Below are 922746 nucleotides of genomic sequence, written 5' to 3'. Positions count from 1 at the left end.
TAATATTACGTCCTCTCCAATCTTTTTAATTTCTCCCCACCTTACCTCTAAGTCCTCTTCCTTACTAAATAAACCAAAGGGCTTATCCTCTCTTGGAACTATTATAGCAGTTATTTTCCCTTTCTTTAAGTCTACCTCTAAATCCGCTATTAGCCCTAATCTTCTGCCATCACTAATATTAATAACTTCCTTTTGAGTTAAATCTGATGCCTTTATCATATAATAATCAGCCTCCTGATATTTTTTATTGAGACAAACCTTTATATATTTATAGTTTTTAATCTTATTATTTATTACTTAAACAATAAAAAAAGAAGTAATCTATTTTAAGACTACTTCTTACATATTTGCTAAATATATTTTTTCATATGTCTTACAGCTGTTTTTTCTAATCTAGACACTTGTGCCTGTGATATACCTATTTCTTCTGCCACTTCCATCTGAGTTCTTCCTTCAAAGAATCTTAAATTTAAAATTAACTTTTCCCTATCATTTAATCTCCTCATTGCTTCTCTTAGAGCTATGCCATCAATCCAGCACTCATCCTCGCTCTTTTTATCACTTACTTGATCCATAACAAATATAGTATCTCCGCTATCATGATATATAGGCTCAAATAGTGACACCGGGTCCTGAATTGCATCTAGGGCAAAGATAACTTCTTCTCTTGGTAATTCAAGCTTGCTAGCTATTTCTGATATTGTTGGTTCCTTGGAATTAAGGTTAATTAACTGATCTCTTACTTGTAACGCTTTATATGCGGTATCCCTTAAGGATCTACTTACTCTAATTGAATTATTATCCCTTAAATATCTTCTTATTTCACCAATAATCATAGGTACAGCATATGTAGAAAACTTAACATTATGACTTAAATCAAAGTTATCAATGGCCTTAATTAAACCAATACACCCAACCTGAAATAAATCATCCACATGCTCTCCTCTATTGTTAAATCTTTGAATGACACTCAGTACCAGTCTTAAGTTTCCTTGAATAAATTTTTCTCTAGCCTCATTATCCCCATTCTTTATTAGATCAAAGAGGCCCCTCATCTCTTTGTTTGTCAACACTGGTAATTCTGATGTGTTTACTCCGCAGATTTCTACTTTGTTTATATGCATATTATTCCGTCCTTTCACTTTGAATTACCCCTTTAATATTTAGATTATTAACCTATAAATTATTTTTATACGATTATATGACTTTAAAAATCATAAAAAAAATCATCCGCATTTACAAATACAGATGAATAGTCACTTTTATATTAGTCTATTGATTTCTTTTTTTAATCTTATTATTATCCTCTTTTCTAATCTAGAAATATATGATTGAGAAATCCCTAATAAATCAGCCACTTCTTTTTGAGTTCTCTCTTTTCCAGTTGGTAATCCAAATCTTAACTCCATAATTTTCTTTTCCCTATTATTTAGCTTATTTAATGCATCCTTTAAAAGGGTTTTGTCTACTTCATCCTCCAGTAACTTAGACGTTATATCATTCTCAGTACCGAGTATATCTGATAAAAGTAATTCATTACCATCCCAATCAATATTCAGTGGTTCATCAAATGAAACTTCCATCCTCACCTTATTATTTCTTCTTAAATACATTAAAATCTCATTTTCAATACATCTAGATGCATATGTAGCAAGTTTTATATTTTTCTCTGGGTTAAAGGTGTTTACCGCCTTTATTAATCCGATCGTTCCAATAGATATTAAGTCTTCAACCCCTATACCAGTATTTTCAAACTTTCTTGCTATATAAACGACCAAACGAAGGTTACGCTCAATTAATATTGATCGAGCAGTACTTCGATCATCCTTTAGTTTCTCAATTAAATAATTCTCCTCATCATTTGATAAGGGTGGCGGTAAAGTTTCGCTACCGCCTATATAATATATTGTATCTTCCAAATAAAAACCTAATTTATTTAATATTTTTATTATATTATAGTGTAAAGAAATTCTTAATCTACTTAAATATCCTGCCATTCGTTCTACCCCCTGTTAAATTATAATAAGTCTGGATGAAGTAAAGCTCTATATTCTCCTTCTTTAGATAGTTCATTGTTATATATAGCTATTATTATATTCGTTACATTTTTTACATCCTTATCATTTTCGATTAGAACAAGATCCGGTTTAATTCCAACTAGCATTCCGTTTTCAGTTCCTAAGGCTTTATATGGAATCATCCTGATTCTCTTCACCCAATCAAGGTTACTGTAAATGTTTGACAGTTGATCTAGGTTTGGGGATTTGGCGTGACTGAATACATTAGAAATTTCTGCTGGCAATAAACATTTTAATGTTCCATATTCTACTATTATAACCGGATAATTAGTTAGTGGATCCTTAAGTGCATTGCCTGTATCAACTAATCCAATACACTCTACAATTTCATCATGAATTTGTATTTTTACTTTTAAAAATACTTTATCCTTAGACATTTGTCTTTGAATATATCCCCAGCTAAAGTTTATAAGAATATATGCTCCACCACATGCAATAAATATATTTTTTAGCGAAACATCTGTTGTATAGAAAATCCCATTACTTATAATTCCATTAAAACTTGTAAAATAAAACATAGCAAAGCCTGCACCGCCAAATATTAGAGTTATTAAGTAAAAGGTACCTAATAGTCTAAAGAAATCCTTGAACTTATATGGGGTGTATGCTATTACAATTATTAACATAGAACATGCAAATTTCATAATCATTGAAAATAGAAAATGTAAAGATGGAAAAAAGATAACGAATGCATATAGAGCACTTATTGCTGCTGCCAAACAAAGCTTGCGTTTACTTGTTTCCCTCTTAGTAAACTTACTAGTTAAGTGCAATATTATATAATTCATTATAAAGTTTTCTAGAAATACGTATTCTGCATAAACAATCATTTTTTACCCACCCCATGTCATACGGGACAATTCTATTATTATAAGAAATATTCATATAAACTCTAACTTATGTATATTATATTAAAAATTTACCAACTTTTTTGTCAATTCGTGAAGTCGAAATATAACTCCTATTGCTTATCCACATATAATTATGTAATCTATATCTTGCAAACATTAAAAAACCAACATTTATTTATTTTACATATAATTATGAACTATATAATTCAAGTGGCTCCTAGAACTTGTTTTTGAGTATAAAAAAAAGTGCTAAAGATTTTAATAATCTCTAGCACTCTGTTATTTATATTATTGAGCAACTACTTCTTGAGTAGCTTTTGGATAGATGCTTACTTGCTTTTTGTCTTTACCTTTTCTTTCGAACTTAACGATTCCATCTACTAAAGCAAATAGAGTATCATCTCCACCAATTCCTACGTTAGTTCCAGGGTGGAATTTAGTTCCTCTTTGTCTTACTAAAATGTTTCCAGCTGTTACGAATTGACCATCAGCTCTTTTAACTCCAAGTCTTTTTGCAATACTGTCACGGCCGTTTTTAGTAGAACCTACTCCTTTTTTACTTGCGAATAACTGTAAATTAATTCTTAATAACATGACTTACACCTCCTTGTCATGAATAGCAATATATTCTGAGTAACTTTCATATATATTCTTAATACCCATAATCATTGTTTCAAGTAATAGATTGGCTTTTTGCCTTTTATCATTTGACAAATTAACAGGTAATTTACATTCCAAATTTCCATCTTGGACTTTAAAGTCTATTTCGATTTTTGCTATGTCATGTAATCCAAGTAGAGTTGTTTGGCTTAAAACTGATACTGCAGCACATACGATATCTTTACCGTATTCATCTGCATTAGCATGACCATTAATCGAAAATGATTGTATTTCGCCATTTCTACTTCTTTTAATTTGAACTTTAATCATATCATTTACATCCTAAGCATTGATTTTTTCAATCACTAATTTAGTAAATGGTTGACGATGTCCTTGCTTTCTTCTATAGTCTTTTTTAGACTTATACTTGAAGATAACAACTTTTTTACCTTTACCTTGCTTCTCAACTTTAGCTTGAACCTTTGCTCCTGCTACTATAGGGCTACCGATTACTAAGCTACCGTCTTTAGAAACAGCTAAAACGTTTTCTAGTGTTACAACTTCACCTTCAGCAACATCTAATTTTTCAACAAATACTGTGTCGCCTTCTTGCACTTTGTATTGTTTTCCACCAGTTTCAATAATTGCGTACATTTACTACACCTCCTCAAACCCAGTCTCGCCGAATACAGGTACTTTACGTTTTAAAACCTTACTCGTGCGGCTACTTACAGAAATATATATTATCATACATGCTGTTAAGTGTCAAGTTTTCTAATTGTTTTCTTCTATTATTGACAATATTTTATCTAATTTACCCATAGCATGAACTTTAAAATTATTATGGTGCATTTTATCGTCAGCAATGAAGAATAATTTGATACCTTCCTTATCTTCTATTTCCTCAATAACAAGCTTTTCCTTCTCTATAACTTCTAGTGTATCCTGATTTACTGAGATTAAAACTGCTTCTGAATTTGTATGTATAGACAAACGATGAATTTCCTTCTCAATTTTTTGTAGAATTGTATATGAACAAAGTATTCTACCTGATCCATCGCAATAAGGGCACTTTTTATGTATTAAAGACTCTATTCTTTGACGAACTTTTTTTCTTGTAATTTCAACTAAACCGAGATTAGTCATACCTAATATTTTAGTTTTTGTTTTATCTTTACTTAATGCAATCTCTAACTCTTTCAACACCTTATTTTCATCTGATTCCTTAATCATATCTATAAAATCTACTATTATAATTCCACCTATGTCCCTTAATCTAAGTTGCTTCCCTATTTCCTTAGCTGCCTCTAAATTAGTTTTTAATATAGTGTCTTCCAAATCCGTAGTTCCAACATATTTACCAGTATTCACATCTATAACCGTCAATGCCTCAGTTGAATCAATTACTAAATAACCGCCACTTTGTAGCCATATTTTTCGGTTTGTATTCTTATTAATTTGAGAATCCACTTTATATGATTGAAATAGTTCAACATCTTCATTATAATATTTAACTCTATCCTTAAGCTTTGGTGATAATAGTTCAACAAGCTCTATGGCACTATCATATTGCTCCTTATCATTAATTACTAATTGATTAATTTCATGGCTTAATTGATCCCTAATAGTTTTACTAATTAAGTCAAAATCCTTATATATTATTCTTGGGGCGTAACCTATTATCTTTTCCTTTTCAATCTTATGCCAAAGCTTTAGAAGAAACTTAATATCATCATTAAAGCTTTCCTTAGATTTTCCTAAAGCTACTGTTCTAACTATTACTCCCATATTTTTAGGTTTAATTTGTTCTATTTCTGATCTTAGCCTATTTCGTTCATCTTCATTCATTATTCTTCTAGATACTCCGATATAATCGATATTAGGCATTAAAACTAAATATCTGCCTGGTAGAGTTATATGAGTAGTAACCCTAGCCCCTTTTGTACCTATAGGCTCTTTAATAACTTGTACAACAATTTCTTGTCCTGGCTTAAGTAAATCCTTAATTTGAATCTTTTCAGAATTTAATTCTTCCTCTGACATAAATTGAGGTGCCGCGTCTTTTACATATAGAAAGCTATTTTTCTCTAGCCCAATATCTACAAATGCCGCTTGCATGCCTGGCAATACATTTATTACTCTACCCTTATAAATATTTCCTACTATTCTTCTGTTATTTTTTCTCTCGATATAAAATTCAACCAGTTCACCATCTTCAAGAAAAGCCAATTGTGTTTCATTTACACCCACATCAACTAAAATTTCATTCATATTTGCACCTAACTTTCTTGCTAAATAGCTTTTAATTTTACTTCATTAAATCTTCTTCAGCTTCATTTAGTAGGTTAATTCGATGAATTCTTAAAGAATCTTTATTATAGTTTATATTTTCATGATTTGCTAGCTCTTCCACTACAATCTCAGGTTTAATGTTACCAACCTCACCAGCGGTTAGCTTCATCCTCACTAATACTTCTTTTCCATCAATATTTGCTAATTCAATAGTTTTAATAGATTCTCTAATATTAACTTCTTGTACATTGTTAATCCATCTATTCCCTTTTCTTTTTCTTTTCTCTTTCTTTATTATAATTGTATCTAAATTTTCAAAATCCTTCAATTTTTCTTCAAAAATGTTTTTATTTATTTCATCTTCTATTAAAAATCGAACTAAATACGACGAACTTTTGACAATTGACATTAAAGAAGCCTCTTTTAATGGAACTTCTTTACTGTCAACTAATTTCAATCCTTCAGGTAACACTTTATTTAACTTTTCTTTAAATACTTGTTCATCCATATTTTCATAAAGTGTTAAATCTATATATTCCGCATCACTAGAAATACCAATACTTAAGGCTGTAGCAAAGGCCATTATTGGATGTGGATTAAAACCCTGTGAATATGCTATAGGAATTTGGGCCCTTCTCATTGCTCTCTCAAAGAGCCTTAATAAATCTAAGTGAGAAATAAAAACCATATCTCCTTTTTTATAAAACTTAGAGCGTATTTTAAACATTAACATATACCCCCTATAAAGTTTTGAGTAATCCCACAGGCAGAACAGTTTTCGCGACAGTTAGCTGTTACCTCTGCATTCTTAGATCTTTCATTTTCTCTTATTAAAAAGTCTTTAGTTACTCCTACGTTAATATGATCCCAAGGTAGTAATTCATCATACTCTCTTTTTCTAGTATAGAAATCCGGATCAATTCCTGTTTCTTTAAATGCATCCATCCATTTATCAAAGTTAAAAAACTCATACCATCCATCAAATTTACAACCGCTTCTAAAAGCTGCCTCTAATACCTTAGATAATCTTCTATCTCCTCTTGCAAATACAGCCTCTAATAAGCTAGTTTTTGATTCATGGTAGTTATAAGTAAGATTTTTTCTTTTTAACTGTTCGATTAATATGGCTTGTTTTCTTTTAATCTCCTCTAATGAAATCTGAGGCTCCCATTGGAAAGGTGTAAATGGCTTTGGAACAAATGTAGAAGTACTAACTGTAACATTAATACTATTTGCTCTATCTTCCTTTGGTGTATTATAGAATACATGTAAAACCTTTACTGCCATATCTTTTATTCCAAGTAAATCTTCATCAGTTTCCGTAGGTAATCCTAGCATAAAGTAAAGCTTTACATTACTCCAGCCTGAAGCAAAGGCCTTTTCTACAGCATTTGTTAAATCTCTCTCTGTAAGCCCTTTATTTATAACGTCTCTAAGTCTTTGACTACCAGCCTCTGGTGCAAAGGTTAATCCAGTTTTTCTTACCTTTTGTATTTCTTTTATTAATTCTAATGAAAAATTGTCTAGTCTAAGAGACGGTAAAGATAATCCAATCTTATCCTTACTATATTTATCTATTAAATGCCTTACAACCTTGTGAAGTTCAGTATAATCACTTGTACTAAGGGAAGCTAAGGATATTTCTTCATATCCTGTGGACGTAACTAATTTTTCTGCTAAATCTGCTAGTCTATCCACAGATTTTTCCCTTACTGGCCTATAGATCATACCCGCTTGACAGAACCTGCATCCCCGCATGCACCCTCTAAATATTTCTAGCATAACCCTATCATGTACTACATTTAAATAAGGTACAATTACTTGCTCTGGGTAAAATACCTCATCTAAATTTTTAATTATTCTCTTTTGAATTTTACTAGGAATATTAGACTTTATTGGTTCAAAGGATTTAATTCTCCCATCTTCCATATATGTTACTTCAAATAAGCTAGGTACATATATTCCTTGAATTTGAGCTGCCCTTTCAAGATATTCTGACTTTTTGTAGCCCTTCTTTTTCTCTTCCTCGTATAGCTCTAAAAGTTCAATTAAAACTTCTTCTCCTTCACCTAAAACAACTATATCTACAAAGTCTGCAATTGGCTCAGGGTTATATGCACAGGGTCCCCCTACCATTACAATTGGATGTTTTTCTGTCCTATCCTTACTATATAGAGGTATATTTGCTAAATCCAACATATTTAATATATTTGAATAGCTAAGCTCATATTGTAATGTAAAACCTACAAAATCAAAGTTATTTAATGCTTGTCTACTTTCAAGACCAAATAGAGGTACTCCATTTTCCCTCATTTCCTTTTCCATGTCCGCGGCTGGAGCAAAAACTCTCTCACAGAATATATTTTTTTTATCATTTAATAGATGATAAATAATTTGCATACCTAAGTGACTCATACCTATTTCATATACGTCAGGAAAACAAAAGGCATATCGAATTGTATCATCATTTATATCCTTATGTACACTGTTAAGCTCATTACCTAAATACCTAGCAGGCTTTTCTACTTTATATAGTAGGTCATGAATATCAACCTTTTCCATAATAAACCTCCGTTCAAATCTTCTTTTGTGTTTTTTAACTACTTAATAAGTATATGCTAAGTTGACAATTTTGAAAATATTTTATTATTTGTATTATCTTCTCAAATATTTTGCATCTTTGTTATTTAATAATTCCCCCAAAGTTGTTAAGCTATCATATTTAATTACAGCATCTAATATTTCTCCCTCTGTTAGTTCCCCAATAAATTTTCCTCTATTATTTAAAACCCTAATAATACAATAATACCCTATTGATAGATCCTTTAATATATCCTTTAAACTACTTTCTTTATAAGCGATGATATATTTGACTTTTACATTTATTTTTTCATTTAACCCTTTAGGTTTTGAAAAAACCTTCTGAATATGCTGTAATGATACTATTTCTTTTTCCTTCTCATTTTTAAAATAAAGATATACTGCAAAAACAATTAATGTGATTCCTCTTATAGATTCAATTGTTAATATAATTCCAATTACAAATATTATCATGCATAATACTTTTCCAACAAAGACTGTTGTATATGTTGCCCTCTTTATATCCATAGAATTACATAGATATGCTCTTAATATTCTTCCACCATCTAGTGGTATTATTGGCATTAGATTGAATAGACCTAAGCTTAAATTAGCATAATTAAAAAAATCTAATAGTGGCATTTCTAAAAGTAATATATTTTTAGTTATTATCCCCAAAAAGAAAAATAAAAAATTAAGTAATGGCCCTGAAATAGAAATATTAATTACTTCTTTTGGATGTATAAAGCTTATTTCTTCGGATCTAACTACACCACCTAAGGCAAATAATTCAATAGTCTTAGCCTCGTATCCATAAAAATTAGATACGAGGCTATGGGCTAATTCATGTAAGGTTACAATAGTAAATACAATTGCAAACTCCTTAATGAATCCAAAAAAAATCCCCAATATTATAATGGGTATAAGTGAATAATTTATTTCTAGCTCAATATTAAAGATTTTAATTAATTTTATCATCTAATCAAACCTAACTTATTTATTTTAAATCTAAATATCTAAGAGGATCTACGGGACTATTTCTATCCCACATTTCAAATTGTAATTTATTAGTCGCTAGACCAATTACATCTCCTTGCTTTACTGCTTGATTATTTTTAACTAAACTCTCTTCTAAGTACTTATATATAGTTAACATATTGCCCTTATGCTTTATAATTACATAGTTCCCTATATTATCAGTAAACCCAGTTTCCATAACAGTTCCATCGTGAGAAGCAGATATTTTATCATTTTTTTCTGTACTTATAATAATCCCTTTAGTATTTGTTTGTGCACTAGTTGTAGATTGATCAAAGAAACTAACAATCTCTCCTTGTACAGGCATTACAAATTGCATTGTATTAAAAGTTGGTATATTGATAACCTCAGCTGCTTTTTGCCCTTGTTTGAATACATACTGGGGGAACCCATTAACTTTAGTCCAATAGTAACCGTATTCAAATTTTGAGTTAACCTGTGTATTTATAAAATTTAAAACATGATTAGTTCCACTTCTATTTATTACTTTCATACTAAATAAAACAGCTAGAATTACTGCACAAATAATACTTTTATAGAAGAGCTTTTTAGCAATTGACTTAGGGTCTAAATCAAATTCAAAAAAATTCTTTTCATTAGACGTTTGGAATCCTCTAAATTTCTGATTTCTAGTGTAGTTCATAATCTTTCCTCCATTTCATAGTTTAGTATAAATATATTTATATCTAAATTGAATTATTACAATAGAGCTAAAAGAATAAAGTATGTTATAAAAGAAAAAAGAACTTATTAACAAGTTCTTCTAAGCTTTCCTAAGTCAGGCAGTATTTATTTTTCATAATATTAGTTGTTCCACGACCAACTACATTTCGTACATTTATCCATATTACCTTTAATAACATCTCCACACTCTAAACATTCTGTTTCAGATTCAGTGAAAAGTTTTTTTTCAATTAATTCAGTTAATCCCTCTTTATTTTTTAGATATTTAGTATTAATATCAACTATTTTTGAGTCCAGATAAAAAGTTATTGCTGATTTTCCAAAATTATAACTATTTACTTCCTTCCAATATACCTCTTTGTTCTTTAGTGGTGATTGAATTATTATTTTTTCTTCTGTACAAATCACCTTAATTTTATTATCTATCTCATCTGCAATTAAGAAAACTCCGATTATAATATTATAGTAAAAGATTAAACTAAAGTTTTTTAGCATTAAATTATTTATACTTGTCCCAATAATAATAATAAAATAAATTATATAGATGTATGTTATCTTCCTTTTCCTACGGGAAGTACTTAACCATATCTTTTCATCATTTGAATTCAAAATAATCATCTCCATATATAACAATATAGTTTCTTAATAAGTATACCTTCACATATAGATTTAGTACAACTTTATTTATTGGAAAAAAAAACCCTTATACAAATATGTATAAGAGGTTTAGTGTAGTTTTTATTTTAGTCAACTAAGCTTCTATCTTTCATTTTTTTTATTGGTATGTTTGCTACTAATGCAGGTATTGTAGCATCATCATAATCTCTCTTAGTTTTAGTAAGTTTAATTTCTAGGCCAGCCTCATCAATTTCCATATAGTCAGATATTACCTTTAGAATATCATCCTTAACCATATCTAGAAAGTGAGGAGAACAATTAGTTCTGTCGTGTACTAAAACTAGTTTTAACCTTTCCTTTGCTACATTACTTGTTCCACTTCCACTTGATTTAGGTGATGAAAATAGTTTAAAAATATCCACGTCATTCTCCTCCCTCTTTATTTACTGAAACTAAACATTTTCTTTAGCTTTGACATAAATCCATCTGCACTTTCCATATCTAAAAATGGAACCTCTTCCCCAGTAATACGTCTTGTAATATTTCTATAGGCTTGTCCAGCTAAAGAATTATTTAATGTAACAGCTGGCTCTCCCTTATTAGTAGAAATTACGATTGTCTCGTCATCAGGTATTACCCCTATAAGGTCAATGGCTAAGATATCTATCATATCATCAATATTCATCATATCTCCCTTTTTAACCATATCCACTCTTATTCTGTTAATTATTAATTTAGGCTCTGTTAACTCTGCTGCTTCTAATAATCCTATTATTCTATCAGCATCACGAACTGCAGATATTTCAGGAGTTGTTACAACAATTGCTTTATCTGCACCAGCAATAGCATTTTTAAAGCCTTGCTCTATACCCGCTGGACAATCAATAAGTACGTAATCAAAGGATTCTTTTAACTCATTAGTTAAATTTTGCATTTGCTCCGGATTAATCGCATTTTTATCCCTTGTTTGTGCTGCAGGAAGTAGATATAGCCCCTCAAACCTTTTATCCTTAATTAAAGCCTGTTTCAATCTACAAACACCTTCAACAACGTCAACAATATCATATACAATTCTGTTTTCTAATCCCATTACAACGTCAAGATTTCTAAGCCCAATATCTGCATCAACAACTGCTACCTTATAGCCTAATTTAGTTAAACCAGTACCCAGGTTTGCTGTTGTTGTTGTTTTACCTACTCCACCTTTTCCCGATGTAATAACTATTACTTCTCCCACTATAATACCTCCTATTCATCTTTTACTTTATTTTTTATTAAGTAAGGCTCTATATGAATTGAATTGTTTTTAACTCTCGCTAGCTCTGGAATACTAGGTTTTTCATAATCACCATCAGGAGGTCTAGCTATACAATCTGCTATTCTCAATTGTGTAGGATCTAGGTGAATAGCTGCAACTATAGCATCCCTATTACCATTAGCACCTGCATGGGCAATTCCCCTAAGACTCCCCATAACAACAATATTGCCAAAGGCAATCACCTGTGCACCAGGGTTAACATCCCCTAGTACTAGTAAATTTCCAGGATAATTAATTCTTTGACCTGATCTAACCGTTCCTTTAATAAATTTTGTTTTTCCTTCTTCTATACCACTAAACACTTTACTTGGCTGCTCTTTGTCTAAATACATCCCACTTGACTCTACATTCATATTGAATCTATTTACCATTAGTTCTTTTAATTCCTTTTTCTCTTCCTCACTAATGGATTCGCATTTAATATCAAATATCTTTGCCCCATAAAAAAAGCGTCTAGTCTTCTCTAACTTCTCAATTAACTCTTTCTTTATTTTATCAAAGCTATCCTTAGATTTAATATGAATATATAGGCCCTTTTTTGTTCCTTTAAACTCAATTATGCTTTTTTCTGTCATTTTACTATTCCTCCAGAAACATGACTAGACATTATTTAATCTAGTTCAATTATAATTCTCCATTTATAGTATAATTCCTTCTATAATTTAAGAAAAATATAGAATTACTACTAACGGATTATTATTTCATCGAGTAGGAGGTAGATAATTATTTTATCTACCGACCTCTCACACCACCAAGCATACCGTTCGGTACTTGGCGGTTCATTAGGATCTAATGTATTAACTGATAGCGCTTACTAATACTTTTATAACCTAGCTTTTCTAGGCGAGTATTGGTAAGCGTTCTTTGTAGAATTGGGCTTTTGGATATTCTCCAATAACCTTTTCTTGTGTTTGCATATTCCCAAGATTTTTGTTTATCAACACCCAACTTCTTTAGGTTTATAAACTTCGTTTTAATCTTTTTCCATTGTTTCCATATACATGCCTTCAATCGTCGTCTTATCCATTCTTCAAGACTTCTAATTCTTGCCTTCGCTTTCGCGATACTGAAATAGTTAATCCAACCGACTGTGATTTCATTTAGTCTTTTAAGGCGATACTCCATACTTATACCTTTATTACGATTCGTTATTTCTCGAATCTTCTCCTTAAATCTCCTATATGATTTTTCATGTATTCTTACTTGGACTCCATTTCTATTGAAGTAAATGTAAATTACAATGCAATTTTGTATAAAAATTATAATCTCAAAATGTTCAAAAAATATAAATGAAAATATTAGCCATTGACATTGAGCCTCTGCATATGTAGTTCTAAAGCCTTACACTCAAGCCTTACAACGAAGGCAATGCCTATATTTGAGGCTACTACATATGTCTCTCAATGTAAATGGTTCACTTCGTCTAATATTTTAGATTGTAATATTTGTACATTTTTTTAAAAAGCATTAAAAATACAATAATTGTACATTTTTAAATTATAATTTACAGTAAAATGAAAACCATAGAAATTTTCTTCTAGTTACTAAGTCTACCTTGCTCTTTTCTCTGTTGACTTTTAGCTTTAGCTTTCCTTCTAGCAATCTTGTCATACTCTCCATGACCCTAATTCCTGCCTTTTTGCTTTTAACATAGATATTACAATCATCCGCGAAGCGGCAGAATCTGTGTCCTCGACCTTCTAATTCTTTATCTATTTCATCAAGCATTATATTTGAAAGTAGTGGACTAAGGGGTCCACCTTGAGGTGTGCCTTCTTCGCTACTTACTTTTAAACCTTCTATCATATAGAACGGCATTTTATGTGCAACTCAATTGACAAAATCTATTTGAAATAAATAAAGGATAAACATCAAGTAGTTGACTAAATTCTTGTCAACCTATTTAATGGTTATCCTTTTTATGTTATTATTACAGTCTATATTTATTTAGAAAGAAAGACAGAAGTCTCCTCTACCACAATTCAACTTCTGTCCCCATAAAACAATATTATGATAACTCTAATTACAGATAAAATCAATACATTTAATCAAATTTCATATAATAAATTTCTTGATACTATAAACCTCTACCAATTATCTTGCTCCTGTACCTTGTCTGGCTGCCTTATTAAACATGGTTACTATAACCGTTCTATTAAGACACCCGAAGGTTTCATTACACTGTCCATTTTGCGCATGAAATGTAAACGCCGTGGGCAAGACGCATGCCATATTCCCTAAGTTTATCGTTCCTTACTCCCAAATACTTCTTAATGACCATATATCAATTATAAGAGCATATATTTCCAATGATTCATTTGAATCCATTATGACTACCAATGAATATATAGATGAAAGTAACATCAGATATGTTATCAGTATGTATTTAAGGTACTGGAAGGAAGCTCTTGCTTTTTCGGATTTTCTATTGCCGATGATATCGTATCCATCATAAGACACTGTCTTTCTACATTCAAACGGCAGTTTATGCAGATTAAATGCATACCAAATATTATATTTACATAAAACCACATAAGCCTGTTTTACCATTTGTTTTTTATATTCTAAACTCTAAATATACTTTAAATAGAAGGAGGATTTTAAAGATGAATGATGAAGCAAGAAGAAATATTGCGCTTTTTAGATACGGGATCATCGCTCCAATAGTAAGTAACCTACGATGAAGATAAAAGTATAAAAGAGTTTTTTTCTGATACGGCTAAAAAAACCTATACCAATCCAAGAGGTGAAGATACAAAAATTTCTGCCTCAACTCTTGAACGGTGGTACTACAGTTATAGGCAAAGTGGCTTTGATGCCCTTATTCCACAACGAAGGCGTGACACCGGACACCCAGAAAAATTGACGAAGATATAATGGAGCAGGTTCGCTTTCTAAAAAGGAATACCCACGAATACCTGCAACTTTAATACATCAGAAGTTAATTGATAATGGCATATAAATAAAGGTGATATATCTCTCTCCAATCAATAGATTTGTAAATCAAATTAAAATTGAAAATAAATATACAGGTAACAAAGATATGAGGCGATATGAAAGAGCCCACATAAATGAAGTATGGTGTGGCGACAGTAGTGTTGGTCCTTATATTAAAATAGATGGAACAAAAAAACGCACCTATATCATTGCACTACTTGATGATGCTTCAAGATATATTGTTGGAATTGATATCTTTTTTAATGATACCTTCATAAATCTTATGTCTATCATGAAAACAGCTGTCACAAGATTTGGAAGACCAAAGATTTTAAATTTTGATAATGGATCATGCTATAAAAATAAACAGATGGAACTTCTAGTTGCAAGGATAGGTTCAACCATAAATTACTGTGCTCCATACACTCCAACCAGTAAAGCGAAAGTAGAAAGGTGGTTTAAAACATTGAAAGATCAATGGATGTCTCAGCTAAACATGAGTGATTACTCATCTATTGCTGAACTTCGTGAAGCCTTACTAAACTATGTTAATCATTATAATCAGAGCATACATAGTTCTCTTAACGGGTTGTGCCCCCAAGATAGGTTCTTTAATGAATCATATCTTATAAAAAGATTACCTGAAGAGTTGATTGAAACAACATTTCTTCTTGAGTACGAGAGGCGTGTATCTGCTGATAACGTAGTAATGATAGATGAAATTGAGTATGAGGTGCCTTATCGTTATTCAAAACAGAAAGTTACCTTAAGGTATTCACCTGACCTTAGTAAAATCTATGTAGTTGACAAGCATACCGGTGAACTTACAGCTATAAAACTGTTAAATAAGCAGGAAAATTCACTGATAAAAAGAGAAAAAGTAAAATTTACGGGAGGCAAATATTAAAATGATCGATTACATTAGCAGATATGGGCTTGACTTTAACCCATTCATAAAGAACACAAAAGATATCGTAGTGGAGACATCTGAATACAATGAAATAATCTACAGGCTTAATTATCTTTTAAACAATAAAGGTTTCGGAGTAATTACAGGTGGTCCAGGACGGGGTAAGACTACAAAGCAATTAGGAGTCAAGTTAATGGGCTTAATAACTCTTTATACAAGGTTATATATACTTCACTGTCAACACTTACAGTGAGTGAGTTCTACAAACATCTGTCATCAGAACTAGGCCTTGAGCCAATGCATAAAAAAACAGACAACTTTAAAAATATACAAGCAGAAATAAACAGGTATTCCATTGAGAAACGTATAACCCCAGTAATAATAATAGATGAAGCTAACTACATCAACAATGCTGTACTTAATGACCTTAAAATGCTTTTTAATTTTGATATGGATTCAAAAGATAGAGCCGTAGTTATTCTTGTAGGCTTGCCTCAGCTTAATAATACTTTAAGATTAGTTGCTAATGAACCATTAAGACAAAGAGTTACTATGAACTATAATCTCGATAGTCTCAGCAGAGAAGAATCACTTTCTTATATAAAAGGAAAACTTTCGGGTGCAAAATCTACTTTGGAAATCTTTAACGCCAATGCACTAGAAGCTATAATAAATGCATCAAATGGTATACCAAGACTTATTAATAAGATATGCAATTCAAGTCTTATTATTGCTAATAGCAAAAATGCCAATATAGTAGATTCTGACATAGTAATGCTTGCAGTAAATGAAATTGAATTAGGATAATAATAAATCCATGGATGTCTTTAAAGATGTTCATGGATTTAAGCGAAATAACATATAACTTAACCTTATTTATTGTGATTATGTTCCATTAAGTACGTTGAATAATGTAAAGATTGGTCTTAAAGTAAACATTAAATAAAACGAAGAAGTTAACCGCATTTAATTTGAAGAACAACACTATCATAATGCCACTCTCTAGATATTTCCTTATTAGTCTAATGACTCTCTTATCTTTGATTCTTCTTGACAGGCGTTCCATAAGTATGTCATGATTAACTTTATGGTTGGTAGAAGGCAGCCTTGGCTAAACCTTGAACTGCCAGCCCCAAGCAGAACCCGGCGTGCAGTTTTCCCGCACCGGGCTCCCCAGAATAGTTCACAATTATTTTCCTAAACACTAAATGTCTGCATGAATTAACTCCGGATATGGTAACTTAAACCATTCACTTTTCTTTAAATACGACCAATACATCCTATGCCTTTGACTTCTCCTTCTCAGGCTTCTTATCCATTGGTTCACAACTTCAGACCGGATATATGAAAGCTTGTTGCCACAGTGGTGGAGTGAGAAATATTGATAGAAACCTCTTAGCATGCTTGTAAGCTGTCTCTGTTGGTCTCTTCTTTTCCAGTGACTATGCGCTTTCAACCATTTGTGCGTCTTGTCGAGGAACTTCCTACAACTTTTAGTCGTGGGCTTTCTAATTAGAGCAAATTGCCCATTGTTACCCACGCCACATATATGTTTGAAACCCAGAAAGTCAAATGCCTCTGGTTTCTCATCATACATTGCTTTCCTTTCCCTAGCATACCTACCAAACAACATTAATCTCGTCTTTTCATCCGCTAGTTGCAGTCCAAACTTATTTATCCTGTACTTAGAGTATTTTTCAAATTTCTCTGCATCCCTCTTGTATTGAAAGCAAGCTACATAGTCATCCGCAAATCTTACCAGATATACTTCACCTTGGGCATATGTCTTAAACTTCTTTTGATACCATAAGTCCAACACATAATGTAGGTAGATATTCGCAAGAATTGGGCTGATAGGCCCACCTTGTGGCGTCCCTTCCCCGTTTATGATTACTATGCCGTTTATCATGACTCCCGCTCTTAGCCATTTTCCTATCATATTCAATATTACAGGATCTTTGACTTTTAGTCTTAGCATTTTCATGAGCCATGCATGGTTAATATGATTGAAGTATCCCTTGATATCTGCCTCGTATACAAATCTTACTTTCTTCTTCACAATGCAGTTCCTTAGTTCTCTAAGCGCTTGATGAGGGTTCCTTTTTGGTCTAAAACCATATGAGAAATCCATAAATTCTGGTTCATATATCGCTTCGAGAATTCTCGCCACTGCTCGTTGTACAAGTCTATCTCCAACCGTAGGGATACCCAATGGTCTAGTCTTGCCATCACCCTTCGGTATATCAACTCTTTTAACTGGTGGCGCTTTGTATCTATTCTCTTTCATACGAGTACATACGTCCTGAACCCTTTCATCAAGTTTACTTTCGAATTCCTTAGTTGTCTCTCCATCTATACCCCTCGCTCCCTTCCTATTCATCATTTTCCATGTTTCTTTGAGAAAGTCCGGAGTGATGATATGAGCAAGTGATGTAAATACTGCTTTCTTGTCGTGTTTAGCTTTAATTGCTATCCCATCCAGTTTCGTTGACATACTTCCCTACCTCTGTTTGTGTAGTTTATGTTTCCCTGTTGGGAATTCATTCTGTCCTACCGCTTCCCCATGTACATGGCTTTCCCATGCTCTGAGTACTACCAGTAAGTCCGACTCCCGACACAGCATCCGCTCGCTTGTGGATGGTCCTTTCGGCTTACGTACTCTGCTTTCCGCAAAGACCGTATCGGGTCTCCCAGGTTCCGTGACAATCCCTTTTCAATCATGCCATGCTCTCAGACCCCGCCGGAGTCTCCACTTTCCTTGCCATTAGCGGAAAGTTACTATAGCCTTCCAAGTTTTCGACCTTGTCGGCCTCCGGATGTTTTAACGAGGCTCAATCGCTTCACTTACGTTACGGCCTAATTTCGCTCTGTCTACGCTTAGCGTGGGTCGTTACCTTCCCACCCCCAAGACTCGATTCTAGGTGAGGCGGCTTCACCCCTTGCCTAGATTGGAATTTCACCAATTGGAATTGCCCAGTTTTCCTGGCGCACCGAAAAACTTCTCCAAGTCCATATCTACGACCCAACGATTCCCTTCGTTAATGTATTCTTTTGCCTTTGAGATAGCCATATGTGCATGTCGGAATCCATAGCTACGCTCTGAGAAGGTTGGTTCGTAGATTTTGTTAAGCTCTCGTGCTATCGCCTGTTGTATCATTCGGTCTAGCACCGTAGGTATCCCTAGTAATCTTGTTCCTCCATCAGGTTTCGGTATTTCTACTCTCCTAACGGGGGAGGGAATATACTTTCCTTCTAGTAACCTTGTCTTTATATTCAGCCAATGATTGACGACAAATCCACGAAGTTCATCGTATCTCATGCCGTCAACACCATGACTTCCTTTATTGGCAATTACTCGTTTCATAGCCATTAACATATTATCTCTGGCTAGAATTCTATCGAGTAGGTCACTAGTATCAACTAATCCATCGTTTTCTCTTTCTCTCTTTGAGTTTCCAAGGACATCACTCAGCGCCCCTTGATTACCTCGAAGTTCCACTTCTACTTGCTCAAGGCGACCTAAATATTTAGTTGTCTGCTTTCTCTGTGATTGTTCTAAGTCTTTCAAAGTTGAAAACCTCCTAACGTTCAGTCCTTCACTTAAAGGTTCATGACCTTTAGCTAATATGACCTCTGCTGACTTCTCATGATAAATCTTGTTTCAACCATGTTTCGAATTTCATCTTCACATGTCCATGAGACCTCCCCAGGTAAGAGCGTGCACTTTCACACCATGTAACCGCCACATTTACTCTTCAAGTTTCGGGTAGTTATTGGACTTTGGTTTGTTGCGCAACCTCATCCACTCGAATGAGCCTCGAATGTGATTCGTGTACCTCGGTTCGGTGCTTTGCCTCCAGCTTCCTTCAGATTCCACCTCACGATGGACACCCTTGCTCTTGGCTAACGGTTGGCACTACCAGCCCCCGTACTGGACTTTCACCAGCAAGTTCACGCCCATGCTGGGCGCACACACACACACACACAAAAAAAAAAAAACAGATTAGCTATCTAACTAATCTGTTTTCTAATCCAAATTCCTCTTTACTTGTAGAGTTTAATCCCATGTATTCAGCAACAATTTCTCTAAATATTGGGGATGCAAATCCCCCAGAACCACCTTGAAAGATTAAAACTGATATTGCTATTTGTGGGTCATCATATGGAGCAAAGCCTGTAAACCATGCATAGTTATCATAATCTTTTTTGAACTGATCCAGTGTATTATTATTTACTTTAGGATTTAAGATTTTAATTGCTTCTCTCATTGCATTGCCTCTATCTTGATACTTAACATTGTCTCTATTTTCAATCATTAATTGTAAAGTTAAATCTTCCACATCACTCAATCTAACTCCAAAGGAACCCATATGCCTTTTAAGATACTCTACTTCATCCGTTGGAGGTATCTTGCCAGAACGCTGAGCTGTACCAGTTTTACCTGCTACTTTAACAGGAAGATTTCTAAAATATGTTTGGGCTGTTCCCGTAGTAGTAGTAAGGTGCATACCGTAGTTTATTTCATCAAGGTTTTTTGGGTTTTTCAGTTCAATCTTTTCGGCTAGTATAGGTTCAAATACCGTAACAGACTTATCTTCAAATTTTTGTACTTTTCTTACTAAACTTAGATTATATCGATTCCCACCATTTGCAAGAGTAGCCATATAGTTTACCATTTGAAGGGACGTATAAGCATGCTCCCCTTGACCAATGGCAAAGTTCATAGTGTCAGCAGTTGACCACCTAGCCTGAGCAAAATAGCTATATTTAATAATGTCCGTAAATATATTTGCCCTATCTTCTTTTACTCCTAGGTTTACTAATCTTCTATTTATTTCTCCTCTAGCTGGGTTTTCATCTGTCCAACTTACGATTTCTTTAATAATGCCTAGTCTAACCTCATCAGATACTTCAATCTTTTCTTTATCTAAATCTGATTGCTTTAAGTGTGCTGTAAGGTGACTTCTTAACATACCCCTAACCACTTCTGTCTTCTTTTGAATATTTGGTATTCCAGGGTTTCTTTCCCTTGGAGTGTCTATTTCAATTCCAGTCATATCATTAAGTCCAAATTTCCTAGAATATTCAACTAAAATATCCATATTCATTCTTATTGGTAAAGGTCTCCCTACACCATAATCGTATCCATTAGCAACAGAGTAAAAATAGTAGTTATTAGAGTCTGCTATAGCCTGATGTATACCTTGATAACCCATAGTTTCTCGTCTTTGATTCCATAGCCAGTTACCAAAGGAGTGTCCACCAACTTGAATAAACCCTCTATCTAGTATTTTATATTCAGGACTTAGGCCTTGCTCAAGTCCTGCAAGTCCAACAATCATTTTATATATAGAACCTGGCTGTATAGCAGTACTAAGGGCAATATTTGTTAAAGGCCTAGGTGCTAAGGGATCTCTCTGATTTTCTGGGATCAATTTATTCCAATCCTCTAAACTAATTCCTGTAGCAAATAAGTTTGGATCATAAGCAGGGTAATTTGCTAGAGCTAGTACCTCGCCTGTTTTTACATCAGTAACAACTACTGAACCAGAAGTTGCGTTAACCATAGGTCCACTTGTACCTTGTAATCTATTTGTCCCCCATTGGGTTTGATAAGTTCCACCAACCTGTATTGTTTTTAATACATCCTCTAGGGTCTGTTCTGCTACCCTCTGTAAATTTGCATCAAGTGTTAAATATAAGGTTCCTCCAGGAATAGCATCGACATTTTCAATAAGATTTACAAGCCTTCCCCTAGAGTCAACTATTACTTTTCTATAACCATCTGTTCCTTTTAATTCTTCCTCAAATCTCTGTTCAACACCAGTTTTACCAATGATATCTGTCGGTAGATATCCTAATTCCCGGACATAACGATCTATTTCTTTTTGATCTGAAATTTTACCTAAGTTACCAAGAACATGAGCCCCTAGTTTACCCTCCGGATAATATCTAACTGGTTCAATTTCTATATTTACCCCTGGTAGCTTTATTATGTTTTCTTCAATCTGTGTTACAGACTCCTCAGATATATCTTGAGCTATTTTAACAGGTCTATATTGTAAGTATCCAGACCTTCTTAATTGATCCCTAACTACCATGACTTTTCTTGCCTCTGCATCACTATAGTCAGCAGGTATTTTAAATGTCTTATTTCTCGCTATTTGAAAGGCTTCGTAGGCATCTATATCTAAATCAGTTATTCTATAATTTTGAAGCCATTGTTCTTTTCTCATTTGTTCAGTAAATTTCCATGTCAGTCTAGAAATAGGAATGCTTAACTCAGGAATAGCAATAAGCTGTTGCTGAACTTCAATAGCCAGTTCAGAGTTATTAACTATATCTTCCATAGTTAAATCTAGACGAATTCCATACCTCTTTCTTAAAATATCAAAGGCCTCAATTGCTGTGTACTCTTCCTGAATGTTATAAGTGTCCTTCCACTCCTGAATTTTAACATCAAAAGTAAAAACATAATCACCCTTTTCAGACATAACAATTGGGAAATCGTCAATAAATCTATCACCATTTTTTTCTAAAATGCTAATTACATTTAATGCTACTTCATTAATCTTTTCATCTATTATTTCATTTTTCATTATATGGACAGCAAAACTAGGCCTATTACCTGCTAATAATCGGCCATATCTATCCTTTATTTCAAACCGCGGTGCACTTGTTGGAATTGTTTTAAAAATACTATTTTCAGCCTGAATTCTATATTCTTCTCCTCTAACTATCATAATTGACATTAATCTAAGAAGAATTATTATACATATTATCCCAAATACAAGTATTGCTACGTTATAACGGTCCTCTAGTTTTTTAAATATCATAATATATCACCGTTTCTATTTCTAGAATTTTAAAATCCTTTTTTTATACAATTTAAATACATATAAATAGACAAATATAGAAATAATAGAGTTATAAAGAACTTGAATAATAATAGATAAAATTGGTAAATCTGATAATGCTATATCATGTCTTAACACATATATTAGAGTAATGTTTACCAATATATAAAAGAATGTAGCTATGGCCGTAATAAAGAAAGATATAATTAGGTTATCCTTAAACACCTTTCGATTTATTAAGCCAATAAAATATCCAGTTAGCATATAAATTAAGGCATAGACACCTAAGGCCTGTCCATATAACATATCATGCATTATACCAATCACAAAGCCATATATTGCACCTTTATTTTTATCGGAAAAAAGAGCAAAGCAAACTATAATAACTAAAGTAGTATTTGGTACTACTCCGAATATGCTAAAATACTGAAAAAGAGTGCCTTGTAATATGAAATTTAGCAAAACGATAAGCCAAGCCAAAATAGTCCCCATTATTTTCCCCTTTTAACACCAATTAATTTAATGGAATATATACTAAAACTTTGTTTAATCTTTTAAAATTAACAGATGGTTCAACTGTTATAGTCTTTAACAGTTGGTCTGTTGTTCTAGATACCTCTATAACTTCACCAATCAAAATGCCCGATGGATATATACCTAATCCAGAGGTCAAAAGCTTGTCCCCAACAATTACTTCCGCCAGTGGATCAAACAGATATCCTGATAACTCGTAATTTACACTTCCGGTAATTATCCCTTTAAAATTTTTATTTCTCATTATTTGAAAGCTCACTGAACTATTATTATCTATTATAGATATTACCTTCGACCAGTTTCCCCCAACTTCGAAAACTCTACCCACTAGTCCATTAGAGGAAACAACAACAGAATCAAGTTTAACTCCATTTTCTTCACCAATATCAATAACAAATGTATCAAACCAGTTCCCAGGATTTTTACTAACTATATTGGCAGCAATATGCCTATAGTTTTCCTCCTTAGGAACGTAGTTTAATGCATAGGATAAGCTTCTTAATTCCTCAAGTTCATCTCTTTCTAGTCTAGCCTTAATGATTTGTTCTCTTAAATCTTCAACTTCTGATCTAAGCCCATCATTTTCACGCTTAATTCTGGAATAGTTTACAACTGGATTTACTGCATCTCTCACAAAATTTATACCAGTTGTCGTAGATTTTTGAATTGGAGTTATAACATTTCCTAACCACTTCTCAATAAAGTGTAAATTTTCCCTTTGGTTTGAAGTAATTCCTACAACTATTATAAGAGCAATAACGACAGATGTCACTATTATGGCCGACCTATTCTTTTTATTATCTTTAGCCATTTCATATCACCAACTTCTACTTAAGTCTTTTCGGTATCAAAACCCTTTTCATTGTATCTATTGCTTCAATTGCCTTTCCTGTCCCTAAAACAACGCAATCTAATGGCTCTTCTGCTATTTGAACTGGCATACCAGTCTCTTTTCTAACTAGTCTATCTAAACCATCAAGTAAAGCTCCACCACCAGTTAATACTATACCCATCTCCATAATATCAGCTGCAAGCTCAGGAGGAGTTTTTTCTAAAGTATATTTAATTGCGTCAACTATGTGGCTCACTGGCTCTTTTAAAGCCTCCATAATTTCTTTAGAAGTAATTTCTAAGGTTTTAGGTAGTCCTGAAACCAAATCTCTACCCCTAATAATCATCTTTTGTTCAACAGATTTAGGGTATGCAGAACCAACTGTTATCTTTACCTCTTCAGCAGTTCTTTCACCAATCATTAAATTATATGCTTTTTTAATATATTGTACAATAGCTTCGTCTAACTCGTCCCCACCAATTCTTATTGATCTAGCTGTAACAATACCACCTAAGGAAATAATTGCTACCTCAGTTGTACCACCACCTATATCAACAACCATGCTACCCGTAGGCTCCTCTACTGGAAGTCCTGCTCCGATTGCAGCAGCCATAGGTTCTTCTATAAGATAGCACTCTCTAGCTCCAGCTTGAAGCGCAGCATCTTCAACTGCCTTTTTTTCCACCTCTGTAACTCCAGAAGGAACACAAACAACAACTCTAGGCTGAATAATGGTTCTTCTTGGATATGCTTTTCTAATAAAATATTTTAACATACTTTGGGTTACGTCAAAATCTGCAATAACTCCATCTTTCATCGGTCTTATAGCTACTATATTTCCAGGTGTTCTACCAATCATTTTTTTAGCTTCTTCACCTACAGCCAAAACAGTCTTAGTATCATTTTGAATAGCAACTACAGAAGGCTCTCTTAATACGATACCTTTTCCTCTTTTATAAACTAAAGTGTTAGCTGTTCCTAAGTCTATTCCCATATCACGAGATAAAAATTTAAAAAAACCCATGTTGTATTTCCTCCTCTATTATTACATCAATTGTCTTTCTTTTAAGCTACAATAGTTATTATCCCCCATAATTACATGATCCAACACTTCAATACCAATTATTTTTCCAGATTCAACTAATCTTTTAGTAATTAGAATATCCTCCTTACTAGGCTGTGGATCTCCACTAGGGTGGTTATGGGCAAGAATAATTGAAGCACTGCTTCTTTTTATTGCTCTTAAAAATACCTCCCTAGGGTGAACGATAGATGCATTCAAACTACCAATAGATATATTTTCCACTGATATTACTTCATTTTTTGTACTAAGCAATATAATGTTAAAATGCTCCTGTTTTAAATGTCTCATTTCCTCCATTAGTAGATTTGAAACATCCTCAGGTCCTTTTATTCTATAATTATTGACTCTTGTTGATAAGGATATACGCTTTCCTAACTCAATAGCAGCAATTATTTGTGAGGATTTTGCTAGACCAATTCCTTTTAACGAACTAAGCTCTTCTATTGAGCAGTTTGCTAAAAATCCTATCCCTTCATTTGAAAAGCAAAGAATACTCCTAGCCAAGTCTATTGCAGTTTTATCCTTTGTACCTGTAGATAAGATAATTGCAATAAGCTCAGCATTTGATAAGGACCTAGGTCCATACTTCATCATCTTTTCTCGGGGTCTCTCATATCTAGGCATTTCTTTTATTGTTGTAATATACTTTTCATTCTCCATCCTAAAATCTCCTTAATCTTTTTTTAAAAGAGATGAAGGTTAAAATGCTTATGCAACAATTCTCCTAGTATATAGATTGGTAGCCCAACCACATTATTATAATCACCTTCGATTTTCTTTACAAATAAGGCTGCCTTACCTTGAATAGCATAAGCTCCAGCCTTATCGATATGCTCTCTAGTTTTAATATATCCATCTATTTCATTCATTGATAATTCTTTAAAGAATACTTTTGTTATTTCACAATGGGTAACTCTATAGTCATTTACATTATCAATAATAGATACACCTGTCATAACTCTATGAGTCTTCCCAGAAAGTGATTTTAGCATTGATTTTGCATCTTCGTCATCTCTAGGTTTACCTAATATATTATCACCTACTACTATAGTGTCTGCGCCAATTATAATAGCAGGTGCTTTTATCTTATCCATAACTGCAAAAGCCTTTCTATGTGCTAATTCCTTAACAATTGATTCTGGATCACTATGATCCTTTATTGTTTCATCAACATCACTTACAATTACATCAAAGCTTATGCCCATAGTTTCTAATAATTGCTTACGTCTAGGAGAGGCAGAAGCAAGAACAATTTTCATTTATTATCACCTACAGTCTTTTAAATATTCCTATTGCCAATAGTAAGCCTATCAAACTCGCAACATTAATATCAAATAAAAGAGTGAAGTTTAAATGTATTATGCCTAGATTAGCATTAAAATTACTGATACCTAAAGGTCCTGGACCATAAGATAGTACTGGTAACATATTTCCTAGGAAAGAGCCAATAAGACTACCTAAAATAACTCCAGTAACGATAAATACCACTAATACTAAAGAGCTTTTTTGCTTACTCAATTTATTTTCCCCCTAATATGCTTAAATAATTAATTAAATTTTTACTATATAATTAGTTTTTGTAACAGTGTAATTTGCTGTAATACCTATAAAGACACCAGTGAATATACTTGTAAGAGTCATTATAGGTAAATAGACAAATATTTTTGGATTATTTATAATAGTAGCCGCAACAAAAAGCTGTGCAATATTATGTCCTAATGCTCCAAATACACTAACACCAACTAAACTAAAGTACTTACTATAATATTTATAAATTAACCACATTAGAGTTGTACTAACAAGTGCTCCTGAAACGCTATAAAACATAGATGTAATTGCGCCAGTAGCTAAACCTCCTATTACGCATCTAAGCAAATTTACTGTAAGGGCACATTTAAATCCAAAAATAGTTAAGGTTATTAGACCAATAATATTAGCTAGTCCTAGTTTTGCCCCAGGTGCAATACCAATGAAAGGATTTGGCATTTGAGCCTCTAAAATATGCAATGCTAAACCGATTGAAGTTAATAAAGCTAAATATACAATTTTTCTTGTCTTCATTTTGCATCTCACACTTTCTTATGATATACAATAGTTTATCATTTTTATTATTTACAATATGCTATGCAAGCACACATATACATCATTAAAAGTTTAACACTAAAATTTTGAAGTTACAAGTGGTAAATAATTTTAATGTAAACGTAATAAAAGCGACCTAAGTCGCTTTTATTATACTTTTAAATATTAATTTTCTTTGTTCTCATCTTGAGCATCTTTGTTCTCTAGAGTAATCTCTTTATCTTCTTCTCTTAATCTACCTTCAATTGCTTTTGTAGGACATTTTTGTACACACACATAGCAATTAGTACATTTTTCATAGTTTATAAATGCTAGGTTATCTTTAAAGTCAATTGCTTCGAAAGGACATGCTTTTACGCACATTTTACAAGCAATACATGCAACACTACATTTTGGTCTAACGACTTTACCAGTCTCTTTATTGTTACAAGAAATAATTACTGCCTGCTCAAATGGTACCATATCAATTACACTTTTTGGACAAGCTTCAATACATTTATTACAAGCAGTACATTTTTCTGGTATAATTCTTGCGATTCTACCATCTGCAATTTCGATAGCGTCGAACTGACAGGCTCTTACACAAGTTCCTAATCCAACACAACCATAATCACATGTCTTGCTTCCGCCTGCTAATAAAGATGCAGCAACACAGTCCTCAACACCTTGATATTCATACTTCTCTTTACATTTATGAGTAGTTCCGTTACAAATTACTTTTGCTACTTTTCTTTCTGTAGCATCCACAACTACTCCCATAATTTCAGCTACTGCCTTTGCACAGTCTGGACCCCCAACAGGACATCCATCAACTGGACAAGTACCTTCAACAACAGCTTTTGCGAAACCATCACAACCTGGAACCCCGCAACCACCGCAGTTTGCTCCTGGTAATACATCACGGATTGCAGTAACTCTAGGGTCTACCTCAACAGCAAATTTTTGAGAAGCATATGCTAAGCCAGCCCCAAATAGTAAACCTAATCCACCTAAACTTACAACTGGATATATAATATTTTCTATATTCATATAATCACCCCTCTACACAAGTCCAGCGAAACCTAGAAAAGCTAGTGACATTAAACTTGCAGTAATTAATGCAACTGGAAATCCTTTATAAACTTCAGGTACTCCTGCTGTTTCAAGTCTCTCTCTAATAGCTGCAAATAAAACGATTGCTAAAGAGAAACCTACTGCAGCACCAATAGCATGAACTATTGTATAAAATAAATTGTACTCTAATTGGATATTTAAAATTGTTAAACCTAGAACCGCACAGTTTGTAGTAATTAGAGGAAGGAAAACCCCTAATGACTGATATAAAACAGGGCTAGTTTTTTGAATAACCATCTCAACGAACTGTACAAGTGATGCAATAATTAGAATGAATGCAATTGTTTGCATATATTCTAAACCTAGATTATCTAAAATTGTTCTTTGAACAATCCAAGTCATAATTGAAGCTAAAGTCATAACGAATGTTACGGCCATACCCATACCAACAGCAGTTTCAACTTGTTTAGAAACTCCTAGGAACGGACAAATACCTAAGAAACGAGATAATATAAAGTTATTAACTAAAATAGCACTTACTAATATTATAAATATAGTTTGTATAGACAATTCGACACCTCCTATAGCTCATTAACGTTTTTAGCCATTATTTTGTTAAATAGTGCCAATAATAATCCTAGCACTAGAAAGGCCCCTGGTGGCATAGCTATTATTGTTGCAGGTTGGAACGATTCTCCAAATAAAGAGTTTCCGAAGATTGAACCATAACCTATAATTTCTCTAACAACTCCTAATATAACTAATGCTATTGTAAAACCAAGACCCATACCTAATCCATCTACTAAAGAGCCAATAGCTGTGTTTTTAGATGCAAATGACTCTGCTCTTGCTAAGATTAGACAGTTAACAACTATAAGTGGGATAAAAATTCCTAAGCTAGAATATAAAGCAGGTACAAATGCATTTAATACCATACCTATCATTGTAACGAAAGTAGCTATAACTACTACGAACACAGGTATTCTTATATTAGCTGGAACAACTTTTCTTAATAAAGAAATAGCTACGTTTGATCCTAATAGAACTGCTGTTGTAGCAAGTCCCATACCTAATGCATTTTCTGCTGTATTAGTAACAGCTAGAGTAGGACACATACCTAACATTTGTATAAAAACAGGGTTATCAAATAAAATCCCCTTAGAAAAAATTCTACCAAATTTCAAAATAGTCACCTCCAAATTAACGAGTTTTTAAAACCTCTACAAACACACTTCTTGCAACGTTTACTCCATCTGCAACTGCATTAGTAGACACCGTAGCTCCAGTTATAGCATTGATATACTGATCTCCAGTTTCTCCACCTTTAGTAGCAATAAAGTTTTCTTCTGTTCCTCTACCAACAAATTGGTTTAAAAATACAGGTTCAGTAATCTTTGTTCCAAGACCAGGAGTCTCTGATTGAGTACCAATTTTTACTCCAGTAATACTACCTTCAATACTAATACCTGTTAATACTTCTACTCTTCCACCATAACCGTTAGGGTTAGTTTTAACAGTGTATCCAACAACTTCTCCAGCAGTAGAACCTTCATAAATTTCTACAATCAAATTTCTATCTTGATGCACTTCTGAATCTACAAGTTCAAACTCCTCTGCCTCTGGTAATAAAGCAGCAATGGCAGCAATATTTTCTGCATGAAGTCTTTCTTTAATTATTCCTTCTGTAGCACTATTAGTTACTCCTAATACTGTAGCTGAAACAGCAGTAAAAACTAATAGTATAAGTCCCATTTTAATCATATCTTTCATTGCTATTTCACCTCCCCAAATACTCTAGGGCTTGTATATCTATCGATTAATGGTGCAGCAACGTTCATTAGTAGAATTGAGAACCCTACTCCCTCTGGGTAAGCACCAAATATTCTTATAAGGGATGTTATAAGCCCGCATCCAAACGCAAAAATAATTCTACCCTTTGGTGTAATCGAACCTGAAGCATAATCAGTAGCCATATAAATTGATCCAATCATTAATCCACCAGAGAATACATGATAAGCCATGAAGTAAAAATCAAATCCACTATACACTAGCATTATTGCAGCAACTGTGCCTACATAAATTAGTGGTACTTTTGGAGAAATTATTCCTCTATAAACTAAATAAATTCCACCTAAAATTAAAAGAATTGCTGAAGTTTCACCTAAGCTTCCACCAATACTACCAAAGAACGCATTCATTAGAGAAGGTGCTCCTGCTGGAACTGATGTAAGATTTTTAACGAAACTTAAAGGCGTTGCAGTTGAAAGTGCATCTACACCAGGTGCTCTCCAATCTGTCATATTCCCTGTCCAAGAAATTGTTAACATAATTCTAGCAGCGAGGGCTGGGTTCATAAAGTTTCTACCTAAACCACCGAATACTTGTTTAACAATGGCAATTGCAAATACAGAACCTATTACAGGTATCCACCATGGTACTGATGGTGCTAAGTTAAGACCTAGTAATAATCCAGTAAGTGCAGCACTGTAATCATTTATTGTAACAGGTTTACCCATTAGTTTTTGAACAACCGCTTCTGTAGCTACAGCTGTAAGTACAGCAAGGGCTAATACCATTGCAGCGCTAGCTCCGAAGAAGTATATACCAGCAACTGTTGCTGGAAGTAATGCAATAATTACATCTAACATTATTTTTTGTACTGTACTATCATCCCTAAAATGGGGTGACGAAGTAACAATTAGTTTACTCTCCATTTATTTCCCTCCATGCACTAATTTTTTTGCTTTCGTTTTTTAGCTACGATTGCATTTTTAGCTACTCTTATTGAATGAAGCAAAGGAAGTTTAGAAGGACAAATATATGAGCAAGATCCACATTCAATACAATCTAGTGCTCGATATTTTTCTGCATGCTCCATCATGTTGTGTTTTGAGTATTCAGCAATTTGAACTGGTCTTAAAAACGCAGGACAAATCGAAACACATCTACCACATCTGATACAATTAGATGGTTCAGGCATTCTTGCTTCAGCTTCATCGAATACAATTACACCCGAAGATCCTTTTGTAATAGATATTTCATCTGTATATTGAGCTAGTCCCATCATCGGTCCACCCATAATTAGTTTTTTAGGCTCAACCGCATATCCTCCACATTGCTCAATAACTTCTTTTACTGATACTCCTACTTTTACAAGTAAGTTTTGTGGATTTGTAATCCCTTTACCTGCAACTGTAGTTATTCTTTCTATTAAAGGCATACCAGTTTTGATTGTATTAGCAACTGCAGCAGCTGTAGCAACGTTGTTAACAATTACTCCTACATCCATTGGTAGTCCACCTGAAGGAACTTCTTTTTTAGTAACTGAATAAATAAGTTGTTTTTCAGCTCCTTGAGGGTATTTAGTTTCTAATGCTGCAACCTTAATGCCTGGTTCATCTTTAACAGCATCAAGCATCACTTGGATTGCATCCATTTTGTTATTTTCAATACCAATTACTGCGTTTTCAACATTACAGGCTTTCATCATTGCTTTAAGACCAAATACGATATCTTGAGGTTGTTCAAGCATTAATCTATGGTCAGATGTTAAATAAGGCTCACACTCTGCACCATTTAAAATGATTAATTCAATTTTTTTCTCAGGAGGTGGTGAAAGTTTAACATGAGTTGGGAATGTAGCTCCACCCATACCAACGATACCTGCATCCTTAATAATGTCAATTATTTCTTTTGAACTTAGAGACTCTAAGCTTCCTTTTGGTTGAATGCTCTCATGAACTTCATTTAATCCATCAGATTCAATCACCACACAAACAACTTCTCCACCAGTAATTGATGGTTTAACTGCTATTTCTTTTACTTGTCCACTAACACTTGAGTGAACAGGTGAAGAAACAAAACCTTGCGGCTCACCAATTCTTTGCCCTACCTTTACTGTGTCGCCTGCTTTAACTAAAGGCTCACAGGGTGCACCGATGTGTTGCTGCAATGGTATTATAACAGTTTTTGGCTCCACGGCTTTTACAACCTTCAGATGCTCTGTTGCTTCTTTACGCTCTGGCGGATGAATACCGAGTTTAAAAGTTAAAAATTCCATTATTTGTTTCACCCCTAATTCTATAGATTTTGTTGAATAATTTAGCCTTTTTTTACCGATAATACTAATACTTCCTTTTATTAGTACAAAGGTAAATATATACCATCACTTTTTCTATGTGTTAGGTAGAAAAAGGCTTTGTTAATTTTGTAGCATTCTGCAATGTATCGATATACACATAATAATATAATAATACATTATTTAAGTTTTAACAAGTACACATAAACTTTCTTTAATATATTCCTTTAACCAATTAATAACCGATAAGTCTGTAATTGGCAATTCTTCAATCTTTTCCTTAACTTCCCTAGTATTAAAAATAAATTTATTATTTTTGAAATAATGTTCGTAAAAATAATCTATACTGCTATTTGCCATAATACACGTAATTATTGTATCAGCCATATTTCCTAGGGGTGGTCTGTCTATATGTGAGTGCCTAAACATCGCTCTCACAAAAGTACCAGTTCCTAGCTTTGACCTAATTTCAAAGCTACCATCACATTGTATTGCACTGGCTTGAAATAAAGGTAGGCCTAGGCCTACCTTTCTTGTTGTTCGAGTAGTTACGAATGGATCTAACACTTTTTTTAGAAGTTCTTCATCCATCCCAATTCCATCGTCCTCAATTTCAATACAGTAGGTATCATTAACTAAATCCTCAATTATTTTTATTTTAATAAAAGAGGATTTAGCAGTAATCGAATTTTGAATTATATCTAATATATGCAGAGACAGTTCCTTCATTGTACTCTTCCTTATCATTTATTTGACTTTTCCAATGCATTAATTATGCACTTTATTGATTGTCTTTCCACTTCAACAAAAAATTCTCTTTCTAAAATTTGTCCAAGACTATGAGCATCCGAACTATATATTTTATTATAACTTTCAAAGTTCGGGCAAAGTTTTTCAACTGATTTCAAATCACCATAACCACATATTTCAATTGCATTAATTTTAAGTTCAGGATTAATAAATCCTAAATTTGATATTATACTAAATCTATTTCTATTAATATGAGCCGGGATAGGTATGCCATTTAATTTTCTAATTTCATCTATTATTTCTTCTAATGATAACCCTATAGATCTAGATAATAGCATTTGCTCTTCCCCTATGATATTATCGTTTTCATCATAAATTAGCTGATTTCCAAACATCTCTTTATTATTTTTATCTCGCGGTAGATGCATGTCTATTATCCTTTGAAATTCTCTAACGGATTCTATAGTTTCAAAGTATCCGAGCACATGCACTTCCTCTTTAGTTGTTATTTCCACACCAGGTATACAAATAATATCATTTTTATTAGCTACCTTTAGAAATACTTCTATATTCTTTAATGAATTATGGTCAGTAATAGCAATAGCATCTAGTCCCTTAAGTTTTGCCATATTAATAATATTGTTTGGAGTCATTGTAAATTCAGCACAAGGAGATAGTCCACTATGTATGTGTAAATCAACGGCTAGCTTCATTTTTTATCAACAAGCCTACTAATTTTACATGCTAATTCATAGGCCGTTAGGTTACTTCTGAAAATAGGGATATCTTGCTCTTCGGATTTTTGTATTGTACTTTCATCAATCTCAGCATTCTCTGGAATAATTATGCAAGACGCATCCCCTAAAGCAGCAACTGCTACAATATTAACATGAGTTTGAATAGTTATCCACGCATCTCCAGGTTTTATATTTCCCATTACCCAACTTAATAAATCACCGATATATACGCCAGACATATTCATATCAGTTATATCAATGTTTTTACTCACGATTTCTAGTTGCAAATTTTCAATGAGCTTTTCGATTTTATACATAGCATAACCCTTCTTCCAAGTGAATTAGAAATATATTTGAACATCTAACTCCGTATATTTTCCTAGCACTGACTTAATTTTAAATTCATCAGAACAGCTTTTTATATTTGGCAGACCCATCCCAGCACCAAAACCTAATTCTCTTACTTTATCAGTTGCTGTTGTATAACCCTCCTGCATAGCTAATTCTATATTTTTTATACCTGGTCCTCGATCCTTTGCTTTAATACTTATTGCTTGCTCCTCTATATTAACTTCAATATATCCTCCCTGTGAGTGGATTACTATATTCATCTCTGCCTCATATGTTGAAATAGCCACTTTCCTAGTTGTTTCCGACGGTACTCCAAGTTGTTTTAATTTTTTCTTTATATCACTAGAGGCTTGTCCTGCTTTTACAAAATCTTGTTTTTCTACTTCATATACAAGCTTTATTACAGTCACTTCCTTCCTATAGTTTATCTTTGTGTAATATTTGAACCTTTTAGTCCATTATTATATAAAATTCCACAACTTGTATATAAAATATTTTTGGTGGACATTATAACTATCTCATTATCCTTAGCAAGGGTGATAGCATCATCATCGGGGTATTTGCCACGAACAAAAACAATTGCTCCTATATCCATCATTTCTGCTGTTCTAACTGTGTGTGTATTTACAAGACCTGTAAGTAAAATCGCCTTATCTTTTACAAAAGCCAGTACATCGCTCATTAAATCACAAGCAAATGCAGAATTAACCTCCCTATCTAAAAACTCAGATCCACATATTATCTCAGCATCAAGTAGGTCCTTAATTTCTCTTAAGTTCATAACAATCCCCCTGCTATCCTTTATTTAGTAAATTCAACAACTCTAAACAAGCTATCAAGATATAGACTATGTATCCTATGATTATTTTCCTTACTTTCTAAAAGCTCTTTAGATGAATTAATATTATTCTTCTGATATATTACTGCTTTTTCAAAAGCACTTTTATTAAAATATCTTCCCGAAAATTTATCGTCAGTAATTTTAATATTTAAATTATCTAGTAATTCCTCGTGCTTATTAAGAAGCTCTACGTATGTGCTCGATCCACCATAATTATACCATTCTTCAGATTGTTTATCTATTAATTCTATAATATTATTGATATCCCCTATAATCTCTGCAACTATACTATCTTTTTCATCATATTTAACAACCTTTTTCGGAAGAAACATTTCACTAATAAATGCATCAGGATAATGTCCCTTAACTTCATCTATTTTACCCTCTACGTCAGCTCGCTTTGTAGACCCATGTGTAAATATTTTAAATTTGTTATCAACACTATAAATCAAATGTGGTAGGCCCTTATTATTTAGCTCACCAATCAACTTGTCAATATTGCTTCGGTCAGCAATACTTGCTATCTGTATAGCGTAAACAGCCAACGGCTTGATTTCTCCAACCTCAGTTAGGTTGCTTTCTACCTCTTTCTCTTCCTGCTTTTCTTCTTGCCCAGGCAATAAAATTTCCTGCGTATTATCACCTAATAATTCACTTGAGTCAAATACGGGAACTATCCAATTCTCAGTAATCTTAAGGCCAATATATATGGCTCCTACTGGAAGCAATATACAAAAAATAATTCCGAAAATTATTCCCTTCCTTAAACCACTATGCTGTGTTCTCTGTCTAAACTTTCTTCTTCTCATTTTAACACCCCATTTAATAGAATTATTAATCATTAAACATGCCTATCCTATTATATATATAATAGAATAAGGTCAAATTATTCCACTAAATGAAAACAAAAAAGAAGCCCGATTTTCTCAAGCTTCTCTATATTCTTACTGCCTTTGCATATGTTCTCGTATACACTGCTTCATTTAAAGATGAAATTACTATTCCTCGCCTACCACTAGTGGCAGAATGAATAAACTTTCCATCACCAATATATATGCCCACATGACTTATTGTTCTAGAACTACCATTATTAAAGAAAACTAAGTCACCTGTCCCTAAATCTGATTTAGAAACAAACATACCTATAGTAGCCATGTCCCTAGAGCTTCTCGGGAGTCTTACTTGCTTTTCTTTAAGATAATCACTGTAGTATTGGTTAAAAATATATGTTACAAAACCTGAGCAATCAAAGGAATTAGGCCCTGTACTACCATATCTATAGGGTGTACCAATGTATTTAGATGCTACAGTACCTATATTACTCAAATCTAGACTACGTTTACCTGAACGATTAACAGAATTTATTGTAATTCCTTCTATTTCAACAGAACTGGCATCAACCCATCCTTCTACATCATTAAAAAGTATATTAAACCAGCCCCCATTATAGTCCTTTATATATACCTTAGTACCTTCTTCAGCACTTACAAGAGTTTTACTTTGTGCATCTAGACTAGTTTTAACCTCTGCCTTAGAAACCACTTTACCTGATGGATAGCTGTTAGTCTCACTGATTTCTACAAAATCCCCATGAATCCAACCCTTTACGCCATTCTTTAAAAACACTTGATACCAAATATCATTTATTCCAATAATAGTTACTTCTTCACCTATACTAAGACTAGAAATTGTATTAGTATCTGTTGAAGGGCCACTTCTTACATTTAAGACATTTGTCGTGATTTTCCCAATCTTTACAATTTCTTTGTTATAATCACTAACAACTGAATCTCTATAGATCCATCCAGTTGAATTTTGTAAATCATCTATAAAATCTATTTTATACCAATTATCTTTTACTTCAGTAATAAATAGTTGTTCACCTAATGTAATAACCTTCTTTATTTCACTTTCGAAGTTTGGTTCTTGCCTAACTAGTCCTTCTTTAGCAATGTTTGTACCATTTTTGCCATATACAATTGTAGTGCTACTAAATAAAGTCAAAGCTATGAATAATGCTACAAAATAACTCTTGTTTTTTTTCATATATGCACCGCCTTGTTTTGGACTTGTTACTTCACACTATATAATTCTATATTTAATTTTTAATTCCTGCATAATTATATAATTTTTGTCAAAAAAATATCATGTAGTTTTCACTACATGATATGCGTTAATTATTATTTGTATACTTTAATTAATTTTTCAACTATATCCTTTGCATATTCTTTTGCCCCAAACAATGACATATCTCTATAATTACCACATTGTATTGGATTGGCGGCAGGAACATCGCTACAATCAATTACTTTTTGTAAGGAATTTATTAAAGCTTTAGCAATTTCTTCTTCCGTTGACTCTCCTAGCTTTATTAAATAAAATCCAGTTCTACAACCCATTGGAGAAATATCAACAACATCCTCTAACTCTTCTCTTAAATACCCAGCTAATAGATGTTCAATAGCGTGTATAACGCCAGTTGGCATGCTTTCAGCATTCGGCTGTGTGAACCTCAAATCAAATTTCGTTATTACATCACCTTTAGGTGTAGTTATATGGCCACACTTTCTTACAAATGGTGCAGTAACCTTTGTATGGTCCATAGTGAAACTCTCTACAACAACTTTCAAAATATAACCTCCTTAAGGAAACTCTAGTTTATATATTACCAAAACAGATGAAAACTTATGTTTTAGCATTTTGTATTTGCTAGCTCTAATCCGTTTTTTATATAGAATTTTAAAATATCTCTCCTAGTAATAATTCCACATACCTTTGAATTATTAAGTACTGGAATTGTTTTGATTTTTTTATTTATCATTATATCAATGGCACTTTCTAGTGTTGAATCCTCTCGAAGAGTTGTAAGCGTTTTAGACATTACATCCCCAATTTTAATATCCTTCATATGACTTATGTCTCTCTCCAATATTCTTTTATTTACGGGTACATTAAGTTCTGAATATGCATAATGATTGGATGGATTTAACTTTCTATCCACATAAACTAAATCAGTTTCTGTTACCATTCCAATTAGATGCCCTTCCTCATCTACAACTGGCAAACAATTTATTTTATAGGTTAATAGCTTTTCAATAGCCTCATAAACACTGTTATCCTTTGTAACAGTTATAACCTTTTTTGTCATGATGTCTCTAGCAAATAAATCCATAATCCCCCAACCTCTCTCTTTTTAGTTTTTATGAAATATAAATCTTATATATTATATATCCCAATATTTATCAATTCTATCTATTTTAAAAAATAATTCTTAAATTAGTATTTTTTTATTTGTCGTTTGTCAAATTTCCATTACCTGAGACTGGAATAGATTCACCTAAATAAGTTGGTTTAGGTTTGATAACTACTTTTAAGAAATCCTTAGTTCTTGCTAAAATTTCTCTAAAATCTCTAACTTCCTGTCCCATATAGGACCTTCTATTAGATGCAACACCATAGGCCTCTAACCCCAATTTTTCTGCAATGTATATAGCACGATATAAATGATATTCCTGAGTAACAATTATTATTCGTTTCGCTTCAAATATATCTCTAGCACGATACATACTTTCATAAGTAGAAAAACCTGCATGATCCATAAAAATATGTTCTGAGTCTATACCATGATTAATAGCAAATTGCTTCATCACATTAACCTCATCATAATCTATTCTACCATTATCTCCACTCATTAGTAGTCTTTCCGAAGCCCCACTTTTATATAGTTCTATCCCCATTAGGAGCCTATCCTCCAGCATATAGCTTGGCCTACCGCCTTCCCAAACCCCAGCCCCAAGTACTAGTATACAATCTACATCTAAAGCTATAGCTTCTTCTAATGTATATATCTTACTTTCTGTGGATAGCTTAACATAGCTATTAATAATCAAAACCGAAGCTATAACTAATAAAAAAGTTGAGAACAGAATAATAATACCTGAAAACAATATATTTTTTCTATTAACCCTAGTAATTTTATTCATTAGTTTCATTCATCCCTATCATCTACATTAATAAGTAATATTTTCTTACTGAAACCGCCTCTTTCATGCTTCTTACCATTTCGAATTTTTTCAAATTCCTCAATACTGATACCTTTATGTTCTAGTATAGCATAAACAACTTCTACTAGATCCGCAAGCTCCTCAACACTATCACTATTGTAGTATTCATCCAATTCCTCTTGCAGCTTCAAATTGATAGATTTAATATAATCATCATCATTTAATATACTAATATTAAAATGTTTACCACTCTCTTTAATTATATCAGGTATCTTATCCCTAACTAATTTATTATATACTTTCACTAAAATTATCCTCTCTATTTCAACGCCATATTAAATATTAATTATATACTAACATACTGAACCTTTTATATAAACTATAAAAATCGAACTATACTTAAGAACAAAGAAACACCCTTCTAGTACTAGACCAGGAGGGTGTCTATCATTTAAATCACTAAATTTCATTTGCTAATGTAGAAGATTATTAAAGGAGTCTATTGCATTTTTTAATACAAGCTTAAACTCATTTTCTTCCATATCCTTAATCTTAATCCAGCCCTTATGCTTTTCTGTTCCTTCCAAATATATTCCATTAATGTATCCATTACCAGTAGTCCTACTGAGCTGCAAAACTAATATTTTTCCTTTATATCTGTAATTCCACCTATCCTTACATACCTTGCATTTTTCAAGCTCCATAAACGAATCTAAAATCTCCTCTTTGTTTCTATTGGATAAATTCATATAAATCCCCCTCAAAGTTTCAATATTTTGTATTTATGGATAACCTTTATTCACTTTTTTAAATATATTGCGCACTTTACTCTTTAGAACTAGTATAATACTCTCCTTCAAACACAATTAATACTAAGTCTTTACCATTAATTAATTCTACATAAATATAAGAATTCCTTTCCTATATAGATATAAAATTTAAAGGTTTAAATAGCGTAAAGTATATGATGAATTAAAAAGACCATACAAATCAGGTGACTTATTATGGCCTAATGAATTTATTCACTAATACGGTATAGCTCTATTATATTCGATTTCAACAACCTCAAAATTGAACCAATTAAAGTCTCCATCAGCTAATTTCCAAGTAACTTCCCCTTTTGTCGGAATCCTTATTCCTTCAAACTCTTTATAATTACTCACTGGAATCGACCATGTCTCTAGACTAAACACTCCATTAAATTCCCCATATCGTTCAGCTTCGAATTTAATAGCCTCGCCCTCTTCATTAAATGTGAATATTCCTGATGCAGTTATATCTCCATAAGTCATAGTTGCCTTAGAATGATCTTCATCTATTTCTTCCCATGTTATATATTCCTCTAAAACTGCAGATGGAAACCACATGGTCTCGGCGAGATACCTTAACAAAGTTGCTTGATCGATTTCTTTTCCCTTTGCATCAGCAACGGTGAGTAATGAAAGGGGTTTAATAAGCATGTTACCTTCACCAGCATGATATTTGTCTCTTCCTGCAATGTTAATTAGTGGAGCGACTTTAATATTTGCCCTCCAAATGAATCCAGGCTCTTCTGAGGTAAAATATTGTTCTGCTTCGACTGGCATCCATGAATTATCTTCTCCCAATCTCATAGATGCCCTTTGTTTCAAACGAACTGACACTATTTTTTCCCTTCCAATAACCCCGCTATATTTAAGCCACCTTTGAACATTTCCGGGCAAGCCTTCTATATCATCCTCAGTAACAATTTCACCTTTGTTTTCTACCTTACTAAAAAGTATTTGAACTTCCTGTCCTACATTGCGTTTAAATATAACACTTGCTATGGTTGAAGCAGCTATAAATATAACCACAAGTACCACAATAATAGTTAAAACAAATTTTATTCTATACATACTTTTCCCCCAATAAATTTACTCGCTACTATAAATCTCATTATTTACATCTTAATCTATTCAAGTATTTTATTCATTATTCCTGCCCATTCATCAAGGTTTTAGGTATTATCTTAATAAATTTTTGATCGCAGACTAAACTATAACCTAGTTTAAGCACTTATCTAAGTCTAAATTCCTTAATTTACTATATATCCGGACTTAAATATATTATTCATTATACTCACTTATTTAGAACTACAAAATTTTTAGAAAATTTAGTTAAAAATCAGGTAGCTATCACTTCCGATAAAAAAGTAGCTTATGAGCTACTTTTTTATAGAAATGCTTATTCATAATAATTTTTCAATCATGTTTAATTTCGTGTAAGCAATATATTGTCACTTAAAATTTATCACACTTTTTATAAATTACTTTCAATCAAATAAAAGTTATCCGCTTTTTTCCTTAGTTATTCAGATTAGTACCCCACCTAAAAATTAAGCTTTAGCTAGAACGATTAAAAAACTATTTCCCTGACATTCCACCATCTATACGGTAAGAAGCTCCTGTTATGTATGAAGATTTGTCAGAGGCTAGAAATAGCACCACCTGTGCAATTTCTTCAGGCTCAGCGTATCTATTCATTGGAACCATTTGCGCAAATAGTTTTTTAGCATCTTCTGGATTATCAGGATTTATTGTGGCTTCAATAGAACGCATCATTCTTGTATTAACTGGTGCTGGACATATTGCATTAACACGTACACCTCTTTCTGCACACTCTAGTGCTGCAGTCTTCGTAATTCCCAAAACTGCATGTTTAGAAGCTACGTAAGGAGCCATACCTGGTGAGCCAATAAAGCCAGCTACAGAAGCGGTATTTATAATACTACCACTTTTTTGCTTCATCATGATAGGCATAACATACTTTAGTCCATAATATACACCTTTTAAGTTAACATCTAATACTTCATCTAAGTTGTCAGCAGTGGTATCACTAATCATTTGAAATTTCCCCTCAATACCTGCATTATTAAAGAAAACATCTATAGTACCAAATCTATTTACAGTTTCTTCTACAAGCTTTGCTATCTCTACTTCCTTTGCTACATTAGTTGAAATTATCATATAATTATCTGGTTCTAAATTTAATTCTTTTGCGACCGTTTCCAACTTTTCTTTACTTGTCCCTGTCAAAACCAGTTTAGCACCTTCCTGAGCAAAAAGCTTTGTAGTAGCTTTGCCAATACCACCAGACGCACCTGTAATTAAAACTACCTTTCCTTGAAACTCCATAATATTAACTCCTCCCTTTATTTTTTATAATTATTTGTTGGATACCCATAGCAATTCAAAAATAATCTAAAAAATTATAATAAATAAATTTTTTTAAAATGCTTTTTTTTAATTGATCAAGTATATAGACATAAATTAATAGATGTAATATCGAATATAATTAAACTTTCGTTTATCATTCATTACAAAAATAAGTTTATTGGTTAAGTTAAAAAACGTTTTTACACTTCTAGTTTTATATACTATCTCCTGTATAGACTAAAACTTTATTAAATAAAAAACACCCTCTTAAATGAATATTTATCATCCATAAACATTCATATAAGAAGGTGGTCAATTCGTATTCTTAACTTAACCGAATTTTATATATGTTATATATTTTAGGTACTGCATCTAAATGATATTCTTTCTTTTTTTATCAAATACATATATATTTCTAGTTTATTCTTGAAATGATAATAAAACGTGACTTTGCTCTTATGTCCTAGGTACCCTATTGCAAATAAAACCACCATAAGCGGGAAGTTTTTTATTGGGCCTAGAATTTTAAACTCTATCAAAAACATAAGTAGAACACTTTCTAAATTAGATAATAACTATCTAAATAAATATGAGTTTTGCTTAAGATAAAAATCCGTTTTATTGACCCTTTTAATTAAACTGCATTATTATTTACTTGTACTAGTTCCTTCTATAGCTATCACTTCTGCATTTTTATTAAAAATAGGGAACTCTGTTATTTCAGCCATGCATTTTGAATTATCTTTCTTAAGTAGCTCTAGTTTATATTTCGGTTGTTGGATTCCCTTTATTGAAAATTCAGTATGTTCTATTCCTTGCTTATTTATAGGATTATCAGTAAGGAAGTTTTCGAAATTTGCCATGAATTCTTCAACAGTATAACCTAGTACATCTTTTACAGATTCAGTTACATATTCAAAAACGCCTTCAGTATTATGTTTATAGGAAATATAGCCCTATTCTCCGCTGGAACTAGCTATGTTTCTCATTTGACTTACTATATGTTTTGCTGCTTCGTTAGATTGTCTAAACAAGCGAACAGCATTATTTGAAACTGCCTTACTATTATCCAAGGTTTTTAATGACATTTCATCAATACTTTCAGAAGACGCCAATATTTCTTGTGTTCCTGCTAATTATTCTTCTGTAATACTAGCAATATCATGTGTAAATTCGTTAGCAGATTTTATTTCATTTACAATTAAATTGATTTGCTCTTGAGCCTGATTTATTGATGCTATCAACTCTTCGAATACTTTATCTGTTTCTTTAACTGAAACTTCAACATTACCCATGCTTTGTTTATTGGATTTCGTATCATCTATTGCTTTTTGTGTTATAGTTTCTACATTAAATATTAACCTTTCGATATTTTGAGTTGAATTTGTAACATCTTCAGCTAAGTTTCTTATTTCTTGTGCCACTACTGCAAAACCTTTTCCATGTTCCCCTGCTCTTGCCGCTTCAATAGACGCGTTTAAAGCAAGTAAATTTGTTTTATTTGCAATACTTTCTATTACCTGTATTATACTTCTAATCTCTGAAGTAGAATTACCTACTTCTATCATTGTGTCTGATAATTGAGATATTGATTCCATTACAGTACCAACATTATCATCCGTTTTTTTCATAGATTTTTTTCCTTGCTGTGATATGTTTACCATATGATTTGTTTTACTACCAACATCTTCACTTTTTTGTGAAATGCTAGCTATTATATTTGAAAGTTTCATAATGCTGCTTGTAATTTCTTCAGTGCCTTTTGAAAACTCCTTTATTGATGTGACTAATTCTGCTATAGCCAAAGACTGACTTCTAGCAGTCAATTCCATCTCTCCTGTAGACTCATTTGTAGAACTTACTATTTGATTAATTTATACTATAATTTGTGTCATTTGATCCAATAACTCTTTAATCCTCTGATTCTTTTTCATAATTATTATATTTTTTTCACTACTTTTCTGGATAAATTTAAACATAGTCTACCTCTTTTCTCTTTAGTTGATGTCCTAAATTTTATCATAATTTTGTTAAATTTTCTCACAATTTATTTGTTATAAATACATGCGTTTATTAATTCTTTGAATATAGTCTTATAATCCTTAGTTGCACTCCTATTTCATTTTTACTTTTTAACAATTAAATATTTTTATGGAAATACTAAAGTTACCCTCTCGACTAACTAGTTGCTTTATATACAATCTCTACACATTTTCTATAGCTATCAACATTCAAATTATTCATACTAACAGACAATCTTCGCCTAAATTGAGGTGAAAAGTATAGTGAGCAATATAAAAACCAAATATGATTACAAAAAACACCTATTTATTGAATATTTTTCGATAAACATTCAAATAAAAGGTGTTCTAATTATAGTTTATTAAGATTTTTATGTAACAGTCTAATAGCCTGAAACACTATTCAACTTGATTCCAGTTGTGGTGCACAGCTTGAATATCATCATTATCCTCAAGCATATCAATTAGCTTATTCATCTTCTTTATATCTTCCCCATGTAGTTCAGCTTGAGTTTGAGGTATAAATAAAATATCTGCGTTTACAAATTCATAGCCTCCGTTAGCTAAAGCATCTTTTACTGCAATAAAATCTTCTTGTGATGTAATTATTTCATATGCATCTTCCTCAGAAACAAAGTCCTCAGCCCCTGCATCTAATGCTTGCATCATTAATGTTTCTTCATCTATACTATCTTTCTTTTCAACAATTATTTGACCCTTTTTATCAAACATAAAAGAAACACAGCCTGATGTTCCTAAGTTTCCACCATTTTTATCAAATGCGTGTCTAACATCTCCAGCTGTTCTATTTCTATTATCAGTTAAAACCTCTACAATTACAGCTACACCATTTGGACCATAACCTTCATAAGTTATATTTTCAAAACTGTTTCCTGATAAATCACCAGCAGCCTTTTTAACCGCTCTAGCAATATTATCGTTTGGCATATTTTGTGCTTTTGCTTTATCAATGGCATTTTTTAAATTTGCGTTATACTCAGGATCAATTCCGCCTTCTTTAGCTGCTACTGTAATTAATCTTGCAAGCTTAGTATAAATTTTAGCTCTTTTAGAATCTTGCTTAGCCTTTCTATCAATAATGTTACCTATTCTTCCCATGCTCACATCTCCTCAACAATTATGTATATTCTATTCAACGAAATTTAATTTATTAGCATATAGATTTTAGCATATTTAATAGCCCTAATCAATTCTATAAATTTGGAGACGGCGGCATTTGTCTCTTATGTTCTGATTGTCTATGCATTCTCTCAATTATTTCTTTATCTTTATCTGGTATTTCAATTCCTGATAAATAATCATCTATATATTTATACGTAGTGCCCATTTCAGTTTCATCAGTTTGACCCTCCCAAAGTCCCGCTGATGGCGCTCTATCTAAAATTTGTTGTGGTACACCTAATTCTCTAGCCCATTCATATACTTCACTCTTTTTCAATGAAGAAATTGGAAGCAAATCAACCCCGCCATCACCATACTTAGTAAAGTAGCCTGTTAATACCTCTGCTGCGTTATCTGTACCTACAACCATATAATTTAAATTATTTGCTACTGTATATAGTGAACTCATTCTTAGTCTAGCTCTTAAGTTAGCGTCTGTTAATTTTACATTTTTTTCTTTATATAATTCAGTATTCTTTAATTCTTTCATTGCTTTATCAAAAATTCTAGTGTGTTCATCGCTTAAATCTATTTGTATATGCTGAATTCCACATGCATTAATTAAAGCTTTTGCATCCTCTATATCTTTTGCAGCGCTTTTAATTGGCAATATTACTCCTAATGAATTATTAGGAAAAGCCTTTTTTATTAGGTTAGCAACAACCGCGGAATCAATTCCACCTGAAATACCTACTACTAGCCCCTCAGTATTTGAGTTTTTCACTTGCTCCCTTAACCATTCTACTACTTTTTCAATTTTAAGCTTAATTTCACTTCCCATTTTAAAACCTCCTTCTAAAATTTTCTGAATATTTTGATGTGTGTATTATAACTCCAAATAGACAATCCGTCAACAAGTACACTTGTGAATAAGAAACACATAAATGGTTAAATTAATTAAAGTCCTATTAATATCCACTGGAGATAGTAATTATGAAAAATATACATTATTGGATTAAAATATTAATCATAGGTTTCAGTGCTGGCCTAATAAATGGTATTTTTGGTGCAGGTGGTGGTATGATTGTTGTTCCTGCCCTTACCTGTTTCTTTAATGTAGAACAGCACAAGGCTCAAGCTACTGCTATTTCAATAATACTCCCTTTTGCTATTATTAGCAGTTATGTATATTATATTAAGGGTTTTGTTGATATAGGTACTACTTTTCAAGTAGCTATTGGAGGCATTATAGGAAGCTATATAGGATCTAAAGCCTTAACTCGCTTTTCTGATACTGCCTTAAGAAAAATATTTGGTGTTTTTATAATCTTAGCAGCTATAAGGATGTTGGTATAAATGGTACTTTTTTTTCTTGGCCTCTTTGCAGGCATTATCGGGGGTATGGGAATAGGTGGGGGAATAATTTTAATTCCTGGTCTAATTTTTTTTACTGCACTTAAGCAGCAGACTATTCAAAGTATTAATCTTTTATCCTTTATCCCCTTATCGTTAATTGCTTTATTCATACATATAAAGAACAAAAATGTATTATTAAAGCTAAGCGTCCCAATAATTGTTTTCGGCCTATTTGGAGCCTATTTAGGCTCAAAAATTGCAGCAAATATCCCTTCGGAAACTCTACAAAAAATGTTTGGAATTTTTATTTTACTTATTGGTTTTTACGAAATATTCGGAAGAAAAAAACTAAGCAAAAAAAAATAGGATAAGGGTTTCCTTATCCTAATTCTACTAATACACAAGCATAGTTTTTATAAACTATTTTTAGATTAAGTGATTCTGCTTTTTCTATTACTGCAGTATCAAAAGTTCCTGGCTGAAACCAAACGTACTCAATTCCATTTTCCTTAATTTCATCTAAGAATTTTTCAGATATTCTAGGACTTACAACCATATCTATACACTCTGGTTTTTCAGGTAATTCAGCTATACTCCTATAGATTTTTTCCCCTTCTACCTCAGTATAATTTGGATTTACTCCATATACAGTATACCCATGATTTTTAAGTCTTTTATAAATCTTATATCCGAACTTTGAAGTATCAGGTGTGGCACCAATTACAGCCCAAACCTTTTTATCTAGCATAGTTTTCTTTAAATCCATACATAATCACCTCTTATCATTTATTTTTATCTCTTTAAGGAATTATTTTGCCATCAAGTTCAGATAAATATTCTTCTTCACAATCAATTATATTACATCTAGCATTAGTCCATTCTATTGCTTTAGCTTTAAATATATCTTTTTCTTTATATGGTATATAAATAAATATATCTACAGTTTCTGTATAAAGTATTTCCTTAATTAAATACCCACTTTGTATAATGTCATTTTGTATTTTACCCAAAAGATTATAGTCAATTTTTATTTTTATAGTTTGATAATACTTTTTAACAATTATTTTTCCAGCCTCAATCCCTATTTTAGCGCCAGTAGTATAAGCCCTAACTAATCCACCAGTACCTAGCTTTACACCACCAAAATATCTGGTTACTACAATGGCTACATTTCGTAAATCCTCTTTCTTTATTACTTCTAGCACTGGTATTCCAGCAGTGCCTGAAGGTTCTCCATCATCACTATATCTCTGTATCTCGTTATTTAACCCCACAACGTATGCAGGCACATTATGTGTTGCATCCTTATGTTTAGCTTTTATTTTCTCAACAAATTGTATAGCCTCTTCCTCTGTATTTATTGGCATAGAGTAAGAGATAAATTTAGATTTTTCAATAATAATTTCATTTTCTCCATAGTTATGTAATGTTTTATATTCATATATCATAAGTACACCTTCTTTTACAGCACTTTTATTTTATATTATAACAGAAGAAAGAAGCAGCTTGGCTGCTTCTTCCATATTTTATTATAGTATTACACTGCAACTTTTTCTTTCATGTACTGCTTATACTTCTTATACGACAATTTCACTAAGGATTTATCCTGACTATAGGTAATTAATTCTAAAGCATCATCAATAGAGAAAAATCCTCCATCTTTAAAGCCCATCTCTTTGTTAACCTGAAATTCCTTTGAGGTTGATTTCATTATATACCACGTTATTGAATTGCACACCGGCTGTCTTCTTGAAAGTGAAAAAAATTCGTAACAAGTGCCACCAGCAGTTGATATTATTTCAGCATTAATTCCACACTCTAATTTAGTGCGATTTAACGCAGTATCACTGGAAAGCTCTTCATTACGAATTTTTCCTTTAGGTAAAACCCATTCATTTTTCTCATTTTTCAAAAGAAACACCTGATTTGCGTAAAAAACAACTCCACCAGCACAATTTCTTAATATCATTGGAAAAACCTCCTTCCATTGTCTTAACATAATAATACACTAATTTAACTAAATTTACAATAATTTTCCGGAATATTAACTAAAATAGTCTTGACATACTATTTCAGTTTTTTATGTCAAGACTATTATATACAGATTTAGAAATTATATACATAAATTCTATAAGTCATTTAAGTTATATGGAGTTTCCTGATAAACGTAGTAGTTTAACCAGTTAGAATAGAATATATTAGCGTGGCCTCTCCATCTAACAAGAGGCACTTTTGTTGGATCATCTTGTTCAAAATAGTTTTTCGGCATAGAAATATCCAAGCCCTTATCTAAATCCCTATCGTATTCGGCTTTAAGTGTTAAGGGATCATACTCAGGATGACCAGTCACAAAAATATTACGTTGGTCTTTTGATATTACCATATACACTCCAGCTTCCTTTGATTCACACAGAATTTCTAAGTCAGGATGGTTTTCAACATCCTCTCTTTTCACTGTCGTATGTCTAGAGTGAGGAACATAGAACATATCATCGAATCCTCTTAATAATTTAACATTTTTCTTCTTAATACTATGAGGAAATACTCCAAACATTTTTTCTGGTAGAGTATATTTTGGAATACCGTAATTGTAGTATAAACCTGCCTGAGCTCCCCAGCAAATATATAGTCTAGAGAATACATTTTTCTTGCTCCATTCCATAATCTCTTTGAGCTCATCCCAGTATGTTACTTGCTCAAAATCTAATTGCTCAATAGGTGCACCAGTAATAATCATTCCATCAAATTTTTGATTTTTTATTTCATCAAAGGTATGATAAAACTCTAAAAGATGTTCCTTAGGTGTATTTTTAGATTCATGATTTCTTGGGTGGATAAATACTATATCTACCTGTAATGGAGTATTTCCTAGTAGTCTTAGTAGTTGCGTCTCTGTTACAACCTTTGTCGGCATAAGATTCATAATTACAATTTTAAGTGGTCTTATATCCTGATGAAATGCTCGATTTTCAGTCATTACAAAGATATTCTCGTTATTTAGAACTTCCGTTGCTGGTAAATTATCAGGAATTTTTATTGGCATTTATCCTTCTCCTTCCAAATGTTTGTCTATTTTTTTTCGAATTCCTTATACTTATAATGGATGTCCTTATCTATCTGTACTTCACAAACAATACCTTGTTCAGCATACTCAGTAGATATAACTATTGCATCCTTATGTAGTTGTGACAATACATTCCCTTTATCATATGGAATTGTTAAATTAGTTTTTATGGTTTCGACACCTAACTCAGTTCGAACTAATTCTAATAACTTGTCTAAATTTGTGCCATTTTTAGCTGATACACATAATGACTTTTCATCTAAATTTAAGCTTATAATATCCTCCATTTTATCAATTTTATTGTAAACGTCAACAATTTTTTTATCATTTATTCCTAATTCTTTTAAAACAGTCTTCGTAGTTTCTTTTTGCAGCTTATAATCACTGTTTGATGCATCTATAATATGTAGTAATAAATCCGCATACTTAACTTCCTCTAAAGTAGCTTTAAAAGCATTAACTAATCCATGAGGTAGTTTACTAACAAAGCCTACGGTATCTGTTAGTAAAAATTCAAACTTATCCTCTAAGGAAATTTTTCTTAAGGATACATCAAGTGTTGCAAATAGCTTGTCCTCTGCGTAAACATATTTTTTTTCATCATTACTAACGCTCATATTAAGCAAGGAATTCATTAGAGTTGATTTTCCTGCGTTAGTATACCCTACTAAAGCGACAATAGGCAACTCAGATTTTATCCTTTGAGATCTTTGAGTTTCCCTATTTTTTTTCACATCATCTAGTTGCTCTTTAATGTCATCAATTCTTCTTAATATATGTCTTCTGTCTGTTTCAAGCTTCTTTTCACCAGGCCCTCTAGTACCAATACCGCTACCTAATCTAGATAATTGGTTACCTAGACCCGTTAACCTAGGCAATCTATACTTTAGCTGAGCAAGTTCAACCTGAAGCTTCCCTTCCTTAGATTGCGCTCGTTGAGCAAAAATATCTAGTATTAGTGCTGTTCTATCTATAACATCTATACCTATAGCTTCTTCTAAATTACGTATTTGGGAGCCTGATAATTCATCATTAAATATAACCACATTGGCGTCGTTATCTAAGGAAAACTGTTTTATCTCTTCAACCTTACCTTTTCCAATATAATATTTAGCGTCAATAGAAGCTTTATTTTGAATAATTCTTGCCAATACTTCAGCACCAGCTGTTTTAGCTAATTCCTCTAGTTCGTCCATTGATGACTCTATTTCTATGTTTTCTATTTTACTTGTATTATTAAATCCCACTAAAACAGCCCTTTGTACTTCTTTTTCCATTATTTCATTTGTTTCCATAATTTTCACCTCTTAATGTTTATGTTTTTTTTATAACATATTATATGCTTTTTATCAATTACTATATAAAGGAGTTAGTAATAAATTGTCCTGTGGGATGTTAAAATAGCTTTGTGGTATTTTTCCAACTATAACAGACTCTACTAAAGGTACATATGACGGTACACTAACTTTGCCTGAGCTGAATGGAACAATTACTTGAACTTCAGTTTTTACTGTTAGAAGTATTCTATGTCTTGTTTGGTTAATACCAGACTGATCAAACTCTGATGCAAAGTTTACATCAACTACCCCAACTGGCATTATTCCAAGCTTTAGTTTAGGCCCATATTGTGCTAGTAGTTGACTGCCTAAGGCTCCCCCTAAGGGTATATAATTATCTGATGACTTTAATTGATTCAGACTTTCCTGTATACCTACTGCTATATCCGACTGGATTCTATTTAAAAGTATCGTATTCGCCTGCATTAGAGTAATATTTCCTTCTTTATCCTCTTTTATTATAATCATATCGTCGTATTTATAACCAGATTCTAATACCTTCGTCACTTCATTACTAACTATGATCGTTATAATTTCTTGTGCCTTTAGTTCTCCCAATGCTTGTACTGTGGGGGCTATGTTTTTATCTATATATATAAATAAACCAAAAAAAGTTATGGTTAACAGCATCACTATTGAAACAATTTTATACTTTAGATACTTTCTTCTTTTATAATTATTGTACAAGGAAAGCACCCCCTTCTAATTATTATATGAAGTTTATTATAATCTGTGATAATTTAACTAATATTAAATAGATATAACCTGAGTTTATAGGTTCAAAAACTAAAAAGATAAAAAAACACTTGAATTTCAGGTGTTTTTTTATTGGAAATTTTGGAAATAATTGTTGTGTACTTCGATGTACTGTGATATAATAAAAGAGGGTGATTTTATGTTTATTAGAGTGACTAAGAGTCCTACAGCTAAGTATAAAAAAGTATATCTTGTTGAAGGCTACCGTGACGAAAATGGTAAATCTAAACAAAGAATTATTAAATGCTATGGCAATCTTGAAGAATTAGAGGCTAATGATCCGGATATTCTACAAAAGCTAAAAGATTCTGCTAAATTGATAACTAAAAACCAAGTAAATCTAACATTGAACCTTAGTGATAGTAACGATGATATGGAAATTGATAAGAACTATGGCTACTTTTTTCTTGAAAGACTCTATAATGAGCTTAGTTTACCTCAGTTTTTTAAATCACAAATGCGTAAAAGAAAGCATGTTTTTGACTTGAATGAAGTTTTTCAATTGCTTCTATATGGAAGAATTCTGAAACCTGCTAGTAAAAAATCAACATTTGAAAATAAAGATGAGTATTTCGAATCTTTTAAAGTAACTATAAATTCTATTTACGAGTCTCTCTCTCTAATGAAGGATATTAAAGAAGACCTACAACAACATCTTCATCAACAAGTTTCACAGATCCACGGTAGAGATACTTCACTTGTTTTCTTTGATGTAACTAACTATTACTTTGAATCAGACTTAGAAAATAATCTTAAAAAGTTGGTATCTCTAAACAAAAAAGAACAACGCCAATCGTACAAATGAGTCTAGCAATTGATAGAGCAGGCCTACCTGTTGGGTATGATCTTTTTTCTGGTAATACCCATGATAGTACAATGCTTATTCCTGCCTTAAAGAATATGAAAAATAGATATGCTCTTGAGAGAGTAATTCTAACAGCAGACAAAGCTCTAAATAGTGGTAAAAACCTAGCTTTTCTTGTAGAAAACAATGATGGTTACATAGTTTCACAAAAGGTAAGAGGTCTTGCTAAGACATTTATAAAAGAAATTCTTAAAGATGAAGGCTACGTTTATAACTCTACTAAAACTTTTAAGATTAAATCTTTCTTCAGGGAAAGAAAAACTAATAACGAAAATGGTGAGGAAATTACACTCAAAGAAAAAGTTGTATCTTTCTGGGCTGCTGATTATGATGCTAGAGAAAAACACAAAAGAGAAAAATTAGAAGAAAAAATTCAAGAGTATCTTGAAAATCCTTCGAAATATAAAGCTTCTAATCGTTATGGTGTAAAAAAGTATTTAAAAGAAATAGAGATAGATACTTTTACAGGTGAAGTGGAAGATAAAAAAACGCTCTTAGAGTTTGAAGCTGCTAAGTACGAAAGAGATGTGGCCTTAGATGGGTATTATGCTCTTGTTACCAGTGAGCTTGAAATGCCTGATGAAGAAATAATTGAAAGGTATAGAGGTCTTTGGAAGATAGAAGAATCTTTTAAAGTTTTAAAGTCAGATTTAGAAGGTCGTCCTGTCTATGTTCGAAGAGAGGATAGAATAGAAGGACATTTTTATTATTTGTTTCGTAGCATTATTAATTTCGAGAATTTTAGAGAATAAACTCAAAAACAAATACTCTATTAAACGAATACAAGAGTCTCTTAGAAATGCAACGTGTAGATTTATTACCAATGGAATCTACTCACTTAATAAACAAGATGAAATTTATAGAGATATCGAAAAATTATTTGGTGTTTCTCTAAATTACAGAAATATAAGAATCGAGCAAATTCGTTCTTATAGGAAAGAAATAGTTCACAACATAAAAAAATAAAAACAAATCAGCTATGACCTAGTATTTTTAAGGTGTTTAGCTGATTTTTTGTTCTTGCAACCTATAAACTCAGGAATTTTATACTTTAGATACTTTCTTCTTTTATAATTATTGTACAAGGAAAGCACCCCCTTCTAATTATTATATGAAGTTTATTATAATCTGTGATAATTTAACTAATATTAAATAGATATAAATATGAATCTTACGTATTTAACACTATCTCTATATTATTAATAAGGTTTAGTATATAATGATTAAATATTACATTGTATACAAATCGACATAAAAGTGGTAAATCTGTCGATATATTACATGCTGTTTAACTATATATACTTTTTATGATATAATCTATATGTTAAGTTAGATTATATTAAAACTATCACTATATATTTACATTTTCATTTAGATGGAGGAATAAACGATGACTCAGAAAAATCAACCAGAGAAATCAAACGACACTACAAATAAAAAAAGAAAAAAAAATAAGTTTAAAATATTAAGAACAATTATTCTCTTTACAGTAATTCTAGGAGTCATTACTTCTACTATAGCGGGAGCATTAGTTATTAAAATAATTAAGACTGCGGACCCTATAGACGCCGCTAACATCTATGAATTATTGGATGAGAGTTCCTTAGTACTTGATTCTAGCGGTCAAGTTCTAGAAAGAATTCAACGAGAAGGCTATAGAGATATTGTTAATTACTCACGTATGCCTGAGCATTTAAGAGAGGCCTTTGTAGCTATTGAGGACGAACGTTTTTGGTCTCATAATGGCCTTGATTTTAAGCGTATTTTTGGTGCATTATGGACAAATTTACGTACTGGCTCTAAGCAAGGGGCAAGTACAATTAATCAGCAGTTAGCTAAAAACCTATTTTTAGAATTTGATCAAACCTATGAAAGAAAAATTAAGGATATGTATTATGGAGTTTTATTAGACCGTCAGTTGTCAAAACCTCAAATACTTGAAGCCTATTTAAATACCATAAATCTAGGTAGCGGTGCCTACGGTGTTCAAGCTGCTGCGCAAATCTATTTTTCAAAAGATGTTGAGGAACTAACATTAGCGGAGTCAGCAATGCTTGCTGGTATTACCCGTAATCCGGCCAGCTATCCTCCATTCTTAACCTTGACTAAAGATAAAGTTAAAGAAGATCATTATATTTTAGATGACAGTGATCCAACATATACAATTGTTTTTAGAGAAAGTGCACTTAATCGTCAAAAACTTGTTCTTAAACAGATGAGAAAGTTAAATAACATTAATGAAGCAGAGTATCAAGAAGCCTTGGCTCAAGATATTAAAGCCTCATTAAAACCTAATAGAATGATTTCATCAGAGGTATCATCATATTTTGGCGATTTAGTTAAAAGTGATGTTATAGAAGTTTTAAAAACCCTTGGTTACTCTAATGAAGATGCAACTAATATGCTATTTTCAGGGGGATTAAGGATCTCTAGTACAGTTGATAAAAGAATACAAATGATTTTAGAAGAAGAATATTCTAAACCAGAGAATTTTCCTACTATTACAGCTCAAGCTGTCGCTTCAAATCGAAACTTAGTTAAAGGTGAAGATGGAATAATTAGAGACCTTAAGGATGTTATCCAACCACAATCAGCAATGGTAATTATCGATTATAATAACGGAGAAATTAAAGGACTTATAGGTGGTAGAGAAGTTACTGGAAAAAAGATTTTTAACAGAGCAACAGATGCGAGACAACCTGGTTCTTCAATTAAACCAATTGCAATTTATGCCCCTGCAATAGAAAGAGGCTTTACAGCTGCTTCGGTTGTGGACGACGTTAGAGTTGATGTTAATGGTTATCGACCACATAACTTTGATAGAAGATATAGAGGACTTGTACCTTTAAGAACCTCTCTAAATTGGTCAAGTAACGTTGTTGCTGTAAGACTTGGTAGTATGCTAAGTCATAACAACAGAGCTTCTATATTAACTATGCATGAATATATTGAGAAATTTGGTGTAACATCCCTAGTTTCTGCTACTAACCCTGTTATTATAGGCGGCCAAAAATATAATGATGAGAATCTTTCTTTGGCTTTAGGAGGTATGACAAGAGGTATTTCTCCACTGGAGCTTACTGCTGCCTATGGAACAATTGCAAACGAAGGGGTTTATATTAAACCAGTTACTTTTACTCAAATTACTGATAAATACGGTAATATTATTTATGAGAACAAACCAAATAGAAATAGAGTGATAACACCACAAACATCGTATTTATTAACTAGTATGTTACAAAGTGTTGTAACAAATGGAACTGGTGGACCTGGAAAAATACCAGGCTTCCAGGTCGCTGGTAAAACTGGTACAACTAATGATAAATTTGATGTTTGGTTTGCTGGATATACGCCACATTATTCAGCAGCACTTTGGATAGGTAGTGATAATAATGCAACCCTTACTGGAAACAGCAGTAATGCAGCTAGACTATGGCAACAGGTTATGGCAAGAGTTCATCAGGGCCTACCACAAAAGAATTTCCCTGTTCCTGATGGAATTATTCATGTAGACGTATGTAGTAGATCCGGTAAATTACCAACAGAGCTATGCTCTAGGGCACCAGGCGGTAGTACAATAATTACAGAAGCCTTCGTAAAAGGAGCTGAACCTACAGAATATTGTGATGTTCATGTATTAGCAGATATTCATGTTCCTTCTGGAAAACTGGCTACTGAGTTTACTCCACCTTGGGAGATTGAGCAAAGAGTATTTATTAAAAGGCCAGTACCTTTTAACCCTGCAGAGTTTGAAGGCTATGCTCCAGACGACGCTAAATATGAACTACCAAAATCTTACTATGATCCTTTTGATTCCATCTGGAACGGTAATAATGGTGTGTACGATTCTGATAATAATAACAACCAAGAAAATGGTAATGGCATAGGCAATGGCCATGGTAACGGAAATGGAAATGGAAATGGTAATGGCCGAGGAAATAATGAAGATGATGGTTATATAATTGATTCACTGAATAACTAACTAAAGGTAGCGAAATCGCTACCTTTTCTTTATTAATGCAAAAGTTTAGAGTCTTTTTCCTTATGTCTATTTATAATTTCTTTTAGAGCTTTTGTTACTATAGGTGCACCTTTACAAATATCATCTTTACCCTTCATTTTCCCAATATCGCCGATTCCTACAACTAGTGGAAACTTGCATTCATCTACTATATCAACCGTATCACCAAAAAGTATTTTCCCTTTAATTGGGTCCCCTTCTTTATCTACTGCATTTCTAACTATATTACCAGATGCATCAACTGAGAAATCAACATGTACACCCTTTACATACGGTGTATTTGATGCGACTACTAGTACCCCTATAATATCAATGTCTGGATGACTATACAAATCGTATATTATCTTTTCACCAATTCCATAGTTTTGATTTCCCTCGTCGTCTACCATAACTACTACAGGGTCATACTTTGCGCTTTTTATTAGTTTAATCATTTGAGATGAATTAATAGGCGTTGGATTTCCACCTGATTTAGAAATACATCTACCACCAATTTGTTGCACTGCCTTTTCAATTGCTTTTTTAGCACATACATCCCCATCAGTTACTAGTATTATTTCTCTTTTTTCGTCCATAATAATCTCCTTTATGCGTGACTGTCTGTTTTTTATAGGATTATTATATACACTCATGTATAATGTTTTTTCTTATCCTAATTTACGTTAAAATTTCTTATCTTATGCTATTTAACAATTTATTATAGCTCAGTCTATCTATATTAATGTCTAAGGTCTTTTTTTCATATTCATGTATTTTATTCTTTTCATTTATTGTTTCAAATAATAAAGGACTAATCTCTTGACACTCATAGTAGCTACTTTCATTTTCACTCATAGTTATCACCTACCTAATTTTTGGTAAAAATATCCAGTGAATTAATGATCCAATTACTTTTCCTAATACTAATGAATATAAAATATATATAACATAGCCATCTATTTTAAATCTTCTAACTATAACTGGTATTACATTCATAACCTCTGCAAGGGCAGAAGCTAACATTCCAATAAAGAAACCATTAAAGAAACCGATAATTACAACTAAAACAAACCCTAAATGTAGAGAAAGTCTAGTTAAGGATAAAAAGGCAGCTATAGTACTCCCAATTATTAAAATATACTCATATTCTCTAATATATCTATAGGTCTTTGTTAATTGAGCTAATCTGGGTACTATATCTAATAAAGTTATTAAAGCAACTATTCCACTTCCAACAATTATTCCATTTGCTAAACCAATTATAGGTACTAAAATATATTGCATACTAATCCCTTCATTACTTATTATTTTTACTATTATCTTTAATATACTCATCCATATTCTGTTGGTATAAATACATTTCAACTTCTAATGGACTAGGTTCATTATTAATTCTTTTCTTAAACACATGATTGAAAAATACTGACATACCAACGCCTATTCCAATAGAGTAAGGTATCTGCAACAAATATGGTGTATCACTTTCCACCCCTGTAACTACTTTATATATAGTTTTATGTGCTTCGCTCATATTCACATCAGAGTGAAAATTAATAATAGCTGTTATAGCTCCGATAAAGAGTATAAATGAAATCAACGCAACTCTTAACCCAACATATTTCGTATGATTCTGTAAATGCTTATCTTTAAAATTTAGAACAACTTCTGAATCGCCAATTACTATTATTGTAGTATCTTGAAATTTACTTTTTATTAAATTTACTATAGTAATTAGACTTATAATATAGGTATTATTCATATTTAAGTCTTCTATTATATATACTATGTTCTCTATCTCTTCCTTTAAATTGTTCTTAGCATATATATCAACTATTTCTTTAAGTTGTATTCTATTTTTTGGTGCTATAATAGCTTTACCCTTAGATTGTACATATACTTCTTTATAATCCTGCATCTCTTCACCTCTGAATATCTATATAGACTAAGTCAGCTCTTTCTGGCTCTTTACTTGGTGACTTGTTTGTATAATAGTACCATGTACCAATTCCAATAATCATTACGAAGCATATAACTAATATTTTTCGTATGTTACTTACTAAATATTCCATTTTGTCAGCCTCCTTTAAGTCTATTATTTACTTAAAAATAAATTTAATTCGTTACGTATTTTTAAATGCCTTTAGTAAAAAAGACTTAATTGGATTTAAAATCCACTTAAGTCTTCCTCATTAAATCTTTCATTACATTTAATACTTTCTTTTCAATTCTCGATACTTGTACTTGTGAAATACCTAGTATTTCAGCTATTTGAGTCTGTGTCTTATCTTTAAAATATCTCATTATTATTATTTGCCTTTCCCTTTGATCTAGCTTTGCTAGTATATCCTGAAGAACAAGCCTATCAATTAATTCCGTATCTTCCTCTACCTTACTTTCACTTACTTTATCAATCAAATGTATTGGTGATCCATCATCATGGTGAATAACATCATACAAGTATTCTGGTTGTACATTTGATTCTAAAGCCATAACAATTTCCTCTTTTGTTAGTTCTAGATCATTAGCAATTTCATTTAAGGTTGGTTCTCGACCTAACTCTTGAAATAGTTTTTCTTTCGAAATTCTCACTTTATTAGCTACTTGCTTTAAAGACCTTGACACTTTTATTATACCGTCATCCCTTAAAAACCTTTTAATTTCTCCAATTATCATAGGAACCGCATAAGTAGAGAATCTAACATCATAGCTTATATCAAATTTTTTAATTGCTTTAATTAGTCCAATGCAGCCTAATTGGAATAAATCCTCCTTTTCATATCCCCTATTTCCAAACCTATTTATTATACTTCGAACTAGACCTAAATTATTACTAACCAATATTTCCTGAGCTCTGACATCTCCCTTTTGTGCCCTTATTATAAGGTCCATCGTATCTTTATGTTCTAAAATTTCGTTACTCTCCCCTGATAAGGCTGGAATATTCATTATATCTACCCCTTACTCTTCTTTAAGGCTATTAAATTTCTTTATCATCCTTACCCTAGTACCTTTTCCTATTTCAGAGATAACTTCTACTTCATCCATAAAAGTCTCCATAACAGTAAATCCCATGCCAGAACGTTCTAACTCAGGTTTAGAAGTAAACAAAGGTTCTCTAGCTTGTTGGATATCCTCTATACCTTTCCCATTATCTTCTATAATTATTTCTAAAATATCATCATTTATACTACATTCTAATAAAACACTTCCCATATGATCCTCATACCCATGAATAATAGCATTTGTAACTGCCTCAGATACCGCAGTTTTAATATCAGCTATTTCTTCAATTGTTGGATCTAATTGAGCTGCAAAAGCTGCGGCAACAACTCTGGCAAATGCTTCATTTTGAGACTTACTGTCAAACTGTAATTTCATATGATTTTTATATGCCATCACTCTAACACTCCTTTATAAACTATTCAATGCATCATTTTGAGTTTTGTACTTATTTATAATTCGGTAAAGACCAGCTAAGTTAAATATTTTGTCTACTTTATCTGACACTTGCACTACTGCAACCTTTCCACCAAATTGAGAGATTTTTTTATATCTCCCAATGATTACACCTATACCGGAACTATCCATAAACCTCATATCGCTTAAATTAAAAATTAGATTTTTGCATCTATTTTTAATTATGCTATCATCCAAATCCGCTCTTATTCGTTCTGCAACATGATGATCTAACTCCCCTTTAAGTTTTACTATTAGTGTATTACCAACTATTTCATAATCTAAGTTCACAGAATTTACCTCCTATCCATATTGTTTATTAGATATATTATCTACTTGAGTATTTCAGATTTTCAGTTTGCTCTTTTACTTTATTAAAAGAATTTGACTGTCTTTTCTGATACTCTATTATTTCTATAGTAAATAAATAAGTCCTTCAGTGAAAAAACACTACTTTTGTCCATTTTTCTGTTTTAATGTCAAAAATAAAAATAAGTACATTATTTTGTACTTATTTTTATTTCATATCTATTTATTTTAGGTTATTTATCATCTAGTTTTCTACTGATTTCATTTATTCTAATTTGTACTTCATGAATGTTTAACTTTAATATATCGATTTTTTCTTCTATACTCTTTATTTGATTTGGTATTTGGAAAGCTACTATATAAAATATATACACAGCTACAAGTAATGCTAAAAATATTTCAGCCACTCAATTTCCCCCTCATTAAACTAGCCTTCATATAAGTAATCTCCAGATTTTCCTCCGGTCTTTTTAATCATTCTTATATCAGAAATCTTCATTGTTTTATCTAAGGATTTACACATATCATATATTGTTAAAGCTGTAACAGAAACCGCTGTTAAAGCTTCCATTCCTGCACCGGTTTTCCCAGTTGTACTTATTATCGCTGTTATATCAATCTTATTGTTTTTATCATCTAAATAAAATTCAATGTTAGCGGCATTTATATTAACATTATGACACATCGGAACTAATTGGCCTGTTCTCTTTGCTGCCATTATTCCTGCAACTTGAGAAACAGATAATACATCTCCTTTTTTTACGTCTCCGTCCTTAATTTTTTGTAAAGTTTCGTTATTCATATATACACTACCTTTAGCAATAGCCTCTCTTTTCGTATTCAGCTTATTACTAACATCAACCATTATTGCTCTACCCTCATTATTAAATCGAGTTGAATAGCTCATTAGTTAATCCCCTTTCAGCTATATTTCATCTAAGTAAATATCCTCAACCACAATGTTGTCCATAGCTTCATTTATTAACCTTTCTTCATCAAGCAATTGTTCAGAAGCTAAAATCTTATCTAGTCTAGGTTTTGTTACAGGTCTCTTTGGTAAAAATACTGTACAACAGTCCTCAAAAGGTAAAATTGAAGTTTCATATGTATCTAGTTTTTTAGCAAGGTCTACTATCTCCATTTTATCCATGGTAATCAAAGGCCTAAATACTGGAATTTGTACAGCGCTATTAGTTACATTTAAGCTTTGTATAGTCTGACTTGCTACCTGTCCAATATTTTCCCCAGTTACTAGTGCTTCACAGCCTCTATTTATAGCAACTCTTTCAGCGATTTTCATCATAAACCTTCTAGCTAATATTGTCATTTCCTCCTCAGGACATTTTTCATTTATTTCTTTTTGTATAGGTAGAAGATTTATAGAGTGTAATCTAAATTTACCAAAATACCTTGAAAGTATTTTAGCTAGCTCAACAACTTTTTCCTTTGCTCTATCGCTTGTAAAAGGATAGCTATGAAAATGAATGGCTTCAATTTGTACCCCTCTTTTTCCAACTAGCCAGCCAGCCACAGGACTGTCTATACCACCAGAAAGTAACAGCATTGCTTTTCCATTTGTTCCTAATGGTAGTCCACCGAATCCATATATTTTTTCACTATATACAAATGCGCTATTTCTTATTTCTACAGTAACTAAAATATCTGGATTATGTACATCAACCTGTATATCTTCAAACTCGTCTAAAATGTATGCCCCTAACTCTCTGTTTATCTCAAGGGAATCCATAGGGAAATTTTTATCCGCTCTTTTTGTTTCAATTTTAAAGGTCTTAGTATTTCTTTTTTCTATTGCCACTTCAATTTCATTTTTTACATATTCCTTTATTGTGTCCATATTAACTTCAAACCTATTAGCTATACTTATAGATACAATTCCAAAGATCTTTCTAATTCGTTCAACAATTTCAACCTCATTACCATTTTGTGCTTCTACATATATTCTACTATGCTCTTTGTATACTCTAGGTTTACCTAAGTCACTAACTGCAATTCGAACATGCTTTAAAAGCTTATCCTCAAAAAATCTGCGATTTAATCCTTTTAAACTAATTTCTCCATACCTTACAATAACTACTTTACCCAATTATGTCACCTCTTAATTATTTTTCTTAAATCATTTAAATGCTTATTAATTTTATCAACTGCATAGTCAATCTCTTCTCTTGTATTAGTATAACTTATACTTATTCTTATAGCACTATCAATTATATCTTCTTTTAACCCCATAGCCTTTAAGACATGACTAAAATCCTTTTTCCTAGAGGTGCAGGCAGAACCTGATGATACATATACCCCATCCTGCTCCAAGCTATGAAGCATTATTTCGCTTCTAATGCCTTTAAATGAGACATTTATAATATGGGGAGTAAAATTATCATTTATCCCATTATTAAAATGTATATCATCAATACACTCATGTAAGCTCTTAACTAAATATGCTTTTAAGCCCCTCATATATTCAATATTTTCTTCACTAATTAAACTAGCTGCTTTAGCCAGACCAACAATACCTGGCACATTTTCTGTCCCTGCTCTTAAATTATTTTCTTGGCTGCCACCTAATAAATTTGGTTGAATTTTAACTCCAGATTTAATATATAGGGCACCTATACCTTTTGGCCCATGAATTTTATGGCCACTTAGTGCATATGTATCCACATTAGCCTGTTTTACGTTAAACTTTATTTTTCCAAAACCTTGAATTCCATCTACATGGAATAAAGTATTTCTATTTATCTTTTTTATAATTTCTCCAATTTCCATAATTGGTTGTATAGTCCCGGTTTCGTTATTTGCATGCATTATACTTACTAAAAGCGTATCCGGTCTCATAGACTCTTTTAACCTCTCTAAAGATATAAAGCCCTCTCTATCAACGTCTAAATAGGTTACTTCAAAGCCATTACTACTTAGATGTTCAAAAGTATTTAGAACAGATTTATGCTCTGTTTTGGTTGTAATAATATGATTTCCTGATCTTCTATTAGCCATAATCAAACCATTAATTGCTAAGCTATTTGACTCAGTTCCACCAGAGGTAAAAACCACTTCCTTATCACTACAGCCTAGTGCTCTAGCTACTACTTTTCTACATTCTTTTATTTCCTTTTCAACCTCCAAGCCCTTTCTATGTAGAGAAGATGGGTTTGCATATAAATTTTTAAGAGCCCAAGAAATAGCCTCTATAACCTCATCCTTAGGTCTTGTGGTAGCCGCATTGTCTAAATAAACTTCCATTATTCTTCCTCCAAATTTTCAAATACTGCCTCTATATTATTATTATTTCCTTAAAAAAATTTTAAAAACCTAATTCCTGGTCTACAAAATAAATATTAAGGTCAATGTTCTTTGGCTTTCTATTAATTATTGTAGTCACATTACACATTCTCTCTTCAGAATCACAGTCTTTACATATTCCTTCTATGGCACATGGTGTTTCTAGTCCAAGTCTTTTAGCATTTTGTGGACAGGAAATATTTTTAATTCTAGAAATTGCTGATGATTGATTCTTGCAAATTTTATTTTTACCGCAAACAATAATCACCTTCTTAGGCCCATAATACATTGCACTTATTCTATTTCCCACTCCATCTATATTTACTAATTCACCTTGCTCAGTTATAGCATTTGTACTTGTTAAAAATATGTCTGAAGTAAATGAGGCCTTTCTTCTAACTTCATCTCTTTCCTCTGGCCTAACCATCCAATGCCAATAAACTTTAGCTTGTTTTGACTGTAAATCCCTATATATTTCAAGTTCTTTAATAGTCATAGAGCCCCCTATACCAACAACCATATCTGGATTAATTTCTGTTGTTATCTCTTTTTTAACTTCTTCTTTTGTTCTAAAATATTTTGTCTTTATTCCTCTTTCCTCAAGTTTAGAAATTAATTCTCTTACTTTTTCGTCCATATGACTTCCCCCCTAATATATTTCCTGGGAATAATTATATAACATAATTAACCTATTTACAAAATTTTAAATAACTTAAATAAATAATAAAAAAATTTGTCAAATTGTTGCGTATTTTGTCGAATTTTGTTATAATATTTTTATGGTTATCCCCCTGATAACCTAGAAATATAATCTCTATTCCCAATACCCCTTTTAAACAAACCACATTATCCAATGTGGCCGGGCCTTGCCCGGTATTTTTTTTATCTTTTATTCTGCTATTTTTTCCCTTATAATTAAATTATTTAGTGTTATAATATATCTTAAATAGGAGGTTTTTATATGAATAAACCTAAGGTTGCTATAATATTTACGGGTGGCACCATATCTATGTCTGTTGATCCGAGAATTGGTGCTGCAATCCCATCTTTATCGAATGAACAAATTCTAGCATTAGTTACAAATATAGATAGATATGCTGAAATTGAAACTATAGATTTTTCAAATATTCCTGGACCACATATGGACCCAGATATGATGATGAAACTAAGAGAACTAGTAATTCAAAATCTGGATAGAGCTGATATTTGTGGGGTTATTATAACCCATGGTACAGATACTTTAGAAGAAACAGCATACCTACTTGATTTATCTATTGATTCTACTAAACCTATAGTTATGGTAGGTGCCATGAGAAATAGTTCTGAGCTAGGATATGACGGGCCTAGTAATTTAGCTGCAGCAGTATGTACTGCTATATCCCCTCAAAGTCATAATAAAGGTACTCTAGTTGTTATGAATAACGATGTTAATGCTGCCAGTGAGGTCACTAAAACAAATACACTTAGTCTAGATACATTCAAATCCTTAGAGTTTGGTGCCTTAGGTATAGTAGACGGTGATGATGTGATTTTCCATCGAAAAGTTGTTAATAGGCAGCATATAATAACTGAGAAAATAGACACTAACGTTGAACTAATTAAATGTGTAGCAGGAATGGATTCAAATCTAATAAACCATTGTGTTAACTCTGGAGTAAGCGGTCTTGTTATTGAAGGTCTAGGAAGGGGAAATGTACCCCCTAAAATGCTATCCGGTATTAAAAATGCTATAGATAAAGGCATAGCTGTTGTTTTAATATCTAGATGTCCTACAGGAAGAGTGATGCACAATTATGGATATGAGGGTGGGGGTAATGATCTTCGTAAAATGGGTGTTATTTTCGGCGGGGATTTACCAGGACAAAAAGCTAGAATTAAACTAATGTTGGCCTTAGGTAAAACAAAGGATCTACATACAGTTAGAGAGTTAATAGAGAATTATCAATATAGATAGTTGTTATATATAATTGAAATGAACCGTAGCAACCTACGGTTCCATTAATAGCTGTTTTTTAAATGATGTATAATTAGAGTCTAGCTCATCACTATACATACTAAACTGCCTATTTTCACGTAATTCTGAAATTATATCTTCTAAGTACTCTAAAGCTCTACTTTTACCAGAGGCTTTGTATTCAAGATACGTTTTATTTAAAGCTAAGTGAGTTTCAAGTCTAATATCTAAATTATCAGTATTTAATAAATTGGTATGTATTTCCTTAGCTTCCTTAATATTATTTAGCTTATAGTGGATTATGGACAATAGTACTCCACTATAAATTTTTTCTTGTGTATGTGAAGCTGTATAAAACTTTTCTATTGCATTCTTTAATAAATCTATATTAACATATTCTATATTTTCGTAAGCGTATAATAGTAAATTATATATACCATCTACAAAACTCTCATCCACACTAACATAATATGATAATGTCTCTTCTAAAATATCAGCTTTATTAACATCATTTATAGAATTGTCATATTTTAAAATGTAGTAATTAACACCTAATAAATTTTTATATTTTTTCTGTTTTAATTCCCATAAGGTTTTTATTGGAGTTAAATCATACAAATGTTGCTCTTCAAAAGGTATAAAACCTATAAACTCTTTATACTCTAAGGAAGTTATTGCATCAATAAATAATCTATCCTCTATACTAAGCTGCCCACCATTTAAATTTATTGAAAATAAAGGGTAGTTTTTATTAATCTTTTCTTCTATTGGTAGTACTGTTAATATATTATTACTTACATAATCTAGATCATTATAAATACGTTTTATAATTGTTGCTGATTCAGCTCTAGTCACATAATCATATGGTCTAAATTTATTATTGAAGCCTAGTATTATTCCATTGTTTACTAACTCACTTAATTCATTAAAAAACCTAATGTTAACCGGAATATCATCGAATTTATTGCTCTGAATGTAAATAGGAGGTGTTGTAATGGCTCTTGTTAAAATAGCAGCTTCAAATCTAGATATCTTTCTATTAGGATATAGTCTATTACCAATAAAGATGTCCTCTAAGGAAATATTTGCAAATCCTAAGGAATCAATAGCACTTGAAAAATGCTCTATTTCTTTATATGCCCAGTGAGTATTATCAATGTCTATGTAACTTAGAATTGTGTCAGCGTTATTATTCGTATAGCCATTTTTACTTTCTAAAATCCTATTTAATAATGCTATATATTGTGCTCTTGTTATATGCTCTTCTGGTCTAAAAGTTCCGTCTGGATACCCCTTAAATATTTTTACATCATTAGTAGCCCAATAAACACTATCAGCACTCCAATGGTTGTCTATGTCTAAATACTGGGCATAACTTAAACATAAACTGAAAAACAGAATTATAACTAAAAGAATCGTTGCTTTTTTTAACATATTTACACCCCCTCTCGATATATTATGTTATTACCACAATTTTCAGGTGTACAAACACCAATTTCGATAAATGTTTACATATTGCATGTAAATCTGATAGTATATTTGTATATTAAAATCAGGAGGAAGGTATGAAGGAATTTAGCTACTTACTGGAAGAAATTTATGAGTTTCCTCAAATAATACATGAATTAATTGAAAATAGAAATGTTTGTATTTTTGATATAGAGACTACGGGTCTTAATAGAAATAAAGATAAAGTTATACTTATTGGTTATCTCTTTTTTGACAATAAAAAACCTGTAATAAAGCAATTATTTGCAGAGAAACAGGATGAAGAACTAAATATTTTACAACGTTTTAACCAAGAGATCAATGATTTTGACCTATTGATAACTTTTAATGGCAAAAACTTTGATATTCCTTTTCTACAAGCTAGATTTGATAAACATACAATTGGTCATTCACTTCAATTAATAGACCATATAGATATTTTTAAGCATTTAAAGATATATTCTGATATGCTAAATCTTAAGGATTATAAATTGAAAAGTATTGAGAAATTTCTAAGAATTGATAGAAAGGATACCATTAGTGGAAAAGATAGTGTGCTTTTGTATAATGAATATACTAAGTGTAATGATGAAGAACTATTAAACAAGATTATGCTTCATAACTATGAGGACATATATCACTTAGGTAAGATACTAAATATATATAAGCATATACCTGTTCATAAAAATGAGTTTGCTACAATAATTATAGATAAAAACTTTAATGATGAGCCTATAGATTTAAATTATTTTGTTATAGACATTGCTCTAAAAGATAGAACTTTGGTTCTACGAGGTAGAAGTAAAGTTCTAAATCACATAGTTGATCAAGTTCATCATCATACGGCCTTTAGATTCAAATGGGTACCTAAGGAAGGCTTCTTTGAACTGTCCTACTACTTAAATAAATTTAATATAAATGAAACGAAACACTTCTATGCCATTAATATAAATTCTTTGGATTTCCTAAATAACAATATAAATATTTATAAGGACCAAATTGTAAATGACAACTTAATTATAAGTATTGGTAATAGAATAAAGATAGACTCAGCTACTCAGCTTATTAATGATACTATCCTTTATTTACTGTAAACACCCTTATATCATATAATGATATAATCGGTATAGCTAACAGAGCTATACCGATTATATTTTATTATCTATTGTTTTATTTATTTAGTTGTTATTAGTAGTGTCTATTAAATTGAAATCAATCTCTTTCTGCATTAGATCTACTCTAGCAACCTGGATCGTTACTTCATCACCTATTCTATAGGTTTTCTTTGTTCTTTCCCCAGTAAGAGAGTGGTGTTCGCTATTATAAATATAATAATCATCAACTAATGAGCTTAATCTTACCATACCTTCAATTGTATTTCCTAACTCTACAAACATACCAAAGGATGTTATACCTGATACAATTCCTTCGAATACTTCTCCAATACGTTCTTGCATATATTCTGCTTTCTTTAAATCTACTGTATCTCTTTCAGCATCATCAGCAATTCTTTCTCTAGCTGAAGATTGATCAGAAATATACGCCACTGTTGCCTTAAGTTTTTCACTTCGTTTACCAGTTAGCTTACCTTGCAGATGCTCCTTAATTATTCTATGAATCATTAAGTCTGGATACCTTCTAATAGGTGATGTAAAGTGCGAATAATACTTCGCTGCTAATCCAAAGTGTCCTAAATTATTTGGGGCATATCTAGCCTTTCTTAAAGATCTTAACATTAAAGTATTTATAACTGCTTCTTCTTTTTTACCCTCAATTTTTTTTAATAAATCTTGAAGTGTCTTTGGATGAATCTCTTCTGTTAAACCCTTTAAATGATATCCAAAATTATGAATAAACTTATTGAATTCCTCAATTCTCTCTAAACTTGGTTCCTCATGAACACGATAAACAAATGGAGCATTTAGCCAGTGATAATGCTCAGACACTGTTTCATTACACACTAACATGAATTCTTCGATTATTCTATTAGCAGTTCTTCTCTCGTATCTTTTAATTTCAATAGGTTTACCCTTGTCGTCTAGGATAACTTTCGACTCAGGGAAATCAAAATCTATAGCTCCCCTATCGTCTCTTCGTTTATTTAAGATTTTATATAACTCTTCCATAGTTTTAAAATCTTCTAATAGATCTTTATATCTTTCCTTCAAAACTGGATCATCTTTTTCTAATATATTAGAAACATCCTCATAAATCATTCTTTCATTTATTTTGATTACACTTTCCATTATTTCATGATTTACAACTTTACCTTTACTATCAATTTCCATAAAACATGTTAGAGTTAATCTATCTATATGTGGATTCAAACTACAAACCCCATTTGATAATTTTTTAGGTAACATTGGAATAACTCTATCCACTAGATAAACACTAGTAGCCCTTTTTACTGCTTCCTTATCTAATTCTGTATTTTCTCTTACATAATGTGCTACATCAGCAATATGAACACCCAACTTATAATTTCCGTTGCCTAGTTTTTCAACAGAAACTGCATCGTCTAAATCCTTTGCATCTGCCCCGTCGATTGTGACCATTTTTATATGTCTTAAATCAACTCTTCTTTTAATTTCATCCTCAGGTATTTCCTCTGGAATAGAATTAACTTCATCCATTACTTCCTCAGGAAAATCTGGATCTAACTTATACTGTCTCATTATTGCTAAAATATCAGTTCCAACATCGTCCTTATCGCCTAATACCTCGATTATTCTTCCTTCCGGGTTTCTTCTGGCCTCAGGCCATTTTGTAATTTCACATACTACCTTGCTTCCAGTTTTAGCTCCATTTCGCTCACCTTTCGGTATAAATACATCCATCGATAGTTTATTATCATCTGGAACAACAAATCCAAAATTTCTACTATCCTCATAAGTACCAACAATTTCTGAATTGGCTCTTTCAAGAATCCTTATTATTTCGCCTTCACATTTTTTTGAATCACTACCCATATTGTTAATTCTAGCAATAACCTTGTCTCTATGCATACCACCATTCATAAAGTTTGACGGTATAAATACATCCCTTACTTCTTCTAACTCAGAAACAACAAATCCGTAACCTCTCGAATGGCTTTCAAGCCTACCTACGATTAGTCCCATTCTCTCAGGAACACCATATCTTTTCTTTCTAGTTTTAATTATTAAACCTTCTTGTTCCATCTCGCTTAAAAGTTTACCAAATACCTTTTTTTCTTTACCTTCAATTTCTAAAGCATTTATTAGTTCTTCTTCAAGCATTGGACTATAAGCGGACTCTCTCATAAATTCCACTATTTTCTCTTTTATAGACATTCTATACCTCCTAATACTGCGGTGTGTTTACTCTGATAAAATATATTATGCACCAAAGTTATATTTTTAGTCTTTTTGACATATTACAACACTTTTCCTGGGAAATAGGTTCTTTTAAACAAATCTGTTTATAATTATGTAGAACACTATAATGTTTATCAAATAAAATATCGGTACTCCAATATAAAACTTTTGCTTATTTGTCTTATGTCTAAATGCAACCATACCTATTAATACCCCAATAGATCCTCCGACAAACGAAAGAACGATAAATGTTGATTCTTTAATTCTCCACTGATCCCTTTTAGCCTTGTACTTATCAATAAACATTAGTGCAAATGAAAAAATGTTTACAGCTATTAAATATATGATAAAAATAAAAAGTATTCTAGAATAGCCATATAATATCTGAACTAAGCTATTCATTTTTCATCCCCCATTTATTATTTATATTTTCGAGTCAAAAAAACCCTTAATTTTTTTTATTAAGGGTTTTTAATGTATATTCTATTCAAAGAATCTTAATAATAATCCACCAAATTGAGCAAATAAAGGAGCAAATACTACTGATACAATTGTCATTAACTTAATTAAGATGTTAATTGAAGGTCCAGAAGTATCTTTGAATGGATCCCCTACTGTATCTCCTACAACCGCAGCTTTATGAGGTTCACTACCTTTTCCACCATGGTTTCCTTCTTCGATATATTTTTTAGCATTATCCCATGCTCCACCTGCATTCGCCATCATAATAGCTAAAAGAACTCCTGCTACTAATGAACCTGCTAATAAACCACCAACTGCATCTGCTCCTAAAAGAACTCCAGTAGCAATTGGCGCAACAACTGCTAATACACCAGGGATAATCATTTCTCTTAAAGCTGCTGCAGTACTGATATCTACACATTTAGCATACTCAGGTTTTCCTGTACCTTCCATAATTCCTGGAATTTCTCTAAATTGTCTTCTAACTTCTTCAATCATTTGGAATGCAGCTTTACCTACTGCTTCCATCGTCATAGCAGAGAATAGGAACGGAAGCATTCCACCAATTAACATACCCGCAATAACCGCTGGGCTTGTTAAGTCAATCATATTTAATCCAACAGCCGCAGTGTAAGTAGCAAATAAAGCTAAGGCAGTTAAGGCAGCTGAACCAATTGCAAAACCTTTACCAATTGCAGCTGTAGTGTTTCCTACTGCATCTAGTTTATCTGTAATTTTTCTTACATCCTTTGGTAATTCACACATTTCAGCAATACCACCAGCATTATCTGCTATAGGACCGTAAGCATCTACTGCTATAGTCATACCAGCTGTTGCTAACATACCAACTGCTGCTAAGGCGATTCCGTATAATCCAGCAACACCAAAAGCAATTAAAATACCTACTGCTATAATTAAAATTGGCCAAGCAGTTGACATCATTCCTACTGCTAATCCACTAATAATAGTTGTAGCGGGACCTGTCTCAGATTGTTGAGCAATCTTTTTAACACTTGCATACTCACCTGATGTATATCTCTCAGTGATATTAGCTATTAATAAACCTACAATAAGTCCTGTTACTATAGCTAAAAATCCTCTAATATCTCCTAATAACCTTGTACTTAAGAAAAACGCAATACCAACTGTAATTGCACCACTTACATATGTTCCCATATGAAGTGCTCTAGAAGGATCTGAGTTTTCATCTCCTTTAACGAAGAACGTTCCAATAATAGATGCAATAATTCCAGTTGCAGATAATAATAATGGGAATAAAGCTCCATTTAATCCATATTGTCCATTATTAGCAATTAAACCTAAAGCAATTGCAGCGATAATAGATCCAACATATGACTCAAATAAGTCAGCACCCATACCAGCAACGTCACCTACGTTATCTCCAACGTTATCTGCTATAACCGCTGGGTTTCTTGGATCATCTTCAGGAATCCCTGCTTCAACTTTACCAACTAAGTCAGCACCAACGTCCGCAGCTTTAGTATAGATTCCACCACCAACACGTCCAAATAAAGCTATTGAAGATGCACCTAAAGCAAATCCTGTTATAATTTCAGCCGCTTGAGCTGAATCACCAGTTAAATTATTTAATATTATAAATAGTCCACCAACACCTAGTAATCCTAATCCTACAACTGACATACCCATAACAGCTCCACCAGAAAAGGCAACACTTAAAGCTTTGTTCATTCCACCTTCTTTAGCTCCATTTGCTGTTCTAACATTTGCCTTAGTAGCAACTCTCATTCCAAAGAATCCCGCTAAACCTGAGAAAAGTGCCCCTACCAAGAAACAAATTGCCGTAAGCCAACTTTTTAAACCTATACCTAAAACAAAAAACAGTACAATTGCAAAGATTACGAGGGTTTTATATTCTCTAGTTAAGAAAGCCATTGAACCCTCTTCTATGTAAGATGCAATCTCTCGCATTCTCTCATTTCCTGGGTCAACACTATTGATTCTGTTCGTTAAAATATATGCAAATATTAGTGCGATAACACCAGTGATTGGTGCTAAAATCATCCAGTTACTCATTATCTTTTGTTCCTCCTTATACTATTCAGTTAAATTATTATTGTATTGTAACAAGCGCTAAAGCAACTATTATAAATACTGCAGCTGAAACAGCTGTTAATTTACTTAGCATTGCTTCGTAACCCCTTGCTTTACCTCCATACATTTGCTCAGATCCACCTGCAATTGATCCAGATAAACCAGCACTTTTGCCTGATTGTAATAAAATAGTAACTATTAAAATAATTGACACAATTAATTGTACAACCATTAATACTGTTCGCATTCATTTCCACCTCCCAGCACGCAATTAACATTCATATTTTAACATAGTGACTATTCAAAGGTCAACCAAAATAATTTTGTCTATTTAAGGTTATAGAACACATCTTCCCCTAAATACTGTGCTGTCAGATCTAGATAATCTTCAATTCTAAGTAACTGGTTATATTTTGCAACACGATCAGTTCTTGCTGGTGCCCCAGTTTTTATTTGTCCTGCATTTACTGCAACTGCAATATCTGCTATCATTGAATCCTCTGTTTCTCCAGATCTGTGAGATATAACTGCTGTATATCCAGCTCTCTTTGCCATTTCAATAGCATCTAATGTTTCAGTTATAGTTCCTATTTGATTTAATTTTATTAAGATAGAATTTGCAGTTTTCGTTTTAATTCCTTTTGTTAATCTTTCTGTATTAGTAACGAAAAGGTCATCACCAACTATTTGTATCCTACTTCCAAGTTTTTCAGTCATTAATTTCCATCCGTCCCAATCTTCTTCGCTTAATCCATCTTCAATTGAAATAATTGGATACTTACTTATCAACTCTGCATAATACTCAACCATTTCTCCAGCTGTTTTTACTACTCCTTCACCGGCTAACTTATATACTTTATCTTGTTCATCATATAATTCAGTTGCCGCTACGTCTAATGCAAGCTTGATATCGTCATTTGGCCTATATCCAGATTTTTGTATAGCTTCTATAATCACTTGAAGTGCTTCTTCGTTAGAAGATAAATTAGGCGCAAACCCACCTTCATCACCTACTCCAGTCATAAGACCTTTGCTTTTTAACACTGATTTAAGATTGTGATAAACTTCAACACACATTCTTAAACCTTCTTTATAGCTTTTTGCACCAACTGGCATGATCATAAACTCTTGAATATCAACATTGTTATCTGCATGGGCTCCACCGTTAAGTATGTTCATCATCGGAACTGGTAGTTGTTTAGCATTAACTCCACCTAAATACTGAAATAATGGGATTTCTAGATCTTCTGCAGCTGCTTTTGCAACAGCCATAGAAACTCCTAAAATTGCATTTGCTCCCAAATTACTTTTATTTAATGTGCCGTCTAATTCTCTTAAAACACTATCAATAGCTACCTGATCAATAGCACTCATTCCAATTATTTCTGGTGCTATTTCTTCATTTACATTTTTAACAGCATTTAATACGCCCTTACCTAAATATCTTGAACTATCTCCATCTCTCAATTCTACTGCCTCGAATGCTCCTGTAGAAGCACCTGATGGAACAATAGCACTTGCCATTACGCCACTTTCTAAGTATACCTCAACCTCAATTGTTGGGTTACCCCTAGAGTCTAATACCTCTCTTGCATATACATCACTAATTACTGTCATACTCAATTCTCCTCTCAATAAATAATTTTTTATCTAGTTTAATTAAATTTTTAGTAAGCTTTTACCTGTCATTTCCCTTGGTTGTTCTAATCCTAATAATTCTAGTAAGGTAGGAGCGATATCACATAATTTTCCATCCATTCTAAGATCATTAACATTTCCATTAATTACTATACATGGCACTAAATTAGTTGTGTGGGCAGTAATAGGCGTACCATTTTCTAAATTAATCATCTCTTCAGCATTTCCATGGTCTGAAGTTACAATTGCTTTACCATGCTTCTGCTCTATTTTATCAATTACTTGACCAAGGCATCTATCAACTACCTCTAAAGCTTTAATAACAGCACTTATATCTCCTGTATGTCCTACCATGTCTGGATTTGCATAGTTTAAAACGATAAAATCGTATTTATCTTCGTCTAGTGCATTAATTACCTCTTTAGTAACTTCAATAGCACTCATTTCAGGCTTTAAATCATATGTTGCTACCTCTGGTGATTTAATAAGCTTTCTATCCTCATTGTCATAGGACTTCTCGATTCCACCATTAAAGAAATATGTAACATGAGCATATTTTTCTGTCTCTGCTATTCTTAATTGACTATATCCTGAATTACTTAAATATTCACCTAAAGTATTATTAATATTTTGAGGCTTATAAGCTATTTCAACATCCTCTATTGTTTTATCATATAGTGTCATAGTTACAAAATTTAAAGGAATGTATCCAGTTTCCCTTTGGAAACCATCAAACTCTTTCTCTACTAAGGCTTTAGTTATTTGTCTAGCTCTGTCTGGTCTAAAATTGAAGAATATTACACCATCTCCTTCGCTTATACAATCATTAGTAAAATTAGTATCATTAGTAATAACTGTAGGTGTAACAAATTCATCGTTTTCTCCTAATACATATGCATTAGTAACAGCCTCCAGGGCAGTTTTAGCTTTTCTACCTTTCCCTTGCACAAGGGCATCATATGCTAATACAGTTCTTTCCCATCTTCTATCTCTATCCATAGAATAATACCTACCACTTACTGTAGAAATTCTTCCTATGCCTATATTATCAACCTTTTCTTGAAGCTGAGTTATGTATTCAGTAGCACTTTTAGGTGGTGTATCTCTTCCATCTAAAAAACAGTGAATTACTAAATCCTTTAGGTTATTCTCTTTAGCCATATCGATTAGGGCAAATAAATGCTCAATATGACTATGTACCCCTCCATCTGATAGTAATCCCATCAGATGGAGTTTTTTGTTATTGTTATTAACATACTTCATAATACGTAACAGTGTTTCATTTTTAAAGAATTTTCCAATTTTGACTTCTCTAGATATGCGTGTTAGTTCTTGATATACAATTCTGCCAGCACCTATATTAAGATGACCAACTTCAGAATTACCCATCTGCCCCTCTGGCAATCCAACAGCTAAACCACTTGCTTGAATTTTTGTATGGGGATATCTATTAATTAGTTTATTGTAGTTTGGCAAATGTGCTTTTTTAACGGCATTACCTATATTTTCATCACTTAGTCCAAATCCATCTAAAATAATCAAGGCAACTGGTTTTTTCATACAACAACCTTCCTCTCTAATTTTAAAAGTTTACAATCTCGATAAACTCATCAACCTTTAAGCTAGCTCCACCAACCAAAGCTCCATCTATATCCTCCTCATTAAGGAACTCAGAGGCATTTGAACCATTAACACTTCCACCATATAATATTCTAATTTCTTCCGATACCTCTTCTCCAAGCTCTTTAGAGATTGTATTTCTAATATATGATATAACCTCATTTGCTTCCTGTGGAGTTGGAGTTTTACCAGTACCTATAGCCCAGATTGGCTCATATGCAATAGTAATGTTATTTAAGTTGTCAACACCTCTTAAAGCCTTTAATACCTGTTCACTTACTTTGCTATTTGTTTTACCTGCATTCTTTTCCTCTAATGTCTCACCAACACAGAGTATAGGCTTTAGTCCAGACTCAATCGCATTTAATACCTTCTTATTGACTATTTCATTAGTTTCATTAAAGTATTCTCTTCGTTCTGAGTGACCAATAATAACATATGATACATTATGCTCCAATAACATTTGAGCACTTATTTCCCCTGTAAATGCTCCTTTTTCTTCCCAGTGTAGATTTTGTGCACCTAGCTTTAAGTTAGACTCTTTACATAAATCTTCGCCAAGAGACAGAAGAGTAAAAGGACAGCAAACAACTATTTCAACATCAGTTTTTAAGCTTTCTTCCTTTAGTTCTAAAATAAGCTTTGATGCTAATTCTTTATTCCCGTTCATTTTCCAATTTCCAGCAATTAAAGGTCTGCGCATTATATACATTTCCTCCTAGTATCTACTTATCTTCTATTGCATTTATTCCCGGTAAGGTTTTACCTTCTAAAAGTTCTAAGGATGCTCCACCACCTGTTAAAATATAGCTCATTTTATCTGCATAACCTAATTCCTCAACAGCTGCAGCACTGTCTCCGCCACCAATTACTGTAGTAGCATTACTTTCTGCCATAGCTTCCGCGACCTGTTTAGTTCCCTTTGCAAAGGCAGGCATTTCGAAAACTCCCATTGGGCCATTCCATACTACAGTTGATGCAGACAAAATTTTCTCTGCAAATAATTTATTAGTCTTTTCACCTATATCTAGCCCGATCATGTTAGAAGGTATTTCTTCAATTGTTACTGTTTTATGCTCAGAATTAGCATCAAACTCGTAGGCAGCAACAACATCTACAGGTAAAATAAATTCTACACCCTTTTCCTTGGCTTTTTTCATTAAATCTTTAGCAAGTTCAACCTTGTCTTGCTCCAATAAGGAATTACCAATTTCGAAGCCTAGGGCTTTTATGAAGGTGTACGACATGCCTCCACCAATTAAAATGGTGTCAACAACATTTAGGAGATTTTCAATTACACCGATTTTATCCGAAACCTTGGCCCCCCCTAAAATAGAAACAAAAGGCTTTTTAGGGTTGTTTAACAAATCATCTATTACTTTAGCTTCCTTAGCAATTAAATATCCCATAGCAGAAGGAAGATAATCTGCAACTCCAGTTGTTGAACTATGTGCCCTATGAGCAGTACCAAAAGCATCATTTACATAAATTTCTCCTAACTCAGCCAAACTCTTTGAAAAAGCCTCATCATTCTTTTCTTCTTCACTTCTATATCTAACATTTTGAAGAAGCATAATTTGTCCTGGTTGTAAATCCTTTGCCAATTCTTTAGTTTTTGATCCTACAACCTCATCGTCATTAGAAAAAACAACTGTTTTATCAAGTAATTGAGACAATCTTTCGGCTATTGGTTCCAAAGAATATTTAGGGTTAGCTTCTCCATTTGGTCTACCTAAATGAGACATTAGTATTATAGCAGCTCCATTATTTAATAAATATTCGATAGTTGGTATCGCAGCTCGAATTCTTCTATCGTCCGTAATGTTATTAGTTTTTTTATCCATGGGTACATTAAAATCACATCTAACTAAAACTTTCTTATTATGTATATTTATATCCTCAATTGTCTTCTTCTTTAAATTAATCATTTAAATGTTCCCTCCTTATCTTATATACATATCAAAAAGCCCGATCCCATAGTTAAACTATAAAATCGGACCTAATTACTATAACCCTTTACTAGCTATAAGGTCTACTAAATCTACTACCCTTGTTGAATAACCCCATTCGTTGTCATACCAAGCTACAATTTTCACCATGTTATTATCCATTACAGTAGTCGATAAACCATCTACTATCGATGAGTGAGGGTCTTGCTTATAGTCAACGGATACTAAAGGCTCCTCAGAATATTTTAATATTCCTTTTAGAGAACCGTTAGCTGCTTCACTAAAGGCCGTATTAATTTCTTCTTTTGTTACATCTTTATTTAATTCACAAACTAAATCAACTACAGATACAGTTGGAGTTGGAACCCTCATAGCCATACCACTTAATTTACCCTTAAGTTCAGGTAATACTAAAGCTACAGCTTCAGCTGCTCCAGTAGTAGTTGGTATAATTGATTGACCAGCTGCTCTCGCTCTTCTTAAATCTTCATGAGGTAAATCTAAAATTCTTTGGTCATTTGTATATGCATGAATTGTAGTCATTAATCCTCTTTTTAATCCATACTTATCGTTTAGCACCTTTGCAAATGGCGCTAGACAATTTGTAGTACAGGATGCGTTTGAAATAATATTGTGCTCTGCTGGATTATATTTATCATCATTAACTCCGATTACAATAGTTATATCCTCTTTTTTAGCAGGAGCAGTTATTATTACCTTTTTTGCACCAGCGTTAACATGCTTCATAGCTTGGTCTTTAGTTCTAAAGATTCCTGTCGCTTCAATAACTATATCTACACCCATTGTTCCCCAAGGTAATTTCTCTGGGTCTCTTTCAGCCACTACTTTTATTTCTTTGCCATTCACTATTAATGTGTCACCTTTAGCTTCTACGGTACCGTTAAACTTACCGTATAAGCTGTCATATTTTAATAGATGTGCTAATGTTTCTGCGTCTGTTAAATCATTTATAGCTACGATTTCCCACTCTCTTTTTTCTTCTAAGGCGATTTTAAAAGCATTTCTACCAATTCTACCAAACCCATTAATTGCCACTTTAATACTCAAATGAACAACCTCCTCATACCTCTAATATATTATTAATATCTCCTTCTTTTTGATGAAGGGGGGATATTTAAATCATCTCTATATTTTGCTACAGTTCTTCTAGAAATATTTATTCCTTTTATAGCAAGCTGACTTGCAATTTTGTCATCACTCATAGGCTTTAGCGAATCCTCAGAGTCGATTATTTCTCTAATATAGTTTTTAATACTTTCTGCTGCAAATTCCTCACCAGATGAAAATCCTTCTACTCCACTGGAGAAAAAATATTTAAGCTCGAACACACCAATAGGTGTTTCAACATATTTTCCAGTAGTAGCTCTACTAACTGTAGATTCATGTACATTTACTTCATCTGCAACTTCCTTAAGAGTCATAGGTCTTAAATGTTTTTTTCCTTTTTCAAAAAACGCCCTCTGCTTTTTAACTATTGTATTTACAACCTTGTATATGGTTTGTCTCCTTTGTTCAATACTTCTAATTAACCACATTGCAGAGTTAAGCTTATCACTTAAAAACTTAGCAGCCTCTTCATTCTCACTATCATTTAAAATAAGTCCTTTATAATCCTCTCTAATTATTAAACGAGGAACTTTACTATCATTTACTTGTACAATATATTCGTCGCCTATTTTTTTTACTACTACATCTGGGACTACATAATTATTATTTATTGAAGAGAATTTTCTACCAGGTTTCGGCTCTAGAGTTTTTATAAAATCACATATCTCTTGAACCTCTTGAACCTTTAACCCTAACTGCTTAGCAATATAGGGATATTTTTTTGCCCCAACCTCTTGTAAATAGTTTTCAACAATAACATATATATTGTCATCTTTAATATCTAATGCAATTAATTGTAAAAGTAAGCATTCTTTTAAACTTCTTGCTGCAATTCCTGGAGGGTCAAAGGTTTGTATGATCTTTAGAATATTTTCTACAATACTAATATCTTTATTTAGGTCTTTAGAAATCTCCTCAATAGATAAAGATAGATACCCATTTTCATCTAAACTATTGATAATATACTCCCCAATTTCCTTATATTTATAATCTAGTAAAGTAAGATGGTATTGAAATAGTAAATGCTCTTGCAAGGTCGTTTCATTAGACGTTATACATTCAAAGCTAAAATCATTATCTTCATTATGGTTTTGCCCAGTATTAGAATAGTTATTTTCCTCGTTTCGTACATATTCCTTCCAATCTACATTTTTATACTTGTCCTCATTGTCCGCATCAGAATACTTATTATCTTCTCGAGACTCTACTTCCAGTACTGGATTTACTTCCAATTCTTGCTCAATAAAATTTTCCAGCTCCATAGAAGTAAATTGAAGAATCTGTATAGCCTGCTTTAATTGAGGTGTCATTACAAGTTTTTGGGATTGCTCTAGATGTAAGTCGTACCTAACCTTCATTTATATCACCCTTCTAAAGACATTTACCTATATTTGTTATTATATCACTTTATGCATAATTAATAAACACTCTAGAAGTAAATCTGGCATATAAATTGCATGAAATTACTTCTTTAATAATTACTTATCACTTTTTTCATATGGTAATCCAACAGATGCAGGTGCAACGGCCTTACCAACAAAACCAACTAGAACAACTAATGTAATTACATATGGAAGCATGGATAATAAATTTTGAGAAACATCTAACCCAACAGCGGAACCACCTAGATATATTCTTAAGCCAGTTGCAAGTCCGAAAAGTAAACATGCAGCTAATGCACCCTGGGGCTTCCACTTACCAAAAATTACTGCCGCTAATGCTATAAAACCTTGTCCCGATACTAAAGTAGCTCTAAAAGTCGATACAATGGCTAAGCTTAAGGATGCCCCGCCTAGTCCTGCTAAAACACCAGAAGCGATAACACAAAAATATCTTAAACCGTACACATTAACACCTAAAGTATCAGCAGCCTTTGGATGCTCTCCTACTGCTCTTATCCTTAAACCAAATTTTGTTTTATACAGCAAAAACCAAAGAATTGCTACAAGTATAAAGGCTATGTATACTGTTACATATTGATTAAATATTAAATCAACTATAGAATTCCTAGCAAAAACATTCCCAAATCTACCTTGATTATGTAATGATCTAAATATATTACTAAATGGTAATGGCATTTTATTTTCTAATGGTATTAAAGGAGTCATTGTTGCTCCATTAAATATTCTTCTACTTATAAAAAGGGCTAAACCCGGTGCTAAAAAGTTTATTGCTATTCCAGAAACCACTTGATTTGCATGGAAAGTTACTGAGGCAATAGCATGTAATAGTCCGAATATACCACCAGATAATCCTGCTACAAGAAAGGCCAACCAGGGGTTGCCAGTTAAAGCACCAGTTGCTGCCCCAGCAAAAGCACCAATTGTCATCATGCCTTCTAACCCAATGTTTACAACTCCAGATTTTTCAGAAATGACACCACCTAAAGCCGCATATATAAGTGGAGTAGAATACATTAAAGTAATACTAATGATAAGAGCAATATTATTTAACATGTAAATTACCCCCTTTGCCACTTTTTCTACTAGCCTTTCTTAAAATTATTTGTAGCAATTTATAGCTAGCTATGTAAAATATTATTGAGCCAATTACAATATTTATTATTTCTGTCGGTACTCCTATATTTTGCATATTTCTTCCACCATAGTTTATTCCGCCAAATAATATAGCAGAAAACACAACCCCTATAGGAGAATTATTTCCAATCAATGAAACTGCTATTCCATTAAATCCAAAGCCTTCCATAGCGGCTAAAACACTTACCTGCCTTGATACACCCATTACATGGACTGCTCCAGCAGCTCCACTTAACATTCCCGCAATCCCCATAGAAACAATAATATTTCTGTTTACATTAATTCCCCCATATTCTGAGGCATCTCTGTTATATCCTACAGCTCTAAGCTGAAAACCTAGTGTTGTATTAAATAAGATGTAGTGTACAATTATTGCAATTACTAAGGCAATAACTATACCCCAATTAACCTTAACAGCTGGCCCAACTATATCTCTAAGCCATGTAATTGCAATTGAAGCTGTTTCTTGAATTCGATGTGAAGATTCACTAGATGGTCGTCTAAATGCATTGAACTCTAAAGCATAATTGTTTAAATACAGAGCGATCCAATTTAGCATTATTGTTGCAATTACTTCGTGTACTCCGAATTTAGCCTTTAAGTATCCTGCGAAGGATGCCCACAATCCTGCTGCAATCATACCAATTAAAAGTGCAACTGGTATATGAATTATTGCTGGTAGTCTTAAAAAATATCCAGCTAATGTAGTTGCTAGTGCACCTATAATAAACTGTCCCTCAACACCTATATTAAAAAGCCCAGTTCGAAAAGCAAACGCTACAGATAGTCCGGTCAAAATAAGAGGTGTTGATTGTACTATCGTCCAAGCAATTCCCCTAGGAGAACCTAGCATTCCTACAATCATAAGCCTATAAGCCTCAATAGGATTGAATCCTGCTATTGCTAGAATAACTGCCCCTGAGAGTAAACCTAAAATTATTGAAAAAAGGGTTAGCTTAAGGTTTTCATTTAGTATATAATCTATCATCCTAGCTTTAAAATCATTAAATTTTGTCATCTAGTTTTCCCCCTGCCATCATTAATCCTAATTTATTCTCGTCAGCATTTTTAGCATCAACTATACCTACAATCCTACCTTCATATATTATGGCTATACGGTCCGAAACACTAATAACTTCGTCTAATTCTAATGAAACTAATAAAACAGCTTTTCCCTTATCCCTTTGTTCAACTAATGACTTGTGTACAAATTCTATTGCCCCTACGTCCAATCCTCTTGTTGGCTGTGCAGCTATCAATAAATCTGGGTCATTTGTCACTTCCCTAGCAATGATAACCTTTTGTTGATTTCCCCCGGACAGAGCCTTCACCTGTAATTCTTCATTCGTGGGCCTAACATCAAATTTGTTTATTAACTTCTTAGCAAAACTCTTTATTGAATCCTTATTAAGTATATATTTTTTTGAAAATGGCTCTTTTTCAAAATTCTGTAATATTAAATTCTCTGCAATTGTAAAATCTAATACTAATCCTCGCCTTTGTCTATCTTCAGGTATATTAGAAATACCCAAGCTCATAATTTCCTTTGGGGTTTTGTTTCTAATACTTTTACTATTTAACTCTATATCCCCACTTAATACAGGACGTAAACCTGTTAGTACCTCAACTAATTCAGATTGACCATTACCATCTACCCCTGCAATCCCAAGTATTTCTCCGGCTCGGACCTCTAAACTAAGTTCATTTAATGCCCTTAGACCTCTATTATCAGCTGCTACTAAATCTTTAACCTTTAACACTATGTCTCCTACAGTTGTATCTCCCTTTTCAACTACAAAGTTAACTTCTCGACCTACCATCATTGACGCCAAATCGTCTGTAGTTACCTTTTGAACATCTACAGTGTCGATCTGTTTACCCCTTCTAATGACAGTACAAAAATCCGCTGACTCTTTAATTTCTTTTAGCTTATGTGTAATTAGAATTATTGATTTTCCTTGGGAAGTCAGATTTTTCATAATTTGAATTAACTCTTTAATTTCTTGTGGAGTTAATACAGCTGTAGGTTCATCTAAAATTAAAATCTCTGCACCTCTATATAAGGCTTTTAAAATTTCAACCCTCTGCTGCATCCCAACACTTATATCCTGTATTTTAGCTAATGGGTCAACTGTTAAACCATACTTTTCAGAAATTTCCTCTACCTCTTTAATAGCCTTCTTTATGTCAACTTGATTTAGTCCAAAAGTTGGCTCCATACCTAATATAATATTTTCCGTTACTGTAAATGTTGGTATTAGCATAAAGTGTTGATGAACCATTCCAACTCCTTTGGCAATAGCTAGAGCTGGGCTATTTTCTTTTATATGTTCACCTTTTATGTATATTTCCCCATGAGTAGGCTGGTATAATCCGTAGAGCACATTCATTAAGGTTGATTTTCCAGCACCATTTTCTCCAAGAAGTGCGTGTATTTCTCCCTGGTGCAATGTTAGACTTATGGTATCATTAGCAGTAAAATTTCCAAACATCTTTGTTATGTTTTTCATTTCTATAACCTTATTAGAAAAATCAATATTGTTTTTATAATTATCCAATTTAAAACCCCCTAATGCTTAGACTTGTACATATAACTAAATTATACTAAACTGGTAAATATTTAACAACTGAATTTACAACCTTTATTAGGAAAAATAAATGATCTAATTATCTCTTAATAGGATATGGAAATGTTCAAAAAAAATCCCAGCTTTTACACTGGGATATTTGATAGATTTCTATCTTGCATCATATTCTTCTTTATTAGCAGGTATAACTATTTCTCCACTAATAATTTTTTGTTTTTGTTCTTCAACGAAATCTAAAATTTCCTGTGGTACATGTTTGTTTGAAGTTGGTGCGATATCTACTCCACCTTCAGCTAATCCATATACTAAAGTTCTTCCACCTTTGAATGTTCCGTTTTTAAGTTCTTGTGCTATTTCATATACAGCTAAATCTACACCCTTCATTGCTGAAGTAATAACATTATCTGGAGCTAGGTAGTTTTGATCTCTATCAACACCAATAGCCCATTTGTTTTGCTCTCTTGCAGCTTCTATCATACCTGTTCCTGTATCACCAGCAGCGTGGAAAATAATGTCTGCTCCTTGTTGATACATTTGTAGAGCGATAGACTTACCTGCTGCTTGATCATCAAAAGCATTAGCATTTTGATATAAAATTTCAACATCTGGATTTGCATCCTTTAAACCAGCATAAAATCCATACTGGAATCTATGTATTACGTCGATATCCATACCTGCAATAAAACCAACTTTATTAGTTTGAGTCATTTTACCTGCAATTAACCCTACTAAGTAGCTAGCCTCTTGCTCTTTAAATACAACTCCAACAACATTTTCTGGGGTATCGTCACCATAAGCAAAATCAATTACACCAAAAATGTTTTCAGGATAGTTTTCTGAAGCCTCTTTGATAGCTGTCGCCATTTTGAAGCCTACTCCCCAAATAAACTCATAGCCTGCGTCTACTAAATCGTCAATATTTGGCTCATAATCTGCCTCTTGATTTGACTCTCTAAATCCAACTTCAATACCAAGATCAGTATTAGCTTTTTGTAAACCTTCCCATGCAGCTTGATTAAATGATTGATCCTCTACGCCACCTACATCTGTTACCATAGCCACTCTTATTGGTTGTTCCTCTGGTGGTTTTTGTCCTTGATCCTTAGTCTGTCCACCACCACATGCTGCTAATAGGCTTGTTACCATTAATAATGCAATAATTAACGCTAAACTTTTTTTAGACATTGTAATGCCTCCCTTTTTGTTTTATCCCCATAAATCATTTTTATTGTACATAAATCTAGGTAAATTTTCAAGCCATATTTTAGAAATAGTACCTATAAACGCCGTTTTCAAAATTGTTATAATATTCAATAAATTGTAAGCTTATAATTTTTTTTGTTAAAAAGTCCTCTATTATATTTTATTATAAATTAGATAGAATTAATTAAATTTATTTTCAATGTATTTCTCTGCTTGAGTTGCCGCTATAGCACCATCTCCAACAGCCGTAACTACTTGTCTTAAACTTTTAACTCTACAATCCCCTGCGGCAAAAACACCTTCTATGTTAGTTTTCATATTTTCATCAGTTATAATATAATTCGATTCATCCATATTTACAACACCCTTAAACAATTGGGTTTCTGGTAAATACCCAACGAAAACAAATATTCCGAAAGTACCATCGTTCTCATCCGCCTTATACTCAGTTACTTCTCCTGTTTTAAGGTTTTTAAGCTTAATTGATTGAACAAAACCTTCTCCTTTAATTTCTTCCACAGCTGAATCCCAGATGAAGTTAATTTTAGGGTTATTGAAAGCCTTATCCTGGATAGATTTAGCTGCTCTTAATTCATCTCTTCTATGTACAATGGTTACTTTTCTTCCAAATTTAGTAAGATGAATTGCCTCTTCAACAGCAGAGTCTCCACCACCAATAACAAGGATTTCTAAATCAGTAAAAAAGTCTGCATCACAAGTAGCACAATAGGAAACCCCTCTACCAGTAAAATCTTTCTCCCCAGGACAATTTAATAATCTAGGAGATGCTCCAGTTGCAATAATCACACTTTTAGCTTTATATGTTTGTTGTTCACCAACAATTTCTTTAATATCTCCATCTAGTTTAGCTTCTACTACATTGTCTCTTTGAATTTTAACTCCAAACTCCTTGCATTGTTCAACCATCCTATTTGATAATGAATTTCCAGTAGCATTTTCTATAGAACCAGGATAGTTGGCTACTTCCTGAGTATTAGTAATTTGTCCACCTTCTTTTTCCTTTTCTATTACTAAAGTTGTCATTTTAGCTCTTGCAGAATAAAGAGCTGCGCTCAATCCTGCTGGCCCCCCACCAATGATTATTACATCATACATGTTATCCATAATTAATCCTCCTCCATAGTATAAGCTAGTTATATATAAGTGAATTTTCAAAATTCAGGACAATATCTTAAGGAAATTGACCCTATTAACACAATTTTTAGAATTTGTTTTTATAAAAAAGAGCTAAAGTTCCTTTTCCACAATGTGTTCCTATGGTACAACCGATTTCTGCCACAATTATTTCTCTAGGTTTTAATTCATCCATTACACTTTGCTTTAGTTCCTTAAGTCTTTCTGGATTATCTGCATGAGCTATGCAAATAGTATTTTCTTTAAAATCCGCTCCTCTTTCCTTTGCTATTTCTATCATTTTGCTAATAACCTTTTTACTTCCCCTTACCTTATCTAATGGTTCAACTAAGCCATCAACTACAGTTAAAATTGGCTTTATATTTAACATAGTAGCGATAGAAGCTTTCATTGGATTAATTCTTCCGCCCTTTTTAAGGTTTTCCATTGTATCAACTGTAAAGATATGATCAATGCTTTTCTTTAGCTCCTCAAGCCTTTTGCTTATAGTTTGTCTATCAATTCCTTGCTCTACGAGCCTTGCTGCCTCATATACTAACATTCCAGCTCCAAAACAAAGCCCAAGGGAATCAACTAAAGATATTTTATCAGATTCTAACTCATTCTTTGCTATAATTGCTGATTGATGTGTCCCACTAGCCCTTGATGATCCATTAATACAAATAATTTCTTTGCCTTGTCCTAAAACTTCTTTAAATACTTCAGCAAACGTACTTGGTGGTACTTGAGATGTCTTTGGAAGCTCCGGTAAATTACTTATTTTCTCGTAAAATTCTTTAGGTGATATATCTATACTATCCCTGAACTCTTCCCCTCCAAAATTAATTGTTAATGGAGCTACTTTAATATTATATTTCTCTATTATGTCCCTAGGCACATCTGTCATACTATCCGTTATAATTTGAATATTTGACATTGTTTTTTCCCCCTTTTAAAAACATAAATCTATTATATTAAAATATTCAATTGTCACTAATTCATTCCAGGAAAATCCCATTGTCTTAAAACTTCATATACCACTATTGCTACAGAATTTGATAAATTCAAAGAACGGGCCTTCTCTATTTTTAACATAGGTATTCTTATACAAGTCTCTTTATTTTCACCTAAAATTGTTTTCGGTATCCCGGTTGTTTCCTTACCGAACATAATGAAATCATTATCACTATAACTTACATCTGTATATTTATTTTCTACTCTTGTTTCTGCATAGTATATATTTGCTTTAGGATTTTTGGTTAAAAATTCCTCGTAACTATCATAATATGTAAAATCTAATAAGTCCCAATAATCAAGTCCTGCTCTTTTTACCTGTTTTTCATCCAATGAAAAGCCCATAGGACCTATAATATGTAGAGCTGTATTTGTTATAACACATGTTCTAGCAATATTTCCTGTATTTTGTGGAATCTCTGGCTCAAAGAGCACGATATTTAATTTCATATTTCGGTTAAACCTCCTGATTTGCTTATTCCCTAGTATGGATACTTAGAAACAAATATTTTTAATCCCTTCTCCACAACCTCATACTCAACAGGTAATGCCCCACCATATTCACCGTCTATATCTACAACCGCAGAAGAATTTGAAGAAATTCTTATTTTTTTAGTTTTAAAATATTCGATATTTTGACAGCTAGTATGCTGAGCCGTTGAAAAGGCTTTTAAAATAGTTATCATGGATTCAAGAGTTGTATCTCTAATAATAAGACAGTCTAAATAACCATCGTCAAATCTAGCTTCAGGCATAAAGTTTTTAAAACCCCCTATTGAATTTCCATTTGATAAAATAAACAATTGTATATTTTCATTTAAATTTAACTCTTCACTAATAACTTCCGTATGAATTGGATTCATTAATTCCTTAGGTAAAATTTTAATGCCTTCAATAAAGTATGCTAGCCTACCTAAGATAGCCTTATATTCTTTTTTTGTTTCATGGGCCACACTACTTAATAGTCCAAAAGCAGATACATTTACAAAATACTTATCATTTGCCCTTCCCAAATCTATATCCATAGTTAACTCATTCATAATCATATTACAGAAATCTCTAGGTGTTTTGGGTATGTTTAAGGATTTTGCAAAATCATTAACAGTTCCTGTCCCTAGAATTGCGACTGGGATTTTTCGTCCTCCAAGCATAATTCCATTTGCTACTTCATTTAATGTACCATCACCGCCGCAGGCGATAATTGCATCCCAATCTTCGTGGCAGCATTGAATAACCCTATCTCTAGCATCATTCTTCTTTTGTGTAATGAACTTTCCTAAAATATACCCATTATCTAATAATATACTAGTTATATTTTTTACCTTTTCATCAAAAGCCTGCTTACCAGAAGAAGGGTTATAAATAACCATAATCTTCTTCATATAAAATGCACCTTCCATACTTTAATATAAGTCCAAAAAATATTATATTTAAAATTAATACCCATATATTTCTATTATTATACAGTATTTTACCGTTGAAATAAAGAAGTGGAATAGGCATATAATAAACCGTAAAAAAAGGAGTTAATCACTCCTTAAATTTTTTTAACTTATTGTCTAAATTTTATTATACTCTATATTAATTTATTTAGGCTTAAAATTTTTATTTCCTCTCGCAGGAATTTCAGGGGGTTCTATAGATGAAGAAGGAGGGCCTGCTAAAGGATGTCTTGGGGCATGAACAACAGTTATACTATTTAATATAATTTCTTTCTCAATTAACTCACCTTGCTCATTATATCTTTCTCTTATTTCTGCCCTAGGAACTACAACTGTTACTTCATGAGGTATACCAGGATCTGTAATTCTTTTCATTTCAATATATAGGTCTTCAAGTTTTACTTGAATGTAATCTGATTGAGGTACAGCATTTTTCAATAAATTGGTAATAAATGATTTAACAGACATACCGCGCTCTCCTTTCACTAAAGTTTATTCATAGAAATATACAATTGTGACAGGATTGCAAAATAATAATTGAATTTTAAAAGAGCCATAATAAGGCTCTACAATTGATTCCAAACATTTATTGTCTTTACGTCAATTAATTCTATAGGTATAGACCATATATCCCCTTTTTTATTTTTTAAATGACTATGGGAAACTCTTATTAAAAGAAAATATGAGTCATTGTTACCATTTTTTAAGCCTAAGAAATAACCTTGAGTAAAGCCATGGGTTTTTGAACTAAAAGATATTTTGTCATTAAAATTTATTTTAAATATATTATCTATTTCCCAAAATAGTTTATCAGGCTTAATATGCTCAAGCATTTTCTTATTGATTAATTTTTCAATCTCATAATCTGATACATGCCCTCTGCTTCCCTCAATTTTTTCATATATTAGTTTCTTAGCCTTCTCCTGCTTACTAATATTTATATAATTGTATAATACTATACAACTTAAGCCAGTAAAAAATAAAATTATCCATTCATAAATTTTTAGCTTAGCTAGTTCAGTAATAATACTATTCATTAAATACACCCTTTAATTTTATTTTTTAAATTAATTTACAACATTATTATAATATTAAAATTATGAAAAAAAGTAAACATTTTGATATAATTATATTTAACTAAGATTCCAATACAATTGAAAGGTGATTGAAAAAAATGTGTATAGTTCTTTTTTCATACAAGATACATCCAAAATATAAACTTATTATTACATCAAACAGAGATGAATTTTATAAACGCCCTACTATGCAAGCTGAATTTTGGGAGGACAACCCAAATATTCTAGCAGGTAGAGATCTTGAAAAAGGTGGTACATGGTTAGGTATAACAAAGGAAGGGAGGTTCGCAACACTCACTAATTATAGGGACCCTTCTAGTATGAATAAAAATGGCAACTCTAGGGGGCATCTGGTTAGTACTTATCTTGAAAGTAATATCCCCCCCAGAGATTACCTAGAGCAAATACAAAGCTCAAATATATCATATAATGGTTTTAATCTTTTAGTAGGTGATCAATCCGAATTATTTTATTATTCACGACAAAATAATGAAATAACCAAAATAGAACCTGGAATACACGGTTTAAGTAATCATTCACTAAATACCCCTTGGCCTAAAGTTATACTAGGTACTACTATGCTTAAAGACGCAGTGGCAAATAAATTTAGTCATCATAAGCTGTTTAACATTTTAAAAAATAATTCTATAGCTAAAGATGAAGACTTACCGGACACAAAGGTTGGTATCGAACTTGAGCGTTTACTATCTCCTATTTTTATTGATAGCCCACAGTATGGTACTAGATCAATGACAGTAATAACTGTAGACTATAATGATGAAGTAACTTTTATTGAAAAAGCCCTAGATACTGAAACTAAACAATGGAATGAATCCTTCTTTTGTTTTAAAGTGCAAAAGGCCCTATAGTCTAGCCAAAAGTTTCATTAGAATTGGACGATGTATTTCAACCGCCTTAACAGGACATAGTTCCTGACAGCAAAAACATCTAATACATTCGTCTAGTTTTGCCTCTGGCCTGTTATTCTTCATAGATATTATTGCAGGTGGGCAGCTTTCAGCACAATCCCTACAGCCTATACATCTATTATGTATAAATACAGGTTTAGGTTGAAGTAATTCATTTATTATATCTCTAATGAATTTTGGTAGCTTACCCTCTAATAGATCTAAGCTCCTTATTTCAGGGACAATATAATTATTAATTACAAAGCTGTTATAATCATCTCCTAGCAACTCTATATCTTCAAATGTTCCTCCACAAAGATTTCTTTCAACACACCTTTGAATAGTTGGAACTTTTGATGCATTTATTCCTATAATAGAACTAGCAACAACATCTAGGTGATACGGACTTGAAGATGCTATCACAACTCCAACCGCTCTAGGATTCCCGGCACTAGGTCCTGCTCCTTCCATGCCTACTATTCCATCCATGAAGGATAATATAGGATTAGCAGCTATGCATATATCCACTAATGCATTGGAAAAATCAACATTGTTAGGCATTCTTACATGGTATTCTGCCTTTTCTAGTCCTGCAACAATTCCAAACATGTTTTTAACTGCCCCAGTAAACAACATCATGCCATGGGTTTTCAATTTAGAGACTGAAATAACTTTGTCAACCTTATTAATAAGCTCTATGGCAGTAATTTTCTTTAATATTAGTCCATTCTCGTTTTTAATTTCAACTGTATTAGTGTTATAATTTAGGGTAGCACCTACTTCCATTGCAATTTCTTCTATACCGCATGCTTTATATACCCCTCTTAAAATATTTTCATTAAAAGGGCCACCGGGACTATCCCCAATAATAACTTCTGCACCATATTCTATTAATACCTCAGCTAAGGCTTTTGTAAACACCGGATGAGTAGTAGTTGCATCTTCAGGCTTCTTTTTCATTAAAAGATTTAATTTAAGTAAAACTCTATCACCTGATGAAATATATTTATTTATTCCACCTAGGTTTTCGAATGAATTTAAAATTGCTTTCTTAACCATTTTATAATCATATTCATTGCATCTAATTAGAGAAACTCTTTCTTTTTTCATATGTACTTCCTTTCTAAATTCAAACTTTTTCCATTATTGTTTTAATAATAGTATTTACATTTTTATGGAAAGCTTATATAATGGACGTAACTAGTTTGTTAAAATTTTATTCAACGTTGTTAAATATTTGTTAAGGGTGTTTATATTATGAGTTGTGTAGTCACTACCTTAAAATCGAAAAAATGTAAAATCACTCCTCAACGATTGGCCATTTATAACATTATAAAAAAGAGTCAGGATCATTTAAATGCAGAATCTATATATAGAATGTTAATTGAAGACTATCCATCTATTAGTTTAGCTACTGTGTATAAGTCATTAGAGTTATTCTCCGAAATAGGATTAATTCAAGTAATTAATATTGGCGAAAATAGCTTTAGATACGACTCCAATCCAGTAAGTCACCCACATCTGGTATGCACTAGCTGCCTGACTGTCGTAGATTTAAATGAAGATCTATTTCCTAAATTAACTAGCCTCATAGAACAAAGCACACATTATATTATAACAAAACAACAATTGTGCTTTTACGGCATTTGTCCTGAATGTATTTCCTAGAACACTTGTATTTCAAGTGTTTTATTTTTGCTTATTAAAGTGCCATATTCTTTTTCTAGGCTATCTGTAATTACTAGGACATTTACTTCTTCTAAATCTAATTCTTTTATTTCAATGATATATTCACCTTTTGGTATTCCCTTTAAAATAAGCCATCTATATTTAGGCTCAAATCTCTCATATATATGTTCGTATTTCGTATACACAGTATCACTAACAATTCTTAATAGGACCTCATTACTTTTTTTGTTTTTTATTTGAATATTTGCATTACCTTCTAATAGAAAATGTATATGATTATACTCATCCACTTCTATAAAACTATCTCTAGTTATATTATCCTTAATATTATATATACCCATTATTGGACTTAAGGAAGCTTCAACAATTTGGTGATGATTTTTGTTCAATGAATAATAACTTATACCATCAAGCTGTGCACTATAGCTAGTAACAGTACCATCCCCTTCATTTGTATAAACAATATCTGTAATTTCTTCTTTTTTTGAGTTTACAAAGCTTTCTTGCTTTAATAATAGATATTGTTCTGTTTCAAATCCATCTCCGACAATACAATATGTATTGTTCGTCCCATATTTCAATAGGTAACTCCAGTAGTTTAACCTATCTAGTAAGTTGTTTTTATATTTCGAATACATTGTTGGAACCGTAATAAGCTCATTTTCCTTAAAAAAGCACATACAAGGACCATAATCATATGAGGGTATTAATTCCTTTACAGAAGGAAACATTCTATGTATTTTCTTTAAATTATCTACTCCCAATGAAAAATTCATCATCTTTTGTAATAACCAAAGATAACCTTTAGATAATATTTGTTGAACTCCTCTTTTTTTATCTTTACTTCCAATAAAATCTCCATTGCTCCAAAAATAATATGCTGAAATAGCTCCTTTATTAGGTGTACCAATCATTATTAATTTATCAATGTCTTTTCTATAGTAATAGTTTTGTATGTACGTTCTCGCCACTATTCCACCCATACTATGACAAATAATATCTATTTTTTTACTAATATTCCTCTGCTTAATTTGATCTATAAGAGGTATCAAATATTTTCTAGCTGAATCTACATTAGATTTTCTCCAGTCGTAGTAGCATATAAACAAATCCTTACCTAGTTCATACCCAATTTTCTGCAACCCCTTAATAAAAGGACTATAAATTAATTGGGCAACTCCAAATCCCCATCTGCCCGTACCAGGTATTATTTCATCACCCATAGATCCCATTATACCGGGGATAAAAATTATTGGATTCCTTTCAATTGTTTTCAAACTAAAACCCCCTATTCAAATAAACGTCTTATAAATATTTATGCGTTTATTTAAGGAGGCATACAATTTAAATAATTAATTTAAATTTTTATTTTATCATTTAAGCACCTTATGCCCTCAATGGCCAATAATTGTTTTTTTATCTCGATACCTCCAGCATACCCTACAAGGGCACCGTTTGAACCAATAATTCTATGACATGGAACTACAATCGGCAGTCTATTTTTATTATTTGCCATACCTACAGCTCTAGTTGCCTTTTCATTTTCTATCCTAAGAGCTATATCTTTATATGTAGCAATTTGTCCAAATGGGACCTTCATTAATTCAGCCCATACTTTTTTCTGAAAATCAGTGCCTTTGAGTATAACTGGGAATGAAAATTCTTTTCTTCTGCCCATAAAATATTCCTCAAGCTGTATAGCCACCTCTTTATTTGCTAAAGAATCTTCCTTAAGCGTATACTCCCTAAAATGCTTATTAGAATCTTTAATAAAATCTTCCTTTTTTTCATTTAACCCTATAGAAATAACCCCTTCACTACAAGAGGCTAACCATAAGTTCATATTCGAAATGTTTAAATTACTATAGTAAATGTTAGGCATTTTGTTTCATTTCCTTATGTGATTTATATTGTTCCCTTGCTAAGCTCCATTGCTCCCTAGCCCTAATCTGTAGAAGTCTATGTCTTCTAATATCAGGGTTATCTAAAGCCTTAGAATACCAAACAACAGATTTTTTTGGGTCTCCCAACCTTCTACTCAGTTCTCCTATTAGATAGGCTAGATTAACTTCATCTAAGCTCGCAATCGGGAATCGTTCATTTTGATAAGCATCTTCCAAAAGGTCTAAGGCATATTTTAAAAATGCAAATTCTCTTTTATCATTTTGCTCTCTATAAATCCAAGCTAGCTTTAAACACAACCCCCCTATATATCCCTTTGGTTTTTTCATTAGCTGTCCATTGAGTATAGCTAGCTTGTACACTTCTTCAGCCTCCCTATGTCCTCTAATTCCACCAAAGTCCCTTTTACTCCACTTGCCTCTAATACTTTTTTCCAATATTTCTTTCCCTATTTTACTTAAATTATTAAATTCACTCTCTGAGGAGCTATAGCCACACTCTGGACAAGTAAAAATATGATAGTATATTGGATTAATATCCTTATATGTAACACAAAAGTCATCATCTCTTTTAACGACTTTCAAAAACCTTGTCCTAACTTTTTTCGTTTTAAATTTATTCCTACACAATGGACATTGGACATCCTTGTCATATAAAAAATGCTCCATGGCTCTCCTCCTCTTTTATTATTTAATAACATTATACCAAAAATGCATAAAATTAACTATATGTAAATAGGCCATAGATCTAATAATCTATGACCTCTGACTCATTTATATTTACTTGTTCTATATCCTGTTCGTTATTTTTAACATCTACTGGTCTTGCCCCTTCTATTATTTCCCCATGTATTGGATTATAATAATCTCTGGAAATATGCTCTCGCCTAACCTGTACTCCTGACTCATAGTAAACCTTATATGTATCTACTCTATATCCATTTTTAGCCTCTTGAATAACTTTCTTTTCCCCTATATTCATATTAGGGTCCTTTTTAACTTCAATCCTTGGACTTATTACCTCTGTTATTTGTGAATGAAGATCTATTGATGTATTGGTACTACCTTTCTTCTGTCCATATATCCCCACAAACAGGGAGTCCCCCTGTACTTTACTTTCTATGTATATAGGATAGGTTTTATTGTTTTGAAATTTGAAATCTATATAATTATCCGTGACTGTTGCATCATGACCAAGAGGAACATAGACAACAGGTAGAGAATGATTTCTTCTTTCAACTATAGCTAAATCACTTCTGATTACAGCATTATATAAAGTAGTAGAAACTTGGCAAACACCTCCACCTACTCCCGGTACAAATTTTCCATTTGAAATTATTGGGGCTTCATGGTATCCGCCTGCTTTACTTCTTGATCCAGTAATATTATTAAATGAAAAAACTTCCATAGGCATTAATAATGTTCCATTTACTCTATTTGCAGCCACTTCAATATTTCTTACTCTACCAACAATTTGTGGATTAAAAGATGTTTTATATTCACTTACTAAATGATCTATAGCTCTAAGCTGCTCCTTAGTTATATTTGGCATAACATTATCTATACTTATCTCTACATCTAAACCATCTAAACCCTCAAAGCCAATTAAAATATTTTCCTTTGTTTTCCCTTTATTTACAATAACTCCTGATATCTCTTCGACTATTGCAAAACCATTGCTATTTTTTTGTATACTAGCGTTAACTGGCTCTCGATTTATTTCAGAACTGATTCTTTCAATTAATTCATTTAGCCTCATTTCATTATATGTCGATTTTAGTGGCACTACTATAGGCTCTGTTCTTAAGGAAAAAATCTCTTTTATGCTTTCAATAACACTAATATTTCGTCCAATTTTATGTGCTTCTTTGATAGATTCTTTATATTTATATGTATAATCTATATTTTCAGCTTTTATAAGCAATTTGTAGTTTTCATGAACTAAATTTAATTTCATAGTTTCTAACTTGTTTTTATAAATGCTAGTTAATTTTTCTTCCGCATCTTTAACTGTTAACCCACTAACATCCACATCATTAATGTATATATTTGAATATATCGTGTCCTTTGATAATAATGCTGAGGTAAATATAATGAAAATAGCAGCTATTAAGCAAAGGATACTAATAGTTGTTATTATTTTCTTTTTGTTCATTCTGATTAATTCCATGGTGTACCCCCTACTATTTTAATGGATTAATATATTTTTCCAATAATTATAAAACTTATTAATGTTTATTATTACTTTTAAAATTTTATGACCTCAATTTAGATTTTGGATTAAAATTATAAAACAAAAAATACAAAGGTATTTACTTTTTATTTAAGTAAATACCTTTCAGATATTGTGTTGATTTTATTAGTGTTTATCTCGGAGAATAATTTATATTAACCCATACTGCTAATTTCATTTGTTATTAGGGATTTTGAAATATGCATAGCCTTAATAATATTCTTAAAGCGACTATGATGAGATGTACCCTCAGCAAATTTCAGCTGCCCTTTTTCACATTTACTAATTATCGAAGATATAGGGCGCAAAGCTTCTACTAATTCTTCTTTTGTATATTTGCCCAAAATCGGTCAACACTTAATTTAAAACATAGCTAATTTTGGATTGTTTTTACTAGCTTACCTAGTTCATATCTATAGAATTCAGATTTATCATTATTACCCGTTTCTATTATCCAGCTTCCATCCTGTATACTTTTATGTTCAGAAGTTACCTGGTTATTATATAAATTTGCATAAATATTATTTGTCGATTCAGTAACGCTAGCTTTTACAAAGAATTCTCCATTCCATCTATATATATCAACAAAGCCTGGCATACTTCCAGTGGAAACACCAATATACTCATTTACTCCATCTCCATCTAAATCAACTATATAAGGGGTTCCCATTGTAAGTAGATTAATCCATTGTTCATCATTTGCATCGTAAGAAATTATTTTAAGTTCCGCATAGGTTGAACCTAAACTTCCTATTAACTGTAGTTCATTTCTGCCATCCTTAGTTACATCAACTAAATTAATATTTTGATCCTCAACTCCATAGGCTGATATAACATTAACCTCATAAAACTTGTTATTGTGTTCTATAAACCCATACACTTCTCCACTTTCTGTTTCATCATTTTTTGCGTATACATGTAGACTTCCATTAAAGCATTTTAATTCTATTGTATCTACATACTTGAATTCATCAGTTATTTCTACCTCTTTTAATGGTTCTATTTCAACTGGTTTAAACACTAAATCTATCGTTTGTTTACTGTTGTCACTACTAATTACTGAACTATCTTTTCTAGAATTTACCAACATAACAGTTGACACTAAAAGTACAATTAGTACTAATGAAACTATCGATAAGTAATTCCTTTTAGACGTATTCATAATTATACTCTCCTTTAATGTAGTAATAGATTATATAATGCCATTTCACCACTAAAAATTAAAGAAATAATTAATACTACTGTGCCTTTTCCCAATAAACTTCTATATAATCTCCGTCTTCTAACTTATCTGTATAATTAGCATATCTTCCATTATGTCTTAATATTAGTTTTCCTTGAACCTTTGATCTGTCAAAATCTATAAAGTTAAAAATATCAACAAAATAAATTTCATCTTTCACACAAGGAATTTTAACATGATCTCCATTACAATTAATGATTATATGCTCACTATAATCGTTGCTATCTTTAGTTAGTTCTAATTTTTGATCTTTATTAATAACAACTACACGATCATTTTTGTTTATTTCCGTATTTTTATCTACTATCTTACCATTTATATAGATATTATATACATTTAGATCAATTTCTCTTGAATCACACAGTTCTTCTACGTTTCTTATTTTATTATATTCAATTTTATCACCATCTGATAAAACTTGTTTTTCATTTATCCCCTTCCCATTTAAAGTTATATTATATACAAAATCTATATATTGACCATTTAAAATAAAACCATCTTCTTTTTTAATAACATTTTCTAATCTTTGTGAAGGCGGTTTTCCTGGCTGAGCAGGAATAATATTAATATTGTCTCTATCTTTTATTACTGTGTCAAGGCTACTCACCTGTTCATTTACATATATTTTTGCAGGCTCACCATACTCACCATAAAAAATTTCTTTTTGTCCGTTTATATAAACAGTAATTGCTTGTCCTTTTTTTGGAATTAAATCCCTTGGATTAAATCCAGCGATTATTAAAGCATCGCTTACTTTTAATTTTTTAGATTGAAATAGTTTAATTTGGTTTTTATTTACTTTTATTGTAATAAAATCTGTCATTCTATTTTTAATAGCTTTAACTAATATTCCTACAGGGGTAATCCCTTCTGGCCCTATTAATGTAGAGCTATCATGTATTAGGTTTTGAATTGTCTCTATGCCTCTTACTGCAACCCGCTCTTTAAGAATACCTAAATGCCCAGATATTATCTCTGGTAACCTAGGAATTTGGCTTCCACCACCTATTAAAAACACAGCACTAGGAGGCTTACCATTTTGCTTTAAAATACTATCTGCTATTTCTTTACCTACAAGTTCAATGGATTCTTCTACAGTATCTAATATCTCATTAGATTCTACTTCTCTAGTAAAACCTAAAATGTCAGTTAAATTTTGTATTTTTTCTTTATTTAAATTACACTTTAGTACTTCAGCAGAGTCAAAATCCATTAAATATCCCTTAGCTATTGCTTCAGTTATTTCGTCTCCAGCAGTTGATGTCATAGCATATCCAATTATTGTTCCGTCTTTTGTTATAGCTATATCCGATGTCCCTGCTCCTATATCTACTAAAGCGATATTTAGTAATCTTACATTCTGTGGTACTGCAACCTCAATAGCCGCTATTGGCTCTAGGGTAATAAAGGATATTTCTAGCCCTACTTTAGACATTACTGAATGTAATCCATCCACAACTATTTGTGGTAAAAAAGTAGCAATAATATCTGCCCTAAGGATTTCACCCCTATGACCTAATGGATTAGTAATCAATGCATCATTTAGAAAATAATTCTTTATTGTGTAACCTACGCATAAATAATCCTTATCATTAACTTCCGTATCTTTAATTGAATTCTGTGCTTTTTGTAGGCCCTCTATTTCTAATGTATTTATTAGATGTCTGTCAATCTCTCTATTTAAATCTATATTTTTCTCGATTGTAACGTGACATGTTTTTAACGATCTTCCAGCTGCTGCTACAGCAACCTCATCAAGCCTAAAACCTGACTGATTCTCTAAATTGTCTTTTACGGTTTTAACAATTTTAGAAACCCCATCAATATCGTGTATTTGACCATCATACATTACTCTGTCTCGATGGAATTCCATTGCGGAGTAATGTACGATTATTCTATTATCTTCAATAGTCCCTAGTAACCCTACTATACTTCTAGTGCCAATATCTAATGCAAAAACCATAGACCCATTATTTAAATTTTCCATAAGAAAAATAACATCCTTTCAAAAACAACAAATTACATATACATTTATACATTTCTTCAGAAACATCCTATTTCCTTCTTTTTATTTTGAGTTTTTGAAGTGCAAACAATCTATTGATAAAGGACACTCCTCACATTGTGGTTTTCTAGCCTTACAAATTCTTCTCCCATGATATATTAGCCAATGATGGGCCTCAGACCATTTTCTTTTTGGTATATTTTTCATAAGCTGTTCTTCAGTAGTCAAAACATTATCACTACTAGCAAGCCCTAACCGATTAGATACCCTAAACACATGAGTATCGACAGGTATAGCATCTTGGCCAAATACATTACTTATTACTACATTAGCAGTTTTTCTTCCAACACCAGGTAATGTAGTTAGCTCCTCTAATGTGCTTGGTACCTCTCCATTATATTTTTCGACTAATATTCTACAGGTAGCTAAAATATTTTGACTTTTATTTTTATAGAAACCACAGCTTTTTACCATTTTTTCAAGCTCCACTTGACTTAGGGTTAAAAAATCCTCAGGACTTTTATATTCTTTATATATCTCCTTTGTCACTTCATTTACTCTTTTATCAGTACATTGGGCTGCTAGTATTGTAGCTATTAATAACTCGAAGGCATTAGAATAGTTTAATTCACTTTCAGCCCCTGCGTACATTTCCTCTAAAATCCTTAAAACATTCTTTATTTTAGCTTTCGAAAGCATTTTTTCCCCCATACATATTTTCCTTTCAGTATATATCTATTTCACAGCTTGTAATGTCAAATCTACCGTCTCGCTCAATAAAATTAATAACAGATTGAATAACCTCATCTGCATGTCTTCTACTATTACTTATGCAACAAAAACCGATCTCGGACAACTGCCATTTGTCAAGCTCTCCTATTTCTGCAATTGACACATTAAATCTTGATTTTATTCTTTCTATAACACTTTTAATAATATGTCTTTTAGCTTTTAATGAATCCGTATCATACATTACTAATTTCATAGAACATACCCCAACTAACATTTTGCATTTCCCCTCTTTATTTAATAATGTCATTATTTTTCCTTAAAACCTTAACTTTTAAATCATCCAATAGTAGATAAATTACTGGCATTGCAATTAAGGTTAAGACGGTTGATAATATTAGACCCCCAATAACAACTGTGGCTAATGGTGCCTGTACTTCTGCCCCCTCACCTATACCTAGGGCTAACGGAAACAGGCCTAATACAGTCGTTAATGTAGTCATCATAATTGGTCTTAATCTAGTTGGACCTGCCTGTAAAATTGCTTCTACTCTGTCCTTTCCGTTATATCTTAAGGTATTAATATAGTCTATTAATACTATACCATTATTTACTACTATTCCTGCCAAGACTATTGCACCTATTACTGCTGGAACACTAATAGGCCTTCTGCTAATAAATAGTCCTAATACTCCACCAGAAAAGGCTAAGGGAACTGATAGTATTATTATAAACGGATATAGGAAGGATTGAAATTGAGCAGCTAAGATCATATAGACTAATAATATAGCTAATATTACTGCTAAAATTAGACTATTCATTGCCTCTTCATACTGTTCTCTCTGACCTCTAAATTGATAGCTATATCCCGCTGGTAGATTATAGTCTTCAAGTCTATTCTCTATATCACCTACTACACTATTTAAATCTCGGTTAAATAAAGTGGCGCTTACAGTTACAGTCCTTACTTGATCTGATCTTCTAATTACACTTGGGCCAATGGCATTATTAATTTGAGCTATCTGTTCCAAAGGAACATTAACACCTAAAACTGTAGTTATAGGCATAAGCATAAAATTTGAAAGATCATGCTTAAAATGCTTTTCACCTCTCATTATAACATCTAGTTCTTTTCCCATTAATCTAAATTTTGTTACGGATGTGCCATTTAAAATATTTCTAACTGTTGTAGCAACCTGAGCTGCCTGAAGACCGTACTGAGATGCAATATCACGATTTAACTTAATTTCCATTTGAGGCCGGCCTTCCATATAATTAGAAGTAACTTCTCTAGTTCCTCTAACATTATCAACTATATCTATGAAATCCTCAGAAATTATTTTTAGCATCTCTAAATCATCGCCTTTTATTTCTATTTCAATTGAAGTACCACCCATACCCATTCCCATAAATGAAGATATACCAGAAATAGAAATATCTGCCCCGGCAATTCTATTCAAATCTCTTCTAATACTATCTATTATTTCAGCCGTTGTCATTTTCCGCTCACTAGCCGGTACTAATCTAGCATTTATTACTGCCATATGAGATCTTCCGCTATGAGAATCAAAGAAAACATCCCCACCACCTATATTAGTAAAAACTGTCTTAACATCTTTATAATCATAAAGTATGTTTTCAATATTTTCAGCAATATTTGTAGTTTCACTAATATTTGCACCATGGGGTAATCGAATATTAATCATAAACATTCCGTCATCAAAGTCTGGGAAGTATTCTGAACCAGTAAATAAAGATAGACTGATTGTAATAATAAACAATATAGCTATTAACAAAATTACTGTCTTTCTATGATACATACTCCAACTAAGCATCCTAGCGTATTTATCACTCAGACTATCAAATAGCTTATTAAATAAACCGTGAACACCTGAGCAAACAAAGCTGTTATGTTTTTTACTTAACATTTGAGAACAAAGCATTGGTACTAGTGTTAAGGAAACAACCAGAGATGCAAGAAGAGAAAACGTAACTGTTAATGCTAATTCTCTAAATATCTCCGCCGTAACTCCCTCCACAAAGGCAATAGGTAAGAAAACAGCCACCGTTGTCAAGGTTGATGCGGTTACAGCCATTGATACTTCACTAGCACCATTTATTGAAGCCTCTTTTGGCTCATACCCTTCCTCCCTATATCTAAATATATTTTCTAAAACTACAATTGCATTGTCAACTAGCATACCTACACCTAAAGCAAAACCTCCTAATGATAGTAGGTTTAAAGTAATACCTGAAAAATACATTAGTGTAAAAGTAGCTATTATAGAAATTGGTATTGATAGTGCAATTACTAATGTTACTCTAATATTTTTCATAAATAAGTATAAAATTAAAATCGCAAGTATACCACCAATTAAAGCCGTTGCTCCAACGTTATATACTGATCTTCTTATAAAGATTGACTGATCTATAACTGGATCAATTGATATGTCATCTAAACTCTTCGTAAGTTCATCTATCTCCCTATGTATAATATTTGTTACCGTAACTGTATTAGAATTTGCTTGTTTTTGAATAGCCATTCTAATTGCTTTTTCTCCATTAATTTTAACAATTTGTATTGCATCGCTCTGAGTTAGATTAATTTCTACTATTTCTTCAAGTGGTACACTCCCCCCTGTAGGAAGTGGTATTGGCAAATTTCTTATCTCCTCTAAATTTCCAAACTCTCCGACAGTTCTAATGAGTACATTTCTATTCCCCATCGCAACTTCACCACCGGGTAAATTAACATTTTCCGTTCTTAGTAAATTCATCAATTGCATAGCTGTAATATTATATGAAGATAAAACATCCGGATTAAACACTATCTCTATAATATCTTCTGTACCACCAGTTATTGAGACAGAAGCTACTCCGTCTAACCTTTCTAATCTAGGCTTTATATGTTTTTCTGCAATAATTTGAAGCCTACTTAAATCATTACTTCCACCTAAGGCCAATATCATAATTGGTAGCTGATTTGGATCTACTTTAAGAACCATTGGAGTAAGGGCATCCTCTGGAAGAAAATCCTTAATTAAATCAATTCTTTCTCTCATTTGTAATGTAGCAAAATCCATATCAGTACCCTGATTAAATTCTATAGTAACTGTGGATACACCTTCTGCGGATGAGGATGAAAGTTTTTTTACATTATGTACTGTAGCTAATACCTCTTCTAAAGGTCTTGTTATCATATTTTCTATTTCAAATGGCCCCGCTCCAGGATATCTAACTGTAACCATAGCCACTGGTATATTCATTTGGGGTAATAAATCCATTGGTAATCTAAATATGGATACAGCACCTAACAATAAAACTATAGCTATAAGCATAAAAACAGATACGGGTTTTTTTACTGCCCAATTAGATATTTTCATGATTACCACCTCTGACTACCTGAACCTTCATTTTATCCTTTAAATATTGTTGTCCTTTTATTACCACTTTTTCTCCTGTTTCCACTCCACTCACTATTTCCACATTATCATCTTGTTCGATTCCAAGTTCTATTCTTCTTTTAAACACCCGTTCCTCAGCTTCAATAAAAACATAAGTATCCTTACCTTCAAAAAGTATTGCATCCTTTGAAATAACAACTACATTTTCTTTCTTTGCCCGCTGAAATCTAACTTTATTAAAATATCCTATTTTTAAAGCGTTGTCTTCGTTATCAATAATAACCTCTACTAAATATAGATTTGATCTGGGGTCTGCAACAGTATTTACTAAGGAAACAATACCCTTTCTTATATCATTATCTATATCAACATATACCTCTTCATTTATCCTTATTTCGTCTAATAGTTTTTCTGAAACATGAATATTCGACTTTAAAATTTTAGTATTTGTAATTACTAAAGCAGGTTGTTGATTTAGAGCTATTTGATTTTCAAAAACATTAAGCTGTGAAATCACTCCATCAATTGGAGAATAATAGTCTAGCTCAGTTAATTGTCTTAATGTATTGGCATATGCCATTTTTGATTGATCTACCTGTGCCTTTGCAGCCAAAAGTGAAGCTTCAACATTTCCAATTACACCACTAACATTTAAGGTAGAATTGCCTTGTACAAACTTGTTTAATCCTCTATTGGTTGATAAAACTGCTATATCTTCCATAGCCTTCTGTTGATTTTCTAATAGCTCTCTTTGTTTATTATAATTATCCTTTGCCATGTCATAATTTAGCTTAGCATGCTCCACCTGCTGTCTAAGGATGCTTTTATCTAATTCAAATAACAAATCCCCTTCTTTAACTGAATCACCAACTTTAAAATTTACATTAGTCACATTTAGACCTGGTGTTTTAGCAAATATCATTACATTTTCCACTGGTTTTAACTGAGAAGTGAGTGTTACCCACTGGGTTATGTTTCCTCTTTGTGCTTCAGAAACTTCAATAGCCGTTAGCCTTTCTTCCTCGGAATCATTATTTGAACATCCATTTATATTAACTGTTATGATCAAACACATAACAATATAAAAAGATAAAACTAAAAAACTTTTACCACGCAAATTTACCCCTCCAATATACTAGCGTCACTTTTTAAAATGTCCAATTTGCACCCATAATAAACTATCACACAGTGAAGTCAACATTAAGTAGCTCAAACTATTTTTACCAATTTAACTTCCATCATATACTATATTAAACAAATGTTGTAACAATACATTCACGCTATTAAGCTAATAGGTTTACATATGTTTATTATACATAACATGCGGAGTGTGTGGTCGTGATAGAGAAGAAGAATTTATTCTTAGGCATGGGTGTTGCAAATAAATAATATACTTTCTCTTTCAATTTCATATTATTCTGAAAAAGTACATATAACTTTATTGTAACCCATCTTTACATTGTTAAGATTTTGAGGTATAATCTTAATGATGTTAACATATTGGAGGTTATAGGAAATGTCAACTAAATCATATCACCATGGAGATCTAAGAAACTCACTAATAGAAGCGGGTATTGAACTCATTAACCAAGAGGGTGCAAAACAATTTTCATTACGAAAAGTATCTAGATTGTGCGGGGTAAGTCAAGCAGCACCCTATAGTCACTTTCAAAGTAAAGAGGATCTATTGGAAGCAATGCAGGCCCATGTTGTGAAACAGTTTATGGAGATACTGGAGAATGCAATAAAATCTTGCGCTAATCCAAATGACCCAAGTACTCTTGTTCAAATTGGTAAGAGTTATGTTATGTTTTTTATTAATAACCCCCAATATTTCTATTTTCCCAGCCGTGTATGGAGGTGAATCTTTCCTTAGATGGTGATGGAAGCTCGAACTTTCCACCTTTTGAGCTTTTTAAAACCGTTGCTTTGCCTATTTTCAGAGGGATGGGAATGTCTAAGCATAAAATGGAAGATGCAATCATCTCCTTATGGGCGACGGTGCATGGCCTTGCTTCCATTGCAACAATGAAAAATGTGCATTATGACAAGGCTTGGGAAGATAAAATCGAAGATATTATTTGGAATAAATAAATTTACTAGCCATTGGCTATACAAATAAGGAGTAAAGATGAAAGATAAATCAATGAATCGATTTTCAATTAAGTCATTTCGGAGGGGGATTGGAAGAGTAATGTTTATTGTCCTTTCTATTTTACTTGTGAGTACTTTTATTTTTGCAGGTGTATTATTAGCGTGGAGTCCCGGAAAACCAATCCCTTTCATAGATGAAAATGGAAGGCCGTTGGTAGGCAGCATTTCAGAAAAAATCCATGTGAATATCAATGGAGTAGAACAGGGGATGTTTATTAAGGGTAGGGATAAAGCGAAGCCAGTACTGCTTTTCCTGCATGGAGGTCCAGGTCTACCTACGTATTGGCTTACTAGTAAATATCCTACAGGTCTTGAGGATTATTTTACGGTCTGCTATTGGGAAACACGAGGTACTGGACTTTCCTATAATTCGGAGGTTCCCCCTAAGACTGTTACATGGGAGCAGTTGATATCCGACACAATAGAGGTATCAAACTACCTTCGCAAGCGCTTTGGACAGGAAAAGATTTACCTAATGGGACATTCGGGAGGATCTTTTCTTGGGATTCAGGTTGCTGCACGGGCACCAGAGCTGTACAACGCCTATATCGGCGTGGCTCAGATGTCACGACAGTTCGAATCTGAAAAACTAGCATACAAATATATGATAGAACAGTATACGAAGGCCAGGGATATAAGAATGGTCCAAAAGCTTGAGAAGTTTCCTATACCTGAAATGAATGCTGTGCCAAAGGCATATCGTAATCTACGTGACGTAGCGATGCATAGGCTTGGCATAGGTACGATGCACAATATGAAGTCGGTAATCACGGGTGTCTTTTTCACAAGCTTTCAGAGTAGGGAGTATACCCTTAGTGAAAAGATAAATTTATGGCGTGGTAAAAACTCGAGCCAATATCAGAAGATGTGGGATGAGATGATGGAAACGGATTTGACTAAGATAGTACAGAAGTTGAACATTCCCGTCTATTTCTTTGAAGGTGTACACGATTATACATGCAACTATACTTTAACAAAGGAGTACTTTGAGAAACTGCAGGCACCAGTGAAAGGATTCTATACCTTTATAAATTCAGCCCACAGTCCGATATTTGAAGAGCCTGAAAAAGTTAAACAAATTTTGGAAAAGGATGTGTTGTCAGGAAAAAATAACCTTGCAGATATAAAATGATGTAAATGCTATTAGATGTAGGATGACAAGGAAACTTATGAAAATTTTATGAAATTCCCTGAGCTCTATAGACGAATAAGAATAGATACAATTCAACAGATGAAGAATCAATCTGAGCTATTTACGAAAAGGCTGGAAAAATTTATAAAGAATACTAAGCAAGGCAAGATGTATGGCTCTCATGGATTGATAATGGCCGCCTCAGTGAATATTAACTGGGTATAACGACATAGCCATTAGAAGATGCCAAGATGATGCCAGGCTCTCTCGGCTTTTTTGTACACTCAACGCACGTAAATCTGTCTATATAAAATCTCCTTGCTAAATTTATATTTTTTCAAATTTAGTAAGGAGATTCTTTTTTCACTTAATACAAAGTATTATTTTTAAAGTTAATAGTCAAATATTTTTTTTAATATTAACATTGATTCAATTTCTTCTACAGGAAGCGGCTTACTAAGTAAATATCCTTGAGCAAAATCACATCCATAGCTTTTTAGTTTATTATATTGCTCTAATGTTTCTATACCTTCAGCAGTAACAACACAACTCATACTGTGTGCAATGCTAATAATTAATTTAGCAATAAATTGTTCATTTGAGTCCTTTGTAATATTTTTAATAAATTCTCTATCAATTTTAATAATATCAATAGGTAATTTCTGAAGATAACTTAATGAAGAATAACCTGTCCCAAAATCATCTAATGCAATTTTTATATTCATACTCTTTAACATCTTTAAAACATTTATAGTATGTTTTAAGTCGTAAATCCCAATATTTTCAGTAATTTCAAAGATGATGTTTTCACCATTTATGCCCATTTCCTCTGTCAAATCAATTATTCTATTTATGAAGTTATGTTGTTTTATTTGTATTGCAGATAAATTAATTGAAACTTTCATATTATATATGCCTAATTCGTACCATTTCCTTAGTTGCTTATATACTTTTACTATTACTTCTTCTCCTATTTCAACAACTAACCCAGTTTTTTCTGCAAAAGGTATAAATTCCACTGGTGAAATCAGCCCCATTTCTGGATGCATCCACCTTATCAACGCTTCTAACCCAACTATTTCTCCAGTAATAAAATCTATAATTGGTTGGTAATAAACTATAAACTCATCCTTTAATAAGGCATTTCTTAAATCTTTCTCCATCGATAAAGCTTTAAGCGTCTTATCATGCATTTTTGAAGTATACATAGCATAACAATTTTTTGAATTTTCCTTTGCTTCATACATTGCAGTATCAGCGTTTTTAAGTAAAGTTTGTAAATCTGTACCATGGTCTGGATAAATAGTTATTCCTACGCTACTTGTAATATAGAATTCATTTCCTTCAACATTCCAGGCTTTATTTACTAACTCCATTATATTAGAAATATTGCCAAACAAATCATCAGTATCCATGACATTTGTTATTATTATTGCAAATTCATCGCCACTTAATCGAGCTAAGTTTTCGTTTTCAACAATTGTCTTGAGTGCACTTGCAACTTTTTTTAATAAAACATCTCCATATGAATGTCCATATATATCATTTATTCTCTTGAAATCATCTAAGTCTAGGTATAGTAATGCAAACTTTTCCCCCGTATCCTTTGCTATATCAATTCGTTCATTTAACATAATCTCAAAATTTTGTCGATTTGGTAATCCAGTTAACTGATCATAATAGGCTAAATTATAAAGCTCCTTTTCCATGCTTTTATAATCAGTTATATCAGCTCCAACTCCAATTGCCCCTATTACATTACCATGCCTATCGTGGATAGTACTGTTATTCCATAAAATATCTCTTATTCTACCATCCTTTGTAATAATTTTATTTTCTTGATTTATAAGTTTTTCACCATTTAATATTCTTGTGATGACTGATTTGGTATATTTTTTACTTTCGTAGGGTATGAATAAATCAGACCAATTTGCACCCATAACTTCTTCTTTATTGTAACCAGTTAATTTTTCTGCGTAGGGACTAAATTCAATGACTTTTTCATCCTTATCAACACCTAAAATAAATACAGCCGCTCCATTCACTATATTTCTATATAGTTCTTCCTTTTTATAAAAACTATCTTGTAGTTCAACATAATCAGTAATATCTGTATGTGAACCTGCAAGTTTTACGGGATTTCCTTTTTCGTCCCAAATGCCTTTTCCTTTACATAATACCCAACGGTATTCTCCACCTTTACATCTCAGTCTAAATGTATTTTCTAAAATTCCTAATCTTGATACTATATAATCATTTATGTCCTTTTCTACACTCTCCCTATCTTCCTTGTGAACTAGCTTTAACCATGAATCGTAAGTTCTAGGAACTTCTTCATCAGTATATCCAAATATACTTATCCATTTTAATGAAGAGAAATATACGCCACTTTCAATATCCCATTCCCAAATACCATCATTTGCTCCTTCTACTGCTAAATTATAACGCTGTTCACTCTTTTCTAACAATTTTATTGTGTTCTCTAGTTCATTAAACTGTTGACTTAGTTCTTCATCCATAGCTAATAATTCTTCATAGGTTGAACTCAATTCTTCATAACCTTTAAAAACTGTATCTGTCGATATTTTATATAAATAAATTCTTCTATATATAATTAAATAAAAAACTATCCCAGTAATAAATACATAAAGCCAACCTTTGTATGTTTGCATAGTGATTAACATGTCAATATCTTTTACAATAGAAGATAATAAGCGGTCTGATAACATTATCCATACTAAACCTATAAATATATATATTGCTATTATTTTTAAAGTTGCATTGTGCGGTCTAATTGCTTTACCATCATTTATATAATCCGAGAAAGAAGATTGAATTTTTCCTATTTTTTCATTGAACCATTGACTATCTTTTTTGTTCATAAGTTCTCCCCCTCTAATCTTTTTATCTGTTTTATGATTTTGAATAAACAAAGTAAATTGTTTTATTTGTTAAATCATAGCTATTTTCTAAAAAAATATCCATTCTAACATTAGTAAGTTATCTTTCGACTTGAATAAAGAACTTAAATGAAGTACTACTTCTGAAATAGTGTGCTACTATCCTAAATCACACAACTTTATATGGATATATTAATGAGATTTCCTACCATTCATATTAGCCGGTAGCAGTTTTATCTCATTTCGTGTACAACTATGTAATCTAGAGCGCTAGCCATAATACATTTACATTTAAATAACACCCATTATTCGATGTACAACTTCCCTCACTTTTCAGTGAATACATTTATTCTAGCATAATAATTTTATAGCATGTGTCGAATTATGTAATTATTTGCATTAGATGTCGAATTTCTGTAAATTATGATCCATTTTCTAAATAGTAGCTAAATCCTTACATATGTACAGTACAATTTATTTTGAATCTAAAATTTTGATAGTTATAATTGTCTTTTTATAAGAAAAGAAGATACCTTTTAAAGTAACTTCTGCTCTTTAGAATATTTACTTTTTGTTACTAACCCACCTTTGATGTGTCTTATGCTTTTATTTTATTCAAGTAGTTCCTCTTCTTTTGCGAAAATCAACCTTTAAAATCTAACTGATGATACTTATCACTTAAATGCATTATAAACTCTCCACTTCCCCCTATATAGGGTATAAGCCATAACAGTATCACTACCAATACTGTCACAATACTAATTAATATAAATATTACCTTTTTACTCAACGAAAATCCCCCCAATTTTGAGCAAATAAATTGCACTATAATATGTATCTGCGTTCCTTATAATAGGCCTATTACCCTTAAGAAGCCAATTGGCTTCTCAAAAGTTTTGCTTATAAAATAACATTATCAATAGTATATCTTTCGTAAACTTAAAATAAATTCGGCAAGATGTTTCATGCCGAATTATTTCTTCATATATTATATTACACTCATCTCTTTTCCTACTTTTTCAAATATTTCTAGGGCACGGTCTAATTGTTCCTTAGTATGATTTGCTGTAACCATACATCTTACCCTTCCAGTACCTAGAGGTACTGTTGGGAATACTATACCTGAAACAAAAAGTCCTTCCTCTAATAATCTTCTACTAAATTTCATTGTTTTATCTTCTCCACCAATAATTACAGGTGTAATTGGGGTTTGACTATTTCCAATATTATATCCTAATTCTTTCATTTTTGCTTTAAAGTAGTTCGCATTATTCCACAGTCTATCTGTATACTCTGATGTAGACATTAAAATCTTAACAGCTTCTATTACTGCTCCAGCAACAGCCGGCGGTAAGTAAGTACTAAATAGTAATGGTCTACCCCTATGACTCAGCCAATCTCTCATAGTATTACTTCCTGCAACATATCCACCTATGGCCCCAATAGCCTTTGATAATGTTCCAATAGTAAAATCTACTCTCCCATGCAAATCATAATGATCAATAGTACCTCTTCCATTTGTACCAAGTACTCCTGAGCCATGGGCATCATCAACATATGTCATAGCATTATATATTTCAGCTACTTCAACGATATCTGGAAGTGGAGCTAGGTCTCCATCCATACTAAATACCCCATCTGTTATTATTAATATATTTCTATACTTATCTCTATTCTCTTTTAAAACTGTTTCTAAATGATTTACGTCTGCATGCTTAAAAACTGTTTTTTTAGCTCTACTCAATCTTGCACCGTCAATTATACTAGCATGATTTAGTTCATCTGATATTATTAAATCCTCTTCATCAGTTACACTTTGTATTGTTCCCGCATTACAGTTAAAACCTGATTGAAAAACCATAACTGCTTCTTCTTTCTTAAATTCTGCTAGTACCCTTTCCATTTCCTCATGAATATCCATATTTCCAATTATAGTTCTAACAGCACCAACACCCACACCATACTTCTCTATTGCCTTTATAGAGGCCTCCTTTAATCTTGGATGATTAGCAAAACCTAAATAATTATTAGAAGATAGATTTATAACTTTTTTTCCATTTAAAATGATTTCTGCTTCATTTGGTCCTTCTAATATTGGTAGTGTTCGATAGACACCATCTTTTTTTAAATCCTCAATTTTTTCTTTTAAGTAGCTTAATTCATGAATACTCATTAGAACCTTCCTCTCTAGTTTTGAAATTTTTATTTATTTAAATATAAATTTAGGTTGTTTTCTACTAGCTCATACACTTTCTTATGATCCAATCCTGTCATTAGTTCGATTCCTTCATTAACATGCTTTACTGTATATACATGGAATTGACCTTCTTTTACCGCCTCTACAACTTCATCCTTTAACATAAGATTATCTATGTTTTGATACGGTATAATTACGCCTTGTTTACCCGTAAATCCTCTTTTTTTACATAAATCATAGAATCCTTCTACTTTTTCGGTTATACCCCCAACAGGCTGGATATACCCTTTTTGATTTACTGAACCAGTCACTGCAATATATTGTTTCAATGGTATTTTACCTAGACTTGAAAGTAATGCATAAAGCTCTGCACTAGAAGCACTGTCACCGTCGACTCCACCATAAGATTGTTCAAAACAAATGCTGGCAGTAAAACTAATATTTTTACGTTGAGCAAATTTCTCTTGAATAAACCCCGAAAGAATCATTACTCCCTTATCATAAATATCTCCACTTAAATTAACTTCTCTTTCTATATTAATAATACCTTCCTTACCCATACTCGTTGTCACTGTAATTACACTTGGCTTTCCAAAACTAAATTCACCTATACTTAAAACTGAAAGCCCATTTACTACTCCAATTTTATTGCCCTTTATGTCAATCAATACCTTTTCATTATCAAACATTTCTTGAACTTTATTTTGATATTTATTAACTCTATCTAATTTCTTAGCAATGGCTTTATCCACATCTATGGCTGTTACAATATTTCTATTATGGATTTTAGCCCATTCGTTAGACTCAATAATAACTTCAATAATTTTATTAAATTTTAGAGATAATTTATTTTGATTACCAGTTAACCGGGAACTATGTTCAACTATCCTACCGACAGCAGGGGCATCAAAAGGAAGCATATTTTCTTCATTAGTATAACTTTTAATAAACCGAGCAATTTTTAGCTCACTTTCATCATCTCTGTCCATTTCATAATCAAAACTAACTAAAATTTTGAAATACTTTTGAAAATCTTCATCATAGTTATATAACAAGTGATAAATCATCTCACTACCTATCATAATTATCTTTAACTTTATTGGTATTGCCTCTAATTTTAAGGCTGCTGCCTCTGATATGCCTAATTGACTTCCTAAGCTTTCTACGGCTATTTCTTTTGTCTGCAGAATTCTCTTTAAGGACTCCCATGCATAGGGGTTTGTTAATAACTGCTTTGCTTCTACTATTAAATATCCGCCATTGGCCAACTGAATTGATCCTGGTTTTACCATTAAAAAGTCAGTTTTCGTAACACCATTGACATTTTCATACTCCATAGCCCCGGTTAATCTAATTAGACTTGGATTATACTCAAATACAACTGGTGCTCCATTTGTTTTACTATTATCTATAAATAGATTTACTCTATACCTTTTTAAGAAAGGATCACTTAAAAGCTTTTTGGAATCTGTAGCCCCTTCTTCACCTTCATCTGGTATAAAGTAATATATATTTTCTACTATATCTTTTTCAGCATTTTTAAGATACTCAATAACCTTTTTATGCTCTTTATATTTTAAGATTAATTCATCTATTAATGGCTTTACAACAAAAAGCGCGCAATCATTTTCTTGTTTTAAAAGCTGGTTTTTAGCTTGTATTTCTAAGTTTTTTATTTTTAACATAACATTTAATGCTTCTTCATGAATTTCTTCAAGATCTTTTTCAAGATCCTCCTGTATATAACCCTCTTCCCCTTCTTTTTCTTTTATTGGTGTAAAAACAAACCCAGAACTAGTACTTTTTAAGGAATATCGTCTTTCTTTCGAAAACTCTGTTAAGTACTGTAGTAAAGTATTTTTTTGTTCCTGATATTGTTTAACTACTTCATTTTTTTGTCTTTCATAGTCGTCACTATTAAAAGCTTCCGGGACGTTAACTATAAGATCCTCGAGAAGATTATCCATATCTTTTTGAAAAAGTCTACCTTTGCCAGCTGGCAAATTTAGTGCTATAGCATTTCGAGGAGTATCAAAGCAATAAACATAGCACCAATCATCAGGTACTGCTTTTTCCTTACTAATCTCTTTAATAATTTGTTTTGTGTAATTAGTCTTACCAGTCCCCTTTTCACCGCTTAAATAAATATTGTAACTAGAGTGATCGATTTTAAGGCCAAATTGCATAGCCTCTTCACCTGACTTCTGGCCTAAAATACTATTTAACTGAGGAAGCTCATCTGTAGATTTAAATGAAAATTTATTTAGTTTACTGTACCTTCGTAAATGTTCATGTGAAAGTGAATTATACTTTTCCATATAATATCCCCCCTAACGATAGAAGTCTAATAATATCCTATTCATTAGCAAGAGATAATTGCACTTTTTTAAAAAATAACTTTGTAAGCAAAAATTCCTACCATCAAACATACAACGAACACCTTAATAATAACAGTTAAGACAAAACCTAGGAAGGATAAACCACCCTTTTTTATAGACTTTATCCAGTCCTCCCCAGATAATAATTCAAAAACCACAATCCCTATAGCCTGACCAATAACTAAACCAACAACATTCAAAACTAAAAAACCAATTAGTCCTGATAAAAGCATTCCAGCAATATTTTTATTGGAAATATTATATTTTTTTGCGATTACTATAGTTGTTAAATAATCAAAGAACATAGTTATAATAGTTAAAATACTAAATATAATTATAAGTTGTATAGAAATTACGGTGAAATTTGTTATATACGAATATATAAAAATTCCTGCTAATACCAATATAACACTTGGTAAAGCTAGCACAAAAATTCCAACAAGTCCTAATACTATTAATATAATTGATAAACCCATATATAGATTTTCCACAATACCACCCTTAACTTTGTCCGTTTTATATTATAGTATATTTATATTACTAAATTTTTATTAAAAAAATAATTAAGCGTGGTTAATAACCACGCCTATATTTTTGAACTATTTTCCAATAAACTCTCTCATAATTGAATTTCTCGGTATTTCCTCTTCATTTTCTAATGCTACAAAATAATTTAAAAACTTTAATAGCCTTTTTGCCTCCACATAGTATGGACTTTCTGTTTCAACCTGTCTTAATAATGGCTCAGCGTATTTCTTTAATACACTTAATTCATAAAACAGCGCAGAGTTAAACATTGCATCAGCCTCTTCTTGAAAAGGAAAAATATTTTTTTCTTCTCCCCTTCTTACGGACGGCCATAGGGACAGTGTTCTTAGTGCATCATTAGATCTAAATTTACTATCTCTTACTATACGTCTGATGAGTCTAGTATCAGTTGTTGGAATTCGATTATGCTCATCAATATTTAACTGTGTCAATGCACTTATATATATTTTAAATTTATTAGCTTTTGATATAGATCTTGTTAATTCATCGTTTAAAGCATGAATACCCTCAAGGATTATAGGCTGGTCTTCAGAGATTTTTACCCTGTGTCCTGCAAATTCTCTAGCTCCCTTATGGAAATTGAAAGTCGGTATTTCTACCTCTTCACCTTTTAATAGTTTCTGAAGATGTTCATTAAATAATTTTATATCTATTGCATACAAGGATTCGAAATCATATTCTCCAAACTCATCTAATGGAGTATCTTCTCTATTTACAAAATAATCATCTAAAGAAATGGCTACAGGTTTAATCCCATTTACCTTTAATTGAATCATTAATCTATTAGCAAAGGTTGTTTTACCTGATGATGTAGGGCCTGCTATTAGTATTACTCGCTTTTCATGTATATCTTTAGTTATTGTATCAGCTATTTCAGCTATTTTTTTCTCGTGAAGTGCCTCTGCAATTCTTATAAATTCCGTTTCTTTTCTGGAAACAATTATGTCATTTAAAGAAGCAACATAATCTATTTCAAGTATTTCACCCCATTTTTCTGACTCCCTAAACACTTTAAACAGTTTAGGATGTTCCTCAAATTCAGGTATTGTTCCTCCATCTTCAATTCTAGGAAATTGTAATACTATACCAGGAGAATAATATTGTACTTTAAAGTCTTTAATATATCCTGTTGAAGGCACCATGTATCCGTAAAAGTAATTTTTAAGCCATCCACATTGATAAATATTTATATATGGCTTTTCCCTGTACTTCAATAAATTTACCTTACCAACATGGCAGTATTCTCTAAAAATATCCCTAGCTTCATTCACTGGAATTCTACTTTTTATAAATGGTGCATCTTCTGAAATTATTTCTCGCATTCTTCCTTCTATTCTTTCAACATCATCTTTATCTATAGCCCTCTTGTAATGTATTTCGCAATAAAGGCCTTTACTAATTGAATGTTCTACTGTAACTTTGCAACCGGATAATAACTCCATACTTGCCCTTACGAAAATGAAGGTTAAACTTCTTTGATATATACGAGAACCTATAGTAGTAGATAAGTCTATGAATTTCACATCGCAATCTGAATCTAATATGTAATTAAGTTCTTTTAATTCTCCATCTACTAAAGCTGCAACAATCAAATCATTAAACTCTTCCTGCAGATTTTTAGCTATTTCCTCTAAAGCTACTCCTTTTTCATATTGTAATGATTTAGAATTATTTATAGTAATTGTAATTATACCCTTAGTCATAAGAAAAGGTCCCCCTATAATATTTGATCTCATTAAGTATAATATTAATTTTTAAGAATAATATACCACCTTATAATTTTCTATATTAATATAAAAGTTCCTGCTTTTAACAGGAACTTTTAATATCATTATTTCATAGGTCTACTTGGAGTCGATATGTCACTTAAAGCCTTTCCTGCATCATCTACATATATATTTCTTACAGCTAAGTCACCAATTGCAATCATACCCACAATTTGTCCATTTTCTACTACAGGCAGTCTTCTTACTTGATTTTCAGCCATTAGTCTTGCAGCTTCGTGGGCATGGGCATCAGGACTTATCCAAATAAGCTCTTTAGACATTACCTTGTCAACACTTGAGGAAGAGTCTAAATTTTCAACAATACCTCTTACAACAATATCTCTATCTGTAACTATACCCACTGGATTATTTCTATTATCACAAACCGGAATTGACCCAACATTTAAATCTCTCATTTGCTTTGCAACTTCATTTAAGGAGCTTCGTGAATCTACAGCGAACACATGCTTCGTCATAATATCTTTTACTTTCATTAGTAAATCCTCCTTCACAAAATATTTTTTCTCCTTTATATAATTTGCTAATAATAAATTTTTATTACTATTTTATTTACTAATTTTTGCACAAAAAAAACCTATCTTTATGATAGGATTCTTCTTCAATATAAATAGCCAAGTTTATTAAATGGATATAGTCTTAAAAATGCTTTACCTATTATTTGTTCATTATCCACTAAGCCTAAAGCGGAGTCTCTACTATCTAAACTATTTCCGCGATTATCTCCCATAGCAAATAATTTATTTTTTGGTACAACTAAATCAATTTGTCCTGAAGTAAAAACATCTTGTAAATACTCTTCTTCTAGTAGATTATCATTTATATACACTAAACCATCATGTATAGTAATTTTTTCTCCAGGTAGTGCTATAACTCTTTTTATAAGTAATTTATCTCTTCCAGAATCAGTCTTTATATTAGATCTAAAAACTATTATATCTCCTCTTTCAGGTGTTCCTCTAGTATATAGCAATCTATTAATTAGTAAAAAATCATTATTATTTAAAGTAGGACTCATTGAATATTGTTTTACAATTGTTGGCTTAACAAATATTGTAATAATAAATGCTATAATACAAGATATGGCAATAACCTTAATCCACTCAATAATTTCTTTCTTCATCTTTATCCCCCTGTCAGAAAACCTAATATATATTTTAGCACTATAACTGATCTAAATCAATATACGGTTTTTATGACAGGACTACATGCTGCTACCTAAACAAAACTTTCTTTTAAATTAGACCATAACAAATTCATTTACAACCTCTAGAATGTTATCAAAAACTATATTAGAACCTTTATCGTCCCATGCAACTTCTCCATCAATTAATAAAATTAACTGAGGTACTGAATCACTAATATCTAACATTTCTTCAATGGCATCTGAAACTTCCGAATCTTCACGAACATTTACAAAGGTAAATAATATATCCTCTTCATTGTCTTCTATAAAGCTTAAATACTCAGTATATGCCTCCTGACTCTCTGGTATGGTCTCTTCATGTTTAAAAATGAATACAGGTTTCTTTTTTGACCCACGTATTATTTTCTCTAAACTTTCGACTGTACCAATCTTTTTTACTTTTGTAGCCACTTAATTCTACCTCCCCTAATATTTCATATTTTTCGATTTAAACACCATTTACTAATTGTATATTATATTTTTACTGATATTATAACTTCAAAAATCAATTATATGTAATTTCTTTTTATTAATTATCAGCCCTTCCTTATATTTCTTTGTTTATCTGTTGGATTTATAATTTTATTTATGTTATTCTATTAATAGATAATTACACACAAGAAAGGGAATATATAATGGAAAAACTAAAAGATTTCATTCACGACTATACGGATATTATTTTGGCTGTAGTTATTGCTATTTCAATGTTTTTTGTAGTTAATTGGCATTTAGGTTCATGGCTTCCAACTAGTAATACTGTCATAGCAGCTAATACCAATAATTACAATCAATCAAATTCAACTAAGGAAAATGAAAAAGTTGACAATGAAAAAGAAATAGTTGAGGAAGAAAAGGAAGAAATAGAAGAAAAGAAAGAAGAAGTCACTGTACCAGAGCCTACAACTCCAACAACACCAACTCCGCCAGCTGATAATGGGATTATAGTTGTGGACAATATTAAAATTACAATTCCGGATGGATCAACAGGTCAAGCTATTGGAAGACTTTTAAAAGAACATGGTTTAATTGAAGAGGTAAGTCATTTTATTGTAGAGGCTGAAAGACTAAAATTAACCTCTAGACTACGTTCAGGAACATTTCAAATCCCTGAAAATGCAAGTATTGAACTAATAGTCAAAATTATTGCTAATCAAAGATAAATAATTACTATAAAATAAGGACGATTATTCGTCCTTATCTTTTTCTTCTATAATTTCATTATCTTCTTTACTATATCTAGTGTATTTATTTAATCTAATAAGATTAACTCTCCATAGATAAATAACAAATGGTATGAAAAATAACATTAATAAAGGTACCCTAGCCATTAGTATGAAATTAAATATTCCATGAAATATCATTGGAACTAAAAGTGAACGTCTAAAATATCTTTTCTTTAAGCTCTCATCTTTGGTAAATTTTGCTAATGACAAATAGTACCCCATTGTTACTCCAAATAATACATGGGCTGGTACAGATAAGATTCCTCTCATAATCCCCACATAATAATTTCCCGAGAATCTAAATACTACATACATAATATTTTCTATCGTAGCAAAACCTAAGGCTGAAAATACACAGTAAACTATACCATCTAGTTTTTCATTAAAATGCTCGCTATTATATGCTCCGAATAATACTACAGCTCTTTTAAAGTATTCTTCAGTAAAACCTGCTACAATAAAAGCCATATATGCTACTCCTAAAATGCCCGGTAGTATATTAATACCTATTAAAAATCTTTCTACTATTGCAACTGGAATTACTGACAATGCACCTAAGGCGAATACTTTAAATAGTAATGCAGGTGGTTCTCTATCATACCTATCAGTTAAATATATAGCTGTACCAATTGCTATAGTGGGTGTTATTGCAACTATAAAAAGTCTCGTAAACATAGCATTAGTCCTTTCAAATAAATTGTCTTAAGTATAGTATTATTTTTTACAAAATTATATATCCATATATTTTGATATACCTTTAATTTACAATACAGAAAACTCAAAAATGCTTAATTTTAATTTTTTACACACGCATCTTATAAAAATTTTTGATATCTTCTACTTCTACGATTGTTATCATCTTCATTTTTTTCCATGTCATTTTAATTATAGCAGTATCTTATAATATAAAAGAAAGCAGTTGGGTTAAACTATTTAAGAATCACATTTTACAAAGCATGGAGGTAATATCCGTGGTTTTTCTATATTTATTAATAGTGACAGTTTTAATTCTTATGGTTCTTTTGTTTATTGTAGCTTCAAATATTATTTTTCACTTCGACTCAACTTCTTCAGATGTAAATGTAACATTGTTATGGCTTTACCCTATTTTAAAATCAGTGGTATCCTTGGAAAACAACAGTTTAACTCTAAGTATATTTATATTTAGCAAAAAAATTTTTAAGAAACAGATGTCAAGTCATAATTCCGAAAGTAGAAATAAAAATGTACTAAAGAAAATTAATCCTACTGATGTTCGTATAAATGCTCAGTATGGGTTTAAAGACCCTTATTTTACAGGCTTAACTTTTGCTGCACTCAACATGATTCCAAGTTTATTAAAATTGGAATCTCTATACCAAAAACCAGACTTTTTAGTTACCAATGATTTTATAAATATCAATGCCACCGCAAAATTAAACCTTGGCCGTTTTTTATTGGCTCTCGTATAAAAACATTGTAGAATAAATTCAAGGAGGAATTAACATGGATATAAATAATACAATGGAACAAAATGTTAGAACTCTATTTTCAAATATTGAAAGCTTTACTAACGAGGATGGTACCCTTGGCAAACCGCTATCAGTTGAAGATAAGACTATAATTCCTGTTATTTCAGTTTCTATAGGATATGGAGGTGGAAACTCTTCAGGCAAGCTCACTCAAGGAATGACATCTACATCCCAAGGCTCTGCAAATACCGGAATGGACGCTATAGGATTAGGTGCAAAAATAACAACTGATGCTGTATTGGTTATAGAACAAGGTAATGTATCAGTCATATCTATAAACTCTCCAACTAGTGGAGCAGTAAGCCAACTCGTTAATAAGTTACCTCAAATGATGGGCATTGGGCAAAATTCTCAACAACAAGGGCAAAGTCAAGGACAAGAACAGCAAGGTCAACTACAAAGTCAACAGCAAAATAAATAATCCTTTTTTTAGTTAACCTATAATGGGGCTGTCGGGAAATAGATAGATAAAAAAACAAAAAAAATTATAATTCAAAAAGGAAATCCTCCTGCAAATGTCGAATATACATTGTAGGAGGATTTTTGCACGAAAAAAAGATGGTATCTGACCCCCATCTTAATTTCGATTTGCTATTGCAACATTCGTGCAAAACAAAAAAACATGTATAATTATTATAACAAATTTTTTGAATTTGGGTAACTCCGAATTAATTATAATTTATACCAAATTGGTGTTCCATTAGATGATCCTGTACACGTAGTGAAACGTGTTATGAAAGAGCTAGTTTTCTCTAGTTTGTTAAATCAGTACAACAGGTTGGGACGAAAAGGTTATAACCCCATCATGTTATTTTCTGTATTAGTCTATTCTGCTCTTAGAAGTGTACGAGCAGTAGATAGAATTGTAGAGTTATGTGCTAGAGACATTGCCTACATTTGGCTTGCTCAAGGCGAAAGGCCACAGCGCGATGCTTTCTATGATTTCATCAATAACAAACTATCGAAGGAGATTTTTAAGGATTTACATCATCAGTTCATGAGACGTCTCCAAAAGGAAGTGTTTGTCTCTCTTGAAGCTCTTTTTATAGATGGCACCAAAATCGAAGCAAATGCTAATCGTTACACTTTTGTTTGGCGTGGTAGTCTAAATTACCACCTTGTAGGGCTACTAGATGCTATTGAGAATGGCTATAATGATTACAATAACCTGATTATATGAAATGCTTATGGATGTAAAGTACACGCTTTCCACTATGAACATGTTCATTATAGAAGGCATGGAAAAAGTGGGAGAAGTCATCCAAAAGAACCGGTCAAGAAAAGTGAACAATAAGAAAAAGTTATCAAATAATGTAGTCATTGAAATCGACAACATGTCTACCCTAGAAATGATTAAAATACAAGCCAAACTTATGGTGATTGCTAAAGGTGAAGGCATTGCAAGGGCATTCTAAACAGGCAAATCCGTTCCATTCAAACAGAAGGTTTCTTTGGTGATATGAAAGCAAACGACGGCTTTAGATGTAAATTATATAATTAAATTAGCCAGTTTAACCATCGTTCACAGGATAAGGTGCTAAAAGAGTTTATACTATTCGCTTTTGGTAAAAACATAGATAAGCATCATAAATTTATAACGGGTAAAATCAAAAGATTTGAAGGAAAAATTGAAGAAGCCGCATAATTTGGATTAAGACACCCGCCTCTGAATAAGACATGTTTTTGTTGCGCTCAAAATACAGGCGTAATTGAGACAGGAATAAAATATCGAGAAAACTGCTAGAAAGGGCTCAAAGCAAGCCTCAATTTCTAACAATTTTTATGTTTATTGCTATTTAGTGGTCAATTCGGTATTTTCCCGATTACCCCTAATATCTTCAATATTAAATTTTAAAATATTTTTCAGCTTGTTTATATTCTTGAACAATTCTTAAAGCCTCACTAAGATTTTAAAGTATCTTTTACACCTAGATAATCAGTTTAATCTATTAAATGCTATAGGTATCGTGTTTTTTGTTTTCCCGACATATCTTCATTAAATCAGTAATCGGGTACCGTAATGTTGAATATATGGCAACCTCCATACATTGAATCCACTCCTAACTCCCCAATAGATTTAAAAGAAGACTTTTGCAGTTTTCCACTATCTTTCCTGGTTATATATTAGTTACATTAATATATTAGTTACATTTCCTCAGGTTTGCAAAGTCTTTTATCTTTGCGAGCTACCCGACCACATTTTCGACAAACATACTTGGCCTCTTTTACTATTTCTTTATATTTATCGAACTCATCCTTTATATAATCCTCTATAACAAGCTTGCATAATTTTTTATCCTTTTTTCCCATTTTTTCAACTCCTCTCCCAACTAGTACACTTTTATGTCTATTTTGAATACTTAATAAAATGTATCCATTTACGGCACCTAATGTTACCAAAAATCCATCAACCTACAGCAATCAAACTGGTTCAAGCTACTCTGAAGGGCTTTTCAACATTGCCTTTTGTCAATGCACAGATTTTGTGTTACTTACATAACTGCTTGAACTTGTGGTGGTTTTTGTACTATTTTTTATTATCTTGAATTAATTCATAATTCTAAGAAATTCAATTCATTATATATAATTTTCATTAACAAGTACTTCCTAGGTGATTGGTCAATAAAAGATTGCAGATAGATTGGTGCTCACTTTTTCTGTCATCTTATCTATTGAAAATGACATCTATATTATCAGTTATTCTTATATTTCCTGCAACATACATTGTAGTTTAATAAATCTCTAATCAACAAGGACTATAAGGAAGTCTTTATTCAATTTTTCTTATACAAGTTTGAACTTTAAGCCAGATTAGTATTTGAACTTATATAAATATCAGAAAACTCTATCTTAATTTTTTCTATATCTGAAAAATTTTTATCATTTCCATGTGGGCATTCTACTTCTATAAATCATACGGGAAGCTCTATTATAAACTCTCTTCCATTATTTACCTCACTTCTGTCAGGTATATTTCCTTCATGCAGCTCTACTAAGTACTTTACTAATGAAAGACCCAATTCCTAAGCCTCCAGCTCTCCTGCTTAAAGTACTATCTACCTGAACAAAACGGTGAAATATACTCTCCAATTTTTCTTCTGGCACTCCTATTTCGTTGTCTTTTACTGAAATAGCAATTCTATCGTTTTGATCATAAACAGTTGCTTCAATCTTTCCTCCAGATCCAGTAACCTTTATAGCACTAGATAAAAGGTTTAATAAGATTCTTTCTATCAAGTCATGATCAAAGGCTGTTATTTTCTCTTATACTTCTGTATAAATATAAGCTCAATATCCTTAAACGCTGCATACTCCACTACAGATAAGGAAATGTCTTCTACAACCTTTACAATATATCATTAACAAAACAGTTTTTTAATTTTTCTACATCTGCTTTATTAATATCTATCAGATTATTTATCAATCTTAACAGGCGGAAACTGTTTTGTTTGAGCTTATTTAAATATTTTCTGAAGTATTCTGTCCAAGCTGGATAATTAGTGAAATCTTCCTTTCCATTATCTGAACAGAACCTAGTATAATATTTAAAGGAGTTTTGAGCTCATGGGACACGTGGAAAGAAATTGTGGTTAGTAATTTCATTTTCTTATTTCAATTTTTTTCTTCAAACATACACTTTCTTTCTCCATCTACTTCTATTCAGTAATCTATTCAGAGATTGACAATAATCTAGCTTATTTCAATTATATATTTTTTCTCATATATAATATCTAAAGTAGGTGGTTGAAGAAAAAAATAGCTAGTTGGGTTCGATCTCGTAATTCTAGTTTTTCTAGAATTACGCTTATGTAATTTCTTATGGTTCCCTCACTTAAATACAATTCTTTTGCTATTTCTTTATTTGATAGACCTTTTGAAACCAATGAAATAATTTCAAATTCCTTTTCTGAAATCCCAAATGATTGGTAATCTTTATTATTTTCTTTATTAGTCATAACTGATGGAAGCTTGGTGATAATTTCCTCGCCAAATACACTCTGTCCACAATAAACTGCATTAAGTGCTGGTACGATACTGTTATAATGTTGTTTTAATATGTAACCCTTAGCCCCAATCTTCAATGCTTTAATAATATATTCATCATCTGCGAAAGTGGTTAAGAAAAGAACTTTTGCATCAGGAAATGTATTTAATATTTCTGCAGCTGCTTCTAGCCCATTAATTTTGCCCATTCTTATATCCATTAAAAGTATTTCAGGATGATGCTCTTTATATAGTTTTATAGCGTCTTCTCCACTATTTGCTACTGCCAACACTTCAAATCCATCATTAGACTCTATGATAGTTTTTAAAGATGAAGAAACAAGAATATCATCGTCCACAATTATTATTTTCATGGTACCTCCCATTAATATATATATAAGTTTAGTTGCATGCACCTCATAAGTCTTTATTTCATAAAAGAAATAAATATTTTAAACCCTTTTGATTGTTCGAAATTCACTATCCCATTTAGTGATGCAACCCGTTGCTTTATACTTTCAAGACCCATTCCTTTGAAATTATCAGGGTCCATTTTTTTATTCCCATTGTCATATATAATGAGTTGAAAAAGCTTCGGGTGTTCATATAAACTTATAGAAACCTGATCACCGTTGGAGTGTTTCATAACATTTGATAGTGCCTCTTTAATAATTGCTATAATGGCGTATTTAGCCTTGGCAGGCATATCTCCAATTATTTCATAATTTAATTTTATTTTACAAAAAGTAAAAGTTTTAATTAGTTTATTTATCTCACCATAAAGGTCAATAGAATGGTCATGTAAGTTGTGTACACTTTCTCTTATGGAGTTCATACCTTCATTCAATGTATCCCTAACCACTTCAAGATTTTTTACAGTATTCTCATCTTTACTTATAGCTATAACGGCTCCAATTTGTAAAATTGAGCTCGAAAGAAGATGCCCCACATTATCGTGTATTTCTCGCGCAATCCTATTTCTCTCATTTAATGTAGCAAGATTAACCTCTACATCTTGCTTACTAACTAACTCATTTATCTTTTCTTCTAGTGAAATTGAAAGTTCTGTTAGATAATCCCTTTGATTTATATAATCCTCTCTTAGTTTCCTTTCTTTAATTTCTCTTACTTTTAAGAAATAGACAATTGCAGAAATAACAATTAATCCCCCCATAATTGCACCTGAATTAAATTTATTAAGATGCAATACATATGGAAAAAGTGCCAATAGTGTTAGCATTTGGTTTTTTGATATTAGTAGGTCATAACTTATTAAGGGTATGAAAAATACAAATTGAACGTAAAATCCTGATAATATTAGTAAACCAATAAATAACCATTTAGCTAATCTCTCATTACTGAAATATTCTAATAGTCCACTTATAGCAATAGCTAGTGCTATGGCGATAATACCTTCATGGGGAGTAAATTCAAAAAAAAGAAGTACACAGGTTCCCACAAAAATAATCAACTTATTTAATATATTACCCATGATTCACCTCCCTGGATTAATTTTACTTTAATTATAGCACAGCAAAGCTTATCAATAATAAGTAAATATTACAATTGTCATATGAATCTAATGACAAATTACACTGCAGTATTCTAGATATTTTTATTACAATAGGATTATAAAAAAAAGGAAAGGGATGATATTTATGATAGTGAAAATTGAAAATCTAGTAAAAAGATATGGAGATCTAATAGCTCTTGACCATTTAAACATTGAGATCAAGGAAGGTGAAATTTTTGGACTATTAGGACCTAATGGTTCAGGTAAAACAACAGCTATAAATTGTCTACTATCTTTACTAAAATTTGATAAGGGTAATATCAAAATCTTTGGCAAAGAGATGAAGCCAGCTGCATATGACATAAAACGCGATATAGGAATTGTTATGCAAAACGTAGCAGTTTTCGAAGAACTTAATGTTTACGAAAACATTGATTACTTTTGCGGTCTTTATGTAACCGATAAGAAAAAACGTAAAGAACTGGTGGAACAGGCAATTGAATTTGTAGCTTTAAAAGACTTTGTGAAGTTTTATCCAAAAGGATTAAGTGGTGGCCTTTTAAGAAGACTTAACATTGCCTGCGGGATTGCCCATAATCCAAAACTAATAATTTTAGATGAACCAACAGTGGCTGTTGATCCTCAAAGCAGAAATAATATTTTAGAAGGTATTAAGAGACTAAATGAAGAGGGAGCAACCATTATATATACATCCCATTACATGGAAGAAATCGAACAGCTTTGCTCTAGGCTTGCAATTTTGGATAAAGGTAAAGTAATTGCCTCAGGGACTAAGGAAGAAGTTAAAGGTATGATCTCACTTGGTGAAAAAATCGTCGTTGAAACATTTAATATCAATGAAGATCATTTAAAAAGAATGCGTGAAATACCTAATGTTATTGATATAGATTTAAAAGAAAATACCTTAACCATTAAACAAAGAAATGGGGCAAGTAATCTTGTTAATATAATAAGCTTCATTGCGGAAAATGATATAAGCTACGGTAAAATATATTCTGAACTACCAACTCTTAATGATGTTTTCCTTGAAATAACAGGAAAAGAATTAAGAGATTAGGAGGTATACTATGTCATTTCATATTTTTAAATATAGCTTTAAATCACTAATAAAAGATAAGATGTCCTTATTCTGGATGCTTTGCTTTCCTCTTATTTTAGCAACATTTTTTAATTTAGCCTTTGCAAACGTTATGTCTAATGAAGTCTTTAACCCGGTTAAAATCGCAATAGTTACAGATCATACAATGCCCTTAGGACTTGAGAAAGCGATGAATGAAAGTAATCTTTTCAATATATCACACACAACTGAAGCAGAGGCAAAAGATCTTTTATCAAATAGAGCAATTACAGGTTATATAAAGAATACAGATGGGCTTGAGCTTGTGATATTCCGTTCTGGTCTTAACCAGTCCATTTCAAAAGTCTTTCTCGATAATTTTGTTCAAATTTCTGCAACGATCTATAATATTATAGATGGTAATCCTCAACTCATTCAAATGGGTTTCTTAGAAGATATTAGTTTTAATGAAAGCTTTATAGAGGAAGTCCCTTTAAGTAGCGCAATGAACATAATTGTTGTTTACTATTTTGCTCTTCTTGCAATGACCTGCCTTTTCTCTGCAGTTGCAGGAAGCTATGCTATATCAATAATTCAAGCTAATCAATCTCCACTTGCAGCAAGGTTAAATGTTGCACCTACACATAAACTAAAGGCATTTTTGTCGGTGATCTCTGCCACTATATGTTTTCAATTTATGTCAGTAATAATTGCAATCACCTATATATCAAAATTTCTTAATGTAGACTTTGGCGATAGAATCATACATATAGGGGTTCTATGTTTAGTAGGATGTTTTACTGGGACCATGTTTGGTTCTTTGTTCGGCTTACTAACAAAGTTTAAATCAGAAATTAAAGATATGTTAGTTTCTAATATCGTTATGGTTATGTGTTTTTTATCTGGTTTAATGGTTATCCAGGTGAAATATTTCATCCAAGAAAAAGCTCCTATCATTGCCTATATTAATCCTGCAAACCTAATTACCGATGGTCTTTACGCCCTATATTATTACGATACTTTTGATAGATATTTTCTCAATCTTGGCCTATTAGCCAGCTTAGGTGTAATCTTCTGCACCTCTACAATTCTGATTTTAAGGAGGCAAAAGTATGCAAGCATCTAAACTTTTTTGTAAAATAATACCCCGAAAATTTCTAACTGTATTTTTAATATATACCATTATTTTCGTTGGCCTCTCAATCTTATTCTCAGACAGGGGATTAACCCAGATGGAAGATGTATTTGAACTTTCTAAAGTTAAGATTTCTGTTATAAATGACGATAATACACAACTGTCAAATGGGCTAGAAAGTTACATTAAAAGCATTTCAAGACCAGTAGAAATTAAAAGAGATGAGGAAAGCATTAAAGATGCACTATTCTTCCGACAAACAGAGTTTATTGTAACAATTCCTAAAGGGTTCCAAAATGATTTTATTTCAGCAGATCAACCAAAGGTTAAAACGATGTATGTTCCAGATTCAGTAAGCTCACAATACGCAATTAGACTTATAGATAACTATTTAAATACTGCAAGACTATATATTCTGGCACACCCCGAAATGTCTCTAGAAGAGGTGCATGAGAAAGTTATTACTGATATTTCAACAGAAGTAAATGTATCTTTTATAAATAGATTCAATGCACATGATACTAGTTTGTCTAACCTAAAAGGATACTTTAACTTTTTATCCTATATATTAATAGCTATGCTTATATCCATGGTAGGTAGAATAATGCTGATATTTAATAATAAAGACATTAAAATGCGTAACTATTGTGCACCTATTAGTATTAAAAGCTATAATATCCAGCTTATTCTCAGTAATTTGTCAATGGCCCTTATTATTTGGCTGATATTTGTTGTTTTAGCTTTTGTCATTAATAAGAATACTTTTAACCAGACTGGTGCATTATTATTTATAGTTAATTCATTTGTTTTGACGGTACTTTGTTTAAGTATAAGCTTTTTAGTTGCTACCTTTGCAACTAAAAATTCAATTGATCCTATAGGAAACTGTCTATCCCTGGGATTATCATTTTTAGGTGGTTCCTTTGTACCTCAAGCCCTTTTGAGTGATACACTACGAACTCTAGGAACCTTTAACCCGATATTCTGGTATATAAAGGTCAATGATACTATAGCAGATCTTACTAGCATTACCCAAGCTACCCTACAACCGATAATCCATGGTATACTAGTCCAGTTAGCTTTTGCTATAGCCTTATTTGCCATTGCATTAGTGATAATTAAACAAAAGAGGTATGCTCATAAATAAAATTATTTTCTCTATTTTTAGAATAAAGAAGGTGCGTCTCTAAATAGAAAAATTAATCTAAAGCTGAGACGACCCTTTTATGCAAAAAAGAATAGGCAAACTCAAAATAGCCAACCTTTTTAGAATAATGCAATTACTACAAAGGCATTTATATTAAGGAGAGTATACTATGGCTATGAGAGGGTCTCAAGTAATTTTGCCAAAAACACGTATATATGATACTAGAGGATGATCTGGTACGAGAACTTAATGATGTTTTAGATTTGCTAGATTTCTCAAAGCTGTATGATCTCTATTCAACAAAAGGAAGACCGCCAACTCCCCGAGATTACTATTAAAAATTTTGGCCTATGCGTATACGAATAATATTACTCTTCAAGAAAAATTGAGAAGGCTTGCAAAAGAGACAGTAATTTCATGTGGTTAATAGAAGGAGAAAAGTCTCCAGATCACAATAAAATAAGTAGTTTTAGAAATGGTAATCTGTCAAAAGTAATTTAAAATTTATTCTATCAGCTTGTTACTTTAGTGGGTAAAAAAGGTGAAGGATAAAATCAATAAATTATAGATGAAATAAATGAAGTGTATGAGGAAAAGTTTGATATATCAGTAACTTTAAATATAACCCAAGAAATAGTAAATTTCTTAGAAAATAAACTTTTTCTTCTATATGTGCGCTAAAATTATTCTAAAAACCCGTTCTTTTTATATCTATTAATTTATTTGAGCCCCTAGGAAAGCTTTTAAGCTACTCGGTATCCCAATACTTTTTTCTCAAAGATAGTTATTGGTTTTAGTAAGTTAAAATATTAGTAGAGATTGGTTAATGTAAAATTTGTTTGCATCTAGGTTTTAAAAACAACATAATTGTTCTTGGTTTACTTTTAGCACTTCCTGCCGTTTTTAACCATAGGGCCAAAGTAGTTAGTTTGGTTTGGGGTGGGGCATAGACCAAAGCCTGCTCCAAGATAAGATTAAACTTTAATTAAAAATTCACAAAGCTAAAAAGGGTGTAGTTCCTATAATTTTTTACACCCTCTTTTATATATTATAAGCTAAAAGTATTTTTTAGCTTGTTGGTATTCTTGAACGATTCTCAAAGCTTCACCAAATCTTTGGAAGTGAACTACTTCTCTTTCGCGTAAGAACCTTAAAGTATCCTTCATACCTGGGTCATCTGTCATATTAAGTAGATTTTCATATACCGTTCTAGCTTTTTGTTCCGCAGCCATATCTTCATGTAAATCTGCAATTGGGTCTGCATGGGCTTGAAAATATGTTGCTGTCCAAGGCACACCATTAGCATCCGCTGGGAAAAGTGCTCTATTTCTAATTGCATAGTTTCCACCTAACCCAGCTGCTTCTAATTGTTCTACAGTAGCATCTTCAGTCAGCTGATAAATCATAGTTGCAATCATTTCAACATGTGCTAGTTCCTCAGTTCCGATATCCGTAAGTAATGCTTTTGCTTCATTTGTCGGAATAGTGTATCTTTGATTTAAATATCTTATAGCAGCAGATAGTTCACCATCCGGACCTCCATATTGAGTATACAAATATTTTGCCATTCTAAGGTCACATTTTTCTATTCTAACTGGATGCTGAAGTTTCTTTTCATAAATCCACATAAACTTGCCTCCTCCTATCTATTAGTATTGACGTTCCCAAGGCCATGGCCCTTCAAGCCACTTAAAAGGGAATTGACTTGGTGAAAACCCGAAGTTCAAAAGTGGCCCATAAGCCATTTCATATTGCTGTTTCAACATTTGCAATTGACTTGCAAGTTGATTATACTGCATTAAAGCATTTTGATCTAATGGATGAGTATCCAAATATAGATTTAATTCTAAGGCAGCAAACTCAACTTCCTGTAATCTTTGTAAAAGGGCAACTCTATCGTGTTTCATTAACATCCCCCCCATTTCTTATCCTCAGGAACATAAGGAAAATATAATTCTGGGAATAACGTCCCTTTATCTAAAGCCTCTGGCAATGGATATGCCATCATATAGGTTTGGTATGGTACATATGCATGGGCTAATAATGGATCGACTGGCATAAATGGAATTGGGTAAATTTGATAATGCATGATCGGTGGATGAATTGGTCTGCACTCATAATTCATTTTTTTTCCTCCTTTTTTGTAATACAAGAACTTGTGATATTATACTATTCTTCTTAATACACAATGGTGAAACTTTGTCAAAAATTAATCATAAAATTATAGGTGCACCACTTTAACTTTAAATAACTTAGGAGTATAATTAATATGCTACTTGGTATTTTCAGTTAAGGGGGTTAATTTTTGGAAAATATTATACAATTAAACAATGTAAAAAAAATATATAGAATGGGCGATGAGAAAATATATGCCCTTAAAAATGTTGACCTATCAATTAAACAGGGGGAATTTATTTGCCTTCTAGGCACCTCTGGCTCAGGCAAAAGTACCCTATTAAACCTGATGGCCGGATTAGAAAAACCTACTAAAGGTGAGATAATTATTAAGAACAAATCTATTGAAAAGATGAATGAAAAACAGTTAGCTAAATTCAGACAAGAAAATATAGGCTTCGTATTTCAATCCTATAACCTGTTACCTATGCTTACAGCAATAGAAAACGTAAGTCTTCCATTAATATTTAGAGGCGTCTCTAAAAAGAATCGTATTAAAGCAGCAGCGAAAATGCTCCAATCCGTTGGCCTCGGTGATCGATTAAACCACAAACCCTCAGAGATGAGTGGCGGCCAGCAGCAACGGGTTAGTATTGCGAGAGCATTTATTTCTAAACCATCGATAGTTTTTGCTGATGAGCCTACAGGAAACTTAGATACAAAAACTACATTAGATATTATGGAACTAATTACCAACTTTGCTCGTCAAAGTAACCAGACTTTAATAATAGTTACTCATGATATAGAAATAAGTCACTATGCAGACAAGGTTGTCTATATTAAGGATGGAGAAATTGAAAGAATAGAAGAGCAGAATCAAAGGGGGATAATATAATTGAAAAGGATATTGACTATACTAATTGTTTTTACTTTATTATTTAATATTAATTCATCTCTATATACATACTCTACTGAAACTGGAAGTCTAACAGATATATATATATCAGAGCACAATGGCCTTTCATCCTCAGTATATGAAGGAGACCCCTTTGATTTAACTCTTAAACTTCTGAATAGATCTGGGGAAACACTAAAAAACATCTATGTCACGGTTTTAGATAATGGGTCTTTTTATCCTGATAATAGAGGTTCTAATATTTTTGTTGCTGATGAACTAACTAATGGCATAGATACTTCAATATCTGACAGTCCTATTCGTATTATTTATACTGGTGGCTCAAATCAAAGGCTTACTGTTAAAATAACCTATACTAAAAATGATGAAGTACTCACGGTTACTGATTATATTGGAATTAGAACAGCAAAACTCCCAGAGCCTAAGAAGGAGCCTGAGGTAGATACAACTAAAAATGTTCCTAGACTAGCCGCCTCAACTCCTAGTAACTTTACAATAGAAGCTGGTAAAAATGTATCTTTACCAATTACTATTAAAAATAGTAGTAATCACTCTGCTCAAAATATTGTAATAACTCCATCCTTTGATGGACAAGTTGTCCCTATTGAATTTACTGAATCAACATCTAATTCAATATCATCGATTAGTGCGAATGGCTCAAGAGAGTACAAATTAGATTTTTTTGTTAATCCTACTGCAGAAGAAAAAACATACCAACTTAAGCTAAGCTATAAGTTTACAAATTCTCATGGGAACCCTTTTGATTCTTCAGAGACACTATTTATCAAAATTGTTAATAGAAATACATTTCCAAAATTCTCGATTCAAGAGATTAATTTATCTCCTTCAACTACACAAGCCGGAGAAACTGTAACCTTAGGATTTACATTACAGAATATTGGAAGTTTAGGGGCAAAGGATGTAAAGATAACCCTAAATGGATTAAAAACTAATGGTTTAACTATTTTAAATTCTTCAAATGTAAAGCATATTACTCGAATTTTAGGTGGTAATCAAAACTATATTTCATATGTTCTACATGCTTCAGATAAAATTGAATCTGGACTTCATGATATTGACATCCACTTAGAATATAGAGACGATAGCAATACTAAACACGAAGAAACTCATAAAGTCTTTATACCAGTTAATAATTCTAAAATAAGCGGTAGCAAATCTATCCCAAAGCTTATTATTGATCAATATGTCTCTAGTCCAACTATGGTAAAGGCAGGACAAAATTATAATTTAAATTTATCCTTCTTTAATACCCATAGTGAAAAGGCAGTTCAAAATATAAAAATATATCTTACAGTTGACGAAAAAACTGAAACAAGTGGAAATGTATTTACTCCTGTGAACAGTAGTAATACTTTCTTTATAGATTATATAGAGCCAAAATCTGTTGTTGATAGAAATATTCAACTTTACACTGTACCTGATGCAAAACAAAAAACTTATACTATCTTAGCTAACTTTGAATATGAGGACTTGGAGGGAAATGAATATAAGGCATCGGAATTAATAGGAATCCCAGTTATACAACCAACTAGACTTGAGACTAGTGAATTATCAATTCCACCTTTTGAAGCATATGTTGGACAGCCCTTTCCGGTTTCTCTAGAGTTTTATAATATGGGTAAGGTTACCCTATATAATTTAATGGTTAAAACAGAAGGAAACTTCAGTGTTGAAAATGGTAATTACTTTGTAGGTAATTTTGAATCTGGTAATAACGATTACTACGAAGCATATGTAACTCCTACATCTCCTGGACAACTTGAGGGAAGCATTGTATTCACCTATGATGATCCAGCTGGCGAAAAAATTGAGATAAGAAAAGATTTCTCTGTGAATGTATTAGAAATGCATTTTGAAGAAATGCCACCGGATTTTCAAGAAAAGTTTCCACCTGAAAGTAATAGTAAAAAAACTTTAATTTGGGCTAGTTCAGGAGTTTCATTACTTCTTGCTATGGCAGTAGCAATATTTCTAATTAGAAAGAGAAAAAACAAAGAGAAGGGTATGTTCCTAGATGAATAGTGTAGAGCTTTTTAGAATGGGCATTAAAAACCTTTGGAGAAGAAAATTACGTACATTTTTGACAATACTTGGAGTAATTATCGGCACAGCATCTATTATAACTATGGTTTCTTTAGGTTTTGGAATGAATGAAGGTTTTAAACAGGAATTAAGCCGAATGGGAAGCCTAAACATAATTAATGTAAATCCACCCTATGATATGTACCACGATGGTGGAAAGCCCTCAGGCCCACAACAGAAAAAATTAGTTTTGGATGATTCTGCCGTAAGGAAATTTTCCGAAATAGCAGGTGTTGAAGCAGTTACACCGATTTTGGAGTCACACGTCAAAATAATCTCAGGTAAATTTGAAGCATATGTTTCTATAAAAGGAATTAATCCTGATGTTATGGAACAATTTGAATTTAAATTAAATGACGGTAGACTTCTAGAGTTTGGGGATACATTAAATGTTGTATTCGGGGCACATGTTAGTCAACAGTTTTATAACCCTAAAGCAAGAATGCGTTATGGCCCACCCCCACAATCTAATGTTAATGTTATGAAAGATAAGCTAGAACTAACCTTCGATATGGGATATAGTGAAAATCAAGGAAAACCTAAACATTACAAAATCAATGGAGTAGGAATATTACAGGAAGGGGATTGGGAGAAGGATTACTCAGCCTTTATGCCTATTACCCAACTAAAGAAAAAGGTAGACGAACATAATAAGTCTCAGAATAATAGAAACAATAATAGGTCTCAGTCCCATAGTGGATATAATAGGGTTATGGTAAAAGTAGGAAATATAAAAGAAGTACAGAAAATACAGCAGCAGATTAAAGACATGGGCTTTAATGCCTATAGTTTATCGGATTATTTAGACTCACTACAAAAAACTTCTTCTGTTCTACAGGCTGTACTGGGTGGGATAGGTGCCATATCACTATTAGTTGCAGCTTTAGGTATTACTAATACAATGGTTATGTCGATATATGAACGCACTAGAGAAATAGGTATTATGAAAGTAATAGGAGCATCATTAAAAGATATAAGAAGACTATTTTTATTTGAAGCAGGCATGATTGGTTTTATCGGTGGACTTCTGGGAGTAATACTCAGTAAAATAGCGTCCTACATATTAAACTCTGTTGGCTTTAGATTTATAAATTTCTTTGGGCCTGGTGGTGGAAATACAAAAATATCTATAATTCCACTATGGTTAATACTTGCAACATTAGTATTTACTACTATAGTTGGCTTGGTTTCTGGATTCTATCCTGCCAGACGCGCTATGAAGCTTAGTGCCCTCGAGGCTATCCGAACTGAATAAAATGAGTGAACCACCTAAATCCCTAGGTGGTTTTTTACTAGTTAAAATTTATATTTATTAATACTACTTCAGAATTAGTACCAATTCTAATAGGTGGTCCCCATGTACCAGCTCCTGATGTAACTATTAGATGATAGCTGCTTTCCTTATATAAACCCCAATCCACATCAAAAATTCTCTTTGTAAAAAATCTTCCGGGTAAAATTTGACCTCTATGTGTATGACCTGAAACCTGTAAATCAACACCTTCATCTCTAGCCATAACTATATCTATTGGTTGGTGATCTAGCATAAATATAGGATTCAATCGGTCTATTTCTAGCATAATATCCGACAATTCTCTTCGGTGTATATTTGTAAACCTCTCACTAGCCTTATCCTCTCTTCCAATAATATAAAAACTATCAGCTACTTTTAAAGCCTCATCCCTTAAAACATTAATATTTACACTATTTAAATACTCTTCTATTTCATCTGCTTGACCCCCAATAAACTCATGATTGCCCAATGAAGCATAGACACCATAGGTTGAGTTCAAATCCTTTAATATATCTCCTATCTTTACCTGTATATTTTCATGTAGATTATCATCAATAATGTCACCTGGTATTAGAATTAAATCAGGCTCCAAAGAGTTTACTATATTAACTATATTTCTTAAAAATCTGTTACCTACAATTTGCCCAATATGTAAATCGGAGATCAGAACTACTTTCATTTGATCAATATTTTCTACTTTTTTGTTAATATCAATGGAATATTCAACAATCCGTGGCCGCTTAGCATTAATAGCTCCGTAAGCAACAAGTATTACAGACAATATAATTATTGTAAGATTAATAAGCTTTTTGTTTTCTTCTATTATATTGTGTCTTCCAAATATAGTACGTACGAATAAATTTACAATATCTTTTGCAATAAATAAAATCCACAAATATACAATTAATCCTATCCAATAGGCTCCTATAACGGTAAGTAAAGTGCTTATATTCCATGGTATATACTCATTTCCTATCCTACCTAAAAAAAAGGAAAACCCTAAGAAATAGATAAAAAACCAATATATATTTTTTGAACATTTGTTAAAATTCAGAATACTCAAACCTTTTTTACCTATGTAATAATGTAGTAAAAAATATATACTAATAATCAATAGAAAAAATATTATTATCCATCTACCCACAAATTCACCCCTAACTAGCTAGATTTTAATCCGGCTCCACATAATGGTATTATTACGTTCTGATTAGAAATTTCGTTATTCTCCTTAATATATTCCAGATAAGCTGCTAGAGTTGCAGCAGTTGTCACTTCAACATATAGGCCTTTTTTTGCTAATAGCTTTTGTGCTTCCAGAATTTTTTCTTCCTTAGCTGTTATAATAGTTCCATTTGTTTTACTTATAGCTTCTAATATTTGTTTTCCCCTCTTGGGGTCTGCAATTGCAATCCCTTCTGCTTTTGTCCCATAATTTTCAACAGGGTCAACAACTTCTTTTCCGTCAACAAAAGCCCTAAATATTGGAGCACAGTTTTCTGCCTGTACACCTATAATTTTAGGTAATTTTGATATAAGACCATACTCTAAAAGTTCTAATAATCCTATGTACACTCCTAAAAGTAATGTGCCATTCCCTACAGGTATTACAAAGCTATGAGGTAAACATCCATTTAGTTGTTCATATACTTCATAAACATAGGTTTTAGTTCCTTCATAAAAGATCGGGTTATATACATGACTAGCATAAAAACCATCACCTTTATTCACAGCTTTAAGTGCTTCCTTTGCAGTATCTTCTCTAGTACCAGAAATAATATGAACTTTTGCTCCATGGGCCTCAATTTGTTTTACTTTCTTTTCTGAAGTACCCTCCGGAACATATATATCACAACTAATACCTACTCTAGAAGCATAGGCAGCAACGGAATTTCCTGCATTACCACTGCTATCCTGTATGACCTTAGTTATACCCAATTCCTTAGCTTTAGCAATAAGTACTACTGCTCCTCTATCTTTAAAGGATAAGGTGGGCATTAAATAATCCATTTTCAATAATATATTTTTATACTTATCATCAAATGGAATGATTGGAGTTAATCCCTCACCCATACTAACCTTTCTCCAGCTATGTTCATTTCTGTTAAAAGGTAGCACCTTTAAGTATCTAAATAAACTGAATTCTCTTTTATTAATATCTTCATCAGTAAAATCCAGTATATCTTTTTCTAAGTTTAACATTCCACCACAATTACATAATATTTTAGAATCATTTATAGGGTACTTTGATTTACAATCATTACAAATATAATTCATTTGCTAATCCCCTTTTCTTTTAACTAAAAACCCACCAAAAACAGGTGGGATTTTAGTTAGATTTATATTTTCTCTTTTACAGTCTTGTCAATTATTCCGCCACCTAAACAAACTTCTCCATCATACAGTACCACAGCTTGACCTGGGGTTACAGCTTTTTGTGGTTTATGGAATATAATTTTACATGTATCCTTACCTGTCATCTCAACAGTTACATGTTGATCTGGCTGACGGTATCTAAATTTGGCAGTACAATCAAATTTTTGACCAGGCTCTCTTTCACTTACCCAATGAATATCAGTAGCATAAAGGGCATATGAGAATAGAGCAGGGTTTTCTTCACCTTGAACGACAATTAATGTATTGGTTACTAAATCTTTATCTGCAACAAACCATGGCTCTCCTGAACCTGATCCTCCAATACCTAAACCTTTTCTTTGACCTAAGGTATAAAACATCAATCCATCATGTTTTCCTTTAAATTGGCCATCCGGAGTTTTTATTTCACCGGGAGTTGCAGGAAGATAATGACTTAAAAAGTCTTTAAAATCTCTTTCTCCTATAAAGCAAATACCAGTACTATCCTTCTTTTTAGCTGTTACAAAACCTTGCTCTTCTGCAATTTCTCTAACCCTTTTCTTAGGTAAATCTCCAATTGGAAACATAGCCTTTGATAACTCATATTGGCCTAAAGTATTTAGGAAATATGTTTGATCCTTATTGGAATCAACTCCTCTTAACAGACGATATTCTTCACCAACTTTGTCTATTCTAGCATAGTGACCAGTGGCTAAATAATCAGCACCTAGCTTTAGGGCATGCTCTAGAAACTCCTTAAACTTTATTTCCTTATTACACATTACATCCGGGTTAGGAGTTCTCCCCTTCTTATACTCGTCTAAGAAATATACAAAGACCCTATCCCAATATTCTTTTTCAAAATTTACTGTATAGTAGGGTATACGAATTTGTTCACATACACGCCTTACATCTTCAAAGTCTTCTGCAGCAGTACAGTATCCAAACTCATCGCTTTCATCCCAATTTTTCATGAATATACCTGTTACTCTATAACCCTGTTCTTTTAAGACATAGGCTGCTACTGAAGAATCAACTCCACCTGACATACCAACTACTACATGTATATTACTATTATCTTTCATAAACTAAACCTCACTTTGCTTTTGTTAACATTTCCTTTGCCCAATCCTTTGCCTGAGTAACTGATATTTCCTTATTAGATTTTAAAGGTGCAAAGAAATCAATTTCACCTAAAAATATATTGTTTTTTAACTTATCTTTAAAATGACTAAAGGTTTTACCATTTTGGCCTTCGTGACAACTAAATAAAGCTATTTTCTTATTACTAATATTACTATTCTCTAAAAAAGTTCTAATTGGTGGTGCATATGTCCAGGCCCAAATTGGTGTACCTATAAAAATAATATCATAATCTTCAGCATTTTTGTTTAATGGAAATAACTCAGGACTTTTTTTCATCATGACCTGACTTCCACCCCATAAATATTTCATAAATCCTTTTGACTCTATTTCCTTCTTAGGCTTTAATTCCTCTATATCTGCATCTATTGTATTAGAAATGGTCTGTGCAATTAATTTAGTATTTCCTTCAAAAGAATAATAAACTACTATAGCTTTCATATTATTAACCTCGCTTCGGTAAATTCATTACAAAATTATAAAAATCTTGGTAGCTCCCTTTATGATCTACATTAGAAAGATTGTTTCCTCTCTTTATTATATTATCCTCTATAAGGAATGTTTGAACACCTATTTCTTTAGCGACCATATCTTCCTCTACATCATTGCCCACCATTATACATTCCTTTGGATTTTTTCCTATGTAATCTAAAATCTCTTTATAGTACTCTCTATTTGGCTTACAGAAATGCATATTTTCAAAGCTTGTTATAAAAGAAAAGTCTTCTTCATTAAAACCAGCCCATTCTATTCTATTAGTTATTGCCTTTCTTGGAAAAACAGGGTTTGTTGCAACTACTAGTTCATAACCTTTATCCCTTAACACTCTAACTGATTCCTGTATAGATTTGTTCTCATTTGTTAATCCCTTTAGTTTAAGAAAGTCATTTTTGTAAAAATCTTCAAATATTGGGGTTAATACTTCCTGTGCATTTGTAGTTTTAGTATAAAAATTTTCGAAAAAAACTTCTGAATTCGTTTTATCTTTGTCCGTACTTAATATCATCTTTTTTGTACATTCAAGCACTAGTTTTGAAAGCTCATTTGGCTCAAAATAGTCTTTAAACTTTGTATTTAGCCCTTTAAGATATTCTTTAATAAAGATATTCATATCTACTGGTAACAGTGTACCATCTAAGTCAAATAAAATAGTTGTAATCATTTGTTCCCTCCTAGCTACATATTATCTCGTAGATATTGGTAGATATGGAAATAGCTCTCCGGCCATACTTTGTATTGGCATTGTTTGAATCCAAACCTTTCCAGGACCCTTTAGTTTGGTTAAAAATAGTCCTTCACCACCAAAGAGTACATTTTTCATACCCTTTACCATCTCAATATTCATGTCTACTGTAGATTCAAACATTGCTACTGAACCCGTATCTACTTTAATTGTTTGGCCTCTTTCTAAATCTATTTCAATTGATTCCCCATCAATTTCAACAAAGGCTATTCCCGTTCCCTTTAGTTCTTGCATAACAAAGCCCTCACCACCAAAGAAACCAGTTCCTAATCTTTTTTGAAATACAATATTTAATTCTACCCCAACTGTAGAACATAAAAAAGTCCTTTTTTGACAAATTATTGATCTTTTGCTTACATCTATTGCTATTATATTCCCAGGAAATGTATGACCAAAGGCTATCCGATCACCATCTTTAGTTGCTTTAAAGAAATTTATAAAGCCACTTTCTCCCATAACCTTTCTTTTAATAAATCCACCTAGCCCTCCATCCATATTAGTATCCATATCAACTGTGTCATCCATCCATTTCATTGCACCTGCCTGACACTTAATAACCTCTCCTCTATTAAGTGTTATTTGAATTAAAGGCATTGTTGAACCTATTATTTTATATTCCATAAATACGCCCCCCTTATTTTTATATTCTCTATAAATTTATAACAACCTATTAATCGTCCTTAAGTGGAATAGAGAAAATAGGAATATATACCAATTTACCATTTTTCCTTGTACTCCCCATTAATGAAACTTTGTTAATTGAAACCAATTCATTAAAGTTTATTACTTGTTCTATATTAACAGAGTCTTCCTTTAATATTACTTCTCTACCTATAGTAATATGCGGAGTATATGCTCTCTCTTCCCTTTCATAACCTAAATCATATAACTCCTGACCTAATGATTGAAAAAGCCTATTTAAATGTTCATTGTTATTTACTCCAAACCATAAAATTTTTTTATTACCTCTTCGAAAATTTCCTATGCCCTTTATATTTATATTAAATTTCGAATGGTTTTCTATTGCTTTTATTAAGGCAGCTTTAAGTTTTTCAACCTCATTTTCTTTAATCTCACCAATAAATTCTAAAGTTAAATGAAAGTTTTCCTCTGCTGTAAAATTACCTTTTAGGCTATTTTCTACAATTATTTGTTGAACTCTTTTCATTTTACTCTTTAGTACAGAATCAAATTCTAACGCGAAAAATACTCTCATTTTATCACCGTTCTTTAGATTTTATAGGGCTTACAAATAATTTCATGAATTTCTGTTTCTAATATTCTGCTAGCGTGTGCGGGTGTAATTATAATTGCGGTGTCAGCTCCTTCTGCGGCTCCACCTATTGCTATTATGGGCTCATTATATGGTATTAAACCTGCATCTAACGCCATCACTGCAATTTCTACTCCTACTTTAACGCCCTGTCCAAGCATCCTTAAAGTATGAGCCATAATTTCAATTGGATAAATTCCTCCAAATCTATTGCTTAAACCTCTCTCTGCACCACTAAGAACGTGTGTAGTAGTTAATACTATAATTCCACTTTGTTGTAATTCTGTTCTTGCATCATCTGTCATTTCATTTTGACCTGGCTTTTCGAATCCATTGGCATGGGTAACACATACTATATTTATGTCATTGCATTTAAGTTTTAGTTTTAAAGCTGTTTCACCTGAGCAGGAAGCAACTACTATATGCTTAATTAACCTATTTTTTGAAGCCTCAATAGCTAATCCCAATGTTTCATCCGTGTTTTCTTTACCTGAATTTTTAAAAACCATTTTATCACCTCTTTAAAAATTGTTCTAGATTTTCTACGTGCTTTAACTCTTCAACCAATAATTCATCTAACACTTTATAAATTAATGTATTTTCCTTATCAAGACTCGTTATTAGAATATCTCTAATTCTTATTATTAAAGCGACATTTTCTTTTTCTATTTGCAACATAAATTCAAGTATCTCATTTAAGTTATTTATATTTGGTTTATGTATTTTACATTTATAATCATTTATAACCTTTGAAGCCTTATCATAAAGGTCAAAATCTATTTCAATATCATTATCATGGCGTATTCTTTCCTTAATACTTGTATATGTTTCAGCATGTCTTTTTTCTTCAAGTGCAAATATGTTAGCTACAGTACGTAGATTAACGCCAATATTTTCAGATTTTCCAAGTTCAACATATATTTTATGAATGAGTTCCTCAATTATTATAATTTTATCTAGTATATCAATTATTGTGTATGACATTTTTCCACCCCTTAACAAATCTATATATTTTCTTAAAAATGTACGGGTAATCTTTTATTTATTTTGACCTCATTTAAACTTACATTACATCCATATGCAATTATCTCTACCCCTAATTCCCTCGCTTTAATTAATTTATTTGCAAAGGCAATATCCATCTCTTGATTAGGAGAAAAACCATTAATTCCAGGGTGCTGTATTAAAAAGATTATTACCCCTCTATAACCTTCTTCAACGGCCAATATCATTTCATCAATATGCTTTCTGCCTCTATCTGTAGGAGCATCAGGGAAGTAACCCCAGCCGTCTCTCTCTAAAGTTACACCTTTCACTTCAACAAAGCATATATCATCACCAGTTAGTTTAAAGTCAAATCTACTTTTTCCGTAAAAGGACTCTCTAGCTATTTCTTTGTAGCCCTCTAGTTCATCAATAAGCCCCAAGATAATCCCCTCTTCAACTATTTTATTAGGCAGTTGAGAGTCAACGGAAACCCATATCCCTTCTTTCTTAACCATACGGAGGTCATAGGCAGTCTTTCTTATTTCTGAAGGCTCAACTGAAAGCATAACTTCAGCACCTTCTACAAGCAACTCACCCAACCTACCAGTATTCATAACATGTACCTGGGTAACTTCTCCATTTATATCTACGAAAGCTATAAACCGATTAACCCTTTTTATAAACTTTGCAAAAACCATGTTGTAATTTAGCTTCATACTTATTCCCTTCTAAATATCTAACTTTATTTCTACAGAATTTAGTTTTTGTTCCATAGTTCCTACTTTATCTCTTCTATCATCTATTTTTATTGTAGTTGCTACTCTCATAGCACCATTTGAAAATGGTACTTCATGCATTTGTTTTATTATATCTAATACATCACTTAGTTCACCTTCTATGACAGTTCCCATTGGAGTTAATAGATATTTTATTTTATCACTATCCTTCAATACCCTATGACAATCGGCTACATATTCACTAATGCTAGTAGATTCAGTTCCAATAGGTATTATAGTAACTTCAATTATGGCCAATTTAAAAAGCCCCTTTCACTTAATTAATTATATATTTTACCATATTATTTTAATAAAATCTTGTTTGAAAAAGTATCTTATATATATTCTTTTCAATATTGTTCATTTTAATTTTAGTTTTTAATTTTTATTACCATTTTGGAAACTATATATATTATTAAATTAAATAAATGAGGTGGTAAAAATAAAGCCTTTTATAGTTAATGAATATGATCCAATAGAGTATTGTATTATGGCCTATCCAAATAATTTACAAATAACTGATCAATATATTAATTCCGTTAAAAGTATTGATCTAAAGCTTGCTTTACAGCAATACGAAAACTTAGTAAATACCCTGAAATCCCATGGCGTTACCATTGAATTCTTAAACCTAACAGGAGAACCATCACAGGTTTTTACTAGAGATATAGGTTTTGTTGTGGAAGATGTTTTATTTATTTCTAAAATGACAGAAAACATAAGGAAAACAGAAACCATGAATATATTGGATTTTTCTAAAAGAAATAATCTTAATACATACATCATGGAAAACGAAATTGAAGGTGGAGATGTGTTAGTTCATAAAAACCATGTAATTATTGGTATAGGTGATCGTTCAACAGGGAGAGCAGTAGAAGAATTAGAAGCTTTTATGAAAAATAGTAATCTTAATTATGAAATTGTGCCTCTTACTTTTGATAAGTCTAAAATTCATTTAGACTGCGTATTTAATATACTTGATGAAGAAACATGCATAAAATCCAAAGGTCTATATAATCCAGAAGCTGTATTAAATAAATTTTCAAAAGTTATTGAAGTTCCCGATAATGAGCTAGACTCTTTAGCACCTAATATAGTTTGTCTAGGTAATAAAAATATACTTACTAGCAATGAAAGATTTGCAAAAATATTAAGTGAAAAGGGTTATAACTCAATATTTATTGATTTTACAGAAATTATTAAAGCTCAAGGAAGTATAGGCTGTGTTATCCTACCCCTAACAAGAATGAGTAAATAAAAACTATAAAGATGAGAGGTGTATATATATGCATACGGTTTGGAAAGGTAGTATTAGTTTTGGACTAGTAAATATTCCAGTTAAGTTACACGCTGCAACGGAAGATAAAGATATAAAACTAAGGCAGCTTCATAAAAAATGTAACAATCCTATAAAATATAAGAAGACTTGTGAGCATTGTAATGAGGAAGTTCAACCGGAAGATATTATTATGGCCTATGAATATACCACAAATAAATTTATAGAGCTTGATAAATATGAATTAGAAAAACTAAAAAAGGACCAAGAGGCTAAGGCAGTAGATATTATTAATTTTGTTAAGTTAGAAGAAATAGATCCAATATATTTTGATCGTTCATATTATTTAAGTCCAGGAGATGGTGGTGGCAAGGCATATTCTCTTCTTAGAGATTCCTTAGCCAACTCCGGTAAAATAGGAGTTGCAAAAATTATGATTCGTTCTAAGGAAAAGCTTGCTGTTGTGAGACCCTTTAATAATGCACTAATTATGGAGACCCTTCATTTCCCAGATGAAGTAAGAGCAATTTCTGATGTTCCTAATATCCCTGAAAATATTGAGCTATCTAAAAAAGAAATGGATACAGCTACTTTATTAATAGACCAATTAACTGAACCTTTTGAACCAGAAAAGTTTACAGATGATTACCGCACTGCTTTAATGGAGCTTATTAAAGAAAAACTTGAAAACGAAAAAGGTGTAGAAGCAAAACAACTGGATAATAATGTTGTTGATATTATGAAGGCTTTAGAAGAGAGTATTAAAAAGACTAAGGCTAAAAAGACTACTCGTAAAAAGACAGAAGAGAGAAAGAAGGCGTAAATTTTAATGTTTTATCCTCTTATGCTACTAGACACCTTCCCAGACCCTTTTTCTGATTCAAATTTTATTTTTGAACCCAAGTATGACGGCATTAGACTTGAATTTTCGAATATTGTTAGTCCGAAACTGTATTCAAGAAATGGTACACAATTAAATATACAATTCCCTGAGATACTTGAAGGTATAAACAAGAAAGTAGTTATTGATGGCGAACTCATTGGATTAACTAAAGAAGGTAACGAAGATTTTGAAGGTATAATGAAAAGATTTCGAATGAAAAAAGAAGATAAGATAAAACAACACATTATTATTAGTCCTGTATGCTACAAAGTCTTTGATATTTTGTATTTCAATGGCAAGGATTTAAGAAATAAACCCTTATATGAACGTAAAGCTATACTAGATGAAGTAATTACAGATAATGAAATAATTAATAAGGTTCCATATATTAAAGAGGATGGAATTAGCTTTTTTACTCAAGTAAAAGAGAATAATCTTGAGGGTATGGTTGCTAAAAAGCTATCTTCCTCTTATATAGGAAAGCGGTCATCCTCCTGGTTAAAAATAATTAATTGGCTTAATGTTAATGCAGTTATTACTGGTTACAGGAAAAAAGATAATGCCCTTTTGTGTAGCCATGAAGATGGAAGGCCTTTAGGACTAGTTCTTTACGGCATAAGTCCAGCCCACCGTGAAGCATTCTTCCAAATAGCAAATAAGATTAAAGATAGTGAGGATTCTCAATTTTATTACTTAGAACCACTTATTAAGTGTAGACTAAAAGGTAGAGGCTTTTTATTAAATGGTATTTTAAGGTCTCCAATTTTTATTGAGTTTATTATTTAAATGCGGAGGAAATTCTATGCCTAAAACCTTAGATAGACATAAAATTTTAATTGAAGGACACGAGCTTCAAATAACAAGCCCTGATAAACCTCTGTGGCCTTCAAAAGACATTACAAAGCTAAAATATCTTCAATACTTAATTGAAATATCACCATATATGCTACCTTTTTTAAAAAATAGAATATTGACAGTAATTAGATACCCCCATGGTGTTGGTGGTGAATTATTTTATCAAAAAAACTGTCCTGACTATGCACCGGATTTTATACAAACATTTAAAACTGAAAATATTAACTATATAGTATGTTCCGAATTACCTACCTTAATTTGGCTTGGAAATCAAATTGCTATAGACTTTCATACTCCATTTAATTTAATTGACTCTGAGAAACCTTCTGAAATAGTTTTAGACTTAGATCCACCATCTAGAAATGAATTTAATCTAGCTGTGGAGGCAGCTTTAATGCTAAAAGAGGTATTAGATAACTTGAAGTTAAAATCATTTATTAAAACCTCAGGAAATAAAGGTCTACAAATATATATTCCTTTACCTGAAAATGAATTTACCTATGATGAGACACGACTTTTTACTGAATTTTTAGCAAATTATTTAGTAAAAAAAGAGCCGAATTTATTTACTATAGAACGATTAAAGAAGAACCGCGGAAACCGCCTTTATGTAGATTATCTACAACATGCCTTTGGCAAAACAATCATTGCCCCCTATTCCGTAAGGGGCAATGATGAAGCACTTGTTGCAACACCTTTATTTTGGGAAGAGGTTAATCAGTCCCTATCTCCTACCCATTTTCCATTAGATGCAATTATAGAAAGACTATTATCTAAAGGTTGTCCATTTAAAGAATTTGAAAAGAGTAAAAAAGCTCAAAGGTTTAATGACGTATTAAATAATTTAAAGTTAATGATATAGAATGACTGAGAAACAAAAGCAAAGCTTAGGACCTATATATATCTTAAGCTTTGCTTGTTCGAATATTTATTGTTATTTATTTTTTTAATCGTTCCTTATATTTATGTAATTTATATGCTAAAAAAGGGACAAATGAAAATATAAAGATAAAATCTTTTGAAATATAGCTTACTTCTCCATTTATACCAAAATGTCTTGGAACTGTGCTAGGTAAAAAAGGATAAAGTACCACTGATACTAATAATGGAACGATTATTAATAAGAATTCACTCGTTCTAAGTTTTGGCAAAATAATCTCCTCCATTTCCAATCATTTAAACAGTTATTTTACTATATAGCTTTACCCCTAAAGTCATTAAAATTTTATATAAGGCAAAGTTTAAGATTCCATAAACAAATAATAAACTAGTAATAGTTACTAACAGTCCTAAATTAGATTTGAATACAAAGAAAAAAGTAACTCCAGCAAAAATACTTCCAATTAACGTATGAAATAAAACATTTAGATTTTGTTTTACTGCCCTTTGTTCACTATCCCAGATAAGTTTAGGGTTATATAAGTCTATTAAAATGCCTATCATTGCCGCAAATGTTGTTCCTAACATAGAAATTATTAATGTGATTAATACTAAATATATATTTATATTTAATACTATTACTGCTATTATACACAACATAGTTGTCCCTATCAAACCCATAATTACTCCAGACATAACTTTCGATACAATTTGAATCTCGTATTTAACAGGTATATATTTACTAAAATAATAATTGAGTCCTTCTCTAGATATAGATGTGGATGTAATAGCATTAGTTGATGTTATAACTATAGCAAGTGCGAAACCTAAAACTACTACATAACTTTGGGGTCTTTCGTTTATTAAATTCAATAGAGAATTTAATCCATCCTGTTGAGTTAATACAGGTAAAAGTAGAATAAATGGAAAAATAAAACTTATTAGTATGCAATTTAAAAAGTATATAGGCGTTCTAAATAATATTCTCAATTCCTTAGAAGTGTATGATAATATTACCGAACTTCTAACTGCACCTTTCTCCAACTGTTTCTTGCTTAATTCTTTCTTTTTGGAACCAACCTCCGATATTCCCGCTACTCCCTTAAAATATATTTTCTCGGCAATAAACAGAAATATAGTATATAGAACGATAGTTATTGCAATAAAAATAATAAAATTAAAAATACCGTTATATGTTGAACTATTCAGTAAGCCTTCAACTAAAAATTTAAGACCTGGAAATACGCTACTATAAAGTTGTATTAAAGAGTTATTACCTTCTATTATTAAATTTTGTAATGCTTCTGGATCTGCAAATACATTATTCATAAATCTTTGAATCAAAATATTTACTCCAAATGCTATAACTAATGCAGTTATTCCACCTACTAACTTGAATAGATCTTTATTTTTTGCAACATTTGAAAATCTCATAACAACCATTACTATTATTGACCCCAAAGTTAAAGGTACTATCGGAAATAAAAGTAGAGTTATTATTGATAAAATATAGTAAGTAATACCTGCACCACTATTGATTCCATATATACCTAAAGATGGCACTAAAATAACTAGTGCTGTTATATACTCATATAGTAGAACTATTAAAAACTTTGCACTAATTATTTCATATGGCTTTAGTGGTAAAGGTAGCAAAGTTTCAATATCATTTGAAAAGTAGAAAGTACTAATAATATAAAATAGTCCGAGAAAAAAAACTAGTAGACCAGTAATAACTATTCCTAGGCTTATTAATACACCTTCCTGCCCTATTACTACTAATACATCATATGTATAATTTAAAAACCTTATAAGATTTATTACTATTGGTAAAAAACTTAATATTATTAGACCCACTATTGCTATTGTCTTAATATTTAGTTTGTTGTTTTTGTAAGCTGAATTAATAATATTCTTAATAAAAACCCTAGATAAAGCAATAAAATTATTCATTTTCTGTCATCTCCAAAAATATCTTTTCTAATGATTCGTCACTTTTAAAATGATTTCTCATCTCATCTAATTTTCCTGTAAACAATATTTTTCCTTTATTTATTATTGCTACCCTATCACAAACCTTTTCAGCCACATCTAGTACATGAGTTGAAAAAAATACAGTTTTATTATTTGCAGTATGTTCTTTCATCATTTCCTTTAACACATAGGCAGACTTTGGATCTAATCCAGTTAAAGGTTCATCAAGTATCCATACGGGTGGCTCATGTACTAAAGCACCCATCACCATTATTTTTTGTCTCATACCATGAGAGTAACTTTGTATTTGATCACCAAGGGCATTTGCCATATCAAAACGCCTCGACATTTCCTCTATCCTATTCAGCCTCTGTTCTGTCGAAACACCATAAATATCAGCCATAAAATTTAAATACTCGATTCCTTTAAGTCTCAAAAATAAATTAGGATTATCAGGTACAAAACCAAATTGTTTTTTTGCCTCTATACTATTTTTGTTTATATCATATCCATTAATACTTATAGTACCTTCATCACACTCTAAAATACCTGTAATCATTTTAATTGTAGTTGTTTTACCTGCTCCATTTGGGCCTAAAAATCCTATTATTTCTCCATCAGGTATCGCAAGACTTATGTTTTCAACTACCTTTTTTGCTCCATTATAGGTCTTTGACACATTTTTTAATTCTATCACAGTAATCCTCCATTCAATACTTTATACGCACTTATTGAATTTAATATATAACAGTATTTACCAACAATCAACCCTCTAATATTTTTAAATAAAAATTAAAAATATTTGGAAAAATAATAAATTTGTCACATTTTTAGGTATTATACAATAATGTGTATTACTCCATACTTTTTAGTTGTATAATTAATATAGATAATATTATTTCTACTTTAGTATAAAAAATTAACGTTCTATTTATTTTAAATTTTAAATTTTTAATAAAATCTTCATATCATTTTAAGTGTCGCTATCTATAATGTATTAACATCAGAAAATAAGAAATGGAGAGATTTATATGGTTACTAAACGACTAGCATTTGCTATTATTATATTATTCGGATTATTTTTTACTTTAATGCCTGAAACCTACGGAGAGCTTTTTAAATCAGTGCCCACTACTAATGTACCCGAAACTGATAATGAAATAGAAAATCCTGAACCTATAGATATAATCGATGAAGAGAATATTATTACTGAAGAGGAAGAAATAAATGAAAATGAAGAGATAGAGGTTCAGCCTGTTCCTGTTGTTGACTCTAGAAAAAAGGTTTTTTTAACCTTTGATGATGGCCCTACTCGTTTAACTCCTAAAGTATTAGATATTCTTAGGGAGCATGATGTAAAGGCGACATTTTTTACTTTAGGAATAATGATGGAAAAACATCCTGAAATCCTACAAAATACTTATAACGAAGGACATATGGTAATACCCCATTCCCATACACACAATTTTGCAATATATAGTACTTTTGATACCTTTTATGAAGATTTTTATATGGTTGAATCGGTGTATAAAAACATATTAGGGTTTGATGCACCGCCATATTTTAGATTCCCAGGAGGGTCTTCTAATCATAGCTCATTTAAATATGGTGGTAGACAGTTCATGCCTCTACTTACTGAGGATATAAAAGAGAAAGGATACTATTATATTGATTGGAACGTAAGCGCAGGTGATACGACACCTGATTATACTAATGGGGCTAAGATGTTGGATAATATTTTTAAGGATGTTAAGAAAAATGATTTTGCAGTTATACTTATGCATGACTTAGAAAAAAATACAAAACTACTTGAAATTTTACCTGAAGTCATAGAACGATTAAAAGAACAAGGCTATACTTTTAGAACCTTTAGAGATATAACTCAAGATGAGCTGGATACTATGGTTAAATTAAGACTAGCAAATAAACCTATAGTTAGGTAGTGAGTAAAACCAATAATTTCATAAAATTATACTCTACTATTAAAATATTGCCCCTATCAAATAGATAAGGGCAATATTTTAGATTAAAAATTTTTAATTTTCATTATTATTTTCTCAAAATCTTATCCATAGATTTCCCCTTTGCTAACTCATCAATTAGCTTATCCAAATAACGAATTTCCTTCATTATTGGTTCTTCCACGTCTTCAACTCGTACGCCACAAACCACACCTTTAATTAAAGTCCGCAAAGGATTCATTTGGGGAGCTTCTGCAAAGAAGGTCTCAAAGTCTGTCTGCTTTTCAAGTTGCACTCCTAACTCTTCCTGACTATATCCTGTTAACCAACAAATTATTTCATCAACTTCTGTTTTAGTCCGTCCTTTTTTCTCCCCCTTTGTAACATAATGGGGATAAACTTTTGAAAAACTCATTGTATAAATATGCTGTTTCGCCATAATACGTCCTCACTTATATTTTATTTTTATTATATAACGTAAAATAACACCTTACAAATATATTTATTTTTTGATTTTACTATTGATTTATTAGAGTTTTTAACCTAATGCTATAAAGCCACCCTATTATAATAAAAATAAACACTTTGGAAATAACAATCTTTTTATGTTAATGTTCAGAGAATCACTGTAACTGCAGTTTTATATTGAGAAAAATACATAATCCGTTGCAAACCATACCTCCGACTCCTCTAGATTACATCATTATTTAATACTAAAGTTTTTTATTATAATTCCAATAATTCAAAAAACAAGTAAATTTAAGGAGGTTTTTATGAGAATAACTAATAATCCTAACCATAATTTTCCTTTAAGCCAAACAGAGATGTCAAAGAGTAGTATAGTCCAAAAAGATACTCAAAATCCTAATATAATACAGGATAAATACACTCCATCTCAAAACAACATTGAAAAAGCAACCTATGGTAAGCCTAACACAAAAGTAGACGAAAAAACTGTCGAAAAGTTAAAACAAGAAAGCGAAAGAACCTATCATCATCTGAAGGAATTGGTAAAGCAGCTTCTTGAAAGACAGGGTCTAACATTTCAAGATATTGAGAATATGGATGCAACTGTAGAAATAGATGAAGAGACTCGTGTTGAAGCTCTAAAAATGATCAGTGATGGAGGACCTTTAAGTCCTGAGGCTGTCAGTGACCGTATTGTAGAGTTTGCTAAAGCTATATCCGGTGGAGATAAGGAAAAGTATGAAACACTGAAGGATGCTATAATATAAAGGTTTTAAAGAAGCAGAAAAAATACTAGGAGGTATGCTTCCAGAAATTTTACAAATAAACTATAATATGGTAATTAAAAAACTTAAAAGATGGATAAAAGAAGAATAGAAAGTAGTAGCTGTTAATTTGCTACTACTTTCTATATATAACTATTGTATCTTTACCTTAAACCTCTACAGAATAGAATATTATGGATTGTAATTGAACTACTTAGACTTTAAACTATCTAACCTTCCTCTCATATTCTAATATTAGAAGGCCCGTCCCTACTTAACTAAGAAAATATTAATAGAATATAAAAAATGTTCTCATACAGAAAATATATTTGAAATATTTAATCACAGGAGAGAAAGTTTTAAAATGAACAACGGTTTCCTTTGTGATTGCCCAGACAATTCACAATGGATACGTTAAAACTATGGAGTTTTGCTCTTGATAACATTTTAGCATTTGATATATTTTTGCCCTTATTTTAAGTTTACTATGGCGTTTCTGCTCTTTATTCTTTATCTAAATGCTAGCTTATCATGAATTGTCCTTTTTACTCAGATTAACCTTTGCTATTTTTTACTAAAATCCCGTCTTTGACAGTTAAAAGAAAAAAACAACCTCCCATGTGTTAATTTAATCTTCTAGCCTTCATCCACGTTACATCTGTGTCTCCAATATACCATTCAACACAGTGGACATTAGTGTCTATGCCAGGATATGGGGTTAGTTTTTTAAATGCTATCCCAATAGCTTGTGGGTCCTCCATATAGTTCGATATAATAATACTTATGTATTATCCTTTTTTAATTATAAATGATTCAAAATCATATTCTTCTGACTCATTTTCTAATTCTTCGGCAGATGCTTTGTATACAATAACATTCCTTTCAGGACGTGAAATTCCAAAGTACCTTCTATCTGCTGAAAAGGTTATTGTTTTATGAATCCTCTCATGCGCATCTAAAATACCGTCTGGGAAAGATGTTGCTGTTACACAAAAAACCTTAATGTCCTCATTGATATTAATTATTTCCATCTCCTTTTCACAGATTTTAGTATTAGGCAAATTCTTTTTTATATTGGCTTTGATACCATATTTAAGAAACTCAAATGTGAAATCCTGATTTTAATAAATATATCATAGCACGTACTTTATCTTATATCTAGATTGACCATAGGTATTGCTTAGATTTTATTTCAACAAACCACATCTATAACTACACCACATATATACTCCCGATCAATAACATACCCTAATGAATAAACTTATTTTATGATTATTAATATCTAAATCCCCAAAAAGCTTCCTAAACAATTTTATTCATTATACTAAAAATTAACAAAAGAGTTTAACAAAATGATTTTAATTTCAAAATCTTAAGAATAACGAGAATAAATGGAAGATAAATTTACGAAAGACCAGATCCTCAAAATCCAAATATATTAGTTATTATAACAACTATCGTTACTAATGTTGCCTAAGACAAATTTTTTCCAAATCAGTATTCTAATTACCTAAAGACAGGTTATATACGATTACAGTATAGAAAATACCCTCACATCACTTTATAATATGAGGGTATCCTTAAGTCTCTTTTTAAAAAATATCCTTGACAGCGTTATCAATTTTATCGCTTCTAAGGCTCGTTTTCAGTAATAGATTAATCTGACCACTTCAAGCATTCTAAAAATCCAGAGTCTAGATAAATATTACTTTTTTTTATTTCCTATTATTTCTTTTACTGTTAGAATTGTTGTTAGAGTTGTCTGTTATACTATTCACAACATTAGTTGTTCCATCAACAACATTCATCGCAATATTTTCTGTTGTTTCTAAAGCACTATGGACTGTCTGAAATGCAGCCCCTGCTGTATTTTTCAAGCTGTCAGATACACTTCTTTGTTGATTATTTTTATTGCTTCTATTCCCGTTGTTTTGGTTATTGTTAGACATTCTACTTCACCTCCTAATGTAGGTTGTGTATTATATCATTAATTATACCTACCTATAGTCCTTTACAAGTGCAGTGCTCCGTTAGAACTCACTTAATCCTATAAAATATAGGATTATTAAAGCTTGATTTTTTTACATCTAATCCAATCTGAGACATCAAGTTCATAGGTTTTCAAATAGTAATCTGTTAGGCTTATACTAATGATAAATATCTGATTTCCTTGTCATTACATAATCTATATTTCCTGTGACATATAAGTTATCTATAAACTTATTATCACTTGATTTTGATAGTCCTAATAATTATTTTAAGCCCAGCCTTTTATCTTTCGAGGTTCTACTATATTTAGTTTTTGATAATTATTATATCCTGACTTCAGAACATAAATTAATAACAAATAATGAGTAAATGTCTAATTTTTAACATTTCTCATTATTTTTTTATTTATTAACACTCACGACTTGTCGTGGTGTAGAATATGATGTATAATATAGTTAGAGGGTTTTTGTGGAGGTGTAGCATGTATATTAGTAAATCTAAAAGACCAAATGGTAAATATTTTATATCAATCGCTAAGGGGATTAGAGATCCCAAAACTAAGAAATCAAAAAAAATTCAGATTAAAGGTTTTGGTACTCATGATTTAGATTCTAAATCAGGTAAGGAAGCTCTTGCTCAAGCTGAAGCAGATCTAAAAGAAATGATTAGACTGGATGAAGCTTCTCAAGGATTTGAAAACTTTGAAGATTTCATTGAATCATTGTCAAAAGATAAGCTTTCTCTTAATCATAAAAACTTAGGTTATCTTCCATACCTAAAAATCTTTAACCAATTGAAATTACCTAACTTTTTACTAAAATGGTGAAAGATTCTAAACTAGATTATTCCTTTAGTAACTTAATGTTCTATCAGGTACTTGGTAGATTATTTAATCCTTCAAGCAAGCTTGAAGTGGCTTCTAGAAAAGATGATTTCCTATATGATTTCAGTTTTGTGAATAGCGATAACATTTATTCTTCCCTAGATGTTTTTTCTGGATTTAATAAACATAAATCTAAAGCACTAACAGATGGAGTTCAGCTCATAAAAAACATGGAAATCCTCTTAGATACCGTTGATTCAGAGGCTAAAAAAATATTAGAATATAACATTAAAAACACTTCTGATGAATTGGAACAAAATATAGCTACCTATGATAAAAATTTTGAAATGAATGAAAATAAACTTTTCAAACATTTAAATGATCATATAGGAAAGATTATTCCAGATAGAAATATGTCATTAGCATTTTATGACTGTACAACCTATTACTTTGAGTCTTTTGATGAAGACGGATTTAGAGAAAGAGGTATGAGTAAGGATAATAAAAGAAATGAAACACAAGTTGTTATGGGCTTACTAATAGACACCAATGGGATACCTATTTCTTATAGGCTTTTTAAAGGCAACAAACATGAATTACATACCATGGAAGAAGTCATTGACGATATATTAAATAATTACACCATAAAAGAAATCATAATAGTGGCTGATAGGGGCTTAAATTCAAGGGCTAACTTAGAGATGATTCGAGGTAAAGGGCTTAGTTACATTGTAGGTTCTAAGGGCAGTGCAGTTCCTAAAGATTTAAAAGAGAAGAAATTTAATTCATCTTGGAACATAACTTCTAATGCAGAAGCTAAATACAAAAGCGGATATATAACCAGTAAAAGAAAGGTGAGTCAGAATGATGAAACCTATGACGAATTAATCATAAAAAAATATTCAGATGTCTACAAAGAACGTGAGATGTTTAAACAAGAGAAAATGATTGAAAGAGCTAAAAAGAATATAAAGGATTTTACAATCAATTCAACAACTAAATCCAAAAGCAAGTATTATAAAGCAGTAGAAAACCCTAAAGAAAAAATAAACATTGAAATTGATGAGGAAATAATTAAACAAGAGCAAGAAAATTTCGGATATTTTTACATTGTTACAAATAAAGTGGATATGAACCCAAAGAGATATAATGGTAGCTTATAAATCTCTATATAAAATTGAAGAATCCTTTAGAATATTAAAAACAAATTTAAAAACAAGACCAGTATATCACTTTAAAGAACGAAGAATTAGGTCGCATTTTTTAATTTGTTATTTAGCCTTAGTAATGCAAAGAATATTAGAGTATAAGTTAGCAGTGAATAAAGTTGAATTATCTACCTATGAAATAATCAATGGACTAGAAGGATTTATAATAGATGAAATTGATTACAAAGTAGACAAATTATATATAATGTCAGACAAATTACTTAATAGTAAAATAAACAAAGACATATTTAAGATTGAAAAGAATGTTCTGCTAAGTAATGAAATCCCCAATATAATTAAAAAGATGTAGTGAACGTAAAACAACAATAAAAAGTGCTGAAACTTCTATAGACAGACGATTACAGCACTTTTTCTTATGAATGATGTTCCAAAGTCAGGTTATATCTGAGGAATTTTTCTCATAAAAAACTACAAGTTTCAACTAAGGCCTCTGTGACTTCAGGAAACATAGGTATTGAACTATTCAATCCCGTATGATCTATTCCTAACAATTAATCTGTTTTATTTTAGTGAATAAATATATATGCTGTAGCTAGATATTGGGCTAACATTGAAACTAAAACAACAACAGAAGAGGCAATAAACCCTAAACCAATTGGTTTTATTCCAGACTTAATCATCTTTTTTAAGTTAGTTTTTAATCCAACAGCAGCTAGTGCCATAGTCATTAGAAACTTGCTCAAAAAGCTTAAGGTAGTACTTATTTCAGATGGTATTAAGCCTAAGGAGTTTATTATTGAACTTAGTAAGAATAATAGAATAAACCAAGGAAAAACATTACTAATTTTGTGAGACTCCTTGTTTTCCTTATCACCTTTATACATTACTATAGCAGAATAAATCAATGTTATAGGAATAATGGCTGTTGTTCTAGTTAATTTAACTATTGTGGCATAATCTCCTGCTGCATTACTAAATGCATAGCCAGCAGCTACCACTGAAGAAGTATCATTAATGCCTGTACCTGCCCACAAACCATAGGATAAGTCTGACATATTAAGTAGTATACCGATTAAAGGAAAAGTAACAATCATTAGTACATCGAATAAAAATACAGAGGAAATAGCATAGGCTATATCATTTTCATCTGCGTCAATTATAGGAGACAAAGCAAGTATTGCTGACCCTCCACATATTGCAGTTCCTGTGCCAACAAGGGCTCTTAGCTTTTGGTTTATATTAAGAATATTACCAAATGAATATGCTGATAAATATGCTGCAGAAACTGTAAAAATCATAACAAATAAGGCGAATCTTCCGACCGTGAAAACTTGATTTATATTTAATCTTGTACCCATTAGTATAATTGCAAATTGTAATACCCTTTTTGATACAAATTTAGCACCCTCATCTATACCAGTGTTTGAGTTTATAAAATAGTTTAGTGCCATTCCTAATACTAAAGAAATTATACTACTTCCTATAATACTAGGTGTAATTCTAGCTACAAAAGTTGCAGTAATAGCTATTGTTAATGATACGAAAAACCCTTTAGAATATTTATTGATACTAGAATTTGTCATAATATATCAGTCCTTTACTTTACAATTTAGCACTTAATTATATTAGACTTAAAGTAACCTGTAAACAAGTAGGAAAAAACATATTAAATATATAAAAATAGGACATCTCAGTCCTATTTTATCATTTTTTTCTATTTTTATTTAATTTCCTATTTATAGTTGAGGCATCTATATCCAGATGCTTTGCAGCCTCTTTAATTGAACCATATTTTTTTATTGAATGGCTTATTAACTTTGCTTCAAAGTTTTGAGTAGCCATCTTTAAGGACATACCCTCATAACCTTCCTTATAGCTTGAATATTCGCCGCCATCTTCCTGGGTTTTTATATCTTTTTTTATAATATACTCAGGTATTATATCTTCATTTATTTGCTTCTCACTAGAAATGACGACAATTCTTTCAATTAAATTTCTAAGTTCCCTCACATTTCCTGGCCAATTATAGTCTAAAAATTTATTTAATACACTAGGGGCTAGCTTTTTATCCATATTATATTTCCTATTAAAATCATTTAAAAACTTAATGCTTAAAGGTATTATATCGTCCTTTCTCTCTTTTAAGGCATATATATATATTGGAACTACATTTAGACGATAATATAAATCATCTCTAAATTTTCCTTTTTCAACCATTTCTTTAATATTTTTATTAGTCGCAGCAATTATACGGACATCTATCGGCATAGATTTATTTCCGCCTAATCTAATAACCCTCTTATCTTCGATAATCTTTAATAATTTAACTTGCAAATCTAGTGACAACTCAGATATTTCATCGAGAAAAATTGTACCATTATTAGCTAGTTCAAAAAGCCCTATCTTACCTTTACTGCTTGCTCCAGTAAATGCACCTTTCTCATAACCAAATAACTCTGACTCAATAAGATTTTGGGGTATAGCACCACAATTTACCTCTACAAAACACCCTTTTGATCTAGGGCTATTTTTATGTATAAATTTTGATAGTTCTCCCTTTCCTACACCTGTTTCTCCATTTAATAGCACTGTTGTATCGACCCTTGCTACCCTTAAAGACATTTCTATAACCTTGTACATATTTCTATCCCTGACTACTATTTCTGGCGTATCTATAAGTTTGCTTTTTATATATTCTAATTCAGTTAAATATCTTTCATTTAAGGCTTTTGTATCCATAAGCTCTATCTTTAAATCCACTAATTCAGAAATATCCCTAACATTTGTTACAACATGTGTAATTGTATTCTTAAAAAATACAGGTGTACTAGTTACTAAAACCTCTTTAGACTGCTTTATAAGCTGCCTTATTGTTACCTGCCTTCTTTCCTGAATTGCTAATAATGAACTAGACTGACTGAAAAGACCCTCTTTTACTAAGTCGTTCATATTCCTTCCTAATACTTCTTCAGCTTTAATTCCGGTAATTCTCTCGTAGGCACTATTTATCATAAGAGTATTGGCTTGACCATCAGTTACGTATATACCATCATAGGAAGAATGAATTATACATTCCAGGGTTTTATTAAGCTCCTTATATTTATCGATTTGATCAACTATATTTTTATATTTTGAAATATCTTGCAGAATATATGCTTTTCCACTATATCCCATTAAATTATCTATTAATAGTGTACTCACACTTAATGTTTTATTTTTATAATGAAGCTTATCAAACTCATCAATACCTTGCCTCTCAAGTTTGTCTAATTCCTCTAACAAAAAAAATTCATATAAGTGATGATTTTCATATGAATCCACTAGCTCAAGAATCTCTTTAGCTCTTTTATTCATATACTTTATACTAAAATCATTTTCTACGATTACAACACCATTTATAGAATTGTTTAAAACATACTCAAGTAGTTTATAATTCATTTTCATATTCATCCCACCTTAGAACTGTGAATATATTTATTTTCTAGAAGTTAATAAGGTCTTATATAAATATATTAGCTTGTACTACTTTTTATTCGATATTAATATTTAGAAAACCTTTTTCTATCACTATTTTAAATCTACTTATTATTTGTATAAAAAAATCCCCTGACGGGGACTGTGTTTAAAAAGGAATACACTCATCATCTTCTTCTAGGTATGAGTGTTTTTCTTCTTTTTGTTCACCAAAATAATAAAAATCCTCATTACAATTAGGGCATACCATAATCGGCATACCTTTTCTATTTTTATTTTGTTCTTCGTCGTACTCTTCGTCACAGTAGGTATCCAAATCTGCAAACTCATCCACAATATCTGCGGGAGCCCACTCCAAATACTTACACTTCAAACAATGATATTTGTACAACTTTTCTTTGTAATGGCGCTCTACTAATGGGCTCATATAATATTTCCTCCATATCCCTAGATTCTCTTATATCATATATCACCCCATAGTCTTTATGCCATATTCTCCATAAAATTTTTTCAGTGGTACATTTTACACATAAAAGTGGATTTCTTCCGAAATTCTCTATAATCCTCTCTTTCCAGGTCTTTTTCTTTTCAAAACTTTTTCTCTTATCCCTAAGCAATTTTTCTATAGACTTTTCCTTCATAAAATTATATAGATGCACTATATCCTTGGATATCTTATTTCTTCTCCTTGAATACAGTCCATATCTTCTTACTGTCTTGAATCCTTTAGGTACTATATGTTGTGTTATTTTTCCTATAAATTCTAACACATCCATAGTTATCTTTACTTTTTTTCCATCGTTATGATCTTCATACCAAAACGTAACCTTTTCTCCATCATATTCCTCTATTCTATATTCTGCTATAGCTGCTCTAGCAAGATATCTTCCTATGTACTTTACTGCTTGTCTTGTATCATTCAGTTTTCTCTTTGCATTAACATAAAACCCATTTGGATATCTTTTATACATCTCACTTATTAGCTGCCTGGTTTCATAACTATTAAAATATTTCTTAATTATTTCTAGTAGCACCTTCTGCCATGCTTTCTTCAAAAATGGATATGGTATATATTCAACACTCTTCCACCAATTATTATTTCTATCTATTGCTCCCTCTGTTACTAATGCATGTATATGTGGGTTCCATTTCAAATCTCTTCCAAAGGTGTGCACTACAGCTATTATACCTACTTCATAATCACATTTCCTATTATTTTTATACCAATATGAAATTACGTTGTATACTGCATCCTGCAATTCTTTTAATAATTCTCTCCTTGCATAAAAGAAGTTTCTCAGTTCCTTAGGCATTGTAAATACACTATGTCTATGCCCTACCCTTAACATGTTCTGTTGTTTGCTTTTTTCCCATTTTAGTGTATATACTCTTCCGCATTTATTGCAAAACTTGCTTTTACATGTAAATGGTACTTTCGTTACACTAAAACAATCCTCACATATATATTCGGCATATCCATTTTTAACATCGCTACAATTTATAGCCTTATTTACTAGATCATCTATATGTTCTCTCATAACCTTAGGAACTCTAGACCAGTATGTGTTTTTAAAGTCCTCATATCTATCTACCAATATCTCTTTAACTGTTATCTTTTTTCTATTCATATCTCAATCATACCATATGTTATCCACAGATTTTTAATTTTATAATTTCCTATAGAATTAAAAAACTGCTTAATAGACTATATAAAATCTATTAAGCAGTAGGCATAAAATTATTTAATTATCCTATCTAACATATTTATTCAACTGTCTCAGTCTTTTTTTGCTTTTTTAGTTTACTAATATCTGATAACACAAAGAATAATACGATACCAACAACAAATCCCCAGGCTGCTCCCCTAGTGGCTAGTACAGCACCCATTACACCTGCAATCCCTCTATCTGCATCATTTTCACAAATATTCATAGCTAATCTTGCGCAAACATAGCCTTGAACTAATAATGTTAATGATAGGGCAACTGGTAGTACTGGCTGTACTAATGAAACTATTGGAACCAACGCAACTGCAACAAGTGTAGTTAATCTAAAGGTACCAACTCCGCTAAAGATTGAATCCATGGCTTCTCTGCCCTCTTGGTATCTTTGTGAAACCGCAGCTGTTACTGCAGCCCAAAGGGGACCTGCTAAAGTAACATAAGGAGCTATTAGTGCTAGAATAATATTTCTAAAACCACTTACTAGATTAGATCTATTTGAGTTAAAATCTATTACTTCATCTGGCCTTGCTTCATCAGCCTCTTTTATAAGAGCTTCCCCAGTTGCAAAATCGCCAAATGCTATAATATATGCAATAAAGGCCATCGGAATAGCTTGAATAAACAAGTTTACTGCTGGAAAACCAATTCCAAAAGGACTTACATTTTTAAATAATTCTCCTACCTGTGGAATTTTTATAACAGACCCTATCTCTATTTGTGGCATAGGCAACTCACTAAATAATGGGCCAACAATAATCGCAACAATTATTGCAGGTAGCATTCCATACTTTCCAAGTAAGTTTGCAGCTTGAGAACTCTTCCTCAAATTTTTAAATCCATCTGAGAAAAGAATATAGTAAGCAATTAAAGCACCAATTAAAATTGCCATAGGGTATGATCCAAATCTTCCACCCAATTTAAATTCACCTGTTACTGCTGCTATGGCAGCCCCTAGTAAAATCCCAGCTTTCAAAGAACTAGGTACTATTCTTATCAATTTACCAGCAACCCCAGTTATGCCCATAATAATAAACATTAGTCCTACTAGAATTTGTAATGCTATTAGCGCCTGTATCCTTTCTATACCAAGAGCATACTCATTTAAAAATGCAATTGTTAAAGGTATAGAAGGTGTTATCCATCCCGGAACTACTGGATCACCTAAAAGAGAATGAAGACTATATAAAATTCCGTTAATAATAACCATTGACCATGCTAATTCAAAAGATATACCAAGGGTTCCTGTTAAAATAGGTATTGCCCCTAGACATGTAGCACACATTAATAAGCCCTGTAAGCATTCGGACCATTCCCATCTATAGTGTATAAATGGAAGCCTTATTTTGAATATACCTGCTGCAAAATATGGTTGTTCTCCACCATAACTTCTTTTCATAAATTAACCTCCTCATTAAATTAATCTATCTACTATCTCATAGAAAATCTTTTGTAGATTTCATAAACTTTTATCAGAAGTTAATTTTCATGTTATAAGCTCTTATACTTTAAAATAGCCTTTTCTGTCAGTATTTCTCTAAAGCTAGGATGTGCTATTTTTATTAGTTCTTTAGCCCTCTCTCTTAAGGTTTTTCCCTTTAAATTTGCAATACCGTATTCGGTAACAATATAGTGAACGTCATTTCTGGATGTTGTAACAGCTGCTCCTTCGTCAAGAATAGGTGTAATTCTAGAGATTTTCCCTCCCGAGGCCACCGATGGTAATGCAATAATTGATTTTCCATCTTGGGCTAAGGAAGTACCCCTAACAAAATCTACCTGGCCACCAGTACCACTAAACTGCTTATATCCGATAGTTTCTGCTGCAACCTGACCCATTAAATCCACTTGTATTGCTGAGTTTACTGAAACCATCTTATAATTTTGTGCTATAACAGCAGGGTGATTAACATAATCTACAGGATACATTAATACACTAGGATTATCGTTTACGAAATCATATAATTTTTTGCTTCCCATAAGGAAAGTGGCAATAAATCTATCCTTGTGTAGGGTTTTCAACTTGTTTGTGACGTTACCATTCATAACTAATTCTAGTACCCCATCCGAAAACATTTCGGAATGAATTCCTAGGTCACTTTTTTCCTTAAGAAATGACAGTACTGCATCAGGTATTCCACCTATGCCTAACTGAAGAGTTGAGCCGTCCTCGATTAAACTAGCACAATATTCTCCTATTTTTCTTTCGACTTCGCCAATTTTAGGGGTTGGCAGCTCTAAAATTGGTTGGGAAGATTCTACAATATAGTCAATCTCACTAATATGAATAAAGCTTTCTCCATGTGTTCTAGGCATCTGATCATTCACTTGAGCAATAACTAATTTTGCTTTCTCAGTAGCGCTCTTTGTATAATCTACAGAAACCCCGAAACTACAATAGCCCTGAATATCTGGTTTAGAGACTTGAATTAATGCTACATCTACTGGCAAAATATCCTTTTTAAAAAGTCTTGGTATTTCAAAGAAAAAGCTTGGAGTATAGTCACCTCTACCTTCAGCTATGGCACCTCTTGTTTTCCCTCCTAAGAAAAGTCCATTATGTCTAAAATGTTTTTCCATTCCTGGACTCATATATTCTCCTTTTCCTAGAGGAACCATATGAACTACCTCTACCCCAGTATAACTCTCATAGTTTTTTACCATAGCCTCCGTAATAATTTGTGGCTCTGCAGCAGCATGAGCAACAACTACTCTATCACCAGACTTTATGTTTTTCACAGCCTTTTCTGGAGTAACAACCTTGCTTTTATATACCATCTGCCAGTCTTTCATTATGCTCTCCCCTCTCATTGATAAAATAAACTTGAACGCACTACACCCTACTATTCTTTAATATCAAACAGGTCTATTACTATTTGTTACTTCATCCCTAAGTTAGATTGATTTTGATATCACACTTTTTGAGCTTGAGTCGAGTCAGTAGATTACTACCCTTCCAACAAGAAGGTATACTTCTTGATTTAACTTACGTAAGTTTTCATACTTACTTGCAGTTTTCAGAGTCATTTAATCACTCATCCATAACATCTGCATTTATATATTGCATATATTGTGCCAAGTTGTTATTGTAAGTTTTAAAAATATAATCTAGTAATTTCAATAGTTGTACATTTTTAAATCAATTTAAAATAAAGAAACAATGTGTTTTTGCAACAGAATACAATTTGGACTAGTGCATTTTTACACTGTATTGCGAGTTTGCATTATAAAATAAAAAGACTGAGTAAATTATTACCCAATCTTTTTATTGATTTTTTACTTATTCAATTAATAATGAGGGGGACTCATTGTTAATTAGACCTAATTTAAATACTTATCTATGCTGATTTCGCCTCTTTTTCTACCTTTGGGGCTACCATATCTCTTACACCTATTACTAAGTGAAGAATAACACCTACAGCTAATCCCCATGATGCTCCCCTAAAGGCTAGGAATATTGCCATAATACCTGCAACCCCACGTTCTTCTTTAGTCTTAAGCATTTCCATGGCTATATATGCGCAAGCAAAACCTTGAACTATTAATGTTAAAGATAATCCCGCTGGAAGAGCTGGACGAAGTAGTGATATTACTGGAGTAAAGAATGCAGCAATTGCCATTGCGATAATATACGAACCCATTCCACCAAAAATACTATCCATTGACTTTCTACCGTGTTTGTATCTTTCTACAGCTGCTATTGTTCCACCTGCCCATAGTGGTCCATTTAATGGGGCGTATGGAGCAAATAATCCCATAATTAAGTTTCTAAAGCCTGAAATCATATTAGATCTATTTGCGTTAAAGTCAATAATTTCGTCTTTTCTAACTTCATCCGCATCTTTAGTAACTACCTCTGCAAGAACGAAGTCTCCGAAGGCAATAATATATGCAGCAAATACTAATGGAATAGCCTTAACAAAATACTCAAGTGGTGGGAATCCCGGAGCACCAAATACAGTATATCCACTTATTAACTCACCAAATCTTAAGCTTGAAAAACCCATTTGAATTTGAGGCATTGGTAGTTCTTTAAATAGTGGACCAAGAATTAGCGCCACTATAAATCCTGGTAGCATACCAAACTTAGATAATTGATTTAAGAAGGTATTTTTGTCCTTTGCAACATAGAATCTCCAAGAGAATAATACTAGATAACAAATTACAGCCCCTGCCATAATTGTAATTTCCATACCCTTCATTCTACCGTTTGGATTAACAACACTATGAACTGCTGCTATCCCAGCCCCTAGAATAATACCCCCTCTTAAGGAGACTGGTACTTTACTTACAATCTTTTTAGCCCATCCGGTAACTCCCATTAGAGTGAATACGACGGCCATCGAGAGCTGCAAAGCAATGATGGAATGTATTCTGTCTACCCCTGGCTCAAAACCGGCTGCATATCCTAATACTAATGGTATTGCTGGTGTAATCCATCCTGGGAATAATGGATCACCGAAAGTTGGATGTAAAATATATAAAATTCCGTTTAGTATCATCATAGTAAGGGCTACTTCAAATGATACTCCTAATGTTTCTTGCAAAACTGGTATTGCTCCCATAGGCACTGCTACCAGTAACGCTCCTTGAATTGCCTCTGGCCACTCCCACCTAAAATGTACGAACGGGATTCTTAGCTTAAATGGTCCAAATGGTACATAAGGTTGCTCTTTTCCGTTTTCTCTTACAATCGCCATAATTTACCCTCCTAGAATTTTATTTTAAACCTTAAGATTGCACTAGAAGTATTTTTATTTGTTACCTCTCCCAGAAGGGAGAGATAACAAATTATATTAAACTTTAAATCAAAACTTTTAATACACTTACATATAGTCAGGCGATTTGCTATTATTAATTTTTATTTCTTTTTAGGTTCTACGATTTCCCCGGTAATTCCTGCAATTCTTTTTGCATCAGCAGCATAATCTTCCCACTTAGTTAAAGCCTTAACTACCATCTTAGCGCCATCTGGTGAACCACCACCATGCATACATCCAGGAATACCTGCGCCTACAGTTAACCATTCTGCTAAACGAGCAGCTCTAGTTCTTGATTCTCCATCGGTTGCAGCTTCTAATGCTTTATATAGATGCTCTCCATATAACTCAGATTGGAAATCTTTATATGATGGAATACATCCGGTTTCAGCAATACCACCACTAATATCTTGAGTAATAACTTTTGTTTCATAAGGAAGTTTAGCTACTTGAGTTTTATTAACATGAGCTAATAAAGCATCAGGTATATAAAGTCCAGACTCATGCTGTTTTCCTGCTAACATAGCGCCTAAACCAGTTCCATAGTTAATTTCATTATTAATGGCCATTTGAGTTAATTTATCTTGAAATACCTTTTGAGATAAACCATTTGCTCTAGCCATATTTATTGCTGCCCCTATCATAACATCCCCTTGACCAGCAACACATGCGCCAATTGCTGCTCTATAAATTGCTGCGAAGTATCCAATTATTTTACCACTGTATTTATACTCACCAGCCATAAATACACGCTCATTTGGTACAAATACATCATCAAATATTAAGTATGCTTGTGTAATTGTTCCGACTTTTGGAGCATCCCAGCCCTCTTCTTCTTCACGAGTATCACTTGGTTTTCGTGTAATTACGCATGTAAGTCCTTCAACATCTCTTGGTACTGCTACTGCTAGACAGAAATCCTTTTCTGATTCCCCGTAACCACCACCAGGAACAACTATAATCTCATTAGCTCCAACTATACCACAAATTTGAGTTTTGTATCCTCTTATAACGATTCCATCTTCTCTTACTTCTTTAATGTGTACATGTGAATCTTTATTTTTTTGTTGAGATGGTTTAAGAGATCTATCACCTTTTGCATCTGTAATAGCCCCTGCTAGGGCTAGTGCATTATCTTCTACGTATTTAAAATAGTTTTTAAGGCGCTCATGATAGTTAGTACCATATTCTTTATCCATTTCCTGTGTAACAGCCCAAAGCACTGTCATTCCAGTCCAACCAGCACAGGTTGCTCCTTTACATGTTCCAGAATGTCTATATTGATGTCTTTTCATTCTTGCATTGTGCATTTGATCTTCAGCAGTTTGTGGTAATGTATTCCATCTGTGTGCTATTTCCCCTGTTAAGTGAGATTTTGCTGTATAAATATATGCATCTTTCTCATCAAAGCTCATATCATAAGAATGTGCTACTGAAGCAACGTGCCCTCTTGTTACTGGATCTGTTGTTATATCTTCAATCAATCTATCCCACTTGTACACGTTTGGTCTCATTTTTCTTAAGCTTTCCTTATATTGTTCACCTGTTTTTAATGCCATTATAAATTCCTCCCTTTTTTGGTTGATAATTTTTATTAAACTAAAATAATGTACTTATTATTTCTAAAGTCTACTCCCACTCCCTCTCATCATTTTTGTGTATTTTTTAATTCATTGGCTGTGTTATTAAAGTTACTTATTTATTTATGGAATAAGATGCATTTTTCGTGCAGCTTGTGTTAACTCTTCTCTAAAGGCTGGGTGTGCTATTGCTATTAACGTCTTTGCTCTTTCGGATGCAGTCTTTCCTCTAAGTCTTGCAGCCCCAAACTCTGTTACTATATAGTCCACATCATTTTTTGTACATGTAACGTGAGACCCCTCAGTAAGTGTAGGCTTAATTTTTGATATTGTATCCTTTTTAGCTGTTGCATAGGTGGTTATAAATGACATTCCACCCTTTGAATAGCTAGCCCCTCTAACAAAATCTGCCTGACCACCGGTTCCACTAAATTGGCGGGGTCCTATAGACTCTGAAGCTACCTGACCCAGTAGGTCTACCTCTAAAGTTGCATTAATAGACACAAACTTCTCATGGGAAGCAATTACATTTAAATCATTAACATAATCTATAGAATGGAATTCAACACCCGGATTATCATCTAGAAAGTCATACATTCTTCTACTGCCTGCAGCAAATCCAGCAATTGTTTTATTATTGTTAATATTTTTCTTTCTATTTGTAACTACTCCAGCCTCAATTAAGTCCACCATTCCTTCTGTGAACATTTCACTGTGTATACCTAAATCTCTTTTATTTTTTAATGCTTGTGCTACCGCATTTGGAATCCCACCAATTCCTAATTGAATAGTCGCTTCATTTGGAATTAAATCAGCTATTATATTTCCAACAATAGCATCTTTTTCAGTTATTGGTGCATCCCCAAGTTCAACTAGAGGTAAATCGTTTTCACATATAGCATCAACTTCTGAGATATGAACAAAACCAGTTCCATGAGTTCTTGGCATATATTTGTTTACTTCTAGAAATACCTTCTTCGCTCTAGATAGCTGAGCTCTCGCATTACTTACAGAGACTCCAAAGCTAAACCAACCATGCTGATCCATCGGCGATACTGTAGCGTAGAAAACATCAGCCTCAACAAATTCTCTCCACAATCTTGGTGCATCCTTGTAATAACATGGCATAAAATCTGCTCTTCCTTCTTGAACAGCCTTTCTTGCAAATCCACTTGTAAACCATGCAACGTGTTGTAACCTATCCGACACTGAAGGAGATAAATACGCATTATTTCTTAAAGTTAATAGCATATGGTGCTTTATTCCTGTTAACTGCTCTTCTTTTACTCTCGTAGCTAAAGCTTCAACCAGCCCGATTGGTTCTCCTAAAGCACAAGTACTTGCACAAACATCACCGGATTTTATAGCTTTAACTATCTCTTTTGGAGAAGCTAATTTGCTTATATACATTTCTTGCCATCTATTCATTTTATCGCTCCTTCCTATTTAATTTGTTACTACATTAACAAAGCAACAAGCATGCCAACATTATTTATATAAATGTTATTAATGAAAAATAATTTTGAATTCTTGCAATTTCAATATGTTCAACAGTTGCAAAAAAATAAAAAATCCATTTAGCCCTAGACCAAATGGATTTTCTATTATATCATTTTTAATTTATTAAATTATATGATTTGCTCATGCATCAGTGATAAGTTGCAATCATAAGTTGTTGTATATGCACTATTTAATTTTCAACAGATGCGTATTCACATCTGCATGATGCTATGATGCATCGTGCTTCTCTATACTATATTGCTTTATTTTTCTTACTACTGTTGACTGGTTAACGCCTAACATTTTAGCCACTTTCCTAGTAGTTACATATTTATCTAAGGCCTTTCTTATTAGTTGTTGCTCTACCTCTTCTATAGCATCCTTAAGAGGAATAATGCTATTTAAAGTTACCAACTTACTAGCTGACAATTCCTCTTGTAAAAAGACCGGCAAATGCCTTATTTGAATCTGTTCTTCATCTGTCAATACAACTAATCTTTCAATCATATTCTCCATCTCTCTTATATTTCCTGGCCAGTTATAGCTAAGTAATCTTTCCACTACAGGGGCAGCCAGTTTTTTATTAAGCCCATAATTTTGATTATGCTTATTTAGCATAAAACCTAGTAAATACTCCATATCCTCTTTCCGTTCTCTTAGGGGCGGTATTTGAATATTTACTACATTGAGCCTGTAAAATAAATCTTCTCTAAAGGTTCCTTCTCTAATCATTAGCTCCAGATTTTTATTAGTAGCTGAGATCAATCTTACATCTACTTTGATAGTTTTAACTCCGCCTACTCTAACTATTTCTTTTTCTTGAATTGCCCTTAATAGCTTAACTTGAAGGCATAGGGGCAAATCTCCGACTTCATCTAAAAACAATGTTCCACCAGAAGCTAACTCAAACATCCCTAGTTTACCCTCTTTTTTAGCACCTGTAAAGGCTCCGCCTTCATATCCGAATAGCTCTGATTCAAGAAGATGTTCTGGTATAGCACCACAATTTATTTTAATATATGATTTATCTTTTCGCTTACTTAAATAGTGAATTTTCTTTGCTATAACATCCTTCCCAACCCCTGACTCTCCTGTTATTATTACAGTTGAGTCTACCTTTGAAACTCTAATTGCTAGCTCCATTATCCGCTGCATTTCAGGACTACGAACAACTATATCTTCCATCTTCTTGGCCTGCAAACGAATTTCCTCTAATTCAGTCGCATATCTTTTACTCAACTCCATAGTTTCAACCAATTGGGTTTTTAAATGCTCTAAATATGTAATATCTCTTACATTAACTACTACTAAATCTAATTCTCCATTCTTATCGAAAATAGGTGTTCCAGTTGCCATTATTATTTGGCCCTTTTTAGGACCTGAGGTTATTTCTAACATAGTTGTTGATACTTCTTTATTTTTCAAAGTTAAAAGTGCGGCTGAATTATCATACCATCCGTCTTTAATTAGCTCCTGTGCAGTTTTTCCAATTGTATATTCTCTAGATAGACCACATATTTTTTCCCAGGATGAGTTTACTCTTATTACTCGTCCTTCCTTATCACAAATGTATAGTCCATCATATGAAGCTTCTAGTATATCATTTAATTCCTTTGATAGTTTCTTATAGGATTCTAATTCATAGCTAACTTTCTCGATATCCGACCTATCTACGAATACCCCTACTGCACCAATACATCTTCCTTCGTATATTAGAGGACTTCGATTTGAAAGTATATCATAACCATTAATTACCCGCTTAACATTTACGGAAACCTCCTGAGTCTTCAATGTATCTAGCAGTGCTTTATCAGGATCTACATATGAAATGTGCTTACCAAATACCTTATCCTTTGGTTTCCCCATAATTCGTTCAGCTGCAGTGTTATATACTATAATGTTGCCTTCCGAATTAATTGCCAAAATTCCATTATACGAGGAGTTTATAACTTGATTAAGTTCATGGACTAGCTCCCTATGCTTTTCATATTTTAGGGTTACAATCTCCTCTTTAATATAAAAGCCTTCAAATTCCATATTCTCTGTTTTTATCACTGGCACAATATCGATTGTATCCATTTCATCAAATTCAACATTTAATGGATTTGCTTCTGCAAGAATAGGCTCATGCCAAATTATTAAATCCTTCATCAAAATATTTTCTTCCTTAAGTAGGTGTTTTACTAAATCCTTTAATACTATAAGACCTAAATATTGTCCTTCTTCACTAACAATCGGGAGTGTGTTGCTTTTTGTTTTCATAAATAGCTTAATTCCATCTTTAATCCTTTGATTTGATTTGAGAAAAAAACAATCAAGAAAAGTCAAAACCATAATTCATCCCCCTCCTACTACACTTACTTACAATATTATGACATAACTTATATGTACTAGAGACTTGTCTCTAATTATAAGGCTAGTATCTGATTAACTGTTAGATTAGGAATAGCTATAAATTGATGAACAACCTTATATTTTAATTATATTCTATTTTTGTAACTTATTTTGTAAAAATTTAAAGTATTTTTAATAAATTTATGTAATATTTTGAATAATCAGAGTTAAAAACATATTATTAGCTAATTTATTACTTCTCTATATTAAAAGGGCATCTATTACTTATTCATAGATACCCTTTTGTGCTATATTTGGATTTTTCCAACCATACCTTTATTTGATGTAAACTTTAAACTACGATCATTAAAATACACAAAAACATCTTTTTCATTAATTTCAATGTTAATTGACATATTATTATCTCTATTTTTTAATATATTTGCCAAGGAGATAGCCTTTTCAATTCCATCTCCTCGTTGAAAATTCCAAACTTCATCTGGTTGGGATACTCTTGTACCATCATATATAGATTCATTCGTCATATTGTGTAATTTTTCGATAATTACATCTAAATCATAGCTTTTTAATGCATCTATAATTACAGGGTTTCTTTCAATAGATGCCTTTATAAAAGGCTCTAGATCCGTTTTTGAAAAGTCTCTAAAGGCATAAAAGGCCAAATCTGCCGTTATATTATTCTCTCTAATAGACTCTAGGTAGGAGATAATATCTTCTCTTTCCATATCATTAGCTATTTTAATAGCTTGTGAATCAATAAAGTTTTTATCTTTTCCCGGAAGTTTAGGATTTAAGTAACAGAATTCAAACAGTGATTTTAAAATTTCCTCTTTTCTAATATGCATACAATCAAATTCCCTAGAAAATTCTTCACAGCTACCCTTATCCCTAAAATCAATCTTATGAGATTTAAAGTACTCATTAAACTTATTAAGACATATTCTATCTTCCAAAGGTTCTAAGAAAAACTCATACTCATCTATTTCAGAAAAAAGCTTATCTCTAGTACTGTCGTTTATCCTATGAGAGCTTGTATGTTCATAAGCATATGCCTTCTCAGCACCAATATATCTATATTTACCATTAAATAATTCTTTAACTTGAAAACATTTCTGAAATTGACTTTCTTGTCTTAAAAAGTTGTATATAATATCTGAGTCTACATCTGTTATAAGGAATTTCTTTAATTTTTTTTCAAATTTCTCATAAGCTTTTTTATCTAAAGTTGCATCTGGATAGATTACATGTATATATCCAGTGTTGTGAGAAATTATTGTTACCTGCTCATTTCTTAAAGCCCTTTGTGCCTTTAATGTCAGCTCTGTTCCATTAAACCACATATTTTTAGTAACTAACCTTCTATTATTTGTCATCAATCCTTCATTTATATCAACAAAGTTTTGAGAATGAAGAGGTGTAGCTAGTAAGTAAATATCCTCTAAGGGTATTTTACAAATAATAAATAGAGCTGCTGCATATAGGGTAGATAAAGATACACATTCTCCAGCCCCTTTATGGTACCCTTCTTTATACTTGAAGGCTTCCATCGCTTCTATTGTTTCTGTTTTCCAATATGGTATAACATTTGAATCATATTTATCTAGTCTAAAGTGTTTTCTTATGTCAACCTTAAAATAATATTTATCTCCCTCATAGCCAAACAATGCATTACTTTTACTTAATATTTCTTCATCCATAAATGGATTAAACCTATGTATTTCTGTTTCCTTTGTTGTAAGCCCCCATGTTTCAAGATCTAAGTTGAAATCATACTTATCCATTATAAATTGCTTAAGTCTTAAAATTTTTCTATACGGAGACATTTTTTCAATTTTGTCAAACCAAGGATCTTTTTTCCATTCCCATACTACAGGAGACATTATATTAGCTAGTAATAGGCTATATAATAGCTCTGGAAATATAAAAATCTCCATATCAGATAATGTTATTGCCGATGAATACTTTTCTAAATCCCTTTGCTTCATTATTTAAATGCACTTCCTTCATTTTAGTTTATGCAACTATACTATAATAAATTATCGTTATAGTTTTTGCTACTATTTTTTGTTATTTTAATCTTTTCATTATTTTCAAACCAAAACCTATTAATTTCATTTCATCAATAGTTAATATTTTACCTTCCTCAGGTCTAACATTAAGCTTTAATACGATTGCATCCTGCCCAACTTCCTGCTTAAATTGTATTCTATTCATCGGTATATTTATACCCAATATTTCTGACATTATTAGCGCTGTAGCTTCATGTCCTATAGCAGAAACAAAACCTTTTTCCTTAATTAACTCTATGGCTGTTTCAACATCAACATCCTCTATTTCATAAATACCATTCGTAGTCGCTACAACTCCATTAAATAATACAACAGGTAATTTCAATTTCAGCTCCCCTTTTTAATGTTATGGTTGTTCTACATCACTCCGTATATTATAATAATTATATCAAAAAATAATTATTTAATAAATAAAAGGAGTTAATGAGCAAATGTCACAACACAATGATGATTTAAATTCAACAGAGGTTAAAAAAGTGAGCCTAGCAGAACTTATGAAGAAAAAGCTTGAAAGTCAAAAACAAAACCAACAAAATAATCGTTCTTTCTCTAATTCAAATGGTTCTAATAATAAAGTAAAAAGTCAGCAAAGTAAAAAGTCAACAATGCACAGAAGAACAGGGGAGTAACATGAAAGGTGATGTAATTTTTGTCTATAGAAAACGTCTAGGACTAAAGCCTTTTACTACACGTAAATCAGCTCACTCAACAAAAATAGATGAACTAATTTGTCGTGCCTGTACTTATAAACACTATGGTATAGAAGTTGAAGATGGAAATGTAATTCATTTTATTTGTGATAGTATATTTCTAACAAAATACGGTATGATTAAAAAAGTGACTATGGATGAATTTATTAAGGATGGTAAAAAAGAAGTAGATACTACCATTAATTATAAGTATTCTAGGAAGCATATAGTTAAAAGAGCCTATAGTAAAATAGACACTACTTTTGGTGGATACCATCCATTTAAAAATAATTGTGAGCATTTCACCGCATGGTGTGCAAATGGTTTTAAGTCATCAAATCAGTCTGATTTTACTAAAAAAGCATATACTTTAATTAAATTACCAAGAAGAGCAACAAAGAGAGTTGTAGTATCAGCAATAACCCTATTCAGTATTTTGAAATTATAATAAATATTTCAGGACAGAAATCACTAGATTTCTGTCCTTTTATATATACCTATGTATCCATTTACTTATTACTATTTTATAAATAAAAAATCCTATTAACCCACCAATGTATTTAAAATAAGGTCATCTACATTAGTAGTCCGAACTATAAAAACTAAACCGAAAAAAGAAAAGACTGCCTGATAAATCTCAATATTTAATGACGCCAAAAATGTAATAATTAAAACTTTCTTCCCATCTTTAACATTAAAAATAACTGGCAAATAAATTCCTAGAGGTAATAATAATAAAACATTTAGGGCAGATAATTTAACAGAGTTCCAAAAAAACCAGCTAAAACCTCTTATTCAATATTCCCTGGTCCAATCTATAATAAACGAAAAGGGTATAAGTTGAAAATCTACTGCACTATATTTAGAAGGTGGAATCGAAATTCCACCGGTAGTTACCCTAAAAACATTTATTAAATAAAGTATAAAACTATAGAAGAGGACTCTTTTAATAAAACTTTTTCTTCTAATCTTAATTAAATCTATTATTACATATATAATTAAACCTATTACTCCAAATGGAAGTATATCTATTCTATACATTTTTTAATTCTTCCTTTTCTATATATTTCTGAATGGAAATATCATCCTTTTTTACAAGGTCCTTTATTCTATATATTCCCAAAAACAATCCTAATAGCACCATATTAGTCACAACATTTGAACCCCCATAGGATACTAATGGTAGGCCTAAACCCACATACGGAAAAAGACCAAAATTCATTAGTATGTTTATTGCACTCTGTACAGTAAATACCGTAAGGATAGATACTGATAAATAGCTACCATAGGGTGTATGTATGGATTTTGTTGCTTTAAACATTCTTACAATAATCAAACCTAGTATTATAATTACTGATAACCCCATAATCCAACCAAAGGCTGATACTATATATGTCAAAACAAAGTCTGTATTTGCCTCAGGTAGCCCTATTACAACATTATTTATGCCACTACCGTTAACATATAGTCCATCACCCTTGCCAAATAGTCTTGCCCCTGCCTTTAGCTTATCCGCCATATAATAAGCGTATCCACTACCTAATGGGTACTCTTTATATTTTAAAAAATTTATTCTTGCAAGCTGATAATCAGTAGCTACCAAATACAATAGTATTGTAGAAAGCATTCCACCACCATAAAGTACTGATAAAAATACCTTTCTACTTCCTATAAAATTTTTAGACATAATTGCTTTTGTAATAACCACTAAGAAAACTGATGCTAAAAGCATTGCCTTAGCAAAGGATGGCTGAATCATACATACGATAGTAGCACCTACAGCTATCCCAAATAGTTTTAACATTCCTTTCAAATCACCTTTACCCCGTTTAATAACAAGGCCTGAAAAAGACACTGTAAAAGTAACAATCGCATAGGAAACTGGTGCAAATCTAAAGGACCCTATCATAAAGGTCGATAATCCGTTTATTGTATTATGAGAACGGGATGATAATATTAATATAATTAAAGAGATAACATATATCCTCAAAGAAAACTTTTCTAGCTTTGTATAATCTGTTAAATAAAAAATAGCAAAACCTATAAGCCCTAAAGTGCCATATATAGAGTATGATTTGAGAAAATCTGTTTAATTAAGACTCCAAAATGCGGGATCTTTTGCTAGAGAAAATAAAGAAATCAATCAGATTATTATAGTGACACCTACGAGAACCAATATAGACCACTCTATTTTTGGCCTATGTGTTTTATGTAATTCCTTACCTATATCCGTTGCATTACCCATCTGCAAAACCGCTTTTATTGTGGTCTCTTCTTCAGTCATACCCCTATCCACGTAATTATCCACTAGCTCATAAATATGACTACTTAGTTCATTTGTTATTTGAGAGTGTGCTTTCTTGTATTTTACCTGTGCGCAAACCTCTTCCAAATAATTTTCAATAACCTTATGCAAGACCTGCACCCCCAATAACCTTATTTACAGCATTGCTATATATTTCCCATTCCTTCTCTTTTTCAGCTAATAGCTTTTTACCGTTATTAGTTATTTTATAATACTTCCTTTTTCGAGCCGACTCCGTATCTTCCCAATAGGATTCTATCATGCCATCACTTTCAAGCAAGTTCAAAATAGGATATAAAGTCCCTTCCTTCAAGGTAAATGTATTATCTGATTGCTCCTCTAATTCTCTTATCATTTGATAACCATACATATCGCCTCTACTTAACAACTTAAGAATAAACATTGTAGTACTTCCCTTTATAAGCTCTTTATTTATTTTCATATTTACCCTCCTATCACAATGCATTGTATATCTATGTATTGTATATCTATATATTAAGATATTTAAATCCGTCCTGTCAATAAAAAAAGAGTCCAATAAAATTTATTGAATTTAATATGGACTCTTAACTATTACTCTCTATAAATTTTTCCTAACCATACTATAATTAAAAAATATATTAAGTGAACTATCGCTGCCATTGTTACTGAATAAGCTTTATTTCCATCTATTATTAATCTAGTAATCCAATAAAAAGGTGTTATTGAAGCGATATATATTATAAAATCATTATTTATAAGATCCGCCATAGCTAATACCGTGAATATGCTCATTCCCTTTGAATAGGTTAAACCCTTAACCTTGTCATCAGCTATTTTGTACAATATTAGGCCTACTAGTATTCCCTGTAGTCCTAATAATACAGCTATATAGCCTAGTATTACAAAACTGATTTTATATATATTTAATAGGTAATAGGAATATAATGTGTATATAATACTACCGAAAAACGGTATAATCAGTCTGTTCATTACATAACCTGAATAACCTATTGGAGTAATGCCTATTAATTCATTAATTTTCACATCTCTTTCATCTATCATTAGAAATCCAGTTACAGTACCTAGCATACTAGGAGTTATTAAAAACACACCGGTTAATATGTACCCATAATAATTTTCTAAAACAATTCCGGTAAAAGTATACACATATACTTCACCGAAGTTTATTAGGGCTTTAAAAATTAAAGCTATAAGCAAAGGCAAAAGTATAAATAAAAGTAATATAGGCTCACGAAGAATAATTTTCATATCTGCCTTAAAGGAAGTTCTACTCATATTCAAATCTCCCCCTTATAAGCTAATCTTCGTTCGAAAAAGTTTTCAACCAATTTAAATAGTATTAGGTTAACTACTATTAAATAAATCGTGTAAATTCCAACGGTTAAAATACCAATACCATGGAAACATCCAAATATTAATTTAAGGCCAGTAACACTGGGAAATAAATCTAACCAAATTGAATATGGGTACTTTATTAATAGCAAACAAGGGATAATTATGACTAGCATATATGGCACCATTTTTACAAAGTATTGATTTATCGTATTACAGCCAGCAGCTACTATAAATCCGTATAATGTGAAAATTGAAGAGGTTAATAATATTGCTATAAAAAGTAATAAAATATTAAATCTACCTTCATAAGTTGCAAATACAATTGCAAATCCGGCAAATTCCGATAATACTGCTAATGATATTACTTTAGATAGTAAGTATTCCTTTGTGCGTAGTGGAGTTACTACAATATATTGTAAAATTCCTTGAACTTTTTCGAGCATAATTATTCCGCCTATAAAAAAGAATCCTACAACAGACGGATCACTAAACACAACTAAAGGGACTGCTATTCTTCCCATTGCTGTTGGCAGTTGTCCTATAACTATCATATAAGCAATTGTTAGAGCTATATAAACAAAGTAAAATCCTTGTTTAAACTGAAACATAATATCAGCTTTCAAAGCTTTAAGTATTCTCATATAAGCTCCCTCCCCGTAAGCCTAATGAAAATATCTTCTAAGGTTGTTTCCTGACTATGAATTGTTTTAATTTTTTTGTTTTTAAGTACATCAAAGAATCTTTCATTTTTATTAATATTTTCTAATTTAAATACCTCTGATTGCTCAACATTATTATTATAAAATTCAACTTTAACAGTTTGATCCCCATATTTTATTTTTAGCTCATTAGGAGAATTGATTATTGGTATCCTTCCATCCACAATAAAAGCCACTCTATCACATAATTGCTCAGCTACGATCATATTGTGTGTAGTAAGAAAAATAGTTTTGCCTTCCTTTTTTAAATCAATAATTAGGTCTTTAATAATTTTAGCATTTACCGGGTCTAATCCTGATGTGGGCTCGTCAAGAAAAATTATCTCTGGATTATGCATTATTGATCTAACAAAGTTTAGTCTCATTTTCATACCTTTTGAGAAATTCTCTACCTTCTTATCTCTATCTGGGAGTAGCCCAACCTTATCTAATAAATTGTTAATATCCTTTTTATTTCCTATATAATAAGAGGCTATTAACTCTAAGTTCTCCTTTGCTGTGAGCTTTAAATATAAATTTGGAAAATCAAAAGCTACACCAATCTTCTCGTAAAAATCTTTGCCCCACTTTGTTCTTTCCTTACCCATAATTTCAATACTGCCTTTATAACCCCTCAATAATCCAATAAGTATTCTTTGTGTTGTTGTTTTTCCAGCTCCACTAGGCCCTAAAAATCCAAAAATACTTCCCTTCTCTATAGTAAAATTAATGCCATCTATTGCGTTTTTGTTTGAACTTTCATAGCTGAATTGTAGATTTGTAACTTTAATAATATCCATCTTAAACCCCCTAAAAAGATCGCCTGTTCTTTTTTAGTATAAAAAAATATACTAACATAACGACATAACTCCAATAATATAAAACATTAGGTGTTCCACTATAAGTTTTTTTCTTACATCTACATCTTTATGCTTTTTAATAATATAAATAATACCATTTAAACACTGTTCCGCAACCAAGTCAGCAAATGCAATATTTAAATACTTTAGTCCTTTATCTAACATATGTTCAATAAAATGCTCTTTAAGTATTTTTACAATTTCCTGTCTTATATTTTCAAATTTAGTACCCTTACTGCTTTCAAAAAGTAAAACAAAGGAATTAGACAATCTAGGTATCATCTCATAAAGAGTAGAAGCTAAAATGGTTTTCCATTGGTCTTCTTTAAGAATATCATTGAAATTCGGTGCCTCAACCCCATTATGATTTTTTAGAAAATAAATTAAGTTCGTGTATTCTTCCTTAACAAGTTCTTCAAATAATTCTTCCTTATTTTCAAAGTAATTATAGAAGTTGCCAATAGACGTACCAGCTTTTTTAACAATTTTCCTAAGTGAGGCCCCATCAAAACCTTTTTCTAAAAATTCCTTTTCTGCCTCTAATAATATTTTTAATCTAATCTCATCTTTTTTGTACTGCATACAAAATCACCTGCTCTTTATTAAATTCTATCAAAATTATTTTTCCATGTCAATTTTTTACTGTATCCTTAGCCATTATGTTTTCTAATCTTTTAACATTTATTCTTGTAGCTATACCTTTATTGTGCCAGTGATTTTTACAACCACAATAATCTAGTATTACGCATTGAGATGCTATATTCATTTGACTAAGTAGTCCACCACCTGAAACAAGGTTAAGTACACACGCTACTCCTACAACCCCAGTTTTAACACTTATTAAATCACTTTTTATATTCATAGATGAAATTGATGATTCATGAGGAATTACAATTACTTTAAAGCCCCACTCTTCACCTAAACCTGTTAACATATTGATCTGGCATGTATTCGAACATCTATAACATTTGAAATTGTTTCCAAATTCTTTAGACATACATTTTTTATTTTTTGGATTTGTCATACATACTGGCAATAATAGAACCTTATTTTCTGTTTCAAGGAAATCTCTTCTGAATAAACTATTCATAATTTGTGAACAAACCATATTTAAATGGTACAAATTTCTATCTTTTGTGCAAAATATTTTATCTTCTTTGAATTTCTTCACTTTCTCAGAATTATATAAGTATATGTTAACATTCTTAGTATATAGCCCAAGTACCCTATTACTTTTATGTTCAAACCAATTTCCGATTATAGTAGTTTTATTAAATAAACTTTCCATTTCTTTTTCTGAAAGCATACTTATATATTTTGTGAATCTTTTAATTCTCCTGGTCTCTTCCTTAAACTCTCCTGTTGCTTCTAACCAACTAATTAATCTATTGACATCCTCTAAATTCCTAATTTTATATGTTCTTTCCTTACGAATGTGTGAAAGAAATGCCTGTGAAAGAATACCCTTTAATAAATCTGCAATGGGTTTTACAAATCTGTACTTTCCCCTTATGCTAGATAACCCTGAAAGAGTTATATATACAGATCTATTAACATTTTTTATTTTTCCGTTATACGAGTAAGATAGGCACGATAAAAATAGAATATCTAATATTATTTCTTCGTTAGTTGAGATTGGACTATTTAGTTCATTAATCAAATATACTCTATAGTTCTCCATTACATCATTTAGAGTATGTTCAACTTTATTCATAACTTCCTTAGAGAATAGGTCTAAAACCTTATAAAAGTCGTTAGAATTACACTTATTTTCTAAAAGTGAATATGTTATTATATCCATTGAACATCCTCCAAATAGAACACTATTAATAAATATATTAATATATATTGTGAATATATACCAATAAAAGTTTCAAAAACCTTTTTGTATGGAATTTACTATGGGCATGGTAAAACTCCCCTCATAATAAACAGTGGATTTAGCTGTCTTCATAAGGGGAGCATATTCATTTAAGAGTATTTTTATATTAGTATACTATCATTGCCTGTCTGTCCAAACTAAAATATCCCTCAAATAAAGTATTACTATCATAAAGCACTTGACCCTTTAAAGGATCCATTACATGGAGCTTATCTCCAACAAAACCATTTAAAACTACAGCATGTAGATTAGTAGCTGCTTTAAATAATTCATCGCTGTCACTGTCATGTAAATACCATGAGTAGTTAAATCTTATAGGTTGTTGATCTATAGAAGTCCAAATCACGATAGGGTTTCCATTATTAAGATAATCATATATCTCTTCAATACTACTACCACTAATGTCTTTTGCTCTAAGATTTGATTGTACTTCTTTTAAATACATATCCCCAGCTTCAACAATTGGTGGTGCATAAACAAACCATCCATGTGGATCCCTAGGATCCCCAGAAAATGCAACATATGGGTTAGCCCCATATAGTTTACCATTTTTTCTTATAAAGCCTTCTTTTCTTAAATACCTATCAGACATTTCTAGCTTTGTTACATTATTTCCATAGTAGTTTAATATAGCAGTAAGAGAGGTGATCTCACAGCCATTTGGCAACTCAGGATTTTGCATTAATGTAGGCACATTAATATATACTTCTTTGACTTTAATGTTTCCATCCTCAGTTCTTTCAATATTTTTTATATGCTCATATAAGCTGCTTTTAGTAACAATCTCATAATTTTCTTCGTTCAGTTCGAATCTGACTTCGGCTTCGTTATTAAGCTTATATGGAAAAGGTACCTTTGTCTGCTCCACCAAGTATTCTTTTTTATAATTAAGAAGTAGAGAAACTGCCACACCATTCTCATCAGTAACTAATACTTCTATGATATTATCTGCCTCATAATCTATTACTGTAAATTCAGAGTTTTTTATAGGCAACCCAGTTTTAGCATCTAAACTAACTACCGTTACTGTACCCTGAGGAATAGTAAAATATTTTTTAAAAATGTAGTTCTTTAATTTTGCACCACCAGTGAAAACAATTATTGAAAGTACAAGTACAAAAATAATGAATCTTACAAATCTAAATGATCTTTTCATTTTTTCCCCCTTATCATCTATTAACCACGCTTATTTATTTTTTTCCTAAACTCTTGAACTTTTGGAACCAAAGTAGTAAATGCATAATATATCGAAGGCTTATATACTTTATCTATTTCACCAATAAATTCTGTAACCCCATCCTTATTACAGAATCCTTCTTTGAATCTAAATAAACCATCCTCATTATTTAATTCAAAAACACCACCAAAGTCATATTTATTTGCGCCTACTTCCTTAGCCCATTTAATCATTTCCCATTGCATAATATAGTTTGGCATTAGGTTTCGCTTTACATTTGAGCTTGCCCCATAAATATACCAAACCTTATCGGCATAATTTATTGAAATTGCAGCAGATAAATAATCGCCCTCATGTTCCGTAATATAAATTCTTAATCTTTCACCAAACGCATTAAGCATATTTTCAAAATAACTATATGGTCTCATTCCAATTTTATTTCTACCAGCTGTAATCTCATATAATTCATAGAATATTTTTAATGCTTCTTCACTATCATAGTAATTTACTTTTACACCTTTACGACTTGCTAGGCGAATATTATATCTAGTCTTACTATTAAAACTTTCTAATAGTTCATCTTCTGTATATTTGTCCATGTATAAAATCATATTATATCTAGGTTGTATTAATGAATTCTGATCGAATCCAATGTTTCTAACCTTGTAACCAAGCTTAAAGTATTTATTCTCTAAGTCCTTATCATAAATAGCTTCTGGATCAAAACGTAGCATAAACGCATTATATTTTTTTGCAATTATGTCTACCTCTGATATTAAATTTTGGACTGTCTCTAAATCATTTATATCACAAACAGGGCCTTTAGGAGCATAGAGCATTGAAAAACCCCCTAAGCCTTTTCTAATAAGTAGTGACATAGCCCCAACTATTTCACCATCTTTTTCAATATAAATCTGCTCATTTTCCCAATCCTTTTTTACTGATGACCAAGAAATGTCTTGTGTGACATTAGAAAATTTGGAATTTCTTACAAAGTTATTATATCGCTCTATATCTGCTTTATTTGTTTTATCTAGAATTGGCATGCTTATCCTCCCAATACTTTTAAATACAGCCTAATCTATTTTTTTAAAGTACTTATTATATCTTCCATAGTAATCAAAATAATATCTAAAGTTTTTTATAAGCCTTTTAAAATTCAAATCTTTTTTATATTGTAAGGTATAACTATATTTACCTTCATTTATTAGTTTTCTAGCACTATTCCTTAGCTTGTCATCTTCCGTATATTTTAGTACAATACCCTTTGGTACTCCAAGCCATAAGTGCTCGCCCTTAGCTAATACTAGTTCATTGCTTCGATTATATATACAGTCCTCAACCAGGTATTTTGCTAAATTATATCCACTTCCTGTAACAAAATAGCTACTTCTACCTTGTCTTAGGTTTATCTCAAAAACTTTAAATTTTCCATCTCTTATATCATATTTCATATCAAAATTTGCAAAGCCTACATATCCTATATCCTCTAAAAATCTTCTATATTTATCAAAAATGTCCACATTATAGTCATTAATAATTGCCGTATAATTACCTATCAATGATGGGGTATAATCCTCTAAAAGTGGTCTACCTAAACACATCATTTTTACCTTTCCATCAATACCTGAATAGCAGTTTAAAACCCTCATCTGTGTGTCATCACCAGGTATATATTCCTGTATTATTAAATTCTTGTTATATGCGGATGAATAAATCCTATTAATTATATCTGTGAATTCCTCTTTAGTTTGCACAACATACGCTTTTTTCTTACCCTCAAAAGAACATTCAAAGTATAATAGACTGTCCGATGGCTTAATAACTACAGGATACTCAAAAGGAAGAGCTATGCTATCTTTATTATCAATCGTACAAATAAAGGTATTAGGATAATCAAGATTATATTTTTCACAAGTTTTATAAAAATTTTCCTTGAAAATTAGATCATTCATCAAATCTTCATCGATAAATGGAATAACATAATACTTATTTAGTACTGATTTGTTTCTTATTATTAACTCCGCATATGCATCACTACTTGCAACCAAAATAAGTTTTTCAGCTTTACTCTTTAATTCCTCTGCAACACTTATTAACTTATCAATAAAAATGTCAGCATGATTAAAATTATCACATACATCTACTGTAATTATCTTTGAATTATCAGTGGTAAAAAGTCTTTGCCGTGCAATTGCATAGCTTTTTATTCCATATTGTTCATGAAAAGACCTAGCCATTCCATAAGCATTAACATCACTACCTAATATTATTGGAAGAAAATCATACTTTTTCATTTGTAACTCAACTCCACTACATTTCTATAAAAAACTTTTGGTACCAAACTAAGAAAACGTAAACAGTCCATATATATCTAGCATAATTACTTTTTTTAGTGTAATGTTCATCTAAATATCTAATAAGTTCATCTGTATTGAAAAACTCTTTAGCCATATCTGATTGGAACATTTCTTTAATTAAATCATAATATTTTTTCTCTCTCATCCAATATCTGATTGGTACTGGGAAACCTAACTTTGGCCTCTTAGCCCATTCATCAGGTAATGTTTCATTAGCAGCTACTCTTAGAGCATATTTAGTATCTATATTATTTACTCTTATTTCGCTAGGAAGCTTCGAAGCTAATGCCATTACCTCCTTATCTAAAAAAGGTACTCTAAGTTCTAAAGAGTGAGCCATACTCATTTTGTCTGCCTTTAAAAGAATATCTCCCGGCAACCAAAGATTCAAATCAAGGTATTGCATCTTAGTAACATCATCTTTATTTTTAACTTTATCATAAACCTTCTTCGTTACACTTCCAACAGAAGGACCTTTTCTATATTCTTCTTTTAAAACTTTATACGCATCTTCTTCTTCAAAGACCTTAGCCTCTCCAATAAACTTCTCTTCGACCCTTTGTCCACCTTTTATTAAAAAATTAGTTATTTTATTACGTGGTAACATCTTAGCAACATTAGAAATTGAACGTCTGAATGCAAATGGCACTTTTTCATATTTTTCCATTGAAGGGGATTGTTGATACCAAGGGTATCCACCGAAAATCTCATCTGCTCCCTCTCCAGAAAGAACAACTGTAACATGTTCTCTAGCTAGTCCAGCTAAAAAATATAAAGGTACTGATGACGGATTAGATTGAGGTTCATCCATATGGTATTGTATTGTTGGAAGCATCTCAAAGCATTCATCTGCACTTATTATTTTTCTTTCATTTTGTATATTTAAGATATCGGATAAATCCTTTGCCATATCAGTTTCATCAAAAATTGCTTCATATACTTCAAAACCAACAGAAAAGGTTTTATTCGGCATAAGCAAAGAAGTAATATAACTAGAATCTACACCTCCAGATAAAAAGGAACCTACCTTAACATCACTTATTTGATGGTATGCAACGGACTCTTTCATAGTCTCTTTTATTTTTTCCACATAGTACTCAAGACTATTTTCCTTTTCATCAAATTTAGGGTCCCAATACTGTTTTGTTTCAATTTGGCCATCCTTATATATCATATAATGGCCTGGCTTTAGTTTATATACCCCTTTGAAAAAGGTCTCTTCCAAAACTGAGTATTGAAATGTAAGATATGGTTTTAAAGCATCTTTATTAAGTTCTTTTTTAAATCCTGGATGTTTTAAAAATGATTTTATTTCTGAACCGAAAATGAAAGAATTATCTTCAGTGTTTTGAGTGTAATATAAAGGCTTAATACCAAAGAAGTCCCTAGCTATAAATAAACTTTCATTTTTGGTATCCCAAATAGCGAAGGCAAACATGCCCCTTAATTTTTTTAGTAGTTCAACACCATACTCTTCATAACCATGAATAAGGACTTCACTATCAGTATGACTTTTGAATATATGACCCTTTTCTTCAAGTTCTTTTCTTAATTCTTGGAAATTATATATTTCTCCATTAAAAATTAATACACAAGTCTTGTCCTCATTATACATAGGCTGACTAGCATCTTCTGATAGGTCAATTATTTTAAGTCTTCTGAACCCTAAAGTAACCTTGTCATCTGAATATACTCCAGCACTGTCCGGTCCCCTATGAACAATCATATCCATCATATCATTTATTACTGTTTCTTTATTAAAACGTAAAGTAGTATTTGCAAATCCGATAAAACCACACATATATATCACCTTTCGCTATAAATTTATATATACTTTTATTATTTACTCATTATTAAAAGTACCATAGCTTAACAACGGTACTTTTTATTTTAATTATATCTAGCAAAATTATATACTTATTGTGCGCTTTATTTTAAAGGCTTACACAATTATTTTACTTTGCTAATGATTTATTTTAATAACATTTTCTTAAACTCTCTAAAAAAAATAGGAAAACTACGTTTTTCCATTGATTTTAGTATACTTTAAACACATCTATCTGTCAAATTATTATTGCCTTCTATCCTATTCAGTATGTCGATATGTATATCATTATTAATTAGTTTAACCTTATAAAATGACATTTTTACTATTTTTTTATTAAACAAAAAGGATTTAAGAAACTTACGTCGAATTAGTATAGTAATATGCCGATTTGAAAGGAAGTGTGCTATACTGTGCTAATTCTAGACTATCCCAATTGGGAACAACTAACATTGATTGCTGAATTTCTCCCTAAGTCTCTTTTTGAGTTAACACCTGAGCTTGCTGAAATTGATAAGCTTTTAAATAATCCTGTTTTTGAAGAGCCAATTATTTATAGATTTAACACCATGAGAAGTAGACTACTGTTCCTGTTAGGGTTTTTATACGCATGATGGTTCTAAAGTTTTACCTATGTATTAGCTTTGAAGATCTTTCTATTGTTGTTTCCAAAACACCCATGTATAAACAATTCTGTCATATACCGCTAGATCAAGATGCCCCAACTGATACCGCAATGATGAAAATTACAAAAAAATATGGTTTAGAGATTATTCAACAATTAAAATTAAATGACAACTTCATTCGAGAGCTTAGAAAACAGAAGATTATCAAAGGTAGAAAGCTTCGTGTAGACACTACAGTGATTGAATCCAATATTGCTTATCCTACAGATGCAGAACTACTATTTAAAGGTGTCCAAAAACTCGAAACAACAATGACAACTATTAAAGAGAAATGTGGTCAAAATGTTAGAAAGTACGCTAAAAAAAACGAAAGAAATGAAGCAAAGACTTCTTAACATTAATAAAATTGTTCGTCGTAGAACAGAAGAAACCCTTAAGGAAGTTAGAAATATCTCTGGTAGTATGGCTGAACTTGCAAAAGAAGTCATCAAACAAGCCAAATCAATGACTAAAAAATTAATTCCCGAAAACAGAAAAGATGAAACTCTTAACTTAGTTTGCTAGAAACTATTCAAACTGTTGAAAACATCATCAGACAAACAGAACTCGTAAATAGTGGCGGTAAACCGTAAGATAGAATCGTCAGTATAGTAGATACAGATGCAAGACCTATCTCTAAAGGGAAATTGGGCAAACGTGTTGAATTTGGTCACGTACTTAAAATACAAGAAATTTCTCAAGGAATTGTAACTGGCTATAGTGTCCATAAAGGAAATCCTTCAGATAAAACGTTATTGGTTAATGCAATCAAGCAACATAAGCAGCTCTTTGAAAAGGCACCAAGAGAAGTAGCAGCAGATCGTGGTTATTACTCAAAACCCAATGAAGATTCCCTTGAAGAATTAGGAGTAAAACACAACAGTATTCCTAAACCCGGTAAGAAGTCCAAAAAAAGATCTGAAGTTGAAAATACAAAAAAGTTCAAAAAGCTTCAGAAGTTTAGAGCAGGTGTTGCAGGACGAATCAGTTGTCTAAAACGGTCTTTTGGAATGCGGCGTAGCTACATAAGAGGTTTGAAAGGAACCTCTATTTGGTGTGGGTATTTAATCTTCTCTCACAACCTCAGAAAAGCCGCTCGGCTGATTATGGGCTAAAAAGTTCATAGTCAGGGAAAAATCCACAAATCAATACCAAAATATCAGTAAAATCGATTTGATACCTGCCATCCCAGTAAAAAATCTTTTTTTTATGGTAATTTATCAGGTCAATCTAATTAGTTAGTATATTATGTTTTTAATAGTATAACCTTATGGTATAATTAGTAACGATATCCATTAAGAGACATTACTATATGAGGGAGGATTATTATGTCTATTTTAGTTTTTGGACACAAAAACCCAGACACTGATTCTGTAGCATCAGCTATAGCACTTTCACATTTACTAAATCAACGTAAACTTGATACTATCCCCTGTGTTCTTGGTAATATACCTAGAGAAACGCAATTTGTATTAGATAAATTTCAAATTCCTGCCCCTAAGTTTGTTCCAGATGTAAAAATACAAGTTAAAGACTTGCAGTATGACTTCGCAAAAGGTTTATCTCCGGATAAATCTATTTTACATACATATAATACAATGAAATCTGAGAATTTAGAAACTGTAGGTATAGTAGATAATAACAATCAACTCTTAGGTATAATTAGTATGAAAGATATTGCAAAAGGAGTAATAGATGGTAATTTGTATCATTTAGAAACTTCTTTAGATAATCTATTGAGAGATTTAAATGGACAAGTGTTAACTATGAGCAGAGAGCATATAAACGGAAAACTAATGGTGCTAGCATTTTATTTTAAAACTATCCAGGGCCTTTTGAGCGAAGAAGATATTATTATTACTGGTGATAGATATGACATTATTGAGTACGCTATTTCCTGTAAAGTCCAACTTATTATAGTGACAGGTGGTAATAAACTCCCAGGTAAATATTTAGGACTAGCTAAAGAAAATAATGTAACAATAATTTCAGTGCCTATGGATACATATACAATTTCTAAGAACATACATATGTGTAATTATAGCAGTAGTATTATGCGTACAAATAATTTAATAAGATTCAACGAATTCGAATATTTAGAGGATGTAAAAGAGGAGTTAAGTCACAGCCACTTTAGAAACTATCCTATTGTTGACAGTCGTAACAATTTCTTAGGGTTTATAAATAGAAAACATATTATGAATCCTTCTAAAAAACAGGTAATACTTGTGGATCATAATGAATATGGACAAAGTGCCGATGGTTTACAGGAAGCTGAAATCGTAGCTATTGTTGATCATCACAAGATTGGGGACATATCCACTTCTATGCCCATTAATTTTAGAAATACACCTGTAGGTAGTACTTGTACCATAGTATATTTAATGTATCAAGAGTATGGAATAGAAATCCCCTGTAACATTGCTGGAATTCTAATATCAGGAATTTTATCTGATACTCTACTTTTAAAATCCCCTACGACTACTAACATTGATAAAAAAGCTGTAGATTCTTTAAATGAAATTTTAAAGCTTGATATCAACGAATACGGTATGGATATGTTTAAATTCGGAACATCCTTAGAAGGTCAAAGTATTGATGAGGTGTTTCAGAAGGACTTTAAAGAGTTTCAATTAGATACATTTAAGACAGGGATTAGTCAAGTGTTTACCTTAGATATCGATAGTATTTTCAACAATAAAGAAGACTACTTAGATTACATTAAGGATATCCATAAAAAAATGAAAAATGACATAACCCTTCTATTAATTACGGATATTTTAAATGAAGGCTCTTATTTACTCTACCAAAGCAGGCATAATAGTATTATTCCTTCAGCCTTCGATATACCAAATGAACAAGGGGCCTTTGCTAAAGGAATTGTTTCTAGAAAAAAACAAGTAATTCCTAAATTATTAGACTCAATCTTAATAAATAAATAACTTTAAGGCAGTTATCAATAAACATAACTGCCTTTTTCTATCACTATCACTTAATTTAAAAACTTATTTCTTTAACAATTTTGTTTTAGGTACTAAAATAAGGCTTCCTAATAATAACATAGCTGCTAAACCAAATTTTAATAGGGATTTCTGAGAAGTATCTGCAGCTAGACCTGTAGTCGCTGCAATATCAACTTCAACATTATCATTTCCATCAGCAAAAGTTAATAATTCAGCTAGCTGACCTTCAACTACTTTAATTTCATCATTACCTAATTTACCATATAAGTAATTTGCGTTTTCATCATTAAATGGTGTTATACCTACTTCAACATAATCAGTGGTTGCTACTGTATGGGTAATTGTAAAGCCTTTATTTTCTATTTCCAACTTATAATCTTCGAATAAATATTTATCAATTTCACTCTGTCTTTTAATCATTGCTTCATCAATAATAACTGGTTCCCTATTACCTAAATTAGCTCTATTGTCTGGAGCTATTAAAGGCATTATGCTAGCCTCCACACCTTCAACAACCTTTATTCCATCTTTTCCAAGCATAGTATAAAGATACTCTACATTTTCTTTGCTGTAAGGAGCAATAGCCACTTCGATGTAGTTGTCCATTGGGCCAGTATACACTACTTTGAACCCTTTTTTATTTATCTCTGCTTCATATTTCGAAAATAGCTTGTCATCTATTTCCCTATGTTTTTTCTCTAGCTCACTGTTCGGTTCCCTATAATCCCTAGCCACACTTGAAATTGGCCTATCTAACCCAGAATCAACAGTCCCACCATCTCTATCAATAGTCATAGTAGGTTGTGTTGGCGAAATTGATGAGGGCTGACTCCCTCCCCCTGTAAAACCAAAGGCTATACCACTTGAAAAAACAGTAATGCAACTACTTATAATAATTGTTTTGACAAATCTTGATTTAATCATTTAAAACCCTCCTATTCCAATTTTTTATATTAAGTAATCGATTTTCTTCTAATTTAGGCACTATTTTTTTACCTCCTTTTGTTTTACTTACTAATTAAGACGATAATAGACATATTATGTTCCCTAAAAAAACTTAGAAATAAATAGAAAAAAAGCTAAATATCACTTCAAGACACATACAATTTTAATAATCTCTAGCTTCCTATTTAAAAATTCTTAAATTATGTCCGACAAATATAAAAATATAGGTCTTATTCAACCTATACTTCTTATTTTTCCTAATCTTATTTCTATTTAAAATATTGTAGTTGCATTGATTCAATTAAGAGTTTAATCTTCAAACCCATGGAAACTATCTCTAGTTATAAACCTACCAATGTTTGCATCATCGTATTCATAGCTTGCTTGAATACGATGATGGCCGTTGATAGGTAGTAATAGGTTTCTCCTGAACTAGTCATAGTTCCTAGGTTACCCATTGGGTCATTGTGTATCAGCTACTATAGCATTACTGCTCTTTGTTTCATAAACTACCTTATCTCCATCATAGTGGTTCTCTTAAATGGTTTTCTGTTAGATTTGGATTCTATACATCCCAGTAATCACGATTACCTGTTCATATTCTTTTATGGCACAGCCTGTCCGTTATATATCCGCAAAAAGTTAAAGGAATTGAAGCTAAATCCAATTCCCTTATATATGCCTTTAGTTGATTTCCAAATAGTCTTTTAAGTATCTTGGTCCTGCTAATATATCCTTATCTATATATAAAATACCATTGTCTTTAGCTTTAGTACTCCATTTTACTAAGGATATTTTTCCTTGTGCTATTTGTATTCCTGTTATTCCCCTTGGATGTACACAACTGCCATCGTTAAAACATGGTGGCTCTCCAACTTCTGGAAATCTTGGCCTATGATTATGTCCACCAATAAGCATATGTTTTTCTTTTGCAACCCAGACATTAAGCTTTATTGCAACAGCCTCTTTCTTTTTATAGTTCTTCGCTGTTCTAGTAGGATCATTTATTCCAAAGGCCTCTAAAGGGCGCCATAGATATTTAACAATAAATCTAGTTAATCTCCATAATTCATAGTTTATAAAGTCAACTTGATGGCCATGCACTAGAAAAATTCTGTAATTACTATTCCTATGCCTGAGAACCAAGCCCTCATGAACCTTTATATTTTCGAACATAGATATATTTCTGCCTTCACGTTCACTAAAATAATGGTAGTAATTTTTTTCTAAAAACGATTTATCTCTTTTTGCAATATCATGATTACCGTATAGTAAATGAAGTCTTTCATTAGCCAAAATGAATCGAAATGTTCCCTCATAATATCGCACATTTTACTATTTTGCCACAGCTCATCCCCATCCCCTAGCTCTATATAAATATAGTTTTCTTTGTAATAATGGTTAAGTGCAACAAAGAAAATATTTTGATTTTTAGCAAAGGTATCAGCCCAATCCCCAGTACCTCTATGACAATCACTCATTAAAATAAAACGTGATGAATCATCAAATAGAATTTCTTCGGATGAATGAAAAACCCTAGATAATCTTTCTAATTTATTCTTATCAACCTCCAAATTTCCCATTATTATTTTAGATATTTTTGAATTGTATTGAACATCTTAAATACTTCTTAGTTTTACCAATATTTAGAACATCCATTAACATTTCAGGTGCACTTTCTTGAATAGCATTTATTTTATCCCATGAATTATCATAATCCTTAGTTAAAAGATTAAATTTATCACATCGTAATTTATTTTTTCGTTGAGTAATACCATCTGTGAGCTCAGTTCTTGTAATAGGCTGTCGATTACGAGGTTTATCGAATAATACCCCAACAGAATTGCCACTGATAATAAGCTCATCCTTAGAATACCCAGCCTCAATTAAACCACCTATAAATGCATTGCGCATTATTTCATTCTTTAATGTAATAAAAATATTCATAGTGAGCTCCGAAGGCTCAGAAAACTCTCCTAGCTTAAATCCTGTTAACCACCAATGAGGCCTTGTTCTTTTAAATAATGTCTTTCCTAATTTTTTTAATGTAATTGACATCGATCGTAGGTCATCGTCATCAACACAGTAATAAAATGTACCATCAAATATACCAGGAATATTCAAACCAGGACCCTTTGTATTATAAACTCCAACTTCTCCACCTGTAGTCATACCATACTGACCTTTCCAAAACTCTATAAGCCACTTTTTATTGCATATTTAAAATAAATGGGTTCACAATCAATAGTCATACTTAATGGTGCTGCTGCTTTGTCGTATAGTCTACAATATCCCATATTCCTTTGCCAGGCATATAGATTTGAATAAAAAATGTCTTGGTCAATTTCATATGAATAACCCGTACTTTCCATTATTTCAACAATTAAATCATCTTTTTGTTTATTTTTTATTTTAAACCTACTGAGCTTATTTTTTAATAAAACTGTTATATAGGAAAACCACTGATAAACAATAAGGTATAAATTTGGCAGATTTTTTTTAATAGAAATATGGATATATAAAATTACTATTGGAATTAATATATATAGTAAAAAAATAAGCAGATTTTGAGTATCTAATTGTTTGCTATTAATCATAGTACTAAAAAAAAACCTAGAACCACCCTCAATAATTATATTTATACTATAATATTCTTTAAGCTTAGTTCTGTTAATAAATACTTTTTAAAAATCTATACTTATGTTATGATTATATAGGGGAGAAAAATTTAGAAAAACCATATAGTTGTAAAGCTATTGTAAATATACACTTCTGTATATTTACGGGAAAAATGATTAAATAAACCAATTGAAATGGTTTAATTTTTTTAAAAAATAAATTGACAAAAAAACTACTAATGGTTTAAAATGGTTTTATATAAAACCATATTTCTGAGTTTTATCTTATAAGTATGTGTAAAAAAATATTCTCTTTTAAAGAGATATTACTAAAATATATTAAGGGATTTTTGAACTGGATACAAAAGCAAACATCCCTCATATATATAAATAAACTAAATCTAAGGAGGCTATATCTATGGATTTTAATTTATCTAAAACCCAAGAAATGACTGTTAAAATGGTTGCAGAATTCGCTGAGAAAGAACTTGCACCAAGTATCGCAGAAAGAGACGAGCATGAAATTTTTGATTTAGACATAATGGCAAAACTAGGTCAAGTTGGACTTATGGGAGTTCCATATCCTAAAGAGTACGGTGGAGCTGGAGCTGGAGATGTTGCTTATGCATTATCAGTAGCAGAACTAGCTAAAGTTGATCCTTCAACTGCAATTGGTGTATCAGTACATACTTCTCTTGCTACATGGCCAATATTTAAGTATGGTAATGCAGAGCAAAAAGCAAAATACTTACCAAGATTAACTACTGGACAATCTATGGGTTCTTTTGGTTTAACTGAGCCAAATGCAGGAACTGACGTAAGTGGAGCTCAAACTACAGCTGTTCTTGATGGAGATCACTATGTACTTAATGGTACTAAAATCTTTATCACAAATGCTGGTGATTCAGAAATCTATGTAGTATTTGGTTTAACTGATAAATCTAAAGGACCAAAAGGAATGAGTGCTTTCATCGTAGAAAAAGGTACTCCAGGATTTACTTTTGGTAAACCAGAAGTTAAAATGGGTATCCGTGCATCTGTTCAAAGAGAATTAAGCTTTGAAAACTGCCGTGTACCAAAAGAAAATCTTCTTGGTAAAGAAGGAGATGGATTTAAAATTGCAATGACTACTCTTGACGGTGGACGTATTGGGGTTGCTGCTCAATCATTAGGTATCGCAGAAGGTGCGTACAACCTAGCACTTCAATATTCAAAAGAGCGTAAACAATTTGGTAAACCAATCTCTGCTCAACAATGGGTAAACTTTACTTTAGCTGATATGAAAATGAGAATTGAAGCTGCTAGACATTTAGTTATGAAAGCTGCTTGGACTAAAGAAAGTGGTAAACCTTACTCAGAAGAAGCTGCTATTGCAAAATGTTTCGCTTCTGACGTAGCTATGTGGGTAACTACAAATGCAGTTCAAATCCACGGTGGATACGGATACACTCGTGAGTACTCTGCAGAGAGATTCATGCGTGATGCTAAGATCTGTCAAATCTACGAAGGAACTAACCAAGCAATGCGTATGATTGTTGCTGGATCAATTCTTCGTTAATTAATTAATTAACAATTCTTTATATAGATAAAACACCCTGCGGGGTGTTTTATTTGTTTTATCTATCATGAAATTGAAATATCCTAGTCCTTAAACCTTTTATAAATACCTTTTTAGCATAGTTTCCTTCATTTTAGTCCCCTATGACCATCTGACCATCAAAGACTCTTATTTAAGCGTTTACGCCTTTGAAATCCTTCTATTAAATGTAAATCTAAAGCTTTGTTTATTATCCATATTTATATAATATCTATAAAAAGTCCTAGTGCCACTTTTTCTATCCTTGACCACATTACCTGTACCAATCTTATCAAATTCAAGTGTATGTAAAATCTCTTCATCTGATTTATAGTATTCAACATCTAATATATCATTTCTACCCTCATCACCCTCAATATATGTCAAAGAAAACGATTTTATTTGAGCTTTAATAATATTATTTGAATTATCAACAATCTCAATAGGTAGGTTTTTTTGAATGGTATAAACCATTGCCCTTATAAAAGTCCCATAATCAGTTGCTGTTATATTAGTTATATCTGCATATTTAAGACATTTTTCGAGTTCTTCACTACTCATTTTTTTCATTATTATACCCCTAACCCTTTAGTTAAAATTTTAATTTCTCATTCCATTCTATAAAATCCGCTTGGTTACCACTTACATCCTTAAACTTTATTGTCTTTTTCGTTCTATTTAGTGTCTCTTTGACTATTCTCGCCATCTTTAATACATCTCTATTTTTAGTTGTTGACGTACCTCTAATCTGCTCAAATAGAGCAGCATCATTTATGATGATTAATATATCATTCTCATCTAATTTCTCCAAATCCCTCATTAGAGTTAATAATGCAGTATGGCTCACAATTAAAGGCTTACTATAATCCATTAAAAGGTCTTTTTCAAGTATTATACTTTCATCTTTTAATACACGATAACGAACGGTTATATCCTCATTTTCATAAGGTGTTCCTATTCCAACTAAGTAGGCTTTTATCATATACTTCCCTCCCAAAATCTTTATAATTATTTTTATATATTTTATATATCTTTTTACTCATTAAAATTGTATTACACCGCTATTTGTTATATTTTCCAGTATTCACTTAAATATTACCCTATTGATCTATTAATAATATATTTATAGATTCTTAACAGCAAATAAACAACTTTCGGGGGATATTATGCCAATATTTTATAGAAATGATACAATGCTATTTTATGAGGTTACTGGAGAAGGTCATCCAATAATATTTACTCATGGGGCATCCTGGGACCATAAACAATGGGTTAAGCAGGTAAACTTCTTTAAGAAGGATTACAAGGTTGTATCCTGGGATGTTCGTGGTCATGGCCAATCTTCATTGCCTAAGGGTCCAATAAACCCTGATGATTTCATATTAGATTTAATAGCCCTTATGAATCACCTTAGTATAAAAAAAGCCATATTATGTGGTCTATCAATGGGTGGACATATATCACTAAGGACTGCTATTGAAATACCCTATAGAGTTAAAGGGCTTATTCTAATAGGTACTCCATGTAGTAACTCCATTAGTTTAAACCAAAAGTTATTTATACAGATTAATAGTTTATCTAGCAAATTTCTACCTATGAAAACAAATGCTTTTATACTAGCTAAAATGTTATCGAAACAAAATCCTTCTACCTTTGCATATGTATATAATACTTTTTCTAAAATGCCTAAAGAAAATTGGCATAGAATTTGGTCTGCGGTTACTCGCATGGAAAGTAAGGATGAGCTACATAAAGTAAAATGTCCAACCCTTTTATTAATAGGTGACCATGATATAATAACTAATTTTCAGCAGCCCCTATTATATACAAAAATCTCTAATACGGAATTAAGGATTATTCTAAATGCGCATCATTGTACTAATCTAGATAATCCTAATGCAGTAAATCAATTCACTCTGGAATTCATTGATTCTTTAAAAGTATAAACTCCTTTCTTTAATGATTATTGAAAGGAGTTTCCAAACCTATCCCGCTTGCTTTTTTAAGCTTATTTGTAAAGCAGTAGCTAATTGATCTGGACAAGAAGTATTACGACTACCACATTTGATACCCTGTAGCTTATTAATTGCTTCTTCCACTTTCATTCCCTCTACTAAACGACTAACTCCTATAAGATTTCCAGAGCATCCGCCATTAAAGGATACCTTATCAATTATTCCGTCTTCAATTGAAAAAATTATTTGTTTTGCACATACTCCAGTAGTGAAAAACGAAAACATATTTTATCACCTACCTATCCTTCTTAAAAAACTCAACCATTAAAATATAATGAATAATGTATTATTTGTCAATGAAAAAAGAAGTAGAGAGAACTACTTCTTCCTCATAATCTTTTATATACTAATCTTAACTTATTCTATCACTATTACTGCTCCATTTCTCACATTCATCCAATTGTATAAAAACTCTGCATGGCTAGTAAAATTTCTGACACACATATTAGATCTGGGAAATGTACCTATCGTATGCAGATACTCAATAAAGCCTGGGTCTACCATCTCTCCTTCTACTTCTTCGTAAGCAACTGGTACACCATGAATATATGCCCCACCAGTAAATCTGATTGCAAAGGGTGCATATCCTGCAATTTCCTGAGTTCCACTTTTTAAATACTCAAATCGATCTCTTTTTTGAATTGCTTTATAGCTTCCTAGCGTTGTCTCATAGGAAAATTCCCCTGGTATACCTGTTGTTGAAAATGTGTATGACACTAGATTTAAACCATTATCCTCAACTTCAAAGGCTCCTTGATTTTGCTGACTTCTATCGATTACTACCACATGAGTCAGTTCTCTTAAAGTCACATTAGGATCTATATACTGTTTTGGAACATAATAACCCCTTCCAAAAGTAGGCGCATCTATATGGTAAAAATCACCTGTTTCATCAAGAATTCTAACTAGCATTCCATCAGGTATATACCTATAGTTACTTTCAGTGTTAGCTTCATCATATGCGGGGGCACTGTGATAAACTCTGTAACCAAATTCATCTATTGCTGCATCACCTCGTTGAGGTGGAGTACCGTTTTCATTTTTATAGTTACTAATAAAATGCAATGGACCTTGACCTAGTTGTTCATTTAATTCATCTATTGCTTGCTTCATACTATCAAATCTAAAATTTCTAGGGGTTCCCATTGAAGAGTGTATATATCCCTCATTAACACTCCCTTGATTTTCAAAGGCTACTCTATACCATATATTTGAACCTTCTAATTCTTCTCCTTCTACCCTGTGTAGTAGGGAAACTTTTTCTAAACTCTCCTTTGCTGTTACTGCAGCTGATTCATCAGTAGGTGTTTCTCTAATTGTGGAACCTTCCTCCGCAGTAATTAGAAAGTAGTCAAAAGAAATATTATATTTAAAGTAATCTATTGCATTATTTATTCCCACAGGTAGAGATGACCTAAACTCCTCTAATATTGTGTTATTCTCCTTTGGTCCTAGGCCATTAATAAGCTCATCCTTCTGTTCTTGATTGATATAAGATATTTCAGATCCTTCTTCTCTTGTTATCTTTAAATCGTCTTGAAGATTATACCCATTAATATTTTCCTCAACTGCTTCTTGATCTGATTTAGCCAAACGATCTTCCCTTTGTTGTTCAACCCGTTGTCCTGGAGACTGCTCTCGTGGCATTTCCCGTCTATTTGCACATCCGTATGTAGTTAATGTAATTATAAATATTAAGATGAGTATACTTTTCTTGTACATAAATCCACCTCTTGAATTTTTTTATTTACTATATATCTTTCTCAGAAAGTTGTCATATTATGTAATGTAGGCAATTTAAAATGACACTATTAGACACTTACTCTAATCATTGCTTATCTAAAGGATTTATTAACTTTAATAATTAAAAAATGCTCTTTATTAACAGTAATCTAACATCTGTTTAAATAAGGAGCATAGTTATTATTGTTTTAGTATTTCATTTTGTTTTAGTATTTCATTTTGTTTTTGATTTTATATATAGCATACCCGAGTACAATGCTTGCTAGAACATTTAATATTGTTACATTTTGTATTCCATCATGCTTAAATAAGTAATTAAATATAAACACAGATGAAGGCACTATATTTATTAGTAAGGCTCCATATAACATCTTTATAATAGATTTATTTCTATCTATTTTTGATTGATTATCCGTATATATCTCTTCAGTTTCAGAAGCTTTAGCATGTTTTCTAAAATAACGCCAAATAAACATTTTATCTATATACTCCCATCCTGCGTTTTCAAATATGTCGATATAATCTTCTGTGTCAGACACATATACAAAATCAAGTTTATAATTATAATTCTCAGGATCTCCCTTTACAAAATGATATTTAATTAGTGAACTTATTCCAACCAGATGCCATCCTGATAGTGACATGTTTCTAAGCCACTTCTCCTCTAAATCATCCTGCCACACACAAAGAAAACTTTCCAAATTGATTTATAATTTTTATTAATCATTGAAATCCTCCTGTATACTTGTAAAAATTAGTTCACCATTTAATAAAAGCTCTTTTAATCTTTCAATCTCATAATAAAGTATTTTTTTCCCTTGTTTGCTTAATTCATAGCTTTTTCTCTTATCATCATCTAATACCATAACTATTAGCTCTTCCTTTTCCATTTTAGATAATGCTCCATATAATGTCCCTGGTCCAATTTTCACCCGTCCATTACTAATACGTTCCACATACTGCATAATTCCATAACCATGACGAGTTTCGACTAAGGAAAGTAATATGTAGTACCAAGCTTCTGTTAATGGCAAATACTTTTTCACGGATTTATTCCCAAACATGATTAAAACCTCACTTCTATTTATTAGTATATTTAACTATTATATTAGTACAGCTCCCGATATATCGCTTCGCGATATATCGTTTAATGATATTGTATTCCCATTTCAAAAATTTATCAACTCTTAGAGACAATTATTTATCTTTAAAATAAAAAAAAGCCCTGTAAATACATTATTTTGTATTTTCCAAGGCTTCTAGACATAATTTTATACTTGTTCGTATACACCTATACTTCTAAGTTTTTTGTATCTTCTATCTAATAACTCATTATGAGTTAATTTTCTAAGTTCTTTTAATTCACCTAGAATGTATTGCTTCATATTATTTGCAGTTATATCTAAATCCTTATGGGCTCCACCTAAAGGCTCCTTAATTATAGTATCTATAACTTTTAAAGACATTAGGTCTTGTGCTGTAAGTTTCATTATATCCGCTGCAACTGGTGCAAGATTTGAATCTTTCCATAGAATACTTGAAAGGCCTTCTGGTGATATTACAGAGTATATTGAATTTTCAAGCATACACACTCTATCTGCCACGCCTAAAGCTAAAGCACCACCACTTCCACCTTCACCTATAACAACAGAAATAATAGGAGTTTTTAATCTACTCATCGTCATAAGATTTACGGCAATAGCCTCTCCTTGACCTCTTTCCTCTGCGCCTAAACCAGGATACGCCCCTGGAGTATCAACGAAAGTAATTATCGGTCTATTGAACTTTGCAGCCTGTTCCATAAGTCTTAGGGCTTTTCTATAACCTTCTGGATGAGGCATTCCAAAGTTTCTTCTAATGTTTTCATCTAAATCTTTCCCTTTTTGTTGCCCAATAACAGTTACAGGAATACCCTCAAACATACCAATACCAGCTATTATGGCTCTATCATTACCAAAATATCTATCACCATGTAATTGAGTAAAATCAGTTATAAGCTTTTTAATATAATCAAGGGAAGTTGGTCTTTCTTGTAGACGAGCTAGCTTAACTTTTTGCCAAGGGCTTAGATTTTCATAAACTTCTCGTTTCATATTTTCTAGCTTATTAGATAATATATCTATTTCATGAGTTAAATCTAAGCTATTATCCTTTGCAAACCCTTTAAGCTCATTTATTTTATTTTCTAGTTCTCTAATTGGTTTCTCAAATTCTAAATTGCTATTCATTTATTTCACCACCCGGACTGTGGATTTTTAATATTTTAGATAATATTTTTTTCATTTCATTTCTAGGAACAATTTTGTCTACAAATCCCTTTTCCTTTAAAAATTCAGCCCTTTGGAAGCCTTCCGGAAGTTTTTGTCTAATTGTTTGTTCGATTACCCTTGGTCCAGCAAATCCAATAAGGGCACCTGGTTCCGCAATGATTATGTCTCCTAACATAGCAAAACTAGCAATAACTCCTCCAGTTGTAGGGTCAGTTAAAACAGAAACATATAGTAACCCTTCTTCTGATAGTCTTGCTATAGCAGCAGAGGTTTTAGCCATTTGCATTAAAGATATTATACCCTCTTGCATTCTAGCCCCACCGGATGCTGAAAAAATAATAACAGGGAACCTTTTTTCGATTGCTTTTTCTACTGCTCTTGTAATTTTTTCACCAACAACTGAACCCATACTTCCCATCATAAAGTTTGGATCCATAACACATATAACACAATTATAACCGTTTATTTTACCTTCTCCTGTTATTACAGCCTCTGACTCGTTAGAATACTCAGTGGCAGTAGCAACTTTTTCAGCATACTCTGGAAAGTCTAATGGATTAGCCGTTTTCAAATCTAAATCATACTCATTAAAAGTGTTTTGATCGATTATCTCATTGATTCTATCCCTAGCCCCAAGCCTTTTAGCCTTTTCTTCTTGAGGTGTTTTAGCAATTGTTTGTTTATAGCTTTCACTCGGTAAAATTGTTCTCTGCTTTTCGGGTAAATTTATTGTTACATATTGTTTTTTACTAAAGAGATCCTTTAGCATATACACACTCCCTTACTTAACCTTTTAGAATTTCTTTTTCTATAAAAGAAGTATCTATTTTATTTTCAACAAATTTTTCATTGCTTAATATTTCTCTTTGAAACTCAATATTTGTGTCTACCCCTGTTATTACAAGCTCGCTAAGAGCTCTCTTCATCCTGTCAATAGCCTCAGTCCTATCTTTTCCCCAAACTATTAGCTTACCTATCATTGAATCATATGTAGGCGGAATAACATAACCACTATATATATGACTATCTATCCTTACACCATAACCACCTGGTGGAAAATACACTTCAATTAAACCAGGAGACGGCCTAAAGTTTTCTGATGGGTCTTCTGCATTTATCCTACATTCAATTGAGTGTCCATTAATTGTTAATTCCTCGCTGGTTACACTCAATCTTTCCCCATATGCTACTTTTATTTGCTCTTTTATTAAATCTATTCCTGTAGTCATTTCAGTAACTGGATGCTCTACTTGTATTCTTGTATTCATTTCAATGAAATAGAAATTATTATGTTTATCTAATAAAAACTCAATCGTTCCAGCATTAACATAATTAACTGCTTTTGCTGCACGAACTGCCATTTCACCCATTTTATTTCGAAGTTCTTGACTCATTATTGTACATGGAGCTTCTTCTAAAACCTTTTGATTTTTTCTTTGAATTGAACAGTCTCTTTCACCTAAATGAATTACATTGCCATATTCATCTGCTAATATTTGAAATTCTATATGTCTAGGCTCCTCTACAAACTTCTCTACATACATAGAGTCGTCATTAAATGCGACAGCGGACTCTGACTTAGCCATATTGAATTTTTCAATAAACTCATTTTCTAAATAGACGATTCTCATACCTCTACCGCCACCACCACTGGCAGCTTTGATTATAACTGGGAATCCAATCTCCTTAGCTACTTCAAAGGCTTCTTCAGCATTATTTGTAGAGCCAGGGGAACCTGGCACAACTGGTACTCCTGCTTCTATCATCGTTCTCCTAGCTTCAGATTTATTCCCCATTTTCTCCATATGATGAGCTGATGGTCCAATAAATTTTATATCATTTGCTATACACGCTTCTACAAATTTCGAATTCTCTGATAGGAAACCATAGCCAGGATGTATTGCTTCACACTTCGTAACTAACGCAGCAGTAATTATACTATCTATATTTAAGTAACTTTTTTTAGAAGGCCCTGGTCCTATACAAATAGATTCATCAGCGAAATGAACATGAACTGAATCTTCGTCTATTTCTGAATATACAGCAACCGTATGGATACCCATATCCTTACACGCTCTAATAATTCTAAGGGCTATTTCCCCTCTATTTGCAATGAGTACTTTTTTGAACATTCTTTACTACCTCCTGATTCTCATTAGGGGTTGCCCATATTCAACTATATCCTCAGCCTCCGCTAATATTTCAACGATCTCACCAGCTATATCACTTTTTATTTCATTCATCATCTTCATTGCTTCAACAATACATAAAGTCTGACCCTTTTCTACCTTGTCTCCTACCTTTACAAAAGGTGCTGAGTCAGGACTTGGAGCTCCATAAAATGTACCTACCATAGGTGATTTTATGATATGAAGGTCTTCAATTTCTTGTATGTATTTTGCATTATCTTCGTTGCCTACTTCTAACTCTCTATTAACTTCTTTAACCTTATCTAAGGTAATGGCTTCATTTATCTTCTGTGTAGTATTACTTTCAATTTTTGATTTTTTGCTTACTCTAATTACAAAATCACCTTTTTCGATTTCTACGCTTTCAACACTTGTTTTATCTATTGTTAAAATCAAGTCTTTTATATCCTTTACATCCATTAATAATGCCTCCCTAATTTAATAATTAGCACATATATTTATAAGTTTTGTTAATTTGTTAACTAGTTTTATTACTTGGTACTAATATTTGATATTATACCATATGAATAGATTTAATTCAATATGATATCAAATCTCATTAATTAATTATGTACATAAAATAGTCCTATTGTTTTAACACCAATAGGACTATCATATTTCAAGGTATATTTTATCCATTAACTCTAGTATTATTAAATTTCTACAACTTCATACAATTTTTCTACAACTAACTTTTTGGTTTTTCATTATTTGACGAATATAATTACCTAGTGATAAGGCTTAAACCTACGTAATCTTAAGGCATTACTTACAACAGATACTGAGCTTAATGCCATAGCCCCAGCTGCAAACATTGGATTTAACAAGGGCCCACCGAGTACATGGAGTAACCCTGCTGCCAAAGGTATCCCTGCTGTATTATATGCAAATGCCCAAAACAGGTTTTGCTTTATATTATTTATGGTTTTCTTACTTAATTGTATAGCTGTAACTACGTCCATTAAATCACTTCTCATTAAAACAATATCTGCTGACTCCATTGCCACGTCTGTTCCAGACCCAATTGCCATACCCACATCAGCTTGAGCAAGAGCAGGTGCATCATTTATTCCGTCACCTACCATCGCAACCTTTTTACCTGATTCTTGTAACTTCTTAACTTCCATTGCCTTATCCTCAGGAAGTACTTCAGCTAAAACAATATCTATGCCAACTTGTCTTGCAATTGCTTCAGCAGTCCTTCTATTATCTCCAGTTATCATTGCTACTTCAATGCCAATTTCATGTAGCTTCTTAATTGCCCTTATGCTACTTTCTTTTACTACATCGGCTACTGCAATTATTCCAACTAACCTACCGTTTATTGATATATACATCGGTGTTTTTCCTTCACTTGCCAACCTATCAGACTCTTGTTGTAAATCTATTTCAATATTTCTTTCATTCATTAATTTTTTATTTCCCAGGAGCACCAACTTATTATCAATACTTACCTCAATTCCATGTCCCGGTATTGCTTTAAAACTATCTACTTTTTTATGTTCTAAATTTCTTTCCTGGGCAGCTTTAACAATTGCTTCACCCAATGGATGCTCAGAGCCTTTTTCTGCCGAAGCTGAAAGTATGAGAATTTCTTCTTCAGTTATTTCATCTTTAACAATTATATCTGTAACCTTGGGTTTTCCCTCTGTTATAGTTCCAGTTTTATCAAACACTATCGTTTCAATTTTATGGGCAGTCTCAAGTGATTCTCCACCTTTAATCAATACTCCGTTTTCCGCACCTTTACCTGTACCTACCATTATAGCTGTAGGTGTAGCTAAGCCTAATGCACAAGGACATGCGATTACTAATACAGAAATAAATATTGTTAGAGCAAAAGTTATGGAATGCCCTGTTAATAGCCATAATAATGTTGAAATCACCGCGATTCCAATAACAATGGGTACAAAGTAACCTGAAATAATATCTACCATTTTAGCTATTGGTGCCTTTGATCCTTGAGCATCCTCTACAAGTTTAATTATTTGAGATAGAGCAGTGTCTTTTCCCACTTTAGTTGCTTCAAAATTTACTGAACCATTTTTATTTATGCTGCCCCCAATTATTTTATCACCTGGTTTCTTCTCTACGGGGATACTTTCACCGGTCAGCATTGATTCATCAACTGAAGTATAGCCTTCAATTACAACACCATCAACAGGAATTCTTTCTCCAGGTTTAGCCACAAGTATATCACCAACTTCTACTTCTTCTATTGGTAATATAATTTCCTTGCCATCTTGAATAACTATTGCTGTTTTAGGTTGAAGTCCCATAAGCTGTTTTATTGCCTCTGATGTTTTTCCCTTTGATACTGTTTCCAGGTATTTGCCAAGTAAAATTAGTGTAATAATCACTGCAGCTGTTTCAAAATATAGCTCCATAACCATGGAGTGATTGCCACCAATAATTTCAATTAATGCATAAACCCCGTATATGAAAGCTGCACTAGTTCCTATGGCAATTAAAGAGTCCATATTAGGGGAACCTTTGAATAGGTTTGTAAAACCAACTGTATAGAAACGGTATCCTACTAACATAACTGGTATAGTTAAAATTAGTTGAGCTAATGCAAAGTTAATATCATTAATATGAGGGTCAAAAAAACTAGGAAGTGGTGCTCCGAGCATATGACCCATTGATATATAAAATAGAGGGCTTGTGAATATCAATGAAATAATGAATTTTGTCCAAAGAGATTTTATCTCCTTTTCTCTTCTCTCCTTTTCCTTATCAATACTAATTTCCGTTTCTATTTCTAAGGGCTTGTAACCGGCCTTTTCAATTACCTGCTTTATTTTAGATATTCGTACAATGCTACTATCGTAATTTATAAATACTTTTTCTGTTGCAAAATTCACCGAAGAGCTTTCAATACCATTCAACTTATTTAATGCTTTTTCGACGGCAATTGCACAAGCTGAACAAGTCATACCAGATATAGGTATAGTTATTTCCCTTAGTGAATCTTCCTCTTGTAAGCTATATCCTAATTTTTCTACTCGTTTAAATATATCTTCTTTAGTAACTATATCTTCATCAAATGAGATCGTAAGTTTTTCAGTTGCAAAATTAACGTTTGCGTATTCTACTCCATCAAGTTTATTAAGGTTTCTTTCTACAGCATTAGCGCAAGCTGTACAAGTCATCCCATTTACTTGTAGCGTTTTAGTAGTATTTTTCATATTATCAACTCCCTCACCTATAATATACCATACCCCCCTATGGTATTCAATATGTTTTTTATTTATAGTTCAAAAACTTAAAACCCCTCACAAATATTATTAATGTAAGGGGCTAATTATACTTATTATATATTACTGACTTTTTTTCTATTTTGTGCATCTAATAATCTTAAATACATGGTTCCATATTTTTCAACAATTTTTTCAGTTGCATTGACATCAAACTCCGAACAATAATCTTTATCTCTCAAGGATATTAGATAATCGTTTATATATCGAACCAGCTTATCATTAATAATTGTATAATAAAGTGGATTTGAGGAATGTGACATTGATTTGAAGTTTTTCTTAAGGAAAATCTTTTTATTGTTTACATAGACAGATAGTTTAAATAGGTTAGCCTTATAATTCAATAGTTCATCATCCAAAATAGTAAACTTAATATCATTATTGTTTCTCATACATTCTATTACATTTTGAGCATGTATTTTTCTTTGTTCAGGGGAAAGGTTATAGCTTACCTCAGCATAGAAAATTTCCCCATCCTCAATATATTTCATAAGAGCTGATTTTAATATAATAAAATTAATCTTACTTTTTTCAAAAACCTCTTCCCAAGTAATTTGAATCTTTCTTATTAATAAATCCATATCCTCATTAAAACCTTGCCTATGGGCTTCATTAATTATTTCGGTTATTATATCTGAAGGTAGTAAGAATTCAAACCCTCTTGTTGAAAGAAATTGAAATTCATCATTTGAGTAGAACTCTGTTCTGTACCCACCCTTATCCATTCCTAAAAATTCTGCGGATTTTACTAATATATTTTCCGTTTTAAATTTGGCATTAGTATGATCATAAATACCATTAACTGTATCTATATCTGTTACAATAGTTGCTACTTCAATCATCCCATCTATATCTAAAGAACATAAAACAGCAAACTTGTCTCTTATTGCTATAATATTTAATTTATCAATTTCTTTATTATCATATAGGTCGAAATCAATATTTAAAAATTCATTTAGTAAAAAATATACTCTTGGTATATAGTAATCCGTCTTACTTTCAAACTCATTCATATCAAAGCCAACCTTAGCATTAATACGAATATCGTTAGATTTAAATTCCTCAATAATATCAAGATCTAACTGATGCGCAATTTTACATATATCCAATGTCGAAATGAAATCAATACATTGTGTCGAATTTTGAATTGTATTTTTTATTAATTCAGTTAAACAAAAAATAACATTCTTGTTACCAACGACTACCTTATTGTCTTCTAAATTTTTCTCACTTTTTTGACATAAATCTGATTTAGAGTTTTTATATCCATTTTCTAGTATGCTATATATCTGTTCATACAAAAGATCTTTATTCGATTCATCTAAGGGGTCTGATATTTCAAATAGCTTATATATTTCACCAGTTTTACCTTGTTTTATGATTTCATCAGAGAAAAACAAAGATAGCTTTGCATTAACAGTTTCAATGTTTTTAGTGGAAGGAATTTTAATATTGTTACACCATTTACTGATGTATGATATATCATAACCTACTGCTTTGGCTAAAACTGTAAATTTTGTATCAGTTACTTCTAGTAACTCTTTTATTATTAGTCCATAGCTTTTTGTACTTTTCATTTAATCCCCCCAGTATAGACCTTTTACAAAGTCTAATAGCACTTATAAAAACTATAAAAATAAATATAAAAACTATAAACCAAATTATAGTACTTAAACCGCACCAAAGTTTTAACTTTAATGCGGTTTAAATTTTTAATTATATCTAGTCAATTCCTTAGGTCTTAATAACTATTCCATCTCAGCAAAACTTTGTACTCTTGTTTTAATTTGCTCAAATGAAGTTGCTTCCATATCTACTTCTAGATATAAGCTCTTAACTCCTGCTTCTTCAAACTGCATATAGTAGATTGGGTAATCGAACTCTTCTGGATCACAGAATTTCATCATACATACTACTACTGCATCTGCATCATATTTTTTAACCATATCCATTAACATTGGTCCTCTTGTTTTGTGAACATCTGTTGCTAATGAACATCCTTCAAGATCTTGCCACCATTTTGCTAATCTTAGCATTGGGTCGTCACCTTCTGGAACGTCATGTCTAAATTGTCTTGACTCTTGTGCTAAATCGTCTGCTACTACAGTGAAGCCGTTCTCTTTGAAGATTTCTAAGATTCCGTATGGCTCAGCTACGATACCTGTTAAAACAACTTTTTTACCTGTGATTTCTTCTGTTGGTTGTTGTTTTAATTCTGCCATTAATTCTTTAACTAATGCAGTGTGCTTAGATTTTTCCATAAACCATCTTGATTTAATTACTGCATGACGTGTTACTGGGTCTAATGTTTTAGGGTAGCTATTTACTAAGTCTGAGAATTCTCTCATTGCACGACGGTTTTCGTTGTACACTTCTATACTGTTTGTTAATGCTTCGTTAGTAATTTCTGTTCCTAATATTTTCTCTAACTTCTCTTTTACTATTTGGTATTCTGTAACTAAGAATTTGTTAGCAGATTCTAATCCTCTATTTTGTGGATGTGTAAATACGATGGTTTCTGAAGTTCCTTTCCATTTTTGGCTTAGACACTTTAATGTATCACATGGAACTGAGAATAATACTGCTTGTAAATCATCGTATACACCTTCTATTTGCATTTCCATTACGATTTGCATGATTGAACAGGCAAATGCTGGTAAATATGCTCTAGCTTTAGATACGCTTCTTTTTCCACCCCAGATACCGATAGGTAGGAATCCAGCTGCATAAATTAATTCCTCTGGAGCGTATACAGGCATTACACCTACTGCGCCTTTTCCAGTTTCTGCTTTAAAATCTTCCATTGCTTTTTTAGGGTTACTAGCAATACTCATTAATTCATTTAAAATAGCCTCTACTCTACTCATATTATTTACCCTCCTCATCCATCATTTCTGCTAATGCTTGAACACGTGTATCGAACTGTGCCGGAGCGAAGTTACGAGGATCTGTTTGGTCTCCATCAAAGCTTACGTATGGTAGTCCATTTTGTTGTTGTAATCTTTCTCCTGTTTCTACGTTTAAGAAACTCATTAACTTACAACTTCTATTTAAGTGGTATACTATTCCATCACATTGTCCTTTATCGATAATATCGCTAAGAACTTTAACTTTATTATCTATACAAGTATTAATGTAGATTCTTGTATATGCTTCAGCCATAGAACTCATGTCGCCTACTTCATAAGATAGGTTCCATAGTCCTGGATAAGCTGAACCTGTCATGATTGAACCTTGGTTTTTTAATGTTTTGAAAGTATGTCCTAAATGTGGCCATACTGCAATACCTTCCCAAGTTACACGAGTCTTTTCATCGCCTTTAAATGCATATACTCCGTTTGCTAAGTTTTCTTCTAACTCATCAGCAAATTTTTTGAAAGTCTCTTCTGCATAGCTTCTACTTCTTGCACAAACGATTAATGCCATGAAGCTGAATAAGTCAAAACCGTTTAATGGAGATGGCTTATGAGTTAACATTGATGCAAGTCTGTTCCATTGAGCTACTGATCTTTGAGTTTGCTCTTGAACTTCTCTAAATTTATCATAATCAAATGGTTTCCCAGTTATATCTTCTAACATAGCAATTGCTTCTCTAAATTGATCTGCTATATAGTCTTTTGCATATTGAGGAATTGGCATTGTATGGTTAAATGGTACGTCTATCACGATACATGGGATGTTTAACTCTACTGCAATGTTTTCATACCATTTTAATAATGTGTTACAAATGTTGTTACAAGTAATTACTAGATCTGGAAGTGGTACTCTAGCTGCTGGAGATTTTGCTAGTACGTCTGGAGTTTCTCCTAATAAAGCTTCTTGCTTTAATAATTCCATGAATCCAAGGTTTACTCTTGCATATGAACAGATGTCTAGGTTGTATCCTTTTCTATCTGCTACGTCTAACATGTCTAGTGCACCTTTTCTTGCACCAATACCAGCTGCATGTGTCTCTGGGTATACCATAGCGATATCCATAGTTACACAAAACTCTGGTGGAGCTACTGACGCTGACCAACAAACAAGTTTACCTTCTTTCTTGGCTTGTCTTGCTTCTTCGTCTAACTTTTCCTGATAATACGCTAACATTTGTTTTGCATTCATATTTTCAGTCATTTCATAATCCCCCTTTTTTTATATTAATTGACTATTGACTTTCTTTAATCAATTGTTCATAAGCAAATAGTGCAGCTCCAAGAGCCCCTGTTATTTGTGGGTTTGGCGCTATAGTTACAGGTTTTTTAAGCTCTCTACTGATAGCTCTAACTACCCCTGCATTTTTTGCAACTCCACCACACATAACTATATCTTCTTCTAGTCCTGTTCTATATGCTAGACCACAGGCCTTTGCTGCTACGGATTGATGAACCCCAGCTATTATATTTTCTTTTGCTACATTCTTAGATAATTGTGATATTACCTCAGATTCTGCAAATACAGTACAAGTACTACTTACAGTAGCTACTTCTGTAGCTCTAGCATCATAATCTTGCATTTCTTCAAGCTCTACTTCTAGTACCCTAGCCATTACATCTAAGAAACGTCCAGTTCCAGCTGCACACTTATCATTCATAAAGAACTGCTTAACGCCACCATTACTATCAAGTCTAATGGCCTTTGCATCTTGTCCACCTATGTCGATGATTGTTCTAGCAGTTGGCACTAAAAACGCTATTCCCTTAGCGTGACAACTAATCTCACTTATTTGTTTATGAGCTTCTTCAATTGCAAATCTTCCATAGCCAGTCGCTACAATTCTGTCCATATCTTCAATAGTTAATCCTGCACTTTCAAGTGCTTGACTAATTACTCTCTTTGGTCCTGATGATCCAGTTCCAATTTGTATAACTTCTGCAGCAATAATTTTTACACCATCTTCTAATATAACTACTTTAGAAGATGCAGAACCAATATCGATTCCCATCGTAAGCATAAACTTTGATCTCCTTCCTAGCATACTATATAGACCCACCCCTGTAGTGGACAGGCGGTCTGTCCAATAACTACAGAAATTCATCGATCTTCTTACTTTTAAATCACATATTAATGATATTATAACACTTATATTTCCATTGTACAATAATGTACAAATTTTACAGAAAATAAAGAAGGTTTTAAATTTTTACGCTTATTACTTAATGACATACTAATAGCATTGTCATTTAATACTCTCATAATTGATTTTATACTATATTTTATAAATATGAAAGATAAAAATAATTGAATTTGGTGAAAATTTTAACTGAAAGTGATTATTTTTGAATTTTATAAAATATATGGCTCAAGATAGTATTATCTTAAGCCATATATTTATTCATATTTTTTATATTAGTTAGTTACTAAACCCATTTCAGCAAAACTTTGTACTCTTGTTTTAATTTGCTCAAATGAAGTTGCTTCCATATCTATTTCTAGATATAAGCTCTTAACTCCTGCTTCTTCAAACTGCATATAGTAGATTGGGTAATCGAACTCTTCTGGATCACAGAATTTCATCATACATACTACTACTGCATCTGCATCATATTTTTTAACCATATCCATTAACATTGGTCCTCTTGTTTTGTGAACATCTGTTGCTAATGAACATCCTTCAAGATCTTGCCACCATTTTGCTAATCTTAGCATTGGGTCGTCACCTTCTGGAACGTCATGTCTAAATTGTCTTGACTCTTGTGCTAAATCGTCTGCTACTACAGTGAATCCGTTCTCTTTGAAGATTTCTAAGATTCCATTTGGCTCTGCTAAGATACCTGTTAAAACAACTTTTTTACCTGTGATTTCTTCTGTTGGTTGTTGTTTTAATTCTGCCATTAATTCTTTAACTAATGCAGTGTGCTTAGATTTTTCCATAAACCATCTTGCTTTTACTACTGCATGACGTTTTACTGGGTCTAATGTTTGAGGATAGCTAGATACTAGGTCTGAGAATTCTCTCATTGCACGACGGTTTTCGTTGTACACTTCTATACTGTTTGTTAATGCTTCGTTAGTAATTTCTGTTCCTAATATTTTCTCTAACTTCTCTTTTACTATTTGGTATTCTGTAACTAAGAATTTGTTAGCAGATTCTAATCCTCTATTTTGTGGATGTGTAAATACGATGGTTTCTGAAGTTCCTTTCCATTTTTGGCTTAGACACTTTAATGTATCACATGGAACTGAGAATAATACTGCTTGTAAATCATCGTATACACCTTCTATTTGCATTTCCATTACGATTTGCATGATTGAACAGGCAAATGCTGGTAAATATGCTCTAGCTTTAGATACGCTTCTTTTTCCACCCCAGATACCGATAGGTAGGAATCCAGCTGCATGAATTAATTCCTCTGGAGCGTATACAGGCATTACACCTACTGCGCCTTTTCCAGTTTCTGCTTTAAAATCTTCCATTGCTTTTTTAGGGTTACTAGCAATACTCATTAATTCATTTAAAATAGCCTCTACTCTACTCATATTATTTACCCTCCTCATCCATCATTTCTGCTAATGCTTGAACACGTGTATCGAACTGTGCCGGAGCGAAGTTACGAGGATCTGTTTGGTCTCCATCAAAGCTTACGTATGGTAGTCCATTTTGTTGTTGTAATCTTTCTCCTGTTTCTACGTTTAAGAAACTCATTAACTTACAACTTCTATTTAAGTGGTATACTATTCCATCACATTGTCCTTTATCGATAATATCGCTAAGAACTTTAACTTTATTATCTATACAAGTATTAATATAGATTCTTGTATATGCTTCAGCCATAGAACTCATGTCGCCTACTTCATAAGATAGGTTCCATAGTCCTGGATAAGCTGAACCTGTCATGATTGAACCTTGGTTTTTTAATGTTTTGAAAGTATGTCCTAAATGTGGCCATACTGCAATACCTTCCCAAGTTACACGAGTCTTTTCATCGCCTTTAAATGCATATACTCCGTTTGCTAAGTTTTCTTCTAACTCATCGGCAAATTTTTGAAAGTCTCTTCTGCATAGCTTCTACTTCTTGCACAAACGATTAATGCCATGAAGCCAATAAGTCAAAACCGTTTAATGGAGATGGCTTATGAGTTAACATTGATGCAAGTCTGTTCCATTGAGCTACTGATCTTTGAGTTTGCTCTTGAACTTCTCTAAATTTATCATAATCAAATGGTTTCCCAGTTATATCTTCTAACATAGCAATTGCTTCTCTAAATTGATCTGCTATATAGTCTTTTGCATATTGAGGAATTGGCATTGTATGGTTAAATGGTACGTCTATCACGATACATGGGATGTTTAACTCTACTGCAATGTTTTCATACCATTTTAATAATGTGTTACAAATGTTGTTACAAGTAATTACTAGATCTGGAAGTGGTACTCTAGCTGCTGGAGATTTTGCTAGTACGTCTGGAGTTTCTCCTAATAAAGCTTCTTGCTTTAATAATTCCATGAATCCAAGGTTTACTCTTGCATATGAACAGATGTCTAGGTTGTATCCTTTTCTATCTGCTACGTCTAACATGTCTAGTGCACCTTTTCTTGCACCAATACCAGCTGCATGTGTCTCTGGGTATACCATAGCGATATCCATAGTTACACAAAACTCTGGTGGAGCTACTGACGCTGACCAACAAACAAGTTTCCCTTCTTTCTTGGCTTGTCTTGCTTCTTCATCTAACTTTTCCTGATAATACGCTAACATCTGTTTTGCATTCATATTTTCAGTCATTTATTAAGCCCCCCTCTTATTTTTTAAGGTGATATCACCCTACTTGCTTCTTGATTTCGGAACTGACGTATTTATAATAAGCAAATAATGCGGTTCCAAGAGCCCCAACTATATGGGTTTTGTTCAATAATTACTTGATGCTTCAAACTACCTTAGGATTTATCCAACAGTTTGTATGTATTTACAAGTATTGCTTTTATTAACAGACATTCTTGTGAATTTTTTATCACACTAAGCCAATCGGATAGGGTTAACATTATTTCTGTTAACCCTTTTATCCATTTCTTAATGATAAAAACAAACCTTAATCTCTTTGAATTGGAGCAACAGTTTGTACGTATTCAACTAGTATTCCTTGAGTATATTTAGGTCTTACGAAGTTTACTATAATATCACTTGTTCCCGGAACAGCACTACCTTCAAGCATTTCAATGCCTCTACTTTCGAAATCTTGACGTATAGCTTCAACATCTTCACACTCAAAAGCGATATGAGCAATACCACCTTTTCCATTATTGAAGTTTTTAAGTACGCTACCTTCTCTAGGAATAATTAACTCTACTGGACTTTCATTCTCAGTATACTTTGTAAATATTAAATCCGCTTGATAAGCCTCAACGAATCCTTTATAATCTACTTCTAAATCGAAAGTCTCTAACCATTTATAAGCAGCTTCTAATGTAGGTAGTATAATCCCAACGTGATGCATTCTCATAGGTTTCATTTTAATTTCCCCCTCACATCTTGTTTATTTAAAATTTACATATATAGTCGGTTGGGATTAACAGTATTGTTAATCCCTTCCAATTATAGTTATATTATATACTTATTTTCCTTATTTTGCTAGACCCATTTTTTCTTCTCTGAATAATCTTGGATCCATTTCTTTTAGATTTTCAGAAATTTCTGGTTTAAATTTCATTAAATCTAAAATTTGTGTTTGAATATCGATTCCAGGAGCTACTTCAATTAAACATAGTCCTTTTTCAGTTAATTCAAATACACATCTTTCAGTTATATATAGTACAGGTTGTTTGTTTTTATTAGCACGTTTTCCACTGAATGTAACTTGTTCAACCTGTTCAATAAACTTAATTTCTCTACCTTCTTGGTTTATTACTAATTTCCCATCTGCGATACTAGTTTTTAGTCCGCCAGCAGTAAATGTTCCTAAGAAGAATACTTTTCCAGCATTTTGAGTAATACTTATGAATCCACCACAACCTGCTAATCTAGGTCCAAATCTACTTACGTTAATGTTACCAAATTGGTCACATTGAGCTAATCCTAAATAAGCTTGATCTAATCCACCACCATCATAGAAGTCGAATTGATATCCTTGATCTATAATTGCATCTGGGTTTAATGCTGATCCAAATCTAGATCCACCTTGTGGTATTCCACCGATAGTACCAGACTCAACTGTTAAAGTCATGTAATCTGAAATACCCTCTTCACCAGCAACTGCTGCAATACCTTCAGGCGCACCTACTCCTAAGTTTACAACTGTGCCTTCTCTTAATTCCATAGCTGCTCTTCTTGCTAGAATTTTTTTGGCGCTTAATGGCATTGGAGCTGTCTCGCCTACAACCATTCTTTGCTCTCCAGATATTCCTGGGTTATATGGATGTCCTAATGCTTGCTCGTGGTCCTCTGGACTAGCAACTACAACTGCAGTTACATAAGCTCCAGGTATTTTAACTAGTTTTGGGTTTATTGTTCCAGCCTTTACTATTCCTTCTACTTGAACAATTACAGTTCCTTTATTGTTATATACTGCTTGAGCTATTGAAAGTACTTCAGTAGTAGCAGCCTCTTTATCTAATGAGACATTACCAAACTCGTCCGCATAAGTTCCTCTAATAAAGCAAATATTTACAGGGAAAGTTCTATAGAAAAGTTTTTCTTCTCCATCTACTTCAATTAACTGGATTGGATTCCATCCAGAGTCAATAGCTTTTTGGTTTACTTTTCCACCAGTATTTCTTGGGTCAACAAATGTATCTAGTCCTACGTGAGTAATAGTTCCAGGTCTTTTTCCAGCCATATCTCTAATCATAAATACTGTGCCACCTTGAGGTATGTTGAAGGCTTCCATCTTATTCTCAACGGCCATTTTACCTAAGCTAGGAGCTGTACCATAGTGAGCTAAAACAGCTCTTTTAAGCATACCCTCATGAGCATAGTGATCTCCACCTCTTGTACCACTTCTATCTCCTTGAGATGAGATGTAGAAAAGAGTTAAATCCCTAGGATGTCCAGTTTCTAAGAATTTTTTCTCAATTGTTTTGCTTAATAATTCAGGGTTACAGTTACCTACAAATCCACTTGTGACAAGGGTGTCACCATCTTTTACCAAATCTACAGCCTCTTGAGCTGTTAAAACTTTGACTTTTTTCATTTTGAATCCCCCTCATTCTTTATACTATTGCTTGAATTCTAATTAACTTCCCAAAACCATTTTATTATTTTTGCAAGAGTAAATAAATCGAACGAGCTTGACTGTTCTTGATTGGATTTTGTCAAATTTGAATTCAAAAATTCAAGTCAATTCAAAACACCCTCAATTATACAAATCTGCAACATTTTAATTTTAGAATAAATCATTTATTAAAATTCTTCAGCATTCTTTAAAATATTTATTCTACGTATTATTTTAGTCTAAAAACAGCAAAATAATTAATATTTTGTTGTCTCAGTATTTCCACAACCATTACACATCCCTTCTTAAATGCATATAATGTATCAATATTATTTAATGGAGGGATTGTAATGTTTCAACATATTCATAACAATTTAAATTATTTAGCTCCAATTATACTATCATCAGCTATCGGGGATGTAAATGGTGATCGAGTACCAGATAAGGTATATTTAACTGGAGTAAAAACTATGGATAGTTTATTTATTCAAAAGATAACCCTTGTAATTCAAGATGGTCAAACGGGAATAGTAAATTATGTACCCCTTAAATCTGACTCCGGATACAATCCTACACTTTTCCTAGGTGATTTTACTGGAAATAAAGTGGATGACATTTTTATTAGCATAGCTTCTGGTGGTAGTGGTGGAATAATGTATTATTATATCTATTCCTATTTACACAATAAACCTAATTTGTTATTTGATTATAATATATTTAACGATTTATATAAGTATAAAGTAACCTACGAGAACTATTACAAAATTAGAGTTACTAACACCACTTTAGGCACGGAATTTATAATAGATATTTCAAATAGGGATAAAAGCTACTTAGAAGAAATTTATGATCCAAGTGGTAAGCTAAAAGCTCCAATCGAAGGTTTTGTTAGCCCACTTAGCGGTTTATATCCTGTGGACTACGATTCCGATAGAGTATATGAACTTCTTGCATACCAAAGAATCTCTGGCCAATACGCAGCTGATGCCCTTGGATATGTGCAAACAATTATGAAATGGAATCATCTACACTTTACACTAGTTGATCAGTTTGTAGCTATACTAGGTAATAAAGTGACAGTAATATATTAAAAGTAAAAATAAAAGCTAAATACAAAAACTCCCCTTTGGGAGTTTTTAAGTTAATTTATTTTTTTTTACTAAAGTTTCATAAACCTTTTTATGAAAAATCTTGCTGGTTTATAATAAAAGCCTTCCATTGATTTTGTTACTTTAGACAATTCTTCTCTTATAGATATTTTTTGTGGACAATGTTTCTCACATATTCCACACTTGGAACAAAGAGATGCGTTATTAGCTTTAGTTTTTAAACTAGTATTCATTATATATTTCCCAACTGCCATTATTTTTCCCTCAATAATTCTATCGTTATAGCAGGAAAAGCAAGTAGGTATGTCAACCCCCTTTGGACATGGCAAGCAATAATTACAGCCCGTGCATGGGATTTGAATTTTTTCATTCAAAATTTGCCGAACTTTTTTAAATAGTTCAAAATCCTGTTCTGTAAATGAATTTGCTCGAACTTCTGAAGCTGCTTTAATATTTTCTTCTATCATTTCTTGTGAGTTCATACCGGATAAAACAGTTGTTACCTCAGGATGATTCCATATCCATCGTAGTGCCCATTCCGCAGGTGATCTTTTTGCATGTGCATTTTCAAAGACTTGGTATACCTCCTTTGGTAGACTTGTAACTAACCTTCCACCTCTTAAAGGCTCCATAATCATTACCGGAAGTCCCTTTGAAGTTGCATATTCCAAACCATTTTTACCAGCCTGGTTATTCTCATCTAGGTAATTGTACTGTATCATACAAAATTCCCAATCATATATGTCTATTAACTTGATAAACTCTTCTCTTCCCCCGTGATATGAAAACCCAATATTAATTATTTGGCCTTTTTTCTTTTTTTCATCTATCCATTTTAATATGCCTATCTCGACTAACCTACTCCAAATATTTATATCTGTTAACATATGTATGAAATAGTAATCAATATAGTCTGTTTGAAGTCTCCGTAATTCTTCATTAAAGACTTTATCTAAATCTTCATAAGTTTTTATAAAATAGGGTGGCATTTTAGTAGCTACTTTTACTCGCTCTCTGTACCCTTTAGCAAGAACCCTACCTAATATAACTTCGCTATTTGGATATATATATGCAGTATCAAAATAATTAACTCCATTTTCTATTGCATATATTATCTGTTTTTCCACTTCTTTTTCATCTTTTGCAAAACGCATACATCCAAAACCAAGTATCGAAAGTTTATCATTATTTCTAGGATTCACCCTATAATTCATATGGTCACTACCTTTCAAAAATCGCTAAATAACTTATAATACAATATTTTCAGATAAAATCAATTACTATATACCATTATAGCCTTTTATTTTAAACCTGGCACTATTAAGCGAGTAAATTTCATATTTCACAATAATTGAATTTTCTAAATTGTAGCTAAAGCAAAAAGGGGTTTCACCCCAACATGTCGAATTAATTAAGTGCAACCAAAATCATCCGAAAAGGAGTAAAACTCACTTAATGTATATTCGACAAATGTGTCTAATTTCCTTTGAGCAAATCATGGAATATCAGCAAGAAACAAAATTAGAAATGATATTATCCCAAATTAATGTTTCAAAGATAGCTAGTTCTATGAGAAAATGTTTTGGTACTAAAGGTCCAAAAGGTAACGATCCTTTTAGCTTTATATATGCTTTAATAGCTATGCAGGTAGAAAAATACAAACTATTAAATACTTAGTTTTAAGCTTAAAGAGAAACCCAGTATTAAGATACTGCTGTGGATTTGATGTTCTTGGGGTGGTACCATCCGAATCTACATTTAGTAGATTTTTGGATAAAATAACTCAAAATTCTGAGTTAGAATCCTTATTCCATCAATTAGTTTTAAAAGCAAAAGGTCTAAGCATTATCAATGGAGAGCATATTTCTATTGATTCAACAAACTAGATTCTATTAAGCACCAAAACCTAAAAAACATATTATTGATGACGGTACTAACCCTAACTGGAGGATGAAAAGAGATACTAATGGTAAGAAAATCAAATGGTGTGGCTGGAAACTGCACATAGTATGTGATTCTAAAAGTGAATTGCCACTAGATATTCTTATAACTCCTGCTAGTGTCTATGATGGTACAGTCACTATAAAACTAATACAAAAATTCCTTAATAACTATAGGGATGTTTTTGCTCCAAACTATTATGCTATGGATTCGGGATATGATTTTGAATATATCTACGAAGCTATAACTAATGATTTTAATGCTACTCCCTATACTGCATATAATCATAGGGGAAGTTATGCTCCACCAGAAGGATTAGATGAGGATTTTGATCCCATTTGTTCAGGTAGATACAAATTAGTTTACTGGGGCAAAGATAAAAACTTTCTTAAATTTAGGTGTCCACATGCAGTAGGAAGATGTAATTGCCCCACGGCATGAACTGGTGCTCTTCATCTAACTATGGCTACACTTTGAAGGTAAACTATAAAGCTAACCCAAGGAAGTATGGGTACCCGCTACGCTCATCTACTGAATGGAAGATTCAATATAATAAGAGGACTTCCGTAGAACGCTTAAATAGTAGACTTAATGAGAGTCTTAATGTTGACAATATTAGATCTAAAGGAATTAAGAAAGCAAAAATACATGTGCTATTAAACTGTATATCTTTAATTGCAGGGACTATAGCATTAAATTCTAGTAAAAAACTAAAAAATGTTGCTTAATAAATTTATAAAGAGAGGGAAATTGATCATTAAACAAAATTTTAAACCTAATAATATCTCACATTCAAATTAGCACTTTGTGATTTTAGATTAATACTTTTTGTTTTTTTGAAGTAATAATTTTAATTATGCAATTTCCTCAAGCAACAAAATTAACAATTCTATCATTATAATAAACAAATAAAAATGCCAGAGTTAACTAACTCATGGCACTTAATATTTAAAATTCAACTTTAAGCGAGTAACACCAAACTAATAGCCATAATAATCATGCCTATCACAGTACCGTATACAGACAGATGATGATCTCCATAATCTCTGGCTGCTGGTAATAGTTGATCTAGTGAAATAAATACCATTATTCCACCTACCGCTGCAAATATAATTCCAAAAATTGTTTCACTCATAAATGGAGCTAATATTAAATATCCCACTAACGCCCCTATAGGCTCTGCTATACCTGAAAGAAAAGAGTACTTAAAGGCTTTGAGCTTATCACCTGTTGCATAATATATCGGTATAGATACGGCAATCCCCTCCGGAATATTATGAATAGCTATTGCTATAGCTATACTAATCCCCAGAGTTGGATCTTGAAGGGCTGAAATCAACGTGGCGAAACCCTCCGGAAAGTTATGAATTGCTACAGCTAATGCGGTGAAAACACCCATTCTCATTAATCTGCTTTTATCTTCAGCAACTTCTTCAGCAACAGTAATACTCTCTGAGTTTTTTTCTTCTGGTGTCCCTTCAAAACCGGGTATAAATTTGTCTATTAAGGCAATGAAGAGCATTCCACCGAAAAATGATATGATAGTAACCCAAGAACCCAGTACAGTACCCAACTCAGAAGTTAGTGATTCCTGGGCCTTAAAAAAGATCTCAATCATAGATACATATATCATTACCCCAGCAGATAAACCTAAAGATAAAGAAAGAAATTTTTTGTTTGTTTTTTTTGTAAATAGTGCTATAGCGCTACCAAGCCCGGTAGACAATCCCGCTAATAATGTTAAGCTAAATGCAAATAATAGCCCCCCACCTTCCATAATATAACCTCCTACTATAAATATTAAGTGACACCTTAATACCAAAGTATGAGTAATATTGAATAATTGTTACAATCTATCTTAATAATAACTATAACTAATTTTTTTATCTTAGCAGGTACTAATTCAAATTAATCTACTTAATCTTTGGGAAAAGAATAAAAATTGCTAGTCTCTAAGATGTACAACAGACTCAGCTATAGATTGACTAGTCGCTGTTATAATATTGTCTAGCATCATGATCACAAACATTTATACAAAGTCCAAGTCTATGCATTTTTCGGGCTCAATATTAATTATATTCAACCCATTTGAAAATTCGCTACATTTTCACCTATAACCGGATATCCATCAATACATTTATTGCACCCAATGCAATTTTCTTTAACTGTAAATATTAATTGCTCTTTAATCATATATTCTGCCCCTCGAATTGTAGATTTACTAATTTAAAAACATATTTCCCAAATATATACATCTCTCTATTCTACTAAGACATATAATCATTTGAAAACATTAATGCTAAATTATAGCAAGTTTTTAAACTAAATAAAAAAGAGAGGTTCAATAAACCCCTCTAAATGCTACTTTCACAGCTACTCATCACTTTTATTTATTTTTTTATACTTATTTTGTACATATTCATGGATTACTTCACTTACTTGCTTCGATAATTTAGCAGCCTCAACTACAGTTCTAGCTCCAGTTACTACGTCTCCAGAAGCAAATACGCCTTCACGGGTAGTTCTACCAAACTCATCTGTAACGATTAGTCCATTTTTATTTATCTCAATTCCCTGGGTCGTTGAGACAATATTAGTTCTAGGTCCTTGACTAACTGCAATAATTATAGAATCACATTTAAATAGTTCTTGCTTAGGCTCTTCATCAGATAATTCACCTTTTAATATAGCTTCATTATCTCTATATATAACACCCTCATTAGTTAACTCAATTGGTTCTTTGTATAATTCAAATTTGACACCGTCCATTTTAGCACATTGAACTTCATGTTCACTAGCAGATATATTTTCAAAACCTTTTCTATACATTATATACGCTTCTCTAATCCCTTTTCTTAGAACCGTACGGGCCACATCCATCGCTACATTCCCTGCACCAATTATACAAACTTTTTCACCTAAATCAAATGCTTCTGGATTCTTAAGATAGTCTATAGCGTAATGAACATGACCAAGACTTTCACCTTTTATGTTTATTTTATTGGGTTTCCAAACACCAGTTCCAATAAATAAAGCGTCATACCCATCTCTAAATAAATCCTCTATTGTTAATACTGGTCCAATAAGTGTATTTGGTCTAATCTTAACCCCTAGCTTAAGCAATTGGGATTTTAGCCTTTCTAATATACTTGGAGGTAATCTAAATTCTGGTATTCCATATCTTAAAACTCCACCTATCTTATCATGTGCTTCAAATATAGTTATATTATAACCTTTAAGGGCTAGCATAAATGCAATAGTAATACCTGCTGGTCCAGAGCCAATTATCCCTATATTTCCCTCTAATTTCTCCGAAGGCTTCAAATTCAATGTATCTAATCTGTAATCTGAGATGTAATTTTCTATGGCCCCTATTTGAATAGGATTTGATTTTCTGGCCAAAACGCAATGGCCTTCACATTGGTTTTCATGATGACAAACTAGAGAACAAATAACAGATAAAGGATTATTCTTAAATAAATTCTCACCAGCTTCTTGGATATTCCCATCAAGTAATAGCCTAATCATCTCTGGTATATCTGTATTTATCGGGCAACCATCCCGACAAGTAGGCCTTTTACATTGAAGACATCTTTTAGCCTCATCAAGTACTAATTTTCCCATGATTGTTCATCCCTTCGTATTTCAACTAAGAAACAAAAACTTGCAATTTATATAAGTATACTTTATATAGATATGCTTTTACAAGGCTTTGCTTTCTATAATAATATCTACTATGTAGTATATCCAATAAATTAAACCACTAATTTTAGTGGCTTAATTATTCTTATAAATCTAATTTTAACCACGCTTCATTTAGTGTTCTTTTAGCATTTGCCATTACCATTTCTGAATCCTCATCTTTCCACGGTTTAACTTCAAACTCACTACTTTTGGGTCTTTAGTATTCAAATAATCTATATTTTTTAGCTCATTTAAAAAAGTTACTAATTCATCTACATCATTTTCACTGTTGGGAAACCCAAATCTTATATGTTCATCCCCATATCCCGGTACTTCTTTATTACAAATAACAGTATTACCTATATGTACGTCAACTACCCACCACTTTCGCTTACTCTTAGAAGTGGGGGCTTGTAACTCTACAGTGGACAAGTGCCGTTCGGCTCATTTAGCTACTTTTTCTCTGCCATCTTTATCTTTAATCCAGCTAATCTCTATGGCATCGAAATACTCATACTTATCTATTTTCTTTACAGTCTCAATAATAGGCCCTTCGCCTCTAATAATTTCTGGAAAAGTCATGAAATGTACGATTCCTACCTTCATATACTTTTTCAAATTCGTCATGAACAGCCCCCTCCTTACCTTTAAGAGTTAACAACATTAACTGGTTCACCGGATAAAAATTTTTCTAGATTAGTAACTGCAATATCCAACAATCGTATTCTTGATTCCTTAGGAGCCCATGCTATATGAGGTGTTATTATAATATTTTTAGCAGTTAAAAGTGGATTGTCTTCCTTAATCGGTTCTGAAGATACAACATCAACGGCTGCCCCAGAGATTCTACCCGTATTCAATGCTTCTGCTAAATCTTCTTCATTAATTAATGGGCCTCTAGATGTGTTTATTATAATAGCACTTTCTTTCATTTTATTAATTGTTTCCTTATTTATTATCCCTTTTGTATTTTCGAATAATGGACAATGAAGGCTAATTACGTCTGACTCAGATAAAAGTTCTTCTAATTTTACATATTTTAGTTTATCGCTTTCTAAGTGGAGAATTGGGTTTTCATCATAGGCTAGCACATTCATACCAAAGGCCTGTGCTATTCGACCAACCGCCTGTCCGATTCTTCCAAAACCAATAATACCAATATGCTTACCCGCTAATTCTATTAGTGGATATTTCCAAAAACACCAATCTACATTGTTTGTCCAAATCCCATTTTTAACATCTTCACTATGGGCCCATACGTAATGACACATTTCCAGCAGTAAAGCAAATGTCATTTGTGCTACTGCCATAGTACCATAAGTTGGAATATTTGTTACGGCTATACCTTTTTCCTTTGCAGCTTCCACATCTACAACATTATAGCCCGTTGCTAAAACTCCTATGTACTTTAGATTAGGCATTTCTTCTAGCATTTCTCTAGTTAAAGGCGTCTTATTAGTAAAAATAATTTCAGCATCACCTACTCTTTCAACAATTGTTTCTTTATCTTCAGAGTTATAAGAAGTCCGATTATAGACCTTCAACTCCCCTAATTTTTCTAAGTCTTCCCAAGTCAAGTCCCCTGGATTTAATGTATAACCATCTAACACTACAATTTTCACACTACCCCTCCATTCTTAATACAATAATTATTACATAATTATATTTAATAAAAATTAAAAACCTCTACCGAACTAAGTTCAGTAGAGATTTTAATAAACTTACGTTTGGATTAAAAATTTACGTAACTTTAATTTCCTCTAGTAGCTTTTCTAATGTTTCACTGGCATCACCTAATAATATACTTATACCCTCAGTTCTTTTATACAGAGGATTCTCTACCCCTGCATAACCTGGGGATAAGCTACTATTACAAAATATTATATGTTTTGCTTCATCTACATTTAATATAGGCATCCCATATATAGGGGTTCCCTCTGCCTCTCTTGCCGCTGGATTCAGTACGTCATTTGCTCCTACAACTATACAAACATCGCAGTCCTTGAACTCTTCATTTATATCTTCCATTTCATATAGCTGTTCATATGATACATCCGCTTCTGCTAACAATACATTCATATGTCCAGGCATTCTTCCTGCCACTGGATGTATCGCATATTTAACCTCACATCCGTTACCCTCTAAAATGTCTGCCAATTGTTTTACTAAATGCTGGGCTTGAGCTATTGCCATTCCATAGCCAGGCACTATTATAGCCCTTTTCGCACCACCAAGTAATTCCACAACAGAAGAATCCGTTGTCTTTACTTCTTCTTTTTCCTGCTTATTCGTTTTAATATCTTTAATGATATTTGCTAATGTTTCACTGGCATCACCTAATAATATACTTGTACCCTCAGTTCTTTTATACAGAGGATTCTCTACCCCTGCATAACCTGGGGATAAGCTACTATTACAAAATATTATATGTTTTGCTTCATCTACATTTAATATAGGCATTCCATATATAGGGGTTCCCTCTGCCTCTCTTGCCGCTGGATTCAGTACGTCATTTGCTCCTACAACTATACAAACATCGCAGTCCTTGAACTCTTCATTTATATCTTCCATTTCATATAGCTGTTCATACGATACATCCGCTTCTGCTAACAATACATTCATATGTCCAGGCATTCTTCCTGCCACTGGATGTATCGCATATTTAACCTCACATCCATTACACTCCAAAATGTCTGCCAATTGTTTTACTAAATGCTGGGCTTGAGCTATTGCCATTCCATAGCCAGGCACTATTATAGCCCTTTTCGCACCACCAAGTAATTCCACAACAGAAGAATCCGTTGTCTTTACTTCTTCTTTTTCCTGCTTATTCGTTTTAATATCTTTAATGATATTTGCTAATGTTTCACTGGCATCACCTAATAATATACTTGTACCCTCAGTTCTTTTATACAGAGGATTCTCTACCCCTGCATAACCTGGGGATAAGCTACTATTACAAAATATTATATGTTTTGCTTCATCTACATTTAATATAGGCATTCCATATATAGGGGTTCCCTCTGCCTCTCTTGCCGCTGGATTCAGTACGTCATTTGCTCCTACAACTATACAAACATCGCAGTCCTTGAACTCTTCATTTATATCTTCCATTTCATATAGCTGTTCATATGATACATCCGCTTCTGCTAACAATACATTCATATGTCCAGGCATTCTTCCTGCCACTGGATGTATCGCATATTTAACCTCACATCCATTACACTCCAAAATGTCTGCCAATTGTTTTACTAAATGCTGGGCTTGAGCTATTGCCATTCCATAGCCAGGCACTATAATGGCTTTTTTAGCTGACCTAAGGATTTCTTCTACTGGGACTTCTTTAGACTTCTCATTTACATGCCCAACATCCTCTGCTTTCTTTTCCTCGTTGTGTACTACTTTAGAAACACTAGTTTTTCCCTGTAATATTTTAGATAGACTACTATTCATTGATTTACACATAATTTGAGTTAAAAGCAACCCACTAGATCCAACTATTCCACCTATAGATACAAGCAAAATATCATTAATGGCCAAGCCTGCAATTGCTGCTGCTACTCCACTAAAGGAATTTAAAAGTGAAATAGTTATTGGCATATCTGCCCCACCAACTCTTATAGCTATCCCAATACCTAAAAAGGCGCTCATAAAGATAGCAACTATAGTTGTAAGCAACATAGGCGGGTTAAAAAATAAAAATGCAATTAATATAAATAATAATAGACTAATAGATGTAGACATTAAAGCCGTATGCCCCTTCCAAACTACCGGCCTACCATCTATAATATTTGCCAACTTGCCCGCAGCAATTAAACTACCCGTAAAAGTTAGTGTACCTACAAAAAGAGCTAGTGTAGCAGTAGCTAACTCAAAAGTTGCATTAGCTGAAAAAATTGCAGCACCTCCTACAAGTGCAGATGCGGCACCTCCAACTCCATTTAGAGTAGCAACTAATTGAGGCATTTGAATCATTTTAACTTTCTGAGCTAATATTAATCCAATAATACTCCCTACAAATAGACAAACAAAAATTGTATAAATTGTCCACTTATCCGACAGAATCCCAAAATACAATAGGGTAACTATTATTGCTATCAACGTAGCTACAGAGCTAAGTATATTACCAATTATAGCGGTTTTAACTTTACTCATAAGTGCTATACCTATTAGAACAGTTATTGATAAGAAGGCGCAGATAATATAATATACTAAGGGCTCCATTATCATACCCCCTTCTTATCAAACATGCGTAACATTCTATGGGTTACTGTAAACCCACCTACAACATTTATCATAGCTAAAATTATAGCTAAGCCACCTATAATGCCACCTAAATAAGGATTGTATTTGTAACGTATAACAGATACAGTAGTTAAGGCGCCTATTATTGTTATACCACTAAGTGCATTCATTCCTGACATAAGTGGCGTATGAAGTAAGCTAGGAACATTCTTAATTAGTTTATAACCTACAGTTGAAGATATTACAAAAATAATAACTAATACCAAAGACGACATGGTTCTCCTCCGTAATTAATTATTTTATTTTTTTACTTATGCAATTCCCATGGCTTCTTTAGTTCCCTGATGCAGTATTTTTTCTCCATCAGTAACAATCGTTGACGCCACTATTTCATCATTCATATCTAAAACTATTGATCCATCTTTAGTTAAATAGTTAATTATATGGTAAACGTTATTAGCAAACATCCAAGTTGAAGTAGTAGGAAGCTGACCTGGAATATTTTTTATTCCTTGAATACTTACGGAATGTTTAGTTACCACTTCACCAGGTGAAGTAATCTCACAATTTCCACCCTGATCAATAGATACGTCTACTATTACTGAACCTGGACTCATTTCTTTAACCATATCTTCTGTGACAATTATTGGAGCTACCTTTCCTGGTATAAGAGCACTTAAAAAAACGATATCCATTTTTACAATTGTATCTCTTAGACTCTCTCTTTCTTTAATAATCCATTTTTCAGGAAGTCTATTTGCATATCCACCTTTTCCTACAGCAATTTCAGCAGGTACTCCACAGTCAATTACCTTAGCGCCTAAGCTTTTAGCCTGCTCACAGGCTTCAGGACGAATATCAGCAGCATAAACCACAGCTCCAAGTCTTTTAGCTGTTGCAATTGCCTGTAACCCTGCAACTCCTGAACCTATAACCATTACATTTGCAGGTTTCAGCATACCTACGGCAGTAAAAAGCTGAGGAACAAATTTTGATAAAGTATCAGCTGCCATTATCATTCCTTTGTAGCCAGCACATGTACTCATAGATGTCAGTGCATCCATCCTCTGGGCTCTAGAAATACGAGGAATCCCATCTAAGGTTAGCCCTATAATACCATTCGTTGCCATCTTCCTAACCATTTCATGGTTATAGCTATTGGCGGGATGAAGAAAGGAAATTAAATATTGTCCTCTATTCATCATATCTATCTCATGCATATTTTTTTCTACATTAAATATAGGTTCTTTTACCTTCAAAATAACATCTGATTGTTTATAAATTTCAGCAACATCATCAATAATAGTAGCGCCAGCCTGACGATATTCATCATCCATAAAGTTAGCACCTAATCCGCAACCTCTTTGAACTAAAATTGTTGCCCCATCATTTACAAATTTCTTCACAGTATCAGGAGTTACAGCTACACGCTTTTCATCCTTCATAATTTCTTTAGGAACACCTATGATCATTATACATTCCCCCATTCTTTCCTTTGCATATTTATTAATTGTAATAAAAATTAATTGCTAAGAAGTAAAATAGAATGTTTACTATCACTAAATCCCTCTACTATATTTAGTTTTTATATCATATCTCCTAAATCTCCAACTATTTCATTAATTCTCTCACTATGAAAAATAACTTCATCTTTATCTAGCTCTTTCTTTTTCTTTTCTTCGTTTGAATCTACATCTAAATCCCTATTGTGTAAAGATAAATCTTCCGCAAAACACGTATTCTTTTTATTTTCCACAATAATTCCCCCTAATTTTAGTTTAGTTGTTTACGTCTTAACATACACTTTCAAATTTAATTAAGAGATATCCTAACCTCTTATTTCCAGTATATGTTAATAAATTAACTTTTGCAATGTCCAACGTGATATAAATTTCATACTTATGAGTTATTTATAGCACAAATGTACACAGTAGAGGTTTAATTAGTCTAAATATAAATAGCTATTTATTTATTACCCAATATAGCTTAATTCAAAGGTCCTTTATAAAAGATTTTATAAACATTTATGTATTACTGTCTAGCTATGTTACATAGTCAAGCTTGTATACTTTTAAAACTTTAACTACGCAGTTACCTATCCATGTAATTCCTCCCTTAACCCTATTATTAATCAATCAAATTATCATTATATCTTATTCGTAAGCCATTCATATTAGACTAGTCCTTTAATATTCAGAATCTATCTACAACTTCATTTGTCGATATTTTCTACTATATTATATATTCAATAAATTACTCTTTTCTCCTGCAAAATTGAATAGATATTGCCCTCAACTATTCTACTTATAAAAGCACACTTCAAACAAAAAAAGCTACTTTTAAATAGCTTTCTTTGTAAATGTAATATTATATTTTTAAAAGTCTTCTAATGTACTACAGATTTCGAAAATTTTCAAGGCACTTTTTTTATCTATTTCTAATAATGATTTTTTGTATTCCTCCCAATTATCCATACGCTCAATACTTCTCTTAAACAAAATAGTCTCTAACTTTTTTCTAATTTCATGGATATTTTTAAACTCATTACTATTAGGTTCATCTTTTAATAATGATATGGTTAAAGATAAACTATCTAGAACTTGCTCTTTGTTGTAGTGCTTTTTATAAGTATCTTCTATTGGAAGAAATTCATTTTTTAATAACTCATGTTTTTCAAGTCCATTTTTAATTAGAGTTTTTGTAAAACCTACTAAACAACTGTTACCATGACAATCTCCACAAGTATCTTTTCCTAAACATATTTTATCTATATTTTGTCCAATTTCGTTATAGTAATTAAATAATTCTCTGGATTTTTTCTTAAAAGCAGACTCTTCTCCAAGTTTTATACTAGTAATGAATGGTTTAAGCATAATGTATATCAAAATAAATATTACTGAGAAAAATATACCTAAATTCTGTAATCTTAAATACTCAACTGGCACAGCCTGATATAGAGTTGCAAATCCAAAAAACATAAAAACAGACGCTGCAACTAATTTTATAGCAACTTCGGGTATTTTATCTCCAAGCTTTTTACCAATAATAATTCCAATTCCTCCAGTAACAGTCATTCCTAACACTGTTCCAGTTAAGATAGCTAGAGGATTAACATTAGTAGTTGCTAATGTTATAGCTGTAAGCTGTGTTTTGTCTCCCAACTCACCAACAAAAAATGCCAAGGCAACAGTTAACACCGGTCCAAGCATATTTTTCTTCTCTACATTTTCCTCATCATCATCATCTTCTTCATCTAACTTTAATGTCCAAAAAGAGAAGCCGATAAAGGCTAATCCAGCAACAATTTGAATAGTATTAATCGGAATAAAATCTGAAATATAATTACCTAAAATAACTGCTAATCCATGATTAAAAAATGATCCTAGAAATATACCAAATAAAACCTTCTTTACAGGAAACTTAGTAGCAAATGCCATTGCTAGTATTTGAGTTTTGTCTCCCATTTCTGCAATAAAAATAAATATAAATGCCTTTAGTAATTCTTGCAAGTTATCCCACCTCAACTATATTATTATTTATTATTAAACAGTTAGCAGTATTCAATCCAAAGTTTTATTTGTATATTTTTACAAAATAAAAACGAGACAAATAGATTAATACACCATATGCAATGGTCTATTAATCTAAAAGTCTCGCTCCTTTAATTCAAAATTAAAGTAAATAAAACCAGGATTTCTCCAGTATGTTGATTTTATTTTGGCCTAAGCCATAGCTACTCCCTCTTAGAACTTGTTTTATTTTAATATAAAAATTTACACTTGTCAATAAAAAACCTTCTCCATTAAATTTTACTCTTCATTTTCTTTATTTTGTTTTCTTTTTATTATCGCTGTTATGCTAGAGATTAATATACCTATTGCTGCAGTTATAAACAAAATAGGTGCTGTCCCTTCATCTATATGCTGACTATCAATAGTATTTATATTTTTTAGAAAAATTATAATTATTATTGAAGAAAAGGTCCCAATCACCATATTTAGCAATACTTTCAGAACCGGTCTTTCTTTCTTATTAGATGGACCTATGTAGGCATTTGCACTTATTAATCTAACTACATAAATACCTGAACAAAACGAAATTATAAGCATAATATTGGCAGGGTAGTTAATCCATTTAAAACCAAATCCAAATAACCCTGCATCTAATAGCAGCAGATACATTAAAAGCAAAAACGTTTGACTCCCTATTTTATTCTTAATCATAATTTGCATTTCATCTAATCCATTTTTATTCATTAACTTCATCCTCCCAAAAAATATCATTTAATGTTTTACCTAATACTCTACATATTGATATACATAATTTTATAGTTGGATTATAATCACCGTTTTCTATTGCATTTATAGTTTGTCTTGTTACCCCTACTGCGTCAGCTAAACCTTTTTGAGACATATCTTTTAATGCCCTTGCAGCCTTCAATCTTAAATTTTTACTCAATTTACCACCCACTCTTTATTACTATATACTAATGATATAATATATGCTCCATAATGTCAAATATATTATACACAAAGGCTGTAATACTCCAAATAAAACTCTAAAGAGACTCAAAATAATAATTTTTTCAATACATAAATTTACATATAGTTATTCAAATGTTAATATATTTTTAAATAGATTTATATATTTTGTTTACCTTTTCTATATTATAATCATAATATTAAGAGGATTTAATAAGTTGGCATTCTATATCTTTACATAAGGGTGATAATATGAGAAAAAAAAGGTATTTTCAGCATCTATACAAATACGATGAATTGTCAAATACATATTTAATAGAAGTTTCTTTAGATAGCTATGATGACGTTTACGACGATTGGGACGCCTCTCCTTTTAAAAAAAGGGATATTGAAGATGAGTTTAATGATTTTGTTGTTAATTCTTCACAGGATATACCCTTTAACCATGACATAAAGATAGTACTATATTTGCCTGAATCAAAAAAAGATGAGCAGAAAGAGGCAACATTAATTTCTGCCTATAAAAATTACTACGCCTATGCTTTAGATAGACTCGATAAACGTAAAAGTATCCTCTATGAAAAAACAATATTCTATCTCCTTTTCTCTGTATTTATGCTTAGTATCGGATATTTCTTTTTTAGGGGTACGATGACAATCTTTAGCAACATACTTCATGAGGGTATTTTTATTGGCGGTTGGGTATTTCTATGGGAGTTTTTCACTAGTATCTTTATTACTAGGCGGGAACTACATGAGGAATATAAAATATTTAAAAGACTATATAAAGCTAATATAATTTTCATATATATAAATGAGCTTTAATTAACAATTATTCTCTATAATGTGTAGTACAACTAATATAAAATAGTACCTCCAAACAACCATGAGGTACTATTTTACAATTATCTTCTTTTATTCTTTTCCTTTATCAGTTTTCGTGCATTTTTCATGCCCCCAACCTCTTTAAACATTGTTGATATTTTTTCTTTTTCTATTTCCTTACTATTTAAACCAGTATATTTCGCTTCTTTTTCTAATTTTAAGTAGCTTAAGAGTCTTTCCTCACTTAATAAACCGCTAAGGATAGCTTTTTGCACCTCACATCCCGGCTCATTAATATGAGTACAATCACTAAACCTACATTTCATTGTCAATTCATCTATATCCATAAACGCTTTAGATAAATCAATTCTATCAATACCGAGTTCTCGCATTCCAGGAGTATCTATTACAACACCCCCAAATGGCGTAAGAAAAATTTCTCTCCTAGTTGTTGTATGTCTTCCTTTATCATCATCTCCTATTTCTCTAGTTTCAAGGGTATCTACGCCTAGTAGCTTGTTAATTAAAGTGGATTTTCCTACACCAGATGAACCTATAAATGCAACAGTTTTTCCATATCCTAGATAATCTTTAATTGCTAAATAACCTTCTTTATCCATACTAGAAGTTATTACAATATCAACCCCATAAGCAATTTTACTGAGTTCGGAAGTTTTATTAGCAATATCCTTACACAAATCTGATTTTGTTAATACTATCACTGGATTAGCTCCACTATCCCAAGAAATTCCTAAATACCGTTCAACTCTACGAAGATTAAAATCATTATTTAGTGACATACAAATAAAAACCGTATCTATATTTGACGCTACAATCTGTTCATCATGGGATGTACCCGCTGCCCTTCTAATAAAAGCACTTTTTCTAGATAATACTTTTTGTATTATAGCATTCCCATTGGTATCAGTATTTCTGTCAAGCATAACAAAATCACCAACAGCAGGATAATCTGTTATAGCTTTCACATCGAATCTAAATTTCCCTGAGATTTCAGCTGTCATTTCGCCATTTTCAGTTACAACCCTATATAGATTTCTGTACTGAGAAATTATTCGTCCTATATAAAGATCGGTATATAAAGTAGCTTCGTTTAAAAATCCCTCACTGAGACCTAATTCTTTCATATCTATTTTGCTCATTTTTACCCTCCTAAGATTATATATAAACCTAACCTATGGGAGTCAATACATAGCTTAAATTGTATTTACCTCCCAAACAAATACAATCTCAGCTAATAATCTATTAATTAACATAAAATCATCATTCTCCTTTTTTAAACAAATATATTTTTCTTCACTTAAATTATAGATCTAAGACATTAATTTGTCAAAAGCTAACTAATCTTGTTAGTATTATAAGTTTCATTAATTATATATATGAAAAAACTCACTGTAGTTGTACTTTAATACTAAGTACAACTAACAGTGAGCCTATATTCTACTCAATAGTACAGTACCGACTAAACCAGACAGACTAATAATATCTAATGGTACTGTTCCAAATATTGAATTTAATAGTGGAATGTATAGTATCCCAATTAGGGAAAGTAGAGATATTCCAGCCATTATATTCATATATTTACTAGGTTTTCTATCTTTACTAAATCTACTGTCATATACGTTGATTAATTGACACAATATAAAGTTACTAAATGCAAGGGTCTTTGCTTTTGCCAAACTAGCCCCAAATAATATGGAGCCTTTAAATATTGCAAATGTACTTAATCCAATACTTAAACCTCTTCTAAATATTTTATTTCTAAGTTGCTTATCAAATAAAGAATCTTTATTTATTATACTAGTATTAAGCAAAATATTATCAGATGGAGACTCCACAGCCAGTGAAGAACCAAGTAATGTCTCAGAAATTAAGTTAATCCAAATCATTTGTACTGCCAAAAATGGTGCAGGTAAACCTAAAACAAAAGCAAAGAAAATAGTAAGCATTTCCCCTATGGCCCCAGCGAACAAGTACTTTAATGTACTCCTAATATTTTGTATAACGCTTCTACCCTCTTCAATAGCAGCTACAATTGTCGAAAAATCATCGTCTACTAAGGTGATACATGCCGCATCCCTAGCAACATCACTACCATTCATTCCCATTGCAATACCTATATGTGCTTCCTTTATTGCTGGAGCGTCATTTACACCATCACCTGTCATAGCAACTGTATGTCCTAATCTTTTTAATGCCTTAACAATTCTGTATTTTTGCTCTGGATTTGTTCTTGCAAAAACCTGAACATCATTAATAGTTCTTTCAAGTTCCCCATCACTCATTCGCTCTAAGTCATTACCCGTAATTACTAATCCGTTTGTCAATATATTTAAATTTTTTCCAATGGCTCTAGCTGTTTCTATATGGTCACCAGTAATCATAATTACCTTTATTCCAGCTTTAGAACATTTTTTTATAGACTCTTTTACACCTTCTCTTGGGGGGTCTTCCATACCGACGAAACCTAGGAAAACGAAATCTTTAGTTGTATCATCTTCTTGATGCTGTAATTTTTTACACGAAAAAGATAAAGTTCTAAGTCCTTTACTTGCCATCTCATTACAATGATTTACGATTTTTTCCTTATCGACTTTAGTAAGTAATCTCTCTAAGCCATTTTCATAAATAAAACTACACTTTTCTAAAACCTTATCGATTGAGCCTTTGCAATATACCCTGTAATCATCATCTTCTTTATTGTGTACTACGGATAGCATATACATTCTTTTACTCTCAAAGGGTACTTCCTTAACACAATCAAAATTATTCTTTAATAACTCCGTTGAAATATTCCTTTTACCAGCAACTGTTAACAGTGCCCCTTCAGTTGGATCCCCCTCTATTTCCCATTTATCTTTCTTCTTTACTAAAGTAGCATTGTTACACAGCACTCCAGTTTTAAGTAGTTCATCTAGTCCAACCCAATCTTTGTCTACTTCCTCAATAGGTTCTATATTTCCAATTGGACTGTACCCACTACCCGTTACTTTATATACACATCCATTAGTATAAATCTCTCTAACAGTCATTTCATTTAATGTTAGGGTACCGGTTTTATCACAGCAAATAACATTAGCTTTACCTAGATTTTCAACAGCACTCATTCGTCTAACTATTGCATTTTTCTTAGCCATACGCCGTACACTTAATACCATACATGTAGTCACGGTAACAGGGAGTCCTTCAGGAATGGCCCCTAGGAAAAATGTTACGCCCATCATTAAAACCTGCGCAAAACCTCTACCGGATAATAAGGCAATGCTACTAAATATACCAAAAAATATTAAATATGCTTTTATTAGCTTAGTAATAAAGCTTTCAGCCATATTTTCTAACTGAGTTGATTCTTCGGTAATTGTATCTAACATATTTGCAATTTTTCCTATTTCAGTACTTCTTCCAGTACTAACAACCACAGCTCTTACTACACCTGATAAAACTGTAGTCCCCATATACAACATGTTATGTCTACTACCGACATCAGTATCTAATTTACAACTCTTATTATTTTTATAAACTCCTACAGATTCTCCTGTCAAGGAGGATTCGTTTATCTTTAGATCCTGACATGATAATATTCTTGCATCTGCTGGTACTTTATCCCCTGATTTTAGTTGTATTATATCTCCAGGCACTAGATATTTCGCATCAATTTCTTGTTTTATTCCATTTCTAATTACTGTAGACTTCTGCACTAACATATTTTGTAGTGCATCTAAAGATATTTCAGACTTTGATTTTTGAACTGCCCCAAGACCAACCTGAAAAAGTACAATACTACCTAGGGCTACAGCTTCAAGAAATTGACCTAAAAAAAGTGAGACTACACTAGAGGCTAGTAAAACCTTCACACAGATATCTTTTAATCCCTCACGTAAATAAGAGAAAAAGCCATTTTTCTTTTCTTTTGTTATTTCATTTAAACCATACTTTCTATACTTTTCTTCGATGAATTTAGATGATAAACCCTTCTTAAAATCTGTTTTTAATATCTTCTCTATATGGGCTGCATTCATAGCGTGAAATGGATATGAGGAATTAATTGAGCTAACATTTCTATTAATGTCCTTATTACCAGAAACATTTGTAAGCCTTTTTAGCAAAGGTTCTTTTTGTTTTCTGTTTTCACCATTAATAAAATTATCAATCTCATCCTCTATAGTTTCTTCGAGTATATGTTTTTCATCAAATATAACCAGAATTCTTCCAGTTGCAGGATTTCCCTTAGCCATCTCAACACCATGTAAAGATGAAATATAATTAGACATGAGTTATGCAGTTGACTCCATATACTGGGAATTTTGCACAGTAAACCAACCTAACAATAAATTCTTCGGCCAAAATTTATCAATAAGTCTTGCAAATTGCCTAACTTCTGTGTCAAAATGTACTTGTATAGTTTGAAAGCATTGCTGTGCTTTTATAACGATACGGTATGTGGCGTTGAAAAAGTTTCGGACCATTTCGCCGTGGGTGAAGCCTTCTTCAGCGCCTTTATTATTGAGTTCCCATCTTGCATAGACAAGTAAAGTTTCTGCTGTAAAAATGAGCTCAATATGGGCGTAATGATGACTTTCCGACGTTGAGTGGCAAGAATTCAACCCCAGTTCTTGTTTTGCAGTTCTAAAAAAAACCTCAATGCTCCAACGCTTAATATATGCATCTAAAGCTTCTTCAGGATTATCGACCCTATTACTAATCAAAAGGTAAGCCCCACGATATGTAGCCGCAACCTCTTTGTTTTTCTCAAATTCATCCTTCATCATTTCAGTATCTTCTTTGAGTCTTGTAGCTACAACTGCTTTTGCAATAGGCGTATAACGATACTTAGTTACTACTTTACCCTGCTTTCCAACTAAACGGTAGGGTAACTTGATATAAATATTAGGTATGGATATAGCACTTACTTTATCTTTGGCACTACTAATAAGAAGTTTGAAAAAAACTTCTTTAATAAGCATTGAAGGCTTTACAGGGATAAAGCGTTCTCGGCCTGTAATATTCTCAATTTCTTTTCGATAAAGTGCTGTATTACGTTTTGCCTTAGTAACCCAATCATATTGATGATCTGTGAGCCAATTAAAAAGTCTTTGCATAAAAACCGGGTCCATGGCAACCCATAGTACCCCTGTGTAAATCCGGCGAATATCCATTAGCATTTCTTTTGAAAGATCTATTTTTGTCTGTTTTTCATCGCTATTTTCTACCTTACGCCAAATACGCCAAAACAATGGATATTTAAGTCCGTTCTTTAATACAACAGTTGTAGCAACTATATTCATACACCAGATATTTATTTTAATGGAGCTATCATATAACCAACAAAGGAAAGGGATTTTCTTTCCATGGGCATGAGCCACCTTTGTATCATCAAGTACAATAACATCTCTTTCAGTAAATGCAGTTTCTTCTTCTTGTTGTAGTCTTTGTACTCTTTTAAAACTAAATAAACCCCAATTATAATCAGTTGTAAAAAAGCGGCTAAAGGTATATTGAGCCATTTTAAGATTCCGAAACATCGGTTGTAATAAGCTATCCTTAGTAGCATAATCAGAAATACGTGAGACAGAATTTTTATTAGCAATAAGTCCTACCACATAAGCAAAAGCAATAAGCCAAGTGGGTACACCATTACGTTTTACAATACCCGATTGCGTAAGCAGAAGTGAAAAATCAAATTTATCCCAAATTGCTTTTAAAACTGGCGTTCCGCCCCCATTTCCTTGTTGTAAATTTCTATATTTCGGTTTCCCAAGAGTCATATTTATCACCCATTCATCAAGAGTAATGGCTATTAATACCATTCACTTTGATTATTGGGGCGGGTTTAAAAAGTCAAGTCTTTTTTGCTATTTCAAGACATATAAAACAAAAATATTTTTTAGTATATTATAATATACGATACATCAGTCTTATTTACATTTATTTACACGAACTGCATAACTCATGAATTAGATAGTTTAATGGAAAAAATTTCATCCTTATATATTTTTTCAACTGATATTCTAGTTCTCTTATAAGTTAATGTTTCTTCTCCCTTTTGCACAACATCCTTTAAAGCTTGAAGCATTTAAATTTCACCCATCCCTACTATTTTAAAATAAATACTGCATTAGTTATTTGCTTAAAATTCAAATTATATTCCATTTTCATGTGATAATCTTTACAATAATTTAACGAAATTTTAATTTTACAATTAGATTAATTATGGTATAATAATGATAATTGTTATCAAGATTAGGGGGCACTTATATGGTTAACAAATATGGACACATTTTAAATGAAGATAACTATATAGAAAAAAAATGTATTGCTATTATCGATGAGCATCTAGAAATGTTCTTTTCTGGTTGTTCTAAGGCTGCCTACGGGTACTCAGTAATGATATCTAAGGATAGCAGAAATTTTAATTTAAATACCTTTGAAAGCATGATAATTTCTAAGGATGAAATAGAACACAATATTAATAATATAGTTATTAAAGTGAATACAGAAATTGCAAAATACTTAGGCTGCTATATTACAGATGATAATATGTTTACTTATGACTATTCTGGTCAACAAATTTGCCAATGTCTAAATGATACCTTAGAAATATATAAGGTTACTCAAAACATAACGAAGGCTTGTGAAAGAACTTTAAAAACTATTTTTAATAAGGCTTTTAAAAATATATGTCCATATAAACCAGCTCATCTGCTAATGAAAAAAATAAACATTTCTGATAAAATATTGGGAAATAATAGCTATAAAAATCAAGTCGATGTTCATCAAGAAAAGCTATTTCATCAGCTACAAGGTCTATTAATAAATTTAAAGACTGATTTAAGAAATCATATAGTAGAAAAAACTATTGAGAACATTTTATATATTCAACATAATATACCAAAATCTAACAACTATTTTATTGCATAATTTTTAAATTTTTTTTATCTTATAGGAATAAATATGTTAAATTTCGAAAAAAATATAATATTGAAACTCTAAAACAAGGCTTATGATCCTTGTTTTTTTACGTGAAATATTATAGTAATTAGAGCATTAAGTTCCTATTTACAATTGAATAATATACTTTAAATTAGTTAAAAATACTAAATAAGAAATAGAAAAGGAGACTTTATTATGGATGAAACTAAAAATAACTCTACTTTAGAACAACAAAAAATAGAAAAAGAATTACAAGAGCTTAAAAATCAATATTCTAGTCTGATGAAAGAATTTAAAAGCTTGAAAGAAAAGGACGATCAATTAAATAAATTAAAAGATAGTATGATGTCTTCACAAAGAGAATTTACAGAAATGAATAAAAGCTTACAGGAAATTACAAGTAAATTAAATATGATGTCAGAACGTGAAAGAAAATCTATGAAAAATAGAGGAAATATTCTAAGAAGAACTGCCATTAAAACAGTAGGTTCTGTTTTAATGGTAACTGATGCAGCAATTAAACATGTTTCTATGGCAAAAGAAGGTATTGAAGATATAGTTGCAGAGGCTCAATATGAAAATAATAGAAGAAGACGACATGATCCCGAGTATAGTGAATAGTTATGATAAATTGTGCTATAGATAAAATAGAAGTTATTTCTTCGATACCAGGCAGAATTAGACTTAATACAAATAAATTATGTAATCAAAATATATTTGAAAACTCTATACTAATTATATTTCAAAAAGTTAAAGGTATAAAAAACGTTATCTATAATAAGCATACGGGCAACACTTTAATTTATTATGAGGAAGAGTTCTTAACTGAAGATGAAGTTATTAAACATCTAATGAAATCTTCAAAGGAAGAATTCACTAATAACATTAGAAATTTTGAAACAAATAAGCTATTAAAAGAGATCTTACCGGCTTTTAATCCTTTAAATCTAATAAAGAGGAAATACTCAGAGCAAATGTATTCAAATGAATATAATCTATCTAAATCTTTACTTAGATTAGGATTGACTGCGGGCATTATTGGTTTAGCAATAAATACTGTTCCAGTAAGTTTACTATCTCTTAGTATTTTAAGTTACCCTGGAATTTTCTTTGCAATAACATCAATAGGCTATTCCTATGTCTCCGCTTTAGCTAAAGGATTGAATATTTATGTAGATAATCTTAAGACGATCAAATTATTAGCTAGAACAAATAAAGTTTTAATTGAAGATAAAGTTTTACTTGATGAAATAAATAGCTCTTTAGATTTCAGTAATACAACTTCTCAGGAAGATTATAGTTTCATAAAAATAAAATATCGAGTTAATTTTAATGGTAAAGACTTTATTAAGGATTTTAGAAAATATGGAGTTTTGAAATTTGGTATTTTAACTAAGCAGAAGAACCATGAAGTAGAGATCCTATCTGATTATTTAACAATAAATAATATTTATGAGGAAAGTAACAACGTAATCCATACTATAGGTAAATCTAAAGAAAATATTACTGCCATAGGATATATAAATACCCTTGGGAATTTTAAGAAGCTTAATCAAAACATAAGTATAAATATATTAAATAAAGAAAATTCCCAAAATTCCAGCACTAATATTTCGATACTAGAAGAGGATTTGAATCAAATTCCTAAACTTTTTAGATTAAGTCAGATTGGTGAAGAGTTGATAAATCGTTCCCATACTATAGCACTCACAATTAATTCAATTGCTTTATTGATGATTCCATTTATTCAATTGCACCCTATTACAGCCCTGATGATATATGGACTAAATCTTCTTATTCAAATATATTTATTACAAAATTATACTGATAATTATAAAGGAGTACTTTTTAATGACTTATGAAACAAATAACTCTATAGCAAATATTAAGGCAAATTTAAGTAAAGCTGAAGACATTATTAAGGAGACAATAGATCTAAGCATAAAATCCTTAAATGAAAGACCAGAGTTAGAAGAGGAATTAATTGAATTATTATTCTACCATGGAAAGCAAATAAGTGATTATTTCTTCAAAGAAGCGGAATCAACCGGAAATGATAAATTAGCTAAAAACCTGATTAAACATTTTATGTTTAAAAGATTTTAATTGTTTTGTTTTCCTATTGAAAGTGAGGCAACAAAATAAAATGAAAAAAAGAACTATCCTTTTACTTGGCTTAGTGGCAGTATTTTTTGTGGTACACCAGGAGCACAGAAAAAACAATAATGAAGAAGTTGAGAAATGTGAATATGATGAAATTCATCAAAAAATAATTCATCTACGTAATAAAGCAAAGGAATTACAACATAAAGTTGATAATTATAGTAAAAATTTAAATATCTAATAGAGGTGTTTATTTTGCAAGAAATTAGTACCCTACCAGGAAGAGTTAGATATAGGCTTCCTGAAATTTTGAATAAAGAAATAGCTAATTATATCCATGTTTCACTAGAGAAGCTGGTGGGGGTAAAATATACTAAGGTTAATCATCATACCTCATCAGTTCTTATAATTTATGACTCTAATAAATTAAGCAAACAAAATCTTGAGTATCGAATAAGGGATATTGTTAAATTAAAAAATAAAAAGACAAATCTCCTACAATACGAGGAGTCTTATTTGACTGCAATAAATAATTTAAAGAAGTCAAAAAATAGACTCTTCTTTTATGGTGTTCTTTATTTACTATTTAAATTGAAGACTTCCATATTTGGTAGGTTTTCTATTAGTAGAAATGTACGATTATTAATAGCTGCCTCTGCTATTACTACAATTGAAGGTTATCCCCTACTAAGAAGGCTTTTTAAAGGTATTTCTTCTAAAACTCCTGTGTTTTCAGACATTTTATTAAAGGTTACTGCTATGGCACTAATCTTCCTAAGAGAAGATGGTACTGGCTGCTTATTACTATGTCTTAAATATATGAACGATTATTTGAGATACTCAACTGAAGTAGAATATCTCAAATTAATAAACCAAACTATACTAGATAATTCATATATGGTTAGAACAACAACTAAAGAGGGATTGGAACTATTTATTCCTACTAGCTCCTTAAGAATTGGAGACATTATTTATTTAAATGAGGGAGAATTCATTCCAGCGGATGGCGTTATTTTAGAAGGCGCCGCAGCTATTGACGAAGTCTTTGGTACTGGACAAATTATTGTTAGAAATAAAGAGTACAATCATAAGGTCTTTGAAGGTGAAAAAATAATTAGTGGTAGTATTCGATTAGAAGTTATGGAGCTTCCTATTAATATTGACAACTTAAATAAATCATTTGAGCCCCTACATCTGCAAGAAAGGGTGGTTAGATATCAAGAAACTATAGGCCCGATCTCTATTGTATTAGCCATGTTTAAATATTTAACAACAGGTGATTTTTTAAGTGCACTATCTATTATGCTTTTACTCTGTCCAACTGCTTCAGAACTAGCAGTCAATGCAGGTATGAATAGCTATTTACATTTACTAGGTAAAAATAGAATATTTTTACGGAATCCAAATGTAATTGAGAAGGTAGCAAATATTGAGCATATGGCCTTTGATAAAACTGGAACGCTCACACAAATAGGATGTAAAACTTTAAGTAGTGAGCTTAAGCTTCCTAAAGATACTGTTAGAGCAGAAGCTAAAGCATTAATTAGTTCGTTAAAAAGCCTAGGAATCGGCAACCTCTCGCTTTTAACAGGCGATAACTTTAATAGAGCTACGGAAATCGCTAAAGAACTAGATATTAAAAATATTTATAGTAATTGTAGCCGATATGATAAAGGTAACGTGATTCAAAAGATAAAAGGTTATGATACTGTTATGATGGTAGGTGATGGAGTAAATGACTTAGAAGCCATGAAGAATGCTGATGTAAGTGTAGGTATAATGCATGAATGCTCTGATAAAGTTAAGTTATACTCTGATTGTGTTCTATTTGATGATGACCTACTTAAACTACGGGATTTTATAATTCTTTCAAATAAATCTGAAATGGCAATAAATAGTCATTTTAAATTTTCCAAATCATATAACATTGGATTTGGCTTATTAGCAATTTTTATCCCATTCAATCCCTACTATGCAAAGACATTAAATACACTTAATTCAATGTTAGTTATGTTATTAAGTAAAAGAATTGAATACTTAAAACCAACAAATTTTCAAAATGCAATAAATTATAATAGAACTCAAGTCTACTAATAATAGTCTTGAGTCCTATTTATATTAATTAAGATTAACTTTTCATAATAATTATACTAACTAATAAACATAAGAATAGCTACAGTACAAATACCAACTATTACAGACAACAGCATATTTTTTGAAAAATATGCTGTTATTACAGTTATTACAGAAGCAATTATATAATTGTTGGTTAAAGATATGTCGATATTTCCTTCTCTTATAAAAATGGCTGGAATAATTAAAGATGTTAGAACTGCAGGTGCAATGAAGCTCATAAACTTTTTTAACCCAGGATTAATTTCACCTTTACTTGTAGCTAAAATTAGTGGAAACCTTGTACAGTACGTTACAAATCCAGCCCCTAATATTATAATTAGCATTTTAATGCTCACAATCAATACCTCCTTTAATTACCCTATTTGCCTCTACCTTTGATTTAAGTTCTGATACAATGTATCCTGCTGTACTTGCTAGTAAGGCAGCTATAATTATATACCATTTTCCTGTAATTAATTGACTCCCAGTTATTGAAACAACTGCTGATGTAACTACAGTAGCGACAGTCGGAAAATCTTTAATCATAGGTACTATCATCCCTATAAATGCCGCTACAAAAGCAAAATCAAAAATATAATTTAACTGAGGTGAAATGATATTTCCAAAAAAGAAACCTATTACGCCCGCTGAGCCCCATAATATATATATATTTATACCACTACCTAAAAAATATATGCTTGAGGGCTTATTTGTCTGAAAGTGACTATATGTTACAGCATAACTTTCATCTGTCATTAAAAAAGCATTGATCATCTTCATCTTTTTTGATACATCTTTTAAGTAAGGTGATATTGAAGCAGCAAGTAATAAATGTCTTAAATTTATAATAAGTACAGTTATTATTATTGAAATTGGACTACTTCCAATGGCAATCATCTGAACAGCTGTCATTTGGGATGCTCCAACAAATATAAAAGCGGACATTCCTATAGTTTCAAATATGCTAAGTCCTGCTTTACTTGCCATCACTCCGTATACAACACCATATATTAATGTACTTATCCCTAAGGGCATTGTATCAATAAAACCTTTTAGAAATATTCTATAGTCTTTTTCGTCTTTCACAGTCCACCCGTCCTTTAAAGTAAATTCTTGTAATAACTCCACTTTCAAAAAATACACTCTCATACAATATATATATTAAAGCAAATTTTATCATTGAATTTGTATGGTTTCAATGCTAAAATTGTATGCAATACAATTTAGGAGGTTATTTATGCCAGTAAACTCTTTTGAAAACTATCCAATGACCTGGAGACCAAGCAAAACTCAACTAAAATCACCATTATACATGTCAATTGCTAATCTATTAGAATATGATATTGTTAATGGTTATCTTGCCCCAAATACAAAACTTCCTCCTCAACGAGAGCTTGCAGATTATTTAGATATAAATTTAAGTACTATAACTAGGGCATTTAAAATATGTGAATTAAAAGGATTAATATATGCTCAAACTGGAAAGGGTACTTTTGTTTCCCCGAATTTTGGATTAGAGATCTCAATTGTAGATAGTACAATAGAAAATCAAAATTATATTGATATGGGTCTAATTAAACCTTTTGATGATTTTAATCTAGTTACAGCAGAAGCTATTAAAAAACTTTCGGATAAAGGCTGTCTAGAAAATTTATTAAACTACAGCTATCCCATAGGATCCCCTTATCATAAAATGACTGCAATGAAATGGTTAAAAAACTTCAATTTAAGTGTAAAGGCTGATAATGTTGCAATAACTTCAGGCTCCCAAAATTCAGTTACGCTAACCTTAATATCTTTATTCGGGGCTGGTGACAAAATTGCTGTTGATATGTATACTTATCCAAATTTTATCGAGCTGGCTAATATGTTAAATATTAAACTAATCCCTATAAAAGGTGATGCATTTGGAATGAATCCTGAAGATTTAGATGTACAATGTAAATTAAATAGTATACAAGGTATATATCTAACCCCTTCTTGTAATAACCCATCAGCAATATTAATGAACATGCAACGAAAAGAAGAAATTGCACGAATTATAAAGAAGAATAAACTGATTTTGATAGAAGATGATATTTTTTCTTTTATAGCTCCAAGACATTACCTTCCTATTTCTTATTTTGTGCCTGAGCAATCTATTTACATTTGTAGTGTATCAAAATCCCTGTGCTCAGGTATTCGAGTCGCTTTTCTGTATTTTGCCGATAAATTTTCAGCAAATATTATACGTGGAATTCACACTACTACAATAAAGACGCCGGCTTTGAATGTGGAAGTAGTCGCGGAATTAATTAACACTGGTCTTGCGGAAAAAATAGTGTCAGACAAGTTGATAATAGCTAAAGAAAGAAACGAAATTTATAAAAAGTATTTTAAAATAAACAACGAGAATGAAAACCCTCTCAGTTTTTACCGATGGCTTCCTTTAGACCAAAAATATGATGCCAATGAATTTGAGAAACTTGCACTGAAGCATGGAATTAGAATTTATCACTCCAACCGCTTTTTGGTTGCTAATTTGGAAGAAAAACAGTTTTTACGAGTATCACTTTCATCATGTTTAGACTCTAATGAGTTAGAAAAAGGTTTAAAAATACTAAAAGATATTTTATACGATACAACTTATTATAAAAATAATAATTCACTGATCATTTAGATTTAATTACTTTTTGTTTTATTGATACGACTATAAATAATAATATTCTATAAATATCCAGTTTAGCTCACTATATACTTATGCTAAAATTAGATAGGAAGGAGTGATATTATGTCAACTCATATAATTAGTATTATTATTACATTATTAATAACACCACTTTTAATAACATATTTACTATCTTTACGTACAAAAGTTTTTGATAAGTACTTTAAATTAAATTTAGAAGAAAGCTATAATTTAGCTGACTTATTTCCAATTAAAATCAAAGGACAAATAACCTGTAAAGTTAATTATTTAGATATTCCTTATGAAGACTTATCAATAGAAATTAATACTAAGGTAATTCGTGGTACAATAAAAAATAATATAGTCTCTATTGAACTTATTAAATTAAGTGATAGAAGAAAAGCCCTATTTTTGGTTAAGAAAGATTATTTAAAAACTGTAAACTCCTATATAAATGAAACTGTTAATAAGAAAAAGCATTATATTGAGCTAATTAATTTATCAGATAAAGAAAAACAAACTATTCAAAAAGTCGCTTGTAATGCTTGTATGAATAAAATACAGTGTCAAATTGATTTTAATAGTTGTAATTACAAGAAACTAAATAAGGATCTTTTATTAAATAAAGGTTTAAAAGTAAATAGTAATAAAAATTATGAGCTAAATAATACTCTCAACTAAATACTACACATATTCCTTACTGGAATACGTGCTTATTCTTTTGTAAATTTATACATCTTTCCCTCAGAATTAATTGAACTAACTCACAAGTACTGAAAATACAATAAGATTATTGACTAATAATTTTTCATTTACCTATTTTATATAGTATATTTAGGGACAAATTTATGTTAAAATAAAGTTGTATATTTTAAGAAGGGGTGAACTTATTCATGGATATTTCAAACATATTTACTGTTGGATCTATATTAGTTGCAACTGTTGGAATAGGCGCTATTTATTATTACTATAAAAAGCGTAATCTGGAGAAATTTTTTAATCAAGTTTATGAAGAGACAAGAAAAGTGCCAAAACAAAAGAGAAATAGCTTTATATTACTAATGTTCAAAGAATCACTTACTGCATCTGTAAATAAATCAAAAAATCCTAACTTTACAAGCAAATTTCAAAATCCTAAGTATTTAGAAATTCAATTAGTTCAAATGTCACATATACTTAAAGATAGTTCTAAAGTTAAAGATAAAGTAATGAAAAGGTCTTTAGGTCTACTTAACAATTATTATGTATGGGAAAAAGCTAAATTTGATAAGGAAAAGAAAGAAATTCAAAGTAAGGCTTCCTAGAAGACAAGTTCATTTTTAAAAAAGCAAAAGGTCGTTAAGGAGTATCCTCTTTACGGCCTTTCTTGATTCATATTTATTTATTTAATTCGACTGTATTACTTTTATAAGTTCTAAATTTGAAATTTCTATGAGTTCATTAATTGTCACAAATCTATATCCCTCTTTAGTGAGTTCTGGTAATATTCTTTTTAGAGCTTCGACAGTATGGCTATTCTTCTCCGGAATATAGTCGTGTAACAAAATTATATTTCCATTTTCAATGTTAGATAGCACATGTTTAACTATGGAATCTATCCCTGGACTTCTCCAATCATTGGGGTCTTGGTTAGGAGACCATAGAATTATTCTACTTCCACCCTCTTGTACAATATGTAAAGCTGCATTGTTTATAAAACCAAAGGGTGGGCGAAATATATTCGGCTTTGAACCTGTAACACTATATATAATGTTCTGAGTATCCTCAAATTCCTTTTTTATTTTCCAATAAGAAGATTTTGTTACGTCAATATGTGTATAAGTATGATTCCCAACTTCATGACCCTCAATTTTAATTCGCTCCACTACCTCCGGATATACTTTTACATGTTTCCCTAGAACAAAAAATGTTCCTTTTGCATCATATTCTTTCAACAAATCTAATATTTGTGGTGTAAATCTAGGGTGTGGCCCATCGTCAAATGTTAAGGCAATAATTTTTTGATTTTCATCTCCGTTTCTTACTATGTTTAAATCACTATAGTTGATTTGATTAACTTCCTTCATTAGTCTTTGTTCAATTTGAACATAATAAGTAATTACTAGTATTGATAGCACAACCATACTAATGAAGACTTTATTCTTATATATTTGTAGAATAAGCTTTCCCATTTTAAATCACCCTTCTCTTATGTGTGCCTATAGCACACATAAGTATCACTTGTCAAAATACTCTACAATACTATTTTTAATTAATATAGTAATCTCTTTCTGATGCTTTTCCTCTAACAATAGCTCCCTATCTACTTCATTTGAAATAAAACCAGTCTCAATTATTACTCCTGGAGGCAAAGTATTTTTTAAAATATAATAGCTACCCTCAACAGGTCTGCGATTCAAGCCAATTTCTTTATAAGCTGAAAGACCGTTTAAATGTGTCTGAACATTCTCTGCTAACACTTTACTTTTTTCACTATATAAATAGTAGAATACAATAGGCCCCTGTCTTTTAATATTTTTAGTATAGTTCACATGAATACTAATAAATAGATCAGCATTGCTATTATTAATGATTCTAACTCTTTCTCTTAAATCCTCAGCATGGCGATTTCCATTATTTATATGGTCATCAAGAGAATCATCAGTTTCTCTTGTCATTACAACTGTAGCCCCTCTTTTTTGTAATTCTTTTTTAAGCTTTAGACTTATAGATAGATTTATATTTTTTTCTAGGATATCATTACCATGGCAAGTTCCTCCATCTATTCCACCGTGTCCAGGATCTATTACAATAATTTTACCCCATAATGTTTCATTGTTCATTTTCATAACATCCCTAATTGCTGTAAATTTTAATAAATTTATTGAGATTATTATAATAAACATACATAAAAATAATACTAGTTTATTTTTGGATATAAGCAAAATCATAAAAAATCCCCCTAAATATATTCCTTTTATAATTATATTCAGTGGGATATAATATAAAACATTCAATTTTTGTTCAATCTTTTTACTTGAAAATTAGCTACAAAATTTTTTATTACAGCAAATCTATAGTGAGGAATGAGTATCTCCAACAGGAACTATATCCTACACCGAATTTCATATTTTTGTTAAGTTCATCAATTATCTTTTCTCCAATTACAACCCAATGCTCATTTACGTCTCGATCCAAACGTAGCTTCCTCTCTCTATACAGTACCTCTATATAGTCTTGATAATCCATTATATTACCACAGTCCTTTCTTTATAATGTAATTTTTATCCATTAGAATATATTCAATAAGTTATAAATCTATGACCTAACTTTAATACATTAGTTTAATTTTTTTTATAGTAGTAGCTCATACTACCCTATTTTTGTTTCCAAAAAAAATAGTTACCTCACTCTTATTTAATAAAGTGAGGTAATATAAATTCTAAATTTTTATTTATTCAGACTCATTACCATTTACAAATTCATAATATGCTTTTAATGTACCCATTAGATTTGATTTCTGTTTATTCACCAATTCGTCGCTATTTTGAATTGCCCTAAGTAGATTTTTTGTTGCATTACTATCTTTTGTAATTGAATCTAAATCTACACCAAATACCCTTTCAATACTTTTTCCCCACTTAATTAGATCATGTATTGCATTTAGACCAAGTGCTTTACCACTAGTATAATACATGCCTATACCTAATCCTTTATTTTTTAAGAAATCTTTAAAATCTCCGTCTCTCATTTGAACTCACTCCTAACTATTTATTATAAACAATCTAAAATATTATATGATTCTACTGAATGCTTCGTGATTACTTATTAATTACGCTGAATTCAGCTTAGAGTGTACCTTACTATTAATAGAATTCATATAATATTACAAATAAAGAATTAAAGGAATGAGTACTTTTTATAATAGCTATAGACCATATCTGTACCATATTGTTATAACCTGAGTTTATAGGTTCAAAAACTAAAAAGATAATAAAACACTTGAATTTCAGGTGTTTTTTTATTGGAAATTTTGGAAATAATCGTTGTGTACTTCGATGTACTGTGACATAATAAAAGAGGGTGATTTTATGTTTATTAGAGTGACTAAGAGTCCTACAGCTAAGTATAAAAAAGTATATCTTGTTGAAGGCTACCGTGACGAAAATGGTAAATCTAAACAAAGAATTATTAAATGCTATGGCAATCTTGAAGAATTAGAGGCTAATGATCCGGATATTCTACAAAAGCTAAAAGATTCTGCTAAATTGATAACTAAAAACCAAGTAAATCTAACATTGAACCTTAGTGATAGTAACGATGATATGGAAATTGATAAGAACTATGGCTACTTTTTTCTTGAAAGACTCTATAATGAGCTTAGTTTACCTCAGTTTTTTAAATCACAAATGCGTAAAAGAAAGCATGTTTTTGACTTGAATGAAGTTTTTCAATTGCTTCTATATGGAAGAATTCTGAAACCTGCTAGTAAAAAATCAACATTTGAAAATAAAGATGAGTATTTCGAATCTTTTAAAGTAACTATAAATTCTATTTACGAGTCTCTCTCTCTAATGAAGGATATTAAAGAAGACCTACAACAACATCTTCATGAACAAGTTTCACAGATCCACGGTAGAGATACTTCACTTGTTTTCTTTGATGTAACTAACTATTACTTTGAATCAGACTTAGAAAATAATCTTAAAAAGTTGGTATCTCTAAACAAAAAAGAACAACGCCAATCGTACAAATGAGTCTAGCAATTGATAGAGCAGGCCTACCTGTTGGGTATGATCTTTTTCTGGTAATACCCATGATAGTACAATGCTTATTCCTGCCTTAAAGAATATGAAAAATAGATATGCTCTTGAGAGAGTAATTCTAACAAAGAGACAAAGCTCTAAATAGTGGTAAAAACCTAGCTTTTCTTGTAGAAAACAATGATGGTTACATAGTTTCACAAAAGGTAAGATCTTATCTCTAAGACATTTATAAAAGAAATTCTTAAAGATGAAGGCTACGTTTATAACTCTACTAAAACTTTTAAGATTAAATCTTTCTTCAGGGAAAGAAAAACTAATAACGAAAATGGTGAGGAAATTACACTCAAAGAAAAAGTTGTATCTTTCTGGGCCGCCGATTATGATGCTAGAGAAAAACACAAAAGAGAAAAATTAGAAGAAAAAAATTCAAGAGTATCTTGAAAATCCTTCGAAATATAAAGCTTCTAATCGTTATGGTGTAAAAAAGTATTTAAAAGAAATAGAGATAGATACTTTTACAGGTGAAGTGGAAGATAAAAAAACGCTCTTAGAGTTTGAAGTCTAAGTACGAAAGAGATGTGGCCTTAGATGGGTATTATGCTCTTGTTACCAGTGAGCTTGAAATGCCTGATGAAGAAATAATTGAAAGGTATAGAGGTCTTTGGAAGATAGAAGAATCTTTTAAAGTTTTAAAGTCAGATTTAGAAGGTCGTCCTGTCTATGTTCGAAGAGAGGATAGAATAGAAGGACATTTTCTTATTTGTTTCGTAGCATTATTAATTTCGAGAATTTTAGAGAATAAACTCAAAAACAAATACTCTATTAAACGAATACAAGAGTCTCTTAGAAATGCGACGTGTAGATTTATTACCAATGGAATCTACTCACTTAATAAACAAGATGAAATTTATAGAGATATCGAAAAATTATTTGGTGTTTCTCTAAATTACAGAAATATAAGAATCGAGCAAATTCGTTCTTATAGGAAAGAAATAGTTCACAACATAAAAAAATAAAAACAAATCAGCTATGACCTAGTATTTTTAAGGTGTTTAGCTGATTTTTTGTTCTTGCAACCTATAAACTCAGGAATTAAAGGAATGAGTACTTTTTATAATAGCTATAGACCATATCTGTACCATATTGTTATAACTTACCTTCATACTATCCTGGATTTTACAGACCTATGCCTATATTAAAAGAATATGGACCTGATCCCTTTGTAATTAATATTGAAGAAGCCACTAAGATAAATAATGCTTTTCGTTTAGCCTTATGTACAGGGAAGTATTTACAACTAACCTTAGTGAGTATTAATGTTAGTGATGACATTGGTTTAGAAGTTCATTATGACCATGATCAATTCATGCGTATTGAAGAGGGTGAGGATTTTGTTATGATGGGTGATTCAAAAGACAAGTTAGATTTTTAAGCTAAAGTTTATGATAACTATGCTATTTTCGTTTCTGCTGCAAAATGGCATAATTTTGTAAATACAGGGCATAGACCATTAAAACTATATTTTATATACGCACCACCAGAACATCCCCATGGTACTATTCATCAAACTAAAATAAATGCTGAAAAATGCTAAAAATTATTTATAAATGTTTATACTGTATTTTATAAACATTCATACAAAGAAAAGAGAAAAAATGCTATGTTGCAATAACATAGCATTTTTGTTTATAATAACTAATTACTTTATTACTAATTGAAGATCAACAGGAATTGAGCTTTCAATAGCTTCTCCTGAAATTACCTTAACTGCATTTTCAACACCTAAAGAACCTATTTTCTCAGGTTGTTGCGCTACAGTTGCAGACATTTCACCATCTTCTACAGCTTTTACAGCATCATCAGTTGCATCAAAGCCTACTACCATAATTGATCTACCTGATGCTTTAATTGCTTGTAATGCACCTAAAGCCATTTCATCATTATGAGCAAAAATTGCATCTATTTCTGGTTGTGCTTGAAGAATATTCTCCATTACAGATAGTCCTTTTGTTCTATCAAAGTCAGCAGTTTGCTTAGCAACAACTTCTATGCTAGAACCATTAATTGCTTCATTAAAACCTTGCCCTCTATCTCTAGCAGCTGAAGTACCAGCTATACCCTCTAATTCTACTACCTTACCATTGCCACCAAGTTGTGCGATGATGTATTCTCCTGCCATTTTTCCTCCAGCAACGTTATCAGATGCTATATGTGCAACAACTTCCCCTGAATTAGCACCACGGTCTAATGTTATTACTGGTATACTCTTTGCGTTTGCAGCTTTTACAGCGTTTCCAACTGCATCAGAGTCAGTCGGATTAATAAGTATAACAGCTACGTTTTTAGTTATTAAATCTTCTACATTTGACATTTCTTTTGCTGGGTCATTTTGAGAATCTAATACTACAAGCTCATACCCTAGTTCTTGAGCTTTTGCCTCTGCTCCATCCTTTAAGGTAACAAAAAATGGATTGTTTAAGGTTGAAATAACTAAACCGATTTTTTTAACCTCTTCTTTTTGCGGTGTTTGTGTAGTGCTTGTTTTTGTACAGCCCACTAGTAAACTCCCTATCATGATTACTACTAGCGTGATAACTAATAACTTCTTCATAAATATCCCCTCCATAATTAAATTATAATTTATGTGTCCAAAATAGGACACAATAAATCCATCCCTTTTACTTCTGTTTACGATCTAATAAGACCGCCACAAGTATTACAAGACCCTTCAAAAGCAACTGATAATAAGATGATACATTCATTAGATTTAATGAGTTATTTAGTACACCTATGATTAATGCTCCAATTATAGTACCAGTTATGCCACCAATTCCTCCTGCTAGGCTAGTACCTCCTAATACAACAGCTGCAATCGCATCTAGCTCATAACCTGTACCCGCCTGTGGCTGTGCTGATGATAACCTTGCTGTTATAATTATCCCGCCTAGGGCTGCTAAGAAGCCTGATATGGTATACACCAAAATTTTTATTCTATCTGTATTGATACCAGAATAAATTGTTGCTTCCTCATTGCATCCTAAAGCATAGACATATCGGCCGACTCTGTTGTATCTTAAAACTATATAAGCAATAAGGAACACTATAATCATAATATATATTGGCAATGGAATTTTCAGAAAGTACCCCGAACCTATATTAGAGAAAGCGGTTGAATTAATCGTGTTTCCAGTGCTAATAGGTCGTCCGTCAGTAAATACAAGTGTCAACCCCCTAATTAGAGTCATCACACCTAAAGTTGCAATAAATGGTTGTAGCTTTCCTTTACTAATAAGTAGACCATTTAGGGCACCTATACCAACTCCAATAGCTAATGCAATTATAACTGCCAAATATACGTAAGTTCCTTGAGAAATTAAAGATGCAGCTATTGCTCCTGATAATGCTAATGTTGATCCAACAGATAGATCAATCCCCCCCGTTAGTATTACAAAGGTCATGCCTGTAGCAATGACGGAATTAATCGATGTTTGCCTTAAAATATTTAATATGTTACTAACTGTCAAGAATCTTGGATTAATGAAAGCAATTATAAAGCAAAACACCAATAATACAATTAAGGACTTGTTCTTCTTTAAGAATTCTTTAAGACTTTCCATCACAGTATCACCTCCGTATTACCAACTGCGAGACGCATTATACTCTCCTGATTTGCCTTCTCACGCTCTAAACAGCCTGTAATTCTTCCCTCATGCATTACTAACACTCTATCACTCATGCCTAAAATTTCAGGTATCTCTGAAGATATCATCAAAATACCTATTCCTGATTGTTTAAACTTATTTATAATATCATATATTTCTCTTTTAGCTCCTACATCTACTCCTCGAGTAGGCTCATCTAATATTAAAACTTTAGGACTAGTCATCAAGCTTTTAGATAAAGATACTTTCTGCTGATTGCCTCCACTTAAGTTTTTTACAAGTTGATTAATACCTGATGCTTTAATTGACATTGCTTCTATTGACTTTATGGCTACCTCTTCTTCTTTGTTTCTTAGTATAGAACCGAAAATACCAGACAACTTTTGTAAGATAGATAAGCTAATATTTTCTTTAATATTTAGTCCAAGTACAACACCATTTTTTTTACGATCCTCTGAGACATATGCTACTCCATGTTTGATAGCCTGACCTGGATTCTTTATTTGAACTTTCTTTCCCTGAACTTCTACCTCTCCACTTTCAATATCTAACACTCCATAAATTGTTCTTGCTAGTTCAGTTCTTCCAGAACCCATCAAACCTGCTAGACCAACAATTTCACCGCCTCTAAGGTTAAAGCTTATATTATGGATATATGGGTTATTTAAATTCTTTACTTGTAATTGTATATCCCCAACTTCACTAGTTATATATGGATACTGTTCATTTAATTTCCTGCCTACCATTAACTCAATCATCATATCTTCATTCATTTCTTTAACAGGATACTCTGCAATAAATTGACCATCTCGCATTATTGTAACGTCATCACAAATTTCAAATATTTCTTTTAATCTATGTGATATATATACAATGCTCCTTCCTTCAGCCCTTAGTTCCTTAATCACTTTAAACAAACTCTCTGTTTCCTTATCTGTTAATGCCCCAGTTGGCTCATCCATCACTATCACTTGGGCATTTAGTGAAAGGGCTTTTGCTATTTCAACCATCTGTTGCTTGCCTATGCTGAGTTCACCTACTAGGGTTTCTGGTTTTTCAACTATTCCTAACCTGTCCATAATCGTCTTTGCATCGCCAAATAATCGGTTCCACTCTATTAATCCTAGACTGTTAACAGGTTCTCTTCCTAGAAAAATATTTTCTCCTATTGATAGGTTTGGTAGTAGGTTTAATTCCTGGTGAATAATAGTGATTCCCATACGTTGGGCTTCTTTAGTATTCTTTATATGTACTTTTTCCCCATTGAAATAGACTTCTCCAGATGTTTTCTCGTATACTCCTGTTAGAATCTTCATTAATGTTGATTTTCCAGCACCATTCTCACCTAGTAGAGCCATTATTTTACCTTGATATATATTAAAATCTACCTCTTTTAAAGCTTTTACACCAGAGAAATCCTTTGAAATACCTCTCATCTTAACTATTTGTTCACTCACAGCATCACTCCTTAAAATACAACACCAGATATTAATAGAATATTTGCAAAGGGTGTACATTCCCCAGTGCGAATAACTGCCTTAGAGTCTTTACTTAGTTGTTTAAATTCATCGTGGTTGTTAACCTCAGTTATTTTAATCTTATAATTATCCGCCTTCTCAATTTTTGCGATTCTATCAAGGATACTTTGATATATAGAGGGGTTTACTTCCCTTGTCTCTCTTGCTATTACAACCTCTTCTATCCTTTGCTCTGTGAATATTGCATCTAGTACATCTACAAAACTAGGTATTCCTTTACTTACTGCTAAATCAATTCTTAAACAGCTACTTGGAATAGGCAACCCGCTATCTCCGATAACAATACTATCCCTATGCCCTAATTTTGCAATTGTATAGGATATTTCTGAGTTAAGTAAAACTCCTTTTTTCATAGCAGTGACCACCTTATAAATTATTTTTAATCAAAATACATTCTTTCGAGTAAAAGCCTCTACCTCACTTCTAAGGGGCATAGAGCTCTGTGCCCCCTCCTTTGTTACAGTAAGTGCACCTACTGCTGTAGCAAAAGGTATTACCTGTTCATATGACATTCCCTCACTAAGTCCTACGGCTATGGCCCCTATGAAGCTATCTCCTGCAGCTGTAGTGTCTATTGCTTGGACTTTATATGCTGGGTATACTCTTGTTCCAGAGTTATTTATATGTACACAACCCTTACTTCCTAAGGTTACTATTAAATCTCTTACCCCTTTATTTAAAAGCACCTGTGTAGCGTGGTATAGGTCATTATCATCACTCACTTGCAAACCACTCAGTAACTCAAGTTCTGTTTTATTTGGAATTAAAATATCAACATATGAGAGAAGATCGTCATCTAGTTCAGCAGCTGGGGCAGGGTTTAGTATTGTTATTTTCCCCTTGAGCTTTGCGCTCTTAATTACATACTTTACTGTTTCAATTGGAACCTCTAGCTGTGCAACTACAATATCAGAATCTTGAATTGCCTGCTCGTATTCTTTAATATCTTCAATTGAAAGCATATTATTAGCACCAGGTACAACTATAATACTATTGTTTGCCGAAGAATCTACGGTAATTGAAGCAATCCCTGTAGCGACTCCTTTAACTCGCTTTACCATTGAGATATCAACACCATCTTTGTATAAGGATTCCAGAAGTGTCTCACCCATAACATCTTCTCCAACACAGCCAATCATTCTTACAGTGGATCCAAGTTTAGCTATAGCATCAGCTTGATTAGCTCCTTTACCCCCAGGTATCTGTTTAAAACTCTTACCTATAATGGTTTCTCCGATTACAGGCATCCTATTTGTATATGTTACTAAATCCATATTTAAACTTCCAACTACAACAATCATTTAATCCCCCCTTATACGAATTGTGTATTCCTAGTTAGTTAAACGTTTAAACAAAGTGTAAAAAAACTTCTATTTATGTTGAACTTCTAACTATAAGTTCAGTTTCTAAAATTACAGATCTTTGTTCAATCAACAGCTCTGGCTTCTCTAAAGTATCTATTAGCATCTCAACTGCTATATACCCCATTTCATAATTTGGTTGTTTAATTGTTGTTAGGCCTGGCTCTATAACACTTGCCATATAAATATCATCGAACCCTACTACGGAAATATCCTTAGGAATGGAATATCCTCTACTTTTTAGGACTTTTAGTACACTAATTGCGATTAAGTCATTTCCACAAAAAACTGCATCAAAAGGTAAGCCTTCGTCTAATATCTGATTTGTAGCTATTATACCCCAATCACTTCTAAACTCACCTGCTTTAACATATTTTTCATTATATTTAATTGCATTATCTTTCAAAGCCTTCTTATAGCCCTCATGTCTATCTTTGGCTGTAGTGGAAGTAAGTGCTCCAGTTATAAACACTATATTTTTTCGTCCTCTCCGAATAAGGTGACTAACTGCTTTATAGGCAGCTTCTAAGTTATCAATTAATACTCTGCCTTTTATATTTTTACTTTCTAAATCCCTATCTATTAATATAACTGGTATGCATCCCCTATCTACTGGAGAAAGACCGCCTGTACGTTTAGCAGAATTTGTGAATACTATACCATCAACCATCTTTTCTGATAACATATTTATATATTTTTCTTCTTTCTCTAGATCATCATCAGTATTGCAATATATTATGCTATATCCTGCTTCATTTGCTTTATCTTCAGCACCTCTTGCTAATTCAGGAAAGAAAGGGTTAGCTATATCCGGTATTACCAATCCAATAGTTTTAGTCTTACGTGTAACAAGACTTCTTGCCATAGTATTCGGTATATAGTTATTTTCCTTTGCTACTCTCATAACCTTTTCCCTAGTAGCACTGCTAATATTATTTCCTTTATTATTTAATATCATGGATACTGTAGCTGTAGAAACTTCTGCAATTCGTGCTATATCTTTAATCGTAATTTTCATTAAACCAACCTCGAATTGTTTATTATAATTTAATTAAAACGTTTAACTAAATAGTACCATAAATTATTTATATTCTCAAGACAAAAAAAAGATGTTCAGAATATTTTCCTGAACACCTTTGTTATTTTAATCAAATACTACTTAACACCCATCCATCCAGAGATTACCATCATTTGAACTTCAGAAGTACCTTCATAGATTTCTGTGATTTTTGCATCACGCATCATTCTTTCGATTGGATAATCACTTGTAAATCCATATCCACCGAATAATTGTAAACAACGTCTAGTTACATCACTAGCATTTCCAGAAGCAACTAATTTAGCCATAGCAGCTAGATGAGAGAATCTCTCACCATTATCCATAGCACGTGCAGCTTGGTATACTAATAATCTTGCAGCTTCTGTGTTTGCACGCATTTTAGCTAATTCAAATTGAGTATTTTGGAATGCTGATATAGGACGACCAAATTGAACACGCTCAGTAGTATATTTTACTGTTTCGTCGATTGCTCCTTGAGCGATACCAACCGCTTGTGCTGCAACCCCTATACGACCTCCATCAAGTGTTGACATTGCGATAGCAAATCCTTTACCTTCTTGACCTAAAAGATTTTCTTTAGGTATTCTACAGTTATCGAATACTAACTCAGAAGTAGCTGAAGCACGGATTCCCATTTTTAATTCATGTGTTCCGATAGTGAAACCAGGAGTATCTTTTTCTACTAAGAAAGCAGACATACCTTTAGTTCCTTTTGACTTATCAGTTAAAGCAATAATAATATATACGTCTGCATGGCCTGCATTAGTAATAAAGATTTTGCTTCCATTTAATACATAATGATCTCCATCCAGTACAGCTGTAGTTTTTCCCATAGCTGCATCAGTTCCTGCAGAAGGCTCTGTTAATGCGAAAGCACCTAACATTTCACCTGAAGCAAGTCCTTTTAAGTATTTTTGTTTTTGCTCTTCTGTACCATAGTTGAAGATTGGTTGAGCACAAAGACTTGTATGCACTGAAACAATAATACCGTGTGAAGCACAACATTTAGATAATTCTTCGATACATTGTGCGTAACTTAATTGGTCCATTCCAGCTCCACCATACTCTTCTGGGAAAGGAATTCCAAATAATCCCATTTCAGCCATTTTCGCTACATTTTCTTCTGGAAAACGCATAGTTTCGTCGATTTCTTTTGCAATTGGCTTTACTTCGTTTTGAGCGAACTCACGATACATTTCTTGTAATTGTTGATGATTTTCACTTAATCTAAAATCCATATCAGTTTCATACCTCTCTTTTTCTTAATTTTTTTCTATATTGTATTTAAATTGTGTTCTTAGTATTATTCATTTACTGAATAACATACTTTACCTGGATTCATTATTAAATTCGGGTCAAACACTTTTTTAATACCTCTCATTAAGTTCATGTTTAATTCTCCAATACTATCTGCCAAGTAGCTTACTTTTCCACTACCAACACCATGCTCTCCTGAAACATTTCCACCAACTCTAATTGCTTCTGGATAAATGATGTCAAAGAACTTCTCTACTCTATGTTTAAATTCATCTTCTTCTAAATCATTACTTGTTTGATAGATGTGAAGATTTCCATCACCAGCATGACCAAAGCTCTTAATTTCAACTCCACACTCTTCAGCAGCTTTTGCACAAAACTCAAGATAAGGAGCAATTTGATTAACAGGAACTACAACGTCACACTCATCTAATAATTTTGTTTCTGCTAAGATTGCCTCTAAGAAGCTAGAACGAGCAGCCCAAGCATCTTTCATTTTCGCAGGTGTATCAGCTACAAGAACATCGATTGCTCCTGATTCTAATAAAACTTCACTTGCTTGCTCGATTAAATTATTTAATTCATCTTCACTACCTGCATCTAAAGTAACAAGTAAATAAGCATTTGCAGTTATTCCATCTACTACTTGTGGGAATACACTTCTACCAATGAATCTTTCACTTGCAAGAACAATTTCTCTCTCCATAAATTCTAAAGCCTGTGCATTAATATGCGCCATTTTAAATTTAGGAACTGTAGAAATACAATCATGTAAGTTTTCAAAAGGAGCAATTAAACTAGCTACTTGCTTTGGTGCTGGGATAAGTTTTAAAGTAAGTTCTGTAATAACTCCAAGTGTTCCTTCAGAACCAATCATTAAATCTAAAAGATCATATCCTGAGCTTGTTTTTGATACTTTCGCTCCAAAGTTAGTAATTTCTCCTGATGGAAGAACAACTGTCATTTCAGCTACATAATCACGTGTTGTACCATATTTTACAGCTCTCATACCACCCGCATTTGTAGCAACGTTTCCTGCTAGACATGCAAATTTTTCCCCTGGATCTGGAGCGTATAATAAACCTTGTTTTAAAGCATCTTCTGCTAAGTCATTTAATAAAACACCAGCTTGAACACGAACTACGAAATTTTCTAAATCATATGAAAGAATTTTATTCATCTTTGTAATATCAATTAGAACACCGCCTAAAAGTGGAACACATCCACCTACAAGACCTGAACCGGATCCTCTTGGAGTTACTGGTATTAAGTTTTCGTTACATATTTTTACTACTGCAGCGATTTCTTCTGTAGAATGTGCCATAAGAACCGCTTCTGGAGCTCTTGTTCCGTAAATAGGCATTTCATCATGAGAATAATCTTCTTTGATGTCAGCACCTGTTAAGATATGTCCTGGAGCTGCCTCTTTTAATTTTGAAATTAATTCTTCTGTCAATTGATTATAGTTTGCCATAATAATCATTCCTCCTAAATTTTTTATTTACTAAGGATCAGAAAAACTTTACTCAGCTTTAACTTTCTTCATTTCTTCAATCATACCTTTAAGAATCTCAGTTACATCTCCAACGATAGCTAAGTTAGCAATTTCAAAAATTGGCGCATCTTCATCTTTATTAATTGCCACAATATAATCTGAACCAGAGATTCCTGATGTATGTTGTGTTGCTCCGGAAATACCACATGCAATATAAAGTTTTGGTGCTACTACTTTTCCTGATTGTCCAACTTGGTGTGCACGAGAAATCCATCCGTCTTCAATCGGTGGTCTTGTTGCTCCAACAACACCCCCAAGTACACGTGCTAACTCTTTAACAAGTTCAAAATTCTCTGCACTACCCATTCCACGTCCACCAGCTACAATAACTTGGGCTTCTTCTAAGTTAACTGATTCTGAAATCTCTTTTACAACATCAACGATTTTTGCTTTAATAGCATTAGCTGGAATTTGAACATTTTTCTCAGTAATTTCTGCATTTGCAGCAGCCTCAGGTTTAGAGAAGCTTCCACCTCTAACTGTAACTACAGATGCACCCTCTACTTCAATACGTTCAAAAATTGTTCCACCATAAGCTGGTCTTGTATACATTACTTTACCGTCGTTTTTGCTCATTCCAATTACGTCACTTACACATCCAAAATTCATACGTGCTGCAATTCTTGGTGCAACATCTTTAGATAATGCTGTATTAGCAAATAAAAGCATATCTGGATTCTCGCCTTTAACTATTTCAAATAATACTTCTGTTAAAGTATCATTGTCTGTAGCAACAGAATCTGTATAAATAACTGGAATTCCGAAAGAAGCTACTGTACCTGCAGCAACTTTATTACCTATTACAAGAGCTGTTCCTTCTGCATCTATTGCTTTCACTGCACTTATTAACTCAACGCTTCCGCCTAAAACTTTATCTCCACTTGTTTCAATATATAATAATGCCTTCATACTCTCGTTATCCTCCTTAATTAGATTGCCTTATCTTTTTTCATCTGCTCTATAGCAGCACTTACTGCTAATACAGCATCTTTCTCTTGAATTTTGATGCCAGCCTCTCTCTTAGGAGGTTCAACATATTCAACTAAACGAACGATTGCTTGTTTTACCTCTCCAATTTCTGCTGCTGAAAAAGTTGGAATTACTGCCTTACGGCTTGCCATCTTAGTTTTAATAGTAGGATAACGTGGATCGTACTCTGGTTTGCTTACTGTTACTACAGCTGGAGATATTACAGAAACAACGTTATATCCTTCTTCAGTTTCCTGATTAACTTGTAGATCACCATCTTTTACATTAAATGCTATCGCTCTACTAACAAAACCTGTTTCTAACTTTTCAGCTAGCATTGCTCCTACTTGACCTGTAATTTCATCTGTTGATTCTAATCCACAAAGAATTAAATCAAATTTTTGACCTTTGTCATTTTCGATTTTTCTAATAGCATTTGCTAAAGCATCTGCTGCTCCTAAAGCATCTAAGTTCACGAATGAATCATCTTGCACAAAATATGCTTCTTTAGCTCCTACAGCAAGACAATTTTTTAATGTGTTTGTAGAATCTTCTGCTCCAACATTTAATACACTAACATTTCCACCATTAGCTTCCATAAAACGAACAGCCATTTCTAATGCATAGGTATCGAATGCATTTGCTACCATACTTACCCCATTTAAATTAGGCATTTTCGTTTTATTATCCAGACGAATTTCAATAGAATCATCTGGAACCTGTTTTACACATATCAGAATCTGCATACCTTTTCCTCTCTCCTTTACGCTTTTACATTTAAAATTGTATAATTTTTATTAAAAGTATTTGGACACAAAGTCCTAAATATTTTAAAAAATACATTTAAGTTATAATCTCATAACTTAACATAAAATTTACTCAGAATTTACTTGAAACTCTTGATAAGTTCTCAACTATAAAATAGTTTTATATAAAACTATTATAAAATGCAGTTAGTTTGATGTCAAACTTTTTTTAGATTATATGGCAAAATACTTAATTAGACAGTGTTCATATTATTCACATTTAGTCTACTTACTATTCTAATTACTATTAGATATAAACTTCAACACCTTATTTTCATTGTGTCTTATGATAGTAATTTCAATGAAAAACACGCAGAAAATTGTCGAAAAAAATCTTAATTTTAATACGTTTATTTAAAACCTTATGCGAAATTATCGTTCCGAATTTAAATAGTCCAGCCAATTGTATATGTATACGAAAAATATTATAAAAAACCATTATGTAAAAATTAATAAATACTTTGAATTTACAAAACATATTTCTACTTTCTACAAAAAAGCATCTTTTACTGGACTTACCAGTTTACAATTAAAATTCTAGCATAGTGCAATAACAATTTCAATCATACTGAATATTAAATATTTTTTTAACAATATAATTATTTTTTTAACAATATAAAGTTATATAATACGCCCCAACAAACACTTATATTTCTCAATCAACTTCTTTTATAAGGTGGGCTCAATCTTCGCACTATCTACAGTATTTATCTGATCTTATAGAATATTTTTTTCTCAAGTTCAATTCTACTTACAGCCATATTAGCATGCCTTCTATTTAGAACTTCACATATTAATCTATTCATTTTGATAGGATGATTAAATCTTTCATTATATTTTACTTGTTTTATGCTTTTAATCTCTCCTAAATGAAGCGCTAATGTAACAAGAAGCTTGTGAATTTAACCATCATAATGACATTACGGATTATAGCAATCCTAGACGTTCTAATTATTCTAACGGTGCTTAATATCATCAGCAAAAAATTTCTCTAGATGACGCCTTTAAGCTATATTTCAGCAAATTGTATACCATTTTGCTTCAATGTAAAAAACCCCTATCCCCTTGTAAAAGGGAGAAAGAGGATTTTCTCATTTTCTCTTAAGATACACCTATATTTACTATTACAAGACTAATAACACACTTCTACCGTAGCTAATAAATATACTACTTCTAGACAAAATAATAATAATTTTATACCCACATTATAGATTAGTAATGCCGTATTATAAACTATATCTTAATTTATGGCATAGGGAGAAAAGTTCAAAAATTCTTTTACGGTTCAAATATAAAACTCCCCTAAGGTAACACAATCTTACCTCAAGAGGAGTATATAACAATCTATTAAATTTATATTTATAGTATCCCAAGCTTTATACTACAGTGAAATCTAAATCTTTTCTATATTCATTACTCTCATTGCATTTAATACAGCTATAACTGCTACGCCAACATCAGCAAAAACTGCTTCCCATAGTGAAGCTACACCTAAAGCCCCAAGTGCGAGGAAGATAAATTTAATACCCATAGCAAGTATAATATTTTGCCAAACAATTTTCCTAGTTCTTTTAGCTATTTTTATAGCAGTAACAATTTTCGAAGGCTCATCCGTCATTATTACTATATCTGCCGCCTCTATTGCTGCATCCGAACCTAACCCCCCCATAGCTATTCCTATATCTGCTCTAGCCAACACAGGTGCATCGTTTATCCCATCACCTACAAAAACAAGCTTTCCTCTCGGTGATTTTTGTAACTCGAGTAATTCTAATTTTTCTACTTTATCAATAGGTAATAGTTCTGAATATACATCATCTAATCCCAACTGTTTACCTACTTTTTCACCAACAGTTTTTGAATCACCAGTAAGCATAACTGTCTTTTTTACTCCTATGGATTTAAGTGAACTTATTGCGGACTCAGAGTCTTCTTTAACTTCATCTGCAATCACAATATAACCACAATATTCCCTGTTTGTAGAAACATACACTATTGTACCTACAGATTCAACTTTATCATACGCAATATTTTCTCTGTCCATTAATTTAGCATTACCTACTAGTATATCCGTTCCATCAATTCTAACCTTAGTACCATGTCCTGGCACTTCCTCATAACTTTCAATTTTGTTTTTGTCTACAACTTTCCCGTATGCCTTTAAAATGGATGTTGCAATTGGGTGGTTTGAATAACTCTCAGCGTAAGCAGCGTATTCAAGTATTCCTTCATTTGTATACTTAATCTGTGGCTTTATCTCTACAACATTGAATACACCTTTTGTTAATGTACCAGTTTTATCAAATATAACTGTATCAACATTGTTTAACGCTTCAAGATAGTTGCTTCCTTTAATAAGTATCCCGCTTTTAGAAGCTCCGCCGATACCCCCAAAGAATCCTAGTGGGATAGATACTACCAAAGCACATGGGCATGATATCACTAAGAACACTAAAGACCTATATACCCAATCTGAGAATTTTGCACCTTCATGAATTAAGGGTGGTAAAATCCCTAGCACTGCAGCAACCACAACAACAACAGGAGTATAGTATCTGGCAAACTTTGTTATAAAATTTTCCGTTGGGGCCTTTCTATTACTCGCATTTTGAACTAAATCCAAAATTTTTGAGACTGTTGATTCTTGAAATTCTTTTGTAACCTCTATTGTTAAAACACCATTTTTATTAATGAAACCACTTAAAACATCATCATCCTTCATAACCTCTCTTGGCACAGATTCACCAGTTAAGGCTGAGGTATCTAGCATAGAAGTTCCTTCTATAACTATACCATCTAACGGAATCTTCTCACCCGGTTTTACAATAATAATATCTCCTATACTTACTTCCTCTGGAGACACCTTTCTTATACCGTCAACTGCCTTAAGATTCGCAAAATCAGGTCGAATATCCATTAAATTGCTAATTGATTTTCTTGATCTATTAACAGCTAAATCCTGAAAATATTCACCAACTTTATAAAATAGCATTACAGCTACACCCTCTGGATACTCTCCAATAAGAAATGCGCCTATTGTAGCGATACTCATTAGAAAATTTTCATCAAACACTTGCCCTTTTGTAATATTTTTTACTGCTCTAAATAAAATTTCTCCACCTACTATAAAATAGCTAATTAAAAATACAGTTAATCTTGCAACCTCTGATAGGTTTAAGGCTAATCCAAAAGCAAATAGTGCACCACCAATGCCAAGCCTAATTAATTCATTTTTGCTTGAGTGGTCTGATATTATTTCACTATAATTTGTATTCTCCACTAAAGTGTCACTTTCACATACCACCTTTACACCCGGCTCGATTCTTTCTACAATACTTTTTATTTCTTCATTTAACTTTCTAAAATTAGCAACGTTATTAGTCTCTATAGTAAGCTTTCTTGAAACAAAATCACCAGAGGCTATTTCTACCCCTTCTAATTTCATTACTTCTGCTTCGATCTTTAAAATACAGTTAGCACATCCAAGCCCCTTTAGTACATAGACTATTGTATTTTTCTCTCTATTTTTTTTCTCTTCATCCACTACTCTTACACCAGGTTCAATTTTATTCACTATTACTGTAGCCTCATCAACTATTCTTTTTAAATCATATCTACTACTAGCTTCAATGATAAGTTTACTAGAAACAAAATCTACATTTGCATTCCTAACACCCGATAGATTTCTAATTTGTGATTCCATTTTAATAGCACAATTAGCGCATCCTAAACCAACTAATAAAAAGGATTTCTTTATGCCTTTGTTAATCATTTTTTCCCTCACAATAACATGGGGTTCATGTTTATTGACAATATCAGTTATCTTTACTAAAATATTATCAATATTTTGCTCATTCTCTATTTCTAGAGTAAGTGTCTTCGTCATAAAGTTCACATAAGCACTAACGCCTTCTATTTGATTTGCTTCATGTTCTATTTTAGAAGAACAATTTGCACAATCTAGGCCTTCTAAAATCAGTTCTTTACTAACTATTGATAACATCTCTCTTCTACCCCTTATATTTTATTTAGTTCCGTATTAATACATATATTTATCACACAAACATATGAATAACTATTCATATGTTTGTGTATATTCTATTCTATTAGTTTCTCATTGTCAATAATTTCATATGAACAATTGCACATATTATAACTTATATTATAAAAAAGTAAAAGAAACCGGTAAGGACAACGTTTAATCGTCCAAACCGGTATACAATTGGTTATTTAATTTTTCATACTCCGAGTGGTTATTTCTTTCATTGTTAATCATTCCTATTATGAGCATTAATAATTATAGATTTAGTTGCATCGGCTACTATTCTTGCGGAGCTTCATTACATTTGAATCCTCTACCTAGTCCACCTCTACGACCTAACATTGGCATTCTATTAGCTTCACGCACCTTTACTCTGCTTTCTTCTAAACGTTCTTTAATCTGTGATGCCATTTCTCCATCTATAACTTTCCATTCTGAATACTTGTCTATAATTCGACCTTCTATTTTAGTAATTTCATCCTTCAACAAATATATTTCTTCCTTTTGCTCATCAGTAAGTGTTGCCCATTTTTCTTGTGCTACAACCATTTTGCTTCTTCGTAATTCCATCGCTTCTCTCTGTTCATCTGTCAACTCAGCTGGCTTCCTCTTTTCTATTCTACTTCTGACATTTGAGACACTACTTTCTGAAGAACTGTTACTAGAACCTGCAAACACCGCAGTTACTCCTACAGTTGTCATTAAAAGTGCCACCATAAATCCTACAAAACCTTTGTTTAAATTCATTTTTATCAACCTCCTTATTTTATTTATTTTGCAAACAAGTCTTTCTCTTGCCTAAATATTTATCACTCCTCTCTTGACTATAGTTTATCCAGCTTGTGTGAAGGTTGTCTGAAGAACTAATGAAAATTAAAAGAAATTTTAGATATATATTTGTTTAAATATGTCTTATTGTATTCTAGGTTGTTTTATTTCATTAAAGCCTTCACGCGGAAGTTGTTGACCTTTCTATTTGTCCATTTATATAACTATATTTCCTTTTCCAAGATATATCCCGTTAGAGTACTGATTTATATTGATTTTCATTTAACAAATATTTATTTTCATATCTTAAAAATGTCTTAATATAATCATTCTCACCTCTTTCCATGTAATGATCTTATTGTACACATGATTTCTGATGACATAATGTTTTATTTGTGAAGTGAATAGTCAAAAACACATTTCAAATAGTTATCTCATTCCCATTTTTTAAAATAATCAAAAAAGAGATGTTTTTGACATCCCCTGAGTTTATAGGTTGCAAGAACAAAAAATCAGCTAAACACCTTAAAAATACTAGGTCATAGCTGATTTGTTTTTATTTTTTTATGTTGTGAACTATTTCTTTCCTATAAGAACGAATTTGCTCGATTCTTATATTTCTGTAATTTAGAGAAACACCAAATAATTTTTCGATATCTCTATAAATTTCATCTTGTTTATTAAGTGAGTAGATTCCATTGGTAATAAATCTACACGTCGCATTTCTAAGAGACTCTTGTATTCGTTTAATAGAGTATTTGTTTTTGAGTTTATTCTCTAAAATTCTCGAAATTAATAATGCTACGAAACAAATAAGAAAATGTCCTTCTATTCTATCCTCTCTTCGAACATAGACAGGACGACCTTCTAAATCTGACTTTAAAACTTTAAAAGATTCTTCTATCTTCCAAAGACCTCTATACCTTTCAATTATTTCTTCATCAGGCATTTCAAGCTCACTGGTAACAAGAGCATAATACCCATCTAAGGCCACATCTCTTTCGTACTTAGCAGCTTCAAACTCTAAGAGCGTTTTTTTATCTTCCACTTCACCTGTAAAAGTATCTATCTCTATTTCTTTTAAATACTTTTTTACACCATAACGATTAGAAGCTTTATATTTCGAAGGATTTTCAAGATACTCTTGAATTTTTTTCTTCTAATTTTTCTCTTTTGTGTTTTTCTCTAGCATCATAATCGGCCCAGCCCCAGAAAGATACAACTTTTTCTTTGAGTGTAATTTCCTCACCATTTTCGTTATTAGTTTTTCTTTCCCTGAAGAAAGATTTAATCTTAAAAGTTTTAGTAGAGTTATAAACGTAGCCTTCATCTTTAAGAATTTCTTTTATAAATGTCTTAGAGGCACCTCTTACCTTTTGTGAAACTATGTAACCATCATTGTTTTCTACAAGAAAAGCTAGGTTTTTACCACTATTTAGAGCTTTGTCTGCTGTTAGAATTACTCTCTCAAGAGCATATCTATTTTTCATATTCTTTAAGGCAGGAATAAGCATTGTACTATCATGGGTATTACCAGAAAAAAGATCATACCCAACAGGTAGGCCTGCTCTATCAATTGCTAGACTCATTTGTACGATTGGCGTTGTTCTTTTTTGTTTAGAGATACCAACTTTTTTAAGATTATTTTCTAAGTCTGATTCAAAGTAATAGTTAGTTACATCAAAGAAAACAAGTGAAGTATCTCTACCGTGGATCTGTGAAACTTGTTCATGAAGATGTTGTTGTAGGTCTTCTTTAATATCCTTCATTAGAGAGAGAGACTCGTAAATAGAATTTATAGTTACTTTAAAAGATTCGAAATACTCATCTTTATTTTCAAATGTTGATTTTTTACTAGCAGGTTTCAGAATTCTTCCATATAGAAGCAATTGAAAAACTTCATTCAAGTCAAAAACATGCTTTCTTTTACGCATTTGTGATTTAAAAAACTGAGGTAAACTAAGCTCATTATAGAGTCTTTCAAGAAAAAAAGTAGCCATAGTTCTTATCAATTTCCATATCATCGTTACTATCACTAAGGTTCAATGTTAGATTTACTTGGTTTTTAGTTATCAATTTAGCAGAATCTTTTAGCTTTTGTAGAATATCCGGATCATTAGCCTCTAATTCTTCAAGATTGCCATAGCATTTAATAATTCTTTGTTTAGATTTACCATTTTCGTCACGGTAGCCTTCAACAAGATATACTTTTTTATACTTAGCTGTAGGACTCTTAGTCACTCTAATAAACATAAAATCACCCTCTTTTATTATATCACAGTACATCGAAGTACACAACAATTATTTCCAAAATTTCCAATAAAAAAACACCTGAAATTCAAGTGTTTTATTATCTTTTTAGTTTTTGAACCTATAAACTCAGGGTACACATGATTTCTGATGACATAATGTTTTATTTGTGAAGTGAATAGTCAAAAACACATTTCAAATAGTTATCTCATTCCCATTTTTTAAAATAATCAAAAAAGAGATGTTTTTGACATCCCTTATTGATTATCATTTTAAAGTTTTAGAACAAACCAAAATATACTGCCTTGACCGTGGGTAGATGTTACCCCATACTCCCCTTCATGTAATTCTATAACAGATTTAACTATAGACAGTCCAAGCCCAGTGCCAGTAATAGCTCTTCTGTGGGTTTGATTTGCTTTATAATATCTGTCCCAAATATACGGAAGATGCTCTGCCTCAATACCTTCTCCAGAATCAATAACCTCAATTTTCACATCTTCATTCATTACAGTTTGCTTAACAATAATTGTTTTGTCCTTACCTGTATAATTTATTGCATTTATTAGTAAATTGTAAATTGCTTGAGAAATTTTAATCTCATCTGCTCTAATGATAACTTCTTTATCGTAAATATATTCAATTATATATCCATCTTTTTTTATTAGTTCATTCAGCCTATTAATAGTTTTATTTATGCTTTGTGTCATATTAAACTGGGATTTTTCTATCTCATAATTACCCGATTCTATCTTGGAGATATCTAGAACATCATTTACTAAGGAAGTGAGCCTTTTGGTTTCATCCACAATAATTTGTGCATTTTCCTTAGTCATTTCATTAGGTAAATCACACATCACTTCTGCATATCCACTAATAAGAGTTAGTGGAGTTCTCAGATCATGAGAGATATTAGCTATAAGCTCTTTTCGCAGATGATCCACCTTCGACAATTCCTTGGCCGCATTGTTTAGCGTATCAGAAAGTTCATTAATTTCTTTATAACCATTTCCAGAGAAAAAGATATTATAATTACCCATAGCCAATACTTTAGCACTTTCATTTATTTTTTCTATTGGTGTTGCTACTTTTTTTGAAATAATAAGTGCTAGGAACACAGAGAAAAGGAGCATAAAACCAGTTATATAGTAAAGTTGTGTTCGGAGAGTTTTAACTGTTGCATCAACGGGGGAAATAACTGAATTTATAAGCAAAACTACTGTTTTACCATCTATGTCCGTCATAATTTTTGAATATATAATCGATTGCTGCACTCCTCTAAAAGAACGAGGTTCCCTACCAATCATTCGATCGCCTAAAATATTATTTTCGCGAAAATTATTTCGATTATAATATTGTAGAAGTTCCCCACCATTTTTTTGTGTGTTAATTAATAGCTTCATCTTTTCCCGTATAGACATTCTATAGATTACACAATCCCCAATTCTATCTGAAGTATAAACCTCTCTTCCATTTTCTAGAATTATCTCAATACATACAGCATTATTTCTTGCAATTTGATCAACAAGCTCTCCTAGATTTTCACTATTTATATTTTTAACGATTGTTGAAGCACTATTTTTTATTTCGCTTATTTTAATACTTTCATAAAAATCATTTAAGAACATTACTTGAAATAGCCACAAAATCAGTAATAAAAGTGCACAAAAACCTATAAGAAACGAGAATATTTTCCACTTTAAACTTATACTCTTCATCTTTCACCTCGAATAGAAGCATTTTTAATTATTTTTTAGCCTTCAAATCTATATCCTACTCCTCGCAATGTAGTAATTAGCTTTGCGTACTTACCTAGGGACTTACGAAGAAGCTTTATATGAGTATCTAAAGTTCTTCCATCACCGCAGAAATCATATCCCCAGACTTCTAAGATTAGCTTTTCTCGAGTTAGAGCAATATTCTTATTCTTTATCAAATAAAATATTAGGTCAAATTCCTTTGGGGACATGTCTATATTCTCACCATCAATTATAATTTTTCGAGCAGTGAAATCTGCAATTAATCCATCTTTCATATAAATATCATGTGATATACGCTCCGTCTTCTTAGTTCGCTTTATAATTGCCTCTAGGCGTAACATAAGCTCTTTTGGAGAAAAGGGTTTTACTACATAATCATCAACCCCAAGCTCAAATCCATGAATCTTATCATATTCCTCACCACGGGCAGATAACATTAATACAGGAGTATCCTGGTTTTTCCTAATTTCTCTAAGTGCAGAGAACCCATCTAGTTCTGGCATCATAACATCCATAATTATTATATCAAACTGATCATTTTTACACCGTTCTACTGCTTCCATTCCAGTTGCAGCTTCAAATACAGTATGTCCCTCAAAAGCTGCATACTTCTTTATGAGGGCCCTAATTTTTTCCTCATCATCAGTTACAAGTATTTTTAGCATATATTTCACCTCTATAATTCACCGTAATATCATCTTATTATAATAATAGTTTGTGAATTCTATTTGAACAACAGAAATAAATTATAAAATATAATTAAAGGAGTGGCATCTACCACCCCTAAATTATATAAAAAATATTTGATCTTCTATTTATTTTCAAATTTTAGTTCAATTCTATTAATTCATATTCCATAGTACCCAGTCCAATTTTTTCAGCATGTATAAGTGAAGGTCTTCCTGTTTCAAAGAGTTTTTCTCCACTATTTCTCTGAATTAAATCTAAGCACGCAGTATCAAGAGCAACTGGATCTTTTCCAGCCAAAATACCAATATTATCTGTAATTGGTTTCATCGAAACTCCCATACAATCACAGTCCTTTGTAATGTTATGAACAAAGGTTATGTAAATAATATCTTTATCCTTAGATGCACCATATGCATATTCTGAAAGCTTTTCTAGAAAATTAGACGCCCCCCAGGTGTTTCTAATTGCCCCTTCAGGACAAACTGCAATACATCCAGCACAACCAATGCACTTATTAGAATCAATCACAGCTGTATCAGTTCTATATATTGCATCAAAGTCACACTTAGTAACACAAAGATCACAACCAATACATTTAGAAGCTTTTACGTTGGGTGATATTCCTGAATGCTGTGCCAATTTTCCACCTCTTGAGGCAAATCCCATACTTAGTTGTTTTAGTGCTCCACCAAACCCCGCTTCTATATGTCCTTTAAAATGACTCATAACAATAAACTGTTTGAACTTACCAAAGCCCTTACCAATTTTGCACTTATCTATATAATCTTTATTTATTTCTATCTCATCATAATCTGTCCCCACTTCCCCATCTGCAATAATAGTAGGAATCTGGGTGAATCCATGATTTTTTGCTGTTTCTATATGACTATCTGATGTAGTTCTAGATCCTCTATACAATACATTGGTTTCAATATATGAAGGGTTTACTCCATTTTGCTTAAGATAATTTATAGTATCGTCATAGCACTTTGCTGGAATGAATGTTGTGTTTCCTTTTTCACCAAAATGTACTTTTAAAGGCACCTCTTTATCAAATCTATGACCAGTTTCAGATACTACTCTTTCTAATAGTTTCGAAGCATCCCTTCCTAGTTCTGCATAATCCGTCCCTGAATTTCTGATAAAATATACTTTACTCAAAATATCCTCTCCCCTGATTTGTTTGTAATATATATGACTATTTTACCCTACTTTAAATTAATTTAAAATGTTCTAAGATATAGTTAATAAAAAAATTCTGCATCTTGTAAACATAAGAAGATCCGCAAAGTTAACATTAACTAATTTTAATTCTTTATAACCTCTCACAGGGGTATGAGCAGCAGACTAAATAGTAATTACTTTAACTTTATTAGCTTACTTATATTATCAAAAACCCTAACATCGCAATCACTACATATTGACACTGATAGAACATCATATAACTTTTCTAACTGTTTAATTGTTTGATCTATCCGATTATCATTTTTAATTAACAAATACATTTTACTAGTGTTTGTATTCTCGGCTCTACCACATAGAATACCTTCAAGGTTAAAAGCCCTCCTAGCAAAAAGCCCTGTAATGTTATACATTACACCCGGATGATTGTTTACTGTTAGCTCCATAATAACATGTTCTGTTTTAGTCATTTTACTCACTTCCAATCATTTCATGATTTCCTGCTCCTGGTGGTACAATAGGCATTACCATTTCTTTAGAATCAACAGGAATATTTATAACACAAGGCCCTGATTCTGATAAAATTCTTTTCAAAGTATTCGATGGGTTTTTATCATCTTTCAAATCGTAACCCTTTAAACCAAAGGATTTTGCAATAGAAGTAAAATCAGGCTTACACTCAAATTTTGTTGCAATATAGTTTTCATCAAAGAATAGTTCTTGAAGTTGTCTCACCATCCCTAATCCCCCGTTGTTTATAACAATAACTGTAATATTCAAATTGTGATCAGCTAAGGTTGCTAATTCTTGAATATTCATCAGAATTGATCCATCCCCACTAATACAAACAACTTTTTTGCTAGGGTTAGCTAATGCAGCTCCAATGGCAACTGGTAGACCAAAACCCATAGTTCCTAAACCCCCAGAGGTTAACAGTGTTCTAGGGTGCTGAAAAGGATAGGCTTGAGCTACCCACATTTGGTGTTGCCCCACATCCGTAGTTATTATGGTGTCTGGAGTAAGTAAACTTCCTATTTGCCTTATAAGGTTAATTGGTTGATAGAAATTATAATAATCAGTAACTGGTAATGGGTTTGATTTTTTAATAGTTGCTACTTCTTTACTCCATTCTTCACGGCCATCCTCTTTAATTAATGGAATTAGTTCCTTAAGTACTATCTGAATATCTGCAGCTACAGAGAATTTCGTTAACTTGTTTTTATCAAGTTCTGCAGGATCAATATCTACGTGTATAATAGATGCTTTTGGGCAAAATTCACTAATATTTCCTGTTGCCCTATCATCAAATCGAACACCGAAGGCTATCAATAAATCAGTTTCTCTTAAAATAAGATTTGTATATGGGGCACCATGCATTCCTAACATCCCTAGACTGAGTTTATCGTCAGAAGGAAAACACCCTAGACCCATTAGGGTAGAGGCTACTGGTATATTGCTTTTTTTAGCAAATTCCCGTAAGTAGTTAGATGAATTCGAATGTAAAATTCCACCCCCTATATATAACAATGGTTTTTTAGACTCATTTATCATTTGTGCAATTTTTTTTATATCATTTATATCAATCGAGTTATTCTTTAATAAATTGCTATCACTTTTAGTAACATGTGCAGGCCAATTATCAATCTCTAATTCCTCTAATTGAACATCCTTTGGGATATCAACAATAACAGGTCCTGGACGCCCTTCCTCTGCAACCCTAAAGGCTTCTGGAATAATATGAAATAAATCTTTGGCTGAAGATACATAAAAGTTGTGTTTCGTAATAGGTATTGCTAATCCAAATGTATCAACCTCTTGAAATGCATCGGTTCCTAGGAGAAAAGATGGTATTTGGCCAGTTATTGCAACAATAGGTATAGAATCTAATTTAGCATCAGCAATGGCAGTAAGTAAATTTGTTACTCCTGGCCCAGAGGTAGCAAAACAGACAGCAGCTTTACCTGTTGTTCTAGCCATACCCTGAGCAATAAATCCCGCACCCTGTTCATGTCTAGCAAGAATATGCTGAATCTTTCTGCTTTTTGATAGGGCATTATATAGAGGAAGGTTGCACCCCCCAGGAATACCTGCTAACTTTTGTATATCTTGCTCCTCTAATAATTTTATTACTATTTCAGCTCCATTACATTTCATTACTTTCTCCTCCTCTACCTTTTTTACAAAAAACTAAAAAAACCTTCATCCTATTAAAAGGACGAAGGCTACTCTCCGCGTTACCACCTAATTTTGTACAAAAGTACACAACTTAATATAGTACAGGATCTCTCCGATACCACTTCCCCTATAACGGTGGGACTCCGTTGAAGTCTACTCTTTTACAATTTCGGTCCACAGCTCAAAGGCTAGCTTCCAAATATCCATCAGGGAAAATTTCCACCACCATTTCCTCTCTATACTTCCGAATAAATGTACTCCTCCTCATCAAAGCCTTTAATATAAAGTTTTAGTTTATTAGAAAAAATTTTATTACTTCTTAACATATTTGTCAATAGTTATTTTTGAAATATTTAGTTAATTCTTAATATTTAGAACAGATTCACTTAATTTAAATACTAATTAAAAGAGGAACCATTTATTGTGATCCCTCTTGATTACTATAATCTATTTTACAATAAGTACACTGGTATTGGCCTGTTGTAGAACAGCATTACTAACGCTTCCTAAGAATAATTTTTTTAATCCATTGATTCCTCTTCTACCTATTACAATAAGATCGAAGCCTTCCTGTTCAGCGATTTCCGAAATTACCTCAGCAGCGGGTCCTTCTTTAAGAATTGCATTAACTTTTATATTCTTTTCTTTAAAGATTTCTTCAGCCTCTAACAAGCTCTTTTTGCTTTTTTCCTTAGCCACTTCCCGTGCCTTCTTAAACATTTCAATATCGGCGTCAGTAGTATGATGTGTATAACCGAATGTCCCCGTAGGTATATCTACCTTACCTTCATATACATTTATTACTGAGACTTCATGCACCTCACAACCAGCAGCTATTTTGCATGCTTTTTCTATCGCCCTTAAACTTTCCTTGGATCCATCAGTACAAACTAAAATTTTCATAAAGTATCCTCCCTTAATTAGTATTATATTTAAGGCTTTGCTTGTAAGGTGCCTTCTGACCTTCTTTCGTTTAGATATTTAATTAGTTACCCTTTCTTAATTCTAAATAAACATACATATTGTAAAAATGAACTTAATATAATTAATACTATGAAACATCGTGAGATAGTATTATATTTAGCTTAATAACAAGCTTTTTTGTTATTATTAATTAGGAGAACAAAAAAATCTTTCCTAACTAATCTAGTTACGGAAAGATTATATAATCAAAGATATAGCTATACTGGAGTATCTGAATAGACTAGATACTCTATTAGTAAGTCTAATATAATTATTTTTAGCCTTAATAAGAACAGTAAAGAACCTTTATTTTCTTAGTCTTTTTCAGCCAAACATGGTTTTTCAGTTTCTTTTAACCAACCTTTTTTCTTCAACAAATTCACTAAAAAATCAGAAATCAAAATAAAAAATCCCATTGTAATTGAACTACCAATAGCACTGTTTAGGTCATAGTTTAGCTGACAGTTTAACTTGATTAATAGCCACTCTAAGACAAAATTAATTAATATAATAATAGGAAAAAGTGTTATTATAAATATAAAAGCTCTTATTGCTATTTCTGTTTTAGTCATTTTTATCTTAACCTTTTGAGCTTTAGGCAGGGGTTTTACATATTCTATGGTTTCTCCTGTTATTAAGTCCGTACTCCCTAAAGCTAAGCTATAATGCAGTTTATCCCCTACCATCCTGCTATAGATACAACATTCAGAATTATTTATACAAAAGAAATAATCAACACCTTCTTCTCCTCTGTTAATCCTTACTAGCTTTGATAAATGGTCATTTATATAAATTTTCATCTTCCTAATTAATCCTATATTATACTCTAGCTGTACTCTAAAGTTTTTACCGTCAATAGCAATATCCCAGTTCCAAAACTTTTTCACATTTTTTCCTCACTTCTAATGATATTTATTGTTTAATCGAACAAATCATTAATATTATATTGTAATTATATGAGGTTGTACCTCTTATAGATAGTGACAATATTTTCAACATTTTTAACTACATAATAAAAATCTCCCTTATTTATAAGCCAAAAGGGAGATTTATGATGTTCTGTTAATAAGTATATGTATTATTTATAAGCATAACAATACTCTCTAGTAAAAGCGAGTCATGTATGTATTGTTATACAATCATCTTAATACTCCACGTTTGACCATTGCTTTACTATAGAAATAAAGTCCAAATGTCATAAGAAGTATAGCTACATCAAAAATGGATATCCATGGCCCTAGGACATTCCAACGATTCATAAATGTAAATGTAATAAGTTCTAGGCACAATATAGATATAGATGAAATAAAGCAACCAGAACCGCCCAGCGGGACCGGAATAGAAGTAGCACTGGTGCAATTAAACCACTACCAACATTAATTGTCCAGAATACTAAAGGCAGGATAGGATAATCTGTAAAGTATTCAAATACATCTAATCCATAGCCTTGAGAATTATAGTATGCTTCATTATGACTAAGCATCATAAAGTAATCGTAGAACCCATTAGCGTAGATAAATATATAAAAAATAGTGCAACGAACCAAAGATGCCATGGTACTCTAAAACTATTTTTCATACTTAAATCTCCCTTAACTGCTTTTATTCATTTGCAAATCTATAGCCTACCCCAACCTCTGTCAAAATAAACCGTGGAACAGCACGATCCTTCTCAATCTTTCGTCTGAGATTTGCCACAAAAACACGAATAGACTTTGGATCACCGGTTTCGCCGTAACCCCACACTTCCTTCAAAATATAGTTATGAGTAAGGACTTTACCTTTATTTGCTACTAAAAGTAATAATATTTTATATTCAATAGGTGTTAAATGCACTTCATTTTGATCAACTAAAACCATCCTCTTTTCATAGTCAATTACAAGGTAATCCATATGAAATTTTTCAATATTTTCGAACTGTATTGCCTTTTTTAGTTTTCTTTGAATAACACGAATACGTGCCATTAATTCTCCCATATGAAATGGTTTTGTAATATAATCATCTGCCCCCTCATCTAGTGCAGCTATCTTTTCAGTCTCCTGACCTCTAGCAGACACTACCAAAATCGGCACATCTGAAATCATACGAATTGATTTAATGATGTCGATACCATCTATATCTGGTAATCCTAAATCAAGTAATATGATATCTGGGTGATTGCTATAGAATAGTGAAATCCCATCTAAACCTGTCTTTGCAGTTTCAAAAACATATCCACTTGTTTTTAAGGAAAGAGATATGAAATTTCGTATATATTTGTCGTCTTCAATGATTAATATTTTTAAATTATCCTCCATTATTATCCTCTCCTACCAGTGGTATTTTAAATGTAAATAAGGCCCCACCTTCAGCAGCCTCTCCCACATATATGGTACCGTCATGAGCTTCCACAATGGCTTTGCATATTGATAGGCCAAGACCAATTCCCCTTTTATCATCTATAATCTTACTAGAAAGAGTGACAAAGCTATCAAATAGTGATGTTTGAATACTCTCATCTACTCCATTTCCATCATCTGCCACTTCGAAAATTGCCATATCACCCTCTGTATATACTCGAATAAATATCCTACAATCCTCCTGTGTATGTTTTATAGCATTATCTAATAGATTAATGAGTACTTGTACAATTAGCTTTCCATCTATTAAAAGAGTCACTATTTCATCAGGCATTGATACAGATATGCTTCTTGTCTTCGATATGTTATTGATATGCCTAATTGCCTCATAAATAATATCATCAACCACCTCATAATTCTTTTCTATTATAAGCTTACCTTCATTAATTCGGGTCATATTTAGAATGTTTTCTACAAGCTATTTAGCCAAATTGCCTCTTCATTAATATCAGAAACAAGGTTCTCTATACTAGATTTCTCTAACTGATTTAAATTCTCAAGTATTACCCCACTAGCACCAACGATACCTGTTAATGGTGTTCTTAGATCATGGGATATAGCCCTTAGTATGTTACTGTGCATCTTCTCACGTTCCATGGCAATACGAATATTTTCACGTTCATTATATATAAACTCTCTATCGAGTGACAAACCCATTTGTGTCACAACAGTCTTAATTAGAAGTTCACGCTCAAAGGTAAAAGTTTCTTTAGAGTAGATGATCTGCATGACACCCAGCTTCTTCGTTAACCCTCTAATTGGTATTTCCATCATTTCCATATTACCTATTACAAATTCTCTGCTCTCATAAATATTCATTTTATCAGACTCTACTAATAATACTCTACTATTGTAGCCAGTGTTATCATAAATACAATCAATGCCCTTGATAATAATTTGTCTTTGTCCAGTAATATTTAAGAAGCTCTCTGTAATTCTATATAGCAGTCTTGCAGTGTGCTCATTTTGTTGGGAAATTTGTAATTGTTGTTGAAATCTTTTTGTCATTGTTCCGGATATCAGTGATACCCCTAGAAATGATACCATTAGTATAACATCATTGCTGTAATAAGTGATAAGAGTATAAGTTGGCGCTGTAAAGTAGTAGTTGAACATAAGCACACTGACGATTGCTGCGAATATACCATAAAAATAACCCTTTGTGGTGACAGTTACAATCAAAACACCAACTAAAAACACCATAATTATACTTTCTTTACCTATACCAAAACTACCTAAAGTTAGAGATAAGATTGTGGATATGGCTGTAATTAATAGAAGCTTGAGGATGTAATTTGTGTGAATTTGTTTTTTCTTGTTAATAATGCTCACCTCCACTAATCTATTGTATCACATTACTTTAGCTAGAATTTCTTTAATAGGCTCAATATATCTGCTTTATTTCCTGCATTAATTAAATGTTTTTCTTTTTTAGACATATGCTTTAACAGGTCAAAGAGATTGCCTTTTCATCATATTACGCTGTGGTCATATTAATTTTATTAATTATATTCTTTTTTTAACTCTAACAGCTATCTGGTCAATAGTTTTATTACTCTAAATTAGTCATTTGCAAAATTAAGTCCCTGCTTGTATGATAGTTTTTCATAAGTTAAATCAAATCTTGACTTTTGTCTTTGGCCGCATCTTCTAGCCATCCCTTTATTGTATTAAAAAGCATGGTTATATTATCATTATAAAGTAGTACCTCATCAAATCTAAATTCATTATATATCTTTAAGTAACTCTGATTGTTACATAATGCAATTATATTAGGGATAGAATAAACTTTAAATGCAACAGAGCTAATCATTAAATTATCTACATCATTATAAGATAGCGCAAACAAACATCTATAATTTGACACAGTGCTTATGCAATTGATATCAGTTATGGATTCATATATATATTTTTGAGAATAACAATAAGCTTCTACTAATTTAGTTAGCTCATTGTTTCCATATATTAAAACCACTTTTTCTTTTATCTCTTTGCTATCTGCACCTACATAAAAACAATTTTCATAATCAGCGTAGCTTTCTAAGAACTTATCTACTTGATCCATTAAATAGTATCCGATAAGTAAAATAACTATTACAATTAAAACTACTATAAAAGTCAAATTACTCTCCTCCTTTTGATAGTAGTTTACTGCTATAGTTATAAAGATTGTATTAATATTTATTTATAGATGTTAATATCGTATTAATATTTATATGGCTTTATTGCAATAGAGAGTTTATTATATTACATTGTTTATTGTATAGCATATATTTATAATAAACTCTTACCTAGTAATTTATATATTTTTCTATCCTAATTAAGAACACTAGTTTAGAATCCAAAGAGTTAGAAAGGTTGTCAATATGAAAGATTTTCTCATAATAGGTTGTGGTCGTTTTGGTAGAAGCGTTGCCGATGCACTAGTGAAAATGGACAAATATGTAGCTATTATGGATATCGATGTAAAACTGGTACAGGAATTAAGTGATAAAGTTTCGTATTCAGTTCAGGGTAATTCTACAAACCCGGACAATTTAGCATCGCTGGGAATAGAAAATTTCGATGCTATTGTTATAGGTATTGGAAATAATGTAGAGGCTTCTATTATGACAATTGTAAACCTAAAAGATCTAGGAGCTAAACGTATTGTGGTAAAAGCATTAAACAATATTCATGCAAAAATCTTAGAGTCTGTTGGTGCTGATCGGGTCATTTTTCCTGAAAGAGATATGGGTATTAGAATAGCACATAATTTAATCGCTACAAATTTATTAGATTATATTGAATTATCACCTGATTATAGTATTGTAGAGGTTATTGCATTACCTGAATGGGAAGAAAAGAGTCTCGCTGAATTAAATTTTAGACTTACATATAATGCAAATGTTGTTGCAATAAAAAGTGGTGATGAAATTAAATTATCGCTTTCTAGTGACGATATAATCAAGAAAAACGATGTATTAGTTGTTATTAGTCATAAGATGTACCTAAATAAACTCTAAAATTAACCTATGCATTTACTGGAAGCAGCTAGTTGGTTCTTACATTCATCTAATTGCTTTTTTATTACTTATTCTCTTCCTTATATCTTCCATATTCATCCCCACTAGTTAAGTGATTTCGTGACACATATACAGAAAGTCTGTTACTGTTACCAATTATTTCTTATTCCACCACATAAGTTTAAATTTTTATTCTTCTATCATTATTTTTATAATTTGAAAACAAAAAAACTTACACATAACTATAGTATATTGTGTAAGTTCTTTATTTACCCTATTTTTCATCCCTTATTACTTTTAAACTCTTCTTACTCAGTTATATCTTTTATTTGGTAAGTAACTTGATTATTTAATATATTGAAAAGTACATACTTGGAAGACCTTCCAGTAGTATTGTTATACATACCAGTGGAAATATATCTTACACCATCTAGTAACTCAGGTTGAACACTTTGTCCCCCATTCTGAAGAACAAAAACGTTCTTATCTTTCTCAGCAGCATCTGTTAAAGTTTGTCGCAATAGCTTTGCCTCCAGTTGATCTGTAAACCCACTAATAGGTCCTGGTAATATAACAAAAACATTTTTCTTGTTATTAGTTTTTAATAGATTCATCAACCATGGCCACTGGCTAAAATCAGTATTTCGAAGACCTCCAGATCTGCTGTCTAAGTAAATAATTAGATTATCTTCATATTCTCTCATTTCGTATCCTCGAGAAGCAATAACTGTTGGTTTATTTAATCCACTAACAATGTCACTTTTTAGATTGTCCGTAAATATGGCTACATCGTAATTATTATTAATCGCAGTCTTCAATTTTTCCGTAGTTTCAGCATTTATTTGACTCATAGCTTCGCTATAGATAACTCCGCTATGTACAAAAAACTGTGTTCCTTTAGCTTCGTATGGAACATTCAAATAATCCTCTAGTCCCCTTTGCTCAATAACTGCAGTTGATTGAGTTCCATAAGTAACATCAAGACCATCAAATAAAAGTTTACCCCCAACCTTATTATTACTGTCCGTCTCAACTACGTAAATTCTCTCTAACTCAACCGTTGATAAAATGTTTTGCGGTAGGTTTGCCTCTAAGTATTGCCAACCAATCCAATCGATACCTCTTTTAAAATCAATAGTATATCTTGTTCCACTTGCGTCCTTAACATTTCCCCTAATCCATCCAGGAGTATTTTCATAAGAGAATACCCATAGACCTATTTTCGTAGGGTTAGAAGGTAAAATCACATTTCCCCCTTCAAATTCAATATATGCGGCCCTTGTTCCATCTGTTTGAGTAAAGTCATACTCTAATTTCAAGGAATGCTGTCCAACCTTTGTGTTAGTGTCCTTTGAAACACTTCCAGTCACAGTTGCTGGGAAAGAAGTAAATTTATAGTTATATTTGTCTAATCCACCTAATGAAATTTTATTAGATGCTATTACAACAGGTACAGTAGCAGTCTGATTCTTAAATGTAGCGATCAATGTAGTCGTACCACTTTTTTCCCCTGCCGTATACACCCCATTTATAAAGGTACCTAGCCCTTTTTCATCTTTCCAGCTTAAGTCCCCTGTAGAAATAGTAGCACTATATCCATTCTTATCAACACCAATTACCTTTGGTGTAGCATTTCCACCGGGGCTCAATGCAATACTTCCTGGAGATATCTGCAATAATCTTACTTCTTCAAGCACTTTCAATTTAACTTCTGATTTTTTTCCTAAGTAATCTACCTCTATTATCGTTTCCCCAGCCCTTGTAGGTATAAAACGGTTACCCTGAAAGAAGCCTTCACCCTTCTTTATCAAAAACCTTAATTCTTTTTGATTCACTGCTAGGGGATTATAATTTGTATCAAAGGCTTTAACCAAAATCTCTCTTGAGGTTCCGACAAATCCTTTGTCTTCACTAATTGCTGTAGTAATACCATTTAACTCAGTTTGAATACTTTGAGAAACAACTGCTAATCCATTTACAATTCTTCTTTCCCCTCCGTCGGAAGGAATATTTACTAATTCTGCATGGGAGTTCCCTAAGCCTCTAGCCATCATAGTGGTAGAACCTCCACCATCCATTAGTATAGCTTCATGACTACCTAACTCTATCATTAAATCAGCTAATCGCTTACCATCTACTCCAACAAAAGAACTATGTCTTCCATCCACTGTTACCATAATTAATTTTTTTCTATCCTTTGTTATACCTACTGCTGTTCTAGGATGGTTTCCAGTTATGCTTTGCGTAAAAGTGAAAGGCTGTCCGTTTTTTACCAATACAGTACCCCCACCTATAGCTAGCTTTATATCTTCTAGCACAAATGGAGAAATATTTGTATTTACTTTTAAATTATCTCCTACTTTTATATTATCAAATAAGACCCTTGCATTATCTTGTGATGAAAGCAAAACATAACCATTTTGTGGAATTAATGTTGAAGGTTGTTGTCGCCTTACCTCTGTAACAGTATCCCCAATAACAACTATCTCTACCATATCATAATGCTTTGGATTATAACCTGGAGTACTAGCACCCCAATTACTATCTATCAACATAATCCCTTGGTATTCATGGGTATATTTATTAATCGTAGTTACTGGTATACTATTTCCCTTATCAGTTGACACATAAATTTCACACTTCAAATAATCTGCATAAGCCTCATTATTTTTATTAATCGATAGGGTTGCAAAGTTTTCTACAAAAATAGGACTACTGATCATTTCTCCATCTTTAATCATAGCCCCCATCGGAGAGTCTGGGGTCGTTAAATAAAAAAAATCAGCATTGATAGCTGCTACTACATTTTGATTTCTGTTTACCATAGTAGATAGGGTTTCTTTTGTTGTTATTCCATTAGCACTTTGTAATATATCTAGATTCATAGAAGGATTATCTAAGTCAATATATACAACATTGGCATTGAGCCATCCATCCTTGCCAAATCTTAAAACATGTTTATGGGTTACACCGCTAGAAATCATCTGTCTACTTTGTTTTTCATAAACAACACTTTCAATTGCAAAAACACTGGAAATAGAACTGGTCACTATTATAGAAACTATTCCTATCGTAGCTAGGGCTTTTTTAAATCTTCTCATAGAGCATCTCCTCCTAAGTCATTTACTAAATTTATACTATATTTCCAATATAATTATATACCACTCTTGCAACAATTAAATTACATTTGTATTACATTTTTATGCCAAAACTACTTGTACATCAAGGTCTCTATTAGTGGACATTATGGAAGCCAAGATAGTTTTCATTTTGTAATAAGTAATTTATAAAATAAAAAATCACGTTCCAACTAGCAATCATTTTTCCTCAAGGAACGTAATTTTCTTTGTTTTGTTTTTATATCGTCTATTTTTCAACCTTAATGTTTAACTTAAGATTAATATACGTGTTAAGATACTCAAGTTTTTGTAATTCATTTTGTTCCAAATGACTAGTTGTACTTTATGACCAAGAAACGCATCTGCTAGTTATATGAGATTATTTTCAGCAGCCACTAATTCTAAGTCTACTTATTTCTCACTAGTACTTACTTATAATCCATAGGAGTACCCCAGTACTCAAACCGATTATAGCTATAATCTGTAGAATCAAAATATATCCATATAGGAGCGTAATATAATTGTGGATGTACTGTGAAAAATTTATTGTCCCCATAAACAATAGCTTCAAGTGCCAATGGTAGTTCACGCCTAAAGATAGTATTTCTTATGGCGTTCATTGTCGATCCAAAATTACCTACATAAACGTATACATAAAGAAATAAACCCGAATTAGAACTTCTCCATTCTGCCAAAACCTCATCCCTCATTGTAGTGATTTTATCATGTGCAAATTCTAAGCCTATAGTCAGAAATAACTCAGCTGTTATATCAGAGTGTGTCAATGTATATTTTCGTCCTAATATTGGTTCAGTTGTTGTTACCCCCGGTCTGAATTCCACAGAAAGCTTTTCAGGATCCAATCTTTCCATATACTTTCCCCCACAACATTTATAATTTTGCTATTCTTATAACAGTAATAAATGTAGAATATACCTTCTAAACAATAATAACCCTTATGCAATTCATTATATTCTCTTAAAGCATAGAGGTTAACGAATTATTCAAAGTTTTTTATAGGATATTCTAAGCTAAGTTAGATATAGTTTAAACTAATAAGCAAAAGGACAGGTATATTTATTGACTCTCAATTTACCTGTCCTTCTTATTTCGTTATCTAACTCAAGGATTACAGCACTAAGGAGAAAAATTCAAAACAACATGTTTCCTAAAACAGCTACGTGTATTTACCAGGAAGTGCTACAGAAGCAATTTTCATATTGCTAGCTATTTACTTTTACGGTTTCCAATTCTATTTCTACTAGTTGAGTCTCCCTATTCAACATAGTAATTCCAACAATTGTGAGTAAAGGTTTAACTTCAAAAAATGATTCAGTATACGCTTTTGCTATTTCCTGAGCATAGGACATCTCAGTTGTGTAGCATTTTACTTTTATAACATCTTCAATAGTAGCCCCAGCCCCCTCTAATAAATGAATGAGTTTTTGTAATATATATTTTGTCTGTTCGTATGGACTATCTATCCCAAATACGCTTCCATCTGGTTGTACAGAAGTTGTTCCTCCGATATGGATGAAGGGTCCAATGGATACCATTCTTGAAAATCCAACCTTTTCTTCTAATGCACTTCCTGAATAGTAATTTTTTCTTTCCATTTTCATTGCTGCACTACCTTTCATCATTGTATTTTTGCCTTAAAACGATTATATCGAAAAGGACTAATATCTAAAGTTGTCTCTTTATCCAAAGCCAATTCAGAAAGTAGTATTCCTACTGCTGGTGAAATACCAAATCCGTGGCCTGAAAAAGCACAGGCAATGATCAAACCAGGAACTTCTTCAACATTACTAATGACTGGTATATGATCAACACAATCATCAATGTAGCCTGACCATGTCCTTATAATCTTTAGTTCTTTTAAATTAGGAAAGTATTTAATTATTCCACGACAAATATATGGTGCAGTAATACTCATAGTCCGATTATTTTCAGGTTCTAAAGCAAAAGCATCCAATCTCGATGTCCCCCCAAAAACAAAGGACCCATGAGTACTTTGATGCCCATAAAAATCAGCCTCTGCTGTTCCAAGCTTATGATAAAACATTTCAGGTAGAGGTTCTGTAACAAATACTTCTAATAGAACAGGATTCATTGGCACATCTATCCCTATAGTTCTAACTATTTGACGAGTATTTAGACCGGCCGCAATAATAATTTTATCCCCTTCATAGATATTGTTCTCAGTCACTACTTTTCGTGCCCTACCCTTAATCTTTCTAACTTCTATAACTTCCTCACCAGTTATGAATCGTACGCCCAACTCTCTACCTTTCATGTAGTAAGCAAGTGTTACTAACAAAGGATTAGCATGCCCATCAGTGTGACACCAACTAGCTCCAATAGCTTCATCTGAAAGATACGGATTAATATTTCTTGCCTCATCCCCATCTATCATTCTTACATCCAAACCCAATGTTTTTGATCGTTCCGTAAGCTCTTTTAAAATTTTGAGGTGCTCCTGTGTTTTACCTAATCTCAAGTTTCCTTCTTGATAATACTCAACATCTATACCAAGTTCCTCTGAAAGTTTCGGTCATAGGTTTTGTACGCTATACATAGCAAGTGGCAATTCAGCAGGATGTCTACCTGACTGCCTAACCCCACCCCCATTTCTAGTTGAACCACCATCACCAATGTGGTCACTTATTTCTAATACTATTACATACTTTCCCTCTTTTGCTAAATAGTAGGCTGCATCATTTCCGATTACTCCACTCCCAACAATGACAACATCTGCATGATTTTCCATACGATCAGCCCTCCTTTCTTTCATTGGCCAGTACCTGCATTTCAATAGGACGCATCGGAGCACGGCCAGTTGATGATTCTAGTTCATTAGGTGATATATTAAGTTCTCGCGCAATAATAGCTTTTACTAACTTCCCACAGGTCTGCCCCTGACACAGACCCATACCTGTACGCAAAAACTTTCTTACTTCCTGAAGTGTAAACATGCCAGCATGTATCGCTCTCCGTATTTCACCCTTTGTAACCTCTTCACATCTACATATAATTATTTCGTCGTCCGCCATTTCCATAAAAACTCCTAAATTCCTAGATCTGTCATTAATCTTTCTCATTTTTAGTGTACCTCCTTCAGTTGTCTAAAGAATCGAGTACTTGTACCCATCTCTTCTGGTACACGAAAGGTTACTAGGTGAGGCAAATCATAGGCCTTTATTGACTTAATTTCTATAACTTTTGCCTCACAAACCACTGTACCACTTCTGTCTAAGGCCTGACCTTTGGAGGTTACCTCCGGAAGGGGTAGAAACTCATATGGTATAGTTACGTAACTATATCCATCTTCTCTATCGTTATCAATTAAAAATATTGCCTGCCCCGAGCAAGAAGCTACACACATTCCACACCCAATACAAAGTGTAGATTCATCAAAAACCGATAGTGCAGTTATATCATCACCTATCAGAATACAATTTTTAGGACAAGAGTCCTGACAAGGATTACATGGTATGTTTTGAGAGCGTATTTATTCGATATAGGATTTAAACTTTATAACTATGTATTTATTATAAGTCGCAAGGCGTACGATTCGTATTATAAAAAACAGATAATGTTCGTGTTTTTTAAATGTTATTTGATTTTTCTGAAAATTTAATGTTAAATTTAACGTTTTATATTGAAAGTTTTAAGTTATTTAAGTATAACCATATTTCGTATTATCAGCTAAGAAATATTACAAAGTTATCATGAATAATTATGGCATTTCACATTTTTATACTTTCAAAAGGGATGTATTGGAATCAGAGGATATGATAGCAGTTCCAGACGCATGCTTCGACCTTCTCTTTACTTGTAATGACACGTCACCCAATGCTGAAATCTGCGCTACAGTTTTACAACCTAAAAAAGTGTTATCTAATCCTTCAAGTTTTTATTTTGGTGTTAGATTTTATCCTGGTGAGTACTTAATAAATAAGGATATCCATATTAAAGAAATTATTGGTAACACTATTTCATTAAAAGATATTCTTGAGACTAGAGATATTATGAAAAAATTGTAACTAGTATGGATTTTATGACCCAGGTATCCTACTTCATGGAATTTTACACAAAACAAATAGAAAAAACTAAATCCACATCAAGCCCTCTGCTTCTAAAAAATCATATGATAAAAAGAGTTATTGAGTCTAAAGGACAAATAAAAATAAAGGATTTAGCCTATGAAATTGGATATTCAGAAAGACATACAAATCTCAAATTTACTGAGTATTTCGGAATGTCTCCAAAACTATTAAGTAAAATCATACGATTTCAGTATGTATTGAACAAACTGAATAAATATATTGCTAATCCTAATCAATCCAGCCTCATTCTAATAGCCCAAGAAGCAGGTTACTATGGCCAATCCCACATGTACAAGGATTTTAGCGAGTTCTCTAGTTGTTCTCCTGGTCAATATTTAGACCTCTTAAGACAAAAAAATTATTACAATCGTCTTGTAGTAGTTAATAGTCTAGTTGATAAATAGGTAGCTTCCTTTTTGTAAGTCTTAATAATCACTATCCACTATTCTCTTTCTTATTTTTATAATGTTCTTAATATTATAATCCCTCATGACGAACGCGCTTTAAACTCACTCAAAACTACGCACGTGTTTCTACTGAAATTTACTTCAAGAATTTGAGCACCTTTAATTTATGTGCATATAATGAAGCGAGATATAGAAGGTAATACCTTTATATCTTAGAAGTTAACTAAGTAGCTTATAAATTTCAGATAGGTAAGGAGGAAACATTGCAAATGTATGATCACGTATATTATAATCAGCCCCCATACGGAAGATCTCCCTTTGGTCCTCCACAAGTTTACTACAGCCACCCGTAAGTCCTCCACCACCATCAGGAGATTTCCAACAGCCCTACCCAGTAGATCCTGGAGCAATTAGATTCTGTTTATTTAAATTTACCTTTGTAGAATTAATTAACGGAAGAAGCTTTGTATTCTATCCAATATTCGTTGGCCCTACCTCTGTTGCAAGTTGGCAACACACAAGAAGGGGCTGGAGTTTTATCGGTATAGATTTAAGAGAAATTAGATTTTTTAGATGTTAATGGCTCTAAAATGTTATTTGGTTCATAAAAAAAGGGCAGGTATTTTGGTTAAAAAAGCAATCTACCCGTCCTTTTTATGTAATTATAAAATAACCCACCACCTATAGATATAACTCACATATACTAAGTATTAAGGATTTCTCCTCCTTAAACTTAGATTACGATTTACAAATTACACTTAATTATTATTCATCTTACCAATTCCTCAATTTTTATGCAGAAGATTAATAGGCACCTCTTATTTCCATACACGCTTTAGAAAGAAAACTTCCTGCATATATCCAAGTATCGAGATTGGACTCATGAGCATTTGATAGAACAAAACGTATACAATAAAGCCAAATCTATTTTTTCTAATGCTTAAGCCTAAATTTTTAAAAACATATTGCTGATATCTATATAATACAAAGTTCTGAATCATCGAAAGTGGTAATACAAATATCGTCACAGGTCCTACAATGTGGTATTTCCCATACAGTGCAATAATCAAACCTGGTATCAATACGAATGTGTAGATAATATCAAGATATGGCATAATTAGATTTATACTAGTAAGATATTTAATATATCCCAAGGGTTGCTTCCAAGGCTTCACAGCCTTAAGAGCCTCTATCATTCCTCTCGCCCACCTACTTCTCTGCCTTGCTAAATGTTTAAGTGAAATTGGCACATCAGTAAAAGCCACAGCTAGAGGCTCATAGAAAACTCTCCATTTATTTTCAAAAAATTTCCATGTTAGAACTATATCTTCTCCAATAGCATCAGGCCAACCCCCTACATACTTCAATACTTCTGTTTTGTATAAAGAAAATGCTCCTTGAGCAACTAACGTCCCTTGATATAATCCTTGCATTCTTTTAATGCTTGCTATACCTAAGAAGTAATCCCATTCTTGAAGTTTAGCAATAAAACTGGTCCTACTATTTCTTACAAGAACAGATCCTGCCACAGCACAAACATCTGATGGGGCCGATATCATTCTAGATACAATATATCTAACAGATGACTTATGTAGCAAAGTATCTGCATCAAGAGTAGCTACAAATTCAGTATCCACATATTTTAAAGCCCTATTTAGAGCATTGTATTTTCCTGGTATGTTCTCATTAATTACAGTAATGTTTAGTTTTAGGTTTTCTCCAGCCCTCTTGGACTCTTCATAAGTTCCATCAGTAGAAGCGTTATCCACTACTATTACTTTTATTTCCCCTTCATAATCCTGCTTTGCTATATATCCTAATGTTTCCCCTATAGCATTCTCTTCATTTCTGCAGGCAATGATTATTGTAATGTCTTCTTCAGGACTTACGGTCACAAACTTAGGTTGCTTATCGCTCAGAAGACTCATAACAGTAAAAGCATTAATATATCCAGGAATGTAAGCTATCCCCGTGATAATTATAATGGCAAATGGCACTGAAACAATAGTACCTAGCTCCCCTACCCATCTTAATGACAAAACGATAGAAACTCCTACCCACAGAAGTGCACCAAAGTGGGCAATAAGAAACTTAATCCACACTTTTATATATATCCCTTTTCGTTCTAGCCGATCGCTTTCGATAATCTTTCCATCAGTCACCATAACACCACCCAAAAGCTCCCCTTATACTTAAAAGTTGCAGTAAGTTTACATAACGCATAACACCATTATATATATAATTAGGAGTAATTAGTATGGAAAAGCATGGTATGTCTTAAACCTTCTCAGTCTAATGTTTTCAATCCTTTTAACCCACTTCAAATTTTTAAATTGTATATCAGTATTCAAAAATAACCTTATTAGCTCCCTTCTCTCAAGAAATAGATTAAATTATAAAACAACCAAAATTTCGATAATAAAAAAAGCCTTAGAAGACATTTTCTACAGACAACTTATCGTCAGTAAAAACCTTCTCCTAAAGCAATTACGTACTATTGACATTTATACTAAGTACATACATTGATATATTCAAGAATAAATATTAGATATTCCAGTATTTTTCAAGTATATGTATAACGATTAAAGCTTTCATAATTCAATACTACGAGGTCACGAGTGTACTAGCTTCATAGCAATACAATATACCATAAAGTATCTAGTGTTTACATTCCTTCTTTAAACTCCATATAGCCACCCTTCATAGGAGATACAGCCAACCTAGTATAAATCCCAAGGGCACCTTTTGTATATTTAGGCTTTGGTTTTATCCACTTGGCTTTTCTTTCTATAAGAATTTTTTCTATTTCCTCTTTAGACCTTTCTTCACCTTTTACACCAATAATGTCAATGCTTCTATTCGGAATATCTAGTGAAATCAAGTCACCTTCCTCCACTAATGCAATAGGTCCCCCTTCACTGGCTTCCGGAGAAATATGCCCTATAGCCGGGCCTCTAGTAGCTCCAGAGAATCTTCCATCAGTAATTAATGCTGTAGTTGAAACCAACTCAGGATCAGAAGCAATGGCTTCTGTTGTATAAAACATCTCAGGCATACCAGAACCCTTAGGCCCTTCATATCGTATAATAACGGCATCTCCCGGACTAATTTCTTTAGTCAATACGGCCTCCATAGCTTCTTCTTCACTATCAAAGGTTCTTGCAACTAAAGTAGCTTGTAGCATTTCTTTTGCTATAGCTGAATGTTTTACAACAGCCCCTTCAGGAGCTAGATTACCCTTTAAAATAGCTATTGCACCTTGAGCTTGAATTGGGTTTTTAGTTGTTTTTAAAATATCTTCTTTGCGCACGCCTTTCTCAACTAAATGTCGATAGCATACATCATAATAGCCGTTCATTTTCAACTCATCTAAGTTTTCACCTAAAGTTTTTCCTGTTACAGTAATAACATCTAGGTGTAAATACTCTCTAATTTCTTCCATAACCCCCGGAACCCCTCCAGCATACCAAAAATACTCACCCGGATAAAATCCACTTGGACGTATATTTAGGATAAATGGAATTTTCCTATGAATTTCATCAAACATCTGTGGAGCTATTTCAATTCCTAACTCATGGGCAATTGTTGGAATATGCAACAAAGAGTTTGACGAACCTGCAATAGCTGCATGTACCATAATTGCATTTTCGAAAGCTTTTTTTGTTAGTATTTGCGATGGTCTTATATCCATTTCCACAAGCTTAACAGCATGTTCTCCAACTTTTCTTGCAAGTCCCTTTAGCTCCTCTGCTGTAGCTGGCATAAAGGCTGTACCTGGCAAGGCTAAACCTAATGCTTCTGCCATAATCTGCATTGTAGCAGCTGTACCCATAAAAGAGCAAGCACCACAAGAAGGACAAGCATTATGCTTAAAATCAGTAAACTCCTGTTCAGTAATTTCCTTCCTTTGATATTTAGCATTATATGTGCCTATCTGTTCTAATGTCAGCATATTAGGACCAGCCTTCATAGTACCTCCAGTTAAAACTACCGACGGGATATCCATTCTAGCAATTGCCTGTAGATGCGCTGGCATTCCCTTGTCACAGCTAGCAATAAATACACCTGCATCATAAGGTGTAGCACCCATATGGATTTCTATCATATTAGCGATGTACTCTCTTGACGCTAAAGAGTAGTTCATACCATCATGACCCTGAGCTTGACCATCGCAAATATCTGTGGCAAAGAATTTAGATGGTTTTCCTCCATTTGAAACTACTCCTTGGTAAGCCTCCTCTACCAAAACATCCAAGTGGGCACTCCCAGGATGACTGTGACCAAAGGTACTCTCAATAATTATTTGAGGTTTAGACAATTCCTCCACCGACCATCCCATCCCTATCCGTAAGGAGTCCATTTCTGGGGCTTTTTTTCTTATTTCTTGACTTTTAAGCATCTATGTACCTCCCGAAATTTCAATCTGACAACTAACTATACACATACTATCTCAGTGCATTATTCGGTATCCAAAGAACCAACTGTGGAAATATTATAATTATTAGTAGTATCGCAACTTGTGTTACTAGAAAAGGCATCATAGCCTTTACAATTCGTTCCAATGAAATTTTTGCAATTCCACAGGAAATATATAATATTGTACCTACAGGAGGTGTTACCAGTCCTATACCTAAGTTTATTACCATCATTACACCAAAGAAAACAGGGTCAATGCCTACTTCTCTAGCTACGGGTAATAATACTGGGCCTAGAATTAATAGAGCTGGTGTTAAATCCATAACGCTTCCAACCAACAATAAGAAGAAATTTATAATCAACAGGACCACAAATGGATTTTCCGAAATGGATAGAATTGTTGTTGCGATAGTTTGTGGTATTCTCACAACAGTAAGTAGCCATGCAACTACCATAGCAGTTCCCGCAACTAACATTACAATACCTGTGGTTTTTCCAGTATCAATCAATACTTTTGGTAAATCTTTTATTGTCATTTCCTTATATATTAATAGCGAAACAATTAAAGCATATACAACTGATACAACGGCTGCTTCCGTAGGTGTAAAGTATCCAGAGATAATACCTCCTATAATAATAACAGGTAAAAGCACTGCCCATATTGATTCCTTAAGGGCTTTAAATACCCTAATTAAAGAAAACTTATCTCCTTTCGGGTAATTTCTCTTTTTAGAAATAAAATAGGTCAGAAACAGTAGAGAAAATCCAATAAGAATACCTGGAATAATTCCTCCTAAGAACATTTTAACTACAGAAACACCACTAATTAGTCCAAATAAAATCATAGGAATACTCGGGGGTATAACAATACCCATAGTAGAGGATGACGCTGTTACAGCAGCAGAAAAATCTGCATCATACCCATCTTCTTTCATGGCAGGAATTAACAATCCCCCTATAGCTGCAGTATCAGCAACCGAGGACCCAGAAATTCCCCCAAAGAACATACTAGCAACAATATTTACTAAACCTAATCCTCCAGTAATATGTCCAACAAGTGCGTTTGAAAGATTAATGATTCTTTTAGCTATACCACCTGTGTTCATAATTTCCCCTGCAAGCATAAAAAAAGGTACAGCTAAAAGGGGGAAGCTGTCAATACCACCAACCATTTTCTGCACTAATACGTCATAGCCAAAGTTCTGCATACCCATCATTACAAGGGCAGCCAAACCTAAACAAAACGCTACGGGTACACCAATTAACAAAAATCCAAATAGTGAAACTATAAATATTATTAGCATATCCATTGCCTATTCCCCCCTCCCATTATTATCGACAAATTGTTTTACCAGCTTAATAATACTATGAAATAAACTTTCGATACTAATTAAAACCATAGCATATCCAGCCAATAGTACCGGCCAATACTTCAAAGTTGTAGGCAGACCTAATGCAGGTGTTCTCGCATTTTTAATTGTCGTTACAATTCTATCTCCACCATAAATCATCGCTCTTGTTACAACTATAATTAATATCCATGAAATAATTTCAAAAACTAACTGTTGTTTAGGTTTAAAACGTTCGACCAACAGCGTCAACCCTAAGTGATCTCTATAATATAGTCCTAAAACCGCACCACTAAATACTAGCCATATAAATAAGATTCTAGATAATTCTTCTGCCCAGGCAATAGAGGCATTAAGGAAGTTACGGCTTATAACAGCATAAAATACAATACCAACCATCGTTAGCAAATTTAAAGAGATAGCCCCCTTAACTATATAGCTAATCCATTTATTCACTATCCCTAAAACCTTAGGTATATAGCTTAACTTTTCAATCATCGCTTGCCTCCTTCTAATCAAAAAGGAGTTTAATATAATTTAAACTCCTTTTCAATTGTGTTCTCCCATATACAGTTGTTAATCTATTCTTTGTTATTTATTATTTTAATTAGATAAACGCTCGATTTCTGCTAAAATTTTATTTACAGTTTCTGCTCCAATTTCATTTCTGAACTTTTCAACCGTAGAGCTCGTAGCTGTTTGGAAAGCCAGTTGTTGTTCAGGTGTTAACTCAATTACAGTCATACCTTTTTCTCTTAATCCGTCTGCCAGCTCTTCCGTATATGCACGATTAATAGCTCTCTGCTCATCTCTAGCTACAATCGCCCCTTCTCTAACTACTTCTTGTAAATCTGTTGGCAATCCATCATAGAATATCTTACTCATCATTAATACAAATGGACTGTACACATGACCAGTTAAGGTTGTATATTTTTGTACTTCATTAAAGTTTTGTAGATAAATTGTTGGAACAGGGTTTTCTTGACCATCTACTACTCCTTGTTGCATAGCTGTAAATAACTCACCAAAAGGCATTGGAGTAGGTTGAGCACCTAAAGCTCTAAAGAAATCTAAGTGAACCTGGTTTTCCATTGTTCTAATTTTTAACCCCGTCATATCTGCAGGCGAAGATACAGCTACTTTATTGTTTGTTAAATGACGGTATCCATTTTCCCAATAAGCTAATCCCACTAAACCACTCTCTTGTAATCCATCAAGTAACTCTTGTCCGATTGGACCATCCAAAATAGCATCTGCTATTTGAGGACTTGGGAATAAGAACGGAAGGTCAAAAGCCATAAATCTTTTGTCAATAGATGTAATTGGTGCAGTTGAAGGACATGTCATCTCTTGACTTCCTAACTGAAGTGCTTCCATCATTTGTATATCATCACCTAATTGACTGCTATGGAATAGTTGAACTTCGATTCTACCTTCACTTTCTCTTTCAACATATTCTTTAAACACTTCTAAACCTTTGAACTGTGGATGTTGATCGTTAAGACCGATTCCCGCACGAATAACAAACTTCTCTTGCTCAGCGCTTGTTCCTGGCCCTGTGTTTCCTCCAGTTGATTTACTAGTACAACCTACTAATACTAGTGAAAATGCCAACATTAAAGCAACAATTTTTTTCATGTTTCTCATGAATGCATCCCCTTTGCATGGTTTTTTATAATGTCTTTGTATCATAGTAAAATATAATACAAAGAAACACTAACAATAGTTTGTGCTAACCTTTTAATGCCTCTAGCTTCTGCATTGCTTCAAATAACATGTCTTTAGTTACAATATAAGGTACCTTTTTCATATCCGGAGCATTTATTGCCTTCTCCAATACACCATCCAAATAAGCCCTATCATTCTTAACACCCAAATCCTTCAAACTAATCGGTAGCTTTATTTCCTTATAGAAAGCAATTAATCGTTCTAATTCTTCTTCCTGTTTATCGATAGCTAATAGAAGTAGTACCCCATAGGCTACAACCTCACCATGAAGATGGTGCTTCTCTATTTCTTCTAATAACGTAAATCCATAGAAGGTACCATGAGCAATAGCACCGTTATTTTCATCCCCCACAAGCATAGAAACAATACCAGTACTAATTATGTTATTTAAGATAACCTGTTCTAGTTCGTAGGAGGCTATTTTATTATCACTATCCTCTAAGGCCTTCCTTCCATATTCCAATAAGGGTTCAAGACACATGACACTTAGCTCTTTAGCCATAGCTGGACTATGAGACAGCTTTTTTCCTCTAGTAGTTAGTCTTACTTCATAATACTTTGCAATGGTATCACCTATACCCGCCCATAAGTATTTTGTAGGAGCATCTGCTATTATAATACTATCCATAAAAATGTGAACAGGTGGTGAACTTAAATGAAGTAAGGCTTCAAAGTCACCTTTTTCTGTATATATAATAGATAACGGCGTAGTAGCTGCACATGTAGCAGCAGTAGTTGGTATTGTAACAGATGGAATACCAGCCCCCTCTGCAGCGGCTTTTGACGTATCCAGGGCCTTTCCTCCCCCCACTCCTACTATTATATCTACACTTTCATTCTTCGCCTTTTCGACAATCTTATCTATGTTAGAATATGTACACTCTCCTCCATACCACATAAAATCAACTATCTCTAATTTATTTTCATCCAAGGATTTTCTTAGTTTTTCTTGTGCTTTTTCTAAAGCAATTTTTCCACCCACTATCAGTACCCTCTGACCATAGGATTTTATAACACCTCCAACAGTCAATAGAGCATCTTCCTGAATCGTATAGCTAGGAAATTTTACTGTTGCTCTTATCATGCCGTCACCTCTTTAACTATAATTTCTTTTTCTTTTTCCTTAATCTTAAGAATTTCATTATAGGTTCTTCGAATATGCCTTTGCATAAAGAGAGCAGCTAATTGTGGATCCCTTGATTTTATTGCATCCAATATTTTCTTATGCTCTTGAACCCCTCCGGAAGGTCCTAGACAACGATTTATTTCCTCCTGCTGTAATTTCCAAATATCCGTTAATATGGTGTTTACTTTGGCAACTAAAGAGTTTTTAGACCCTTTAGCTATTTCCATATGAAATTGATAGTCAGCATTTGCAAATTCAGGTGATTTATTGTTATTATCACACATCACTTGATAACATCTTTCCAACGCTTCAATAGTTTCTTCATCACAACGCTCTGCACAAAGTCTAGCACTGTCTACCTCTATTACTTCTCTAAACTCTAATACATCCAACAAGTCGTCATGATCAAGTATAATCATTGGTATTAGGCCATTAAGATAGATTGAGGGGGATAGCTCATTAACAAAGGTTCCTCCACCATGCTTTTTTGTAAGTATATTTAAGGCCACCATTTTCTCAATGGCTTCTCTTACCGACATTCTACTGACACCCAATTCTTGAGATAATTGATTTTCAGAAGCTATCTTCATGCCTGGTGTCCACTCTTTATTAAAGATTTTTTCTTCAATAGCCTTATAAACGATTTCACTAATATTTATTTTCTTCTGGTCCATCCTATCACTTCCCCACGCTTGACTCGTCATACAACTTTTAACTTAATTATATTACATTATGGTAAATAGTGTCAATATTTATTGAGTAATTTAACAATACTCTCCCAAAACAAAACTGCATAACCCAAGAATGAATTGGTTTTTACAGGAATTTAAATATTATTCTTAGTTTTGTATACTTATCCATATTTGTAATACAACTCCATTAAGTTTAAATCCTTTAATCAAGTTGTAATACAACTTAACCAGTGTTTTTCACATTTACTAAAACTAATAGTGAATAGATTGAGTGATTTGGATACGTTGTTGTTGCTCAAAAGTATATTTATACAAATATTTAATAAAGCCAAATAATCCAGTTTTATCTCTTAACCTTTCAATGACAACTCATACCCTCTAAATAAAGGCCTATAATATACATTGGTAAATTAAAGCCTTTAAAGTTGTTATTTTAAAATTTTTTCTTTTATGTCCACCATTAGTGGATATATCATTAGGATAACTAAGCTAAACAATTGTTCCTTTGTAAAAGCTTCTTAGATAAAATACTAACAAGCTTCGTTATAGCAGTATGTGTTGTTAGAATATGTAAAAAACTGTATAATATATTAAAGATGAATCTATTTGTTCCGCTAAGAAAGAAGAAAATTACAAAAATGATATAGACTTTTAGTTGAATTTGAAGACTGGAGAACTTATTTGATTTTATTTAATAGGTTAAAACATGATTTAGATTACTCATTAGATAGAGAAGTAAATGTATTTATAAAGAAATCAGCATATCCATTGATTAAAGAGCAAGTTATGACTGAGCGTGGAGATGTGAAATTAATAGAAAAACGTAAAAATAATGATATTCTTTTTTGTCCATCATCTAACATGTATTCACACAGGACTGCTAGCTACAGGTTTTTTTAAAGGTAGCGATAAGTTAGCCTATTCAAGGATGTTCCAAACACGGAAGCATTATGAAGTAAACATAAAAAACTTTTAGGGAAGGGTGAAACGATGTTTAATAGAAGTCGTGATATTTTACGTGGTCCAGAATGGGCAAATGTAAGGGCTCTTTATAAATCAAGTGGTTTTAGTAATGCAGAGCTTGAAAAACCTATTATTGGTATAGTAAATTCTTTCAATTCAATTTGTCCAGGGCATATGAACTTAAAACAGCTGACACAAAAAGTAAAAGAAGGAATATATGCTTCAGGTGGAACCCCAGTAGAATTCGGCACCATTGGAGCTTGTGATGGGATCGCTATGGGGCATAGGGGAATGAGATATGTGCTACCCACTAGAGAAATGATTGCTAATGATATTGAAGCTATGATTGAAGCCCATAGGCTAGACGGCTTAGTTCTTCTAGGTTCCTGTGACAAAATCGTCCCAGGAATGCTTATGGGGGCAATGCGAGTAAATGTGCCTACCGTATTTGTAAATGGAGGTCCAACTCTACCGGGTAGAATGAAGGAAGGAAATCCCTATGGAGGAGAATATATCGACCATTCTATTATCCAACAATCCGAGGGAGCACTAAAGTCAGGTGCTATAGACCAAGAAAAATTCAATTGGATAGAAGATCATGCGGTACCTACAATTGGTTCCTGTGCAATGCTTGGAACAGCCAATACTATGTGTTGTCTAGCTGAGGCTATAGGACTTGCCCTTCCAGGTAGTGCTGCAGTGCCTGCTGTTTATAGTAGAAGGCTAAGCATTGCCTTTGATAGTGGCAGGACAATAATGAACCTAGTACATAAAGAAATATTAGCAAAGGATATTATAACGAAAGATGCAATTATAAACGCTATTAAAGTAAACTCTGCCATAGGGGGTTCTACAAATGCTGTATTGCATTTATTAGCTTTAGCCCACGAGGCTGAAATATCATTAGATATCTTTGAGTTTGGAGAAATTAGTAAATCCATACCTCATTTAGTCCCTATGATTCCGGCAGGTCAATATACTTTGCTGGATTTTTATGAAGCAGGTGGAGTTCCAGCAATTATGAAGGAGCTTAGAAGTCAGCTGTCTTTAGACTGCATGACCTGCACCTCAAAAACAATAGAGGAAAATCTTCAGATGTTTAAAAACTATAATAATGATGTAATTAGAAGTCTAGATAAACCCGTTCACACCCGTGGTGGTATTGCAATCTTAAAAGGTAATCTTGCTCCAGATGGTGCAGTAACAAAGCCCTCTGCCATTCCTATAGAAGCCCTTTATTTTCAAGGTCCTGCAAGGATTTACGAAAGCGAGCAAGAAGCATTGAATGGTATTCGGGGTAATCAAGTACAGCCCGGGGATGTAATTGTTATTAGAAACGAAGGTCCTAAAGGGGGACCTGGTATGCCAGAAATGTATAAGGCTATGAAGTTATTAGTGGGGATGAATCTAGGCAGCAAGGTTTGTGTTATAACCGATGGAAGATTTTCTGGTTCTAACAACGGATGTTTTGTTGGTCATATTTGTCCAGAGGCAATTGACGATGGACCTATTGCCTATTTAAAGAACGGAGATATGATCACTGTTGATGTAATGCGAGACAGTATTGATGCACCAAATGTTGATTTTGAACAACGAAGAAAAGAAGGTAGAAAAGTATCCTATCAAAGTGTTAAGGGATATTTATATCAATATAGAAAAAACGTTAAAGCTGCATCCGAGGGGGCGGTTATACCTTCTCGATGATAAAAAAAATTATCAATAAGTATCCCCTTCCGACTTTATCTAGAAGGGGATGCTTTTTATTTATTAAAAAATCATTATTGTTTATCGATAGTAAATATTTGGTCTCGTAGATAAAACACTATTGATATGAATAGTATCATAAGGTATTTCATCGATGTGTTCTAAAAATTCTTCTGCCGTTCCATATACAAGCACTCCGTAGGTCTTAACTCCGTGTTCATCAATGTACTTAATGGCATCATCATAAAAGTCTATCTTATAAAAATTATAGTCAAAGATTTCTACAAATTCTTTACGATTTCTTAAGTATTTCAAACGTGATCGAAAATGGGTTCCATAGGCCTCAGGAAAATCCTTTTCTGATAAAGTGCGTTCATCCCACATATCAACTAGATTAAAAAGTGGGTATTTTTCCGAATCAGGTCGGCGATTCGAGGATGGTTCATCATTGAAATTCGGGTTAAATCCTACTAAATGCATTGGTTGCGTTTCACTCCATTGGGTACCTGGATCCGTGGTACGAACCCCTACCCATTTAAAGTCAAGTGCCGAATACTCTCTCCTCATGTGATAAAACTCTTCCATAGTAAGATCTTCATCAAAAACAATACTCATAGATATAAAGGAAAGGGGATTAAGCTCGTTTAAATAACGAAGAGTTACTTCATTTTTTCGTTGAGCATCTTCATCTCTTAGTATTATAGCATCTTTTGATGCATATTCAGGAAAAGGATACAGTATCTTTTCAAAACCTTGCCATTTACTGAATCGGTTTTGTGTGCTGAAGATTCCATCAATAGCGTGAGTAATTCTTCCCCTTGAAAGGTCAATAAAATGTCGTTGATCATTTTTTGTAAAGAGATCCCACAAAGAATAGCTTAGTTCATAAGTCCCAAACCCTTTCGGTTTCTGGAAGGTAAAAGAGTAAATAGAATGCCCTGGCATATTCAAGCTAATATAAGCTTGCATGTCATAAGAAAAATCAGATGATTTAAATTGCTGTTCTTCTGACTGAGTAATCGCTGTAGGATCATAGTACATTTTATCTACTACACTGGAAACTCCGTAAAAAAATCCAATGTAAAGTACTATCACAATAAATACAGATGTGATTACAACTTTAACTAACCTATGATTAACAACCTTTTGAATATTTCTTATCTCATCTCCATTGATCGGAAGGGTCTCTCCATCAAATTTATCTGTTTTGAAAAACTGATCAGATATACTCTCAGCAAAATATCCTTCTAAAGATTCATATTTTTCCAGTTCTTCCTCAATAATCTTTACCTCTTCGTCTGTTGCAGTTCCTTCTTTATACCGCTTCAATAAGTCTTTAAAATTCATAGGAATCCTCCTTTAATTCTTTTCCCAATTTTTTTCGAGCTCTATATAGAGTGGTTTTTGTATGGCTTTCCGACCGATCAATAGTAATAGAAATATCTCTGATACTCATTTCTCCATAATAATACAGATAGAGAACCTCCCTGTAGTTTTCTGGCTCTAGTCTAATTAGAAGCTGGTAGATGCGTTGATCCCTTTCCTTTTGAAGAACACTCTTTGCCGGCCCCTTTTCAGAGATGTGCGATAGAGCATACTTGTAATAATCTAATGTTAAGCATTCGTGATCCTTGCGTTTTAGGTCAATAAAGTGATTCTTTAAAATCCTAAAAAGCCAATACTTAAATGATCCCTCTGGTACATTCGAAGTGATAAAGGCTTTATAGAAGGTTTCACTGACTAAATCCTTCGCCATATCTTCCTGCCGGCAGAGACTTAGGGCGTAAAGGTAAAGCTCTTTATAATATTTTCTATAGGCTCTGTCCATGGCATCAGACTTCATCGAAAACCCCCTTTCACTATATAAACGGCTTACCTTAAAGAAGGTTACACTGTTTTTGAATTTATTTCTATTCTTTTTCTAAATATTAAAATCCTATGTTTTCAATCTATTCTAACTTCACTTACATTCTATATTCGCTACAGGACCTCAAAATACTCAAATATATCATTTATATAATATCTCTATACCCTACAATCTTATCTCCATACTTTTTTCGCAAGTATCTAAGTTAGACTCCCTTAAATTAAAATTCCCTCAACTTGTAGTCTGAGGGAAAATAACAACACACTTTATTATATAATTTGTTTGAGGTAGGATATAGTTGTTTTATTATAGAAGTGGAAGTATCCTTAAAACAAGGCTGAAATTTGAAAACGACTCACTTACTGAACTTTAAAATTAATACTTGCTATGCGTACGTCATATCTACATTTAATTCGGCCTCGATACTAACATGCTAATGGTTTTGAAAAAGAAACCTGTGAAAGCGTACTCCTTATAATATTCAGGATATACACTTCCCATCTCAATTTATTATGTACCCCTAATTTTGCAATACTATTCTTCACCATTCTCAATTCTCTACTAAGTTTATAGTCCTCCCTATATTGTGTGTCCGCAAGAACATTTATTTTTGCTATCATTATACTACTAAAAACATTACGTTTATTTAACCACAAGATGTAACTTTTTTGTTACTGCTTAAATATATTCCAATAAAAGCCACTCCAACTACAAGATATAGAATAGAAATAATCGCGAAAAAATAAGCGTCTCCTGCAAAGAAGCTTAATGAGAAGTTAAAACAGAAGTGAATCCAGAAGGCTATAAATAAATTATCACATTTTTTCATAAATACGGCCATAATAATTGTTAAAGCCATCATAACGACTATATTTGATACGATATAAATTAATGAATTCAATCCAACAAAATCAGAATCGACAAACCAAAGGGGCGTATGCCAAAATGCCCAAACCACACCTAGAATAATATTTCCTCTAACGAAACCATATCTTGCTTCCATTTCTGGACGTAAATAACCACGCCATCCAGACTCTTCCCCTGATGGTCCCTGTAAAATCGTAAACAGAATGGTACTTAATATAGTAGATGGAACAAATATAAGCTGCGCTATAATAGGTGTTTGTTCTATTGTAGACAAAATCCATACTGACAGCAAGAAAATCCCAATTATTATGATTGGTATAATCAAAATCAGATCAATTTTCAGTTTTTCATTAAATGCTTTCTTATAGAATTTCTTAATACTCATACCGGACTTTAAATTTTTTAGCATAACTAGAAGTACAATAGTTGGTGACCAGCTACACAATACCGCTACCCATTTCATTACAAAAGTTGGGGCATGGAACACCATAGACGCAAAACCACCGATTCCTAAAATCATTATCCAAAACAATATGTATGTGTTCAACACATACTTCCACATAAAATCAAATTTCTTCTCTTTCATCTATCCTTCACCCTTTTTTTAAAAAATCCTTTTTTAAAATTTACTACAATTTATTTTAAAATATACTAAGTATAAAAACCCTTTTGTTTTCCTACCCTGAAGCTATAATAACATTATATAAAATAGTTATTTAGATCTCCTTTGAATTTCATTTTTCTTTAATATGCTAATCTTCCATTTTATCAGACATACTCATATAATTGATTTTGCCTTATATTTTATCAGCCAAATTAGTTGCTCCTGCCAACACATCCTTTTCCAATATTTCTTTGACTTTTTCAGATTCTTCAAAAATTGGGCTATGGGCTGAATTTGTAAAGGTATAGAATCCTTTCATCTGTGCCTGTAGTTTCTCAAAATACTCTTTAGTTAAAGTATAATTGCATGTATAATCGTGTATACCTTCAAAGAAATAGACGGGAATGTTCAACTTCTGTACTATCTTAGTCAAATCCGTTTCCATCATCTCATCCCACATCTTCTGATATTGGCTAGAGTTTTTACCACGCCATAAATTTATCTTTTCACTAAGGGTATACTCCCTACTCTGAAAGCTTGTGAAAAAGACACCCGTGATTACCGACTTCATATTGTGCATCGTACCTATGCCAAGCCTATGCATCGCTTCGTCACGTAGATTACGATATGCCTTTGGCACAGCATTCATTTCAGGTATAGGAAACTTCTCAAGCTTTTGGACCATTCTTATATTCCTGACCTTCGTATACTGTTCTATCATATATTTGTATGCTAGTTTTTCAGATTCGAACTGTCGTGACATCTGAGCCACGCCGATATAGGCGTTGTACAGCTCTGGTGCCCGTGCAGCAACCTGAATCCCAAGAAAAGATCCTCCCGAATGTCCCATTAGGTAAATCTTTTCCTGTCCAAAGCGCTTGCGAAGGTAGTTTGATACCTCTATTGTGTCGGATATCAACTGCTCCCATGTAACAGTCTTAGGGGGAACCTCCGAATTATAGGAAAGTCCAGTACCTCGTGTTTCCCAATAGCAGACCGTAAAATAATCCTCAAGACCTGTAGGATATTTACTAGTAAGCCAATACGTAGGTAGACCTGGACCTCCATGCAGGAAAAGCAGTACTGGCTTCGCTTTATCCCTACCCTTAATAAACATCCCCTGTTACTCCTTATTTGTATAGCCAATGGCTAGTAAATTTATTTATTCCAAATAATATCTTCGATTTTTTCTTCCCAAGCCTTGTCATAATGCACATTTTTCATTGTTGCAATGGAAGCAAGGCCATGCACGGTCGCCCATAAGGAGATGATTGCATCTTCCATTTTAAGCTTTGTCATTCCCATCCCTCTGAAAATAGGCAAAGCAACGGTTTTTAAAAACTCAAAAGGTGGAAAGTTCGAGCTTCCATCACCATCTAAGGAAAGATTCACCTCCATACACGGCTGAGAAAATAGAAAATAGAAATATTGGGGGTTATTAATAAAAAACATAACATAACTCTTACCAATTTGAACAAGAGTACTTGGGTCATTTGGATTAGCGCAAGATTTTATTGCATTCTCCAGTATCTCCATAAACTGTTTCACAACATGGGCCTGCATTGCTTCCAATAGATCCTCTTTACTTTGAAAGTGACTATACGGGGCTGCTTGACTTACACCACATAGTCTAGATACTTTTCGTAATGAAAATTGTTTTGCACCCTCTTGGTTAATTAGCTCAATACCAGCTTCTATTAGTGAATTTCGTAGATCTCCATGGTGATATGGTTTACTTGTCATTTCCTATAACCTCCAGTATGTTAACATCGTTAAGGTTATTATACTTTTGTATCTTAACAGTGTCAATATTTAATATGAACATAAAATTATCTAACTAAAACTTTTATTGCCATAACAAAATCCACCAATATATCATGGATGAATGCAGTCTGTATTATGTTTGCGAAGGAATTACAAAAGCTAACTCAATTAGTCAAGGCTGACCTTATACAGTCTACGCCTGGAGTAAATGGGGGTTCTTAGGAAGACTAAAACTGAAATTAGCTTTTACGACGTCATTCAAGCTATAGAAGGTAGTGGCGGCTTTTCACTTGTGAAATGAATGAGAATCATGCTTGTAATATAGAGAAGATTATGAGGGACGCCGAAGATAAGATGGTTAACCACCTTAAAAAAAAACGTATTTATGATATTATTTGAAAAAGAGTTAGAAATATAAGCAGTTAGAACTACTCATTTTGCAAATATAGATAATTACATTCTGTATTATATTTTATGGAAGTTATATTATGAATCACATGTATAATCACAATCAACTAGATCAAAAGCTTTTAAATAAAATTGCTTTTTTAGATAACAATCAAAGAGAGAAACTCATACCACCGGAGGTACTTATTAGCCAAATGCCTATCCAAAAAATCATACTTTACTCGATGTCGGTGCTGTTTCAGGTTTTTTTACCATTCCTATGGCAGAAAGCATATCTCCTAATGCCAATAAATATAAGTAAAAATATTTGTACATTTTTTAAAAGCATAAAAAATATAATAATTGTACATTTTCGAATTATAATTTACATCTGGTACTTTACATTGATTAGTTCCCCTCATTTAGCTCTTTTACCCCAGACCATCATTTATCTAATTACTGGTTTAAAAACAACAATTAAATAGTACCATTCTTTGTTAAGATTAATGTTAATTCAATCTAAAATTTAACAAAAATTTAACATTTTTGAGCTTTAAGACATCATTCCCCTGAAATATAATATAAAATATTTACTAAAATTACCTGGGGGAATCGTCATGAATAAAAGTAAAAAGCCCTTAACAATTGCTGGTATAAGCGTAGGCTCCCATGCCTTAAAAATAAAGATCGTTGAGGTAACAGAAAAACAAGAAATTATAACACTAGAAAAGGTTAGTAAGAAAACCTCATTGGGAAGAGATACATTTTCAAAAGGTAAAGTAAGCTATGAAGTTGTTGATGAAGTTTGTCAGATTCTTAAAGGTTTCAAAAGATTGATGAATACTTACAAGGTACAAACTTATCAGGCTTTTGCTACCACCGGCATCAGAGAAGCAGAAAATAGAGATTATATTTTAGATCAGATTAAATCAAAAACAGGATTAAATGTTGAACTTATAAATAGTTCTCTTAAAAGATTTCTTACATATAAGGCTGTTAGAGAAAAGCTCCCTAATTATCAACAACGTAGAAGTGAAGGATCTATGTTTTTAGATATTGGTTCAGGTAGTATCGAACTTTCTATCTATAGTAATGGAAATTTAACCTTTAGCCAAGATTTAAAGCTAGGTTCCCTTAGGCTGAAGGAGCTTTTAGTGAGTCTAGAAGATAAGACCCTGAACTTCCCTAAAGTTTTAGAGGATTATATCAGAAGTAATACTGATATACTATGGAAAACTTTTGATTTTCATGGGCCAATTAAGCACTTTGTTTTAGTTGGTGACATCATCAAGGATATATGCAGCATTTGTAATTGCACTGATTATTTGATTGATAAAACTCGGTTTTTAACTATATATCAGGAACTTCTTAAAAACCCCCACCATAAAGCAATATATCGTCACAACATTTCCCAAGAAGGGGCCTATATACTCCTTCCTACTATGATGCTTACAAAAATATTTTTGGACACGACCTCCTCTGCCAAGATCTACACCCCTTTGGTATCCTTAGAGGATGGCATTGTTTCTAATATTATAGATGAGAAATTCAATACTAATAGAAAGCAAGAATTTCTCCAAGATACTTATTCACTTGTTAAAACAATAGCAGAAAAATATCGTTGTGATCAAAATCATGCACATGAAGTAGAGAAGAAATCTTTGATTCTATTTGATGCTTTAAAAAAATTCCATGGTTTAGGTGACCAAGAAAGATTATTACTATCATTGGCAGCAGTACTACATGACATAGGAAAATTTATTAATATGAATAAGCACTATAAACACTCCTACGACATTATTATAGCTTCTAATATTATGGGGATTTCCCAACAACAGTTGGAGATTATAGCTAACATCGCAAAATATCATAGTGACTTGACCCCTACTATGGCCCATAAAAATTTTAATCAGTTGAGCTTCCAGGATAGAGTTGTTGTTGCCAAGCTAGTATCAATCATCAGAATTGCTGATGCCCTTGACAGAAGTCACCAACAAAAAATTAAGGATATTAGAGTAAAGTTTCAAGAAAAAAAAATGATTATTAAAGCTATTGCTAAAGCCGATACTCTACTGGAAGAGTGGACCTTCCATAATAAATCCTTCTTTTTTGAGGAGGTCTTTGGCATTACACCTATTCTAAGTATAGAAAGAGAGGCATAAGGATGGTAGAAGTAAATTTAAATAAAAGGGAATACTATATTAACAGAGAACTTAGTTGGTTGGAATTTAACTATAGAGTTTTACAAGAGGCCAAAAATAGTAAAAATCCATTACTTGAACGTTTAAAATTTTTATCCATTGTTAGTTCAAATCTTGATGAGTTCTTTATGATTCGAGTAGCCTCCTTAAAGAATCAGGTTCTTGCTGGTTATAATAAACTTGATCCCTCTGGTCTCTCACCTAAAAAACAGCTTAATGCTATTTCTTTAGAGACACATAAAATGATTTCTCAACAGTATCAGCTTTTCAATAATTCTATTGTACCTAGTTTAAAAAAGCAAAGCATATTTCTTTTATCGAAGGATGATTTACATAAAGACGAAATACTTTTTTTAGAAGACTATTTTAAGAATGTTGTTTACCCTGTTTTGACTCCCATGGCAGTGGATTCCAGTAGACCTTTCCCATTAATTTTGAACAAAAGCCTAAATATTGCTGTTCTAATTGAAGATAAGTCTGCAGAGGGTGAATTTGTTTTTGCAACGGTCCAAGTTCCCTCTCTACTTCCTCGTTTCAAAGAGTTACCTTGCAGCAAAGGTCACTCTAAGCGTTTTATCCTTTTAGAAGAAATAATTACCCTATTTATTGAAGAATTATTCCTGGGGCATCCAGTTGTTTGTTCTTTTCCTTATCGCATCACTAGGGACACAGATTTAACGATCGAAGAGGAAGACGCAGAAGATTTACTTGTTGAAATAGAGCGATCTTTGAGAAATAGAAGACGAGGATCAGCTATTCGGTTAGAAATTCATAAATCTATAGATACAAGACTAATCCATATACTAAAAACTGCTTTGGAGATTCACGAAGGGGAAATTTATTATATTGATGGGCCTCTAGATTTAACTTTTCTCTTGAAAATATATAACCTAGAGGGTTATGATTTCTTGAAATATCCCCATCATACCCCTCAAATACCTAAGGATCTGATCGATAGTGATGACATATTAGATGCTATTGCAAAAAAGGACATCCTTCTCCATCACCCCTACGAAAGCTTTGACCCTGTTATTGACTTCGTAAAAAAAGCTTCGATTGATCCACAAGTACTAGCCATCAAGCAAACCCTATACAGGGTAAGTGGGGATTCCCCTATTGTACAGGCCTTGATAGAAGCTGCAGAAAGAGGAAAACAGGTTACGGTCTTATTAGAGGTTAAGGCTCGTTTTGATGAAGAAAATAATATTCAATGGGCAAAAAAACTTGAAAAAGCAGGTTGTCATGTAATTTATGGTTTAGTAGGACTTAAAACCCACTGTAAAATTACTCTTGTTGTCCGGATAGAGGAAAATAGAATAAAAAGATATGTTCACTTAGGTACTGGGAACTATAATGATATTACAGCAAAGTTTTATACGGATATTGGTCTTTTTACCTGTAAGGAGACTTTTGGCGCAGATGTCTCTGCAATCTTTAATATGTTATCTGGTTACTCAGACCCCCCTGACTTGTATAAACTAGAAGTAGCACCTCTTAACCTAAGGGGAAAATTTATGGAGTTAATTAAAGCTGAGATCCAACATGCCCAACAAGGAAAAAAAGCAAAAATTATTGCAAAAATGAACTCCCTAGTAGATATAGACATTATTAAGGCTTTGTACCGTGCATCTATAGCTGGAGTTAAGGTTGATTTAATTATAAGAGGTATCTGTTGTCTAAAACCAGGCATTCCTCATATTAGCGAAAACATTCGTGTTATTAGTATAGTAGGTAGGTTTTTAGAACATAGCCGAATCTACTACTTTCATAACGATGGTTCTGAAGATATATATCTTTCTAGCAGTGATTGGATGCCAAGAAATTTAGACAGAAGAATAGAGACGCTTTTTCCTATTGAAGATATTATTGCTAAAGAGCGAATCATAGAATTGCTTGAAATTTCTCTATTAGATACTGTAAAAGCTAACCGGTTGAATTCGGAAGGGAAATATTTAAAAATTGACAAGAGGGGTAAAAAGACTCTGGATTCTCAAATCTTTTTCTATAAACTTGCTATGAAAGAAGTCAAAAAACATAAGAACCAAAACTCCAACCCTGTTTTTGAGCCTGTTACCTCTAATGACAGCATTAACGCGGTTGAGAATATTATAATTGAGCCAAAAACCAGTTAATTAACAGGAGGGAGACCAATGGATAAAAAAATTGCTATTATAGATTTAGGCTCTAACTCTCTAAGAATGATTATTATGAGAATTTATGATGATGATTCCTATAAATTGATGGATCAAGTGAAGGATATGGTTCGATTAAGCGAAGGTATGGGAAGCGATATGATTCTCAAGCCTCAACCTATGGAAAGGACATTAAATGCTCTTAAACTATTTAAGAGGTTAATCAAAATTCATCGTGTAGAAGAAGTTTATCCCATTGCCACTGCTGCCATTAGAAATGCAAAAAATCAACAGGCTTTTCTAGATTTGGTTAAAGATGAGACAGGACTTCAATTTCAGATTATTTCTGGAGAAAAGGAGGCCTATTACGGTTATCTAGGTATCATTAATACTTTAGATTTAACTGAAGGCTTGACCATTGACGTCGGAGGTGGTAGCACTGAGATAGGATGGATTAAAAACAGAAGACTTAAGCGTTCTGTAAGTATTCCTTATGGTTCTATGACCCTAACAGAGATTTTCTTACATAAAGAAGTTATCGAAGAGCAGGCTATAAAATCATTAGAAAATTTTATTAGAAATCAATTCAAACAAATTGATTGGCTCAAAGAAACTAGAAAACTGCCAGTTATTGGTTTAGGAGGTACTGCAAGAACTTTAGCAAAAATCAATATGCACGACATTAGGTTCCCCTTAGAAATTCTACACAATTATCAAATGACGTACAATGAGGTCCTATCTGTTTATGAAAAGGTAAATCATGGACCTAAGGCTAATCTAAAGGATGTTGGAGGTATATCAAAGAACCGTATTGATATTATTACCGCTGGAATAGTTCCTATCACGGCATTGATGGAATATACGAACTCTCAAACACTTACTATAAGTGGTAATGGCTTGAGAGAAGGTGTATTTTATGAGAATTATCTACAAAAAACGCACCAGAGAGAAATTTTGGAGGATGTTCTCTTTCATAGTATTACAAATATCATTAAAAATTATGATATGAACTTAGAGCATTGCCATCAAGTAAAAAATTTGGCTTTAACTCTATTCGATGAGACTCATAAGCTACATGGCTTAAGTGATCAGGAAAGAAAACTATTAGCGGTTTCTGCCCTAATTCATGACATAGGAATTCACTTAGATTATTACAATCATCATAAACATGGATTTTATTTAACGTTATCTGTTCCATTAAATGGCTTGAGCAACAAAGAGAGAGTTATTTGTGCCTTTTTAGTAGCAATGCATCGTGAAAATAGTTTTAAGGGAAATTGGAAAAATTTTAACATGCTCATCAATCATAATGACTACAAAATTATAAAAAAATTAAGTATTTTTTTAAAAATTGCAGAAAAGCTAGATAGAGGGGAATCCAGTAGCATAGAAAAACTTCGCTGTAATATTACTAAAGATACCGTTACCCTGTTAATACACTCCTCACTCCCAGTCGCCCTTGAGGTATCAGGTGCTATGGAATTTGAAAACCTTTTTAGGAAAAATTTCAAGAAAAATCTCTGCATTAAAGTCCTTTAACTACTTTATGTCTTTTTTTCGGTGTTCCAGGGAACCTAATATATTTGGTTCCCCTTTTTCCTTCAGTTAATTGACATAGTAAGCACCTGTGCACCCATGTTTGTATTATTCTTATAACGGCATAGCTTTTAACTTCTATCTCCTTTAAGTTTAAACTTAGATTTCCTCTTTATTCCAATCTAATTATACAAACTTACCAAAAGCAGTCTCAACCTCTAAAGTTTGTTTCGCCAACTGTTCATATTCTTCCAAACTAGATGTGATAGCAAATTCCGCAATATCAACTGGGTAGGCGGCAACTAATTCAATGATATGATCTTTCATCTTTGGCCAATGGTATCCTCCAGCCTCTTTATAAGCAATGATAAGAGATTCAAGTCCTTCTTCACCAAAAGCCTTATACTGGAATACAAAATCATTTGATACATCTGCCACCTTTGCTTCTGTCCAATCAATTAAGCCAGTTACATTAGCATTATTATCAATTAAAGTATGTCCTGCATGAATATCTCCATGAATAAAACCTGTTTCTTTTGGCCACAATTTATCGTTATTTAACCACATTTGCCATCTATTCCACAACGCTTCACCGACTCCAAATTTTGCCTTTACTGTTTCCATTCTTTTTTTCATTAACTGTCTTACTTCTTCTGGTGTGTAAACCACTAGTCCAGCTTCTTTTGCCTCTTCCCTTGGAATACTATGCAACTTTGCTAATACCCTCCCTAATGTCTGATGAAAGGAATGTGGAACATTATTAATATCAATTTTCCAAATATAGTTCTGTATTTCATGGTCTATTGTTCCTGCCGGATAACCATTTAACCTCTTATATGCTATCAGCTCTCCTGTATAGATAGACCAATTCGGTGCTTCAAATGTTGTAATATATCGATTCACCAAATCTAATGCCTTTTTCTCCATTATTGTCTTTGACATAACATCCTCACGCCTTGGAAAACGTAGTACCCATTCGTTTCCTTCTAAATCAATGGCAAATACCACCTGGAAGTCAAGTCCTGACTCATTGAATTTCAAAATATCCTCTTTTATCTTTAAGCCATGCTTTTTTGCTATTTCAACAACTTCTTCTTTTGTTCTACTCATCCAAATCACTCCTTAGCATTATTAATTCAATTTAAAATTATTCTTTTTCGCCTTACATACTCTCATTGGACTCTTTTAAATCTCTAGTTTCCCTTAATAGGAATACAACAATCCCTATGAACGTTGCTATCATTATTAAGGTAATGGAAAACATCGTACTGTGCAATGAAATTCGCTCAAGGACAAATCCATAAATCAAAGCTCCTAAGGGGATACCCCCTCGTGACAGCAAACCCATCATAGAAAATACCCTAGACATATATTGTGTTGGTGTCTCCTTTTGAATGTGTGCCTGAATTGGAATAATGATAAATGCACTCGCTGTACTTAACAAACATAGTGCTCCTGCAATCGAAACAAATAATAAAACAATATCTTTTCCCAACAAAAATATACTGCCAGGCAATATCAAAACTACACAAAAAATCATTGCAACCGTTACAAACCAGTTCCCCACACCAATGGTTTTCTTAACTCTCCATCCTTTTCAAATAATATTCCAACGAAAATACTTCCTATTAATCCTCCCAAAATAACAATCACTTGTATATAACCGTACCATATATGGGAAAAATTCAAACTAGTTTTAAATAGTAAAGGTAAAATAACACTAAAAATTGGTTGGAGTATCATATAATTTGCTAAATAAAATAAGAAAAGTAAACCTATTATTCTATTTGACCGAATAAATTCTATACCTTCTAATATGTCCTTAAAGACGCCTACGATGCCTGATTTTGACTTTACTGTCATGTACTTGTACTCTCATCATTTCACTGATTGCTGACAACAAGAAAGAAGCTTCATTAACCAGAAATACTATAACCATACCAAACTTCGCATATAAGGCTGCGCCAATCACTGGTCCTACCACAATTGATGCAGCTCTCATAGTGGATACCATGGGCATTGCTACGTGTCACTTCTTCCTTATACACAAGTTGTGGTAGCATCCCTCGTGTTGCCGGTTCAAATAGTCCATTCATCAGAATTATTATTACTTGCGCCACTAGAAGAATTCCTATACTTGACATATCCCAATAAGCCAGTATGACCAACATTAAGATTACTCCTGCACTAATTAAATCTGTTACTACCATAATAGTTTTTCTATTCAACCTATCGCCAAACACTCCTGCAAAGGGGTAAATAATAAGTGTAGGTAAAAATGACAGAAATAAAAAAATTCCTATTGTTGCAGCTGTGCCGCCAATATCAAAAATATATAGGTGCATAATAATCATCTGAATAGTTGATCCTGTATCTGATACCATCCTACCAATTTTTATTCATTATTGTCTTTTCAGATTTCATTGACGTATCACCTCAATTTCAACTTCTCTTGAGACATTGAGAGCTCAACCTTACCCTCTTAATCTTATATAAAAAAATTACCTCTCATTGAGACCCCTCCTAAAATTTGCAATATAATGTATCTTCAAATCCAATTTTGATTAGAGGATTATTTCGTAAGTTCATTAGCTATAGCATTAAATAGAATTTCTTGTACTTTAGGATAAGTATCCTCCTCAACATCCTTTTTATGAATAATCATTGCTAAAGCTGATCGAATAACACCAGCAATAACCTCTACATCCTCATCGATTAATTTCTTTGACTCCTTATTCTTCATGATAAATTCCTTAAGGGGAACAATACTTCTTAGAGTCTTTGTTGCTACATATTGAGGATTTACCTTTCGAGCTACCATTTTGTATTCTTCTATGTCAGTTATTAACCTTTGTGTTAATATGTTCGATTCCAACTCCAAAGCCATTGCATATAGATATGTCTTAATTGCATCACGTACATCCTTGGCTTGCTCAACCTTAGGCCAAACCTTTTTTTCAATCTCTTGCCCTTCAAGGGCTAATAGTTCGAGATAAAGTACCTCTTTTGATTCAAAGAAAACATAAAAACTACTCTTTGCTATCGACACAGAAGAAGTTATATCTTCAATAGATGTATTTTTTAACCCCTTTGCTATAAAACTCTTATGTGCAGCCTGCATCATTTCTAACTTGATTCTTTCTTTTTCTATTTCTGTAAATTTCGGCATAGCATCTCACCTCAAGTTTATATTTTGTATAATTATAAAAACATTTTGTTTATATGTTTTTATTGTAGTGTAATACTATTATCCTGTCAATCAGGATAATTAATTACGCAAAAACAAAACATTAACACAAATATCCTTCGTTCTGCACAAAAAGTTAGGCCCCATATATATAAAAAATCCCCCCACCTTAGTATGAGGGAACATATGAATACTCTATTTCTGCTTTATTAACATAACACACTCAACGTGTTGATAGCATTGATGTCAGAGGGTAATTTGACACCGATGTATGTGGTAACATTTCAATAGCTTTTTCACTGTTTTTTGAGAAATGGTCGTATGCCGGAACATGTCTAGGAACATTATTTCTGAAATTCATATAAGTAATTTCTGATTTCTAATCAAACCTCTAAGAAAAATATTACAAACAATCCAATGCCCCTTATAGGTAAATTTCGAAGATTTAATAACTATGATCTACCTCTTTAGCTAAGCTTCTGAACACTAATAATTTGATCTTATGAAATCACGCTCTTCGGTTTCATATGCTATAGTGGCAAGTGACTCGTTACTCCATCTTCCATCAACCTGTGAATAAGAATAAACAGTCTATCCCTTGAAAGAGTCATTTCTTTTATAAACCAATAACTCATAATGCCAATCATAGCAGTAAGTGTATATTCCAGAATATAATCTATTTCTCTTAAATCAATGTCAGGCTTATCTTCAAGCACTTTCATAATTGTCGGTTTAATGGAATTCTTTAACTTTCTCGCAAAAGCCGGATCACCTTTATCTCCAAGCAATACCGAATAGTACTTAGCATTTTGTTCCCATACATTAAAAAATACATCTAATGGCATCCCAATTGTTCCTGTTGGTGTTGAAAACGGGGGCAACTCATCAAGAGAAGGGATTAGTGAGTTTTCAATTTCATCCAGTACATTATAAACATCTGTGAAGTACTCATAGAAAGTTCCCCTATTATATCCCGCTTTATTTGCGATTTCTTTAACAGTAATTTTTTCAATTCTTTTTTCACAATATAAATCCCAAAAGGCATCCATAAGATTTTGTTTTGTCTGCGCAGTAATTTCCGTTCTTTTATTCATGATTAAATTACCCCTTTTCAAATCCGACAAATAACACAATATTGTTGGTTGATGATTTTTATCTAAGATTTTATAATTATATCATACAACATGATGTTGGATTGTTCAAGGAGGTTAATATATGATTACTATTCTATGCTCAGGTTCACGAGGAGATTTCCAGCCCTATATAGCACTTGCACAGGAGCTTAAGAAAATGGGAAAGGATGTACGCATCACAGCAAGTAAGAGCTTTAAGGGCTTTATTCAAAATTATGGAATAGATATTTACCCAATTGAGGCTGATATTGAAACCCTTAATGTGGATCCGAAGCTTCTTGAGGCAGCAGGATCATCAGATAATCCCCTAAAGATGCTTTTGACTTTTAACAAAATGAAGGAATATGGAGTCCATATGGTAAACGACTACTACTCAGCTTGTGAGGGAAGTGAGTTGATTATCTATCACCCCGGGTGTTCAATTGGATATTTTGCAGCACAAAAATTTGCAATCCCATCTGTCTTAGCATCGCCATTTCCTATGCACAAAACAAGTGAGTACTTGTCAGTTGTTATGTATGGAAAATCACCTTCAAATCCTATAACTAAATCAATTAGTTACTCTATGCTTCAAGGAATGTTATGGATGGCATCTAAAGATTCTGTAAAAGGCTTCTGGAAAGAAAAATTCGGAAAACTACCAGAAAGTTTTGGTTGTCCTTTTGAAAAACACAGTGATTTAATGCATCCAGCTATAGTATCATGCAGTAACTTTGTGTTTGAGCGACCTAACGACTGGAATAAAAATATACATCAATATGGCTATTGGTTTGTCGAGGAACCGAGTGAGTATATACCTGATACTAAGCTAGCTAAGTTCCTGGACAAAGGTGAGAAACCTGTTTATATTGGTTTTGGTAGCATGACATCATTAGGAAAACATAAAGATTTAGCTGAGCTTGCAGTAGATGCAATCAACAAAACTGGTAAGCGAGGAATTATCTGCGGAATGGGTACTCCTCCAAACATAACTGATAACATATTAGCTATAGATAGCATCCCTCATTCATGGTTATTTGATAAAGTATCAGCTGTATGTCATCATGGTGGGGCAGGTACTACTGCAGCTGGCTTCAAAGCAGGAGTTCCTAGCGTGATAATACCCTTTTCAAATGATCAATTTGCTTGGGCCCATCGTGCATACGATCTTGGTGTTGCTGCAAAACCACTTCCTAAAAAATCAGTTACATCTAATATTCTTGCCAATGCAATTCAGTATGCACTGAGTGATGATATTGTAAAGAATTCAGTAAACCTTGGAAGTAAGATTGCATCCGAAAATGGTGCAAGTGATTGCGCCAATGTCATAATGGAATGTCTTCGGAGGTAATTATATGAATCAGTTAAATACCTGGAAGAAGTCATTCTTTGCATTATATTTTGGTCAATCATTTTCACTATTAAGTTCTTGTGCCGTTCAGTTTTCGATTATTTGGTGGATTACTATTGAAACTGGATCTGCGCTTGCACTTACTATTGCAAGTGTAGCGGGGTTATTACCACAAGCAATTATAGGCCTATTCGCTGGAGTTTGGATTGATAGGTTTAACCGAAAAAAAATAATTATCCTTGCTGATGGTATTGTAGCCGCATCTAGTTTACTTTTAGGTATTTTATTTTTTTTAGGTATACGTTCATTAACGCTAGTGTATTTAGTTCTATTTGTAAGAGCTTTGGGGGAAACATTCCATAAGCCTGCATTACAAGCAATTATTCCACAAATCGTGCCTCAGGATGAGTTGACTAAAGCAGGAGGCTTTGGGCAGATGATAAATACTGCATGTACAATGCTAGGACCAATGCTTGGTGCACTATTAATGAGCATCACAAATCTTCAGTGGATAATGCTGCTAGATGTTCTCGGTGCTTTCTTAGCAATTGTTACACTCACAATTATAAAAACCCCACAGTTAAACTCAAATCGAACAGGTAAAATTTATGTCTTTCAAGATATGAAACAAGGAATACTTGCAATCAAATCAAACAAAGCATTATTGAGGCTTTCAATTCCAATGCTTATATCTACCATTGTTTTTGTCCCATTAGGAATTCTGCTTCCTTTGATGGTTCGTAATTATTTTTTCGGAAGCGCATGGCATAATGGTTTGGTTCAAACGTTATTTTCATTAGGTATGCTGGTTGCTGCAATGTTAATTAGTGTCTTCGGAGGATTAAAAAAACAATTTCTAATGATATCTCTTTTTACAGGCTTACTCGGCCTTACATCCATAATTGCTGGTCTAATACCTGCAAACTTATTTTGGGTATTTTGCATCTTAGTTTTTTTAATGGGTTCTACAGGTTCAGGGTTCAACATTCCATTTACAGCATATATTCAGAGATCTGTACCTCCAGAAAATTTAGGAAAAGTCCTATCACTTATTACAAGCGTTATGAGTTTTGCAGCTCCAATTGGAATGTTTATTGCAGGTCCAATAGCTGAAACCATAGGAGTTAATAATTGGATGGTAATAGTTGGAATTATAATGATTGTTGTTGGAATAACAAGCTATATTTCAACAAAAGAATTTGATATCAAGCAGCTGGTTTAATAGAACAACCTAATACGATAGTAGTAATAGTATTAGAAGAAAGCTTTTCTGATTCAATAATTGAAAGAATTCAGTTCTTCCTTAATGAAAATGAGATCAAAAAGGCAACAGGTAGAAGTAACCAGCAAAAGAAGAAAATTGATATTTATGAATGCCTAATAGAAGAAGGTTATGGTAATAAGCTATCCTACTGTCTGTAACTACATTAGAGATGCTCTATCTTAGATGCTCATGTTAAATTCTTAAATCGAATTGGTGGAGTCTATCAAACCGTAGTATATGACAATATGAAGGTAGCCGTCAAAAAGTTTGTTAGTAAAAGCGAGAAGTACCCTTCGGATGATTTGCTAAAGCTCTCTCTGTATTATGGTTTTAAATATCGATTTTGTAATGTTTGCAACCTCATCCATTTGATTGAGCCTCGAATGTGATTCGTGTGTACCTCAGTTCTGTGCTTTGCCTCCAGCTTCCTTCAGATTATCTTAGATCTAAGATAATCTGAATCATCCTCCGAGAGAAATGATTATCCTAGAAGAAATACAAAACCTCTGAATATACAAGAATGTATAATTTTTTATACGGATAATATAAATGACATCCCTTGATATAACTCGCCATGCAGCTTCTTAAGCTGAAAAACTAGGTACATATGATGAGCTTCTTAACAAGTTAAACGGGGAAGACCCTATTGAATGGGCTAAGAAATATATCGATGAACTTAATAAAAAAGAAAAAGAAGAAAATAGTACAATCATGGTTCAATACTCGCCTACAAACTTATTGGTAAAGATAAGCAACTGTCTTTTAATGGAGGCTATCTATTTCTTCAAAAGATTTATCATGATCTAGGGATTCACAAAATCTGTAAAGAGATTTCCTATCGCCATAAATTCACTTTTAATCTTGACTCCATACTATCTAGACTTTTATATGGTAGAATTATCTTTCCTGGTTCTAAGCTTTCAACCTATAACCTATCTACTAGATTTTTAGAAAAACCTGATTTTGATATTCAACATATTTATAGAGCACTTGAAGTTATTTCTAAGGAAACTGATTATATTCAATCAGAGCTTTATAAAAATAGTTATAAACTTTCTAAGCGTAATTCAGGAATTCTTTATTATGACTGTACGAATTACTTCTTTGAGATTGAGCAAGAGCAAGGCTTAAAACAGTATGGGTATTCAAAGGAACACAAACCTAATCCTATCGTACAAATGGGTCTTTTTATGGATGGGGATGGTATTCCACTAGAATTTAGCATTACTAAAGGTAATACTAATGAACAGCTCACTTTAAAGCCTTTAGAACAGAAGATACTTAATGATTTCAAACTCTCAAAGTTTGTCGTATGCACAGATGCTGGACTAGCGTCAAATGACAATAGGAAATTTAATGATCAAGGTGGACGTGCTTTTATAACCACTCAGTCAATCAAAAAACTTAAAAAACATCTTAAAGAATGGGCACTTTCTAGCGAAGGATGGAGTTTAAGTGGTAGTAGTAAGGTTTTCGATATCTCTGATATTGAAGAAGACAATTTTGCAGATATTACTTTTTATAAAGAGCGATGGATTAAAGAAAATGGTTTGGAACAAAAGCTAATTGTAACTTATTCAATTAAATATAGAGACTATCAAAGAAAAATTCGAAATAAACAAATTGAGCGTCTTTGTTAAGGTAATAGAAAACAATCCATCAAAAACTCAACAAGTGTAATCAGAACGATTACAAAAGATTTATAGGAAAAACAAGCGTTACATCAGATGGTGAGGTGGCAGAAAAGGACCTCTATCGACTGGATTCAGATATTATATCAAAAGAAGAGGCATATGATGGTTTTTATGCTGTATGCACAAATTTAGAAGATGAAGCTTCTGAAATTATTAAAGTTAATCATAAACGTTGGGAGATTGAAGAATGCTTTAGAATTATGAAAAGTGAATTTAAGGCAAGATCAGTGTACTTAACAAGAGATGATCGTATAGAAGCACACTTTACAACTTGTTTCTTGGCAATGGTGCTTTATAGATATCTTGAAAAACACTTAGATAACAAGTTCACCTGTACTGAAATCATACGAGAGTTAAGGGGTATGAATTTTTATGAAATCCTTGGCGATGGCTATATTCCAACTTACACACGCACAGATTTTACAGATGCACTTCATGAGGCTTTTGGCTTCAGAACGGATCATCAAATAATAAAACCTGACTTCAGAACATAAATTAATAACAAATAATGAGTAAATGTCTAATTTTTAACATTTCTCATTATTTTTTTATTTATTAACGCTCACGACTTGTCGTGGTGTAGAATATGATGTATAATATAGTTAGAGGGTTTTTGTGGAGGTGTAGCATGTATATTAGTAAATCTAAAAGACCAAATGGTAAATATTTTATATCAATCGCTAAGGGGATTAGAGATCCCAAAACTAAGAAATCAAAAAAAATTCAGATTAAAGGTTTTGGTACTCATGATTTAGATTCTAAATCAGGTAAGGAAGCTCTTGCTCAAGCTGAAGCAGATCTAAAAGAAATGATTAGACTGGATGAAGCTTCTCAAGGATTTGAAAACTTTGAAGATTTCATTGAATCATTGTCAAAAGATAAGCTTTCTCTTAATCATAAAAACTTAGGTTATCTTCCATACCTAAAAATCTTTAACCAATTGAAATTACCTAACTTTTTTACTAAAATGGTGAAAGATTCTAAACTAGATTATTCCTTTAGTAACTTAATGTTCTATCAGGTACTTGGTAGATTATTTAATCCTTCAAGCAAGCTTGAAGTGGCTTCTAGAAAAGATGATTTCCTATATGATTTCAGTTTTGTGAATAGCGATAACATTTATTCTTCCCTAGATGTTTTTTCTGGATTTAATAAACATAAATCTAAAGCACTAACAGATGGAGTTCAGCTCATAAAAAACATGGAAATCCTCTTAGATACCGTTGATTCAGAGGCTAAAAAAATATTAGAATATAACATTAAAAACACTTCTGATGAATTGGAACAAAATATAGCTACCTATGATAAAAATTTTGAAATGAATGAAAATAAACTTTTCAAACATTTAAATGATCATATAGGAAAGATTATTCCAGATAGAAATATGTCATTAGCATTTTATGACTGTACAACCTATTACTTTGAGTCTTTTGATGAAGACGGATTTAGAGAAAGAGGTATGAGTAAGGATAATAAAAGAAATGAAACACAAGTTGTTATGGGCTTACTAATAGACACCAATGGGATACCTATTTCTTATAGGCTTTTTAAAGGCAACAAACATGAATTACATACCATGGAAGAAGTCATTGACGATATATTAAATAATTACACCATAAAAGAAATCATAATAGTGGCCGATAGGGGCTTAAATTCAAGGGCTAACTTAGAGATGATTCGAGGTAAAGGGCTTAGTTACATTGTAGGTTCTAAGGGCAGTGCAGTTCCTAAAGATTTAAAAGAGAAGAAATTTAATTCATCTTGGAACATAACTTCTAATGCAGAAGCTAAATACAAAAGCGGATATATAACCAGTAAAAGAAAGGTGAGTCAGAATGATGAAACCTATGACGAATTAATCATAAAAAAATATTCAGATGTCTACAAAGAACGTGAGATGTTTAAACAAGAGAAAATGATTGAAAGAGCTAAAAAGAATATAAAGGATTTTACAATCAACTCAACAACTAAATCCAAAAGCAAGTATTATAAAGCAGTAGAAAACCCTAAAGAAAAAATAAACATTGAAATTGATGAGGAAATAATTAAACAAGAGCAAGAAAATTTCGGATATTTTTACATTGTTACAAATAAAGTGGATATGAACCCAAAGAGATATAATGGTAGCTTATAAATCTCTATATAAAATTGAAGAATCCTTTAGAATATTAAAAACAAATTTAAAAACAAGACCAGTATATCACTTTAAAGAACGAAGAATTAGGTCGCATTTTTTAATTTGTTATTTAGCCTTAGTAATGCAAAGAATATTAGAGTATAAGTTAGCAGTGAATAAAGTTGAATTATCTACCTATGAAATAATCAATGGACTAGAAGGATTTATAATAGATGAAATTGATTACAAAGTAGACAAATTATATATAATGTCAGACAAATTACTTAATAGTAAAATAAACAAAGACATATTTAAGATTGAAAAGAATGTTCTGCTAAGTAATGAAATCCCCAATATAATTAAAAAGATGTAGTGAACGTAAAACAACAATAAAAAGTGCTGAAACTTCTATAGACAGACGATTACAGCACTTTTTCTTATGAATGATGTTCCAAAGTCAGGAGATGCACTTCATGAGGCTTTTGGCTTCAGAACGGATCATCAAATAATAAAAAACACACATATGAAAAATATTTTTAAAGATACGAAAAGATAAAAAAATTACGCACTTTTTGGACAAATATATAAAGCTTGTAACCTTCTATTTATAACAGGTTACAAGCTTTTTTTCTTTATTAACTGTCAAAGATGGGATTTTATAATCTATTCAGCGGAATATGAGATCTATTAATATTTTTTTATGGTTATAATAGCTGTAATCGTTGCGATACGTGTACAAACACATCTAACACTTCTCATCAACCTATGTAAAAATGCCCGTTATCTGATCTGTCGTGTCAACTAAACCCTCTCTCAATTAATGAGGTCGACCTGTTCATACGCAAAATAAAAATAGAGCTTTCCAGTCAATTTGCCGGCAGCTATTTTTACAACATTAAGCAGCAAACGCTGGAAAGCCCTTTATTACTGGGGTTCTTGCCTATAATTTTTTTGCCTTTGACATCAAGACAACACACTCCACGTGGGGTGTATGCGGAAACATATCCATACATTTAACTTTTTTTATTTCGTATCCTTTATTTCCTAATTCTACCAAATCTCTTACGAGTGTTTTAGGATTACATGAAACATAAACTATTTGTGGTGCATTAAAGGCTATAATATCTTGAAGAGCTTGGGGATGAATTCCTGCTCTTGGTGGATCTAATATAATAATATCTGGCTTATCTTTTAATTCTTTTATTTTTTCTTTAACATCTCCTGATATAAATGTACAATTGTTTAAATTGTTTAGTTTAGCGTTATTATTAGCTGCTTCTACTGCATCTTCGATCAGTTCTATTCCAATTACTTTTTTCGCATTTTGCGCTACAATTTGACCGATAGTACCAGTTCCACAATAAAGATCAAATACCATTTGGTTATCAGAATTTCCAACAAAGTCCCTAACTATAGAGTAAAGTTTTTCTGCACCAGGGCTATTTGTTTGAAAAAATGAAAACGCAGATATTTTAAATTTTAGACCTAAAAGCTCTTCCATTACAAAATCTTGTCCATAAAGAATTTCAGTTTTATCACTTTGTACAGTGTCAGCTAAATTATCATTAAATGTGTGTAGTAAACCTACTAATTTCCCTTGGAAGTTTGTATTAATAATTATGTCTCTTATTTCATTCATATCATGCTCTAACTGTGTAGTTGTGACTAAATTAATTAGTATTTCTTTCGTAAAATATGCTTTTCTTACTACTAAATGTCTTAAATAGCCTATATGACTCCTACTGTTATAATAAGGAACATTTTTTTCTTTAAAATAATCTAAAATCGTAGTAAGAATCTTTCTAAAATCCTCGTCCATGATTAAGCACTCGTCAACTGTTACTATATCATAATGCCTTCCTTTTTTGTGCATACCTAAAGTTAGAGGTCCACCCTTTTCTTCATCACCAAAGGAAAATTCCATCTTATTTCTATAAGTATAGGGAAGTGGACTCCCTTCAATACCCATCCATTCTTTGTATTCTATGTTAAGTTCTTGAAACAATTTTTTTACTTGATTTTCTTTCATCGCCAGTTGATTTTCGTAAGAAACTGTCTGTTTAAAACAACCACCACATACCCCAAAGTGAAGACAGTTCTCCTCCTGCTCTAATGCTGACCTTTCTAAAACTTCCATAACCTTAGCTTCAGCCTTATTATTTCTTACCTTCGAAATTATTGCCTTAACTTTCTGACCTTTAATTGCATTCTTGACAGATATTTTTGTATTATCTATGTAACCGTAGGCTTTTCCACCAAATTCATTTTCATCTATTATAAATTCTACTATTTCCTTCTTCTTAGGCATATTGATCTCACTCCTATGTAATAACTACTATTAGAATTTGTTCATTATAGTATTTGTTATTTTTTAATATATAATAAAAATAGTGACCCGTTTTTCAAGTCACTATATTATACCCTAAATTTCTATTATTCGCCAACATTTAGAAACTATTTTTTAGCTTTTATAATATATGCTGGTGCTGAAAACTCTTCAGTTCCTTCAAATTTCTTTACAAGTTCTTCTGTCAACTGAACGAAGCCCTTCGTTACATTATCATTATCTAAATCATTTGAACCTTTTATCAAAGTTTGTTTCTTTTTATCTAAAAACTTAGTAGCCAGTTCAGCATCTATTTTCTCCTTAAATTGCTGACATTCTATATTCCTAAATCCAACTATTTTTAAGGATTCCTCTAAATCATTTGGATATATTTCATTAAAATGAGGCATAGCTTTCAACACACTTATACTTTTTATAATCCTAGATCTTTTAGACCAATAACAAAACTCTGTATTGTCAATAGACCATAAGGGCATCTCCTCAGTTATAAGTAGTTGTCCGTCTTTTTTTAATACTCTATACAATTCCTTAAGTGCTTTAAGTACTCTTAAAGGGAACTGATTAACTGAAGACATTGTATAATTACATATAACAACATCAATGGATTCATCCTCAATAAAGTCGAGATTACTTAAATCACCTTTCATTAATTGTAACTGATTGTAGCTTTGTCTCAACTCATCTTCAATTTCATTAAAATGACTATCATCAATATCTACAGATATTAACTTAGTATTCCAATTGTTTTCTAGAATTTTATTAACTATAATCCTAGTTGTATTTCCCCAGCTAGTGCCCCCTTCCAGCACTACTTTATTGTTTAAATCAATCCCCTCCCAAAAAAATCTTTCTGCAGTTACTATTTTATACATAAGATCCCTCCTTTAATGGATTGCTTTTAGATATATATTAATAAATAATTAATACCCCTGATTTACAATTTTTAAATTTTAATTTGAAATAACTCTTCTAATTCTTCATCCGTTAATTCCCTATATTCACCAAGCTGTAAATCCTCATCTAGTTGTAACGGGCCCATAGATAATCTTTTTAAATATTCAACCTTCTTATCTACAGCTTCAAACATTCTTTTTACTTGATGAAATTTTCCTTCGTAAATAGTTAGTTCTATTTCTGATATTTCATCTGATTTTAATATAACTAATTCCGCTGGTAATGTAGTATACTCCTCTTCTATTTTAACTCCTATTTCGAATTTCTTTATATCCTCATCCGTAACTTTTCCTATTACTTTAGCATAGTAGGTTTTTGGTACATGTTTTTTAGGCGAAAGTAACTGGTGGGCAAGTTTCCCATCGTTAGTTAGTAGTAGTAGTCCCTCCGTATCTTTATCTAGTCTCCCCACTGGAAATGGCTCAAATATTCTATGCTCTTCATCTAACAAATCAATAACTGTTTGATGTATTGAATCTTCTGTTGCAGAGATTACTCCATCAGGTTTATTCATCATTAAATATACAAACTCTTTATATTCAATTATTTCGTCTCCAATTTTAATTTCACTTTCATATGGATCAACATGCTTTGAGCTATCTTTTACAACCTTGTTGTCAACAATAACCAAACCTTGTTTACATATTTTCCTTATATCTTTTCTACTTCCATATCCTAAGTTCGCCAATATCTTATCTAATCTTAAGGTTTTTCCCATAATACCCTCCAAAGTGTATAATCCTTAATACTTTTCATTTATATAATTGTCAATTAGTGACCTTCTTACTCCTTCTTTAAATACCATTTCTTCTCTCAATCTATTTACAAGCCATTGGTTCCTAGAGTGTAAAATAATTTTTGGATAGTCTTTAAAAGTCACCTCAAAAAGTTGTTTCTTTAGGTTTTCAGAAGAAACTTTGATGTAGTATGCCTCTACATTAGAAAAATCCAACAATTCAATTGCCTTTAAAGTACTATCATCTTTCTTTCTATAATTATAATTAACCTTATCCATTAAGTCTTTGGTTAGATCCGTATGCTTATCATTTTTTCTCATCTGCTTAGCTTGCAGAAAACAATACTTTGCCATCATATTATAGTATTGGTAGTTAAATATTGCCTTATCAAAGTTATCAATATTTTTAAATGGTTTTATGTCCATTCTCTGTATAAAACTATAATTTTGCTCGATAAACTCCTTCTTAGAAATATCTCCCTTTTTAAATTGTTCTATTAAAGCCTCCCTATGATTAGAAAACTTTTCAAAGAGGTTTTCGCCATGTATGTATCTCAATTTCAACACCCTTTACTGTAAGCAAAAGACCCCATATAGGAGCCTTTATGTAGTCATATTCTATTAACGCTTCTTTAATTTTATTCTTTTACTTATCATACAATATGATAGTAAGATAACAATTGAACTAACAACGTATGCATTTGAACTATAATTTATAGAATATAGAGTCATAAGAGCAACAATACCACCACACATAGTAATCGGTATTCCCATATATACTCCATCAAATTCCATAATATTGTATCGTGCTAAACGGTATGCCCCACAAACTGCAAATAAAAGTATAGCTCCTAGTCCAAAGAAACCTAATTCACCTAATTGAAAACTCCATATTAAAACCGATGGCGCAACACCAAAGGATATTAAATCACACAGGGAATCTAGCTCTTTCCCAAACTCACTTTCAACATCAAATTTTCTCGCTAAACTTCCATCAAAACGGTCCATAAAAGCAGCTAGTAATATTAATAAAGAAGCTGCAACATAGTCCTCCTGTAAAATATTAATAATTGATAAAACTCCAAGTATTAAATTAAAGAAAGTAAACATATTTGGTATATGAGCTTTTACTCGCACAATAATCACCTCAATTCCTTAATATATTTTATCATACTTACGGTTAAAATATTAATGTATTTTGCAAAAACCATCATTACTTTTTATATAAATATAATTGGACATATTAATTATATTTTACTGTATAATGCCAAAAATTCATAGTATTAACTATTAAAAAGTGATATAATTTTCAATGAAAAATCATACCATATTTTTATAAATATAACATTAGGAGGTTTTTTATGCCATTAGTTACTAGTAAAGAATTATTTACAAAGGCATATGCGAATAAATATGCCGTAGGTGCATTTAACGTTAATAATATGGAAATCATCCAAGGTATCGTATCAGCGGCAAAAACGGAGAATGCTCCGTTAATCCTACAAGTTTCAGCAGGCGCTAGAAAATATGCTAGCCCGATTTACTTAAGAAAACTAGTTGAAGCCGCTGTTGAAGATTCAAACTTACCTATAGTTCTTCATTTAGATCATGGTGAAAGTTTTGACATATGTAAACAGTGTATTGATGATGGATTCACTTCAGTGATGATTGACGCTTCCCACCACTCCTTTGAAGAAAATATTTCAATTACTAAAAAAGTAGTTGAATATGCTCATAGTAAAGGGGTAGTAGTAGAGGCTGAGCTGGGTAGGCTAGCAGGAGTTGAAGATGATGTTCAGGTTAGTGAAAAAGACGCTATTTATACAAACCCTGAGCAGGCAGCTGAATTTGTTCAAAAAACAGGTGTAGATTCTTTAGCTATTGCTATTGGTACAAGTCATGGAGCATATAAATTTAAAGGGGAGCCTAATTTAGACTTCGAAAGACTTCAGGAAATTGCAAAGCTTTTACCCAATTTCCCATTAGTACTTCATGGAGCATCAACAGTTTTACCTGAATTTTTAGAGTTATGTAATCAATATGGTGGAGATATACCTGGGGCACAAGGTGTACCTGAAGAAATGATTCGAAAAGCAACTCAATTTGGAGTTTGTAAAGTAAACATCGATACAGATCTTCGTCTTGCTATGACAGCAGCTGTAAGAAAAGAGCTTTTTGCAGACCCTAAAAACTTTGACCCTCGTAAATATCTAGCACCTGCAAGAACAGCAATTGAAGAAATGGTAAGACACAAAATTGTAAACGTACTGGGATCAGACAATAGAATATAATTAGCAAAGTGGGGTTAAGTTGCCCCACTTTATTTATCTAATTTAATTTTCCAAACTTCTATAGTATTTTTCCTTGTAAACCATACAACCAGGATGCTCAGGGTAGTCCCTTAGAAGTTTTTGGATTGTTTCATGCCAAGTTATGTTCATTTCATGAATACTTTCATCAGTTAATAATTCCCTCGTAATTTTAGTCTCCATGTATTCAAATGCCTCTTTCAATTGAGTAAGTTCATCAATAAGTTTTTCCTTATTAATTACTGATTTCTGAACATTATTAATAGTATTATGTAAATAATCATTCAGGTCTCTATAAAACCAGCTTAAATAATAACTGAATACTTCTACTCTATTTTGTGCTTTCATATCTAAATAAGTTCCCATAAAGCTAAATGCTGCCTCAGCAACAGAAAATGACGCTGATAGATCACCCAAATGTTTAATTAGGTCATAATAATCTTCTAGATTAATTGAAACCAATGCCTTGTCTATATGTCTAGAAGCATCATTCTGTCCAAAATATTCAGCCTAACTAACATGTAATTCATATGTATTAATTAGTGTCTTCTCATATCTTTTTATGATTCTATACTGAGGTATGCTGGTTAATAGTAAAATACCTATAATAGCTACAACAATTCCCTTTTTCATAAATAACCTCTTAAGTCTTCTACTTTACACGTAATAAATCAAAGTTAAGATAATCACAAGAAGCAAGACAATACTCTACACCATTATATAGACCCTTAAGTCCACAGGAATAGGACCCCTCTCCATGTAGATGCCCATATATCACTTTCTCTACACTGAATTCTTCTATTATTTGTGTGAATAGAGATGGCTCAAATCTTTCATTAGTTGGTGGATAATGTAGCATAATAATGAAATTTTCATACCCGGCCCTACTAGCACTTTCAATGGATTGTCTCAGTCTATTTGCCTCTCTAAGATATATTTTTTCATCCTGCTCAGTAATCTTCCTATCGTTTGGAGCACTCCAGCCCTTAGTTCCACAAATAGCATATTCACCATAAGGAAAAAAATTGTTTTGAACAAAGTGCATATTTTCGAATAGCTTATTTAATTTAGTAATGGAACCCCACCAGTAGTCATGATTTCCCTTAATGAGGATTTTCTGTCCCGGCCGTTTATCAATCCACTGTAAATCTAATATAGCTTCATTAAGTGTCATAGCCCAAGATATATCCCCTGGTATTAATACGGAATCCCTCTCAGTTACTACCATATCCCAATTTTCTTCAATTTTTTTATAATGATTAAGCCAATGCTGACCAAATACGTCCATTGGCTTATTGTTACTAAAACTTAAATGTAAGTCTCCTATCGCATAGAGTGCCATTTTATCACCTTTATAAAAAATATTACTAATCCTTTAAGTTATAATTCTCTATAATATTGCTTATCTCTTGATCTAATAATTTTAAATCAACTACTTCACTGTTATCCCAAACCCTATTTAATCGTTCTTGAAATTGCTCTACCTCTGTAATTCTTCCAGAAGAACGGAGCAAATATATATTTCTCAATATGTTTGATATAGTTTTAGATCTAACCTCAAACATTTTCTGAGCTAATCTTATTTCATGTCGTATAACTGACATTTCCTGATCCAGCTTGAATGCAGCATCCGCTGCTTTTTTAATCCGCTCTTCAATATGTTCAGGAATATTTTGTTTATACTTATATTTTAAAGAGTGTTCAATAGTAGCCCAAAAATTCATAGCCAAAGTTCTTATTTGAATTTCAGCTAAAATTGTTTTCGGTCCTAAGGCAGTCTGGATTGGATATTTTATTATTATATGATAGCTTCTGTACCCACTATCTTTATAATTATTTATATAGTCCTTCTCATAGACAATCTCTAAATCTCTGCCATCTCTATCCCTTATATAGTCAACAACAGTATAGATATCTTCAACAAATTGACACATTATCCTTATTCCTGCTATATCTTCTATACCCGTACTTATATCTTCCATATCTACGCCAAGTTTTTTAGCTTTTTCAATGATGCTAGATACCCTTTTTACTCTACCAGTTACAAATTCAATTGGTGAATATTCACCTATAGAACGTAGCTCAGTTCTTATACTTTTAAATTTTACTTTAAGTTCTTCTACCGCATTTTCGTAAGGTATTAAAAACCTTCTCCATTCAGTAGCGTGCATATAATCACCCCATATCTTACTAGGTTATGTTATTACTCAAGAGTTATTATAACATTAATTTCTTTAATTAAATCAATTTTTAGTAAAAATAATAAAATTACCCACAACTATGCCCCTGTGTAAACAGGGGCTTAGTTTATATTGCTTGAATAACGTATTTTTTTAGATAATCAGGTAAATCTTTTTCTTCACCAGTAACAGTAATTGTAAAGTTAACGTTATATTTTATTTCGATTTCAGTCAATGCTTTAATAAAATCCTTAAGTTCAGATATATCCTTGTTGGTAAGCTTATATATTCCATCTATGTATATGTTTTCAACATCGTAATTTGATGCGATTACTCCACATATAAAGCCGTATAATCCCGCCTCATCCACAATCTTATACTCAGTAACACTCATAAAGCGTATTCTATAATCTATTTGATACATGTTATTATTATCATAATCTAGAAAAACAATATTGCCTTTGGTTTTCTTTAATGCTTCATTTGCTAACTCTATCAAGGCCTTTGTTTTCCCACCGCCTTCTCTTCCAACAATGAGTTTTATCATAATAAAGATTGCCCCCTTTAATTTTTAGTACTAATACTACATTATATGAAATATTCTATATTTTCAGTATTTTTCCTGCTTTCATTTATTATTTTTAAATAAATAGTTTTTGCCTTGATAGCTTCCTCTTTGGTGCATTATTTCATGGATTTCATCCCTAATTTTCCACCAACTCATATTCCAATTTACAAATAAACTATTCTCCTCTGGAGCTCTACCAATTAGCCTTTGTACCACTATTTCTGGATGTATATTTTCCAAAAATACAATAACACGCTCCATATATTCCTCAACTGGTATCATTGTAAATTCATGATTTTGATGCATATCACCCATAACAGTACCATTAATGATGTACAAAGCGTGGAGTTTAACTTGATCTATATCTAAAACAGATAATATCCTCGCATTTTCAAGAACATCGTCCATATTATCCCAAGGTAAATTTAAAATAAGGTGAACACATATATTGAAGCCATATTTTTTTATTCTTAATACCGCATCTATAAATTCAGATAATCCATGACCCCTATTTACTTTCTTTAGTGTATGATAATTGACGGTTTGCAAACCCAATTCCATAGAAATTGAAACCCCTTTATTAATTTCTACTTCCTTTAAGAACTGTAAATACTCTTCTTCAATAAAATCAGGTCTAGTTGATATTGCAATTTCTACTACATCATCTATTATTGACTCTAGTACATATTTTTTGAATTCATCTATAGGTAAATAAGTGTTTGTATAGTTTTGAAAATAGGCTATAAATTTTTTAGCCTTATACTTTTTAGAAATATATTCTTTATTCTTTATAAGTTGATCTCTAACTGAAATTGTATTACATAGACTTTCGAAACCCGCTCCCACATCTGCACAAAAAGTACACCCACCAATTCCAATAGTTCCATCTCTATTTGGACATGTTAGAGGTAGATTAACTGGGAGTTTGTACACCTTATCTCCATATTTATCAACAAGGTACTTTGAGTAAGTTTTATATAATTCTTTATCTTCCAAAAAATTCCAGCTCACTTTTCTAGTTTGTTGGTATAACCTTTATTTCAACTTTATTGCATAACTTCTTTGATACATCTACTATAATATTGTTTCCTTTAACATTTTCTCTAGACTCTCCAAAAACAATAATATTTACATCATTTTTCTTGCAAAAATCTATTATTGACTTGCTTGTTTCCGATGACCTGATTACGGTCATATCAGCACCAACATTTTTAGATATATCAAATAAATAGTCTAAGGCTTCTCCTTCTTCTGAATTTCCTAGAATATTTAATCCCTTAGGTGCAACATGAACTACATATAGTTTACTATTTTCGCTACTCAACTCCAGTCCGGCTTTAATTAATCTTTCACAAGTCCTTTGTTGAGTAACACAAACCATAATATTATTTTCTCCCATTTAAACTCCCCCTTTATTTTATTTTGGGCAGAAGAGAATTTTATCCTACTCTTATATTATACTACATTTCTTAATTAATTTAATAAAGAGGTTGAAATATTAAAAAATCCTGTAGAGTTTCCTCTACAGGATTTTTATATTATCTACAAACTGCTAGACTACCTCTTAAAACTACTATACCTTCTGGTGCCTTTGGATGTGCTGTTTTTTCCGCAGTAACAATTATTTCGTCATAGTTTCTCCAATCACCTGTAGTTTTACCGTAACCAGCTAATATACCTGGTACACAATCTTTTAATTCAACACAGAAATATATACCTGTATTTCTATCAACTACCCAAGCGAAGTAGCCACAATAATCTTTTCCTAACTCTGATAATTTAGGTAGACCAAAGGTTGTAATCCATAGTGTAGGATCAACTAGATTTATAAATGCTGTACCTCCAAGGGCTTGAATACCTGGCTCAACAGTTAGAGTTACTCTGCAAATTCCTGGTGGAAGTGGAGCATCAGGTACAGGTACACAAATTCTTTGACCTACTTGAATTATATTTGGATCTGCTATTTGTGGGTTTGCATCAATTAATCTTTGTAAGCTAACTCCGAATCGTCTTGCAATTATAAACATTGTGTCACCTGGTTGAACAATATATATTGTTCCACTGGGGCATACTACAGGTGGTAGTGGTGGTACTGGTGGAGTTGGCACTACTGGAGGTATACATATTCTTTGTCCTACTTGGATAACATTAGGATCTGCAATCTGTGGGTTAGCTTCAATAAGTCTTTGTAATGTTACACCCACTCTTCTGGCAATTAAAAATAATGTATCTCCTGGCTGTACAATGTAAACAGTACCTCCTGGACAGAAATCTACCGGCGGCACTGGTGGGGTCACACCTGCTGTAGGAATACATATTCTTTGTCCTACAACTAGTACATTAGGATTGGGAATCTGTGGGTTTGCGTCAACTAATGCTTGTAGACTTATACCGTACCTATTTGCAATTCTAAACATCGTATCTCCAGGTTGAACTGTATATATAAACCCTCCTGGACAAACAACGGGCTCTGGTGTTAATTGATTTATCATTGGATTCATATAATAGGGCATTCCATAATAATACATTGTTATCCTCCTTTCATTGTATCTTACTCAATGCCATTATATGCTTAGGTTACAAATATGTTATTTTTATATTTAAGTAAAAAAAAGAAGCGACCCTTGTCGCTTCAGAAATCACTTAATTATTAATAGTAGCAGTGTATATATAGCTGATATACCAACTAATGTATATATTACTCTAGTTATTTTACCTCTACCAAAAATTTTTTCTATAATATTGAATTTGAACAATCCCATTAGTCCCCAGTTAATTGCACCAACAATCATTAGAATTAATGCAATCCATGTAAACAAAACAACTCCCCCTTTATCTATAAAAAATAATTATATGTTTACTTTATATATATTATTAAATATATTTCCTTATACCACTTTTGTCTCTATTGCATTTTTAATTACTTAGAATATGTACTATAATAATTAAGGGTGATTTACATGATTTATAGAATACGACAGTTTATAAATGGTATTAATGCCAAAATATATAATGAAGATAAAATTTTTATAGAAAAATACTTAAATAATAAAGAACAGGAACTGTTTTACAAGCTTCGATTAAGTGAACAACGCCATAGTCTTAATGTTGCATATGGCTGCAATAAGGAAATGTCAGCTAATTCTACATTAATTAAAGCTGCACTCCTTCATGACATAGGTAAAATTAGTAGCAATCTTTCAATAATAAACAAATCCTTAGTTGTTATATCAATTGCACTTAAGATTAAAGACTCATATCTACCTATATTTTTAAGACAAGCTCTTAACTATAAGTTAAACCATGGACATTTAGGATATGAGCTTTTAAAAAATTTAGTTTCCGATGAAAAGATGCTTATGTTAATTAAACACCATCACTACCCAGATGATTATATGATACCTGAAATGCAAGTATTAATTAAATATGACGATTTAAACTAATTAAGTATGTTAAAAACCCTCAGTCGTATTAACTGAGGGTTCTGTTCTAATTATCATCATTTCTTGAGGATATATCTTTTAATACGGCGTTTTTGTTTCTCTCTTCTACTTTTTGTATAGACCATTCGTTTTGGAATAATAAAACAGGTTTATCATCCTGATCCTCAACTATTAATGTATCCATAGTTATACTAAATGTATCCGGATCAAACTTCTCTGTTTCAACCCATCTAATATATTTGTAAGGAAGCTGCTGCATTTGAATATCTACACCATACTCATTTTTTAAACGGTATTCTAATACTTCAAATTGAAGGACCCCAACTACACCGATAATTAATTCTTCAACTCCTACATGAGGTCTTTTAAATACTTGTATAGCTCCCTCTTCAGATAACTGGTCTACACCTTTTAAAAATTGCTTTCTTTTCATTGAGTCTTTAGCAAATACTTTTGCGAAATGTTCTGGTGCAAAAACAGGAATACCTTCGTACTTTATTTTAGATGCATCCTGACATAAAGTATCTCCTATATTAAATATACCAGGGTCATGTACACCAATTATATCACCAGGGTATGCTTCCTCTACTACTGCTCTATCCTGAGCTAAAAATTGTTGTGGTTGTGATAGCTTTATAACTTTTTTTGCACGAACGTGATTAACTGCCATACCTTTTTCAAATTTTCCAGAACATATTCTAATAAAGGCTATTCTATCCCTATGGGCAGGATTCATATTTGCTTGTATCTTAAATACAAAACCAGTAAAGTTTTGGGTTTCCGGATCGATTAACCCTAGATTACTTTGTCTAGCTAAAGGCGGTGTTGTTATTTCTAAGAAAGATTCCAGAAAAGGTTGTACCCCAAAATTCGTCATGGCACTTCCAAAGAATACAGGGGTAAGCTCACCTTTTAAAATTTTATTTAAATCGAAGTCATCTCCTGCTATATCTAATAGCTCAATCTCATCCATTAGCTGTTTATGCAGATGCTCACCTAGTAAATCTTTAAAAACCGGATCTGAAACCTCACCTGAAACAGAAGAAACAACTGACTGCCCATGGTTTCCACCTTCAAATAGCTCGATTTGGTTATCTATTCTATTATATACCCCTTTAAAATTACCATCAGTTCCTATAGGCCAATTCATTGGATAAGAACGGATTCCAAGCACTTGTTCAATCTCTTCCATTAACTCAAAAGGGTCCTTACCAGCTCTATCTAGCTTATTAACAAAAGTAAATATAGGTATATTTCTCATTTTACATACATGGAATAACTTTTTAGTTTGGGCCTCTACCCCTTTAGCACAGTCAATAACCATTACGGCACTATCTGCAGCGACTAAAGTCCTATAGGTATCTTCACTGAAATCCTGATGGCCAGGAGTATCTAATATATTTATACAGTAATTATTATAATTAAATTGTAGAACACTCGATGTAACCGAAATACCTCTTTGTTTCTCTATTTCCATCCAATCAGATACCGCATGTTTTTGTGTTTTTCTAGACTTAACTGAACCTGCTAATCTAATAGCACCTCCATAAAGAAGTAATTTTTCAGTTAATGTAGTTTTACCAGCATCTGGATGGGATATAATAGCGAATGTTCTCCTTCTTTTAACCTCATCTATAAATCTATCTAACGTCATACTACTAATCCTCTTTCTTTAATTTAAATTTTCATAACAAATTGATTTTATCTTTTTTTATATCTAATGTCAATTAACATTAGTACTCCAATCCATGACCAAACTCGAATAGCAATCCAGTTGCATCTTTATTCGGTATATCAACTGGAAGTTTACCCTTTGGACTTATCTTTCCTAATATTACTTTTAAACTAGAATTAATATTACTATCAAAATCTCCGTAGGTGGCAATATATGCTTTGGTATGTTGTAAGTACATAATATCATAGGGATTCCCAGTTGAAAACACAACTAGTGGAATGTCCTGCTTATTAGTATAACTAATAAGCTGGTTAATATAATCTATTCTTCGATCTCTATTTCTTAAATTGTTTGTGCCCATAATTATATAATCGGCCTTACTTATCTTGCTCTTTTGTGCTAAGTTTAGTTCTGTACCAGAAGAATAAATTATTGAATCTATAATTACTTTACCATTACCTATTAGCTTATTTATAGCTTTTAATGAATTATCCCTACTTCTAAGATTAGGCGTAATTAAAAGAATATTATCCCCATCCTTAATATTAAAAGGCAAAACATTATTTTCATTTATTAGGAGAGTAACTGAATTATCTGAGATTACCTCTTCTATTCTTTTATGGTCTACACCCCCAACTATGATCTTTCCCTTTTCTATCTTGAATTTATTAGCGTCGCTACTTATATTATTTTGCTTTAAGATGCCATATTTACTCTTTAGCTCAATAATCCTTATGACTGATTCATTTATACGTTCCTCTGAAATATTTCCTAGTTTTACTTCTCTCAGAACTCTATTATATGCCCTTTCTTTATTTATTGGCATTAATATAATATCTACACCAGCATTTATGGCCATAACTACCGATTCTTCTTCATAAAAGTGATCAGCTATTGCTTTCATATTAAACGCGTCAGAAATTACAACACCCCTATAGCCCATTTCTTCTCGTAGTAACTCAGTTATAACCTTATGTGATAAGGTTGCAGGAATAGTAATAGCTTGTCCATCTTTTTTAGATTTAATAGTTGTACTGTCAATTGTAGGAAATGTAATATGGGCAGTCATAATCATTTCTATGCTATTATCTATAGCATTTTGGAAGGGTTTTAGTTCTATGTCATTTAATCTGTCTAACTTATGTCCTATAGTCGGTAAGCCTAAGTGAGAGTCAACATTAGTGTCACCATGTCCAGGAAAATGCTTCCCCACAGCAATTACCCCACTTCTTTTTAAACCTTTCATATATCCAACACCCAATTCCCCAACTAAACTAGCATTAGAACTAAAGGACCTTATCCCTATTATCGGGTTTGTTGGATTATTATTAACATCAAGTACAGGGGCAAAATTTACATTGATGCCTAGTAAACTTAATTCATCCCCTATTAGTTTTCCTGTGTCAAATGCAAAATTTTCTGATGTTGTGGCCCCTATGGCCATATTACCTGCCGTAGTTGTTCCTATTGTTAGTCGGTTTACATTTCCACCTTCTTGATCTATACCAATAAATAAAGGGATCTTAGAATTTTTTTGTATATTACTAGTTAAGTTAACTATTTGCTCAATGCTATGTATGTCATTTTGAAATAGTATAATGCCACCTGTTGGCTGTTTATGTTTATAGCCAGCAGCATCAACGATAAACATCTGACCAACTTTTTCTTCTAAAGTCATATTTTTTACTATTTCATTGGCTATTATGCTGTGTGTCCTATCCGTAACTCTACTGTTACCGTTCAATATTTCATTTGCTGTAATTGAACTCGTTAATGTAAGTATTATTAAAGTTAGTATACTTAAAGAATATATCTTTCTACTTTCCATTTAGCCGTCCCCCTAAAAGAAAAAGATATAGTCTAGACTATATCTTAATTATCTTTATAAGCTTTTATTTAGTATAGATCCTTTGAAATAATCTGTTTTTTTTAAAGCAATACCGATTGGTATAAATAGTGCGGCCCCACCGAATCCTTGAACTAAGTCAGCCGGGAACCCCTCAACTAAAACTGCAACAAAGCTTCCAGTCATAATAGCACCCACAAATAAATAGCCTGTTGCCATAGTTATAGCACCTATAACTAATGCTAGAATATTTCTTAAATTAATTACGTTATCATTATCTTGATCTGCAATTGCTCCAACTAAATAACCCATTAGCCCCTTTACAACTAAAGTTGGTAATATCCATTGTGGATACCCCCATAGTAAATCTGCAAAAGCTGAGCCTATACCCCCAGCAAGAGCCCCTTTTCTTTTACCAAACATAATTGCAGCTAAGAAAATCATACTATCCCCTACATGTATATATCCATTAGTTACTGGAATCGGCACTTTGATCAGCATTGTTGCAACTGTTACTAAGGCCATTAATAACCCTGTTATAATTAAATTATATAATAATTTTCTAGTGTTCATCTTTTCCCTCCTATCTCTCTACTTAATAAATAGTAATAAACAACTAATAATAATATATTATTTTAACACGAATAATCTTCTTAATCAAAGGAATTATATTCTGAATAATTAGATAAAACTATAAAAAATATAAACAACCAGTTACTAATTTACGTAACTGGTTGAAATTTAGCTATTTATTTAAGATTATAAAATAAGAGCTCCTAATATACCAAATATAACTAATGGGATATTGTAGTGAATAAATGTAGGTACACAAGTGTCCCAAATGTGATCGTGCTGCCCATCTGCATTTAATCCTGCTGTAGGCCCTAGAGTACTATCTGATACTGGTGACCCAGCATCACCAAGAGCTGCAGCAGTTCCTATAAGAAGAATTGTTGCTGGTATACTGAATCCGATAGCTGTTGCTAGAGGAACATATATAACTGCAATTATTGGAATTGTTCCAAAGGAAGTACCTATTCCCATTGTTATTACTAAGCCTAATAAAATCATTACTGTTGCACCAATTAACTTAGTTGTCATAACACTAGATACTGCTTGAACTAATAAATCAACTCCACCAGTTGCACGTATAACTGATCCATAACCTGAAGCAACTAACATTACAAAGGCAATGAAACCCATCATTCCGATACCGCTGTTAACAAATTTATCTAAGTCTTTGAACTTAATTGCACCAGATAAAAGCATAATTAAAAGTCCAACCAATGCCCCTAAGGGTAAAGAACCTACTTTAATTTGTATTGCTAAGGCAGCAATGGCACCTACTAATGAAGCATACACTCCAATCATATTAACTGGTGTATCAGTTGTAGCTGCTATTTCTTGTACTACTAAGTCCACATTGTACTCTCTAGGCTTTCTGTAAGTATAGAAAACTGCTATAAGTAGTCCCAATACCATAGCTAACCCTGGAATCCACATAACTTTATATACCATATCAGTAGTTATTTCCATGCCGTTAGCTGTCATCTGATCTCTAATTATGTTGTGAAATATAAGTCCATATCCTACAGGTAATGCTACATATGGTGCTTTTAAACCAAATGTTAAAGCTGAAGCTACTGCCCTTCTATCAATATTAAGTTTATTGAATAGTGCTAATAGTGGTGGTACTAATATCGGTATAAAAGCAATATGTACCGGTATAAGATTTTGTGAAAGTGAGCTTACAGCTGCAATCAGAAGAACTAAAATAAAGCTTTTCTTTTTCATTAATGTACCGACTTTTCTTGTTAATAGCTCAGTTGCGCCTGTTGTTGTAACCGCTACAGCAAAAGCCCCAATTAAAATATAGCTTAATGCCGTTTCGGCATTTCCACCCATTCCACCTATTAAAGTTTTCATTATTTCAGAAACAGGCATACCTGCTAAGATTCCACCAGCTAAAGCTGCAATAATTAATGAAATAATAACGTTTAATTTTAAAAGACATAATACAGTCATAATAAGAACTGATAAAACTACTGGATTAGTAAACATTTTTTTGCCTCCTCATTCTTTAATGCTTCTTTACTTTAATACACTAAATTGATGTCTTGTTTATATTTTCTAATATTTTATCTAGTTTGTCTATAGTTTGAAAAATACACGAAATATTAAAATTATTCTGAAATTTAAGTTTAATCTCTTGACAGTTACAACTTTTACCTATACAATTATAAAAAAATACGATTAAAGTGATGATTAAGAGAAGTAAGTATGTGGTTTATTTAAAGAGAGCTAGGGGTGGTGGAATCCTAGTATTAACGATCGTACTGAATGGACTTATGAGTTGGAGCTGAAATAATTAGTAGGCAACACGGGTTCTCCCGTTATAGAGATAGAATATCGGATATTTATCCCGTATTTGAAAAAAGAGGGTATCATTACCAATTAAGGTGGCACCGCGGTCTATATATAACCGTCCTTTATATGTGTATTTATTTACACATGTTTAGGGCGTTTTTTTATTTTATAAACAATTATTTATACACAATAATTTAAATATAAGAGGAGGAAGTAAAAATGAAAAATAATAATGGATACTTCGGAGAGTTTGGCGGATGTTTTGTTCCAGAGGAGCTAAAAAAAATATTAAAGGAAGTAGAGGAGAACTTCTTTAGATTTATTGATGATCCAAAATTTTTAGAGGAGTTAGCATATTATCAAAAACAATATATTGGTCGAGAAAATCCTTTATACTTTGCAGAGAGATTAACTGAAAATGCAGGTGGTGCTAAAATATATTTAAAACGTGAAGACTTAAACCATACTGGGGCTCACAAAATTAATAACACAGTTGGCCAAGTGCTTCTTGCTAAGCGAATGGGTAAAAAAAGAATAATTGCTGAAACTGGAGCTGGTCAGCATGGGGTAGCCACAGCAACTGTATGTGCCCTATTTGGAATTGACTGTACGATATATATGGGTGAAATTGATACTAAAAGACAAGAACTTAATGTTTTTAGAATGGAACTACTAGGTGCTAAAGTTGTACCAGTTACAACTGGAACAAAAACCTTAAAGGATGCAGTAGACGCTGCATTAATAGATTTTGTGCAAAACGCTGATTCAACCTTCTATTTACTAGGTTCAGCAGTTGGCCCTCATCCATATCCGATAATGGTTAGAGAGTTCCAAAGCATTATCGGAATTGAAGCTAGAAAACAGATCCTAGAGGCAGAAAATAGATTACCAGACTATGTTATTGCATGTGTAGGTGGTGGTAGTAATGCCATTGGTCTCTTCCATCCTTTTGTAGAAGATAAAGAAGTAAAAATAGTAGGTGTTGAACCTGCTGGTAAAGGACTGGATACAGAAGAGCATGCCGCCTCTATATCTAAAGGCTCTGTTGGAGTGATTCATGGGTTTAAGTGCTATACCCTTCAAGATGAAAATGGTGATCCTCTGCCAGTTCATTCAATTGCAGCGGGTTTGGATTATCCTGGAGTAGGCCCTGAACATAGCCACTATCATGCTTCTGGCAGAGCAGAATATGTTTCTATTACAGACCAAGAAGCTCTTGATGCCTTCTTTTCCCTATCAAAAACAGAAGGTATTATTCCAGCTATAGAAAGTTCCCATGCTGTAGCCTATGCAATTAAGCTAGCTAAAGATCTTCCAAAGGATAAAATAATTATAGTCAATTTATCCGGTCGTGGAGATAAGGATGTTAAGCAAGTAAAAGAGATGATGCAAAGCAAATAATTAATGGCAGGGGATTTCTCCTGCCACTACCTTCTTTACTACATTGTACTTAAATCTATATGACAATAACCATTTGGGTTTTTTTCAAGATACTTTTGATGGTACTCTTCAGCTGGATAAAAACTTTTTAATGGTTCTATCTCAGTAACAATTTTTTTATCATATTTCTTCTGTTGCTCTTCTTTAGTCTTTATAATAGTTTTTAGATCTTCTTCGTTTATGTAAAATATTCCAGTTCTATATTGAGATCCTATATCTGGCCCTTGTCTATTAAATACAGTCGGATCAATAATATTCCAAAATTTATTTAAAAGTGCCTCTAAACTTATTATATTTTCATCATATTTTATATAACAAACTTCTGCATGTCCTGTAGTCGAAGTTTTTACATCTTCATATGTAGGATCTACTAAGTCTCCGTTAGAATATCCAACTAAAGTTTCGACTACCCCTTTAATTCTACCCATATATGCCTCAACACCCCAAAAACAACCTCCTGCTAATACTATTTCTTTCAATACAAGCTCCCCTTTCTGTTTTATTTAATTAAAGAAAGGGTGTTACCACCCTATCTTTATAACTGTTACCATCTATTGTCCTGAATTATATCTATGGTTCCTAGTACGACATGTGCTAACCCAAATCCTATAATACCTGCTGCAACTAATGGCATTAACTTGTCACGATCCATTCTGTCACCCATATCCATATTGTCGTCAGCCATCGTTAAAGTTTTTAATGCTATACCTGTTGCTGTAACACCGGTACCTAATAGAGCTGGAATCACGCCTTCTCGCACAAAATCCCTCCTATTCAAAACTAGTTACGTACAGTTACAAATATATTTTGTCCACTGTTAATTTATATATTCTAATACGTTATAGGAATATATTATCAATATAAGTATATATTTTCCACTATTATTTTATAATTTTTAATATTTACGAAACTCTATTACTAATTTGGCTATAGTACAGGCTATAATAAAGACCCTTTTGTTGGAGTAATTGTTGATGAGTTCCTTTTTCAGCAATTTTACCGTCATTTATAATTAAAATTTGATCCGCATCTTTTATAGTACTTAGTCTATGTGCAATAATAAGACTTGTTTTATCTCTCATTAAGGTATTCATTGCCTGCTGAATTTTTATCTCTGTTCTAGTATCAACACTACTTGTTGCTTCATCCAATATTAATATAGAAGCCTTAGCTAATATTGCTCTTGCAATAGAAAGTAATTGTCTCTCACCTTGACTTAAACTATTACCCCCTTCAGTTACTAAAGTATCATATCCTTCTGTCAGCTTTAATATAAACAAATGCGCATTTGCAAGCTTTGCAGCCTTCCTAACTTCTTCATCCGTAGCATCTAATTTTCCATAACGAATATTCTCCATAATAGTTCCTGCAAATAAATAGTTATCTTGCAGAACCATACTTATATTATTTCGTAGATTTTTTCGAGTAATTTTATTTATATTACAACCATCGATTAATATTTCACCAGAATGCAAATCATAGAATCTCATAAGCAAATTTACTATTGTTGTTTTACCTGCACCAGTTTCTCCTACTAAGGCTATTTTTTGACCTGGCTTTACTATAAAATTAATATTTTCTAGCACTATCTCTTCATCCTTATATGCAAAGTTTACATTTTTAAATATAATTTCACCATTAACCTTATCTAACTCTACTAGACCTTCCTTTAAATCTTTTTCAGAAGTTTCATCAATAATCTCAAATACTCTTTCTGCCCCAGCAATTGCCGATTGAACCATATTATATTGATTAGCGATTTCAGTTATCGGCCTAGTAAATATTCTTGAGTAACTTAGAAACATTGCAATTGTACCTATTGTGATAACTCCTCTAGCACCCATTACACCTCCAACTATAGCCACAATAGCAAAACTTAAATTATTGGATATATTCACAAGTGGAAGTATAATTCCTGAATATATTTGTGCCCTTACACTTGATTTCCTTAGTCTTATATTAATCTCATTAAACTTTTCAATAGACTTTTCTTCTTGTGCAAAGGCTTTTATTACTTTTAGACCAGTTATATTTTCTTCTATATGACCATTTAAATTGCCTAGCTCCGTTTGCTGTTCACTAAAATAATTACGAGTACGATTTGAAATTATTTTCGTAATTATTATACCTATTGGTATAGTAATAAGACTTAATAAAGCTAGTATTGGATTTATTATAAAAATAATTACCGCCACACCTAATATAGTTATTATACTAGTGAACAATTGTATCGTGCTTTGTGTTAGAGAGTGATTGATATTTTCAACATCATTTGTTAATCGACTCATAAGCTCCCCATGGGTTTTTAGCTCAAAAAAGCTAAGGGGTAAGCTTTGTAGCTTTTCAAATATGTCCCGTCTAATATTCCTTATTGTTTTTTGTGAGATATCAATCATTATATACATTTGAAGCCATGTTAAAAATGTACTTAGTAGGTATGTAGCAGTCATAAGAAATATTAAATTTCTTAACCTAGTGAAGTTAATCGATGCCTGGCCTAGTTTAATACTATCTATGGCTAAGCCAATTAAATAGGGTCCGGCTAGCCCTAGTAATGTACTTAGTACGACTAAAATAAACACTAAAAATAGTTTCGTATTCTTTCTTCCTAAATATGTCCATAGGCGTCTTAGAGTATCTTTTGAGTTTTCCGTTTTTGTTTCCGGGTTAATTAGTCCATTTATATTAGAAGCCATTCGACGTATACTATTCTCCTTTGGACCTTCCTTCCTCATCTCAATTAACAGCCTCCCCTATTTGTGAGTTGTATATTTCTTTATAGATTGCTGAATGCTCAACTAGTTCTTTATGACTACCAATACTCACTATGCTTCCCTGTTCTAAAACAACGATTTTATCCGCTTCTATTATGGAACTTATTCTTTGAGCAATTATAATTTTAGTTACATCTGAAAGTTGCTCTTTAAGTGCATTTAGAATTTTCACTTCCGTAATCATATCAACTGCGCTGGTACTATCATCTAAAACTAGAATTTTCGGTTTTTTAAGTAATGCTCTAGCAATGGAAATCCTTTGTTTTTGCCCTCCAGATAAATTCACTCCTCGTTGGCCTAAAACTGTGTTATATCCTTCAGTGAACTTTTCAATAAAATCATGGGCTTGAGCCATCTTTGTCGAATATATAACTTCATCCATACTAGCATTTTCTCTACCCCAAAGAATATTCTCCACTATAGTTCCTGAAAACAAAATTGGTTCCTGCAATACCATACTTATATTTTCCCGCAGTTGTTTTAATGGAATGTTTTTCACATTATTACCATCTATCAGAATCTCACCACTGGTTACATCATAGAACCGAGCTATTAGATTAACTAATGTAGTCTTTCCAGTCCCAGTTGATCCAATTATTCCTAGGGTTTCTCCAGATTTAATATTTAGATTAATATTAGTCAAAACCTCTTTATTTTCATATTTAAAGTACACATTTTTGAAGCATATGTTGCCATGAATTATAAGTTTTTCATTAGTATATAATTTATTATCGTTGATACTTGGTTCGGTTTCTAATACCTCTATCACCCTGTCAACAGAAGCCTTTGCCCTAGATGCAAACATAAGCATAAAAGCCACCATCATTAAAGAAAATAGTATTTGTGTCATATAATTTATAAATGCCAGTACTTCTCCAACCTGCATATTTCCTAAATTTACTTGTACCCCTCCGAACCATACCACTGCCACTATACTTAAATTCATAAGTAGTATCATAAGTGGTAAAATTATTGCAGCTAATCTTGTTGCTTGTATCATGCTATCCATCAATTCTTCATTTGATTTATTGAATCTTTTCTTTTCAAATTCCATACGCATAAAAGCCTTTACCACTTTAACTCCAGCTAAGTTTTCTTGAATTACGCTATTTACTTTATCTAGTCCTCGTTGGACCTTTTTAAACATTGGAAAAGCCTTTCTCATAACAATTACTGAAACTAATCCAATAACAGGTACTATGAGGACCATAATTAATGCTAACCTTGCATTTATTCTAAAAGCAATAGCCAATCCACCTATTATAAATATTGGTGCCCTAAGTACTATTCTGAGGGATGACTGAATTACATTTTGCAATAACACTACATCATTAGTCAATCTCGTAATCAGTGATGATGATTTAAAGCTATCAATATTGGTAAATGAAAATGCCTGTATATTTTTAAATAAATCCATCCTTAAATCAGCACCATAATTTTGTGAAACAAAACTGGCGCAAATAGTGCTTCCCACCCCACCTAAAGCTCCGATTATTACAACTCCAATCATAATTGCTCCAGTACGCATAATGAATACAATGTCTCCAGTTTTAATTCCATAGTCAACTATAGATGCCATGAGTAGAGGCTGTATTAATTCAGCTGAAACTTCAAATAACATAAGCAGCGGAGCTAATATTACTAATTTTATATATGGTTTTAAGTAAAAAATCAACTTTTTCATTCATATAGCCTCCCTTATTGTTGCACTACATGAATTATATTGTCCTTTAATAACTTTTTTAAAACAAAAAAATAAACCCCTGGGTCAAAATAATATGACCCTAGGGTTTAAATTATATCTTTACTTAAAGTATTAGCTCATCCTTAATGCTATTTGATTTATTTTTAAATAAATATAGTAATATTACAGCTACTATAATGAAACTAAGTACAACTATATAATTAAAGTATTGTCCAAAAATTGTATCACTTCCATAGTTGCTTACCATTACGCTCGTTATATTGTAGGTTATATGCAAAATAATTGGGGCCAAAATAGTTTTAGTTTTTACAAATACTACACCTAAAAATAGTCCTAATAACGTAGCGTATATCATTTGTATAGCTCTCATATGAAATATGCCGAATAAAACCGCCTGTACTATTACTACGGTTCTAGTGGGCATATTTGCTTTTAGCTCATTAAAAATCAATCCCCTAAATATTATTTCTTCTATTATTGGTCCTACTACACCTACACTGATTATAAGTAGTGCTATATTAGCAGAGTATATACTATTAGAAAATTCCTGAAAGGAATCCATATAATTAGTTAAAATACCTAAATATCTTATTAGGCCTACAATATATCCATTTATAAATAAAAAAGTAAACCCACCTAAGGCAGATATGCATATATCTTTCAAGCTTATTCTTTCAAAGGTACAACATTCAATAAAGTTTTTCTTTCTGTTATTGCACAATCGATAATACAATAATATTGAAAAAAATGCTGAAAATATTATGGCTAATAAAGTATTTGTGGACAGCATCCGATCTAAGTTTTCTGTGAATATCTCTTGTTCTAATCCACCATACTTTATACCAAACATAAAACTAACGACAGTAAGATAAATTAGTTGAAAGGATAGATAAATACCCATAAATAAAAAGCTTGTTCCTATAGCCCTAAGTTTTTTCATCATCATGTTATCCTCTCTTAGCCTATGCTAATCTAATAATTCAATACCATTATCTATAAATTTAATCTTTCCTTCTTTAAGTAGTCTACCAACTGCTCTTTTAAAAGCATTTTTACTCATATTTAATTCTAATTTAATTGCATTGGCATCACTTTTATCATTTAAATATAGTATTCCATTATTATTTTCAAGCTTTTCTAAAATTAGTTTGGAGTCTTCATCCATTTGTAGATAAGCCTTTTCTCTCATACTTAAATCTAGTTTTCCATCTTCCCTAGCCCTTACTACCCTAGCTTCGATTCTTTCTCCAACTTTATAATCCCTAAATACTTCACTTTTTGGAATTAGACCATAATATGTATTATCTACAGCCACAAAGACACCCACATCTTCATTTACTTTATATACTATACCTCTAACCCTAGCATCTTCTTTGTATGGTGCGTCTTCCTGTAAATATTTATATATATCCATAGTTGCACATAATCTTTGACTTTTATCCAAATAAAGCGCAACTAAATACTCCTTACCTACTCTTACACGAACAGTTTGCTCGTTAAATGGTAGCAGTAAATCCTTTTCTAAGCCCCAGTCCATAAAAGCACCTATTTTTGTTACATCCACAACTTTTAAATAAGCTAATTGACCTAAGGTTAGCTTAGGCTTATTTACAGTAGCAATTAATCTATCCTCTGAGTCCCTATAAACGAAAACCTCTACTTCATCTCCAACCTCTAAATCGCTATCAATCTGATTGTTTGGTAAAAGTATATCGTCGCCATCTGAATCTTCTTTAGAGTTTAAAAACGCTCCGACTGAAGTCATTCTTAATATTTCTAGCTTTTGAATTTTTCCTATTTCTATCATAGTTCACCTTCTTTTCTTTATTGTATACTCTTAATATAATACCATATTTAAGCAAAATTTAAACTTGTTACTATAGTATTTGTACATTTACTTCTTAAAAAACAAATAAAAAGAACTTTAAGCATTTTTTTGAAGTGCATAAAGTCCATTAAATTTAATTCCCTATCTTTTCTCTAGTTTTAATGCAACGTCCTTTAACATGTCTCTTATTTGCAGATTATATGGACATCGAGGCTCACAGGCACCACATTCTATACATTCAGAAGCCTTATGAGGTAAGGCGTCATATCTTGATTGTGCCCATTCTGTTAAATCGTATCTCGTGAAATACCCCTCCATTAAAAATGCAGCTGGTATATCTATTCCTTGAGGACATGGTAGACAATATCCACATCGTCTGCAGAATTTTGTTCCTAACTCTCTTTTAATTTTATCTATAGCATCTTTCTCATCCTCAGATAATGGAATGTAGTTAATTCCAGCATTTAGATTTTCCTCTACTTGCTTTTCTTCATCCATACCAGGAATTACTACTGAGATATTTGGATTTTCAAGTATGTATCTAATAGCTAAATTTCCATTATCTAGGGCTCCACCAGCCATTGGTTTCATAATTATAACGCCAATATTCTTTTTTGCTGCCTTTTTAAATAAAGCCTCCCCCTGACTTTCAACTATATTATATGGAAATTGAATAGTTGAAAAATAATCAGTATCAAGGGCATAATTAATTAAGTCGAAGTCATGACTTGTTATGCCAATTTCCTTTACAAGGCCTTGCTCTTGTGCTTCCTTTAATGCTCTATAAGCCCCGTCTGGTCCCATTATTTGATCTAATTGCCCCTTAGTCTTTACTAAGTGAAATTGATACAAATCTATAACACCACAGTCAAAATTTTTTAGACTGATTTCTAGGTCTTTTTTCATAGCATCATAAGTTCTAGACATAGATTTAGTAGCAATAAAGCATTTTTTATTATGGCCCTTTAAAGCTAGTCCAATTAGTCTCTCACTATCTCCATAGGCCCTAGCACTATCAATAAAATTAACACCCTTTTCAAGTGCCAGTTTTACTATTGAAACAGCCTTATCCTCTGGAAGTCTTTGAATCGGAATGCCACCGAAACCTATTACACCTATATCAAAATTTGTTTTTCCTAAAGTTCTTTGAATCATTTCATTGCCTCCTTATTAATCCTATGTAAACATTTTACATATACAATAATTTTAACATCTTTATTATTCTCTATACAATGTCAATCTTCCTGCCTTTTTTCTTTTTAAATAGAAGTTATAGTACTAGCCCTAAATTCATAATAATCATAGGAGAGCATTTATTGGGGGAGTTAAATATGATTGTAATAATTTCTAAAAAAAAATTCACTTATGCAATAATAATTATACTAGTTATAATTGTCATATTCGCAGGATTAATGTCCTATCTACATAGGCCTACCTCTATGTCATCATTTACTGAGTTAGATGAAGGGTTACAAAAGTTTTTAGATGCTAAAATAAATGAGATTTTTGAATTTAGAAATAGTGTCTTATTAAAAGCTGATACTGAAGGATTAGACGAATTATATATTAGGACAGAACAAAAAAGCTTATGGGCATATGAGCACGAAATAAAAAAAATGAAGTATTTACATAAATGGTCAGAAAAACAAGGTGTACAATTTCATGATATAAACTCTCATATTATAATAAGATCTGCTCAAGCGAAAAATGAAGGCTACACCCTTAATCTGCTTGTTTCAACGGAATATATATATAAATATGAAGACTCTCGTGATACTAATTCCTTTAGAATTGGTACTTATCATTCTATTGACTTAATGCCCCATGAGGAAGAAGGTTGGATTATTAGTAAAGAATGGTATACGGACCCATTTGCTGATTCCTTGGAATTAGATGATATAAAAAGTAACAAAATTAAAGAAACTATCCATTCAGGGACGCCCAAAGATCTTTCCAACCTTAATGAAAGAAGGGTAAAAGCTGTGGAGTACGTAGATATGTATAGTGGAGCCGCAAGTCTTCCTAAGTATGGATTTAAATATAATTCTAAATATAGAAATTATAATAGTCTTGGTGGTGACTGTGCAAATTTTGCATCACAAATGCTATATGAGGGGGCGCAGTTTAAGAAAAATCGAACTTGGAATTATGAAAGAGGGGCCGGGAGTAAGTCATGGATAAATGCCCATGGTTTTAATGACTATATGTTAAATAGCGGAAGAGGATCTGTAATTGCCCGTGGAGCCTATGCGGAGGTACTAGAGAGCACATATAAATTAATACCAGGTGATTATGTTGCTTACGAAAAACAAGGGAAGGTAACCCATATATCTGTTGTAACCTCAGCTGATTCAAAGGGCTATGCCCTGGTAAACTCTCATAACTCTGACAGACATAGGGTTCCATGGGATTTGGGCTGGAGTAATAAGGGTATAAGATTCATTTTAGTGAGAGTAAACTATTAGTTAATAGTCGATATTTTTCATTAGCTCACTTAATTCACCACTTGTTAGATTTCTCCATTTACCTATTCTAAGGTCGCCTAAATGTATATTCATTATCCTAATTCGTTTAAGCTTTACAACCCTGTAATCAAATTTTTGGCACATTCTCCTAATCTGTCTATTTAGCCCTTGTGTTAGGATAATTTTGAAAACGCGATCACTTATGGCAGTGACTTTGCAGGGTTTTGTTTTAGTACCTAAAATGTTAACACCCTTAGCCATACCCTCAATAAAGGATTCAGTTATTTTTTTATTTACTGTTACTATGTATTCTTTCTCATGGTTATTTTCTGCCCTTAAAATTTTATTTACTATATCCCCATTATTAGTCAGTAATATTAAGCCCTCAGAATCCTTGTCTAACCTACCAATTGGGAATATTCTCTCTGGGTGATTAACGAAGTCTACTATATTACCTTCAATATGTTTTTCAGTAGTTGAAGTTATTCCTACTGGTTTATTAAGGGCTATATATATAGCTTTTTTCTTTTTACCAGTTTTATTATTATCTATGTATACTGTATCCCCAATCTCTACAATACTACCTACTTCTGCTATACCCCCGTTTATTTTAACTCTTTTAGCTTCAATTAACTTATCTGCTTCTCTTCTTGAGCAGAACCCTGTTTCACTAATATATTTATTAATCCTCATAAAAACCACCCTTATATATTATAATTATATATATTATTAGACTATTACTTAGAAAAATTCATTTTAAAAGCTTATGCAAAATGCCCATGGTGTCCCATGGGCTATATTATTGAATATACTATTTATTAACTAAATGACAAGCTACTGAGTGATCTCCGCCTACATCTATTAACTCTGGTTCAAGTCCAAAGCATTTATCCATTACATATGGACATCTTCCTGCAAACCTACAGCCATTTGGTGGGTTTATAGGGCTTGGAACATCTCCTTCAAGTATAATTCTATTCCTTTTCTGTCCAATTTTAGGAATTGGTATAGCAGATAATAGTGCTTGTGTATATGGATGTAGTGGGTTCTGGAATATTTGCTTAGATGTAGTTATCTCTACAACTTTTCCTAAATACATTACTGCAATTCTATCACTTATATGCTTAACAACACTTAAGTCATGAGAAATAAACATATATGTTAAGCCAAGCTTTTCTTGTAAGTCCTGCATTAAATTTAATATTTGTGCCTGAATAGAAACGTCTAAAGCAGAAACTGGTTCATCACAAACAATAAACTTTGGATTTAAAGCTAATGCTCTTGCAACTCCAACTCTTTGTCTTCTTCCCCCATCTAACTCATGGGGATATGTGTTCACTAGTCTTTCACTTAGCCCAACTAATTCCATTAACTCTACAACTTTTTCTTCTCTTTCCTTTGGTTTATACATATTGAATATTTCAAAAGGCTCACCAATTATTTCTGAAAGACTTAGTCTTGGATTTAGTGAAGCAAATGGATCCTGAAACACAATTTGCATTTCTTTTCTAGCATCTCTCATTTGTCTTTCGCTATATTTTCTAATGTCTTTTCCTTCAAATAATATTTCACCATCAGTTGCTTCAATTAATCTTAACACTACTCTACCCGTAGTAGACTTACCACAACCACTTTCCCCAACTATACCTAGGGTTTCACCTTTCTTAATTTCAAAGTTTACACCATCAACCGCATGTAATAACCCTTTCTTAGTTGGGAAATATTTTTTTAGATTATTTACTTTTAATAAAGTTTCCTTCATAATCTTCCCCCCTATTTTCCAGTAGCTACAAGCCCTTGATATATTAAACATGAGATTTTAGTACCATCTTCAAGTTCAACTATATCTGGCTCCCTAGTTTTACAAATCTCTTGAGTATGAGGGCATCTAGGATGGAATGTACATCCAGTAGGAAGATTAGTAGGGTCTGGCATTGTACCTCTAATAGGATTTAGCCTATCTACCTCTTCATCTAAACTTGGAATAGAACCAAATAGTCCCTTAGTATATGGATGCTTTGGCTCAGTGAAAAGTGCATTAACATCTGCAAATTCAACAACTTTCCCTGCGTACATAATTGCAACCTTATCACACACCTCAGCCACTACACCTAAGTCATGTGTTATTAGAAGCATTGAAGTTTTGAATTGCTCCTTTAACTTTTTCATAAGTTCGAGAACCTGCGCTTGAATTGTAACGTCCAAGGCTGTAGTAGGCTCATCGGATATTAGTAACTCAGGGTTACATGATAGGGCCATGGCAATACCAACCCTTTGTCTCATACCACCACTAAATTGATGTGGGAACTCTCCAGCTCTTGCCTTTGGAATACCAACTAAATCTAGCATTTCTTCAGCTTTTATAGCAGCTTCCTTTTTATTTAGCTTTTGATGAAGTGCAATGGATTCTGTAATTTGAAAGCCTACTGGCATTACAGGATTAAGAGATGTCATAGGGTCTTGGAATATCATAGATATTTTATTACCTCTAATTTTTCTCATTTCTTCAGTTCTTTTAAGAAGCAAATCTTCTCCATTAAATAATATTTGTCCTTCTAATATTTTTCCAGGAGGATTCGGTACTAACTGCATAATTGATAGAGCTGTTGTAGTTTTACCAGCTCCTGTCTCCCCTACTAATCCTAAGGTTTCACCTTTTCTTAGGTTAAAAGAAAGGTTTTCTACTGCTTTTACAGAACCATCCTGAGTTTTATATTCAACTCTAAGATTCCTTATATCTAAAATTACCTCTGACACGGTTTATTCACTCCAATCCCAATTATTGTTTAAGTCGTGGGTCCAATGCATCCCTTAGACCGTCACCTAAAAGGTTCAATGCAAATATTGTAATCATAATTGCAAGACCAGGAAACGTAGCAACGTGTGGTGCAGTTCTAATTAAGTTTCTACCACTTGACAACATAGCTCCCCATTCAGGAGTAGGTGGTGTAATTCCTAATCCAATGAAGCTTAGCCCAGCGGCAGAAAGAATTGCCCCTGCAACCCCTAAGGTACCCTGTACAATTATTGGTGCCATTGAGTTAGGGATGATATGTTTTGTTATAATTCTAAAATCATTTGCTCCAATAGCTCTTGCTGCCTCAATAAATTCTTGTTCCTTTATAGTAATAACAGAAGCCCTAACAATCCTAGCATATGTTGGAACGGAGCTTATACCAACAGCAATCATTACCTTTATTAGCCCCCCACCAAAGGCACTTACTATTGCAATAGCAAGTAAAATCTGCGGAATGGCTAGAAATATATCCATAAATCTCATAATAGCATTATCTAATTTTCCACCATAGTAACCAGCTAAAGCTCCTAAAGAGCCCCCAAGGATAATTGATATGCCTACAGCAACTAAACCTACTTGTAAAGATATACGGGAACCATGAATAACTCTACTTAACATATCTCGACCTAAGTCGTCAGTACCTAAAATATGTTGACTATTTGGTGGTTGATTAATATTTCTTAAGTTTTGATCTCTGTAGCTATATGGTGCTAGTTGGTCAGCAAAGATCGCTGTAAATACAATAATTAATAATACTGCTAATCCAAACATAGCCATTTTATTTCTTCTTAAACTTCTCCAAACCTCTGCCCATTGGCTTCTTTTTTTATGTTTTTTAGGGGCATTAGGTTGAATGACTGTAGTAGTTTGTTTTTCAATTGTAGTTTTCATCATATACCCCCCTTATTTATATTGAGCCTTTATTCTAGGATCTAAAAACGCGTAAAGAATATCAACAGTTAGGTTTACAAGACTGAAAGCTAGTGCAATTAATAATACTCCACCTTGAACTACAAAGTAGTCTTTTTGTCTTATTGCATCAACCATAAGTCTTCCAACACCTGGCCATGAAAATATTGACTCTGTTAAAACTGCCCCACCTAAAAGATATCCAAACTGCAAACCAATAACTGTTACAATTGGTATAAGTGCATTTTTAAGAGCGTGTCTATTAATAACAACACTTTCTTTTAAGCCCTTAGCTCTAGCTGTTCTAATATAGTCCTGTCTTACTACCTCAAGCATACTTGAACGTGTCATTCGTGTAATTATAGCCGCTGAACTTGTACCTATGGTTAAAGCAGGCAAAATTAAATGTCTAAATGTACCATAGCCACCTGAAGGCAGCATACCTAATGTTACTGAAAATAGTAATATCATCATTAACCCTTGCCAAAAGTTAGGCATTGAAACTCCGATTAGGGCAAAAACCATACTTACCATATCGAAGACCGAGTATTGCTTGGTTGCGGAGATAATTCCAATTGGAATACCTATAAGAACAGCTATCAATACCGCAGCTGCAGCTAATTGTAATGTCGCAGGAAACCTCCCCATTAATTCGCTTGTAACTGGTTGTTTTGTTACAAGTGATCTACCTAAATCCCCTTTAAGGGCATTTTTTACAAAATTAAAGTATTGCTCATGGAATGGGTCATTAAGTCCCATCTGTTCTCTTAAAGCTTCCACTTCCTCTTTTGGTGCTCTTTCTCCTAACATTACCTGAGCTGGATCACCAGGTGTAAAATACATAATAGTAAAAACTACAAATGAAACTCCCAGCATAACAGGTATTAGTAATAGTAATCGTCTCAGAATATACCTATGCATACAATTTCCCCCAAATTCCGTATTAATTGAAAATTGGGTCATTATGCATGACCCAATTTATTGTTATTTAGTGTCTTTTAATTCAATGTATTACTTATTGTAAACTTTATATAATTTGTGATGTCCTGCTATATGAGGTCTAAAACCTTCAACATAATCTCTATGAGCATTAAGTTCATCTCTAAATGCTAGGAATAGTAATGGAGCTTCATCTACTACTATTTGTTGTGCTTCATCATATGCTGCAGCTCTATCTGCTTCATCAGCACTTGTTTTACCGATATCTAATAATTCATCAACTCTAGGGTTAGAATAGAATGATCTATTTCCAGCATCACCAAATTGACTAGAGTGGAATAGAGAGTAAAGACCGTAGTCTGCATCTCCAGTTACCGCAACCCAACCTAATAGATACATATCATGCTCACCTAAAGAAGTTCTTTGTAGATATGGAGCAAACTCCATAATTTCTATTGCTACTTCAATTCCAACTTGGGCTAATTGCTCTTGGAAGATTTCAGCGTACTTAATTCTTATTGGATTATCATTTGTCCAAATAGTTGTTTTGAACCCGTTTTCAAATCCAGCTTCTGCTAATAATGCTTTAGCTTCTTCTAAATTTTGAGCGTATCCTGGTAAATCAGTTTTAGCAAATGCAACATTTGGTGCTAAAGGACCTTTAGCTACAGTAGCATATCCTTTGAATGCAACTTCTGTTGCTAACTCTGTATCTAAAGCTAAAGTAATAGCTTTTCTAACTCTTACATCGTTAAATGGCGCTTTGTTTGTGTTAAAGCCCATAAAGAACGTTGTTAATCCATCTGTTTTAAGAGCAGTAATTCCCTCAGTGTTTTCTAAGTTCGGGAAATCATCTGGACCTGCATCATAGATAACATCTACTTCGCCTGTTTCTAATGCAATTGCTCTTGGAGTATTTTCTGTAATAAATCTAAATGTTACAAACTTAGAAGCAGCTGGTCCCTCATAATAGTCTTCAAATCTTTCTAACTCGATAGAATCTCCAGAGTTCCATTTAATAAATTTGAAAGGACCTGTTCCAACAGGATTTCTTCCATAGTCAGCACCTGATGCTACTACAGCTGATTCATTTAAGATTGCTGTTGCAGTATGTCCTAAATGAGTTATAAATGGTCCGAATGCAAATTTTAAATGAATAGTGAAGTTATAATCATCTTCAACTTCGATTCTATCCACTGCATTTAATAAGAATGCACCTGGTGATTTAGTTTCTGGCGCTAACATTCTTTCAAAAGTAAATTTAACATCGTTAGCTGTTAATTCTTCACCATTGTGGAATTTTACACCTTGACGAAGTACGAATTTGTACTCTGTTTCACTTACCATTTCGTAACTTTCAGCAAGTCCTAAATCTAAAGATAAATCTTCATTTTGTTCCATTAACGTGTTGTATAACTGTTTCATAACTCTTGATGAAGCCTGGTCATTAGTCGCATGTGGGTCTAATGATCTTGCGTCTGACATAGTAGCTACAACTAGTGTATCCTTATCAGCTGCTTTTCCAACTTCAGTTGTTGCAGGTTTGCTACAGCCAGTTGCAAATGCCATTACAACTAAGCATAAAGCTAATACTAAAACTATAGTCTTTTTCATTTTTTTAAAACCCCCCTTAGATAATTAATGCTTGTTCACTTTCACACAAACAATCCTATTTTAATCACCAACATTTTATTACTGAGAAAAAATATAGGCGATAAAATAACTAATAGGCGATTTGATAATATTCTGAAATATAATCAAGCCTATACTCTAATATACCAATAAAATTAGTAAAATGTCAATCAAATTATACGCATTTTTCAATATACACAGCATATTCATACTATCCAGAATATTAAAAATATTGCATCAATTTTTCAAAAAGTAAAATATATCCTGAGTTTATAGGTTCAAAAACTAAAAAGATAATAAAACACTTGAATTTCAGGTGTTTTTTTATTGGAAATTTTGGAAATAATCGTTGTGTACTTCGATGTACTGTGATATAATAAAAGAGGGTGATTTTATGTTTATTAGAGTGACTAAGAGTCCTACAGCTAAGTATAAAAAAGTATATCTTGTTGAAGGCTACCGTGACGAAAATGGTAAATCTAAACAAAGAATTATTAAATGCTATGGCAATCTTGAAGAATTAGAGGCTAATGATCCGGATATTCTACAAAAGCTAAAAGATTCTGCTAAATTGATAACTAAAAACCAAGTAAATCTAACATTGAACCTTAGTGATAGTAACGATGATATGGAAATTGATAAGAACTATGGCTACTTTTTTTCTTGAAAGACTCTATAATGAGCTTAGTTTACCTCAGTTTTTTAAATCACAAATGCGTAAAAGAAAGCATGTTTTTGACTTGAATGAAGTTTTTCAATTGCTTCTATATGGAAGAATTCTGAAACCTGCTAGTAAAAAATCAACATTTGAAAATAAAGATGAGTATTTCGAATCTTTTAAAGTAACTATAAATTCTATTTACGAGTCTCTCTCTCTAATGAAGGATATTAAAGAAGACCTACAACAACATCTTCATCAACAAGTTTCACAGATCCACGGTAGAGATACTTCACTTGTTTTCTTTGATGTAACTAACTATTACTTTGAATCAGACTTAGAAAATAATCTTAAAAAAGTTGGTATCTCTAAACAAAAAAGAACAACGCCAATCGTACAAATGAGTCTAGCAATTGATAGAGCAGGCCTACCTGTTGGGTATGATCTTTTTCTGGTAATACCCATGATAGTACAATGCTTATTCCTGCCTTAAAGAATATGAAAAATAGATATGCTCTTGAGAGAGTAATTCTAACAAAGAGACAAAGCTCTAAATAGTGGTAAAAACCTAGCTTTTCTTGTAGAAAACAATGATGGTTACATAGTTTCACAAAAGGTAAGAGGTCTTGCTCTAAGACATTTATAAAAGAAATTCTTAAAGATGAAGGCTACGTTTATAACTCTACTAAAACTTTTAAGATTAAATCTTTCTTCAGGGAAAGAAAAACTAATAACGAAAATGGTGAGGAAATTACACTCAAAGAAAAAGTTGTATCTTTCTGGGCCGCCGATTATGATGCTAGAGAAAAACACAAAAGAGAAAAATTAGAAGAAAAAATTCAAGAGTATCTTGAAAATCCTTCGAAATATAAAGCTTCTAATCGTTATGGTGTAAAAAAGTATTTAAAAGAAATAGAGATAGATACTTTTACAGGTGAAGTGGAAGATAAAAAAACGCTCTTAGAGTTTGAAGTCGCTAAGTACGAAAGAGATGTGGCCTTAGATGGGTATTATGCTCTTGTTACCAGTGAGCTTGAAATGCCTGATGAAGAAATAATTGAAAGGTATAGAGGTCTTTGGAAGATAGAAGAATCTTTTAAAGTTTTAAAGTCAGATTTAGAAGGTCGTCCTGTCTATGTTCGAAGAGAGGATAGAATAGAAGGACATTTTCTTATTTGTTTCGTAGCATTATTAATTTCGAGAATTTTAGAGAATAAACTCAAAAACAAATACTCTATTAAACGAATACAAGAGTCTCTTAGAAATGCGACGTGTAGATTTATTACCAATGGAATCTACTCACTTAATAAACAAGATGAAATTTATAGAGATATCGAAAAATTATTTGGTGTTTCTCTAAATTACAGAAATATAAGAATCGAGCAAATTCGTTCTTATAGGAAAGAAATAGTTCACAACATAAAAAAATAAAAACAAATCAGCTATGACCTAGTATTTTTAAGGTGTTTAGCTGATTTTTTGTTCTTGCAACCTATAAACTCAGGAGCATATTCATACTATCCAGAATATTAAAAATATTGCATCAATTTTTCAAAAAGTAAAATATATATATATTGTACTATATATATGGATATACCTACCAACTTGAAGCAGTTAATTATCATCATTGTACCATAAATGTATAAATATAGTAATAATAAAAATAAAAAGTGGTTGCCTTTATTCAGACAACCACGATTTATTATTTAATTTTAGTTCCTATGCTAAAAATGCACTTAGCATCCAAATAGTCTTTTCTAATTTTGTAAGCTTTTCTACAGCTAGACCAACAGTAACTTGATCATCATATTTTTCTGCTTGTTTAATACCTTTTCTAAGTTCGTTTGCCATAAAGCTATAGTCATCTAGTAAAGAGTTACAAATTTCTTCACTAGTATACTTTTTGCTAGGAGCTTCTTTTAATTGTGCTACTTCTAAGTATTCTTTCATTGTTGCAATAGGTCTATGTCCTAATTGAAGTATTCTTTCAGCAACTTCATCTATTTCTTCCGCAGTGCCATTATAAAGTTCTTCTAATTTAGAGTGAATTTGGAAAAATGCTTTTCCTTCAACATTCCAATGAAAATTATGAAGCTTTGTATAAAGCACATGTAAATTAGCTAAATAAATATTTAAACCATCTGCTAAATCCTTTGCACCTTGTTCATCAATCCCTATATTTCTCATACTATATATCCTCCTTAAATCATATATTATATTTTTTACATTTAATATAATACCCAAGAGAGAATTATATAATCATATTATTTTACTAATCCATATTTAATTTTTATGTTTTAGATAAAGCTTTGAAGATCACAATAGGCAAATTTTGAGAAGAATATATTTTACTAATACAATAATTTACTCTAAGACAAGAGTATTGTTATTTAATCATAGTTAAACGTAAAAAAGAACCCTGATATTCATCAAGGTTCTATTTTATTCTACATTTTAAATCCCATATTTCTAATCACTTCTTTTAAATAATCCATTTTTTCTTGAGTAGGCTCCAGTGTATTTTCTAACTTATACTCTATGCCTAACTCATTCCACTTCTTCACACCCATTGTGTGATATGGTAATAATTCAACCTTCTCAATAGTTTGAAATGGTTTTATCATATTCACTAGCTGCTCTATATCAGCCTTTGTGTCATTTATTCCAGGTACAATAACCTGTCTAATCCAAAGGGGAGTATTTTTTTTATTAGCGTATTTTAATAGGGCTAGTGTATTATCTATTTCGTATCCTGTTATTTCTTTAAATTTCAAAGGGTCAGTATGCTTTATATCTAATATAACTAGATCCGTGTAGTCTAATAATTTCTTTACATTATCGTTAAAAATACATCCAGAGGTGTCTAGTGCAGTATGAATTTTGTTTTCTTTTAGTTTCTTAAAAATTTCTGTGCAAAATTCAGATTGCATTAAAGGGTCTCCGCCAGAAAGAGTTACCCCTCCCTTATTTTTAAAGTAAGGAGCAAACCTTTTTGCTTTTTTTACAATCTCATCACTGTCCATTTCACTTCCCAAACTATAATTCCAAGTGTCTGGATTATGACAATATACACATCTCAAAGGACACCCTTGCAAAAATACAATAAATCTTAAGCCTGGTCCATCAAGTGCACCCATTGTTTCTATTGAATGTATTTTACCTAACATAATGTTCTACAGCCTTTCGTGGAATGTTCTACTTATTACCTCTAACTGCTGTTTCTTAGTCAATCTGTGGAAGTTAACGGCGTATCCAGATACTCTTATAGTCAGGTTTGGATAATTTTGTGGCTCTTCCATAGCTTTTATAAGTTTACTTTTATCTAAAACATTTACATTTAAATGATGTGCATTTTGTCCAAAATATCCATCCATAATAGATACTAAATTGTCAATTTGCTCGTCAAGATTTGAACCAATAGCCTTTGGAGTTACAGTAAACGTACAAGATACCCCATCTCTACAGTTCTCAAAAGGTATTTTAGCTACAGAGTTTAACGAAGCTAAAGCCCCCATTTGATCGCGATTGTGCATTGGATTAGCTCCAGGTGCAAATGGTTCACCACTTTTTCTTCCATCTGGTGTAGAACCAGTCTTTTTACCATAAACTACATTTGATGTTATAGTAAGAATTGATAATGTGTGTTCAGCATTTCTATAAGTTTTATTTTTCTTTAAACTCTTATCAAAGTCCTTAACTACATTTACAACAATATCATCAACCTTGTCATTATCGTTTCCGAATTCAGGATATTCTCCCTCAACTTCAAAATCAACAATAATACCCTGCTCATTTCTTACTGGTTTTACCTTTGCATATTTTATTGCACTTAAAGAATCCCCAACTACAGATAAACCAGCTATACCAAAGGCCATAAATCTATGAACATTAGTATCATGAAGAGCCATATGAAGCTTTTCATAAGCGTATTTGTCATGCATATAATGGATTACATTCATAGTATTAACATAAGTCTTACATAACCAATCTCTATAATAATCAAATCTTGTCATAACTTCGTTAAAGTCTAAATACTCACTCTTAATTGGATCCATCGTTGGTCCAACTTGCAACCCAGTCATTTCGTCAATACCGCCATTTAAAGCCATTAATAACACCTTCGGAAGATTACATCTTGCTCCAAAGAATTGCATGTCTTTACCCATTCTCATTGCAGAAACACAACATGCTATTCCATAGTCATCCCCATATATCGGACGCATTATGTCATCATTTTCGTATTGAATTGAATCAGTTTCAATAGATACTTTACTACAATATCTTTTAAATCCTTCAGGAAGCATTTGAGACCATAGAATTGTAATATTAGGCTCTGGAGCAGGTCCTAAAGTATATAGTGTATGAAGAAATCTAAAGGAACTCTTAGTTACTAATGGAGTACCATCTTCACTGATTCCACCAACTGATTCTGTAATCCACATTGGGTCCCCAGCAAACAATTCGTTATAGTCAGTTGTTCTTAATTGTCTTGCCATTCTTAGTTTTAATACAAAATCATCAGTTATTTCTTGAGCAGTTTCCTCTGTTAGAATTCCTTCTTTTATATCTCTTTCAAAATATATGTCTAGGAATGTACTAATTCTTCCAATTGAAAGAGCTGCACCATTCTGTTGCTTAATTGATCCAAGATATGCAAAGTATGTCCACTGAACAGCTTCCTTTGCATTCATTGCAGGGTTAGATATATCAATACCATATCCTAAAGCCATTTCTTTTAATTGCTTTAAAAAGTCTATTTGTTCATGAAGCTCTTCAGAAAGTCTTATGTTTTCCTCATTCATTTCCATTTGACCTAGAGCTTTTTTATCTTTTATCTTTTCTTCAATTAATTTATTTACTCCATATAAAGCAACTCTTCTATAATCTCCAATTACTCTACCTCTACCATAAGCATCTGGTAGACCAGTAATTACTCCACTTTTTCTAATCTTTTTCATTTCATCTGAATAAACTTTAAAAACCCCATCGTTATGAGTTGTTAAATATTTAACGTTTTCTTCCACACGTTGACCCACTTTATAACCATAGGCATCACACGCTTGTCTAGCCATAGTTATACCTGCAAAAGGGTTTACTCCTCTAGTTAAAGGACTATTCGTTTGGAAACCTACAATAATTTCATTATCTTTATCTAAATACGCAGGAGCATAAGATAATAGAGATGAAACCGTATCAGTATCGATATCTAAAACTCCGCCCTTTTCTTGTTCTAAAGCATATAGCTCATCAAACTTCTTTTTCATTTTATTTGTTCTGTCTGTAGCCTTCGCTAAAAATGTTTCATCACCTGTGTAAACGCTATAGTTTTTCTGTATAAAATCTCTTACATTAATTGTTTCTTGCCAGTCTCCGCTAACAAAGCCTCTCCACCAATTATTAGTCAATTTAAAGCCTCCCTTTATAGTTTATATACTGATTAGAAGCAGAACTATTATCCTATGCCGCTACTAATTAACTCTTACTAAATTTTGAACTTTTTATAATTATTTCATATTAATGCATAAATTTTTATTGTTATTAACTTTCATACAAATAAAAAAATAGTTTTATATAAAACTATTATAAGGTTGGATTAGTTTGATGTCAAACCTTTTTTATAAAACTTATGACAAATTATGACACAGATTTATATCTTGTCTATTTACCTAACAACTTGTACAATAATTTAACACATTCTTGCGCAACTGACTGAAGCAATATCTTTAGTTACTGTAACATTTTCTTAATGTAAATGCAATGGAAATCCATAGAAGTCAATAAATTAATGTCTTTTAAAGTGAAACTTTTTATTAATTAGATCAAATAGACAAATACATTACAGACAATATACGGGCTTAATAATACAATAGAATTTGTAAATAATCTGAACATAGTATTTGAGAATTTTTTGAATTGTTTAATAATTCACAATATTGTGTACATGCGTTTATGCAGTTCCAGATATTAATTTACACCCAATACTTATACAAAATAAAAAAATCTAAGGATTATTATGTTTAAACCCTTAGATTTTTTATGTATATTTATACATTTTCTAAAAGAAACCTTTTACTAATAATATAAGTCCAAATATAGCTAACGGGACTCCTACAATTCCACCTACTATTGTCAAACAAAGGACTCCACCAATAATCATTAATAGTAACCCAATTATTATCGCTATCAACCTGCCAGTTAATTTAAATACAAGCTCTACAATATTTAGTACTAATTTAAATGGAAATAGTAAAATATTCATCCCCAACCCCCATACTTAATTCTTTATATAATTTTTATTTTCTTAATTTCTTTATTTGATTTTGCAGATATTTTAAATCATAATAATCAAAATCTTGTCCACTTACAATTATTGCTTTGTCATCTATTCTATGTCTTATTGTTAGAAATCGCTTTTCATCTTCATCTTCTATTTTATCTATGGTTCCATAGGGCTCAAATTTCCATTGTCGTCCCTCTTGGAATATAATGTAGTTCATATTACCTTTCTCTAATTCAGGTTGCAAGGCTTCAGCTAATTCCTGTATTCTCATCTTTTTTCCTCCAAGTGTTAAAATACTAAATAAAAGGTTTATACTTACTTATAATTTTTTCTGCTGCTTTAATTCCATCTACTGCTGCGGAAATAATCCCACCAGCGTAACCTCCACCTTCTCCTACAGGATAAATTCCTTTCGTACTAAGACTTTCCATTGTATCCCCATCCCTATCAATTCTTATAGGCGCAGAGCTTCTAGTTTCTACTCCTGTCATTATCGCATCATCAACGGAAAAGCCTTTTAGTTTTTTATCCATTTCAACAATGGCTTCTCTCATTGACTGAATAACATAGTCAGGTAAACAGTATTTTAGATTTGTCATTTTTACTTTCGGTAAATATGATGGTCTAACTTCCCCTACCTCTTTTGAATCCTCATCTATAAGGAAATCCTTTACTAATTGGGCAGGTGCTGTATAATTCCTACCGCCTAATTCATATGCAGCTCGCTCCCATTTTCTTTGAAACTCTACTCCTGCTAAGGGATGTTTACTTTCAAAGTCCTCAGTATTAATTTGAATTAGCAAGGCACTATTAGCATTAGCTTTATCTCTAGCATATTCACTCATTCCATTAGTAACAACAGTCTCAAGTTCTGAAGCTGCTGCTACAACGATTCCACCCGGACACATGCAAAATGTATAGGCTGCCCTTCCATTTGTACATTGGTATGTAAGTCTATAATCTGCAGCACCTAATCGTGGATGCTCTGAATGTTGTTTATATTGTGAAGTATTTATCAATTCTTGAGGATGCTCTATTCTAACTCCTATCGAGAAGGGTTTTTGCCTAATACTTATTCCTCTTTCATATAGCATCTCGTATGTATCTCTGGCACTATGTCCTATGGCTAATATAATCTGCTGCGCCTCGATCTTTTCTGTATTATTTACTACTACTCCTGTAATAGCGCCATTTTCGATTAGTATATCCGTGACTTTGCTATTAAATCTTACTTGTCCACCTAGCTCTATAATATTCTCTCTAATCCTTTTTACTACATTTTTTAATATATCTGTTCCAATATGTGGTTTATATGAATATAATATCTCTTCAGGGGAACCGGCTAAAACAAACTCCTCTAACACCTTTCTACATCTAATATCCTTTATTCGTGTTGTTAGCTTTCCATCTGAAAAGGTACCGGCGCCACCTTCTCCAAATTGAACATTGGATTCAACATTGAGTTTGCCTTCTTTCCAGAATCTATCTACATCCGCTGTTCTCGTATCAACGTCTGCTCCTCGCTCTAATAATATTGGTTTATAACCTCTTTGTGCCAATATTAAAGCCCCAAACATCCCTGCAGGACCAGATCCAATAATTATCGGTGAGTCTTTTAATTCTTTTCCTCCTGATTGTACATCCTTATAGCTAACATCTGGACTAATTTTCAAATTTTTGTTTTTACTTAAGACCTGTGCTTCATTTTTCACAACTACATCGACTATATATACAAAATAGATTTCATTTCTTTTTCTAGCATCAATAGACTCTTTATAGATTGAATACTCAATAATATCCTGATGATTTATCCTTAACTGTTTTGCAATTTTATTTTTCAGCAAACTAATATCTTCATCTATAGATAGTTTAACTTCATTTATTCTTATCATATGTATATCTTCCCTCCAACAAGCTTTCTTAACATTTCTAAGCTAGTGATTAATAATAAATCATAATATTTTCTTTCTTAGTAAAAAACTAATTCTTATATTTATACAGATAGTTTAACCTAAACAATTATATATATTTTTTAGCAATATTAACTTAACATTTTAATGAAAAATTTTCAAGTGTAGTTCTATACAATTAATTTCAAAAGCAATGGCAGGGTGACTATTGAAAATACAGTAGTTAAAAACACAATTACAGTGGCATAATCTTTTTCCTTTTTATAGCTTTCCGCGAAGATAGATGTCATAATAGCAGATGGCATTGCTACGAGAATTACTAGAGTATTATTTATTATCGAAATATTACTAATTAATAGTAATAAAAAGTAAAGTATTAGGGGCATAACAATTAATTTTACGATAACTCCATAATATACAGTAATATCCTTTATATAGTTTTTAATATCAACTTCTGATAGTATAACTCCTACTATTATCATAGATAGAGGGCCGGTTATGCTACCAATAGCATTAACGCTTAGTAGTAGCATATTAGGTAGTCTTATATCAACAGCCATAATTATAATACCAATATACACAGCAATAATATTAGGGTTCAAAACCACCTCTAATATGGCCTTCTTAATATCCTTGTTACTCACCTGCTCCTCTACTTTATTTTTAAATAATATAACTCCATATGTCCAAATGAATATTGTATAAAATATTTGAAATATAGAACCGTATAAAATTCCTTCCGACCCATATACTGCATTTAATATAGGGAATCCAATATATCCTCCTGACTTTAGAAGATATTATGCCCATTAAATTTAATAGGAATCTCTGAGGATTGCTAATGAAGCGGTTTTCAGAGATCTTTTTATTTGTAAAATTTTAATATATTTTGTCCTGTTATTTCCTATTATTTTCTTTCCATTTATACTTAAAAATGGTATAATAGGAATATAAATAATTATTCAGGGGGAACAGGTTATGTACGTTGCAATAACAGGTTCAGGAAAGGCTCGTGTAATTCAATTTAGAGAAGATACTCGCATTCCGGGAACTAATCGCAAGAAAACTCATGTTGTAAAAACTATTGGCAACTATGAACGTATGCTTGCAGAAGATCCAGATATTATTGCAAAATTAAAAGCCGAAGCAAATTTGAAATTACTAAGGCAAAGAAAACTTCTACTGCACCTTTAGCTCTTGAAGTACCCGTTATGGATATTTTGTCTCCTACTGATGTTGTTCCTTCCTATAACTTCGGTCATGCACTAATCAACCAACTATGGAGTAATATGGCCCTTGATAACTTCTTTGAAGTTAGTTCTGGAAAGCGCAATGCAAAGACTGTGGCCCAAGCACTTTATTATTTAATTGCTCATCGCTGCGCACACCCATCAAGCATTAATCTAGCGGCTTCAGAGCAAAAACGTTATGCTGGAGTACCAATTCTGGGAAACGATATATTTTATGATGTTTTAGACGTTCTTGCCGACCAAAAAGAAGCCGTGGTAGCCCATTTAGCAGACTTTTTTCAAAAGAAAACGAACCGAAAAGAGTCTGAAGCTTACTATGATGTAACGACATATTCCTTCGAAAGTACCAAATGGGGCGAACTTAGAATGTTTGGATTTTCAAAAGATCATAAAAATAATGAAGTTCAAGTAGTAATGGGGCTTTTGATGGATAATAACGGCATTCCAATAACATTTGAGCTTTTTCCAGGGAACACAATGGACCAAAATACTTTAGTACAATCTGTTGAAAAACTAAAAAAGTTATATGGGTTAGAGAAGATTACCGTGGTAGCAGATAGAGGACTTAATAGTGGAAGTAACTTAGAATACCTTATCAAAGGTGGACAAGACTTTGTAATTAGTTATACTTTGAAACGTTCTAAAGAACGATTCAAAGAAATGGTTTGGGATGAAAGTAACTGGAATAACACTACAGATCCAATGAGTGGTGAAATCATATATCGCAGTAAGGTTGTTAATCAAAATATAGAAGTTAAAGTTCCTCTAAAAGAAGATGAAATTTCAGAAATTGGCAAACGGGGTAGGCCTAAAAATATAGAATTGAAGAAATACCAGTAAAGATTCATCTGACATGGTCGTCTAAACGCGCTAAAAAAGATAACCAAGATAGAGAAAGAATGCTTGAAAAATTAAAAAAGAAATTGGATAAGCCATACCAATTAAAAGCAGCTCTAAGAAGAGGATGTAATCAATATCTTGAAATGGAATTAGATACAGAGGGTTTGGAAATTAGATGAAAATAAAATAAATGAAGCATCACGCTATGATGGTTATTATGCAATAATAACAAACAACCTAGAGTTAAGTACAGAAGAAGTAATGAAAATATACGGGGGACTTTGGAAAATAGAAGAAAGCTTTCGTATATTAAAGACAGACCTAAGAGCTCGTCCAGTATTCGTGTGGAGTGATAATCATATTAAAGGGCATTTTACAATGTGCTTTCTATGTTTATGTATTTTACGATATATGCAATACCTTTTATCAAGTGAACAAGGTAGGCAGGTGTCAGTGGCTGAAATTATGGAAGCGATAAGAGAACCACTAGTCTTGGTTCAAGGCAAGTTTCCAAAAGTTGTTGTCACACCTACACGAATTTCTCAATCTTATCTTGTCTTAGCTGAGATACTAAAATTATCTACACTAAAAAGTAATATGACATTAACGAAGTTCAGAGCTTGCACAAAACTTGATTTATCAGTAAATCTTAAATAATAGGACAAGTATAAAGCGGTATAAATGTTTATATATTAACGTTTATACCGTTTTATTCGCCTCTAAGTTCTAAACTCAGGATATAACTCCATATGTCCAAATGAATATTGTATAAAATATTTGAAATATAGAACCGTATAAAATTCCTTCCGACCCATATACTGCATTTAATATAGGGAATCCAATATATCCTGTGTTAGTAAATACATTTGAAAATTGTAATATTATTTTTTTATCCTTTTTTATAGGTATTAATACTAAATACGAAACTATACCTATAAAAATAAAAGTTACAAGGCTATACATAAAAGCCTTTATTACATTTGACTTTACTGATTCATCGTATGTAATAATAAAAGAAGAAATAATTAAAAATGGTAAGGTTATCTTTAATAAAATATCCGTTAGTCCCTTGTTTATATCATTTGTAATAATTCTTTTCTTACTAGAATAAACCCCCACTAGCATAATTACAAATAGAGATAATACACTATTTATTATCGTTAACATATCCATACCAAATCACCCTCTTATATTGATTGTAGAAATATATTCATAAAGCCCCTTGGATACTACACATTTTCTCTTATCGTAATTAGTATATGATACAGTTAAAAGATGGTATAATAAAAATTAAATACTATTATAAGGAGTTTTTATAAATGAGAAGAAGGAAAAAACCTGGATCAGTAGAAAAACTACTTTCATTCACTGATTATTTATGTATAAAACCTGAGGAAAATAAAGGTAAGTGGAAAGAGTATTTTAACACACCTCAAAACATACATGTGGAGTTTGGTACTGGAAGAGGTCAGTTTATTACTACACTAGCTGCTGAAAATCCTCATATTAATTATATAGGTATAGAAATAAAGGAAGAGGTTTTATTAAAAGCTGTCCAAAAAGCTTATGAAAAAGCCCTATCTAATATTGTATTTCTTTGGTTTGACATTAACAAAATTGAAGAGGTTTTTGACAAAGAAGAATTAGATAGGATATATATTAACTTCTGTGATCCATGGCCTAAATCAAGATGGGATAAAAGGCGACTTACCCATAGAAACTTTTTAGAAAAATACAATTATATTCTTAGAGAAAAAGGTGAAGTGCACTTTAAAACTGACAATGAAAAATTATTTGAGTTCTCATTAAATGAATTATCATTTTCAGACTTCCAATTAAATAATATAACATTCGATCTACATAATAGTGGAATAAAGCATTTAGTTACTACCGAATATGAGGATAAATTTTCTTCAATGGGTATGAGAATATATAGATGCGAAGGTAAAAAAAGATTATAATACATTTGTAACTCATAATAATAAATACATTTTCAAAGAGGTGGAATACATGAGTCGTGTTGGAAAAAGAATTAAAGAAGAAAGAGTAAAAAAAGGAATAAGCCCAAAACAATTAGGACAAAAATGTGGTGTAGCTGAATCATATATTATAGATATTGAGAGCGGAAAAAAAATTATTAACGATAAGCTTATTTCTCAAATATCAAAAATTCTAGGTGTTAATTTAGATGATAACATTATTGATGAAGCACCTATAAAACAAGAAAATAATCACACAAAAAATGTCAATGTTCAAAATAAATTATCACCTATAAAACGTACAGAAGTTGAGCCTCTACCCCAGTGGGAACTAGCCTTCTCTAATATTATTAAAGAAGTTCCTATTTTTAATATTGAATTAACAAATATTAAGGGAAATAAAAGCTTCCCAATAATTGATAAGAAAGTGGAAGGCTATAACCCTGATAAATTGATCTATGTAGAAGCACCTGACGATAGCTTAAGTCAATATAGAATACATAAAGGAGATAGATGTCTTATCTATTTAAATCAAGAAATAGTAAATGGTGCATTCCAGCTTGTAGAATTTGATAAAACTAAAAGTATTAGAAAAATCAAAAGAATTGATGGAAATAATATTCAATTAATAGATGGCATAAAAAATGAAAAATCTGTCGTAAAAAACAGTAAAGATATTAAAATTCTTGGAAAAGTAATTAGAATAGAAATAGACTTAATTAAATAATTTTAAGAACTAGGTTAAACCTAGTTTTTTTACACCCATAGTAGACCTAGGACATATGTATCAAAATGATTTTAGGACTGTCCTCTATTAATATAGCTATTATATAATTAACTTAGCAAACAAACTAATCTTAGGAGGACAACAAATGAAGAATACTGTAGCTAAAACACTTATTATCACTTTAACATTATTGCTTATAATTCCATCAACAGTTTTTGCTAATAATGGGCGCGGTAACGGTGCTAACAAGAAGGGATATCCCCCAGGTTCTCAAGGACAAAGGAAGTCAAATATCGTTCGTCAAGAACAATCAACTGAAGAAGTTATCGTTCTTACCCCGTTAAATAATTCTTTAATAGAAATAACCCTAGAAAGTTCATTAATACAAGATGGAAATCAAGAGAAATCTTCAGATTTACATAAAAAAGAGGAAATTAAAGATAAAACAAATAAGATTATTAAAGCAAAGTTAAAAAACAAGGAAAAACAGCAAATTAAAAAAGAAACTAAAATTAAACATAATAACGGCTTAAATGGTCTACTGAATGCATTAGAAAATGCCAGAAACACTCCGGCCTTCTCTGTAATTTCTCACCTTATAGAACTAAGGGGTGGTATGGTTGAAGACATTGTAGATTCAAAGGACGAAGTACTACTAAATGAAGATGAGAAAACAGAAAATGTCGTAGATAAAGATAAAGAAATAAAAGTAGAAAATACAAATATATTAGAAGATGAGGAAGTCAACTTTAGGGCTGCTGTTTTAGAGGCTCTGGAATTGAGTGAAGAGCTTGATAAGGACTTAGTTTTAACTTTTGAGAATTACGTAGTATTATTAAGGACCTTACTACAAATTTAATATACATTTTGAGTGGGCGTTTACGTCCACTTTTTATTTTTTGAACATAGCATTTCATTACTTTAATAATAGCGATTATTTATGACATACTAACATTAGATAATGTTTGTATAGGAGAATGCCTATGTTTGGTATTAAAAACTTTAAATTTAGTAGAGATCTCTGGGTTCTACTTTCTTCAATATTTATTATTCATATAGCAGCATATTTAATAGTTCCAATATTCCCAATAATTTTAAAAGCAAATAAAAGTCTGACCGCTAGTCAAGTCGGTATTGTTATAGGTGCTGGTTCTTTATTTATACAATTAGGTAGTATTATTTCCGGATTAATAAGCCATCGTTTAGGTAACCACCTAACTCTAATTGTAGGTAATCTTTGTCAAGCCATAGCTCTAATTGGATTCGGTTTAACAAATTCATTTCATCTATTAATTGTCTTTTCTGCAATAAACGGTGTTGGTACTGGTATATTTATCCCTACAATAAAAGCTGCAATTTCTTATGTTGCTACAGAGGGACAAAGAACTACAGCATTTTCATTAAGAGGTGTAGCAGCCCACAGTGGAACCGCATTAGCGGGGATTTTTATTATCTTTACCGCTACAAACCGAAACTTTTTTATAGCAAGTATTATTTATCTCTTTTTAATGATAGGATCTTGGATATTCATGCCTAGAGATTGTGGAAATGAACCTTGTCCAACTTTAAGCTTACATTCTTATTTAACAATCTTTAAGGATAAACGTTTTCTATTATTTAGTTTAGTGTCTGCACTTATTTGGGCTTTACATACTCAATTAGGCATATTATTACCTTTAAGAGCTGACGTAGTCTTAGTAAATACAAACCCTTTGGGTATAATTTGGACTATCTCAAGTGTTTTTGTTATTGTAACTCAGCCTTTTATTTCCCACAATATCTTAGAAAAGAAACCCCTTAGTTTTTCCATGTTTTTCGGTGTATTTTTTCTAGGAATTGGCATAACATTAATAGGATTTGCGAATAATTTTTACTTTCTATTAATCTGTTCTTTAGTATTCATTATCGGAGAAATGTTTGTAATGCCCGTTTTAGACAGTATTACTAGTTCAATTTCTGACCCAAAACTTATTGGAGTATATTTTAGTGTAGCGAATTTTGCTTCTGGCGTAGGTGCAGCTATAGGGAACTTTGCAAGTGGCAGAATGATAGATATTTATGGCATTAAAGGATCTTTCACCCCTTGGTACATCATTTTTGGATTCGGAATATTCCTAGCACTTTTATTAAGACATCCTTTTGTGAAATCTTTATCCGAGAAAAAATCATAACCAAATTTAATATACCCTTATAAAAGCCTCCTTTTACTAAATAACTGCAATTTGTACACATATATTTTGCAATAATATGTAATTTTTACTAATAAAAATTATTATTAAGGATATACTATTATATACTAAAACGAAAGGATGGTGAAAACCATTAACCTAGCAGGTTACTTTAATAATATAAATAAGGCAGAAAAAGCTATCGCAGAGTTAAAAAAACACGGAATTACAGCATATCTAGATCTCAACGATAAGAATATGCAGTATACAAATGGATTCACTAATTTAGCAGGAACTAGCATCAATGCAAGCTTGTCAGGTTTAGTTTTAAATTCAGGTAATAGTATAGGAGACATAGAAAAAGCTCCTCTATATGCTGCTGATCCAAGTGTCAGTGGCATGGGTGGATTTGATGAAATAATAAGTATAAAACATAAAATTATTGTAGATACAAATGAAGGTAATTGGCCATTAGCTATGAAAATAATCGAAAAAATTGCAGGTTCTGTTATCTAATCCTTATATTCTTTTTATTTATTAAGGCATCTTCATTTTGAAGATGCCTTAATACTTTTATAAAGTTTCTACAAATTGAATACTGAATCCATTTGGGTCTTTAACAAAAAAGAATTTAATATTGGGACTAGGTTGAAATGGCCCACTTTCCACTTCAAGTCCTTTTTCTTCTATAAAGTCTATCATATTATCTACAGAATCGACTTTAAATCCTAGAGAAATACCATCGATATTACCTAGTAACTTTTGATTTTTGTCCCAAACAAGCTCTACTTGTGTTTCCCCGTTACCTAAAAATGCGATTTCTTTATTAGGCCCAGCCTGAAAACGACTTGTAATGTTAAGCCCTATTATTTCTTCATAAAACTTCAGTGATTCTTCCATACTTTCTACAGAGATAGTACACCAACAAAATTTCATATATATCGCTCCTCAAAATTGTTCATTATATTTTTCATAGTGGACCTTTATCGACAAAATTTAAAGGAATTGTTAACTAATGTCTATTATAGATATTTTTCTGTCATTTCCCGGGTAATAATAGTAAGGCAACTACAAACTTGTCATTTGTAGAAATGTTTTCTGTAATACTATATATTAATGTAGAATCTCCATTTTTTTTACAATATGAGAGATACTTTCTCATTTAACTTAATTAATTTACCTTATTTTAAGAGATAGCCTTCATATCATCATCAAGAAAACAGTGTAGTAGTCCATTATTAATCCAATGGTAATTCCACAATAAATATAGAACCTTCGTTTATACCACTTTCTACTTTAATGCTTCCACCACATAAATCAAGAATACGTTTTACTAAAGGTAATCCTAACCCATTCCCTTCGTGAGAGTGAGACTCATCCCCTTGATAAAATTTTTCAAATATACGGTTAAGTGTTTCCTCTTTCATACCAATTCCATTGTCCTCTACTATAACCTGTATAAATGTACCTCTCTCCCTAAGTCTTAATCTAATCTTTCCATTTTCATTCGAAAATTTAATAGCATTATTTATAATATTGATCCAAACCTGTTGAAGTAGCTCCTCATCCCCTGAATAATCTACACTATCAAGCTCAATATCAAATTCGATATTCTTTTTACTCCATTCATGTTCCAGGAGCAGGATACTCTTTCTCATTTGTTCATCTAAGGAAAATTTAGAACGTTTCTCTAAAATCACCTGATTCTCTAGTTTTGAAAGCTTTAATATATTAGAGGATAAATTCGATAACCTTGCGCTTTCTTCAACAATAATATTAGTATAATCCTTTACCTCATCCTCTGATAAATTACCTTTTTGAAGTAGTTTTGCAAATCCTTGTATTGACGCAAGAGGAGTTTTAAATTCATGAGACACACTAGTTATGAAATCCTTTCGCAAATACTCAATACTCCTTAACTCTCTAGTCATTTTATTAAAATTGTCTGTGAGCTGTCCAATTTCATCATTGCTATGATTTTCTATTTGTATATCAAAATTTCCCTTTGCTACTTCTTTCGTAGCTGAGTTAAGTTTTAGAATGCGCTTTATCGTTATTCTTACGGATATTATTATTAACAATGCGCCAATTAACGTATAGGATAGCATTGCAAACCATACCCTCGAAGCAACTACTTTAAAAATTGTATTATGCGGATGGAGACTAACCGAAATAAATGAATTTTTCACCATTACCATAGTTGTTGAACCATGACGTTTATTTGGTGATAAAAGAACAATCTCCCCGGTTTGAATTCTATTTAACTCCTCTTCATCAATTCTTAAGGAACGAATATCTTCAACTAATTTTACATCATACATAGGGGCGGATGTTAACTGGACAATCTCTTCGACAGTTAAATCAGTTTTATAACCTAATTTTTGTACGGATGTAGCAATTGAATACTGATTTGTTCTTATTTCATTTTTAATATTTTCTGCAAAAAAGGTAGATACGATAACTCCTAATAATGAGGATAAGCACAACACTGAAACACATAAAGCTATTAGTTTTGTAGTTATTCTTTTCATATCCTTTTTTCCACCTTATAACCAAGTCCTCTTACAGTAATGATTTCAAATTCAGTGAAACTTGCTAATTTCTCCCTTAGCCTTTTTATGTGAACATCAACGGTTCTTTCATCTGCCTCTGTGTCCATTCCCCATATTTCATCCATAAGCTGTTGTCTCGTAAAAATTTGTTTAGGGTAGCTTAGTAGCTTAAATAAAAGGTAAAATTCTTTTTTCGGCAAAAGTATTATTTCATTGTTCCTACTAATTGTAAGAGTATTATTATCTAGCTCTACATCACCAATCTTTAATTTATTTTCATTTATTATTCTAGAACGTCTAAGTAAAGCCGCTACCCGCAAAAGCATCTCATCCATGTCAATGGGTTTTACCATATAATCATCTGTTCCCACAAGAAACCCCTTTCTTTTATCATCAAAAGTTTCTTTTGCTGTAACCATTAGTATAGGTAAAGTATAGTTTGCCTTTCTCAACGTATCAATTAAAGTATACCCATCCATTGTTGGCATCATTATATCACTAATTAATAAGTCAACATGAGAAGTACTCATTTCATCGAGTGCCTCTTCACCATCCCTTGCAACAATAACATTGTATCCACTTTGTTTTAAAACAGCGGTCATAAGTTTTTGAAGATTTTTATCGTCCTCAACAACTAAAATGTTTACCATAACTATCACCCCATTATTGTCTATGAATATATTTGTAATACTGTCAATGGCCTATACATATTGATAGACCATTGACTCTTTAAGTTGCACATTTTTAATGTGCTATATATTGAGAGGGGAACTCACATATAATATACAAGGATTTAATATACCTTTACTTATATAATTCCCTATAAAATAGTTTATCAATAAATAAAGAATTTTCATAATGATGATATTTGCATTTTAGACTTTAATTATGAACCTAGTATGAACTTTTTACATATAAAAATAATATTGACTATAAAAAATGTCAATGATAGTATAATAATGTTTAGTCGACTAACTAATTTAGGAGTGATATTATGCACTTTAATGAACCAGATTCTCTTAATAGTATGTTTTATCAAGTTATACGCTACCACTACCAAAGAACCCATATGCTTCTAGATAAAATTGGACTTTATCCTGGTCAACCATTTCTTCTTTTTGCCCTATACAAAAGTGATGGTCAGAGTCAAAAAGATTTAGCCAATAAGCTAAATATTAAAGCATCAACCATTACAGCGATGGTAAAAAGAATGGAAAAATCTGGACTTATCGAACGTAGACAAGATAGCATAGACCAACGAATATCAAGAGTATATATTACAGACAAAGGTAAAGAAGTTTGTATGGAAGTTGATAAGATAAAAAAAGAGATAGAATTTGAAACTTTTAGAAATTTTACTGAAGAAGATAAAATAAAGCTTAAAGAACTATTTACTCAGATGAAACGTAATTTGATTACTGCCTGCGAAAACCCTTAAGTCTATATATATTAACTATTATTGCAAACTTATCAGTATATAGGAGAGATGATTTAATGTTTAAATTAGTTAAATTTTTAAAGCCATATAGGCTATCAGTTATTGCTGCTTTGCTATTAATTTTCCTTCAAGCCCTTAGCGAATTATTCCTTCCTACATTAATGGCAAACATTGTTGATATAGGTATAGTTAATGGAGATACCCCTTATATTATTAAACTTGGTGGTCAAATGTTAATAATTGCGTTAGTAGGCACTTCATGTGCAATACTATCTAGTTATTTGTCAGCTAAAGCTGCTTTGTCATTTGGAAGAGACTTACGTAGTGCAATATTTAGACGAGCTGAAGACTTTTCTTTAAATGAATTTGATAAAATAGGAACATCCTCCCTAATCACTAGAACAACCAACGATATCACTCAAGTTCAGCATTTAGTAATTATGTCTCTTCGATTAATGGCTAGGGCACCGATGATGGCAATTGGTGGTATTGTTATGGCATTTACAAGGGATGCAAAACTGTCATTAACTATAGTATTTATAATACCATTAATATCCTTGGGAATTGTTGTTGTTGGAAAAAGAGTTACTCCCCTTTTTAGATTAGTGCAAACTAAGCTTGATAAATTAAATCATGTAGTTCGTGAAAATCTAACTGGTGTAAGAGTTATTAGGGCGTTCAATAAGGAAAATCATGAAAGAACACGCTTTGATGAAGCAAACCATGATCTTACAAATACAACACTCAAAGTAAATAAATTGATGGCTGCTCTAATGCCAGTAATGTCTCTTACTCTTAATTTTGCAACAATAGCAGTAATCTGGTTTGGAGCTATTAGAATAAATAGTGGTACTATGCAAGTAGGAGATCTTATGGCCTTTATTCAGTATGTTATGCAAATAATGTTTGCATTAATTATGGTATCAATGATGTTTGTAATGATACCAAGAGCATCTGCATCAGCAGTAAGAATCAATGAGGTCTTAGAAACTATACCCGAAATTAAGGATACTAACAACTTTATTGAGGCTAATAAGCAGGATGGTTTAGTGGAGTTTAATGACGTAACCTTTAGTTATCCTGGTGCAGAAGAGCCTACTTTAAAAAATATTACTTTCAGAGCAGAACCAGGTAAATTCACAGCAATAATTGGTGGAACTGGTTCAGGAAAATCAACATTACTTAACCTAATTCCCCGATTCTATGAGACAAATAGTGGTATCATTCTAGTTGATGGAATAAATATTAAAGATTTAACACAAAAAACACTAAGAAATAAAATAGGTTTTGTTCCGCAAAAATCAGTACTTTTTAGTGGAACTGTATTAGATAACATAAAACATGGAAAAGAAAATGCTACATTTGATGAAATTCAAGAGGCATGTGAAATCGCTCAGGCTACTGAGTTTATTTATAATATGAAGGAAGGTTTTGAATCTGTAATTTCACAAAGTGGAACAAACTTATCCGGGGGACAAAAACAACGATTATCAATAGCTAGAGCCCTGGTTAGAAAACCAGAAATATATTTATTTGACGATAGCTTTTCAGCCCTAGACTTTAAGACAGATGCTAGACTTAGAGCTGCGCTTATAAACCAAACTAAAAAAGCTACATTAATTATTGTGGCACAGCGTGTAAGTACTATAATTGATGCTGATCAAATAATCGTTCTAGATAAAGGAGAAATTACGGCCATAGGTAATCATAAACAACTTTTAAATAGCTGCGATGTATATAGAGAAATTGTATCTTCTCAGCTTTCAGAGGAGGAGATAGCCTAATGAAAGGTAATGACAAAATCTCAAATACCAGACCACGAAGAGGCCCTGGCTCTGGACTAGGACCAATGATAATGCCTACCGAAAAGCCTAAGGATTTTAAAGGCACACTCAAAAGATTATTAGGTTATCTTAAACCATTTAAATATCACTTATTTGTAGTAGTCATAACTTCAATATTAGGAACCGGTTTTAGTGTTGTTAGCCCTAAAATTATGGGTAAAATTACAACAGAGCTATTCTCTGGTACAATTCAAAGGCTTCATGGGCTAAGTGAGTCAACAATTGATTTTGGATATATATTAAACATATTGCTAACTTTATGCGGTCTTTATATATTAAGCGCACTTTTCAACTATATACAGCAGGTTATTATGGCAACAGTTGCTCAAAAAACAGTTTACAATATGAGATCAGATGTAAGCAAAAAGCTTTCTAAGCTACCATTAAAATTTTACGATACCCATACTCACGGAGAAATATTAAGTCGAATAACAAATGATATTGACAATATTAGTAATACACTTCAACAGAGCATAACCCAACTTATTTCTTCAATTATAACTTTAATAGGTATAATTGTTATGATGCTTACAATTAGTCCAATTATGACTCTAATACTGTTAGTAACATTGCCTCTATATGCTATAGTAACAAAAAACATTGCTAAAAAATCACAGAAATATTTTTCTGAGCAACAAAAAAGTTTAGGTAAACTTAATGGCCATATTGAAGAAATGTATACTGGACACAGAATTGTTAAAGCATTTTCCTTAGAAGAGAAATCAAAGAAATACTTTGATGAAATAAACAATCAACTATATAACGCAGGATGGAAAGCTGACTTTATCTCAGGCGTAATTATGCCTCTTATGAACTTCGTGAATAATATAGGTTATGTGATAATTTCTGTTGTTGGTGGCCTTCTTGCGACAAAAGGTGCTATAAATATTGGAGACATTCAAGCTTTTATTCAATACTCTAGGCAATTTACGCATCCAATCATCCAAACAGCAAATATTGCTAATATTATTCAATCTACTATAGCATCTTCAGAAAGAGTTTTTGAGTTGCTTGATGAAACAGAGGAGATACCTGATTCTGAAAATGGTAAATCAATTACTAAACCTTTGGGGAATGTAGTCTTTGAGGATGTTAAGTTTGCATATAAACAGGATGAACCTCTAATTGAAGCTATGAATATTAATGTTTCAGCAGGTCAAACAATTGCAATAGTAGGACCAACCGGGGCAGGTAAAACTACCTTAGTTAATCTATTAATGCGTTTCTACGAAATCGATGGTGGAACAATTACGATCGATGGAGTAAATATAAAGGATATGACAAGAGAGCATTTGAGAAGTGTATTCGGAATGGTGCTGCAGGATACATGGCTATTTAAAGGTACTATTAAAGAAAATATTGGCTACGGACGAAAAGATGCATCTGATGATGAAATTATAAGTGTAGCTAAGGCGGCAAGGGCAGATTACTTTATTAGGACTTTACCTGATGGATATGACACAATACTAACAGAAGAAGCATCAAATATCTCCCAAGGACAAAAACAGCTTCTTACCATTGCAAGGGCTTTACTTGCAGATCCAGCTATTTTAATCTTAGATGAGGCTACCAGCAGTGTAGATACAAGGACCGAAGTCCATATACAAAAAGCAATGAATCTCCTTATGAAAGGAAGAACTAGCTTTGTAATTGCACATAGACTTTCAACTATTAAAGATGCTGATTTAATTTTGGTTATGAATGATGGTAATATCATCGAAAAAGGAAACCACCAAGAATTATTAGCTCACCAGGGTTTCTATGCGGAGTTATACAATAGTCAATTTACTGGAAAAAATATTATTGCCTCCGGTGCATAAGAGAACATTATACTTCTATATATAATTTAGCTTGCCGTTTGGTAAGCTAAATTTTTATATTTTCTCCATTTCACAGGATACATTTTAATTTTTATACCTCATAACCTACTAATTCAAAACTAATAATACTAGTATAAACATAAAAAACTATAATTTTAACTAATACATATGCTATTTGAGAGAGTTTAAAAATGAGTATTATTAAAGTAGGTAATGTTGCCCCGATGTTCACTGTTAAAAATACTAATAATAAAAGTTTAAGTTTATCTGACTTTAACGAAAAAAAAGTATTGCTATCTTGGCATCCTTTAGCCTGGACTCCAGTTAGTACTGATCAAATCTTTAGAAAATGGCTCTGTTTAAGAATGTTGTTGATATTAAAGATTATTAATGGGAGCCTATTAAAAAAGGGCCCATTATGTCGTATTTTATGAATGATGTCTATTTTCTAGATTTATTTATAATATATACTATCAAATAATATGTAGGTACAAAAATAATAACATATATAAGTAAATCTACTGACAATTTTATAATGTTAAAATTATCCGAAAACACATCATATTCAAATCCTGCAATGCTATTAACAACACCATTTATTATGCCAGCTATAACAACAGATATAAGCCAAACCCAAAAACCATTTGTTTTATTGGTGCTCAAAAAATCTCCCCCTAATAATTTCAAGTTTCACTGATAGGCCGCATAGCATTAAGATTCACAACCAAATATATTAGTGAACATTATCTTACAAATGCGTTTTTATGTTAGAAAATTTATTATACAAACATGGTTTTCTTGATTTTAAAATCTCTTAGTTTTGTATCACAATGAGAAGTGTGAGATTGCACTATAAGATGTTTACTCTTAAAGTATTCTTCTCTGTATCAAAATATTGAAGCCATTTAAACCAATACATATAATTTGAAAGATACTTAGTAGCCACACCATTAAACCTATTCAACCACTTTTGAGTTTACTATGATAAGAGTTGATGTGTTGTATATGATAAACCCCTTCTTTATGCCTTCCACGCTTAATTTGTTTTAGTTCAACTCCCGTATTTTGTGCAAACTTAATATAACTCTTATGTTGTCAGTACAGAAAATAGAATCATCATCAATCCTATTCTCAAAGAACCTTTCTATATCTGTATGCTTCATCCTTCCTTTACATATAAGTTCGGTCATAATATTCCCAGCCCTATCCATAGCACAAAGCACATAGCACACAAACATGCTCGTTGGAGATTCCTCTTTTTTTCTTTTGACCCTTATTGCTTTGACTACCCTTTGCTCCTCTCCTTCGTTATTTTCTGGGCATGGTAAAGGTTGTGCTTTTTTATGGTTCCCTTTGAATGATTCTCTGAAGAAGGTTTCGTCAACTTCTACAACCCCTCCGACGCTACCCATTCCCACGAAAGTTCTAATTGCATCTATAATTTTATGCCTCCAGAAGAATGTTGTAGGTACACTGATTTCAACTATATCTGCACATTTTCTGATAGAGTAGCCATTTATCATGCACTTCGCATATAATATCCATTTTCGTGTATCTTTCTTACTATTGTAACTTGGTTATTGTGCAAAATTATTAAAAGTTCTTCTACAAGACTTACAGATATACCTTTGTTTTCCATCAAATTTAACGTTTCTTGATACTTTATCGTTTTCACAATGAGGACAAACCTTCCCCTTGAAAATCTATTTTCCTTAACCTCATCTGCAGCTTCAGTAACAAATGAGCCTAACACAATTACTTCTTCAAGGTAATTTAATACTTCTTCTTGTCCCGTTGTTCCCAAAACCTGTATGTGTTTTATAATTGACTCTACAATTGTGGCATACAAAGACCTCCATAATCATCTGTGTAGTCTTAATTATAACCAAATATTCAAGTAATATCAATTTTCAACATTTTTCTTAAGCAGAGCCTAGAAAATAATTATCAAAAATCTTTTAAATCTAAACTGATCCCCTTAGGATTTAGTGTTGATCCTGTTCCTTCTAAAAAGGCTGCCTGATATAAACGAGGTTCTTTAAGTGCTTTCAAGACTATAAAGTTCATCTCTTTTTTAAAAAAGTATTTAGTATTTATAATAAGTTATAAATAACTATACAGTTAAAGGACGTGCAGTCTTCACACATCCTTTAACTGTTATTTACTATATTTAGTTTCATAATCTTTTTGATGATCTTTTATTCTTTCAATTAAGCCATGTTCATAAATAAATTCTGCAGGGAAATCAAATATATAAAACTCATCTGGAGTAAACTCTTTCTTTTCAGAATTTCTATAATCTTTCACTAATCTTAATGAATACTCATTAATTGGTATTTGATGTTTTAACATTAGCCTATGTAAGTCCAAAAGTTGCTCTGCCAATGCTTCATAGCTATATTCCTCAATAAAAGTCCATATGGTAAGCGTAGTCTTTAGGGGTGGATTATGTATGTCCAACGGCATATCTAAAACTAAAGTACTAAAATCCCCTTCACTTTTTGCAAAATCCCCGATTATCAAATCTACTTCATATGGAAACTCCTCAGAAATTATTCTTTCTATTGCATTATCAAACTCCTCACTTAGCCTCCTATAAGTTGAGAATCTGCTCACTACCTCAGACTCATAGTAATCTGAAATATGGCCTTTTCGCCAGCTAATTGAAAACCTGGTATCCTCACTTTTTTTAGATACAGCGAATGATTGATATGCTGAGGTTTTAAAATTATATGTTGCCTTTGATACTTCTAATTCTAAATCTGAATAATTTGCTTGCACATAAGAATTAATTTTTGATGTTGCAATACTCGCAGAAATTGGGTTTCCAACAAATGAATTAACAATAAATAACAATCCTGAAACTATTAGTAATGCTAACAATCCTGCTATAACTTTTAAAACTCTATTTTTATTTAACATGTTTTACCCCTTCCTTTTTAAAAGCAAAATACAATAATTTCGAAACAAAAACTCCAATAACTGTCAGAGCTGTATATATAGCGGTTAAATATATAGGGTAATAAAATATTTCTATGGCTAATTTACGGTATTCAATAACAAATCCGACAAATAACCAAATGTAAGAAGTTATGAAAACACCTACAGATACAATATACCATCTTTTCCCTAGGATGTAATAGGCAATTGCACCTATCATAGGCATTAATATAATGTTATAGAACATCCCCATTGAATTAGACAGATACACTCCAATCATAGTTCCAATTACAAGAAGTGCAATACAACTAAAATAAATTTTTCTCTTTATGGACTTAATAATCTTACTATCATCCTGTAGATTAGAATCTGGACCTTTAACACTATTATATAGGATTTCACAGTCTTTACAGCATTCTACATGTGCAGTAACAATTCTTTGACTATCTTCACTAGCCACGTTGTCCAGAACCAATGGTATGAGATCCTGGCAGATACCACATGATATATTTGACTTATGTTGGTTCATATAGCCCCTCCTCGTACAATATATTCTTAAGCCATTTTTTACATCTAAAATCTATAACCCTAGCTGAACTTTCAGATATTGTTAGTCTAACTGCTATATCTGCGTATGGTATTCCGTCTATTCTCATCCTCACAACTTCTTGTGTTCGCTTGTCTTTAGTATTTATTAGCTCTTGTATTCTTTCTGCTGCCTCTTTTGTAAAAAAGTTGTCTTCTAATGTTTCAGTAACATATATACCTATCATATCATTATATTCTATACTCTTCTTAGTATTACGTAGATGTAGTAGCCATAAGTTTCTAGCTATCGAAAAAAGCCATGTTTTAATTGAAGAGTTTCCTTTAAAATTTGTAATGCCTTTAATTGCACTCGTAAAAGTCTCCGATAACAAATCCTCAGAAAGAGCATAATCGTGTGTGAGACTCATTAAGTAATAAAATACATCATCCTTATAGTTCATATATAGTTCTTCAATCTCAAACACTCAAATCCTCCTTTCAATAATTAGTTACAGTTTTCTAATTTTTGTTACAAAGTTTTCAAAAAAGTTTTTAGCGTGCCATCAAGTCACGCTAGATATAGTTTTTTGTCAGCAACTTAATCAGTATAAGAAATCTTCTATGTATAGTATAATACTGATCTAACATTTTTCACGATGAATTGTAAGGTACCTCTACCTAACAAAAAAGAATAATGAGAAAAGATCCTTTTACATATTTCTAAGTTAGTTAAAAGAAATTATAGTTTTATAGTTTTAATAATTTTAGTTAAATTCTAATGTAAACAACATATAAAATTTATTTTTAATCGGGTACTGTTGCCTGTTCTAATTCTTCAAGATACTTAAAAGCTTCACTTGCTGAATTTCCGCACATTTCTGAAGAAGCCTTTAAGTTACTACACACCTTTGGTCTATCCTTTTTTCCAAACAACCTACATTTATTATCGTCAGTTAACTGAATACACCTAACTCCCGCGGGTTTTCCTTTAGTCATACCAGGAATTGAAGAAGAAATAGAAGGTGCAATACAACATGCTGCACAACCGATTTTACATTCCATCTAATACAGTCCTTCCCTATTCTGTGTAATTGATATACTTCTGAAATAAATATTAAACTTAAAAGATAATATATACAAGGCGTTTTAATTAATTTAAAAACTTTACCTTTCATTATTTTATATACTATTTATAAATCCTTACTCTCAAATACTTATATTTTATAAAATATAGTACTTCCTGTTGCACTTTTGCAGTGATATAATTACTTTTAACATAATTCGACTAAATGTGAGGTTAGATTAATGAAACGTTTTATTAGGATACTATCATTAATATTTTTTCTGTTATTTTTAAGTAAATCTTTTTCGGTTGTTATAGCTAATACATCTAAACCTACTCATACAACAAAAAATATTCTATTTTTAAATTCTTATCATTCAGGTTATAAATGGAGTGATGATATCTATGATGGCATTAGATCGGTACTAAATTCTGGGCCTGATAAAATAAAGCTTCAGGTTGAGTATATGGATACTCAAAGAGGCGTAGATGAGCAATACCTTAAATTATTATTAGATACATATAAATACAAATTCCGAGATAAATATTTCGATTTAATAATTTCATCAGATGATGCAGCTTTCGAATTCCTAATAAAGCATAGCAACGAATTGTTTCCTGAAACTCCGGTTGTTTTTTGTGGAGTTAACTACTTTGAACAAAGCACTATTGATAATCATAAGCAGTTTACAGGTGTAATAGAAGGCTTTGATATAAGCTCTACTATAGATACTGCAATAAAATTTCATCCGTACATTCAAAATGTATACTACATAGTAGATGATACAACTACTGGTAACTCAATAATGAAGGAGTTTTCAAAAAGTATATCTGGTTACTCTAGTAATTTAGATTTTGTACAGTTATATGGGGAAAATCTTGATGAAATAATTAATAAAGTTAGCTTCCTTTCTAAAAACAGTATTATTCTATATTTAATTCACTTTAGAGATAACCAAAATAACTACTATGAGTACTATGAAGCCATTTCTATGATAGAACAAAATAGTTCAGTTCCTATCTACGGAGTTTGGAATTTTAATCTTGGGCATGGCATTGTTGGTGGAAAACTAACAAATGGATTTTATCAAGGTAAAACTGCTGCAAAGATTGCATTAAGAATTTTAGCCGGAGAGCAACCCAATAATATACCAGTTTTAACTGAAGAAACTACTCACTATGAATTTGATTTCAACCAATTAGTAAAACATAATATCCCCTTAGAGTTGCTTCCTCAAGATAGCAAAATAATTAATAAATCCAGTCCTTTTAAAAAACAAATTTTAATATTACACTCGTATAATAAAGGTTTAAAGTGGACTGATGACTTAGAACTTGGTATTAAATCTAAATTAGCAGAGAGCAATTTAAATTTAGAATTTACATATGAATATATGGACTCACAAAGAAATTCTGACCCCGTATATCTTCATCACTTATATGAATTACTTATAAGAAAATACAAAGACAAACAATTTGATTTAGTTATTACTACAGACGATGTTGCCTTTAATTTTATTAAGACTCATCATAATAATGTTTTTAAAGGAATACCTAGTATTTTCTGTGGAGTTAATTATTTTGAGGAATGCATGCTCGAAGAGCATGATTTTTTAACAGGAGTTGTTGAATCCTATGATTTAAGAGGCACATTAGATATGGCTCTTGAAATTAATCCTAAAATTAAAAATATTATTGTTATCAATGATACAACTATTACTGGTCAATCTAATCAAAAAAATCTAGATATTATTATTCCAGAATATTCAGATAGAGTGTCATTCAAAATATGGAACAACTTAACTATGGCTGAAATTCAAGAAGGAGTAAAATCACTAAATACTGAAGATATTATTCTACTTTTATCCCTTAATAGGGACAAATCAAATAATAGTTTTTCCTATGATGAGAGCATAAGTCTAATTTCAGAAAATGCAAGCGTTCCAATATACGGAGTATGGGATTTCTACTTAGGAAAAGGGTTACTTGGTGGTGTACTCACCTCCGGCATAACACATGGTGAAACTGTAGGCCATATGGCTATTGAAATTTTGAATGGAAAATATCCTTCGGAAATAGTAGTTGTTACTGAAAGTCCTAATATCTATATGTTTGATTACTTTATGCTAAAAAAGTTTAGTATTAATATAGATAAACTTCCTATAGGCAGTACTATTATTAACAAACCGAGTACAATATTTGATTACTATCAGGATAATAAAAAAGTTCTATTATCAACTGCCTCCATTTTTTTTAGTGTTATGTATAATTCTTTTATTAATATATTTGAAGGCTTCTCATAATAAAGAGAGATACTATGCATTAACAGACTTACTAACTGGAATACCAAATAGAAGAGCAGCTATCGAACATTTAGAAAAACTTATTAAAAAGTCCCAGTATGGCAAATTTCAAACCACTATTTGTTTTATTGATGTTAACAACCTTAAAATAGTAAATGACACCTTTGGGCACAGAGAAGGAGATAATTTACTATCTGCTTTATGTAGGCTAATCCAACCAAAGCTACGTAGTGTTGATATGCTTTGTAGATTTGCTGGAGATGAATTCTTAATTATTTTTAGTGATATAGGCATCGAGGAGGCTAAATCCATATTAAATGAAATCACTAAGTGTATTACTGAATATAATCATAGTAATAATAATGCTTATGAGATAAGTTTTAGTTATGGGTTTTCTGAATATAACCCCGATGAATATAAATCTATCGATGACCTTATAGACAAAGCAGATAATGCCATGTACCAATCTAAGGTTAAAAGTCGTCAATTAAACAATTAAGTTTTATAGAAATCACTAGCCCCCTTTAATTATATAAAGAGGGCTAGTTTATTAATAGTATTTGTAAATTTTGGAAAATATGTAGAATCACTAAATATTGTACTTCCTGTTAATCTCTTACAATGATATAATAGTTGAATAAGTACATATATTTCAACAAATTGCGAGGTTATATAATGAAAAAATATTATAAAATCCTATCCTTAGCCTTAGCACTATTATTTATAACTAATTTCTCTTATATAAATGTACAAGCTTATAGCTCCTCTACTTTAGAAACAAAAACTGTTCTATTTATCAATTCATATCATTCAGGTTATAAATGGAGTGATGATATTTTTGATGGTATTAAATCTGTCCTTAATTCCGATTATGCAAACATAAAATTACAAGTAGAATATATGGATACTCAAAGAGTAGTGGATAGTCAGTATTTACAACTCCTTTTGGATACTTATAGATATAAATTTAGTGATAGAAATTTTGATTTGATTATCTCATCTGATGATGCTGCTTTTGAATTCCTTTTAAAATATGGAGACCAGCTGTTTCCAAATACTCCTGTTGTTTTTTGTGGTGTAAATTATTTTGAACAACAAATGATTAATAACCATAGTTCGTATACCGGTGTTGTGGAAGGTTTTGATATTGGTGCAACAATTGATACTGCAATTAAACTCCATCCCGAAACTAAAACAGTATATTATGTAGTTGATGATACAACAACGGGTGTATCAATTATGAGGGAATTCTCAAATGTAATACCTGAATACTCTGATAGATTAGATTTCATTAAGCTTGATGAGGAAAACCTTAGGGAAATTATTAATTCAGTAAATAGTTTACCTCAAAATAGTATTATTTTGTATTTGATCTATTTTAAAGATAATCAGGGTAATCACTATGATTATTATGAAGCTGTTTCAATGATAGAGCAAAATTGTTCGATCCCCATTTATAGTGTTTGGAACTTCACTTTAGGTCATGGTATTGTTGGTGGTAAGTTAACAAGTGGTTTCTATCAAGGTAAAACCGCTGCTGAAATTGCAATTAGGATTTTAAACGGAGAACATCCGTCAAATATACCTGTTGTTACTGAAAAAACAACGAGCTATGAATTTGATTTTAAGCAGTTGGAGAAGCATAATATCCCGTTAGAATTACTTCCGCAAAATAGCATAGTCATTAATGTTGCTAAGCCATCAAAAAAACAAATACTTATTCTGAATTCATATAATAAGGGACTAAAGTGGACTGATGATTTAGAATTAGGTATTAAATCCAAATTAGATGCCAGTATGGACAATATCGAATTCACTTATGAATTTATGGATGTACAAAGAAATACTGATCCCGTGTATCTTCAACATTTATATGAGCTTCTTATTAGAAAGTATAAGAATAAACAATTTGATTTAGTTATCTCTACTGATGATGTAGCATTTAATTTTGTAAAGATGTACCATGATAAAATATTTAAGAATGTACCAGCGATTTTTTGTGGTGTAAATTATTTTGAGGAGTCTATGATTGAAAACCATGACTTATTCACTGGTGTAGTAGAGTCCTACGACTTAAAAGGGACAATTGATGTAGCACTTCAGATTAATTCTAAAGTTAATAATATTATAGTAATTAATGATACTACAGTAACCGGTCAAGCGAATCGAAAAAATCTTGATCTAATTTTGCCATTTTATAATGATGTAGTTTCTTTTGAAATTTGGGATAACTACAATATGCCGGAAATTCAAGAAAAAGTAAAAACTATTAACCATGATAGTATAATTTTGCTATTGTCATTTAATAGAGATAAGTCTAATAACAATTTTTCATATGATGAAAGTATTAGTCTGATTTCAAAAAATGCAAGTGTGCCAATCTATGGAGTATGGGATTTTTATTTAGGAAAGGGTCTCTTAGGTGGAGTTCTTACCTCTGGGTTTACCCATGGACAAACTGTAGGTGATATGGCCATTTCAATATTAAGTGGTGAAAAACCTAGTGAAATACCTGTTGTTATAGATAGTCCTAATATTTATATGTTTGATTACAGCGTACTTAAAAAATTTAATCTAAGTATGAGAAACTTACCTAATGGAAGTATAGTAATTAACAAACCAAACTCTATTATTGACTATTACACAAACAACAAAAAGGTTTTTGTGTCATTAGTTTCAATTTTTACATCCTTATGTATTATTGTATTGTTGATGTATATTAATATAAGAAGTAGAAAAATAGCTGAAGAAAAAGAACGTTATTTTGCTTTAACCGACTCTTTAACAGGAGTTCCTAATCGAAGAGCAGGAATAGAACATTTAAATAAGCAGATAAAAAAATCCCAGGAATCAACCTTTCAAACAACGATCTGTTTTATAGATGTAAATGACTTAAAAGTAATAAATGATACCTTTGGCCATAGAGAAGGTGATAATCTACTAACAGTCGTATGTCAACTCATAAAATCAACCTTGCGTGAAGTTGATATGCTTTGCAGATTTGCCGGAGATGAGTTTTTGATTATCTTTGATGACTTAAGCTTAGAGGAAGCTAAAAATACATTAGAATTAATTATAACTTCCATAGAAGAATATAACCTAACTGGATCTAGCCCATATAACATAAGTATTAGCTATGGATTTTCACAATATCAAGAGGATTGTGAGTCAATTGATGATTTAATCGAAAAGGCTGACAATGCCATGTATGAAAATAAGTCGTCAAATCGTAATTTACTGTAGAGCTTTAAGAGGATAGTAAACACTATCCTCTCTTTTATTATCAATGACTATACACTATACTCTTCCTTTAACGAACTGTCATAATCTTGATGAAATGTTGTTTTATTTTTTCCAGTACGTTTTGATATATATAGTGCTTCATCAGCTAATCTAACTATTTCTATTGTATCAATACCATCTGATGGCCAAACAGCTCCGCCAATACTACAGCCTATTTTAGCAATATTTCCATTAATGTCAAAGGGTTTATTAAGTGCACTAATTACTCGATCTGCTACGACTGTACCGTTTTCTCTAGATTTATTTAAAGAAGTGTAGAGTACCATTAGAAACTCATCACCACCTAGTCTAACTACTATCTCGTCATCCCGGACATTTTCCTTGAGTATTATTGCTACTCGTTGTAATAATATATCACCAACATTATGACCTAATAAGTCATTAACTTGTTTAAAACCATCTAAATCCAGATACAGAAAAGTTAGTGTTAATCCACTCCTAGTCGCTTTCTTCTTTGCCTCTTCAATATGAAAATCCAATGCAATTCTATTTGGTAAACCTGTTAAAGCATCGTGTTGGGCTAAATTCTCCATTTCGCCTAAAGCACTTTCGGTGTGGATAAGACTACCTATTAATTGACTTAAAGATGATTCTAATATTTCTATTTCCTTTATACCTTTATGCTTCGGAATAGCAACTTTCTCCCCAACCTTCAATCTATCTGCTGCCATTGCAATTTCTTGTAATGGCTTCACTACCTTATTTGCCGTTATCCATCCAATTATTGCAAATAGAGTAGAAATAACTAGACCAAGTCTTAGAATGAATTTTTTTAAGTTAGCAATAGTTAAATATGCCTCTTCTATAGGTTGTCTCACAAGTACTACCCAATCCAAACCTGGATAATTCATGTACCCATTTGCCTTAACATAACCTGTTAAATATTTCTTGCCATTACCCCAATCTTCTAAATCCCAACTGTTTTTACCTAAACCCGCGTTATTTATACTATTCAGATTAAGTGTTTGACCAATTAACTCATTTGGTCCTAATAAAATCGTATTATCATTTGCGCTTACAATAAATAGCTCTATACCTTTACGGTTTCTTAGAGGCTCTAGTAGCGATATCTCAACTTCCTTCGCCCATTCCCAACTCAGGTGCGCTGCCAATATACCTGATAATTGACCTTCTGAATTTAAAATTGGTATACTTATATCCACAAACTTCATTGGTTCCCCAGTAGGATTTGGTAATAGATTTGAAAGAAGTACTGCATCATGTACATCACCAATAAAGTGACCTTTCATACCTTCTATGTAAACAGGACGGCTAGATATGTCATGTTCCCTCAGAATACCTCCAGTAGCAGCTTTTACTACTCCTTCTGGGTTTATATAACCAATCCATGAGAAGGAAGGAAAACTAATTTGTAACCTATTAAGCAAATTTTCGATTACCATAAAATCCTTAGGCTCTTTTAATGCTTCCAATTCCGTCATTATTTCTATTTCCCCATATCTTGACCACATATACTGATCCAGTTTATCCGCCATTTGAAAAGCCATTTCTGCAAGAGAGTTACCAATTTCACTTCTAACCTCTTGAGTAGACCTTTGTCCTATTACAAAACTTAATAATATAGTTAATACAATCATAAATAAAGTAATTGTTCCTGCAAACCGTGTACGCAAACTAATTGACATGTTATATACTTTCTTCATCTCTTACCAGTACAATTTATTCATTTTTATAAATCATCTCCACGAATCCAGTCTCTAAGTTTTATTTATATTTCTTCACACTCCTAAAAATTATAAACACCCTATTTAAAAGGGTGTTTATAATTACTATATTATTTTTATACAATATATCCTGCTACTAAGACAAGTAAAACAATTAGTGGCGCAGGTATCTTTTTTGTTAATAATAATAGTATTGTAATTAATGTTATAAGGATATTATCAATAAAAAAACCACTTTTCTGCATTAATATTATTGCAGCTACAGTTATTAATCCTCCTGCTACAGCGTTGATGCCTCTTAATGAAATCTTTATGCCTTTTATTTTCTTTAGATTCTCCCAGATAGGATATATAAAATAGATTAATAAAAGACCTGGTAAAAATATACCAATACCACCTGTTATAGCACCAAGTATTTGAGTTAGGTATGAACCTCCTCTACTTGCCATCCCCCCAGCATAGGCACTAAAACTAAACATCGGGCCAGGTAGTCCCTGTACTAAGCCATAGCCTGTTAAAAATTCTTGATTTGTCATAAATCTATTAACTTCAACTAATTCACTATACATTACAGGTACAACAACTTGCCCCCCTCCAAATACTAAGTATCCATATCGATAGAAACTTTCGAATAAGCGAATAATATGATTGTCTAGAATTACTGAAAGTACAATACTTCCTAAAGTAAAAATCACAAATGTAATTAAATACGCCCATGGTGGGTTTAATTTTACCCCATTCCATAGCTTATCTTCTTTAGTGGTAATTACACTTACCAGTCCACCAAAAACAAGTATTAATGGAAAAACCCAAGGTTCTCTAATAAAATAAGTTGTTAAACAACCTAAAATTAATAAAAACCCTGTAATATTATCAGTTACTACTTTACTTCCTATTCTATATGCGGCTACTACTATAAATCCTACTGCCATAGGACCTATATAACGTAGACCCGCTTGCGATATATTCATACTCTCTAGAAATTCATATAAAAACGATAATAGCCCCATAAGAGTTAGTACAGGAAGTGCCCATACTAACATTGTTAATAGTGCTAATAATGGTCCACCCATTTTATATCCAATTGATACAATCGTTTGGGTACTTGTAGGCCCAGGTAATATACTACAAAGGGCTATAAGTTCTACAAGTTCTTCTTCGTGTATATATTCTTTCTTTGTTACTAATTGATCAGTAAAAACTCCATAGTGAGCTTCAGGCCCACCATAGGCCCCAAGTGAACAAATAAATACATCTTTTAAGAATGTACTCCATTTTATACTATCTTTGTACTTTTTTTTAATCATATAATCATCCTCCACCATAAATTCCTACTATTACTAACTAATTTAATAGATCTTATTGAGATTACTGGACTTCAGTGATATAATAATCTCATTACTTAGTATCGTTATTTAATATCGATTTTCGATATCGATATGTATAATTATAATTTAGGAGTGAATACATTGCAAGAGCAAATATTAAGAAAATTTTTCCTTGGTTTTATACAAATCCATATACTTCATCACGCTAAGAAATGTCCCTTTTACGGTGTATGGATGATTGATGAACTTAAAGAACATGGATACGATATGAGCCCTGGAACACTCTATCCTTTACTTCATAATATGGAGTCTAAAGGACTATTAGAAAGACAAGATAAAACAGTAGAAGGTAAAATTAGAAAATACTATACAATAACACCACTGGGTAGTGAAATTTTGGAGGAAGCAAAAAAGAAAGCATATGAATTATTTAAAGAGATAAAGGACTGAGTACTTTACAACAAAAGAGAAGCTTTCGCTCCTCTTTTCTTGTAAAGATAACAGTATTTAAAGTTTCTCAGCAATACCATATATTAACCTTTCTGTTGTATCCCAACCTATACACCCATCTGTTATAGACTTTCCATATATATTTTCGTTTACATCTTGTTTACCCTCTATTAAATAGCTTTCTATCATTAATCCTTTTATCATTTTCTTCAATAGTGGGTCATAGTTTCTACTAGATAGTACTTCCTTTGCAATTCGTGGTTGTTCATAATAGCATTTCATTGAATTTGCATGATTTACATCTACTATCATTGCTGTATTGCAAAGCTGTAATTTTTCATATTCTGTTGCAGCCCTAATTAAATCTTCATAGTGATAATTCGGTATATTTCTTCCATTTGAATCTACAGCACCTCTTAATATAGCATGAGTTAGCTTATTCCCAGTAGTTTCAACTTCCCATCCTGAATAGGTAAAAGTATGTGATTGTTGAGCTGCTATTATAGAATTTAACATCACTGTCAAATCTCCACTTGTAGGATTTTTCATACCAGTAGGTACATCCACACCACTGACGGCCAACCTATGTCCCTGATTTTCAACAGAACGTGCACCTATAGCAATATACCCTAATAAATCCGACAAATAAATATAATTTTCTGGATATAACATTTCATCTGCCGCAGGCATATGAAATTCACTTAAAGCCCTTATATGCATTTTTCTAATTGCTTTAATTCCTTCAAATAAATCCGGGGTTTTAGTTGGGTCCGGTTGATGTGCCATCCCCTTATATCCTTCACCAGTAGTTCTAGGTTTGTTAGTATAAATTCTAGGTACAATCAAAATTGAATCTTTTACTTGTTCTTGCACCTTTGCCAGCTTACCGATGTATTCACATACAGAATCTTCATTATCTGCTGAGCATGGTCCAATAATAAGAACAAATCTATCATCTTTGTTTTCAAAAACATTTCTTATATCTCTATCTCTTGTTTCCTTAATAGCTTTTATATGTTCCGGTATAGGAATTTGCTCCATTATTTCTTCAGAAGTAGGAATTCTTCGCTTGAATATCATGCTCATGTTTGTTATCTCCTTTGCTTTTTTGAATTTTCAGAAAATTAATCTTATATGAGACTATACCACAAATCCACCCAGTAAATCAATACCCATAATGTTAAGTTAAATTAATAAATAACACAAAAATCTGACCATTACGTCTTGTAAAAGAGATATATAAAAAAACCCTAAACATGGGTCAAGGGTTTTCTAAATTAATTCTTATTTAATTCATATATTAATACATTAAGTTTACTTTGCGTATACATTTTTCATACTTGGTATACCGAATATAATCGCCAATAGTACACATATACCCATTAAATATGGATAATATAGAAACTTCATAATATCCAGACTTGATATACCTGCTATGCTAGCTGCAACAAGAAGCTGTGCTCCATACGGAATTAAACCTTGACAGAAACAAGAAAAAGTATCGAGTAAACTTGCTGACCTTCTAGGATCTATACCATACTCATCAGCAATATCTTTTGCAATAGGCCCAGCAGTTACAATAGCTATAGTATTATTAGCCGTGCACATATTTACTAAAGTTACCAAAATACCAATACCGAATTCTGCTCCTTTTTTGCTCTTGATACTTTTTTTAATATAGTTCAATAAAAACTCTATTCCCCCATTAAATTTTATAATTTCAACTATTCCCCCAATTAGCAGAGAAATAATTATTATTTCTGACATACCCATTATGCCTTTTTCTATAGCTTGTACAAATCCCCAAATATCAAAGGCATTTGTAAAAATACCTATTCCACCGGCTAAAAGTGTACCACCAACTAAAACAACCATAACATTGACCCCAAGAAGCGCCCCAATTAAGACCGCAACATAAGTTAATACTTTAATAATGCTATATTCATAATTCCCCTCTAATACTATTGTATTACCAGCATTTATTAATGCAAAAATAATAGTCGTAATGATAGCTGCTGGTACAACAATCCTAAAGTTCATTTTAAACTTATCTGTCATGTTACAACCTTGTGTTCTTGCTGCTGCAATGGTTGTATCTGAAATCATTGAGATAAGTTATCACCAAACATAGCACCACTAACAACAGCACCCAAAGCTAATCCCATAGGACTTCCAGTTTTTTCAGCTATTCCTACTGCCATTGGTGCTAAAGCCACAATAGTACCTACAGAAGTCCCTATTGATAAAGATATAAAGCAACCTATAATAAATATACCCGCAATTAAAATATTGCTTGGCAAAATACTTAATCCTAAGTTTACTGTAGAATCTACAGCTCCCATCTCCTTGGCTACTTGTGCGAAAGCTCCTGCTAATATGAAAATAACACACATTAAAATTATATTTACATTTCCAGCACCTTTACAAAAAATTTCCGCTTTATTACTTATGCTTTCATTTTTATTCATACAGATTGCCACAATGCTTGAAATTAAGAAAGCTACGCTTACTGGCATCTTATAGAAATCCCCTAAAACAATTGAAGTGACAAGATATACTACCAGAAAGACTGCTAATGGTAGTAATGCCCATGGACTACCTTTTCTTTTATTAATAATCATCTCTATACCCCCTTCACTGTATACATGAAAAAAACCCCTTGCAGTGAAAGCAAGAAGCACATCATTACATATAAATAGGATAAAATAAAATCCTTTATTATTTTTGCATACTTTGATAGTATAAGAAAGTATGTCAAATATGTCAATAACATTCCTTTGAAAACAATTATTTACCATAATTATCGTACACAAAACCCTACTTTAAAGTAGGGTTTATAAAGAGAGAAATATGGTTGTATTGCTTTTTAAAAAACATACTTTTATTACTTTATACATGTAGCATGCAATATTATGCAAGGCTATACTTTTAAAATTCCACTTTCATCAACAGCTTTAATTGCCTTTCTCAATTCCTCTTCATCTTGCACTAATGCCATCCTAACATATCCTTCTCCTAAAGGACCAAAAGCACTTCCTGGGGTAATGATAACTCCTGCCTTTTCTATCATATCAATGACAAAGTCTTCAGACTTCTTGTAATTAGTAGGTATTTCCGACCAAACAAACATAGTTCCCTGAGGTTTTTGTATGTTCCAACCTATTTCATTAAATCCATTACAGAGAATATCCCTTCTCTTTTCATAAGCCTTTCTAGTTTCCTCTACACAATCTTGATTTTGAGTAATAGCTGAAATTGCGGCTTTTTGAATTGGCAGAAACATACCATAATCCATGTTAGATTTTAGAATCTTTAACCGAGATACAACTTCCTCATTACCAATACAAAAACCAATTCTGGCCCCTGCTAAACCATAGGTTTTAGATAGAGAGTTAAACTCGATTCCTACATCTTTCGCTCCTGGAAATGCAAGAAAGCTTCCACACTGTTGTCCATCAAATACAAGTTCACTATATGCATTATCATGAAGTACTATAATATCATATTTTTTTGCAAAGGCAACTAAATCAACATAAAATTCATCAGGTGCCATAGCTGTAGTAGGATTATTTGGATATGATACAATCATAAATTTAGCTTCTTTGGCAACGTATTCCGGAATATCCTCCAGATTTATAATATAACCATTTTCTTTTTTCTGTGGCATAAAATATAGCTTTGCTCCTGCTAATAGTGGTCCGTCTGCAAATACAGGGTAGCAAGGATCGGGTACCAAAACTAAATCCCCCTCATCTATAATAGACAATGAAATATGTGCAAGCCCTTCTTGAGAACCTAAAAGTGAACATACCTCTGTTTTAGGGTTCAAATCAACACCATATCTTTTTTTATACCAATAACTTACAGCTTCTAATAAATCATTTTGGTCATTAATAGCATAAGTATAATTGTTTTTGTCTAAAGCCGCAGTACATAAAGCCTCTATTATGTGGTCAGCCGGTGGAATATTTGGTGCACCTATACTTAAATCAACAACAGGCTCTCCCTTTTCTAATTTCTTTCTTTTGATTTCTGCCAATTTTGTAAAGATGCCCTCTCCAAATTGATTCATTCTTTTAGCGAACTGCATGATTATCTACTCCTTTATCAACCAGTCTTTAAATTCTATAGTTACATAATTAATAATATGTATAAATACTTGATACTATTGTTGCTTTTATTTTACTTTAACTTTTGTTAATTTACAACTATTACCGCACGCTGACTTTAATTTAGTAATCAGTTCATAAAAAAATCCTTCAGAGCTAATTTGAAGGATTCAATATATTAAGTAACTTTCTCCATAAATTATGTATTTTATAATCATTTGCTGAAACAATTCAGCACGATGATAAATTATTTTATACACTCATACTTTCATTTAGTAACCAATAAAGGTATCTTTTTTTATATTCCTTTTTCCTATTTCTTTACTTCTTAAGAGAGCTTCAATAGATTTAATCATCGTTTTTGGCCCTACAATAAAATATTCTGCTTCGTTTCTATGCTCCTCCACAAATTTTTCAATTTCTAGGTTCAAATCATCACGTTTAGCTATATATCTAATTTTAATAGACGATTCTTTACTTGCATTATCTAGTTCCTCGACATATATGAATTCTTCTCTACTGTCCATATAGAGTAATTGTATATCATTTGAAAAATCTGCTGACTTCAAAATACGCTCCTTTATCAAAGCCCTATAAGGAGTTATACCTATCCCACCGGCTATAAATAATAGTGGTTTTTGACTTTGTGTATAAAGCGACCCTATTGGTCCTCTCATTAATATTTTCTTGCCTAGCTCTAAATCCAGCAAAGATTTTTTAAAATCACTTGGATTTCCACTAATTTTCATAGATATCTTTATGTGCCCCTCATATGGTGTCGAAGCTATACTAAATGCCCTAGTAGGTCTATTAACCTTTATATGATTTATTGTAAATATCCCATGTTGCCCGGCCTTCCAGCTTATAGGCTTCTTCATATCAAAAACAAAAGTATAAATGTCACCGACTTCTCTGTACTTGTCAATAAGATATATTTCATGTTTTTTAAATATTGATAAATAGTTTTTTATTGTATCCATTTATTAACCTTGTATAATGAAAACATAGGGGAAGTCATTATACATTTTCCTTTCTAGATTATTTTCTATATAATCTTTATAGGCGCTGTGGATTAGTTTGTTCACCTACGGCAGCTGTCCCTATACAGCCGACTGTTTCTTTTGAGGCTATAACCACAGCTCTATGTTCATTTGTTAATTAGTTAGATAACGCTTTGACGTTTTATATATAGCAAGGATACATTTAACATAGGGTTTGTGGAAACATAGCGTACTATATTTAAGGAGTTGATTACTATGTTATTTGTGGGCATTGATGTTGCCAAAGCTAAACACGATTGCTGTATCTTAGACTCTGATGGTGTTATTCATACTAATTCTTTACGTATTTCTAATTCTAAGGAAGGTTTTGATACCCTATATTCTTCTATCCTTTCTGCTCTTGGCTCCAAGAGTATTAACAACGTAAAAATAGGACTTGAATCAACAGGTCATTACAGCACAAATATCACAAATTATCTGTATTCCAAAGGCTTTCAGGTCACCATCCTAAATCCATTGGCTACTAATCTTTTCCGTAAGGCTCAAACCCTTAGGAAAACTAAAACAGATAAGACCGACGCTAAGGTCATTGCAACTATGCTCTTTACTGATGAATCTAAATCCTATTCACCAGTATCATATCAGATTCAGGAGCTAAAGTCACTAACAAGACACCGTCATAGAATGGTTAGTTACCGTTCTAGACTTAAACTTTCAGTTAGTCGCTTAATAGATATCATTTTTCCTGAATTGCCAAGCTTATTTTGGTCTATACACCAAAGTTCCAAATATGCATTATTAATTGAATTACCAACCCCCGATAGTATTTACAACTGCAATCTGACAAAGTTGACAAACCTAATAAGAACAGCCTCTAAAGGTAAATATAGCAAAGAGAAAGCAATTGCTTTAAAAGAGCTTGCTATCAAATCTATTGGGTCAAGCAATCGCTCTACAGCCTTCGAATTACAACAAACTATTCGCCTCATACAATCTGTACAAACAGAAATAGATGCATTAGATAATCAAATTAAATTAGTCGTACAAGAACTCAATACCCCACTCATTACTATTCCTGGCATTGGATATACTCTAGCTGCCATTATATTAGCTGAAATTGGTCATATTGATCGTTTCTCCAACCCAGCTAAACTTCTTGCATTTGCAGGTATGGATCCTTCTACTTACCAATCTGGGACTTACAATGCATCTAAAACTCCAATGGTTAAGAGAGGCTCTACATACCTTAGGTGGGCTATTATGCAAGCATCTAGACTTGTTGCTATGCGCGATAAAGTCTTTAGTGATTATATGGTCAAAAAGCGTTCTGAAGGCAAACACTTCAATGTTGCCAGATGCCATGTCGGTAAAAAGTTAATTAGGGTAATTTACTACCTCCTAAAAAACAATACTGCATTTGTTCCACAAGTCTAATTTAATCTATTTTTTTCAGAGCAACTGAGTTGCTCTGTTTGTCATGCATTTTTTTGTAATAGATGTCTTTAAAATTATTTTCTTCATGACTTCTTTAAATACGAAATTTTTCTTGACTTCATATAGTTAGTCTCCTCGCACCTAAAGGCAAATTTATTTTATTAAATACACTTTTTTTAATTAATATGGGTAAAAATCCTTACATAAAACAATCTACGTTATCCCTAGCAAAATCATAAAAAGATCTAGGTTTTCTTCCTGTTATATTATAGAACTCATCAGTCACCATCTTTGCGGTACCCATCCTTGTCATGAAATACAGTGCTACGGTCACATTGACATATTTTTTATCTAAACCCCTATTATTAATGTAGTAGCTTCTATACTTAAAAAATCCAGGTTTTTTGTATGTTATTTTCTTCCCAGTGACCTTACTTAAAATTTCAGCTATTTCATAATAATCTAAAGACTCTGATCCAGTTATAGTATGGGCAGTATTTGCATAGGTTTCTGATTCATGTAGTAAAGTTGCCACTATAAGACCAATATCTGCTGTATCGATAAAGCTCGTTTTACTCTTTCCAGCGGGGATAAATATTTCACCCTTTTCTTTAATCTCAACTGAGTGAATCCCAGATAAGTTTTGCATAAAGAATCCAGGCCTAACATGTGCATATGGAACACCAATTTTTTCAATATATTTTTCTATTTTATGGTGAGGTGGTATTGTATTTTTTTCTACACCCATTAATGATAAGAAAGATACCAATTTTATATTATGAGACCTCATAGCATCAACAAAGGGATATATTCCCTCAGGCTCACCGATATGTGGAGGTCGCATAAGGAATACACGGTCTACTCCTTCTAATGCATTATTAAACGTTCCTTCATCTTCAAAATCAAATTTAACTACTTCAACATTATCTCCAAACATTCTCGTTAATTTTTCAATATCAGTTCCAGCTACTACTACCTTTTCTCCTTTATTCAGTAATTCTTTTACAACATAACTTCCTACATTACCAGAAGCACCGGTTACAAGTATTTTCATTAACCTCTAACCTCCTTAAGTATTTGATTTGCACTGTGAATAAGCTTTAGAAATGCTTCAAAGTTCTCTGGTCCCATTTTTTCTTTAAGCAGTTCTATGATTTTATAGTATTCATCACGTGTTGATTGAACTAATTCATGACCTTCATTAGTAATAGAAACTGTATAACTTCTCCTATCGGTAACAGATGGTACTTTAATTAAATAACCCTTTTTAATGAGCTCGCTGATCATAGCTGTCACTGAAGGCTTTGCGATTTGAAAAAAGTTGCTAATCATTAATGGAGTAACGTCCCCGTCTTGCTTATGAATATAAATAAGTACCCCCATCTCACTAGATCGAATAGGTAATTCTTTTTTTACGTACATTTGTAATCTACAAAACATTGCTATTTCTTCAGCAGCTATATCAATTTTATTTTGCATCCATATCACCCCATTTATATTTAGTTAGTTTAGCTAACTAAATATTATAATTATTTCTCTGCTCTGTCAATCTTTATCTATCAACAAAAGTATAAAAATAAATGTTTCTTTTTGTTTTTTTTAGGGTAATAAACTGAATACAGATAACGATAGGACAGCCAGTTGCTCATTTTAATAGGCAGAAGCCAAATAAAAAGGAGGAATAAATTAATATGAAAATTTTAGTTTGTACTGACGGGTCCAAGGAAAGTTTAAGAGCAGTAGAAAAGGCATGTAAAATTGCTGAAGGTTGCAATGTAAATGAAGTCTCCGTAATAAGTGTAGATGAAGGTAAACTAGATTTACCTATAGGGGCTTGGAGTGACGTAGATCATCCTACTAAAGAGGATGTAGAAAGATTCCTAAAGGCACGAGAAGAGGCTAAAGAGGTAGGTAAGAAGAATTTGTTAGAGGCTGAAAAAATGTTTGAAGAAAAGAACATAAAAGTAAATACCATATTAAAGCAAGGTTCTCCTGCTGAAGTAATTTCTGAGTTTGCAGAGGTTGAGGGCTTCGACCTTATTATAATGGGTAGAAGAGGTATAACTGGAATGAAAAAACTATTCTTAGGAAGTGTAAGTAATGCTGTATTGCAACAGGCAACTACTAGCGTACTGATTGTAAAGTAATTATGTTAAATTAAGATATAGAGTGGTGCTTTCAGGAAATTTTATTTTTGCCTAAATAATAGCACTAAAAAAGGCCTATCAATATTTAGTGCATAGACACTAGATTACGATAGGTTTTTTCATTCTTATTTTTTCTTATTTTTTCTTATTTTTTCTTATTTTTTCTTCTTTGTTTTATATTGTTATTGAGGGACTTTCTTCCATTAATTATAAGACTAGTAACATAACTAATTCTTTTTCTGTCTCATTAGTCAAAAACAAGATTCATCATGGTCTCCAAATAGCATTAACAGTGATTTTCTAGTTTTAAATACATCCGAGTAAAACTCCACTGCTTCTCGACAATTCCCGTATAAATTAATATAAGCTTGTACTGCCATAAAATATCCTACTATAATATAGGTTTATCCGTATTTATACTCAGTATTATTTTTTACGGCCTTGGTAACATATACACCTACTCTTTGCCACATTTTAATTTTTTTAAAAGCATCAAATTTTTGATATCATCCTATTTTCTCTCTATCAATAAGTTTATTTTTGAGAATCAAGTATAAATAAAGAAGCATCCTGACCATCTAAGCCATTAATTTTTTATGTATTATATTGATCATTTTCTGCGAGGTATCCAGATAAAGCATAGAATTGAAATCATTTAACAAGTTCAATCCTATAAGACCAATTCCACACCCAAAATCAATAGAAGTTTTGTTCTTTGTCTCAACTAAGTATTCACGAAAGGCATCTGATATCAACCTAGAAATTTGGATTGTCTCAATCGTATCGTATTTATTAGCTATCATTTAATGTTATAGTTTGGATACTTTTCCCTACCAATTTTGAAAATTGACCAATTGTATAATACTTCATGTTATCACCTTGTATAATGAAAACATAGGGGAAGTCATTATACATTTTCCTTTCTAGATTATTTTCTATATAATCTTTATAGGCGCTGTGGATTAGTTTGTTCACCTACGGCAGCTGTCCCTATACAGCCGACTGTTTCTTTTGAGGCTATAACCACAGCTCTATGTTCATTTGTTAATTAGTTAGATAACGCTTTGACGTTTTATATATAGCAAGGATACATTTAACATAGGGTTTGTGGAAACATAGCGTACTATATTTAAGGAGTTGATTACTATGTTATTTGTGGGCATTGATGTTGCCAAAGCTAAACACGATTGCTTTGTATCTTAGACTCTGATGGTGTTATTCATACTAATTCTTTACGTATTTCTAATTCTAAGGAAGGTTTTGATACCCTATATTCTTCTATCCTTTCTGCTCTTGGCTCAAGAGTATTAACAACGTAAAAATAGGACTTGAATCAACAGGTCATTACAAAGACAAATATCACAAATTATCTGTATTCCAAAGGCTTTCAGGTCACCATCCTAAATCCATTGGCTACTAATCTTTTCCGTAAGGCTCAAACCCTTAGGAAAACTAAAACAGATAAGACCGACGCTAAGGTCATTGCAACTATGCTCTTTACTGATGAATCTAAATCCTATTCACCAGTATCATATCAGATTCAGGAGCTAAAGTCACTAACAAGACACCGTCATAGAATGGTTAGTTACCGTTCTAGACTTAAACTTTCAGTTAGTCGCTTAATAGATATCATTTTTCCTGAATTGCCAAGCTTATTTTGGTCTATACACCAAAGTTCCAAATATGCATTATTAATTGAATTACCAACCCCTATAGTATTTACAACTGCAATCTGACAAAGTTGACAAACCTAATAAGAACGACCTCTAAAGGTAAATATAGCAAAGAGAAAGCAATTGCTTTAAAAGAGCTTGCTATCAAATCTATTGGGTCAAGCAATCGCTCTGACCTTCGAATTACAACAAACTATTCGCCTCATACAATCTGTACAAACAGAAATAGATGCATTAGATAATCAAATTAAATTAGTCGTACAAGAACTCAATACCCCACTCATTACTATTCCTGGCATTGGATATACTCTAGCCGCCATTATATTAGCCGAAATTGGTCATATTGATCGTTTCTCCAACCCACTAAACTTCTTGCATTTGCAGGTATGGATCCTTCTACTTACCAATCTGGGACTTACAATGCATCTAAAACTCCAATGGTTAAGAGAGGCTCTACATACCTTAGGTGGGCTATTATGCAAGCATCTAGACTTGTTGCTATGCGCGATAAAGTCTTTAGTGATTATATGGTCAAAAAGCGTTCTGAAGGCAAACACTTCAATGTTGCCAGATGCCATGTCGGTAAAAAGTTAATTAGGGTAATTTACTACCTCCTAAAAAACAATACTGCATTTGTTCCACAAGTCTAATTTAATCTATTTTTTTCAGAGCAACTGAGTTGCTCTGTTTGTCATGCATTTTTTTGTAATAGATGTCTTTAAAATTATTTTCTTCATGACTTCTTTAAATACGAAATTTTTCTTGACTTCATATAGTTAGTCTCTTTACACGTATTATGATAATATAAAACCCTTAATGCTTCAATATGTTTTAGTAGGTTTTAATATGTATTTAAAAACCATGTCTACCCTCCTACTTCCAATCCATTACGTTGTATTTATGCAATAGTTTTTTTGCTAATTTTATCCCATCTTCCGTAATTGCTACAGACTTGGATCGATGGCTACCTTGTCGAATATAATCTTCCTCATCTAGTTCATTAATAATATCAAAATCATATCCCTTCCAAGACAAATCATAATTCGAGCCGAAACGATCTGCTTCATTATATCTTGTTAAATACATAAGCACTATAGTCAATTCTTTAATTGCTTTCTCTGGGTTAGTCTTATTAATCCAGTATCTCCTTCATTTGGAATATTATTTATTCACTTACTCCTCATTAAGCTGCCCAAATTCTGTTTTAAATGCTCTTTTTTTCGGATGCATTTTCTTATAATGTTCTATTGTAACCATTCTTCCATGTAACTTCCCATTTGACTCCAATGTTTCACCTAATGCTGTTATTAGTGCAGCTACCTTGTAATAGCTTTTCCGGTGACTTCCCCCTACCACAGACTCAGTTCTTTTTTCTATTTCTTCCTTCAGCCACCCAATATACTTTTCATATTGCTCACTTCTGAGGATTACTTTTTCTTTCCAGTATAAAAATTGATCCGTAAAGCTTTGTCTATAGTCTCCAGTGAATCCCATTTTGTATTCTATTCCATCTATCAATCGTTGCCCAGCTTTTGTAATCTTATTATTCTTGTCTAATAGCAAAATAAACAGTGGTACAACAGTTCCCTTAAAACTGCTACTCCAACCTAGTGTAGTTCTATCTTTTTTGCATTCTTCATAAATATAATCAAACTCTCCGTTAAAAAACCGGAGGAGCATCTTATGTTCCTTTGAAATACTATTCACCATCATCTGTTTATTTTTATGATATCCTTCCCACATAGAGTTCTCTGGTAATGTTTGTGCATATTTTACCGCTCTATCTGCTATATTAAGGTAATTCGAAAGCTCAAACAACCTTAAATAATGGTACAGGTTTGATTCAGAATAAAAAGCCGCTTCATAACATTGATTAATTATATCTGTGTCGTTCAACTGTACAGCAACTTTTGCAACTAAGTTTGCAATGTTTCCTCGAATAATTAACTTTTCAGGTAATACTTTAATAGCCTCCATTCCTAGCTTTATACACTCAAACTCCTTATTATCATGTAACAAATGCTTACAAACATGTTTATATAAAATTGGATGTCTCGCCCATGCCTCCCTAGCTTCTTCACATAGTCGGGTGATACCCCCCTGATATATACATGCCTCCGTCAGCAAATCTCCTGCTAGGTCCCCATCTATATTTTTCAGAAAAGAAATCCAATCCTCCATAAATCTGTCTATTCCTTTAAGCTCTTCAGGACCTACAGTAAACATTTCTTCTGCTTTTATGTTTTTACACATGTCCCATGAAAGATGCCGGTACAGAGCAGCTGCTCTTTCTTCCCCTTCAGTAACCTGATATTTTGCATACATCATATTCAGAGCAATACTTTTTAAATCCAGAATTACCAACTTTTCTTCTACAAGTTCCTCCAGTCCCAGCTCACTCCACTCTTCTATTTCACTATCCAATGTCGCAAAGGTTATACTGCAAAGCACATCATATAATGCTGCCGCCTGCTGGTATTCTTTTTGAGACAACAAGTCTTCTGCAATCTGAAATGCTCTAGAAAGCTCTTTTCCTATTTCAAAGATATCAGAATACTCGTAAGTATAATCCCTCCCCCAATAACCTTCTCCATACTCTTCGTAACCGGTGCACTGAAAATAGATTTCTGCATCTTCTATTTTTCTACACCACTCTTCGAGCTCTTTTATCTCCTTTTTTATAGAAATATCCGGACAATACTCTTGTTTTTTTGTTAAGGAGTTTAAAAATATAATTCGCTGATTCTCATTTATAGTCCGAGCCATATTATGTATCCATTCAGCTTTTTCCATTTCAGACATAGAAGATAATTTTTCATCAACAGATTTCATAAACTCATTATAATTCATTCCTTTTCTCATCCCTTTCCTTTCAAGCTCTATTGTCAACTACCAAAGTTTAATATTTTTTAAGGAGTTTATCATAAAATGGCAAGCTACATTTTTATATTTTATCCTGTCTAAGTTCTTCTGCTTTATTTTCAAATCAAAATGGAATCTCATCATCTTCTTTGCTTTTGTCACTTGAGCTGTCCTTTTCAATTAATCCATCTTTACTAGCCTCTTCCCATGTAATTCCATATGGTGCTCCTCCAGATGTATATCCAACAATGAAATAATAGTTTTCATCAGAATCTATGTAATCATTGAAGTTCTCTTCTTGTTTTTTTCGAGTTTTTCGTTTCTCTTTTATCTTCTTCATGCTTAATTCTTCTCCTAACTATCCTCTAAGTCCTAGATAATAATCTATTCCTTTTTTTTAACAATCTAGATATTATTTTTACTGTATCGAACTTTTAGAATAACATCAATTTACATAAGATATTAGGTCATCTATATATTTCTATTTTCTTGTACACCTGGAAGCAGATTGTCAAAATCAACAATTTTGTGAAAGGGCTTTCAAAGAATGTAACATTTCTGCTACCCTGGTGTAATAACGGGTGGCAAAGTAGTGTTGTTTTAGTTTTTATAACCGCTTAAACCTTTCTATACTCTACATAGTTTAGCGACAGCTTCACAACTCTGGAGTTGATAGTGACAACAAATTCAAATCAGAGTAGCGCTTTCTCTCTAAAAAAATAATCCCCTACAGGGTTTATAGTTCTATTATTATATATACTCCTACTCTTCTCCTACCATTTGTGGTGCTATACTATATTGATAATAAAATTCCTAATTGTCTTTACACTTTAAGGCATCCTGCATATCTCTTTTCTCTAGCATTAATTACTCGTATACCCGTTGTAGCCCATAAGACGTTAATCTGAACAATGATCTGCTATAGTTGAAAAACTATCAGATATATTGGCACATAGCTTTTGTAATTGATTTAGGTCATGAGTCTTCGGTGATTCATCCCAGGCATTACTAGATTTCCCTTTAGATATTTTTCAGCTGACTGTTGAAAATGATAAAGATAATTTCAATAGGAATAGGACGCATCTTCAGAAAATATTCTGCACTCATTAAGTCCATTTCTGGAAACCTTTGCCATTCTTTTGCAATTGTTTAATTATCCATAGAGCACCATACTTCCTGCGCTATTTGACGCTCTATAGATGGAATATATTTACGTTAATTAAATTTACTTTTTTTGCTAACTATCACTTGTTTTTTTATGTCTAATTGTTTTTTTATCTCTAATTGCTTTGTTTATCAGTTTCATTGCATCAATTTCACGAATATCAGCATCCTCTTTAATTTCAATAAAGATATCTAAGTCTGAGTCAGCATGTGGTTTTCCTGTTGCATATAATCCAAAAGAAATATCTGCTCAAAAGCAACAATTCCTGTAATACTGTCAATAAGCATTTGCAATTCATCCTGTATCCTTTGATCCAACCTCAACACCTACACTTACTTCTCAGTTTCAACATATAATTTTTACTGCCTTTATATATTTATATAATACTCCCCTACGGGGTAGTCCTTTAAAAATAATACGTCCCACCCTGGGACACATTGTTAAGAGCTGCTGGCGGGATCTCTTATTAAGATTATACTAAAAATAATGTTGTGAGCAATACTCGAAGTTGTAACTTAATATGTTTTGCCGTCTCCAGCAGTTGTTTCAAAATTCGCAATAACTAAATCTCTTACTAACTCGCCTTTATTAAATCTATTCTTTATGGAAAATAAAGCTTATATCTGATATAATAAAAATGATTTTCGTTATCACTGTATTTCGGTGGGTTTATTTTTTTATGAATGTATATAATTTTGGAGTAACCAAAACCCCTGTAGGTATCATATTTAAAACGAGTAGATAAACTTAGCATCAATCAGTGTATATGAAGAGAAGCATGACCCCTGAGGCTAATAAGTAAATATTATAACTGTAATTATAATCTTTGTATCGGAACGGTTACAGAAAACGATTTTAAAAGGCTAAATGATCTTTCTAATCAAGATTAATATTTATATGTAATGCGACTGATACTACGACCTCTAACCTCTCCTTTCGAAGGGTTAACTAGTTTAAGCTGATAAATTCAATTCAACAGATTATACTCCACAGTATAAAGTATATCTAACAAATCAGGACTTCAATATACAGTAGTTTGAATGAACGTCATAACCTTTTATCAGTTCGATCTAATTAGATGTAATTCATATGGGGAAGAATTCCAAAAAATAATTCATATTGATCTCCACTAATTGAGCAATTGGATTCCTTGGGGCTAAGTTTACAGAGCAGGGATTATATATGAGAAATTTGAGAACTTTGACATCAATTGTCTATAAAAATTTGATATATTCTAGTGATAAGAATTAAGAAGAGTCGTGGTTAACAAAAAAAACTGAGAGGTATCCTTATGAAGATATTTAAATTATATAAAAGAAAGCAGAAGCGAATCCTAAAAGGTTCATTACTAATTTTATTTTTGGTGCTTGTTTTAATTTTGCATAGATACATACCCTACCATGACAAGGGAGAACTTTTGGACTATTTTGATGAAATTTCTGGCAATAAAAATATTGGCTTTACTTTTATCATTATAACTATATTTAGCAGCATCTTATGTATTCCTATTTCTTGGTTAAAAGCATTGGCAGGTGCTTATTTTGGTGTTGAAAAAGCCTTTTTTTACTCCATGATATCTGCAACTATCAGTTGTGGTGTGTCCTTTATGATTGCTAGGATATTAGGACAAGATATAGTAAACCATATATATAATAAGCATTTTAGTAAAAAACTAAGCATAGATACAAGAAAGTACTTAGAAAAAATCAATGATTTTAGTTCTACTCATATTTTTATCTTAAGGAATATATACTTCTTCCCATTCGCCCTGACTAATTATTTGTTAGGTGTCACAACTATACCCTTCAAGAAATATATGCTAGCCAGTACACTTGGCATGCTTCCAGGAACGTTTATTTATACTTTTTTTTTCTCAAAGATTACAAGTTGTTGTTCTTCAAATTAAATGCGGTTAACTTCTTCGTTTTATTTAATGTTTACTTTAAGACCAATCTTTACATTATTCAACGTACTTAATGGAACATAATCACAATAAATAAGGTTAAGTTATATGTTATTTCGCTTAAATCCATGAACATCTTTAAAGACATCCATGGATTTATTATTATCCTAATTCAATTTCATTTACTGCAAGCATTACTATGTCAGAATCTACTATATTGGCATTTTTGCTATTAGCAATAATAAGACTTGAATTGCATATCTTATTAATAAGTCTTGGTATACCATTTGATGCATTTATTATAGCTTCTAGTGCATTGGCGTTAAAGATTTCCAAAGTAGATTTTGCACCCGAAAGTTTTCCTTTTATATAAGAAAGTGATTCTTCTCTCTTTGAGACTATCGAGATTATAGTTCATAGTAACTCTTTGTCTTAATGGTTCATTAGCAACTAATCTTAAAGTATTATTAAGCTGAGGCAAGCCTACAAGAATAACTACGGCTCTATCTTTTGAATCCATATCAAAATTAAAAAGCATTTTAAGGTCATTAAGTACAGCATTGTTGATGTAGTTAGCTTCATCTATTATTATTACTGGGGTTATACGTTTCTCAATGGAATACCTGTTTATTTCTGCTTGTATATTTTTAAAGTTGTCTGTTTTTTTATGCATTGGCTCAAGGCCTAGTTCTGATGACAGATGTTTGTAGAACTCACTCACTGTAAGTGTTGACAGTGAAGTATATATAACCTTGTATAAAGAGTTATTAAGCCCATTAACCCAGCTCCTAATTGCTGTAGTCTTACCCCGTCCTGGACCACCTGTAATTACTCCGAAACCTTTATTGTTTAAAAGATAATTAAGCCTGTAGATTATTTCATTGTATTCAGATGTCTCCACTACGATATCTTTTGTGTTCTTTATGAATGGGTTAAAGTCAAGCCCATATCTGCTAATGTAATCGATCATTTTAATATTTGCCTCCCGTAAATTTTACTTTTTCTCTTTTTATCAGTGAATTTTCCTGCTTATTTAACAGTTTTATAGCTGTAAGTTCACCGGTATGCTTGTCAACTACATAGATTTTACTAAGGTCAGGTGAATACCTTAAGGTAACTTTCTGTTTTGAATAACGATAAGGCACCTCATACTCAATTTCATCTATCATTACTACGTTATCAGCAGATACACGCCTCTCGTACTCAAGAAGAAATGTTGTTTCAATCAACTCTTCAGGTAATCTTTTTATAAGATATGATTCATTAAAGAACCTATCTTGGGGGCACAACCCGTTAAGAGAACTATGTATGCTCTGATTATAATGATTAACATAGTTTAGTAAGGCTTCACGAAGTTCAGCAATAGATGAGTAATCACTCATGTTTAGCTGAGACATCCATTGATCTTTCAATGTTTTAAACCACCTTTCTACTTTCGCTTTACTGGTTGGAGTGTATGGAGCACAGTAATTTATGGTTGAACCTATCCTTGCAACTAGAAGTTCCATCTGTTTATTTTTATAGCATGATCCATTATCAAAATTTAAAATCTTTGGTCTTCCAAATCTTGTGACAAATTTGTTTTCATGATAGACATAAGATTTATGAAGTATCATTAAAAAAGATATCAATTCCAACAATATATCTTGAAGCATCATCAAGTAGTGCAATGATATAGGTGCGTTTTTTTGTTCCATCTATTTTAATATAAGGACCAACACTACTGTCGCCACACCATACTTCATTTATGTGGGCTCTTTCATATCGCCTCATATCTTTGTTACCTGTATATTTATTTTCAATTTTAATTTGATTTACAAATCTATTGATTGTGGAGAGAGATATATCACCTTTATTTATGGTGCTTATTATCAATTAACTTCTGATGTATTAAAGTTGCAGGTATTCGTGGGTATTCCTTTTTTAGAAAGCGAACCTGCTCCATTATATCTTCGTCAATTTTTCTGGGCTGTCCGGTGTCACGCCTTCGTTGTGGAATAAGGGCATCAAAGCCACTTTGCCTATAACTGTAGTACCACCGTTCAAGAGTTGAGGCAGAAATTTTTGTATCTTCACCTCTTGGATTGGTATAGGTTTTTTTAGCCGTATCAGAAAAAAACTCTTTTATACTTTTATCTTCATCGTAGGTTCCACTTACTATTGGAGCGATGATCCCGTATCTAAAAAGCGCAATATTTCTTCTTGCTTCATCATTCATCTTTAAAATCCTCCTTCTATTTAAAGTATATTTAGAGTTTAGAATATAAAAAACAAATGGTAAAACAGGCTTATGTGGTTTTATGTAAATATAATATTTGGTATGCATTTAATCTGCATAAACTGCCGTTTGAATGTAGAAAGACAGTGTCTTATGATGGATACGATATCATCGGCAATAGAAAATCCGAAAGCAGCAAGAGCTTCCTTCCAGTACCTTAAATACATACTGATAACATATCTGATGTTACTTTCATCTATATATTCATTGGTAGTCATAATGGATTCAAATGAATCATTGGAAATATATGCTCTTATAATTGATATATGGTCATTAAGAAGTATTTGGGAGTAAGGAACGATAAACTTAGGGAATATGGCATGCGTCTTGCCACAGCGTTTACATTTCATGCGCAAAATGGACAGTGTAATGAAACCTTCGGGTGTCTTAATAGAACGGTTATAGTAACCATGTTTAATAAGGCAGCCAGACAAGGTACAGGAGCAAGATAATTGGTAGAGGTTTATAGTATCAAGAAATTTATTATATGAAATTTGATTAAATGTATTGATTTTATCTGTAATTAGAGTTATCATAATATTGTTTTATGGGGACAGAAGTTGAATTGTGGTAGAGGAGACTTCTGTCTTTCTTTCTAAATAAATATAGACTGTAATAATAACATAAAAAGGATAACCATTAAATAGGTTGACAAGAATTTAGTCAACTACTTGATGTTTATCCTTTATTTATTTCAAATAGATTTTGTCAATTGAGTTGCACATAAAATGCCGTTCTATAACAAGTATTCAGCAAAATCCTTTAAAATTAGTAACTCCAGTTGTATTAGTAATAAGCTATTATAGTATTATATATATATTAAAAAAAGAATTTGAGGCAAGATATAAATAATATTACAAATGTGTTCTAAAGTAATTAGAATAGTAGTGGAGTCTAATTGCTTTAACCTGATACAGAATTACGAGACTCTAGATCCCCCCAGCAATTAACTAAAAGTGCGTTAAGGAAGCAATGCGGTAGTTGGGATTTTTGCAATCTATTTAAGATATTAGATCCCATATATCTACTCAATTACACATCCAAGAACAAAGTTGCCCTTCGGGCAATTTTAAAAAACTAGTGCGGTAGTTTTCATATCCTACCGCCTATTTACTTTTAAGCATTCCTTCGCATTTAGGGCATACCAAAGTAGGCATGCGATCTTCTTTTGTTTTTGCATACTCTTCATCCATTTCTTCCCACCAGACAAACTCTTCTACTACATATCCAGGTACTTCTTCTTCATATCTACAATGAATACATTGATATTTGTACATATCTCTCTGTATTTCCTTCGGGTCGTCGAATGGGATTGTATCGTATAAGCTCTTTCTCTTTTTTCTTACCATTTTGTTGTGGTCCCTCCTTTTGGGATTTTAATTCATCTAGCATCTGATAAATTGTACCATATTTTATCACTCCAAATTTCCCACAACTCCATTTCCTTATTGCACTTTGGACATTTTATTGGATTCTTTCCAAAGCTCTCTATTATTCTTTCTTTCCATGTTTTTTTCTCTAGCTTTTTTTCCTTTTTCTTTTTTCCTTTTATAATACATTTGAAGACTTATTGACTCTTTTGCTATCTTATTTAAATCTCTTCTATATAGTCCATATCTTCTTACCATCTTAAAATGTTTTTTAGGGATATGCATGATTATTTTCCCTATAAATTCCAATGCTGTTAATTCTCTTTCAACAACTTCTCCTGTCTTATGATCTTCATACCAAAACTTTACTACTTCACCGTCATACTTAATTATTCTATATTCTGCTATTGCCGGTCTTGCTAGGTACCTACCTATATATTCCGCTGCTTTCTTCGCGCTATCCATTTTAGTTTCAGCATGTACATAAAATCCTTCTCGATATCTCTTGTTTAGCTCATTAATTAGTTTTCCTAGCTTTGGCTTTTTAGGTACTAATTTATTTTTTACTATATCCAGTAGCACCTTCTGACATGATTTCCTTAGAAATTCATACGGAATATATTTCACTGCTTTAAATTTATTGTCTTTATCTAATGCTCCTTCTGCAATTAGTGCGTGTATATGGTACTATGTCAAGAAAAAGTACAAGTTAAATTAGGATTTTCTTAATATACTTACCATTCGACATTATGTCAACTCGCTTCTTGGTATAATTTCCTTAGCTCCTTGTTATAGTCAGCTTCATACTGATTTGGAGATAAATATCCACAATGGCTATGTATTCTTACTGTATTATAAACTGCTTCTATATAGTTAACAACCAATCGATATGCATGATTATAATCTAATATCTTGAATCTATTTATCCACTCTCTTTTAATTAATGCATGGAATGATTCTATACATGCATTGTCCCATGGATTAGCTTTCCTAGAATAACTATTTATAAATTTTTCTGTAGATTTTTGATACGCTTCACATGTATATTGCACTTAATCCAGAGATCAAATGGCTTTTCTAGTTGCTTCGTGCTTTCATATTTTATCGGCATCTCCGAACTTGGGAGCTGCTTTATTCATTGCCTAAATACTTTGGAGAATAATCAGGTATAAGATGGATATAGTAATAGGTGCTTTCCAAAGAAGTGTGCCCCATATATCTCATTAAATAAGGAAGCATTGCATGTACATTCAGCTAGTGCATCCAATAATACGTTGCAGACCATGTCAATGTTCATTTTGAAGTACCTCCTTTATATTTGGTACTTCAATTTATAAATACTATGCCGAAGAAAATATATTACAGCCAATATCCAAGTGATCTTGGAAGATTATTCGGCATAGTTTTTTCTTCAGCATAATCTGAATGCATTACTAATGGCTTATTTATATTACGTGATACTTTGGCTTTATTAATTGCTTCTATTACCCATTTTGCTTCTAGGGTAGTACTGAGCACCCAAGATATTATTTTTCTTGAATACAGGTCCATTATACTTGTTGATAAGGTGTTTCACCATAGTATTCTGTACAACTACTCCATTTCCAATCCTGAGGCATATTTACAAGACCAGCTCTCACAGGATTTTGATGTATATATCGTACTACCGTTATCAGGTATTCTTCACTTTCCACCTTCTCACTTTTATACCTGTCTTAAAATAAATGTCCTGTAGTATCATACTTTAGGTGATAATACCCTACAAAGCTTACACCTATCCTTTTCATAGTTGTTGAAAGTTCCTCTTTACCTTCTTCAATAAGTAAATGAATATGATTATTCATCAAACACCAACCATATATCTTAATTGCACTTTTTACTTTATATTTTTCTAATGTTTCAAGAAATCTTAAGCAGTCCTCATCATCATGAAATATCTCCTGCCTATTTGCACCTCTAATTATTACGTGATATATACCGCTTTCGCTTTTCTCTCTTAATGTGCCGTTTGAAGCTGGCAGCCCCTTAGGGGCAGTTAATACATAATTATGAAAGACATAAAATTACTAAAACGAAGGGCACGAAAAAATCCCTTTACTTTTTGCTATTAAGCTATGCTAAAGATATTATATCAATATTTTCAAAGTCCAATGTAACTATAGCAGTATTAAATTTGACTTCAAAAAGTACAAGAAATTGCCCCACTTGATTAATCGTATCTTTATAGTCTGGAATCTTTGATATAAAGCTGCCTTTTACATCAAAAATACTGAGGTTACTTTTATTAACCTGCGCTTTTGCTTTAACGTGTTCATTCCCTTTATGAGGAACCGTTGTAAAAGCTACATTACGATTTTGCTCAAATTCTTTAACCTTATCATTATCTCCAAAGGTTGCAAAAAACAAAGTTTGAGAAGTCTCATCGTAAATGAAATTAACGATCCTAACATTACACACATCATTGACACTTGTGGCTAAAGCAATTTCCGTTTGGGTAGCCATAATTCTTTCAAATTCACTCTTAGTATTCATACTGATATCTCCTTTGATTTTATTTGTTATTTATAGTATACTATTAAAAAGTGTCATTATTTGATACCTTTTAATTATTCTGGAAGGAAATTAAGTATGGGAAAATCAGAAAGAATAAACGACATGATGATATATTTAAATAACAAAAACTACTTTAATCTAAAAGATGTTATGGAAAGATATAGTATATCAAAAAGTACTGCGTTAAGGGATATACAATCTCTTGAAAAAATTGGTATGCCCATATTTTCTGAAGCCGGGAGAAATGGAAGATATGGCATCTTAAGAAATAGATTGTTATCACCTATCGTTTTTACAATTGATGAAATGTATGCTCTATATTTTGCAATGATTACATTGAATTCCTATGAATCAACACCATTTCATTTAAGTGTAGCAAACTTAAAGCATAAATTTGAAACTTGTATTTCTGATGAACATATAAATGCAATTCGTAAAATGGAACAAATATTAAGTTTTGAAGTTTCAAAGCACCATAATAGTAGCCCTCTTTTAAAAAATATTTTAAAGATGGCAGTAGAAGAAACAGTTTGCAAAATTACTTACAACAAAAGAGAAACAGTAACACAATTCTTTGTGCAGTTCTTTAATATTTCTGCTAGCTACGGTCAGTGGTATGTAACTGCATTTAACTTTGACACAAATAAAGTTCAAGTATTTCGTTGTGATAAAATTATTACCCTCGACGAAAGCACTGTCTATTCCTCAAAGCCAATAAAGGAATTAACAAATCTTTCAGCTAATACCTTTAAACACAAGGGAGCCACCGATTTTGAAGTTAGTATCCTATCCAAAGGAATCGATTTATTCTATAAGGAACATTACCCCTCAATGCAACTTCACATTGAGGGACATCAGTATATTATTCGGGGGTTCTATAATAAAGGGGAAGAGAATTTTATTGCAAACTATTTTCTCAACTACACAGTCAATATTATTTCCATCAAACCACAAAAGCTTAAAAAGCTATTGCAAGATAAGATTTCTATTTTAGAAAGTCATTATAAAAACTTATAGAACTTGAAAACATACTTTTCTTCAAAGCCGCCTGTTAGAAACAGTAGAATCCTATTTAGTACAAAGAAGGAATGAGCATCAATCAAAATCCAAAAGTCAATTTCTCCGTTCCTGTTATCAGTCAACATCTTTTTTATAAATCATTGGAGACGGTTTCTTCTGCATTTCATGAAAAGTCAACTATAGCGGTTTCTACTTGTATATATTTTTACTCTCTAGACAGTTACTTTTACGCATAATATTCTATTCTGCGAAATTTCTTCCCCGGCTAAAGATAGATCCCCTAAACTTATAGTCTAGGGGAACATATATACATTATGCATTTTTATCTAAAACCTTCCAAACCACTGATTCCAACCTACTTCTTCTCTATCAACACAACACTCTCCACATGGGTTTTGATAGAAAGATGATACTATTTCGCTGAAATAATGGGATAACCCCCGGGGGTTTGCAGGAGTGCGCCCCTTAGTGTCTATTCTTTTAATATTTCCCCTGTGAGTACCTATACATTTTATATATTATGAAAATCCATCCCACCATGACTCCAGCAGATATTAGCAATGAAAGCATAGCAACAAATATCTCTCCATCTGTTTTAAGGCTACTAATTCCTACACCCACTCCTATAAACATCACAAAGCTGAAAACTACAGACAGTAAAGCAGCATGGGTTAAAAACCATTTTACCCTTTCCTTTTTTGTTGCCACAAATTCTTCTTTAGTAACTTCAATGTTTGCTTCTTCAGGAAAATCAACTTTTATCTTATATTCATACCCTTCTTTGGATTCCCCCTTATGTTTATTAATGTCTTTTAGCGATACTTTAACTATCATATCCTTATCTACTAAAATATTAGCCTCATATACAGCATAAAATGGGGTCTTATCATCAAATCCTTCTAGATCATAAGCTAGAACTCCCAAAAGAAAAAATACTGGTGAAGTAATCCAATACCATTTAGATTGATGCATTTTAACCTGAGTTATTCTTATTTGGTGCTTACCGTCACTACCCCTCCAAGTATATTTTCCTTTTTTATTATCTACCAGTTGTCCATCTATAAATATGTCTAATGAGTTATAGCCGTGGGCTTTATGATAGAAATAAATCTCATATTGATTATTCATTTAACAAATCATCCTTTTATATATACATTTGTCATATGACGTCCTCTATGGAAATATTAATCCTTCGATAGATAAAAACAGTTTACTTACATTTCTACTCGGAAGAAGTATGTAAAGCACTCTAAACCCTCTCTATTAACACCACACACTCAACATGAGCCGTGTGTGGAAACATGTCTACAGGTTGTACTTCAATAACCTTATATCCGTTTTCATCTAAGAAGGCTAGGTCTCTAGCCAAAGTAGCTGGATTACATGAAACATATACTACCCTTTCTGGATTCATATTTACTATTGTTTCTAAAACAGACTGTTCACAACCTTTTCTTGGTGGATCCACTATAACTACATCGGCTTTTATTCCCTGCTTATACAATTTCGGTACGATATCTTCCGCTTTACCTACGTAGAATTCCGTATTATTTATGTTATTAATAACAGCATTTTCCTTTGCATCATCAATTGCTGTTTGTACAACCTCAACACCCCATACTTGTTTTGCTTTTTTGGCAACAAATAAAGATATAGTACCTATGCCACAATAAATATCGAAAACATTCTCCGACCCAGTTAAATTTGCATACTCCAATGCTTTTCCATATAAGACTTTAGTTTGTACTGAATTTACCTGATAAAAAGAATGAGCTGATATATTAAATTTTAAATCTCCAATATAATCTACTATCTTGTCTTCGCCAAAAATAACTTTAGTTTCTTTTCCAAAAATAACATTTGTATTCTTATCATTAATATTATGTATTACACTTTTCAAGCCACTAATCTTCTTTTTCAAAGCCATTATTAATTCTTCTTTGAAAGGCAATTCATTTCCATTTGTTATTATTACTACCATTACTTCACCAGTAGTAAATCCTACCTTTGTTACTATATGTCTAATTAAACCTTTTCTAGTCTTTTCATTATAAACACTGACTTTATTATCATCAATATATTTTTTTATTATTTGAATTACATCAGTATTTATTGCTGACTGAATACGACAATTATCTGTTCCAACAATATCATGACTGCCTCTTTTATAAAAGCCTAATATTGATTTTCCATCGACAATACCTACTGGAATTTGGGCCTTATTTCTATATTCATATGGATTGTCCATTCCTATTGTAGGGTGAACAATTGTATCTATCTTACCTATTCTTTGTATATTTTCTTTTACTCTTTTTCTCTTCATTTCCAATTGGGCTTGGTAATCCATATGCATGATTTGACATCCGCCACATATTGATGATAACGAACATACTGGCTTAATTCTATCACTAGATGATTCAATTATTTCTAGTATTTCCCCAACTGCATAGTTTTTCTTTAAGGTTTGGATTTTCGCTAATACTATGTCTCCAGGAATTCCACCATCTACAAAAACTGTAAAGCCGTCAACTCTTCCTATCCCTTCTCCATTATGCCCTAAATCTTCTATAGTAATTTTATATTGTTCTCCTAAAATCAACATGTACTTTAAACTCCTTTTATTAAATTTGTCGAATTAATTGTTATACATATTATTCTACACTACTTTTATCTAGTTTTGCTAACTTTTGTTATATGCTTATAGTTTACCAATTATGTATAATAAATTATAATATAGATAAATATGGATATTGGACAAGCATATAGGGGGGAATCAAAATGTTAAGAACGTTAAAGAGCTTAGTTTTAATAGTAATTATTTGTTTTACTGCCACCGGAATACCTGTTTATGCAAATTTTCTTTTTAACTATATTATTTCTGAAGATTATGTAGAATATAATGTTGATCTACTTACTCATTCCTCAGAAAAATACGAAGTGGATATTACATTTGAATCAAGTCATAATAGTTTACCTCTTGAATTCGATGATACTCCATTAAATTTTAAACTATTTTTAGGTGATCAAGAAATAAAAAATCTTGAATTAGAAGTAATAGAAAAAAGTAATGACCCTTATAAATTTTCATTTATTTTAACACCTGAAAGACTTGATTTACCAAATGGCAATTACATACTTGAGGTTACGCCTAATATTATTAATATTAAATCACCAATCGATCCAATACCAATCAATTTCAACTTTAACAAGAACGTTAAATATATTCCTGCAGTCCAAACTGTACCCACAAATAGAACTGCATTGACCCTATACTTCCCTGACAATGATTTTAATAGATTAATACCAATTACCAGAGTTGTACCATACACTAATATTCCTCTTAGATCTACTGTTAACGAATTATACAAGGGACCAAGTAAATCTTTAGGATTACCAACTGGATCTCCAATACCTACAGTTCTAAATTTAAACCTAAATAATGACATTGCCAGAGTGTATCTTCCTAAAGATATTGGAGTGTATAATACATATTCTTCAAATGCACGAATAGCCTTAGATAGCTTTATTAGTTCGCTAACATCAATAAATGAAGTATCTGCTGTTCAATTCTATATAAATTGGCAGATAACTACAGATGATTTTCATGGTGTATCAATAGATAAACCTATTAGTAAGGATAATTCTCCGAAAGCTTATGTAGCTTATAGAACTGATTCTGATAGGTTGCTACTATATCCAATTACTAGCACAGTTTCTAATTTCTCAGCAATAGATATTTTCAAAATTCTAAAAATATCTACAAATAACAATTTATATAGTAACCGTATATACCCACCAATACCAGAAGATGTTGAATTATTAGATTATAGCTTAATAGATGGGGTTTTAAAATTAAAATTTAATGATGCTTTTGTTAGTATTATTAAAAACGAAAATGACTTAAGTAATTTAATGATAGATTCTTTAATTTATAGTTACACTTCATATCCAGAAATTCAATCAGTAATATTTACAACTGAAAATGTATCCACTGATAGACTTAATATTTTAAATACACCTTTAAATGCCTCCGGTTTAATCAATATTGAACAATAATACAAATCAACTAAATTATATATACACATAATAATAGCAGGTATCTTAAAATACCTGCTAAACTTTTTTCCTTTTATTTTTTAGTATTCTTTCATTACATTAAATAAGCTTTTATCTTTTGCCATCTCATATTTTCTATTATTTTGTCTATATACTGCATCTGTAGTAGTGTCTATTGTTACCCACTTACCATTAATATATACTTCATTCCATGCATGGTATTCATTCACATTTGGAGCATAACCCATTACTAGTTTTGTAGGTACTCCTACACTTCTTAACATTCCTGCAAATAAAGATGAATAATCATAACAAATGCCTTTGTTTTCGTCATAGATTTTATTTATATTTGGTAAATAATTAGAAGTTAAAGTAGCTACTTTATCGAAATCATAGACCAAATTATTTATTATATAGTTATAAATTTCTTTTACTTTTGCTTCATCGTTACTTAGTCCTTTTGTTAATTCTTGAGCTTTTTGTACTGCCTTCATTGATTGATCCCAGTTAACCATCTGTATTGAACTAAGAAATAAATTTGTTTCATCTATTGAATTTACATTTACTGTTTCTTTTGAAATAACTTTAAATCTATTTCCGCCAACATTCTCTACTACACTTACTTGATATGAGCCAATTCCCATTTGTAGTGGTATTCTTGTTTCTTTTTCTTTTATGTTATATTGATAACGAGCTTGTCCCTTTTCAACCAAAACACGTACGTCTTTATTATCTATACTGTTACTATTTACAACTAGCATACCATTTCCTAAGTTACTAATATTTATAACAGCTTGTCCCAAAACACTGTTTGCTGAAAGCATAAAAAGTAATGCGATAATAAATATACTTTTTTTCATAATAAAAACTCCTCCTTCGGTAACACGGCTGCCTTAGCATTAAATGCGTTAGGCCCTATGGCTTTGCGTCCCACCCTTTCGAGTGGTTTGCCTTTATCGGTGAAAAGCTTTTTCACCAAATATATTCTATTTTATAATAACAAAAACTTCCCGTTCGGTGGCTTGGCTACCATTGCACTATGTGCTTTAGGCCCTATAGCTTTGCGTCCCATCCTTTCGAATGGTTTGCTATTGTCGTTGACAAGTTCAACTTAGTATTATTTTCTTATATATGATAATTATACCATATATTTTTGAAAATAATCAAATATTTTTCTACAATATAATTAAATTTTTTACATTGCTTTTTACATTTTTGCATGAATAATTATTCGATGTGTTGGATTATTTATAGGGTCGCATGTAATTAGTGACAATATTCTATCTTTGCTATTACGATTAAGCACAGACAAATCTGTAGGTTCTACAAATTTTTTTAGATATATTGTGTATTCATGTTTTTCACCTTTTGTAGTTATAACAATCTTATCTCCTGCTTCTAACTCCTCTAGTCTATTAAACAACACCCCGTATTTACGTCCCCGGGTCTTTGACAGTTGAATAATAAAAAAAATCGCTAAAGCTTTGAAAAGGCTTTATTTTTTTGTAAATTTTCTCAAATATTTCTTTCGTATTTTATCGTATTGTGTTATAATATAGATAACTGGGGGTGTTATTATGAGATTATCACTTTCTAAATCTAAAAATGCTACTTCACTTTATGTGATAAAGGATATAATTGAAAAAAATAAGCGTACTACTAAAATTGTTGAAAAACTAGGTACATATGATGAGCTTCTTAACAAATTAAACGGGGAAGACCCTATTGAATGGGCTAAGAAATATATCGATGAACTTAATAAAAAAGAAAAAGAAGAAAATAGTACAATCATGGTTCAATACTCGCCTACAAAACTTATTGGTAAAGATAAGCAACAGTCTTTTAATGGAGGCTATCTATTTCTTCAAAAGATTTATCATGATCTAGGAATTCACAAAATCTGTAAAGAGATTTCCAATCGCCATAAATTCACTTTTAATCTTGACTCCATACTATCTAGACTTTTATATGGTAGGATTATCTTTCCTGGTTCTAAGCTTTCCACCTATAACCTATCTACTAGATTTTTAGAAAAACCTGATTTTGATATTCAACATATTTATAGAGCACTTGAAGTTATTTCTAAGGAAACTGATTATATTCAATCGGAGCTTTATAATAATAGTTATAAACTTTCTAAGCGTAATTCAGGAATTCTTTATTATGACTGTACGAATTACTTCTTTGAGATTGAGCAAGAGCAAGGCTTAAAACAGTATGGGTATTCAAAGGAACACAAACCTAATCCTATCGTACAAATGGGTCTTTTTATGGATGGGGATGGTATTCCACTAGCATTTAGCATTACTAAAGGTAATACTAATGAACAGCTCACTTTAAAGCCTTTAGAACAGAAGATACTTAATGATTTCAAACTCTCAAAGTTTGTCGTATGCACAGATGCTGGACTAGCGTCAAATGACAATAGGAAATTTAATGATCAAGGTGGACGTGCTTTTATAACCACTCAGTCAATCAAAAAACTTAAAAAACATCTTAAAGAATGGGCACTTTCTAGCGAAGGATGGAGTTTAAGTGGTAGTAGTAAGGTTTTCGATATCTCTGATATTGAAGAAGACAATTTTGCAGATATTACTTTTTATAAAGAGCGATGGATTAAAGAAAATGGTTTGGAACAAAAGCTAATTGTAACTTATTCAATTAAATATAGAGACTATCAAAGAAAAATTCGAAATAAACAAATTGAGCGTGCTGTTAAGGTAATAGAAAACAATCCATCAAAACTCAACAAGTGTAATCAGAACGATTACAAAAGATTTATAGGAAAAACAAGCGTTACATCAGATGGTGAGGTGGCAGAAAAGGACCTCTATCGACTGGATTCAGATATTATATCAAAAGAAGAGGCATATGATGGTTTTTATGCTGTATGCACAAATTTAGAAGATGAAGCTTCTGAAATTATTAAAGTTAATCATAAACGTTGGGAGATTGAAGAATGCTTTAGAATTATGAAAAGTGAATTTAAGGCAAGACCAGTGTACTTAACAAGAGATGATCGTATAGAAGCACACTTTACAACTTGTTTCTTGGCAATGGTGCTTTATAGATATCTTGAAAAACACTTAGATAACAAGTTCACCTGTACTGAAATCATACGAGAGTTAAGGGGTATGAATTTTTATGAAATCCTTGGCGATGGCTATATTCCAACTTACACACGCACAGATTTTACAGATGCACTTCATGAGGCTTTTGGCTTCAGAACGGATTATCAAATAATAAAAAACACACATATGAAAAATATTTTTAAAGATACGAAAAGATAAAAAAATTACGCACTTTTTGGACAAATATATAAAGCTTGTAACCTACTATTTATAACAGGTTACAAGCTTTTTTTCTTTATTAACTGTCAAAGATGGGATAAATGATAATTATACCATATATTTTTGAAAATAATCAAATATTTTTCTACAATATAATTAAATTTTTTACATTGCTTTTTACATTTTTGCATGAATAATTATTCGATGTGTTGGATTATTTATAGGGTCGCATGTAATTAGTGTCAATATTCTATCTTTGCTATTACGATTAAGCACAGACAAATCTGTAGGTTCTACAAATTTTTTTAGATATATTGTGTATTCATGTTTTTCACCTTTTGTAGTTATAACAATCTTATCTCCTGCTTCTAACTCCTCTAGTCTATTAAACAACACCCCGTATTTACGTCCCCTGTGAGCTGCAATGACACTATTACCTATTTCTCCCGGAAAATTTGTTCCACTTAAATGACCTGCAGCTTTTCTTAAATTACTACTGCTTGTACCAAGTAAAATAGGTAATCTAAGATTAATTTTAGCAATTTCTATAGTTCCAAGCAAATTGCTACTATTATTTACAACTTCTTCCATTCTTTCAATAGTATCAACTTCTTGTTCTTCAAAATAATCTAACTCTTCATAGAAAAATTCATTTAACAACTGATAATCCTCTATTACAGACTCTGCAATATCTACTTGATTTAGAAGATTCTGTTGCCAATATGATTGGTAGAAATTATTAAAAAAAGGATATAACATTGTTAAGATTCCTATAGTAATAAAAATATAACTCATTTTCTTCATAACGATCCCCCATATAAAAATAGAGGGGTATTTCTCCCCTCTATGAAGTTGATTAAATAACTAAATTAGATCGATTCTTTTCTTAATTTAAATCCAACTACTGCAAGTAGTAATCCGAAAATCACAAACTCTAATGGATTTATTTCCCCTGTTTTTGGTAATGTAACTATTCCAAGAGGAATTTCTTCATCTAAAAGAATCAATTCTTCCTCGTCATCACCATCTATATCAAAGTCTACTATTGCTAATGGGATTTCTTCATCTAATAAATCTATTATTGGATCAAGAGGATCAACTACCGGAGGATCAACTACCGGAGGATCAACTACCGGAGGATCAACCACTTGTAGCCGTTTATTAACAAAATCAATTTGATAGGATTCATTTACTCGTTCTGCCTCTCCTACTTTTATTTGGAATGCAAGTTGTGAATTAGTCGGAATTGAGTTTGCGTCCCAGTACATTTGGGAGTTTCCAGTTAATATAAATCCATTATCCAAATTATATCCTCTAATCCATAGATTTCCGACACCCACTCCGTTTCCAATAGCTACAGATGTCTCAGAAATGCTTTCTCCGTTTAATACAATATCTGAGATTTTTATTCCAGAATCAGGTTTCGTGGCTCTTGTCCGTATGACAATATCTTTAACTGATTCGCCTGTACTGTAGGTCAAGGTACCTGCGTTACCTACCGTAAAACTAACTAGACCATTATCGTATCTTAATTCGAAAGGTACTTTTTCTCCACCATTTGCCCAGCTAAAGTTTCCTTGTGACTGAACAGAGCCTTGATTTGGCGTATGAATATTAATTTCATGGGTTGCGTTTCCACCAAGATCTCCTATTCTACCTTCAGCTACAAATGTTTCAGTAAATATACTTGTCATATTTTGATCTAACCCCAGCTGTAGTGTTCCTTTTTCGTAAGGTATAGTATAGAGTCCAGATCCTAAATTAATAGTTTGAGATAATTCAGTTATATTCTGCCATCCACTAGGGATTTCTTCTGTTACAATGTAAGTTCCCGTTGGAGCATTATTCAAAGTGAATTGATATTTGCCGTCTTCATTTGTCTGAGTTTCGTGTTTTATTTCTCCAGGTCCTGTGAGTATGATTTTCCAATCCTCCAAAGGTTTATTTGTTTCACCAGTTATTTCTTCAAACTTGAAGCCCGAAATAGTGTAGATGGATACCAGTTGCCCTTCCGAGTTTTCTACAAAAATAATTGCAGGAGAATCATCATCATCGTCATCTACCGGTGTTTGCCCAAAGAAGAAAACAACATGACTTATATCTTTGTTGTCTGGTGCTACTAGCCCAAACCCACTAGTTGCTCCACTTCCATAATCATATTCTAGAGCGTTAGGTCCACCCTTCACCCAAATTCTAGAAATTGGGGGTCCTGAGATTAAAGACCAATCAAACTGTTGACTTGTAGTATTTTGCATATACACTGTCCCAATTACTGTTTTACCGAAAGGAGCATTAAAATTGCCTGGCGAAGTTTCTCCAGAGAACATTTCATATATTCCTTCCTGTGGTACACCATTTATTTTGAATGTTCCTTCCTGCCAACTCCAATTTTTTCTAATGATCAAAGTTGGACTAGCAGCCAATACGCTTAGTGTACTACCAAATGTTAGAATTAAAGTCATAATTACTGCTAACATAGATTTGATAATTGATTTATTCTTTCTCATACATCTCTCTCCTCTCTTTAAACAATTCGTCTAAAGAAAGGTCGGTTGCACTACTTGCTCCATACAACCTCAAGTGCCCATGTGAAAGGTGTACTTCATAGCATCCCTTTCTTACTAATCAAGAAAGGTCGGTTGCACTACTCGCTCCCCGTACTTAAAGTGCCCAAATACAAAGTACGTTTCATAGCTTCCTTTTTGACAACTACATCATTCTATTATCCTTTGTGTGATAGTATGTCCGACAAAAGAAATGTGTATATGTAATCACCATACTGTCACCTGATACTAGCCCACCCCCCTAGTTTAAAGATTATTTGATTAGTTATAATAAAAACCTTTCCCTTCGGTAGCTCAGCTGCAATACTAATCGATTAGGCCTGTAGCTTTGCGTCCCGTTGTTTCCAATGGTTTGCCATTTCGGAGAAAAGTCTTTTGTGTCATTCATTATTTTGTCATATCATTTACTCATACTACAATATATACTAATTATTTTAAGCTATATTATTAACCACTTTAATATCTTATATAACTATTCATATGCTTATATTATATTTTTATTAATACCACCTTTTAATTGATATCTATCATATTTTTAGTTTTTTTATGTATATTTTTTATATCCTTTATCATTCTTTAAGGAGCTTATATATGATTATATTTCAAAGAATAAAGACACAAAAAAAGAGAGCACAATATATGTGCTCAAAAAAATATAGAATCAGTTTACCTCTTCTTTACCAAAGAAATAATCATCTGTGAATTATTTACCAAAACTTAATATAATATACAATTTTTATTTTCTAAAATAGAAGTGAAGCGTACCTTCATGAATCATATTCTTAATTTTCCTCTTTATAGTAGCTATAATTACCTGTCTTGTCGGACTAATTACTAGTATAAATCCAACTGTATCTGTTAATATTCCAGGAGTTAGTAGCATAGCCCCACCTACAATCACACATAATCCATTAATCAATTCATCCGCTGGAACCCTTCCATTACTAAGGTCAAGTTTAATTCTTCTAATTATACCTTTGCCTTCACTTTTTGATAAAAACGCCCCTACAACGCCAGTTACCAACACAATGATTATTGTATATTGGAAACCAATATACTGACCTAGCCTGAATAGGATCATCAGTTCAACAATAGGTACAACGGTAAATAAAAGCATTAATTTAAAAAGCATACGACCACCTCTACATTCTAATTTACTATATGTAAAAAAAAGAGTTTGCTTAATAGCAAACTCGGAACTATAATCTTATTCGATTATATAAAAGGGGAGATTCTTTAGTATATTATATGATAGGATATATTTTTGGTGTCACTTTATATAAATAATTTTATCCTATACTACATAACTCGGGTTTTCCCGCTATATATTAATCCAGTTTTTGAGTCTACTGTAATAACATCTCCATTATTGAGTTTTTTAGTCGCCCCATGAGCACCAACAACTGTTGGTATGCCAAGACTAAGCCCAACAATAGCAGCGTGACTTGTTAATCCACCAACCTCAGCGATAATTGCTCCTGCCTTTTCAATTAATGGCATAAATTCCTTCTCGGTTGCTTGAGTAACTAATATATTACCATGGTCAAACTCAACTTCATCAACCTTATCAATATCAACTATAATGGCTTTACCGGTGTATGCCCTTTTACCCATTCCAACACCGGATAATAGCACATCACCTACTATATGTACTTTTAATAGATTTGTAGTACCCGAAACCCCTACAGGTACTCCTGCAGTTATTATTATTAGTTCACCGCGTTTAATATATCCAACCTGTAATGCTTTTTCTACAGATTTATCTATTACATCATCAGTTGAAGATAGCTCTTCAATTAGTACGCTATTTACTCCCCAAACTAAGCTCAATTTTCTCTGAACTGCTTCCTGAGCTGTAGTTGCTATGATTGGTGCTCTAGGTCTAAATTTTGAAACCATTCTTGCAGTATAGCCAGAAGAGGTTGCAGTAATAATTGCAGATGCACCTAAATCAATTGCGGTACTGCATGTTGCATAGCTCATGGCATCGGTTACAGTTGTTTCCTTATCAATAATTTTGTTCCTTAATAATTCCCTATAGTCTATTGCACTTTCGGTTCTTAAAGCTATATTTGCCATTGTTTTTACTGCCTCAACCGGATACTTCCCAGCTGCTGTTTCACCCGATAACATTATTGCATCAGTACCGTCAAATATTGCATTAGCTATATCCGTAACCTCTGCTCTTGTAGGCCTTGGATTTCTCATCATTGAATCAAGCATTTGAGTGGCAGTAATTACTGGTTTGCCAAGTCTATTACATTTCTTAATAATATCTTTTTGTACTAAAGGAATTTCTTCAGGTGGGATTTCAACACCTAAATCCCCTCTTGCAACCATTATTCCATCAGATACATCTATTATTTCATCGACATTATCTACGCCCTCTTGATTTTCTATCTTTGAAATAATTTGTATATGATTTGCATGATTATCTTCTAGTAACTTTCTGATTTCCAATACATCCGAAGCTTTTCTTACAAATGAAGCAGCTATGAAGTCAATGTTCATTTCTATTCCAAATAAAATATCTTCTATATCTTTTTTTGTTATTGCTGGAAGGTTTATTTTTACATTTGGTATATTTACACCTTTTCTATCTTTTATAACCCCGGAGTTTTTAACTAAGCACTCAATATCAGTATTATTTAAAACCTGTAATACCTCTAATTCAACTAGTCCATCGTCAATTAATATTGTATTACCTGGAATAACATCCCCTGGAAGTCCATCGTAGCTTACACTAAATCTATTATTATCTCCTAGTATATCCTCTGTAGTAACAATTACCCTTTGCCCCTCATTTAATATGTACTCTGACTCTTTAAATTTTCCAGTTCTTATCTCTGGACCTTTTGTGTCTAGTATTATGGCAATTGGTAAAGAAAGTTCTTCTCTTACTTCTTTAACTATATCAATTGTTTTTTTGTGTTCTTCATGGATTCCATGAGAGAAATTTAATCTCGCAACATTCAACCCACTCTCTACTAATTTCTTAAAAACTTCCTTCTTATTACTTGATGGGCCCAAAGTACATACAATCTTAGTCTTCCTCATGGTCATGGTAATTCCTCCCCTATCTTGATAGTATATCTGCTAAATCATAAGCAGATTTATCAAATCTCTTTTCTGTTTTTAATGCCATATCTATGTCTTTAGCAATAATATCATTTCCATTCACACCTACAACTTTATTTTCCTCTCCATCTAATAATATGTCTACCGCCTTAGCTCCCATTTTACTTGCAAGTATTCTATCAAAGGCCGTTGGGCTACCACCTCTTTGAATATATCCTAATATTGTAGTCCTAGTTTCTATGCCTGTTATATCCTGAATTGACTTTGCAAGATCTATTGCACTACCAGCCCCCTCTGCTAGCATTATTATACTGTGACGTTTTCCCCTTTTAATTCCATTCAGTATCTTTTCACATATTTTTTCTATATCCAAGCTTATTTCTGGTAAAATAATACTTTCAGCACCACCAGCTAATCCAGAATATAGGGCAATGTCACCACAATCCCTTCCCATAACTTCTATTATATTTGTTCGTTCATGGGAAGTTGATGTATCCCTAATCTTACTAATGGCATCTAAAACAGTATTCATAGCTGTATCAAATCCAATTGTATAGTCTGTATAATTTAAATCATTATCAATAGTACCTGGCACACCTACAGTAGGTACTCCAAGCTTACACAATTCCTGGGCACCCTTAAAAGAGCCATCTCCACCAATTACAATAAGTCCTTCTAATCCAACCTTTTTTATAAATTCTAAAGCTTTGTTTCTTCCCCCATTGGTTTTAAACTCCTCACTTCTAGCAGTCCCTAATATAGTCCCCCCTCTATGGATAATATCAGCAACAGAGGATAAATTCATTTCGGTATATTGACCATTTAATAAGCCTTCATACCCTCGTTTAATCCCAATTATTTCACATCCTCTGTATACTCCATTACGTACAACAGCTCTAATAGCTGCATTCATCCCAGGTGCATCACCACCGCTAGTCAATACTCCTATCTTTTTCAAAGCTCTACCACCTCCCCGCTTAATATATTTAATAACCATTTTGCATTAAAATTGTGTATGCCTCTTCTACCTCAGACCTTATTACTAGAACTTCACATGTACCATTCACATTATTTTTACTAATGGATCTTATTTTTACAAGGAAGCCTTCTTCTTTTAAAATTTCTTCTATTTTTTCTGCATCTTGCTTAGTATTTGCCATATATACTACAGTCCACATAAAGACCTACACCCCCTGGTAAAATAATTTTTCCTTATAAATAATTTTAACAAATTTCTATATTGTTATCACCAAAAATTTCCTTCAAATACTTAATTAGTTTATCATCTAATTTAACCCATAAATCTCTATTAGCTCTTAGTATTTCTTCCGTATTTTTAATATATATATATATAGGTGTAGTACCACTATTTTGCTTTAATACTGGCTTTATATTTTCTAAACAACGACTTAATTCTTTTTTTTCATTTACCTTAATATATATTCTCCTATCATTATTTTTTATTAATGGTTTAACCCTATTAACTGATATCTTTGGTTGATCATCTTCTTTAATATTTAAGCTTCCCTCAATAATCACATAGCTATTCTCCTGTGTAAACTTAGAGAATTTCTCATAGGTTTTAGGAAACATAATACACTCAATCATCCCGTATAAATCTTCAACTTTGATAAATGCCATTATTTGATTATGCTTTGTAGTTTTTGTTACTTTATCTATTACTATTCCACCAAATCTAACAGTTTTGCCATCACATAGTTGTGTATCTGTCGGATTATCTGCTGACTCAAGAATCTCTTGACTGCTTACTAGACCAACTAATTCATTTTCATACTGAGAAAGAGGATGGCCACTAACATATAGCCCTAAAACCTCCTTTTCCATATTAAGTTTTATTTTGTCGTTAAACTCCTCTATCTGAGGTAGGGCATCGAATTGTTGTTCATTGTTATCAAATACATTGTCAAAGAAGCCTATTTGCCCTGCTATATTTTTTTTTCTTTCTTGATTTACGCTATCTAAGGTCTTCTCAAAAACCCCAATCAACTGGGACCTCTTAGCACCTAAGCAATCAAAGGCTCCACTTTTTATTAAGCTTTCTACTGCACGCTTATTTAAATCCTTTGACTCAATTCTTCTGCAAAAATCACTGAAATTAGTGAAAACACCATCACCTCTTGATTTTACAATGGATTGGATTATATTTACCCCAACATTTTTAACGGCAGATAATCCAAATCGTATTTTATTATCTTCCACAGTAAAAACACTAAAACTCTTATTTATATTAGGTGGTAATATTTCAATATTCATCCTTTTACAGTCTTGAATATATTGTGCTACTTTAGAAGCATTACCCATTACACTGGTCATTAAGCTTGCCATAAATTCCACAGTATAATAGTATTTAAAAAATGCTGTCTGATACCCTAAAACAGCATATGCAGCGGCATGGGACTTATTAAATGCATAATTTGCAAACTCTATCATTTCATCATATATCTGATTAGCATATTTCTCAGGCACACCATTACGTATGCACCCAGGCAACTCGATATTCCCATCTAAATCCACTTTTCCGTATATAAAATACTGTCTTTCTTCCTCCATTACATCTCTTTTTTTCTTACCCATTGCTCTTCTAACCAAATCACTTCTGCCATAACTATAACCTGCTAAATCTCTAACTATTTGCATAACCTGCTCTTGATATACCATACATCCATAGGTTACATTTAATATTGGCTCTAATTTTGGATGAAGATATTCTATTCTAGAACTATTATTTTTATTTTCTATATATCTTGGAATAGAATCCATCGGCCCTGGTCTGTATAAGGAAATCCCAGCAATAATGTCCTCGAAGCAATTTGGCTTTAACTCCTTCATAAATTGAATCATTCCTGCACTTTCTAGCTGAAACACCCCAAGAGTTTCCCCTTTGCTAATTAAGTTGAATACCTTAGGATCTTCGTAAGTCATTGAAGACAGGTCAATTTTAATACCATGATTCTTTTCTATTAAGGCAACTGTATCTCTGATCACTGTTAAAGTCCTTAATCCTAGAAAATCCATTTTCAATAAACCCAGTTCCTCAAGAGTACCCATTGTAAATTGAGTTGTTATACTTCCATCATGCATATATAAAGGTACATGGGAATCTAGGTTGTTCTTAGAAATAACTACTCCTGCTGCGTGGGTAGAAGCATGTCTAGGAATTCCTTCTAGTTTTCTGGACATCTCTATTAAAAATCTAGCTCTATTATCTTCGTCACATAGCTTCTTTAGTTGGGGATTAACCTCAAGGGCCTTGTCAATATTCATACCTATAGCCATAGGTATTTGCTTTGCTATATAATCCACCTCGTTATATGGCATATTTATAGCTCTTCCGACGTCTCTAATAGCCGCTCTTGCGGCCATAGTACCAAATGTGATTATTTGCGCAACCTTCTCATCCCCATATTTGTTTTTTACGTAATTAATAACTTCCTCCCTACGTTCATAACAGAAATCAATATCTATATCTGGCATAGATATTCTTTCAGGATTTAAGAATCTTTCAAATATGAGATTATATTTAATTGGATCAATATCAGTAATTCCTAAGGAGTATGAAACAATACTTCCAGCTGCACTACCTCTTCCAGGGCCTACGGCTATATTGTTATCTTTTGCATATTTTATAAAATCCCATACTATTAGGAAATATTCCGCATACCCCATTTCCTCTATTACCTTTAGTTCATAATCTAATCTTTCCTTCAGGCTTTGAGAAATATCACTATATCTTATTTTTAAGCCTTCATAGCATAGCTCACTTAAATATACTATTGGTGTTTGGGATTCAGGTAATTTATATTCTGGAAGATGTATAGTATTAAAATCAAATTCTACATTACATTCCGCTGCAATTTTTACAGAATTTGATAAGGCCTCTGGTGAATATGGAAATAAGTCTGTCATTTCATCAACAGACTTTAAGTAAAACTCACTATTAGGAAATTTCATTCTATCTTCATCCTGCTTTGTTTTTCCTGTTTGGATACAAAGCAATATATCATGAAGCTCAGAGTCTTCCTTTTTAACATAATGAACATCATTAGTAGCAACAAGAGGAATACCAGTTTCACGACTAATTCTGACTAATTGTTGATTTACTAGTTTTTGTTCCTTTAAATTATGGTCTTGTAACTCTAAGTAAAAATTATGTTGACCGAATATTCTGTTTAAATTTAAAGCCCTCTCCTTAGCTAATTCATAATTTCCTTTTAGTAAAGCTTGTTGTACATCTCCGGCTAGACATGCACTTAATGCTATTATTCCTTCACTATATTTTTCAATCTCAATATAATCAACTCTAGGTTTATAGTAAAAACCATGGATATAGCTATTTGAAACGAGTCTCATCAAATTTTTATACCCAGTCATATCCTTAGCCAACAACACTAAATGTCCTTGATACTTGTCTAAATTTGGCTCCTTATCAATCATTCTACGACTAGCCGTATATACCTCACAACCAATTATCGGTTTTATCCCTTTTTTTATAGCCTTTTTATAGAAATCTATAACACCGAACATACTCCCATGGTCGGTTATAGCTATAGCATTCATACCTAAAGATTTAGTTTCATCTAATACCCTATCTATCACTGAAAAACCATCTAGCAAACTATATTCCGTATGAACATGTAGGTGTACGAAGTTGCTCATATTAAAATCCTCCAATAAAATACCTATATAATAGAAACAGACTGATGATTCTACTTCATGTTATCATGAGCATAAACCGTCAATCTGTAATATGTAAAATAAATTTATATTATTCCTAACTTAGAAATTATCCCATTATTTAAGTTCTTTGCCAAGTCAACAATTTTTGGTACTCCTAGTTTATTTCCCGTTATATCATAAATAACTTCTATTACTGGACGAGTAGGTAAGCATTCATTTTGGTCAACTACTATTCCCCTATCCCCCGATTCTAATTCAACGACAGTTCCTTTAGGATAAATAGAAATATATTTTGTAAATAGTTTTACTAACCCTTCATCAAATTGATGATTTGCCATACTTAATAAATATTCTATGCCTATATGTGGCGGCATACCCAATCTATATACACGATTTGATGTTAAAGCATCATATACATCACAAACTGCAACAATCCTTGCAAATTCATGAATCTCATTTCCTTTTTTCCCGTTAGGATAACCTTTTCCATCATAACGCTCATGATGATCTCTAATTATTGTTACGGATTCCTCAGATATTCCATCTATATATTTAACCATATCGTAACCAATAATTGCATGATTTTTAACAATATCGAATTCATCTATTGTTAAAGACCCTGGTTTATTCAATATACTAGGCTCTATACCTACCTTGCCAATATCATGCAATAAGGAACCAATTCCTAAGTATTCTAATTGTTCTTTTTCATAATTTAAGGCGAGTCCCATAACTAAGGATAAAATACATACATTAATAGAATGTGTAAATGTATAGTCATCTATAGACCTAATGTTTGTTAGATTTATTAAAGTTCCTTTCTTGTCAAGAAGCTCTTCTATAATACTTCCAACTAGCTCGTTTAATCTATCAATATCAACATTTTTTGAAACTTGAATCTCTTTGAAGGAATCTTTTAAAACCCTCATAGCTTCATTTTTAGTATCTAATACTATTGCGTCAGCTACCTCTGGTGAAACATCACTATCCCAGTTAATATATACATTATCAATATCGTAGTATACAAGCTTTTTAATATAGCTTTCCTTTAAGGTAGAACCATTTTCTATTAAAAGTTGTCCATCTCTATTGAAGATAGATTTGGACAATTTCATGCCCGTCATTATTGCTGAGGTTTTAATTTTGAGCATTAATGAGTCCCCCCCTTGTCAGCAAGCTATTAAAATTGTTTTGTTCTAGTTAAAAACCTAAAAATATACATGCAGTTTATTCATGGTAATCTCGACATTTATATAAATATTTTACCATGAAATGAAAAAATAACCTATATTTTTTTTATTTTATTAGCAACTTCTTCTATCTTTCGCAATCTGTGGTTAACACCAGATTTTCCAATAGGTGGGTTTAACATTTGTCCTAATTCTTTTAAACTTGCGTCCTGGTAAATAAGTCTTATTTCTGCAATCTCTCTTAAATTATCTGGAAGATGATTTAACCCAATAGTATCTCTAATGTACTCTATATTTTCTATTTGCTTCATAGAAGCATTTACTGTTTTACTCAAATTTGCAGTTTCACAATTTACTATTCTATTAATATCATTTCTCATTTGTTTATATACCCGTATATTCTCCAAATCTAATAATGCTTGATGGGCCTCTATTATGTTAAGTAAATCTACAATTTGATCTCCTTCTTTTAGGTAGACTACAAAGTTCCCTTTTCTTTCTACTATTTTGGAGCTTAATTTAAAACTATTAACTAACTGCTTTAGGTCTTGACTATGTTCTAAACTATTAGTGACAAACTCTAAGTGATAGGTTTTTTCTGGATCACTAACTGACCCACCACCTAAAAAGGCTCCTCTTAAATATGCCCTTTTACAACACCTTTTTTTTATTAATTCCTTGGGTATTTCATATGTAATATCAAAGGTATCATTGTATTCCTTTAATATTCCTAACTTTTTTAAAATCTCCCAAGTATTCATTGTATGTGTTATAACCATTAGATAATGATTATTCTTTTTTAATTTGAGATTTTTTCTAATCATAACTTCTACATTTATTTTAAATAAAAGTTTGAAAAGCTTAAAAATTTTCCTAGCAACTGACGCATTCTCTGTTGTTATTACTAGATTAAATTTTTCTAATCCAGCCAATTGCAGTGTTCCACTCATTCTAATTAATGCAGCTAATTCTGCATATTGACAACATTCTTTTTCAGGAACCATTCTTGCTAATTCATTTTTTGTTTTTGAAGAAAAAGACATAATATCACACCTTTTTCGTCTATAATAGACATTTTTTATTTGTTTTTTTAACGAAAATACTAAGTTAAGTTATAAAAAAATACTACATATGTAGTTTTTTCTATTAATATTTTTTTTATAATAGCTAATAATATATTTGTAGTACAATAAACAAATTCACTGGAGGTGTTTTAATGCAACATCCAAGAATGGAAGTTATGTGTCACGTAAACAACTGTCAATATTACAAGTCTGATTATTGCCACGCACCAAAACTTGAAGTTAATGCTAAAAAAGGTAATACAGCAGATACTTCTAAAGAAGCCCTTTGTTCAACTTTTAGACCTCAATAACATATTCTTAAGAGACCTCACCTAAATGGGGTCTCTTTTAAATTCATCTATAGCTTTTACAATTATTTCTTTTTCATCCTCATATTTTGCTAAATCCACTGCCCTGTCGATATGAATAAACTTGGCTTCTATAAATCCCTCTTCCTTTAAGGGTATACAGTCAATTGACTTAGATTGCATTAGAAACCAATAAACAGTTTTATTAACTACACTATTGTCATCCCAACAATTTTTATACGTATATTTAATTTCACCTAAATATTTAACAATTGCAACCTTTACGCTAGCTTCTTCAAAAACTTCCCGGACAGCAGTTTGTTCTAGAGTCTCGTGGTTCTCCACTTTACCCTTAGGCAAGACCCAATCACCATTATATTTTTTTAGCAGTAGAATAGCATTTCCAAAAATAACTACGCCACCGGCACTAATCTCTTGTCTCACTATTTCCACTCCCTTTAATACAAACCTTACACTGACTTTTTCTGTAAAAAATACTATATTAATAAGTTAACATATTAATGTATTTATTTCAATAAAATTGGTTTGTAACTTTAATCCTGTTACTTAATAGCATCCTAATAAATTAGAATATTTAATATTCAATTAAACAATATGCTAGGATATCAATATGGTGAATACTTTGCCCTTTAAATCAAAAAACAATAAATGGTAAATAATATATTTACCATTTATATAGTTAATTATTATTCTATTGGTTTTAATCTAGCAGTAAAATGACGAAGTACTTCAGGCTCATAAGTAAACTCAAAACCTTTCAGTGTATCTCTTCTTTTCCATATTTCTATTAACGCATCCGCAACAACATCCATATGGTTATCAGTATATACTCTCCTTGGTATCGTAAGCCTTAATAATTCCATCGGAGACTCTATATGCTCCTTTGTATCCGGGTCTCTCCCCAAAAGGAATGAGCCTATTTCAACTCCCCTAACCCCTGCTTCCTTATATAGCTCTACACATACAGCCTGGGCTGGAAATTGATAATATGGAATATGAGGACAGAATTTTTTACAATCAACAAATACCGCGTGTCCTCCCACTGGCCTTTGTATAGGAATCCCCGCATCAATTAATCGTTGACCTAGATATTCAATTTGACCTATACGACTTTCCAAATAATCTTCTTCAATAGATTCCCTTAAGCCTCTGGCCAAGGCTTCCATATCCCTTCCTGATAAACCTCCATAGGTAGGGAATCCCTCTATTGGAACTACCATTGACCTAACTTGAGTATAAAGTTCCTCATCTTCTTTTATAGCAATCATTCCACCCATATTTACAATTCCATCTTTTTTAGCACTCATAGTTAGAGCATCCCCATAGCTAAACATTTCTCTAACAATATCAATTATTTCCTTATCCTCATACCCAGCTTCTCTCTTTTTAATGAAATATGCATTCTCAGCATAACGAGCAGCGTCAAATACAACCTTTAACCCATATTTATCTGCAATCTTTCTTACACCTTTAATATTCTCCATTGAAACCGGTTGACCACCAGCACTGTTACAAGTAACAGTTATAATAATAAATGCACAGTTTTCAACTCCATGCTCATTTATAAAAGAGTCTAATTTATTTAAATCAAAGTTTCCCTTAAATGGATGCTCTTTTTCTGTATCAAAGGCGTCTTCAATAACTAAATTTATAGCCCTCCCGTTTTTTAACTCCACATGTGCCTTAGTTGTATCAAAATGCATATTATTCAGTACGTACTGACCCTTTTGAATTAAAATAGGGAATAATACATTTTCTGCTCCTCTTCCTTGATGGGTAGGTACTAAATATTTATAACCAATTACATCATTTGTACTTTTTTCTAAGTTGTAAAAGTTTCTACTTCCTGCATAAGACTCATCCCCAAGCATTATCCCTGCCCATTGATTATCACTCATAGCACCAGTTCCACTATCAGTTAATAAATCAATATAGATGTCTTCAGCCCTTAATGCAAATTGATTATACCCTGCCTCAATTATTTTCCTTTCCCTTTCTTCTCTACTAATGAGTTTGATAGATTCCACCATTTTAATTTTGTAAGGCTCTGCTTTTCTTCTAGACATAATATCCCTCCTTAGTTTTGTGAAAATGTTTCTATTTATACAAACCTGTAATTAACTTTGAAAGCTTTATTGCATCATGTCTAACATAATCACTTTTTATCTCAACCAAGTTATCCTCTATTAGTTCTATTTTGTAATCTTTCAATGCTTTACGCTCTTCCTCTGTAATATCTACAAGCCTAGCCCCTTCTAGTTTATACTTATGTCCTACATCAACAGAGATTTTACCGTTATTAGCAATAATGTAATCAATTGTTATACTCGGACAATGATTTAATATAGTATCAACATGTTGTAACAATGTATATCCGTCGGTTTCTCCAGGCTGAGTCATAATATTTGGAATATATACCACCTTAGCTTTAGTTTTTGTTATAGCCTTACAAATATCTTTAACTAATAAATTAGGCAAAATACTTGTGTATAAACTGCCAGGACCTAGCACTACTATATCTGCAGTTTCAATGGCGATTTTTGCTTCTTGTAATGCCTCTGCTTCCTTTGGTTTAATAAATACTCTTTCTATTTTACTATTTTCCTCGATACTTTTTTTAGGAATATTAGATTCTCCACGTACAACCATGCCATTTTCTAACTTACCATACAATGTAATATCTTCTAATGTTACAGGGTACACATTTCCCGTAACAGCTAATACCTCATTGATTTTTTTTATAGCTTCCTCAAAACTGTAGCTTATACCATTCATTGAAGCTATTAATAGATTACCAAAACTTTGCCCCTTTAAATTCCCTTCTTCAAAACGATACTGTAGTAACTTTTCCATCGTTGGCTCCATTTCGGCTAAGGCCAAAATACAGTTTCTAATATCACCTGGCGGGAGCATCCCCAAGTCCTCCCTAAGCTTTCCAGATCCACCACCATCATCAGCTACAGTAACTATAGCTGTTATATTCGACGTGAATAGCTTTAATCCTCTTAATAGAACTGAAAGTCCTGTCCCTCCTCCAACAGTAACAACCTTGGGTCCTTTGGAGAGAATTTTTTTATCATAAATTTGTTTATTTATCTTATTTTTATCTAAAGGGCCTGCAATTGAACCAATAAACCGTATATTTTTAAAGAGTGAATCCATTCCTAATTTAAAAGATATAAGTATTAAAAAAAATCCAAATATAGCTGATATGAGAATTAGGTGCCCTTTAATTTCAATGTTTATTAGAAATAATAAACGCCCCAAAGCAAAAGATAAAAAGAAGACCCCTATTGTACCTAGAAGGATCCACCTTTTTAATTGGAGTCCGGGTTTTAACCAATCTCTTAATCTCATCTATTCCTTTTTCCTTTCCCCTGATAAAGTTACATCTCTATGGGTTAAAATGGGCCTATACCCTTTTTCCTTTAAAGCAGCATACAAGACATGAGCAATAGTTACAGAACGATGCTTACCCCCAGTACAACCTATAGATATAACTAATTGATTTTTTCCCTCTTTTATATAATGTGGTATTAGATAACTAACCATATCAATTAGCTTAATCGAAAACTCAACACTTACTGGGGAGTTCATTACATACTCTCTTACAACAATATCATTTCCTGTTAATTCCTTTAACTCTTGTATATAGAAGGGATTAGGTAAAAATCTCACATCAAATACAAGGTCAGAGTCTATAGGTATACCATGCTTAAACCCAAAGGATGAAATCGATATTATTAAATTATCCATCTCATTACCTTCAACATAGATATTTCTTAATTCCTCCTTTAACATAGAAGGCGTAAGTTTTGTAGTATCAATAATATTCTTTGCCGTAGCTTTAAGCTTAGCCAAGTATTCTCTTTCTTTCTTTATACCTTCGCTTATTCCCTTTGTTCCAGCCAAAGGGTGATTACGTCGCGTTTCCTTAAATCTTTTTATTAAGGTTTCATCTATAGCATCTAAATAGAGGATTTCATATTCAATGCCTATATTTTCTAGTTCTTCTAAACTAGAAAATAAATCGTGAAAAAACAACCCCCCTCTTATATCAATTACTAGAGCTACCTTATCAATGCCCCCTTGGGTTTGATTACATAATTCAGCAAACTTAGGTATTAGTATAGGTGGCAAGTTGTCAACACAATAGTACCCAAAATCCTCCATATGCTTAACCGCTTGACTTTTCCCAGCCCCAGACATTCCAGTAATTATTAAAAATCTCATTACACTTCACCTCTTTAGTATATACGTAACTATTCTTCACCCACAATCCTTATTTCTGGCTCTAATATGACATCAAAATTTGTCTTTACTGTATTTTGAATGTGATTAATTAAATCCAAGACATCTTTCGCCGTAGCACCCCCAGCGTTAACAATAAATCCTGCATGCTTTTCAGATACCTGCGCTCCACCAATTCTATAACCCTTCAAATTAGAGTCCTCAATTAATTTTCCAGCAAAAAAACCCGGTGGTCTTTTGAATACACTACCCGCACTCGGCATATGTAAAGGTTGCTTTGATGTTCTTTTCAATGTAAGATCATCAATTTGTTTTTTTATTTCCGTATAATCACCTTTTTCTAGCTCGAGTTCTACCTCTAAAACTAAATAGTTTTTCTTTTGAATCACACTAGTTCTATACCCTAATTGTAGATCCTCATCACTTATTTCTATTAAATTCCCTTCTTTGTCTATAGCTTTACAGCGTTTTACTACATCTTTCATCTCCCCGTCATAGGCCCCAGCATTCATTGTAACTGCGCCACCAAGGCTACCCGGAATGCCATCTGCAAATTCAAAGCCTTTTAAATTATCTCTCAATATCATTTTAGATAGCCTTGATAATAAAATGCCAGATTGAGCTATTACTTTTGTACCCTCTATTTTCACACCACTTAAATTCTCACCGATTTTAATTACTACACACCTCATTCCCTTATCGCGAACTAAGAGGTTCGAACCATTACCCATATAGAATGTAGGGATGTCATTTTCATAGCAAAGTCTTACTACCTTTTGTACTTCTTCAATCGAATTAGGTGTAACTAAAATATCTGCTGGGCCTCCAATTTTAAAGGATGTATGATTTTTCATTAATTCATCTACTAATACATTTTTTTTATCAATAAATTTTGTCAACTCTATATATAATTGTTCCTTATTCATTAATTAATCAGCTCCTATTATAGAATACTTACTGTATTATTCCTATGTATATGTTTATAACAGAATATCATCATCTATAGTTCAGCAAAAATAACAATTCTACAGTGAATTAAGATCTATAATATTGTTCCCTAATTCCCATACTTCAAGTATATCCTTTTTAAAAAAACTGGTCAATTAATACATATTTTAGTTAAGTTTACGTAGCCTATCATTAATCTTAATATTTGCTTCTCTTATAATTTCCTCAGCAGTTTTTTTACCTAAAACTCCTAGTATAATTTCATTTTGTAAAATTTCATCAACTTCCTTTGCTAATGGGTGGGGATTCAATACCTTGAGGAAGCTTAGATTTTCTTGAATCTTTGACATTTCAGCTTGGTTCCCATAAATGTTAGCAATATTATTTTTTACAGGAAATGCCCCTAACCGATATAACTCTGCTTGATATTGATTATCGCCTAGAAATTTTAAAAATTCTACACACATTTTTATTTTTCCTATGTCGTTGTCTTGATTTTTAATTCCAAATGCCCCTATATCACTGACCATCATAACCGGTTCACCAATGTCGCCAGTAGGAAAGCTAGCGATGGTATAGTCAAATCCAGTCCCTTTACTGTTTAGTCTGTTTACAGCATTAATCCCCCAAGTTCCAACTGGAAATACAGCAATGTTTTTGTCTTTATAAAATGATGGCCAAGCCTGATTTGGATTCTTCTTTCCAAAATCCTCAGGAGTAACATTAAATTTATTACTTAAGTCTAATAATTTTTGTACTCCACTTATGGCTTTTTCATCATTAAAAACATAATTCCCTTTATTATCAAATATTTCTGCCCCATCACTTAGTATAATTCCCCACACATTATAATACCCAGGAGTAATAGCACCATTAAACCCAAAATGATCTGCTTTATTTCTTCCACGGCTATCAAATGTTAATTGTTGAAGCTTTTCTACAAACTCCTCATAGGTCCATTTACCATCCTTTGGTGGTTCAACCCCTCTACCCCTAAACATCTCTAGATTTATCATTAGAGTATAAGTATTAACCATCCATGGTAACGCATATATTTTATCGTTAAATGTTGTGGCTTTTAAAATAGCAGGATTATATGATTTGATTTCACCTTCAGCCAAATAGCTATTTAAAGGTACGAGTAAGTTGCTTGTTAAAATACTGTTATTATTTCCTATAGGTAATATATCTGGCAATGTCCCATTTTGTATTGCTATTTCTATTTTTTCATTTCCCTTATCGGATGTTAAAGGAGTAAAATCAATATATACTCCTGGATTTCTTTTTTCAAAGATACTTATCTTCTCATATATCCATCCAAAGTTTGTTCCTTTTTTACTATCAAATCTTGGAAAGTCCCATAAAGTAATAATGCCTGTCCATGCAGGCTCTACTCGCTTTGTATCAAAATCTATTGGTGTAGGACGAAATATATAAAAGTAAATCGGTGCAACTATAATAAATAAAGACAACAAATAGCTTAATATAATCATTCCTGCTGAGTATTTTTTACGTCTCATTATCATCCCCCCTATTTATGTTTATTCTAGTCAATTATTTAATATTCTCAGTCCTATATAAATATGAAATAGGGTTATTAAATATAAATAAAAGGAGTCATTAAAACGAACTGACTCCTTTACTCACATTAATATATTAAGCTTTAACAATTGCCTTAAATGGACAGGCACTTAAACAGGCCCCACATTTAATGCACTTTTCTTGTGTTATTGAATATACTTCCTTACCCTTGACCCCGGAAATACAACTAACAGGGCAAACATTTGCACATATTCCACATTTCTTACATAATTCACTAACCACTTTAAATTGTAGTAGTGACTGGCATACCCCTGAAGGACAACGCTTTTCTTTTACATGTTCTTCATATTCATTTCTAAAGTATTTTAATGTTGATAGCACTGGATTTGGTGCAGTTTGCCCCAGCCCACATAAAGATGCTGATTTAATTGTTTTAGCTAGACTTTCTAGCTTATCTATGTCTTCGAGAGTACCTTTGCCCTCAGTAATTTTATCTAGCAATTCAAGCATCCTTTTTGTACCTTCCCTACACGGTATACATTTTCCACATGACTCATCAACAGTAAAATCTAAAAAGAATCGGGCAATATCTACCATGCAATTATCCTCATCCATTACTATCATACCGCCAGAGCCCATCATAGATCCTAGCTCTATTAAGTTGTCATAATCTATTGGTGTATCAATATATTCTTTAGGTATACATCCTCCTGAAGGGCCTCCGGTTTGCACAGCTTTAAATGCTTTTCCATTTGGTATTCCTCCACCAACTTCATAAATGACCTCTCTCAAAGTTGTACCCATCGGTATTTCCAATAAGCCTGTATTGTTAATTTTTCCACCCAGTGCAAATACTTTAGTACCTTTGGACTTCTCAGTACCTATACTAGCAAACCATTCTGGCCCTTTAACAAATATTTGAGGAATATTTGCATATGTCTCGACATTATTTAAAAGGGTTGGTTTACTCCAAAGTCCTTTTATAGCTGGAAAAGGTGGCCTAGGTCTTGGCATACCACGTTTACCTTCTATTGAATTCATTAATGCTGTTTCTTCACCGCACACAAATGCTCCAGCACCTAACCTAATCTCCATATCAAAGTTAAACTCAGTACCAAAAATTCCTTCCCCTAATAGACCATATTCCTTAGCTTGATTAATGGCTATCTCAAGTCGTTTAACAGCTATAGGATATTCTGCTCTTATATATACATAGCCTTTACTAGCCCCTATTGCGTAGGCTGCAATAGCCATAGCCTCAATAATTGCATGTGGATCCCCTTCTAAAACAGAACGATCCATAAATGCCCCTGGATCACCCTCGTCAGCATTACAAACAACATACTTTTCTTCCCCTTCAGCTTTAGCCGTAAATTCCCATTTCTGTCCAGTAGAAAAACCGCCCCCACCTCTTCCTCTTAGTCCTGATTGTTTAACTACATCTACTACCTCCTCTGGATTCATCTCTGTTAATACTTTTGCTAAGGCTTGGTATCCATCGAAGGCAATATATTCATCTATTACTTCTGGATTAATTACCCCACAATTTCTTAGGGCTACACGCATTTGCTTTTTATAAAATCCTACCTCGTCTATTGACGTTATAATATCCTTCTGATCAGACTCAACATATAATAGGTCCTTTACGATTCTACCTTTTAGTAGATGTTCTTCCGTAATCCGCTCTACATCATCTACCTTTATTTTACTGTAGAAAGCCCCCTCTGGATAAACAATTACTATTGGTCCCGCTTCACATAAACCAAAACATCCTGTTTGAACAGTCTTTACTTCTTTGTTTAGATTATGTTTATTAATCTCGAAATTAAATCTATTTAATATTTCATTACTATCTGATGCTATACATCCGGTACCACCACAAACCAATACATGAGATCTATACAGTTCCATTTATCTGCCCCCCCCTTTACTCTGTTTATACCCAAATTAACTTTCAATATTTCCAATAGTATATTCCTTAACAATCTTACCATTAACAATATGATCTAATATAATTTTCCTTGCCTTATCTCCTGTCATTTCAACATATGTAACTTTTTCTTCACCATCTTTATATACTTCTACTATAGGCTCCAGTCTACAGGCCCCAATACAGCCTGTTTGTGTAATTGTAATATCATTTAAATTTCTTATGTTAGCCTCTTCCAATAAGGCGATTAATACGGGTCTTGCCCCAGCAGTAATTCCACATGTTGCCATACCAACAACTATTCTCGTTCCTTTTTTATCTTTTCGTATATTAATTTTTTCTAATGCTTCCCTTCTGATCTTTTCTAATTCGGCTATCGACTTCATTTTATACCCCCAAATCCCATTTAATATTTTTTCAATATATTAGGAATATCCTCAACTTTTATTCTGCCATACACATCTTCATTAACTGTAATTACTGGCGCAAGCCCACAGGCCCCTATACATCTTGTAGCCTCCAGTGTATACTTACCATCTGTTGAATTTTGTCCTGGCTTAATTTTTATTATTTCGCTAATTTTGTCAAGTATTGCCTGTGCATTTTTAACATAACAGGCCGTACCCATACACACAGAAATAACATACTCACCCTTTGGCTCCAATGAAAATTGTGAATAAAAGGTTACAACACCGTAGATTTCAGCTAATGGGATATTTAATTCCTCGGAAATCTTCTTTTGCACCTCTATCGGCAGGCAGCCAAATATTTTTTGAGCCTCATGTAGCACTGGCATCAATGATCCCATATGACCCTTATGAGAATCTATTACTTTTTGTAGTTTATTATAGCTTTCATCTGTTAAATTAAATATTGCCATTTGTCTCACTCCCTTTTGAACCCCTAATATATATAAAAATAGAGTCAATATACAACATATTAATATTATAACATTGACTCCGTGGAATTTTTTAACTTTTTTTATTTAATATCTACTAAACTATTTATTAAAGTGATTATATATACTTTCTGCCACTGACTTGTTGATTTCACTTGCTTCCATTAGTTCATCTATAGTGGCATTTTTAATTTTATTAATATCTTTAAAGTGTTTAAGAAGGGCTTTTCTCCTCTTATCTCCTACACCTGGAATTTTCTCTAATATTGAATAAATAGATTTATCATCCCGCAAGCTTCGGTGATATGTTATAGCAAAACGGTGAGCTTCATCTTGAATTCTAGTAATAAAGTTCAATAATGGAGACCCCTTCTCTAGAAATATTTCTTCACCTTTATATATTAATCCTCTAGTTCTATGTTTATCATCTTTAACCATTCCGCAAATAGGAATATCTAGATTCAAACTATTCAATGATCTTTGAGCACTGCTAACTTGTCCTATACCTCCATCTATCATTATAAGGTCTGGAAATAGAGCAAACTTACCTTCATTTAGAGTAATAGTTTCATTAATAATATTCTGAGTTTCCTCTAATCCTCGTCTAAACCTTCTTAGAATTATCTCTTCCATACTCGCGTAATCATTAGGCCCTGTAACTGTCTTTATTTTGAATCTCCTATAATTCTTCTTTGAGGGCTTTCCATTCTCAAATACAACCATTGAGCCTACAGATTCTACTCCCTGTATATTTGATATATCAAAGGCCTCTATTCTATCTGGACTGAAGTCTAAAGCAAGCACATGCTGAAGCTGCCTCTTAATTGTATCAAAGTTCTCTTTTTCCTTTCTTTTCATCTCCTCAATTTGCTTAATCCTTATCTCTGCATTCTTTTCAACCATTTCTACTAAGGATCGCTTATGACCTTTCTGAGGGACTTTTATCGTAACCTTACTTCCTTTTTTCTTGGATAACCATTCCTCAATTACATCCTGGTCATCCACCTTCTCCTGAACAAGAATCTCCTTTGGAATTACTATTGCCTCACTATAAAACTGTTTTAAAAATGAAGATAGTATATCACCAATTCCCTCTTCCTCATCAGTCTTAGCTGTAAAGTTTTCTCTTTGTAGTAACTTTCCTTTTCTTATAAAGAATACTTCTATAAAACTTTCCTCTTCATCCTTCTTTATAGCTATAACATCTTGATCTATTTCATCGGTTGTAACAACTTTTTGCTTTTCAAATATACTGTTTAGTGCCATAAGTTGATCTCGATAAATAGCTGCATTTTCAAAATCCATCTCTTTTGATGCGAGAAACATCTTTTCCTCTATTTTTTTTATTAGCTCATCCTGTTTCCCATTAAGAAATAGAATTATATCATCAATTAGCTGATTATATTTTTCTTTATCAACCTTCCCAGTACATGGACCTATACATTTTTTTATATGATAATACAGACAAGGCCTTTCGCCCCTATCAATCGACTTATTTATATCCCTTTTACATGTTCTTATTGGAAATAATTTATGGATAACCTCTAGAGTCTCTTTAATTGCACCTACATTTGTATAAGGACCAAAGTATTTCGACTTATCCTTTACAAACTGTCTAGTCATAAATACCCGAGGATATTCCTCATTAATAGTTACTTTAATATATGGATATGTTTTATCATCCCTTAATAATATGTTATATTTAGGTCTATTCTTTTTTATTAAATTACACTCTAAGATTAATGCTTCTAGTTCTGTATCCGTAACTATATATTCAAATGAGTTAATATTTGAAACCATAGCACGTACCTTAGGCATTTGATTTTTTAAGGATTGAAAATATTGCCTAACCCTATTTTTTAAAGAAATAGCCTTGCCGACATATATTATTTTATCATCCTTATCCTTCATTATATAAACCCCTGGTTTATCCGGTAGTATAGCTAACTGTTCCTTTATATTAAACATCATCTTCACCTCCTTAAAAATTGTGCCATTACATGCTATAATGCATCCGTGTATAACTATATATACATTTTGACAATACTCCTAAAAAATGAATTTAAGGAGGTATACTATGAAAAAATACTTTGCTATTATTTCAATATTAGTTTTTCTGTCTTTTGTGTCAACCTTTGCAGGTGAACTATATGAGCAAATTACTGTATATTATAATGATATCAAAATTAAGGTTGAACAAAAAGAAATTGATTTAACAAACCAGAGTTTTATTTATAAAGGGCACATATATGTACCTTTACGTTACTTAGCAGAATCCCTAGACTACGAGGTAAAGTGGAGTAGTTCAAATAAAACTACTACACTTATTAAAAATAAAGTGGATAAATTAAAGCCAACGAGTGGAGAAACCTTTGTTTATGGACAGATATTAAAAATGAATTATTTAGATGGGGTTATAACTTTAGAGCAACATTTAGACAACGAAACTAGAGATTTATATGAAAACTTAAAAGTTCAAAATAATGCAATAGTATTATTAAATAGAAACAAGAAAGAATTTACTGTAGAACTTTCCGATGTTAAGGTTGGTGATATGGTTGGACTAATTATTAATGAAAATAATGTCATAAGCGGTATTATAATCTTTACATAAGAATAGCAAAAATCCTGGCCACGGGTTTCTACATCCCAAAATAGTATAACAATATTTAACGGTGTACATAAAAAAAGGATTGCCTGTCATTATCCAGGCATCCTTTTAATGTTTAAAGTCATGGTAAAAGTTCTATAAATTACTTACCAACACTCTTTAATTCCTTATACATATTTTTTTGAAGTTTAAAACAATAAGACATAATTTTCTGCTCCATACTATTGTCTAGCCCTACAAACTCACAACCTATTTCAAATGTTTTTCGATCTAGACTTTCTAGACAACGTAGTACTTTAATTGTAAGCATTACAGGTTCATTATCTAGTAACATTTCAAAAACTAATATTGAACCTAGGGGTAGAGATGAGTGACTATTTATTCGTACTCCACCTGAACTTATTTCTGTTAGCTTCACTGTATAATATTGATCTATATCTACTTTCTTTTCATTAAATCCTACAAAACAACAATTAACATATAGATCAATTGGAGACCTAACATGTTTCCTTCTTTGAAGAACTCCTATACTTTCATTCATTGGTATTGCAAGATACAATCTATTATTTTTAGACCCTAATATTATAGTTTCAAACTTTATTGTCTTAATATCCCCTGGGATAATACAAGTTGCATTTCTAACTGCATTTTGAATATAGGTACCATCAATAATTATTTCTAGCAAAGTATCATCAATGTTGTCAATTATGCCGTAAATGCTAATATTAGACGGATCAAGCTCTATATCTATTTTTATTTTATTACCTTTTTGTATGAAGTCATTAAGCATTGTTTTCCTCCATGTAATCTTTTAAGGTAATTTTACTATAATTTGCTAATTTAGCATATAGGCAAATAATCTTATTTCATTAAATATTTTTGTAGATATATACCCGTGTAAGATTCCTTAACTTCTACAACTTCTTCTGGAGTTCCATTAGCAATAATCTTTCCACCTTCATTTCCACCCTCTGGCCCTAAATCTATAATATAATCCGCAGTCTTTATTACATCTAGATTATGCTCTATAACTAATATTGAGTTACCACCCTCTACTAGTCTTTGTAAAACTATTATTAGTCTATGAATATCGTCTATATGCAGTCCTGTAGTGGGCTCATCGAAAATATACAAGGTTTTTCCAGTACTTCTCTTACATAATTCTGAAGCTAATTTAATCCTCTGAGCCTCACCACCTGATAATTGGGTAGATGGCTGCCCAAGTTTTATATAGCCCATACCAACATCATATAAAGTTTGTAGCTTTCTTTGTAATTTAGGAATATTTTCAAAGAACAATAATGCCTCTTCTACATTCATTTCTAAAACATCAGAAATAGTTTTGCCCTTATATTTGACCTCTAAAGTCTCCCGATTATATCTTTTCCCTTTACATACTTCACAAGGTACATACACATCCGGTAAAAAGTGCATTTCTATTTTTATTATACCGTCACCCTTACAAGCCTCACACCTTCCACCCTTAACATTGAAGCTAAATCTACCTTTCAAATATCCTCTCATTTTTGCATAGGTAGTTTGTGCATAAACATCTCTTATATCATCAAATAGACCTATATAGGTTGCAGGATTAGATCTTGGCGTTCTACCGATTGGTGATTGATCAATATTTATTATTTTATCGATATGTTCTAAACCTTTAATATCCTTATGGTTCCCTGGCTTAGCCTTTGCACCATTTAATTCCTGGGCTATTCTTCTATATATAATTTCGTTTACTAATGTACTCTTTCCAGAGCCGGATACACCAGTAACACATGTGAATATACCTAGGGGTATGTTTACATTAACATTATTTAGATTATTTTCATTAGCACCTAGTACCTGTAACCACTTTCCATTTGGCTTACGTCTTTCTGCAGGTACCTCTATAGACTTCTTACCACCTAAATATTGTCCGGTTATTGACTCTTCACAAGCAATAATATCATGAACTGTACCCTGGGCCATAACATTACCACCATGAATTCCTGCTCCTGGCCCTATATCAATTATATGATCTGCCTCAAACATAGTATCTTCATCATGTTCAACTACAATCACAGTATTCCCTATATCAGTTAAATGCCTCAAGGTCTTTAGTAATCTATCATTATCTCTTTGATGCAACCCAATGCTAGGCTCGTCTAATATATATAATACTCCAACTAAACTAGAACCGATTTGAGTTGCTAGACGAATCCTTTGGGCTTCGCCCCCAGATAAAGTCCCTGCATTTCTTGATAGGGATAAATAGTCTAAACCTACATCCTTAAGGAAGTTTAGTCTTCCTTTTATCTCTTTTACTATTTGTTCTGCAATAAATTGTTTTCTATCATCAAGCAGTAGGCCATTCATATAATTTACTGCTTCCTTAACTGACATTTGTGTAACCTGAAATATATTATGATTCCCAACAGTTACTGCTAAAGCCTCTTCCTTTAATCGGGCCCCTTTACATTGACTACATGGGCTTTCACTCATATACTCTTCGATTTTTTCTCTAGAGTAATCAGAATTAGTTTCCATATAACGTCTTTCTAAATTAGGTATTACCCCCTCAAAAGGAGCAGAATAAATCTTTAGTCCATTATACATAGACTCAAATTCAAACTGTACTTTTTTTCCTGATGTTCCATAAAGTAAATCTTTTATAAAATCCTCTGGTAAATCCTTAACTGGCATATCCACGTCAACATTATATTGCTCTGCTAAACTAAATATCATCTTGTAATAATATGTGTTCTCATTGTTACCAGTGCTTCCACTCCATGGATCTACTGCCCCTTGTCTTAAAGATAAATTTTTATTAGGAATAACTAAATCTTCATCAACGATTTTCTTATGTCCAATACCATTACACTCGCTACAAGCACCAAATGGGCTGTTAAATGAAAACATTCTTGGGGCCATTTCCTCGATCCCAATACCATGCTCAGGACATGCAAATTTCGTAGAGAATAAAAGTTCTTCTCCACCAATAACATCTACTTTTACTAAGCCCTCAGACATTTTCAATACAGTTTCCGCAGAATCTGCTAATCTCTGAGCTATCCCCTCTTTTATAACAATTCTATCGACTACTACATCTATATTATGCTTTTTATTCTTTTCAATTTTTATATCATCATTAATATCATAAACTTCCCCATCTACTCTTACTCTAACAAAACCAGACTTTTTAATTTCTTCTAAAACCTTTGTATGTTCTCCCTTTTTACCTCTTATGACAGGGGCTAACATTTGAATCTTAGTCCCTTCTTCTAATAGTAGTATTTTATCTACAATTTGCTCTACTGTCATCTGACTAATTTCTATTCCACACTTAGGACAATGAGGAGTACCTACTCTAGCAAATAGAAGCCTTAAATAATCATAGATTTCTGTTACAGTACCTACTGTTGAACGGGGATTTTTACTCGTAGTTTTTTGGTCTATTGATATTGCCGGGGAAAGGCCTTCAATATATTCAACATCTGGCTTCTCCATTTGTCCTAGAAATTGTCTAGCATAAGCTGACAAACTCTCAATATATCTTCTTTGACCCTCAGCATATATAGTATCAAAGGCTAGGGACGATTTTCCAGAACCTGATAAACCTGTTAAAACTACAAATTTATCCCTAGGAATTTCTAAGTCTATATTCTTTAAATTATGCTCCTTTGCCCCTCTTATAATAATTTTATCTCTGGCCACTTTTTTTCCTCCTAGTAGATTTTAAACTTTTTTCTTTAAGTCTTTAATCTTATCCCTTAACTCAGCAGCTCTTTCAAATTGCAAATCTTCCGCTGCCTGTCTCATCTCAATTTCCAGCTTTTTAATTACATTATCTAAATCAACTAAATCTTTAATTTCACTTTCTTGATAGCCATATATAGCCTTATCCTCTGCTACCTTAGTAGCCTCTATTATTTCTCTTACTTTCTTCTGAATAGATTTTGGCTTAATATTATGCTTTTCATTATGTTCGTGTTGTATTTTCCTTCTTCTTTCAGTCTCATCAATTGCCCTTTTCATTGAATCCGTTATTTTGTCAGCATACATAATAACGGTTCCTTCAACATTTCTAGCAGCACGACCTATTGTCTGAATTAATGAGGTTTCTGAACGTAGGAATCCCTCTTTATCTGCGTCAAGTATAGCAACTAAGGATACCTCTGGTAAATCAAGTCCTTCTCTCAACAGATTTATTCCAACTAATACATCATGAACTCCTAATCTTAGGTCTCTAATTATCTCCATTCTTTCTATAGTGTTAATATCAGAATGAAGATAAGTCACCTTTATATTTAGCTCTTTCAAGTAATTAGTAAGGTTCTCTGACATCTTCTTAGTAAGTGTTGTAACTAAAACCCGTTCATTTTTTTCTATTCTCTTGTTTATCTCTCCAACTAAATCGTCAATTTGTCCTTCGATTGGTCTTATATCTATAACAGGGTCAAGTAAACCTGTAGGCCTTATTATTTGCTCAACTACACTTTCACTTTTTTCCATTTCATAAGGGCCAGGGGTAGCACTTACATAAACAATTTGATTTACCATCCCTTCGAATTCACTGAAGTTCATTGGCCTATTATCATAAGCAGACGGAAGTCTAAAACCAAAGTCAATCAAAGATGCTTTCCTTGAACGGTCTCCAGCATACATAGCTCTTATTTGAGGTATTGTAACGTGAGACTCGTCAATTATAATTAAATAATCATCTGGAAAGTAATCCATTAATGTAAATGGTTTACTTCCTGGGGCTCGTCCAGTAATGTGTCTAGAATAGTTTTCTATTCCCTGACAGAAACCTACTTCCCTTAGCATTTCTATATCATAACGAGTTCTTTGTTGAATCCTTTGAGCCTCAATAAGTTTATCATTTTCAACGAAGAACTTTACCCTCTCTTCTAGCTCTTCTTCAATATGCTTTATTGCAACTTCAATTTTGTCTGCTCCTGTTGCATAATGAGATGCTGGAAAAATTGAAATATGACTTCGAAGACCAATGATTTCTCCAGTTAATGAATTTACCTCTGTCATCCTATCAATCTCATCTCCAAAAAATTCAATTCTTATTACATTTTCAGTAGATGATGCAGGAAATACTTCAACTATATCTCCTCTTACCCTAAAAGTACCTCTAACAAAATTAATATCATTTCTTTCATACTGTATATCAACAAGCTGTCTTAATACTTGATCACGATCCTTACTCATTCCAGTTCTTAAGGAAACAACAAGTTTTTTATATTCCTCAGGATCTCCTAAACCGTAGATACAAGAAACACTGGCTACTATAATAACATCTCTTCGTTCTAATAAAGCTGATGTTGCTGAATGACGAAGTTTATCTATTTCATCATTTATAGAGGCATCTTTTTCGATATAGGTGTCACTTTGAACCACATATGCCTCAGGCTGATAATAATCATAATAGCTAACAAAGTATTCCACTGCACTTTCTGGAAAAAATTCCTTAAACTCTGAGCATAATTGTGCCGCTAAAGTTTTATTATGTGCTATTACTAATGTTGGCTTTTGTACTTTTTCAATTACATTTGCCATTGTAAAGGTTTTCCCAGAGCCCGTTACTCCTAATAAAGTCTGATGTTTAAGATTGTTTGTAATACCTTTACTTAACAATTTTATTGCACCTGGTTGGTGACCTGTTGGCTTATATTCAGAATGTATTTTGAATTGGGTCATGGCATATCTCCCTCACTTTTCTCAAGAACATTTGTTCGCAATCTATATTATATCCTTACTAAAATTTAATGTCAACACGGCACTTTCTGCTATCATTTATTATACTATTTTACATAGACAACTAAACCTTAATTGATAATTATATCATTATTAATAAAATAGTACATATAAAAATTTTACCAGCGTATATCACTGAAATATATTATATAAATTAGAATGAGAGACCCTTTAAACCTCAGGTCTCTCGTATAATTAAAGCTTTTCTTTAAGCACTTCTATAGCTTTTTTTAATTGTGTATCTTTACTTCTGTCAACAACAGTTTCAGTTCTAACCTCTTCAGGCAATTCTACTGATATATGAGGATCAATCCCAGTTCCATGTATATTTATTCCCTTTGGTGTGAAATATTCAGAAACTGTATACTTAAATCCGCTACCGTCATTTAATGGCTTCACCTGTTGTACTAACCCTTTTCCAAATGTAGTGCTTCCGATTATGGTACCTCTATCAACATCTTTAATAGCACCTGCTAAAATTTCCGATGCACTTGCACTTCCCTTATTAACTAGTACTGCTAATGGAATATCAATATGACTTTTTTTAGACTTTTCTTCCACCCTTTTACCTTGTCTATCCTCTGTATAAACAATAACCTGTTCACCTAGTAATTCATCAGCAATTTCTACACATTGGCTTAATAAACCACCCGGGTTATTTCTTAAGTCTAAAATTAGCCCACTAATATTTTTTTTCATTAAATCATTTAGATGATTTTTGAAATCCTTTGCTGTTTGCTCATCGAACATAGAAATACGTATATATCCAATATTATTCTCTAACACGTCTGAACGAACTGTTTTTAATCTTATTTCTTCTCTTCTTATTTGCACATCAAATGGCTCATTTAAGCCTTCTCTCACTATACCTAGCTTAACATTGGTGCCAGGCTTACCTTTCATTAATTCAACTGCATCTTCTAACCTATTTCCTGAAACCAGAGATCCGTCTACTGAAATTATTTTATCTCCAGTTATAATCCCAGCTCGCTCTCCAGGAGTATCCTCAATAGGAGAAACAACTGTTACCAGTCCATCTTCCCCAGGTGTAACTATAACACCTATACCGCCGTATGAACCATGGGTTCTTGTCATCATTTCTTTAAATTCTTTTTCTGTCATATACGCCGTATATGGGTCTCCAACACTTTCAAACATACCGATAATAGCACCCTCAACAAGGGCCTCTTCATCTATTTCTTTGTAGTAATTATTTAATAAATAGTCTTGCAGTGTAAATAACTTATTATATTTTTGATTAATTTCTGTATAATAATCGAATGTGGACCTAGTAATTACTACTTTTTGGCCCATTTTAACAGCCACTAAGTTACCAATAGTAAAGTTTAGGAGCGTTGTTACTAGAACAATTACAATAGCGCCTATTAAGGCTTTTCTTTTACTGATCATTTTTTTCTCCCCTCATTTAAAAACATTTACTGTCTTAATATTTTATTATAACCTAATTGCCATTATACTAAAAATATATAACAAATCTAATTATAACAGAATTTCCACAATGAGATAATTTTTTTTATAATTCATTTAAACAAAAGATGCCCTCTATAGGGCACCTTCTATCACTAAATAAGCTCTTCTTTTATTAGTTTTTCTAAAAATCTGTTAGTTAAATCATCAGTAGTTCGTTTTTCAGTAAATATCTGTCCATTTCCAACTGTCACTAAGTTTGCCTTCTTATCTGTAAAATTAAAACCATTTTCATATAAAACTGGTGAACAAGTAACTGGCCAGTAATTAAACATTTTTTCTAAATCTACTTTAAAATACTCATTATGAACCGACGCGATTTTATTTAAAATATCTTTTGAGTGTTTGTAAAGTAAATTAGTACCTAAAGTATTAGCAAGCTTTACGATTAATTGCCAGTTCTCATATCCATGACTAGGCTTTATTACTTGATTCAATTGTTGTATTTTTCTCTCTGAATTTGTATAAGTTCCTCTTGATTCTAAAGGTGAAGCTGCTGGGAACACAACATCTGCTTGTTTTGCAGTTTCAGTTAAAAATACATCCTGTACCATTAAAAACTCAAGACTACTTAAATCAAAATCTTTTATATCTTCACCAAATACTAAAAGTCCTTTAATATTGTCATTCTTTATTTCTTCTTTTATCGTATCTATGTCAGCTTTAATACCAATATCACGAAGTCCTTGACTATTACTTTGAGGTTTTAATTGAATAATCCCTCTATGAGGCTTCCCTATATGACCAGATAGCACACTTAGATTTCCTATAATTCTAGCCGCATCCTCTGTAACATCATTTTGTCCAAATACTATCATTGCTTTTTTAGAATTTTTATAAATTGCAGCGATCTCTTTTGCAATTTCTCCAGGTATAATTGATTCTAAGTCTTTCTGTAACTCCTCAAATCCATTAGCATTACTTGGCCTACATCCTAGATCAATTAAATGTTTTTGTACTTCCTTCAATAAAGATATATCATCATTATCTTCGATAGCTAACTGTGCCCATTGGTCTAAGAATGTTGCCTTCGAACTTATTGATATTAGTTTTGCTCCGGCTTTTACTGACTCTTTTATTTTAACACCAACGATTGTGTGTTCTTTAATAAGATCAGAGCCAATAACAATAATAGTTTCTGTAGACATTAATTCATCTAATGTATTACTTGAAGCATCGTATCCCAAAACATTAATAATACCACCAGATTTACTATTAAATGACGTAATATTATCAGTTTTTAATACCTTTTGACCAAATTGTGTAGCTAAGAAAATTTCCTCATTTGTATATCTATCTGATAAAGATAGGGCTAGAGCATTACTACCATAAAGTAAAGATAAAGCTTGGGCCTTTTTGGCAGTATATAGTAATGCCTCCTCCCATGAAACTTCAGTTAAAACATTATCCTTCCTAATTAAAGGCTTTGTTAGCTTTTCAGGGCTCTGAGCAATGTTAAAACCAAATCTCCCTTTAACGCATAGTAGTCCTTTTTCGAGTCTATCAGAATTAACCGGAACTGCCCTAATTAATAAGTCATCTACAGAGTTTATATTTATTTCACAACCCACACTACAATAGGAGCATATAGTATTTGTTTCTGTTGGCTTAACAGGTACTGATTTTTTTATCATAAGTCTTTCCTGTAGTGCCCCTGTTGGACATACTGTAACACATTGTCCACATGAAATACAGTTTGTTTCTTTTAATGGCGTATCTAGTCCTGGTTTTACAATAGTATCAAATCCTCTATCAACTAAACCAATAGCCCCAACACCCATTACATCTTCACAGGTACGGACACATAGGCCACATAGAATACATTTATCTGAATCTCTAACAATAAACGGATGCTTATCATCAGATTTACAATTATGAACTTCACCCTCAAAGGCTTTAGGCTGAGCATTATATTCATTTGCATAAGCAACAAGTTTACATTCAAAAACATCGTGACATCCACACTCTAAACATCTCATAGCATCGGCTACTGCTGCTTCCTCACTATATCCAGTAACTACTTCTTCAAAAGAGTTCTTTCTAACCTTCGGACTTAAGTGAGGCATATGTGGTCTTTTCATCATTTCAAAATCTAAGAAATCCTCTTTAGTCAAATGTTGCTCTGAATAAATTGGCTTCTTGTAAGGTATGTGTTCACCTTGAAGATATGCATTAATAACTTCTGCTGCTTTTTTTGCATCTCCAATTGATTGAATTGCTATACGATTGCTACTATTAACTGCATCTCCACCTGCGAATACACCAGGAATATTTGTTTGGAAAGAGTTCGAATCTACTTCAATCATACCCCATCTTGAAAGACCAACACCAGTAAACCCTGCTGCATCAACGTCTTGACCTATTGCAACTATTACGGAATCTACTTCAATAATTTCTTCCTCACCAACAATAGGTACAGGACTTCTACGACCAGAAGCGTCTGGCTCCCCTAGCTTCATCTTTTGCAGTCTAATTCCACAAACCCTTCCGTCTTTTTCTAATATTTCCATAGGGTTAGATAAAAACTTAAAATTAACTCCTTCTTCTTCCGCTTCAAGTATCTCAATGTCATCAGCTGGCATCTCTTCTTTAGTTCTTCTATAAATTGAAGTTACTTCCGTAGCTCCCAATCTAATACTTGCCCTACACGCATCCATAGCTGTATTACCACCGCCTACTACAGCAATGCGGTTACCAGTCCTAATAGGCTCATTCATAGCAAATTTAGTTAAAAAGTTTATACCTCCAATAACACCCTCTAGATCTTCCCCTGGACAATTAATACCAGAGCTAATCCATGCACCTATGGAAATATATACAACATCAAAGTAAGATTGGATATGATTAAATTCTATATCTCTACCTACTTTAATATGGTTTAACATTTTAACTCCCATTTTTTCGATTATACCTATTTCTTTATTTAAAATCTCCTTAGGTAATCTATATTGTGGGATACCATAGCGTAGCATACCACCCATTTGAGGCATTTGATCGTAAATTACTACCTTATGACCCTCTTGAGCTAAATAATATGCTGCAGTTAAGCCCCCAGGCCCACCACCAATAATAGCAACACGTTTTCCTGTAGACGGTTTAATCTCTGGTATAAAAGCAGAGTCATCCTTTAAATCAATATCTGCCACAAAACGTTTTAACCAGGCAATTGAAATAGGCTCATCTAATAAACCCCTTCTACAGGCACTTTCGCATGGATGTGGACATACCCTACCAATACTTGCAGGTAGCGGTAATTGTTCTTTAATAAGTTTTACTGCCTCTTCGTATTTACCATTAGCAATTAGTCCAACATAGCCTTGACAATCTGTATTACCTGGACAGGCAGTAATACATGGGGGACGGCAGTCCCCTGCATGGTCTGAAAGTAATAGTTCTAAGGCAAGTTTTCTTGACTTCTTAACTCTTTCAGTTTTAGTTTTAATTATCATGCCACTTTCTATTTTCGTAGCACATGCACGAAGTAATTTAGGTACTCCATCAACCTCTACAACACAAATACCACATGATCCGTAAGCTTCAACTCTTTCATCATGGCATAAAGTCGGTATATCTATATTATTGGCAGTAGCCGCTTCTAAAATGGTCATGCCATTCTGTGCTATCACTTCTTTGCCATTTATATTTAATCTAACGTCCATAATAAGCATTCCCCTCAACTAAAAGTTTATTTATATATTAATTAACTGATACTGCTCCAACAGGGCAAACATCCACACATACTCCACATTTTATACAATCTTCATGCTGGACTGTATAAGTTTTATTCTCATCCCTAGCGATAGCCTTTACGCTACAATTTCTAAAACATAGTCCACATTTTATACATTTTTCTTGAATCACTTCATAAGTTAAAAGAGCTTTACACTGCTTTGCAGGACAGGTTTTATCTACTATATGTTTCTCATATTCATTTCTAAAATATTTAATAGTACTTAATACTGGATTCGGAGCAGTTTGTCCTAAACCACATAAAGAACCTTCTTTTATTCCATTTCCTAAATCCTCAAGTAGCTCAATATCCCCTGGTTGTCCCTTTCCATCTGTAATACGGTCTAGTATTTCAAGCATTCTTTTTGTCCCTAGACGGCAGTGAATACATTTTCCACAGGACTCTTTACAGGTAAAATCCAGGAAGAACTTAGCCATATCAACCATACATGTAGTATCATCCATTACTACCATACCGCCTGACCCCATTATAGCGCCGGTTTTCGTAATAGCCTCATAATCAACTAAAGTATCCAGTAATTCTTTAGGCACGCACCCACCAGATGGTCCACCTAATTGTACTGCTTTACACTCTTTATCATCCCTAATTCCACCGCCAATATCATAAATAACTTCCCTAATAGAAGTTCCCATTGGCACTTCAACTAAACCACCATCTTTTATCTTCCCAGTAAGAGCAAATACTTTCGTGCCCTGACTATTTGCCATTCCTATGTCAGCAAATGCCTTTCCGCCTTCGTTAATGATCCAAGGTATATTAGCGAGTGTTTCTACGTTATTAATGTTAGTAGGTTTTTGCCATAGACCTTTTTCTGCTGGAAAAGGTGGTTTAATACGTGGCATACCCCTTTCCCCTTCTACTGAAGCAATTAGAGCTGTTTCCTCTCCACATACAAATGCCCCAGCTCCAGCCTTAATCTTTAGATCAAATTTAAAGCTGCTATTAAAAATATTTACACCAAGTAAATTTAACTCTCTCGCCTGATCAATAGCTTTCTGAAGTCTTACAATAGCTAAAGGGTACTCTGCCCTTACGTATATAACTCCTTCTTGTGCCCCAATGGCATAACCAGCAATCATCATTCCCTCTATAACAGCGTGGGGGTCACCTTCTAGTATACTTCTATCCATAAATGCACCTGGGTCCCCCTCATCCGCGTTACATATTATATATTTTTGATCCTCTTTATTTTTCATAGCAACGTTCCATTTAAACCATGTTGGGAAACCTGCCCCACCTCTACCCCTAATATTAGAAGTTTTAATTTCCTCAATTACTTGTATAGGTGTTAATTCCTTTACGCATTTTTTTATAGCCTCATATCCCTTATTTTCTATATATTCATTAATATTTTCTGGATTAATTACACCACAATTCTTTAATGCAATCCTATTTTGCTTATATAATTTATCCCCTTGTTTAGCATCTATAAGATGCTTCTCACAGGGCTGTCCTTGAAAAATTCCATCTAAAATTTCTTCAATAGCACTTGTAGTAACTTTTGTATAGGTATGTTTTTTTCCATCCTCATGTATAAACTCTACAATAGGCTCTAAATAGCACATACCATTACATCCTACAGGCTCGATTTTATTGTCAACGCCTCGTGCCTTCAGTTGATTTTTAATTTCATCGTAAACCTTTTGTGCCCCAGCTGCAATACCACAGCTACCTAGTCCAACAACTATCTTCATTCTTTACACCACCTGTCTACTTTCTTCACTTTTTACTACCTCAGTCTTTAATTCCTTAGCTTTTATTTCATTTATAATTTCAACAAGTCTCTCTGTAGTTAAGTTTCCAAATGTTTCATCATTAATCATCATTACAGGTGATAAACTACAACATCCAAGACATGCAACGTTATTTAAAGTAAATATACCATCTTCTGTTGTTTCCCCATCTTTTATCTTAAGTTCTTCATATATTCCTGCCTCTATTTTCTTTGAACCATTTACATGGCAGGCAGTTCCCTGACAAAGAAGGATAAGATACTTACCAATCGGATTTAAACGAAATTGCTTGTAGAATGTTGCTACACCATATATTTTAGCAGGATTGATATTTGTCTTTTCTGCCACTTTGGCTAATACATCCTTAGGTAAATAATTATAAAGTTCTTGAATTTCCTGTAGTATACTTATGGTGCTACCAGGTTTATTGGCAAATTTTTTAACTATTCTGTCAATTTTGTCGTCATTTTCTCTGCAACAAGACATTTTAATGCCCCCCTCTATAAAATTAATACTTAGCCGCTACATTAAAGTAAACCCTAAAGCCTTCATTTTATTTTATATTTCTTTATTTTAAAAAACAAGTAGAATATTATATATTTCTAATAATTAGCACTCAATTTGTTACCAATATTACCTTAAGCAATTTACTATTAGTTTTTTTATTATTGCTTAAAGATAAAACCAAGAAAGATAACTCTTTCTTGGTTATTTTATACATACTATTTTATCGTCTTACACGCGATAATGGATCTACGGTTTTTCCGTTAACCCTAACTTCAAAATGCAGATGTGGCCCTGTTGACATTCCAGTACTACCTATGGCAGCAATCTTTTGCCCTCTAGTTACTTGTTGTCCTACAGAAACATTTAATCTGGAGTTATGGGCATATAGAGTCATAATTCCACCCCCATGGTCTATAATTACTGTTCTTCCATATCCACCCTGGTCTCCGGCTAATACTACTCTACCTTGGGCCGCAGCTACCACAGTAACTCCTGATGGAGCAGGTACGTCTATACCTGAGTGGAATCTGCTTACACGTAAAATCGGATGAATTCTGTTACCATATGGAGAAGATATTCTTGAGTAGCCAGGAACAGGCCATTGCATTTGTCCCCCAACATAAGCACCACTAGACTGAAGCTTTCTTAATTGATCCTCTAGTAGTTTCGCTTCTCTCTCTAAAGCATCAAGTTGTCTAGTAATTTCTGCTCTATCATTTTGTAGTGCTTTTCTTAACCGTTCTTGTTCACCACGGCTAACCTGAAGGCTTTTTCTTTTTTCTTCTACACTACTTTTTAAAATTACCAACTTACTTCTATGGTTTTCAAGCTGAGTCTTTTTATCCTCTATTGCATCTCTCTGTTCTTTTAACTGCTTTAATAAATCAACATCATGTTGTACAATTCTTTTTACCATATCTAGGTTTGTAAGTAATTCTGTGAAGTCCTTTGAGCTTAAAACTACTTCTGCATAACCTATATTACCATTTCTGTACATAACATTTATTCTATCACCTAACAAATCGTTTTTATTGTCAATATGAGACTCTGCTGCAATGAGTTTTTCAAGAGTCTGTTGAACATTTCTCTCCGTTGTCTTAATATCAATTTGTATTTTTGATATTTCGTCTTCTGTCCTTAAAATTTGATTCTCTATAGCTTGTAGCTGTTGGGCAACACTTTGTTCTTTCTTTTTATTTTGATTTAAAGCGTTATTTAAATTTTTCTGTTGAGAACCAATATCTCTTAATTGATTATTAATTCTGTTTGCATCAGAATTTCCAAAAACAGAGAATGTAGACATTGCCATAAATAGAACTAATAAAATTAATATTGATTTTTTCTTCATTTGCGCCCCCCCAAGTACACTTTTAAACCTTTAGATGTTTTCTTAAAGAAATAATACTGCCCAATGCACCTACACCACAGCCTATCACTGTAAACATAACTATAACTCTTGGTAACATATCCGTTGGTAAAATCATATAGCTACTTAAAATAACATAAACCCTCGTAGTAATTAGCTCAAAGGCTGACTGATAAGTAAAATTAATTATAACTGTAGAAACTAAGGCACCTATAAATCCTAATATTATTCCTTCAATTATAAATGGCCAACGTATAAACCAGTTTGTTGCACCTACATACTTCATAATATTTACTTCTTGCCTTCTAGCATTCAGCGTTAATTTAATTGTATTTGAAATAATAAACATTGCAATTACAATCAAAATAGAAATTAAAGCCCATCCAAATCTTCTAATATACTGAGCTATCCTTAGAAGGTTATCAATAATATCCTTGTAATACTTAACTTCATCTATTCCAGAAAGCTTTGATAGTTCACTAACCACCATATCTGCATTTTCAATTTTTTCTAAATGAATTACATATGAGTTAGGAAGTGGGTTGCTTTCTAAGGATTCTAAAAGATACCCCTGCTCACCCCATCCATTTTTAAAGGTTTGTAAAGCCTGCTCCTTAGAAACGAATTCAATATTCGCAATACCTTCAATCTTTCCTATTTCGACTCCAATACTTGTAATCTGTTCTACAGGTATCTCATCTTCCAGATATACTTGAATAGTATCAAATTGATTCTGTAGCATAAAGGCTACTCCGTTAATATTAAGTACAAGTGTAATAATAACCCCTAAAATCATTAATGAAGCTGCCACAGTAGTAACTGAGGCTAGGCTCATGCCACGGTTACGCCAAATACCAATAATACCCTGCTTAAACATATACCTAAAGGTTTTAATTTTCATAATCATATGCCCCTCTCTGTTCGTCTCTTACGATTCGTCCTTTTTCTAGGGCTACAACTCTCTGTTGCATTACATCTACAATATCCTTAGCATGGGTTGCCATTATAATGGTTGTTCCTCTACGGCTGATGCTTTTAAGAACTTTCATTATTTCCCAAGCAGTCTCAGGATCCAAATTACCAGTAGGCTCATCTGCTATTAAGATTGATGGATTATTTACTATTGCTCTTGCTATTGATACCCTTTGTCTTTCTCCACCGGAAAGCTCGTGGGGATACTGCGAAGCCCTTTCACTTAATCCAACCATACTCAATATCATTGGAACCTGTCGTCTTATTTCTTTTGAAGAAGCCTCTATAACTTCCATAGCAAAGGCTACATTTTCAAATACTGTTTTATTTGGTAACAGTCTAAAGTCCTGAAAAATGACACTTATACTTCTTCTAAAGAATGGTATTTTACGTCTTGAGATTTCACTTATATCCTGTCCCCCAACATATATTTTTCCATTTGTGGGATCCTGTTCTTTTAATAATAGCTTTATAAATGTAGATTTTCCAGCGCCACTGGCACCCACTAAGAATATAAATTCACCTTTTTCAATTTTTAAGTTTACATTAGTTAAGGCTTGTACACCCTTATCATAAATTTTCGTTACATTTTGAAACTCTATCAATTTAATCAACTCCTGCCCTTTAACATTTCGACACTAAACCAAGATTTCCTGCAAAAAAGTTTATAAAATATTAGTATTTTGTGCCTATTTGTATAGACATTTCTTGAAAACTCTTCTTTATTTATTATAGCAATACATTATGACTAATTCTAATTGGAATGATTTCCATAATTCTGTTAAAATGTTTTTGTAATAATTTTTAGATGGAGGGATACTTTGAAAAAGGAGATTAGAAATAAAATTATTAATAATAGAAGTAATCTAACAGAAATTGAAATCATCGAAAAGAGTAATATTATATTTCGCAAATTAAAGGAAATAGACATTTATAAAAATGCTAGTAATGTTATGCTCTATATTTCATTTAACAATGAAGTTTTGACTAAACCAATTATTGAAGATTTATTCCAGGCTAACAAACGGGTGTTTATACCTGTTACTATTTCTGAAACAAAGGAATTAATCGTATCTGAATTACTAAGCATAGAAGGGGATTTAGAAATTGGTAACTTTGGGGTTCTAGAACCTAAAAAGAACTGTTTAAGACCTTTTTCACCACATGAACTGGATTTAATTATTGTTCCTGGCGTAGCCTTCGACCCTAGAGGCTATCGCATAGGCTATGGTGCAGGATATTATGATAGGTTCCTGCCTCAAGTTCCAAACAATGTACCTAAGGCTTCAATAGCCTTTGATTTACAAATTATTGATTTTGTTCCCTCCGAAACTTACGATATGCCAGTTGAATATATAATAACTGAGAATCGAACTATTAAATGTAATTTAGATAATTAGGAGGGGATGGGTCTAATGAAAACTAGATTAACTAAGTTATTAAATATAGACTTACCTATATTACAAGGGGCTATGGCTTGGATTTCAGAAAGTCAATTAGTAAGTGCTGTTTCAAATGCAGGTGGGGCAGGAGTCATTGCTACCGGTGGCAGAGATGCATCGTGGCTAGATGATGAAATTAGAAAAACTAGAGAATTAACCAATAAGCCTTTTGGGGTAAATATCGTGGTATTAGATAGCACTAATGAGGAAATGGTAGATCTTGTTTGCAGAGAAAAAATCAGTTTCGTTACATTTGGTGCCGGTAATCCTGTTCCCCATATTAAAAAGTTGAAGGAATACGGAATTAAAGTTTTGCCTGTAGTACCTAATCTTAAACTCGCAAAACGAGTTGAGGAGGCCGGAGCTGATGCTGTAATACTAGAGGGTATGGAAGCCGGTGGTCATATTGGTCATATTGCGACTATGGCTCATATGACTAATGTTATTCCAAACATAAGTATCCCCGTCATAATTGCAGGAGGCATTGCGGATGGAAGAGGAATTGCTGCGGCCCTTTTAATGGGTGCTGAAGGAGTACAAATCGGCTCTAGATTTTTACTTGCAGAAGAATGTCAAATACATAATAATTATAAAAATAGAATTATAGAGGCTCAAGATACAGACAGTGTTATAACAGGATATTCTACTGGTCATGGAGTTAGGGGTTTAAAAAATACTTTCTCTGATGAGTATATAAAAAATGAATTTTCTGGGGCCTCAGCCGATGAGCTTCATAAAATTGCCATGGGTACTTATAAAAAAGCTGTCGTTGAAGGCGATATTGAAAATGGTTTTGTTATTGTTGGCCAAAGTGTAGTTCCTCTCAATAGGATACAGTCCTCAAAGGATATAGTCGATGAATTAATCCAAGAAACTAAAGATACCTTAAAAAATGCCGTGAAATTTTTATAAATATTAATCCCCCTTCTACAATGAATTAATAATCAGAAGGGGGATTTCTTAGTTCTTAATCAATTTCTTTTTCTTCTTCTTTCTTATTTGTTTTTACAAGATTTTTTAATCTTTTTTGAATTAAATAATTTAATGTACCTTTTGGATATTGACCTCTTTTATTCTTTTCTCCAGCTGGCATTTTTGTTAATATCTCAATGCCTTCATCTACATGCCCTACAGCATAAATATGGAACTCACCCTTACGTACGGCGTCTATAACCTCTTCCTTAAGCATTAAATTACTTACATTCTGTTTAGGTATAATAACTCCCTGCTTACCATTAAATCCCTTTATTTTGCAAATATCAAAGAAGCCCTCTATTTTTTCGTTTACTCCACCAATCGGTTGGATTTCCCCCTTTTGGTTAATTGAACCAGTAACAGCTATGCCTTGATCTATAGGGACCTGAGCTATACTGGATAGTATTGCATAAAGTTCAGTACTTGAAGCACTATCACCGTCAATTAAAGAATAATTTTGCTCAAAGCTAATACTTACAGTTAAAGACAATGCCTCTTCCTGGGCATATTTTTGACCTAAATAGCCACTTAAAATTAATACTCCCTTATCATGAATGCTACCACTTTTCTCTACTTCTCGCTCAATACTTATTATACCCGCCTTACCCTTGTAGGTAGATACAGTGATTCTGTTTGGTTTACCAAATTGATGTTGACCAGTTCCCATAACCGCTAAACCATTTATTTGACCAATTTTTTGGCCTTCCACATCAATAAGTAGAGTTTCCTCTTCATACATTTCGTTTAATTTTTCTTCATATTTACTATTTCTATATACTTTTTGCTTTATTGCCTTCTGTACATATTTCTCTGTTATTATTTTAGCATTTTCTAGTTTTGCCCAAGCATCTGCTTCATAAAGAATTTCTACAATTTGATTAAATTGTGAACTTAATTTATTTTTATGACCTGCTAATCTTGAACTGAATTCTATGACCTTACAGATAGCACTTTTATCGAATTCTAATAAATTAACTTCCTTACAATGGGTAGCTATAAATTGAGCCATCTTCAATATATTCTCATCATTTCTGTCCATTTCTACATCGAAATCCGCCATTATTTTAAATAACTTTCTATAATCCTCATCTAAATTATATAGCATCTGATAAATATAGGCATCCCCGACTAGTATAACTTTAAGTTTAATAGGAATAGACTGAGGCTTTAATGTTGAGGTTACAACGTAACCTCCCTTACTATTTATGTTTTCAATATTTGACATCCCTGTTATTAATACACGCTTTAAAGTTTCCCATGAATATGGCTGGGATAAAATATCCTTTATCTGTATAACTAAAAATCCTCCATTTGCCATATGGATAGATCCTGGCTTTATTTGAGTAAAATCAGTTCTAAGAACACCCATTTCATTTCTATATTCTATTGATCCAAATAAATTATAGTACGTAGGGTTTGTTTCATAAATAATTGGAGCATGCTTTAGCTCATCATTGTTTACAAATAAATTCACTTTATATCTACTAAAAAATTCTTCCTCTTTTTTTATTTGTAGCATTAACTTTTCAGCATCAGTTTTTTCATTGTCATATTTAAAGTAATTAATATGATTAATTATATCTTCCGTAAGTTCTTGTAAATATTTAACAATCGATTCATTATCTTTATACTTATTCACTAAATGTTCTATTTTTATATTAACAACATCTCTACCTATGTTCTCATCTAAGGCTTGAATAGTAGCCTTTGACTCTTCTTCTATATTTCTTAACTGAGTTAGGAAATCTATTGTAATGATATTTAATTTTTCAGAATTACTTTTCAATTCTTCTATTTCTTCATGGGTTAAGCTATTATAATCCTCTTGAGTCATAATTTTGTTATCTTTTAAAGGTAAAGTTACTAGACCTTGTTCGGTTTCCTTAAAGACAAATCTATAACTCATTGCAATTTCATTAAGTTTTCTCTTCAACTCCATTATTTGAGACTGATAGTGCTTAAATATATTCGCTTTATTTGTTTCATACTCTGTACCTTCAAATTTATCTGGTATCTCTTCCCCAAGTTGTTCAATTGCTAATTCTAAATCGTTCTTAAAGGAAGCCCCTTGACCTGTTCGCATTCTTATTGCATAGGGTTTATCCGGTTGTTTGAAATTACATACATAAATGTAATCACTTGGTATTTCAACTTGTTCTGCTCTACTTTGGGTAATTGATTTTGCATAACTACTCCTACCTGTACCAGTTAATCCAGAAATGTATATATTATATCCTTTTTTATCAATACTCAAACCAAACTGTAATGCATCTACAGCCCTATCTTGACCTATAATTCCATTTAGAGGTTCTAAGTCTGCTGTTGTTTTAAAATCAAAAGAACTAACTGGACAAGAACTTGTTAACTGGTTTTCTTCTAGTCTAAACTTATTCATATAATCCCGCCTTTTTAATTTTTTCCCTTATATCAATTCTATTTCAAAAATAAAAAAAATGCCATTAATTATTGGCATTTTTCTACTTTTTTTTAATTCCCAGCAGCCATAAGTAAATTTTTTTGATGCTCAGGGTCTCCCTTTCCATCAACGTGTCTTGTGCTATTTAGGAAGTAAAGGTCAAAATGACCATTGAAATTATTATTTGTAATATATTGTATATCATGAGGGAGAGAACTAGCCGATGCTGCTAATCTTCTACCGTCAACTTCTATAATGACTGGTCTTCTTGCCCAACTAAAGTTTCCACCCCAAACTTCCTTCATTATTGCTGCGTCCTTAGCTGTTAGGGGTTCACAGTCCGCATGGTTAGCCCCTATAGTCCTTTTTGCAAACCACTCTTTACCTGTGTTAAAATCAATAATTTTGAATGTTTTATTAATCGGAACAACATATTGTGCTTCAGTCCACCAGTCCAGTAATTCTCCAAACTGGGCACCTTTTGTAGGTTTTACTGGTATATTATATACAGGTATATTTATTTTATCCCCAATGTATACTATATGATTTTCTTTAAACCCGTTCACTTGTAATAATTCAGAAAAAGGTATCCCATATCGAATAGAAATTTTCCATAAATCATCCCCACTTACAACCGTATGTGTAATAAAAGTCTTTTGTGGTGTAGAGGTATTTGGTGGCGGCATAGTAGGATTATGTTGTATAGGTGGATTTTGGACCTGTGATTGTTGAGTTTGTGAAGGTATTTTCAAAACCTGACCTGGATAAACAAAATCTTTTTGTGTTAAACCATTAAAAGACAATAGGTCATTCATTGATATTTTATAAGCATTACTAATAGTCCAGGGTGTATCTCCACTTTTTACAGTATAATTTATATTTGATTGGGTATTTGAATTATTGTTTTGATTACTACTAATCTTCTGAGGAATAATTACCCTATCCCCTGGATAAATATGTTGTCCATCTTTTAAGTTATTAAATGACATAAATTGTTGTAGTGTTATATCAAAGCTATTACTAATAGTCCATGGTGTATCCCCTGTTTTTACTGTATAAGTAACAACCTTTGATGGAACATTTACAACATCTCCTACTAGTAAACTGCTATTAGATACAAACTTTGGATTAATTTTGTATAGTTCATCTAGTGAAGTTTCATATTGTTGAGATATTTTCCACAAGGTGTCACCGGCCACTACCTTGTGTTGTGTAAAATTTGCAAATGAATTACTTATTGTAAAGGAAAATATACTTGAAGCAATAGTGGTACCGATAATTACTTTCTTTATCCTTGAGTTCATTTCTGTCTCCTCCTTATAGTTATCAACTAAGTTTCTATTAGCCTTATATAAATAATACGGAGACAACACTCGTTTTCCTTTAAGTAAATTATGGGTATTTTAAAATTAACAAAACACATAAAGAAAGAGCAGGTTCCCATCCCGCTCATTTGAACTATTCGCCATATTTAACTTCTAAATCGATTTTTTTTGGTAAATCTTTCAGGTTTGTTTTCGCTACCACAAATGGATAACTCAGTACCTGCGCTACTAATGCATCAGGGTCAGGGTCTTTAAATAATACCTGAACTACAAGTTTCTCATCTTCATTGTCTTTAAGAACTTGAATATTTTTTATATCTACTGCGTAGCCTGCTGTTAATTTTTCCCCTCTTGTTACAATAACATATACTTCATCCTCGATTTTTGCTGCTAAGGCTCTTTCTAACATTCTATAACGTGGCAGTATTTCTTGAATTTTCTGAGGTACTTCACTTTTATCTAAGACTATATAGCCCACTTTGCTTTCACCACCTGAAATATACTTTGGTACACATTTTATTAGCAAAGAAACCGTTAGAATAAGTATTATGAATGTGACAAATAGTTTCCAATTTATCTTAGGTAAGGTCGGCAATCTTTTTGTATGATTAAATCTCTTTTTCATTTACCATTCCCTCCTTATACAGCATGCTTTGTACCTGTATAATTATATTTATTCACCGTAGAAGGAAAATATTCAAATTAACGGCTTCAAAATTGTTGAAGGAATAGTTTGTTTTATAACAGTTTATTCATATAAGTTAAATACGTGACTAACTTTCGTACGAGGCTATTCTACTTCCAACTGAATAATAGCGGCCATACCTCCTCTTTTACCATGATGACCCCTATGTGAAAAAAGATAGTCTTTATTACAATTAGTACAAATGTCTGTTACAACTATGTTATTTTCTTTTATACCAGATCGAATCAGTATATCTTTGTTTATAGACCATAGGTCTAACATATATTTGAGATTACCTTTTTTAAAAACATTATTACCACTTGCTTTTATTCTTTTAAACTGTTGTGCAACCTCTTCTCCTACTTCATAGCAACAATCACCAATAGATGGTCCTATACCTACCAGTATATCTTCTTTATTGCTTCCATATTGGTTAACTAACCTATCTACCATTTTTCGTCCTATTTCCTTAACAGTACCTTTCCAACCTGCATGAGCTAACCCAACAACTCTTTTAACCGGGTCTAAGAAAAATAAAGGAACACAGTCTGCATATAATGTGACTAGCGCCACTTCTGGTTCATTTGTAATTAAACCATCAACACCTTCATAATCTCGACTCTGAGTTATCCCTTTTCCCCTATCGCTTTTATTAACGCATTTAATTTCAGATTCATGTATTTGATTGGACAGTACCAGATTTTCAAAGTTTATATTTAAAGCCTTAGCTATGATTTTATAATTTTCGATAACATTATGGTGCTCATCTCCGACAGAAAAATTCAGGTTCAATGACTCATAAATACCATCACTTACTCCACCTTTTTTACTAGTGAAACCATGTTTCACAAAGTTATACTTATCAAAATGAGGAAATGTAAAGTATACTACTTCCCCTTTTTGTACAATAGTTAATTTTTCACTCTTTAACTTCATATTTTCTCCTTTTTAATAATCGTATATTATATTAAATGTAACTAAATCTATGAAAATAGTCTTAACATCCAGGATAAAAAACTCCACCTTTTCGTTATATAAACATACTTTTTCTTTTTAACAATGGCTTTATAAACCTGACTAGCTGCTTTTTCAGGTGGAATACCTAAAAACAGGCCATCTTTTTTTACAACTTCATCATTATTAACCAAACCAGGTCTTATATCTGTTACAAATATTTTTGCACCAATACTATTTACTTTTTGCCTAATACCTTCCAGATAATTAGCAACAAAAACTTTTGAAGCATTAAATGCTGGTGCAGTGCCATTTCTTCGTTCATTTATGACAGAAGATACACCAACAATATGTCCAAATCCTTGCTTTATAAAATATTTCAAGGCTTCATCGGCTATAACCATAAACCCACAAACATTTACTTCAACTGCTTTTTTATCACACTCCCAGCTATCGGGAATCGGACTTGTATATCCAACACCTGAACCTATAACAATTAAGTCTAATCCTCCTAGCTCGTCAATAAGCTCGTGTAGCTTTTCTCTGGCATCTGAATTATGTGTAACATCAATAGCCCTAACATAGGAATACCCAGGTAGCTCTTTTTGTAATTCTACAAGTTTTTCTATATTTCTAGCAGCTAAACCTACGCTACAGTTATTTTTAGATAAAATTTTAGCTAATTCTCTACCAATACCAGAACTAGCTCCAATAATAATCGCCTTCATATTAAGAATCCCCTTTTAGTTTTATTTTATTAAATATTATTTATATTTAGAAGTTGTTTATTCCTAAGTGCAAATAAAAAAGCCTGTATCCTTAATATACGATAAGGATATAGGCTTTACCTCTTTTATTTGATTATTTAACTCCTTTTTTGACAATTATCTCTTCTACTGCTTTAACAATATTGTCTTTTGTTAAACCATATTTTTTTAGTAAATCATTTGGACTACCAGACTCCCCAAATGTATCATTTGTACCTATTCTTTTTAACAGAGCAGGATAGTTTTCTGAAATTACTTCAGCTACTGCAGAACCAAGACCACCTATAATATTATGTTCTTCAGCCGTAACTATCGCACCTGTTTCTTGTGCAGCTTTTATAATAATATCTTTATCGATTGGCTTTATAGTATGAATATTTATTACTCTTACTGAAACACCTTTGCTTTCAAGCTCTTTACTCGCTTCTAAAGCCTCGCTAACCATTATACCTGTTGCTATTATTGTTACCTCCGAACCCTCTTTAAGTAAGCTTCCTTTTCCAATTTCAAACTTATATGTACTTTCATCATTTATTACAGGCACTGCGGATCTACCAAGTCTAACATATACTGGTCCGTTATAATCAGCTATTGCATGAATCGCCATTTTTGTCTCTACTCCATCTGCAGGTACTATAACTGTCATATTTGGTATAGCTCTCATACAAGCAATATCCTCTAAAGATTGATGAGACGCACCGTCTTCACCAACAGTTAAACCTGCATGTGTTGCACATATTTTAACATTTAGTTTAGGGTAGCCTACAGAATTACGTATTACTTCAAAGGCTCTACCAGTGGCAAACATGGCAAAGGTACTAGCAAATGGTACCTTGCCGACGGCAGCTAAACCAGCAGAAATACCGATTAAGTTTTGCTCTGCTATCCCTACATTAAAAAATCTCTCTTTATATTTTTTAGCAAACCCTGCAGTTTTAGTAGATTTAGATAAATCAGCATCTAAAACAACAACACTTTCATTTTTTTCACCTAATTCTACTAGTGCCTCCCCATAAGCATCCCTTGTTGCAATTTTACTCATAGCTACTCACCTCCTAATTCTATAAGTGCTTTTGTTTTGTGTTCTAATGTTGGGGCAGTCCCGTGCCAATCAACAGCATTTTCCATAAAGGAAACACCTTTACCCTTTACGGTTTTCGCTACAAGTACAGTAGGCATACCTAGCACTTTTTTTGCCTCTTTAAGAGCATTTAATAAGTCTTCAATTGAATGTCCATCAACTTCTATTACATTCCATCCAAAGGCTTTAAATTTATCTCCAACTGGGTCTACACCCATTATATCTTTATTAAAACCATCAATTTGGAGCTGATTATAGTCTACTATAGCTGTAAGATTATCCAGTTTATAGTGAGCTGCAGCCATAGCGGCCTCCCAAACTATTCCCTCTTGTAATTCTCCGTCACCGAGTAGTGTATACACTCTAAATTCTTTTTTATCTAATTTAGCAGATAAAGCCATTCCAATCGATGCAGAAAAACCTTGACCTAAGGATCCCGTAGACATTTCAACACCTGGAGTACCTTTCATATCTGGATGTCCTTGCAACATAGAGTCTATTTTTCTAAGTCTCATTAACTCTTCTTTTTGGAAAAAACCTTTTTCTGCTAAAGTAGCATATAATACAGGTGCAGCATGGCCTTTGGATAATACAAAGCGGTCTCTATCTTCCCATTTTGGATTATTAGAATCAACTTTCATTTCATCAAAATAAAGTACGGCTAAAATATCTGCAGCTGAAAGGGATCCTCCTGGATGCCCAGAGGCTGACTCATGTAGCATTTCAATAATATGTTTTCTAATTATATTAGCCTTTTCTTGTAGTACTACTACTTGTTCGTTCAAACTTATCTCCTCCTACTTTTTTATTTCTTTAAACCCTTCACCTAAAACCTCGTGAACAGTTGTAACCATAATAAAAGCTTTATCATCCATATCATAAACTAGTTGTTTAAGCTTTGCAACCTCAACTCGGTTAACTACACAGAGTAATACGTCCCGTTTATTACCTGTATAAAGGCCACGACCATATAATGAAGTAACCCCTCTACCTAGTTCTTGTAATATCTTTTCCCCAACCTCCTGAGGATTATTACAAATAATATAAAATGCTTTAGCATAATTAAGACCTTCTACTATAAAATCCGCAAGTTTTACTAATATGTATAAGGCTATTACAGAATAGAGTGAAGTTTCTATATTTCTATCTACTATTCCAGCAAAAGTAACCACCATTAAATCTAGTAACATCATTATTTTTGCTATACTAAAAGATGGAAAACGTCTATTCAAAATTGCTCCTGCTAAATCTGTACCACCAGTAGTCGCACCAAACCTAAAGACTATTCCTAGACCTAGTCCGAGGACTATCCCCCCATAGATTGTAGCTAAAAGTAAATCGTGTGTAATCATTGCCCCTTTTCCAAAAATAATTATGAAAAGACGAATAAAGCCTGATAGCGTAACTGTAGCAAAGGCTGTTTTAAATCCAAATGCCTTTCCTAAAACTACGGAACCCATTAAAAATAAAGGTATATTGAATACTAAATTCGTAATATCAATTGGTAAACCGGTCAATTTTTCGATAATTATTGCTAGCCCAGTAACTCCACCGGGAGCGATTGTATGGGGCTTCAAAAAAAAGTTTAATGCAAAAGCTATTAATGCACAACCAAAGGTTATTCCAATATAATCCACCACAATATTATATTTTTTATTATTCAAGATTAAACCTCCCTACCCTAAATCTATTTTAAAATTTTTAAAATAAATCTAGGTAGACTCATCATACGTTTATATCTCCATGGCTCTTTAGCTAATCTATAGAACCACTCCATTCCTAGTTTTTGAAAGATTTTTGGTGCCCTTTTAGCAGTTCCAGCATAAATATCTACACTTCCACCAACGCCCATTGCTAAATTACACTTCAATAAGTGCTTGTATTGAGAAATCCACTTTTCTTGCTTTGGTGCACCTAAGCAGACAAATAGAATATCTGGGTTAATACTATTAATTTCGTTTACAATTCCAGATTCTTCATCCTTGGTGAAATACCCGTCATGAAAACCGCCAATTTTTATACCAGTAAATCTATTTTCTATGTTTTTGCATGCTAAATCCGGTACCCCAGGCTTTCCACCTAATAGATATATTGTCTTACTTTCTCTTCCACAATATTCAAGTAAACTATTCATTGTATCTATACCCGTTACTCTTTCAGTTAACCCTAGGCCTTTTATTTTAGAGGCTATAAGTAGACCTATTCCATCCGGTAGAACTAAATCTGCATTTTTTAAAATGCTCAAAAATTCCTCATCTTCTTGAGCTAGCATTATCATCTCTGGATTAGGTGTAAATACACTACTTAATCCTGGTGTTTCTATTAGTTTCTTGATTTCCTCGATGGCCTCACTTCTTGATACCATATCTACAGGTACCCCTAATATATCAACTTGTTTTTTCATACTTAAATCTCCTTCTGCAAAAAGTCCTTTAATATATTTATATTTATTGAGGCTTTTTGTTTTAGTTGCTCTTTAGCTAATAATATCCTTTGTTTATATTCATCTTCATTTAATAAAACTTGGTCAATAATTGTCCATAAGTGTATTTGGTCAAGTTCTTCTACTTTTCCACCACTAGGCTGGTTAATAATCTTTAAATAACTTGAAATTTTAGCCTCATATTCTAAGCCTACTACGGGGGTTCCAACTATGGTTGCAAAAATTAGGGAATGTAGTCTCATTCCAATTAATAAGTCTAACTCACTTATTATCTTAAGGATTTCTTTTGGACTTATCTCTTCATGTATTAATATTGGCACCTCTGTCATTAGGGCCTCGATTTCACTAGAAATATTTAAATCCGTTGGGAACTGCATTGGTATAAATATAACTTCAAAATTCCTTTTAATTAGATAGTCTGCAGTTTTTGCAATAATCTCCTTGTATCGTTCCTTCCCCATCCAGTCCCTTAAACTAATTCCTATCTTTCTTTTATCCCCATGCTTTTGAAAGGATTCTAACTCTAATCTTAAACTAAAAACCGCATCAGCTGTAACTGTTATTTCTTTATTAATTCCTAAGGACTGCATTCTCTCTTTGGACTCGAAATCCCTTACAGTAATTACATCAACTTGATTGATTAAATATCTTATAATTCTACGATTTATTAATCTATTTATCGGACCAAATCCATTTCCATAAAACATTACTTTCTTTCCGTATCTTTTTGCAGTCCAAATTATCCATAAATAGTATAATAGGGATCTACTACTAGTAACATCTTGGAGTATAGACCCCCCACCACTTATAACAACATCCGCATTTTTTATGGCATTAATTATTTCCGTAAAACGATTTCTACTAACCGCTCTAATTTGAAATAGTTCCTCAGTGTGTTCAGAATTGTAGGTTAAAGCAGTGATGTTTGCATCTGGCATAATATCTTTAATATTATCTACAAGTGCACTTAATATTGCTTCATCCCCTGTATTTTTAAAGCCATAGTATCCAAAAATAAAAATGTTTTTCATTTAGTTCTCCTCGCTCACCAAGTAACTATTCGTATAGATTTATTTTTTTAATCTTGTCTACGATTTTTAACAAAAGTATAAATGCTAAAATATATATTGCACCAAAAACTATTCCAATACCTAATGAATATACAGTCCTAATAACAGATAAATATACAGGGGTTCTAAGGTGACTAAAAGTGTTTACTATTGAGGTTTGACCTATAACAGCTAACAGCCCTGTCATAAATATTAAAGCTTTATATTTCTCTAATGCAAAGAATATACCTGTCATCAATATTGGGAATGCAATTAAAAATTCTTTAGTTCTCGGTCTTGCTAAAAGATTTTCTTCTAAAATATTTCTTAAAACCAACTCAAATTCAGAAGGTTGAATATTTGTTTCATGTCCTGTTCTTGCAATATATATATATCCGACAATTAAGAGAATACCGCCAATTATTGCATGAAATACCTTTATATTATCAAATAACAGGGCCTTAATATCATTTATCTTAACTTTAGATGGCTCATTTTTAATATCTTTTGAGTTATACCCAAAATAAGCAAAATAGATTAAGCCATATATTAGAAAAGGGGTTAATTGACTAAATTTTACACCTCTAAATATATCTAACTCCAGTAAAAACTCAATATTTGATAAAATTGATGCAACAAATATTGCTCCAATACCTGAAATAGCTGATACTATAATTAGATCCTTTATGGCAGTAACTATTTTTTTGCCTAAATTCATTTCTTTGTCACTTACATAATAATTGTAACAAGCATGACAAAAGTAAAGCATACCTAGGGAAGGGAATATAATGGCTGCACCTAGAGCCATAACCTTTTCCATTAAATAAGGCCTAATAACAAAAGCTAATGGTGTTCCTAATATACCCAATATAAATAGGCTATATTTTACTCGATTCTTTAATTTAAATAAATAGGATAAAAGAAATACTCCTGCTGCTACAATTCCCCAGGCCATTAATGTCTGTTTGATGAGCCTTACTCTAATTGGTCTCATCGCTTGGGTCATACCTAATTCTATCCCATGTGTTCCTATTCTTCCCTCAAATCTATTAAACATTTTCTCGTATTCATTAAAATCAGTTACGTACTCCACCTTATTTTTCTTAAATGGTCTAAAATATATGGTTCTAATATTCCTTTCAGTAACAGCTCTATACATCATATTTTCTATTTCCTCTGCACCAGAGTAGTTCGCAAATTGGAAACGTTCCTGCATCCATGGCAATATTGAGAAAATACGTACAGCTTCATAGTTTAAGGATCTGGTTAGTAAATCTAACCCCCTTTGTTCTATATGCCCTCTTTGAACTGGGGTTTCAATCAATCCAAGTTTAATGTTATTTTCCACCATAAAGTCTTTCATAACATCTAAATTATGAGAATAACCTAATACTTCAGAACCTCCAAATATTAACATAGAAGGAACCATATTATTATCTGTTAAATCTTTTATTACTGCTTCTAAATACTTTTCTCCAACCCATCCGTAAAAGCTAAAAGGTCTAGCTAATACTTTAAGTCCACTCTCTTCAACTTTGTCTATTTTATCTTGACTGAATCCTAAACCAACACGAATTAATTTTGATGATTCGAAGTTTGTACCAGCAGCATAAGCCTTGCCTTGCTCGTCCTTTAAATGAATGTTCTCTATATATAGGGCTTCACTAATACCACCCTTCAATATCGCAAAGTAGCTACCCTCACCTATTACAAAATCAAACTTATCCTCTGTGTATCTACCTTCTAGTCCACCTTTAATAAAATCATACATATCTTGAGATCGTGTAAGTACAACTAAGTCATATTCTCCAACTTCGTTATCTTCCAAATGCTTCTTTAGGATATTGAAATTAGGATGATCCAGCTTTGCATTTTTTATAGCATCTTTTCCTAACATGTATTCAATAGGGTAATTTTGTTGCTCTAATAATTCTATGGTTTCCTCATTGATTGCTACATACTCAATCCCCAGTTCCTTAAAGCTTTGAAGCCACCAACTGATATCATATGATGATTGCTTTGCTAATTCATCTATTTCTCTATAATCCAGAATAATATCTACATATTTATTTTCTGATTCAACCTGTATACGATCTGTCAGAACAATACCTGACACTATAATACTTATAACAAGAAATGCTATTAAAACTATGTTCTTTTTCATCTAATCCCACTCCTTACTGGAAGTTCTATATGGTCTAAGTTCATTTTTTGTATTACTATAAAATTTTACTATTTTATTGATAAATTGTATAGGTATCAATTATTGCTATTGATAATTATCCCACTTAAACCCTCGAATAAAGATAAAAGACTCCCTCATTGTTTGGAAGTCTATATGTATCGCCTAGTTTATTAATTACTTATTATATATCCACCACGTACCATTAAAATTGTATTAGTTGACGCCCTTACACCTCTACCGTCATCCCTCGGAACAATTATTAGGTGATTTGCAGGAATTTGTTCATTTCTTCTAATATCTCTTGCGGCAGTTACATTAGACAAACCTCCTAATTGACTATCAATTGCTAAGGCTGTCCCACCCCTTAGTATAATTTCTGTACTAGCAGAGGCAATAAGACTTTGTCCAGCTTTAAGCTCAACTACTTCAAAAGTTGGAGCTGAACTACCACCTGTATTATTTGATTTGTTTTGGTCTACATAAAACTTTAATTGCTCAATTCTTTGCTCTACATATGACATAGTTACGATAGGATCGTCACTAGACCCTGGCTCTCTAGTATTTGCATATACAAATTGTGTAACAAGTACAATACTAGTAGTAATTACAGCTATTACCGCTGACTTTTTCATTTTTAAGCCCATATGTTAACCCCCTATTAGTATAGTTGTACCTCTAACTTTGACTATCAAATATTATATCATATATATCTAACTATAGAAAGAACATATTAATACTCCTATTTTTCAAAAAATACAAAATAGACCTAAGTAACACCTTAAGCCCATTTTAAACATCAACTAGCCCAAAACTAATTAATAAAGCCTCATTCACCTTTTTCATCATTTCATCATCTAGGTGACCGATCTTTTCATCTAAGCGCCTCTTATCGATAGTTCGGATTTGTTCTAGTAAAATAACTGAATCCTTAACCAATCCATATTCAGAAGCAGAAATTTCAACATGAGTTGGCAATTTTGCCTTGTTAATTTGGGAGGTTATTGCAGTAATAATAACAGTAGGACTATACCTATTTCCAATGTCATTTTGCACTATCAATACTGGTCTTACTCCACCTTGTTCAGAACCAATAACAGGACTTAAATCAGCATAGAAAATATCTCCTCTTTTTACAATCACCTTACTCACACTCCGCTATTTCAGCTTCGTAGCTTTCTAAGGAGTTAACATCTAGACTAAGTCCAGTTTCAGCCAAGGTTAAATTAATAGCAGCCATTTCTTGATAGCCCTTTTTCATTTTCTCTCTTAATTTCATCTTGTTTTTCTCCCTAATGTATAGCTTCATTGCCTCCCTTATAAACTCACTCCTATTGGTTTTTTCCATTGAAACAATAAAATCTACTTCTTTTAACAATACGTCTGGTAAACTAATAATAATACGCTTAGAGTCAGCCATATTTGCACCTCCAAATGATTTCATGATTTTAATGCTATATTATCTGCTATATATAGTCTATATATCCACACCATACATTTATATATATAAATATAGTACATCTATATATTGGTTATTATAATTTTGTCTATAACCCTATTAAATTATACAAAAAAAGTACATATAACTTTATTTTATTTTAACAAAATATCTCTTATATGTACAACGTTATTATCTTCCAAGTATACTCTCGGAACTCTAGTACCTAGCATACATATAATCTCATAGTTAATTGTCCCTAACTGCTTAGCTAAATCATCTACTATATGTCCATCATTTTGAGTATTACTAAATATTATAACTTCATCGCCTACTTTAATGTCTACGGAGGAAGCATCAACCATGCATTGGTCCATACAGATTGTACCTATAACTGGAAGTTCTGTGCCCTTATAAGTTACAGTCATTTTATTTGTTAATAATCTTGATATCCCATCCGCATAGCCTACAGGCAAAGTTGCTATTTTAGTAGTCTTATTTGTAACAAATCTATGTCCATAGCTAACTCCTTGATTCATCTGCACAGTTTTAACATGAGAAACTGTAGTTTTAAGGGCCATCACGGGTTTTAGATTAATCCTTTCTTTATTTACTTCATCCGAAGGATATAGCCCATATAGCATAATTCCTGCCCTAACCATATCTAAATTCATCTCCGGTAAATCAATAACAGCAGCACTATTTGAGCAATGTTTAATAGGAATCTGATATCCTTCACTTTCTAATTCATTTACCAGACTATTAAAGCGATTAAATTGCTCATAAGTAAAGGTCTTATCCCTTTCATCTGCAAGGGCAAAATGCGTATACAAGCCCTGTACCTTTAAATTCTCCATATTGAAAATACTTTTTATAGCATCCTTATCTGATATTTGAAAACCCAATCTAGACATACCTGTATCAACTTTAATATGAATAGTCAGCTCTTTATTCATTTCCTTTGCTATTTTAGCGAAAGCAATGGCCTGATCATAGCTATAGATTGTCTGTATAATGTCGTACTCTAGCAATAGATCCCCTTGATCTATAGGGGTATAACCTAAAATTATTATTGAAACGTCACAGCCTGATTTTCTAAGCTCAATAGCTTCAGTTAATGTAGCAACAGCAAGAATATTAATACCACTTTCAACAAAAACCTTTGCAACATGTGTTGAACCATGTCCATATGCATCAGCTTTTACGACAGCACATATTTCAGTTTTATCTCCGATTAGTTTCTTTAAAGCTTTTATATTATATTTAAGATTATCTAAATTAATTTCAGCCCATGTTGGCCTCAAATAGTGTTTATTTGTGAACATTCTCTAATCCCCCATTACTGTGATTGTGTATTTAAATGAAAAATGTTATCTTCTAGTTTAGGATTGTAATTAAAATCTTCATAATAGACATTAAAAACAGGTTTGTTTTGGCCGTCTAAAATTTGTAATTGTGTTGGGAGTAGACTTTTTCTATCGAACCATAGTTTCTGCTTAGAAAAATGTTGGTTCCCACCTGGAATATCTGTAGAAATAACTATAAGCTGCCTTTTATTATTTGTTTCACTATTAATTTCAGACTCTTTAGAAGTTATATAATTTTTCATAAAATATCCTATAAATAATAACTCATTTTGCTGTTTTTGTGTGAAGTCTATCTTGTAAGTATGATTTATTGAAGGTGAGTATACCCAAGCTATTTTCCCATTAGATACCATCAAATTTCCTTTAATGGAATCTGGGTATAGAACCTCTAATCGATAAGAATCCGGCTTCTTAAATATCTGTTTATACGTGTATTCTGTAATTTCCTCATCATCATTAATTACGTTTACTCTTGCAATACATTCATAGGACTCTAATTCTCCTAGTTTCTTTTGTATCTTATAATAAGCTTCTTTATCTGTAGGTTGATTGCATGCAACTAATAGACTTAAGCATAGTAAAACACATAATACCATTCTACAGATTTTCACATTTATCCCCCTTCGATAAATATTTATATAGCTATAGCTTGAGCAATAGCATTTTCTTTACTATGTGATATGGATATTAATATTTCACATATATGTTTACTATATGCAATTTTCTCTGCATTATTATGCAATTTAACATATGGTTTTCCATGTATATCTTTCTTTATTTCTATATCAGTCCACTTTATACTTTTAATTCCTATTCCTAAGGATTTGGCTACAGCTTCCTTAGCCGCAAAATATCCCGCAAGACTTGTTGATTTGTCACTTTTGTTATACACACTTTCTAATTCAGTGTCATTAAACACTCGTTTTAGAAATTTGGGGTTTTTTTCTATAGCATTTGCAATTCTTCTAATCTCTATAATATCAACACCTAAACCCTTTACCACAATTCCACCTCTTCTAAACCTTAAGTTAAATCTCACTATATAATACCACTTTATTTTATTCTTTTATAGTATCATTATGCAAAATAAAAGAGGGATCCGTATTTTAAAAAACTGATCCTCTCTATCTTACTTGGTTTTAATATCAAGTTTCTCCATCTCATCAGCCCCTACTAGAGTATGTAGGAAGCCATATAAAATTCCAACTTTTTTTTCTACTATTTCCTTTTCTTCTCTTAATTTATTTAGTTTTTCTCTCAAACCATAAATTTCCTTATCTAAGCTATTTAGTTGAGTTTGATTTGTTTGAACATTTTGATATGCAACCTTTACAGTTTCCTTTAATAACTGAAGATTTACCTGTTCAATTTTCTTTGGAAACTCTAAAAGCATATCATATGTTTGATCTATCTCTATATTGATTTGCTCAATTTCACTTTTGCTCTTTTCTATCTCAGGTATATATCGTTCCTCACCCTTGGTATTTACTAAGTCTGATAGGTTTATAACCTTATTCATCAGAACTCTCTTTTTTTCTTTCATTGTTCTCATATGTTTCTGAAGGTTTGCCTCTTCCTTTATTATAACTTCCAATTCCTTTGATATTGAATCCATAGCTCTATTTTTACAATTGTCTCGTATATATAACCAAGTTTTATCTTTAAGCAAAATAGGTATTTTTTTCTTCTTTATAATATTTTCATCTAATTCTATATCTATTGATCTTCTAAAAAACATAATAATCTCCTCTGTTCATAAAATATTCATATTATATTCGTTAAAAAACACAATAATCCTTCAAGACAAAAGTACCATATTGTCCTAAACAAAAAATATTTATTTGTAATGTTTTTTTGTAATTCTGGAAAAAATAAAATGGAGGTGATAACAAATGAAAAAAAGCAATTCAAATACATTAATAGTTATAATTATGTTTTTATTAGTTTTCAGTTTATTTGGTTGTAGAGGAAATACTGAAGATGAAAATAAGAAAAATCCATCTAATAGCCAAAACCAAATGTCAGAGGTTCCAGATGCCTTCGTTGAAACGGAGGATATGCTCAGGGAATTAATTTATGATTTAGATGCTGTCCCTGGTATTGAAAAAGCTTTAGCTGAAAAAGAGCAAAAAAAGGCTGAGGTAACAGAAACATCTGATGTAGATATGCCCCTTGATGAAAAACAAGAAACTGCCGAAAGAGATATAAATATTAATATGCATATCCTCCAAAATAGTATTCTTGTTCACTCTTTATTTGTTGAAGATATAGAAGGTCATGCAGCTGATATCGAAGTACTTCCTAACTCAATTGATGACATATGGTTTGAAATTAATAAAAGAATGAGTGAAATAAATACAAAATGGAACTTAATTGAAAGGGAACTTAAAAAAGTTAACGCTGATCAAGAAAAAGTAAAGGGATATGAAAGCGTTTTTGATGAGGCTACTATAGCAATTCAACAAAGAGACAGAATAACAGGACTAAATCTTATTAACGAATTAACTTATAGACTAGCTGAATTTAGAAGATATTTTAAAGACAAAGTACCTAGTGAAGTAATTAAAATTACTGCCCATAACCGACAGGTTGTTCTTTTAGCATACGAGGATAACTACGAGGAAGCATTACAAGAAACTGCAAAGATAAAAGAATTGTTAAATGCTGTTAGAAATCAGCTTCTAGAAAGAGATGCTGAAGATGTAATACAGAAAATGGAGCTTTCCATAGAAGATTTGGAGGGTGAGTTAAACAAACAGGATTTCTATCTAACACAGCTAAAGGGATCCATTGTAATAAAAAATACAAAGTTGATGGAAGAAGTTTTTGAATCAGTTATTAAAGAATAGCATTAAAAAAGTAAGTGACTACTTGACATCACTTACTTTTTTCTGCTTTAAGCATTGCAATCTCTTCTTTATACAAATTCGTATTTTTATCTATCCAAGGTGTTTCTAGAATACATGGTTTATCTTTAACAAATTCATGATTTACTATATAATGTAGAGCATCATATCCTATATGGTCTAAGCCCTTTGGATTATCAAGACCAGCCCCAATATTTGCATGACGATCCTTTCTTGCTCCCCTGGGATTTAATGACCCATTTATATGGAATACCTCTAATCGGTCTAAACCAACGATTTTATCAAATTCCTCTAAAACACCATCAAAATTATTTATAATATCATAACCAGCATCATGTACATGACAAGTATCAAAGCATACTGCTAGCTTATCCCCATGTATTACACCATTAAAAATAGCTGCAGTATGGTTAAAATCATAGTTTAATTCAGTTCCTTTTCCAGCCATAAGCTCTAACGTTATTTTGACCTTCTGCTCCTTGTAAATGACTTCATTCAATCCTTCAATTATCCTAGCTAAACCTACATCCTCTCCAGTCTTTACATGAGACCCTGGATGAAGAATAATATGCTTTGAACCTATTGCTTCTGTTCTTTCAATTTCTCTAGTCAGAAAATCTACAGCCAATTTGAAGGTACGCTTCTCTGGAGAAGCAAGATTTATAATATATGGTGCATGAACAATAATTTCAGAAATACCATGCTCTTGCATATATGCTTTGCCTTCCTCAATATATAAATCTTCAATCTTTTTTCTTATTGTGTTTTGTGGAGCCCCGGTATACACCATAAATGTATTTGCTCCATAAGAGTGTGCTTCCTGAGCCGCTGAAAGTAATCCCTTACCTGCCATAGAAACATGTGATCCTAATTTCATAAAATGATTTTCCTTTCCTTTAAGCTTTAATTACAGATCTAAATAATTTAGACGTTTGTTAACATCCACATAGTAAGAATTACAGTAAGTATCATTGTATATATAAATACATCCCCAAAAATAATTCTTGTCTCATACCTTTGAATGCAATAATCTGATAGTCTACCAAAAAATGTAGTTACAGGAGTATATATATATCTTTCTGCACTAACCCATCTAGGAAGATGCATATGGAATAAATGATATTTAGACCCTATAATAAACATTCCTAGTCCAAAGAAATATATTCCTATCATAGCTACCATATCCTTTGCACCCCAAAAATCTAATCCAATTATATATTTATTAATAAAGCTTAAATCATATTGAAATGCAATTGCTGCAGGTGCAAGTAGATTGTCCACAAATAAGTTTGGAAATATCCCTATACCGATGATAAATACTGCTAAAACAGACATAGCCACTGACATCCTATGGAAATCACCTTTTATATATTTAAACCTGTCTGGGCACTTCCCAAGGAAAATAAAAACGAAAAACTTAATAAACGAACAAACTGTACCAGCACTAACTAATTTAAAAAATAATTCAGCATACTTATAGGAGTAGTGACCGTATTCATAGGCCTCTATAATAGCATGATGTAATACTGACTTACTAGCGAACCCATTAAAACCTGGCATTCCTGTAATGCCAAATACAGCAATTAAGCACAAGAGAGCAGTAATGGGCATCTTCCTCCATAAGCCACCTAACTCATACATATTAGATTCCTCGGTTCTCATATATACCACACCCGCTACCATAAACAGTAGCACCTTAAAGAAGGCATGATTTACCATATGAAATACACTTCCAACAAACCCCATAGCCCCTTGATGTCCTAAGTATCCAGCAACTCCAACTCCCATAATAATATAACCCATTTGACTAACACTATGGTATGCCAGCATACGCTTCATATTACCCTGTAACAATGCCATAAAAACTCCAATAAGCATAGTTAATATGCCTATCCAAATTAGAACACCACCAACTCTGCTACCCACTTGCCATAATAACTGATTGACATTATCGATATTTCTAACATCTACAAAAAATATTACAGAGAAAACTTTTAGAATCCCATAAGCCCCTATTTTCATTAGCATACCGGAGGATAACGCAATTATAGATATTGGTGCTCTTTGATAAATTCTCGCTACCCAAAAATGAAATGGAACCATACCGGCCTTTACTCCAAAACCAGCTATTAAAAAGAATGCAATAAAGTACTTGATTGCTCCCATTTGACTAAACTCAACAGCCAAATTAGTCCAACTAAAGGTACCTGTATATACGGAAAGCATTAATATACCGCTCAAAATACTAAGCCCACCAATTACTCCCATATAGATATATACATAACCGGCCTCAAGCTGTTCCTTACCTCTATGGTATACCATTAGCGCATAGGAGCTAAAGGTCATTATTTCAAAGAATAGGAAAAAGCTTATTAAATCTCCAGCCATTAGTGTACCAATAGTAGCTATATAAGTGATTGTATAAAAGAAATAATTTATTTTTTCAAAGTCATATAGACCTATAGTCAGCCATAATACTCCTGCTAAAATAATTAATATATAATTTAATAAGTCTATTCTAAAAATCATTCCTGTAGAAAAGACTCTCCCTATTTCAAAGACTATAGGGGCTTTTTTAACTTCACTATAGGTTAGTAATACAAACACAGTCATCAGGAAAATAAATATTTTTACTACTGCCCTTCTAATTTCTCTACTTCTATCTCCAAACAGAGGAAGAATCAATACTTCTAAAACAATAAATCCTAATACCAAAAAAGGCAATCCAAATCTAATTACAAGTTGTGCTAAATTCATTGTTCTCCTCCCTTAAACCTATACAATCTTTAGCAGTAGGAATAGCATTGAAGTTAATACTACAGTATAAATAATAACATCACTATTAATTAATTCTGCCTCATAACGCTTAGTAATACCCTTAGATGCAAGCATTACACCTCTAAACATAGGTTTGTATATAGTATTCTCAATACTAAGCCACTCTGGTAAGTGTAAATGAAATAATCCGAACTTTTTACAAACTAGAAAGATTAGAACACCTAGTAAATATACCCAAACCATACCTATTAAGTCTTTATTATTGAAGAAATTCATGTTTACTATATATTTATCTATAAATGCAGCATCATAAATTAGGTTTCTAGCAGCAGGAATGATAAACTGATTTAACAGATAATTTGGCGCCTGACCAATTAATATTATCATCAATGCCAGAGCACCCATAGCTAAATCCATCATGCCCTTTTCTCCATCAATATTCTTATGCTCTTCAGGTAATTTCCCTAAAAATACGTAGACAAATAGCTTTATAAAAGAGCAGACTGTCCCCGCACTTACTATTGTAAAAGTGATTTCTGCATACTTAAAAACAGGATGACCATAGGTATATGCCTCAATTATTGCATGGTGCAAAATTGACTTACTAGCAAACCCATTAAATCCAGGCATTCCTGTAATACCTAAAATAGCCACAAAACAAACGAACGCAGTGAATGGTAGTTTTTTCCACAATCCACCTAATTTATACATATTTAACTCTTTTGTTCGAAGATAAATTAGGCCTACAACCATAAATAGTAAACCCTTATATAGGGCATGATTAATTATATGATATATGCTTCCAGTGAAACCCATTGACCCCTTATAGCCCAAATATGATGCAACACCAATGCCCATAATAATATATCCCATCTGACTTATACTGTGATAAGCAAGCATCTTTTTCATATTACTTTGTTGAAGAGCCATAAATACCCCAACAGCCATGGTAATGATACCAACCCATATAATCATTATACCTAGCTTCTCAGATACTTCCCAGAGTGGGTCTCCGTAACCGGATATTTCATTCATCGCAGGAACAAAGAAGCTTGTAGCAACTCTTAGCATACCGTATGCCCCTACTTTTATTAAAATACCAGATAGTAACGCACTAGCAGGAGTTGGTGCAACTGGATGTGCCCTTGGTAGCCAAATATGCAGTGGTAGCATACCTGCCTTTATTCCAAATCCACAGATAAATAACATTATTATCAAATATTTTTTCCAACCTAAAGTAGCAAGCTGAGATGCCAAAGGCACAAAACTAATTGTACCCGTATATGAAAACAATAAAATGATTCCTAGTAATAATAAAAGTCCGCCTACAACTCCCATATAAATATAACTATCTCCAGCTAAAATGGACTCCTTTGACTGATTGTGAGCAACTAACATATATGAACTAAATGTCATTATTTCGAAAAATAAAAACATCGTTAAAATATCTCCCGCCATTATTGTTCCTAAAAGTCCACCAAATGTAATTGACATCCAAAGATAGAATCTATTTCTATGCTTCTCAATGCCCATATAGTCATGGGCATAAATAGTTACTACTAGCCAAAGTATTCCAGAAGTTACTAACATAATAAATCCAAACATATCTACTCTAAATGATAATCCATGACCGAAAACCCATGGCATTACGTAGCTAAGTCCACCTCTAGCCACCTGTGGATACATCAGTAAAATAGCTATAAAAGTAATAAATGTAGAATCGACAACAGTAAAATCCCTTAAGTCCTCTGACTTTCTTCCTACAATTGCCTCTATAGGCCCTACGAAAAATGGAAGCGTAATTATAAACAAAGGTAAGTGTTTATATTTAAAGTTTAAGAATGTAACTGCTATACTATGCAAAGGCATTGCTACTTGAGTTAGAAATGCATTATTCGTCCTTGGTAAAGTTTCTACTATAATTAAAGATAGCATCACAATCAAACCTAATACGACAAAAATACAATTTATCGAAAATAAGTCTAACCCCTTTTTAGATCTCTCTTTTACAACTCCCTTTGAAGCATACATTTTTTATTCTCCCTTTTTTTAAATTTCATTATAAAAACGTTGGAACTGCCCTTTGCACTACATTCATAATTAATTGAGGAAAGAAACCAGTTGCTATACATAGAAACCCTATAAAAATCATAGGTATAATCATAGATTTAGGTAATTCCTCAAATCTCATTTCCTCTTTTTTCTCGTCATTTCCCATTAAAAAGGCTGTAATAATTATTGGCATATAATACATTGCATTTAGGAAGCTACTAATAAGTATTATTACTAAAAAAATTGGTTGATTTATCTGTAATACTGCAAATCCTAAATACCATTTACTCATGAATCCATTAAGCCCTGGTATTCCAATCATACCCAAAGCGCCTATAGTAAATAAAATCATAGTTATAGGCATTTGATATCCTATACCCTGAAAGGTTCTAATATCTCTCTTACCGGTCTTATAAATTATAGCCCCTGCACTTAAGAATAATAAGGATTTCATTAATCCATGGGTTATTACATGAAAAAGTCCTGCAGCTAAACCTTGTTCAGTTCCAATTCCAATTCCCAAAAATATATATCCAATTTGAGCAACACTTGAATAAGCAAGTAATCTTTTTATATCCTTTTGTCCAATAGCAAATACAGAACCTAAAATCATACCTAGAGCCGCAAAATATGTTATAAATCTTGGAATATCAATTTCATTAATAATTTGTAAACCTATAGCTCTAAAAAGCAGTTTCATAGCTGTAAATATATATACTTTAACTACTAATCCTGATAACAATGCACTAGACGGAGTAGGTGCAGATGAATGTGCATCTGGTAGCCAAATGTGCAATGGAAAAACAGCTGCCTTAATTGCTAATCCTGTTATCATCAATCCTAAGGCTAACAATAAATTAGTAGGGTATAACCGCCATACTTCATTAATGATTATATTTATCTCTACTAAATTCAAATAACCAGTAACCATGTAAAGTAGTGCTACTCCGAACAAAAAAGATAGTGAACCTAAAGTATTTAACATCAAATATTTGAAGGATGCCATGTAATTTTCCTTATATCTTTTAATAGAAATTATGGCACATGAGGTTATCGCTAAAATTTCCATAAAAACATAAGTATTAAATAAATCGTTAGTAATCGTAATGCCAACCATCCCAAGTATTAAAAGAAAAATCAAACTATAATAAAGTGAAATTTGATCAGCGGATATTTCGTGTTCAATGTCCTTCAGAGAGTAAATAATAATAATTAGAGATAGGATAATAATAAATAGTGACATAAATGTTGAGAATATATCAATATTAAACTGTATACCTATCTTTTGTCCCCAATTCCCTATATTGTAAAGATACGACCCATTTCTCCATACACCAACAAATGTATAGAGCATCATGGATCCAGTAATTAACAAGGTTCCTATAATAACTACTTTAGACTTTAAATTAAGCTCTTTTGTAATTAACGGAATAATGACTGCTGCCATCAATAGCAGAAGTAAAATGTATAGTGGAAGCTGCATACTAATCAATGGCCTGATCACTCCTTAACTCCATAATTTCATCTAACTCTATAGTACCGTATACTTCGTATATTTTAATAATTAAACTAAGGGAATATGCTGTTATACTCACTGCTACAACTATACCTGTTAAAATCAAACACGTAGGCAAGGGGTTCACATATAGGCCCAGTGAGGCCTCTTTAGTTAAACCAAGTATTGGTGAATTTGCCCCAGCAACATAACCAACAGAAACCATTAATAAGAAAACTGCTGTTTCCATAATGTTTATACCAATAACTTTTTTTATTAAATTGTGGTTAGTTAGCACAGTATATAAGCCTATTACAAATAAAACTGCAGCACCTATATAATTAATTCTGCCCGCTATCGCCTGTACTATTTCCACTGAATTTATCCTCCTTAATAAATATATGAAATAAGCTTATCAATGTTACAGCAACCATCATACCAATTCCAATAGTTACTGTTGAAAGAAGTTCAGGTTTGACACTTTCACCAACACTTAAAGCATAAGCCCCTAATTCCCGAATTTTTTGCACATCATATCCCATAAATACAACTATAAACGCCATAAATATAAAACACATAAGTCCTTCTATTCTTCTTTTAAAAAATTTATATGGTATCTTTAACTGAGCCCGTTTTAAACCAAATACCAAGGTGTATAAAACAAAAGCAGAACCGATGATTGCCCCACCTGCAAATCCTCCACCGGGAGAAATACTACCATGTATAACAACGTAAATACCATAAAGGTAAATATAAGGAATTACAAATCTAGAAATAATTCTTACAATAATATCATCCATTACACTACACCTCTTTTTTACTCTCTGACTTATTCCCTCTTAAAACTGACATCACAGCAACAATTGATGTAAATAAAACCCCAGCCTCTAATAAAGTATCCGTTCCTCTATAATACTTTAAGACTGCAGTTACAGCATTAGGACTTTTTGTATCTTCAACAGCATTTTCTATATAATACAAAGCCACCTCGTTATAACTAGGATTATTTGGATCACCTATAGCAGGTATTTCTAGAATTCCAGCTATCATAACAATTAAAAGACAAACTAATACATACATAGTGAAGAACTTTTTCACTTTTCTATCCTCCTAGTCCTACTTATAGTCGCTATTAAGATAGCTGTTGTTGCGCCTGCTCCAATAGCTGCCTCAGTTAAAGCTATGTCCGGTGCCTTTAGCATAAGCCATAGTATAGCCATTGTTAAACCGTAAGCACCAAATATTATAACGCAACCTAGTAAATCTTTTGTTTTTTCTACTGCTACTGCACAAACAATTAAAAATATAATGAGTACTATATTTAAAATTTCCATATCGCCACACCTCTTCCTGCAACCATTAAATTATTCTTTTCCGTTCCATTCAGACTTTGCAATAATATGAGAAGCCGTAGGATTTGTTAACCAAATAAACGTAATAATAATAAATAGCTTAATTGAGATTAAACTAATACCATGGTGAATTGCTAAAGCAAGTAGAATCAAACCTAGACCCAGGGTGTCACTTTTAGCAGTTGCATGCATACGACAGAACACATCTGGCATTCTAAGTAGTCCAATCGTTCCTACAAGAAAGAAAAACAATCCACCTAATACTAATATTACTATAATAATATCTTTAAATGCATCCACAGTTATTCACTCCCTTAAAACAATTTGCCTTTTTCTACATATTTTGCTACACAGATTGTCATTATAAATCCTGTCATCGCATAGACCAATGATACATCAACAAATGAGTCATCTAAGGTTATTGTCGCTAACAGCGCTATTATTGTTGTAATCTTTGTAGTTATAACATTTATTGAGATTACTCTATCTGTAGGGGTTGGGCCCGCATATGCTCTGTACAAACAAGCCAGTGTTAACACTGAAAGAAAAATAGTCGCTCCAATAAAAGCAAAACCTCTCATTAATTATCCTCCCTAGTAATTATTACATCGATGCTAATTATTCTTTATACCACCATCTTCTAATCTACGACAATACTGCTCTATAACGGAGTTAGTCATTCCTTCAGCAGCTTCTTTAGTTAAGGCATGAATAATAAATCCATCCTCTTGCATATCTACAGTTATTGTACCCGGAGTTAAAGTAACCGCATTAGCGAAAATAACGTTAAGCACATCATTTTTAAACTTCACTGGCACCTTAACAAAGCATGGACTTAAAGGTAATGATGGATTTAAAACAATTTTAGCAACACTAATATTCGATTTAATAATTTCAACTATTAAAATTAATATGAATTTTAAGTAAGTAATTAAATTAATCAATGTATAATCTGGCATTTCCTCATCCTTAAAAGCTATATCTCTAGAATATAAGACAATAAGCAAGGAAATTACCGCACCAATTAAAACTGACAGAAAATTAATTATCGGAGTCAAAATTATCCAAAATGTAATTAGTAAAATAAATAGTATTACATTATATTTACTTTTCATATAACACCTCTATAACAATATTTTCTCAACTTTTAGTAAAAATATAAAGATGAATGTTTTTATTATTATATCAAAACATTCATCCCATACATAGTATTGTTATTTATTTGTCAAGTACTAATTTTTGTTTTTTACATTTTTTTCATAATAAATTTTAATCAGTTTAAAAAACACTAATTTCAATAAAAATTATTCCTTAGCGTATGCCTTTATAATATCTCTTCGACTTACAATTCCTACCAATACACCCTTATCAACAATTGGTATACGGTTAATTTTTTTAGTAGTCATCAATGTTGCAATATCTTCTATTGTTGCTTCTTGTTCAACAGTAAATACCTTTTTAGTCATAATATCCGTCACTTTGTATGCTACCATTTTTTTCAAATCATTCTCAAAGTTTTTAGTGCTCTCTAGAAAAATATAGCTATCAAGAATGGTGAAATATGTAGGTATCTGTAATTTCTTGCTTCTAAATATAATATCTCCTTCTGTAACAATTCCTACTACTTTTTTTTCTTCATTAATTACAGGTACCCCACTAATATTGTGTTCTAATAATAATTTAATTACATCTTCAACCGTATTCTCTTCTGTAACCGTAATTACATCTCTATTCATTATCTCTTTTACTAACATTTGATAACCACCCTTCATATTAATATTTTTCTTTACCATTTATTAATATATATTTATTTATACCCTAAATAGGTATATATTAAAAATAAATTTTAATAATAATTATTTCCCACTAACTCACACCTTTCCCTCTAAAATATATATCGGAGAATTCAATATTTATTTTCTCTATCCTATTGTTAGCTATTATATCCTTATTAAATACCTCCTGATCATCTTCTACCATCTGTTCCATTGGTAATTCTACAAAGAATGTGCTACCTTTACCGACCTCACTTTTAACATATACATTCCCCCCATGCATATCTACAAAGTTTTTTACAATGGAAAGGCCTATTCCACTTCCTTCATGACTTCTAGTTATAGTTTTATCTACTTGCATAAATCTTTCAAATATTGCCTCATGTAATTCTGCTGGTATGCCTATGCCATTGTCCTCCACTTTAAATATAAACATATTGTCTTTTTCATATATTTCAACGCATATTACTCCGTCACTGGGTAGAAATTTAGCAGCATTAGCCAGTAGGTTTAGCACTATTCTTTCTATTTGTTCCGGGTCACAGGCTATTATTTTCGATGTTAGATAAGAATTGAATGTTGCTTTAATTTTCTTGTTTGATATATATTCATAAAATGAATTATAAATGTCCTCCATTAATTTAACTATGTCTACATTTCTTTTTCTAACTATATAATTCCCCGCATCGATTTTTGTTATATCGATAAGATTATTAATCAATCTAATTAGCCTATAAGAGTTTTGTTTTATCATTCTAGAAAATTTAATTATCTTATCTTTTTTTATTTTGTCTAATTCACCTTCTAATGAACTGTCTATCATTTGCTGAGCGGAAAAAATAATATTTAGTGGCGTTCTTAACTCGTGAGACATATTTGTTAAGAATAATATTTTTACCTTTTCTTGTTCTATAGCCTTTTCTAATTCATATTTCTCAGTAGTATATTTATTATGAACCTTTAACAATTCTAGACTTGTATCGTATCTCCTGTGTATTTCTTCGACCAATCTTTTATGCTTTCTTATAAGAGCAGTAGTCCTTCTGCGTATAGTTTTCTCTAGCTCATTATTTAGCTTTAATATCGTCTCTGAATCCTCTTTTATCTTTTTAGTTTTTTGATAATTATCTTCGTACTGCTTATAAACTCTATATGATATGTAATAAGCCAATACTACAAGATGTGTACCATTTATTATATGACCATACAGTTGAGTTGTTGTAATAGGAGTTTTCGTTATTCCGAATATTAAAGCCGTATAGGAAAGCCCAATAAAAGTAAATCTTTCTATTTTATCTAGATGAATAATAGTTGAAAGGCAAAAAAGAGTAATAATATACGCAGTAATTTGCCCATGAATATACTGTGCATTAATCACTAAGAGTATAGACCAAATCAATGTCACACCAATATATGAGTAGTGCATATATTTAGCTATCCCTTTTGCAAATAAATTGTTTTTAATAATTTTATTCATTATTAATAAAGCTAAAATATTAAATACTAAAATAAAAGCTCTTAAGTAGAATACATTTGTAATCGCATTTGCATTTTCCGTTGGATTAAATCGACTAAATTGTACAATAAACATTATAGAGCTCAATATAGTTAATATAATAGCAAAATTCTTTTCTATTTGTAGATTTGTCTTTAGTCTTTCAAGCTTAAAATCATCACTATAGTCAACTTTTAGTTCACTAGGCATATAATCTTTGCTACAAATTAAATTTTTCAAATAAGATATACTCAACTAAATACACACCCCCATAAAAAACTAATTTATGTTTAATTTCTACATATCTTTGCACAAACCTTCATAAAAGAAAAAAATTCCCAATTTTTAGTTAGGAATTTTTAATTAGTACTTCTTTATTTATATCAAATAAGTAAATATAACTTTCTTTAACTTTTCTATTAATAATTCTTTCTAATGCTTCCTTATATAATTGAAGTTGAATCTCATATCTTTTAATTACAGCATCTACATTATTAACTTCTGTTATTTCATCACTTTTATAATCTACTAATATTAAATCATTATTTTCTTCAAAATAACAGTCTATAGTTCCTTGAATTAATAAATTTTCATTGCAGTTTTTTAGTCCTTCTATTACTTCTTGGGCACTACGCTTCATATTGAATGATACCTCTCGGTAAATTTTATTAGAATTAAGCATCCTTTTTCCTAAATAGCTGTTAAAGAACAAAGTGATTTTATTAATGTCTATTTCCATTATCTCTTCCTCAGTTATTATCTCTTTATTAATCATAAGTTGTATTTGATGCTCTATAGTTTGTCCGTTCCTAATTTCCTCCATATTTATATGTTGCATGACAAAATGGAGTATTGTCCCCTTCTCTGCCTTAGTGTATTCTTTTTTTCCTAGTAGAAACTTAGGCTTAATAATTAAGGGTGGAATACTATATCCCATACTATCTACATCTTTTATTGAGGAATTCTTTATTTCAGAAACCGATAATTTTGATGGAATTTTCGTTGATTCATTGTATAAATAATTCCAATTGAGCCTATCCTCTACAATTTGCTTATGAACAGTATCTTCAGAATTGATACTATTATATAATTGTTCTTTTAATTTTTGTTCTTTAATTCTCTCTTCTAATCTGTTTAAAGCAATATCGCTTCTTTTGAAAACGTTACACACCCATTCAGAAGCGTCATCTATTATCTCATAGGAATCGAAGTGACTTTCAGCTATGCTCCTTAAATTATCAAGTTTCGGATGTTTGGTCAACACCATTCCAAACCAATCAATATAGCTCTTAGCAGATGTAATTAAATAATTGTTTATTGGCTTACACCATTTATCCACTTGCTTTCCTAGATTTTTTACTGATCCAAAGATAATTAATTTATCAACAGGTCTTGTTAACGCTACGTACAAAATCCGCATTTCCTCAGACAAACTTTCGATCTTCAACTTATCTTTCATAGATAATTTAATTATTGTATCCCTATAGACTCTAAGATTTAAGTCCACATATTTCGGCCCAATGCCCAAGTCCTTATGAAGTAGAACATTAGCGTTAGTATCTCTTAGATTAAAATTTTTTCCCGTACCCGCTAAAATAACTACTGGAAATTCAAGCCCTTTGCTTTTGTGAATACTCATAATACGTACTACATTGTCATTCTCACCTAAAATTTTTGCATCACCCATATCACCTTTACTCATTTTTAGCTTTTCAATAAATTTAATAAAGTTAAACAATCCTCTAATAGATGTCTGTTCAAATTGTGTTGCCCTGTCTAGTAATACCCTTAAATTTGCTTGTCTTTGAAATCCTCCGGGCATAGCAGCTACATAATTGTAATAGTTGGTCTCACTAAATAAAACCCATATTAGTTCGCTTATTTTCATATATCTGGCCATCTCTGCCCAACTATTTAATTTTTCAATAAAGCTCAGAAGTTTTTCTTTAAGATTCCTGTTTTCCTGGTTATATTCAATATATTTATAAATCCCATCTATATAACTAAGTCTCTTGTCTATTAACCTTATCTCTACTAATTCTTCTACAGTAAAGCCTCCTATTGGTGACCTCATTACACTTAATAATGGTATATCTTGCCTTCTATTATCTATAATCTTTAATAGATTTATAAATATACTTATCTCTACAGATTCAAAATACCCGGTTCCAATATCCGCATAGGTAGGTATGTTTTCCTTTAATAAGGTTTCAAGGAATATATGTGCCCAATTTTGCGTAGTTCTCATTAGAATTACTATGTCTCTAAATTCAATATTTCTATGTTTCTGTTGTTTATGGTCATATATTTCTGAACTTAATATATTTTTAATACGCTTAGCCACTAATGCGGCTTCTACCTCTATATCATTTAATTCCTCTAACTCTTCTCCTATTTCATCATTTGTGTTATTACTATTTTTTTCAACTATATTTAATTCTATAGCCGTATCTGTACTAGGCTCAAATTGACCACCAACATAAAGGTATGCATCTTCATTATAATCTATTTCGCCGAGCTGTTTTGACATAATGTTTTTAAATATATAATTTGCACCATTAATGATTTCTTCTCTACTTCTAAAGTTTTTTGAAAGATCAATCCTCCTATTTATTTCACCCTTTAAGGAACTAAAAGATTCGTATTTCTGTATAAATAGGCTAGGGTCTGCTAATCTAAATCTATAAATACTTTGTTTAACATCACCAACCATAAATAGATTATTTTCCCTTCTAATATAGTTGATTAATGTTTCTTGAACAATATTACTATCCTGGTATTCATCAATAAAAATGTGAGTAAATTTATCCCTATAGTTTTGTGCTACATTTTCATTTTCCAAAATCCTCAAAGCATAATGCTCTAAATCGTTAAAATCAACTATACCCTTCTCCAATTTTTTTTCAGAGTATAGGTTTATGAAATTATTTATTAATGAGCACAAATAATTCATTAAGGGATAGGAGTTCTTTAAATCCTCAAGATGTTCCTCAGGACTTCTTGCAAATATACTTTCCGTTATACTTTTTATAATATCTTTTGATTTATCCCTTAAGTCTTTAGCCTGGTCCTTTAGATTTGAATCAACATCTTTAGCTAAACGACCTAATCGTGTAAATTCAATATTGTTTAACTCACTGTATATATGAGACAAATCTTTACTAAGACTTGATAATAATGAATGAATTATTTCAATATCACTATTAATTGCGTTTAAATAACCCTCTGGCCCATTTGGCTTTAAACAAATCCTTTTTGCTTCCATTAATAAGTCCTTTGCACCAAAAAATTGAATTTCCAAGCTTGACTTTAAGGCATCAATCCATGCTCCATTACCAAAGCTATTATTATCAACATTAAATACTTCCATTTTTTCAATAAGCCACTGCATAGGTTTTGGCTGACTTTGAATAAAAGTATAGATCTTCTCGATTAATTCTTGTAACTGAATATCATCTCTATTACTACCATATGATTCCACTAGGTCAAAGAAGGCCTGATTTCCTTCTTTGTATTCTTCTTCAAAAATTTCTTCCATCGATTCTTGCTTTAAAATATTTGTTTCTGTAACATCTCCAATTCTAAAAGAAGGATCTATATCTATTAGATGAAAATGCTTTTTAACTACCTCGATACAGAAAGAGTGAATTGTAGTAATAGATGCCCTATTTAGCAGAGTAATTTGCTTTCTTAAATGGTCCTCATTTTCATTTTTCTTGTCAAGTTCTTTTATTATGGCATTTGCTATACGTTCCCTCATTTCACCAGCAGCAGCATTAGTAAATGTTACAATAAGAAGACTATCAATATCAATTTTGTCCTCAGTTATTAACCGAATAATACGTTCTACTAAAACTGCTGTTTTCCCTGAACCCGCAGCCGCAGCAATTAATAAATTACTTCCCCTATCTTCAATGGCCGATTGTTGATCTTTAGTCCAATTGGACATCCTCATCACCTTCTTTCGTACGCACAAGTTTCTCAATTACTTCTTCATTTTTAAGTTCTTTTATAATTCTATATTTATTATCGTTAAAGGATTTATCAAACTGACAAATGGTTTTAAAGTTACAATAGATGCATGTTGTGGTTTTTCCCTTTTTACACGGATCGATTTTTATGTGCCCATCTACTATTTCCTGACTTGCTTGTTTAACTAAATTTCTTACATGTTTAAGTAATACCTTAAATTCCTCCTCAGTTGCCACAGATGAGTTTTTAGATACTTCTCCATTGGTATTGAGTGAGACTGGAATAATAGTAGAGTGCTTTTCAATATCCTTGTGCAGGCTTTTAATAATCTTTGGATCATTTAAGACTAGACCCTTCATTTTAAGCTTCTTATTTATTTCTTTAATTATCTGCTCAGCATTTGTTTCATTACTACTAATCATTGGGTCATCAATTTTATAATAGAGTATCCCCCCAGGCTTGATATCGTAATTAGCGGATTTCGCTCCCGAAATCATTGCTTCTAAGTAAATCATCAGTTGTAATTGGAAACCGAAATAAACATCCGATAGATTAAATTCCTTTTCTCCAGATTTATAATCTACAACCTTATAATACACTCCTGTTTCATCTTCAAAGAAATCAACTCTATCTATTCGTCCTTCGAGGAATATCACTTCATCATTTAATTCTATTTCAACTGCTGAGATTTCACCGGTTTCTCCAAAATACACTTCATGGCCCCATGGTTTGAAATCCCCCATTTTTATGTGTTCAATCATTGTCCATATAGCACGTTTACATATCCTATTTAATCTAGTTATTAAATATCTATATTTGTGAGTACTATATAAAACACCATTCTCAAATTTAACAGATATTTCCTGTACAATTTGTTCAATATTATTATGACATTGCTCCTCAGTAATTTCATGCCAATCAAGTCCATCTTCTTTAATTTTTTTAGCAAAATGATCAATGACATCATGATATAGCTTTCCTATATCAGGTATTCTAAGTTGATATTCCCTACGTTCTTTTGCTTTCAGTCCATATTGCACAAAATGGGCAAAAGGGCAATTTATATAGGTTTCCAATCTTGATACACTTGCTTTAATAGGCTTATCGTAGATCAATTTCGACTGATTGCCTTTTAAATAATATACTTGGTTTTCATGGAACAAAGCAGCGATTGTTTTATCTATCTTTTCCTTCCATTTCTCACTGCTACAATACCATTTGTAAACTTCCCACCATATTTCATGGATTCTCTCCATGTCCGCATATTTTCTAAGATTATGAACTAAGTATTTAAATGTACTTCTATCACGACTAACTAGTTGAATTTCTTGATCATTATTTAAGATAAGATCACTTTTGGGTTCTAAAAGTGGAAATGTCTTTTTAAATTGATCAATAAGTATTGAAGGTCTTAATGCTCTACCCTCCTGATCTGCAATAGCATAACTCATATGAAGATATTGTGTTGGCTTTGTTAAAACAGTATATATAGTAAACCTTTCTTCAACTATTTTAGAATCACTATTAGAACTAAGAAAAACTCCATTATCTTGTAGATATTGTTTTTCATGATCTAGTAGTATTCCATCCTCATCTTGAACAGAAGGTAGCACTCCGTCATTAATTCCCAAAACAAAAAGTGCCCTTATGTTTTGGCTTCTTGACCTTTCTATATTTCCAATTAATACTTGATCTATAGTTGATGGAATAACACCTACTTCACAGGCCATAAAGCCTGACTCAAGCACTTTGTAATATTCCTTTAATTTTATTTCATTTTTTCCTAGTATTTCAGATAATTGATTGAAGACTTCCATTACTATATTCCATATTTGAGAATTTTCATGGGCAGAATCATATTGACCTATTGATTTTTGTTTATTAATCCAAATTTCAAGTTGTTCTTTAATCCTTAATCTATCAATAAAATAGAATAAAGCTTCTGTTATTTCTGTAACGGTTTTATTACCTTTAATACTTTTTTCTAGTTCTATAAAAGGCTCAACAACCTTTTTACGAATTACATTAATTTCATCTAAATTTTTATTAAGATCAATAGTAAAATCCTTAAACCACAGACTCCCCTTAATACCAAACTGTAAAACATAGTTTTCAATTTCTTCTATTTCACTCTTAGTAAGACTTGAAAAACCGGTCTTCAAAAAACTAATCACATCCACATATTGATATCCTTTATATACAATCCTTAGTGATGCTAAAATCACTTCAATTATCGGATTTGACATTATATCTCGCTTTTCGTCTATAAAAAATGGTATATCATATTCGTCAAAAACCCTCTTGATGAGTGGACCATAACCTTTAATATTTGCAGCTACAATTGCTATATCCTTATATCTATACTGATGATCTCTTAACAAGCGTATAACTTCTGTAGCTACTTTTTCTACTTCACTATATAGATTACTACCTGCAAAAATATGTATGTTGTTTACCTTATTCAAATAGGGCTTATACGGGTATTTATATAGATTTTTTTCTAAATGATCAATTTCCTGATTTCTAATACCAACTATATTAGTATTCTGATTTAAATCTACAAACTTCTCGTCAATATTATGTTGTTTTGCTATATCCCTTAGCTTAAATAGAGTTCTTTGAGTAAGGAAAAATAGATTAGCCTCATTCTTTATATCATACGTAAGAGCTACACTTACATTTTTACACTTTAATATTAGTTTTTCGATTATCCTTAAGGTTTGAGGCGTAAATTGATGAAATCCATCAATCCAAACTTCAGCCTCATCTAAAAAACTCGCCTTTTCTATAGATTCAATCAATAAGTTTATATGATCCTCATTATCAATGTATTTTCCCTTTAGGTACCCATTAAAAGCGCTATAAATCAGTGCCATATCCTGCAATTTAAACTTCAATGTATTTTCATCTAATCGGTCAATATTGTTGATTAAATCATAGGGTGCTATATCGTATTGTTTAAATTCTTTTATTAGATCATTAAGCTTATCTATAAAACCATTTTGTTTAATTGCCTTTTTATATATAGTCAAATCCCTCTCTAATTCATTCACTATCCTCTTTAATACCATGCTTTTTCCAAGATTATCTATTTTAACCTTAGTTAGCCCCCCAACCTCTTTAAATACATAGTAGGCCAGACGTGTGAAACTTAAAACTTCCGCACTTATTATTCCTTCTACATCTAATTGCTGAATCAAATCTCTTTCTGCTTGCAATGTATATTGTTCAGGAACTAACAATATAAGTTTACGTTCATTTTTTTCTATTAATTTATTTTGGAGTTCATTTAGAATTTGAAACGTCTTTCCAGTCCCGGATCTACCTATAATATATGTAACACCCAATTTTTTCACCTCATATAATATATACTTATTAAATTATATCATAGGTATATAGATAAAATATATAAAGCCCATCTAAAGCAAAAACTTAGAAGGGCTTTTTATATACCTAGCTATTTTCTATAATACTCTGTTCCCATATTCCATAATTTATTAGTAAACAACTCGTCATCAGTTTGTTCACCCATAAATGATAAAATGCTCTCCACATCCCCTGACATTTTATCACAATGGTGTAGTATTTGGGCCTCAACAGTCTTAGGTAATACCGGGGACCCCCATTCTAAATTTCCATGATGACCTAAAATACCATTTAATATCACAAGTTTATCTTCATATGGGAAGCCTTCTATTTCATTCATAACATTAAATGTATGATGTGCCCCTATAAATATATGTCCTAGCATAATTCCTTGATCAGTGAAACCTAACTCAGGTAATGTTTTATACTCAAATATCTTAGCCCAATCATGAAGCATGCCCATTGCGATTAATCTATCCATTTGGTGTTGAGTTAGTTTTTTAAGCTTTCCTACTGTTTGGGCATAAGTTAATATTTCTAAGGTATGATGCATTAAGCCATGATAAAAATTATGGTGAATCTTTCTTGCTGCAGGATAAGTAGAAAATTTATCTAAATAATCATCACAAAATACCATACGGTTAAGTAATTCCTTTAGATGTTGACTTTCTACTCTTTCATAAAAAGTCTTAAGTCCATTAATCATGCTATCATAATTCCAACTACTCACTGGAATAAAGTCTTTAACCGACAATTCCTCACCTTTAAAGATCTTTAATTCTTTAATATTTAATTGAACTTGCCCCTGGTATTCCCCAACTAACGCTTTAACCTTAAAGATATTATTGACTCCAGTACTAGTTAAAAGACCTTCATATATTTCATAATCCCAAAGCTTAGCTTCCATAACCTTGGTTCTATCTTGCATTATTAAATCTGCATATTTCTTTTCGTTTTTGCTAACCTTTATTTTCATATCAGTCAAAAGAACATTTGCCTCAATATTGCTATTGATATGCTCTTTTCCAATCTCTTTTAAACTTCTAATAAACATTTTTTACCCTCCCAACATATATGTGTCCCTATCCAACATATATTGATATATATATTTTTCTACATAAATGAAAAGATTCCTTTAGTAAATTATTGTTTAAGGCTATTTTTATTGGGTAAATAATATATTGCATTGAAAAATTAGTTTATAACAATTTAAAACATTTAAATTGTCTTATATTAAAAATTTTAAGGGGGAAGATATATGAATGATATGACAGCTAGTAATTTAAAATCTGCTTTTGGTGGGGAAAGTATGGCCCATATGCGTTATTTAATTTGGGGAAAGGCAGCTCAAAAAGAAGGCTTTCCAAATGTAGCTAATCTTTTTGAAGCAGTAGCATATGCTGAGCAAGTCCATGCCCACAATCATTTTAAAGAATTAAAAAATGAAGTAGGAGAAGCCTCTGTAACTGCAGGAGCAGGTTTTGGGTTAACAAACACCTCTGAAAACCTTCAAGGCGCAATTGATGGGGAAAACTATGAAGTAGGTCAAATGTATCCTGCATTCATGGCAGTAGCCCAGTTACAAGGGGAAAAGGGCAGTATGCGTTCTTTCCATTATGCCATTGAAGCTGAGAAAACTCATGCTGAATTATTTACAAATGCTAAGGTTTTTGTAGATGCGCAAAAAGACTATGACCAAGACACAATCCACGTATGTGACGTTTGTGGATATACTGTAGCAGAACACTTAGTTGATACCTGTCCTGTCTGTCACGTGAAAAAAGAATTGTTTACAACATTTGTTACTAAAAAATAAAAGTACATTTAATTAAAGAGCCTTAGAATTCTAAGAGCTCTTTTTTAATCTAGGTATTTATATTTATATTAAGACTTTTTCAAGACGCCTTAGTTTTATACATTATTTTTTACACCTATTGCTTCACCCATATATACTTTTGTTTCATATCCTGCATCTGTGTTATTTATAATATCCTCATCAATTTTAACTTGGCCCTTTTGCAAAAATAAAATAACTGTAGATCCACCAAATTTAAAATAACCCTTCTCAGCCCCACGCTCAACCCATTTGTTTTCTTCATATGTCTGTATAATCGTACCAACACATGTAGCTCCAACCTCAACCATTATTATTCTCCCGAAGTTATCAGATTCTAATAAAGTAAGTTCCCTTTTATTTTGACAGTATAGCTTCCTAACCCTTTTTAGTGCAATAGGATTTACTGAATAAAACTTTCCTTTAATTTTATTAATAAGTTTAGGTATCCCACTATCAGGAAAATGAAATCTATGGTAATCACTAGGTGCCAATCTTACTACTATACAAGTTCCACCCTCATATTGCTTAGCTAAATTATCACTTGAAAATAACTCTACGAGACTATACTCCATACCTTTTACTTGAATTACTTTATTAATATCTATATTTTCATATGCAAATACCTTACCATCCGCTGGGGAGATAAATATATTTTTATTGTTGTTTATAGGCCTGGAATCTTGTTTTAACTCCCTTATGAAAAAATCGTTAAAGGTCTTATATTTTAGTGGATCAACTTCTATAGCTTCTTCCATATTTATAGAAAGCTCTTCTACGAAGGATTTTATGTTTTTTGAACTGCTTGGTAAATCCTGTAATTTACCGTATATGTATGATGCTATCTTTCTTTTTAATAGTATTTCTAGAAAAAATCTCCCCATTTTGGTATCGTAAGACCACTCTAGATACTTGTGACCCTTTACTATTTCGTTTTTCTTTTCTCCAGTTTTTCTATCAATATAGTAGATTTCCATCTTATCATCCTTATATTATAATTTTTAAATTAATCATACTATATTATTATTATTTTGTGAATTATTATAATCAAGTAATAAAAACAAAACCATCTTAATAAGACGGTTTTTCATTAAAGTTATATTTTAAATTTTTCTACTACCTGGTTTAATAGCCGGTTGCTTACCTTCTTTACATAGTGGGCAACCTTCTGGGTCGTATGATATTACTTCTGTTGTAAGGGCTGCAGCAAGTTTTGTTCCAAAATCGATAGTTCCATTGCTTCTATCTACTAAAACAGCTACTCCTACCACTTCTCCACCTTGCTCCTTAACAATATCCATTACTTCCCTAACGGATCCACCCGTAGTAATAACATCCTCTGCTACTAAAACTCTCGCACCCTCTGGTATAAAGAATCCTCTTCTTAAAGCCATTTTCCCATTTTCTCTTTCAGCGAAAAGGTTTTTAACTTTAAGCTGTCTAGCTAATTCATAAGATATTATTATACCCCCCATAGCTGGCCCTATTACTATATCAATATTGTCATCTCTAAAGTTATCCGCTAACCCTTTCGAAATTTCCTCTGCATATTCTGGGTATTGTAGTAATTGTGCACATTGCATATATTGATTACTGTGACGTCCAGAAGTTAATAGAAAATGTCCATGTAATAAAACCTCTGATTTTTCAAATATTTCTATAACGCGCTCTTTATTTAACATAATTAGCCCTCCTAAATTATTATTTAAACAGTTATATTTCCGACAATATCTTTTATATTGCTAATACCATATTTTTTCATATAATTTTCAATGCCCTCTTTTACGTCAATTGTAGCCCTAGGATTGAAGAAATTTGCAGTTCCTACAGCTACTGCACTAGCTCCCGCTAGCATAAATTCTATGGCATCATCACCGTTACTTATACCACCCATACCAATTATAGGTACTTTAACTGCCTGAGCTACCTGGTAAACCATTCTAACTGCAACAGGCTTTATTGCTGGTCCAGATAAACCACCCATAATATTTGCTAGTACAGGTCTTCTTTTATGAATATCAATTACCATCCCTAATAAAGTGTTAATCAAAGAGATGGCATCCGCTCCACCAGCTTCTGCACCTTTTGCTATTTCAGCTATATCTGCTACATTTGGGCTTAATTTTACTATTAGTGGCTGCTTACAGTATTTTTTTACTTCCTTAGTAACAGCTTCAACCGTATGAGGATTTACACCAAATGAAACACATCCCTCTTTCACGTTAGGACAAGATATATTTAATTCTATCATATCAATATCTGCATTTGATAAAACCTCTGCAACCTCACAATAATCTTCGACACTTCTACCTGCAATATTAACGATAATTTTAGTATCATATTTTCTTAAAAATAGGATGTCCTCCTTTACAAAAGCATGTACTCCAGGATTCTGTAAACCTACACTGTTTAACATTCCACCGTAAGTCTCTGCTACTCTAGGACTTGCATTGCCTTTCCAAGGTACATTAGCTACACCTTTAACAACTACAGCACCCAACTCATTTAAATCTACAAATTCACTATACTCTTTTCCAGAGCCGAAGGTACCTGAAGCAGTCATTACTGGATTTTTTAATTCTACTCCTGCAATATTTACTTTAGTTTTTAAATTAGTCATCCCATACCACCTCATCCCCTAAAAATACTGGACCATCTTTGCAAACCCGTCTGTTTTCCCAGTCATTTTCATTTTCCTTTTGTGTTTTACAGGTACATACTAAACAGGCTCCAATACCACAAGCCATTCTTTCCTCAAAGGATAATTGTGTCGGAATAGACTTATCTTTAGCCCAATTATAAACTGCCCTTAACATAGGTTTTGGTCCGCAACTAAATACCATTTTACCTTTAGGTAAAGTATCATTTAATAAGTCTAAAACATTACCTTTTATTCCCCTACTACCATCTTCTGTTGAAATATATACCTTATCACAATATTTTTCAAATTCTTCAATTAAGTAAGTACTCGTCCTAAAGCCTAAATAAACAGTTGTTTTACCCTTTAACTGTTTAGCTAATTCTAGCAGTGGTGGAACTCCAACTCCACCACCAACTAAAATGCTTTCCCCATGATTTTCAGTAATTTCAAATCCGTTTCCTAAGGGTCCCATTAACTTTATACTTTCACTAGGTTGTATTTGAGAGATAATATTTGTTCCCCTTCCAACAACTGAATAAACTAAAGTTAAAGTGCCTTTTTCTTTATTTATTTCACAAATGCTAATCGGACGAGGTAACAAGTGTTTTTCAGAATTATTGTATACATTTACAAACTGTCCAGACTTTGCCATACCTACTATATCTTGTGCGGATAATATAAGTTTATATATTCCCGGTGAGATTTCGATATTTTCTATGACCGTCCCCTCAAACCATTTAATCATTTTATACCTCCTATATCTATTACGCTTAGTTCATTTTTGTCAACGTTAGAATCCAAAATATCAATCAAAGCCTGTACTGTATCTAAAGATGTTAAAACATTAACTGAAGACTCAATTGCAGCCCTTCTTATTCTAAATCCATCTTTTTTAGAATCTCTACCTCTTGTTGGAGTGTTCACCACCAAGTCAATCATACCACTTCTAATTACATCTAGAATATTTGGTACTCCTTCAGCAATTTTTTTAACCATTGTAACTTGGATTTCATTGTTTTGTAAATACTCCGCTGTACCTCTAGTTGCCATTATTGTATACCCTTTATTAACCAATGATTTAGCAATAGGTAGGAATCTTTCTTTGTCATAGTTCTTTAAGGTTACAAGTATTGTACCATTTTCCTTTGGTATTTTAATTCCAGCGGCTAAAAATCCTTTATACAGAGCTTCTTCTAATACCTCCGAAACTCCTAATACTTCCCCTGTAGATCTCATTTCTGGTCCTAGACTTACTTCCACCAATGGTAGTTTTTGTGTTGAAAACACAGGTACCTTAACAGATATTAAATCAGTTTCCTTAAATATCCCTGTTCCATAACCTAAATCCTTCAACTTTTCACCTAACATCACTTTAGTAGCCATTAAAATCATCGGAATCCCTGTTACTTTACTTATAAATGGTACTGTTCTTGATGACCTTGGGTTAACCTCTATAACATAGAGTTCATTTTCAAATTCTATAAACTGTATGTTAATCATACCACTTACTTTTAAAGCAACTGCTATTTTTTCAGTATACTCTAATATTTTCTTCTTAATCTCTTCAGAGATCCTTTTACTTGGATATATTGAAATGCTATCTCCAGAGTGTACCCCTGCACTTTCTAAGTGCTCCATAATACCTGGAATAAATACGTCCTCACCGTCACAAATTGCATCTACCTCAATTTCTCTACCAAGTAGATATCTATCTATAAGCACCGGATTCTTTGCATCCCTTTGGAAAGCCTCACTTAAATATCTTTGTAAATCTTCTCTCTCGTAAGTGATCTCCATACCTTGACCACCAAGTACGTAAGATGGTCTCACTAAAACCGGATACCCTATTTTATTAGCTTCATCCATACCTTCTTGTAAGTTCCAAACTGCTTTCCCCTTTGGTCTTGGAATGTTTAACTCTTCCATTAGAGCATCAAACTTTTCCCTATCTTCTGCTGCATCTATTTGTTCAGGCTTAGTTCCAAGTATTGGAATGTTCATCTGTCTTAAAAATTTAGAAAGCTTAATAGCAGTCTGTCCACCAAATTGTAGTATTACACCATCTGGTCTTTCTTTTTCTACTATATTTAATACATCCTCTTCTGTTAGTGGCTCAAAATATAGTTTGTCTGAAATATTGAAATCTGTACTTACGGTCTCAGGATTATTATTTACTATTACAGTTTCAATTCCTACTTGTTTAAGTGCAAGTACACAGTGAACTGAACAGTAGTCGAATTCTATTCCTTGGCCTATTCTGATAGGCCCAGAACCTAGTACCATTACCTTTTTCTTACTACTTACTTCTACTTCATCAATCTCATCATAGGTTGAGTAGTAGTACGGGGATACTGCATCAAATTCCCCAGCACATGTATCTACCATCTTATAAACAGCCATTATGTTCCATTGTTTTCTTTTTTCATATATTATTTCCGGACCACAACCTAAAAGATCGCCAATTCCTTTATCAGAAAATCCTCTCACTTTAAGCTCTCTTAGCCATTCCTCCGTTAAATCATCTATATTTGAATTTTTAAGTTTTTCTTCAGCATCTACAATATTTTTAATTTTATCTAAGAAGAATAGGTCCATTCCAGTTATTTGGTTTACTTTTTCAACTCTATAATTTCTTCTTAAAAGCTCTGCTACATAAAATAGTCTTTCATCATCCGGTATTTGTACTCTTGCCTTAAGCTCATCTAAAGATTTACTATGAGCAGACTTTAAATCTAATGTATATTGACCAATTTCTAAAGACCTAATTCCTTTTAATAAAGCAGCTTCAAAGTTATTAGCTATTGACATAACTTCACCGGTTGCCATCATTTTAGTGCCTAATGATCTATTTGCCTCATGGAATTTATCAAAGGGCCATTTAGGAATTTTTGCAACTATATAGTCTAGTGTAGGTTCAAAACAAGCAAAGGTTTTTCCTGTAACTGCATTTTTTATTTCATCCAATCCATAACCTATAGCTATTTTAGCAGCAACTCTTGCAATTGGATATCCCGTTGCTTTTGATGCTAAGGCTGAAGATCTACTTAGTCGAGGATTAATTTCAATGATTGCATATTCAAAGCTTTCTGGATTTAAAGCAAGCTGTACATTACATCCGCCTTCTATTTTAATTGCATTAATTATATCTATAGAAGCTGTTCTTAATAATTGATTTTCTTTATCAGATAATGTCTGTACCGGGGCAACTACAATACTATCACCAGTATGAACTCCTACAGGATCAACATTTTCCATGTTACATATTGTGATACAGTTACCCTTTGAGTCCCTTATTACTTCATATTCTATTTCCTTCCAACCCTTTATACTTCTCTCGATTATTACTTGTCCAACCCTACTTAACTGTAAACCTGAAAGTAAGATTTCTGTAAGCTGCTCTTCAGTTTCAGCTATTCCTCCCCCAGATCCCCCTAAAGTATAGGCAGGTCTTACAACAGCAGGATAGCCTATTTTTTCTACAAAAGCCAGTCCTTCTTCTAGGCTAGTTACTATTTGACTTTCTACCAACGGCTGGTTAATCTCCTCCATAACCTTTTTAAACAAATCTCTGTCTTCACCTTTTTTAATAGATTCTACGGAGGTTCCAATAATTCTTACATTGTATTTTTCAAGAATTCCCTTATCCTGAAGGTCTACTGCTAAATTTAATCCGGTTTGCCCACCCATTCCAGCAATTAAGCTATCTGGCCTCTCTTTTTCAATAACCTTTTCAACAAACTCTAAAGTTAAAGGCTCTATATATATTTTATCTGCTATCTCTCTATCGGTCATGATAGTGGCAGGGTTACTATTGATCAACACTACTTCTATTCCTTCTTCTTTTAAGGCCTGACAGGCTTGAGTACCCGCATAATCAAATTCCGCTGCTTGTCCTATTATAATTGGTCCTGAACCAATAACTAATGTTTTCTTTATACTGTTATCTCTTGGCATGTTATTTCCTCCTTTTTACTGAGTCAAAAAGAACCGTCCCTATTGACTCAAAATCTCCATGAATTGATCGAAAATGTATGCAGTATCCTGGGGTCCTGGACTAGCCTCTGGGTGAAATTGTACACTGTATATAGGCAGACTTTTATGTTTCATTCCCTCTACTGTTCCATCATTTAAATTTCTATGTGTAATTTCTATTTCATCTGGTAAGCCATCCTCTTTTACAACATAACCGTGATTTTGGGATGTTATATATACTCTGTCGTTTATTATATCTTTTACAGGATGGTTACTCCCTCTATGACCATATTTTAATTTTTCAGTATCTCCCCCTAGGGCTAGCACTAGAAGCTGGTGTCCTAAGCATATTCCAACAGTTGGTTTTTCTTGTATTAGTTTTTTTATGTTTTCAAGAACTTCTGGTAGGTCCTTTGGGTCCCCAGGTCCATTTGATAAAAATATCCCATTTGGATTTAGTGCAAGTATTTCCTCAGCACTGGTGTAAGCAGGAACTACTGTAACTTTACAACCTCTTTTAACAAATGATCTTACAATATTTTGTTTCATCCCGAAATCTATAATAGCTACATGTGGTCCTTTTCCATTAATTTCATATTTTTCTTTAACCGTTACTTTCTTAACTGCTTCTTTATTATTAAAGCCTTCAATTTTTTCCTTAAATTCTTCTGCTGGCATATCTATATTAGTTGTAATGATTCCTCTCATTGTTCCAACATTTCTTATTATTTTAGTTAAGGCTCTAGTATCTATACCTTCAAGAGCAACAATTTTATTAGCCTTTAAAAATCCGTCTAGAGTCATTTCACAGCGCCAGTTACTCGGTACTTTAGCATTTTCTCTCACTATGAATCCTCTAACTTGAGGCTTTGTAGACTCCATATCATCTAGGTTTATTCCATAGTTTCCGATTAGCGGATATGTCATAGTAACAATTTGTCCACAATATGATGGGTCTGTTAATACCTCTTGGTATCCTGTCATCCCTGTATTAAAAACAACTTCGCCTATTATCTCTTCATAGTGTCCAAATATTTTTCCTATAAATTTTACTCCATTTTCTAAAATTAACGCTGCTTTCATTAAGCTCACCTCTCCTATTTTATTGTTATAACACACTTTTTAAATCCTTTTGCATCTCTATAACAGCTTCTCTAGCAGCTTCTGCAAACTGTAGTTCCGTATACTTTGCATTTTTATATGCAGCAATAATACCTCTTGAAGAATTAACAATTGCTCCTAAACCATCTTTATTAAAACAGACTTTTAGGTCTTTTGCTGTTGCGCCTTGGGCCCCATAACCTGGAACTAAAAAGTAGTTGTTAGGCATTATTTCCCTAAGTTCTTCTGCCTGAGAAGAATGGGTTGCCCCTACTACCGCACCTATTTGACTATATCCGCTATTTCCTATTAATTCCTCTCCCCACTTATTAACTAGGCGACCAACTCTTTTATATAGTGCCTCTCCCTCTACAATTAGATCTTGTATCTCCCCACTATTTGGGTTTGAAGTTTTAACTAGTATAAATAATCCTCTGTTAAAGTTTTTACAGTTATTAATATATGGTTCTACAGAATCGTATCCTAAATAAGGGTTTATTGTTATTGAGTCCTCATCATATACTATACACTGTTCATCTTCTATATCTACCTTGCCAATATGACCATCCGAATATGCCTCTGCTGTGGTTGCAATATCTCCTCTTTTTATGTCCCCTATTATTACTAAACCCTTTTTCTTTGCATATTTTATTGTTTCAATATATGCATTTATCCCCTCTGCTCCATACTGTTCATACATAGCAACTTGAGGCTTAACCGCTGGTACTAGGTCAGATACTGCATCAATAATTCCTTTATTAAACATTAGAAAGGCTTCCGAGGCACCTTTTGGTGTTTTTCCAAACTTTTCAAAGGCCTCTTCTTTTATAAATGTTGGTACAAAGTTTAATCTTGGATCTAAACCTACAACTGTAGGATTATCTTTTTTCTGAATTTCCTTTACCAATATATCTATCATTTTAAATATCCTCCCTTTTTAACTTACCGTTATCCATTACAATTTCGCCATTAACTATGGTGTATAAGGCCTTACCCTTAACTTTTCTTCCATGGAACGGAGAATTCTTACTTTTGGACTCAAAGTCATTACAATTTATCTCATATTCTTTGTTTGTATCTATTATCGTGATGTCAGCCATACACCCCACTTTTAGCTGCCCTTTTTTTATGCCTAACATTTTAGCAGGATTAATGGTCATTTTAGCTATCAGCTGACTTGGACTTAGCACACCTTTATTTACTAACTCAGTTATGCCTAAAGCTACCGATGTTTCAAGGCCTACTATGCCAAAGGCAGCCTGCTCATAGGAAACATATTTGTCCATTTCATGATGTGGTGCATGATCTGTAGCGATTATATCTATAGTTCCATCCCTTAATCCATCGATTATACATTGAACATCTTTTTCTGTTCTTAAGGGAGGATTCATTTTTGTATTTGTATTATTTGGCTCCACATCCTTATCTGTTAAGGTGAAGTGATGGGGAGATACTTCTGCCCAAATCTTTTGGCCTCTTCTCTTTGCATCCCTAACCAATTCCACACTACCTTTTGTACTTATATGGCATATATTTAGCTTAGACCCTGTACCTTTGGCTAGTATCATATCTCGGGCAACTATGACTTCCTCTGACTCTGCAGAAATCCCTGTAATTCCAAGTCTTCTGGACCTGTCACCTTCGTTCATTGCCCCACCTTTTTTTATTAAGCTATGATCTTCGCAGTGTGATAAAACAGGGATATTAAGTTTCGCTGCGATTTTTAATGCTTCTTCCATTAACCCTGAATTTACTACAGTTTTTCCGTCTTCACTTATTGCGCAAACTCCTGCCTTAACCATTTCCTCTATATCTGCAAGCTCAACTCCTGCCTGTCCCTTAGTTATAGCTCCTATTGGTAATACATGTACTAATGATTCTGTTTTTGCTTTCATATTTACATATTCTATGATTTCCTTATTATCTATAACTGGCTTAGTATTTGGCATACAGCAGATTGTAGTAAACCCACCTTTTGCTGCACTTCTACCACCAGTTGCAATAGTCTCCTTATACTCAAAACCTGGGTCTCTCAAGTGCACATGTACGTCTATAAATCCTGGTACAACCCAAAGGCTATTCGCATTGATTATTCTATCCGTTTGTACTTCTATATTTTTTTCTATACTTATTATCTTCCCATTTTCTACTAATATATCTATAATTTCATCTAAGTTGGTTGCTGGGTCTATAACCCTACCATTTTTAATAAGTAATTTCATCTTTTTTCCTCCTCTTTTAAGGTACTTCTTATAAAGCTATTAACTAATAAAACAAAAAGGACAATAAAAAGATGAACGATCATCCTCCTATTGTCCTATTATTTAAGGAATGGAATAAAGACAAAGCTACTAAATAAGTACATTTGCCTAAGTTATTTAAATTATTAACTTTTATTTGAGTACAACAAAAACACGTAGCAATAGTCATGCTCTCCACTTCCTTTCTAGCCTCTCTGGACTAATTTAAAGGTTTATTTGCATTTTTATAATCTTATCATATCCCGTAATAGTTTGTCAACGAATGAATAATTAAAATTAACCTAATTTACTTCCTTTTGCTACCTTTCGATCCGGTTGTATCAAAACTACACCATCTTTATTATATACCCCTAAAACTAATACCTCCGACATAAAATTTGCAACTTGCCTAGGTGGAAAATTAATAACAGCTAACACTTGATTTCCCAGTAGTGATTGTTCATCATAAAGTTCAGTAATTTGTGCACTGGACTTCTTTATTCCAAGTTCATCCCCGAAATCAATCAATAGCTTTAAACTTGGTTTTCTAGCTTCAGGAAATTCTTCTACTTTAATTATTTCTCCAACCCTTATATCTAGTTTTTCAAAATCCTTAAATTCAGCCATAGTTCCTCCAAAATATATCTATGTTGTTTAGCGCTTATTATTAATAATATTAACTATATTAACTATTTTTCTGTTCCCTTAAAACTATATCATCTAGTATTTTTGCAGCAGCTGAAACTACATGTAAACACTTATGTTCCTTTGTTCTATGAGATTTCATTAAAGGCTTACAGTCTACACTTCCCATTTCTTCTGCATATCTATCTAGAAGCTCCTTCGATAACTTTTTTATTCTAATACTTTCATGGGCGATCTCTTCTACAAATAGATGGCTTAAAACCATAATTGATGAAGTTAATGCACCGCAAACAGTTCCAATTGCCATACCGCCACCGAATCCAGCTGATAGCTTTAATGCCTTTTTATCTAAGCCTAGATTATATACTTGATTTGCCCCATATAAAATTTTTTCAGCACAGTTAAAATCCTCTTTCTCACCAAATCCCTGCTCAATTAATTCATACAACATTTTAAATTCCTCCTATCTTATATATCTAAAACATATATCTTAAAGATTCTTTTCTTTAGCTTCGATGTATTTTATCTCTACAAAACTACTCATTTTACTACTTTATTCATATTATAACATACATATTTTATTGTTTTCGGCATTTCTTATATTTTAAAACCCTAAAGAACATTAATTTCTTTAGGGTTAAGTAATTCTATATCTTTTCTGCTGAATATCTTTTAAAAAGCTTCTGTGCTTCTTTAGTCAAATCCTTATCTATTATTAATCTTAATTTATTTCTCGCCTTTGCATCTTTCTCACCAGCTAGATATATTTCATTATATTTAGTTGATGCCTTCATATTCCAACTATATTTTTCTATATATTTCCACTCTATAGGTTGTTTGTGTCCATATAGAAAAACCCCTTCCTTCATGATTAGCCATATACTTGAGGCCATACTTTTAAAATGTACCGTTAGTACAAAAACTAATAATAGGCTAAATACAACACTACCATATATGCCTCTTCCTCTTTGTACTTCAAAGTAAAGCTGGACTAGAAACAATGAAACTATTAATATAGTTGTTATATTATGCATTTTTCTAGAAAAAAAGAAATTCTGTGATTCAACTTTTAGTAATGCATCCTTTGAAAACCTCTGAAATGTTTTAACCTTACTTAAATACATAAATATAATCCCTACATATAACAAAGCAATTAAACCTATAGTAACACTATCTTTCATTTAAGCTCCCCCGCTTTCCTTTTGCAGTTTAGTCTACAAAAAACAATTCGACGAGCAAAGAAAAATACCTTCTAAACCTTTACATATTTTTATTTGTAATTGTGATAAGACTCTGGCTAATACTATTCTTTTTGACTTCTAAAATTGCATATGAAATTGGCAAATTAAATCTTCTAGGCCCTACACTCCCAGGATTTAAATAAATAACACCTTTTTTCTCTTCTACCGACGGTTTATGGGAATGGCCATAAATAACTATATCAAATCCCCCGGCTGTTGGTTCAATATCTAAATCCTCTATATTATGTATTAAGTAAACATACTTATCGCCCAGTTCAATAACATCACTTTTGGGAAATTTAAGGCACCATTCTTCCCTATCAACATTTCCCCTTACAGCCCTGACAGGTGCAACTTTTTCTAGCTCGTTAATAACCTCATTACTACCAATATCTCCTGCGTGTATTATTAAATCACAGCCTGCAAGCTCTTCAATCAATTGTGGTCTAACTAAACCATGGGTATCTGATATAACCGCTACTTTTATTTTATTCATAATCAATACCTCATTCTTATCTATAATATATAATTAAATTTGTATTAACTATATATATATAATATACAAAACTTAAAATTCTAAGTCTATTCTTTATTATTATGACCTCCATCACAGAATGGTTTATTCTTAGACTTACCACATCTACATAGAGTAAATCTATTTTTAGAAACTAGTTCATCTAAGCTATTTCTATCATCCACAAGCTCTACGTTGCCCTTTACTACTAAAGGTCCTTTGTCCACTATGGTGATTTTTTCATCATATTCAAATTCCGTTACATATTCTCCATCCTTAGTATATGTTAATGCCCCTGAAGGACAATTTCGGACCGCATCAATTACTTCATCTACAGAAGCCTTATCAACATTAATCCAAGGCTTCTCATTAATATTAAAAACATCAGGGAGACCATGTAAGCAAGTTTGTCCATGACTACATAAGCCTAGATTAAAATGAACAGTAATATCTTCTCCAGTATAATCCTTCCATTTGTTTTCAGCTCTTTCCTCTGACTTTTCGGTTTTTAAACCAGTTCTCTCATGATAGCCATCACAATATGGCATAGATTTAGATTGCCCGCAACGACATAGAGCTATGACTGACTTCAAATCCCCAATACTCTCATTTTGATACATAATATTTTTTCCATTAACAATATAGTATGGACTAGTACTAGTAAAAATTATTTGAGTTTTTTTATCTTCCATATATACACTCCTTAAATTCAAGTTAAAAACATATATATTTTGTGTAATCAAACTCCACTTAATTCCTCATAAAATAAAAACTACTTGAACATCTATTTGATAGAATTCAAGTAGTTAAAATTGTTATAATAAATATTCTGTATCTAATGTATGAATAAATAATCCGCTTAATAGTTTTGGCTCGAACCAAGTGGATTTAGGTGGCATTACTTCACCCTTATCTGCTATTTCTATTAATTCTTCAATTGTTGTAGGATACATAGAAAACGCTACTTTCATATCACTTATAGTCCGCTGTTCAAGTTCAGCTAAACCTCTAATTCCCCCAACAAAATCAATTCTCTTATTACTTCTAGGGTCATCTATACCCAAAATAGGGTGCAATAAATATTTTTGTAATATACTTACATCTAGTCTAGATATGATATCTTTATTAATATATGTTTCAGGCTTTGCTTCTAGCTTACACCACTGACCCTCTAAAAACATTCCAAAAGTATGCTGCTTTTCAGGTTTAAATTGTCCCTCAACCTTTTCAATCAAAAAGTTTTCTTTCACCTTTTCAATGAAGTCCATTTCAGATAAACCATTTAAATCCTTAACCACTCTGTTATAATCCATAATGTACAAATCCTCATGAGGAAAGGTTACAGTCATGAAATAGTTATATTCCTCCTGACCAGTGTAGTTAGGAAACTGCGCTCTTCTTTTCAATGCAACCTTTACAGCAGACTCAGTTCTATGATGACCATCCGCAATATAAAGGGAATCTACCTTTTTAAACTGAAGTTGAATTTGTTCGATTACTAAATTATCTGTTACACACCACAAAATATGCTTAACTCCATCCTTAGTATTAAACATATATTCTGGTAAATGAAATTCTGTCCATCTATTAATTATATTATTTATAACTTCATCTTTTTTATAGGTTAAAAAAATTGGTTCTGTATTAGCATCACAATAGTCAAAATGGTTTATCCTATCTATTTCTTTTTCATAACGAGTAAACTCATGCTTTTTTATTTTTCCGTTTAGATAATCATCAACTGATGCACAGCCAACTATCCCCGTTTGAGCCCTACCATTCATAGTCTGACGATAAATATAAAATCTTGGCTCTTTATCCTTAAATAAAATATTTTCATCTACCATCTTATATAGATTCTCTTTAGATTTTTTATATACAATTTCACTGTAAGGATTTTTCAATTCTTCTATGTCTATTTCAGCCCTTGTTACATGTAAAAAATTATAGGGGTTGCCTTTTGCCATTTCCTTAGCTTCCTCAATGTTCATTACATCATACGGAAGAGAAACTACTTTTTCAACTAGTTCTTTTTGAGGTCTTATAGCCTTAAATGGCTTTAATGTAATCATACATTTCACTTCCTTTATTTTAAACCTAGAATATCTTCAATTTCAGCTAAAAGTACTTTGACCTCTTCTACAGTAGTCTCAGCCATATGACCAATTCTAAAGGTTTTCTCTTTTAGATCTCCATACCCATTAGATATTGCATATCCGCGTTCACCTAACTTTTTATTAAGATCTGCTACACTTATCTCTTTTGTATTTTTGATTGTAGTCAAAGTAGCAGAAGAATATTTTTCTTCACAGAAAAGCTCAAAATTTTTCTTTGCCCAATCCCTAACTATATTAGCCATCTCCTCATGACGGGCAAAACGGTTATCTAAGCCTTCTTCTAATATTTTATCTAGCTGATAATCTAAAGCAAACATATGTGATAAAGAGGGAGTAGACGGATACTGATAATCTTTCTTTTGAATATACTTGTGTAAAGTTAATAAGTCTAAATAAACACCTCTAAATTTTACGTTTTTTGCTGCCTCAACTGCCTTCTTAGACATTGAACAAATGGCCATCCCTGGAGGTAGCCCTAATGCCTTTTGTGTTGATGTAATACAAATATCAACACCTAATTTATCGACTTCTATTTTTACTCCGCCTAATGAACTAACAGTATCTAAACAAAATACAATTTCAGGATACTTCTTTATAACTTCTGCAATTTCTTCTATTGGATTAGTAATACCCGTAGAAGTTTCATTATGGGTTATTGTAACAAGATCATATTTTCCAGTTGCAAGTACTTCATCCACCATTTGAGCCGTAGTTGGTTCTCCTAAATCAGATTTAAATAAATCTGCTGGCACATTGTTAGCCTCTGCCATTTCAAACCATCTATTACCAAATGCCCCTACTGAAAATACTGCAGCTCTTTTTCTAGTACACGAACGTATTGCACCCTCCATTAGTCCACTACCCGAGGAAGTAGACAATAGAATCTCCTCTTTTGTATACATTAACTTTTTCATTTTATCTGAAATACTTCTTTGTAGTATTGAAGCATCCTTACTTCTATGTCCTATCATTGGCGTTGCCATCTTTTGAAGAACGTCCTCTGAAACTTCTACTGGACCTGGTATAAACAATTTTTTATGCATAGTAACCCTCCTTTATTAACCGATAATTAAATCCAAAAGCCAAAGGCTTCTGGATTTAATTAAAGTATTATATTTTTAAACTAATCTAGCTTTAAGCTTATGACAGATTGCATCTCCGACCTGCTGAGTAGTTGCTTTTCCACCTAAATCAGGTGTTAGGCTTTTCCCCTCAACTAGCACATCTGTTATGGCATTAATTATTTCTTCTGCTTTAGGATCTTCTAATAAATCATCAAGCATCATTTTAGCAGTCCAAATCATTGCTATTGGATTAGCCAAACCTTTGCCTGCAATATCTGGAGCTGATCCGTGAACTGGCTCAAACATTGATGGGAATTCCTTTTCAATGTTAAGATTTCCACTTGCAGCAAATCCTAAACCACCTTGTAGTGCAGCACCTAAATCTGTAATTATATCTCCAAATAGGTTTGAAGCAACTACTACATCATAATTTTGTGGTTTTTGTATAAAAAACATTGATATTGCATCCACATGGATTGATTCTGTTTCAACCTCTGGATATTGCTTACCGATTTCACCGAATACCTTATCCCAAAATACCATACTATAATTTAAAGCATTTGATTTAGTTGTACTAGTTAATTTTTTCTTTTTATTTCTCTTTTCAGCTAAATCATAAGCATATTTCATAACTTTTTCAGTATTCTTTCTAGTGAATACTGAGGTTTGTATAGCAATCTCCTCTGGTTTATCCGCAAATCTAATTCCACCAACACCAGAGTACTCACCTTCAACATTTTCTCTAATAACTACAAAATCTATATCCTCTGGTGCCTTATCCTTAAGTGGGCATGGTGCACCAGGAAGTAGCTTTATTGGTCTTAGATTTACACATTGATTGAAACCTTGACGTATTTTTATTAAAAGACCATGTAGTGAAATATGATCTGGCACAGTTGGATATCCAACGGCTCCTAATAGAATAGAGTCAAATCCTTTTAATATATCAAGTCCATTATCGTCCATCATTTTTCCAGTTTTTAAATAATATTCACAGCCCCATGGGAAATACTCATAAGTAAATTTAATATCCCCTTTAAGCTCTGCAAATAAATTCAAAACCTTTATACCTTCATCCATAACTTCATTTCCGATGCCGTCCCCAGGGATAACTGCAATTTTATACTCTCTCATCTCTTGCTCCTCCTTATTAACTCTATGCCTATAGCCTAATGAATTTTACTTTAACTATTCCATCAATATTTGTAAGTACTTCTAAAGTATGCTTTGGTACATCAGAGTCAACAGTTAAAAACATTAATGCTGTTTCCCCTTTGAAGTTTCTACTAACCTGCATTGTAGCAATATTTATTTTATTTACTCCTAGTAATGTCCCTACTTGACCGATAATACCCGGTCTATCAATATTTTTTGCAACTATCATATATTTACTTGGACTAAGATCTAACTCATATCCATTTACTTCTACAACTCTTTCCTGACCTTTACCTGAAATAGTTCCGGCAATAGTAAATTGTTTTTCCTTAGATGTTATTATAATTCTAACTAGATTTAAATAATTAAGTGCATCAGACCCTTTGGCCTCTATTACGTCAATACCTCTGTTCTTAGCTATTAGGCTAGCATTTACGTAATTTACCTGTTCCTTTAATATAGGCTCAAAAATACCCTTTAATATAGATAGTGTAATAACTGAAGTTTCATACTTAGCTACATCACCACTGTATATTATTTCTATTTTATTAATAGAATCTTTTCTAAGCTGATGATAGAATTTGCCTAATATTTCTCCTAGTGATAAGTATGGCTTTATACTTTCTAACTCTTGATGTTGAAGAGTTGGTAGGTTAACTGCATTTGGAACCATTTCTCCCCTAAGGGCATGTATTACTTCCTTTGCAACTGTTAATCCAACATTGTCTTGAGCCTCGAAAGTATCTGCCCCAAGATGTGGGGTAATTACTACATTATCAAGATCAATTAAAGGTGATACAGGATTTGGTTCGTCAACAAGCACGTCAATACCTGCGCTTGCAACAATACCATTTTTTAATGCTCTTTCTAATGCAGCCTCATCGATAATACCACCTCTTGCACAGTTCACAACTCTTACACCTTTTTTAGCAATTTTAAATTCTTCGTCACCTATCATTCCAAAAGTTTCATCTGTTTTTGGTGTATGAACAGTTATGAAGTCTGATTCTTTAACTAATTCTGCTAGTGTTTCCTTTTTTTCTGCTCCAAATTTTTTAAATCTCTCATCAGTGATATATGGGTCATAGGCAATTACATGCATTCCGAAAGATTGTAGCCTAGTTGCTACTAATGAACCTATTCTGCCTAAGCCTACTATCCCAACCGTTTTATTTAATAACTCTACACCAGTAAACTTACTTCTATCCCACTTTTTATCTTTAATAAGTGCATTTGCTTGTGGTATATTTCTACCTGACGATAATAATAAACCGATTGTATGTTCTGCAGCAGATACAGTGTTTGCATCTGGAGTGTTTACAACTATAATACCTCTCTTCGTAGCCCCATCCATTTCAATATTATCAACGCCATTTCCCGCTCTTCCGACTACTTTTAGATTTGTAGCATGCTCATAAAATTCTTCATTAATTTTTGTAACACTTCTTACAATAATAGCATCATAATTTTTTATTGATGCTAGTAATTCCTCTCTTGTAATTCCTAATTTTACATCTACTTCCATGCCTGATTCCATTAATGTATCGATGCCTTTTTGAGCAATTTTTTCAGCAACTAAAATTTTCATTTATAAAACCTCCTTTAATTTATCAATATAAATAAAAAAACTCCCACCCTTAGCCTAAAAAGCCAAGGACGAAAGTTATACTTACGCGGTGCCACCCTGATTCGTCATTAATATTAAATGACCTTACTGAATATAACGGCTTCAACCGGGAGAAGTTAATTCCCTCTCCTGCTTCAGAGTGGATTCAACAGCCTCTAGTACCAATTTCCACCTACCATTGGCTCTCTACAAACTATACACTGTTTACTGTCTCTTTCATAGCATTAGCTATTTAAATTGTCGAAATCTTTTAAATATTAATATATATCCTACTACGACTTCTAATTAAAGTCAACAATTATTTTAAAGTTTTTTATGTTAATATATTCAGTTATTCTAGCTTATTTTATTCGCGAAAATTTTTTTATATTCATAGTTAAAGGGATGCATGAGCATCCCCCTTGAATTACTATTTTTCAATTCTAGCCCTATAATTTGTAAAAACTACACTCCCTATTAACCCCGCCACTGTCCCACCTATGGCAGCTATGATAATAGCCCCTATAACATTAATTGGAGGGTTAAAACCAAAGGGTGCCAGCAAACCAGGAATTGGTGCTGCAGTCCCCGGCGCATTATTTATTATGCCGAAATACGATGCCCCAATTCCAGCTAATCCACCACCAATAAAATTAGATGAGTAAATAGGTACTGGATTTTGTGTTACAATATCTGCCTGTGTTAATGGTTCTAACATCACAGCTATAACTTTGCTCTTATCTCCTAATTTTAATCTATGAAATACTATACCATTTGTAAATGATCCACCTACACAGGCAATAGCAGCAATACCCATGGCTAAGCCTTGAAGACCAAGCATAGCAGTTAGTGCCATAGAACTCAATGGAGATGTACATATTACTTTAATAATTCCACCTAATAAAAATCCCATCACAATAGGAGACTGCTCCGCAGCTACAGTAATCATATTTCCTATACTAAGTAAGGTTGCATTTACTATAGGCGCAACTAAATAGCCTGTTAATCTAGCTATTGGAGCAAGAATTAATGCACCTACAATTATATCTACACCCTCTGGTAATTTCCTTTCTAAAAATGGACTAATCAGACCAACTAAATAGCCTGCAATGAAACCAGGCAAAATACCATATCCACCCATAGCAACTCCAGCAGTAACTGCAAATACCGGTTTCGCCCCCATTGCTAAAGCAACTAGGGAAGTAGCCGCAACGCCTCCCATATTACCTGAAATGGTCCCGACCTCACCTAAAAATCCTAAATTGAAGAAATCTCCACTGATATACTTATGTATTGCCTCGACTAAAAAAGTTGCTACTGTAGCGTTTGCTAATCCAGACATAGCCTTTTGTCCTTTTGGTGCCTTGAAGCTAAATGCAGAAAATATAATAAGTGTTAAAACTAATAGACCTATCCCTTTTATAATTTCCACTTTTAATCCCTCCCCTTATTTTTATTTCCAAGCCTTATGTAGACAAAATAAAAAAGAGTAAATGGCACAGTAAATACATGCTATTTACTCCCTGTCCTTTTATCTGAAAGCTTCCCTTTTTTATAAGGTTACTTCTTCGATGCCCATCGGAAATGGATCTCTCCAGGGTAGTGTCCAATTATTGTATTGAACCTGAAAGCTTCGGAATAACATATAGCCTACTATTCCTTTCTTCTTCGGTAACCCATTAGGGTTTCTCCAACAATCTTCATTCACCATAATTTAGTTTTTAATATATATAAATTATATGATTAGTCCAATGACTTATAACCCTATTTTATCTATACTGTCAACCATTTAATCTTTCATTAACATTAATCCCCTATAAAATTTACTCCGTTCTTCTGGTACTAAGCCATATTTTTGTATTAATATGTCTCCAATAAAACTTAAATCTTCAGCTTCTCCAGATTTTAATTCTAATTCTACCTCTGCGATTTCTTCTCGTCTGTTTTTCACAATAATCTCGCCAATATCAATAGCTAATTCAATCAAACTCTTTTCTTTTACAGACAAATTTACTATTCTTCTTTCAAATTTAGTGGTAAACAGGCTGGTTAAAATTTCTCCACCTAAAGCAGCTTGTAAATCTGTATAGATACTAGTATTTTTAAAGTATTCTATGCTTGGTACCGGATTCTCTATTTCTACATCCCACTCATCCCTACTATGTAAACCATCTACCGAAGAACCTTTTGTCTTGACTGTAGCTACCCACTTTTCACCTTCTTTTCGAATCCGAAGTGCAAGACCAGCCTCATTTAAGTTGCCTTCCTCACTATCTAAATAGATAGCTTCATAACATTTCACTTCTAATATTTTCGATTGGGTATAACTAAGTATAAATTCGTCATTCATTATATCTTTACCCAGCTGCGCATTAGGTAATCTTAACTTTAACTCAATTTCTTTATTTTTTTTCATATTTTATTTTCCCTTCTGCCTTATACCCTAATTTTACTTCAATTGATCTTATATGTCACTATTGGAATATATTCTATATTATTTAATTTTAAAATCCTTTCAATGCATTTCATAGTTATATATAATTATTTTAAGATAATAACCAACTCAGAGGAAGGATGGATTATTTTGAGACTTCAACGTAATACACAAAAGAGAAATAGGCTTAGAACAATACTTTTGGCATTAATATTTATATTGAGCTTAGGAACCTATTATTTTTATACTAACTTAGACTCTGTAATAAACACTTTTTCATCATCTGAAATTAATGATGAGTTTAATCTGATTATTGATAATAAAGGCTTTTTATCTGAACTTATAATAGATGGTGAGGAAATATACCTTCCATTAGAAAAAGTACAGGAGCATATTTATCAAAATATTATCTTAGATTCAGAACAACGCTATGGACTGGTTCAGTTAAAAAATGAACATTTTTATTTTAGTAATGCGGATGTAGACTCATATGTTAAAGAATCACCAGTAACAATTTCCTTTCTAATAAAGAAAATAGATGATACTATATTTTTTCCAGTAAAATCAACAGCTAGTCTGCTAGGGGCCCAAATCGACTATTTTTCCGATAGAGATTTACTTTTAATCACTTCCAATCACTCTGAATATTTGATTGGAAAAGCTATTGGTGATACTTCTTTGAAAGAAAATGATAATACAATATCTAAATCTATAACTACTATTCCAAAGGACTCATATATACAAATATATGAAAGTCTTGATAAGTATAAGGTTATTACTCCCGATGGCTATAGGGGATATGTATCTAAATCTAATATAGATGTTAATACAACTTCTACTACGTCCATAAGACATGAATTAAATAACGCTAACTCCTATTGGTCTCCACCTAAACAAATTGGTTTAGTATGGGATTATATAAAATATAATAATCACGATAGAACTGAGCAGGACAAACTTAATGCTGTAGATATTCTTTCCCCAACCTGGTTTAGAATGGTACAAGAGGATGGAACAATATTAAATAGTGGAAACACAAATTATGTTAAGGATGCTAAATCTAAAGGCTATAAAATATGGGGACTAGTGACAAATAGCTTTGATCCAGACTTAACAAGTAAATTTTTAGATAATAAAGAGGCTCAAAATAATTTTATTAGACAAATACTAGTTTATAGCGCATTTTATGATTTGGACGGTATTAATATCGACTTTGAAAATATTCATTATAGGGATAAGGATGCCTTCACTTCTTTCGTTAGGTTTCTTACACAAAAACTACATGAACAAAATCTTGTAGTATCAATTGACGTTACAATTCCTAGTAGTAGCCCGAATTGGTCTATGGTTTATGACAGAGCAAAACTAGGTGAAATTGTAGATTATGTTGCAATTATGACATATGATGAGCATTGGTCCTCAAGTCCTAAAAGTGGTTCAGTTGCATCAATTGGATGGGTTGAAAGAGGAATACAAAGAACATTGGATGTAATTCCTCCTGAGAAGGTTTTATTAGGCCTACCATTCTACACAAGACTATGGGAGGAGGAATTATTAGCAAATAATAGAGTGAAAGTATCATCAAAGGCTTATGGTATGAATCGAGTAATGGAAATATTAGAAGAAAATAACGCATCTATAGAATGGGATGAACTAACTGGTCAATACTATAGTCAATATGAAAGTGAAGGAAAACTCTATCGAGTATGGCTAGAGTGCGATAGATCCTTAGCCTTAAAGGCCTCACTTATAGAAAAGCATAATCTGGCTGGCTATGCTGCATGGAGAAAGGATTTTGAAAAAGATGAGGTTTGGCTCGCACTAGACAGTATAGTTAAACAAGGAAAAAGCTATAACCTTCTAGTTTTTAATGAGCATATTAAATACTAATTCAAAAAGTTAAAATAACTCCTTTTGCATGGTTGTAACAAAAGGAGTTATTATTCTATATATTATTGTAAACTTATATAAATCTCAAGGATTCCGCCGGGTCCTGATTTGAAGCTTTATAAGCTGGATATATACTTGATACTACGCCAATAACTATGGCTAATCCAACTGATATTGCCAGTAAACCCATACTCCAAGGGACAACTATATTCATATCTGATATGAAAGGACCTGCGTAACGGGCCATTAGGGTTCCAGCAATAAATCCTGTAAATCCCCCTAATATACTAATTGATAAGCCTTCCATAATTATCATCTTTGCTATATGGTACTTACGGAAACCAATAGCTCTAAATATACCAATCTCTCTAGTCCTCTCTCTTACAGAGTTAGACATTGTTAAAGCTACAACTAACATGCCAACTAATAGAATAATTGCGGATAAAGTAATACCAAACCTTACTAATCTAACTAACATTTCATCTCTTCTCAAGGTTTCCTGACGAAGACTGGCTACCTTTGCATGAGGAATTGATTCATTAATTTCTGAAATTAATGCTTCCTCAGAACCACTTATATAATCTACTGCCATCTCTATAATTGTAATTTCATTTACTCGTTCTAATAATTCTTGAGCTGAGTTTAAATTCATTAAAACCTGCTGATCTTCAGAAGACCCACTTTCCTCTAAAATTCCTGATACCTCATACTCTTTACCTGATAGCTTTAAAATATCACCCTCAACTAGATTTAAAGAAGTTGCTAAATTGTAACCTAAAATTACTTGATTGTCTTGAAGGTTTAGGTCTTCTAGATTCTGTCTAGCTAAATCTAAAGCCTCGTAATCCATTTTTTTGCCATCAGCATTATTTTCAGATAGCTCCTTTTCAACACTTACCATAGCTGGCTCGTTACTTTCATCTTTTATACGTAACCACGGTTTTATTAGAAACTCCTCTTGAATATTTGCTCCAACAAGGATTACTTTTTTATGATTCTCTAGGTGACCCGTACCTATAAATTTAGGGGCAATTATTTTAACCATTTCCTTAGATGGAATATTGCTAACTACCTCTACGTCCTCTAGAGTTAGATTTTCAACATCATATAATATTTCAGGAAGGGTTATTCCCCCATATGAAAAAGTTAGTCCCCCAGAATCCGGAGTAATAACTACATTTACTCCAAATTCCGATACTTGACGAGTCATTTCTATTTTCATAGCCTCTACAATACTGTACACAGATACAATAGTTGCTATTCCAATACTTAGACCAAGTAAAACAAAGAACATTTTCGCCTTACGTCTCAATAGATTATTTAATGTTATATTGTATAGTTGCATTATGCCACCCCATTACACTTTTTTAGTTGCTACAGGTGTAACTAAACCTTCATTGTCTTGAAATAGCATACCGTCCTTCATCATTATAGTACGCTTTAAGTAACGAACATTTTCTGGATTGTGGGTTACCATTAGTACGGTTAAGCCATCTTCATTTAGTTTTTGAAATAATTCCATTATTTCATCTCCAGTTTTAGTATCTAGACTACCAGTTGGCTCATCTGCCAGTATAAGTGGTGGTTCATTTACTATAGCTCTGGCAATCGCAACTCTCTCCTGCTCACCGCCTGAAAGCTGATTAGGGAGCCTATTCATCTTCTGCTCTAGCCCAACTTTCTTTAATACTTCAGCAGCCATTTCTCTCTTTTCCTTATTTGAACGCTTTGTAGTTGTTAGTGGCAACATTACATTTTCAATAGCCGTTAAATATGGTATTAATTGAAATTGTTGAAAAACAAACCCTAAATACTCTCTTCTAAAATCCGCTCTCTTTTCAGCAGATAGTTTATATAAATCTATTCCATCAATTTCAATTATCCCTGATGTTGGAGGGTTTAAAGCTCCAATTATAGATAGTAATGTACTTTTACCAGAACCTGAATGCCCCATCACACTAACTGATTCACCTTTAAATATATCAAAGGAAACAGAACGCAATGCTTGAACCTCATCTCCCATTGATGTATATGTTTTGCATATGTTTTTTAATGAAATCATAATTTCAGACATAATATAACCTCCTCTATATAAATCTTAATGCCTCTGCAGGATCTAAACGCGCCGCCTTTAATGCTGGATACAAACTAATTAAAATTGATAACCCTATAGAGGTTAATACAACTGGTAAAAACCATCCAAATTGAAACGGTATTTCTCCTGAAATCTGCGCTAAATATGGACCTGCATATCGAGCTACAACTATTCCTATCAGGTACCCTATAGTTCCTCCTAAAGCACTTATCATTCCTATCTCTAAAAATAATATTTTTATAATATGAATCTTTCTAAATCCTACGGCTCTAAATATCCCAATTTCACGAGTTCTTTCATTTACTGATGATACCATTGTGGTTAGTACCACTAATGCAGCAATTAATAACACCATACCCGAAAGGGCATAACCGAATTTAGAGAATTTTTCAATAGTTTCTTCCCTAAACAAAGCTGCTTGCCTCATAGAAATTACTCTTCCATTAGGTATTGCTTCTTCTAATCCCATAGCTATTTCTTCTATCGGACAATAGTTACAGTATGCTGATACCTCAATCATTGAGAGTTCATTTGGTTTATCTAATAAATTTTGTACAACACTTAAATTTGCATATATTAAACCGTCCTCTTCACTTCCTAGTTCATTTAATACACCAAACACTCTAAAGGATTGGTCATTAAGCTTTACTAAATCACCTATTTCTAGGTTCAATGCTTTTGCTGCAGTTGTTCCAACTATTACGTTATCTTCTGGTAACTCAATTAACCCTAAGTCTGCAGTACTTTCCCCTGGTTTTAAATCTACTTGCTCCTTTAGTGAAAACCAAGGCTTCTGCATAAATTCCTTTTTAGTTTCAACACCAACTATAAGGGTATTTTTCCCTTCAATTTTAACAGCTCCTACTAATTTAGGTGAGACTATATTTATATACTCTGCAACAGAAGAAGCATATATATTAGGTATGTCATCTAAGGTTAATTCTTGAGCATCAAAGGTTACATCAGATACCATAGTTCCACCATAGTGTGCTTCAAAACCTTCAGAACGTGGTATTATTACGACATTGGCACCTAATTCGTCTATTCTATTACCTAAATCTAAATTCATTCCTAGAATAATACTTTGAAATGCCACTACTGTAGCTACTCCAACAACTAAGCCCATCATCAAAAACAACATCTTTATCTTTCTTCTTTTAAGGTTGCTAAACGCAATTTGAAATATATTCATAAGTCACCTCATTTAATCTATTTGGTATATTTGACCTCCTGAAAAACTGGTTCTCATTACCAATTCCCCATCTTTGAAAACATGAATTTCCTTATGACAACCAAAATTTTTAACACTTGCTTCGAGACCCTTTTCGCTAGCCCCACCAGTTTGTTCAATATAGTACTCTATGGCTAACTTACTTAGACCATCATTACCAGAGGCCTTTGACCGTCCACCTGTATATATTTTGTTCCCCCACATTAGAAGAATTACAACAATTAGACCTATGTTTATATATTTGTAAATCTTATTCTTATTTGATTGTTCATTACCCATAAATAAATCCTCCTTTAATTTCCAATTAAGAACGAATTCGCCATTGTAGTACTTCATCTAAATCAATTACAATTTTACCATCTTCAATTCTATTGTTCATCTGAACCGGTGGATATTGACCGCAAGTTTTAGATCCTGAAATAAATTTATGTTCTTCTATAGTGTACGTAGTACGACAAGCGTCACAAACTAGAGTCTCACCAGCTAAAGAAAAAGTACGTCCTCGGCATGGTTCACACATACTACTACCCGTAAAAAGACGACCAGATGGCGTAATATACGCCATTAATGGAACTAATTGATTTTCATTGTTTTCTACTTCAAAGTAAACTATATTGTTTGTATTTACTTCTTCAAAATCTATTTCAATCTTACCATCAGCAACTACAGGCTCAACTACCGTCATAGAAATAAATTCTCCAATATATGAACGTTCTGCAGCTACTACATTACCAAAATACTCTACTTTCTCTTGCTCATTCGTGCCCCTCATTACAAAGAATATTAAAGTTATCAAAACCAAACCAACGGCGGTTAAGATAATTGGTAACTTCCTCTTCTCTTGGGTGGTAAATTGTTCCTTTTTACTTTGATATTGTTTAGACATTATTAAATCCTCCCTATCCTTTTCTGTAATTATAGTATAAGTTTAAATATTGAAGAAATTATGAAGAATTTCTACTATTGCTAAAATTAATTTTAAACTTATTAGCTTAAATTCTCTATAGTTTCATCTAAAGTTTTTTAATTATTAACATTTATTTAGTGAAATTTAATTCAACATATAGTATTATTATTATATTGATTATTACAAATTTTGCAAAAATGGTGGGTTTAGAAAATGACTATAACCTCTGAGGAATTAATTGTGCATAAGGATAACTACATAAAAACTCAATATAAGGTTTTCACCAAAGTCCTAGACTCTCTTTTAGACTACACCTTGTTTAAAACAGATAATTACATAGAGGACATTGAAAATAATCTTAATATTTTAAATAAGGTTTTTTCTGAAAACAACATGGATGGAATTTCGTATTTATGTCGTGAATGTAATGACATTATTCTCAATCTAAAGCATGCTAAAGATGAGAATAAGTCTTTGATTTATGATGCTTTGCTATGCCTTTCTAAACTAAAAAACACATTCAATGAGCTAATACAACCTAAGATTAATTCAAATGAGATTGAACCATTAAATAACAACGATTGGGAGCAATCAACCTGGGTACAGGAGTATACAAATATGACGTACACCGGTAATATTCTTATTGTTGATGATGATCTACTACTTCTAGCCATATTAGAAAGTATATTCCGTAAAGAAGGATATAGGGTTTTTGTTTCTTCTAAGCCTGCGGAAGTTATCGAAATTATTGAAGAACAAAAAATTGATGTTGTTCTTCTAGATTTGATTATGCCTGAAAAAAATGGTTTTGAAGTATTTAGTGAAATTAAAAGTATTAAGCCTGAAATTTGTGTTATATTTCTGACAGCTAATACAAAATTTGAAGATAAGGTAAAAGCAATAAAAGCGGGGGTAGACGGCTACATCACAAAGCCTTTTCAAGAGGAAGAAGTAATTGCAAATGTTGAAAGTCTACTCAAAAAAGCTAATATACAAAGAACTAGCATTTTTCATGACTCCTTAACTGGGGCTTTCACAAGAAAGTATTTTAAGCAACGATTCAATGAAGAAAGATTAAAAAATATGAAGGACAATACTCCATTGTCTGTGGCATTTTTAGATATAGATTACTTTAAAAAAATTAATGATACTTACGGACACGTATTTGGAGATTATATTTTACAGGCCTTCGCTCAAAAACTTAGAAAGTATATTAGAGATAGCGATGAGCTATATAGATTTGGTGGAGATGAGTTTTTAATTTTATTCACGAATACTACACAGCAGGATTCTTACTCAGTATTAGAAAGAATTCGAACCCATATAGAAGGGCATGTATTTTCTTTAGACGAAATAAATGAGAAAGTATCAATATCCTTTAGTGCTGGTATAAGTATGCTTGATAATCCTAATGAAGATATGGAAAAGTTATTGGATAAAGCAGACAAGGCCCTTTATTTATCTAAAGAGACTGGTAGAGGAAAAACCACAATTAGAGAGAAAATTAATGAGACTATTACAGCTAAAAAGAAGATATTAATTGCTGATGAAATAAATATCATAGGAAATTTAATTAAATCACGTCTCATAGCTTTAGGATATAGTGTAACCTTTGCAAAAAATCAAAATGAGTTAATGGAAAAATTAGATGAACTATCCCCTGATTTAGTCTTACTAGATATATTATTGCCACAGTTCAATGTTGCAGACACATTAAAAAAGATTCTAAACAAAGATAATAACGTTAATTCAAAAGTTATATTAGTATCGTCAAAGCAAAAAGATGCTCAATTATCAAAGTACTTTAAATTAGGTGTCCATGACTATATTCAAAAACCATTCTCACTACAAGAGATTGAGCAAAGAATTAGAAGACAATTACAATAAAAGGCTAATGGGTTCCCCCTTAGCCTTCTTCTACTATAAGCCCAAATCACTCGCAATACTTTCCATTGCCTTTAATGCAATTTCTACAAAAGCATTAAAATCCATCCCTAATTTTTCTATAGATCTCATAGCATCTCTATCTGCACCTGCAGCGAATCTTAATTCCTTCATTCTCTTTGTCACCGATTTCACTTTTACACTGCTAACTTTCTTATCAGGATAAACCAACGCTATTGCTGTTATAAAACCTGTAATTGGGTCCGCTGCAAAAATAGCCTGATCAATTACTGAACTAATTTCAACCCCCGACTCCTTATTATGTGCACAGATTGCACTGTACATCTGATCATTTCCAAGATTCTCACTTTTTAAAATTTCTACTGTTTTTAGCCCATGTAATTGAGGTGCAGTCGTATAGTCTACAATATCCGCATCTAAATCATGTAATAGTCCCGTCATAGCCCATAAGTCTTCTTTATCTGGTTGTAACCTTTTTGCCAATTCTCTCATTACCGATTCAACAGCATAGGAATGTTTTATTAAATGATCACTTTTTAAGTTCTTATGTAATATTTGTAAGGCCTTTTCTCTATTCATATTTTTCTCCCTCTACCTAGAGTAATATCTTTACTTACACAGAAAATACCTCTCTATGAAGAAAGGTATTACTTTAAACTATTTTGCCTGATAAAAACATCTTTTAGGTGAAAATATTTTTTCTTCCTTTTTTAATGTTTTAATTGCTTTATCAACTTCGGTCTTATCTAAACCTGCTTTCTCTGCTATTTCACCTGGTCTTAGTGGTTCTCCAGATTCATTTAAGGCTCTTAATACTAATTCTTCATTGTTCAATTTCATCCAACCTCCAATACTATATTGTTATTAGTTTATTCCCCTATATATCTTTTTTAAACACTGATTGCTACATAATAGTGTTTTTTAATATACATGAGTTATGCAGTTGACTCCATATACTGGGAATTTTGCACAGTAAACCAACCTAACAATAAATTCTTCGGCCAAAATTTATCAATAAGTCTTGCAAATTGCCTAACTTCTGTGTCAAAATGTACTTGTATAGTTTGAAAGCATTGCTGTGCTTTTATAACGATACGGTATGTGGCGTTGAAAAAGTTTCGGACCATTTCGCCGTGGGTGAAGCCTTCTTCAGCGCCTTTATTATTGAGTTCCCATCTTGCATAGACAAGTAAAGTTTCTGCTGTAAAAATGAGCTCAATATGGGCGTAATGATGACTTTCCGACGTTGAGTGGCAAGAATTCAACCCCAGTTCTTGTTTTGCAGTTCTAAAAAAAACCTCAATGCTCCAACGCTTAATATATGCATCTAAAGCTTCTTCAGGATTATCGACCCTATTACTAATCAAAAGGTAAGCCCCACGATATGTAGCCGCAACCTCTTTGTTTTTCTCAAATTCATCCTTCATCATTTCAGTATCTTCTTTGAGTCTTGTAGCTACAACTGCTTTGCAATAGGCGTATAACGATACTTAGTTACTACTTTACCCTGCTTTCCAACTAAACGGTAGGGTAACTTGATATAAATATTAGGTATGGATATAGCACTTACTTTATCTTTAAGACCACTAATAAGAAGTTTGAAAAAAACTTCTTTAATAAGCATTGAAGGCTTTACAGGGATAAAGCGTTCTCGGCCTGTAATATTCTCAATTTCTTTTCGATAAAGTGCTGTATTACGTTTTGCCTTAGTAACCCAATCATATTGATGATCTGTGAGCCAATTAAAAAGTCTTTGCATAAAAACCGGCGGTCCATGGCAACCCATAGTACCCCTGTGTAAATCCGGCGAATATCCATTAGCATTTCTTTTGAAAGATCTATTTTTGTCTGTTTTTCATCGCTATTTTCTACCTTACGCCAAATACGCCAAAACAATGGATATTTAAGTCCGTTCTTTAATACAACAGTTGTAGCAACTATATTCATACACCAGATATTTATTTTAATGGAGCTATCATATAACCAACAAAGGAAAGGGATTTTCTTTCCATGGGCATGAGCCACCTTTGTATCATCAAGTACAATAACATCTCCTTCAGTAAATGCAGTTTCTTCTTCTTGTTGTAGTCTTTGTACTCTTTTAAAACTAAATAAACCCCAATTATAATCAGTTGTAAAAAAGCGGCTAAAGGTATATTGAGCCATTTTAAGATTCCGAAACATCGGTTGTAATAAGCTATCCTTAGTAGCATAATCAGAAATACGTGAGACAGAATTTTTATTAGCAATAAGTCCTACCACATAAGCAAAAGCAATAAGCCAAGTGGGTACACCATTACGTTTTACAATACCCGATTGCGTAAGCAGAAGTGAAAAATCAAATTTATCCCAAATTGCTTTTAAAACTGGCGTTCCGCCCCCATTTCCTTGTTGTAAATTTCTATATTTCGGTTTCCCAAGAGTCATATTTATCACCCATTCATCAAGAGTAATGGCTATTAATACCATTCACTTTGATTATTGGGGCGGGTTTAAAAAGTCAAGTCTTTTTTGCTATTTCAAGACATATAAAACAAAAATATTTTTTAGTATATTATAATATACGATACATCAGTCTTATTTACATTTATTTACACGAACTGCATAACTCATGTAATATAAATATTAATAGAAAAAGTTGCTAAATACAATAGATTTACTAGAGAAAAATATAATTATTTTTACTAAAGACTATATAAAGGTAATTTGGTTCATTTAGGTGTAAATCTTATAAAGAAAATAGTATAGGATCCACCTATACTATTTCTTCACTATTTGTATTCATTTCTTTAACTTTACTTTTACCAATAAATATTCCAGATATAATTGCCGTTAAAGGAACACATAAAACTAATCCGATACTACCAGCAAACGTTCTAATCAGCTCAGTTGCAATAATATCTAAATTAACAATTCTACTATAAGGCTCATTATATGCTGTAAATAATAGAAGTAGAGGTATTGCACTACCCGTATATGCTAGTATCAATGTATTTGCCATAGTGCCCATTATATCCCTACCTACGTTCATTCCTGAAATTATTAGTTCTTTTGTAGTTAGAAATTGATTAACTTTCCTAACTTCATCTATTGCTGATGAAATGGACATTCCTACGTCCATAACTGCACCTAATGCACCCATAATTATCCCAGCAAATAATAATCCACTGTAGTTAAACTTAACAGCTTGGGGTATATACATTAGCATCATGGATTCCTCAGATGACAGTCCAGTCAGCCTAGCTTTTGTTCCAACAACATAAGCAATTAGTCCTGCAACAATTACACTTCCAAGAACTCCAATTATTGCTCCGTAACTTTTCCTATTTATTCCACCAACAATTAAAATCGTAACGACAGTAATAACTATAGAGACTAAAATAGCTAATAATATTGGACTATATCCTGCTAGGATACCAGGTAGTAATACTTTCAATATTAAAAACACAGTAAGCAGTAAAGTCAATACAGTTTTTAAACCTTTAAATCCACCAACTATAACCAGTAATGCAACAAATAATCCGAATACTAGTTTTATATAACTATCTCTTAAATACTCAGAAATATGCACCTCAAGTTGTCCATCATTATTCTCTAAAGTAACTAAAACCTTATTTCCTGGCTCAACCATTATGTCATAACCTACATTTCCTGTAATACCATGAATTGTTTCTATTTGCATACCTTTATAATCACCAGATAGAATTTCAAGCTTAACAATTAAACGTTGTTCAAAAAATTCAAGACCTGATTCCTCTTCAAGCTGATTAACCTCTAATATTTTAGCTCTTTCTATTATTGGGTCACCATGTAATGATTCAGTTTCAGCAAAAACACTTAAACCAAATGGACTGCATAATAATATAGCAAGTACAACCAATACAATCTTTTTTAACATAGTATATTTCTTCCTTTCGTTAATACAACAACTAGTATTAGCATTTATACTCTATTATACACTATAAGTATTAGTGAATACAGTGTTTTACATATATTTATAGCTGTTGACATTTGCCAACAGCTATATTACTTAACTATTTTTTTTAATAATTAGTTCACAACATGAGTCGCCTTCACTTAATAGTTGTTTAAATTCTAAGCCTAGATGCTCAAAAGGTTTTATCATACCATAATCTCCACAGCGGGCTAATTTACATAAGTGTGCTACTTCCTCAGGTGATGCCCCAAGTTTTTTCCAACATTCAACTAATGCACAATATCTAAATTTAATTACACTTTCATTTTCCTCTAATTTTACTGGATCCATCTCAAAGGCCTGTCTTGCGTGGCCAGTTAAAAGAGCATTTGCAAAATCTTTTGCAGTATCTGCTTTACCAATAGCTTTCCCTTTCATTTCACCGAACTCAGTTATAGCTTGCTCAGCAATTTTATCAGAATCAGCATTTTCTAATTTTGCATATTTTAGTAATAGATAAAACCATTTTGCTCTATCCTCAATAGCCGCTCTAAATGCATCCGTTAGTTCCTGTTGTGTATATACTTTTTCGCTCATAATTTATTTATCCTCCTTTATTCTGCTCCCAAGTATGCGTTTTTTATAGCTTCGCTCTGTAATAAAGCATAAGCCTCATCTTCTAATACAATTTTCCCAGTTTCTATTACATATCCTCGATGAGCAATATTTAGGGCCATTCTAGCATTTTGCTCGATTAAAAGTATAGTTGTTCCTTGATTATTTATTTCTTTAATCAATTCAAATATTACCTCTACAAGTAGTGGCGCTAACCCTAATGACGGCTCATCCAATAACAGTAGCTTTGGCTTACTCATTAGTGCCCTACCTATGGCTAACATTTGTTGTTCTCCTCCACTCATGGTTCCTGCAGCTTGAGTCCTTCTTTCATATAGTCTTGGAAAAAGTGAGTACATTTTCTCATAGGATTCTTTAATTTCATTTTTTTCTTTTCTTGTATAGGCTCCAAGTTCTAAATTTTCCTCAACAGTCATTTTAGGAAAAATCTGTCTTCCTTCCGGTGACATGCTAAGCCCTAATTTTACAATCTCGTGGGGATTCATATTAGTTATTTCCTTATTGTCAAATATAATCGAGCCTGATTTGGGCTTTATTAGACCACATATTGTTTTAAGTAAGGTTGTTTTACCAGCCCCATTACTTCCAACAAGTGTCACTATTTCCTTTTCTTTTATTTGTAAATTTATCCCTTTTAGGGCTTGAATTCTTCCGTAAAACGCTTCAACATTAGAAACCTTTAGCATACTAGGAGGCCTCCTTTCCCAAATACGCCTCAATAACAGATTTATCTTGGCGCACTTCGGAAGGTAATCCTTCTGAAATTTTTACTCCATGGTCTATAACAGTAATTTTGTCTGAGATTTTCATTACTAACCCCATATCATGCTCTATTAGAATTATTGTTAAACCATCCTTTGTTAAGCCTTTAATATAATGCATTAAATCCACAGTTTCATTTGGATTCATCCCGGCTGCAGGTTCATCTAACATTAGTATTTTAGGCTTAGCTGCTAGAGCCCTAACTATTTCTAGCTTTCTCTGTTCCCCATAGGATAGGTTTTTAGCCAATTCATCATATTTACTCTCTATATTTATAGATTTTAAAAGTTTCATAGCCTCATTTAGGTTATTATTTTCTTCAGTATAAAACTTTTTCGTTCTTAGCAAAGAATTTAGTAATCCGTTTCTATTATGGCTATGCATTCCAACCATAACATTCTCAATTACAGTCATATTTTCAAACAGTCTAATATTTTGAAAGGTTCTAGCTATTCCCAATTTAATTATGTCATTAGGAGATACCCCTACTAAGGATTTTTCTTCAAATATAACTGATCCCGATGTAGGTTTATATATTCCCGTTAGTATATTAAATAGTGTAGTTTTTCCTGCTCCATTTGGGCCAATTATACTGTGTATTTCCCCAGAGTTAATCGATATATTTAAATCTTTTATTGCTCTAAGTCCTCCAAAAGTCATCTGCAAATTATGCACCTTCAGTAACAACAGTATCAACCTCCCTCTTTTTACCCTTTCGACTACCTAAAATACCTTCGGGTCTAACAATCATCATAATCGATAGTATACCCCCATAGATTATCATCCTATATTGGGCTAGGGATCTCATTAATTCTGGGGCAAATACTAATATACTTGCTCCTAGCATAACTCCTTGCATACTACCTAAGCCCCCTAACACAACCATGCTTAGTATTTGAATTGACTCACCAAAAGTAAAGCTCTGAGGGTCAATATATGTTACGTAGTGGGCATAGAAACTCCCAGCTATTCCAGCGTAGAAAGCTGAAATAGTAAATGCCATAATTTTATATCTTAAAACGTTTATTCCCATAGACTGAGCTGCTAAATCATCCTCTTTAATAGCCCTAAATGCACGACCTAATCTTGAGTCAATAATTCGGTTCATGCTTATATAAGTCACAACCACTATTATTAGTATTAAATAGTAATAATCTGAACTACTATTTATCTGGTAGTTTAAAATTTTCGGTCTAGGGATTCCGGTTATACCCATAGGCCCTCTAGTTAAACTCATCCAGTTAAGTAGTATTATTCTTACTATTTCTGAAAATCCTAAAGTAACTATAGCAAGGTATGCTCCCTGAAGTTTTAGGGTAGCAGCCCCAAGTATACTTGCTATAATTGCAGTAAATATACCTCCTAATAAAGCAGTTATTAAAAACCCAAAACCTAATCTTATACTTAAAAGTGCGGATGTATATGCTCCTATACCATAAAATGCTGCATGACCTAAAGAAAGCTGTCCTGTGATTCCAGTAATAAGGTTTAGACTCATAGCTAAAACCATATAAATACCTGCCATAATTAACATCCGTATAGTGAAGGGAGTCAAAAATAAAGGTAATAACAATAAACCAGAGATAATCAGGCTATAAATTACTATATATTTTTTTGATATTTTGTTTTTTATAGTTCCGTTTATGGTTTTTATCATTTTTATCACCTATACCTTCTTTTGAACTTCCTTACCTAATAACCCTGTCGGTTTTATTAGTAGCACTGCAATTAATATTCCAAATGCGATTGCATCTCTATAACCTGAGTGAATATAACCTGCAGCTATGGTTTCAGATACTCCAATCAACAGTCCCCCTAGAACAGCTCCTGGAAGTATACCAATACCTCCAAGAACTGCAGCAGAGAAAGCCTTTAGTCCAGCCATAAATCCCATCATTGGGTCTACAGACTGATAGTACATTCCTACCATTACCCCAGCAACCGTTGCCAGAGTTGCACCTAAGAAGAATGTAAACGAAATAACAAAATCTACGTTTATTCCCATTAATTTAGCCACATGAATATTTTGAGCTGTAGCTCTCATGGCTTTACCTATTTTTGTTTTCTTTATTAAGAAAGTCAATCCTATCATTAAAATTAAAGATGTAGCTAGAATTATTACTTGAAGATGAGAGATTCTAAAGCTCTCAAACTGAATATGCTTTGTAGCAATAACCCTAGGAAAGTTTTTGGTCTCGGAACCCCAAAGTACCATAACTAAGTTTTGGATAAATATTGATACTCCAATTGTACTTATAAGGGCTGTTACTTTAGGAGCATTTCGCTTCCTTAAAGGTAGCAATGCAATACGATCAATAGCGATACCCAGTATGCCTGTTAACACAATACTTATTCCAAAGGCTAAGAAGAAATTAAGACCAAGTACTGTCATTAACATTAGACATATAAACGCACCAAACATATATACTGTTCCATGTGAAAAGTTTACCAGCTCTAAAATTCCAAATACCATTGTGTATCCTATTGCTGTTAATGCATAGGTGCTTCCTAAAGTAATGCCATTAATCATTTGCTGAATAAACATTGTTTCTCACCTTCTATTTAAATAATTTAAATTTACCGTCTTGAATTTGTAAAATTCTCATTGTTTTAATAACATCTCTATTTTCATTAAATGTTGTATTTCCAGTAACACCTTCATAATTTGCAATTTTAGCTAACTCATCTCTTATTGCTGCTCTATCTTCTCCAGCAATTTCAATAGCCTTTGCCAACATTCCTAATGTATCATAAGCAACTGCTGCGAATTGATCAGGGTCTTGACCATATGCCTCTTTAAAGTTATTTAAGAAATTATTTACAAGCTCATCACTATCTGATGGGAAGAAGTTTGTTGTTAAAAATAAGCCTTCAACTGTATCACCAGCTAGTTTAATTAACTCCTCATTGTATAATGCACTTAATCCCGCTAATGGATAGTCATAACCTAATTGTTGAAGCTGTTGGGCAATCATTCCAGTTTCAGAGTAGAATGCTGCTACAAAGATTACATCTGGTTTTACCCCATTTATTTTAGTTAAAATTGAAGTAAAATCTTGCGTTTGACCACCAATAAATGACTCTTCTGCTATGATTGTTCCGCCTATATCATTAACTGCATTAATAAAGTTATCTTTAGCTGTTATTCCCCAGTCATTATTTATATATATAACAGCAATTTTTTCTTTACCCATTTCATTTACAACCATATTAGCCGCCATCGGCGCTTCAATTGCTTGAGTATTTATGTTTCTAAACATATAATTTCCTTGTTTTGTGAAATCGCTATGGGAAGATGTTGGTGAAAACTGAACTAAACCACCAGCCTCATATACTGAAGCTGCAGCTAATGAAGCAGAGCTTGAAAAGTTTCCAATTACACCTAGTATATTTTTATCATCAACAAGTCTTTGTGCAATATTTGCAGCTTCTTTTGCATCGTTTTTATCATCATAAAATGCTAATTTTAAAGTTTTTCCATTAATTCCGCCAGCTTCGTTAATTTCTCTAGCCTTTAATTCAGTTGCCATTTTGAAAGCATTTCCATATTGTGCATAATCACCAGTTAAAGGTGCTGCAACAGCTACTACAACTTCACTACTACTTTGAACAGACGTATTTGTATTTCCGCATCCTGTAACAAACAACCCTAGTGCCAATAGTAGAGACAATAATATAGTTATTTTTTTGTTCATTTTAAATTCCCCCATTTGATATAGTTTAATTCCTAGTAAACTTATAAGTTAACTATTTATTATTTTTAATTATATTAACACTTCTCTCAATAATAAGTCAATTATTTTTATAATTTTTTTCTGAAATTAATTTACATAAATTTATATGGAACTATATATTAAGTTAGTCGTCATAAATAATGATCGGAAAACATTATGAAGGGGGAATTCTAAAAAACAACTTATAAATTTTGAACAGAAAACTTTAATTATAACTATGGAAAAAGAAAGGGTTGATTATAATGTTTAAAAAATCAAAATCGTATTTAGTAGCAATTATTGCTATATTAACAGTTATTTCTTTACAAAGCTTTGCCTTCGCTGGAGAAAGTCAATTAGTAGAATTAAAAAACGAACCAATTGGACATGATATTTCAATTAATGATGATGAAATGAAAATAGTTTCTTTCGATGGGAATGAAGAGGAAGTAGCCGTAGGAAATGACATCGAAATAGGTGAGGATCAAGTAAAAATCGTTTCAATTACTCTAGACTCTGAGGAAGCGGTTGTAGGTGAAGATATAGAGTTGGAAGAAGGGGATTTAAAAATCGTATCAATGCCCCTAGAAAATACTAGTACTAGTAAATCCTATACTAAATATATTTTCATTGGCGGTCTTTTGTTATCAGCGTCTTTGTTTACATTAGTATTTAGAAAAAAACAACTTAATTAAAAATAAAAGAACTATCAGTTTAACCGCTGATGGTTCTTTTTCTAGGTATTAATATTTTTACTAATGTGCCCTTTTCTTTCTCGCTTATAATTGATACATCTCCACCATGGGCTTCGACTAAGGTCTTAACTATAGAAAGACCAATCCCGGATCCTCCTGTTTTTCTATTTCTAGATACATCACTTCTATATAGTCGCTCAAATACATAAGGTAAATCTTCAGAATCAATGCCTATACCCGTATCCTTAATTTCTATAACTGCATAATCCTTTTGTTCTGTTAAACTTACATTAACTCGTCCTAGGGCGGGAGTATACTTTAAAGCATTGGTTAGTACATTTATTAATATTTGTTTTACCTTATCTTTATCTGCCTCTATATATATTTCTTCTTCTATTTTTTTATTTAGTTGTACTTTTTTTTCATCAAATTGAAGTTCTATTCCCTCAAGTATTTCCTTAATATCAGTTGATAGATTGTATTTTTGAATATCTAGTTTTAACTCATGACTATCAATATGATTTAAATGTTTTAGTTCCTCAACTAATTTTATTAACCTACCTACTTCATTTTTACAAATATTTAATTTTTCTTCAGTAGGTTCCCAAATACCATCTATTATAGCCTCTATATGACTTTGTAATATAGTAAGTGGAGTTCTTAGCTCATGAGAAATATCCGAAGTTAATCTTTTTCTTAACTTGTTTTGATCATTTAATGACTCAGATAAATGATTAATTGAGTAGGACAATTGTTGTAGCTCTAATGTATCCCCCACATCATTAACTCGAGTATCTAATTTACCTAATCTAATATTATTCGCTGCTTCTGTCATTTCCACTATAGGTCTAGTAAACTTTTTTGATATATATATGCCTATAGCAAATGCTACTAGTATGGATAGTAGCGCTGAATAGATAATTGATTTTATAATTCCTCTTGTGAATGTTATATCCCGTTCATAAACTGTAAATGCACCTATATGCCCTAGCTTAAGAGTACCAATTTTCTCTCCATATACATATAAGCTATATTCGTGTACCATATATTCTTCCCCTCTTAAACTCTCATCAGTCATATGATCATGTTTATTCCACATGTCATTCCATATATTTATCCATCTATTTCTACCTATTCTATGCATTCTCTCGTGTTGATTTCTAAGCATATGACTACTCATTTCTTCTATGAAAATAACATTCCTCTCGGTGTCTAGAATAGTCATATCAAAATCTCCTATATATGGAGAAAAATCAATGTTTTCAATTGTATTTTTTGTCCAACCATTATTTGATCGATATGATTGTTCAATCATAATAATTAAATGTTGTACCCTATGTCCTTGCTCATTAGCCATGTATTCGTCATATTCTTTAAAAACAGACATGTTAGTGAGTGTACTCACTAAAAATATATTGATTAGAGCACCACCTATAATAAATAAAATTAGCTTAGTTCTTAATTTTAATAGCATACTAATCCCCCATAAATTTGTATCCAGCGCCATAAACAGTAATAATATATTTATTATTTTTTTCTATCTTCTGTCGTAAGTTTTTTATATGGGTATCTATAGTTCTGTCATAGCCTTCATAATCATATCCTAGTATTTTTATAACTAATTCCTCACGAGAAAATACTTTGCCTGCATTACTAGCCAAGAGATTTAATAGTTTAAATTCTGTCATTGTTAATTCTACTAATTTTTGATTTACTAACACTTCCATATTATCTAAGTAAATTTTTAAATCTGTATCATTAAATTCCAATATGCTTGATTTTATTGTTCTATCATCATTTCTTCTTAGTACAGCCTTTATTCTAGCTACTAATTCCTTTGGACTAAATGGTTTTGTTATATAATCATCAGCACCTATGTTTAGTCCATATATTTTATCCTCTTCCTCTACCTTTGCAGTTAACATTAGTATTGGTACTTGGGATTTCTTTCTAATACTTTTACAAACTTCCTCACCGGATAAGTCAGGCAACATTAAATCCAATATAACGCAGCTTATAGTGAGTTCATCTAATATTTTTATTGCTTCCTTACCGCTTTTTGTTTCAATTACTCCATATCCTTCTTTTATCAAATAAGCCTTTATTACTTCAACAATACTATCCTCATCTTCTACAACTAAAATATTCAATTTATTTTCTTGCATAGATCCACCCCATTTCATTCATTATTCAATACAACAATGTCCAGCATACTTTATACTGGACATTTTATACTAAATATTATATTTTATCTACATCTATTTCCAATCTTAAATCCTGAAAACATTCTATTACTCATTCTTTTCATATTTCCTGATGAATAGCCATTTTCATTCATAATTTTTTGCATGTTGGTATAGTCTTCCCAAGTCATATTTTTCATCAACTCTCTCATACCATCCCTATCTTTATTTTCCATAAGAACGGCCATTTCCTCAAATCCATTATCTCTCATTGTACTAATCATATTTTCATTTTCATAACAGTATTGTCCATATCTATTCCTGTACTCCACATTTTCCTGTCCTTGAACAACAGTTACTAATCCTAAGGTTAACACAATAGAAAGTATTATAAATATATACTTTTTCTTCATTAATATCTCCTCCTTTAAACTTTTAATATTATATCTTAATTATAAAGTTTAATTTTGAAGGAATTATGAAGTTCATATAGTTTTTTTACAATAATATATGAATGCAGGTGGAATGTTTATCATTTGAAATCTTAAATTTACATATGGAAATAAGTCTTTAAATGATTTCAAATAATATGTAGAATATTGAAAGGTTCTAAACTCCCCATTATTTTCCAATATATCAAAAGTATGATGCATTATTCTATATGCCATATCCTTAGGAAGCACTGTAAACGGAAGTCCTGAAACTACATAATCTATTCTCTCTCCGCCAAGTCTTTTTAAATACCCTTTAACAAATTCTGCACTATCATTTATGATCCAAACATTATTTTCTTTATCTTCATATGCTTTCAAATTTTCATAAAGAGATTTATTCAATTCAAAACTTAGGAATAGTGTCTCTTTCTTTTTTCTCTTAATTATTTCTTTGGTAAATCTACCTGTTCCAGCACCATATTCAACTATGCACTTAGCCTTATTAAAATCAATACCTTTAAGCATACTCGAACATAAAAACCTTGAACTAGGAGCTATAGATCCTATTATATTTGGCTGATTTATAAAATTTTTAATAAATAATTTATATTCCTTATTCATATTTATTCCCCCAATATTATTTCATATTGAAAAGTCTTAACGATTATATTCTTTTTATACATAAAAAAGTAGAGAACCTAGAATTAATCCTCTACTTTTAATATATATAATCAGGGGAGAAAATATATATTTTTGTTTTATGTCTACAATGTTTGACTATTGGCATCCTCTTTTGAACAACAACTACCATTTCTATTTCCTTTAAATAAATATGCTAGCAGACCTAAATGCATCAATGGACAAATAAGTGCTATTCCAATAGAGGCAAATCTACCCACCCCGCCTACTTGAAAACCTAAAAATGGAAGTACAAACACAATTCCTAAAGGAATTAAACAACACGCTAACATTAATAAACCATGTTTTTTATGCACCTATAATCATCCTCATTTCTTTTACTTATTAGCTTGGTTTAATTATAAATATAAAATATGAAGAGAATATGAAGTTGTTTTCATTATAGAAAATTTTTATTTACATATACTACTATTTACTTAGAACATCTGTTCTGTTATTCTGATATTCGAGGTGATATTTTTATGTATAAACCTATATTTCATATTGATGTAAATTCAGCGTACCTTTCCTGGGAGGCTGCCTACCAACTTGAAAACGGTAGTTCAATAGATTTAAGAACCATTCCTTCAGTAATAGGTGGAAATGAAAAAAGCCGCCATGGTATTGTTTTAGCTAAATCTATTCCAGCAAAAAAATATAATATTCAAACTGGAGAAACTCTATTTTCTGCTAGAAGTAAATGTCCTAATTTAGTAGTAATACCCCCTAGGTATAACTTATATATGAAGTGCAGTAAAGCTATGGTGGATCTATTAACAGCCTATTCCCCTACCATTCAAAGATATTCAATCGATGAGGTTTTTATAGATTGCTCTGGTGCATTGATCAATAATACTCCTATAAATCTTGCCCTCGAAATAAAGGATAGAATAAAAGAAGAGCTAGGTTTTACAGTTAATATTGGTATAAGTACGAATAAATTATTAGCAAAAATGGCATCAGAGTTTGAAAAACCAGATAAAGTACACACTTTATTTCCAGATGAAATTCCAACTAAAATGTGGCCATTGCCTATTAAAGATCTATTTATGGTAGGCTCTTCAACGAAGCGTAAACTTCAATCAAAGGGTATTATGACTATCGGTGAATTAGCAAGATGTGATTCTAGTTATGTTTATAGTTGGCTCAAAAGTCACGGGACACTTATTTGGAATTATGCTAATGGTATAGAAAATTCACCGGTTAGAAATGAACAACTACCTATGAAAGGTTTAGGTAATTCCACTACATTACCCTTTGATATAACAGATGCCCGAACAGCCCATATAGTTCTACTTTCTTTAATTGAAACTGTATCCATTAGGTTGAGAGTTGCTAATAAATGTGCCCAGGTTATTTCTATCTCATTAAAAAATAATGAGTTTATTAGTTATTCTCATCAAAGAAAACTACACACTCCTACGGACTCTACTAATATATTTTATGAACAAGCAAAGACCCTTTTTAATGAATGTTGGAAGGGTGAACCTCTACGCCATTTAGGTGTACATTATTCTCATCTTTGCTCTAATGATTTTTTTCAACTTTCCATGTTTCAAAAGCAAGCTGAAAACCAAAGAATGCTCGATAAAACTATTGATAATCTTCGTATTAAATATGGTAATAAGTCAATAATCAGATCATGTTTTTTAGAATCTGGTCTAAATCCATTAATGGGAGGGGTTTTAGATGAAGAGGATTATCCTATGATGTCAAGTCTCCTATAACAATTGAAATTAAAAAAGGGCATATTTTAGTGCCCCTTATTTCTAAATTTTGAACTTTTGTATTTTAATTTGCATTTCTTCAGCAAGAGTCGCTAATGCTTCACTTGCATTTGATATTTCATCAATGGATGCAGTCTGTTCTTCTACAGCTGCCGAGGCCTCTTCTGTTGATGCAGCGTTTTCTTGAGCGACAGCTACTAAACTTTCAATAATTGCAGAAAGCTCATTTTTTGTTTTATTCATAGTTTCTACAGATCCGACGGATTTATTTACTATCCCACCAACTATTTCAATTTGTTCAGATATTCCATCAAATTTCTGACTCGTAATCTCAACACTATTAACCTGTTCACTAATAATACTAAGTACATTTTCCATAACCGTAACTGATTTTTTAGAATTATCCTGTAGCTTAATAAGCATTTGGTCAATATCTTTTACGGATTTAGTTGATTGTTCTGCAAGTTTACGAATCTCATCTGCTACTACTGCAAAGCCTCTACCTGCTTCCCCAGCTCTAGCGGCCTCAATAGCTGCATTTAGAGCTAACAAGTTTGTCTGTCCAGCTATATTTTCAATTATTTTACTTGCCTCACCGATTTTCTCTGCACTTTGATTAGTATCTTTAGTACTTTCATAAATAGACTCAATTGCACTATTACTATTATTTGTTTTATTAGTTAAATTCTTTATAACATATAAACCATCCTCTTTAAGCTTAGTCAACTTAGTTAAAGCATTATTTATATACTCCATATCCTTTAAATCTTCCTCAATAATTTTACTTAAGCTTACGGTTTTAATAACACCCTCTTCTGTATCTCTAGCTTGTCCCATTGCTCCACCAGCTATCTCCTCTATCGTTTTAGCTATTTCATTGGATGCAACTGCTGTTTGTTGACTAGTAGCAGTTAACTGTTGAGAAGAAGCTGCTACCATTTGAGATGTATTAGCCATGTCCTCAACAAAATTTCTTAAGTTGGCAATTAATGATTGAAACGCATTTGATAATTTACCTGTCTCATCTTTTCTTTCCCTTAATTCGACTGGTATTTCACCTGTAAAATCTAGGCTTCCTAAGATCTCGGCGTGATTTGTTAACTTAGTTAAGGGCACAGCGATGGAGTGACCTATAAAAAATGCAATTATTATACTTAAAAATATAATTACAGCAGTAGTAGTTAAAATGTTATTTCTTACTTTTGAGGCAAAACCCATAACTTCATTTACAGTAGCTCTTACGGCTATATACCAATTTGTACCATCAATTTTACTAAATCCGGAGTAAATGGTTTCTCCATTAAACTCATAAATATGTACCCCTTCATTTTCATCAAAAACTCTTAATAATGAGGCTGCTAAAGCAGTTAAACTTTTGTCATCCTGCGACAACTCAATTGGGTTAAATTCATTCATCACTAAGTCCTTATTTGGATGTGCCATAAAAATACCTTGATTATTAAAGATATACGAATATCCATTAACTCCATATGTTAAATCTGATACCATGTCGCTTAATACACTAGCATCAGATCTACCTATTAATACACCTGCTACTTCATTTTCTGAAAAAATTGGAACAGCTGTCATCATAACAGGTGAATTTGTTACTCTACTAATAATTACATCAGAAATGTTTGATTCTCCATTAAATGCTCTTTGTATATAACCTCTATCACCTAAATTAGTAATTGTCCCATCATAATATCTAGCAGTCCCATCGGGAGAGACTATTGCAAGTGATTGAAAGTCATGTCTTAAGCTACCGTTTTGTAAAAACTCTCTCTGTGTATCCCAATCCATACTTCTAATCACATCTAGCTTGGAAACGACCTCCAATATTGATTTCTGTTGACTCAACCTACTCTCGACTATTTTCGCCCTATCATTTGCCAATAATTGTAGCGTGTTTTCTAACTCCTCCGTAACAGCGTCTTTGGCAGTATCAAACGATATGTATCCAAAAGTACTAGAGACTGCTAAAAGAATGATAGAAAAATAAATAATGATTTTTGTTTTAATACTTGTCATAACATGCCCTCCTCTATTTGTCACTATTAGTTCTGTGTAGGACTAAAGTCACAATAGAAATATACCCGTGAAAAATTATACTCAAACAAATTAATTTTATTTCCAAAACTAAGTAAAAAAAGCCCTATTTTATAAGGCTTTCTTCAATCAATTTATTTTTTTCTTTTCTGTTCATCTGCTTAATTTCATATTCTCTTTTCATTGCATGTTTTTTTTCATTAAATACCTCATAATATACTAATTCTACAGGCAATCGGGCCCTAGTATATTTAGATGCAACACCATTGTTATGCATAACTACCCTTTTATCTAAGTCATTAGTCCATCCAGTATAATAAGTATTATCTCTACATTTTAAAATATATGTATAGTTCATAATATTAATTCAATGTCTACCATTTATTATAATGTACTCTATCTTCCATGTATCTATCTATTGGTTCCTTTTCTTCATCTGCATACCCAATGGAAACAACCGATAGAGGTAAAACCCCTTCAGGTAAGTTTAATAAACGCGATAAACCAATGATTCTATCCTCTCTAGGGTATATACCTAACCAAACCCCACCTAAACCTAGCTCAGTAATTGCAATTAAAAGATTTTCTGTTGCAGCGGAACAGTCCTGCACGCAATACTCTGGGTATTTTATATTCTCGGTGATTCCACAAATAGCTATAGCTAGAGGTGCTTCTTTTAACATTTGTGAGTATTGATGAAACTTTGGTATCTCATTTAATATATTCCTATCATTTATTACTACAAAATGCCATGGTTTTTGATTTCCAGCGGAAGGTGCGCTCATTGCCCCCTTAAGCAATAGCTTTACAGTTTCTTCATCAATAGGTTTATTTTTAAACTTCCTAATACTCCTTCTTTTGAATAAAATGCTCATTACAAATACCTCCTTTTACAATTTTATATAACTTAATTATATTATAACTAATAAAAGAGTCAAATTTTTGACTGTTTTATTAGTTATTCTGGCATATACATCCCATGACTGCTTATGTAATTAAAGATATCCTCACCATGCTTCTGTTCTTCTTTTTGTATATGGTTAAGAACTTGTCTTATATTTGTATTTGCAAATTCAAATAATGCTGTATCATATGCACCAGAAACATATTTTTCAGTCATAAGTAAATCATTACATAATATTTCATCACTAACATTTCTTAAGTTACTTGATAAATTATTTTGATTTGTGTTAGATTGCATATTCTGTTGTTGATTTTGACTTTGCATACCCTGTTGATTATTTTGATTCTGACTATTCTGTTGATTTTGTTGTTAAATTTTGCATACTAGGTATTTGACCATTTAAAATTTGATTTATTGTGTCTAAGTGCTCTTGCTCTTGTTGTGCATGACTTAAAAAGATTTGCTTAAGCTGAGGATCTTGCGCTTGATTTGCATAATTATTATATTTAATAATACACATCTCCTCGTGCTTTTTTTGATCCTTTAATAATAATGTTTCTTTTTTGGATAAACTAATATTTGCCATATGTACACCACCTAAGAATATTTTTGCTATGGAAATTTATTTTATACTGTTAAATAACATACTACAAATAAATTTTCTGAAGAAACTAAATACATAAAAAATTTTATTTGAAAGGATTAGTGTTATGCATATACCATCATATATAAATTTACTTAAAACCGGAGAACTTGAAAGGAGAGTTAAGATTTTAAACAATATGCTTAAAGACTGTATATTGTGCCCTCACAACTGTCACGTAAACCGTCTAAAAGATGAAAAAGGTTATTGTAGAGCTTTAAAAAACGCCTATACTTCAGGTGCCGAAAGGCATTTTGGAGAGGAACCAGAGTTGGTTGGAAAAAATGGATCTGGGACTATATTTTTTTCATACTGTAATTTAAGATGTGTCTTTTGCCAAAACTATGAAATTAGTCATTGCGGCATAGGTCAAGAAGCCACTCCATATGAACTGGCACTTAGTATGCTCCAACTACAAAAACAGGGTTGTCATAATATAAACCTAGTATCCCCTAATCATATAATTCCACAAATTGTTGAAGCAATTTTTATTGCTGCTCAAAATGGCTTATGTATTCCAATTATATACAACACAAATGGGTATGACTCAGTAGACTCAATTAAGCTTCTAAGCAATATTATTGATATCTATATGCCCGATATAAAATTTTCAAATAATAAATTAGGTGAAAAATATTTGAAAGTAAAGGAGTACTATACTATTACTAAAGAAGCGATTAAAGAAATGTATAGACAAGTAGGAAATCTAAAAACTTATAACAATATAGCCTACAGAGGGCTAATCATTAGGCATTTAGTTATGCCTAACCATATAGATAATACTAAAGAAATTATGCAGTTTGTAGCTCAAGAATTATCACCAGATGTTTATGTTAATCTTATGTCTCAATATTACCCAGTATATAGAGCAAAGGATTATCCTATGATTGACGAACGACTTACTCAGAGTCAGTTTAGACTTGCAAAGGAATCAGCTAAGGAAGTTGGTCTAATAAATTTACATTAACACATTTTTATTTTGAACAGGGACTATTTATATTTCATATCTCCTTTAATTTGTAATTAAATTTCTTTGTAGAGTACCAAAAATAATATAATATCACTTAACTATTTGAATTTATGTTTATAAAAGTTAATTATTAATTTTACATATTTAAATATAATAAGTGAAAAAAGAAACTGTTTTTTAAAGTTTTCTTTTTTATTTAACATTTAAGTTCTTCAAGTCTTTTTTGTAATTCATTTATTTGTTTGTTTATAGAGTTAATTTCTTTCATTTTTTCTTCCTTTACCTCTTTTATATAAATATCAGTGTCGCTAATAGCAGCAAGTAGGTCTTCTAATACGGCTATCCAACTTCCAAGTAGGCCAACTTTTTCTGGACTGGCAGTTTTAGAAATAAAACCCCTATTAAAAAAACAAAAAAGGCTATTTCTCGACTACTAGGTGTTTTGCACATATGAATTCCCCCTTTTAATACTATTTTATGATGAAAATAATATTTATGTAGTGATTATTTGTAAATATATATATTGTTTCCTTAAATTTACAAAATAGACATGGACGATTAAACGTATATAACATAGCATTTTTTATCAAACTATTATTAAATTTAATAAGCATAATAAAAAAATATATCAAGAGGTGATTCAATTGAGAAAAAGTAAACTATTGGTTCTATTACTTATCGCATTTTTAGTTACTTTCGCTGGAATAGGGTGTAGACCACAAGAAACTCCTCCACCAGCAGTAGAAACCCCTACTCCAGATGAAGAGGAAACACCAGATGAAGGGGAAACACCAGATGAAGGGGAAACACCAGATGAAGGAGCAGCTTTTGAAGACGGTACTTATACAGGTGAAAGTGAACCTGACCAAAGGGGTTGGAAAGCTGTAGTTGAAATTACAGTTGCAGATGGCCGTATTACAGAAGTTACTTATGATGAATTAAATGAAGAAGGTAATAGAAAATCTGAACAAGAAGAATACAATCAAAATTGGAAAGCTCAAGCTGGAATAAATTCTGAAGAAGCATTCCCTGGCTATCAAGATGCACTTATTGAAACACAAGACATCGATGAGGTTGATGTTATAACTGGTGCAACTTCAACATTTGGAAAATTTGTTAAAGCAGTTGAAGATGCCTTTGAAAGAGGTCCTGGAGAAGCTGGTACAAACTAAAAATAAGACTTAAGTAGAAATACAATGTGAAAGCCCCTAGTAGGGCTTTTACATTGATTTTTTTTATTTAGTAACATATACTACTTATAAATGTATCTATAAATATAAAGGGGTTATAATTATGTTCAATTTATATAATGTAAAATTAAGTACAATTCTTTCAATTGCTGAATTACATATCCCTAAGGGCAAAATAACATGCATTGTTGGTGAAAGCGGTAGTGGTAAGTCTACGCTTATAAAACTTTTAAATAAAATGCTTAGCCCTGATGAGGGGGAAATTCTATATAACAGTACATCCTTAAGGGATATTAACTCTATTCATTTACGTAGGGAAGTTGTAATGTTGTCCCAATCCCCTGCTATATTTCCAGGTACAATTAAGGATAATCTCTTGTCAGGATTAATTTTATCCGAAAAAAAAATAGTTGATGATTCAAAATTAGTGGATTTGCTAGGAATTATAAAATTAAATAAATCACTTATTGATAACGCACAAAACTTATCTGGTGGAGAAAAGCAAAGATTAGCTCTGGGGCGAGTTCTAATAATGGATCCTGAGGTATATTTATTAGATGAACCATCCTCAGCTTTAGACGAAGAAACTGAAGAAATAATTATAAAAAGACTTGTTGAACATACAAGAAACAATAACAAAACATTAATAATGGTTACCCACTCAAAAAGGGTTGCTGAGTTATTCTCAGATATTATTATTGAAATAAAAGATGGAAAAATTTTAAGTTGGAGGGAATTGTAAGTATGGATAATGTTATTGAATTACAAATGTTTCAGGTTTTATCTGCTTACATATTTATAGCACTACTTTTAGCAATAGTACGGGTTCGAGGAATTAAAAGAGAAAATGAAATTGTAATATCTACAGTTAGAATGACCCTTCAACTAATTCTAACAGGATACATTTTAGTCTATTTATTTGAAAACCCCCATTTTTTATTCACTTTATTCGTAATACTATTAATGGAGATTTTTTCAATTATAAATATTTTCAAACGAGTTAAAGCACCTTTATCAATAGAAATAAAAAAGGTTATTGCCCTTTCTATGATAATAGGTACCTTAAGCAGTTTATTTTATTTCATTCTAGTTGTAATACGAGTAACCCCATGGTACGAGCCAAGATATTTTATTCCTATAGCAGGTATGATAATTGGTAACTCTATGACAGGTATTGCCTTAGGGACAAATACTCTTATAGACAATATTATTAGTCAAAAAAATATTGTTGAAAATGCACTAATGCTTGGAGCAACGCCAAAGGCTGCAACAAAACAAATTGTAAATTCAGCCTTCGATGCAGCCATTTTACCAACTATAAATTCAATGGTAGGTATGGGAATAGTATTTCTACCAGGTATGATGACAGGTCAAATTTTATCTGGTGTATCTCCATTAACTGCTATAGAGTACCAAATAGCAATTATGCTAGGTATTCTAGGTAGTGTTGCCCTGTCAGTTATTTTATTCGTTCAATTAGGTTATAGAACTTTCTTCAATGATGACCAACAACTTATTATAAAGTAAAGACTTATTTAAACTCGTTTTAATCAACTAATGTCTATAAAATCAACTGAGTTGCCACACCAATCTATAAACTTAATAAAATCATTCTATTTCATAGTTATACTAACAGTATTTACATTTGGATGAAAAGTCATTTTGGGCGATGTAGTTAAGTCTTTATCAACCAATACTATAACCTCTTTTAATTTATCATTTACTAATCCTAGTGGCGAAACGGCTCCAGGCTGTACTAAATACTGCTTTAGCCTTTCTTCTGATGCAAAACTTAACCTTGTACTACCTATTGTTTTTGCAATTTCTTTTAAATTAATAATTTTATGACCCTTAACCAAAATTAGATAGTGTTTATCTCCTTTTGAATTTCTCAAAAATATATTTTTACAATGTATTTCTTCGAAACTCTCAATAATTGAATCTAATTCCTTCATTGTTGAAACAGGAGGATGACTATACCGTTCATAGTCAATTGATAACTTTTTTAGTATTCCATATATTTGCAACTCTTGTTCAAACATATTTTTTCTCCAATAATATTATTAATTTATTTATATTCAGTAAGTTAAACTATATAATCTACTACCGCTCTCTCTGAGACAATTGTCTTAGCTAACTCCACAACCTTCATATGTTGAGGGTGAATTTTATATGCCTCTAAACCTGATTTGTCCTCAAATTCCGAAAACAACACAATATCATAGGCTGAATCAGAATCATTTATATTTATTCCCACTTCTAAGGTTTTTATCTCCGTAATAATACCAACTAGGCCTTCTAATGCATCTTTCATTTTTATCGCACTCTCAAATTTCGAAAGCCCATGTACATTATCTTTTATTCTCCACATAATAATATGTTTTAACAAAATACTCACTCCATTCTTTCTTAAAGTGTCTACTTTTTTAAAATCTCGGTAGCTACTTTTTTTGTTTATTTCTACTTTTTCTTTGACAATAAGGTGGGTGTTTCATGAATTTCCTATGATGCTCGAGACATAATACACATTGGCCATGCCTTTCACACTCAGTTTTAAAACAGTTGCACTTTTCTTGTCCGTTTTGTAACAATGAATCCTCCTAAACTGATTACTACTTTCTAGTTTTCCCAGATATATGATCAATATCTATCTTAAAAACTGTTGTTTTATTGATATCGCTATTCATATACGCTGTTCCTTTTTCAATAAAATCTGGAGAGTACTTCTCTACTAAAGCTAATAACCCCTTACGCTTTTCATCATCTAAGGAAATTTGTGCTTTACCAAAAACAATAACGCTTTCAAAGTTTGTAGTAAATTTTTCTGGAATAACTCTCGTGTCACCAACTACACAGAAAGAGACTTTATTGTTGCCTTTAATATTGTCTAGTTTTTGCCCCTCATTGGCACAGTGAAAATATATGGCCCCATCTACATATGCATAGCTTAGTGGCACTCCATAAGCATATTGATCTTGTCCTATAATTGAAAGTACTCCATATTCCCCTTTAATTAATAACTCCATTGCCTCTGAATCAGTCATCTTTCTATCTTGTCTTCTCATTTCTCTAAACATAATAAACACTCCTTGAATTTAACTTTAATAAGATTATAGCATAGTAAAAAAAAAGACCCAATATTGGGTCGTAAAAAGAGAGATATTTCACTGATATGAAATTATATATAATTATGATTTATCATCAACTGATAAACCAATAATATAACTAAAAACCAAATCATAATTTAGGGGGTCATTTACTTTGATAGTTTTAAAATCTTTATTAAGCGTTTCAATTAGGTTTTTTACTATCTTTACTACTTCTAATTCGTCCTGTTCAATAGCTCTTACTAGTTTACTTTCATCGAACTTGAGTTCGTATCCTTCTAAATTAACTATTCCAATAGACTTAATTATTTCAGCTTGTGTTTCTAAAGTATTCCCAATTCTATTTAAGTGCTTGGTTCCGACAAATCTATCAAATGACTTCAAGGAGTTAATAGCTAAATTATATGACTTAACTAATTCTATTAAATTATTTAAAAGATTATCACCATAATCAAAATTTATAATTTTTCTTTCTAACTCTCTTTGGTTATAATAAAACTTCTTGTATTCTTCTTTAAAGTTTTTTAAACTTTCATAAAAAGCATCTGAATAGAAAAGGTAGTTTCCAGAGGAATAGGCTGTTTGATTACTTGTATTAGATACTTGTCCAACCCCTTCAACCATACTAGGCTTATTAACAGTTTTACTTCTATGGACATAGCTACTGTGAATACGACTACTTGTAACTGAAGAAATTTTCGAGGTTCTTGACATTCGAACCACCCCCATAACATATATACCCATATTATTCAAAACTATTCTGGTATATAAAAAAAACATGACTACATAAAGTTAATATAGTCATGAGTTAACATTTATTAAACATATTAAAAAGCTACGATTATACCACCATCATTAGCATAAGCCGTACTTAATCCTGCCATTTCTACAATAATTATCTTCTTAAAGTTATATCTTTGCTGTATATCTAATTTTAATGCTTCCGCTTTCTCTAAAGCATTACAATGAGAGATTGCTATTATTTTATCTTCTAACTTAGATCCTTGCTCTCCAATAATCTCAGCAAGTCTTTTAAATGCCTTTTTACTCCCACGGATTTTTTCAACTAACTTAATACTACCGTCGTCATCTGCACCCATAATAGGCTTAATATTTAAAGCCGTTGCAACCTGTCCAACGATTTTATTTATTCTTCCAGTTTTAATAAGATTATCTAAAGAGTCTAGAATGAAAAATGTCTTCATCTCTTTTATATAATTTTCAACTTTGTTAACAATTTCGAATTTATCATGATTTGCCTCAATTAACTCATGAATCTTTATACTTACTAATGTTTCAGCAACAGAAGCACTTAGAGAATCAAATACATGAATGAACTTATCACTTACATTTTCAAGCATCATTTCCTTTGCCATCATAGCACTATTATAAGTTCCGCTTAAAGCCGAGGATAATGTAACTACGAAAACATTATCTGCTTTTTCGTACTCATTCATAAAATCTGCAGGGGATGGACATGCTGTCTTAAAACCTAACTTACTATCTTTCATTGCCTGAATGAGTGTCTTTACATTAATATCCTGGTTATCAACAAATGTTTTGTTATCAACTTCAATTGTTAAAGGTACTAAACCAACATCCATTTTTTCTTTAAGTTCTTTCGTCAAATCACAACTACTATCAGCTACTATTTTAAAACTCATATTTTACACCTCTCATTTATCTTTATACTCTTGCAACCAAATATCTAAATATACCTAAAAAGTGTAATACACTTCCAGTTAATACGAATATATGCCAAATAGCATGGTTATAGGGTATTTTTTAATTGCGTAAAAAATAGTGCCTATTGTATATGCAACCCCACCTGCTAGAAGCCATAACAGAAATCCCATGGGCACCATTTGAGCCATTGGCTTAATAGCAATTACCACTAACCATCCCATAAGAATATAAAGTGATAGGGATACGAATTTATATTTCTCAAATTTGTTGTATGTAAAAACTTTAAAGAGTATTCCAATGATAGCTATACACCATATGGCAACAAGAATTCCCACTCTCCAATACCCTCTCATAGCAATTAAAGTTACAGGGGTATAAGTACCAGCAATAAAAAGAAATATTGATGAGTGGTCAAATACTCTGAATATACTTTTAACTTTTTCCTGCTGAAAACTATGATATAGAGTCGAAGAAACGTAAAGCAAAATGGAACAAACCCCATAAATGCTAAAACCTACAATAGAAATAGTACTCTTATTAAGAATTGAATATACAAGTAAAATAGTTAGAGCTACAATGCTAAATACAATACCTAGACCATGAGTAATACTATTAGCTATCTCTTCTTTAATTGAATACCGTTTTACATTATTTGTGGTCATGAAATCCCTCCATTCTTGTATTCCTATATTTTCTACTATATCCTAAAATCCAATAGTTTAAAAGCATTATTATTAACCTAACTAATAAACTTTGATACTCGCACATATCCATAATAAATTATGTATAATTAAGTACCTTAATCTACTAAAAAAGGACTTCAGTATCCTGAAATCCTACATTAATAGTAATACGCTAATACAACGAGAGCCAATACTAGCATTACACTTAATATAACAAAACTGACTTTCCTTTTAGGACTTACCAACCCTTCCAATCCATCTTCATTTAAATAGTATTTGCCTTCTCCTACTTGTATTAATATGCCGTTGGATACTAATTGACTAATAATTACTGTCTTTTTGCAACCAAGCTCCAGTGGGTTTATGGCATTTTCTGGGGTAGTGATATTAGCTTCTAAAAATCTGTTAATGTATTTTTTTATTGTTCTAGACATAACAATAACTGTACTCATCAAACACCCGTTACATAAAATCTACCAAAATCTAACATTAGAGATTTATTCCTTATTCAACGCACCTGTTTTGTCATAAGACTACTCCAGTTTGATATGTTGTCCAAAGGCTTAAATTCCTGCGTAACGAACAGTACATATCAGCATTATCTTGTTAGTGATATTATGCTGATTTCTCGTATCTTGAAAGATTTATTGAAGCATTTTTATCTCTAATCAATTTTATAGTTACATGATGATCAGATAAAAACTCTATCTTTAAGTTTTAAATCTTTCTTGATTTCGCCACAACATGAGCAAGTTCTGCTTGATGGATAAAACCTATCTGCTTTTACAAATTCAATACCATTAAATTTACTTTTATATTCTAAAAACTAATAAATTTATGGAAACATTGTTCCCCAATAGCCTTTGATAAGTGTTTATTTTTCATCATGCCTTTTACATTCAAATCCTCGACAACTATTCAGCTTGGCTTGGTTTTCACTATAGCATTAGTTGTTTGATGTATATGATTTAAACGTATATTTGAAAGTCTTCTTTGAATAAGTTTTAATTCTCTTTCTACTTTTTTAATATTATTAGTTTTAGTAAATTTATAACGGTTTTCACCTTCCCTTCCTATTTGAATTTTTCCATCTTCATATTTTCTTGAAACTTGTTTCTGCTTTCTTTTTAACTTCTTTTTTAGTCTTTTGACTTCTTTAGTTTTATTAATGTTTTTAAATGGCTTATCTATATTTGAAACTACCCCTAAATCTTTCAAACCTAAATCTACACCTATTGATATATTTGTATTTTCTGATATAGGTTCTTCTTTTTCCATGCTTACAGATATATACCAAAACTTCCCGTCAAAACTTATTCTTGGGTTAGTATATTTAATTTCCATAGGTATTTGCTCTATTGTTTTAATCCAACCTACTTTTTCAATTAGTACTAAATTTTCTTTAACTTTTAGTTTATCTGTATCGTTATAGAATGAAGGCTTTCTTTTTCTTCTACTCTTAAATTTGGGTTTATCAGCTAATCCTTTAAAGAAATTTTCATAAGCGTTACAACCATCTTTTACAGCCTGTTTGCTACATTATTAGATAATCCACTCAGCCAAATAAGTTCTGATTTCTTTAATATAGTTAATTCTTTTCTCAAATATCCATCTTTTATAAACTTACCACCATTTTTATAATTTTCTTCTTGTCTTGCAAGTGTCCAATTATAGATAAATCTTGCAGTTCCAACAGATTGCCATAAATTGTTCCTGCTTTTCATTTGGAATAATTCTAACTTTCTTCGCTAGTATCATTCTGGAGCAACTCCTTAATCATTTTCTTTGCCTTATTTGCTCTTTTCCCTTGCAATCTACAACTAAAAACCGTAACAATTTGAATTAAATCCTCAACCAATTCCTGTTCTTCTATTTTTTCTGTATTGTCTATAATTTCAATAGTAGTACCATACTTATTACATAGATTTTCTATGATTTCAAAACCAAATCTTAACAATCTATCTTTGTATAGAATTACTACCTTTTCAACTTCTGAATTAGTTATCATATCAATTAACTGATTTAATCCTTTTTTATTGTAGTTTATCCCACTTCCAATATCTGTAATAATGTCAAAAGAGTAACCTTTTGCAATCATATAAGTTTTGACATTCTCCACTTGACGCTCAAGGCCATCTTTTTCTTTATTACTTGATACTCTACAATAACCTATTATTTTTTTAGTTTTCTTAAAAAATGGCACTTGTAAAACTTGATTAATTTGTTGTTCAGAATAATAACGGTGTCCACCTTCTGTTATATGATGTGGTTTTAATTTCCCTTCTTTATCCCACAATCTTAAAGTTTGGATACTTTTCCCTACCAATTTTGAGAATTGACCAATTGTATAATACTTCATGTTATCACCTTGTATAATGAAAACATAGGGGAAGTCATTATACATTTTCCTTTCTAGATTATTTTCTATATAATCTTTATAGGCGCTGTGGATTAGTTTGTTCACCTACGGCAGCTGTCCCTATACAGCCGACTGTTTCTTTTGAGGCTATAACCACAGCTCTATGTTCATTTGTTAATTAGTTAGATAACGCTTTGACGTTTTATATATAGCAAGGATACATTTAACATAGGGTTTGTGGAAACATAGCGTACTATATTTAAGGAGTTGATTACTATGTTATTTGTGGGCATTGATGTTGCCAAAGCTAAACACGATTGCTGTATCTTAGACTCTGATGGTGTTATTCATACTAATTCTTTACGTATTTCTAATTCTAAGGAAGGTTTTGATACCCTATATTCTTCTATCCTTTCTGCTCTTGGCTCCAAGAGTATTAACAACGTAAAAATAGGACTTGAATCAACAGGTCATTACAGCACAAATATCACAAATTATCTGTATTCCAAAGGCTTTCAGGTCACCATCCTAAATCCATTGGCTACTAATCTTTTCCGTAAGGCTCAAACCCTTAGGAAAACTAAAACAGATAAGACCGACGCTAAGGTCATTGCAACTATGCTCTTTACTGATGAATCTAAATCCTATTCACCAGTATCATATCAGATTCAGGAGCTAAAGTCACTAACAAGACACCGTCATAGAATGGTTAGTTACCGTTCTAGACTTAAACTTTCAGTTAGTCGCTTAATAGATATCATTTTTCCTGAATTGCCAAGCTTATTTTGGTCTATACACCAAAGTTCCTATGCATTATTAATTGAATTACCAACCCCGATAGTATTTACAACTGCAATCTGACAAAGTTGACAAACCTAATAAGAACAGCCTCTAAAGGTAAATATAGCAAAGAGAAAGCAATTGCTTTAAAAGAGCTTGCTATCAAATCTATTGGGTCAAGCAATCGCTCTACAGCCTTCGAATTACAACAAACTATTCGCCTCATACAATCTGTACAAACAGAAATAGATGCATTAGATAATCAAATTAAATTAGTCGTACAAGAACTCAATACCCCACTCATTACTATTCCTGGCATTGGATATACTCTAGCTGCCATTATATTAGCTGAAATTGGTCATATTGATCGTTTCTCCAACCCAGCTAAACTTCTTGCATTTGCAGGTATGGATCCTTCTACTTACCAATCTGGGACTTACAATGCATCTAAAACTCCAATGGTTAAGAGAGGCTCTACATACCTTAGGTGGGCTATTATGCAAGCATCTAGACTTGTTGCTATGCGCGATAAAGTCTTTAGTGATTATATGGTCAAAAAGCGTTCTGAAGGCAAACACTTCAATGTTGCCAGATGCCATGTCGGTAAAAAGTTAATTAGGGTAATTTACTACCTCCTAAAAAACAATACTGCATTTGTTCCACAAGTCTAATTTAATCTATTTTTTTCAGAGCAACTGAGTTGCTCTGTTTGTCATGCATTTTTTTGTAATAGATGTCTTTAAAATTATTTTCTTCATGACTTCTTTAAATACGAAATTTTTCTTGACTTCATATAGTTAGTCTCTTTACACGTATTATGATAACATATAACTATTAATGTTTAAATATATTTTTGTATGTTTTGGTAGGTATTTAAAAACTGCGTCTACCCTCCCTATTGACATTAAGTCCTATAATTATTATATTTCCATTTGATTTAAGATGTCTCTTAATATTCTTAATTCATCCTTGCTTAAAGTAACACCCTTACCCATTTTTTCGTGGTCAGGTGCCCAATCCCTAATATCATACTTGGGCTCTCTTCCATTCCAACTTATAAGATTTACTTCTTTTGTCCATTGCTTTGAAGATTCCGAAAGAAAACCAAAGTTTTTTATAATATCATATTTTATTTCAGCCATAAGCTAAGCCTCCTTATCATAGGTTAGTAATATCTCCTCAATAGCATCATCATATTTATAATTATTCGTTAAATATTTATGATGATTTTCTAAAAGGCTTTCGATTTCCTCTGCTGGAATAGGCCTACTAAAGTAGTACCCTTGACCCTCATTGCAGCCATGTTCGTTTAAGAATATTAGTTGTTCACTAGTTTCAATGCCCTCAGCCACTACATTAATATTAAGCTCTTTTGCTAGCTGTATCACAGTCTTAGCTATAATTTCATCATGATTTTTCAAATCATTTTTTATGTTTTTTATAAAGCCCCTATCCATTTTTAAAATATCAATAGGTAGCCTCTTTAAGTACGTTAAGGAGGAATATCCAGTCCCAAAGTCATCTAATGCTATTTTTATACCCAGGTCCCTTAGCTGATTAACTATTTCTATTACAAAGTTTAAATCTGACATAAAAGCAGTCTCGGTTATCTCTATTTGTATTTCATTATATTTTATATCCATGGAACTTATTAAAAATCTAAGTTTATCTACTAAATTTACTGCAGCAAAACATTTTCCTGAAAAATTTACGGACATCTTAATTGGAAAATACCCTTTTTTATCCCACTCCTTTTTTTGTGTAAGGGCTGTCTTCACTACCCATTCTGTAATTTGCTGGATTTGTCCGCTGTTTTCTGCTATAGGTATAAACTCCATTGGAGAAACAAATCCCTTCTCCGGATGATTCCACCTAATAAGGGCTTCTACCGCTGTTATTTTACCAGTCCTTAACTCTATTTGTGGCTGATAATATAACTGAAACTCCTCTTTATCGATCCCATGTCGTATTTGATTTACCATTTGAATATAAGCAATTATCTTATTTTGTAACTCTGTACTATAGAAACAGTATTTATCCTTACCCATGTCTTTTGCACAGTACATTGCTGTATCTGCATTTTTCAGCAGTGTCATAAAGTCCGAACCATGTTCCGGATATATAACAATACCTATGCTAAAAGAAATAAAAAATTCTTGGTTTTTGTTAACCCATGGTTTTCTTAATTTCACAAGTAATTCTTCTAATTTGTCAGCTAATATTTCCTTTGTTTCAAAATTATTAAAAATTATTGCAAATTCATCTCCACCAAGTCTAAATATTGAATCATTTTCATGAACATTTAATTTTAATACCTCACATACATGTTTGAGTAACTTATCCCCGTAAGCATGTCCCAATGTGTCATTTATATGTTTGAAATTATCTATATCCATATAAATTATAGCGAAGTTCTCATTTTTTTCTTTGCAGGTAGTTAGCTTCACTACTTTCTCTTCAAAACTAACTCTATTTGGAATACCTGTTAAACTATCTATATATGCCAAATACTGAAGACTTTTTTCCATTTCTTTTCTTTCTGTTATATCTGTCCCCACCGAAATCATCTCTATTTTTTCGTTATTATCTTCATATAGAATACTACTATTCCAAAGGATATCTACAAATTTACCATCTTTACTTAATAATTTAGTTTCTAAGTTTCTTGTAGATTCTCCAGTTTTTATTTTTTGATACAACTCCTCTAAATCCTCTTTCTGTAGATTAACTGTGAACAGATCAAGGTCTAAAATATTTTTACCTAAAACCTCGGCCTCCATATAACCTAATACTTTTTCAGCGAAAGAATTAAATCTTAATATTCTGCCATCTCTATCCCATATAGCAATAAGTACTGAAACACTCCCTATAACACTTTCAGAAAGAATTACTTCTCTTTTAAGATTATCTCTTAATTTTAATTGCTTCGTAATATCAGTATGAGACCCACCCATTCTTTTAATATTTCCATACTCGTCTCTTAGTGCCTTTCCTCTGCTAAGTATCCATCTATATTCCCCACATTTTGCACGTAGCCTATAGGTACTTTCATATATTCCATCTTTTGACTCAAAATAATCCTTAAGCTTACTCATAGCTAAATTCTTATCATCCGGATGAATTAAATTCACCCAAGCCTCAAAACTATCATCTATCTCTCCGTCGTTATAGCCTAAAATGTCCTTTGTTTTTATAGAAAAATAGTATTTCTCACTATCGCTTTCCCACTCCCAAATTCCTTCCTTTGAACCTTCCACTACTAATTTATACCTAAGATTACTTTCTATCAATTCATTTCTGCTCTTTTCTACTTCATCGAAATTTTTTCTTAATTCTTCTTCTGTAGAAATTAGTTTTTCATATGTAGTACTTAATTCACTATAGGAGTAGTTAATGCTATTCATAGCATTTTTAAGTAATCTCATACGATTATGGATTAATAGATACACCATTGTCATCGTCAAAATTACAAATAACCAACCCTTATATGTTTGTATATTCATAAACATAATCGGATCCTGAACAAAATTGTATAATATCCTGTCCGAAAGTAGTATCCATAAAAAACCTAAAAAACCATATACAAGTGTAATTTTTAAGGCTTCCTTAGTTGGGTTAATTACTCTGTCATTAAGCCTTTCATTACTATTCTGTTTAAATATCCCAATTATTTGATTTAATAAGTTCATCTAATCGCCATCCCTATTTGGTATAAAAATAAAGTATGATGTAACTTGTACTATTATTATATAATCAAATTGTACTAATCGTCACCATCATTATATTGTATATAAATCAAAAAAGAAAGAAATCTACGATATTATGTCATAGATTTCTTAAAACTAGTTATACTCTTTTAATTTTTTGCACTCCATCTGCAGCTCTTTCATAATTAAACTTAGGATTAAGAGATTGAACAAAATATTTAATCCATACATCCCTTAAATCATAAAAGTTTTTCACATCTCCACCCACTTTTTCCCAGTAGGGTTTATGCAGACACATTGTTGTAACCCATATAAATTCATGGTCATTATTGTCAAGAATATCAGATACTCTGTCACATGGCATTCCTTCTAATAATACATCACTTAAAAAATTATACATAGTTTCAGGTGTATCTGGTGAATGTCCATTATATTTTTTTGCTGCTACTATTCCCTGCTCTTTAAAAACTTCCATCAGTTCTTCTTTAAAACTTTTATCCCTATTTAAAATATTCGTAATTAATGCCGCCTGTCTCAATTCTGCATTATTGATTTTATTTTGTAGCCAGCCATGAATATTAGAAGTATCAATTATATCCTCTAAGGGACGATTATCAAGTGGTGCACCAAATTCCGCATAAGTACTTCTTATTAAATCTTCTAAATTAAGTCCTTTTTCACTTGCCCATTTTATAATCTCTTTTTCAATTAGCTCATAACTTACTATTTTATTATATAACCAATAATGTATTTTGCCTAAAAATAAACTCATATTTCACCCTCCTAGAAAAACCTTTTTTATAATTATAAAATTAGTTTTACCTGGAGGCGGTGATTTATATCACGTTTTAATAATTTTCTGCTATACTTAATGAGTAAATTTCATTATACTTAAACTATTTTTTTATCATAATCATTACTTTTCTCTAAATTATCTATTGCCTGTAGTACTTTATCTATGCCATTTATTGCTTCTCTTAATTTCTGTTTATCTGGAACCTGAATTCCATGAACAATTCTATTTCTCATTTTATATGCTTCAAGCACTTGTTGACCTATACCTTCACCTAATAAATCCTGTAGCTTACTCGATACTTTCCTAATATCAAAACTTTCTTCTTTTGTATTATTTCTTATATATCCCTCTAATGCAACCCACTTTAATAGAAAAATATTAATTTGGTTTTCATTATCTCTATATTTCTTCTCAAAATCTATACTATATGAACCAATTAACGGCTCTCTTATAGGTGATATTATATCAAAATATATACAATAAGCTTTTTCGTTTTCAGCAAGAATCTTTTCAATAATTCTATAGCTAATGGCATGACAACTAGTATCATTTTCTATAGAAGTCAAATAATTTAGTACAGCCTTAGGGTGATGTTTGTTTATGCTTTTTAGTAAACTAAATAAAATATCTACTCTACCTAATGTAGGTTGACTAATATTTACTTTAGTTTCATGTGGTATATTTTTATAAATAAAGGAAGCCAATTCATAATGATTTAAAAATTCTCTATTATTATCTTCAATTCTTTTTTCCATTGCTATTTTAAGTTGTTCTAGAATAACCTCTCCTGTATGTACTAGACCATTTAATTGAGATAAAAGTGCATATTCTAAATCTGATATACCACCGTCAGGTTCTTTATATGCAAGATCATGCTCTACTTCTGCCCAAGCATGCATTAACATTGAGGCTACTTGAATTTCGATTACTTCGCCATCATAATCAACATCTGAAAATTTTTTTGATTTCAATCTAACTTTATAGTGCCAGGCCCTATACCCAGAAAATCTTGAATCATATTGTAATGTATTATTTTCAAATCGTGCAGGTTCCTCTACGATTTCAAATAATGAATACATTATCTTCTCTACTTCAACACTATCAGGCGGGAAATATAATGCAATCCTTATTCCTACTTTATCTCTTATATCATTGTGAATATCATCAATATTTTTAAAACCTACTATCTTGTTTCTATAAAGAATTTTATCTCTCAAACTACTAACGGGCTTTACACGACTACTAACAATACAACGAATACCGTTTTCATCCATCTGTCTTTGACATAGTTGGTAGACATAGCCTTCTAATTTTTTATAATAATCAATTCTCCTAATGTAATTTTCTACATATGTATTCATAAATGTTGTTATATCCATGATCAAAGCGCCCCTTTGTAATTAATTAAAATAATTAACCTTACAAGGAAAGTATATCATAAAATGGCTTGTTTATTTAATACATAATCTGAAAATGCTCTTTATCTCTAATAAAGGATATTAAAGAAGACCTACAACTACATCTTCATGAACAGGTTTCTCAGATACATGGCAGAGATACTTCACTTGTTTTCTTTGATGTGACTAATTATTACTTTGAATCAGACTTAGAAAATGATCTTAAACAAGTTGGTGTTTCTAAAGAAAAAAGAACAACTCCAATTGTACAAATGAGCCTTGCAATTGACAGGGCAGGCCTTCCTGTTGGCTATGACCTTTTTTCTGGTAATAATCATGATAGTACTATGCTAATCCCCGCCTTAGAAAATATGAAAAATAGATATAATCTGGGTAGAATAATTCTAACAGCAGATAAAGCTCTCAATAGTGGTAAAAACCTAGCCTTTCTTGTTGAAAATAATGATGGTTATATAGTTTCACAAAAGGTAAGAGGTGCATCTAAGACCTTTATAAAAGAAATTCTTAAAGAGGAAGGCTATGTTTATAACTCTACTAAAACCTTCAAAATTAAATCTTTCTTTAGAGAAAGAAAAACTAAAAACGAAAAAGGTGAAGAAATTATACTCAAAGAAAAAATTGTATCTTGCTGGTCTGCTGATTATGAGGCTAGAGAAAAACACAAGAGAGAAAAACTATAAGAAAAATTTAAAGAGTATCTTGAAAATCCTTCAAAATACAAAACTTCCAATCGCTATGATGTAAAGAAGTATTTAAAAGAGATAGAAGTAGATACCGTAACAGGTGAGGTAGAAGATAAAAAAATACTATTAGAGTTTGAAGCCCATAAATATGAAAGAGATGTAGCTTTAGATGGGTATTATGCTCTTGTTACCAGCGAAATTGAGATGTCTGATGGGGAAATAATTCAACGGTATAGAGGTCTTTGGAAAATAGAAGAATCCTTTAAAGTTTTAAAGTCAGATCTAGAAGGTCGTCCTGTCTATGTGAGTATAGGATAGAAGGACATTTTCTTATTTGTTTTGTTGCATTATTACTCGCTAGAATTCTAGAAAAGAAACTTAAAAATCAGTATTCTATTAAAAGAATACAAGAATCCCTTAGAAATGCAATCTGTAGAATTATCACTAATGTAATATACTCACTTAATAAGCAAAATGAAGTTTACAAGGAGATTGAAAAAACATTTGGGGTTTCACTTAATTTTAAAAATATAAGAGTCGAGCAAATGCGCTCCTACAAAAAAGAGATAGTTCACAACATAAAAAAATAAAAACAAATCAGCTACAACCGTTCAATTTAAAGGTATATAGCTGATTTTTTATTTTGCAACCTATAAACTCAGGTTATATGTTCACCAGTTAGCATGGTCCAGCTTTGCTGGACGCACTGAATAAAAAAGCATAGACAAAATATTACCATTTTCTATGCTTTTTCTCATAATTAATTTTTACTTGTACTAAACTCAGTTAATGTTAACTCTAGGTTTTGATTGACATATTTGATCATTTTTTTATCACTACCAGTACTATACCAAGAATATATATTTGGCACTCTTCCTATTCCCCTGTATTTCCATACTACTTTATAGCATTCTACTTCTCCATAAGGAACTTTAATTTTTTCAATACCTTCAACACTTATTTTATAAGGGGAAACCTGAGCTGTAGCAATAACAGCAATGTTTAAACTCGTACTATATCCTTTTGTTAAAGGTAGATTCCGCGCAAGCATAAGACTATATTCATTATCGATAGAGTTTTCTGGTAGCTCGACAGATTGAGATTCATATTTTTCTCCAATAATTCTATCTACTGATAAATTTCCATGTTCATAAACTCCGTATATTTCTGCACTTCTAGTTATATTACCACCTCTAATTGTCTGCTTGTAATAGGAGTTTTTGGGTTCCATAAATCTATTTACTACTGCACCTTGAATTCCCACCCCATCTTTTGAAGTAATAGTTGATTCAACTTTGTAAACTAATGTATCATCATCTATGTTTTGTTCAATCAACACTTCGTATCCAGCTGTCTTTACTCCATCAACAAATAAATCGTATGTAGCCTTTTCGTAATCATCCCAAACTATATTAACTTTACTAAAGTCTTCAAAAACCTGTGCTTTTGGGCTACAACCAAAACATATGACCAAGCTTAAAATTATCAGAATACTAATCTTTTTCAAAAAAATACCCTCCTTAAGGTTTAACACTAGTTGTTTTAATGGTATTATTATTTGTATTTATTCCCTTATCATACACTTTTATTAGTTTTTAACATATTGATTATGGGGTAAATTTATAGCTACTCAGCGAAAAAGAAGAGCATTTGCCCTTCCCTTATACATTTTATACATTTTATACATTTTATACATTTTATATCTTTAAAATAAACAACTGATTGTCTTTATTTAATACTGCAAAGTGCTTACTTTTAGTATCTAAATGAATTGATGTTACATCCCAAGGAAATGTTATTACTATTGAAGTATTCTTTATATTATCAGATTCAAACATAATTAGGTCTCTATTACTCAATAAATAGCCTCTATCATTATAGTAAGCTATGAACATGTCTTTACTATTTAAAATCTTTGGGTTACTATATTCTACTCTATAGTCGTCTTCTAGGGAAACTATTTCAACGACATCACGTCTACCTAATGTACTTCCATAAATAAACTCATTAAATAAAAAGTCCTTATAATTATAGGGCATATTATCAATTACTTGCTTCTCACCATTTGATAATTTATAGACAAGAATACTATGATAGGTCATGGCATTTAATGCTCCATCCGGTGCCCTATTTATATCGCCGAGAGCTATTCCCGCTTTCAAACTATCCTCACTAAAACTAATATCCTCGAAAACGTTTACTAAACCAGATTCATGCGTAAACACAGATTCTTCTCTTCTCTCTTTCATGTTATAAATAGCAAATTCATTACCAATATAAGACTGCCAGTGACTAGAATAAATCTTTGCTCTACTTGGATCACTAGGCATTTTAACAAATGCAATATTTTCGTCGTTAGGAGCCCATTTAATACTTGCTGCATTAATAGATCCAAATAATTTACCATCGGCATTATATATCTCATTATTATTGAAAATAAAATAATCCCCTAGATTACTCCATACTGAAGTATATCCAAAAGTAATGTATGCTTCCGTTGAAATATTTTCTTTTATTAACATTGGACTTTTTTCACCTACTGTATACAAATACATAGTAGCATTTCCTTCTGTCCCCTTTGTATAAATTGCTTTATTTAATGTTGGGGAAACTAGTAAATTAGGTCCATACTCCGTAGAAATATTATCATCTATTTTTTGGTCATTTCCGTTTTTCCTAAAAAATAATTGCCCTTGACCATCTACTAATAAAGCCTGCCCTTCTCCCAGGGGAATAAAGGAATCGAATTCTTCAATAGAAGCATGCTCCTTTACTAACTCCTTTGTTTTTAAGTCCACGTAATAGAAATTAAAGGATTTATCATGAATTCCTGTAAAATAAAATCTATTATTTTCTGCTTTGAAGCCTGTAATTCTTTCAATATTATTAACTTCCTCTACTTCAACCAATTTGTTATTTTCTCTATTAATTCTTTCCATGGGTCTACAGCCCATTTGTATAAGTAATACTAAAAGGATTAAAAATAGTACAGCCCATTTTCTCATAAACATAACTCCTTTCTATGAAGTCATATTAGTATTTCCCAAATATTAGGCCACTACTCTTCCTATTGGCATTATACAAACTAAGTATTATAATAAATATGTTAATTTAATTACTCCTTTCGAAAGAGGTACTCTATGAAAAATGAAAATGAACAGAATTTATTTGACCTTATACCAAAACCTAAAAATGTTAAAGATAAAAAACTCCCAGAAGGTATAGTTCTTAAGTCAAAATATTTATGGTGTCCATATTGTTCTATGCCTGTTATTTTTCAAAAAGATAAAAAGCTAGGAGTAAAAAAATGTCCTAGCTGTAGTATTACAGAACGTGATTTTTGGGTAAAGAAAGTAAATAGAATTTAGCTAACTTCTGGATTCCCTTGTTCCTTCTTAATTACAATTAATAATAGTGCCATTACTAGCAAAGATGCCCCAGTTCCTTGTAATGTAGTAAAACGCTCTCCGATAACAGCTAATGACAAAGTAGTTGCTGTTAATGGCTCACATAATGATGCAATAGATGCCTTTGTTGCGGAGGCCTTTTTAAGTCCCGTATTAAATAAAATGTATGCTAATGCTGTAGGTCCCAGACCTAAATACAGTAGGATTAACCACCCGGAAACTGATAGATTATTTGGGATTCTAATAAATGGGATCATGACTATCGAAGCTAGACTAAAAGCAGTAGCAACAACAGAAACAGGAGTATAAAACTGGACTAGCTTTTTACCACAAATGGTAATCAAAGCGTAGGAAAATCCTGCTCCAAGAGCAAGCATATAACCAAACATTTGTGATTCTCCAGCTCCTCCATTATAACTACTTGTACCCATTATTAATATTGTTCCTATCGTACTAAAGCTTAATGATATAGCTACTCTTCGCGTTATATCCTCTGCTAGAAAAAACTTTGATAAGATTGCAACAAAAACCGGAGACGTACATAGTGCAATTAGTGTCGCTATTGAAACCATAGAAATTCTCAAAGCATTAAAAAAGGTAATTTGAAACATTGCAATACTTACACCATAAATAACAAAGAATATTAAATGCTTCTTTCCAAAGCTTATCTTTTCCTGCATCTGTACTCTTGATGTAAACATAAGAATTGGAGTTGCAATTAAAAGCCTCATAGCTCCTATAGTTAAGGGGGGGATATCATATGTAGTTATTAAATGTTTAGCTGCAATGCCTGAAGTGCCCCAAAAAATAGAAGCTACTACAATTAACAATAGGCTCATATTAACTTGTATATTTAACTTTATATTTGAATCTATACTTTCTTTAATATTACTACTAACATCCATTTTTATCACTCATTTCATTTATGTCTTACTTTTATTGTAATAAAAATGAAGTTAATATTCTTTACCGTATTATAGATAAATTTATCCTACCTTCGCATTTTGCGAAAATAACCTGGGCTTAGTGCCTCTTTCTTTTGAAATAGCCTACTTAGTGAGGATTGATGAGAATAACCAACAATTTGCGATATCTCTAACAAAGAAAGTTCTGTTTCCTGTAATAATATCTTTGCCTTCTCCAATCTCAGGTTTTGAATATATTCATTAGGTGTCATTCCAGTTTGATTAAAAAACCATTGACAGTAATAGGACACATTAAAATGTTCCATAGCCGCTAAGTTTTCAACTGTGAGTTGTTGACTGTAATTATCATTTATATATTGTATAGATGTTGGAATATTATTTTGAAATAAAACACTAGTCATATATTTAATTAAATTTACTAGAGATCCGCCATATGCCTTATAATTTATTTCTTCTAATATTAAATATCTTATGGCCTTCCACCTATCATCTAATATTTGGTACAGCTCTTTTCCATATTTATTAATTCCTAAGCCATTAAAAACTTCTAAGGGTATGTCAATCACTAGAAACTCGTTTATATTATTAGAATAGAAAGTATGTACACAGTCCGGTGGTATATAAAATAAATGTCTATCATCCACTTCATAATCAAATGAGCTTGTTTTAATATTCATACTACCCTGTAATGGTAATATAAGTTGTCCATAAGCATGGGAATGGGTTTGATATTTACTAGTATATACCCGTCGCTGACACTCTATTTTTTTTAAGAAATTCATCCCCATTCCCCCTCTGAGCTACGTTAGTTCCTATCATTCATATAACCATTTATAGATATAATATGAATCACTAACTTTTGTAATATATTCTCTAGTTTCTAAAAAAGTAATGGAGGTTGGAAATCCCATGGCAGTACTGCCTAAATTACTATTACTCCAACGTCTTACATTACCCCCACCACCATTGTAGGCAGCCAGAGCCTTATCTAAATCATCTGAAAACATATTTAGCATTGAACGAATATAAAAAGTGCCAAATCTAATATTTATATCTGGTTGTAGTATATCCTCATTTGTAACTGTTATTTTGAGCCTACCTGCAATATCTTTCCCAGTGGCTGGCATAATTTGCATTAATCCTATAGCTCCTACTCTTGAATGTACACTGTCCCTAAAATGACTTTCTTCCCTCATTACTGCCCAAATTAAATATGGATCCACATTATATTCTTTTGCCCATCTTTTTACTAAATCTTCAAATGGTCTGGGATAGGCTAACTCATAGGCAAACATACATGGTTCTTCCCTAAGTGCTCTTATTCCCCAATTTACAGCCATTGGATAGTTCCCTTGACTACGATACCACTCACCTAGGGCTAGTTTTTCAATTCTATTTCCATTCTTTTCAACTATAGCTAATTCAATTTTTGCCAGATCTTCTCTGTCCATATATTTATAGTCTTCTATTCTTTTTAGAAACTCAGGTATTTTTACATCTACATTATTTCTAGGAGTCCATTTAGGCTCCTTACCAATCCTTTTCATCCATACGGGGGATTGCTCTAAAATTCTAATCATGTCCTCTGCTTCAGCCCTAGAACTCTTATTTAATAAAACAAAAGCCCTGTATGCTGCATCATCCTCATAAACTCCCTCTTCCTTTGCAATCTGTAAATATGCATCTATAGCTCTATTAGAATCACCCATCTCATCTAATATTTGTGCACCACGCCATCTAGATATGTTTAAATTACTCTTTATATAAGACTCTGCAGCCTCCTTAAGTTTACCTTCCTTCTCTAAAATAATACCAAGACGGTATGCACCTAATTAACCTATGCCTTTGTAGAGCTCTTTTGCTTCCCTAACTTGTCCTAATTCCTCTAAGGAACGAGCATACCACCATTTAAAGTCCACATTGTCTACTATTTTATTATTTAACTCTTCTAGAATTGATAATGCTTCAGTATAACGGCCTAAATTACCTAAGGCAATACCAAATTTTAATTTTTTGTCTAGCTCTATTTCTTCAAACTCACTACCGTAATTTTGTCTATAGTAATTGATATAAGTTTGCCACTGTTTTTTTGTAAATAGAATATCCAGTATATCCTCATGACTAATCCCTAAAGACTCTAAACCTTCTATTGCTGCCATATCTGGTAGTAGTTCCACAAGGACTTTAGCTGCTTTTTCAATATCATTAAACTTTAAAAATTCTGCATATTCGTATTTTAGTTCCTTAGTTTCATATAGACCTATGGCTTGATTATAATATGTACTCCCTTCAACCTTATTATTTAAGGCATAAAATCTAGCTAACTTTATATTTGCAAAATATCCTAGGGCATCTCTTCGTTTTGCATACTCTGACAAAATATATTCAGTTTTTTCATTATATTCTTCTATTTCCTCTAATAACTCAATTTGATCAAGTAATGATAGAGATTCTATACTATCATAGGATATTCCGACTACAGAGACCTGTGACATACCACGTTCTCCATAAATACCATTATACATAAATATTACCCATGCTATTGAGCCTATAATAAATGTACCTAGTACAAGAAACAGTCGTCTATTCAAATAAACGTCTCTATTTTTCATCCCTATCCCTCTTTCTTGATTTAACTTTGATATATATATTTTAGCACCTTACATTGAAAAGGACATTAGATTTTGAAAAATATATTCTAGATAAAAAAAGGATATTGAAAAAAATCAATACCCATTTTACCGTTATTTTATTTTCTTAAAACCTAGCTTATCTAACACTTGTTCTAGTTTCTCAATATCTATTGGTTTTGAAGCGTATGCATCACATCCATATTGAAAGGCCTTTTGTACGAACTGAGCCTCCGATAATGCAGTTGTCATTATTATTTTCGCCCCTCCATTGACTGATACGCCCTTCTGGTTTTCTAAATCCTTAATGGCCTTTAAAACCTTTACTCCATCAACTTTTGGCATCATAATATCTAAACAAACTAACTCATATGGCTCATCGTCCTTTAAGGACATCATATATGCATCTATGGCTTCTAATCCATCTACTACTAAATCACATTCCCCATATTGAGAAAGAAATTTATTTAAAAACTTCCTGCTAACCATGTCGTCTTCCGCAATTAAAATCCTCATAAGTTATCACTCCTTCATTTAAATGATCAAAGCATTTTTGTAAGTTTTAAATTCCGTTTGTATTTTTTCTATAAAGACAAGTGCATCAGTTAAATTATCCCTTCTTATCGCAAGCTCTAATTTAAACGCTAAGGTTTTTATATTGTCTGCATCAATTTCATTAGCCATATTTTTAATTTCATGGGCTATGCCCTCGATTTGAGGAAAATCATTATGAACTGTCTCATCAGAAAGTTTAGAAATATACTCCTCAATTTTAGCAATAACTTTTGATTCCATTGGCTTAATTTCATATGATTTAATAAATTCAATCTCACCATCTTCACTAATTCTTATACCTTTAGGTAATTTATTATTTCCTTTATCAAATACCTTCTCAATAGTTCTGAAAAGCTCATCCATTTGTACAGGTTTTGAAATATATCCGTCCATTCCCATTGATAAAAATTGTTCTTTATCCCCACGTAGTGCAAAAGCAGTCAATGCAATTATCGGAGTGGATCTACCCAAAATACTCTCTATTTTTCTTATTCGTCTTGTTGCTTCTATACCATCCATTTCAGGCATCTGTATATCCATAAGTATACCATCAAATTCTTTTTGTTTGTACAGCTCTATTGCTTCCAAACCATTATTTGCTAAATGCACACTATGTCCTTTTTCTTTTAGCATTCTATTTAGAACTATTTGATTAACATTATCATCTTCAACTAGTAGAATGGACTTCTTCTCTGATAATTTGTTAATTTCAGAAGGGGTATTAATTGATGTTAGCTGTGATCTGCTAGCAATTTCATATTTTATTGTAAAGTAAAATGAACTACCTACTCCGGGTTCACTTTCTACCCAGATACTTCCTCCCATCATCTCTATCAGTTGTTTTGTTATTACTAACCCTAAGCCTGCACCTGCATATTTTCTAGTAAAAGAACTATCCACTTGACTGAAACTTTTAAAAAGCTTATCCCTGGTTTCCTTTTTAATTCCAATCCCACTATCCGACACTTCAAATAATAGTTCTAGTTGGTCAACGTTCGATTTAGCTTTTTTTATAGATAGATTAACTTCTCCCCTATTGGTAAATTTAATACTATTACTCAATAGGTTATTTAATATTTGCTGAAGCCTATTTTTATCTCCTACTATATAGGTTGGAACATCACTTGATAGTGTATAATTTAAGGTTAATCCTTTTTGTTCAACATGAACAGAATGTGCCTTTATAATATCATTAATAAGATTTTTCAAATTAAAATCCAAATTTACAATATTTAATTTGCCCGCTTCAATTTTAGAAAAATCTAATACATCATTTATTACGTTAAGTAGTGATGCAGCACAACTTTTAGCTATTGTTAGATTTTCTCTCTGCTCAATATTTAAGTCCGTAAGCAGAGTTAAATCAATCATGCCTACCATACCATTAATAGGAGTCCTAATTTCATGACTCATATTTGCTAAAAACTGACCTTTAGCTTGGTTCGCTGCTTCAGCTTCTTCCTTTGCTTTCTTCAGATTTTCTTCGGATTTTTTGCGTTCAGATATATCTCTTGCAACAGATAAAATATATTTCTTGTTGTTATTTTCAAAATAGTGGGAGTTTATTTCAACAGGAATCTCTTTACCGTATTTTGAAATATGGGTGGCTTCATATAACAATGTCTTTTTTTCAATGAGTTCTTTTAGAATGGAGTCTTTATTTGTGTTACTTTTTAAACTATTAATTTTAAATATAGATGTTCCAATGAATTCCTCTCGACTATACCCCAAACTTTGAGTAGCTTTACTATTCGCCTCTATTACCCTAGCTAATATATCTTCGTCTTCAACTACCTCTAATAGATAAACTGAATCAAAGGTTTTATCAAATAAAGTTCTAAATTTCTCTTCACTCTGCTTTAAAGCTCTATTTATAATCACTCGTTCTGATATATCCCTTATTATACTTAAAACTATCAGTTCCCCGTCTAAATAGGTACTTATAGAGCTTACTTCTACAGGGAATTTACTACCATCCTTCCTTCGATGCATGTTCTCGTAACTAATTCCCTTATCTATAGCGCCACTAAATTGTTCTTTAGAATACACTGTATCTGTATCTCTAAGATTATATATATTCATTGATAGTAACTCTTCCTTCGAATAAGCATAGGACTCTACCGCTGCATCATTTACATCCACTATATTACCATTAAAATCTAAAAACAGAATAATATCTCTAGCTTTTTCAGCGAGCAAATGATATCTTTTTAATTCTTCTTCTGTCCTTTTTCTTTCAGTTACATCAATTACAGTTCCTAAATAACCAGCAAAATTACCTTCAATATCATAGTAGGGTGCACCTATACTTAATCCCCAGCGATATTCACCATCATATCCCTTGAATTTATGCTCTAGCTGAAAAACACTAAGCTTATCAAAGCTTTCTTTAAACGTCTGCTCACATCTATGCCTATCTAAAGGATGAATTTGATTTAGCCAACCATAGTCTCTAATATCTTCTATATTTTTACAGAAATACTCTGAGTATAGTTTATTATAATAATCACCCTTCATACTTTTATCTGAACGCCAGATTGGTATTGGAAAATCATCCATCATTTTTATCCAGGATTTTTGTGCCCTTATAAGGCTTTCTTCATAGTTTCTTTGTTCCGTAATATCATTCATCGATACCATGAAGTGATTCTCACCAGATATTGTTATCGGTATAAAGCTAATTTCTAGCCATGGGCTTACCCGTCTTCCATCTATACATATATTGTGGTTAATTATTAAACTATTTTTAGGGATAGAAGTACTAATAACATCATTTATTGCATTCCGTATATCGCAAAGTTTGCATTTTTCGCCTTCTCCACATGGAGTAGAAAATGTTCTATGGCATCTTATACCTTCACCAAGCCTTCTACCAACTATCTCTGATTTATTTTCTTTCAAGAAATTTAAAAATGCAGTATTTACTTGCTTAATTATTAAATCTTCATCTATAATTAGCATTCCTATAGGTGAATATTCAAATGCTGCTTTTAGATTATTTCTCTCCACTAGCAAATTCTCTTCAATATTTTTTAATTTTGTTATATCCCTAAAAATTACTACAACACCTTTAATTATTCCGTCCTGATTAATTGGGGTACAATTAGCGGATACATATTTTTTACTACCATATTTTGATATTATTCCAGTGTTGTTTCGAAGTCCAGTAGATTTTCCACTTTGAAGTACCACATTTATAGGTCCTTCAATATATTCATTGGAAATCATATTAATTAAATTAAAAACATGCTCAAAATGTTTATCTAGAGCTTCTAGTTGAGTCCATCCAGTTATATCTTCAGCTGCTTTATTCATATATTCGATTTTACCACTTATATCTGTTGTTATTACACCATCGCCTATGGAATCTAATACTACACGATTTATATCCATCATGCTAATTCACCTCAACTTATATTAAAGGATTTTAACTAAGCTATATTTTATTTATCATTGAATAAAGTATCTTAGGAATATCATGAAGAGAGACTTGCTTCTCAACTGCTCCGATATCATTAGCTACTTTTGGCATACCATAGACTACAGAAGACTGTTGATCTTGACCAATAGTTCTAGCCCCTTTTCTTCTCATAGATAGTAGTCCTCTAGCTCCATCATAACCCATACCTGTTAATATAATTCCAATAGCATTACTTCCGACCTCTTTTCCAACTGATTCGAATAAAACATCAACTGCAGGACAATGTCCATTTATCTTTTCTCCACTAAATACCTCTACTTTATACCTATCACCTTGTTTTTTTACTTTCATATGTCTATCACCTGGGGCAATTAACACTTTTCCAGGTTCAATATAGTCTCCATTCTCAGCCTCTTTGACCATTAATTTAGTCTTATTTTTAAGCCTCTCAGCAAACATCTTTGAAAATATTGGAGGTATATGCTGTACTACTACAATACCCGGAGTAGTAGGAGGCATGGACTTTAGTATATTGTAGATTGCATCTGTCCCCCCAGTTGATGCCCCTATAGCTATAATTTTTGTTGTATCCACACTATCTCCACTGATGAAGTTAAATTTATTCACTTCTGCATTTGGATTTATATTAGCTCTAGATACGATTTTTACCTTTTGAATCAACTCATAAATAAACTCTTCAATTCCTCTAGAACAATTAATATTTGGCTTAGTTACAAAATCTACTGCCCCTACATTCATAGCATCAAAAACTGCATAGCTTACACTACTTACAACTATAACAGGCAATGGATATTGTGGTAACAATCTACGTATAAATTCAATTCCGTTTAGTTTTGGCATTTCAACATCACAAGTCATAACATCTGGTTCATATTTTAATATTTTATCCCTAGCATCGAAGGCATCTTCTGCCTTAGCAACTACCACTATATTCGGGTCTGAAGAAATACCCCTTGCCAGCACTTCCCTAAAAACTAAGGAGTCGTCTACAACTAAAACTTTAATCTTACTATTCACCCCATTGCTACCACCTCTTCTACGAACTTATAATTTCCTGTATATAGAAGGTCTTACGTATGTAAATTTTGGACTATCCCTATTAATCGATTCCGAGTGTCCTATAAATAAAAAGCCTCCCGGTTCCAATAAGTTATAGAATTTATTAATCAATTCATTCTTAGTTTCATTATCAAAGTATATCATAACATTTCTACAGAAAATTACGTGAAATTTCTTTTTAAATGGAAAACTTCTATCCATTAGATTAAGTTTTCTAAATAAAACTTCATTTTTTATTTTATCTATAAAAACATAATTATCGTTTTCATATTCTTTTAAATACTTTTTTTTCCAACTAGAGGGCAAAGGTGAAATCCTCTCTCTACTATATACACCTTTTTTTGCAGTATTTAAAATATTATTTGATATATCAGTAGCTAGTACTTTAGTATCCCACATATGTTTCTCTACTCCAAAAAACTCATCTATTATCATTGCTAGAGTATATGCTTCTTCCCCGGAACTGCAGGCTGCACTCCATATTCTTAAATCCTTTTCTTTAACGCTATTCGCTAAATAAAGTAGCACCGTATCCCGGAAATAATAGAAATGGTCAACTTCCCTCATGAAAAACGTATGATTTGTAGTAATTTTATCAATAAGAGTAACCACCGCCTCACCACTTTTATCAGCTATAACATATTTGTAATAATCTGTAAAACTATTAAATCCTTGTTGTTGAAGAACATTATATAATCTACCAGTTACTAAAGTCTGCTTTTCTTTTTTTAAATGAATGCCGAAATTCATCTTTATGTAATCAGATAACTGCATAAATTCTTTGTCCGTAATCCCTAGCATAATAATCCACCTTTAAAAGGAGGGAGCCAAACCCCCTCCCAATTCATACTAATATTTTCCAAATTCTTTATCACTTAATACAATATTTTTAGTTTTTTTATTAACACTTTGATTTAATAATTCACTACTATACTTATTTTTATTATTCATATTCTCAAGTACTCTTAATACCTCTGGATTTAGTTCCTCTAATCCTTTGTAATTTCCAGTTTGATAACTTCTCTTTAGTTTAAATCTTGCAACTTGATTATTTAACAATTCTGCCTGACTTGCTAATTCTTCACTAGCTGCTGCACTTTCCTCTGATGTTGCAGAGTTTGTTTGGACAACCTCTGATACTTGCATAATACCTTGATTTATTTGTGTAATTGCAGCAGCCTGTTCATTTGATGCTATTGCAATATCACTAACTAAATTTGCAACTTTTGCAACTCCATCTACAATTGTATTTAATGCAATTGCTGTATCATTTGCAATCCTTGTTCCCTCTTCAACTTTTTTTATGGATCCCTCTATCATAGTTGTAGTTTCTTTAGCAGCATTAGCAGACCTTGCGGCTAAATTACGAACTTCCTCTGCAACGACTGCAAAGCCTTTGCCATGTTGGCCGGCTCTGGCAGCCTCAACAGCAGCATTTAAGGCTAATATATTAGTTTGGAACGCAATCTCATCAATAACTTTAATAATTTTTGATATACTGCTAGAAGAATCATTTATTCCTTCCATAGCACCAAGCATTTCTTTCATTTGACTGTTACCTAAAACTGCATTGGATTTAGCCAATTCCGCTAAATTATTAGCTTCAGTAGCACTTTCAGCATTAAGTCTAGTTTGGGCAGAGATTTCTTCTAAGGATGCTGTCAATTCTTCTATGGAGCTAGCTTGCTCCGTTGCCCCTTGGGATAAGCCCATACTCGAATCAGATACTTGTTTAGAACCAGCAGCCACCTGCTCAGCAGCTGAGTTTATGTTAGACATAACATCATTAATTTTTTCTGTCATCCTTCTAAAGGCTTGTGCTAAAACTCCTATTTCATCCTTTGTCTCGATATCAATATTCACATCTAGATCCCCGTCGGCAATTTTATTTGAAACTTGTACTAGTTCTCCTATTGGCTTACTAATTAAGCTTGAAATAAGTAGGCCTAGACCTACAGCAAGTGACATTCCTATAATAACAATTACAATCATTATAGTAAGCTGAGTCTTAAAATCAGATATATTTCTATTATATATTATTCTAGCCTCTTCTATATTTTCATTTACTAAATTTGATAAATCCCCATCTAACTGAATCCTTATCCTTACAAACTCTGTGTATAGCTTAAGAGCATCATTATAGTTTCCTGTCTGTATTAACCCAATAATGTCATCCTTATGTCTTGCATAAACTGTAATCTCATCATTTACATGTTGTAAATAGTTCTCTTCATTTTCATTTAATTTAGTCTGTCCATATTTCATGAGTAATTCCGTATTTTCATTGTGTAGTTTATTTATTTCTGAGATTAATTGCGGGTTTTGAGACTCATTTCTTTCGTGTATTAACAATAAAAAGTTTGAACGCATTATATATAGGTTTTTTTGTACTTGTGATAAATCTACAACAGGAATTAACCTGTCATAGTACAATTCTTTTGTTCTACCATTTAGTTTATTCATATTATATATACCCATAGTTCCAATAACTCCGGCTAATAGAGCTATTAACACGAAGCTTATTATTAATTTCTTTTTAATTTCAGCATTTTTAAACCATTTCATTTAGTTCTCCCCCTTATGATTGTATATTTACAATACTTTCAGTCTCATGGTCGTTAAGTAATCTCTCACAGTCTAATATTAATTTAACATCACTTCCTGTTTTGCCTATACCTTTTATATATCTATTACTTCCTTTTTTTATATCTGGGGGGGGAACTATATCAGTCTCTTGTATAGTCAACACCTCACATACGCTATCAACTATAAGTCCAATGGACACTTCTTTTATATCTATCACAATTACACAGGTTCTATCGTTATATTCTCTGAACTCCTTATTAAACCTAAGTCTCACATCCATGACTGGAATTATTTTACCCCTCAGATTTATAATGCCTCTTATGTATTCTGGCATCTCAGGAATCTGTGTAATAACATGAATCCCAATAATCTCTGTCACATACTTAATTTCAATACCGTAAAGTTCTTCACCTAATGAGAAAGTCAGAAACTTATTTTTCTGTGTATCTTCCTCTTCTTCGACCATAATATTCTGGACTGAATATGTAGCCATAATTACGCCTCTCCTTTCAGTAGTATGATTAATAACTATCTAGCTAGTTGGAACAACTCTCCAATATCTAAAATTAAACTTATACTCCCATCCCCTAGTAAGGTACATCCTGTTAGAGCTGCTACGTTATTTGTATTCTTTATATAATTAGGGAGTGATTTAACAACAACTTGTTGATGACCAATTAATTCATCAGCAAAAATACACATGTTTTGGTCCTCTTGTTCAATCATAATTAAAATACCTTCGGATAAATGAGCATATTTTGACTTTATTCTAAAATGTTTATGAAGTCTTAAAATCGGATAGCAATGGCCCCTTACCATAATCATTTCATTCCCATGTGGATCCTTTATAATCTCTTTTTCTAAAGGCCTAAAGGATTGCTTTATAACAGTTGTTGGAAGAGTATATCTAGAAGCCCCTACTTGTATGTTCATTCCTTCTATAATGGCTAGAGTTAAAGGAATTTTAAGTGTTATTACCGATCCCGATCCTACGAAACTTTCAATTGAAGCGGATCCACCTATTGCCTCTATATTCTTTATAACTACATCCATTCCCACACCTCTGCCAGAAAATTCAGTTACATCCTCCTTTGTAGAAAATCCTGGAATGAATATAAGGTTATATATTTCTTTATCAGTCATTTCAGCTTCTGGCTTAGTTAGTATCCCGTTATCTTTTGCCTTTTTAAGAATCCTAGCTTTATCTAATCCTCGGCCATCATCTTTAATGATGATTAACACATCACTTCCAACGTTTTTAGCCTCTAAAGTTACAGTTCCTTTTTTAAGTTTTCCTAATGATTCTCTTTCTTCAGCTAATTCAATGCCGTGATCTATTGCATTTCTTACTAAGTGCATAATAGGGTCCGATATATTGTCAATAATATTCTTATCCACTTCCGTCTCTTCTCCGATTATTTCTAACTTAACTTCCTTACCTAGCTTCTTGCTCATATCCCGTACAATCCTATGCATTTTTTGAAAAGTATTTGTCATTGGAACCATTCTAATAGACATTACTGTATCCTGAAGTTCACTAGTTATTTTTCTAAGCTGTCTTGCTGCTTTTTGAAAATTTTCTAATTCTAATCCTTTTAAGTCAGGGTTTTGAGTAACCATTGCCTCGGCAATAACCATTTCGCCTACTAAATCCATTAGTTTATCAAGTTTCATTACATTTACACTTATAATGCTCTGTGATGAGCTTACACTTTCCTTATCAATTACCTCTATATCTTCTTTTAATTTTTCTGATACTTTTTCTACAATAGCCGTAGAGTGTCTCTCCCCTTCGAATTCCCTATGACCCTCTAGACTAGTAAGTTCCAAACTTTTTAAAAATAGACATTGTAAAAGTATTTCATTTATTTCCTCATAGGACTTGTCCGCTTTTATAAAAAGTGTAAAACCCCTTTCCCTTATTTCTTGTAAGCTCTGTTCATTATCAAACAAATCATTTGGAAAATGAAATGAATCCTGTACAATTTCTTTTAGACTATGAATAACATGAGTTATGCAGTTCGTGTAAATAAATGTAAATAAGACTGATGTATCGTATATTATAATATACTAAAAAATATTTTTGTTTTATATGTCTTGAAATAGCAAAAAAGACTTGACTTTTTAAACCCGCCCCAATAATCAAAGTGAATGGTATTAATAGCCATTACTCTTGATGAATGGGTGATAAATATGACTCTTGGGAAACCGAAATATAGAAATTTACAACAAGGAAATGGGGGCGGAACGCCAGTTTTAAAAGCAATTTGGGATAAATTTGATTTTTCACTTCTGCTTACGCAATCGGGTATTGTAAAACGTAATGGTGTACCCACTTGGCTTATTGCTTTTGCTTATGTGGTAGGACTTATTGCTAATAAAAATTCTGTCTCACGTATTTCTGATTATGCTACTAAGGATAGCTTATTACAACCGATGTTTCGGAATCTTAAAATGGCTCAATATACCTTTAGCCGCTTTTTTACAACTGATTATAATTGGGGTTTATTTAGTTTTAAAAGAGTACAAAGACTACAACAAGAAGAAGAAACTGCATTTACTGAAGGAGATGTTATTGTACTTGATGATACAAAGGTGGCTCATGCCCATGGAAAGAAAATCCCTTTCCTTTGTTGGTTATATGATAGCTCCATTAAAATAAATATCTGGTGTATGAATATAGTTGCTACAACTGTTGTATTAAAGAACGGACTTAAATATCCATTGTTTTGGCGTATTTGGCGTAAGGTAGAAAATAGCGATGAAAAACAGACAAAAATAGATCTTTCAAAAGAAATGCTAATGGATATTCGCCGGATTTACACAGGGGTACTATGGGTTGCCATGGACCGCCGGTTTTTATGCAAAGACTTTTTAATTGGCTCACAGATCATCAATATGATTGGGTTACTAAGGCAAAACGTAATACAAAGACTTTATCGAAAAGAAATTGAGAATATTACAGGCCGAGAACGCTTTATCCCTGTAAAGCCTTCAATGCTTATTAAAGAAGTTTTTTCAAACTTCTTATTAGTGATCTAAAGATAAAGTAAGTGCTATATCCATACCTAATATTTATATCAAGTTACCCTACCGTTTAGTTGGAAAGCAGGGTAAAGTAGTAACTAAGTATCGTTATACGCCTATTGCGGCAGTTGTAGCTACAAGACTCAAAGAAGATACTGAAATGATGAAGGATGAATTTGAGAAAAACAAAGAGGTTGCGGCTACATATCGTGGGGCTTACCTTTTGATTAGTAATAGGGTCGATAATCCTGAAGAAGCTTTAGATGCATATATTAAGCGTTGGAGCATTGAGGTTTTTTTTAGAACTGCAAAACAAGAACTGGGGTTGAATTCTTGCCACTCAACGTCGGAAAGTCATCATTACGCCCATATTGAGCTCATTTTTACAGCAGAAACTTTACTTGTCTATGCAAGATGGGAACTCAATAATAAAGGCGCTGAAGAAGGCTTCACCCACGGCGAAATGGTCCGAAACTTTTTCAACGCCACATACCGTATCGTTATAAAAGCACAGCAATGCTTTCAAACTATACAAGTACATTTTGACACAGAAGTTAGGCAATTTGCAAGACTTATTGATAAATTTTGGCCGAAGAATTTATTGTTAGGTTGGTTTACTGTGCAAAATTCCCAGTATATGGAGTCAACTGCATAACTCATGTGAATAACTATATATGTCCTAATATTTTCCATTTCACAACCATCTTCAAACGTTATAATCGCCTTATAATAACCTACCTGATTATCTTCACTTATATTTTCTTTAATCTCATGAGCTATGTAGTACTGTTGTTTTTTATTGGAAGACGGCCTAACTATATCTTCATTTGAAGGGTTATTTTGGATTAATTGATTTAAGAGATTTTTTATATCAATTATAAGTAAAGATGATTCCCCATTTACTGGATCCCCATTTTTTACTTTTTCTACTTCAACTGTTACAAAATCAATAAAACGAAATATTAAATCTGATAGCATTTCAAATTCCATATTACACGGCTTCTTTTCTCTAATGTAATAAAACAAATCTTCTATACTATGGGCAGTTGAAGAAATACTGTCAAAAAGCATCATTGATGATGAACCCTTTATTGTGTGCATGACACGAAAGATTTCATTTATAGACTCCTGTGTAAAAACCCCTCTTTTTTCACTTTTCAGCATTAAGGTTTCTAGATGCTGTATATTTGAAGTTGTTTCAAATATATATATTTCAAGCATTGGTTCATTACTGTAAATATCTGACACTACATCACCCCCTACTTTAAGGCATTACTAACATAGCTTTTTAAGAATATCTAAAAAGTGTGCTTCTTTAAAAGGTTTTACGATAAAGGTTTTTGCACCAGCAATTATTGAATCCCTTATTAAACCTTCTTGTCCCATGGCAGATAACATTATTATCTTAGCGTTAGCATCAAAGACTTTTATAGCTTTTACTGCTTCAATGCCTGTCATAATTGGCATTGTTATATCCATTGTAACTATGTCAGGTTTTAGTTCTTTATATAATTCAACTCCAATAGCTCCATTTGATGCCTCTCCAATTACTTCATAACCATGTTTTTCTAACAATGTTTTAATCGATACTCTCATAAAAGATGAATCATCAACAATTAAAATTTTGGGCATAGCTAACCCTCCTATAAATAAAAATCGTACTAGATTTCATATTTGCGACTCACTTAGTATAGGTGTAGTTATGCTAGTGAGTGTTTACTCGCTATTGTTAATTTGATTATATTTGGTAACCATTACATTGTCAATATTTGTTTTGTTTTGTAAAAAAAAGAAGCCAGTTCTAAACGGTTTGGCTTCATATTTCATATATATATATATCATTTTGAGTAAATATCTGAAAACTCTATATGCATTCTTTCAATATTAAATGAATCATAACTATTGATTTTATATTCCTCGTTACTTATTATATCCGTTCTATTAGGTAATTTGATTATAAATTCGCTTCCCTCTTTAACAGCACTTATTACTGATATACTCCCATTATGTAATTCAACTAATGATTTAACCAAGGACAAACCAATGCCACTCCCCTCATGCCTTCGGGTCAATGATTTATCTACTTGAACAAATCTTTCAAAAATTATATCCTGTTTCTCTTTTGGGATTCCTATGCCTGAATCTTTAACTACAATAATTGCTTCCTGTTCAGTTGTATTAATTTCTACTTTTATATGACCCTTCGGTTCTGTAAACTTAATAGAATTTGAGAGTAGATTTAGCATTATTCTTTCAATTTTTTCAGGATCACATGCAATAATTAATGAATCTACATTTGTGTTAAATTGTATATTTAAATTTTTCTTAACTACATAGTCTTCTATAGCCTTAACAATAGTTTTAATTAAATGTACTATATCATAGTTTTGAAAACCAACTTCGTAAAAACCCGAGTCAATTCTAGTTATATCTATTAGATTGTTTACTAGACGTAGCAATCTATAACAATTTCTTTTAGTTCTCTCGTGAATCTTCTTATATTTATCTGTATTAATTCCCATTCTTTCATTTTTTAGATAGAACTCTTGCAGTTGTAGACTGCCTAGTATAACATTTAATGGAGTCCTAAGTTCATGGGATAAATTAGCAAAAAACTCTGTTCTAAGCTTTTCTACCTGACTCATTTCAATTAACTCGTTTTGCATTGTTTTCCACTCTGTTATATTTGTAGCAAAAATTAAAAGGGCGCTGCCATTTTCATAAGGAATCTTTAATGCTGTTACTTCAACATCAACTACTTCACCATTTTTTTTAATATATTTTTCTTCGATTAGAGGCGCATCTATTGTCTTAATTTTATTTCTAGCCTTTACCTTATCGTGATAGTCCGGATGGACAACAAATTGAAGATAATCTTTTCCTAAAAGCTCATCACAACTATCATAACCTAATAAATTTTTGCCATATTCATTTACAGACAAAATTTTATTTTTATCTACTATAAATATTGCTGCAGGTAAGGCAGATAAAAGTTTTTCTTGCTGCTTTATACTGTTTTTTAATGCATATTCTATTTCTTTCCTTTTAGAAATGTCTTTAGCAACCATTAAAATATTTATTTCATCATTAAGTTCAAAATAATGAGCATTAATTTCTACAGGAATATAGTTTCTTTTTTTAGTAATAAATTTGGTTTGAAAGGTCCCATATTTGTTCTTAATTATTAACTTAACCAAATTTTTCAAAGTATTATTTTCTCTTTTTTCTATGTAAACTGGCGAAAGCTTTAAAATTTCTTCATATGTGTAACCTAGTAAATAGCATGCGGCCTCGTTGGCCTCTACAAAATTTCTTATATTGCCATATTTATCGATTGTAAATACTAATATCATATCATTAATGTTATTAAACATATGCTTAAATTTATTTTCACTCTCAATCAATTTTTTACTTTTCCTATTGCTATCAGTTATATCAAAAATTCTTGAGAATAAAAGGTTTCTTCCATGAACATTTATGAGGTCACTAATTACTAAAACATTACGTAAATCTCCATTTGATAATTTATGATTAAAATAAAACAGATTTTTTGTACTTCTGGATGCCCTTTTCATTTCTTTTTGAATCTCATATTTTGATAAAATATTAATATCAGAAATGTTCATATTCTTAATTTGCGATTTTGTATACCCGTAGAAGTTTAATGCCAGATCATTAGCATCAATAATTTTACCATTAGATGGATCTATCAAAAGCATTATAGATATACTATTTCCAGATATTTCTTCCAAACTAACAGAAGTTTCATTCTCACTACCTTGTATTAGGCCCTTGGATTCAGTCTCATTAATCCTATGACTAGTAATATAACTTAACTGTTTTTTTAATGTCTCGTTCTCAATTCTAAGGCTGACTATTTCTTCTTCTAGTTCTCTAACCCTATCTTTCATATTACATTAACCCCCAAGTATTAAATCTTTATCCCATACTTATATATTATACATAAATCGACAGAACTCCTCTAAAAATTGTTACACATACAAATAAAAATCTACTACGTATTTCATAGTAGATTAATTATGTTTATTTATTGAATTGCTTATTAGAAGGTGTAACAACACCAGCACTTATTATAAATTTTAATCCCTCTTCTACAGTCATATCGAGATAAATTATCTCTTCATCTCTCATCATAATTAACATTCCAGAAGTAGGATTAGGTGTTGTAGGTATAAACACATTGCTTAATTTTTCAGATGTTTTTTTTTGAATTTCACCTTTACTCTCTCCGGTGACAAAACCAAGTACATAAATTCCATTCCGTGGATACTCAATTAACACAACTTTATTAAAAATCTGTTTTCCTTGTAATGAAAAGGCATCGGTTAGTTGTTTTACACCAAAATATATTCTAGGTATTACCGGAACCCTATGAAGCAACTTTTCTACATAATCAAAAGCTTTAGCACCTAATACATTGGTCACAATGAACCCCATTAAAAGAATAAGTACAAAACTTGTAATTATCCCAATGCCCGGTATCGGTATGCCAATTATTCTTACAATTATTCTGCCTAAAACGTTATCAACCAAAGAAAAGAAATAATAAAGCACATAAATAGTTACTACGATAGGTGATATGGCAATTACACCTCTTATGAAAAGCTGCCTAAATCTCTTCATCTTTATGCACCTCTCTTAATTACCTAATTATCATTATTAAAAAGCTTTAAAAATTCCCCGTAACCTTCCTCTACTAATTTTTCCTTAGGTATAAAGCGTAGTGCAGCGCTATTAATACAGTATCTCAATCCACCCTTATCCATAGGCCCATCATTAAATAAATGTCCTAAATGGGAATCCCCCCACTTACTTCTTACTTCAGTTCTAATCATATTAAAGCTTGAATCTTCTTTTTCTATTAAATTATCCTTATCCATAGCTCTAGTAAAGCTAGGCCAACCACATCCAGAATCGTACTTATCTTTTGAACTAAATAATGGTTCTCCTGTCACTACATCAACATATATTCCTTCTGATTTATGATTCCAAAACTCATTGTTAAAGGGCATTTCAGTTCCATTTTCTTGTGTTACTTTATACTGAATTGGAGTTAAATTATCTTTAATTAACTCTTTTTTAGGTTTCTCATATTTTTTCTCTTGTTCCATATCTTTTCCTCCCCTTATTTTATATAACTAATATACCCCTTTAATTTTTAATTAATAATAAAAGGATTAAAATAAAGCCATAAAGCATATTTAATATTTTGCTTTATGACTTTATGAAAATACTAATTTCATGTTGCCTTTAGTTTATCTACACTTTCGATTATTTTTAAAAGATCATCACTAACTTTAGAATTATTATTTATCTGAGACTGACTGCTAAAAGCTCTCTGAATTTTATTTAGTGCTATAAATGCACTTTCTATAGCCTCTAATATATTTCTGTCATCACTATTTGCATAATTTTTAAGAACTTTAACAATCTCCATATGCTTTTCTGAATTACTTGTTCCAACAGCCCTATAAACTCCAGGGATTCTGTAGGAGTTATTTTTTATTTTTTTAGTAGTATTAATTAATTGCAAAACACCAGCAATTGTGTGTATTGGACTCTGCTCATCCTCGCTTAAATATGGAACTACAGAACTCAGTACCAGCTCTAACTCTGGGTGGCTCATTGCACTTTTGAGCATATGCATTAGATCAAATGGAGCTTCATTTTGACTTGTACGATAACCTGGTCTTTCCCTTCTACTAAATATCAAAAATATTAAAAATAGTAAAATATATGGACTTGTTAAGCTTATATTATTTGGTTTGTAATTCTCAAGTTTGCCTTTAGGCATCTTAATTTCGCTGTTCAAATCACTACTAACTAAATCTAGCATACTACTACAGCCCCTTTACAATTTTTTCTTATAAAAACCCTCAGAATTATGTAAATTCTAAACCTCGTTTAAATCCTAACTTATTATTAGGCTATGATAATAACTTGCATTTTGTTCTACTTAAGTTAATAAATCTATTTTTTATGATAAAAAATATAGCCACCGAAACCGGTGGCTATACTAAATGAAATTCCTACCAAAATCCAAATCCAGGTCTACCAAAAGTAGGTCCCCTAAAAGGTCTTCTCCATACTGCTGCCAAAATTAGAAACCACAATAGTAAACTACTACCTCCAAAGAAAAAGTTACTATCTACTCTAGGCTGTAAGTTTGAAGAACTTGCTTCAGCTAAAACTTTTTTGACTGCTTCTATTCTAAACTTAGCTGTATCTGTTACAAAGCCATTCATGTTTGTTAATGCATCTAAGTTCTGTAGATGCTGATTTAATACTTCCTTTGATACTTGCCCTTTTACTTCAGCAATTTTACTATATATTTGATAGTCTGAAAGTTCACCATATTGCTTCATAAAATCATTAAACTGTCCTATATGCTCGCTTGGTAGCATTATAAAATCTAAGTTATACCCACCACTATAATTAATTATCTCGGGCATAAATTACACCCCCCCCTTTTCGATAATATATTATGTCCCTCATTAAAAAGTGTGAGTGGGGGCTAAATAATATTTTAAAATATAAAAAACGTGAGAATTCTATAAAGAATGTATTTTCACGCTTTTAGTAGCCTTTTATACTTTAAAATTTAAATCAGTACAATAATTAAATTTTTTAGTTTGTCGCTTTTCTTTGAACATATTTTTATCTGCTTTTTTAAATACATCATATACGTTCCCCTGTGAATGCTCAGTGAAAGCAAATCCCATTGACACCTGTATTGGGAATGAAGGGTTTTTTTCATTATATCTATTAATATTATTTTTAAATTTTTTCACTTCTTTTTTCATTTCTTCCTTTTCTAAATTTTCGAGTACAATTACAAACTCATCTCCACCAAACCTTGATGCAACAAATTTTTCTTCGAAGCTATCTTTAATTATCCCTGCAATTGCCTTAATTAGCTGATCTCCTTCATAATGACCTAATTTATCATTAACATATTTAAGGTTATCTAGGTCACAAATAACAATTCCAACCTTGGTATCTTGCTTTTCATCTAAATATTTAATTTGTTCTTCAAAATAGGTCCTATTACATAGTCCTGTTAGAGCATCATGATAACTAAGGTATTTTAATCTTTCCTCTAACTCTTTCCTATCCTGAATATTTCTACATATCCCATCTATTCTAATTAGTTCCCCTTCTTCATTATAGAAAGGCATACAATAATCTTCAAACCAAATGTATTCTCCAGTGATTTTATGTTTGTACATAGTAACTAGACTTTGATTGCATTCAATATCCCCATTGAGTTTTTTCATTTGAATATCTTTATACTCTGGATGAACAATTTCAAACGCAATGAAGGGATTTCTTAAATTCTCCTCTAAAGTATACCCCAAACTCTTTTCAATTGCTGGGTTTAAATATACATATTTAACCTCTGGTTTTATATCCATAGAGTAAACAATATCATTGGACTTTTCAAATATCTGTAAAACTCTTTCATTTCTATCTCTATCCTTCATAAATCTTGTTACATCTAACATAGAAATAATGAATTTATTATTTTCGAACATTATAGCGCAATCCATATAAATAATTTCACCATTAGATTTTTTAATCTGTATATATGTTTCCATATTACTTTCAATCTTTTCAAGTTTTAATTGGATATCTATTAAGGTAATTTCTACGAACTTTTTCCCGATTATATCACTTTGATCATATCCTAAAACTGTTATACAATTTGGACTAACATCAATAATAACACCGTCTATACCAACTTCAATATATAATTCTCTATTAATTATATTTCTATTAGTCAAAATACTTAAGTCCAAAAAAACACCCCTTAAAAATATCCATATCTATCTGAGACTCTATTCCTATAAGGCATAGGACTAAAGTACCATATTGTATTATTCAACATTTTATTACCAATTCCTTCTAATTTTTTTAAATTTCCCAATAATTTTACTTTTTTTTATATATGCCAGCCCATACCTAGTATCGATTATGTAAAAAAATTAGGGACAAAATAAAAAAAGCCCGATATTTGTATAATCTACAATAATAATTGGGCTTTTATAGTCATTTATTTATATTATATATTAATCACACATTTTCTTTATAACAAAACCTCTCATTCTCATTATAATTTTCCAAGCCATCTCATGTATAATCGTTTTGCAATGCTTTGTCTCTCTAAATTTTAAACAACCTTTTTTAACCTCGTACATTCTTGTAGGCAATTAAATTCCTCCATTAATCTTATCTTTTGTAGAAGTGTTTAATATAGTATGTATGCTATTAATTCCATTAACTTAATTTATAATGTAGAGTGGTTATAGATTTATAATAATGGCTTTAATAAAAAATATAACAGGTTTAAAAACCAGAGTTATACTATAATGTCAGAGAAGTTTTCCCTATTTTCTTAAGGAATTAGCATATCATATATAACAATAACTAATTATATACCTGTAATTTATAGTAGTCAATAATCTAAATTATATATTTAAATAGTTTATTTTTTAACATATATCTATACCATATTTAGTAAAATATGCTTTAAATTTAATAATAAACTGCTTCATACAGTACCCCATCTCAAATCAAACTTCACTTATTTTATTAATCCATTATCTTAATTGTTTCTTATTTCCTTATAGTGGTATAAATAAAATATGGTATTTATTCAAATCTTTAAACTTTTTACAAATATCTATATATTTATCTTTTTGGAACCATGAACAAACAAAAGTTAGTTAAAATTGTATAGAATGTTAAAATTGAAAGGAAGTGTGTATATTGAAGCATACTAAAATGATTGGGATATTAAATGTTTTTATTTTTATCGGTACTATTGTTGTAAATGGACTAGCTAATATTATACCTATAAATAATATGACAACCGGAGAGGTAGCGGACTTATATCCTAACCTATTTGTTCCTGCTGGCATAACTTTTTCTATATGGGGACTAATATATTTTTTATTAGGTATATTCACAGTTTACCAACTTTACATTGCATTTAAATCAAATATCAACACTCCTTCATTTGTAGATAAAATTGGTATATGGAATATTGTATTAGGATTAAGTAATATGATGTGGATATTATTTTGGCATTATCTATTTGTAAGCATATCTGTAATAATAATGCTTATTATGCTTTTATCTTTAATCATAATTTATAGGAGGCTTCAAATTGGTAAAGGAAATAGCTCACAAATGGAAGTTCTTTTAGTACATATTAATTTTAGTATTTATTTGGGTTGGATTAGTATAGCAACTATTGCTAATATCACTGCTTATCTAGTTGATATTAATTGGGATGGTCTCGGCATTCCATCTAGTATATGGACTTTAGCCCTTATGTCTGTGGGTGTATTCCTTAGCCTGATATTTATATATGTATATCGAGATGTTTTCTATGCTTTAGTCGTGAACTGGGCCTATCTTGGTGTTTATTTAAAGCGTACATCACCAACTGTTATGCCAGTGCGATCAGTAATAACTTGGTCAATTATATGTATAATACTCTTAACAACGGCTATTGTTTTTGCAGTCCTTAAGAAAAGAATTTATACACTTGATGAAAAAAATTAGTGTCTTATCTTATTAGAATAATTTTTTAAAAAAGAGTTTATAAATAGCAGTAGACTAATATTTTCATAGCTTTCTAGACTAAATTTAATGTTTAAATTTTAATAATATAATACTATTGAATGAAATTCTCCAAAATTAAAATAGCTTAGGATAATCTTCTCCTAAGCTATTAAATATTTTTTGTTTGAGTGGAACAGTATTGTCGAAACATAAAAAAGACTGCTTAAGGGACAACAAGGCTCAAAACCTCAGAATGTCTATTGCCGCTCCGTTTTTACATGTACTCCCAGAATAATAAAGTCTGCTCATGAAATCGCCAATTATGCTCACGTAATTCCCAATTAAAGACAAAAATAAGGGCCAAAAAAGATAAAAAAGTCTGCTCAAACCGCATGGTTTTTGCAGGTCCATCTTAGATAAATTTCACTATTGCCATTACATTATGCCTTGTCGGAGGTTCTTAGTAGCCGACAGGCTAACGCCTTAAGAATGTCTCTTTAATTGAAAAAACATCTGTGCTATCATGTAGTAAACTAATTGGAAAGGTGTGATAATGCTATGTTTGAAAATCGTGAGGAGAAGGGCGATAGCCCAGCAATGACTTCACTTGAATATGCTACTGATTCCTGCGGTTGGAATATAACCAAAGATACTTCTGCAAATCTCTTTGAAGAAATGATTAAAGAAATAAATATTATGCCTCAACTCGCCCTGCTTCTTCCACTGATGAAGGTTAAATTACAACCGAAATACTCCCCCTTATGCTCTAACCGTGCATCTACCATAAACCCGCTTAATTACCTCATTACCACCGAAAATACCGTATATTAACACAACTTATTCTATGACTAAAAATCACACACTAACTATTAAATTTTATAGAACTTGCCTCATTTTTAGTCATTGGTGTCTTCCTTAAATCTATCTGCCCCCTGCCATTACCATGCGGAGGGTTATTGCAAGCCGACAGGCTATCGCCTTATGAAAGAAAAAAGCGAGGCTATATAACCTGACTTTGGAACATCATTCATAAGAAAAAGTGCTGTAATCGTCTGTCTATAGAAGTTTCAGCACTTTTTATTGTTGTTTTACGTTCACTACATCTTTTTAATTATATTGGGGATTTCATTACTTAGCAGAACATTCTTTTCAATCTTAAATATGTCTTTGTTTATTTTACTATTAAGTAATTTGTCTGACATTATATATAATTTGTCTACTTTGTAATCAATTTCATCTATTATAAATCCTTCTAGTCCATTGATTATTTCATAGGTAGATAATTCAACTTTATTCACTGCTAACTTATACTCTAATATTCTTTGCATTACTAAGGCTAAATAACAAATTAAAAAATGCGACCTAATTCTTCGTTCTTTAAAGTGATATACTGGTCTTGTTTTTAAATTTGTTTTTAATATTCTAAAGGATTCTTCAATTTTATATAGAGATTTATAAGCTACCATTATATCTGCTGGGTTCATATCCACTTTATTTGTAACAATGTAAAAATATCCGAAATTTTCTTGCTCTTGTTTAATTATTTCCTCATCAATTTCAATATTTATTTTTTCTTTAGGGTTTTCAACTGCTTTATAATACTTGCTTTTAGATTTGGTTGTTGCATTAATTGTAAAATCCTTTATATTTTTTTTAGCTCTTTCAATCATTTTATCTTGTTTATACATCTCACGTTCTTTGTAGATATCTGAATATTTTTTTATGATTAATTCGTCATAGGTTTCATCATTCTGACTCACCTTTCTCTTACTGGTTATATATCCGCTTTTATATTTAGCTTCTGCATTAGAAGTTATGTTCCAAGATGAATTATATTTCTTCTCTTTTAGATCTTTAGGCACTGCACTGCCCTTAGAACCTACAATGTAACTAAGCCCTTTACCTCGAATCATCTCTAAGTTAGCCCTTAAATTTAAGCCCCTATCAGCCACTATTATGATTTCTTTTATGGTGTAATTATTTAATATATCGTCAATGACTTCTTCCATGGTATGTAATTCATGTTTGTTGCCTTTAAAAAGCCTATAAGAAATAGGTATCCCATTGGTGTCTATTAGTAAGCCCATAACAACTTGTGTTTCATTTCTTTTATTATCCTTACTCATACCTCTTTCTCTAAATCCGTCTTCATCAAAAGACTCAAAGTAATAGGTTGTACAGTCATAAAATGCTAATGACATATTTCTATCTGGAATAATCTTTTCTATATGATCATTTAAATGTTTGAAAAGTTTATTTTCATTCATTTCAAAATTTTTATCATAGGTAGCTATATTTTGTTCCAATTCATCAGAAGTGTTTTTAATGTTATATTCTAATATTTTTTTAGCCTCTGAATCAACGGTATCTAAAAGGTCTTCCATGTTTTTTATGAGCTGAACTCCATCTGTTAATTCTTTAGATTTATGTTTATTAAAGCCAGAAAAAACATCCAGGGAAGAATAAATGTTATCGCTATTCACAAAACTAAAATCATATAGGAAATCTTCTTTTCTAGAAGCCACTTCAAGCTTACTCGAAGGATTAAATAATCTACCAAGTACCTGATAGAACATCAAGTCACTAAAGGAATAATCTAGTTTAGTATCTCTCACCATCTTAGAAAAAAAGTTCCGCAATTTCAATTGGTTAAAGATTTTTAGATATGGAAGATAACCTAAGTTTTTATGATTAAGAGAAAGCTTATCTTTTGACAAGGATACAATAAAATCTTCAAAGTTTTCAAACCCTCGAGAAGCTTCATCTAGTCTAATCATTTCTTTTAGCTCTGCTTCAGCTTGAGCAAGGGCTTTCTTACCTGATTTAGAATCTAAATCATGAGTACCAAAACCTTTAATCTGAATTTTTTTTGATTTCTTAGTCTTAGGATCTCTAATCCCCTTAGCAATTGATATAAAATATTTACCATTTGGTCTTTTAGATTTACTAATATACATGCTATTCCTCCATAAAAACCTTCTAACTACATTATACATCATATTTTACACCACGCCAAGTCGTGAGCGTTAATGAATAAAAAAAATAATGAGCAATGTTAAAATTTAGACGTTTACTCATTATTTGTTATTAATTTATGTTCTGAAGTCAGGATAATCTTCTCCTAAGCTATTAAATATTTTTTGTTTGAGTGGAACAGTATTGTCGAAACATAAAAAAGACTGCTTAAGGGACAACAAGGCTCAAAACCTCAGAATGTCTATTGCCGCTCCGTTTTTACATGTACTCCCAGAATAATAAAGTCTGCTCATGAAATCGCCAATTATGCTCACGTAATTCCCAATTAAAGACAAAAATAAGGGCCAAAAAAGATAAAAAAGTCTGCTCAAACCGCATGGTTTTTGCAGGTCCATCTTAGATAAATTTCACTATTGCCATTACATTATGCCTTGTCGGAGGTTCTTAGTAGCCGACAGGCTAACGCCTTAAGAATGTCTCTTTAATTGAAAAAACATCTGTGCTATCATGTAGTAAACTAATTGGAAAGGTGTGATAATGCTATGTTTGAAAATCGTGAGGAGAAGGGCGATAGCCCGAAAATGACTTCACTTGAATATGCTACTGATTCCTGCGGTTGGAATATAACCAAAGATACTTCTGCAAATCTCTTTGAAGAAATGATTAAAGAAATAAATATTATGCCTCAACTCGCCCTGCTTCTTCCACTGATGAAGGTTAAATTACAACCGAAATACTCCCCCTTATGCTCTAACCGTGCATCTACCATAAACCCGCTTAATTACCTCATTACCACCGAAAATACCGTATATTAACACAACTTATTCTATGACTAAAAATCACACACTAACTATTAAATTTTATAGAACTTGCCTCATTTTTAGTCATTGGTGTCTTCCTTAAATCTATCTGCCCCCTGCCATTACCATGCGGAGGGTTATTGCAAGCCGACAGGCTATCGCCTTATGAAAGAAAAAAGCGAGGCTATATAACCCCGCATTGCTGCAAAACCTCCCGGTTTTCCTATTTACCTATTTATTCTTTTACTTTTTTCCTCTTACCTCTGCCATTAACATGACGTAGGCTTCACCAACCCGCTTGGTATGGAGTGTCTGCATAAAAAAGTCGTGAATGTTAAGCAGCATTAACCTGCAAAACACCCACGACTTTCAATCATACTTTTTTATTCTTAACCAATGTTTTTTATTTGTGAGCAGACTTTTTTATCTACATAAAAGTATTTTGTTTTCGACAAATAAAGTCGGTAAATAAAAAATGTTGATATTACAATAATCTTGACACATTTATAGTTTTATGAATTTATAGTAAAGTTGGTAAATATATGATATTTTACTCTGAATAAATATACACTCCGGTAAAATAAAGTTGGTAAATAAAATAGTAAAAATAATGTTAACAAGTATTTCATTTATAATTAGACTATTAAATTAGTTATTATGCCAAATTATCTACTATTTCTTCTATCATTTCTACTCTATCTTTATTTTGTACTTGATATATACTTAGCATAACTAACACTTCAATAACATCAACTATTTCTTTATGTATCTTTTCTTTTGTCATTCTCTCAGCAATTTTCTTTGAATGTGCTACCTCTTTATATCTTCTTACACTCTTGCACCCTGAATCAATAGCTTTTCTAACTGAAATATCTAAGGCTTCCTTTGGATCAATTTTATAACCGTCATCATTGATTATCTCTCTGGTAATTTTTAACTACTCAGCCCCAGAGCCCTATCCTAATAGTGGTCTGAAGTGCCCTTGACCATTCACATCAGACCCTAGAGAAAATGCCTTGTTAACTGTAGTAGAACGCGTGAAATTCAGGGACAGACACGCTTGTCTGTCCCTTAAAAAATCAGTATTACTTAACTCCAGTAGAACCAAATCCGCCCTCGTTTCTTCCAGTATTTGATACTTCGGCAACCTCAATAATTTTTACTCTTAACACAGGCTTAACAACCATTTGCGCAATTTTCATATATTTTTCAACCATAAAATCTTGTTTACCATGATTAATTAAAATAACTCCAATTTCTCCCCTATATCCTTCATCTATAGTACCGGGTGAGTTCAAAACTGTTATAGAATTTTTTAATGCAAGCCCACTTCTTGGTCTAATTTGAGCTTCAGTATTCTCTGGCAACTCAATTATTATTCCAGTATGAATCAAAGCTGTTTCACCAGGACTTATTAGTTTTTCTTCTACTGAGAACAAATCCAGTCCGGCATCACCTTCGTGTGCACATTCAGGTAATTTTGCTAAATTACTAATTTTTTTTACTTTTAAATTCATCAATTTAATTCTCCTTTTTCCTTTATACTATTTCTTGATATTGAATTATGTATTTGTGTAAATGCTTGTACAATAAAAGGGGCTACTGCTGTTAAGTAAATTAACATCATATATCCATCCGTGGAAGGTCTTTCATTTTTAATACCAAATTTCCAGCCGAGATACGAATAAGCTAATAATGGTAAAAATGATAAGGAAACCACTATGCACTTTTTTATTCTATTTTTTAAGTTTTTTAAATTTACAATTTCTCTATTAGCAGCATGGGCTGAATCAGTGTAAAATTTTATTGTCTCTATAAATTTATCATACTTATTCTTAAACTCTTCAATCTTAAACTCCCCATTTTCTTCTTCAATGCCAAGTTTTATAAAGTTAATGTCCCCAATATTTCCAATAAAGTTTCTAAGTTCATTATAATGACTTTTATATTTCTTTCCAAAAAATATTTTACTCATAAGAGATGTGCTAGGCTCTTTTACAATATCTTTTAATAAATCGAATCTACATGAAGGGTTGTCGTGTTTTATATAAGCAGGGGTGACAAGCTTATATAATATCAATGTAACAAAGGAACAATATTTAAATGTAAATTTATCATCTGAATTATTAGACTCAGTGTTTTTTGCTATAAGAAATTTAAGCCTTTTATTTGTTGGATTATTTAGTGAAATAAGTAAAGGGCCCTGCCATCTCGGATCTAGTGTGGTCGATATATGTCCAAACCCTTGTGAAACAATCCCAACTTTTGAATGAAATGTTCCAGCTATATCATTTGATACCCAAACAGCCTCTCTTGTAAGAATTAAAACCGTATCCCGTGGTTCAACGTAACAATATTTTTGGTTGTTATTATTGTAGATATTAACTAATAATCTATTATTTATCGAGAAGATAAATTCTGTTGGAGTCAAATTATAGCCTACTGGAGTTAAATTTTCTTTCTCTTCCATTGGCCATATTACTATTTTGTTTTTCTTTATATTATCAATAATATCAACATCAGATAAAAAGCCTGCATTTTCAGAGTGATTTTCCATCTTTTCCTCCTTAACTTCTTTATCTAAACTATTCATTTTTTGCCCCTCCTTCCCTATGATAATGCGGTTTTAGACGAAGTTCCCATATTATTTTCCTAATAATCTATATACATCAACCTCAAGAGTTTTATTTGAAACAATGCTTAAAAATTGGGTTATTGTCAGATCATTACCTTCTCCATACGACCCTATAAGAACCTTATTTTTATACTGGTCAAGCTCGTATTCATCATGGGCGTATGCTATATATCCATCACTAATCGATTGAACAGAATTTAAAATAGTAATGATTTCTTCAGTTGAAAATCCATCGCCAAAAGATATCAAAAAATTTAGGGGTTCTTCGCGTCCAAAAATCTCATGAACTGGAATTCTATTGGCTTTAAATGCTCGAGCTAATTCGTTGAAAATGTTTAACTTTGCATTGAGTGATACAGTTTTATTTTCAAAAAATATTTTTGGTTTTTCTGGTTTAACAACATTGATAATTTTGCTTTTTAATAGCTCCCCATTAAACATAAAGTCTAGATTTTCTTCCTTGTTAAACTTATTTAGTTGTGTTGATATTTCATTTTGATTTTTCTCAAGCTCTTCAATCATCTGTATTAAGGTATCATAGTTATTAGATGTCACTTTTCTTATTGATTCTATTGCATCTGGTGTTACCTCTCGTTTTGAGTTTCCAAATTTTTTATCTATATATTGTGAATAGAATTGATCCTCTTGCATTTCTGGACGAAATCTTGTTTGGAGCAAGAAAATACATATTAAAAAGATCGGTACATTAATTACTGAGGCAACAACCAATACATTAATTATCCAATCCGGCTGCTTAATCATTACTGCCGATGTAAGAAACGATCCATTAACAAGAATTAACCCCACCAGCCAACACGCCAAAAGTTGAATTGGCTTTGTAACCTTATGAGGTTCGATCTGGGACTTTATTTCATTCAAATCTATCACCACTTTTCTAATTTTCTAAGCCTCGTCTTATGTCCTGCAGTTACCGACGCCTTTGCCGTACGAGAAGTGTCGGTAACTGTAGTCTATGCTTTAGGTTAGTACGATTCAACACCTTGTTTTAAATATTAATCATTTATATACTTAAAGAAATCTTTTGTAATATCGCTATAAGCTTTATCAAAATCTTTAAAGTAATCCTCCTGATACACACTCAAAAGCCTGCTGTTGCCAGGTATCCAAAACGGCAATAAATTGTAATGGACAAAGACATTCGGAATTTCACTACTTCCATTTATCATATTCTCGTATTCTACTATTAACTCGTCAACTATATTCCTCTTGAATTCCTTCTTAACTAAGTTAGCAAAACCTTGTAAATAACATTTGTATTTTTCCAATCTATCTTTTGTATTTGATGTAGATATATCTAATATAACCATATAAAAAATCATAGGTATCCTAATTGGTATTCCGAAATCCAATTTAATATAATTCCAAGTAGGAATATCTGTATCAAAATATGTAAAATGATTTAAAAAGCACTCATAAGCGACCTTCTTTAATTTAGGCCCATAATCGAATTTATATCTATTCCATTCAATGAAAACATACTCAAAAGTTCTATAGTCATCATTAACTTTATCTGGATACATGCCATCAAATAACACCGAAAAATACATATCTTCATTTTTACATAAAAGATCTATTACATCTTTTGCAATTGTATCAGTCCATACCATTTTTCTATAATCCCAATATAAACTATATGCTTTCTCCTCTTAGTCAGGAAAAGTTCCACATACTTTACATTCTACAAAAAATGACTTAAATATTTTATTATCATTTTTTGAAACTAAAAGATCTGGCATGTTCTGTATATGTGATTGAACTGCATCACTAATAGAATCATTCTTGCTAAATGCTAAATTCATACAATATTCAATAGCAATGTTTTCAATTCCAATTAAGTTTACTGAATAACCCAACAACTGAAAATGTGTTTTAGCTACACTTTCTCCTAAATTGCCTTTCAGTTTATTTAAAATAAATCTATCTTTTCTATCCATTTTGAACTCCTTTCATCTTTCATCTCTTACAATTTTCATCCAAGTAATTTTCAGACTAAATTACGCATAAAGATGTGTTTATAAACTTGAGTTCTTAAACACTTCAATACATTATAGTGTTTTTATATTAATTTCGTGAATATTTACTTATATATTAGCATAATCATTAGTTAATGTATGTCGTATTTTGTAAAAATTTACACAATAAAAGCTGTTTTTTCACATTCAATAAATTGTTAAATGAACACCCAGTATAAAATTAAATTTATTAGAGAGTTTTTTCTGATTCTGCTAAGTTTCTACACTGCGATATACTATTTTTATCATCACATTAAATATAAAACCGTGGTATTAAGGACTATGCCTAAACCACGGTTACTTAAATTACCCAATGTACTTGCGAAATATAGTTCTTAATTATTTATAGATTAACATAACTATATAAATGCACTTGTCGAACTTTGTAATTAATTATAAAAAACCTACGATTTTATTGAAGTTGTAAAAGTTATAATACTGTAAATAGCATGTTAACTGTATGCACTTTTATTATAGGGTTGTACTGGTTTTTGAGTTTAATATTTTCCTAAGGACAAATTACTTGCTATGAGCTAATAGTTTAATTCTCTTAGTATTACTATATATCGGTTTAGACGATTCGTTGTAATCCTTTATTTTACATAAAATCTTTTTAAATAGAAGCCAGCTAAAGCTCCAATTGCTGCCATTCCACCGACGGCTATAGGTATCGGGCCACTAAATGGTGCTCTGCCCTCTGTTGGTAATGCTGTTGGCGTAGTTTCGTATAACAACTGAAATAACCTGTGCACAAGTAAAACTGCGTCAGCTCTAGTCATTGCTGACTGTGGTCGAAACAATCTATCTTCCGGAATATCAATTAATGTTTCCCTATAGGCTAATGCTACTTCTCCTTTTGCCCATGTTTGTATTTCATGATTATCTATAAATGGTAGGTAATTCTCAGGATTTTCTGGATATAAGTATTTCTTTTTTTCATGTAGCGCTCTTGTAGCTACGGCTACACTTTGCTCTTTAGTAACGATATTCTCACCTCTAAAGGTTGCATCTGGGTATCCTAAAACTATTCCTTCCTTTTCTGAGGATGCAACATAGTCATAGTACCAATCATCTTTAGTTATATCTGTAAAGGATGGAGCTAGACTTCTATCTAACGCGTAAAATGTTCTTACTAAAAGGGAAGTAAATTCTCCCCTAGTGATTTCAGCATTAGGTTCAAAGTTTTCATTATCCCTTCCACTAATAAAACCTCTTGAAGTCATAAATATGATCGCTTGTTGCTCTTCATCTGTTAAATGACCAATATCCTTAAAATCTGTTTTGTTTTCCAGTATATAATACTCTCCCATTGTTCTCGTCTGAAAGGATATCATGTTAGTATTAGGGTCATACTGGCCTCCTATTTGTTCTGTTCTGATCCCATCATTCATAAATACAGTGCTATATTCATGGTTTAAATTTTGCACTGGTAAACTTACAGTTATATTCCTTTCTAATCTTGGAATTGCTTGTCCTTTTTCATCACTAAAAAATAATTCATATGCAAAACCTTTAGAATCTTTTTTCCTTCTTACTTCTATCCTTAATTCTTGCTTATCTTTTAGCTCAACATTCAATTCACTTGCATTTAATGTTATCTCTGCAAGATCTAACCCTACTTGAATTGCATCTACATTATTTAAGGCTTCCAACATTGAATTATTTAGAACTAAATGAACTGGCTTATTTAAATTTAACTTCTTCACATCAAATCTTACGGTTGAAGTTAATTGCCTTTGGAGATTTATGTTATTGGTGATAAATAAATTATTTATCTCATTTACTATTGCCTGAACATTATTTGCTAAGGGCTTTAAATTATCAGCACTTAATACAGTGACATTTTTTTTTGCATCTATTGTTCCTTTAGAAGCATTTCTAATCATAAAATTACTAAAGTTAACTAATTCCATAAGAGTACTGTTATCCTCATAATAGAAAGTATCTAAAGAATTAATAGTATCCTTTAATATTTTGAGCAATCCTGATTTATCCCGGGTTGTTAGAATACTTTTGTAATCGAATACTATTTTAGGTTTTACAGTAACGGGTATTTCAATTTCACTAGCTTTAGCCCCATGTCTTATTGTAACAGCAATTATAGTTTCTCCTTCTCTAAGACCTATGATTTCTCCGTTACTTCTTATGGTTGCTATACTTGGATCATTAACTTTATACTCAAACTTTATATTTGGTCCACTAATGTTCAAATCTAAAAAAGTTCTACTTCCTTCAACCAATAATAATCGTAATAAATCAAGATTTTGTATTTGACCATCTATATCTGATTCTAGTATTTCTCTTATTTTAGTTTCAGTTAAATCTATTGGCTTTATAGGCGTTTTACTTAATGATTTATTAAATTCATCCAGTTTTCTATAATAATAGTCTTCTTTAACTTCATTTCCATCGACCAGAAATTCAAAAGTGTCTTCTATATTAAAAGAGGAATTGTCTACCCAAATATCTAGAAACTTTAATACCTCTTCACTTCTATATTCATTAAATCTTATTATTTGAACATAGTTTCTTTGATCAGCATCCAATCCGCCGTTGGAACTATGCATTAATATAAACTTATTTCCATTATAATTATCCTCTGCTAAATATATTTCGGCAGGATGAAGGACCAAATTCCTTAAATTTACGTAGTAATGTTCTCCTAAGATTTTTACCTCATTATTACTGAATGTTAATACTTTAATAGTAGCAAGTCCACTTTTTGAGTCCCCATCATGTCCATCATTATAAAAATCAAAAGTTACTAACTCTGGAATCCCATTTCCACTAATATCTATAAGAACTGCATTTTTGCCATGAATTTGATATCCATCTTTCGTTATATTATTTTTAGAAAATTGTTGTAAATATTTATGATATGCTGTTTTATAGTCTGTTGAAATATTGATTTGAGATTGTTTACCAGTTATTATATATGGGTTAGTAGATGTTCCTGAGCCAGATTTTAAGGTTACACCCGAAAGATTTAAGTACAAAGCGGGTTTAACACCTATACGAGAGGCAGTTGGCATTTCAGCATAAATACCTCTATCAACCAGGTTGCCATAATCGGTATCCTTATAGCTTCGTACATGTCCTTTTAAAAAATTTACAGAAGGAGTGCGAAACCAGTATCCGATCGGAGAAGGAGTACAGTGTTTTGTTGGATTAGTTGGTAACTCATAACCCCAATCCCTATCATACACGTATTCTTTAAACTCTTTTATTGATAATAAAAACACTTTATCTGTTATATTCTTATACCACGAATTTTCGTAGTTTTGAACTACGTCATCAACCTCACTGTTATATTCATGTCCTTCTCTTCCGCCTTCTCTTTTATCTATGTATTCTTCAGGAAGGAGCACTTTATGAGTAGACGGTTTAATCATATTTCGTTCTATGGAAGTAAAATTTCCATCAGCCAAAAAACCCTTCTCTTTATCATAGGGATTAGTCCCACCCCTAAGATTTTCTATTGACGGTGGATTTCTCAACCAACTTATACTCCTGTCGCTACTATTAAGCCATTGACGTATGGTTGACATCTCCCATACATTACTTTCACTAGTTTTTGCTGTTCTATTCAGATGATTATCTCCTGCAGCATCAAAAGCTTTAGTAGTTAAAGTGTATTCAGAAAAAAGAAGTGGATCTCCTTTTTTGTCTATGTTTATAACACGCCACAGTATAGGCTCATCATAATAAGAACCGAATTGGATATAATCTCCTATTTTTATACTCTGATTAGCTTGTGTTTTATTTGTTATAAGAGGTATAAAGCTTAGTAATATTGAGATTACAATGATAATTGCTACCTTTTTCTTATAATTATTCATTCTGTTTACTCCCCTTCCAAAATATGTATAAATTCATGCAACTTATTCTTCCGCTTATTTTTCTACTAATATTCTAACAATCCCTCTATAAATATTTCTTATAGATTACCATAATAATTGATTCACCCATGTCGAATTTTGTAATTATTTATCTGAAAAAATACTTTATTTTCTATATAATCCATAACTGAGTATTCTCCTACACAAGTTTATGTATTTTAATATCACAAAGAGTAGTAAAAAAATCCCGTGGCAATTAGGACTTTGCCTAAATACTACGGGAGTCAATTAAACCTAAATAGTTGTTTCTTGTTCGAACTATTATTTTTAGAATTTTAAATAATTGTTATATTTATCAATATTATATCTTATTCTTTCCTCTACTTTATTAGAGTAGTTACTTCTAAGATTCGCTATCCTTACTATTTTCCATTTTTTTAGTATTTCGCCATCACTACCAAGCTTCTCACATATATTATCAACTCTTCTTATTTGAAATTCTTCAGTGGTTTCAGTTATTTCATCAATATAGTTTCTAGTTATGGGTAGTTTATCTAAATAGTAATAAATTAGCGCTGATTTTAAAATTGTTTTACCCAAAAGTGACCGTGTAATCCTAACCATTGGTTCTTTATTTAGCAATTTGATATATGTAGACTTAAGCATATCTATTATTTCGTTATCTCTAGACCCCCAATCCACTCTATTGTTAATTGATAGATTAACATTCTTCCTCTTTTTTTCTTCTTTACTTTTAGTTGCAGGATCTAATTTTGTTTTTTCTTTAATTCTTTTTTCTTCAATGATGCTATTCAACTTACTATATTTAATAACAGTTTTTGAGTCGCAATTCATTAATCTAGCAATTTCTCTAACGCTCCTATTCTCTAAGGTTAGAGATTTGAGTTTATCGTTCCACACATTTCCAAAATACTTTATTCTACCAATTTTGTAAATATCATCCTTATTTACATCTGATCCCATTCTTGAATAAATAAATCCACACTCACATTCAAAAGTTCCAACTGGAGATTTTGTTTTATAATCAATGGTAACTTTGCAATTGTTTATTACTAGCTTCTTATAATAACTACATGCTACGTTTAGACATGGCCAAGGTCCATTACCGAAAGGTTTATATGATTGAATCTTTTTACTAAAAAACAAACTAAAATTTCTTGATAAAAAGTTTATTAATAGTATATGTCTGACTGGATGAGTTACCCTTTTAGGCTTCCGAGTTAACATCTTTAGCCAGTTACTTTCACTTTCAATGTTAATATTTGATTCAAGTATATTTAACAAATCATTAGAATAGAATTTGCTGAATTCGTAGTACAAATCACTTTGATAAACAGTTCCGTTTCCACTAAGTAAATTTCTATTTCTAATAAACTGCATATATTTATTGTAAATTATATTTTGATTAACATTTGATAAATTACAATCTAATAAATATTGAGCATTATTAGCTATCATTGCAATATCTTCAAAAAGTTTACCATCTTCATAAAATTTTACTTCGTAATTTATCTTCTTCTCATCTAAGCGGATAAAACTTAATCTACTTTCATTTGAATATGTTTGTGAATACTGATAAAGCACACAATTGTGAATATGACAGATAAATACACCTTGAATTTGATGCCCTCTACGAAAATATCCCTCACCATACTCGTATAAACTCTCCTTTACACATAATGGACAGTAGTATAATCCTGTTTTAGTACATATGCTACCCGCAACAGTCCCTATTTTTGTATAAATACTACTTTTAGAACTACCTTTCATAAACATTAATATTTCTAACTTTCTCTTCTCAGGTAAAAAACAACTATAAAGTGGGAATAGTGTATGCTTTTCTATTAACTCATCACTTGATAGAAAAGTACGCGAAGCCAAATGATTCAAATGGGTTGGGAAATATATTGTTGGGACAAGATTTCTAGTTCCAAAAGCTTCCTCTATTGTATCCCTATTATCCACATTGCCTGAGCGATGGTGGTATCTTGCTAGTACACTATACAAAATTTCATCTTGATAGAAATTGATGGGAATCTTATTCATTTTAATCACCCATGATAGGATTCCCAGTAAAATTGAAATTTAATTACTATAATTCAACTGTATCAATTATTAATTGATTAACTTTTTCTGATCTTCTTGATAAACCAGCTAGTTCTATTATTTTTGACTTTGTAATTTTCTTATCTTTCTCTCTTAAATCATCTACTATAATAATCATTTTCCTAATATGAAAGTCTTCAATACTTTCAACATTTGTTTCTAAAGTAATTTTTGTGTTTGGCAATTTATCTAATTTCTCACGCAAAGGAGAATAATTAATGATTTTACTTATTAAACCAATCGTTAAACGCATTGGCTTCTTAAATCCTTTTATCTCATCAATAGCTATTTTAACTTTTTCATTAATTTTTCGGTCTCTTTCTTCCCAGTTTACCTTAGAATTAGGCATCCGTTTACTTTCGCTATTACTAGATTTAAGTAACTTTGATTCAAGCCAATTTCGTCTATATTTATAAAGCCAATGATATTCCTTTTCTGCTTTCTTTCTGATTTGTGTTCTTGAGTATTGTGGAAACTCCTTTAATAGTTTTAATATTTCATCCTTATATGGTTCAGATAAATATGCATGATATTTGCATTCTGTATTTTTAGTAGGATATGGCTTAATATTAGTTTTAAGTAAATCCAGTAATCCTAATTTATTTGCATACTTAACAACAGTCTTTTCATCACAGTATAATTCACGGCTCATTTTTTTTACACTACAGTTTTTATTAATAATTAAATCCTTTAATTTCTGTTCCCATATATGTCCAAACTGTTTTTTGTTACCTATTCTATATCTATCGTTTTCAACTGAATCTGGACCTCTACGGGAATAAATAAATCCACAATTACATGTAAATTTGCCTACAGGCCTTCCAGTTTTAGAATCAGTAGTTATCTCACAAATTTCCACTATATTTTCTTTATAATGTTCTGCTACTGGATTTAGGCAAGGCCATGGCTTATTTCCAAATGGATGATATTTAACTTCTTCTAAATTTATAAAGTCATATATATCAGTAAATAAAAATTTGATAAACAACAAATGTCTAATCGGATGAATTACCTGTTTATCTCTATAAGCTATTCTATAAACCCAACTCTCTTCATCTTTTTCTTCTATCTTAGAATCAAGTATGCTTAGAAACCCGTCCGGATAAAAAATCATAAAGTCATGATATAATTTTTTACGCTTAATCCTCCCCTTTGGTGTAACATAACCTTTTTTATTCAACATATAATAATATCTATCATATGAGTTAAGGACATTACTATTTTTTAAATAATTAGTGTTTATTATTTCAATATCTTTACTTAATTCATAAAATTCCTTGAAATAGCAATTTAGATCAATTTGTACTAGTAATTCACTTTTACTAATCTCATCAATATGTATGTACTTTGCATAACTTTTATCATACGGAATAAAAAATTCACTCATAATTTGGTTGTGCTTTACACAGACATTATATCCTGGTACTTGATGTGTTCTATGAATATAAGCCTCGCCGTATAATTCTTTATCTTCTTCTATACAACTACTACACACCTTTAAAGACTTAGATTTGCATATTCCAGCTGCCATTATTCCCAAACTCATATTTATAGCCTTTCCTTCGTTATTTTTCATTGCATTAATTACTTTAGAAGCCCTATTTTCTGGAATGAAAGGCTTAAAAATAGAAAAGATCGTATGTTCATAAATAAAATATTCTTCATCATTATATTTAGATAGTTCGGGGTAATGGCTACAAAAATTGGTTAGTTTACTTGGAAAATCTATTGCAGCAATGGCTCCTTTTATACCAAATAAGTCCTCTAAAGTATGAAAATAGCTAATATTACCACTCATTTTATGATATCTTGAAAAAATATTACTTAATAATTCATCCGGATACGGTATAGGTGTAAAGTTTAGCATATTAACCCCTCACCAAAAAACTCATTCATTGGGTCTTTAATTACTCCTTCATTAAGTAATATTTCATAAACTAACACTTTGTTTTTTTCTGCATCCATAAACATTTGTCTTAAATCATTTTTGGCGTATTTTGCTTCTCTATTTTTAATTTTTGTTCTTAAGCTTGTGGTTTTCTCATTAGTATTTAATGCAAGTGCCATTGCTTCCTTTTTAAGTTGTGACAATTCTTCTTTGTAACTTAACTTATTTATAGCCTTCTCTGCTGATTTCTCTGCAAGTTGTGCTTCAATTCCTCCATCGATTAACCACAATACAATTTTTTCCAAAACCTCCATTAGTGAGTTTTCGGAAATCTTTTTCTGCTGGAATCTTATCTTTTCAATATCCCCTTTTAATTTAATATCGTGTTCGACTTTACTAAGCGCTTGAAATATATCAGGTAAGAATATATCATCGAATTTATGTAACTTATCTATATCGTTATTTCTTAAAGCATCTACCATAGGTTTTGTCATTCTCATTTCTTCCTTAGACACTTTTTTTATTAACTGAATTGTTATTTTTTCTTTTCCTGATGATATTGCCCTCCATTGTACTAGCATATAAAGCTTAATTGCTCGATCAGTAATTCCTAGAGTCTCATCATATATTACTTCTCTAATTTCATCCGTTAGTACACTTTCCTCTTTAGTCCATTGGTATTTCCACATATTAGAGATAAACCAGTTCCACTCATCATCATTCTTCATTCTATCCCAAATAATCTCACCATAGCCACTAGCCCTCCTGGCTTGTCTAAAGTTAGTTTGCAAGATACTAAATGACTTAAAAGTGCCAATAGGTACTACAGGTACTCCTATTGTATTAACTAAGGTTACAAAGAAATTTAACATCAATTCCGGCCCACCTTTAGCTTTGGATAAATGTTGAATTTCATCAATAAATAATGCACCCAAAGTATGTAGAGATGCAATATGAACCATATGTATTACCATTGTATCTAGTGAAGTTTTATTCGAACCAAATTTATCAAAATATCTAGTACCTAAAATGTTATCTACTTCTTTAAAGAATGACTTGCAAAATGATTTTAATGATCCATCTAGAGGGCAATCTAACTTTAGCCATACTATTTGGTAATGATAAAACTCTTCATCTTTATATCTTGTATGATAAATTACTTGAGGATACGTTAGTAAAATTCTGTTTATCGCAGTTGTTTTTCCTATTCCACTCATCCCAATTAAGGAAAATCCACTAGCAAATGAATTGCGTTGTTCTAATACAAGTAGTTTTTCTTCTATAGGTGAATTATCGTGTTTTTTTTTCATATCAGATAAATTATTAATAAATTTTAAATGATTAATAGACGTTGGGTTTCGGCCAACATAACCCCTTCTTATCATTGTAGATATTCGTCTCTCTAAATCCAGATGAGTTGTTAATGGTTCAACATAGTCGGTAAGTCTTAGTATACAATGTATTCTAAGATTTTCTTTTAATAATCTTTCTCCATTACTATAAGCAGGTTCATTTATAATTTTATTAAATACTTCTTCCTTATTTAATATAGGTGGAAGTCCCTCAATTAATGGGTTTCTTTTGTATTCTTCAAGTTGCTGCTCAATATATTGAGCTTCTACTTGCTCTCCTCGAACTAATCTAAAAAAAGATTTATTATTCATCACTTTTTCAAGTCCTCCCTATACTTTTTAAATAAATCTAAATCCTCATTTTCACTCATATTATCGTTAATTGGAAGCATCACAACTTCACTATCGATATTACTTCTCTCTTCTCCTATCTCCCATTTTTCTGACTCCCTTAGAGCTTCTCTCTCTAATTTCTTATTAGAAGATATATTTTTAATTCTTTGACTTGCTTTAATTTTAATATTTTCACTCATACTCTCTGCTTCATTTACAATTGTTTTTATCTTCTCATCCAGATCAACTCTTTGCTGTAAGTCAGCCATAGTATTTTTTTCTTTCTTTATTCTTTCTTCATACAGCCTGTCTTCAATTTCTTCTAATGTTTTATCTTTATATACATTATTTTTTTCTAATAGATGACATTTCTCAAATGCGTTACCTTCTTTTGTTGGAATATATATATAGTTTATATTACGGGGGTCATAGCATACTTGGATACTCCAACTACCTTTTAATTCAGCAGTCGAATACCATTTTTCTTTAATTGCTAATTCACAACTATAAAACATTTTATTAAACTTAATACCACCTCTTAGTATGGTTGCTTTACCTCTAGGCATTAAATTTAACTTTACTACATCCTGAGAAATCGACTTAAGCTTTCCTGATTTATTTTGAATCCCCCAATTCCATAATTCAATAGGAATTGGGTTTACACAATCTCTTAACATATACTCATCTAGTTTATAGTTATTTAACCACTTAAAATTGTTGTGATGAACAGCTACTTCTATAATAATTTTAGTAAACTGATAAATATCCAATTTAGCGTCTAATCGATAATCTCTCTCTCCACGTTCTTTATACTCTTTCTTAACTAATCCGGGTGTCCAATGTTTTATCTTTAGATTTGTAGTCCTAAAATATTGCTCAACTATACCTTTTAGATCTCCACGATACGGAGCAGTATTCTCTAATGAAACATTAAGATAACCAATTAAGCCATCGGGCATCTTGCCTTCCATCTCTCCTCTATCTGCCAATAAAGACATAGGCAACTCCTTGCAAGGCCAGTTTTCTTCATTGTATTCTAGTCCGTACTGCTTACAAAATAAGACCTTATCCTCTGTCATATTAGCTATCGCCATCATCGCTCCTAGCCATGACGGTCCTTCTAATCCTATGTATAGACCCGTAATCATTCTACTAAATACATCTATGATCGCATAGACAACTGGTCGACCAATTATCCAATCTCGATTGAATCTATTTACTAAATAAACATCAGCGATCGTAGCATCTATATGAAATCTGGTCCCTGGACCCCAAGCTTCCGTATCAACACTTGATAATATAGGCCTATAATCTAAGTTATATCGGTTCTCACCTTTTCTAGTCTTAACTTCTTTCTCATAATCTCTGAATTTATTAAACCAATACTTGAACTGTCCTATAGATGGTATTTTTTCTTTATCAATTAATTCTTTTTGAACTTTTCCATTAATAGTTACTTTTCTTGTAAAAAAGTTAGAGATCATCAATTCATATACTTTTTGAATAGATGCTTCCTTCTTGCTCTCATAGAATTCCTTAATAGATAATCTAAAAATTCTCTTCATATCATCATCTACATTTAGTCCTCTATATCCATTCTCATGTAAAGAGAGATCGCTTGGTTTCCCTCTTTTTTTATTATTTGACTTCCTTTCATTACCAGATGCCCCACACCGATAATAATCAGATAAAAGTGCGTTTTTGTTCATTCCTCTCTGCCAATACCTCTTCAAATATTTATAAACAGTTTTTTCACTAATAGCATTTTTTTGTGAAGTATCTTTAATTAATTTTCTTCTCTCTTTATCAATATAAATTTGAGGTTGATCCACTATATTTTTAATGATATCCCATGCACGTTCTCTGTTTTTTTTATCGATTTCTATCATATCTTCTTCCCTTATAGCTCTAACCCAAGGGTCACTTACCATTTTAATTAACAACTCATTTTCTATCTCAGTTAGTAGTTCATCAATCCTTTTAAGTACTGGTAAAGCTTTAGTTGAGTGTATATTTATAGTGTAACAATACTTATTACTATCATTTATCCATAAAACACGATCTACCTTTTCGTCATCTGAATCTATAACTTTATATAGTTGATTAATATATATTTTCTTATCCAACTTATATCCACCCCGTAATTGAATCAAATAATTTTCTACTTTCTTGAACATTAATTTTATCTGTAGTTATTTTATTGAAATTCAATCTAGTTTCCAAATCCACACCTAAAAATTTATTAACTATTAAATATTTTAGTATTTTTAGACTTGTCCCTGCTGGCATACCTAATTCTATATCCATATCAGTTGTAACTTGAACAATGGTTGATTTTTGATTTTGTATCCTATTTATCAATATTTTAGATAAGTACCTTATATCCCTACTTTTCAAATCATCATCCTGTTCAATAAAGTAACTCTGATGTATATTATATAAATTCTGACACATAATTTTAGGTATCTGTTTTTCAGTAACTATCCCCCAATCTATTCCCCTTTTTTCCCAGTATGTTCTTTCAATTTCAAACTTTTCCATTATCCTATAATTTTCAATGTCTTTGGCATATTTTAAAGTTCTAGCTATGTCAACTGTTTTATTTCCAATTTTCAATGTTATGAGAAAGTCAGTCGTTAGTACTGTTTCATCTTTTGTTGTCACATCAGTGTTATGTTTAATAGAAAGTTCTTCTGCTATTTGCATAGTTTCTTCGATTGGTAGCAAAGGATATTGCTCTCGTATATCTATTACATAATCTGACCATTGAGCCAATAAGTAGAAATATTTTTCCAAATCACTTAGAAAGTGGTGTACTCTTTTTGTCTTCCATCCCTTTATTCTTGTAACTCTCCCTAGTGATGCAACATCATGGATTTGATGCCATGGTTTATAATTTTCCATTGTCCCTGAGCCCCTCCCTTGTTTGATTAATTTATCGATTTTATCTCTAGACATTTCTCTTTTACGTTTCGCCATAAAAATTTCCCTCCCTAATGATATAAATTTGTAAAAAAAAAGAGCAGAGCTAAAATAAGTGACTGTCATCGGCCACTATTTTTAGTCTCTGCTCTCTAATATAATCCTTCCTCCGCCTTGCTTTTAAAACAAATTTAACATATTACTTAATCTTAATATAAACAGTGTAAAAAATTTAGCTACTCTTCCTCATTTTAATTTTATAATCTTCCTTCAGCAGTAGAGTATTTAGTTTTTATAGTTTTATCATAATACTTTTTACATTTTTACATATGTATACTCTTATTATATATAAAATAAAATTAATTTCAATTACTTCTTCAACACAAAATTGAAGATTAGCATTCTGATCTTCAATTTTAATACCTTATGGTCTATTTTCATAGTAATATGCTTACTGATATTACCTCATATCATTACTTATCGGGGTGAAAAGCTTTTAATTCAAATATAAATTCTTTTGGATACTCCCTCATAATTTAACATAATTAAGTATTTCATTAAGGTTTAGCGTATTTCTATCCTTTCCTGATACTTTTTCTATTAAAATTCTCCTTACCAATGATCATCTGAGGTTCTTTTTCCTTTCTCTATTCTGTTCTATCCTAGATAACCTGGGATTTATCTTAATTTACGATCCTCTATCATCTCTTTTTATAATATTTATTGGATTATTTTATATGATGTGTTTCAAAAACTTAATTAAACTTTTAGAATATTCCATTATTATATTGTAATGTTTTGAAATACATAAACAACATAAACGCAAGAAATACACTTCTGCCATAGTGTTTCAAAAGGTGTACTTTTTGAGAATGGTAACTTTGACATTTCTACTGTTTTATATCTAGTAGCATTGGTTAAATAAATTTAAATACAATAATTTTAAAATAATCATTAAAAACACTAGGAATTAATTGTTCGGCAAGTAAAAATTTACAAAATTCGACATTTGATAACTAATTATTATGTTAGTCTATAAGTAAGTATCTGCGAACTTTGGTTCGCAGATACCCTCTAAATATAACTGATTATACGAAACTAAGTTCAGAAACCCGCCGTTATCTGAAATGAGGTATTCATATTTGCAATTCTTGTCGTTATATATATTTAAACTATGAAAAGAGGAGGAGTTTCATTGGTTACTAAAAAAACAAAAGAGATCAAAATAGGTTCACCTCAAGTACCACCTCATAAAGGTATTGAGTTATTAACTACTCAAATAGAAAAAGGGAATAAACTGCTTAACTCAAGACCTTTAACAAGTGACGATTATGATTCCTGGGAGTTATTAACTAGAAATTATTTAGAGAAAGCCTTCGGAGTTGGATCGCCGAATGTATCTAGCATTATGGACATAGGAAAATATGGTGCGTTTTCTATGGATGCTGGACCTTCATATTGGGAGAATAGGCGAGCAGAAAGCTTGCAGTCACAATTGAAGAATATGAATGGTCTTATTGAACTATTAAGAACAGAGCTAGAACTAACTGAAGAAAGCGTTATATCTAATAATATTGATCATTTCGGAAACAGAGTATTTCTTGTTCACGGACATAATGAAGCGGCTTTACATGAAACAGCTAGATTCATTGAAAAACTAGACCAAGAAATAATAGTTCTAAGAGAACAACCTAATGGTGGAAAAACAATAATTGAAAAGTTTGAGGAATATTCAAATGTAGGATTTGCTGTTGTTTTGCTTACCCCTGATGATAAAGGTTGTCTTATTAATGAAGATGATTCAAAAGTAAGACAAAATGTTATTTTTGAGTTGGGTTATTTCATAGGAAAACTTGGTAGAAACAGAGTTTGTGCTTTATATCACTCAGGAGTTGAATTGCCATCAGATTATTCTGGAATACTATTTGTTTTACAAGATGAAAAAGGTGCGTGGAGATTGGACTTAGCTAAAGAAATGAAAGCTGCAGGATTAAATATTGATATGAACAAGGCATTATGATTAATATATCACGATATGGCTTACCTCACATCAGATAACAGTATGTTTACGGGAGGTGCGGGGGGACAGGCTTTAGGGCAATGTCAGCGCACCACATCCCTTCACCGGGAACGAAGTTCCGCAAGACGGTCTATCTTTTAGGTCCGGTTCAGGAACGTCGTAAACACGGAGACGTTATTGGAAAGTTGAGGCATAAGCGAGTATTACCTCATATAATAATAAAGCTAAAGGAGACAAAATTAATGAATTTTGAAACTAAAAAGAGACCATATATTTTAATAGTTATTCTAATAGTTTCTATATTTCTGATTATAATTTGTATTCCTTTTGTAATTGAATGGATTTTATTAAATAAAACTACATTTCCTTTTAATATGTCTATTAATTTTACGGAGGAAGTTTGGTTTGGTTTTATTGCTTCATATATAGGAGCATTAGGAACAATAGCTTTAGGAATTATAGCATTATGGCAGAATAAGAGATATAAAGAGTTATCTGAGAAGTCATCACACGATGCAGCACTTATTCAAAAAGATTTAAAAAGTTTAAGTTTAGAAACAATGGAAGCGATTGAGATTCTAAAAAGAATCGAACTGGCAAAATACTATCCTCTAATAGAAAGAATACCATATACATCTTACGGAACAACAAAGGCTGTAATTGAAAGTCTAATAGAAAGTGAAGATGATGTAATCCAAATAAATTATTTAAACGTTGATATGACCGACTTGACGGAACCAATAAGTGAATTGGTGGAAAAGTATAACTCGTATTATTTTATAGTGAGAAATATTAGTGAAAAAACTATCAGAAACTTTACTTGTACTGAAGTTACAATTAATGGGATAGGGCCTAGTTTCAGGGTTAGTTCTAACTGTGATATTCCCCCTGGGAAAAATGCTATTATTCTAATTTCAGATTTTCCACGATTTTTAGAAGGAGAAGTTATTGAACTAGAAATGAAATTCACATTAAATAATTTAGTTATGGAAAGGTATTATATTGAAACTCATACAATTATTAGTTTTGATAATGAAGGACCCAGTTCTTATTTTGCAAAATTTACCTCACCGGTCATATTAGAGTAATTTGAGTTATTTTAAACTAGTGTTTTTAAAAGATTCAAGATGAGGATATATGAACATGCGGTTATGCCATACATCAGTTCTCAACCATCCGATAACAATGTGTTTGCATGAGGTCCTGGCAGTACAATTTTAGAGAACGGTCAGAGCACCACATCCCTTCACCGGGAGCGAAGCTCCACCAATGGGTAGGCTCAACGGGTCCGACTCAGGGACGCCGCAGATACGGAACCGTTATGTGCCATAAATTTATTGATTTTATGTTTTTCTAACAAATACAGTTGGAGGTGGTAATATTAATGCTAATGTCAAATAGAACACCTAAAACATGGCAGGAGCTACAGAATTATGTGGCATATTATTTTAACTGTTCTGGGTATGAAGCAATAACACCCTATAAAATTAAAACTGTACGAGGAGAAGTTGAAGTTGATGTTTTTGTAAAAATTAAAGATGAAATAGGAGATAAAGTTATCTGTGAATGTAAGTATTGGGATTCACCGATTCCACAGGAGAAGGTTCACGCATTTAGGACTGTAATCAATGATTCGGGTGTATCTTTAGGCATAATTATCTCAAAAAATGGGTTTCAGAGAGGGTCATATTTAGCAGCAAGCAATTCAAATGTTAAGTTACTTACATGGAATGAATTCTTAGAATCATTATTTGATAAATGGTTTAGCTTTAGAAGAAAGCAGTTATTGAATATTGTGAAACCTTTAGCAGTATATACTGATATTTTTGATGTGCCTACTGAAAAATTTTCAAAGGAGCAGGAAAAAATTTATAAAAATTCTTTAATCGAGCATACAAAAGTATATATGCTAGGTTGCTCTATTAATAAGAATTCTATAAGAAAGTATAATGAATTATTTCAAGAAAGTATTGAAACATATGAAGAATTTTTCGATAAAATGGCTGAAAAAGGAAAAGAGTCAGTAGCTTTTTATGAAGAGTTTTTTAGCAAATTTGATATTTGTGATTCTAAATTTGAATTTTGTATAGATTTAGTAAGTAGAGTAATGAAATGAGTGAGTATAAATTGACAGCACATAACAACGTTTTTACGTAAAGGTACTGGAATCAAGCTTTTAGGGGAACAACAGCGCCCCGGATCCCCTTCACCGGGAGCGAAGCTCCACCAGGGGTGCGGTGTTTGTAAGAACCGGTCACCCGGTTCTTACAAACAAGAATATTCATACAAAAAACTTAATCACCTTAAATTAAACTTTCCCACCCACGCCTTTAAACTTATCTACAAAGGCAGCTATCTTTTGAAATACGCTCTGCTTTTTTGTGAGGTACTGAGGATTAAGAGGACTCATCTTAGGTAGGATTTCATTAAGCTCTGTTCCATTTTGACTTGCATATTCTCTTTTTAACGAACTTAATATATATCTCTTCGCAGCCTCTTCATTAAGCTTTTCTTCACTTATCAATTCTTCTGCCTCACGTTGTTGCTCTGCTTGGGCAAATGCAAAGAATTCATCTATGATGCTTGCTTTATCCTTGATCTTGTCTAGGTCTGTTTGGTTTATAAAGTCAACTACTAGACTTTCTTTTGCACGATTTCCCACACTAGAACGAATAAGTCTACGTACATCTTCAACTAGCTCTTCCTTATCTTTTGATTTTTTATTGTGTTCAAATATAAGTTCCAGAATATAATCTAAATTTATTTCTTGGGATTTTAATAGGTCTACCTCAAATACAACATCATCCCAGTCAATAGTAGATTTTTCTTTTTCATCTCCGGCTTTTTCTCGTCTTATCCAGTCACGTATATCGTTGTAGGTAGAGCGGTAATCTTGTATTATTCTTTCACTTGGAACTTCAATTTCTTTCATAGCTTTTATTTCTTCATCACTTAGGTAATAAACCTCTTTGAATTTTTCTACTTCTACTGGATTAGTAATATCTAGCTCTTGGACTGCTTTTAATCCAGTGAATTCATCATAATTTTGAAGAATGTTTTCCACTCTTAAATATTCTCCAAATAGCTTAGCAAAATCCTTTTTATCCTTTTCCGTATTGATGTTGTCCATATCTGGGAATCTCTCTTTTAATTCTTTTACTACATCCAAATATCCTCTACGAGCTTCTCCAGTTGTGACATCTGTAAAGCCCTCCATATATTCTTTATAACTTTTTTCTAGAACCACATTTTTAGTGTTTTTATTCCCAAATAATGTAATTGCATCTATAGTTGCTTTTTCTAAATCTCTAAAGGTAATAATATTACCAAAAGTTTTAGTAGAATCATATATACGGTTCGTCCTAGAATATGCTTGGATGAGTCCATGATATTTAAGATTCTTGTCCACGAATAAAGTATTTAAAGTAGGGGCATCAAATCCTGTCAAAAACATCCCTACAACAATTAATAAATCAATTTGTTTTTCTTTTACTCTTTTGGCAAGATCACGATAGTAATTTTGAAACTCACTACTTTCTACGCTGTAATTGGTCTTGAACATAGCATTATAATCTTTAATAGCCAAGCTTAAGAACTCTTTTGCACTAGAGTCCATAGCTGAAGGCTCAAAGGTTTCATCTAGTATCTCCCCTATAGCACTTTGCTCCTCATTAGCTGCAAATGAAAATATGGTAGCTATCTTAAGGGGTTTTTCACTGTCCTTTTGAAGGTTATTTAGAGCTTCATAATATAGCTTCGCTGCGTCTACGCTACTAACTGCAAACATAGCATTAAAACCTTTTGCATTAGGAATTAATCTATGGGTTTTTGTTTTAAAATTATTAAGAATATACTGGGATATTTCTTTAATTCTTACAGGATGAAGGAGAGCTTCTTTATTTTCGGCAGCTGTTAGTTTCTTTTCATCTTGTTCTGTTTCTATATGTTTGAACTTAGGACGTACATCATTATAGTCTACTTTGAATTTCAATACCTTTTCATCTCTTATGGCATCAGTGATCACATAAGAATGTAGCTCTCTACCAAATACAGTAGCCGTAGTTTCAGAGCCTAGAGCATTTTCAGGGAATATAGGAGTACCTGTAAATCCAAATTGATAGAACTTTTTAAACTTCTTATTTATATTCTTCTGAGCTTCCCCAAATTGTGAGCGGTGAGCTTCATCAAAAATAAACACCACTTGCTTATCGTATATAGCTAGGTCTGCTTCACTTTTCATTAAGTTATTGAGCTTTTGAATGGTAGTAACTATAATCTTGTTGTCATCTTTTTGGATATTTCGCTTTAGTCCTACTGTGTTTTCTGAGCCATTTACACTGTCAGGAGAAAAACGCTGATATTCCTTCATGGTCTGATAGTCTAAATCCTTTCTATCTACTACAAAAAATACCTTGTCGATAAAACTAAGTTCAGTAGCTAGCCTAGCTGCTTTAAAACTTGTTAGAGTCTTCCCTGAGCCTGTAGTGTGCCATATATATCCACCACTTTCAGTGGTTCTCCACTTCTTAGCTTGATATGAGCTTTCTATCTTCCACATTATTCTCTCAGTGGCAGCTATTTGGTATGGACGCATAATAAGAAGAACATCACTAGTATCAAATACTGAGTATTTTAGTAGTACGCTTAATAGAGTATTTTTCTGAAAAAATGTGGCGGTAAAATCCTTTAGATCTTTAATAAGGGTGTTATCTGATTTTGCCCAGTTCATAGTAAAATCAAAGCTGTTCTTATCACGCTTGGTAGTATTAGCAAAATATCTACTATCAGTTCCATTAGAAATTACAAAAATCTGAATGTACTTGTATAAAGAGTTCTCAGAATTAAAACTCTCTTTACTGTATCTATGAACTTGATTAAAGGCTTCACGTATAGCTACCCCACGTTTTTTAAGTTCTACTTGTACTAGAGGTAAGCCATTTATTAAAATAGTTACATCGTATCTGTTGGCATGAGAGCCTTTTTGCTCAAATTGAGAAATAACCTGAACTTTATTTCTTACAATATTCTTCTTATCTACTAAATAGATGTTTTGAATATGTCCATCATCAAAAACAAAATCAAATATATAGTCATTATGAATCTTTCTAGTCTTTTCAATATGATTATCACTAGGCTTATCTAAAAACTGCTCACAAAATCTAACCCACTCAACATCTGTAAACTTAACTTTATTAAGGTCTTCTAACTGAATACGAACATTAGATAACAACTTCTCAGTAGTATTTAATCCCTTTACATATTCATAGCCCTGGTTAACTAAGTCTTGTATAAGCTCCCTTTCTAAATCTGACTCTGTTTGATAATCAAATCCTTGTTGTTCTAGTTTTACGTATTTATCTAAAACTATAAATTTTTTTGACTCTGCAATAGTTTTATACTCTACCATGGCTAAACCTCCTGATTTGGAAAGCTAAGAAGCATATTTCTATAGTATTCGTATTGCTTTTGTCGAAGCTCTATCTCACGAGGTAGACCCTCAGTGATGGATGATGTTAAGGCATCGAATTTATCTAGGATAGATATTATGCGTTCTTGTTCGGTGAGAGTAGGTATAGGGATTATTATTTTTGACATATCAGTAGCTGAAACATCAATAACCTTTGTCCCTTTTGCATATTTTCTTTTCTGACTTGCAAACATTTCTGTTTGTGTAAAATATGCAAAGTACTTGACTAAAATCTGATTTGATGGTTTAAAAATTGTTGCGTGCCCACCAGTAACAGCTTGAACTTTACCAAGATAAACAACAGCTTTGCCAACATCTTCTAAGTTTTCACTCGTATTTGTTATAACAACATCACCAGTATCAACTTTTTTTAATTTTTTAGCCGTCTCATACGAAACGAAAGATTTTGTTTCTGTCGTAAATGTTCCGTAATAAGTGTAAATCTGGCCGTAATGAATTGCTGGAACTCCAATTTCTGTAAAATCTGTTTTTGGTAAACCGTTCCCACGAACTAACTCACCAACTTCCCCCAACGCCTTCCACTCAACTTCCCCTTCTTCAAAACTAAGTAGCTTATCACGGTAATAAGTATATTGCTTTTTACGAGCTGTAAGCTCTGCTGTAAGCTCTGTAAAGGCGTCCAATATACGAACTATTTCTTCTTGTACTTTTAGAGGGGGGATAGGGATTTCCATATCAAGGACTGAAGCCATATTTGGATGTTGAATTCCAGAACCTCTATAAAATCCATCTATAATTACTGATTGGTTCAGTAACCAATAATACAAAAATTTATTTAACAGTATATCCGTGTTACTAGATGTTGCTATTCTGTTATCAGCTGTAACGAAACGCCCCTTATAGTATTTAAGCACATCTTTAAGGGGGCGAGATTTTCCCCAAGGAATAGTTACCACTTCACCTTCCCTAATGTAATCACCTGCTAGTTCCTCAGTTGTCCAACCTATCCGTTCCCCTGTAGATAGAAGAAATACATCGCCCTCTTCTTGCTCTAGCTTAAAAAGTTCTGCTGCCAATAAATATGAATAATTTATAACCCTAGATTGTTTTTCTCGACTTACTGCATTAAACCTTTTATCCCAAGTTGTAACTTCCCAAATAGCCTTCCACTCAATCTCAACCCCATCAAGCAACTTTTCCATAAAATTTGACTTTATCATCCCTCAATCACCCCGATTATTTCATCAATCTCAGTTCGAAGCTTGTCTATTTTGGCTACAGTTGTTTTTATTTCTTGATTTAACTCACTTATATCTATTACTTCCCTTGTGTCTTTTGCTTCTACATATGAGCTTACTGAAAGGTTGTAATCATTATTTAGTATAGATTCATAATCAACAGATACAGAAACATGTGGGATATCTTCTTTAGTATCAAATATTGTCATTATTTCTTCTATATGTTTTTCTGTTAGGACGTTATTATTAGTTTCTTTTTTATAGAAATCTGCTCCACTTGCATCTATAAATTGGGTTTTGGTATTAGTTTTATGTTTTGATAGGACCAGTATATTAACAGCTATTGACGTTCCAAAGAAAAGGTTTGGTGCTAGTGATATAACTGTCTCTACAAAGTTGTTATCTATTAGATATTTTCTAATTTTCTGCTCTGCCCCACCACGATAGAATATTCCTGGAAAACATACTATAGCCGCTCTACCTTTACTTGATAGATAGCTCAGTGAGTGAAGTACAAAAGCAAAGTCTGCTTTTGATTTTGGAGCTAGAACTCCTGCCGGTGCAAATCTATCATCGTTTATAAGGGTAGGGTCATCACTTCCTATCCATTTTACTGAATATGGAGGGTTAGACACTATTGCATCAAAAGGCTTTTCGTCACCATAGTGAGGATCTAAAAGAGTATTTCCAAGGGCTATATGAAATTTATCATAGTTTATGTTGTGTAAGAACATATTCATACGGGCAAGGTTATATGTTGTATGATTTATTTCTTGACCATAAAATCCATCTTCTATTATATGTTCATCAAATTGTTTTTTTGCTTGCAACAATAAGGATCCAGACCCAGCCGCCGGATCATAGATTTTGTTGATTGATGATTGGCCATGAATTGCCAACTTAGCTATAAGCCTAGATACGCTCTGAGGTGTAAAGAACTCTCCCCCAGACTTACCAGCATTGGCAGCATAATTAGATATTAAAAATTCATAAGCATCACCGAATAGGTCTATTTGATTTTCTTCAAATTCGCCAAAGTTAAGCCCTGCAACGCCTTTAATTACTGCTGCTAGGCGAGTGTTTTTATCTTTTACTGTATTCCCTAGTCTATTGCTAGTAGTATCAAAATCTGCAAATAATCCTTTTATATCCATTTCAGAGGGATATCCATTTGCCGAGCTTTCAATAGAAGAAAATATAGCTGCTAAATCAGTATTCAAGCTTTCATTTGTATTAGCAGTCTTTGCAATATTTTCAAATAGTTGGCTTGGATATATAAAATAACCTTTTGTCTTGATTGCATCATCTTTGATTTCATTAGTTATAATATCATCTTGAAGCTCTGCATACTTTATACTCTCGTCTCCAGCTTCTATATAGTTAGAAAAATTCTCACTTATAAATCTATAAAAAAGCGTTCCTAAAACATATTGTTTGAAATCCCATCCGTCTACTGAACCACGGACATCATTTGCTATTTTCCATATTTGAGATTGTAATTCTGCGCGTTGTGCTGCACTTGTCATTTGCGTACCTCCAATTGTTGTATTTAGCATTATCGAAACCTATAAAAGTCCGATTTTGCTCTGTTATTTGTTCTGCTTTTTTCCTGCAAGAATTTTTATAAATTTACTTGATAACAGAAGATAAAGCCTAAGATATAATTTTTGTATTCATTTGCTTCAATTTTGGATTGAATTTTATTTGCAAATTCCCATATTTTTGTTGCTGCCTTTTGTTTATTCACGATAGACATCCTAGTTGTTTTATATTTTTTAGTTGTTTATTAAATAACTTGTTGTAATTAAACTAAGGCCGAACCAAATATATAATGTAAAGAATAACAGCACCTCTGGATAGCTAACCCATCGCTATTCCCCCTATTAATTTGAAATAACTAAAACTGCACCAAAGAATACAACTCATCCTTAGCTTCTTGATCTATTCCTATGTACCTTAATGTTATCTTCTGAGAACTATGATTAAATACATCCATAATCAATCCTATATTATATCTACTAGCCTTATAGGTCCAAAACCCCCAGCTCTTCCTTAGACTATGGGTGCCAAAATTCTCTATTCCTAAAGCATTGGCAGCTTCTTTAAGTATTCTATAAGCTTGGGTGACGCTAATGTAATTGTTTTCGCCTTTTCTACTTTGAAATAAATAGTCCCCACTAGATAATTTTTCATTTTTTACATAAGCCTTTAAAGCCTTCTTTATTTCTTGGTTAAGCTTAATCTTTTTTTCTTTTGCTGTCTTTCTCTCTCTAAGAATAAAGTAGTCCTTAAAGTTTAATGTATCGGTAAATATATCAGCTACTCTAACTTCTACTACATCTGAAATTCTAAGACCAGTATTTAATTGAAATTTTGCTAAAAGAAAATCACGCTCTGCCTTCCCTTTAAGATAAATAAGAAATGCTTCTATTTTCTTCTTGTCTTTAATAGGTTCTACAGTCACATCTTCACCTCCTGTAAGGATGTACTATTTTTTAATTATACTATTTAAAACATTACATTTGAATTGAAAATTAACGAGGATTTTCGACAATAATTGCATTAAATCCTCTTATTGCAAAGCATTGGTCTATTTGTACCAATGTAATATTTTATTCAATATATTGCATTTGTATCAAATTTTTCTAATGTATTAAATGTAATTACTTGAAATGTTGTTGTACTATATCAATAGTTGCACTGTGAAAATTTCACTTCAGTCATTCAAATTCGAACCATTTGTTATGTTCATTATTTTAATACGCATCACATGGTTGTTACCCGATACCATGGATATTGTATACCATAATCACATGAAACAAAAGTAACAAATTATTTATCTTACATCACTTCTTCTATGTTGATGATTTTAAGAAAATTTAAATAAAAAACCCGTAGAAAATTAGGAATGCCTAAATTACCACGGGATTTATTATTAAGAACAATAATATATATCGGTTTGAATGCTAAAGTGTATTAAAATTCATTTGTATTTATATATACTCGTGATTTTACCAACTTTATTTTTCGTTTACCAACTTTATTTTCCGTTTACCAACTTTATTTTCCGTTTACCAACTTTATTTTACAACAACACATTTTTCTTCTTGTTTTATAATCTTTACTCAACCGTTACAGATTTTGCAAGATTCTTTGGTTTATCAACATCACAGCCTCTTGTTACTGCGATATAATAAGCTAGAAGTTGAAGTGGTATTACTGAAAGAATTGGAGTTAGTTCATCTAATGTATTAGGTATATATATAACCGCATCTGCAGCTTCTTCAATTTCTTCATTTCCTTCCTTAGCAACTGCTATTACATACGCACCTCTTGCCTTAACTTCTTTAATATTAGATAGCATTTTATCAAAGAGATGTTCTTGTGTTGCTAAAGCAATAACTAAAGTACCCTGTTCAATAAGTGCAATAGTACCATGTTTAAGTTCTCCAGCCGCTATTGCCTCTGAATGGATATATGAAATCTCTTTAAGTTTTAAAGATCCTTCTTTTCCAACATGATCATCTATGCCTCTACCTATATAGAATACGTTTTGGTTATTAAACTGTCTGTTAGCCAATTCTTGGATTTGTTCCTTTGTTTCAACAAGCTTTTCTACCTTCTGTTGATATGTTTTTAGTTCCTCTAGAATTTCGTTATATTTCTCTTTACTAATTGTTCCTTTCTTAATACCCATATTTAAAGCAATTAAATACATCGCAACCAACTGAGTAGTATATGCTTTTGTTGATGCTACCGCTATTTCAGGTCCTGCCCATGTATAGAATACATCATCAGCCTCTCTTGAAATTCTACTACCTACTACATTTGTTACAGCTAAAACTCTTGCACCTTTGCCTTTAGCTTCTCTTAAGGCTGCTAAAGTATCAGCTGTTTCTCCTGACTGGCTCACTGCTATAAATAGTGTTTTGTCATCCACAAATGGATCTCTATATCTAAACTCAGATGCTACATCTGTTTCTACTGGAATTTTAGCAAATTTCTCAATAGCATACCTTCCAACTAAACCAGCATGATATGCTGTGCCACATGCCACAATTACAACTTTATTTATCTTCTCTAAATCTTCCTTAGATAATTTTATATTATCAAGTTCTATTTCATTATTCACACCTAATCTAGGGGATAAAGTATCTTTTATTGCCTTTGGCTGCTCATGAATCTCTTTTATCATAAAGTGTTCGTATCCACCCTTTTCGGCAGACTCAACGTCCCATGTAACTTCGAAGATTTCCTTTTTAACTTCGACCCCAAATTCATTTAGAATTTGTATATTGTCCTCATCTAAAATAACCATCTCTCCATCTTCTAAAAAATATACTTTTCTAGTGTATTTTAGTAAAGCTGGAATATCAGATGCAATGAAATTTTCTCCTTCACCAACCCCGACAACAAGAGGACTGTCTTTACGAACAGCAACTAGTTTATCAGGATTTTTTTTACTGATAACACCGATGGCATATGCCCCTTCCATTCTTCTTACAGCCTTTTGCACCGCATCAACTAAGTTACCCTCGTAGTAATAGTCAATTAGATGTGCAATTACTTCTGTATCTGTCTCTGATATAAATACTTTTCCTTCTTTAATTAACCAATCCTTAAGCTTTAAATAGTTTTCGATTATACCATTGTGTACAACAGCAATGTCACCCTTTACGTTAGTGTGAGGATGAGCATTTACATCATTTGGTTCACCATGAGTTGCCCAACGAGTGTGCCCTATACCTAGAGTTCCTTTAAGTGGTTCAACATTTAAATTCTCCTCTAAAACTTTCAATCTTCCTTTAAATTTTCTAACTGTAATTTCATCATTATTATAAACCGCAACTCCAGCTGAGTCATAGCCTCTATATTCAAGTTTTTCTAGCCCCTCTATTAAAATAGGTGTTGCTTCATTACGACCAATATATCCAACTATACCGCACATATATATACTCCTTCCGAATAATCTATAATTTTATTTTTATCGAAAAACTTACCAAATATCCAAAATAAAAAAGACAATAGTAAAACAGGCCTCTACATAATGATACACATTATTTACAGACCTCACCTGAATCATTTTGTACTCTCAATCACTTGAGAGCTTTGTAGATTCTTTAACGGTGGTGACACCGCAGGGCATCCGCCGAAACCTCGATTAACCCTGTTCCTCGTCAACTTAAACATTTAAATTTGTTTAAGTTCTGGCGCTTTCATTTAGTTTTTTTGTTTAATTCTCTCATATATCCTCCCCTTTCATTATATTCAATGGGGCTTTTTTCACTAAAAGCCCCATAATAAATATTAGCTTAGTCTTTCTTCTATTAAATTAGCTAATTTATTAGCTAATTCATTCAATTGATTTTGGTCTTTTCCTTCTAGCATTACTCTTACTAAAGGTTCAGTACCCGAGGGCCTTATAAGTACTCTACCTTGGCCTTCTAACATTGATTCAATATTATTAATTTCTTTCATTATTATTTCATCGTTTATATATGCTTCTTTATTTTCATTTTTTACTTTTGCATTAACCAAGATCTGTGGATATGATATCATCATATTCGATAATTCAGATAATGTTTTCTTTTCACTTTTTACAGTTTCTACAAGTTTAAGGGCAGTTAACAAACCATCTCCAGTAGTGTTATAATCTAAGAAAATTATATGACCTGATTGTTCTCCTCCTAAAGCATACCCTTTATTAAGCATTTCTTCAAGTACATATCTATCTCCTACTTTGGTTTTCACTACATGGCATCCCTGATCTTTCATAGCTATGTCCAAACCTATATTACTCATTACAGTTGCCACTACTGTACCTTTCTTCAACTGTCCTAGCTTCTTTAAAAAAGTACCGCATATTGTTAGTATATGATCACCGTCAACAATTTGACACTCATTATCTACTGCTATTAAACGGTCAGCATCGCCATCAAAGGCCAATCCAATATCTGCTCCGTATTCCTTTACTAATTTCTGAACCTCCTCGGGATGAGTTGATCCACAATCTAAATTAATATTTATTCCATTAGGCTGATCATTTATAACAAATACTTCTGCACCTAATTCCCTAAATATTTGAGGGGCTATTTCATATGCAGCTCCATTACCTGGGTCCATAGCAATTTTCATACCCTTGAAATCATACTTTAGTGTAGTCTTTAAATAATCACCATATAATTCTAAGGCATTATCTAGCTTTGAATAAGTTCCTACATTTTCGCCTATTGGCCTTACTTCTATTTCAATATTCTCTAAAATATATTTTTCCATTTCATCTTCAACTTCATCAGGTAACTTATAGCCTTCTTTAGTAAAAAACTTTATACCATTATATTCTGAGGGATTATGGGATGCTGATATCATTACACCACAGTCTGCTTCTAAATGCCTAGTTAGATGGGCAACAGCAGGTGTTGGTATTACACCTAGACTTATTACATTAACACCCATAGATAAAAATCCAGCTGTTATTGATTGTTCTAGTAAATCACCTGATATTCTAGTATCTTTACCTATGACAACTTTAAGGTTTTCCATATTTTTTAATAATACATGCGCTCCTACTCTCCCTAGCGAATAGGCTAATTCTGGAGTTAAATCTTTGTTCGCTATCCCCCTGACACCATCTGTCCCAAATAATTTTCCCATGTGTAACTATACTCCCTTCAACATAATATGTCTATAATATTTTATGTTAATATATATATATGATTCAAAAAAGGAAGGATAAAATATATCCTTCCTCTAACTTTATTATTATATCATAGTTTATATCTTTTTTCTTCTTCTGAATTAACTATTTTTTTACAGATTCTGCTCCCTTTTCTAAAGCCTTCACATTAAGGGGTACTAATTCTTCTTTTCCCTCGTAAACCTTTTTAAGCGCATCTATTACTGTATCAATTGAAACAATCTTTGTTATTTCAATAAAAGAACCTAACATTACCATATTTGCAACCTTACTATTCCCAAGTTCATTTGCTATTTCATTTGCTGGTATATAGTAAGCAGTAATGTCCTCTCTAGAAGCCTTATTTTCAATTAACGACTCATTGATTAGAATCATTCCACCAGGTATAATACTTTTTTCAAACTTCAATAAGGATGGGAGGTTCATTACTATAGCAGTAGTGGCATCTCCTGTAATAATTGGTGAACCAACCTGACTATCAGAAACTATCACATTACAGTTAGCTGTTCCACCTCTCATCTCTGGACCATAGGAAGGTAGCCAAGATACATTTTTGTTCTCTACCATTCCAGCATAAGATAATAACTGCCCCATTGACATAACCCCTTGACCACCAAAGCCAGCTATTATAACCTTTTCTGTTGCCATATTATCTAACCTCCTCTGGTGTTCTAAAATTACCTAAAGGATAATAAGGTATCATGTTCTGTTCTAACCATTTTAACGAATCCACCGGTGTCATGCCCCAATTTGTAGGGCAAGTTGATAATATTTCTACTATCCCAAAGCCTATTCCTGCTAATTGTACCTCAAAAGCCTTCTTTATTGCCTTTTTAGCTTTTCTTATATGGGGTACATTATGCACAGATACTCTTTCTACAAAGACCGCTCCTTCAATAGTAGCCATCATTTCTGCTACTCTTAAAGGCATACCTGTAGTAATTAAATCTCTACCTTCCGGAGAAGTTGTTGATTTTTGCCCTATTAAAGTAGTAGGCGCCATTTGGCCTCCTGTCATACCATATATTGCATTGTTTACAAATATAGTTGTAAATTTCTCGCTCCTATGGGCAGCGTGCACGATTTCAGCTGTACCGATAGACGCTAAATCCCCATCCCCTTGATATGTAAATACTACATTATCAGGTCTAGTTCTTTTAATACCTGTAGCCACAGCTGGTGCTCTACCATGGGCAGCTTCATGCATATCGCAATTGAAATAATCATAAGCTAATACGGAACATCCAACAGGAGCTACACCGATAGATTTTCCTACTATGTTAAGTTCCTCCAAAACTTCTCCTACCAATCTATGAATAACACCATGAGTACAGCCTGGGCAATAATGAAACTGCTTATCAGTTAACCCTTTAGTTCTTTGAAATACTACAGTCATTATTTGTCACCCCCCATAATTTCCCTTACTTTCCCTATAATTGCATCAGGAGTTGGAATCATACCCCCAGCCCGGCCATAGAAATGAACTGGTAATCTTCCTTCATTTGCAATCTTAACGTCATCTATCATCTGACCCATACTCATTTCAACAGTTAAAATAGCTTTGGTTGAGCTCGAGATTTCTTTAAATGCTTTATTAGGAAAAGGCCATATTGTTATAGGTCTTATTAGCCCTACTTTAATATTTTCATTTCTTAGGGCATCAACTACATTTCTAGTAATTCTTGATGTAGTACCATATGCAATAATTACTATTTCAGCATCTTCCACCATATACATTTCATAACGTACTTCATTCTCTTCCATATCCTTATACTTTTTGTCGAGTTTGAAATTATGTTTTTCAAGTTCAGCAGGATCTAAGAAAAGGGAGCTTATAATATTCGGGTTTCTTTTTCCCTCAGTTCCATCTGTCGCCCAACACTTCAGCGGTAACTCTCTTTTTTTAGGTTCTCTAAATTCTACAGGTTCCATCATTTGCCCTATCATACCATCACCTAAAATCATAACAGGGTTTCTATAGTAATCAGCTACATCAAAGGCCTCAATAGTTAAATCAACAGCTTCTTGGAGTGTTGCAGGTGCGTAAACTATATGTCTATAGTCCCCATTTCCGCCACCTCTAGTACACATATAATAATCTGCTTGGGATGGTTGAATACCTCCTAATCCAGGACCACCCCTGCTTATATTTACAATAACGCATGGTAATTCTGCCCCAGCTATATATGAGATACCCTCTTGCTTTAGAGCCAAACCCGGAGACGATGATGATGTCATAACCCTAAACCCGGCACCTGCTGCTCCATATACCATGTTAATAGCTGAGATTTCGGATTCTGCTTGAACAAATACACCATTTATTTTTGGTAATTCCCTAGACATAAATTCGGGTAATTCATTTTGAGGTGTAATCGGATAACCGAAAAAGAATTTACAACCAGCCTTAATAGCCGCTGCACCTATCGCTTCATTTCCCTTCATCAATATCTTTACCATAACAATTCCTCCCTTCAACTTATTAGATGTTTACTCTTCTTTTTCATCTGCGTCCTTTTCTACGGTAATAACGACGTCTGGGCAAATTGTAGCACAGTTTTGACAGGCAATACACTTCTCCATTTCATCTACCTTTGCTGGATGATACCCTTTAATATTTATCCGTTTACGATCCATTTTTACTATTTTAACAGGACAAACAGTTGTGCATAATTCACAACCCTTACAACGATTCTCATCAAAAGTAACTCTACCTTTAACCTTCGCCATTTTAACCCCTCCTTCATTGTAATATTCGATCTACATCCAGTCTTCTCTCATAAACATTTTTATAGGAAATAGTGAACCTTCTATATCTTTTGGTAGCCTATTGATTATTGGTTCAATTGCACAGACATACTTAATTGGAATATTTCTTTTCCTAGATACTTTTAGGCAAAGCTCTTGACCTCTAAGTACATCTTCCACCGTAGTATGCCTTAAAAGGTGAGTATTATTAATAATGCCGGTTACTCTTACTTGACAAACTGCTTCAATAGAATCAATATGCTTTAATACACCTTCTACAGATGTTGTCTCTCCACGGTTCCCATTAATGACTAAAAACATATCATAATCTTCAGAAGTAAAATACTCCGTATATCTAACTAGAGACCTGGCACCTACTGAATCGCCACCTACATCTAAAACAACATCATAGCTTTTATCCTGTAATGGCCCTAAAACTTCACCTGTAACTGCTGGCAAATCTGAGTTTAAGCCTTTTACATTGCTTGAAATAACCTTTATTCCGTACTCTTGCAAAATACTTTCTTTTTCTCTACTTCTAAAGTAAGGATTAACTATATCTAGGTCTGCTAGAGCTACTTTTTTATTTAACTTTGATAAATTTACAACGTAATTAACTGCAAATTCTGTTTTTCCACTACCGTAGTGTCCAACAATCACTCTTATTCTTCGGTCATTAATCATTTAATCACCCTATTGATAAATTTTAGCTTCTTCTTCTCCTCTTAATACCCTTAAACCACCTTCTGCTAGCGCAATCATTTCATCCTCTCCTGGATATATTAAAACATCTCCTAGGAAGGATACCCTTTCATTAATCCAACCAGTAAATCTTTTATCATAAGCTATACCGCCAGTCAAAACAATTGCATCTATCTTTCCTTTAAGAACAGCAGCACAGCTGCCTATTTCTTTAGCCACTTGATATGCCATAGCTTCGTATATCAATTCAGCCTCTTTATTACCTTCTTCTATCATCTTTCCAACTTCTCTTCCATCATTTGTATTTAAATATGCGACTAATCCACCTTTACCTACAATTTTTTGCTTAATTTCATTCAATGTATATTGACCTGAATAGCAAAGTTTTGCTAAATCTCCAGTAGGTAATCCACCTGCTCTTTCAGGCGAAAAAGGACCTTCCCCATCTAGCCCATTATTAACATCGATTACTTTACCATTCTCATGGGCACCTACTGTAATACCTCCACCAAGGTGTGCTACTATTAAATTACTGCTCTCATATGTTTTTCCTAGATCACTAGCAGCCTTTCTGCCTATAGCTTTTTGATTTAAGGCATGAAATATACTTTTTCTTTCAATCTCTGGCATACCGGATATTCTAGCTATATCTTTCATTTCGTCTACTACAACTGGATCTACTATGTATGATGGAATTTTTAATTCCTCAGCAATTTCATATGCTAAAATTCCACCTAAATTAGATGCATGCTGACCTTGAATTCCAATACGTAAATCCTCTAACATTCTTTCATTAACTTTATAAGTTCCACCAGGTATAGACTTTAATAGGCCACCTCTACCAACAACAGCAGATAAACTATCTAATTCCACACCTTCTTCTTTTACACTTTCTAAAATTACATTTTTTCTAAAGGAAAACTGCTTGCAAATACTATTGAACTGTCCAATTTCCTCAGAAGAATGTCTAAGTACCCTTTCGAAAACCAATTGGTCATTGTCAAAAACAGCTATTTTTGTTGATGTAGATCCTGGGTTAATTGATAATATTCTATATACTTGATTCATATAGTACCTCCTCAAAGTCATTTGATTTTTTATAATTATATTTATCTAAATACCACTTCATTTTCATAAATTTTGGCCACTTCATCCCCGATTAATACCCTTTGTGTACCTTCATTTAAAGCAACCATTTCATCTCCACCAGGCTTTAAAATAACTGGGGCAATAAAGTCAATCATTGGACTAATAAATTCTACTAATTTTTTAGAATATGCAAGCCCTCCCGTAAGTACAATAGCATCAATATCTCCTTTAAGAACCGTTGCCATAGCTCCAATTTCTTTTGCTATTTGATATCCCATGGCTTCATATATTAATTTTGCCCTCTCATCTCCACTATCAATCATTTTTTGAACTTCTCTTCCATCATTAGTACCTAAATACGCAGTTAATCCACCTTTGCCTCTTAATTTTACTTTCATTTCACTGTATGTATATTTTCCCGAAAAACAGAGATTTGCTAAATCTCCAACGGGTAAACTCCCTGTTCTTTCAGGGGAAAATGGTCCCATTTCATTTGCGTTATTATAATCTAAAATTCTTCCCTTTTGAACTGGGGCAACTGAAATTCCACCGCCTAAGTGTGCAATTATTAAACTCGCATCGTTAAATCTCTTATTTAACTCTGTTGCAACCCTATGTCCCACCGCCTTTATATTTAACGCATGACCTAAAGATCGGCGCTCAATTTCTGGTATTCCGGAGATTCTTGCTACATCATCAAATTCATCAACTGCCACTGGATCAACTATATAGGCTTTGATATCTCCCATCTTTGCAATCGAATTTGCAATTAACCCCCCTAGATTTGAAGCATGCTCACCCTGTATTCCAATTTTTAAATCTTCTAGCATAGGTTCAGTGATTTCATATGTACCCCCAGGCATAGGTCTTAAAAGCCCACCTCTGCCCACTATTGCCTTCAAATCATCTATATTTATATTAATTTCTTCTAGCCATTCTAAAATTAAATCTTTTCTTAAATCATATTGATCCGTGATTTTTTTAAATTTTTCTAGTTCCTCTGTAGAATGATTTAGATTTTTTTCATTAATTAATTCATAGGCTTCGAAAATAGCTACTTTAGTTGATGTTGACCCTGGATTTATTGCCAGTACATACTTTGACATTAATTTTCCTCCTTTTGTTATAAATACTATAATTTTTATTATTTCTTAATTTAAAATTTCTATATATTAATACCCTGTATTTAAATTATATAAATATACATTTCAAAATATATTTCCAATATAAATAAAAGAATTGCGTGAAAAATCACACAATTCTTTTATTCAATCCGTCCCCTTAGACGTAATCCTAATATTAATACTTTGTGGGTTAATTACAATCTCTTTAATTTCCTTTTCTAAATTATTTTGTACATTAACAACAGGTCTAACATTATGGTTCCCAACTTGTAATCCAGCTACATCTAAAATCACCCGAAGCCCTCCACCATCTATAGATTGTATTGTACTTTCTCCAGCAACTAATTTTACTTCAATACTATCTGGCAAACTATTGGCATCTACAACAAGACCGCTTTGAATGTTATTTATAACTATTTCTTCTTTACTATAATCATATCTTTTTTCAACAATTCTATCAACTATTACATTAGCTTTAACCATATCAGTATCAAATACAGTTATTCCATCTGGAAGTTCTAGTGGCACTGCAACTTGCATATTTTCCGTTACATTATTTATTACTCTTGTTTCTGTATTTACTGAAACAAGATTTGCTAAAAGATTCCCTTGCCCCTTAACAAAAATACTTTCAGGCTCTAGATATGTATTTTTAATAATATACCCTGGTGCTGCATTAAAAGTAACTTTAGGTACAATTTCTATTTTCTTTAATTGATCTATTGTCAATACAACATCTGCAAACTGTGTTTGGACATTCACGTTTTGAACCTCAACACCTCTACTTGTTACTGCCTTCAAAGCTAAGCTCTGGACAACATTTTCAGTTTCATTTTCTAACTCTAATCTTCCAATAACTTTATTAACTTGGTTTACAACACTTTCTGGACCTTCTACCCAAACTAAAGTTGGCTTAAACTCTAACTGTCCAACAACATATCCTTCACTAGGATTACCTTCTATAATAATATCAACTTCTTTTTGTCTCCTGACAACTTCCTCTAGCTCTACGGTTATAAACTTTGGTGTAAAATCTACATCCACTTGTCCATCAACAAATACTTCTACTGGAATATTATTTGTACCAACTCTATAGCCCTTTAAATCTACTTTTGCAACAATTTGTTCACGGGATATTCTCTGAACCTCATCTCTTCTACCATTAAGTCTAACTCTTACATTATAAGCTGGTTCTCCAACAATTACTAAACCCTGTTGCCTTATCTCATCTAAATTTATTAACTGAATACTAATATTTGAAATATCACTAGTTATTCTAGGATTTATTGCACTCATCACATATACCCATAGCAGTAAGGAAAATAGAATAGCAATAATTTTCGGAGGTAGATTTTTTTTGTATACTTTACTCACGCTTATTCCCCCTTTTAAATTTTAAAAACTGCCATTGTTTACTTTCTACCTTTTTAAAACTGTTTATTAGGCGTACTCTTAATGTAATAATATCTAAAAATCTTGTAAGTTTACCGTTTTCAGCAACAGAAATAGCACCCGTTTCCTCGGATACTATAACAACTATTGAATCGGATCTTTCTGTTATCCCTAAACCTGCCCTATGTCTAGTACCTAATTCTTTACTTAAATTAGGATTTTCTGTTAATGGCAAAAAGCATCCTGCAGCTAATATAGTCGTCTTTCTTATTACAAGTGCTCCATCGTGTAAAGGTGTGTTTGGCATAAATATATTAATCAATAATCCTCTAGAAACCCTACCACTGATTACAGTCCCAGTCTCTACTACTTCGTTAAGTCCCGTTTGCTTTTCAAGTACAATTAAAGCACCTATCTTTTGTCTTGATAAAGATGCTACTGCTTCAACAATTTCCTCAACAACCATATTCATTTCTTCATGCTCTATATCAATAATAGATTTTGTAAGAAATTTTGTTCTGCCTATATACTCTAATGCTCTTCTTAACTCTGGTTGAAAAACAATTAATAGGGCTATTAAACCAACGGTCATTGTATTTCTAAGAATCCAGTTTATTACGTACAACTGAAGCCATTCGCTTATTTGTGTAGCCAATAGTAATACTATTATACCCTTTATTAATTGCTCTGCTCTAGTTTCCCGAATCAACATATAAAGCTTATAGAATACAAATGCAACTATTGCTATATCTAAAATGTCCCTAATACGGATATTTAAAAAAATTCTCATCAAATCTTCCATCCAAACACCTCTTAAGTTAGAATATCAGTGAATATATATTTTATTTCAATAACAATTAAAAAAACCCTTCTAGGTTTTTTTATATTTAAAAAAGTCTATAACTTAGTATAAACTATATTTACAAATTATAGCAATTCAAAATTTATTAAAATTGTACATTTTATCTTCCTATACCCAATTATTTAGAACTACTGCTCATAAATCATCTTTTTTGTCATTCCACCATCTATTACTATATTAGTACCGTTAATAAAGCTATTTTCATCACTAGTTAAAAACAAACATGCAGAAGCAATATCCTCTGGTATTCCTACTCGTCCTGACAGGTGTAGCAGATGATCTGTTTCCGTTAATTTATTATAATCTTCAATTTCTATCCAGCCTGGACTAATGCAATTAACTCTTATTTTATCCTTTGATAGAGAGGCTGCAAAGGCATGAGTTAAAGATACTATTCCTCCCTTAGACGCTGCATATGCTTCACTATTTGGTTCAGACATAATTGCCCTGGTAGATGAAATGTTTACTATAGCACCACCACTTTTTCTCATTACTTTTGCTACTTCACGGGTACAGAGAAAAACGCTTCGAAGATTTGTATTTATAATATATTCCCATTCTTCTATCTCTAAACTATATGGTGAATTCCATTTGGAAATCCCTGCATTATTAATTAAAATATCTATTCGTCCAAACATTCTATCTACTTCAGAAACTAGATTTATAATATCATTAGGAATACTAACATCTGTTTTAATAAAAATACTCTCTCCACCATTTTTTATTATATTTCCCTCTACTTCTTTACCATTATTTTCATTTTTCTCTGCAATTATAACTTTTGCTCCAGCTTCCCCATATAACTGTGCGATTGACTTACCAATGCCCTTCCCACTGCCCGTTACAATTACGATCTTATCCCTAAACTTCATAAAATCCTCCTTAAAAACTATAGTAGGTATTTTCTTGTAATTCAAAACAACCATCTCTAATATTACTGCAATTACTATGGCTATTGTATATGCAACAATATCGCTCCAGAGAAACCCATAGCCTAAAACTAGTCCTCCGATTCTTGTATTTCTTATGGCATTAATCCACTCTCTTTGATATAACTGTGAAATTTCTATAATTATACAAAATACCCAAGCTATAATCCCAACTGCTTTTATGGGTTTATTTTTTAATATAAATCCCACAATAAAGAAAATTAATATAGCCCATAGACAATCTCCTAAATATAGGTTTAACTTATGGGGAAATATATGTGAATAGCTTCTGCTACCTAGTCCTAATATAATTACAATAGCTATTAATATCAAATATAGTAGTCTATTTCTTTTATACCCCATCTATACCCTATCTCCCAATTAAAATATTAAAATATTCATAATATCTCAAAAAATATACCTTAAATAAATATTGTACATAACACCTGAATAAAATATAAATTAATATTTTAATCACAAATCATAAAATCAAGCTATATTACTTAATAGTTTAGGGAAATATATATATAATATGACAATTAAATGCTATTATCTTTAAACAAATTATACCATTATTTATCGCTCTATATTAAAATATATTATATAATAAAATAGATGACTAGTAGAAACTAATCACCTTTCATTATTTACCCTATTTGCCATAATATCTACTAAAAATAATTATTAATATTAAGTAGAAAAATAATAGACTAGTGTCTCCCTTCTCGAACAAAGGCCCTTCTAATAACACTAGAGCAAGCAATATAAAGAAAAACAATAAACTTTTCTTGCTCTTTTTATGGGTATTAGTCATATTAGTACCCCCTTTAGTTAATTAGTTATTATATAATATTCATTTACCAAAATTATTGTGCCATGATTTTATGAATAGTATTGCATATTTATGCATTTGTGTTTATAATTATATAGTATATTAAACATTTATTTGGGAGGATTGTAATATGAGTAAAGAAAAAGTTGTTTTAGCTTATTCTGGCGGACTAGACACATCCGTTATATTAAAATGGTTAGAAAATACATATCAATATGAAGTAATCGCTGTATGTATAGATGTTGGACAAGGGGATGATTATAGCTCTGTAGAGGAAAAAGCTCTTAAGACAGGTGCTGTTAAAGCGTATGTTATAGATGCCAAGGAAGAATTTGTTTCAGATTATATTTTTCCTACATTAAAAGCTGGTGCAACATATGAAGATGATTATTTATTAGGTACTTCCTTTGCAAGACCATTAATAGCTCAAAAACTTGTAGAAATTGCTGAAAAAGAGGGCGCTGTTGCTATCTCACACGGAGCTACAGGTAAAGGTAATGACCAAGTTCGTTTCGAAGCAACTATAAAAGCATTAAATCCAAATTTAAAAATTATTGCTCCATGGAGAATATGGGACTTAAAATCAAGAGAAGATTGTATTGATTATGCAACACAAAACAATATTCCTATAACTGTAACTAAGAAGAATATATATAGCAGAGATCAAAATGTATGGCACTTAAGCCATGAGGGTGGAAACTTAGAAGATCCATGGAATGAGCATGATTCAGAAATATATCAACTTACTGTTCCACCAGAAAAAGCACCAGATAGCCCTACATATGTTGAAGTTGAATTCCTTAATGGAGTACCAGTAGCAGTAGATGGTGAAAAACTATCACCTTTAGCTATTGTAGAAACTCTAAACAAAGTTGCTGGAGCAAATGGTGTGGGTGTAATTGATATTGTTGAAAACCGTTTAGTAGGGATGAAATCAAGAGGGGTTTATGAAACTCCTGGTGGAACAGTATTGTTCCAAGCACACAGAAGCCTAGAGAAACTTACATTAGATAGGATGACAATGAGCTTTAAGAAAATTGTATCTGAAAATTACGGACAACTTGTATATGATGGTTTATGGTTTACACCTTTAAGAGAAGCTCTTGATCAGTTCGTAGATAGTCTTTCTCAGACTGTAACTGGTAAAGTAAGAGTTAAACTTTATAAAGGTAATTGTACAGTAGTTGGAGCTTCATCTCCATACTCATTATACAATGAAGAGTTTGTTACTTTTGGTGCAGACGAAGTATATAATCAAAAAGATGCAGAAGGATTTATTAATCTATTTGCACTTCCATTAAAAATTAGAGCAATTATGAATGAAAAAAATAAAAAATAAGAATTATAAAAACCTCTCATCAGCTAGATGAGAGGTTTTGCAAATTCTTCCCTTATTAAATTAGTCTACTCCTTTGGTATAAAATCCGGCACGGTTCCATTAACAGCTACTCTACCTGCAATTATACCGTGAACGGCCGCATCAGGAATAGCATTTGATCCAAGACGATTTGTTCCATGAACTCCACCTACAACCTCACCTGCAGCATAGAAACCAGGGATAATTTCACCCCAAATATCTTGAACTTCCGTTCTTTCATTTATTGTTAAGCCACCCATAGTATGATGAACAGACGGCCATTGTGGTATTGCATAGTAAGGGCCCTTATCTATTTTAAGCATTACACCCTTATCTATTTTCTTGTTAAATTCGGGATCTTTACCTGCCTCAACATAACTATTATGATTTTTAATAGTACTAACTAAAGTCTGAGCAGACATGCTTATGCTCTGTCCTTTGTACTGATGAGTATTTATAATACTAACTAACTCCTCTAGAGTACTAGCTTTAAATATTCTATCTGATTCTATTCCGCTAGATAATTGAGTTTCAGAAATAAAGCCACCTTTTTCAACAATTTCTTGACCGAATATTGAAAATGTTGGGAATCCCCCACTCTCCTGAGCAGCTCTAGAACAAACATCCCGTCGTTCACCCTCATTTACATATCTTTTACCATTAACGTCCACATACACAATACCTGAACTTGGTCCACTGAATGGTATTACGGCTGTTGCATCAAGTACACCATTATTTGGGTCAGCAAAAGGGTATAGCTGAATATATGACATCTGAGTTGTATTTGCACCTATCTCTTGTGCCATAATAATCCCTTCTCCAGTGGCACCCACATGATTAGTTGTTGGTATGTCCGCAGTTAAGCCTGGTACATGTTTAGAGCGCATCTCAACATTGCCTCCAAATCCACCAGTAGCAAGAATCACACCCTTGTTTGCTTTAACACTCATAAGCCCATCCTTTGTTTTAACTTTTATACCAATTACTCTTTGTTCACCTGTTGTCTCACGATAAATTTGCACCATTTCTGTATTTAGCATTACTGTTGTAGACGTATCTGCTAGTATTTTCTTTTGAACTGCTACTATATCAGCACCAATACCATTCTTCGTTGTGTAAGTACGATAACCATAATGACCACCAGGGCGTGTAATTGACTCTCTCACCTCTAAACCATTATCTAGCATTAAATTTAGAAAATATGGAGCTCCGTATACTAAGTTTTTAACTAACTTAGTATCATTCATATAGTCTCCACCTTTAATAGTATCTTCAATATGCTTCTGGGCACTATCCGGTGTTAGATTCAGTTTTTTATATAATTCATCTGCTATTTTACTTGTATACGATGCATATACCCCTCCGTTTATTTGGGAGTTCCCACCAAGAACAGGCATTTTGTCAATTAGTAACGTTTCGGCTCCTAAAGTTGAGGTCTCATAAGCAGCAGCTAATCCTGCAAATCCACCGCCTACTACTACTACATCATATGTTAAATCCCAAGTCTGAGGTAAATCTTTCGTACCCATTGGGGGACGACTATTAATACTATCACTTCCGTCAGCAACATTTTTAATGTTAAACTCACTTGATTGTCCACCTGCTTTTTCTATTGCTAAAGTTACTGCACTAATAATGGCTGAACTAGTCATTGTTGCGCCTGATATTGTATCAATACCGATAGATTGTTTTTCAATTATATTTTTGGGTATTTCTTTCAAAGCCACATCAGATACATTAGGTGTCTCAGAATGAGATACTACTTCCACAGCCTTAATCGAGGTATCGCTTAAAGTTACTTTTACTTTCATTGGCTTAAATCCATTAACTTCAACTATATATTCGCCTGCTTTCATCTTTGGACTACTAGTATTAGCACTATTCGTATTTTGATTAGAACAAGCAGCTAACGAAATTATAAGTAGAATGGTAATCAGTATGGACATCAATTTAATCTCTCTTTTCATAGAGACTATACCTCCTAATATTATTTAGAGTATCAACTAAATATTTAAAAACAAAGGTTGGGTAACCGTTAAATCCCTATGGGTCATAAATATATACTTTAGCAAGCATATTTTAACCACTTCCTGTTTGTTAATTTTTTATCTATGTTCTACACTATATACTTATGTTATTATTTTACATTTATTCCATGTTAAGTTATAAATACGACATAATCTCAAGATAATAATTAAGTTTTACAATACTAAAATTATTTCACCATAAAAAAAACCATAGATTAAATAATCTATGGTTTTTTTATGGTGCGGGTGGAGGGACTTGAACCCCCACGGTCGCCCGCTAGATCCTAAGTCTAGTGCGTCTGCCAATTCCGCCACACCCGCATATATATAATTAAAATGGTGGAGGGAGAAGGATTCGAACCTTCGAAATCGTCGATAACAGATTTACAGTCTGCCCCCTTTGGCCACTCGGGAATCCCTCCATTTTTTATGGAGCTGGCGATAGGAATCGAACCTACAACCTGCTGATTACAAGTCAGCTGCTCTACCTTTGAGCCACGCCAGCGTGTTTAATGTTACTTCTTTTGTTTTTTTAATGGCGACCCGGAAGGGGCTCGAACCCTCGACCTCCAGCGTGACAGGCTGGCATTCTAACCAAACTGAACTACCGGGCCATTATTCAGTAATAAAATATTAAGCTAAGATTTTATCTTAGCTTTGTTTTGGTGGGCGCAACAGGACTTGAACCTGTGACCCCCTGCTTGTAAGGCAGGTGCTCTCCCAGCTGAGCTATGCGCCCATATTTGGTGACCCCTAGGGGAATCGAACCCCTGTTACCGCCGTGAAAGGGCGGTGTCTTGACCGCTTGACCAAGGGGCCATATTTAAACCGCAACGACCTACTCTCCCAGGCGGCTGCCCGCCAAGTACCATCGGCGCTGAAGGGCTTAACTTCTGTGTTCGGTATGGGAACAGGTGTGACCCCTTCGCTATTGTCACGATTTATTGAGAGTGTTCTCTCAAAACTACAAGTGAGATTTTAAAGCTTTCATCTTTTTTGGTCAAGCCCTCGACCTATTAGTATCGGTCAGCTTAATGCATTACTGCACTTACACCTCCGACCTATCTACCAGATAGTCTCTCTGGGGTCTTACCCCTTTCGGGTGGGAAATCTTATCTTGAGGGGGGCTTCGTGCTTAGATGCCTTCAGCACTTATCCCTTCCGTACTTAGCTACCCAGCTGTGCTCCTGGCGGAACAACTGGTGCACCAGCGGTACGTCCATCCCGGTCCTCTCGTACTAAGGACAGCTCCTCTCAAATTTCCTGCGCCCGCGACGGATAGGGACCGAACTGTCTCACGACGTTCTGAACCCAAACTCGCGTACCACTTTAATGGGCGAACGAATGTACCAACCCTTGGGACCTACTTGACCCCAGGATGTGATGAGCCGACATCGAGGTGCCAAACCTCCCCGTCGATGTGGACTCTTGGGGGAGATAAGCCTGTTATCCCCGGGGTAGCTTTTATCCGTTGAGCGATGGCCCTTCCACTCGGTGCCGGATCACTAAGTCCGACTTTCGTCCTTGCTCGACCTGTTTGTCTCGCAATCAAGCTCCCTTCTGCCTTTACACTCTTCGCACGATTTCCGACCGTCTTTGCCGAGTAACTTTGAGCGCCTCCGTTACTCTTTAGGAGGCGACCGCCCCAGTCAAACTGCCCACCTGACAGTGTCCCAAAACCAGATCATGGCTCATGGTTAGAACTTCAATAATACAAGAGTGGTATCCCAACGTCGACTCCTCCAAGACTGGCGTCCTAGTATCTTAGTCTCCCACCTATTCTGTACATGTAGTATCAAAATCCAATGTCAAGTTGCAGTAAAGCTCCACGGGGTCTTTCCGTCCTGTCGCGGGTAACCAAAGATCTTCACTGGTATTACAATTTCACCGGGTGCATTGTTGAGACAAACGTCCAAATCGTTACGCCTTTCGTGCGGGTCGGAACTTACCCGACAAGGAATTTCGCTACCTTAGGACCGTTATAGTTACGGCCGCCGTTTACTGGGGCTTAAGTTCTGTGCTTCGAGCTTAACCCTAACACTTCCCCTTAACCTTCCAAAGACCGGGCAGGCGTCGGCCCCTATACGTCGTCTTTCGACTTAGCAGAGACCTATGTTTTTGCTAAACAGTCGCTTGGACCTATTCTCTGCGGCCGGGTTATGCTTACGGCGCGAAGCCTTCACACATCCCGGCACTTAAGACCTTCTCCCGAAGTTACGGGGTCATTTTGCCGAGTTCCTTAACAATGCTTCTCCCGTTCGTCTTAGGATTCTCTCCTCGCCTACCTGTGTCGGTTTGCGGTACGGCACCTTAAATCTCGATAGAGGCTTTTCTCGACAGTTTGGATTCAGTCACTTCGCTACTTATTTTTCGCTCCCCATCACATCTCGGGATCTATGAAAAAGCGGATTTGCCTGCCTTTTCTCCCTACCTGCTTAGACGCACTCAACCAACGGTGCGCTTGACCTATCCTCCTGTGTCCCCCCTTCTCTCAAACGATTCTTGGTGGTACAGGAATTTCAACCTGTTGTCCATCACCTACGCCACTTGGCCTCGGCTTAGGTCCCGACTTACCCTGAGCGGACGAACCTTCCTCAGGAAACCTTAGGCTTTCGACGGGCAGGATTCTCACCTGCCTCTCGCTACTCATGCCAACATTCTCACTTCTATGCAGTCCACTACTCCTTCCGGTATAGCTTCTACCCACATAGAACGCTCGCCTACCATGTATTTCTACATCCATAGCTTCGGTGATACGTTTGAGCCCCGGACATTTTCGGCGCAGGATCACTCGACCAGTGAGCTATTACGCACTCTTTAAATGTATGGTCGCTTCTAAGCCAACATCCTGGTTGTCTATGCAATCCCACATCCTTTTCCACTTAACGTATACTTTGGGACCTTAGCTGATGGTCTGGGCTCTTTCCCTCTTGACCACGGATCTTATCACTCGTAGTCTGACTCCCGATCTTAAGTTTACGGCATTCGGAGTTTGATAGACTTTGGTAACCGGTGAAGGCCTGGGTCATTCAGTGCTCTACCTCCGTAACTCATTTAATCGAGGCTAGCCCTAAAGCTATTTCGGCGAGAACCAGCTATCTCCGAGCTCGATTGGAATTTCACCTCTACCCACAGGTCATCCAGTGACTTTTCAACGTCAATTGGTTCGGACCTCCACGAAATTTTACTTCCGCTTCATCCTGCCCATGGGTAGGTCGCTCGGTTTCGGGTCTATGACATGCAACTTTCGCCCTATTAAGACTCGCTTTCGCTTCGGCTCCGGACCTTTAGTCCTTAACCTTGCTACATATCATAACTCGTTGGCCCGTTCTACAAAAAGTACGCGGTCACACTTTAACGTGCTCCCACACTTGTAAGCAAAGGGTTTCAGGTTCTATTTCACTCCCCCCGGGGTTCTTTTCACCTTTCCCTCACGGTACTATGCGCTATCGGTCACCAGGTAGTATTTAGCCTTGGGGGTGGTCCCCCTGCTTCCCACAGGGTTTCACGTGTCCCGTGGTACTCTGGATCATAGCTTAGAGTCTTCTCGTTTCGTATACGGGGCTTTTACCCTCTTTGGCCTGACTTTCCAGTCATCTTCTACTACGATACCTCTCCTTTTTTGCTATGTCCTCAACCCCGAAAGTAAACTTTCGGTTTGGGCTTATCCCTTTTCGCTCGCCACTACTTAGGGAATCGATTTTTCTTTCTACTCCTCAGGGTACTTAGATGTTTCAGTTCCCCTGGTATCCCCTCTACTAGCTATTTATTCACTAGCAGATACTTGAATATTACTTCAAGTGGGACCCCATTCGGACATCTACGGATCTTTGCCTGCTTGCGGCTCCCGTAGCTTTTCATGACTTACCACGTCCTTCTTCGGCTCCTGGTGCCAAGTCATCCTCCCTTTGCCCTTACTAGCTTGACCTTTAAAAGATGCTTGTAAATTTCTTTACTTAACTTTATTTCTCACTTTGCAGTTTTCAAAGAACACTTGTTCTTCCTGCCTTTTGGCCGGAATACTATATTACCATCTTTTTATCTTCATGTCAATTGGTACTTGATGGCATTTGTTTGGTGGGCTCAAGTGGACTCGAACCACCGACCTCACGCTTATCAGGCGTGCGCTCTAACCACCTGAGCTATGAGCCCAATTTTTATCTTTTGTTATTGAAAGACAAAGTCTCTCAAAACTAAACAGTATAGAAGCTTTTCTCCTTAGAAAGGAGGTGATCCAGCCGCACCTTCCGATACGGCTACCTTGTTACGACTTCACCCCAGTCATCGACTTCACCTTCGACAGCTCTCTCCATTTCTGGTTAAGTAGCTGGCTTCGGGTGCTTCCGACTCCCATGGTGTGACGGGCGGTGTGTACAAGACCCGGGAACGCATTCACCGCGACATTCTGATTCGCGATTACTAGCAACTCCAGCTTCATGTGGGCGAGTTTCAGCCCACAATCCGAACTGGGACCGACTTTATGGGATTTGCTTAAGATCACTCTCTTGCTGCCCTTTGTATCGGCCATTGTAGCACGTGTGTAGCCCTGAACATAAGGGGCATGATGATTTGACGTCATCCCCACCTTCCTCCGAGTTATCCCCGGCAGTCTCTCTAGAGTGCCCACCCTAAGTGCTGGCAACTAAAGATAAGGGTTGCGCTCGTTGCGGGACTTAACCCAACATCTCACGACACGAGCTGACGACAACCATGCACCACCTGTCACTTCAGTCTCCGAAGAGAAGGAACCGGTTAAGGTTCTGTCTAAAGGATGTCAAGTCCAGGTAAGGTTCTTCGCGTTGCTTCGAATTAAACCACATGCTCCGCTGCTTGTGCGGGTCCCCGTCAATTCCTTTGAGTTTCACTCTTGCGAGCGTACTCCCCAGGCGGAGTGCTTAATGCGTTAGCTCCGGCACTGAAGGTCTCCCTCCAACACCTAGCACTCATCGTTTACGGCGTGGACTACCAGGGTATCTAATCCTGTTTGCTCCCCACGCTTTCGTGCCTCAGCGTCAGTTACAGTCCAGAGAGTCGCCTTCGCCACTGGTGTTCCTCCTAATATCTACGCATTTCACCGCTACACTAGGAATTCCACTCTCCTCTCCTGCACTCAAGCCAAACAGTTTCAAAGGCTTACTACGGTTGAGCCGTAGCCTTTCACCCCTGACTTGTTTGGCCGCCTACGCACCCTTTACGCCCAGTGATTCCGGATAACGCTTGCCCCCTACGTATTACCGCGGCTGCTGGCACGTAGTTAGCCGGGGCTTCCTCCTAAGGTACCGTCATTATCTTCCCTTAGGACAGAGCTTTACGACCCGAAGGCCTTCTTCGCTCACGCGGCGTTGCTGCATCAGGGTTTCCCCCATTGTGCAATATTCCCCACTGCTGCCTCCCGTAGGAGTCTGGACCGTGTCTCAGTTCCAGTGTGGCCGGTCACCCTCTCAGGTCGGCTACTGATCATCGTCTTGGTAAGCCATTACCTTACCAACTAACTAATCAGACGCGGGCCCATCCTATGCCGAAGTTCTTTGACCATTTAGGGATGCCCCTAATCGGCTTTATGCGGTATTAGCACTGGTTTCCCAATGTTATCCCCCTGCATAGGGTAGGTTGCCCACGCGTTACTCACCCGTCCGCCGCTAGGATTTGGAAGCAAGCTTCCTCCTCCTCGCTCGACTTGCATGTGTTAGGCACGCCGCCAGCGTTCATCCTGAGCCAGGATCAAACTCTTAATTAAAAATTTCTGGGTTGCATCTTTTTGATGCTTTTTTTCTTGCTGGCTTTCTATACTGTTTAGTTTTCAAAGACCTTTTTTATCTGCCGCTTTTGGCGACTTATCTAATATATCATTTTTGATTTCTTATGTCAATTCTTATTGCTTGGTAATAATTTGAAATAATTATTTGCAATAAATGGTGCCCAGAGGCGGAATCGAACCACCGACACGGAGATTTTCAGTCTCCTGCTCTACCGACTGAGCTATCTGGGCATATATATACCATTAAATAATGAAGTTATATGGTGGGCCTTCAGGGACTCGAACCCCGGACCTGCCGGTTATGAGCCGGATGCTCTGACCAACTGAGCTAAAGGCCCTCACTAAAAAATGGTCCGGGTGGAGAGATTCGAACTCCCGACCCCATGGTCCCAAACCATGTGCGCTACCAAACTGCGCTACACCCGGATAATAATGGCGGAGAAGGCGGGATTCGAACCCGCGCGCCGCATACACGACCTAACGGTTTAGCAAACCGTCCTCTTCAGCCTACTTGAGTACTTCTCCATTATTGGCGGAGAGGGTGGGATTCGAACCCACGGCCCCTTTCGGAGTCACTGGTTTTCAAGACCAGCTCCTTAAACCGCTCGGACACCTCTCCTAAATGGTGATCCATCCGCGACTCGAACGCGGGACACCCTGATTAAAAGTCAGGTGCTCTACCGACTGAGCTAATGGATCACTTATATGGCTGGGATATCAGGACTCGAACCTGAGAATGACGGAGTCAAAGTCCGTTGCCTTACCGACTTGGCTATATCCCAACATTGAAATTTATAACATGGCGTGCCCACAGGGATTCGAACCCCGGACACACGGCTTAGAAGGCCGTTGCTCTATCCAGCTGAGCTATGGGCACATGTATATATTATTGGAGCGGGTGAAGGGAATCGAACCCTCGCGGTCAGCTTGGAAGGCTGAAGTTCTACCACTGAACTACACCCGCATATATGGAGCTGGCGATAGGAATCGAACCTACAACCTGCTGATTACAAGTCAGCTGCTCTACCGTTGAGCCACGCCAGCATTAATATATTTTCTAATTTAGTTTTAAAATGGCGATCCGGAAGGGGCTCGAACCCTCGACCTCCAGCGTGACAGGCTGGCATTCTAACCAACTGAACTACCGGACCACTTGTTTAAAATATGGTGGGCGCAACAGGACTTGAACCTGTGACCCCCTGCTTGTAAGGCAGGTGCTCTCCCAGCTGAGCTATGCGCCCATATTTGGTGACCCCTAGGGGAATCGAACCCCTGTTACCGCCGTGAAAGGGCGGTGTCTTGACCGCTTGACCAAGGGGCCTAGTTTATGGTTGCGGGGGCAGGACTTGAACCTACGACCTTCGGGTTATGAGCCCGACGAGCTGCCAACTGCTCCACCCCGCGATATTGCAATCACCTAAATCTCCGATTTAGTGTGAGTGTAATACTATAGCCGAGTTTCATATTTAAAACTGGTGCCGAGGACCGGAATCGAACCGGTACGATCTTGAAGGACCGCAGGATTTTAAGTCCTGTGCGTCTGCCAGTTCCGCCACCTCGGCATATAAATGGCTCCAAAGAGAGGGCTCGAACCTCCAACCTACCGGTTAACAGCCGGTTGCTCCACCATTGAGCTACTTTGGAACATCTAAACCGCAACGACCTACTCTCCCAGGCGGCTGCCCGCCAAGTACCATCGGCGCTGAAGGGCTTAACTTCTGTGTTCGGTATGGGAACAGGTGTGACCCCTTCGCTATTGTCACGATTTATTGAGAGTGTTCTCTCAAAACTACAAGTGAGATTTTAAAGCTTTCATCTTTTTTGGTCAAGCCCTCGACCTATTAGTATCGGTCAGCTTAATGCATTACTGCACTTACACCTCCGACCTATCTACCAGATAGTCTCTCTGGGGTCTTACCCCTTTCGGGTGGGAAATCTTATCTTGAGGGGGCTTCGTGCTTAGATGCCTTCAAAGACTTATCCCTTCCGTACTTAGCTACCCAGTGTGCTCCTGGCGGAACAACTGGTGCACCGGTACGTCCATCCCGGTCCTCTCGTACTAAGGACAAACTCCTCTCAAATTTCCTGCGCCCGCGACGGATAGGACCGAACTGTCTCACGACGTTCTGAACCCGACTCGCGTACCACTTTAATGGGCGAATGGCCCAACCCTTGGGACCTACTTCACCCCAGGATGTGATGAGCCGACATCGAGGTCCAAACCTCCCCGTCGATGTGGACTCTTGGGGGAGATAAGCCTGTTATCCCCGGGGTAGCTTTTATCCGTTGAGCGATGGCCCTTCCACTCGGTGCCGGATCACTAAGTCCGACTTTCGTCCTTGCTCGACCTGTTTGTCTCGCAATCAAGCTCCCTTCTGCCTTTACACTCTTCGCACGATTTCCGACCGTCTTTGAGGAACCTTTGAGCGCCTCCGTTACTCTTTAGGAGGCGACCGCCCCAGTCAAACTGCCCACCTGACAGTGTCCCAAAACCAGATCATGGCTCATGGTTAGAACTTCAATAATACAAGAGTGGTATCCCAACGTCGACTCCTCCAAGACTGGCGTCCTAGTATCTTAGTCTCCCACCTATTCTGTACATGTAGTATCAAAATCCAATGTCAAGTTGCAGTAAAGCTCCACGGGGTCTTTCCGTCCTGTCGCGGGTAACCAAAGATCTTCACTGGTATTACAATTTCACCGGGTGCATTGTTGAGACAAACGTCCAAATCGTTACGCCTTTCGTGCGGGTCGGAACTTACCCGACAAGGAATTTCGCTACCTTAGGACCGTTATAGTTACGGCCGCCGTTTACTGGGGCTTAAGTTCTGTGCTTCGAGCTTAACCCTAACACTTCCCCTTAACCTTCCAAAGACCGGGCAGGCGTCGGCCCTATACGTCGTCTTTCGACTTAGCAGAGACCTATGTTTTTGCTAAACAGTCGCTTGGACCTATTCTCTGCGGCCGGGTTATGCTTACGGCGCGAAGCCTTCACACATCCCGACCCCTTCTCCTTCTCCCGAAGTTACGGGGTCATTTTGCCGAGTTCCTTAACAATGCTTCTCCCGTTCGTCTTAGGATTCTCTCCTCGCCTACCTGTGTCGGTTTGCGGTACGGGCACCTTAAATCTCGATAGAGGCTTTTCTCGACAGTTTGGATTCAGTCACTTCGCTACTTATTTTTCGCTCCCCATCACATCTCGGGATCTATGAAAAAGCGGATTTGCCTGCCTTTTCTCCCTACCTGCTTAGACGCACTCAACCAACGGTGCGCTTGACCTATCCTCCTGTGTCCCCCCTTCTCTCAAACGATTCTTGGTGGTACAGGAATTTCAACCTGTTGTCCATCACCTACGCCACTTGGCCTCGGCTTAGGTCCCGACTTACCCTGAGCGGACGAACCTTCCTCAGGAAACCTTAGGCTTTCGACGGGCAGGATTCTCACCTGCCTCTCGCTACTCATGCCAACATTCTCACTTCTATGCAGTCCACTACTCCTTCCGGTATAGCTTCTACCCACATAGAACGCTCGCCTACCATGTATTTCTACATCCATAGCTTCGGTGATACGTTTGAGCCCCGGACATTTTCGGCGCAGGATCACTCGACCAGTGAGCTATTACGCACTCTTTAAATGTATGGCTGCTTCTAAGCCAACATCCTGGTTGTCTATGCAATCCCACATCCTTTTCCACTTAACGTATACTTTGGGACCTTAGCTGATGGTCTGGGCTCTTTCCCTCTTGACCACGGATCTTATCACTCGTAGTCTGACTCCCGATCTTAAGTTTACGGCATTCGGAGTTTGATAGACTTTGGTAACCGGTGAAGGCCCCTAGGTCATTCAGTGCTCTACCTCCGTAACTCATTTAATCGAGGCTAGCCCTAAAGCTATTTCGGCGAGAACCAGCTATCTCCGAGCTCGATTGGAATTTCACCTCTACCCACAGGTCATCCAGTGACTTTTCAACGTCAATTGGTTCGGACCTCCACGAAATTTTACTTCCGCTTCATCCTGCCCATGGGTAGGTCGCTCGGTTTCGGGTCTATGACATGCAACTTTCGCCCTATTAAGACTCGCTTTCGCTTCGGCTCCGGACCTTTAGTCCTTAACCTTGCTACATATCATAACTCGTTGGCCCGTTCTACAAAAAGTACGCGGTCACACTTTAACGTGCTCCCACAGCTTGTAAGCAAAGGGTTTCAGGTTCTATTTCACTCCCCTCCCGGGGTTCTTTTCACCTTTCCCTCACGGTACTATGCGCTATCGGTCACCAGGTAGTATTTAGCCTTGGGGGGTGGTCCCCCCTGCTTCCCACAGGGTTTCACGTGTCCCGTGGTACTCTGGATCATAGCTTAGAGTCTTCTCGTTTCGTATACGGGGCTTTTACCCTCTTTGGCCTGACTTTCCAGTCATCTTCTACTACGATACCTCTCCTTTTTTGCTATGTCCTCAACCCCGAAAGTAAACTTTCGGTTTGGGCTTATCCCTTTTCGCTCGCCACTACTTAGGGAATCGATTTTTCTTTCTACTCCTCAGGGTACTTAGATGTTTCAGTTCCCCTGGTATCCCCTCTACTAGCTATTTATTCACTAGCAGATACTTGAATATTACTTCAAGTGGGTTTCCCCATTCGGACATCTACGGATCTTTGCCTGCTTGCGGCTCCCGTAGCTTTTCATGACTTACCACGTCCTTCTTCGGCTCCTTATGCTTAAGTCATCCTCCCTTTGCCCTTACTAGCTTGACCTTTAAAAGATGCTTGTAAATTTCTTTACTTAACTTTATTTCTCACTTTGCAGTTTTCAAAGAACATGCTTTAATTACCCAAGTCTCGTATTTGGTGTAATTGAAGTACTCAGCATTAGCTGAGCTTCATATTAAATTACTTCTTTTTTGAAAAAACCTTCATCGAAGGTCTCTCAAAACTAAACAGTATAGAAGCTTTTCTCCTTAGAAAGGAGGTGATCCAGCCGCACCTTCCGATACGGCTACCTTGTTACGACTTCACCCCAGTCATCGACTTCACCTTCGACAGCTCTCTCCATTTCTGGTTAAGTAGCTGGCTTCGGGTGCTTCCGACTCCCATGGTGTGACGGGCGGTGTGTACAAGACCCGGGAACGCATTCACCGCGACATTCTGATTCGCGATTACTAGCAACTCCAGCTTCATGTGGGCGAGTTTCAGCCCACAATCCGAACTGGGACCGACTTTATGGGATTTGCTTAAGATCACTCTCTTGCTGCCCTTTGTATCGGCCATTGTAGCACGTGTGTAGCCCTGAACATAAGGGGCATGATGATTTGACGTCATCCCCACCTTCCTCCGAGTTATCCCCGGCAGTCTCTCTAGAGTGCCCACCCTAAGTGCTGGCAACTAAAGATAAGGGTTGCGCTCGTTGCGGGACTTAACCCAACATCTCACGACACGAGCTGACGACAACCATGCACCACCTGTCACTTCAGTCTCCGAAGAGAAGGAACCGGTTAAGGTTCTGTCTAAAGGATGTCAAGTCCAGGTAAGGTTCTTCGCGTTGCTTCGAATTAAACCACATGCTCCGCCGTTGTGCGGGTCCCCGTCAATTCCTTTGAGTTTCACTCTTGCGAGCGTACTCCCCAGGCGGAGTGCTTAATGCGTTAGCTCCGGCACTGAAGGTCTCCCTCCAACACCTAGCACTCATCGTTTACGGCGTGGACTACCAGGGTATCTAATCCTGTTTGCTCCCCACGCTTTCGTGCCTCAGCGTCAGTTACAGTCCAGAGAGTCGCCTTCGCCACTGGTGTTCCTCCTAATATCTACGCATTTCACCGCTACACTAGGAATTCCACTCTCCTCTCCTGCACTCAAGCCAAACAGTTTCAAAGGCTTACTACGGTTGAGCCGTAGCCTTTCACCCCTGACTTGTTTGGCCGCCTACGCACCCTTTACGCCCAGTGATTCCGGATAACGCTTGCCCCCTACGTATTACCGCGGCTGCTGGCACGTAGTTAGCCGGGGCTTCCTCCTAAGGTACCGTCATTATCTTCCCTTAGGACAGAGCTTTACGACCCGAAGGCCTTCTTCGCTCACGCGGCGTTGCTTTGCATCAGGGTTTCCCCCATTGTGCAATATTCCCCACTGCTGCCTCCCGTAGGAGTCTGGACCGTGTCTCAGTTCCAGTGTGGCCGGTCACCCTCTCAGGTCGGCTACTGATCATCGTCTTGGTAAGCCATTACCTTACCAACTAACTAATCAGACGCGGGCCCATCCTATGCCGAAGTTCTTTGACCATTTAGGGATGCCCCTAATCGGCTTTATGCGGTATTAGCACTGGTTTCCCAATGTTATCCCCCTGCATAGGGTAGGTTGCCCACGCGTTACTCACCCGTCCGCCGCTAGGATTTGGAAGCAAGCTTCCTCCTCCTCGCTCGACTTGCATGTGTTAGGCACGCCGCCGCGTTCATCCTGAGCCAGGATCAAACTCTTAATTAAAAATTTCTGGGTTGCATCTTTTTGATGCTTTTTTTCTTGCTGGCTTTCTATACTGTTTAGTTTTCAAAGACCTTTTTTATCTGCCGCTTTTGGCGACTTATCTAGTATATCATTTTTGATTTCTTATGTCAATTCTTTTTTTTAAGAGCTTTAAATTTTGTTATCGGTGTTTGTCGTTTTAGCGACTTAGTTATAGTATCATTTTTGATGTCATTTGTCAACCTATTGTAACAAACCTTTTATTACAATCATTACCTGTTAACTTAACGTCCAGCCCCTATCAAAAGGGCGGAAAATAATAATACCATTTATGCTAAGCAAAGTCAACTATAATTGGCACCCTATTTATGGAATATACCCTACAAACTAAATCTTTATTCATAATTAAATAATAAAAGGATAAGTTTTTTACTTACCCTTTTATTTAGCATCTAATAAAGAAGTAAAACTACTTTTTCAATAATACAGTTATATTAAGCCTTTTATTAGAATAAATTGCTTGACCGTCGTCAATAACCATTCCAACTAAGGCTAATTCATTTTTATTACCCTCACCTATCAGCTCCCAGTAGTATTCCTCTACTTCTTCCTGCCTAGGTATACTTAAAAAATCATTAAGGGATTGAAGCTCTTCCTCTGCTATCCCATCACAAAAACCTTCAACAGTAATTTTTATAGCACTTTCTACGTCCTCTAAATCTACATGAATTTGTGATATTCCTAAATTATAGCAGTAGTTGATTAGTTCATCTACTATTTTAATAGATTTTAATCTTTCCCTCAAGCAGATTCTTCCTTTCTCATAAATGCATCAATTACAGGTATTAATATTGCCGCAACAATACCACCAGAGAAACCATTATTGTACAAGTTCATTCCACCATGTAGTCCACCTACATTCATTACCATGGCCATGTGCATGAATCCTGCAACAATTCCAAACTTCCATCCATATTCACCAGCTACTGGTGCTAAAGTTGTACCGAATAGGGCAGCAAGTAAAGGACCAATTGCATTAACGTCCCATACATTTAATAATGCTCCAAGATAAACTCCAATCATAATTGGAATAATGTTCTTCGAGTGCTTACCAAAAGCTCCGAATCCAACTACAGTATAAATACCACCAATAATCGGACCATTAAGTTGTCCACCTACTGCCAATATATATCCCATAGTAATGAATCCAACTAGACCCATATTAACAAGAGTTAATCCGAAACCGTCTAATACTACAAAATCTGTTACGGCTCTACCAGATCTCTTTACTAAACTAGTATAACCACTAAAACTTTTATTATTAAAAATATATCCTAAAATAATCATCGAAATAAATATAATTGTTAAATAGATACCTAAAACCCTATTATAACCTTCTGCTAAATAAAGTGTTCTTGGGTTATCAAAACCTAAGGATCTTAGGAGTGCCATAAAAAAAGTTCCTACAATTCCAGCTGTAAAACCGATATTATATAGATTGAACCCTTGATGGAATTTTACGAAGTGCGCCCCTAATGCAGGAAGAATTAATCCTACAATTAACCCTGCTAAATTAGCAAAAAATATAGCTTTTGCTAATGGAAGTTCATATCCGAATGTAATTTGACTAATTAAAGGCCCTAGGGCTGTTCCAAAGTAAGCAACAATTATAAATTTACTAAATTTTTCTCCCTTTATTTTCGCATGGATAAGTACACCTAGTAAAATTGGCCATACATTATAAGTATTTTTTCCGAAAAGAGCGAACCCTCCGATTGTAAAAATTGCAGCGATAATCGGTCCATTAAAATCCACCTTGCTTTTCTTAGCAATCAAAGTAGCTATAACCATCAGTAATGAGCTATTAAAGATCGCAGCCCCTACATTTCCGACGGCCATATAGTCCGTTACAAGTATACTCGGTGCTTTAGTTAAACTAATCATACCTTCAATTATCTCTGCTGGACTATTAAATAAAAATGCTGATAGCAGTAACAAAACTGAGTATCCTAATATCACTAAGAACTTATTTTACTCTGTAACTTTATTTGTTTCAAACACGTCCTCTCTCTCCTTTACAACTTTCGCATTACTTACCTTTTCCATCTTCATCCCCCCGTCTATAGTTAAACCATAAGGCTAGTTAAATAATTAACCCTCTCCTATTATAAAGGTTTACCACTGTTAACTCAAGGAGTTTTAGATTTATTTGCCGACAAGAAAAGGGATACGAGCTAGTATCCCTTTTCTCCATATTGAATTATTTAAAGTACGAATCTTAAATTTCAGTAAATAGATTTGCCATCTCTATAGCAGTTACAGCTGCCTCAAAGCCTTTATTTCCAGCTTTAGTACCAGCACGTTCAATTGCTTGCTCTATAGTGTCTACTGTTAACACTCCAAATATTGTTGGTATTTCAGCCTCTAATCCTACTAAAGCTACTCCTTTTGTCACTTCGCTAGAAACATATTCAAAGTGAGGTGTCGCTCCTCTTATTACTGCCCCTAAACATATTACTGCATCATATCTTTTTGTTTTAACCATCTTTTTAGCAGTTAATGGGATTTCAAAAGCACCCGGAACCCAAGCTATATCAACATTATCTAAAGAACCACCATGTCTTTTAATTGCATCTAATGCTCCATCTAAAAGCTTCGACCCTATAAATTCATTAAAACGTCCTATAACGATACCAAATTTCAAATCCTTACTAGTTAATTTTCCCTCAAAAGTTCTCATTATTTTTCTTCCTCCTTAAATTTTAGCATATGCCCTAATTTTTGTTGTTTTGTTTTTAAATAATGCTCATTTCTTTCATTATGATTTGTTTGAATAGGCTCTCTATCTACTATCTCAAGATCATATCCTGATAAACCAACCATTTTCTTAGGATTATTAGTCATTAGTCTTATCTTTCTTACCCCTAAATCCCTAAGTATTTGCGCTCCAACTCCATAATCTCTCATATCCGCTGGGAACCCTAAGGCTAAATTAGCTTCAACTGTATCATAACCTTCATCTTGAAGCGCATAGGCTTTAAGTTTATTAATAAGTCCTATACCTCGACCTTCTTGACGCATATACAATAGGACTCCTTTACCTGCCTCATTAATCTTTTTCATCGCAGCAGCAAATTGATCTCCACAGTCACATCTTAAGGATCCAAAAGCATCTCCTGTCAGACATTCGGAGTGAACTCTTACAAGGATTGGTTCATCACCATTAATTTCACCTTTAACTAGAGCTACATGATGTTCTCCATTTACAGCATTTTCATAACCTACAATCTTAAACTCTCCATGCTTAGTTGGCATTTTAGTTTCAGTTACTCTATTAACAATTTGCTCATTTTTTCTTCTATATGCAATAAGATCTGCTATAGTAATAAATTTTAAATTATGTTCTTTAACAAATTCAATTAGTTCAGGAACTCTTGCCATACTACCATCTTCATTCATGATCTCGCATATAACCCCTGCAGGTGCAAGTCCAGCTAATCTAGCTAAATCTACAGATGCCTCAGTATGACCAGCTCTTACTAAAACCCCACCCCTTCTTGCTAAAAGTGGAAATATGTGACCAGGTCTTTTGAAATCTTCTGGCTTAACATCATCTGAAACTGCCTTCTTAATTGTGAAAGCTCTTTCGTGTGCAGAAATACCTGTAGTAGTTTCCTTAGCGTCTATGGAAACCGTAAAAGCAGTTGTATACTCATCCGTATTATTAGTTACCATTTGAGGCAAGTTTAATTGTTTAATTTTTTCTTCAACCATTGGCAAACAGATTAAACCTCTACCATACTTAGCCATAAAGTTAATCATTTCTGGAGTAGCTAAATCTGCTGCTCCAACTAAATCCCCTTCATTTTCACGATCTTCATCGTCTATTACTACTATCATCTTACCTGCTCTTATATCTTCAATTGCTTCTTCAATTGTATTAAATTGATAACCCATATAAATCCTCCTTATGATAAGAACCCATTTTGTTTCAATAGATCCATAGTAATATCTTTTTTCTGCGGTTTGTTTTCCATCATTGTGATGTTTAGCATTTTTTCAATATATTTTGCCATCATATCACATTCTAAATTCACCATATCTCCAACTTTTTTATGAATTAATATAGTTACATCCTTAGTATGTGGTATCATAGATATTTTGAAGCATTCATGATCTACGTAAGCAACAGTTAAGCTAACTCCATCTATTGCTATAGAGCCTCTTAAAATTATATACTTAAGAATTTCAGGTGGAGCCTTAACAGTAATCCAAATTGCATTATCTTCTTTTTCAAATTGATGTATTATCCCTACTCCATCAATATGTCCACTAACAATATGTCCGCCAAGTCTGTCTCCAACAGCTAATGCTCTTTCTAGATTTACTAAGCTTCCCTCTTTAAGATACTTTAAATTACTATTTCTTATGGTTTCGGCCATAATATCTACCTGAAAATATGTAGAATCAAACTTATTTACTGTTAGACATACCCCATTTGTAGCAATACTATCCCCTAGTTTTACTTCTTTTAAAACTTCTTTAGCTTCAATTATCATACTAGCCCCATCGCCACTTCTATGTATCTGCTTAATACGTCCTATCTCCTCAACAATTCCTGTGAACATAATCATCTTTCCTTTCTCACATAGCCCTCAACTAAAATATCTTTATCAAACCTTTTAATCGATATATCATCTATCTTAAAGGCATCATCTACTTTATCTATTCCTTCTCCTTCGATAGAGGTTATTGCATCTCTACCACCAAGAATTTTTGGTGCAATGAAATACATTACTTTATCTACAATACCACTTTCTAGGGCTGAGTAATTCAGAGTACCTCCACCTTCTAATAATACGCTATCAATCTTCTTTTCTCCTAGCTCGTTCATTAGTTCTTCTAAATCTACTTGTCCATTTTTATCTTTAGTTAAAATTACATCTACTCCTAGGGACTTCAATTTTTCAATCTTCTCAGTTTCAGCATTAACTGTAGTCACCACTATGGTCTTTTGTTCATTTGTAGTTCTAACTACATTAGAATCTAATGGAATTCTAATATTCTGATCATCAACAATTATTCTAATCGGATTACTCACATCTTCCCTACCATTTATTCTTGTGTTAAGCTGAGGATCATCATATATTACAGTTGATACCCCTACCATAATACCTGAAACCCTATTTCTTATATGATGGGTATAGGCCCTAGACTCTTCACCAGTAATCCACTTGGAATTCCCCGTTTTAGAAGCTATTTTACCATCTAATGTAATTGCAGACTTTAAAATTAAAAAGGGTTTTTTTGTGGTAATATATTTTATAAAAATTTCATTTAACTTTTTTGCTTCTTCCTCTAAAATACCAGATATAACCTCAATACCATTATCTCTTAAAATTTTAATTCCTCTTCCAGCAACTAAGGGATTTGGGTCTTCCATTGCGACGACCACTTTACTTATCTTACTTTTGATAATAGCTTCAACACAGGGTGGTGTTTTACCGTAATGGGAGCAGGGTTCTAGACTAACATAAATCGTAGCCCCTTCTGCTATATAGTTGATTTTCTTTAATGCGTCAACCTCTGCATGATCACCACCAAAATAATGATGGTATCCTTCAGCCAAAACTATATCATCCTTCACAATGACAGCACCTACCAAAGGATTGGGCTTAACTTTACTCCAACCGCCTTTAGCTAAATCAATTGCTCTTCTCATATATTTAATATCCAAAAGTCGTCACCTCCACCTAGTTATTATCCCAATTTTGACAAAATAAAATACCCTGAAAAATTCAGGGCATAAGATATACAACGTAATATTTACCTTAGAAGAAAATATACTTGCTACTACCTTCTTTCATCCAGACTTTACTGTCGGCTCTGGAATTTCACCAGATCAGCCAAAATTGGCTCGCGGGCTTTGTTAAACATTTACCGCCGGTGGGGAATTTCACCCCGCCCTGAAGGATATTTATTTTGTTATTAATCGTATATTAGCATAAGAGCAAATCAAATTCAAGTTTTTTTTAACCCACTTCTGTCGTAGCTAATACTTCCTCTACTTTAACTTGTTTTTCTAAATTTACTATGCATACACCTAGCACTATAATTCCCCCACCAAGTATTTGAAGTGGATATAGTCTTTCCCCAAGCATAAAATATGCAGCAATTATTCCAACAAAAGGCATTAAATTTATATAAATATTTGTAGATGTTGCCCCTAAATTTTTTAATGCAAACAAGTATAAAAAATAGCAAAGAGCTGAACATATTAATGCTAAGTATAATATATGGGACCAAGTGTAAAGTGAAATAGGCTGCCATTTTTTATACTCAACCAATGAGAAAGGAATTAAAAAAAGTGCCCCATACAAATTTTGATAACAGCTCAAAACAATAGTTGGGTATTTTCCATCTATTTTTTTACTTATTATTGAATAGGTTGCCCAACTTAAAGCTGCACCTATCATTAATAATGTCCCAATTATTTCTTTATAACTAGCATTTATAGTTAAGGAATTTCCTATTACACAGATAACACCTATAATTGACAGAAAAATACCTATGCTCTTTTGTAAACCTATAGGTTTCTTAAATACAATCCAATCCAACAAAACAGTAAACAGCGGTATGGATGCTAATAAAATTGTTGCATTTGCGGCATTAATTAAACTTACCCCATAGTTTTCGAAATTAAAATATATAGTTACCCCTACAAGTCCGCAGAGCATCATTCGTGGCACATCTTCCTTATCAACCTTAACATCCGGATTTAACTTCTTATTTAATATATATAGAATTGAAGATGCAATTATAAATCTTATTAAAGCCAGTGTAGATGGTGGTACCTCTCTTATTGCAATTTTATTACTTGAAGTAGATATCCCCCAAAAAAGTATAGTCATAAGTACTGCTATATTTGCTAAAACTTTCTTATTCCCTTTCATTCACCTCATACCCTTTCATAATATCTATCCATATATTATATTTTTTTAAACGCTCTTTGTAAACATATTTGTAACCATATACTACCCATAACATACTATAATAAAAGGAATGCAGTTTTTCAGTTAGGGGGGATTTTAATGTTAGAGAGCATTTTAATTGCCATCGCTATTAGTATAGATAGCTTAAGTGTAGGAATAGCTTATGGTGTAAAAAAAATAAAAGTCCCTTTCCCATCTTTGATTATCCTGGATATTCTCTCAGTAACTTTGCTCGGCTTAGGTTTCTTTGCGGGAAACATACTATTAAAGTTAGTCCCAGAAATATGGACTCAAGTTATTGGCGGTGGTATATTATTCATCATGGGTTCTTATTTACTTATACAAGGGTGGATTAATTATAAATATCCATCCGAAAACATTGTAGGCCCTACACCAATTGCAGTTATAAGCATAGAGTCTTTAGGTATTGCTATCAATATTTTAAGAGACCCATCAAGAGTTGATTTGGATATTTCAGGAATCATAGATACAAAAGAGGCAGTACTCCTAGGTATTGCCCTAGCCATAGACTCCCTAGCCGTCGGAGTAGCTGTTGCTGTCCCTTCCATATACTTAATTATATTTACACTTTTGTTAGTTGCGATCATTAATATAGTTTTTATATTAATAGGAATTACAATTGGAAAAAATCTTATTGCAAATAAATTTAAAGAAAAAACTGCTTTTCTACCCGGTTTTATACTTATTTCTTTAGGGCTATTTCGATTAATTTAAAATAGCAATTATTTCTCTGTTACTTACTATCATTACCTTAAAGAGTGGGCTACCCACTCTTTAAAATCTGTTTAACCCCTTAGATCCCTATAACTTCAATGAAAATCAGTCTATAAATAGATGAACATCAACGAATGCTAGATATGCTTATTGGGCGTTTCACAGATGAAATAGAGTTTAGATCAACTTTACAATTTACAAAAGACAATTTAAATGATGTTAGCCATTTATTCTACTATGGCTATGAAAAAGAAATTCTTCCAAAAAATACTTTACATTATGCAAGTAATTTTTCTGGTGTTATGGTGGGCATTGGCTATAACTTAGATCAATTAGAAAACCGATTTTCTTTCTTAGAGATTATTCCCAATGAATTCCCAATGAAGTGATTATTGATCAAATAGTCTCAGGAAGTAATCCAGAGCAATACCTCACATATGTACCCTCCCTCATAATTAACACTTATATTGTAACTCCAAATACTAACCTCATACTAATAGGAAGATACGGTGATAATGAATACCCCCTTTGTATACAGTACCCAAATACCTACTATTTTGCTTCCACATTTATAAAACCACCTTTTTCTATAGCTTTTGGTGAGATGCTTCATAAGGTATTTGAATCAAGCGCTTCTATGATTCGTCCCGGTTATATTCGCCTAGAAGACATTCATCCATTAGTTGATCCCGTAAACCTTGTTGAGATTGCTGTAATTTTAAAAAACAAAAAAATACCTTATATGATCTCTGTAATTCCTGTTTATACAAACCCAGAAACGGGAAAGCAATATCATTTTTCAGACTCACCTAAGCTATTAAAAGCACTTAAATATATGCAAAACAATGGTGGCAGTATAGTTTTACACGGATATACACACCAGTTTAGATTGAGTGAAACAGGTGAAGGGTCAAGCGGGTAGGTGGTTTTGCTTTAAATTAACAACTATTCCAGGCACAAACTTTGCAATAAGAAAATCTATTTTAGATGAACTGGGGGGCTGGGACGAAGGGGCCCTGTCTGAAGATACAGAATTGACTATTAGAGTATATAACTTAGTCTATAAAATTATGTTCTATCCTGCAGCGGTAACTTGGGAACAAGAACCAGAAACTTGGAGAGTTTGGTGGAAACAACGGACTGGATGGGTCCAAGGTAACCTCTATGTTATAGGTAATATCTATTAAATTTTAATAAATTAAGTAATCGAAGGGTAGTTATTGATTTACTATATTTTCTGTTTACATACTTCCTATTCATAGGAGGCATTCTTACTTCACACAGCATACTCGTTGCCAGTTTATTTGTTGACTTAGGGCTTAAAATTGGATTTATTTCATATGTATTATTAATTGTTGGTTTCCTTCTTTTTTTAACTGAACTACTATTAGCAATTAGCTTAGAGAAAGACCAATTAAACTTAAGAAACTTTATTACTATTATAATAATGTACTTTTCATATTCCCAGATTTGGTTACTGCTCGTACTACAAGCCTCCATCTTACAAATAAAGGGATTAGTTCTTCGTGAAGAAACAACGTGTTATAAGACTCAACGTTATAAACAAGAGGATACTAATAAAGACTAGCAATAAATCTTTTCTATTAAATGATGCCTTATATTGGGTATCATTTATTTTATTTATGTTTCTTATAGGCTATACTAAACATATATCATGGAAAAGGCGGTGCTAAAAATGGTGGAGCACTATTTTGAAATCATAGTTGTTTTTACTATTAATATACTTGAATTTATAGGAGTTTTTGTTATAGCATTTTCATGTCTAAGAGGTTTTTACTACTATATATTGAACAGGTTAAAATTTAATGATACAGTTATAAAAATAGAGATAGCTAAAGGCCTAGCCCTTGGTCTAGAGTTTAAACTAGGTGCAGAGATACTTAGAACTGTATTAGTTAGAACTTTAGAAGAAATTAAGGTTTTAGCTGCAATTATCGCTCTACGAATAATTCTAACCTATGTCATACATTGGGAAATAAAATCCGAACTAAAACATGACGACATATTTCAAAAGAAAGCTGAAAATGATGTTAAACCAGGACAATAGTTTGAACTCTCCATTAATGGGTATATTTTAAAAATATATATTCCTTACATAATATCGTAGCAGAAAGTGGGTTTTTAAATGATCGATCAAATACTAAATTTGATACTTGATAGCGCCGAAGCAGCATTTTTAGAAGTGGGTGTATTTGTTGGTGCTGTTTTATTACTATTTGGCTTTATAAATTATAAGAAATCCGGAGCCTTTATTGAAACTATAAAAACATCACAAAAGTTCCAACCAGTTATTGGGGCATTTTTAGGATTAACCCCTGGTTGCGGTGGAGCTATTTTTGTTATGCCTCTCTTTTTCAAGGGTGCAGTAACCTTTGGTACTGTAACTGCAACTTTAATTGCGACAATGGGAGATGCCGCCTTTGTTCTATTAGCAAGTAGTCCTCTTCATTACTTTTTAATTAGTGCTATATCCTTCGTAGTAGCAATAATAACAGGTTATGTAGTGGATAAAACAGGTTTGGGTGAATCTATATTAAATAAATATAAGATGAGAAAAAAAGATAAGGTAGATTTAGATTTTGAGCATAAGCAATATGATCACGTTCTCCACGAATACGAATGTGAAAAAATGGGCTGTAAAAATGGTTATACTCATATTGGCCATGAAGAAGGGGACGAAATAGATCTTTTACTACACCACGAACTTAAAGGACATATGTCTCATGAAACTTTTGGATATAGGTTTACTCATAGTGCATTTTATATTTACTGGTTTTTAATGATGGTTGGTCTTCCACTAGGTATAGCCCTATTATTTCAAGTTGATATTAACGAACTAACAAATATAAATTTAGGACATATTCTAGGTACAATAGGTATTACTTTCTCTATTATTATGACTATTATGAGTAAAAAATTTTTAGACCACGAAAGTCACGAAGAGGCAGAACTTAAGGTAATGTCATTAAAAGAAACTTTTGTTCATAATGCCCTTGATACAGCTTTCGTCATAACATGGGTATTTATAGGCTTCCTTGCATATGAATTTGGTATTTTAGGTTTAGGGGCTGGTGACTATGCTTTAGGAGAAGCAACAATGGAAGGTTTTTTATTAGCCACAGGCATATTATCGGTTTTAATAGGTGCCGCAATAGGACTTATACCTGGCTGTGGTCCACAAATAGTTTTCGTAGCACTATTTACAAGAGGATTAATTCCCTTTGCCGCATTGTTTGCAAATGCAGTTTCCCAAGACGGAGATGCTCTGCTCCCACTATTAGCTATTGATCGACGCTCAGCTATTTGGGCAACTGTTATTTCTACAATACCTGCTATTATCTTTGGTCTTTTAATATATTATTTTGAGATTAGGTGGTTTAACTAATTATGCTTTACAATATAAATAATAACTTGTATTATTATCCCATCTTTGACAGTTAATAAAGAAAAAAAGCTTGTAACCTGTTATAAATAGTAGGTTACAAGCTTTATATATTTGTCCAAAAAGTGCGTAATTTTTTTATCTTTTCGTATCTTTAAAAATATTTTTCATATGTGTGTTTTTTATTATTTGATAATCCGTTCTGAAGCCAAAAGCCTCATGAAGTGCATCTGTAAAATCTGTGCGTGTGTAAGTTGGAATATAGCCATCGCCAAGGATTTCATAAAAATTCATACCCCTTAACTCTCGTATGATTTCAGTACAGGTGAACTTGTTATCTAAGTGTTTTTCAAGATATCTATAAAGCACCATTGCCAAGAAACAAGTTGTAAAGTGTGCTTCTATACGATCATCTCTTGTTAAGTACACTGGTCTTGCCTTAAATTCACTTTTCATAATTCTAAAGCATTCTTCAATCTCCCAACGTTTATGATTAACTTTAATAATTTCAGAAGCTTCATCTTCTAAATTTGTGCATACAAAGATAAAAACCATCATATGCCTCTTCTTTTGATATAATATCTGAATCCAGTCGATAGAGGTCCTTTTCTGCCACCTCACCATCTGATGTAACGCTTGTTTTTCCTATAAATCTTTTGTAATCGTTCTGATTACACTTGTTGAGTTTTGATGGATTGTTTTCTATTACCTTAACAAAGACGCTCAATTTGTTTATTTCGAATTTTTCTTTGATAGTCTCTATATTTAATTGAATAAGTTACAATTAGCTTTTGTTCCAAACCATTTTCTTTAATCCATCGCTCTTTATAAAAAGTAATATCTGCAAAATTGTCTTCTTCAATATCAGAGATATCGAAAACCTTACTACTACCACTTAAACTCCATCCTTCGCTAGAAAGTGCCCATTCTTTAAGATGTTTTTAAGTTTTTGATTGACTGAGTGGTTATAAAAGCACGTCCACCTTGATCATTAAATTTCCTATTGTCATTTGACGCTAGTCCAAAGATCTGTGCATACGACAAACTTTGAGAGTTTGAAATCATTAAGTATCTTCTGTTCTAAAGGCTTTAAAGTGAGTTTGTTCATTAGTATTACCTTTAGTAATGCTAAATGCTAGTGGAATACCATCCCCATCCATAAAAAGACCCATTTGTACGATAGGATTAGGTTTGTGTTCCTTTGAATACCCATACTGTTTTAAGCCTTGCTCTTGCTCAATCTCAAAGAAGTAATTCGTACAGTCATAATAAAGAATTCCTGAATTACGCTTAGAAAGTTTATAACTATTATTATAAAGCTCCGATTGAATATAATCAGTTTCCTTAGAAATAACTTCAAGTGCTCTATAAATATGTTGAATATCAAAATCAGGTTTTTCTAAAAATCTAGTAGATAGGTTATAGGTGGAAAGCTTAGAACCAGGAAAGATAATCCTACCATATAAAAGTCTAGATAGTATGGAGTCAAGATTAAAAGTGAATTTATGGCGATTGGAAATCTCTTTACAGATTTTGTGAATTCCTAGATCATGATAAATCTTTTGAAGAAATAGATAGCCTCCATTAAAAGACTGTTGCTTATCTTTACCAATAAGTTTTGTAGGCGAGTATTGAACCATGATTGTACTATTTTCTTCTTTTTCTTTTTTATTAAGTTCATCGATATATTTCTTAGCCCATTCAATAGGGTCTTCCCCGTTTAATTTGTTAAGAAGCTCATCATATGTACCTAGTTTTTCAACAATTTTAGTAGTACGCTTATTTTTTTCAATTATATCCTTTATCACATAAAGTGAAGTAGCATTTTTAGATTTAGAAAGTGATAATCTCATAATAACACCCCCAGTTATCTATATTATAACACAATACGATAAAATACGAAAGAAATATTTGAGAAAATTTACAAAAAAATAAAGCCTTTTCAAAGCTTTAGCGATTTTTTTTATTATTCAACTGTCAAAGACCCGGGCAACTGTTATTTCTACAATACCTGCTATTATCTTTGGTCTTTTAATATATTATTTTGAGATTAGGTGGTTTAACTAATTATGCTTTACAATATAAATAATAACTTGTATTATTATATCAAAGGCAGAGTAGGCATTATGCGTTAAGTGTTAGGAGATGGGAAGTTGCTCCTAAACGAAGAATGATTTATTATTCGCGGTATAATGTTGCGTCCGCTGCTCACTGAGAGATATCATAACATCTATCTCATCTAGTGTAGCATTTTTTGCCTGCATTCAGAGAGAGGAGGTGTAAATATGGATAGCTCTCATTTAGTTTCTAGACAATTAAGTAAAGAAAGCATTAAAGCTCATAACCGTTTATCTACTAAAGCATTAGTTATTGCCTCTTTTTTAGTATCTATGAATATTGTTTTGACTAGACTAGGTGCAATAATGATTTTTGGTGGAACAATACGTTTAAGCTTTGGTAATATTCCCTTGATATTATCTGGTATGCTTTTAGGTCCAGTAGCAGGGGCTATGGTAGGGTTTATTAGTGATATACTTGGTTTTATGATCAATTCCCATGGTGGTGCATTTCACCCTGGCTTTACCCTAAGTAGCGTTCTAACTGGGGCATTACCTGGAATAGTAATAATGTTTAGTCGTAAGGATAAACTGTCTACACTTAATGTATTTATATCAAATATACTAGTGCTTGCAATTGTATCTTTAGGTTTAAACACATATTGGCTAACACATTTATTTGGAAAAAGCTTTTTTATATTATTACCAACGCGTATTGTGGCTAGTACAATAATTGCATGTATAAATACTTTGATAACTTTAGTATTGATTAAAAACTTTAAACAAACTAATGTTATTAATTTCTCAATTAATGACACTACTACTAATCAAGACTTACTCTATGTAATATCATTTGTATTACCTTTAATAGGTATTGTCTTAGGAATTAAAAATAATAATAGCTTTGGTAAAGAACTATTATCTTTCAGTTTTAAAATTCTTGTTGTATACACATTAATCATTTTATTATTTTTATATAATTTTGGATATCTTACAATATAGCTACTATTTATAGTAGCTTTTTTCTTTAGAGAGAGGAGATGTATTATTGAAAATATTAGCTATTGTGGGTAGTCCCAGAAAAAACAAAAATAATGAAGCACTAATAACCAATATACTTAAAAGTCTTCAGGATCCAACTATTACTATTGAGAAGTATTTGGTCAGTGATTTGATAGTCAAGCCATGTATTGCCTGTGATGCTTGTACTAGAAACCTAGGGTGTATTTTTAACGATGATATGACTATGCTCTATAAAAAATTTAATGAAGCTGATGTAGTTATAATCTCATCACCTTTGTATTTTAACAGTGTTAGTGCACAACTTAAATCCATTATCGATAGATGCCAGGCTATTTGGTCAAGTAAATATGTATTAAATCAATCCATTATAGACATTGATAAAAAAAGAATTGGTTTCTTCATTTCAACTGCAGGAATGCCAGAAAGCCCTGAACTTTTTAGTGCTACAATTCCTATAATGGACCTATTTTTCAAGTCAATAAATTGTGAATATATAGGCAATTTATTTGTTCCAAATATTGATGCTCATCCTATAATAGAGGATCAAGAAACCCTAAGTAAAGCCCATAATATTGGGTTAGAATTAAAAAAAAGATTGAAAGGATAACTTATCCTTTCAATCTAAAAATAATAAGGGGATACAAAATATTTAAACTTATAAAGTTTCATCACCTGGATTCCAATCAATAGGGCATAACCCACCTGATTTTAACGCCTGTAGGACTCTTAATGTTTCATCAACACTTCTACCTACATTTAAATCATGTACAACAGAATATCTTAGTATTCCATCAGGGTCAATAATAAATAGACCTCTTAAGGCAATTCCATCCTCTTCAACTAGAATTCCATAATCCTTTGCTACTTTTTGAGTCATATCAGAAGCTAAAGGAAATTCTAAGGTTCCTAAGCCACCTTTATCGATAGCTGTGTTAATCCACGCCTTGTGAGAGTGCTCACTATCTGTACTAATACCTAAAACCTCTGCACCTAGACTTCTGAATTCATTAATCTTTTTATTAAATCCAGTTATTTCCGTTGGACATACAAATGTAAAATCTAATGGATAGAAAAACATTACTAACCATTTTCCTTTATAATCATTAAGGGATACACTTCCAAAATTCTGTCCCCCACCATCTACTGTTTTCATTTGAAAAAAAGGTGCTTCCACACCAACCATTCTTTGTGCCATTAAAAAGAACCTCCTATTATATATATCTTATTTATTTTAATACCATCTAATATATAAATACCCCTAATTAATATGGCTAAACAATAATTTTTATTAATTAAATATAATTATGATTAACATATTTAATATTTTATCCAATTTATGTTCCTACTATACTAAAAAACATAGTTTAGGTTTTCCCAAACTATGTTCAAAATTAAATTATATTTGTTATCCACTAAGTTACTTATGCTTTATGTGTAATAGACCTTTATCAAGTATTTCCTTAACATGGTCGTCATCTAATGAGTAATATATTATTTTACCATCTCTTCTAAACTTAACTAATCTTTTAGCTTTTAATATCCTTAACTGGTGTGATATTGCAGACTGATTCATCTCTAAAACTGCAGCTATATCACATACACACATTTCTTTATCAAATAATGAATACATAATACGAACTCGTGTTGCATCCCCAAACACCTTAAAGAACTCTGCCATATCTAATATCAATTCATCCTGCATCATTTTTTCTTTTACTTCCTTAACATCTTTCTCATGAATACATTGTATTTCACAAACTTCTATATCTTTTTTCATGTTAACCTCCAATTCATATGAATATATATTCATATGTGGTTTGATTTATATATTACTAAACTGTCTTAGTTTTGTCAATCATAAACCTACAGTTCCTGGATACTAATGTATATATTTGTCACATTGTTATATTTTTATTTTACTACTTCAGATGTTATAATTGAAGTATTGATTAGGGAGGTGTTTCATTGAAAAAACATATAGATGAATTCAACAAACGATTAAATCGCTTAATTATATATGAAATATTTATGGTTACTGTTTCTCTATTAATAGTTTTATTTTCCTTAATAGATTTGTTTGTTAACTTCAATGAATCTACTATTCATTTAATTATAAATATAGATTATATCATTTGTATAATTTTTGGTTTAGACTTAATTATCAGCTTATATAGAGCAAATAATAAAATCAAGTGTTTAAAATCCAGTATAATAACAGTTCTTGCAATTATACCATTTAGTACTTTTTTTCGAATTGCTGGTGTTCTAAGGATTTCACGAGTATTTTTACTATTTCAATACGCAACACCAACAAATGTAGGAGCATTATCTAGCCTTTGGATTTTTATTATGAGGCCTAGTGTTATACGTATTTCTAAATTTGGAAATATGGCCAGAAGTTATTTTTTTAATCCTAGAAAAAAACATGATTAATAAATATTCCATAAATAATAAAAAGATAGGGAATCCTATCTTTTTATTATTTATTTCATCTCAATTAATTCGTCAACATCAACATATCTTTTTACCTTTGATGATTTATGATTTTTGATTTCTACTTTTGAATTTATTTCATTTATGCCTTCCAACCACACTGATTGTCCATTATATTGGACTTCTATTTCCCTAGTTGACTCAATAATTGCTTTTGCTCTCTTTATATCCATTACTAGTTCACTCCTTATAAGAAAAATATAATTAATTATATTTTCCCACAAGAAAGCAATTTTATTACTAATCTATTTTTTTGCTACACCTGTTTCAATTGCCTTTAAAGAAACTGCTTTTGCAACAGCTGGTGCCACTCTTTTATCAAATGCTTCAGGTATTATATAGTCTGGTGTTAAATCTTTTTCATCAATAATATTTGCGATTGCATGAGCCGAAGCTATCTTCATTTCCTCATTTATATTAGATGCTCTTACATCAAGAGCTCCTCTAAATATCCCTGGAAAAGCTAGTACATTGTTTATTTGGTTCGGAAAATCAGATCTTCCAGTTGCAATTACTTTTGCCCCTGCTTCTTTTGCTAAATGAGGCATTATTTCAGGTATAGGGTTGGCTAATGCAAAAATAATTGAATTCTCTCTCATTGTAGATATCATTTCTTTAGTTACAACATTTGGTGCAGACACACCTATAAAAACATCTGACTCTTTCATAGCATCAGCAAGTGTCCCTTTTAAATTATTAATATTTGTTACTTTGCTAATTTCCTCTTGATATTTATTTATTTTAGGTGCTCCGGAATATATTATCCCTTCTCTACCAAGCAGAATTATATCCTTCACTCCTACCTCTAGTAATAGCTTTGCTATAGCTATTCCAGCAGAACCAGCACCATTTATAACTACCTTTATTTCTTCAAAGGATTTTTTTACTATTTTTAAGCTATTAATCAATCCTGCTAATACTACAATTGCTGTACCATGTTGGTCATCATGGAAAACAGGAATATCTAGTTCTTCCTTAAGCCTTCTCTCTATTTCAAAACATCTAGGAGCAGAAATATCTTCTAAGTTAATCCCACCAAAGGTAGGGGCTAAATATTTTACTGTTTTTACAATTTCGTCTACATCTTTAGTATCTAAACATATAGGGAAAGCATCTACATTTCCGAAATTCTTAAATAGAATCGCTTTTCCTTCCATAACAGGCATAGCAGCTTCAGGACCAATATCTCCTAATCCGAGTACAGCCGTCCCATCAGATACAACAGCTACTAAATTACCTTTTGCTGTGTATATATATGCCTTTTCCTTATCTTTATGTATCTCTCTACATGGCTCTGCAACTCCTGGAGTATATGCCATACTCAAATCTTCTCTAGTTTCCACCCTTACCTTAGATTGTACTACAATTTTTCCTAAGTTATCTTCATGTAACTTTAAACTTTTTTCTTCAATACTAATCATTTCTTCAGCCCCTTAAGTTTAATTTAAATCTGGTATATAAATACTATCGTTAACTACTCATTTAAAACTTTTTATTTGGTTGCATTATATCATAAACGTGATTATAATTAAATATTTTTCACATAAAGTACGTAACAACACGAACAAAAATGACATTACCGAAAAATAATGTCGTCTATTTAAAGTGTTTACTATTTAGTACAAGCTAAATACCATTTTTTTTACTTCTTCTATCTAACAGTACTATATCTCTCCATACCCCATCCAGCTGACCAATTTTCTCCCTCATACCAACTTCTTTAAATCCAAATTTTTTATGAAGAGCTAAACTAGCTATATTTTCAGGAAAAATATTAGATTGTAATGTCCAAAAACCATTACTCTCTGACCAATCGATAATTTGAGTTAAAAGCAAACTACCTATACCGAGTCCCCTATAATTTCTCCCAATATAAATACTTACCTCTCCTACTCCAACAAAAACAGGACGATTAGAAACAGGCTTTATTGCAGTCCAGCCTAATACCTTCTCGTTTGCCTTTGCTACAAAACAACTTTCCACAATATATGTTGATTTCCATTCATCAAAAGTAGGAGGCAGCTTTGTGAATGTGGAGTTACCGGTTCTAATACCTTCAATAAAAATTTGGTTTACTTGCTCCCAATCTTCTGTATTAAACTTTTCTACTATTGGTTTCATATGCTACCCCTTTATTACAGTGTTTAATATTAAGTATTATAGCATAATTTATAGAATATTTGATAGTTTTAATGATTGCTTATGAATAATGTGATTTAACATCTCTTCTAGCGAAACTATTTCACCTAAAGCCATTTCCCTTTCTTCTATGTCAATAAATCTTTTTATTTTAATTGTAAGTGCATCAATCGAATCAACTTCCGCATGTTCCATAAACAGTGGCCAGATTTTTTTTCCATGAGACCAACTATCATCAAGTTTTCCAATATATTCATTTGCCTCTTCCCAATTACGACTTTCAATTGCCTTATCTAAATCCTTAATAACTGCTATCATTTCCTTAACATTTTGTTCTACAAGTTGGTTTATATACATGGTGCCTGCAAAAAATATAATTAAAATTACAACTGTAATAATTACCACTTTCATAAAATACTTCCTCCCATTAGTTTAAATCCTTTTTCTGAGCAAAGAATTCACCTTCCGATGACAAAAAAGCAAAAAAAGTATCTTTTATTGATTCTAACCCTTGTTTTTTTAGTTCCCTATGTAACCATTTTTCATCTCTACCGGTCTTTTGTAAGTTTGAGTATAATAGATTACCATCTACGATAACTGTTATTGGCAATTCCTCTTGTTGAACTTTTAGATTTAAATCCTGAACTATTACAGTTCGTTTTGATGTCTTTGGAATAATACTTAATTCCCCATTTGTTTCTAATATTGCAAACTCAACATCACTTAAATTAGGATAATCTTTTCCCCTAAGTTGCTCTAATAAATCGTTCATATTTATTCTAAGTCTTCTTAATTCAGATTGAACAAGCTTTCCTCGATTAATTAGTATACTTGGTTTACCACAAATTATCTCTCTGACTACTTCGCTTTTAATTGATATAAATGATACTATTACCTGTACAGATAATAGAGTTATTATAGGAACTACACCATTTAGTAATGGTATCCCTGTATTTTCCATAGGAGTAGCAGCCAAATCTGCTATCATTATGGCAATTACTAACTCAAATGGCTGCATCTGCGCTATCTGACGTTTTCCCATCATCCTCATCACTACTACTACTAAAAAATATAAAGTTAAAGTTCGTATAAATGTTATTATCATTTTTCCTTATCCCACCTAAAATATCTTTTGAATTTATTATGGCATTTATATTGTTATCCATTCAGAAAAAGTAAATTAAAACCTATCCATATCTTTAGATGGAAAATGTTATGTGTTGAATCATAGGTCTAATTACAATATTATAAATAAGAAAAGATAGTACTTGGGAGGTTACAAATGAAAGTTTTTTTTACAAAGTTAATCTTCATAGTTCTTGTAGCAAGTCTCAGTTTAAATACTTTCTATTTTTTGAAAAATGTTAGAGTGACTACTAACTTATTTGAGCATTACTCACAGCAACTTCAAAATTCTAGCGAAGCAATACGTCTTAGTGTTGAAAGTGAAGATATTATTACTAAACAACAACACTACTTGGATGCCTATAGAGCACTAGCTAGAGCTAGAACCATTTCAGAAATTATAGGCTTACAAAATAATAGATACAAATATGAGCTCAATGGAGAAATATATTTTACGATTCCATATGAAATGCAATGGATGCTAGAATTTGCCAGTTATTCAGAGAATAGTGAGAATGATTTAAAAGCTGTTGCTGAAATATTTGAAGTCTACATCAAACATATTCTACCAAAATCTATCAAGGATGTTGAGCAAATTAAAAAAGCACTGTACGAAATTCATTCAGAAATTGATACAAATAATATGCTTCCTTCAGACATATCATTACCATCAACATTTTATAGATACTAGTGAAGTAGAGGGTGACTACTTATAACAAAAATCATGGCCTAATGACCATGATTTTTTTGTCTAACTATAATCTATTTACTTAAAAGAGATAAAACATTGAGCACTTGCATTGCAACTCCTATATGTAAACATTTCTCATCTACATCAAATAGACTGTTATGAACATCTTTTATAATACCCTTCTCTTTATTTCTTGCTCCTAAATAAAAGAATGCCCCTGGTGTCTTTTCAATAAAATATCCAAAATCCTCTACACCATAACTTGGTAGTTCTATTAATTTAACATTAGTTTTTCCTAAAAGTTTCTTGCCATTTTCTTCTACTACTTTTACTATATCATTATGGTTTACAACAGGTGCATACCCCTCTTCTCTAATAAACTCTCCTTTTCCACCCATGGCCTCTGATATTCCTTCAACTATCTCCTTTACTCTAATTAAAACATTTTCACGGGTACTATTATTCAATGTTCTAACTGTCCCAGCCATCTCCACCTTATCTGCAATTATATTCCCTTGCTCTCCACCTCTAATTACTCCTATAGTTACAACTGCAGAGGATCTAGGATCTACATTTCTACTAACTACCGTTTGCAATGTTGTTAGTACCTGTCCTGCTATAGATATTGCATCTACTCCTAAATATGGACGGGCACCGTGGGAACTTTTTCCATGTATAATTATTTTTATTGTATCAGACGCTGCATTAGATTGACCATATTTCACACCTATACTTCCAGCATCTAATTCTGCAGATACATGTAAGCCTAATACTGTATCTACCTTTGGATTATTAAGCACACCTTCTTCAATCATAGTTTTCGCTCCGCCCACAGTCTCTTCTGCAGGCTGAAATATTAGTTTAACATTCCCATTTATATCATTTTCCATTGATTTTAATAGTTTTGCAGCACCTAGAAGTACTGTCATATGTACATCGTGTCCACATGCATGCATTTTTCCTTTGACTAAGGACTTATACTCTACATCTTTTTTATCCTCGATAGGTAGAGCATCCATATCTGCCCTTAGGGCTATCGTTCTTCCATCTACCTTTTTTCCTATAAGACCTACTACACCAGTTTTAGCAACCGGACTTATATATGGAATCTGCATATCTTTAAGATATGAAACTATTTTTTGCTGTGTATCAAATTCTTCTAATCCTAGCTCTGGATGCATATGAAAGTTTCTTCTGACAGTCACTAACCAATCTGAAATAGACTTAGCCTCTCTTAATATAAGTTTATCTAACATCTTATAATGCCGCCCTTTCTAAAATTGTTAGCTTACCTTCATCGGAAACCAACTTTGCTTCTACCCCAAAAGGAATAGTAATTTTTTGAAATGAATGTCCCGCCTTTAGATTATATATAGTTGGTTTATTAAATGGCACTATTGTGCTTTGAAATACTTCCATAAGACTTAGACTATTAACATACTCCTTTGGTGTACAATTTTTGAAGTCCCCAAGTATTATACCCTTTGCATTCTCTAACTTACCGGCTAGAGCTAATTGTATCAGCATTCTGTCAACCCTATAGGGCTCTTCCTCTACTTCTTCTATTAAAAGTAATTTTCCTTTTGTATTTATTTCATATGGAGTTCCTAACGTACCCGCGATTAGGGCTAAATTACCACCGATTATTTGACCACATGCCTCACCAGGAACTAGACAGCCAATTTTTTCATTGATCGGATTTTCTATATTACCTAAAGGGTCTGTACTTGAAATAGCCTTTAAAAAAGAGTCTATAGTAAATTGATCAATTTCATCACTCATATTTGATGCAGCCATTGGACCATGAAATGTTACTAAATTACATATTTGATTGAAAGCTGTATGTAAAACTGTTATATCGCTATACCCTACAAATATTTTAGGGTTTTCTTTAACAATATTGAAGTTAATTTTATCTAATATTCTTGATGCCCCATAGCCACCTCTCAAACAGAGAATTCCATCTACCTCCTTATCTGCAAACATATTATCTAAATCCTCTGCTCTAATACTATCATCCCCAGATAAGTAGCCCCAGGTTTCAAAACAACTTTTCCCCAACTTAACCTTAAATCCCATATTATTAATATAGCTCTTGGCTTTGTAAACCTTATCTATATCTGCAGGACTCGATGGGGCTATTATCCCTATTGTATCCCCTAACTTTAGAGCTTTTGGCTTAAACAATTATATCTTCCCCCTAACCATTAAAATTTAATTTATATTAACTATAAATATGATAAATATATATAAATAATTAAATGTTATTAAAAATATATTAATTATGTTATAATCTTTTTTGTGATTTATTAAATTGGAGGTGTAAAGAGTTGACCATTTTGAAAGCTATAATATTAGGAATTATTCAGGGTTTAACAGAATTTCTACCAGTAAGTAGTTCTGGACACCTTACTGTTGCACAGCACTTACTAAATGTTCCCGAAGAAAGAATTTTATTTTTCACAGTAATTCTTCATATAGGTACCTTGTTTTCAGTTTTCTTTGTGTATAGTGATGATTTGATTAATCTAATAAAAGAATTTTTTCTTGTAATATTTGAAGTTCTAACTGGAAAGGGATTAAAACTTAATAATGAGTATAGGAAGCTAGGCCTTCTTATTATTTTAGCAACTATACCTACAGGTTTAATGGGCATATTATTCAAGGACATTTTCTCAAGTTTTTACCGTTCCCAACTTATTATAGGGATTTCATTAATAATCACTGGTACTTTGTTATGGTTAGCAGAAAGAATGCATTCAGGAAAAAAAGATTTGCGTCAAATGCGCTGGTATGATGCTATATTTATAGGTATCTTCCAAGGCTTTGCCATTACTCCGGGTATTTCAAGATCAGGTTCTACTATCGTTGGGTCACTATTTAGAGGATTTAACAAGAGACTTGCTACTAGGTTTTCATTTCTCATATCTATCCCATCTATTCTTGGAGCAACTATACTTGAGACTAGAGTGGCTTTAACTGCAGGGCTAGGTGAGTTTACTTTTCCAATCCTAATGGTGGGTATTTTAGCTTCGTTTCTATCAGGGGTTTTTGCAATTAGAACATTAATCAATTTTATTAATAAAGAGAAGCTCTACTACTTCTCATTCTACACTTGGGCAGTAGGTGCTATTGTCGTTATTATGAGTATAATATAATATTAAGAAACCTACTAAGTTCATTCCTTAGTAGGTTTTTATTTTCACTATTTTTAAATGTTTACTCCTTTTTTGTCCATCTATCTTTATCTCTAATATTAAATTTATCCATCATCTTAATAAATGCTTGATTTAAATCAATGTCTAATGCATTTGCAAAGCATAAAAGAATAAATAAACAATCAGCCAACTCCATTCCCACTGTATTTTCATCCTCACCTTTTCGTTTTGGCTTTTCTCCATAAAAATGGTTTATTTCCTTTGCCAATTCCCCAACTTCCTCTGATAATGAAGCTAATAAAGCCAGTGGACTAAAATATCCCTCTTCAAATTGTCCTATGTACTTATCAACAATTTGAGACATCTCATTTAATGTCATATCTTTATTTTCCATTTTATCCTCTCCTTTAGCTTAAAAATTTATCTGCGCTGATTTGTATTCCAATAGCCCCAATTGGAGCAGTAATCATAATAGCTAAAACTGCTAGTGCTAATATAATTTCACCAGAAGGTATCCCTGCAGATAATGGTACTGCTCCTATTGCTGCTTGAACTGTCGCCTTTGGAATATATGCTATTATACAAAATAATTTTTCTTTTAAATTTAAATCTGTCCCTAATAAGGATATGTATACTCCTAGACTTCGAGCTAATAATCCAATTACAATTATTATTAGTCCTTGCAAGCCTGCATCAACTGCTACATATATATTTACCTTAGCTCCAACTAAAACGAATAGAAGTATTTCTGCGAATACCCAAATTTTATTAAACTTACTGGACAGTTGCTCTGATATATAAGGTGCCTTTTCAAGTATAATAAATCCTATTGTCATTACACCAAGCAAACTAGCTATAGGTATAATATTAATTAAATAGTCCTCCATAGCTGTCAAAATAATTGCAACGCTTAAAACTACTAATGTTTTCTTTGTTGCCCTCATTCCTTCTCTTTTGAATAAATAAATTAGTAGATTTGCTACTAGAACACCTAATCCAATGCCCATTAGAATAGAAATTGGTATCTTTACAAATTGTTTAAATATATTTACTTGACCAGTCCCATAAAGACCAACTAAAGCTGTAAAAATTGTTATTGCTACAACATCATCAACAGATGCCCCAGCTAGTATTATTGTAGGTATTCCCTTCTCTTCACCTTTTCTTCTTGAAATTAAGCCTAGCATTTGAGGTACAATAACTGCTGGAGAAACTGCTGCAATGATAAATCCTAATATCCCTGCCTCGACGTAAGAAATCCCCAAAATATAACTACCAAATACCATAATAGAAAAACCTTCTAGAACTACTGGCATAAAACTAATTTTTAAAGCAGTTTTACCAACTCTATTTAATGTATCCCTTTTTATACCAAAGCCCGCCCTAAGTAAAATTACAATAAGGGCAATTTTTCTTAAGTCGCTGGATATGTTTAATAAATCTTCACTAATAATATTAAAGCCATACGGACCTAATATTATCCCTAAAATAATCATACCTAATAAACCTGGCAATTTAAATTTTGTAAATATTTTATTTACTGATAAACCCAAAATTATAATAATTGCTAAGCTAAGTGCCAATATTATTCCTCCTTCTCCTGTTATTATCTGATAAATTTAAATAACTATAATTTAAAATAACCCTAAATACAAAAAAACTCCTACAGAACCAAAGGTTTGTAGGAGTCATTAACTAATATAATTAGTGGTTAAAGGCGGTACTCCATCGCCTGTTGTATATTAATAATATGTAATATTATACCATTATTTTCGTATACTTACAAGAGTCTATCCATTCATCACTTTCACAAAAACCCTTCTTTTTCTAGGTCCATCAAATTCGCAGAAATATAATCCTTGCCAAGTACCAAGTAGTAAGCTTCCTCTATTTATAATAATAGTTACAGAAAAACCCATTATACTTGCTTTAATATGTGCAGCGGAGTTTCCTTCAATATGTGCATAATTATTTTCATAAGGAATGGTATCATTCAGCTGTTTTATCATATCTTTTTGTACATCATGATCTGTATTTTCATTTACTGTTATTCCAGCAGTAGTATGTGGAATAAATACAGTCACTGTTCCTTCCATAATTCCACCTTCAGTTACTAACTTTTGTACTTTATCCGTAATATCAATAAATTCATTTAATCTATTTGTTTGAATTTGTAATTCCTTAAGCATACTATCCACACCTTTGCACAAAATTAATTAAAGCACACAGCTACCATTATATAATACTTCTTATTTTCTATTGGTTTTTCTATAATTTGGTCAATTTGTTTATACATATCTACTTTGCTAAATACGCTTAATAAATCTAAAAACTCACCCTCTTTATATTGATGAATATGATATGGGTTTGAACAAGGAATACCTCTTCCTTTACCAAAGGGCGTAGAAATTATTAATGTCCCCATAGGCTTTAGTAACTTTTGTAGTGATTTAATAAAACTATAATCATCCACTAAATGTTCTATAGTTTCAAAGCAAACAATAGTATCAAAGATTCCATAAGTAACTGGGAGATTATCTTGAGTAATATCCTGCACATAAAACTTAGTCTTTAAAAATCCATACATATATTTAGCGTATTCGATACTTTCCTTGGAAATATCAAGTCCTACTATTTCTTCTATTTCTTCCTCTTGAGGGCCATCTAATAATATATCTGCCCCATATCCTACACCACAGGCTATATCCAATACTCGTCCTTTAACAAATCTTTTTGCGAATTCATATCTTGCTATATGTTCAAGTAATATACCACTTCTAGGATTCATCAACTCTGGTATTACCCGCTCATCCGTATATTCTAAATCCATCTCTGCTCACCCCTACTTTTTATATTATATACAAAATATTCTCCCTCTACAAATCTATAAATAAAAAGTGAACCCGATAATAGCAATTGTTAATATTTTTATTTTTATTGATTTTTGAGAATATAAATAAGTGTGATGTAGTGAAGGAAGGCCCTTTGAGTAGTTATCCTCTACAACCTTTACGACTTAAACTAAACACCAACCTCAAAGCAAAGCATATTATATTAACAAATAAGAAAGGAGTGATTTATGTGAATAATGGACACCATCCATATCCATACCCAGTATATAATCAGTACCATCACTATAATTATTATAATCCCTATCAATACCCTTATTGGGGACACCCTGCAATGCATCACCCATGTCCCACTACAGAACCTATTAGATTAAAAGATTATGGCCCATGTCCCTATGTAGTTAACATTGAAGAGGCAACCAAACAAAATGATTATTATCGTTTAGCTTTATGGACAGGAGAATATTTACAACTTACCCTAATGAGTATCAATCCTGGAGATGACATAGGTTTAGAAATTCATGAAGACCATGATCAATTCATACGTATTGAAGAAGGTCAAGGGGTTGTTATGATGGGAGACAGTAAAGATAAATTAGATTTTAAAGCAGAGGTCTATGATGATGATGCAATATTTATCCCCGCTGGTAAATGGCACAATTTGATTAATACAGGACGTACACCTCTAAAACTGTACTCTATTTATGCCCCACCTGAGCATCCTCGGGGCACTATACACAGAACGAAAGCAGATGCTGAAAATCATTATAAGTACTAACCAAATTATTAAAGTGTAGAATATAGCAATATCTACACTTTTTTAACTTATTATTTATTAGTATACCTGCAATTAGGTCTCGCTTTCATAAGTACTAGGAGTTATATTCATCTAGCCAAGTTTTAATAGTTTCTAATGCAAGACCGAAATTTCCAACCTGATAATGATTATGACCTTGTGTCTCTTTTGTAAAGACTATATCAGTTACTGAATTTGCATTTTTAAGGGCCTGAACCTGCTTATAGTGCATCTTTAACGGTATGAAATGGTCTTCTGCTCCTGTTAATATAAGAACATCTTGTTTTACTAGCTCTGAGTGAAGATTTTCCTCATTAAGTTCTAACATAGCTTTACTTGCTTCCAGGGGTGTATCTTTCTTTGTTATATACATAAGATTATACACACCCCATTTTTCTTGAGCTCTAAATCGTGTTTTTAGTTCTGCAAGATAATTCATTAAGCTCGGAAACTTCATTATAAATCGTGCAAAGTCTGCAACTGGTTTAGGAGGTATTTGCATATAGTCAAAGGCAATACTCGATGCTATAACTCTCTTTATTCTTGATTCAAAGGCTGCAGCCCTTAGACATAACCATCCTCCCATTGATATTCCAAGTAAAGTCACATTATTAAGATTAAAATAATCAAGGACTGCTTTAACAGGCTTTTCCCATTCATAGGTCAATGGTAGATTATATTTTTTTAAAGCCCCTCCTTGTCCAGGACCTTCAAATAATATTATTTCATAACCAAATTCTGAGAAGTATTCCCCCATAGAATAGAACTCTTCCATAAAAGAATCGAATCCTCCATGTATAACTATTGTTCCTTTTAGATTATTGGTTTTTGATGAACTATGTACAGCAGGTAAAAAAGAATCTTCGTAAGGAATCAAGATCCTTCTTATGTTTTCTTCAGAAATTACCTTTCCATAAAACAGTTCTATAAACTTATCATAAAGATTTATTTTTTCTGGATCAGTTGGTAAAACAAAAAATTCTGCTGCTCTATAAGAAAAAGCTGCATTCATCATTCTATTTTCTTTCTCTGCCTTTTTTGCTTGCCTTACCATCTCATCTTTCCAGTCATCTAATCCTTTAATGTTATTGCCAGCTTCCTTCATATCTTCCAAACGAACATATCCAAATGAGTACCATCTATTAAGTTGAAAATCGATGATCTTCGTTTTATTTAACCTATGATATCCTACGGGAAATGTAAATCTACTCATGAAACAGACCTCCTCCACACTCTTTGTTTACTATGACGTCATAAATCTTTTCCTTATAGTATTTCAAAATTCTCAACAAACCCAATAAATATTCTATACCAGGAAACGTTGTTAATTCTTCTGTTGTAATATCTTTGATTGTTCTTGACATTAACAGGGTAGTTATATATTCCTGTACCTTTTTCCACCCTTGTTCAGTTTCATGTATAGTATTTATTTCTTGAGCCCATAGATTTTCTTGAATTTCAACAGCTTCTGAGGTTAATTGTATTTCCAATGAGTCTCCTAAACTATGGGCGGCACCAGTACTTACACCAAGGTTTTATAACCCCTTTTCGCACATTGTAAAGCAGTTGCTGCGGAAATACTAGTCTTTCCGACCCCTCCCTTTCCTGTATTTAAAATTATTATCATAATTAGCCTCCTTTTATTTCATTTCAAGAATATTTCCATTCACGAAATACTTTTTTATTTAAAAGACCATTTTTTATTGGGCTTTACTTCTACTATTCAATTTCTATTTTTTTTATTTTACCACTGTTTTCTTTACCTCCTATAGTTTCATCATTATGCATATTATTAATAATGTTCATAGTTTTAATAAATATTTTGTATAGTAGCTGTACTTCTTCTGTCAACTCTTCAGTAATCTTATTGATGTAATTATGTATGATTCTTTTTAGTTTACTCACCAAACCTTTTCCCTGCTCTGTTAATGCTATCACAACAATACGTCGGTCTTCCTCACTTCTTTCCCTTTTCAAAAATCCTCCTTTTACTAATCTTTCTACCATTCCAGATGTAGTACTCATCGGAAGATTAATATGCTCTGCTATTTGACTCATAATAATCTGGCCATATCTCTCTACTAATAACAAAGTTAAAAGCTCTGATTTAGAAAAGTTAGAGTCAAACTCCAAGCAATTTTCTGGATAAAATAGTTTTTTAATATTGTTGAAAAAGAAATCATATATATTGGCTGAGTTAAAATTTAATACCTCCTAAGAATATTTCGTTATGCGTAATATTCTAATTATAGAGATATTATTTTTGATATTGGTTTGTCAAGATATTCTATAAGTTTTTTAAAGCCGCTACTACTATTTAACATACCCGTGTTCTATGGTTTGAGCTTAACACAATAATAGAAACGGGTATTTAAATTACATTCATTTTGTCATTCTACTACTATCACTTTTGGAACATAAAAAATCTCCTCTCTGACTGCATTATTTCTAATTATTGTCAGAAAGAAGACCTTTTTTAACTATACACATTACCGTTTAACTATTATTAATAATTTAAACTAGTTATTTATGAACATTTGAGTCCAATATGGTCCTCTTGTACCAGCTGCATAACCTACTCCAATTTCAGTGAAGTTAGGGTTTAATATATTTCTTCTGTGACCAGGTGAGTTCATCCAACCATTCATTACATCTACAGCACTTCGCTGTCCCATTGCAATATTTTCTCCAACAGCAGTATATCTTATTCCAAAGCTTTTAATCATATCAAATGGTGATCCGTAGGTTGGTGAAGTGTGAGAGAAGTATCCTCGATCCCTCATATCATTTGACTTGTATCTGGCTACCCTGGATAATTCCCAGTTTTCTTTAAGTGGCTTCAATCCATTTTTCGATCTTTCAATATTTACTAATCTAACTACCTCAAGTTCAAAGGCTCTATCTGGGGCTTGACTAGGTATTGTTATTCTCATACCTGGATAGATAAGGTCAGGGTTTTGTAACTGCGTATTTATATTAACTAATTCCGATACCCCTACTTGATACTTTTGAGCAATTTTCCAAAGAGTGTCTCCTGACACAACTGTATGGGATTGAGTACTAGCCTCAACACTTAATGGATTTGATCCTAATAAAAGGACTAATGCAAGCATAAAAATAATTAATATTTTTTTCATATTCATTCCTCCTTCTAAATAAAGTATACCTTACTAAACATCAGAGATAACCCCTCAATGATTGTTAGTCTGACAAAAAATATCCAGTAATGTTAATAATATAACTATAAAGAAGTAGGTTTTTCTAGTTAATCTTTTGTTGTCCATTAATCATAGTAACTCACTTATGCTATTACATTTATTTACTACACATAATCGTCTTTTAATTTAGAAATAATTTTTACACTAAAAAATTGCCATCATATTATATGATGACAATTCTTTTAAGTTTTTAGATTGGTCTGACTCTTTTACTTTTATTTTAAATTCAATCGTTGTGTATAGCACCTATCTCTTCTTCAATACTACTTGAATCTGATTCATGCTTTTGCATCTTATTAGTATTCATTTCGTCTAGTAAGTTCTGAAGTTTAGTAGACAATTCTTCATTCTCTTTATGTAATGTTTTTATTTTACTTTTTAATTTTATATGCTTTATTAAACCCAAAGAGGTTACTATTATGGCCCCCAGTGCTGCTGAAATAAATATTATCAGTGCTTGTGATGCTTCAAATTTATAAAAAATCAAATTTATTACAACAGGATTTGCATTTGTCAATGCAAATATAGTGACTATAATAGCAAAGACAAGACTAATTATAAACATAAACTGAATTTTTTGCATACAAATCTCCACCTAACATAAAGTAGTTTTTACTTACTCTTTATTGCATAAATACATATATTATATCTTTAATTGTATATTTCTACCATTATGCTTGTCAATAAATTTTATACAATATTAGATAGGTTATAGTATCTGACTTTCACTTTTAGTAAAAGAGATAGAATAGGGCTCTAGGCCCTATTCTTATACAATATTTACTTTATACTCTTTAAGCCATATATTTATTTTAATTAAGTATGCAATAAGTTGTGGGCCTGCTATTAATTGACCGTACCAGGGTTTGCCAAAGGATTTGCCGCCAGTTTCAACAATTTCTTTAACCTTTTCTAAATATAGGTGATGTTTTATCAGCTAATACTTCCCTCATCCATCTTTGAACACCTTCTGTATATATAGGGTTATATGTTTTAGGACAGGGGCTCTTCTTCCTTTTTATTATTTCCTCTGGCAATATATCCTTTAAAGCTTTTCTTACAATTCCTTTTTCTTGGCCATTAAAGTATTTCATCTCCCAAGGTATATTCCATGCATATTCTACTAGTTCATGGTCTGCAAATGGAACTCTTACTTCTAGACTGTTAGCCATACTCATTCTATCTTTTCTATTAAGCAGTGTTATCATAAACCACTTCATGTTTAAATAAAACATCTCTCTTCTCCTATGCTGTTTAAAGCTTTCACCTTCAAGCTTAGGAACTTCTCTCAAAGTCTGTTCATATTTTTCAGTTACATAATCTAAAATAGGTATATTATTAAATTGGGTTGACAGTATTGATTGTCTCTCAACGGTAGATTGTGACCAAGGGAATGTGTAACTCATTAGGTATTCCTCATTTTGAAACCAGGGATATCCACCAAATATTTCATCAGCACATTCACCTGATAGTGATACATCCATGGGGTTATTATGTAATCGTATCTTGTAATGTGTATTCCGATATGCAATAACTAACAAACCCACAAAAGTGGACTTGTAAATGTCAGACCACATACTTACAAGGAGAAAACCACTCCAATGATTGTCTAGGGCCTTCAATACTATGATAGAAATTGCCCAAGATTTAAAATTATTAATTAAAAATCAGATTAAATGAATACTTAGCTTTTTAAATTGAATTAATTTATAGCTTGGAGAATAATTCTCTGCAAAACCTTTAAAATAATAGTAAATTATAGTATTTGAATGGAGGATTATTTATGCAGTTAGTTTCAGGATCTATGTTATGGTCAAATATTAATAAAGTTCCTTGTATGTATCCTTACTTGAAGGAAGATATAAATTGTGAGGTTTTAGTATTAGGTGGAGGAATCACTGGTGCAATAACGGCTTATTACTTTACAGAAGCGGGTATTAACACTACTTTGGTAGAAAAAAATATAATAGGATATAGTAGTACTAGAGCATCCACCGCTATTTTACAATATGAAATTGATATAGACCTAGTTGGTTTATCTGCCATGATTGGAGAAAGTGAAGCCGTTAAAGCTTTTAAGATTACTGAAAAAGGATTAGATGATATGCAAAATATCATAAATAATCTAGAAGATAATTGTGATTTTACATTAAAAGAGTGTTTATATTATACTGATAATCCATCGGATGTTAATTATCTAAATAAGGAATTTAAATTTAGGAAGGAAAATGGATTCAAAGTTGAGTTTCTAGATAAAAAGCAAGCAAAAGAACTTTTTTCATTTCCCATTGAAGGTGGGATATTCTCTAAAAGTGGAGGGGGCTATATAGACCCCTATAGACTTACCCATGCCCTTATATCTAAATCAATATATAGAGGCCTTAATGCTTATGAGAATACAGAAATAACAAGTATATATCCAAATAATGATTATGTAATTTTGGAGACTAGTAACAATTTTGTTATAAAAGCAAAAAAAGTTATTATTGCAACTGGATATGACGCAAGAGAATATTTTGATAAAAAAGTGGTTGATCTGTATAGAACCTTTACTATTGTCACTAAGCCTGTTAAAGACTTTACTGGTTGGCATAACACATGCCTAATAAGAGACAATAAAAATCCCTATACATACTTGAGAATTACGGGAGACAATAGAATTATTATTGGTGGAGAAGATGAGAAAATAGGAAAGGAAAATAGTAAAATGTCAAATTTAATTAAAAAAGATCCTCTATGCCAAATGAAATATGACATTTTAGAAAATAAACTAAGAACATGTTTTCCAAATATTAAAGATATTGAAATTGAATATAAATTTAATGGAATATTTGGAATTACAAAAGATGGACTACCAAATATTGGAGAATATAATTTAATGCCAAACTGTTACTTTTCTTTAAACTATGGTTCCAATGGAATATTATATTCAATTATCGGTGGACAACTTCTAAGAGATTTGTATTTAGGAAATAGAAGAGAGGAGTTAAATTTGTTTAGATTGGATCGATAAAACAAACCCTATATAGGTGGACAACATCTATAGAATCCACTTCGTCTTCCCTAAAGGAAGGATGTTTTATACATAAATATAATTTTCTATTTATTACTTATCAGATTTCATCTTCAAAAAGAATAGATTTATTTATAGGGTTAGACTTTTAAATTTAGAACAGATTAAAATAACAGCGTTTGGCTGCTTTTTCTCAGATGCTTTTGCGTGTTCTTTAATATATGGTGTTAGTGGCACAACTTCAACCATTAACATAGCTAATGTCTCTGGAGCTGTTTCATGTGAACCAATTAGGTGTCTAAGATTTTGATTGTGACTCTTTATCTTAGATTCCAAACTTATTACAACTCTACAAAACTAATTACTCATTCTATATTTAGTACTTTTAAAGAGATCATGGACAATTTTTATAGAATAAGCAAAATAGGGACTCTAAGCCCCCATAATATTAAACAATATTTACTTTATACTCTTTTAACCAAATGTTAATCTGTATTAAATACGCTATTAACTGTGGACCCGTCATTAATTGACCATACCATGGTTTTCCAAATGATTTACCAGCACTATCTACAATATCCGTTACTTTCTGTATGTCAATCAGCTGTAGAATAGGTGAACCTTTGTCTGCTAATATCTCTCTCATCCACTTTTGTACCCCCTCAGTATATATAGGATTGTGGGTTTTGGGATAAGGGCTCTTCTTTCTCTTTACAACCTTCTCTGGCAGTATACCTTCTAAGGCCTTTCTAAGAATTCCTTTTTCCTGACCATTAAAATATTTCATCTCCCAAGGTATATTCCATGCATACTCAACTAAATCATGATCAGCGAATGGGACTCTCACTTCTAAGCTGTTAGCCATACTCATCCTATCTTTTCTATTAAGTAAAGTTATCATGAACCATTTCATATTTAAATAAAACATTTCTCTACGTCTATTTTGTTCAAAGCTCTCACCATCAAGTCTAGGAACTTCTCTTAAGGTCTGCTCATACTTCTCAGTAACATAGTCTAGTACAGGTATTTTACTGAATTCCTTAGACAATATAGATTGCCTTTCAACAGTTGATTGGGACCATGGGAATGTATAACTCATTAAATACTCAGGTTTTTTAAACCAAGGATACCCGCCAAAAATCTCATCAGCACACTCTCCTGAAAGGGCTACTGTTGCATTTTTACGTACTTCCTTGCAGAATAGATATAATGAGGAATCTACATCAGCCATACCAGGTAAATCACTGGATTTAACCGAGTCCTCTAAGGCTTTAACTAAATCCTCCATATTAAGAACAATGTTACGATGATTTGATCCTACTGCGTCATTCATTAATTTTATATAAGAGCGGTCATCGTTGGGCTGGAACTCACTGGGTTTAAAATATCTCTCATTATCAACATAATCAACAGAGTACGTGTCTAATACCCCTTTCCCATCTCTCTTTAGTTTATTAGCTACTATTGCTGTTATGGCACTTGAATCTAATCCACCGGATAGAAATGTACAAACTGGTACATCGGACACTAACTGTCTTTCTATTGCATTTACTAAAATTTCTCTCAATCTATCAGTTGTTTGGGCAAAGTTTTCCTTATGTTCTTTACTTTCCAATTGCCAATACCTTTGAATTTTCATGCCTTGTTTGTCATATATTAACCAATACCCTGGTTCAACTTCTTTTATATCTTTAAATACACCATTTCCTGGAGTTCTTGCTGGACCTAATCCGAAGACTTCTAATAACCCTTCCTCGTCTACATTTGTCTCTATATCCGGATGTGTCAATAATGCTTTAATTTCTGAAGCAAAAATAAAATCATTTCCCTTTTTAATATAAAAGAGAGGTTTTACCCCTAATCTGTCTCTTGCCATAAATAATCTTCTTCTTTTTTCATCCCAAATAGCAAAGGCATAGATACCATTTAAATGGTCTACACAATCAATACCCCACTCCATATACGACGTCAATAGTACCTCTGTATCAGAATAGGACTTAAATGAATGGCCTCTAATAATTAGTTTTTCCCTAATATCTTCTGTATTGTATAGCTCACCATTATATATTATAGTATAAGCACTCTCACCTAAATACCTTGTCATTGGCTGTAGTCCTCCTTCTGGGTCGACTACAACCAGTCTTCTATGGCCAAATAAAATATTGTTATTTGTAAAATATCCAAAGCTATCTGGCCCCCTTTTAATTAGTGTATTAGTCATATTTTCAATTATTAGTTTTTTGCTACCTATATTATCTTCTAAGTTTACCCATCCTACTATCCCGCACATACTACCTCTCCTCTCTCCTAGTACCTCACTTATATCAAAATATGTAATTTACCTAAAAAAAATGTTTGTCTATTAGAAAAATAGGAACAAAAAAACCTACTACTAGTTTAAATTAAGTAATAGGTTGAATTATATCTATATTATTTGATATATAGTTCGTTAATTTAGTTTGCTATCTTTGGCTTAAATTCGTTACATATGTTAATCCATAAATATTATTCCTAAAGCCTCATATGTTTTCAAATCAATAAAAACACTCTTCGGTAGCCCATTATCTTTTTGGAATGCATACAAAGACATTTCCATCAACGGACCATACTTTCCATCTAAATAGTCAGTATCATAATACCCTAAAGCTCTCATCCTTTTCTGAACTTCCATTACATCTGATCCAAAATCCCCTGGTTTTATTGTTCTTATACCATAGCCAAAAGGGCCCATATAACCTCTAATAATTGCTACTGGTGTACCATGCTTAACGTATTTATATAAATCCTCCACATCTTTGTTCCTCATTCTAATGCAGCCTGCGGATGCATTATGACCTATACTTGTTGGCTTATTAGTACCATGGATTCCAAACTGTCCCCAGGGCACATTAAGACCCATCCATCTAGTACCAAACCCCCCACCCATACCATTTTTATTGACTACTTTCCATGATCCGATAGGTGTTGGAGTTTCAGGTTTACCAGTTGCAACTGTATAGCTTTTTAATAATACATTTCCATCTAATAGATACAGTCTGTTTTCAGAGATGTCAATTAGTATTTTTATATTCTCATATTCAGGATTATCCTTGATCATTTTGACTTCCCATTGGTTATATTCAACATATTCTCCTAAAAGTTCACCTTCAAGTATATTATTTCTACTGAATGTTAGTTTAGTAACATGTTGTAGTCCAAAAGAAATAAATAATCCTATATGAAATAAAATTAAGAGTATCTTAAAAAACCTACCCATCCTACTCCTCCAACAAAAAATATTTTAAAAGATTTAAAACTATCCTTTATAATCTTCCTATAATATTTATGATATATATCAACAAATTATAATACTAATATAAAAAAAGACCAACCAAAATGATTATTTATCAAATTAGATTGGTCTATACTGTTAAATATCATTACTCTTGCTAAAAAAGTCGTTAATTATTGTATTAATACGTTCAACTTCTTCTTCTGTAACAATTTCATACCAGCCATTATTAATATAGTGTCCTCCACCAATTATTGAATGAGTCTCTAGACTTTCTGGCCTAAAAGTTATAAATATTCTTATTAATTGCTCTAATTCTTTAGGTGTTAATGATGTTTCAACATTATCACTTAATATGTTCATCATATTTAATATACGAGGTATGGAACGTATAGAAGTTATTTTATTAGATAGAGCTTTTAACGCCTCTTGTTGTCTTTCCATACGGGCATAGTCACTATCATGTCTTCCATCATTACTTTTTCTAAACCTTACAAAATCTAGAGCATTTTTACCATCTAAAATTTGTTCACCAGGTTCAAGCCTTACCCTTGTTCCATCATATGGGTCACTGTAAACCATTCTTCGAGGTACATTTACATCAATACCCCCTACTAAGTCGATTAAGTCAATAAATCCCTGAAAATTAATTGATGTATAAGCATGCACATCAACATCTAGCCAATTTTCAATTGTGCTAATCATTAATTTAGGCCCACCTCTAGGGTACGTAGAGTTAATTTTGTCCGTCCTATAACCAGGAATCTCTACATAAGCATCTCTAGGAATTGATATAAGAGTTATTTTTACTTCTTGAGGATCTACTAATGCTAACATCATTGTGTCAGAATGGCCCGGGTCGTTTAAATGCTTTCTAGCACTAATGCCATAGGTTAACATTGCAAAAGGCTCTATTACATCCTTCTTTTGATCTTCTATCTGCCCATTTTCCTCTTCCATAACAGAAATGTTTTTTAACATGCTCTTATAATTTCTATATAAATTGTAACTTCCACCTAATACTAAAAGCATTACGACACCTAGTACAACACTAGTCCATAATTTCCACCTTTTCATTTTAGTTGTCCCCTCTTTTCTTTTGTTTCCAATAGGAAGTATATTTTATGTAAACAACTATGTCAATGTCTAAAATCTGTATATTCCTATATACTTGTCATATTTTTACCATTCCATATTCTTATTACTTCCCTTATAGATCTATCCATTTCCTTTGAAAAATCAGCATTTGTTTTAAACGAGTAATGCATTTGAGCATAATTTTTTGCATTATATTTATTTGTATCAACAAATTTATTATCTAAATGCTTAAACATATCTTTAATATCTTCTTCTGCAACTCTCTGATACTTTTCATTAAAGACAATATATTTTTTATTAAACCTTTCTCTTGGTGGCAGGCTGTATCCCTCTGGGTAATACCCTAGACAAAGCATTCCTACAGGAAAAGCAAACTCGGGCAAATCGAATATATCCCTATGTTTTTCATAATGCTCCATTATATCTCCTATATAACATGAGCCAATCCCTATAGACTCTGCTGCAATAACTGCATTTTGAGCAGCAATTAATGCATCTTCAGTAGCTAAGAACAAGCTAGCTTCTGATGGTCTAGTAAACTCCCTACCATTTTCAACGCAAAATTCTTCGACCTTATTTAATACATAATAGTCCATCCATTTTTGATAATCTGCAATAAATAAAAGAACAACCGGAGCCTTTGCTATAAATGGCTGTTCATCACATGTATGACTTAGTATTTCCTTTGTTTTGTTATCCCTAATAATAATTATAGAGTATGGCATCATGTTTCCTGCTGTAGGAGCTCTCATAGCACTTTCAATAATTATATCAAGATGTTCATCTGTTATAGTTTTATCTGCATAGTTCCTAAGAGACGTCCTTTTTCCTATAATATCTATTATATTGTTCAAACTACTTCCTCCTAATTAATCTTTACTTGACCTTTGATGTAAGATACTGTATCTTCCTTCCTCTTACCTCTCTCATTGAACAAATGTCTCCATGACCAGGATAAATTATTATATTATCAGGCCACTTAGAAACTTTATTTGTAATTGTTTTCTTTAAAACCTCCTCACTACCACCTATAAGATCTGTTCTACCTAAATCATCACTAAAGATTGTATCACCGGTGAAAATAATATTCTTATTCTTAACTCTTAAACATATTCCCCCAGGAGTATGCCCTGGTGTATGTATTACCTCTAAATCTATTTCTCCTACCCTTATTACATTTCCGTCTGATAATAGCTTATCCCCGGTTACCTCTATTACTTTTTTCTTGCCAATAATAGATCCATTAATTTGTGAATCATTTAAACCCTCAACTTCTTTTTTATGACAATAAATTTGACTGCCATATTTCCTTTGAAGTTCCTCTACAGCTCCTATATGATCATAATGATAGTGTGTTAGAATTATACTATTTAGTATTAGATTTTTACTATCTATAAACTTAGCTAATCTTTTAGCCTCATCTCCAGGGTCTATTATACATGCCTCTAAAGTTTTCTCATCATATACGATGTAACAGTTGGTTTCATACATCCCTACTATAAATGTTTCAATTAACATGGTGATCTCCTATACCTTTTAATAATTTTATCCATATGGTTAGTATAATTATTTACATAGGATTTAGCAAATCTTTATTATAAGATAAAGAAACTATTAAGTTTTCACCCCTTATCTTCCTAGTATGTATTTTTCTATTACTTTAAATAAATAACTTACGGTATATATAGAAACCGTGTATTTTATTAGAAAATAAAATACACTTCTTTATACCCCATAGCATATCTCTAAATAATATCCCTCATATAACACCACCTGTACTAACACCTATTAGGGATATAATAAATTCTTTTGTATCTTTTTTCATATGAAACACATCATTTTTTCTGCCATGATTGTGGATATTATCAACGATTAATACAAGTATAGTTGTACATATTTAGGTAATTAATTATAGGTACAAGAAATATATTAAAGCAATTAATAATCGAATTATTTTAATTCTATTCTTTATTCTTATTAGGATGTCTTTAAAACTTACAAGTTTGTATCATTAGTACGTCGAAATTTTGAAAAAATATAGAAATATGTTATAGTAGTATAGTAAAAAAATAATCAAATATGGAAAGGTATATATATGCTGAGAATAAATATTTTTAATCCAATAGAGAAAAGATTTGATAAAAAAAGTATAATCTCAATTTTAGCTTTATTTTTTCTATCATTAATTCTTACTTTTAGTATTGAGTTTGTTCATAGGCTAAATATTGTTGATATTTCACTTATTGCAACTTTAAGTGAAACTTTTGAGTGGGCAGCAACAAATAATATTCATTTTTTATTTAATTTTTTTATTGTTTTCTCAATTATGAGTCTTTTTTCCTCATTAATTGGATGTGTATATGTTGGGTTTTCTCTCAGTGGGATGCTCCTTATATTTTTAACAATTGTAAATAATTATAAAATTTTGTTTAGAGGAGACCCTTTATTCCCTTGGGACCTAATGCTTAAAAATGAAAGTTCAAATATGCTACAGTATGTTACAAATAGGTCTGATATTATTAGATTAGTTATTATATTTGGATCTTTAATCGTATTTGCCCTTTTAAGATTTATCCTCCCTAAGCTTTCTTTTAAGATAAAATATAGAGCCGCTCTTTTCCTATTAGCAACATTGCTTATTTACTCCTTTGTGCTTAAGCATAGTTTTTTAGGAATTAGAATTTACAGGCTGAATCACATAGCCAACAGAAAGTGGGAACAGGAACAAAGCTATTTGGAAAATGGATTCGTACTAGCATTCTCTCTAAATGTAAAGGATTCAATTATTAGTGCACATAGAAATTACAATAAAGAATATATTAAAAAAATTGCAGATAATGAAATAGTAAATTTTGATATTCCAGTAAATAAAACATTAAAAGAACAACCAAATCTTATAATTATAATGAATGAAGCATTTTGGGACCCAACAGTTTTAGAAAATGTCAAGTTTAGTAAAGATCCGATACCATTTTTTAGACAACTTCATCAAGAGTCCACCTCTGGTTGGTTAAAGTCACCTGAATTTGGTGGTGGTACTTCTAATATTGAATTTGAAGTAATGACAGGTAATTCTATGTTGTTTCTTCCATCGGGAGCTATGGCTTTTCAGCAATATTTAGGACAACCAGTAATGTCTTTAGCAAGTATATTAAGAAATGAAGGCTATAAAAGTATTGGTATTCACTCATACTACGGTTGGTTTTGGAATAGAATAGAGTCCTATAAAAACCTAGGATTTGATAAATTTATTAGTTTAGAATATTTCACAGATTTAAAATACCAAGGATGGCATATTTCTGATGAAATTGTAACAGATATGATTATAGACAAATTAGAAGAAAATGAAGATCCCCTATTCATTTATGCAGTTACTATGCAAAACCATGGTCCATATAATAGTGAACGCTATGATAGAAATACTATCCAAGTTGAAGGTGAATTATCAGATGAGTCTAAACTTATATTAGAAACTTTCACCCAGGGCTTAGTTGACGCTGATAAATCTTTAGAAAAATTAATTAATCATTTAGAAATCTCTGAAGAGCCAACTATTGTAGTATTCTATGGAGATCATTTGCCAATGCTAGGACAAAAATATTCAGTTTACACAGAATCAGGTTATGTAGAACATAGCGATGCATCTACATGGTCTTATGAGGAAGCTCTTAAAATGAGAGAGGTACCCGTAGTTATATGGTCAAACTACAACAGAACTAGAGAAGATATCGGTACTATTAATACCTCATTCCTTGGACCCTATTTATTGAAGTATATGAATAAAGATATGCCTGAGTACTTTAAATATCTGTTAAGACTCTCTAGCACAACTCCAGTTTTAGATAGGAATTATGCTAAAACACCTTCCGGTGATGTAATCGGGTCCGAGAATGAATTATTTATAAGAAACCTTCACAATTATGAGATACTTCAATATGACCAGCTATTTGGTAAGAATTATTTGGATAAAGAGAATGAAGATAGATGGATTCTTACTTATAATCCTGATTATAATAAAGATATAAATGATATAAAAATTACAAATGTAGTTTTAGAAAGAAATAGGGTAATTATTAAAGGGGATAAATTTGTTCCTAGTGTTTATATCACTGTTAATGGAAGGAATACTACGTTTAAATATAAAAACCCTAATACTCTTGAACTAAATCTACAAGAACTTAATCTTAATACTAATGGTGAAAATAAAATTCAAGTTGGCCTTATGAACAGCAAGGGTATTATTCTAACAAAATCAAATGAATATATAATTAATTAAATGCAATAACGAGCCACTTATCATTCAAGGGCTCGTTATTTATTATTATTAGTATTCATTAAGCAATGATATCGGAACTATGATTAAACCTAATGACTCTATTTCAGGTATCATCTCTTGTATGGCTTTAGCAGTAACCTTTCCACCTTCAGGACCTACATGACCTATACCGATAGCAATTTTGTTTTCCTCTGCTACCAATTCTAATTTCTTTATTTGTTTTTTTATATTATATATATCTTTGCTATTATCCAGAAACACATCTCTTTCATAAACTTTAACACCATATTCTTCAGCAATTTCACGTATAACTGATTTTTGACTGGTTTTACTATCTACAATAAACATATCCTTTTCTTTTAAAACTTCCATAATAGCCTGTATTACACGCTTATCCTCCGTAGCCTTTGAACCCATATGATTATTAACTCCAACAGCATAAGGAACATCTTCAATAGCCTCTCTTATTATATGCTTAATTTCATCTGTTGAGAGCAGAGTAGTAATTGCCTTTGCCCCTAACCATTCAGGATTACCTTTGTGTGGCTCCATCGGTATATGTATTATTACCTCGTGTCCTAATTCATGAGCAAGTTCTGCCTCTTCTTTTGTGTAGGGCATAAAAGGCATAATTGCACAAGTTAATGGCCTCTTTATATTTCTTAACATTTCACTAGTTCCATCCCCATGATTCCCAAAATCATCGATAATTATTGAAATTCTGCCTTTAACATTGTACTCATTAAATAGTATTTCCTTTAAAGTATGATTTCTTTTCCAAGTTGCTAAAACATTATTACTATTTTCATATACTTTTAATGTCAATAAAATTAAAATTATTGCAATAAGGATAAATGCCAAAATTATTTTTCTCCTTTTAAATAAAAAAATAAATGATTTTCCTCTCATTTTACTCTCCTTTATTTATGTATAAAATATATATTAATAATTACTTAAATTTAGTGAATGAATAAAATTAGTTAAAATAGCAAAACCTAATTTTGAAACAAAATAAATAAATAGGAGGAAATGTTATGTCAGAAGAAAGAAATCCTAACAGAACCCAGGACTCCCCAAGCTGGGGTAAGTTAATTTTAAGGTTTTTTATTTCTGCTATCGTTATAGGTGTTGCTGCATTTATTACTCCAGGTTTTAGAATTGATGGATTATGGGGAGTATTTCTAGCTGCTTTAGCAATATCAGTTATTAATTATCTAATTGAAAGAGTTTTTAATTTTGATGCATCTCCTTTTGGTAGAGGGATAGCAGGTTTCGTCGTAGCTGCAATTGTAATTTACGTTAGTCAGTTCTTTATAGCTGCTATGAGTGTTACACTTTTAGGTGCAATTATAGGTGCCATTGTTATAGGTATTATAGATATGGTTATACCAGGAAAAACAATCTAGTCAGATTATATTTATCCACAGTTTTGCAAACTAATTATCCACATTTAATGTTAGCTGTATGTCAGAAAATCATATTTATTGTCAATACTTTGGTGTGTATTATAAATAATACTCCATGTTATCTACATTATCCACATTATTTATCCACATGCTAACTATGGGTTATCTTCAAAGTATTTTTGAATACCCACGTAAATAGCCCATGCAACTTTTTTCTGATATTGAGTTGAATTTAATAGTTTTTCTTCTTTTGGGTTGGATAGAAAACCGCATTCAATTAAAGCGGTAGGAATATCTAGCCCTTTTATTAAATATATTCCTTCTTTTGATAGTGCAACTCTACTATTATTATTATCGAGTATCTCAATTAATGATCCCTGTATCTTCTCCGCAAGTATTTTACCCGTTGGGTTATCTTTAGGATAAAAGGTCTGAGCGCCATAATATTGAGACTGAGGAAAACTATTTAAGTGTATAGTAATAAAGATATTAGCATTACTATTTTTAACAATCGCCTTTCTATTTCTTAAATCCTCGTTTTTTTTCTGTCTTAAGGTTCCACCTAGAGAATATAGCCCCTTATCACTTTTTCTTGTCATAATAACTATAGAGCCACTTTGTTCTAGATACTCCTTTAAATATTTAGCTATAGCTAAATTAACATCTTTTTCGAGAACACCCAAGTTTCTTCCAATAGCACCAGGATCTACTCCACCATGCCCTGCATCAATAACAATAACCTTTGTTGTGCCTGGTAATAGGGTTGCAACTGTTTTTTTATATACATAGTATTTTGCAACACATACTATAAGTGTTATGCATAGTATAATAGGCACAATGCTAATAACCCGCCTCTTCCTAATTACTATTAATTTCAAATAATCACCTACATTTTCTAGAAATAGCTATTACTATATATATGTTTTGTTTTTGTGTACTTTACTTTTATTTTTATTCTAGATAAATAATTATTTTAATTGAACTCGACATATTCTTTACATATACCATGAGTTTATAGGTTGAAAGAACAAAAAATCAGCTAAACACTTTGAAATTTTTAGGTCATAGCTGAATTTGTTTTTATTTTTTTATGTTGTGAGCTATTTCTTTCCTATAAGAACGAATTTGCTCGATTCTTATATTTCTGTAATTTAGAGAAACACCAAATAATTTTTCGATATCTCTATAAATTTCATCTTGTTTATTAAGTGAGTAGATTCCATTGGTAATAAATCTACACGTTGCATTTCTAAGAGACTCTTGTATTCGTTTAATAGAGTATTTGTTTATGAGTTTATTCTCTAGAATTCTCGAAATTAATAATGCTACGAAACAAATAAGAAAATGTCCTTCTATTCTATCCTCTCTTCGAACATAGACAGGACGACCTTATAAATCTGACTTTAAAACTTTAAAAGATTCTTCTATCTTCCAAAGACCTCTATACCTTTCAATTATTTCTTCATCAGGCATTTCAAGCTCACTGGTAACAAGAGCATAATACCCATCTAAGGCCACATCTCTTTCATACTTAGCAGCTTCAAACTCTAAGAGCGTTTTTTTATCTTCCACTTCACCTGTAAAAGTATCTATCTCTATTTCTTTTAAAAAATTTTTTACACCATAACGATTAGAAGCTTTATATTTCGAAGGATTTTCAAGATACTCTTGAATTTTTTCTTCTAATTTTTCTCTTTTGTGTTTTTCTCTAGCATCATAATCAGCAGCCCAGAAAGATACAACTTTTTCTTTGAGTGTAATTTCCTCACCATTTTCGTTATTAGTTTTTCTTTCCCTGAAGAAAGATTTAATCTTAAAAGTTTTAGTAGAGTTATAAACGTAGCCTTCATCTTTAAGAATTTCTTTTATAAATGTCTTAGAGCCAAGATCTTACCTTTTGTGAAACTATGTAACCATCATTGTTTTCTACAAGAAAAGCTAGGTTTTTACCACTATTTAGAGCTTTGTCTGCTGTTAGAATTACTCTCTCAAGAGCATATCTATTTTTCATATTCTTTAAGGCAGGAATAAGCATTGTACTATCATGGGTATTACCAGAAAAAAGATCATACCCAACAGGTAGGCCTGCTCTATCAATTGCTAGACTCATTTGTACGATTGGCGTTGTTCTTTTTTTTTAGAGATACCAACTTTTTTAAGATTATTTTCTAAGTCTGATTCAAAGTAATAGTTAGTTACATCAAAGAAAACAAGTGAAGTATCTCTACCGTGGATCTGTGAAACTTGCTCATGAAGATGTTGTTGTAGGTCTTCTTTAATATCCTTCATTAGAGAGAGAGACTCGTAAATAGAATTTATAGTTACTTTAAAAGATTCGAAATACTCATCTTTATTTTCAAATGTTGATTTTTTACTAGCAGGTTTCAGAATTCTTCCATATAGAAGCAATTGAAAAACTTCATTCAAGTCAAAAACATGCTTTCTTTTACGCATTTGTGATTTAAAAAACTGAGGTAAACTAAGCTCATTATAGAGTCTTTCAAGAAAAAAGTAGCCATAGTTCTTATCAATTTCCATATCATCGTTACTATCACTAAGGTACAATGTTAGATTTACTTGGTTTTTAGTTATCAATTTAGCAGAATCTTTTAGTTTTTGTAGAATATCGGATCATTAGCCTCTAATTCTTCAAGATTGCCATAGCATTTAATAATTCTTTGTTTAGATTTACCATTTTCGTCACGGTAGCCTTCAACAAGATATACTTTTTTATACTAAGCTTTAGGACTTTTAGTTACTCTAATAAACATAAAATCACCCTCTTTTATTACATCGCAGTACATCAAAGTGCACAACAATATTTTCCAAAATTCCCAACAAAAAAACACCTGAAATTCAAGTGTTTTGTCATTTTTTTAATTTATTAACCTATAAACTCAGCATATGCCTCTACTTTAAGCTATATTTCCCGGGAAAAATCACAACAAAAAAGAATGTCTGAATAAAATCACACAAACATTCTTAATATGAATTAGACCATCTATTTATTAAATCTAATCCTACTTTATACCCTAAACTGTAATCATTGTTTAATATATTAATATTTTTAGTCAACCTATTAGTTTTAAACTCATTAGTAGGATTAATTTCTAGAACTTTAACACCTTTTGGTGGATTTCTTATAAATTCAATTGACTGTTTATAGACATTAGCTCTATTTTTTAAGGCCCTTAGTAGACCAGGTTTCTTTCTAAAGCATATTTCATTTAGTAATCCATTTGAATTTGACATATTGTAATTAAAAGGTCTAGAACGAATAACTACAATTTTACTAGCACCCCAATTATATGCCTCTATTACTGGTATTGGGTCTGCTATCCCACCATCTACAACTTCCATGTTCAATATATTAATTTTATTTCTATAAAAGAGAGGTATAGCGCTAGACGCTTTTATAAGTTCCTCTAAATTTCCTTTATTAGGTTCTAAATATATTGCTTTTCCCTCAGATATTTCCGTTACTCCAACTAAATATTGACTTTTACTATTCACTATCCTATCTAAATCCAATCTTATTTCCTTTATAGTAATGTCCCAAAGCCAATCTAAATCAACTAAATGCCCACCTTTTAAAAATTTAAACCAGTTAATGAATTCTGGTCGGATTGAGTAATCAATATATATCCTATAATTTCTTTGATACATCGCTGCTAAATAAGCGGCTATATTAGTAGACCCAGCAGACACTCCTATACATAGGTCAAAAGGGTTAAATTTCTTCTCTAAAAAGGCATCTAGAACGCCTGTAGAGAATATTCCCCTCATAGCCCCACCTTCTACAACCAAAGCTTTTTTTTTTTTTATTTTCATCTATTTTGTAATCAATCCCCATTTATCTTCTCCCTCTTACTTTTTAATATATATTGTGTTAGTAAAATGCTTATAAAATTTGTTATTGAATATAAATTTGTGCAAGATTAATGTTATTTCTTTATTTCATTACATCGTTGCCAATGAAAGTGGTCTTTACTACATTAACATTCATTAAATAATTGATTCTTTACCACCTATTAAGTAATAATGTATGTTCTTCTTTTTCGTAATTATTTGCTAGGTAAACAACCTTGTTTCTTCCCGTTTGTTTAGCCTTATAAAGTGCTTTATCGGCTTCTTCGGTCAGTTTAGAAAAATCTTTTGTTGTTTGAGGATAAGTTGCAACACCTATAGATATTGTTATGCAAATCATCTCACCACTAGTTAGAGTAAATTGATGTTTTTCAACTGTTGTTCGAACACGTTCCGCAATATTTATTGCCTGTTGAGGAAGACAGCCTACAAGCATTACCGAAAACTCTTCTCCTCCATTCCTAGAAACAATTCCGAAATCACCACAGGTTTTTAGAAGAACTTTCCCTAATTCTTGCAAAACTTTATCCCCTTCTGTATGACCATAAGTATCGTTAACCTTTTTAAAAAAATCGATGTCGATAAACAATAATGAAAGATATTCCCCTCTTTCACTTATTCGACTAGTAATACTGTTAAAAGCCTTATCAAACTGCCTAACATTATTTAAGCCAGTTAAGAAATCCTTTAGAGACTCCTCTTTGTATTTTGTATATATTTCATTCGAAATCATAAGGTAATTTGTATAATCATATAACAAGATTGCAATAAGAGAATTTCCTATCCAATAAGCACATAATATATTTAACAGAATAATAGTATTTTTCACTAAGAAAATATATGCTAAGCTTCCAATTATAGTACAAAACACTGTTTTATACATCCATTTTTGTCTCATAGAAATCCCTATAGTTCCAAAAATAGGGCATCCTATACCCATCACTATTGCAATAATTAATGCTGTAATTGAAGAGGTTGTTGTTCCAAAGTATATAACTCTAAATACTCCTATAATAATGCTGGTTATTATAGATGCTATAGGCCCCGCAAATATAGATGATAATATAATTGCAATATTTCTGAAGTCAAGGATAACGGTAGGAACCACAACAACACTATTTAACATTAGTATGCATCCTAGTACTCCAGCGGACACTCCAAACATAGTTTTTACAGAGATTGAAGAACTTTCAGTAATGCCATTTTCCCTAACATAAAACTGATTTCCCAGAGAGATAAAAGTAACTATAATTGTAGAATTCAAAAGCAAATCATTTATCATAAAGCACCTCATATTTTGCATAATATCATCTATCACGATTTTAGTCAATGAGTAGATTGTATCTGAAAAGGTGTAAAATATCAATAGCATTTCTTACTTTTTACACCTTTCCCTAATATCAACTTCCGAATGTTGATACTTCCAATTCCTGTCTTCTTGTTTTGCAATCCATTTCACCAGGGCTTGCTTAGTAAACATAATCCTATTTCCAACCCAGTAATGAGGTATTTCTTTTTTTCGGGCTAGCTCTCTAATGGTATAAGCTGAACATCCTATAAATATTGAAGCCGCTTTGGTATCCATACCATATTTTCGAGCTTCGTCTTTATTGTCAAAAGCTATAATGTTTTCATTTAATGCTTTATAAGAATAGACATATTCTTTATTTATGACTTCTACTTTTATACTCATAGCCTTTTCTCCCGTAGCTGGCGTACCAGCGTTTATTGTAGCTACAAGTTAATATTACTTCATGATTATCAAAGAAATTTTGAGCATTAAAAAAGCACGCCTATTCATCTTTAGGCATGCTCTTTTAATATTACTCAACATTGTTTATTTTTTCTTTAGAAATATTTAATTTAACCTGTTGTGCTAGTAAAACTTATTAATAGAAAAACTCCAGCTAATTATGTTAACCTATCGTTAATAACAACCACGAAATTAAGATAGGAGGATAACATATGCTGGAGCTTACTAATAAATATTCTATCAAAGAATTTGTGATTTAAAAGACTTTATCACTGTCACCTATGTTATAATTTACTATATTTACCATAAGATTACCCCAACTTATATTAAAAAACGTAAGAATATCAACCATTACATTCTAAGCGATAGTCAAATAATTACCATCAGCATCGTTGGTGAATTGCTCACTATTGATTCTGAAAAGGCTTGGATAGAATTTTGTAAAAAGAATCTTAATGATTTATTCCCACAGTTTTCTCATAGAACTCGTTTTAACAGAACCCGTAGGGGATTGCATTCAATTATAGATGAAATCCGCAATGAAATTACTTCTATGCTTGGTTTCACTGATAATTCTTACAGGATTATCGATAGTATTCAAATACCTGTCTGTAAGTTCGGTAGAGCACGTTTTCATAAAACCTTTAGGGGTTATGGCGCAGCCTATGGTAATTGTCCTTCAAAGAAGGAAACGTACCTTGGATATAAGCTACACATGCTTGTTAACCTGGGTGGTTATGTTACTGATTTCGTCCTTACACCAGCAGATATTGATGACAGAAGGCCTGTATGGGAACTCCTTGAATCCTACGATTCTATTACCGTCCTTGGAGATAAGGGCTATACAAGTAGTAATCTATCTCCAGAACTTAAGGTTGAAAAGAATATTGATCTGCTTCCTTTACAAAAGAAAAATAGCAAGAACCAGTATCCTAAAGAACTCAGGCAGATAATCTTCAAACTCAGAAGGAGAATTGAAACCACTGCTTCGCAGCTAACAGAGCAACTCAATATCGAAAAAGTATTGGCAAAATTCCTATGGAGATTGAACACAAGAATCAAAACAAAGGTCTTAGCCTATAATCTCTGTCATTTTATTAATAGAGTATTAGGCAAAACCAGCGATATAGCAAAGATTAAAGACCTAATATTCGGATAATGTATCCATTTAATTAGAGTACTTAGGATTAAGGGAGTATTATATCTTTCTTGTTTACCATAATATTCCTCAGCATAAATCTTAGCAAGTAGCACATTAAGTTAAATTACTCCTGTATGACTTTATTCTTTCCACTACCTTTAGCATCATATAGTGCCTTGTCAGCCCTCCATATTAAGTCATTGACTGTATCACCACGTTTATATGTTGAAATTCCAAAGCTACACGTCACTCGTAAGTTTCCATTAAAAATGTGCTTTTCAATCTTATTCCGTAACTCTTCTGTCTTACGATATGCTTTTTGGATACTTGTTTCGGGAAGAACAACTAAATATTCTTCTCCACCCCATCTTCCAATAACATCACTCTCACGTTCAAAAACAGATAAAAAAAGTCTTCCTATTTCAACTAGCACTGCATCACCAGCTAAATGACCGTAAACATCATTAATGCTTTTAAAATTGTCAATATCAGCTATTACAATAGAAAAACATATATCTCTATCTAATGCTCTCGCAATTTCTTTTTGAATAACTTTATCCAACTTTCCTCTATTGAATAAGCCAGTTAAGTTATCGGTGATTGATATTAACCTTAATTGACGGTTTAATTCTTCATATTCCTCCGTGATGACTTCAATAAAGTGGATTAATCTAGCTACTGCACGAGAGTCTCTATATAATATAAGAGAATCGTCCTCCTCATTTTTCTCTATGGTATTACTCTTTTTGTCATAACATCCGTTATGACTCTTCCCACCTTCTCTAAATCCAGCAATCACCAAAGTTGAATTCAGTGACTTTAAATTCATCATTGTTCCACTATACTCTCCGTATGTATAAAATCCAAAAGTTGGAGCTATCTTTTGAAAAGGTTCTGTCTCAAGATCAATGTCATCATTAAGAAGCGTATGTCGTGATCCGCAAGAAAACAAACAGATTGCTTGAGGTTGAAAACATCTCATCTTTTGGTGTACATCATGGGCATTGTGAATCATAGTTACTGGGTCAGCATATCCAATACGGAAAGTCTCCCCTTCTCTAATATCTGCAATAAACTGGATAGCACCTTCATTATTCACACTGATAGGAACTCTAGATTGATACTCTCCTTGTCTATTTACAAGAAAAGAATACCCTAGTACATTTAAGAAAAATTGATCATCGCTTTTAATATTGAGGTACTTGTTGTAAATTTCAAAGGCCGGCCTACCATTCACCTTTTTTACAAGCATATCCTTAGATTCAGTGATCATCATTTCAGGGCTAAACGGTTTTCATCCTAAGTACATGCAAGTTTCAATCAGCAAGTCTTCACCTATATACGCAACAGCAACTATTCCCTTTTTCAATTTGTCTCTTCCTGCAATAACGATAGTGTTAGACGTTGCATAATAGTCACCGGCCCCTCCACCAAATACACTTGTTTTTTTAGTATAACTTCGCAATCCTTTTAACAGCTTTTCTGTGTTTATGCTAAGGGGAGTCGTAAGCAATTGAATTCCAGCAATCCTATTCTTTATACTTTCTAACTGTTTTCCTAGATCAAAACCACAATCAGCCTCGTCTTTTTTTGAACAATCTTCAGCAATGACTTTTATTTCTGTCAATTCAAAAAAAGATAATGCAATGACGGTTTCTCCCCTACTCGTTTTTCCTTTAATAATTTCTCCTACAGTTGACGCTCCAACTATATAGACATTCGGGATTATACCAAGAATACACTCTACAACTGATGTATACCATGTTATATCATTGTTAGATGAGTATACTTGTACAAGAGTTGATTTTGACTTCTGTGCTTCCATATAAATGTTCTTTTGACTCAGAAAATGTTTTATATCTTCAAGATTATTAACATTAATAATTTCTTGCTTCATTTTCCACCTCCATCTATAACTGCAAAATCTTTTATAAAATAACTTCTAGCTGCTTTAACAGGCTAGTCTTTACAACTCCTGGAGCTAAATTTTGAACTAGAACTTTCTTAAATCAATCAAATATTACCCGTTATGATACAAAACCCGACCCCTGATTCCTTCAAGGTATAAAACCCGTGGCTCTCCACTGAAAAGAGCGCCACGGGTTTTACTTTGATAGTGCTATGAGTTTAAGGTAGATAGGCACAATCTGGCCCTTATCCTTGTAAGGTATTCTCTACACTTTTTAATTGGTTTTTAAATCAGTTTGGATTTTTTTAACAGTCTTTGCATGATTGCTGCCACCTTAGCTCTAGTAATATTATCTTTTGGCGCTATCATATTATCGCTTCTACCGGAAACTATTCCTGATTTGACACAAGCTGCAATAGCTCTTTTAGCATAATCCGCTGACTGTACCCCATCACCAAAGCCCTCAAGGAGTTTTTCTATTTCGCCGTTAACAAGCTCTGCCTTTAGCTCTGTGATGTTCATTGCCCTGGAGATCATTGTCATAGCCTGTTCCCTGGTAATCTTATCCATTGGTCCAAAATTGCCATTGCCATAGCCTGAAATAATCTTGTACGCAACTGCTGTCTCGATGTAATCACTATACCAGTCAGAAACTTTTACATCCTCAAATGGATTCATTCCCTCTCCTGGCTTCAGTCCTAATGCTCTTACCATGATAGCTGCAAATTCTGCACGGGTGATGTCTCTATCAGGTTCGTACATGTCATTGTCAACTCCGCTGACAACCATTCTGGAACCCATGTCGTTTATGGCAGCTTTTGCCCAGTGATTTTCTGCATCTTTGAATTCTAATGGATGCCATACAACTGAATAGGTACTGTTGGTCAAACTGTTGATTTTTGCATAGTATTTTCCGTCTATTACGATTACCTCTGTTGGTACATGCCGTACCGTTCCATCAGCTTCTACTACAATACCCGTAGTAACTTTGGATGGGTCAATACCTTCAGGTATTGCCATCAATCTTTCTACATAGGCGTTGAATTTACTTATTTCTACCGCTTTTCCATCATAAATACCTTTAATGGTAAAATCGATTGGAGCGGCTACGATGGTAAATCCTCCTTTTTTCCGAGAATTTTCTACTACTTTAACGGTTTCTTCCGTTGACTTTGCTATCTCTACCTGGATCTTTATATCATGTAATGCCACATTTCTTCCGATTTGCTCAGATATGGCATCTATGTTTATCTGCTGTGCAGGCAAGGTATAAATAGCTGCTCCTGTCTTTATTTCCAATACTGCCTGCTTGCTTTCCATGTTTTTAACCATCTGTCCATTCAGTTCACCGATTACTATATCGGATTTTGTACTGACAGGGATAGTCACTACCGCTTTATATCCTTCGCTTGCCAGTTTCTGCTCCAGCTTCTGCTGATCAAGCTTAACTGTTGTCACTGTTTGGTTACCTTTCGTCGTAGTTGTTACCGTCCCTGCATTCTCAACTTTGCCGTTTACTAGGACTTTGACTGAAGTATCTGTCGATGCAGGTGTTGTTGTCGTGCTCCCTCCACCACTGCCTCCTTTTGAAGGCTTATAAGGTGTTACCGCGTTTGAAGGTATAGAACTAGGTCCTGTTCCTTCTTCATTTCTCGCCTGTACTGTAAAGGTATAAGTAGTACCATTGGTCAATCCTGTAACGACGATCGGGCTACCACTGCCTTTGGCTGAGATGTTGCCCGGGCTTGATTTATAATATATTCTATTATCGGACTACCTCCATCATTTTCAGGAGCTACAAAGCTCAACGTAGCTTGTTCGTTCCCTGCTGATGCTGTTACATTAGTCGGAGCTCCAGGTATGGTTAGCTCTTCACCTCCAGGTTCCTCTTCATCAATATCTGCCCAAATCCTCCAGGGGCTCTCCCCATACTGCACCTGTTTCAATCCCGGATAGGGATAGCCCTCATAACCGTCGTCACTAACAGCTTCGATTGTCCATCCAGCGTCGGTATATGTTTTGATATCTATCATTTCATCAGCGGTTTTACCTTCTCCCCCTACGCTGAAGGAAAGACCTGATGTTTCTGTGTTCCAAAATGAAGCGACTATATTTATCGTTGTCTCTGGATCCATGTGCTCATCATATCCCACCAATCCGCCGATATTATTTCCACCGCTTACTTTACCCGTTGAATAACTGTGGAATATGAGTCCACCCTGCATAATAGCACCCACAAAGCCCCCTGCTTTATTTCCCGTGACATCTCCAGTTGCATAACTATTTAATATGGCAATTTGGTCATACCCATTCATCACACCAACCAAGCCGCCTATGCCACCATAATGAAGTTCTTCTTGAGCCATGCTTCCCGAAACATTTCCTGTAGCATAGCTGTTTAGTATGCCAGTTTCATCGTATTCGTGCAGCACACCAACTAATCCACCAACACCGCCAAATCCATTTGCTCCATTTCCAGCAACATTTCCCGTGGCATAGGTATTTAAAATAGTAACACTTTGTGCATAACCTATCAAGCCGCCCACCTGATCGCTATTGTCTGAATCACCGATTACGTCTCCTGTTGCATAACTGTTTACTACTATGGCTCTACCAATGCTCCCCACAAGACCTCCTAGTCCATTGTTTGTACCCTCTATATCGACATTTGAAGAACAATCAGAAATTTCTAGTTTCCCATTTTCATTGTGCCATATATATCCAGCAAGCCCTCCAACGGAGTATCGTCCAGTGATAACTCCCGTCACACTTACATTGGAAATTTCACCTTCAAGGGATGGGTTGTTGATATACATACGTCCAATAAGCCCACCAACATTTGATTTTCCGCTGATGTCTACATTATCAAGATTCACATTCTTAATGGTTCCTGATGCAACATACCCAAACAAGCCGACATTATCTTGTGTATGTCGAATAATTTGCATATCAATGATACTATGATTTTTTCCGTCATATGAACCTGTATACGGGGTAATATTCGTACCAATTGGTAGCCAGTTGCTCTCATTATACCCATCAAGATCGATATCTGCAATTTGGATAAAATGCTTGTCTAAGTGATTTCTTACATTGTTCAGATGATTTGCAGTTGCCACCTGGTATGGATCTTCTTCCGTACCGGAGCCACCTGCGAATTCTGTCAATTGCAGCACCCATTTATTAAGATTGCTGTCATAATTATAGGTACCTGCAGCATACCCATATTCCCAATAATCATTTTTAAATTGAGCGCCATACATACCCATTGAGTTATTATTAGTTATTGAAACATAGCTTCCGATAGTGATACTGGTCAATGGATTGCCTGAAAAAACTTCATTACGGATTGACGTAACGTTATCAGGGATAACCACCGTCGTTAGTTGGTTATCTTTAAACATACCTAGAGCCAACTCATTTAAACTGTTGCCAATAGTAACAGATTTCAACTGATTGTTTTCGAAAACCCGATTTCCGGTTTCTTCAACACTATCCGGAATCACAATGCTATTCAACTTATTACCCCAAAAAGCATTTAATCCTATATATGTCACACTGTTTGGAATCATGACCGTTGTTATCTGGTTACCTTCAAATGCGTAACTTTCTATTGTGGTTACACTATCTGGTACAGTGACTGATGTTAAATTATTATATGCAAATGCTCTAGTACCGATTTCCGCTACCGATACTCCGTCAATGGTATCGGGTATAGTGATATCTGTGGCTGAGCCAATATAGTCAGTAATAGTTCCAGTAGCAGGATCAAAGACAAAATCTCCGCTCTCATCTGCCTCACTGACATTATTATCTACTGGAAAATCTACAATCTTTTGTAGTCTTTGATATATACCATCATAGATATTAAACGCCGAATTCGCAAATGAAAATATAACTGTTTGACCATTTGACACCCTTTGACTTAAGGCAACCGTTAAAGTCTTGCTTCCATACCCGGTTACTATGCTGATTTCCCGATCCACTCCATCAACTTTTACTGTCATATCCGCTTTGGCGGAAGCCTCGTCTACGACCTCAATATTTTCATCAAAGGTCAAAATAACTTGATTTGGGTTGGCATCTTCAACGCTTGCACTCACTAAAAACGGAGGTGCCATATCTAAATCTGCTGCTCTTGTTACACCCTTTAAAGTAGGATAGGTTGCCCCTATTGTTATTTCCCAAACATCAACAAAATTCCATGCAGCAAAGGTATCCTGCTGTTTCATTTCAAAACTAGTTTTTGGTGTTCCTTTGCCTGTGTCGTCCGCGCCAGTAGTTTCTGAACTGTAAAAGGAGTTTGTTACAGTCCATTGGTTCCTGCCCACAAGTCCACCCTTATAATCTCCAGGTTCTTGACGAGTTTGGGTCACAAGGCCGGTAGCATAAGAGTTTTCTACTGTACCATAGGCATTCCAACCCACTAAGCCACCTACTCTTGTTCCTGTTACATCGGCAGAAGAATAAGAGTCTGAAATTAACCCACCGACCATCATTCCATTAAAGCCGACTAAGCCACCTGTATAATTCAAAGATGTATCAGAAGATGTTATGCTTCCTGAGGTATAACATCTTACAATGTCCCCTGAGTTCCATCCAACCAAGACTCCGGCATTGCCTTCAGCAGTAATATTACCAATTGCATATGCGTCTGCTATAGTAGAAGTATATTCCACTTGGCCTGCCAAACCGCCCACATTAGTTTTTCCGGTTATATCGAAATTGAATAGTCTTATATTTTTAATTGTTGCACCGCTAACTTTTCCAAATAATCCCTGATAATCATCATTTGGCCGGTTAATATCCATTGAAATAATTTCATAGCTAGACCCATCATATGTACCTGTGAATGGCTGCTCTGATGTGCCGATAGGCTCCCAGCCTTCAGCATCGAAACCATTAATATCATTTTGCAAATCGATTTCTGCTGTCTGAATAAAATGCTTATCCTTGTGATTTCTTACATTCCCTAATTGCTCCGCTGTTGCCACCTGGTATGGATCTTCTTCCGTACCGGAGCCACCGGCGAATTCGCCACCCGAGCCTAGATCTATTTGTTCTACTGTAACACTTCCAGGACCTACTACCCTGAAGGTTACTTCTCCGGTAGTACCAGATATATAAGATGTTACGACAATATAATAGTCAGTACCCTCTTCCAAAGCTTGTTCCGGCAACCAAGAATGCAAGTTGTCTCCTTCCATGGCTATATCATCATTAGCCGCTAACAGATTTATCAACGGTTGATCCTTATCGAAGTCTCCTTCATATAGAAGAAGAAATGTGTCATTTGATTCTGTTCCATCACTTTCGAGTAAGTCTGAATCCGTGACTTCTATTGCATATGTACCTGAAACTTCCGGTGTCATTTTTATTACAAAATAATTGTATTCTTCATCTCCTTCTACAACATCAGATGCACTTAAGATTGCATCAAAATTTTCTTCATAAGTCTCATTAGGAGCAGGTCTTAAAAACCTTGATTCATCTCTCAATGTACCGTTAAAAGTTGTTGTTACATCTGCATCTGCTAAGCTCCAGGTTTCAGCATCTGTATCATATACATAATTACCTGCTTGTTTATTAACACCACTTACATCATCATAAAATACTTTAAAATTATGGGGAATCGATTCAAAACCCAAGGATACATCGCTTCCGATGGTAATCTTCGTAATATTATTACCAAAAAATGCGAAGTCTTCTATGGTCTTCACACTATCAGGAATCAATACACTGCTAAGTTCATTATTAGTGAAGGCTGACATATTAATTGTTGTAACGCTGTCTGGTATTTCAACATTTTCAATGCTATTATTTGAAAATGCAAACATTCCAAGGGTAATAACACCTTTAGGAATTGTCACCCTTCTTAGTTCATTATTAGCAAAGGCTGACATTGCAATTATTGAAATGTTATTGCTAATACTTATATTTTGCAGTTTGTTCTGTTCAAAAGCTGAATATCCAATACTTGTAACACTGTCAGGTATAGTAACGCTTGTAAGGACGTTACCTTTAAACGCGCTAGAACCAATGCTGTTAACACTAGTAGGAATATTTACTTCTGTAAGTTGATTTCCGGAAAATACGGCGTCCCCAATGCTTGTCACACCATTCGGAATTGTTAACACACCAGTTAAGCTTTTATTAGTGAATGCGTTATTATCAATCCCAACCACCGATAAATTTCCCGCTGAAGCGTCGTAAACGACTTCAGCAACGGTAGGGTCAGCTATTGGTCCTCCAGTGTAGCCTGTTATTGTTGCTGTTCCATCTTCATTATCACTCCATGTTAAGTGCTCGTCAAGAATGACTGTCTCGCTGGCTTGTACGGTCTGTACAGATAGTCCTGAAAACAAGCTGACAGTCAATACAAAGACTAATAATAGTGAAATCTTTCTTTTGATTTTCACGCTAAATACCCCCTTGCCTGATTTTTTAGAGATTAAATTTATATACCTTATGAATTCTATCAAACTGAACTCAACAAAACCTCAACAAAAACCGACTTATTACTACAAAAAGAAGCATTTTTCATTTTTTGAAAAATGCTTCTTTTTGTAGATTCATATTAAAGAAAAGGTCTCATTAGGCTTTTTATTTCTACTGAGGGATTGATGCCAATCTCTTGACTCAAAATCACTTCATATTTTTTGTAGCACCGAACAGCCTCTGCCACATACCCACTATTAATAAGTAATACTATCAACGCCTTATAGGCTTCATCCGAAAGGGGATTTTCAAGAATTATACTATTTAGTATCTCAGCCGATTTATTGATATCTCCAATCTCTCCATACTGTTTAGCCAAGGTTAAACTAAGTTTTAAATATTTATTCTCAAGCCACGTTTGTTGAGCCGAAGCCCACTCATAGCATGATAATCCAAAATAAGGTCCTTTATAAAGGCAACTGGCCTTCTCTAATGTTTCTATGCTTGTTTTTTCCAGATCCATCTTCTTAATTAAGTTTATGAATTCCAGCTTATCACAATTAAAATGCTGCATATTTAATGCATACTTCCCTTGAGATTTAATCAAGATGTCTTTCTGTCCATGTATTTCTAATTCTTTACGCATGTAATAGCTTGTAGTATGAAAGATTTTTGCAGCCTTGTTAAATTCCCAATCAGGCCACAACGCTTCTATAATTTGTTCTCTTGAAACAAGGTTTCCTTCATGATGAATTAAGAACCCAAAAAGCTCTTCAACCTTTGATGTTCTCCAACGTATATATTTATTTTGAGCATCATCTGAAGAGCATGTAAAGCCGCCTAAACACTGAACAAATAATTTTGGAGAACTATTTTGTACAATTTCTTCTTTTGCTTTTTCAATTAAATGAGCTAATTTGCTGGCACCTGTATAATCCTTATGATTTAATAGATCTAATTGTGAAAACGTCGGTATAATTATACTGTTCGCTGAGTCATACTTTCCCTCGTTAATGTCAGTGTCATCCTGTGCATTTTCTCTTAGCCCTACTGCCACCATGGTTGAATTCAGTACATTTAAGTTTTTCTCGCTTCCAAAGTATTCGCCATATGTATAGAAACCAGATGTTGGTGCTATCTCTTGAAATGGTATAGTCTCAATCTCTACAGCTCCGCCCATAAGGGTATGTCTTGATGAACAAGAATATAAATATATGCTATCAGGATTGAAATTTTTCATTTTTCCATGAACCTCTTCTGCATTTTTTAGGATGGTTGCAGGATCTCCATATCCTAAGCTGAATGTTTCACCTTCGTACATATCCGCTATAAATGTAAGGGCGCCATGTTCATCAACCGCTATGGGTACCCTTGAGACCATCTCTCCTCCACGGTTAAACAGAAATGTAAATCCAATAGCGTTCAGGAAGAATTGTTCGTTCCTTGGTATATTCAAATATTTATCATAAACCATAAAAGCTTCTTTCCCATCTATGGTCTTTACAATCATTCCTTCAGATTCTGTAATTCTCATTTCCTTGCTTACAGCTTTCCATCCTAAGTAGGTCATTGCCTTAATCTGTAGTTTAGGACCATAAAATATTACTGCAAGAGCCCCCTGTTTAATAACTTCTAAGTCATGGATAATTAATGAGTTTCTAGCAGCTTCATAATTTCCTGCACCACCACCAAAAAAATTCAAGCATTCATTACGCTTAGCTAGACCCTTAACCAACTCGCTTGTATCTATGCTTAATGGTGTAGCAAGTAGCATGATCCCCGCGATATCATCCTCTATTGAATTAATCTGCTGCCCAATTAGGTGGCCTAGCTCCCTTTCTTCTCCAGAGATACATTTGTGGGAAATCACTTTAACATGGGACGATTCGAATAATGTGATTGAAACGACCGTCTTTCCCCTTATCGTTTTCCCATTACAAATCTCCCCAACCGAGGAAGCACCTACAATAACCGCTGTTGGAATTTTTTTCAATAACTCATTTGAAATAATTTTAAACCATTCACCTTCATTTACTGAACTGAAAATTTGTATAAATACAGTCTCAAACTCATCTGATTGTAAATCGGCTGCATCTTTTTTGAGTTCTTCTTTTAATTCATTGATATTGTCTAATTGATATATTTTTTGCTTCACACTTCACCACTCCCTGATTTCTCTATCTTTCAAACAGCATTCAGATAATTATTCATTGAATTTCCCCATAATTTTACTAGTAAACTTTTAATTTCTTAGTAATCAAAAAGGCTACCCGCAATAGATACCTAGGATTTAAATATATCGATGAGTTGGTGGAGTCGATTTCTTATTACCTTGACAATCTAGATCGCTATCCTACTTTCGATGACTATTATCCAGAGCTTGTGCAGGTCTTTGTCAAGTTGCAAAGTTAGTACTTCATTTGCCTGCCGATCTTGCTATACAGGACAAGGGGATGGATACGACGCTACTAAGATCATCATACTTGAATGAGGAACCTTGTACCCGGTCCCTATATCCTTTTGATTTAAAAATAACTTTGTTATCCCAGTTGTTCTAATTTATTGATCCACTCTTTATGGTGTCTCACTAACCAAGCACAAGAATCTATTTTGTTCGATTCATTTCTGTAAACAATTTTCATTAATACTTCCTACTGTTTTGCCAAGATGGCTTCTACATTCTTCAATCCTTTCTATCTTTTCTAAAGGCATTTCAATAACTTTATTTTGTAAAAGGAGTTGAAAATAGATTTTATCCTTTGTTAATGCCAGAACACCATTTCCTCTAATTTGCGTAAAACGTGCTGATTCTTGTCCAAAGAAATTTGCACCTGAAGAAATCATCTCTTTGCCAATTTTATTCATTACCTGCATTGTCTTCTTCTGTGAAATTATCTTTATAAGAATATAAACCAATCCTAATGAAATGACTATCAATAAAATCTTTTCAATTATATGCAATATAACCTCCTTTACTTTATGCATAAGTAAAATATGTAAATTATAATTTAAAAATGTACAATTATTGTATTTTTAATGCTTTTTAAAAAAATGTACAAATATTACAATCTAAAATATTAGACGAAGTGAACCATTTACATTGAGAGACATATGTAGTAGCCTCAAATATAGGCATTGCCTTCGTTGTAAGGCTTGAGTGTAAGGCTTTAGAACTACATATGCAGAGGCTCAATGTCAATGGCTAATATTTTCATTTATATTTTTTGAACATTTTGAGATTATAATTTTTATACAAAATTGCATTGTAATTTACAAAATACCTGGTTTTGTTTTACTACATTGCTAGTAGCTGAATAAATCGTCCCATGGTTTTGTATCATTTCTGGATTCAACTTTCTTCTTATAAATATGCTATGACGCTATCCATAGTAAAATCCCTCCTAGCTCGATATGAGGGAGCATATAAGGATATTTGTTGCTAGAAATACCATACTCTCAATATATGTCTATAGTGAACCATGTACATGGCACTTAAAAATTGTTGTTTTATGGCATTCTAAAAATATGTAGTGTTTTAGCAATACAAGATGATTTGCCATTGACATTGAGCCTCTGTATACATGGTTAGAGCATTTAAGGGCCACTTGAAAAATCAATGCCTGACGTCACAAAGTCTACCATGCATACATCTCAATGTAAATGGTGCGCAGACCAAATCATTGTACGTTTTTGACATTATTTTTGATACATAATTAATGCCATTTACATGCATTTTTGTTTTGTCATTTACAAACCATATAGTTTTGAGAGTCCTGACATGATTTATGCAGGTCAGAAACTGTTATTGCCTTAATGAATGTGTAAAAGGAATCAGTCCCAAAAATATCATGCTTGATACTGTCCTCTACTGACTTAACAACATCTGCATGCTCTAACTTTAAACCAACTGAAAAATCTATAATATTTGCTGCAATAGCTAGCCTACAAGCCCTATCAAAGCGATCTTCCGCCTTATGTAACCATTTTTCCTCAATAATTCTCTCGTAGATTTCTTTAGCAATTTCATTGTACTGATCTTTTAATCTCAAGTATGGATCATGAACCCCTGTATTATTTTTAGCATGCTGATGCATCCTAAAAGCTATTTCTGGCGCTGTTTGCTTGAAGTCCATATCTCCTAATTCTTTCAAAGATCTCTTTATTATTTCTTCTTGCATTGTTACATTCTTTGTCGCTTCTTCTGCTATTTCTACTGCTTGTCGAGCAAGACAGTAAATGCAGGCCCGTGATATTTTCATATAATCCTCTCCTATTGTTGTCAACTGTTTGAAATACTTTTAGTAGGATCTGACAACCCTCTTTTAATATGTCGTCAGACTGTTAAAGCTACATCCCATCTAGCTACTATTATCCCATGAATTTTTTGGAAAATAAAGGGCCATTTAACATTTCAAATGCACCTCGTAGAGTAGACTTTTTCCAATCGTCTACCCTACGGGGTGCATTTGAATATTGTAAGAGAGCATTATTTATAATATCTTTTTATCATCTTTTGAAGCTGCACAATTACTTCTTCAGCATTCTCTATAGATTCAGCCAAGCCGATATCCAGCGGTCAGTTGCACCAACAATGTCTTCCCTAGAGGATGGGGTATCTATTATTTCTCTTAGGTTGCCTTCCTGATGCTCATCAATATACTTAAACATATGCAATATACTTAAACATATGCAATATACAACATCATACAAATAAAAAAGACCATTAATACTTAGTACAAGTATCATGGTTGTAATTCAATGTATCAGCTAATATAATTTTATCTTTGTAAGAGTAGTTCACGTTATATGATGATCTTTCCTATATCCCTATTACTCTTTGCTCTAAAATAATTTACACACACTATTTTAGCGTGTGTAAAAAGGTGTCATCATTCACCCACAACAACCGATAATGAGCAACATTTAGCCATGTTCAATAAATTTTATCTTGGTAGTTTCCTTTTAAAATGTCTCCTTCATTTCCACTATATGTAGTCTCAACTATAGCTACGTGCACTGTATTCAGTATGTAAATCTAAAAAATAAAAGAGCCACATTTCTGTAGCTCTTTTGATTGAATAAATATACCAATTATCTCTTTGAGAACTGTGGTGCACGTCTTGCTGCTTTTAAACCATATTTCTTTCTTTCTTTCATTCTTGCATCTCTAGTTAAGAAACCAGCTTTTTTAAGAGTTCCTCTTAAAGTTTCGTCAGCTTTGATTAATGCTCTAGAAATACCATGTCTTAATGCTCCTGCTTGACCTGTGTATCCGCCACCTTTTACAGTTGCGATAACATCGAATTTACCTAAAGTTTCTGTTAACTCTAAAGGTCTTCTAACTTCTCTCTTAAGAGTCTCATAGTTAAGGTACTCTTCGATATCTCTTTTATTTATTGTTATATTCCCGTCACCAGGAAGTAATCTTACTCTAGCTATTGATTTTTTTCTTCTTCCAGTTCCATAGTAGGCAACTTTAGCCATTATCTTATCCTCCCTCCAGATATTATTATACTTCTAAAGCTTCTGGTTGTTGAGCCTCATGAATATGAGTTGTACCAGTATATACTCTTAGTTTTTTAAGCATTTGTCTTCCAAGTCTTGTTTTTGGTAACATACCTTTAACAGCGTGGTAAACTAATTGCTCAGGTTTTTCTTGTAACATTCTTCTAAAAGAAATTTCTTTTAATCCACCTGGATGTCCTGTATGATAAGTGTAGAAGTTTTGGTCTAATTTTTTTCCTGTTAATACAACTTTTTCTGCATTAAGTACGATAACAAAATCGCCTGAGTCCACATGTGGTGTATATTCTGGTTTATGCTTACCTCTTAGGATTTTAGCAACCTCTGAACTTAGACGACCTAATGATTTACCTTCTGCATCTACTATATACCACTTCTTTTCAACTTCATTAGGTTTTGCCATATATGATTTCATTTTTTTCCCTCCTCTGAAAAGTTCTACTTTCAGTTTGTTTTTTTAATATCCAATTTTGTCGTTATCTATATGCTTCAAGATCCGGGGCTCTGGATCATTGTTAGCTAACACTAATTAATTGTAATACATTGTACCACGTGTGTCAAGAAGGATAATACACTTTCTCTAATATTAATCCTTGAGGTGGAGCAGTGTGGCCTGCTTTTCTTCTGTCCTTACTTAAAAGTATCTGTTCTATATCCTCAATAGGACGTTTATCAGTCCCAATTTCAACTAAAGTTCCTACAATAATTCTTACCATATTATATAAAAAACCATTACCATGGAAACTTAGACATATATTGTTATTATGTTTGTCAATTTTTATTGTATAAATGGTCCTGACTGTATCTTGAACACTGCTCCCACTAGACATAAAAGCTTTGAAATCATGGGTTCCTATTAATTTTTTTGCAGCATTCTCCATCTTAGAAATACTAAGTTTATTTGTCACATGATAGCTGTAATTTCTAAATAAAGAGCTTCTAGTAGAGGAATTATATATGTTATATAAATACTTTTTACTTTCTGCGGAATATCTTGCATGAAAATCTAAAGGAACCTCTTTAGCGTTCAAAACTGTAATGTCCTGAGCCAGATTACTGTTTAGTGCAGGCACTATACGATTTGTAGGTATGCTTGCATTAAGATAAAAGTTAGCTACCTGTCCTTTTGCATGTACCCCTGCATCTGTCCTTCCTGCAGCATTAAGCTTAATTTCTTCATTAGTAATTTTCTTTAGAGCCTTCATTATTTCTTCTTGAACTGACCTGGCATTTGGTTGTATTTGCCACCCTGAATAGTTTGTCCCATCATACTCTATTTCAATCATAATATTTCTCATTTTTATCGACCCCACAATATTTAATTTAGAGTCCCTACATATATCTACTATATAATAGCATAACTAACATTAAGGCTGTTATTACTATACCAATGCTATCCTTTGATGTCATTTTTAATTCCTTCATTCTTGTCCTATTATCTCCACCCCTATAACATCTAGCTTCCATTGCCATAGCTAAATCATCTGCTCTTCTAAATGCACTAATAAATAAAGGTACTAATAAAGGGACTAAACTCTTTGCTCTACTTAAAATATTGCCACTCTCAAAGTCTGCGCCTCGTGCAATTTGTGCTTTCATTATCTTGTCTGTCTCTTCTAATAATGTAGGAATAAACCTTAATGCAATTGTCATCATCATAGCTAGTTCATGGGCTGGAACCCCAATTTTCTTAAAAGGGTTTAACATGTATTCAATCCCATCAGTTAACTGAATAGGAGTTGTTGTTAAAGTTAATAAAGAAGTTCCTACTACTAAAAGAATAAGTCTTAAAGCCATAAATATAGCCTGGCTTAATCCTTCCCTCGTAACATTTAGTGGCCCCATAGTGTAGATTATTTCCCCAGTAGTCATGAACACGTTAATTATAAATGTGATGATTATAATAAACATTAAAGGCTTTAAACCTTTAGTCATGTATCTTATGGGTATTTTTGATAGAAACATGGCTCCTAGTATAAATGCAATAATAATTCCATAGGCTATAAATTTATTTATGATAAACAGTCCTACTATTAGAGAAAATGTTATTAGTAGCTTCGTTCTAGGATCTAATTTATGTATTATCGATCCAGTAGGATAGTATTGACCGATTGTTATATCCTTAAGCATTATTTTTTCTCCTTATCCATTTCAATATTTCCTGTTTTGCTTCCTCCACTGTAATTATCTCGTTGTTTAGTTCTATACCATTATCCAGTAACTTTTTCGTTAAATCAGTTACTTGTGGTACACCTAGGCCAATACCTTCAAGCATTTCATACTCTTTAAAAATCTCCTTTGGTGGCCCTGTTAAAACAACCTTAGATTTATGCATAACAATAATTCTATTAACATATCTAGCTATATCCTCCATACTATGAGAAACTAGAATAATTGTAATATTATTTTCCTTGTGAAGACTATTTATCTGTTCTAAGATTTCGTCTCTTCCCTTAGGGTCTAAACCTGCCGTTGGCTCGTCTAAAATTAAAATTTCTGGCTTCATTGCAAGAATACCTGCAATTGCTACTCTACGTTTCTGACCCCCACTAAGCTCAAATGGGGAGCGGTCTTTCAATTCTTCAAAATCTAAATTAACCTGCTGCATAGATTCCTTAACTCTTTTTTCTATTTCTTCTTCAGACAGATTTAAGTTTGTTGGTCCAAATGCAATATCCTTAAATATTGTTTCCTCAAAGAGTTGGTATTCAGGATATTGAAAAACTAAGCCTACCTTCTTCCTTATATCGCTCAGTTTCGTATCCTTATTAGTTATATCTAAACCATTTATTATAACCTTACCCTCTGTAGACTTCAAAAGCCCATTTAAATGCTGAATAAGTGTAGATTTACCTGATCCAGTATGTCCTATAAGTCCAATAAATTCTCCACTTTCTATTTGTAAGTTAATGTTATCTAATGCTTTAGTCTCAAATGGACTTTTCGGATTATATATATGAGTTAAATTCTCTATTTTAATTGACATAAGTGCATCACCATTTCATCCACAGTTAATATATCCTTCGGTATATTAACTCCCTCTTTTATTAATTCATGTGCTAATTCTGTTACTTGTGGGACATCTAAACCTAATTCTTTCAATTTGCTAACTTCTGAAAATACCTCTCTAGGAGTACCCTCTAGAATTATCTTTCCTTCCTCCATAACTATAATTCTATCCGCATCTACTGCTTCTTCCATAAAATGCGTAATGTGAATAATTGTCATGTTTTCTTCTCTATTTAGTTTTTTTATTGTCTTTAGTACTTCTCTTCTACCAGATGGATCTAGCATAGCTGTAGGCTCATCAAAGATTATACATTTAGGTTTCATTGCAATTACCCCAGCAATAGCTATTCTCTGCTTTTGTCCCCCAGATAAAAGATGAGGGGCACGATGCCTATGATGATCCATATCAACTATTTGAAGTGCCTCATTTACTCTCTCTACAATTATTTTTGGCTCTAAACCTAGATTTTCTGGACCAAAAGCTACATCTTCTTCAACTATTGTAGCAACAATTTGATTATCTGGGTTTTGAAATACCATACCAGCTGTTTGTCTTACTTCCCAAATAGAATCTTCATCCTTTGTATTCAAACCGTCAACAGTGATATCACCGGTAGTAGGCATTAAAAGAGCATTTAATAGCTTTGCTAAAGTTGACTTGCCCGAGCCATTATGTCCAATTATTGCTACAAACTCTCCAACCTTAATTTCCTTTGTTATTTCCTTTATTGCTAAATCCCTATCCTCATTCGTATATTGATATGTCAAATTTTTGATTTCGATTATACTGCTCATTATTTCACCCTTCTAACTACTATATTTATCTATATTAATTATATATTTAATATAATATATTTAAAATATATTAATTAATCCCTGTTTTTATAGTTTAAAATATTAGTTAAACTATAAAAACAGGGACTAAAGTATTCCAACCTTAATCCCTCTCCCTATTATACTAACTCAATAATTACCATTTCTGCAGCATCGCCTTTTCTAGGTCCTAACTTCATTATCCTAGTATATCCACCGTTTCTCTCAGCGTACTTCGGTGCGATTTCATCAAACATATTTTTTACAACTGTTTCATCAGTCATAAAAGCTAAAGCTTGACGCTTAGCATGTAAGTCTCCTCTTTTAGCTAAAGTTATCATTTTATCAGCAAGTCTTCTAGCTTCTTTAGCTTTTGCTTCTGTTGTTTCTATACGTCCACTTTTAATTAAGCTAGTAACTAAGTTTCTTAACATTAAGTTTCTATGTGCCGTTTCACGTCCTAGTTTTCTTTGTACAGCCATGTCTATCCCTCCTTACTGCTTATTACTCATCACTCGGTTTTAAGTTAAGTCCAAGCTCTTTAAGCTTCTTTTGTACCTCTTCAAGAGACTTCTTACCTAAGTTGCGAACTTTCATCATATCTTCTTCTGCCCTAGTTGTTAACTCTTGAACTGTATTTATTCCAGCTCTTTTCAAACAGTTGTAAGATCTAACTGAAAGGTCTAATTCCTCTATTGTCATTTCCATTACTTTTTCTTTCTTGTCTTCTTCTTTTTGAACCATGATTTCAACATCCCCAACATGGTCTGTTAAAGTAATGAATAGGTTCAAGTGTTCATTCATTATTTTTGCAGCTAAAGAAATTGCTTCATCAGGTTTGATGCTTCCATCAGTATATAAGTCAATAACAAGTCTGTCAAAGTCAGTAACCTGACCAACCCTAGTATTTTCTACACTGTAGCTTACCTTTTTTACTGGCGTAAAAATTGAGTCTACAGGAATAACCCCAATTGGCATTCCCGGAGTTTTATTGTTTTCAGCAGGAATATAACCTCTTCCTTTTGCAACATTAATATCCATTGATAACTTTCCACCAGCATCTAAAGTTGCTATATGCATATTAGGATTTAGAATTTCAACATCCGCATCTGAAATAATATCACCTGCAGTTACAGAACCTTCACCTTCAGCCTCTATTCTAATAGTTTTAGGCTCATTAGAATGAAGTTTTAATGCTAAATCCTTTAAGTTTAGAATAATTTCAGTAACATCTTCCTTAACACCTGGTATTGTAGAAAACTCATGTAAAACAGTATCTATTTTAATTGATGTAACTGCAGCACCAGGTAGTGAAGATAGCATTATTCTTCTTAAAGAATTCCCTAATGTGGTCCCATACCCTCTTTCAAGTGGTTCAACAACAAACTTACCATAAGTATTGTCTTCACTTATTTCAGCAATCTCTACTTTTGGCTTTTCCATTTCCAACATAAATTGAAACCCTCCTTTTGTTCTATTTATCTACTATATTGAGGGCAACTGATTCTAATAGTTAATGCTCCAAGCAGTAAGCCCAAAATTCTATCTCGAAGATTTTGGATCGTTTGCTTTTTATATTATCTTGAATATAACTCTACGATTAAGTTTTCTGCAATTGGTAGATCAATATCTTCTCTAGTAGGTAGAGAAACTATTTTCCCCTCTAACTTCTCTGCATCTGCACTAACCCATTGTGGTGTAGTAGCTTTAGCAGCCTCAACAAGCTCTTTGAACTTTGGTGACGCTTTTGACTTATCTTTAACAGCAATAACATCTCCAACACTTACTAAGTAAGATGGGATATCTACTTTTCCACCGTTAACTGTGAAGTGTCCATGAACAACTAATTGTCTAGCCTCTGGTCTTGACGTTGCAAAACCTAATCTATAAACAACGTTATCTAATCTAGTTTCAAGTAGTCTTAATAAGTTATCCCCAGTAATTCCTGGTTGCTTATCAGCCATTTCAAAGTATTTTCTAAATTGAGTCTCTAAAACTCCATAGAATCTTTTCGCTTTTTGTTTCTCTCTTAACTGCATACCGTAGTTAGAAAGTTTTCTTTTGTTGTTACCATGTTGACCTGGAGCGTAAGCTCTTTTAGTAACAGCGCATTTATCTGTATAACATCTTTCACCTTTTAAATATAGCTTAAGTCCTTCTCTACGACATAATCTACATACTGCGTCTTTATATCTTGCCATCGATTACACCTCCTAATCCTTTAATTACTAAACTCTTCTTCTTTTTGGTGGTCTACATCCGTTATGTGGAACTGGAGTTACGTCCTTAATAAGTGTAACCTCTAATCCAGCAGCTTGTAATGATCTAATAGCAGCTTCTCTTCCTGCTCCAGGACCTTTTACATAAACGTCAATAGTTCTTAATCCGTGTTCCATAGCGCCTTTAGCAGCAGCCTCTGCAGCCATTTGAGCAGCAAAAGGAGTAGATTTTCTAGATCCTTTGAAGCCTAATTGACCAGCACTTGACCATGATAAAGTATTTCCTTGCATATCTGTCAATGTAACAATTGAGTTGTTAAATGTTGACTGGATATGAGCTTGGCCACGTTCTATATTTTTACGTTCTCTTTTTTTACGTGTTGTAGTCTTTCTTTTAACAGCCTTAGCCATTCCTTAAACCCTCCTTCTTATGACTATTTTTTCTTCTTACGTCCTACTGTTCTCTTAGGACCTTTTCTTGTTCTAGCATTTGTTTTAGTTTTTTGTCCTCTCACAGGTAAACCTTTAATATGACGAAGACCTCTATAACATCTAATTTCTTTTAATCTCTTAATGTTTAGGGAAATCTCTCTTCTTAGATCACCTTCAACTTGATAATCAGTATCGATAATTTTTCTTAATGCATTTACTTCTTCCTCAGTTAAGTCCTTAACTCTTGTATCAGGATTAATACCTGCACTAGCAAGGATTTTGTTAGAAGTTTTTCTACCAATACCATATATATATGTTAATCCAATTTCAGCACGCTTATCTCTTGGTAAGTCAACACCAGCGATTCTGGCCATTAAATTGCACCTCCTAATTCAACTATTAATAATTATTTTAAAATACAGTTTTACTTAATCTATTTTGAGAAATATATATGAATTAATCCTTAAGTGTCAGTGTGTCACTGAGCAGCCGCTCTTAAGAACTAATGATCACATTATGGTATTATACTATAAAACCTTATATTAATCTACACTAACCTTGTTTTTGTTTGTGCTTAGGGTTTTCGCAAATTACCATTACTTTACCTTTACGCTTAATTATTTTACATTTTTCACATATTGGTTTAACTGACGGTCTTATTTTCATTGTCAACCCTCCTTGACTACTTCTTTCTCCACGTAATTCTTCCACGTGTTAAATCATACGGCGATAATTCGATTGTTACTTTGTCTCCTGGTAATATACGAATGAAGTTCATTCTTAATTTTCCAGATATATGTCCTAATATTTCATGGCCGTTTTCTAATTCGACTTTAAACATCGCATTAGGAAGGGCTTCCTTAACAGTCCCTTCAACTTCTATTACATCTTGTTTGGACATGCGTTTTCCGAACCTCCATTCTTGGCTTTTGGCTGAAAACCAAGCCGCTCAAGTTCCTTTCTAACAAAAGCATTATTAATTTTTTTATTTTCTAATATGCTTTTGCGGATTTCCCCTGAGTACAAATTTAGTCTTAATAGATGTTTTATTTTCTTCTTCTTAGGTTTTTCAACCCTTCTCAAATAACCATCAACAACTACTACATGTTGATCATCTACTATATCTAGAACAATAAAATGTTTACCTTTGTCTCTTCCCATTGCTGACTGAACTACTTGACCTACATCTAAATCTCCTTGTTCCACAATGTCACCTCGTTTTAAATCATTATAACGCAGTTAGAATTTCAGGCTCTCCATCAGTAATTGCAACTGTATGTTCATAATGAGCTGAGTATTCGCCATCCAATGTTACGACCGTCCAACCATCAGATAATACTTTCACGTCATAAGTACCAATGTTTATCATCGGCTCTATTGCAAACACCATATTTGCTTTTAACCTAGGTCCCTTTCCAGGCAGGCCATAATTAGGTATTTGAGGTTCTTCATGCATATTAATTCCTATGCCATGTCCTACGTAGTTTCTTACAACAGCTAAGTTAAAAGATTCTACATAGCTTTGAATAGCATGGGATATGTCTGAAAGCCTATATCCTTCTTTAGCAAATTTTATGCCTTCGTAAAAGCTCTGTCTAGTCACATCAATTAGTTTCTGGGCCTCCGGTGAAATATTTCCTACAGGATGTGTTTCTGCAGCATCTCCATAATAGCCTTTATGCAGTACCCCAATATCTATACTTATAATATCGCCATCCTGTAAAGTTTTTAATCCCGGAATACCATGAACTACTTCATGATTTATAGATGTACATATGCTTGCTGGAAATCCATTATATCCTTTAAAAGCTGGTATAGCCCCTTTTCCTCGTATAAAGTCTTCTGCGATTTTATCAAGTTCTATTGTTGTAATACCAGGCTTTATAGATTTTTTTAGTAGCTCATGCGTTTCAGCAACAATTTTTCCGGCTTCTCGCATTATTTCGATTTCTTGGTGAGACTTTATATATATCATTTTAATCTTCCTTCAAGACTTTAATAATCTTTTCTGATACTACAGTAATAGGTAACTCACCATCAATTACTTCCAATAAACCTTTAGCTCTATAGTAGTCTATTAATGGTTTGGTTTCATTCATATATACTTCGATTCTTTTCGTAACTGTTTCTTCTGTGTCATCTTCACGTTGGTGAAGGTTCCCCTTGCATTTGTCACAGGTATCTACCTTCTCAGAAGGATTGAATTCAATATGGAAAGTTGCACCACACTCTTTGCAAATTCTTCTTCCAACAGCTCTTTTAATAAGCATTTGCTTATCAACTTCTATATTAATAACTCTATTTAATTGAACTCCCATATTTCTAAGGACTTCGTCTAAAGCTTCAGCTTGAACAGCAGTTCTAGGAAAGCCATCTAACAGAAATCCGTTTTCGCAGTCCTTTTGTTTTAGACGATCCTCTACAATTGCAACTACAAGCTCATCTGGTACTAATAGTCCTTGGTTCATATATTCTTTAGCCTTAAGTCCTAGTTCAGTACCTTGCTTTATATTATATCGGAAAATGTCTCCGGTAGATATATGGGGTATGTTAAATTCATTAACAATAACCTCAGCCTGTGTTCCTTTTCCAGCACCTGGAGGTCCTAATAGAATAGTTCTCATTAAACCATCTCCTGGTAAGTTATTAGTCACATGGGGTTAAACCCCATGCCCTATTTATTATTTTAAGAACCCTTGATAATGTCTCATTAACATCTGAGATTCAATTTGTTTCATAGTTTCTAAAGCAACCCCAACTACAATTAGAATTGCAGTTCCACCAAAGTGAACTGGGATGTTAAGATAAGGCATTAAAATCATTGGGAAAATTGTAATCGCAGCTAGGAAAATTGCTCCAGCTAATGTAATTCTATTTAAAACTTTAGTTAAATACTCAGATGTTGGCTTGCCTGGTCTTATACCTGGGATAAAGCCACCATACTTTTTCATATTTGTCGCAACTTCAATCGGATTAAAAGTAATCGCTGTATAGAAGTAAGTGAAAAATACAATTAAAAATGCTGTTAATATTGTATAAACATAGATTCCAGGGCTAGCCTGTGGTGATAGCCATACTGAAACAAATCTACCAAATCCAGTTTCGCTACCAAAGAACATAGCTATAGTTTGTGGGAACGCTAATACAGACATAGCAAAGATTACCGGAATTACCCCTGATTGATTAACTTTCAAAGGTATATGTGTACTTTGACCACCGTACATTTTTCTTCCTACAACTCTTTTTGCGTATTGTACTGGAATTTTTCTTGTTCCTTCTTGAATTGCAACTACACCAGCTACAATTGCAGCTACTATAACAATAAATACTAATATATTTAATATTGAGACTTCACCTTGTTGTGTTAGCAATATAGTTCTGTAAACTCCACCCGGAATACCTGAAACAATACCAGCAAAAATAATTAAAGAAATTCCATTACCAATTCCTTTTTCAGTAATTTGCTCTCCTAGCCACATTAAGAATGCTGTTCCTGCAACTAGTGTTAAAACTACTACAGTTATGCTAAATGCATCTCTTGTCATTAATGCCTGATTAAACAATCCTACTGTAATACCAACAGCTTGAATAAGTGCTAAAACAATTGTAGCATAACGAGTATATTGAGAAATTTTCTGTCTTCCCTCTTCACCCTCTTTAGCTAACTCTTCAAGACTTGGTATTGCAACAGTTAACAGATTCATAATGATACTAGCAGTAATATATGGAGTAATACTTAGTGCAAATATAGTCATATTTCCGAAGGCTCCTCCAGAAAACATGTCAAACATTGAAAGTAGACCTGCACTTTCTACAATAGCCCTTACACTTTCAATGTTTATCCCAGGAACTGGTATAACTGCACCAAGTCTAAATATTATTAATAGTAAAAAAGTGTATTTAATCTTACTGCGTAATTCGGGGATTTTCCAAGCATTCATTAGGGTAGATAACACCTAAATCACCTCGACCTTTCCTCCAGCCGCTTCAATTTTCTCAGCTGCTGTTTTAGTAAATTTATTAGCTTTAACCGTTAAGCTTTTTTCTAAATTACCTTCGCCTAAGATTTTTAAACCATCTTTCTCAATTTTACTAATAACTCCTACTTTTTTAAGGAACTCAGCAGTAATCTCCGTACCGTTATCAAACTTATTTAATGACTCTATATTAACTATATTGAACTGTTTTTTGAATGGATTATTAAAACCACGCTTAGGAAGTCTTCTAATTAAAGGCATTTGTCCGCCCTCGAAGCCTACTCTAACGCCGCCGCCGCTTCTAGACTTTTGTCCGTCGCCACCACGTCCAGCAGATTTACCAAGTCCAGAACCTGTTCCTCTACCTTTTCTCTTAGCTTCTTTTACAGCTCCCTTAGCAGGTCTAAGTTCATGTAGCTTCATGTTAACACCTCCTCAGTTTATGCTTCTTTAACTTCTACTAAATGTTTTACTACTTCTATCATACCTCTAGTTTGAGCATTGTCTGGTTTTTCAACTGATTGACCAATTTTTCTTAAACCTAATGCTTCAACTGTTTTTCTTTGGTTTGGTAAAGTACCAATAACGCTTCTTACAAGCTTTATATTTAAAGTTGACATCGCTTTTTCCCTCCTAACCTAAGAGTTCTTCAACTGTTTTACCTCTTAGTTTTGCTACATCTTGAGCTCTTTTAAGTTGGCTTAAACCATCGATAGTAGCATTAACCATATTTCTTGAGTTATTAGATCCTAGAGATTTAGCTCTAACATCTTTTAATCCTGATAACTCAAGTACGGCACGAACTGGCCCCCCAGCTATGATTCCTGTACCTTCTTTAGCTGGCATTATTAAAACATTTCCTGCTCCGAAATGACCACTTACTTGGTGTGGAATAGTAGTTCCAACTATTGGAACCTGGATCATGTTTTTCTTAGCATCTTGGATTCCTTTTCTAATAGCATCTGGTATCTCCATTGCTTTACCAGTACCAATGCCCACATGTCCGTTCTCGTCTCCTACAACAACTAGTGCAGCAAATCTAAAGTTTCTACCGCCTTTTACTACTTTAGTTACACGTCTAATAGCAACAACTTGTTCTTTTACGTCTAGTTGGCTCGCATCAATACGTTTTTGCATAATTAACCTCCTTTTCTCCTAGAAATTCAACCCGTTTTCTCTTGCACTCTCAGCTAATGCCTTAACTCTTCCGTGGTAGATATATCCCCCACGATCAAAAGTTACTGTAGTAATTCCTTTTTCAAGAGCTTTTTGAGCTACAAGTTTTCCTACAAGTTGCGCAGCTTCTTTATTTCCAGTTGTTTTTACTTGATCTTTTATTTCTTTATCTAAAGATGATGCTGCAACTAGTGTGTTGCCAGCCACGTCATCTATAATTTGTGCATAAATGTTATTTAAGCTTCTGTAAACATTTAATCTTGGTCTTACAGGAGTTCCCGCTACTTTATTACGAACTCTTTTATGTCTTTTTAGTCTTGTAAGGTTTTTGCTTACCTTTTTAAACAACTGACTTCACTCCTTTCTTATTTCTTACCTGTTTTACCCTCTTTACGTCTTACGACTTCGTCGGAGTATCTTATACCTTTACCTTTGTATGGCTCTGGTTTTCTTAATTCACGAATTTTCGCAGCATAGTTTCCTACTTCTTGCTTGTTGATTCCTTTAATAATAATCTCCGTTTGAGTAGGTGCTTCAACTGTTAATCCTTCAGGATCAACAAGCTCTACTGGATGTGAAAATCCTAAGCTTAATACAAGTTTGTTTCCTTGTTTATTTGCTCTATATCCAACACCAACAAGTTGTAACTTCTTTTCGAATCCTTTAGTTACACCATCAACCATATTATTAATTAAAGTTCTAGATAAACCATGTAATGATTTATGCTTTTTATTGTTAGTAGGTCTCTCAACGTTTAATACGTTACCTTCGATTGCGATTGTTAAATCAGTACTTATTTTTTCACTTAAAGTTCCCTTAGGGCCTTTAACTGTTACTAAATTTTTCTCATCAACATTTACTTCTACGCCCTGTGGTATCTCAATTGGCTTTAATCCAATCCTTGACATAGTTACACCTCCTTAATTGTGACTTCTATTACCAGATGTAAGCAACAACCTCGCCGCCAACGCCTTCTTTTCTTGCAATTTTATCTGTAATGATTCCTTTTGAAGTAGAAATTATAGCAATTCCTAGACCTCCAAGTACTTTAGGAATCTCATCTCTTTTAGCATATACTCTTAATCCTGGTTTAGATATTCTTTTAATACCAGTAATAACCTTCTCATTGTTTTTACCGTATTTTAATTGAACTCTAATAATACCTTGTTTCCCATCATCAATTACATCGAAACCTTTAACAAACCCTTCCTCTAAAAGAATGTTTGCTATTTCTCGTTTTATATTTGAAGCAGGAACATCAACTGTCTCATGTTTAACTGCACTTGCATTTCTAATCCGTGTTAGCATATCCGCTATTGGATCTGTCATTGTCATAGCCCTTACCTCCTTCCTAAATCTACCAGCTTGCTTTTTTAACGCCTGGGATTTGACCTTTATAGGCTAAATTTCTAAAACATATACGGCAAATACCAAATTTTCTTAAATAGCCGTGTGGTCTTCCACAGATTTTACATCTTGTATATTCTTGTGTTTTATATTTTTGCTTTCTCGCTTGTTTAACTTTTAAAGACGTTTTAGCCACTAATATTTCCCTCCCTATTTAGTAAATGGCATACCCATTAGTTTCAATAGTTCTCTAGACTCTTCATCTGTTTTCGCAGTAGTTACGAAGATGATGTCCATTCCTCTTACTTTTTCAACTTTATCGTATTCGATCTCTGGGAAAATTAACTGCTCCTTAATTCCAAGTGAGTAATTACCTCTTCCGTCAAAGGCTTTTGCACTAACACCTCTAAAGTCTCTTACCCTTGGAAGTGAAATATTCATAAGTTTATCAGCAAACTCATACATAATATTTCCTCTTAAAGTTACTTTTGCACCTATCGGCATTCCTTCACGTACTTTAAAGTTAGATACTGATTTTTTAGCTCTTGTAGTTACAGGCTTTTGACCAGCAATTATTCCTAATTCCTTAACTGCTACTTCTAATGCCTTAGCATTATCTTTCGCATCGCCTAAACCCATATTGATAACGATTTTTTCTAACTTAGGTACTTCCATTATATTTTTATATCCAAACTTTTCAACTAAAGCTGGAACAACTTGTTCTTTATATAAGTCTCTTAACCTAGCCATTAAGGTTCTGACCTCCCTTCAATAAATATTAATCTATAACTTCTCCAGTTTTCTTGCTTACTCTTACTTTGTCTCCGTTCTCTAAGAATTTGAAACCAATTCTTACTCCTTGGTCCGCTTTCTTTTCGAAGTACATTACGTTTGAAGCATCAATTGCCGCTTCACGTTTAATGATTCCACCTTGTTGGTTTTGTCCTGTCGGTTTTTGGTGCTTAGTTATAATGTTTACTCCCTCAACGATCACTTTATTGTTTTTAGGGATAACTTGAAGCACTTTGCCTTTTTTACCTTTATCTTTACCTGCGATTACAACCACAGAATCTCCTTTTTTTATACGCATGGATCAATGCACCTCCTCTTTTACAGTACTTCTGGAGCTAGGGATACAATTTTCATAAACTCTCTGTCTCTTAATTCTCTTGTAACCGGTCCAAATATACGTGTGCCTACTGGTTGTTTATCATCTTTTATAATAACCGCTGCATTTTCATCGAATCTAATATATGTTCCATCTTTACGTCTTGTCGTTGCAGTTGTTCTTACTACAACTGCCTTAACAACTTGACCTTTCTTTACAACACCACCAGGTGTTGCGCTTTTAACAGAACAAATTATTATATCTCCTACTCTTGCATATCTTCTTTTAGTTCCACCTAATACTCTAATACATAATAATTCTTTTGCGCCTGAATTATCAGCCACTCTAAGACGTGATTCCTGTTGGATCATAGTAGTACCTCCCTTCAATAATAAGGCTTACTTAGCTTTTTCAATTATTGTTACAAGTCTCCATCTTTTATCTTTCGATAATGGTCTTGTTTCCATAATTCTTACTTTATCACCAATTTGGCATGTATTTAACTCATCATGTGCTTTAAACTTTTTTGTTCTTTTAACGGCTTTTCCATATAAAGGATGACGTACAAAGTCTTCAACAGCCACAACGATAGTTTTATCCATTTTATCACTTACTACACGGCCGACTCTTGTTTTTCTTAATCCTCTTTCCACAGCATAAGCCTCCCTTCACGATTTAAATTATATTTTTAAGCGTTTTGTTGTTTAATTTCACGTTCTCTAATGATTGTCTTAATTCTTGCAATATCCTTACGAACATTTCTGATTCTAAGTGGGTTTTCAAGCTGTCCTGTCGCTAATTGAAAACGCAAGTTAAACAATTCACCTTTTAAGTCCGCTAGTTTTTGTGATAATTCCATATCAGACATATCTCTAACTAAATTAGCTTTCATCAGCTTCAACCCCCTTCACTTCAGTTTCCTCTCTTGTTACAAACTTACATTTGATTGGCAGTTTGTGCATTGCAAGTCTCATAGCTTCTCTAGCTTTCTCTTCTGAAACTCCGGCAATCTCAAACATAATTCTTCCCGGCTTAACAACTGCTACCCAAAATTCTGGAGAACCTTTACCGGCACCCATTCTTGTTTCAGCAGGTTTTTTAGTTACTGGTTTGTGTGGGAATATTTTAATCCACACTTTACCCCCTCTTTTGATGGATCTTGTCATCGCAATACGGGCAGCTTCTATCTGATTAGAAGTAATCCATGATGGTTCAAGCGCCATTAAACCGAATTCACCGTAAGATACAGTGTTTCCTTTAGTCGCTTTTCCAGCCATTTTACCTCTATGAACTCTACGACGTTTCACTCTTTTAGGCATTAACATAACATTTCCTCCTTCCTGTAAGGCTAATTACGCGTTTACTTCTTGGTTATTATCTTCTTTTACTACTTTTCTTGCTCTAGTAGGTAATACCTCACCTTTATATATCCAAACTTTAATACCTAATTTTCCGTAGGTAGTATCTGCTTCAGCAGTTCCGTAATCAATATCTGCTCTTAGTGTATGCAGTGGCACAGTTCCTTCACTGTATCCTTCAGTTCTAGCCATCTCTGCTCCACCTAATCTTCCAGAAGTTGAAACTTTGATTCCTTTAGCTCCAGCTCTCATTGCTCTTTGCATAGCTTGTTTCATAGCTCTTCTAAATGAGATTCTTCTCTCTAAAGCGAATGCAATGCTTTCTGCAACTAACTGAGAATCTATTTCAGGACGTTTTACTTCTACAACATTTACTACTACATTTTTCTTAGTCATTTTTTCTAGGTCTTTTTTAACTTCTTCTACTCCAAGACCACCTTTACCAATTACCATACCTGGTTTTGCAGTGTGTACGTTTACTTTAACTCTGTTATTAGCAGCTCTTTCGATCTCCACTTTTGAAACACCAGAGGTAAAAAGTTTCTTCTTTACATATACACGGATTTTATAGTCTTCAACTAAAAGATCTGAAAAGTCTTTTTTGTTAGCATACCATTTTGCATCCCAGTCCTTAATAATTCCAACTCTCAACCCGTGAGGGCTAACCTTTTGACCCATATATTTTTCCCTCCTCGTCCTATTTTTCTTTTAATACTACGCCGATGTGACTTGTTCTTTTTAATATAGTTGTTGCACGACCCATAGCGCGAGGTCTAAAACGTTTCATTGTTGGTCCTTGATTTGCATAAATTTCCGCAACAAATAATTGATCTCTATTCATATTGTGATTGTTCTCAGCATTAGCTGCTGCAGACTTAATTAATTTTTCAACTATAACAGCACCTGCTCTAGGTACATATTTTAATATCGCTAAAGCTTCATCAACTTGCTTTCCTCTTACTAGATCAACAACTTGTTGAGCTTTTCTAGGAGCAATTCTAACGTGTTTAACTATTGCTCTGGCTTCCATTAGGCAACCTCCTTTCAATATGAGAAAAAACTATTTCTTTTTAGTTGTTTTTTCGTTATCTGCGTGTCCTCTGTACGTTCTTGTAGGTGCAAACTCACCTAACTTATGTCCAACCATATCCTCTGTTACATAAACTGGAACATGTTTTCTTCCATCATGTACAGCTATTGTATGTCCGATCATATCTGGGAATATCGTTGATGATCTTGACCAAGTCTTTAAAACTTTTTTCTCGTTGTTTTGGTTCATTTCTTCTATTTTCTTAAGAAGTCCTTTATGAATAAAAGGTCCTTTTTTAGTTGATCTGCTCATTTAAACATCCTCCTTCCACAAGATTCTAACTGAATCTTTATGCAGCTAGATTATTTCTTTCTTCTTGATACAATAGCTTTGTTCGAAGCTTTTTTCTTATCACGAGTTTTGTAACCAAGTGCTGGTTTACCCCATGGTGTAACTGGACTTGGACGTCCGATTGGAGATCTACCCTCACCACCACCGTGTGGATGGTCATTAGGATTCATCGCAGAACCTCTAACTGTAGGTCTAATACCCATATGTCTTTTTCTTCCTGCTTTACCTATTGTAACATTTTCATGATCTAAGTTTCCTACTTGACCTACTGTTGCTTTACAGTCAATATTTATATATCTGATTTCTCCAGATGGTAATCTTAATAAAGCATTTTTACCTTCTTTAGCCATTAATTGTGCAGAGTTTCCAGCTGCTCTTGCAATTTGGCCACCTTTTTCAGGCTTCATTTCAATGTTGTGTACTACTGTACCAACAGGAATGTTTTTAAGTGGTAGTGCATTTCCAACTTTAATATCTGCATTTGGTCCAGACTCAACCATATCCCCAGCTTTTAATCCTGCTGGTGCAATGATGTATCTTTTTTCACCGTCTACATAGTGCAGTAGTGCAATGTTAGCAGATCTGTTTGGATCATATTCAATAGATGCAACCTTTGCAGGTATACCATCTTTGTTTCTTTTAAAGTCAATTATTCTATATTTTCTTTTTGCTCCACCGCCTCTGTGACGAGTAGTGATTTTACCATGAACGTTACGTCCACCAGTTTTAGTTAGAATCTCAACAAGAGATTTTTCTGGCTCTACTTTAGTAATCTCATCAAATGTTAAAACCGTTTTAGATCTAACACCCGGTGAAGTAGGTTTAAACTTCTTAATAGCCATTTAGGTTTCCCTCCTTCATTGAATTGCGGTAATTACATTCCATCAAAGAATTCGATTTCTTTGCTATCCGCTTTTAGCTTAACAACTGCTTTTTTCCAGTCCGCTCTTTTACCTTCATGTTTACCCATTCTTTTAGTTTTACCAATCATATTCATTGTATTAACTTTTTCTACCTTAACACCAAAAATAACTTCCACAGCTCTTTTGATGTCTATTTTGTTAGCTTTTTTGCTCACAACGAATGTATATTTTTTCTCAGCCATTGCGTTCATGCTTTGTTCTGATACTAAAGGTCTGATTATAATATCGTGTGGATTTGTCATTATGCGTACACCTCCTCCACTTTTTGAACCGCATCTTTTGTAATGATAAATTTATCATAGTTTACAATGTCATATACGTTTAAAGTGTTTACTGATGCAGTTTGAACTCCTGGGATATTGCTTGCTGATTTAACGATTGCTTCGTTGTTGTCAGCAATTACAATTAAAACTTTTTTATCAACTTTTAAGTTGTTTAATACTGAAACCATTTGTTTAGTTTTTGGTGCGTCAAATGCTAATTCATCTAATACTATTATATCTTGGCTATTAACCTTTGAAGTTAACGCTGATTTCATAGCTAACCTTCTTACTTTTTTAGGAACAGTGTATCTATAATCTCTTGGCTTTGGTGCGAACACAGTTCCACCACCAACCCATAATGGTGATCTTATAGTACCAGCACGAGCTCTACCAGTTCCTTTTTGTCTCCAAGGCTTTCTGCCTCCACCTCTTACTTCTGATCTTGTTTTAGCAGATTGAGTTCCTTGTCTTCTGTTTGCTAAATGATTTTTTACAACTTCATATATAGCAAATTGATTTACTTCAACTGCGAATATATTTTCGCTAAGTTCCATTTCACTTACCTGTTGTCCTGACACATTATATACCGCTACTTTAGGCATTTTCTAAATCCTCCTTTCTAAAAACAAACTATTTAGATTGTTTTTTAGATTGTTTTATAGTTAACGTACCACGTTTCGGCCCTGGTACAGCACCTTTTACTAAGATAATGTTTTTATCAGCCATTACTTGAACAACTTCTAAGTTTTGTACAGTTACTTGTACATTCCCCATATGTCCAGGTAATTTTTTACCTTTGAATACTCTTCCTGGCGAAGTAGCAGCTCCCATTGAACCTGGTCTTCTATGATATCTAGAACCGTGAGCCATTGGTCCTCTACTTTGACCATGTCTCTTGATTACGCCTTGGAATCCTTTTCCTTTTGTAACTCCAGTAATATCTACTTTTTCTCCAGCTTCGAAAGTTTCAACTGTTAATTCTTGACCTACTGTAAAGTTCTCTACACTGTCAAGTCTAAACTCTTTAACTTTTCTCTTTGGTGCAGTTCCTGCTTTTTCAAAGTGTCCTTTTAAAGGTTTGTTAGTTAATTTCTCTCTTACTGTTTCGTAACCTAATTGAACTGCAGTATATCCATCTTTTTCAGCAGTTTTAACTTGAGTTACAACATTTGGCTCAACTTCAATAACCGTTACAGGTATTACAACACCTGCTTCGTTGAAGATTTGAGTCATGCCAATTTTTCTTCCAATTATACCTTTCATCTTTACACCTCCATTATTCTTACAGCGGATTATACACAATGTACAATCATACTAAGAGAAGGATCTATATATAACCATCTCTTTTATTTTTAAAATTAAAGTTTTATTTCAATGTCCACACCAGCTGGTAAGTCTAATCTCATTAAAGAATCAACTGTTTTAGGTGTTGGACTTAAAATATCAATAAGTCTTTTGTGAGTTCTTTGTTCGAACTGCTCTCTAGAATCTTTGTACTTATGAACAGCTCTTAAGATAGTAATGATTTGTTTTTCAGTTGGTAACGGTACTGGACCAGATACCTCTGCACCACTTCTTTTTGCTGTTTCAACGATTTTCTCTGCTGATTGATCTAATAATTTATGATCATAAGCTTTTAATCTGATTCTGATTTTTTGTTTACCCTTGCTCATTTAAATAACCTCCTTCTATCGCACGCGATTTTTTTACGTACGACCTAGACATTGAACACTGTTCCGTGTGTGTTGATGTTTCTCTCAAAAAAAAGCATTCAATAGTCTTGTCGCCCGATTCATTGATCAAGACATTCTCCACGAAAATTCCCTTAAGGAGCAACCTTTCGCTTCATCGCAACCCAATAAAGCACACTAATATAGTTTACAACAAATAGGTTGTAAATACAAGTGTTAAATTAATTTTTTTATTGATTTTTTCTTGTTTCTTTATATGTTAACAATGCAAATTTAGAAGAAGAGTAAAATACTCTCCTTCTAAATATAAGCATCATTGTATAAGCTATTGCTTGATTACTCGATAATCGAAGCTACAACTCCAGCTCCTACAGTTCTTCCACCCTCACGGATAGCGAATCTTAATCCTTCTTCTGTAGCGATTGGGCTGATTAATTCGATTTCCATAGTTACGTTATCTCCTGGCATAACCATTTCCATTCCATCTGGTAACTTGATTGATCCTGTTACGTCAGTTGTTCTGAAATAGAATTGTGGTCTGTATCCATCGAAGAATGGAGTATGTCTTCCACCCTCTTCTTTTTTAAGAACGTATACTTCTGCCATGAATTTTGTATGTGGTTTGATTGTTCCTGGCTTAGCTAATACTTGTCCTCTTTCAATCTCTGTTCTTTGAACCCCTCTTAAAAGTGCTCCGATGTTATCTCCAGCTTGTGCTTGATCTAATAGTTTTCTGAACATCTCTACTCCTGTTACTACTAACTTTCTTGGAGCTTCTGATAATCCTACTAACTCTACCTCGTCTTGTACTTTTACGATTCCTCTTTCTACTCTTCCTGTTGCAACTGTTCCTCTTCCTGTTATAGAGAATACGTCCTCTACTGGCATTAAGAATGGTCTGTCAATTGCTCTTTCTGGCTCTGGAATGTATGTGTCAACTTGCTCGAATAACTCAACAATTTTGTCTCCCCATGGTCCCATTGGATCATTTAATGCTTGAAGTGCTGATCCTCTGATTATTGGAGTGTCATCTCCTGGGAACTCATACATATTTAATAAGTCTCTTACTTCCATTTCTACTAATTCTAATAACTCTTCGTCATCTACCATATCACATTTATTTAAGAATACTACGATGTATGGTACCCCTACTTGTCTTGATAATAGGATATGCTCTCTTGTTTGAGGCATTGGACCATCTGCTGCTGAACAAACTAAGATAGCTCCGTCCATTTGTGCTGCTCCTGTGATCATGTTTTTAACATAGTCAGCATGTCCTGGGCAGTCAACGTGTGCGTAGTGTCTGTTTGGAGTCTCGTACTCAACGTGTGCTGTTGAGATTGTAATTCCTCTTTCTCTTTCTTCTGGTGCTTTATCGATTTGGTCAAATGCTACTGCATTTCCTGTTCCGTATCTTTTGTTTAATGTCATTGTTATAGCTGCTGTTAATGTTGTTTTACCATGGTCTACGTGTCCAATAGTTCCAATATTTACGTGCGGCTTATTTCTTTCAAACTTTGCCTTTGCCATCTTAATAATTCCTCCTTAAATTAAATCTTTATTAATATAAGTAATTTTTTATTTGGATGGATAGTAGTTGCTAAGAGCCCACTACTATCCAAAATTTAAAACTATTTTCCAGCCATTATTTTTTCAGCTATGCTATTTGGTACTTGCTCGAAATGGTCAAATTGCATAGAGTAGTTTGCACGACCTTGAGATTTAGATCTTAAGTCAGTTGCATATCCAAACATTTCTGAAAGTGGAACAAAACATCTGATTGCTTGAACTCCACCGATTCTTGGCTCCATACCCTCAATTTTACCTCTTCTTGAGTTTAAGTCACCAATAACGTCTCCCATATACTCTTCAGGAGTAACTACTTCTACCTTCATATATGGCTCAAGTAATACAGCTTTTGCCTTTCTCATAGCATCTTTAATACCCATAGATCCGGCAATTTTAAATGCCATCTCAGAAGAGTCAACCTCATGGTATGAACCATCGTATACTTCAACTTTTAAGTCAACTACTTCATAACCAGCAAGAACACCATTTTTCATAGCTTCTTGGATACCAGCATCTACTGCAGGAATATATTCTTTCGGAATAGCTCCTCCAACTACGCTGTTAACAAATACATAACCTTGACCTGGTTCTTGAGGTGTAACTCTAAGCTTAACGTGTCCGTATTGTCCACGACCACCAGATTGTCTTGAGTATTTAGAATCAACTTCTGCTGTTTGAGTAATAGTCTCTTTGTAAGCTACTTGTGGTTTACCAATGTTAGCTTCTACTTTAAACTCTCTAAGCATTCTGTCTACGATTATCTCTAAGTGAAGCTCACCCATTCCAGCGATAATTGTTTGACCAGTTTCCTCGTCAGTATATGTTCTGAACGTTGGATCCTCTTCTGCAAGTTTTTGTAGAGCCATACCCATTTTCTCTTGGCCAGCTTTAGTTTTAGGCTCAATAGCTACAGAGATAACTGGCTCTGGGAATTCCATTGACTCTAAAATTACAGCATGGTTAGGATCACATAAAGTATCTCCTGTAGTTGTATCTTTAAGACCTACTGCCGCAGCAATATCTCCAGCAAATACTTCAGTTATTTCTTCTCTAGTGTTAGCATGCATTTGAAGAATACGTCCGATTCTCTCTTTTTTATTCTTAGTTGAATTTAAAACATATGAACCTGACTCAAGTCTTCCTGAGTAAACTCTGAAAAAAGCAAGTTTACCTACATATGGGTCAGCCATAATTTTAAATGCTAAAGCAGAGAATGGCTCGCTATCATCTGCATGTCTTTCTATTTCTTCCTCTTCATCATCTGCAGATACCCCTTTAATAGCAGGAATATCTAATGGAGATGGCATAAATGCAACAACTGCGTCAAGAAGTAATTGAACACCTTTGTTTTTGTAAGCTGAACCACAGAATACAGGAGTCATTTGAGTTAAGTTTGTTCCTTTTCTTATCCCATTCATAATCTCTTCTTCTGTAAGTTCTTCACCTTCAAGATATTTCATCATTAATTCTTCGTCAGTTTCTGCAACTGCCTCTACAAGGATAGTTCTGTACTCTTGAGCTAATTCCATCATGTCCTCAGGTATATCAACCACTTCTTGATCTTGACCTAAGTCATCTTTGTACATAGTTGCCTTCATCTTCACTAAGTCGATAATACCCTTGAAAGTATCTTCTTTACCTATTGGTAATTGAATTGGAACTGCATTAGCTCCAAGTCTAACTTTCATCATATTAACAACGTTAAAGAAGTCAGCACCTAACATATCCATTTTGTTAACAAAAGCCATTCTTGGTACTCTATATTTATCCGCTTGTCTCCATACTGTCTCAGACTGAGGCTCAACCCCGCCTTTAGCACAGAATACTGCAACAGATCCGTCTAATACCCTAAGTGATCTTTCTACCTCTACAGTAAAGTCCACGTGACCTGGTGTATCTATAATGTTGATTCTATGGTTATTCCATTGGCACGTAGTTGCAGCAGAAGTAATTGTAATACCTCTTTCTTTCTCTTGCTCCATCCAGTCCATTTGAGAAGCTCCTTCATGAGTTTCTCCTAACTTACGAACTTTACCTGTGTAAAACAATATTCTCTCTGTAGTTGTTGTTTTACCAGCATCGATGTGAGCCATAATTCCTATATTTCTAGTTTTATCTAGTGGAAACTGCCTAGGCACATTTATCCTCCTTCCGTAAAAACAATCTTAAAATCTTACCATCTATAGTGAGCAAATGCTTTGTTTGCCTCTGCCATTTTATGAGTGTCTTCTCTCTTTTTAACTGATGCTCCTGCATTGTTTGCTGCATCCATAATTTCTTTAGCTAATCTTTCTACCATGCCTTTTTCGCCTCTAGCTCTTGTATATCTTACTAACCATCTAATTCCTAGAGTCTGTCTTCTTTCAGGTCTAACCTCAACTGGTACTTGGTAGTTCGCACCACCAACACGGCGAGCTTTAACCTCTAAGATAGGCATAATATTATTCATTGCTTTTTCAAATACTTCTAATGCTTCTTGACCTGTTCTTTGGTTAACTAGTTCAAAAGCATCATAAACTATTCTTTGAGCTGTTCCTTTTTTACCATCTAACATAATACCATTAATTAATTTTGAAACTACTTTGCTTCCATACATTGGATCTGCTAATACTTCTCTTTTAGGTACATTTCCTTTTCTAGGCACCTTTCTTCCCTCCTTAAATAACTAATTAAAGTTCATCGGTACTCGACAACCAAAGATTGCCGTCGTGTGCAACTAATGCTTATCATATATATGCATTAACGCTCAGCGACATAATCTACTTTTTACCTGTTGTTGCAGCTTTTCCTGCTTTTGGTCTTTTCGCACCATACTTAGATCTTGCTTGCTTTCTGTTGTTTACTCCTGCTGTATCAAGTGTTCCTCTTACAATGTGGTATCTAACCCCTGGTAAGTCTTTTACCCTACCACCTCTGATAAGAACAACGCTGTGTTCTTGAAGATTGTGTCCAATACCTGGAATGTAAGCTGTTACCTCAATACCATTTGTTAATCTTACCCTAGCTACTTTTCTTAATGCTGAGTTTGGTTTTTTTGGAGTAACTGTTTTAACAGAAGTACAAACTCCTCTTTTTTGAGGCGCGCTCTGATTTGTAGATTTTCTTCTTAACGAGTTAAATCCTTTTTGTAACGCTGGAGCTGTTGATTTGTCTTCAATTTCTTTTCTACCTTTTCTTACTAATTGACTCATTGTAGGCATCTATTGCACCTCCTTCCAAAGTTCAAAACTTCTTATTATTTTAATGTAGCAGCAGTTGCTGCACCAACATCAATACCACAAGCTTTTCCAAGCTTTTTCATAGATTCTACGTAAATAGTCTCTATATTCTTTTGTTTTGCAGCCAGTTTTATCTTTTCAACTACCTTTGGATCTGCATCTTCTGCAATATACAGAGCCTTAACGCCTTCTTCATTAATAGCCTTAGCTACTTGTTTCAGGCCTACTACTTTGTTTAGATTTTTTAGTTCTTCTAACATAAAAGCATCCTCCTTTTTTAAGCTCCTAAAAAAGATAACTCTTTCTCAGATTCTAAAAAAGTCAACTTTATAGATTTCCTTACAAATAACACACTTAAATATTCTAACACTCGTAAAAAGTTGTGTCAACATCTTCTTTGTAAAATCAGATATTGAAAATAAATGGGTACTCCGGAAAATTCTCCGAAGTACCACTAAAATATATTTAGAACTATTCGGATAAATCAACTAATTCTTCTTCATCCAGTTTAACTTCTTCCAATTTTTCTTCCTCAGTATTTAACATAATATTCTTATAACGTTTCATACCCGTACCTGCTGGAACAAGTTTTCCAATTATAACGTTCTCTTTTAAACCGATTAAGAAATCTTCTTTTCCTTTAATAGCCGCTTCTGTTAATACTCTAGTAGTTTCTTGGAATGAAGCTGCAGATAAGAAGGATTCTGTTGCTAGTGAAGCCTTTGTTATTCCAAGCAGAGTTCTATTATATTGAGCTGGTTCGTTTCCTTGGTCCTCTACTGCCTTATTGATATCATCAACTATGAATATACTCTCAAGAGCACCTGGTAATAAATCCGTATCCCCTTCTTCTTCTATTTTTACCCTACTTAGCATTTGTCTAACAATAACTTCAATATGTTTATCATTAATATCTACACCCTGCATTCTATAAACACGCTGTACTTCTCTAATAATGTAGTTTTGTACGCCTTCAACACCCTTTATTCTTAGAATGTCGTGTGGATTTACTGAACCCTCAGTAATTTCATCCCCTGCTTCAATCACTTGGCCATTTTTAACCTTAATTCTTGCAGTGTATGGGATTTCATATTTGCTTTCTTCGTTTCCATTTGTAACAATAACTTCTTTCTTCTTCTTAGATTCAGTTATTTGAACCGTACCGCCAATTTCACTGATGATTGCAAGCCCTTTAGGTTTACGAGCCTCGAATAACTCTTCAACCCTCGGTAAACCTTGAGTAATATCCGCACCTGCAACTCCGCCTGTATGGAAGGTTCTCATCGTAAGCTGTGTTCCAGGCTCTCCTATGGATTGAGCAGCTATAATACCAACTGCTTCTCCAACCTTTACAGGTTCGCCAGTTGCTAAGTTTCTTCCATAGCAAGTAGCACATACTCCATGTTTTGTTTTACAGTTCAAGATTGCTCTTAGTGTTACTTTTTCTATGCCTAATTTAACAATCTTAGTAGCGTCATCTTCAAGAATCATATGGTTTTTCGGAACGATTACTTCGCCCGTTTCCGGATTAATAACATCTTCAGCTGCGTGTCTTCCTACAATTCTATCGTATAGCTCTTCTATTACTTCATTACCATCTTTGAAAGCTGATACTACAGTTATATCATCAGTACCACAATCAATCTCTCTTACTATAACATCTTGACTTACGTCAACAAGTCTTCTTGTTAAGTAACCAGAGTCCGCTGTTCTTAGGGCAGTATCCGCTAGACCTTTTCTGGCACCGTGAGTAGATATGAAGTACTCTAGTACTGACAGACCTTCACGGAAGTTAGCTTTAATTGGCATTTCAACCGTATGACCAGTTGCATTTGCCATAAGTCCCCTCATTCCACCAAGCTGTCTTATTTGGTTTTTGCTTCCCCTCGCTCCTGAGTGAGCCATTATAAATACGTTATTTAAGCTATCTAAGTTATTCATTAGGGCATCTGTTACTTTTTCAGTAGTTTTAGTCCAAGTCTCGATAACCTTTTCATATCTCTCTTCATCTGAAATTAGTCCTCTTCTGAAGGCCATTTCAAATTTATCAACCTTTTCCTCTGCCTCTGAAATAAGTTCTGCCTTTTCCTTTGGAATTTCCATATCTGATACAGCTATTGTTATGGCACCTTTAGTTGAATACTTAAAGCCTGTTTGTTTAATATAGTCAAGAACTACAGAAGTTTTCGTGTTAGCATGCTTTCTAAAGCATTTGTCAACTACAAGTCCTAAAGCCTTTTTATCACATAGGAAATCTACTTCTAAGGCGTATTTATCCTCTTCACGGTTAACAAAGCCCAGGTCCTGAGGAATTTTTTCATTGAAGATAAATCTTCCTACAGTACTTTCAACTAGTTTTCCTCTATCGTCTTTATTTAACTTCATTCTAACTTTAACTCTAGCATGAAGATCCACCACTCCATTGCCATAGGCTAATAGCATTTCTTCAAAATCTTTAAAGATCATACCTTCGCCCTTAGCTCCAGGTATTTCTATAGTTAAGTAGTAGCTACCAAGAACCATATCCTGTGTTGGGGTAGTAATCGGGTGTCCATCCTTAGGTGCTAATATATTATTAGGTGATAGCATTAAAAATCTAGCTTCAGCCTGTGCTTCTACTGAAAGTGGCACGTGAACCGCCATTTGGTCTCCATCGAAATCCGCATTGTACGCTGTACAAACCAGTGGATGAAGCTTAATAGCTTTTCCTTCTACTAGTACCGGTTCAAAGGCTTGAATACCAAGTCTATGCAGAGTAGGGGCACGGTTAAGAAGAACTGGATGATTACTTATAACCTCTTCTAATACATCCCAAACCTCAGGCTTAACCTTTTCTACCATTCTCTTTGCACTCTTAATATTATGGGCATGGCCTTCTTCTACAAGCTTTTTCATAACGAAAGGCTTAAATAGCTCTAGTGCCATCTTCTTCGGTAATCCACATTGGTAGAATTTTAATTCTGGACCAACTACGATAACTGAACGACCGGAGTAATCTACCCTCTTACCTAATAGATTTTGTCTGAAACGACCTTGCTTACCTTTAAGCATATCTGATAGGGATTTTAATGGTCTATTTCCAGGACCAGTAACCGGCTTTCCTCTTCTACCGTTATCTATTAAAGCATCAACTGCCTCTTGAAGCATCCTCTTCTCATTTCTAACGATAATATCAGGAGCACCTAAGTCCAGTAATTTTTTTAATCTATTATTTCTATTAATAACTCTTCTATATAGGTCATTAAGGTCAGATGTAGCAAATCTTCCACCATCTAACTGAACCATCGGTCTTATTTCCGGAGGGATTACTGGTATTACATCAAGAATCATCCACTCTGGCTTATTCCCTGATTTTCTAAAGGCTTCAACAACCTCCAGTCTTCTTATGGTTCTTACTCTTTTCTGTCCTGTACTTTCCTTAAGTTTCTTTCTTAAATCCTTTGATAGTTCTTCTAAGTCAATTTTTCTTAAAACCTCTTGGATAGCTTCAGCACCCATTTTAGCCTTAAATCTACTTGACCCATATTTCTCTACATACTCGCTATATTCTTTCTCAGTTAGAATTTGTTTTTCTGTTAAATCCGTTTCCCCCGGATCAACTACAATATATGCAGCAAAGTATAGAACTTTTTCTAAAGTTCTAGGTGACATATCTAAAAGTAATCCCATTCTACTTGGTATTCCTTTGAAATACCAAATATGAGAAACAGAAGCTGCCAACTCAATATGTCCTATTCTTTCTCTTCTAACCTTAGACTTTGTTACTTCAACACCACAACGATCACACACTACACCTTTATATCTTACTCTTTTGTATTTACCACAGTGACATTCCCAGTCCTTCGTAGGTCCGAAGATTTTTTCACAGAATAAACCCTCTTTTTCAGGCTTTAAAGTTCTATAGTTAATCGTTTCCGGCTTCTTAACTTCCCCTTTAGACCACTGTCTTATTTTTTCTGGAGAAGCCAAAGCTATTTGTATAGATTCAAAATTGTTTAACTCGTACAAGGGGTCTCTCTCCCTTCTTATAATCTATTACTTATTTGTTTACAGTTCCCAATGTTTAATTTTACTTATCATATCCATCGTCATAATCGTCTAAGTCAAATACGTCATCTTTAATGTATTCTTCATCGATGTCAGTCGTTTCATATTCTTCTTCGTAATCCTCTTCAATATCTTCATCTACCTCTTGATCACTAAGTTCTCCGTCAACAGAATCATAAGGGAATTCGCTATTTTCAAGATCTAAATCGCTGATGTCATCATCAATAGATTCTTTAATCTCTAATTCAGCATCCTCTTCCGTTAACACCTTTACATCTAAACATAAACTCTGTAATTCTTTTATAAGTACTTTAAAGGACTCCGGTACTCCTGGTTCAGGAATATTCTCTCCTTTAACAATACACTCATAAGTCTTAACACGCCCAACAATATCATCAGATTTAACAGTTAATATTTCTTGTAGCGTATGGGCTGCCCCGTATGCCTCTAGTGCCCAAACCTCCATCTCTCCGAACCTTTGACCACCAAACTGTGCTTTTCCACCTAATGGCTGCTGAGTAACTAAAGAGTATGGCCCTGTACTTCTAGCATGAATTTTGTCATCAACTAAGTGATGCAGTTTAAGCATATACATATAACCTACGGTTACAGGATTATCAAAAGGCTCTCCTGTTCGGCCATCATATAAAGTAATTTTACCTTCACGAGGATATCCAGCCTCCTCTAGCGCATCCATAACATCTATCTCAGATGCCCCATCGAATACTGAAGTTGCAACTTCCCAACCTAGAGCTTTAGCCGCAAGCCCTAAATGGATTTCTAAAACCTGACCAATGTTCATACGAGATGGTACACCCAGTGGATTTAATACAATCTCTAGTGGAGTTCCGTCAGCTAAGAATGGCATATCTTCTTCAGGTAGTACTCTAGAAATTACCCCTTTATTACCATGTCTTCCGGCAATTTTATCTCCAACATTGATTTTTCTCTTTTTAGCTATATACACCCTAACTAGTTCATTAACTCCAGGTGGTAACTCGTCTCCGTTTTCTCTAGAGAACACTTTAATATCAACTATTATTCCAGACTCACCGTGAGGTACCTTCAATGAAGTATCTCTTACCTCTCTAGCTTTTTCTCCGAAAATAGCTCTTAAAAGTCTTTCTTCTGCCGTAAGTTCAGTTTCACCCTTAGGAGTTACTTTTCCTACTAAAATATCTCCAGATTTAACCTCGGCTCCGACTCTAATAATTCCTCTTTCATCTAAATCCTTAAGTGCATCTTCGCTAACATTTGGGATATCCCTTGTAATTTCCTCTGGTCCTAGCTTAGTATCCCTAGCATCGGCCTCATACTCTTCTATATGAATGGATGTCAGTGCATCCTCTTTCACTAGCTTCTCACTAATTAGGATAGCATCCTCATAGTTATATCCTTCCCAAGTCATAAAGCCGATTAATATGTTTCTACCTAAGGCTATTTCACCATTTTCAGTAGAAGGTCCATCAGCTATTACATCCCCGGCTTTAATTATTTCTCCTTTTTTAACAATTGGTTTTTGATTAATGCAGGTTCCTTGGTTTGAACGTTTAAACTTCAGTAGCTTATATCTATCTTTAGTACCTTCATCTGTTTTAATAATTATCTCTTTTGCTGTTACCTTATCGATAACTCCACTGTTTCTTGCTACTATTACTACCCCTGAATCTTTGGCAGCCTTATATTCCATACCAGTCCCTATTACAGGTGCCTGAGGTTTAAGTAATGGAACTGCCTGTCTTTGCATGTTCGAACCCATTAGGGCACGGTTAGCATCGTCATTTTCTAAGAAAGGAATCATTGCAGTAGCAATCGAAACTACTTGCTTTGGAGATACGTCCATATAATCTACCTCTTCAAATGGAACAATATCAATGCCACCAAAGTATGTTCTAGCAGTTACTTTTTTATTTGCGAATCTACCCTCATCATCTAAAGGCTCATTAGCCTGGGCAATGATAAATAAATCCTCTTCGTCTGCAGTTAAGTACTCTACATTACTGGAAACTACAAACCTCTTTTTATCTACTTTCCTATATGGGGACTCAATAAATCCATATTCGTTTACACGAGCATAGGAACTTAATGAGTTGATAAGACCGATGTTTGGTCCCTCTGGAGTCTCGATAGGACACATACGACCATAATGTGAATGATGTACGTCACGAACCTCGAATCCAGCTCTCTCTCTAGATAGTCCTCCAGGCCCTAGAGCAGAAAGACGTCTTTTATGTGTAAGTTCAGCTAATGGATTTGTTTGATCCATAAACTGAGATAACTGTGAGCTACCAAAAAACTCTTTTATAGAAGCTACTACAGGTCTAATATTGATAAGTGCATTTGGCGTCACTAGCTCAACATCCTGTATTGTCATTCTTTCTCTTACTACTCTTTCCATTCTAGAAAGTCCAATTCTATATTGGTTTTGTAAAAGCTCACCAACAGAACGTAGCCTTCTATTTCCTAAATGGTCAATATCATCTATATTTCCGATGCCGTGAGCTAAGTTAAATGCATAGTTTATAGATGAAATAATATCTGCAACGATTATATGCTTCGGTATTAATTCTCTCATGCGTTCTGAGATAGCTTCTTTAATCTCATCCTCATTCTCATACTTATGTAGAATTTCCTGTAAAACTGGATAGTATACCTTTTCTTTAATTTTTAAATCATCAACATTGAAATTAATATGCTCACTTATGTCAACAAAGCTATTGCCGATTACCTTAACCACTTTGTGGTCTTCAGAAAATACTCTTGCTTCATTTATACCTATATTTTGAATAAATAAAGATTTTTCTCTGTCTATAAGTTGTCCTTCTTCTACAATTATTTCTCCAGTTCTAGGATCAACTATGTTCTCAGCAGCTTTTTTATTGTAAATTCTATTAGCAATTGAAAGCTTTTTATTAAATTTGTATCTTCCAACCTTAGCTAAATCATACCGCTTAGCATCAAAAAACAGAGAATTAATTAAATTAGTTGCACTGTCTAATGTAGGTGGTTCTCCAGGTCTAAGTTTTTTGTAAATTTCAAGTAGTGCACTTTCACTACTATCAGTACTATCCTTATCCAGTGTTGCTAAAACTCTCTCGTCTTCACCTAAAAGATTTTTAATTTCTTCATTTGTACTGTAACCTAAGGCTCTCAATAGTACTGTAACCGGTTGTTTTCTTGTTCTATCAATCCTTACAGAAACAATATCATTTGAATCTGTTTCGTACTCTAACCAGGCTCCCCTGTTAGGAATAACTGTTGAAGAAAATAGTTGCTTACCGGTTTTATCTATTTCTTTTGAATAGTAAACCCCTGGAGATCGTACTAGCTGACTTACTATAACCCTCTCTGCACCATTAATAACAAAGGTTCCTGTTTCAGTCATCAAAGGCAATTCACCCATAAAAACTTCCTGTTCCTTAACTTCACCAGTTTCTTTGTTAATCAAACGAACCTTTACTTTTAATGCAGCAGCATAGGTCACATCTCTTTCCTTTGACTCCTCGACGTCATATTTTGGCTTCTCATCTAAGTGATAGTCCACGAACTCCAATATTAAATTACCTGAGTAATCTACTATAGGAGATACGTCTTCAAGAACTTCTCTTAATCCTTCATCTAAAAACCATTTGAAGGATTCTTTTTGAAGTTCAATTAAATATGGTGCCTCAAGTACTTCTTTAATTCTAGAATAGCTCATTCTTTCTTTCTTACCAACTTTGACAGGATGTGGCATGCTAATATTCACTCCTTGTAACTGTAATAAATTAAACAATTTTTAATCAAATCTTCCCTTAAGAAGATATAAAGCTAACTAAAGATTAGTTTTTGCAGTAAATAAATTTATTGTAATTAAGTAGTATAATTTTTACTAAATATAAGGCCAAAAATTTGTCACTACACATATACTATTGACAACATTTTCTATATTTATACAACTAAAAAAAACACTATAATGCAATTTACTATTCTATCATAATGTTTTATGAATTGTCAATATTATGTTATTCAGTAAATTTTCTTCAATAGAAAAATTTTTCAAAAAATGATAAAAGGTACTCCCTAAGGAGTCCCTTTTAAATTTAATCAGTTAATTACTTAACTTCTACAGCTGCACCAGCTTCTTCTAATTTAGCTTTGATTGCATCTGCTTCTTCTTTAGCAATACCTTCTTTTAAAGCTTTAGGAGTATTGTCAACTAATTCTTTAGCTTCTTTTAATCCTAAACCAGTAAGTTCTCTAACTACTTTAATAACGTTGATTTTTGATGCTCCTGGGTTAGCAAGGATTACATCAAACTCAGTTTTTTCTTCTACTACTGCTGCTGCTGCTCCACCAACAACTACTGGCGCAGATGCAGATACTCCAAACTTCTCTTCTGCCGCTTTAACTAACTCGTTTAATTCTAAAACCTTCATATTTTCAATTGCTTCTAAAATTTGTTCAATTGTCATTATAGGCACCTCCATAATTTTTAAATTAATTTAATTTGTTTTTTTAATACTATTGCCCTTCAGCTTCTTTTTTCTCTGCAATTGCCTTAACTAAGTAAGCAAAGTTTGAAACTGGAGCTTTTAAGCTTCCTAATAATTTCGCTATTAGAACTTCTTTTGATGGTACAGTTGATAATTCTTTTATCTTATCTTCATTGTAGAAAGTTCCTTCTACTATACCAAATTTTAATTCTAAAGCCTTATTATCTTTAGCAAACTCTCCTGCAATTTTAGCAGGTGCAACTGGGTCATCATATCCGAAAACAATTGCATTTGGTCCAACTAACTCACTCACTAGTTCTTCCATGTTTGCATTTTTAGCAGCCATTCTTACTAAAGTATTTTTATATACTTTGTATTCAACGCCTTGCTCTCTACATCTTTTTCTTAACTCAGTAACTTGCTCTACCTTTAATCCTCTATAATCCACTACAATCGCAGCCGCAGATTTTTGAAGTTTTTCGGTAATTTCATTAACTACTTGAGACTTTAAATCCTTTGCATTTGACATCCGTTAACCCACCTCCTCATTCTTGTAAACCTTTGCCGATAATATAAAAGACCCCTTGATGTGTAGACATGAAGAGGTCTTGTTTTTAACAAATTTATTAAAAACCTCGGTAGGATATTAAGCTTAATGCACCTACTGTCTACGGCAAATATTCAACTTTTAATGTCTTGATAATTCTAGCAAATATATTCAACCTTTGTCAACTGTTAATTTATTACTCCGCAGCTTTTGCTGGATTAACTTTGATTCCAGGTCCCATTGTACTAGTAATAGTTACGCTTTTTAAATATTGTCCCTTAGCCGCAGCTGGTTTCGCTTTAACAACAGCTTCAACTAATGTTTTAATATTGTCAACAAGTTTATCTTGCTCAAAAGAAGCTTTTCCTACTGGTACGTGAATAATATTTGTTTTATCAAGTCTATATTCAACTTTACCTGCTTTAATTTCTTTAACTGCTTTCTCAACGTCAAACGTTACTGTACCTGATTTTGGGTTTGGCATTAAACCTTTTGGTCCTAACACTCTACCTAATCTTCCAACTACACCCATCATGTCAGGTGTTGCAACAACAACGTCAAAATCAAACCAGTTTTCTCCCTGGATTTTAGTTACTAATTCGTCTGCTCCTACAAAGTCAGCACCAGCTTTTTCTGCTTCTGTTGCTTTTTCACCTTTAGCAAAAACTAACACTTTTGCTGTTTTACCAGTTCCATGTGGTAGTACAATTGCTCCTCTTACTTGTTGATCTGCATGTCTTGAATCAACACCTAATTTAAGATGCAACTCTATTGTTTCATCAAATTTTGCTACTGCAGTCTTTTTAGCTAATTCTACTGCCTCAGCTAATCCATAAGCTTTAGTTTTATCTACTAGCTTCATTGCTTCTAAATACTTTTTGCCTTTTTTAGCCATTTTAATTCCCTCCTTGTGGTTTTAACGGTTTATTTGTGAGAACCTCCCACTAAACTAAACGATAGTTCTTAGTCAATAACTTCAATTCCCATGCTTCTTGCTGTACCAGCAATCATGCTCATAGCTGTTTCTACTGAAGCAGCATTTAAGTCAGGCATTTTTAACTCAGCGATTTCTCTGATTTTAGCTTTAGTAATTTTTCCAACTTTCTTTTTGTTTGGCTCACCTGATGCTGATTCAATACCAATTGCTTTTTTAATTAAAACTGCAGCTGGTGGAGTTTTTGTAATGAAAGTATATGATCTGTCTTGGTAAACAGATATTACTACTGGAATAATTAATCCAGCTTGATCAGCTGTTTTAGCATTGAATTCTTTACAGAATCCCATGATGTTAACCCCGTGTTGTCCTAATGCTGGCCCTACCGGTGGTGCTGGAGTTGCCTTTCCTGCTGGTATTTGTAATTTAATTTGTCCTGTAATTTTTTTTGCCATTTTACTACACCTCCTTAATATATTGATGGTTATATCCTTTGTAAAATATAATCCAAAATTAAATTGAAACTACTTGATCAAAACCTAATTCAACAGGAGTCTCTCTTCCAAACATAGAGATGCGAACTTTAAATGTTTGCTTTTCTAAGCTTACATTTTCAACAGTACCTACAAAACTCTCGAATGGTCCAGAAATAACACGCACTGAATCTCCACGTTTTATATAAACTTCCTGACGAATAACTTCAACTCCCATAGCTCTTACTTCCGCATCCGTTAATGGAATTGGTTTAGAACTAGGGCCTACAAAACCTGTAACCCCTCTCGTATTTCTAACTAAATACCAAGACTCATCAGTCATTATCATTTTTACAATAACATAACCAGGGTACAATTTTGTTTCCTTAATCTTTTTCTTACCGTTTTTAATCTCTACTCTTTCCTCGGTCGGTACTTTTACTTCAAGTATTACGTCATCCATGCCTCTATTCTCAACTATTTTCTCTATGTTTGTTTTAACCTTGTTTTCATGGCCAGAATAGGTATGGACAACATACCATTTCGCTTGTTGTTGGGACATATGTGGACCTATCTATCTGAGATAGATAGTGCTCCCCTCCTTTTAAACAAATTGATTATTTAATAATTAAACCTAACCCTGAACCAAAAACTGTGTCTAAAATCCAAATAATTGCAGTTGCAATAACACAGGTTACAATTACTACCCCTGTATGGTTAGATAACTCTTTTTTGTTTGGCCAAATAACTTTTTTAAGCTCAGACTTTACGCCTTTAAAGTATTTCCCAAGTCCTGCTTTATTATTAGTATTTGCTTGGGTTGACATAATACTCACTTCCTTTTAACAAAAAATTTTAAATCCCCAACCTTTAATTATTTTGTTTCTTTGTGTGCTACATGAGTTTTACAAAACCTACAGTATTTTTTTAACTCAATACGATCAGGATTAGTTTTTTTGTTTTTTGTTGTATTGTAGTTTCTTTGTTTGCACTCTGTACAAGCAAGTGTTACTTTAACTCTCAATTGTTACACCTCCTACCTTTAACGAGCAACTTCATAAGTATTATTTACTGCCTTATGATTATAAGCTTATTGTGTAAGTAACTAATATAGCTACTGAAAATACACAAACCACACTCATTCTATAAAAGCCATCTTATAAAATCTATCATATTTTTTTTTGTATGTCAATAAAAAAGGCTCTGTCAAAATATTAATATTATATTCATAATTTTAACATCTAAAGGACTAGGTTCCCCCCTAGTCCCTTTTTTTAACATTTAACTACTCGATAATTGAAGCTACAACTCCAGCTCCTACAGTTCTTCCACCCTCACGGATAGCGAATCTTAATCCTTCTTCTGTAGCGATTGGGCTGATTAATTCGATTTCCATAGTTACGTTATCTCCTGGCATAACCATTTCCATTCCATCTGGTAACTTGATTGATCCTGTTACGTCAGTTGTTCTGAAATAGAATTGTGGTCTGTATCCATCGAAGAATGGAGTATGTCTTCCACCCTCTTCTTTTTTAAGAACGTATACTTCTGCCATGAATTTTGTATGTGGTTTGATTGTTCCTGGCTTAGCTAATACTTGTCCTCTTTCAATCTCTGTTCTTTGAACCCCTCTTAAAAGTGCTCCGATGTTATCTCCAGCTTGTGCTTGATCTAATAGTTTTCTGAACATCTCTACTCCTGTTACTACTAACTTTCTTGGAGCTTCTGATAATCCTACTAACTCTACCTCGTCTTGTACTTTTACGATTCCTCTTTCTACTCTTCCTGTTGCAACTGTTCCTCTTCCTGTTATAGAGAATACGTCCTCTACTGGCATTAAGAATGGTCTGTCAATTGCTCTTTCTGGCTCTGGAATATATGTGTCAACTTGCTCGAATAACTCAACAATTTTGTCTCCCCATGGTCCCATTGGATCATTTAATGCTTGAAGTGCTGATCCTCTGATTATTGGAGTGTCATCTCCTGGGAACTCATACATATTTAATAAGTCTCTTACTTCCATTTCTACTAATTCTAATAACTCTTCGTCATCTACCATATCACATTTGTTTAGGAATACTACGATGTATGGTACCCCTACTTGTCTTGATAATAGGATATGCTCTCTTGTTTGAGGCATTGGACCATCTGCTGCTGAACAAACTAAGATAGCTCCGTCCATTTGTGCTGCTCCTGTGATCATGTTTTTAACATAGTCAGCATGTCCTGGGCAGTCAACGTGTGCGTAGTGTCTGTTTGGAGTCTCGTACTCAACGTGTGCTGTTGAGATTGTAATTCCTCTTTCTCTTTCTTCTGGTGCTTTATCGATTTGGTCAAATGCTACTGCATTTCCTGTTCCGTATCTTTTGTTTAATGTCATTGTTATAGCTGCTGTTAATGTTGTTTTACCATGGTCTACGTGTCCAATAGTTCCAATATTTACGTGCGGCTTATTTCTTTCAAACTTTGCCTTTGCCATCTTAATAATTCCTCCTTAGTATATGTACATTCTATGATTTTCTATTATTTATATATGTTCTATTTATTATTCACTGTTTCAAGATATCTTTCAAGTTTTCTTTTCACTCTTTGAAGCGCATTATCAATAGACTTAACGTGTCGTCTTAAATCCTTAGCAATTTCTTGATATGATCTCCCCTGCAAGTAGAGCATTAGAACTTTAAGTTCTAAGTCACTTAAGATTTCTCCAATTTTGTCTTCCATACTGAGTAGCTCTTCCCTACAAATAATCAGCTCTTCAGGATCAGTGATTTTATGCCCTGATATAATATCTAAAAGAGTTCTATCAGACTCTTCATCATAAATGGGTTTATTTAATGAAACATAAGAGTTAAGTGGTATATGCTTTTGCCTTGTAGCTGTTTTAATTGCAGTAATTATTTGTCTAGTTATGCATAGTTCTGCAAAGGCTCTAAAAGAAGTTAGCTTGTCCGGTCTATAGTCTCTAATAGCCTTATATAAGCCTATCATACCTTCCTGTATAATATCCTCCCGATCTGCTCCAATTAAAAAATAGGATCTTGCCTTTGCCCTAACAAAATTTTTATATTTTGTTATAATTAAATCAAGTGCTTCGTTATTTCCGCCCTTTGCAGACTCAACTATGGTTTCATCTAAAACCTCTTGTTCCTCAATTACTTCCCCATTCATAACTATACTATGCACACCCATCTCCTCCACCCTTTTAGAAAACTTCTTTTTCAAGGCCTGTCCATCTTCCAACCCAAAAAACTTCAAATTAATTATACATTAACTACAGAACCAAAGTCAACATAAAATAGTTAGCTTCTTCTTAGTTTTTCAAGCTTTCTAAGTAATACAGGGTCAATTCGGGTTGACAGAATATCTTTTTCGGTTTTTGTTTTTGAGGTTTTTATTTTTATCTTATTTTTTATATTTTCAAAGTCAATTATTAGTTCACGAACTGAGACTCTTGTAGCCCCTCCACCCAAAACCATTTGTTGTTCTGCCCAATCATTGGTGGCAACGACAACTCTATTTGTTTTAGCTATAGACATTATTGCTTTTTCAATATATGAGTCTGCGGTTTCTCGTTCTTTAGTATAAACAATTTTGACTCCTCTTAACACTTCTTTACTTCCGTTATTTCCCTTAACTAAATGAGCATCAAATACAATAATTATATTTTTCCCAGTATAACTACTATATTCTGCCATTCTAGCAGCTAATTCCTCTCTAGCTCCTTCTAGATCTACATCTGCGTTTTTCTTCAAAGAGGGCCATGCATTGATAACATTGTATCCGTCTAAAATTAAGTACTCTTTCAATGAATATTCCCCCTTCTATAAATATTTCTGGGTTTCTATTTAAGAAAGTCTTTGTCTAAAAACTTCATACATAATTATACTTGCAGCTACTGAGGCATTTAGAGATGAAACCTTGCCTTTCATAGGTATATTGATCAGAAAATCACATTTTTCCTTGACTAGTCTTGATAGACCCTGCCCCTCACTACCTAAAACGATTGCAATTGGCCCTTTAAAATTCTCTTCAAAGTGAGTTTTTTCTCCAGCCATATCAGCTCCAGCTACCCAAATTCCCTGGTCCTTAAGCTTATCAATAGTCTGTGCTATATTCGCAACTTTAGCTACTGGAACATATTCAATGGCCCCAGCAGAGGTTTTGGCTACAGTTGCAGTTAATCCTACAGAACGTCTTTTAGGTATTATTATACCATTTACACCTACCGCATCTGCAGTTCTCATAATCGATCCTAAATTATGAGGGTCCATAATCTCGTCTAAAATCAATATAAAGGGCTGCTCATCTTTATTTTTAGCAGCATCAATTATATCCTCTAATGTACTATATTCATATGCAGCAACTAAAGCGATAACTCCTTGGTGTGAATTTGTTTCAGACATTTCGTTAAGCTTTTGTTTTTCTACGTACTGGATGGTAAGTCCCTTTTCTTTTGCTATTCCAATAATTTTATTAATTGAACCCTCTCCAGCTCCTTTAGCAATTAAAATCTTATCTATTTCTCTGCCAGATTTAAGAGCTTCGAGCACAGGATTCCTTCCTTCAATTCTATCACTATTCACTTAATCACCCCTGATATATTTTTAAATATTTTAACCAATTTATATATTTCTAAACTTATGACTTAACAGATACCTTAGATGCAAACTGTTGTTGCATTTCAAGTTGCTTGCCACAGGTCATTTTACCCTCTTTGCACTTTCCATAGACGCAAGAAGGTAAGGCCTTTTCATAAAGTACCTCAGACATACTTTTTAATTCACTTAGCTTCTTAATAGCTAATTCCCTAATTTCCCATTGTGAATTTTTACAAATGCGCTCAGATAGCATTGTACGATCTACTCTGGCATTTGTAGATATAATTAATTTAACAGCATCACAATTTAGTAAAAATGGTAGGGCCTTTGCATTATCATATTTTTCTAAAACATAAATTCTAAATTCCTTTATAGCTTGTACAACTTCCAAATACTCTTCATAGAACACTGAATTTTCAATGCTTAGGGGGACAATAACCTGTCTTTCCTTATCTAATATTAGATTTAATAAATCTTCCCTAACATTTTCAGAAAGTCTATGTCTAATTTGCTGATGATAAGTCACCATACTACACATCATTCCAAATACCGTCCTTGCCTGCTCAGCAATACTATCGTGTCCGTACCCTAAAACCCTATTTGCCACGGCTTTTGCCTTTTCAGAGGCTAAATTACCCCAATCCTCAAGGCGCTCCGAAGGCGTTTCTTTCAACGTACTCGTAAGAGCACCTAAGCCCACCTTTAAATCCAGATCTTTAAAAGTACTAAATAATATCATATTGTCAGTATTACTTAATTTTCCAAACTCTTCATCATATAAAGATTCTACAAGATCGCTTTTTGTTCCACTATGTATATCAAAATTGGTTAATAATTCCACTAGTTTTTTGGGTAAATTTCTGCTTAATTGACTTTCCATATCCTTAAATATCCCTATGTATTTACTATTATTAAACAAAGAATATAGATTAAATAACTTATTACCGGTCATAGCAATCGATAAATTTGTTAGAGTACTTAAAGGTAGAATATATCGTGCATCTTCAATAGGGATACCATACTTATAATTTTCTACTTTAGGCCTACCTATGAATTGTCCATCATTTAACTGGGACATCCTTTCATATAATGCAAAGGCTTTTTTTGTTAATTGAATAGCTTTATTATTATCCTCTGTTGATAATAAGGGTAAACTATAAGAGTTATCGTCCATAGTAACATACCTCTGGCTTTGCTGCACATATGAGTCCTTTAGTTCACATAGTAATGTACTTTGTACCCTGTCAATTTTTTCTGCAACAAATGCAATATTTACAACTTTTAATACTTCTTTTAACGTAGCTTCATCTATACTATTAATGTTATTTTTTTCAAGCCATGATTCTATCTTATCCAATCCTGTACTTTCAAAATTTGTTATTCTCATAGAAACCTCCAAATTATTGGCTATTATATTATCAATTAAATTATATATTAAAACTAAAGTCTTAGAAAGAACGAACTTGCTTTAACAACAACCTGAAACGAAACAACAATTACCCACTTATAAGTGGGCTAAGGAATTGTACCTATTTTCTTTTCGTTTATTATTTGAACAGATTTATTTAAAATTTCACATAGCCGATCTAACTTACCTGTATAAAACAAGTAACCTACTAGTGTTTCAAATCCCGTAGCATATTTATAATCACTTAGGACAGCGTTTTTGGGCACAGTTGAGCTCTTCTGATTTCTACCCTTTTTAATTACAGCCCACTCATCCTCACTTAGTTGATTCTCTAAAGCATGTACCACCTCTGCCTGAGATTTCGCTTTTACATAAGAGGTGGCCTCTTTGTGAAGCTCATTAACAGAAACATTTCTTTTTGACACTAAATAACTTCGAATGAACACCTCATATATGGCATCACCCATATACGCTAAAACCAAAGGGGCCATCATTTTAACCTCTGCCTCCGTTTTTGGTTTTCCATTACATAAAAAACTATGTAAAATATCTGTCATATTACATCACCCTATATTCTAATTTACTTTTTATTATTATCTTTCATAATAATTCTTTTATCTAGTTTATTTTTTGAAGTAATCTTTTTTATTTCATATGGATTAACCTGTTAATGGAAATAAAATGGACATTTCCACTGGTTTAACCATGTAATTCCAATTAAGATTTAAGTATTTCAAACTTTATAGAACATTGTTCATTTTTTGAGCATGTATCATACTATTAGCCTTACATATCAAAATTTTTTTAGTTTATAGATTACTATATATCTTCATACTTTACCATAGCTTACTATATGGAATCAACTAGTATTATCTTAAATTATAGGAATAGCAAAGGAATACTATTTTTACTCCCACAAAAAGAGGAGTTGGTTTTACCAGCTCCCCTCACATTTTAAATAGTGTACACATTTAATGCACTTAAAAGTACTCTCTATGTACTAAATACTTTAAATTATTTTGGTGGCATTACAGTAGCTTTGCCATCTATAACTACTTTACCATTTTGGTTTTCACACCATGTTCTACAAACTATACGATTCTTTTCTACATTCATTTCAACAACTTCTACCGTAGCCTTAATCGTATCACCAATTTTAACTGGAGCTAAGAATTTCAACTCCTGGCCTAAATAGATTGTACCTGGTCCTGGGAAGTGCATACCAAGCACACAAGAAATAAATCCAGCAGAAAGCATTCCATGTGCTATTCTTCCACCAAACGGACTATCCGCCATTACTCTTTCATTACAATGGGCAGGATTTAAGTCTCCAGTAATTCCAGCAAATAAATATACATCTGTTTCTGTAACTGTTTTTTCAAAGGAACCTTGATCTCCAATTTTCATTTGGTCTATAGTAATACCTTTCACAAAAACACCTCCATAGTTTTTTATTTATCTTAAAACAATTCCTAACCTTTGTTTTGCAATAATCATGCCAACAACTTTAGTAGATTTTTAATTTTTAGTCTCTAGTATAACCCTTTTCCATTTAACACCTGAAGGAGTATCTTCTAATACTATTCCCATATCTTTTAACTTATCTCTTATTTCGTCTGCTAGGGCATAATTTTTGTTTTTTCTAGCTTCCTGTCTTTGTCTTATTAATTCTTCAACCTTATCCTCTAAAGTATCTTCTGTTTTTTGCAGTAGACCTAGTACCCCTGCTAATTCCCTTAAAATACTTAATGACACTTCAACTATTTCCTTTGGTGAATTTTCTGCAATACCTGTATTTATTTCTCTTACTAAATCAAATATTACAGCAACCCCATCAGCTGTATTAAAATCATCATCTACTGCTTCTACAAATCTATCTTTGAACTTTTTAATATTATCTAATTTTAGATTTTCTTCTTCTGTTAAATTTCTATTCTCCGTCACATCAAATAAATACTCCAAATTATTTTTAGCATTATATAAACGTTGAAGTGCATTTTGTGAGGATTCAAGAAGCTCTCTACTAAAGTTAATTGGATTTCTATAATGGGCAGAAAGCATAAATAATCTTAAACTTTCCAAATCAAATTCTTCTCTTATTTCCCTTAAGGTAAAGAAATTGTTTAAGGATTTAGACATCTTTTTATTATCAATATTTAAGTAACCAACATGTAGCCAAAAATTTGCAAAAGTCGTTCCAGAACAAGCCTCACTTTGTGCAATTTCATTTTCATGGTGAGGGAAAATCAAATCCCCACCACCACCATGTATATCAATAGTTTCACCTAGGTATTTCTGTGACATAGCAGAACATTCGATATGCCAACCAGGTCTTCCGTTACCCCACGGACTTTCCCAACTTGGTTCATTTGGTTTAGCTGATTTCCACAGGGCAAAATCCAGTGAATTTCTTTTTTGTTCATTTACTTCTACCCTCGCACCTGACATTAAATCCTCTAAGCTTTGCTTCGAAAGCTTTCCATATTCTTTAAATTTTGATACGTCAAAATATACATCACCTTCCACTACATATGCATATTCTTTACTAATTAGTTCTTCTACAAAATGAATTATTTCTGGTAAATTTTTCGTTACTCTAGGATGCATATCTGCTCTTTTAATACCTAGACTATCCGCATCTTCGAAATAGGCCAGAATATATTTTTCGCTTACCTCATCCGGTGTTATATTTTCTTCAATTGCTTTTTTAATTATTTTGTCATCAATATCTGTAAAGTTTTGTATGAAGGTTACATCGTAACCTCTATATTCAAAATACCTTCTCATAGCATCAAATGTCAAAAACGTCCTAGCATTTCCAATATGAAAATAATTGTATACCGTAGGACCACAAGCATACATCTTTATTTTTCCAGGTTCTATAGGAATAAATTCTTCCTTTTTTCTCGTTAGAGTGTTATATAATCTCATCCCTTTTAACTCCTTTCAATTTCTTGTAACTTGTTTTCTAATTCAATAATTTTATTTCTTAGTAGTGTTAATTCATCTGATATTGGATCAGGCAATTTACCATGTTCTAAATCAATTTCGTCAGCTACTAGTTTTATATTATCTTTTACAACAATTCGTCCAGGAACTCCAACAACAGTACAATTTGGCGGAACCTCTTTAAGCACAACTGATCCTGCACCTATACGAGAGTTTTCTCCTACAGTAAAGGGACCTAAAACTTTAGCTCCAGCAGAAATTACAACATTATCTCCAATGGTAGGATGTCTTTTCCCCTTATCTTTACCAGTCCCTCCTAAAGTTGCCCCTTGGTATATTGTAACATTATTTCCAACCTCTGATGTTTCACCAATAACTACTCCGGTCCCATGATCAATAAATGCTTTTCTACCTATTTTAGCTCCGGGATGAATTTCAATACCTGTTAAAAATCTAGATATATTTGAAATTATCCTCGGAAGGATAACCAAACCTCTTCTGTATAAACCGTGGGATATTCTATGCATTATTATTGCATGTAAACCTGGATAACAAAGTAATACCTCTACTACATTTTTTGCAGCTGGGTCTCTTTCAAATATAGCTCTAATATCTTCTTTAATAACACTAACAAATCTCATTTTTTGCCCTCCTACTTATAATACCCATAAACCATAAAAAATCAAAAACAAAAACTCCGTCTCTGAAAAAAATCAGAGACGGAGTTAATCCGCGGTTCCACCCTGTTTGAATATATCTAAATATATTCCACTTACAAAAGTCTATAACGGAACTACCCGTTTTACCCTACTTTTAGTTCAAGTAAAAACTCATAGGTGCATTCAGTTTACCTACGCTTAAGGACTAATTTCAGCTGCATAATCCCTCTCTAATAAGCAGTATAAACTTACTATTCCTATTCAACGATTTATGATATTAAATTATTCAATACATAGTTTATGCGGGAAAGTATGTTTTGTTTACCTAAAATTTTCATAACTAATGGTAAATCTGGACCATGGGCTTTGCCCGTCACCGCAACCCTAATTGGTTTGAATAGTTTTGGTCCTTTAAGTCCTGTTTCCTTCTGAATTTCCTTTAATAAGGATTTTACACTGTCTTCATCAATAATGTCAAGTTTTTCAATCTTATTTATAAAAACACTTATTAATTGAGGTACTTGCTCATCCTCTAAAACCTGTACAGCCTCCGCATCCTCTAGTTGAAACTCTGCATTAAAAAACAAGTCAACCTTTTCTGATATCTCGCTTAAATTATTTAAGTTTACCCTTAAAACAGAAACAATATCTTTAATCCAATCATATTTTGACTCAATTTCCTCTTCTTTTACATACCCTGATTTAACAAGATATGGTATAGATAAATCAGTTATTTTCTCAAGGGGTTTTTCTTTAATGTAATGAGAGTTTACCCAATTTAATTTATTAATATCAAAAACTCCACCAGCTTTTGAAACTCTATCTAATGAGAATTTTTGTTCTAATTCCTCTAAACTAAATATTTCCTGATTATCCTCCGGACTCCAGCCTAGGAGAGCTATATAGTTTACTAGGGCTTCAGGTAAGTAGCCCTTCTGCATAAAATCCTCTACAGCCACATCACCTTGTCTTTTACTTAATTTCTTTTTATCCGAATTTAATATATTTGGTAAGTGAGCATATTTTGGGGCTTCCCAGCCAAAGGCTTCAAAGGTATATACGTGTTTTGGAGTAGAAATGAGCCATTCCTCACCTCTAATTACGTGGGTAATTCCCATTAAATGATCGTCTACCACCACAGCAAAATGATATGTAGGGAATCCGTCGGATTTAATTAATACTTGATCGTCCATATCACTTGTATTTACAACAACATTACCTCTAATTACATCATCAAAGGCAATATCTTTATTTTCTGGTAATTTTAGTCTCACAACATAAGATTCGCCATTACCTATTTTAGCCTGAACCTCTTCCTTCGATAGACTTCTACAGAAGCCATCGTAACGTTGTGTAAGGCCCTGAGATTTTTGTTCTTCTCTTACCTGATCTATTCTTTCTTTTGAGCAGAAACAGTAATATGCATGACGTTTTTCAATAAGTTTTTCTATATATTCCTTATAAATCGATAATCTTTCCGATTGAATATATGGCCCAAAATCCCCACGTTGAACTAGGTGTCCATCTTCAGAAATTACAACTCCTTCATCATGCTCTACCTTTGCCCAGGACATTGCTCCTAACATATTTTCAATGGCACCTTCAACATATCTGTTTTGGTCCGTATCCTCTACTCTTAAAATATATTTACCACCATTTTTTTTAGCATATAAATAATTATATAAGGCTGTTCTTAAGCTTCCTATATGCACAAATCCCGTAGGACTTGGTGCAAATCTTACTCTTACCGACATGAAGAATCCTCCTAAAATGTTCTCTATTTATATCAATTCTTTATTTTCTAATATGCCTTTGCAAAATATGCCATTTTATGTGCAGGCTTTTCGCAGAATGCACAAGTATCCCCTAGCTTCTCCTGTTCAAATGGTAGACATCTAACAGTTATACCAGTGCCCTCTTTAATTTTGTCCTCGCACTCTCTTTCTTGACACCACATAGCTTTAACAAAACCTGGTTTAGTTTTCATTAATTCCTTCATCTCTTCAAAATTATTCACATAATATGTTTTTTCATCTCTCATCATTTTTGCCTTATATAACATATTGTTGTGAATTTCATCTAGTAAAGTTTGTACTCTCCCACTTAAGTCCTCTAAAGCTACGGTTTCCTTTTCTAATGTATCTCTTCTAAATAGGATGGCTTGACCATTTTCAATATCCTTAGGTCCAATTTCAACTCTAATAGGTACACCTTTCATCTCCCACTCATTAAACTTCCAGCCTGGAGAATAGTTTTCTCTATCATCTAGTTCAACTCTATATGAATTTTTCAACTCACTAAATAGCTCCATTGTTCTCTCCATAACCCCACCTTTATGTGCTGCTATTGGAACAATCACAACTTGAGTCGGAGCTACTCTAGGTGGTAAAACTAACCCCCTATTATCCCCGTGAACCATTATTAGTCCTCCAATTAGACGTGTAGACACGCCCCAAGAAGTATGATATGGATTTTTTAGCTCCCCGTCTCTATCTAAATAAGTAATATTAAATGCAGTTGTAAAATGTTGTCCTAAGTTATGAGAAGTCCCAGCTTGAAGTGCTTTACCATCATGCATTAGTGCTTCCATTGTATATGTTGCATAAGCCCCTGCAAATTTTTCTTTTTCGCTTTTTTGGCCAGTAACAACAGGCATAGCTAAAAGCTCTTCAGCAGTTTGCTTGTAAATTTCAAGCATTCTTAAAGTTTCTTCTTGTGCCTCATCGTATGTTTCATGTAAAGTATGTCCCTCTTGCCATAAAAACTCAGAAGTTCTTAAAAATGGTCTTGTACTTTTCTCCCATCTAACAACACTACACCATTGATTATATAGGAAAGGTAGATCACGATATGATTTTAACCATCTTGAATACATTTCACATATTATTGTTTCTGAGGTCGGACGAACACAAAGTCTTTCTGCCAATTCTTCCTTACCACCATGTGTAACCCAAGCAACTTCTGGAGCAAAACCTTCAACGTGCTCTGCCTCTTTTTGAAGTAAGCTTTCAGGTATTAATAGTGGGAAATAACAGTTTTTATGACCAGTGTCTTTAAACCTTTTATCCATATATTGTTGAATATTTTCCCAAATTGCATAACCATATGGTTTAATTACCATAAAACCTTTTACAGGTGAATAATCAACTAAATCTGTTTTTAATATAACATCAGTATACCATTGTGCGAAATCCACCTCCATCGGAGTAATTTCAGCTACGAATTGTTTTTCCTTTTTACCCATTTGTAATCTCCTCTCACTTCATATTATTTAAAGTATAAACTTTTAATTATGTAACAATGCATAAAAAATAACAAAAAATCCCCCATCTCTATTCTAGAGACGAGAGATATTATTCCCGCGGTACCACTCTAATTAACTAAAAAGCCCACTTTATGACAAATATCGGTGTCCACCGGTCTACCTACTAACTTCAGTAAACTGCTTTAGGGCGGGTTCAAAAATTTAAAAACCTTTCAGCCGAGGGTTTTTTCTCTAAGTTTTTTTCTACTATTCCCTATCATTGCATTTACATATTCTTTTTTTTATAGAATAATCCATTATAGTTTTTTCGTCAACTATTTCTTTTTATAATTTATACTCCAATATGCTAGCAATAGCCTGTGCAGCTATACCTTCCCCTTTACCAGCGAAACCTAGGCCTTCGGTTGTAGTAGCTTTAATGTTAATCCATTGCCTTTCAATCCCTATAACTTCACTTATTCTCTCTACCATCTGTTCAATATATGGAGCCATTTTAGGTTTTTGAGCAATAATTACCGCATCAATATTATTCACTTTATAACCTTTATTTAGGATTTTTTCATTAACTTCCTTTAAGAGTTCCATACTATCCACGCCTTTATACTCCATATCCGTATCAGGAAAATGCTTTCCAATATCACCCAAAGCTGCTGCCCCAAGCATAGCATCCATTATTGCATGCACAAGTACATCAGCGTCAGAATGACCTAGTAACCCCTTCTCAAACGGAATAGTTATTCCACCAATAATAAGTTTTCTTCCATCCACTAATTTATGTACATCATAGCCTATCCCTACTCGCATGTTATACTTCACCTCTTAACAAAATTTGTTCAGCTAAAATTATATCCTCAGGGGTTGTAATCTTAATATTTTCGTAGCTCCCTAAAACTATTTTAACTTTATGTCCCATAGCTTCTACCATCATAGCATCATCAGTAGCTCTAAAATTTTGAGCTATTCCTTCATCATAAGCCTGCTTTATAATTTTGCTACTAAAAACCTGTGGTGTTTGAATAGACCACAAAGTCTCTCTATTTGGTGTATTAACCACCTCTAACTCTTTATTTACAACCTTAATAGTATCTTTTACAGGTACGGCTACTACTATAGCTCCGTAATTTATTGCCTCTCTAATAGATCTATTTATTATTTCATTACTTGTAAATGGCCTAGCTCCATCGTGTATTAAAATAATTCCCGTGTTAGGATCTATATTTTTTATTCCCGCGTATACAGAATGTTGTCTTTCTTCACCGCCGGCAACAACCAATAAAACTTTTTGTATATTATATTTTTCAATTATCTCTTTTTTACAATAATCAATTTCGTCCTGCGGAACTACTAAAATTATATAGTCAATATTATTATTACCCGAGATTGTTTCTAAAGTATGTACTAAAATAGGTTTTTCTCCAAGTAAAATATATTGCTTATTATATCCTTTATTCATTCTTTTTCCTTGGCCTGCTGCCACAATAATTGCGCATACTTTATCGGATTTCATCCAACTTCCCTCCATAGCCATATATATAATTGTACTCCATTATACTATTCTTTTCACAACAAAAAATTCCTTTGTTTTACCAAAGGAATTTCTTCATTTAAGCGGTTTTATCAACTAGTGATTTTGGTTTTGCAAAAATCATTCTACCTGCTGCTGTTTGTAGTACACTAGTTACTAAAACATCAATGTTTTGACCAATATATTTCTTACCACTTTCAACTACTATCATAGTACCATCATCTAAATATGCAAGCCCTTGACCTGACTCTTTTCCATCCTTTATCACTTGAACAAGCATTTCTTCTCCTGGTAATACAACAGGCTTAATCGCATTTGCTAACTCATTAATATTTAAAACAAAAACCCCTTGCAATTCAGCAACTTTATTTAGGTTATAATCATTTGTTACTACTTTACCGTTTATAGTTTGAGCTAGTTTTAATAGCTTAGAGTCCACCTCTGCAATATCTGGAAAATCTAATGTATTAATTTTAACATCTATATCTAATTCTTTTTGGATTTTATTTAAAATATCTAATCCACGTCTTCCACGATTTCTTTTAATTGCTAAGGATGAATCTGCAATATGCTGAAGCTCTTTTAAAACAAACTCAGGAATTATAAGGGGACCTTCAATAAAACCAGTTTTACAAATATCTGCTATTCTACCATCAATAATAACACTTGTATCCAATATTTTCGGTGAAGCTTCATAAATACCTTTTTTAGTATCTTTTTCTTTTTCTCTAGGAAACTTTTTTAAGAAATTTTGAAAATTAGCCAACTCTTCGGTTTTTCTAGTAGCTATATTAACACCTAAGTACCCCATAAAAATATATACTACTGTAGAAATAATAGTTCCAACTATTGGAATTGGAATGATTGTTACTAAATTACTAATTAAATATGCAATAATAAGACCAACTATAAGTCCTAATGAGCCAAGAATAACGTTTACTATCGGGACGTTAGCTAACTCATTTTCTATCCAACTAGCAGTATCCTTTCCCTTTTTGATAAGCCATGGTGCAAGAATAAATAATAACAAACCACTTATTAATGAAGATAAAATAATTCCAAATATAAAAGTCATTCCATTATCAGGCCTTCCTAACACGTTATTTATAACGTATATATAGCCTAAACCACCACTTAATGCACTTAACAGCGCCAGTACACCTCTAACAATTCTGTTAATCATATTTTTTTCACCTCCACTAATTAAGTATTTCCATTTTATGTTTTTTAAATACAACATTAAACTTAATACCTAATTTAACCTAAATGACACCACATTATATTATACCAAAAATTAGATAATAATAAAATATTTAATAAGTCCTATTGATATGCATTAATTAAAAATAAAAGCCTCATAAGAGGCGTATTTTATTTTACTGCTTCTTCAATTAAGTTCATAGCCTTTTCTTCATCAATATTAGTTACAAGTATAATCTCGCTTAAAAGTATTTGTCTAGCATTGTTTAAAATTTTCTTTTCACCAGTTGATAATGCTTTTTCTCTGTCTCTTAAAGTTAAGTTTCTTACAACCTCTGCCACCTCATAAATATTTCCGCTTTTGATTCTATCCATGTTTGCTCTATATCTTCTATTCCAATTTTTCGGCATTTTGGTTTCATCTGCTGACAATATGGCAAAAATATCGTCTACTTCTTTTTGTGTTATAACAGGTCTTACTCCTACGTCTCCCATATTATCAAGAGGAATCATAACTTTCATATTACTCAAGGGCATCTTCATAACATAATATTTTTTTGACTCACCAAGAATTTCTCTTTCTTCTATTGCTTCTATTATACCCGCCCCATGAACTGGATAAGCAATTTTATCTCCGATATTGAACATGTTATCCCCCCTACTAGTCAACGTATATATCTTCATTACTATTATACACAACCATAGTGTTTATGTCAAACAAAATAATTATTTTATCATAGGCATTTAGGTATTGTCAAATATTTTTTTCCAATGTTCCTGGTTAATTAAGGAACCTTAGATATTAAACTGAATTTCCATTAATTGTGTAAATTATTATCACTGTCCCATAATTGACAAAAACACCTTAAAAAAAGTATAATATTATTAGCTATATGGGAAGGTAAAATAGACAGGAGTTGGTTCCATGGATAATAGTATGTGTTTAAAAGAATTCCAGCAAAAAGTAGATAATGTTCTTATAAGGCATAGAAGTGCTCTTGATATTTTAACTAAGCTTCAGGAAAGTAACGCTAAAGTAAACAGAGCTGTTGCCAAATCTGCTACCTACTGTGGTTGCACTCAACTACATATAAAGAAACTAGAAGTACCTAAGGACATCTCCTTCTCTGAGTTTAGAGACTACGCTTCTGATCACATCGAAGGAACACCTTGTGAAATGTGTAAAGAAAAAATCGAACAAGAAATTTCTAATAATTTTTTCTACTTAGTTGCACTATGTAATTTATTAGATATTGACATGCAAAAATTACTTAAGGATTTCTATAAAAATCAACTTGAAACCTTAGGAAAATACGGTTTACTATAATAAAAAAAACAACAAAATTTTGTTGTTTTTTTTATTATATGTATTATATATGTCTTCCCATTAAAACTTGTTCCTGAAGTCGTCTTAGGCCCTCTTTTATATATCTAGCTCTAATTTCTCCTATACCATCAACATCATCTAGTTGTTCTATTGTCGCTTTTAAAACCTTTTGAAAGTTACCAAACTCTAAAATAAGGTTGTCAATAATGGTAACAGGTAGCCTTGGTATCTTACTTAGTATTCTATAGCCTCTTGGGATTACATATAAATCTAAAGGATTGGCATTTTGAGTAAAACCTAGTATTTTTCCAATATAGGTTAAATTTAGGAGCTCTTCAGATGTAAGAGAACGTATTTCCTTTAAAACAGCATTTATTTCTTTTGTATCATCTACAATATAATCAGCAATAATATTGCGCCCATCGTCCTTTACATTTACGACTAATTCCTCCAGTTGCATACTTATAAGTCGGCCTTCATTACCTAGTTCATTAATAAATCTTTCTATTTCATTTACTATTCTCATTACCATTTCAGTTCTTTGTATTACAGTAGCTACATCATATACTGTAACTAAGTCCTCGAACTCCAAGGCGCTTAAGTTCGTTTTAACACGATCCAAAACAGTCTTATACTTTTCCAAAGTTTGTATGGCTTGGTTAGCTTTAGATAACAATTTATTTGTTTCCTGTACGACATATTTATAATTCCCTAAATACAATGTTATAATATTTCTTCTCTGGGAAATTGAAATTACAATTTCTCCAGTTTGCTTAGCAACTCTTTCAGCAATTCTATGTCTAATGCCTGTTTCTGAGGAAGTTACTGAATTATCTGGAACTAATTGAACATTAGCATTAAGAATCTTTTTTGCATCTTGGCTTAATATTATGGCCCCATCCATCTTCCCTAATTCATAGAGATAGTTAGGTGTAAATTCCATATTAATTGGAAATCCGCCATCCACTATATTTGCCATTTTTTCACTATCACTAATCACTATAAGTGCGCCAGTTTTAGCTCTTAATAAATTTTCAATCCCTTCTCTTAAGGGGGTGCCCGGAGCAAGCATCTTTATAGCATCCATCAACTGTCTTTCCCCGACCTCATACCCTTTCATCATTTACCCCTCCTTTCATTTTGTCATTATTATTCTAGTTTTAACTATATATGCGTTTTTTAACCTGTTTTAAGAAATTATTATATCCAACGCATCCTTTAGCCCTGTAACGCCAATTACATTGCTATTTATCCCATCAAGTTTTGCTTTATTTCGATTTGGAATAATACAGTTTTTAAAACCCATTTTTTCTGCCTCTTTCACCAGCTTTTCAATATGTGTTACAGGGCGAATTTCTCCAGTTAAAGAAACTTCTCCAATTGCAACCATCTGTCCAGATGGGATTTTTATGCCTCTCACACTGGAATAAATAGCCATAGCTATTCCTAAATCAGCGGATGTTCCTTCTAACTTTAAACCACCAACAACATTAACATATATATCTTGAAAGCTAAGAGGTAAACCTACTTTTTTTTCTAATACTGCAATAATTAAATTTAGCCTATTCGTATCTACCCCTACAGCAGTTCTTCTGGGGAAACCAGAGGTGGTACTAGTTACCAAGGCCTGAATTTCTACTAATAATGGTCTAGTTCCCTCTACTGTTCCTACTACTATAGACCCCTCTGCTTCAGGATTTAGGGTTTCTAAAAAAATCCCTGAAGGATTTGTTATTTCAATTAGGCCATCCATACTCATTTCAAAAACTCCAATTTCGCTCGTAGTTCCAAAGCGGTTCTTTAAGGCCCTTAATATTCTAAACTCTTGAGTTCGTTCCCCTTCAAAATGCAAGACAGTATCGACCATATGCTCTAATACTCTGGGTCCTGCCAGTTCCCCTTGCTTAGTTACATGTGCGACTAAAAATATTGGTATGTTACTTGATTTTCCTATTCTCATTAGGTTATTTACCGACTCTTTAACCTGTGACACACTACCTGGTGCCGAAACTATCTCTTCTTTATATAGAGTTTGAACAGAGTCTATTATTACAAAAACTGGCTCCATATTCTCAATAAACTTCTCAATTCGATTAATATTCGTTTCTGAAACGATATATAGGTTTTCCTCTAGAGTTTTTAATCTCTCAGCCCTCATTTTAATCTGTTCTTCTGATTCCTCACCTGATACATATAAGGTTTTACCATATTTATTAGCTATAGCTCCAGCAGCTTGCAATATTAGCGTTGATTTGCCAATACCAGGTTCTCCAGATATTAAAGTAAGTGACCCTTTTACTAAGCCACCTCCAAGCACCCGGTTTAATTCTTGTATTTGAGTATCATATCTTATGTAATCCCCAGTTTTAACCTCTTTAATTGGCTGAGGAGCTGTTCCTCCTTTAACAGTAGGAGAGCGTTTAAAACTTTTGGAGTTATCTACAAATTCTTCTTCCATAGTATTCCACTGACTACATCCAGGACACATTCCAAACCATTTAGGACTTTCGTAGCCGCATTGTTGACAAATATATTTAGTCTTTGATTTTCCCATACAATTTCACCACTTTTTCTCTATGTATACAATATTTAAATATTATATCATAATATATTATATCAAAAAAAAATAGAGGAACATTCCTCTATTTTCGCTTTATAATTAATTGCTCTCCCTCAATATCTATTACTACATCGTCACCCTGATTTATATGACCTTTTAATAGTTCTTCTGACAAAGGATCTTCGATGAGCTTTTGAATAGCTCTTTTCAGTGGCCTTGCTCCAAATTGAATATCAAATCCCTTTTCACCGATATGATTTTTAGCCCCTTCTGTTACTTCTATATTTATATTTAGTTGCTTTAATCGATCCTTGAGTTCATCTACCATTAGATCAACAATTTTTATTATATATTCTTTTTCAAGGGAGTGGAATACAATAATATCATCAATACGATTCAAAAACTCTGGTCTAAAGGTTCTCTTTAATTCGTCCATTACATTATCTTTCATTTTTTCATACTCACTTTTTGCTAAGGATTCATCATTAGAAGAAAAGCCTAGTGTTCTTTGTTTCTTAATTGTATGGGCTCCAACATTGGATGTCATTACAATAACTGTGTTTTTAAAGTTTACAGTTCTACCTTTAGCATCCGTTAACCTACCATCATCTAATATTTGAAGCAACATATTAAACACATCTGGATGGGCCTTTTCTATCTCATCAAACAGGATTACTGAATAAGGTCTTCTTCTAATCTTCTCAGTCAATTGACCACCTTCATCATATCCCACGTATCCAGGTGGTGAACCTATTAATTTAGATACAGTGTGTTTTTCCATATATTCAGACATATCCACTCTGATCATAGCATTTTCATCGCCAAACATTACTTCTGCTAAAGCTCTAGATAGCTCAGTTTTACCTACACCCGTTGGACCTAGGAATATAAATGAACCTATAGGTCTCTTTGGATCTTTTAAGCCAACCCTAGCCCTTCTCATAGCCTTAGAAACGGATTTAATTGCTTCATCCTGACCGATAACCCTCTTATGCAGTATTTCTTCCATATTTAGTAGTCTTTCTGACTCTTCCTCTTTCAGCTTAGTTACAGGTATACCAGTCCAACTTCCAACAATCTGGGCTATTTCTTCATCTGTGACTAATGTTTCCGTTGACTGATTTTTATTATTCCAATTACTATGACGTTCTTCTAATCTATCTTTTGTAACCTTTTCTTCATCTCTTATTTTTGCTGCTCGTTCAAAATCCTGTAAACTTATGGCTTCCTCTTTTTCCTTAGACAATTTTTCTAATTTTTCCTCTAAATCCTTAACATCTGGCGGAAGCGTAAATATAGATAGCCTTACTTTAGAGGCTGCTTCATCTATTAAGTCAATGGCCTTATCTGGTAACTGCCTATCCATAATATATCTATGAGATAATTCAGCCGCAGCCTTAATAGCCTCATCTGTAATTTTAACTCTATGATGGGCTTCATATTTATCTCTTAGTCCCATTAAAATTTTAATGGTATCCTCAATATTTGGCTCATCAATTATAATTGGTTGAAATCTTCTTTCTAAAGCAGCGTCCTTTTCAATATGTTTTTTAAACTCATCTAGAGTTGTAGCTCCTATTGTCTGTAGTTCTCCTCTAGCTAATGCAGGCTTTAATATATTTGCTGCATCTACCGCCCCTTCTCCTGCTCCAGCCCCTACTATTGTATGCATCTCATCAATAAATAGGATTACGTCTCCTGCTTGCCTTAATTCCTCCATAATTTTTTTAAGTCTTTCTTCAAACTCACCTCTATATTTTGAACCTGCAATTAATGACCCAACATCAAGAGAAACTATCCTTTTGTCCTTTAAAGTTTCAGGTACATTCCCTTCAACTATTTTTTGAGCTAAACCCTCTGCAACTGCTGTTTTACCAACCCCTGGCTCACCTATTAAGCAAGGGTTATTCTTAGTTCTTCTGCTCAGTACCTGTATTACTCTTTGAATTTCCGATTCTCTACCTATAACTGGATCAATCTTACCTTCAGTTGCTAATTGGTTTAGGTCTCTTCCATATTTGTTTAAGTTTGGAGTTTCTTTTCTTTTCACTGGCTCCTTCACCTTTCCAACCTGACTTTTTCCATCATTTAGCTGCTTTAAAATCTGCTCTCTTATTTTTTCCAGACTAACACCAAGCTCCATTAAAACTTTGGCCCCTAGACCCTCTCCCTCTCGTATTAATCCTAGTAATAGATGCTCAGTGCCTACGTAATTATGACCCATGCTTCTAGCTTCAGTAAAACTCAACTCAAATACCTTTTTCATTCTTGGTGTAAAACCTAATAAATTCTCTTTTTTATCTGAAGGACTTAATAGCTTAACAATTTTATCTTTTACTACTTTAGGATCAAATCCAAGATTTATAATTACCTTTACTGCAATTCCGCCACTTTCATGTAAGAGTCCAAGTAAAAGGTGTTCTGTCCCTACATAATTTTGCCCATAATGTTGGGCTATTTCTTGAGATAATAATATGGCCTTGTTTGCTCTCTCAGTAAATCTGCCTTCCATCTTTTTTCCTCCCTATCCTAACATTTCTCTTATCAATTGCGCTCTTTTTATATCTCTATCACTTTCGCTTAGTTCCATAGCATAATATTTTTGCAAACATCCCGGTTGAATTAAAGCAGTTAACTCATTCAATATTTCCATGTTATTATTTTCAATTAAACCTAGGTTAATTCCAAGTTTAATATCAGATATTAGTTGCATAGCTTCACTTCTAGACATTACTCTAGCATTTTTTAAAATACCATAAGACCTAAAAACCTTATCCTCTAATTCAATTTTTCTATGATGTAGTAGCTTATCTCTAGCTGATCGCTCATTTTGTATAATCTGCATTGTAACATCAGAAATATTCGAAATAATTTCTTGCTCAGTTATCCCTAATGTAACCTGGTTTGAAATTTGATATAAGTGTCCTAAAAAATCAGTGCCTTCACCATATATACCCCTTACGGCTAAACCAATTTGTCCAGATGCCTTTAAAACCCCATTTATATGTCCAGTTAAGCTCAAAGCTGGGAGATGAAGCATAACCGAAACCCTTACACCTGTACCTAAATTAGTAGGACATGCTGTCAAATACCCTAGTTCCTCTTCATATGAGTAATTTATTTTTTCTTCGATTAGATCATCTATGTTTTGTGCTAGGTCCCAGGCCTTTTCTAATTGCAATCCAGGCAAGAGGCATTGTACTCTTATATGGTCCTCTTCATTTATTAAAATACTAATAGTCTCTTCCTTATTTATTAAGGCGCTGCCAATGTTTGAATGACGAATTAGATCTGGGCTAACTAAATACTTTTCTAAATAATTTAATCTCTCTATTTGACTAATATCCTTCATAGAAATTATATTAAAGTGGTTTTGTAAAGTGGAGTTACCACTGATTACACTTTCCATTACTATTTTTTTTAATTCTTCTGCCTTTTCTTCATTCAATATATGAGGAAAAGGAAATCCTTCTATATTTCTTGCAAGTCTAACTCTTGTACTTACTACTATATCTGCATGAGGCCCTATTTCCTTTAACCACTTTGCCATACCTATACCCCCTACATATCCAAAATCTGTCTATTAAGTTCGTTTATTTTATCTCTAAGCTCTGCGGCCTTTTCAAACTCTTGCTTGTTTATTGCATCATTAAGCTGTAGTTTTAATTGTTGTAATTCTCTTCTTTTTTTAATAATTCCACCTGTTCTTTTAGGAACTTTCCCTGTATGCAATGTATTTCCATGAATTTTTCTAACTAAGGGATTCATTTTTTCTTTAAACTCTATATAACAATTGTTACATCCTAATCTACCAACTTTTTTAAAATAATCATAGGTTGTGCCACATTTACTACATATAAAATTGTTTGGATATTCCTGTTTACGTACACTATCCCCACTTACATCTAGTAACCCAGCAAGAAAATTATGAATTGAAAACACATCATCAAAGCTTTTGTTTTGCCTTAATCTAGCACACTCATCACATAAATGTGTTTCATTCTTTACACCTTGAACTATCTTTGTAAAATGTACTGTTGCAGCCCTTTGATTACAGTCCTGACATATCATATTTATTCCTCCTACTGTAGTATAACTATTAATACATTCTTTAAAATTCTCGCCCTTATACGGTCCTTTATATTTAATGGAGATATTATCGCATTATCATCCATAGCAGCTGAAATAATTTTAAACTCTCTTAAAGTTATTATCCCCTTTTCATAAAGGGACCTTATAAGTCTCTCCCCTTGGACTTTTGAGATTTCAGCTCCTATTTGTTCATTTATAATATTAAGTAGCTTTGGTTTTTCTTCAAAAACTAATTGTTTAATTTGAACATGTCCGCCACCACCTCTTCTACTCTCAATTATATAGCCCTGCCCTAGAGTAAACCGTGTCGTAAGCACATAATTAATTTGAGATGGTGCACAGTCAAAAAATTTAGCTAGTTCATTTCTTTGAATTTCTATTATGTTTTCATCACTTTCCTTAAGTAGTTCCTTTATAAATTGCTCTATTATGTCGCTAATTTTCGCCATAAATCCACCCACTTTATTCTGACTTTCTTTGACTTTAATTATAAAATAATTTCTAAATTTTTTCAATATCCTTTTTATAGATAATTCCACAAATTAAGTCTTCCTAAACAATAGTTTTCCTATTTACCTGGATTATTTATTTTTTTAGTTTTTTTATAAGTAAAATTTGAAAAAACCAAAGTGCTATTACGTGAAATAATAAAAAATATCAGTTATAGACCCTACGGCTCACATCTGATATTTGGATTAACAAAAAAATGAGCATGCGCCATCTAAAGGCACATGCTTTTTAAATTATTCTTTAACTGCTTTCGCAGCTTCCACTACTTTTTCACTAATCATAGATGGAACTTCATCATATCTACTGAAATCCATCTTAAAAGTTCCTTTGGCTTGAGTCATCGAACGTAGATCAATAGCATATTTAAACATTTCAGATTGTGGAACTTCAGCAATTACTAATTGCTGTCCTTTTAACATAGGTTCCATACCTAGAATTCTTCCTCTTCTTTTGTTTAAATCTCCCATTATATCACCCATGTACTCTTCTGGAACTATAACTTCCACTTTAACGATAGGTTCAAGTAGTACTGGTTTTGCCATCTCAACTCCCTTTTTAAAAGCTAGGGAGGCAGCAATCTTAAATGCCATTTCAGATGAATCTACATCATGATAAGATCCATCATATAATATTGCCTTAATATTAGTTACAGGGAATCCAGCTAACACCCCTTTTTCCATACACTCTCTTAAACCTTTCTCTACTGCAGGAATGTATGCCTTAGGCACAGATCCACCAAATATCTCTTCTGCAAACTCAAAGTCACAGGATGCAGGTTCAAATCTTATTTTAACATCTCCATATTGTCCGTGACCACCGGATTGCTTTTTGTGTTTACCTTGTACATCAGATCTTCCCTTAATAGTCTCCCTATAAGGAACCTTAGGGTCACTTAGTTGTACATCCACACCGAATTTATTTTTAAGCTTACTTGTAATAACTTTAATATGAAGCTCACCTTGTCCTTTAATTAAAGTTTGGCGAGTCTCAACATTTCGTTCAAAAGTAAAGGATGGATCTTCTTCAGCTAGTCTATGAAGTCCTGAGCTAATTTTCTCCTCATCCCCTCTTGCCTTAGGCTCGACTGCTAAAAATAGCTGTGGTGAATCAAATTCTATTTTACTAAACACTATAGGCGCATTTACAGCACATAATGTATCTCCTGTATTTGTATGCTGAAGCTTTGAAACTGCAGCGATGTCTCCTGCCTTCACCTCATTTACTTCTATTTGTGTTTTTCCTCTTAGAAGAAATAGAGCTGAGATTTTTTCTCTTTCACCCTTATTTGCATTAAGTACCTCCGCATCGGATGTTAATTTACCTGAAATTACTTTAAATATAGATATCTTTCCGATATATGGGTCAACGATTGTCTTAAATACTTGTGCTGAAAATGGCTCATTAGGTTCTAAACTTCTTTCAACTGTTTTTCCTGTTTCAGGATTTTCTCCCTCTTTAGGTGGCATATCTGCCGGAGATGGAGAATAATCACATATCATATCAAGAAGCGTATGTATGCCAACGTTCTTAGCAGTTGCTCCACAAATTACCGGTACAATATCTCCATTCAGTACTCCTTTTCTTAATCCATCTTGTATCTCTTCATCTGTAAAGGTTTCACCTGCAAAATACTTTTCTAATAGGGCCTCATCACTTTCAGCAACAGATTCAAGTAAAATTTCTCTCATTGCTTCAACCTGATCTGTAATCTCTGTAGGTATAGGATACTCTGTACATGTTTTACCATCGTATTTTCTAGCTACCATTTTAACAACGTTTACATTACCTTCGAAGGTTTCTTTTTCACCTATTGGAAATTGGAAAGGTGCTATTTTCTTACCAAATTTTTCTCTAAGATCATTTAAAACCTTATCAAAGTTTGCATTTTCTCTATCCATTTTATTAATTAGAATAAAGGTAGGTTTTTTCTTATCCATAGCATAGTCCCAAGCCTTCTCGGTACCAACCTCTATTCCACTAGTGGCATCTACTAAAATTAGTATTCCACCTGCTACCTTCACAGCACTTTGAACTTCGCCTATAAAATCGAAATAACCTGGGGTGTCTAATAAATTAATTTTATAATTCTGCCATTCAATTGGAATTACAGAAGTATTTATTGAAATTTGTCTTGCGATTTCTTCTTTGTCAAAGTCAGATACTGTATTGCCGTCCTCTACTCTACCCATTCTATTCGTCAATTTTGCCGAATAGATAGCTGCCTCTGTTAATGTCGTTTTGCCACATCCACCATGCCCTAATAATGCGATATTTCTTATACGACCAGCTTCATAGATTTTCACACAATCTCCCCCTAACTAATGTCATATTTATTAGACTTAATATAGTTATTCGATACATTTTTATTAATTCCTTTTTAATTATTAAAAATCACTGGAATAAATTTGAAACATTTTTGTACACTTTCTTAGTTATTTTTCACCTTCCTCTCTCATATTTTAATAGGGTATGGCAATAAATACAACGGTTATTCCTATTTTATCCATTTATTAAATAAATTATTTAGAATATTTCGAAATATTATGATATACTTTTACTAAAATTATTGATTATTAAGGAGGCAATATAATGTCTATTGAATTTCGCCCTGAACTAAAGGATCTAACACCATACTCCCCTGGCAAACCTATAGAAGATGTTAAACGAGAACTAGGTCTTACTCAAGTATATAAAATGGCCTCTAATGAAAATCCATTAGGATGTTCTCCTAAGGTTAATGCCGCTATATTAAAAGTATTCGATCATCTAAATCTATATCCAGATGGAAATGCAACAGATTTAAAGGTTGCTCTAGCTAAAAAACTAGGAGTAAAACCTAGTCAAGTTCAACCTAGCAGTGGCTCTGACGAGATGGTAGATCAAATATCTAAAACCTTTATTAACCCTGGAGATGAAGTAATATTGGCGGATGTTACTTTCCCCCGCTACCTAACTACAACCAAGATGATGGGTGGAAATCCGGTTATCGTTCCTTTGAAAAACTTTGCATATGATTTAGAGGGCATGAAAAATTCTATTACGGAAAAAACTAAGTTAATTTGGCTATGTAATCCTAATAACCCTACTGGAACAATGTTCTCAGAAAAAGTTCTTTTAGATTTTTTAGCGAGTGTACCTAAGCATATTGTAGTAGTATATGACGAAGCCTATAATGAGTATGTTACAAACGAAGAATATCCTCATGATAGTATTTCATTACTTGATAAGTATCCGAATATTTTAATCTTGAGAACTTTCTCTAAAATTTATGGATTGGCAGCTTTAAGAGTTGGTTATACAATAGCTTCAGAAGAGATTCTTAATAATATAGATAAAATCAGACCTCCTTTCAATGTTAATGCGGTTGCACAGGCGGCAGCAATAGCTGCCTTAGAAGATGACGACTTTGTTAAGAAAAGCTATGAAGTAAACAAAGAGGGTAAAGAGTACTTATATAACTGTTTTGATCAAATGGGCATTTGGTATGCTCCATCAGAAGCAAATCATATATTTTTAGATTCTGGCAAGGAATGCAAAGAAGTATTCACAGAATTACAGAAAAAGGGAATTATTATTCGACCTATGTTTAAAACATATATTAGAGTTTCCATCGGTACTATGGAAGAAAATGAACTCTTTATTAGTTCGTTAAAAGAAATTTTATAGTACTAAAATATAATAATAAAAATAAGGGATATTGATGTATAGCAAACAATATTCCTTATTTTTAATACATTTAAATATTTATTTTTCAATTGTCCTGCTTTCAGTTACTACTACAAGCCTTACTAATTGTTCCATTCTCTACATTATTTAGTTCTTTTTCCTTTTTGTATACAATTACTCTATTACGTCCTAATAATTTAGCCTCATACAATGCCATGTCAGCCTGCGAAAGAAACATTTCAATTCTATCATTTTTTTCCGGAATAATAGTAGCTACACCTAGACTAATTGTAATATAAGGGATAACTGTTGAATACTCATGTGGAATAAATAGTTCGACAATATTATTTCTTATTCTTTCTGCGAGTTTTTCCGCATTATATACATCTGTATTCGAAAGTATTACAACAAACTCTTCTCCACCATACCTAGCCACAAAATCACTTGAGCGTTTAACTGATGATGCAATTTTATTTGCTACAGCAATTAGACATTCATCACCTTTTATATGTCCATAATTATCATTAAATACTTTAAAACAATCGATGTCTATCATAATTACTGAGATAGGATACTTATTACTAATAGAATCGCGCCAACACAACCTTATATGTTGATCAAAACTTCTTCTGTTTGCCACTCCCGTAAGCCCATCATGATTAGAAAGGGAAAGTAACTTCTCGTTAGCATCCTGAAGTTCCATTATTTCAATTAATTTTTTTTCAAGTTGTTCAGTCTGATTTCTAAGTTGTATTGTTTGTCTAAATAGTTCTATGAAAACACTTACTTTACTTTTCAAAACTACAGTTTCTATAGGTTTAAATAGATAATCTACCGCACCTATCTCATATCCTTTAAACAAATATCTTTGCTCTTTATATATAGCTGTAACAAAAATAATTGGGATATGACGAGTCCTTTTACTTGACCTCATTATTTCTGCTGTTTCAAAACCGTCCATATTTGGCATTTGAACGTCCATTAAAACTAATGCAAAATCATATTCTAACATCATACCTAATGCTTCATTCCCAGAAGTAGCACTAATTATATTACAGTCTAAATCTTCTAGTACCCCTTCTAGTACTAAAATATTTTCAAGTCTATCATCCACAACAAGTATATTAATATCCTTATCTTTCATTTATTCCACCCTATCAATTGATTTAATAAGTCCCCAATGTCTTGTAAATTTACTATATAATCAACCTTCATTTCATTAATTGCATAAAAAGGCATCATGCTAGACTCAGCAGTAGTTGGATCCTCTACTATAACGAGTCCTCCTCTTTCTTTAATAATTTTCAAACCTTTAGCTCCATCCCTATTTGCACCGGTAAGTATGACTCCAATTAAGTTATGCCTATATGCATCAGCTGCAGTTTCGAATAATACATCAATAGATGGTCTTGCAAAATTTATCTTCTCTTCTACTGAAAGGGATATATAACCATCTTTCTCTATCAAAAGGTGATAATTAGGAGGTGCAATATAAGCATAACCCGGAATAACTTTCTCCTTTTCATCCGCTTCTTTTACTTCAATTTTACATATCTCATTTAAGTAGTTTGCTAGAAAATTATTCGAATGGGAACTCATATGCTGTACAATCAAGATAGGTACTGGAAAATTTTGATCGAATTTAGTCAATATAGACTTAAGTGCGTTTATTCCTCCCATAGAAGTACCCATAACTACTGCTTTATAGCCCATTATATCACCCCATACTCAGATATTAAGTGTATTTATATCATATGTTAATAATGATACTTTTTTTGAAATATTCTTTCTTGAAAGTCAATGGGCTTAAGTTTATACTCGCAGCTTGAAAATTTTACACTTTCCTTGGAACCCAAACATAGTATGCCACCATGACATAAGCTCTCATAAAAGAGATTAATTACATTATTTTGGAGTTCCCTATTAAAATATATTAGTACATTACGACATATAATAATATGCATTTCCCCAAATACACCATCAGTGACAAGGTTATGGTCTGCAAAAATGATTTTTTCTTTTAGGTCCTTATCCATTATAACAGAATCATATTTTGACATGTAATAATCCGAAAAGGTACTTAGGCCTCCTGACTGTTGATAGTTATAGGTATACTCTTTGATAGAATCAATAGGGTATATACCCTCCTTAGCCTTATCTAGTACTTTTTCATTAAAATCTGTAGCATAAATCTTACATCTTTCATATAAACCTTCTTCTTTAAGTAATATGGCCATAGAGTATACTTCTTCACCAGTAGCACATCCTGCATGCCATATCTTTATAAATGGATAAGTATTAAGAATAGGTATAACTTCTTTTCTTAAGGCCTTGTAAAAAGATGGATCCCGAAACATCTCCGTAACATTAATTGAAAAGTCCATTAATAACAATTCAAAAAAACTTCTATCATAGAGTACCTTATAGAGCATTTCAGTTATACTCTTTAAGCCAGCTATAGAAAGTCTTCGAAGTATCCTTCTCTTTATGTGTGCTTTAGAATAATTTCTAAAGTCATGTCCATATTTCAAAAATATACCTTCCACCAAAAGTTTTATTTCTATATCCTCATTTTCTAAATCTTGTATTAAATTTTTGTTTATCATATTAATATAACCATACCCTTACAAGTGATAAAAGTCTGTTGATTTCTATTGGCTTTGTTAAGTAGTCATTTGCGCCGGCTTCAATACACTTATTTCGGTCTTCCTTCATAGATTTTGCAGTTAATGCGATAATAGGAATTTTTGATATATTTTTAGTTTTTCTAATTGCCTTAATGGCTGTATAACCATCCATCTCTGGCATCATAATATCCATTAAAATTAAATCTATATCTGTATTGTTCTTAAGTTTTTCAAGTCCTTCTTTTCCATTTCTACTTACTTCTACTATTATTCCCTTTTCTTCCAAAGCACTTGAAAGTGAAAATACATTTCTCATATCATCATCAACTATTAAAACTCTACGCCCTCTTAATGATTCTTCTTTCTCAAAGCTAGATCTTATCATTTTATTTGTGTTCTGCAGCTCTTTTGAAGCAACCCTATGAAGGAAAAGACTAACCTCACCAGTCAATCTCTCTATTGAACGTAGACCTTTAATAATAATACTTTCTGTGTACTTTTGAAGTTCCATAGCTTCATCATTTGATAAACTTTTATCTGTATATACTATTACAGGAGTACGCCCTATGTCCTCATCTACTATACCCTTTAAAAGCTCAAATCCAGACATATCCTCAAGCTTTAAATCTGATATTATGCAGTCATACTTTTCATCTTTTAATAACTTAATTGCTTCACTTCCGTATTGAGTAGATGAAATCTTAATATCATGTTTACCTATTGTATCAATAATATTTTTTTGTTCAATCTCATCTATCCCAACTAATAGTAATCTATTAAAATCCTTAGCAAAAGATCTTTCAACTTGATCAAAAACTTGCTGAATTTGTTCCGTACTAACTGGTTTTAACATATAACCAATTATCCCATCTGTGCTGCTATCAAAGTACATATCTTCCTTTCCAGATACTATATGAATAGGTATGGAACTGGCCTCCGACATAGCTCTAAGTTCCTCAATTACTTGTAGTCCATCGATATCAGGAAGCCCTAAATCCAATATTATTGCATCGGGCTTTTTCTTTTTAGCCATTTCGATACCCATTCTTCCATTAGAAGCAACTATGCATCTATTACCTTTGCTTTTTGCCAGCTCCACCAGAACATTTGAAAATTTAGCATCATCTTCAATAATTAATATAAGACTTTCTTTCACATTAATATTATCCTCTTTATTTTCATCATTAAGTTTATAACTAGAATCAATAATGACATCATTTATCCCATGTAGTGACAAGCTCCTACAATCAGCTTCGATTTCTTTTGATGTTGCAACCTCTTTTATTGCTACATCTTCATCAATTACTATCGGTAGTAGTAAACTAAAAGTACTTCCTTTATCATCACTCTTTAGATTTATACTTACACCTAATAATCTTGCCAGCTCCTTAGCAATAGATAATCCTAAGCCCGTTCCTCCATATTTTCTACTTGTAGTACCATCCGACTGCTTAAATGGTTCAAAGATTACTGACTGTTTATCTAAAGGTATTCCTATCCCGGTATCCGTTACTGCGATATTTATGAATGATTTAGATTTTAAATCATTTCCTAATGTGATTTCATCATTTGCATAAGATATCCTTAAAACTACTTCTCCTTTTTCCGTAAATTTCAGAGCATTCGAGATAAAGTTATTTACAATTTGTTGAAGCCTATGGGAATCAGTATATATGCATTCTGGTAATTCCTCTTCTACCACTACTGAAAAGTTTAAACCTTTTTTCTCTGCTATTTGTCCAAAGGTCCGCTCCATCCCTTTTGCAAACTCTTGTATATTCATCATTTCAAAGTTAATATCAATTTTTCCGGCCTCAACCTTTGATAGATCAAGAACATCGTTTATTAATCTAAGGAGTTCTGATCCTGCAGCATGTATTGTACTAGCAAATTCAAGTTGCTTTTCCGTCAATGGTGCTTTATCCTTTTTCTCAGATAAAAGCTGAGATAGTACTAAAATACTGTTTAAAGGGGTTCGCAGTTCATGTGACATGTTGGCTAAAAACTCCGATTTATACTTACTCGTTGTTTCAAGTGCTTTAGCTTTTTCTTCAATCTCTTTTCGAGCCTTTATTAGGTTCTCATTTTTTGCATTAATTAGATTTTTTTGTTGTTCCAAAGTTCTAGCATGTTCAATCAGTTCTTCATTTGTAACTCTAAGCTCCTCTTGTTGAGTCTGCAATCTTACCTCGGATTCCTTCAATGCATTTGTTTGCTCTTCTAATTCCTCGTTACTTTGCCTTAGTTCTTCTTGTTGAACTTGTAATTCTTCAGACTGTGTTAGGGTTTTATTCAGAAGTTCTTGTAGTTTTTTTCGTGAAATTATTCTATCAACGCTATTTGCAATGCTTTCGCTGACCTCATTTAAAAACTTTAATTGCTTCTCTGTAAACTTATTAAGCGCTCCTAACTCAATTACACATCTCACCTCATTATTGTACGCGCAAGGTAATATAATTGCATTGATAGGCACTGCATTTATTACAGATGAGTCTATTTTTAGGTAATGCTCTTTTATATTTGATAGTATTATACTTTTATTTTCTTTAGCTGCTTGTCCAATAACACCTTGACCTATTTCAATATTATCTAAATAGTTATCACCTTTTGTATAGGCATATCCTCCGTGAAACTTAAAAGTTCCATCGTCCATCCTAATGTAAATAGAACCAGTTTGTATATCTAAATATCTTGCAATGTAGTTAATAACGTTATTACTTAGAGACAATAAATCCTGTTCATCTCGCATTATCTCATTTAACTCTGTTTGGCCAGTTTTGAGCCAATTTTGCCCTTGACTTTCCAAGATAATGAATTGAAGTTTTTCCATAAACTTATTGAAGGATCTTGCCATTTCCCCTAGTTCATCTGATGAATTAACCTCCATTCTAACTTCTAGATCCGCTTCCCCTTCAGAAATTTCTTTAAAAGTATTTGTCACCGTCTTTACCGGAGAAATAACCATTCTAACTATTCTAATAGATATTAATATTGATAAGAGTAATGCCAATAGCAATATAATACTCATTCTAGTAATTATATTTTGATTTTCCTTTTTTATTTCCGGCCCGTATCTAGCCTGTTCTTCAATTATAGAAAGCTTCATTTCTTCTGCAATTGCAGAAATATCTGGCCCTATCTCATCAAGGTGAGCTATTACTGAATTTCTATTACCGACTACTGAGGAAATTTCCATAAGGCTATTATAATATGCTTCCTTATTTTCCTTTAACTTATCTATAGAATCCTTATACTTATACGCCCTATTTGTACCTTCTATTAAATTAATTGATTTCTCCATTTCTTGAAATTCATTTGTTACTACATCAATCATCTTAGAATCGTCAGTTTCTAAAAATCTTGAAACATGCAATCTAGCTAAGCCTAAATGTTTAAGGGCAACACCCGATGTATAAACTATAAACTCATCATTATTGTTATTAGCAGTATCCATAATTTCAGATAAAATCTTTGTTAATTGGGGACCCATAAATACTAGTTCATTATATAGATGGTCTCTCTTTTGTTCATACTCAACTATTCTATTAAAGTCGTTTTTGTATTCTCTTGAATGTTCCAGTATATACTCCATTTTCATCTGACGCTCTACATCAGTAATGCCAATTTTTAATTCATAAATAAAGTCTTCCATCTTACTCAAACGTTCTTCAAAAACATCTTTATAATAAGCATCCCTTAATTGTACATAATTTTCATACGCTATCCTGCTTTCTAATAGATTCTCCTGTAATCTCCCAAATAACATTTCTTCATTTGAAATTTGCCTAAATTGAGAAAACTCATTACTAATTTTCCTTACTCCAACTATTGATGTTATTACTGAAACTAATAATAATGTTAGTACTAATCCAAATCCAATAGATACTTTCGTCCCTAGCTTTAACTTATTAAATAAGATCATATGACTACCTCACTTCACAAAAGAATTATATCAATAATATTAGATATTCTTATGAACTGAGGCCCCTAAGTATCATATCAAGAAAAGTATCTAACATAAGATTTAATTGTTCAATGAGACTTTATCATAATTTTCGACAACTTTCAACAGTGTTTGATTGATATAGTTAATTTATAATAAGATATAGTCTATGGTATCTGTCTACTATTACTCTAGTCAATATTAATATCATCTAGGCATATAGCGGCTTCATCTAAACCAATGCTTTCAATATTTTTAAGCTTTCTTTGAATTTGTTTTGTTCTTGTTCCTACAAGCATGTCAATTTCCTTACTTGCTTGATTAATTTTTTCCTGAGCTTTATTAAGTACATTACCGAACTTATCAAATTCTACTTTCACCGCCGCTAAGGTCATCCAAACTTCACTGGACCTTTTTTCTATTGCTAATGTTCTAAAGCCCATATGTAAGCTATTTAGTAATGCTGCCAGAGTAGTAGGGCCTGTAATATTTATTTTAAAATCTCTTTGCAGTACTTCGATAAGTCCGGTTCTACGAACTACTTCAGCATAAAGACCTTCTATAGGTAAAAACATTACTCCAAAATCTGTTGTATTTGGTGGGTCAATATACTTGTCCCTTATATCCTTAGCTGATTTTTTTATACTTGATTCTAAACGCTTTCCTGCCTCTTCAATTAATCCGCTATCACCAGAGTCATATGCTTCAAGTAATTGATGGTATACTTCTAATGGGAATTTTGAATCTAAAGGTAAATATACAATGTCCTCTAAATCTTCCTTCCCAGGTAGTTTTATTGCAAACTCTACATAATCTTTGCTTCCCTTTTTAGTTATAACATTTTTATCATATTGATCTTGAGTTAGTATTTGTTCTAATATATTTTCAAGCTGTATTTCACCTAAAACACCTCTAGTTTTAACATTAGATAATACTTTTTTCAAATCCCCTACTCCTGTGGCTAAGTTTTGCATTTCCCCTAAGCCCTTGTGAACTAACTCTAACCTCTCACTTACAAGTTTAAATGACTCTCCTAATCTCTCTTCTAGAGTCTTATGTAATTTTTCATCAACAGTTTCTCGCATCTTTTCAAGTTTTTGTTCAGTTGACAGTACTAGTTGATTTTGCTTCTCTACAAGTTCACTAAATTTTTCTTTTTGAATGTCATTGAATTCCTTAACATTAGATGTAAAGCGTTGTTCAAAAAATTTTAAAGCATTCGTTAATTCCTCTCTATTCATTTGTAAATCCCTATTTATTTGTGATTGAAGGGATCCTATTGCAGAAGTCATTTCCTCCCGAGCATCTTTTGCGTTTTTACTTGACTCTTCTCTATTTCGATAAAACTCTTCTTTATTTAAATTCTCTAATTTAATCATATCCTTTTCTAATCTTTCAAACTTCATATTAATATCTCGACCCAACTGGTTATTTCCATTGCTTTTTAATTGGTTTAGTAAATAAATAACTAAGGAAACTAATGTTATTAGGCTTATTAATAGAATTTCAGTTAAGTATAGCATACCTATTTCTCCTCTCTAGTATAACCCGATTTAGAACTAACGTTCGTCTAATTATATCGTACATCCATTATTGTTACAATAGTTCTAAAAGTTTTAATAAATGTATTGTATTTATTTAATAAATACAAATAATATAGTATTATCATAATCGTAAATACAATCTACCTATGATATAATTGTTATAATTTGTTTTAAATTTCAATTATTTCAGGAGGTTTTATGGATAATATTAAGCTTATTGCAACGTCCACCTTTGGTCTAGAGGCTGTTGTTAAAAGAGAGGTTTTAGATTTAGGTTTTAAAAATGTACAAACTGAAAATGCCATGATTACATTCGAAGGAGATTTAACTAGTATTCCAAAGGCTAATCTTTGGCTTAGAAGTGCCGATAGAGTTTTACTTAAGTTAGGTGAATTTAAAGCACTTACTTTCGAAGAACTTTTTGAGCAAACAAAATCATTACCCTGGGAACAATGGATCAGTCAAGATGGTAAATTTACTGTAACAGGAAAGTCAGTTAAATCAAAATTATTTAGCGTTTCCGACTGCCAAGCTATAGTTAAAAAAGCTGTTGTAGAAAAGCTTAAGACGAAGTATAAGGTTGAGTGGTTCACTGAAACAGGTCCAGAGTTTACAATTCAAGTATCACTATTAAATGATATGGCTACCCTAACAATTGATACTAGTGGGGATGGGCTACATAAAAGAGGTTATCGAGAAAGAAGTGTACAAGCCCCAATTAAAGAAACTTTAGCAGCAGCCCTTATTATGCTAAGCTATTGGAGAAAAGATAGGGTACTATTAGACGTCTTCTGTGGATCTGGAACTATCCCGATTGAAGCGGCACTTATTGGAAAAAATATTGCACCAGGACTTAACAGAAAGTTTGCGTCAGAATCCTGGCCTATACTAGGAACTGATTTATGGAAACAAGAGAGAGTATCTGCATTAAAAGCAATTGATCAAAATGTAAACTTAAAAATCCATGGATGGGATATCGATGAACAAGCCATAGAAATAGCACGAGACAATGCCTTTGAAGCAGGGGTTGATGATTGTATAGAGTTTCAAGCAAAAGAGCTTTCATCAATAGATATAAAAGAAAACTACGGAGTTATAATTTGTAATCCCCCTTATGGAGAAAGACTTAGCCAATTAAGTGAAGTTGAAAACTTATATAAAGTAATGGGAAAAAACTTTAGTAAGCTTGATACGTGGTCAAAGTACATTATTACATCCTATGAGGATTTCGAAAGACTTTATGGTAAAAAAGCAGATAAAAAACGAAAGCTTTACAACGGAAGAATAAAAGTTGACTATTTCCAATACTTTGGACCTAGACCACCGAGAGAACTTTAAAATTTTGAATACTAATGAATTTCAGTATTTTTTATTAAAAAATAGGATAAATAGTTTTTGTATACTATCTATCCTATTTCCCTATTATCTTTCTTATTAGTAATCCCCCATACCCCTATTATGTAGAACCTTTTATATTTGATATTAGCCCTCCCCTTGGCAAAATATCAAATAAGTTCATTTATATTATTTTATTAATTTTGAAATTTGTTTAAACTCAGGAGTAGCTGATTGTTTAAGAAGATCAAATACTACAACTTCCGTAGTTGTTATAACTGCTCCCATATTTGCTAACAACTCTAACCCCGCTTTGTAATTTGTCTTACTTCTTGAGCAAACCGCATCTCTCACAATAAATACTTCATACCCAAGTTTTAATAAATCTCTAGTAGTCTGTAATACACAAACATGAGTTTCTGTACCTGTTATAATTACTTTTTTTCTTCCTAACTTTTTAATTGCTGCAACAACATCTTCAGTACATCCAGTAAATGTAACTTTTTCGAAAAACATATTTTTATCTAAAAGAGATGCTAATTCAGGAACAGTAGGGCCTATTCCCTTTGGATACTGCTCTGTTACTACAGTAGGAAAGTCCATAACTTTTGCTACTTCAACTAATACCTTTGTATTTTCGATCATCTGATCCCCATATTTCATTGCAGCTACTAAACGCTCTTGTATATCAATAACTAGTAAAAGTGCATCTGATCTTTCCAAAGTAAATTTCTCCATTTTATCCTCTCCTTATAAACTTAATAATAATATTTTTTAAAAAGTTTTGATTAATAGTCAAATATTTATCAATGCCTTACTGAATTAGTTCTATATAAAACCATTATATTCCTCTTTTAAAGAGTAATTTTTTTTAATATTTATATATAATCTAATTCTTAATGTCCATTCCGCCAAATGCAACAAAACAACTTATTTTCAATAGAGGACTTTCAATGTTCTTAGAGACTATAGTTTTATTACTCCAACCCCCAAATAAAGGGAGTCCTTTAACAGTAACATTCCACTCTTTTGGTACAATTAAATCTACACCACCAAAAAGTGTAAAAACATCAAGAGACATCTCTTTTCCAGCTATGGCCTGAGCATCTCTTAAGTCAATGTCAGCAGCACCAAAGATTGCTACTACACTTCCTCCCTTAAAATTTTGTGAGAAATTCCGTGTATTACATCCAGAAAATAATGCAACAGAATCAATCTTATCTCTAGTATCTTTATATTTTCCATCAGACTTTGAGAATATAACGTGAATACCTAACAAAATAAGTATCACAGGCCATAGGTATAAATAGTTAAAAATGTTGAAATAGCCTAGAATTTTCAACTGAAGTAAAACTCCAATTGTAACTGTAATTAGACTACCTAGTTTTGAATGAGAATTATCAAATAGATTGAATATTCCAATTAAAACAATAGCCATCGGCCAGTAGTTTGATATTATATAAGCAAAGTTTACAGCGTACATTCCAACCTTATCTAGCATAAGTATAATTCCTAAAGCCACTAGGATTAATCCGAATAATTTTCTACCATTCACGGTTTTTACCTCCCTAAAGATCAAACTTATTTTTATATTATTACACAACCTAGACTGTTCTGGTTGTTTTTATGTATTTATAACCAAAGAGGAGTATTAGCCACAACATATCCACTTCACTTATAGGTATATTATACCATTTAATAAAATATGTTCTATTATTATTTTTTCAACCTCTATGTTCTTGTAATCTTAATTCCAAAACAAAAAATTAAAATAAAAAAATCTCCTACTATTCTCTTGTAGAAGATTATTAAAAATCGCAACGTCCTACTCTCCCAGGCGGCTACCCACCAAGTACCATCGGCGCTGAAGGGCTTAACTTCTGTGTTCGGTATGGGAACAGGTGTGACCCCTTCGCTATTGTCACGACATACTATTTAGTTTTTAAAACCGCAACGACCTACTCTCCCAGGCGGCTGCCCGCCAAGTACCATCGGCGCTGAAGGGCTTAACTTCTGTGTTCGGTATGGGAACAGGTGTGACCCCTTCGCTATTGTCACGATTTATTGAGAGTGTTCTCTCAAAACTACAAGTGAGATTTTAAAGCTTTCATCTTTTTTGGTCAAGCCCTCGACCTATTAGTATCGGTCAGCTTAATGCATTACTGCACTTACACCTCCGACCTATCTACCAGATAGTCTCTCTGGGGTCTTACCCCTTTCGGGTGGGAAATCTTATCTTGAGGGGGGCTTCGTGCTTAGATGCCTTCAGCACTTATCCCTTCCGTACTTAGCTACCCAGCTGTGCTCCTGGCGGAACAACTGGTGCACCAGCGGTACGTCCATCCCGGTCCTCTCGTACTAAGGACAGCTCCTCTCAAATTTCCTGCGCCCGCGACGGATAGGGACCGAACTGTCTCACGACGTTCTGAACCCAGCTCGCGTACCACTTTAATGGGCGAACAGCCCAACCCTTGGGACCTACTTCAGCCCCAGGATGTGATGAGCCGACATCGAGGTGCCAAACCTCCCCGTCGATGTGGACTCTTGGGGGAGATAAGCCTGTTATCCCCGGGGTAGCTTTTATCCGTTGAGCGATGGCCCTTCCACTCGGTACCACCGGATCACTAAGTCCGACTTTCGTCCTTGCTCGACCTGTTTGTCTCGCAATCAAGCTCCCTTCTGCCTTTACACTCTTCGCACGATTTCCGACCGTGCTGAGGGAACCTTTGAGCGCCTCCGTTACTCTTTAGGAGGCGACCGCCCCAGTCAAACTGCCCACCTGACAGTGTCCCAAAACCAGATCATGGCTCATGGTTAGAACTTCAATAATACAAGAGTGGTATCCCAACGTCGACTCCTCCAAGACTGGCGTCCTAGTATCTTAGTCTCCCACCTATTCTGTACATGTAGTATCAAAATCCAATGTCAAGTTGCAGTAAAGCTCCACGGGGTCTTTCCGTCCTGTCGCGGGTAACCAAAGATCTTCACTGGTATTACAATTTCACCGGGTGCATTGTTGAGACAACGTCCAAATCGTTACGCCTTTCGTGCGGGTCGGAACTTACCCGACAAGGAATTTCGCTACCTTAGGACCGTTATAGTTACGGCCGCCGTTTACTGGGGCTTAAGTTCTGTGCTTCGAGCTTAACCCTAACACTTCCCCTTAACCTTCCAAAGACCGGGCAGGCGTCGCCCCTATACGTCGTCTTTCGACTTAGCAGAGACCTATGTTTTTGCTAAACAGTCGCTTGGACCTATTCTCTGCGGCCGGGTTATGCTTACGGCGCGAAGCCTTCACACATCCTTAAGGCACCCCTTCTCCCGAAGTTACGGGGTCATTTTGCCGAGTTCCTTAACAATGCTTCTCCCGTTCGTCTTAGGATTCTCTCCTCGCCTACCTGTGTCGGTTTGCGGTACGGGCACCTTAAATCTCGATAGAGGCTTTTCTCGACAGTTTGGATTCAGTCACTTCGCTACTTATTTTTCGCTCCCCATCACATCTCGGGATCTATGAAAAAGCGGATTTGCCTGCCTTTTCTCCCTACCTGCTTAGACGCACTCAACCAACGGTGCGCTTGACCTATCCTCCTGTGTCCCCCCTTCTCTCAAACGATTCTTGGTGGTACAGGAATTTCAACCTGTTGTCCATCACCTACGCCACTTGGCCTCGGCTTAGGTCCCGACTTACCCTGAGCGGACGAACCTTCCTCAGGAAACCTTAGGCTTTCGACGGGCAGGATTCTCACCTGCCTCTCGCTACTCATGCCAACATTCTCACTTCTATGCAGTCCACTACTCCTTCCGGTATAGCTTCTACCCACATAGAACGCTCGCCTACCATGTATTTCTACATCCATAGCTTCGGTGATACGTTTGAGCCCCGGACATTTTCGGCGCAGGATCACTCGACCAGTGAGCTATTACGCACTCTTTAAATGTATGGCTGCTTCTAAGCCAACATCCTGGTTGTCTATGCAATCCCACATCCTTTTCCACTTAACGTATACTTTGGGACCTTAGCTGATGGTCTGGGCTCTTTCCCTCTTGACCACGGATCTTATCACTCGTAGTCTGACTCCCGATCTTAAGTTTACGGCATTCGGAGTTTGATAGACTTTGGTAACCGGTGAAGGCCCCTAGGTCATTCAGTGCTCTACCTCCGTAACTCATTTAATCGAGGCTAGCCCTAAAGCTATTTCGGCGAGAACCAGCTATCTCCGAGCTCGATTGGAATTTCACCTCTACCCACAGGTCATCCAGTGACTTTTCAACGTCAATTGGTTCGGACCTCCACGAAATTTTACTTCCGCTTCATCCTGCCCATGGGTAGGTCGCTCGGTTTCGGGTCTATGACATGCAACTTTCGCCCTATTAAGACTCGCTTTCGCTTCGGCTCCGGACCTTTAGTCCTTAACCTTGCTACATATCATAACTCGTTGGCCCGTTCTACAAAAAGTACGCGGTCACACTTTAACGTGCTCCCACAAACTTGTAAGCAAAGGGTTTCAGGTTCTATTTCACTCCCCTCCCGGGGTTCTTTTCACCTTTCCCTCACGGTACTATGCGCTATCGGTCACCAGGTAGTATTTAGCCTTGGGGGTGGTCCCCTGCTTCCCACAGGGTTTCACGTGTCCCGTGGTACTCTGGATCATAGCTTAGAGTCTTCTCGTTTCGTATACGGGGCTTTTACCCTCTTTGGCCTGACTTTCCAGTCATCTTCTACTACGATACCTCTCCTTTTTTGCTATGTCCTCAACCCCGAAAGTAAACTTTCGGTTTGGGCTTATCCCTTTTCGCTCGCCACTACTTAGGGAATCGATTTTTCTTTCTACTCCTCAGGGTACTTAGATGTTTCAGTTCCCCTGGTATCCCCTCTACTAGCTATTTATTCACTAGCAGATACTTGAATATTACTTCAAGTGGGTTTCCCCATTCGGACATCTACGGATCTTTGCCTGCTTGCGGCTCCCGTAGCTTTTCATGACTTACCACGTCCTTCTTCTACTCCTTATGCCAAGTCATCCTCCCTTTGCCCTTACTAGCTTGACCTTTAAAAGATGCTTGTAAATTTCTTTACTTAACTTTATTTCTCACTTTGCAGTTTTCAAAGAACATGCTTCAATTACCCAAGTCTTGTATTTGGTGTAATTGGAGTACTCAGCATTTGCTGAGCTTCTTATTTAATTGAAAGACAAAGTCTCTCAAAACTAAACAGTATAGAAGCTTTTCTCCTTAGAAAGGAGGTGATCCAGCCGCACCTTCCGATACGGCTACCTTGTTACGACTTCACCCCAGTCATCGACTTCACCTTCGACAGCTCTCTCCTTACGGTTAAGTAGCTGGCTTCGGGTGCTTCCGACTCCCATGGTGTGACGGGCGGTGTGTACAAGACCCGGGAACGCATTCACCGCGACATTCTGATTCGCGATTACTAGCAACTCCAGCTTCATGTGGGCGAGTTTCAGCCCACAATCCGAACTGGGACCGACTTTATGGGATTTGCTTAAGATCACTCTCTTGCTGCCCTTTGTATCGGCCATTGTAGCACGTGTGTAGCCCTGAACATAAGGGGCATGATGATTTGACGTCATCCCCACCTTCCTCCGAGTTATCCCCGGCAGTCTCTCTAGAGTGCCCACCCTAAGTGCTGGCAACTAAAGATAAGGGTTGCGCTCGTTGCGGGACTTAACCCAACATCTCACGACACGAGCTGACGACAACCATGCACCACCTGTCACTTCAGTCTCCGAAGAGAAGGAACCGGTTAAGGTTCTGTCTAAAGGATGTCAAGTCCAGGTAAGGTTCTTCGCGTTGCTTCGAATTAAACCACATGCTCCGCCGCTTGTGCGTCCCCGTCAATTCCTTTGAGTTTCACTCTTGCGAGCGTACTCCCCAGGCGGAGTGCTTAATGCGTTAGCTCCGGCACTGAAGGTCTCCCTCCAACACCTAGCACTCATCGTTTACGGCGTGGACTACCAGGGTATCTAATCCTGTTTGCTCCCCACGCTTTCGTGCCTCAGCGTCAGTTACAGTCCAGAGAGTCGCCTTCGCCACTGGTGTTCCTCCTAATATCTACGCATTTCACCGCTACACTAGGAATTCCACTCTCCTCTCCTGCACTCAAGCCAAACAGTTTCAAAGGCTTACTACGGTTGAGCCGTAGCCTTTCACCCCTGACTTGTTTGGCCGCCTACGCACCCTTTACGCCCAGTGATTCCGGATAACGCTTGCCCCCTACGTATTACCGCGGCTGCTGGCACGTAGTTAGCCGGGGCTTCCTCCTAAGGTACCGTCATTATCTTCCCTTAGGACAGAGCTTTACGACCCGAAGGCCTTCTTCGCTCACGCGGCGTTGCTGCATCAGGGTTTCCCCCATTGTGCAATATTCCCCACTGCTGCCTCCCGTAGGAGTCTGGACCGTGTCTCAGTTCCAGTGTGGCCGGTCACCCTCTCAGGTCGGCTACTGATCATCGTCTTGGTAAGCCATTACCTTACCAACTAACTAATCAGACGCGGGCCATCCTATGCCGAAGTTCTTTGACCATTTAGGGATGCCCCTAATCGGCTTTATGCGGTATTAGCACTGGTTTCCCAATGTTATCCCCCTGCATAGGGTAGGTTGCCCACGCGTTACTCACCCGTCCGCCGCTAGGATTTGGAAGCAAGCTTCCTCCTCCTCGCTCGACTTGCATGTGTTAGGCACGCCGCCAGCGTTCATCCTGAGCCAGGATCAAACTCTTAATTAAAAATTTTTGGGTTGCATCTTTTTGATGCTTTTTTTCTTGCTGGCTTTCTATACTGTTTAGTTTTCAAAGACCTTTTTTTATCTGCCGCTTTTGGCGACTTATCTAATATATCATTTTTGACTTGCTATGTCAACTCTTTTTTTATTAATCTTTTTTTAAGCTTCATCTTACCACCTGCCCCTCTTGGAGCCGGAATTATATATTAACATTTTTATTTAATTATGTCAATCGTATAATTTTGGAAACCGTCTTAATGTTAATATGGTGGGCGCAACAGGACTTGAACCTGTGACCCCCTGCTTGTAAGGCAGGTGCTCTCCCAGCTGAGCTATGCGCCCATATTTGGTGACCCCTAGGGGAATCGAACCCCTGTTACCGCCGTGAAAGGGCGGTGTCTTGACCGCTTGACCAAGGGGCCTAGTTTATGGTTGCGGGGGCAGGACTTGAACCTACGACCTTCGGGTTATGAGCCCGACGAGCTGCCAACTGCTCCACCCCGCGATATTGCAATCACCTAAATCTCCGATTTAGTGTGAGTGTAATACTCAGCATAGCTGAGTTTCATATTTAAAACTGGTGCCGAGGACCGGAATCGAACCGGTACGATCTTGAAGGACCGCAGGATTTTAAGTCCTGTGCGTCTGCCAGTTCCGCCACCTCGGCATATATTTTTCCTTCATTAATCCCTTAGCTTAATTGGATATGAAGAAATCAAAAGTCCCCTATTACTGTAGAGGACTTATTCATATTTAAAACCGCAACGACCTACTCTCCCAGGCGGCTGCCCGCCAAGTACCATCGGCGCTGAAGGGCTTAACTTCTGTGTTCGGTATGGGAACAGGTGTGACCCCTTCGCTATTGTCACGATTTATTGAGAGTGTTCTCTCAAAACTACAAGTGAGATTTTAAAGCTTTCATCTTTTTTGGTCAAGCCCTCGACCTATTAGTATCGGTCAGCTTAATGCATTACTGCACTTACACCTCCGACCTATCTACCAGATAGTCTCTCTGGGGTCTTACCCCTTTCGGGTGGGAAATCTTATCTTGAGGGGGCTTCGTGCTTAGATGCCTTCAAAGACTTATCCCTTCCGTACTTAGCTACCCACCGTGTGCTCCTGGCGGAACAACTGGTGCACCGGCGGTACGTCCATCCCGGTCCTCTCGTACTAAGGACAGCTCCTCTCAAATTTCCTGCGCCCGCGACGGATAGGGACCGAACTGTCTCACGACGTTCTGAACCCAGCTCGCGTACCACTTTAATGGGCGAACAGCCCAACCCTTGGGACCTACTTCACCCCAGGATGTGATGAGCCGACATCGAGGTCGCCAAACCTCCCCGTCGATGTGGACTCTTGGGGGAGATAAGCCTGTTATCCCCGGGGTAGCTTTTATCCGTTGAGCGATGGCCCTTCCACTCGGTGCCGGATCACTAAGTCCGACTTTCGTCCTTGCTCGACCTGTTTGTCTCGCAATCAAGCTCCCTTCTGCCTTTACACTCTTCGCACGATTTCCGACCGTGCTGAGGGAACCTTTGAGCGCCTCCGTTACTCTTTAGGAGGCGACCGCCCCAGTCAAACTGCCCACCTGACAGTGTCCCAAAACCAGATCATGGCTCATGGTTAGAACTTCAATAATACAAGAGTGGTATCCCAACGTCGACTCCTCCAAGACTGGCGTCCTAGTATCTTAGTCTCCCACCTATTCTGTACATGTAGTATCAAAATCCAATGTCAAGTTGCAGTAAAGCTCCACGGGGTCTTTCCGTCCTGTCGCGGGTAACCAAAGATCTTCACTGGTATTACAATTTCACCGGGTGCATTGTTGAGACAGCGTCCAAATCGTTACGCCTTTCGTGCGGGTCGGAACTTACCCGACAAGGAATTTCGCTACCTTAGGACCGTTATAGTTACGGCCGCCGTTTACTGGGGCTTAAGTTCTGTGCTTCGAGCTTAACCCTAACACTTCCCCTTAACCTTCCAAAGACCGGGCAGGCGTCGCCCCTATACGTCGTCTTTCGACTTAGCAGAGACCTATGTTTTTGCTAAACAGTCGCTTGGACCTATTCTCTGCGGCCGGGTTATGCTTACGGCGCGAAGCCTTCACACATCCCGGCACCCTTCTCCCGAAGTTACGGGGTCATTTTGCCGAGTTCCTTAACAATGCTTCTCCCGTTCGTCTTAGGATTCTCTCCTCGCCTACCTGTGTCGGTTTGCGGTACGGGCACCTTAAATCTCGATAGAGGCTTTTCTCGACAGTTTGGATTCAGTCACTTCGCTACTTATTTTTCGCTCCCCATCACATCTCGGGATCTATGAAAAAGCGGATTTGCCTGCCTTTTCTCCCTACCTGCTTAGACGCACTCAACCAACGGTGCGCTTGACCTATCCTCCTGTGTCCCCCCTTCTCTCAAACGATTCTTGGTGGTACAGGAATTTCAACCTGTTGTCCATCACCTACGCCACTTGGCCTCGGCTTAGGTCCCGACTTACCCTGAGCGGACGAACCTTCCTCAGGAAACCTTAGGCTTTCGACGGGCAGGATTCTCACCTGCCTCTCGCTACTCATGCCAACATTCTCACTTCTATGCAGTCCACTACTCCTTCCGGTATAGCTTCTACCCACATAGAACGCTCGCCTACCATGTATTTCTACATCCATAGCTTCGGTGATACGTTTGAGCCCCGGACATTTTCGGCGCAGGATCACTCGACCAGTGAGCTATTACGCACTCTTTAAATGTATGGTCGCTTCTAAGCCAACATCCTGGTTGTCTATGCAATCCCACATCCTTTTCCACTTAACGTATACTTTGGGACCTTAGCTGATGGTCTGGGCTCTTTCCCTCTTGACCACGGATCTTATCACTCGTAGTCTGACTCCCGATCTTAAGTTTACGGCATTCGGAGTTTGATAGACTTTGGTAACCGGTGAAGGCCTAGGTCATTCAGTGCTCTACCTCCGTAACTCATTTAATCGAGGCTAGCCCTAAAGCTATTTCGGCGAGAACCACTATCTCCGAGCTCGATTGGAATTTCACCTCTACCCACAGGTCATCCAGTGACTTTTCAACGTCAATTGGTTCGGACCTCCACGAAATTTTACTTCCGCTTCATCCTGCCCATGGGTAGGTCGCTCGGTTTCGGGTCTATGACATGCAACTTTCGCCCTATTAAGACTCGCTTTCGCTTCGGCTCCGGACCTTTAGTCCTTAACCTTGCTACATATCATAACTCGTTGGCCCGTTCTACAAAAAGTACGCGGTCACACTTTAACGTGCTCCCACAGCTTGTAAGCAAAGGGTTTCAGGTTCTATTTCACTCCCCTCCCGGGGTTCTTTTCACCTTTCCCTCACGGTACTATGCGCTATCGGTCACCAGGTAGTATTTAGCCTTGGGGGGTGGTCCCCCCTGCTTCCCACAGGGTTTCACGTGTCCCGTGGTACTCTGGATCATAGCTTAGAGTCTTCTCGTTTCGTATACGGGGCTTTTACCCTCTTTGGCCTGACTTTCCAGTCATCTTCTACTACGATACCTCTCCTTTTTTGCTATGTCCTCAACCCCGAAAGTAAACTTTCGGTTTGGGCTTATCCTTTTCGCTCGCCACTACTTAGGGAATCGATTTTTCTTTCTACTCCTCAGGGTACTTAGATGTTTCAGTTCCCCTGGTATCCCCTCTACTAGCTATTTATTCACTAGCAGATACTTGAATATTACTTCAAGTGGGTTTCCCCATTCGGACATCTACGGATCTTTGCCTGCTTGCGGCTCCCCGTAGCTTTTCGCAGCTTACCACGTCCTTCTTCGGCTCCTTATGCTTAAAGTCATCCTCCCTTTGCCCTTACTAGCTTGACCTTTAAAAGATGCTTGTAAATTTCTTTACTTAACTTTATTTCTCACTTTGCAGTTTTCAAAGAACATGCTTCAATTACCCAAGTCTTGTATTTGGTGTAATTGGAGTACTCAGCATTTGCTGAGCTTCTTATTTAATTGAAAGACAAAGTCTCTCAAAACTAAACAGTATAGAAGCTTTTCTCCTTAGAAAGGAGGTGATCCAGCCGCACCTTCCGATACGGCTACCTTGTTACGACTTCACCCCAGTCATCGACTTCACCTTCGACACTCTCTCCTTACGGTTAAGTAGGCGGCTTCGGGTGCTTCCGACTCCCATGGTGTGACGGGCGGTGTGTACAAGACCCGGGAACGCATTCACCGCGACATTCTGATTCGCGATTACTAGCAACTCCACTTCATGTGGGCGAGTTTCACCCACAATCCGAACTGGACCGACTTTATGGGATTTGCTTAAGATCACTCTCTTGCCGCCCTTTGTATCGGCCATTGTAGCACGTGTGTAGCCCTGAACATAAGGGGCATGATGATTTGACGTCATCCCCACCTTCCTCCGAGTTATCCCCGGCAGTCTCTCTAGAGTGCCCACCCTAAGTCTTTGGCAACTAAAGATAAGGGTTGCGCTCGTTGCGGGACTTAACCCAACATCTCACGACACGAGCTGACGACAACCATGCACCACCTGTCACTTCAGTCTCCGAAGAGAAGGAACCGGTTAAGGTTCTGTCTAAAGGATGTCAAGTCCAGGTAAGGTTCTTCGCGTTGCTTCGAATTAAACCACATGCTCCGCCGCTTGTGCGGGTCCCCGTCAATTCCTTTGAGTTTCACTCTTGCGAGCGTACTCCCCAGGCGGAGTGCTTAATGCGTTAGCTCCGGCACTGAAGGTCTCCCTCCAACACCTAGCACTCATCGTTTACGGCGTGGACTACCAGGGTATCTAATCCTGTTTGCTCCCCACGCTTTCGTGCCTCAGCGTCAGTTACAGTCCAGAGAGTCGCCTTCGCCACTGGTGTTCCTCCTAATATCTACGCATTTCACCGCTACACTAGGAATTCCACTCTCCTCTCCTGCACTCAAGCCAAACAGTTTCAAAGGCTTACTACGGTTGAGCCGTAGCCTTTCACCCCTGACTTGTTTGGCCGCCTACGCACCCTTTACGCCCAGTGATTCCGGATAACGCTTGCCCCCTACGTATTACCGCGGCTGCTGGCACGTAGTTAGCCGGGGCTTCCTCCTAAGGTACCGTCATTATCTTCCCTTAGGACAGAGCTTTACGACCCGAAGGCCTTCTTCGCTCACGCGGCGTTGCTGCATCAGGGTTTCCCCCATTGTGCAATATTCCCCACTGCTGCCTCCCGTAGGAGTCTGGACCGTGTCTCAGTTCCAGTGTGGCCGGTCACCCTCTCAGGTCGGCTACTGATCATCGTCTTGGTAAGCCATTACCTTACCAACTAACTAATCAGACGCGGGCCCATCCTATGCCGAAGTTCTTTGACCATTTAGGGATGCCCCTAATCGGCTTTATGCGGTATTAGCACTGGTTTCCCAATGTTATCCCCCTGCATAGGGTAGGTTGCCCACGCGTTACTCACCCGTCCGCCGCTAGGATTTGGAAGCAAGCTTCCTCCTCCTCGCTCGACTTGCATGTGTTAGGCACGCCGCCAGCGTTCATCCTGAGCCAGGATCAAACTCTTAATTAAAAATTTCTGGGTTGCATCTTTTTGATGCTTTTTTTCTTGCTGGCTTTCTATACTGTTTAGTTTTCAAAGACCTTTTTTATCTGCCGCTTTTGGCGACTTATCTAATATATCATTTTTGTCGATTTGTGTCAACTACCAATTTATTCAACATATATTCCATGTTTTTTCTGTTGCACAAGCAACTTAATCAATATATCAGTTTTTATATCCAATGTCAACGGGTTTTAAACATACAATTATATCCAAAGAAAAACCCACACCCTTAAGGCGTGGGACCCTACACTTCACTACTTTCAATTTCTTGCTTTAATGTCGCAACCGAGGCAATAATAGATTGGGGGTCATTAACAATACTTATTTCTTCACTTATTTCTAGATCTGCTACCCTTAAACTTTCCCCAATTCCAAATTTACTTATATCAAACTCTAATTTCTTTGGTATATTTGAAGTTGTACATTTAACTTCAATCTCTTTTAATTGTTGTTGCACAACAACTCCACTTTTTTCAACCTGACTTCTGCCCCTTAGAACAACTGGTATAGTTATGTAAATGTCTTCATTTTGCTCTACCTGTTGAAAATCCATATGTATAATTTCTTTTGTTACAGGATGTCTTTGTATTTCTTTAATATACGTAGTGTAACTATTGTTACCAATGTCTATAGAAACTAAAGTATTAGATCCTTGAGTTCTCAATATTCCTTCTAAGTATTTTCTCTCTACTTGAACTGGTAATGGATTTATATTTCTACTATAGATTACCGCAGGAATATATCCAGCCTCTCTCGTCCTATGACTAGCGTTTGTACCAACTTCACTTCTTAATGCACTCTCAATTATATTTTGCATTATTATCCCTCCTTCTACTATTAAATGATTATTACCAATTAATTTCCCCTTTATACAAGGTAATGGAAGAATAAACGCAAAAGCACCCATTCGGATGCGAGGCCACTGAAAAAGTGCCTAAATAAAATTTATAAAATGAGTGCAAAAAAACAGAGCTCTTAGAATCGCTTCTAAGGCTCTTTTTTCATCATTATATACATATTTGACTACCATAATACACTATAAAAATTTAAAAAGTTACTTTTTCAGTAGCCTCTTCGGATGCTATAATTACTTTTAATCCAGAGACTTAAGAATTCTTTCAGCAATTTCTTTTAACTTAGATTCTCCTAACTTTTTATCAGCAGCAATAAATACGGCTTTAAGTATATCCATATCCTTATCATAATTGTATGTATAAGCGTAACCTATAAAATCTTCAGGAATAAAATCTTCAATCAACATAATCTGTTCATCACAGCTAGTTAAAAGCTCTTCTACCAATTCGGAATCATCTATCCCTTCTACATCCATATCACTCTCAATTTCATCTTTTAACACATTAGCATCTAAATAAATTTGATACACTAATGTATCATCACGTTTTGAACTAGAAGTCAAATCTTTTATTTCCTGAAACTCAAACTCATTTTTAATGTCTTTTAATATCTCCTTACTATCATACACTGTGTCTCCAACCATTACGAAACTCATAACATCCTCTCCTTTTCATTAGTTTGATCTATTTTCTTATATTCTATCATTTTTTAAAATTTATATAAAAGAAGTCTTGTAATCAGTATAAAATATTTTCATTTCAAATACTTACTTAAATTTTAGAATATTCAATGCTGCTAATACGGATGTAATCGGTATAGTAAGGACTAACCCAACACTTCCACACAACGAACGTATTATTTCCGATGCAATATACTGAGAATTAACTATGTCAACAACTGCCATATCACTAAATATAAAGATCAACAACAGGGGCAAAGACGTCCCTACATATGCTAGTATTAGAGTATTAGTCATAGTTGCCATTATATCCTTCCCTACAGACAGTCCTGAAAAGAATAGGGAACGTATTCTTGTGTTAGGGTTATTTCTTCTTATCTCACATATTACTGATGTAATAGTCATACTTACGTCCATTACAGCTCCCAATGCACCAATTATTATTCCACTATATAATAGCCCCCTATAATCAATAGGAACCGTCGAGTATGCAACTAATAGCTCTACAATTTCATCCGATACTCCAGTTAAATATATTTTATTTCCAAAAAATATCGCTAAAACTCCCGAGGTCATAGTCCCCCCAATAGTGCCTAGAATTGCAACCAGACTCTTCTTAGTAAATCCACTTATTATTATAAAACTCGAAACTACTATAATACTGCTAACTATTACTGCTGACATTATTAAATTATACCCTCTCATTATCATTGGTATAAACAAATATATTAGACAGAGAGCAGTAACTACAAGAGCAATAAATGAACGAAAACCCTTAAAGCCTCCAAATATAATTAATAGCATAAAAAACATTCCAAATAGAATTTTTAAATATCCATCTCTTACTACATCCAAAAAGTTTACAGACTCAATTACATCACCATTGACACGAATATTCAAAAATACCTGCATATCCTCTTTAAGGCTTATGTTACTTTTTGAGCCCTCGATTAAAAGATGTTTAAAAATTAGTCTATCTGACTTAAATTGCCCTTCCAATATAATAGCTTCCACTATTTGTATTTGAACTTCATCCTCTTTATCTTCTTCCACTCTAGTAATAACAGATCTAACCTTTTCATAATATTCATTGGAAATTCTATTATTACTATAGGTGACCATTGGAAACATGCATAAAATTATAATCAGAAGAATTCCCTTTTTTATATATTCCATGTATTGTCCTCCTAATATTTAAGCATAAAAAATCTAAATATATTAATGCTTATTTAAAATTTATATTATTAGAAAGGACTATATATTAATAAAAAAGATAATTTTAATAACTATAATACAAAAATATCTTTATATATTTAAACATTCTAAAAAAACTTTTTCAAATTTAACATCATCTACCTCTATAGAAACATTTATACACGACGGACCATCATCTTTTCTTTCAAGCTTCCCTCTTTGGATAGCATCCCCTTTAACAATATCTATATTAGTTCTTCTCGTTTTAATAATAGTTCTATCAATTGCATAGGCCACAGTTAGAGGATCATGCACCAAACAACCTTCTATACCATATTTGTTTTTGTATCGATTTATCCAGGGTTCTGTAATGCTAGAAACTAGTTCCTTAAGATTTGTATTAATTATTTTATTAATATGATTTCTATTTAATATAACCTTATTTGTTACATCTAAGGTTACCATCGTAATCCGAATACCAGAATTCATTACTAGATCCGCAGCTTCAGGGTCTTTGTATATATTAAATTCCGCATAAGGAGTAATATTTCCTGGGCATTCAACAGCACCACCCATTATAATCGCCTCTTCAATAAATCCTTTTATATAAGGAGCTCTCTTTAAAGCTAAGGCCAAATTCGTTAAAGGTGCAGTTAAAATTAGAGTTGTCCCCTTATCCTTATTCTCCATTATAGTTTCTATTAGATATTCTACCGCTCGACCCTCGTGTATTTCGTTCGTTTCAATTTCTACATCCCTTAAAGCACCAAATAATCCGTCTATACCATGCATATTCGAGCCTGTTATATATTCACCTCTACATGAAGTCTCGGATCCACTTAATACCGGAATGTTCATCTCATTTAAAAAATATAATACCTTCTTGGTGTTTATTGCAGCCTGCTTAGCTCCTACATTTCCCGCTACAGTGGTTATACCTAACACATTTATTTTCCTGCTTTTTATAGCCATAATTATCCCCAAGGCATCATCAACACCAGTGTCAACATCCATTATTACATTTTTCATGCTTTTTTCCATCCTATCCGTTTCATTATGTACTAACGATTACGTTACAGAGCTACATTTTTAAATAATTCGAGGAAAGTTTTTTATATTAAAAAAAGAAGTAGCCTTTGCCACTTCTTTTGTTTTTTAGTCAACTGAGTATGGTAGTAATGCCATTTGTCTTGATCTTTTTAACGCAATCGTTAAAGCTCTTTGGTGGATGGCACAGTTCCCTGAAATTCTTCTAGGAATGATTTTTCCTCTTTCAGTAATGTATTTTTTTAGTTTTTGAACGTCTTTATAATCAATATGATTTATTTTGTCTGCGCAAAAAATACAAACTTTCTTTTTAGTTCTACGTCTTTTTTTATTAATCACTTTTATCCCTCCTTCTAGAACGGAATATCTTCATCTTCTATGGATTCGAATTCATCTAAATCAATGTCATCAAAATCATTACTTGAACTTGAGTTATTCGAGCCAAAGGTATTTCTTGATGATTGCTCATTTTTGCTACCCCACTCTAAAAACTCAACTCTACTTGCTACGATCTCAGTGATATATCTTTTATCACCTGATTTAGCCTCATAACTACGGTTTTGTATTTCCCCTTGTAGTCCAACCAACTTTCCTTTAGATAAGTAGTTAGCACAATTTTCAGCAGGTTTTCCCCATACTACCACATTAAAGAAATCTGCTTCATTAGTTTTAGAGTATGCTCTGTTAACAGCAACACTAAAGGTGGCCACTGATTTTCCATTAGCTGTAAAACGTAATTCGGGGTCTTTTACAAGCCGCCCAATCAATATTACACTATTCAATTAAGACACCACCCTATTAAATTACTTTTCTTCTAAGTTAAAAATCATATGTCTAATTACGTCATCAGAAATTCTTAAATTTCTATCAAGTTCCTTTGGAATATCAATTGCAGCATTGAAATTTACTAATACATAGTAGCCTTCTCTAAGCTTGTTAATTTCATAGGCTAATTTTCTATTTCCCCACTCATCAACATTTTCAATTTCACCATTAGTTTCGATGATTCCTCTAAACTTTTCTAGTAATTGATTTCTTCTTTCTTCTTCAACATCTGACTTTAAGATGTACATTAATTCGTATTTTCTCATATTTTCACCTCCCTCTGGACTATGCGGTTCTGTTTTATTACAGAACAGAGAAATGATTCTCTCACACAACATAGTATTATATCACTATGTTTAGTGCTTTGCAATTTATTTATTTTAATATTATTAAATCTTTCTTGAAAGCCTTTAAAAAGTCCTTTTTATACTTTAATGCAGCTTCAATTTCTAGGATTGGGTTATTGTCCGTAATCACCTTAATAATTACCACCTTTTTAGTTATATCACACTCTATATTTTTTACACTAGCATACTCACTCCTATCAAGTTTTTCTGCAATTTTTAAAAATATACTTAGTTTCTTAATATTGTCATAATCCTCTTTTTTTATAAGCATATTATATTTTTTCCAATCCTCCTTAAAATCCGCATCCCGATGAAAGCCCACTAAATAAGCACACAATAGCTTTTCCTTATTATCCATACCATTTATTTTACTGTTTAAGGTAAGATAAAATCCATGTTGATGATGATTATAGTAATCAATATAATTTCCTATATCATGAAGCAAAGAAGAAGTAGAAAGTAATTTTCTATATCCTTCGTCAAATTTATGAATCGACTGAGTTTGATCAAAAATTTCTAGAGCTAGTTTTCTAACATGGTAACAATGCTGTAGGTTTAAGTTGTAGTTCTTTAGAATGTTAGTTACACTATGCTCTAAAACATCATCTAACCTCATATTATTGCATTTAATCTGTTTAAGATAATATTCATAAAAAATGCCTTCCCTAACTCCATTACCACTAATTACAAGGTTGTTAGAATTTAAATATTCCATTATTACTTTAATAGGCACTAGGCCTCCGATAATAATATCCGCCCTTTCCTTATTAACTCCAGGCAGTTTAATTCTTCCGTCTAAGTCCTTACTTGTAATTTCTTTATACACTCTAGAAACTTCCTTGTGATCTAGTTGATAGTTATGAAGACTATTCAACGGAAAAGCAACTTTGTTTTTATTTACTTTAGCTAAAGTTCTAATAGTTCCGCCTAAACCTATAATTGGTAACCCCACGGCACTCTTTAACCACTTTATTCCGCTCAACACCTTAATCATAAAGTTCTCTAGTGTCTGTATTTTCTCTTGAGTTACCTGCTCTTTTCCTAAAAATTGCTCAGTTAATATAATAGATCCATAAGGAAGACTTATGGATTCTTTAAACCTTTTATCTAATACCAGAGATATTTCAGTGCTTCCCCCACCAATATCAACAATAACGCAATTTTCAATATCAATTGTATTAATGACACCCAAATAGCCATAATAGGCTTCTTTTTCCCCGGCAATAACATCAAAATTCATATCTAATTCTACTTTTATGCGTTTTAAAAACTCATCCTTATTAGTTGCATTTCTAACAGCAGCTGTTGCAATAGCCATAACTTCGTCTACTTCATGGGCTTCTATAATTGCTTTAAATAGCATCAGAACGTGTAGAGTCCTTTCCATGGGCTCTTTTTGTAAAATTTTCTTATCACCCATCCCCTCACTCAGTCTTACCATTTCCTTAATTTCATCTATCATCTTAAATGACCGATCCCTGTAAATTTTCATTATTAGCATTCTAATTGTATTTGAACCCAGATCAATCACAGCAACTTTATTTACCACAGTTTGCACCTTCATTCTAATAAATCGTTTTCGATAAAGTAGTTTTGAGAATTAACAATCTTTTTTCCACGTCTATCAATCTTTTTATATATTCCTTCAGAATTCATCAATCGTGCTTTTACATTGTCCGCCAAAATTACATGTAACATCTTGACCAACCTTGATTTTAGTGAAGTATCTTCTACTCCAAACATCAATTCTACTCTTCTATATAAATTTCTAGGCATTAAATCCGCACTAGTTAAATATACCTTTTCTTCCCCATCATTATAGAAATAGAGGACTCTTGTATGCTCTAAAAATCTACCAACAATACTTCTAACCCTTATATTTTCACTTAAGCCATCTACCCCTGGTTTTAAGCAGCAAATGCCTCTTATTATTAGTTCAATCTGTACACCTACTAGGGAAGCATCATACAATTCTTTAATAATATCCGTATCAACTAATGCATTCATCTTAATTACTATTTTAGACATTTTACCAAGTCTAGCATTTTCAGCTTCATTCTTAATTAAAGACAAAATGGTTGACTTTAAATTATACGGAGCTAAACAAAAACTTCTCATATTGGGCACATCCGAACAGCCAGTTAACATATTAAATAAAGAAGTGGCATCTTCACCAAAGCTTTCTCTACATGTAAATACACCTATATCAGTATAAAATTTGGCAGTAATATCGTTGTAATTACCAGTGCTTAAATGTACATATCTCTTCACCCCATGACTTTCCATCCTTACAACCAAGGTTATTTTACAATGTGTTTTTAATCCTACCAAACCATATACAACATGACAGCCAGCCTTTTCTAGTTGCTTAGCCCATTGAATATTGTTCTCCTCATCGAATCGTGCCTTTACTTCAACAAGTACCGTCACCTGTTTGCCTCTTCCAGCTGCTTTCTTAAGGGATTTAATAATAGGGGAATCTCCACTTACCCTATATAGGGTTTGCTTAATGCTTAAAACCTTCGGATCATTAGCAGCTCTATTTATAAATTCAACAACAGGATGAAAACTTTCAAAAGGATGAAATAACATAATATCCTTTCTCTGTATAACTTCATATATGTCATTTTTGTCTATTAGATCCTCTGGTGTTCTAGGGTTATGAACAGGATATTTCAAGTTATCATATCCATCAAAAAACATAAAAGCATTTAGAAATGTTAAGTCTATGGGTCCATTTATTTTGTATATTTCACCCTCTTGAACTTCCATAGATTTCTTCAATATTTGTACAAGCTTATCATCCATTTTCGAATCAATTTCTAATCTAATGGCGGCTCCTGTTTTTCGCTTCTTTAATGTTTTTTCAATTTCCTTTAATAAATCCTCTGCCTCTTCTTCATCTATAGTTAAATCTGCATTTCTAGTAATTCTAAAGCAAAATGGAGATACAACATCATAGCCTAAAAATAGTTTTTCCACAAACATTATTATAATCTCTTCTAGAAGTACATATCTTCTTTCTTCTCTTTTTTCTACCGGGAGCTGTTTTAATCTAGGCAACACAGAAGGTACTTGTACAATTGCAAATACGCTATCACTTATGTTTTTATCATTCTTTATATTCATCGCAATATTTAATGTTTTTCCTAATATTATTGGGAATGGTCTACTTGAGTCTACTGCCATCGGAGTTAATACAGGAAAAATAACATCAATAAAATATTGCTCTAAGTATTTTCTCTCCTCATTAGTTAGATCATTTTTATCTACTAAACTAACGCCATTTTTCTTCATCTGCGGTATAAAAGACCTATTATATGTATTATACTGCTCATAAACCATCCGCCTAACTCTATTTTCTATGAGATCTAATTGCTCCATTGGGGTTAACCCAGAGGAATCAGTTTTAATATAATTAGCATTTACTTGATCTTTCAATGAAGCTACCCGTATCATGAAGAACTCATCAAGATTAGAGCTGACGATTGACAAAAACTTTAATCTTTCAAACAAAGGATTGCTTTTATCCTTCGCCTCCTCCAAAACCCTATGATTAAATTCTAACCAACTTAGCTCTCGGTTAATAAAATATTCTTTTTTGTTCCCATAACAATTCCTCATATTTATCTTCCTTCAGATCAAGTTTTATATTCTCATACAATATTATTCCATTTTTGTGTTTTTGATTATAAATCAAATATGGTACTATTACAACTATTAAAGCTGATACTCATTTTTAAATACAAACTATTTTTCAAGACTAAATTTTACATAACCTTAGATTCATTAATTATTTTTAACTATTTTACTAATACTAAACTTAAATATTTGCTTCTAAAAATATTTTCATTTTATAAAAAGATTTTTTAAAATTAGTGTATATATTTTCTGATAGATGGTAATTCTATTTATTAGATAGCCCCCATAATACAACATTTTATTCATCCCAATCTCCCCCTTAACTTAAAGGCGAGTGGAATATTATCCACTCGCCGATTTTTTATTACTCTTTAGTTATTATTTTTTTAACTCTTCTTTCCAAATTCGCCCTTGCAATCCATAACTGTTTTTCACACTTAGTACACTTAATTATAAAATCTGCACCAGTTCTAATTATTTCAAATTTGTGATTTCCGCAAGGATGTTGTTTCTTTAACTCCAAAATATCTCCTACTTTTAAATCCAGTGGCATACCTTTCTCCGATATAAAACCGGATTTCACCGTCCTTTCCGTTATGCTTCCATCTTATTTATTATTACTCTTCTTGGGTAAGGTATCTCAATACCAGCCTTATCAAAAGCCTGTTTGAAAGTTTTCCTCATAAGCCTCTCAGTAGCCCACTGCTCCATTGGTACAGTTTTAGCCATAATAGTAATCCCCACCTCAGATTCTCCTAATTTAGATACCCCTAACACCGTAGGACCTTCAAGAATACTATTAGGATTTTCTTCCTTAATCTTCTCACAAGCCTCACTTAACACTTCGATAGCATTATCAATATCTTCTTCATATGAAATTGATATTTCAACTAAAGCTCTCATTTTACCATTACTTTTATTAGTCACTTTTTTTATTTCTCCATTCGGAATAATATGCAAATCACCATTGAAATCTCTTATTTTAGTAACCCTCAAGGCCATTTCTTCAACTATACCACCAATTCCATCTAATTGTATTAATGAACCTACATTAAATTGCTCCTCAAACAGTATAAAGAAACCAGTAATTATATCTCTCACAAGATTCTGAGCTCCAAAACCTATAGCCAGTCCACCTATACCAGCCGTGGCTACTAGTCCAGTTATGTCCACGAAAAGTTTAGCTATAGTTGTAAACGCAATAAAGTATATTACATATTTGACTAGACTTAATACCAATCCCTTCAAAGTATTAATACGATTAATGTCTGTATTAATTTTTAAGGTTTTTTGTTTTTCAAAAAACTGTATTAAAACAGGATTAATCAACCTAATACTAATTTTTGCAACTGCTAATATAACAATTATTCTAATCAGTTTACTGACGACATCATGAAAAAATATTAATCTTAAGCTTTCTAACACACTCTCCATACTTCACCTCTTATCGTAAATAATAGCACGAAATACATCAATAAATAGTAACTACTTAAATCATAACATACTTTAAAAATATTAACAAAAAAACATGAGAATAATCTCTCATGTTTGAATTTAAATATATATAATGCTGTGCACCTCAATTCGACATGTGTCCATAGCCGTTACCTAAGCAGTTAACTCTAATCAGGCTACCCCACGGCACACGAAAATGATCACTTACCGTTGCTTCCTTCCGGACCTGGCGGGGTTCATGAGTTTCCATTGCGTAGGACCCAATTTTCATCATCACTTACTTAAGCCAGCACTACAGGCATCAAGCCTCCGTGAGGAGTTCAACCCCGCTATAGCGGATTTGCGGGTTACAGGGCGCCGCTACATCCCCGTCTAGCACAGCAAACTTTAAACTTTTTTAATGGCGGAGAGAGCGGGACTCGAACCCGCGGGACCTTGCAGTCTTACACGCTTTCCAGGCGTGCCCCTTAGCCAACTCGGACATCTCTCCATTACTTTTTAGCTCTCAGTTCTCTGAAAAAGCTTTTCATTAAAGCAGAGCATTCTTCTTCCAAAACACCTTTTATAACATGAGATTGATGATTTAGCTCATTCATCTGTAGCAAATTTAGAATCGACCCTCCAGCGCCAGCCTTAGGATCCATTGCACCATAAACTACTTTATCAATCCTACTTTGTATAATTGCCCCTGCACACATAGGACAGGGTTCTATTGTAACATATAAAGCACAGCCTGTCAATCTCCATCCTGAAATAGCTTCACAAGCCTGTTTTATTGCAATTAGCTCTGCATGGGCTAATGCATCGCCGTTTTTTTCCCTTAAATTATATCCACTTCCAATTACTACATCATCTTTTACAATAATGGCTCCAATAGGCACTTCTCCTATATTATAGGCCTTACGTGCTTGATCTAAAGCCAACTGCATATATTTTTCCTCCACCGGAACCTCCAAATAATTATGCACTAAGAAGACCAATCCTTCTAGTACAGGTATAGGAAACTATAATTATCTGTAATTTCATAAATTGTTTTTCTAGTTACAAATGATAGTGTAACATGATTTATATAAAAAATCAATTTCTATATTTTGATAAAAATGCCTAAGCTTATCATTTCAATTTAACCTAGTAATTATTCAGTAATATATAAATATATTAGAGAAAGCAGACAATACTTTTGCCTGCTTTCCTTAAATATCTTTATTTTATTATATCTTTACCGTTTAAATAACCTCTTAAGGCCTCAGGTATTACTACTGTCCCATCCTCTTGTTGATAGTTTTCCAAAATTGCAGCCAAGGTTCTTCCAACCGCTAAACCAGATCCATTAAGGGTATGTACAAACTCAACCTTTCCTTTTTCTTCAGGTCTAAATCTAATATTCGCTCTTCTTGCTTGGAAATCTTCAAAATTACTACAAGAAGATATTTCCACATATTTGTTGTAACTTGGCATCCAAACTTCAATATCATATTTAAAGGCTGCAGTAAAACCTAAATCCCCAGTACAGATTTTTACCACTCTATATGGTAGTTTTAGTAGTTGTAATACTTTTTCCGCATTATTTGTTAGCCTTTCTAATTCTTCGTATGAATCTTCTGGCTTAGTAAATTTAACTAACTCAACCTTATTAAATTGATGTTGTCTAATCAAACCTCTCGTGTCTCTACCAGCAGACCCTGCTTCTGATCTAAAACATGGAGTATATGCTACATACTGTAATGGTAATATACTAGAGTCTAATATTTCTTCTCTATGCAAATTTGTAACCGGCACTTCAGCAGTTGGAATTAAAAAGAAGTCTCTTTGAGCCACTTTGAAGGCATCCTCTTCAAACTTAGGTAATTGGCCCGTACCCGTCATACTATCTCTGTTAACCATGAAAGGCGGTAATATTTCTAAATAACCATGCTCCTCTGTATGTAAGTCTAGCATAAAGTTTATTAACGCTCTTTCAAGCTTCGCCCCTAAACCTTTATATACTGTAAACCTAGAACCAGTCACCTTTGCTGCCGATTCAAAGTCCAACACACCCAAATCCTGTCCAATATCCCAATGGGCCTTTAACTCAAAATCAAATTTTCTCGGCTCTCCCCATTTTCTAACCTCTTCATTATCGTCGTCAGTCTCACCTTGTGGAACTTCCGGATTCGGCACATTAGGTATTCTAAGAAGTGCATAATTTAATTTTTCTTCAACCTCTTTTACTTCACTATCTAGTTTTTTAATATCATTAGATAGCTCTTTCATCTTATCCATTATTTCAGTAGTATCTTTACCCTCTTTTTTCAACCTTGGTATATCTTTAGATACGACATTTTGTTCACTTTTCATTTGCTCAACTTGTTGTAATATTTTTCTTCTTTGTTCATCTAACTCTACCACATAATCTAAATTAAAATCCTGTTCTCCCCTTCTTGCCATAGCTAATTTGATATTATCTAAATCCTGTCTAATTCTTTTAATATCCAACATATTATATCCTCCCTCATATATATGTATAAACAAAAAACTTCCCATCCCTAACAAAGGGACGGAAAGTAAAATTCCGCGATACCACCCTAATTGATTTGCCTAAACAAATCCTCTCAATGCACGTAACGGATGCAACCGATTTTGCTAATGTTAATTAGCAAAACAACTCCGAGATGGATTCAACAGTCAACAATACCGGTTTTCACCTACCACCGACTCTCTAAAAAAGCCTTCTGTTTACTAGTTCTCTTCTTCGCTTTAAACCTTATTTCGAGAAGTATTTTACCATAGTTTACTTTTGCTTTCAATATTAATTTGTAATAATTAAGCTTAATGCTTATATTTTACATCTATTATTATCTTTTTTCTGTTTTTTATTCTTTTTTGTATATGTAATCATTATATGGTAATAATTTAAATAATTAAAAAACAGGGGGTATACTAATGAAGGAAATAGATATCTTAGGCCAGTTAAGTGATTTAAAAAATATCGATTATAGAAATACACTTGCCATCGCCACACTTATAGAACTATTGGTTGAAAAAGGAATTATAACAAGACAAGAATTCGCAAAAAAAGCTCAGCATTTAGATCACATGTCCTTAGAGGAATTAAAGAACGTTAAAACTTCCAATAAAGTAATGAATATATAAAAGCAAACCTTATTAGATAGCTATGGCTATCCAATAAGGTTTTTATATTATTATTATTCACTTAGTCTTTTTAGTTGTTCTAATAACCTTTCTAACTCATTTATATGTCTACCATATTCAGCCCAATTCCCCTGTCTTGACGCTCCGTTAGCTTTTTCGAAAGCATCATTTGCCCTGGTAATTAGTGAAGCTAAGGTATCTATGTCAAACTCTTCTCCCAATTCATTATCAGTCCTAGGACTTTCATCTATTCTAGTTGATTCACCAAATATTCTATTTAATGCTAATGTTAGAGAATCTTCCATAACAATTTCATCACCGAAAGCAACAATGACCTTCCTCATTTCTGGAGGGCTATTTGTATTAGCAGCCTTTATATACAGTGGCTCTACATATAAAATTGAATTTTCGATAGGTATAACTAGCAAATTACCCCTAATAACTGTAGAGCCCCCTTCACCCCATAGGGTTAGTTGAGGGGATATAACTGGATCCTGATCAATTCTAGCTTCAATTTGCATTGGTCCATATATATTTCTGTCCTTTGGTAATCTGTATAAAATTAACTCGCCATAGTTTTCCATATCATTTCTAGCCATTAATAGGGCAGTCATATTATTTAATTTATTTGGTGTATATGGTATTGATAAAACAAACTCTTCTCTTTCCTTCCCAGGGAGCTTGAATATCATATATTGAGATTCAACATTTTGCTGAGCCCCGTAGTATTTTTCCTGAGGTATATTCCACAAATCCTCTTCAGTATAAAACACCGTAGGATTATTCATATGATATAGCTCATAAACCTTGGCTTGAATATCAAATAGGTCCTGCGGATACCTAATATGTTTTCTTAGACCCTCAGGCATTTGATCTAGATCTTTAAATAGATTAGGAAAAACACCCTTATAGGTTAAAACTACAGGATCCCTATAATCAGAAATATAATAGTCTACATCACCGTTATATGCATCAACTACAACTTTTACTGAATTTCTAATATAGTTTTTATTTTGTGATAAATATGGCTTAGAGTAAGGATATCTTCCTTCGATTGTGTATGCATCCATAATCCAAAACAATCTTCCCTCATGTATTACTATATACGGGTCCTCATCATAGTATAAGAATGGCGCTATTTTTCTAACACGTTCAGTTATATTTCTATGGTAAACAATTCTACTTTCACTCGTAATACTAGTAGATAAAAATAGCTTTGTACTCCTATGCCTTAATGCATATAGTAGTCTATTAATACCACCTAGCGAGACCCCTGCTGTGCCTTCATATAGGGTTTCAGCATTATCTTCTCCTAGAGGATAATCGAATTCCTTTTCTTTTGTATTTACAACAATATAATGATTTGTTAATTCACCAAAATATACTTCGGGTCTAGCCACATTTATATCTGAAGTACTAACTGGCGGAATATTTCTAATCAAAAGTTCTGGCTGACCTTGAGCAGTTACTTGATTAACCGGAGATAAAGCAACCCCATACCCGTGAGTATATTTTAAATGATAATTAATCCAGGTTTTCGCATTCTCACTAACGTGATTTATATCAAGCTCTCTTGGAGCTAAAAAAACCTGTGTGTATTTGCCATTTACTGTATATCTGTCAATATCAACATCTAAAAATCTATAATAAGGTCTTATAGCTTGTAATTGGTTATATGATTCAATTGTTGGCCTATAATCATTAATTCTAATATTTCTAATTGTTTCATTATTATTATTAATGTCATCAATATTTAGATTTTCGTTAACATCATAATCCTTGATCGTAATATTATCTAACCCATATGCTTTTTGTGTAAAACGTATATTGTTTTCAATAAATGGACGTTCTCTTTGCAACACGTTAGGGTCAACTACAAAGCTTTGAACCGCCGTTGACACCACTCCACCTAGTATGCCTATTAAAACAAAACTAATCGGCGCTAATAAAGCAAGTTTATATTTTCTTTTTTTGTATGCTATAGGTATAATGATCGCACCTAGTCCAGCCACACCCATACTCAGCCTATAAAATAACAGCCCTACTTTTACATCTGTATATGATGCACCATAGACAGCCCCTCTAGTGGAATACAGTATGCTATATGCTCCAAAATAGTTTTTTATAGCTAATATTATAAAGAAAATAACAACTATTACAACAATCTGCTTAAGTCCTATGTCAGCAAAGTTTTTAAAAAACATTTCGTTCGAGCGAAGCATTGACTCATTCTCAAACATTGTAGGCTTTCTTATAATATACAAAATTACATGAAAGATTATTGTTACAAACAATATTGCAACTAATATACCTATTATTGTATTTAATAACTTTTCAAACAAAGGTAGCTTGAACATATAAAAGGATACATCTTTATTGAAAATCGGATCTGAAATATTAAAGCTTTGTGCATTAATAAATGTCAAAATATCAAGCCATAGACTTCCTGCTATAGCAGTACTTGTTATGTAACTTAAAAAAACCGAAGGTATTAATAAAATTCTATTTAGACTTTTCTCACTAATACTAGTATCATACAATTGAACTTTCTTATAATAGTTCTTCTTTATTAACTGTAAATATAAATAATAGAACACTAATGAAATAATAAAAAGTGGTATACCCAACTTGAACTGAGTAGTAATTTTCAATAGAAAAATCTGTTCATATGCTAGGTCCTTAAACCATTGATAGTCTGTAATAAACATTAGAATTTCAGAAAAGAATGCAATGGAGAATACTATACCTATAAAAAATATAACACCTATTAGCTTCTTCCTGCCCATAATCCATCAACCCCCTTATTAGTTTGCCAGAATATTATAATTCTGCATAATAAAACACCCAATAGTCCTTTTCATTATACTATTGAGTGTTACTTTTTACAAACTATTGATTCAGTTTTAAATCCCCATACTTAATCCACTGTTTTCTTCTCATCCACTCACTAATTAATAGTGTTATTATTGCTGGTAAAATAAAGTGTAATATTGCCATAAATATAAAGACTTCATTTGGTGAATTCCCATTTTCAGTTACCATTTTAGCGTATGTTCCAAATTGACCTACCAGACCACTAGTTCCCATTCCAGCACCCACTCTATTACTTTCCATTCCAAATACAGTTGTGGCTAAGGGACCAACTATTGCACTTGCTATAGTTGGGGGAATCCAGATTAGTGGGTTTTTAATAATGTTAGGAACTTGAATCATACTTGTTCCAAGACCCTGTGCAATTAAGCCCCCTACCCCATTTTCTCTGTATGATGATACTGCAAAACCAACCATTTGAGCTGCACAGCCTGCAACCGCAGCTCCAGCAGCAAGACCATCTAACCCTAGAGATATAGCTAGAGCAGCACTACTTATTGGAAGTGTTAATACCATGCCCATTACAACAGCCACTATTATTCCCATAGGTAGTGGATGCAATACTGTAGCATCGTTAATTCTTCTTCCTAACCAGGCCATTAGAGCTGCAACAAACGGAGCAACAAATACCCCTGCAAGTCCTCCTAATATAATTGTAATTATTGGCACTAACACTATATCTACTTTTGTCCTTCTAGCAATAAGCTTTCCAGCTTCAGCACCTATTAGGGCTGCTACAAAAGCCCCTGCTGGCTCACCAATTCTAATTGCATAGGCACCCGTATCTGCTAAAAACACAGAATTTGCCCCTATAGCTCCAGTTACAATCGATGCAAATATTGCTAAAGGTGGGGCCCCAATTGAGTATGCCACCCCTGCCCCTATGGCCGGCCCCATTAAAAACTGTGCCACTTGCCCGAAGGCTGCAAGTTGAGGTATACCCATTTGTTCACCAATTTGTTTTAATATTAGTCCGATAATAAGAGAAGCAAATAATCCTAAGGCCATCCCATTAAGGGCTTTTGTAAAATATTCTCTTAAAGAAAAACGATTTCTAGTTTCTTTCATTATTAGTCCTCTTTTCTATGCTTATTTATTTGTGTTTTTACACGTGTCTTGTCACCTATTAATAAAAAATATAACACATCAATCATCATTAATCAAGTACCCTTTTTCTTGAAGTACTTTTTTCATCATATTAAAGTTTTCTTCACTTGAAATTTCAATAGTATGTATATGTACACCTTCTGTTAAGGTTGATAGTGGTTCTGCTTTTTGATCTGAAATGTTCTTTAGAAATTCTTCTAATTCTTGCTTATGTCCAATATCAAGTATTCCTTTTATCTCACCATATATAGGATGTTCAACTATTACATCCAAAATGCGAGCCCCGAAATCTATCATTATTTGTAACTCTTCTCTCATAGCCTCATAACCTTGATGCTTAGATACCACTGTTTTTCTTAGCTTTTTTATATTATCTAATTTTGGCAATATGTATCCTTGTGGTGTAGCCATTATATCTTCACCCTGGGCTCTTAAAAGGGCTATATCCTGCACAATTACTTGCCTAGATACATCAAATATCTTAGCTAGGCTGCTACCTTTTATTGGTTTACCTGAACCCTTAAGTGCATCTAATATTTTATTTCTTCTTTCAACGCTATTCATATAGTACACCCACCTCGTAATATTAATTTCTTCATTATAGATTATTTTATACTAATTAATAATAATATACAAAAAATAGAAGTCAAAACTTCGACTTCTATTAATTACAATTTTATATTATTTTTCAATAGGTTTCATCGTAGGGAATAAAATAACGTCCCTTATTGATGGAGAATTAGTTAATATCATCATTAAACGATCAATTCCTATACCTAACCCCCCAGTTGGCGGTAATCCAACTTCTAAGGCATTTATGAAATCTTCATCAAGCATGTGAGCTTCATCGTCCCCTGCTTCTCTTTGAGCAAGTTGCTCCATAAATCTTTCTTTTTGATCTATCGGATCATTTAACTCGGAAAAGGCATTTGCAATTTCCCAGCCATTAACAAAGGCTTCAAATCTATTAGTTATTTCAGGATTATCAGGATTTCTCTTTGCCAGTGGAGATACCTCTACTGGATGATTTGTAATAAAAGTAGGTTGAGCTAAGTGTTTCTCAACAAATTCTTCAAATACTTCATTTATTATATGGCCTTTTTTCATACCCTTCTTAACTTCGATTCCTAATTTTTTAGCTACCTCAAATGCTTCCTCATCAGATTTTATTTCATTAAAATCTACATCAGCATATTTTTTACAGGCATCAATCATAGATATACGATTCCATGGTGGCGTTAAATCTATTTCTTTACCTTGATATTCTATTTTAGTAGTACCTAATGCTTTTTCCGCTACATAGGCAATTAGGTTTTCTGTAATTTCCATCATATCATTATAATCTGCGTAGGCTTCATACAGCTCTATAGTTGTGAATTCTGGATTATGTTTAATTGACATTCCTTCATTTCTAAACAGTCTACCAATTTCATATACTCTATCAAATCCACCAACAATCAGTCTTTTTAAATGTAACTCCGTAGCGATTCTTAGATACATATCAATATCTAATGTATTATGGTGAGTAATAAATGGCTTTGCGCTAGCCCCACCAGCAATAGTATCTAATATAGGAGTCTCTACCTCTATGTATCCTCTGTTATCTAAAAACTCTCTAATAGATTTAATTGCCTTAGATCTAGTTAAGAAAGTCTTCTTAACTTCTGGGTTAACAATTAAATCTACATATCTTTGTCTATATCTTAAATCAGTATCCTTTAATCCATGGAATTTCTCAGGTAAAATTTGAAGAGATTTAGTTAGTAGTCTAACTTCTGTAGCCTTTACAGAAATCTCTCCCTTTTGTGTTTTAAATACATCTCCAGTTACTTCTAAAATATCTCCTAAATCATATGTAACAAATAAATCATATGACTCAGTACCTATTCTATCTTCTCTTACGTATACCTGAATTAAACCATCTTTGTCCTGAATATTAATAAACCCAGCTTTACCATGGCCTCTTTTAGCCATAATTCTACCGGCAATTGTAACTACTTGCCCTTCTAACTGTTCAAAATCACTTTTTATAGCATCGCTATAATGGGATATATTAACTTTTTCAACTTTAAAAGGGTCCTGTCCCATATTTTTAAGCTGCTCTAGCTTATCTCTTCTAATTTGTAACAACTCATTTAAATCTTCATTAACAATATTATTGCTCATCTTTGGTTCACACCTTTCACAAAACAAAATACAAATCTTACATATTAGATTGATCTATATCTATTTTTAATACCTCGTATTTAGTAACACCATCAGGAATTTGTATCTCAACCTTATCTCCTACTTTTTTTCCTAAAAGTGATCTACCTACAGGAGATTCATTTGATATTTTTAGCTCATAAGGGTCTGCCTCTGATGAACCAACTATTGTATACTCCACTATTTCATCAAATTCTAGATCTTTAACTTGTACTTTAGTGCCAATACTTACTATTTCTAAATTTATATCGTCTTCATCAACTACTTTAGCCTTTTTAAGAGTATTCTCAAGCTTCATAATTCTTTCTTCTACTTGAGCCTGCTCATTCTTAGCCTCATCATACTCCGAATTTTCACTTATATCACCAAATGCAATAGCTTGCTTTATTCTTTCTGCCACTTCTTTTCTTCTTACTGTCTTAAGATATTCTAATTCGTCTTCAATCTTTTTTAAACCTTTCATTGTTAATACAATTTCTCTACCTACCATTATATTCTCTCCTTCTCCGTTATAATGAATAATCCCCTTAAAGAAACATTATTTATACCTATGATGTTAGTTCATAATATATGTCTATACACAAATTTTATTCTAAAATCTATTTGGAAATTTTAACTACGTTACTTAAATTATAATAAAGCACTGAAAGCTCAGTGCCTTTTACTTCGTAGATATTATATTCTACTATATTTCTAATGTCAAGTTAAATAACATAATTATTGAATTTTAAAGCATCTACTTAACTTTTACTATTTGAAAAGGACGAGCATTCACCCGTCCCTAATAACCTGCTAGCTCTTATATTAGACCTATAGAGGCTAAAATTATCCCAACAACTACAGCGATAATTGGAATAAAGCAACCTACCATAAAAATGTCTTTATATGAATCCTTATGAGTCATAGCACACACAGCAAGTAGCGTTAATACAGCTCCATTATGGGGTAGTGTATCAAGACCACCACTAGACATAGATGCGATTCTATGAAACGCCTCTAAAGGGACGCCAGTTTGGGCAGCAAGTTCTACATATTGAGCTCCTAGAGCTTCTAGCGCGATACCCATTCCACCAGAGGCTGAACCTGTTGCTCCTGCAAGAATATTTACCGCTATTGCCTCAGATATTAGTGGATTTCCTTCTATGCTCAATACAAAATTAACTAAACCTTGAAACCCTGGTACCGCTCTAACTACCGCACCGAATCCAACAGCCGCACTAGTATTAATAATAGCTAAAACAGATCCTGCAGCACCGGCATTGATTGTTTCAATAAGTTTCGGTAGTCTATTAAAGCCTAGGGCTATACCTACCAGTGTACCGGCTATTAAAGAAGTTATAATATTAAATTTAAATAAGTTTAACAATATAATAACAGTTAATAAAGGTAGAGCAGATAATAAAGGATTAGGTAATGATGCTTCATTTACTTCTTCGATTTTTTTGTCTAATTCAACGAAGCGTTCCCCTGCGGCAGTTAGCTTTTTCTGACTATAATTCATCCACAACAATCCACCACCAGCCATTACTATTGCTCCTACTACTCCAATAATTGGAGCTGCTGTTGGCGTAGTTCCAAAATACTGCATAGGTATTAGATTTTGTATCTGTGGAGTTCCAGGAAGAGCTGTCATAGTAAATGTAAATGAACCTAGAGCTATGGTGCCAGGAATAAGCTTCCTAGATATATTAGCTTCCCTAAACAACGCTACAGCTAATGGGTATATAGCAAACACAACTACAAATAGAGAAACTCCTCCATAGGTTAATATACCACAAGCAGCCACAACTGCAGCAATTGCAAACTTAGTTCCAATTAGCTTTGTTATCCAAAACGCAACAGATCGGGCTGCTCCAGACTCATCCATAACTTTACCGAAGATGGCTCCAAGCATAAATACAGGAAACCACGACTTAGTAAAATTTACAAAACCGGTCATATAGGTGTCTGTATACGATGGTAAAAGCTCTAATCCACCTGTTAAAGCAACTATTGCTGCACAAATTGGTGCAACCCAAATTATTGACATACCTTTATACGCTAAAAACATCAATAAAGCTAAACCTATAATAATTCCAAACATATATAATCTCCTTCCTTTTCCAATTATTATATTAAAACCCTAAAGAGTTATAATATATATTCCTTTATTGTTATAGTTTGTCCAACTTTTTTAATATGTAACAATTATTTTTCGAATGTTTATGTTTTTAAAGTTTAATAAAATGCTCTATTCTTGGTTCAAGTCCAACAGTTCTATAAACATCTTCATAGGAGATTTTTTTATGAACAAATTTGCTATTATTAATAATAGTCTCTATAAGTGCCTCCATAACATTTGTTCCAAAGGATCGTTCACCTAGTTTCGGCGTTGTAGTCACTAGTAGTTTAACTCCCCTTGTTTTTAGTTGAATAATATCCTCCTTCGTAACCGTATTTGTTATTATTATTTTATTTTTTAAATCCATCGGCATATATCTCTTTATATAATGAAAGTCTCCAGCTATAATCTCTGCGTTTATATAATAATTATTAAATCTATTTTTATTCTCAAATTGACGCCCACCAGTAGGATATATCATTCTAAAAGGCAAGCGACTGACAATAGGAAGTAATATCATAGCCATTTTATTTAAGGTACTTAATGAATATATTGGAATATTACAATTCAATGCAAATAGCATATCTCCAATAATTATTTTCCCACCACATTTTTCTAATGCTTCTGTCATTCCATACCTATCTAAGGCAGATGTAACTAGTATTGACTTGTTTTTAAAATCTACTACACCATCTTCCATTAACTTATATATAATATTTCTTTCAAAAGTATATTTATATTTTGAGCCATCGTATAACGGAGTATTTTTTGCTGCTTTTTTTAACTTTAATGCATCCCTTAAAATGTATTTTCTGCTTCCAGTTTGCAAAAACAAATCGATACCTCCTATACCGAAGGCATCGATTTTTCCATCTAATTCTTTAATTAATCTAATAGCATTATTAAAACTACCATTTGAGCCAATTCTCTCTATATGGTAGTTTTCACCCAATATATTTAAAGTATAACTATAGTCTCTTTTAGAAGTACCTAGACTTACACTAACAATTCGTTTCATCAATTCATCCTCCAATTGTTTGAACTATTGCTAGTGTTGACAAAAATTACACCCTATATTCTCTCTAAATTGTATTTAGAAAACCCTCCAATAAACCTTTTATCTCTTCAATAGACAAAGCCTTATTTACGTTGTTTCTTACTTGGGCTGAGTTTTTAAGCCCTTTGAGATACCAAGCAATATGTTTTCTCATTTCTCGTATAGCAACGTATTCACCTTTGTGCTCAATACATAAATCCATATGCTTATAAATTGTATTAATAATTTCGATAATACTTGGAGGTCCCTCTATTATTCCATTCTCCATATAATTTTTAACTTTTTTAAATATCCACGGGTTACCTTGTGCCCCTCTACCTATCATGATGCCGTCACATTTAGTTTGTCCTAATATTTGAACCGCATCTTCAATAGTAACTACGTCACCATTGCCTATTACAGGTATTGATACTGCCTTTTTAACCTGTCCAATAATATCCCAGTCCGCTTTACCAGAATAAAATTGCTCTCTAGTTCTTCCATGCACAGTTATGGCGGAAGCCCCGTTTTCTTCTAAAACCTTCGCCACTTCCACTGCATTAACATTATCTGCATCCCAACCCTTTCGGATTTTTACTGTAACTGGCTTTACAGATTCTTTTACAACCGCTTTTACTACTTCTCCTGCTAATTTGGGATTTTTCATTAAAGCACTTCCGTCACTATTTTTAACTATTTTAGGAGTTGGGCAGCCCATATTTATATCTAAAATTATATTCTCCCTGTTATTTAGGGTATAGGCTGCCCGAGCCATTATATCTGGATCGGAGCCAAATATTTGAATAACCACAGGTTTCTCAGCCTCTTCTATTTTTAATAACTGCTCTGTCTTCTTATCATTATAATAGAGTCCCTTTGCACTAACCATTTCCGTATAAACCATTCCACAGCCAAATTCTTTACACAATAGTCTAAAGGGTAAATCTGTTACCCCTGCCATAGGTGCAAGAAATACATTAGTATCAATATTTAAGTTTGCTATTTTCATACAATCACCTTCTTATAACATAAAATTAAAACTCTATTTATTATACACAAAATACTCCTTCTGTAACAATTATTAATAAAAAAAAATGATAAGGTATATGCCTTATCATTTAGTTCCAAATATATATAAACAGTATTATTGGCTTTTGTTGTTTCAAATAAATAAAGACCGATTAAAAGTCTCACTAATCTTTTTGACTCAAACTCTCAGCTTTCATTCTTAATTGTTCAGCTAGAGTAAACAAGGATTGAATCGCAGCATTAACCTCTTGTATAGCGCTTACCTGCTCATCTGAGGTTATATCAATCTGTTCAGTTTTTTTAGCTATATCCCCATATGTAATTTTTATTGCTTCAACTATTTTCTCAATATTCTCAACGGATTCCTTAGTAGATGTAGAAAGCTTTCGAATTTCCTCTGCAACTACACTGAATCCTCGCCCAGCATCACCGGAGCGGGCTGCCTCAATAGCGGCATTAAGACCTAAGAGATTTGTTTGTTGAGCAATTTGTTTTATTATTAATGTAATATCACTACTTTTATTAGCATGGTCTAAAGCCTGTCTTGAAAGTCCACCTAAGCCACTACCTATTGAACTCAGATTTTCTGCTTCTGCACTAATTTGTTGGGAAGCAGCTTGTAATTCTGAAATACCCGTATATAATACTTCTGCCATTTGCATAAATTCATCCTGTTTCTTAATTGATTCTAAGAAAACTACTGCACCAACAACTCTATTATCCTCATGAATTGGAGTTGCAATACCTATGTAGGGAAATCCAAACACCTCTCTACCTACTTTATTTGAAAGCAACTTATTTTGCTGCATACATTTATATGCTAAAGTCTCTTCTTTAACCCTATCTCCAGGCCTTACGGGAAAATCTATTTCCTTACCACGAAAGAAACCAACATATTTTTCTCTATCCACTATAGCTATAGCTATATCACTACTGTGAAGCTTAATTAGATATGGTGCAATTTCAATAAAATATTGCAATTTCTTTGGTATTTCATTCATTATATTCATCCCCTCTTAAATTAAATCCAAAAACTGCTATTAGTAGTACACCACAGTATAAAAGATTTATCAATGGAAAGAATTTACTAATAGCAGTTACCATAGGTTGAATATTAAATTAATTTATTTAATATTGATAGAAGCCTTTTCCTGTTTTTCTTCCTAGAAGTCCGCCTCTAACCATTTTTTTCAGTAATGGATGAGGTCTATATTTAGGGTCACCAAATTCTTTATATAAAACTTCCATAATCGCTAAGTTAATATCGTTCCCTATTAAATCAGCAAGGGCTAACGGACCCATAGGGTGGTTTGCACCAAGTTTCATAGCTGTATCAATATCCTCTACTGAAGCAACTCCTTCAGCCAAAATTCCAACAGCCTCATTAATCATTGGAATTAATATTCTATTAACAACAAACCCTGGAGCCTCTTCAACATGAACAGGTGTTTTACCTAATTTAACTGTAAGATCAGTAATTACTGTATTAACTTCTTCAGAAGTCACAATACCTTTAATGATTTCTACTAATTTCATCATTGGAACCGGATTAAAGAAATGCATTCCAATAACTTTATCTGCTCTATTAGTTGCACTTGCAACCTCTGTTATAGATAGAGATGATGTGTTTGTAGCAAGAATAGCTTCAGGCTTACAAATTTCATCTAACTCTTTAAATATTTTCTTCTTAATTTCCATGTTTTCAATAGCTGCTTCGATAATAACATCACAATCAGCTATATCTTCATTCTTACTCGATGCTAATATTTTATTTAATGTAGTAGACTTATCTTCAGCACTAATCTTTCCTTTTTCAACACTTTTTTGAAGACTCTTCTCTAATCTTGCCATGGCTTTTTCCAAAGCAGCATCACTAATATCTCTTAAAACAACGTCAAAGCCTGATTGAGCCGAAACTAAAGCTATATCTGCACCCATAGTTCCTGCGCCAATTACTCCTATTTTTTTCATTATTGAATTCCTCCTAAAAAGTATTTTAAAAAGGGGCGAGTTATAATCGCCCCCATTGTTTATTATAACTAATCTTTATTATACTAATCCCATAGTTGATAGAAGGATTGCAGCTATAACTGAAACTATTGGAATCGCACATGCTACCATAAAGATATCTTTATAAGAGTCTTTATGTGTCATAGAACAAACTGCTAATAAAGTTAATACCGCTCCATTATGTGGTAATGTATCCAAACCACCTGAAGATAAAGAAGCTACTCTGTGGAAAGCTGCTAAAGGAATTCCAGAAGAAGCTGCTAACTCAACATATTTATCACCTAATGCCGCTAGTGCAATACCCATACCACCAGAAGCTGAACCTGTTGCTCCTGCAAGGATATTAACTGCTACTGCCTCAGAGATTAGAGGATTTCCTTTAATTCCTAATACAAAATCTGTTAATGCTACGAATCCTGGTACCGCTCTAACAACAGCCCCAAATCCTACAGCTGCTGAAGTATTAATAATCGCTTGAACAGATCCTGCCGCACCAGTGTTTAAAGTTTTTATTAATTGTGGTAATCTATTGAAATTAAATGCTATTGCAAGTAATATACCTACTGATAAGGATGTGATGATATGGAATTTAGCAAAGTTTAATAAAACAATTACTGCTACTAACGGTAGAGCTGATAATAAAGGATTTGGTAAATTAGCTACGTCAAGCTCATCTAATTTAGTATCTGGCTCTGTAAATAATTCACCAGCTGCAGTATATTTTTTCTCTCTATAAGTTAACCAAGCTAAGCCTCCACCTGCCATAATAAGTGCACCGGCAAATCCCATAATTGGTGCCGCTGAAGGAGTTGTTCCGAAGTATTGCATTGGAATTAAGTTTTGAATTTGTGGTGTTCCTGGAATTGCTATCATTGTAAATGTGAAAGAACCTAAGGCTATTGCTCCTGGTATTAATTTTCTTGTAATATTAGCCTCTCTAAATAATGCTACTGCTAAAGGATAAATAGCAAATACTACTACGAATAATGATACCCCACCATAAGTTAAGATTGCACAACCAGCAACTACTGCTGCAATTGCAAATTTAGTTCCGATTACTTTTGTTACCCAATAAGCTACTGAACGAGCCGCCCCAGAATCGTCCATAACTTTTCCAAATAGTGCACCTAGCATAAATACTGGGAACCAAGACTTAGTAAAACCAACAAAGCCTGTCATATACGTATCTGTATAAGCTGGTAATAATTCAAGTCCTCCAGTAAGAGCAACTATCATTGCGCATATAGGTGCAATCCAAATAATGGACATTCCCTTATATGCTAAGAACATAAGCAAGCCTAAACCTAAAATAATTCCAAACATAAACTCATCTCCCTCTCATATTGAATTATTTTATAATTAAACCCATTTTTTCGGGTCTAAAAATCTTATCATCCATTAACTTAAGATTTTCACTAATTACTGGTTTAAAGTCCATAAGAGCTAGAATGTCTTTCTCTAAATCCACCCCAGGTGCAATCTCAATTAATGTAACACCTGCTTCTGTTAACTCAAATACTGCTCTTTCTGTAATATAAAGTACTGGTTGCCCTTTTTCTTTTGCATAAGTTCCACTAAATGTAATATGTTCAACTTCTTTTATGAATTTCTTAGATTTACCCTCTTGAATTATATTAAGTTTTCCATCTTTAGCTTCAATTTCTAGGCCACCTGCTGTAAAAGCACCACAGTAAATTACTTTTTTAGCATTTTGTGTAATGTTAACGAATCCACCTGCACCTGCTACTTTAGGTCCAAATTTACTTACGTTAATATTTCCTTGTTCATCACATTGAGCTAAACCTAAAAATGCTACATCAAGTCCTCCACCATCATAAAAATCAAATTGGTATGGTTGATCAATGATTGCTTGTGGGTTTGTTGCAGCCCCAAAGCTTAATCCACCAGCTGGAACTCCACCAATAGCCCCCGGCTCAACTGTTAATGTCATTTGATGTCCTTGACCCTCTTCATTAGCTACTATAGCAACTCCCTCAGGAACTCCGATACCTAAGTTAACTATTGCATTTGCAGGTAACTCCATAGCTCCACGACGAGCGATAATCTTTCTTTCATCTAATTCTAAAGGCTTCACTTTATTGATAGGAATACTAATATTTCCTGTGTATGCCTCATTATATTGCTCTGAGAATGTCTGCATATGGTTGTGTAAATCTTGAACTTCTACTATTGTGTCCACATAAATTCCAGGTATTTTAACTAGTTTTGGATCTAAAGTTCCCGCTTTAACTACTTTTTCTACCTGTACTATAACTTTCCCACCTGAGTTTTTAACTGCTTGTGCAATAGATAAAACCTCTATTGATAGTGCTTCTTTCTCCATTGTTACGTTTCCTAATTCATCCGCATAAGTTCCTCTAAGTAGAGCAAAGTGGATTGGAAACGCCTTGTAAAATAAGTATTCTTTTCCGTCGATTTCTATTACTCGAACTATGTCTTCTTTAGCTGCTTCGTTTAATTTACCACCTGTTACCCTAGGGTCAGCAAATGTTTTTAAACCAACATGTGTCAGAGTCCCTGGTTTACCAGCAGCAATATCTCTAAATAGATGAGAAATAACCCCTTGCGGAAGATTGTATGCTGCAACTTTATTTTCCAGTGCAAGTTTACCCATCTTAGGAACTAAGCCCCAGTGACCACCAACAACTTCTCTTAGTAATCCTTCATGTCCATAATGATTCAAGCCTCTTTCTTTTCCATCTCCCTGTCCAGCTGCATAAACTAGTTTTAAGTTTCTTGGTTCTCCTGTTTCAAGAAATCTCTTTTCTAATGCTATATGCAGTTCCTCTGGAATACCTATACCTGCGAAACCTCCAGTAGCCACTGTACTCTCAGATGTTATTAATTGAGCCGCTTCTGCTGCGGTTAGAAATTTTGGTGCCATAAATTAAAACCCTCCCTCAAGTTTAATTTAGATTCATACATATTATTATATCTCTTTTATATTATGTATGAATTTGAATCACAGTATTATATAAAAAATACTTTGTTGTTCTAATATACTGCAAAGTCTATGCCAATATACTTATACATTAGGTACTCCTTATTGAAAACTATTGAATAAACTAAAGGACAAGTATAAAAGAACATGCAAAACTTTATATAAATAATAGATAACTATAATTCATAATCTAATTTTGTTAATTATTCTTACATATTATTCAAAATAATTATTAATATTTATCTATTATTATCTGTGTCTTGAGTGGAATAGTTGTAATATCTGGTTTTCACGTTTTTTTGTTTCAGATTCTCATACTGTAAATTTTATGAACATTGTACAGATTTGTTTACACTTCTATGTCGTACTTCTCAATTTTTTCGTATAAGCTTGTCCTACTTATTCCTAAAATTTTAGCTGTTTTCATTTTATTTCCCTTTGTTCTCTTTAAGCATTTTTTTATTTCTTCTTTTTCAACATTATCTAATATTTCTTTTAAAGACATTTCCTTTACATGAGTATCCGCTTTATTATTTTTAGTTATGTAGTATGGAAGGTGCTCGAGCATTATCATGGCTTCCTTATCCATAATATTAAATGCCCTTTCAATTACATTTTGAAGTTCTCTAACATTACCAGGCCAAGAGTATAGTTTTAAACAATTCATTGCCTCTGTACTAATTGCGGATACATAATGATCCATTTCCTTAGATAGCTTTTTAATAAGCTGCCTTGAAATTACAGGAATATCCTCTTTTCTTTCTCTCAATGGAGGTATTTTAATACTAATAACATTAAGTCTATAGTATAAATCCTCTCGAAACTTTTTATTTTTTACCATTTCCTCTAAGTTTTGATTGGTAGCTGCTACTATTCTAACATCAATTTTTTTACTAGTTATTCCACCTATTCTTTCAACTTCCTTCTCCTGAATTACCCTTAATAGCTTAGCCTGCATATTTAACGGCATCTCACCTATTTCATCGAGAAAAATTGTGCTTTTGTCAGCCAATTCAAACTTTCCTGGTTTACCACCCTTTTTTGCACCTGTAAATGCACCGGGTTCATAGCCAAATAGTTCTGATTCTAGTAGGTCTGGTGGTATTGCTGCACAATTAATCTTTATTAAGGGATAATCTACTCTAGAGCTGGCATTATGAATTGCATGGGCAAACAATTCCTTTCCAGTTCCGCTTTCCCCTAGCAATAATACATTTGACTTTGATGCAGCAACTTTCCTTGATAGGTCTTTTACCTTTCTAATACTTTCACTTTCTCCAACAATACTCTGAAAGGTATAGTCACTACCTAGGGCCTTTTTTAGTTCCTTTTTAAATAGATCAAATTCTTTCTCCATACGACTTATTCTACTTACATAAGTGTTAAGGTCCAGAACATCTTTAAAAATAACTGTCCCGACAGCACCAATTATTTCCCCATCCTTGTAGATCGGAATACGGTCTGCTATCATATAATTTCCTTTAATATGCTGAACATCACCGATTTCTTGTTTTCCAGTTTTCGCTACAATATGCATTCTTGTATTTTCAATAACTTCAGTACAATGCTTCCCTATAACCTCATCCTCATTCACTCCGAGAAAATTACAATAGGCTTTATTAAGAATTATTATACGCCCCTCTTTATCTACTACAACCATAGAATAGTAAAAATTACTGACGATATTTTTATATAACTCTAAATCCTCATTTTGTTTTTTTAAAGATTCAAGTGTAGAGTTATATATTTCCTTATTTTCATTGACCATAGAACGCCCACCTCACTCACTATTACTTAATAGTATTATTCTTTAAGTTATAGTTAAAACCCTTTTTCTAACTCCTTTTTAAATATAAAAAAAGAACAAGAATTAATCTTGTCCTATATATCTTCTATTTGCTTCTTCTTTATTTCTTTCGTAAATAATTATCAGACCCTCAAGAGTTAAGTATTTATCTACTACATTAATGATATCAGTTTCACTAGCAATCAGAGTAGCTAATCCCCCTGTGGCAACAACAGTTGCATTTTTAGTATTTAATTCTGATTTCATTTTTTTAATTATATACTCTACAAGTCCAACATAACCATAAATTATGCCAGCTTGCATACTGTTTACAGTATTTTTACAAATAACTTTTCCTGGTTTAACTAATTCAACTCTTGGTAACTTAGCTGCTCTTTGGAAAAGTGCATCACTGGATATTTTAAGACCAGGAGAAATTGTTCCCCCTAAGTATACGCCCTCTTTTGATACAGCGCAGAAAGTAGTTGCAGTCCCGAAATCTACTATTATTAAAGGCCCCTCATATTTTTCAAAGGCCGCCACAGCATTAACTATTCTATCTGCCCCAACTTGTTTTGGGTTATCATATTTAATGTTAATACCAGTTTTAATCCCAGGTCCAACTACTAAAGGATCTATGTTAAATAATTTTCTAGTTGCATGTTCTAACGAATACATTATATTAGGCACTACTGATGATATTATTACATCTTCAACTTTCTTAATATCAACATTGCTATAGTGAAAGAGTTGATGAATCATTAAGCTATATTCATCAGAAGTCTTGTCCTTATCTGTTGAAATTCTCCAGCAATTAAGCAGTTCTCTACCCTCGTATAAACCTAAAACAATATTGCTATTTCCAACGTCAAAAACCAATATCATTAAATTTCACCTTCTTAAGTTTAGTTTGGTATATATACCGTATAATTGTAGCAGGTTCATATTTATATTGCAATACTTTTATCACACGTACCCATTTAGTCCTCTAACAGAGACCTCTCCAGATTGAATTACTTCCTTCTCACCATTTTCCATTAACATTAGGAGATTTCCCTCTTCCGTTATATCTATAACTAAACCTTCTTTTATACTATTTCCCCTAATAATATTAACCTTCTTATTTAATATAGCTGAAAACTCCTTGCATATAGCAATAGTTTTTTTTATGCTTCCTTTTATTATGAAGTCTTCATACAACTCCTCAAATACTTTTAATATATTAGTTACTAAAGTTTTTCTATCCACTGTTTTACCTATCTCAACAGCTATTGACGTTGCAACATCGCTTATTTCTTCAGAAAAATACAGTGTATTCACGTTTATACCAACACCTACAATTAAATAATGAATTTCATTTAGTTCTGCGGACATCTCTGTCAGTATACCGCATAGTTTTTTACCATTGAAAACTATATCATTTGGCCATTTTATTAAGGTGTCTATACCTACAACATTTCTAATTGTACTACATACTGCTGCTGCAGCAATTTGGGTAAGTTTTGTCCCCTCCAAAGGTGGTATATGGGGTTTTAGAAAAATAGACATCCAAATACCCTCACCCTTTGGTGATGCCCAGGCTCTTCCTAGTCTACCCCTTCCAAGTAGCTGTTCTTCACTTATTACAACTGTTCCATGGGACAAATCATTTCCTTTTTGTTTGCAATAATCGTTAGTCGAATCGATACTTTCAAAATAAATTATGTTTCTCCCTATAGTTTGAGTTTGCAATCTCCCAATTAATTCACCTGGCAATAGACTATTGTAATTTTCAACAATTCGGTACCCTTTTTTATGAACAGATTCTATTTCATAGCCTTCTTTTCTTAATATATTAATATGTTTCCAAATAGCAGTACGAGATACTTTTAATAAGTAGCTCAATTCTTCTCCAGAAATGAACTCTCCTTTTCTATTATTAAGTATTTCTATAATGTCATTTCGCAAAATTATCACCATCATTCTTTAGAAATTAAAAAGAGAGTGTTCTACTCTCCCAATGATACCACATTATATTAATTAGCAAATAAAGTCAATAATATTCCTGCTGCAATAGCTGAACCTATTACCCCCGCAACATTTGGGCCCATGGCATGCATTAATAGGAAATTACTTGGGTCAGCCTTTTGCCCTTCTACTTGAGAAACTCTAGCTGCCATAGGTACTGCGGACACACCAGCGGAGCCTATTAATGGATTTATTGCATTTCCACCCATAAGCTTATTCATAATCTTTGCAAGTATAACACCTGAAGCAGTTCCAAACCCGAATGCAACAATACCTAATCCTATAATCATAAGAGTCTGTAGATTTAAAAATTGATCCGCCCTTGCAGTCCCACCTACACTTATACCTAATAAAATAGTCACTATGTTTATTAGCTCATTTTGTGCTGTTTTAGAAAGTCTCTCAGTAACACCACTTTCCTTTAATAAATTCCCGAGCATTAGCATACCTACTAAAGACGTTGCAGCAGGTAAAACTAACGACACAAAAACCGCAACTAAAATAGGAAAAATAATTCTTTCTTTTTTGGATACTGTTCTTAGCTGCTTCATTTTTATTTTACGTTCTTCTTCCGTAGTTAATGCCCTCATAATTGGTGGTTGTATTACAGGCACTAAGGCCATATAGGAATATGCGGCTACTGCAATGGGTCCTAACAAATCCGGTCTTAAAATAGAGGTTAGGAATATGGCAGTTGGACCGTCAGCCCCTCCAATAATCCCTATAGAAGCTGCACCTTGAGCATCAAAACCTAGCATTAATGCACCAATAAAAGTCATAAAAATCCCAAACTGTGCCGCCGCTCCAAGAAGTATACTTTTTGGATTAGCGATTAGTGGTCCAAAGTCTGTCATAGCCCCAACACCTAAAAATATTAGAGGTGGAAATATAGCTGTTTTCAATCCATATGTATAAAAATAGTAAAGAAGACCACCTTCATCCATAATGCCGCTTAAGGGTAGATTCGTTAATAGCATACCAAAGGCTATCGGAACAAGAAGTAAAGGTTCGAATTTTTTTGCTACTGCTAAATACAAAAGCAAACATGCAACTATTATCATAACAAGATGTTGCCAAGTCATATGAGCAAATCCTGTACCTTCTAAAAACCTAAACAGAACATCAATCATCTGTGCATCTCCCTTCTTAGTTTATACGTGCCATTATTTAATAGATACTAGCACATCTCCACCATTAACCGATGCACCCTCCACAACATTAACAGAGGCTATAACTCCATCTATAGGTGACATAATTTCATTTTCCATTTTCATCGCTTCAAGGATAATGAGTACTTGCCCTTTTTTTACCTTATCTCCTTCTTTTACTAACACCTTCCATGCATTACCCTGCATTGGAGCATCAACAATAGTCGCGTCAGAAGGAACCTCCTTTAATACGCTTGAAGTTTGACTTTGTGTTGGTTTCATTGGTTCTTGAGCAGAATTATTTGGACTAGCAGTTACTGTTCTTGGAGTGGGCTGTACTCCCTCTGTAATTTCTTCAACCTCTACTTCATAACTTACACCGTTTACAGTTATATAAAATTTTCTCATTTAAAATTCCTCCTCATTAAATCAAGAATAATTCATTAACTATCTTAACTGTTGCATGCGATTAAACTTACTCCACGCTGGAGTTGTGTCTTGCTTTCTTGTAATATTTTTAACTACTATATTATGAGTAGATGTATTTAAACTGGCAGCTATAGCAGCAGTAATAACAGCAACCAACTCTCCATAATCTTCAAGTATTTCCTGTTGAACCTCAGAATTCATCCCAGTTTCGTCAAATGAAACGGATTCTGAAGGAACTTTCTTAGATTCTCCAGCAAATTTTTGTAAAAGATTTACTGCAAACATAATTAAAACTAAAATAAAAAATACTACTACCATCCCAAATAGAGAAACCCCTATGCCCCCAAGTATCTTTTCCCCTAAAGTAAGGGAATCAATAGAATTCTTTAACTTTCCAATCAAGTCCATACAAATTCACCTCTTTAAAGTTTTTACAATGGTATATTCCCATGTTTTTTTGAAGGCCTACTATCACTTTTACTCATTAACATGTTTAATGCATCGGCAACTCTAGGTCTTGTAGCCGATGGTTCAATTATATCGTCAACAAATCCCATTTCAGCAGCTTTATAGGGTGTAGCATATTCCATAATATATTCCGAAACTTTTTCTACTCGCATTTCCTTAGGATTCTTGGCATTGGCAATTTCACTTTTAAATACTATATTTGCTGCAGCCGCAGGTGTCATAACTGCAATTTCCGCCATAGGCCACGCAAATACAATATCCGCACCTAAATTTTTACTACACATGGCTATATATCCCCCACCATATGCTCTCCTCACTACAAGTGTAACCTTGGGAACAGTTGATTCAGCGTATGCATAAAAAAGTTTACCACCATGTCTAATGAGCCCACCATATTCTTGGTTTGCTTCCGGTAAAAATCCAGGTACATCTACTAAAGTTAATAACGGAATATTAAAGCTATCACAAAATCTAACAAATCTCGCACCCTTATCAGAGGAGTTTATATCTAGGCACCCGTCTAAAACATTAGGTTGGTTCCCAATTACCCCAATAGTTTGACCATTAATACGAATAAACCCAGTCAAAATATTTCGAGCAAAATACTTATGTACTTCCATAAAATATCCATCATCACAGATTGCCATGATTATATTTCTCATATCATAATCAGCATCAGAAGCTTCTGGAATTATATTTTCAAGACCTGGGATAATTTTATTAATATCATCATTAGTTTCTATAATAGGTGCACCTTCAATATTATTTGAAGGAATCATAGTAATCAATTCCCTTATCATATCAATACATTCCATGTCATTAGTGGCCAAAAAATGTGCTGTACCACTACTTTCATTATGAATTATTGCTCCACCAATATCTTGAGCTGATAATCTTTCAGATGTAGCCCCTTCGATAGCATTAGGTCCATTAACAAAGAGCTGACTTGTTTCATTTACCATAAAAACAAAATCAGATAAGGCAGGGGTATATGCTGCACTACCAGCACTCAAGCCCATAATTGCTGTAATTTGGGGTATTACCCCCGAGGAAATTGTATTTAGACGTAAAATTTCTGCGTATATAGCTAATGCATTAATTCCTTCTTGTATTCTAGCTCCACCAGAATCCTGTAGTCCAATGATTGGTGCACCCATTTTTAGTGCCATTTCTTGGACCCTAACAATTTTTTTCCCATGCATCTCTCCAACTGACCCAGCTAAAACAGTATAATCTTGAGCATATGCATATACTAGTTTTCCTTCTACTAAGCCATAGCCTGTAATAACACCTTCGCTAAATGCCTCAGTTTTTTCCATACTAGATGGCCTACTTTTAACAAAAGCATCTAACTCTACAAACGTTCCAGAATCAAACAACATATTTATCCTTTCCCGGGCAGTAAGTTTTGACTTTTTCCTCAATTCCTTAACTATATTCTCATCACCAGCAGATAAAATCTTTGCTTTTAAACCACGAAAGTTCTCTAGTTTATTGTTTTTCATGCTTACCCTCCTAATTTCCTTATCATACATTTAGTATTACAAGACCATTCGAAATTACTCAATTGAAAACAACACTCTAAGTACAAATCCCTATTTCTTATTTTATTACTATAGAACTTAATATTTTTCCAAACACTATATAATATAAACATATAGAAATTTTTTACAATAATCAAGTGCGCAAAAATACCAATATAGGGTCAATACATTGAAAAACCACAGGTTTAATTATTTATCTTTTTTTAAATAACTTTCAGTTCCAAGTTCATATAAATTATTTCCTTTACTATCAATAGCGACTATTGTAGGTAAGTCCTTAACAACTAGTTTATGTATGGCCTCTGTTCCTAAATCTTTAAAGGCTATAGTTTCACTCTCTACTATACAATCAGATATTAAAGCACCTGCGCCACCGATTGCAGCAAAATATACTGCTTTATTTAACTTTATAGCATTAATTACAGCTTCATTTCTATTTCCTTTTCCAATCATACCTTTTAAACCCTTTTCTAAAATCAAGGGTGTATACGCATCCATTCTACCACTAGTCGTAGGTCCTGCGGAGCCTATAACTCTTCCCGGTGAAGCTGGAGTAGGTCCGACATAATATATAATTTGGTCTTTAAGCTCAAAGGGGAGCTCCTTTCCTTCTATTATCATATTATATAGTCTTTTATGGGCCTGATCTCTTGCAGTATATATTACTCCACTTATTAAAACTTTTTGACCAACGGTTAATTTATCTATATCTGTAATCGTTAAAGGGGTTTCTATTTTTATGTTTTCCATATTTTCCTCCATAGATATCTATTTAAATTACTATAATATTATTTCACCATGCCTGGACGCATGACAGTTTATGTTCACTGCAACAGGTAGCCCTGCAATATGAGTAGGAAAGGTTTCTATATGTAAATCTAGAGCAGTAGTTTTTCCACCAAAGCCCTGAGGCCCTATACCCAATTCGTTTATTTCCTTTAATAACTCAAGTTCAAGATCCCCAATATATGAATCCTCATGTCTTTGTCCTAAATCTTTGAGAAGTGCCTTTTTTGCTAACATCGTTACCTTATCGAAGGTGCCGCCGATTCCAACCCCAACGATTATCGGTGGACAGGGATTACCACCTGCGTTTTTTATAGTCTCAATTACGAAATCTTTTATACCTTTAACTTCATCTGAGGGTTTTAACATTTTAACAGCGCTCATATTTTCACTGCCAAAACCTTTGGCACCCAAATGTATTTTTAAACTATTACCCGGTACTATGTCAAAGTGGATAACAGCCGGTGTATTATCCTCTGTATTACCCCTTCTTATAGGGCACTTAACAACTGACTTTCTCAAAAACCCTTCTCTATAACCTAGGCGCACACCCTCGTTTATTGCTTCCGAAAGGCTTCCATTTATTATTTTTACATCTTGTCCTATTTCTACAAATACAACTATCATTCCCGTATCCTGACACATTGGAATTTCTTTTCTACTGGCTATTTGTCCATTTAGTAAAATATCCTCTAATATCCTTCTTCCAATCATAGAATCCTCATCATTTATAGAATTAACTAGAGCTTCTTTAACATCATTAGGCATATTTATATTTATCTGTATACATAACTTCTTCACCGCATCCACTATTTCCTTACAATCTATAGTCTTCATATCTTCACCTTGTATAATGAAAACATAGGGGAAGTCATTATACATTTTCCTTTCTAGATTATTTTCTATATAATCTTTATAGGCGCTGTGGATTAGTTTGTTCACCTACGGCAGCTGTCCCTATACAGCCGACTGTTTCTTTTGAGGCTATAACCACAGCTCTATGTTCATTTGTTAATTAGTTAGATAACGCTTTGACGTTTTATATATAGCAAGGATACATTTAACATAGGGTTTGTGGAAACATAGCGTACTATATTTAAGGAGTTGATTACTATGTTATTTGTGGGCATTGATGTTGCCAAAGCTAAACACGATTGCTGTATCTTAGACTCTGATGGTGTTATTCATACTAATTCTTTACGTATTTCTAATTCTAAGGAAGGTTTTGATACCCTATATTCTTCTATCCTTTCTGCTCTTGGCTCCAAGAGTATTAACAACGTAAAAATAGGACTTGAATCAACAGGTCATTACAGCACAAATATCACAAATTATCTGTATTCCAAAGGCTTTCAGGTCACCATCCTAAATCCATTGGCTACTAATCTTTTCCGTAAGGCTCAAACCCTTAGGAAAACTAAAACAGATAAGACCGACGCTAAGGTCATTGCAACTATGCTCTTTACTGATGAATCTAAATCCTATTCACCAGTATCATATCAGATTCAGGAGCTAAAGTCACTAACAAGACACCGTCATAGAATGGTTAGTTACCGTTCTAGACTTAAACTTTCAGTTAGTCGCTTAATAGATATCATTTTTCCTGAATTGCCAAGCTTATTTTGGTCTATACACCAAAGTTCCAAATATGCATTATTAATTGAATTACCAACCCCCGATAGTATTTACAACTGCAATCTGACAAAGTTGACAAACCTAATAAGAACAGCCTCTAAAGGTAAATATAGCAAAGAGAAAGCAATTGCTTTAAAAGAGCTTGCTATCAAATCTATTGGGTCAAGCAATCGCTCTACAGCCTTCGAATTACAACAAACTATTCGCCTCATACAATCTGTACAAACAGAAATAGATGCATTAGATAATCAAATTAAATTAGTCGTACAAGAACTCAATACCCCACTCATTACTATTCCTGGCATTGGATATACTCTAGCTGCCATTATATTAGCTGAAATTGGTCATATTGATCGTTTCTCCAACCCAGCTAAACTTCTTGCATTTGCAGGTATGGATCCTTCTACTTACCAATCTGGGACTTACAATGCATCTAAAACTCCAATGGTTAAGAGAGGCTCTACATACCTTAGGTGGGCTATTATGCAAGCATCTAGACTTGTTGCTATGCGCGATAAAGTCTTTAGTGATTATATGGTCAAAAAGCGTTCTGAAGGCAAACACTTCAATGTTGCCAGATGCCATGTCGGTAAAAAGTTAATTAGGGTAATTTACTACCTCCTAAAAAACAATACTGCATTTGTTCCACAAGTCTAATTTAATCTATTTTTTTCAGAGCAACTGAGTTGCTCTGTTTGTCATGCATTTTTTTGTAATAGATGTCTTTAAAATTATTTTCTTCATGACTTCTTTAAATACGAAATTTTTCTTGACTTCATATAGTTAGTCTCAACTAGAATTATTTAATATTTTATCTCTATAGTACGATACCAACCTTTATTAAGTATAAAGGTTGGTATCAATAGTAAATTTATTTAATTTATTCTTCGTTACTGTTAGAGTTGTTGTCTTCGTTCTTATCTAGGTCTATATTCTTTAATTTAGCCTCGAACTCCTCAACAGTTTCACTGTCTTCTACAACTATGTCGTAATTAAATATTTTTTTGTATTGATCTGCATCTAATGTCTCTAGTTTCAACAGTGCTTTAGCGATTGTATGCAGTTTATCCATATTCTCATTTAGAAGGGTCTCGGCTCTATTATATGCTGTATCGACTATTTTTCTAATCTCCTGATCGATTTGGGCAGCCACTTCTTCCGAATAGTTTCTTTTTGAAGTTATATCTCTACCTAAGAATACTTCGTCATCATCATTAGTACCAAATGCCATTGGTCCAAGTTTTTCACTCATTCCATACTTTGTTACCATACCTCTGGCTACAGAAGCAACCCTTTGCAAATCATTTTGCGCCCCAGTACTAATATCATCTAAAACTAATTTTTCAGCAACTCTTCCACCTAAAAGATGAATTATATGCTCTTCCATCTCTGTTTTAGTTGCGTAGTATTTATCCTCAGTTGGTAAGATCATAGTAAATCCGCCGGCTCTTCCCCTTGGTATAATTGAAACCTGATGAACTGGTGCGGTGTTAGGTAAAAGAGTAGCTACAACCGCATGACCTGCTTCATGGTATGCCGTAAGCTTTCTTTCCTTTTCACTAATTACCTTACTTTTCTTTTCTACCCCAGCAATAACCTTAGTAATTGCTTCTTCAATTGTTTGCATTCTTATTTTCTTTTCACTTTTTCTAGCAGTAAGCAATGCTGCCTCATTCATAAGATTTTCTATATCTGCAGGTGTAAACCCTGGGGTTCTTCTTGCAAGCACTTTAAGATTTACATCATCAGCCAAAGGTTTATTTTTAGCATGCACCAATAATATTGCTTCTCTACCTTTTATATCAGGTGCCCCAACTGTAATCTGTCTATCAAATCTTCCTGGTCTTAAAAGGGCTGGGTCTAAAATATCCGGTCTATTTGTAGCAGCTACAATAATAATTCCTTCATTTAATCCGAAACCATCCATCTCAACTAATAGCTGATTTAAGGTTTGTTCTCTTTCATCATGGCCACCACCTAAGCCAGCACCTCTTCTTCGACCAACCGCATCAATTTCATCAATAAATATAATACATGGGGAATTTTTCTTGGCCTGATCAAACAAATCACGAACCCTTGATGCGCCAACCCCTACGAACATTTCAACGAAGTCTGAACCACTTATACTAAAGAAAGGTACTCCAGCCTCCCCTGCAACAGCTTTAGTTAAGTAAGTTTTACCTGTTCCCGGAGGCCCAACCATTAGGATACCCTTTGGTATTCTGGCTCCAAGTTCAATATATTTACGCGGACTTTTAAGAAAATCCACTAACTCTTCTAATTCTTCCTTTTCTTCATCTAGTCCTGCAACATCATCAAAGGTTATTTTTTTCTTTTCATCTTCCTTATGTAATTTAGCTCTACTTTTACCAAATGACATTACTCTGTTTCCGCCGCCCTGTGACTGCTGCATAAAAACAAACCAAAAAACTATGAAAATTAAAACCATAAATATTGATGGTAAAAGCTCTATAAACCATGGAGTTGTTGGTCGTGGTGCCCCTGTAACTTTCAACCCATTGCCTTCTAGCATTTGATTTTCTAAGATCTCACTAAATCTTTCTTCACTAAATACTTCGGGAATAAAAGAAGTGAAAAATACTTTCTCGTTATTACGAATAACAGTACCTTCTATTGATCTTTCGACTACATGTATTTCTTTGACATTTCCATTAACTAGTTCTTTATATAACTGGGAAAATCCTATATCCTCAACTGTTTGTTGTGGTGTTGAAAAACGTTGAACTACAATTAATAAAACTATAAAGATAAGAATATAGAAACTTGCGCCCCGGAAAAATTTCCTCAATAAAAGTCCTCCTCTCACACTCTGTGTTGTATATTACATTATTATATTCTACCATATTATCCATTTAAAAACAACTTTAAGACTACTTTATCGGCTCTTCTTTACAAAATTCGACCATTAATACTCTGGTAGTTTCACTGCTAACTTTATATGCCTCACTCATTCTGTATCCGACTACCCACATTATTTCATCCCCATCACAAAGTAGTGGAACTAAATCCCTTTCTTCCCTATCTATTTTTAAATCAATAAAAAAGTCTTTTAACTTTTTACTACCGGTTAATCCTAAAGGCCAAAATCTGTCCCCATCCCTTCGATTCCGTATATTAAGCCTATTATTTACTTTATCGTAGTCAAAACATTTTATGTATTTGTCTCTACTAATATCATTAATTTCTTGTTTATCAACTAAGCTTATTCTTATTTCTTGATCTATTTCTTCAATATATTCTAGACTATTTACTTGTAGTTCATAAATAAAATCTTTGTCATATTCAAAATCACTAATTACGGAAAATATTAGTCTTTCATAACTAATCCTCACTATTATACCCATTGGCAAAGTTCTTTTTTTAGCAGTTTGCCCATTTTCCAATAACTCTAATACACTATTTATGTGCTTATACTCAAGTACATCTTTTTTACCTACTAGGTCTTCAGTAGCAAATCTAAGCACTCTTGCCTTCAAAGACTCATGTAATTTATTAATTCCTACTATAGATAATTCTATTCTATTTTCTGTTTCTCTTAATTTTATTTCCTTATACATCTCTCTTGCTTTAGCTTCGATATATGAATTGTCTTTTTTCAATATTTCTGAAGTTCTTGCTAGAGTATCTATAATGTTTGGATTATAGTTTTCCATTAAATATGGCATTAATTCAAGTCTAATCTTATTTCTATGATAAATTGGTTCTAAATTTGTCTTATCTATTCTAGGTGATAAATTGTTAATTGAGCAATATTCTTCTATTTCGGCCCTAGTAATATTAAGTAGTGGTCTTATAATTTTCCCCCTATTATATGGTATTGCTGTCAAACCTTCTAATCCTGTTCCTCTTAAAAATCTCATCAATATAGTTTCTGCTTGATCATTTAAATTATGTGCAACAGCAATTTTATTAGCTCCTACTTTTTCAGATATTTCTTCAAAAAATTGGTATCTTTGAAGTCTTCCGGCCTCCTCAAAGGAAATCCCCTTTATTGATGCCACTTGAGCTACATCCACGCTTTTAATAAAGCATATTATATTAAACTCCTCACATAGCTTTGAAACATAGTGGGCATCAAGTTGAGATTCAATCCCTCTAAAGTTATGGTTTAAGTGAGCTCCGTAAACAGTTATTTTATATTCCTCTTGTAAATACCAAAGTAAATGTAATAAACAAACTGAATCTGGTCCACCTGATATTCCAACTATAATTTTATCTCCTAATTGTATTAGTTCCTCTTTAAATATTGTTTCCTTAACCTTATTTATCATATGTACATCCCTCTTTAAAAAAACATTTTTGTAAAAATTAATACTTCATAATTTTAATAAAATAAATATAGTTGTCGTAATTAGTAATGAAACACTACATAAAAATATAACATTAATTCTTGCATCTAATTTTTCTATCATATTGTTCCTCTTACTAAGCTTTTCCCTATTATATATTTTTCTTAATCCTTTTGCAAAGAAATTTGATTGTTGTTCTTCCTTTAACCCAGCTATTAAAAATTCTTTTAGTTCCTTTGATATATCAATTGAATTCATTTTTTTTATTATATCATTTATATTTTGTAACCGAGGATTAAATTCTTCTCGGATAATTAATCTAATAATTATCATTGTAACTATAAATAAATCATAGGATTCAGAAGCTACCCTATTTCCACAATTCCATTTAGATCTATCATAACCAGGGGTATATTCATTTATAAACTCCCCTTTTTTAGCAACTCCACCTAAATCAATTATTCTTAATTGTTTAAATCTTTTATCCAGCATAATATTTTCTAGCTTTAAATCTCCTAAAACATAGCCTAAGCTATGGATTTTATTTAACCCCTCAACTATTACTAATACTAGACCTAGTATAGCATCCACGGAAAGGAATCTTCTTTTAACATATTCCTGTAAATTCATGCCATCTATATATTCTAAGCAAATGTAATAGTAGATTTCATTTTCGATTTCTAAATCATCGATTTCTAGTGCATTTATAACCATCTCTATATTTTTAAACTTATTTATTAAGTTATACTCTCGATTTATCGATATATTATCTTTAGTTATTTTGAGTGCAAAATATTGATTAGTCTTTATCCTCTTTACAAGATAGACTTTTCCCAATCCCCCCTCACCCAATTTTTTTACTACTTCATATTGGGTACCTTTCCATTTTCCTTTTATTTGTTGATAGGTTTGTAATTCAATAATACCCATCAAAACACCTCTTTTTTACAAATAATTAAAACAAATAAAGGTAGAGCTACCTACTCTACCTATAAAATACATTTTAACCGTAACACTCTTCTAACTCCCCATATCCCCTATCTAATAAACTTGAATTATTACAAAACTCTTCAATTAAACTGATGGCTTTTTCTATTGCAGGAGCCGTAGGTGTCCCACCGCTAGCCTTTGTTTCATAAAGATTTGCTTTTAAACTATTAATATCATCATTGAAATTATGAACTACCTCATAACTCTCAGTTCCTCTACCTGGGAAAGCAATTAATGCTACATTAGCATTTCCTTTTCTATTACTTAACGACTCTACTAAGTCTAAGACACTATATCTTGCCTCGTCTAATTTTTTACTCATGCTTCCACTACAATCCATAAGTATACAACAACTAATTTCTATTTCACTAGAATATTCCTCTATGTAATTCAATAGTTTTCCTCTCGATTTTGGCTCAATCTCCTCTAAGCCTTGTCCAAGTATTTCTTTCAGTTGTTTATTTACAGCCTGTTGTATTGTTTGATTAACAGTCCTTATTGTCATACTTTTCATAGTTTGATAAAGGTAGTCTATATGGGTGTACTCATAATGGCCACCCCCAGCCTTAGCTATATTTATTACTTCATCATAGGCATTATCTTTAGAGTCCTCACTATTTAGTATTCCGATTGTATTTACTATAATGTTCTTATTATATGCATGCTTTGCACTTATAACCGGATCTCCGCCAATGTTTGATTGTCCATCAGTTACTAATATTATCTGTTTTAAAACAGCAGTTTTCATATGTTGTCCCTCCTATTTTTTTGAGATTATTGGCAGCATCCTCAATTTTTATACCTAGTAATAATTACTAGCTCTAATCTTCAAAAACAAAAATAAACCCCATATTTAATGGAGTTTCTAAGTATATCCTATTATATTATTAATTCCATGAGTTATGCAGTTGACTCCATATACTGGGAATTTTGCACAGTAAACCAACCTAACAATAAATTCTTCGGCCAAAATTTATCAATAAGTCTTGCAAATTGCCTAACTTCTGTGTCAAAATGTACTTGTATAGTTTGAAAGCATTGCTGTGCTTTTATAACGATACGGTATGTGGCGTTGAAAAAGTTTCGGACCATTTCGCCGTGGGTGAAGCCTTCTTCAGCGCCTTTATTATTGAGTTCCCATCTTGCATAGACAAGTAAAGTTTCTGCTGTAAAAATGAGCTCAATATGGGCGTAATGATGACTTTCCGACGTTGAGTGGCAAGAATTCAACCCCAGTTCTTGTTTTGCAGTTCTAAAAAAAACCTCAATGCTCCAACGCTTAATATATGCATCTAAAGCTTCTTCAGGATTATCGACCCTATTACTAATCAAAAGGTAAGCCCCACGATATGTAGCTGCAACCTCTTTGTTTTTCTCAAATTCATCCTTCATCATTTCAGTATCTTCTTTGAGTCTTGTAGCTACAACTGCTTTGCAATAGGCGTATAACGATACTTAGTTACTACTTTACCCTGCTTTCCAACTAAACGGTAGGGTAACTTGATATAAATATTAGGTATGGATATAGCACTTACTTTATCTTTGGCATACTAATAAGAAGTTTGAAAAAAACTTCTTTAATAAGCATTGAAGGCTTTACAGGGATAAAGCGTTCTCGGCCTGTAATATTCTCAATTTCTTTTCGATAAAGTGCTGTATTACGTTTTGCCTTAGTAACCCAATCATATTGATGATCTGTGAGCCAATTAAAAAGTCTTTGCATAAAAACCGGCGGTCCATGGCAACCCATAGTACCCCTGTGTAAATCCGGCGAATATCCATTAGCATTTCTTTTGAAAGATCTATTTTTGTCTGTTTTTCATCGCTATTTTCTACCTTACGCCAAATACGCCAAAACAATGGATATTTAAGTCCGTTCTTTAATACAACAGTTGTAGCAACTATATTCATACACCAGATATTTATTTTAATGGAGCTATCATATAACCAACAAAGGAAAGGGATTTTCTTTCCATGGGCATGAGCCACCTTTGTATCATCAAGTACAATAACATCTCCTTCAGTAAATGCAGTTTCTTCTTCTTGTTGTAGTCTTTGTACTCTTTTAAAACTAAATAAACCCCAATTATAATCAGTTGTAAAAAAGCGGCTAAAGGTATATTGAGCCATTTTAAGATTCCGAAACATCGGTTGTAATAAGCTATCCTTAGTAGCATAATCAGAAATACGTGAGACAGAATTTTTATTAGCAATAAGTCCTACCACATAAGCAAAAGCAATAAGCCAAGTGGGTACACCATTACGTTTTACAATACCCGATTGCGTAAGCAGAAGTGAAAAATCAAATTTATCCCAAATTGCTTTTAAAACTGGCGTTCCGCCCCCATTTCCTTGTTGTAAATTTCTATATTTCGGTTTCCCAAGAGTCATATTTATCACCCATTCATCAAGAGTAATGGCTATTAATACCATTCACTTTGATTATTGGGGCGGGTTTAAAAAGTCAAGTCTTTTTTGCTATTTCAAGACATATAAAACAAAAATATTTTTTAGTATATTATAATATACGATACATCAGTCTTATTTACATTTATTTACACGAACTGCATAACTCATGTTAATTCGTCTACTTTAATCCCTAATACTCTTGCTATTGAAACTACTTTGTGTAAAGATGGATTAGCTTTTGTTCCCCTTTCTAATTCTTCAATATAGCTTTTGGAAATATGTGTTAACTTAGATACTTCTCTTGTGGTATACCCTTTCATATTTCTTAATTCCCTCATTTTATATCCGTTTAACACCTATGACATCCCCTTTACTGAATAATATTTTTATTAACCCGTAGAGGCTTCTGGGCATTTCAAGTTGTTTATTGCAACTAAGACATATAATAAATGAGCTACTGGCACTACACCAAAGTACTTCCCTTCTCTTACTGTAATAACATAATCATACATTTTTTCTTGTTTTCTTGAAATCGCCATACTACAAACATCCACAATATTGTATCTTTGCTCTACAATTAATGGGTCCCTGTCCATAACCTCTGTAACAGGCTTTCTAAGAAAGTTTAGAACATTTTTGGATTCTACTTTTCTATAATAAAACTTATTCCTCATAACTAATCCTATGACACTTTTTTCATTGTTAGTAATTATGACTGCCTGAAGTTTTTTATTTCCTTCAAATAATTCATTAACTTTATTACAATCACTGTCTTCTAGAATTGTTTCATCTGCCCTGGAAATATCACCTATAGTTATTCTTTCTTTTCTAGAGAAAATCTTTTGCATTAATAAATTTAAATCTTTGATTAACTTCACTTCGTTTTTGTCTATCGGAGTAATTGATGGTTGAGGCCTCTGCAATAAAAATCCTTGACCGTAATGAATACCTATGGATATTAGAACCCTTAGCTCTTCTTTTGTTTCTATACCTTCAGCTATAAGTTTTATATCTGCAATCTCTGCAAATTTAACAAAGCTTTTTAACAATTCTTTCTTAATAATATCCTTATCTATATTCCGTATGAGTTCCATGTCGAGTTTTATGTAATTTGGTCTTGTCTCAGTCATTACTCTAAGTCCCGAATGACCGTTTCCTGCATCATCAATTGCTATTTTGTACCCCTGTCCCCTATAATTGTCTAATATGTGATTAAATTTCTGAAAATCGCTAATAGCTGTATGCTCTGTTATTTCAAAGACGATTTGGCCTGTTTCGATTTCATAGGATGACAATAATCCTCGAGTAAAGCCTTTTTTAAACTTTGAGTCATTAATAATATTACTGTCAATATTAAGGAATAAAATCTTTTTATTTAAAAAGCCTCTAGCCCCTCTTATAGCCTCCTGCCTACATAACATATCCAATTCCCAAACCATGTTATAGTCCTTAGCAGCAGTAAATAAATGTTCTGGATTACTAAAAACACTATTTTTAGGTCCCCTGCTTAAAGCCTCGTACCCTAATTCTTCACCAGTTTTCAAGCATACAATTGCTTGATATACTGGTGTAATTTCTCTGTTTTTTAAAATATTTATGAATTCATTTTTTACTGTTTTATCATTCATTGAGTAGTTACTTCTCCTTCATCTATATAATTAGTATAACCCCCAACTCAACCCCTACCCCTATTTTATCTTTTACTTACTTACATAATAGCTTAATAATAATAGTAATATGTTATGTCAATGTTAATTTTTATGATTTTTTATACTAAATTCTTCATTATTCCTAGAGCTAGCCTTGCTTTTTTCCTAAAAAAATTTATTTAAAAGAGATTTTATTCTTTCCCTAAATGTTCTTCGTTTTGGATAACATTCATTAATGTCATCTTCAGCTATCCATGGTAACCATAGATTATGTATTTGAAGTACAAAGTACGGCTCCTCAATTTCTGTATTTGGTGAGTTCTCTGGACAATGTACTATATCCTCAGGACTTGGATGCATTACAACTATTTGAACATTTTAAATATCAATTTCATAACAATCAGAAGAGTTAGCTACACCGTTTATTGCATAATATACAACATTCTCAACAATATTTTCATCTTTATTGACAATAACAGACCACTGTTCTATGGGCTTTCCCACATCAATTCCAAATTCCTCTAAAAATCTTCTAAGTCCTAATGGAATTGCCTGTATATTTTTATAGTAGTTACGATAGGTTGCGCAGCTACATAATATATCCAATCTCTCATAATAAGCACGGGTTATGTCCTTATCAAAATTAAATCTCCAGTCATACCTATTCATTTCATTTTTCATTTTCTACCTCCATTATGAGTTTAAGATACATTCATTATATAGGCCAACATCTAACTATAAATTTACGTACTCTTAACAACCTGTTAATAATTAACATATACAATTAGTTATATAAATACATTTAATTAAAAGAGGAAGTGAATTAGTATGTATAGTTTAACTAATCTTATTTTAGAAACTGATAAGGAACTATTCTGTTTTATTAATAGCAAAAACCATTATAGATACTTAAATATTTTCATGAGAAACATTACTCATTTAGGGTCAACTGTATTTAGTATTCTTCTACCCTTATTTTTAATGTCCTTAAATAATAAATCTTTTCAAGTTGGAAAAACCATAGCAATACACCTAGTGATAAATCAAGTTATTGTTCAAGTTATAAAACGTCTAGTTAATAGACCTAGACCATATAAAATTCTAAAGGATTTAGCCCTAAGTAATGTTCCTAAATGCAACTACTCTTTTCCTTCTGGTCACACTAACGCTGCCTTTACTACTGCATTAATTCTAGGTAAATTCTTTCCATTATTCTCTCTCGTTTTTTTAACCTTAGCTTTCTTAGTTGGTGTATCAAGAATTTATTTGGGTGTCCACTATCCTACTGATGTTTTATGTGGAATAATTATAGCTCACTTAGCCACTATAATATTGTCAATTTCAATTTAAAGTGCTACACTAAAAAATAAAAAAGAGGGTGTTTAAGTGAGCTATAAAATTGGTTTTATCGGATCTGGCAATATGGCCTTTGCACTTATTAACGGACTTACTTACAAAAATCCAAACATTAAACAAAGCATTTATATTTCAGATAAAGATACACAAAAGTGCCAAGACTTAGCTAGTAAATTTAATATTAATATTTGTACTAATAATTCAGATTTAGTTAGTCATTGTGATATTATATTTTTGGCAGTTAAGCCTAACATTTATCCAGTAGTTTTGAATGAAATTAAAGCAATAGTTACTAGTGATAAAATATTAATTTCTATAGCAGCAGGAATATCTATAGCATTTATAGAAAGCTTTTTCCAAGCTAACACAAAAATTGTACGCACTATGCCAAACACCCCTGTTTTAGTTTTAGAAGGAATGACAGCTATCACTCCTAATAGGTTTATCCCTAAAGAAGAGATTGATATAGTTGTTGAATTATTTGAAAGTGTAGGTAAGGTGGATATTATTGATGAAAGTTTAATGGATATGATACCAGCTATAAGCGGAAGTAGTCCTGCCTATGTCTATATGTTTATAGAGTCATTAGCTGACGGTGCTGTTCTACAAGGAATGTCTCGTGTTAAAGCATATACTTATGCATCCCAAGCAGTTTTAGGGGCTGCAAAAATGGTATCCGAAACAAGACTGCACCCTGGAGATTTAAAAGATAATGTTTGTTCTCCTGGTGGAACTACAATTGAAGCGGTTTTTTCCTTAGAGAAAAATGGATTTAGAAGTGCAGTAATTGATGCAATGAATGCCTGTACTAATAAAGCTAAGCTATTATCGAATACTAAAAAATAGTTTAAAAAAGAGTTTAGGAGAATTTTTTCCCTAAACTCTTTCATGTTTATATTTTAAATTCTTTTACTACATCCTTAAGCAAATGGGCCTGTTCTTTCAATGTTTCACTGCTACTTGCTATCTCTTCCATAGATGCTACCTGCTCTTCAGTGGAAGCTGAAACATTTTCTATTTCAAAGGAAATTTTTTGTGTAATTTCATTCATAAACTTTGTAGATTCTGTGACTTCAACACTTTGAATTTCCATAAGATTGATATTGTGTAATATCTCTCTAATTTGATCATTAATTTCCTCAATTTGAGATCTTATTTCGTCAAAGGATTTTATTGCTCCTCCTACGACCTTAGTTCCTTCCCTAACATTTTCTAGACTATTAATCATTACTAAATTAGCACCATCAATATTATGTTTATTTAGTAGAATAAGATTACTTATTTCTTCAGCAGCATCTTGAGAATTTTCAGCTAATTTTCTAACTTCCTCAGCAACAACTGCAAACCCCCTACCATGGTCACCGGCTCTAGCAGCCTCAATTGCGGCATTTAGGGCTAATAAGTTAGTTTGCTCTGCAATACTTTTAATAGCAGAAATAATTTCATTCATCTTAATAGAGCTATTAGTTATTTCTATTAAAGAGTTTTGCACATTATTTGTACTTGCCTCAATATTATTCATTTGTACTTCAACCCTATTCATTTCCTCTTTACCTAGATTAGATTTTATTAAAACCTGATTACTAATATTTGATATAGATTTTGTATTTTCTGACAAATTATCTATACTAATTGAGTTCTTTTCCACAGCTCTAACGGAATTAGAGACTTGGCTTATTTGTTCTTTAGTATGTAAAGCTACATCCGACGAAGAAATAGCTATCTGTTCGGTTGCTTGTACAACTTGATTGGAAATTTGACTCATATCATCAGAAAATGTTGAAACCTTTTCTGATAATTGTATAATATTTTCTACAAACCCTCTTAATTTTTCAATCATTTGTTGAAATGAATTACACAACTGTCCAATTTCATCCTTTCTATTCCTCAAGTTTTCAGGTATATCATGAACAATAATTAGGTTTGATATTTCGTTTGAAATTTCAACTAGCTTATCCATAGGCTTGAATATTTTATACGAAGTCCATATACCTAAAACAAATACACATATAATAAGCAGAGTAACTAGCATGAAAATAAATTTTCTAAATTGAATAAGGGCATTATACCCCTGTTCTACATCATAATCCACCCCAACAAGACCAATAACAGTACCACCTGTATCTTTTATTGGATAGTAGGCATATATAAGTGCTCCGTAGTCACTAACTTCAACGGTATTACTAACAAAGTAATTACCTGTTTTATACACATTATCCATTTCCGTTGTGAAGTAGTCGATTTCTTGCCCAATAAATATATCTCCATCTACTTCGTAGTCAGCATCTACAACTGAAACATATTTTCCCCCTTCGTTTTTTCTAATAGTATAAATATACTTTGCACCGGAAATATCCCTTATTTTCTGCAACTCTGTAAGAAGTTCATTGAAATATTCCGATTCCATATCATCTGGGTCTTTTAATTGTTTAAAGCGATTACCGTCAACTGCCTGAGATGTGATTTTACTAATTTCATAGGATCTGTCTACCATCTGACTTATTAATAGATTTTGTGATTTAATCACTAAAATACTAGACAATAATACTATGGGTATTAGAGAGATACTTAGAAAAACCACTAGAATCTTAAATTTTAATCCTTTTGTTTTCAAAAAAACGCCCCCATAATTCGTAATTACAACATTACTTATTAAAACCTATTTATTACCTTAAATTATATTTAACACCTACTGAATCGTCAAACAAATTTGTTATTTTTAGACAAAAATACCCCTAGAATTTAGGAGTATTTATACTTAGTTTATTATTTGCCCTAAGAAGGCTTTCAGTCTTTCATGTTTAGGGTTTTCGAATATTTCTTCTGGTGAACCCTGTTCAGCTATAATTCCTTCATTTAAAAATATTACATGATCTGATACTTCTCTAGCAAACCCCATTTCATGGGTTACTATAATCATAGTCATTCCTTCTTTAGCTAAATCCCTCATAACAGTAAGAACTTCACCAACTAGCTCTGGATCTAGCGCAGACGTAGGCTCGTCAAATAATACAACCTTTGGATTCATTGCCAAAGTCCTGGCTATAGCAACTCTTTGTTGTTGACCACCTGATAACATGGCTGGATATTCATCTGCCTTATCTAATAGTCCAACTTTATCAAGCAAACCTAAAGCTATCCTTCTAGCGTCTAATTTGTTGGCACCTAAAACTGTTATAGGTCCTTCCATAACATTTTCGATTGTAGTCATATGAGGAAACAGATTAAACCTTTGAAAAACCATACCAACTTTTTGCCTAATCTCATTTATTTCCTTTGCCTTACTGACTAATTGACCATCTATCCATATTTCACCTTTATTTTTTCTTTCCAAAAAGTTTATACAACGAAGCAATGTACTTTTACCGGATCCACTGGAGCCTATCATGCAAACCACTTGCCCGCCATTAACTTCCATATCTATTCCTTTTAACACTTCAAAATCTCCATAATACTTATGTAAATTTTTTATTCTTATCACTTATCTCACCTCTCGTAAACTTTCAGTCTATTTTCTATCCTTAACAAGCCCTTAGATAAAACTGTAGTAATTATTAAATAATAGCTTGCTGCAATAAAAAACATAGGCCATGGATTCCAAGTTGCGGCGGTGTATTGTCTAGTCAACATTATGATCTCTGTTATTGTTATAACACTAGCCAACGAAGAGTCTTTAACAGCTATTATAAATTGATTGCCTAAAGCTGGTACAGACCTTTTAAATGCCTGTGGTAGAATAACTCGTCTCATTGCTTGCCACTTTGTCATCCCTAGTGATCTAGCTGCTTCATTTTGGCCAGAATCTATTGACTCAACAGCCCCTCTAAAAATTTCACTAATGTATGCCCCATTATGGAATGCAAGCCCAACTATGGCCGAAGTAAACCGTGGTAAATTAATTCCCGCCTCTGGTAAAGCATAAAAAATAAAAATTAACTGTAACAATAAAGGAGTTCCCCTTACTATCGTTATATATATATCAGTGATTTTCATCAGCGGCTTAAGCTTAGTCATCTTTAGCATTGTTGCAAAGAAACCAAATAGTGTTCCTAATACAATCGATAGAAAAGAAAGTTGTAAGGTCATAATAACTCCAGGAAAAAATCTAGGTGCAAACTCAATCACTACATTAATGAATGCTATTATTTGATTCATTAGACTATCACTCTCCTCCAAATACAAAGTGGGTAATATACACTATTACCCACAAATAATACACAGTTTACTCATCTATTAGTTTTCTAGAATATTAACTCCAAACCATTTTTCACTTATTTGAGCATATGTACCATCATCTTTCATTTCTTGCAAAGCATTATTTACTGCTTCTAATAGCATCGGATCTTCTTTTCTTATAGCTATAGCACATGCCTCAATGTATAGGGGTTCTCCTATAGGGTCCAGTGATATGTTAAACTTTTCTATCCCATTCAAACCAACTAATAGGCCGGTTACAAGTCCATGAGTACGATTCTGCTGTACTGCTCTCATATTATCTATGTCGCTCTCAAACTGCATAATGTCTTTTATATTTTCCATACCTTCTAAAAAACTTTGAAAGGTTGTACCAGTTACAACACCTACAACTGCATCTTCTATTTCTGAAATATCCTTAACACCTAAATCATTTCTACCAAAAAACTGGGCACCATCGTAATAATAAGGATCGGTAAAATTCACTTTCTCTAACCTATCCTCAGTTATTGCCATACTACCAATAATCATATCGAAGCGTTTACTTGTTAAACCACCAATTATACCATCCCATAATACGGTTACAGGCTCAGCCTCTACCCCTAATTTTTGAGCTATAGCATTGGCAATATCAATATCAAAACCAATTAGACTTCCATCTGTGTCAATATAGTTGAATGGAGGATAAGCTCCAGTCATTGCAAAGGTCATTGTTCCTTTTTCTAAAATTGTATGTAAAGTATCAGTCTGTTCTTTTGACTCTCCTGCTGTTTCGCCTCCATTATCTACACATCCTACTAAAAATACCATCATTATTACTAATAAAAAAACCCCTATTTTTTTAGTCATTATAACCCTCCATATTTATATATTTTGGGCTGTCGACAGCAAAGATTTCACGTGAATAAAAAAAACTTTGGGTTAATTTTATTAAAAATCCTTCCCAAAGTCAAAGTCGGCCATTTCCCTTATATTTACATTATTTGGAGTGACAGAGTCTCACAGACTATAACATGCCCTATCCTTACATATACTCCCATATACTCCCATATGCTACACTCATTGATTTTGCTCACTTGTTTCAAACACTCTTCTATAAAAGCGATTCCAATAGTCTTAGTATTTTTTATTTCTTTAAACAATTTTTATTTTATTTAGTAACATTTCTTTAGCCATTACAGGATTTGCTTGACCTTTTGTTTCTTTCATTACCTGCCCCATCAAAAAGGTTAAAGCCTGCTCTTTTCCAGCCTTATAGTCTTCTATGGATTTAATATTTCCTTCTAGTACCGTGTCTACAATTACTTCTAAAACATTCCCTTGACTAATTTGCTTTAGACCCTTTTCTTCAATAATTATTGTAGGCTCTTTTCCTGTATTAAACATCTCTTCTAATACATCCTTAGCAATTTTACCACTTATATCGCCTTTCTCTATAAGTTTAAGGAGCTCTGATATATCCTGTGCTTTTATAGGGATACTTCCAATATTAGTATCCTGTACCTTTAACAATTTCATCAAATCTCCTAACACCCAATTAGCTATTAGTTTAGGTGAAAGCCCAAACTTAATGACTTCTTCGAAATAGTCAGCTAAGCTTTTTTCTCCTACTAATATTTCCGCCTCTTTTTCTGTTAGTTTATAATCTTCAATAAAACGGGCTTTTTTATCAGAAGGTAATTCTGTTAATGTTTCTTCTATTTGTCTTATAGTTTCATCATCAACTACTAGTTTAGGAATGTCTGGTTCCGCAAAATATCTATAGTCATGGGCATCTTCTTTTTTTCTCATTGATATAGTTCTTCCTTTAGAACTATCCCAGCGTCTTGTTTCTTGAATAACTTTGTAGCTTTCATTAAAATCGTAAAGCTCTCTTTGTCTACTCTCTTCTTTTTCCAAAGCCTTTTGGAGCTCCTTAAAAGAGTTTATATTTTTAAGTTCAACCTTCGTATTTAATCTTGCATCTCCATGTTCTCGAATGGATATATTTGCGTCACATCTAAGGGAACCCTCTTCCATCCGACAGTCGGAAATGTTTTCGTATTCTAATATAGATTTTATAGTTTTAGCGTATTGAACAGCCTCTAATGGTGATCTTAAATCAGCCTCTGTTACTATTTCTATTAAAGCAACTCCAGACCTATTATAATCTACTAATGTAAATGGCTCATCCTGTAAATGAATCAACTTCCCTGGATCCTCTTCAATATGAATTCTATTAATCCTAATTCTTTTCTTTTCTCCATCTAAGTCAATATCTACATACCCACCCGTACAGACAGGATAATCATATTGGGAAATCTGGTAAGCCTTAGGTAAGTCAGCATAGAAATAATTTTTTCTATCCATTTTACTTACATTATTAATTTTACAGTTTAAGGCTAAACCAGCTTTAATAGCTAGATTTACTACCTCTTTATTTAGACGGGGTAATGAACCTGGCAAGCCTAGACATATGGGACAGGTCTGTTTATTTACATCTCCGCCGAAATCAGTTGGACAACCACAAAATATTTTTGATTTTGTCTTTAGTTCTGCATGAATCTCTATTCCAATTACAGTTTCCCACTTCATCTTTTTGCCTCCTTAATTACAGCAACTCCGTTTCCCAATCCTAGTTCCTGTTCTAGTGCATATGCTGCTCTCAGTATTTTACTTTCACTAAATGGACCACCAATAATTTGAAGTCCAATTGGCAAGCCCTCCATGCAAAATCCGCAAGGTAATGAAATAGCAGGCAGTCCAGTTAAATTGGCACTTATAGTATATATATCAGATAAATACATATCTAGTGGGTTACCTATTTTTTCTCCTATTGGAAAAGGTAGTACTGGAGATGTGGGACTAATTATTAAATCATATTTTTTAAATATATCATTAAATTGTTGTTTTATTTTTTCTCTAACTTTTTGAGCCCTATTGTAGTAGGCATCATAATACCCTGAAGTTAATGTATATGTTCCTAGCATTATCCTTCTCTTAGTTTCCTTACCGAAACCTTCAGTTCTAGCATTTAAAACTAGCTCCTCAATATCCTCATATTCATCAGATCTGTAACCATATTTAATTCCATCAAATCTACCTAAATTTGAACTAGCCTCCGCGGAGGAAATTATATAATAAGCGGAAAGACCTTCCTCTGTAATAGGGAGGGAAATTTCATCAATTGTTGCACCTAATCCCTTTAACATAAACATACTTTCCATTATTTCATTAGTAATTTGACTATCCAAAGTACTTGGGAAAAACTCTCTAGGTATAGCAATCCTTAGTCCTTCTATTCCCTTCTCTATTTCATTTAAATAACTGGTAGCATTTTTTACGGATTTAGTAGTACCATCCTTTGGATCAAAACCATGGATTACATCTAAAGTCAATGCACAGTCTTTAACACTTTTTGTAATCGGACCTATTTGATCGAGGGAAGAGGCAAATGCCACTAATCCATATCTAGATACTAATCCATAGGTTGGCTTCAATCCAACAACTCCACAAAATGCAGCGGGCTGTCTTATTGAGCCACCTGTGTCAGATCCTAAAGCCATAAAAGCCATACCTGCAGCTACGGCTGCTGCAGAACCACCTGAAGATCCCCCCGGAACTCTATCTAATCTCCAAGGATTTTTTGTTACTTTAAATGCAGAGTTTTCCGTGGATGAGCCCATAGCAAATTCATCCATATTTGTCTTACCAATAATTATAGCCCCTGCATCCTTTAATTTCTTTACAACTGTAGCGTCATATGGTGGGATAAAATCCTCTAACATCTTGGATGCACAGGTTGTTTTTATTCCTTCCGTACAAATATTATCTTTTATAGCAATAGGAATACCAGCTAAAGGCCCTAGAACTTCTCCTTGTTCGATAGCTGTATCAATTTCCTCTGCCTTCTTATATGCTTCCTCTTCACTCAAAGTAATATATGCCTCTACTTGATCCTCAACTTCACTAATTTTTTTATATACACTTTGAACCAATTCCTTAGCAGTGAATTTTTTTGTATCTAATCCACTCCTTATATCTTCCATAGTCATTTGATCAATTTTCATAAATACACCCCCTATTCTATTACCTTTGGTATCTTTATATATCCCCGTTCTTTGTCCTTAGCATTTGCAAATAGCTTTGTATTTTCTTCAAATATTTCTACCTTATCTTCCCTTAATTCAGTAGGCACTAATTCCTCATTAATTGAAGTATCACCCAACTCATAATCCGACTCCTTCAATGAATCAAAATGCTTTAATATCCCTTCAAACTCTGTTGTTAATTCCAGCGCTTCCTCATCGGTAAATTTTAATTTAGCTAACTTTGCAATATACAACACTTCTTCTTTACTAATTTTCATAGGATTCCCTCCTTATTTTAAGGTGTTACTCTTTTCATATCCCTAGGTAAAAGTGTAGCCTGTCGAATATTCTCAAGATCTAATAACTTCATTGTTAACCTTTCTAGACCTATGGCTAATCCCCCATGAGGCGGCATACCATATTTAAAACTATCTAAATAGAAGCTAAAATCTTCAGGGTTTAATTTGAAATCTATCATATTTTGCTTTAACATTTCATAATCATGAATCCTTTGACCACCAGTTGTTATTTCTAAACCTTTATAAATTAAATCAAAGCTTCTAGTTAAAGTTTTATCTGCTGCATCAGGCATTGTATATACTGGTCTTTTAGCTACTGGATATTTAGTTATAAATAAAAATTCACTATTATACTTTTCCTTAATATATTTAGAAATAATTACTTCTCCCTCTGCATCGATATTTCCCTCGGGAGACTTTTTATTAAAGTCATCTAAAAGAATTCTTTGGATTTCCTTTAGCGGGATTCTTGGAATTTTATTTATTTTAGGTAACTCTACTTTAAATAACTCTAATTCTTTCTGACATGTTTCATTTAAGTGATCAAATAGATAAATCAAAAATCTTTCTTCTAAGTCCATTATTTCTTCTTCACTTTCAATAAAGCCCATTTCAATATCTAAGCTGACGTATTCATTTAAATGTCTCCATGTGTTATGAAGCTCAGCTCTATAGGCATGCCCCACTTCAAACACCCTTTCGAAACCTGCTCCAACCATCATCTGCTTATAAAACTGAGGGCTTTGGGCTAAAAATACTCTTCTATTAAAATAGTTTATCGAGAACATTTCGGACCCTCCCTCTGTTCCAGATGCTACTATTTTTGGAGTGTGAATTTCTGTAAAGCATTCATTTTTTAGAAATGTTCTAAAAGCCTCTACAATTTCTTCTTGAATTTTAAAAGGTGCCCTAACTCTTGGGTTTCTCAAGCTAATACTTCTGAAATTTAATTGATTTTCCAAGTTAGCCTCTATTTCACCCATATTTATAGCAAAGGGTAGTACATCATAATGAATATCTGCAATCTTTACTATTTCTTGTACAGCAATCTCTACTCCATTTATAGCCTTTGGATTTACTACAGTTTCCCCTATTACTTCAATAGGCATTTCTAATTTTAATCCTTCTCTATCACTGGCTTCTACAACTAATTGAATAAGCCCTGTTTTATCTCTTAGTATTATGAAACTAATCTTCCCTAAATTATGAATTTTATAAACCCAGCCCTTTAGCTTTACAGATTTTCCTGGTTCACTTTGTAATATTTCTTTAATAAATACCCTTTCCATAAATTATCCCTCCAATTATTTTGTGTATATATAAACTTTTTCTGCGCATAAAAAGTTTAATTTAATAAAAAAACCCGCCCATATACTATTAAGTATAAGGACGGGATATCTTCCGCGGTACCACCTTACTTGACTACAAATGCAATCATCTCATCAGTACAGACTATATTATTAATCGATACTTATTCCCTTTAACGGTGGAACTCCGGCCAAGTCTACTCTATAAAAATATTTCGGTTGGCTCCTCAGGGATGTTCTTCAATACAACTCTAATATTAGGCTTTCACCAACCCTAACTCGCTTTGAAATCGAAATCTGTATTTACTCTTCCCATCATCATATTTATATAATATTTAATTTTTATTTTCAGTTATCTATTATTGTTTTTATTATAAAGTATTATATACACTTTTTTTATAAAATACAACTAGTTTTTTGTTAATTTTTTTTAATAATTAAAATTTTTTAACAAACACTTGTATTAATAAGTATAGATTAAGGAGTGTTACAAAATATAGATTTCTATTTAAAATTATGGTATTGTAATAAGAGTAAAAATACTTCAATATACAGGAATTAGGTGATTTAATGCGTATAATAGAACTAGCTCATGTCACAGAAGACCATAGATTAGCTGCTCCCATATTTGATGAGAATAGTAAAGTATTACTATCTAGAGGAGTTCGACTTAAGCAATCTCTAGTCCAAAAACTAATACAGTTAGGACATACCAGAGTTTATGTACGGGATGAATTAACTGAATCGGAAATTAATCATATTATTTCACCGGAAATAAGACAAAAAGCTATTAGCCAAATAAGAAAGCTCTCTCATATTGCTGTAAGCAAGGATAATAATATGCAACAAAAGTTTGAACAGGATCTTACTCTAGCAAAGGCAAGTATATCTGCCATAGTGGATGAATTATTTACTAAAAAGGATGTAGTTATTGAGCTAATGGATTTAAAGACCGTAGGTGGTTATATATTTGAACATTCAATAAATGTTATGATACTATCGTTGATTTTAGGAACAAGCATTGGCTTAAACCGTCGAGATTTAGATATGCTTGCTTTAGCTGCAGCGTTACATGATATTGGCTTAATGTTTATTCCTCAAGAAATTTTATATAAGAGTACACCTCTTACAGTTAAAGAGTTTGAGTTAGTAAAAAACATCCACTACTCGGTTATGAGTTTTTGAAGACTTCAACAGAAATTAGCCCATTAGTAAGAGTTCCTGTGCTTGAGCACCATGAGACCTACAATGGCAAAGGATACCCCAGAGGACTTCAACATACAGAAACCCATATTTTTTCTAAAATTATTGGATTGGTAGATGCCTTCGATGCGATGACTTCTGATAGACCCCATAGAAAGCCCTTACCTGTTCCAGAGGTTATTGAGTTTATTATGGCTAGCGGTGGTACCATTTTTGACCCCCAATTAGCAAAGGCTTTTGTTAAGCATATTAACCCATATCCACTTAATACGATTGTTGAGCTAAACGATGGTAGTGTGGGTGTAGTATTAAAAGTAAACAATAGTCTCTTTACACGACCGGTAATTAGGCTAATAATGGATAAAAATCAAACAAAGGTTTCTAAAACCATTGATTTACTTCAAGAAAAAACTTTAGTTATAAAGACAATTTTAACTAAAATGTAAGAAGGAAGCCTTTTTCAAGACTTCCTTCTTTACATTTTCTATAATATATAACTATTTATACAGTTACCTCTTCCTTTTCCTCTACAGGACTTAATTCCCCTTCTGTTGCAGCAACCGCTACAGCTACTGCTGCATCACCAAGAACATTTACTGTTGTTCTACCCATATCTAATATTCTGTCAATACCAGCAATTAAAGCAGAACCTTCTAGTGGTAAACCTACTGATGTCAATACCATTGTAAGCATAATAAATCCTGCTCCAGGTACACCAGCAGTTCCGATTGAAGCTAATGTTGCAGTTATAACTATAGTTAACTGTTGAACTAAGCTTAGTTCTAATCCATAAACTTGAGCAACAAACAGTGCACATACCCCTTGATATAAAGCTGTACCATCCATATTTATTGTAGCACCTAATGGTAATACAAAGCTTGCAACACTATTTGAAACTCCAAGATTTTCTTTAGCTGATTTAATTGTTACAGGTAAAGTACCAGCACTACTTGCCGTACTAAATGCTACAGTTGCAGCTGGTGCAATTCCTTTAAAGAACTTAACTGGACTCATTTTTCCAAATATTTTAGTTATACTTGAATAAACAATAACTGAGTGTAATATGATACCTAAATATACCGCAAAAATAACTTTTGCTAATGGAGCCAAAACAGCAGGCCCATTTTTAGCTACTACAGGTACTATTAATGCAAATACCCCATATGGAGCTAAACTCATAATAAATGCCGTAATTTTATACATTGTCTCAGCTAAACCATCAAAGAAGTTTAATACAGGCTTAGCCTTTTCTCCTACGGTTGTAATTCCGACTCCTAAAAATAATGCGAAGGCTATAATTTGAAGCATAGCCCCATCAACCAAAGCTTTGATAGGATTAGTTGGAATAATTGCAATTAGTGTTTCCATCAGAGGTGGAGCTGTACGAGCTTCAACTGCCGCATCTACAGGCATCTGTAATCCTGCTCCCGGGTTAATAACATTTCCTAAAATAAGTCCAAGAGTAACAGCAATAGCCGTTGTGACTAAATAAAATGCAATAGTTTTACCACCCAATCTACCTAACTTTCTTACATCTCCAGTACTTGCCGCCCCAACAACTAAAGATGAAAGGACTAAAGGTACGATTATCATTCTAATTAAATTTAAGAATAGTGTTCCAAAGGGTGCAATATACTTAGTAGCAATATCTTGAGATCCCCCTAATAAAAGACCTACGATAATACCGGCTACTAAACCAAGTAAAATTTTAGATGTCAATTTGATTTTCATTTTTCGTCCTCCTTTTTATATATTTTGATAAAACTTTTAAATTTTTTTCAGTTTTATCAATATTTAATAGTAACTCTAATAGAGTCCCCCCAGGTGATCTTAACACGATAGCTACATATTTGTTAGGTTAAAGCTTTAATTATATGACTTCAATATGCTTTTAATACCTAAAAATATGTTTAATACCAGATTTAGTCTGATGTCATCTAACTTTCTAAATTGTAGTTTACTATAATATGCATAGAACTTCTTTATTACCTCTTCTAATAACACATTCATATCCTTTTTATTAAAATTCTGGTAATTAAACATAACCTTAACAAAGAGACTAAAGAGCTCCTTCTCTTCATCAAAATAAAGCTGCTCCCAAATAATAGTGTTATAGTTTGGTATGAATTTTTCTCTGGCAAGAATCATTTGAATAGTATCAATGCGCTTAATAATATAATCTATATCCTCTAAACTAGTTTTGGGAATTTCTACACTACTATTAAACTCAACTCCATATTTAATTAGTTCCTCTAGGTTCTTTATCTTCCAGTTAGGCTGAAGAAATAGATTAATATACCCAGGGGGGACTACTTCAACTTTTTTCAATATGGCAGATGTTAGGGTAATAGAACTTGATATCTCCTCAGCAATAACCATCGGGGACTTGTTGACTTTAGATTTAATTTGAAGGGCTGTTGTAGTTGTAAAATCCCCAAATTGTTCATTTTCACTTAGCTTAATAACCAATTTGGGAATTTCATCAATTGAGTAAATTCGTTTAATATTATTTTCGATTTGTTCTAATATTTCAAGCTTAATTATATTAACTAATCTCATAATATTACTTAATTACATTAACTCTATCTTTAGTTTATTTATGAGGGGCTCCATACTATCTGCCACATTTAAATCATAACGAATCTCAATAACACCCTTGTTTTGTTCATCCAAATTCACAGATAAATAGTTCGTAAATACTTCCATAGGAAAATTCCCATACATAGTATTATACACTGTTTTATAGCTTTCGCCTTCTTCAAATATAAGCTGATTCTTCGTTGTACCGAAACGATTAATGGATACCCTTTTATTGGATTCTATTTTTAAAGTAGTTGTAGTTCCTTCCATACCTGAAAGCTCTGTTTCCTCATATACAATATAAATATGATTATTTTTTTCGTAAAGGACTCCCTCTGTAGTAAGCTCTATTTCACTCTGCTCACCATCTACGTTTTTCTGTTTCCCAATCACACGTATTACTTTTGTCTCTTTCATTTTACACATCCTTTATCCCACTATCAAAAATTAAAAAATATTATTTATTTTTAGCAAAGTCTAGGGCTAGTTCAATAAGCTGATCAATTAAATCCCCATAAGCAAGGCCTGTAGCCTCCCACATTTTTGGGTACATACTTATGCTTGTAAACCCAGGCATAGTATTTACTTCATTAACTAATAATCTATTTGTATTTCTTTCTAGGAAGAAATCTACCCTAGATAAACCCCTACAGTCATATAGTTTATATACCTCAACTGCCAGCTCTCTAACACTATTTATCATATTTTCTTCAAGTTTAGCAGGAACAATTAATTCGCTTTTACCATCTATGTATTTATCTTCATAGTTATAAAACTCTTGAGCTGGAACTACTTCCGCTGGTAATGATGTCTTTGGATTTTCATTTCCTAATACAGAGCATTCTATTTCTCTTCCATCAATAAATTCCTCTACTACAATTTTTCTATCAAAGCTGCCTGCTTCTTTTATTGCGGCGATAAGACCCTCTCTATTTTTAGCCTTAGATATCCCCACACTAGATCCTAAATTTGCAGGTTTAACAAACATAGGATAACCAAATTTATTTTCTAATTCGTCTAAAACTTTACTTTCATCCTTTATAAAATCACTTCTAAATACAACAGCAAATTCTGCTTGAGGTATATTTACACTCTTTAACATCATCTTTGCAACAACCTTATCCATAGCTAGAGCTGATGATAATACCCCTGTACCTACATATGGAATATCAGCCATTTCTAATAGCCCTTGAATTGTTCCGTCTTCCCCAAATGGTCCATGAAGTACTGGAAACACAAGATCTATTCCTCTACTATCTTTGTCTAAAAACAACTCATTTATATTATAATCTTCTGTTTCATTTAACCAATTTTTCGGGTCAATATACTCTACATTTCCTAGGTACTTTTTCCATCTTCCATCTTTTGTTATTCCTATAGGCATAATTTCATATTTTTCTTTATTCATAGTCTTCATTACAGAAGCGGATGACATCAGCGAAACATCATGCTCCCCAGATTTACCACCGAATATTACCATTATCTTTAACTTTTTCATAAATTTATCATCCTCCCTATTACATTAATATTCTACTCTTATTTGTCCTATTATACAATATACTTCGGTTCAATACTGAATTTTTAATTATATTACATATAATTAGCCTATATCTAACTTACTAGTTATTGATATAGGCTTAATATTTTAGTATTATATTCATTTATATTAGAACAACCACGCCAGTCTTTCATCTAACTTAACCCTAGATTCTTTAATAACTTCAAATACTTTAGATTTAAGTTGTAATGGAAATTGTTGATTATCATTATTTGTATATATAGTATCGTACTCTTCCTCAGATAATGCTTCTTTTAAATATTGCTTTGTCTTTTCATCCGTTAAACCATGTTTAACATCAACAAAGCATAGGGGTGGGAACATTACACACCACCAGTTTTGTCCATACCCTTCTCCAATAATTACTCTTAGGGCCTCATAGTTTCCAGCAGGAAAAATTACATTGCCATATCTTTTTGTAGGAAATACATGTTCTCCTAAATTAACAGCTACATTAAAATCAAAGCCGTTATCAATTACTTCTTGCCTTGCTATAGACTGAATGTTATCCATATTGTTTTTTAATGCTTCTCTTGTTTCATCAACATTTTCTAATCCCTCTAAAACATCTGAAACATAAGCAATAACCTTATCCCTTACTTTTATTTTTAATTGTTGGTCTTCAGGGGAATCACTATTTGCCAAGACGTGAAAACGTATTATATTTTGTCCCCTTCTTTCCAAACTAAAGGTCTCTTTACCTATAGAGTTAAAACCTATTGCTAATAATACAACCCCTATAACTATGTAACTAAATTTTTGCTTATTCATTAAAATTCCCCCTATATGTCCATTTGATTGTTATACTTTCATTATGTACAATTAGGGGAAATTTTATACAGGCTAATTAATATATTCTATTTTGATAAACCAACCCTTCTTATGCTTGCATCTACATTAATTAAAACCTCCATTTGAGGGAAAATATTCTCATATTCATCTCGTATTTCGTTCCAAAAACTAGTATGGAATTTATATAAATAGTCGTCAAAGCCTATTACATCTACTCCATATTCATTTTGTATAACATTTAGTGTATGCTCCATATTCCCTTTTACCTCTGCTGCAAATAAATCCTGTAGCTCCTCTATTAATTCTGTGTCTAAGACATCTGTTTCCGGATTAAATAGATGTTGTCTAATATCTCCCTCTAAGGTTACATCTACTATTATTTTAAATTCATTACCATCTCTAACTAAGCTATATCTTGTCTTAGTATCGGTCACCTCAAAGCCTATAGCATGGCCTTTGTGTTCAACGGAATAAACGCTAATATTTGCCTCATCCTTTAAAAACATTAGACCTCTATTAACCTCTTCTCCTATAAAGCCTAAAAATTCATAGTCTTTAAATATTGCTGCTCCAGCAGCTTTTATATCCGTTTCTCCCGGAATAAATCTCGTAATTATGCCGCTTGCATTTTTATGAAAGTCGTAAAATATTTTATTTAAATCTGGAAGAGGGGCTCTATTAGTTTCAGGGGCTCTATCAAAAACCTGTTTAATATATTTAGTAATATCCGGTTCTACATTTGGTGATATTCCTAAAGCATCCTTTGCACTGCCCTCAATTATTGCTATTCTAGTTTTTCGACTTATATGAGGATCCTTTTCTAAGAAATCGAAAATTTCCCTTAATATAATCGGCTGTTTTGCCACCTCTTCGCTAATTAAAACACCCCTTAGATGGCCTAAATATAGGCTTTTACTAGTCCTTAACCCTAAACGCATCATAACAGTGTTCACACTCATACCCGGGGATGAAATTGTTAAAGTACCCTCATCACTTTCCCCACGAATAGCTGCTGGATTTGGCATAACAAATGTAACTAAAATAGGATCTTCGCTATTAAGGTCATTAATATCTATTCCTAAGGTTAATACATTAGCTCGTTCATCTATTTCAATTTTATCCCAGCAGCCTGTTAAGGCTACTGATAAAAGAAGGGATGTAATAACTATTAAAATAAGCGCTTTCCTTTTAAGCACGGCCCCCACTCTCCTTTCCCTTACCTTTTCTAACACTCCCTACTAGGAAAATAAGAATTGGCAATATTAAAGCAAAAAAGGGTATGGCATATTTTGAAAATATATCCATATATCTATATGTTTCAGCTACGCTCTCGGGTATTAATGCTGTCAAATATAGAATTGGAACTAAGGGTAGGGCAAAGAAATCTCTTTCCTTTAAATTTAAAAGCTCCCCTATAAGTACGGTCTTTCCAAGATGTACAGGTGCTATGGACATAAACACGATAAAGACCCAAATAACCATAACTAAGGATTCTACATTTTCAATAAACAGACCTGGAAATTCTATAATTTTAAACAAACTCAATGTAGGCCAAATTAAATGCTTTAATTGGGGTTCTCCAAATACCCCTAAGGCAACAGCAAAAATCAATACATATACTGCTATAACTATTCCCATTCCAATAGATAAAGCCTTTGGTGCCTGATCAGTTTTACTTAGAAATTTTCCGAATATTAACATAAACTCAAAGGCTGCAAAGGCAAAGAGTGCAGTCGGTACTCCACGGATTATATCTATAGGGGATGCTTGAAAAATTGGCAGAAAATTTGTCGGATCAACATCTGCAGCAGCGAGTATAAACAAGATGACAGCAGGAACCATAATTAATGGGAAAAGTAGCTCTGCTGCCCTTCCTAGTGGCTCTATTCCCTTTCTCGCTAAATATGCAGTTATTAGGAGCATACTAAATATTATTACTTCAATAGGTGTTCTAATCAATAAATACATTTTAACCACTTCACCAAATACCCTAACTACGAAGGCGTTAATTACTAGAGAGTATATTAAAAATAAAAATATAATTATATAAGCTATTGGCTTAGTAAAGCATGCTGATAATATTTCCGTATAGCTCTTTCCAGGAAATAGTTTCATAATCCTACCTATTAGATTTGCTATTACTAAAACTAAAGCCCCTCCAATTAATAGAACAAAAACACCGTCTACACCTAGCTCTTCAGTTATAGCACTTGGTAGAGTTAACACCCCCACCCCAACTATTGTAAGCATTAGTATATGCACAAGCTGACCTAACGAAATTTTATCGTTATTTTTATACATTATTTATCCTCCTCCCTATAGAATTGCTCTGGCCTTTTGTCATCCAATCTAACTTTATTTTTTCTAAAGGCTATAGAGCTTCTTCTTTTAAGGCCCGGTAGCGGGAACAGTACAAAAGTATCCTTTAAATCCCCTACATTATCTACATAGTTCACAAAGGGAGACATATATGGTATTCCAAAGCTTTTTAGACTGCATAGATGAACTAATACCAGTAAAAATATGAGCACTACTCCGTATAGCCCCAAAAATCCTGCTGCAAATATAAATAGGAAGCGTACTAGTCTAAATCCAATAGCTAGATTATAGCTTGGTATTGAAAATGATGAAATAGCTGTAACTGCTACAGTGATTACCATTAAAGGGGCAACTAAACCAGCTTCTACGGCTGCCTGTCCAATTACTAATCCTCCGACAATACCTATTGTTGCGCCAATCGGCCCAGGTAGTCTAACTCCCGCCTCCCTTAAAATCTCAATAGTTAACTCCATAATAAGCGCTTCAACAATTGCCGGGAAAGGAACTCCCTCCCTTGTTGCTCCTATGACTAAAGCCAGCTGTGTCGGTATCATTTGAGGATGATAGGAGGTTAATGCAACATATAGAGATGGAGCAAGTAATGCTATAAACACTGCAACATATCTTAATATTCTAACTGCGCTGGCAATTGTCCATCTCTCATAATAATCCTCAGTAGCCTGCAAAAGTGCATTAAAGGTTGTAGGTACAACTAAAATAAAAGGGGTGTTGTCAACCACTATAACTATCCTACCATCATATAGTGCTGCTGCAGCTGTGTCTGGTCTTTCAGTATTTTGCATTTGTGGAAAGGGGGATTTCCAATCGTCTTCGATTAATTGTTCAACGAATCCACTATCTAGAATTGCGTCTATATCAATTGTATTTAGTCTTTCCTCAACAAGCTCAAGTGCCCTTCTATTTACTAAATCTTCTATGTACATTATATTTACGTCAGTTTTAGATCTTCTTCCTATTTGCCTTACCTTTATTTTAAGTTTTGGGTCTCTAATTCTTCTTCGAATTAGAGCTGTATTCATCCTAGCTGTCTCTACAAAACCATCTCTAGGTCCCCTAACTACTGCCTCTGTTGAGGGCTCTGATACACCTCTAGTAACAAAACCTCTAGAGGCAATTACCAAGGGTTTATCTGATTTATCTAATAGTAGAATTGTTTCTCCACTTAAAATATTAGTAATACACTGCTCTAATGTCTCGAGCTCCTTAATCTCTGTTGTCGTTATATTTTGCTCAAAAATTAATTCATGTACTTTGTTTTTAATTGTTCGTTCATCTGGCTCTGCAATTCTTGAACTTATCATTAAGTTTTTAAGAACATCTCTATTTAGTAAATCCCTGTTTGCCATACCGTCGACGTAAATTAATGCTACTTTAAAATCACCCTTTTTCCCGACTGAAGCCTCCCTGTAAATAACATCATCACAGTCAACTAATGTTTCTTTAAACATTTCTAAATTTTTATCTATATCCTTTTCTAACTTAGTTTCTGGCCCAGGAGCTGGTTCACCAGATGTTTTTTTGCCAAATAAATTTTCCCACAAGCTCATAGTATTTCTCCTCCTCTTTTATAGCCATGTAAATACAGCGTATAACGTAATACCTCCGAATATATAAATATAGCCTAAGGTTTTTGCCAAAATAGCCTCTCTTCTTAGCTTCTTTTTGAGTAAAGTAGGTTTATCCACTATAATTAAATAAAACCCTATAAGTACTGTTAAACTCAAAACTGCAAGATTAAATACTCCCTTTATACTTTCATACACCATATTTAAAAAATCCATAGAAACACCTCTTTATATCGTCTTTATAGTCAACTATAATTTTTACAATTTTGGATATTTATATGCAGAGAAATTATCCAACTAAAACATCTGTTAAAATAAAAAAAATTGGATACTATTTTAGTGTCCAATTTTTATCTATATTATATATTTTTTTATTTTTTCTAAATGCTCTTCCCGATCTACATCGCATCCTAATTCAGGAAAGCTTGTAACAATAGCCTTAGCTCTAATATTCAATAACTTTGATAAATGATTCTCCAATTCTATTACTGACAATTGTTTTGTAAGTAGCTTACCTAAAAACCCTACCCCTAAATTATATGTCATAGCTATAGGGTTCTTTCTATGTTTTATAAGTACTCTGGCCTTTTCCTCAATTTTATTTGTAATTGTCGGATTAACTAAAATTATGTTTCCTCCCGTAAATATACCTTCCTTCAGAGTTACATGGGTTCTTTTTAAATCAGAATATTTTTCTTCGCAATTTATTTTATGTATTATTGGATAACATAAATCTCCATTGGATTCTATAGCTTTATTTAAAAAGTCATCTATATTATTAGTGGTTATTAACGGGATATCACAGGTTACTATGAGTGCCTTCTCGTTAGTATTGAGGTAATCTATACCGGTTTTAAAATTATCAAACATTGAACCATTACCATCTATTATATCAATATTAGATTTAATTATATCTTTTAGCTTTTGTTTATTTCCAACTACAATTATTCTACTAATTCTCGAATTTTGTTCTAGGGCATTTATAACATAATTAATCATAGGTATTCCATTAATTAGAATCCCTGCCTTATGCTCTATATCACTTTTCTTATTATTATCTTCACCAGCCAAAATAACTGCGTTCATATTTACCTCTGTTTTTGATTATTCATTATATGTTTGTGTTAAATATGTCTGTTTATTTATTACTAATAAATTATCATAGGCAGCCTTTGCCTTCTTATAGTTTTTAAAGATACCAAAGACTGTTGGCCCACTGCCAGACATCATGCTTCCTAGGGCATTGTATTCCATCATTTTACTTTTAAGTTGTCTTATTACTGCATGCTTTCTTTCTGTAACTGTTTCTAATACATTGGCCATATCTTTAGATAATGTATATAAATCCTGCTCCTTCATAGCTTCTATTAGCTTGTATGTTTCTGGTCTCCTTGTAATCTTATCCAAATCCAGATTTCTGTATACCTCTGCTGTAGAAACAGAAATTGATGGTTTAGCTAAAACAACCCATGTATTTTTAAGTCCTTCTAGAGGAGTTAGTCTCTCTCCAATTCCCTCAGCTAAAGCAGCACTTCCCAAAATACAAAAAGGAACATCAGCACCTATTTTCACACCTATATCCATCAATTCTTCCGTTGAAAGTCCTAATTTCCACATTTCATTTAACCCTTTTAATACTCCAGCAGCATTTGCACTACCACCGGCTAGCCCTGCAGCTACGGGTATATTTTTTTGAATATGAATATTAATTCCATAAGAGATGTTAAATTGCTCTTTTATTAATTCTGCAGCCTTATAGGCAATATTTGTGTTGTTTTTAGGAATAAACTCACAGTTACTTGTAACCACTATATTATTTTTATCTTTATTCTCAATTATTTTTATGTCATCGTAAAGATCAACTTGTTGCATTATCATTTGGACCTCATGGTAACCATCAGGCCTTTTTCCAATAACGTCTAGGGATAAATTAATCTTTGCTCTTGATTTAACAGTAATAGATTTCATGACCTTCTCCCCTTACAACCCCATATTTATTACCCCACTTACTATAATACCATAAAGTATTCCATCAGAAATCAATAATATTTATAAAAGACCGCAGTGTATTTTTGGCTGCGGTCTTTATATTCTATTGTTCAATACTCAATCTGAAAACTTAAAATTTAAAGCTATATGTCTTCTCAATTATTAGATGATCCCCGGCCTTTACATCCTCAGGGCTATCTATATTATTAGTTTCCATAAGCTGCTTAACTGTTGTATTATACCTCTTTGCAACCTTCCATAAGGAATCACCCTTCTGATAGAAGTATATTGTTAAGCTCGGTTTTTGGCTCAAGTTTTTAATCTCATCTAGCTCTTCAACACCTGATACAACCTCTACACTCTTACTAGTATAGCAGTCACAGGTTATTAATATATTTACCTTAAGATCCACTTGCTGTCCATTTATTAATGTACTTTCAGCCTCTTGAACGATTAAAGAAACTTCAGCGGAAGCGTCACTATCTACATTATCCATGTCTATAGCATACTTAAATGGTAGCTCCTGAGTAAAGCTATAAATTGGTTGGAAGTTATCCTCTGCCGTATAAAGAACTACAGCTTCCAGTATACCTTCAACATTCACTTTACTTCCTAACAAATTGTAGTCTGTCAAAATAGGTTTTGTTTGTACAGATAATACTTTAATCACTGGTGGGTTAGTTTTAGGAACTTGCAAAGTGTCTCTGAACTGCATTTGAGTTTTGTTAACTCCCACTGCTTCATTATATGATAGCTTAGTCTTTTCAACTTTTAAAAACTTAGTTGGAGAATATGCATCAACCAAAAATTCCTTTTCAAGAATATCTTTTACTTTAGCTTGAAGTTTTACTATTCCTTCGAACTCAAGTATTTTTCTAACTCCCTGTACGTTTTCTTTCAATTCCGTAGATAATTCTTCCAAGCTCATATTAATTGCACACTGCATATCAGTATTAGCCTTAGGGATTTCTATAAAATGTGTAAATGGAATTTCTTTTTTTAGAACATTAAGAGTATACTCTTCATCATCGGCTATGTATAGAAGTTCAATAAATAAAGTCCCAGCAGCTATTACCTTGCCTTCTGCCACCTTCACTTCTCTAGCTATAGCTTTTCCATTCCAATTCAATATTTCCTTTATAGGATCCATATCTTCATCTAATTCAAAGGCATCCTTAATTAAAGTGTTTGAAGAATTTGAACCAACCACTGTTGAATACTTTATTGTATTCTTTAACAACTCAACATCCTCTACTCCATCAACATCTTTCGCTATTTCAATATCCTTTTCCTCAATACCTCTAGCTAGAATATTTATTACTGCCTTTACACCAATTTTTCTGTCGTTATTAATTGAATAATCAACATGCTCTATTTCTACTGCTACATCACTTTCCATTTTTGATGTTAAACCAGGGATTTCTATAGTCTGCTTAAATTCCGTTGCGCTATCCATATTATAGAGTGGATCATCCCCTTTATCTGATGCGTATAGTATTTTAAAATAAATTGTACCCTCTACCGCTAGGTTATTATCCTTTGCTTCTTTTTTGTTAACAAAGATAGAGCCATCAACTGTTAAAATTCTTGTAATATCAGGCTTTGAATCAGGAACTATAATATCTCCTTCAACAATCGCCTGAGCCATATTCTCACCTAAAAGTTGCTCTGCCTTAAACATGTCTTTTACCAATTCTACAGGCATGTTATACCCTCCTCTAAAATAGAATCTTGCTATTACTACATCATATTTGTCTTAAAAATATTTATGTTAGAAAGCTATAAAATATTTCTTGAAATTATAAAATTTCTATATAAATATATGCCTGTTTCATAAAAAAAGAAGTGAAAATTTAATTTCACTTCTTTCTTGTACAAAATTTTTATTTTATTTTTATAATGTAGCTACCATAACAGCCTTTATTGTATGCATTCTATTTTCTGCCTCATCAAATACAACAGAATGTTTACTTCTGAACACTTCATCAGTAACTTCCATTTCCTTTAGTCCAAACTTTTCATAAATTTCTTGTCCAACGGAAGTTTCTAAATCATGGAATGCCGGCAGGCAGTGCATAAAAATTACACCAGGGTTTTCAGTTGCCTTTATCATATCCAAATCGACCTGATATTTTCTTAAGAGCTTAATTCTTTCCTCAAACTGACTTTCCTCTCCCATAGAAACCCATACGTCCGTATAGATTACATCCGTATCCTTAACTCCTTCGTTTACGTCTTCAGTCAGGGTTATTTTAGCTCCAGTAACCTTTGCCTGCTCTTTCATTTCATTAACTAGTTCCTCTGAAGGGAATAAGGACTTGGGTGCTACGGCTCTAAAATCCATTCCCATTTTCGTAGCCCCTATTAGTAGAGAGTTACCCATATTATTTCTAGCATCACCTACATAAGTAAACTTCACCTTATTTAAAGGCTTATGTACATGCTCCATTATAGTTAACATATCTGCTAATATTTGAGTTGGATGATATAAATCTGTAAGCCCATTCCATACAGGTACTCCAGAGTGTTTAGCTAATGCTTCAACAGTTTCCTGCTTATATCCTCTAAACTCTATTCCGTCATAATATCTGCCTAAAACTTTTGCAGTATCCTCAATAGACTCCTTTTTTCCAATTTGTGAATCATTGGATCCTAAAAAAGTTACGTGAGCCCCTTCATCTAGTGCGGCAACTTCAAATGCACATCTAGTTCTAGTAGATGTTTTCTCAAATAATAGGACTATATTTTTACCCTCTAATAGTTTTTCCTTCAAGCCCATTCTTTTCTTTATTTTTAAGTCCTTTGATAATTCTAATAAATACATAATTTCTGCAGGAGAAAAATCCTTTAATGTTAGCAAGCTTCTTCCCTTTAAATTAACTGGCATTAATAAACCTCCTATTAACTACTTATATTTATGCAATAATATGTATAAATATTATACCAATAGTTTTTTTCAAAATCAACATTTAGATATAATAAAAACCGCCTTTGGCGGTTTTTATTAACTAACTTTTATACTTTTATTGTCATCGCTTACTGTTAATTGTACAGTTTCTGTCAATACATCTGAATAACTATAGGATACTCTTCGTATAGAATCGAACTCACCATCAATTTTAACTACGAAAATATTTGGATATGCGTTTTCTATAACTCCTTCACGAACCATAACCCTTTTACGGCCTTTGTTTGCTTTTAACGTCACCTTGTATCCTACGTAACCCTCGATACTTTTTCTGATATCGTTTAATGTGCTCTTGTCAGCCAAACAACCACCCACTTTCAATTCTTTCACAAGACAATCATAACATATTTCGAAATGGTTGTCAAATGTTTTAACATTATATTTTACACTGACAAAATACAACTTGTCAATTGTAATTTTAATTATACAAAAAAATATTTCCGACTCAATTCTACAGTTTTTTCAAACCTATAGATAGTAGCTCAACAACCCTTTTGCAATAGATTCAGCTAAATCCTTCTTAGTCATATCATCAGTTAACAATTTTAAGTCATTATCATTAGATAAGTAGCCTAATTCTATATGCAATGAACTTACCTTAACATCTCTTAACAAATAAAAATCTGCAGGCCTTACTCCTCTATTAATTAGACCTACTCTATTATTAATTTGTTCCATTATTTTCTGACCAAGTAGCATTGCTTCGATATCTCCACGATAATAATATATTTCAGCACCAGAAATACTCGGTTCACTATAATAGTTTTGATGAATAGTCAGAAAAAACTGAGGCTGAATTTTGTTAGCATAATAGGCTCTTTCACTTAAGGGAACATTTACATCCTCACTTCTTGTCATATAGACCTTAGCCCCTAAGCTTTCTAAACTTTCCTTGAGTAAGTTGCATATGTCTAAACAAATATCTTTTTCTCTATGTCCAGTACTACTTCTATAATCACTACAATTATCTCCGCCATGTCCTGGATCAATTACTATATCTTTACCTTTAAGAGGGCAATTTATGCTTACTTTTTCAATTTTTTCTATACTAACTCCAGTATAGTAGTATTTAATTATTTCATCGTATTTCTTGCCTCTACAGGCCATTTCGTTTGAGCCGTATAAACACAAACCTAGACCATCACCTTTTCCTCGTGTATAAAATCTAATTTTTTCAGGTCTCCAACTAAATCTTGTGGAGTTTAGTTCTAGCAGTTCCATTACTTCTTTTCCACTAAACTCTTTCCCAGCTATACTTAACTTCACTACTCTACCCTCTTCATCCCTCGTAATATTATCAAACATTTCTTCGATAGCCATGTTTTTAATAGGTAATGTTTTAATAAATCTGACACCAAGCTTTTTTTCTATCTCGTCTAATGTAATATCCTTATACTCCTTATAATATACTGCTTCTTTACAGTAATTACATAATACTTTTCGCAGATAATTAACTATATTCCCATCTACATTCTCACTATTTTCTGTAGACCCGCCACAAACAGGATGAAATCTAGCTTCGATTAATTTATCTTGCAAAAAAATCACTTGGGCTTCAGTCTCCTCTGTAACCCTATTTAATATTTCTAAATTATTAAAATAATCTTTTCCCCATACTTCATTATAGGATTCTAACGGCATAAGATTAGGATAATAGTCTGTAGATATATCTGCCCCAATACCTTTTCCTACACCTTTCCCCCCATATATTTTCATTTGTCTCATAATATTTGTTCGCATAATAACAGCTTGGCTTTTTAAACTTTCTATATGAAAAGTTAGTGGCATTGTTGCTGCTACTAACTCCTTTATTAACTCTTCTAGTTCCATTTGTTTAACTTCTTTATTTAATACATCATATACTTTAATATAAAGTTCTACTGAATTATTCAACCCCTCTACCCCCTACTCTTTTGAATAATACTGTTTTATGGAACACCTATCGTAATATATAATATGAACTTTTACAAACCATTGTGCATAATTTTATATCCCTATGCATATACATAATAATTTATATGGATATAATATAGATAAAAGTAAAAGAGGTGATTAAATATGAATATTAAAATATTTGAAGTTGTTTGTTGCAAGGGTGGAAAGCTTGAAAATATATTAATACGAGCCTTAGAAGAGCTACAAATAAAAGTAGATTTTGAGGTTATCAATGATATTCAATCTATACTTAACGAGGGTATCCTTTCCCCACCTACTCTTAAAATAAACAACAAAATCTATATATCAGGTAGATTACCTTCAGTAGAGCAAGTGAAAGAGGCTATTTTGAAAGCCAAAGAAGAGATTTAAAAAGAAATGCAATTCTAGAAATTTAAAATAATATAGGTATTGAGCAATTAACTATCTAATCTAGCTTTAAAACATTTACTTCATATAATTTCAAAGTAAATATCAACCCTACTAAAGACATAGTCCAAGCATAAGGCGGTTTAATCTGATGTAATGGAAGAATTATAAATATACCCATATTAAAAATAATAGTAGCGATTGTGTTCCAACCATATTGATGCTCAAAATATTTTAGTTTTAAACCGACATACTCTACAATAGTATAAGCAAATGTCCAAATAAGTATATATACCACTCTAAACAATAAGGTGTCAGGATAAAAAGCAAAATATACTAGCACCGTAGATGGGTATACGGTGAATGCCACTAATAGATTTATTAAGGAGTGATTCAAAGCTTTGCTATTATATTTCCAAAGTAACTTCTTTGAAAAAACAATATTATAAATTAAATCTCCAAGTATAAAGAATAAGATTGTGGCATAGTATTTTTCCCAATGCTGCCAAGCACCAAATATATAACAAAAAATAACTGAAACTATTGCAATTATAAAATGAAAATAGTCCATAAAACTCACCTCGTAGGAATATTATTGCTTACTCTTTCAATTCTTTATAGTAATTCTGTCTCACAACGCAATCCACAATCAAGTATATAACTATATATATTGGAAAGGAATACAATGATCTCCATCTAACTTCTTTATAAAAGTCTAACCAGACAAAAAGTTTTTCAAACCCTACACTCATAATTGAAAATATAAAAGATTTAGTATACTTACTTGCATTAGGTTTAACTTGCAAAAAAAACATTATTGAAACAGGAAATAAAGTATAATCCCAGGGCATATATGTAGGTATTAAAGGTATAACCTTCCATTTATAATACCAAAGTCCCAAGATAGTACCTATAAGATCTAGAAAATAAGTAATAATTATTGTAACAGTACCAGCAAATAGTAATCTAGTAGTACTTTCTTTTCTCCTATATTTTATCCATATAGCCCATGGTAGTATAGTTAATAGGACACCTATCCACCACTGCCAAGTAAATAGAATATTTTTTAACCAGTAATCGTACAAATTTTCATGTGCCTTAACAACTAGATCATACATTTCTTTAATATCATTCATAAAAATAAACCTCCATTTCTATGCCCACATATCTAATATAACTAATTCAGTACTTTGTTATACTCTCTCTATTACTTCTTAAACGACAAAACAGCCTTCTTAACGAAGACTGTTTGTTTTTTAAGCTATATAATTAAATTTTAGTTTTCTAAGTTTCTTGCTAGGTAATAAAGTGTTCTTACTGCCACTCCAGTTCCGCCCTTTGCGCTATAGCCTGCTTCTTTAGCAGACCAAGCAGTTCCAGCAATATCCATATGTACCCATGGTGTTTCTCCAGCAAATTCTCCGATAAATAATCCTGCAGTTATTGTACCTGCGTATCTACCACCAGTATTTTTTAAATCAGCAATGCTACTCTTTATTAATTCGCCATATTCAGGGTATGAAGGTAATTGCCAAACCATTTCATTAGCTTCATTGGCTGCCTTAACTAACTGTCCCATCCATTCTTCATTATTAGTAATTAAAGCTGTTGTAGTTGTTCCAAGGGCTACTAAACATGCTCCAGTTAAAGTTGCTAAATCAACAATCTTTGTAGCTCCTAATTTTTTAGCATAACCCATGCAATCAGCTAATACTAATCTTCCCTCAGCATCTGTATTAATAATCTCTACGGTTTTACCAGCCATGGAAGTCACTACATCCCCTGGCTTTATAGCTCTACCCGAAGGCATATTTTCACAAAGACCTAATACTGCAATAACATTAATCTTTGGCTTAAGCTTACCAATAGTGTGCATAGCACCAAGAACAGCCGCTGCTCCTGCCATATCCCCTTTCATTTCTTCCATTCCTGCACTCGGCTTTATAGATATTCCACCAGAATCAAAGGTTAACCCTTTTCCTACTAATGCCAATACCTCATCATCCTTCTTACCACCATTATATTTTAATACTACAAGTTTTGGTGGTTGCTCTGTACCTTGAGTTACTGCAACGAAGCATCCCATGCCCAATCTATCTAAGTCTTCTCTCTCTAAAATTTCAATTTCAAATCCATTATCCTTTGCAACTTTATTAGCTATATTCGCCATTTCGGTTGGTGTTAAATGGTTTGCCGGCTCATTCACTAAATCCCTTGCTAAAATAGTACCTTTAGCTAAGGCTTCGCCTACTAAAATACCCTCTTCTATTTTATTGTTATCTTCATTTGTAAGTATATATATTTCATTTACATATGCCTGTTTATTTTCATTGTTTGTTTTATATTTATTAAAACTATATAATCCAAGTAAAGAACCTTCACAAATACATTGGGATGATTTTTTAATCTCTAAGTTTGTTATACCATTTAATAAATCAAAGGCAACAGTTTTACACTTAGATTTATTTGCAGCCCTTATTGCTGTAGCAGCAACTTTTCGTACTGTGTCATCATTGAAATCCTTTGTTTTTCCTAATCCTACTAAAATTATTTTTTTTGCAGGTATTTTTCCTAAAGTATGTATAACAGTTAGCTCGCTATTTTTACCTTTAAATTCTTCATCTCTAATTAAACTTTGTATAGCATTACCAATTTTTTCATCTAGTATTTGTAAATCTTCTCTTACACTTTTAACATCTTCGTATATCCCTAACACCAGGGCATCAACAACAATGTTTCTTGAATTGTCTTTTTGACTTTTTATAATCATTCTTAAAAACACCTCCGAAAAATATTATACGATAATTTGGTTTATTTTACAAAATTATATATAAAAAAATAAAGAACCTATTTTATAAGGTTCCCATTTATTTTTACATTATTTATTTTTCAACATTTTCTAAAGCATTGTTAACCGCTTCTATTGTTCCACGACTTGATAAAGTCGCCCCAGATACTATATCAACTTCTGTAGATTGTGCTTCAATAATTCTTCCTGCTACTGTTTGAGCTGCACTATCTCCAAAACCAGGCGTATCGCTAATTTCAACTATTTCAATACTGTGGATTTTATCTTCTACTACTCCTACTCTAACCTTTATATCTCCATAATATCCTTTGCCAACTCCTTCATAAAACTCAGCCTGGGCCTCAGGATTTAGTGCTGAAGCACCAAACAGGATACCAATAGCTAATAAAGGCATTAAAATAATTGCTACAATTTGTTTTTTGTCCATATTCATTCCACCTCCAAGTATTTTCCCTGAAAATAGAATATCACAAAAACCCGTTTTTTAAAACGGGTTTTTTTATATTTTTTATCTAAGAAATTCCAATATATAGTTTGATTTGTTATATTAGTTAATTTCCTTTAACTCCCCAGTAACCATATAGATAATTCTTTCTCCAATATTTGTTGCATGATCAGCAATTCTCTCTAGATATCTACCTATAAATAGTAATCTAGTGGCCTGCTGTATAATAGACGGATCCTCAATCATCATTTCTATTAATTCAAAATAGATTCTTTCATATATTTCATCAACGGCGTCGTCATCTTGAGCCACTTCTAGAGCCATTTCTATATCCTCTTTCATAAATGCATCTAAGCATTTTATTACCATAGCCTCAGAAAGCTTAGCCATTCGAGGTATATCCACTAAAGGCTTTATTAGTTTATCTTCACATATTTTTAAAGTTTCTTTTGATATATTTACAGCATTATCGCCCATTCTTTCTAAGTCTGTTATTATTTTCATAATCGTCCCTATAACTCTTAAATCTCTGGCCATTGGTTGCTGAAGGGCTAATAGTCTCATACATTCCATCTCTATCTCTAACTCTAATTCATCTATTTTATCATCAAAAACAACTACTTCTTTGGCTAAATCTAGATCTAAAGTTGTTAGAGATTTTATTGTCATTTCAATAATTTCTTGAACCATAGCTCCCATTTTTATTAGCTTTACATTTAAATCCTTTAATTGATTGTTAAATTGACTTCTCATAGTATACCCCCTTAGTTTTATCCAAACCTTCCTGTAATATAATCCTCTGTTCTCTTATCTAAAGGTGTGGTAAATATTTTTTGAGTTTTACCAGACTCAATAAGATCACCCATTAGAAAGAACGCAGTTTCATCTGATATCCTTGCAGCCTGTTGCATAGAATGAGTTACAATAACTATAGTATAGTTTTTCTTAAGCTCAAAAATTAAATCTTCTATTTTAGCTGTAGCAATTGGATCAAGTGCAGATGTTGGCTCATCCATTAGAAGTACCTCTGGCTTCATAGCAAGTGCTCTAGCAATACAAAGTCTTTGCTGTTGTCCCCCCGAAAGACCTAAAGCCGATTTATTTAACCTATCTTTTACTTCATCCCAAAGAGCCGCTTCACGTAAGCTAGTCTCAACTATCTCATCCAATTGCTTCTTATTTTTTATACCATGTCTTTTTGGCCCATATGCAACATTTTCATATATTGATTTTGGAAATGGGTTTGGTTTTTGAAAAACCATACCTATTCTTCTTCTTAAAGCTACCGCATCAATATCAGACTCATATATATCTTCGTCCTCTAAGGCTATTTTTCCTTCTATTTTTACGCCATCAATTAAATCATTCATTCTATTTAAAGTCCTTAAAAAAGTTGACTTTCCACATCCTGAAGAACCGATTAATGCAGTTACTTTTTTATCTTCAATGTCTAAGGATATATTTTTAAGTGCCTGAAAATCACCGTAAAATAAATTTAAGTCTTTAACGGATATTTTATTCATCTTTTCCCTCCTAATTTAACTTAAGCCTTTTTAGAGATTTTAAACTTAATTCTAATTACTGTAGCTATAATAAAGAATATTGATACTATTCCAAGTAGCACTAATGCAGTACCATATTTTATTTCTTCTGGCATATTTGGAATCTGTGTGGATATTATATATAAATGGTATGGTAATGCCATAACCTGATCAAGCACTGATTTTGGAAGTCTCGGTAAGAAAAATGCAACAACCGTTAATAATATAGGTGCAGTTTCCCCAGCAGCTCTACCTATACCTAATATAGCACCTGTTAAAATACCAGGCATCGCATGTGGTAATACAACACTTCTAACAGTTTGCCACTTTGTAGCCCCTAATGCTAAGGATGCCTCCCTATAGCTTTGGGGTACACTTTTTAAGGCTTCCTCTGATGCTGTAATTATTACTGGTAGTATTAAGCAGGCTAGTGTTAAAGCCCCAGCTATAATGGACTGCCCAAACTGTAAAAATAATACGAATAGCCCTAAACCAAATAAACCATAGACTACAGATGGAACACCTGCTAGGTTTAAAATTGCTAATCTAACTATTTTTAAAACCTTACCTTTTTTTGCATACTCCGTAAGATATATTGCGGACCCAATTCCTAACGGAAGAGCCACTGCTAAAGTACCTGATACCAAGTATAAGGTACCTACTATGGCAGGGAAAATTCCTCCCTGTGTCATACCTCTTCTAGGCATAGCCGTAATAAACTCAATACTAATTGCGCCAATACCCTTATATATAATAAATCCTATTATTAGCACTGTTGGAATTATAACAAGTAACATTGCTAATCCTAAAATAGAAAATGCTAATTTCTGTTCTATATTCTTTTTATTTTGATTAACCATTATCTTGCCTCCCTCTTAGCTCTAGAAAGCACAAAATCGGCGATTAAGTTTATAACTGTAGTCATAGACAGCAACACAATACCAACTGCAAATAGTGCATGATAGTGAGTGCCACCTCTAACCGTATCACCCATTTCTGCAGCAATAGTTGCAGTCATTGTTCTTCCCGACACTAAAAATGAATTCGGAATTTGGGCTGCGTTACCCGTTACCATCATTACAGTCATCGTTTCGCCAATTGCTCTTCCTATTCCAAGCATAACAGCCGCAATAATACCTGAGGATGCAGCAGGTATTAAAACATATCTTATTGTTTCCCATTTAGTCGCACCCAGTGCTAAAGATGCCTCTTTATACTCTTCAGGTAAAGACCTTATTGCGTCATCGGATATACTAATAATAGTTGGCATAGCCATTAAAGAAACTAAAATTGAACCCGTAAGAACCGTAAATCCTGAAGTTAAAGAAAAGGAGATTCTTACCCAATTCGATAGTACTACAATCCCCAAAAAGCCTAGTACAACTGATGGTATTGCAGATAAAAACTCTATAATTACCTTTAATGCCGTCTTGGTTTTCGGTGGTGCCACTTCCGAAATGAAAATGGCACTACCTACACCTATGGGGACGGAAATAAGGATAGCTCCCAGTGTAACCATTAGTGATCCCGCTACAATTGGCAATATACCATATTGTGGATTTTTAGATACAGGAAACCAATACTTACCTAAAAAGAATTCCTTAGGACTTACGTCTAAAAATACACGTAGACCTGTTCTTAGTAAAAACATGAAAATTAACGCTATTATTAGTACAGAAGTGATTCCTAATACAAAAATTAAATTTTCTATTAAAAATTCCCCTACTCTATTTTTAATTCCCTTTTTTATATTCTTACTGTGTTCTACTCTTTCTACTTTTCCAACCGCTTCCTTCATAAAACACACCTCTCATCTATATAAATCCATTGAGCAATAGTTAACATAAAAATTTAAAGCTAAAAATTTGTCCTATCTCTTTTTATCTATCCCCATAGAAAAAAAGACATGGCGGATAGTTCTTCAACTACCCGCTATCATGTTGTAAAGCACTATATTAGAGTTAATTATTTTGCTGGAATAAATCCAATTTCTTGTACTATTTTTTGTCCTTCAGCACCCATTACAAAATCCATAAATGCTTTGATTGCTCCCTCTGGTTGTCCATTAGTGTATAAGAATAATGGTCTTGCTACTGGGTATTGTCCTGCTTGAATTGTCTCTAATGATGGTTTGTAAGCTGTTGACCCTTCATCTTTTTTAACTGGAACACCTACTATAGCTGGGTCATTTAAATATGCTAATCCAATATAACCGATACCATTTTTGTCTTGTTTGATTGCTTCAACAATAGCTTGTGTTGATGGCATTAAGTTTGAGTGTGTTGCGTACTCTTCATCTTTTAAAACGAATTCTTTAAAGAATGCATATGTTCCAGAGTTAGACTCTCTTGAGTAAAGTGTTATTGGTGCATCTTCTCCACCGAAATCTTTCCAGTTTGTTTTCTCACCTGTAAAGATCGCCTTAAGATCATCCATTGAAAGTTCTTGAACTGGATTATCTTTGCTAACTGCGATTGCAATACCATCTCTACCAGTTACAAACTCTACTGGTTCAATTCCATTTGCTTTTGCATCAGCAACTTCTTTTTCTTTAATTGATCTTGATGATAAAGCAATATCAATTGTTCCGTTAATCATAGCAGCGATTCCTGTTCCAGATCCACCACCAGTTACAGCAAGTTGAGCTTCTGGATATTTGTCCATGAATTCCTCAGCCCACATTTGCCCTAAGTTAACCATTGTATCTGAACCCCTAGCCTGAATTAGTTTGCTAAAATCAATGTCACTGTTTTGGTTATTGTTTGTTTGTTCGTTAGTTTGTTGCTTTCCTCCACATCCTACTAGAGCTAATGACGCTACCATTAATACTACAAGAATTAAAGCTATTTTTTTCATATTGATCCCCTTTCAGTTTTTGATTGCTTATTTTTAAACTTGTTTACAAACTAATTATATTGCTTAACTCCTATATGTTGGTTAAGCCACTGTTAATGAATTGTTAAGTTTATGTTAAGCGATAGTTTTATTTAATGGATTTTCACTGTCAAATAACATTTCTTCAACTACCTCTTCCTCATCACTGCTTTGAATAATCTTACTCTCTTCAATTACTCTACTCATTTCCCCAAGAGTAAAGTCTTCTTCCCCATCAGTATGTGCTTCAGTTCCCCCAATATTTACTTTAGAAATGTCTTCAATATCTGACCCGCTCTCATTTTCGACGCAATTAATGTATTGGTCATTTTGGCTGCTGTCCTTATCAATTAGACCTTCAGTTTCATCGATATTTATTTCAGTATCATTTTCAATGGCTGACCCACTTTCAGTTTCTTCATTATAATTATTATATTGCTCATTTTCACAACTATCTGTTAACAAACCTAATTTGCTATCACACTCCTCAGTATTCGAAACTTCTCCTAGTTTAAACTGGGATGCTATAGCACCCAATTCTACAGAGATTTGTTGAAGTTCATTAGCAATATCATTGATATTAGTCATCGTATGAGCCTGACTCGATGTGCCTTCTGCAATTTGCCTAGCCCCTAAAAGGGTATATTGTATCATATCCTCTATACTACTCATTTCCTTTGTAACATTATGAGTATCTTCTACTTGGATTCTAACGGATTCACTGGTTTTATTAATCATTTCAGATACTTTATCTATTGATGTTATTATATGCCTAAAGCTTTCCTTTACATTAGTAGAAGCCTTTCGTCCTTCTATAGAATTTTGTTGAGTAATCTTTATCTTTTCATTTACTTCATTAATCTTTCGAAGTATATTACTAACTGTTTTTGCAACTTCTTCAGCTGCCTCATTACTTTGCTGAGATAACTTTCTAACCTCTTCCGCCACAACAGCAAATCCTCTTCCATGTTCACCTGCTCTAGCGGCTTCAATTGTAGCGTTTAATGCCAATAGATTTGTACCTCTAGCAATAGTTCTAATATACTCGAGAAATTCATTAATTTTTTTTGAATCCTCTACAAGAGTTAAAACATCCTTTGCTGTATTTTCAATAGAATCATCTATTTGAAACATCATATTTAATGCAGTTTCCGTAGCAAGGAGTCCACTTTCTATGGAGTTATGGGCCCTTTGACTTTCACTTACTGCCATTTGACTTATATTTTCCACCATTTGTGCCTGAGAAATAACCTTTTCTATGGATTCATCAATCTTTTTCACAACTATTTTATTTTCCTCTGCAGTTGATAAAAATTGTTGTGCAGTAGCAGCTATTTCTTCCATCTGCTCCTCTCCTGATTTAGTAGTTGTAACCATATTTGTCTTTGCATCATGTAAAGAGGATGATGTTGAAACTAACTTCAGTAAAATATCTCTTTGGGAATCAATCATATAGTTTACTCTCTCAGATAAATAGCCAAATTCATCCTTAGATTCAGATTGAGAATATGTAGAATAGTCTCCCCTAGCTAAATTATCTAACACTAAAACTAATTCTTTTATATTTTTAGTAAACTGCTTATTAAATAACAACGCAGCCACTAATGATAACGCTACACACATCCCTATAATTAACAATGTGTTTTTACCAATACTATTGGCTACATATAGATACTCTTCTTCCGGCAACGTAAATGCAATAATCCAGTCTGTAGATGGAACTGCATAATAGAAATAACTCCAGTAAGAATTTCCTAACTTAAGCTGACCATACCCCTTAACTTCATCCTTTACATCATTTAATACTGTAGTTGTTACTTGATCTTCGGCTTTCTTTAATAAAATAGTTCCATCAGGGTGGCTAATTATTTCACCTACACTATTTAGCATAAAACCATAACCTGACTGGCCTATTTTAGTATTCTTTACTACCTTATCAAATTGACTAAAATCAAGAGTTATAGCTATAGCCCCTAAAACCTGCCCCGTTTGATGCATTATTGGGTACGCCATTGATAGGGTTGGAACACCGACATTAGTTTGACTTAATTTAGAGAAGTAAATATCACTAATTTGAAAGGATTTGTTTTGAATAGATTTTTGAATAAAAGATAAATCATTTACTCCTAAGCTATAGCCTGTTCTTCCTAAGCTATCAGCTACGGTTGATCCGTCCCTAGCAACTATAAATACACTTTCATAGTATCCCATAGAGTCTACGTAAATTTTTCTTAACATATTATTTGTCTCTTTTAAAAGATCTGGGTTATCTATCCTTCCGTTTTCGTTATAGTTCTCTAGCATAGATGTAAACGAAGTATTGGATGAAAGGTTTTTTAATAAAAACTCCGTATCCTTTAATGTTGTCCTAGTATTGGATACAATTCCATCAAGCAAAATATTAAACTTTTCGATTTCACCATTTTCCAGTGCGTTAAAGGTACTTCTATACGCAAAAGTACCTAAAAATACAGTTGGTATTAACGTAATTAAAATAAACACAATCATTAATTTTGTTCCAATTTTTAGCCTCAAGATATACCGCCCCCTAATTATGTAAATGAATATACACAATTACTATATTTGACCAAAATTATCCCAATATTAATGGAATGTTAAGTTTTTGTTAAATAAAAGAACATCCTTAGATGACGGATGTTCTTTTATAGGTTTTCGTATCATTTAATATGGTTTTAGCTATAATTTCATTTGAATTAATAATGTTAATATCATTTAATTTAGATTTGATTTCTTTATATACAGTGTTATTTTCAAACAGAAGCTCTTGTACTTTGTCTCTTACCTCTCTTATATCATTTATAAGAATGCCTAAGCCTGCCTTAGTTAGATAATCTGCATTTTCTAGTTCTTGCCCTGGAATAGGATCTACAATTAGCATTGGTAGTTTTTTTGTTATTGCTTCAGTTACAGTTACTCCACCAGACTTAGAAATAAGCAAATCCGAACAATGCATAAGCTCATGTATATTATCAACAAACCCTAAGACTCTTATTTTATGTCTATATTTATCTAATTTATTTTCTAGTTTCTCCTTTAAAGCCTTATTTGTTCCTGTGACAACTATTATTTGTAGAGACTCTTTTATAAGGTTAATATTATCTAATACCTCTTCAATAGCTCCAACACCCAATCCTCCACCCATTACTAGTAAAGTAGGTAGCTTTTTCTCTATATCTAATTTACTAATTATTTGGTCTATATTGCACTCATCATAAAATTTTTTATGAATTGGAATCCCAGAAACAATAATTTTTTCTTCAAATATACCTTTATTAATTAACTCTTTTCTTAACTCTTTGGAAGCTACAAAGTATTTATTAATATAGGGGTTTAACCAAATATTATGGGCAGAATAGTCTGTAATTATCGCCGCTGTATAAATATTTATTTTTCCTATCTTTTTTAAATATCCTACAATTGTTAGAATAAATGGATTAGTAAAAATGATTGCATCAGGTTTAAAATCCTCTATTATATTCAGAATTTTCTTCTTATAGCGATGGGCAAATAGATCTTTAACTTTCCCATCCTTACTCATTTTTGATGTAATAGAATAAATATAATGATACCAGCTAGGGAAAGTATCAATTATTTTAAAGTATGCATTTAAAATAAGCTGATCAAATAAGCTTTCGATTACTTTAACAAAGTCTACAACTTTTATATCTAGATTTTTATTCTCTTTAAGCAAGCTTTCTTTGGTAGCTAAAGCAACTTTATTGTGTCCGTGACCTACTGAAGCAGTCATTATAATTATTTTTTTATTTGACATAGCTACACCTCAACATCTTTACTTTATTTTAATTTTAAAATACAATTATTAAATCAATTTTAAGTGAAGGTTATAATTAGGTAAAATATTGAATATGTGAATTGACAAAGTGTTTTTTAATTAGTTTCTCAATATATTCTTTAATTTCATTAGCTTCTTCTTTTTTATAAATATATTTAGTCTTTCCATATTTACCCCATTTCTTGGCTCTATTTTCAGGATTCATTTCTAATTTTGTATTAGGAAATCTTTGTTCAATAACATTTTTTGCACTCATAGTGAATCTATGTTGAATTAATTCGAATGTTATCAGTCCATTTCTTTTATGGGGTATACTTTCATATAATTGTTCAAATAAGTTTTTATACTCCTCTTTCCAGTTATCATGCATCATTATCGGCGCAATAATAAAGCCTAAGGGATAACCTGCTCTAGAAATGTCATCTGCCGCTTTAAACCGCTCCTCTAACGGGGCAACATTATGCTCAAAATTACTATTAATATAATTTGTATTAATGCTAAATCTAAATCTTGTATGTCCCTTGTGATTTGCCTTTAATATATTATCTACATTTGAGTATTTAGTTACTACTCTAAGGCGGCCTTTTTGTAGGGAACCAAAATGCTCTATTGTATCCTTTAAAGTACCAGTTATATGCTCCACAGCCAATGGATCCCCTGTACTAGCAGCCTCAAACATTGTGGCATTAGGAAGTCTTTTTTCAATATAGTTTTCTATAGTATCAAACATGTCATCTAAATTTACATATATGCGTACATATGGTTTCTGTCCCTGTGTTGAAAACAAGTAACAGTATTCACAGCTTCCAGGACAGTTTGTCATTAGAGAAAATTGATAGTGGGCCGAGGGTTTACATACTTCTAACTTTAGACTTCTTTTAGTTCCAACTATCAAAGTTTTTTTAGCTGCTGCATATTTTGCCTTTTCATCCTTACCTGGTAAATCTCTCACTTGGTTATGGGATGTAGTTTGAAGGATAGGAATGCTATTTTCTTTACAGAATTGTAATACCCTTTTTCCCACTTCCGAATCCCTTGCTGTTGGTTCAAAATATACTCTATCTGGTATCCATAATTTCATTAAAATCTTCTCCTTCCTACTTTATTTTCTGTCCATTTAAACAAAACAATTCAGAGAACTATTGGCAAAAAAGTAATAAAGCCTACACATTGGTAGACTTTAACTACAATCCTTATAATCTTTCAACTAATACTGAAACTCCCATACCACCGCCGATACATAGAGTTGCTAATCCTTTTTTAGCATTTCTATGCTCCATTGCGTATAATAAAGTTACTAATATTCTTGCACCACTTGCTCCAACTGGATGTCCTAGAGCTATTGCACCACCATGAACATTTACTATATCCATATTGAAGTTTAAACCCTTTGCCACAGCTAAAGCCTGTGCTGCAAAAGCCTCGTTAGCTTCAATTAAATCTAAGTCTTCAACTTTCCACCCTGACTTTTTGAATACCTTTTCAGTTGCAGGTACTGGCCCATATCCCATAACCGAAGGATCTACTCCGCCAGAGGCATATGCAACTATTTTAGCCAGTGGCTTAATGCCAAGCTCTTTTGCTTTTTCAGCACTCATTAGAACAACCGCAGCAGCCCCATCGTTAATACCAGATGCATTACCTGGAGTAACAGTACCTTCCTTTTTAAATACAGGCTTTAATTTTAATAAAGATTCTAGAGTCACTCCGTGTTTAATGTATTCATCTTTATCTACTACCATATCTCCTTTTCTAGTTTTAACTGTAACAGGTATGATTTCCTTATCAAAAAGTCCATTTTTTTGTGCATACTCAGCCTTATTTTGACTTCCCTGTGCAAATTTATCCTGTTCCTCTTTAGAAATATTATATTTTTCAACAAGGTTTTCTGCAGTAACTCCCATATGATAGTCATAAAAAGCACAGGTTAATGCGTCTTTAAGTAAAGTATCATATACTTGCCCATGACCCATTTTAGCCCCCCATCTCATATCATCAATAACATACGGAGCTGTCGACATACTTTCTGTACCCCCAGCCACAACAATATCATTATCTCCTGCAAGGATGGCTTGAGCCCCTAAGGAAACGGTTCTTAATCCAGATCCACAAAGCTTATTTATAGTCGTGGAAGGTGTTTCAAAAGGGATTCCTGCCTTAGCAGCTGCCTGTCTTGCCACATTTTGTTTTTTTCCAGCCTGAATTATACAGCCCATGAATACCTCTTCAACATCCTCAGGCTTAATATTTGCTCTCTCGATAGCTGCCTTTATAGCAACGGATCCTAATTCTGCTGCACTTACATCCTTAAATACTCCACCAAAGCTACCTATAGGCGTTCTTGCTGCACTAACTATTACTACTTCTCTCACACCAATTCACCTCTTATTTTCATTATTGCACATTCCGGTGCTTATTAAATTGTCTGCTTTTTATTATTAAAATATGTATTTCGCTTCAACCTATTAGTGCCCTATGGTTCTAATATTTTGGTTCTGATTATATGTTGATACAACTAATCCTTTCTCCTTTGTATAAGAAGCAATAAATATATCCTTTATATTGTTATAGCCATTACTCCTAAGCGTTTCTTTAGCCCATTCTTCTGTTAGATTATTTAATTTAATAGAGTTTTTATCTACCTTACCCTCTAACACAATTACAATTGGTAAATCCTCTGATTTACCTGGTATATTCATATGCGATGGCTTCAATGGAACTTCCTCTGGTTTTTTTAAAACCGTTATCTTACCATTAGATTCAATTATGCCAAATTGTACTATAGAAAAATCAAATACATCCTTCTCCCTAAGCATCATTAATACTTCGTCTATACTGTATTTTATTCTTCTCATGTTATTTACTAAAAAAATCCCATCTTGAATTATTAAAGTAGGCTCAAAGGATGCCAACCTACCAAACCAACGCTTCTTAATTATTAGGGTACTCATTATAAATTGAAATATTGCAAGTACTGCGACAGCAAAAGCAGTTGGCATATGATTAATGTTAGGATCTGCAATATCTGCACCTACCACAGAGCCAAGAATAATTATGATTAGAAAATCAAAAACCGGTAACTCTCCTATGGACCTTTTTCCCATTATATATATAGTTAAAATTAATAGTAAAGGCAATATAGTAAATATTCTGAGCAAAATAGTTAAATAGTCATTCATATTAAAACCTCGTTTGCTTTTTAAAAATAGTATTACCTAAATTAATAGCAAAAAACAAAAAGTCCTATACATTTTAAAATGTATAGGCACTTTTTATATAGTTAATATAGTTAATTATAATCTTTCAACTAATAAAGATGTTCCCATTCCGCCACCGATGCAAAGAGTAGCTAAACCTTTTTTAGCATCTCTTTCTTCCATAGCATGAAGTAATGTTACTAGAATTCTAGCTCCACTTGCTCCGATTGGATGTCCAATTGCAATAGCTCCACCCTTAACGTTTACTTTGGTCGCATCTAGATTTAATCCTTTAACTACTGCTAATGATTGAGCAGCAAATGCTTCGTTAGACTCGATTAACTCTAAATCTTCTACAGTCCAACCAGCTCTAGCTAAAGCTTTTTGAGTCGCAGGGATTGGTCCAATACCCATGATAGATGGATCTACCCCAGCATTAGCAAAAGCAACAATTTTAGCTATTGGTTTAAGTCCTAATTCCTTTGCTTTATCAGCACTCATAACAACGATTGCTGCAGCTCCATCATTAATACCAGAAGCATTACCAGCAGTTACTGTACCATCTTTTTTGAATGCAGGTTTTTGTTTTTGTAATCCTTCTAAAGTAGTACCATATTTAATGTATTCATCCTTATCAACTACTATTTCACCTTTTCTAGTTTGAATAGTAACAGGTACGATTTCTTTATCGAATAATCCAGCTCTTTGAGCTGCTTCTGCTTTATTTTGACTTCCTAAAGCAAATTGATCTTGCTCTTCTCTTGTAATTCCATATTTTTCAGCTACATTTTCAGCAGTGATACCCATATGGTAGTTGTGGAATGCATCAGTTAATCCATCCATAATCATTGAATCAATTACCTTTTCATGACCCATTCTCATTCCCCATCTTGCTTTAGGTAAAAGATATGGAGAGTTACTCATACTTTCTGTTCCACCAGCAACAACTATATCGTTATCCCCAGCAATAATAGTTTGAGCAGCCATACCAACTGTTCTTAGACCTGATCCACAAAGAATGTTAACTGATGTAGCAGGTACTTCAACAGGAATTCCTGCACCGATAGAAGCTTGTCTAGCTACACCTTGGCCTAAACCAGCTTGAAGAATACATCCCATATATACTTCATCTACTTGTTCTCCTGTAATTCCAGCTCTTATAAGAGCTTCTTTAATAGCTATAGCCCCTAGCTCTCCTGCTGAAACTCCTGCTAAAGCTCCATTAAAACTTCCAACAGGTGTTCTAACAGCACTAACAATAACTACTTCTCTCATATTATTCATCCACCTTTCAATTTTTTATATACTTTAAATATTAAGTTTAAGTTCGATATTTAAAAACATAATCTCTCCATTATTTTATATGCAAGTTATGTGCCACTTATTTTCCTCTATCCTTAAGTGACAAATACTATTAAATAACTGGCTTATAAACTATAATAACGGAAATTTAGTTTTACGTCAAACTAATCCATCATTACAATTACTTTGCAATGATGTGTATAAAAAATTTACAGTGTAAATATATTGGACAAACCTTTCCTTTAGGTTAACTCCCTTTTTGTTCTATTCTTTTTCTTATCTAACTGCTTGTCAATTATTCTAATAGTTAATAACCTTATTATTGCAAACATAGGTACTCCTAAAAACATACCCAGTACTCCAGCGATTCCACCACCAACAACTATTGAAAAAATAATCCAAAATGGACTTAATCCCACACTATCCCCTAATATCTTTGGTCCTAAAAACAAACCATCGAATTGCTGCAGTGCTAAAATAAATAGCATTACCCATAGGGCCTTTACTGGACTGTCGAAGAAAGTTACTAATACAGCTGGCACTCCTCCGATAAATGGTCCAAAGTATGGAATCATATTAGTTATACCAACCATAACTGCCAGTAGTAAAGCATACCTTATATTCATTAAGCTTAATCCAACTAAACACATACACCCTATAATAAATGAATCTATAGACTTTCCAACAATAAATTTTCCAAATAGTTCATCTGCTTCTCTACCAAAATCCTTAATCTTTTTTACGTTTTCGTCCAACATCACTACACTTAATAATTTTTCAACGCCCTCTTTAAAAGATTCCTTATCCATCAACATATAAAATGCTATTATCAATGCCAATATAAAATTCAGAATTCCAGATGTAATAGACATTATACTTATTACAACATTATTTAAGACATAATCTAATATCTCACTGGTTTTATTAAATATTTCTCTAATATTTCTTTCTACATGTTGGCTAAAGTTGTATATACTCTCAGCTTGAAGTTCATTAATCCACTGGGTAATTAAGTTACTTGTATAATTAAAATATTCTGGGACGCGCCTAGAGATGTCTCTAATGTTTTGCGCAATTTGAGGTGCTACTTTTAAAGATATAATTGTTATAAATCCGATAAAAATAAAGTAAATTGTTAGAATACTAATTACTCTAATTAATTTGTTTCTATTTTTAAAACTTTCAATTCTTGAATATACTCTTTTTTCAAACCATCTAACTCCTGGATTTAAGAGATAAGCAACAAAACCACCAATAATAAACGGTCTCAGTAATGAACGTATAAATCTAAAATATTCCCCACCTTTATTTAACAGATGGCCAGCATTATCTAGTACTTGATAAATAATTATGGACAAAGCAATTGTAAGTGCTGCATACAAAGAATATTTTAAATATTGTTTATCCCATGTAATCTTCATATGAACCATCCCTTTATTTATATATTTTCACGGCTAAATGCTTCTTTTACTTTCTTTAACTTATTATATATGATATATGTCCTTAAGACTATAATAATAAATATGTCATCTATTTCCTGTTTTATCTATATAAAAGTTATATAATAACCCACCTAAAACTAAAAGAAAACCAAATAGTTTACCTCCAGACAAGCTCCTACCATTTAAAATATCCATCACTAATCCCATTGAAAATTGTCCTATAAATACTAGTAGTGATGTGTATATGATCGGCATCTGTGGAATTATGACATTGCTTCCTACTACTATAATAATTGCAGCAACTCCACCAAATAAAGCCCATGTTGGTATTTCTAAAAGTACATTTGCCTGGATTCCTAGCCCATTATATAGAAACAAAAGTATTACACCGGTTATTACTGTTGCTAAGGAATTATTTATAAGGGCAGCTGTATAAATTCCATGTCTTCTCCCAACCTGCGCATTTAAGGCAGATGAAACCGTTACCATAGCCCCAGCTAAAACTGCCATCATTCCGTACAATATAATCATGGTTTCAACTCCTTAAAAAAACATCATTACAACGATTCCGATAATAATCAAAAACAATCCTACAACCTTCTTTTTATTGAAGCTTACCTTTTCCATGTTAAGAAGACCACAATTATCAATAACTATAGAAGCTGTTACTTGTCCTAAAAGTGTAAGGGCTACTGTCATTGATACTCCTAAAGCTTGAAAGCTTAAATTATTTAAAATAATAATTACTGCTCCAAGTGCCCCTCCTATATAAAAGTATTTAGACAAATTAATATCCTTATTTTTATTTTGCTTAACAAATATTAATAAAAATAGAATGCCTACAGCACCAATGCCATGAGTAAAAAATGAACTAAAATATACGTTAGTAAATTCTCCTAATGTCCCATTCATTTGAATCATTATTGCTATTAATGCCCCAATTAATAATGCTGCTAGTTTTATCACTGAATATCCCCTCTTACTCTATTATCTCCACCCTATTATATTAACATATTTTTCCTATCTTATCTATTATTGTTAACATTTATAAAGCATTCAAAACAACTTAAAATAAATAAAGTAGTGAGCCTATTAAACCCACTACCTTTACTTAAAGCACACTATCTATAAACCTACCATCTTTATAAAACAGTTGTCCATCAGCATATATTTCTCCTGACTCTCTCATATCACATAACATATCCCAATGTATTGCTGAACGGTTTTTGCCTCTAGCCTCTAACATAGAATCACCTATGGCCATATGTATAGTACCACCTATTTTTTCATCAAAAAGCATATTTCTAGTAAATTTTTTTATTCCATAATTTGTTCCAATGGCTACCTCCCCAAAGAATCTCGCTCCCTCATCCGTATCTAAAAGTGCTTGAAGTAAATCCTCTCCTTTAGAAGCAGTAGCCTTCACAACTTTTCCATTTTGAACCTCTAAATATATATTTTCAATTTCTTTACCTGCATAAATTCCAGGAAATGAAAAAGTAATGTGGCCGTTAACTCCATCCTCTACTGGGGATGTAAATATTTCACCATCAGGAAAATTTTCTTTTCCACAGCAATTTATCCACTTTCTTCCTGAAATATTAACCTTTATATCTGTATCCTTAGAGCGGATATGTAGCTCATGTTTTGTATCTAAATATTTAATCCATCTTTCCTGCTCTTCTTCTATACGCTTCCACTCTGAAATTGGATCTTCCTTATCCAATAATCCAGCCCCATATACAAAGTCCTCATATTCCGCGAGGCTCATACCTGCCTCTTGAGCATCTCCATGGGTTGGAAATTGAGTGCCACACCATCTAATCTCACCTGTCCCAATTTTCCTTGAGAATTCCTCTCTAGTTTCTTTATTCCCTCGGGCAAGTTGCTGAATCTTTTTAGAGTCTATATTCGTATTTGATCTAGTATTCTTTGTACCCCAGGCTGTTAAATAAACATCTGCATTATTTACTACTTGCTTTAACCTTTTACTCGGAGAACTAATTTGTTCTTCATCCCCATACTTATATAGACACTCTGTTACTTCCGGAATTTTTACAATCGTCTCAACTATTGCGCCTTTTTTAATAGCCTCTTTTGCAACTTCAACAATATAGGGTATAGCTATATCCTCCGCTTGTATATACACTTTATCACCTTTTTTAACTTCTGCGGAGTATTCAACTAGTAGCTTTGCTAACCTATTTAATCTAATATCTGCCATAAATATCACCTCTTGAAATATACTCATATATTATTATTATATATTATAATACATATATTCTATATATTTCTAATATATTATAATACATATATTCTATATATTTCTATAATTCTACAATAGCTCCTTTATTATCTACGGTTAATTTTAACATTTCCCAATTTTTATCAACAGTTTGTAGTACTTCTGCAAACAATTTTTCCTTTTCTTGATTGTCACTCCAATCAAGTGCAATAATTGTTGGTCCTGCTCCGCTTAAAAATATACTTTTTAAATTTTCATTATGTGCTTCTATAAATATTTTTTCTAAAGATTCCATTAGTTTTAACCTATAGGGTTGGTGTAATCGGTCGCTAATAGCTTCACTTATTTTACTATAATCACCAGACATAAATGCAGCTACTAACAAGGCTGCATTTCCTGTATTAAATACTGCATCTTCAAAAACTACTTCATTTGGCAAGGCCTCCCTTGAGGTTTTAGTGCTTAAACCCTCTTTAGGTATTCCAACTAAAAATTTTAAATTTTCATTTAAAGTTGATTTTATATAGCTTACCCTTTCATTTCTACTAGTAGAAACAACAAACCCACCAAATAAAGCTGGTGCTACATTATCAGGGTGCCCTTCAATCTCCACAGCCATTTTTAAAATCTGGTCTTTGGAATATGGATTTCCTACTAGTTCATTAGCAGCTAATAGTCCTCCAACAATACAGGCTGCACTACTGCCTAAGCCTCTAGAGAACGGAATGTTGTTAACTTGCCTTATATAAATACCTTTAGGTGTATATCCTATCTCTTTAAAAATTCTGTTCATACTTTTATAAACTAAATTTTCCTTATTAACTTCTAGATCATTTTCAATGATACCATCTACCTCTACTTTTATACCCTCTTCTATTTCCTTTACTTCAATAGTATTATACAGAGAAAGAGCAATTCCTAAACAATCAAAGCCCGGACCAATATTAGCAGTTGTTGCTGGTACTGTTACTTTAATAAACACCTTATCGAACCTCCTCGGTCTTCCTACTTTGCTAATAATGAATTATTTTTTTCCATTTTCTAGACGAATAATATTTGCCACTTCAATTACATCTGGCATCCTTCTTATTTCTTCCATTGCCTTTTGAACATTACCTTCCGTAGTGTAATGAGTAACAAACACTAAGGCTACTGGACGAACATTTTCACCTTTTTGAATTACTGAAGATAAACTTACTCCATTTTTACCAAAACAAGAAGCAATTTTACCTAAAACTCCTGGTTGATCGTCAACCATTAACCGCACATAGTACTCACAGGTTACATCATCCATATGTTTAACTTTTTTATTTGGCATATTACTATTAAATTGCGTCAGACTATATGGATTATATCTATTTTTTAAAATAGATACTATATCCCCAACTACTGCACTTCCTGTAGGTAAATCTCCTGCCCCACGTCCATAAAACATTAGCTCCCCTACAGCATTCCCCTTTAAGAATACTGCATTAAAAGAATCATTTACTGAAGCCAATGGATGATATTTAGAGATAAAGGTTGGATGAACTCTTAGCTCTAGCTCCCCTTCTTTTTCCTTTGCAATTGCCAATAGCTTAATTATATATCCCATTTGTTCTGCATACTCAATATCAATTTTATCAATTCTAGAAATACCTTCTCTATATACTTCATCAAAGATCACTGGAGTATTAAATGCCAGAGATGCTAAAATAGTTAATTTATGAGCCGCATCATATCCTTCTATATCAGCTGTAGGGTCCGCCTCTGCATAACCTAAATCCTGAGCTTCCTTTAAAACATCTTTGAACGAAGCCTTTTCCTTAGTCATTTTAGTTAAAATAAAGTTTGTTGTTCCATTTACAATTCCGATAATTTCCTGAATTTTATTTCCAGTTAAGCTTTCCTTTATTGAGTGGATAATTGGAATACCGCCGCACACACTTGCTTCATAAAAGAACTTCACATCCTCTTGTTCAGCAGCTTCAATTATTTCTTTACCGAAGTTTGCTATAAGGGCCTTATTGGCAGTAACTATATGTTTTTTACGTTTTATAGCTTCTAAAATGTATTCCTTTGCCTGATCTATGCCTCCCATTAACTCTACTACCATTTCTATTTCCTCGTCGTTTACTATATCATCAAAATTTGATGTAAGAACATCTTCAGGAATATCAATATTTCTTTTTTTAGTAGTATCCTGTACTAGGATTTTAGAAATCTCTATTTCATAGCCACAATGCTTTACAATCTCTTCCCTATTATCATTAATAATTTGCCATGTACCAGTTCCAACTGTACCAAAACCTAACAATGCTACTTTTACCTTCTTCATCTAAATGCTCCTCCTAATTATACAAATTTAAAATATATAAAAATCAATATATTTGGAAAAGTTATTACTCTTTCCCTAATATATTGACCTCTTTAACACCTTGAAGCTTTTTAATTGAATTAATTAATTCTTCAATATTCATATTCATATTCTTTGTTTCTAAAGAAATCGTTACATTTGCTATTCCATGGGCAGGAATGTTTTGATTTATAGTTAGTATACTCCCTCCAGCCTTTGCAATTTGGTTTAGGACTTCGGATAGTATTCCGGAAGCATGCTCTAATATTAATGCGAATGTAATAATTTTGCCTTGACTTAGTTCATAAAAAGGAAAAATGTAATCCTTATATTTATAGTATGCCCCTCTACTAATACCCACCTGCTCAACCGCATCGTGTATAGTTGTAACCTCTCCCCTTTTAAGTAATTCCTTTACTTCCATGGTTTTTATAAATATATCTGGTAACGCCTTTGCATTTACAATGTAATATGTATTTCCATCCTTATTTATCATTAGGCCTCATCCTTTTTCATATCATAGACATTTGTTTATGCCACATGAACAGTTTAGCATAAGTTTTCTACTCTTACAATATGTTTTTTAAAAATTTTATTTGTTAATTTCTGAAAAGTGTGAATTTTTAAAAAAGTATATTTACATCTTCTTTTTTATATTGTATACTAAATTAAATTATATATAAGTCGATGATTAGAAGTAGTACTTTTATAAATTTGTTTTAGCGAGCCGGCGTCTGGTGAAAGGTCCGGTACAAAGGTATAGAAGGAATGGATCTATGAGATGCTAGGTGAATTATAGTAGCCGATGCCGTGTCCTCACGTTATAGAGGTATGATATCGAGTTTTAAACTCTGTATCTGATTAAGTGAGCAAATGCTTATAAGCATTGGGTGGCATAACGAAATTCAGCATTTCGTCCCAAAAGGGATGAAGTGCTTTTTATTTTCTTACGACAATCCCAAGGTCTATAGCAATTGCTAAATTGGGTGGCACCGCGATTTAACGACCATTTCGTCCCATATATGGGATAGGAATGGTCTTTTTTATTTATATTTTTAAGTGAAGGGAGAATTTAAAATGGATACAACTCAATGTCTTATACCCTATATTAAAACTCTATCGGGAGATAGGGATACCCCAATTACTTTATATGAACGATACGTAAAGGAAGCCCCAGGCTTTCTTCTAGAAAGCAAGGACCCTATAAGAGGGAGATTTTCCTTTATAAGCAAGTATCCTAAAACAATTATTAAAGGTTGTGGAACAAAACTATCAATTTTTAATGAAGGCAATGAAGTGAACCTCACTGGAAATAGCTTAGACCTAATTAAAAATTACTTAAGTAATTATTTAGTCGAAAATAAGTCAAATATTCCGTTTATTGGTGGAGCTGTAGGTATGATTGCTTATGACATAGTTAAGCAACATGAAAAATTACCTACTACTAATATGGATACATTAAAGCTACCAGATATTCATCTTATGGTTGTTAAGGAAGTCATAGTATACGATCACTTTCATAGTCAAATACACCTAGTTGTTTTAGAGGAAAATTCAGAGTTAGGTAAGCATAGGGGGCTCTCAAGATTAAAAGCTATTGAGAAAGAGCTTTCTACCCAATTAAATTCCTCATCTACTCTAGATAAAACAACACCTACATTAAATGTAATAGAAAATTTAGATAGTTTTAAGTACGAGTTTATTGAGAAAGTAAACAAAGCCAAAGATTACATTAAAGAAGGTGATATTTTTCAAGTAGTTCTTTCTCAAAGATGGTGTGTAGAAACTAATAAAAAGCCCTTTACCTTATACAGACAGCTTAGAGAAATTAATCCATCCCCCTATTTGTTTTACTTTAATTTTGGTGATTATCAGTTAGTTGGTAGTTCTCCTGAAATGCTAGTTGAGGTTCGAGGTGACAATGTATACACTTGTCCGATTGCAGGTACTAGAAAAAGAGGAAAAACAAAGGAAGAGGATGAGTATTTAAAAGAAGAACTTTTGAATGATTATAAAGAGCGGGCAGAACACGTCATGTTAGTAGATTTAGCGAGAAATGATATGGGGCGAATTTCTAAAATTGGTTCTGTTAAAGTAACAAACTTTATGGATGTCCATAATTATTCCCATGTTATGCATATTGTTTCAACGGTTGAAGGAATTAAAAAGGAAACGGAAGATAGCTTTTCAATTCTATCTCATTTTTTACCTGCCGGAACCCTTTCTGGAGCTCCTAAAATACGTGCTATGGAAATTATAGAAGAACTTGAAGAGGAAAAACGAGGGCCCTATGGGGGTGCCGTTGGATACTTTAGCTTTGATGGTGACTTAGATATGTGTATCGCTATACGTACTATGGTTATTAAGGAAAACAAAGTATTTCTACAGGCTGGTGCTGGAATAGTTGCTGATTCCATCCCAGAAAATGAATATGAAGAATGTAAAAACAAAATACAATCCTTAGTTAAAGCAATTGAATTTTGTTAAAGAGGAGGAATTTCTGTGATTCTATTAATAGATAATTATGATTCTTTTACCTATAATCTATATCAATATTTAGGTGTATATGATGAAGTTAAGGTGTTTAGAAATGACAAATTAAAACCTAGGGATATTTTAAATTTATCCCCAAGTAAAATAGTTATTTCTCCTGGCCCTAAATCTCCTAAAGAGGCAGGTAATTGTATTGAGATTATAAAGGAACTGTCACCACATATACCTATTCTTGGAGTCTGTTTAGGGCATCAGTGTATTGGAGCAGCCTTTGGGGCAAATATCACTTATGCTAAGGAATTATATCATGGTAAAACTAGCTACATTACTCATAAGGGTAAGAGTATTTTTAGGGGTATTATTAGTCCTTTAACAGTTACGAGATATCACTCTTTAGTGGTGGATCAGAATACATTACCAGATTCCTTTGAAGTATTATCATCTACCACTAATGGTGAGCTAATGGCAATACAGCATAAGGAATACCCTTTAATCGGCCTTCAATTCCATCCTGAGTCTATAACAACTGACTGTGGCAATAAAATTATTGAAAACTTTGTTAAAGGGGAGTGCTTCCATGATTAAAGATTCAATAAATAAATTAGTCCATGGTATTAGCTTATCAGAGTATGAGATGACTGAAGCTTTAAATGAGATTATGAGCGGATTAGTAAGCCCAACCTTAATAAGTAGCTTCTTAACAGCTCTTAAACTAAAGGGAGAAACAATAGAAGAAATCACCGGTGGAGCTAAAGTTTTACGAAAAAAGTGCTCTTCAATAGATTTAAATGATCTATACACAATTGATACCTGTGGTACAGGTGGTGATAATAGCAATACTTTTAATATTTCAACAGCCGTAGCCTTTATAGCTGCATCCGCTGGCATACCAGTTGTGAAGCATGGCAATCGTTCTGTTACAAGCAAAAGTGGATCCGCAGATGTTTTAGAAGCCTTAGGAGCGAATATTTATCTATCCCCCACTCAAGTAGAGCACTGTATTTTAAATCACAATTTAGGATTTCTATTTGCACCAAATTTCCATTCTGCGATGAAGCATGTGGCAGAGACTCGAAAGGAACTGGGATTTAGAACTATTTTTAACATTTTAGGACCTTTGTCTAATCCAGCCTCTGCGAAAGCCCAAGTACTAGGAGTATTTGAAGAAAGTCTAACAGAGCCTTTAGCTCACGTTCTTAAAAACCTTGGAACAAAGCATGCATTAGTCGTGCATGGTATGGATGGTATCGATGAAATTACTGTAACTACTGATACAAAAATAACGGAGCTTAGAGAAAATAAAATATTTACTTACTATTTAAATCCTAAAGATTACGGATTCACTCTTTGTAAACACGAGGATTTAAATGGTGGTGATGCAAGAGAAAATGGGAAGATCATAAAATCAATATTTTTAGGGGAACAAGGCCCAAAGCGTGACATCTTGCTACTTAATAGCGCTGCGGCCCTTTATATCGGAAGGAAGGTTGATAACTTTAGAGATGGCATTACTTTAGCCTCTAATTTATTAGATAGTGGTGCAGCTTATAGGAAATTAACAGATTATGTTGAAGAAACGAGGTTATTATTATGATTTTAGATATGATTGTTAAAAAGAAAAAAGAGACTGTTAAAATACAAAAACAACGTTTTCCACTTCCAATTTTATTAGCTAGTATATCTAATATTAATCAGCCTAATAGCTTTTATGAATCAATCTCAAAGGATGGCTTATCTATAATTGGTGAAGTTAAGCAGGCCTCTCCTTCTAAAGGAGTTATAAGTGAGCACTTTAATATTAGACAAATAGTTAAGGACTATTCAACTAGCGTTAACTGTATTTCAGTATTAACCGAAGAACACTTCTTTAAGGGAAGTCCTAATTATTTAAAAGATATATCAGCTATGACCCAGCTTCCTCTTCTTAGAAAAGACTTTATAGCATGAGTTATGCAATTGACTCCATATACTGGGAATTTTGCACAGTAAACCAACCTAACAATAAATTCTTCGGCCAAAATTTATCAATAAGTCTTGCAAATTGCCTAACTTCTGTGTCAAAATGTACTTGTATAGTTTGAAAGCATTGCTGTGCTTTTATAACGATACGGTATGTGGCGTTGAAAAAGTTTCGGACCATTTCGCCGTGGGTGAAGCCTTCTTCAGCGCCTTTATTATTGAGTTCCCATCTTGCATAGACAAGTAAAGTTTCTGCTGTAAAAATGAGCTCAATATGGGCGTAATGATGACTTTCCGACGTTGAGTGGCAAGAATTCAACCCCAGTTCTTGTTTTGCAGTTCTAAAAAAAACCTCAATGCTCCAACGCTTAATATATGCATCTAAAGCTTCTTCAGGATTATCGACCCTATTACTAATCAAAAGGTAAGCCCCACGATATGTAGCCGCAACCTCTTTGTTTTTCTCAAATTCATCCTTCATCATTTCAGTATCTTCTTTGAGTCTTGTAGCTACAACTGCTTTTAAATAGGCGTATAACGATACTTAGTTACTACTTTACCCTGCTTTCCAACTAAACGGTAGGGTAACTTGATATAAATATTAGGTATGGATATAGCACTTACTTTATCTTTTAAGACCACTAATAAGAAGTTTGAAAAAAACTTCTTTAATAAGCATTGAAGGCTTTACAGGGATAAAGCGTTCTCGGCCTGTAATATTCTCAATTTCTTTTCGATAAAGTGCTGTATTACGTTTTGCCTTAGTAACCCAATCATATTGATGATCTGTGAGCCAATTAAAAAGTCTTTGCATAAAAACCGGCGGTCCATGGCAACCCATAGTACCCCTGTGTAAATCCGGCGAATATCCATTAGCATTTCTTTTGAAAGATCTATTTTTGTCTGTTTTTCATCGCTATTTTCTACCTTACGCCAAATACGCCAAAACAATGGATATTTAAGTCCGTTCTTTAATACAACAGTTGTAGCAACTATATTCATACACCAGATATTTATTTTAATGGAGCTATCATATAACCAACAAAGGAAAGGGATTTTCTTTCCATGGGCATGAGCCACCTTTGTATCATCAAGTACAATAACATCTCCTTCAGTAAATGCAGTTTCTTCTTCTTGTTGTAGTCTTTGTACTCTTTTAAAACTAAATAAACCCCAATTATAATCAGTTGTAAAAAAGCGGCTAAAGGTATATTGAGCCATTTTAAGATTCCGAAACATCGGTTGTAATAAGCTATCCTTAGTAGCATAATCAGAAATACGTGAGACAGAATTTTTATTAGCAATAAGTCCTACCACATAAGCAAAAGCAATAAGCCAAGTGGGTACACCATTACGTTTTACAATACCCGATTGCGTAAGCAGAAGTGAAAAATCAAATTTATCCCAAATTGCTTTTAAAACTGGCGTTCCGCCCCCATTTCCTTGTTGTAAATTTCTATATTTCGGTTTCCCAAGAGTCATATTTATCACCCATTCATCAAGAGTAATGGCTATTAATACCATTCACTTTGATTATTGGGGCGGGTTTAAAAAGTCAAGTCTTTTTTGCTATTTCAAGACATATAAAACAAAAATATTTTTTAGTATATTATAATATACGATACATCAGTCTTATTTACATTTATTTACACGAACTGCATAACTCATGTTTATAGTTGATCCATACCAAATATATGAATCTAAATATTTAGGGGCAAGTTGTATACTACTAATTGCTTCAATATTAGATGAGAATAAATTGAGGCACTTTAATAGTCTTGCCTACTCCCTAGGACTGGACACTATAATTGAAGTTCATAACAGAGATGAAATTGCAAAGGCACTATATGCAAGGGCCAGAATTATAGGTATAAATAACCGTAATTTAAAAGACTTTTCATTAAATATTAATAGAACTCTTGAGCTAAGAAAATATATTCCTAATAACATATTAGTTGTTAGCGAAAGTGGTATAAGTAACTCTAAGGATGTACAGGTTCTAAGAAAAACAAATATTGATGCAATTTTAGTCGGGGAAGGCTTTATGAAAGCAACTAATATAAAAGATAAAGCTAAGGAGCTGATTGAGGCATATGGTACCTAAAATTAAGCTTTGTGGAATTCGTACTTTAGAAGAAATAAATATTATAAATAATTTTCCTATAGATTATGTGGGCTTTGTATTTGCCCCAAGTAAAAGACAAATTTCAACAAATCACTTCGCTAGTTTAAAGGATAGTCTCAGAAAGGATATTAAGACAGTTGGGGTCTTTGTTAATGAATCTATATCGACTATTAATTATATTGTAGATAAATACGGTTTAGATTTAGTCCAGCTCCATGGAAATGAGACTGAAGATTACTGTAGATGCATTATAGCTCCCCTATGGAAAAGTATTTCAGTAAAATCAATGGAATCTGTTAATGTCTTAAATAGTTACAAATCACCCATAGGTTTTCTTTTGGATACCTATTCACCTACCTCTAGAGGAGGTACAGGAGAGACTTTTAACTGGAATTTAGTAAAAGGTATTTCAAATACCCATAATATAATTCTCGCAGGTGGTTTGAATGAACATAATGTTTGTTCAGCTATAAAAACAGTTAAGCCCCAGGTAATCGATGTAAGCTCCGGAATTGAAAAAGATAATACAAAAAATCAACAACTTATTGATAAATTTATAGGAAGGGTGATGGCAAATGATATTAAATAGAAAATTTGGTGACTTTGGGGGACAGTATGTACCTGAAACTTTAATGAATGCCCTTGAAGAATTAGAAAATGCATATTTAACCTATAGTACTACCGAGTCCTTTAAAAAAGAATATATATATTATTTAAAAGAGTATGTTGGCCGTCCAACTTCCCTCTATTATGCAGAGAGATTAACTCGTAAATTAGGTGGTGCAAAAATCTATCTTAAGAGAGAAGATCTAAACCATACGGGTGCTCATAAGATAAATAACGTTATTGGTCAAATTCTATTAGCTAAATATATGGGTAAGAAGAAAGTTATAGCAGAGACTGGAGCAGGCCAGCATGGAGTTGCAACTGCCACCGCAGCAGCCTTATTTGGTATGGAATGTACCGTGTTTATGGGCGAGGAGGATATACGTAGGCAAAAGCTTAATGTATTCCGTATGGAACTATTAGGGGCAAAGGTTGTTTCAGTTACCTCTGGTACAAGAACTTTAAAGGACGCAACTAATGAAGCCATTAGAGAGTGGGTTGCTAAAGTGGATGATACCTTTTATATTATTGGCTCTGTTGTGGGACCTCATCCATATCCCCTTATGGTTAGAAACTTTCAAAAAATTATAGGAGAAGAGACAAAAAAACAGGTTTTAGAGAAGGAAAATAGGCTTCCTAATACCCTCATCGCCTGTGTAGGTGGTGGAAGTAATGCTATGGGTCTATTTTACCCGTTTCTTGAAGATACTGAAGTTGAAATGATTGGTGTTGAGGCTGCAGGCTTAGGCATAGATACTGAGCACCATGCAGCTACTCTAACTAAAGGTAGTATAGGAGTACTCCATGGAATGAAAACCTATTTACTTCAAGATAGTGAAGGACATATTCTTCCAGCCCATTCTATATCTGCAGGTTTAGATTATCCAGGAATCGGGCCAGAGCACGCTTTTTTAAGGGATAGTAAAAGAGTAAAGTACCACTCTATTACAGATGAGGAAGCTTTGAATGCCTTTGGCCTTTTGGCAAAAACAGAAGGAGTTATTCCTGCTTTAGAGAGCTCCCATGCCTTAGCATATGCCTTAAAACTTGCCCCTACAAAACATAAATCTCATATTATAGTTATTAACCTTTCAGGCCGTGGTGATAAGGATGTCCATACAGTTTTGGAGAATATATAAAAAAGTGGAGGAGGAAAACAAAATGAATATAATTGAAAACACTTTCAAAAAATTAAAGTCCTTAAATAAAGTAGCTTTTATACCTTTTATTGTTGCGGGTCATCCTACTCTAGAGAAAACCGAAGAGCTTATTTTACTTCTAGAGCACGAAGGTGCTGACATAATAGAAATTGGAATACCTTTTTCCGATCCCTTAGCTGATGGGCCAGTTATAGAAAGTGCAGCTCAAAAATCCATACTAAATAGTACAAAAGTAAATCAAGTCTTTAACTCAATATTAAACCTACGGAAGAAAACAAATATTCCAATTGTTATATTAGTTTATTTTAATACAATACTAGCAAGTGGAGCCTCTGGGTTTATTGAAAAATGCCTAAAAGCAAATGTTAACGGCCTAATTATTCCAGACCTACCCTACGAGGAAAGAGATGAGCTTTTAAGTTTAATAAAAGAAACAGATATCTCACTCATACCTTTAGTAACACCTACTTCTAATAATAGGATAGAAAAAATAGTTAGTGACTGTAAAGGCTTTGTATATTGTGTCTCCTCCCTCGGGGTAACTGGAATTCGCAAGGACTTTAATAAAGACTTAAGCTCATTTTTAAATAGTGTACGTCAATATACTGATCTTCCTTTAGCACTTGGATTTGGAATCTCCAATAAAGCTACTATTGATGAACTAAAAACCCATGTGGATGGAATTATTGTTGGCTCTGCCTTAGTAAATAAAATTGAAGAATCTAATTGTAATTTAGAAGAAATAAAAGAGTTTATAAAAGATATGGTTTCACCTCTTAAGAATTAAATTATCATATTAAAAAATACAGCATACAAATGCTGTATTTTTTAATACCCCTCTGCTTGTCGCTTATGGTTAATTTCATTCTTCATCATATAAGATTTGAAAATATCTTCGTAACTAAATCCTAATGAATGACTCAGGGACAGAAAATCTGTAAACAACGCCAAATATTTTTCATCTGTTAAATCCTCTTTAATTTGTATAGTTTTAGAGAATACAGACTGAAAATGATCTACTAAATTACCTTCTTTCGGTGTAACTTCAATATTTGTAAATACAAATCCATTATCAAGCCCAATACTTAAAATAAAATGTAAACAATCTACATATTCTTCAATAATCTTTTCCTTTTCAGAAGGACCTTTTAAGCTCCAAAACTTAAAACATCTCGTTTCATTTGCTAGCTCTCCTAACTCAACTAAAAGCGCCAATATTTTAGATGAAGTTAAATCCTGTTTATATAAATTATGATTGGCAGCAATTTTTTTGTCTAATTGACTTTGGATATAAAACAACTGATGAAGTTCCATCACAAACCTCCTTAAATTAAGCTGAATAATTACTCATTATTTTAACATAAGGAGTATGGTTAGAAAAGTAGCTCTAGGTTAAATTTTTAATTATTTATGCATATTTATTCAGTTGACTTTTATAGTTATGTAATATAGTCTATTTGTATATAATAATCAATGAATTTAAATGTCTTATGCTAAGGAGGAAATATTAAGTTATGAACAATCAAAATGAAAATAAAGCCCTTTGGAGTGGAAGATTTGCTAGCTCTCCAGCGGAAATTATGCAACAATTTAGTCAATCTATAGATATGGACTGGCGTTTCTATAAACATGATATTATCGGAAACAAAGCTCAGGCAAAAATGTTAACACATATCGGAATTTTAACAACCCAAGAATTAGAGCAAATATTAAGTGCCTTCGATGAAATTGAAAAGGAAATACATGATGGTACTTTAATACCTAAAATCGCTTTAGAAGATGTACATATGAATATAGAGGCTCGTTTAATTGAAAAATTAGGTCCTCTAGGAGCTAAAATACATACAGGCAGATCAAGAAATGATCAAGTTGCAACGGACTACAGACTATTTATGAAGGATGCAATTTTGCTTATTCAAGAAAAGATGACGGCCCTACTAAAGATATTAATTGAGAAGGCAAATGCTGATGTAGATATCATTGTTCCTGGTTTTACTCACTTACAGCATGCACAACCCATCTCTTTAGGCCATTATTGGATGGCATATTTTTGGAAATTCAATAGGGATTTAAAAAGGTTTACATCTGCCTATGAAACTACTAACTTTAGTCCTTTAGGCGCTGGAGCCTTAGCAGGTTCTACCTTGCCTATAGATAGAGAATTTACAAAAAATGAACTAAACTTCGCCTTTATAACTGAAAACAGTTTAGACACAGTTTCAGATAGGGATTATTTATTAGAGTTTCTATTTGCTGCATCTACCTTTGCTTTACACACTAGCCGACTGTGCGAAGATTTAATTATTTGGGGAACTTCAGAGTTCAACTTTATAGAACTTCCTGATGCATTTTGTACTGGTTCTAGTATGATGCCAAACAAGAAAAACCCTGATGCCTTAGAAATTGCCCGTGGGAAAACCAGTGGTATTTTGAGTAGCCTTTACGATTTGATGGTTAATATGAAGGGATTACCCTTAACATATAATAGAGATCTCCAAGAGGACAAACGTCCTGTTTTTCATTCAATCGAAACAGTAAATATTATTTTAGATGTTCTAACTCCATTAATTTCGGAAATACAAGTTAAAGAAGAGGAAGTGAAAAAACATTTAAATAAGGGGTTCTTACTAGCTACTGACGTAGCAGAATACTTAGTTCTAAAGGGAGTACCTTTTAGAGATACTCATCATATCGTTGGAAACCTAGTTCAATATTGTATTAGAAACAATAAAGACTTAGAAAATTTAACTATTGAAGAGTGGAAAAATCAT

General features: G+C 32.9%; 903 protein-coding genes, 28 tRNA genes, 13 rRNA genes, 1 other RNA gene, 14 pseudogenes, 9 riboswitches and 9 other annotated features (2 of these 977 only partly in view). Of the genes and pseudogenes, 172 read left to right on the top strand and 787 right to left on the bottom strand.

Features of this window, described 5'->3' with window-relative positions; genetic code table 11:
- The 18 genes from HZR23_RS10265 to HZR23_RS10180 form a co-directional block, all read right to left on the bottom strand.
- Positions 1-219 carry the 5' portion of a YlmC/YmxH family sporulation protein gene (locus tag HZR23_RS10265; protein WP_132849224.1) on the bottom strand. It extends 93 nt beyond the left edge of the window, so the window shows 219 of its 312 coding nt (coding positions 1-219); its start codon is at positions 217-219; its stop codon lies off the left edge, out of view.
- 131 nt (positions 220-350) lie between these two features.
- The gene (gene sigG / locus HZR23_RS10260) at positions 351-1124 is read right to left on the bottom strand and encodes an RNA polymerase sporulation sigma factor SigG (protein ID WP_132849243.1); all 774 of its coding nucleotides are present in this window, start codon (positions 1122-1124) and stop codon (positions 351-353) included.
- Positions 1125-1262: 138 nt separating this feature from the next.
- Positions 1263-1997, bottom strand: a complete 735-nt coding sequence (sigE, locus tag HZR23_RS10255; protein WP_132849223.1) for an RNA polymerase sporulation sigma factor SigE — start codon at positions 1995-1997, stop codon at positions 1263-1265.
- A gap of 20 nt (positions 1998-2017) precedes the next feature.
- Entirely contained in the window at positions 2018-2908 is an 891-nt protein-coding gene (spoIIGA, locus tag HZR23_RS10250; protein WP_132849222.1) for a sigma-E processing peptidase SpoIIGA, read from the bottom strand.
- A 309-nt stretch (positions 2909-3217) separates the two neighbouring features.
- A complete protein-coding gene (gene rpmA / locus HZR23_RS10245) occupies positions 3218-3523 on the bottom strand; it encodes a 50S ribosomal protein L27 (protein WP_132849221.1) in 306 nt (101 codons plus the stop codon).
- 3 nt (positions 3524-3526) lie between these two features.
- Positions 3527-3859: a ribosomal-processing cysteine protease Prp gene (locus HZR23_RS10240; RefSeq protein ID WP_132849220.1), complete on the bottom strand. Its 333-nt coding sequence runs from the start codon at positions 3857-3859 to the stop codon at positions 3527-3529.
- A gap of 12 nt (positions 3860-3871) precedes the next feature.
- Positions 3872-4183 (bottom strand): 50S ribosomal protein L21, encoded by a 312-nt coding sequence (gene rplU, locus HZR23_RS10235; protein ID WP_132849219.1) that lies wholly within the window; start codon positions 4181-4183, stop codon positions 3872-3874.
- 120 nt (positions 4184-4303) lie between these two features.
- Positions 4304-5800: an Rne/Rng family ribonuclease gene (locus HZR23_RS10230; protein WP_132849218.1), complete on the bottom strand. Its 1497-nt coding sequence runs from the start codon at positions 5798-5800 to the stop codon at positions 4304-4306.
- Positions 5801-5837: 37 nt separating this feature from the next.
- Positions 5838-6548 carry a TIGR03936 family radical SAM-associated protein gene (locus tag HZR23_RS10225; RefSeq protein ID WP_165913732.1) on the bottom strand — a complete coding sequence of 237 codons (711 nt, stop codon included), beginning with the start codon at positions 6546-6548 and terminating at the stop codon, positions 5838-5840.
- The gene (locus tag HZR23_RS10220; RefSeq protein ID WP_132849216.1) at positions 6548-8383 is read right to left on the bottom strand and encodes a TIGR03960 family B12-binding radical SAM protein; all 1836 of its coding nucleotides are present in this window, start codon (positions 8381-8383) and stop codon (positions 6548-6550) included. The genes HZR23_RS10225 and HZR23_RS10220 overlap by 1 nt, the downstream gene beginning before the upstream one ends.
- Positions 8384-8476: 93 nt before the next feature.
- Positions 8477-9379 carry a M50 family metallopeptidase gene (locus HZR23_RS10215; RefSeq protein ID WP_132849215.1) on the bottom strand — a complete coding sequence of 301 codons (903 nt, stop codon included), beginning with the start codon at positions 9377-9379 and terminating at the stop codon, positions 8477-8479.
- Between the two features lie 19 nt (positions 9380-9398).
- Complete coding sequence (locus HZR23_RS10210; protein ID WP_132849214.1) at positions 9399-10082, bottom strand: murein hydrolase activator EnvC family protein; 684 nt, start codon at positions 10080-10082, stop codon at positions 9399-9401.
- Positions 10083-10243: 161 nt separating this feature from the next.
- Positions 10244-10618 carry a hypothetical protein gene (locus HZR23_RS10205; RefSeq protein ID WP_213050216.1) on the bottom strand — a complete coding sequence of 125 codons (375 nt, stop codon included), beginning with the start codon at positions 10616-10618 and terminating at the stop codon, positions 10244-10246.
- A gap of 248 nt (positions 10619-10866) precedes the next feature.
- Positions 10867-11163, bottom strand: a complete 297-nt coding sequence (gene minE, locus HZR23_RS10200; protein ID WP_132849212.1) for a cell division topological specificity factor MinE — start codon at positions 11161-11163, stop codon at positions 10867-10869.
- A gap of 17 nt (positions 11164-11180) precedes the next feature.
- Complete coding sequence (minD, locus tag HZR23_RS10195; RefSeq protein WP_132849211.1) at positions 11181-11978, bottom strand: septum site-determining protein MinD; 798 nt, start codon at positions 11976-11978, stop codon at positions 11181-11183.
- Between the two features lie 11 nt (positions 11979-11989).
- Positions 11990-12634 carry a septum site-determining protein MinC gene (gene minC, locus HZR23_RS10190; protein WP_132849210.1) on the bottom strand — a complete coding sequence of 215 codons (645 nt, stop codon included), beginning with the start codon at positions 12632-12634 and terminating at the stop codon, positions 11990-11992.
- Positions 12635-12848: 214 nt separating this feature from the next.
- The gene (locus HZR23_RS10185) at positions 12849-13256 is read right to left on the bottom strand and encodes a group II intron maturase-specific domain-containing protein (RefSeq protein WP_330615950.1); all 408 of its coding nucleotides are present in this window, start codon (positions 13254-13256) and stop codon (positions 12849-12851) included.
- 300 nt (positions 13257-13556) lie between these two features.
- A complete protein-coding gene (locus HZR23_RS10180) occupies positions 13557-13877 on the bottom strand; it encodes a reverse transcriptase domain-containing protein (RefSeq protein WP_132849208.1) in 321 nt (106 codons plus the stop codon).
- 1225 nt (positions 13878-15102) lie between these two features.
- Here HZR23_RS10180 and HZR23_RS17080 point away from each other — a divergent pair.
- The 3 genes from HZR23_RS17080 to HZR23_RS10165 are packed head-to-tail and all read left to right on the top strand — an operon-like array spanning position 15103 to position 16713.
- Entirely contained in the window at positions 15103-15903 is an 801-nt protein-coding gene (locus tag HZR23_RS17080) for a DDE-type integrase/transposase/recombinase (RefSeq protein WP_249536667.1), read from the top strand.
- A 1-nt stretch (position 15904) separates the two neighbouring features.
- Positions 15905-16159 carry a DEAD/DEAH box helicase family protein gene (locus tag HZR23_RS10170; protein ID WP_213050215.1) on the top strand — a complete coding sequence of 85 codons (255 nt, stop codon included), beginning with the start codon at positions 15905-15907 and terminating at the stop codon, positions 16157-16159.
- A complete protein-coding gene (locus HZR23_RS10165; RefSeq protein ID WP_249536666.1) occupies positions 16156-16713 on the top strand; it encodes an ExeA family protein in 558 nt (185 codons plus the stop codon). The genes HZR23_RS10170 and HZR23_RS10165 overlap by 4 nt, the downstream gene beginning before the upstream one ends.
- Before the next feature lie 397 nt (positions 16714-17110).
- Here HZR23_RS10165 and ltrA read toward each other — a convergent pair whose 3' ends face one another.
- The 35 genes from ltrA to nadE all read right to left on the bottom strand — a co-directional run bounded on the left by ltrA (position 17111) and on the right by nadE (position 46269).
- Entirely contained in the window at positions 17111-18400 is a 1290-nt protein-coding gene (gene ltrA, locus HZR23_RS10160; protein ID WP_132849900.1) for a group II intron reverse transcriptase/maturase, read from the bottom strand.
- A 462-nt stretch (positions 18401-18862) separates the two neighbouring features.
- Entirely contained in the window at positions 18863-19474 is a 612-nt protein-coding gene (locus tag HZR23_RS10155) for a reverse transcriptase domain-containing protein (RefSeq protein ID WP_213050214.1), read from the bottom strand.
- Positions 19475-19913: 439 nt separating this feature from the next.
- Positions 19914-22742, bottom strand: a complete 2829-nt coding sequence (locus tag HZR23_RS10150; RefSeq protein ID WP_132849170.1) for a penicillin-binding transpeptidase domain-containing protein — start codon at positions 22740-22742, stop codon at positions 19914-19916.
- A gap of 21 nt (positions 22743-22763) precedes the next feature.
- The gene (gene mreD / locus HZR23_RS10145) at positions 22764-23255 is read right to left on the bottom strand and encodes a rod shape-determining protein MreD (RefSeq protein WP_132849169.1); all 492 of its coding nucleotides are present in this window, start codon (positions 23253-23255) and stop codon (positions 22764-22766) included.
- Positions 23256-23277: 22 nt separating this feature from the next.
- The gene (mreC, locus tag HZR23_RS10140) at positions 23278-24108 is read right to left on the bottom strand and encodes a rod shape-determining protein MreC (RefSeq protein WP_132849168.1); all 831 of its coding nucleotides are present in this window, start codon (positions 24106-24108) and stop codon (positions 23278-23280) included.
- 16 nt (positions 24109-24124) lie between these two features.
- Positions 24125-25153 carry a rod shape-determining protein gene (locus tag HZR23_RS10135; RefSeq protein WP_132849167.1) on the bottom strand — a complete coding sequence of 343 codons (1029 nt, stop codon included), beginning with the start codon at positions 25151-25153 and terminating at the stop codon, positions 24125-24127.
- A gap of 21 nt (positions 25154-25174) precedes the next feature.
- Entirely contained in the window at positions 25175-25873 is a 699-nt protein-coding gene (radC, locus tag HZR23_RS10130; protein WP_132849166.1) for a RadC family protein, read from the bottom strand.
- A gap of 23 nt (positions 25874-25896) precedes the next feature.
- A complete protein-coding gene (locus HZR23_RS10125) occupies positions 25897-26472 on the bottom strand; it encodes a Maf family protein (protein WP_132849165.1) in 576 nt (191 codons plus the stop codon).
- 10 nt (positions 26473-26482) lie between these two features.
- Positions 26483-26731 carry a DUF4321 domain-containing protein gene (locus tag HZR23_RS10120; protein ID WP_132849164.1) on the bottom strand — a complete coding sequence of 83 codons (249 nt, stop codon included), beginning with the start codon at positions 26729-26731 and terminating at the stop codon, positions 26483-26485.
- Between the two features lie 33 nt (positions 26732-26764).
- Positions 26765-27274: a Gx transporter family protein gene (locus HZR23_RS10115; RefSeq protein ID WP_132849163.1), complete on the bottom strand. Its 510-nt coding sequence runs from the start codon at positions 27272-27274 to the stop codon at positions 26765-26767.
- Positions 27275-27460: 186 nt separating this feature from the next.
- Entirely contained in the window at positions 27461-28324 is an 864-nt protein-coding gene (locus HZR23_RS10110; protein WP_207667909.1) for an RnfABCDGE type electron transport complex subunit B, read from the bottom strand.
- A 12-nt stretch (positions 28325-28336) separates the two neighbouring features.
- A complete protein-coding gene (gene rsxA / locus HZR23_RS10105) occupies positions 28337-28912 on the bottom strand; it encodes an electron transport complex subunit RsxA (protein ID WP_132849172.1) in 576 nt (191 codons plus the stop codon).
- A gap of 17 nt (positions 28913-28929) precedes the next feature.
- Positions 28930-29532, bottom strand: coding sequence for an electron transport complex subunit RsxE (gene rsxE, locus HZR23_RS10100; protein ID WP_132849162.1), 603 nt, complete (start codon positions 29530-29532; stop codon positions 28930-28932).
- Positions 29533-29548: 16 nt separating this feature from the next.
- Positions 29549-30118 (bottom strand): RnfABCDGE type electron transport complex subunit G, encoded by a 570-nt coding sequence (locus HZR23_RS10095; RefSeq protein WP_132849161.1) that lies wholly within the window; start codon positions 30116-30118, stop codon positions 29549-29551.
- Positions 30119-30120: 2 nt separating this feature from the next.
- Positions 30121-31062, bottom strand: coding sequence for an RnfABCDGE type electron transport complex subunit D (locus tag HZR23_RS10090; RefSeq protein ID WP_132849160.1), 942 nt, complete (start codon positions 31060-31062; stop codon positions 30121-30123).
- Positions 31063-31079: 17 nt separating this feature from the next.
- Entirely contained in the window at positions 31080-32408 is a 1329-nt protein-coding gene (gene rsxC / locus HZR23_RS10085) for an electron transport complex subunit RsxC (RefSeq protein ID WP_132849159.1), read from the bottom strand.
- A 201-nt stretch (positions 32409-32609) separates the two neighbouring features.
- A complete protein-coding gene (locus tag HZR23_RS10080; RefSeq protein WP_132849158.1) occupies positions 32610-33155 on the bottom strand; it encodes an ATP-binding protein in 546 nt (181 codons plus the stop codon).
- Positions 33156-33169: 14 nt separating this feature from the next.
- Positions 33170-33889 carry a PHP domain-containing protein gene (locus HZR23_RS10075; RefSeq protein ID WP_132849157.1) on the bottom strand — a complete coding sequence of 240 codons (720 nt, stop codon included), beginning with the start codon at positions 33887-33889 and terminating at the stop codon, positions 33170-33172.
- Complete coding sequence (locus HZR23_RS10070) at positions 33886-34230, bottom strand: DRTGG domain-containing protein (RefSeq protein ID WP_132849156.1); 345 nt, start codon at positions 34228-34230, stop codon at positions 33886-33888. The genes HZR23_RS10075 and HZR23_RS10070 overlap by 4 nt, the downstream gene beginning before the upstream one ends.
- Before the next feature lie 24 nt (positions 34231-34254).
- The gene (locus tag HZR23_RS10065) at positions 34255-34674 is read right to left on the bottom strand and encodes an ATP-binding protein (protein ID WP_132849155.1); all 420 of its coding nucleotides are present in this window, start codon (positions 34672-34674) and stop codon (positions 34255-34257) included.
- 14 nt (positions 34675-34688) lie between these two features.
- Positions 34689-35045 carry a DRTGG domain-containing protein gene (locus tag HZR23_RS10060; protein ID WP_132849154.1) on the bottom strand — a complete coding sequence of 119 codons (357 nt, stop codon included), beginning with the start codon at positions 35043-35045 and terminating at the stop codon, positions 34689-34691.
- Between the two features lie 20 nt (positions 35046-35065).
- Complete coding sequence (locus HZR23_RS10055) at positions 35066-35914, bottom strand: SPOR domain-containing protein (protein ID WP_132849153.1); 849 nt, start codon at positions 35912-35914, stop codon at positions 35066-35068.
- Positions 35915-36041: 127 nt separating this feature from the next.
- On the bottom strand, positions 36042-37151 hold the full coding sequence (locus HZR23_RS10050) for a C40 family peptidase (protein WP_132849152.1): 1110 nt from the start codon (positions 37149-37151) through the stop codon (positions 36042-36044).
- A gap of 134 nt (positions 37152-37285) precedes the next feature.
- Complete coding sequence (locus tag HZR23_RS10045; RefSeq protein WP_165913731.1) at positions 37286-37735, bottom strand: S-ribosylhomocysteine lyase; 450 nt, start codon at positions 37733-37735, stop codon at positions 37286-37288.
- Positions 37736-37797: 62 nt separating this feature from the next.
- Positions 37798-38277, bottom strand: a complete 480-nt coding sequence (locus tag HZR23_RS10040; protein WP_132849150.1) for a CBS domain-containing protein — start codon at positions 38275-38277, stop codon at positions 37798-37800.
- A gap of 115 nt (positions 38278-38392) precedes the next feature.
- On the bottom strand, positions 38393-39088 hold the full coding sequence (locus tag HZR23_RS10035; protein WP_132849149.1) for a SanA/YdcF family protein: 696 nt from the start codon (positions 39086-39088) through the stop codon (positions 38393-38395).
- Positions 39089-39093: 5 nt separating this feature from the next.
- Positions 39094-39414: a nucleoside triphosphate pyrophosphohydrolase gene (locus HZR23_RS10030; RefSeq protein ID WP_132849148.1), complete on the bottom strand. Its 321-nt coding sequence runs from the start codon at positions 39412-39414 to the stop codon at positions 39094-39096.
- A gap of 168 nt (positions 39415-39582) precedes the next feature.
- On the bottom strand, positions 39583-39858 hold the full coding sequence (locus HZR23_RS10025) for a hypothetical protein (protein WP_132849147.1): 276 nt from the start codon (positions 39856-39858) through the stop codon (positions 39583-39585).
- A gap of 276 nt (positions 39859-40134) precedes the next feature.
- Complete coding sequence (locus tag HZR23_RS10020) at positions 40135-40986, bottom strand: DUF6544 family protein (RefSeq protein ID WP_132849146.1); 852 nt, start codon at positions 40984-40986, stop codon at positions 40135-40137.
- Positions 40987-41493: 507 nt separating this feature from the next.
- Positions 41494-42264 carry an SDR family NAD(P)-dependent oxidoreductase gene (locus tag HZR23_RS10015; RefSeq protein ID WP_132849145.1) on the bottom strand — a complete coding sequence of 257 codons (771 nt, stop codon included), beginning with the start codon at positions 42262-42264 and terminating at the stop codon, positions 41494-41496.
- Between the two features lie 668 nt (positions 42265-42932).
- Positions 42933-43235: a PAS domain-containing protein gene (locus tag HZR23_RS10010; RefSeq protein WP_330571473.1), complete on the bottom strand. Its 303-nt coding sequence runs from the start codon at positions 43233-43235 to the stop codon at positions 42933-42935.
- Between the two features lie 6 nt (positions 43236-43241).
- The gene (locus HZR23_RS10005; protein ID WP_165913730.1) at positions 43242-43400 is read right to left on the bottom strand and encodes a hypothetical protein; all 159 of its coding nucleotides are present in this window, start codon (positions 43398-43400) and stop codon (positions 43242-43244) included.
- A 21-nt stretch (positions 43401-43421) separates the two neighbouring features.
- Positions 43422-44111 (bottom strand): methyl-accepting chemotaxis protein, encoded by a 690-nt coding sequence (locus tag HZR23_RS10000; protein ID WP_165913729.1) that lies wholly within the window; start codon positions 44109-44111, stop codon positions 43422-43424.
- Positions 44112-44705: 594 nt separating this feature from the next.
- Positions 44706-45425: a YebC/PmpR family DNA-binding transcriptional regulator gene (locus HZR23_RS09995; protein ID WP_132849142.1), complete on the bottom strand. Its 720-nt coding sequence runs from the start codon at positions 45423-45425 to the stop codon at positions 44706-44708.
- A gap of 94 nt (positions 45426-45519) precedes the next feature.
- The gene (gene nadE / locus HZR23_RS09990) at positions 45520-46269 is read right to left on the bottom strand and encodes an NAD(+) synthase (protein ID WP_132849141.1); all 750 of its coding nucleotides are present in this window, start codon (positions 46267-46269) and stop codon (positions 45520-45522) included.
- Between the two features lie 152 nt (positions 46270-46421).
- Between nadE and HZR23_RS09985 the strand changes: the two genes are divergently transcribed.
- Complete coding sequence (locus HZR23_RS09985) at positions 46422-46784, top strand: sulfite exporter TauE/SafE family protein (protein WP_132849140.1); 363 nt, start codon at positions 46422-46424, stop codon at positions 46782-46784.
- A complete protein-coding gene (locus HZR23_RS09980; RefSeq protein ID WP_132849139.1) occupies positions 46785-47150 on the top strand; it encodes a sulfite exporter TauE/SafE family protein in 366 nt (121 codons plus the stop codon).
- A gap of 13 nt (positions 47151-47163) precedes the next feature.
- On the opposite strand, the gene HZR23_RS09975 is transcribed toward HZR23_RS09980, so the two are convergent.
- From HZR23_RS09975 to yunB, 6 genes are all read right to left on the bottom strand, one after another.
- Positions 47164-47550: a CoA-binding protein gene (locus tag HZR23_RS09975; RefSeq protein ID WP_132849138.1), complete on the bottom strand. Its 387-nt coding sequence runs from the start codon at positions 47548-47550 to the stop codon at positions 47164-47166.
- A 34-nt stretch (positions 47551-47584) separates the two neighbouring features.
- Positions 47585-48232, bottom strand: coding sequence for a YigZ family protein (locus tag HZR23_RS09970; protein ID WP_132849137.1), 648 nt, complete (start codon positions 48230-48232; stop codon positions 47585-47587).
- Between the two features lie 89 nt (positions 48233-48321).
- Positions 48322-48753 carry an NUDIX hydrolase gene (locus HZR23_RS09965; protein WP_132849136.1) on the bottom strand — a complete coding sequence of 144 codons (432 nt, stop codon included), beginning with the start codon at positions 48751-48753 and terminating at the stop codon, positions 48322-48324.
- Positions 48754-48912: 159 nt separating this feature from the next.
- Complete coding sequence (gene metA, locus HZR23_RS09960) at positions 48913-49827, bottom strand: homoserine O-acetyltransferase MetA (protein ID WP_132849135.1); 915 nt, start codon at positions 49825-49827, stop codon at positions 48913-48915.
- 26 nt (positions 49828-49853) lie between these two features.
- On the bottom strand, positions 49854-51143 hold the full coding sequence (gene hflX, locus HZR23_RS09955) for a GTPase HflX (RefSeq protein WP_132849134.1): 1290 nt from the start codon (positions 51141-51143) through the stop codon (positions 49854-49856).
- A 54-nt stretch (positions 51144-51197) separates the two neighbouring features.
- Positions 51198-51872, bottom strand: coding sequence for a sporulation protein YunB (gene yunB / locus HZR23_RS09950; protein ID WP_243098255.1), 675 nt, complete (start codon positions 51870-51872; stop codon positions 51198-51200).
- Positions 51873-52047: 175 nt separating this feature from the next.
- On the opposite strand from yunB, the gene HZR23_RS09945 reads away from it, so the two are divergent.
- From HZR23_RS09945 to HZR23_RS09935, 3 genes are all read left to right on the top strand, one after another.
- The gene (locus HZR23_RS09945) at positions 52048-52746 is read left to right on the top strand and encodes a hypothetical protein (protein ID WP_213050213.1); all 699 of its coding nucleotides are present in this window, start codon (positions 52048-52050) and stop codon (positions 52744-52746) included.
- On the top strand, positions 52743-53558 hold the full coding sequence (locus HZR23_RS09940) for an IS1634 family transposase (protein WP_213050212.1): 816 nt from the start codon (positions 52743-52745) through the stop codon (positions 53556-53558). Before HZR23_RS09945 ends, HZR23_RS09940 begins: the two co-directional genes overlap by 4 nt.
- 638 nt (positions 53559-54196) lie before the next feature.
- The gene (locus HZR23_RS09935; protein ID WP_132848527.1) at positions 54197-56788 is read left to right on the top strand and encodes a transglycosylase domain-containing protein; all 2592 of its coding nucleotides are present in this window, start codon (positions 54197-54199) and stop codon (positions 56786-56788) included.
- Positions 56789-56820: 32 nt separating this feature from the next.
- Here the strand turns inward: HZR23_RS09935 and HZR23_RS09930 are convergent, their stop codons facing one another.
- The 13 genes from HZR23_RS09930 to HZR23_RS09870 form a co-directional block, all read right to left on the bottom strand.
- Positions 56821-57402 carry a stage V sporulation protein AE gene (locus HZR23_RS09930; RefSeq protein ID WP_207667878.1) on the bottom strand — a complete coding sequence of 194 codons (582 nt, stop codon included), beginning with the start codon at positions 57400-57402 and terminating at the stop codon, positions 56821-56823.
- Positions 57403-57499: 97 nt separating this feature from the next.
- Positions 57500-57661 (bottom strand): hypothetical protein, encoded by a 162-nt coding sequence (locus tag HZR23_RS09925; protein WP_165913684.1) that lies wholly within the window; start codon positions 57659-57661, stop codon positions 57500-57502.
- 9 nt (positions 57662-57670) lie between these two features.
- Positions 57671-58090, bottom strand: a complete 420-nt coding sequence (locus HZR23_RS09920) for a stage V sporulation protein AB (RefSeq protein ID WP_132848528.1) — start codon at positions 58088-58090, stop codon at positions 57671-57673.
- Positions 58091-58103: 13 nt separating this feature from the next.
- Positions 58104-58721, bottom strand: coding sequence for a stage V sporulation protein AA (locus tag HZR23_RS09915; RefSeq protein ID WP_132848529.1), 618 nt, complete (start codon positions 58719-58721; stop codon positions 58104-58106).
- A gap of 4 nt (positions 58722-58725) precedes the next feature.
- The gene (locus HZR23_RS09910) at positions 58726-58875 is read right to left on the bottom strand and encodes a hypothetical protein (RefSeq protein ID WP_165913685.1); all 150 of its coding nucleotides are present in this window, start codon (positions 58873-58875) and stop codon (positions 58726-58728) included.
- Positions 58876-58981: 106 nt separating this feature from the next.
- Positions 58982-59752: an RNA polymerase sporulation sigma factor SigF gene (gene sigF, locus HZR23_RS09905; RefSeq protein ID WP_132848530.1), complete on the bottom strand. Its 771-nt coding sequence runs from the start codon at positions 59750-59752 to the stop codon at positions 58982-58984.
- Between the two features lie 12 nt (positions 59753-59764).
- Positions 59765-60202 (bottom strand): anti-sigma F factor, encoded by a 438-nt coding sequence (spoIIAB, locus tag HZR23_RS09900; protein WP_132848531.1) that lies wholly within the window; start codon positions 60200-60202, stop codon positions 59765-59767.
- A gap of 15 nt (positions 60203-60217) precedes the next feature.
- Positions 60218-60553 (bottom strand): anti-sigma F factor antagonist, encoded by a 336-nt coding sequence (gene spoIIAA / locus HZR23_RS09895; RefSeq protein ID WP_132848532.1) that lies wholly within the window; start codon positions 60551-60553, stop codon positions 60218-60220.
- Positions 60554-60804: 251 nt separating this feature from the next.
- On the bottom strand, positions 60805-60978 hold the full coding sequence (locus HZR23_RS09890; protein WP_165913686.1) for a hypothetical protein: 174 nt from the start codon (positions 60976-60978) through the stop codon (positions 60805-60807).
- 20 nt (positions 60979-60998) lie between these two features.
- Entirely contained in the window at positions 60999-61478 is a 480-nt protein-coding gene (gene moaC / locus HZR23_RS09885) for a cyclic pyranopterin monophosphate synthase MoaC (RefSeq protein ID WP_132848533.1), read from the bottom strand.
- Positions 61479-61496: 18 nt separating this feature from the next.
- Positions 61497-62675 (bottom strand): tRNA uracil 4-sulfurtransferase ThiI, encoded by a 1179-nt coding sequence (thiI, locus tag HZR23_RS09880; RefSeq protein WP_132848534.1) that lies wholly within the window; start codon positions 62673-62675, stop codon positions 61497-61499.
- Between the two features lie 5 nt (positions 62676-62680).
- Positions 62681-63829, bottom strand: a complete 1149-nt coding sequence (locus HZR23_RS09875) for a cysteine desulfurase family protein (protein ID WP_132848535.1) — start codon at positions 63827-63829, stop codon at positions 62681-62683.
- Positions 63830-63890: 61 nt separating this feature from the next.
- On the bottom strand, positions 63891-64505 hold the full coding sequence (locus tag HZR23_RS09870) for a lactate utilization protein (protein WP_132848536.1): 615 nt from the start codon (positions 64503-64505) through the stop codon (positions 63891-63893).
- 324 nt (positions 64506-64829) lie between these two features.
- Here HZR23_RS09870 and HZR23_RS09865 point away from each other — a divergent pair, with 324 nt between their 5' ends.
- The gene (locus HZR23_RS09865) at positions 64830-65822 is read left to right on the top strand and encodes an asparaginase (protein ID WP_132848537.1); all 993 of its coding nucleotides are present in this window, start codon (positions 64830-64832) and stop codon (positions 65820-65822) included.
- 33 nt (positions 65823-65855) lie between these two features.
- Here the strand turns inward: HZR23_RS09865 and HZR23_RS09860 are convergent, their stop codons facing one another.
- Positions 65856-67256 carry an S-layer homology domain-containing protein gene (locus HZR23_RS09860; RefSeq protein ID WP_132848538.1) on the bottom strand — a complete coding sequence of 467 codons (1401 nt, stop codon included), beginning with the start codon at positions 67254-67256 and terminating at the stop codon, positions 65856-65858.
- Between the two features lie 131 nt (positions 67257-67387).
- On the opposite strand from HZR23_RS09860, the gene HZR23_RS09855 reads away from it, so the two are divergent.
- Positions 67388-68404 (top strand): ribonuclease H-like domain-containing protein, encoded by a 1017-nt coding sequence (locus HZR23_RS09855; RefSeq protein WP_132848539.1) that lies wholly within the window; start codon positions 67388-67390, stop codon positions 68402-68404.
- Positions 68405-68488: 84 nt separating this feature from the next.
- Here HZR23_RS09855 and rnr read toward each other — a convergent pair whose 3' ends face one another.
- The 20 genes from rnr to HZR23_RS09755 form a co-directional block, all read right to left on the bottom strand.
- On the bottom strand, positions 68489-70621 hold the full coding sequence (gene rnr, locus HZR23_RS09850) for a ribonuclease R (RefSeq protein ID WP_132848540.1): 2133 nt from the start codon (positions 70619-70621) through the stop codon (positions 68489-68491).
- A 114-nt stretch (positions 70622-70735) separates the two neighbouring features.
- Positions 70736-71047, bottom strand: coding sequence for a DUF1294 domain-containing protein (locus tag HZR23_RS09845; protein ID WP_132848541.1), 312 nt, complete (start codon positions 71045-71047; stop codon positions 70736-70738).
- A gap of 81 nt (positions 71048-71128) precedes the next feature.
- On the bottom strand, positions 71129-73162 hold the full coding sequence (locus tag HZR23_RS09840) for a sodium-translocating pyrophosphatase (protein ID WP_132848542.1): 2034 nt from the start codon (positions 73160-73162) through the stop codon (positions 71129-71131).
- Positions 73163-73199: 37 nt separating this feature from the next.
- A complete protein-coding gene (secG, locus tag HZR23_RS09835; protein ID WP_132848543.1) occupies positions 73200-73427 on the bottom strand; it encodes a preprotein translocase subunit SecG in 228 nt (75 codons plus the stop codon).
- Between the two features lie 80 nt (positions 73428-73507).
- Positions 73508-74797, bottom strand: a complete 1290-nt coding sequence (gene eno, locus HZR23_RS09830; RefSeq protein WP_132848544.1) for a phosphopyruvate hydratase — start codon at positions 74795-74797, stop codon at positions 73508-73510.
- A 42-nt stretch (positions 74798-74839) separates the two neighbouring features.
- Complete coding sequence (gene gpmI, locus HZR23_RS09825) at positions 74840-76378, bottom strand: 2,3-bisphosphoglycerate-independent phosphoglycerate mutase (protein ID WP_132848545.1); 1539 nt, start codon at positions 76376-76378, stop codon at positions 74840-74842.
- Positions 76379-76400: 22 nt separating this feature from the next.
- A complete protein-coding gene (tpiA, locus tag HZR23_RS09820; protein ID WP_132848546.1) occupies positions 76401-77141 on the bottom strand; it encodes a triose-phosphate isomerase in 741 nt (246 codons plus the stop codon).
- Positions 77142-77163: 22 nt separating this feature from the next.
- A complete protein-coding gene (locus HZR23_RS09815) occupies positions 77164-78366 on the bottom strand; it encodes a phosphoglycerate kinase (protein ID WP_132848547.1) in 1203 nt (400 codons plus the stop codon).
- Between the two features lie 78 nt (positions 78367-78444).
- Positions 78445-79455 carry a glyceraldehyde-3-phosphate dehydrogenase gene (locus HZR23_RS09810; protein WP_132848548.1) on the bottom strand — a complete coding sequence of 337 codons (1011 nt, stop codon included), beginning with the start codon at positions 79453-79455 and terminating at the stop codon, positions 78445-78447.
- Between the two features lie 32 nt (positions 79456-79487).
- A complete protein-coding gene (rpoN, locus tag HZR23_RS09805; protein ID WP_132848549.1) occupies positions 79488-80873 on the bottom strand; it encodes an RNA polymerase factor sigma-54 in 1386 nt (461 codons plus the stop codon).
- 120 nt (positions 80874-80993) lie between these two features.
- Positions 80994-81971, bottom strand: a complete 978-nt coding sequence (locus HZR23_RS09800; protein ID WP_132848550.1) for an ABC transporter permease — start codon at positions 81969-81971, stop codon at positions 80994-80996.
- Positions 81961-83070: an ABC transporter permease gene (locus HZR23_RS09795; protein ID WP_243098226.1), complete on the bottom strand. Its 1110-nt coding sequence runs from the start codon at positions 83068-83070 to the stop codon at positions 81961-81963. Before HZR23_RS09795 ends, HZR23_RS09800 begins: the two co-directional genes overlap by 11 nt.
- The gene (locus HZR23_RS09790; protein WP_132848574.1) at positions 83057-84562 is read right to left on the bottom strand and encodes an ABC transporter ATP-binding protein; all 1506 of its coding nucleotides are present in this window, start codon (positions 84560-84562) and stop codon (positions 83057-83059) included. The genes HZR23_RS09795 and HZR23_RS09790 overlap by 14 nt, the downstream gene beginning before the upstream one ends.
- Before the next feature lie 228 nt (positions 84563-84790).
- Positions 84791-85825, bottom strand: a complete 1035-nt coding sequence (locus tag HZR23_RS09785; protein WP_132848551.1) for a BMP family lipoprotein — start codon at positions 85823-85825, stop codon at positions 84791-84793.
- A gap of 198 nt (positions 85826-86023) precedes the next feature.
- Positions 86024-86968 (bottom strand): thioredoxin-disulfide reductase, encoded by a 945-nt coding sequence (gene trxB, locus HZR23_RS09780; protein ID WP_132848552.1) that lies wholly within the window; start codon positions 86966-86968, stop codon positions 86024-86026.
- Between the two features lie 97 nt (positions 86969-87065).
- The gene (locus HZR23_RS09775) at positions 87066-87914 is read right to left on the bottom strand and encodes a DegV family protein (protein ID WP_132848553.1); all 849 of its coding nucleotides are present in this window, start codon (positions 87912-87914) and stop codon (positions 87066-87068) included.
- A gap of 56 nt (positions 87915-87970) precedes the next feature.
- Complete coding sequence (trmL, locus tag HZR23_RS09770; RefSeq protein ID WP_132848554.1) at positions 87971-88441, bottom strand: tRNA (uridine(34)/cytosine(34)/5-carboxymethylaminomethyluridine(34)-2'-O)-methyltransferase TrmL; 471 nt, start codon at positions 88439-88441, stop codon at positions 87971-87973.
- 32 nt (positions 88442-88473) lie between these two features.
- Positions 88474-89373 (bottom strand): diacylglycerol/lipid kinase family protein, encoded by a 900-nt coding sequence (locus tag HZR23_RS09765; protein WP_132848555.1) that lies wholly within the window; start codon positions 89371-89373, stop codon positions 88474-88476.
- A 204-nt stretch (positions 89374-89577) separates the two neighbouring features.
- Entirely contained in the window at positions 89578-89901 is a 324-nt protein-coding gene (locus HZR23_RS09760; protein ID WP_132848556.1) for a hypothetical protein, read from the bottom strand.
- 98 nt (positions 89902-89999) lie between these two features.
- Positions 90000-90470 (bottom strand): hypothetical protein, encoded by a 471-nt coding sequence (locus HZR23_RS09755; RefSeq protein ID WP_132848557.1) that lies wholly within the window; start codon positions 90468-90470, stop codon positions 90000-90002.
- A gap of 137 nt (positions 90471-90607) precedes the next feature.
- On the opposite strand from HZR23_RS09755, the gene HZR23_RS09750 reads away from it, so the two are divergent.
- Complete coding sequence (locus HZR23_RS09750) at positions 90608-91378, top strand: NRDE family protein (protein WP_132848558.1); 771 nt, start codon at positions 90608-90610, stop codon at positions 91376-91378.
- On the opposite strand, the gene HZR23_RS09745 is transcribed toward HZR23_RS09750, so the two are convergent.
- Entirely contained in the window at positions 91373-92527 is a 1155-nt protein-coding gene (locus tag HZR23_RS09745) for a DUF362 domain-containing protein (RefSeq protein WP_132848559.1), read from the bottom strand. The two genes, HZR23_RS09750 and HZR23_RS09745, sit on opposite strands and share 6 nt — an antisense overlap.
- Positions 92528-92674: 147 nt before the next feature.
- On the opposite strand from HZR23_RS09745, the gene HZR23_RS09740 reads away from it, so the two are divergent.
- Positions 92675-93085, top strand: a complete 411-nt coding sequence (locus HZR23_RS09740; RefSeq protein ID WP_132848560.1) for a Fur family transcriptional regulator — start codon at positions 92675-92677, stop codon at positions 93083-93085.
- On the opposite strand, the gene HZR23_RS09735 is transcribed toward HZR23_RS09740, so the two are convergent.
- From HZR23_RS09735 to HZR23_RS09685, 11 genes are all read right to left on the bottom strand, one after another.
- Positions 93082-94383, bottom strand: a complete 1302-nt coding sequence (locus tag HZR23_RS09735) for a lipase family alpha/beta hydrolase (protein ID WP_132848561.1) — start codon at positions 94381-94383, stop codon at positions 93082-93084. The two genes, HZR23_RS09740 and HZR23_RS09735, sit on opposite strands and share 4 nt — an antisense overlap.
- A gap of 80 nt (positions 94384-94463) precedes the next feature.
- A complete protein-coding gene (locus tag HZR23_RS09730) occupies positions 94464-94988 on the bottom strand; it encodes a methylated-DNA--[protein]-cysteine S-methyltransferase (protein ID WP_132848562.1) in 525 nt (174 codons plus the stop codon).
- Positions 94981-95676 carry a DUF2225 domain-containing protein gene (locus tag HZR23_RS09725; RefSeq protein ID WP_132848563.1) on the bottom strand — a complete coding sequence of 232 codons (696 nt, stop codon included), beginning with the start codon at positions 95674-95676 and terminating at the stop codon, positions 94981-94983. Before HZR23_RS09725 ends, HZR23_RS09730 begins: the two co-directional genes overlap by 8 nt.
- 79 nt (positions 95677-95755) lie before the next feature.
- Complete coding sequence (locus HZR23_RS09720) at positions 95756-97177, bottom strand: VanW family protein (RefSeq protein WP_132848564.1); 1422 nt, start codon at positions 97175-97177, stop codon at positions 95756-95758.
- Between the two features lie 218 nt (positions 97178-97395).
- Complete coding sequence (locus tag HZR23_RS09715; RefSeq protein WP_132848565.1) at positions 97396-97584, bottom strand: hypothetical protein; 189 nt, start codon at positions 97582-97584, stop codon at positions 97396-97398.
- Positions 97585-97613: 29 nt separating this feature from the next.
- Positions 97614-98402, bottom strand: a complete 789-nt coding sequence (locus HZR23_RS09710; RefSeq protein ID WP_132848566.1) for a hypothetical protein — start codon at positions 98400-98402, stop codon at positions 97614-97616.
- A 76-nt stretch (positions 98403-98478) separates the two neighbouring features.
- The gene (locus tag HZR23_RS09705) at positions 98479-100470 is read right to left on the bottom strand and encodes a cell division protein FtsA (protein ID WP_132848567.1); all 1992 of its coding nucleotides are present in this window, start codon (positions 100468-100470) and stop codon (positions 98479-98481) included.
- Between the two features lie 81 nt (positions 100471-100551).
- Positions 100552-101187, bottom strand: a complete 636-nt coding sequence (gene nth / locus HZR23_RS09700) for an endonuclease III (RefSeq protein WP_243098227.1) — start codon at positions 101185-101187, stop codon at positions 100552-100554.
- Between the two features lie 25 nt (positions 101188-101212).
- Entirely contained in the window at positions 101213-101494 is a 282-nt protein-coding gene (locus HZR23_RS09695; protein WP_132848569.1) for a DUF503 domain-containing protein, read from the bottom strand.
- 16 nt (positions 101495-101510) lie between these two features.
- Positions 101511-104600, bottom strand: coding sequence for an efflux RND transporter permease subunit (locus HZR23_RS09690; RefSeq protein WP_132848570.1), 3090 nt, complete (start codon positions 104598-104600; stop codon positions 101511-101513).
- Positions 104587-105738 carry an efflux RND transporter periplasmic adaptor subunit gene (locus HZR23_RS09685; protein WP_132848571.1) on the bottom strand — a complete coding sequence of 384 codons (1152 nt, stop codon included), beginning with the start codon at positions 105736-105738 and terminating at the stop codon, positions 104587-104589. The genes HZR23_RS09690 and HZR23_RS09685 overlap by 14 nt, the downstream gene beginning before the upstream one ends.
- Before the next feature lie 399 nt (positions 105739-106137).
- Between HZR23_RS09685 and HZR23_RS09680 the strand changes: the two genes are divergently transcribed.
- From HZR23_RS09680 to HZR23_RS09665, 4 genes are read left to right on the top strand one after another with little or no spacing between them, the layout of a single operon-like run.
- Positions 106138-106485: a TetR/AcrR family transcriptional regulator gene (locus HZR23_RS09680; RefSeq protein WP_207667880.1), complete on the top strand. Its 348-nt coding sequence runs from the start codon at positions 106138-106140 to the stop codon at positions 106483-106485.
- The gene (locus HZR23_RS09675) at positions 106476-106715 is read left to right on the top strand and encodes a hypothetical protein (protein WP_207667881.1); all 240 of its coding nucleotides are present in this window, start codon (positions 106476-106478) and stop codon (positions 106713-106715) included. The genes HZR23_RS09680 and HZR23_RS09675 overlap by 10 nt, the downstream gene beginning before the upstream one ends.
- 37 nt (positions 106716-106752) lie before the next feature.
- Positions 106753-107907 carry an alpha/beta fold hydrolase gene (locus HZR23_RS09670; RefSeq protein ID WP_249536665.1) on the top strand — a complete coding sequence of 385 codons (1155 nt, stop codon included), beginning with the start codon at positions 106753-106755 and terminating at the stop codon, positions 107905-107907.
- A 48-nt stretch (positions 107908-107955) separates the two neighbouring features.
- Positions 107956-108132 (top strand): YdeI/OmpD-associated family protein, encoded by a 177-nt coding sequence (locus HZR23_RS09665; protein ID WP_207667888.1) that lies wholly within the window; start codon positions 107956-107958, stop codon positions 108130-108132.
- A 167-nt stretch (positions 108133-108299) separates the two neighbouring features.
- On the opposite strand, the gene HZR23_RS09660 is transcribed toward HZR23_RS09665, so the two are convergent.
- The 9 genes from HZR23_RS09660 to HZR23_RS09615 all read right to left on the bottom strand — a co-directional run bounded on the left by HZR23_RS09660 (position 108300) and on the right by HZR23_RS09615 (position 119312).
- Positions 108300-110789 (bottom strand): sensor domain-containing protein, encoded by a 2490-nt coding sequence (locus tag HZR23_RS09660; protein ID WP_132848620.1) that lies wholly within the window; start codon positions 110787-110789, stop codon positions 108300-108302.
- Between the two features lie 661 nt (positions 110790-111450).
- Complete coding sequence (locus tag HZR23_RS09650; protein ID WP_165913691.1) at positions 111451-111597, bottom strand: hypothetical protein; 147 nt, start codon at positions 111595-111597, stop codon at positions 111451-111453.
- A 198-nt stretch (positions 111598-111795) separates the two neighbouring features.
- Positions 111796-112980 carry a glycine C-acetyltransferase gene (locus tag HZR23_RS09645; protein ID WP_132848619.1) on the bottom strand — a complete coding sequence of 395 codons (1185 nt, stop codon included), beginning with the start codon at positions 112978-112980 and terminating at the stop codon, positions 111796-111798.
- Between the two features lie 29 nt (positions 112981-113009).
- Positions 113010-115322, bottom strand: a complete 2313-nt coding sequence (locus HZR23_RS09640; protein WP_132848618.1) for a Lon protease family protein — start codon at positions 115320-115322, stop codon at positions 113010-113012.
- 68 nt (positions 115323-115390) lie between these two features.
- On the bottom strand, positions 115391-115858 hold the full coding sequence (locus HZR23_RS09635) for a DUF456 domain-containing protein (protein ID WP_213050211.1): 468 nt from the start codon (positions 115856-115858) through the stop codon (positions 115391-115393).
- Between the two features lie 123 nt (positions 115859-115981).
- On the bottom strand, positions 115982-117634 hold the full coding sequence (locus HZR23_RS09630) for a nucleoside kinase (RefSeq protein WP_132848616.1): 1653 nt from the start codon (positions 117632-117634) through the stop codon (positions 115982-115984).
- Between the two features lie 128 nt (positions 117635-117762).
- Entirely contained in the window at positions 117763-118191 is a 429-nt protein-coding gene (locus HZR23_RS09625) for a CBS domain-containing protein (RefSeq protein WP_132848615.1), read from the bottom strand.
- 125 nt (positions 118192-118316) lie between these two features.
- Positions 118317-118838 carry a signal peptidase I gene (lepB, locus tag HZR23_RS09620; protein ID WP_132848614.1) on the bottom strand — a complete coding sequence of 174 codons (522 nt, stop codon included), beginning with the start codon at positions 118836-118838 and terminating at the stop codon, positions 118317-118319.
- A 117-nt stretch (positions 118839-118955) separates the two neighbouring features.
- Entirely contained in the window at positions 118956-119312 is a 357-nt protein-coding gene (locus HZR23_RS09615; protein WP_132848613.1) for a monothiol bacilliredoxin BrxC family protein, read from the bottom strand.
- A 224-nt stretch (positions 119313-119536) separates the two neighbouring features.
- Between HZR23_RS09615 and HZR23_RS09610 the strand changes: the two genes are divergently transcribed.
- Entirely contained in the window at positions 119537-120061 is a 525-nt protein-coding gene (locus HZR23_RS09610; RefSeq protein ID WP_132848612.1) for a hypothetical protein, read from the top strand.
- Positions 120062-120085: 24 nt separating this feature from the next.
- On the opposite strand, the gene HZR23_RS09605 is transcribed toward HZR23_RS09610, so the two are convergent.
- Positions 120086-120799, bottom strand: a complete 714-nt coding sequence (locus tag HZR23_RS09605; RefSeq protein WP_132848611.1) for a PrsW family intramembrane metalloprotease — start codon at positions 120797-120799, stop codon at positions 120086-120088.
- Positions 120800-121119: 320 nt separating this feature from the next.
- On the opposite strand from HZR23_RS09605, the gene HZR23_RS09600 reads away from it, so the two are divergent.
- The 4 genes and pseudogenes from HZR23_RS09600 (at position 121120) to HZR23_RS09585 (ending at position 123050) form a co-directional block, all read left to right on the top strand.
- Positions 121120-121575, top strand: a complete 456-nt coding sequence (locus HZR23_RS09600) for a hypothetical protein (RefSeq protein ID WP_213050210.1) — start codon at positions 121120-121122, stop codon at positions 121573-121575.
- 34 nt (positions 121576-121609) lie between these two features.
- Entirely contained in the window at positions 121610-122056 is a 447-nt protein-coding gene (locus HZR23_RS09595; protein ID WP_132848609.1) for a GerW family sporulation protein, read from the top strand.
- Positions 122057-122368: 312 nt separating this feature from the next.
- Positions 122369-122608, top strand: a pseudogene (locus tag HZR23_RS17800) (transposase); the annotation flags it as partial.
- Positions 122609-122822: 214 nt separating this feature from the next.
- Positions 122823-123050, top strand: coding sequence for a hypothetical protein (locus HZR23_RS09585; protein ID WP_213050209.1), 228 nt, complete (start codon positions 122823-122825; stop codon positions 123048-123050).
- 730 nt (positions 123051-123780) lie between these two features.
- Here the strand turns inward: HZR23_RS09585 and HZR23_RS09580 are convergent.
- From HZR23_RS09580 to HZR23_RS09560, 5 genes are all read right to left on the bottom strand, one after another.
- Positions 123781-124035: a hypothetical protein gene (locus HZR23_RS09580; protein ID WP_132848607.1), complete on the bottom strand. Its 255-nt coding sequence runs from the start codon at positions 124033-124035 to the stop codon at positions 123781-123783.
- Between the two features lie 579 nt (positions 124036-124614).
- Positions 124615-124872 (bottom strand): ATP-binding protein, encoded by a 258-nt coding sequence (locus HZR23_RS09575; RefSeq protein WP_165913689.1) that lies wholly within the window; start codon positions 124870-124872, stop codon positions 124615-124617.
- Positions 124873-125094: 222 nt separating this feature from the next.
- Positions 125095-125238 (bottom strand): histidine kinase dimerization/phospho-acceptor domain-containing protein, encoded by a 144-nt coding sequence (locus tag HZR23_RS18050; RefSeq protein ID WP_132848605.1) that lies wholly within the window; start codon positions 125236-125238, stop codon positions 125095-125097.
- A 128-nt stretch (positions 125239-125366) separates the two neighbouring features.
- A complete protein-coding gene (locus HZR23_RS09565) occupies positions 125367-125993 on the bottom strand; it encodes a response regulator transcription factor (RefSeq protein ID WP_132848604.1) in 627 nt (208 codons plus the stop codon).
- A 53-nt stretch (positions 125994-126046) separates the two neighbouring features.
- Positions 126047-127111, bottom strand: coding sequence for a sensor histidine kinase (locus tag HZR23_RS09560; protein WP_243098229.1), 1065 nt, complete (start codon positions 127109-127111; stop codon positions 126047-126049).
- Positions 127112-127277: 166 nt separating this feature from the next.
- Here HZR23_RS09560 and HZR23_RS09555 point away from each other — a divergent pair, with 166 nt between their 5' ends.
- From HZR23_RS09555 to HZR23_RS18045, 4 genes and pseudogenes are all read left to right on the top strand, one after another.
- On the top strand, positions 127278-128210 hold the full coding sequence (locus tag HZR23_RS09555) for an ABC transporter ATP-binding protein (RefSeq protein WP_207667887.1): 933 nt from the start codon (positions 127278-127280) through the stop codon (positions 128208-128210).
- Positions 128211-128220: 10 nt separating this feature from the next.
- A complete protein-coding gene (locus tag HZR23_RS09550) occupies positions 128221-129336 on the top strand; it encodes an ABC transporter permease (RefSeq protein ID WP_132848603.1) in 1116 nt (371 codons plus the stop codon).
- Complete coding sequence (locus tag HZR23_RS09545; RefSeq protein WP_132848602.1) at positions 129323-130492, top strand: ABC transporter permease; 1170 nt, start codon at positions 129323-129325, stop codon at positions 130490-130492. Before HZR23_RS09550 ends, HZR23_RS09545 begins: the two co-directional genes overlap by 14 nt.
- A 381-nt stretch (positions 130493-130873) precedes the next feature.
- Positions 130874-130993, top strand: a pseudogene (locus tag HZR23_RS18045) (transposase); the annotation flags it as partial.
- A gap of 554 nt (positions 130994-131547) precedes the next feature.
- On the opposite strand, the gene HZR23_RS09535 reads toward HZR23_RS18045, so the two are convergent.
- The 3 genes from HZR23_RS09535 to HZR23_RS09525 are packed head-to-tail and all read right to left on the bottom strand — an operon-like array spanning position 131548 to position 132617.
- Positions 131548-132120: a manganese catalase family protein gene (locus tag HZR23_RS09535; protein ID WP_132848601.1), complete on the bottom strand. Its 573-nt coding sequence runs from the start codon at positions 132118-132120 to the stop codon at positions 131548-131550.
- A gap of 21 nt (positions 132121-132141) precedes the next feature.
- On the bottom strand, positions 132142-132399 hold the full coding sequence (locus HZR23_RS09530; RefSeq protein ID WP_132848600.1) for a spore coat protein CotJB: 258 nt from the start codon (positions 132397-132399) through the stop codon (positions 132142-132144).
- Complete coding sequence (locus HZR23_RS09525) at positions 132399-132617, bottom strand: spore coat associated protein CotJA (RefSeq protein WP_207667885.1); 219 nt, start codon at positions 132615-132617, stop codon at positions 132399-132401. The genes HZR23_RS09530 and HZR23_RS09525 overlap by 1 nt, the downstream gene beginning before the upstream one ends.
- A gap of 180 nt (positions 132618-132797) precedes the next feature.
- Here HZR23_RS09525 and HZR23_RS09520 point away from each other — a divergent pair, with 180 nt between their 5' ends.
- Genes HZR23_RS09520 through HZR23_RS09510 form a run of 3 tightly spaced genes read left to right on the top strand, consistent with a single transcriptional unit; the run spans position 132798 to position 136881 of the window.
- On the top strand, positions 132798-133502 hold the full coding sequence (locus HZR23_RS09520) for an ABC transporter ATP-binding protein (protein ID WP_132848599.1): 705 nt from the start codon (positions 132798-132800) through the stop codon (positions 133500-133502).
- The gene (locus HZR23_RS09515; protein ID WP_132848598.1) at positions 133503-135566 is read left to right on the top strand and encodes a COG1361 S-layer family protein; all 2064 of its coding nucleotides are present in this window, start codon (positions 133503-133505) and stop codon (positions 135564-135566) included.
- The gene (locus HZR23_RS09510; protein WP_132848597.1) at positions 135559-136881 is read left to right on the top strand and encodes an ABC transporter permease; all 1323 of its coding nucleotides are present in this window, start codon (positions 135559-135561) and stop codon (positions 136879-136881) included. The genes HZR23_RS09515 and HZR23_RS09510 overlap by 8 nt, the downstream gene beginning before the upstream one ends.
- A 37-nt stretch (positions 136882-136918) precedes the next feature.
- On the opposite strand, the gene HZR23_RS09505 is transcribed toward HZR23_RS09510, so the two are convergent.
- The 11 genes from HZR23_RS09505 to HZR23_RS09455 form a co-directional block, all read right to left on the bottom strand.
- Positions 136919-137815 carry a metallophosphoesterase gene (locus tag HZR23_RS09505; protein ID WP_132848596.1) on the bottom strand — a complete coding sequence of 299 codons (897 nt, stop codon included), beginning with the start codon at positions 137813-137815 and terminating at the stop codon, positions 136919-136921.
- Between the two features lie 263 nt (positions 137816-138078).
- Positions 138079-139194, bottom strand: coding sequence for a threonine synthase (locus HZR23_RS09500; RefSeq protein ID WP_132848595.1), 1116 nt, complete (start codon positions 139192-139194; stop codon positions 138079-138081).
- A 62-nt stretch (positions 139195-139256) separates the two neighbouring features.
- Positions 139257-140357, bottom strand: a complete 1101-nt coding sequence (gene mnmA / locus HZR23_RS09495) for a tRNA 2-thiouridine(34) synthase MnmA (RefSeq protein WP_132848594.1) — start codon at positions 140355-140357, stop codon at positions 139257-139259.
- A 10-nt stretch (positions 140358-140367) separates the two neighbouring features.
- Positions 140368-140856 carry a flavodoxin family protein gene (locus tag HZR23_RS09490; protein WP_132848593.1) on the bottom strand — a complete coding sequence of 163 codons (489 nt, stop codon included), beginning with the start codon at positions 140854-140856 and terminating at the stop codon, positions 140368-140370.
- 4 nt (positions 140857-140860) lie between these two features.
- Positions 140861-141577, bottom strand: a complete 717-nt coding sequence (locus HZR23_RS09485) for an HAD family hydrolase (RefSeq protein WP_132848592.1) — start codon at positions 141575-141577, stop codon at positions 140861-140863.
- Between the two features lie 21 nt (positions 141578-141598).
- Entirely contained in the window at positions 141599-142279 is a 681-nt protein-coding gene (locus tag HZR23_RS09480; protein WP_132848591.1) for a TIGR00266 family protein, read from the bottom strand.
- 49 nt (positions 142280-142328) lie between these two features.
- Positions 142329-142874, bottom strand: a complete 546-nt coding sequence (gene thpR / locus HZR23_RS09475) for an RNA 2',3'-cyclic phosphodiesterase (RefSeq protein ID WP_132848590.1) — start codon at positions 142872-142874, stop codon at positions 142329-142331.
- A gap of 14 nt (positions 142875-142888) precedes the next feature.
- On the bottom strand, positions 142889-143440 hold the full coding sequence (locus HZR23_RS09470; protein WP_132848589.1) for a pyruvate kinase alpha/beta domain-containing protein: 552 nt from the start codon (positions 143438-143440) through the stop codon (positions 142889-142891).
- A 4-nt stretch (positions 143441-143444) separates the two neighbouring features.
- Positions 143445-143915: a hypothetical protein gene (locus HZR23_RS09465; RefSeq protein ID WP_132848588.1), complete on the bottom strand. Its 471-nt coding sequence runs from the start codon at positions 143913-143915 to the stop codon at positions 143445-143447.
- A gap of 32 nt (positions 143916-143947) precedes the next feature.
- Complete coding sequence (sfsA, locus tag HZR23_RS09460) at positions 143948-144634, bottom strand: DNA/RNA nuclease SfsA (RefSeq protein WP_132848587.1); 687 nt, start codon at positions 144632-144634, stop codon at positions 143948-143950.
- A gap of 12 nt (positions 144635-144646) precedes the next feature.
- Positions 144647-144952, bottom strand: a complete 306-nt coding sequence (locus HZR23_RS09455; RefSeq protein WP_132848586.1) for an MTH1187 family thiamine-binding protein — start codon at positions 144950-144952, stop codon at positions 144647-144649.
- A 175-nt stretch (positions 144953-145127) separates the two neighbouring features.
- On the opposite strand from HZR23_RS09455, the gene HZR23_RS09450 reads away from it, so the two are divergent.
- The 4 genes from HZR23_RS09450 to ligD are packed head-to-tail and all read left to right on the top strand — an operon-like array spanning position 145128 to position 148570.
- The gene (locus HZR23_RS09450; protein ID WP_165913688.1) at positions 145128-145952 is read left to right on the top strand and encodes a dimethylarginine dimethylaminohydrolase family protein; all 825 of its coding nucleotides are present in this window, start codon (positions 145128-145130) and stop codon (positions 145950-145952) included.
- Positions 145953-145980: 28 nt separating this feature from the next.
- The gene (ku, locus tag HZR23_RS09445) at positions 145981-146793 is read left to right on the top strand and encodes a non-homologous end joining protein Ku (protein ID WP_132848584.1); all 813 of its coding nucleotides are present in this window, start codon (positions 145981-145983) and stop codon (positions 146791-146793) included.
- A 6-nt stretch (positions 146794-146799) separates the two neighbouring features.
- Positions 146800-147639: an ATP-dependent DNA ligase gene (locus HZR23_RS09440; protein WP_132848583.1), complete on the top strand. Its 840-nt coding sequence runs from the start codon at positions 146800-146802 to the stop codon at positions 147637-147639.
- 16 nt (positions 147640-147655) lie between these two features.
- Entirely contained in the window at positions 147656-148570 is a 915-nt protein-coding gene (gene ligD, locus HZR23_RS09435; RefSeq protein ID WP_132848582.1) for a non-homologous end-joining DNA ligase, read from the top strand.
- A gap of 76 nt (positions 148571-148646) precedes the next feature.
- Here the strand turns inward: ligD and HZR23_RS09430 are convergent, their stop codons facing one another.
- From HZR23_RS09430 to HZR23_RS09420, 3 genes are read right to left on the bottom strand one after another with little or no spacing between them, the layout of a single operon-like run.
- Positions 148647-148859: a DUF1648 domain-containing protein gene (locus HZR23_RS09430; RefSeq protein WP_165913687.1), complete on the bottom strand. Its 213-nt coding sequence runs from the start codon at positions 148857-148859 to the stop codon at positions 148647-148649.
- 25 nt (positions 148860-148884) lie between these two features.
- On the bottom strand, positions 148885-150540 hold the full coding sequence (locus HZR23_RS09425) for a putative ABC transporter permease subunit (protein ID WP_132848580.1): 1656 nt from the start codon (positions 150538-150540) through the stop codon (positions 148885-148887).
- Entirely contained in the window at positions 150533-151258 is a 726-nt protein-coding gene (locus HZR23_RS09420; RefSeq protein ID WP_132848579.1) for an ABC transporter ATP-binding protein, read from the bottom strand. The genes HZR23_RS09425 and HZR23_RS09420 overlap by 8 nt, the downstream gene beginning before the upstream one ends.
- A gap of 334 nt (positions 151259-151592) precedes the next feature.
- Here HZR23_RS09420 and HZR23_RS09415 point away from each other — a divergent pair, with 334 nt between their 5' ends.
- Positions 151593-152504, top strand: coding sequence for a polysaccharide deacetylase family protein (locus HZR23_RS09415; RefSeq protein ID WP_132848578.1), 912 nt, complete (start codon positions 151593-151595; stop codon positions 152502-152504).
- A 106-nt stretch (positions 152505-152610) separates the two neighbouring features.
- Here HZR23_RS09415 and HZR23_RS09410 read toward each other — a convergent pair whose 3' ends face one another.
- Positions 152611-152961, bottom strand: a complete 351-nt coding sequence (locus HZR23_RS09410; RefSeq protein WP_132848577.1) for a DUF2200 domain-containing protein — start codon at positions 152959-152961, stop codon at positions 152611-152613.
- A gap of 334 nt (positions 152962-153295) precedes the next feature.
- Between HZR23_RS09410 and HZR23_RS09405 the strand changes: the two genes are divergently transcribed.
- Positions 153296-153757 carry a hypothetical protein gene (locus tag HZR23_RS09405; RefSeq protein ID WP_132848576.1) on the top strand — a complete coding sequence of 154 codons (462 nt, stop codon included), beginning with the start codon at positions 153296-153298 and terminating at the stop codon, positions 153755-153757.
- Positions 153758-154377: 620 nt separating this feature from the next.
- Here the strand turns inward: HZR23_RS09405 and HZR23_RS09400 are convergent.
- The 3 genes from HZR23_RS09400 to HZR23_RS09390 form a co-directional block, all read right to left on the bottom strand.
- Positions 154378-154515 (bottom strand): hypothetical protein, encoded by a 138-nt coding sequence (locus HZR23_RS09400; RefSeq protein ID WP_207667884.1) that lies wholly within the window; start codon positions 154513-154515, stop codon positions 154378-154380.
- 27 nt (positions 154516-154542) lie between these two features.
- Entirely contained in the window at positions 154543-154815 is a 273-nt protein-coding gene (locus HZR23_RS09395; RefSeq protein ID WP_213050208.1) for a hypothetical protein, read from the bottom strand.
- 654 nt (positions 154816-155469) lie between these two features.
- Positions 155470-155703: a hypothetical protein gene (locus HZR23_RS09390; RefSeq protein WP_132848575.1), complete on the bottom strand. Its 234-nt coding sequence runs from the start codon at positions 155701-155703 to the stop codon at positions 155470-155472.
- A gap of 521 nt (positions 155704-156224) precedes the next feature.
- Between HZR23_RS09390 and HZR23_RS17075 the strand changes: the two genes are divergently transcribed.
- From HZR23_RS17075 to HZR23_RS17065, 3 genes are read left to right on the top strand one after another with little or no spacing between them, the layout of a single operon-like run.
- The gene (locus HZR23_RS17075; RefSeq protein WP_249536664.1) at positions 156225-156569 is read left to right on the top strand and encodes a hypothetical protein; all 345 of its coding nucleotides are present in this window, start codon (positions 156225-156227) and stop codon (positions 156567-156569) included.
- Entirely contained in the window at positions 156563-157729 is a 1167-nt protein-coding gene (locus HZR23_RS17070) for an IS1634 family transposase (protein ID WP_249536663.1), read from the top strand. Before HZR23_RS17075 ends, HZR23_RS17070 begins: the two co-directional genes overlap by 7 nt.
- Positions 157716-158084, top strand: coding sequence for a hypothetical protein (locus HZR23_RS17065; RefSeq protein ID WP_249536656.1), 369 nt, complete (start codon positions 157716-157718; stop codon positions 158082-158084). Before HZR23_RS17070 ends, HZR23_RS17065 begins: the two co-directional genes overlap by 14 nt.
- A gap of 217 nt (positions 158085-158301) precedes the next feature.
- Here the strand turns inward: HZR23_RS17065 and HZR23_RS09380 are convergent, their stop codons facing one another.
- The 12 genes from HZR23_RS09380 to HZR23_RS09325 all read right to left on the bottom strand — a co-directional run bounded on the left by HZR23_RS09380 (position 158302) and on the right by HZR23_RS09325 (position 175519).
- Positions 158302-159318 carry a YeiH family protein gene (locus tag HZR23_RS09380; RefSeq protein WP_132849889.1) on the bottom strand — a complete coding sequence of 339 codons (1017 nt, stop codon included), beginning with the start codon at positions 159316-159318 and terminating at the stop codon, positions 158302-158304.
- Positions 159319-159439: 121 nt separating this feature from the next.
- A complete protein-coding gene (locus tag HZR23_RS09375) occupies positions 159440-161179 on the bottom strand; it encodes a sigma 54-interacting transcriptional regulator (RefSeq protein ID WP_132849888.1) in 1740 nt (579 codons plus the stop codon).
- 178 nt (positions 161180-161357) lie between these two features.
- Entirely contained in the window at positions 161358-161567 is a 210-nt protein-coding gene (locus HZR23_RS09370; protein ID WP_213050207.1) for a hypothetical protein, read from the bottom strand.
- A 4-nt stretch (positions 161568-161571) separates the two neighbouring features.
- Positions 161572-162837, bottom strand: coding sequence for an IS91 family transposase (locus HZR23_RS09365; RefSeq protein WP_213050206.1), 1266 nt, complete (start codon positions 162835-162837; stop codon positions 161572-161574).
- A gap of 136 nt (positions 162838-162973) precedes the next feature.
- Positions 162974-164329: a hypothetical protein gene (locus tag HZR23_RS09360; RefSeq protein WP_132848668.1), complete on the bottom strand. Its 1356-nt coding sequence runs from the start codon at positions 164327-164329 to the stop codon at positions 162974-162976.
- A gap of 92 nt (positions 164330-164421) precedes the next feature.
- Positions 164422-165723, bottom strand: a complete 1302-nt coding sequence (locus tag HZR23_RS09355; RefSeq protein ID WP_132848667.1) for an acetyl-CoA hydrolase/transferase family protein — start codon at positions 165721-165723, stop codon at positions 164422-164424.
- Positions 165724-166268: 545 nt separating this feature from the next.
- A complete protein-coding gene (locus tag HZR23_RS09350) occupies positions 166269-167630 on the bottom strand; it encodes a hypothetical protein (RefSeq protein ID WP_132848666.1) in 1362 nt (453 codons plus the stop codon).
- 161 nt (positions 167631-167791) lie between these two features.
- Entirely contained in the window at positions 167792-169249 is a 1458-nt protein-coding gene (locus tag HZR23_RS09345) for a 4-hydroxyphenylacetate 3-hydroxylase N-terminal domain-containing protein (protein WP_132848665.1), read from the bottom strand.
- A gap of 144 nt (positions 169250-169393) precedes the next feature.
- Positions 169394-170698 (bottom strand): acetyl-CoA hydrolase/transferase family protein, encoded by a 1305-nt coding sequence (locus HZR23_RS09340; RefSeq protein WP_132848664.1) that lies wholly within the window; start codon positions 170696-170698, stop codon positions 169394-169396.
- A 300-nt stretch (positions 170699-170998) separates the two neighbouring features.
- Positions 170999-173104 carry a sigma 54-interacting transcriptional regulator gene (locus tag HZR23_RS09335; protein ID WP_132848663.1) on the bottom strand — a complete coding sequence of 702 codons (2106 nt, stop codon included), beginning with the start codon at positions 173102-173104 and terminating at the stop codon, positions 170999-171001.
- A gap of 308 nt (positions 173105-173412) precedes the next feature.
- Positions 173413-175110: a hypothetical protein gene (locus HZR23_RS09330; RefSeq protein WP_132848662.1), complete on the bottom strand. Its 1698-nt coding sequence runs from the start codon at positions 175108-175110 to the stop codon at positions 173413-173415.
- An 82-nt stretch (positions 175111-175192) separates the two neighbouring features.
- On the bottom strand, positions 175193-175519 hold the full coding sequence (locus HZR23_RS09325; RefSeq protein ID WP_243098230.1) for a YddF family protein: 327 nt from the start codon (positions 175517-175519) through the stop codon (positions 175193-175195).
- A gap of 106 nt (positions 175520-175625) precedes the next feature.
- Here HZR23_RS09325 and HZR23_RS09320 point away from each other — a divergent pair, with 106 nt between their 5' ends.
- Positions 175626-175823 carry a hypothetical protein gene (locus tag HZR23_RS09320; protein WP_132848660.1) on the top strand — a complete coding sequence of 66 codons (198 nt, stop codon included), beginning with the start codon at positions 175626-175628 and terminating at the stop codon, positions 175821-175823.
- Position 175824: 1 nt separating this feature from the next.
- The gene (locus HZR23_RS09315; RefSeq protein WP_132848659.1) at positions 175825-176331 is read left to right on the top strand and encodes a lecithin retinol acyltransferase family protein; all 507 of its coding nucleotides are present in this window, start codon (positions 175825-175827) and stop codon (positions 176329-176331) included.
- Positions 176332-176426: 95 nt separating this feature from the next.
- Here HZR23_RS09315 and HZR23_RS18040 read toward each other — a convergent pair whose 3' ends face one another.
- The 14 genes from HZR23_RS18040 to asnB (HZR23_RS09245) form a co-directional block, all read right to left on the bottom strand.
- On the bottom strand, positions 176427-176678 hold the full coding sequence (locus HZR23_RS18040; RefSeq protein WP_207667889.1) for a VanZ family protein: 252 nt from the start codon (positions 176676-176678) through the stop codon (positions 176427-176429).
- Entirely contained in the window at positions 176679-176924 is a 246-nt protein-coding gene (locus tag HZR23_RS09305) for a hypothetical protein (protein WP_165913695.1), read from the bottom strand.
- Positions 176917-177948 carry an FtsW/RodA/SpoVE family cell cycle protein gene (locus HZR23_RS09300; protein ID WP_132848658.1) on the bottom strand — a complete coding sequence of 344 codons (1032 nt, stop codon included), beginning with the start codon at positions 177946-177948 and terminating at the stop codon, positions 176917-176919. The genes HZR23_RS09305 and HZR23_RS09300 overlap by 8 nt, the downstream gene beginning before the upstream one ends.
- Before the next feature lie 78 nt (positions 177949-178026).
- A complete protein-coding gene (locus HZR23_RS09295; RefSeq protein ID WP_132848657.1) occupies positions 178027-178299 on the bottom strand; it encodes a permease prefix domain 1-containing protein in 273 nt (90 codons plus the stop codon).
- Entirely contained in the window at positions 178292-178630 is a 339-nt protein-coding gene (locus HZR23_RS09290; RefSeq protein ID WP_132848656.1) for a PadR family transcriptional regulator, read from the bottom strand. The genes HZR23_RS09295 and HZR23_RS09290 overlap by 8 nt, the downstream gene beginning before the upstream one ends.
- A gap of 131 nt (positions 178631-178761) precedes the next feature.
- A complete protein-coding gene (locus tag HZR23_RS09285; protein ID WP_132848655.1) occupies positions 178762-179466 on the bottom strand; it encodes a hypothetical protein in 705 nt (234 codons plus the stop codon).
- 2 nt (positions 179467-179468) lie between these two features.
- Positions 179469-180167 (bottom strand): fluoroquinolone export ABC transporter permease subunit, encoded by a 699-nt coding sequence (locus HZR23_RS09280; protein WP_132848654.1) that lies wholly within the window; start codon positions 180165-180167, stop codon positions 179469-179471.
- Complete coding sequence (locus HZR23_RS09275; protein WP_330571421.1) at positions 180164-181024, bottom strand: ABC transporter ATP-binding protein; 861 nt, start codon at positions 181022-181024, stop codon at positions 180164-180166. Before HZR23_RS09275 ends, HZR23_RS09280 begins: the two co-directional genes overlap by 4 nt.
- Positions 181025-181075: 51 nt before the next feature.
- Complete coding sequence (locus tag HZR23_RS09270) at positions 181076-181666, bottom strand: TetR/AcrR family transcriptional regulator (RefSeq protein ID WP_132848653.1); 591 nt, start codon at positions 181664-181666, stop codon at positions 181076-181078.
- A gap of 49 nt (positions 181667-181715) precedes the next feature.
- Positions 181716-182885, bottom strand: coding sequence for a DUF116 domain-containing protein (locus tag HZR23_RS09265; RefSeq protein ID WP_132848652.1), 1170 nt, complete (start codon positions 182883-182885; stop codon positions 181716-181718).
- A 187-nt stretch (positions 182886-183072) separates the two neighbouring features.
- Positions 183073-184122, bottom strand: a complete 1050-nt coding sequence (locus HZR23_RS09260; RefSeq protein ID WP_132848651.1) for a C39 family peptidase — start codon at positions 184120-184122, stop codon at positions 183073-183075.
- Between the two features lie 20 nt (positions 184123-184142).
- The gene (locus tag HZR23_RS09255) at positions 184143-185189 is read right to left on the bottom strand and encodes a lipid II:glycine glycyltransferase FemX (RefSeq protein ID WP_132848650.1); all 1047 of its coding nucleotides are present in this window, start codon (positions 185187-185189) and stop codon (positions 184143-184145) included.
- Positions 185190-185219: 30 nt separating this feature from the next.
- Entirely contained in the window at positions 185220-186440 is a 1221-nt protein-coding gene (locus tag HZR23_RS09250) for a carboxylate--amine ligase (protein ID WP_132848649.1), read from the bottom strand.
- Between the two features lie 16 nt (positions 186441-186456).
- Positions 186457-188304 carry an asparagine synthase (glutamine-hydrolyzing) gene (gene asnB / locus HZR23_RS09245; RefSeq protein ID WP_132848648.1) on the bottom strand — a complete coding sequence of 616 codons (1848 nt, stop codon included), beginning with the start codon at positions 188302-188304 and terminating at the stop codon, positions 186457-186459.
- 437 nt (positions 188305-188741) lie between these two features.
- Here asnB (HZR23_RS09245) and HZR23_RS09240 point away from each other — a divergent pair, with 437 nt between their 5' ends.
- The 5 genes from HZR23_RS09240 (at position 188742) to HZR23_RS09220 (ending at position 191935) form a co-directional block, all read left to right on the top strand.
- Positions 188742-188942, top strand: a complete 201-nt coding sequence (locus HZR23_RS09240; RefSeq protein ID WP_132848647.1) for a hypothetical protein — start codon at positions 188742-188744, stop codon at positions 188940-188942.
- A 65-nt stretch (positions 188943-189007) separates the two neighbouring features.
- On the top strand, positions 189008-189349 hold the full coding sequence (locus HZR23_RS09235; protein ID WP_213050205.1) for a hypothetical protein: 342 nt from the start codon (positions 189008-189010) through the stop codon (positions 189347-189349).
- Positions 189330-189518 (top strand): hypothetical protein, encoded by a 189-nt coding sequence (locus HZR23_RS09230; protein WP_165913694.1) that lies wholly within the window; start codon positions 189330-189332, stop codon positions 189516-189518. The genes HZR23_RS09235 and HZR23_RS09230 overlap by 20 nt, the downstream gene beginning before the upstream one ends.
- A 122-nt stretch (positions 189519-189640) precedes the next feature.
- Positions 189641-190108, top strand: coding sequence for a transposase (locus HZR23_RS09225; RefSeq protein ID WP_165913693.1), 468 nt, complete (start codon positions 189641-189643; stop codon positions 190106-190108).
- A gap of 213 nt (positions 190109-190321) precedes the next feature.
- A complete protein-coding gene (locus HZR23_RS09220) occupies positions 190322-191935 on the top strand; it encodes a putative manganese-dependent inorganic diphosphatase (protein WP_132848643.1) in 1614 nt (537 codons plus the stop codon).
- Positions 191936-191998: 63 nt separating this feature from the next.
- Here HZR23_RS09220 and HZR23_RS09215 read toward each other — a convergent pair whose 3' ends face one another.
- The 4 genes and pseudogenes from HZR23_RS09215 to HZR23_RS09205 form a co-directional block, all read right to left on the bottom strand.
- The gene (locus HZR23_RS09215; protein WP_132848642.1) at positions 191999-192880 is read right to left on the bottom strand and encodes a hypothetical protein; all 882 of its coding nucleotides are present in this window, start codon (positions 192878-192880) and stop codon (positions 191999-192001) included.
- A gap of 705 nt (positions 192881-193585) precedes the next feature.
- On the bottom strand, positions 193586-194197 hold the full coding sequence (locus tag HZR23_RS09210; RefSeq protein ID WP_330571420.1) for a metallophosphoesterase: 612 nt from the start codon (positions 194195-194197) through the stop codon (positions 193586-193588).
- On the bottom strand, positions 194128-194484 hold the full coding sequence (locus HZR23_RS17790) for a hypothetical protein (RefSeq protein WP_330571419.1): 357 nt from the start codon (positions 194482-194484) through the stop codon (positions 194128-194130). Before HZR23_RS17790 ends, HZR23_RS09210 begins: the two co-directional genes overlap by 70 nt.
- A 7-nt stretch (positions 194485-194491) precedes the next feature.
- Positions 194492-195273 (bottom strand): annotated as a pseudogene (locus HZR23_RS09205) (DUF4474 domain-containing protein).
- A gap of 664 nt (positions 195274-195937) precedes the next feature.
- Between HZR23_RS09205 and HZR23_RS09200 the strand changes: the two are divergent.
- A complete protein-coding gene (locus HZR23_RS09200; protein ID WP_132848641.1) occupies positions 195938-197077 on the top strand; it encodes an acyl-CoA dehydrogenase in 1140 nt (379 codons plus the stop codon).
- A gap of 180 nt (positions 197078-197257) precedes the next feature.
- Here the strand turns inward: HZR23_RS09200 and HZR23_RS09195 are convergent, their stop codons facing one another.
- Together HZR23_RS09195 and HZR23_RS09190 are read right to left on the bottom strand one after the other, a co-directional pair.
- A complete protein-coding gene (locus HZR23_RS09195) occupies positions 197258-197665 on the bottom strand; it encodes a hypothetical protein (RefSeq protein ID WP_132848640.1) in 408 nt (135 codons plus the stop codon).
- 22 nt (positions 197666-197687) lie between these two features.
- A complete protein-coding gene (locus HZR23_RS09190) occupies positions 197688-198077 on the bottom strand; it encodes a hypothetical protein (RefSeq protein WP_132848639.1) in 390 nt (129 codons plus the stop codon).
- Between the two features lie 184 nt (positions 198078-198261).
- Here HZR23_RS09190 and HZR23_RS09185 point away from each other — a divergent pair, with 184 nt between their 5' ends.
- Positions 198262-199041 carry an alpha/beta fold hydrolase gene (locus HZR23_RS09185; RefSeq protein ID WP_132848638.1) on the top strand — a complete coding sequence of 260 codons (780 nt, stop codon included), beginning with the start codon at positions 198262-198264 and terminating at the stop codon, positions 199039-199041.
- Positions 199042-199080: 39 nt separating this feature from the next.
- Here HZR23_RS09185 and HZR23_RS09180 read toward each other — a convergent pair whose 3' ends face one another.
- The 18 genes and pseudogenes from HZR23_RS09180 to HZR23_RS09100 all read right to left on the bottom strand — a co-directional run bounded on the left by HZR23_RS09180 (position 199081) and on the right by HZR23_RS09100 (position 218676).
- Complete coding sequence (locus HZR23_RS09180) at positions 199081-199335, bottom strand: TIGR03905 family TSCPD domain-containing protein (RefSeq protein WP_132848637.1); 255 nt, start codon at positions 199333-199335, stop codon at positions 199081-199083.
- Between the two features lie 132 nt (positions 199336-199467).
- Positions 199468-200832: a L,D-transpeptidase gene (locus HZR23_RS09175; RefSeq protein WP_132848636.1), complete on the bottom strand. Its 1365-nt coding sequence runs from the start codon at positions 200830-200832 to the stop codon at positions 199468-199470.
- A gap of 227 nt (positions 200833-201059) precedes the next feature.
- A complete protein-coding gene (locus HZR23_RS09170) occupies positions 201060-201554 on the bottom strand; it encodes a DUF2812 domain-containing protein (RefSeq protein ID WP_165913692.1) in 495 nt (164 codons plus the stop codon).
- Between the two features lie 18 nt (positions 201555-201572).
- Positions 201573-201917, bottom strand: a complete 345-nt coding sequence (locus HZR23_RS09165) for a PadR family transcriptional regulator (RefSeq protein ID WP_132848634.1) — start codon at positions 201915-201917, stop codon at positions 201573-201575.
- Between the two features lie 207 nt (positions 201918-202124).
- Positions 202125-203081 (bottom strand): acetyl-CoA carboxylase carboxyltransferase subunit alpha, encoded by a 957-nt coding sequence (locus tag HZR23_RS09160; protein ID WP_132848633.1) that lies wholly within the window; start codon positions 203079-203081, stop codon positions 202125-202127.
- Positions 203074-203892 (bottom strand): acetyl-CoA carboxylase, carboxyltransferase subunit beta, encoded by an 819-nt coding sequence (gene accD, locus HZR23_RS09155; RefSeq protein ID WP_132848632.1) that lies wholly within the window; start codon positions 203890-203892, stop codon positions 203074-203076. The genes HZR23_RS09160 and accD overlap by 8 nt, the downstream gene beginning before the upstream one ends.
- A gap of 16 nt (positions 203893-203908) precedes the next feature.
- On the bottom strand, positions 203909-205255 hold the full coding sequence (locus HZR23_RS09150) for an acetyl-CoA carboxylase biotin carboxylase subunit (RefSeq protein ID WP_132848631.1): 1347 nt from the start codon (positions 205253-205255) through the stop codon (positions 203909-203911).
- Positions 205256-205261: 6 nt separating this feature from the next.
- Entirely contained in the window at positions 205262-205732 is a 471-nt protein-coding gene (accB, locus tag HZR23_RS09145; RefSeq protein ID WP_132848630.1) for an acetyl-CoA carboxylase biotin carboxyl carrier protein, read from the bottom strand.
- Positions 205733-206040: 308 nt separating this feature from the next.
- Positions 206041-208500, bottom strand: coding sequence for a heavy metal translocating P-type ATPase (locus HZR23_RS09140; RefSeq protein ID WP_132848629.1), 2460 nt, complete (start codon positions 208498-208500; stop codon positions 206041-206043).
- 125 nt (positions 208501-208625) lie between these two features.
- A complete protein-coding gene (locus HZR23_RS09135; RefSeq protein ID WP_132848628.1) occupies positions 208626-210146 on the bottom strand; it encodes a hypothetical protein in 1521 nt (506 codons plus the stop codon).
- Between the two features lie 171 nt (positions 210147-210317).
- A complete protein-coding gene (locus tag HZR23_RS09130; RefSeq protein WP_213050204.1) occupies positions 210318-211436 on the bottom strand; it encodes a 2-hydroxyacyl-CoA dehydratase subunit D in 1119 nt (372 codons plus the stop codon).
- 1 nt (position 211437) lies between these two features.
- On the bottom strand, positions 211438-212685 hold the full coding sequence (locus HZR23_RS09125; RefSeq protein ID WP_213050203.1) for a 2-hydroxyacyl-CoA dehydratase subunit D: 1248 nt from the start codon (positions 212683-212685) through the stop codon (positions 211438-211440).
- A gap of 31 nt (positions 212686-212716) precedes the next feature.
- Positions 212717-213526 (bottom strand): acyl-CoA dehydratase activase, encoded by an 810-nt coding sequence (locus HZR23_RS09120; RefSeq protein WP_330571521.1) that lies wholly within the window; start codon positions 213524-213526, stop codon positions 212717-212719.
- 371 nt (positions 213527-213897) lie between these two features.
- Positions 213898-215028 carry a 2-hydroxyacyl-CoA dehydratase subunit D gene (locus HZR23_RS09115; RefSeq protein ID WP_213050202.1) on the bottom strand — a complete coding sequence of 377 codons (1131 nt, stop codon included), beginning with the start codon at positions 215026-215028 and terminating at the stop codon, positions 213898-213900.
- Position 215029: 1 nt separating this feature from the next.
- Positions 215030-215530: pseudogene (locus tag HZR23_RS17785) on the bottom strand (2-hydroxyacyl-CoA dehydratase); the annotation flags it as partial.
- Positions 215531-215576: 46 nt separating this feature from the next.
- On the bottom strand, positions 215577-216275 hold the full coding sequence (locus HZR23_RS17780) for a 2-hydroxyacyl-CoA dehydratase family protein (protein ID WP_330615926.1): 699 nt from the start codon (positions 216273-216275) through the stop codon (positions 215577-215579).
- 304 nt (positions 216276-216579) lie between these two features.
- Complete coding sequence (locus HZR23_RS09105; protein ID WP_132849510.1) at positions 216580-216999, bottom strand: VOC family protein; 420 nt, start codon at positions 216997-216999, stop codon at positions 216580-216582.
- 111 nt (positions 217000-217110) lie between these two features.
- Complete coding sequence (locus tag HZR23_RS09100) at positions 217111-218676, bottom strand: acyl CoA:acetate/3-ketoacid CoA transferase (RefSeq protein WP_132849509.1); 1566 nt, start codon at positions 218674-218676, stop codon at positions 217111-217113.
- A gap of 371 nt (positions 218677-219047) precedes the next feature.
- Here HZR23_RS09100 and HZR23_RS09095 point away from each other — a divergent pair, with 371 nt between their 5' ends.
- The gene (locus tag HZR23_RS09095; RefSeq protein WP_132849508.1) at positions 219048-219788 is read left to right on the top strand and encodes a VCBS repeat-containing protein; all 741 of its coding nucleotides are present in this window, start codon (positions 219048-219050) and stop codon (positions 219786-219788) included.
- A gap of 68 nt (positions 219789-219856) precedes the next feature.
- Here the strand turns inward: HZR23_RS09095 and HZR23_RS09090 are convergent, their stop codons facing one another.
- Positions 219857-221020 (bottom strand): aldo/keto reductase, encoded by a 1164-nt coding sequence (locus tag HZR23_RS09090; protein WP_132849507.1) that lies wholly within the window; start codon positions 221018-221020, stop codon positions 219857-219859.
- A gap of 283 nt (positions 221021-221303) precedes the next feature.
- Here HZR23_RS09090 and HZR23_RS09085 point away from each other — a divergent pair, with 283 nt between their 5' ends.
- The 4 genes and pseudogenes from HZR23_RS09085 to HZR23_RS09070 all read left to right on the top strand — a co-directional run bounded on the left by HZR23_RS09085 (position 221304) and on the right by HZR23_RS09070 (position 222475).
- Positions 221304-221483, top strand: a complete 180-nt coding sequence (locus HZR23_RS09085) for a hypothetical protein (protein WP_213050201.1) — start codon at positions 221304-221306, stop codon at positions 221481-221483.
- Positions 221432-221566 (top strand): annotated as a pseudogene (locus HZR23_RS18035) (hypothetical protein); the annotation flags it as partial. The gene HZR23_RS09085 and the pseudogene HZR23_RS18035, both read left to right, overlap by 52 nt.
- 157 nt (positions 221567-221723) lie before the next feature.
- Positions 221724-222188, top strand: coding sequence for a transposase (locus tag HZR23_RS09075; RefSeq protein ID WP_330571488.1), 465 nt, complete (start codon positions 221724-221726; stop codon positions 222186-222188).
- Entirely contained in the window at positions 222185-222475 is a 291-nt protein-coding gene (locus tag HZR23_RS09070) for a transposase (RefSeq protein WP_213050200.1), read from the top strand. Before HZR23_RS09075 ends, HZR23_RS09070 begins: the two co-directional genes overlap by 4 nt.
- A gap of 233 nt (positions 222476-222708) precedes the next feature.
- On the opposite strand, the gene zupT is transcribed toward HZR23_RS09070, so the two are convergent.
- The 12 genes from zupT to HZR23_RS09015 all read right to left on the bottom strand — a co-directional run bounded on the left by zupT (position 222709) and on the right by HZR23_RS09015 (position 234134).
- Entirely contained in the window at positions 222709-223524 is an 816-nt protein-coding gene (zupT, locus tag HZR23_RS09065) for a zinc transporter ZupT (protein ID WP_132849503.1), read from the bottom strand.
- A gap of 596 nt (positions 223525-224120) precedes the next feature.
- Complete coding sequence (locus HZR23_RS09060) at positions 224121-225371, bottom strand: NAD(P)-dependent oxidoreductase (RefSeq protein ID WP_132849502.1); 1251 nt, start codon at positions 225369-225371, stop codon at positions 224121-224123.
- A gap of 216 nt (positions 225372-225587) precedes the next feature.
- Positions 225588-225863 carry a hypothetical protein gene (locus HZR23_RS17060; protein WP_243098276.1) on the bottom strand — a complete coding sequence of 92 codons (276 nt, stop codon included), beginning with the start codon at positions 225861-225863 and terminating at the stop codon, positions 225588-225590.
- Positions 225864-225875: 12 nt separating this feature from the next.
- Positions 225876-226058, bottom strand: a complete 183-nt coding sequence (locus tag HZR23_RS17055; RefSeq protein ID WP_243098275.1) for a hypothetical protein — start codon at positions 226056-226058, stop codon at positions 225876-225878.
- A gap of 20 nt (positions 226059-226078) precedes the next feature.
- On the bottom strand, positions 226079-227053 hold the full coding sequence (locus tag HZR23_RS09050; RefSeq protein ID WP_132849501.1) for a D-2-hydroxyacid dehydrogenase: 975 nt from the start codon (positions 227051-227053) through the stop codon (positions 226079-226081).
- Between the two features lie 118 nt (positions 227054-227171).
- Complete coding sequence (locus tag HZR23_RS09045; RefSeq protein ID WP_249536662.1) at positions 227172-229655, bottom strand: NAD(P)(+) transhydrogenase (Re/Si-specific) subunit beta; 2484 nt, start codon at positions 229653-229655, stop codon at positions 227172-227174.
- Positions 229656-229657: 2 nt separating this feature from the next.
- Positions 229658-229951, bottom strand: coding sequence for an NAD(P) transhydrogenase subunit alpha (locus HZR23_RS09040; protein WP_132849500.1), 294 nt, complete (start codon positions 229949-229951; stop codon positions 229658-229660).
- Positions 229952-229987: 36 nt separating this feature from the next.
- Complete coding sequence (locus tag HZR23_RS09035) at positions 229988-231148, bottom strand: NAD(P) transhydrogenase subunit alpha (protein WP_132849499.1); 1161 nt, start codon at positions 231146-231148, stop codon at positions 229988-229990.
- Positions 231149-231261: 113 nt separating this feature from the next.
- Positions 231262-231432 carry a hypothetical protein gene (locus HZR23_RS09030; RefSeq protein ID WP_165913763.1) on the bottom strand — a complete coding sequence of 57 codons (171 nt, stop codon included), beginning with the start codon at positions 231430-231432 and terminating at the stop codon, positions 231262-231264.
- 619 nt (positions 231433-232051) lie between these two features.
- On the bottom strand, positions 232052-233185 hold the full coding sequence (locus tag HZR23_RS09025; protein WP_132849498.1) for a TMEM165/GDT1 family protein: 1134 nt from the start codon (positions 233183-233185) through the stop codon (positions 232052-232054).
- A gap of 300 nt (positions 233186-233485) precedes the next feature.
- A complete protein-coding gene (locus HZR23_RS09020) occupies positions 233486-233932 on the bottom strand; it encodes a DUF6773 family protein (protein WP_132849497.1) in 447 nt (148 codons plus the stop codon).
- Entirely contained in the window at positions 233925-234134 is a 210-nt protein-coding gene (locus tag HZR23_RS09015; protein ID WP_132849496.1) for a helix-turn-helix transcriptional regulator, read from the bottom strand. The genes HZR23_RS09020 and HZR23_RS09015 overlap by 8 nt, the downstream gene beginning before the upstream one ends.
- 275 nt (positions 234135-234409) lie before the next feature.
- Between HZR23_RS09015 and HZR23_RS09010 the strand changes: the two genes are divergently transcribed.
- Entirely contained in the window at positions 234410-234982 is a 573-nt protein-coding gene (locus tag HZR23_RS09010; protein ID WP_132849495.1) for a hypothetical protein, read from the top strand.
- 80 nt (positions 234983-235062) lie between these two features.
- On the opposite strand, the gene rsgA is transcribed toward HZR23_RS09010, so the two are convergent.
- The 4 genes from rsgA to HZR23_RS17580 all read right to left on the bottom strand — a co-directional run bounded on the left by rsgA (position 235063) and on the right by HZR23_RS17580 (position 241073).
- Positions 235063-236142 carry a ribosome small subunit-dependent GTPase A gene (rsgA, locus tag HZR23_RS09005; protein WP_132849494.1) on the bottom strand — a complete coding sequence of 360 codons (1080 nt, stop codon included), beginning with the start codon at positions 236140-236142 and terminating at the stop codon, positions 235063-235065.
- A gap of 291 nt (positions 236143-236433) precedes the next feature.
- Positions 236434-239271 carry a cation-translocating P-type ATPase gene (locus HZR23_RS09000; protein ID WP_243098272.1) on the bottom strand — a complete coding sequence of 946 codons (2838 nt, stop codon included), beginning with the start codon at positions 239269-239271 and terminating at the stop codon, positions 236434-236436.
- Positions 239272-239274: 3 nt separating this feature from the next.
- Positions 239275-240807, bottom strand: a complete 1533-nt coding sequence (locus HZR23_RS08995; RefSeq protein ID WP_249536661.1) for a transposase — start codon at positions 240805-240807, stop codon at positions 239275-239277.
- A gap of 140 nt (positions 240808-240947) precedes the next feature.
- Positions 240948-241073 carry a hypothetical protein gene (locus tag HZR23_RS17580; RefSeq protein ID WP_279229914.1) on the bottom strand — a complete coding sequence of 42 codons (126 nt, stop codon included), beginning with the start codon at positions 241071-241073 and terminating at the stop codon, positions 240948-240950.
- A gap of 182 nt (positions 241074-241255) precedes the next feature.
- Here HZR23_RS17580 and HZR23_RS08990 point away from each other — a divergent pair, with 182 nt between their 5' ends.
- From HZR23_RS08990 to HZR23_RS08965, 6 genes are all read left to right on the top strand, one after another.
- Complete coding sequence (locus HZR23_RS08990; protein WP_132849696.1) at positions 241256-241918, top strand: hypothetical protein; 663 nt, start codon at positions 241256-241258, stop codon at positions 241916-241918.
- Positions 241919-242125: 207 nt separating this feature from the next.
- On the top strand, positions 242126-242551 hold the full coding sequence (locus HZR23_RS08985; protein WP_132849697.1) for a DUF3450 domain-containing protein: 426 nt from the start codon (positions 242126-242128) through the stop codon (positions 242549-242551).
- Between the two features lie 2 nt (positions 242552-242553).
- Positions 242554-243792 carry an HMA2 domain-containing protein gene (locus HZR23_RS08980; protein ID WP_132849698.1) on the top strand — a complete coding sequence of 413 codons (1239 nt, stop codon included), beginning with the start codon at positions 242554-242556 and terminating at the stop codon, positions 243790-243792.
- The gene (locus HZR23_RS08975; RefSeq protein ID WP_132849699.1) at positions 243782-244036 is read left to right on the top strand and encodes a hypothetical protein; all 255 of its coding nucleotides are present in this window, start codon (positions 243782-243784) and stop codon (positions 244034-244036) included. The genes HZR23_RS08980 and HZR23_RS08975 overlap by 11 nt, the downstream gene beginning before the upstream one ends.
- A 40-nt stretch (positions 244037-244076) precedes the next feature.
- Positions 244077-244274: a hypothetical protein gene (locus tag HZR23_RS08970; RefSeq protein WP_132849700.1), complete on the top strand. Its 198-nt coding sequence runs from the start codon at positions 244077-244079 to the stop codon at positions 244272-244274.
- Between the two features lie 14 nt (positions 244275-244288).
- Entirely contained in the window at positions 244289-246127 is a 1839-nt protein-coding gene (locus HZR23_RS08965; RefSeq protein ID WP_132849701.1) for an HAD-IC family P-type ATPase, read from the top strand.
- 56 nt (positions 246128-246183) lie between these two features.
- Here the strand turns inward: HZR23_RS08965 and HZR23_RS08960 are convergent, their stop codons facing one another.
- Both HZR23_RS08960 and HZR23_RS08955 read right to left on the bottom strand, forming a co-directional pair.
- Entirely contained in the window at positions 246184-246504 is a 321-nt protein-coding gene (locus HZR23_RS08960) for an AzlD domain-containing protein (RefSeq protein ID WP_132849702.1), read from the bottom strand.
- Positions 246494-247276, bottom strand: a complete 783-nt coding sequence (locus HZR23_RS08955; RefSeq protein WP_243098296.1) for an AzlC family ABC transporter permease — start codon at positions 247274-247276, stop codon at positions 246494-246496. The genes HZR23_RS08960 and HZR23_RS08955 overlap by 11 nt, the downstream gene beginning before the upstream one ends.
- A gap of 109 nt (positions 247277-247385) precedes the next feature.
- Between HZR23_RS08955 and HZR23_RS08950 the strand changes: the two genes are divergently transcribed.
- The 3 genes from HZR23_RS08950 to HZR23_RS08940 all read left to right on the top strand — a co-directional run bounded on the left by HZR23_RS08950 (position 247386) and on the right by HZR23_RS08940 (position 250120).
- Positions 247386-248807, top strand: coding sequence for an aminotransferase-like domain-containing protein (locus HZR23_RS08950; protein WP_132849704.1), 1422 nt, complete (start codon positions 247386-247388; stop codon positions 248805-248807).
- Positions 248808-248918: 111 nt separating this feature from the next.
- Positions 248919-249497 carry a hypothetical protein gene (locus HZR23_RS08945; RefSeq protein ID WP_132849705.1) on the top strand — a complete coding sequence of 193 codons (579 nt, stop codon included), beginning with the start codon at positions 248919-248921 and terminating at the stop codon, positions 249495-249497.
- 212 nt (positions 249498-249709) lie between these two features.
- The gene (locus HZR23_RS08940; RefSeq protein WP_132849706.1) at positions 249710-250120 is read left to right on the top strand and encodes a hypothetical protein; all 411 of its coding nucleotides are present in this window, start codon (positions 249710-249712) and stop codon (positions 250118-250120) included.
- Positions 250121-250201: 81 nt separating this feature from the next.
- Here the strand turns inward: HZR23_RS08940 and HZR23_RS08935 are convergent, their stop codons facing one another.
- From HZR23_RS08935 to HZR23_RS08925, 4 genes are all read right to left on the bottom strand, one after another.
- The gene (locus HZR23_RS08935) at positions 250202-250987 is read right to left on the bottom strand and encodes a polysaccharide deacetylase family protein (protein WP_132849707.1); all 786 of its coding nucleotides are present in this window, start codon (positions 250985-250987) and stop codon (positions 250202-250204) included.
- 45 nt (positions 250988-251032) lie between these two features.
- Positions 251033-251746, bottom strand: coding sequence for an N-acetylmuramoyl-L-alanine amidase family protein (locus HZR23_RS08930; protein ID WP_132849708.1), 714 nt, complete (start codon positions 251744-251746; stop codon positions 251033-251035).
- A 112-nt stretch (positions 251747-251858) separates the two neighbouring features.
- Positions 251859-251993, bottom strand: coding sequence for a hypothetical protein (locus HZR23_RS17575; RefSeq protein ID WP_283669800.1), 135 nt, complete (start codon positions 251991-251993; stop codon positions 251859-251861).
- Between the two features lie 256 nt (positions 251994-252249).
- Positions 252250-252546 carry a hypothetical protein gene (locus HZR23_RS08925; RefSeq protein WP_132849710.1) on the bottom strand — a complete coding sequence of 99 codons (297 nt, stop codon included), beginning with the start codon at positions 252544-252546 and terminating at the stop codon, positions 252250-252252.
- A gap of 307 nt (positions 252547-252853) precedes the next feature.
- On the opposite strand from HZR23_RS08925, the gene HZR23_RS08920 reads away from it, so the two are divergent.
- From HZR23_RS08920 to HZR23_RS17775, 3 genes are all read left to right on the top strand, one after another.
- On the top strand, positions 252854-253552 hold the full coding sequence (locus tag HZR23_RS08920) for a hypothetical protein (protein ID WP_213050198.1): 699 nt from the start codon (positions 252854-252856) through the stop codon (positions 253550-253552).
- Between the two features lie 563 nt (positions 253553-254115).
- On the top strand, positions 254116-254577 hold the full coding sequence (locus HZR23_RS08915) for an IS1634 family transposase (RefSeq protein WP_213050197.1): 462 nt from the start codon (positions 254116-254118) through the stop codon (positions 254575-254577).
- A gap of 170 nt (positions 254578-254747) precedes the next feature.
- Positions 254748-254993, top strand: a complete 246-nt coding sequence (locus HZR23_RS17775; protein WP_330571500.1) for a cupin domain-containing protein — start codon at positions 254748-254750, stop codon at positions 254991-254993.
- A gap of 267 nt (positions 254994-255260) precedes the next feature.
- On the opposite strand, the gene rbsB is transcribed toward HZR23_RS17775, so the two are convergent.
- From rbsB to HZR23_RS08780, 26 genes are all read right to left on the bottom strand, one after another.
- Positions 255261-256172, bottom strand: a complete 912-nt coding sequence (gene rbsB, locus HZR23_RS08905; protein ID WP_132849620.1) for a ribose ABC transporter substrate-binding protein RbsB — start codon at positions 256170-256172, stop codon at positions 255261-255263.
- A 67-nt stretch (positions 256173-256239) separates the two neighbouring features.
- Complete coding sequence (rbsC, locus tag HZR23_RS08900; protein WP_132849621.1) at positions 256240-257178, bottom strand: ribose ABC transporter permease; 939 nt, start codon at positions 257176-257178, stop codon at positions 256240-256242.
- Entirely contained in the window at positions 257178-258680 is a 1503-nt protein-coding gene (locus HZR23_RS08895) for a sugar ABC transporter ATP-binding protein (protein WP_132849619.1), read from the bottom strand. The genes rbsC and HZR23_RS08895 overlap by 1 nt, the downstream gene beginning before the upstream one ends.
- An 11-nt stretch (positions 258681-258691) precedes the next feature.
- Positions 258692-259114 carry a D-ribose pyranase gene (gene rbsD, locus HZR23_RS08890; protein WP_132849618.1) on the bottom strand — a complete coding sequence of 141 codons (423 nt, stop codon included), beginning with the start codon at positions 259112-259114 and terminating at the stop codon, positions 258692-258694.
- A 30-nt stretch (positions 259115-259144) separates the two neighbouring features.
- Complete coding sequence (gene rbsK, locus HZR23_RS08885; RefSeq protein ID WP_132849617.1) at positions 259145-260062, bottom strand: ribokinase; 918 nt, start codon at positions 260060-260062, stop codon at positions 259145-259147.
- A 73-nt stretch (positions 260063-260135) separates the two neighbouring features.
- The gene (locus HZR23_RS08880) at positions 260136-261140 is read right to left on the bottom strand and encodes a LacI family DNA-binding transcriptional regulator (RefSeq protein WP_132849616.1); all 1005 of its coding nucleotides are present in this window, start codon (positions 261138-261140) and stop codon (positions 260136-260138) included.
- A gap of 137 nt (positions 261141-261277) precedes the next feature.
- Positions 261278-262420: an acyl-CoA dehydrogenase gene (locus HZR23_RS08875; RefSeq protein ID WP_132849615.1), complete on the bottom strand. Its 1143-nt coding sequence runs from the start codon at positions 262418-262420 to the stop codon at positions 261278-261280.
- Positions 262421-262485: 65 nt separating this feature from the next.
- Positions 262486-263913 (bottom strand): FAD-binding oxidoreductase, encoded by a 1428-nt coding sequence (locus HZR23_RS08870; RefSeq protein ID WP_132849614.1) that lies wholly within the window; start codon positions 263911-263913, stop codon positions 262486-262488.
- Between the two features lie 48 nt (positions 263914-263961).
- On the bottom strand, positions 263962-264903 hold the full coding sequence (locus HZR23_RS08865) for an electron transfer flavoprotein subunit alpha/FixB family protein (protein ID WP_132849613.1): 942 nt from the start codon (positions 264901-264903) through the stop codon (positions 263962-263964).
- Between the two features lie 20 nt (positions 264904-264923).
- Entirely contained in the window at positions 264924-265709 is a 786-nt protein-coding gene (locus HZR23_RS08860) for an electron transfer flavoprotein subunit beta/FixA family protein (protein ID WP_132849612.1), read from the bottom strand.
- Positions 265710-267162: 1453 nt separating this feature from the next.
- The gene (locus HZR23_RS08855; RefSeq protein ID WP_132849611.1) at positions 267163-269772 is read right to left on the bottom strand and encodes a heavy metal translocating P-type ATPase; all 2610 of its coding nucleotides are present in this window, start codon (positions 269770-269772) and stop codon (positions 267163-267165) included.
- Positions 269773-270090: 318 nt separating this feature from the next.
- On the bottom strand, positions 270091-270558 hold the full coding sequence (locus tag HZR23_RS08850) for a DUF2680 domain-containing protein (protein WP_132849610.1): 468 nt from the start codon (positions 270556-270558) through the stop codon (positions 270091-270093).
- A 577-nt stretch (positions 270559-271135) separates the two neighbouring features.
- Positions 271136-271729: an IS1634 family transposase gene (locus HZR23_RS08845; RefSeq protein WP_283669811.1), complete on the bottom strand. Its 594-nt coding sequence runs from the start codon at positions 271727-271729 to the stop codon at positions 271136-271138.
- A complete protein-coding gene (locus tag HZR23_RS08840; protein WP_213050195.1) occupies positions 271713-272579 on the bottom strand; it encodes an IS1634 family transposase in 867 nt (288 codons plus the stop codon). Before HZR23_RS08840 ends, HZR23_RS08845 begins: the two co-directional genes overlap by 17 nt.
- Complete coding sequence (locus tag HZR23_RS08835) at positions 272560-272865, bottom strand: hypothetical protein (RefSeq protein WP_213050192.1); 306 nt, start codon at positions 272863-272865, stop codon at positions 272560-272562. The genes HZR23_RS08840 and HZR23_RS08835 overlap by 20 nt, the downstream gene beginning before the upstream one ends.
- A gap of 236 nt (positions 272866-273101) precedes the next feature.
- Entirely contained in the window at positions 273102-274457 is a 1356-nt protein-coding gene (locus HZR23_RS08830) for a sensor histidine kinase (RefSeq protein ID WP_249536660.1), read from the bottom strand.
- Between the two features lie 125 nt (positions 274458-274582).
- On the bottom strand, positions 274583-275254 hold the full coding sequence (locus tag HZR23_RS08825; RefSeq protein WP_132849095.1) for a response regulator transcription factor: 672 nt from the start codon (positions 275252-275254) through the stop codon (positions 274583-274585).
- A 163-nt stretch (positions 275255-275417) separates the two neighbouring features.
- Complete coding sequence (locus HZR23_RS08820) at positions 275418-276440, bottom strand: DUF362 domain-containing protein (RefSeq protein ID WP_132849094.1); 1023 nt, start codon at positions 276438-276440, stop codon at positions 275418-275420.
- 197 nt (positions 276441-276637) lie between these two features.
- Complete coding sequence (ilvN, locus tag HZR23_RS08815) at positions 276638-276931, bottom strand: acetolactate synthase small subunit (RefSeq protein ID WP_132849093.1); 294 nt, start codon at positions 276929-276931, stop codon at positions 276638-276640.
- A gap of 1 nt (position 276932) precedes the next feature.
- Positions 276933-278615 carry a biosynthetic-type acetolactate synthase large subunit gene (gene ilvB / locus HZR23_RS08810; RefSeq protein WP_132849092.1) on the bottom strand — a complete coding sequence of 561 codons (1683 nt, stop codon included), beginning with the start codon at positions 278613-278615 and terminating at the stop codon, positions 276933-276935.
- 54 nt (positions 278616-278669) lie between these two features.
- Positions 278670-278916 (bottom strand) — a binding site (T-box leader).
- Positions 278917-279083: 167 nt separating this feature from the next.
- A complete protein-coding gene (locus tag HZR23_RS08805; protein WP_132849091.1) occupies positions 279084-279539 on the bottom strand; it encodes a universal stress protein in 456 nt (151 codons plus the stop codon).
- Between the two features lie 374 nt (positions 279540-279913).
- On the bottom strand, positions 279914-280486 hold the full coding sequence (locus HZR23_RS08800) for a hypothetical protein (protein WP_132849090.1): 573 nt from the start codon (positions 280484-280486) through the stop codon (positions 279914-279916).
- Between the two features lie 714 nt (positions 280487-281200).
- Positions 281201-281896, bottom strand: coding sequence for a response regulator (locus HZR23_RS08790; protein ID WP_132849089.1), 696 nt, complete (start codon positions 281894-281896; stop codon positions 281201-281203).
- Positions 281886-282395 (bottom strand): sensor histidine kinase, encoded by a 510-nt coding sequence (locus HZR23_RS17050; protein WP_243098251.1) that lies wholly within the window; start codon positions 282393-282395, stop codon positions 281886-281888. Before HZR23_RS17050 ends, HZR23_RS08790 begins: the two co-directional genes overlap by 11 nt.
- A 14-nt stretch (positions 282396-282409) precedes the next feature.
- Positions 282410-283336, bottom strand: a complete 927-nt coding sequence (locus tag HZR23_RS17045) for a DUF4118 domain-containing protein (RefSeq protein ID WP_243098250.1) — start codon at positions 283334-283336, stop codon at positions 282410-282412.
- A gap of 274 nt (positions 283337-283610) precedes the next feature.
- Complete coding sequence (locus HZR23_RS08780) at positions 283611-284120, bottom strand: hypothetical protein (RefSeq protein ID WP_132849088.1); 510 nt, start codon at positions 284118-284120, stop codon at positions 283611-283613.
- A gap of 244 nt (positions 284121-284364) precedes the next feature.
- Between HZR23_RS08780 and HZR23_RS08775 the strand changes: the two genes are divergently transcribed.
- The gene (locus tag HZR23_RS08775) at positions 284365-285003 is read left to right on the top strand and encodes a potassium channel family protein (protein ID WP_132849087.1); all 639 of its coding nucleotides are present in this window, start codon (positions 284365-284367) and stop codon (positions 285001-285003) included.
- 308 nt (positions 285004-285311) lie between these two features.
- On the opposite strand, the gene HZR23_RS08770 is transcribed toward HZR23_RS08775, so the two are convergent.
- The 6 genes and pseudogenes from HZR23_RS08770 to HZR23_RS08745 all read right to left on the bottom strand — a co-directional run bounded on the left by HZR23_RS08770 (position 285312) and on the right by HZR23_RS08745 (position 291507).
- Positions 285312-288104, bottom strand: coding sequence for a phosphodiester glycosidase family protein (locus HZR23_RS08770; protein ID WP_132849086.1), 2793 nt, complete (start codon positions 288102-288104; stop codon positions 285312-285314).
- 446 nt (positions 288105-288550) lie between these two features.
- Positions 288551-288994, bottom strand: a complete 444-nt coding sequence (locus HZR23_RS08765) for a staygreen family protein (RefSeq protein WP_132849085.1) — start codon at positions 288992-288994, stop codon at positions 288551-288553.
- 351 nt (positions 288995-289345) lie between these two features.
- Positions 289346-289765: a Rid family hydrolase gene (locus tag HZR23_RS08760; RefSeq protein WP_330615925.1), complete on the bottom strand. Its 420-nt coding sequence runs from the start codon at positions 289763-289765 to the stop codon at positions 289346-289348.
- Positions 289762-290892, bottom strand: a pseudogene (locus HZR23_RS08755) (NAD(P)/FAD-dependent oxidoreductase). The gene HZR23_RS08760 and the pseudogene HZR23_RS08755 overlap by 4 nt, the downstream one beginning before the upstream one ends.
- Positions 290893-290896: 4 nt before the next feature.
- Positions 290897-291223 carry a (2Fe-2S)-binding protein gene (locus HZR23_RS08750; protein WP_132849084.1) on the bottom strand — a complete coding sequence of 109 codons (327 nt, stop codon included), beginning with the start codon at positions 291221-291223 and terminating at the stop codon, positions 290897-290899.
- Positions 291224-291225: 2 nt separating this feature from the next.
- Positions 291226-291507 (bottom strand): hypothetical protein, encoded by a 282-nt coding sequence (locus HZR23_RS08745; RefSeq protein WP_132849083.1) that lies wholly within the window; start codon positions 291505-291507, stop codon positions 291226-291228.
- 346 nt (positions 291508-291853) lie between these two features.
- Between HZR23_RS08745 and HZR23_RS08740 the strand changes: the two genes are divergently transcribed.
- Both HZR23_RS08740 and HZR23_RS08735 read left to right on the top strand, forming a co-directional pair.
- Positions 291854-292168: a hypothetical protein gene (locus tag HZR23_RS08740; protein ID WP_207667907.1), complete on the top strand. Its 315-nt coding sequence runs from the start codon at positions 291854-291856 to the stop codon at positions 292166-292168.
- Between the two features lie 35 nt (positions 292169-292203).
- Positions 292204-292635 (top strand): helix-turn-helix domain-containing protein, encoded by a 432-nt coding sequence (locus HZR23_RS08735; RefSeq protein ID WP_213050194.1) that lies wholly within the window; start codon positions 292204-292206, stop codon positions 292633-292635.
- An 821-nt stretch (positions 292636-293456) separates the two neighbouring features.
- On the opposite strand, the gene HZR23_RS08730 is transcribed toward HZR23_RS08735, so the two are convergent.
- The 7 genes from HZR23_RS08730 to HZR23_RS08700 all read right to left on the bottom strand — a co-directional run bounded on the left by HZR23_RS08730 (position 293457) and on the right by HZR23_RS08700 (position 301931).
- Positions 293457-294803, bottom strand: a complete 1347-nt coding sequence (locus tag HZR23_RS08730) for a glycosyltransferase family 2 protein (protein WP_132849098.1) — start codon at positions 294801-294803, stop codon at positions 293457-293459.
- A gap of 500 nt (positions 294804-295303) precedes the next feature.
- Positions 295304-297037: a dihydroxy-acid dehydratase gene (gene ilvD / locus HZR23_RS08725; protein WP_132849080.1), complete on the bottom strand. Its 1734-nt coding sequence runs from the start codon at positions 297035-297037 to the stop codon at positions 295304-295306.
- Positions 297038-297083: 46 nt separating this feature from the next.
- Positions 297084-298364, bottom strand: a complete 1281-nt coding sequence (locus tag HZR23_RS08720; protein WP_243098248.1) for a TRAP transporter large permease — start codon at positions 298362-298364, stop codon at positions 297084-297086.
- Between the two features lie 3 nt (positions 298365-298367).
- Entirely contained in the window at positions 298368-298901 is a 534-nt protein-coding gene (locus HZR23_RS08715) for a TRAP transporter small permease (protein ID WP_132849079.1), read from the bottom strand.
- A 105-nt stretch (positions 298902-299006) separates the two neighbouring features.
- Positions 299007-300050, bottom strand: a complete 1044-nt coding sequence (locus HZR23_RS08710) for a TRAP transporter substrate-binding protein (RefSeq protein ID WP_132849078.1) — start codon at positions 300048-300050, stop codon at positions 299007-299009.
- A gap of 85 nt (positions 300051-300135) precedes the next feature.
- Entirely contained in the window at positions 300136-301215 is a 1080-nt protein-coding gene (locus tag HZR23_RS08705) for an iron-containing alcohol dehydrogenase family protein (RefSeq protein ID WP_132849077.1), read from the bottom strand.
- A complete protein-coding gene (locus HZR23_RS08700) occupies positions 301212-301931 on the bottom strand; it encodes a FadR/GntR family transcriptional regulator (RefSeq protein ID WP_132849076.1) in 720 nt (239 codons plus the stop codon). The genes HZR23_RS08705 and HZR23_RS08700 overlap by 4 nt, the downstream gene beginning before the upstream one ends.
- A 699-nt stretch (positions 301932-302630) precedes the next feature.
- Between HZR23_RS08700 and HZR23_RS08695 the strand changes: the two genes are divergently transcribed.
- Positions 302631-302849, top strand: a complete 219-nt coding sequence (locus HZR23_RS08695) for a hypothetical protein (protein ID WP_132849075.1) — start codon at positions 302631-302633, stop codon at positions 302847-302849.
- 90 nt (positions 302850-302939) lie between these two features.
- Complete coding sequence (ilvD, locus tag HZR23_RS08690) at positions 302940-304616, top strand: dihydroxy-acid dehydratase (protein ID WP_132849074.1); 1677 nt, start codon at positions 302940-302942, stop codon at positions 304614-304616.
- 81 nt (positions 304617-304697) lie between these two features.
- On the opposite strand, the gene HZR23_RS08685 is transcribed toward ilvD (HZR23_RS08690), so the two are convergent.
- The 5 genes from HZR23_RS08685 to HZR23_RS08665 all read right to left on the bottom strand — a co-directional run bounded on the left by HZR23_RS08685 (position 304698) and on the right by HZR23_RS08665 (position 309697).
- Positions 304698-305963, bottom strand: coding sequence for an anti sigma factor C-terminal domain-containing protein (locus HZR23_RS08685; RefSeq protein WP_132849073.1), 1266 nt, complete (start codon positions 305961-305963; stop codon positions 304698-304700).
- Positions 305953-306459: an RNA polymerase sigma factor gene (locus tag HZR23_RS08680; protein WP_132849072.1), complete on the bottom strand. Its 507-nt coding sequence runs from the start codon at positions 306457-306459 to the stop codon at positions 305953-305955. The genes HZR23_RS08685 and HZR23_RS08680 overlap by 11 nt, the downstream gene beginning before the upstream one ends.
- A gap of 670 nt (positions 306460-307129) precedes the next feature.
- A complete protein-coding gene (locus tag HZR23_RS08675; protein ID WP_132849071.1) occupies positions 307130-307936 on the bottom strand; it encodes a CPBP family intramembrane glutamic endopeptidase in 807 nt (268 codons plus the stop codon).
- 211 nt (positions 307937-308147) lie between these two features.
- A complete protein-coding gene (locus tag HZR23_RS08670; RefSeq protein WP_213050193.1) occupies positions 308148-309071 on the bottom strand; it encodes an alpha/beta fold hydrolase in 924 nt (307 codons plus the stop codon).
- A gap of 41 nt (positions 309072-309112) precedes the next feature.
- Entirely contained in the window at positions 309113-309697 is a 585-nt protein-coding gene (locus HZR23_RS08665) for a TetR/AcrR family transcriptional regulator (protein WP_132849643.1), read from the bottom strand.
- A 1025-nt stretch (positions 309698-310722) separates the two neighbouring features.
- Between HZR23_RS08665 and HZR23_RS08660 the strand changes: the two genes are divergently transcribed.
- Genes HZR23_RS08660 through ppx (HZR23_RS08650) form a run of 3 tightly spaced genes read left to right on the top strand, consistent with a single transcriptional unit; the run spans position 310723 to position 315977 of the window.
- The gene (locus HZR23_RS08660; protein ID WP_132849642.1) at positions 310723-312267 is read left to right on the top strand and encodes a Ppx/GppA phosphatase family protein; all 1545 of its coding nucleotides are present in this window, start codon (positions 310723-310725) and stop codon (positions 312265-312267) included.
- 2 nt (positions 312268-312269) lie between these two features.
- The gene (locus HZR23_RS08655; protein ID WP_132849641.1) at positions 312270-314438 is read left to right on the top strand and encodes an RNA degradosome polyphosphate kinase; all 2169 of its coding nucleotides are present in this window, start codon (positions 312270-312272) and stop codon (positions 314436-314438) included.
- An 18-nt stretch (positions 314439-314456) separates the two neighbouring features.
- The gene (gene ppx / locus HZR23_RS08650; RefSeq protein ID WP_132849640.1) at positions 314457-315977 is read left to right on the top strand and encodes an exopolyphosphatase; all 1521 of its coding nucleotides are present in this window, start codon (positions 314457-314459) and stop codon (positions 315975-315977) included.
- Positions 315978-316160: 183 nt separating this feature from the next.
- On the opposite strand, the gene HZR23_RS08645 is transcribed toward ppx (HZR23_RS08650), so the two are convergent.
- The 6 genes from HZR23_RS08645 to HZR23_RS08630 form a co-directional block, all read right to left on the bottom strand.
- The gene (locus HZR23_RS08645; protein ID WP_132849639.1) at positions 316161-317084 is read right to left on the bottom strand and encodes a macrolide 2'-phosphotransferase; all 924 of its coding nucleotides are present in this window, start codon (positions 317082-317084) and stop codon (positions 316161-316163) included.
- Positions 317085-317136: 52 nt separating this feature from the next.
- Positions 317137-317418, bottom strand: a complete 282-nt coding sequence (locus tag HZR23_RS17040; protein WP_243098290.1) for a hypothetical protein — start codon at positions 317416-317418, stop codon at positions 317137-317139.
- 104 nt (positions 317419-317522) lie between these two features.
- Positions 317523-317837: an MFS transporter gene (locus HZR23_RS17035; protein ID WP_243098289.1), complete on the bottom strand. Its 315-nt coding sequence runs from the start codon at positions 317835-317837 to the stop codon at positions 317523-317525.
- Positions 317838-317890: 53 nt separating this feature from the next.
- Positions 317891-318358: an MFS transporter gene (locus HZR23_RS17030; protein WP_243098288.1), complete on the bottom strand. Its 468-nt coding sequence runs from the start codon at positions 318356-318358 to the stop codon at positions 317891-317893.
- Positions 318359-318546: 188 nt separating this feature from the next.
- Positions 318547-319143, bottom strand: a complete 597-nt coding sequence (locus HZR23_RS08635) for a TetR/AcrR family transcriptional regulator (protein WP_132849638.1) — start codon at positions 319141-319143, stop codon at positions 318547-318549.
- 548 nt (positions 319144-319691) lie between these two features.
- Complete coding sequence (locus HZR23_RS08630; protein WP_132849637.1) at positions 319692-320255, bottom strand: TetR/AcrR family transcriptional regulator; 564 nt, start codon at positions 320253-320255, stop codon at positions 319692-319694.
- Positions 320256-320376: 121 nt separating this feature from the next.
- Between HZR23_RS08630 and HZR23_RS08625 the strand changes: the two genes are divergently transcribed.
- The 6 genes and pseudogenes from HZR23_RS08625 to HZR23_RS17015 all read left to right on the top strand — a co-directional run bounded on the left by HZR23_RS08625 (position 320377) and on the right by HZR23_RS17015 (position 327071).
- On the top strand, positions 320377-321624 hold the full coding sequence (locus tag HZR23_RS08625) for a glycosyltransferase (protein ID WP_132849636.1): 1248 nt from the start codon (positions 320377-320379) through the stop codon (positions 321622-321624).
- A 4-nt stretch (positions 321625-321628) separates the two neighbouring features.
- Positions 321629-322846 (top strand): MFS transporter, encoded by a 1218-nt coding sequence (locus tag HZR23_RS08620; protein WP_132849635.1) that lies wholly within the window; start codon positions 321629-321631, stop codon positions 322844-322846.
- 13 nt (positions 322847-322859) lie between these two features.
- Positions 322860-323244 (top strand): annotated as a pseudogene (locus HZR23_RS18200) (IS21 family transposase); the annotation flags it as partial.
- Between the two features lie 235 nt (positions 323245-323479).
- Positions 323480-325076: pseudogene (locus HZR23_RS18195) on the top strand (IS1634 family transposase); the annotation flags it as partial.
- A 134-nt stretch (positions 325077-325210) separates the two neighbouring features.
- Positions 325211-326716, top strand: coding sequence for an IS1634 family transposase (locus HZR23_RS08610; protein WP_249536657.1), 1506 nt, complete (start codon positions 325211-325213; stop codon positions 326714-326716).
- A complete protein-coding gene (locus HZR23_RS17015; protein ID WP_249536656.1) occupies positions 326703-327071 on the top strand; it encodes a hypothetical protein in 369 nt (122 codons plus the stop codon). Before HZR23_RS08610 ends, HZR23_RS17015 begins: the two co-directional genes overlap by 14 nt.
- A 567-nt stretch (positions 327072-327638) precedes the next feature.
- On the opposite strand, the gene rlmD (HZR23_RS08605) is transcribed toward HZR23_RS17015, so the two are convergent.
- The 5 genes from rlmD (HZR23_RS08605) to pssA all read right to left on the bottom strand — a co-directional run bounded on the left by rlmD (HZR23_RS08605) (position 327639) and on the right by pssA (position 331872).
- Entirely contained in the window at positions 327639-329006 is a 1368-nt protein-coding gene (gene rlmD / locus HZR23_RS08605; RefSeq protein ID WP_132849131.1) for a 23S rRNA (uracil(1939)-C(5))-methyltransferase RlmD, read from the bottom strand.
- A gap of 146 nt (positions 329007-329152) precedes the next feature.
- The gene (locus tag HZR23_RS08600) at positions 329153-329917 is read right to left on the bottom strand and encodes a class I SAM-dependent methyltransferase (RefSeq protein ID WP_132849130.1); all 765 of its coding nucleotides are present in this window, start codon (positions 329915-329917) and stop codon (positions 329153-329155) included.
- Positions 329918-329988: 71 nt separating this feature from the next.
- Positions 329989-330717 carry a pseudouridine synthase gene (locus HZR23_RS08595; RefSeq protein ID WP_132849129.1) on the bottom strand — a complete coding sequence of 243 codons (729 nt, stop codon included), beginning with the start codon at positions 330715-330717 and terminating at the stop codon, positions 329989-329991.
- Between the two features lie 24 nt (positions 330718-330741).
- Positions 330742-331302, bottom strand: coding sequence for a DUF6648 family protein (locus HZR23_RS08590; protein ID WP_243098254.1), 561 nt, complete (start codon positions 331300-331302; stop codon positions 330742-330744).
- Between the two features lie 54 nt (positions 331303-331356).
- Positions 331357-331872 (bottom strand): CDP-diacylglycerol--serine O-phosphatidyltransferase, encoded by a 516-nt coding sequence (pssA, locus tag HZR23_RS08585; protein ID WP_243098253.1) that lies wholly within the window; start codon positions 331870-331872, stop codon positions 331357-331359.
- A gap of 224 nt (positions 331873-332096) precedes the next feature.
- On the opposite strand from pssA, the gene fba reads away from it, so the two are divergent.
- The gene (gene fba, locus HZR23_RS08580) at positions 332097-333026 is read left to right on the top strand and encodes a class II fructose-1,6-bisphosphate aldolase (protein WP_132849127.1); all 930 of its coding nucleotides are present in this window, start codon (positions 332097-332099) and stop codon (positions 333024-333026) included.
- 42 nt (positions 333027-333068) lie between these two features.
- Here the strand turns inward: fba and HZR23_RS08575 are convergent, their stop codons facing one another.
- The 9 genes from HZR23_RS08575 to HZR23_RS08540 all read right to left on the bottom strand — a co-directional run bounded on the left by HZR23_RS08575 (position 333069) and on the right by HZR23_RS08540 (position 338611).
- The gene (locus HZR23_RS08575; protein WP_132849126.1) at positions 333069-333506 is read right to left on the bottom strand and encodes a hypothetical protein; all 438 of its coding nucleotides are present in this window, start codon (positions 333504-333506) and stop codon (positions 333069-333071) included.
- Positions 333507-333554: 48 nt separating this feature from the next.
- Positions 333555-333677 carry a hypothetical protein gene (locus HZR23_RS17570; protein WP_279229899.1) on the bottom strand — a complete coding sequence of 41 codons (123 nt, stop codon included), beginning with the start codon at positions 333675-333677 and terminating at the stop codon, positions 333555-333557.
- A 19-nt stretch (positions 333678-333696) separates the two neighbouring features.
- Positions 333697-334386: a metallophosphoesterase gene (locus tag HZR23_RS08570; RefSeq protein WP_132849125.1), complete on the bottom strand. Its 690-nt coding sequence runs from the start codon at positions 334384-334386 to the stop codon at positions 333697-333699.
- A 25-nt stretch (positions 334387-334411) separates the two neighbouring features.
- Positions 334412-335215, bottom strand: a complete 804-nt coding sequence (locus HZR23_RS08565) for a GTP pyrophosphokinase (protein ID WP_132849124.1) — start codon at positions 335213-335215, stop codon at positions 334412-334414.
- Positions 335216-335351: 136 nt separating this feature from the next.
- Positions 335352-335771: a hypothetical protein gene (locus tag HZR23_RS08560; RefSeq protein ID WP_132849123.1), complete on the bottom strand. Its 420-nt coding sequence runs from the start codon at positions 335769-335771 to the stop codon at positions 335352-335354.
- A gap of 81 nt (positions 335772-335852) precedes the next feature.
- Complete coding sequence (locus HZR23_RS08555) at positions 335853-336788, bottom strand: TIGR01212 family radical SAM protein (RefSeq protein WP_132849122.1); 936 nt, start codon at positions 336786-336788, stop codon at positions 335853-335855.
- Between the two features lie 19 nt (positions 336789-336807).
- Entirely contained in the window at positions 336808-337191 is a 384-nt protein-coding gene (locus HZR23_RS08550; RefSeq protein ID WP_132849121.1) for a universal stress protein, read from the bottom strand.
- Positions 337192-337330: 139 nt separating this feature from the next.
- Entirely contained in the window at positions 337331-338320 is a 990-nt protein-coding gene (locus tag HZR23_RS08545) for a LysM peptidoglycan-binding domain-containing protein (protein ID WP_132849120.1), read from the bottom strand.
- 111 nt (positions 338321-338431) lie between these two features.
- On the bottom strand, positions 338432-338611 hold the full coding sequence (locus HZR23_RS08540) for a DUF378 domain-containing protein (protein ID WP_132849119.1): 180 nt from the start codon (positions 338609-338611) through the stop codon (positions 338432-338434).
- Between the two features lie 141 nt (positions 338612-338752).
- Between HZR23_RS08540 and HZR23_RS08535 the strand changes: the two genes are divergently transcribed.
- A complete protein-coding gene (locus tag HZR23_RS08535; RefSeq protein WP_132849118.1) occupies positions 338753-339235 on the top strand; it encodes an HD domain-containing protein in 483 nt (160 codons plus the stop codon).
- 46 nt (positions 339236-339281) lie between these two features.
- Here the strand turns inward: HZR23_RS08535 and HZR23_RS08530 are convergent, their stop codons facing one another.
- From HZR23_RS08530 to HZR23_RS08515, 4 genes are all read right to left on the bottom strand, one after another.
- Positions 339282-340889 carry a peptide chain release factor 3 gene (locus tag HZR23_RS08530; RefSeq protein ID WP_132849117.1) on the bottom strand — a complete coding sequence of 536 codons (1608 nt, stop codon included), beginning with the start codon at positions 340887-340889 and terminating at the stop codon, positions 339282-339284.
- 79 nt (positions 340890-340968) lie between these two features.
- A complete protein-coding gene (locus HZR23_RS08525) occupies positions 340969-342738 on the bottom strand; it encodes a glycoside hydrolase family 3 protein (protein ID WP_132849116.1) in 1770 nt (589 codons plus the stop codon).
- Between the two features lie 54 nt (positions 342739-342792).
- Positions 342793-343329, bottom strand: coding sequence for an ECF transporter S component (locus tag HZR23_RS08520; protein WP_132849115.1), 537 nt, complete (start codon positions 343327-343329; stop codon positions 342793-342795).
- A gap of 186 nt (positions 343330-343515) precedes the next feature.
- On the bottom strand, positions 343516-344817 hold the full coding sequence (locus tag HZR23_RS08515; protein ID WP_132849114.1) for a Na+/H+ antiporter family protein: 1302 nt from the start codon (positions 344815-344817) through the stop codon (positions 343516-343518).
- A gap of 191 nt (positions 344818-345008) precedes the next feature.
- Positions 345009-345249, top strand: a binding site (T-box leader).
- Between the two features lie 93 nt (positions 345250-345342).
- Between HZR23_RS08515 and trpB (HZR23_RS08510) the strand changes: the two genes are divergently transcribed.
- Positions 345343-346524, top strand: a complete 1182-nt coding sequence (gene trpB, locus HZR23_RS08510) for a tryptophan synthase subunit beta (RefSeq protein ID WP_132849113.1) — start codon at positions 345343-345345, stop codon at positions 346522-346524.
- A gap of 38 nt (positions 346525-346562) precedes the next feature.
- On the opposite strand, the gene msrA is transcribed toward trpB (HZR23_RS08510), so the two are convergent.
- From msrA to HZR23_RS08475, 7 genes are all read right to left on the bottom strand, one after another.
- Positions 346563-347042 (bottom strand): peptide-methionine (S)-S-oxide reductase MsrA, encoded by a 480-nt coding sequence (gene msrA / locus HZR23_RS08505; protein ID WP_132849112.1) that lies wholly within the window; start codon positions 347040-347042, stop codon positions 346563-346565.
- 65 nt (positions 347043-347107) lie between these two features.
- Positions 347108-347323 (bottom strand): asparagine synthase, encoded by a 216-nt coding sequence (locus tag HZR23_RS08500; protein ID WP_132849111.1) that lies wholly within the window; start codon positions 347321-347323, stop codon positions 347108-347110.
- A gap of 142 nt (positions 347324-347465) precedes the next feature.
- Complete coding sequence (locus HZR23_RS08495) at positions 347466-349298, bottom strand: ABC transporter ATP-binding protein (RefSeq protein WP_132849110.1); 1833 nt, start codon at positions 349296-349298, stop codon at positions 347466-347468.
- 1 nt (position 349299) lies between these two features.
- Positions 349300-351021, bottom strand: coding sequence for an ABC transporter ATP-binding protein (locus HZR23_RS08490; protein ID WP_132849109.1), 1722 nt, complete (start codon positions 351019-351021; stop codon positions 349300-349302).
- A gap of 124 nt (positions 351022-351145) precedes the next feature.
- Positions 351146-351988 (bottom strand): CPBP family intramembrane glutamic endopeptidase, encoded by an 843-nt coding sequence (locus HZR23_RS08485; protein WP_132849108.1) that lies wholly within the window; start codon positions 351986-351988, stop codon positions 351146-351148.
- A 21-nt stretch (positions 351989-352009) separates the two neighbouring features.
- A complete protein-coding gene (locus tag HZR23_RS08480) occupies positions 352010-352849 on the bottom strand; it encodes a CvfB family protein (RefSeq protein ID WP_132849107.1) in 840 nt (279 codons plus the stop codon).
- A gap of 162 nt (positions 352850-353011) precedes the next feature.
- Positions 353012-354025 carry an aldo/keto reductase gene (locus HZR23_RS08475; protein WP_132849106.1) on the bottom strand — a complete coding sequence of 338 codons (1014 nt, stop codon included), beginning with the start codon at positions 354023-354025 and terminating at the stop codon, positions 353012-353014.
- A gap of 176 nt (positions 354026-354201) precedes the next feature.
- Between HZR23_RS08475 and HZR23_RS08470 the strand changes: the two genes are divergently transcribed.
- A complete protein-coding gene (locus tag HZR23_RS08470) occupies positions 354202-355335 on the top strand; it encodes an amidase domain-containing protein (protein ID WP_132849105.1) in 1134 nt (377 codons plus the stop codon).
- On the opposite strand, the gene rluF is transcribed toward HZR23_RS08470, so the two are convergent.
- From rluF to HZR23_RS08440, 6 genes are all read right to left on the bottom strand, one after another.
- On the bottom strand, positions 355336-356028 hold the full coding sequence (rluF, locus tag HZR23_RS08465; RefSeq protein ID WP_132849104.1) for a 23S rRNA pseudouridine(2604) synthase RluF: 693 nt from the start codon (positions 356026-356028) through the stop codon (positions 355336-355338). It abuts the gene before it with no gap.
- A gap of 118 nt (positions 356029-356146) precedes the next feature.
- Complete coding sequence (locus tag HZR23_RS08460; protein WP_165913727.1) at positions 356147-357097, bottom strand: ABC transporter ATP-binding protein; 951 nt, start codon at positions 357095-357097, stop codon at positions 356147-356149.
- Between the two features lie 11 nt (positions 357098-357108).
- Positions 357109-358092, bottom strand: a complete 984-nt coding sequence (locus HZR23_RS08455) for an ABC transporter ATP-binding protein (protein WP_132849103.1) — start codon at positions 358090-358092, stop codon at positions 357109-357111.
- Positions 358093-358114: 22 nt separating this feature from the next.
- Positions 358115-359026 carry an ABC transporter permease gene (locus HZR23_RS08450; RefSeq protein WP_132849102.1) on the bottom strand — a complete coding sequence of 304 codons (912 nt, stop codon included), beginning with the start codon at positions 359024-359026 and terminating at the stop codon, positions 358115-358117.
- A gap of 9 nt (positions 359027-359035) precedes the next feature.
- On the bottom strand, positions 359036-359962 hold the full coding sequence (gene nikB, locus HZR23_RS08445; RefSeq protein ID WP_132849101.1) for a nickel ABC transporter permease: 927 nt from the start codon (positions 359960-359962) through the stop codon (positions 359036-359038).
- 90 nt (positions 359963-360052) lie between these two features.
- Entirely contained in the window at positions 360053-361594 is a 1542-nt protein-coding gene (locus HZR23_RS08440) for a glutathione ABC transporter substrate-binding protein (RefSeq protein ID WP_132849100.1), read from the bottom strand.
- A gap of 379 nt (positions 361595-361973) precedes the next feature.
- Here HZR23_RS08440 and HZR23_RS08435 point away from each other — a divergent pair, with 379 nt between their 5' ends.
- The 3 genes from HZR23_RS08435 (at position 361974) to HZR23_RS08425 (ending at position 363701) form a co-directional block, all read left to right on the top strand.
- Positions 361974-362279: a hypothetical protein gene (locus tag HZR23_RS08435; protein WP_213050192.1), complete on the top strand. Its 306-nt coding sequence runs from the start codon at positions 361974-361976 to the stop codon at positions 362277-362279.
- On the top strand, positions 362260-362763 hold the full coding sequence (locus HZR23_RS08430; RefSeq protein WP_213050191.1) for an IS1634 family transposase: 504 nt from the start codon (positions 362260-362262) through the stop codon (positions 362761-362763). Before HZR23_RS08435 ends, HZR23_RS08430 begins: the two co-directional genes overlap by 20 nt.
- A 149-nt stretch (positions 362764-362912) precedes the next feature.
- Positions 362913-363701 (top strand): IS1634 family transposase, encoded by a 789-nt coding sequence (locus HZR23_RS08425; RefSeq protein ID WP_213050356.1) that lies wholly within the window; start codon positions 362913-362915, stop codon positions 363699-363701.
- Positions 363702-363989: 288 nt separating this feature from the next.
- Here HZR23_RS08425 and HZR23_RS08420 read toward each other — a convergent pair whose 3' ends face one another.
- The 7 genes from HZR23_RS08420 to HZR23_RS08390 form a co-directional block, all read right to left on the bottom strand.
- Entirely contained in the window at positions 363990-364457 is a 468-nt protein-coding gene (locus HZR23_RS08420) for a Dps family protein (protein ID WP_132849833.1), read from the bottom strand.
- A gap of 260 nt (positions 364458-364717) precedes the next feature.
- Complete coding sequence (pflA, locus tag HZR23_RS08415; protein WP_132849834.1) at positions 364718-365437, bottom strand: pyruvate formate-lyase-activating protein; 720 nt, start codon at positions 365435-365437, stop codon at positions 364718-364720.
- A gap of 6 nt (positions 365438-365443) precedes the next feature.
- Complete coding sequence (pflB, locus tag HZR23_RS08410) at positions 365444-367675, bottom strand: formate C-acetyltransferase (protein WP_132849835.1); 2232 nt, start codon at positions 367673-367675, stop codon at positions 365444-365446.
- Between the two features lie 650 nt (positions 367676-368325).
- Positions 368326-368529, bottom strand: a complete 204-nt coding sequence (locus HZR23_RS08405; protein ID WP_132849836.1) for a hypothetical protein — start codon at positions 368527-368529, stop codon at positions 368326-368328.
- 34 nt (positions 368530-368563) lie between these two features.
- Positions 368564-368821: a hypothetical protein gene (locus HZR23_RS08400; RefSeq protein ID WP_132849837.1), complete on the bottom strand. Its 258-nt coding sequence runs from the start codon at positions 368819-368821 to the stop codon at positions 368564-368566.
- A 25-nt stretch (positions 368822-368846) separates the two neighbouring features.
- Positions 368847-370442 (bottom strand): NAD(P)/FAD-dependent oxidoreductase, encoded by a 1596-nt coding sequence (locus HZR23_RS08395; protein WP_132849838.1) that lies wholly within the window; start codon positions 370440-370442, stop codon positions 368847-368849.
- Positions 370443-370630: 188 nt separating this feature from the next.
- The gene (locus HZR23_RS08390; protein WP_330615948.1) at positions 370631-371236 is read right to left on the bottom strand and encodes an AEC family transporter; all 606 of its coding nucleotides are present in this window, start codon (positions 371234-371236) and stop codon (positions 370631-370633) included.
- A gap of 202 nt (positions 371237-371438) precedes the next feature.
- Between HZR23_RS08390 and HZR23_RS17010 the strand changes: the two genes are divergently transcribed.
- From HZR23_RS17010 to HZR23_RS17000, 3 genes are all read left to right on the top strand, one after another.
- A complete protein-coding gene (locus tag HZR23_RS17010; protein WP_249536655.1) occupies positions 371439-371654 on the top strand; it encodes a hypothetical protein in 216 nt (71 codons plus the stop codon).
- 17 nt (positions 371655-371671) lie between these two features.
- Entirely contained in the window at positions 371672-372550 is an 879-nt protein-coding gene (locus HZR23_RS17005; protein ID WP_249536654.1) for an IS1634 family transposase, read from the top strand.
- A 153-nt stretch (positions 372551-372703) separates the two neighbouring features.
- Complete coding sequence (locus tag HZR23_RS17000) at positions 372704-373207, top strand: IS1634 family transposase (protein WP_330615947.1); 504 nt, start codon at positions 372704-372706, stop codon at positions 373205-373207.
- A 75-nt stretch (positions 373208-373282) separates the two neighbouring features.
- Here HZR23_RS17000 and HZR23_RS08375 read toward each other — a convergent pair whose 3' ends face one another.
- Entirely contained in the window at positions 373283-373723 is a 441-nt protein-coding gene (locus HZR23_RS08375; RefSeq protein WP_213050190.1) for an AEC family transporter, read from the bottom strand.
- Between the two features lie 146 nt (positions 373724-373869).
- Here HZR23_RS08375 and trmB point away from each other — a divergent pair, with 146 nt between their 5' ends.
- The 5 genes from trmB to HZR23_RS08350 all read left to right on the top strand — a co-directional run bounded on the left by trmB (position 373870) and on the right by HZR23_RS08350 (position 377940).
- Positions 373870-374511, top strand: a complete 642-nt coding sequence (gene trmB, locus HZR23_RS08370; protein ID WP_132849277.1) for a tRNA (guanosine(46)-N7)-methyltransferase TrmB — start codon at positions 373870-373872, stop codon at positions 374509-374511.
- A 49-nt stretch (positions 374512-374560) separates the two neighbouring features.
- Positions 374561-375256 (top strand): helix-turn-helix domain-containing protein, encoded by a 696-nt coding sequence (locus tag HZR23_RS08365; protein WP_132849278.1) that lies wholly within the window; start codon positions 374561-374563, stop codon positions 375254-375256.
- 145 nt (positions 375257-375401) lie between these two features.
- Entirely contained in the window at positions 375402-376115 is a 714-nt protein-coding gene (locus HZR23_RS08360) for a hypothetical protein (RefSeq protein ID WP_132849279.1), read from the top strand.
- Between the two features lie 124 nt (positions 376116-376239).
- On the top strand, positions 376240-377427 hold the full coding sequence (locus tag HZR23_RS08355) for an MFS transporter (protein ID WP_165913739.1): 1188 nt from the start codon (positions 376240-376242) through the stop codon (positions 377425-377427).
- Between the two features lie 138 nt (positions 377428-377565).
- Entirely contained in the window at positions 377566-377940 is a 375-nt protein-coding gene (locus HZR23_RS08350) for a hypothetical protein (protein ID WP_132849281.1), read from the top strand.
- A gap of 57 nt (positions 377941-377997) precedes the next feature.
- On the opposite strand, the gene HZR23_RS08345 is transcribed toward HZR23_RS08350, so the two are convergent.
- From HZR23_RS08345 to HZR23_RS08335, 3 genes are all read right to left on the bottom strand, one after another.
- Positions 377998-378360 carry a VOC family protein gene (locus HZR23_RS08345; RefSeq protein ID WP_132849282.1) on the bottom strand — a complete coding sequence of 121 codons (363 nt, stop codon included), beginning with the start codon at positions 378358-378360 and terminating at the stop codon, positions 377998-378000.
- A 302-nt stretch (positions 378361-378662) separates the two neighbouring features.
- Positions 378663-379955: a HAMP domain-containing sensor histidine kinase gene (locus HZR23_RS08340; RefSeq protein ID WP_132849283.1), complete on the bottom strand. Its 1293-nt coding sequence runs from the start codon at positions 379953-379955 to the stop codon at positions 378663-378665.
- Positions 379952-380626 carry a response regulator transcription factor gene (locus tag HZR23_RS08335; RefSeq protein ID WP_132849284.1) on the bottom strand — a complete coding sequence of 225 codons (675 nt, stop codon included), beginning with the start codon at positions 380624-380626 and terminating at the stop codon, positions 379952-379954. Before HZR23_RS08335 ends, HZR23_RS08340 begins: the two co-directional genes overlap by 4 nt.
- Positions 380627-380970: 344 nt before the next feature.
- Here HZR23_RS08335 and HZR23_RS08330 point away from each other — a divergent pair, with 344 nt between their 5' ends.
- The 4 genes from HZR23_RS08330 to HZR23_RS08315 all read left to right on the top strand — a co-directional run bounded on the left by HZR23_RS08330 (position 380971) and on the right by HZR23_RS08315 (position 385512).
- The gene (locus HZR23_RS08330) at positions 380971-381414 is read left to right on the top strand and encodes a MarR family winged helix-turn-helix transcriptional regulator (RefSeq protein ID WP_132849285.1); all 444 of its coding nucleotides are present in this window, start codon (positions 380971-380973) and stop codon (positions 381412-381414) included.
- A 56-nt stretch (positions 381415-381470) separates the two neighbouring features.
- A complete protein-coding gene (locus HZR23_RS08325) occupies positions 381471-383198 on the top strand; it encodes an ABC transporter ATP-binding protein (protein ID WP_132849286.1) in 1728 nt (575 codons plus the stop codon).
- On the top strand, positions 383198-385078 hold the full coding sequence (locus HZR23_RS08320) for an ABC transporter ATP-binding protein (protein ID WP_132849287.1): 1881 nt from the start codon (positions 383198-383200) through the stop codon (positions 385076-385078). Before HZR23_RS08325 ends, HZR23_RS08320 begins: the two co-directional genes overlap by 1 nt.
- A 191-nt stretch (positions 385079-385269) precedes the next feature.
- The gene (locus HZR23_RS08315; protein WP_132849288.1) at positions 385270-385512 is read left to right on the top strand and encodes a redoxin domain-containing protein; all 243 of its coding nucleotides are present in this window, start codon (positions 385270-385272) and stop codon (positions 385510-385512) included.
- A 7-nt stretch (positions 385513-385519) separates the two neighbouring features.
- On the opposite strand, the gene HZR23_RS08310 is transcribed toward HZR23_RS08315, so the two are convergent.
- From HZR23_RS08310 to HZR23_RS08285, 6 genes and pseudogenes are all read right to left on the bottom strand, one after another.
- Entirely contained in the window at positions 385520-385741 is a 222-nt protein-coding gene (locus HZR23_RS08310) for a hypothetical protein (RefSeq protein WP_132849289.1), read from the bottom strand.
- A gap of 116 nt (positions 385742-385857) precedes the next feature.
- Positions 385858-386915: pseudogene (locus HZR23_RS08305) on the bottom strand (IS1595 family transposase).
- Positions 386916-387235: 320 nt separating this feature from the next.
- The gene (locus HZR23_RS08300; RefSeq protein ID WP_132849290.1) at positions 387236-388000 is read right to left on the bottom strand and encodes a YfjL-like protein; all 765 of its coding nucleotides are present in this window, start codon (positions 387998-388000) and stop codon (positions 387236-387238) included.
- Complete coding sequence (locus tag HZR23_RS08295; protein ID WP_132849291.1) at positions 387990-388547, bottom strand: zf-HC2 domain-containing protein; 558 nt, start codon at positions 388545-388547, stop codon at positions 387990-387992. The genes HZR23_RS08300 and HZR23_RS08295 overlap by 11 nt, the downstream gene beginning before the upstream one ends.
- Positions 388534-389031, bottom strand: a complete 498-nt coding sequence (locus HZR23_RS08290; protein WP_132849292.1) for an RNA polymerase sigma factor — start codon at positions 389029-389031, stop codon at positions 388534-388536. The genes HZR23_RS08295 and HZR23_RS08290 overlap by 14 nt, the downstream gene beginning before the upstream one ends.
- 319 nt (positions 389032-389350) lie before the next feature.
- The gene (locus HZR23_RS08285) at positions 389351-389608 is read right to left on the bottom strand and encodes a YkgJ family cysteine cluster protein (protein ID WP_132849293.1); all 258 of its coding nucleotides are present in this window, start codon (positions 389606-389608) and stop codon (positions 389351-389353) included.
- Positions 389609-389851: 243 nt separating this feature from the next.
- Here HZR23_RS08285 and HZR23_RS08280 point away from each other — a divergent pair, with 243 nt between their 5' ends.
- From HZR23_RS08280 to HZR23_RS08270, 3 genes are all read left to right on the top strand, one after another.
- A complete protein-coding gene (locus HZR23_RS08280; RefSeq protein WP_132849294.1) occupies positions 389852-391912 on the top strand; it encodes an ABC transporter substrate-binding protein in 2061 nt (686 codons plus the stop codon).
- Complete coding sequence (locus HZR23_RS08275) at positions 391896-392411, top strand: GGDEF domain-containing protein (RefSeq protein WP_165913741.1); 516 nt, start codon at positions 391896-391898, stop codon at positions 392409-392411. The genes HZR23_RS08280 and HZR23_RS08275 overlap by 17 nt, the downstream gene beginning before the upstream one ends.
- A 176-nt stretch (positions 392412-392587) precedes the next feature.
- Positions 392588-395155 (top strand): ABC transporter substrate binding protein, encoded by a 2568-nt coding sequence (locus HZR23_RS08270; protein WP_132849296.1) that lies wholly within the window; start codon positions 392588-392590, stop codon positions 395153-395155.
- Positions 395156-395202: 47 nt separating this feature from the next.
- On the opposite strand, the gene HZR23_RS08265 is transcribed toward HZR23_RS08270, so the two are convergent.
- A complete protein-coding gene (locus tag HZR23_RS08265; RefSeq protein WP_213050189.1) occupies positions 395203-396879 on the bottom strand; it encodes a sensor domain-containing diguanylate cyclase in 1677 nt (558 codons plus the stop codon).
- Positions 396880-397016: 137 nt separating this feature from the next.
- Positions 397017-398207, bottom strand: a complete 1191-nt coding sequence (gene chrA, locus HZR23_RS08260; RefSeq protein WP_132849298.1) for a chromate efflux transporter — start codon at positions 398205-398207, stop codon at positions 397017-397019.
- Between the two features lie 162 nt (positions 398208-398369).
- Here chrA and HZR23_RS08255 point away from each other — a divergent pair, with 162 nt between their 5' ends.
- A complete protein-coding gene (locus tag HZR23_RS08255; RefSeq protein WP_132849299.1) occupies positions 398370-398678 on the top strand; it encodes a PadR family transcriptional regulator in 309 nt (102 codons plus the stop codon).
- Positions 398679-398735: 57 nt separating this feature from the next.
- On the opposite strand, the gene HZR23_RS08250 is transcribed toward HZR23_RS08255, so the two are convergent.
- The 5 genes from HZR23_RS08250 to HZR23_RS08235 all read right to left on the bottom strand — a co-directional run bounded on the left by HZR23_RS08250 (position 398736) and on the right by HZR23_RS08235 (position 403767).
- Positions 398736-399773 (bottom strand): 3-deoxy-7-phosphoheptulonate synthase, encoded by a 1038-nt coding sequence (locus HZR23_RS08250; RefSeq protein ID WP_279229904.1) that lies wholly within the window; start codon positions 399771-399773, stop codon positions 398736-398738.
- 219 nt (positions 399774-399992) lie between these two features.
- Positions 399993-400784: a Na+/H+ antiporter NhaC family protein gene (locus HZR23_RS17770; RefSeq protein WP_330571480.1), complete on the bottom strand. Its 792-nt coding sequence runs from the start codon at positions 400782-400784 to the stop codon at positions 399993-399995.
- On the bottom strand, positions 400781-401299 hold the full coding sequence (locus HZR23_RS17765) for a Na+/H+ antiporter NhaC family protein (protein WP_330571481.1): 519 nt from the start codon (positions 401297-401299) through the stop codon (positions 400781-400783). The genes HZR23_RS17770 and HZR23_RS17765 overlap by 4 nt, the downstream gene beginning before the upstream one ends.
- Before the next feature lie 299 nt (positions 401300-401598).
- On the bottom strand, positions 401599-402768 hold the full coding sequence (locus HZR23_RS08240) for an aminotransferase class I/II-fold pyridoxal phosphate-dependent enzyme (protein ID WP_132849301.1): 1170 nt from the start codon (positions 402766-402768) through the stop codon (positions 401599-401601).
- A gap of 291 nt (positions 402769-403059) precedes the next feature.
- Positions 403060-403767, bottom strand: coding sequence for an FAD-dependent oxidoreductase (locus tag HZR23_RS08235; protein ID WP_132849302.1), 708 nt, complete (start codon positions 403765-403767; stop codon positions 403060-403062).
- A 276-nt stretch (positions 403768-404043) separates the two neighbouring features.
- On the opposite strand from HZR23_RS08235, the gene HZR23_RS08230 reads away from it, so the two are divergent.
- Positions 404044-405222 (top strand): IS110 family RNA-guided transposase, encoded by a 1179-nt coding sequence (locus HZR23_RS08230; RefSeq protein WP_213050337.1) that lies wholly within the window; start codon positions 404044-404046, stop codon positions 405220-405222.
- 199 nt (positions 405223-405421) lie between these two features.
- Here the strand turns inward: HZR23_RS08230 and HZR23_RS08225 are convergent, their stop codons facing one another.
- Both HZR23_RS08225 and HZR23_RS08220 read right to left on the bottom strand, forming a co-directional pair.
- Positions 405422-406276 (bottom strand): SDR family oxidoreductase, encoded by an 855-nt coding sequence (locus HZR23_RS08225; protein WP_132849896.1) that lies wholly within the window; start codon positions 406274-406276, stop codon positions 405422-405424.
- On the bottom strand, positions 406276-406701 hold the full coding sequence (locus HZR23_RS08220) for a MarR family winged helix-turn-helix transcriptional regulator (protein ID WP_132849895.1): 426 nt from the start codon (positions 406699-406701) through the stop codon (positions 406276-406278). Before HZR23_RS08220 ends, HZR23_RS08225 begins: the two co-directional genes overlap by 1 nt.
- A gap of 212 nt (positions 406702-406913) precedes the next feature.
- Between HZR23_RS08220 and HZR23_RS08215 the strand changes: the two genes are divergently transcribed.
- Positions 406914-407369 carry a universal stress protein gene (locus HZR23_RS08215; protein WP_132849894.1) on the top strand — a complete coding sequence of 152 codons (456 nt, stop codon included), beginning with the start codon at positions 406914-406916 and terminating at the stop codon, positions 407367-407369.
- A 578-nt stretch (positions 407370-407947) separates the two neighbouring features.
- Here the strand turns inward: HZR23_RS08215 and HZR23_RS08210 are convergent.
- On the bottom strand, positions 407948-408172 hold the full coding sequence (locus HZR23_RS08210) for a class I SAM-dependent methyltransferase (protein ID WP_132849893.1): 225 nt from the start codon (positions 408170-408172) through the stop codon (positions 407948-407950).
- A gap of 525 nt (positions 408173-408697) precedes the next feature.
- On the opposite strand from HZR23_RS08210, the gene HZR23_RS16995 reads away from it, so the two are divergent.
- Both HZR23_RS16995 and HZR23_RS18030 read left to right on the top strand, forming a co-directional pair.
- Entirely contained in the window at positions 408698-409105 is a 408-nt protein-coding gene (locus tag HZR23_RS16995) for an IS110 family transposase (RefSeq protein WP_249536762.1), read from the top strand.
- 75 nt (positions 409106-409180) lie between these two features.
- Positions 409181-409692 (top strand): annotated as a pseudogene (locus tag HZR23_RS18030) (transposase).
- Between the two features lie 223 nt (positions 409693-409915).
- Here HZR23_RS18030 and HZR23_RS08200 read toward each other — a convergent pair.
- From HZR23_RS08200 to HZR23_RS17565, 5 genes are all read right to left on the bottom strand, one after another.
- The gene (locus HZR23_RS08200; protein WP_456300198.1) at positions 409916-410152 is read right to left on the bottom strand and encodes a DUF6429 family protein; all 237 of its coding nucleotides are present in this window, start codon (positions 410150-410152) and stop codon (positions 409916-409918) included.
- 63 nt (positions 410153-410215) lie between these two features.
- Complete coding sequence (locus HZR23_RS08195) at positions 410216-411892, bottom strand: hypothetical protein (protein ID WP_132849873.1); 1677 nt, start codon at positions 411890-411892, stop codon at positions 410216-410218.
- 136 nt (positions 411893-412028) lie between these two features.
- A complete protein-coding gene (locus HZR23_RS08190) occupies positions 412029-412244 on the bottom strand; it encodes a hypothetical protein (protein WP_132849872.1) in 216 nt (71 codons plus the stop codon).
- Positions 412245-413141: 897 nt separating this feature from the next.
- Entirely contained in the window at positions 413142-413252 is a 111-nt protein-coding gene (locus HZR23_RS18025) for a hypothetical protein (protein ID WP_243098306.1), read from the bottom strand.
- An 8-nt stretch (positions 413253-413260) separates the two neighbouring features.
- Entirely contained in the window at positions 413261-413386 is a 126-nt protein-coding gene (locus HZR23_RS17565; RefSeq protein WP_279229918.1) for a hypothetical protein, read from the bottom strand.
- Between the two features lie 974 nt (positions 413387-414360).
- Here HZR23_RS17565 and HZR23_RS08180 point away from each other — a divergent pair.
- Positions 414361-414975, top strand: coding sequence for a TVP38/TMEM64 family protein (locus HZR23_RS08180; protein WP_132849871.1), 615 nt, complete (start codon positions 414361-414363; stop codon positions 414973-414975).
- 159 nt (positions 414976-415134) lie between these two features.
- Here HZR23_RS08180 and HZR23_RS16975 read toward each other — a convergent pair whose 3' ends face one another.
- The 13 genes from HZR23_RS16975 to HZR23_RS08140 all read right to left on the bottom strand — a co-directional run bounded on the left by HZR23_RS16975 (position 415135) and on the right by HZR23_RS08140 (position 421152).
- Positions 415135-415308: a hypothetical protein gene (locus tag HZR23_RS16975; protein WP_249536722.1), complete on the bottom strand. Its 174-nt coding sequence runs from the start codon at positions 415306-415308 to the stop codon at positions 415135-415137.
- Positions 415295-415942, bottom strand: a complete 648-nt coding sequence (locus HZR23_RS08175) for an ExeA family protein (protein WP_249536761.1) — start codon at positions 415940-415942, stop codon at positions 415295-415297. The genes HZR23_RS16975 and HZR23_RS08175 overlap by 14 nt, the downstream gene beginning before the upstream one ends.
- 1 nt (position 415943) lies before the next feature.
- The gene (locus tag HZR23_RS16970; RefSeq protein WP_249536760.1) at positions 415944-416588 is read right to left on the bottom strand and encodes an integrase core domain-containing protein; all 645 of its coding nucleotides are present in this window, start codon (positions 416586-416588) and stop codon (positions 415944-415946) included.
- Positions 416575-416745 (bottom strand): hypothetical protein, encoded by a 171-nt coding sequence (locus HZR23_RS16965; protein ID WP_249536759.1) that lies wholly within the window; start codon positions 416743-416745, stop codon positions 416575-416577. Before HZR23_RS16965 ends, HZR23_RS16970 begins: the two co-directional genes overlap by 14 nt.
- 79 nt (positions 416746-416824) lie before the next feature.
- Entirely contained in the window at positions 416825-417190 is a 366-nt protein-coding gene (locus HZR23_RS16960; RefSeq protein WP_249536758.1) for a helix-turn-helix domain-containing protein, read from the bottom strand.
- Between the two features lie 80 nt (positions 417191-417270).
- Entirely contained in the window at positions 417271-417786 is a 516-nt protein-coding gene (locus tag HZR23_RS18020; RefSeq protein ID WP_408641295.1) for a DUF6431 domain-containing protein, read from the bottom strand.
- A gap of 570 nt (positions 417787-418356) precedes the next feature.
- Positions 418357-418599: a hypothetical protein gene (locus HZR23_RS08165; protein WP_132849801.1), complete on the bottom strand. Its 243-nt coding sequence runs from the start codon at positions 418597-418599 to the stop codon at positions 418357-418359.
- Between the two features lie 96 nt (positions 418600-418695).
- Positions 418696-419301 carry an IS91 family transposase gene (locus tag HZR23_RS08160; protein WP_132849802.1) on the bottom strand — a complete coding sequence of 202 codons (606 nt, stop codon included), beginning with the start codon at positions 419299-419301 and terminating at the stop codon, positions 418696-418698.
- A 71-nt stretch (positions 419302-419372) separates the two neighbouring features.
- Positions 419373-419672, bottom strand: a complete 300-nt coding sequence (locus tag HZR23_RS08155) for an integrase core domain-containing protein (protein WP_243098302.1) — start codon at positions 419670-419672, stop codon at positions 419373-419375.
- 110 nt (positions 419673-419782) lie between these two features.
- Positions 419783-419917, bottom strand: coding sequence for a hypothetical protein (locus tag HZR23_RS17560; protein ID WP_279229916.1), 135 nt, complete (start codon positions 419915-419917; stop codon positions 419783-419785).
- A gap of 62 nt (positions 419918-419979) precedes the next feature.
- A complete protein-coding gene (locus HZR23_RS08150) occupies positions 419980-420171 on the bottom strand; it encodes a hypothetical protein (protein WP_207667945.1) in 192 nt (63 codons plus the stop codon).
- 164 nt (positions 420172-420335) lie between these two features.
- Positions 420336-420596 carry a transposase gene (locus HZR23_RS16955; protein ID WP_408641307.1) on the bottom strand — a complete coding sequence of 87 codons (261 nt, stop codon included), beginning with the start codon at positions 420594-420596 and terminating at the stop codon, positions 420336-420338.
- Between the two features lie 136 nt (positions 420597-420732).
- The gene (locus tag HZR23_RS08140) at positions 420733-421152 is read right to left on the bottom strand and encodes a pyridoxamine 5'-phosphate oxidase family protein (RefSeq protein ID WP_132849803.1); all 420 of its coding nucleotides are present in this window, start codon (positions 421150-421152) and stop codon (positions 420733-420735) included.
- Positions 421153-421248: 96 nt separating this feature from the next.
- On the opposite strand from HZR23_RS08140, the gene HZR23_RS08135 reads away from it, so the two are divergent.
- Positions 421249-422190: a helix-turn-helix transcriptional regulator gene (locus HZR23_RS08135; protein WP_132849804.1), complete on the top strand. Its 942-nt coding sequence runs from the start codon at positions 421249-421251 to the stop codon at positions 422188-422190.
- 483 nt (positions 422191-422673) lie between these two features.
- Here the strand turns inward: HZR23_RS08135 and HZR23_RS08130 are convergent, their stop codons facing one another.
- Positions 422674-423321 (bottom strand): hypothetical protein, encoded by a 648-nt coding sequence (locus tag HZR23_RS08130; protein WP_132849805.1) that lies wholly within the window; start codon positions 423319-423321, stop codon positions 422674-422676.
- Positions 423322-423442: 121 nt separating this feature from the next.
- On the bottom strand, positions 423443-424795 hold the full coding sequence (rlmD, locus tag HZR23_RS08125; RefSeq protein WP_132849806.1) for a 23S rRNA (uracil(1939)-C(5))-methyltransferase RlmD: 1353 nt from the start codon (positions 424793-424795) through the stop codon (positions 423443-423445).
- A 176-nt stretch (positions 424796-424971) separates the two neighbouring features.
- On the opposite strand from rlmD (HZR23_RS08125), the gene HZR23_RS08120 reads away from it, so the two are divergent.
- Positions 424972-426249: a GerMN domain-containing protein gene (locus tag HZR23_RS08120; RefSeq protein ID WP_132849807.1), complete on the top strand. Its 1278-nt coding sequence runs from the start codon at positions 424972-424974 to the stop codon at positions 426247-426249.
- Between the two features lie 80 nt (positions 426250-426329).
- On the opposite strand, the gene HZR23_RS08115 is transcribed toward HZR23_RS08120, so the two are convergent.
- Together HZR23_RS08115 and HZR23_RS08110 are read right to left on the bottom strand one after the other, a co-directional pair.
- Positions 426330-427109 (bottom strand): transglutaminase-like domain-containing protein, encoded by a 780-nt coding sequence (locus HZR23_RS08115; RefSeq protein ID WP_132849808.1) that lies wholly within the window; start codon positions 427107-427109, stop codon positions 426330-426332.
- 15 nt (positions 427110-427124) lie between these two features.
- Positions 427125-427211: riboswitch (cyclic di-GMP riboswitch) on the bottom strand.
- Between the two features lie 51 nt (positions 427212-427262).
- A riboswitch (cyclic di-GMP riboswitch) is annotated at positions 427263-427349 on the bottom strand.
- A 107-nt stretch (positions 427350-427456) separates the two neighbouring features.
- On the bottom strand, positions 427457-427705 hold the full coding sequence (locus HZR23_RS08110; RefSeq protein ID WP_283669809.1) for a sortase: 249 nt from the start codon (positions 427703-427705) through the stop codon (positions 427457-427459).
- A 121-nt stretch (positions 427706-427826) separates the two neighbouring features.
- Here HZR23_RS08110 and HZR23_RS08105 point away from each other — a divergent pair, with 121 nt between their 5' ends.
- A complete protein-coding gene (locus HZR23_RS08105; protein ID WP_213050350.1) occupies positions 427827-429539 on the top strand; it encodes an IS1634 family transposase in 1713 nt (570 codons plus the stop codon).
- A gap of 177 nt (positions 429540-429716) precedes the next feature.
- On the opposite strand, the gene HZR23_RS08100 is transcribed toward HZR23_RS08105, so the two are convergent.
- The 9 genes from HZR23_RS08100 to whiA all read right to left on the bottom strand — a co-directional run bounded on the left by HZR23_RS08100 (position 429717) and on the right by whiA (position 442112).
- Positions 429717-430343: a class D sortase gene (locus tag HZR23_RS08100; RefSeq protein WP_213050349.1), complete on the bottom strand. Its 627-nt coding sequence runs from the start codon at positions 430341-430343 to the stop codon at positions 429717-429719.
- A gap of 65 nt (positions 430344-430408) precedes the next feature.
- Positions 430409-432046 (bottom strand): carboxypeptidase-like regulatory domain-containing protein, encoded by a 1638-nt coding sequence (locus tag HZR23_RS08095; RefSeq protein ID WP_132847465.1) that lies wholly within the window; start codon positions 432044-432046, stop codon positions 430409-430411.
- 30 nt (positions 432047-432076) lie between these two features.
- Positions 432077-432161: riboswitch (cyclic di-GMP riboswitch) on the bottom strand.
- Between the two features lie 2 nt (positions 432162-432163).
- A riboswitch (cyclic di-GMP riboswitch) is annotated at positions 432164-432246 on the bottom strand.
- 142 nt (positions 432247-432388) lie between these two features.
- A riboswitch (cyclic di-GMP riboswitch) is annotated at positions 432389-432470 on the bottom strand.
- 369 nt (positions 432471-432839) lie between these two features.
- Positions 432840-433235 carry an FxsA family protein gene (locus HZR23_RS08090; RefSeq protein WP_132847466.1) on the bottom strand — a complete coding sequence of 132 codons (396 nt, stop codon included), beginning with the start codon at positions 433233-433235 and terminating at the stop codon, positions 432840-432842.
- Positions 433236-433402: 167 nt separating this feature from the next.
- Positions 433403-435172, bottom strand: a complete 1770-nt coding sequence (pyk, locus tag HZR23_RS08085; protein ID WP_408641306.1) for a pyruvate kinase — start codon at positions 435170-435172, stop codon at positions 433403-433405.
- Positions 435173-435179: 7 nt separating this feature from the next.
- Positions 435180-436139, bottom strand: a complete 960-nt coding sequence (gene pfkA / locus HZR23_RS08080) for a 6-phosphofructokinase (protein ID WP_132847467.1) — start codon at positions 436137-436139, stop codon at positions 435180-435182.
- 28 nt (positions 436140-436167) lie between these two features.
- Entirely contained in the window at positions 436168-436359 is a 192-nt protein-coding gene (locus tag HZR23_RS08075; protein WP_132847468.1) for a hypothetical protein, read from the bottom strand.
- A 46-nt stretch (positions 436360-436405) separates the two neighbouring features.
- Positions 436406-439858, bottom strand: coding sequence for a DNA polymerase III subunit alpha (locus HZR23_RS08070; RefSeq protein ID WP_132847469.1), 3453 nt, complete (start codon positions 439856-439858; stop codon positions 436406-436408).
- A gap of 104 nt (positions 439859-439962) precedes the next feature.
- Positions 439963-441030, bottom strand: a complete 1068-nt coding sequence (locus tag HZR23_RS08065; protein ID WP_132847470.1) for an HD-GYP domain-containing protein — start codon at positions 441028-441030, stop codon at positions 439963-439965.
- Positions 441031-441164: 134 nt separating this feature from the next.
- Positions 441165-442112 (bottom strand): DNA-binding protein WhiA, encoded by a 948-nt coding sequence (whiA, locus tag HZR23_RS08060; protein WP_132847471.1) that lies wholly within the window; start codon positions 442110-442112, stop codon positions 441165-441167.
- A 173-nt stretch (positions 442113-442285) separates the two neighbouring features.
- On the opposite strand from whiA, the gene HZR23_RS08055 reads away from it, so the two are divergent.
- Positions 442286-442444, top strand: coding sequence for a DUF1540 domain-containing protein (locus HZR23_RS08055; protein WP_132847472.1), 159 nt, complete (start codon positions 442286-442288; stop codon positions 442442-442444).
- 21 nt (positions 442445-442465) lie between these two features.
- On the opposite strand, the gene HZR23_RS08050 is transcribed toward HZR23_RS08055, so the two are convergent.
- The 10 genes from HZR23_RS08050 to uvrC all read right to left on the bottom strand — a co-directional run bounded on the left by HZR23_RS08050 (position 442466) and on the right by uvrC (position 453999).
- Entirely contained in the window at positions 442466-442885 is a 420-nt protein-coding gene (locus HZR23_RS08050) for an NUDIX hydrolase (protein ID WP_132847473.1), read from the bottom strand.
- A 263-nt stretch (positions 442886-443148) separates the two neighbouring features.
- Entirely contained in the window at positions 443149-444528 is a 1380-nt protein-coding gene (locus HZR23_RS08045; RefSeq protein ID WP_132847474.1) for a tryptophanase, read from the bottom strand.
- A 31-nt stretch (positions 444529-444559) separates the two neighbouring features.
- The gene (locus tag HZR23_RS08040; RefSeq protein ID WP_249536757.1) at positions 444560-445624 is read right to left on the bottom strand and encodes a gluconeogenesis factor YvcK family protein; all 1065 of its coding nucleotides are present in this window, start codon (positions 445622-445624) and stop codon (positions 444560-444562) included.
- 195 nt (positions 445625-445819) lie between these two features.
- Entirely contained in the window at positions 445820-446695 is an 876-nt protein-coding gene (gene rapZ, locus HZR23_RS08035) for an RNase adapter RapZ (protein WP_132847476.1), read from the bottom strand.
- A 29-nt stretch (positions 446696-446724) separates the two neighbouring features.
- On the bottom strand, positions 446725-447639 hold the full coding sequence (gene murB / locus HZR23_RS08030) for a UDP-N-acetylmuramate dehydrogenase (RefSeq protein ID WP_132847477.1): 915 nt from the start codon (positions 447637-447639) through the stop codon (positions 446725-446727).
- 189 nt (positions 447640-447828) lie between these two features.
- Positions 447829-449181 carry an ABC transporter substrate-binding protein gene (locus HZR23_RS08025; protein ID WP_165913608.1) on the bottom strand — a complete coding sequence of 451 codons (1353 nt, stop codon included), beginning with the start codon at positions 449179-449181 and terminating at the stop codon, positions 447829-447831.
- A gap of 136 nt (positions 449182-449317) precedes the next feature.
- On the bottom strand, positions 449318-451114 hold the full coding sequence (nuoF, locus tag HZR23_RS08020; RefSeq protein WP_132847479.1) for an NADH-quinone oxidoreductase subunit NuoF: 1797 nt from the start codon (positions 451112-451114) through the stop codon (positions 449318-449320).
- A gap of 36 nt (positions 451115-451150) precedes the next feature.
- A complete protein-coding gene (locus HZR23_RS08015; RefSeq protein WP_132847480.1) occupies positions 451151-451519 on the bottom strand; it encodes a (2Fe-2S) ferredoxin domain-containing protein in 369 nt (122 codons plus the stop codon).
- A 20-nt stretch (positions 451520-451539) separates the two neighbouring features.
- Complete coding sequence (locus HZR23_RS08010) at positions 451540-452013, bottom strand: NADH-quinone oxidoreductase subunit NuoE family protein (protein WP_132847481.1); 474 nt, start codon at positions 452011-452013, stop codon at positions 451540-451542.
- Positions 452014-452133: 120 nt separating this feature from the next.
- The gene (gene uvrC / locus HZR23_RS08005; protein WP_132847559.1) at positions 452134-453999 is read right to left on the bottom strand and encodes an excinuclease ABC subunit UvrC; all 1866 of its coding nucleotides are present in this window, start codon (positions 453997-453999) and stop codon (positions 452134-452136) included.
- A gap of 109 nt (positions 454000-454108) precedes the next feature.
- Between uvrC and HZR23_RS08000 the strand changes: the two genes are divergently transcribed.
- Entirely contained in the window at positions 454109-454645 is a 537-nt protein-coding gene (locus HZR23_RS08000; RefSeq protein ID WP_165913609.1) for a stalk domain-containing protein, read from the top strand.
- Between the two features lie 139 nt (positions 454646-454784).
- On the opposite strand, the gene HZR23_RS07995 is transcribed toward HZR23_RS08000, so the two are convergent.
- From HZR23_RS07995 to ftsE, 10 genes are all read right to left on the bottom strand, one after another.
- A complete protein-coding gene (locus HZR23_RS07995; RefSeq protein ID WP_132847483.1) occupies positions 454785-455432 on the bottom strand; it encodes a flagellar brake protein in 648 nt (215 codons plus the stop codon).
- 71 nt (positions 455433-455503) lie between these two features.
- Complete coding sequence (uvrA, locus tag HZR23_RS07990) at positions 455504-458338, bottom strand: excinuclease ABC subunit UvrA (RefSeq protein WP_132847484.1); 2835 nt, start codon at positions 458336-458338, stop codon at positions 455504-455506.
- A 21-nt stretch (positions 458339-458359) separates the two neighbouring features.
- Entirely contained in the window at positions 458360-460333 is a 1974-nt protein-coding gene (gene uvrB, locus HZR23_RS07985; protein ID WP_132847485.1) for an excinuclease ABC subunit UvrB, read from the bottom strand.
- Positions 460334-460585: 252 nt separating this feature from the next.
- Positions 460586-461800: a S41 family peptidase gene (locus HZR23_RS07980; RefSeq protein ID WP_132847486.1), complete on the bottom strand. Its 1215-nt coding sequence runs from the start codon at positions 461798-461800 to the stop codon at positions 460586-460588.
- Positions 461801-461973: 173 nt separating this feature from the next.
- The gene (locus HZR23_RS07975; protein ID WP_132847487.1) at positions 461974-465537 is read right to left on the bottom strand and encodes a molybdopterin-dependent oxidoreductase; all 3564 of its coding nucleotides are present in this window, start codon (positions 465535-465537) and stop codon (positions 461974-461976) included.
- A 37-nt stretch (positions 465538-465574) separates the two neighbouring features.
- Complete coding sequence (locus tag HZR23_RS07970) at positions 465575-467323, bottom strand: NADH-quinone oxidoreductase subunit NuoF (protein WP_132847488.1); 1749 nt, start codon at positions 467321-467323, stop codon at positions 465575-465577.
- Positions 467324-467326: 3 nt separating this feature from the next.
- Positions 467327-467848 (bottom strand): NADH-quinone oxidoreductase subunit NuoE, encoded by a 522-nt coding sequence (gene nuoE, locus HZR23_RS07965; RefSeq protein WP_132847489.1) that lies wholly within the window; start codon positions 467846-467848, stop codon positions 467327-467329.
- 241 nt (positions 467849-468089) lie between these two features.
- On the bottom strand, positions 468090-469217 hold the full coding sequence (locus HZR23_RS07960) for a murein hydrolase activator EnvC family protein (protein ID WP_132847490.1): 1128 nt from the start codon (positions 469215-469217) through the stop codon (positions 468090-468092).
- A 22-nt stretch (positions 469218-469239) separates the two neighbouring features.
- A complete protein-coding gene (gene ftsX / locus HZR23_RS07955) occupies positions 469240-470136 on the bottom strand; it encodes a permease-like cell division protein FtsX (protein ID WP_132847491.1) in 897 nt (298 codons plus the stop codon).
- A complete protein-coding gene (gene ftsE, locus HZR23_RS07950) occupies positions 470126-470812 on the bottom strand; it encodes a cell division ATP-binding protein FtsE (RefSeq protein WP_132847492.1) in 687 nt (228 codons plus the stop codon). The genes ftsX and ftsE overlap by 11 nt, the downstream gene beginning before the upstream one ends.
- 216 nt (positions 470813-471028) lie before the next feature.
- Between ftsE and HZR23_RS07945 the strand changes: the two genes are divergently transcribed.
- Together HZR23_RS07945 and HZR23_RS07940 are read left to right on the top strand one after the other, a co-directional pair.
- Positions 471029-471607, top strand: coding sequence for a 5-formyltetrahydrofolate cyclo-ligase (locus tag HZR23_RS07945; RefSeq protein ID WP_132847493.1), 579 nt, complete (start codon positions 471029-471031; stop codon positions 471605-471607).
- Positions 471608-471622: 15 nt separating this feature from the next.
- A complete protein-coding gene (locus HZR23_RS07940; RefSeq protein ID WP_132847494.1) occupies positions 471623-472561 on the top strand; it encodes a nitronate monooxygenase in 939 nt (312 codons plus the stop codon).
- A gap of 55 nt (positions 472562-472616) precedes the next feature.
- Here HZR23_RS07940 and HZR23_RS07935 read toward each other — a convergent pair whose 3' ends face one another.
- The 18 genes from HZR23_RS07935 to HZR23_RS07850 form a co-directional block, all read right to left on the bottom strand.
- Positions 472617-475019 (bottom strand): Lon protease family protein, encoded by a 2403-nt coding sequence (locus HZR23_RS07935; protein WP_132847495.1) that lies wholly within the window; start codon positions 475017-475019, stop codon positions 472617-472619.
- A 92-nt stretch (positions 475020-475111) separates the two neighbouring features.
- Positions 475112-476344, bottom strand: a complete 1233-nt coding sequence (locus tag HZR23_RS07930) for a LysM peptidoglycan-binding domain-containing protein (RefSeq protein ID WP_132847496.1) — start codon at positions 476342-476344, stop codon at positions 475112-475114.
- 154 nt (positions 476345-476498) lie between these two features.
- Complete coding sequence (locus HZR23_RS07925) at positions 476499-476990, bottom strand: protease complex subunit PrcB family protein (protein WP_132847497.1); 492 nt, start codon at positions 476988-476990, stop codon at positions 476499-476501.
- Between the two features lie 165 nt (positions 476991-477155).
- Positions 477156-477986, bottom strand: a complete 831-nt coding sequence (pgeF, locus tag HZR23_RS07920; protein ID WP_132847498.1) for a peptidoglycan editing factor PgeF — start codon at positions 477984-477986, stop codon at positions 477156-477158.
- Between the two features lie 47 nt (positions 477987-478033).
- Positions 478034-478732 (bottom strand): SDR family NAD(P)-dependent oxidoreductase, encoded by a 699-nt coding sequence (locus tag HZR23_RS07915; RefSeq protein WP_132847499.1) that lies wholly within the window; start codon positions 478730-478732, stop codon positions 478034-478036.
- 133 nt (positions 478733-478865) lie between these two features.
- Entirely contained in the window at positions 478866-479813 is a 948-nt protein-coding gene (locus HZR23_RS07910; protein ID WP_132847500.1) for a transketolase family protein, read from the bottom strand.
- Between the two features lie 2 nt (positions 479814-479815).
- Entirely contained in the window at positions 479816-480637 is an 822-nt protein-coding gene (locus tag HZR23_RS07905; protein ID WP_132847501.1) for a transketolase, read from the bottom strand.
- Positions 480638-480649: 12 nt separating this feature from the next.
- Complete coding sequence (locus HZR23_RS07900) at positions 480650-481516, bottom strand: YitT family protein (RefSeq protein ID WP_207667834.1); 867 nt, start codon at positions 481514-481516, stop codon at positions 480650-480652.
- Positions 481517-481539: 23 nt separating this feature from the next.
- Positions 481540-482256: a WecB/TagA/CpsF family glycosyltransferase gene (locus HZR23_RS07895; protein ID WP_132847503.1), complete on the bottom strand. Its 717-nt coding sequence runs from the start codon at positions 482254-482256 to the stop codon at positions 481540-481542.
- Between the two features lie 2 nt (positions 482257-482258).
- Positions 482259-483326, bottom strand: a complete 1068-nt coding sequence (gene csaB, locus HZR23_RS07890) for a polysaccharide pyruvyl transferase CsaB (protein WP_132847504.1) — start codon at positions 483324-483326, stop codon at positions 482259-482261.
- A 25-nt stretch (positions 483327-483351) separates the two neighbouring features.
- Positions 483352-485508 (bottom strand): DUF5693 family protein, encoded by a 2157-nt coding sequence (locus tag HZR23_RS07885; RefSeq protein WP_132847505.1) that lies wholly within the window; start codon positions 485506-485508, stop codon positions 483352-483354.
- 191 nt (positions 485509-485699) lie between these two features.
- The gene (locus HZR23_RS07880; protein ID WP_132847506.1) at positions 485700-486173 is read right to left on the bottom strand and encodes a hypothetical protein; all 474 of its coding nucleotides are present in this window, start codon (positions 486171-486173) and stop codon (positions 485700-485702) included.
- Between the two features lie 145 nt (positions 486174-486318).
- A complete protein-coding gene (locus tag HZR23_RS07875) occupies positions 486319-486669 on the bottom strand; it encodes a type II toxin-antitoxin system PemK/MazF family toxin (RefSeq protein WP_132847507.1) in 351 nt (116 codons plus the stop codon).
- A gap of 1 nt (position 486670) precedes the next feature.
- Complete coding sequence (locus tag HZR23_RS07870) at positions 486671-486970, bottom strand: CopG family ribbon-helix-helix protein (protein WP_330615942.1); 300 nt, start codon at positions 486968-486970, stop codon at positions 486671-486673.
- A 149-nt stretch (positions 486971-487119) separates the two neighbouring features.
- Positions 487120-488289: an alanine racemase gene (alr, locus tag HZR23_RS07865; RefSeq protein WP_132847509.1), complete on the bottom strand. Its 1170-nt coding sequence runs from the start codon at positions 488287-488289 to the stop codon at positions 487120-487122.
- A gap of 14 nt (positions 488290-488303) precedes the next feature.
- Positions 488304-488942: a LolA family protein gene (locus HZR23_RS07860; protein ID WP_132847510.1), complete on the bottom strand. Its 639-nt coding sequence runs from the start codon at positions 488940-488942 to the stop codon at positions 488304-488306.
- 23 nt (positions 488943-488965) lie between these two features.
- Entirely contained in the window at positions 488966-489334 is a 369-nt protein-coding gene (gene acpS, locus HZR23_RS07855) for a holo-ACP synthase (protein WP_132847511.1), read from the bottom strand.
- 126 nt (positions 489335-489460) lie between these two features.
- Positions 489461-490069, bottom strand: a complete 609-nt coding sequence (locus HZR23_RS07850) for a hypothetical protein (RefSeq protein WP_132847512.1) — start codon at positions 490067-490069, stop codon at positions 489461-489463.
- Positions 490070-490223: 154 nt separating this feature from the next.
- On the opposite strand from HZR23_RS07850, the gene HZR23_RS07845 reads away from it, so the two are divergent.
- Positions 490224-491180 carry a hypothetical protein gene (locus tag HZR23_RS07845; RefSeq protein WP_132847513.1) on the top strand — a complete coding sequence of 319 codons (957 nt, stop codon included), beginning with the start codon at positions 490224-490226 and terminating at the stop codon, positions 491178-491180.
- Between the two features lie 28 nt (positions 491181-491208).
- Here the strand turns inward: HZR23_RS07845 and HZR23_RS07840 are convergent, their stop codons facing one another.
- The 16 genes from HZR23_RS07840 to HZR23_RS07765 all read right to left on the bottom strand — a co-directional run bounded on the left by HZR23_RS07840 (position 491209) and on the right by HZR23_RS07765 (position 510537).
- Entirely contained in the window at positions 491209-492075 is an 867-nt protein-coding gene (locus HZR23_RS07840; RefSeq protein WP_132847514.1) for a deoxyribonuclease IV, read from the bottom strand.
- Between the two features lie 47 nt (positions 492076-492122).
- Positions 492123-493955 carry a complex I subunit 5 family protein gene (locus tag HZR23_RS07835; RefSeq protein WP_132847515.1) on the bottom strand — a complete coding sequence of 611 codons (1833 nt, stop codon included), beginning with the start codon at positions 493953-493955 and terminating at the stop codon, positions 492123-492125.
- Positions 493956-493973: 18 nt separating this feature from the next.
- Positions 493974-496007 carry a complex I subunit 5 family protein gene (locus HZR23_RS07830; protein ID WP_132847516.1) on the bottom strand — a complete coding sequence of 678 codons (2034 nt, stop codon included), beginning with the start codon at positions 496005-496007 and terminating at the stop codon, positions 493974-493976.
- A 28-nt stretch (positions 496008-496035) separates the two neighbouring features.
- Positions 496036-497511 carry a complex I subunit 5 family protein gene (locus tag HZR23_RS07825; RefSeq protein ID WP_213050348.1) on the bottom strand — a complete coding sequence of 492 codons (1476 nt, stop codon included), beginning with the start codon at positions 497509-497511 and terminating at the stop codon, positions 496036-496038.
- Position 497512: 1 nt separating this feature from the next.
- Positions 497513-497899, bottom strand: coding sequence for a cation:proton antiporter subunit C (locus tag HZR23_RS07820; RefSeq protein WP_132847518.1), 387 nt, complete (start codon positions 497897-497899; stop codon positions 497513-497515).
- The gene (locus HZR23_RS07815; RefSeq protein ID WP_132847519.1) at positions 497865-498323 is read right to left on the bottom strand and encodes an MnhB domain-containing protein; all 459 of its coding nucleotides are present in this window, start codon (positions 498321-498323) and stop codon (positions 497865-497867) included. The genes HZR23_RS07820 and HZR23_RS07815 overlap by 35 nt, the downstream gene beginning before the upstream one ends.
- 4 nt (positions 498324-498327) lie before the next feature.
- Positions 498328-498621, bottom strand: coding sequence for a hypothetical protein (locus tag HZR23_RS07810; protein ID WP_132847520.1), 294 nt, complete (start codon positions 498619-498621; stop codon positions 498328-498330).
- Positions 498618-498857: a hydrogenase subunit MbhD domain-containing protein gene (locus tag HZR23_RS07805; protein ID WP_132847521.1), complete on the bottom strand. Its 240-nt coding sequence runs from the start codon at positions 498855-498857 to the stop codon at positions 498618-498620. The genes HZR23_RS07810 and HZR23_RS07805 overlap by 4 nt, the downstream gene beginning before the upstream one ends.
- A gap of 30 nt (positions 498858-498887) precedes the next feature.
- A complete protein-coding gene (gene mnhG / locus HZR23_RS07800) occupies positions 498888-499175 on the bottom strand; it encodes a monovalent cation/H(+) antiporter subunit G (RefSeq protein ID WP_132847522.1) in 288 nt (95 codons plus the stop codon).
- Between the two features lie 14 nt (positions 499176-499189).
- On the bottom strand, positions 499190-499456 hold the full coding sequence (locus HZR23_RS07795; RefSeq protein WP_132847523.1) for a monovalent cation/H+ antiporter complex subunit F: 267 nt from the start codon (positions 499454-499456) through the stop codon (positions 499190-499192).
- A gap of 33 nt (positions 499457-499489) precedes the next feature.
- Positions 499490-499990: a Na+/H+ antiporter subunit E gene (locus HZR23_RS07790; RefSeq protein WP_132847524.1), complete on the bottom strand. Its 501-nt coding sequence runs from the start codon at positions 499988-499990 to the stop codon at positions 499490-499492.
- A 189-nt stretch (positions 499991-500179) separates the two neighbouring features.
- On the bottom strand, positions 500180-500629 hold the full coding sequence (locus HZR23_RS07785) for a CBS domain-containing protein (RefSeq protein ID WP_132847525.1): 450 nt from the start codon (positions 500627-500629) through the stop codon (positions 500180-500182).
- Between the two features lie 112 nt (positions 500630-500741).
- Positions 500742-502400, bottom strand: a complete 1659-nt coding sequence (locus tag HZR23_RS07780; protein WP_132847526.1) for a sensor histidine kinase — start codon at positions 502398-502400, stop codon at positions 500742-500744.
- A 94-nt stretch (positions 502401-502494) separates the two neighbouring features.
- Positions 502495-506094, bottom strand: a complete 3600-nt coding sequence (addA, locus tag HZR23_RS07775; protein ID WP_132847527.1) for a helicase-exonuclease AddAB subunit AddA — start codon at positions 506092-506094, stop codon at positions 502495-502497.
- Positions 506078-509464: a helicase-exonuclease AddAB subunit AddB gene (gene addB, locus HZR23_RS07770; protein ID WP_132847528.1), complete on the bottom strand. Its 3387-nt coding sequence runs from the start codon at positions 509462-509464 to the stop codon at positions 506078-506080. Before addB ends, addA begins: the two co-directional genes overlap by 17 nt.
- A gap of 110 nt (positions 509465-509574) precedes the next feature.
- Complete coding sequence (locus tag HZR23_RS07765; protein ID WP_132847529.1) at positions 509575-510537, bottom strand: 3'-5' exoribonuclease YhaM family protein; 963 nt, start codon at positions 510535-510537, stop codon at positions 509575-509577.
- 204 nt (positions 510538-510741) lie between these two features.
- Between HZR23_RS07765 and HZR23_RS07760 the strand changes: the two genes are divergently transcribed.
- Complete coding sequence (locus HZR23_RS07760; RefSeq protein WP_132847530.1) at positions 510742-511299, top strand: rubrerythrin family protein; 558 nt, start codon at positions 510742-510744, stop codon at positions 511297-511299.
- 95 nt (positions 511300-511394) lie between these two features.
- Here the strand turns inward: HZR23_RS07760 and HZR23_RS07755 are convergent, their stop codons facing one another.
- The 19 genes from HZR23_RS07755 to HZR23_RS07665 form a co-directional block, all read right to left on the bottom strand.
- The gene (locus HZR23_RS07755) at positions 511395-512294 is read right to left on the bottom strand and encodes a phosphatidylserine decarboxylase (protein ID WP_132847531.1); all 900 of its coding nucleotides are present in this window, start codon (positions 512292-512294) and stop codon (positions 511395-511397) included.
- 126 nt (positions 512295-512420) lie between these two features.
- The gene (pyrE, locus tag HZR23_RS07750) at positions 512421-512999 is read right to left on the bottom strand and encodes an orotate phosphoribosyltransferase (protein WP_132847532.1); all 579 of its coding nucleotides are present in this window, start codon (positions 512997-512999) and stop codon (positions 512421-512423) included.
- 23 nt (positions 513000-513022) lie between these two features.
- Positions 513023-513937 carry a dihydroorotate dehydrogenase gene (locus tag HZR23_RS07745; protein ID WP_132847533.1) on the bottom strand — a complete coding sequence of 305 codons (915 nt, stop codon included), beginning with the start codon at positions 513935-513937 and terminating at the stop codon, positions 513023-513025.
- Positions 513930-514703 carry a dihydroorotate dehydrogenase electron transfer subunit gene (locus HZR23_RS07740; RefSeq protein WP_132847534.1) on the bottom strand — a complete coding sequence of 258 codons (774 nt, stop codon included), beginning with the start codon at positions 514701-514703 and terminating at the stop codon, positions 513930-513932. Before HZR23_RS07740 ends, HZR23_RS07745 begins: the two co-directional genes overlap by 8 nt.
- The gene (carB, locus tag HZR23_RS07735; protein ID WP_132847535.1) at positions 514700-517912 is read right to left on the bottom strand and encodes a carbamoyl-phosphate synthase large subunit; all 3213 of its coding nucleotides are present in this window, start codon (positions 517910-517912) and stop codon (positions 514700-514702) included. Before carB ends, HZR23_RS07740 begins: the two co-directional genes overlap by 4 nt.
- Before the next feature lie 39 nt (positions 517913-517951).
- Positions 517952-519013 carry a carbamoyl phosphate synthase small subunit gene (locus tag HZR23_RS07730; RefSeq protein ID WP_132847536.1) on the bottom strand — a complete coding sequence of 354 codons (1062 nt, stop codon included), beginning with the start codon at positions 519011-519013 and terminating at the stop codon, positions 517952-517954.
- Between the two features lie 25 nt (positions 519014-519038).
- Positions 519039-519950 carry an orotidine-5'-phosphate decarboxylase gene (gene pyrF, locus HZR23_RS07725; protein ID WP_132847537.1) on the bottom strand — a complete coding sequence of 304 codons (912 nt, stop codon included), beginning with the start codon at positions 519948-519950 and terminating at the stop codon, positions 519039-519041.
- A 1-nt stretch (position 519951) separates the two neighbouring features.
- On the bottom strand, positions 519952-521253 hold the full coding sequence (locus HZR23_RS07720) for a dihydroorotase (RefSeq protein WP_132847538.1): 1302 nt from the start codon (positions 521251-521253) through the stop codon (positions 519952-519954).
- 315 nt (positions 521254-521568) lie between these two features.
- Positions 521569-521898, bottom strand: coding sequence for a tRNA-binding protein (locus HZR23_RS07715; protein ID WP_132847539.1), 330 nt, complete (start codon positions 521896-521898; stop codon positions 521569-521571).
- Between the two features lie 58 nt (positions 521899-521956).
- Positions 521957-522367: a C-GCAxxG-C-C family (seleno)protein gene (locus HZR23_RS07710; RefSeq protein ID WP_132847540.1), complete on the bottom strand. Its 411-nt coding sequence runs from the start codon at positions 522365-522367 to the stop codon at positions 521957-521959.
- 196 nt (positions 522368-522563) lie between these two features.
- Positions 522564-523097, bottom strand: coding sequence for a hypothetical protein (locus HZR23_RS07705; protein ID WP_132847541.1), 534 nt, complete (start codon positions 523095-523097; stop codon positions 522564-522566).
- A 79-nt stretch (positions 523098-523176) separates the two neighbouring features.
- Positions 523177-523653: a metallophosphoesterase family protein gene (locus tag HZR23_RS07700; protein WP_132847542.1), complete on the bottom strand. Its 477-nt coding sequence runs from the start codon at positions 523651-523653 to the stop codon at positions 523177-523179.
- An 86-nt stretch (positions 523654-523739) separates the two neighbouring features.
- Entirely contained in the window at positions 523740-524363 is a 624-nt protein-coding gene (locus HZR23_RS07695) for a CDGSH iron-sulfur domain-containing protein (protein ID WP_132847543.1), read from the bottom strand.
- Between the two features lie 123 nt (positions 524364-524486).
- Positions 524487-525743 carry a DUF1015 domain-containing protein gene (locus HZR23_RS07690; RefSeq protein ID WP_132847544.1) on the bottom strand — a complete coding sequence of 419 codons (1257 nt, stop codon included), beginning with the start codon at positions 525741-525743 and terminating at the stop codon, positions 524487-524489.
- Positions 525744-525757: 14 nt separating this feature from the next.
- Positions 525758-526831, bottom strand: a complete 1074-nt coding sequence (locus tag HZR23_RS07685) for a pyridoxal-phosphate-dependent aminotransferase family protein (RefSeq protein WP_132847545.1) — start codon at positions 526829-526831, stop codon at positions 525758-525760.
- Positions 526832-526906: 75 nt separating this feature from the next.
- The gene (locus tag HZR23_RS07680) at positions 526907-527986 is read right to left on the bottom strand and encodes a tartrate dehydrogenase (protein ID WP_132847546.1); all 1080 of its coding nucleotides are present in this window, start codon (positions 527984-527986) and stop codon (positions 526907-526909) included.
- A 28-nt stretch (positions 527987-528014) separates the two neighbouring features.
- Positions 528015-529595: a phosphoglycerate dehydrogenase gene (gene serA / locus HZR23_RS07675; RefSeq protein ID WP_132847547.1), complete on the bottom strand. Its 1581-nt coding sequence runs from the start codon at positions 529593-529595 to the stop codon at positions 528015-528017.
- A 61-nt stretch (positions 529596-529656) separates the two neighbouring features.
- Positions 529657-529863: a binding site (T-box leader), on the bottom strand.
- Between the two features lie 180 nt (positions 529864-530043).
- On the bottom strand, positions 530044-531045 hold the full coding sequence (locus tag HZR23_RS07670; RefSeq protein ID WP_132847548.1) for a PTS sugar transporter subunit IIC: 1002 nt from the start codon (positions 531043-531045) through the stop codon (positions 530044-530046).
- 81 nt (positions 531046-531126) lie between these two features.
- A riboswitch (glycine riboswitch) is annotated at positions 531127-531221 on the bottom strand.
- Positions 531222-531402: 181 nt separating this feature from the next.
- Positions 531403-532029 (bottom strand): CYTH domain-containing protein, encoded by a 627-nt coding sequence (locus HZR23_RS07665; protein ID WP_132847549.1) that lies wholly within the window; start codon positions 532027-532029, stop codon positions 531403-531405.
- 168 nt (positions 532030-532197) lie between these two features.
- Here HZR23_RS07665 and HZR23_RS07660 point away from each other — a divergent pair, with 168 nt between their 5' ends.
- Positions 532198-533937, top strand: coding sequence for a glycosyl hydrolase family 18 protein (locus HZR23_RS07660; RefSeq protein WP_165913610.1), 1740 nt, complete (start codon positions 532198-532200; stop codon positions 533935-533937).
- Between the two features lie 73 nt (positions 533938-534010).
- On the opposite strand, the gene HZR23_RS07655 is transcribed toward HZR23_RS07660, so the two are convergent.
- Genes HZR23_RS07655 through HZR23_RS07635 form a run of 5 tightly spaced genes read right to left on the bottom strand, consistent with a single transcriptional unit; the run spans position 534011 to position 538149 of the window.
- On the bottom strand, positions 534011-535282 hold the full coding sequence (locus tag HZR23_RS07655) for an ABC transporter permease (RefSeq protein WP_132847551.1): 1272 nt from the start codon (positions 535280-535282) through the stop codon (positions 534011-534013).
- Positions 535283-535294: 12 nt separating this feature from the next.
- Positions 535295-536011: an ABC transporter ATP-binding protein gene (locus tag HZR23_RS07650; protein WP_132847552.1), complete on the bottom strand. Its 717-nt coding sequence runs from the start codon at positions 536009-536011 to the stop codon at positions 535295-535297.
- Positions 536012-536024: 13 nt separating this feature from the next.
- On the bottom strand, positions 536025-537224 hold the full coding sequence (locus tag HZR23_RS07645; protein WP_132847553.1) for an ABC transporter permease: 1200 nt from the start codon (positions 537222-537224) through the stop codon (positions 536025-536027).
- A 12-nt stretch (positions 537225-537236) separates the two neighbouring features.
- Complete coding sequence (locus HZR23_RS07640; protein WP_132847554.1) at positions 537237-537542, bottom strand: hypothetical protein; 306 nt, start codon at positions 537540-537542, stop codon at positions 537237-537239.
- A gap of 25 nt (positions 537543-537567) precedes the next feature.
- Positions 537568-538149: a Fe-S-containing protein gene (locus HZR23_RS07635; RefSeq protein WP_132847555.1), complete on the bottom strand. Its 582-nt coding sequence runs from the start codon at positions 538147-538149 to the stop codon at positions 537568-537570.
- A gap of 234 nt (positions 538150-538383) precedes the next feature.
- Between HZR23_RS07635 and HZR23_RS07630 the strand changes: the two genes are divergently transcribed.
- Positions 538384-540057 (top strand): response regulator, encoded by a 1674-nt coding sequence (locus tag HZR23_RS07630; protein ID WP_132847556.1) that lies wholly within the window; start codon positions 538384-538386, stop codon positions 540055-540057.
- A 33-nt stretch (positions 540058-540090) separates the two neighbouring features.
- Here the strand turns inward: HZR23_RS07630 and HZR23_RS07625 are convergent, their stop codons facing one another.
- The 12 genes from HZR23_RS07625 to HZR23_RS07575 form a co-directional block, all read right to left on the bottom strand.
- Positions 540091-540654, bottom strand: coding sequence for an HD domain-containing protein (locus HZR23_RS07625; protein ID WP_132847557.1), 564 nt, complete (start codon positions 540652-540654; stop codon positions 540091-540093).
- Between the two features lie 78 nt (positions 540655-540732).
- On the bottom strand, positions 540733-540915 hold the full coding sequence (locus HZR23_RS07620; RefSeq protein ID WP_330571371.1) for a helix-turn-helix domain-containing protein: 183 nt from the start codon (positions 540913-540915) through the stop codon (positions 540733-540735).
- A 95-nt stretch (positions 540916-541010) separates the two neighbouring features.
- Positions 541011-541505: a transposase gene (locus HZR23_RS07615; RefSeq protein WP_249536676.1), complete on the bottom strand. Its 495-nt coding sequence runs from the start codon at positions 541503-541505 to the stop codon at positions 541011-541013.
- Positions 541506-541531: 26 nt separating this feature from the next.
- The gene (locus HZR23_RS16950; RefSeq protein WP_249536756.1) at positions 541532-541699 is read right to left on the bottom strand and encodes a hypothetical protein; all 168 of its coding nucleotides are present in this window, start codon (positions 541697-541699) and stop codon (positions 541532-541534) included.
- A gap of 8 nt (positions 541700-541707) precedes the next feature.
- Positions 541708-542544: a hypothetical protein gene (locus tag HZR23_RS07610; protein ID WP_213050336.1), complete on the bottom strand. Its 837-nt coding sequence runs from the start codon at positions 542542-542544 to the stop codon at positions 541708-541710.
- Positions 542545-542830: 286 nt separating this feature from the next.
- Positions 542831-543973: a YibE/F family protein gene (locus tag HZR23_RS07605; RefSeq protein ID WP_132849413.1), complete on the bottom strand. Its 1143-nt coding sequence runs from the start codon at positions 543971-543973 to the stop codon at positions 542831-542833.
- A 132-nt stretch (positions 543974-544105) separates the two neighbouring features.
- Positions 544106-544588 carry an L-2-amino-thiazoline-4-carboxylic acid hydrolase gene (locus HZR23_RS07600; RefSeq protein ID WP_132849412.1) on the bottom strand — a complete coding sequence of 161 codons (483 nt, stop codon included), beginning with the start codon at positions 544586-544588 and terminating at the stop codon, positions 544106-544108.
- 17 nt (positions 544589-544605) lie between these two features.
- Positions 544606-545313: an ABC transporter ATP-binding protein gene (locus HZR23_RS07595; protein WP_132849411.1), complete on the bottom strand. Its 708-nt coding sequence runs from the start codon at positions 545311-545313 to the stop codon at positions 544606-544608.
- A 1-nt stretch (position 545314) separates the two neighbouring features.
- A complete protein-coding gene (locus HZR23_RS07590) occupies positions 545315-546076 on the bottom strand; it encodes an ABC transporter ATP-binding protein (RefSeq protein ID WP_330571484.1) in 762 nt (253 codons plus the stop codon).
- Complete coding sequence (locus HZR23_RS07585; RefSeq protein WP_279229906.1) at positions 546057-546923, bottom strand: branched-chain amino acid ABC transporter permease; 867 nt, start codon at positions 546921-546923, stop codon at positions 546057-546059. Before HZR23_RS07585 ends, HZR23_RS07590 begins: the two co-directional genes overlap by 20 nt.
- Positions 546924-547055: 132 nt before the next feature.
- Positions 547056-547934 carry a branched-chain amino acid ABC transporter permease gene (locus tag HZR23_RS07580; protein ID WP_132849409.1) on the bottom strand — a complete coding sequence of 293 codons (879 nt, stop codon included), beginning with the start codon at positions 547932-547934 and terminating at the stop codon, positions 547056-547058.
- Positions 547935-547947: 13 nt separating this feature from the next.
- Positions 547948-549084: an ABC transporter substrate-binding protein gene (locus HZR23_RS07575; RefSeq protein WP_165913757.1), complete on the bottom strand. Its 1137-nt coding sequence runs from the start codon at positions 549082-549084 to the stop codon at positions 547948-547950.
- A gap of 281 nt (positions 549085-549365) precedes the next feature.
- Between HZR23_RS07575 and HZR23_RS07570 the strand changes: the two genes are divergently transcribed.
- Positions 549366-549797: a hypothetical protein gene (locus HZR23_RS07570; protein WP_132849407.1), complete on the top strand. Its 432-nt coding sequence runs from the start codon at positions 549366-549368 to the stop codon at positions 549795-549797.
- 19 nt (positions 549798-549816) lie between these two features.
- Here the strand turns inward: HZR23_RS07570 and HZR23_RS07565 are convergent, their stop codons facing one another.
- From HZR23_RS07565 to HZR23_RS07545, 5 genes are all read right to left on the bottom strand, one after another.
- Positions 549817-551271: a sensor histidine kinase gene (locus HZR23_RS07565; protein ID WP_132849406.1), complete on the bottom strand. Its 1455-nt coding sequence runs from the start codon at positions 551269-551271 to the stop codon at positions 549817-549819.
- A gap of 1 nt (position 551272) precedes the next feature.
- Positions 551273-551962 carry a response regulator transcription factor gene (locus HZR23_RS07560; RefSeq protein ID WP_132849405.1) on the bottom strand — a complete coding sequence of 230 codons (690 nt, stop codon included), beginning with the start codon at positions 551960-551962 and terminating at the stop codon, positions 551273-551275.
- 83 nt (positions 551963-552045) lie between these two features.
- Positions 552046-552393 (bottom strand): hypothetical protein, encoded by a 348-nt coding sequence (locus HZR23_RS07555; protein ID WP_132849404.1) that lies wholly within the window; start codon positions 552391-552393, stop codon positions 552046-552048.
- Between the two features lie 72 nt (positions 552394-552465).
- Entirely contained in the window at positions 552466-553035 is a 570-nt protein-coding gene (locus HZR23_RS07550) for a class I SAM-dependent methyltransferase (protein ID WP_132849403.1), read from the bottom strand.
- 143 nt (positions 553036-553178) lie between these two features.
- Complete coding sequence (locus HZR23_RS07545; RefSeq protein WP_243098269.1) at positions 553179-553409, bottom strand: DUF2933 domain-containing protein; 231 nt, start codon at positions 553407-553409, stop codon at positions 553179-553181.
- 165 nt (positions 553410-553574) lie between these two features.
- On the opposite strand from HZR23_RS07545, the gene HZR23_RS07540 reads away from it, so the two are divergent.
- Positions 553575-554819, top strand: a complete 1245-nt coding sequence (locus HZR23_RS07540; protein WP_132849402.1) for a Y-family DNA polymerase — start codon at positions 553575-553577, stop codon at positions 554817-554819.
- 42 nt (positions 554820-554861) lie between these two features.
- Here HZR23_RS07540 and HZR23_RS07535 read toward each other — a convergent pair whose 3' ends face one another.
- The 5 genes from HZR23_RS07535 to HZR23_RS17755 all read right to left on the bottom strand — a co-directional run bounded on the left by HZR23_RS07535 (position 554862) and on the right by HZR23_RS17755 (position 558358).
- Positions 554862-556850 (bottom strand): methyl-accepting chemotaxis protein, encoded by a 1989-nt coding sequence (locus HZR23_RS07535; protein ID WP_132849401.1) that lies wholly within the window; start codon positions 556848-556850, stop codon positions 554862-554864.
- Between the two features lie 124 nt (positions 556851-556974).
- On the bottom strand, positions 556975-557226 hold the full coding sequence (locus HZR23_RS07530) for a GIY-YIG nuclease family protein (protein WP_132849400.1): 252 nt from the start codon (positions 557224-557226) through the stop codon (positions 556975-556977).
- A 16-nt stretch (positions 557227-557242) separates the two neighbouring features.
- Positions 557243-557743, bottom strand: coding sequence for a nitroreductase family protein (locus HZR23_RS07525; RefSeq protein ID WP_132849399.1), 501 nt, complete (start codon positions 557741-557743; stop codon positions 557243-557245).
- 83 nt (positions 557744-557826) lie between these two features.
- Positions 557827-558096: a spore coat protein gene (locus tag HZR23_RS17760; protein WP_165913756.1), complete on the bottom strand. Its 270-nt coding sequence runs from the start codon at positions 558094-558096 to the stop codon at positions 557827-557829.
- 25 nt (positions 558097-558121) lie between these two features.
- Positions 558122-558358, bottom strand: coding sequence for a ferritin-like domain-containing protein (locus HZR23_RS17755; protein ID WP_165913755.1), 237 nt, complete (start codon positions 558356-558358; stop codon positions 558122-558124).
- Positions 558359-558482: 124 nt separating this feature from the next.
- Between HZR23_RS17755 and HZR23_RS07510 the strand changes: the two genes are divergently transcribed.
- The 4 genes from HZR23_RS07510 (at position 558483) to HZR23_RS07495 (ending at position 562102) form a co-directional block, all read left to right on the top strand.
- Positions 558483-559382: a radical SAM protein gene (locus HZR23_RS07510; protein ID WP_132849398.1), complete on the top strand. Its 900-nt coding sequence runs from the start codon at positions 558483-558485 to the stop codon at positions 559380-559382.
- A 647-nt stretch (positions 559383-560029) separates the two neighbouring features.
- Positions 560030-560557, top strand: a complete 528-nt coding sequence (locus HZR23_RS07505; RefSeq protein WP_165913754.1) for an FMN-binding protein — start codon at positions 560030-560032, stop codon at positions 560555-560557.
- A 121-nt stretch (positions 560558-560678) separates the two neighbouring features.
- On the top strand, positions 560679-561317 hold the full coding sequence (locus tag HZR23_RS07500) for an ABC transporter ATP-binding protein (protein ID WP_132849396.1): 639 nt from the start codon (positions 560679-560681) through the stop codon (positions 561315-561317).
- Positions 561318-561319: 2 nt separating this feature from the next.
- Positions 561320-562102, top strand: a complete 783-nt coding sequence (locus tag HZR23_RS07495; protein ID WP_132849395.1) for an ABC transporter permease — start codon at positions 561320-561322, stop codon at positions 562100-562102.
- Positions 562103-562188: 86 nt separating this feature from the next.
- Here the strand turns inward: HZR23_RS07495 and HZR23_RS07490 are convergent, their stop codons facing one another.
- The 11 genes and pseudogenes from HZR23_RS07490 to HZR23_RS07450 all read right to left on the bottom strand — a co-directional run bounded on the left by HZR23_RS07490 (position 562189) and on the right by HZR23_RS07450 (position 568410).
- The gene (locus HZR23_RS07490) at positions 562189-562617 is read right to left on the bottom strand and encodes a prolyl-tRNA synthetase associated domain-containing protein (RefSeq protein WP_243098268.1); all 429 of its coding nucleotides are present in this window, start codon (positions 562615-562617) and stop codon (positions 562189-562191) included.
- 44 nt (positions 562618-562661) lie between these two features.
- Positions 562662-562964, bottom strand: a complete 303-nt coding sequence (locus HZR23_RS07485) for a Dabb family protein (RefSeq protein WP_132849394.1) — start codon at positions 562962-562964, stop codon at positions 562662-562664.
- Between the two features lie 223 nt (positions 562965-563187).
- A complete protein-coding gene (locus HZR23_RS07480) occupies positions 563188-563652 on the bottom strand; it encodes a pyridoxamine 5'-phosphate oxidase family protein (protein WP_132849393.1) in 465 nt (154 codons plus the stop codon).
- 111 nt (positions 563653-563763) lie between these two features.
- Positions 563764-564396 carry a hypothetical protein gene (locus HZR23_RS07475; RefSeq protein ID WP_132849392.1) on the bottom strand — a complete coding sequence of 211 codons (633 nt, stop codon included), beginning with the start codon at positions 564394-564396 and terminating at the stop codon, positions 563764-563766.
- A 113-nt stretch (positions 564397-564509) separates the two neighbouring features.
- The gene (locus tag HZR23_RS07470) at positions 564510-565346 is read right to left on the bottom strand and encodes a DegV family protein (protein ID WP_132849391.1); all 837 of its coding nucleotides are present in this window, start codon (positions 565344-565346) and stop codon (positions 564510-564512) included.
- A 78-nt stretch (positions 565347-565424) separates the two neighbouring features.
- Positions 565425-566030 carry a PAQR family membrane homeostasis protein TrhA gene (gene trhA / locus HZR23_RS07465; RefSeq protein ID WP_243098267.1) on the bottom strand — a complete coding sequence of 202 codons (606 nt, stop codon included), beginning with the start codon at positions 566028-566030 and terminating at the stop codon, positions 565425-565427.
- 179 nt (positions 566031-566209) lie between these two features.
- Positions 566210-566503 (bottom strand): hypothetical protein, encoded by a 294-nt coding sequence (locus tag HZR23_RS07460; protein WP_132849390.1) that lies wholly within the window; start codon positions 566501-566503, stop codon positions 566210-566212.
- A gap of 239 nt (positions 566504-566742) precedes the next feature.
- Complete coding sequence (locus HZR23_RS17905; protein WP_334295601.1) at positions 566743-566847, bottom strand: zinc ribbon domain-containing protein; 105 nt, start codon at positions 566845-566847, stop codon at positions 566743-566745.
- A 122-nt stretch (positions 566848-566969) separates the two neighbouring features.
- A pseudogene (locus HZR23_RS17750) lies at positions 566970-567524 on the bottom strand (transposase); the annotation flags it as partial.
- Between the two features lie 47 nt (positions 567525-567571).
- Positions 567572-567775 (bottom strand): helix-turn-helix domain-containing protein, encoded by a 204-nt coding sequence (locus HZR23_RS17745; RefSeq protein WP_330571483.1) that lies wholly within the window; start codon positions 567773-567775, stop codon positions 567572-567574.
- Positions 567776-567786: 11 nt separating this feature from the next.
- Positions 567787-568410: an IS607 family transposase gene (locus HZR23_RS07450; protein ID WP_132849389.1), complete on the bottom strand. Its 624-nt coding sequence runs from the start codon at positions 568408-568410 to the stop codon at positions 567787-567789.
- A 276-nt stretch (positions 568411-568686) separates the two neighbouring features.
- Between HZR23_RS07450 and HZR23_RS17555 the strand changes: the two genes are divergently transcribed.
- The gene (locus tag HZR23_RS17555; protein WP_283669806.1) at positions 568687-569271 is read left to right on the top strand and encodes an IS110 family transposase; all 585 of its coding nucleotides are present in this window, start codon (positions 568687-568689) and stop codon (positions 569269-569271) included.
- 5 nt (positions 569272-569276) lie between these two features.
- A complete protein-coding gene (locus tag HZR23_RS17550; protein WP_283669805.1) occupies positions 569277-569861 on the top strand; it encodes a transposase in 585 nt (194 codons plus the stop codon).
- Between the two features lie 249 nt (positions 569862-570110).
- On the opposite strand, the gene HZR23_RS07440 is transcribed toward HZR23_RS17550, so the two are convergent.
- From HZR23_RS07440 to HZR23_RS07425, 4 genes are all read right to left on the bottom strand, one after another.
- Positions 570111-570332, bottom strand: coding sequence for a YdbC family protein (locus HZR23_RS07440; protein WP_132849472.1), 222 nt, complete (start codon positions 570330-570332; stop codon positions 570111-570113).
- 3 nt (positions 570333-570335) lie between these two features.
- Complete coding sequence (locus HZR23_RS07435) at positions 570336-572879, bottom strand: bifunctional diguanylate cyclase/phosphodiesterase (RefSeq protein ID WP_132849473.1); 2544 nt, start codon at positions 572877-572879, stop codon at positions 570336-570338.
- 157 nt (positions 572880-573036) lie between these two features.
- Positions 573037-573669, bottom strand: coding sequence for a hypothetical protein (locus HZR23_RS07430; RefSeq protein ID WP_132849474.1), 633 nt, complete (start codon positions 573667-573669; stop codon positions 573037-573039).
- Positions 573670-573788: 119 nt separating this feature from the next.
- The gene (locus HZR23_RS07425) at positions 573789-575072 is read right to left on the bottom strand and encodes a RelA/SpoT domain-containing protein (RefSeq protein WP_132849475.1); all 1284 of its coding nucleotides are present in this window, start codon (positions 575070-575072) and stop codon (positions 573789-573791) included.
- A gap of 110 nt (positions 575073-575182) precedes the next feature.
- Between HZR23_RS07425 and HZR23_RS07420 the strand changes: the two genes are divergently transcribed.
- Entirely contained in the window at positions 575183-575791 is a 609-nt protein-coding gene (locus tag HZR23_RS07420) for an IS1634 family transposase (protein WP_132849476.1), read from the top strand.
- A 763-nt stretch (positions 575792-576554) separates the two neighbouring features.
- On the opposite strand, the gene HZR23_RS07410 is transcribed toward HZR23_RS07420, so the two are convergent.
- Together HZR23_RS07410 and HZR23_RS07405 are read right to left on the bottom strand one after the other, a co-directional pair.
- The gene (locus HZR23_RS07410; RefSeq protein ID WP_165913762.1) at positions 576555-577301 is read right to left on the bottom strand and encodes a DUF3108 domain-containing protein; all 747 of its coding nucleotides are present in this window, start codon (positions 577299-577301) and stop codon (positions 576555-576557) included.
- A 190-nt stretch (positions 577302-577491) separates the two neighbouring features.
- A complete protein-coding gene (locus HZR23_RS07405; protein ID WP_132849478.1) occupies positions 577492-578799 on the bottom strand; it encodes a hypothetical protein in 1308 nt (435 codons plus the stop codon).
- Between the two features lie 135 nt (positions 578800-578934).
- Between HZR23_RS07405 and HZR23_RS07400 the strand changes: the two genes are divergently transcribed.
- Positions 578935-579162 carry a hypothetical protein gene (locus tag HZR23_RS07400; protein WP_132849479.1) on the top strand — a complete coding sequence of 76 codons (228 nt, stop codon included), beginning with the start codon at positions 578935-578937 and terminating at the stop codon, positions 579160-579162.
- Here HZR23_RS07400 and HZR23_RS07395 read toward each other — a convergent pair.
- The 11 genes from HZR23_RS07395 to HZR23_RS07345 form a co-directional block, all read right to left on the bottom strand.
- Complete coding sequence (locus HZR23_RS07395) at positions 579159-580106, bottom strand: DMT family transporter (RefSeq protein ID WP_132849480.1); 948 nt, start codon at positions 580104-580106, stop codon at positions 579159-579161. The genes HZR23_RS07400 and HZR23_RS07395 overlap by 4 nt on opposite strands.
- A gap of 86 nt (positions 580107-580192) precedes the next feature.
- Positions 580193-580909 carry an AraC family transcriptional regulator gene (locus HZR23_RS07390; protein WP_132849481.1) on the bottom strand — a complete coding sequence of 239 codons (717 nt, stop codon included), beginning with the start codon at positions 580907-580909 and terminating at the stop codon, positions 580193-580195.
- 33 nt (positions 580910-580942) lie between these two features.
- Entirely contained in the window at positions 580943-581836 is an 894-nt protein-coding gene (locus tag HZR23_RS07385) for a lytic transglycosylase domain-containing protein (RefSeq protein ID WP_132849482.1), read from the bottom strand.
- Between the two features lie 123 nt (positions 581837-581959).
- Entirely contained in the window at positions 581960-582739 is a 780-nt protein-coding gene (locus HZR23_RS07380) for a tetratricopeptide repeat protein (RefSeq protein WP_132849483.1), read from the bottom strand.
- A 132-nt stretch (positions 582740-582871) separates the two neighbouring features.
- Entirely contained in the window at positions 582872-583273 is a 402-nt protein-coding gene (locus HZR23_RS07375; protein WP_132849484.1) for a response regulator, read from the bottom strand.
- Between the two features lie 18 nt (positions 583274-583291).
- Positions 583292-586708, bottom strand: a complete 3417-nt coding sequence (locus HZR23_RS07370; protein WP_132849485.1) for a PAS domain S-box protein — start codon at positions 586706-586708, stop codon at positions 583292-583294.
- Positions 586709-586748: 40 nt separating this feature from the next.
- The gene (locus tag HZR23_RS07365; protein WP_132849486.1) at positions 586749-587771 is read right to left on the bottom strand and encodes a protein-glutamate methylesterase/protein-glutamine glutaminase; all 1023 of its coding nucleotides are present in this window, start codon (positions 587769-587771) and stop codon (positions 586749-586751) included.
- Positions 587772-587798: 27 nt separating this feature from the next.
- The gene (locus tag HZR23_RS07360) at positions 587799-588614 is read right to left on the bottom strand and encodes a CheR family methyltransferase (protein WP_132849487.1); all 816 of its coding nucleotides are present in this window, start codon (positions 588612-588614) and stop codon (positions 587799-587801) included.
- A gap of 48 nt (positions 588615-588662) precedes the next feature.
- Entirely contained in the window at positions 588663-590378 is a 1716-nt protein-coding gene (locus HZR23_RS07355) for a methyl-accepting chemotaxis protein (RefSeq protein WP_132849489.1), read from the bottom strand.
- A gap of 13 nt (positions 590379-590391) precedes the next feature.
- A complete protein-coding gene (locus HZR23_RS07350; RefSeq protein ID WP_132849491.1) occupies positions 590392-590892 on the bottom strand; it encodes a chemotaxis protein CheW in 501 nt (166 codons plus the stop codon).
- 35 nt (positions 590893-590927) lie between these two features.
- Positions 590928-592352 carry a chemotaxis protein CheA gene (locus tag HZR23_RS07345; RefSeq protein WP_330571487.1) on the bottom strand — a complete coding sequence of 475 codons (1425 nt, stop codon included), beginning with the start codon at positions 592350-592352 and terminating at the stop codon, positions 590928-590930.
- A gap of 198 nt (positions 592353-592550) precedes the next feature.
- On the opposite strand from HZR23_RS07345, the gene HZR23_RS16940 reads away from it, so the two are divergent.
- The gene (locus HZR23_RS16940) at positions 592551-593441 is read left to right on the top strand and encodes a hypothetical protein (RefSeq protein WP_249536755.1); all 891 of its coding nucleotides are present in this window, start codon (positions 592551-592553) and stop codon (positions 593439-593441) included.
- A 145-nt stretch (positions 593442-593586) separates the two neighbouring features.
- On the top strand, positions 593587-594081 hold the full coding sequence (locus HZR23_RS07340; RefSeq protein ID WP_249536676.1) for a transposase: 495 nt from the start codon (positions 593587-593589) through the stop codon (positions 594079-594081).
- Between the two features lie 344 nt (positions 594082-594425).
- Here HZR23_RS07340 and HZR23_RS17545 read toward each other — a convergent pair.
- From HZR23_RS17545 to HZR23_RS07300, 9 genes and pseudogenes are all read right to left on the bottom strand, one after another.
- Positions 594426-594647 (bottom strand): annotated as a pseudogene (locus tag HZR23_RS17545) (Hpt domain-containing protein); the annotation flags it as partial.
- Positions 594648-594701: 54 nt separating this feature from the next.
- On the bottom strand, positions 594702-595058 hold the full coding sequence (locus tag HZR23_RS07335) for a response regulator (protein WP_132849809.1): 357 nt from the start codon (positions 595056-595058) through the stop codon (positions 594702-594704).
- Between the two features lie 206 nt (positions 595059-595264).
- Positions 595265-597337, bottom strand: coding sequence for a PAS domain S-box protein (locus HZR23_RS07330; protein ID WP_132849810.1), 2073 nt, complete (start codon positions 597335-597337; stop codon positions 595265-595267).
- 133 nt (positions 597338-597470) lie between these two features.
- Entirely contained in the window at positions 597471-598070 is a 600-nt protein-coding gene (locus HZR23_RS07325; RefSeq protein ID WP_132849811.1) for a DUF502 domain-containing protein, read from the bottom strand.
- A 23-nt stretch (positions 598071-598093) separates the two neighbouring features.
- The gene (gene msrB, locus HZR23_RS07320; RefSeq protein ID WP_132849812.1) at positions 598094-598558 is read right to left on the bottom strand and encodes a peptide-methionine (R)-S-oxide reductase MsrB; all 465 of its coding nucleotides are present in this window, start codon (positions 598556-598558) and stop codon (positions 598094-598096) included.
- Positions 598559-598686: 128 nt separating this feature from the next.
- Entirely contained in the window at positions 598687-599283 is a 597-nt protein-coding gene (locus tag HZR23_RS07315; protein ID WP_132849813.1) for a hypothetical protein, read from the bottom strand.
- 193 nt (positions 599284-599476) lie between these two features.
- Positions 599477-599899: a hypothetical protein gene (locus tag HZR23_RS07310; RefSeq protein WP_132849814.1), complete on the bottom strand. Its 423-nt coding sequence runs from the start codon at positions 599897-599899 to the stop codon at positions 599477-599479.
- A gap of 135 nt (positions 599900-600034) precedes the next feature.
- Entirely contained in the window at positions 600035-601246 is a 1212-nt protein-coding gene (locus HZR23_RS07305) for a sensor domain-containing diguanylate cyclase (RefSeq protein ID WP_132849815.1), read from the bottom strand.
- Between the two features lie 270 nt (positions 601247-601516).
- Positions 601517-601657, bottom strand: a complete 141-nt coding sequence (locus tag HZR23_RS07300) for a hypothetical protein (protein ID WP_165913794.1) — start codon at positions 601655-601657, stop codon at positions 601517-601519.
- Positions 601658-602216: 559 nt separating this feature from the next.
- On the opposite strand from HZR23_RS07300, the gene HZR23_RS07295 reads away from it, so the two are divergent.
- Both HZR23_RS07295 and HZR23_RS07290 read left to right on the top strand, forming a co-directional pair.
- Positions 602217-603017, top strand: a complete 801-nt coding sequence (locus tag HZR23_RS07295) for a tryptophan-rich sensory protein (protein ID WP_207667947.1) — start codon at positions 602217-602219, stop codon at positions 603015-603017.
- Between the two features lie 558 nt (positions 603018-603575).
- Positions 603576-603848, top strand: a complete 273-nt coding sequence (locus HZR23_RS07290) for a hypothetical protein (protein ID WP_213050347.1) — start codon at positions 603576-603578, stop codon at positions 603846-603848.
- Between the two features lie 266 nt (positions 603849-604114).
- Here HZR23_RS07290 and HZR23_RS07285 read toward each other — a convergent pair whose 3' ends face one another.
- Complete coding sequence (locus HZR23_RS07285) at positions 604115-605974, bottom strand: IS1634 family transposase (RefSeq protein ID WP_213050346.1); 1860 nt, start codon at positions 605972-605974, stop codon at positions 604115-604117.
- Between the two features lie 561 nt (positions 605975-606535).
- Between HZR23_RS07285 and HZR23_RS07280 the strand changes: the two genes are divergently transcribed.
- The gene (locus HZR23_RS07280) at positions 606536-606808 is read left to right on the top strand and encodes a hypothetical protein (protein WP_213050345.1); all 273 of its coding nucleotides are present in this window, start codon (positions 606536-606538) and stop codon (positions 606806-606808) included.
- 640 nt (positions 606809-607448) lie between these two features.
- Here the strand turns inward: HZR23_RS07280 and HZR23_RS17540 are convergent.
- From HZR23_RS17540 to HZR23_RS07225, 12 genes are all read right to left on the bottom strand, one after another.
- Entirely contained in the window at positions 607449-607577 is a 129-nt protein-coding gene (locus HZR23_RS17540) for a hypothetical protein (RefSeq protein WP_279229893.1), read from the bottom strand.
- Positions 607578-607878: 301 nt separating this feature from the next.
- Positions 607879-608313, bottom strand: a complete 435-nt coding sequence (gene dut / locus HZR23_RS07275; protein WP_132848701.1) for a dUTP diphosphatase — start codon at positions 608311-608313, stop codon at positions 607879-607881.
- Positions 608310-609386 (bottom strand): dCTP deaminase domain-containing protein, encoded by a 1077-nt coding sequence (locus HZR23_RS07270; RefSeq protein ID WP_132848700.1) that lies wholly within the window; start codon positions 609384-609386, stop codon positions 608310-608312. The genes dut and HZR23_RS07270 overlap by 4 nt, the downstream gene beginning before the upstream one ends.
- A 51-nt stretch (positions 609387-609437) precedes the next feature.
- A complete protein-coding gene (locus HZR23_RS07265) occupies positions 609438-610307 on the bottom strand; it encodes a hypothetical protein (protein WP_132848699.1) in 870 nt (289 codons plus the stop codon).
- Between the two features lie 134 nt (positions 610308-610441).
- Positions 610442-611056 (bottom strand): hypothetical protein, encoded by a 615-nt coding sequence (locus tag HZR23_RS07260; RefSeq protein WP_132848698.1) that lies wholly within the window; start codon positions 611054-611056, stop codon positions 610442-610444.
- 39 nt (positions 611057-611095) lie between these two features.
- On the bottom strand, positions 611096-611383 hold the full coding sequence (locus HZR23_RS07255) for a hypothetical protein (RefSeq protein ID WP_132848697.1): 288 nt from the start codon (positions 611381-611383) through the stop codon (positions 611096-611098).
- A 671-nt stretch (positions 611384-612054) separates the two neighbouring features.
- Positions 612055-615300, bottom strand: a complete 3246-nt coding sequence (locus tag HZR23_RS07250) for an S-layer homology domain-containing protein (protein WP_132848696.1) — start codon at positions 615298-615300, stop codon at positions 612055-612057.
- 327 nt (positions 615301-615627) lie between these two features.
- Positions 615628-617367, bottom strand: a complete 1740-nt coding sequence (locus HZR23_RS07245; RefSeq protein WP_132848695.1) for a TnsD family Tn7-like transposition protein — start codon at positions 617365-617367, stop codon at positions 615628-615630.
- 46 nt (positions 617368-617413) lie between these two features.
- The gene (locus HZR23_RS07240; protein WP_132848694.1) at positions 617414-619294 is read right to left on the bottom strand and encodes a TnsD family Tn7-like transposition protein; all 1881 of its coding nucleotides are present in this window, start codon (positions 619292-619294) and stop codon (positions 617414-617416) included.
- Positions 619288-620979, bottom strand: coding sequence for an ATP-binding protein (locus tag HZR23_RS07235; RefSeq protein ID WP_243098233.1), 1692 nt, complete (start codon positions 620977-620979; stop codon positions 619288-619290). The genes HZR23_RS07240 and HZR23_RS07235 overlap by 7 nt, the downstream gene beginning before the upstream one ends.
- Positions 620979-623126 carry a Mu transposase C-terminal domain-containing protein gene (locus HZR23_RS07230; RefSeq protein WP_165913698.1) on the bottom strand — a complete coding sequence of 716 codons (2148 nt, stop codon included), beginning with the start codon at positions 623124-623126 and terminating at the stop codon, positions 620979-620981. Before HZR23_RS07230 ends, HZR23_RS07235 begins: the two co-directional genes overlap by 1 nt.
- Before the next feature lies 1 nt (position 623127).
- Entirely contained in the window at positions 623128-623979 is an 852-nt protein-coding gene (locus HZR23_RS07225) for a TnsA endonuclease N-terminal domain-containing protein (protein WP_165913697.1), read from the bottom strand.
- 1138 nt (positions 623980-625117) lie between these two features.
- Between HZR23_RS07225 and HZR23_RS07220 the strand changes: the two genes are divergently transcribed.
- The 3 genes from HZR23_RS07220 (at position 625118) to HZR23_RS07210 (ending at position 628058) form a co-directional block, all read left to right on the top strand.
- Positions 625118-625942: a TIR domain-containing protein gene (locus HZR23_RS07220; RefSeq protein WP_165913696.1), complete on the top strand. Its 825-nt coding sequence runs from the start codon at positions 625118-625120 to the stop codon at positions 625940-625942.
- A 242-nt stretch (positions 625943-626184) separates the two neighbouring features.
- Positions 626185-627030 carry a hypothetical protein gene (locus HZR23_RS07215; RefSeq protein ID WP_132848689.1) on the top strand — a complete coding sequence of 282 codons (846 nt, stop codon included), beginning with the start codon at positions 626185-626187 and terminating at the stop codon, positions 627028-627030.
- 296 nt (positions 627031-627326) lie between these two features.
- Positions 627327-628058, top strand: a complete 732-nt coding sequence (locus tag HZR23_RS07210) for a restriction endonuclease (protein ID WP_132848688.1) — start codon at positions 627327-627329, stop codon at positions 628056-628058.
- A 192-nt stretch (positions 628059-628250) separates the two neighbouring features.
- Here the strand turns inward: HZR23_RS07210 and HZR23_RS07205 are convergent, their stop codons facing one another.
- From HZR23_RS07205 to HZR23_RS07125, 18 genes are all read right to left on the bottom strand, one after another.
- Positions 628251-631349: a type I restriction endonuclease subunit R gene (locus HZR23_RS07205; protein ID WP_132848687.1), complete on the bottom strand. Its 3099-nt coding sequence runs from the start codon at positions 631347-631349 to the stop codon at positions 628251-628253.
- A 2-nt stretch (positions 631350-631351) separates the two neighbouring features.
- The gene (locus HZR23_RS16930; protein WP_132848686.1) at positions 631352-632590 is read right to left on the bottom strand and encodes a restriction endonuclease subunit S; all 1239 of its coding nucleotides are present in this window, start codon (positions 632588-632590) and stop codon (positions 631352-631354) included.
- Positions 632587-634134, bottom strand: a complete 1548-nt coding sequence (locus HZR23_RS07195) for a type I restriction-modification system subunit M (protein ID WP_132848685.1) — start codon at positions 634132-634134, stop codon at positions 632587-632589. Before HZR23_RS07195 ends, HZR23_RS16930 begins: the two co-directional genes overlap by 4 nt.
- A 95-nt stretch (positions 634135-634229) precedes the next feature.
- On the bottom strand, positions 634230-634364 hold the full coding sequence (locus tag HZR23_RS18015) for a type I restriction-modification system subunit M N-terminal domain-containing protein (RefSeq protein WP_243098232.1): 135 nt from the start codon (positions 634362-634364) through the stop codon (positions 634230-634232).
- Positions 634365-634505: 141 nt separating this feature from the next.
- The gene (locus tag HZR23_RS07190) at positions 634506-635072 is read right to left on the bottom strand and encodes a tyrosine-type recombinase/integrase (protein ID WP_132848684.1); all 567 of its coding nucleotides are present in this window, start codon (positions 635070-635072) and stop codon (positions 634506-634508) included.
- 657 nt (positions 635073-635729) lie between these two features.
- Positions 635730-637556, bottom strand: a complete 1827-nt coding sequence (gene glmS, locus HZR23_RS07185) for a glutamine--fructose-6-phosphate transaminase (isomerizing) (RefSeq protein ID WP_132848683.1) — start codon at positions 637554-637556, stop codon at positions 635730-635732.
- 359 nt (positions 637557-637915) lie between these two features.
- A complete protein-coding gene (glmM, locus tag HZR23_RS07180; RefSeq protein ID WP_132848682.1) occupies positions 637916-639262 on the bottom strand; it encodes a phosphoglucosamine mutase in 1347 nt (448 codons plus the stop codon).
- Between the two features lie 148 nt (positions 639263-639410).
- The gene (locus HZR23_RS07175; protein ID WP_132848681.1) at positions 639411-639953 is read right to left on the bottom strand and encodes a 2-oxoacid:acceptor oxidoreductase family protein; all 543 of its coding nucleotides are present in this window, start codon (positions 639951-639953) and stop codon (positions 639411-639413) included.
- A gap of 1 nt (position 639954) precedes the next feature.
- On the bottom strand, positions 639955-640701 hold the full coding sequence (locus HZR23_RS07170) for a thiamine pyrophosphate-dependent enzyme (protein WP_132848680.1): 747 nt from the start codon (positions 640699-640701) through the stop codon (positions 639955-639957).
- On the bottom strand, positions 640701-641762 hold the full coding sequence (locus tag HZR23_RS07165) for a 3-methyl-2-oxobutanoate dehydrogenase subunit VorB (RefSeq protein WP_132848679.1): 1062 nt from the start codon (positions 641760-641762) through the stop codon (positions 640701-640703). Before HZR23_RS07165 ends, HZR23_RS07170 begins: the two co-directional genes overlap by 1 nt.
- A 30-nt stretch (positions 641763-641792) precedes the next feature.
- The gene (locus HZR23_RS07160) at positions 641793-642032 is read right to left on the bottom strand and encodes a 4Fe-4S dicluster domain-containing protein (RefSeq protein WP_132848678.1); all 240 of its coding nucleotides are present in this window, start codon (positions 642030-642032) and stop codon (positions 641793-641795) included.
- A 30-nt stretch (positions 642033-642062) separates the two neighbouring features.
- Positions 642063-642734, bottom strand: coding sequence for a P-loop NTPase family protein (locus tag HZR23_RS07155; RefSeq protein WP_132848677.1), 672 nt, complete (start codon positions 642732-642734; stop codon positions 642063-642065).
- A 9-nt stretch (positions 642735-642743) separates the two neighbouring features.
- Entirely contained in the window at positions 642744-643820 is a 1077-nt protein-coding gene (buk, locus tag HZR23_RS07150; protein ID WP_132848676.1) for a butyrate kinase, read from the bottom strand.
- Positions 643821-643861: 41 nt separating this feature from the next.
- Positions 643862-644947: a butyrate kinase gene (gene buk, locus HZR23_RS07145; RefSeq protein WP_132848675.1), complete on the bottom strand. Its 1086-nt coding sequence runs from the start codon at positions 644945-644947 to the stop codon at positions 643862-643864.
- A gap of 162 nt (positions 644948-645109) precedes the next feature.
- Entirely contained in the window at positions 645110-646339 is a 1230-nt protein-coding gene (locus tag HZR23_RS07140; protein ID WP_132848674.1) for a CdaR family protein, read from the bottom strand.
- The gene (gene cdaA / locus HZR23_RS07135) at positions 646332-647159 is read right to left on the bottom strand and encodes a diadenylate cyclase CdaA (protein WP_132848673.1); all 828 of its coding nucleotides are present in this window, start codon (positions 647157-647159) and stop codon (positions 646332-646334) included. The genes HZR23_RS07140 and cdaA overlap by 8 nt, the downstream gene beginning before the upstream one ends.
- A gap of 188 nt (positions 647160-647347) precedes the next feature.
- Complete coding sequence (locus HZR23_RS07130; protein ID WP_132848672.1) at positions 647348-648511, bottom strand: glucose 1-dehydrogenase; 1164 nt, start codon at positions 648509-648511, stop codon at positions 647348-647350.
- A gap of 289 nt (positions 648512-648800) precedes the next feature.
- Positions 648801-648962 carry a hypothetical protein gene (locus tag HZR23_RS07125; protein ID WP_213050344.1) on the bottom strand — a complete coding sequence of 54 codons (162 nt, stop codon included), beginning with the start codon at positions 648960-648962 and terminating at the stop codon, positions 648801-648803.
- A 148-nt stretch (positions 648963-649110) separates the two neighbouring features.
- Between HZR23_RS07125 and HZR23_RS07120 the strand changes: the two genes are divergently transcribed.
- The gene (locus HZR23_RS07120) at positions 649111-650319 is read left to right on the top strand and encodes an argininosuccinate synthase (protein ID WP_132848671.1); all 1209 of its coding nucleotides are present in this window, start codon (positions 649111-649113) and stop codon (positions 650317-650319) included.
- Between the two features lie 65 nt (positions 650320-650384).
- On the opposite strand, the gene HZR23_RS07115 is transcribed toward HZR23_RS07120, so the two are convergent.
- From HZR23_RS07115 to HZR23_RS06935, 37 genes are all read right to left on the bottom strand, one after another.
- Complete coding sequence (locus tag HZR23_RS07115) at positions 650385-652304, bottom strand: flavocytochrome c (RefSeq protein WP_132848670.1); 1920 nt, start codon at positions 652302-652304, stop codon at positions 650385-650387.
- A 298-nt stretch (positions 652305-652602) separates the two neighbouring features.
- Positions 652603-652685: transfer RNA gene (locus HZR23_RS07110), tRNA-Leu, on the bottom strand.
- Positions 652686-652701: 16 nt separating this feature from the next.
- A tRNA-Tyr gene (locus HZR23_RS07105) sits at positions 652702-652786 on the bottom strand.
- Positions 652787-652794: 8 nt separating this feature from the next.
- Positions 652795-652869 (bottom strand) — tRNA-Thr (locus HZR23_RS07100).
- A 31-nt stretch (positions 652870-652900) separates the two neighbouring features.
- Positions 652901-652978 (bottom strand) — tRNA-Asp (locus tag HZR23_RS07095).
- 49 nt (positions 652979-653027) lie between these two features.
- Positions 653028-653103 (bottom strand) — tRNA-Val (locus HZR23_RS07090).
- Positions 653104-653108: 5 nt separating this feature from the next.
- Positions 653109-653183, bottom strand: a tRNA-Glu gene (locus tag HZR23_RS07085).
- A gap of 6 nt (positions 653184-653189) precedes the next feature.
- Positions 653190-653306: ribosomal RNA gene (rrf, locus tag HZR23_RS07080) — 5S ribosomal RNA — on the bottom strand.
- Between the two features lie 54 nt (positions 653307-653360).
- A 23S ribosomal RNA gene (locus HZR23_RS07075) occupies positions 653361-656292 on the bottom strand.
- A gap of 147 nt (positions 656293-656439) precedes the next feature.
- Positions 656440-656516, bottom strand: a tRNA-Ile gene (locus HZR23_RS07070).
- A 70-nt stretch (positions 656517-656586) separates the two neighbouring features.
- Positions 656587-658101: ribosomal RNA gene (locus HZR23_RS07065) — 16S ribosomal RNA — on the bottom strand.
- 176 nt (positions 658102-658277) lie between these two features.
- Positions 658278-658353, bottom strand: a tRNA-Phe gene (locus HZR23_RS07060).
- A gap of 30 nt (positions 658354-658383) precedes the next feature.
- Positions 658384-658460, bottom strand: a tRNA-Ile gene (locus HZR23_RS07055).
- Between the two features lie 11 nt (positions 658461-658471).
- Positions 658472-658548: transfer RNA gene (locus HZR23_RS07050), tRNA-Pro, on the bottom strand.
- A 7-nt stretch (positions 658549-658555) separates the two neighbouring features.
- Positions 658556-658647: transfer RNA gene (locus HZR23_RS07045), tRNA-Ser, on the bottom strand.
- A 5-nt stretch (positions 658648-658652) separates the two neighbouring features.
- Positions 658653-658741 (bottom strand) — tRNA-Ser (locus HZR23_RS07040).
- 4 nt (positions 658742-658745) lie between these two features.
- A tRNA-Lys gene (locus tag HZR23_RS07035) sits at positions 658746-658821 on the bottom strand.
- A gap of 7 nt (positions 658822-658828) precedes the next feature.
- Positions 658829-658904, bottom strand: a tRNA-Gln gene (locus tag HZR23_RS07030).
- 18 nt (positions 658905-658922) lie between these two features.
- Positions 658923-658999, bottom strand: a tRNA-Arg gene (locus HZR23_RS07025).
- Between the two features lie 13 nt (positions 659000-659012).
- Positions 659013-659086, bottom strand: a tRNA-Gly gene (locus HZR23_RS07020).
- A gap of 5 nt (positions 659087-659091) precedes the next feature.
- Positions 659092-659166: transfer RNA gene (locus HZR23_RS07015), tRNA-Thr, on the bottom strand.
- Positions 659167-659196: 30 nt separating this feature from the next.
- Positions 659197-659273, bottom strand: a tRNA-Asp gene (locus tag HZR23_RS07010).
- Between the two features lie 14 nt (positions 659274-659287).
- A tRNA-Val gene (locus HZR23_RS07005) sits at positions 659288-659363 on the bottom strand.
- A gap of 5 nt (positions 659364-659368) precedes the next feature.
- A tRNA-Glu gene (locus HZR23_RS07000) sits at positions 659369-659443 on the bottom strand.
- Positions 659444-659450: 7 nt separating this feature from the next.
- Positions 659451-659526 (bottom strand) — tRNA-Met (locus HZR23_RS06995).
- A 69-nt stretch (positions 659527-659595) separates the two neighbouring features.
- A tRNA-Leu gene (locus HZR23_RS06990) sits at positions 659596-659684 on the bottom strand.
- Positions 659685-659691: 7 nt separating this feature from the next.
- Positions 659692-659766, bottom strand: a tRNA-Asn gene (locus HZR23_RS06985).
- A gap of 6 nt (positions 659767-659772) precedes the next feature.
- A 5S ribosomal RNA gene (gene rrf / locus HZR23_RS06980) occupies positions 659773-659889 on the bottom strand.
- 54 nt (positions 659890-659943) lie between these two features.
- A 23S ribosomal RNA gene (locus HZR23_RS06975) occupies positions 659944-662872 on the bottom strand.
- A 207-nt stretch (positions 662873-663079) separates the two neighbouring features.
- A 16S ribosomal RNA gene (locus HZR23_RS06970) occupies positions 663080-664594 on the bottom strand.
- The 16S, 23S and 5S rRNA genes sit together here with 23 tRNA genes alongside, the layout of an rRNA operon.
- 448 nt (positions 664595-665042) lie before the next feature.
- Positions 665043-665378: a hypothetical protein gene (locus HZR23_RS06965; protein ID WP_132849733.1), complete on the bottom strand. Its 336-nt coding sequence runs from the start codon at positions 665376-665378 to the stop codon at positions 665043-665045.
- A complete protein-coding gene (locus HZR23_RS06960; protein WP_249536754.1) occupies positions 665375-666592 on the bottom strand; it encodes a DUF1576 domain-containing protein in 1218 nt (405 codons plus the stop codon). The genes HZR23_RS06965 and HZR23_RS06960 overlap by 4 nt, the downstream gene beginning before the upstream one ends.
- 259 nt (positions 666593-666851) lie before the next feature.
- The gene (gene ribH / locus HZR23_RS06955) at positions 666852-667313 is read right to left on the bottom strand and encodes a 6,7-dimethyl-8-ribityllumazine synthase (protein ID WP_132849734.1); all 462 of its coding nucleotides are present in this window, start codon (positions 667311-667313) and stop codon (positions 666852-666854) included.
- Positions 667313-668530 carry a bifunctional 3,4-dihydroxy-2-butanone-4-phosphate synthase/GTP cyclohydrolase II gene (locus HZR23_RS06950; RefSeq protein WP_132849735.1) on the bottom strand — a complete coding sequence of 406 codons (1218 nt, stop codon included), beginning with the start codon at positions 668528-668530 and terminating at the stop codon, positions 667313-667315. The genes ribH and HZR23_RS06950 overlap by 1 nt, the downstream gene beginning before the upstream one ends.
- A gap of 11 nt (positions 668531-668541) precedes the next feature.
- Positions 668542-669201 carry a riboflavin synthase gene (locus tag HZR23_RS06945; RefSeq protein WP_132849736.1) on the bottom strand — a complete coding sequence of 220 codons (660 nt, stop codon included), beginning with the start codon at positions 669199-669201 and terminating at the stop codon, positions 668542-668544.
- A gap of 2 nt (positions 669202-669203) precedes the next feature.
- Positions 669204-670310 (bottom strand): bifunctional diaminohydroxyphosphoribosylaminopyrimidine deaminase/5-amino-6-(5-phosphoribosylamino)uracil reductase RibD, encoded by a 1107-nt coding sequence (ribD, locus tag HZR23_RS06940; protein WP_207667941.1) that lies wholly within the window; start codon positions 670308-670310, stop codon positions 669204-669206.
- A 114-nt stretch (positions 670311-670424) separates the two neighbouring features.
- A riboswitch (FMN riboswitch) is annotated at positions 670425-670551 on the bottom strand.
- Positions 670552-670605: 54 nt separating this feature from the next.
- Positions 670606-671526: a DMT family transporter gene (locus HZR23_RS06935; RefSeq protein ID WP_132849737.1), complete on the bottom strand. Its 921-nt coding sequence runs from the start codon at positions 671524-671526 to the stop codon at positions 670606-670608.
- Positions 671527-671664: 138 nt separating this feature from the next.
- Here HZR23_RS06935 and ytaF point away from each other — a divergent pair, with 138 nt between their 5' ends.
- From ytaF to HZR23_RS06915, 4 genes are all read left to right on the top strand, one after another.
- Entirely contained in the window at positions 671665-672300 is a 636-nt protein-coding gene (gene ytaF, locus HZR23_RS06930) for a sporulation membrane protein YtaF (RefSeq protein WP_132849738.1), read from the top strand.
- Positions 672301-672443: 143 nt separating this feature from the next.
- Positions 672444-672689, top strand: coding sequence for a hypothetical protein (locus HZR23_RS06925; protein ID WP_132849739.1), 246 nt, complete (start codon positions 672444-672446; stop codon positions 672687-672689).
- The gene (locus HZR23_RS06920) at positions 672686-673222 is read left to right on the top strand and encodes a DUF2334 domain-containing protein (RefSeq protein WP_207667942.1); all 537 of its coding nucleotides are present in this window, start codon (positions 672686-672688) and stop codon (positions 673220-673222) included. Before HZR23_RS06925 ends, HZR23_RS06920 begins: the two co-directional genes overlap by 4 nt.
- On the top strand, positions 673194-673487 hold the full coding sequence (locus HZR23_RS06915; protein ID WP_132849741.1) for a glycosyltransferase: 294 nt from the start codon (positions 673194-673196) through the stop codon (positions 673485-673487). Before HZR23_RS06920 ends, HZR23_RS06915 begins: the two co-directional genes overlap by 29 nt.
- On the opposite strand, the gene HZR23_RS06910 is transcribed toward HZR23_RS06915, so the two are convergent.
- On the bottom strand, positions 673468-673800 hold the full coding sequence (locus HZR23_RS06910; protein WP_213050343.1) for a hypothetical protein: 333 nt from the start codon (positions 673798-673800) through the stop codon (positions 673468-673470). The genes HZR23_RS06915 and HZR23_RS06910 overlap by 20 nt on opposite strands.
- Positions 673801-673975: 175 nt before the next feature.
- Here HZR23_RS06910 and HZR23_RS06905 point away from each other — a divergent pair, with 175 nt between their 5' ends.
- Together HZR23_RS06905 and HZR23_RS06900 are read left to right on the top strand one after the other, a co-directional pair.
- Positions 673976-674368 carry a DUF1622 domain-containing protein gene (locus tag HZR23_RS06905; RefSeq protein WP_249536753.1) on the top strand — a complete coding sequence of 131 codons (393 nt, stop codon included), beginning with the start codon at positions 673976-673978 and terminating at the stop codon, positions 674366-674368.
- 78 nt (positions 674369-674446) lie between these two features.
- On the top strand, positions 674447-675706 hold the full coding sequence (locus HZR23_RS06900) for a putative manganese transporter (RefSeq protein ID WP_132849743.1): 1260 nt from the start codon (positions 674447-674449) through the stop codon (positions 675704-675706).
- Positions 675707-675841: 135 nt separating this feature from the next.
- Here HZR23_RS06900 and HZR23_RS18190 read toward each other — a convergent pair.
- Positions 675842-677556 (bottom strand): annotated as a pseudogene (locus HZR23_RS18190) (IS1634 family transposase).
- A 258-nt stretch (positions 677557-677814) separates the two neighbouring features.
- Positions 677815-677912, top strand: a riboswitch (THF riboswitch).
- Between the two features lie 76 nt (positions 677913-677988).
- Between HZR23_RS18190 and HZR23_RS06890 the strand changes: the two are divergent.
- Together HZR23_RS06890 and HZR23_RS06885 are read left to right on the top strand one after the other, a co-directional pair.
- Complete coding sequence (locus HZR23_RS06890) at positions 677989-678762, top strand: folate family ECF transporter S component (protein ID WP_132849204.1); 774 nt, start codon at positions 677989-677991, stop codon at positions 678760-678762.
- Positions 678763-678808: 46 nt separating this feature from the next.
- Entirely contained in the window at positions 678809-679390 is a 582-nt protein-coding gene (locus HZR23_RS06885; RefSeq protein WP_132849203.1) for a flavodoxin family protein, read from the top strand.
- Between the two features lie 48 nt (positions 679391-679438).
- Here the strand turns inward: HZR23_RS06885 and HZR23_RS06880 are convergent, their stop codons facing one another.
- Complete coding sequence (locus HZR23_RS06880) at positions 679439-679978, bottom strand: peroxiredoxin (RefSeq protein ID WP_132849202.1); 540 nt, start codon at positions 679976-679978, stop codon at positions 679439-679441.
- Between the two features lie 222 nt (positions 679979-680200).
- Positions 680201-680560, bottom strand: coding sequence for an ArsR/SmtB family transcription factor (locus HZR23_RS06875; protein WP_132849201.1), 360 nt, complete (start codon positions 680558-680560; stop codon positions 680201-680203).
- A 188-nt stretch (positions 680561-680748) separates the two neighbouring features.
- Here HZR23_RS06875 and HZR23_RS06870 point away from each other — a divergent pair, with 188 nt between their 5' ends.
- Complete coding sequence (locus HZR23_RS06870) at positions 680749-681216, top strand: hypothetical protein (protein WP_132849200.1); 468 nt, start codon at positions 680749-680751, stop codon at positions 681214-681216.
- Positions 681217-681266: 50 nt separating this feature from the next.
- Here HZR23_RS06870 and HZR23_RS06865 read toward each other — a convergent pair whose 3' ends face one another.
- The 5 genes from HZR23_RS06865 to HZR23_RS06845 all read right to left on the bottom strand — a co-directional run bounded on the left by HZR23_RS06865 (position 681267) and on the right by HZR23_RS06845 (position 684520).
- Positions 681267-681449, bottom strand: a complete 183-nt coding sequence (locus HZR23_RS06865) for a small, acid-soluble spore protein, H family (protein WP_132849199.1) — start codon at positions 681447-681449, stop codon at positions 681267-681269.
- 72 nt (positions 681450-681521) lie between these two features.
- Positions 681522-682697 carry an NAD(P)-dependent malic enzyme gene (locus tag HZR23_RS06860; protein ID WP_330571476.1) on the bottom strand — a complete coding sequence of 392 codons (1176 nt, stop codon included), beginning with the start codon at positions 682695-682697 and terminating at the stop codon, positions 681522-681524.
- Positions 682698-682902: 205 nt separating this feature from the next.
- Complete coding sequence (locus HZR23_RS06855) at positions 682903-683397, bottom strand: GNAT family N-acetyltransferase (RefSeq protein ID WP_132849198.1); 495 nt, start codon at positions 683395-683397, stop codon at positions 682903-682905.
- A gap of 48 nt (positions 683398-683445) precedes the next feature.
- Entirely contained in the window at positions 683446-683826 is a 381-nt protein-coding gene (locus HZR23_RS06850; protein ID WP_132849197.1) for a DUF4363 family protein, read from the bottom strand.
- Positions 683827-683842: 16 nt separating this feature from the next.
- Positions 683843-684520, bottom strand: a complete 678-nt coding sequence (locus tag HZR23_RS06845; RefSeq protein ID WP_132849196.1) for a DUF421 domain-containing protein — start codon at positions 684518-684520, stop codon at positions 683843-683845.
- A gap of 177 nt (positions 684521-684697) precedes the next feature.
- Here HZR23_RS06845 and HZR23_RS06840 point away from each other — a divergent pair, with 177 nt between their 5' ends.
- A complete protein-coding gene (locus HZR23_RS06840) occupies positions 684698-685231 on the top strand; it encodes a hypothetical protein (RefSeq protein ID WP_132849195.1) in 534 nt (177 codons plus the stop codon).
- A gap of 71 nt (positions 685232-685302) precedes the next feature.
- Here the strand turns inward: HZR23_RS06840 and HZR23_RS06835 are convergent, their stop codons facing one another.
- On the bottom strand, positions 685303-686487 hold the full coding sequence (locus HZR23_RS06835; protein ID WP_132849194.1) for a M20 metallopeptidase family protein: 1185 nt from the start codon (positions 686485-686487) through the stop codon (positions 685303-685305).
- A 1-nt stretch (position 686488) separates the two neighbouring features.
- Entirely contained in the window at positions 686489-687418 is a 930-nt protein-coding gene (locus tag HZR23_RS06830; RefSeq protein WP_132849193.1) for a S66 peptidase family protein, read from the bottom strand.
- Between the two features lie 143 nt (positions 687419-687561).
- Between HZR23_RS06830 and uppP the strand changes: the two genes are divergently transcribed.
- Entirely contained in the window at positions 687562-688389 is an 828-nt protein-coding gene (gene uppP / locus HZR23_RS06825) for an undecaprenyl-diphosphatase UppP (RefSeq protein ID WP_132849192.1), read from the top strand.
- Positions 688390-688450: 61 nt separating this feature from the next.
- Here uppP and HZR23_RS06820 read toward each other — a convergent pair whose 3' ends face one another.
- The 4 genes from HZR23_RS06820 to HZR23_RS06805 form a co-directional block, all read right to left on the bottom strand.
- Complete coding sequence (locus HZR23_RS06820; RefSeq protein WP_132849191.1) at positions 688451-688783, bottom strand: nucleotide pyrophosphohydrolase; 333 nt, start codon at positions 688781-688783, stop codon at positions 688451-688453.
- Positions 688784-688796: 13 nt separating this feature from the next.
- Positions 688797-689972 carry a cation:proton antiporter gene (locus HZR23_RS06815; RefSeq protein ID WP_132849190.1) on the bottom strand — a complete coding sequence of 392 codons (1176 nt, stop codon included), beginning with the start codon at positions 689970-689972 and terminating at the stop codon, positions 688797-688799.
- Between the two features lie 92 nt (positions 689973-690064).
- A riboswitch (Fluoride riboswitch) is annotated at positions 690065-690131 on the bottom strand.
- 48 nt (positions 690132-690179) lie between these two features.
- Entirely contained in the window at positions 690180-690578 is a 399-nt protein-coding gene (locus HZR23_RS06810; RefSeq protein WP_132849189.1) for a secondary thiamine-phosphate synthase enzyme YjbQ, read from the bottom strand.
- A 23-nt stretch (positions 690579-690601) separates the two neighbouring features.
- Complete coding sequence (locus tag HZR23_RS06805) at positions 690602-691219, bottom strand: class I SAM-dependent methyltransferase (protein ID WP_207667912.1); 618 nt, start codon at positions 691217-691219, stop codon at positions 690602-690604.
- A gap of 251 nt (positions 691220-691470) precedes the next feature.
- On the opposite strand from HZR23_RS06805, the gene HZR23_RS06800 reads away from it, so the two are divergent.
- Positions 691471-692016 carry a cupin domain-containing protein gene (locus HZR23_RS06800; RefSeq protein WP_279229901.1) on the top strand — a complete coding sequence of 182 codons (546 nt, stop codon included), beginning with the start codon at positions 691471-691473 and terminating at the stop codon, positions 692014-692016.
- Between the two features lie 94 nt (positions 692017-692110).
- On the opposite strand, the gene HZR23_RS06795 is transcribed toward HZR23_RS06800, so the two are convergent.
- From HZR23_RS06795 to HZR23_RS06770, 6 genes and pseudogenes are all read right to left on the bottom strand, one after another.
- The gene (locus HZR23_RS06795; protein ID WP_132849188.1) at positions 692111-693247 is read right to left on the bottom strand and encodes an alpha/beta fold hydrolase; all 1137 of its coding nucleotides are present in this window, start codon (positions 693245-693247) and stop codon (positions 692111-692113) included.
- Positions 693240-693661 (bottom strand): annotated as a pseudogene (locus tag HZR23_RS06790) (ArsA family ATPase). Before HZR23_RS06790 ends, HZR23_RS06795 begins: the two are co-directional and overlap by 8 nt.
- Positions 693662-693753: 92 nt before the next feature.
- Positions 693754-694167, bottom strand: a complete 414-nt coding sequence (locus HZR23_RS06785) for a MarR family winged helix-turn-helix transcriptional regulator (protein WP_243098258.1) — start codon at positions 694165-694167, stop codon at positions 693754-693756.
- Between the two features lie 386 nt (positions 694168-694553).
- On the bottom strand, positions 694554-695171 hold the full coding sequence (gene safA / locus HZR23_RS06780; RefSeq protein ID WP_330571475.1) for a SafA/ExsA family spore coat assembly protein: 618 nt from the start codon (positions 695169-695171) through the stop codon (positions 694554-694556).
- A gap of 307 nt (positions 695172-695478) precedes the next feature.
- Positions 695479-695835 carry a LapA family protein gene (locus tag HZR23_RS06775; protein ID WP_132849185.1) on the bottom strand — a complete coding sequence of 119 codons (357 nt, stop codon included), beginning with the start codon at positions 695833-695835 and terminating at the stop codon, positions 695479-695481.
- A 319-nt stretch (positions 695836-696154) separates the two neighbouring features.
- Positions 696155-696829: an asparagine synthase C-terminal domain-containing protein gene (locus tag HZR23_RS06770; protein ID WP_330615941.1), complete on the bottom strand. Its 675-nt coding sequence runs from the start codon at positions 696827-696829 to the stop codon at positions 696155-696157.
- 206 nt (positions 696830-697035) lie between these two features.
- Here HZR23_RS06770 and HZR23_RS06765 point away from each other — a divergent pair, with 206 nt between their 5' ends.
- On the top strand, positions 697036-698265 hold the full coding sequence (locus tag HZR23_RS06765) for an NAD(P)/FAD-dependent oxidoreductase (protein ID WP_132849184.1): 1230 nt from the start codon (positions 697036-697038) through the stop codon (positions 698263-698265).
- 132 nt (positions 698266-698397) lie between these two features.
- Here the strand turns inward: HZR23_RS06765 and HZR23_RS06760 are convergent, their stop codons facing one another.
- From HZR23_RS06760 to HZR23_RS06735, 6 genes are all read right to left on the bottom strand, one after another.
- Positions 698398-698601: a hypothetical protein gene (locus tag HZR23_RS06760; protein WP_132849183.1), complete on the bottom strand. Its 204-nt coding sequence runs from the start codon at positions 698599-698601 to the stop codon at positions 698398-698400.
- A gap of 112 nt (positions 698602-698713) precedes the next feature.
- Positions 698714-700555: an asparagine synthase (glutamine-hydrolyzing) gene (asnB, locus tag HZR23_RS06755; protein WP_132849182.1), complete on the bottom strand. Its 1842-nt coding sequence runs from the start codon at positions 700553-700555 to the stop codon at positions 698714-698716.
- Positions 700556-700756: 201 nt separating this feature from the next.
- Positions 700757-701521 (bottom strand): L,D-transpeptidase family protein, encoded by a 765-nt coding sequence (locus HZR23_RS06750; protein WP_132849181.1) that lies wholly within the window; start codon positions 701519-701521, stop codon positions 700757-700759.
- Between the two features lie 153 nt (positions 701522-701674).
- Positions 701675-702613, bottom strand: a complete 939-nt coding sequence (locus HZR23_RS06745) for an LCP family protein (protein WP_132849180.1) — start codon at positions 702611-702613, stop codon at positions 701675-701677.
- 86 nt (positions 702614-702699) lie between these two features.
- Positions 702700-703488 carry a nitroreductase family protein gene (locus HZR23_RS06740; RefSeq protein WP_132849179.1) on the bottom strand — a complete coding sequence of 263 codons (789 nt, stop codon included), beginning with the start codon at positions 703486-703488 and terminating at the stop codon, positions 702700-702702.
- 22 nt (positions 703489-703510) lie between these two features.
- Positions 703511-704152, bottom strand: a complete 642-nt coding sequence (locus tag HZR23_RS06735; RefSeq protein WP_132849178.1) for an MBL fold metallo-hydrolase — start codon at positions 704150-704152, stop codon at positions 703511-703513.
- 577 nt (positions 704153-704729) lie between these two features.
- On the opposite strand from HZR23_RS06735, the gene HZR23_RS06730 reads away from it, so the two are divergent.
- Entirely contained in the window at positions 704730-706910 is a 2181-nt protein-coding gene (locus HZR23_RS06730; RefSeq protein WP_132849177.1) for an LTA synthase family protein, read from the top strand.
- A 48-nt stretch (positions 706911-706958) separates the two neighbouring features.
- Here the strand turns inward: HZR23_RS06730 and HZR23_RS06725 are convergent, their stop codons facing one another.
- Complete coding sequence (locus tag HZR23_RS06725; RefSeq protein ID WP_132849176.1) at positions 706959-707819, bottom strand: divergent polysaccharide deacetylase family protein; 861 nt, start codon at positions 707817-707819, stop codon at positions 706959-706961.
- Between the two features lie 125 nt (positions 707820-707944).
- Between HZR23_RS06725 and HZR23_RS06720 the strand changes: the two genes are divergently transcribed.
- Complete coding sequence (locus tag HZR23_RS06720; protein ID WP_132849175.1) at positions 707945-708316, top strand: phage holin family protein; 372 nt, start codon at positions 707945-707947, stop codon at positions 708314-708316.
- A 155-nt stretch (positions 708317-708471) separates the two neighbouring features.
- Here HZR23_RS06720 and cwlD read toward each other — a convergent pair whose 3' ends face one another.
- The 7 genes from cwlD to HZR23_RS06685 form a co-directional block, all read right to left on the bottom strand.
- Positions 708472-709194: an N-acetylmuramoyl-L-alanine amidase CwlD gene (cwlD, locus tag HZR23_RS06715; protein WP_132849174.1), complete on the bottom strand. Its 723-nt coding sequence runs from the start codon at positions 709192-709194 to the stop codon at positions 708472-708474.
- 511 nt (positions 709195-709705) lie between these two features.
- Positions 709706-709888, bottom strand: coding sequence for a transposase (locus tag HZR23_RS06710; RefSeq protein WP_213050342.1), 183 nt, complete (start codon positions 709886-709888; stop codon positions 709706-709708).
- A 304-nt stretch (positions 709889-710192) separates the two neighbouring features.
- A complete protein-coding gene (locus tag HZR23_RS06705; protein ID WP_213050341.1) occupies positions 710193-710426 on the bottom strand; it encodes a transposase in 234 nt (77 codons plus the stop codon).
- A complete protein-coding gene (locus HZR23_RS06700) occupies positions 710423-710911 on the bottom strand; it encodes a hypothetical protein (RefSeq protein WP_213050340.1) in 489 nt (162 codons plus the stop codon). The genes HZR23_RS06705 and HZR23_RS06700 overlap by 4 nt, the downstream gene beginning before the upstream one ends.
- 387 nt (positions 710912-711298) lie before the next feature.
- Complete coding sequence (locus tag HZR23_RS06695) at positions 711299-712147, bottom strand: patatin-like phospholipase family protein (protein WP_132848831.1); 849 nt, start codon at positions 712145-712147, stop codon at positions 711299-711301.
- Between the two features lie 190 nt (positions 712148-712337).
- A complete protein-coding gene (locus HZR23_RS06690) occupies positions 712338-713465 on the bottom strand; it encodes a diguanylate cyclase (protein ID WP_165913707.1) in 1128 nt (375 codons plus the stop codon).
- Positions 713466-713558: 93 nt separating this feature from the next.
- Positions 713559-713876, bottom strand: a complete 318-nt coding sequence (locus tag HZR23_RS06685; RefSeq protein ID WP_132848833.1) for a helix-turn-helix domain-containing protein — start codon at positions 713874-713876, stop codon at positions 713559-713561.
- Between the two features lie 292 nt (positions 713877-714168).
- Here HZR23_RS06685 and HZR23_RS06680 point away from each other — a divergent pair, with 292 nt between their 5' ends.
- Positions 714169-715095, top strand: a complete 927-nt coding sequence (locus HZR23_RS06680) for an IS982 family transposase (protein ID WP_132848834.1) — start codon at positions 714169-714171, stop codon at positions 715093-715095.
- Positions 715096-715201: 106 nt separating this feature from the next.
- Here the strand turns inward: HZR23_RS06680 and HZR23_RS06675 are convergent, their stop codons facing one another.
- The 5 genes from HZR23_RS06675 to HZR23_RS06655 all read right to left on the bottom strand — a co-directional run bounded on the left by HZR23_RS06675 (position 715202) and on the right by HZR23_RS06655 (position 725579).
- Complete coding sequence (locus HZR23_RS06675; protein ID WP_165913708.1) at positions 715202-716329, bottom strand: sensor domain-containing diguanylate cyclase; 1128 nt, start codon at positions 716327-716329, stop codon at positions 715202-715204.
- A gap of 42 nt (positions 716330-716371) precedes the next feature.
- Complete coding sequence (locus HZR23_RS06670) at positions 716372-716974, bottom strand: FIST N-terminal domain-containing protein (RefSeq protein WP_132848836.1); 603 nt, start codon at positions 716972-716974, stop codon at positions 716372-716374.
- A gap of 297 nt (positions 716975-717271) precedes the next feature.
- Complete coding sequence (locus HZR23_RS06665; RefSeq protein ID WP_132848837.1) at positions 717272-718678, bottom strand: S-layer homology domain-containing protein; 1407 nt, start codon at positions 718676-718678, stop codon at positions 717272-717274.
- Positions 718675-723405, bottom strand: coding sequence for a leucine-rich repeat protein (locus HZR23_RS06660; RefSeq protein ID WP_207667896.1), 4731 nt, complete (start codon positions 723403-723405; stop codon positions 718675-718677). The genes HZR23_RS06665 and HZR23_RS06660 overlap by 4 nt, the downstream gene beginning before the upstream one ends.
- A 158-nt stretch (positions 723406-723563) precedes the next feature.
- Positions 723564-725579, bottom strand: coding sequence for an FIST N-terminal domain-containing protein (locus tag HZR23_RS06655; protein WP_132848839.1), 2016 nt, complete (start codon positions 725577-725579; stop codon positions 723564-723566).
- 101 nt (positions 725580-725680) lie between these two features.
- Between HZR23_RS06655 and HZR23_RS18010 the strand changes: the two genes are divergently transcribed.
- Entirely contained in the window at positions 725681-725836 is a 156-nt protein-coding gene (locus tag HZR23_RS18010; protein ID WP_132848878.1) for a DUF4932 domain-containing protein, read from the top strand.
- Between the two features lie 207 nt (positions 725837-726043).
- On the opposite strand, the gene HZR23_RS06645 is transcribed toward HZR23_RS18010, so the two are convergent.
- The 70 genes from HZR23_RS06645 to HZR23_RS06305 all read right to left on the bottom strand — a co-directional run bounded on the left by HZR23_RS06645 (position 726044) and on the right by HZR23_RS06305 (position 780162).
- Positions 726044-726409, bottom strand: a complete 366-nt coding sequence (locus HZR23_RS06645) for a hypothetical protein (RefSeq protein WP_165913710.1) — start codon at positions 726407-726409, stop codon at positions 726044-726046.
- A gap of 758 nt (positions 726410-727167) precedes the next feature.
- Entirely contained in the window at positions 727168-727683 is a 516-nt protein-coding gene (locus HZR23_RS06640) for an ARMT1-like domain-containing protein (protein WP_243098238.1), read from the bottom strand.
- 286 nt (positions 727684-727969) lie between these two features.
- Positions 727970-728092, bottom strand: a complete 123-nt coding sequence (locus HZR23_RS17535; protein WP_279229895.1) for a hypothetical protein — start codon at positions 728090-728092, stop codon at positions 727970-727972.
- 423 nt (positions 728093-728515) lie between these two features.
- Positions 728516-728908, bottom strand: coding sequence for a 30S ribosomal protein S9 (rpsI, locus tag HZR23_RS06635; RefSeq protein WP_132848841.1), 393 nt, complete (start codon positions 728906-728908; stop codon positions 728516-728518).
- A gap of 25 nt (positions 728909-728933) precedes the next feature.
- The gene (gene rplM, locus HZR23_RS06630; protein ID WP_132848842.1) at positions 728934-729362 is read right to left on the bottom strand and encodes a 50S ribosomal protein L13; all 429 of its coding nucleotides are present in this window, start codon (positions 729360-729362) and stop codon (positions 728934-728936) included.
- A 142-nt stretch (positions 729363-729504) separates the two neighbouring features.
- Positions 729505-730245: a tRNA pseudouridine(38-40) synthase TruA gene (gene truA, locus HZR23_RS06625; RefSeq protein ID WP_132848843.1), complete on the bottom strand. Its 741-nt coding sequence runs from the start codon at positions 730243-730245 to the stop codon at positions 729505-729507.
- Between the two features lie 34 nt (positions 730246-730279).
- Positions 730280-731077, bottom strand: coding sequence for an energy-coupling factor transporter transmembrane component T family protein (locus HZR23_RS06620; protein ID WP_132848844.1), 798 nt, complete (start codon positions 731075-731077; stop codon positions 730280-730282).
- Positions 731070-731933 carry an energy-coupling factor transporter ATPase gene (locus HZR23_RS06615; protein ID WP_132848845.1) on the bottom strand — a complete coding sequence of 288 codons (864 nt, stop codon included), beginning with the start codon at positions 731931-731933 and terminating at the stop codon, positions 731070-731072. The genes HZR23_RS06620 and HZR23_RS06615 overlap by 8 nt, the downstream gene beginning before the upstream one ends.
- Positions 731918-732751 (bottom strand): energy-coupling factor transporter ATPase, encoded by an 834-nt coding sequence (locus tag HZR23_RS06610; RefSeq protein WP_132848846.1) that lies wholly within the window; start codon positions 732749-732751, stop codon positions 731918-731920. Before HZR23_RS06610 ends, HZR23_RS06615 begins: the two co-directional genes overlap by 16 nt.
- A gap of 158 nt (positions 732752-732909) precedes the next feature.
- A complete protein-coding gene (gene rplQ / locus HZR23_RS06605) occupies positions 732910-733251 on the bottom strand; it encodes a 50S ribosomal protein L17 (RefSeq protein WP_132848847.1) in 342 nt (113 codons plus the stop codon).
- A gap of 22 nt (positions 733252-733273) precedes the next feature.
- Entirely contained in the window at positions 733274-734221 is a 948-nt protein-coding gene (locus HZR23_RS06600) for a DNA-directed RNA polymerase subunit alpha (protein ID WP_132848848.1), read from the bottom strand.
- A gap of 125 nt (positions 734222-734346) precedes the next feature.
- Positions 734347-734970 carry a 30S ribosomal protein S4 gene (gene rpsD, locus HZR23_RS06595; protein ID WP_132848849.1) on the bottom strand — a complete coding sequence of 208 codons (624 nt, stop codon included), beginning with the start codon at positions 734968-734970 and terminating at the stop codon, positions 734347-734349.
- Positions 734971-734997: 27 nt separating this feature from the next.
- Positions 734998-735399 carry a 30S ribosomal protein S11 gene (gene rpsK, locus HZR23_RS06590; RefSeq protein ID WP_132848850.1) on the bottom strand — a complete coding sequence of 134 codons (402 nt, stop codon included), beginning with the start codon at positions 735397-735399 and terminating at the stop codon, positions 734998-735000.
- A gap of 23 nt (positions 735400-735422) precedes the next feature.
- Positions 735423-735794: a 30S ribosomal protein S13 gene (rpsM, locus tag HZR23_RS06585; protein ID WP_132848851.1), complete on the bottom strand. Its 372-nt coding sequence runs from the start codon at positions 735792-735794 to the stop codon at positions 735423-735425.
- 178 nt (positions 735795-735972) lie between these two features.
- Positions 735973-736086 carry a 50S ribosomal protein L36 gene (rpmJ, locus tag HZR23_RS06580; RefSeq protein ID WP_132848852.1) on the bottom strand — a complete coding sequence of 38 codons (114 nt, stop codon included), beginning with the start codon at positions 736084-736086 and terminating at the stop codon, positions 735973-735975.
- A gap of 16 nt (positions 736087-736102) precedes the next feature.
- Positions 736103-736321: a translation initiation factor IF-1 gene (infA, locus tag HZR23_RS06575; protein ID WP_132848853.1), complete on the bottom strand. Its 219-nt coding sequence runs from the start codon at positions 736319-736321 to the stop codon at positions 736103-736105.
- Positions 736303-736626 carry an RNA-binding protein gene (locus HZR23_RS06570; protein ID WP_249536751.1) on the bottom strand — a complete coding sequence of 108 codons (324 nt, stop codon included), beginning with the start codon at positions 736624-736626 and terminating at the stop codon, positions 736303-736305. The genes infA and HZR23_RS06570 overlap by 19 nt, the downstream gene beginning before the upstream one ends.
- 22 nt (positions 736627-736648) lie before the next feature.
- Positions 736649-737395, bottom strand: a complete 747-nt coding sequence (map, locus tag HZR23_RS06565; protein ID WP_132848854.1) for a type I methionyl aminopeptidase — start codon at positions 737393-737395, stop codon at positions 736649-736651.
- A gap of 1 nt (position 737396) precedes the next feature.
- The gene (locus HZR23_RS06560; protein ID WP_132848855.1) at positions 737397-738044 is read right to left on the bottom strand and encodes an adenylate kinase; all 648 of its coding nucleotides are present in this window, start codon (positions 738042-738044) and stop codon (positions 737397-737399) included.
- Positions 738045-738101: 57 nt separating this feature from the next.
- Positions 738102-739376 (bottom strand): preprotein translocase subunit SecY, encoded by a 1275-nt coding sequence (secY, locus tag HZR23_RS06555; protein WP_132848856.1) that lies wholly within the window; start codon positions 739374-739376, stop codon positions 738102-738104.
- Positions 739377-739820: a 50S ribosomal protein L15 gene (gene rplO / locus HZR23_RS06550; RefSeq protein WP_132848857.1), complete on the bottom strand. Its 444-nt coding sequence runs from the start codon at positions 739818-739820 to the stop codon at positions 739377-739379.
- Between the two features lie 17 nt (positions 739821-739837).
- Positions 739838-740017 carry a 50S ribosomal protein L30 gene (rpmD, locus tag HZR23_RS06545; protein ID WP_132848858.1) on the bottom strand — a complete coding sequence of 60 codons (180 nt, stop codon included), beginning with the start codon at positions 740015-740017 and terminating at the stop codon, positions 739838-739840.
- Positions 740018-740030: 13 nt separating this feature from the next.
- Positions 740031-740534: a 30S ribosomal protein S5 gene (gene rpsE / locus HZR23_RS06540; protein ID WP_132848859.1), complete on the bottom strand. Its 504-nt coding sequence runs from the start codon at positions 740532-740534 to the stop codon at positions 740031-740033.
- 18 nt (positions 740535-740552) lie between these two features.
- Positions 740553-740921, bottom strand: coding sequence for a 50S ribosomal protein L18 (gene rplR / locus HZR23_RS06535; protein ID WP_132848860.1), 369 nt, complete (start codon positions 740919-740921; stop codon positions 740553-740555).
- A gap of 17 nt (positions 740922-740938) precedes the next feature.
- Positions 740939-741481 (bottom strand): 50S ribosomal protein L6, encoded by a 543-nt coding sequence (gene rplF / locus HZR23_RS06530; protein WP_132848861.1) that lies wholly within the window; start codon positions 741479-741481, stop codon positions 740939-740941.
- A gap of 28 nt (positions 741482-741509) precedes the next feature.
- Complete coding sequence (rpsH, locus tag HZR23_RS06525) at positions 741510-741908, bottom strand: 30S ribosomal protein S8 (RefSeq protein WP_132848862.1); 399 nt, start codon at positions 741906-741908, stop codon at positions 741510-741512.
- 22 nt (positions 741909-741930) lie between these two features.
- A complete protein-coding gene (locus HZR23_RS06520) occupies positions 741931-742116 on the bottom strand; it encodes a type Z 30S ribosomal protein S14 (protein WP_132848863.1) in 186 nt (61 codons plus the stop codon).
- 14 nt (positions 742117-742130) lie between these two features.
- Complete coding sequence (gene rplE, locus HZR23_RS06515; protein ID WP_132848864.1) at positions 742131-742670, bottom strand: 50S ribosomal protein L5; 540 nt, start codon at positions 742668-742670, stop codon at positions 742131-742133.
- A 28-nt stretch (positions 742671-742698) separates the two neighbouring features.
- Positions 742699-743010: a 50S ribosomal protein L24 gene (gene rplX, locus HZR23_RS06510; protein WP_132848865.1), complete on the bottom strand. Its 312-nt coding sequence runs from the start codon at positions 743008-743010 to the stop codon at positions 742699-742701.
- A gap of 20 nt (positions 743011-743030) precedes the next feature.
- Positions 743031-743399 carry a 50S ribosomal protein L14 gene (gene rplN / locus HZR23_RS06505; protein WP_132848866.1) on the bottom strand — a complete coding sequence of 123 codons (369 nt, stop codon included), beginning with the start codon at positions 743397-743399 and terminating at the stop codon, positions 743031-743033.
- 27 nt (positions 743400-743426) lie between these two features.
- Positions 743427-743681 carry a 30S ribosomal protein S17 gene (rpsQ, locus tag HZR23_RS06500; RefSeq protein ID WP_132848867.1) on the bottom strand — a complete coding sequence of 85 codons (255 nt, stop codon included), beginning with the start codon at positions 743679-743681 and terminating at the stop codon, positions 743427-743429.
- 35 nt (positions 743682-743716) lie between these two features.
- Positions 743717-743920 carry a 50S ribosomal protein L29 gene (rpmC, locus tag HZR23_RS06495; protein ID WP_132848868.1) on the bottom strand — a complete coding sequence of 68 codons (204 nt, stop codon included), beginning with the start codon at positions 743918-743920 and terminating at the stop codon, positions 743717-743719.
- Complete coding sequence (gene rplP, locus HZR23_RS06490; RefSeq protein ID WP_132848869.1) at positions 743910-744353, bottom strand: 50S ribosomal protein L16; 444 nt, start codon at positions 744351-744353, stop codon at positions 743910-743912. Before rplP ends, rpmC begins: the two co-directional genes overlap by 11 nt.
- Before the next feature lie 27 nt (positions 744354-744380).
- Positions 744381-745064, bottom strand: coding sequence for a 30S ribosomal protein S3 (gene rpsC, locus HZR23_RS06485; RefSeq protein WP_132848870.1), 684 nt, complete (start codon positions 745062-745064; stop codon positions 744381-744383).
- A gap of 19 nt (positions 745065-745083) precedes the next feature.
- A complete protein-coding gene (gene rplV / locus HZR23_RS06480; RefSeq protein WP_132848871.1) occupies positions 745084-745416 on the bottom strand; it encodes a 50S ribosomal protein L22 in 333 nt (110 codons plus the stop codon).
- 30 nt (positions 745417-745446) lie between these two features.
- Complete coding sequence (gene rpsS / locus HZR23_RS06475; protein WP_132848872.1) at positions 745447-745728, bottom strand: 30S ribosomal protein S19; 282 nt, start codon at positions 745726-745728, stop codon at positions 745447-745449.
- Positions 745729-745778: 50 nt separating this feature from the next.
- Positions 745779-746609 (bottom strand): 50S ribosomal protein L2, encoded by an 831-nt coding sequence (gene rplB / locus HZR23_RS06470; protein WP_132848873.1) that lies wholly within the window; start codon positions 746607-746609, stop codon positions 745779-745781.
- 32 nt (positions 746610-746641) lie between these two features.
- Positions 746642-746932, bottom strand: coding sequence for a 50S ribosomal protein L23 (gene rplW, locus HZR23_RS06465; RefSeq protein ID WP_132848874.1), 291 nt, complete (start codon positions 746930-746932; stop codon positions 746642-746644).
- Positions 746932-747555 carry a 50S ribosomal protein L4 gene (gene rplD, locus HZR23_RS06460; RefSeq protein ID WP_132848875.1) on the bottom strand — a complete coding sequence of 208 codons (624 nt, stop codon included), beginning with the start codon at positions 747553-747555 and terminating at the stop codon, positions 746932-746934. Before rplD ends, rplW begins: the two co-directional genes overlap by 1 nt.
- Before the next feature lie 28 nt (positions 747556-747583).
- Positions 747584-748216 (bottom strand): 50S ribosomal protein L3, encoded by a 633-nt coding sequence (gene rplC, locus HZR23_RS06455; protein ID WP_132848876.1) that lies wholly within the window; start codon positions 748214-748216, stop codon positions 747584-747586.
- A gap of 95 nt (positions 748217-748311) precedes the next feature.
- Positions 748312-748626 (bottom strand): 30S ribosomal protein S10, encoded by a 315-nt coding sequence (gene rpsJ, locus HZR23_RS06450; protein ID WP_132848877.1) that lies wholly within the window; start codon positions 748624-748626, stop codon positions 748312-748314.
- A 354-nt stretch (positions 748627-748980) separates the two neighbouring features.
- Positions 748981-750174 carry an elongation factor Tu gene (tuf, locus tag HZR23_RS06445; protein WP_213050339.1) on the bottom strand — a complete coding sequence of 398 codons (1194 nt, stop codon included), beginning with the start codon at positions 750172-750174 and terminating at the stop codon, positions 748981-748983.
- 101 nt (positions 750175-750275) lie between these two features.
- Entirely contained in the window at positions 750276-752351 is a 2076-nt protein-coding gene (gene fusA, locus HZR23_RS06440) for an elongation factor G (RefSeq protein WP_132849634.1), read from the bottom strand.
- Positions 752352-752386: 35 nt separating this feature from the next.
- Positions 752387-752857, bottom strand: coding sequence for a 30S ribosomal protein S7 (rpsG, locus tag HZR23_RS06435; RefSeq protein ID WP_132849633.1), 471 nt, complete (start codon positions 752855-752857; stop codon positions 752387-752389).
- A gap of 115 nt (positions 752858-752972) precedes the next feature.
- Complete coding sequence (gene rpsL, locus HZR23_RS06430) at positions 752973-753413, bottom strand: 30S ribosomal protein S12 (protein ID WP_132849632.1); 441 nt, start codon at positions 753411-753413, stop codon at positions 752973-752975.
- Between the two features lie 35 nt (positions 753414-753448).
- Positions 753449-753691, bottom strand: coding sequence for a ribosomal L7Ae/L30e/S12e/Gadd45 family protein (locus HZR23_RS06425; protein ID WP_132849631.1), 243 nt, complete (start codon positions 753689-753691; stop codon positions 753449-753451).
- Between the two features lie 211 nt (positions 753692-753902).
- A complete protein-coding gene (gene rpoC, locus HZR23_RS06420; RefSeq protein WP_132849630.1) occupies positions 753903-757439 on the bottom strand; it encodes a DNA-directed RNA polymerase subunit beta' in 3537 nt (1178 codons plus the stop codon).
- A 61-nt stretch (positions 757440-757500) separates the two neighbouring features.
- Positions 757501-761214: a DNA-directed RNA polymerase subunit beta gene (gene rpoB / locus HZR23_RS06415; RefSeq protein WP_132849629.1), complete on the bottom strand. Its 3714-nt coding sequence runs from the start codon at positions 761212-761214 to the stop codon at positions 757501-757503.
- A 358-nt stretch (positions 761215-761572) separates the two neighbouring features.
- Positions 761573-761932 carry a 50S ribosomal protein L7/L12 gene (rplL, locus tag HZR23_RS06410; RefSeq protein WP_132849628.1) on the bottom strand — a complete coding sequence of 120 codons (360 nt, stop codon included), beginning with the start codon at positions 761930-761932 and terminating at the stop codon, positions 761573-761575.
- A 49-nt stretch (positions 761933-761981) separates the two neighbouring features.
- Entirely contained in the window at positions 761982-762482 is a 501-nt protein-coding gene (gene rplJ, locus HZR23_RS06405; RefSeq protein ID WP_132849627.1) for a 50S ribosomal protein L10, read from the bottom strand.
- A 34-nt stretch (positions 762483-762516) separates the two neighbouring features.
- Positions 762517-762645, bottom strand: a sequence feature (ribosomal protein L10 leader region).
- 51 nt (positions 762646-762696) lie between these two features.
- Positions 762697-763395 (bottom strand): 50S ribosomal protein L1, encoded by a 699-nt coding sequence (gene rplA, locus HZR23_RS06400; protein ID WP_132849626.1) that lies wholly within the window; start codon positions 763393-763395, stop codon positions 762697-762699.
- 68 nt (positions 763396-763463) lie between these two features.
- On the bottom strand, positions 763464-763889 hold the full coding sequence (gene rplK, locus HZR23_RS06395; RefSeq protein ID WP_132849625.1) for a 50S ribosomal protein L11: 426 nt from the start codon (positions 763887-763889) through the stop codon (positions 763464-763466).
- 58 nt (positions 763890-763947) lie between these two features.
- Entirely contained in the window at positions 763948-764469 is a 522-nt protein-coding gene (nusG, locus tag HZR23_RS06390; RefSeq protein WP_207667938.1) for a transcription termination/antitermination protein NusG, read from the bottom strand.
- 55 nt (positions 764470-764524) lie between these two features.
- Positions 764525-764734, bottom strand: coding sequence for a preprotein translocase subunit SecE (gene secE / locus HZR23_RS06385; protein ID WP_132849623.1), 210 nt, complete (start codon positions 764732-764734; stop codon positions 764525-764527).
- 47 nt (positions 764735-764781) lie between these two features.
- Positions 764782-764931: a 50S ribosomal protein L33 gene (gene rpmG / locus HZR23_RS06380; protein WP_132849622.1), complete on the bottom strand. Its 150-nt coding sequence runs from the start codon at positions 764929-764931 to the stop codon at positions 764782-764784.
- A gap of 261 nt (positions 764932-765192) precedes the next feature.
- Complete coding sequence (gene tuf / locus HZR23_RS06375) at positions 765193-766386, bottom strand: elongation factor Tu (RefSeq protein ID WP_213050339.1); 1194 nt, start codon at positions 766384-766386, stop codon at positions 765193-765195.
- Between the two features lie 59 nt (positions 766387-766445).
- Complete coding sequence (gene sigH, locus HZR23_RS06370) at positions 766446-767078, bottom strand: RNA polymerase sporulation sigma factor SigH (RefSeq protein ID WP_132848986.1); 633 nt, start codon at positions 767076-767078, stop codon at positions 766446-766448.
- Between the two features lie 131 nt (positions 767079-767209).
- Positions 767210-767716, bottom strand: coding sequence for an NYN domain-containing protein (locus tag HZR23_RS06365; RefSeq protein ID WP_132848983.1), 507 nt, complete (start codon positions 767714-767716; stop codon positions 767210-767212).
- 39 nt (positions 767717-767755) lie between these two features.
- Entirely contained in the window at positions 767756-768493 is a 738-nt protein-coding gene (rlmB, locus tag HZR23_RS06360; RefSeq protein WP_132848982.1) for a 23S rRNA (guanosine(2251)-2'-O)-methyltransferase RlmB, read from the bottom strand.
- A 55-nt stretch (positions 768494-768548) separates the two neighbouring features.
- Positions 768549-769895, bottom strand: coding sequence for an FAD-dependent thymidylate synthase (locus HZR23_RS06355; protein ID WP_132848981.1), 1347 nt, complete (start codon positions 769893-769895; stop codon positions 768549-768551).
- A 128-nt stretch (positions 769896-770023) separates the two neighbouring features.
- Positions 770024-770473 (bottom strand): Mini-ribonuclease 3, encoded by a 450-nt coding sequence (locus HZR23_RS06350; protein ID WP_132848980.1) that lies wholly within the window; start codon positions 770471-770473, stop codon positions 770024-770026.
- Positions 770474-770930: 457 nt separating this feature from the next.
- Positions 770931-771347, bottom strand: a complete 417-nt coding sequence (locus HZR23_RS06345) for a MaoC family dehydratase (protein ID WP_132848979.1) — start codon at positions 771345-771347, stop codon at positions 770931-770933.
- A gap of 87 nt (positions 771348-771434) precedes the next feature.
- Positions 771435-772847, bottom strand: a complete 1413-nt coding sequence (gene cysS / locus HZR23_RS06340) for a cysteine--tRNA ligase (RefSeq protein WP_132848978.1) — start codon at positions 772845-772847, stop codon at positions 771435-771437.
- A 5-nt stretch (positions 772848-772852) separates the two neighbouring features.
- Complete coding sequence (cysE, locus tag HZR23_RS06335; protein ID WP_132848977.1) at positions 772853-773506, bottom strand: serine O-acetyltransferase; 654 nt, start codon at positions 773504-773506, stop codon at positions 772853-772855.
- 71 nt (positions 773507-773577) lie between these two features.
- Positions 773578-773798, bottom strand: a binding site (T-box leader).
- Entirely contained in the window at positions 773794-775278 is a 1485-nt protein-coding gene (gene gltX, locus HZR23_RS06330) for a glutamate--tRNA ligase (protein WP_132848976.1), read from the bottom strand. (Overlaps the previous feature by 5 nt.)
- A 47-nt stretch (positions 775279-775325) precedes the next feature.
- Positions 775326-776768: a proline--tRNA ligase gene (proS, locus tag HZR23_RS06325; protein ID WP_132848975.1), complete on the bottom strand. Its 1443-nt coding sequence runs from the start codon at positions 776766-776768 to the stop codon at positions 775326-775328.
- A gap of 92 nt (positions 776769-776860) precedes the next feature.
- Positions 776861-777058 (bottom strand) — a binding site (T-box leader).
- A 55-nt stretch (positions 777059-777113) separates the two neighbouring features.
- The gene (gene ispF / locus HZR23_RS06320; protein ID WP_132848974.1) at positions 777114-777593 is read right to left on the bottom strand and encodes a 2-C-methyl-D-erythritol 2,4-cyclodiphosphate synthase; all 480 of its coding nucleotides are present in this window, start codon (positions 777591-777593) and stop codon (positions 777114-777116) included.
- A gap of 1 nt (position 777594) precedes the next feature.
- The gene (ispD, locus tag HZR23_RS06315) at positions 777595-778296 is read right to left on the bottom strand and encodes a 2-C-methyl-D-erythritol 4-phosphate cytidylyltransferase (RefSeq protein ID WP_132848973.1); all 702 of its coding nucleotides are present in this window, start codon (positions 778294-778296) and stop codon (positions 777595-777597) included.
- 97 nt (positions 778297-778393) lie between these two features.
- Positions 778394-779497 carry a PIN/TRAM domain-containing protein gene (locus tag HZR23_RS06310; RefSeq protein WP_132848972.1) on the bottom strand — a complete coding sequence of 368 codons (1104 nt, stop codon included), beginning with the start codon at positions 779495-779497 and terminating at the stop codon, positions 778394-778396.
- Between the two features lie 188 nt (positions 779498-779685).
- Positions 779686-780162 carry a CarD family transcriptional regulator gene (locus HZR23_RS06305; protein ID WP_132848971.1) on the bottom strand — a complete coding sequence of 159 codons (477 nt, stop codon included), beginning with the start codon at positions 780160-780162 and terminating at the stop codon, positions 779686-779688.
- A 277-nt stretch (positions 780163-780439) separates the two neighbouring features.
- Here HZR23_RS06305 and HZR23_RS06300 point away from each other — a divergent pair, with 277 nt between their 5' ends.
- Positions 780440-780841: a nucleoside triphosphate pyrophosphohydrolase family protein gene (locus tag HZR23_RS06300; protein WP_243098242.1), complete on the top strand. Its 402-nt coding sequence runs from the start codon at positions 780440-780442 to the stop codon at positions 780839-780841.
- A gap of 43 nt (positions 780842-780884) precedes the next feature.
- Here the strand turns inward: HZR23_RS06300 and disA are convergent, their stop codons facing one another.
- From disA to fusA (HZR23_RS06265), 7 genes are all read right to left on the bottom strand, one after another.
- A complete protein-coding gene (disA, locus tag HZR23_RS06295) occupies positions 780885-781961 on the bottom strand; it encodes a DNA integrity scanning diadenylate cyclase DisA (protein ID WP_132848984.1) in 1077 nt (358 codons plus the stop codon).
- 69 nt (positions 781962-782030) lie between these two features.
- The gene (radA, locus tag HZR23_RS06290) at positions 782031-783395 is read right to left on the bottom strand and encodes a DNA repair protein RadA (RefSeq protein WP_132848970.1); all 1365 of its coding nucleotides are present in this window, start codon (positions 783393-783395) and stop codon (positions 782031-782033) included.
- 88 nt (positions 783396-783483) lie between these two features.
- On the bottom strand, positions 783484-785913 hold the full coding sequence (locus HZR23_RS06285; RefSeq protein ID WP_132848969.1) for an ATP-dependent Clp protease ATP-binding subunit: 2430 nt from the start codon (positions 785911-785913) through the stop codon (positions 783484-783486).
- Between the two features lie 12 nt (positions 785914-785925).
- Positions 785926-786951 (bottom strand): protein arginine kinase, encoded by a 1026-nt coding sequence (locus tag HZR23_RS06280; protein ID WP_132848968.1) that lies wholly within the window; start codon positions 786949-786951, stop codon positions 785926-785928.
- A gap of 11 nt (positions 786952-786962) precedes the next feature.
- Positions 786963-787472 (bottom strand): UvrB/UvrC motif-containing protein, encoded by a 510-nt coding sequence (locus HZR23_RS06275; RefSeq protein ID WP_132848967.1) that lies wholly within the window; start codon positions 787470-787472, stop codon positions 786963-786965.
- 11 nt (positions 787473-787483) lie between these two features.
- Positions 787484-787942 (bottom strand): CtsR family transcriptional regulator, encoded by a 459-nt coding sequence (locus HZR23_RS06270; RefSeq protein ID WP_132848966.1) that lies wholly within the window; start codon positions 787940-787942, stop codon positions 787484-787486.
- Between the two features lie 294 nt (positions 787943-788236).
- A complete protein-coding gene (fusA, locus tag HZR23_RS06265; RefSeq protein WP_132848965.1) occupies positions 788237-790306 on the bottom strand; it encodes an elongation factor G in 2070 nt (689 codons plus the stop codon).
- 286 nt (positions 790307-790592) lie between these two features.
- Between fusA (HZR23_RS06265) and hisC the strand changes: the two genes are divergently transcribed.
- Entirely contained in the window at positions 790593-791669 is a 1077-nt protein-coding gene (gene hisC / locus HZR23_RS06260; protein ID WP_132848964.1) for a histidinol-phosphate transaminase, read from the top strand.
- Between the two features lie 100 nt (positions 791670-791769).
- Here the strand turns inward: hisC and HZR23_RS06255 are convergent, their stop codons facing one another.
- The 5 genes from HZR23_RS06255 to HZR23_RS06235 form a co-directional block, all read right to left on the bottom strand.
- Entirely contained in the window at positions 791770-792813 is a 1044-nt protein-coding gene (locus tag HZR23_RS06255; protein WP_132848963.1) for a GGDEF domain-containing response regulator, read from the bottom strand.
- Positions 792810-793382: a chemotaxis protein CheB gene (locus HZR23_RS06250; protein ID WP_132848962.1), complete on the bottom strand. Its 573-nt coding sequence runs from the start codon at positions 793380-793382 to the stop codon at positions 792810-792812. The genes HZR23_RS06255 and HZR23_RS06250 overlap by 4 nt, the downstream gene beginning before the upstream one ends.
- Positions 793383-793426: 44 nt before the next feature.
- Positions 793427-794275 (bottom strand): CheR family methyltransferase, encoded by an 849-nt coding sequence (locus tag HZR23_RS06245; RefSeq protein WP_132848961.1) that lies wholly within the window; start codon positions 794273-794275, stop codon positions 793427-793429.
- Between the two features lies 1 nt (position 794276).
- Positions 794277-798218 (bottom strand): response regulator, encoded by a 3942-nt coding sequence (locus HZR23_RS06240; RefSeq protein ID WP_132848960.1) that lies wholly within the window; start codon positions 798216-798218, stop codon positions 794277-794279.
- A 212-nt stretch (positions 798219-798430) separates the two neighbouring features.
- Positions 798431-799762 (bottom strand): DNA recombination protein RmuC, encoded by a 1332-nt coding sequence (locus HZR23_RS06235; RefSeq protein WP_132848959.1) that lies wholly within the window; start codon positions 799760-799762, stop codon positions 798431-798433.
- A gap of 219 nt (positions 799763-799981) precedes the next feature.
- Between HZR23_RS06235 and HZR23_RS06230 the strand changes: the two genes are divergently transcribed.
- Entirely contained in the window at positions 799982-801121 is a 1140-nt protein-coding gene (locus HZR23_RS06230) for a THUMP domain-containing class I SAM-dependent RNA methyltransferase (RefSeq protein WP_132848958.1), read from the top strand.
- A gap of 186 nt (positions 801122-801307) precedes the next feature.
- On the opposite strand, the gene HZR23_RS06225 is transcribed toward HZR23_RS06230, so the two are convergent.
- The 28 genes from HZR23_RS06225 to serS all read right to left on the bottom strand — a co-directional run bounded on the left by HZR23_RS06225 (position 801308) and on the right by serS (position 825967).
- A complete protein-coding gene (locus HZR23_RS06225) occupies positions 801308-801856 on the bottom strand; it encodes a hydrolase (protein WP_132848957.1) in 549 nt (182 codons plus the stop codon).
- Between the two features lie 151 nt (positions 801857-802007).
- Entirely contained in the window at positions 802008-802673 is a 666-nt protein-coding gene (locus HZR23_RS06220) for a LiaF transmembrane domain-containing protein (RefSeq protein ID WP_132848956.1), read from the bottom strand.
- Positions 802674-802930: 257 nt separating this feature from the next.
- Positions 802931-803047, bottom strand: a 5S ribosomal RNA gene (rrf, locus tag HZR23_RS06215).
- A gap of 16 nt (positions 803048-803063) precedes the next feature.
- Positions 803064-803180, bottom strand: a 5S ribosomal RNA gene (rrf, locus tag HZR23_RS06210).
- A 54-nt stretch (positions 803181-803234) separates the two neighbouring features.
- A 23S ribosomal RNA gene (locus HZR23_RS06205) occupies positions 803235-806167 on the bottom strand.
- A 187-nt stretch (positions 806168-806354) separates the two neighbouring features.
- Positions 806355-807864: ribosomal RNA gene (locus HZR23_RS06200) — 16S ribosomal RNA — on the bottom strand.
- A 262-nt stretch (positions 807865-808126) separates the two neighbouring features.
- A tRNA-Val gene (locus HZR23_RS06195) sits at positions 808127-808202 on the bottom strand.
- A 5-nt stretch (positions 808203-808207) separates the two neighbouring features.
- Positions 808208-808282: transfer RNA gene (locus HZR23_RS06190), tRNA-Glu, on the bottom strand.
- A gap of 7 nt (positions 808283-808289) precedes the next feature.
- Positions 808290-808365 (bottom strand) — tRNA-Met (locus tag HZR23_RS06185).
- 73 nt (positions 808366-808438) lie between these two features.
- Positions 808439-808527, bottom strand: a tRNA-Leu gene (locus HZR23_RS06180).
- 89 nt (positions 808528-808616) lie between these two features.
- Positions 808617-808733: ribosomal RNA gene (rrf, locus tag HZR23_RS06175) — 5S ribosomal RNA — on the bottom strand.
- 54 nt (positions 808734-808787) lie between these two features.
- Positions 808788-811715 (bottom strand): 23S ribosomal RNA (locus HZR23_RS06170).
- Between the two features lie 187 nt (positions 811716-811902).
- Positions 811903-813412, bottom strand: a 16S ribosomal RNA gene (locus HZR23_RS06165).
- 277 nt (positions 813413-813689) lie between these two features.
- Positions 813690-814262 carry a 50S ribosomal protein L25 gene (locus HZR23_RS06160; RefSeq protein WP_132848913.1) on the bottom strand — a complete coding sequence of 191 codons (573 nt, stop codon included), beginning with the start codon at positions 814260-814262 and terminating at the stop codon, positions 813690-813692.
- A gap of 276 nt (positions 814263-814538) precedes the next feature.
- A complete protein-coding gene (locus HZR23_RS06155; protein ID WP_132848912.1) occupies positions 814539-814955 on the bottom strand; it encodes a hypothetical protein in 417 nt (138 codons plus the stop codon).
- Between the two features lie 111 nt (positions 814956-815066).
- Complete coding sequence (locus HZR23_RS06150; RefSeq protein ID WP_132848911.1) at positions 815067-816155, bottom strand: YibE/F family protein; 1089 nt, start codon at positions 816153-816155, stop codon at positions 815067-815069.
- Positions 816156-816284: 129 nt separating this feature from the next.
- The gene (locus HZR23_RS06145) at positions 816285-817202 is read right to left on the bottom strand and encodes a nucleoside hydrolase (RefSeq protein ID WP_165913714.1); all 918 of its coding nucleotides are present in this window, start codon (positions 817200-817202) and stop codon (positions 816285-816287) included.
- Positions 817203-817328: 126 nt separating this feature from the next.
- A complete protein-coding gene (gene rpsR / locus HZR23_RS06140) occupies positions 817329-817559 on the bottom strand; it encodes a 30S ribosomal protein S18 (protein WP_207667898.1) in 231 nt (76 codons plus the stop codon).
- A 14-nt stretch (positions 817560-817573) separates the two neighbouring features.
- Positions 817574-818002, bottom strand: a complete 429-nt coding sequence (locus tag HZR23_RS06135; RefSeq protein WP_132848908.1) for a single-stranded DNA-binding protein — start codon at positions 818000-818002, stop codon at positions 817574-817576.
- A gap of 21 nt (positions 818003-818023) precedes the next feature.
- Positions 818024-818311: a 30S ribosomal protein S6 gene (gene rpsF / locus HZR23_RS06130; RefSeq protein WP_132848907.1), complete on the bottom strand. Its 288-nt coding sequence runs from the start codon at positions 818309-818311 to the stop codon at positions 818024-818026.
- Between the two features lie 109 nt (positions 818312-818420).
- Complete coding sequence (gene ppx, locus HZR23_RS06125) at positions 818421-819941, bottom strand: exopolyphosphatase (RefSeq protein WP_165913713.1); 1521 nt, start codon at positions 819939-819941, stop codon at positions 818421-818423.
- An 11-nt stretch (positions 819942-819952) separates the two neighbouring features.
- Positions 819953-822016 carry an RNA degradosome polyphosphate kinase gene (locus HZR23_RS06120; RefSeq protein ID WP_132848905.1) on the bottom strand — a complete coding sequence of 688 codons (2064 nt, stop codon included), beginning with the start codon at positions 822014-822016 and terminating at the stop codon, positions 819953-819955.
- Between the two features lie 382 nt (positions 822017-822398).
- The gene (locus HZR23_RS06115; protein WP_165913715.1) at positions 822399-822587 is read right to left on the bottom strand and encodes a DUF951 domain-containing protein; all 189 of its coding nucleotides are present in this window, start codon (positions 822585-822587) and stop codon (positions 822399-822401) included.
- Between the two features lie 41 nt (positions 822588-822628).
- Entirely contained in the window at positions 822629-823468 is an 840-nt protein-coding gene (locus tag HZR23_RS06110; RefSeq protein WP_132848904.1) for a mechanosensitive ion channel family protein, read from the bottom strand.
- A 136-nt stretch (positions 823469-823604) separates the two neighbouring features.
- Positions 823605-823870, bottom strand: an RNA gene (gene ffs, locus HZR23_RS06105) — signal recognition particle sRNA large type.
- Between the two features lie 20 nt (positions 823871-823890).
- Positions 823891-823979, bottom strand: a tRNA-Ser gene (locus HZR23_RS06100).
- 1 nt (position 823980) lies between these two features.
- Complete coding sequence (tadA, locus tag HZR23_RS06095) at positions 823981-824418, bottom strand: tRNA adenosine(34) deaminase TadA (RefSeq protein WP_132848903.1); 438 nt, start codon at positions 824416-824418, stop codon at positions 823981-823983.
- 274 nt (positions 824419-824692) lie between these two features.
- Positions 824693-825967 (bottom strand): serine--tRNA ligase, encoded by a 1275-nt coding sequence (gene serS, locus HZR23_RS06090; RefSeq protein WP_132848902.1) that lies wholly within the window; start codon positions 825965-825967, stop codon positions 824693-824695.
- Positions 825968-826018: 51 nt separating this feature from the next.
- Positions 826019-826230, bottom strand: a binding site (T-box leader).
- Positions 826231-826411: 181 nt separating this feature from the next.
- On the opposite strand from serS, the gene HZR23_RS06085 reads away from it, so the two are divergent.
- Positions 826412-826621: a hypothetical protein gene (locus tag HZR23_RS06085; protein ID WP_132848901.1), complete on the top strand. Its 210-nt coding sequence runs from the start codon at positions 826412-826414 to the stop codon at positions 826619-826621.
- A 53-nt stretch (positions 826622-826674) separates the two neighbouring features.
- Here the strand turns inward: HZR23_RS06085 and HZR23_RS06080 are convergent, their stop codons facing one another.
- The 21 genes from HZR23_RS06080 to HZR23_RS05980 all read right to left on the bottom strand — a co-directional run bounded on the left by HZR23_RS06080 (position 826675) and on the right by HZR23_RS05980 (position 850947).
- Positions 826675-829407, bottom strand: a complete 2733-nt coding sequence (locus tag HZR23_RS06080; protein ID WP_132848900.1) for a UPF0182 family membrane protein — start codon at positions 829405-829407, stop codon at positions 826675-826677.
- Positions 829408-829510: 103 nt separating this feature from the next.
- Positions 829511-830560 carry a PTS transporter subunit IIC gene (locus HZR23_RS06075; RefSeq protein WP_132848899.1) on the bottom strand — a complete coding sequence of 350 codons (1050 nt, stop codon included), beginning with the start codon at positions 830558-830560 and terminating at the stop codon, positions 829511-829513.
- A gap of 78 nt (positions 830561-830638) precedes the next feature.
- Positions 830639-831163: a transcription repressor NadR gene (locus HZR23_RS06070; protein WP_132848898.1), complete on the bottom strand. Its 525-nt coding sequence runs from the start codon at positions 831161-831163 to the stop codon at positions 830639-830641.
- 117 nt (positions 831164-831280) lie between these two features.
- On the bottom strand, positions 831281-832765 hold the full coding sequence (gene lysS / locus HZR23_RS06065; RefSeq protein ID WP_132848897.1) for a lysine--tRNA ligase: 1485 nt from the start codon (positions 832763-832765) through the stop codon (positions 831281-831283).
- 37 nt (positions 832766-832802) lie between these two features.
- Positions 832803-833297, bottom strand: coding sequence for a transcription elongation factor GreA (gene greA / locus HZR23_RS06060; protein WP_207667899.1), 495 nt, complete (start codon positions 833295-833297; stop codon positions 832803-832805).
- Between the two features lie 306 nt (positions 833298-833603).
- Entirely contained in the window at positions 833604-834887 is a 1284-nt protein-coding gene (locus HZR23_RS06055; protein WP_132848895.1) for a GntP family permease, read from the bottom strand.
- Between the two features lie 127 nt (positions 834888-835014).
- Positions 835015-835923, bottom strand: a complete 909-nt coding sequence (locus tag HZR23_RS06050; protein WP_132848894.1) for a quinate 5-dehydrogenase — start codon at positions 835921-835923, stop codon at positions 835015-835017.
- Between the two features lie 64 nt (positions 835924-835987).
- Positions 835988-836950, bottom strand: a complete 963-nt coding sequence (gene dusB / locus HZR23_RS06045; protein ID WP_132848893.1) for a tRNA dihydrouridine synthase DusB — start codon at positions 836948-836950, stop codon at positions 835988-835990.
- 184 nt (positions 836951-837134) lie between these two features.
- On the bottom strand, positions 837135-837971 hold the full coding sequence (locus HZR23_RS06040; RefSeq protein ID WP_165913712.1) for a methyl-accepting chemotaxis protein: 837 nt from the start codon (positions 837969-837971) through the stop codon (positions 837135-837137).
- A gap of 127 nt (positions 837972-838098) precedes the next feature.
- Entirely contained in the window at positions 838099-838941 is an 843-nt protein-coding gene (locus HZR23_RS06035) for a 3-hydroxybutyryl-CoA dehydrogenase (protein WP_132848891.1), read from the bottom strand.
- A gap of 78 nt (positions 838942-839019) precedes the next feature.
- Positions 839020-840303, bottom strand: coding sequence for a GntP family permease (locus tag HZR23_RS06030; RefSeq protein ID WP_132848890.1), 1284 nt, complete (start codon positions 840301-840303; stop codon positions 839020-839022).
- 25 nt (positions 840304-840328) lie between these two features.
- Positions 840329-841885, bottom strand: coding sequence for an acyl CoA:acetate/3-ketoacid CoA transferase (locus HZR23_RS06025; RefSeq protein ID WP_213050338.1), 1557 nt, complete (start codon positions 841883-841885; stop codon positions 840329-840331).
- Positions 841886-842291: 406 nt separating this feature from the next.
- Complete coding sequence (locus HZR23_RS06020; protein WP_132848888.1) at positions 842292-843710, bottom strand: sigma-54 interaction domain-containing protein; 1419 nt, start codon at positions 843708-843710, stop codon at positions 842292-842294.
- Positions 843711-843812: 102 nt separating this feature from the next.
- The gene (locus HZR23_RS06015; RefSeq protein WP_132848887.1) at positions 843813-844613 is read right to left on the bottom strand and encodes a type III pantothenate kinase; all 801 of its coding nucleotides are present in this window, start codon (positions 844611-844613) and stop codon (positions 843813-843815) included.
- Positions 844614-844694: 81 nt separating this feature from the next.
- A complete protein-coding gene (locus HZR23_RS06010; RefSeq protein WP_243098240.1) occupies positions 844695-845690 on the bottom strand; it encodes a biotin--[acetyl-CoA-carboxylase] ligase in 996 nt (331 codons plus the stop codon).
- A gap of 53 nt (positions 845691-845743) precedes the next feature.
- Positions 845744-846865: a sodium ion-translocating decarboxylase subunit beta gene (locus tag HZR23_RS06005; protein ID WP_132848885.1), complete on the bottom strand. Its 1122-nt coding sequence runs from the start codon at positions 846863-846865 to the stop codon at positions 845744-845746.
- 33 nt (positions 846866-846898) lie between these two features.
- On the bottom strand, positions 846899-847291 hold the full coding sequence (locus tag HZR23_RS06000) for a biotin/lipoyl-containing protein (protein WP_132848884.1): 393 nt from the start codon (positions 847289-847291) through the stop codon (positions 846899-846901).
- 39 nt (positions 847292-847330) lie between these two features.
- Entirely contained in the window at positions 847331-847720 is a 390-nt protein-coding gene (locus tag HZR23_RS05995) for an OadG family protein (protein WP_132848883.1), read from the bottom strand.
- A 23-nt stretch (positions 847721-847743) separates the two neighbouring features.
- On the bottom strand, positions 847744-849285 hold the full coding sequence (locus HZR23_RS05990; RefSeq protein WP_132848882.1) for an acyl-CoA carboxylase subunit beta: 1542 nt from the start codon (positions 849283-849285) through the stop codon (positions 847744-847746).
- A 228-nt stretch (positions 849286-849513) separates the two neighbouring features.
- Complete coding sequence (locus HZR23_RS05985) at positions 849514-850074, bottom strand: Fe-S-containing hydro-lyase (RefSeq protein WP_132848881.1); 561 nt, start codon at positions 850072-850074, stop codon at positions 849514-849516.
- A 30-nt stretch (positions 850075-850104) separates the two neighbouring features.
- Positions 850105-850947 (bottom strand): fumarate hydratase, encoded by an 843-nt coding sequence (locus tag HZR23_RS05980; protein WP_132848880.1) that lies wholly within the window; start codon positions 850945-850947, stop codon positions 850105-850107.
- A 276-nt stretch (positions 850948-851223) separates the two neighbouring features.
- On the opposite strand from HZR23_RS05980, the gene HZR23_RS05975 reads away from it, so the two are divergent.
- Positions 851224-852402 carry an IS110 family RNA-guided transposase gene (locus HZR23_RS05975; protein WP_213050337.1) on the top strand — a complete coding sequence of 393 codons (1179 nt, stop codon included), beginning with the start codon at positions 851224-851226 and terminating at the stop codon, positions 852400-852402.
- A 223-nt stretch (positions 852403-852625) separates the two neighbouring features.
- Here the strand turns inward: HZR23_RS05975 and ftsH are convergent, their stop codons facing one another.
- From ftsH to HZR23_RS05925, 10 genes are all read right to left on the bottom strand, one after another.
- Entirely contained in the window at positions 852626-854554 is a 1929-nt protein-coding gene (gene ftsH / locus HZR23_RS05970; RefSeq protein ID WP_132849867.1) for an ATP-dependent zinc metalloprotease FtsH, read from the bottom strand.
- An 82-nt stretch (positions 854555-854636) separates the two neighbouring features.
- Complete coding sequence (gene tilS, locus HZR23_RS05965; RefSeq protein ID WP_132849868.1) at positions 854637-856037, bottom strand: tRNA lysidine(34) synthetase TilS; 1401 nt, start codon at positions 856035-856037, stop codon at positions 854637-854639.
- A 45-nt stretch (positions 856038-856082) separates the two neighbouring features.
- The gene (locus tag HZR23_RS05960) at positions 856083-856985 is read right to left on the bottom strand and encodes a protein kinase domain-containing protein (RefSeq protein WP_132849869.1); all 903 of its coding nucleotides are present in this window, start codon (positions 856983-856985) and stop codon (positions 856083-856085) included.
- A 73-nt stretch (positions 856986-857058) separates the two neighbouring features.
- Positions 857059-857793 (bottom strand): vWA domain-containing protein, encoded by a 735-nt coding sequence (locus HZR23_RS05955; RefSeq protein ID WP_132849870.1) that lies wholly within the window; start codon positions 857791-857793, stop codon positions 857059-857061.
- Positions 857794-857945: 152 nt separating this feature from the next.
- A complete protein-coding gene (locus tag HZR23_RS05950) occupies positions 857946-858440 on the bottom strand; it encodes a transposase (protein WP_249536676.1) in 495 nt (164 codons plus the stop codon).
- A 201-nt stretch (positions 858441-858641) separates the two neighbouring features.
- On the bottom strand, positions 858642-859478 hold the full coding sequence (locus HZR23_RS05945) for a hypothetical protein (RefSeq protein WP_213050336.1): 837 nt from the start codon (positions 859476-859478) through the stop codon (positions 858642-858644).
- A gap of 140 nt (positions 859479-859618) precedes the next feature.
- A complete protein-coding gene (locus HZR23_RS05940; protein WP_132848414.1) occupies positions 859619-859810 on the bottom strand; it encodes a helix-turn-helix domain-containing protein in 192 nt (63 codons plus the stop codon).
- 33 nt (positions 859811-859843) lie between these two features.
- Positions 859844-861082, bottom strand: a complete 1239-nt coding sequence (locus tag HZR23_RS05935) for an EAL domain-containing protein (protein WP_132848415.1) — start codon at positions 861080-861082, stop codon at positions 859844-859846.
- Positions 861083-861268: 186 nt separating this feature from the next.
- On the bottom strand, positions 861269-861463 hold the full coding sequence (locus tag HZR23_RS05930; protein WP_165913677.1) for a hypothetical protein: 195 nt from the start codon (positions 861461-861463) through the stop codon (positions 861269-861271).
- Between the two features lie 18 nt (positions 861464-861481).
- Positions 861482-861784 (bottom strand): hypothetical protein, encoded by a 303-nt coding sequence (locus HZR23_RS05925; protein WP_132848416.1) that lies wholly within the window; start codon positions 861782-861784, stop codon positions 861482-861484.
- A 147-nt stretch (positions 861785-861931) separates the two neighbouring features.
- Here HZR23_RS05925 and HZR23_RS05920 point away from each other — a divergent pair, with 147 nt between their 5' ends.
- Positions 861932-862453 (top strand): phosphatase PAP2 family protein, encoded by a 522-nt coding sequence (locus HZR23_RS05920; RefSeq protein WP_132848417.1) that lies wholly within the window; start codon positions 861932-861934, stop codon positions 862451-862453.
- 36 nt (positions 862454-862489) lie between these two features.
- Positions 862490-863305, top strand: coding sequence for a pyrroline-5-carboxylate reductase (gene proC / locus HZR23_RS05915; protein ID WP_132848418.1), 816 nt, complete (start codon positions 862490-862492; stop codon positions 863303-863305).
- Positions 863306-863351: 46 nt separating this feature from the next.
- Here proC and HZR23_RS05910 read toward each other — a convergent pair whose 3' ends face one another.
- The 8 genes from HZR23_RS05910 to aspS form a co-directional block, all read right to left on the bottom strand.
- Positions 863352-865073 carry a methyl-accepting chemotaxis protein gene (locus HZR23_RS05910; RefSeq protein WP_132848419.1) on the bottom strand — a complete coding sequence of 574 codons (1722 nt, stop codon included), beginning with the start codon at positions 865071-865073 and terminating at the stop codon, positions 863352-863354.
- 144 nt (positions 865074-865217) lie between these two features.
- Positions 865218-865940, bottom strand: a complete 723-nt coding sequence (locus tag HZR23_RS05905; RefSeq protein ID WP_132848420.1) for an amino acid ABC transporter ATP-binding protein — start codon at positions 865938-865940, stop codon at positions 865218-865220.
- A gap of 5 nt (positions 865941-865945) precedes the next feature.
- Positions 865946-866614, bottom strand: a complete 669-nt coding sequence (locus tag HZR23_RS05900) for an amino acid ABC transporter permease (RefSeq protein WP_132848421.1) — start codon at positions 866612-866614, stop codon at positions 865946-865948.
- A gap of 78 nt (positions 866615-866692) precedes the next feature.
- Entirely contained in the window at positions 866693-867502 is an 810-nt protein-coding gene (locus HZR23_RS05895; RefSeq protein ID WP_132848422.1) for a transporter substrate-binding domain-containing protein, read from the bottom strand.
- Between the two features lie 285 nt (positions 867503-867787).
- Positions 867788-869227, bottom strand: a complete 1440-nt coding sequence (gatB, locus tag HZR23_RS05890) for an Asp-tRNA(Asn)/Glu-tRNA(Gln) amidotransferase subunit GatB (RefSeq protein WP_132848423.1) — start codon at positions 869225-869227, stop codon at positions 867788-867790.
- On the bottom strand, positions 869224-870702 hold the full coding sequence (gene gatA / locus HZR23_RS05885; RefSeq protein WP_132848424.1) for an Asp-tRNA(Asn)/Glu-tRNA(Gln) amidotransferase subunit GatA: 1479 nt from the start codon (positions 870700-870702) through the stop codon (positions 869224-869226). The genes gatB and gatA overlap by 4 nt, the downstream gene beginning before the upstream one ends.
- 11 nt (positions 870703-870713) lie before the next feature.
- A complete protein-coding gene (gatC, locus tag HZR23_RS05880; protein WP_132848425.1) occupies positions 870714-871001 on the bottom strand; it encodes an Asp-tRNA(Asn)/Glu-tRNA(Gln) amidotransferase subunit GatC in 288 nt (95 codons plus the stop codon).
- 17 nt (positions 871002-871018) lie between these two features.
- Positions 871019-872311, bottom strand: a complete 1293-nt coding sequence (aspS, locus tag HZR23_RS05875) for an aspartate--tRNA(Asn) ligase (RefSeq protein WP_132848426.1) — start codon at positions 872309-872311, stop codon at positions 871019-871021.
- A 93-nt stretch (positions 872312-872404) separates the two neighbouring features.
- Positions 872405-872657, bottom strand: a binding site (T-box leader).
- 242 nt (positions 872658-872899) lie between these two features.
- On the opposite strand from aspS, the gene HZR23_RS05870 reads away from it, so the two are divergent.
- Together HZR23_RS05870 and HZR23_RS05865 are read left to right on the top strand one after the other, a co-directional pair.
- Positions 872900-873514: an HD-GYP domain-containing protein gene (locus HZR23_RS05870; RefSeq protein ID WP_132848427.1), complete on the top strand. Its 615-nt coding sequence runs from the start codon at positions 872900-872902 to the stop codon at positions 873512-873514.
- Positions 873511-873978 carry an HD-GYP domain-containing protein gene (locus HZR23_RS05865; RefSeq protein WP_132848428.1) on the top strand — a complete coding sequence of 156 codons (468 nt, stop codon included), beginning with the start codon at positions 873511-873513 and terminating at the stop codon, positions 873976-873978. The genes HZR23_RS05870 and HZR23_RS05865 overlap by 4 nt, the downstream gene beginning before the upstream one ends.
- A gap of 55 nt (positions 873979-874033) precedes the next feature.
- On the opposite strand, the gene HZR23_RS05860 is transcribed toward HZR23_RS05865, so the two are convergent.
- The 15 genes from HZR23_RS05860 to HZR23_RS05790 all read right to left on the bottom strand — a co-directional run bounded on the left by HZR23_RS05860 (position 874034) and on the right by HZR23_RS05790 (position 889217).
- Positions 874034-875263, bottom strand: coding sequence for a dicarboxylate/amino acid:cation symporter (locus tag HZR23_RS05860; protein WP_132848429.1), 1230 nt, complete (start codon positions 875261-875263; stop codon positions 874034-874036).
- Between the two features lie 135 nt (positions 875264-875398).
- Positions 875399-876091: a hypothetical protein gene (locus HZR23_RS05855; RefSeq protein WP_132848430.1), complete on the bottom strand. Its 693-nt coding sequence runs from the start codon at positions 876089-876091 to the stop codon at positions 875399-875401.
- A 12-nt stretch (positions 876092-876103) separates the two neighbouring features.
- Positions 876104-876529 (bottom strand): DUF1934 domain-containing protein, encoded by a 426-nt coding sequence (locus HZR23_RS05850; RefSeq protein ID WP_132848431.1) that lies wholly within the window; start codon positions 876527-876529, stop codon positions 876104-876106.
- Positions 876530-876569: 40 nt separating this feature from the next.
- Positions 876570-877610 carry a D-alanine--D-alanine ligase family protein gene (locus HZR23_RS05845; protein WP_132848432.1) on the bottom strand — a complete coding sequence of 347 codons (1041 nt, stop codon included), beginning with the start codon at positions 877608-877610 and terminating at the stop codon, positions 876570-876572.
- Between the two features lie 168 nt (positions 877611-877778).
- Positions 877779-878441 carry a stage II sporulation protein R gene (spoIIR, locus tag HZR23_RS05840; RefSeq protein ID WP_132848433.1) on the bottom strand — a complete coding sequence of 221 codons (663 nt, stop codon included), beginning with the start codon at positions 878439-878441 and terminating at the stop codon, positions 877779-877781.
- Positions 878442-878527: 86 nt separating this feature from the next.
- Entirely contained in the window at positions 878528-879658 is a 1131-nt protein-coding gene (locus tag HZR23_RS05835) for a Ger(x)C family spore germination protein (RefSeq protein WP_165913678.1), read from the bottom strand.
- Entirely contained in the window at positions 879651-880763 is a 1113-nt protein-coding gene (locus HZR23_RS05830) for a GerAB/ArcD/ProY family transporter (RefSeq protein WP_132848435.1), read from the bottom strand. Before HZR23_RS05830 ends, HZR23_RS05835 begins: the two co-directional genes overlap by 8 nt.
- Positions 880763-882349 carry a spore germination protein gene (locus HZR23_RS05825; RefSeq protein ID WP_132848436.1) on the bottom strand — a complete coding sequence of 529 codons (1587 nt, stop codon included), beginning with the start codon at positions 882347-882349 and terminating at the stop codon, positions 880763-880765. Before HZR23_RS05825 ends, HZR23_RS05830 begins: the two co-directional genes overlap by 1 nt.
- Positions 882350-882367: 18 nt before the next feature.
- The gene (locus HZR23_RS05820; RefSeq protein WP_132848437.1) at positions 882368-882583 is read right to left on the bottom strand and encodes a CLC_0170 family protein; all 216 of its coding nucleotides are present in this window, start codon (positions 882581-882583) and stop codon (positions 882368-882370) included.
- A 138-nt stretch (positions 882584-882721) separates the two neighbouring features.
- Positions 882722-883453 carry a nucleotidyltransferase family protein gene (locus HZR23_RS05815; protein WP_132848438.1) on the bottom strand — a complete coding sequence of 244 codons (732 nt, stop codon included), beginning with the start codon at positions 883451-883453 and terminating at the stop codon, positions 882722-882724.
- 18 nt (positions 883454-883471) lie between these two features.
- Positions 883472-884335 (bottom strand): 4-(cytidine 5'-diphospho)-2-C-methyl-D-erythritol kinase, encoded by an 864-nt coding sequence (gene ispE / locus HZR23_RS05810; protein ID WP_132848439.1) that lies wholly within the window; start codon positions 884333-884335, stop codon positions 883472-883474.
- 151 nt (positions 884336-884486) lie between these two features.
- On the bottom strand, positions 884487-886061 hold the full coding sequence (locus HZR23_RS05805; RefSeq protein ID WP_132848440.1) for a DUF3794 and LysM peptidoglycan-binding domain-containing protein: 1575 nt from the start codon (positions 886059-886061) through the stop codon (positions 884487-884489).
- 189 nt (positions 886062-886250) lie between these two features.
- A complete protein-coding gene (gene argF / locus HZR23_RS05800; RefSeq protein ID WP_132848441.1) occupies positions 886251-887243 on the bottom strand; it encodes an ornithine carbamoyltransferase in 993 nt (330 codons plus the stop codon).
- 117 nt (positions 887244-887360) lie between these two features.
- A complete protein-coding gene (locus HZR23_RS05795) occupies positions 887361-887627 on the bottom strand; it encodes a Veg family protein (protein WP_132848442.1) in 267 nt (88 codons plus the stop codon).
- Between the two features lie 165 nt (positions 887628-887792).
- Positions 887793-889217 (bottom strand): N-acetylmuramoyl-L-alanine amidase, encoded by a 1425-nt coding sequence (locus HZR23_RS05790; RefSeq protein ID WP_243098220.1) that lies wholly within the window; start codon positions 889215-889217, stop codon positions 887793-887795.
- 165 nt (positions 889218-889382) lie between these two features.
- On the opposite strand from HZR23_RS05790, the gene HZR23_RS05785 reads away from it, so the two are divergent.
- Positions 889383-889631, top strand: coding sequence for a thioredoxin family protein (locus HZR23_RS05785; RefSeq protein ID WP_132848443.1), 249 nt, complete (start codon positions 889383-889385; stop codon positions 889629-889631).
- A 55-nt stretch (positions 889632-889686) separates the two neighbouring features.
- Here HZR23_RS05785 and HZR23_RS05780 read toward each other — a convergent pair whose 3' ends face one another.
- The 22 genes from HZR23_RS05780 to HZR23_RS05675 form a co-directional block, all read right to left on the bottom strand.
- The gene (locus HZR23_RS05780; protein WP_132848444.1) at positions 889687-890199 is read right to left on the bottom strand and encodes a CBO0543 family protein; all 513 of its coding nucleotides are present in this window, start codon (positions 890197-890199) and stop codon (positions 889687-889689) included.
- 28 nt (positions 890200-890227) lie between these two features.
- Positions 890228-890764, bottom strand: coding sequence for a CBO0543 family protein (locus HZR23_RS05775; RefSeq protein ID WP_132848445.1), 537 nt, complete (start codon positions 890762-890764; stop codon positions 890228-890230).
- Positions 890765-890904: 140 nt separating this feature from the next.
- Positions 890905-892398, bottom strand: coding sequence for a leucyl aminopeptidase (locus HZR23_RS05770; RefSeq protein WP_132848446.1), 1494 nt, complete (start codon positions 892396-892398; stop codon positions 890905-890907).
- Between the two features lie 112 nt (positions 892399-892510).
- Positions 892511-892864, bottom strand: a complete 354-nt coding sequence (locus HZR23_RS05765) for an FMN-binding protein (RefSeq protein WP_165913679.1) — start codon at positions 892862-892864, stop codon at positions 892511-892513.
- Between the two features lie 120 nt (positions 892865-892984).
- The gene (gene phoU, locus HZR23_RS05760) at positions 892985-893635 is read right to left on the bottom strand and encodes a phosphate signaling complex protein PhoU (RefSeq protein ID WP_132848448.1); all 651 of its coding nucleotides are present in this window, start codon (positions 893633-893635) and stop codon (positions 892985-892987) included.
- Between the two features lie 17 nt (positions 893636-893652).
- Positions 893653-894405, bottom strand: coding sequence for a phosphate ABC transporter ATP-binding protein PstB (pstB, locus tag HZR23_RS05755; protein ID WP_132848449.1), 753 nt, complete (start codon positions 894403-894405; stop codon positions 893653-893655).
- 20 nt (positions 894406-894425) lie between these two features.
- Complete coding sequence (pstA, locus tag HZR23_RS05750) at positions 894426-895283, bottom strand: phosphate ABC transporter permease PstA (protein ID WP_132848450.1); 858 nt, start codon at positions 895281-895283, stop codon at positions 894426-894428.
- On the bottom strand, positions 895283-896221 hold the full coding sequence (gene pstC / locus HZR23_RS05745; RefSeq protein WP_132848451.1) for a phosphate ABC transporter permease subunit PstC: 939 nt from the start codon (positions 896219-896221) through the stop codon (positions 895283-895285). Before pstC ends, pstA begins: the two co-directional genes overlap by 1 nt.
- A 167-nt stretch (positions 896222-896388) precedes the next feature.
- Entirely contained in the window at positions 896389-897279 is an 891-nt protein-coding gene (locus HZR23_RS05740; RefSeq protein WP_132848452.1) for a phosphate ABC transporter substrate-binding protein, read from the bottom strand.
- 114 nt (positions 897280-897393) lie between these two features.
- A complete protein-coding gene (locus HZR23_RS05735) occupies positions 897394-899832 on the bottom strand; it encodes a methyl-accepting chemotaxis protein (RefSeq protein WP_132848453.1) in 2439 nt (812 codons plus the stop codon).
- A 109-nt stretch (positions 899833-899941) separates the two neighbouring features.
- Positions 899942-901090 carry an MGDG synthase family glycosyltransferase gene (locus HZR23_RS05730; RefSeq protein ID WP_132848454.1) on the bottom strand — a complete coding sequence of 383 codons (1149 nt, stop codon included), beginning with the start codon at positions 901088-901090 and terminating at the stop codon, positions 899942-899944.
- Between the two features lie 76 nt (positions 901091-901166).
- Positions 901167-902192, bottom strand: coding sequence for a spore photoproduct lyase (gene splB, locus HZR23_RS05725; protein WP_132848455.1), 1026 nt, complete (start codon positions 902190-902192; stop codon positions 901167-901169).
- A 112-nt stretch (positions 902193-902304) separates the two neighbouring features.
- A complete protein-coding gene (locus tag HZR23_RS05720; protein ID WP_132848456.1) occupies positions 902305-903483 on the bottom strand; it encodes an acetyl-CoA C-acetyltransferase in 1179 nt (392 codons plus the stop codon).
- Positions 903484-903576: 93 nt separating this feature from the next.
- Entirely contained in the window at positions 903577-904290 is a 714-nt protein-coding gene (locus tag HZR23_RS05715; protein ID WP_132848457.1) for a DUF421 domain-containing protein, read from the bottom strand.
- A 114-nt stretch (positions 904291-904404) separates the two neighbouring features.
- Positions 904405-905583: an acetyl-CoA C-acetyltransferase gene (locus HZR23_RS05710; RefSeq protein ID WP_132848458.1), complete on the bottom strand. Its 1179-nt coding sequence runs from the start codon at positions 905581-905583 to the stop codon at positions 904405-904407.
- 269 nt (positions 905584-905852) lie between these two features.
- On the bottom strand, positions 905853-907031 hold the full coding sequence (locus HZR23_RS05705) for an AI-2E family transporter (protein ID WP_132848459.1): 1179 nt from the start codon (positions 907029-907031) through the stop codon (positions 905853-905855).
- Between the two features lie 105 nt (positions 907032-907136).
- A complete protein-coding gene (locus HZR23_RS05700) occupies positions 907137-907583 on the bottom strand; it encodes a DMT family transporter (RefSeq protein WP_132848460.1) in 447 nt (148 codons plus the stop codon).
- Positions 907584-907595: 12 nt separating this feature from the next.
- A complete protein-coding gene (locus tag HZR23_RS05695) occupies positions 907596-908018 on the bottom strand; it encodes a DMT family transporter (RefSeq protein ID WP_132848461.1) in 423 nt (140 codons plus the stop codon).
- A gap of 145 nt (positions 908019-908163) precedes the next feature.
- Positions 908164-909276 carry an aminopeptidase gene (locus HZR23_RS05690; protein ID WP_132848462.1) on the bottom strand — a complete coding sequence of 371 codons (1113 nt, stop codon included), beginning with the start codon at positions 909274-909276 and terminating at the stop codon, positions 908164-908166.
- Positions 909277-909379: 103 nt separating this feature from the next.
- The gene (thrB, locus tag HZR23_RS05685) at positions 909380-910279 is read right to left on the bottom strand and encodes a homoserine kinase (RefSeq protein WP_243098221.1); all 900 of its coding nucleotides are present in this window, start codon (positions 910277-910279) and stop codon (positions 909380-909382) included.
- Positions 910280-910321: 42 nt separating this feature from the next.
- A complete protein-coding gene (locus tag HZR23_RS05680; RefSeq protein WP_132848463.1) occupies positions 910322-911614 on the bottom strand; it encodes a homoserine dehydrogenase in 1293 nt (430 codons plus the stop codon).
- Between the two features lie 64 nt (positions 911615-911678).
- Positions 911679-912128, bottom strand: coding sequence for an ACT domain-containing protein (locus HZR23_RS05675; RefSeq protein ID WP_132848464.1), 450 nt, complete (start codon positions 912126-912128; stop codon positions 911679-911681).
- A 182-nt stretch (positions 912129-912310) separates the two neighbouring features.
- Positions 912311-912654, top strand: a binding site (T-box leader).
- 55 nt (positions 912655-912709) lie between these two features.
- Between HZR23_RS05675 and trpE the strand changes: the two genes are divergently transcribed.
- From trpE to HZR23_RS05655, 4 genes are read left to right on the top strand one after another with little or no spacing between them, the layout of a single operon-like run.
- Entirely contained in the window at positions 912710-914119 is a 1410-nt protein-coding gene (gene trpE / locus HZR23_RS05670) for an anthranilate synthase component I (RefSeq protein ID WP_132848465.1), read from the top strand.
- A 15-nt stretch (positions 914120-914134) separates the two neighbouring features.
- The gene (locus HZR23_RS05665) at positions 914135-914710 is read left to right on the top strand and encodes an anthranilate synthase component II (RefSeq protein WP_132848466.1); all 576 of its coding nucleotides are present in this window, start codon (positions 914135-914137) and stop codon (positions 914708-914710) included.
- Positions 914703-915719: an anthranilate phosphoribosyltransferase gene (gene trpD / locus HZR23_RS05660; protein ID WP_132848467.1), complete on the top strand. Its 1017-nt coding sequence runs from the start codon at positions 914703-914705 to the stop codon at positions 915717-915719. Before HZR23_RS05665 ends, trpD begins: the two co-directional genes overlap by 8 nt.
- Positions 915716-916072, top strand: a complete 357-nt coding sequence (locus HZR23_RS05655; RefSeq protein WP_132848468.1) for a beta/alpha barrel domain-containing protein — start codon at positions 915716-915718, stop codon at positions 916070-916072. The genes trpD and HZR23_RS05655 overlap by 4 nt, the downstream gene beginning before the upstream one ends.
- Before the next feature lies 1 nt (position 916073).
- Here the strand turns inward: HZR23_RS05655 and HZR23_RS16920 are convergent, their stop codons facing one another.
- Together HZR23_RS16920 and HZR23_RS16915 are read right to left on the bottom strand one after the other, a co-directional pair.
- On the bottom strand, positions 916074-916568 hold the full coding sequence (locus HZR23_RS16920) for a transposase (RefSeq protein ID WP_249536750.1): 495 nt from the start codon (positions 916566-916568) through the stop codon (positions 916074-916076).
- A 203-nt stretch (positions 916569-916771) separates the two neighbouring features.
- Positions 916772-917608, bottom strand: a complete 837-nt coding sequence (locus tag HZR23_RS16915) for a hypothetical protein (RefSeq protein ID WP_213050336.1) — start codon at positions 917606-917608, stop codon at positions 916772-916774.
- Between the two features lie 142 nt (positions 917609-917750).
- Here HZR23_RS16915 and HZR23_RS05645 point away from each other — a divergent pair, with 142 nt between their 5' ends.
- From HZR23_RS05645 to trpA, 4 genes are read left to right on the top strand one after another with little or no spacing between them, the layout of a single operon-like run.
- Positions 917751-918188: an indole-3-glycerol phosphate synthase TrpC gene (locus HZR23_RS05645; protein WP_132847459.1), complete on the top strand. Its 438-nt coding sequence runs from the start codon at positions 917751-917753 to the stop codon at positions 918186-918188.
- Positions 918178-918798, top strand: coding sequence for a phosphoribosylanthranilate isomerase (locus HZR23_RS05640; RefSeq protein WP_132847458.1), 621 nt, complete (start codon positions 918178-918180; stop codon positions 918796-918798). Before HZR23_RS05645 ends, HZR23_RS05640 begins: the two co-directional genes overlap by 11 nt.
- Positions 918785-919954 carry a tryptophan synthase subunit beta gene (gene trpB / locus HZR23_RS05635; RefSeq protein ID WP_132847457.1) on the top strand — a complete coding sequence of 390 codons (1170 nt, stop codon included), beginning with the start codon at positions 918785-918787 and terminating at the stop codon, positions 919952-919954. Before HZR23_RS05640 ends, trpB (HZR23_RS05635) begins: the two co-directional genes overlap by 14 nt.
- A gap of 22 nt (positions 919955-919976) precedes the next feature.
- The gene (trpA, locus tag HZR23_RS05630) at positions 919977-920762 is read left to right on the top strand and encodes a tryptophan synthase subunit alpha (protein WP_165913607.1); all 786 of its coding nucleotides are present in this window, start codon (positions 919977-919979) and stop codon (positions 920760-920762) included.
- 41 nt (positions 920763-920803) lie between these two features.
- Here trpA and HZR23_RS05625 read toward each other — a convergent pair whose 3' ends face one another.
- Positions 920804-921289 carry a dUTP diphosphatase gene (locus HZR23_RS05625; protein WP_132847455.1) on the bottom strand — a complete coding sequence of 162 codons (486 nt, stop codon included), beginning with the start codon at positions 921287-921289 and terminating at the stop codon, positions 920804-920806.
- Positions 921290-921489: 200 nt separating this feature from the next.
- Here HZR23_RS05625 and argH point away from each other — a divergent pair, with 200 nt between their 5' ends.
- On the top strand, positions 921490-922746 hold the 5' portion of the coding sequence (gene argH / locus HZR23_RS05620; RefSeq protein ID WP_132847454.1) for an argininosuccinate lyase. Its footprint extends 135 nt past the window's final position; the window shows 1257 of its 1392 coding nt (coding positions 1-1257); the start codon lies at positions 921490-921492; its stop codon lies beyond the right edge, outside the window.

It is taken from the genome of Serpentinicella alkaliphila (genome assembly GCF_018141405.1).
In the GTDB taxonomy this organism is placed as follows: Bacteria; Bacillota; Clostridia; order Peptostreptococcales; family Natronincolaceae; genus Serpentinicella; species Serpentinicella alkaliphila.
Note: the sequence above shows the minus strand (reverse complement) of the source record. Positions and strands in the feature narration are given on the sequence as shown.

What these genes read in the sequence shown, in the direction of transcription:
- alr (WP_132847509.1), bottom strand. Translation starts at nt 488,289, where the DNA reads ATGTTCACAAATAAACACTATTTGAGGCCAACATGGGCTGAAATTAAT.
- HZR23_RS08515 (WP_132849114.1), bottom strand. Translation starts at nt 344,817, where the DNA reads ATGTTTACTAATCCAGTAGTTTTATCAGTTCTTATTATGACTGTATTA.
- rplK (WP_132849625.1), bottom strand. Translation starts at nt 763,889, where the DNA reads ATGGCAAAAAAAATTACAGGACAAATTAAATTACAAATACCAGCAGGA.
- HZR23_RS06945 (WP_132849736.1), bottom strand. Translation starts at nt 669,201, where the DNA reads ATGTTCACAGGAATTGTTGAGGAGATAGGACGTATTAAGCAGATACAT.
- HZR23_RS09130 (WP_213050204.1), bottom strand. Translation starts at nt 211,436, where the DNA reads ATGAGTAGAGTAGAGGCTATTTTAAATGAATTAATGAGTATTGCTAGT.
- HZR23_RS09375 (WP_132849888.1), bottom strand. Translation starts at nt 161,179, where the DNA reads ATGAAAATGAATTATAAACTACTTGAGTATGTTTTAAACAATTCTATA.
- HZR23_RS07930 (WP_132847496.1), bottom strand. Translation starts at nt 476,344, where the DNA reads ATGAACTCAAGGATAAAGAAAGTAATTATCGGTACCACTATTGCTTCA.
- HZR23_RS10060 (WP_132849154.1), bottom strand. Translation starts at nt 35,045, where the DNA reads ATGAACTTAAGAGAAATTAAGGACCTACTTGATGCTGAGATAATATGT.
- HZR23_RS07625 (WP_132847557.1), bottom strand. Translation starts at nt 540,654, where the DNA reads ATGAATAGAGAAAAGGCCTTACAAATATTACATAAGAACTTAAAAAGT.
- HZR23_RS07575 (WP_165913757.1), bottom strand. Translation starts at nt 549,084, where the DNA reads ATGAACAAAAAAATAACTATATTATTGTCTCTACTATTGGCACTAGGG.
- rlmD (WP_132849806.1), bottom strand. Translation starts at nt 424,795, where the DNA reads ATGTTGATTTTAGGAGAACAATATAAAATTACTATAGAAGATTTAGGG.
- HZR23_RS16965 (WP_249536759.1), bottom strand. Translation starts at nt 416,745, where the DNA reads ATGAGGCGATATGAAAGAGCCCACATAAATGAAGTATGGTGTGGCGAC.
- trpE (WP_132848465.1), top strand. Translation starts at nt 912,710, where the DNA reads ATGGATACAACTCAATGTCTTATACCCTATATTAAAACTCTATCGGGA.
- HZR23_RS07225 (WP_165913697.1), bottom strand. Translation starts at nt 623,979, where the DNA reads ATGGCGAAACGTAAAAGAGAAATGTCTAGAGATAAAATCGATAAATTA.
- argF (WP_132848441.1), bottom strand. Translation starts at nt 887,243, where the DNA reads ATGCCAGTTAATTTAAAGGGAAGAAGCTTGCTAACATTAAAGGATTTT.
- HZR23_RS06425 (WP_132849631.1), bottom strand. Translation starts at nt 753,691, where the DNA reads ATGTTAGAAGAACTAAAAAATCTAAACAAAGTAGTAGGCCTGAAACAA.
- HZR23_RS18050 (WP_132848605.1), bottom strand. Translation starts at nt 125,238, where the DNA reads ATGAAATTACTAACCACAATTTCTTTCCACGTGTCCCATGAGCTCAAA.
- HZR23_RS07745 (WP_132847533.1), bottom strand. Translation starts at nt 513,937, where the DNA reads ATGACTAATTTAAAAACTAAAGTAAATATTGCAGGAGTAGAATTAAAA.
- HZR23_RS08880 (WP_132849616.1), bottom strand. Translation starts at nt 261,140, where the DNA reads ATGAAAATTACGATTAAAGATATAGCACGAATTGCAGAAGTTTCTACA.
- HZR23_RS09095 (WP_132849508.1), top strand. Translation starts at nt 219,048, where the DNA reads ATGTTTCAACATATTCATAACAATTTAAATTATTTAGCTCCAATTATA.
- tuf (WP_213050339.1), bottom strand. Translation starts at nt 766,386, where the DNA reads ATGGCAAAGGCAAAGTTTGAAAGAAATAAGCCGCACGTAAATATTGGA.
- HZR23_RS08025 (WP_165913608.1), bottom strand. Translation starts at nt 449,181, where the DNA reads ATGAGACGTAAAAAATACTCAGCAGGAATGATTATATTAAGCTATTTG.
- HZR23_RS09925 (WP_165913684.1), bottom strand. Translation starts at nt 57,661, where the DNA reads ATGAGTGAAAATGAAAGTAGCTACTATGAGTGTCAAGAGATTAGTCCT.
- HZR23_RS05980 (WP_132848880.1), bottom strand. Translation starts at nt 850,947, where the DNA reads ATGAAGACTATAGATTGTAAGGAAATAGTGGATGCGGTGAAGAAGTTA.
- rbsK (WP_132849617.1), bottom strand. Translation starts at nt 260,062, where the DNA reads ATGATTGTTGTAGTTGGAAGTTTAAATATGGATTTAGTAACATATACA.
- HZR23_RS07325 (WP_132849811.1), bottom strand. Translation starts at nt 598,070, where the DNA reads ATGAAGAGATTTAGGCAGCTTTTCATAAGAGGTGTAATTGCCATATCA.
- HZR23_RS08340 (WP_132849283.1), bottom strand. Translation starts at nt 379,955, where the DNA reads ATGAAAAGAATAACTACAAAACTAATAGCTTTATGTGTTTCAGTGTTG.
- HZR23_RS08600 (WP_132849130.1), bottom strand. Translation starts at nt 329,917, where the DNA reads ATGTATAAAATAGTAACTGCAGAAAGATTTTTTTGGGAGGGGATTGAT.
- pyrF (WP_132847537.1), bottom strand. Translation starts at nt 519,950, where the DNA reads ATGATAGATATATTGGTAAAGGAAATTCAGAAAAAAGATAATCCTACA.
- HZR23_RS09860 (WP_132848538.1), bottom strand. Translation starts at nt 67,256, where the DNA reads ATGTTAAAAAAAGCAACGATTCTTTTAGTTATAATTCTGTTTTTCAGT.
- HZR23_RS08680 (WP_132849072.1), bottom strand. Translation starts at nt 306,459, where the DNA reads ATGAAGTCTGATGCCATGGACAGAGCCTATAGAAAATATTATAAAGAG.
- HZR23_RS05675 (WP_132848464.1), bottom strand. Translation starts at nt 912,128, where the DNA reads ATGATAAATAAGGATGGAAATACATATTACATTGTAAATGCAAAGGCG.
- HZR23_RS06010 (WP_243098240.1), bottom strand. Translation starts at nt 845,690, where the DNA reads ATGATGGTGATAATTTTGCGAAATGACATTATAGAAATACTTAATAAT.
- HZR23_RS07160 (WP_132848678.1), bottom strand. Translation starts at nt 642,032, where the DNA reads ATGGCGAAGGTTAAAGGTAGAGTTACTTTTGATGAGAATCGTTGTAAG.
- HZR23_RS08015 (WP_132847480.1), bottom strand. Translation starts at nt 451,519, where the DNA reads ATGAAGTCGATAGCCGAATTAGAAAAGATCAGAAGGGAAGCATTAGAA.
- HZR23_RS09220 (WP_132848643.1), top strand. Translation starts at nt 190,322, where the DNA reads ATGTCTATTTTAGTTTTTGGACACAAAAACCCAGACACTGATTCTGTA.
- HZR23_RS06120 (WP_132848905.1), bottom strand. Translation starts at nt 822,016, where the DNA reads ATGAGGAATTGTTATGGGAACAAAAAAGAATATTTTATTAACCGAGAG.
- HZR23_RS08330 (WP_132849285.1), top strand. Translation starts at nt 380,971, where the DNA reads ATGCACTTTAATGAACCAGATTCTCTTAATAGTATGTTTTATCAAGTT.
- HZR23_RS08430 (WP_213050191.1), top strand. Translation starts at nt 362,260, where the DNA reads ATGGCTACTTTTTTTCTTGAAAGACTCTATAATGAGCTTAGTTTACCT.
- HZR23_RS08190 (WP_132849872.1), bottom strand. Translation starts at nt 412,244, where the DNA reads ATGAAGAAGATAAAAGAGAAACGAAAAACTCGAAAAAAACAAGAAGAG.
- HZR23_RS06890 (WP_132849204.1), top strand. Translation starts at nt 677,989, where the DNA reads ATGGATAGCTCTCATTTAGTTTCTAGACAATTAAGTAAAGAAAGCATT.
- secG (WP_132848543.1), bottom strand. Translation starts at nt 73,427, where the DNA reads ATGCGAACAGTATTAATGGTTGTACAATTAATTGTGTCAATTATTTTA.
- HZR23_RS08120 (WP_132849807.1), top strand. Translation starts at nt 424,972, where the DNA reads ATGTTAAGAACGTTAAAGAGCTTAGTTTTAATAGTAATTATTTGTTTT.
- HZR23_RS08710 (WP_132849078.1), bottom strand. Translation starts at nt 300,050, where the DNA reads ATGAGAAACATGAAAAAAATTGTTGCTTTAATGTTGGCATTTTCACTA.
- HZR23_RS07495 (WP_132849395.1), top strand. Translation starts at nt 561,320, where the DNA reads ATGGATAATGTTATTGAATTACAAATGTTTCAGGTTTTATCTGCTTAC.
- trhA (WP_243098267.1), bottom strand. Translation starts at nt 566,030, where the DNA reads ATGACCACAAATAATGTAAAACGGTATTCAATTAAAGAAGAGATAGCT.
- HZR23_RS07195 (WP_132848685.1), bottom strand. Translation starts at nt 634,134, where the DNA reads ATGACAAGTGCAGCACAACGCGCAGAATTACAATCTCAAATATGGAAA.
- HZR23_RS08685 (WP_132849073.1), bottom strand. Translation starts at nt 305,963, where the DNA reads ATGAATTTTAAAGACTTATTGAAGCGGTATAAAGAAGGAACTGCAACA.
- HZR23_RS06240 (WP_132848960.1), bottom strand. Translation starts at nt 798,218, where the DNA reads ATGATCTTATTTAATAAGTTAAAGCTAGGGACGAAAGTATCTATTGGA.
- cdaA (WP_132848673.1), bottom strand. Translation starts at nt 647,159, where the DNA reads ATGGAAGATTTGATGAGAATTTTTTTAAATATCCGTATTAGGGACATT.
- HZR23_RS08095 (WP_132847465.1), bottom strand. Translation starts at nt 432,046, where the DNA reads ATGAGAAAGAATAAATCAATTATCAAATCTATGTTAGCAGTAATTATG.
- HZR23_RS09565 (WP_132848604.1), bottom strand. Translation starts at nt 125,993, where the DNA reads ATGAAAATAATAATTGTGGACGATGATATTCTTGTTTCTTCATCTTTA.
- HZR23_RS07240 (WP_132848694.1), bottom strand. Translation starts at nt 619,294, where the DNA reads ATGCTAAACTTTACACCTATACCGTATCCGGATGAATTATTAAGTAAT.
- HZR23_RS09350 (WP_132848666.1), bottom strand. Translation starts at nt 167,630, where the DNA reads ATGGCGATTGTAAGAGAAAACGGAAAAGAGCAACCTTATGTACCATTT.
- ribH (WP_132849734.1), bottom strand. Translation starts at nt 667,313, where the DNA reads ATGAGAACTTTTGAGGGAAAATTAACTAGTAAGGATTTGAAATTTGGT.
- HZR23_RS08285 (WP_132849293.1), bottom strand. Translation starts at nt 389,608, where the DNA reads ATGGAATGTAAAATCGGTTGTGCAGCATGTTGTATTGCACCTTCTATT.
- HZR23_RS07560 (WP_132849405.1), bottom strand. Translation starts at nt 551,962, where the DNA reads ATGCAAGAAAATAAATTGAATATTTTAGTTGTAGAAGATGAGGATAGT.
- HZR23_RS08930 (WP_132849708.1), bottom strand. Translation starts at nt 251,746, where the DNA reads ATGATTTTGCTTATATCCAAAAATAAACTAGTATTATTTTTATGTATG.
- HZR23_RS09480 (WP_132848591.1), bottom strand. Translation starts at nt 142,279, where the DNA reads ATGGAATATAAAATAATAGGTTCAACAATGCCTTTAATTCAAATAACA.
- HZR23_RS08280 (WP_132849294.1), top strand. Translation starts at nt 389,852, where the DNA reads ATGAAACGTTTTATTAGGATACTATCATTAATATTTTTTCTGTTATTT.
- HZR23_RS09845 (WP_132848541.1), bottom strand. Translation starts at nt 71,047, where the DNA reads ATGAATAGCTTAGTTCAGATATTATATGGCTATTCTAGAATACTTTTT.
- HZR23_RS09165 (WP_132848634.1), bottom strand. Translation starts at nt 201,917, where the DNA reads ATGTTTGGGAATAAATCCGTGAAAAAGTATTTGCCATTAACAGAAGCT.
- pyrE (WP_132847532.1), bottom strand. Translation starts at nt 512,999, where the DNA reads ATGTTAAATAAAGAGCGCGTTATAGAAATATTTGAAAAATCAGAGGTT.
- HZR23_RS09610 (WP_132848612.1), top strand. Translation starts at nt 119,537, where the DNA reads ATGGAAAAACTAAAAGATTTCATTCACGACTATACGGATATTATTTTG.
- rpsJ (WP_132848877.1), bottom strand. Translation starts at nt 748,626, where the DNA reads ATGAGCAAGGGTAAACAAAAAATCAGAATCAGATTAAAAGCTTATGAT.
- HZR23_RS17080 (WP_249536667.1), top strand. Translation starts at nt 15,103, where the DNA reads ATGAGGCGATATGAAAGAGCCCACATAAATGAAGTATGGTGTGGCGAC.
- HZR23_RS09690 (WP_132848570.1), bottom strand. Translation starts at nt 104,600, where the DNA reads ATGAAAATATCTAATTGGGCAGTAAAAAAACCCGTATCTGTTTTTATG.
- HZR23_RS07340 (WP_249536676.1), top strand. Translation starts at nt 593,587, where the DNA reads ATGATGAAGGATGAATTTGAGAAAAACAAAGAGGTTGCGGCTACATAT.
- HZR23_RS09255 (WP_132848650.1), bottom strand. Translation starts at nt 185,189, where the DNA reads ATGCCAATTCTAGATAAAACAAATAAAGCAGATATAGAGCGATATAAT.
- trmL (WP_132848554.1), bottom strand. Translation starts at nt 88,441, where the DNA reads ATGAAATTAAATATCGTGCTCTTTGAGCCAGAGATTCCACAAAATACA.
- HZR23_RS05730 (WP_132848454.1), bottom strand. Translation starts at nt 901,090, where the DNA reads ATGTCAAATAAAAAAATAATTATAATGACTGCTTCAGTAGGTCACGGA.
- HZR23_RS09775 (WP_132848553.1), bottom strand. Translation starts at nt 87,914, where the DNA reads ATGTCAAATATTCAAATTATAACGGATAGTATGACAGATGTGCCTAGG.
- HZR23_RS08935 (WP_132849707.1), bottom strand. Translation starts at nt 250,987, where the DNA reads ATGGGAAAGCTTATTCTACAAATATATAAGAATAAAGTCTTCATTAGT.
- proS (WP_132848975.1), bottom strand. Translation starts at nt 776,768, where the DNA reads ATGGGTAAAAAGGAAAAACAATTCGTAGCTGAAATTACTCCGATGGAG.
- HZR23_RS08130 (WP_132849805.1), bottom strand. Translation starts at nt 423,321, where the DNA reads ATGAATAATCAATATGAGATTTATTTCTATCATAAAGCCCACGGCTAT.
- HZR23_RS05955 (WP_132849870.1), bottom strand. Translation starts at nt 857,793, where the DNA reads ATGAAAACTGCTGTTTTAAAACAGATAATATTAGTAACTGATGGACAA.
- HZR23_RS07700 (WP_132847542.1), bottom strand. Translation starts at nt 523,653, where the DNA reads ATGAATAAAATAAAAGTAGCGGTTATATCAGATACCCATGGTTTAGTT.
- HZR23_RS07980 (WP_132847486.1), bottom strand. Translation starts at nt 461,800, where the DNA reads ATGATCAGTAAAAGAAAAGCCTTAATAGGCGCTATTGTAATTGTTCTA.
- HZR23_RS09085 (WP_213050201.1), top strand. Translation starts at nt 221,304, where the DNA reads ATGGAATATCAGCAAGAAACAAAATTAGAAATGATATTATCCCAAATT.
- HZR23_RS08115 (WP_132849808.1), bottom strand. Translation starts at nt 427,109, where the DNA reads ATGAAAAAAAGTATATTTATTATCGCATTACTTTTTATGCTTTCAGCA.
- csaB (WP_132847504.1), bottom strand. Translation starts at nt 483,326, where the DNA reads ATGAAAAACATTTTTATTTTTGGATACTATGGCTTTAAAAATACAGGG.
- rpmC (WP_132848868.1), bottom strand. Translation starts at nt 743,920, where the DNA reads ATGAAAGCTAATTTAGTTAGAGATATGTCTGATATGGAATTATCACAA.
- HZR23_RS07400 (WP_132849479.1), top strand. Translation starts at nt 578,935, where the DNA reads ATGAAAAATGAAAATGAACAGAATTTATTTGACCTTATACCAAAACCT.
- trpB (WP_132849113.1), top strand. Translation starts at nt 345,343, where the DNA reads ATGAAAAATAATAATGGATACTTCGGAGAGTTTGGCGGATGTTTTGTT.
- ppx (WP_132849640.1), top strand. Translation starts at nt 314,457, where the DNA reads ATGGATAAAAAAATTGCTATTATAGATTTAGGCTCTAACTCTCTAAGA.
- HZR23_RS06795 (WP_132849188.1), bottom strand. Translation starts at nt 693,247, where the DNA reads ATGAGTAGATTTACATTTCCCGTAGGATATCATAGGTTAAATAAAACG.
- HZR23_RS06640 (WP_243098238.1), bottom strand. Translation starts at nt 727,683, where the DNA reads ATGAAAATATCACGGGCCTGCATTTACTGTCTTGCTCGACAAGCAGTA.
- addA (WP_132847527.1), bottom strand. Translation starts at nt 506,094, where the DNA reads ATGTCCAATTGGACTAAAGATCAACAATCGGCCATTGAAGATAGGGGA.
- mreD (WP_132849169.1), bottom strand. Translation starts at nt 23,255, where the DNA reads ATGGGGACTATTTTGGCTTGGCTTATCGTTTTGCTAAATTTCATATTA.
- HZR23_RS08840 (WP_213050195.1), bottom strand. Translation starts at nt 272,579, where the DNA reads ATGGCTACTTTTTTTCTTGAAAGACTCTATAATGAGCTTAGTTTACCT.
- HZR23_RS09425 (WP_132848580.1), bottom strand. Translation starts at nt 150,540, where the DNA reads ATGAATAATTTTATTGCTTTATCTAGGGTTTTTATTAAGAATATTATT.
- HZR23_RS09985 (WP_132849140.1), top strand. Translation starts at nt 46,422, where the DNA reads ATGAAAAATATACATTATTGGATTAAAATATTAATCATAGGTTTCAGT.
- HZR23_RS07825 (WP_213050348.1), bottom strand. Translation starts at nt 497,511, where the DNA reads ATGCAGCTTCCACTATACATTTTACTTCTGCTATTGATGGCAGCAGTC.
- HZR23_RS08645 (WP_132849639.1), bottom strand. Translation starts at nt 317,084, where the DNA reads ATGAGTAGAACAAAAGAAGAAGTTGTTGAAATAGCAAAAAAGCATGGC.
- rplM (WP_132848842.1), bottom strand. Translation starts at nt 729,362, where the DNA reads ATGAAATCATATATGGCAAAACCTAATGAAGTTGAAAAGAAGTGGTAT.
- HZR23_RS07995 (WP_132847483.1), bottom strand. Translation starts at nt 455,432, where the DNA reads ATGCTTAATGACTTCATACAAAAAGGTAATAAAATAAAAATAGATATA.
- HZR23_RS09795 (WP_243098226.1), bottom strand. Translation starts at nt 83,070, where the DNA reads ATGACAAAATTTAATGATTTTAAAGCTAGGATGATAGATTATATACTA.
- rpoB (WP_132849629.1), bottom strand. Translation starts at nt 761,214, where the DNA reads ATGCCACATCCTGTCAAAGTTGGTAAGAAAGAAAGAATGAGCTATTCT.
- HZR23_RS08180 (WP_132849871.1), top strand. Translation starts at nt 414,361, where the DNA reads ATGAAGATATTTAAATTATATAAAAGAAAGCAGAAGCGAATCCTAAAA.
- HZR23_RS09215 (WP_132848642.1), bottom strand. Translation starts at nt 192,880, where the DNA reads ATGATTAAATCAAGATTTGTCAAAACAATTATTATAAGTAGTTGCATT.
- HZR23_RS08775 (WP_132849087.1), top strand. Translation starts at nt 284,365, where the DNA reads ATGAAAGATTTTCTCATAATAGGTTGTGGTCGTTTTGGTAGAAGCGTT.
- HZR23_RS06695 (WP_132848831.1), bottom strand. Translation starts at nt 712,147, where the DNA reads ATGAAAATAAAAAAAAAAAAAGCTTTGGTTGTAGAAGGTGGGGCTATG.
- HZR23_RS08745 (WP_132849083.1), bottom strand. Translation starts at nt 291,507, where the DNA reads ATGTGTGTAGCTTCTTGCTCGGGGCAGGCAATATTTTTAATTGATAAC.
- HZR23_RS05860 (WP_132848429.1), bottom strand. Translation starts at nt 875,263, where the DNA reads ATGAAAATCAAATTGACATCTAAAATTTTACTTGGTTTAGTAGCCGGT.
- HZR23_RS06835 (WP_132849194.1), bottom strand. Translation starts at nt 686,487, where the DNA reads ATGTTAGATAAACTTATATTAAGAGAGGCTAAGTCTATTTCAGATTGG.
- HZR23_RS17555 (WP_283669806.1), top strand. Translation starts at nt 568,687, where the DNA reads ATGTTATTTGTGGGCATTGATGTTGCCAAAGCTAAACACGATTGCTGT.
- spoIIAB (WP_132848531.1), bottom strand. Translation starts at nt 60,202, where the DNA reads ATGGCATATAAAAATCATATGAAATTACAGTTTGACAGTAAGTCTCAA.
- HZR23_RS09275 (WP_330571421.1), bottom strand. Translation starts at nt 181,024, where the DNA reads ATGGATATTATTAAAGTTACAAATCTACAATTCAGCTATGAAAGTTCA.
- HZR23_RS06925 (WP_132849739.1), top strand. Translation starts at nt 672,444, where the DNA reads ATGCTTATTGGGCGTTTCACAGATGAAATAGAGTTTAGATCAACTTTA.
- HZR23_RS08045 (WP_132847474.1), bottom strand. Translation starts at nt 444,528, where the DNA reads ATGTCTAGAAGAAAAGCAGAGCCTTACAAAATTAAAATGGTGGAATCT.
- HZR23_RS08790 (WP_132849089.1), bottom strand. Translation starts at nt 281,896, where the DNA reads ATGGAGGATAATTTAAAAATATTAATCATTGAAGACGACAAATATATA.
- HZR23_RS07405 (WP_132849478.1), bottom strand. Translation starts at nt 578,799, where the DNA reads ATGAGAAAATGGGCTGTACTATTTTTAATCCTTTTAGTATTACTTATA.
- rplC (WP_132848876.1), bottom strand. Translation starts at nt 748,216, where the DNA reads ATGAAAGGTATAATTGGAAGAAAAATTGGCATGACTCAAATCTTCAAC.
- HZR23_RS07310 (WP_132849814.1), bottom strand. Translation starts at nt 599,899, where the DNA reads ATGCCCGAGATAATTAATTATAGTGGTGGGTATAACTTAGATTTTATA.
- HZR23_RS06270 (WP_132848966.1), bottom strand. Translation starts at nt 787,942, where the DNA reads ATGGCGAAAATTAGCGACATAATAGAGCAATTTATAAAGGAACTACTT.
- HZR23_RS07620 (WP_330571371.1), bottom strand. Translation starts at nt 540,915, where the DNA reads ATGAAATTGAACAATGAAGAATTAGTATTAAGAGCCTTAAATGAATCT.
- HZR23_RS08635 (WP_132849638.1), bottom strand. Translation starts at nt 319,143, where the DNA reads ATGCCGAAATTTACAGAAATAGAAAAAGAAAGAATCAAGTTAGAAATG.
- HZR23_RS07250 (WP_132848696.1), bottom strand. Translation starts at nt 615,300, where the DNA reads ATGAATAATTATAAGAAAAAGGTAGCAATTATCATTGTAATCTCAATA.
- HZR23_RS07595 (WP_132849411.1), bottom strand. Translation starts at nt 545,313, where the DNA reads ATGCTAAAGGTTTCTAATGTTGAAGCGTTTTACGGAAGAATTCAAGCC.
- HZR23_RS07525 (WP_132849399.1), bottom strand. Translation starts at nt 557,743, where the DNA reads ATGAGCATTTTATTCAAAAGAAGGAGTATTAGGAAGTTTAAAAATAAA.
- HZR23_RS09920 (WP_132848528.1), bottom strand. Translation starts at nt 58,090, where the DNA reads ATGCAATATATTTTAGTACCTATAATTGGTTTAGCAAATGGAATAATT.
- HZR23_RS08335 (WP_132849284.1), bottom strand. Translation starts at nt 380,626, where the DNA reads ATGGTAAACATTTTAGTTGTTGAGGACGATAAAAATCTTCAAAAACTT.
- HZR23_RS09100 (WP_132849509.1), bottom strand. Translation starts at nt 218,676, where the DNA reads ATGAAAAAAGTCAAAGTTTTAACAGCTCAAGAGGCTGTAGATTTGGTA.
- uvrC (WP_132847559.1), bottom strand. Translation starts at nt 453,999, where the DNA reads ATGTTTAATATAAAGGAACAGTTAGCTATACTACCGGATAAACCAGGG.
- HZR23_RS07635 (WP_132847555.1), bottom strand. Translation starts at nt 538,149, where the DNA reads ATGTCTAAACAATATCAAAGTAAAAAGGAACAATTTACCACCCAAGAG.
- HZR23_RS08350 (WP_132849281.1), top strand. Translation starts at nt 377,566, where the DNA reads ATGGTGAAAACCATTAACCTAGCAGGTTACTTTAATAATATAAATAAG.
- HZR23_RS10055 (WP_132849153.1), bottom strand. Translation starts at nt 35,914, where the DNA reads ATGAGAAGAAGAAAGTTTAGACAGAGAACACAGCATAGTGGTTTAAGG.
- HZR23_RS09365 (WP_213050206.1), bottom strand. Translation starts at nt 162,837, where the DNA reads ATGAATAGAAAAAAGATAACAGTTAAAGAGATATTGGTAGATAGATAT.
- rbsB (WP_132849620.1), bottom strand. Translation starts at nt 256,172, where the DNA reads ATGAAGAAGTTATTAGTTATCACGCTAGTAGTAATCATGATAGGGAGT.
- HZR23_RS08975 (WP_132849699.1), top strand. Translation starts at nt 243,782, where the DNA reads ATGACTTATGAAACAAATAACTCTATAGCAAATATTAAGGCAAATTTA.
- HZR23_RS08235 (WP_132849302.1), bottom strand. Translation starts at nt 403,767, where the DNA reads ATGGATACAATAAAAAACTATTTATCAATATTTAAAAAACATGAAATA.
- HZR23_RS07120 (WP_132848671.1), top strand. Translation starts at nt 649,111, where the DNA reads ATGAGTAAAGAAAAAGTTGTTTTAGCTTATTCTGGCGGACTAGACACA.
- HZR23_RS17745 (WP_330571483.1), bottom strand. Translation starts at nt 567,775, where the DNA reads ATGAAAAGCAGGAACAATTTATGGCAATCTGTTGGAACTGCAAGATTT.
- HZR23_RS16950 (WP_249536756.1), bottom strand. Translation starts at nt 541,699, where the DNA reads ATGCTTATTAAAGAAGTTTTTTTCAAACTTCTTATTAGTGGTCTTAAA.
- HZR23_RS07235 (WP_243098233.1), bottom strand. Translation starts at nt 620,979, where the DNA reads ATGAATAATAAATCTTTTTTTAGATTAGTTCGAGGAGAGCAAGTAGAA.
- HZR23_RS09150 (WP_132848631.1), bottom strand. Translation starts at nt 205,255, where the DNA reads ATGTTCAAAAAAGTACTCATTGCAAATAGAGGGGAAATAGCCCTTAGA.
- nadE (WP_132849141.1), bottom strand. Translation starts at nt 46,269, where the DNA reads ATGGGAAGTGAAATTAAGCTTAAAATTGAAAAAGTAGTAGAATGGTTA.
- HZR23_RS08040 (WP_249536757.1), bottom strand. Translation starts at nt 445,624, where the DNA reads ATGGATTCACTCTTTAAAAATATACGGTTTATTGGTTCAATTGCAGGC.
- HZR23_RS07450 (WP_132849389.1), bottom strand. Translation starts at nt 568,410, where the DNA reads ATGAAGTATTATACAATTGGTCAATTCTCAAAATTGGTAGGGAAAAGT.
- HZR23_RS08850 (WP_132849610.1), bottom strand. Translation starts at nt 270,558, where the DNA reads ATGAATTTAAACAAAGGTTTTGTAGGATTTATGGTGGCACTTTTAATG.
- HZR23_RS07435 (WP_132849473.1), bottom strand. Translation starts at nt 572,879, where the DNA reads ATGAACTTATTAAATCAAATAATTGGGATATTTAAACAGAATAGTAAT.
- HZR23_RS06900 (WP_132849743.1), top strand. Translation starts at nt 674,447, where the DNA reads ATGATCGATCAAATACTAAATTTGATACTTGATAGCGCCGAAGCAGCA.
- rplW (WP_132848874.1), bottom strand. Translation starts at nt 746,932, where the DNA reads ATGACAAATCCACACGATATTATAATCAGACCTTTAGTATCAGAACAA.
- mreC (WP_132849168.1), bottom strand. Translation starts at nt 24,108, where the DNA reads ATGGCTAAAGATAATAAAAAGAATAGGTCGGCCATAATAGTGACATCT.
- HZR23_RS07755 (WP_132847531.1), bottom strand. Translation starts at nt 512,294, where the DNA reads ATGGAAATCTACTATATTGATAGAAAAACTGGAGAAAAGAAAAACGAA.
- HZR23_RS08400 (WP_132849837.1), bottom strand. Translation starts at nt 368,821, where the DNA reads ATGAGAATACAGGAATTAGCTGAAGCCTTGCAACCTGAATTAGAGAAA.
- HZR23_RS09470 (WP_132848589.1), bottom strand. Translation starts at nt 143,440, where the DNA reads ATGGTTTTTAAAAATTCAGGTAAAGAAAACACGGATGAAACATTGGGA.
- HZR23_RS08470 (WP_132849105.1), top strand. Translation starts at nt 354,202, where the DNA reads ATGATTGTAATAATTTCTAAAAAAAAATTCACTTATGCAATAATAATT.
- HZR23_RS09940 (WP_213050212.1), top strand. Translation starts at nt 52,743, where the DNA reads ATGAGTCTAGCAATTGATAGAGCAGGCCTACCTGTTGGGTATGATCTT.
- HZR23_RS09875 (WP_132848535.1), bottom strand. Translation starts at nt 63,829, where the DNA reads ATGGAAGTTTATTTAGACAATGCGGCTACCACAAGACCTAAGGATGAG.
- HZR23_RS07205 (WP_132848687.1), bottom strand. Translation starts at nt 631,349, where the DNA reads ATGGTAGAGTATAAAACTATTGCAGAGTCAAAAAAATTTATAGTTTTA.
- HZR23_RS08570 (WP_132849125.1), bottom strand. Translation starts at nt 334,386, where the DNA reads ATGGCACTCTATGCGATAGGAGACTTACATTTAAGTTTTAGTAACAAT.
- fba (WP_132849127.1), top strand. Translation starts at nt 332,097, where the DNA reads ATGCCATTAGTTACTAGTAAAGAATTATTTACAAAGGCATATGCGAAT.
- HZR23_RS09285 (WP_132848655.1), bottom strand. Translation starts at nt 179,466, where the DNA reads ATGAGTAGAACTTCCTTTAAGGCAGATATGAAAATTATTCTTCGTGAG.
- HZR23_RS07840 (WP_132847514.1), bottom strand. Translation starts at nt 492,075, where the DNA reads ATGAAATTAGGATCACATGTTTCTATGGCAGGTAAGGGATTACTTTCA.
- HZR23_RS07650 (WP_132847552.1), bottom strand. Translation starts at nt 536,011, where the DNA reads ATGTCTGAAATTATGATTTCATTAAAAAACATATGCAAAACATATACA.
- HZR23_RS09545 (WP_132848602.1), top strand. Translation starts at nt 129,323, where the DNA reads ATGCAAGCATCTAAACTTTTTTGTAAAATAATACCCCGAAAATTTCTA.
- HZR23_RS06730 (WP_132849177.1), top strand. Translation starts at nt 704,730, where the DNA reads ATGCTGAGAATAAATATTTTTAATCCAATAGAGAAAAGATTTGATAAA.
- HZR23_RS07170 (WP_132848680.1), bottom strand. Translation starts at nt 640,701, where the DNA reads ATGACTGTAGTATTTCAAAGAACTAAAGGGTTAACTGATAAGCAGTTT.
- rpmD (WP_132848858.1), bottom strand. Translation starts at nt 740,017, where the DNA reads ATGTCAACTTTAAATATAAAGCTTGTAAGAAGCGTTATTGGTACTTTA.
- HZR23_RS07740 (WP_132847534.1), bottom strand. Translation starts at nt 514,703, where the DNA reads ATGATTAAATGGTTTGAGGGGACGGTCATAGAAAATATCGAAATCTCA.
- HZR23_RS05990 (WP_132848882.1), bottom strand. Translation starts at nt 849,285, where the DNA reads ATGAAAAACAATAAACTAGAGAACTTTCGTGGTTTAAAAGCAAAGATT.
- HZR23_RS09335 (WP_132848663.1), bottom strand. Translation starts at nt 173,104, where the DNA reads ATGGTTTTGACTTTTCTTGATTGTTTTTTTCTCAAATCAAATCAAAGG.
- HZR23_RS17050 (WP_243098251.1), bottom strand. Translation starts at nt 282,395, where the DNA reads ATGACCCGAATTAATGAAGGTAAGCTTATAATAGAAAAGAATTATGAG.
- HZR23_RS09705 (WP_132848567.1), bottom strand. Translation starts at nt 100,470, where the DNA reads ATGGAAAATTTAAATAATGGGTCTATGGTTTTTGCATTAGATATTGGC.
- HZR23_RS07870 (WP_330615942.1), bottom strand. Translation starts at nt 486,970, where the DNA reads ATGAAATCATTTGGAGGTGCAAATATGGCTGACTCTAAGCGTATTATT.
- nusG (WP_207667938.1), bottom strand. Translation starts at nt 764,469, where the DNA reads ATGTCCCAACAACAAGCGAAATGGTATGTTGTCCATACCTATTCTGGC.
- HZR23_RS09720 (WP_132848564.1), bottom strand. Translation starts at nt 97,177, where the DNA reads ATGGAATTAATCAGAATGAACAAAAAGAAAATAATAACAACTATTAGT.
- HZR23_RS07480 (WP_132849393.1), bottom strand. Translation starts at nt 563,652, where the DNA reads ATGTTTAGAGAAATGAGAAGACAAGATAGAAAGATGACTGATTCAGAG.
- spoIIGA (WP_132849222.1), bottom strand. Translation starts at nt 2,908, where the DNA reads ATGATTGTTTATGCAGAATACGTATTTCTAGAAAACTTTATAATGAAT.
- serA (WP_132847547.1), bottom strand. Translation starts at nt 529,595, where the DNA reads ATGAAAATTTTAGTTGCTGAAAAAATTGCTCAAAAAGGCATCGATACA.
- HZR23_RS09120 (WP_330571521.1), bottom strand. Translation starts at nt 213,526, where the DNA reads ATGCTAGGAAGGAGATCAAAGTTTATGCTTACGATGGGAATCGATATT.
- HZR23_RS08175 (WP_249536761.1), bottom strand. Translation starts at nt 415,942, where the DNA reads ATGATCGATTACATTAGCAGATATGGGCTTGACTTTAACCCATTCATA.
- HZR23_RS10025 (WP_132849147.1), bottom strand. Translation starts at nt 39,858, where the DNA reads ATGAATTTATCCAATAGAAACAAAGAGGAGATTTTAGATTCGTTTATG.
- HZR23_RS08875 (WP_132849615.1), bottom strand. Translation starts at nt 262,420, where the DNA reads ATGGATTTTAGATTAAGTGAAAATCATCAACAATTACAAGAAATGTAT.
- nth (WP_243098227.1), bottom strand. Translation starts at nt 101,187, where the DNA reads ATGCTTTCGAAAGCTAAAATAAAGAATGTTTTAAGGATTTTAGAGGAA.
- disA (WP_132848984.1), bottom strand. Translation starts at nt 781,961, where the DNA reads ATGAAAGGGTATGAGGTCGGGGAAAGACAGTTGATGGATGCTATAAAG.
- HZR23_RS08270 (WP_132849296.1), top strand. Translation starts at nt 392,588, where the DNA reads ATGAAAAAATATTATAAAATCCTATCCTTAGCCTTAGCACTATTATTT.
- HZR23_RS06050 (WP_132848894.1), bottom strand. Translation starts at nt 835,923, where the DNA reads ATGAAACGAATTGTTAGTGTAAGTCTAGGTACTTCTAAAAGAGACTAT.
- HZR23_RS10215 (WP_132849215.1), bottom strand. Translation starts at nt 9,379, where the DNA reads ATGATAAAATTAATTAAAATCTTTAATATTGAGCTAGAAATAAATTAT.
- HZR23_RS08265 (WP_213050189.1), bottom strand. Translation starts at nt 396,879, where the DNA reads ATGAAGAAAGTATATAACATGTCAATTAGTTTGCGTACACGGTTTGCA.
- HZR23_RS07350 (WP_132849491.1), bottom strand. Translation starts at nt 590,892, where the DNA reads ATGGCTACATATTCAGTCCAGAATATTATGGTCGAAGAAGAGGAAGAT.
- pstC (WP_132848451.1), bottom strand. Translation starts at nt 896,221, where the DNA reads ATGAAGGAAGCGGTTGGAAAAGTAGAAAGAGTAGAACACAGTAAGAAT.
- HZR23_RS08550 (WP_132849121.1), bottom strand. Translation starts at nt 337,191, where the DNA reads ATGGGAGAAAATAATATTATGGTTTGTGTTACTCAACAAAGGACTTGT.
- HZR23_RS09980 (WP_132849139.1), top strand. Translation starts at nt 46,785, where the DNA reads ATGGTACTTTTTTTTCTTGGCCTCTTTGCAGGCATTATCGGGGGTATG.
- HZR23_RS09530 (WP_132848600.1), bottom strand. Translation starts at nt 132,399, where the DNA reads ATGAAACACGATAGAGTTGCCCTTTTACAAAGATTACAGGAAGTTGAG.
- rluF (WP_132849104.1), bottom strand. Translation starts at nt 356,028, where the DNA reads ATGAGGATTAATAAATATATTAGTGAAACAGGGTTCTGCTCAAGAAGA.
- HZR23_RS05950 (WP_249536676.1), bottom strand. Translation starts at nt 858,440, where the DNA reads ATGATGAAGGATGAATTTGAGAAAAACAAAGAGGTTGCAGCTACATAT.
- HZR23_RS06355 (WP_132848981.1), bottom strand. Translation starts at nt 769,895, where the DNA reads ATGAGAATAACAAATTTTGAAAGTACAGGATTGGATAAGATAGAATCA.
- HZR23_RS08835 (WP_213050192.1), bottom strand. Translation starts at nt 272,865, where the DNA reads ATGTACTGTGATATAATAAAAGAGGGTGATTTTATGTTTATTAGAGTG.
- HZR23_RS07935 (WP_132847495.1), bottom strand. Translation starts at nt 475,019, where the DNA reads ATGAATAAGTTTAGACTAGAAGAAAACCAGTTAACAAGTTCTTGTCCA.
- HZR23_RS09725 (WP_132848563.1), bottom strand. Translation starts at nt 95,676, where the DNA reads ATGGAGCATTTTTTATATGACAAGGATGTCCAATGTCCATTGTGTAGG.
- rplJ (WP_132849627.1), bottom strand. Translation starts at nt 762,482, where the DNA reads ATGTCAAATGCAAAGGATTTAAAGTCTCAAGTAGTTAATGAAATTACC.
- phoU (WP_132848448.1), bottom strand. Translation starts at nt 893,635, where the DNA reads ATGAGAAGTCAATTTAACAATCAATTAAAGGATTTAAATGTAAAGCTA.
- HZR23_RS07915 (WP_132847499.1), bottom strand. Translation starts at nt 478,732, where the DNA reads ATGAAGGCGATTATTATTGGAGCTAGTTCTGGTATTGGTAGAGAATTA.
- trpD (WP_132848467.1), top strand. Translation starts at nt 914,703, where the DNA reads ATGATTAAAGATTCAATAAATAAATTAGTCCATGGTATTAGCTTATCA.
- HZR23_RS09970 (WP_132849137.1), bottom strand. Translation starts at nt 48,232, where the DNA reads ATGATATATGAATATAAAACATTACATAACTATGGAGAAAATGAAATT.
- gatB (WP_132848423.1), bottom strand. Translation starts at nt 869,227, where the DNA reads ATGAAGTGGGAAACTGTAATTGGAATAGAGATTCATGCAGAACTAAAG.
- HZR23_RS08855 (WP_132849611.1), bottom strand. Translation starts at nt 269,772, where the DNA reads ATGTTATCAATAGTTAGTAAAGAACTGATTTTAGAAGGCCTAGATTGT.
- HZR23_RS06115 (WP_165913715.1), bottom strand. Translation starts at nt 822,587, where the DNA reads ATGCCACTGGATTTAAAAGTAGGAGATATTTTGGAGTTAAAGAAACAA.
- cysE (WP_132848977.1), bottom strand. Translation starts at nt 773,506, where the DNA reads ATGAGATTTGTTAGTGTTATTAAAGAAGATATTAGAGCTATATTTGAA.
- HZR23_RS08070 (WP_132847469.1), bottom strand. Translation starts at nt 439,858, where the DNA reads ATGAGCAACTTCGTACACCTACATGTTCATACGGAATATAGTTTGCTA.
- HZR23_RS05775 (WP_132848445.1), bottom strand. Translation starts at nt 890,764, where the DNA reads ATGAATGATATTAAAGAAATGTATGATCTAGTTGTTAAGGCACATGAA.
- HZR23_RS06610 (WP_132848846.1), bottom strand. Translation starts at nt 732,751, where the DNA reads ATGAGCAGTATAATCGAAATCAAAAATTTGACATATCAATATACGAAT.
- HZR23_RS07155 (WP_132848677.1), bottom strand. Translation starts at nt 642,734, where the DNA reads ATGATTAATGACCGAAGAATAAGAGTGATTGTTGGACACTACGGTAGT.
- HZR23_RS05900 (WP_132848421.1), bottom strand. Translation starts at nt 866,614, where the DNA reads ATGAATCAAATAATAGCATTCATTAATGTAGTGATTGAGTTTGCACCT.
- HZR23_RS06820 (WP_132849191.1), bottom strand. Translation starts at nt 688,783, where the DNA reads ATGGAAAATAAAGATATGACATTAAATGAGATGTCTCAAATTGTTGAT.
- HZR23_RS05995 (WP_132848883.1), bottom strand. Translation starts at nt 847,720, where the DNA reads ATGGACTTGATTGGAAAGTTAAAGAATTCTATTGATTCCCTTACTTTA.
- HZR23_RS09465 (WP_132848588.1), bottom strand. Translation starts at nt 143,915, where the DNA reads ATGTCATACACAATAATTGATATACTAGATAAAATTATAATAATTGAG.
- HZR23_RS09320 (WP_132848660.1), top strand. Translation starts at nt 175,626, where the DNA reads ATGTCACAACACAATGATGATTTAAATTCAACAGAGGTTAAAAAAGTG.
- HZR23_RS06150 (WP_132848911.1), bottom strand. Translation starts at nt 816,155, where the DNA reads ATGGAATATATAAAAAAGGGAATTCTTCTGATTATAATTTTATGCATG.
- HZR23_RS08530 (WP_132849117.1), bottom strand. Translation starts at nt 340,889, where the DNA reads ATGACGTTAGATAGATTTATAGATGAGGTTAAAAGAAGGAGAACATTC.
- uvrB (WP_132847485.1), bottom strand. Translation starts at nt 460,333, where the DNA reads ATGACCCAATTCAAAATACATTCTGAATATAAGCCAACAGGTCACCAA.
- HZR23_RS07540 (WP_132849402.1), top strand. Translation starts at nt 553,575, where the DNA reads ATGTATAAACCTATATTTCATATTGATGTAAATTCAGCGTACCTTTCC.
- secE (WP_132849623.1), bottom strand. Translation starts at nt 764,734, where the DNA reads ATGTCAACCCAAGCAAATACTAATAATAAAGCAGGACTTGGGAAATAC.
- HZR23_RS09485 (WP_132848592.1), bottom strand. Translation starts at nt 141,577, where the DNA reads ATGATTACAACTATTTTATTTGACTTAGATGGTACACTGTTACCAGTA.
- HZR23_RS09765 (WP_132848555.1), bottom strand. Translation starts at nt 89,373, where the DNA reads ATGAAGAAGATTATGGTTATTTATAACCCTTCTTCTGGTAAGCAGGCT.
- HZR23_RS07260 (WP_132848698.1), bottom strand. Translation starts at nt 611,056, where the DNA reads ATGGTATGGACTGATACAATTGCAAAAGATGTAATAGATCTTTTATGT.
- HZR23_RS07760 (WP_132847530.1), top strand. Translation starts at nt 510,742, where the DNA reads ATGAATGATATGACAGCTAGTAATTTAAAATCTGCTTTTGGTGGGGAA.
- HZR23_RS16930 (WP_132848686.1), bottom strand. Translation starts at nt 632,590, where the DNA reads ATGATAAAGTCAAATTTTATGGAAAAGTTGCTTGATGGGGTTGAGATT.
- HZR23_RS06300 (WP_243098242.1), top strand. Translation starts at nt 780,440, where the DNA reads ATGGATAATAGTATGTGTTTAAAAGAATTCCAGCAAAAAGTAGATAAT.
- HZR23_RS09975 (WP_132849138.1), bottom strand. Translation starts at nt 47,550, where the DNA reads ATGGATTTAAAGAAAACTATGCTAGATAAAAAGGTTTGGGCTGTAATT.
- HZR23_RS06225 (WP_132848957.1), bottom strand. Translation starts at nt 801,856, where the DNA reads ATGGAGAAATTTACTTTGGAAAGATCAGATGCACTTTTACTAGTTATT.
- HZR23_RS06810 (WP_132849189.1), bottom strand. Translation starts at nt 690,578, where the DNA reads ATGCTTAAGGAATTACAAATTCAAACAAATAGATTAAATGAATTTATT.
- HZR23_RS08295 (WP_132849291.1), bottom strand. Translation starts at nt 388,547, where the DNA reads ATGAACCAACATAAGTCAAATATATCATGTGGTATCTGCCAGGATCTC.
- HZR23_RS07685 (WP_132847545.1), bottom strand. Translation starts at nt 526,831, where the DNA reads ATGCATAAAAAATTGTTTATACCAGGTCCAGTAGAAGTTTCAGAGGAC.
- HZR23_RS16970 (WP_249536760.1), bottom strand. Translation starts at nt 416,588, where the DNA reads ATGATACTTCATAAATCTTATGTCTATCATGAAAACAAATTTGTCACA.
- HZR23_RS09665 (WP_207667888.1), top strand. Translation starts at nt 107,956, where the DNA reads ATGAAATTCCCTGAGCTCTATAGACGAATAAGAATAGATACAATTCAA.
- HZR23_RS07490 (WP_243098268.1), bottom strand. Translation starts at nt 562,617, where the DNA reads ATGTTTGAACAAGAGTTGCAAATATATGGAATACTAAAAAAGTTATCA.
- HZR23_RS07645 (WP_132847553.1), bottom strand. Translation starts at nt 537,224, where the DNA reads ATGAATATATTTCAAATTGCGTTTAGCAACCTTAAAAGAAGAAAGATA.
- HZR23_RS09585 (WP_213050209.1), top strand. Translation starts at nt 122,823, where the DNA reads ATGGATGTAAAGTACACGCTTTCCACTATGAACATGTTCATTATAGAA.
- HZR23_RS08105 (WP_213050350.1), top strand. Translation starts at nt 427,827, where the DNA reads ATGAGATTATCACTTTCTAAATCTAAAAATGCTACTTCACTTTATGTG.
- HZR23_RS06155 (WP_132848912.1), bottom strand. Translation starts at nt 814,955, where the DNA reads ATGAGTTTCGTAATGGTTGGAGACACAGTGTATGATAGTAAGGAGATA.
- HZR23_RS09870 (WP_132848536.1), bottom strand. Translation starts at nt 64,505, where the DNA reads ATGGACGAAAAAGTAAGAGAATTAATTTCTAAACTTGAGGAAAGAGGA.
- HZR23_RS05920 (WP_132848417.1), top strand. Translation starts at nt 861,932, where the DNA reads ATGTATAGTTTAACTAATCTTATTTTAGAAACTGATAAGGAACTATTC.
- HZR23_RS09855 (WP_132848539.1), top strand. Translation starts at nt 67,388, where the DNA reads ATGAAGGAATTTAGCTACTTACTGGAAGAAATTTATGAGTTTCCTCAA.
- splB (WP_132848455.1), bottom strand. Translation starts at nt 902,192, where the DNA reads ATGAAATTATGGATACCAGATAGAGTATATTTTGAACCAACAGCAAGG.
- HZR23_RS09200 (WP_132848641.1), top strand. Translation starts at nt 195,938, where the DNA reads ATGGATTTTAATTTATCTAAAACCCAAGAAATGACTGTTAAAATGGTT.
- HZR23_RS09645 (WP_132848619.1), bottom strand. Translation starts at nt 112,980, where the DNA reads ATGAGTATTCATGAATTAAGCTACTTAAAAGAAAAAATTGAGGATTTA.
- tilS (WP_132849868.1), bottom strand. Translation starts at nt 856,037, where the DNA reads ATGATAAATAAGGTTAAGGAAACAATATTTAAAGAGGAACTAATACAA.
- HZR23_RS17540 (WP_279229893.1), bottom strand. Translation starts at nt 607,577, where the DNA reads ATGACAAAAGAAAAGATACATAAAGAAATAGTTGATGTTATTGAAGTG.
- eno (WP_132848544.1), bottom strand. Translation starts at nt 74,797, where the DNA reads ATGACAGTAATTAGTGATGTATATGCAAGAGAGGTATTAGACTCTAGG.
- HZR23_RS07815 (WP_132847519.1), bottom strand. Translation starts at nt 498,323, where the DNA reads ATGGATGATATTATTGTAAGAATTATTTCTAGATTTGTAATTCCTTAT.
- ilvD (WP_132849074.1), top strand. Translation starts at nt 302,940, where the DNA reads ATGTTTAATAGAAGTCGTGATATTTTACGTGGTCCAGAATGGGCAAAT.
- HZR23_RS06620 (WP_132848844.1), bottom strand. Translation starts at nt 731,077, where the DNA reads ATGCTTAAGGATATAACAATCGGTCAATACTATCCTACTGGATCGATA.
- ispD (WP_132848973.1), bottom strand. Translation starts at nt 778,296, where the DNA reads ATGAAATCCGATAAAGTATGCGCAATTATTGTGGCAGCAGGCCAAGGA.
- HZR23_RS10075 (WP_132849157.1), bottom strand. Translation starts at nt 33,889, where the DNA reads ATGAAGCTAGCCGTTGATTTACACATACATAGTGGACTATCTCCTTGT.
- HZR23_RS08325 (WP_132849286.1), top strand. Translation starts at nt 381,471, where the DNA reads ATGTTTAAATTAGTTAAATTTTTAAAGCCATATAGGCTATCAGTTATT.
- HZR23_RS07795 (WP_132847523.1), bottom strand. Translation starts at nt 499,456, where the DNA reads ATGAGAGGTTTTGCTTTTATTGGAGCGACTATTTTTCTTTCAGTGTTA.
- HZR23_RS05700 (WP_132848460.1), bottom strand. Translation starts at nt 907,583, where the DNA reads ATGATTATATTGTACGGAATGATGGCAGTTTTAGCTGGGGCTATGGTA.
- HZR23_RS09045 (WP_249536662.1), bottom strand. Translation starts at nt 229,655, where the DNA reads ATGGAGCCCTTAGTATATTATATTATCTGCGCCTTCTTATCAATAACT.
- HZR23_RS09730 (WP_132848562.1), bottom strand. Translation starts at nt 94,988, where the DNA reads ATGCCTAACATTTACTATAGTAATTTAAACATTTCGAATATGAACTTA.
- HZR23_RS06720 (WP_132849175.1), top strand. Translation starts at nt 707,945, where the DNA reads ATGTCAGAAGAAAGAAATCCTAACAGAACCCAGGACTCCCCAAGCTGG.
- HZR23_RS09400 (WP_207667884.1), bottom strand. Translation starts at nt 154,515, where the DNA reads ATGGAGGACCCACAAGCTATTGGGATAGCATTTAAAAAACTAACCCCA.
- HZR23_RS09755 (WP_132848557.1), bottom strand. Translation starts at nt 90,470, where the DNA reads ATGAATAGTATTATTACTGAACTAGCTAAGCTAAAAATTTATGAATGG.
- HZR23_RS08435 (WP_213050192.1), top strand. Translation starts at nt 361,974, where the DNA reads ATGTACTGTGATATAATAAAAGAGGGTGATTTTATGTTTATTAGAGTG.
- HZR23_RS06040 (WP_165913712.1), bottom strand. Translation starts at nt 837,971, where the DNA reads ATGAATGAAATACCAAAGAAATTGCAATATTTTATTGAAATTGCACCA.
- pgeF (WP_132847498.1), bottom strand. Translation starts at nt 477,986, where the DNA reads ATGAAGTTAAAGAGTGAAAAATTAACTATTGTACAAAAAGGGGAAGTA.
- HZR23_RS07610 (WP_213050336.1), bottom strand. Translation starts at nt 542,544, where the DNA reads ATGGTATTAATAGCCATTACTCTTGATGAATGGGTGATAAATATGACT.
- HZR23_RS09390 (WP_132848575.1), bottom strand. Translation starts at nt 155,703, where the DNA reads ATGTCTAACAATAACCAAAACAACGGGAATAGAAGCAATAAAAATAAT.
- buk (WP_132848676.1), bottom strand. Translation starts at nt 643,820, where the DNA reads ATGAATCAAGTATATAGAATATTATCAATTAACCCAGGATCTACATCA.
- HZR23_RS09260 (WP_132848651.1), bottom strand. Translation starts at nt 184,122, where the DNA reads ATGAAAAGATCATTTAGATTTGTAAGATTCATTATTTTTGTACTTGTA.
- rplN (WP_132848866.1), bottom strand. Translation starts at nt 743,399, where the DNA reads ATGATCCAACAGGAATCACGTCTTAGAGTGGCTGATAATTCAGGCGCA.
- HZR23_RS09635 (WP_213050211.1), bottom strand. Translation starts at nt 115,858, where the DNA reads ATGGGTTTATCAATTATATTAATAGTATTAGGACTTGTTGGAATTTTT.
- HZR23_RS08865 (WP_132849613.1), bottom strand. Translation starts at nt 264,903, where the DNA reads ATGAAGGCATTATTATATATTGAAACAAGTGGAGATAAAGTTTTAGGC.
- HZR23_RS17790 (WP_330571419.1), bottom strand. Translation starts at nt 194,484, where the DNA reads ATGGGAAATTTGGAGGTTGATAAGAATAAATTAGAAAGATTATCTAGG.
- HZR23_RS06855 (WP_132849198.1), bottom strand. Translation starts at nt 683,397, where the DNA reads ATGAAACCAATAGTAGAAAAGTTTAATACAGAAGATTGGGAGCAAGTA.
- HZR23_RS08140 (WP_132849803.1), bottom strand. Translation starts at nt 421,152, where the DNA reads ATGAATACTAAGAGTGAATTTGAAAGAATTATGGCTACCCAAACGGAA.
- HZR23_RS08610 (WP_249536657.1), top strand. Translation starts at nt 325,211, where the DNA reads ATGTATATTAGTAAATCTAAAAGACCAAATGGTAAATATTTTATATCA.
- rbsC (WP_132849621.1), bottom strand. Translation starts at nt 257,178, where the DNA reads ATGGAAAGTCTTAAAGAATTCTTAAAGAAGAACAAGTCCTTAATTGTA.
- HZR23_RS08925 (WP_132849710.1), bottom strand. Translation starts at nt 252,546, where the DNA reads ATGAGAGACGGAGATTTTAAAGATTTCTTAAAAAATAAAGGATTAGGT.
- HZR23_RS07315 (WP_132849813.1), bottom strand. Translation starts at nt 599,283, where the DNA reads ATGCTAGATTTAGTTAGTAGTGATTTGAACAGCGAAATTAAGATGCCT.
- HZR23_RS10150 (WP_132849170.1), bottom strand. Translation starts at nt 22,742, where the DNA reads ATGATATTTAAAAAACTAGAGGACCGTTATAACGTAGCAATACTTGTA.
- HZR23_RS06145 (WP_165913714.1), bottom strand. Translation starts at nt 817,202, where the DNA reads ATGAAAAATGTAATAATGGATGTTGACACTGGTGTTGATGATGCCTTG.
- HZR23_RS07715 (WP_132847539.1), bottom strand. Translation starts at nt 521,898, where the DNA reads ATGGCTGAATTTAAGGATTTTGAAAAACTAGATATAAGGGTTGGAGAA.
- rplV (WP_132848871.1), bottom strand. Translation starts at nt 745,416, where the DNA reads ATGGAAGCCAGAGCAATAGTTAAACACGTTAGAATTGCTCCTAGAAAA.
- HZR23_RS06865 (WP_132849199.1), bottom strand. Translation starts at nt 681,449, where the DNA reads ATGGATATAAAGAGAGCAAAAGCAATTATTGAGTCAACTAGGGAAATA.
- msrB (WP_132849812.1), bottom strand. Translation starts at nt 598,558, where the DNA reads ATGGAACAAGAGAAAAAATATGAGAAACCTAAAAAAGAGTTAATTAAA.
- HZR23_RS08220 (WP_132849895.1), bottom strand. Translation starts at nt 406,701, where the DNA reads ATGCAAAATAAAATTGATATAGCTGCTGAAGAAATAGCAATGTTTTGT.
- HZR23_RS10090 (WP_132849160.1), bottom strand. Translation starts at nt 31,062, where the DNA reads ATGGAGAGTAAACTAATTGTTACTTCGTCACCCCATTTTAGGGATGAT.
- HZR23_RS09190 (WP_132848639.1), bottom strand. Translation starts at nt 198,077, where the DNA reads ATGATAAAAGCCTACTTAGTTGGAATAGGAACACCTTATGAAAATGAG.
- rpsI (WP_132848841.1), bottom strand. Translation starts at nt 728,908, where the DNA reads ATGGCTAAAGTTGCCTACTATGGAACTGGAAGAAGAAAAAAATCAATA.
- HZR23_RS08670 (WP_213050193.1), bottom strand. Translation starts at nt 309,071, where the DNA reads ATGTTTATTAAGGGTAGGGATAAAGCGAAGCCAGTACTGCTTTTCCTG.
- HZR23_RS07695 (WP_132847543.1), bottom strand. Translation starts at nt 524,363, where the DNA reads ATGGAAGATAAAAAAACTCAAATAATTTTTACTAGTACTAGTCCATAC.
- HZR23_RS07550 (WP_132849403.1), bottom strand. Translation starts at nt 553,035, where the DNA reads ATGAATAAGGAATATAAATTATTTATTAAAAATTTTATAAATCAGCCA.
- HZR23_RS09270 (WP_132848653.1), bottom strand. Translation starts at nt 181,666, where the DNA reads ATGCAGTACAAAAAAGATGAGATTAGATTAAAAATATTATTAGAGGCA.
- HZR23_RS08480 (WP_132849107.1), bottom strand. Translation starts at nt 352,849, where the DNA reads ATGATAGAAATAGGAAAAATTCAAAAGCTAGAAATATTAAGAATGACT.
- asnB (WP_132848648.1), bottom strand. Translation starts at nt 188,304, where the DNA reads ATGTGTGGTTTTATCGGATTTGCAAATACTACTTTACGTTTTAATAAA.
- HZR23_RS07165 (WP_132848679.1), bottom strand. Translation starts at nt 641,762, where the DNA reads ATGGTAAAGATATTGATGAAGGGAAATGAAGCGATAGGTGCAGCGGCT.
- gatA (WP_132848424.1), bottom strand. Translation starts at nt 870,702, where the DNA reads ATGAAAATTGATCAAATGACTATGGAAGATATAAGGAGTGGATTAGAT.
- HZR23_RS09360 (WP_132848668.1), bottom strand. Translation starts at nt 164,329, where the DNA reads ATGAAAAGAAGTTATGGTGGAGAACAACCATATTTTGCAGCAGGTATA.
- rbsD (WP_132849618.1), bottom strand. Translation starts at nt 259,114, where the DNA reads ATGAAAAAAGGAGTTTTACTTAACTCAGAAATATCCTATACAATTGCA.
- nikB (WP_132849101.1), bottom strand. Translation starts at nt 359,962, where the DNA reads ATGCATAGGTATATTCTGAGACGATTACTATTACTAATACCTGTTATG.
- HZR23_RS06750 (WP_132849181.1), bottom strand. Translation starts at nt 701,521, where the DNA reads ATGGGTAGGTTTTTTAAGATACTCTTAATTTTATTTCATATAGGATTA.
- HZR23_RS10040 (WP_132849150.1), bottom strand. Translation starts at nt 38,277, where the DNA reads ATGGATTTATTTGCTAGAGACATCATGACAAAAAAGGTTATAACTGTT.
- HZR23_RS07395 (WP_132849480.1), bottom strand. Translation starts at nt 580,106, where the DNA reads ATGGATGTTAGTAGTAATATTAAAGAAAGTATAGATTCAAATATAAAG.
- HZR23_RS17770 (WP_330571480.1), bottom strand. Translation starts at nt 400,784, where the DNA reads ATGATTTCAGATACAACCATTGCAGCAGCAAGAACACAAGGTTGTAAC.
- HZR23_RS06600 (WP_132848848.1), bottom strand. Translation starts at nt 734,221, where the DNA reads ATGTTGGAAATGGAAAAGCCAAAAGTAGAGATTGCTGAAATAAGTGAA.
- HZR23_RS06080 (WP_132848900.1), bottom strand. Translation starts at nt 829,407, where the DNA reads ATGGGCAGGAAGAAGCTAATAGGTGTTATATTTTTTATAGGTATAGTA.
- rpmJ (WP_132848852.1), bottom strand. Translation starts at nt 736,086, where the DNA reads ATGAAAATAAGACCGTCAGTTAAACCAATATGTGAAAAATGTAAAATA.
- HZR23_RS09010 (WP_132849495.1), top strand. Translation starts at nt 234,410, where the DNA reads ATGAGAAAAAAAAGGTATTTTCAGCATCTATACAAATACGATGAATTG.
- HZR23_RS07790 (WP_132847524.1), bottom strand. Translation starts at nt 499,990, where the DNA reads ATGAAAAGTAAATATAATGTAATACTATTTATTTTACTAATTACATTT.
- HZR23_RS09695 (WP_132848569.1), bottom strand. Translation starts at nt 101,494, where the DNA reads ATGTTAGTTGGGGTATGTTCTATGAAATTAGTAATGTATGATACGGAT.
- HZR23_RS05645 (WP_132847459.1), top strand. Translation starts at nt 917,751, where the DNA reads ATGTTTATAGTTGATCCATACCAAATATATGAATCTAAATATTTAGGG.
- HZR23_RS16920 (WP_249536750.1), bottom strand. Translation starts at nt 916,568, where the DNA reads ATGATGAAGGATGAATTTGAGAAAAACAAAGAGGTTGCGGCTACATAT.
- HZR23_RS09935 (WP_132848527.1), top strand. Translation starts at nt 54,197, where the DNA reads ATGACTCAGAAAAATCAACCAGAGAAATCAAACGACACTACAAATAAA.
- HZR23_RS08700 (WP_132849076.1), bottom strand. Translation starts at nt 301,931, where the DNA reads ATGGACCAGAAGAAAATAAATATTAGTGAAATCGTTTATAAGGCTATT.
- HZR23_RS09405 (WP_132848576.1), top strand. Translation starts at nt 153,296, where the DNA reads ATGAGAATAACTAATAATCCTAACCATAATTTTCCTTTAAGCCAAACA.
- HZR23_RS17535 (WP_279229895.1), bottom strand. Translation starts at nt 728,092, where the DNA reads ATGTTTAAGTATATTGATGAGCATCAGGAAGGCAACCTAAGAGAAATA.
- HZR23_RS07270 (WP_132848700.1), bottom strand. Translation starts at nt 609,386, where the DNA reads ATGAATAGTTTAGATAAAGAAGTTAAGGAGGAAAAGATGGAAAATCAC.
- rsgA (WP_132849494.1), bottom strand. Translation starts at nt 236,142, where the DNA reads ATGAGCAAAATAGATATGAAAGAATTAGGTCTCAGTGAGGGATTTTTA.
- HZR23_RS09290 (WP_132848656.1), bottom strand. Translation starts at nt 178,630, where the DNA reads ATGAAAATAAATAAAGAGCTTATAAAGGGAAGTACTACAATGTTTATT.
- HZR23_RS07910 (WP_132847500.1), bottom strand. Translation starts at nt 479,813, where the DNA reads ATGAGTAAAATTGCAACAAGGGATGCTTATGGGGAGGCACTAGTAGAA.
- HZR23_RS08495 (WP_132849110.1), bottom strand. Translation starts at nt 349,298, where the DNA reads ATGAGGAAGGAAGGTCCAAAGGAGAATAGTATACGTCGAATGGCTTCT.
- HZR23_RS18020 (WP_408641295.1), bottom strand. Translation starts at nt 417,786, where the DNA reads ATGATAACTCTAATTACAGATAAAATCAATACATTTAATCAAATTTCA.
- rplL (WP_132849628.1), bottom strand. Translation starts at nt 761,932, where the DNA reads ATGACAATTGAACAAATTTTAGAAGCAATTGAAAATATGAAGGTTTTA.
- buk (WP_132848675.1), bottom strand. Translation starts at nt 644,947, where the DNA reads ATGTCAAAGTATGTACTGGCAATAAATCCAGGGTCAACATCAACTAAA.
- HZR23_RS10035 (WP_132849149.1), bottom strand. Translation starts at nt 39,088, where the DNA reads ATGAATAAAATTACTAGGGTTAATAGAAAAAATATATTGTTTTCAGGT.
- rplU (WP_132849219.1), bottom strand. Translation starts at nt 4,183, where the DNA reads ATGTACGCAATTATTGAAACTGGTGGAAAACAATACAAAGTGCAAGAA.
- HZR23_RS08940 (WP_132849706.1), top strand. Translation starts at nt 249,710, where the DNA reads ATGGATATTTCAAACATATTTACTGTTGGATCTATATTAGTTGCAACT.
- rplX (WP_132848865.1), bottom strand. Translation starts at nt 743,010, where the DNA reads ATGCGTATAAAAAAAGGAGATTCTGTGGTTGTAATCGCAGGTAAAGAT.
- HZR23_RS08525 (WP_132849116.1), bottom strand. Translation starts at nt 342,738, where the DNA reads ATGGAAAGTAGAAAGATATATTCTTTAAGTATACTAACTTTAATAATA.
- HZR23_RS06020 (WP_132848888.1), bottom strand. Translation starts at nt 843,710, where the DNA reads ATGGTCAATGAAAATAAGGAAATATATAACTCTACACTTGAATCTTTA.
- safA (WP_330571475.1), bottom strand. Translation starts at nt 695,171, where the DNA reads ATGAAAAAAATATTAATTATTTTTATGCTTGCATTAGTCCTTTTATTA.
- moaC (WP_132848533.1), bottom strand. Translation starts at nt 61,478, where the DNA reads ATGAGCTATTCAACTCGATTTAATAATGAGGGTAGAGCAATAATGGTT.
- HZR23_RS17765 (WP_330571481.1), bottom strand. Translation starts at nt 401,299, where the DNA reads ATGATTATTAATAAAAGAAAAGGTAGTCCATGGGCATTACTACCATTA.
- HZR23_RS17015 (WP_249536656.1), top strand. Translation starts at nt 326,703, where the DNA reads ATGGTAGCTTATAAATCTCTATATAAAATTGAAGAATCCTTTAGAATA.
- HZR23_RS09340 (WP_132848664.1), bottom strand. Translation starts at nt 170,698, where the DNA reads ATGAATAGATGGCAAGAAATGTATATAAGCAAATTAGCTTCTCCAAAA.
- HZR23_RS06770 (WP_330615941.1), bottom strand. Translation starts at nt 696,829, where the DNA reads ATGTGGTCTGACATTTACAAGTCCACTTTTGTGGGTTTGTTAGTTATT.
- HZR23_RS09315 (WP_132848659.1), top strand. Translation starts at nt 175,825, where the DNA reads ATGAAAGGTGATGTAATTTTTGTCTATAGAAAACGTCTAGGACTAAAG.
- HZR23_RS08395 (WP_132849838.1), bottom strand. Translation starts at nt 370,442, where the DNA reads ATGATAAGAATAAATGAAGTTAAACTATCTATAGATGAAGATATTAGT.
- HZR23_RS09115 (WP_213050202.1), bottom strand. Translation starts at nt 215,028, where the DNA reads ATGAGTAGAGTAGAGGCTATTTTAAATGAATTAATGAGTATTGCTAGT.
- HZR23_RS07850 (WP_132847512.1), bottom strand. Translation starts at nt 490,069, where the DNA reads ATGTTTTTTAGAAGATCAATAGATATAGAATTAGATGAAAATATTATA.
- rpsF (WP_132848907.1), bottom strand. Translation starts at nt 818,311, where the DNA reads ATGAGAAAATACGAATTAATGTACATCTTAAAGTCAGATGTTGAAGAA.
- HZR23_RS08705 (WP_132849077.1), bottom strand. Translation starts at nt 301,215, where the DNA reads ATGATAAGAGCAACAGTAAAATTTCCTAGCTATACGATTCAGGAAGAT.
- HZR23_RS09040 (WP_132849500.1), bottom strand. Translation starts at nt 229,951, where the DNA reads ATGTCGTCTTTGGTATTAGTTATTATTTTTGTAATATCTTCAACTGTA.
- HZR23_RS07570 (WP_132849407.1), top strand. Translation starts at nt 549,366, where the DNA reads ATGTTTAAAAAATCAAAATCGTATTTAGTAGCAATTATTGCTATATTA.
- HZR23_RS09995 (WP_132849142.1), bottom strand. Translation starts at nt 45,425, where the DNA reads ATGGGAAGAATAGGTAACATTATTGATAGAAAGGCTAAGCAAGATTCT.
- HZR23_RS07125 (WP_213050344.1), bottom strand. Translation starts at nt 648,962, where the DNA reads ATGACTAATACCCATAAAAAGAGCAAGAAAAGTTTATTGTTTTTCTTT.
- serS (WP_132848902.1), bottom strand. Translation starts at nt 825,967, where the DNA reads ATGTTGGATATTAAAAGAATTAGACAGGATTTAGATAATATCAAATTA.
- HZR23_RS06075 (WP_132848899.1), bottom strand. Translation starts at nt 830,560, where the DNA reads ATGAAAGAAACTAGAAATCGTTTTTCTTTAAGAGAATATTTTACAAAA.
- asnB (WP_132849182.1), bottom strand. Translation starts at nt 700,555, where the DNA reads ATGTGCGGGATAGTAGGATGGGTAAACTTAGAAGATAATATAGGTAGC.
- HZR23_RS10125 (WP_132849165.1), bottom strand. Translation starts at nt 26,472, where the DNA reads ATGAAAATTGTTCTTGCTTCTGCCTCTCCTAGACGTAAGCAATTATTA.
- HZR23_RS09235 (WP_213050205.1), top strand. Translation starts at nt 189,008, where the DNA reads ATGTATAAACAATTCTGTCATATACCGCTAGATCAAGATGCCCCAACT.
- ilvN (WP_132849093.1), bottom strand. Translation starts at nt 276,931, where the DNA reads ATGACTAAAACAGAACATGTTATTATGGAGCTAACAGTAAACAATCAT.
- HZR23_RS07535 (WP_132849401.1), bottom strand. Translation starts at nt 556,850, where the DNA reads ATGACAAGTATTAAAACAAAAATCATTATTTATTTTTCTATCATTCTT.
- HZR23_RS08595 (WP_132849129.1), bottom strand. Translation starts at nt 330,717, where the DNA reads ATGGGAAAAACCTTAAGATTAGATAAGATATTGGCGAACTTAGGATAT.
- HZR23_RS09380 (WP_132849889.1), bottom strand. Translation starts at nt 159,318, where the DNA reads ATGACAAATTCTAGTATCAATAAATATTCTAAAGGGTTTTTCGTATCA.
- HZR23_RS07960 (WP_132847490.1), bottom strand. Translation starts at nt 469,217, where the DNA reads ATGAAGAAAAAATCAATATTAATTTTATTAGTTCTATTTATGGCAATG.
- HZR23_RS09945 (WP_213050213.1), top strand. Translation starts at nt 52,048, where the DNA reads ATGTACTGTGATATAATAAAAGAGGGTGATTTTATGTTTATTAGAGTG.
- lepB (WP_132848614.1), bottom strand. Translation starts at nt 118,838, where the DNA reads ATGAAGAAAGAAATTATTGAGTGGATTAAGGTTATTGCCATATCTTGT.
- HZR23_RS05770 (WP_132848446.1), bottom strand. Translation starts at nt 892,398, where the DNA reads ATGATTATAAAAAGTCAAAAAGACAATTCAAGAAACATTGTTGTTGAT.
- HZR23_RS06735 (WP_132849178.1), bottom strand. Translation starts at nt 704,152, where the DNA reads ATGTTAATTGAAACATTTATAGTAGGGATGTATGAAACCAACTGTTAC.
- HZR23_RS10225 (WP_165913732.1), bottom strand. Translation starts at nt 6,548, where the DNA reads ATGTTTAAAATACGCTCTAAGTTTTATAAAAAAGGAGATATGGTTTTT.
- HZR23_RS09000 (WP_243098272.1), bottom strand. Translation starts at nt 239,271, where the DNA reads ATGTCTAATTATATTTCATCTTTACATGGTGTTGAGATGGCTAAGGGA.
- minC (WP_132849210.1), bottom strand. Translation starts at nt 12,634, where the DNA reads ATGACAGAAAAAAGCATAATTGAGTTTAAAGGAACAAAAAAGGGCCTA.
- HZR23_RS07655 (WP_132847551.1), bottom strand. Translation starts at nt 535,282, where the DNA reads ATGCAACTATACAATATAACATTAAATAATCTATTGAGACGTAAGGCG.
- HZR23_RS07530 (WP_132849400.1), bottom strand. Translation starts at nt 557,226, where the DNA reads ATGAACTATACATATATTTTAAAATGTAGAGATAATACTTATTATACT.
- HZR23_RS10080 (WP_132849158.1), bottom strand. Translation starts at nt 33,155, where the DNA reads ATGAAGGAACTGTCTCTGCATATATTAGATATAATTCAAAATTCGATT.
- HZR23_RS09840 (WP_132848542.1), bottom strand. Translation starts at nt 73,162, where the DNA reads ATGAGTAACTGGATGATTTTAGCACCAATCACTGGTGTTATCGCACTA.
- HZR23_RS08225 (WP_132849896.1), bottom strand. Translation starts at nt 406,276, where the DNA reads ATGAAAATACTTGTAACCGGTGCTTCTGGTAATGTAGGAAGTTATGTT.
- HZR23_RS10020 (WP_132849146.1), bottom strand. Translation starts at nt 40,986, where the DNA reads ATGTATAGAATAAAATTTGTTTTAACTATTATTGTGGTACTTGTGGTT.
- HZR23_RS05855 (WP_132848430.1), bottom strand. Translation starts at nt 876,091, where the DNA reads ATGAGATTAGTTAATATAATTAAGCTTGAAATATTAGAACAAATCGAA.
- rpsE (WP_132848859.1), bottom strand. Translation starts at nt 740,534, where the DNA reads ATGCAAAAACGTATTGATGCGAGCCAACTAGACGTAAAAGAACAAGTT.
- metA (WP_132849135.1), bottom strand. Translation starts at nt 49,827, where the DNA reads ATGCCAATAAAAATTCCTGATAATTTACCAGCAACGGAAGTTCTAAAT.
- HZR23_RS09680 (WP_207667880.1), top strand. Translation starts at nt 106,138, where the DNA reads ATGTCAACTAAATCATATCACCATGGAGATCTAAGAAACTCACTAATA.
- aspS (WP_132848426.1), bottom strand. Translation starts at nt 872,311, where the DNA reads ATGGAAAGGGTATTTATTAAAGAAATATTACAAAGTGAACCAGGAAAA.
- HZR23_RS06250 (WP_132848962.1), bottom strand. Translation starts at nt 793,382, where the DNA reads ATGGGCTATAAAGCAGTAGTTATGGGTACTTCTATGGGAGGAATAAAC.
- HZR23_RS06055 (WP_132848895.1), bottom strand. Translation starts at nt 834,887, where the DNA reads ATGTTTGGAATTATTATAGGTTTAGCTTTATTGATGTTTTTAGCGTAT.
- rpmA (WP_132849221.1), bottom strand. Translation starts at nt 3,523, where the DNA reads ATGTTATTAAGAATTAATTTACAGTTATTCGCAAGTAAAAAAGGAGTA.
- HZR23_RS08450 (WP_132849102.1), bottom strand. Translation starts at nt 359,026, where the DNA reads ATGATGAAAACTACAATTGAAAAACAAACTACTACAGTCATTCAACCT.
- HZR23_RS09630 (WP_132848616.1), bottom strand. Translation starts at nt 117,634, where the DNA reads ATGACTAAGGGTATAATTACAATTACTATAAATAATTCTAAATCATTA.
- HZR23_RS10240 (WP_132849220.1), bottom strand. Translation starts at nt 3,859, where the DNA reads ATGATTAAAGTTCAAATTAAAAGAAGTAGAAATGGCGAAATACAATCA.
- HZR23_RS07500 (WP_132849396.1), top strand. Translation starts at nt 560,679, where the DNA reads ATGTTCAATTTATATAATGTAAAATTAAGTACAATTCTTTCAATTGCT.
- ilvD (WP_132849080.1), bottom strand. Translation starts at nt 297,037, where the DNA reads ATGCTTAAAAGTCAAGAAATAAGAAAAAAAGCCCCAGAAATGGACTCC.
- HZR23_RS09345 (WP_132848665.1), bottom strand. Translation starts at nt 169,249, where the DNA reads ATGGCATTAAAAACAGGTGAACAATATAAGGAAAGCTTAAGAAAAATG.
- HZR23_RS10070 (WP_132849156.1), bottom strand. Translation starts at nt 34,230, where the DNA reads ATGTATAAAATCGAAAAGCTCATTGAAAATTTGCAACTAGAAATCGTG.
- HZR23_RS09185 (WP_132848638.1), top strand. Translation starts at nt 198,262, where the DNA reads ATGCCAATATTTTATAGAAATGATACAATGCTATTTTATGAGGTTACT.
- HZR23_RS05985 (WP_132848881.1), bottom strand. Translation starts at nt 850,074, where the DNA reads ATGGAAAACATAAAAATAGAAACCCCTTTAACGATTACAGATATAGAT.
- carB (WP_132847535.1), bottom strand. Translation starts at nt 517,912, where the DNA reads ATGCCAAGAGATAACAGTATAAAGAAAACATTAGTTATTGGTTCAGGA.
- HZR23_RS07600 (WP_132849412.1), bottom strand. Translation starts at nt 544,588, where the DNA reads ATGAGCGAAAAAGTATATACACAACAGGAACTAACGGATGCATTTAGA.
- rpsL (WP_132849632.1), bottom strand. Translation starts at nt 753,413, where the DNA reads ATGCCTACAATGAGTCAATTAGTAAGAAAAGGTAGAAAAGAAATTGAA.
- HZR23_RS07630 (WP_132847556.1), top strand. Translation starts at nt 538,384, where the DNA reads ATGACTATAACCTCTGAGGAATTAATTGTGCATAAGGATAACTACATA.
- HZR23_RS06690 (WP_165913707.1), bottom strand. Translation starts at nt 713,465, where the DNA reads ATGATAAATGATTTGCTTTTGAATTCTACAATTATAGTTACTTTTATC.
- HZR23_RS05845 (WP_132848432.1), bottom strand. Translation starts at nt 877,610, where the DNA reads ATGAAAAAGTTAAAGATAATGGTAATATTCGGTGGTAAATCTGGGGAG.
- HZR23_RS07380 (WP_132849483.1), bottom strand. Translation starts at nt 582,739, where the DNA reads ATGAAAAATAGAGACGTTTATTTGAATAGACGACTGTTTCTTGTACTA.
- HZR23_RS06805 (WP_207667912.1), bottom strand. Translation starts at nt 691,219, where the DNA reads ATGGATTTAGAATATACGGATGAGCGGGTAATACCAGAGTTGATGAAT.
- nuoE (WP_132847489.1), bottom strand. Translation starts at nt 467,848, where the DNA reads ATGTCTTGTTGCAGAGAAAATGACGACAAAATTGACAGAATAGTTAAA.
- HZR23_RS06840 (WP_132849195.1), top strand. Translation starts at nt 684,698, where the DNA reads ATGAAAGTTTTTTTTACAAAGTTAATCTTCATAGTTCTTGTAGCAAGT.
- HZR23_RS09670 (WP_249536665.1), top strand. Translation starts at nt 106,753, where the DNA reads ATGAAAGATAAATCAATGAATCGATTTTCAATTAAGTCATTTCGGAGG.
- ftsX (WP_132847491.1), bottom strand. Translation starts at nt 470,136, where the DNA reads ATGAAAATTAAAACCTTTAGGTATATGTTTAAGCAGGGTATTATTGGT.
- HZR23_RS08195 (WP_132849873.1), bottom strand. Translation starts at nt 411,892, where the DNA reads ATGAATTATAATGAGTTTATGAAATCTGTTGATGAAAAATTATCTTCT.
- pstB (WP_132848449.1), bottom strand. Translation starts at nt 894,405, where the DNA reads ATGAATAAAATATCCGTTAAAGACTTAAATTTATTTTACGGTGATTTT.
- HZR23_RS08830 (WP_249536660.1), bottom strand. Translation starts at nt 274,457, where the DNA reads ATGTTCTTAAATGATTTTTATGAAAGTATTAAAATAAGCGAAATAAAA.
- HZR23_RS09535 (WP_132848601.1), bottom strand. Translation starts at nt 132,120, where the DNA reads ATGTGGATTTATGAAAAGAAACTTCAGCATCCAGTTAGAATAGAAAAA.
- HZR23_RS09500 (WP_132848595.1), bottom strand. Translation starts at nt 139,194, where the DNA reads ATGAATTATATTTGTAATGATTGTAAATCAAAGTACCCTATAAATGAT.
- HZR23_RS06905 (WP_249536753.1), top strand. Translation starts at nt 673,976, where the DNA reads ATGGAAAAGGCGGTGCTAAAAATGGTGGAGCACTATTTTGAAATCATA.
- HZR23_RS08995 (WP_249536661.1), bottom strand. Translation starts at nt 240,807, where the DNA reads ATGGTATTAATAGCCATTACTCTTGATGAATGGGTGATAAATATGACT.
- rpsD (WP_132848849.1), bottom strand. Translation starts at nt 734,970, where the DNA reads ATGGCAAGATATAAAGACGCAGTATGTAGATTATGTCGTAGAGAAGGA.
- HZR23_RS09760 (WP_132848556.1), bottom strand. Translation starts at nt 89,901, where the DNA reads ATGTCTGTTAAATCATTTATTACCAATTTATTGAAAAATGCTGTACCT.
- HZR23_RS09675 (WP_207667881.1), top strand. Translation starts at nt 106,476, where the DNA reads ATGGAGGTGAATCTTTCCTTAGATGGTGATGGAAGCTCGAACTTTCCA.
- HZR23_RS08655 (WP_132849641.1), top strand. Translation starts at nt 312,270, where the DNA reads ATGGTAGAAGTAAATTTAAATAAAAGGGAATACTATATTAACAGAGAA.
- HZR23_RS08300 (WP_132849290.1), bottom strand. Translation starts at nt 388,000, where the DNA reads ATGTTAAATAAAAATAGAGTTTTAAAAGTTATAGCAGGATTGTTAGCA.
- HZR23_RS10135 (WP_132849167.1), bottom strand. Translation starts at nt 25,153, where the DNA reads ATGGGTTTTTTTAAATTTTTATCTCGTGATATGGGAATAGACTTAGGA.
- HZR23_RS07175 (WP_132848681.1), bottom strand. Translation starts at nt 639,953, where the DNA reads ATGGCAACAGAAAAGGTTATAATAGCTGGCTTTGGTGGTCAAGGGGTT.
- HZR23_RS06860 (WP_330571476.1), bottom strand. Translation starts at nt 682,697, where the DNA reads ATGATTAGTATTGAAGAAAAAAGTTTAAAGTTACATGAAGATAACTTA.
- HZR23_RS07680 (WP_132847546.1), bottom strand. Translation starts at nt 527,986, where the DNA reads ATGAGAGAGTATAAAATTGCAGTTATCCCTGGGGACGGCATCGGAAAT.
- HZR23_RS06255 (WP_132848963.1), bottom strand. Translation starts at nt 792,813, where the DNA reads ATGAAAGATAAGGATATTAATATACTTGTTGTGGATGATAGACTTGAA.
- dusB (WP_132848893.1), bottom strand. Translation starts at nt 836,950, where the DNA reads ATGAAAATAGCAAACTTAAATATTGATACTAATGTATTTCTTGCACCT.
- HZR23_RS09135 (WP_132848628.1), bottom strand. Translation starts at nt 210,146, where the DNA reads ATGAAAAGTACAAAAAGCTATGGACTAATAATAAAAGAGTTACTAGAA.
- HZR23_RS08735 (WP_213050194.1), top strand. Translation starts at nt 292,204, where the DNA reads ATGGAATTTTACACAAAACAAATAGAAAAAACTAAATCCACATCAAGC.
- rlmD (WP_132849131.1), bottom strand. Translation starts at nt 329,006, where the DNA reads ATGCCTAAGAAGAAGGAAATAGTAGAATTTATAATAGATGAAAATGAA.
- HZR23_RS08750 (WP_132849084.1), bottom strand. Translation starts at nt 291,223, where the DNA reads ATGAGAAAGATTAATGACAGATCTAGGAATTTAGGAGTTTTTATGGAA.
- HZR23_RS08825 (WP_132849095.1), bottom strand. Translation starts at nt 275,254, where the DNA reads ATGCTAAAAATACTTGTAACTGATGATGAGGAAAAAATTAGGGCCCTC.
- rplO (WP_132848857.1), bottom strand. Translation starts at nt 739,820, where the DNA reads ATGAAGCTACATGAACTTAGACCTGCTAAGGGAGCTGTAAAAGAAGCT.
- HZR23_RS07640 (WP_132847554.1), bottom strand. Translation starts at nt 537,542, where the DNA reads ATGGGTAATGAACAATCAAATAAGAATAAGATTTACAAATATATAAAC.
- HZR23_RS09965 (WP_132849136.1), bottom strand. Translation starts at nt 48,753, where the DNA reads ATGATATTAAGAAATTGTGCTGGTGGAGTTGTTTTTTACGCAAATCAG.
- HZR23_RS09525 (WP_207667885.1), bottom strand. Translation starts at nt 132,617, where the DNA reads ATGAATTATGAGTGCAGACCAATTCATCCACCGATCATGCATTATCAA.
- gatC (WP_132848425.1), bottom strand. Translation starts at nt 871,001, where the DNA reads ATGAAAATTAGTAAAGAAGAAGTGTTGTATATTGCAAAGTTAGCTAAA.
- HZR23_RS07425 (WP_132849475.1), bottom strand. Translation starts at nt 575,072, where the DNA reads ATGGATATAACAACATTTATGAATACATATGTAGAAAATTACATTAGG.
- HZR23_RS10015 (WP_132849145.1), bottom strand. Translation starts at nt 42,264, where the DNA reads ATGGAGTTTCAAGGAAAGGTAGTTTTAATTACAGGTGCGTCTGGTGGT.
- HZR23_RS09790 (WP_132848574.1), bottom strand. Translation starts at nt 84,562, where the DNA reads ATGAAAAACATAACAAAGATGTTTGGAAATTTTACTGCTAATGATACC.
- HZR23_RS06560 (WP_132848855.1), bottom strand. Translation starts at nt 738,044, where the DNA reads ATGAGAACTATTCTATTAGGACCTCCAGGTGCTGGAAAAGGAACACAG.
- HZR23_RS08010 (WP_132847481.1), bottom strand. Translation starts at nt 452,013, where the DNA reads ATGGCAATATTTAATTTAACAGATGAAAGCTATAATAAACTACAAAAA.
- HZR23_RS09355 (WP_132848667.1), bottom strand. Translation starts at nt 165,723, where the DNA reads ATGAAAGACTGGCAGATGGTATATAAAAGCAAGGTTGTTACTCCAGAA.
- trmB (WP_132849277.1), top strand. Translation starts at nt 373,870, where the DNA reads ATGAGAAGAAGGAAAAAACCTGGATCAGTAGAAAAACTACTTTCATTC.
- HZR23_RS07880 (WP_132847506.1), bottom strand. Translation starts at nt 486,173, where the DNA reads ATGGGCTTAAAAATGAAAAAGTCAGCGGTAATAGCTGTAATTACTACT.
- gltX (WP_132848976.1), bottom strand. Translation starts at nt 775,278, where the DNA reads ATGTCGGTAAGAGTAAGATTTGCACCAAGTCCTACGGGATTTGTGCAT.
- HZR23_RS08365 (WP_132849278.1), top strand. Translation starts at nt 374,561, where the DNA reads ATGAGTCGTGTTGGAAAAAGAATTAAAGAAGAAAGAGTAAAAAAAGGA.
- HZR23_RS07215 (WP_132848689.1), top strand. Translation starts at nt 626,185, where the DNA reads ATGAATTTTGAAACTAAAAAGAGACCATATATTTTAATAGTTATTCTA.
- HZR23_RS17580 (WP_279229914.1), bottom strand. Translation starts at nt 241,073, where the DNA reads ATGCTTCAAGCTTTAAAGGATGTTGTGCAAAAGGGAGAAGAAACATTA.
- HZR23_RS09785 (WP_132848551.1), bottom strand. Translation starts at nt 85,825, where the DNA reads ATGTCTAAAAAAAGTTTAGCGTTAATTATTGCATTATTAATGGTAACA.
- HZR23_RS06880 (WP_132849202.1), bottom strand. Translation starts at nt 679,978, where the DNA reads ATGGCACAAAGAATGGTTGGTGTGGAAGCACCTTTTTTTCAAATGAAA.
- HZR23_RS08760 (WP_330615925.1), bottom strand. Translation starts at nt 289,765, where the DNA reads ATGATGAAAGGTAGTGCAGCAATGAAAATGGAAAGAAAAAATTACTAT.
- HZR23_RS06235 (WP_132848959.1), bottom strand. Translation starts at nt 799,762, where the DNA reads ATGCTATACTTAACTGAAATTCTATTAATAAGCCTAATAACATTAGTT.
- HZR23_RS05690 (WP_132848462.1), bottom strand. Translation starts at nt 909,276, where the DNA reads ATGGCAGATATTAGATTAAATAGGTTAGCAAAGCTACTAGTTGAATAC.
- HZR23_RS09070 (WP_213050200.1), top strand. Translation starts at nt 222,185, where the DNA reads ATGAACTGGTGCTCTTCATCTAACTATGGCTACACTTTGAAGGTAAAC.
- rsxC (WP_132849159.1), bottom strand. Translation starts at nt 32,408, where the DNA reads ATGGAATTTTTAACTTTTAAACTCGGTATTCATCCGCCAGAGCGTAAA.
- trpA (WP_165913607.1), top strand. Translation starts at nt 919,977, where the DNA reads ATGAATATAATTGAAAACACTTTCAAAAAATTAAAGTCCTTAAATAAA.
- tpiA (WP_132848546.1), bottom strand. Translation starts at nt 77,141, where the DNA reads ATGCGCAGACCTTTAATTGCTGGAAATTGGAAAATGAACGGGAATAAA.
- HZR23_RS06615 (WP_132848845.1), bottom strand. Translation starts at nt 731,933, where the DNA reads ATGTCAATTAAAATAGAGAATTTAACTCATATATATAATCCGAAAAGT.
- HZR23_RS17775 (WP_330571500.1), top strand. Translation starts at nt 254,748, where the DNA reads ATGCCTATATTAAAAGAATATGGACCTGATCCCTTTGTAATTAATATT.
- HZR23_RS06685 (WP_132848833.1), bottom strand. Translation starts at nt 713,876, where the DNA reads ATGAGTATAAAAGTAGAAGTCATAAATAAAGAATATGTCTATTCTTAT.
- HZR23_RS05870 (WP_132848427.1), top strand. Translation starts at nt 872,900, where the DNA reads ATGCGTATAATAGAACTAGCTCATGTCACAGAAGACCATAGATTAGCT.
- sigH (WP_132848986.1), bottom strand. Translation starts at nt 767,078, where the DNA reads ATGAATGGGGAAGTAATTGAGGAACAAGAGGTTTTAGATGAAACCATA.
- ilvB (WP_132849092.1), bottom strand. Translation starts at nt 278,615, where the DNA reads ATGAAATGTAATGGAGCTGAAATAGTAATAAAATTATTAGAGGAGCAA.
- HZR23_RS09020 (WP_132849497.1), bottom strand. Translation starts at nt 233,932, where the DNA reads ATGAATAAAAATGGATTAGATGAAATGCAAATTATGATTAAGAATAAA.
- rnr (WP_132848540.1), bottom strand. Translation starts at nt 70,621, where the DNA reads ATGTCTATAAAAGAGAAAATAGTGGAATTTATGAGAGAGTCCGCTTAT.
- rplA (WP_132849626.1), bottom strand. Translation starts at nt 763,395, where the DNA reads ATGGCTAAAAAAGGCAAAAAGTATTTAGAAGCAATGAAGCTAGTAGAT.
- HZR23_RS17560 (WP_279229916.1), bottom strand. Translation starts at nt 419,917, where the DNA reads ATGAACATTGACATGGTCTGCAACGTATTATTGGATGCACTAGCTGAA.
- HZR23_RS06015 (WP_132848887.1), bottom strand. Translation starts at nt 844,613, where the DNA reads ATGATATTGGTTTTTGACGTTGGAAATAGCAATATTGTTTTAGGTTTA.
- chrA (WP_132849298.1), bottom strand. Translation starts at nt 398,207, where the DNA reads ATGATTAAAAAAAAGTACAAAGATAGTATAAAATGGAGTACATTCTTA.
- HZR23_RS09305 (WP_165913695.1), bottom strand. Translation starts at nt 176,924, where the DNA reads ATGTATAGAATAGATATACTTCCATTTGGAGTAATAGGTTTAATTATA.
- glmS (WP_132848683.1), bottom strand. Translation starts at nt 637,556, where the DNA reads ATGTGCGGTATAGTTGGATATATTGGTCGTAATGAAGCAACACCTATT.
- HZR23_RS08675 (WP_132849071.1), bottom strand. Translation starts at nt 307,936, where the DNA reads ATGAAAGAGAAGAAATTTGATTTTATGTGGAAGTATGTGTTGAACACA.
- HZR23_RS05815 (WP_132848438.1), bottom strand. Translation starts at nt 883,453, where the DNA reads ATGAACGCAGTTATTTTGGCTGGTGAAGATAATAATAAGAAAAGTGAT.
- HZR23_RS08970 (WP_132849700.1), top strand. Translation starts at nt 244,077, where the DNA reads ATGAAAAAAAGAACTATCCTTTTACTTGGCTTAGTGGCAGTATTTTTT.
- HZR23_RS06245 (WP_132848961.1), bottom strand. Translation starts at nt 794,275, where the DNA reads ATGATAAACAAAAATTTAATACAAGATTTAGAAAATGAGGATATAGAA.
- rpsK (WP_132848850.1), bottom strand. Translation starts at nt 735,399, where the DNA reads ATGGCTAAGGCTGTTAAAAGAAAGACTACAACACGTAAAAAAAGAGAA.
- HZR23_RS09410 (WP_132848577.1), bottom strand. Translation starts at nt 152,961, where the DNA reads ATGGCGAAACAGCATATTTATACAATGAGTTTTTCAAAAGTTTATCCC.
- HZR23_RS08720 (WP_243098248.1), bottom strand. Translation starts at nt 298,364, where the DNA reads ATGGATATGCTAATAATATTTATAGTTTCACTATTTGGATTTTTGTTA.
- HZR23_RS05805 (WP_132848440.1), bottom strand. Translation starts at nt 886,061, where the DNA reads ATGCCTGTAGAATTGGTAAAAGACATGTTTAAGGCAGAGCAACTTTTA.
- HZR23_RS09415 (WP_132848578.1), top strand. Translation starts at nt 151,593, where the DNA reads ATGGTTACTAAACGACTAGCATTTGCTATTATTATATTATTCGGATTA.
- HZR23_RS08165 (WP_132849801.1), bottom strand. Translation starts at nt 418,599, where the DNA reads ATGGTAAGAAAAAAGAGAAAGAGCTTATACGATACAATCCCATTCGAC.
- trxB (WP_132848552.1), bottom strand. Translation starts at nt 86,968, where the DNA reads ATGGATAACATGTATGATGTAATAATCATTGGTGGGGGGCCAGCAGGA.
- HZR23_RS07845 (WP_132847513.1), top strand. Translation starts at nt 490,224, where the DNA reads ATGAAAAAAAGCAATTCAAATACATTAATAGTTATAATTATGTTTTTA.
- HZR23_RS08320 (WP_132849287.1), top strand. Translation starts at nt 383,198, where the DNA reads ATGAAAGGTAATGACAAAATCTCAAATACCAGACCACGAAGAGGCCCT.
- HZR23_RS08665 (WP_132849643.1), bottom strand. Translation starts at nt 309,697, where the DNA reads ATGACAAGTAAACCATATCACCATGGAGATCTACGAAATTCACTAATA.
- HZR23_RS08945 (WP_132849705.1), top strand. Translation starts at nt 248,919, where the DNA reads ATGTCAACTCATATAATTAGTATTATTATTACATTATTAATAACACCA.
- HZR23_RS06645 (WP_165913710.1), bottom strand. Translation starts at nt 726,409, where the DNA reads ATGCATAAAGTAAAGGAGGTTATATTGCATATAATTGAAAAGATTTTA.
- HZR23_RS08150 (WP_207667945.1), bottom strand. Translation starts at nt 420,171, where the DNA reads ATGGACCTGTATTCAAGAAAAATAATATCTTGGGTGCTCAGTACTACC.
- HZR23_RS07580 (WP_132849409.1), bottom strand. Translation starts at nt 547,934, where the DNA reads ATGTTTATTCAGCAAATGATTAATGGCATTACTTTAGGAAGCACCTAT.
- HZR23_RS10230 (WP_132849218.1), bottom strand. Translation starts at nt 5,800, where the DNA reads ATGAATGAAATTTTAGTTGATGTGGGTGTAAATGAAACACAATTGGCT.
- HZR23_RS07925 (WP_132847497.1), bottom strand. Translation starts at nt 476,990, where the DNA reads ATGAAAAAGAGATTTAATCATACAAAAAGATTGCCGACCTTACCTAAG.
- HZR23_RS06025 (WP_213050338.1), bottom strand. Translation starts at nt 841,885, where the DNA reads ATGGCACCAAAATTTCTAACCGCAGCAGAAGCGGCTCAATTAATAACA.
- HZR23_RS08490 (WP_132849109.1), bottom strand. Translation starts at nt 351,021, where the DNA reads ATGAAAAAGTTGATTTTTTACTTAAAACCATATATAAAATTAGTAATA.
- HZR23_RS08090 (WP_132847466.1), bottom strand. Translation starts at nt 433,235, where the DNA reads ATGCTTTTTAAATTAATGCTTTTATTTACCGTTGTACCTATTGTTGAA.
- HZR23_RS17075 (WP_249536664.1), top strand. Translation starts at nt 156,225, where the DNA reads ATGTATATTAGTAAATCTAAAAGACCAAATGGTAAATATTTTATATCA.
- rplF (WP_132848861.1), bottom strand. Translation starts at nt 741,481, where the DNA reads ATGTCAAGGATTGGATTAAAGCCAATTGAGATACCACAGGGCGTAGAA.
- HZR23_RS08315 (WP_132849288.1), top strand. Translation starts at nt 385,270, where the DNA reads ATGAGTATTATTAAAGTAGGTAATGTTGCCCCGATGTTCACTGTTAAA.
- HZR23_RS05655 (WP_132848468.1), top strand. Translation starts at nt 915,716, where the DNA reads ATGATTTTAGATATGATTGTTAAAAAGAAAAAAGAGACTGTTAAAATA.
- HZR23_RS10220 (WP_132849216.1), bottom strand. Translation starts at nt 8,383, where the DNA reads ATGGAAAAGGTTGATATTCATGACCTACTATATAAAGTAGAAAAGCCT.
- HZR23_RS09265 (WP_132848652.1), bottom strand. Translation starts at nt 182,885, where the DNA reads ATGGATATAATAACATATTCACTTTTAGAAAATAAGTGTAATTCTAAC.
- HZR23_RS09800 (WP_132848550.1), bottom strand. Translation starts at nt 81,971, where the DNA reads ATGTTAAATAATATTGCTCTTATCATTAGTATTACTTTAATGTATTCT.
- HZR23_RS06705 (WP_213050341.1), bottom strand. Translation starts at nt 710,426, where the DNA reads ATGAGTCTAGCAATTGATAGAGCAGGCCTACCTGTTGGGTATGATCTT.
- HZR23_RS09815 (WP_132848547.1), bottom strand. Translation starts at nt 78,366, where the DNA reads ATGATTAATTTAAAGAAGAAGACAATTGAGGATATAAATATACATAAT.
- HZR23_RS17065 (WP_249536656.1), top strand. Translation starts at nt 157,716, where the DNA reads ATGGTAGCTTATAAATCTCTATATAAAATTGAAGAATCCTTTAGAATA.
- HZR23_RS09555 (WP_207667887.1), top strand. Translation starts at nt 127,278, where the DNA reads ATGATAGTGAAAATTGAAAATCTAGTAAAAAGATATGGAGATCTAATA.
- HZR23_RS06725 (WP_132849176.1), bottom strand. Translation starts at nt 707,819, where the DNA reads ATGAGAGGAAAATCATTTATTTTTTTATTTAAAAGGAGAAAAATAATT.
- HZR23_RS06950 (WP_132849735.1), bottom strand. Translation starts at nt 668,530, where the DNA reads ATGGGTTATCAATTTAATACAATTGAAGAAGCAATTGAAGATATAAGA.
- HZR23_RS09510 (WP_132848597.1), top strand. Translation starts at nt 135,559, where the DNA reads ATGAATAGTGTAGAGCTTTTTAGAATGGGCATTAAAAACCTTTGGAGA.
- HZR23_RS08980 (WP_132849698.1), top strand. Translation starts at nt 242,554, where the DNA reads ATGATAAATTGTGCTATAGATAAAATAGAAGTTATTTCTTCGATACCA.
- HZR23_RS08075 (WP_132847468.1), bottom strand. Translation starts at nt 436,359, where the DNA reads ATGTGGACTGTAGTATATATGGCAAATACTAAGCAAGATGCAGAAAAA.
- HZR23_RS06005 (WP_132848885.1), bottom strand. Translation starts at nt 846,865, where the DNA reads ATGATTGATGTTCTGTTTAGGTTTTTAGAAGGTACAGGATTTGCTCAT.
- HZR23_RS09060 (WP_132849502.1), bottom strand. Translation starts at nt 225,371, where the DNA reads ATGGGAAAATTAGTACTTGATGAGGCTAAAAGATGTCTTCAATGTAAA.
- rpoN (WP_132848549.1), bottom strand. Translation starts at nt 80,873, where the DNA reads ATGAAGGTTAGGTACGACTTACATCTAGAGCAATCCCAAAAACTTGTA.
- HZR23_RS05705 (WP_132848459.1), bottom strand. Translation starts at nt 907,031, where the DNA reads ATGAAGATTACATGGGATAAACAATATTTAAAATATTCTTTGTATGCA.
- HZR23_RS09175 (WP_132848636.1), bottom strand. Translation starts at nt 200,832, where the DNA reads ATGTACAAGAAAAGTATACTCATCTTAATATTTATAATTACATTAACT.
- HZR23_RS17755 (WP_165913755.1), bottom strand. Translation starts at nt 558,358, where the DNA reads ATGGCAAATATTAGTTTATCCAAAAAAGAAACATTATTATTAAAGGAT.
- HZR23_RS17760 (WP_165913756.1), bottom strand. Translation starts at nt 558,096, where the DNA reads ATGCAAAGTCAAAATCAACAACAGAATATGCAATCTAACACAAATCAA.
- HZR23_RS09440 (WP_132848583.1), top strand. Translation starts at nt 146,800, where the DNA reads ATGTTTTATCCTCTTATGCTACTAGACACCTTCCCAGACCCTTTTTCT.
- HZR23_RS08660 (WP_132849642.1), top strand. Translation starts at nt 310,723, where the DNA reads ATGAATAAAAGTAAAAAGCCCTTAACAATTGCTGGTATAAGCGTAGGC.
- ispE (WP_132848439.1), bottom strand. Translation starts at nt 884,335, where the DNA reads ATGAAATCTATTACTGTTAAATCAAGAGCAAAGATTAATTTATCCCTA.
- HZR23_RS08950 (WP_132849704.1), top strand. Translation starts at nt 247,386, where the DNA reads ATGCCAGTAAACTCTTTTGAAAACTATCCAATGACCTGGAGACCAAGC.
- HZR23_RS06230 (WP_132848958.1), top strand. Translation starts at nt 799,982, where the DNA reads ATGGATAATATTAAGCTTATTGCAACGTCCACCTTTGGTCTAGAGGCT.
- HZR23_RS07370 (WP_132849485.1), bottom strand. Translation starts at nt 586,708, where the DNA reads ATGATGGATATAAATCGTGTAGTATTAGATTCCATAGGCGATGGTGTA.
- HZR23_RS06110 (WP_132848904.1), bottom strand. Translation starts at nt 823,468, where the DNA reads ATGGAGAGTGTGTTAGAAAGCTTAAGATTAATATTTTTTCATGATGTC.
- HZR23_RS08055 (WP_132847472.1), top strand. Translation starts at nt 442,286, where the DNA reads ATGCAACATCCAAGAATGGAAGTTATGTGTCACGTAAACAACTGTCAA.
- HZR23_RS17070 (WP_249536663.1), top strand. Translation starts at nt 156,563, where the DNA reads ATGGTGAAAGATTCTAAACTAGATTATTCCTTTAGTAACTTAATGTTC.
- hflX (WP_132849134.1), bottom strand. Translation starts at nt 51,143, where the DNA reads ATGGAAACAAATGAAATAATGGAAAAAGAAGTACAAAGGGCTGTTTTA.
- HZR23_RS07255 (WP_132848697.1), bottom strand. Translation starts at nt 611,383, where the DNA reads ATGGATAGAAAAGATAGATTTATTTTAAATAAACTGAAAGGCAATTTA.
- HZR23_RS08215 (WP_132849894.1), top strand. Translation starts at nt 406,914, where the DNA reads ATGAAAATTTTAGTTTGTACTGACGGGTCCAAGGAAAGTTTAAGAGCA.
- HZR23_RS07280 (WP_213050345.1), top strand. Translation starts at nt 606,536, where the DNA reads ATGTTTGAAAATCGTGAGGAGAAGGGCGATAGCCCGAAAATGACTTCA.
- rpsH (WP_132848862.1), bottom strand. Translation starts at nt 741,908, where the DNA reads ATGACAATGACAGATCCAATAGCGGATATGCTAACACGGATTAGAAAT.
- zupT (WP_132849503.1), bottom strand. Translation starts at nt 223,524, where the DNA reads ATGGAAGGTGGGGGGCTATTATTTGCATTTAGCTTAACATTATTAGCG.
- HZR23_RS07475 (WP_132849392.1), bottom strand. Translation starts at nt 564,396, where the DNA reads ATGTCAAGAACCTCGAAAATTTCTTCAGTTACAAGTAGTCGTATTCAC.
- HZR23_RS08440 (WP_132849100.1), bottom strand. Translation starts at nt 361,594, where the DNA reads ATGAAAAAGACTATAGTTTTAGTATTAGCTTTATGCTTAGTTGTAATG.
- pflA (WP_132849834.1), bottom strand. Translation starts at nt 365,437, where the DNA reads ATGTTAGGTAAAATACATTCAATAGAAACAATGGGTGCACTTGATGGA.
- HZR23_RS10210 (WP_132849214.1), bottom strand. Translation starts at nt 10,082, where the DNA reads ATGAACTACACTAGAAATCAGAAATTTAGAGGATTCCAAACGTCTAAT.
- HZR23_RS08520 (WP_132849115.1), bottom strand. Translation starts at nt 343,329, where the DNA reads ATGAACACTAGAAAATTATTATATAATTTAATTATAACAGGGTTATTA.
- HZR23_RS08100 (WP_213050349.1), bottom strand. Translation starts at nt 430,343, where the DNA reads ATGAAGAAAATGAGTTATATTTTTATTACTATAGGAATCTTAACAATG.
- HZR23_RS08985 (WP_132849697.1), top strand. Translation starts at nt 242,126, where the DNA reads ATGGATGAAACTAAAAATAACTCTACTTTAGAACAACAAAAAATAGAA.
- HZR23_RS10180 (WP_132849208.1), bottom strand. Translation starts at nt 13,877, where the DNA reads ATGCCGTTCTATATGATAGAAGGTTTAAAAGTAAGTAGCGAAGAAGGC.
- HZR23_RS07390 (WP_132849481.1), bottom strand. Translation starts at nt 580,909, where the DNA reads ATGAATTTCTTAAAAAAAATAGAGTGTCAGCGACGGGTATATACTAGT.
- cysS (WP_132848978.1), bottom strand. Translation starts at nt 772,847, where the DNA reads ATGAGATTATATAACACTCTAACGAGAAAAAAGGAAGAATTTATTCCT.
- HZR23_RS16960 (WP_249536758.1), bottom strand. Translation starts at nt 417,190, where the DNA reads ATGAATGATGAAGCAAGAAGAAATATTGCGCTTTTTAGATACGGGATC.
- ispF (WP_132848974.1), bottom strand. Translation starts at nt 777,593, where the DNA reads ATGCGAGTAGGGATAGGCTATGATGTACATAAATTAGTGGATGGAAGA.
- rplD (WP_132848875.1), bottom strand. Translation starts at nt 747,555, where the DNA reads ATGCCTAAAGTAGCGGTATATAATGTGTCAGGACAACAGGTAAGTGAA.
- map (WP_132848854.1), bottom strand. Translation starts at nt 737,395, where the DNA reads ATGATATATATAAAGTCTCACCAAGAAATCGAAATAATGCGAGAAGCC.
- HZR23_RS08345 (WP_132849282.1), bottom strand. Translation starts at nt 378,360, where the DNA reads ATGAAATTTTGTTGGTGTACTATCTCTGTAGAAAGTATGGAAGAATCA.
- HZR23_RS06775 (WP_132849185.1), bottom strand. Translation starts at nt 695,835, where the DNA reads ATGCAAAAAATTCAGTTTATGTTTATAATTAGTCTTGTCTTTGCTATT.
- whiA (WP_132847471.1), bottom strand. Translation starts at nt 442,112, where the DNA reads ATGTCTTTTTCTTCAAAAACAAAAAATGAATTAGCAAGAATGGTTCCT.
- HZR23_RS07835 (WP_132847515.1), bottom strand. Translation starts at nt 493,955, where the DNA reads ATGAATTTAGCACAACTTGTAATTAGATTTGGATTGCCTTTTTTGGTA.
- HZR23_RS08535 (WP_132849118.1), top strand. Translation starts at nt 338,753, where the DNA reads ATGATTTATAGAATACGACAGTTTATAAATGGTATTAATGCCAAAATA.
- HZR23_RS07690 (WP_132847544.1), bottom strand. Translation starts at nt 525,743, where the DNA reads ATGATTACATTAAAGCCATTTAAGGCTATAAGACCTCAAAAAGAACTA.
- HZR23_RS09560 (WP_243098229.1), bottom strand. Translation starts at nt 127,111, where the DNA reads ATGGGTAATATATTAAATAAGTTGATTATTTTTGTGGGAACCTGTGTA.
- HZR23_RS09660 (WP_132848620.1), bottom strand. Translation starts at nt 110,789, where the DNA reads ATGAACAAAAAAGATAGTCAATGGTTCAATGAAAAAATAGGAAAAATT.
- HZR23_RS06875 (WP_132849201.1), bottom strand. Translation starts at nt 680,560, where the DNA reads ATGAAAAAAGATATAGAAGTTTGTGAAATACAATGTATTCATGAGAAA.
- HZR23_RS07970 (WP_132847488.1), bottom strand. Translation starts at nt 467,323, where the DNA reads ATGAAGATAGTTGTTGGACTAGGTAGCTGTGGTATTGCAGCTGGGGCA.
- HZR23_RS07360 (WP_132849487.1), bottom strand. Translation starts at nt 588,614, where the DNA reads ATGCTAGGGATTACGGACAAAGAATTTATGCAGTTATCTGATTACATA.
- HZR23_RS09125 (WP_213050203.1), bottom strand. Translation starts at nt 212,685, where the DNA reads ATGACTGAAAATATGAATGCAAAACAAATGTTAGCGTATTATCAGGAA.
- HZR23_RS05780 (WP_132848444.1), bottom strand. Translation starts at nt 890,199, where the DNA reads ATGGACTATTTTCATTTTATAATTGCAATAGTTTCAGTTATTTTTTGT.
- rpsS (WP_132848872.1), bottom strand. Translation starts at nt 745,728, where the DNA reads ATGAGCAGATCAACTAAAAAAGGACCTTTTATTCATAAAGGACTTCTT.
- HZR23_RS08740 (WP_207667907.1), top strand. Translation starts at nt 291,854, where the DNA reads ATGAATAATTATGGCATTTCACATTTTTATACTTTCAAAAGGGATGTA.
- HZR23_RS07440 (WP_132849472.1), bottom strand. Translation starts at nt 570,332, where the DNA reads ATGGCTGAAATAAAATATGATATTATAAAAAACTTTGGTTTTCTTTCG.
- HZR23_RS08000 (WP_165913609.1), top strand. Translation starts at nt 454,109, where the DNA reads ATGAAAAAATACTTTGCTATTATTTCAATATTAGTTTTTCTGTCTTTT.
- HZR23_RS07290 (WP_213050347.1), top strand. Translation starts at nt 603,576, where the DNA reads ATGTTTGAAAATCGTGAGGAGAAGGGCGATAGCCCAGCAATGACTTCA.
- HZR23_RS08860 (WP_132849612.1), bottom strand. Translation starts at nt 265,709, where the DNA reads ATGCAGATTCTGATATGTGTAAAACAGGTTCCAGATGATTCTATTGAA.
- HZR23_RS10205 (WP_213050216.1), bottom strand. Translation starts at nt 10,618, where the DNA reads ATGCTAAAAAACTTTAGTTTAATCTTTTACTATAATATTATAATCGGA.
- HZR23_RS09550 (WP_132848603.1), top strand. Translation starts at nt 128,221, where the DNA reads ATGTCATTTCATATTTTTAAATATAGCTTTAAATCACTAATAAAAGAT.
- HZR23_RS18015 (WP_243098232.1), bottom strand. Translation starts at nt 634,364, where the DNA reads ATGTCTATCGTGAATAAACAAAAGGCAGCAACAAAAATATGGGAATTT.
- HZR23_RS08765 (WP_132849085.1), bottom strand. Translation starts at nt 288,994, where the DNA reads ATGGAAAGATTGGATCCTGAAAAGCTTTCTGTGGAATTCAGACCGGGG.
- HZR23_RS09090 (WP_132849507.1), bottom strand. Translation starts at nt 221,020, where the DNA reads ATGAATTATAGGGTGAATCCTAGAAATAATGATAAACTTTCGATACTT.
- HZR23_RS17780 (WP_330615926.1), bottom strand. Translation starts at nt 216,275, where the DNA reads ATGACTGAAAATATGAATGCAAAACAGATGTTAGCGTATTATCAGGAA.
- HZR23_RS06035 (WP_132848891.1), bottom strand. Translation starts at nt 838,941, where the DNA reads ATGAAAAAAATAGGAGTAATTGGCGCAGGAACTATGGGTGCAGATATA.
- HZR23_RS08805 (WP_132849091.1), bottom strand. Translation starts at nt 279,539, where the DNA reads ATGAAAATTTTAGTTTGTACTGATGGATCCAAGGAAAGTTTAAGGGCG.
- HZR23_RS07975 (WP_132847487.1), bottom strand. Translation starts at nt 465,537, where the DNA reads ATGGACGTTAGATTAAATATAAATGGCAAAGAAGTGATAGCACAGAAT.
- HZR23_RS07285 (WP_213050346.1), bottom strand. Translation starts at nt 605,974, where the DNA reads ATGTATATTAGTAAATCTAAAAGACCAAATGGTAAATATTTTATATCA.
- HZR23_RS08460 (WP_165913727.1), bottom strand. Translation starts at nt 357,097, where the DNA reads ATGAAGGAAACTTTATTAAAAGTAAATAATCTAAAAAAATATTTCCCA.
- HZR23_RS07730 (WP_132847536.1), bottom strand. Translation starts at nt 519,013, where the DNA reads ATGAAAGCAGCGTTAATTTTAGAAAATGGAGTAAAATTTATAGGAAAA.
- HZR23_RS17570 (WP_279229899.1), bottom strand. Translation starts at nt 333,677, where the DNA reads ATGAAAAAGGGAATTGTTGTAGCTATTATAGGTATTTTACTATTAACC.
- sigF (WP_132848530.1), bottom strand. Translation starts at nt 59,752, where the DNA reads ATGAATATTCCAGCCTTATCAGGGGAGAGTAACGAAATTTTAGAACAT.
- HZR23_RS05825 (WP_132848436.1), bottom strand. Translation starts at nt 882,349, where the DNA reads ATGAGCTTGTGGGAAAATTTATTTGGCAAAAAAACATCTGGTGAACCA.
- HZR23_RS08230 (WP_213050337.1), top strand. Translation starts at nt 404,044, where the DNA reads ATGTTATTTGTGGGCATTGATGTTGCCAAAGCTAAACACGATTGCTGT.
- spoIIR (WP_132848433.1), bottom strand. Translation starts at nt 878,441, where the DNA reads ATGAATAAGCAAAAATTTAGTTACATAGTTATAGGGGTTGTATTATTA.
- HZR23_RS06085 (WP_132848901.1), top strand. Translation starts at nt 826,412, where the DNA reads ATGAAGGAAATAGATATCTTAGGCCAGTTAAGTGATTTAAAAAATATC.
- HZR23_RS06275 (WP_132848967.1), bottom strand. Translation starts at nt 787,472, where the DNA reads ATGATATGTCAGGACTGTAATCAAAGGGCTGCAACAGTACATTTTACA.
- HZR23_RS08375 (WP_213050190.1), bottom strand. Translation starts at nt 373,723, where the DNA reads ATGGATATGTTAACGATAATAAATAGTGTATTATCTCTATTTGTAATT.
- HZR23_RS07430 (WP_132849474.1), bottom strand. Translation starts at nt 573,669, where the DNA reads ATGAGTTTATTTTTAGGCAAAATACATTATTGGTTATATAATAAAATA.
- HZR23_RS07565 (WP_132849406.1), bottom strand. Translation starts at nt 551,271, where the DNA reads ATGCTATTAAAATTAAGAACTAAGCTAATTTTATTTATTATAGGTGGT.
- HZR23_RS05935 (WP_132848415.1), bottom strand. Translation starts at nt 861,082, where the DNA reads ATGAATGATAAAACAGTAAAAAATGAATTCATAAATATTTTAAAAAAC.
- HZR23_RS17055 (WP_243098275.1), bottom strand. Translation starts at nt 226,058, where the DNA reads ATGACGAATTTGAAAAAGTATATGAAGGTAGGAATCGTACATTTCATG.
- ytaF (WP_132849738.1), top strand. Translation starts at nt 671,665, where the DNA reads ATGTTAGAGAGCATTTTAATTGCCATCGCTATTAGTATAGATAGCTTA.
- HZR23_RS07830 (WP_132847516.1), bottom strand. Translation starts at nt 496,007, where the DNA reads ATGTATGCTTCAAAGGGAGTTGTAAAAGAGAGATCTAAAAAGGGGTTA.
- rapZ (WP_132847476.1), bottom strand. Translation starts at nt 446,695, where the DNA reads ATGAGATTTTTAATAATTACTGGAATGTCTGGGGCTGGGAAAAGTCAA.
- rpsC (WP_132848870.1), bottom strand. Translation starts at nt 745,064, where the DNA reads ATGGGTCAAAAGGTTAGCCCTCACGGGTTGAGAGTTGGAATTATTAAG.
- HZR23_RS17005 (WP_249536654.1), top strand. Translation starts at nt 371,672, where the DNA reads ATGGATATTTTGTCTCCTACTGATGTTGTTCCTTCCTATAACTTCGGT.
- HZR23_RS07585 (WP_279229906.1), bottom strand. Translation starts at nt 546,923, where the DNA reads ATGTTAATTATGGCAGGTATTTATATGGTTTTAGCTATGAGTCTAAAC.
- HZR23_RS05680 (WP_132848463.1), bottom strand. Translation starts at nt 911,614, where the DNA reads ATGAAGAAGGTAAAAGTAGCATTGTTAGGTTTTGGTACAGTTGGAACT.
- HZR23_RS07355 (WP_132849489.1), bottom strand. Translation starts at nt 590,378, where the DNA reads ATGAAATGGTTTAAAAATGCTGAAATTAAAAAGAAATTAATAATAAGC.
- sigG (WP_132849243.1), bottom strand. Translation starts at nt 1,124, where the DNA reads ATGCATATAAACAAAGTAGAAATCTGCGGAGTAAACACATCAGAATTA.
- HZR23_RS08355 (WP_165913739.1), top strand. Translation starts at nt 376,240, where the DNA reads ATGTTTGGTATTAAAAACTTTAAATTTAGTAGAGATCTCTGGGTTCTA.
- HZR23_RS10095 (WP_132849161.1), bottom strand. Translation starts at nt 30,118, where the DNA reads ATGAAAGATATGATTAAAATGGGACTTATACTATTAGTTTTTACTGCT.
- rplQ (WP_132848847.1), bottom strand. Translation starts at nt 733,251, where the DNA reads ATGGCTGTACAAAGAAAACTAGGACGTGAAACGGCACATAGAAACTTA.
- sigE (WP_132849223.1), bottom strand. Translation starts at nt 1,997, where the DNA reads ATGGCAGGATATTTAAGTAGATTAAGAATTTCTTTACACTATAATATA.
- HZR23_RS06280 (WP_132848968.1), bottom strand. Translation starts at nt 786,951, where the DNA reads ATGGCAAAGTGGTTAAAGGAAATAGGGCCTCATGCAGATATAGTAGTA.
- HZR23_RS09035 (WP_132849499.1), bottom strand. Translation starts at nt 231,148, where the DNA reads ATGATCATAGGTGTTCCTAAAGAAATTATGAAGGATGAAAAGCGTGTA.
- HZR23_RS07470 (WP_132849391.1), bottom strand. Translation starts at nt 565,346, where the DNA reads ATGAGTTTTAAAATAGTAGCTGATAGTAGTTGTGATTTGACGAAAGAA.
- HZR23_RS09910 (WP_165913685.1), bottom strand. Translation starts at nt 58,875, where the DNA reads ATGGAATATTTAGTAAGTAACATACGAAAAATATTAGTTATATGCTTC.
- HZR23_RS07460 (WP_132849390.1), bottom strand. Translation starts at nt 566,503, where the DNA reads ATGAGTACAGTTATTGTTATGTCTAGAACAATAAAAAAATACATTAAC.
- HZR23_RS06000 (WP_132848884.1), bottom strand. Translation starts at nt 847,291, where the DNA reads ATGAGAAAATTTTATATAACTGTAAACGGTGTAAGTTATGAAGTAGAG.
- HZR23_RS09595 (WP_132848609.1), top strand. Translation starts at nt 121,610, where the DNA reads ATGGATATAAATAATACAATGGAACAAAATGTTAGAACTCTATTTTCA.
- HZR23_RS08565 (WP_132849124.1), bottom strand. Translation starts at nt 335,215, where the DNA reads ATGCACGCTACTGAATGGAGAAGGTTTTTAATACCTTACGAAAATGCG.
- HZR23_RS05715 (WP_132848457.1), bottom strand. Translation starts at nt 904,290, where the DNA reads ATGAATGACTATTTAACTATTTTGCTCAGAATATTTACTATATTGCCT.
- rplE (WP_132848864.1), bottom strand. Translation starts at nt 742,670, where the DNA reads ATGGCTAGGTTAAGAGACTTATATAAAGAACAAGTTGTTCCAGCTTTA.
- HZR23_RS06305 (WP_132848971.1), bottom strand. Translation starts at nt 780,162, where the DNA reads ATGTTCAATATCGGAGATAAAATTGCTTATCCAGTTCATGGGGCGGGT.
- pstA (WP_132848450.1), bottom strand. Translation starts at nt 895,283, where the DNA reads ATGGTTAATCAAAATAAAAAGAATATAGAACAGAAATTAGCATTTTCT.
- HZR23_RS05820 (WP_132848437.1), bottom strand. Translation starts at nt 882,583, where the DNA reads ATGGATTTTTTAAATATGGTGTATGAAAGTATAAAGGGAGTATTTAAT.
- HZR23_RS06935 (WP_132849737.1), bottom strand. Translation starts at nt 671,526, where the DNA reads ATGAAAGGGAATAAGAAAGTTTTAGCAAATATAGCAGTACTTATGACT.
- HZR23_RS07785 (WP_132847525.1), bottom strand. Translation starts at nt 500,629, where the DNA reads ATGTTAGTAAAAGAGATAATGAATAGAGATGTAATTACGGTTACAGAA.
- HZR23_RS08770 (WP_132849086.1), bottom strand. Translation starts at nt 288,104, where the DNA reads ATGAGAAGATTTAAAAAAGCCCTAGCTACGATAGGAATAGTTTCTATA.
- murB (WP_132847477.1), bottom strand. Translation starts at nt 447,639, where the DNA reads ATGAATAAGGAACAATTATATATAGAGTTGACAAAATTTATTGATAAA.
- HZR23_RS07665 (WP_132847549.1), bottom strand. Translation starts at nt 532,029, where the DNA reads ATGAAAAAAAATAAAGAAATTGAGTTAAAGTTAAGATTACCTAATGCG.
- HZR23_RS05930 (WP_165913677.1), bottom strand. Translation starts at nt 861,463, where the DNA reads ATGCATCCAAGTCCTGAGGATATAGTACATTGTCCAGAGAACTCACCA.
- HZR23_RS09745 (WP_132848559.1), bottom strand. Translation starts at nt 92,527, where the DNA reads ATGAAAAAAGAAAGAGTTTCTCTAATTAGATGCAATGAATATGATTAT.
- HZR23_RS09160 (WP_132848633.1), bottom strand. Translation starts at nt 203,081, where the DNA reads ATGAATAGCAATTTAGAATTTGAGAAACCAATTAGAGAACTAGAAAAT.
- HZR23_RS07805 (WP_132847521.1), bottom strand. Translation starts at nt 498,857, where the DNA reads ATGGAAATTTTAAATATAGTACTCATTATATTTTTAATTGTTTGTGCA.
- HZR23_RS10050 (WP_132849152.1), bottom strand. Translation starts at nt 37,151, where the DNA reads ATGAAAAAAAACAAGAGTTATTTTGTAGCATTATTCATAGCTTTGACT.
- HZR23_RS07940 (WP_132847494.1), top strand. Translation starts at nt 471,623, where the DNA reads ATGAAAACTAGATTAACTAAGTTATTAAATATAGACTTACCTATATTA.
- HZR23_RS07330 (WP_132849810.1), bottom strand. Translation starts at nt 597,337, where the DNA reads ATGAAAGATAGGGTTAGAGAACTAGAAGAAGAAATAGTCAGCCTTAGA.
- HZR23_RS07210 (WP_132848688.1), top strand. Translation starts at nt 627,327, where the DNA reads ATGCTAATGTCAAATAGAACACCTAAAACATGGCAGGAGCTACAGAAT.
- thpR (WP_132848590.1), bottom strand. Translation starts at nt 142,874, where the DNA reads ATGAGAGTATTTTTCGCGTTAGAATTTGATTCTGTACTAAAGAGTAAA.
- hisC (WP_132848964.1), top strand. Translation starts at nt 790,593, where the DNA reads ATGTCTATTGAATTTCGCCCTGAACTAAAGGATCTAACACCATACTCC.
- nuoF (WP_132847479.1), bottom strand. Translation starts at nt 451,114, where the DNA reads ATGGAACTGTATAGATCTCATGTATTGGTTTGTGGTGGTACCGGATGT.
- accD (WP_132848632.1), bottom strand. Translation starts at nt 203,892, where the DNA reads ATGCTAAAGGATCTCTTTAGTAAAAAACAATATGTAACAATAAATTTA.
- HZR23_RS16940 (WP_249536755.1), top strand. Translation starts at nt 592,551, where the DNA reads ATGGTATTAATAGCCATTACTCTTGATGAATGGGTGATAAATATGACT.
- HZR23_RS07720 (WP_132847538.1), bottom strand. Translation starts at nt 521,253, where the DNA reads ATGAAATTACTTATTAAAAATGGTAGGGTTATAGACCCAGCAACCAAC.
- HZR23_RS09710 (WP_132848566.1), bottom strand. Translation starts at nt 98,402, where the DNA reads ATGAATACGTCTAAAAGGAATTACTTATCGATAGTTTCATTAGTACTA.
- HZR23_RS06160 (WP_132848913.1), bottom strand. Translation starts at nt 814,262, where the DNA reads ATGCAAAATATAATTGAGAGTGCATTAAGAAGTGAAGTTGGTACAAAC.
- HZR23_RS07245 (WP_132848695.1), bottom strand. Translation starts at nt 617,367, where the DNA reads ATGAATAAGATTCCCATCAATTTCTATCAAGATGAAATTTTGTATAGT.
- HZR23_RS09490 (WP_132848593.1), bottom strand. Translation starts at nt 140,856, where the DNA reads ATGAAAGCTATAGTAGTTTATTATTCTTTTGAAGGAAATACTAAATTA.
- HZR23_RS05765 (WP_165913679.1), bottom strand. Translation starts at nt 892,864, where the DNA reads ATGGACAAAAAACAAATTGTAGCAATTATTTTAATGCCTTTATTAGCT.
- rpsM (WP_132848851.1), bottom strand. Translation starts at nt 735,794, where the DNA reads ATGGCCAGAATCGCTGGTGTTGACTTACCAAGAGATAAGCGTGCTGAA.
- ligD (WP_132848582.1), top strand. Translation starts at nt 147,656, where the DNA reads ATGCCTAAAACCTTAGATAGACATAAAATTTTAATTGAAGGACACGAG.
- HZR23_RS08630 (WP_132849637.1), bottom strand. Translation starts at nt 320,255, where the DNA reads ATGAATAAAAGAACGGAAATTACTGCGCAGACAAAACAAAATCTTATG.
- HZR23_RS08920 (WP_213050198.1), top strand. Translation starts at nt 252,854, where the DNA reads ATGTACTGTGACATAATAAAAGAGGGTGATTTTATGTTTATTAGAGTG.
- HZR23_RS10115 (WP_132849163.1), bottom strand. Translation starts at nt 27,274, where the DNA reads ATGAAGACAAGAAAAATTGTATATTTAGCTTTATTAACTTCAATCGGT.
- mnmA (WP_132848594.1), bottom strand. Translation starts at nt 140,357, where the DNA reads ATGAAAGATAATAGTAATATACATGTAGTAGTTGGTATGTCAGGTGGA.
- glmM (WP_132848682.1), bottom strand. Translation starts at nt 639,262, where the DNA reads ATGGGAAAATTATTTGGGACAGATGGTGTCAGGGGGATAGCGAACAAA.
- HZR23_RS07115 (WP_132848670.1), bottom strand. Translation starts at nt 652,304, where the DNA reads ATGAAAAGAGAGATTAAATTGATGTCCATACTGATTACCATTCTACTT.
- HZR23_RS06285 (WP_132848969.1), bottom strand. Translation starts at nt 785,913, where the DNA reads ATGGAAGGCAGATTTACTGAGAGAGCAAACAAGGCCATATTATTATCT.
- HZR23_RS08545 (WP_132849120.1), bottom strand. Translation starts at nt 338,320, where the DNA reads ATGTATTATTATGGAATGCCCTATTATATGAATCCAATGATAAATCAA.
- tadA (WP_132848903.1), bottom strand. Translation starts at nt 824,418, where the DNA reads ATGCAGTTGGCTTTAGATCAAGCACGTAAGGCCTATAATATAGGAGAA.
- HZR23_RS05975 (WP_213050337.1), top strand. Translation starts at nt 851,224, where the DNA reads ATGTTATTTGTGGGCATTGATGTTGCCAAAGCTAAACACGATTGCTGT.
- lysS (WP_132848897.1), bottom strand. Translation starts at nt 832,765, where the DNA reads ATGAGCAATAATATTGTTAATGAAGATTTAAATGAGTTGTTACAAATT.
- HZR23_RS06310 (WP_132848972.1), bottom strand. Translation starts at nt 779,497, where the DNA reads ATGATTAACAGAATTGTTAGAGGTGTACTGGCGCTGTTAAGTGCATTA.
- gpmI (WP_132848545.1), bottom strand. Translation starts at nt 76,378, where the DNA reads ATGAAAAAACCAGTTGCCTTGATTATTTTAGATGGATTTGGACTAAGT.
- HZR23_RS05945 (WP_213050336.1), bottom strand. Translation starts at nt 859,478, where the DNA reads ATGGTATTAATAGCCATTACTCTTGATGAATGGGTGATAAATATGACT.
- HZR23_RS07130 (WP_132848672.1), bottom strand. Translation starts at nt 648,511, where the DNA reads ATGGGGTATAAAAGAAATAGACTACTATATTTGATATTAATAGCTATT.
- HZR23_RS05625 (WP_132847455.1), bottom strand. Translation starts at nt 921,289, where the DNA reads ATGGAACTTCATCAGTTGTTTTATATCCAAAGTCAATTAGACAAAAAA.
- HZR23_RS08560 (WP_132849123.1), bottom strand. Translation starts at nt 335,771, where the DNA reads ATGATAAAACTCATTGTTGGAAGAGAAGGCGGTGGGAAAACAAAGGCC.
- HZR23_RS05850 (WP_132848431.1), bottom strand. Translation starts at nt 876,529, where the DNA reads ATGAAAGAGACAAAAGTAATACGTGTGATTGGGAAACAGAAAAACGTA.
- HZR23_RS08240 (WP_132849301.1), bottom strand. Translation starts at nt 402,768, where the DNA reads ATGCAGTTCGCTAAAAGAATGAATCAATTTGGAGAGGGCATCTTTACA.
- HZR23_RS08870 (WP_132849614.1), bottom strand. Translation starts at nt 263,913, where the DNA reads ATGGCAAACTATAATCAATTGACAGAAGAATTAATTTCAAAATTAAAA.
- HZR23_RS07705 (WP_132847541.1), bottom strand. Translation starts at nt 523,097, where the DNA reads ATGAAAGATAGTGTTACTATAGGTTTAATTGCTTTGTTATATGTAGGG.
- HZR23_RS05895 (WP_132848422.1), bottom strand. Translation starts at nt 867,502, where the DNA reads ATGACTAAAAAAATAGGGGTTTTTTTATTAGTAATAATGATGGTATTT.
- HZR23_RS07335 (WP_132849809.1), bottom strand. Translation starts at nt 595,058, where the DNA reads ATGCCCAAAATTTTAATTGTTGATGATTCATCTTTTATGAGAGTATCG.
- HZR23_RS08475 (WP_132849106.1), bottom strand. Translation starts at nt 354,025, where the DNA reads ATGATTCAAAGAACTTTAGGAAAAACAAATTTTGATATAGGTGTAATA.
- HZR23_RS06030 (WP_132848890.1), bottom strand. Translation starts at nt 840,303, where the DNA reads ATGTTTGGAATTATTTTAGGTTTAGGCTTGCTTATGTTCTTAGCATAT.
- HZR23_RS07605 (WP_132849413.1), bottom strand. Translation starts at nt 543,973, where the DNA reads ATGTTAAAAAAGATTGTATTGGTTGTACTTGCTATATTATTATGCAGT.
- HZR23_RS09230 (WP_165913694.1), top strand. Translation starts at nt 189,330, where the DNA reads ATGAAGCAAAGACTTCTTAACATTAATAAAATTGTTCGTCGTAGAACA.
- HZR23_RS05925 (WP_132848416.1), bottom strand. Translation starts at nt 861,784, where the DNA reads ATGAAAAATGAAATGAATAGGTATGACTGGAGATTTAATTTTGATAAG.
- HZR23_RS09195 (WP_132848640.1), bottom strand. Translation starts at nt 197,665, where the DNA reads ATGAAAAAAATGAGTAGTGAAGAACTCGAAAAATGTCTTAAATATGCA.
- HZR23_RS07510 (WP_132849398.1), top strand. Translation starts at nt 558,483, where the DNA reads ATGCATATACCATCATATATAAATTTACTTAAAACCGGAGAACTTGAA.
- radA (WP_132848970.1), bottom strand. Translation starts at nt 783,395, where the DNA reads ATGGGAAAATCAAAGACTAAATATATTTGTCAACAATGCGGCTACGAA.
- HZR23_RS06850 (WP_132849197.1), bottom strand. Translation starts at nt 683,826, where the DNA reads ATGAAAGTGGTAATTATTACAGTTGTAATTTTAATTATATTTTTTGCA.
- HZR23_RS10110 (WP_207667909.1), bottom strand. Translation starts at nt 28,324, where the DNA reads ATGAATATAGAAAATATTATATATCCAGTTGTAAGTTTAGGTGGATTA.
- HZR23_RS06350 (WP_132848980.1), bottom strand. Translation starts at nt 770,473, where the DNA reads ATGACAGATATTTTACATAGTTTTTTATGTAATGGAAAACCAAAAACG.
- HZR23_RS07765 (WP_132847529.1), bottom strand. Translation starts at nt 510,537, where the DNA reads ATGTTTATTAGAAGTTTAAAAGAGATTGGAAAAGAGCATATCAATAGC.
- HZR23_RS17010 (WP_249536655.1), top strand. Translation starts at nt 371,439, where the DNA reads ATGTACGTTGCAATAACAGGTTCAGGAAAGGCTCGTGTAATTCAATTT.
- HZR23_RS07375 (WP_132849484.1), bottom strand. Translation starts at nt 583,273, where the DNA reads ATGAGGATTTTAATTGCGGAAGACGACATGGTTAGCAGGAAGTTTTTA.
- rplB (WP_132848873.1), bottom strand. Translation starts at nt 746,609, where the DNA reads ATGGCTATTAAGAAGTTTAAACCTACTTCACCGGGTGTTAGATCTAAA.
- HZR23_RS05960 (WP_132849869.1), bottom strand. Translation starts at nt 856,985, where the DNA reads ATGGGTATTATTGAATTACAAACCTATCAACAAATAAAAGGAAAATGG.
- HZR23_RS16915 (WP_213050336.1), bottom strand. Translation starts at nt 917,608, where the DNA reads ATGGTATTAATAGCCATTACTCTTGATGAATGGGTGATAAATATGACT.
- HZR23_RS09915 (WP_132848529.1), bottom strand. Translation starts at nt 58,721, where the DNA reads ATGCAGGATTATAAAGAAGTATATGTACAATCTAAGGGTAAAGCTATT.
- HZR23_RS06910 (WP_213050343.1), bottom strand. Translation starts at nt 673,800, where the DNA reads ATGGAGGCTTGTAGTACGAGCAGTAACCAAATCTGGGAATATGAAAAG.
- HZR23_RS09865 (WP_132848537.1), top strand. Translation starts at nt 64,830, where the DNA reads ATGAATAAACCTAAGGTTGCTATAATATTTACGGGTGGCACCATATCT.
- infA (WP_132848853.1), bottom strand. Translation starts at nt 736,321, where the DNA reads ATGTCCAAACAAGATGTAATAGAAGTTGAAGGGACTGTTAAGGAAGCC.
- HZR23_RS08620 (WP_132849635.1), top strand. Translation starts at nt 321,629, where the DNA reads ATGAATCAGTTAAATACCTGGAAGAAGTCATTCTTTGCATTATATTTT.
- HZR23_RS06745 (WP_132849180.1), bottom strand. Translation starts at nt 702,613, where the DNA reads ATGAAAAGGTGGAAATTATGGACTAGTGTTGTACTAGGTGTCGTAATG.
- accB (WP_132848630.1), bottom strand. Translation starts at nt 205,732, where the DNA reads ATGGATGTAAAGGATATAAAAGACTTGATTTTAACAATAGATAAAACA.
- HZR23_RS07885 (WP_132847505.1), bottom strand. Translation starts at nt 485,508, where the DNA reads ATGAAAAAGAACATAGTTTTAATAGCATTTCTTGTTATAAGTATTATA.
- HZR23_RS07895 (WP_132847503.1), bottom strand. Translation starts at nt 482,256, where the DNA reads ATGAAAAAACAAGTTGATATATTAGGGGTACCTGTAGATATGGTATCA.
- HZR23_RS06670 (WP_132848836.1), bottom strand. Translation starts at nt 716,974, where the DNA reads ATGAAGCAAGAAATTATTAATGTTAATAATCTTGAAGATATAAAACAT.
- ku (WP_132848584.1), top strand. Translation starts at nt 145,981, where the DNA reads ATGCATACGGTTTGGAAAGGTAGTATTAGTTTTGGACTAGTAAATATT.
- sfsA (WP_132848587.1), bottom strand. Translation starts at nt 144,634, where the DNA reads ATGAAGCTAAATTACAACATGGTTTTTGCAAAGTTTATAAAAAGGGTT.
- HZR23_RS17035 (WP_243098289.1), bottom strand. Translation starts at nt 317,837, where the DNA reads ATGACAGTAAAGTCAAAATCAGGCATCGTAGGCGTCTTTAAGGACATA.
- trpB (WP_132847457.1), top strand. Translation starts at nt 918,785, where the DNA reads ATGATATTAAATAGAAAATTTGGTGACTTTGGGGGACAGTATGTACCT.
- HZR23_RS08210 (WP_132849893.1), bottom strand. Translation starts at nt 408,172, where the DNA reads ATGATAGCTAATAAATACGATACGATTGAGACAATCCAAATTTCTAGG.
- HZR23_RS05740 (WP_132848452.1), bottom strand. Translation starts at nt 897,279, where the DNA reads ATGAAAAAAATAGCTTTAATTCTTGTAGTATTAATGGTAGCGTCATTA.
- HZR23_RS07555 (WP_132849404.1), bottom strand. Translation starts at nt 552,393, where the DNA reads ATGAAGAAAAAGTATATATTTATAATACTTTCTATTGTGTTAACCTTA.
- HZR23_RS08990 (WP_132849696.1), top strand. Translation starts at nt 241,256, where the DNA reads ATGGTTAACAAATATGGACACATTTTAAATGAAGATAACTATATAGAA.
- HZR23_RS09105 (WP_132849510.1), bottom strand. Translation starts at nt 216,999, where the DNA reads ATGAAACCTATGAGAATGCATCACGTTGGGATTATACTACCTACATTA.
- HZR23_RS09740 (WP_132848560.1), top strand. Translation starts at nt 92,675, where the DNA reads ATGAGTTGTGTAGTCACTACCTTAAAATCGAAAAAATGTAAAATCACT.
- HZR23_RS09640 (WP_132848618.1), bottom strand. Translation starts at nt 115,322, where the DNA reads ATGGAAAAGTATAATTCACTTTCACATGAACATTTACGAAGGTACAGT.
- HZR23_RS09330 (WP_132848662.1), bottom strand. Translation starts at nt 175,110, where the DNA reads ATGAAGCAAAGGGATTTAGAAAAGTATTCATCGGCAATAACATTATCT.
- HZR23_RS08065 (WP_132847470.1), bottom strand. Translation starts at nt 441,030, where the DNA reads ATGCTCAAAATTAAAACCTCAGCAATAATGACGGGCATGAAATTGTCC.
- HZR23_RS07615 (WP_249536676.1), bottom strand. Translation starts at nt 541,505, where the DNA reads ATGATGAAGGATGAATTTGAGAAAAACAAAGAGGTTGCGGCTACATAT.
- radC (WP_132849166.1), bottom strand. Translation starts at nt 25,873, where the DNA reads ATGGAGAATGAAAAGTATATTACAACAATAAAAGAAATGCCTAGATAT.
- HZR23_RS08405 (WP_132849836.1), bottom strand. Translation starts at nt 368,529, where the DNA reads ATGAATATTTTACTATTTCCATTTAAATTAGTACTAAATATTGTAGAG.
- tuf (WP_213050339.1), bottom strand. Translation starts at nt 750,174, where the DNA reads ATGGCAAAGGCAAAGTTTGAAAGAAATAAGCCGCACGTAAATATTGGA.
- HZR23_RS08135 (WP_132849804.1), top strand. Translation starts at nt 421,249, where the DNA reads ATGGGAAAATCAGAAAGAATAAACGACATGATGATATATTTAAATAAC.
- HZR23_RS09625 (WP_132848615.1), bottom strand. Translation starts at nt 118,191, where the DNA reads ATGAAAGTAAAAGATATTATGACGAAGCATGTGTTCGCTGTAGATTCA.
- HZR23_RS09140 (WP_132848629.1), bottom strand. Translation starts at nt 208,500, where the DNA reads ATGAAAAATACTACTAAAACGCTACAAGTAAATGGGATGACTTGTACA.
- rplP (WP_132848869.1), bottom strand. Translation starts at nt 744,353, where the DNA reads ATGTTAATGCCTAAAAGAGTGAAACGTCGTAGAGTTCATAGAGGTAAA.
- HZR23_RS05785 (WP_132848443.1), top strand. Translation starts at nt 889,383, where the DNA reads ATGAATATTAAAATATTTGAAGTTGTTTGTTGCAAGGGTGGAAAGCTT.
- HZR23_RS17030 (WP_243098288.1), bottom strand. Translation starts at nt 318,358, where the DNA reads ATGGTATCAGATACAGGATCAACTATTCAGATGATTATTATGCACCTA.
- HZR23_RS08485 (WP_132849108.1), bottom strand. Translation starts at nt 351,988, where the DNA reads ATGATGATGAAAAAACTTAGGGCTATAGGAACAAGCTTTTTATTTATG.
- HZR23_RS05640 (WP_132847458.1), top strand. Translation starts at nt 918,178, where the DNA reads ATGGTACCTAAAATTAAGCTTTGTGGAATTCGTACTTTAGAAGAAATA.
- HZR23_RS07710 (WP_132847540.1), bottom strand. Translation starts at nt 522,367, where the DNA reads ATGTTGTATGAATTAATTGAGCAGGGATTTGGTGAGAAAGAGGATTTT.
- HZR23_RS05710 (WP_132848458.1), bottom strand. Translation starts at nt 905,583, where the DNA reads ATGAGAGAAGTAGTTATTGTTAGTGCTGTTAGAACACCTGTTGGAAGT.
- HZR23_RS05830 (WP_132848435.1), bottom strand. Translation starts at nt 880,763, where the DNA reads ATGTATAAAAATAACGATAAAATTTCGTTAGGTCAGCTTGTGCATATA.
- HZR23_RS09930 (WP_207667878.1), bottom strand. Translation starts at nt 57,402, where the DNA reads ATGGACGAAAAAAGAGAAATAATACTAGTAACTGATGGGGATGTATGT.
- HZR23_RS08360 (WP_132849279.1), top strand. Translation starts at nt 375,402, where the DNA reads ATGAAGAATACTGTAGCTAAAACACTTATTATCACTTTAACATTATTG.
- HZR23_RS06070 (WP_132848898.1), bottom strand. Translation starts at nt 831,163, where the DNA reads ATGAATAGCGTTGAAAGAAGAAATAAAATATTAGATGCACTTAAGGGT.
- HZR23_RS08715 (WP_132849079.1), bottom strand. Translation starts at nt 298,901, where the DNA reads ATGATTGAAAAGTTAAGCTATATACCTAAGGTTTTAGGGATAGTGAAT.
- HZR23_RS08420 (WP_132849833.1), bottom strand. Translation starts at nt 364,457, where the DNA reads ATGAGAAATATAGGGATTGATGAACAAGGTGCAAAGGATTTAGCAGAT.
- truA (WP_132848843.1), bottom strand. Translation starts at nt 730,245, where the DNA reads ATGAGAAATATTATGATTGAAATAGAGTATGATGGGACAAACTATTCA.
- HZR23_RS09605 (WP_132848611.1), bottom strand. Translation starts at nt 120,799, where the DNA reads ATGTTTACGAGACTTTTTATAGTTGCAATAACACCCACTATAGCAATT.
- HZR23_RS10170 (WP_213050215.1), top strand. Translation starts at nt 15,905, where the DNA reads ATGATCGATTACATTAGCAGATATGGGCTTGACTTTAACCCATTCATA.
- ltrA (WP_132849900.1), bottom strand. Translation starts at nt 18,400, where the DNA reads ATGTCAACGAAACTGGATGGGATAGCAATTAAAGCTAAACACGACAAG.
- HZR23_RS09750 (WP_132848558.1), top strand. Translation starts at nt 90,608, where the DNA reads ATGTGTATAGTTCTTTTTTCATACAAGATACATCCAAAATATAAACTT.
- HZR23_RS06765 (WP_132849184.1), top strand. Translation starts at nt 697,036, where the DNA reads ATGCAGTTAGTTTCAGGATCTATGTTATGGTCAAATATTAATAAAGTT.
- HZR23_RS09180 (WP_132848637.1), bottom strand. Translation starts at nt 199,335, where the DNA reads ATGTTTTCGTTTTTCACTACTGGAGTATGTGCAAAACAAATAATTTTT.
- HZR23_RS09250 (WP_132848649.1), bottom strand. Translation starts at nt 186,440, where the DNA reads ATGAAAAAGTATGATTTTCTTCCAATAATATTAGGTAGTGATGTTAAT.
- HZR23_RS06845 (WP_132849196.1), bottom strand. Translation starts at nt 684,520, where the DNA reads ATGATAATAACATTTATACGAACTTTAACTTTATATTTTTTAGTAGTA.
- HZR23_RS09280 (WP_132848654.1), bottom strand. Translation starts at nt 180,167, where the DNA reads ATGAGAATACTTAAAGCTTTGAAAGCTGATATTATGTTTCAGTTTAAA.
- HZR23_RS08625 (WP_132849636.1), top strand. Translation starts at nt 320,377, where the DNA reads ATGATTACTATTCTATGCTCAGGTTCACGAGGAGATTTCCAGCCCTAT.
- HZR23_RS08730 (WP_132849098.1), bottom strand. Translation starts at nt 294,803, where the DNA reads ATGGTGACTGATGGAAAGATTATCGAAAGCGATCGGCTAGAACGAAAA.
- HZR23_RS06675 (WP_165913708.1), bottom strand. Translation starts at nt 716,329, where the DNA reads ATGCTTGTAAAAAAGGTGAATGGTAGGCCGGCCTTTGAAATTTACAAC.
- HZR23_RS07385 (WP_132849482.1), bottom strand. Translation starts at nt 581,836, where the DNA reads ATGGGTGATTCTAATAGAGCTATAGATGCATATTTACAGATTGCAAAG.